This window comes from Variovorax sp. V93, assembly GCF_041154485.1.
In the GTDB taxonomy this organism is placed as follows: domain Bacteria; phylum Pseudomonadota; class Gammaproteobacteria; order Burkholderiales; family Burkholderiaceae_C; genus Variovorax; species Variovorax beijingensis_A.
Genome location: NZ_AP028669.1, coordinates 2,778,655 through 3,673,641 on the forward strand (window position 1 = coordinate 2,778,655; position 894,987 = coordinate 3,673,641).

Here is an 894,987-nt window from a genome sequence, read left to right on the forward strand (position 1 = left end):
CCAACATGGCTGATGAAGTGCAGGACTCCCTTTTCCCCGATCTTCCGCGCCCGCCCGAGGCGCCTTCCACGGTGCCGCCAGAGGCCGAGGTCGAGCCGCCTGTGAAGAAGAAGCCGCGCGGCGCCACGGTGGAACCGGCGCCCGCCGATCCGGCACTGGTCGAGCTGGCCGCGGCGCTCCCTTCCGGCCTGCGGCTCGGCACCTCTTCATGGAGCTATCCCGGCTGGGCCAAGCTCGTCTGGGATGGCGACTACGCCGAGGCGGTGTTGTCCAAGAACGGACTGTCCGCCCTCGCCCGGCACCCGCTTTTCCGCACGGTGAGCCTGGACCGCAACTTCTACCGCGCGCTCACCGCGAGCCAGTACGCGCGCTACGCGGCCATGGTGCCCGACGACTTCCGCTTCGTGGTGAAGGCGCCGAGCCTCGTGACCGACGCCACCGTGCGCGACGAGAGCGGCCGCGGCACGCAGGCCAACCCGGTGTTCCTGAACAGCGAGATCGCGATCCAGGAATTCGTGCAGCCGGCGCTCGAAGGCCTGGGCCACCGCATCGGCGCGCTGGTGTTCCAGCTGAGCCCGATTCCCGCGCAACTGCTGGCCGACCAGCCCGCGCTGCTCGCGCGCCTCGGCGAGATGCTCGAAGCCTTGCCCGGCCTGAAGCCGACGGCGCCCGATGCCGTGATCGCGGTCGAGGTGCGCGACCCGCAACTGCTCTGCCCTGCCTTTGCCGACATGCTGCGCAGCGTGGGCGCCACCTTCTGCATGGGCCTGCACGCCAAGATGCCGCCGATCGAAGACCAGCTGCCGATGCTGCGCGCGCTCTGGCCCGGACCGCTGGTGTGCCGCTGGAACCTGCACCGCCGCCACGGCCGCTTCGGCTATGAAGATGCGGAAAAGCTCTACGGCCCGTTCGACAGGATCGTCGATCCCGACCCCGAGACCCGCGAGGCGCTGGCCCGCGTGATCGCGGGCACCACCGGCGCGGGCCAGCTGGCCTACGTCACCGTGAGCAACAATGCCGAGGGCTGCGCACCGCTGACGATCGCCTCGCTCGCGCGAGACATCGCCGGCCTGTCCAAGCGCTAACTGCTGCGGCCTGCATTGTCCTTGGCTGCCACCGTCATCTCCAGCTCCACGCTCGCATTCTTCGGCAGCGCATAGACGCCGACGGCCGTGCGCACATGCACGCCGGCCTCGCCGAACACACGGTGCAGCAGCTCGGACGCCGCATCGGCCACCTCGCTCTGCTGCGTGAAATCGGCCGTGCACTGCACGAAGACCCCGACGCGCAGCACCTTCTCGATGCCGTCGAGCGAGCCGAGTTCGCGCCGCAGCAGGGTCAGGCAGCGCAAGGCGCAGATCTGCGCGGCCTCGCGGGCCTTGCCGAGCGGCACCTGGTCGCCCACGCGGCCGGTGACGGCCACCGTGGTGCCCACGCGCGGCACCTGGCCGCTGGTGTAGAGCGTGCGGCCGTCGCGCACGACAGGGATGTAGTTGCCGCCGGCAACGAGCTCGCCCTCGAAGCTGTGGCCCAGCTCGGCGGCGATGCGGTCGGCAATCTGGTCTCGGGTCTGCGATGTCACTTTTGGGCTTCCGTTCAGCGAAACCTCATTGTCGCCATCCGCTCTTCGACGAACAGATACAGATCGCACAGGCGCGATGCACAACAGACGCTGTGTAAAGCGTCAGGCGGCCCGCTGCGAAGGCCACCGCCCCAGCACCTCGTGGATGCCTTCGCCGACGTGGCTTTCGATCAGCGAGAACGAGCCCGCCATCCACCGGACCGGCTCGATGGCATGCGGCTCGATCTTGCGCGGCGTGTAGGCCAGCGTCATGTGTGGCGTGAAGCCGCGCTCGGGCTTGAAACCCGCATCCGCCAGTGCCTCGCCCAGGCGCTGCCTGAACGCCGCAAGCGCCGAGGTGCCGCCGCCGCACAGCACAAAGGCCTTGCTCTGCTCGAAGCGCATGGCCTCGTCGAACATCACCTCGAACGACGGCGGCGCCACGGCGGCAGCCGCCTCCAGGGCCGCTTGCACCGTTTCGCGCGGCACCGCCAGAAAATGCCCGAGGTGATACAGCGTGACATGCAGGCGATGCGCCTCGGTCAGCTTGCCTTTCAGCGAATGCCGGTCCTTCAGGCGCGCCGCCAGCGCGGCAATCGACGCGGCATCTTCGGGGCGCGGAAAGATTGCGAAGAAGAGAGAGCGCGGCAGGCGCTCCTTGCGCGGCGCAGTGCTGCGCGCACGGCGGGGTGGCGGCGGCGCGGGATCGATGCCTGGGAGTAGCAGCTGTTCGGGCATGGCAGATGTCGGGTTCACCGGTGCATTCAAACACGGCCCGGCACCGTTGACCCGCAGCCGGAACTCGGCGCATGCTGCACGGCTCTGACCTGCCATGAACGCCCCATCAGCACCCGGCCTTCCCCGGCGCACCGTCGCCGCAGCGCTCGTTGCCATGCCCGCGCTCTGGCTGGGCGCCCGCGCGCAGCCGGCGGCCAGCCGGCTCGCCACCCCTTCGCAGACCGAAGGCCCCTTTTATCCCGTGCGCCTGCCGCAGGATTCCGACGGCGATCTGCTGCGCAACGGCGCGCTGGACTACCGCGGCGGCCAGCCGGCCTGGGTCGACGGCACGGTGACCGATCTGGCCGGCAAGCCGCTGCGCGGCGCCCAGGTCGAGATCTGGCAGTGCGATCAGAACGGCCACTACCACCACCCCGGCGACGGCGACCGCGCCGATGCCGCCTTCCAGGGCTTCGGCCGCGTCACGGTCGGTGAAGACGGCAGCTACCGCTTCCGCACCATCCGCCCGGTGCCCTACAGCGGCCGCACGCCGCACATCCATGTCAAGGTGAAGCTCGGCACGCGCGAGCTGCTGACCACGCAGCTCTACGTGGCTGGCGACCCGGGCAATGCGCGCGACTTCATCTGGCGCAATCTTCCGCAGGCCGCGAGGGAGGCCGTCACAGTGCCTTTCGAGCGCGGGCCGGATGGGCTGCAGGCGCGCTTTCCAATTGCCGTTGCGGCCTGAAGGCGCCCGCCGATGCTGTTGCTGCTGACGCCCGGCCTCGCCGCGAGGGAACCAGGGCGCGCCAGGCAATCACGCAAGACGTGGCGCACAGCCCGATTCCCAGCAGCGAGAAGCCCAGGACCAGCGCATGCCGGAGCCACGGGCGCGCGAGAAGCGGCGCGAAGTCCAGGCTGTGCAGCCCATGGTAGAGAACGCGCTGCCATCGGCCTGAGGTGTCGCTGCGCAGGAGAATGCGCGCCGACGCGGGGTCTGCGAAGGCCGCCACGCCATCGGACCAGTCGGCGCGCCACACGGGCAGCGGACGGGTGTGGCGGGTGTTCGGGTCCGCAGGCTTGCGTGCGTAGTACAGATCGTCGTAGGAATCGATGCGGCGCAGCGCGGGAACGCCGGCCTCCGGACGCAGCGCGGCCAGCAAGGCCTGGACGGTGGCCGCAGGCAGCGCGGCAATGGCCCGCCCCGGATCGCGCGTCTCGGCACGTACCAGCAGCTGGCCTTCGGCGGATTGCAACCGATACCACGGCTGCCCCGCAACCTGCAGCAGCTCCAGCTCACGTGCCGCGAGGCCCTGCCGGCTGGCCTGCTTCAGCGCCTCGGCCGGATCGAGCCGCGCCTCGGCCGGCGCACCGGCCCAGCGCACGCGTTCGTCCGCCGTGGCCCCGCGCGCGGAAAACACGCCGAACGGATTCATCGACAACAGGCCTGAACAGATCCACGTGAGCGTGAAGATGCCTGCCGCCAGCCCGGCGATGTGGTGCCAGCGCAGCCAGAACTTGCGGTAGGGAATCCAGCGCGAACGGTTCAGGAAGAGCTGCCAGGTGCCCAGCACCACGCCGCTCAGCGCCAGCAGCGTCGCGGGAAGGGCGAGCCACACCACGACGTGGTGCCAGGCGGCGGGGAACTGCCGCAGCACGGTCGGATAGATCCAGTGCGGCACGGCACCCAGCCAGTTCCAGAAGCGCTCGGCGCGGCGCGTGTCGCGCACGACCTCTGCGGCATCCGGCGAAACATAGAGCTCGAGCCCGTCCTCGCCAGCCAATGCGACCTTCACCAGCGGCCGATAGGGATCGAGGCCCTGCGGCACGGTCCATTGGTCGCGCTCCAGGCGCTCGGTGTGCTGCGCGCGGCGCCCGCTGAAGGCCTCGGCCGCGGCGGCCGCCTGTGAATCCGTGAGCGGCGGCCGCAAGGCACCACTGCGCGCGTCGAGCGTTTGCCAATGGGGCGCAGCAGCGCCCTGCTCTCCATGCGCCAGCAACCGCCAGACCGGATCCGCACCCGCCATGCCCAGGCGCGCCTCGCTGAAGCGAAGTCCGGCGCGCCGGGCCGCTTCCTCGGCGGTCAGGCAGCACCCTGGCGGCAGTTGCAGCGGCGGCACGGCCTGCAGGCGTTCCACGGGCGCGAGGCTCGGGAACGGCACGAAGTACAGGACAACCCCGCTCGCAAACCACATGAGGAAGAACAACGCAAGCACGACGCCCAGCCACTTGTGCAGAAAGATGAGGGCCTTCTTCATGGCGCAATTGCCAGCTGCACGGCATCGATCATTCAGAAGCGCGCACGCGCCGTCAGCTGCACCGTGCGCGGCGCGCCCAGCAGCCAGCGCACGTTGCCGGTGCCCGAGACCGCATAGTCGCGGTCCGTCAGGTTCTTGACGGCCAGACTGAAATCGAGGCTGCGCGAAAACTCGTAGGCCAGCGACACATCGAACACCGTGTAGGCCGGCAGGCGCGCCGTGTTGGCCGCGTTCGACTGCCGCGCGCCGACATAGCGTGCCCCGATGCCCAGCTGCCACTGGGGCAGGAAGCGATAGGCCGTCCACAGGTTGGCCGTGCGCTCGGGCACGCCGACCGGGATGTTGCCTGCGCGCGAGACGGCGCGGCCGGCGACCACTTCGTTGAACTCGTCATAGCGCGCACGCAGCAACGCGGCATTGGCGTCGACGGTCCAGCCGGGCATCGGCTCGGCCGCCATGGCCAGCTCGATGCCGGTCGACGATTGGCGCCCGACCTGTTGGGTGATCCTGGGGTCGCTGGCATCGCGGGACAGCAGGTTGCGCTTTTCGATGCGGTAGAGGGCCAGCGTCCATTCGCCCTTGATGGCCGGCAGGCTGCCCTTGGCGCCCACCTCGACCTGCCGGCCCTTGGTCAGGTCGAAGGCGTTGCCACCGTTCGGAAGCGACAGCGCACCGCTCAAGGGGTCGGTTCCCGTGCCGTACTGCCCATAGAAGGAAACCGCATCGCTGGGTGTCCAGACCGCACCAATGCGGCCCGTGACCGGACTGTATGTCTTCGACAGACGGGCGCCAGTGCGCAGATCGTTGTTGTCGAACCGCATGCGATCGCTGCGCAGGCCCGCCACGAGCTTCCAGCCGGGGGCGAGTTCCAGCGCATCCTCCGCGAAGAGCGCGGCCGTCTCCAGTGTGGAGCGGCGTCCCGGAAGCGTTGGCACCGGGCTGGTGAAATGGCCCGACGCAAAGAAGAACGGGTCGACCGTGCTCACGCCGCCGTAGGGCGAATTGTTGGTGTGCAGCAGGCTCGTGCGGTACCAGTCCAGGCCGGCGACGAAGCGGTTCTTCAAGCCGCCGAGCGTGCCGTCGAAGGTGGCATCGAAGCGGTTGCCCGTCTGCTCCTGGTCGTGCAGGATCTCGATGTAGTCGCCGCGGCCGACCCGCGTGCCGGCCCTGTTGAAGCTGTAGGCCTCCGTGTTGCGCCAATGGCGCGCGGACGCCAGGTGGTAGAGCTCGTTGCGCAGCCGGATGCCGTCGCCGAGCTGGTATTCGGCCTTGGCACGCCACATGCGGTCGTCGTACTTGACGACCGAATCGTCCACGTTGAAGTTGGTGCGCCGCAGCCGGCTGTCGAGCGCGCCATCGAGAAGCGGCGTGCCGAAGTAGCGCGCATCGTCATTGCGGCCGCCATCGAACGACAGCGTCAGCTTGAGCGCGCTACTCGGACGCGCCGCAAGCGCGAGCGCGTAGTTCTGCCGGTCGTAGTTCTCGAAGCGGCGAAAACCATCGCTCGCGCCCGCATCGACGTAGACGGAATAGGCCAGGCTGTCATTGATCGGCCCGCGCAGTCCGATGCCGCCCTGCCGCGTCCCGAAGGAGCCCAGGCTGAAGAAGGCTTCGCGCTCCGTGCGATCGAAGCGCGGCTGGTTGGTGATGTAGTTGACGGCCGCGCCGATGGCGCCGTCGCCAAAGAGCACCGAGGCCGGCCCCCTGAGCACCTCGACCGACTCGAAGGGCCAGCTGGAGAACGGATAGGTCACGGTGCCGGACGCAACCACCAGCCGCGTGCCGTCGACCAGTTGGGCCACGGAGTTGTGCCCCGCAAAGCCCCGCGCCACCAGGCTGGTGCCGCCGTTGCCGGGCGCCGGCGCTTCGGTGACGCCCGGAAAGCGGATGGCGACATCCTGCGCGCGGGCCAGGTTGCGTTCGGCGATGTCGGCGCTGCCCAGGCTGCTGACACTGGCCGGCGTCTCGCGCGGCGCAAGGCCCAGGCGCGAGCCGGTCGCGTTCGGCAGGTCGAGGCCCAGGCTGCTGCCGGGAGCGGTTTCGCCGGCTGACACCTCTACGGCCGGCAAGGCGGCCTGGGCGCGGGATGCGACCGGGTGCATCGCCAGGCCGGCGATGCATGCCATGGCGCGTATCGCCCTGTGGCGGCGGATCGATGGGCACTCGATCGATGGGAACTTTGCGGATGGCTTCATGCTGCTGTGGCCAGGCATTGTTCGAGTCCCTGCACCAGGACATCCCTGGGCAGCTGCCTGCCGATGAAGACGATGCGGCTGTGGTGCGGCTCGCCCTCTTTCCAGCTGGAGCCGGCCTCGGTGCCCATCAGCATGTGGACGCCTTGCAGCACCACGCGGGTGTCCAGTCCGACCACTGCGATCACGCCCTTGTAGCGCATCAGGTGGGTGCCGTAGATCCGCAGGATGGCGCCGAAGAAATCTTCCAGCCGCGCCGCATCGAAGGGCCGTTCGGCGCGAAACACGAAGCTGGAGACATCGTCGTCGTGTTCGTGATCGACATCGGTCAGGAAGTCGGGTTCGATCTCCAGGATCGCGTTCAGGTTGAACCCGCGGATATCGAGCAGCTGGTCGATCGGGGCCTGGCCGAAATGCGCCGCGGTGATCGGCGCGCGCGCATTCATGCGCAGCAGGCGCTGCTCGAGCGCCCTTACCTCTTCGACCGACACCAGATCGGTCTTGGACAACAGGATGCGGTCCGCAAAGCCCACCTGCTCCTGGGCTTCATGGTGCTCGTCGAGCTGAGCCATCGCATGCCTGGCGTCGACCAGCGTGACGATCGCGTCGAGCAGATAGGTCTGGCTGATCTCTTCATCGACGAAGAAGGTCTGCGCCACGGGCGCCGGGTCGGCCAGCCCGGTGGTCTCGATGATCACACGCTCGAAGCTCGCGCTGCTGTTCCTGCGGCGCGCCGCGAGCTCGCCGAGGATGCGCACCAGATCGCCGCGCACGGTGCAGCAGATGCAGCCGTTGTTCATCTCGATGATCTGCTCGCCCTCTTCCTGCACCAGCAGTTCGTTGTCGATGCCGGCTTCGCCGAACTCGTTCTCGATCACGGCAATCTTGTGGCCGTGCTGCTCCTTCAGGATGCGGTTCAGCAACGTGGTCTTGCCGCTGCCGAGGAAGCCGGTGAGGATGGTGACGGGGACGAGGCTCATGGATGGCTCTGAGTGAAGATTGATGGGGCGCTCGACGAACTCAGCGCTTCGCGGAGAGCGCCGAGGCAATGGTTATGGCGTTGTGGGCGAACAGCTTCAGGTAGGTGTCTGCTTCGGTTCCCGGTGCCGACAGCGCATCGGAATAAAGCCGGCCGCCGACGATGACCCCGCCCTCACGCGCAATGCGCTGGACCAGGCGCGGGTCGGAGATGTTCTCGACGAACACCGCGCGTACGTCCTCGCGCCGGATCTGGTCGATCAGCCGCGCGACCGAGGCGGCCGAGGCCTCGCTGTCGGTGTTCATGCCCTGCGGCGCAAGGAACTCGATGCCGTAGGCCGCGCCAAAATAGCCGAACGCATCGTGCGAGCTGATCACGCGGCGATGCTGGCGCGGCACCGTATCGAAACGTGCGCGAATCTCGCGGTCGAGCGCCTGGAGCCGCTCGATGTAGCTGGCGCAGCGCTGGCCGATCTCGGCTGCAAACGCCGGCCGTGCGCGCGCCATCGCATCGCGCAGGTTCGCCGCATAGCGCTGCGCGTTCGCAAGGTCCTGCCATGCATGCGGATCGGGCTCGCGGCCCATGCGGCGCACCGGCACGCCCTCGCTGGCCACGGCGACGGCACCGCGGTAGCCGGATGAACGCACAAGCCGGTCCATCCAGCCTTCGAACGCCAGCCCGTTGACGACGACCAGCTCGGCATTGGCGAGGCGACGCGCATCGGCCGGGCTCGGCTGAAAGACGTGCGCGTCGGAGTCCGGACCGACCAGGGCCGCGACTTCGACCGCGCTGCCGCCGATCTCGCGCGCCATGTCGGCGAGGATCGAGAAGCTCGCGACGACGCGCAGCGGACGCGGTGCGGTGGATTGCGCAAACACCGGCAGCGGCAGCGCGATGAGCGACGTGGCGAAGAAGCGGCGGCGCATGGGATTCGATGGAAAGTTCATGTCAGGCATTTCGATGAGAGCGTGGGCGCAGGAGCCGGGTGAGCAATCCACCGTTCGGTCCGAACACGAGCGACAGCAGATAGGTCGCGCCCGCCACCAGAACGATCGCGGGCCCCGAGGGCCACTGCGCATGAAAGGACAGCAACAACCCGGCAAAGCCGGACAGCAGCGCCATGCCGGCTGCAACCAGCGCAAGGCTCCAGACTTCGGCGGCCCAGAAGCGCGCCGCGGTGGCCGGCAGCATCATCAAGCCGACCGCCATCAGCGTGCCCAGCGCCTGGAAGCCTGCCACCAGGTTGGCGACGGTAAGAACCAGAAAGATGCCGTGCACCAGCGAGCCGGGCCCGCCCACATTGCGCAGGAAGCCCGGATCGAGGCATTCCACGAGCAGCGGCCGGTAGATGGCCGCCAGCACGACCAGCGTCGCGCTCGCGACGCCGGCCATCAGCATCAGCGCCGCGTCGTCCACGGCAAGGATGGTGCCGAAAAGCATGTGCATCAGGTCGACGCTGCTGCCATGGGTCGACACCAGCAGCACACCCAGCGCGAGCGCGATCAGGTAGAAGGCCGCAAAGCTCGCATCTTCGCGCTGCGACGTCACGCGCGTGACGAAACCGGCCGCCAGCGCCACGGCGAGCGCCGCGAGGAAACCGCCTGCACTCATCGCCGCCAGCGAGAAGCCCGCAAACAGAAAGCCGAGCGCCGCGCCCGGAAGCAGCGCGTGCCCCATCGCGTCGCCCATCAGGCTCATGCGCCGCAACACCAGCAAGGTGCCGATCGGCGCGCTGCCCAGGCCGAGCGCCAGCGTGGCCACCAGCGCGCGGCGCATGAAGCCGTACTCCACGAAAGGCTGCACCAGCAAGGCCGCGGCGTTCATGCCACGACCTCCCTGCACACGGGCGCATCCTCGTCCCACGCCTCGGCCATCTGGCGCGCGCGGAACAGGTTCCCGGCATGCAGCACTTCGGCCGTCGGCCCCCAGGCCACACAGCGCCGCGCCATGAGCAGGGTGCGGTCGAAGTGCAGGCGCACCTGCTCGAGGTCATGCAGCACGACGATGACGGTGCGTGCCTCTGTATGCCAGCGCGCAACCACGGCCAGCAGGTCGGCGGTGGTACGTGCATCGATCGCGTTGAACGGTTCGTCCAGCAGGATCACCGACGCGTCCTGCAGCAGCACGCGCGCAAAGAGCACGCGCTGGAACTGCCCTGCCGACAGCTCGGCGATGCCGCGGCGCTGGAAGCCGCCAAGGCCGACGGCCTCGAGCGCGGCTCCCACGGCATCGCGCTGCCGTGCGGCGATGCCCTTGACGCAGCCGAGCCGCCCCCAGTGCCCGAGCGCCACCAGGTCGAACACGCGGATCGGAAAGCTCCGGTCGATCTCGGCCTGCTGCGGCAGCCACGCGATGCGGTCGCGCGAGGCGCCGTCGAAGGAGACCCCGCCCTCGGCTGGCCGGATGCGTCCCATGATCGCGGCAAGGAGGCTGGTCTTGCCCGCACCGTTCGGCCCGACGATGGCGGTGAGCGAACTCGGCGTGAACTCCCCCGACAGGTGATGCACGGCCGGATGGCCGCGATAGGCCACCGTGAGGTTGTTCAACCGGATGGCAGGAGGAGGAATCGGCGTGCCGCTCATTTCAGCGCCCAGCCGACAGCAAGCCACAGCGCCGCGGCCAGCATCAATGCGCCCGCCACGCGCACCCATGCGCTGGCCATCAGCAGGCTCGGCGGGCTCGGCGGGCTTTGCGGCCAGGCATTGGGCGCAGCTTCGGTTCGGCGGGGCGGGTGTTCCATGCCTTGACTATATTGCAATTGAGAATGAATTCGCAATAACAGAGAAAACCTTTGCGCCACAGGAGCGCGATCGGCGTTCCTTGAACATTCGACTGACGCGCAAGGGCAAGCAGATGGCCAGGAAGGCGTTCGATCAACACGGCCGCTGGATTGCCAGCCTGTTTCTCCATCTGTCCGTACAGGAGCGAAAGACGCTCGCCGGCCTGCTGCAAAAGGTGGCGGCACGCCGGCCATGACCAGCGGCATCGCGCATCACAACCTCAAGCAAAGGAGCTCCCATGTCCCACTACCTCGTTGAACTCTATTCCCCCAAACCCGGCTGGCCGGCGCTGCAGCGCAGCCAATTCCTGGACGGAATCAAGGCGGGCATGGGCGGGCTGGGCGCGCTCGGCGTCGAAATCCTGATGCTCGGCCAGACCGAACCGGGCATCGACCAGGCCAGCGGCCATCGCTTCCTTGGCATCTGGCGCTTTCCCGATGCCAAGGCCCGCGATGCCTTGCTGGCAGGCATCAAGGCGACGGGTTGGTACGAGCATTTCGAGCACGTGAATGCGGCCGGTGCCGGGGGCGACTTTTCAAGCCATCTGGCCGAGTTGGCGAATGCTTGAAGGCTGATCTTCCGGTGCATGCCAGGGAATAGCGACAGGGCTGCAGCGCCCTGTCCTGTGCTGCCGCGCCCGACTCAATCTTTTGGTGCGTGCGCCACGCAAGCCTTGGCCCACACTTCCAACCGATCGAGCAGCAAGACCAGCGACTGTCCGCGCGCCGACAGCGTGTAGCGAACCCCACGGGGAAAACTCGACAGGAGCTCGCGCGAAACCAGGCCTCGTTGTTCCAGGCCATCCAGGCGTTCGGTCAGCACCTTGGGCGTGATTCCGGCCAGGCACCCGACCAGTTCGCCATGGCGCTTGGGACCGGTCTGCAGATGCCAGAGGATCAGCGCGTTCCAGCGGTGCCCCAGGAAGGCCAGCCAGTCTTCGACCGGGCACTCGCTCGCGTGCTTGGCCGCAGGTGTGTCGATGCCGGCCGGAGCCGCCAGGTTCTCTGCAGTCCTATCCATTTGGTGAGTACTGGATCCGCATGCTGTGATGGGCTCCATCGTATTTCAGAGAGAGCCCGTCCGTCATGTCCAAGGTCACGACCCCCGCCGCAATGAACGAAGCCTTTGCCCGCGCGTTCAACAGCCGGCATATCGACAACCTGCTGTCGCTGTACGAACCGGATGCCGCCCTGCGCACCGATGCGTCCGCCCCGACATGCAGGGGAAAACCCGCCATCGCCGCGGAGTTCGGCAAGCTGCTGGAGATTCCGGGAGTGATGGTGTCCCGCAACAACTTCTGCGTGGAAGTGGACGGCCTTGCGCTGCTGCGCGCCGACTACAGCCTGAGCTCGCCGGAGGGAAAGACGATCCTCGCCGGCAGCTCGGCCGAGGTCGTGCGCCGGCAGGCGGATGGCTCGTGGCTCTACGTCATCGACCATGCGGCGGGTGCGAGCCTGCCGCGTGTTGAAGGCTGAGCCGGTCTGCGCCTGCCCTACCGGCGGCAGGAGGCCGCGAAGAAATCGAGGATCTGCTCGCCCAGCACCTGCTCCCCGCTGTTGAAGTGCGCCATGACGGAAACGTGGTTGTGGTCCGCGACTGTCATGTGGCGCGGCGCGACACGACGCGCCTCCGCCACGCGATAGGCGAATTCGGTCGCATAGACGTCGAGCAGCGGGTTCTCGTATTGCGCATTGACGACGAACACGGGCAACGCAAGGTGCGCCGCATGCGCCATGGGCGCCAGGGCCGGATAGCGGCTTGCGTCGTCACCGAAATACGCCCGCACGCCGGCCGCGTTGGGGTTTTCCGGCAAGGTGTCGGCGCGCAGCCGCGCGGACACCAGCACCAGGCAGCACACGTCGCGCCGCAGGTGGGCGAGCGCGGGATCGCAGGCAAAGGTCGCCGCGTGGGTGCCTCCGGCGGAATGGCCGATCAGGCAGATGCTGCGCGGATCGCCGCCGAAGCCGCGGATGTGCCCGGACACCCAGGCGCAGGCTGCGGCGACGTCCAGGGCACCTTGCGGATGCGGCGCCTCTGGCGCCAATCTGTACTCGACATTGACGCCCACGCACCCCTGGCGGGCGAACCAGGTCAGCACGTTGGCGTACATGGCCTCGTTGATGTCCTTGGCGCCACGGACGAAAGCGCCGCCGTGCACGAAGACCACCACGGGCGCGTCACGCGCAACTGCCGGACGATAGACGTCCAGCAGCTGGCGCGGGTGAAGTCCGTAGGAAAGTTCACGCGTGACGGCGACGCCATCGCGCGGTGCTGCCATCAACACAGGCAGGTAGGCGGCCTTGACCCGGTCGCCCGCGCTGCGGATGTCCTGCTGCCACATCGGGCCGACCTCCCGCAGCAGTTCCTCGATTGCGACGGGCCGGGGGATCGCGCGCATGGCCGGTCAGTCCTGCCGGAAGGCCGAGGCCTCGACCTCGAAACACCAGTCCGGGTGTGCCAGCGCCGCGACCACCACCAGGGTCGAGGCCGGCCGCGCCGATCCAAGGTACATGCTGCGGATCGCATTGAGCCGGGGCAGGTCCGCCGCACGGGTGAGGTAGGTCGTCACCTTGACCAGGTGCGATGCGTCCATGCCGGCCGCCTGCAGCACCGCCACCAGATTCTTCCAGGCCTGGTCGGCCTGGGCCTCGAAGCCTTCCAGCAGACGACCTTCCGGGGTCACGCCGATCTGGCCCGCCACGTGAAGGCAAGTGCCCGGGCCATGGGTGGAGATGCCGTGGCTGTAGGCACCGGCAGGCGCTGCGACGTTGCCGGGAACGATGCGTTGGTGCATGGCAGCCTCAGTGCACGACGCTGTCGATCTCCGGGATGGCCGGGATCTCGACGCCGTACACGCCGATGTCCTCGCGGATCTTGTTCACGCCCCTACGGATGATGCCGATCTCTTCATCGGGGTGCGTCGCGCCGAGGCCGTGGTCGGCCGCCAGCGCGCGGTTGCGGCCGGAGCGCGCGCGCTCGGCGTCTGGCAGGTTGACGACGGCATAGACGCCGTTGAGCAGGCTGCCGCGCAGCTTCTTCGCGACCTTCAGGCCGATCAGGCGCTTTTCCTCCGAGGACAACTCGCTGAAGAAGCGCCGCATGATGATGCGGCCGAACTGTATGTGGCGCGCCTCGTCGCGCAGGATCAGCCGGCAGACCTCGCGGATCGAGTCGAACCGGGCGTTCTCGTAGCGCGCCTGCAGCAGGTCGCCGGACAGCTGCTCGAACAGCGTGTTGACCGAGAGGCCGGCGAAGAAGCTCATGGCCTTCTCGTCCGACTCGTCGTGGAAGCGCGGGATGATGTCCTTGAAGTAGTCCGATCGCGGCATGGGCTCGTATTCGGCAAGGGCGTCGGCGATGCGGAAGCTGGCTTCGTGATGGCGGAACTCCTCGGCGATGAAGTTGGTGATGTGCTGCTTCACCTCGAACGGCTGGTGTTGAAAGATCGCGTCGCGCAGGCGCTCTGCGCCATAGGGGGTGGCGCCGTGCTCCATCCAGGCACGCAGGCTCCACCATTCGGCGCCGGCCTTGCGCACCTCCGGCGGCAGGTCGGCCTGCTGGAGGTCGGAATAGTCGATGTCGGCGACCGGGTTCCAGGCCAGGTCGCGTGCCTGGGTGCAGAGGCGCCAGACCTCCGGGTACTCGATCTTCGACACCACCGGATAGGGGTTGGGAACGGCGGGGATTTCTTCGAGCAGGGACGGCTGCATGGCGGGCTCCTTCGTTCGGCGATGGGGGATGCCGCTCATGCTAGGCGCGCGCTCTTGATACATCCAATACTGTTTAAATGGAGTCGTGATCCGAACTGTGTATATCCAGTCAACTTTCACAAGGCTGTTCAGATGATCGAGTTCAGGCAATTGCGTCAGTTCGTGGTGGTGGCGGAAGAGCTCAACTTCGGCCGTGCGGCGGAAAAGCTGCACATGTCTCAACCGCCACTGAGCGTGGCCATACGCAACCTGGAGCTGCAGGTGGGCACGCTGCTGATAGACCGCAGCCGGCACCATGTGCGCCTGACGCCGGCAGGCAAGGTTTTCCTGAGGGATGCGCACCGCCTGCTGACGCAGGCCCACGCGGCCACGGAGCGCGCCCGGCGCGCCGCCCAGGGCGCCGAAGGCTCGCTCAGCCTGTCCTTCGTGCCAAGCGCCGCGCTCGACCTTCTTCCGGACATCTTCAAGCGGTTTCAGCGCGACTACCCGACAGTCCACCTGCAGGTGACCGCGGAGACCACCACCCGGCAGGTGGAGGCCCTGCGTCGCGCCGAAGTCGACCTGGCCCTCGTGGTCGGCCCGCTGCAGGACGTGCCGGACCTTGCCTTTGTCGATCTTCAGGCACAGGGTTTCGTGATTGCCGTGCCTCGCAGCCATGCCCTGGCAAAACAGCGCTCCGTGAAGATCAAGGCCCTGGCGGCAGAGCCCTTCATCGCCTTTCCAGCGGCCGAGGGCGCGGGTTTCGTGGCGGCGCTTCTCAGTGCCTGCAAGGCCGCGGGCTTCTCGCCGAGGGTCGTCCAGGAAGCCTCCCAGATGCAGGCCGTGCTGACACTGGTCGCCGGCGGCCTGGGCATCGCCCTGGTGCCGGCCTCCATGCGCATGCTGGCCATGAAAGACGTGACCTTTCTCGACGTGGCCGAAACGCGTGCGCCGCCGACCTACCAACTGGCCTTCGCCTACAGCCGCACCAACGACAACCCTGTGATCCATTCTTTCCTGTCGGTGGCGAGCAAGGTCGTCTCGCACGCGCGCAGCACCTGAATCCCGGCATTCCGGCCGGACCATGGTGATTCGATTCATGTATGGATTCGGTACGCAGTCCGTATTGGACGTTATGACGCACCGTTTGCATCATGTTGGCAAGGCGCCGGGGAACGCCGCCGATGTCGCCCGCATCTGCCAACTGGAGTCCACGATGAAATTCATGAAGCTGTTCGCCGCCCCGGTGCTGCTGGCTGCAGCCATCTTCGCTGTGCCGTCGTCCGCGCAGACCTACCCTGCCCGCGCCATCACGCTCGTCGTTCCCTATCCGCCGGGGGGCTCGGCCGACATCCTGGCGCGTACCGTCGGCGAACAGCTGGCAACCCGCCTTGGGCAGCCTGTGATCGTGGAGAACAAGGCCGGTGCCGGCACGGCCATCGGCGCACGTTTCGTCGCAGATGCCAAGCCCGACGGCTACACGCTGCTCATGGGCACCGTCAGTTCCCAGGCGATCAATCCGGCCATGAGCAAGGTGGGCTACGACCCGATCAAGGGCTTTGCGGTCGTCAGTGCACTGGCATCGATTCCCTTCGTGCTGGTGGCCCATCCCGCTGCTCCCTACAGCAATGTGTCGGAACTGATCGCCGCCGGCAGGAGCAGCCCCGGCACCATCGGCTTTGCATCGGCCGGGCCCGGAACCTCCAACCACCTGGCGGGCGAGATGCTCGCGAACGCCGCGCATGTCCAGCTGCTGCACGTGCCGTATCGGGGCAGCGCGCCTGCGCTTGCGGATGTGCTGGCCGGGCATGTCCCCGTGATGTTCGACCTGCAGACCACCGCCATCCCCAACCTCAAGGCGCAGAAGGTCAAGGCGCTGGCCGTGACGAGTCTGCGTCGCAGTCCGTTGCTTCCCGACGTGCCCACGGTGGCGGAGAGCGGCTTGCCGGACTTCGAAGTCAGCGCCTGGTTCGGCCTGTTCGCACCCGCCAAGGTCCCGCAGCCTGTACTCAGGCAGCTGTCCGAGGCAATGGCCGGCGTCCTGCAGGCTCCCGCCATGGTGCAGCGCCTGCGGGAAATCGGTACAGAGCCGGATACCCGCAACGCCGCGCAGTTCGCCAGCTACACCGCGGCGGAAGTCGGCAAATACGCGCTCATCGTGAGGTCAGCGGGCCTCGCGCCCTGATGTCGCCCATGCCCCGACGCGAGCAAGAAAGCGCTCGGCAGCACGGAGTTCACTGGCGGCGATCCACTCGTTGGGCTGATGGGCCTGCGCAATCGCACCAGGCCCGCAGACCAGGGAGGGGATGCCCGCCTGCTGGAAGAAGCCCGCCTCTGTGCCGAATGGGATCTCGCCCGGTGGCCACAGCGCGCCCAAAGTCCTGGCCACATTCACAGCCGCGCTGCTGCCTTCCGCGCAGAGTGCCGGCACCCCGGCCAGTTGCTTCATCTCGACGGCCACGTCGGTTGGAACAGCCGCGAGCAGCCGTTCGAACTCGTCCCTTACCACCGCTGCGCTCGCTTCGTCCGGCGGACGGAACTCCCACAGCAATTCGCAGCATCCGGGAACGATGTTGATCGCAGTCCCGCCGTTGATGCGGCCGACATTGAAGGTCGTGCGATTGCCCTGCCGGAGAAGCGTGCGCGCCAGGCTTGCCAGCTGCGCGACGAGCAAGGCGGCCGGCTCGATCGCGCTGATGCCCAGCGCAGGGTCGCTGGAATGGGCCGGCCGGCCGCAGAAGGTGATCCGATGGCCGAAGAAGCCCCGATGGGCCAGCCCGATGCGCATCTGGGTCGGTTCGCCGACGATGACAAGCGCTGGTGACGGAAGATGGCCGCGCATCCCCGCGATCAGGCGCGGAACGCCGAAGCACCCCACCTCCTCGTCGTAGGAAAGCGCGAGGTGGATCGGGCGGCGCAGATCGAGGCGGCGCCACGATGGCACTGCGGCGAGGCACGCCGCGATGAAGCCCTTCATGTCGGCGGCTCCCCGGCCGTGGAACCGGCCCTCGCGCTCAACGAGCGTGAAGGGGTCCGAATCCCAGGCCTGACCGTCGACGGGAACCACGTCGGTGTGGCCGGACAGAACGATGCCGCCCGGCGCCGGCGGGCCGATGCTGGCCAGCAGGTTGGCCTTCGTGCCGTCGTCGCTGTGGATCAGCCGTGCCTCGACGCCATGGCCTTCCAGGTATCCGGCCACCCAGTGGACGAGCGCCAGGTTGGACCGATGGGACGTCGTATCGAAGCCGACCAGAACGCGCAGGAGTTCGACCGTGTCCATGGCGTGATTCCGATGGGATCAGGAAAGGGAAGGATCGGACGCTGTCGCCGGGCGCCTGGCCGGACGGAAGGTCGTGACGAAGAAGCCGAGCAGGATAAGCGCGATGCCCGCGATGTGAAAGCTGCGCACGGGTTCCCGCAGAACCAGGAACGCCAGGAGAGCGGTGAACAGCGCGACGAGGTGAAAGGACACGCCAGTCACCGTCGCGCCCAGGGTCGCAACGCAGCGGCTCCACAGGATGAACGCGAACAGCGAAGCAAAGATTCCGATGTAAAGGACCGCGCCCATCGAAGCGGCATCCGTCGGAATGCGTGCGCCGCGCACGAGCTCCAATATCCAGAATGGCATCAGCACGACAAGTCCGGCGGCCATGGTCGCGGCCAGAAACACCAGCGGACTGATCGCTGCAGGCTTGCGTCGGAGGAGAACGGAATACACCGCATAGTTGGAGACGGCCAGCAGCACCAAAAGCTCACCGCCGCCCAGCCGCAATGCCACGAGGCTGGCGAGTTCCCCGCGCGCCACGATCCAGGTCACGCCGATGAACGAGATGGCGATGCCGACCAGCGTCTTCCAGGCGATGCGCTCGGCGCCGAGGACCACCGCGGCGAGCGGAACCATGAGCGGCAGCGTCGAGTTGAGAAAGGCAACGCTGGTGGCAGGCACCGTCTGCAAGGCCAGGTACCCCAACGCGTTGTAGCCGGCGATGCCGAAGGCGCCGCAAGCCGCGATCAACCGCCAGTGCCGCGCAAGCAGGGCCCGCTCCCGCCAGGCCTGCAGCCCGACGAATGGCGCCAGGGCTGCGAGTGCCACGACCCAGCGGCCGACCGCAAGGGACACCGGGGGAAAGACAGGGCCGAGCGCGCGGCCCAGCACGAGGTTGCCGGCCCAGAAAGCCGGTGGCACCCACAGAAGCCAGACGGGATGCGCCCAGAGGGCGAGGAACGGCTTGCGCATCTACAAGCCCTGCAGTCCGATGCGGACGCGACGGTTGGAGCGGCCCTTGTTCTCGATCTTGAGAATCCGGATCGGACGTGAGGCGCCCGTCGATGGAAGGTGCGTTCCCCCGCATGCCTGCCGGTCGAGCCCGGCGATCTCGACGATGCGGACGAGGCCTTCTGCCGATGGCGGCGGAGCCACCGAGCGGGAGCGCAGCAGTCCCTGCTCGCCATGGGCCTCGGTGACCGAAACGTAGCTTGTCTCGACGGCCAGATCCTGAGCGACCACATCGTTCAATTCGGCCTCGAGCGCCCGCAGGCGGTCGTTGTCGGCACCCGGCAGGTCGAAGTCGATGCGTGCCGTACCGTCCTCGTTCATCTGGACGCCGGTCACCAGCGCGCCGTCGAAGTCCCTGAAGACGAGCGCGTTCAGCACGTGCAGGTCCGTGTGAAGCTCCCGCATGAGCTGCCGGAAAACCGGGTCGACCTCCACCTGGACTTCGCCGGTGATCTCGATGTCGCCGGGAAGCTGGATCCATGCGAGACCACCTTCTTCGGAAAACCCGGCGACCGGTGCTTCCCCGCCCTGCCATCGGACGATGCCCCGGTCCGGCAACTGCCCGCCCCCGCCGGGATAGAGAGGGTGTTGGGAAAGAAGGACGGCGCCGGGCCGTGATTTCAGAACCCGGGCATCCAGCCTCAGGATGTCGGGGTTGTCCTGGCAGAAGAGTCGTGTCATGAGTGGCCTTGCTGATGGATGTCAGCATGGCAGGACGCACCGAATTGCTATTGGTCAGAATTGACGCCAGCCGTCTTTTCAGTTCGTCAGCGCACGCACGTATTGGAGTGGCGTCATGCCGAAGGTGCGCTTGAAGTGCTTGTTCAGGGCGCTCTGGTCATAGAAGCCTGACGCGAGCGCGGCATCGGCGACGGACTGGCCCGCGTGGAGCTGCCGTATGGCGGCTCTCAGGCGCAATTGGGTCAGGTAGGTGTGCGGGGTCAATCCGATCGATCGGTTGAACATGCCGATCAACTGGAATGTCGTCAGGTCGGCAACCTGGCCCATCTGCTCGAGAGTCAGGCGCTCTGCATGGCAGTCGCGCATCAGTTCCAGCACGGGTGCGAGCAGGCGCGCATCTGCCGGCGCGACGGGAACGCATTGTCCTGCCTCCGCATGCCTTCCGAACAATGCGCCGAAGCTGCGTACGAGCAACTCCTGGTGAAGCAATGGGTCCGGCTCGCCGTCCAGGGCGCGATGGAGTGCCAGGAAGCGTGCGACGAGATCCGGATCGCGAAAGACATTCGCCGTGAAATGCCGAGGCTGATCAGTCCCCAGCGATGTCAGAACGTGCTTGATGCCCGGTTCGGCCAGGTAGAAAGACCGGTACCGCCAACGCTTGCTGCCACCCATGCGGCCCGAGTGAGGTTCGCAAGGATTGAAGACGAGAAGCGCCTGCTCGTGGGCAATGTCCGTACGGCCGCGGCTCCTGAACTCCGAGCCGCCCACTTCCGTGACCGCGACCACGAGGGAGTCATGGACGTGGGGCGCGTAGTCGTGCGTTGTGAAATCGGCATGGAGCAAGTCCAGGCCCGGCACGCCGGGCGCATGCCAGTACCGCGAGGTGTTGCGAGGATCGGAACGGGCCAACGGGCATCCTTTCGCACGAAGGGCGGCGGCGCTTCCGGCCGCCGGATCAGATGCAATTAGATCGCAAGCAGCGCGTGACGCGGCCTTCGGTCACCAGGGCCTCGACGGTGGGCTTGTCGGCGACAGGCACCGAAGGCCCATCAGAGAAACCTCACTCCCACTCGATCGTCGCCGGCGGCTTGCTCGACACGTCGTAGGTCACGCGATTGATCCCGCGCACTTCGTTGATGATCCGCCCCGACACCTTCTTGAGCAGCGCATAAGGCAGCTCGGCCCAGTCGGCGGTCATGAAGTCGCTGGTCTGGACCGCGCGCAGCGCCACCACGTAGTCATAGGTGCGGCCATCGCCCATCACGCCCACGCTCTTCACCGGAAGGAACACGGTGAAGGCCTGGCTGGTGAGGTCGTACCAGCTCTTGCCGGTGGCGTCGTCCTTGAAGTTGCGCAGCTCCTCGATGAAGATCGCGTCGGCGCGGCGCAGCAGGTCGGCGTATTCCTTCTTCACTTCGCCGAGGATGCGCACGCCCAGGCCCGGGCCGGGGAACGGATGGCGGTACACCATCTCGGGCGGCAGGCCGAGGGCCACACCGAGTTCGCGCACTTCGTCCTTGAACAGGTCGCGCAGCGGTTCGAGCAGCTTGAGGCCCAGCTGCTCGGGCAGGCCGCCCACGTTGTGGTGGCTCTTGATGGTGACGGCCTTCTTGCTCTTGGCGCCGCCCGACTCGATGACGTCCGGGTAGATCGTGCCCTGCGCGAGGAAGGTCGCGCCCTTGTGGCCTCCATCGCCCGCCTTGAGCTTGGCGGCCTCCTGCTTGAACACGGTGACGAATTCGCCGCCGATGATCTTGCGCTTGGCTTCGGGGTCGCTCACGCCCGCCAGCTTGCCGAGGAACAGCTCGCTCGCATCGACGCGGATCACCTTCGCATGCAGCTTGCCCGCGAACATTTCCATGACCATGTCGCCCTCGTTCAGGCGCAGCAGGCCGTGGTCGACGAACACGCAGGTGAGCTGGTCGCCGATGGCGCGGTGAATGAGCGCAGCGGCCACGCTCGAATCGACGCCGCCCGAGAGGCCGAGGATGACTTCCTCGTCTCCCACCTGCTCGCGGATCTTTGCCACGGCTTCGGCGATGTGGTCGCGCATGACCCAGTCGGGCTTGGCCTCGCAGATGCCGAGCACGAAGCGCTCGAGGATCGCCTTGCCCTGCTGCGTGTGCGTGACTTCGGGGTGGAACTGCAGCGCGTAGTAGCGGCGCGCCTCGTCGGCCATGCCGGCGATGGGGCAGCTGTCGGTGCTGGCCATGAGCTTGAAGCCCGGCGGCAGCTCGGTGACCTTGTCGCCATGGCTCATCCACACGTTGAGCATGCCGTGGCCTTCGGGCGTGGTGAAGTCGGCGATGTCCTTCAAGAGCGCGGTGTGGCCATGCGCACGCACGGACGCAAAGCCGAACTCGCGCTTGTGGCCGCCCTCGACCTTGCCGCCCAGCTGGTGCGCCATGGTCTGCATGCCGTAGCAGATGCCGAGCACCGGCACGCCCAGGTCGAACACGGCCTGCGGGGCCTTGTCGGTGGTTTCTTCGTACACGCTGGCGTGGCTGCCCGAAAGGATCACGCCCTTCAGGTGCCCGTCGGCCGCGTATTCGCGCACCCATTCGTCGGTGACGTCGCAGGGGTGCACCTCGCTGAGCACATGCGCCTCGCGCACGCGGCGCGCGATGAGTTGCGTGACTTGCGAGCCGAAATCGAGGATGAGGATCTTGTCGTGTTGCATGGACGTTGGGACTCAGAGCGTTGAAATGTCGAACAGCTTCACGCCCGCCTTGGGCGCTGCCTGGATGAGTTGCTCGTCGAAGGTGGCGAGCGGGAGATTGAGCGACTTGGCGAGCCAGAGGTAGCCCGCGTCGTACTGCGACACGCCGGCATCGATGGCCACCGCGAGCACGGCCTTGTGCTGCGCGGGTGCAAGCTCGTGCAGCTCAACGCGATGGCGGATGGCGTCGAGCACGCTCCACAGCCCTTCGACTGCCGACGTCGGAATGCGGCCGCTGCGCACGCCGTTGGCGAGGATGTTGGTGCACTCCCATTGCCAGGCATTGGGCGCCTGCGGCTCGACCTCGTCGCGGCGGATGGCGGCGTAGAGCTTGCGGGTGTGTTCGCTGGCGTGGTCGGACAGCAGCCAGGCGGCGGTGACGGAGGCGTCCATGACGAAGGCTGTCACGATTGGCGCCCTTCGTCGAGCAGTGCACGCATGGAGCGGCCTGGCTGGATGCTGGCGTGCAGCGCGTCGATCTGCCCGAGTTCGCGCTCGATCTGCTCGTCGGTGATGACCGGCTTGCGCCGCACCGGCAGCATGCGCACGACTTCCTTGCCGTGGCGGGTGATGCGAACCTCCTCGCCCTTCTCGACCAGGTCGATCAGGGCCGAGAAGTTGTTCTTGGCTTCAGCGATGCCGATGGATTGCATTTGGGCCAGAAAATTTGAATCTGGCCCGAATTCTAATGCCAATCTGGCCAGACGTGGAAAGTCGGGCCAGATTGGGCTTATTCAGCGCGGTAGTTCGGCGCTTCCTTGGTGATCTGCACGTCGTGCACGTGGCTTTCGCGGATGCCGGCCGTGGTGATCTCGACGAACTCGGCCTTGTTCTTCATCTCTTCGATGGTGGCGCAGCCGCAGTAGCCCATGCTCGCGCGCAGGCCGCCCGACATCTGGTAGACGATCGAGACCATCGAGCCCTTGTAGGGCACGCGGCCTTCGATGCCTTCGGGCACCAGCTTGTCGGCGTTGGGATTGCCGGTGGTCGATTCCTGGAAGTAGCGGTCGGCGCTGCCCTGCTGCATGGCGCCGATGGAGCCCATGCCGCGGTAGCTCTTGTAGCTGCGGCCCTGGAACAGCACGATCTCGCCGGGCGCTTCTTCAGTGCCGGCGAACATGCCGCCCATCATCACGGTGCTCGCGCCCGCGGCAATGGCCTTGGCGATATCGCCCGAATAGCGGATGCCGCCGTCGGCGATCAGCGGAATGCCGGTGCCCTGCAGCGCGGTGGCGACGCTGTCGACCGCCATGATCTGCGGCACGCCGACACCGGCCACGATGCGCGTGGTGCAGATCGATCCGGGGCCGATGCCGACCTTGACCGCGTCGGCACCGGCATCGGCCAGTGCACGGGCCGCATCGCCGGTGGCGATGTTGCCGCCGATCACGTCGACCTGCGGATAGTTCTTCTTGACCCAGCGCACGCGCTCGATCACGCCGGCGCTGTGGCCGTGCGCGGTGTCGACCACGATGGCGTCGACGCCGGCCTTCACCAGCGCCTCGACCCGCTCCTCGGTGCCCGCGCCCACGCCGACCGCCGCACCCACGCGCAGGCGGCCCGAGGGGTCGCGCGCGGCGTTGGGAAAGCTGGTCTGCTTGGTGATGTCCTTGACGGTGATCAGGCCCTTGAGCTCCCATGCGCTGTTGATGACCAGCAGGCGTTCGAGCTTGTGCTTGTTGAGCAGCGCCTTGGCCTCGGCCAGCGTGGTGCCGTCGGGCACGGTGATGAGCTTGTCGCGCGGCGTCATGATCTCGCTCACCGGCACGTCGTAGCGGTTCTCGAAGCGCAGGTCGCGCCCGGTCACGATGCCCACCACCTTGCCGCCGTCGAGCACCGGGAAGCCCGAGATGCCCAATTCGTCCGACAGCTGCATGACCTGCAGCACGGTGTGCGTGGGCGTGATCACCACGGGATCGCGCAGCACGCCCGATTCGTAGCGCTTCACCTTGGCCACCTGCGCGGCCTGCTCGGCGGCGGTGAAGTTCTTGTGCACGATGCCGATGCCGCCTTCCTGCGCGATGGCGATCGCGAGGCGTGCTTCAGTCACCGTGTCCATCGCGGCGGAGACCAGCGGCAGATTCAGCGTGATGTTGCGGGAGAAACGGGTGGCGAGGGAGGTGTCCTTGGGCAGGACCTGGGAGAACGCTGGCACCAACAACACGTCGTCGAAGGTGAGCGCTTTGCCGAGAAGGCGCATGGGTGAAGCTCCAAAAGACGGATTGTAGCGACCGTCGGTACTTACCCGCCCTGGCGGGGGCTTCGGCCGGCCTCCGCGTGCCCGGCCGGACGGCGAAACGTAGCCAATTCCCCACTTGGCGGCAGCGAAAGGCGGCCCCTCCCGTGTTGCAAAACGTAAGGAACGCTAAACTCGCCGCATGAAATTCGCGCATTGGCTCGTACTGGGATGTGTCTGCCTGCTGCCGCTCTCGGCCAGCGCGCAATGGCAATGGATCGACAAGAACGGCAAGAAGGTCTTCAGCGATCAGCCGCCGCCGACGGACGTGCCGGAAAAGAACATCCTGCGTCGCGCGGGTTCTCCACCGCCTCGAGGCGGCTCGGCGCCAGCCGCTGCCGAAGCCGATGCGCCCGACGCGGCGGCCCCCAAGGCCGCGGCCGCGCCCAAGCCCGCAGGCGTCGACAAGGAACTCGAAGAAAAGACGAAGAAGGCGCAGGCCGAGGAAAAGGCCAAGCAGGCCGCCGAAGCGGAAAAGAACGCCAAGGCCAAGGCCGACAACTGCGACCGGGCGCGCCAGGGCAAGGCCACCTTCGACAGCGGCATCCGCGTGGCCAAGATCAACGCGAAGGGCGAGCGCGAAATCATGGACGACTCGGCCCGGGCCGCCGAGCAGAAGCGCCTTCAGTCGATCATCGAAAGCGACTGCAAGTAGCAAGCAGCTCGCCGGTTCTTCAGTAGCCGGCCTTGCCGCCCTTGCGGCGGTTCGCAAAGAGACCGGTGCCGCGCGCGCCCTGGCGCTGGAAGCGCTCGCGGCGTGCCACCTTCGGATCGACCGCCAAAGGCCGGCACAGTTCGACGCGGTCGCCATCCGCGAGTGGCTGGTCCCAGCCGACCTCCCTGCCCCAGATTCCCGGTGTCATGGACTGGCGCCAATCCAGTTGCGGAAAGCGCTGCGCAAGGTCGCTGGCTTTCACCGCATCGTCCACGGTGGCCGCGGGCGCCAGCCGCAGGACCTGCTCGAACACCTCGCGCGGCGCGGGCGAGCAGCAGATCGTGACTTCGATCATCAGGACGTGCCGTAGACCTGCTCGGCGCGCTTGACGAAGGCTTCGACCAGGCTGGAGGCGATGGTGTCGAACACCGGCCCCACCAGCGCCTGCAATGCAAAGTTGCTGAAGCCGTAGCTCATGTGCAGCTCGACACGGCAGGCGCGCTCGCCGGGTTCGCCCACAGGCACGAATTTCCAGATGCCGTCGAGGTTGGAGAACGGCCCATCGACGAGCTTGAGGTGCACTTCGCGCCCCGGCACGTGGGTGTTGCGGGTGGTGAAACTCTGGTGCAGGCCGGCAAAGGCCAGGCCCACCTCGGCGGTCATGCCCGCCTCGTCTTCCTCGATGATCCGGGACTTGTCGCACCAGGGCAGGAACTGCGGATATTTCTCCACGTCGGTGACGAGCGCGTACATCTCTTCGGCGCTGTACCAGATGAGGACGGACTTGTTGACGGTTTTCATAGAATCGGGACAGCGTGCGCGACGGATTGTATTGAAGCCATGCGCCCCCATCTTCCCGAGCCATGGCCACCAAGAAACAAGATACCTCCTCCCGCATTGCCGACAACAAGAAGGCCGCGTACAACTATTTCTTCGAAGAACGCTTCGAGGCCGGCATCGTGCTCGAAGGCTGGGAAGTCAAATCCCTGCGCGAAGGCAAGGTCCAGCTGACCGACGGCTACGTGGTGATCCGCGACGGCGAGCTCTTTGTCGTGGGCCTGCAGATCAACCCGCTCAAGAGCGCCTCGACCCACGTCAACCCCGATTCCATCCGCACCAAGAAGTTGCTGCTGCACAAGGAAGAGATCCGCCGCCTGGTCGGCAAGGTCGAACAAAAGGGCTACACGCTGGTGCCGCTCAACCTGCACTGGAAGGCGGGCAAGGTCAAATGCGAGATCGCGCTGGCCAAGGGCAAGGCCGAACACGACAAGCGCGACACCATCAAGGACCGCGAAGGCAAGCGCGAGGTCGAGCGCGCGATGAAGAGCCGCAGCCGCTAGTTCTTTTTATTTTGCGCGGCATGGAATAAAACGCCGGCAGCAGGCGTTTGTGCGGTGTCATCGGATCGTCGGTGCCACCAACTCCAGGAGTCTTCCATGTCGCCTTTTCGCCTTTCCTCCGCCGGCCTTGCCGCCGCGCTGCTTTCCGGCCTGCTCGCGCTTCCTTCGTTCGCCCAGCCCAAGGCCGCCGACGGCGCGCTGGTCGGTCCCAGCGGCATGACGCTCTACACCTTCGACAAGGACACGGCCGGCAGCGGCAAGTCGGCCTGCAATGGCGGCTGCGCAGCCAATTGGCCGCCCTTCATGGCCACCGACAGCGACAAGCCGGCCGGCGACTTCACCATCGTCACGCGCGACGACGGCAAGAAACAATGGGCCGCCAAGGGCTGGCCGCTCTACTACTGGTCCAAGGACACCAAGCCGGGCGACAAGACCGGCGACGGCGTCGGCGGCGCCTGGAAAACCGCCAAGCCCTGACCCCCGCGCGCGCTCCCGCTCCCCATGGACGCCCGCCTGCTGGCCGACCAGATCCCGAGCCTGCGCCGCTATGCACGCGCGCTCACGGGCAACGCCTGGGCGGCCGACGACCTGGTGCAGGACACGCTCGAGCGGGCCTGCAGCAAGTGGCGGCTCTGGGTGGTGGGCAGCGACCTGCGCGCCTGGCTGTTCACGGTCATGCACAACATCTTTGCGAGCCAGCTGCGGCGCACGCCACCGCCGCACAGCGTGGTGCCGCTGGAGGATGCGGCGCAGGAACTGCACGGCGGCAGCGATCCAGGCCGCGACCCCGGCATGGGCCTGGACCTGCAGCGCTGCCTGATGCAGCTGCCCGAAGAGCAGCGCGCCGTGCTGCTGCTCGTCACGCTCGAAGATCTTTCCTATGCCGAGGTGGCCAAGGTGCTCGGCATCCCCGCCGGCACCGTGATGTCGCGCCTGTCGCGCGCCCGCGTCCGGCTGCATGAGCTGATGGACGGCGCCTCGGCGCCGCATCGCCCCGGGCTGCGCCGCCTCAAGTGAAACTTGCCGCCTCATCATGAATCGCCCTGCCCCGCCCCCTACCGACGACGAGTTGCATGCCCTCGTCGATGGCCAGCTGGCACCGGAACGCCGCGCCGAGGTCGAGGGCGCCGTGGCGCGCGACCCGGCCCTTGCGGCGCGGGTGGCGGCCTGGCGCACCCAGCGCGATGCGCTGCGCCGGCTGCACGGCGAACTGCTGGACGAGCCCGTGCCTGCGTCCCTGATGAACGCGCTCGGTCGCAGCCAGACTCGCCGGGCCCGGCAAGGCCACTGGATGAGATGGGGCGGCGTGGCGGCCGGCGTGCTGATCGCCTTTGCCGCCGGCTGGCTCGGCAATGCCCAATGGTCGATGCAGCGCGCCGCTTCGGCCCAGCTGGCCAGGGCGCCTGCCATGCGCGAATTCGTGCACGACGCTTCGATTGCGCATGCCGTCTATGCGCCCGAGAAAAGGCATCCGGTCGAAGTGGCCGCTACCGAGCAGCAGCACCTCGTCCAGTGGCTGTCCAAGCGCCTCGACAGGCCGCTCAAGGTGCCGGACCTGACGGCCATGGGCTACACGCTCGTCGGCGGCCGCCTCTTGCCCGGGGAAAGTGGTGCGCGCGCCCAGTTCATGTTCGAGGACGGCGCCGGCGAGCGCATCACGCTCTACATCGGCACCCTCGACAGCCAGGCCGCCGCCGGCACGGGCGCAGCGCGCGAAACAGCCTTCCGTTTCGCATCCGAAGGACCGGTACCGAGCTTTTACTGGGTCGACCAGGGCTTCGGTTACGCCGTTGCCGGCAAGCTGCCGCGTGAAGTTTTGCTGAAACTCGCGACGCTCGCCTACCGCGATTTGTCGTGAGGCCGGCATAAACTGCCGTGTCGCGCAACCACTGCCTTGTTTTCGCGATTTTTCAACTGAAGGAGAAACTGCATGAAATTGCTCAGCGCCTCGATCCTCGCGGCGGCATTGCTCGCCGGCTGCGGCGGCATGTCCAACAAGACCGCCAGCGCCCCCGACACCCCCACCCGTACCGCCGATGGCGTGCTGGTCGGCCCGAATGGCATGACGCTGTACACCTTCGCCCGCGACACGGCCGGTGCAGGCACTTCGGCCTGCAATGCCCAGTGCGCCGCCAACTGGCCGCCGCTGCCGGTGGCCGAAACCGCCAAGCCGATGGGCGGCTACACCATCATCGTGCGCGAAGACGGCAAGAGGCAGTGGGCCTACAAGGGCTGGCCGCTCTACTACTGGACCAAGGACAGCAAGCCGGGCGACAAGACCGGCGACGGCGTCCTGAACGGCGCCTGGAAGGTGGCCCGTCCCTGATCCCGTGATCGCCTGATCGCGCGAAGGCCCCGGCAGATGCCTGGGCCTTTTTCTTTTCGGCTCGCTGGCGCAGTTCAGTGCGCGCTGGGAAGCGCGTTGTCGGCCACGGTGGCGCGGCGCCCGCGCAGCGCCAGCAGTTCGTTGAACACCAGCGCTCCGATGACCAGCGCACCGCCGGTCAGCACGCTCGCAGCCGGCTCCTCGCCCGCACCGATCCAGGCCAGTGCAATGCCGAAGATCACTTCGAGCAGCGCGAGCAGTGCCACTTCGGGCGCCTTGAGCACCTGCGCGCACAGCACCGCCAGCACGCAGGGAATGGCCAGCTGGAAAACACCCAGGAAGGCCAGCAGGCCGAGATCGTGCGCATTGGCCTGGAACGGCAGCGCAAAAGGCAGCGTGAGCAGCGCGCTGAGCGCCGCGCCAATCAGCACCGCGGGAACCAGGTCGATGTCATGCCCCTTGGCACGCGCATGCTGAACCACCGTCCAATTGGTGGCACCCGCCAGCGGCACGCACAGCGCCACCAAGGTTCCGAGCAGCGATCCGCCCGCCGCCCCGCCCTGCGTCAGTTGCGTGCCGTACATCCAGGCAATGCCGAGGCCAGCCACCACGATGGCCACCCAGGTCCGCGCAGGCAGGCGATGGCCGATGAACAGGCGCGCGGCCAGCGCGGTGAGCAATGGGCCAAGGGACATCGTGACCAGCACGCTGGCCGTCGAAGCCAGCGTGAGCGCCACCATGAAGGCCGTGAACATCACGGTCCAGCAGACGCCCGAGATCCAGAGCTCGCGCCCGCCCGAGCGGATCTGCGAAAACACCGCCCGGCCCCGCCAAAGCGGCAAGATCACCAGCAGCGCAAGCATCGTGAAGAAGCTGCGCCAGAAGGTGATCTCGAAACTGTGGGCCTGCGCCAGGTGCCGCGTGACGACGCCCGCCGTGGCCCACATCAGGGTCACGGCAACCATCAGCCACACGGCCCCGCCGTGGGTCAGGCGCAGCAGCATGGCCGGATGGCGATCAGCTCGCCATTTCGCGGCTGGCCCGCTTGCGCTCGTTTTCCTTGAGGAAGCGCTTGCGCAGGCGAACGCTCTTGGGCGTGATCTCGACCAGCTCGTCGTCCTCGATGAATTCCACGCCGTATTCCAGCGTGAGTTCGATCGGCGGCGTGATCTTGATCGCATCTTCCTTGCCCGAGACGCGGAAGTTGGTCAGCTGCTTGGTGCGCGTGGCGTTCACCACCAGGTCGTTGTCGCGGCTGTGGATGCCCACGATCATGCCTTCGTACACCGGGTCGTTCGCCTTCACGAACATGCGGCCGCGGTCGTCGAGCTTGCCCAGGGCGTAGGTGAAGATTTCACCGTCGTCCATGGAAATCAGCACGCCGTTCTTGCGGCTGCCGATCTCGCCCTTGTGCGGTTCGTAGCTGTCGAAGATGTTGCTGATGAGGCCCGAGCCGCGCGTCAGGTTCAGGAATTCGTTGGTGAAGCCGATCAGGCCGCGCGCCGGAATGCGGTACTCGAGGCGCACGCGGCCGCGGCCGTCCGGTTCCATGTTGACCAGCTCGCCCTTGCGCTCGCCGAGGGCCTGCATCACGCCGCCCTGGTGCTGCTCTTCGATGTCGGCCGTCACCAGTTCGATCGGCTCGTGCTTCTCGCCGTTGACCGTGCGGAACACCACGCGCGGCTTCGACACGGCCATTTCATAGCCTTCGCGGCGCATGTTTTCCAGCAGGATGGTCAGGTGCAGTTCGCCCCGGCCCATCACCTCGAAGATGCCTTCCTCGTCGGTTTCGTTCACGCGCAGCGCCACGTTGTGCTGCAGTTCCTTCTGCAGGCGGTCCCAGATCTGGCGGCTGGTGACGAACTTGCCTTCACGGCCGGCCAGCGGGCTGGTGTTGACGCAGAAGTTCATGGTCAGGGTCGGTTCGTCGACCTTGAGCATGGGCAGCGGCGACGGATTGGCCGGGTCGGTCACGGTCACGCCGATGCCGATGTCGGCAATGCCGTTGATCAGCACGATCTCGCCCGGGCCGGCTTCGGTGGCCTGCACGCGGTCCAGGCCCTGGAAGGTCAGCACCTGGTTCACGCGGCCCTTGATCGACTTGCCGTCCGGTCCTTCCATGACCAGCACGTCCATCATCGGCTTCAGCGTGCCCTGGCTGATGCGGCCCACGCCGATGCGGCCGACGAAGGTCGAGAAGTCGAGCGCCGAGATCTGCAGCTGCAGCGGCGCGTTCGGATCGCCCTTTTGCGCCGGCACGTGCTTCAGGATGGTGTTGAACAGCGCCGACATGTCGGGGCCCCACTGCTCGCCGGGCGCTCCCTCTTCGAGCGAAGACCAGCCGTTGATGCCCGAGGCGTACACCACGGGAAAGTCGAGCTGCTCGTCGGTGGCGCCGAGCTTGTCGAACAGGTCGAAGGCGGCATTCACCACCTTGTCGGGATTCGCGCCCGGCTTGTCGACCTTGTTCACGACCAGGATCGGCTTCAGGCCCAGGGCCAGCGCCTTCTTGGTCACGAAGCGGGTTTGCGGCATCGGGCCTTCCTGGGCGTCGATCAGCAGCACCACGCCATCGACCATCGACAGCGCGCGTTCCACTTCGCCGCCGAAGTCCGCGTGGCCGGGGGTGTCGACGATGTTGATGTGCGTGCCTTCCCAGGTCACGGCGCAGTTCTTGGCCAGGATCGTGATGCCACGTTCCTTTTCGATGGCGTTGTTGTCCATCACCGTGTCGACCACTTTCTCGTGCTCGGCAAAGGTGCCCGACTGGCGCAGCAGCTGGTCGACCATCGTGGTCTTGCCATGGTCGACGTGGGCAATGATGGCGATATTGCGGATTTGCTTGGTACTCATGGTGTCGCTTCGGTCTGTTGTGCGTTCAAAAGAATTTGCTGGATTTCGATGGGGTTCAGCAAGCGCCCCGGGATCAATTCGTTGGCGGCGATGTGGGCCGTCCCCAGGAAGGCGGGAGGCGCTTCGCCGAACACCGCCACATGGTCGGCATCGGGCCAGGTGCCGCGCCGGCGCAGGCCGGACAGGAAGCGCCCCGCATCTTCGCTGCCGAGCGTGACGACCGTATGGCCCTCGACCAGGGATTCGGCAGGCAACAATTGCGCCAGCCGCTCTTCCTCGCTCATGGCTTCGAGCGCTTCGAGCGTGATGCACTGGGCCTCGCCGAAGCCGCCGGTGGCCGTGCGGCGCAGCGACGTGAGGTGCGCACCGCAGCCCAGCGCCTCGCCGATGTCTTCGCCCAGCGTACGGATATAGGTGCCCTTGCTCACGGAAGCCACGATCCTGATCGCATGGCCTGCCGCTTCGGAGGCGGCCTGCGTGATCTTCAATGCATGAATGACCACGTCGCGCGGCGCCCGCTCGATCTCGACGCCTTCGCGTGCGTATTCGTACAGCGCCTTGCCGTCCTTCTTGAGCGCACTGTGCATCGGCGGCACCTGCCGGATCGGACCGGTGAACTGCGCCTCGACGCGGGCCAGGTCTTCAGCGCTGACCTGCACCGGGCGCTCGGCAATCACCTCGCCCTCGGCGTCGCCGGTGGAGGTCTTGATGCCAAGGCGTGCCGTGGCCTCGTAGGTCTTGTCGGCATCGAGGTGCAATTGGCTGAACTTGGTGGCCGCGCCAAAGCACAGCGGCAACACGCCGGTGGCCAGCGGATCGAGCGTGCCGGTATGGCCCGCTTTTTCGGCGCGCAGCAGCCACTTGGCCTTTTGCAAGGCCTGGTTGCTGGAGAGTCCCAGCGGCTTGTCGAGCAACAACACCCCATGCACAGGGCGCCGCTGCACCCGTGTGCGTGGCGCATTCATCGCTAGTCGTCTTTCGAACGCGAAGCGACGGCCTGCGCAATGAGCGCATTCATGTCGGCCGCACGCTCGGTGGTGCGGTCGAACAGGAAGTGCAGCGTCGGCACGGTGTGGATGTGGAGGCGCTTGAACAGGCCGTTGCGCAGGAAGCCCGCGGCCTGGTTCAGCGCTTCGGTGGTTTCGGTCACGTCGCCCGTGAGCATGCTGAAGTAGATCTTCGCGTGCGCATAGTCGGGCGTGACCTCGACCGCCTGGATCGTGACCATGCCCACGCGCGGATCCTTCAACTCGCGCGCGATCAGCTCCGTCAGATCCCGCTGGATCTGGTCGGCAACCTTGAACGCGCGGTTGGGGGCGGCGGCTTTTCTTTTGGGCATGGGCTTGGTCGCATCGAACGCTTGTTACAGCGTACGGGCAATCTCCTTGATCTCGAAGAACTCGAGCTGATCGCCCTCTTTGATGTCGTTGTAGTTCTTGAGCTTGATACCGCACTCGAAGCCTTCGCGCACTTCGCGGACATCGTCCTTCATGCGCTTGATCGAGTCGACTTCGCCGGTGTAGACCACCACGTTGTCGCGCAGCAGGCGGAAATGCGCACTGCGGTTGACCGAACCCGAGGTGATGTACGAACCCGCGACCGTACCGATCTTCGAGGCCACGAACACCGTGCGGATCTCGGCCGAGCCGATGATTTCCTCGCGGCGCTCCGGTGCCAGCATGCCCGACATCGCGACCTTGATCTCGTCCACGGCGTCGTAAATGATGCTGTAGTAGTTCAGCTGCACGCCATTGCCTTCGGCCAGCTTGCGCGCACCGGCATCGGCGCGCACGTTGAAGCCGATCACGATGGCCTTCGAGGCGATCGCGAGGTTGATGTCGCTTTCGCTGATGCCGCCCACGCCGGCGTACACGATCTGCACCTTGACCTCGTCGGTCGCCAGCTTGAGCAGCGACTGGGCCAGCGCTTCCTGCGAGCCCTGCACGTCGGCCTTGATGATGATGCGCAGCGTCTGCACTTCGCCGGCCGAGAGGTCGGTGAACATGTTCTGCAGGTTCGCAGCCTGGGCCTTCGCCAGCTTGGTGTTGCGGAACTTGCCGGCACGGTAGGTGGCGATTTCGCGCGCACGGCGCTCGTCGCTCATCACCATGAACTCGTCGCCCGCCTGCGGCACTTCGGTCAGGCCCTGGATCTCGACCGGGATCGAGGGGCCGGCCGACTTGATGGTCTTGCCGTCTTCGTCGAGCATGGCGCGCACGCGGCCATAGGTCGAACCCGCCAGCACCACGTCGCCGGTCTTGAGCGTGCCGGACTGGACCAGCACGGTCGCGACCGGGCCGCGGCCCTTGTCGAGCTGCGCTTCGATGACCAGGCCCTTGGCAGCGGCATCCACCGGCGCCTTGAGTTCCAGCACTTCGGCCTGCAGCAGCACCTGCTCGAGCAGGTCGTCGATGCCCTGGCCCGTCTTGGCGGACACCGGCACGAACGGCACGTCGCCGCCGTACTCTTCGGGCACCACCTCTTCGGCCACCAGTTCCTGCTTCACGCGGTCCGGGCTGGCATCGGGCTTGTCGATCTTGTTGATGGCAACCACGATCGGCACACCCGCAGCCTTCGCGTGCTTGATGGCTTCCTTGGTCTGCGGCATGACGCCGTCGTCGGCCGCCACCACGAGGATGACGATGTCGGTGGCCTGCGCACCACGGGCACGCATGGCCGTGAAGGCCTCGTGGCCCGGGGTGTCGAGGAAGGACACCATGCCGCGTTCGGTCTGCACGTGGTAGGCACCGATGTGCTGCGTGATGCCGCCGGCTTCGCCCGCTGCAACCTTGGCGCGGCGGATGTAGTCGAGCAGCGAGGTCTTGCCGTGGTCGACGTGGCCCATGACGGTCACGACCGGCGCGCGCGGCAGGGCCTCGGCGGTTTGCGCCGACACGTCCTCGTCGGTGAAGGCTTCAGGGTCGTCCAGCGCGGCAACGACCGCGTTGTGGCCCATTTCCTCCACCAGGATCATGGCGGTGTCCTGGTCCAGCGACTGGTTGATGGTCGCCATCTGGCCCAGCTTCATGAGCTGCTTGATGACTTCCTGCGCCTTGACGGCCATCTTGTGCGCGAGCTCGGCCACCGTGATGGTTTCGGGCACGTGCACTTCGAGAATGCGTGCCTCCACCGGTGCGGCCTGCACATGCTCTTCGTGGCCTCCACGGTCATTGCTGCCACGGCGGCCGCGCGGGCCTCCGCGCCAGTTGCCGCGGCCGACACCCCCGCTGGCATCGCCGCGGGTCTTGATTTCCTTCTTCTTGGCAGGATCGCCCGCCCAGCTCGAAGAGAGCTTGGCCGACTTGACTTCCTTGCCGGCACCAGCGGCGCCGGGGGCTGCGGCAGCACCCGGTGCGGCCGGCGCGCCAGGACGCGCTGCGGGCGCGGCCGGCTTGTGCAGCGTGCCCTTGACCGCTGCCTTTTCGGGCTGCGGCTTCTCGGGCGCCTTGTGCGGCACCAGCACGCGGGCCGGTGCGTTCATCATGGCGCGAATGGCTTCGGCTTCGGCCAGGGCCTTGCGGCGGCGCTCGTCCAGGTCCTTGGCGCGGGCGGCTTCCTCGTCGGCACGGGCCTTCGATTCGGCTGCGGCCTTGGCCTTCGCGTCTTCCTTGGCCTGCGTGGCGGCCGTCTGGGCGGCCAGCTTGGTGTCGGCGGCCTGCTGTTCAGCGGCGGCGGCAGCGGCTGCAACAGGCGCGGCGACCGGCTTGGCCGCTTCCTTGGCGGGCGCGGCAGCGGCTTCGGCGGCGGCCTTCTTCTCGGCGGCGGCGCGTGCGGCTTCCTGTTCGGCCTGCTCTGCGCGCTCGGCCTTTTCGGCCTGTTCGCGTTCGCGGGCTTCGGCTTCTTCGCGCAGGCGGCGCTTCTCGGCCAGTTCTTCTTCCTGGCGGCGGATCAGCTCGGCCTGGCGGCGCGCCTCTTCCTCGCGGCGGGCCAGTTCGGCTTCGTCGATGCGGGGTGCGGCAGGTGCCGCGGCAGGCGCCTCGGCCACCGGTTGCGCCTCGGGCGTGGCCGGGTGGCCGTCGTCGCGCTGGATGAAGGTGCGCTTCTTGCGCACCTCGACCTGGATGGTGCGGGCGCGGCCGGTGGCGTCGGCCTGCTTGATCTCGCTGGTCGACTTTTTCGTCAGCGTGATCTTCTTGCGCTCGGGCTCGGCAGTGCCATGGCTGGCTTTGAGAAAGCCGAGCAGGCGCTGCTTGTCAGCCTCGGTGAGTGCATCGGTGGGTGCCGCCTTGGGCACGCCTGCGCTCTTGAGCTGGTCAAGCAAGGTTTCGGGAGTCTTCTTGAGCTCGTTCGCGAACTCGGCGACAGTGGTACTGGACATATTGGTTTCGTGCCTCCATGACCATCACTCTTGGCCGGCGAACCAATGTTCGCGGGCTTTCAAGATGAGGGCTTTGGCGTCATCGGCGCTGTGGCCGGTGATCTCGGTGAGTTCATCGACCGCGAGGTCGGCGAGGTCGTCGCGGGTGTGCACACCCGCCTCGGCCAGCTTGGGAATCAGCTCGGGGTCGAGGCCTTCGAGGTCGCGCAGATTCTGCGAGACGGTCTCGACGCCCTCTTCCTTGGCGATTTCCATGGTCAACAGCGCATCCTTGGCGCGCGAACGAAGCTCGTTGATCGTGTCTTCGTCGAAGGCTTCGATCTCCAGCATTTCGGAGATCGGCACATAGGCGACTTCCTCGAGGCTGTTGAAGCCCTCGGAGATCAGGATGTCGGCGATTTCCTCGTCGACGTCGAGTTTTTCCATGAACAGCTTGCGGCTGGCGTCGGTTTCGCTCGCCTGCTTCTGGGCCGATTCATTGGCGTCCATGATGTTGATCTTCCAGCCGGTCAGATCGGAGGCAAGCCTCACGTTCTGGCCGCCGCGGCCGATCGCGATGGCGAGGTTCTCCTCGTCGACCACCACGTCCATGGCGTGCTTTTCTTCATCGACCACGATGGACGACACGTTGGCCGGGGCCAGGGCGCCGATCACGAACTGGGCCGGGTCCTCGCTCCACAGCACGATGTCCACGCGCTCGCCGGCGAGCTCGTTGGTCACGGCGTTGACGCGCGTGCCGCGCACGCCGACACAGGTGCCAATGGGGTCGACACGCTTGTCGTGCGAGAGCACGGCGATCTTGGCGCGCGAGCCGGGATCGCGGGCGCAGCTCTTGATCTCGAGCAGGCCCTGTTCGATTTCGGGCACTTCCTGGCGGAACAGCTCGATCATGAACTCGGGCGCCGAGCGCGACAGGATGATCGGCGCGCCGCGCAGCGTCAGGTCGACTTCCATGATCATGGCCCGCACGCGGTCGCCGTTGCGCAGGTTTTCCTTGGCGATCATCTCGCTGCGGCGCAGGCGCCCTTCGACGCGGCCGGCTTCCACGATGATGTCGCCCTTGTCCAGGCGCTTGACGGTGCCCACGAAGATCTTGTCGCCGCGCGACATGAAGTCGTTGAGCAGCATCTCGCGCTCGGCGTCGCGGATCTTCTGCAGGATGACCTGTTTGGCGGCCATGGCGCCGATGCGGCCGATCGGCACCGAGTCCACCGCTTCCTCGATGTACTCGCCGACCTCGATGTCGGGCATTTCTTCCTTGGCTTCGAACAGGAGGATTTCCTGGTCGGGCAGCTGCAAGCCGGCTTCGTCGGGGACGACGTGCCAGCGGCGGAAGGTCTCGTAGTCGCCGCTGTCGCGGTCGACCGAGACGCGGATGTCCACGTCGCCCTGGTGGAGCTTCTTGGTGGCTTGCGCCAGCGCGGACTCGACCGCGCCGAAAACCACGTCGCGCTCGACGTTCTTCTCGCGCGAGATCGCATCCACCAACATCAACATTTCGCGATTCATGCCACCCACTCCTCTAGTCAGTCCGGAACGTTGGTTCCGTCGTCAATATCCGAAAAACCCGGTTGGGTTTTGGCCCTGCGGCCCTTGAAATCCACAATTGGCGCGAGCCGCGCATCGCGCAACTCATCCAGCACGAAACCGAGCGCATGCAACTTTGCAGGCGCGCGCTTCTTGCTGACTTTTTGACCCGGTTTGGGCTCCGGCGCATCGCTCCAGACGATTTGCCAGCCCGGGGCCCCGTCGCCCCCCGCCACGCGCTCCAGCGTGCCGCGAAATTTCTTGCGGGTGGCAGACACCTGCCCCGCCGCCGCGGCACCCATGGGCGCCTTGAGCGTGATGTCGATCACCTCGCCCACGAAACGCTCGAAATCCTGCTCATTGCGAAGCGGACGGTCAATACCCGGCGAGGAAACCTCGAGCCGCTTGTAATCGACACCGTCGACCTCGAGCGCAAACTGCAACTGGCGCGTGACCTTCTCGCAATCCTCGACCGTCACGAAGGGTTCGGGAATGCCTGCAGCCACAGCTTCCGATGTGGGGGCAGTCCAGGGCAAATCAATTGTCACGCGCAGCAATCCCCCGGCCGAGCGTTCGATCTCGACCAGGTCGTAGCCGAGACCGGCCACGGTTTGTTCCACTGTCTGCTGCAATGCCACGTGTTTGAAATTGCCTTGTAAAAATGCTTATGCGTGCCACCCGCCGCCACGGGTGTCACGCATCGAAATTGCATAGACCAAAAAAAACGGGCGGTTGGTACCCGCCCGTTTGGTCGTGAGCCTCGAATTATATGCTATTCCCGTGATAAATGAAGTGGCTTGGCCTGCTCAAAGCGCCACTTTGCGGCGGGATTTTGACCAGACCACGGCAAACAGCACCGATCCGAGCGCCAGAGCGGCGGCGGCCACCAGCAGCGGGAGCTCGAAAGACCCGGTCCGCTGGGCCAGCGGCGCGGCAAACAGCGGGCCGATGATCTGCCCGACCCCATACGAAGCGGTCGCATAGCCGATCAGCCCGGCCGCGGCATTGCCGCGCAGCCGGCGCGCATCCCGCATCGCAAAAAGGGTGATGGCCGTGAAAGGCATCCCCAGCAGCAGGCTGCCGAGCGCAAAGCCGGTGATGGTGGGCCACGCCACCGAGAGCACCACGCCCAGCGCCTGCAGCGCATAGGCCGCGGCCAGCAGCAGCCGGTTGTCCCAATGGATGGGGGCGCGGGCGCCGATCAGCGCGCCCGGGATGATCGCCAGCCCGAACAGGGGCCAGAAGAAGTCGGGCCATGGCGAGCCCGGCAGGGCCTGGCGCGCGATCACCGGCAGGAAGGTGGCGGTGATGATGTAGCCGAAGCCGGCCAGCCCATAGAGCGCGACCAGCCAGACGGCGTCGCTGCGCGCGGAAGGCGACGCGGGCACGCCGGCCTGGGCGGACGGCGCGCCCGCGGAGCCTTGCGCCGAGGGCGAGTCACCATCGTCGAACACGCGCCAGATCGACGCCACCAGCACCACCGCCAAGAGGCCCAGGCCGATCCATCCCGCCTCGGAACCCCAGCGTCCGAGCGCGCCGCCGAGCAGGCCGGTCATCGCGATGCCGATGCCGGGACCCGTGTAGATCACGCCGGCCAGCGCCGGGGAATGGGTTTCGGCCAGCCGCCGCAGGCCCCAGCCGGACGCGAAAACAAAGACCCAGGCACTCATCACCCCAGCCGCCGCGCGCAGGATGCCCCAGCTTGTGAAGCTGTGCAGCACGCCCATCCCCACCAGCAGCGCCGCCGTGGCCACGAGGCCGCCGCGCACCATGCGCTTGGCCTGGATGCCGATGGCCGCGCAACTGACTGCGCCAAGAAAGTAACCGAGGTAATTGAGCGAAGCCAGCACGCCGCCGGCCTCGAGCTGGAGTTTTCCCTCGTGCAGCATGATCGGCAGCATGGGCGTGAAGGCAAAGCGCCCCAGGCCCATGGCAACGGCCAAGGTCACCATGCACGCCAGTGCCGCGCGCCAGGCACCGCGCCTGTCCCGTCCGATATCCGACATTTCCTTTGATTCCGTTGTTCTATTCCAGCAGCGCGGCGGCCACCAGCTTCTTTGTGTAGGGATGCTCGGGCGCATCGAGCACGCGCTCGACCGCACCGGCTTCGAGGATGGCGCCATCCTTCATCACGATGACCTGGTGCGCCATGGCGCGGATCACCTCGACGTCGTGCGTGATCAGCAGGTAGCTCAGGCCGCGCTCGCGCTGCAGGCGCTGCAGCAGCCCCAGCACCTGCTTCTGGATCGTCACGTCGAGCGCGCTCGTGGGCTCGTCCAGCACCAGCAGCTGCGGATCGACGATGAGCGCACGCGCAATCGCGAGGCGCTGGCGCTGCCCGCCCGAGAACTCGTGCGGATAGCGGTCGAGCAGCGAGGGAAACTGCGCCTCGTTCAAGCCCACGTCGTCCAGCGCCGCCAGTGCCCGCGCGCGGCGCTGCGCCGTGTCGAGCTCGGGCGCGTGCACGCGCAGCCCCTCGCCCACGATCTGCTCGACCGTCATGCGCGGCGAGAGCGAAGAGAACGGGTCCTGGAAAACCACCTGCATGACCCGGCGCAAGGCCAGGTCGGAGCTCCGGTCCACCGCCCAGCCCTTGCCGTCGACCTTCAGCGCACCCTGGTGTTTCAGCAGCCCGAGGGCGGCCAGCGCCAGCGTGGACTTGCCCGATCCGGACTCGCCGACCACGCCCAGCGTTTCGCCCGGTGCGATGCGGAAATCCGCGTTCTGCACCGCGATGAACTCGCCCTTGCGGAACCAGCCGGCAAAACCGGGCCGGGGCACCGGGTAGCCCACCCGCAGGCCCGTGGCCTCGAGCACCGGCCGCGCGCCGGCGCCCGCGGGCACGGCGGTGACATTGCGCTCGGGATGGCTGTCGATCAGCTTGCGGGTGTAGGCGTGCTGCGGCGCCTCGAACACGGCCGCCACGGCGCCCTGCTCCACGATGTGGCCGTCCTCCATCACCGCGACCCGGTCGGCGAACCGGCGCACCAGGTTGAGGTCATGCGTGATCAGTAGCACGGCCATGCCATGCTTTCGTTGCAGGTCGGCGAGCAGCTCGAGGATTTGCGCGCGCACCGTGACGTCGAGCGCGGTGGTCGGTTCGTCGGCCAGCAGCAGGCGCGGCTTGCAGGCCAGCGCCATGGCGATCATGGCGCGCTGGCGCTGGCCACCCGAGAGCTGGTGCGGAAACGCCCTCGCCCGCCGCTCGGGCTCCGGAATTCCGGTGTCGGCCAGCAGCTGCACGGCCGCCGCCTGGGCCGCGCGCGCCGACAGGCCCTCGTGCAATTCGAGCACCTCGGCAATCTGGTCGCCCACGGTGTAGAGCGCGTTGAGGGCGGTCATCGGCTCCTGGAAGATCATCGCGATCTCCTTGCCGCGGATGCCGCGCAACTCCCGTTCCGGAATCGACAGCAGGTCGCGCCCGTTCGGCATATTGCCGGAGTCGAACAGCATCGCCGTGCCGGCCACGTCGGCGTTCTGCGCCAGGCGCAGCAGCGACAGCGCCGTGACGGTCTTGCCCGAACCCGATTCGCCGACCAGCGCGAGCTTCTCCCCCGCGGCGATGCGGAAGTCGATGCCGTGCACCACCTCCTTGCCGCCGAAGGCCACGCGCAGCCCTTTCACGTCCAGCAGCGGCTGGTGCTTCGTTTCGCTCACTTGTCGGCCTTCCGCGGATCGAGGGCGTCGCGCAGCGCGTCGCCCATGAAGGTGAGCAGCATCAGCGTCACGACCAGCACGCCGAAGGTGGACAGCGAGATCCACCAGGCGTCGATGTTGGCCTTGCCCTGGCTCAGCAGTTCGCCCAGCGACGGCGTGCCCGGCGGCACGCCCAGGCCCAGGAAATCGAGCGAGGTCAGCGCCAGGATGGCCGCGCTCATGCGAAACGGCAGGAAGGTGACGACCGGCACCATGCTGTTGGGCAGGATGTGGCGCCACATGATCTGCAGGTTGCCCACGCCGAGGGCGCGCGCGGCGCGCACGTAGTCCATCTGGCGGTTGCGCAGGAACTCGGCGCGCACGTAGTCGGCCAGGCCCATCCAGCCGAACAGGCTCAGCAGGATCAGCAGCAGCGCCACGCTGGGCGCGAAGATCGCGCTGAAGATGATCAGCAGGTAGAGTTCGGGCATCGACGCCCAGATCTCGATGAAGCGCTGGAACGCAAGGTCGATCTTGCCCGCGAAGTAGCCCTGCACCGCCCCTGCGATCACGCCAAGCACCGTGCCAATGACGGTCAGCGCCAGGCCGAACAGCACGCTCACGCGAAAGCCGTAGATCAGCTGCGCGAGCAGGTCGCGGCCGCGGTCGTCGGTGCCGAAGAAGTTCTCGCGCGACGGCGCCGCGGGATTGGGTTGCGAGGCGAAATAGTTCAGCGTGCGCGGGCCGTAGCGGTTGGGCGCAAAGAGCGCCCAGTTGGAACCTTCGGTGATGCGCTTCTGGATGAAAGGGTCGAGGTAGTCGGCTGGCGTCTCGAAATCGCCGCCGAAGGTTTTCTCGGAGTAGTCGCGCAGCACCGGGAAGTAGGTCTGCCCCTCGTAGCGCACGACCAGCGGCTTCTCGGTGGACAGCAGCTCGGCGAACAGGCTCAGTACCACCAGGGTCGAGAAGACCACCAGGCTCCAGAAGCCCAGCGGATTGCGGCGGAAGCGGCGCCAGGCGCGGCGGCCCGGGCTCACGGAAACAATGGCGGCGCTAGTCAAACTTGACCCTCGGATCGACCCAGACGTAGCAGAGGTCGGAAATCAGCTTGGTGACCAGGCCGATCAGCGTGAACAGGTAGAGCGTGCCCAGCACCACGGGATAGTCGCGGCGGATCACGCTCTCGTAGCTCAGCAGGCCCAGGCCGTCGAGCGTGAACAGCGTCTCGATCAGCAGCGAGCCGGTGAAGAACGCGCCGATGAAGGCCGACGGAAAGCCCGTGATGATCGGAATCAGCGCATTGCGGAACACATGCTTCCAGAGCACCTGCCGCTGCGACAGCCCCTTGGCGCGTGCCGTCAGCACGTACTGCTTGCGGATTTCCTCGAGGAAGGAGTTCTTCGTGAGCATGGCGGTGACGGCAAAGCTGCCGAGCACCATCGACGTCACCGGCAGCGCGATGTGCCACAGGTAGTCGACGATGCGCGCGCCCCAGCTCATGCTCTCCCAGTTGGGCGAGGTGAGGCCGCGCAGCGGAAACCACTGCAGCTGCCCGCCGAAGATCACGAGCAGCGCCACGCCCAGGACGAAGCCCGGGATGGCATAGCCGATCAGCACGATCAGCGTGGTGATGAAGTCGAAGCGCGTGCCGGCCCTCACCGCCTTGGCCACGCCGAGCGGCACCGCGATGAGGTAGCTGATGAAGAAGGTCCAGAGGCCGAGGCTGATCGACACCGGCATCTTTTCCTTGATGAGCTGCCAGACGTCCTTGCGCTGATAGAAGCTGGTGCCCAGGTCGAAGCGCGCGAACGACTTCAGCATGGTCCACAGGCGTTCATGGGCAGGCTTGTCGAAGCCGTAGAGCTTGCGGATCTCCTCGACGCGCTGCGGGTCGAGGCCCTGGCGGCCGCGGTAGCCGGCACCGCTGGCCGCGGCCCGCTCGCCGCCCGAATCGCGTCCCTGCAATTGCGCCACCATCTGCTCGACCGGACCGCCCGGCACGAACTGGATCACGCCGAAGGTGATGACGAGCACGCCCAGCAGCGTGGGAATCATCAGCAGCAGGCGCTTGAGGATGTAGCTGATCATTCGGTGTTCATGTTCGGTGCGGCCGCGTCATTTGTTGGCGGGCGAAGCCCACCACGTCGTGAGCGCCCAGTCGCCGGCATCGTAGTACGGCGGGATGGTCGGCGGCAGCACGAACGGCGCCGGCCGGTAGCCGACCAGGAATGCGTTGCCGTAGTACTGCGGGATCGAGTAGTAGCCGTTGGAAAGCACCCGGTCGAGCACCCGCATGGCCGTGGCCAGCTCCGGGCGCGTGGTGGCCGCCAGCACCTTGCCGACCACCGCGTCCACGGCCGGATCGGCAATGCCCCAGATATTGGACGAACCCTGCGTGTCGGCCGCCTTCGAGCCGAACAGCTCGAGCAGCTCGCCGCCCGGCGCGCTGTTGCCGGGCAGGCGCAGCGAGGTCATCTCGAAGTCGAAGTTCTGCATGCGCTGCTGCGAGAGCGAGAAATCGACCGTGCGGAACGTCATCTCGATGCCCAGCTTCCTCAATGCGGTCTGCAGCGGCGTCACGACGCGGATCAGCCCGGGCTGGTCGTTGAGGAACTCGATCGTGAAGGCCTCGTTCTTCGCGTTGCGCAGCGCACCGTCGCGATAGGTCCAGCCGGCCTCTGCGAGCAGCGCCCTCGCCTTGCGCAGGTTTTCACGCAGGCTGTTGGGCGGCGCCGTGCTCGGCGGCTGCGGGGCCGGGCCGAACACTTCGGGCTTGAGCTTGCTGCGCAGGGGCTCCATCAGCGCCATTTCGTCGGGCTTGGGCAGGCCCTCGGCATGGAACTCGCTGTTGGGAAAGTAGCCCTGCACCCGGGTATAGATGCCATAGAACAGCTGGCGGTTGAGCCACTCGAAGTCCATCGCCAGGCCAATGGCCTGCCGCACGCGCGCATCCTTGAACTTGTCCTTGCGGATGTTGAACACGTAGCCCTGGAAGTCGCCGGGGTTGTGGTTCTCGAAGGCGCGCTTGACGATCTCGCCGCTATCGAACTGCTTGCCCTTGTACTGGCGCGCCCAGTTGCGCGAGGTGAATTCGCGCATGAAGTCGAACTCGCCGGCCTTCAGGCCCTCGAAGCGCGCGGTTTCGTCCAGGTAGACGCGGAAGGTGATGCGATCGAAGTTGTAGAGCCCCTTGCGCACCGGCAGGTCCGCGCCCCAGTAGTCGGCGCGGCGCACGTAGGTGATGTCGCGGCCCAGGCGGTCGCTGGCAGGCTTGTAAGGGCCGGAGCCGATCGGCATCTCGGTGACGATCTGGTCGAAGGGCTTGCCGCCGCCCCACTGGCGGCTGAAGACCGCCATGCCGCCGATCACCAGCGGCAACTCGCGGTTCGGGCTGGCGAAGTCGAAGCGCACGGTGCGCTCGCTGGTGGCCGTGGCCTTCTTCACTTCGGCGTAGATGGTACGGTACTGCGGCGCGGCCAGCGGGCCGGTCAGGGTATTGAACGAGTGCACCACGTCGGCCGCCAGCACCGGCGAGCCGTCGTTGAAGCGCGCCTTCGGGTTCAGGCGAAAGGTGGCCGAAAGGCGGTCGGGTGCCACCTCGACGTCTTCGGCGAGCAGGCCATAGCCCGTGGTCGGCTCTTCGGAATTGCCCGTCATCAGGCTCTCGAACATCAGCGAGCCGATGCCCGAGGGCGCCGTGCCTTTGAGCGTGAACGGGTTGAGCTTGTCGAAGTTGGTGGGCCGCGTGGGCGGCACCATCCGGATCTCGCCGCCCTTGGGCGCATCCGGATTCACGTAGCTGAAGTGGGTGAACCCCGGCGGATACTTGATGTCGCCGAATTGCGCGTAGGCATGGGCGGCCCATGAAGGAGCCGCCGAGAGCGCCAGAAAAAGAAGCAGCCAAACCCGCATGCGAGAATTCTGCCCAAGATTTTCACGAGGCAACTTCATGGGCTTTCTTTCCGGCAAAAAACTGTTGATCACCGGCGTGTTGAGCAATCGCTCCATTGCCTACGGCATAGCCAAGGCCTGTCACGAACAAGGCGCCGAGCTTGCTTTCAGCTACGTCGGCGAGCGATTCAAGGACCGTATCACCGAATTCGCCGCGGACTTCGGCTCCAAGCTTATTTTTGACTGCGATGTGGGCGACGACGCGCAGATCGACAAGCTCTTTGCCGATCTGGCGCAAGCGTGGCCCAAGTTCGACGGGTTCGTGCACAGCATCGGCTTTGCGCCGCGCGAGGCCATCGCGGGCGACTTCCTCGAAGGGCTCTCGCGCGAGGGCTTCAAGATTGCGCATGACATCAGCGCCTACAGCTTCCCGGCCATGGCCAAGGCGGCCCTGCCCTACCTCAACGACAAGTCGGCGCTGCTGACGCTGACATACCTCGGCGCCGAGCGCGCACTGCCCAACTACAACACCATGGGCCTGGCCAAGGCCTCGCTCGAGGCCTCGGTGCGCTACACCGCGGCTTCGCTCGGCCCCAGGGGCATGCGGGTCAACGGCATCAGCGCCGGCCCGATCAAGACGCTGGCGGCCAGCGGCATCAAGGGCTTCGGCAAGATGCTGTCGGCGGTGGCCGACGCCTCGCCGATCCGGCGCAACGTGACCATCGAGGAAGTCGGCAACGTGGCCGCCTTCCTGCTGAGCGACCTGGCCAGCGGCGTCACCGCCGAGATCACCTATGTGGACGGCGGCTTCAGCAACGTCGTGGCGGGCATGGCCGAGTAGTCGATTGGCAGCGGCCTCTTGCTGAACAGACGTTCCCTCCTGCTCGCCGGCCTCGGCGCGCTGGCGGCCCGCGTGGCCGCCGCGCGCGAGGCCGCGCCGGCGCTGATGCTGGCCGAGGTCTACCGCCCCGGCATGTCGCTGGACGATTACTGGGTCAGCGAAAAATTCGACGGCGTGCGCGGCTACTGGGACGGCAAGCAGCTGTGGACGCGCGGCGGCGAACCGGTGGTGGCGCCCGCCTGGTTCATCGCGCCGCTGCCCAGGCAGCCGCTCGACGGCGAACTGTGGGCCGGCAGGGGCCGGTTCGCGCACGCGGTTTCCACCGTGCGCAGCCAGACGCCCAACGACACCGCCTGGCACAGCATGCGCTTCATGGTGTTCGACCTCCCGGCCCAGGGCGGCGATTTCACGGCGCGGCTGGCCGTCTTGCGCAAGCTGCTGCCGATCACCGATGCGCCGTGGGTGATGCCTGTGCCCCAGGAGCGCGCAACCACCCACGCGGAGTTGCAGGCCCTGCTCGCCAAGACCGTGAAGATGGGCGGCGAAGGCCTGATGCTGCATCGGGGCGGATCGCTCTACCGCGCCGAACGCAACACTGACCTTCTCAAGGTCAAGACCCACGACGACGCCGAGGCCCGGGTGGTCGGCCACATGCCCGGCAAGGGCCGGCACAGTGGCCGCTTGGGCGCGCTGCTGGTCGAAACGCCCGAGGGCAGGCGCTTCAAGCTCGGCAGCGGCCTGACCGACGCCGAGCGCGAGAACCCGCCCGCCATCGGCAGTTGGGTGACCTACCGCTACAACGGCACCAACCCGGGCGGCTTGCCCAGGTTCGCCCGCTTCATGCGGGTGCGCAGCGACCGGCCCTCCTGAAGCGCGGCGCGCGTCCTCCCCGCTTCCTTGCCGCCTACTTCTTCGACGCGGCCACGCAGTCCGCGTAATAGCGCTTCTTGCCGGTTTCGTCGATGCGCGCCACCAGGCCGTGGATGTCGGTCTCGAAGCCCGGGCACTGCGAATTGAACTCGCGCGAGAACCGGAGGTAGTCGACGATCTTCTTGTTGAACACCTCGCCCGGGATCAGGAGCGGAATGCCCGGCGGGTACGGCGTGATCAGGCTCGTGGTGATGCGGCCTTCGAGCTCGTCGATCTCCACACGCTCGGTCTTGCGGTGCGCAATGTGGGCGAAGGCGTCGCTCGGCTTCATGGCCGGCGTCAGGTCGCTCAGGTACATCTCGGTCGTCAGGCGCGCCACGTCGTAGCGTGCGTAGAGCTGGTGGATGTGCTGGCACAGGTCGCGCAGGCCCAGGCGTTCGTAGCCGGGGTGCTGCTGGCAGAACTCCGGCAGGATGCGCCACATCGGCTGGTTGCGCGCGTAGTCGTCCTTGAACTGCTGCAGCGCCGTGAGCAGCGTGTTCCAGCGGCCCTTGGTGATGCCGATGGTGAACATGATGAAGAAGCTGTAGAGCCCGGTCTTCTCCACGATCACGCCGTGCTCGGCCAGGAACTTGGTGACCACGCTGGCCGGAATGCCGGTCTCGGCAAAGTTGCCTTCCAGGTCGAGGCCCGGCGTCACGATGGTCGACTTGATCGGGTCGAGCATGTTGAAGCCGTCGGCCAGTTCGCCGAAGCCGTGCCAGTTGCGCGGCGACTTCTTGCTCTTGCTCTGCTTGCCGTTCTTCTCGCCCGTCATGATCCAGTCTTCGGCGCGGCCGATGCCTTCGTCGACGAGCTTCTCGGGGCCCCAGACCTTGAACCACCACTCGTCCTTGCCGAATTCGTCTTCCACCTTGCGCATGGCGCGGCGGAAGTCGAGCGCCTCGAGAATGCTCTCTTCCACCAGTGCGGTGCCGCCGGGGGGCTCCATCATGGCGGCGGCCACGTCGCAACTCGCGATGATCGCGTACTGCGGGCTGGTCGACGAGTGCATCAGGTAGGCCTCGTTGAACAGGTCGCGGTCGAGCGCACGGTTCTGCGAGTCCTGCACCAGCACGTGGCTGGCCTGGCTGATGCCCGCGAGCAGCTTGTGGGTCGACTGCGTGGCAAACACCAGCGACTCCTTCGGCCGCACGCGGCGCTTGCCCATCGCGTGGTAGGCGCCGTAGAACGGGTGGAAGGCCGCATGCGGCAGCCAGGCCTCGTCGAAGTGCAGCGTGTCGACGTAGCCGTCGAGCATGTTCTTGATGGTCTCGGTGTTGTAGATCACGCCGTCGTAGGTCGACTGGGTCAGCGTCATCACGCGCGGCTTGACCTTGTCGGGGTCCACGTCGGCGAGCAGCGGGTTGGCCTTGATCTTGGCCTTGATGGCGCTCTGCTCGAACTCGCTCTTCGGAATCGGGCCGATGATGCCGAAGTGGTTGCGCGTGGGCTTCATGAACACCGGGATCGCGCCGGTCATGATGATCGCGTGCAGGATCGACTTGTGGCAGTTGCGGTCCACCACCACCACGTCGTCGGGTGCCACCGTGTGATGCCAGACCATCTTGTTGCTGGTGCTGGTGCCATTGGTCACGAAGAAGCAATGGTCGGCGTTGAAGATGCGCGCCGCATTGCGCTCGCTGGCCGCCACCGGGCCGGTGTGGTCGAGCAGCTGGCCGAGCTCCTCCACCGCGTTGCAGACGTCGGCGCGCAGCATGTTCTCGCCGAAGAACTGGTGGAACATCTGGCCCACCGGGCTCTTGAGGAAGGCCACGCCACCCGAATGGCCCGGGCAGTGCCACGAGTACGAACCGTCTTCGGCGTAGTCGATCAGGGCCTTGAAGAACGGCGGCTGCACGCCCTCGAGATAGCTCTTGGCTTCCCGGATGATGTGGCGCGCCACGAACTCCGGCGTGTCCTCGAACATGTGGATGAAGCCATGCAGCTCGCGCAGGATGTCGTTGGGAATGTGGCGCGAGGTCTTGGTTTCGCCGTAGATGTAGATCGGCACGTCGGCGTTCTTGCGCCGCACCTCGCCGATGAAGTTGCGCAGGCTCAGCACGGCCGGGTCGAGGTCGGGGCCGACCGTGAATTCCTCGTCGTCGATCGACAGGATGAAGGCGCTGGCACGGCTTTGCTGCTGCGCGAACTGGCTCAGGTCCCCGTAGCTTGTGACGCCCAGCACCTCGAAGCCCTCCGTCTCGATGGCCTGCGCGAGCGCGCGAATGCCGAGGCCCGAAGTGTTTTCGGAGCGGAAGTCCTCGTCGATGATGACGATGGGGAAGCGAAATTTCATGAGCGGGGCTCCGGACAAGCAATGGACACAGGCAATGAGGCGCGAAGTGTACGGAATTCGGATGAAGGATTGAGTCAGGTTTTGACACAGAATGTCGTGCATTCACCAAAGAGGAGAAGTCATGGCGAATTCCACCATCTGGTGGCTGATAGCGGGGGCCGCCATCGTGCTGGAGTTGCTTTCCGGCACGGTCTACCTGTTGCTGCTGGCCACCGGCTTCGCGGCGGCGGCCATTGCGGCGCACCTTGGCGCCGGCACCGTCGCCCAACTGGTCGTGGCGGCGGTGGTCGGCGTGGGGGCCGTCCTGGTCTGGTATGCGGTCCAGCGCCGGCGCCCGGCCGCTGCGCCCACGGCGTCGAACCGCGATGTCAATCTCGACATCGGCGAGATCATCCACGTCGAGGCATGGAACCCGGACGGCACCGCCATCGTTCGCTACCGCGGCGCCCAGTGGACCGTGATTCCGCGCGCGGGCCAGGCCCCGACCACCGGCGAGCACCGCGTGGTCGAAGTGATCGGCAGCCGCCTCGTGGTCGACAAGACCTGATCAGAACAGAACCCTAGAGGAGAAAACCATGGAATTTTCGGTACCCATCATCATCCTGGTCATTGCGATCATCTTCATCAGCCAGTCGGTCAAGTTCGTGCCGCAGCAGAACGCCTGGGTGCGCGAGCGCCTGGGCAAGTACCACGGCACCATGACGCCCGGGCCCAACTTCCTGATCCCCTTCATCGACCGCGTCGCCTACAAGCACAGCCTGAAGGAAATCCCGCTCGACGTGCCGAGCCAGATCTGCATCACGCGCGACAACACCCAGCTGCAGGTCGACGGCATCCTGTACTTCCAGGTGACCGACCCGATGCGCGCGAGCTACGGCTCGTCGAACTACATCGTCGCCGTGACGCAGCTGGCGCAGACCTCGCTGCGCAGCGTGATCGGCAAGCTCGAACTCGACAAGACCTTCGAGGAGCGTGACGTCATCAATGCGCAGGTGGTCGCGGCCATCGACGAGGCTGCGCTCAATTGGGGCGTGAAGGTGCTGCGCTACGAGATCAAGGACCTGACGCCGCCCAAGGAAATCCTGCTGGCCATGCAGGCGCAGATCACCGCCGAGCGCGGCAAGCGCGCCCTCATCGCGGCCTCCGAAGGCCGCCGCCAGGAGCAGATCAACATCGCCACCGGCGAGCGCGAGGCCTTCATCGCCCGCTCCGAGGGCGAGAAGCAGGCCCAGATCAACAACGCCCAGGGCGAGGCCGCCGCCATCACGGCCGTGGCCACCGCCACGGCCGACGCCATCGAACGCGTGGCGGCCGCCATCCGCCAGCCCGGCGGCGAACAGGCCGTGCAGCTCAAGGTGGCCGAGCGCGCCGTCGACGCCTATGGCAAGGTCGCGGCCGATTCCAAGACCACGCTGATCGTGCCGAGCAACATGACCGAAACCGCGGCGCTCATCGCTTCCGCGATGCGCATGGTGCAGGCCGGCAAGCCGCAAAATCCTACCTGAGCGACTGCTACAATCGAGGGCTCAGGAGCGGTGGATGAGCGGTTTAAGTCGCACGCCTGGAAAGCGTGTGAGGGTTAATAGCCCTCCGCGGGTTCGAATCCCGCCTGCTCCGCCAAACTATGGCCCCGGTAGCTGCCCAGCTGCCGGGGCTTTTTGTTTGCCGGCCGCTCGCGGGGGCGCAGAAGGCGTTGGGCCGGCACAACGACGGAATCAACGGGGTTGTCTGGCGGTACCATCCAAAGGTTCTACTTTCAAGCCTGCAAAAGGAGGAGCCTCGATGGCTGGACAGTCCCCCACCGCGCCGCGTGGCAAGACGTCGCTCGACAAGACGCTCAAGAAGAGCGAAGAAGTGGCTGCCGATGTGCAGCGCGCCTCGGACAATCTCGCGGTCGTGAACACGGTGCTCGAACAGGAGTTGCCGGACGAAGTGCAGGTTGGCGAAGTGGCACAGGCCATCGAGCAGACCGGGCAGCTGGAAGCGAAGCTCGCCAAGTCGGCCGAGAAGCTGGCCGAGGTCAACGCGGCATTGAGCGAGGAAATCGAGAAGCGCCTCGAAGTGACCGCCGAGCGCGATGAAAGCCAGGCGCTGGCCGAAGAGCTCAAGGCAAGGATCCGTTCCGACAACAAGCACTGAGCGCAGCGCCGCGCCAGAACGCGCTGTCCGTCTCCCTTCTCCTACGCTGCGGCCGCGTCCGGCACGCTACGCTATTGGTTCTCAGAACGAAACCACGGCATGGCCCTCATCACGTTCCTCGTCGAGGACAACAAGACCATCAGGGACAATCTGGTCCCGGCCCTCGAAGATTTGGTCAATGGCCAGGTCGTCGGCTTTGCCGAAACCGAAACGGACGCGCTCGCCTGGCTCGCCCTTCATCCCCATGACTGGCAACTGCTCATCGTCGACCTGTTCCTGAAGGAAGGCTCCGGCCTGGGCGTGCTCTCGGGCTGCAAGGCGCGCGGTCCGGGCCAGCGCGTCGTGGTGCTGAGCAACTACGTCACCGCCGACATCCGCGCCCGCTGCGAAGCGCTGGGTGCCGATGCAGTATTCGACAAGTCGCGCGATCTCGACGCCTTTATCGAATACTGCAACACCGACCGGCCCTCGGGGTTCGCAACGCTGGCCTGAAAAGCGCCGACGGCAGGCACAAAAAAAGGGCCCGAAGGCCCTTTTTTCTTTTGCCCGCCTGGATCAGCGAACCACGGCGATCTGCGTACGCACGCCACCCTTGTAGGTGAAGAGCGTCAGCGCGCCGTTCTTGATGTCGCCCTTTTCGTCGAAGGCGATCGGGCCGGTCACGCCCTTGTATTGCACCTTGCCGACTTCGGGCAGGTACTTTTCAGGATCGGCAGAACCGGCCTTGACCATGGCTTCGGCCAGCACGTTGACCGCGTCGTAGACGTACGGTGCGTAGATCTGGACTTCCACGCCGTTCTTGGCCTTGAACTTGGCCTTGAAGTCTTCCAGCGGCTGCTTGAAGTCGCCGTCGACACCGCCGGCTTCGGCGCAAACCACCATCTCTTCGCCGATCGCATCGCCAGCCAGCTTCGGCAGTTCGCCTGTGCACAGGCCGTCGCCGCCCATGAACTTGACGTTCAGGCCGAGCTGCTTGACCTGCTTGAGCATCGGGCCGCCCACGGCGTCCATGCCGCCGAAGAACAGCACGTCGGGCTTGGCAGCCTTGAGCTTGGTCAGGATGGCGTTGAAGTCGGTCGACTTGTCGGTGGTGAATTCGTGGCCGACGATGGTCCCGCCGGCAGCCTTGGCCGCCTTCTCGAACTCTTCGGCAACGCCCTGGCCATAGGCCGTGCGGTCGTCGATCACGGCAATGTTCTTGCCCTTGAGCGTTTCGACGGCGTACTTGCCCAGCGTGCCGCCGAGTTGCGTGTCGTCGGCCACCACGCGGAACGTGGTCTTGAAGCCTTGGCGCGTGTACTTGGGGTTGGTTGCCGACGGCGAGACCTGCGGAATGCCAGCGTCGCTGTAGAGCTTGGAAGCGGGAATGGTCGTGCCCGAATTCAGGTGGCCGACGATGCCGTTGACCTTGCTGTCGACCAGCTTCTGGGCCACTGCGGTGCCTTGCTTCGGATCGCCGGCGTCGTCTTCTGCCAGCAGTTCGAACTTGGCAACCTTGTCGCCGATCTTGAGGCCCTTGGCATTGAGGTCTTCGATGGCCATCTTGGCGCCGAACTCGTTGTCCTTGCCAAGGTGGGCAATGGCGCCGCTGGTGGGGCCGACGTGGCCGATCTTGACGATCAATGCGTCTGCCGGAGGCGCTGCAGGTGCGGGGGCCGCTGCCGTGGGCGCCGGAGCGGCGGGAGCAGCAGCTTCTTCTTTCTTGCCGCAAGCCACAAGCGTGAGAGCAGCCAGTGCGACCGCAGTCCATTTCAATTGCATGAGAACCTCCAGAACATTGATGAATAAACCAAAAACCGGTCGTGTGATCCGGGCGCGAAGACCTCGCAAGTTTCGCGCCGCAGACCAGCGGCACCCTCCCGCCCCATCGACCTGGCGCGCAGTTTAGCTGAAGCTTTATGCGCCGGAAGCTGGCGTAGACCCTGTGTTTTCAGAGAGCTCGGCGGCCATGGCCTCGATCACCAAGGCGCGCAGCACGGCCTCGATTTCCTCGCGCAGCCGAGGCACCATCGCATCGAGTTGCTGCTGCACGGCGGCAGAGACCGTGTCGCTCAGGCGCTCTTCCAGGGACAGGTCGACGCGCTGCAGAACCCGGTGCAGAAGCTGCTCTTCGAGCCGGACGATCTCGTCTTCGGACCGCTGTGCAGCCGGGGGCAAGGCAACCGCTTCGGCGGGGTCGACCGCCGGTGCCGGCGCGCTGGCGGGCTTTGCCGCCTCGGCGGTACCCAGGGGCTCGGCCGGCAAGTCGAGCACCGTGGTCAGGGTGGGAACGAAGCGGGGCGGCGTACGCAGCGTGCTGGCCATCAGGAAGCGCTCCTTGCAAAGTCGTGCGGCTGAATGGCATAGCCCCGGTCGGCATAGTGGCGCCAGCGCGAGCGGCCGATCTGCCGGTCGTCGGCCTCGTGGCTCACGATGTCGATCAGGCGCTCGAAACGCTCGAAGCCGACGGGCACCGTGAGCCCGAGGTTCACCAGCATCTCCCGATGCGGAAGCGATGCGTCATCCGCACCCTCCGCAAAGAGAATGACCGGTGAGCGGGCTACCAGGTGGGGCTGCGCATCGCTGCGGCAATGCGCGATGAAATCGCAGGGCGAGAGCTGCCACAGCGCCGTGTCGACCGCCTCCAGCATCTGCGGCTCGCCCACCACGACCACCCGCAATCCGCGCGCGCCGACGGCTTTGCGGACCAGCCTGCAGGCGTAGTTCGCCTTGTCCGGCAGATTGAAGTGAAAGCCGATTTCCGTCACTGTGCGGACCGGGCCTTGCGTGCGGCCGCGCCGGGCTCTTTGCGCGCCGCCTTCTTAGGCGATGCCGCATGGGCCGCCGCGTGTCGCGTGCGCTCCATCAAGTAGGAGACCAGCAGGCCGACCGGCCGCCCGGTCGAGCCCTTGGCCGCCCCGCTCTTCCAGGCCGTGCCCGCGATGTCCAGATGGGCCCAGGCGAAATCACCGGCAAAGCGCTGCAGGAACTTGGCCGCGGTGATCGCGCCGCCGGCACGGCCGGCCACGTTGGCGACATCGGCGAAGTTGCTCTTCAGGCCCTCGGCATATTCGTCGTCCAGCGGCAACCGCCAGCAGCGGTCCTGCGACTGCTCGCCGGCTGACTGGAGCGCCTCGGCCAGCGAATCGTCGGTGGTGAACAGGCCGCTGCGCACGCCGCCCAGCGCCACCACGCAGGCGCCGGTGAGCGTGGCGATGTCGATCACGGCCGCGGGCTCGAAGCGCTTGGCATAGGTGAGCGCATCGCACAGGATGAGCCGACCTTCGGCATCGGTGTTGAGCACTTCGATGGTCTGGCCGCTCATGCTGGTCACCACGTCGCCGGGCTTGATCGCGCGGCCGTCGTTCATGTTCTCGCACGAGGGCACGAGGCCCACCACGTTGATGGCCGGCTGGATTTCTCCGAGCGCGCGGAAGGTGCCGAGCACGCTGGCCGCGCCGCACATGTCGAACTTCATCTCGTCCATTTCGGCCGCCGGCTTGAGCGAGACGCCGCCGGTGTCGAAGGTGATGCCCTTGCCGACCAGCACCACGGGCGCCTGGTCCTTGGGTCCGCCCTGGTAGCGCAGCACGATGAAGCGCAGCGGCTCGGCCGAGCCCTGCGCCACGGCCTCGAACGAGCCCATGCCGAGCTTGTGCACTTCCTTGGGGCCCAGCACCTCGCACTTGACGCGAGGCAGCTTGCCGAGTTCCTTGGCCGCCTCGGCCAGCAAGGTGGGCGTGCAGTAATTGCCAGGCCGGTTGCCCCACTCCTTGGCGAGCTCGACGCCGGACACCGTGGCACGGGCTTCGCCGAAGGCCTTGTCGACCGCCGCCGCGTCGGCCACGCCGAGCGTCAGGTGGCGGATGCTGCGGCCTCCTTCGCCGTTGGAGGCTTTCGACTTGGTGGTGGTGTAGACGTAGCTGGCGTCGGCTGCGGCCGCGACGGCGCACGCCACGGCCGCGCCGTCGGCATGTTGCGCGAACACCAGGACCACCCGCTTGGGCCCGTAGGCCTTGGCTGCATTGACCGCCGCGATGACGCCGCTGCGCACCGAGGCGGGCTTGCCGTCGCCAATGGCGGCCAGCACCACGCGCGAGGCCACCACCTCGTCGGGGTGGTAGAGCGAGAGCAGCTTGCCGGCCTTGTCGGGCAGGTCGCCGGCCTTGCGGGCGCTGGCAATCAGCGCGGACAGGGGGTCCTTGGCCGTGAGGGGGGCGCTGCCGACGAGCACGATCAGCACGTCGGTTTTTTCGGCCGCGGCGCGGGCGACGGTGAGGGTCTTGAGCTGAAAGTCCATAATCCTTTTTTTCCTCGAACGATGTTATTCCATTCTTCCCTACGCAAGGAGCTGTCGCGCAGCTTCGGAGCGACCCTCGTGGTCCTGGTCACCATCGTGATGACCATGATGCTCATCCGCACGCTCGGGCTCGCCTCCAAGGGCAGCGTGAACCCGTCCGAAGTGTTCCTGGTGATGACGTACACGGTGCTCGGCTACATGCCGACCATCCTGAGCCTGAGCCTGTTCATCGCCATTGTCGGCACCTTGTCGCGCATGTACCGCGACAGCGAGATGGTGATCTGGTTTTCCAGCGGACGGGGCCTGGCCGATTTCGTCGAGCCGCTGTTCCGTTTTGCCTGGCCGGTTCTGGTGCTGATCGCGGTGATGGCATTGCTGGGCTGGCCCTGGGCCAATTCGCAGACCATCGGCATGCGGGCGCAATATGAAGGGCGCAGCGACATCGAGCGGGTCACGCCGGGCGAATTCCGCGAATCGTCCGGGCGCATGCGGGTCTTCTTCATCGACAAGGACACGCCGGATGGCGCCACGGCCACCAACGTGTTCATCTGGGCGGTCGAGCGCGGCCTGCAGATCACGACCTCGGCGCGCAGCGGACGCATCGAGAACGTCGGCAACAACCGCTTCCTGATGCTGAGCAACGGGCAGCGGCTCGAGCGGCCTCTGCTGCCCACCGCGGGGCTCAAGATCAGCGAGTTCGAGACCTACGGCACCCGGGCCGGCAGCACCTCCGACTTCTCCGCGGACAACACGCCCGCGCGCGCCAAGCCCACGCTTCAGCTGCTGCGCGAGCCCGGCGACGCCAGCCGCGGCGAACTGGCCTGGCGCATCGGCATGCTGCTGGCGGCCATCAATTTCGTGCTGCTGGCGCTGACGGTGTCGAGCGTCAACCCGCGCGTGGGGCGAAGCGGCAACCTGCTGTTCGCGCTGTTCGCCTTCGTCGTCTACTACAACATGCTCAACCTCGGCCAGAGCTGGATCAGCTCGGGGCGCTTCGCCATGGGCTCGTTCATGCTGCTGCTGCACGGCGGCGTCCTGCTGATCGGCGTTGCATGGCTGCTCCTGCGCAACAACAACTGGGGCCGCAGGCGCAGGACCGAGCACGTCATGGCCGGTGGCCTGCCGCCTTCGCCACCCTCGAAAATCGACCCGACCTCGTGAAAACAATCCGACGCCTGATCTATGTCGAGGCACTGAAGGCCGTGGCTTTCGTGACCCTCGGCTTCCTGAGCCTGTTTTTCTTCTTCGACTTCGTCGACGAGCTGCAGTCGATCGGCCGACCCGAAAGCCTTGCCTACGGCCCCGCGCAGGCACTGATCTACGTGACCCTGCTGATTCCGAGCCACCTCTACGAACTGCTCCCGATCACGGTGCTGATCGGCTGCATCTTCGTGATGGCGCGCCTTGCGCAAAGCTCGGAATACACCATCCTTCGCACCAGCGGCCTGGGGCCCTGGCGCGCCCTGCGCACCCTGCTGCTGCTGGGCGTGGGCTTCGTCTTTCTGACCTTTGCCATCGGCGACTACATCGCACCGGCGTCCGAGCGCACCGGCCAGCTGCTCAAGTCCCGCTACCAGGGCTCCTACTCGCTGGTCGGCAACACGGGCGCCTGGCTCAAGGAAAAGCGCGAGAACGTGTCCTATGCGGTCAACGTGCTGTCCATCGCCCGCGACGGCTCGCTCAAGAATGCGCGCATCTTCGAGTTCGATGCCAACGGCTATGTGCGCAAGCAGCTCGTCGCGTCATCGGCGCACATCTTCGACGACCACTGGCAGCTGTCGGACGTCGAACTGCAGGACTACGAGACGCGCACCTCTGCGGACAAGGCCCGCATCGTGACCACCAAGGTGCCGCAGCTCGACTGGCCGACCACGCTGACCAGCGAAATGGTGTCGGTGGCGCTGCTGCGGCCCGACCGCATGGGCACCCTCGACCTGTTCGACTACATCCGGCACCTGGAGGCCAACGGCCAGACCGCGCAGCGCTACGAGATCCAGTTCTGGCGCAAGGTCTTCTACCCGCTCTCATGCCTGGTGATGGTGGTGCTCGCCCTGCCCTTCGCCTACCTGCACTTCCGCCAGGCCGGCATCACCACCTACGTGTTTGGCGGCGTGATGATCGGCATCAGCTTCTTCCTGCTGAACAACGTGTTCGGCTACCTCGGCAACCTGAGCAACTGGTCGCCATGGCTGACGGCGGCGGCGCCCGGGCTCATCTATTCGGTGATGTCGCTTGCCGCCTTCAGCTGGCTGGTGCTCCGAAGGTAGCGAAGATGGCAACGGGGAACGCGAGAGGCATCGTGCTGCTGGCGCATGGTTCGCGCGACGAGCGCTGGCGCGAGCCCATCGAGGCGGTGGCTGCGCGCGTCACGGCGCTCGATCCGCAGGCCCGCGTGGTCTGCGCCTACATGGAGCTTGCGGCGCCCGACCTGCGCACCGCCGCCGCGGCCCTGATTGCCAGTGGCGCCAAGGCGCTTCGGGTGGTTCCGCTCTTCCTCGGCATGGGCAAGCATGCCCGCGAAGACCTGCCGCTGCAGGTGGATGCGCTGCGCCAGGCCTGGCCGCAGGTCGACTTCCAACTGGCCGGCATCGTTGGCGAAGAGCCCGAACTGGTCGATCTGCTGGCCAGAATTGCAAGCAAATCTTGAACTTGCAGCCATTTCCATAGACTCCGAAGGCATAATGAATTCCGCAATAAGACGGAATTTGATATGAATCTGCACCAGTTCAAGTTTGTTCAGGAAGCCGTGCGGCGCAACCTGAACCTGACGGAGGCGGCGAAGGCGCTGCACACGTCGCAGCCGGGCGTGTCCAAGGCGATCATCGAGCTCGAGGAAGAGCTTGGCGTCGAGATCTTCGCGCGCCATGGCAAGCGCCTGAAGCGGGTCACCGAGCCGGGCCAGCACGTCATCGCGAGCATCGAATTGATCATGCGCGAAGTCGGCAACCTCAAGCGCATCGGCGAGCAGTTCAGTGCGCAGGACAGCGGAACCCTCTCGATCGCCACCACCCACACACAGGCGCGCTACGTGCTCCCGGTGCCGGTGGCCAGGCTGCGCGAGGCTTACCCCAAGGTCAACGTGAGCCTGCACCAGGGTTCGCCCGACCAGGTCGCGCGCATGGTGATCGACGAGATCGCCGAGGTGGGCATCGCCACCGAATCGCTCTCGGATTACACCGAGCTCGTGACCCTGCCCTGCTACGAATGGCAGCACGTGCTGGTGCTGCCCAAGGACCATCCGCTTGCGGCCAAGGAGCGCATCTCGCTCGAAGACCTGGCGCACGAACCCATCATCACCTACCACCCGTCGTTCACCGGCCGCACGCGCATCGACCATGCCTTTGCGCAGAAGAAGCTCACGCCGCGCATCGCGCTCGAGGCGATCGACTCCGACGTGATCAAGACCTACGTGCGCCTGGGCCTCGGCGTGGGCATCGTGGCCGAGATGGCGGTCCGCGACGAATCGAACGCCGATCTCGTGGTGCGCCCGATGGGCCACGTGTTCGGCCAGAACATCGCGCGCGTGGCCTTCAAGCGCAGCGCCTACCTGCGCAACTTCGTCTTCAAGTTTGCCGAGCTGCTGTCCGACCGGCTCGACCGCAACCTGATTGCCAAGGCCCTGAGCGGCCACCAGCAAGACTACGAACTTTGATCCAGATCCCGATCCCGATTCCGAATCCGATTCCGAGCACCACCATGAGCGCCCTTCCTTCCTCCCCCCGCACCCCGGAGATCGCCACCAAGCTGCCGGCCGTGGGCACCACCATCTTCACCGTGATGTCCGCGCTCGCCGCAGAAAAGAACGCGGTGAACCTCGGCCAGGGCTTTCCCGATTTCAACTGCGACCCGAAACTGCTCGAAGACGTCACGGCCGCCATGGCCGCGGGCCACAACCAGTACCCGCCGATGCCCGGCATCCCGGCATTGCGCGAAGCGATTGCCGGCAAGATCGCTGCGCTCTACGGCCACGGCTACAGCGCCGCCGACGAGATCACGGTTACTGCGGGTGCGACGCAGGCCATCATCACCGCCATCCTCGCCGTGGTGCGCGCGGGCGACGAGGTGATCGTTCTCGAGCCCTGCTACGACAGCTACGTGCCCAACATCGAGCTCGCCGGCGGCAGCGTGGTGCGCGTGCCGCTCACGCCCGGCACCTTCCGCCCCGACTTCGACAAGATCGCCGCGGCGCTCACTCCGCGCACGCGCGCGATCATCGTGAACACGCCGCACAACCCGAGCGCCACGGTCTGGACCGCCGCCGAGATGCGCAAGCTCGAGGAACTGCTGGCCCCGACCGACGTCCTCGTGATTGCCGACGAGGTCTACGAGCACATGGTCTACGACGGTGCGCGGCACGAAAGCGTGGCGCGCTTCCCGGGCCTGGCGGCACGCAGCTTCATCGTGAGCAGTTTCGGCAAGACCTACCACGTCACCGGGTGGAAGGTCGGCTACGTGGCGGCACCGGCGCCGCTGATGGCCGAGTTCCGCAAGGTGCACCAGTTCAACGTGTTCACCGTCAACACGCCGATGCAGCATGCGCTCGCGCAGTACATGGCCGAGCCGAAGCCCTACCTCGAGCTGCCCGCCTTCTACCAGCGCAAGCGCGACCTGTTCGCGGCCGGCCTGGCCGAGAAGACCCGCTTCAAGCTGCTGCGCAGCGAGGGCAGCTATTTCCAGTGCGTCGACATCTCGGCGGTGAGCGACCTGTCCGAAGCCGAGTTCTGCCTGTGGCTCACGCGCGAGATCGGCGTGGCGGCAATTCCGCTGTCGGCGTTCTACGGCAATGGTTTCGACCAGCGCGTGGTCCGCTTCTGCTTCGCCAAGAAGGACGAGACGCTGATTGCGGCGCTGGATCGGCTCGCACGGCTTTGAACGGGCTCGCACGGCTCGAATGCCGACGACACCGGTAGGAAAGCCCTGACCACCGAAGAAGCGGCTATCCGGCGTGCCGCGGGTCTCCTGACATCGAGCATGGATCTCGTAACAACAAGGCCCTGGAGAAACGCATGTCCCTCTCGTTCATTCTGCTGATCGTTCTGATATTGCTTCTGATCGGTGCGCTGCCGAGCTGGGGCTACAGCCGGAGCTGGGGCTACTGGCCCAGCGGCGGGCTGGGCCTGGTCCTGCTGATCATCATCATCCTGGTGCTGATGGGCCGCATATGACGCTGCCCGACAGTTCCGGCACCTGAAGGAAGCCCGCGCGAAGCGGGCTTCTTTTTTTGTCGCCCGCCGATCCCGATCAGGCCTGCAGCTGGGCCCAGGCCTTGTCCAGCCGCTTCACGCTGACCGGCTGCGGCGTGCGCAGCTCCTGAGCGAAGAAGCTCACGCGAAGCTCCTCGAGCAGCCAGCGGAATTCAAGCATGCGTTCGTCCACCACGCCCTTGCGCTCGGCCACCAGCCGCCAATAGCGTTGCTCCTGCGGCCGCAGTTCGGCCAGCTTGGCAGCATCGCGCGCAGGGTCGCTGCGCAGCTTGTCGAGCCGCAGCACGATGGCCTTGAGATAGCGCGCGAAATGCTGCAGCTGCGTCCAGGGCGCGTCGGCAATGAAGCGCTTGCCGACCAGGCGCTGCAGCTGCTGCGCGGCGTCCTGCACGGACTCGGGCTGGATCTTCGTGTCCTTGATCTTGCGCGCGGCGGCCGCGTACTCGGCCAGGATGGCTGAAGCCAGCCGCGCCACCTCGTTGGCGATCAGCGTGAGCCGGCCGCGGCCCTCCTCGAGGCGGCGCTTGAAGGCGAACTCGTCGGTGGGCAGCGGCTCCTGCAGAAAGGCCCGGTCGATCGCCACGTCGATGATCTGCGTGCGCAGTTCCTCCGAGGTACCCAGCGGCATGTAGGCCACGGCCATCTTCTGCAGGTCGGGGATGTTCTTCTCGAGGTATTTGAGCGCATCCTTCAGCTGCAGTGCGAACAGCCGGCGCAGCCCGGCGCGGTGCTTCGCGGCGGCTACGGCCGGCTCGTCGAACACCTCGATGGTGACGGCATCGCCTTCGTCGCGCAGCGCCGGAAATCCGATCAGCGACTGCGATCCGCGGCGCACTTCCATCAGCTCGGGCAGTTCGCCGAAGCTCCAGCTCGTGTAGCGCTGGCCTGCGGGCAGGCTCGGCGCGGCGGCATTGCCCTTTGCCGGCGTGCGCCCTTCGGCTTCTGCGGGCTTGCGGTCCGCCGATGCCTTGACGTTGAGGCCCGCCAGCGCCTGGAAAGCACCGCGCGCCTGCGCCCCCAGCTCCGCCTTGAGCGCTCCCAGGTTGCGCCCCATGCCCAGCTGGCGCCCGTGTTCGTCCACGATGCGCAGGTTCATGAACAGATGCGGCGGCAGCATGTCGAGCTTGAAGTCGGCACGCTTGACGTCGATGCTCGTTGCGTCGCGCACGCGTTTGAGCAGCACGTCGGTCAGCGAGCCATGGCCGAACACCTCGGGCGCCGAAAGCTCTTCCGTGAGCTTTGCCGCAGACTCGGGCAGCGGCACCAGCCGCGAGCGCGGCCGCTGCGGCAGGCTCTTGAGCAGTGCCTGGATCTTGTCCTTGAGCATGCCCGTCACCAGCCATTCGCAGCGCTCTTCGCTCACCTGGTTGAGCACGAAGAGCGGCACGCTGACCGTGAGGCCGTCCTTCGCGTCGCCCGGCTCGTGCAGGTAGCTGGCCGCGCAGTCGACGCCGCCCAGCCGCAGCGTGGGCGGAAAGGACTGCGTGGTGATGCCCGCCGCCTGGTGGCGCATCAGCTCCTCGCGCGTCAGGAAGAGCAGGCGCGGCTGCTCCCTCGACGCATGGCGGTACCAGTTCTCGAACGTGATGCCGCTTGCCACGTCGGCGGGCAACTGCGCGTCGTAGAAGGCGAAGATCAGTTCGTCGTCCACCAGCACGTCCTGCCGGCGCGCCTTGTGCTCCAGCCCTTCGACCTCGCGCACCAGCTTGCGATTCGCGGCGAGGAACGGGAACTTGCTTTCCCACTGCCCGCCGACCAGCGCTTCGCGGATGAAGATCTCGCGCGCCGCCACCGGGTCCACCTTGGTGAAATCGACGCGGCGGCCGCTGTACACCACGAGGCCGTAAAGCGTTGCGCGCTCCAGCGCCGAAACCTGCGCGCCCTTCTTCTCCCAGTGCGGGTCGAGCAGCTGCTTCTTCAGCAGATGGCCGGCCACCTGTTCGAGCCACTGCGGCTCGATGTTGGCGATGCCGCGGCCGAAGAGCCGCGTGGTCTCGACCAGTTCGGCCGCGACGATCCAGCGGCCCGGCTTCTTCTTCAGGTGCGCGCCCGGATGCTTGTAGAACTTGATGCCGCGCGCACCCAGGTACGCCTCGTCGTCTTCCAGCTTCCAGCCGACGTTGCCGAGCAGGCCCGCGAGCATCGACAGGTGCAATGGCTCGTAGCCGGCCGGCTCGGCATTGATGCGCCACTTGTGCTCGGTCACGACCGTGAGCAGCTGCGAATGGATGTCGCGCCATTCGCGCACGCGGCGGATGTTGATGAAGTTCTGGCGCAACAGCTGCTCGTACTGGCGGTTGCTGAGCTTGTGAGTGTCTCCATGGCCGCCGCGTGCATCGGCGATCCATTTCCACAGCCGCAGGTAGCCGCTGAACTCGCTCTTCTCGTCGTCGAACTTGGAGTGCGCCTGGTCGGCCTGCTGCTGCGCGTCCATCGGGCGGTCGCGCACGTCCTGCACGCTGAGCGCCGACGCAATGATCAGCACCTCTTCGAGCGCGCCGCGCGTGCGGGCTTCAAGAATCATCCGGCCCACGCGCGGATCGAGCGGCAGCCTGGCCAGTTCGGTGCCCGTGGCGGTGAGCTCGTTGGCGTCGTCGACCGCACCGAGTTCGTTCAGCAGCTGGTAGCCGTCGGCGATCGCACGCGGCGACGGCGCCTCGAGAAACGGAAAGCGCGCCACGTCGCCCAGGCGCAGCGACTTCATGCGCAGGATCACGCCCGCGAGCGAGGAGCGCAGGATTTCCGGATCGGTGAAGCGCGGGCGGCCCGCAAAGTCCTTCTCGTCGTACAGGCGGATGCAAATGCCGTTCGCCACGCGGCCGCAGCGGCCTGCGCGCTGGTTGGCCGCGGCCTGGCTGATCGGCTCGACCAGCAGTTGCTCTACCTTGCTGCGGAAGCTGTAGCGCTTCACGCGTGCCGTGCCGGTGTCGATCACGTAGCGGATGCCCGGCACCGTGAGCGAGGTTTCCGCCACGTTGGTGGCCAGCACGATGCGCCGGCCGGTGTGGCTGTCGAAGATGCGGTCCTGCTCGGGGCCCGACAGCCGCGCGAACAGCGGCAGCACCTCGGCATTGCGAAACAGCGGCTGGTGGCTCAGATGGCGGCGCAGGTGGTCGGCCGCCTCGCGGATCTCGCGCTCGCCGGGCAGAAAGACCAGGATGTCGCCGGCATTGTGCGGATCGCGCCAGAGCTCGTCGACGCCATCGGCAATGGCGTCGTTCAAATCGTGCTCGCGCGACTCCTCGAAGGGACGGTAGCGCTGCTCGACCGGGAAGGTGCGGCCCGACACCATGATGGTCGGCGCTGGCCCTTTCGCCGAGGCAAAGTGCTGCGCGAAGCGCTCGGCGTCGATGGTGGCCGAGGTCACGATCACCTTCAGGTCGGGCCGGCGCGGGAGAATCTCGCGCAGGTAGCCGAGCAGGAAGTCGATGTTGAGCGAGCGCTCGTGGGCCTCGTCGATGATCAGCGTGTCGTAGGCCTTGAGCAGCGGATCGGTTTGCGTCTCGGCCAGCAAAATGCCGTCGGTCATGAGCTTGACCGAGGCGTCGCGGCTCAGCCGGTCCTGGAAGCGCACCTTGAAGCCGACCACGTCGCCCAGCGGCGTCTTCAGTTCTTCGGCAATGCGCTTGGCCACCGAGCTGGCGGCAATGCGCCGCGGCTGCGTATGGCCGATGAGCCGGCCCTGGCCCGGCGGCGCATTGAGCTTGCCGCGGCCGAGCGCCAGCGCGATCTTCGGCAATTGGGTGGTCTTGCCCGAGCCCGTTTCGCCGCAGACGATCACCACCTGGTGCGCCGCAATGGCGGCCATGATTTCATCGCGCCGGCCGGAGACGGGAAGCGATTCGGGAAAGTCGATGCGCAAGGGGGCGGAAGGTGTCGTGGTCGTCAAGGGAAGGCTGTTCGGGAAGGCACTGCGGGCAAACCGCACATTATCGGCGCGCGCCGCCGCTGTTGCACGCCTCCCACAATGCGCGGCCATTGCGCCACCCGTAGAGTAAATAGTCTTTACTCCGACAGAACCCGCCGCTAGGATTGCGGCCATGACCTCCTTCCTCGCATACCCCACTTTGCGCAACCGCCGCGCAAGCCATGCCCCGGTGCATGGCGGGGTCGAGTTGCCGCGTCCGGCCTGAAGAAGAAGCCCGCGCGTCCGTCGCACCGGACGCCTGCTCGCTTCCAGGACCGAAGCGCAGCAACCGACCTCCCGCAGCGTCCGCCATTTGCCGCCTCCTCGCCGCGAGGGAGCGGCGGCTTCTTCATTTCAGTTTTGTTTTTCTCAAGAATTCCATGTCCAACGACATTCATTCAGGCCTGCATGCAGCGCTGTCCGAGCGGACGCGCCATCTGCAGGCGGTGGCCCAGGCGCTCAAGACCGAGCTCTTCGGCATCGACGACATCATCGATCGCGTGATCGATTCGCTGCGCGCCTGGTACGTGCTGCCACAACTCATCAGCCGGCCGGTCATCGTGTGCCTCTGGGGCCTCACAGGCACCGGCAAGACGCAGCTGGTGCGCCGGCTCGCGCAGCACCTGGGCTTCTACGACCGCTTCATCGAGGTACAGATGGACGGCTTCAGCCACGGCTCGGGCTACGGCAGCCGGGGTTCGATCTCGGCCATGCTGGCCGAGTCGGGCATCGACGAAGGCACGCCGGGCATCCTGGTGCTCGACGAGTTCCAGCGCTTCCGCACGCTCGACGGCAACGGCCACGACGCCAAGGTCGAGCGCTACCAGGACGTCTGGGCGCTGCTGTCCGATGGCCGGCTGCCGCCGGCGCTGTCGATGCTCGGCGAGATCGAGTCCTCCCTCGCCCAGGCCGAGTACGAGCAGGACCGCGACGGCCCGGCCGACAAGAAGAAGGCGAAGAAGCGAAAGCTGCACCTCTCTCCCTGGGAAGCGCAGGAGGTCAAGCGCTGCCTCAAGCTGCCCGACACGCTGCTGCAGATCATGGCCTGGAAGCCGGCCGAGGTGCATGCGCGGCTGCGCGCCTTCCGCGACTTGCAGCAGGCCTGGGAAACCGACTACAGCAAGCTGCTGGTGTTCGTCTCGGGCAACCTCGACGAGATGTACGCAGAGACCGCGCGCCGCGTGGAAGACTGCGACACCGACGCCGACATCTTCCATGCACTGACGAAGAAGCTCTCGCTGATCGACGTCAAGAAGGCGCTGGCCGAGCGCTTCAAGCCCGAGCAGATTGCGCGGCTGGGCAACAACCACGTCATCTATCCCTCGTTCAGCCGGGCCACCTATGTGCAGCTGATCCTGTCGATCTGCGACCGCTATGTGGAAGACATCCGCCAGAGCTCGGGCGTGCGCTTCATGCTCGAGTCGAGCGTGTACGAGCAGATCTATGCCAACGCGGTCTTCCCGGCGCAGGGCACGCGCCCGCTGTTCTCGTCGATCCATGCGATCCTGAGCGCGACGCTGGTCAACGCCGCGCTCTGGGCGCTGGAGCAAGGCGCGGGCGGCGGCGAACCGGTGTGGCTGTCGCTGGAAACGGCGGCGGACAAGTCCTGCATCGTGGCGCGGTATCGAAAGGGCAAGGGCAAGGCGCAGCGCCGCTTCCCGGTCACGCTCGAACTCAACCAGCTCAAGAAGCGCTCGAACGAGGACTTCCGCGCGCTGCTCGCGGTGCACGAGGCGGGCCACGGCGTGGCCTACGGCCTGCTCTTCGGCCGCGCGCCGCAGGAGATCAAGATCAACGTCGCGTCCTTCGAAGGCGGCTACAACAGCTACGAGCAGCGCAAGGCCTGGTCCCGCCAGAACCTGCGCGACCGCATCTGCGCGAGCCTGGCGGGCCGCGCGGCCGAGCAGATGGTGTTCGGTGCGCAGGCCTGCACCTCGGGCGCCTCGCAGGACTTTCGCCAGGCCACCGCCTACGCCGCGCAGTACGTGCGCCATTTCGCCTTCGGCACGCGGCTGAGCCGCACCGATGTGGCCAACGACGCCGAGGACAACCTCAACACCGACCTGGACGCCACCAACCCGGAAATCGAGGCGCTGCTGGCGCAGGAGCATGCGCGTGCGCTGGCGCTGCTCGAGGCGCACACGCCGGCCTTCATGGCGGTGGTGGACGCCCTGGTGCGCGAAGGCTCGGTGGCACCGGCGCAGCTGGCCGAAATGCTCGACCTGCCGGCCGATGCGGGTGATTCGACCGACGCCTATGCCGCGCTGCTGGCCACTTTCAGGGCCCGCAGGACAGACGGCCCGGTGCCGCCCGAGCCCGGCGCCGGCCCTGGCGCGGCCACTCGCGCCGCCCGCCTGTTGCGTGCGATGGCCTGAGCTTCACCAAGCGCCTTCCAAGAATGCACAATCACGCTCCATGTCCACCGTTTTCAACTTCACCTTCGTGCCCTGGTTCCGCTCGGTCGCGCCCTACATCCACACGCACCGGGGCAAGACCTTCGTGGTCGCCCTGGCCGGCGAGGCGATCGCGGCGGGCAAGCTGCAGAACATTGCGCAGGACCTGGCGCTGATCCAGAGCATGGGCGTCAAGATCGTGCTGGTGCACGGCTTCCGCCCGCAGGTCAACGAGCAGCTCGCGGCCAAGGGGCACGAGGCGCGCTATTCGCACGGCATCCGCATCACCGACGAGGTGGCGCTCGACTCGGCCCAGGAAGCCGCCGGCCAGCTGCGCTACGAGATCGAGGCCGCCTTCAGCCAGGGCCTGCCGAACACGCCGATGGCCGGATCGACGGTGCGCGTGATCTCGGGCAACTTCATCACCGCGCGTCCCGTGGGCGTGGTCGACGGCGTGGACTTCAAGCATTCGGGCCTGGTGCGCAAGGTCGATGCCGTGGGCATCCGCCGCACGCTCGACTTCGGCGCCATGGTGCTGATCTCGCCCTTCGGCTTCTCGCCCACCGGCGAGGCCTTCAACCTGACGATGGAAGAAGTCGCCACCAGCGTGGCCATCTCCATCCAGGCCGACAAGCTGATCTTCCTGACCGAGATCCCGGGCATCCGCATCGACAGCGAACTGCCCGAGAGCGAAGACAACCCCATCGACACCGAGCTGCCGCTCGCCGCGGCCGAGAAGCTGCTGGCATCGCTGCCGCCGCCGCAGAAGCCCACCGACACCGCCTTCTACCTGCAGCACTGCGTGAAGGCCTGCAAGGGCGGCGTGGAGCGCAACCACATCCTGCCCTTTGCGCTGGACGGCTCGCTGCTGCTGGAGGTGTACGTGCACGACGGCGTCGGCACCATGGTGATCGACGAGAAGCTCGAAAGCCTGCGCGAAGCCACGGTGGACGACATCGGCGGCATCCTGCAGCTGATCGAGCCCTTCGAGCGCGACGGCACGCTGGTCAAGCGCGACCGCACCGAGATCGAGCGCGACGTGGGCCACTACACGGTCATCGAGCACGACGGCGTGATCTTCGGCTGCGCGGCGCTCTACCCCTACCCCGAGGCCAAGACCGCCGAAATGGCCGCGCTCACCGTCTCGCCGCAGTCGCAGTCGCAGGGCGACGGCGAACGCATCCTCAAGCGCATCGAGCACCGCGCCAAGGCGATGGGCCTGGAAAGCATCTTCGTGCTCACCACGCGCACCATGCACTGGTTCCTCAAGCGCGGCTTCCAGCAGGTCAACCCCGACTGGCTGCCCGAAGCCCGCAAGCGCAAGTACAACTGGGACCGCAAGAGCCAGGTGCTGGTCAAGAAGATCTGAACCGGAAAGAAGGACGCCCGCCGCCATGACGCTCGCCACCGCCCTGCTGTTCACCCTTGTCGCCTTCACCGCCATCGCCACGCCCGGCCCCACGGTGCTGCTGGCGCTGAGCAACGGCTCCCGCCACGGCGTGCGCCGGGCGCTGCCGGGCATGCTCGGCGCGGTGCTGTCCGACTTCGTGCTGGTCGGCGCCGTGGCGCTTGGCCTTGGTGCGCTGCTCGCGGCCTCGGAATTCTGGTTCTCGATGCTCAAGTGGGTGGGCGCCACCTACCTGGCCTGGCTCGGGCTGCGCATGCTGCGCTCCAAGGGAGGCTTCAAGCTGCCGGATGCGGACTCTGCCGCCTCGGTCACGGCGGGCGAAAGCCGGCGCATCTTCTTCAAGTCCTTCCTGGTGGCGGTGACCAATCCCAAGGGCTACATCTTCTGCTCGGCGCTCCTGCCGCAGTTCATCGATCCGGCGGCTGCGCAGGCGCCGCAGTACCTGATCATTGCCTTGATCTTCGCCGGCCTCGACACGCTGGTAATGCTGGGCTATGCCTTCGTCGGCGCCCGCGCGATCCGGGTGCTCACGGCATCGGCCACGCGCTGGATCGACCGCGCCTGCGGCGGCATGCTGCTGGCGCTGGCGGGTTCGCTGGCCTTCTACCGGCGCAGCGCGGCCTGACGCCTGCCGGCCGTCATGGCTGTCAGTAGCCGCTTCGGCAGGAGCGATAACACCTGTCACCGATAATCCCGGGCATGAATCCCCTGCTTTCCCGGTTGCAACCCTATCCCTTCGAGCGGCTGAAGCAACTGTTCGCGGGCGTCACGCCCAACCCCGAGTTCTCAGCCATCAGCCTGGGCATCGGCGAACCCAAGCACGCCACGCCGGGCTTCATCAAGGACGCCCTGAGCGCCAACCTCGGCGCGCTGGCCGCCTACCCGGCGACCGCGGGCGACCTGGCTCTGCGCAGCGCCTTCACCGACTGGCTGAAAACCCGCTACAGCCTCACCCTCGACCCGGCCACGCAGGTGCTGCCTGTCAATGGTTCGCGGGAAGCCCTGTTCTCGTTGGCGCAGACCGTGGTCGACCCCACCGCCTCGCCGCAGCCGGTGGTGATGTCGCCCAATCCGTTCTATCAGATCTACGAGGGCGCGGCCCTGCTTTCGGGCGCCGAGCCGTACTACGTGGCCAGCGTGCCGGCACGCAATTTCGCGGTCGCCTGGGACAGCGTGCCCGAGGCCGTCTGGGCCCGCACGCAGCTGGTGTTCGTCTGCTCGCCGGGCAACCCGACGGGTGCGGTGATGTCGCTGGACGAATGGAAAAGGCTCTTCGATCTGTCGGACCGCCACGGTTTCGTGATTGCCGCGGACGAGTGCTACAGCGAAATCTACTTCCGCGACGAGCCCCCGCTCAGCGGCCTCGAGGCCTCGGTGAAGCTCGGCCGGCCCGACTTCCGGAACCTGATTGCGCTGACCTCGCTGTCCAAGCGCAGCAACGTGCCCGGCCTGCGCAGCGGCTTCGTGGCGGGCGACGCGGCCATCATCAAGAAGTTCCTGCTTTATCGCACCTATCACGGCAGCGCCATGAGCGGCGCCGTGGCCGCGGCCAGCATCGCAGCCTGGGGCGACGAGTCCCATGTGGTGGACAACCGCGCCCAGTACCGCGCCAAGTTCGCGGCCGTCACGCCGCTGCTCGAAACCGTGCTCGACGTGCGCCTGCCCGATGCCAGCTTCTACCTCTGGGCCGGCATTCCCGAAGTGTGGGCTGGCGACGACGAAGCCTTCGCCCGCGCGCTCTACGCTCAATACAATGTGACGGTCCTGCCGGGGAGCTATCTGGCGCGAGAGACCGCCCACGGCGCCAACCCCGGCCGCGGCCGCATCCGCATGGCACTGGTGGCCGAAACAGCCGAATGCGTGGAGGCCGCCCAGCGCATCGTCCGCTTCTGCAAGGACGCCCGCCGCTGATCCGCTTTTCCGCCCGCACCCATTTTTCACACGAGACTTTCTCCATGACCCAGCAACTGCAACAAATCATCGACGCCGCGTGGGAAGACCGCGCCAACATCTCGTCCAGCGCCGCCACTGCCGAAGTGCGCGATGCCGTCGAGCACGTGATCTCCGAACTCAACAACGGCAAGCTGCGCGTCGCCACACGCGAAGGCGTGGGCCAGTGGACCGTGCACCAGTGGATCAAGAAGGCCGTGCTGCTGTCGTTTCGTCTCAAGGACAACGAGCAGATGCAGGCCGGTTCGCTGGGCTTCTACGACAAGGTGCCCACCAAGTTCTCGCACCTGTCGGCCAACGAGCTGAAGGAATCGGGCGTTCGCATCGTGCCGCCGGCCGTGGCCCGCCGCGGCAGCTACATCGCCAAGGGCGCGATCCTGATGCCCTCCTACGTGAACATCGGCGCCTACGTGGGCGAAGGCACCATGGTCGACACCTGGGCCACCGTGGGTTCGTGCGCGCAGATCGGCGCCAATGTGCACCTGTCGGGCGGCGTCGGCATCGGCGGCGTGCTCGAGCCGCTGCAGGCCGGCCCCACCATCATCGAGGACAACTGCTTCATCGGCGCGCGCTCCGAAGTGGTCGAGGGCGTGGTGATCGAGGAGAACTCGGTGCTCGGCATGGGTGTGTACATCGGCCAGAGCACCCCGATCTTCAACCGCGACACCGGAGAGACTTCCTTCGGCCGCGTGCCGGCCGGCAGCGTCGTGATCAGCGGCAACCTGCCCAAGAAGACCAAGTCGGGTCAGGACTACAGCACCTACGCGGCGATCATCGTCAAGACGGTCGATGCGCAAACGCGCTCCAAGACCAGCCTGAACGACCTGCTGCGCGACTGATCGAGAAAACAACAGCACCCGAGGAGAGAGACCGATGAACATGATGGAGCGGATTCTTCGTTTGATGGCCGAGCGCAAGGCCTCCGACATCTACCTCTCGGCGCACTCCCCGGTGCTGATCCGCCTCAACGGCACCTGCGTGCCGATCAATGCCCAGGTGCTGCCGGCGGCCGCGCCGCTCGCGCTGCTGGCCGAGGTGGTGCCCGAAGCCCGCATCCAGGAGCTGGAGCGAACAGGCGAACTCAACATGGCCGTGATGCTCGAGGGCGCCGGCAACTACCGCATCAGCGCCATGCGCCAGCGCGGCAGCTATGCGGTGGTGGTGCGGCACATCGCCTCGACCATTCCGAGCTTTGCCGACCTGAACCTGCCCGACATCCTCAAGACGCTCATCATGGAGAAGCGCGGCCTGATCCTGATGGTGGGCGCGACCGGCGCGGGCAAGACCACCACGCTGGCCTCGATGCTCGACTACCGCAACGAGCACGCCACGGGCCACATCCTCACGGTGGAAGAACCCATCGAGTTCACCTACACCAACAAGAAGTCGCTGGTGAACCAGCGCGACGTGGGCAGCGACACCGAGTCGCTGCAGGTCGCGCTCAAGAACGCGCTGCGCCAGGCGCCCGACGTGATCCAGATCGGCGAGATCCGCGACCGCGAAACCATGACGGCCGCCATCGCCTATGCGCAGTCGGGCCACCTGTGCGTGGCCACGCTGCATGCCAATAACAGCTACCGCGCGCTCAACCGCATCCTGAGCTTCTTCCCGGTCGAGGTGCGCCCCACGCTGCTGGGCGACCTGGGATCGGCGCTGCGCGCCATCGTGTCGCAGCGGCTGCTGCGCACGCCCACCGGCGGCCGCGTGCCGGCGCTCGAGGTCATGCTCAACACGGCCCTGGTGGCCGAGCTGATCGAAAAGGGCGATTTCTCCGCCGTCAAGGAAGCCATGGAGCAGTCGATGGCCGAAGGCTCGCAGACCTTCGAGGAAGACATTGCCCGCCTCATCACCGAAGAGCGCGTGACGCGCGAGGAAGGCCTGGCCCAGGCCGACTCGCCCACCAACCTGATGTGGCGGCTGCAGAACCGCGCCGCGCCCAAGCAGAAGACCGAAGACCGCAACCTGACGGACCAGGTCGACGAACCTACTTTCACCGACATCACGCTCGACGTGAAGTTCTGAACACAGCCTTCCCCCGATGTCCCGTACCCTCCAGCTCGCCGAACAACTCATCTCGCGCCCCTCGGTCACCCCCGACGATGCGGGCTGCCAACAGATCCTCGGCGAACGGCTGGCACGGTTGGGCTTCACGCTCGAAACCATCGAAAGCGGCCCGCCCGATTTCCGCGTGACCAACCTGTGGGCGGTGCGCCGCCCGGCCGGCAGTGCGCCGACGAAGACGCTGGTGTTCGCGGGCCACACCGACGTGGTGCCCACGGGGCCGGTCGAGCAGTGGACCAGCCACCCGTTCACGCCCACCCACCGCGGCGGCAAGCTCTATGGCCGCGGCGCGTGCGACATGAAGACATCGGTCGCGGCCTTCGTGGTCTCGATCGAGGAGTTCCTTGCGGCCACGCCCGATCCCAGGCTCACGCTCGCGCTGCTGCTCACCAGCGACGAGGAAGGCCCGGGCGTCGACGGCACCGTCGTCGTCTGCAACGCGCTGGCTGCGCGCGGCGAAACCATCGACTACTGCATCGTCGGCGAGCCTACGGCCGTCGAGCGCTGCGGCGACATGATCAAGAACGGCCGCCGCGGCACCATGAGCGGCAAGCTCACGGTCCACGGTGTACAGGGCCACATCGCCTACCCGCACCTCGCGAAAAACCCGGTGCATGCCGTGGCGCCCGCGCTGGCGGAACTGGTGGCCATCAACGCCGCGGGCGGCTGGGATGCAGGCAGCGCCTACTTCCAGCCCACCAGCTGGCAGATCAGCAACTTTCATGCAGGCACCGGCGCGAGCAACGTGATTCCGGGCAGCGCGGTCATCGACTTCAACTTCCGCTTCTCGACCGAATCCACGCCCGAGTCGCTGCAGAAGCGCGTGCATGCGGTGCTCGATGCGCACGGCGTGGACTGCACGCTCGCCTGGACCATCGGCGGCCTGCCCTTCCTCACGACGCCCGGCGAACTCGTCACCGCCGTGCAGGCGGCCATTGCCGATGAAACCGGCATCGCCACCGAGCTCTCGACCAGCGGCGGCACCAGCGATGCGCGCTTCATCGCCAAGATCTGCAAGCAGGTGGTCGAGCTCGGCCCGGTCAACGCCAGCATCCACAAGATCGACGAGCACATCGACGTGGCCGAGATCGAGACACTCAAGAACATCTACAAGCGCACCCTGGAGCGCCTCGAAGCGTCGCTCGCCCGATGAGCACCGTTATCGAGCTGATCGAGGCCGGCGCCAAACGGCTGGAAGAAGCCGGCGTTGCCTTCGGCCACGGCACGGCCAACGCCTTCGACGAAGCCGCCTGGCTGGTGCTGTGGCGCCTGAAGCTGCCGCTGGACGACATCGATGCCGTGGCCGACAAGGCCGTCTCGCCGGCCGACGCCGGCAAGGTCGCCGCGCTGCTCGACGAACGCATCGCCACGCGCAAGCCCGCCGCCTATCTCACCAAGGAAGCGTGGCTGCAGGGCGTGCCTTTCTACGTGGACGAGCGCGCCATCGTGCCGCGCAGCTTCATCGCGGAGCTGATCGCCGACGGCAGCATCGACTACTGGCTCGGCGAGCACACGCAGCGCGTGCTCGACCTGTGCACCGGCAACGGCAGCCTCGCCATCCTCGCGGCCATGACCTATCCGGACACCACGGTCGATGCCGCCGACCTGTCGGCCGAGGCGCTCGAGGTGGCTGCCATCAACGTCACCCGGCACCAGCTCGATGCACGCATCAGGCTGGTCGAATCCGACGGCCTCGCCAACCTGCCCGGCCCCTACGACCTGGTGCTGTGCAACCCGCCCTACGTGAACAGCGCGAGCATGGCCGCCCTACCCGCCGAATACCGCGCCGAGCCCGAACTGGCGCTGGCCGGCGGCGCCGACGGCATGGACTTCGTGCGCCAGCTGTTTGCCGAGGCGCCTTCGCGCATGAGCGAAGAAGCCGTGCTGGTACTGGAGATCGGCAACGAGCGCGAATACTTCGAAGCCGCCTTCCCGCAGCTTGAAGTCGTGTGGCTGGAAACCTCCGCAGGCGAGGACCAGGTCCTGCTCGTGACCCGAACCGCGCTGCTGGCCGGCGCCGGCGCGCGTTAGCTGCCGCCGCCGCGCCCCTTTTCCGCCGCTTTCCCGCAGCACGGCTGCGGCCTCCTTTTCCGGGTGGTGTCCTCCCCATTTGCCCCTTCGCGCCGGGCCGCCACGGGCCGGGCGGGATAATCGCCCCTACGGTTCCTATTTCATGATTACTCTCAAAAACGTCATTCTTCGCCGCAGCGCCAAGGTCCTGCTCGACGGCGCCACCGTCACCATCAATCCCGGTGAGAAGGTCGGCCTTGTCGGGCGCAATGGCGCCGGCAAGTCGACCCTGTTCGCGCTCTTCAACGGCTCGCTGCACGAAGACGGCGGCGACTTCTACGTGCCCAAGCAATGGCGCATGTCGCAGGTGGCGCAGGACATGCCCGAAACCGAGGAGTCGGCCACCGACTTCGTGGTGGGCGGCGACACCCGGCTGGCCGAGCTGCGCGCCTCGCTGGCGGCCATCGAGGCCGCCTACGAAGCCAACCCCGACGACGCCGACATCGGCATGGAACTGGCCCACGCCTACACCGACCTCGCCGACGCCGGCGAGCACGACGCGGTGCCGCGCGCGCAGGCGCTGGTGCTCGGGCTGGGCTTCAAGTCGCACGAGCTCGACGAGCCCGTCAACAGCTTCTCGGGCGGCTGGCGCATGCGCCTGCAGCTGGCGCGCGCGCTGATGTGCCCGAGCGACCTGCTGCTGCTCGACGAACCCACCAACCACCTGGACCTGGATGCGCTGGTCTGGCTCGAAGCCTGGCTGCAGAAGTACGCCGGCACCATGATCGTCATCAGCCACGACCGCGAGTTCCTCGACGCCGTGACCGACGTCACGCTGCACATCGCCAACGCCCAGCTCACGCGCTACGGCGGCAACTACAGCAAGTTCGAGGACATGCGCGCGCTGCAGATGGAACAGCAGCAGGTGGCCTTCTCCAAGCAGCAGGACAAGATTGCCCACCTGCAGAAGTTCATCGACCGCTTCAAGGCCAAGGCCAGCAAGGCCAAGCAGGCGCAAAGCCGCGTCAAGGCGCTGGAGCGCATGGAAAAGGTCGCGCCGCTCCTGGCCGAGGCCGACTTCACCTTCGAGTTCAAGGAGCCGGGCAACATCCCCAACCCGATGCTCTCGATCAGCAACGCGAGCTTCGGCTACGAGATCGAAGGCGAAGAGCCCAAGACCATCCTGCGCGGCGTCAGCCGCTCGGTGCTCGCGGGCCAGCGCATCGGCATCCTGGGCGCCAACGGCCAGGGCAAGTCGACGCTGGTGAAAACCATTGCGCGCGAAATGGGTGCGCTGGCCGGCCAGGTCACCGAAGGCAAGGGCCTCAACATCGGCTACTTCGCGCAGCAGGAACTCGACGTGCTGCGCCCGCAGGACAACCCGCTCGAGCACATGGTTCGCATGGCGCGCGAACTGGGAAGCGCCGTCAAGGAAAGCACCGGCGAGCAGGCCTTGCGCGGCTTTCTCGGCAGCTTCAACTTCAGCGGCGACATGGTGAAGCAGCCCGTGGGCACCATGAGCGGCGGCGAGAAGGCGCGCCTGGTGCTCGCGATGATGGTCTGGCAGCGGCCCAACCTGCTGCTGCTGGACGAGCCCACCAACCACCTGGACCTGGCCACGCGCGAGGCGCTGGCGGTGGCGCTAAACGAGTTCGAAGGTACGCTGATGCTGGTGAGCCACGACCGCGCGCTGCTGCGCTCGGTGTGCGACGAGTTCTGGCTCGTGGGCCGCGGCGTGGTCGCCGATTTCGACGGCGACCTCGACGACTACCAGCGCTACCTGCTCGACGAAGCCAAGCGGCTGCGCGAGGAAGCCAAGGTGGCCGTGCGCGAAGCCGCCAATACGGCTGCCCCGGCGCCCAGGCAGGACGCCCAGGACCGCCAGCAGCGCAGCGACCAGGCCAAGCCGATCAAGCGCGAGATCGCGCAGATCGACGAACGGCTGGCCGTGGCCGGCACCGAACGCACTGCGCTTGAGGCGCGCCTGGCGCAGCCGTTGCCGCCAGCCGAGATTGCCGAGGCGGGCAAGCGGCTGAAAGCCCTCAACGACGAAATCGGCCGCCTCGAGGAGCGCTGGCTGGCCCTGTCGGACCAGCTCGAGGCGCTCGCGGCCTGACCTTTCTGCGAAGGAGACGCCCTGCATGCCATCTGCCATCGAATTGGCCCGTGGTGACGAAAAGCTGATCGCGGCCATCCACCGCAGCCGCCGCCTGATCGGCCGCAAGGCACTGATGGCCGCGGCCGCCAGCGCCGTGCCCCTGCCCGGCATCGACTGGGCAGCCGATGCGGCCCTGCTCTCGCGCCTGGTGCCGCAGATCAGCGCCGAATTCGGCCTGTCGGTCACCCAGGTCGAAAAGCTGGCGCCGCACCAGCGCGAGCGCATCCAGAAGGCCGCCACGACGGTTGGCGCGCTGCTGGTCGGCAGGCTCGTCACGCGCGACCTGCTGATCAAGCTCGCGCGGCATGCCGGCGTGAAGCTCACGGCCAAGCAGGCCGCCAAGTACGTGCCGATTGCCGGGCAGATCGTCTCCGCCGCGCTCGGCTACGCAGCCTTGCGCGCCTTGGGCGAACAGCACATCAAGGATTGCGTTCGCGTGAGCGCGACGCTTTCTCTACCGCCTCCCGGAGCGCTCGCGACCGCCTGAAGGCGCTTTGATCGAACAGCGCGGTCCCGATCCACCCCGCGGCGATGAGGCCAGCGATCCCCAAGCCGGCCAGGCCGTCGTCCTGCGAACGGAATCCATGGAAAAGAGCCGCGACGGACAGCAGCGCCAACAGCGCGCACAGCGCGCGGTCGAGCCACAGGCCCGGCGGCAGCCGCCTGCGCACAGTTCCTCAGCTCAACAGGTGAATACGGGCTGAGCGCGGCGTGACATCGCAGGCGCGATGGCTTCGCTCTTCGATTGGCTTGTGCTTCGGCCTCACGGCTTTCGGCGCCAGCACCAACTTGCGTGGTTTCATGGCAAATACTCCCTTTCAACTATTCTAGAGTCCAAAGCGAATATTCGCCTGCGCTTAAATCGGCGCCCATGGAGACTATTGCAGCGCGCGCATTGGCAGCGCGCAAATACGCCAGGATGACTCAGAAGCAAGCCGAAGCGGCTTCAGGCGTCAAGCAATCCAACATCTCGAAGATAGAACGCGGCGACACCGGCCGCTCGATGGCCCTGCTGGCACTGGCACGCGCCTACCGCGTCGACCCCAACTGGCTCGACACCGGCGACGGCCCCGCACCCTGGGACGTACCCCAGCCACGCACCGCGCGCGACAATGCCAGCGAACCTCCGGGCGCCTACCGGGTCACGCGCACGCCGCCGTCGGGCCCGTCCTTCAATCCCGGCACGCCCGGCACCGTTCCCCTCATCGCGTGGACGCAGGTCACTTCATGGAGGGGCGCCGCGCAAGGAGCGATCCAGGCCGAGCGGTGGCTTCCCTGCGTTGCGCATCACAGCCCCGGCAACACCTACGCACTGCGCGTGCGCGGCGACAGCATGACCGCACCCAGCGGCCACCTGAAGAGCTATCCCGCGGAGTCGATCATCTTCGTCGACACGCAGCGAACGACGCCCGAGGACGGCGAACGCATCATCGCGAGGCTCGATGCAGGCAACGAAGTCACCTTCAAGGTCTTCAAGCAGGAAGACGGCCGCCGCTGGCTGCTGCCGCTGAATCCGAAGCACGAGCCGATCCGCACCGCGTTCACAGTGCTCGGCACCGTCGTGGGCAAGTGGGAAGACGAGGATTGAGCCTCGCATCGTGCGCGAGCGCGAAGCGCGCGCCAGAGGTCAGGTTGCGTGCAGGTTCGAAGAACATAGTGAAGGCTCTCCTGTGGCCTGCATTCTCCGATCCTCCCTCCTCCAGCAGGCCATCTTCCAGCCCGCCCTCGCGCGGGCTGTTTTTTGCCGGCGGCACAAGCCACGGGCAATAAAAAAAGCCGCTCGGTGGAGCGGCTTCTTGTATGGGTCTGGTAGGACGTACTGGATTCGAACCAGTGACCAACGGATTAAAAGTCCGCTGCTCTACCAACTGAGCTAACGTCCCGGAACCAATTTCTTCTTTTTCGTTTTCTCTTTGCCGGTTGAATCCGGCAAAGCCAAAGATTATAGCGTGGCGTTGCTCGCAATCCTGTCGAGAACCCAACCTGCTGCACATTGGCCGAAAGTCGCGGTCACGCTCACCACCGAGCCGTAGCCATGGCAGTTGAGCGAACCATCGCCTTCTTCGATGGCGCAGGAGGCATCGGGCGGTGCGACGCTCTCGCGGCTGAAGACGCAGGCCACGCCGATCTTGCGGCCCTCGCGCGGGGCGCCATGCTCCTTGCGAAGGCGCTGGCGAAGTTGGGCCAGCAGCGGGTCGTGCGTGACGAGCGCGAGATCGTCGATGTCGACCTTGTGCGCCTGCCGCTTGCCGCCGGCCGCGCCCACGGTCACGAAGGCGGTGCGCGACGCGCGCGCCCATGCGGCCATCGCGAGCTTGGCCTTGACCTGGTCGCACGCGTCGATGACGGCCGTCGCGGGCCCGTTGGCAGCCTGCGCCGCATCGAGCAATGCCGTCCAGTTGCCGGGCTCGACGAATTCATCGAGCGCGAGCACCTGGCAGCCGGGGTTGATCTGCGCGATGCGATCGCGCATGGCCTCGACCTTGGCCTGCCCCACGGTTGCATCGAGCGCGTGGATCTGCCGGTTGATGTTCGACTCCGAGACGTGATCGAGATCGACCAGCGTGAGCCGCCCCACGCCACTGCGTGCCAGCGCCTCGACTGCCCACGAGCCCACGCCGCCGATGCCGGCGACGAGCACGTGGGCGTTGCGGATGCACGCGGCACCGGCCACGCCGTACAGGCGTTCGAGGCCGCCGAAGCGGCGCGCGAAGTCGGGCGCCGCGGTGTCGGTCACGACATTCGCGGCGGCGGTCGCTGCTTCAGGAAGGGCGGTTGCTGAACTCAAGCGGAGGATCCCGCCGTTGCTAGCGCAGGCGCGAGAGACGCTCGCGGCCGGCCTGGGCGGCTTCGGACTGTGGATAGGCCTTGGTCAGGTCTTCCAGCGTGCGGCGCGCGGCGCGCGTGTCTTTCAGCTCGATCTGGCAGTTGGCGATCGACAGCACGGCCTCAGGAGCCTTGGCGTGGTCGGGCGCAAGCGACAGCATGGAGCGGAAGTTCGCGATGGCCTCGTTGTAGTTGCGCGTGGCGTACTGCGCATTGCCGAGCCAGAACAGCGCCGAAGCGTTGTAGCCGCTTTGCGGGTAGCGCTTGACGAACTCGGCAAACGCGGTCTGCGCCTGCGCGAACTGGCCTGCACGGAAGATGCCGAGGGCGGCGTCGAAGTCGGCCTTTTCCTTGGGGTCGGCGGTGAACTCGCGGCCATCCACGGACACCTTCGTCGGCTCGTTCTGCTTGAGCCGGTCGTCGATGGTGGCCTGGCGCGACTGCATCTCGGCCACGGTGCGCTGCAGCTGCTCGTTCTGGCCGGTCATGCGCGCAAGGTCGCCCCGCATCTGCTCGATCTGGTTCTGCAGGTCGAGCAGGCTGCGGCGCAGCTGGCCGTTTTCGTCGGTCAGCCGCTGGTCGGTCTGCTGGCGCATGGCCTCCACCCGCTGCCGCAGGTCGAGGATGGCGCGGCGCGCCTCGTCATCCTCGAACAACGCGGCCTGCGAGCCGGCCGAAACGCAGAGCAAGGCGGCAGCCAGCGCCGCGCCTCGCAACAGGGCTTGTTGCATCACCGGGTGTAGCGGATTTCAGCGCGGCGGTTCTGCGCCCAGACTTCTTCGCCCGAGCCCTGCACCGCAGGCTTTTCCTTGCCGAAGCTCACGGCTTCGATCTGGGAGTCGTTCACGCCCAAGAGCGTCAGCGCGCGGCGGACGGCTTCGGAGCGCTTCTGGCCGAGTGCCAGGTTGTACTCGCGGCCGCCGCGCTCGTCGGTGTGGCCTTCGATGGAAACGCGGCGCTGCGGGTTGGCCTTGAGGAAACGGGCGTGCCCGTCGATCAGGGACTGGAACTCGGGCTTGACCGTGTAGCTGTCGTAGTCGAAATAGACGATCCGTTCGATACCGACCGGCCCTTGAGCGGTACCGGCATTGGGATCGATGGTGACGGGCGCCACCGCGCTCGCGCTGCCCTGCTGGCCGCCGGCGGTGCCGGAGCGGTCGGTCACCGGGGTGTCGTTGAGCTTGGTGCCCGACGAGCAGCCGGCAATCAGAGCCACGATGGCCAGCGAATAAATCGTACGTTTCAACATTGGGTACTCCTCAAATAAACCTTGGTCATTGCTTTTGAAACGGACCCCAGTCCGGTTCTCTTATGTCTCCGCCCTGTCCCGCCAGCCGTGCCTTTATTTTTCCATCCAGCGTGGTCGTCATGAGCGCTTCGCGGCCTTGCAGGTGCGTTGCATAGACGATCAGCTTGCTGTTGGGGGCAAAACTCGGGCTCTCGTCTGCCGAGGTGTCGGTGATGGCCGAGACATTGCCGGTGGCCAACTCCATCACATGGAGTTTGAAGGCACCGCCAACGCGGGAGATGTAGGCCAACCACCGGCCATCGCCGCTGACAGAAGGAGAAATGTTGTAGGTGCCGCTGAAGGTGACGCGCGTCGGCGCACCGCCGCTGGCGCTCATCTTGTAGATCTGCGGAGCACCGCCGCGGTCGCTCACGAAGTAGATCGTGCTGCCGTCGGCGGAATAGACCGGCTCGGTGTCGATGCTGGCGCTCTGGGTCAGCCGGCGCGGCTCGCCGCCGCTCGCGGGGATCGTGTAGAGCTGGGAGCCGCCGTCGCGGCTGAGCGTGACGGCCAGCGAGCCGCCATCGGGCGCCCATGCCGGCGCGCTGTTGGAGCCGCGGAAGTTGGCCAGCAGACGGCGCTGCCCGCTCGCCACGTTGTGCACGTAGACCACGGGCTTGCGCGACTCGAACGACACGTACGCCAGCTGCTGGCCGTTGGACGACCAGACCGGCGAGATGATGGGTTCCGGGCTCGCGAGCGCGGCCTGCGCATTCTCGCCGTCGGCATCCGCCACCCAGAGCGAATAGCGGCTGCCGCCCTTGGTCACGTAGGCGATGCGGGTCGAGAAGATGCCCTTGTCGCCGGTCAGCTTTTCATAGACGTAGTCGGCAATGCGGTGCGACGCGAGCCTCAGGTCGCCTTGCGGAACGGTGTAGCTCTGGCCACCGAGGTCCTGTCCGCGCACCACGTCCCAGAGGCGGAAGCGCACGTCGAAGCGGCCGTCGGCCAGGCGGGTGACGCTGCCCACCACGAGCGAATCCGCCGTTCGCTGGCGCCACAGCGCGAGGTCGGGGCGCGAGGCTTCGTCCAGCGCCTGCCCCGAAGCATCGACGCCGCGGAACTGGCCGCTGCGCTCGAGGTCGGCCTGCACGATCTCGGAGATCTTCTGCGGCGAGGCGTCCTGCCCCTTGAACGGAACCAGTGCAATGGGCAGCTGCGTCAGCCCGACGCCCGAAACCTCGACCCGGAACTGAGCGAGCGCGGGCAGCATGGGAGTTGCAGCAAGAGCCGCAATCAAGGTGCGGCGTGCAAAAAGCGATGAAGAAGGAGTTGGAATGGAAACTGGCAACGGCTTGTTCATGCGGTTCGGAGATGTTTCGGGTTAAAAAGTTCTACCCGGTGCGACGGGCCACATGTTACACACTGGTTCGATCGTGCCGTCACAAAACGTGTATTGGGCGATGCGGTCCTACACGGCAGCCCGCCGAGGGCCCTTCGGTGGGCCCCGTAGAATCCGCCGCCATGCAAGCATCCCCCGGCAGTGAGACCGCACGCCCTCCCCTGACACGCCGGCTGGCGCGACTCATGACCTGGTTCGGCGGCTCGCGCCACTGGTGGGCCGTCGGGCTCATCGGCGCCCTGCTGGCGGCCGTCACCGAACCCTTGATGGCAGCCCTGCTGAAGCCGCTGCTCGACCGCGGCTTCAACCGCGGGCAACTGGCGCTGTGGATCGTGCCGGCGGCCGTGCTGCTGTTGTTCGCGGTACGCGGCATCGCGCAGTTCATTTCCCAGTATGCGCTCTCGCGCATCGCCAACGAAGGCATGCAGCGGCTGCGCCGCGTGCTGTTCCAGCGCCTGCTCGCGGCCGAGCTCGCCCTGTTCTCGCGCCAGTCGGCCAGCGCGCTCTCGAACACCGTGGTGTACGAGGTGCAGACCGGCTCCATGCTGCTGGTGCAGGCCCTGCTCGGGCTCTCGCGCGACGGCTTCACGCTGGTGGCGCTGCTCGCCTACCTGGTCTATCTGAACTGGAAGCTCACGCTCATCGTCGCCTTCCTGGTACCGAGCATCTCGTGGATCATGAAGGTGTTCTCCAAGCGCCTCTACCGCCTGACGCAGCAGGGCCAGCAGGCCACCGACGAACTGGCCTACGTGGTGGAAGAGAACGTGCTTGCGCACCGCATGGTGAGGCTGCACGGGGCAGAGGCGGCGCAGGGCGAGCGCTTCGAACAGCTGAGCCAGCGCCTGAACCGGCTGGCCGTGAAATCGACCATTGCGCAGGCGGCCACCACGCCGCTCACGCAGATGATGGCCGCGCTCGCGCTGTCGGTGGTGGTGATGATCGCGCTCTGGCAGAGCGGCGAACAGGGCCTGACCGTGGGCGGCTTCGTTGCCTACATCACGGCCATGCTGATGCTGATCGCCCCGATCCGCCGCCTGGCCGACATGGCCGCCCCCATCACGCGCGGCCTCGCGGCGCTCGAGCGCGGCCTGGTGCTGATCGACGAGGTGGCCCCGGAGCCGCAGGGCAGCTTCGCCATCGACCATGCGCAAGGCCGCATCGAACTGCGCGAGGTCAAGGTCAGCTACCGCGGCGAGGACGACGCCCGCGCGCTCGACGGCGTGAACCTGACGATCGAGCCGGGCCAGGTGGTGGCCTTCGTCGGCCCTTCGGGCTCCGGCAAGACCACGCTGGTCAACCTGCTGCCGCGCTTCGTGCTGCCGAGCGGCGGCCAGGTACTGCTCGACGGCCACGACACCAGCGAATGGGAGCTCAGGAGCCTGCGCGCGCAGTTCGCGATGGTGAGCCAGGACGTGGTGATGCTCAACGACACGCTCGCTGCCAACGTGGCGCTGGGCGCCGGAATCGATCGCGAGCGGGTGCAGCAATGCATTGAAGCCGCGAACCTGTCTTCGCACGTCGAGAGCCTGCCGCAGGGCATCGACACGGTGCTCGGCCACAACGCCACGCAGCTCTCCGGCGGCCAGCGCCAGCGCCTGGCCATCGCGCGCGCCCTCTACAAGAACGCGCCCATCCTGCTGCTCGACGAGGCCACCTCGGCGCTCGACACCGAATCGGAGCGGCTGGTGCAGGACGCCCTGCAGCGCCTGATGCAGAACCGCACCACGCTGATCGTCGCGCACCGGCTGTCGACCATCCAGCATGCCGACCGCATCATCGTGATGGAGCAAGGCCGCATCGCCGAGCAAGGCAGCCACGAGCAGCTGATGGCGCTGGACGGGCTCTATGCCCGGCTGCAGACGCTGGCGGTGCGCAGCGCGACGCCGGGGCAGGACCCGACGCTCTGACCAGCCTTCAGAGCAGCACGATGTCGTACTGGCCCTGCCCGATCGCAGGCTCGGACTGCAGGGAAATCGGCTTGCCGATGAAGTCGCTGAGCCCCGCGAGATGCTGGCTTTCCTCGTCGAGGAACAGCTCGATCACCTGCGGCGACGACACGATGCGGAACTCGCGCGGCGTGAACTGCCGCGCCTCGCGCAATATCTCGCGCATGGCGTCGTAGGCCACGCTGCGCGCCGTCTTCACGATGCCCTGCCCGCTGCAGGCCACGCAGGGCTCGCACAGCATGTGGGCCAGCGATTCGCGCGTGCGCTTGCGCGTCATCTCGACCAGGCCGAGCTGCGAGAAGCCGCCGGCCGTGGTCTTGACGCGGTCGCGCGCGAGCTGCTTGCGGAACTCGGCCAGCACCTGCTCGCGGTGGTCGTCGCGGCCCATGTCGATGAAGTCGACGATGATGATGCCGCCCAGGTTGCGCAGCCGCAGCTGGCGCGCAATGGCCTGCGCGGCTTCCAGGTTGGTCTTGAAGATGGTGTCGTCGAAATTGCGCGCGCCCACGAAGCCGCCGGTGTTCACGTCCACCGTGGTGAGCGCCTCGGTCTGGTCGACCACGAGATAGCCGCCCGACTTGAGTTCGACGCGCCGGCCCAGCGCCTTGGCAATTTCCTCGTCGACCGAATACAGGTCGAAGATCGGCCGCTCGCCCTTGTAGTGCTGCAGCTTGCCGGCCGCCTGCGGCATGTATTCGAGCCCAAATTTGAGCAGCACCTCGAACTGCTCGCGCGAATCGATGCGGATGGTCTGCGTGTCTTCGCTGGTCATGTCGCGCAGCACGCGCTGCAGCAGGCTCAGGTCCTGGTGCAGCAGCGACATCGGCGGCATCTTGCTCGAGGCCTCGCGGATGCGCGACCAGGTCTTGCGCAGGTAGGCGATGTCCTCGGCCAGTTCGGCGTCGGAGGAATCCTCGCCATTGGTCCGCAGGATGAAGCCGCCGGTGTTGGCAGGCACCACGCCGCCGCTGTCAGCCGCCGCGGCGGCCTCGATCAGCGCCTGCATGCGTGCGCGCAGCGACTCGCGCTGGTCCGAAGGAATCTTCTGCGAAACGCCGATGTGGTTATCCTGCGGCAGGAACACCAGCAACCGGCCTGCAATGCTGATCTGCGTGGACAGCCGCGCGCCCTTGGTGCCGATCGGATCCTTGATCACCTGCACCAGCAGCGACTGGCCTTCGAACACCTGCTTCTCGATGGGCACCATCGGCCCGCCATTGCGGTGGTCGCGCTCGGGGGCCGGCGCGCTGGGCCGGGAGCCCGGCGTGAACGGCGCCACGATGTCCGCCACGTGCAGGAAGGCCGTGCGCTCGAGGCCGACGTCGATGAAGGCCGACTGCATGCCCGGCAGCACGCGCGAGACCTTGCCAAGGTAGATGTTGCCGACCAGCCCGCGCTCCAGTGTGCGTTCGACGTGCAGCTCTTGCACCGCGCCGTGCTCGACCAGCGCCACACGGGTCTCCTGCGGGGACCAGTTGATCAGGATGTCTTGCATGGAATTCTTAGGTATTGAAACCGGCGCTGCGAAGAAGCTGCGCGGTCTCGAACATCGGGAGTCCCATGATGCCCGAATAGGACCCGCTGATGTGCTCGATGTGCGCAGCCGCCGCGCCCTGGATCGCATAGGCGCCGGCTTTGCCGAGCGGCTCGCCGCTGGCGGCATAGCGCGCGATCTGCTTGCGGGTCATGGCCGCGAAGCGCACGCGCGACACGCTGAGCGCCGCATGGCGGCGGCGGCCATGCTGCAGCGCCACGGCCGTCAGCACGCGATGCGTGACACCCGACAGAAGCGCGAGCATGCGCTCGGCATCGCGCGCATCCTCGGGCTTGCCGAGGATGGTGCGGCCGAGGGCCACCGTGGTGTCGGCGCAGAGCACCGGCGCATCGGAGAGTCCCAGGCGCTGGCGCCGCACGACTGCCGCATCGAGCTTCAGGCCCGTCACGCGCTGCACGTAGGCGGTCGGCGATTCACCGGGCAGCACCGCTTCGAGCGATTCGGCGTCTTCGTCGGCGCCAGCCAGCAACAGTTCGTGGCGAACGCCAAGCTGGCCCAGCAGTTGGGCGCGGCGCGGGCTCTGCGATGCAAGGTAGATGAAGCCGGCGCTCATTCCCGGTGGTACGGATGGCCCGCGTTGACCGACCAGGCCCGGTACAGCTGCTCCACGAGGAGCACACGCGCCATCGCATGCGGCAGGGTCAGGTCGGACAGGCGGATGCGTTCATGGGCCGCGGCCTTGAAGGCGGGGTCGAGGCCATCGGGGCCGCCGATCACAAGGGCCACGTCGTCGCCCTCGCCTTGCCAGGCCTGCAGCCGCGCGGCCAGCGCCTTGGTGGTGAGCGCGGTGCCGCGCTCATCGAGCACGACGATGCGCATGCCCTTGGCAATGGCACCCTCGATGCGTTCGCGTTCGGCCGCGTAGAGCGTCTCGAGCGACTTGGAGCCGCGGGGTTCGGTCTTGACGGCGCGCAGTTCGAGCTTGAGCTCGGGCGGGAAGCGCTTGGCGTAGTCGTCCCAGGCAGTCTGCGCCCAGTCGGGCATGCGCTGCCCGACGGCGACCACCAGCAGCTTCATGCGCGGCGGGCAGGCGCCTTCTTGGCAGGCGCCTTCTTGGCCGCAGGCTTCTTCGCCGCTGGCTTGCCGACCACCTTGACGGGCACGCGCGCGGTCGTGGTCTTTTTGGCCGGCGCCTTCTTGGCGGCGGTTTTCTTTGCCGGGCTCCGGCTGGCCTTCTCGGCCTTGGCTTCCTGCTCGGCCGCGCGGATGGCGGTCTTGGCCGCGCTGGCACGGCGCAGGTTGGGCATCTTGGCCGCCACCGGCTTCTTCTCTTCGATCACCTTGGCGGCGGTTGCAAGTGCCGGCTTGGTGCCGCCGAGCTTGGCGCGCACCGGCTTGTCGCCCCAGATCTCCTCGAGGTGGTAGTACTGGCGGATGGCGGGCTGCATGATGTGCGCGACGGCCGCGCCGCAGTCCACGATGATCCACTCGCCGTTGTCCTCGCCCTCGATGCGCGGCTTGCCAAAACCGGCTTCGCGCACGGCATCGCGCACGCTGGCGGCCAGCGCCTTGGTCTGCCGGTTGGAGGTGCCCGAGGCCACGATCACGCGTTCGAACAGCGGTGAGAGATGCTCGGTGTCGAAAACCTGGATGTCCTGCGCCTTGACGTCTTCGAGACCATCGATGATGGCTCGCTGGAGTTTCTGGGTGTCTTTCTTGGCGGCGGCTTCAGTGGTCATCAGGCAGGGCGGTAAAGGTGGTGTTGGTCAATATAGCGTGCAACGGCGGACGGAACCAGCGAGGAAATGTCCTCGCCAAGCGCCGCACGCCGCCGTATGTCGGTGGCGCTGATGTCCATGGCCGGCAATTCGAGCGCCTCGAAATGCGCGCCAGCCGGCAGGCCGGGCAGCATCTTCGGATCAAAACGAGCAGTGCCGCCCGCCGATAATGCGCGATACGCTACAGAAACAATAGCAATGCCGAGTATAGCCTGCCAGCCGTGCCACGTCGGCAACGCGCTGGCCTGGTCGGCGCCCATGATCAGGACGAGCTCGGCTCCGGGCTGTTCCTGCTGCAATTCATGCAGGGTGTCGAGCGTGTAGGTGGGGCCGTCGCGCAACACTTCGCGGCTGTCGACTACCACGGTGCCCTTCAACCCAGAAAACGCCAGCCGCGTCATCGAGAGGCGGTCTTGTGCCGGTGTGAGCGTCCTGCTCTTGTGCCAGGCCTGCCCCGTGGGAATGACATGCAGTTCAGCCAGATCGAGTTGCGCAAGCGCTGCCTCGGCCAGTGCCACATGGGCGTTGTGCGGCGGGTCGAAGGCACCGCCGAAGACACCGATGCGCGGGGCCTTGCCGGAGGGATTCACAACCAGTCGCGCCGCACGATGAAGTCGCTGTACAGCGCGGCTTCGGGGGTGCCCGGCTCCGGCTGCTGCCGGTAGGCCCAGCTGGCCAGCGGCGGCATCGACAGCAGGATCGATTCGGTGCGCCCGCCCGACTGCAGGCCGAAGTGCGTGCCGCGGTCCCACACGAGGTTGAACTCCACGTAGCGTCCGCGCCGGTAGAGCTGGAACGCCCGCTCGCGCTCGCCCCATGGCATGGCGCGGCGGCGCTCCACGATGGGCAGGTAGGCCGGCAGGAAGGCATCGCCCACGGAGCGCAGCATGGCAAAGCCGTTGTCGAATCCGCCCTCGGCGAAGTCGTCGAAGAAGATGCCGCCGATGCCGCGCTGTTCGTTGCGGTGCTTGAGGAAGAAATATTCGTCGCACCAGGTCTTGAAGCGCGGGTACTTGTCGTCGCCGAAGGCCGCCAGCGCGTCGCGGCATACCGTATGGAAGTGAACGGCGTCTTCCTCGAAGCCATAGCAGGGCGTGAGGTCCATGCCGCCGCCGAACCAGCACACCGGATCCCTGCCCTCGGGCAGCGCAGCCAGCATGCGCACGTTCATGTGGACGATGGGCACGTAGGGATTGCGCGGATGGAATACCAGCGAAACGCCCATGGCTTCGAAGGGCGCGCCCGCAAGCTCGGGCCGGTTCTGCGTGGCCGAGGGCGGCAGCCTGGGCCCGCGCACCTGCGAGAAACCGCAACCCGCGCGCTCGAACAACGCCCCGCCCTCGAGGATGCAGGTGAGGCCGCTGCCCTGCAGCGCCTCGCCGGGCTCCTTCTGCCAGGCGTCGCGCACGCAGGCCCCGCCATCGGCCGCCTCGACGGCCGCGACGATGTCCTGCTGCAGCTTGCGCAGGTAGTCGCCGACCGCTGCCGGGTTGGTCTGTTGCATCAGGCGTGCGGGTTGTTGCGCGCGTGGACCGCGCGGTGTCCGATGTCCTTGCGGTACTGCGCACCGTCGAAGCTGATGCGCGCAGCGACTTCGTAGGCCCGCTGCTGCGCGAGCTTCACGCTGTCGGCCAGCACGGTCACGCACAGCACGCGGCCGCCGCTGGTCTTGAGCTCGCCGTCTTGCTGCGTGGTGCCGGCGTGGAACACCACTGCATCGGGTGCCTCGGGCGGAATGCCGGTGATCCGGTCGCCCTTGCGCGGCGAGAGCGGATAGCCGTGCGCCGCCATCACCACGCCAAGCGCCACGCGCCGGTCCCACTGCAGCTCGACCTGGTCGAGCGTGCCGTCGGTGGCGTGCCAGAACACTTCGAACAGGTCGGACTTGAGCCGCATCATGATCGGCTGCGTTTCGGGGTCGCCCATGCGGCAGTTGAATTCGAGCGTCTTGGGGTGCCCCGACGCGTCGATCATGAGGCCGGCATACAGGAAGCCCGTGTACGGGATGCCGTCCTTTTCCATGCCGCGGATGGTCGGCAGGATGATTTCGCGCATCGCGCGCGCATGCACCTCGGCCGTGACCACGGGCGCGGGCGAGTAGGCGCCCATGCCGCCGGTGTTGGGGCCTTCGTCGTTGTCGAGCAGGCGCTTGTGGTCCTGGCTGGTGGCCAGCGCGGTCACGTTCTTGCCGTCGCACAGCACGATGAAGCTGGCTTCCTCGCCCTGCAGGAATTCTTCGATGACGACGCGCGCCCCGCCATCGTTGTGCGAGACACCGAACTTGTTGTCGACCAGCATGAAGTCGACGGCCTCGTGCGCCTCCTGCGCGGTCATGGCCACCACCACGCCCTTGCCGGCGGCCAGGCCATCGGCCTTGACGACGATCGGGGCGCCCTTGGCATCGATGTAGGCGTGTGCCGCGGCCGCGTCGGTGAAGGCCTCGTACTCGGCGGTGGGAATCTTGTGGCGCTTCATGAAGGCCTTGGAGAAGGCCTTGGAGCTCTCGAGTTGCGCGGCGGCCTGCGTGGGGCCGAAGATGCGCAGGCCGTGCGCGCGGAATTCGTCCACCACGCCTGCTGCCAGCGGCGCCTCGGGGCCGACGACGGTGAGCGCGATCTTTTCCTTGGCAGCCCACTCGCGCAGCGCGGCGGGCTCGGTGATGTCGATGCAGTCGTAGCGCTCGTCGCTCACGGTGCCGCCGTTGCCCGGCGCCACGTACACGCGGCTGACCCGGCTGGCCTGCGCCAGCCGCCACGCCAGTGCGTGTTCCCGGCCCCCTCCTCCAATTACCAGTACCTTCATTCGTGGGCCTTCTTCATTCGCTGTGGATCAATAGTCATTCATTCGGAAAGCGCGGCGTTGTGATAGACCTCCTGGACATCGTCCAGGTCTTCGAGCACATCGAGCAGCTTCTGCATCCTGGCCGCGTCTTCGCCGGCGATTTCGACCGTGTTTTCGGCCCGCATGGTGACCTCGGCCACCTCGGGCTTGAGGCCGGCGGCTTCGAGCGCATTCTTGACGGCTTCGAAATCGGCAACCGCGGTGATCACCTCGATGGCACCGTCGTCATCGGTGACCACGTCCTCGGCGCCGGCTTCGAGCGCGGCTTCCATCACCTTGTCTTCATTGGTGCCCGGGGCGAAGATGATCTGGCCGCAATGCTTGAACTGGAAGGCCACCGAGCCTTCGGTGCCCATGTTGCCGCCGTGCTTGGAGAAGGCGTGGCGCACTTCGGCCACGGTGCGCACGCGGTTGTCGGTCATGGTGTCGACGATGATCGCCGCGCCGCCGATGCCGTACCCTTCGTAACGAATTTCTTCGTAATTGACGCCTTCGAGGTTGCCGGTGGCCTTGTCGATGTTGCGCTTGACGGTGTCGATCGGCAGGTTGACCGCCTTGGCCTTCTCGACCGCCAGCCGCAGCCGCGGGTTGGCGCTGAGGTCACCCCCGCCGGCGCGGGCAGCCACGGTGATTTCACGGATGGCGCGGGTCCAGAGCTTGCCGCGCTTCTCGTCCTGGCGGCCCTTCCGGTGCTGAATGTTTGCCCATTTGCTGTGTCCGGCCATGGCTTTCTATCTCGCTGTCTTGTGTTTTCAAAGCAAGCTCCGAGTTTACTGTCCGGCGCGCACAACGGCCGGCGCGCCAGCGCCAAAGCGGCAAGGTCTTTTGGTGATAATCCTTCGATGACGCCATCGCCTTCCGTCGGGCCCGGGAATCCGACCATCCTGCCGCCGCACACCCCATTGCCGCTGTACTACAAGAACGAGGCGGAGCACCAGGCGTTCCTGCGGCGGATCTTCGACAGCACCGCCGCCGACTACGACCGCATCGAGAGCGTGCTGGCCTTCGGCACCGGGCCGTCGTACCGCCGCGCCGCCCTCTCGCAGGCCGGGCTTGCGCCGGGCGCGCAGGTGCTCGACGTCGGCATCGGCACCGGGCTGGTCGCCCGCGAGGCGCTCAGGATCATCGGCCCCAAGGGCAAGCTGGTCGGCGTCGACCCCAGCGTGGGCATGATGGAGCAGGTCGACCTGCCGGGCGTCGAGCTGGTCCAGGGCGTGGCCGAAGCGCTGCCCCGGCCGGATGCCAGCTGCGATTTCGTGAGCATGGGCTACGCCATGCGCCACATCAGCGACGTGGCGGCCGCGTTCGGCGAATTCCACCGCGTGCTGCGCCCCGGCGGCCGCCTGGTGGTGCTCGAAATCACCAAGCCGAACGGCCGCATCGCCACGGCCCTGCTCAAGGGCTACATGCGCGCCGTGGTGCCGCTGATCGCGCGGGTGGTCGGCCGCCGCAGCAACACCTCGGAACTGTGGCGCTATTACTGGGACACCATCGAAGCCTGCATTCCGCCGGATCGCGTGCTGGAGGCATTGCGCGCCGCGGGCTTCACCGACGTGCGCCGCCAGGCGAGCCTTGGCGTGTTCTCCGAGTACATGGCGCGCAAGCCAGAAAACACCATCGAGGCCGGCTGACCGTGCGAGTCCAGGGCGAAACCCCCTCCTCTCTGCGCGTCGAGCGCCTTTCGCTGCCGGCCAGCCTTGCGCTGGCCGCCAACGGCAACGCGCCTTTTGCGGCACTCGGCTACGGTACGCCGCATGAACTGGCATGGATGCCGACCGTCAATGCGCGCGTTCTTTCCGGACAGGGCGCGATGGCGGACGTGTGGCACGTGACCGGCGGGCGAGTCGAATCGGGCACCACCGGCATCGCCCGCTGGCGCAGCGACGGCCAGTGGCTGCTCGGCGCCATCGACCTCGACGAATCGGTCGAGAAGCAGGATCTTGCCGAGCTCTCGCATCGCGCCTACCGCGACCTGTTCAAAACCCTCGACCAGGCCGGCGCGCCGCACCTGCTGCGCATCTGGAACTACCTGCCGCAGATCAATGCCGACGGCGGCGGGCTGGAGCGCTACCGCCAGTTCAACCTCGGGCGCCAGGAAGCCTTCTTCGAGGCCGGCCGTGCCGCCTTCGAGGGTGCGCCCGCGGCGTGTGCGCTGGGCATCCACCAGGGCGCGCTGTCGATCCGCTTCCTGGCCGGCCAGGCCGCGCCCCGGCCGGTCGAAAACCCGCGCCAGGTCTCGGCCTACCGCTACCCTGAGACCTACGGCCCGCGCTCACCCACCTTCTCGCGCGCCGCTCTGGCCGAGATCGGCAATGGCGACGTGGCGCTTTTCATATCGGGCACCGCGAGCATCGTGGGCCATGAAACCGTGCACCATGGCGACGTGCTGGAGCAGACGCGCGAAACGCTGCGCAACCTCGAAGCCGTGATCGCGGCCGCCAACAACCAGGCCACGGCCGCCTTCGCGCTCGCCATGCTCGACTGCGTGGTCTACGTGCGGCATCCGGCCGATACCGACAAGGTGCGCGGCGTGCTCCAGAGCGCGCTCGGTGCCGACGCGCCGATGATCCGCCACGCGGTCTACCTGGAAGCGGACATCTGCCGCAGCGACCTGCTGGTCGAGATCGAAGCCCACGCCGTCGCCCCGGGTCGCCTGCGGGCCTGACCCGGCGCGATCGATCGGACCGGCAACCCCATGTCGATGAACCGCGTGCTGCGCATTCTCACGGCCATTCCGCTTGCGTTGATGCTCTACGCGCTGCTGCTTTTCCTGGGGCTGATCTCGCTGGCCTGGAACCTGGTGGCAATGCTGCTCTACCCGGTGATGCCCGAGGCGCCTGCGCGCACGCTGGGCCGCCTGACCATCGCCTTCGCCTACCGCATGTTCTGGGGCCTGGCCTCGGTGACCGGGATGATGCGCATCGACGCCAGCTGCCTCGACCCGATGCGCAACGAGCCGGGCGTGATCTTCGTGGCCAACCACCCGACCATGCTCGACGCGCTGCTGCTGGTGGCGCGGCTGCCGCGCAGCGCCTGCATCATGAAGGCCGATCTGCTGCGCAACATCTTCCTGGGCGCGGGGGCGCGGCTGGCGCGCTACATCAGCAACGAATCGGCCCGCACCATGGTGCGCCTGGCGGTGGCCGACCTGCGCAACGGCGGCCAGCTGGTGATCTTTCCGGAAGGCACGCGCACCGTGACGCCGCCGCTCAACCCCTTCGGCCCCGGCGTGACGCTGATCGCCAAGCTCGCGCAAGCGCCGATCCAGACCGTGTTCATCGAGACCGACTCGCCCTACCTGAGCAAGGGCTGGCCGCTGTGGCGCGTGCCGCCGCTGCCCATCGTCTTCAGGCTCCGGCTGGGCCAGCGCTTCGCGCCCATGCAGGACAGCCACGTGCTGCAATCGGAGCTGGAACAATACTTTCGCCAACACATGGAACAGCGCGCCACCGACGCGTCCCCCGCATGCCAGACGCCTCGCGCACACACCTTGTCCTGATCCCCAGCTACAACACGGGCGAACGCCTGTTCTCCACGGTCGAAGCAGCGCGCGCGCAGTGGAACCCGGTCTGGGTGGTGGTGGACGGCAGCACCGACGGCACGGGCGAGCGCCTGCAGCAGATGGCCGCCGGCGACCCGGGCCTGCGGGTCTGGCTGCTGCCGCAGAACCAGGGCAAGGGTGCGGCCGTGCTGCATGGCCTGCGTGCGGCGCGCGAGGCCGGCTTCACGCACGCGCTGACCATGGATTCGGACGGCCAGCATCCGGCCGACCTGATTCCTGCCTTCATGAACGCATCGAAGGCGCGGCTCGAGACCATGGTGCTGGGCCGGCCGGTGTTCGATGCCTCCGCCCCGCTGCTGCGCGTGCGCGGACGGCGCGTGTCGAACGGCTGGACCCAGCTCGAGACCCTGTTTGCGGGCGTCGGCGATTCGCTTTACGGATTCCGCGTGTACCCGGTGGCCGACCTGATCGCCGTGATGGCGCGGCAGCCGTGGATGCGGCGCTTCGACTTCGACACCGAAGCCGTCGTGCGGCTCGCCTGGCGCGGCGTCAAGCCCGTGAACATCGACGCGCCGGTGAAGTACCTGACCGCCGAGGAAGGCGGGGTGTCGCACTTTCGCTATGGGCGCGACAACGTGCTGCTGACGTGGATGCACGCGCGCCTGATGGTCGAATTCGTGTTGCGCCTGCCCGGACTACTTTGGCGCAAGGCCCGGCGCCTGCCCCCCTTCCAGGCCTGACGAACGCGAAGCTTGATGAGTGCGGCGGCTAGATCATCCCGCCATTGATCGAGATCACCTGCCCCGTGATGTAGGCCGCCTCGTCGCTGGCCAGGAACGATGCCAGCGCCGCCACTTCCTGCGGCGTGCCGGCGCGCTTCATCGGCACCATCTGGTTGACCATGGCGGGGTCGAAGGCCGCATCGGCCATCGGCGAGGCGATGATGCCGGGCGCAATGGCGTTGACGGTCACGCCGCGCGATGCCACTTCGAGCGACAGCGCCTTGGTCGCGCTGTTGAGCGCCCCCTTGGCGGCGGCATAGTTGACCTGCCCGCGGTTGCCCGTCAGCGCCGAAACGGACGAAATATTGAGAACGCGCCCCCAGCGGGTGCGCATCATCGGCAGCAGCAAGGGCTGCGTCACGCGGAAGAATCCGTTGAGCGAGACGTCGATGACCTTGTGCCACTGGTCGGCGCGCATGCCGGGCAGCACGGCGTCGTCGTGCACGCCGGCGTTGTTGACGACGATCTGGACCGGCCCGCCTTCGAGCATGCGCTCGCACGCCACGCGGCAGGCATCGTCGCTGCGCAGGTCGAACACATGGCATTCGGCCTTGCCGCCCGCAGCTGCAATGGCGGCCGCCAGTTGCTCCACCGCTTCGGGGCGCGAGTTGGCGTGCAGCAGCACCGTGGCGCCATCGCGCGCCAGGCGCTCGGCCATGGCGGCGCCCAAGGCACCGCTGGCGCCGGTGATCAGTGCGCGTTTTCCTTCGAGCGTCATGGTGCGTGGGCTCCGGTTGCCAGCGGCGTATTCAGCACCACCACCGCGCGGCCTTCGGCCAGCACGCGGGCGCCGCTGTCGCTCACCGCGAATTCGTAGAGGATCTGGTTGGTGTCGCCCGACAGGCGGCGCGCCTGCACCTGCAGCGCACCGTCGATGTCGTCGAGCCGCACCACCGACAGGCGCACGTTGCGTGCGCTTGCGAGGAAGCCGGCCGACGGCGCGCTTCCCTCGGCAGCCAGCAGACCGCCGTGCAGCGCCATGGCTTGCGCCGCGTATTCGATGGCGTTGGGCGCGAGCAGGCCGCCCGCGGTTCGCAGCGGGTTGTCCGGCAGCGCATGCGTGCGGGTGCTGCACTGAATGGACTCGGCATCCCAGCCTTCGAGCCGGTCGAGCAGGCACATGCTGCCGCTGTGCGGAATGCGCTCGGCAATGCCGGCGCGGTCGAGCGTCTGCGCAGCCCTGGTCACGCGCGGCGCTCCAGGTCGGCCACCAGCAGCACGTTGGCAAAGGGCGTTCCTTTGCTCATCGGAATGCTCTGGACGCGAAAGTCCAGCCGCTGCAGCGCCGCCACCCAGTCGGACAGCGGCCGACCCCAGGTGGGCGACACCTTGTGGCCGCGGATGCGCGTCACGGTGCGGTCGACCCACTGGCTGATGGCGAAGCCACGCTTGCTCGATGCATCGCCCACGCGCAGCAGCAGCCGGGCGTTCGCATTGCCGCCGCGCCGAAGCGCGTCGTGCACGCGCCGCAAGACGCCGTCCTGTGCTTCGATGCCCACGTAGTGCAGCACGTCGAGAATCACGACCAGGTCGCATTCGGGCAGCGGCACCGAGCACATGTCGGCGCAGACCAGCCGCGGCGCCGGCTGCAGATGCCCGATGGAAGCCTCGGCGCGCGCCACGTCCTTGGGCATCAGCTCGATGCCCGTGTAGTCAGCGGCTGGCGGCGTGGGCTTCCACGACGAGGGCCATCGGCCGTGCGCCTGCATGCGGCTCATCGATGCGAGCAGGCTCGCGAAGAGCCCCTGCCCGCAGCCGATGTCGACCACGCGGCGGTGCGCCGCATCGATCAGCCCGCGTTCGAGCAGCCCGCGGAACACCGGATCGCGTCCCAGCTTGCCGCGCGCGAAATGCCAGGCGAAGCTGCCGCCCTTCTTGTAGGGAACGGTGGCGGCCTCGTGAAGCTCGCGCCAGGCGGCATCGGTGGAAGAAGGTGCCGATGATGAAGAAGAAGGCAGCACCGCACTCATGATCCAAGGCCTTCCGGCAGGGTGACGGCGTGCAGGCGCTCGGCGCGCAGGCGTTCGAAAAGCAAGGGCAATACCTCCAGCAATACAGGGTTTCCCAAAGGGGTGCGCGCGGCGTTGCCGTCGTGCAGAAGCAGGATGTCGCGCGCCTGCAGCTTGCGGCCCAGGCGCGCCATGACCTTGGCGGGATCGCCTTCGCGTGTGTCGAAGCCGCGGCGCGTCCAGCTCACGAGCGACAGGCCCAGCCGGTGCAGCACCGGCTCGAGGAATGGATTGCGCAGGCCCGCCGGCGCGCGGAAGCAGGTCGGGCGCTGGCCGGTGGTGTCGGCCAGGATGTCCTGCGCGCGCGCGATCTCGCTCGCGAAGCCGCGCGGCCCGAGGAATGAAAAATTGTGCCGGTGCCGCGCCGTGTGGTTCTGGATGCTGTGGCCCCGCGCCACGATCTCGCGCGCCAGCGCCGGGTGAGCCAGCGCGCGCTCGGCAATGCAGAAGAAGGTGGCGCGCTGGCCATGTGCGTCCAGCAGGTCGAGCACCCGGGGCGTGACCTCGGGATCGGGCCCGTCGTCGATGGTGATGGCCACCTGGCGCCGGGCACCGGCGGCTTCGGGCAGGCGCGTGACATTGGGGCCCAGCAGGCTGCTGCGCGGCGTGAGCCCCGCGCCGGTGATCAGCGCGTGGTTCAGCGCAATCGCGCCGATCGCCCAGGGCATGGCGCCCGGCACCATGGCGCCGGCACCGATGGCCGCCACGTGCCAGGCCGCGCTGGCACGAATGGCAAGCGGCCAGGGCCAGGATTCGGTCGGAGCGGCAGAGGCGGACGGCATGGCGCGGGATTTTCCCATCAGCCGCGCCCGGGCGGCGTGGGCGCCACGCGGCGTGCGAACGCGGCCGACAGCAGCAATGCCAGCAAGGCGCCCGGCGCCACCACGCGGCCGATCGACGACAGCGCCGGAATGTCCGAGATCGCGATCAGCCCGAAGGACACCACCGTGGTCAGGTTGGCCAGCATCAGCGACGCCAGCGTGTCCTCGTCGGCCCGCCCGGCCACGCGCAGCTGGTCGAAGAACAGCGCGTAGTTGGAGCCCACCGCCACGATCAGCAGCAGCCCCACCAGGTGCAGGATGCCCAGCGGCACCTGCAGCACGGCCATGCCGCCCAGGGTGAGCACCACCGCGAAGACCAGCGGCTGGCACACCGCGAGGAGGCGCCGGCCCGAGCGCAGGTAGATGCCGAGCAGCACCACCACCGCCAGCGCGCCGAGCAGCACCTGCACGAAGGCCTCGTGCAGGTAGCGCTGGTAGAGCCCCGCGAGTTCGCGGCCCACATCGACCACCTGCACCTCGGGCACACCCGCCAGCGCCGCTTCGAGCCGGCGCGCGTCGAACTTCGCCCCGGGGTGCAGCACCACCAGCGTCGACCAGCCGCCGCCGGGGCGCTGGTACATGAGCGTGTTGACGACCGAACCGAGCGGGCCGTCCGCCAGGTCGACGCGCCGCACGGGCGCGAGCTTGCGCGCGGCTTCGACATCGGCCAGGAAGGGCCCGAGGCGTGCGGCCGGCAGCGGCGAGCCCTGCGTGGCCTCGGCCAGCCGGGTGCGCAGCGTGTCGCCGTCGGGCAGGCTGGCGAGCCGGGCCGATTGGGTCGCGATGCTCGGCAATATGCGCGTCACGGCCTCGAAGCCGCCGAGCTCGCCCTTGTCGACCAGTGCCTCGAGCCGCGCGGTGGCGGCTTCGGTGTTGCGCAGTGCGCTTTCTTCATCGGCGCCGTAGACCACGACCAGCGTGCCGCCGTCACCGGTGCCGATGTCGGCGCGCAGCATCTCGTCGAGCTGCTGGGCCGACTTGGGCACCGGGCTCATGGCGCCGAGGTCGGCGCGCCACAGATGGCCGCCCTGCCAGATGACCAGCACCAGCGCTGCCACGCCGAGCCCGGCGAGCACCCAGCGCAGGTGCGGCAGGCCGCGCACCAGCACGCCGGCCGCGTGCGCCATGTACCGGCGCATGCCCATGCCGGTGGCGCCATCGGGTGCGAGCACGGGCAATGCGTAGCGCGTGGCCAGCGCCGCGGCCACGAGCCCTGCGATGGAGAACACGCCCAGCTGCGCCAGACCCGGGAAGCCCGAGAACACCAGCGCCGCGAAGCCGCACACCGAGGTCAGCAGCCCGAGCCGCACGGTGGGCCAGTGCACCTCGCGCCAGCGCGCCCAGCCGGTGCCGGCCACGGCCGCGCCGCGCGCCTGGATCAGGTAGTAGATGGCGTAGTCGACGGTCTCGCCGATCAGCGTGCTGCCGAAGCCCAGCGTCATGCCGTGCACCGAGCCGAACACCACGCTGACCGCCGCGGTCCCCACCACCACGCCGGTGGCCACGGGCAGGAAGGCGATGACCAGCGCGCGCGGCGACGCAAAGGCCAGCAGCAGCAGGCCGCCCATCACGATGCCGCCCACGATCGCGAGGTGGATCGCCTCGGTCTTGATCTTGTCGCGGCTCAGCACCGAGAACACGGGCGGGCCGCTCAGCAGCAGCTTCGGCCGGGTGGCTTCGTCCATGCCGCGCGTGGCGGTGTCGAAAGCCGCATGCACGCTTGCAATGGCCTTCGACTGGGCATCGAGATCGCTGCCCGCCGCACGCGTGGTGGCGATCATGAGCGCGCGCGGCGCGCTGCGCGACATCCAGACGCCGTCTTCGCTGCGCGGTGCGCTGGCCGGCGTCAGCTCCACGGCAATGCGCTGGGTCTCGCCGGTGGGATCGCGGTCGAGCAAGGGTTTGATCGCGTTGCCGGCCGGCGTGCCCAGCATCGACAGCGTTTCGTAGATCGCGTCGCGCAGGCCTTCGGCGGTGAAATGTTCGGGCCTCACGCCCGGCGAAAGCTGGTAGCGGTGCGCGAAGACCCAGGTGCCGGCCTCGCTCCAGTCGCCGGTGTCGCCGTTCTGGATCAGGTCGAACAGCCGGCTCTCGCGCATGGACCTGGCCACCGCGCGCGACACGGCCGCGCGCTGCTGCGCGCTCGCGCCGCCCTCGATGCCGAGCATCAGCGTGCGCGATGCCACGCCGCTTTGCAGCTGCTCGATGAGCACCTGCTGCCGCGCGTCGGGGCTCTTGGGCAGGAAAGCGGAAAGGTCTGCGCTGAACTGCGTGCGCGCGATCTGCAGTGCGCCGCCGAGCAGCACCAGTGCCCAGGCCAGCAGCACCAGTGCCCGGCGCTGCCAGTCCGGCGGCCCTTCCCCCGCGGTCCCGCGCGCCCTCACGGCGTGGTGCGCCCGGCAGCGCCCGAAGGCACGGTGGGTGCGGCGCTTTGGCGCTCGGGCGTGATACTCATCACCGAGCGGTCGCCGCCGACGAACTCCATTTCAAGGCCCAGCACTTCGCTGGCGCGGCCGCTGATGCGGATGCTGCGCACCTGGGCCGCGAGCCGGCTGTCGGCCGGCACAAGATCGAGCGTCCAGTTGGCGGCCGAGCCGCCCACCGTGCTGCGGAAATAGCGCTGCAGCGTGGCGCCGTCGCCGCTCAGTGTGCCGCGCATGGCTTCGACCAGGCCGAGCAACTCGGGCATGCTGTCGAGCGTGAGGGTGCGGTTGCGGCCGCCGCGCGAGAGCGTCAGCGTGTTGCCTTCGACCGCCATGGTCTCCACACGCGGCGACAAGGTGCGCCGCACCAGCTTGTCGGGCGCATCGAAGCTCAGCGTGCCGCGCGCGTCGAGCGGGCCTTCGAGGCCGTGCACGAAGCGCTGCTCGGTGAAGCGGGCCTCGCCGCCCTTCTGCTTGGCAAGCAGCCCCATCAGGTCGGGCAGGTCGAAGGCCCACGCCGGCGCGGCGCAACAGGCCAGTGCCAGCAGCAGGCTCCTGCAAAGCCAGTCAAACCGAATCTTCGAGCCAGAAATCATGAAAGTTGAACCAGTTGTAGGGATGCGCGCGGCACAGGGCATCGAGGCGCGCCACGTAGGCTTCGACCGCCGCGCGGATGCGGCGTTCCCGCTCGGCGGGATCGGATGCCCGCTCGCTGAAGTCGGCCAGAAGGTCGAACCGGACATCGTAGCGCGCACCGCCGCCATAGAGCCCGGCCATGAAGAACACCTTGCGCCGCAGCAGCGCCGCCAGGCGGAACGGGCCGTCGTTGAAACTCGCCGGCTGCCCCAGGAACGGCAGCACGATGTTGTTGCCGCGCTGCTGCGCGGGCTGATCCTCGCTGCCCGGCAGGGTGCGGTCGACCAGCATGCCGCCGAGCCCGCCGCCGTCGAGCCAGTCTCGCAGCGCAAGCATCGAATGAGGGCGGCCGAGCGCGATCACGTGGGGCCGCAGCTCGGGCAGGCTGATCGCGTTGAGGATGGCCGTGATGCGCTGCGCATTGTCCGGATACATCAGCATCGCAAGCCGCAGTTCGTGCTTGTGCCGGCTGTTGTGCTTGCAGGCGCCCAGGGCCTCGAAGCTGCCGACGTGCGCGCCGAGCAGGAAGGCGCCGCGCCCTTTCAGTGCCTCGGCCTCGAGCGCCTGGTTGCCCTCGACCCTGACATCGAACAGGTCCATGCGTCCGCGCAGGAAGTACACGCGGTCGAGCACCGTCGATGCGAAGGCATGCAGCAGGCGGTAGCCGTCGAGCCAGCCGGCATGCGGGCCGATGGCCCTGAACAGGTAGCGCTTGATGTGGCGCCGCGGCGCGGGAGCGAACAGCAGGAAGTACAGGCTGATCGGCGGCAGCAGCAGGCGCGTGATGCGGCGCCCGCACACCAGTGCCATCAGGCAGATGAAGCGCAGCGCCAGCATGTTGCTGCGTTCGGGAGCGTGCGCCCAGTCGCCGCGCTGGCCTGCCTGCGCCGCGTCTTTCACGGCGCGCGTCTCGGCGTCGGTGTGGTTCATCACGCAGACTCTGGCACGGCGGCCCAGCGGCCGGTGACAGCCAGCACGCCGTCGCAGCGCACGTCGAAGCGCACGCCGCGCGCGGCGCCGGACTCGGGCTGCAGTTCGATGGAGAGCATGCTGCCCGGCCGCACGGGCGCCAGGAACTTGGCGGCCGCGAGCGTGGGATGGGTGCCCAGCCGGGCGACCAGCGCCGGCACGCGCTGCACGGCTTCCATGACCTCGGCCAGTATCAGCGCTCCCGGCAGCAGCGGCTGGCCGGGGAAGTGCCCCGCGAACGCCGGGTGATCAACGGGCACCGCATGGGCCAGCTGCACCGGCGTGTCGTCTTCCGCCAGCTGCGCGAGCGCGAATTCGCGCAGCGCACGCGCCGTGAGCTTGCCGGTGCCTTCGCGCGGAAAGGCCTTCACCTGCACCACGCGGCGCGGCACGAACACCGGCTCCAGCCGCTGGCGCAGCGCGGCAATGATCTGGCCGGCCGAGAGCGTGGGCGCCACCACGAAGGCCACGGGGCGCACCACGCCGTCGGCCACTTCGTCGGGCAGCCAGAACGCGCCGTCCTCGACGCCCGCGATGCTGTTGAGGTGGTAGTTCAGATGCGCGAGCGAGCTGCGCCGGCCCGCGACATGGATCAGGTCGTTGGCGCGGCCCAGCAGCCGGAAGCGGCGCGCGTCGAGCAGTTCGAGCACGTCGGCCATCGGCGTGGGCTCGGGCAGGAAGTCGCCGCTGAAGATGAAGCGCTCGGGCCCGTCGCCCTCACCTGCTTCGGCATGCACGCGGATCTCGCCGAAGGTGTCCCAGACTTCGCTCTGCGTGGTGCGGCGGGTGGCGACCTGGCCGGATTCGGTGCTGCCGTAGATCTCGATCAATACGCCGCCGAGCGCCTGCTCGGCCTGGGCCGCGAGCTGCGGCGAAAGCGGCGCGGTGGCGGAAAGCACCAGGTCGACCGGCGGCAGCTCGATGCCCGAGAGCAGCAGCGTCTTCAGGTGGAAAGGCGTGGTGACCAGCGCGCGCGGCCGCGGCACCGAGGCCAGCGTCTTGGCCACGTCGGCCGGAAAGAACGGCCGTCCGCTGTCGAATGCAGCACCGCCGAGCATGGCCAGCAGCGCCGACGACTCCAGCCCGTAGCTGTGCTGCACAGGCACGGTCGCAACCAGCGTCAGGCCGGCGAGCGATGGGAGGCCGAGCAGGCTGGAGAGCCGTTCCACGGCCACCGCGACATCGCCGACCAGCGTGTCCCAGCGCTTGGCATGCGGCTGCGGCGCGCCGGTGGAGCCGGAGGTCAGCAGGCTCACGGCATGCATGGCGCCGTCGATGGCCGGAACCTCGACGCCGGCCCCTTCGGAACCACACCGGTATTCGACCAGCAGGCGCGGCATGCCGGGCGTGGCGAGCGCGGCATCATCGATCAGGGCAAAAAGATTCGAGCCGCCGGATTCGAGCAGGCGCGCGAGCGTGTCGGGCCGCGCGTCGGGCGGCAGCAGGCTCGCATGGCCACGCACCAGCGCAGCCGCCAGGCCGACCGCAAACGCATAGCGGTCGACACAGAGATTGACCGCCCTGCCCTCGGCAGGCAGCGTCGGCGCGAAGCGGGCCACGTCGGCCAGGAACTGGCGCGTGCTCACGGGCACGCCGGCGCGCCAGGCCAGCGGTGCATCGAGGTCCCGATGGGCGATCAGCGGCAGCAGGCGGGTATCGGTGCTCACGCGGTCGGCCTCTGCTTCAATGGCTGCCGCTGCCGCTGCCGCTGCCGTGGTCGACGGGCGAAGCGCCCTGGAAGGCGCGCACCGCATCGATGAGCCGCGTGCGCTCGAACTCGGGGTGCAGCCGGTAGCGCACCAGGTGCTCGCCCACGAAAAGAAGCGTGACCGACAGCGGCGTCAGCACGTTCGCGAGCAGCGACCAGGCCGAAAAAGGCAGCGTCAGGTACACCACGATCGACGACACCACCACCAGCGCGAAATACACGGTCCAGATGCGCGTGAGCGTCGTCGTGTAGGCCAGCATGTGGCCCTTGAGCGGATGCACGCGCTGCGCGAACTGCGTGATCAGCGGCAGGCCGGGGCCGCGCAGCGAGGCGCCGAACCAGCCGCACAGGAGGCCGTTGATGGCGACATGCTGGAACACGTAGAGCCGGTTGGTGTCGCCCGCCTCACCCAGGAACACGAGCGCAAAGCCCCCGATGCCCAGCAGCAGGGCCGCGGCAAAACCCCAGCGGCCGAACTTGCTCGCGGCGAAGCCCATGGCGGCCAGCCACAGCGGGCCGAGCAGCACCACCACGGCCCACGGCTCGGTGGGGTGGAACAGCATCATCCAGTGGGAGAGGCCGGCATAGGCCACTCCCACCAGCAGCAGGAGCGCCAGTCGCCATCGAGACATGGATCAGGAAGCGCTGCGATGCTGGGCGACGTGGGTCGCGAGCGTGCGCAGCGACTGGAAGATCTGCTGATTGCGCTCATCGTCCGAGCGCAGCTGGAAGCCGTAGCGCCGGGACACTTCGAGCGCGACTTCGAGGATGTCGATGGAGTCGAGGCCCAGGCCTTCGCCATACAGCGGATCGGTGGGCACGATGTCCTCGGGCGCGACTTCGAGATTGAGCGCGTTCACCAGCAGGACGGCCAACTCTTTTTCAATCGGCGACTGTTCAGGTGAATCGCCGGCGGCGGGAATGGGGGGCTGAGCAGTCGATGACAAGAAAACCTCCTGAAACTTTTTCCGTAACTACCTCGGGGGCCGTGGATTATAGGAGGGAGGCTTGATTAGACTGCCCGCTTCGATACGACCCGGAGCCCCTCATGGCCGACCCTCTCTTGATCGCGCGCCACGACACCATCGAGTGCACCCTGCTGCCCAGCCTGGCCAACCGCCACGGCCTGATCACCGGCGCCACCGGCACCGGCAAGACAGTCACCCTGCAGACCATGGCCGAAAAGCTCTCGGGCATCGGCGTTCCGGTGTTCATGGCCGACGTCAAGGGCGACCTGACCGGCATGAGCCAGAAAGGCAGCATCGGCGAAAAAATGGCGGCCACGCTCAAGGAGCGGGGGATCGAGCTGCCCGAATCGGACGCCTGCCCCGTCACCCTGTGGGACGTGTTCGGCGAGCAGGGGCATCCGGTGCGCGCCACCGTCTCCGACATGGGCCCCCTGCTGCTGGGCCGCATGCTCGACGTGAATGAAACGCAAGCCGGCGTGCTGAACCTGGTGTTCAAGATCGCCGACGACAACGGCCTGCTGCTGCTCGACCTGAAGGATCTGCGCGCCATGCTGCAGTACGTGGGCGAGAACGCGAGCCAGTTCACCACCGAGTACGGCAACATCAGCGCCGCCAGCGTGGGCGCCATCCAGCGCGGCCTGCTGCAGATCGAGACCCAGGGCGGCGAGAAGTTCTTCGGCGAGCCGATGCTCAACATCGCCGACTTCATGCAGACGGTGGGCGGCAAGGGCGTGGTCAACATCCTGGCCGCCGACAAGCTCATGAACTCGCCGCGGCTCTACGCCACCTTCCTGCTCTGGATGCTGTCGGAACTGTTCGAACAGCTGCCCGAGATCGGCGACCCCGAACAGCCCAAGCTGGCCTTCTTCTTCGACGAAGCCCACCTGCTCTTCAACGAGGCGCCCAAGGCGCTGGTGGAGCGCATCGAGCTCGTGGTGCGGCTGGTGCGCTCCAAGGGCGTGGGCGTGTATTTCGTGACGCAGAACCCGCTGGACATTCCGGATTCGGTGCTGGCCCAGCTGGGCAACCGCGTCCAGCATGCGCTGCGCGCCTTCACGCCGCGCGACCAGAAGGCCGTCAAGGCCACGGCCACCACCATGCGCCAGAAGCCGGGGCTGGACATCGAAACCGCGATCACCGAGCTTGCGGTGGGCGAGGCGCTGGTGAGTTTTCTCGATGCCAAGGGGCGCCCCAGCGTGACCGAGCGCGTGTTCGTGGTGCCGCCCGGCAGCCAGATCGGCCCCGTCACGGCCGCGCAGCGCCAGGCGGTCATTGCCAATTCGCTCGTCGCCGGCGTGTACGAGAAGACCGTGGACCGCGAATCGGCCTACGAAAAGCTCAAGGGCCGGGCCGAAACCGCACCCGATGCACCGCCGGCCAAAACGGCGGGCGGCGGCAAGGGTGCGGCCGCAACGTCTGAAGGCAGCAGCATGCTGAACGACCTGCTCTTCGGCAGCACGGGTCCGCGCGGCGGCAAGCGCGACGGGCTGGTGCAGACCATGGCCAAGTCGGCGGTGCGGACCATGGGCACCTCGGTCGGCAAGGAGATCCTGCGCGGCGTGCTGGGCGGCATCTTCGGCGCCAAGAAGCGCTGAGAAAGGCCGCAGGGCCGCTCACCAGCGCAGCAGGCGCGGCCCGAGCACGGCGCCCACCAGCACGGGGAGCGCGATGCCGCTCACGTACCAGACCGCGAGGAAAGGCGCCGTCAATTCCATGCAGTGCAGCGCATAGACCGCCGCACCCACCCCGCCGGCCAGCGCGCCGGCGGCCGCACCGGCCAGCGCGGGCCGCGTGGGCGCCAGCCCCTTCAGGGCCAGCAGTGCCGCCGCAAAGACCGGCAGCGCCATGAGCCCGATGCTGACCGCGCAAACTCGCCACGATTCGCCCATGAGCAAGGGCATGCGCTCTTCGGCCGGCGCGTTGAACCAGGCCAGGGCCGCCATCGCCCACACGGCAAGCACCGGCACCGCGATGCCGATCCAGGCGCGCCGCACCGGCACGCCCGGTCGCGCGAGGCGCTGCGCCATCACGAAGGCGGCCGCCGCAATGCACAGCGGAAACAGCACCTTGACCCAGAACATCGGCCAGAACATGGCCTGCACCAGGTCGCGGCGCAATCCGTATTCGGTGAACAGGATCGCGAACGACAGCGGCAGCCCGGCGAGCAGCGCAAGCGCCAGGCGGCGCCCCGCGGCGCGGCGCGGCGCGGCCGTGGCGCCGGTCGCCAGCATGGCCACCAGATCGTCGGTCTTCATGGCGCCTTGCTCCTGAGCCTGGCGGCGAGCGCCTTGAGGCCGCGGTGGATGCCCACCTTCACGGCTGATTCGGACATGCCGGTCAGGCTTGCCGTCTCGGCCACCGAGAGGCCTTCGAGCTTCACGTGCACGATCGGCAGGCGCTGGCGCTCCGGCAGGGTCTGCAGCAGGCCGCCCAGGTCGCGCCGCGCATCGCTGGCCTCGATGGCCGATTCGGCGAACACCGCCAGGTCGTCGTCCAGCGGGTCATGCAGCGCTTCGCGCGCGGACTTGGCGCGCAGCAGGTCGATCATCTTGTAGCGCGCAATCGCATGCACCCAGGCCGTCAGCGGCTGGTCGCTCTGGTAGGTGTGGCGCTGGTTGTGCATGGCGAGCAGGCATTCCTGGACAAGATCTTCCACTTCATCGGGCCAGCCGAACAGGCGCTTGCCCAGAAAGGCGCGCAGATGCGCGCTGAGTTTTTGCAGAAATTCGCGATAAGCGGCTGCGTCGCCGTCGAGGCCGCGCAGGAACAGGCTGCGCAGCGCGGCTTCGGCGTCGCTCGTTCGCCTACTGCTGTCCATTGTGTTTCGTGCCATCGGACCGGCTGGTTACAGCCCTTTCGGAAAAAAGATCCCGCCGGATTGTGCCGTGCCCGGCGCAGACGCCGGCTGCGTCCTAGGCTAAGCTCGCCCGAACCCGTGGAAGGAGCGCCCCATGCCCCCTGCCAGTTCATGCCCTGAACAGTCCGCCGCCCGGAGCTGACGCCGATGCTGGCCGGGCTGGTTTCGCACCCCTGGGCCTATCCGGCGCTGGAGACGGTGCATATCGTCGGCATCGCGCTGCTGTTCGGCGGGCTGCTGGTGTTCGAGTTGCGCGTGCTCGGCCTTGGCCGGGAACTGCCGCAAAGGCAGTTGGCGCATCTGACGCTGTTGCCGGCGCTTGTCGGCTTCGGACTGTGCGCCGCCACCGGCCTCACGATGTTTTCCACGCAGCCCGGCGAGCTGCTGGCCAATTCCGCCTTTCGCATCAAGCTGTTCCTGATCGGCCTGGCAGGCGCCAACGCCATCTGGTTCCACCTTCGAGGCGGACTCGCATCCACCGGCGCCATATCCAGGCTGCAATGCCTGCTCTCGCTGGGGTTTTGGCTCGCTGTCATCATCTGCGGGCGCTGGATTGCCTACGTCTGAGCAAGGAGACCCAGATGATTGAGAGACGCTTGTTCATTGCCGGTTCACTCGGCCTGGCCCTGCCCTCCTGGGCGCACCACGGCTGGAGCAGCTTCGACCAGGACCGCCCGCTCTACCTGGAGGGGCGCGCGACCAAGGTCATGTGGCGCAATCCGCATGGCGAGGTGGAGCTCGAGCTGCCCGAGAACCCGACCCTGCCGGCCGACCTGAAGCAGCGCCCGCTGCCCAGGCAAAGCGCGAATGTCGACGGTCCCGCGCTGCTGGCCAAGGCGCAGCTGCCCACGCGGCGCGACCGCAAGTGGCTGATCGAACTCGCACCGCTCACGCGGCTGCAGGCCTGGGGGCTCGAGGAGATCAAGCCCGGCACCCCGGTGGCCGCGCTGGGCTTCACCTACACCGGTGAAAAAGGCGATCCGGTGCTGCGCGCCGAATACCTGTTCGTCGGCGGCAAGGCCTACGGCCTGCGCTCCTCGCCGGCCTGATCGGCGCACCGGCCGCGGCCCCCGGCGGCAATGACGACCCTCGCGCCCTGCTTGCCAGCCGCGCGAGTGATCGGTACATTGCATTTTTTGAGGGCCTCCAATGTCTGCAGATAGCACAGCGACCCCTTCTGAAACTACCGAGATTTCCGCGATCCCCGCCGTCCCTGCGACTTCAGCGATCCCCGTCTCGCCCCTTCCCCCGCTCCATCCTTCGTCGTCGACCGGCCACATCCGGCTGACCTCCCATGCCGGCGGCTTCGGCGCGCTGCCCATCCGCTGGGGCGCGGCCTCCGCCACCGAACGCGGGCCCGTGGTGGGCACCACGACGAAGCGGGCGCATCGCAACGTCATCGGTACGCACAGCGGGTCATACAGCGTCTATCGCGCACTGGCCGTGGCAGCCGGCGCCCTCAAGCGCGAACACAAGGCCGACCTGACCAACACCGCGCCCACCGACGTGATCGGCCCGTACCCGCAGTGGAGCGAGCCCGGGCGCATCGTCTCGCTCGACCCCTGGGGCGCGCTGGTGGCCGATGTGTTCTCCGCCGAGCTGGCGGCGGGCTACGACATCCGCCCGACCATCGCGATCACCAAGGCCCACGTGATCCTGCCCGAGGTGATCGAGGCGCTGCAAAGCGGCCGCCTCAAGGCCGACGGCCACTTCCTCACCGCCGGCGGCGCGGCCATGGTGACCAAGGCCGCCATCGAGCCCGTGTGGTACCTGCCCGAAGTGGCGCGGCGCTTCGGCTGCTCCGAAACCGACCTGCGCCGCACGCTGTTCGAAGAGACTGGCGGCATGTACCCCGAGCTCGTCACGCGTTCCGACCTCGAGGTGTTCCTGCCGCCCATCGGCGGGCAGACGCTCTACATCTTCGGCAACCCGCGCGACCTGGCCAACCCCGAGGTCGAGCTCACGGCGCGCATCCACGACGAATGCAACGGCTCCGACGTGTTCGGCTCCGACATCTGCACCTGCCGCCCGTACCTCACCCACGCCATCGAGGAATGCATCCAGGGCGCGCAGCGCGGCGGCGTGGGCCTCATCGCCTACTCGCGCAAGGAAGGCCGCGCGCTCGGCGAGGTCACCAAGTTCCTGGTCTACAACGCGCGCAAGCGCCAGGTGGGCGGCGACACGGCCGACCAGTATTTCGCGCGCACCGAGTGCGTGGCCGGCGTGCAGGACATGCGCTTCCAGGAACTGATGCCCGACGTCTTCCACTGGCTCGGCATCAAGAAGATCCACCGGCTCGTGTCGATGAGCAACATGAAGTTCGACGCCATCACCGGTTCGGGCATCGAGATCGGCGAGCGCGTGAACATTCCGGACGAACTGATTCCGGCCGACGCCCGCGTCGAGATGGACGCCAAGATGGCCGCAGGCTATTTCACGCCCGGCCCGGTGCCGGACGCCGAGGAACTCAAGAAGGCCAAGGGCCGGGGATTGAGCGAATGAGCGACCACAAGGAAAACAGCAGCAGCGACTACCTGCCCGCCGATGGCTCGGGCAGCCTGCCGCCGGGCAGCGCGGGAGACATCGATCCGGCGATCGAGTTCACCCCCGATACCAGCCACCCCGCGGGCGCCGCCACGGTGCTGCGCACCACCGCCGCCATCCGCGAGCGTGCCGCGGCGCTGCTGGCGCGCGCGCGCCGGGGCGAGTCGCAGTGGTTCCGCATCGCCGGCAGCGATGTGCTCGAAGACGCGGCGCGCACCGTCGCCGAGGTCACGCGCGAGCGCTATCCCTGGGACACCATCCCGTACCACAGCCGCTGGCGCCACTTCGAGGCCGGCGGCATCGACCGGCTGAAGCAACTCGACGAACTGCTCGGCAAGGGCGTCGATGCCCGGCAGCGCGCCAGCGCGCACATCGACCTCGTGCTGGTGAGCGTGCTGCTCGATGCCGGCGCAGGCCCCGGCTGGCACTACATCGAGCCCGCCACGGGCGAGCGCTTCACGCGCTCCGAGGGCCTGGCCATCGCGAGCTTCCATGCCTTCACGAGCGGCCTGTTCTCGTCCAACCCCGACCATCCGCTGCAGGCCGATGCCGCCGGCCTGCGCGGCCTGGTGACGGATCGGCTCGGCGACGCCTTCCAGGTCAGCGACGTCAATCCGCTGGTGGGCCTGGCCGGCCGTGCGGTGCTGCTGCGCCGGCTCGGCGAGGCGATGAGCGAGCAACCCGAGACCTTCGGCGACGAGGGCCGGCCTGCCGGCATGTTCGATGCGCTGGTGGCTCCGTTCGGCGCGGCCGCACCGCCCACGGCCGAGATCACGGCGCACCAGATCCTCTCGCTGCTGCTCGAAACGCTCTCGGGCATCTGGCCCTCCGCCAATTCCATCGACAGCATCGCGCTCGGCGGCAGCGACACCACGGGCGGCATCGGCTCGAGCGACCCGGCACTGGCGCTCGGCGACTGCTGGCGGCACAGCGCGGTGCGCGGCCCCGGCCTCACCAACGGCTGGATGCCGTTCCACAAGCTGTCGCAATGGCTGACCTATTCGCTGCTCGAACCCTTCGAGTGGGCGGGCGTGAAGGTGCGCCATCTCGATGCGCTCACGGCGCTGCCCGAATACCGCAACGGCGGCCTCTTGATCGACAGCGGCGTGATCGTGCCGAAGGACCCCGCCTTTCTTGCGCGCACCTGGAAAGCCGGCGACGAGTTCATCGTCGAATGGCGCGCCCTCACCGTCGCGCTGCTCGACGAACTGGTGCCGTACGTGCGCAAGATCCTCGACCGCACCGAGGAAGAACTGCCGCTGGCCTGCGTGCTCGAGGGCGGCACCTGGGCCGCCGGCCGCGTGCTGGCACAGCGCTTGCGAGACGGATCGCCACCGCTCCTGATCGAAAGCGACGGCACCGTCTTTTAGACTCCCGGGTCCAGCAACGGCAGAAAAAATCCAATGAGCAACGTCCACCTCGTCGACCACCCCCTCGTCCAGCACAAGCTCACGCTGATGCGCCGCAAGGACGCCTCCACCAACAGCTTCCGCCGGCTCCTGAACGAAATCAGCATGCTCATGGCCTACGAGGTCACGCGCGACATGCCGATGCAGGACATCGAGGTCGAGACCCCGCTCGAGACCATGCAGGCCAAGGTCATCGACGGCAAGAAGCTGGTGCTGGTGTCCATCCTGCGCGCGGGCACCGGCATCCTCGACGGCATGCTCACCGTGGTGCCGGGCGCGCGCGTCGGCCACATCGGCCTGTACCGCGACCCGAAGACGCTGACCGCCGTCGAGTACTACTTCAAGATGCCCGGCGAAATGGAGAACCGCGACGTGATCGTGGTCGACCCGATGCTGGCCACCGGCAACTCGGCGGTGGCCGCGGTCGAACGGCTCAAGGAACTGAACCCCAAGTCGATCAAGTTCGTCTGCCTGCTCACCTGCCCCGAAGGCATCGCGACCATGCAGAAGGCCCACCCCGACGTGCCGATCTACACCGCCGCGATCGACCGGGAGCTCAACAGCCACGGGTACATCCTTCCCGGGCTCGGCGACGCCGGTGACAGAATTTTCGGCACGAAGTGACGCCGACGTCCTCTGACGGCGGCCTGCTGCTCATCTGGCAGCAACAAGAAAATTTCCATACCTCGAGGAGAAGCACCGTGACAGCACGCCGTCAGTTGATCATTCGTTCCGCCGCCATTGCCGCAGCAGCGCTTGCGGCCGGCGCGCCGGGCCTTGCGCTCGCGCAGGCCAAGCTCAAGGTGGCGGCGGTGTACACCGTGCCTTTCGAGCAACAATGGGTCGGCCGCATCCACAAGGCGCTCAAGGCGGCCGAGGCGCGCGGCGAGATCGAATACAAGGCGACCGAGAACGTCAGCAACGCCGACTACGAGCGCGTGATGCGCGAGTACGCCACCGGCGGCAACCAGCTGATCCTCGGCGAGGTGTTCGGCGTGGAAGCGGCGGCGCGCAAGGTCGCGAAAGACTTTCCCAAGGTCGCCTTCCTCATGGGCTCTTCGCTCAAGCCGCAGGCGCCCAACTTCAGCGTGTTCGACAACTACATCCAGGAGCCGGCGTACCTGAGCGGCATGGTGGCTGGCGGCATGACCAAGAGCAATCGCATCGGCATGGTCGGCGGCTTCCCGATTCCCGAAGTGAACCGGCTCATGAATGCGTTCATGGCGGGCGCGAAGGAAACCAATCCCAAGGTCGAATTCAGCGTCAGCTTCATCAACAGCTGGTTCGATCCGCCCAAGGCCAAGGAAGCGGCCTTCGCGATGATCGACAAGGGGGCAGACGTGATGTACGCCGAGCGCTTCGGTGTCTCGGACGCGGCCAAGGAAAAAGGCAAGCTCGCGATCGGCAACGTGATCGACACGCAGGCGCAGTACCCCGATACGGTGGTGGCTTCGGCGCTCTGGAACTTCGAACCCTCGGCCGACCGCGCGATCAAGCTCGTGAAGGAAGGCAAGTTCACGGCCGAGGACTACGGCCCTTATTCGATGATGAAGCACAAGGGCTCCGAACTCGCGCCGCTGGGCACCTTCGAGAAGAAGGTGCCGGCGGACATCGTCGCCAAGGTCAAGGCCAAGCAGGCCGACATCCTCGCGGGCAAGGTCACTATCAAGGTCGACGATTCGCAGCCGAAGTCGACCGCGAAGTGAAGGGTCCGATGACGATGCGCTGGCGTTCTCTTCTCGCGGCCGGCGTGCTGGCCTTCGGCTTGGCCGGCTGTGCCGGTGTCTACAAGAGCCCCGGCGCCGCCGACGGCAGCGTGCGGCTGGACGACACGCCGCGCATCGCGGTGATCTCGGCCTTCCAGCCCGAGCTCACGCTGCTGCTGAACCGGCTCCAGCAGCCGGCGAAGCACAGCGTCAACGGCGTCGAGTTCACCACCGGCACGCTCGAAGGCAAGCCGGTCGTGCTGTTCCTCTCCGGCATCAGCATGACCAACGCGACGATGAACACGCAGCTGGTGCTCGACCGCTTTCGCGTCAGCCACATCGTGTTCAGCGGCATCGCGGGCGGCGTGAACCCGCAGCTGCACGTGGGTGACGTCACGGTGCCGGCGCAATGGGGCCAGTACCTCGAGGTGCTGATGGCGCGCGAAACCGCGCCCGGCAAGTTCACCGCGCCGCCCTTCATCACCGATGCCACGCTGCCCAATTTCGGCATGATGCATCCGCGGCCGGTGGAAGTGCGTTCCGCGGCGCATCCGCAGATCGCGCGCAAGTTCTGGTTCGAGGCGGACCCCAAGATGCTCGAGGTGGCGCGCAGCATCCGCAATGTCGACCTGGCGAACTGCAGCGCCGGCAAGTGCCTGGCGCGCAAGCCCCAGCTCGTCGTCGGCGGCAACGGCGTCTCGGGCCAGGCCTTCATGGATAACAAGGCCTACCGCGAATACACCTTCAAGACCTTCCAGGCCAACGTGCTCGACATGGAAACGGCGGCCGTAAGCATGGTGGCCTACAGCAACGGCGTGCCTTACATCGCCTTCCGCTCCCTCAGCGACCTGGCGGGCGGCGGCGAAGGCGAGAACGAGATGGGCACCTTCATGGGCATTGCGGCCGACAACTCGGCCAAGGTCATGCTGGCGTTCCTGGCTGCATGGAAATGACCCTGCCTTTTCTCCCTCCCCTTTCGGGGGAGGGTTGGGGTGGAGGCACGCGGCCTTCGATCGATCACCGTGGCGTTGCGGGCGCTGCTCGCCCTCATCCCAGCCTTCCCCCGGAAGGGGAAGGAGCAATACCTTCATGAGCAGCACAGCGGTTCTCCGCCTCCACGGCATCACCAAGCGCTTCGGCACCCTCGTCGCCAACGACGCCGTCTCCCTCGACCTGCATGCGGGTGAGGTGCTCGCGCTGCTGGGCGAGAACGGCGCGGGCAAGTCGACGCTCATGTCCATTCTGTTCGGCCACTACGTCGCCGACGAAGGCAGCATCGAGGTGTTCGGTGCGCCACTGCCTGCGGGCAATCCCAAGGCGGCGCTGGCCGCGGGCGTGGGTATGGTGCACCAGCACTTCACGCTGGCCGACAACCTCAGCGTGCTCGACAACGTGATGATGGGCACGGAGCCGCTCTGGCGCCCGGTCTCGCGCCGGGCAGCCGCACGCGCGAAGCTGCTCGAGGTGGCGCAGCGCTTCGGCCTGCCGGTACAGCCCGACGCCAAGATCGGCAGCCTCTCGGTCGGCGAGCGGCAGCGCGTCGAGATCCTCAAGGCGCTGTACCGCGGCGCGCGCATCCTGATCCTCGACGAGCCGACCGCCGTGCTGACGCCGCAGGAAAGCGAAGCCCTGTTCGCCACGCTCGCACAGATGGTGGCGCAGGGCCTGTCGGTGATCTTCATCAGCCACAAGCTGGGCGAGGTGCTGCGCGTGTCGCAGCGCATCGCGGTGCTGCGCGGCGGCAAGCTGGTGGCCGAGGCGCGCACTGCCGAGACCACGCAGGCGCAGCTCGCGCTGTGGATGGTCGGGCATGAGGTCGAAACCCCGCAGCGCCGGCCGGCCAGATCGGTGGGCGATGCGGTCTGCGTGCTCGACCACGTGAGCACCGCATCGGACAAGGACCAGGGGCAGAACCGGTTGCGCGAGGTGTCGCTCACGCTGCGCGCCGGCGAGATCACCGCCATCGCGGGCGTCTCGGGCAACGGCCAGGCGGCGCTGGCCGAGCTGCTGTGCGGCACGCGCCGCGCCACCTCGGGCACGGCCCTCCTGATGGGCCGCGCGCTGCCGCCCTCGCCCGCCCGGCTGGTGCAGCGCGGCGTCGCGCGCATTCCCGAGGACCGGCACGCGGTTGGCGTGGTCGGCGACCTGCCGGTGTGGGAGAACGCGGTGTCGGAGCGGCTGCGCAGCCCGGTCTTCTCGCGCTGGTCGTGGTTCGTGCGGCGCGCGGCCGCGCGGCTGCATGCGCGGCGCATCGAAAAGGCGTTCGACGTGCGCGGCGCAGGCCTGATGGCGCCGGCCCGTTCGCTTTCGGGCGGCAACATGCAGAAGCTGATCCTGGGGCGCGCGCTGCTCGCGCCCGAGCAGGATGAAGAAGACCCGGACAACAGGAAATACCCGACCCGTGCGCCGCGGCTTATCGTCGCGCACCAGCCGACCTGGGGCCTGGACATCGGCGCCGTCGCCTACGTGCAGCAGCAGCTCATTGCCGCGCGCGATGCGGGTGCGGCGGTGCTGGTGATTTCCGACGACCTCGACGAAGTGCTTGCGCTCGGCGACCGCGTGGCCGTGATGCATGGCGGCCACCTCGGCGAAGCACGCCCGGTCGCGGCCTGGACGCGCGAAGCCATCGGGCTGGCGATGGCCGGCGCGGCGGCGCCGCAGCAGCCACACGCGGGAGCCACGCCATGATGCGGCTCGAACGACGCCACCAAAGCTCGCGCGCCGCGCTGGTGCTGGCACCCATCGGCGCGGTGGCCTTCACGATGGCGGTGAGCGCGCTGCTCGTGCTCTGGGCCGGCGCACCGGTCGACCGCACCTACGCATTGCTGCTGCAGGGCGGCTTCGGCTCGGTGTTCGCGTGGAGCGAAACGCTGACGCGCGCCATTCCGCTGATCCTTACGGGGCTGGCCGCGACGGTCGCCTTCAAGGCGCGGCTCTTCAACATCGGCGCCGAGGGGCAGCTGTTCGCGGGCGCCCTCGCGGCCGTGGCCGTGGGCGGCATGCATGGGGGCAGCGGCTTCGAGCTGCCGCCCTGGCTGCTGTTTCCGCTGATGATGCTGGCCGCCGCCGCGGCGGGCGCCCTGCTGCTGCTCGGCCCGGCGCTCATGAAGAACAGGCTCGGCGTCGACGAGGTGGTGACCACGCTGCTGATCAACTTCATCGTGCTGCTCGGCGTGTCGGCGCTGCTCGACGGGCCGATGAAGGACCCGAGCGCCATGGGCTGGCCGCAGAGCGTGTCTCTGCAGTCCGAACTCGAACTCGGCAAGCTGGTCGCGCAAACGCGCGTGCACACCGGCCTCGTCTGGGCCGTGTCGCTCGCCGTGATGGTGTGGGCGATCTTCAAGTACACGGTGCTGGGCTTCGACATTCGCGCAGTCGGCGCCAATGCGCGCGCCGCCGCCTTTGCCGGCGTGCCGGTCACGCGCACCGTGGTGATGGTGGCGCTGCTCTCGGGTGCGCTGGCGGGCCTTGCGGGTGCCATCGAGGTGGCGGGACGCACCAGCTACGTCACGCTCGACATGTCGCCGGGCTACGGCTACACGGGCATCGTGATCGCGATGCTTGCGGGCCTGCATCCCCTGGGCGTGATCGCCGCGGGCGTATTCGTGGCCGGCGTGCTGGTCGGGGCCGACACCATGAGCCGCGCCGCGGGCGTGCCGACCTACATCGCCGACGTCATCGTCGCGGCCTCGCTGGTCGCGGTGCTGGTGGCGACGCTGCTGACGCAATACCGGGTGCGGATGAAATGACCGATCTGGCGCCTGCGTCTTTGCTCCTTCCCCCGCCGGGGGAAGGCTGGGATGGGGGCATCGGCGCCCACATCGAGCGCCGCGTGCCCCCACCCTCCCCCGGAAGGGGAGGGAGAAACACGAAATGACCGACCTGTTCGACATCCTCGCCAACCCGGCTTTCTGGGTCGCGGTGCTGCGCATCGCCACGCCGCTGATCCTTGGCACGCTGGGCGTGCTGCTGTGCGAGCGCGCGGGCGTGCTCAACCTCGGCATCGAGGGAATCATGGTCGCGGGCGCCTTCACCGGCTGGCTCGCGGTGTATGCCGGCGCGCCGCTCTGGGCCGGCGTCGGCGTGGCCGCGCTCACCGGCATGGCGTTCGGGCTGCTGCACGCCTTTCTCACGGTGGGCCTGGCCCTGTCGCAGCACGTCTCGGGGCTGGGTATCACGCTGCTGGCCACCGCGCTGAGCTACTTCGGCTACCGCGTGAGCTTTCCGAAGGTGAACACGCCGCCGACCATCACGCCGTTCGCGCCGATGGAGTGGCTGCCGGTGCCCATCCTGAAAGCACAGACCACGCTCACGCTGTTCGCGCTGCTGCTCGTGCCGGCCGTCGCCTGGGTGCTGTACCGCACGCCGCTCGGGCTCGCCGTGCGCATGGTCGGCGAAAACCCGCAGGCGGCCGAGAGCCAGGGCGTATCGGTCGCGGCCACGCGTACCGGCGCCATCGTGGCGGGTTCGGCGCTGATGGGCATGGCTGGCTCCTTCCTCACGCTGTCGGCCTTCAATGCCTTCTTCTTCAACATGGTGAACGGCCGCGGCTGGATCTGCGTGGCGCTGGTGGTGTTCGCCTCGTGGCGGCCGGGCAAGGCCCTGCTCGGTGCGCTGCTGTTCGCATTCTTCGATGCGCTGCAGCTGCGGCTGCAACAATCGGGCGATGCCGTGCTGCCCTACCAGATCTACCTGATGCTGCCGTACCTGCTGTCGATCCTCGCGCTGGTGCTGGTGGCGCGCAAGGCGAGCTATCCGCAGGCGCTGATGAAGCCCTATCGCAAGGGGGAGCGTTGATGAAGACGAAGACCGCCGCAGGACGAGGAATCCTGTTCGCTGCACTGCTGGCGCTATGCGGCGCAGGCGCGCACGCGCTGGGCAGCGACTACGGCTACGACACCTTCAAGACCCCCGATTCGGTCAGCTGGGTGCAGCTGTGCGGCACATGGGGCAAGGACCACCAGGGCACGTACCGCGTGGTCCATGCCGAGCAGTACGCGCAATCCTTTCTCTATGTGCAGCGGATGACGCGCGATGCCAACGGCAGCCTGCATGCCGCGCACACCACCGCCATCGCCGAACTCGACAACGACCACGCCGAGATCGCGCTCGCCGAACTCACTTGCCGCGCCACGCCGCGCGGCATCGTGGTGACGGCGCGCGCCACCTCCGGCCATGATGACAAGCTGCGCCGCGTGACCATCGAGGTGGGGCCGGCGCCCGGGCAGTACCGCTATCGGGCGCAGCGCACGCGCTGAACGAATCTCCCTCGCGGTCACCTGCGCTGCGCATGCGACCGAAAATCCCCCGCATCCGCACCTCGGAGCCCCCACGATGCTCGACCTCCTGATCACCAACGCCACCCTCCCCGACGGCCGCCCGGACATGTCGATCGCGGTGCAGGGCGGCCGCATCACCGAAGTCACCGCCGGGCTCGACGCGCCGGCGCTCGACAAGCTCGATGCCCAGGGCCTGCTCGTTGCGCCGCATTTCGTCGATCCGCACTTCCACATGGATGCCACGCTGAGCTATGGCCTGCCGCGCATCAACCAGAGCGGCACCTTGCTCGAAGGCATTGCGCTGTGGGGCGAACTCAAGCCGCTGCTCACGGCCGACGCGCTGATCGAGCGTGCGCTGGCCTATTGCGACTGGGCGGTGGCCAAGGGCCTGCTGGCCGTGCGCTCGCATGTGGACACGAGCGACCCGAGTCTGCTCGCGGTCGATGCGCTGCTCGAGGTCAAGCGCAAGGTCGCGCCGTACCTCGACCTGCAGCTCGTGGCCTTTCCGCAGGATGGCGTGCTGCGCTCGGCGGGCGGCGTGGACAACCTGAAGCGCGCGCTCGACAAGGGCGTCGACGTGGTCGGCGGGATTCCGCATTTCGAGCGCACCATGGCCGATGGCGCCGCCAGCGTCAAGCTGCTGATGGAGCTTGCAGCCGAGCGCGGCAAGCTGGTCGACATGCACTGCGATGAGTCGGACGACCCGCTCTCGCGCCACATCGAAACGCTGTCTGCCGAGACCTGGCGCCTCGGCATGCAGGGCCGCGTGACGGGCTCGCACTGCACCTCGATGCATTCGATGGACAACTACTATGTGAGCAAGCTGCTGCCGCTGATTGCGCAAAGCGGCGTCAGCGTCGTTTCCAACCCGCTCATCAACATCACGCTGCAGGGCCGCCACGACAGCTATCCCAAGCGCCGCGGCATGACGCGCGTGCCCGAGCTGATGGCCGCCGGCGTGAACGTCGCCTTCGGCCATGACTGCGTGATGGACCCGTGGTACGGCATGGGCTCGGGCGACATGCTCGAGGTGGCGCACATGGGCCTGCACGTCGCGCAGATGACCAGCCAGGCCGGCATCCGCCAGTGCTTCGAGGCGGTGACCACGAACGCCGCGCGCGTGATGCACCTCGAAGGCTACGGCCTCGAGGCGGGCTGCGACGCGAGCTTCGTGCTGCTGCAGGCGCGCGACCCGGTCGAGGCGATCCGGCTGCGCGCGACGCGGCTCAAGGTGTTCCGCAAGGGGCGCCTGCTGGCGGAAACGCCGGCCGCGACGGCCACGCTGCATCTGCCGGGCCGCGCGCAGGCCACCAGCTGGATGAGCCGCAAGTCCTAGCGTCTCAGGCTTCGGGCGCGATGGCCTCGGCGTACTCGTAGAGCGCGCCCAGGATCTCTTCGCCGCGCTCGTCCGCGGTCTCGGACAGCGCATCGACTTCGCTGAACAGCATTTCGATGGTGCGCGCCCCGCCCTCGCCCTTGAACAGCCGCGCGGCGCGCAGCGCCTCCCAGCGTTCGGCCTCTTCCGGGCTGAGCAGCTCGGGCCAGTTGCGTGCACGGTAGCGAAAGAGGATTTCCTCGAGCCGCCCGTCGTCGAAGCCGGTGCGGTCCTTGGCGAGCTCCTCGGGCGACAGCGCGCGCAGCTGGTTCAGTCGGCGCCGGTCGCCGTTGCCGACGAAGCCGCCGTAGAGGTCCTCATCGACATCGGGCACCGCCTCCTTGGGGCGGGCGTACACCTGCGACCAGATGGCACTCATGTCGGGCAGGTCGCGCGCAATGGCCGCATGGCGCAGCGCTGCATCGAGGTCGACGTTCCAGCGCTCGGCCATGGCCGGCGCGAGCGTGCGCAGGTTGCCGACGACCATGGGCGACTTGTTCAGGTGGATGCCCTTGACCGGCAGGCGGACCATGCCTTCAGGCAGGTCGGCGGTGCGCGTGAACAAGCGCAGGCGCAAAGTCTCAACGTCCAGATCGCGCAGCTCGCTGGGGTCGTGGGCCAGGTCCCAGGCGATCAGTTCGTTCTTGTTGGTTGGATGGCTCGCGAGCGGCCACATCACGCCGAGGCAGCCGCGCTCGACCGGGAACATGCCCGATACGTGCAGGAAAGGCCGCGCCGTCTCGCGCATGGCCGGCAGGCCGAGCTCGCTGGCAACGCGGTCCTTCTTGTGCAGGCCGAAGGCGAATTCGAACAGCTTGGGCTGGCGCTCGCGAATGAGCCGCGCCAGTGCGATGGTGGCGCGCACGTCGGACAGCGCATCGTGCGCGGACTCGTGCAGCAGGCCATTGGCGCGCGCCAGGTCCTCGAGCTTGAAGCTGGGCTTGCCGTCTTCCTTCTTCGGCCACTCGATGCCGTCGGGCCGCAGCGCATAGGTGAGGCGCACCACGTCCAGCAGGTCCCAGCGGCCGCAGTCGTTCTGCCATTCGCGGGCGTACGGGTCGATGAGGTTGCGCCAGAACAGGAAGCGCGTGACCTCGTCGTCGAAGCGGATGGTGTTGTAGCCCACGCCGATGGTGCCGGGCTGCGAGAAGGCCTTCTCGATCTGCGCGGCAAAGGCATGCTCGGGGATGCCGCGCTCCAGGCAGAGCTGGGGCGTGATGCCGGTGATCAGGCAGGCCTCGGGGCTGGGCAGGTAGTCGGGCGCCGGCTTGCAATAAATCATCAGCGGCTCGCCGATCTCATTGAGCTCGGCGTCGGTGCGGATGGCGGCAAACTGCGATGGCCGGTCGCGGCGCGGCACGGCGCCGAAGGTTTCGTAGTCGTGCCAGAGAAAGGTGTGGTTCATTCAGAGCAAGGGGGAAAACAATCGTGCAAGCGCGTCGCCGAGGCGGCGCCAGAAACTCTGCGGCCGGTGGGCGCGCACCGCACCGGAGCTGTGGAGATCGGTCTCGAACTGCGCGGCCAGGGGGCGTGCCAGTTCGGGACCGTAGACCACCGCGCTCACTTCGAAATTGAGCCTGAAGCTGCGGTTGTCGAAATTCGCGGTACCGATCATCGCGCAATGGTCGTCGACCACCAAGGTCTTGGAATGCAGCATGCGCGCCTTGTACTCCCAGACCTTGACTCCCGACGCAATCAGCTCATCGAAGTAGGAGCGCGCGGCCGCGCTCACGATGGCCGAATCGCTGCGCCGCGGCACCAGGAGGCGCACGTCCACGCCGCGCAGTGCCGCGCTGGTGAGCGCCATCATGGCGGGCTCGCCGGGCACGAAGTACGGCGTGGTGAGCCAGGCCCGCTCGCTCGCCGAATGGATCGCCTCCACGTGCATGCGGTGGATGGGCTCCAGCATGTTGTCCGGGCCGCTGGTCACGATCTGCACGGGAATGTCGCCGGCTTCGACCTGCGGCAGCATCGCGCCCATCAGGTGGTCGATGTCGCGGAGGTCTTCGCCGGTGGCATAGGTCCAGTCCTCGAGGAAGGTGGTCTGAAGCCAGCGCACCGCGCTGCCCTCGATGCGCAGGTGGACGTCATGGTAGGCGTCGGGCCGGGTGCGCTTGTCTTCCTCGTCGGTGATGTTGACGCCGCCGGTAAAGCCCACGCGGCCGTCGCACACGACGATCTTGCGGTGGGTGCGGTAGTTGGTCACCGGGCGCAGGCGGCGGCCGATGCGCGTGTCGTGGAAGAGCGCAACCTGCACGCCCGCGGCACGCAGCGGCGCCATGAACTTGCGGCCGATGCGCTTGGAGCCCAGTGCGTCGAGCAGCAGGCGCACGGCCACGCCCTGCCGGGCGCGCTCCACCAGCAGGTCGCGCAGCGCGGTGCCGATCTTGTCGGGCTCGAAGATGTAGTACTCGAGATGGATGTGGTCGCGCGCCGCGCGCACCGCGTCGAAGATGGCATCGAAGGTGCGCGCGCCGCCCGAAAGCAGCGCCACGCCCGTCGCGCTGGACACCGGCAGCCCACAGGCCGCGGTCCCCAGCCGTGCCATCTGCTGCAGCGCCGGCGGCGCGTTCTGCGCCGCGTCGCGCACGCGCGCCAGATCGGCCTGCGTATGCGCGCTGGCGCGGCTGCGCAGGCGCCTGACGCGCTGCTTGCGCAGGCGCTGCGGCCCGAGGAAGTAATAGATGACGAAGCCCGCGAACGGCAGCAATGCGAGCGACAGGATCCAGCTCATGGTGGACACCGGCGCGCGCTTCTGCATCACGATCCAGACCGACAGCACGGCGATATAGCCGCTCCAGGCCAGGGAGAGGCCGGTTTTCCATTCCTGGCTGAGTTCGGGGAGGATCAAAGTAAAACTGCGTACGGATAGATTTCGGCCAAAAAAAAGCCGGCAGCGAATGCTACCGGCCTTTTGGGTACTGCCAGGAAGAGCGCGGAACCGGCTTTGCCGGTCCGCCTTATCCAGCAGCAGCTTCCTCGGCTTCGGGCTTGGACTTGCCTTCCTTCTTCGGCAGCGGCTGGATGTCCAGCTGCACTTCGCCCTTGTCGTCGATGTCGACCGACAGGCGGCCGCCATCGATCAGGCGTCCGAACAGCAGCTCGTCGGCCAGCGCGCGACGGATCGTGTCCTGGATCAGCCGCTGCATCGGGCGGGCGCCCATCAGCGGATCGAAGCCCTTCTTCGCCAGGTGCTTGCGCAGGCCATCGCTGAAAGTGACGTCGACCTTCTTCTCGGCCAGCTGCGTTTCCAGCTGCAGCAGGAACTTGTCGACCACGCGCAGGATGATCTGCTCGTCGAGCGCCTTGAAGCTCACGATCGCGTCCAGGCGGTTGCGGAACTCCGGCGTGAACAGGCGCTTGATGTCGGCCATCTCGTCGCCCGCCTGGCGCGGGTTGGTGAAGCCGATGGTCGCCTTGTTCATGGTCTCGGCACCCGCGTTGGTGGTCATCACGATGATCACGTTGCGGAAGTCGGCCTTGCGTCCGTTGTTGTCCGTCAGGGTGCCGTGGTCCATGACCTGCAGCAGCACGTTGAAGATGTCCGGATGCGCCTTCTCGATTTCGTCGAGCAGCAGCACCGCGTGCGGCTTCTTCGTGATGGCTTCGGTCAGCAGGCCGCCCTGGTCGAACCCGACGTAGCCCGGAGGCGCGCCGATCAGCCGGCTCACCGCATGGCGCTCCATGTATTCGGACATGTCGAAGCGGATGAGCTCGATGCCCATGATGTAGGCCAGCTGCTTGGCCGCTTCGGTCTTGCCGACGCCGGTGGGGCCGCTGAACAGGAACGAGCCGATCGGCTTGTCCTCGCGGCCGAGGCCCGAGCGCGCCATCTTGACGGCCGAAGCCAGCACCTCGAGCGCCTTGTCCTGGCCGAACACGACGCTCTTGAGGTCGCGCTCGATCGTCTGCAGCTTGCCGCGGTCGTCATTGCTGACGTTGGCCGGGGGAATGCGCGCGATCTTCGCGACGATGTCCTCGACCTCGGTCTTGCTGATGGTCTTCTTGCGCTTGTTCGCCGGCAGGATGCGCTGGGCAGCGCCGGCCTCGTCGATCACGTCGATGGCCTTGTCGGGCAGGTGGCGGTCGTTGATGTACTTGGCGCTCAGCTCGGCCGCGGCCTGCAGGGCCGCCACTGCGTACTTGACGCCATGGTGCTCTTCGAAACGCGACTTCAGGCCCTTCAGGATGTCGACGGTTTCCTGCACCGTCGGCTCGACCACGTCGACCTTCTGGAAACGGCGCGACAGGGCCGCGTCCTTCTCGAAGATGCCGCGGTATTCGCTGAAGGTGGTGGCGCCGATGCACTTGAGCTGGCCGCTCGAGAGCGCCGGCTTCAGCAGGTTCGACGCGTCGAGCGTGCCGCCCGAGGCTGCGCCCGCACCGATCAGGGTGTGGATCTCGTCGATGAACAGGATCGCGTTCGGCTTGTCCTTGAGCGACTTGAGCACGCCCTTCAGGCGCTGCTCGAAATCGCCGCGGTACTTGGTGCCGGCCAGCAGCGCGCCCATGTCGAGCGAATAGACCTGCGCCTCGGCGAGGATCTCGGGCACGTCGGTCTGCGTGATGCGCCAGGCCAGGCCCTCGGCGATGGCGGTCTTGCCCACCCCGGCCTCACCCACCAGCAGCGGGTTGTTCTTGCGCCGGCGGCACAGGATCTGGATCACGCGCTCGACCTCGTATTCGCGGCCGATCAGCGGATCGATCTTGCCGTCCTTGGCAAGCTGATTGAGGTTCTGCGTGAACTGCTCGAGCGGCGAAGCCTTCTCGTTCTTTTCCGCGCCGCCTTCTTCACCCTCGCCCGAGGGCGATTCGCTGCTGCCCTTGACGGCCTCGGGCGGATCGCTCTTCTTGATGCCGTGGGCAATGAAGTTCACCACGTCCAGGCGGGTCACGCCCTGCTGGTGGAGGTAGTACACCGCGTGCGAGTCCTTCTCGCCGAAGATCGCGACCAGCACGTTGGCGCCGGTGACTTCCTTCTTGCCGTTGCCGGTGGACTGCACGTGCATGATGGCGCGCTGGATCACGCGCTGGAAACCCAGCGTCGGCTGGGTGTCTACATCGTCGGTACCCGCCACCTGGGGCGTGTTGTCCTTGATGAAGTTGGTGAGCGACGCCCGCAGGTCGTCGACGTTGGCCGAGCAGGCGCGCAGGACCTCTGCGGCGCTCGGGTTGTCCAGCAAAGCGAGCAACAGATGCTCCACGGTGATGAACTCGTGGCGCTGCTGCCTGGCCTCGACGAAGGCCATGTGCAAGCTGACTTCCAGTTCCTGGGCAATCATGTGATTTCCTTTTGCCTTGCTGTAAATAAATTCTCAGATGGGTTTGAGCGCGCGCAATTCAACTGGTTCACACGATGGGCTCGCTGACGCATTGCAGCGGATGCCCGGCCTGGTGCGCGGCCTCCATCACCTGATTGACCTTGGTGGCCGCCAGGTCGCGGGAATAGACCCCACAAACGCCACGGCCATCGAGGTGGATTTTGAGCATGATCTGGGTCGCGGTTTCGCGATCCTTATTGAAATATTCCTGCAGCACGACGATCACGAACTCCATGGGCGTGTAGTCGTCGTTCAGCATGACGACCTGGTACATCTGGGGCGGCGCGGTTTTCTGCGGCCGCCGCTCCAGAACGACCGAATCTCCGTCGTCCCCGGCCGGTTTCTGGGCCGGCGGAGTGCTGGGAGTCTTGGGAATTCTCGTTGCCATAAAAAAGATTCTATAGAGCGTGCAAGCACCGTGCCGGCGCAAGAAGACTTGGTGGCGCGTATTCGACAAATCAAGGGGCTTGCGTCGTGCACGACACCACAGACCGTGCAGAAAAATCTGCCCTCCGCCTGCGCCGCAGCATAAATATTACGCGGCACCCGCCCGGAAAAAAATGGGTATTTGGAGCAAGGTGTTCCATTTCTCAACCTGGCCCGCCTTGCCGTGCCGGATGAAGAAAAGCCCTCGAGACCGGGCGGTCTCGAGGGCCTTGGCTGCGCGGCGCCGGAGCGCCGCTGCTCGCGCAATTACATGTGGTCGATCATGACTTGGCCGAAGCCCGAGCAGCTCACTTGCGTGGCGCCGTCCATCAGGCGGGCGAAGTCGTAGGTGACCTTCTTGCTGGCGATCGACTTTTCCATCGAGCTGATGATCAGGTCGGCTGCTTCGGTCCAGCCCATGTGGCGCAGCATCATTTCGGCCGAGAGGATCTCGGAACCGGGGTTCACGTAGTCCTTGCCGGCGTACTTGGGAGCTGTGCCGTGGGTGGCTTCGAACATGGCGACGGTGTCGCTCAGGTTCGCGCCCGGAGCGATGCCGATGCCGCCGACCTGGGCCGCCAGCGCGTCGGACACGTAGTCGCCGTTCAGGTTGAGCGTGGCAATCACGCTGTATTCGGCGGGGCGCAGGAGGATCTGCTGCAGGAACGCGTCGGCGATGCTGTCCTTGACGGTGATTTCCTTGCCCGTCTTGGGGTTCTTGAACTTCATCCAGGGGCCGCCGTCGATCAGCTCGGCGCCGAACTCCTTGGCAGCCAGGGCATAGGCCCAGTCGCGGAAGCCACCTTCGGTGAACTTCATGATGTTGCCCTTGTGCACGATGGTGACGCTGGGCTTGTCGTTATCCACCGCGTACTGCAGTGCCTTGCGCACGAGGCGCTCGGTGCCTTCCTTCGACACGGGCTTGACGCCGATGCCCGAGGTGTTGGGGAAGCGGATCTTCTTGACGCCCAGTTCGTCCTGCAGGAACTTGATGAGCTTCTTGGCCTTGTCGCTTTCGGCTTCGAACTCGATGCCGGCGTAGATGTCTTCCGAGTTCTCGCGGAAGATGACCATGTTGGTCTTGTGCGGCTCGCGCACCGGGCTGGGCACGCCTTCGAAGTACTGGATGGGGCGCAGGCAGACGTAGAGGTCGAGTTCCTGGCGCAGCGCAACGTTCAGCGAGCGGATGCCGCCGCCGACGGGCGTGGTGAGCGGACCCTTGATGGACACCACGTAGTCGCGCACGGCGTGCAGCGTTTCCTCGGGCAGCCAGACGTCGGGGCCGTAGACCTTGGTCGACTTTTCGCCGGCATAGACTTCCATCCAGTGGATCTTCTTCTTGCCGCCGTAGGCCTTGGCCACTGCAGCATCCACCACCTTGAGCATCACCGGGGTGATGTCCAGACCCGTGCCGTCGCCTTCGATGAAGGGGATGATCGGCTGATCAGGCACATTGAGCGAGTTGTCGGCGTTGACCGTGATCTTCTGGCCTTCGGCCGGGACTTTGATGTGCTGGTAGCTGGACATGAGGGGGAATGACTCCGGGAGTGACGTAATTCGGACGACTGTCTGCGAATTCAGACAGCGATGGGGAATCGCTGTACAGCCCGCGAACAAATCGCTGTACATTTTAGACGCAACCCATCAGCTGGCGTTTGTCAACCTAAGAGACAATGGTCTCGTTAGTGGCTGACCTTCTGCTCGCCGGGAGGCGTTTCCAACCAATTCTCGATAGAGGAATCATCAATGAGCAAAATTCTCGCAGTCATGATCGCTGGCCTGTTCGCCGCTGGCGCCTACGCCCAGAACCCCACCGGCACCACGCCCGAGCAAGGGAACGCCACCAACAGCAAGCCGCAAGCGCGCGCTGAAGCCAAGAAGGAAGCCAAGCCCGCCGGTCAAGTGGCTGCTCCCGCTGGCGACATCGCCAAGACGCCCGAAGGCGGCGCAGTCGGTGCCGACAAGGCTGCAGCAGCTGGCGAAAAGCGCGCCAGCACGCGCGACCAGCGCCGCCGCAACAAGGACGGCAGCGTCAAGCGCAAGTCGACCCAAGGCGGCACCCCGCAGTAAGTCGGCCCAGGCCGTACGAAAAAGCGCTCCGAGGAGCGCTTTTTTTTCGCTTGCGGCAACGATTCGGCTGTCAACCGGCATGAGCAGCTGCCGCGTTGAATGGTCACCTTCCGAAGGGAGGTAGTCCATATCAACAATCTCAAAGGATGTCTCATGAACAAGCTGCTCGCAGCCCTCGTCGCCGGTCTCTTCGCAGCCGGCGCTTTTGCGCAAACTCCGCCCGCACCCGCACCGGCCGCTCCTGCCGCCGTTCACAAGGCAAAGCCGATGAAGCACGCCGTCAAGAAGCACAAGGTTCGCCACGTGGCCAAGGCGCACGCGGCTGCAGCCAAGAAGGTGTAAGCTTCCACGCTCACCGGCAATGCCCGCATCAGCGGGCATTTTTATTGGCCCGGCGTCCTTGGACCCTGCCCTGAAAGAAGCTCCGATGTTCCAGCGTTTTGCCGCCCTGCTCCTGCTTGCCACCTCCCTGATGGGCTCCGCGCTGGCCCAGCAGCAACCCCAGACCGATCTGCAACGCACGCAGCTGTCCGTTGGCCTGTACAAGATCGATGCGCAAGTCGCACAGACGCCTCGGCAGCGGGAAATCGGCCTGATGTTCCGCAAGGAGATGCCGCAGGCCGAAGGCATGATCTTCGTTTTCGACCAGCCGGCCACCCAGTGCTTCTGGATGCGCAACACGCTGCTGCCGCTGACCGCCGCCTTCGTGGCGGACGATGGCCGCATCGTCAACCTGGTCGACATGCAGCCCATGACCGAGAACTCCCACTGCTCCGAGGAGCCTGTGCGCTTCGTGCTCGAGATGAACCAAGGCTGGTTCGCCAAGAAGAACATCAAGAAGGGCGCCAGGCTCGGCGGCGAACTGTTCGCCGCTTCGAAGCGCTGAGCACCCGCCTTCCTCCGGCCCACGAAAAAGCCGACCCTGGGGTCGGCTTTTTCATTGGGAAAACCCGGTTCAGCCGAAGTTCTTGGCCGCGAAGTCCCAGTTCACCAGCTTGGCCAGGAAGGTCTCGACGAACTTCGGGCGCAGGTTGCGGTAATCGATGTAATAGGCGTGCTCCCAGACGTCCACCGTCAGCACCGGGGTGTCGCCGGTGGTCAGCGGCGTGCCCGCGGCGCCCATGTTCACGATGTCCAGCGAGCCGTCGGCCTTCTTCACCAGCCAGGTCCAGCCCGAACCGAAGTTGCCCACGGCCGACTTCACGAACGCTTCCTTGAACGCGTCGTAGCTGCCCCACTTGGCATCGATGGCCTTGGCCAGCGCACCGCTCGGAGCACCGCCGCCCTGGGGCTTCATGCAGCTCCAGAAGAAGGTGTGGTTCCAGATCTGGGCGGCGTTGTTGTAGATGCCGCCGCTGGACTTCTTGACGATTTCCTCAAGGGGCATCGATTCGAACTCGGTGCCCTTTTGCAGGTTGTTGAGGTTCACCACGTAGGCGTTGTGGTGCTTGCCGTAGTGGTACTCGAGCGTTTCCTTCGAGTACTCGGGTGCCAGCGCGTCAAGAGCGTATGGCAGGGGTGGGAGCACATGTTCCATGGGTTTTTCTCGTGGGTTGGTTGTGGGGAATAAAGGATTCTAGAAAGGAATTACGCGCCCGGCGTCGGACGTGTTCCCGTTTTGCCGGGCGTCACGGTCAGGTCGACCGAACCATCGGCGAGCCGCGCGACCACGGCGTCGCCCGGGCTCAGCTTCTTGGCGCTGACGATCGCGCGGCCCTCAGGATCGGTGAGCCAGGCATAGCCGCGCTGGAGCACCAGCGCAGGATCGAGCAACCGCAGGCGCAAGGCGACACGTTCCAGCCGCTCGCGCCGCTGCGCCATCGCGCGCTCGAGCCTGAGCGGGAAATCGGCGGCAATCGTGCGCGGCACCTGGGCAAGGCGCTCGGCCCTGGACAGCAGCGCATAGCGCAGCCGCTGCGAATGGTGAGCGAGCCGCAGCTGCTGGCGCGCCACCAGTCCGGAGGGCCGCCCCAGTCGCGCTGCCGCCTGGTCGAGGCGCTGCCCCAGAATGTCGAGGCGTGCCCCCAGCGCACTGTCGAGCCGTTCATTCAGCAGATCGATCGCACCAAGCCACATCGCCTGGGGCGCGCTGACGAGCTCCGCCGCGGCCGTGGGCGTGGGCGCGCGCAGGTCGGCGCAGAAGTCGGCAATGGTGAAGTCGGTTTCGTGGCCAACGCCGCAGATCAGCGGAACCGGGCTTTGGACGATGGTGCGCGCCAGGGTTTCGTCGTTGAAGGCCCAGAGATCCTCGATGGAGCCGCCGCCGCGCACCAGCAGGATCACGTCAACGGCCGGCTCCAGTGTGTACAGCGATTGCAGCGCGCGCACGAGTTCCGCCGGTGCATTGGCGCCCTGCACCGCGGCCGGCGCCAGGACCACGGGGATGTGCGGCACGCGGCGCCGCAGCGCCGTGACCACGTCGTGCAGCGCCGCGGCGCCAAGCGAGGTGACGAGCCCGACCGCACGCGGCATGACCGGCAGCGCGCGCTTGCGCTCCGGATCGAAGAGCCCTTCGGCCTCGAGCCGCGCCTTGCGTTGCAGGAATTGCTCGAACAGCGCCCCCTGGCCGGCGCGCTGCAGGCTTTCGACCACCAGTTGCAGGTCGCCGCGCGGCTCGTACACCGCAAGGCGCCCGCGCACTTCGACCTGGTCGCCGTCGCGCGGCGAAAAATCGAGCAGGCCCGCAGCGCGCCGGAACATTGCGCAGCGCAGCTGGCCGGACGAATCCTTGAGCGCGAAGTAACAGTGTCCGCTCGACGCGCGCGAGAAGCCGGAAATCTCGCCGCGCACGGCGACCGGATTGAAGCGCGCATCGAGCGCGTCGGCCACCGCCCGGCACAGCGCGCCGACAGCCCAGATCCGCGGGCCCGGCGTTGGATTCGCGTCACGCAGGTTCACAGGACGCCCGCCCGGCCGGCGGCCACTCTTCCACAGTGGGTTGCCCGGCCTCGGTGCCGCGGCCTCGATACGGAACAGGTGCACGGTTTGTCGTGCAAGCTGTTGATTTCATTGAAAAAAGAACTGCTCAAAATTCGATCGATCTAGCGGGAGGCCCGTCCCATGCGGGTCCGGACAAGTTGCGCAGCGGGTTAATCACAAAGTTATCCACAGAATCTGTGCGTCTTCGCTGACATGCAAACAAGCCGCGTGGCGATGGTGGCCTCGGTGGATAATCGCCGCGCATTTGCAGTCTACGGGGCCGGAGGATTCCTTGTTTTCCATCATAGTTGCCGCGGGCTGGCCGATCTGGCCATTGCTCGCCTGTTCGATCATCGCGCTCGCCTTGGTTATCGAACGTTTCACAAGCCTCAAGACCGTGAGGGTCCTGCCGCCCAAGCTGCTCGACGAAGCCATTACCGTGTCGCACGGCGCGGTGCCGGGGCCCGACGTGGTGACCAAGCTTGAGCGCAACTCGATGCTCGGACAGGTGCTGGCCGCCGGCCTGCGGGCGCTCAATGCCAATCCGCGCTGCACCGAGGACGACCTGCGCGCGGCCATGGAGGCCTCGGGCCGCACCGTGGCGCACAAGCTGGAGCGCTACCTGCCGGCGCTGGCCACCATTGCATCGGCGGCGCCGCTGCTCGGCCTGCTGGGCACGGTCATCGGCATGATCGAGATCTTCGGGTCGCAGTCGCCCGGCAGCGGCGCGGTGGGCTCGGGGAATCCCGCGCAGCTGGCGCATGGCATTTCGATCGCGCTGTACAACACGGCTTTCGGCCTGATCGTGGCCATTCCGACCCTGATCTTCTGGCGCTATTTCCGCAGCCGGGTCGACGAATACCTGCTCAACCTGGAACTGTCGGGCGAGCGCTTCGCGCGTCACCTGAACGCTTTGCGGAAATGATGGGCTTCGCATCGCTTGCCGCTGCCTGTGCCGCGCTGCCCGGCGGAGACTTGCCGTGACCCGCGGCCGCATGCAGTTTCGCCATGGCGCGCGCGATGAGCCGGAGATCAACCTGATCCCGTTCATCGACGTGCTGCTGGTCATCCTGATCTTCCTGATGCTGTCGACCACCTACAGCAAATTCACCGAAATGCAGCTTCGGCTGCCGACGGCGGACGTGGATTCGCAGCGCGACTATCCCAAGGAAGTGATCGTGGCGGTCTCCGCCGACGGCCGCTACTCGATCAACAAGAAGCCCGTGGCCGACCGCAACGTGGACACCGTGGCCGCCGCGCTGGGCGCGGCCGCCACAGGCGGCAAGGACAGCGTGGTCATCATCAGCGCCGACGCCAGCAGCCCGCACCAGGCCGTGATCACGGTGATGGAAGCCGCTCGCCGCGTGGGCCTGGTGCAGATCACTTTCGCAGCCCAGTCGTCGGCGCAAACAGGGCACTGAGTGCCGTCGCAGGGCCGCAGCACCACCGGCACCACCGGCCCGATCGCTGTGCCGGCCTCGCGGCTGCAGCGCGCCTGGCTGGATCGCGGCGTCCTCGCCTGCCTGCTGTGGCCCCTGTCGCTGGTCTACGCAGCGCTTTTCGGGCTGCGGCGCTGGCTCTACCGGAAGGGATGGCGCACGACCGGACGCGTCCGCGTGCCAGTGATCGTGGTTGGCAACGTGATTGCCGGGGGCGCAGGCAAGACCCCGGTCGTGATGGCGGTCGTGCGGCACCTGCAGGCCCGCGGGTTGCAGGTTGGCGTGGTGTCGCGCGGCTACGGCCGCCGCACCGGCGACTGCCGCGAAGTGCTCGCCGAGAGCAGCGCTGCCGACGCCGGCGATGAACCGCTGCTGATTCGCCGTGCCACCGGCGCGCCGGTGTTCGTGGCGCGGCGCCGCATCGAGGCTGCGCGCGCCCTGCTCGCCCGGCACCCGGCCACGCAGGTCATCGTGAGCGACGACGGGCTGCAGCACCTGGCGCTGGCGCGCGACATCGAGATCTGCGTGTTCGACGACCGCGGCGTGGGCAACGGCTGGCGGCTGCCCGCAGGCCCGCTGCGCGAGCGCTGGCCGCGCCCTTGCGACCTGGTGCTCCACAGCGGAGAACATCCCGCCTTCAAGGGCGGCTACACCGCCACCCGTGCACTTGCACAAAACGCCGTGGCCAGCGACGGCAAACGCACGCCGCTCGAGGCACTGGCCGGCGAACCGCTGATCGCGCTGGCGGCCATTGCGCGGCCCGAAGCATTCTTCGGCATGCTGCGGGCGCGCGGGCTGACGCTTTCCGAGACGATCGCCCTGCCGGACCACCACGATTTCGAAGGGTGGCAGCGCCCCGCCGGGACCGGGCAGCGCCTCGTCTGCACCGAAAAAGACGCCGTCAAGCTGTGGCCCAGGGCGCCCGACGTGCTGGCGGTGCCGCTGGACTTCACACCCTCGCCGGAATTCTTCGCGGCGCTCGACGCAAAGCTATCATCGCTCGATGGATACCAAGCTGCTTGAACTGCTCGTCTGCCCCGTCACCAAGGGCCCGCTGACCTGGAACCCGGAGAAGCAGGAACTCTGCTCGCGCAGCGCGCGCCTGGCCTATCCGGTGCGCGACGGCATCCCCGTGCTGCTCGAGAACGAAGCGCGCACGCTGTCCGACGAAGAGCTGGGGCTGTGAGCGCCGCGCCGGGCCGCCCCAAGCAAGCTCGCTCCCGCCTGGCGGGAAGGCGCGCAGCGCCAAGGGTGCATCAATGAACTTCACTGTCCTGGTGCCGGCCCGGCTGGCTTCGACGCGGCTGCCCAACAAGCCGCTGGCCGACATCGCCGGCCTGCCCATGGTGGTGCGCGTGGCCCGACGTGCCAGCCAATCCGCCGCCGCGCGCGTGGTGGTGGCGGGCGACGACGCGGCCATCGTCGAGGCGTGCGCAAGGCATGGCGTGGAAGCCATCCTGACCCGCCAGGACCACCCGAGCGGCTCCGACCGCCTGGCCGAAGCCTGCGAACAACTGGGGCTGGACGGCAACGACATCGTCGTCAACGTCCAGGGCGACGAGCCGCTGATCGACCCCGCGCTGATCGACGCCGTCGCATCCGCGCTGGCCGCACATCCGGAAGCCGCCATGAGCACGGCGGCCCACGAGATCGACTCGCTCGACGACTTCCTGAACCCGAACGTGGTGAAGGTGGTGCTCGATGCACAAGGCAACGCGCTGTACTTCAGCCGCGCGCCCATTCCATGGTGGCGCGACGGTTCCGCCAATGGCGCGCCACCCTCCGTGCTGCCCGCACCGGCTCCGCTGCGGCACATCGGCATCTACGGCTACCGCGCCGGCTTCGTGCGCAGCTTTCCTTCGCTGGCACCTGCGCCCGTCGAGGCCACCGAAGCGCTCGAACAGCTGCGTGCGCTGTGGCACGGGCATCGCATTGCGGTGCACGTCAGCCATGTCGCACCCGGGCCCGGCGTCGATACCCCCGCGGACCTCGAGCGCGTGCGCGCGGTCTTCGCCGCCGAACCGGCGCGCTAAAAAGTGCGCTGCCGCAAGCGTGGCAGCGGAAATTCTTCACGCGCTCGCATGCTATCCTCGACGCAACTCCGCCTTGCCCCGCTCCCGGGCTGACGCTTGGCGCGACACAAGATCGAAGAACCCTCCGAGGACACCATGAGACTAATTTTGCTGGGCGCGCCCGGGGCGGGCAAAGGCACGCAAGCAGCCTTCATCTGCCAGAAATACGGCATCCCTCAAATTTCGACCGGCGACATGCTGCGCGCCGCCGTCAAGGCCGGCACCCCGCTCGGACAGCAGGCCAAGGCCGTCATGGAGTCCGGTGGGCTCGTGAGCGACGACCTGATCATCAACCTCGTGAAGGAACGCATCGCGCAGCCCGATTGCGCCAGCGGCTTCCTGTTCGACGGCTTCCCCCGCACCATTCCCCAGGCCGACGCCATGAAGGCGGCTGGCGTCAAGCTCGACTACGTGCTCGAAATCGACGTGCCGTTCAGCGACATCATCGAACGCATGAGCGGCCGCCGTTCACATCCTGCGTCGGGCCGCACCTACCACGTCAAGTTCAATCCGCCCAAAGTGGAAGGCAAGGACGACGTCACGGGCGAAGACCTGATCCAGCGCAAGGACGACGAGGAAGAAACCGTGCGCAAGCGGCTCGAGGTCTACAGCCAGCAGACGCGTCCGCTGGTCGACTACTACTCGGCCTGGGCCAAGGCCGATCCGGCTTCGGCGCCGAAGTACCGCGCGATCCAGGGCGTGGGCAGCGTCGAAGAGATCAAGCAGCGCGCACTCGCGGCCCTCAGCAGCTGAGCCTCCTCGGCTGCCCGCGGCCGCCGCTCAGGCGGCCGCCGTTTCCATCAGTTCCAGCATCAGCGCGATGCGCGCCTTGACGGGCGTGAGCGCACCGGCGTCCCGCAGCGGATCGCCGGGCTTGGGCAGGATGCGTCCGTTCGCGCAACGGGTGGCACGCAGCACTGCCACGCCCGCGGCCTGCGCCCGCAGCGCCGCCGCCTCGAGCGCATGGTGCACCGTGCCATTGCCGGTCGCGGCCACGACCAGTCCGCGGATCGGTTCGGCAGCGCCCGATGCGCGCTCCTGCAGCAGCAGGTCGACGAGCGCGCCGCTTGCGCCCGCATGGCTGGTGACGATCTCCACGCGCGGCCAGCGCACCTCCGCCCCTGCCTTCGCTTCAGGAAGCTTCGCGGCCCCGCCCACCACCTGCGGCCAGTCGCGCAGGCGCCGCACCGCGCCCTCTTCCACATAGCCGATCGGCCCGGCATCGCCCGATGAAAACGCGTCCGGGCGGTAGGTGTGCACCTTCTGCACATCGAGCGCGCCGTGGATGGCACCCGCGCAGACCACCGCCACGCCGTGCGCCGCCGGTGTGGCCGCGACGGCGATCGCATCGCGCAGGTTCTGCGGACCGTCGGGCGAGAGCGAGCTGGCCGGGCGCATGGCGCAGGTCAGTACCACGGGCTTGCCGGGCGCAAGCACCGCCTGAAGGAAGTAAGCCGTTTCCTCGATGGTGTCGGTGCCGTGCGTGATCACCACGCCCGCCACGTCGGCTTCGGCCAGCCAGAACGTGCAGCGCGTGGCGAGCTGCAGCCAGACGTCGAAAGCCATGTCCTTGCTGTCGAGCTGCGCCACCTGCTCCGCCACGAGCGCCACGCCTGCGGGCGCATCGATGCCGCCGAGCAGGTCCGCCACGCCCACCTCTCCAGCGGTGTAGCCAATGTTGTCGGCGCCGCTCGCGGCCCGGCCTGCAATGGTGCCGCCGGTGCCCAGGACCACGATGCGCCGCAGGCCGGAGGAAGGGGAATTAACCATGGGTTGCCAACTTTTAAAAACTGGTTAAAAATACAGGTACTGGATATTCAGCCAGTGCCGCAAGGAACCACATATGCAGTTCGCCGTGAAGCTTACCGCCCGCCAGCAGCAGATCCTGGACTTGATCCAGAGCGCCATTGCCCGTACCGGCGCGCCGCCCACGCGGGCCGAAATCGCCAATGAGCTGGGTTTCAAGTCGGCCAATGCCGCCGAGGAACACCTGCAGGCGCTGGCCCGCAAGGGCGTGATCGAACTTGTCAGCGGCACTTCGCGCGGCATCCGGCTCAAGGGCGACGCGCTGCGCTCGCTCAATGAGACGCGCCACCGCGAAGGCGGCCAATTCTCCCTCTCGCTGCCCGGCATGTCGCAGCTCGCGCTGCCTCTGATCGGCCGCGTGGCGGCGGGCTCGCCCATCCTCGCGCAGGAACACGTCGACCAGACCTATTACGTCGAGAACACGCTGTTCCAGCGCCAGCCCGACTACCTGCTCAAGGTGCGCGGCATGTCCATGCGCGACGCCGGCATCATGGACGGCGACCTGCTCGCGGTCCAGGCCACCAAGGAAGCGCGCAACGGCCAGATCGTGGTGGCGCGCCTGGGCGACGAAGTCACGGTCAAGCGCCTCAAGCGCAACAAGCAGGTCATCGAGCTGCATGCTGAAAACCCTGACTACCCGACCATCGTGGTCCAGCCCGGCGAGCCCTTCGAGATCGAAGGCCTGGCGGTGGGCCTGATCCGCAACACCATGCTGATGTAGCCCTTCGCGGCCTGCCGAAAGCAGCAACCCATCCGGCCGCAACAGGTGGCGGGCGTATGGCGCTTTGTCGCCATCACCCTGTTGCGTCCATTCAAAGAAATCCTGCCTGTGTTCAACCTCAGACTTTTTTGGAGTTCACATGGGAATCGCCCTCCTCGCCATCGCTGATTTGTGGATGCCGCTGCAATCGCTTGCAAGCCGGCTGCTGCCGGCACGCCGCCCGGCGCGGCGCGACACCGGCAGCAGCTCCGCCGGGTTGCGCTACGTCGCAGTCCGGCCGGCCTGCGCGGCCCGCGACCACGCGGCAACCCCCAAGGCGGCGCCGGCGCCCGTGCGGCCGCTGCGCGTCATCCGCGTGGTCGACGGCCCGCAGGGCGAAAGACGCAACACCAACCGCATGGTGATTTCGGGCCGCATGGCCGACGTCTGCGCCGAGCTCGACCGGCTGGCGGCACTCGAGGCGATGGAAACCATCAGCCCCGCGCCCCGCTCCACCCAGTTGCACTGAACCCGTGCACCCCGGTGACCACTGCCCGGGGTGGGTATCCAAACGTTCACACGCGCGTCATGCCAATGCTGCGAGGCACAATGGCACGCCATGAACATTGTGATCCTCGACGATTACCAGGACGCCGTGCGCAAGCTGCGCTGCGCCGCCAAGCTGGACGCGTACGCAGCCAAGGTCTACACCAACACGGTCAAGGGCATCGGGCAGCTTTCGGTCAGGCTGAAGGATGCCGACGTGATCGTGCTGATCCGCGAGCGCACCCAGATCTCCCGCCAGCTGATCGAAAAGCTCCCCAAGCTCAAGCTCATTTCGCAGACCGGGCGCGTCGGCGGCCATATCGACGTCACGGCCTGCACGGAGCGCGGCGTGGCGGTGGCCGAGGGCACCGGCTCGCCCCAGGCGCCTGCCGAGCTGACCTGGGCGCTGATCATGGCGGCCATGCGCCGCCTGCCGCAGTACATCAGCAACCTCAAGCACGGAGCCTGGCAGCAGTCGGGGCTCAAGTCGGCCTCCATGCCGCCCAATTTCGGGCTGGGCTCGGTGCTCAAGGGCAAGACGCTCTGCATCTGGGGCTACGGCCGCATCGGCCAGCTGGTGGCGCGCTACGGGCAGGCCTTCGGCATGCAGGTGGTGATCTGGGGGCGCGAGGCAAGCTGCGCCAAGGCGCGGTCCGACGGCTTCCAGGTGGCGCAGAACCGCCACGAGTTCTTCGCCGCGGCCGACGTGCTGTCGGTGCATCTGCGGCTCAACGAGGAAACCAACGGCCTGGTCAAGCTCGAAGACCTTTCGCGCATGAAGCCGACGGCGCTCTTCGTCAACACCTCGCGCGCCGAACTGGTCGAGGCCGATGCACTCCTCGCTGCGCTCAACCGCGGCCGGCCCGGACTGGCGGCGGTCGACGTGTTCGAGAGCGAGCCGCCGCTGCAGGGCCATGCGCTGCTGCGGCTGGAGAACTGCATCTGCACGCCGCACATCGGCTATGTCGAGCAGGACAGCTACGAAAGCTACTTCGGCCAGGCTTTCGACAATGTCGTGAGCTTCATCAAGGGCAACCCCACCAACATCGTGAACCCCGGCGCGCTGCAGGTTCGCCGGTGATTCCATGAGCCGCCGGGCCGCCTCAGGGCGGATACCGCAGCCGAAGGTTCTTCAGTGAGCCGCCCCGCGCCGCGCGGCGCACTGTGGGCCTTGCTGGCCGGCAATTTCGTGATCGGCACGGGCGTGATGGTGGTGCCGGGCACGCTCAACGAAATCAGCGCGTCGCTGTCTGTCTCGGTGGCGACCGCGGGTCAGCTGATCACGGTTGCTGCGGTCGTGATGTGCCTGGGCGCGCCGCTGCTCGCGGCGGCGGTCGCAGGCTGGGACCGCCGCCAGCTGCTCGCCCTCACCCTGCTCTGGTACGCGGCCGGGCATGCCATTGCGGCCCTGATGCCGAGCTTCGGCGCCCTGCTGCCGGTGCGCATGCTCACGGTGGTGGCGCCTGCGATCTTCACGCCCCAGGCCGCGGCCTGCGCCGGCATGCTGGTGCCGCCGGAGCATCGCGGCCGCGCCGTGACCTTCGTCTTTCTGGGCTGGTCGCTGGCCTCGGTGCTCGGCCTGCCCATCGGTGCGCTGGTGGGCGGCCATTTCGGCTGGCGCATGGCCTTCGGTGCGATTGCGCTGCTCAGCGTCGCGAGCGCGGCATCGGTCTGGCTGACCCTGCCGCAGGGGATTCGCCCCGCGGCGCTGACGGCAGCCGCCTGGGCGCGCGTGCTGCGCAGCCCGGTGCTGATGGGCATCGTCTCGGTCACGGCGCTGCAGGGCGCCGGCCAGTTCGTGCTGTTCAGCTATTTCGGGCCGATCCTGAAGCGGGACTTCGGCGCAGATCCCACCATGCTGAGCCTGATGTGGGCGCTGTTCGGCGTATTCGGCCTCGCGGGCAACATGCTCGTGAGCCGGTTCATCGACCGCGTGGGCGCGGGCCGCATGGTGCTCCTGACGAGTTCGCTGATTGCGCTGAGCCTCTTCCTGTGGCCATGGGCCGGCACGCTGCCGTGGCTGGCGGCGGTGCTCGTGCCCTGGGGCCTGGGCTGCTTCGCGACCAATTCGGCGCAGCAGGCAAGGCTGGTCAGCCTGGCCCCCGCGCTCGCGCCGGGCTCGGTGGCGCTGAACAGTTCCGGCATCTATGTCGGCCAGGCGGTGGGCGCCGGCCTGGGTGGATGGCTGCTTGCCAACGACGCGGTGGCATGGATGAACTGGGCTGGTTTTGCCCTGCTGCTCGCGGCCATCGGCCTGAGTGTGGCCATCGACCGCAGCCGCCGGCCGGCCTGACAGCGCGGCCCCGCGTAAAACCCGGCATGGCCCGGCGGCCGATGGCTGCAAAATCGAAGGCTGCGCAAAACTCCGGGCCCGGTGCCTGCAAGCGGACCCGGACGCCCACCAACCAGCGAAGATCTTTTTTCCAATGACAGTCAACTACACCCGGATCGGCGTCGTCGGCGCCGGCGCCATGGGCCGAGGCATCGCACAGATCGCGGCCCAGGCAGGCAGCGAAGTGCTGCTGCTCGACAGTTTTGCAGGTGCCGCCGAGCGCGGACGCGAAGCCCTCATGGCCCAATGGAACAAGCTGCACGAGAAGGGCAAGATCGACGCCGCGGCGCGCGATGCGCAGATCGCGCGCGTGAAGGCGGTCGACTCGGTCGGGGCGCTGGCCCAGTGCGACCTGGTGATCGAAGCGGTGGTCGAAGATCTCGAGGTCAAGCGCAAGCTGTTCCGCGAGCTCGAAACAGTGATCGCACCCACGGCCACGCTGGCCACCAACACCTCGTCGCTGTCGGTCACGGCCATCGCGGCCGGGCTCGCGCATCCGGAGCGCGTGGCGGGCTTTCACTTCTTCAACCCGGTGCCGCTGATGAAAGTGGTCGAGGTGGTGGCCGGCTTCAAGACTTCGGCCGAGGTCTGCAAGCAGCTCGCAGGCTATGCGGTGCAGATGGGCCACAGCGCCGTGCAGGCGCAGGACACGCCGGGTTTCATCGTCAACCACGCGGGCCGCGGCTATGGCACGGAAGCGCTGCGCATCGCCGGCGAAGGCGTGGCCGATTTCGCCACCATCGACCGCATCCTGAAGGAGCAGGCGGGCTTTCGCCTGGGCCCCTTCGAGCTGATGGACCTGACCGCGCTCGACGTGTCGCATCCGGTGATGGAGTCGATCTACCACCAGTACTACGAGGAGCCGCGCTTCCGTCCCAGCGTGATCACCGCCCAGCGGCTTGCGGCCGGCGTGCTGGGGCGCAAGACCAATGAGGGCTTCTACCGCTACAACGACGGCGTGATGCAGCAGCCCGCCGAGCCGGCGCCGCCGGTGGTGGCGGCAATGCCCTCGGTCTGGGTCTCGCCCCGCGCCGCGCGGCGGGCCGAGCTGTTGCGGCTGGTGAACGCGCTGGGCGCCCAGATCGACAGCGGCGCCACGGCGGCGCCCACGTCGCTGATCCTGGTGGCGCCGCTGGGCTTCGACGTGACCACGGTAGCCGCGGTAGAGCGCCTGGACGCCACGCGCACCATGGGCATCGACATGCTGATCGACGATGCCGCCACCAAGCGCCGCGTGCTCGCCACCAACCCCGCCACGCGGCGCGACATCCGCGATGCGGCGCACGCGCTCTTCGCGCGCGATGGCAAGGCCGTGAGCGTGATCCGCGACAGCGGCGGCTTCGTGACGCAGCGCGTGATCGGCACCATCGTGAACATTGCCGCGGACATGTGCCAGCAGCGCGTCTGTTCGCCGGCCGACCTCGAAACCGCGGTGCAGCTGGGCCTGGGCTATCCGCGCGGCCCGCTGGCCATGGGCAACCTGTACGGCCCGACCAACATGCTCGAAGTGCTGTTCAACCTGCAGACCGTCTACGGCGATCCGCGCTATCGCCCGAGCCCGTGGCTGCGCCGCCGCGGCGCGATCGGCCTGAGCCTGCTGCACGAAGAAGAATAAGCAGACAAACACCAAAAAACGAAAGCATCACAGCGATGACCGCCGAACTGAAGAGCACCAGCGAGGGACGCACCATGGTGCTGACGATCGCCAACCCGACCCAGCGCAACGCACTGGGCCCCGAGATCTACGCCGCCGGCATCGAGGCGCTCAACGGCGCCGAGAGCAGCGACGAAATCCGCAGCGTCGTCATCGTGGGCGAAGGCGCATGGTTCTGCGCCGGCGGTTCGCTGCAGCGGCTGTCCGACAACCGGCAGCGCGATCCTTCCGTGCAGGCCGAAAGCATCGAAGGGCTGCACAACTGGATCGACTCGATCCGCGCCTTTCCCAAGCCCATCATCGCAGCGGTGGAAGGCGCGGCTGCAGGCGCCGGTTTCTCGCTGGCCCTGGCCTGCGATTTCGTGGTGGCCGCGCGCGACGCGATCTTTGCAGCGTCCTACAGCAACGTGGCGCTCTCGCCCGATGGCGGCCTGAGCTGGCAGCTGGGCCGTGCATTGCCGCGCCAACTCGCCAGCGAGTGGCTGATGTGCGGCGAGCGCATCGGCGCGCCGCGGCTGCATGCGCTCGGGCTGGTCAATGAACTGAGCGAGCACGGCCAGGCGCTTGCGAGCGCCCTGGCGCTGGCGGCCCGGCTCAATGAGCGTGCGCCCAATTCGCTGGCCAGCATCAAGGAACTGCTCAGCGAAGCGCCCGGCGCCACCTTTGCGTCGCAGCTCTCGCAGGAGCGCGACCACTTCGTGCGCAACCTGCACCACCCGAATGCGGGCATCGGCATTGCCGCGTTCATCGAGAAGAAACCACCGCACTACGAGTAGCGGCACGCCGTCGCTCCTGCGACACCCTCCAGTTTTTCAGTCGCCGACAGGACAGACCAATGGACGACCCCATTCTTACCATCGAAGAACGTGAAGCGATCAACAGCGGTCGCTGGTTTTCTTCTCTTTCTCCATCGCTACGGCACGACATTCTCCGATGCGCTTTCGTCAAACGCTTCAAGGACGGCGACCTGATCGCTGCCCGCGGCGATCCTCCCGACCACTGGATCGCCTGCGCCAAGGGCGCGGTGCGCGTCAGCTCGACGGCCGTCTCGGGCAAGCAGGTGACGCTGACCTACGTGGAGCCGGGCATCTGGTTCGGCGACGTGGCGATGTTCGACGGGGACCGGCGCACGCACGACGCCTATGCGCATGGGGACACCACCATCCTGTGCGTGGCGCGGGCCGACTTCCAGAAGATCCTGGCTGCGCACGTGGAGCTGTACGAAGCGCTGATGCGGCTGCAGGCGCGCCGCATCCGCACGCTGTTCGGGCTGGTGGAAGACCTCAACACCCTGCCCCTGCGCGCACGACTGGCCAAGCAGCTCATCCACCTGGTGCGCAGCTACGGCGTGCCCAACCTGGAAGACGGCAGCCAGATGCGCATCGGCCTGCAGCTCGCGCAGGAAGAACTCGCCCAATTGCTCGGCGCGTCGCGCCAGCGGGTCAACCAGGAACTCAAGACCATGGAACGCGAGGGCACCATCCGCATCGAGCCGGGCGGCCTGGTTGTATTGGATCGCGCAGCGCTGATGCGCGTCTCGGAAGCAGATCATTGACATGAGCCAGGACTTCTCCAACTTCATCGGCACCCGTGCGGTCTCGCAGCAGCATGCCTTCGACGTCGAAGCGCTCGCAGCGTGGCTGGCGAAGAACCTCGACGGCTTCCAGGGCCCGCTGACGGTCGAGATGTTCAAGGGCGGCCAATCGAATCCGACCTACAAGCTCGTCACGCCTACGCAAAGCTACGTGATGCGCGCCAAGCCCGGCCCCGTTGCCAAGCTGCTGCCCTCGGCCCATGCCGTGGAGCGCGAATTCAAGGTCATGAGCGGGCTGGCCGGCACCGACGTGCCGGTGCCCCGCATGCACTGCCTGTGCGAGGACGAAGCCGTGATCGGCCGCGCCTTCTACGTGATGGAATTCATGCAGGGCCGCGTGCTCTGGGACCAGGCCCTGCCCGGCATGGACAACGCCGAGCGCACGGCCATCTACGACGAGATGAACCGCGTCATCGCGGCGCTGCATACCGTGAAGTTCGCCGAGCGCGGCCTCGCGGACTACGGCAAGCCCGGCAACTACTTCGAGCGCCAGATCGGCCGATGGAGCAAGCAGTACAAGGCCTCGGCCGATGGCGCCGGCGAACTCTCGCGGCCCATCGAGGCCATGGAGCGGCTGATCGACTGGCTGCCCGCGCACATGCCGGCGAGCGCGCGCGACGAAAGCAAGATCTCGATCGTCCACGGCGACTACCGCCTCGACAACGTGATGTTCCATGCCACCGAGCCGCGGATCATCGCGGTGCTCGACTGGGAGCTCTCCACGCTGGGCCATCCGCTGGCGGACTTCAGCTATCACTGCATGTCGTGGCACATGCCCCCCACGACGGGGCGCGGCATCGGCGGCGTGGATGTCGCGGCACTGGGCATTCCCACCGAGAGCGAATACATCCGCCGCTACTGCGAGCGCACGCGCATCACCACGCCCGAGGCGCTGGCGCCCGACTGGAATTTCTACCAGGCCTACAACCTCTTTCGCATGGCCGCGATCCTGCAAGGCATTGCCAAGCGGGTCGAGGCAGGCACCGCATCGAGCGAGCAGGCCGTGGCCTCGGCCCGCGGCGCGCGCCCCATGGCCGAAATGGCCTGGCAGTTTGCCCAAAAGGCGTAACCGCCCCCCCACACCCCACCAGGAGACAGACGATGGACTTCGAATACTCGGCAAAAACCAAGGAGCTCCAGAAGCGCGTGAGCGCATTCATGGACGCGCACATCTATCCGGCCGAAGCCGAGTATTCCGCCGAGCTGGCCGCCAACACGGCCGCGGGCAAGCGCTGGACCGCGCTCAAGACCGTCGAGAAGCTCAAGGAAAAGGCCAAGGCCCAGGGCCTGTGGAACCTGTTCCTGCCGGTCGACAGCGCAGCCGCCTCGGGCTACGAAGGCGCGGGCCTCACCAACCAGGAATACGCGCCGCTGGCCGAGATCATGGGCCGCGTGCCATGGGCCTCGGAAGCCTTCAACTGCTCGGCACCGGATACAGGCAACATGGAGACCATTGCCCGCTACGGCTCCGAAGCCATCAAGGCGCGCTGGCTCAAGCCGCTGCTCGAAGGCCAGATCCGCTCGGCCTTTGCCATGACCGAGCCCGACGTGGCCTCCAGCGACGCCACCAACATCTCGACCCGCATCGAGCGCCAGGGCGACGAGTACGTGATCAACGGCCGCAAGTGGTGGATCTCGGGCGCCGCCGATCCGCGCTGCGCCGTCTTCATCACCATGGGCAAGAGCGACCCCGACGCGCCGCGGCATTCGCAGCAGAGCATGATCATCGTGCCGGCCGATGCCAAGGGCATCCGCATCGTGCGCCCGCTCAACGTGATGGGCTACGACGACGCGCCGCACGGCCACGTCGAGATGTACTTCGAGAATGTGCGCGTGCCAGCCGACAACATGCTGCTCGGCGAAGGCCGCGGCTTCGAAATCGCCCAGGGCCGCCTCGGCCCCGGACGCATCCACCACTGCATGCGCCTGATCGGCCTGGCCGAGCGCGCGCTCGAGCTGATGTGCAAGCGCGCCTCCTCGCGCGTGGCGTTCGGCAAGACCGTCGCCTCGCAGACCGTCACGCAGGAGCGCATCGCCGAAGCGCGCTGCAAGATCGACATGGCACGCCTGCTCACGCTCAAGGCCGCGTGGCTGATGGACGTGGCCGGCAACAAGGTCGCGAAGAACGAGATCGCGATGATCAAGGTGGTGGCGCCGAGCATGGCCTGCCAGGTGATCGACTGGGCCATGCAGGCGCATGGCGGCGGCGGCATGTGCGACGACTTCCCGCTGGCCTACGCCTACGCCGGTGCCCGCACGCTGCGCTTTGCGGACGGCCCGGACGAAGTGCACCGCAATGCGATCGCCAAGTGGGAGCTGGGCAAGTACGCGCCGAACAAAGGCGATGCCGACATGCCCGTCACGCGCTTCTGATTCGTCTTACCCCCTCTCCCTCCAGGAGAGGGTTGGGGTGAGGGCCGACGGCGCCAACGCGCCCGGCCCTTTTTCTTTTCAGAGCTTCTTCTGCAGAAACACCGCGTGCCCGAACGCCGGATCGAGTTGATAGCCGGCGAACCCCTCGCGCTCGTAGCTGCGCAGCGCTGGCGCATTGCCCGACAGCACCTCGAGCGTGAGCTTGCAGGCGCCGCGCGCGCGGGCCTCCTGCTCCACCCGCGCAAGCATGCGCTGCGCAATGCGCCGGCCGCGATGGCTGGGCAGCACGACGACGTCGTGCACATTGACCAGCGGCTTGCAGGCGAAGGTCGAAAAGCCCTCGATGCAGTTGACCAGGCCCACGGGCGTTGGCCCGTCGTACGCGAGCACGCTGAATGCTTGCGGCCGCGCGGCCAGCGCCGCGGGCAACCCGGCCAGCACGCCCGCTTCGAGCGGCGTGCCACCGCCCGCGGGATCGCGTGCATAGGCGTCGAGCAGGTCGACCAGCGCGGCTGCGTGCGCGGCGTCGCGGTAGTCCGCGAGCACAACCTCGATCATCGTCACCGCGCCGGTTCCAGGGTTGCGGCAAGCCGCTTCGCACAAGATTCAGCCTGTTTCGCATCGCGCGCCTCGACCATCACGCGCACCAGCGGTTCGGTGCCGCTCGCGCGGATCAGCACGCGGCCGCTGTCGCCGAGCTCGGCTTCGATGCGCTGCGTTTCGCCAGCCAGCGCGTCGTTGTTCTTCCAGTCCTGTCCTGGCGCCAGGCGGACATTGATCAGCACCTGTGGAAACAGCGTGATCTCCGCGAGCAGCTGCGCCACCGTCTTGCCGCTGCGCACGCAGGCCTGCAGCACCTGCAGCGCGCTCACGATGCCGTCTCCGGTGGTGTGGCGGTCGAGTGCCAGCAGATGGCCCGAGCCCTCGCCGCCCAGGAGCCAGCCGCGCTTTTCGAGTTCCTCGAGCACATAGCGGTCGCCCACCTTGGCGCGCACCAGCTCGATGCCCTGCCCGCGCAGCGCCACCTCGACGGCCTTGTTGGTCATGAGCGTGCCGACCACGCCCGCCGGCTTGTCGCCGCGCGCCATGCGCTCGGCCACCATGAGGTAGAGCAGCTCGTCGCCATTGAACAGCCGCCCGCTGGCATCGACCAGTTGCAGGCGGTCGGCATCGCCGTCGAGCGCGATGCCGTAGTCGGCCTTCTGCGCGGTGACGGCTTCGACCAGCGCGGCCGGATGGGTCGCGCCGAAGCCCTTGTTGATGTTGAGGCCGTCGGGTGCACAGCCGATGCTGCTGACCTCGGCGCCCAGTTCGTGGAACACGTTCGGCGCCACCTGGTAGGCCGCGCCATGCGCCGCATCGACCACGAGCTTCATGCCGCGCAGGGTCAGGTCGTTGGCGAAGGTGCTCTTGCAAAACTCGATGTAGCGGCCCGGCGCGTCGTTGAGGCGGCGTGCCTTGCCGAGGTTGGCAGAGTCGACCCACACGGGGGGCTCTTCGAGCGCGGCTTCCACCGCAAGCTCCCATGCGTCGTCGAGCTTGGTTCCCTGCGCGCTGAAGAACTTGATGCCGTTGTCGGGATAGGCGTTGTGGCTGGCGCTGATCACCACGCCCAGGCTCGCACGCTGGGCGCGCGTCAGGTACGCCACGCCAGGCGTCGGCAGCGGTCCCAGCAGCACCACGTCGACCCCGGCGGAGTTGAAACCCGACTCCAGTGCGGACTCGAGCATGTAGCCCGAGATGCGCGTGTCCTTGCCGATCAGCACCGTGGGGCGCGCCTCGCTCTTCTTGAGCACGCGGCCCACGGCATGCGCGAGGCGCAGCACGAAATCGGGCGTGATGGGCGACTGGCCGACCGTGCCACGGATGCCGTCGGTGCCAAAGTATTTGCGGGTCATGAATTCGTTCTTGTTGTCGGGTTTCGTTATGGATGTCTCTCTTCGGCCTTCATGGCGCGCCACACGGCGATGGCCGCCACGGTGTCGCGCACGTCGTGCACCCGCACGACCGCCGCGCCCCGGTCCACGGCGAGCACCGCCGCCGTCACGCTGGGCACCAGGCGCTCTGCTGCCGCCGGAATGCCGCTGACCGTGCCGATCGACGACTTGCGGGACCAGCCCAGCAGCAGCGGATAGCCGGCCCCGAGCAGTTCGCGCTGACGTGCCAGCAGCGCAAAATTCTGCACCACGGTCTTGCCGAAGCCAATGCCCGGGTCCAGCGTGATTCGCGATGGATCGACCTTCAGCGCCCGAAGCTGCGCCACCTGCTCGGCCCAGAACGACAACACCTGGGGCAGCACGTCGCCCTGCATGGGCGCCGTCTGCATGGTTTGCGGATCCCGGTGCATGTGCATCAGGCAGACGCCGCAGGAGGGATGCGCCGCCACCGCCTCACGCGCCCCGGGCTGCCGCAGCGCCCAGACGTCGTTGACGATGTCGGCGCCCAGCTCGAGCACCGCACGCATGACTTTCGGCTTGTAGGTGTCGACGGACAGCGGCACGTTGAGCTTGACGGCCTCCCGGACCACCGGCAGCACGCGCGCCAGTTCGGCCTCGAGCGGCACGGCCGGGCTGCCGGGGCGGGTCGATTCGCCGCCGATGTCGAGGATGTCGGCGCCCTCCTTCAGCAACTGCTCGCAATGCCGCAGCGCAGCCTCGGCGGACGCATGCGCCCCGCCATCGGAGAAGGAATCGGGCGTGACGTTGACGATGCCCATCACGCGCGGCTGCGCGAGATCGATTGCAAAACGGCCGGCCTGCCAGGCCGCCGCGCGGGCCATCGTCATGCGGCACCTTCATCGAAAACGGGGCCCATGGCCCCGTTGGTGTGGAACACCGGATTCACTTCAGGCCACTGTGGGTGCCGGATCCGGATTGACTGCCGGCGTACCGCCGCTGCCGCCACTGCCCGAGGGCGGAATGCGCGGCGTCCAGTCCTTGGGCGGACGCGGCGCGCGGCCGGCCATGATGTCGTCGAGCTGTTCCGTATCGATGGTTTCCCATTCGAGCAGGGCCTTGGCCATGACGTGCATCTTGTCGCTGTTTTCCTCGATCAGGCGGCGCGCCAGGGCGTACTGCTCGTCGATGATGCGGCGCACTTCGGCATCGACCTTTTCCATGGTCTGCTCGCTCATGTTGGTGGTCTTGGTGACCGAGCGGCCGAGGAACACTTCGCCTTCGTTCTCGGCATAGACCATCGGACCCAGCGCATCGGTCATGCCATAGCGCGTGACCATGTCGCGGGCGATGGAGGTCGCGCGCTCGAAGTCGTTGCTGGCGCCGGTGGTCATCTGGTGCATGAACACTTCTTCGGCGATGCGGCCGCCGAACAGCATGCTGATCTGATTCAGCATGTATTCGCGGTCATAGCTGTAGCGGTCCTGAGCGGGCAGGCTCATGGTCACGCCCAGCGCGCGGCCGCGCGGGATGATGGTGACCTTGTGGACCGGGTCGCACTTGGGCAGCAGCTTGCCGATGAGCGCGTGGCCGGACTCGTGGTAGGCCGTGTTGCGGCGCTCTTCCTCGGGCATGACCATGCTCTTGCGCTCGGGGCCCATGAAGATCTTGTCCTTGGCCTTCTCGAAGTCCTGCATCTCGACCACGCGCGCATTGCGGCGTGCGGCCATCAGCGCGGCTTCGTTGCAGAGGTTGGCCAGGTCGGCGCCGGACATGCCGGGCGTGCCACGCGCGATGACGCTCGGGTTCACGTCCTGGCCCAGCGGCACCTTGCGCATGTGAACGCCCAGGATCTGCTCGCGGCCGCGGATGTCGGGCAGCGTCACGTACACCTGGCGGTCGAAGCGGCCCGGGCGCAGCAGCGCGGCGTCCAGGATGTCCGGACGGTTGGTGGCAGCCACCACGATCACGCCCAGGTTGGTTTCGAAGCCGTCCATCTCGACCAGCATCTGGTTCAAGGTTTGTTCGCGCTCGTCGTTGCCGCCGCCCAGGCCGGCGCCGCGCTGGCGGCCCACCGCATCGATTTCGTCGATGAAGATGATGCAGGGCGCGTTCTTCTTGGCGTTCTCGAACATGTCGCGCACGCGGGCCGCGCCCACGCCGACGAACATTTCGACGAAGTCCGAACCCGAGATCGAGAAGAATGGAACCTTGGCTTCGCCGGCAATCGACTTGGCCAGCAAGGTCTTGCCGGTACCCGGAGGGCCGACCAGCAGCAGGCCGCGCGGAATGCGGCCGCCGAGCTTCTGGAAGCGCTGCGGGTCCTTCAGGAAATCGACCACCTCGCGGACTTCCTCCTTGGCCTCGTCGCAGCCCGCGACGTCGGCAAAAGTGACCGTGTTGTTGTTCTCGTCCATCATGCGGGCCTTGCTCTTGCCGAAGCTGAATGCCCCGCCTTTGCCACCGCCCTGCATCTGCCGCATGAAATAGATCCAGACCCCGATCAGGAGCAGCATCGGCCCCCAGCTCACCAGGAGCGTCATGAGGAGCGAGCCCTCTTCGCGCGGCTTGACGTCGAACTTGACGTTGTGGTCGATCAGGTCGCCCACCAGGCCGCGGTCGAGCACGGTGGCGGTCGTGCGGATCTTGCGATCCTCGTTGGTGACGGCCACGATTTCTCCGCCGCCGGCACCTTCAGGAATGACGGCGCTCTTGATCTGGTTGTTTCGGACCTGATCCAGGAACTCCGAATAGCTCACCGTCCCTGAGCCGACGCCGCCGCGGGTGTCGAACTGCTTGAACACAGTGAACAACACCATGGCAATGACGAGCCATACGGCAACTTTGGAAAACCACTGATTGTTCAAACGAAGCTCCAGTCGAAAGCGCGTGACAAGATTGTGAAAAGAACGCGCTATGGATACGCAATTGCGCCCCATTTTAGGCTTTTCAAGCTGCGAAAAGCGGGCATTTCCCTAAAGCAGCCATAGCCTGACAAGGGTTTGCGCCCCATGGGCACGCTTTGCGGGCCCCGGCGTCAAGGTATCAAAGCGTTTCCTGAGCCTTCAGACCCATGCCGACAAGGAAGGTTTCCGACGATTTGTCGCGCGAAGCCTTGGGTTTGAAGGGCTTCACGATGCGGAAGTTCGCCTTGAACAGCTTCACCAGCTCGTCATAGCCGCTGCCGTGGAAGAGCTTGGCCACCAGCGCCCCCTCGGGCTTCAGGTGGTGCTGAGCGAAGTCGATGGCAAGCTCGATCAGGTGCGCCACGCGAGCCGCATCGGCCGAATGGATGCCCGACAGGTTGGGCGCCATGTCGGAAACCACCAGGTCGGCCTTCCGCCCGGCCAGCACGCCCAGCACCTGCTCCAGCAGTTCCGCTTCGCGGAAATCGCCCTGCAGGAAGGTGACGCCCTCGATCGGCTCCATCGGCAGGATGTCCAGCGCAATGATGGTGCCGTTCAGCTCGCCGGCCGCGGCGCCTTCGGGCGACATGCGCCGGCGCAGGTACTGGCTCCAGGCTCCGGGCGTGGAACCCAGGTCGACCACCAGCTGGCCCGGCCTCACCAGGCCGAGGGACTCGTCGATTTCCTTGAGCTTGTAGGCGGCGCGTGCGCGGTATCCCTCGCGCGTGGCCAATTTCACGTACGGGTCGTTGATGTGGTCGTGCAGCCAGGCTTTGTTGACTTTTTTGCTTTTGGCTTTGGTGCTCATGGAGGTCTTTGTAACGCGTCGATAATACGGGGATGCCCGCCATTCAACTTACCCCTGCCGAGCGCAAGGTGCACCGCGCCGAAGCTCACCACCTGGATCCGATCGTCATGGTCGGTGGAGACGGGCTCACCCCTGCCGTGAAGAAAGAGGCCGACGCGGCGCTCAAGGCCCATGGCCTGATCAAGATTCGTGTCTTTTCCGACGATCGCCTGGCTCGCGATGCCATGCTGCGCGAACTCGCCGAAGAGCTCGGCGCGGCCCCGATCCAGCACATTGGCAAGCTGCTGGTGTTGTGGCGCCCCAAGCCGGAGAAAGAGCGCGTGGTCGATGAAGACCGCATGCCCGGCCCGCGCGACATCAAGGTGCTGAAGTACAGCAAGCGCGGCGGCCAGCGGCCCGAGATCAAGACCCTGCGCGTGCTCGGCAACCAGCGCCTCACGCCCGGCGGCACCATCAAGCGCGCCAAGGCCAAGCGGCCGCTCTCGGCCAAGAAACGCAACCAGGCAGACTGAACTTGGCGCCAGCGCAAGGCGCACAGCGCCACATTCTCTGCATGAAGTGGGGCACGAAATACGGCCCCGAATACGTCAACCGCCTCTACGCGATGGTGCGCCGCAATCTCAGCGGCGACTTCAAGTTCGTGTGCCTGACGGACGACGGCACCGGCATCCGCCCCGAAGTGACCTGCCTGCCGATCCCGCCGCTGAACCTGCAGCTGGCGCCCGGCCAGCGCGACGGCGCGTGGAAGAAGCTCACCACCTTCGAAAAAGACCTGCACGGCCTGCGCGGCACTGCCCTGTTCCTGGACGTGGACGTGGTCATCGTCGGCGGCCTCGATGCCTTCTTCGAATACCCCGGCGAGTTCCTGATCATCCACGACTACGCGCGCCCCTGGCGGCGCCAGCGGATCACGGGAAACTCGTCGGTCTACCGCTTCGAGCTGGGCGCCCATGCCGACGTGCTGGCGTATTTCCGCGCCAACATGGACAAGGTCCAGGCCGAGTACCGCAACGAGCAGGCCTATCTGTCTGACGTGCTGCACAAGCAGGGCAAGCTGGGCTACTGGCCCGCGGCCTGGTGCCCGAGCTTCAAGTACCACGGCATCCCGATGTGGCCGACCAACTACTGGGAAGAGCCCTTTGTGCCGGAGGGTGCGCGCATCATGGTGTTCCACGGCGAATGCAATCCGCCCGACGCGCTGGCGGGCCGGCGCAACCGGGCTTTCCGCTACATCCGGCCGGCGAACTGGGTCGCCAGGTTCTGGAAGGAATGAACGGGATGGCGGCGGGGACGGCGCAAGTCGTCCTGCCGCCGCCGGCATTCAGGCCGCAGCAGGCGCCCGGCCGCCCATGCGCCACAGCAGCGCACCGGCACAGAGCCACTGGACCACATACATGCCGCTTCCTACGGCGTGCCACAGCTTGAGGTTGTCGCGCGCAAGAATGCGCGGCGCCACGGCATATTGCTGGAGCAAAGCCAGCAGCAGCGCACCCAGGATCAGGAAGATGGCGCTCATCGAGGCGCTGTCGATGCGCTGGTCCATCTTCGTGCGGAAGTGAACCAGGAGCAGCAGGCCGCAGCCGATCGCAATCCAGCTCTGCGCCTCGAACAGCTGGCCCGCGAAATTTCCGGCCACTGCGGGACTGCCGAGCTTCGCGAAGAGCATCGGCACCACGAGGAAACCGATCGTCGTGAGACTGCCCCACCAGAAGGCGGCCAGCATCAGCGCGAGGCGGTCTTTCATCCTGCCGGTCAGATGTAGCGCACCGCCACAATCTCGTAGCGCTTGAGGCCGCCGGGCGCCTGCACCTCGGCGGTGTCGCCCTCTTCCTTGCCGATGAGTGCGCGCGCGATCGGGCTGGAGATGTTGATCAGGCCGAGCTTCAGGTCGGCCTCGTCCTCGCCGACGATCTGGTACTTGACGGCCTCGCCCGATTCTTCTTCCTCGAGTTCCACCGTGGAGCCGAACACCACCTTGCCGCCGGCGTCGAGCTCGGCCGGGTCGATGATCTGGGCGGCCGAAAGCTTGCCCTCGACCTCCTGGATGCGGCCCTCGATGAAGCCCTGGCGGTCCTTGGCGACTTCGTATTCGGCGTTCTCGCTCAGGTCGCCCTGCGCGCGGGCTTCGGAGATCGCATTGATGACCCAGGGGCGGTCCACGGTCTTGAGCTGATGCAGCTCGGCGCGCAGCTTCTCGGCACCGCGCTTGGTAATTGGAATGGTGGCCATGTTTGGTTCTCCATAAAGCGAAACCGCCGAACGCTGCCGTTCGGCGGTCGATTGGGGGACAGGATCAGACGAGTGTGCGTCCGGTCAGCCGGCTCAGGATGGCGAGCGGGCTCGAATCCGGATTGTATTGCTTCGACGCGGGCAGATGAAGGGTCTGCTCGAGCATGTACTGGCCCGCCATGACGGCGTGCGAGGTCTGGTCCGAGAAGCACACCCACACCGACCCCGGCGGAAATTCGGCCTTCTCCTGGGGCGAATTTTCCTGGTAGGCCATGTCCGACTTCATGCCATCGTGCAGCTGCAGCATCAGGTGGTCGTACTCGCTGCGAAACGACTTGGTCACGTGCAGCGCCTGCAGCAGCTTGGCCTGCCAGCGCACATAGGGCTTGGCACGCGGCAGAAACCGCCTGGCGATGTCCTCGAAGGGCTCGCCCACGCGCCACACGCGCGGTGCGCCCTCGGGATTGACGTTGGTGAAGACGCGCAGGATGCGCTCGCCGTAGTTCGGCCGCGACGGAAAGGCATCGACGTGCAGCCGGCGGTCGTCGGCGCGCCACGACTGCACGCGCGTCTCGACCTTTGCCGGCCGGTAGCTGGTCGGCGCCAGGCGCAGGGCCGGCGTGTAGTGCGGCAGCAGGCCGTGGATCAGCTGCTGTGCCTGCGCACGGAACCGCCCCACCATCGCGGCGGCGGCACGCTGCACCGCCTCGTCGCCGGCCACGCCCTTGAGCTTGCCGCTGGCATCGAGGCTGATGTTGCGCACGTCGGGCGACAGCAGGCTGGGCGTCAGCAGGCTGCGTTCTTCGGGCAGCAGCTCGAAACCCAGGCGCGGGAAATAGAGCACCTTGCCCGCTTCCAGCTGCGCGATCCACGCCTCGTTGGGCGTGGCCGCGCGCCAGTCGCTCAGGTCCAGTTCGACGAGCTGGGTTTCCATGGCCACGCTCAGGCGGCAGCCAGCTGCGCGTGCATCTCCTGCACCGAGATCACGCCGAGCTCGTCCATGAAGCCCATGCCCTCGACCGCGGCTTCCGCGCCGAAGATCGTGGTGAAGGTGGTCACGCGCGCGAGCAGCGCCGAGGTGCGGATCTGGCGCGAATCGGTGATCGCGTTGCGGCGCTCTTCCACCGTGTTGATGACCAGCGCAATCTCGTTGTTCTTGATCATGTCCACGATGTGCGGACGGCCCTCGGTCACCTTGTTCACCGTCGCGCATTCGATGCCCGCGGCGCCGATGGCGGCGGCCGTGCCCTTGGTGGCGATGATCTCGAAGCCCAGCTTGACCAGGCCGCGCGCCACTTCCACGGCGCGCGCCTTGTCGTTGTTCTTCACCGAGATGAAGACCTTGCCCGACTTCGGCAGGTGCGTGCCGGCGCCGAGCTGCGACTTCACGAAGGCTTCGCCGAAGGTCCTGCCCACGCCCATCACCTCGCCGGTCGACTTCATCTCGGGACCAAGGATGGTGTCCACGCCCGGGAACTTGACGAACGGGAACACGGCTTCCTTCACGCTGAAGTAAGGCGGCGTGACTTCCTTGGTCACGCCCTGCGACTTGAGCGACTGGCCGGCCATGCAGCGAGCCGCCACCTTGGCGAGCTGGATGCCGGTGGCCTTGCTCACATAGGGCACGGTGCGCGAGGCCCGCGGGTTCACCTCGAGCACGTAGATGACGTCCTTGCCATCCTTCTGCTGGATCGCGAACTGCACGTTCATCAGGCCGACCACGTTGAGCGCGGCAGCCATGGCGGCGCTCTGGCGCTTGAGCTCGGCAATGGTCTCGGCGCTCAGGCTGTAGGGCGGCAGCGAGCAGGCGGAGTCGCCCGAGTGCACGCCGGCCTGCTCGATGTGCTCCATCACGCCGCCGATCAGGGTGGCACCTTCGGCGTCGCGGATGCAGTCGACGTCGCATTCGACGGCGTCGTTGAGGAAGCGGTCGAGCAGCACCGGCGAGTCGTTGCTGACCTTCACGGCTTCGCGCATGTAGCGCTCGAGGTCGCGCTGCTCGTGCACGATTTCCATCGCACGGCCGCCAAGCACATAGCTCGGGCGCACCACCAGCGGGTAGCCCAGCGCCGCGGCCTTTTCGAGCGCCTCGGGTTCAGTGCGCGCGGTGGCATTCGGCGGCTGCAGCAGCTTGAGCTCGTGCAGCAGCTTCTGGAAGCGCTCGCGGTCTTCGGCCGCATCGATCATGTCGGGCGAGGTGCCGATGATCGGCACACCATTGGCCTCGAGGTCGAGCGCGAGCTTCAGCGGCGTCTGGCCGCCGTACTGCACGATCACGCCGAGCGGCTTTTCCTTGTCGACGATCTCCAGCACGTCCTCGAGCGTGAGCGGCTCGAAGTACAGGCGGTCGGAGGTGTCGTAGTCGGTCGACACGGTCTCGGGGTTGCAGTTGACCATGATGGTCTCGTAGCCGTCCTCGCGCATGGCGAGCGCGGCATGCACGCAGCAGTAGTCGAACTCGATGCCCTGGCCGATGCGGTTGGGACCGCCACCGAGCACCATGATCTTCTTCTTGTCGGTAGGATCGGCTTCGCACTCATCCTCGTAGGTCGAGTACATGTAGGCCGTGTTGGTCGCAAACTCGGCCGCGCAAGTGTCCACGCGCTTGTAGACCGGGCGCACGCCGAGCGCACGGCGCTTCTCGCGGACGGCCGTGTCGGTGGTCTTGAGCTGCTTGGCGAGGCGGCGGTCGGAGAAGCCCTTCTTCTTGAGCGCGAGCAGCGTGTCGCGGTCGATGTCGGCCAGCGACTTGGTTTCGAGTTCGAGCTCGATCTTCACGATTTCCTCGATCTGCACCAGGAACCACGGGTCGATCTTGGTCAGCGCGAACACCTCATCGACGCTCAGGCCCATGGCGAAGGCATCGCCGACGTACCAGATGCGCTCGGGGCCGGGCTCGCCGAGTTCCTTCTCGAGCACTTCGCGGTCCTGCGTCTTCTCGTTGAGGCCGTCCACGCCCACTTCGAGGCCGCGCAGCGCCTTCTGGAACGATTCCTGGAAGGTGCGGCCCATGGCCATCACCTCGCCCACCGACTTCATCTGCGTGGTGAGGCGCGAATCGGCCTGCGGGAATTTCTCGAAAGCGAAACGCGGGATCTTGGTGACCACGTAGTCGATCGACGGTTCGAACGACGCTGGCGTGGCGCCGCCGGTGATCTCGTTGCGCAGCTCGTCGAGCGTGTAGCCCACGGCCAGCTTGGCCGCGACCTTCGCGATCGGGAAGCCCGTGGCCTTGGAGGCCAGCGCCGACGAACGCGACACGCGCGGGTTCATCTCGATCACGACCATGCGGCCGTCCTTCGGGTTGATCGAGAACTGCACGTTCGAGCCGCCGGTATCGACGCCGATCTCGCGCAGCACGGCCAGCGAGGCGTTGCGCAGGATCTGGTATTCCTTGTCGGAGAGCGTCTGCGCGGGGGCCACGGTGATCGAGTCGCCGGTGTGCACGCCCATCGGGTCCAGGTTTTCGATCGAGCAGACGATGATGCAGTTGTCGGCCTTGTCGCGCACGACTTCCATCTCGTACTCCTTCCAGCCGAGCAGCGACTCTTCGATCAGCAGCTCGTTGGTGGGCGAGGCTTCGATGCCGCGCTTGCAGATAGTCTCGAACTCTTCCGGGTTGTAGGCAATGCCGCCGCCGGTGCCGCCGAGCGTGAAGCTGGGGCGGATCACCGTCGGGAAGCCGACCGACTTCTGCACCGCCCAGGCCTCGTCCATCGAATGGGCGATGCCCGAGCGCGCCGAGCCCAGGCCGATCTTGGTCATCGCGTCCTTGAACTTCAGGCGGTCTTCGGCCTTGTCGATGGCTTCGGGCGTGGCGCCGATCAGCTCGACCGGCTTGTTGGTGGCCGCGCCGGTGTACTTGTCGAGCACGCCGTGGCGCCAGAGGTCGAGCGCGCAGTTGAGCGCGGTCTGGCCGCCCATGGTCGGCAGGATCGCGTCGGGGCGTTCCTTGGCGATGATCTTCTCGACCGTCTGCCAGGTGATCGGCTCGATGTAGGTCACGTCGGCCGTGGCCGGGTCGGTCATGATCGTCGCTGGGTTGCTGTTGATCAGGATGACCTTGTAGCCCTCCTCGCGCAATGCCTTGCAGGCCTGCACGCCGGAGTAGTCGAACTCGCAGGCCTGGCCGATGATGATCGGGCCGGCGCCGATGATGAGAATGGATTGGAGGTCTGAGCGCTTGGGCATCTTATTTGTCCTTGGTGAAACCGATGCCGCGGCCGCTGTAGGCGCCCGGCTTCGGCTCATCCATCAATTGATGGATCGCGTTGAATACATCGCGAAAGTTCTGGTCGTATCGCTGTTCCAGCGCATTCAGCTTGCGCTTGAGATCGGCATGCTCCGACAGCATGCTGCGCAGCTTGACGAAGGTTCGCATGATCTCGATGTTGACGGCCACGGCGCGTTCGCTGCGCAGCACGCTCGACAACATGGCCACACCCTGCTCGGTGAAGGCCACGCTGCGGTAGCGCGCGCCGCCGGAGCCCGGCTTCTCGGGCTTTGAGATCACAAGCTGTGATCTCAAAGCCTCGAGGTCGTGGTTCTCGAGGGTGAAGGCGAAGTCCGCCGGAAAACGATCGAGGTTGCGGCGCATGGCCTGCAGCAGCACCCGGGTCTCGACGCCGTAGAGCGCGGCAAGGTCCTGCGCCAGCATGACCTTCAGGCCGCGCAGCACATAGATCTTGCCCTCGGCATCGCGCAACGCGGCGAGCACCGAGACGTCGAGCACCGCGGGTGCATCAGCCACGTGCCTGCTCCATGAGCGCGGTGAAGCGGTCGAACAGGTAGCCGATGTCGTGCGGGCCGGGCGAGGCTTCCGGGTGGCCCTGGAAACAGAACGCTGGCTTGTCGGTACGCGCAAGGCCCTGCAGCGTGTTGTCGAACAGGCTGATGTGGGTGGGGCGCAGGTTGGCGGGCAGCGACTTCTCGTCGACCGCGAAGCCGTGGTTCTGGCTGGTGATGCTCACGCGGCCGTCGTCCAGGTCCTTCACCGGATGGTTCGCGCCGTGGTGGCCGAACTTCATCTTGAAGGTCTTCGCACCCGAAGCCAGCGCCATGATCTGGTGGCCCAGGCAGATGCCGAAGGTGGGAATGCCGGTCTCGATGAGCTCCTTGACGGCGCTGATGGCGTAGTCGCAGGGCTCCGGGTCGCCCGGGCCGTTGGCCAGGAAGATGCCGTCGGGCTTGAGCTTGAGCACGTCGGCCGCGGGCGTCTGCGCCGGCACCACGGTGATGCGGGCGCCGCGCTGGGCGATCATGCGCAGGATGTTTTTCTTGACGCCGTAGTCGAAGGCCACCACGTGGAACTTCGGCGTGATCTGCACGCCGTAGCCCGCGCCCAGCTTCCACTCGGTCTCGGTCCATTCGTAGGTCTGCTGGACCGACACCACCTTGGCGAGGTCAAGGCCGGCCATGCTGGGCGCGGCCTTGGCGGCGGCGATGGCCTTGTCGACCAGCGCCTGCGTCACGGCCTCGCCCGCGGCCAGGCCCAGGATGCAGCCATTCTGCGCGCCATGGGTGCGCAGGTGGCGCGTGAGCTTGCGGGTGTCGATGTTCGCGATGGCCACCGTCTTGCCGGCCACGAGGTATTCGCTCAGCGTCGCGGTCTTGCGGAAGTTGGAGGCGACGAGGGGCAGGTCCTTGATGATCAGGCCCGCGGCATGGATCTTGTCGGCTTCGATGTCTTCCCCGTTGACGCCGTAGTTGCCGATGTGCGGATACGTGAGGGTCACGATCTGCTGGCAGTAGCTCGGGTCGGTGAGGATTTCCTGGTAACCGGTCATGGCGGTGTTGAACACCACCTCGCCGGTCGTGGAGCCGGCGGCCCCGATCGAATTGCCTTGAAAGACCGTGCCGTCTGCGAGCGCCAGGATGGCGGGCGGGAAACTTCCCTTGAGAGACAAAAGCACTGGGTTCTCCGGATGGTTACGGTCGCCCGGAGCCCCAGGCGCGTTGCCTGCGGACTGCTGCTTAAGGGGATTTTGGCGTTAAAGGCGGCCGGGCGACGCTATTGCGAGTAAGCCCCCGATTGTAGCCCGGCGGCATCGCCCTCTCGGGCCGCAGGGCCGGAAAACATTCGCGGCACATGCCTATGCGGCATTCGGAGATCAGGAAGCTGCCTGGGCAAGCGCCGCTGCGCCGCTCGCGTGCAGGCAGATCGCCGCCGCGGCCGCCACGTTCAGCGACTCCTCGCCGCCTGGCTGCGCGATCCGGATGTGATGGCTGGCGCGGGCTTCCAGCGCCGGTGAAACGCCCTGCCCTTCGTGCCCCAGCAGCCATGCGCAAGGATGCGGCAGCCTCGCCTGGTGCAGCCAGTCGCCCCGGTGGGAACTGGTGGCCACCAGCGGCACCTTCAGTTCGTCGAGGGCATCGGCTTCCACGCCTTCGATCAGCCGCAGCCCGAAATGCGCGCCCATGCCGGCGCGCAGCACCTTCGGCGCCCACAGGGCCGCCGTGCCCTTGAGCGCAATCACCTGCTTGAACCCGAAAGCCGCCGCGCTGCGCAGGATGGAGCCGGCGTTCCCGGCGTCCTGCAGGCGGTCGAACACCACGCTGGGCGCATCGGGAAGCAAGGGCGGCCGCGCCGGCAGATCGAGCACGAACCCCATCGGCGCCGGCGACTCCAGGCCGCTGGCCGCCCGCAGCAAATCGTCGTCGACCACTACCGTTTTGATAGCGCAACTCGCCCACTCGGCGGGCGCTGACGGCCAGAAGGACTCCGAAAAAACGGCGATCGCAGGCCGGATGCCGCGTGCGAGCGCCGCCCGGCAGAGATGGTCGCCTTCGAGCCAGATCCGGCCGAGCCGGCGGTAGGCGCCGGGGTCCTGGGCCAGTTTGCGCAGGTCCTTGAGCAGCGGGTTGTCGCGCGAACTGATGTGGTTCGCGCCGGTGGGGCTGGTCATGCTTCGGCTCAGGGCGCGGCGCGCAGGTCGAGGTGCACGGTCTCGGCCGTCGGGATTTCGGCCGGAACCGGCATCGAGGCCTCGAGCACGAGCGCAGCCGCACCCTCCGCAGTGCGCGCCAGCGCCGCGGCCACCGGGCTGAACGACCTGCGGTGATGAATGCACGCGCCATGGCGCTGCAGCGCCTCCAGGTGCTCCGGCGTGCCGTAGCCCTTGTGGCCGGCAAAGCCGTAGTGCGGAAACTCCAGGTGCAGCTGCTCGCACAGCCGGTCGCGGTGGACCTTGGCCAGGATCGAGGCGGCGGAGATCGCCTTGATCCGCGCATCGCCCTTGACGATGGCCTCGGCCAGCACGTCGAGCGTGGGCAGGCGGTTGCCGTCGACCAGCACCTTGGCGGGCTTCAGGCGCAGGCCCTCGACCGCACGGCGCATGGCGAGCATGGTGGCCTGCAGGATGTTGTGGGTGTCGATTTCCTCGACCGTGGCCTGCGCCACCGAGCAGCACAGCGCCTTGGCAAGGATCTGGTCGTTCAGGCGTTCGCGCTGCAGGGCCGTGAGCGTCTTGGAATCGGCCAGGCCGCGGATCGGCCGCTGGTCGTCCAGGATGACGGCTGCCGCCACGACCGGGCCGGCCAGCGGCCCGCGGCCCGCTTCATCGACGCCCGCTACGAGGCCCGGCGCGTCCCACACGAGGGCCGCCTGCTCAGCCTTCAAGAACTTTCTGGATCGCATCGGCGCAAAGTGTGGGCGTATCGCGCTGCAGTTGCACGTGCAGCTCTGAAAATTTTTGTTGCAGCGCCCCCGTTTTCTCGGGCGCGTCGAGCCAGGCCAGCGTGGCCTCGGCCAGCGCCTGCGGCGTGGCGGCCTCCTGCAGCAGCTCGGGCACCACGAATTCGCGCGACAGGATGTTGGGCAGGCCGACCCAGGGCTGGAGCTGCTTGCGCTGCATCAGACGCCATGAAAGCGCATTCATGTTGTATGCGATGACCATCGGCCGCTTGAACAGCGCCGCCTCGAGCGTGGCGGTGCCGCTGGCGATCAGGGTCACGTCGCAGGCCGCCAGTGCGGCATGCGACTGGCCGTCGAGCAGTTGTACCCGCCCCGCCGCGCCGCTGGCCTGCAGCAGCGCCTCGACCTCGACACGCAGCCCCGGCAGGATGGGGGCGACGAACCGGAGCGCGGGCCGCGCCTGCAGCATCTGCGCCGCGGCGGCAAAAAAACGGGCGGCAAGGTAGCGCACTTCCGAGCGGCGGCTGCCGGGCAGCAGGGCCACGACCTGCGCATCCGGCGCGAGGCCCAGGGCCGCGCGCGCCCCGGCGCGGTCGGGCACCATCGGAATCACGTTGGCCAGCGGATGGCCGACGTAGCTGCCCTGCACGCCCTGCCCGGCCAGCAGCGCCGGCTCGAACGGAAAGATGCACAGCACGTGGTCAGCCGCGGCCCGGATCTTGTCGATGCGGTCGGCACGCCAGGCCCAGATCGACGGGCAGACGAAGTGCACGGTCTTCATGCCGCGGCTACGCAGTCCGGCTTCGAGGTCGAGGTTGAAATCGGGGGCGTCGACGCCGATGAAGAGCTCGGGCCATTCGCGCAGCAGCCGCGCCTTGAGCTGCCGGCGGATGCCGGCGATCTCGGCGTAGTGGCGCAGCACCTCGATGTAGCCGCGCACCGCGAGCTTCTCCTGCGGCCACCAGCTCTGCAGCCCGTGCGCGAGCATGCGGGGCCCGCCGATGCCCATGGTCTGGAGCGACGGCCAACGCGCCTGCAGGCCGTCGAGAAGAAGGCCGGCGAGCAGGTCGCCGGAAGCTTCTCCCGCGACCAGCGCGAAGCGTCGCTGTTCGTCCTTGCCCATGGCGGCCGTCTCGCTTACTTCAACGCGCAATGCCGCGTGTCGATGTGGCCAGGAACTGCTCCATCAGCACCACGTCGGCGGCCGCTTCAGGCATCTCGGTGGCCAGGGCGGCGATGCCGGCACGCGCTTCTTCGAGCGTCTTGCCCTGCCGGTACAGCAGGCGGTGCATCTGCTTGACCGCCGCCAGGCGAGAGGCCGAAAAATCGCGGCGGCGCAGGCCCACGACGTTGAAGCCGCGCACCGCCAGCGGATTGCCGTCGACCAGCATGAACGGCGGCACGTCCTGCGACACCGCACTGGCGAAGCCGACCATGGCATGGGCACCGACCGAGACGAACTGGTGGATGCCCGTCAGGCCGCCGATCGTGACCCAGTCGGCCAGATGCACGTGGCCGGCCAACGTGGTGTTGTTGGCCAGCGTGGTGTGGTCATCGACACGGCAGTCGTGCGCGATGTGCGTGTACGCCATGATCCAGTTGTCGTTCCCCACCCGCGTGACGCCGCCCGCGCCCGGCACGCCGAGGTTGAAGGTGCAGAACTCGCGGATGACGTTGCGGTCGCCGATGACCAGCTCGGTGGGCTCGCCGGCGTATTTCTTGTCCTGCGGCACCGCGCCGAGCGAGGAAAACTGAAAGATCCGGTTGTCGCGGCCGATGGTGGTGCGCCCTTCGATCACGCAATGCGCACCGATGGTTGTGCCGGCGCCGACCCGCACGTGCGGACCGATCACGGTGTAGGGCCCGACCGAAACGGAGGCGTCCAGCTGTGCCTTCGGGTCGATGAGCGCTGTGGGATGAACCTGCGTCATGCCTTGTCGTAACCGCCGCAAGATCAGTTGATCTGGCGCATTGCGCACATCAGCGTGGCCTCGCAGGCCAGCTCGCTGCCCACCAGCGCCCGGCCCTTGAATTTCGAGATGCCGGCTTTCATGCGCTCGATCTCGACCTGGAGCGTGAGCTGGTCGCCAGGCTCCACGGGGCGCTTGAAGCGCGCGCCGTCGATGGCCGCGAAGTAATAGACCGTGTTGTCATCGGGCACGATGTCGAGCGAATGAAACGACAGCAGTGCCGCCGCTTGCGCCATGGCTTCGAGCATGAGCACGCCCGGCATCACCGGACGGTGGGGGAAGTGGCCATTGAAGAATGGCTCGTTCATCGTCACGTTCTTGAGCGCCGTGATGCGCTTGCCCTTTTCCATGTCCAGCACGCGATCCACCAGCAGGAACGGGTAGCGGTGGGGCAGCAGCTTGAGGATTTGATGGATATCGAGCGTCGTCGTCATGATTTTCTGTTCCTGCATCGTCTTCACTTTTTCTGAGGGGCCTTTTCGAGCGCCTTGAGTCGTTCGCGCAGGCTGTGCAACTGCTTGAGCGTTGCAGCGTTCTTTTCCCAGTTCGCATTGTCGTCGATGGGGAACATGCCGGTGTACTGGCCGGCCTTGCGGATCGAGCGGGTCACCACGGTTGCCGCGGACACGTGAACCCCGTCGGCCACCGTGAGATGGCCGAGCACGATCGCACCGCCGCCGAAGGTGCAATGCGCACCGATGGTGGCGCTGCCCGCCACGCCGACGCAGCCGGCCATCGCGGTGTGCTTGCCGACACGCACGTTGTGGCCGATCTGGATCAGGTTGTCGAGCTTGACGCCGTCCTCGATGACGGTGTCGTCGAGCGCGCCGCGGTCGATGCAGGTGTTGGCGCCGATCTCGACGTCGTTGCCGATGCGCACCGCCCCCAGCTGCTCGATCTTGACCCAGGCGCCCTCGTGCGGCGCCAGGCCGAAGCCGTCGGCGCCGATCACCACACCCGGATGCAGCAGGCAGCGCTCGCCGACCACGCAGTCTTCGCTGATCGTCACGCGCGACTTGAGGACCGTGCCGGCGCCGACGCGCGCGCCCCGCTCCACCACGCACAGGGCGCCGATGCGCGCCGTGGCGTCCACCAGGGCCTCGGGATGGATCACCGCGGAGGGATGGATGCGGTCGGCCTCGGGCCGCGCGTGATGCGCCTTCCACAGCTGCGTGAGGCGCGCGAAATAGAGGTAGGGGTCGGCCGCGACGATGAACGCCCCGCGCGCGGCCGCAGCCTCGCGCATGGCCGGCGCAACGATCACGCAGGCGGCCTTGGAGGCCGCCAGTTCCTGCTGGTACTTGGGATGGCTCAGGAAGCTGAGCGCATCGGGCTGCGCATTCTGCAGCGGCGCAAGCCGCTCGATGGACAGCGCCGGGTCCCCGTGAAGCTCGCCCCCAAGGGCGCTGACAATGGCTCCGAGCTGCAGTCCCACGCCGATTCGCGGCGTTATTTGCCGGCCGAAGGAGCAGCGGTCGAGGCGTTCAGGGCCTTGATCACCTTGTCAGTGATGTCGTGCTTGGGATTGATGTAGATCGCTTCCTGCAGGATGGCATCGTACTTTTCAGCCTCGGCCACCTGCTTCACGACGCGGTTGGCGCGTTCGTAGACCTGCTGGAGCTCTTCGTTCTTGCGCGCGTTCAGATCTTCCTGGAACTCGCGGCGGCGGCGCTGGAAATCACGGTCCTGGTCGACCAGCGCGCGCTGGCGCGCAGTGCGCTGGCTTTCGGACAGGGTGGGGGCTTCGCGCTCAAACCGTTCGGAGGCCGTCTTCAGTGCTTCGCCCTGCGTCGTGAGATCCTTTTCGCGCTTGAGGAATTCAGCCTCGAGCTTGGCTTGCGCAGCCTTGGCCGGCTGCGCCTCGCGCAGCACGCGATCCGGATTCACGAAGCCGATGCGAAAGGTTTCCTGCGCCTGGGCAGCAGTCGCCGCAGCCAGCGCGAAAACGGGAATCAACAACGCGCCAGCGGCGGCGCGAATCAAATGCTTCATTTAGAAAGACGTTCCGATCTGGAATTGCAAGCGCTGGATTCTATCCTTCGGGATCAGGATGAAGCCGGTATTCGGATCCAGCACTTCCTTTTGGGACTTGATGGGGAAGGCGTAGGCCAGACGCAGCGGGCCCAGCGGCGAGATCCAGCTGACCCCGAGGCCCACCGAGGCACGCAGCTTCTTCTCGGCCTTGTACTGCTCGTCGCTCACGCCGGGAGCACGCGAACCGAATACATTGCCGACGTCAAAGAAGCCGTAGAGGCGCAGGGTGCGGTCATTGCCCGCACCAGGAAATGGCGTACTGAGTTCGGCATTGAAGACGGCCTTCTTGGTGCCGCCCAGTGCGGCGCCTTCGGTCTGCAGGAACAGCGGCTTGTCGCGCGGCCCGAGCGAGTTCTGCTCGAAGCCGCGGATGGAACCCAGGCCGCCGGCATAGAAGTTCTTGAAGATCGGGTAGTCCTTGCCGCCAAGAGACTTGGCATAGCCCAGGTCGGCGTTGATCGCAAACGTGTACTGCTTGTTGATTGCGAAGAACTGCTGGTACTGGTAGTTCGTCTTGAAATACTTCATTTCGCCGGCGACGCCCAGCTCCAGGTTGGCACGCTGCAGGCGCCCGGTGGTCGGAACCAGCGCGCTGTCGCGGCTGTCGCGGCCCCAGCCGACGGTCAGCGGGACGCCCCAGACGCTCTTCCGATCGCACTCGGTCACGAACAAACCGCTCGCATCCCTCTGGCATTGGAAATAACGAAGATACGAATTCGGCGTGAAGAGCCCCGAGAAAGAAGTCGACGTGTTCGGCTCGAACGCGTAGCGCTCGAGCCCGACACCGAAGAAGACCGTGTCGACTTCGCTGAACGGCACGCCGAAGCGGATCGAAGCACCTTGGTTCACGAGCTTGTAGTCGCCGTCGATGTTGGTCGAGTACGGGCGCGTGGTGGTGTGATAGACGCTGATCGTGCGCGAGATGCCGTCCTTGGTGAAATACGGATCGGTGGTGGTCAGCGACAGCGTGCGGTTGTACTTGCTGGTGTTGACCTGCACGCCCAGGAAGTTGCCCGAACCGAAGACGTTCTCTTGCGAGATGCCGAAGGTGAGAGCCACCTTTTCCGCGCTCGAATAGCCGGCGCCGAGCTGCAGGCTGCCGGTGGGCTTCTCGGCCACGTTGACGACCAGGTCGACCTGGTCGGGCGAACCCGGGATTTCCTGGGTTTCGACGTTCACTTCGGTGAAGAAGCCCAGACGGTCCACGCGGTCGCGCGAGAGCTTGATCTTGTCGCCGTCGTACCAAGAGGCCTCGAACTGCCGGAACTCGCGGCGGATCACTTCATCGCGCGTCTTGGCATTGCCGCCCACCGCCACGCGGCGCACGTAGACGCGGCGCGAGGGTTCGGCCTGCAGGGTCAGGGTCACGCGGTTGTTGACGCGGTCGATCTCCGGGCGGGCCTGCACGCGAGCGAACGCGTAGCCGAAGGTGCCGAAATAGTCGGTGAAAGCCTTGGTGGTTTCGGTGACCTGCTCGCCGTTGTAGGGCTCGCCGGGCTTGATGGTCACGAGGGACTTGAACTCCTCGTCGCGGCCGAGATAGTTGCCGTCGAGCTTGACGCCGGCCACAACGAACTTCTCGCCTTCGGTGATGTTGACGGTCACCGACAGGTCCTTGCGGTCCGGCGAGATGGCGACCTGGGTCGAATCGATGCGGAACTCGAGGTAGCCGCGCGTGATGTAGTACGAGCGCAGCGTTTCCAGGTCGGCGTTGAGCTTCGAACGCGAGTATTGGTTGGACTTGGTGTACCAGCTCATGAAGCCGCCGCTGTCCTGGTCGAACAGGCTCAGCAGCGTCGATTCGCTGAATGCCTTGTTGCCGACCACGCGCACTTCGCGAATGCGCGCGGAATCGCCCTCGGTGACGGTGAACGTGAGATTGACGCGATTGCGCTCGATGGGCGTGACCGTGGTCACGACCTGCGCGTTGTAGAGGCTGCGGCTCACGTACTGGCGCTTGAGTTCCTGCTCGGCGCGGTCGGCCAGGGCCTTGTCGTACGGGCGGCCATCGGCAAGGCCCACTTCGCGCAGCGCCTTCTGGAGCGCGGCCTTGTCGAATTCCTTGGTGCCGACGAAATCGACGTCGGCAATGGTGGGACGCTCTTCGACGATCACCACCAGCACGTTGCCGTTGACGTCGATGCGCACGTCCTTGAACAACCCCAGGTCGAACAGCGCACGGATGGCAGCCGATCCGCGCTCGTCGCTGTAGGTATCGCCCACACGCAGCGGAAGCGATGCGAAGATCGTGCCGGGCTCGACGCGTTGCAGGCCCTCGACGCGAATGTCACGCACCGTGAAGGGCTCGACGGCCCAGGCTGCCGTGGCCGCCAACGCGCTGGCCACCACCGCGGCAACGCTACGCAGGCGAAAGCGACTGAAGTTTGTGTTCATCTGTGAATTGGGCCGGCGCGGAAAGGGCCGGCAGAAAGTTAACCAAAGAGCCGCGTGACGTCGTTGAAGAGCGCAACCGACATCATGACCAGCAGCAAGGCGACACCGCCGCGCTGAAGCCGTTCCATCCAGGCGTCAGAGACGCTCTTGCCGGTCAGGCCCTCCCAAAGATAATACATCAGGTGTCCTCCATCGAGGACCGGCAGCGGCATGAGATTGAGCACGCCAAGGCTCACGCTGATGAGCGCAAGGAATACCAGGTACTGGGTCAACCCGAGGCTCGCGGACTTGCCGGCGTAGTCGGCGATCGTGAGCGGCCCGCTCAGATTCTTGAGCGAGGCTTCGCCGATCACCATCTTGCCCATCATGCGGACGGTCAGCGCCGACACCTCCCAGGTGCGCACGATACCGCGCCAGACGCCATCGATCGGGCCCTGGCGCACCGTCACCATTTCAGGCGGCGCACCGACATAGGCGCCGATGCGGCCGACCTTCGCCGCGCCCTCCTCGCGCAGTTCGGGCCTGACTTCGAGTTCGATCGACTGGCTGCCGCGCTGCACCTGCCAGGTCTGCGGACGCGGCTGGTCGCCATCGATCGAGGTGCGGATCACCTCGCGCAACTGCTGCCCATCGACGATGGGCACATTGCCGACGCTGCGGACCACGTCGCCGCTGCGAAGGCCCGCGCGTTCTGCCGCGCTGCCGGCCATCACCTGGCCGATCTCGGGACGCGTCAGCGGTGCGAGCACGCCGATCTTGCGGAACATCTGCGGGTCGGCGTCCCTGGCCTCCATGAGGCTCAGCGGCAGCACGACCTGCCGGCCGGGCCGGCCGCCCTCGCCCGCCACTTCGAGCGTCAGGTCGCGGCCGTCGAGCGCGCCGCGTGTCATGCGCCAGCGCAGGTCCTCGAACGACTGCACGGGTTCCAGGTCGCCTTCGAAACCGGCACGCGTGACGTGCTCGCCGCCGCGTAATCCCGCCGCTTCCGCCAGCGATGCCGCCACCGGACGCGCCAGCTTGGCAACAGGCTCCTCGACTCCGATCCAGTTGACGGCCGTGTAGAGCACCACGGCAAGCAGCAGATTCGCAATGGGCCCGGCAGCGACGATGGCCGCGCGGGAGCGCAGCGGCTGCGTATTGAAGGCGCGGTGGCGCTCCTCGGGCGCCACCGGCCCCTCGCGCTCATCGAGCATCTTGACGTAACCGCCGAACGGAAACGCGCCGATGACGAACTCCGTTTCCTGCCCCGGATGCTGGCGCTTGGGCTGCCAGCGGTAGAGTGTCTTGCCGAAGCCCACCGAAAACCGCAGCACCTTGACGCCGCAGGCGACGGCAACGCGGTAGTGGCCGTATTCATGCACGGCGATCAGGAGGCCGAGTGCAACCACGAAAGCGATGACGGTGAGCATCCGGATCCTCTGTTGACGGGAGTGTCAGGCCGCGAAGCGCAGCGCCGCGGCATTGGCCGCCGCCCTGGCGCTGGCATCGAGCGCCAGCAGGTCGGCCAGCGATGCGGGCTTGGAGGGGCTGACGGCTTCCAAAGTTTCCATGTTGACCGCATGAATGCGGTCGAAGCGCAGGCGCCGATCAAGAAAGGCCTCGACCGCGACTTCGTTGGCCGCATTGAGCACCGCCGTGGTCCCCGGCGCCGCGCGCAGCGCATGCCAGGCCAGGCCCAGCCCGGGAAACAGCGCCGCGTCGGGGGCATCGAAGCTCAGCGATGCCATCTGGCGGAAATCAAGGCGCGCCGCGCCGCTCTCGATGCGCTCGGGCCAGGCCAGTCCGACGGCAATGGGCACGCGCATGTCGGGCGTCCCCAGTTGGGCAATGACTGATGCATCCGTGAACTGGACCATCGAATGGACCACGCTCTGCGGATGGATGACTACCTCGATCTGCTCGGGCAGCACGCCGAACAGATGGCGCGCCTCGATCACCTCGAGCGCCTTGTTCATCATGGTGGCGGAATCGACCGAGATCTTGCGGCCCATGACCCAGTTCGGATGGGCGCAAGCCTGTTCGGGCGTGACCGTGCCCAGCGTATCGGGCGCGCGCGTGCGGAACGGGCCGCCCGACGCCGTGAGAATGATCTTGTCGATGCGCCGCGGCCAGGTCGACGGATCTTCAGGCAGCGACTGGAAGATGGCCGAGTGCTCGCTGTCGATCGGCAGCAGCGTGGCACCGCCCTCGCGCACGGTGCGCATGAAGAGCTCGCCGCCGACCACCAGCGCCTCCTTGTTGGCCAGCAGCAGCCGCTTGCCGGCGCGCGCAGCCGCCAGGCAGGGCCCGAGGCCGGCCGCCCCCACGATGGCCGCCATCACGGCGTCGACCTCTTCGTGCGATGCTATTTTTTCAATAGCATCGACGCCGCTCAGGACGGTGGTCTTGAGATTGTTCTGCTCTATCTTTTCGGCCAGCAGCGCCGCATGCGGCGCGCTCGCCATGACCGCATAGCGCGGCGAAAAACGCGCGCACTGCGCCAGCAGCTCGTCGACCTTGGTCGATGCGGAAAGCGCGAAGACCTCGAAACGCTCCGGGTGCCGCGAAATGACATCGAGCGTGCTGACGCCGACCGAACCGGTCGAGCCCAGCACCGTGATGCGTTGTTTGGGTGTGTTCACAGGAAAGCCAGCATCATTGCAATGGGAAGCGCCGGCAAGAGGGCATCCACGCGGTCGAGCACACCACCGTGGCCCGGCAACAGGCTGCTGCTGTCCTTGGCGCCGGCACTGCGCTTGATCAGCGACTCGACCAGGTCGCCCACGACGCTCATTGCGGCGAGAAACAGCACGCCGACCAGCAGCAGCCACCAGCCGCGCTCGTACAGCCGGGTGTAGAGGCTGGCCACCGCGGCGCCGGCAGCCCTGTCGGCCCACACCCACGCAAAGGCCAGCACAACGACGCCCGCCATGCCGCCCCACACGCCTTCCCAGCTCTTGCCGGGGCTGATGGCGGGCGCGAGCTTGTTGCGCGTGAACCTGAGGCCGAAGGCGCGGCCCGCGAAATACGCGAAGACGTCGGCCACCCAGACCAGCACGAGGATCGACAGCAGGAAGTTGATGCCGACCATGCGCGCCTGCACGGCCGCGAGCCACGCCACCCAGAGCGCCAGCAACCCACCGACCAGCCGCAGCCCACGGGGAATGCGCGGCCAGCCCGGCACCGCCACCCGCAGCAGCGCGGCCCCGCCGAGCACCCAGGCTGCGCTGGCCACCAGCCACATGGGCAGCAGCGACCGATCGAGCAGCCCGAGCCACCAGGAGAGCACACACAGCGCCACGGTTTCTGCGCCGAGGAAGACCGACAGCCGCTGGCCATAGCCGTTGAGACGGCCCCATTCCCACGCCCCGGCACCGATCAGCACCAGCATCACGCAGGCGAAGGGAACGTGCGACGGGTAGAAGAGCGCCGGCAGCAGGATCGCCAACAGGACGATGGCCGTGAGGATGCGTTGTTTGAGCATGCGGCTGGGCGGCTGGAGGGGCAGGCCGTGAGGCCCTCAGGCCAACTGGCGATCGGGTGCGGAGCCGCTGCCGGCCGTGACTTGCGCCGAGGTCTTGCCGAAGCGGCGCTCGCGCGCCTGAAACGCGGCGATTCCCGCATCCAGTTCGGCCTGGTCGAACTCGGGCCAGAGCTTGTCGCTGAAGAAAAGCTCCGCGTAGGCGCTTTGCCACAGCAGGAAGTTCGACAGGCGCTGCTCGCCGCCGGTGCGGATGAGAAGGTCGGGATCGGGCACGTGCGCCAGGGCCATGGCGCGGTCGAGATTCGCTTCGGTGAGCGCTTCGCCCTGCTCGGCCAGCTTGGCCGCGGCGCGGGCAATGTCCCACCGGCCGCCGTAGTTGAAGCAGACGTTCAGGATCAGCTTGGTGTTCTGTGCGGTGGCGGTTTCGGCGTCGACCAGACCCTGCACCATTTTCTTGGAAAGCCCGGTCCGTTCGCCGACGAAATGCAGTTGCACGCCGTCGCGGCTCAGCTTGGGCACTTCGCGCGCGAGTGCCCCCACCATGATTTCCATGAGCCCCGAAACTTCCTCGGGCGGACGGTTCCAGTTTTCCGACGAAAACGCGAAGACCGTGAGAATGCCCACGCCGCGATCGACACACGCCTTGACGCAGCGCCTGAGCGACTCGACGCCCTGCTTGTGTCCTGCCACGCGAGGCAGGAACCGCCGCGTGGCCCAGCGTCCGTTGCCATCCATGACGATGGCAATGTGGCGGGGGATCTGCGGCGAAGAAGAGGCCATGCGCAGCCTCAAACGGCCATGATCTCCGCTTCCTTGGCCGCGACCAGGCGGTCGATTTCCGCGATGTGGCGGTCCGTGACCTTCTGGATCTCGGCTTCGGCGCGCTTCTGGTCGTCCTCGGAGGCGAGCTTTTCCTTGACCAGCTTCTTGACCGACTCGTTCGCATCGCGGCGCAGGTTGCGCGTGGCGATCTTGGCGCTTTCGCCTTCGTTGCGGACCAGCTTGGTCATTTCCTTGCGGCGCTCCTCGCTCATCGCGGGAAGCGGCACGCGGATCAGGTCGCCCATCGAGGCCGGATTCAGGCCCAGGTCGCTTTCGCGGATGGCTTTCTCGATCTTGGCGCCCATGCCCTTTTCCCAGGGCTGGACGCTGATCGTGCGCGAGTCGAGCACCGACACGTTGGCCACCTGGCTCAGCGGAACCTGCGAGCCGTAGTACTCGACGTGGATCGAGTCGAGCAGCGCGGAGTTCGCGCGGCCGGTACGGATCTTGGTGAGGTTGTTCTGGAACGCGGCAAGCGACTGATTCATCTTGGCATCGGTCGCACTGCGGATTTCTGCAATGGTGGGGGTCGTCATCTCAAATTACTCCTCAGGCATGCACCAGCGTGCCTTCGTCCTCGCCCATGACGACGCGCTTGAGCGCACCGTTCTTGAAGATCGAGAACACCTTGATCGGCAGCTTCTGGTCGCGGCACAGCGCAAAGGCCGTGGCGTCCATGATGCCGAGATTCTGCGCGATTGCCTCGTCGAAAGTGAGCGACGAATAGCGCGTTGCATCGGGATGGGTCTTCGGATCGGCGGAATAGACGCCGTCGACCTTGGTGGCCTTGAGCACCAGTTCGGCACCGATCTCGGCACCGCGCAGCGCAGCGGCCGTGTCGGTGGTGAAGAACGGATTGCCGGTGCCCGCGGCAAACACGACCACCTTGCCCTCTTCGAGGTACTGCAGCGCCTTGGGCCGCACGTAGGGCTCGACCACCTGCTCGATGGCGATGGCGGACATGACGCGCGCCACCAGCCCCTGCTTGTTCATGGCGTCGGCCAGGGCCAGCGAATTCATGACGGTGGCCAGCATGCCCATGTAGTCGGCCGTCGCGCGGTCCATGCCGACCGAGCCTCCCGCGACACCGCGGAAGATGTTGCCGCCGCCGATCACGACGGCGACTTCCACACCCATGTTCACCACCTCGGCCACCTCTTCGACCATGCGAACGATGGTCGCACGATTAATACCAAAGGCATCGTCTCCCATCAATGCCTCGCCCGACAGCTTCAACAAGATTCGCTTGTGGGCTGGGCGGGGATCAGACATGGGCAATTTCCTTACTTGGGTTGGCGGGGGCGAGTGTAGAACGAGGCGGTGAAAAAGCGGCGGCACACACGCGTGCACCGCTGCCTTGGGGCGTAACAGTTTTTACGCGGCGGCCTTGGCAGCAGCCACCTGGGCTGCAACTTCGGCGGCAAAGTCGTCGACCTTCTTTTCGATGCCTTCGCCGACCACATACAGGGTGAAGCCCTTGATGCTGGTGTTGGCGGCCTTGAGCATCTGCTCGACGGTCTGCTTGTCGTTCTTCACGAACGGCTGGTTGTGCAGCGAGACTTCCTTGAGGTACTTCTGCACGCCGCCTTCGATGCGCTTGGCAACGATGTCGGCCGGCTGCGGCTTCTTGCCTTCGGCTTCGGCGGTCTTGCGGTCTTCCTCGGCCTTGCCGGCGGCCACGGCGCGCTCTTTTTCGATCAGATCGGCAGGCACGTCGGCGGCCGAGATGGCAACCGGCTTCATGGCGGCGATGTGCATTGCCACGTCCTTGGCCGAGGTGTCGTCGCCTTCGAATTCGACCATCACGCCGATGCGCGTGCCGTGCAGGTACGAAGCCAGCTTGCCGTTGCCGGCAAAGTGCTTGAAGCGGCGGAAACTCATGTTCTCGCCGATCTTGCCGATCAGGCCCTTGCGCACGTCCTCGAGCGTGGGGCCGAAACCGTCCTGCTCATAGGGCAGCGCGCCGAGCGCGGCGATGTCCGCGGGGTTGTGCTTGGCGACCAGCATCGCGGCAGCGTTGGCCATGGCCAGGAAGCTGTCGTTCTTGGTGACGAAGTCGGTTTCGCAGTTGATCTCGATCATGCCGCCGGCAGCGCCGTCGACAAACGCCGTGACCACGCCTTCGGCGGTGATGCGGCCCGAGGCCTTGCCGGCCTTGTTGCCGAGCTTGATGCGCAGCAGCTCTTCGGCCTTTTCCATGTTGCCGTCGGCCTCGGTCAGGGCCTTCTTGCATTCCATCATCGGCGCGTCGGTCTTTGCGCGCAGTTCGCCGACCATGCTTGCGGTGATTGCAGCCATTGTTCTATCTCCGTGTCCAAAAAATCAGATTAAAAAAAAGGGGCACCAAGCCCCTTCTTCAGGCGCGTGAGAGCACTCGATCAGGCCGAGGCGCCCTCTTCGACTTCGACGAATTCATCGCTGCCTTCGGCAATGGCCTTGACCACGTCGCCGGTGGCGCTGTTGCGGCCTTCGATGATCGCGTCGGCGATGCCGCGGGCGTAGAGCGTGACGGCCTTCGACGAGTCGTCGTTGCCCGGGATCACGTAGTCGATGCCTTCGGGCGAGTGGTTGGAGTCGACCACGCCGATCAGCGGAATGCCCAGCTTCTTGGCCTCGGCCACGGCGATCTTGTGGAAGCCCACGTCGATCACGAAGATGGCGTCAGGCAGCGCGGTCATGTCCTGGATGCCGCCGATGTCCTTCTCGAGCTTCTCGATTTCACGGGTGAAGGTGAGCTGCTCTTTCTTGCTCAGGCTTTCGAGGCCGGCTTCCTGCTGGGCCTTCATGTCCTTCAGGCGCTTGATCGAGGTCTTGACCGTCTTGAAGTTGGTCAGCATGCCGCCGAGCCAGCGGGTGTCGACGAAAGGCACGCCGGCGCGGCGGGCTTCGGCAGCCACGATTTCACGGGCCTGGCGCTTGGTGCCGACCATCAGGATCGTGCCGCGGTTGGCGGTGAGCTGCTTGGCGTACTTCATCGCGTCCTGGAACATCGGGAGCGACTTTTCCAGGTTGATGATGTGAATCTTGTTGCGATGGCCGAAGATGTACGGGGCCATCTTGGGGTTCCAGAAGCGGGTTTGGTGACCGAAGTGGACACCGGCTTCCAGCATTTCGCGCATGGTGGTAGACATTGAAAATTACTCCAAAGGTTGGGTCTAAAATCCAGCCCGTTTTGTGCCTCCTTCGAATGGAGTCACAACACCTTGAATGGGCCGGTTTGCGAATGTGTTTGGCTGGGTGCGACGAAAGCCGTCACATGTTCAGCGAAACCCAAAGAGTATAGCACGGCCCTCTTTCGCCCCTTCTCCTTGTCCACCCCGGAACCGAGCCGTCCGCGCCCTCCCAGCCCACCCATGAACGACCTCCACGCCACCCGTCTGAACCTTCTGGCAGGTGGCACCGATGCATGCACCGAATTGGAGCGCGCCATCGGCATTGCCCAGTCCCCGGCCTGCAGCCACGTGTTCACCCGCACGCTGTTCGACGAAGCCCGCCGGCAGGCCGCCGGCTCGGCGCCGCAGAGCCGGCTCGCCGGCCTTGCCTTCACCGCCAAGGACCTGTTCGACATCGAGGGGCAGCCGACTCCGGCGGGCTCCGTGGTGCTTTCGCATGCGCCGGCCGCCAAGGCCGATGCCGTCGCGGTGGCGCGGCTGCGCGCCGCGGGTGGCGTGCTGACGGGCCGCACCAACATGACGGAATTCGCCTTTTCCGGCGTGGGAGTCAACCCGCATCACGGTACGCCGGCCAACGCGAGCGATGCGGCCACGCCGCGCATCCCGGGCGGTTCGTCCTCCGGCGCCGCCGTCTCGGTCGCCAGCGGAGCGGCCTTCATCGGCCTGGGCTCCGACACGGGCGGCTCGATCCGCATTCCCGCGGCGCTGAACGGCATCGTGGGCTTCAAGAGCACCGCCCGGCTGGTGCCGACCCAGGGCGCCCTGCCGCTGTCGACCACGCTCGACACCGTCTGCGCGATGACGCGCTCGGTGCGCGACGCCGTCGCCGTGCACGAGATCCTTGCGGCGCGCCGTGTGACGGCCGGTGCGGCCTCGCTGGGAGCGTACCGGCTTGCCGTCGTGAAGAACGTTTTCTTCGACGGCATCGAGCCCGCTGTGGCCCGAGCCTTCGAAGATGCGCTGCGAACACTGCGCGATGGTGGTGCCCGGATCGAGGAGATCGAGCTGCCGGAACTCGCGGAACTGCAGGCGATCAACGCCACCGGCGGTTTTTCGGCGGCTGAATCCTATGCCTGGCACCGGCTGCTGCTCGAGCGCAGCGGTGCCGGCTACGACCCTCGCGTGGCCCAGCGCATCCTGCGGGGCGCCTCCATGAAGGCGCACGAATACATCGATCTCGTGCACGCCCGGCGCGACTGGATCACCCGCGTCGAGGCGGCGCTGACGCCCTTCGACGCGGTGCTCTCGCCCACCGTGCCGATCACCGCGCCCGCCATTGCGGGCGTCGCCCCGGGCGCCGAGCGCGATGACGAATTCTTCCGCATCAATGCGCTGCTGCTGCGCAACCCGTCGATCGTCAATATGCTCGACGGCTGCGCCATCTCGCTGCCCTGCCACGCCGCCGGCGAGTTGCCGGTGGGCCTGATGCTGTGGCATGCCTCGCTGCACGACGACGCCGTCCTGGCGGTCGCGCTGCAAGCAGAAAAAGCGCTGCAAAAACAATAGCCTCGCGCACCGATCGACGGGCGCCGGCCATCTCTTCTTACTCAAAAATTCAATGAAAATCGCGATCGTGGGCGCCGGCATCATCGGCGTCACAACCGCCTGGGAACTGGTTTCGGACGGCCATGAAGTTTCCGTGTTCGAGCGCCGTGGCGCCGCCGCCGAGGAATCCAGTTTTGCGAATGCGGGAGTGGTCGCGCCGGGCTACGTCACGCCCTGGGCCGCGCCGGGCATGCGCGCCAAGGTGCTGCGCTCGCTGCTGTCGCCGCACGGCGCCATCAAGCTGCGCTGGCCGCTGAGCCCGCGCGACCTCAGCTGGATGTCGCGCTGGCAGAAGGCCTGCAAGCTCGAAACCTACCTGGCCAACCGCGCCCGCATGCAGCGCCTGGCGTTCTACAGCCGCACCCGGCTGCACGAAGTGACCGAAGCCCGCGAACTGAGCTACGAACGCAGCGACGGCTACCTCGTGCTGCTGCGCTCCAAGCGCGAGAAAAAACTGGTCCAGCCAGGCCTCGAGGTGCTGCGCGCAGCGGGCAGCGTCTTCAGGGAGGTGGACGCCGACGAGGCCCGCCGCATCGAGCCCGCGCTCAGCACCGAGACGGCGCTCGCGGGTGCGATCCACCTGCCCGAGGACGAAGTGGCCAACTGCCGCCAGTTCGCACTGCTTCTCAAGTGGGAAGCCGAGGCGCTCGGCGCCCAGTTCCATTTCAACTGCGACATTGCGCCGCTGAGCCGCGCGGCCCCAACCTCCGTCTCGCTCGCCAGCGGCTCGCCGCCGCTGCGCTTCGATGCGGTGGTGGTGTGCGCCGGTCTTGCCTCGGCCACGCTGCTGCGGCCGCTCGGGTTGCGGATTCCGCTGGCGCCGGTGTACGGCCATTCGATCAGCGCGCCGATTCGCGAATCGCTCAACGCGCCGCGCAGCGCCGTGATGGACGAACGCTACAAGGTTGCGATCTCGCGCCTGGGCCAGCGCGTGCGCGTGGCCGGCGGCGCCGAGATCGGCGGCTCCCTGAGTTCGATGAATGCCTCGGCCGTGCAAACGCTCTACAAGGTGCTGCACGACTGGTTTCCGGGCGCCGCAACGCTGCAGTCGGGCGTGCAGCAATGGAAGGGCGCGCGCCCGATGCTGCCCGATGGCCCGCCGGTGCTCGGTGCCAGCGGCGTACCGGGCGTCTGGCTCAATCTGGGCCACGGTTCGAGCGGATGGGCGCTGTCGTGCGGCAGCGCACGCGTGGTGGCCGACCTGATCGGCGGCCGCGACGCTGGCGTCGACCTCGAAGGCCTGGGCATCGAGCGGCTCGCCCAGTAGGCTGGGCCGCAGCTGCGCAGGCGCGGCTTCAGGCGGGCAGAATCGGCCCATGCAACGCATCACGCCCGCCACCGCCTGTGACCTGTTCGACATTGCGGCAACGCGTCGCATCGAACAGAAAGCGGCGGCCGCCCTGCCCCCTCACACGCTGATGCAGCGCGCGGGCCTGGCCGTGGCGCGGCTCGCGATGGCACTGGCGCCGCATGCGCGGACGATCTGGGTCGCCTGCGGGCCGGGCAACAACGGCGGCGACGGCTTCGAAGCTGCTGCGCAGCTGCAGCACCGCGGCTTCCTGCCCATCGCGACCTTCGCGGGCGATGAAGACCGGCTGCCGCCGGATGCCAGGGCGTCGCTGCAACGGGCCCGCGATGCCGGCGTGATCTTCGCGCCGGAGCCGCCTGCGAGCTGCGATCTGGCGATCGACGCGCTGCTCGGCATCGGATCGAGCCGGCCTCCCGAAAAGCTCATGGCCGATTGGCTGCGTCGGATGCATGAGATGGCCGCGCCGGTGCTCAGCGTCGATGTGCCCTCTGGGCTGAATGCCGACACCGGCGCTTCAAGCGCCGAGCCCCGTGCGGCTGACGCTTCGCGCCGCTTCTGCCTGAGCTTCCTGACCCTCAAGCCCGGCCTGGTCACAGCGCAGGGCCGCGATGCCGCGGGCACGGTCTGGTTCGACGACCTGGGCTGCAGCAGCGCCGGCGAGGAGCCGGTCGCGCGCCTGGCGGGCGCACCGGCGGATACCCCACGCAGCCACGCCTCGCACAAGGGCAGCTATGGCGATGTCGCGGTGATCGGCGGTGCATCCGGCATGGCGGGCGCCGCGCTGCTGGCCGGCTCCGCCGCGCTGCATGCGGGTGCGGGCCGCGTGTTCGTCGGACTGCTCGACGCGAGCGCGGCCCCGGTCGACCTGGCGCAGCCCGAACTGATGCTGCGAGACGCCAAGTCGCTCGATCTCTCGGGCATGACAGCGGTCTGCGGATGCGGCGGCGGCGCGGACATCCGCGCGGTGCTGCCGCGCGTGCTGGCGACGGCGGCCGCGCTGGTGCTCGACGCCGATGCACTGAATGCCATCGCGGTCGATGGCGCGCTGCAGGCCCAGCTGGCATCGCGCGCCCGGCGCGGCAGGCCGACGGTGATCACCCCGCATCCGCTCGAAGCCGCGCGCCTGCTGAACTGCACGGCCGCCGACATCCAGGCCGACAGGCTCGCAGCCGCCCGCCAGCTCGCGTCGCGCTACGGCGTGGTCGCCGTGCTCAAGGGATCGGGAACAGTGATTGCCGAGGGCGGCGGCACGCCGCCGGTGCTCAATCCGACTGGCAACGCGAAGCTGGCAACCGCCGGCACCGGCGACGTGCTCGCGGGAATGATCGGCGCCGCACTGGCGGCGCGGCGGCCACCATTCGAGGCGGCCTGCGAAGCCGTCTGGCACCACGGCCGCATCGCCGACACCTGGCCGGCCGGCGCGCCCCCGCTGACGGCCGGCGCGCTGGCGCGCCAGGCGCCCTGCTGACGAGTTCTAGCCGCGACCGACGAAGGGCATCTTCGTCGCCATGACCGTATGGAACAGCACGTTGGCCTCCAGCGGCAGGTTCGCCATGTAGAGCACCGACTGGCCCACGATCTTCACGTCCATCAGCGGCTCGATCGCGAGTTCGCCGTTGGCCTGCGGCACGCCCTTGGCCATGCGCGCAGCCAGTTCCGTCATGGCGTTGCCCACGTCGATCTGGCCGACCGCGATGTCGTACTTGCGCCCGTCGAGCGAAGCGGTCTTGGTGAGGCCCTCGACCGCGTGCTTGGTCGCGGTGTACGCCGCGGAATTGGGCCGCGGCGCGGTGGCCGAGATGGAGCCGTTGTTGATGATGCGGCCGCCGCGCGGCGTCTGCGCCTTCATCGTGCGGAACGCCTGCTGGATGCAGAAGAACATGCCGCTCAGGTTGATGTCGACCACGCCGCGCCACTGCTCGGGCGTCCAGTCCTCGAACGGACCCGGCGGATTGCCCACGCCGGCGTTGTTGAACAGCAGGTCGACGCGGCCGAAGCGCTCCACCGTGGCGGCGAACAGCGCCTGCACCGATTCCGCATTGGCCACGTCGGTGGGCACCGCGAAGGCGCGCGCACCGGCGCCGGACTCTTCGGCGACCTGTTCCAGCGGCTCGAGGCGGCGCCCCGCCAGGGCCACGCTCCAGCCGTCGGCCAGCAATGCCAGCGCCGCGGCGCGGCCTATGCCCGTGCCGGCGCCCGTGACGATTGCGATGCGGCCCTTGTTGTTTTCCACGCTCATGCTCGGTGTCTCCTTCTCGGTTTGTCTGTATGGATGGGATGCAATGCGGCGCCGTGCGTCATGCGCGGCGGGGTTTGCGGCCCTTCATCTTGTTGGCGGCCTTCTTGACGGCCGACTTGAAAGCCTGCATCGCCGACTGCGGGCCCGCAGCGGCAACGGCGGCGCTGCGCTCGACGCGCTGCTCTGGAACGGCTTCGGCCTTGTGGCGCGAACTGCGCTTGGCCGATGCCTTGACCGGCACGCCGGCCGGGGCCGCGCCCTTGTCCTTCATGGCGCGCGTGGTGAGGTCTTCGCCCTCGCGCACCAGGCGGAAATCGATCTTGCGCCCGTCCAGGTCGACGCGGCTCACCTGCACCCGCACGCGGGTGCCGATGGCGTAGCGGATGCCGGTGCGCTCGCCGCGCAGTTCCTGGCGCATCTCGTCGAACTTGAAGTATTCGCCGCCGAGTTCGGTGATGTGCACCAGCCCCTCGACGTACATTGCATCGAGCGTCACGAAGATGCCGAAGGTCGTGGCCGCCGTGACCACGCCGCCATACTCCTCGCCCAGGTGCTCGCGCATGTACTTGCACTTGAGCCAGGCTTCGACGTCGCGGCTGGCTTCGTCGGCGCGGCGCTCGTTGGCGCTGCAATGCAGGCCGGCCGCTTCCCAGGCCAGCACTTCCTTGGTCGGCGCGACCGTGGCTTTCTGCGGCTTGGTGGTCGGCGCCTTGACGCGCGAAGCCAGCCGCTTGGCGAGCTTGGCATGCGCCTCGCCCGGCGTCGGAAGCATCGGCAGCTGGTAGCGCGTCTTGCCAAGAATGGCCTTGATCACGCGGTGCACCAGCAGGTCGGGGTAGCGCCGGATCGGGCTCGTGAAATGCGTGTAGGCCTCGTACGCCAGGCCGAAATGGCCACTGTTGATGGGCGTATAGATCGCCTGCTGCATCGATCGCAGCAGCATGGTGTGGATCTGCTGCGCGTCGGGGCGCTCCTTGGTGGCTTCGGCGATCGCCTGGAACTCGCCGGGCCGCGGATCGTCAGTGATGCTCAAGCCCACGCCCATGGCCTTCAGGTAGCCGCGCAGGATTTCCTTCTTCTCGGGCGTCGGGCCTTCGTGCACACGGAACAGGCCCGGGTGCTTGCCCTCGGCGATGAAGTCGGCGCTGCACACGTTGGCCGCGAGCATGGCCTCTTCGATGAGGCGGTGCGCCTCGTTGCGCGTGCGGGGCACGATCTTCTCGATGCGGCCCGCGTCGTCGCAGATGATCTGCGTCTCGGTGGTTTCGAAGTCGACCGCGCCGCGCTTGCCGCGCTGCTTGAGCAGCGCCTTGTACACGTCGGCCAGGTTCAGCAGGTCCTTGACGCGGTCCTTGCGCTTGGCAGCTTCAGGGCCCCGCGTGTTGCCAAGGATGGCCGCGACTTCGGTGTAGGTGAAGCGGGCATGGCTGAACATCACCGCGGGGTAGAACTGGTAGGCATAGATCTCGCCGTCGGCGGCCACGAGCATGTCGCACACCATGCACAGGCGTTCGACCTCGGGGTTCAGCGAGCACAGGCCGTTCGACAGCTTCTCCGGCAGCATCGGGATCACGCGGCGCGGAAAGTAGACACTGGTGGCGCGGTCGTAGGCATCGATGTCGATGGCCGAGCCGGTCTGCACATAGGCGCTGACGTCGGCAATGGCCACCAGCAGGCGCCAGCCCTTGCCGCGGCCGACCTTGGCCGGCTCGCAGTACACGGCGTCGTCGAAGTCGCGCGCGTCCTCGCCGTCGATGGTGACCAGCGGCACGTCGGTCAGGTCGATCCGACCTTTCTTGTCGGCAGGGCGAACCTTCTCAGGCAGCGCCTTGGCTTCGGCCAGGCAGGCCTCGGAAAATTCGTGCGGCACGCCGTACTTGCGCACCGCGATCTCGATCTCCATGCCGGGATCGTCGATCTCGCCCAATACTTCCTTCACGCGCCCGACCGGCTGGCCGAACAGCGCCGGCGGCTCGGTGAGTTGCACCACGACGACCTGCCCCACCTTGGCGGGGCCGGTGGCACCCTTGGGAATCAGGACGTCCTGTCCGTAGCGCTTGTCTTCGGGCGCGACGAGCCACACGCCGCCTTCATGCAGCAGGCGGCCGATGATCGGCTGCTCGGGGCGCTCGACGATTTCGACCACCCGCCCCTCGGGACGTCCGCGCCGATCCTGCCGCACCACGCGCGCCTTGACGCGGTCCTTGTGCAGCACCGCACGCATCTCGTTCGGGGGCAGATAGATGTCGGCTTCGCCGTCGTCGCGCTGCACGAAACCGTGTCCGTCGCGATGCCCTTGAACAGTTCCTTCAAATTCATCCAGCAGACCGCTGGAATGGCCATTATTTTTGATATGATTCTCTCTTTCCTGAAATTCAAAACATAACTGCTTCGGCAGCTATGTGGGCCCAGATGGCGGAATTGGTAGACGCACTAGTTTCAGGTACTAGCGAGTAACATCGTGGAGGTTCGAGTCCTCTTCTGGGCACCACCCCTACCAAGCTGAAACCCCTGTGAATCATCGATTTACAGGGGTTTTTTCTTTTCCCTGGGAACATGAGCGAGGGATGTTCTCCCTCACGGATGCCGATCGCGGCCAAGCCTGGCCGCACCGACGGTTGTGTGCCGCGTTCGCGCGCGGCGTCGTGATCCTGAGGCGGAACATTCTGCGAAGCGCTTGTCGGCGGCACGGATTCGAACAAATGGAACAGGCTTCGTCTCATGAAATGATGCAGCAACCCGCTCCTGGAGAAGCGGCTTTCCACCATTCTGACGCAGTACATCGACGAATGATCGCGCAGAGTCTCGAGAAGCGGAGCAACCGAATCAATAACACCGTGTTGGCAGTAGAGGTGAACCGCACAACCCCACCTGTTGGGCGCGGCATTGGCTCGCCGCGGGGGACCGCCGGCGGATCTGCAGGGGTTGCGACAGCTTTGAAGCCGGGATGCACCTTAACACGCGAAACAATGCACCGGGTCGGCAGCCTGCGAGCATGACCATTTTCCAACGCATCAAGCAATGGGCCTCGCGCATCAAGCGCGATGCCGTCACTCTGTGGTTCGCCTATCGCCATCCGGGCACGCCGTGGTTCGCCAAGCTGCTCGCGGCCTTCGTCGTCGCCTATGCGCTGAGCCCGATCGACCTCATCCCGGATTTCATTCCCGTTCTTGGCTACCTCGACGACGCCTTGCTGCTGCCCGGCCTGATCTGGCTGAACATCCGGCTCATTCCGGCCGATGTACTCGAGGAATGCCGCCAGCGCGCCGACCTGTGGATGAAGGAACAAGGCGCGAAGCCGCGAAGCATTGCCGGCGCCGTGCTCGTCCTGGCGGTCTGGATCGGCCTGGGGGCCGCGCTCTGGGCCTGGTTCGGCACGCAAAAGTAGGCTGGGACCGGCGGCAACAATTCTCGACATTGTGAATTTTACTGTATATTTATACAGTCTTTTCACAAAGGATAACCGCCATGTCGACATCCGAACCCACCACCTCCCCTGCTCGCAACCATGCGCTGGCCGAAGCACTGGCATGGATTTCAAAGTTCGCGCATGCATGGAAGGCCATCGAGCCCGCGCCCCACTCGCTTAGCATCGATGGATTCATCATCTGGGGTCCCGTGCTCTACGAGAAGCACCGCAACGAGGATCCCGTGGAACTCGCGGCGCGGCTGTACGGCCGGTCGGGCGAGTATTCCAGGTACCTGTATCCGGGCCGTCCGCCCAAGACTGGCGATGCGCTTCCGACTTTCGGCCCCAAGGTGTAGCAAAAGTCACACTTTCACATCAAAAACGATTCAAGAAGTAACTTGAGTGTGTACACAAGGTTACGTTTGATTTGAAAATATCCAATTTAGCGGAGACCATTGTGATCACAGCATTTACCTTGTTAGTCGGCATGTTTCTCGGGGCGTTGTTCATGAGCCTCCTGGTCGTTTCTCGCTCGGATGACTGAGAAGAAGAACTGCCGGGCCCTTGCAGCCCTGTCCATGCCCACAGAAAAGCCCGCATCCAGCGGGCTTTTCCTTTTCTTGAACTACGTCAGCAGGTTGGACTTGGGCCTGCGGTTGCTCTCGATCGAATAGATCGCCGGCTTGTCCTGCTCGGTCTTCGTGCCCGCTGCCTCGGCGCTGGGAGCCGGAAGCGGATAGACCTCGCCGGAAAGGCGCTTCACGCGCTCCGCATACATCTTGGCCAGGGCCGCGTGATGCTCCGCCGCAGCCTGGTGCTCGAGTCGCGCCATCTGGGCTTCCTGAAGCAGCGTGGCAGCCCTCTTGAGATGAAGGCTGGATCCGGGTTGAAAGAGCTGGAAGAACATGGGACCTCCTGGAGAACACAAGCCGCCACGTTCAAACCCCAGGCCACACGCGTCTGTAGGCGTACAACTTTTTCGCCTGTCGCTCAGCCCGTGGTTCTCAAGTCGGCGATCGCCGCGCTGCTTTCTCGCTCTCGCCAGGATGGCGACGGTTCAGATCGGCAACGCGATCAGGTCGTGGCCCTCGGCGCCCACGATGTGGGCCCGCGTGAATTCACCCACCTTGAGCGTCTTGCTGATCTTCTCGGGCGGCAGCAGGCGCACGGTGCCGTCGATCTCGGGGGCGTCGGCATAGGTGCGGCCCACGCCGCCCTTGCGGCCCATGCCGGGCGCCGAGTCCACCAGCACCTGCATGGTTGCACCGACGCGCTGTCGCAGCTTGGCGATCGACACCGCTTCGGCCACTTCCATGAAACGGGCGCGGCGGGCTTCACGTTCAGCCGGCGGCAGCATGCCGGGAATGTCGTTAGCGGTGGCTCCTTCGACCGGGCTGTAGGCAAAGCATCCGGCGCGGTCGATCTGCGCTTCGCGGATGAAGTCGAGCAGATGCTCGAACTCCTGTTCGGTTTCGCCAGGGAAGCCCGCGATGAAGGTGCTGCGGATCACCAGTTCGGGGCAGACCTCGCGCCACCGCGCCAGGCGCTCCAGGTTCTTCTCGCCGCTGGCCGGCCGCTTCATGCGCTTGAGCACGTCGGGATGGCTGTGCTGCAGCGGCACGTCGAGGTACGGCAGCACCTGGCCGCTGGCCATCAGCGGAATGATCTCGTCCACGCTCGGATACGGATACACATAGTGCAGCCGGACCCAGGCGCCGTAGGGCTCGGCAATTTCGCCCAATGTGCGCACCAGCTCGAGCATGCGCGTCTTGACCGGCTTGCCGTCCCAGAAGCCGGTGCGGTACTTGACGTCCACGCCATAGGCCGAGGTGTCTTGGCTGATCACCAGCAGTTCCTTCACCCCGCCTTCGAACAGGGCCTTGGCCTCGCTGAGCACGTCGCCGACCGGGCGCGACACCAGGTCGCCGCGCATCGAGGGAATGATGCAGAAGGTGCAGCGGTGATTGCAGCCTTCGCTGATCTTCAGATAGGCATAGTGCCGCGGCGTGAGCTTCAAGCCTGCGATGCCGAAGGTGTTGGGAACCAGGTCGACGAAGGGATCGTGCGGCTTGGGCAGGTTGGCGTGGACCGCGTCCATGACTTCCTGCGTGGCGTGCGGACCGGTCACGGCCAGCACGCTGGGGTGCATCTGCCGAACCAGGTTGCCGCCCTGGTCGCCGGTCTTGGCGCCCAGGCAGCCCGTGACGATCACGCGGCCGTTTTCCGCCAGCGCCTCGCCGATGGTGTCGAGGCTTTCCTTCACGGCATCGTCGATGAAGCCGCAGGTGTTGACGATCACCAGGTCGGCCCCCTCGAAGGTCTTGGCGGTCTGGTAGCCCTCAGCGCTCAGCTGGGTCAGGATCAGTTCGGAATCGGTCAGGGCCTTGGGGCAGCCCAGGCTCACAAAGCCGACCTTGGGGGCGGCCGGCGTGGCCATGCGTTCGGGGGAGGCAACTTCGCTCATATATGCCCCTATTGTCCCAGCTATCGGCCGGGGCCGGGATTTCAGGGGCGTTTGATGCCGAATGCGCCCAGGACCTGCTCGGTATTTTTCTGCATCTGCTCCTGCATCTGCAGGAACACGTTCTTGGACTGCTCGACGTAGTTGCCCATGAGTCCCTGGAGCATGGGCGACTGCATGGTCATGAAGCGCGACCACATCTCGGGCGTGAGGCCCTCTGCCTTTTCGGCGAGCTGGGCCTGCACCTCGGTCATGGCCTGGATGTTCTTTTCGAGATAGGGGCCCATGTAGCCCTGCATCGCCTGTCCGTAGAAGCGGATGATGTTGGCCAGCACCTGCTCGGTGAACATCGGCGCACCGCCCGCTTCTTCCTCGAGGATGATCTGCAGCAGGATGCTGCGCGTGAGGTCGTCGCCGGTCTTGGCATCGCGCACCACGAACTGGGCATTCTGTATGACCAGCTGCTTCACCTCGGTGAGCGTGATGTACGTGGATGTCTCGGTGTCGTAGAGCCTTCGGTTGGGGTACTTCTTGATTACACGTTGCACCGGCTTGACCCCGGACTTCTTGCTCTGCACTGCGGACTCCTTCACATGGATGCCCATGTCATCCGATGATTCTAGGTAGCGGTTTTGCTGCATCGCGACAAGGTTTACCCTGACCGTGCCAGCGCCGCTTCAACCGAGCGTTGTGGCGTACTCGGCGCTGCAGGCACTGCAGGTGGCGGTCCCGGGGCGTTCCTCGGTGGCTTCCCTGAAACGCAGCGGACTCTTGTGGCCGTAGACCACCCAGCAGCGTGGACAGTGTTCCTGGCCGGCGGTGGGCAAGTAGGCGCGCGAGCGCTGCTCGGCGCGCTCCTGCGTCACGGGCGTTCCCTGCCGGATGGCGCGGGCTATTTCGCGTGCCGCCATGGTGTCGGTACGGCCGCTTGCGTGGTCGTTGATGCCATAGACGGCGCGTGCAAATTCGATGGGAGCCTGCCTGAGCAATGCGGCCAGGCGCATGTCGGCATGAGCCCGATCAACCAGCGTTGATCGCGTATTCATCAGATCGCTTGTCAAGAAATTTGGAAAAGGTTTGCAGAGCGGCCAAGGTAGCACAACAACATGGCCATGGTCTTTGTCTGCTTCACCGCAAGGACGATTGAAACACCGGGGAACCCGGTGAAAGCTCTGTTCGACAGCTCCGGTGGTTGGCCGGAAGTCGAAACAGAAATTGGTAGGCGCGATTGGACTCGAACCAACGACCCCCACCATGTCAAGGTGGTGCTCTAACCAGCTGAGCTACGCGCCTAAGGATGTGTCCGAGAAGCAGCTATTGTAGCAGGAGAAAACGCGCTTTTTCAGCGCCGACGTGCAGATCGCACACCGGCAACCGCCGTCACCACGCCAAGCACCTGCGTGAGCCGCGCCGCATCGGAGATTTCCACGGTGAACGTCATCCATGCCGTGCCCTTGACCGATTGGGTCTGCACGCCGATCACGTTCATCTTCTCGCGTGCGAACACATCGGAGATGTCGCGCAGCAGGCCCTGGCGGTCAGCTGCCTCGACGGCCACGTCGACTGCATAGACCGGCGCTTCGCCGCCCTTCGCGGCACCCCATTCGACATCGATCACGCGCTCGCCGTCGCGCGAGGCCATCATCCGGAAGTTGCTGCAGTCGACGCGGTGCACGCTGACGCCGTGGCCGCGCGTCACGAAGCCGCGGATGGCATCGGGCGGCGCGGGCTTGCAGCACTTGGCGAGCTGCGTCATCAACGAAGACACGCCCACCACCAGCACGCCGCCCTTGCCGGACTTCTCGCTCGCGCGCGGCTTCTTGATCTGCACGCCGTCGTCGGGGTTCGGCGCGGGCTCGGGCGGACGCAGCAGCACCTCGATGTTGCGCAGCGAGAACTCGTCCTTGCCGACCACTTCGAACAGATGGTCCGCCGACTTGAAGCCCAGCTGCGAAGCCAGGTCCTCGAGGCGCGTGGAGGTCTTGCCTTCGCGCTGCAGCAGCTTCTCGACGGCCTCGCGTCCGCGCGCCACGGTTTCGTGCGTGATCTGCGCGTTGAACCATGCGCGCACCTTGGCGCGTGCGCGGTGGCTCGCAAGATAGCCGAGCTCTGCGTTGAGCCAGTCGCGCGAAGGGCCGCCCTCCTTGGCCGCGATGATCTCGACCGTCTGGCCGTTGGACAGCGGCGTGTTGAGCGGCAACATGGCCCCATCGACGCGCGCTCCGCGGCAGCGATGGCCCAGCGTGGTATGCACGGTGTAGGCAAAGTCGACCGGCGTCGCGCCCTGCGGCAGTTCGACGATGGCCGCGTCGGGCGTCAGCACGTAGATGCGGTCGTCGAAGAGGCCCTGGCCCTGCGAGCCGCCCGAAAGGTCGCGCTCCCACGCCAGCAGCTGCCGCAGCACCGCGATCTTCGCGTCGTATTCGCCGCTCGCCCACACGCCCGCATAGCCCTTGTGGCCGGCTTCCTTGTAGGCCCAGTGCGCCGCCACGCCGTGCTCGGCATGGTCGTGCATTTCTTCCGTGCGGATCTGGATCTCGATCGGCTTGCCGGGCTTGCCATCGACCATCTCGCGCACCACGGTGTGCAGCGACTGGTAGCCGTTGGGCTTGGGCCGTGCAATGTAGTCGTCGAACTCTTCGTCGATCGGCTGGAAATGCGAATGCACCCAGGCCAGCGCCGCGTAGCAGTCCTTCACGTCGGGCACCACCACGCGCAATGCGAGGATGTCGAACACCTGCGCGAAGTCGAGCGACTTGCCGCGCATCTTCTTGACGATGCTGTAGATGTTCTTCGGCCGGCCCTGCACCGTGGCGCGCACGCCCTCCGCCTGCAGCTCGCTTTCGAGCTGCGAGCGCAGCTGCTCGACGTGGCCTTCGCGCTCGATCCGCTTCTCGTCGAGCAGGCGCGCGATCAGCTTGTAGGTCTCGGGCTCCAGGAAGCGGAACGAGAGGTCTTCGATTTCCCACTTCACCTGCCAGATGCCGAGCCGGTTGGCGAGCGGCGCGAACACCTGCAGCGACTCGCGCGCCACGCTTTCGGGCGCCGGCTGCTTGCTGGCGGCGGCATGCCGCAGGGTCTGCAGCCGCGATGCGAGGCGCAGCATGACGACGCGCAGGTCGCGCGAGAACGCGAGCAGCATCTTGCGCACGTTCTCGGTCTGCGCACCCGCCGCGCCTTCGGCCAGGTGATGGCCCTGCGAAGCCGAGCGGGCCTGCTCCTGCACGCGCACCAGCTTGGTGGTCTCGACTGCCAGCGCCGCGAAGTTGTCGCCGAACACCTTGGCAATGACCTCCTGCGGACGGTTGAGGTGCTGGCAGGCATAGACCAGATAGCTCGCGGCCTGCATGGCCTCGGAGCCGCCCATCTTCGCGACGATGGCCGCGACGGCGTCGGCATGCGCGAGCGTGTTCTCGCCGGTGTCGAGCTTTTCGTCGGCGATCAGCGGCTCGGCGAAAGCGCGCGCACGCGCGAGCATGTTCTCCATCACCGGCGTGCGGTCGGCCGTGGCGGCGGACAAGGGATAGTCCACCACCGCCGTATCTGGGGCATGCGCCGTTTGGAGACTCGAAGACTCGCGCTTCACGTTGGCCTCAATCGAACAGGAAGTTGGTGACGGCGCCCACCTGCCCGGGGTCGACGAAAGTGGGCGCATGGCCGACGCCTTCGAACTCGATCAGTGCAGCGCGCGGACCGCGCTGCGTCATGGCCAGGGCCGTTTCGCGCGAGAGCAGGTCCGACTCGGCGCCGCGCGTCACGAGCGTGCGCGCATCGATGGCGTCATAGAGGCTCCACATCACGGCACCGCCCTGGGCCGCAGCTTCGGGCGTGATGGCGCGCAGCGCAACGGCAATGGCCGGGTCGTAGTGAAGCAGCCAGGGGCCTGCTGCATCGCTCTGGGATTCGCCGGGCTCCACCTTGGCGGCGCCGTCGGCCGTGCGCTGCGATGCGGGCACCACCATGTGCTGCGACAGCGAAAGCCACTGGTCCGGTGTATGGGGGCCGAAGCTGGTCGAGATCGCCCACATGGCGTCGGCCGCCGACTGCAGGCTGTCGTAGCGGCCGCCCTGCCCCACGTAGGCGCCGATGCGCTGGAGCGCCGCGGCCTCGATCGTCGGGCCCACGTCGTTCACGATGAAGCGGCGGATCGGCCGGGCCAGCGGCAATTGCTTGTGCCCCGCCAGCACGAAGCCGATCAGCCCGCCCATGCTGGTGCCCAGGTAGTCGAGCGTGCCGATCGGTTGTTCGCGGTGCAGCTGCGCAACGAGCGCCAGCATGTCGGCCGCATAGACCGGCACCTGGTAGAGGGCCGGGTCGCGCAGCCAGTCGCTTCGGCCGCGCCCCGCCACGTCGGGGCAGACCACGCGCACGTCGCCGGCGGCGCGCGCCACGAGGGCCTGCGCGAGCACGTCGAAGTCGCGCCCCTGCCGCGTGAGGCCGTGCACGCAGATCACCACGCGCGCGCTGCGCGCGTCGCCCCATTGCCAGTAGGCCATGCGGTGACCGCCCTGGGCGTCATCGCACGCCACGTAATGAAGCGTCGGTTCTGTCATGAAAACGAAGTCGTCCTGGTGCGGATAATGGTCTCGTCGCATCCTAATTCATCCGGAGATTGATCTTCATGCTCAAAGGCAAAACCGCGCTTGTCACGGGGTCCACCAGCGGCATTGGCCTTGCCATTGCCAAGGCGCTTGCACAACAAGGCGCAAACATCGTGCTCAACGGTTTCGGCGACGCCGAAACCCCCAAGGCCCAGATCGAGGCGCTCGGCGTGCGCACCGAATATCACGGCGCCGACATGAGCCAGCCCGCTCAGATCGAGGACATGATGAAGTTCGCCGCGTCCAGGTTCGGCCGCGTCGACATCCTCGTGAACAACGCCGGAATCCAGCACGTGGCAAAGGTCGAGGACTTCCCGCCTGAACGCTGGGATGCCATCATCGCCATCAATCTCACGAGCGCGTTCCACACGACCCGGCTCGCCATTCCCGCGATGCGCGAGGCCAACTGGGGCCGCATCATCAACGTGGCGTCGGCCCACGGGCTGGTGGCCTCGGCGCAGAAGTCGGCCTACGTGGCGGCCAAGCACGGCATCGTCGGCTTCACCAAGTCGGTGGCGCTCGAAACCGCGACCACCGGCATCACGAGCAATGCGATCTGCCCGGGCTGGGTGCTGACCCCGCTGGTGCAAAAGCAGATCGACGACCGCGCGGCACGGGAAGGCGTTTCGGCCACGCAGGCGCAGAACGAGCTGCTGGGAGAAAAGCAGCCTTCGCTGCAGTTCACCACGGTCGAGCAGCTCGGCGGCCTTGCGGTGTTCCTGTGCTCGCCGGCCGCCGACCAGGTGCGCGGCGTGGCTTGGCAAATGGACGGCGGCTGGACCGCTCAATAGAAGCTACTTGAGCTGCACCGATCCCGAGACGCTCACGACCACGCTCGCCTTGCCGGCCTCCACCGGCACCGGCGCATCGGCCGAAAAGGACTTGGCGGCCGCCGCCATGACGCGCGGCCGGATCGGGCCGCTGTCATTCGCGTTCACCGAGACTTCGCGCAGCGTGTAGCCACCGAAGCCGAAGCCCTTGGCCAGTTCGGCGGCCTTCTGCTTGAAGTTCTCGATGGCGATGGTCTGGGCCTCGGTCTCGCTTTTGGCGCGCTGCTCGCGGCTCAGCGCGAAGCCCACATTGCCGACGTTCAGCGTGGTGATCCGTCCTGCGGTCTGCGTGATGCGCGCGAAGTCGCGGCCCTCGAGCACCATTTCGGCGGAGCCCTGCCAGCCGTTGATCTTGCCTTCTCGGGTGTAGCGCGGCGACAGGCTGAAATTGCCGGTGCGCACGTCGAGCTGGCCGGGCTGGGCGTTCTTCTTTGCCTCGGCCAGGGCCGCGTCCACCGCGGCCTTGAGCTGCGACTGGACCGTGGCGGCATCGGCTGCGTCGCGCGTGGTGGTGAGCGTCATGCTGAGCATGTCCTGCTGCACTTCCACCGTGCCCGAGGCCGTGAGTTGCAGCACGTTCTGCGGCGGCGGGACCATGTTCTGGGCCATGGCGGTGCCGGCGGCGCCTGCCGCAGCCAGTGCGGCAAAGGCCGCGATCAAACTGATTTTTTTCAAGACGAGCTAACTCCCCTGGGGTTGGTATTCGAGAACGTGAGGGCACGCCGCCCTCGCCGCTTCAGCGGCGCTGGCTGCGCGGCAAGGTCAGGGCGCGCGCGGCCGACATCGGCTCCGGCACCATTCGCTCGGCCGGCTGCGATTCTGCCGAATTCAGCACCTGGGGTGTGCCGGGCGGCGTCCATTGCCTTCGCACCTGCTGGCGCAGTTCGAAGAGTTCGGCCGCCGTGAGGCGCCTGCCGGCCACGGCCTCCTCCCGCCGGATTTCGTCGCGCTGCGCGGCACGGTGGGCCGCTACCGCCTCACGGACCTCGTTGCGCCGCGAATCGCCGACCCTGAAAAACTCGCCAGCGTTTGCCAAGGCAGGGCCGCAGCTGCAGGCAACAAGGATCGGCAGGACGGGAAGAAGGGTTCTCATTGAACAAAAGTCATAGCACTGGGCGGACTTTGCCACCGCCGGGCGAACGTCGGATGACTAGACAGCGAGCGACCGCAAGTTTTGTAACTTAGTGTCAAACCATAAGTAAAACCGGCTCAACGGGGGCTCAACGCCTTCAGAATCGGCGCTGTTACAAATTCAACGTTGTAGAAATGACTCAAGTTCCCGCCCGCACTGACAAGATCGTGATCGTCGACGACGACGCCCGCATCCGCGACCTGCTTCGCCGCTACCTGACCCAGGAAGGTTTCGAAGTGATCGTGGCCGAGGACGGCAAGGCGCTCAATCGCATCCTGTTGCGCGACACGGTCGACCTGATCGTGCTCGACCTGATGATGCCCGGCGAAGACGGCCTGTCGGTCTGCCGCCGCCTGCGTGCCGCCAACGACCGCACGCCGATCATCATGCTCACCGCCAAGGGCGAGGACGTCGACCGCATCGTCGGCCTGGAGGTCGGCGCGGACGACTACCTCGGCAAGCCGTTCAACCCCCGCGAACTGCTGGCGCGCGTGCACGCGGTGCTGCGCCGCCGTCCGCCGCTCGAGGCGCCCGGCGCCCCTTCCACCGAGAACGAGACCGTCACCTTCGGCCCCTTTGCCTTCGACCTGGGTTCGCGCACGCTCAAGAAGGACGGCGAGGAACTCTCCCTGACCACCGGCGAATTCGCGATGCTCAAGGCGCTGGTGCGCCATCCGCGCCAGCCGCTGTCGCGCGAGAAGCTGGCCCAGCTGGCCCGCGGCCGCGAGTTCGAGCCCTTCGACCGCAGCCTCGACGTGCAGATCTCGCGCCTGCGCAAGCTGGTCGAGGCCGATGCCGCAGCGCCCCGCTACATCCAGACCGTGTGGGGCGTGGGCTACGTGTTCGTGCCGGACGGCACGGCCTGAACGATACCCTGAGGTGGCCATCGGCCTGCAATCCGCCAGACCCAGCCCAGCCCAGGAGGACGGCGCGCAGGTCACCATGCCAAGCCCCCTGGAGGGCAGCGGCCAGCGTGACCGGCGACCGGGCCTGAAGCTCGGCTTCAGCCTTTTCTGGCGCACATTCTTCCTGCTCGCGCTGCTGCTGATCGGCTGTACGGTCGCCTGGCTGCAGACCTTCCGCTCGCTCGAATACGAGCCGCGCGCCATCCAGACCGCACACCAGATCGCCTCGCTCGTGAACCTCACGCGCGCGGCGCTGGTGTATTCGGATGCGATCACGCGGGTCTCGCTGATCAAGACGCTGGCCGACCAGGAGGGCGTGCGCATCCTGCCGCGCGAGCCCAACGACCGCTTCCAGCCCTACACCAGCGGCGCGCTCGACCAGCGCGTGACCGAGGAGCTGATCGACCAGCTCGGCGAAGGCACCACGGTGGCCAGCCGCGTCAACGACGAGCCGGGCCTGTGGATCGGCTTCACCATCGAGAGCGACACCTACTGGCTGCTGCTCGACCCGACCCGCTTCAGCCGCGTGGGCGGGCGCACCTGGCTGGTCTGGCTCAGCACCGCCATGGCGCTGTCCCTGGCCGGCGCGGCGCTGATCACGCGGCTCATCAACCTGCCGCTCAAGCAGCTCTCGCGCGCCACCATGCAGGTGCGCGAAGGCGAGTACGAGGCGCACCGGCTCGACGAGAGCGCCCGCACCAACGAGATCCGCGCGGTCAACATCGGCTTCAACCGCATGGCCGACCAGCTCGCCAAGATCGAGCAGGACCGTGCCATCATGCTGGCCGGCATCTCGCACGACCTGCGCACGCCGCTCGCGCGGCTGCGGCTCGAAACCGAGATGAGCGTGTCCGACGAGGACGCGCGCGACCACATGGCGGCCGACATCGCCCAGCTCGACGCCATCATCGACAAGTTCCTCGACTACGCGCGCCCCGACCATGTCGACCCCAAGCCCGTGCTGCTGCGCGATGTGGTCGATGCCTGCACCTACGCCGTGCAGGACTACGAAGAGATGAACATCCGCGTCGACGTGCCGCCCGACCTGCGCGTGCTGGGCGACGAGGTCGAGCTCACGCGCGTGATCTCCAACCTGGTGGAGAACGCCCGGCGCTACGGCAAGACGCCCTCCACCGGCATTGCCGACGTGGTGATCCAGGCCCAGTCGAACAACGACGCGGTGCTGATCAAGGTGCGCGACCACGGTGCGGGCGTCGAGCCGGCCCTGCTCTCGCAGCTGACCAAGCCCTTCTTCCGGGGCGACGTGGCGCGCACCTCGGCGGCCGGCGCCGGGCTCGGCCTGTCGATCGTGGCAAAGAACATCGAGCGCATGGGCGGCACCTTCGCGCTCACCAGCACGCCGGGGCGCGGCCTGGCGGCGCACATCCGCATGCCGCGCGCCATGCCCGAGCCGAGGCCGGCGGAAGCCCCCGGCCGGCGGGCCTGAATCAGCCCTGGCGGTGCAGCAGCGCCACCGCGCGGGCTTCCATCGCGCGGCCTTCGCCGACCGGGCCGAGCTTCTCGGCCGTCTTGGCCTTCACGTTGACCTGCTCGGGTGCGAGGCCCAGCACCTGGGCGATGCGCTGGCACATGGCCGGGATGTGCGGCGCCAGCTTGGGCGCCTGCGCGATCACGGTGCTGTCGACGTTGCCGATCTCCCAGCCCACGGCGCGCACGCGGCGTGCCGCTTCGCCGAGCAGCACCGCCGAATCGGCGCCGCGAAACTGCGCGTCGGTGTCGGGGAAATGCCGGCCGATGTCGCCCAGGCCCGCCGCGCCGAGCAGGGCATCGGTGATGGCATGCAGCAGCACGTCGGCATCCGAATGCCCCAGCAGGCCGGTGGTGTGCGGAACCTCCACGCCGCCGAGGATGAGCTTGCGACCCGCCACCAGCTGGTGAACGTCCCAGCCCTCGCCCACGCGGATGTTGAACGCAGCCGTCATGCGATGGCCTTCCTGCGGCCGAGCAGCACCGCCTCGGCCAGTGCGAAGTCCTCGGGAAAGGTGACCTTGAAGTTCTGCGCGCTGCCCGGCACCAGCAAGGGCGAAAGGCCGATGGCCTCGATGGCCCCGGCCTCGTCGGTCACCGCGTCGCCCGCCCGCTCCAGCGCATCGAGCAGCATGCCGACGCGGAACATCTGCGGCGTCTGGGCCAGCCACTTGTCGGCCCGCGAAAGCGTCTGCGAGACGCGGCTGTCGGCCGAGGACGCCTTCAGCGTGTCGGCCAGCCGCTGGGCCAGCAGCCCGCCGACGGCGTCGTGCTCGCAGGCCGCGATCAGCGCCTCGATCTGGCTCGAGGTGACCAGGCAGCGCGCCGCGTCGTGCACCAGCACCCAGTCATGCGCCCCGGCGCCCTTCTGCCGCAGCGCCGCGAGGCCGTTGCGCACCGTGGCGGCGCGCGTGACGCCGCCCACGCGCAGCAAGAATTCGTTGTCGGCCGGAAAGCGCGGCAGCGCCGTCTGCACCTCGCGGTCGTCCGGCGACACCACCACCGCCAGCCCGGCGAAGCGGCCCGCCAGCGAGCGGAACGCGGCCACCGTGTGGGCCACCATGGACGATCCCGCCAGCCGCTGGTATTGCTTGGGCTGGGCGCCACCCGCACGGTGGCCGAAACCGGCACAAGGAATCAGCACGAAAAGTCGGGAGGAAGACATCGGGTACGGCACGGGCCAAGGGCCGGCAAGCGGATAAGGGGCCGCCATTCTAGAATCGACCATCTCACACCCCTCGCCAGCGGCGCGGGGTGTTCTGCATTTTCAAAGCGTTCCATGGACCTCCCCCACCTCACGGCGGGCAAGCGATTCACGCTGCCGCGTCCTCCTTTGTCGGCCGATGCGCTGCTGCTGGCGCAGCTGGGCATGCGCGAGAAGGCCGCGGGCCGCGCCACCGCGATGTTCACGGCCGACGCCAACGACGCGCAGCGCCTGATCGACGAGATCGCCTTCTTCGCGCCCGAGCTGCGCTGCGCCCTGTTCCCCGACTGGGAAACGCTGCCCTACGACAGCTTCTCGCCGCACCAGGACCTGATCAGCGAGCGGCTCGCCACGCTCTGGCGCATCAGCCAGAAAGAGGCCGACGTGGTGCTGGTGCCCGCCACCACCGCGCTCTACCGGCTCGCGCCGCCGGCCTTCCTGGCCGGCTACACCTTCCACTTCAAGGCCAAGCAGAAGCTCGAGGAGTCCAAGCTCAAGGCCCAGCTCACGCTGGCGGGCTACAGCCATGTGACGCAGGTGGTGAGCCCGGGCGAGTACGCGGTGCGCGGCGGCCTGATCGACCTCTTTCCGATGGGCTCGCCCGTGCCCTTCCGCGTCGACCTGTTCGACGACGAGATCGATTCGATCCGCACCTTCGACCCCGACACCCAGCGCAGCCTCTACCCGGTGCCCGAGGTACGGCTGCTGCCGGGCCGCGAATTCCCGATGGACGACGACGCCCGCGCGCGCTTTCGCAGCCGCTGGCGCGAACTGCTGGAGGGCGACCCGACCAAGAGCCGCATCTACAAGGACATGGGCAACGGCGTGGCCACCGCCGGCATCGAGTACTACCTGCCGCTGTTCTTCGACGAGACGGCCACGGTGTTCGACTACCTGGGCGCCGATGCCACCGTGGTGCTGCACGGCGATCTCGAGCCCGCATTCCAGCATTTCTGGCAGGACGCCAGCGAACGCTACCGCCTGGTGCGCGGCGACCCCGAACGCCCGGCGCTGCCGCCCGAGGCGCTGTTCCTGAGCGCCGAGCAGTTCTACCAGCGCGCCAAGCCGCATGCGCAGCTCGCCATCCGCGGAAACGCCGGCAGCGGCGAGGCCGCCGAGACGCCCTACGCCGAGTTCGACACGCTGCCGCCCTTTGCCGTGGTGCGCGGCGCCGAGGACCCGCTGGTCGGCCTGAAGGCCCACATCGCGAAGACGCCGCACCGCGTGCTGCTGATCGCCGAAAGCGAAGGCCGGCGCGAAAGCCTGCTCGACTTCCTGCGCGCCAGCGGCGTGAGCCCGCCGGCCTTCGATTCGCTGGCCGAGTTCGAAGCCTCCGCCGACGAGAAGACCGGCATCGCCACCGCCGCGCTGGCCTCGGGCTTTGCGTGGCGCGAACAGGGCATCGACTTCGTCACCGAGACCGAGCTCTTCGCCACTGCGCCCACCACGCGCCGGCGCAACAAGAAGCAGGAACAGGTCAGCGACGTCGAGGCGCTGATCAAGGACCTTTCGGAACTCAACGTCGGCGACCCGGTGGTCCACACCGCGCACGGCATCGGCCGCTACCGCGGCCTGATCCACATGGACCTGGGCCAGGGCACCGATGCCGAGGGCAAGCCGCTGCTACAGGAAATGCTGCACCTGGAGTACGCCGACAAGGCCACCCTCTATGTGCCCGTTTCGCAGCTGCACCAGATCAGCCGCTATACCGGCGTCAGCGCCGAGGAGGCCCCGCTGCACAAGCTGGGCTCGGGCCAGTGGGAAAAGGCCAAGCGCAAGGCCGCCGAGCAGGTGCGCGACTCGGCCGCCGAACTGCTCAACATCTATGCCCGCCGCGCCGCGCGCCAGGGCCATGCCTTCCGCTACTCGGCCGCCGACTACGAGGTGTTCGCCAACGACTTCGGCTTCCAGGAAACGGCGGACCAGAAGGCCGCGATCCACGCCGTGGTGCAGGACATGATCTCGCCGCAGCCGATGGACCGCCTGGTCTGCGGCGACGTGGGCTTCGGCAAGACCGAAGTGGCGCTGCGCGCAGCGTTCATCGCAATCACCGGCGGCAAGCAGGTGGCCTTCCTTGCGCCCACCACGCTCCTGGCCGAGCAGCACTACCAGACGCTGGTCGACCGCTTCGCCAAGTGGCCGGTCAAGGTGGCTGAAATGAGCCGCTTCCGTTCGACCAAGGAAGTCAATGCGGCCGCCAAGGGCCTGGCCGAGGGCACGGTCGACATCGTGGTCGGCACGCACAAGCTGCTTTCGCAGTCGGTCAAGTTCAAGAACCTGGGCCTGCTCATCATCGACGAGGAGCACCGCTTCGGCGTGCGCCACAAGGAAGCCATGAAAGCGATGCGCGCCGAGGTCGACGTGCTCACGCTCACGGCCACGCCGATTCCGCGCACCCTGGGCATGGCGCTCGAAGGCCTGCGCGACCTGAGCGTGATCGCGACCGCGCCGCAGCGCCGTCTCGCCATCAAGACCTTCGTGCGCAACGAAGGCACGGGCGTGATCCGCGAAGCCGTGCTGCGCGAACTGAAGCGCGGCGGGCAGGTGTACTTCCTGCACAACGAGGTCGAGACCATCGAGAACCGCCGCCAGAAGCTCGAAGAAATCTTGCCCGAGGCCCGCATCGCCGTGGCCCACGGCCAGATGCCCGAGCGCGAGCTGGAGCGCGTGATGCGCGACTTCGTGGCGCAGCGCTACAACCTCCTGCTGTGCTCGACCATCATCGAGACCGGCATCGACGTGCCGACCGCCAACACCATCGTGATGAGCCGCGCCGACAAGTTCGGCCTCGCGCAGCTGCACCAGCTGCGCGGGCGCGTCGGGCGCTCGCACCACCAGGCCTATGCCTACCTGATGGTGCCGGACACCGAGGGCCTGACCAAGCAGGCGGCGCAGCGGCTCGACGCCATCCAGCAGATGGAAGAGCTGGGCTCGGGCTTCTATCTTGCGATGCACGACCTGGAAATCCGCGGCACCGGCGAAGTGCTGGGCGAGAACCAGAGCGGCAACATGATGGAGATCGGCTTCCAGCTCTACAACGAGATGCTGGGCGAGGCTGTGCGCGCGCTCAAGGCCGGGCAGGAGCCCGACCTGCTGGCGCCGCTGTCGGTCACGACCGAGATCAACCTGCACGCCCCCGCCCTGCTGCCCGACGACTACTGCGGCGACGTGCACCTGCGCTTGTCGTTCTACAAGAAGCTGGCCACCGCAAAGACGCCCGAGCAGATCGACACGCTGCTCGAAGAAATCGTCGACCGCTTCGGCAAGCTGCCGCCGCAGGCGCAGACGCTGATCGACACGCACCGGCTGCGCGTGCTGGCGCGGCCCTATGGCGTGATCAAGGTGGATGCCGCGCCCGGCATCATCCACATCACGTTCAAGAAGGACCCGCCGGTCGACTCGATGGCCATCATCCACCTGATCCAGAAGAACAAGCACATCAAGCTCGCGGGCAACGAGAAGCTGCGCATCGAGCGCGAGCTGAAAGAGCCCAAGGAGCGCGCGCAAATGGTGCGCGACGTGCTGCGCAGCCTCGGACAACCCCTCGTCAAGGAAACCGCCCCCGCATGAGCGCTACAGAAATTTCTCCCGGCCTCGCCATCCAGCGCCTGAAGCCGCCGCTGAAGCTGGCCGACTTCAAGCTGATCGCGTTCGACATGGACTCGACGCTGATCAACATCGAATGCATCGACGAGATCGCCGATGCCGTCGGCAAGAAGGCCGAAGTGGCCGCGATCACCGAAGCCACGATGCGCGGCGAGATCAAGGACTTCAAGGAGAGCCTGCGGCGGCGCGTGGCGCTGCTCAAGGGCGTGCCGGTCGAGGCGCTGCAGCAGGTCTACGACGAGCGGCTGAAGCTCAATCCGGGCGCGGCGGAACTGGTCGCGGCCTGCAAGGCGGCCGGCCTCAAGGTGCTGCTGGTGTCGGGCGGCTTCACCTTCTTCGCAAACCGCGTGAAGGACCGCCTGGGCATCGACTTTGCGCGTTCCAACCTGCTCGACGAAGCCGACGGCAAGCTCACCGGCCAGGTGGTGCAGCAAAGCTGGGGCGACATCTGCGACGGCGCCGAGAAGCGCCGCACGCTGCTCGAGGTCGCGTCCCTGCTGGGCATTTCGCCGCAGGAAGCCATTGCCGTGGGCGACGGCGCGAACGACCTGCCGATGATGGGCGAATCCGGCCTTTCGGTGGCCTATCACGCCAAGCCAAAGGTGCGCGAGCAGGCCATGGTGGCGATCAACGAAGGCGGGCTCGACCGCCTGCTGGAGATCCTGAAATGACTGACGGCAACATCCCGCTCTACCGCGCCGAGGCGCTCAAGGATTACGCCAGCGCCCTGCTGCAGAAGGCCGGCCTCGCCGCGCCGATGGCCGACAGCGTCGCCCGCACGCTGGTCGAAGGCGACCTGCTGGGCCACGACACGCACGGCCTCGCGCTGCTGGCCGGCTATGTGAAGGAACTCGAATCCGGCGGCATGACGCCGGACGGCGCGCCCGAGGTGCTGTCGGACCGCCCCGCCGCCGTGCTCTGGGACGGCAAGCGCCTGCCCGGGCCCTGGCTCATGGACCAGGGCATGGACCTGCTGGTTCCGCGCGCCCGCGAACTCGGCACCGCCTCGCTCGTGATCCGCCGCAGCCACCACATCGCCTGCCTCGCTGTCTACATGCTGCGCGCGCTCGAGGAAGACATGCTGATGCTGCTCGCCTGCTCCGACCCCAACACGGCCAGCGTCGCGCCCTTCGGCGGCACGCAGGCGGTGTTCACGCCGAATCCGCTGGCCATGGGCTTTCCGCTCTCGCAAGGCGGCGTGATGGTCGATATCTCGGCCTCCATCACCACCAACGGCATGAGCAACCGCAAGCGTGCGGCCGGCGAGACGTTCGCCGAGGAATGGCTGATCGACGCCGCCGGCAAGCCTTCGAACAACCCGCAGGTGCTGTTCGACCAGCCGCCCGGCACGCTGCTGCCCGTGGGGGGCTTGAGCCATGGCCACAAGGGCTATGGCATGGCGCTGCTGGTCGAGACGCTGACGGCCGGCCTCGCGGGCCATGGCCGGGCCGACCCGCCCGAGGGCTGGGGCGCGACGGTGCACGTCACGCTGCACGATCTGCATGCCTTCGGCGGCAAGGAAGCTTTCCTGCGCCAGATGGACCATGTCGCGGCGCAGTGCCGCAACAACCGGCCGATCGATCCGGCCAGGCCCGTGCGGCTGCCGGGCGAAGGCGGCCTGAAGCGCCGCGATGCGCAATCGAAGAACGGGGTGCGCCTGCACCCGTCGATCGCGCGTTCGCTGCAGGATGCGGAGCAGCGCCACGGGCTGCGGCTCTCGCAGGCGCTGCTCTGAGGGCGGGCTAGATTTCTTCGGGCGGTTCTTCCGCCGCCGGCTCGCCGGCCGCGCGCGGCTTGCGTTTGCCGGGCTTGGCCAGGATCTCGACGTAGAACTGCTTGCCGGCATCCTTGACGATGCCGTCGATCAGGCCCGTGATGGCCGACAGGTGCACGACTTCGGCGGTTTCCGCCGAGGCGCCGAACCTGCAATCGAAATCCCAGAAGTCCGCGCCTTCGGGTAGCTCGCGGCGCCGCTCGCGCTTGATGTACTTGCGGATCTCGTGCTTGATGGCTTCGAGGAGACGGTCGGGGTGCTTGCCCTCGACCTGAAGCTGAAAGGTTTTTCTCATGGTCGATCCTAACCCGCGGCCTGTGTACAGTCGGCGGTGGTTCAAACGAAAGCAGGTGAAGACATGGCGCGCGCAAACGACTGGGCAAGCAAGGTGATGGCATTGGTCAACGGCGGCAACGCAACGGCGGCCATCGCGCAGATCAAGGTCGCACCCTCGGTCAAGGACCTGAAGGCGCTGCAGACCATCATGACGCTATCGAAAATGAAAGGCCGCCATCCGAACGTGGATGCGGCCATTGCGGACAACCTGGCGCTGCTGGCGGCGCCGCGCCTGCACCGCTCGCCCTGAGCCGCAGGCCTACAGGGCCTGGCCCAGGCGCTTCACGCCCTCTTCGATCTTGGCCACGTCGGCCGTCGCAAAGCTCAGCCGCAGCGTCGCGACATCGGGCTTCTCCGCAAAGAACGGCGCTCCCGGCACAAAGGCCACGAGCTTCTCGATGGCACGCTTGGCCAGTTCGTTGGCATCGGCCAGCTTGCCGTTGGCGCCCGTGAGGCGGGCCCAGAAGAACAGGCCGCCCTGCGGCTGCGTGAAGCTCACCGCGTCGCCCAGCTCGCGCTTGAGCGCCGCGCCCATGGCCTGCGCACGCTGGCCGTACACCTCGCGCACATGCGCCAGCGTGGCCGGCATGCGGCCGCTCTTGAGGTACTGCGCGGCCGTGGCCTGCGAGAAGGTGCTGGTGTGGGCATCGCTGAACTGCTTGCACATCGTCGCCTTGGCCAGCAGCTCGGCCGGCGCGATCATCCAGCCGATGCGCAGGCCCGGGCTCAGCACCTTGCTCAGGCTGCCGCAATGCGCGAGCAACTCACGGCTTCCGGGCACGTCCTTGCTCAACGCGAGGATCGAGGGCGGCGGCGCTTCGCCGAAGTAGAGGTCGCCGTAGGGATCGTCCTCGACGATCAGCGTCTGGTACTTGACCGCCAGTTCGAGCACCTTCCTGCGGCGCTCCAGGCTCAGCATGGCGCCGCTCGGGTTGCCGAAGGTGGGAATCAGGTAGACGAACTTGGGCTTGTGCTCGGCGATGAGTTTTTCGAGCTCGTCGGTCTTCACGCCGTTGGCGTCGATGGGCGCGCTGATGAGCTGCGCACCGTACAGGCGGAAGCACTGGATGGTGGCCAGGAAGGTCGGGCCTTCGACGATCACCTTGTCGCCGGGCGAGATCATGGTCTTGCCGAGCAGGTCGAGCGCCTGCTGGCTGCCGGTGGTGACGATCAGGCCGCTCGGGTCGACGTCGACACCCTTGGTCTTCATGAAGGCGCCGAGCTGCGTGCGCAGCGGCTCGTAGCCCTCGGTGGCGCCGTACTGCAGCGCACCGCCGGGCTCCTCGGTGAGCGCCTTCTGGCTCGCCTCCTTCAGGCCCTCCACGTCGAACATGGCGCTGTCGGGGAAGCCGCCCGCAAAGCTGATGATGCCGGGCTTGCCCAGCAGCTTGAAGAGTTCGCGGATGGCGGAGGTTTCGACGTTGTCGAGGCGGGAAGCGAATTGCATGGGAAGTCTCACTTTCTGGGCGCTATTGTGGCGAAAGCTGCGGGCAACAAAGCTGCGTAAGGCTATCGCCTTTCAACGATATATTGCGTCCGTCGGTGCTCGCCTTCCATGGCAAGACGGGCGCCGCGCTTCCAGCCCCATGAAAAAAGACAACATTCCCCTCTTCTTCGCCACCTTGCAGGCGGCCAATCCCACGCCCGAAACCGAGCTCGAGTACGCCACGCCGTTCGAGCTTCTTGCCGCCGTGCTGCTCTCGGCGCAGGCGACCGACGTGGGCGTGAACAAGGCCACGCGCAAGCTGTTTCCGGTGGCGAACACGCCGCAGGCGATGCTCCGGCTGGGCGTGGAGGGCCTGGAGGATTACATCAAGACCATCGGGCTGTACCGCAGCAAGGCCAAACACCTGATCGAGACCTGCCGCATCCTCGTGGAAAAGCACGGCGGCGAAGTGCCGCGCACGCGCGCCGAACTCGAGGCGCTGCCGGGCGTCGGCCGCAAGACCGCCAACGTGGTGCTCAACGTGGCGTTCGGCGAGGCGACGATCGCGGTCGATACGCACATCTTCCGCGTCGGCAACCGGACCGGGCTTGCACCGGGCAAGACGCCGCTCGAAGTGGAGCTCAAGCTCGAAAAACGCGTTCCGTTCGAATTCCGGCTGCATGCGCACCACTGGCTGATCCTGCACGGTCGCTACATCTGCGTGGCGCGCACGCCGAAGTGCTGGGAATGCGCAGTGGCGGCGTATTGCGACTACAAGCCGAAGACGCCACGGCCCAAGTCGGCCTGATTCGGCCTTTTCACCGCTAGATCTCGAATGCTTCAGGCTGGCGGCCATCCACGTCGGTGAAGCCGTATTCGCGCGCCAGGTCGACCACACGGTGCACGCCGCCGCTTTTCTCGAGCACCCGCGCGTCGCCCGCCAGCGCGGCCACCGCGCGGCCGAGATAGCGCGGCGATTCGGTCCGTGCCAATGCCGGGCGCTCGCGCCAGTGCGCCTCGTCGGTCTTGTGGCCGGCCAGCACGAACTCGGTCCGCATCCAGCCCGGCGACACGGCCAGGGAGGCGACGCCGTGCGGGCGCAGCTCCTGCGCCATGCCGAAGGCCAGCCGGGTCATGGCCGATTTGGCGAGGTCGTAGAACAGGTTCCCGCGCAGGTAGTTGCCGCGGTCCCAGAAGGTGGTGGTCACGATCAGTCCGCTCTTTTGCGCCACCATCACCGGCGCGGCGAATCGGCTGGCGAGCAGGTGGTTGCGCACGCCGCGGTCAAACATCGAGTCCCAGTTGGCAAGCGGATGCTCCCAGAACGGCGCCTCGAACACGCCGGTGAAAGTCTCGTGGCCGCCCCAGGCGTTGTTGACGAGCAGGTCCACACGGCCTTGCTCGCTCTGCACGCGCGCAAAGAGCTGCTTCACCTCATCTTCCTGCGTGTGGTCGCAGCGCACCGCGATGCCGCGGCCGCCCAGGCGCGTAGCCTCGCCGGCCGTTTCGTCGATGCTGCCCGGCAGGGCTTCGAGCTCCGAGAGCGCGAGCAGCTGGCCATAGGTGTTGGCCGGCCGCTCGCGCGTGCTTCGCCCGGTGACGTACACGGTGGCGCCCGCGGCGCCCAGTTCCAGCGCAATGCCGCGCCCCGCGCCGCGGCTGGCGCCGGTCACCACGGCCACGCGGCCCTTCAGCGGCTGGTTCCTGCTTTCGGCTTCTTGCATCGTCCTGTCCTTTTGTTGCGAGTGGGAAGCGACGGTAAGGCGGCGTCAATCCGCCGTCTTGGAAGAACCCGAAATCGCGCGGTCCAAAAACTCCGTCGGCGTGAGGCCGCAAAGCGCCTGGAACTCGTTGATGAGGTGCGATTGGTCATAGAAGCCGCCATCCAGCGCAAGGCTTGCCCAGGCAGGCTCGCGCTGCAGGCGCAAGGCGCGCAGGCAGGCATGCAGCCGCGCAAGCCGGCTCCAGGCTCGTGGCGACAGGCCCACGTGCTGCCGAAAGACCTGCTGCAGCCGCCGCTCGCCAAGGCCGACGGCAGCCGCCACCTCGCGCAGCGGACGCCGCCCGCCCGACATGGCGATGAGCTGCGCCGCGCGCATCGCCGCCGCGTGGACGGCGCCGTCGCCATCGGCCAGCCGGCGCTGCAGGGCCGCACACAGCACCGAAACGCGCGATGCGTCGTCCGGCTGCAGGGCGATGCGCTCCAGCAGTTCGGCACCACGGCCGCGCCACAGTTCGTCCAGGTGCACGGCGGTGCCCGCGATCTCGCTGGCCGGCCTTCCCAGCAGCGCCGCGGCCGCGCCGGGGTGCAGGGTCACCGACAGCCCTTCCATCTTCCGGCGCAGGCGCACGAGGGCCGGCGCCGCCGACGCGCCGATCGCCTCGACCGCATGCCCGGCACTCTCGCCTGCCGAGGGTGCATCGCCCAGGTTGAAGACCAGCCGAACCGCGCCGTCGGGCAGCACGCGCTCCAGGACCTCGCGGCCCTCGGGCAGCGTTTCCCTGTAGAGGAGAATGTGCGCAACGTGCATCCGCAGCGGCCCGGCGACCGGAAAGGCGCGCAGCGTGCCCGCGGGCATGCCGGCCTCCGGCCCGTGCAAGGGGTCGTCGTCGAGGCGCAGGTACAGGCGTTCGTTCTTGGGCAGTGTCGGCATCGCGCTGGCAGACCGTGGCGCGCGGCAGCGGGTGCCGCCGTGCATCAGCTGCATTCGATCAGCCGGCACGCCCCATAGTCAATGGGCGCCGACGGCCACTGCGCGGCATCGTCGACACGCCGCACGCCGCGGTGCAGCAGTTCCACGGCCCGCATCACGCCCGCATGCGTGACCCACGCCGCGTCCTGCCCCGACGCGCGCCAGTCGTCGAAGGCCGTGCCGATGCGCTGCATGAAGCGGGCCGTGCTTTCGCCATGCCCGCCCGGAATCCCTTCGGCGAAATTGCAGGTCCACGCCTCGAACTCGGCACGCGCGATCGACGACCAGGGCCGACCTTCCCAGCTGCCGAAATCCATCTCGGCGAGGCGCGGGTCGGCGCGTGTGGCAAGGTCCGGGCGCAGCCTGCCGATGGCTTGCGCGAGTTCGGCGCAGCGCCTCAGGGGCGAGTGCGCCAGCACAAGGTCCGCGGGCAGGCGCGAAGCCACCGCATGCGCCACCGCCAGCGTCGCCTCGGCCGGCACGCCCACGTCCGCGCTGCCGTAGCAAAGACCCGGCGCGGCCTCGGTCTGCGCATGGCGCACCAGCCACAGCTGCTTCATGCCTGCCAGGCCAGCGCCAGGTAGATCGCGAGCTCGCACAGCTGCTGCGTCGCGCCGAGCCCGTCGCCGGTGAATCCCTGCAGCCGGCGCCGGAACACGCGCGCCATGAGCAGCGCCGCCAGAGCGCATGCGACTGCCATGGCGATCGTTCTTGCAGGGCCCTGCGTCAGCAGCACCAGCGCGGCGGCAGGCACCGACCAGAGCATCCCCACCAGCAACGCGCCGCCGCCGATCGCATCGGCCAGTGGCTTGGCCTTGCTTGCGCCGCTGTCGCCCACGTACGGCAGCCAGCGGATCAGGAACAGCGGCGCCAGGCGCGACAGCACATGCGCGCCCACGATGGCACCGGCCACCGCCTGCGCGCCCTGCCCCGCCATCGACGCGAGCAGCGCGGCCTTGAGCCCGAGCGCCAGCACCAGAGCAATGGCGCCGAAGGCACCGATGCGCGAGTCCTTCATGATCTCGAGCGCGCGGCTGCGGTCGGCCGATCCGCCCAGGCCGTCGGCCACATCGGCGAGCCCGTCTTCATGAAAGGCACCGGTCAGCAGCACCGTGGCGGCCATGCTCAGCAGCGCCGCGGCCAGTGCACCGGCCACACCCGGCAAGCCCTGCAGCGCGAGCACGAAAACGGCCGCGCCCACGCCACCCACGAGCCATCCCACGCCCGGAAAATGCGCCGCGCTTGCACGCAGCATCTGCGGGCTGAAGCCGATCCATTCGGCGAGCCGGCCGGTCACCGGCACGCGCGTGAAGAACTGCAGCGCCAGCAGATAGTGGCGGACACCGTTCATGGGTTCAACTGTCCTTGCGCGACACGCCGGCAGCTTCGAAGCTGGCCATCTCGCGCAGGATGCGGCAGGCCGACTCGAGCAGCGGCCAGGCCAGCGCGCCGCCCGAGCCTTCACCGAGGCGCAGGTCCAGGTTCAGCAAAGGCTCGAGCCCCAGGTGCTTCAGCAACAGCGCATGCCCGGGTTCCGCCGAGCTGTGCGCGGCCACGCAGCGCTGCGCCACATGCGGCTGCAGCGCCTGCGCGACGAGCACCGCGGCGCTCGCGATGAAGCCATCGACCACGATCACGCGCCGCTCCTGCGCCGCTTGCAGCACCGCGCCGACCAGCGTGGCGATCTCGAAACCGCCGAACGCCGCGAGTGCATCGAGCGGCTCGCTCGCAGCCGCATGCAGCGCCAGCACGCCGCGCAGCACCTGCCGCTTGCGCGCAAGCCCCGCGGCATCGAGCCCGGTGCCGGAGCCGGTGCAGCCGTCGATATCCAGCCCCGCGAGCCGCGCAAGCAGCAGCGCCGCGGCCGAGCTGTTGCCGATGCCCATTTCGCCGAGCAGCAAGGCGTTGCCGGGCAGTGCGCGCACCACCTCGCGGCCGTTGGCGATGGCTTGGGCGCACTGCGCCGCCGTCATCGCGGGGCCGGCCGATGCATCGGCCGTTCCGGCAGCAATCCGTCGCGACACCAGCCCCGGTCGGGCCTGGAAGTCGCGCCGCACGCCGCAGTCGACCACGGTAAGCGCCAGCCCGTGCTGGCGCGCCAGCACGCTGACTGCCGCGCCGCCGGCCAGGAAGTTCTCGACCATCTGCCAGGTCACATCGCTCGGATAGGCCGACACGCCGCGTGCCGCCAAGCCATGGTCGGCCGCGCACACCAGCATCTGGGGTGCCTCGAGCACCGGCGTCTCGCTGCCCAGCACGAGGCCGATGCGCAAGGCCAGGCTCTCGAGGCGGCCGAGCGCGCCGAGCGGCTTGGTCTTGTTGTCGAGCGCCGCTTGCAGACGCGCCGCGAGGGCGTCATCGTGGATGTCGGAGATGGAAGGAATCTGGTTGTTGTCGGTCATGCGATCAGGCCTTGCAATACGCCGGCCTCGAAGTGGGTGTCTATGAAATCGGCCAGGCCGTCGAAGGTGGCGTCGAGCGTGGGTGCCGCGGCGCCGAAGAGTGCGTGCAGTGCGGCCGCGTCCTCGAACAGGCCGTGCAGGTAGAGGCCCAGCACGTTGCCGCGCGCGTTCTGCCAGGCCAGGCCCCCGGGCATCACGGCACGGCCGTCCTGCGCCATCTGCGGGTGGATCGCGGTCTGGCCGTGATGAATCTCGTAGCCGGCCACCGGCACGTTCGAGAGCGAAGCCCATGCACCGCTCAGTTGGCCGAAGGCGGCGGCCCGGTGGCGCACCGTCTTTTCGCGCTCGAACACGGTCACCAACGGCAGCAGGCCCAGGCCGGGCGCATTGCCGTCGATGCCGTGCGGATCGACCAGCGCCTCGCCGAGCATCTGCAGGCCGCCGCAGACGCCCAGCACGGCACCGCCGCCGGCCGCGTGCGCGGCGATGGCGCGGTCCAGCCCCTGCGCGCGCAGCCATGCGAGATCGCCGCTGGTGTGCTTGGAGCCGGGCAGCACGATCCAGTCGGCACCGGCCACGTCCGCCGGCGTGCGCGCCCAGACCAGGCGAACGCCGGGCACATTCTTGAGCGGCTGGAACTCGTCGAGGTTGCTGATGCGCGGGTACACCACCACAGCCACGGTACGGGTCACCGGGCCGCTCGCACGGCTGCGGTCGTCGAATACGCCGTCTTCCTCGGGCAAGCCGTGCTGCCACCACATCGGCAGTGTCGCGACGGTGGCGATGCCGGTCAGCGCCTGCAGCTGCTGCGGCGCCGGCGCCAGCAACGAGGCATCGCCGCGGAACTTGTTGAGCACGAAGCCGCGCAGCAATGCGCGATCGCTCTCGGGCATCAGTGCCCAGGTGCCGTACAGATGCGCGAAGGCGCCGCCGCGGTCGATGTCGGTCACCAGCAGGCAGCGGGCGTTCGCGTGGCGGGCCACGCGCAGGTTGACGATGTCGCTCGCCATCAGGTTGATCTCGGCCGGCGAGCCGGCGCCTTCGATCACCACCACGTCGTTCTCGGCACGCAATGCGTCGAGCGCCTGTGCAATCTGCGGCCAGACGCGCTCGCTGCGTCCCCGCCAGGGCATGGCCGTGAGTTCCGCGCTCACCTGCCCCATCAGCACCACCTGGCTGTGGGTGTCGCGCTCGGGCTTGAGCAGCAGCGGGTTCATGCGCACGTCGGGCACGGCGCGCGCAGCCAGTGCCTGGAAGTACTGCGCGCTGCCGATTTCGCCGCCGTCGACCACGCGGGCGTTGTTGCTCATGTTCTGCGCCTTGAAGGGCGCCACCTTCCGGCCCTGGCGCGCGTACCAGCGGCACAGCGCGGCGGTCAGCCAGCTCTTGCCGGCGCCACTGGTCGTGCCGAGAACCATCACGCATCGGGTTGTCATGCGGCTATTGTCCGTTGTCGCCGCAGCCCTCTTGCGGCAGCCGCGAAGAGGCAAAGAAAAAGGGGCTTGCGCCCCTTGTGTTTCTTTCAGCGTGCCGCGGTCTGTACCGCGCCTGCCCCGCCCTGGGGCTGCGCCCCTGCGGTGGCCGCCGGCACCTCCCACCCGCCGCCGATGGCGCGGATCAGCCCCACGGCCGCCTGGTATTGCGCCGACTTCACCTGCAGCGCCTGGCGCCGGTTGCGCAGTTCGCTGCGGCGGGCGTCGAGCAGGTCGAGCTGGCTGATGTAGCCGTTGCGGTAGCGCGTGTCCGACAGGCTGGTTGCGCGCTGCGCCGAAGTGACGGCCTGCGCCTGCACGGTCGACTGCTCCTGCAGGATGCGGATGGCGGACAGCTGGTCCTCGACCTCCTGGAACGCCACCAGCACCTGGTTGCGGTAGTTCGCGAGCGCGCCGTCGAGCTGGGCGTTGGCGCCCTGCACGCCGGCTTCGCGCCGGCCGCCGTCGAAGATCGGCAGCGAAAGCAGCGCACCCACGCCCCACGAGCGGGCCGACCACTTGAACAGGTCGCCGATCTCGGGCGATGCGTAGCCGGCGGCGCCGGTCAGCGAGATGTCCGGGAACCAGGCAGCCTGCGCCACGCCCACGCGGGCCTGCGCCGCGAGCACGGCGTTCTGCGCAGCCGAGACGTCGGGGCGGCGCGTGAGCACCGTGGCCGGCACGCCGGGCGGCACGGACGGCAGCGCGGTGGCCCAGTCGTCGGTGCGCAGCCCGAAGCTCGAGGCCGAATCGCCCACCAGCACCGCGAGCGCATGCTCGACCTGGGCGCGTTGCCGGTCGAGCGCGAGCGCGTCCGACTCGGTGGACGACACCTCGGTCTGCACGCGCGCCACGTCGAGCTCGGCGATGTCGCCGGCCTGCTGCCGGCGCTGCGAGAGGCGCAGCGTGTCGCGGTAGGCCTCGACCTGCTCGCGCACCAGCGCGCGCTCGGCATCGAGTGCGCGCAGCTGCAGGTAGGTCTGGGCCACCTCGGCCTGCACCGCAAGGCGCGTGCTTTGCAGCAGGGCCTCGCGGCTCTGTGCGTCGAGCTTGGCCGCGTTGCTCGCGCCCGAGAGGCGGCCGAACAGGTCGACCTCGTACGAGAACGTGGCGCCGATGTTGGTCATGGTGGCTGGCCGGGTGCTGGCCGTGGCCTTGTCGAGGCCCGCGCCGCGGTTGGCGCCCGCGCCCAGGCCGATCTGCGGCATGCGGTCGGCGTTGGCGCTGCGCGCGAGGGCGCGGGCTTCCGCGAGCCGGGCCGCGGCGGCCTGGATGTTGTTGTTGTTGACGTCGGCCTTCTCGACCAGCGCATTGAGCACCGGGTCGTTGAACGCCAGCCACCAGGCGCCGCGCGCCTGCGCCTCGGAGGGCACGGCACGCGTCCATCCGGCCGGCGGGGCGGCACCTTGCTCCTTGAACTGGGCCGTGGTCTGGATCTCCGGCACGCCGGAGGGCACGCTCGCGCAGCCGGCCAGCGCCAGGGCCGCCACCAGCGGCAGCAGAGCGTTGCGGACCATGGGTTGAAATGCGAATTTCATAATGAACTTTCTTCTTGGTCGACTGAGCGATCAGTCGTGCGAAGGACGCGGTGAGGCCGGCACCGGGTGCAGCCCGCCACCGCCCGAACCGCCGTGCGACGAGGGTGCCGGGGCGACCGGATGGCCCGCAGAGACAAACTCCTCACCATGCGGCACTTCGCCATGCAGCTTGAGCGCGCGGTTGCCCGCCAGGCGGCGCAGCAGCACATAGAACACCGGCGTCAGGAACAGGCCGAAGGCCGTCACGCCGATCATCCCGGCGAACACCGCCACGCCCATGGCCTTGCGCATCTCCGAGCCCGCGCCGGTCGACAGCACCAGGGGCAGCACGCCCATCACGAAGGCCAGCGAGGTCATGAGAATCGGGCGCAGGCGCAGGCGGCTGGCTTCGATCGCGGCCTGGATCGGCGTGCGTCCGGCGAACTCGAGCTCGCGCGCAAACTCCACGATCAGGATCGCGTTCTTCGCACTCAGCCCCACCAGCACGATCAAGCCGATCTGCGTGAAGACGTTGTTGTCACCCCCCGATATCCATACCCCGGTCATCGCGGCCAGGATGCCCATGGGCACGATCAGGATGATGGCGATCGGCAGCGTCAGGCTTTCGTACTGCGCGGCCAGCACCAGGAACACCAGCAGGATGGCCAGCGGGAACACCAGGAAGGCGGAGTTGCCGGCCAGGATTTCCTGGTAGGTCAGCTCGGTCCACTCGAAGCTCACGCCCTTGGGCAGCGTCTCGGCCGCAATCTTGGTGATCGCGTCCTGCGCCTGGCCCGACGAGTAGCCCGGCGCCGGGCCGCCGTTGATGTCGGCTGCCAGGTAGCCGTTGTAGCGCATGGCGCGTTCCGGCCCGAAGGTGGAATTCACCTTCATCAGCGCCGACAGCGGCACCATCTCGCCCGTGGTCGAGCGCACCTTCAGCATGCCCACGTCTTCGGCGCGGGCGCGGTACGGCGCATCGGCCTGGACGCGCACGGAGTACGTACGGCCGAACTTGTTGAAGTCGTTCGCATACAGGCTACCCAGGTAGATCTGCATGGTGTCGAAGATGTCCGTCACCGGCACGCCGAGCTGGCGCGCCTTGGTGCGGTCGATGTCGGCATACAGCTGCGGCACGTTGACCTGCCAGCTCGTGAACATTCCCGTGAGCTCGGGCGCGGCATAGGCCTTGGCCATGAAGGCCTTCACCGCCGCGTCCATCTGGTCGTAGCCGACCGAGGCGCGGTCTTCGATCTGCAGCTTGAAGCCGCCCGTGGTGCCCAGGCCCGCCACCGGCGGCGGCGGGAACATCACGATGAAGGCGTCCTGGATGCTGGCGAAGGCGCCATTGAGCTGCCCGGCCACCGCACCGCCGCTCTGGTCGGGGCGCTTGCGCTGGTCGAAGGGCTTGAGCGTGGCAAACACGATGCCCGAGTTCGAGCTGTTGGTGAAGCCGTTGATCGACAGGCCCGGGAAGGCGATGGCGTCTTCCACGTTCGGGTTCTTCTTCATGATCTCGCCCATGCGCTGGATCACTTCGTCGGTGCGGTCGAGCGTGGCGCCGTCGGGCAGCTGGGCAAAGCCGATCAGGTACTGCTTGTCCTGCGCCGGCACGAAGCCGCTGGGCACGGCCTTGAACAGGCCGAAGGTCACGCCGATCAGCGCGAGGTAGATCACCAGCATCAGCGTCTTGCGCGAGATCACGCTCTTGACGCCCCCGCTGTAGGCTTCCGAGCCGCGGCTGAAGAGCTTGTTGAAGCCGCGGAACAGCCAGCCGAAGACACGGTCCATGCCGCGCGTCAGCGCATCCTTGGGCTGGTCGTGGCCGCGCAGCAGCAAAGCGGCGAGCGCGGGCGACAGCGTGAGCGAGTTGATCGCCGAGATCACCGTCGAGATCGCGATGGTCACCGCGAACTGGCGATAGAACTGGCCCGTGAGGCCGCTGATGAAGGCCAGCGGCACGAACACGGCCACCAGCACCAGCGCGATCGCGATGATGGGCCCGGACACTTCGCGCATCGCGCGGTACGTGGCCTCACGCGGCGTGAGCCCCGCCTCGATGTTGCGTTCGACGTTCTCCACCACCACGATGGCGTCGTCCACCACGATGCCGATCGCCAGCACCAGCCCGAACAGGCTCAGCGCATTGATCGAGAAACCGAGGACGTGCAGCACCGCGAAGGTACCGATCACCGACACCGGCACGGCCAAGAGCGGAATGATCGACGCGCGCCAGGTCTGCAGGAACAGGATCACGACCAGCACCACCAGCAGGATGGCTTCGAGCAGCGTGTGGATCACCGATTCGATGGACGCGCGCACGAACTGCGTCGGGTCGTAGGCAATGCGGTACTCGAGGCCTTCGGGCATGTTCTTGTTGAGCTCGGCCATCGTCTTGCGCACGTTGGACGAGATGTCGAGCGCATTGGAGCCCGGCGCCTGGAACACGCCCATGCCGACGGCCGGGTCGTTGTTCAGCAGCGAACGCAGCGAGTAGTCGGCGGCGCCCATCTCGAGGCGGCCGATGTCGCGCAGGCGGGTCACGGCGCCGTCAGTGCCGCTCTTGACGATGATGTCGCCGAACTCTTCCTCGCTCTGCAGGCGCCCCTGCGCATTGATGGACAGCTGCATGTCCACGCCCGACAGGCCCGGCGATGCGCCGACCACGCCGGCCGCGGCCTGCACGTTCTGGCCGCGGATGGCAGCCACCACGTCGCTGGCCGAGAGGCCGCGCTGCGCGACCTTCTGCGGATCGAGCCAGACGCGCATGGAATAGTCGCCGCCGCCGAAGATCTGCACCTGGCCCACGCCTTCGATGCGCGCGAGCGGATCCTTCACGTTCAGCACCGCGTAGTTGCGCAGGTAGTTGATGTCGTAGCGGTTGTTCGGCGAGACGAGGTGGACCACCATCGTCAGGTCGGGCGCGCTCTTGACGGTCGTGATGCCGAGGCGGCGCACTTCTTCCGGCAGGCGCGGCTCGGCTTGCGAGACGCGGTTCTGCACGAGTTGCTGGGCCTTGTCGGGATCGGTGCCGAGGCGGAAGGTGACGGTGAGCGTCATCACGCCGTCGGTGGTGGCCTGGCTGCCCATGTAGAGCATGCCCTCGACGCCGTTGATCTGCTCCTCGAGCGGCGTGGCGACGGTTTCGGCGATCACCTTCGGGTTGGCGCCCGGGTACTGGGCGCGCACCACCACCGAGGGTGGCGCGACTTCGGGGTACTCCGAGATCGGCAGCCCGCGCAGCGCGATCAGGCCGGCTATCAGGATCAATAGCGACAGCACGCCGGCAAAGATCGGCCGGTCGATGAAGAATTTAGAGAGATTCATGTTGTTTCTCCGGCGAGCGCAAGAGCGCTCCCCTCCGAGTTCAGGACTTCGCGGCTTCCGCGACGCGTTCCGGTTGTTGTTGCTTGGTGTCGGCCTTGGCGTCCATCGTCACGCTTTGCGGCACCACCAGCGCACCGGGGCGGATGTGCTGCAGGCCATTGACCACCACGCGGTCGCCGGCCTTCAGGCCCTTGCTCACGACGCGCAGCCCGTTGATCGATGCGCCGAGCGTGACTTCGCGGTACGTGGCCTTGTTGTCCTCGCCCACCACCATCACGAACTTCTTGTTCTGGTCGGTGCCGATGGCGCGCTCGCTCACCAGCAGTGCCGAGTCGCTGCGCGCCTGGCCCATGCGGATGCGGGCGAATTGGCCCGGAATGAGGCTGCCGTCCTTGTTGTCGAACGAGGCCCGCACACGCACGGTGCCGCTGCGCGCATCGACCTGGTTGTCGATCAGCTGCAGCTTGCCGGTGAAGGGCGTGCCTTCGAGGCCGGCGGTGCCCATCTGCACGGGAATGCTCTCGATCTGGCCGCGGGCGCTGGCGCCGCTCGGCAGGTCCTTCAGGGCGCGCGTGATCACCTGCTCGTCGGCGTCGAAGCTCGCGTAGATCGGGCTCACCGACACCAGCGTGGTCAGCACCGGCGCGCCGGGACCGGCGGCCACCAGGTTGCCCATCGTCACTTCGAGCTTGCCGATGCGGCCCGCGACCGGCGCACGCACCTGGGTGTAGCCCAGGTTCAGCCGCGCCGATTGCAGCGACGCCTGGGCGGCGCGCAGGTTGGCTTCGGCTTCACGCGCAGCGTTCACGCGCTCGTCGTATTCGCGCTGGGCGATGGCCTGCTGGTCCCACAGGCGCTTGGCGCGTTCCTGCTCGCTGCGGCTGAAGGCCTGGCGCGCCTGGGCCGAGGCCACCTGCGCTTCGGCGCGCTCCACCTCGGCCGCGTACGGCGCGGGGTCGATGGTGATCAGCAGGTCGCCCTGCTTGACCAGTGCGCCTTCGCGGAAATGCACCGACTGCACGGCGCCCGCCACGCGGGAGCGCACGTCGACGCGCTGCACCGCCTCGAGCCGGCCCGAGAACTCGTCCCAGGCATTGATCTCGCTCGAAGCCACGGTGGCCACCGACACCGGCGTGCCCTGCTGCGCCGCGGCCGGTGCCGTGGCCTCGGCCTTGAAGCTGTGCATGCCGAGCACCGCGGCGGCCACCGCCAGCAGCGCGGTGAGGCCGGTCACTGCGGGCCACAGGCCCTTGCGGGCGGCGGAAGAAAGGTTTTGCTTGTTGTTCGACATGATGGTTCGTCCTTCTCGATGACTTCTTGGGATGCAACAGGCCATCCCGGCGCTTTTGGCGCCAGGAGGCGGAACTCGAAAATGACCGGGGTTACCGGCGGGCCGAGGGGCGGCGTCGCGTCGTCAGCAGGGCTGCCGCGACCGGCCCGCCTAGCTGGGCTTGGGTGCTACCGGGGGCGGCGTGGTGGCACTGAAAAATTCGCGGAAGTGCTGCTGCACGCTGGCTTCGCAGGCCTTGCAGCCCGAGGGCTCGGGGTCGTAGAGCGCCTTGGGCCAGTTGGCAGCGCCTGGCAGCACGCTGCTCGTGACGTCGATGCCGGCCGCGCGCAGGCGCCCGGCAAAGGTCATGGCCTCGTCGCGCATGGCGTCGTCGGCCCCCACCAGCACCAGCGCCGGTGCCAGGGCACCGAGCCGGAGCGATCCGCTCGGCACGGCGTAGGGATGGGTGGCGTTCGACGGGCAGCTCAGGTATTTCTCCCAACCCTTGGCCCAGCGGCACTCGGCCTCGTCGTTCGTGGCCTTGCGCAGCGATGCCGTGCCCGCGCACGGGTCGAGCATGGGCGACAGCAGGATCTGCCCGGCCAGCGGCGGATGCGCCCGGTCGCGGGCGATCAGCGCCACCCCGGCGGCCAGGTTGCCGCCGGCCTCTTCGCCGGCCAGGTACACCTGGGCACCCTTGCCGCCGAGCTTCACGCGCTGCTTGTAGAGCCACTCGAGCGCGGCATAGCCCACTTCGATGGGCTCTGGGAACGGCGACTCGGGCGCCAGCGGATAGTCCACCGACACCACCACCGCACCCGCACCGGCCAGCAGCCGGGCCACGTTGCGGCCGTTGTCCAGGTTGCCGCAGATGAAGGTGCCGCCATGGAAGTGCAGCACCAGCGGCACCGTCTCGCCGCGCGGGCGCTGCCCATAGACCCGGGCGCCCACGGGCTCGCGGCCGGGCAGCTCGATCGACAGATCGGCTTCCACGCCTTGCGCCGCGGCGAGAGCAGCGGCTTCGGCAGAGCGGGACGATGGGCGCGGTGACATGGGGGCAACCTCAGGAGGATTGGCGATAGTCGAAATATAAGGCGGCCAGTGTGGCGTTAAACAGGCAAGCTGCCCCTACTCTGTTTCCAAACGGCTAACAATCCAGGAAACGCCGGGGATTGTCACCTTGTGTGAGAATCCGCGTCCTCCCGGCAATGGCCGGGCTCCCAGGAACAGTCATCAATGGATCAAATCCAGGCAATGCGGATCTTCGTCCGCGTGGTGGAAGCGGGCACGTTCACCCGGGCCGCGGACTCGCTCGCCCTGCCCAAGGGAACGGTCACCAAGCAGATCCAGGCGCTGGAATCGCGCCTGCGGGTGAAGCTGCTCAACCGCACCACGCGGCGCGTCACGGTCACGCCGGACGGCGCGGCCTACTACGAGCGCGCGGCACGCCTGTTGAACGACTTCGACGACATCGAAGCCAGCATGACCAACGCGCAGGCCAACCCCACGGGGCGGCTGCGCATCGACGTCGGCACCTCGGTGGCGCGGCTAGTCATCCTGCCCGCGCTGGCCACCTTCTGCGACCGCTATCCCGAGATCCAGCTCGACCTGGGCGTGAGCGACCGCACGGTCGACCTCATCAGCGACAACGTCGACTGCGTGATCCGCGCCGGCGAGCTGAGCGACCAGTCGCTGGTGGCCCGGCGCATCGGCACGCTGCACTTCGTGACTGTGGCCTCGCCCGCCTACGTCAAGCGCTACGGCATTCCGCAGCATCCGAACGACATCGAGAAGCGCCACCACGTGGTGAGCTACTTTTCGGGCAGCACGCGGCGCACCTATCCGCACGAGTTCAGGAAGGGCGACGAGTACATCGAGCTCAACGGCCCCTACCGCGTGTCGGTCAACGAGAGCAACGCCCACATGGCGGCGGTGCTCGGCGGCTTCGGCATCTCGCAGTGCATCACCTTCATGGCCGAGCCGCTGCTCGCAAGCGGCGAGCTGATCGAGCTGCTGCCCGACTGGCAGCGCGAGCCGCTGCCGATCCACGTGGTCTACCCGCCCAACCGCCACCTGAGCGCGAAGGTGCGGGCCTTCGTGGACTGGGCGGCGGAGCTGTTCGCGAAGAACCCGCGGCTGCAGCGGCGCTGAACGCGCTCGCCCGTCCTCAATCGCCCGCCGCGAACACCGGCTCGCAGCGCACCTCGGTTTTCACCGAGTTGGCGATGAAGCACTCTTCGTGCGCTCGGTGGTGCATATGCTCGACCTGCTCGCGCGTGGGCAGGTTCCCGCCGGAGAACGTCACCTCGGGACGCAGCGTGACCACCGTCATCGCGAGCTTGCCTTCGGCGTTCTTTTCCATGAGGCCGCTCGCCGCGTCGAAGTAGCGGTCGACGATGAACTTGCGCTTCACCGCCATGGTGAGGAACCACAGCATGTGGCAGCTCGAGAGCGATGCGACAAAAGCTTCTTCAGGATCGACCGCCGCCGCGTCGGAGAACGGCAGCGGCACCACGTGCGGCGACGAGGAACCCGGCACCTCCGCGCCGCCATCGAAGCGCAGCGAATGCCTTCTGCTGTAGCTGTTGCCGAGGAAGTCCTGGTCGCCTCGCTGCCAGAGGATTTCTGCGGTGTATCGGGCCATGCCTTGCTCTCCAGAGCCAAAAGAGGAGGCGCCATTCTGCGTCAGAAGAAGCCGGCGAGCCTGATCAGCAACGGCACCAGCAGCGCCGTCGCGATGCCGTTCAGCCCCAGCGCCAGCGCGGAGAACGCGCCCGCCGTTTCGTTCACCTGGATGGCGCGTGCGGTGCCGATGCCGTGCGCCGCCATGCCCACTGCAAAGCCGCGCACCGCGGGCTCCTTGATGCGCAGCAGGTTCAGCAGGCCCGTGGCCATGATCGCGCCCGAGATGCCCGCCACGGCGGCCGCCACCGCGGCCAGCGACGGCAGCCCGCCGATCTTCTCGGCCACGCCCATCGCGATCGGCATGGTGGCCGACTTGGGTGCGAGCGACATCAGCAGCTCATGCGATCCCCCTAGCGCCCAGGCAATGCCGATGGCCGACACGATGGCCGCCGCCGAGCCCACCAGCAGCGCCACGCCGATTGGCAGCCACAGGCGGCGCAGCCGCCCGAGCTGGCCATAGAGCGGCACGGCCAGCGCCACGGTGGCCGGCCCGATCAGGAAGTGCACGAACTTGGCGCCTTCGAAATACGTGTCGTAGGGCGTGCGCGTGACGAGCAGCACGCCCACGATGACGATCACCGAGACCAGCACCGGATTGACCGCCGGGTTGGCACCGCTGCGCCGGTGCAGCCACAGGGCGCCCAGATAGGCCAGCAGCGTGAGCGACAGCCACAGCAGCGGCGACTGCGCCAGGAAGACCCAGATCTCGGACAGCTTGGCGGGCGGGGTCATTCGGCATCCTTGCCGGTGATGCGGATCATCCAGCGCAGGGTGAGCGCGGTCACGGCCATGGTGAAGGCCGCGCCCACGATGCCCGCCGCAAGGAACGGAAGCCATTCGCGCCCGACGCGTTCGAAATGCAGCATCACGCCGGTCACCGCAGGAACGAACAGCAGCATGAGGTTGCGCAGCAGATGGCCGGAGGTCTCGTTCAGCGCCTCGGGCACACCGCCGCGCACGAGCAGCACGATGAACAACAGCAGCATGCCGATCAGCGGACCGGGAATCGGCAGGCCCAGCCACTGCACGAGCAGTTCGCCGGCCAGCTGGCAAAGAAAGAGCGTGGTGATGGCGTAGAGCATGCGGATGTCCTGGCTTTCAAGGTTCGGCCGAAGCCGCGGCGCGCGCCCAGGCCTCTTTCAGCGCCTGCTGGCTCTGCGGCGGCAGCACACCGAGCCGCACATGGCCCGGCAGGCCGAATGATGCACAGTCTCTCAGCTTGATGCCTTCGGCGCGCAGCCGGGCGGCCCGCTGCGGGTATGGCGCATCGGTGCGCGCGCAGAAGAAGTTGGCGTCGCTCGGCAGGCACTGCCATCCCATCGATTCGCAAAGGGCGCGCTGCTGCGCTTTCCATTCGCGCAGGGTGCGCAGGCTTCGGGCGAGCCAGGCTTGGGCGGCGTCGCCGGTCCAGGTCTCGAGCAGCGCCACGCCGTGCGCGCCCACCGGCCACGAGGGAGCCAGCCGCTCGAGGCGCTGCTTGAGCGGCGCGGCGGCATCGCCTTCGGGCGCGATGGCATAGGCGGCACGGACGCCCGTCAGGCCCATCGCCTTGTTCGGCGTCCACAGCTGCCAGACGCGGTTGCGCTGCGCTGCGTCGAGCGATGCCACGCCTTCGAGGCGCAGCGCTTCGTAGGCCAGGTCGAGCACGCAGGTGCCACCGGCCGCGGCGTGCTGCGCGAGATCGGGCTGTGCCTGGCCCAGCGGGCTCGAAGGCTCGCAGCACCAGCGCAGCGCCGCTTCGCCGCACGGCGCCGGCGGCCGCAGCACCTGAAGGCCCCAGGCCGATGCCGCACGCTCGTAGTCGCCGTAGCTGTGCGCCGGCAGCAAGACCTGCCGGCCGCGGCCCTGCACAAAGGCGGCGCTGATGCGGTGGATGAATTCGCTGGCACTGGCCGCGATCACGATGCGTTCGTCGGCCACGCCATGAAACTTTGCCAATGTTTGGCGCAGCGCCGTGTAGCCCGGGTCCGGATAGTGCGCAGCATCGGCCGCACGCAGCGCGGCAAGCACCGCGGGGCATGAGCCCGTGGCGTTGCCATTGGTCGAGAAATCGTGCCAGGCGGCGCCGGCCGCGTCGGGGCCGCCGTGCAGCAGGCCGGTGGATGTCGTGTGTTCCGGTGTCATGCCCTGGGGATTGCCGCGAAGAAGATCGCCAATGATGCACAAGCGGCCGTTGCCAGCACTGCCCTGCCGCCCCACTGCGCGGCCTGCTGCGTATCGGCCGCATCGGCGGGCCGCCCTTCGGCATTCAATGCATAGACGCCGGGCTTGGCGAGCCGCACGCCGAGCAGCAGCGCCATTGCCGCCATCGGCCAGCCGCTGTTGGGCGAGGGCGTGCGCTGCGCCTCGCGCGCCACGCCGCGCGGCCAACGCCATGCCGCAAGCGCAAGCAGCAGCACCGTGAGCCGTGCCGGCAGCCACGAGAGCACGTCGTCGGCACGCGCGGCCCATTTGCCGAACCAGGTCCAGTCGCGGCCATTGCGCTCGCCGCGATAGCCCCACATCGCATCGGCCGTGTTGGCGAAGCGGTAGACCGCCGCGCCCGGCAGGCCCAGCAGCACGAACCAGAACAGCGGCGCCACGAGCGAATCGTTGAGGTTCTCGGCCAGCGATTCGATGGCGCTTTCGCGCACCCCGCGCTCGCCGAGCGTCCGGACATCGCGGCTCACCAGCCGGGCGAGCTGCGCGCGGCCCGCCTCCAGTGACACGGACAGCGCCGCCTCCACGGCAAGTACTTCGGCGCGCAGCATGCGCCATGCGAAGAGCGGTTTCAGCGCCAGGGCCAGCACCAGGGCTTCTGCCCAGCCGGGCAGCCATTGCGCGGCGCTTGCCTGCAGTGCCAGCGCCAGCGCGCCGACCAGCATCGCGCCCACGCCCCAGGCCAGCGCGCCGGCCAGGAACAACGGCAGGTCGCGCGGCTTTGCATCGGCCGGCCGCGGCGCCATGCGGGCGCCGATCGAGCCGAGGTAGCGCCCCATCCACACCACGGGATGCCAGCGCGCAGCGGGTTCGCTCAGCCAGCGGTCGATGGCCAGTGCGAGCCACAGCGCTGCGACGGCGAGCACCGCTCAATCCTCGATGCCGCGCTGCGCCGGGATGCCGGCCTTGAATGCGTGCTTGACCATGGCCATCTCGGTCACGGTGTCGGCCAGCTCGATGATCTCGGGCGGGCAGCGCCGTCCGGTGAGCACCACATGCACGTGGCTCGGCCGTGCGCGCAGCGTTTCGAGCACGCCTTCGAGCGGCAGCCAGCCGTAGATCAGCGGGTAGGTGATCTCGTCGAGCACCACCAGGAAGAACTCGCCCGAAAGAATGGCCGCCCTGGCTTTTTCCCAGCCGTCGCGCGCGAGCTGGGCCGAGCGTTCGAGGTCCTGGCTCTTCCAGCTGAAGCCGTCGCCCAGCCCCTCGATCGGAATGCCGATCTGCTCGAACATGCGGTGCTCGCCGAAGCGCGCCGAGGGCACTTTCATGAACTGGTAGATCTTCACCGCCTTGCCGCGGCCGTGCGCGCGCAGCGCCAGGCCGAAGGCCGCGGTGCTCTTGCCCTTGCCGTCGCCGGTGTTGACGATGACGATGCCGCGGCGTTCGCCTTCGGCCTTGTCGTACGGCTTCTCGCTGGGGGGAGTTTCGATTTGCATGATGCGGGCTCCGTGTTGATGTGGGTCAGTTCGGCAGCGCGATCCACTGGTCGGCCACGCGGTGCACGCGGATGCGGTGGTCGAACACCTGTTCAAGCGCCGCGTGGGTGGCCGGGTCGCTGCTGCCGCCGTGGTGCACCACGCGCCCATGGTTCATCACCACCAGCTCGTCGGCGGCCAGCGCCATCGGCAGTTCGTGCAGCACGCTGACCACGGTGCGGCCCTGGGCCACCAGCGCACGCGTGGTCTGCATCCAGTCGGCCTGGTGCGGCGGGTCGAGGTTGGCGAGCGGCTCGTCCATCAGCAGCAGCTCGGCCTCGACCGCGAGCGCGCGCGCCAGCAGCACGCGCTGGCGTTCGCCGCCCGAGAGCTGGCCGAGCGGCCGTTCGCGCCACTCCCAGGCCTGGGTGCTGCGCAATGCGCGCTCCACCGCCGCGCGGTCGGCCGTGCTCGGCGCCGCGAGCCAGCGCTGGTGCGGCAGGCGGCCGAGCATGGCGACGTCGTACACCATCAGGTCGTCGGCGCTGCCCTCGCCCGCCGCGCCGCTCTGGCCCAGCCACGAAAGGCGCTGCGCGCGGATGCGGCCCGGCACCCTGGCCGATGCGTCGCCGAAAAGAAAGACTTCGCCGCGGTGCGCGAGCAGGCCCGCCAGCGCCTTGAGCAAGGTCGACTTGCCCGCTCCGTTCGGCCCGACCACGCTGGTCCAGCGTGCGGCGCCGAGCTTCAGGTCGATGCCGTGCAGCACCTCGGTGTTGCCCAGCGTGGCGCTCAGGCCGCGGGCTTCGAGTGCGGGAATCCGGCTCATGCCACACCGCCCCGAGCACCGCGCCTGTGCATCAGCCACAGCAGGTAGCTGCCGCCGAGCACGGCCGTGAGCACGCCCACGGGCAGTTCCTGCGGCGCGATGAGCCAGCGCGCCAGCAGGTCGGCGGCCATCAGCAGCAGGCCGCCCATGGCTGCCGACAGCACGATCAGCCCGGCGTGCGTGGTCTTGACCACGGAGCGCACGAGGTGCGGCGCGGCCAGCCCCACGAAGGCGATCAGGCCGGTCTGCGCCACGGCCGCGCCGGTGGCCAGTGCGAGCACCACCACCAGCGTGGCGCGCATCGCGCCCAGCGGCAAGCCGAGGCTGCGGGCCGTCGCTTCGCCGAGCGCCAGGCCGTCGAGCACCGGCGCAAGCGCCCAGCCCAGCAGCAGGCACACCGCGCCGACCGCGGCCATCACCGCGCAGGCGCTCCAGCCGACCAGGCCGGTGCTGCCGAGGATGAAGCCCTGGATGGCCTGCAGGATGTCGGCCGAGGCGATGGTGATCAGGTCCTTGGCGGCGCCGAGCACCACGCCGACGATCACGCCCGCGAGCAGCAGCCGCAGCGTCTGCTGCACGCCGCGCGCGAGCACCAGCGTGAGCATCACCGCGAGCACCGCCCCCACGAAGGCCGCGCCCGTGAGCCCCAGGCGCATCGCCCATTGCGTGCTGGCGGCCGAGCCACCGAACAGCAGCAGCGCCACCGCCACGCCGAGCGAGGCGCCCGAGGCGCTGCCCAGCAGATAGGGATCGGCCAGCGGGTTGCGGAACAGGCCCTGTGCCACCGAGCCCGCGAGCCCGAGCAGCGCACCCGCGAGCCAGGCGCCGAGCGTGCGCGGCAGCCGGATGTCCCAGACGATGCGCAGCGCCACCGGATCGCGCCACGCCGCCAGCAGGCTTTCGAAGCCGGTGCTGCCGATGCCCAGGCCGAGCAACGCCAGCGCACCGCCCAGCACCAGCAAGGCGATGCCGAAGAGCCAGACGCGGCGCTGATGGCGTGTGTGCATGAAGTCCACCCGGGCTCAGCCGGCCTTCTCCGCGATGCAGCGCGCCATCAGCCGTGCGGCCTCGTCCATGCGCGGGCCGGGGCGCACGAGCACGTCCGACTGCGCGGCGTCGAAGCGGCAGATGCGCCCTTCGCGCACCGCGCGGATGCCGCTCCAGCCCGGGCGCTGTTCCATGCCCGCCGCGCTGCGCACGCTGACCATGATGAGATCGGGATTGGCGCGCACCACGTATTCGGGGTTGAGCTTGGGAAAAGGCCCGAGCGACGCCGGCACGATGTTCTTCATGCCCAGCCGCGCAAGCGTCTCGCCGATGAAGGACGATTCGCCGGCCGCATAGGGCGCGCTGTTGACCTCGAAGTAGACGCGCTGGCCCCTCGCACGGGTCGGCAGCGATTGCGCCGCAGCCGACACGCTGGCATCGATCACGCGCCAGATGTTCGGCGCCTCATGGGTGCCCAGCACCTGGTCGAGCTTGTCGAGCACGCGCCGCACGTCGGCATGGCTCTTGGGTTCGAGCACCAGCACCTTAAGGCCCAGCGCCTCGAGCCGCTGCGTCACGCGCGACGACTTGGCAAGCAGCACCGCATCGGGCCGCAGCGCCACGATCGCCTCGACGTTCGGGTCGAGCCCGCCGCCCAGCTGCGGCAAGGCGCGCACCGCGCTCGGCGAGTTGGAGTAGTTGTCGACGCCCACCAGCCGGGAACAGGCACCGAGCGCGCAGACCCCTTCGGTCAGCGACGGCAGCAGCGTGACGATGCGCTGCGGCGGCTGCGGCAGGTTCACGGCCACGCCGCGCTCGTCGACCACCTCGATGGCATGCGCGGCCAGCGCGAAGAGGCCAAGCCCAATGGCCGCGGACAAGCATCGAATCCAGCGGGCGGTCATGCAGGTGCCTTCAGGGTCAGCGGCAAGCCGGCCGCCATCAGCGTGACGCGATCGCAGGCGGTCGCCACGTCCTGGTTCATGCGGCCCAGCGCGTCGACGAAAGCGCGGGTTTCGCGGCCGAGCGGAATCACGCCCAGGCCGATCTCGTTGCCCACCAGCACCACGGGTCCGCGCGCTTCGCGCAGCGCCATGAGCAGCATCGCGGCATGCGCCGCCGGCGTGCGCGTGACCGGCTGCGCGGTCTCGCAGCGCAGCGGCATCAGCAGGTTGGTGAGCCAGAGCGTGAGGCAGTCGACCACCACCAGCGTCTCGGGCGAACTCTGGGTGACGATGGCGCGCGCCAGCTCGACCGGCTCTTCCACGGTCCGCAGGGCGGGCACGCGGCGGGCGCGGTCGGCCTGGTGGCGCACGATGCGCTCCTGCATCTCGTCGTCATGCGCCTGGGCGGTGGCAATCAGCACGGCGCGCCGCATTCCGGGCGCCTCGGCCAGCCAGTCGGCGGCGCGCTGCTCGGCGCGGCGCGACTTGCCGCTTTTCTGGCCACCGAGGATGAATTCGTGTTCAACGCGCATGCGCATCGGCCTCCGGGGTTTCGCGTTCGAGCTCGATCGGCATCGCGCCGAACAGGCTGGCCGTGGCTTCGGGGCTGGACGCGAACCACGCATGAAAATAGCTCGCCCGCACCGGGCCGTGCACATAGAAGGCCTCTCCAGCGCGGGCGTCCGCGCCCGGCCTGCCGGTGAAGGCCGCCGGCACCAGCGGCGTCTCGCAGCTCGAATAATGAAAGGTGTGGCCGCGCAGGGTGTGGGCACCCAGTGCGAGCTGCTGCGGCCCGAGGCCGGCGAGCCGCTTGTGCATCGCCACCCGGCCGGGCAGCAGGCCCCAGAGCGCGTGCGATGCGCCATCGGCCGTCTCCAGTTGCTCGAACAGCGACATCATGCCGCCGCACTCGGCCCAGACCGGCCTGCCCGCGGCCACATGCGCGGCCAGCGCCGCGCGCAGGGAATCGCTGGCGGACAGCGCCTTGGCATGCAGTTCGGGGTAGCCGCCGGGCAGCCAGAGCGCATCGCATGCGGGCAGCGCATCGCCGGCGAGCGGTGAGAAGAACACGACCCGCGCGCCCAGCGCCGCCAGCACGTCGAGGTTGGCCGGATAGATGAAGGCAAAGGCCGCGTCGCGCGCGACCGCGATGGTGCGGCCCTGCAGCAGCGGATCGATGCGCGCCGGCGGCTCGGCCGGGGCAGCCTCGAAGCGTACCAGCGGCCATTCGGCAAGCGGCCGCTTGCCGAATGGCGTGGCGGCCATCGCGTCGGCCGCCGCATCGAGCCGCGCCATCGCGTCGCCGAGTTCGTGCGCGGCGACCAGGCCCAGGTGCCGCTCGGGCAGCTCGAAGCCGGCGCCGCGCGGCAAGCTGCCGAGCCATTGCGCCGGTTCGCGCAAGGCCTCCTTCAGCATGCCGGCATGGCGCTCGCCGGCCACGCGGTTGGCCAGCACGCCGGCCCAGGGCAGCGCGGGACGGAAGTTCTGCAGGCCGTAGGCCAGCGCGCCGAAGGTGCCGGCCATGGCCTGTGCATCGATCACGGCCAGCACCGGCAGGCCGAAGCGCTCGGCCAGGTCCGCCGCGCTGGGGCTGCCGTCGAACAGGCCCATGACGCCTTCGACGATCAGCAGGTCGGCCTCGGCCGCGGCCGCATGCAGCCGCCGGCGGCAGTCGGCCTCGCCGGTCATCCAGAGATCGAGCGAATGCACCGGCGCGCCGCTGGCGAGCGCCAGCCAGCAGGGGTCGAGAAAGTCGGGCCCGCACTTGAAGACCCGCACGCGCCGGCCCTGGCGCGCATGCAGCCGCGCCAGGGCGGCCGCGACCGTGGTCTTGCCCTGTCCCGAAGCCGGGGCCGCCACCAGCACGGCGGCGCAGGCGTGCGCAGCGACCGATTCGCTGTTCGCGTCGTACTGGCTTATTGCGGTGTCCACTTCAGGCCGATGTAAGCGTTGCGGCCGTCGGTGGCGTAGCCGCGTGCAAGCGTGTAGTCCTTGTCGCCCACATTGTCGACGCGGGCCACCAGGCCGATGTCGCGCGTGATCTGCGTGCTGGCCACCAGGTTCAGCACGGTGTAGCCGCCCAGCGTGCGCGTGTTGGCCGCGTCGTCGAAGCGCTTGCTCGACGATTGCAGTTCGGCGCCCAGCGTCCAGCCGGCAACGCGCCAGTCGGCGCCGAGCGTGCCGTGGCGGCGCGCGCGGCGCGCCAGCAGGTGGTCGGTGTCCAGGTCGCGCGGGTCCTGGAAGTCGAGCGATGCGCGCAATGTCACGTCGCCGATGCGGTGGCCGCCCGACAGCGTCACGCCCTGGTAGCGGGCCCGCGCCGTGCTGGCATAGCAGCCGAAGCTGGAGCGGCAGTTGGTGGCCGAGCCGTCGAACACGATCAGGTTCTCGACGCGGTTCTGGTAGACGACGATGCCCGCATGCGTGCCGCCGTCGGTGTACTGCAGGCCCAGTTCCACGTTGCGGCTCGACTCTGGCTTGAGGCTGGCCACGCCGTATTCGCTGAAGCGCTGGTACAGCGTGGGTGCGCGGAACGCCGTGCCGGCCGAGACGGTGGCGCGCAGGCGCGGCGTGATCGCGTAGCCGTAGGCGGCGCTGCCGGTGGCCTTGCCGCCGAATTCGCTGTCGTCGTCGTGGCGCACATGCAGCTGGAGCGAATGCGCGCCCTGCACGAAGCCATAGCCGAGCGAGACCGCATCCTGCGAGCGCTTGCTCGAGAACAGGCCGCTGCTGGTGGTGGGTGCATTCTCGAGCGCGTCTTCGCGGCGCTCGAGCGTGGCCGTCACCAGGTGCGGGCCGAAGCGGAACTCGTTCTGGAACAGGTAGCCGCGCAGGTTCGTCTCGGTGCGGTAGAACGATGGCTGGGTCTTGTAGACCGACTGCGAATCGGTGACCTGCACGCGCGTGCTGTAGATGTCGTTCCACTTGCCCGACCACGACAGCCCGGCCGTGCGCAGCGTGTTGTTCGAGATGTCGTTCCTGAAGAGGATCGGCGGCTTGGTCCTGAAGCTCACCGGCGGGTCGTAGCCGGCTTCCATGTCGCTGTACAGCAGCGTGGCTTCCAGCCGCTGGTTCGGCGTGAGCTGGTAGCCCAGGCGCAAGTTGCCGGCATTGCTGCGGTAGCCATCGCGGTCGGGGCTGGTGAAGCCGTCCTTCGAGGGCGTGCGCTTGTCCATCGGCAGCACGTTGAAGCCCCGGCTTTCCTCGTGGGCCGCGCCCAGCGAGTAGTCGAAGGCACCCGATTTCCCGCTCACGCCCGCCTCCGCCTTGCGCAAGCCATGGCTGCCGAAGCCGATGCCCGCGTAGGGCGCCACGCCCTCTTCGCCGCGCTTCGTGAAGAGCTGGATCACGCCGCCCACGGCATCGGAGCCGTACACCGCGGCGGCCGGACCGCGCAGCACTTCGATGCGGTCGATCTGCGAGAGCGGAATGCTTTCCCAGCCGGCACCGCCGGTCGATTGCGAATCGACGCGCACGCCGTCGATGTAGACGGCCGTGAAGCGCGTCTCGGCGCCGCGGATGAACAGGCTGGTGGTGTTGCCCACGCTGCCGTTGCGCGTGATCTCGATGCCCGGCAGGCGCGCCAGCACGTCGGCCACGCCGACCGCGCCGCTGCGCTCGATGGTCTGGCGGTCGACCACGGACACGTCGCCCACCAGGTCCGACAGCGGCTGCGGCGTGCGGTTGGCCGTGACCACGGTTTCGCCGAGTGCCGGCGCATCCTGCTGGGCATGCGCGACGGCCGGCAGTTGAAGCAGCGCCATGCCGCCGAAGGCGGAGGCCAGCGCGAGCGGCAGGCAGGCAAGGCGGCGGCGCGCAGGCGAACGGCCGAGGGAAAGAAAACCACAGGAAGTCATGAATGGAGCGAACGAACGTCTATGCCCGTCGCCGGCTTCCCCGCCGGCGCTTGGACGCAATGGCTGCCTTGCGCGCCGAACCGAAAATCGATCGCGCATGCGGCAGCCGCCTCGTTGGCCGGTATCCGGGCTGGCAGTGCGACCCCACCGCCTTCCCAGGTGCCTGTTTCAGGGCACCCAGTGGCTTGATGGATGAGGTTGACGCTTGCGGCGTCGACTGCTTGACCGTTGCGGGGGCAGCGCAGGCGGCTTCGGCCTTGTTCCGTTTCCGGAGGGCGTTCACTCCTGCTTCCCGTTGAACCGCGGCGCGTGAACCACGCCGCAGGCACCAACGCGCAGGATTCTAGGGCCTGTGCCGGCACAGTAAGCCAAAAGTTGCGCAGCCTGCGCTTCGCCGGGAAACTACAATCGCCAACCATGCCCGCCTCCAGCCCCATCGACCAGATCGCCGAGCGTGTGGAACGCCTGCTCGTGCGTCATGAAGAGGTGCAGCGCACCAATGCGCTGCTGCAGGAGCAGGTCGAAGCGCTCACGCGCGAGCGCGATGCGCTGAAGTCGCGGCTGGCCGCGGCCCGCACGCGCCTCGATGCATTGCTCGAGCGGCTGCCGGCTGAACCCCCTTCCCAAGATTCCCCCGCATGAAGCAGATTGAAGTTCAGATCATGGGCCAGAGCTATCTGCTCGGCTGCCCCGACGGCGGCGAGGCGCAGCTGCGCGAAGCCGTCGAGCGCGTGGACGCGGCCATGTGCAAGATCCGCGATGCCGGCAAGGTGAAGGCGCGCGACCGCATCGCGGTGCTCGCCTCGCTGAACCTGGCTTTCGACCTGGCGGCCCAGCAAGCGGCCGCCGCGGCCGCGCCGCTTCCCGTGGCTGCGGCGTCCTCGGCCCCCTCGGCAGATGGCGGGGACGCCGACGCCAAGGCCGCCCAGCTCATTCAGAAACTCGATCAAGCCCTCGCGGGCGATGACCATTTACTCTGAGCGGAAGCACCCGGCCCGTCCGGGGCGTAAAATCCGAACTGTCTGCGGTGCGCGTCGGGCTTAATATTTCCTTGTTCCAATGCTCTCCGGAGCCGGGCTTGGTACATCGCTTGACGGGTGTGATCATCTCGCGTCAGATGAACCCGAAGTCTTGCTGCCCTCGCCCACCTGAACCCTGGTTCAGGATGCGGGTTCGGCGCCCACTTGCAGACACCTTTTTCCGTTCATACGGCCCCTGCATGCGCTGCACGGGGCCGTTGCTTTTTTTCAAGGCTTCGCTGCGTGACTTCCCTGCTCGACCCCCTCCTGATCGCCGAACTGGCCGCACTCGGCCTGGGCACCGGTTTCCTGGCGGGCCTGCTGGGCATCGGCGGCGGGATGCTCATGGTGCCGTTCATCACGATCATCATGGGGCACCGCGGGGTGGCCTCCGATCTCGCGGTGAAGATGGCGATCGCCACCTCGATGGCCACGATCATCTTCACCTCGGTGTCCAGCGTGCGCGCACACCACAAGCGCGGCGCGGTGCGCTGGGACATCGTGCGGCGCCTGGCGCCCGGCATCGTCATCGGCAGCCTGCTGGGCAGCCTGGGCGTGTTCGCGCTGCTCAAGGGCACGGTGCTGGCCATCGTCTTTGCGCTGTTCGTGGGCTTCTCGGCCACGCAGATGTTCCTCGACCGCAAGCCCAAGCCCACGCGCCAGATGCCGGGCACCGCGGGGCAGCTGTCGGCGGGCGGCGCCATCGGCTTCATCTCGGGCCTGGTCGGCGCGGGCGGGGGCTTCGTCAGCGTGCCGTTCATGACCTGGTGCAACATCTCCATCCACAACGCCGTGGCGACCAGCGCCGCGCTCGGCTTTCCGATTGCGGTGGCCAACGTGCTGGGCTACGTGGTGAGCGGACAGTCGGTGCAAGGCCTTCCGGCCGGCTCGTTCGGCTACATCTGGCTGCCCGCGCTCGCGGTCATTGCGGTGTGCAGCGTGCTCACCGCGCCGCTGGGTGCGAAGGCAGCGCACAACCTGCCGGTGAAGAAGCTCAAGCGCGTGTTCGCGAGCATCCTGTACCTGCTGGCGGCCTACATGCTCTGGAAGGGCCTGCAGGGCTGAGCCGCCGCGCGCCTTGAAAGCCCCTCGGCGGCCGGGTGGGATCCGTTGCGAGGCCGCGGCCCCGGCCGTATAACGGGCGCATGAAAATCCTCATTGCTGTCGACGGCAGCGCCTATACGCAGAAGGCGCTCAATTACCTGCTGGCCAACCGCGCGATGTTCGTGGATGGCCATGAGCTGGTCATCGTGCATGTCTGCACCGGTATCTCGGGCCATGTGGCGCGCCACCTCAGCAAGGAGGTGATCGCCGATTACTACGCCGAGGAAAACGCCAAGGTGCTCGACCCCGTGGCGGCCTTGCTTGCGCAGAACAGCGTGAGCAACTACACGATCGACAAGCGCCATGGCCATGCGGCCGAGGAAATCCTCAAGTCGGCGGCGACTGCGCATGCGCAGCTGATCGTGCTCGGCACCCATGGCCACGGCATCATCGGCCGCGCGCTGATGGGCTCGGTGGCCACCAAGGTGATCTCCGAGACCGACACCTCGGTGCTGCTGGTGCAGTAGCCGGGCTTTTCTCTTCTTTCCCCTCTTATTGCACGCGCTGCTGCCGCCATTCGCGCGGCGCGAGGTGGTTCCCGTGCTGCACGGTGCTGAAGGCCGACGACCAGAGCGACGAATACATCAACTGCCATGCGGGCAGCGGGCTCATGAACGGGCCGGGCGCAAGCCTAGCGGGCCCCTCGCTCCGGGGATGCCGTAGGATGCGCGGCCCTACACAAAGGCAAGGACCCGACCATGTGGAGCGATCTCGACAGCCTCGTCGAAGCCTCGATGCAGGAATGGAAAGTACCGGGACTCGCGCTGGCCGTCATCCAGGACGGCGACATCGCCGTGCTCAAGGGCTACGGCGTGCGCGACACCGACACGGGCCTGCCCGTGACCATCGACACGCAATTCCTGCTGTGCTCGATCACCAAGTCGTTCACCGCGGCCGGACTCGGCCTGCTGGTGGACGAACGCAAGCTCGACTGGGACCGGCCGGTGCGCGAGGTGATTCCCGAATTCCGCCTGCACGATCCGGTGGCGACCGGGCGGCTGACCGTGCGCGATCTGCTGTGCCATCACAGCGGGCTGCCGCGGCATGACTGGATCCACATGCCCGGCGACCTGGGCAATGCGCAGATGCTGGCCGCGCTCAGGCACCTTGCACCCAGCAAGGACCTGCGCGACACCTTCCAGTACTCGAACCTCGGCTACCTGGTCGCCGGCATGGTCACCGAGCGGATCAGCGGCCAGAGCTACCAGGACTTCACCACCGAGCGCCTGATGAAGCCGCTGGGCTTCAGCCGCTTCGGCTTCTCCATCGAGGCCCTCGCGGCCGCCGAAGACGCCGCCCGTCCCCATGCGATGGACGGCGATGAGCGCTACCGCACGCCGCTGTCGCCGATCCGCGCGACGCCGGCCGGCGGCATCAACGCCTCGGTGGCCGATCTTGCGATGTGGGCACGCTTTCTCCTCGACGGCAAGGCGCATGGACGGCAACTGCTTTCGCCTCAGGCGCTGCGCGAAATGACGACCCCGCGCGTGCACATGGGGCGCTCCCCTTACGCCGAGATCGGCGACTCGCACTACGGCCTCGGGCTCTTCTGCGAGCAGTACCGCGGCGAGCGCACCGTCGCGCACTCGGGCTCGTGGACCGGCTGGAGCACGCTCATGACGATGCAGCCCGAGCGTCGCGCAGGCATCGTGGTGCTGACGAACCGCACACCGGGGAGCGTCCAGGCAATCCTCACCTACGCCGTGCTCGACCGCATCTGCGGCCGCGAGCCGGTCGACTGGTTCGGGCGCCTGGCCCCCAAGCGCAGGCAGGCCATCGAACAGCAGGCGCTCGACCGGAAGGCGGGCGCGGAAGTCCGCAGGAGCGGAACCCACCCGAGCCATCCGCTCGATGACTATGCCGGCGACTACGAGCACCCGGCCTACGGGCGCCTGCGCATCGACAGGGAAGCGGACGGGCTCGCATGGCGCTGGCGCGGCATCGAGGAAAAGCTCGAGCACCGCCACTACGACGTGTTCATCACCCCCGACCGTCCGACGGTGCTCCACCCCAGCAACCGGACGCTCACCTTCCGCTACGACCGGCAAGGCCGCATCGATCGCATCGAGATGCCGCTCGAGGAGATGGTGGACGACATCGTGTTCCTTCGCGCTCCGGCCGGCGACGTGCTGGACCCGGCGTTCCGGCAACTGTGCGCCGGCGACTACCTGCACAGCGGCCGCGTGATCGAGATCAGGCTCGACGCGCGCGGCGAGCTTGCCATGACGATCCCGGGTCAGCCGACCTATCGCCTGCTGCCGGCCGATGGACGCAGCTTCCGCGTCGACACGCTCGAGGGCTTCGGCGTGGAATTCCGCCGGCCTTCGCCCGACGCGGTGGACGCGCTCATCTTCCACGAACCCCGCGTCACCGCGCTCGCACCGAGGGTGGCAGGGCCCTAGGCGAACAGCCCCTTGTGCTGCTCCCGCAGCAGCGCCTTCTGCACCTTGCCCATGGTGTTGCGCGGCAGCTCGGGCACGACGAAGCAGCGCTTGGGAATCTTGAAGTTCGCGAGCTTCGACTTGAGCTCCGCCACGATGGCATCGGGCTCGAGCACCCCGCCCGCCTTGGCGATCACGATGGCCACGCCCACCTCGCCGAAGTCAGGGTGCGGCACGCCGACCACCGCGCTTTCGGCCACGCCGGGCAGCTCGTTGATGTAGCCCTCGATCTCGGCGGGATAGACGTTGTAGCCGCCGCTGATGATCAGGTCCTTGCTGCGTCCGACGATGGTGACGTAGCCTCGGCCGTCGATCTTGCCGACGTCGCCGGTCTTGAAGAAGCCATCGGCGGTGAACTCTTCCTTCGTTTTCTCCGGCATGCGCCAGTAGCCCGCGAACACGTTGGGGCCGCTGACCTCGATGTTGCCGATCTCGTCGGTGGTGCAGTCGCGGCCGGCGTCGTCGCGCACGCGCAGCCGCACGCCCGGCAGCGGAAAGCCGACCGTGCCGCCGCGGCGCTCGCCCTGGGCGGGGCTGTAGGGGTTGGAGGTGAGCATGATGGTCTCGCTCATGCCGTAGCGCTCCAGGATGGTGTGGCCGGTGCGTTCGCGCCATTCATCGAAGGTCTCGATGAGCAGCGGCGCGGAACCGGCGATGAAGAGCCGCATGCTGCGCACCGCCTCGCGCGTGAGGCCGGGCTCGGCCAGCAAGCGCACGTAGAGCGTGGGCACGCCCATGAACACGGTGGCCTCGGGCAGCTTCTCGACCACGCGCTTCGGGTCGAACCTGGAAAACCAGATCATCTTGCTGCCGTTGAGCAGCGCACCATGGAGCGCAACGAAGAGGCCGTGCACGTGGAAGATCGGCAGCGCATGGATCAGCACGTCGCCCTCCGTCCAGCCCCAGTAGTCCTTGAGCACCTCGGCGTTCGACAGCAGGTTGCCATGCGTGAGCATCGCGCCCTTGCTGCGGCCGGTGGTGCCGCTGGTGTAGAGGATGGCGGCCAGGTCGTCTGCGTTCTTGCGCGCCATCTCATGCCGGTCGCTGCATTGCGCGGCAAGCTCCAGCAGCGTGCCGGTGCGGTCGTCGTCCAGCGTGAACACGTGCCGCGTGCCCGCCGCGCTCGCGATGGGTCCGACCCACGCGGCATTGCGGCTGGTGCACACCACCACGGCCGGCTCCGCGTTGCCGATGAAGTATTCGATCTCGGCGCTCTGGTAGGCGGTGTTGAGCGGCAGGAACACATAGCCGGCGCGCAGCGTGGCGAGGTAGAGGATCATTGCCTCGACCGATTTCTCGACCTGCACCGCGATGCGGGCGCCCTCCTCCAGTCCCAGCGCGCCGAACAGGTTGGCCATCATCGCGCTGGCGCGGTCGAGGTCTTGCCACGAATAGAACAGGCCGTTGTCGGTTTCCACGGCAGTGCGGCCGAGGTCGGCGGGAAAGGCCGCGCGCAGGGCGGCAAACAGGTTGGAATTGGCTTTCGTCTTCATCTGGCAGGTACTTCGGAAATTCGGTGTGCGCTGGGCGTGCAAGCTTGCGGCGGCGCGTTACTCCAGCTTGGCGCCCGAGGCCTTCACCACCGCGGCCCAGCGCTTGATCTCGGAATTCACGAAGCCGCCGTACGAGGCCATGGTGAGGTTCGGGATCTCGGAGCCATTCTGGGCCCAGATGGCCTTGAGCTCATCGCTCGCCAGGGCCTTCTTCATGCTGTCGACGATGCGTGCCTGCAGGTCGGCCGGCGTGCCCTTGGGCGCCCACAGGCCGTACCAGGTGGTGACGGTGTAGTCGGGCAGGCCGACCTCGGCCGCGCAGGGCACGTCGGGGAACGCGGGGTTGCGCTTGCTGCCGGCAACCATCAGCGCCTTGATGCGCCCGCCCTTGATGTGCTGGGCCGAAGAGCCGAGGCCGTCGAACATCAGGTCGACGTTGCCGGCGATCAGGTCGGACAGCGCCGGTCCCGCGCCGCGGTAGGGAATGTGCGTGATGAAGGTGCCGGTCTGCAGCTTGAACAGCTCGCCCGCCAGGTGGTGCGAGGTGCCCGCGCCGGCCGAGCCGTAGTTGAGCTTGCCGGGGCTGCGCTTGGCGGCGGCAACCAGTTCCTGCAGCGTATTGGCCGTGACACGGCGCGGATTGACCACCACCACCTGTGGCACGTTGGCCAGCAGCATCAGCGGCACGAAGTCTTTCTCGAGGTCGTAGTCGAGCTTGGGGTAGATCGACGGCGCGATCGCGTGGTGCACGGCGCCCATGAAGAGCGTGTAGCCATCGGGCTGGGCCTTGGCGGCGATGCTGGCCCCCACGGTGCCGCCCGCGCCGCCGCGGTTGTCGATGACCAGCGTCTGGCCCGTGACCTTGGCGAACTGGGCCGACAGCGGGCGCGCAAAGGCGTCGGTGCCGCCGCCGGCCGGGAACGGCACGACCATGTTGACCGGCCGCGTCGGCCAATTACCTCCCTGCGCCCCTGCCCCGCCGCACAGAACGGCTGCACCGGCTGCTGCCAGGCGCAGCACCTCGCGTCGCTGAAAACTCTGAGTCATCTGTCATCTCCTGTCGTTGTAGATTGCCGCACCATGCGGGCCGGCGCATCACGCGCCGGACTTCTTTGCAGAACTCAGCCTTTTTTGAAGAACAGGCTTTCCACATCCCCCGAAACCGCCACCTTGCCCTCGGAGATCCATGCGCGATGCTTGTCGAGGCGCTTGAGATCGTAGAGGTAGTTGACCATCAGGCCGTAGGACTGCTTCAGGCCCTTGGGCGACGGGTCGCCGGCCCAGTTGAGGCGCTCCACGCGCGCCCCGTTGCCCAGGTGAAAGCGCGCCACGGGATCGGCCGGCGTGCCGTCGATCAGCGTGCGGCCCAGGTATTCGGCCGCGGCCTGCAGGAGCCACTGGCGCAAAGGCGACCTGGCATCGAGCGTGGCCGGCGCCTCCACCGCGGCAAGCAGCCGCTCGGCGGTCGGCGGCAGCGAGCCGACGAGGCGGCCGAGCTCGGCCTCGCGCTTTTCGTCCAGCCGCGGCAGCAGCTCGGCGGCATTCCTGGCAAGCCAGGCGCGAAAGCCCGGGATCGGCGACAGCGTGGCAAAGGTCTTCAGGCGCGGCAGCTCTTCCTGCAGCGTCTCGACCACGCGCTTGATGAGCGAATCGCCAAAGCTCACGCCGCGCAGCCCGTTCTGGGTGTTGCTGATCGAATAGAAGATGGCCGTGGTGGCCTTGGCCGGCTGGATCGGCACGGCTGCTTCATCGAGCAGCGGCGTGATGCCGTCGCTGATGCGGTCGACCAGCGCCACCTCGACGAAGATCAGCGGCTCGTTGGGCAGCCGCGGATGGAAGAAGCCGTAGCAGCGGCGGTCGCTGTCGTCGAGCCGGTTCTTCACGTCGGTCCAGCTCTTGATGTCGTGCACGGCCTCGTAGCGGATCAGCTTCTCGATCAGCGAGGCCGGGGAATGCCAGTCGATGCGGCGCAGTTCGAGGAACGCGACGTCGAACCAGGTGGAGAACAGATGCTCCAGCTCGGCGTCGAGCGCGATCAGCCGCTTGTCCGACTTGAGGAAAGGCAGCAGTTCGGCGCGCAGGTCGACCAGGAAGCGCATCCCCTCGGGCTCGACCGCGAAGCGCTGCAGCAGGCGCATGCGCGGCGACACCAGCGCGCGCCGCAGCCGCAGCTCGGCCTGGCCTTCGTCGGGCGTTCCGACGGCGGCCTGGTGCTGGTCGCGCGCGGACTTGAGCTTGTGCGGGTCGGCAGCGAAATGCTCGCTCATGAGCGCCCAGTAGTCGCGCCGCTCCTCGGGCGTGGCGGCGGCATATTCGCGTGCAATGGCATGGGCCCGGCGCCCGCCCTCGACCTCGCTCACGCGCGGATCGATCACGGCCTGCAGGGCCGTGAGCACGCGGCGCAGCGCGCGCGGCGACAAGGCTTCGTCGGCCTTGCGCAGCGTGGCCTGCAGCCGCTCGGCGGTCGAGCGCATGCTGGGTTTTGCGGCCGTCCTGGGTGCGCCGCGGGCCGCGCCATCGGATGCCACGGGCACCTTGGCGGCGGCCTTTTCGCCGGACTTCTCGCCAGAGCGCAATCGCGCCTGGAACCACTCGGTCGCACTCATCGACAAACTCCAATGCTGTGGGCTGCGGGGATGCCTTCTTCTTTCAGGCCGTTCACGACATCACCCTGGATTTCTGTTGCCGCGCCACCGCGCGCAGCGCCTCGCGCTGCCGTGTCAGGTGCGTGCGCATGGCCGCGTCCGCGCCCTCGCTGTCGCGCGCCTTGAGCGCCGCGAACACCGCCAAGTGCTCCGACAGGCTCTGTTCGAGCCGGCCCGGCGCATGCAGTTGCTGAAGCCGCGCCAGCTTGAGAATTTTGCGCAGATCGCCAATCACCTGTGCCAGCCACTTGTTATCGGCCAGCTGGATGATGGCCTCGTGGATCAGGTGGTTGGTGGCGTAGTAGTCGTTGATGCGCTTGGCCTTGGCGTGGCGCACCAGCCGTTCGTGCAGCACGTCGAGCTCGCTCAATTCCGCATCGCTCGCATTGCGGGCCGCCTCGTAGGCGCAGCGGCCTTCGAGCAGCGCGATGACGGGAAATATCTCGTCGAGATCGCGCTCAGTCACCTCGCGCACGAAGCAGCCGCGCCGTGGCTCGTGTCGCAGCAGGCCTTCGGCCGTGAGCACCTTGAGCGCCTCGCGCAAGGGCGTGCGCGAAATCGACAGCCGCTCGCACAGCGCGGCCTCGTCCAGGAAACTGCCCGGCACCAGCGCGCCCGCGAAGATCTGCTCGCGCAGCGTGGCGGCGACTTCGTCGTGCAGGGAGTTGGGGACCAGGCGCATGGCGGCTGAAGAAAAAATCGGCTGGCGTAATTTTCTGTAATTACGCGTAATTGTGAGGCGCCCTTACGGGAGCCGCAAGGGTCGCGCACCCCATGCGCGGCCCGTGCTTACCCTGAGGGCCCGATGCTCAGGCGCTCGCCGGCTGGCGGCGCTGCGCGGCCCAGATCCACAGGCCGATGCCGAAGACCACCATCGGCACGCTGAGCCACTGCCCCTGGCTCAGGTTCAGCGCGCGCAGGCCCAGGAAATCGTCGGGCTCGCGGAAGTACTCGGCAACGAAGCGCAGCACGCCGTAGCCGATCAGGAACACCGCGGCCACCTGCCCCTGCTTGCGTTCCTTGCGGGCGTAGAGCCACATGATGACGAACAGCAGAAGCCCCTCGAGCAGGAACTGGTACACCTGCGAAGGATGGCGCGGCAGCATCGAGCCGCTCTGCGGAAACACCATGCCCCAGGGCAGGTCGGGGCTGCTGAAGCGCCCCCAGAGCTCGCCGTTGATGAAGTTCCCGACACGGCCCGCCGCCAGGCCCGTGGGCACGCAGGGCGCCACGAAGTCCATCACCTGCCAGAACGGCCGCGCGCGCGAATGCGCGAACCAGACCATCGCGCCGATCACGCCGAGGAGGCCGCCATGGAAGCTCATGCCGCCCTGCCACACATAGAGGATCTCGAGCGGATGCGAGAGGTAGAACTCGGGCTTGTAGAAAAGGCAATAGCCGAGCCGCCCGCCCACGATGACGCCCATCACGCCCAGAAAGAGAATGTCCTCGATGTCCTTGCGCTGCCAGGCGCCCTGGCCGACCAGCGAGCGGTACGGTTCGTGGTGCAGCCGGCGCGTGCCGAGAAAATAGAACAGCGCGAACGCGGCCAGGTAGGTCAGGCCGTACCAATGGATGGCCACGGGCCCGAGTTGCAGGGCGACAGGATTGATCTGCGGATACATGAGCATCCGCGGATTGTGCCCGGCCGAGATGTCGCGGCCGGCGCGGGGGCATTCAGGGCAATGTCAGCGGCCGAGCTTCCACCACACGAGTGCCGCCACGGCCGCCGGCACGGCAAACACCAGCAGGAAGATCGGCAGTTCTTCGGCCACCGAATAGCCGGCCTTGACCACGCCCACGGCCATGTTGATGCCGGCACCGATGAACCATGCCGGAATGAACCACTTGGCGGCCGCGGCCAGCGCCAGCGACGAGCCATCGCCGATGAAGCGGCCGGCCAGCAGAAACACCACCAGCAGCACGAAGCCGCCGCCCATCACCATGATCGTGTGCATATCGCTTGTTCTCCGTTCGGCATCTTGCCCCTTGTTTTTTCACAGCGCTGTACCCATGGCACCGGCGCAGATCCGTCGCGAAACACCGCGGAACCGGCTTTGCCGGGCCGCTGGTGTTGCCCCCGGCGAGGGGGTTGGCGAAGCGACACGAAGTGCGCGAAGCTTGGGGGAGATCCATGTCACCGGGTGGTGTAGCCGCCGTTGGCAAAGATCGTCTGGCCGGTGATCCACCAGCCTTCGGTGACCAGGAAGCGCACGATGGGTGCGATGTCCTCGATGTCGGTCAGGCCCTTCTTCGAGAACTTGCTGAGCGCCGCCGCGCTGCTGTGGTACTCAACGGCCTCCTTGCTTTCCTGGCCATAGAAGAACGGCGTGTCCATCGGTCCGGGGCCGATCGCATTGACCGAGATGCCGCGCTCGCCGAACTCCTTGGAGGCCGCGCGCGTGTAGTGCTCCACCGCTGCCTTGGAGGCCGGGTAGATCGCGTAGAACGGCGTGTAGGCCGCGAGCAGCGAACTCACCAGCGAGACGATGCTGCCGCCCTCGGCCAGCGTGCGGCCGGCCTGCTGGATGAAGAAGAACGCGGCCTTGGCGTTGGCGTCGAAGCTCTTGTCGTAGTCGGCTTCGGTGACATCGAGGATCGGCTTCTTGATCACCACGCCCGCGGTGTTGATGGCGATGTCGACCTGCCCGAAGTGCTGCACGGCCTGGTCGAACAGCCTGACGTTGTTCTCCACCACGGCAAGGTCGCCCTGCACCAGCAGCGTGCCGGCGCCCTTGGCCTCGAGCTCGGCGGCGGTCTTCTCGGCCTCCTTGCGCGAGGCGTCGCTGTTGTAGTGGATCGCGATGCCGCGGGCGCCGCCGTCGACCAGTTGATGGCCGATGAGCGCGCCGAGGTTCTTGCCGCCGCCGGCGATGACGGCGACCTTGTTCTTGAGAGTGCGTGCGGACATGGAATGACCTCCTGCTGAAGAGCGTTGATGTGAATCGGGAAGCTTCAGTCTATTGATGGCAAGTTCCTGAATAAATCAACAATCCGACGCTAGACTGTTCTGATAATCACAAACAATACAGACAGCACGCATGGACCGCATCGACCTTCTCAAGGTGTTCCTGCGCGTGGCCGAAACCGGCAGCTTCACGCGTGCGGCCGATCGGCTCGCACTGCCGCGCGCCACCATCTCCACGGCGGTGCAGCAGCTCGAGGCGAAGCTGGGCTCGCGCCTCCTGCACCGGACCACGCGGCGCGTCGGCCTCACACCCGACGGCGAAGTGCTGCTGGAACGGGCCCGCACGCTGGTGGCCGACATGGAAGACATCGAGCAGCAGTTCCTGCCGTCGCGCAGCCAGGTGAGCGGACGGCTTAAGGTCGACGTGCCGAGCCGCATCGCGCGGCGGCTCATTGCGCCGGCGCTGCCGGATTTCTTCGAACGCTATCCGGCGATCGAACTCGAACTCGGCTCCAGCGACCGTGCCGTGAACCTGGTGCTCGAAGGTGTCGACTGCGCGCTGCGCGTGGGCCCGTTGGCGAGCAGCAGCCTGGTGGCACGGCCGCTGGGGCATTTCACGCTGATCAATTGCGCGAGCCCGGCCTACCTTGCGCGCCATGGCACGCCGCGCACGCCGGCGGACCTGCCGGAGCACACCGCGGTCAACTACGCCTCGCCGACCAGCGGCCGCGCGGCGCCGTGGGAGTGGCAGCACGACGGCGAGACCGCGGCGCTGCGCATGCGCAGCCAGGTGAGCGCAAACAACGCCGAGACCTACATCGCCTGCGCGCTGGCGGGGCTGGGGCTGATCCAGATCCCGGCCTACGACGTGCGCGAACACCTCGCGGCCGGCGAGCTGGCCGAGGTACTGCCCGAGGCGCGCGCCCAGCCGCTGCCGGTGCACCTGGTCTATCCGCACCGGCGCAACCTCTCGCGCCGCATGCAGGCCTTCGCGGGCTGGCTCGAGACGCTGCTCGCCGCGTCGCTCGATGCGCCCGAAGCACCGCGGCCGGCCGGCGCACGAACGCCGCGCAGGTAAGCCGGGCCGGCCCTACGCCGCCCGCGCCCGCCCCGTGCGCTCGCGCACGAATTCCACGAAGCGCGCCAGCGCCGGATGCGCGGCCTGCGCAGGCCACACGAGGCTGGTTTCGCAGGCCGGCAGCGCCACGCGGCGCCGGCCCGCGCCCTTGAACTCGCCGGCCTCCCGATAGACCACCCCGGCGCGCCGGAACTGCATCACGCTGTGCGGCACCCAGGCCACGCCGATGCCGCCCGACACCAGGTTGACGATGGTCTGCATCTGGATCGCCTCCTGCGCCACCTGCGGCGTGCGCCCCGCCGCGTGATAGAGGTCGAAGACCGCATCGTGCAGCGACGGCACGATGCGGCGCGGAAAGATCACGAGCGGTTCGGCCAGCACCTCGGCCAGCGGCACGGGCCGCGCACGCGCGAGCCGGTGCTGCGACGGCAGCGCCAGCACCAGCGCCTCCTCCTCCACCGGCAGGCGCGCCAGCCCGGGCGGCGCGGCGCCCGGCGAATGCAGCATCAGGCCGGCGTCGATCTCGCCGCGCGCGAAGGCCTCGAGCTGCACGTCGCCCGTGGCCTCGACCAGTTCGAGCGCCACTTCCGGGCAGCGCACGCGGAATTCGCGCACCCAGGCCGGCAGCTGCTCGAAACCGACGGTCGAGACGAAGGCGATGCGCACGCGCCCCACCTGCCCCGCTGCCGCCGCGCGGGCCCGCGCCGGCAGCGCCTGGGCGCGCGCCAGCAGCTCGCGCACGTCGGGCAGCAGCGCCTCCGCGGCCGGCGTGAGCGCGACGCGCCGGCGCGTGCGGTCGAACAGCACCACACCCAGCGTTTTCTCGAGCTGGGCGATGGCCTGCGTCACCGGCGGCTGGGTCATGTGCAGCCGCAGCGCGGCGCGGCCGAAGTGCAGCTCCTCGGCCACGGCCACGAACTGGCGCCATGCGCGCAGGTCGATCAAGGCATCTTTCATATGCCAAGCATATCAATCGGCGCGAGAAAATGGATTGGAATGAATCAATGAGAAGTCCGATACTTGGAATTCCCCTCGATCTCCCCCACGACACAAGAGACACCATGGACACCAAACCCATCCAGATCAACCGCCGCAGCGCCAACATCGTCGAAGGCAAGAGCCGCGCGCCCAACCGCTCGATGTTCTACGCCATGGGTTACGAAGAGGCCGACTTCAAGAAGCCGATGGTCGGCGTCGCCAACGGCCACAGCACCATCACGCCCTGCAACTCGGGCCTGCAGAAGCTGGCCGACGCGGCCATCGCGGGCATCGAGGAAGCCGGCGGCAACGCGCAGGTGTTCGGCACCCCCACCATCTCCGACGGCATGGCCATGGGCACCGAAGGCATGAAGTACTCGCTGGTGAGCCGCGAGGTCATCTCCGACTGCATCGAGACCTGCGTCGGAGGCCAGTGGATGGACGGCGTGCTGGTGGTCGGCGGCTGCGACAAGAACATGCCCGGCGGCCTCATGGGCATGCTGCGCGCCAACGTGCCGGCGATCTACGTCTACGGCGGCACCATCCTGCCGGGCCGCTACAAGGGACAGGACCTCAACATCGTGAGCGTGTTCGAGGCCGTGGGCCAGAACGCCGCCGGCAACATGAGCGACGAAGACCTGCACGAGATCGAGAAGCGCGCGATTCCCGGCACCGGCTCCTGCGGCGGCATGTACACGGCCAACACCATGTCCAGCGCGTTCGAGGCGCTCGGCATCTCGCTGCCCTACTCGTCGACCATGGCGAACCCGCACGACGAGAAGGCCAACTCGGCCAAGGAATCGGCCAAGGTGCTGATCGAGGCCATCAAGAAGGACATCAAGCCGCGCGACATCGTGACCAGGAAGGCCATCGAGAACGCGGTGGCGGTGATCATGGCCACGGGCGGCTCCACCAACGCGGTGCTGCACTTCCTGGCCATTGCGCACGCGGCCGGGGTCGAGTGGTCCATCGACGATTTCGAGCGCATGCGCAAGAAGGTGCCGGTGATCTGCGACCTGAAGCCCTCGGGCAAGTACCTCGCGGTCGACCTACACCAGGCCGGCGGCATCCCGCAGGTCATGAAGGTGCTGCTGAACGCGGGCCTGCTGCACGGCGACTGCATCACCATCACCGGCCAGACAATCGCCGAAGTGCTGAAGGACGTGCCCGACGTGCCGCGTGCCGACCAGGACGTGATCCGCCCGATCGACAAGCCGATGTACGAAGAAGGCCACCTGGCCATCCTCAAGGGCAACCTGTCGCCCGAAGGCGCGGTCGCCAAGATCACCGGCCTCAAGAACCCGGTCATCACCGGACCGGCGCGCGTGTTCGACGACGAGCAGTCGGCGCTCAAGGCCATTCTCGACGGCAAGATCAAGGCCGGCGACGTGATGGTGCTGCGCTACCTCGGCCCCAAGGGCGGCCCGGGCATGCCCGAGATGCTTGCGCCCACGGGCGCGCTGATCGGCGCGGGCCTCGGCGAAAGCGTGGGCCTGATCACCGACGGCCGCTTCTCGGGCGGCACCTGGGGCATGGTGGTGGGCCACGTCGCGCCCGAAGCGGCGGCGGGCGGCACCATCGCCTTCGTGAACGAGGGCGACTCGATCACCATCGACGCGCACAAGCTGGTGCTCGAGCTCAACGTGCCCGAAGCCGAGCTGGCCAAGCGCCGCGAAGGCTGGACGCCGCCGGCGCCGCGCTACACGCGCGGCGTGCAGGCCAAGTTCGCGTTCAATGCCTCGAGCGCCAGCTCGGGCGCGGTGCTCGACAAGTTCTGAGGCCGACGGGCGATCAGGGCCTGCCGGTCAGCGCTTGGGGCGTTGGCCCTTGCTGCCGGGCAGGCCCATGTTGCTGCGCTGGCGGTCGATGCGCGCCTGCTTGCGCGCTTCCTCGCGCTCGATGACCTTGCGCTTGGTGTAGCCCGACGAATCGGCCCAGGCCCACCATGCCACGGCCATGGCAAAGGGCGACAGCACGATCCACCAGTTCCAGCCGGCCACCATGCCCACCTCGAAGTACTTGAGGCCCACGCCGAGCAGGCCCAACAGCAGAAAAAGCATCGCGAATCCCTCCGGGTTTTTGTTGGCAACGCTTCCGGACGCCGGTCCACGGCGCTACCTACAATCGCGTTGCATCGAATGTAACCCAGCCATTACGAATAAAGCCCCATGAAAAGACTCCTGTCATTCGCGGTTCTCGGCCTCGGCCTGGCGGCGCCCGCCTTTGCCGACCTGGCGCTGGCGACGTCGAAGAACTGCATGAGCTGCCATGCGGTGGACCGCAAGGTGCTCGGCCCCGCCTTCAAGGACGTGGCCGCCAAGTACAAGGGCAACGCCGGTGCCGTCGACATGCTGGCGGCAAAGATCATCAAGGGCGGCTCGGGCGTGTGGGGGCCGTTGGCGATGCCGGCCAACACCCAGGTCAGCGAAGCCGACGCCAAGAAGCTGGCGGCCTGGGTGCTGCTGGCGCGCTGACGCGGCTCGTCAGATCCGCGGATCGATGTCCGTGGGCAGCGGCTTGCGCTCGATGCGGTCTTCGAGCTGGCCGATGTGCGCGGCCACGGTGTTGTCGGACTGCTCCGAGCGCTGGCGGATCACGCTCTCGACCTGCCCCAGCCGCGTCAGCAGTGCGGCATGCCGGTCGGCGTTCTGCGCCATGTGCTTGGTTTCCTGCGCCTCGAGGAAATTGCGCAGTTCGGTGAAGCGCGAGGCCTCGGCCTTGTCGGCCAGGTCGCGCTGCACCTGCATTTCCCTGTTGTGGCGCTTGGCGTCGAGCAGCACAGAGCTGTGCAGGTACAGAACATAGACCAGGAAGAACACGCCGAGGGCCACCGTCAGCCCCAGCATCATGAGGCCCAGCGGCGCGGACACGGTCATGAAGCCCAGCGACACCGGCACCGGTGACGAGAGCGTGCCCCAGTTGAGCGCGGCGAGCGCCGCGATCAGCAGCAGGATGACGAACAGGAAAGCAGATCTCACGCCCATGGGGGCCTCCTTCGTAAAGATCGAACACAGTGAACTCGCCATGCACGTCGAGGTGCATGGCAACTGCGCCGGTTTTACCTCAGGCCGCGGGCCGCAAAGGCCCCTGCTTCCCACTAACGGCCATGTCCTACAGATCGAATCAGTTGGTCTGTGACAACTGTTCCAGAATCGCCGGATTTTCCAGCGTGGAGATATCCTGCGTGATGGCCTCGCCCTTCGCGATGCTGCGCAGCAGGCGCCGCATGATCTTGCCGCTGCGCGTCTTGGGCAGGTTCTCGCCGAAGCGGATGTCCTTGGGCTTGGCGATCGGGCCGATCTCCTTGGCCACCCAGGCGCGCAGCTCGTTGGCGATCTGCCTGGCCTCTTCGCCGGTCGGGCGGCCGCGCTTGAGCACCACGAAGGCGCACACCGCCTCGCCCGTCACGTCGTCGGGCCGCCCCACCACCGCCGCCTCGGCCACCAGGTCGGTCTTGGACACCAGCGCCGATTCGATCTCCATCGTGCCCAGGCGGTGCCCCGACACGTTGAGCACGTCGTCGATGCGCCCGGTGATGCGGAAGTAGCCGCGGTCTTCGCTGCGCACCGCGCCGTCGCCGGCCAGGTAGATGGTGCCGCCCATTTCCTCGGGGAAATAGCTCTTCCTGAAGCGCTCGGGGTCGTTCCAGATGGTGCGGATCATCGAGGGCCAGGGCCGCTTGATGACCAGCATGCCGCCCGCGCCGTTGGGCAGGTCCTTGCCGGTCTCGTCCACGATGGCGGCCATGATGCCCGGCAGCGGCAAGGTGCATGAGCCCGGCACCAGCGGCGTGGCCCCCGGCAGGGGCGTGATGACGTGGCCGCCGGTCTCGGTCTGCCAGAAGGTGTCGACGATCGGACATTTCTCATGGCCGATATGGCGGTGGTACCACATCCAGGCCTCGGGGTTGATGGGCTCGCCCACCGAGCCGAGGATGCGCAGGCTGTCCAGGTTCCAGTTCTTCGGGTGCACCTTCTCGTCCGATTCGGCGGCCTTGATGAGCGAGCGGATGGCGGTGGGGGCGGTGTAGAAGACGCTGACCTGGTGGCGCTCGATCATCTGCCAGAAGCGCCCGGCGTGCGGGAAGGTGGGGATGCCCTCGAACACGACCTGGGTGGCGCCGGCGGCCAGCGGGCCGTAGGCGACGTAGGTGTGGCCGGTGATCCAGCCGATGTCGGCGGTGCACCAGAAGATGTCCTCGGGCCGGATGTCGAAGGTCCAGTCCATGGTGAGCCGGGCCCACAGCAGGTAGCCGCCGGTGGCGTGCTGCACGCCCTTGGGCTTGCCGGTGGAGCCGGAGGTGTAGAGGATGAAGAGCGGGTGCTCGGCGTTCACGGGGACGGGGGCGCACTCGGTGCTCTGGCCGGCCAGCGCCTCGGCGAATGTCTTGTCGCGGCCCTCGACGCGGCGCCAGGCGCTGGGGGTGCGCTCGTAGACGAAGACGGTCTGGATGGATTCGCAGCCGCCCAGGGCGATGCCGTCGTCGACGATGGCCTTCAGGGGCAGCTCCTTGCCGCCGCGCAGCTGGTAGTTGGCGGTGATGACGGCCACGGCGCCGGCGTCGATGATGCGCTCCTGCAGGGCCTTGGCGGAGAAGCCGCCGAACACGACGCTGTGGGTGGCACCGATGCGCGCGCAGGCCTGCATGGCGACCACGCCCTCGATGGTCATGGGCATGTAGATGATGACGCGGTCGCCCTTCTCGATGCCGGCGGCCTTCAGGGCGTTGGCGAACTGGCTCACGCGCGCGAGCAGTTCCTTGTAGCTGACGCGGGTGACGGCGCCGTCGTCGGCCTCGAAGACGATGGCGGTCTTGTGCTCGACGGGGGTGCCGATGTGGCGGTCCAGGCAGTTGGCGCTGGCGTTGAGTTCGCCGTCGCCGAACCATTGGTAGAAGGGGGCGTTGGATTCGTCGAGGGTGCGGCTGAAGGGCTTGGTCCAGCTCAGGTTCTCACGCGCCAGGCGGCTCCAGAAGCCTTCGAAGTCCTGCTCGGCCTCCTGGCACAGGGCCTCGTAGGCGGCCATGCCGCTGATGCGCGCGCCGGCGCTGGCACGGGCGTCGGGCGGGAACACGCGGTTCTCGACCAGGACGGATTCGATGTTCTTCGATGCGCTGCTGCTCATTTTCTTGTCTCCTTGATCTAGGTGCGGCCGTAATGTCGGCGGGTCCACTTACGGGCCACTGACGGTTGCGATGTTAGGGCCTGTTCACCCTGCCAGCGGAGATCCGTTGGCAGGGTGAACAGGCCCTCGCAGGGTTATCACGAGTCGGACATGGGGGCACCTCTAGAATCGCCGGTCGTTTCCAATCATCCTCTCCATGTCCGCTCCCGAATCCTTCGACCGCCCGAATACGCCTGTTCCAGCCCGCGGCTCGCCGCTCCGGCCGCTGCCCAAGCTGATTTTCGCGAGCCGTTGGCTGCAGTTACCGCTGTACCTGGGGCTGATCGTGGCGCAGGCTGTGTACGTGGTGCACTTCCTGGTCGAGTTGCTGCACCTGGTGGAGGCGGCCTTCGGCAGCAAGGACGCGCTGCAGGCGCTGATCACCAGCATCGGCTACAAGACCACCGCGCCGGTGGGCACGCTCAACGAAACCGTGATCATGCTGGTGGTGCTGGCGCTGATCGACGTGGTGATGATCTCCAACCTGCTGATCATGGTGATCGTGGGCGGCTACGAAACCTTCGTGAGCCGCATGGACCTCGAAGGCCACCGCGACCAGCCCGAGTGGCTGAGCCACGTGAACGCCTCGGTGCTCAAGGTGAAGCTGGCCACGGCCATCATCGGCATCAGTTCCATCCACCTGCTGAAGACCTTCATCAACGCGGACAACTACACAGACAAGGTGCTGATCGCCCAGACCGTGATCCACATCGCGTTCCTGTTCTCGGCCATGGCCATCGCCTACACCGACAAGCTGATGAACGAGGCCGCGGCGGCCAACACGCGCCACTAAGGCATGTCCCAGGCCGGCGTTTCCGTGAAGCGCGCGGCCAGGAAATCGAGCATCGTGCGCAGCGTGGCCGGCATGTGCTTGCGCGAGGCGTACACCGCATACATACCCACCACCTGCGGCTCGACATCGCCGAAGAGCCGCACCAGTTCGCCTTCCTTCAGCAGCGGCGCCGCCAGATAGGTCGGCAACATCGCGATGCCGGCCCCCGCCCGGGCCAGGCACATCAGGCTGGCCGCATCGTTGGCCGACACATTGCCGCCCACGGCCACCGACGCCGGCTCGCCGGTGTCCCTGCGCGTGAAATTCCAGAGGCTGCGCCCGAAGTACGAATGCGTGAGGCAATTGCGCTGGGCCAGCTCTTCCAGGCGCAGCGGCTGGCCATGCTCCTTCAGGTAGGCCGGCGACGCGCACACGGCCGAGCGGCAATCGGTGAGCCGCCGCGCGATCAGGTTGGGATCGATCTCCGCGGCCACGCGGATCGCCAGGTCGATGCGCTCGTCCACGAGGTTCACCGCCCGGTCGAGCAGCACCAGGTCGACGGCCACGCCTGGATAGAGCCGCACGTACTCGGCCACCGCATCGGCCAGCTGCGCCTGCGCGAAAGAGGTGCTGGCCGTGATGCGCAGCTGGCCGCGCGGCGCCTCCGCCGGCTGCCGCACGGCTTCCTGCATGTCGCCCGCGAGTTCGAGCACCTGGCGGCAGCGCGGCAGCAACTCCTCGCCCGCCGCCGTGAGGCTCAGCCGGCGCGTCGTGCGGTGCAAGAGGCGTGCGCCGGTCCATTGCTCGAGCTCGGCCACGTAGCGCGTGACCACCGGGCGCGAGAGGTCGAGCTTGTCGGCCGCGGCCGAAAGGCTGCCCGCATCCACCACTGTGACGAACACGCGCATTGCATTCAATCGATCCATTCGAACGATTTTAGGAATAAACAAGCGCGCAATTCGAGGTATTTCTTTCGAAACCAGAAACCTAAGATGCGCTTCATCCCAACCATTTTCAGGAGCCATTCAATGAGCCACATCGCCATCATCGGCGCCACCGGACGCGCCGGCGGCCGCCTTCTCGAAGAGGCCCTGCGCCGAGGCCACACAGTGACGGCCATCGCGCGCAAGGCGAGCGAAAAGCTGTCGGGCCGCGCCAATGTGAAGGCCGTGGACCTCGACGTGCTCGACGGTACCGCGCTCGAAAAGGCACTGGCCGGCCACGACGCCGTGTTCAGCGCCGCGCACTTCGCCAGCGTGCCGCCCGCGGCCATCATCGAGCCGGCCAGGCGCGCGGGCGTGAAGCGCCTGCTGGTGGTCGGCGGCGCCGGCAGCCTGTTCGCGGCACCGGGCTTGAAGGTGATCGACACGCCGAACTTCCCCGAGGCGTACAAGGCCGAGGCCTCCGCAGGCGCCGCATTCCTGGAGGTGCTGCGCAACGAGAAGGAGCTCGACTGGACTTTTCTCTCGCCCTCGGCCGAATTCGTCGAAGGCGAGCGCACCGGCAAATTCCGCCTGGGCAAGGACGACCTGCTCGTGAGCGCCGAAGGCCGCAGCTGGATCACCTTCGAGGACTACGCGATCGCATTCATCGACGAGCTCGAGAAGCCCGTTCACTCGCGCCAGCGCTACACGGTCGGGTACTGATCGCTCAACGGCCCGTCATGTTCTCCGGCACCACCCATTGGTCGAACTGCTCGGCCGTGAGGTGGCCCGAGGCAATCGCGGCTTCGCGCAGGCTGGTGCCCTCCTTGTGCGCCTTCTTCGCGATGTAGGCCGACTTGTCGTAGCCGATGTGCGTGTTGAGCGCAGTCACGAGCATCAGCGAACGCTGCACCAGCTCGGTGATGCGCTCGCGGTTCGGCTCGATGCCCACGGCGCAGTGGTCGTTGAAGCTCACCATGCCGTCGGCCAGCAGGCGCACGCTCTGCAGGAAGTTGTGCGCCACCATCGGGCGGAACACGTTCAGCTCGAAGTTGCCCGAGGCGCCGCCGATGTTGATGGCCACGTCGTTGCCGAACACCTGTGCGGCCAGCATCGTGACGGCTTCGCTCTGCGTCGGGTTGACCTTGCCCGGCATGATCGACGAGCCGGGTTCGTTCTCCGGGATGCTGAGTTCGCCGATGCCGCTGCGCGGACCGCTCGCGAGCCAGCGCACGTCGTTGGCGATCTTGTTCATGCTGGCGGCGAGGGTCTTCAGCGCGCCGTGGGCATGCACCAGCGCATCGACGCTGGCCATGGCTTCGAACTTGTTGGGCGCGGTCACGAAGGGCAGGCCCGTGAGCCGGGCCAGTTCGGCCGCCACCTGCTCGGCATAGCCCTTGGGCGCATTGAGCCCGGTGCCGACGGCCGTGCCGCCCAGCGCCAGTTCGCACAGGTGCGGCAGCGCGGCGCGCACATGCGCCTCGCCATGCGCGAGCTGCGCGACGTAGCCCGAGAACTCCTGGCCGAGCGTGAGCGGCGTGGCGTCCTGCAGGTGGGTGCGGCCGATCTTCACGATGTCGGCGAAGTCATTCGACTTCTGCTCCAGCGTGCCGCGCAGCTTGGCGATGGCGGGCAGCAGCTTGTGCGTGATGGCTTCGACGGCCGCCACGTGCATGGCGGTCGGGAACACGTCGTTGCTCGACTGGCTGCGGTTCACGTCGTCGTTCGGGTGCACGAGGCGCCCTTCCCCACGCTCGCCGCCCAGCAGTTCGCTCGCGCGGTTGGCCAGCACCTCGTTGACGTTCATGTTGGTCTGGGTGCCCGAGCCGGTCTGCCACACCACCAACGGGAACTCGCCCGGATGCTTGCCGGCAATGACTTCGTCGGCCGCGGCCACGATGGCCTGGGTCTTCTTCTCGTCCTGCAGGCCCAGCGCATGGTTGACCACGGCCGAGGCGCGCTTGACCTGCGCCAGCGCCTTGATGATCTCGCGCGGCTGCTGCTCGCCGGAGATGTCGAAGTTCTGCAGCGAGCGCTGCGTCTGCGCACCCCACAGCTTGTCGGCCGGCACGTCGATCGGTCCGAAGGTATCGCGCTCGGCACGGGTCTTGGGGGAAGTCGTCATGGTGAAAAAGCTCCGCAGTCTTGGATGGTTGCACCCGCTCGCCGGGCGCGAGGCCGAGTATGGCCTCGATAAGAATGGCTCGCATTTGACGAGGCTTTGCTGCCCCGTACATCCGGCCGACGATACGCCGTGGGCTTGACTCACGTAATGTCAAAAAGTTATAATTGCGGTCTTCAGACGACCAACAAGTCATGTTGGTTGCCCTTGCGCTACTCGCGGATCACCGAATCCCGTCGCGGTGCAAGGCTCTTCCCGCCGGGCCCTGCCCGGCAAACCGGCCGGAACTTTCCGGCCCCACTGCCACGTCACGCTCATCCAGGCGGCGCCCCTCGACCAGGCCCGCCGCCCTGCGAATGAAGCATCCGGCGGGCACTGGCTTCGTCGCCATGTCGTCTTCAGTGCCTGTCGGCAGCCCTCGAGGCTCGCCGGGCCATTGCACGCGCTTTTCTTCACGCGCTCTCTGTTCGGGCAGCCCCATCGGCTGATGGCGTGGCCGTTGCCGCCCTCCGGGGCGGTGCTGTGTCCAACCTTCGCACAAGGAGCCCCGGCGTATGGCCAAAGGAATTCTCATCGACCATGTCTTCAAGGTGTTCGGCGATTCGCCCGAACAGGCGCTAGAACTCGTCCGCCGAGGTTTTTCGAAGAAGGAAATCCTCGCGCAGACGGGCCAGTCGATCGGCGTGTTCGATGCCACCTTCGAAATCCAGGCCGGCGAGATCTTCGTCATCATGGGCCTCTCGGGTTCGGGCAAGTCGACGCTGGTGCGCCTCCTGAACCGTCTGATCGAGCCGACCGCCGGGCGCATCGTGATCGACGGCGCGGACATCAACGAGCACTCCGACGCCAGGTTGCGCGCGCTGCGCCGCAAGGACATCAGCATGGTGTTCCAGTCGTTCGCGCTGATGCCGCACATGTCGGTGCGCGAGAACACCGCCTTCGGCCTCGAACTGTCGGGCACGAGCAGGAAGGAACGCCTCGCGCAGGCCGACCTGGCGCTCGCGCAGGTGGGCCTCGCGGGCTGGGGCGACAGCTATCCCGACGAGCTTTCCGGCGGCATGCAGCAGCGCGTGGGCCTGGCGCGCGCACTGGCCTCGGACCCTTCGATCCTGCTGATGGACGAGGCCTTCTCGGCGCTCGATCCGATCATCCGCACCGAGATGCAGTCGGAACTGCTGCGGCTGCAGAAGGAGCAGCGGCGCACCATCGTCTTCATCTCGCACGACCTCGACGAAGCCATGCGCATCGGCGACCGCATCGCGATCATGAAGGACGGCCAGGTGATCCAGGTCGGCACGCCCGACGAGATCCTGCGCAGCCCCGCCGACGACTACGTGCGCAGCTTCGTGCGCGGTGTCGATGCGGCGGCCGTGTTCAAGGCGGCGGACATCGCGCGCAAGTCGCTCACGGTGGTGTGCGAGCACCCCGAGCGCGGCGCGCGCGCGGCGCTCAAGCTGCTCGAAGACCAGGACCGCGACTTCGCCTACGTGACGAGCCCGAACAAGCGCTTCCTCGGCGTGGTGTCGGCGGACACGCTGCGCGGCGCGCTCGACGGGCATTCAGGCTCGCTGGGGCTGCAGCACGCATTCATCGACGACCTGCCGCGCATCGATGCCGAAGCCCCGGTGGCAGGCCTGATCGGCCAACTCGCGCAGGCGCCGTGCGCGCTGCCGGTGGTGGCGAACGACGGCCGCTTCTGCGGTGCGATCAGCAAGACGACGCTGCTCAAGTTCCTGGACCGCGACACGCCGCCGATCGAGCCCGTCCTGCCCAACGCCGCACCCGCGCTCGCCGCAGAGCCGCACTGAATTCACGAAGGCCCCTGAACGATGAACGACAACACACTTCCTTCCGACCCGAGCACGCCCGCAACCCCCGCCTTCGTCGATCCGTGGGAAGCGCTCTCGGCCGCGCCCGACACGTCGGCCACGAGCGCCTGGCTCGATGCGCCCGCCGACGCGGCCCACCAGTTGGCCGGCTCGGCCGATGCGGCGGCCAGCGGCTTGGAGCTGCACCGCCTCTGGGACGGCTCGATGCCGGTCGAATCCTGGATCAACCAGGGCCTCGGCTGGGTGGTCGAGCATTTCCGCCCCTTCTTCCAGACCGTGCGCCTGCCCATCGACAGCACGCTGAACTGGGTGCAGGGCCTGCTGACCGGCCTGCCGACGCTCGCGATGATCGCGTTGATCGGCCTCTTTGCCTGGCAGTTCGCCGGCCGCGCGCTCGCCATCGGCACCACGGTGGCGCTGCTGCTCGTGGCCATGCTGGGCATCTGGCCCGAGGCCATGGTGACGCTGTCGCTGGTGCTGACCTCGCTGGTGTTCTGCATGATCATCGGTTTGCCGCTCGGGGTTCTGCTGGCCAGCAGCGACCGGGCCCAGCGCCTGATGCGCCCGGTGCTCGACGCCATGCAGACCACGCCCGCCTTCGTCTACCTGGTGCCGGTGGTGATGCTGTTCGGCATCGGCAACGTGCCGGGCGTGATCGTGACCATCGTCTTCGCGCTGGCACCGCTGGTGCGCCTGACCAACCTGGGCCTGCGCCAGGTGCGGCCCGACCTGATCGAGGCCGCGCGCGCCTACGGCGCCTCGCCCTGGCAGATGCTGGTGAAGGTGCAGCTGCCGCTGGCCATGCCCTCGATCATGGCGGGCATCAACCAGGCGCTGATGCTGTCGCTGTCGATGGTGGTGATCGCCTCGATGATCGCCGTCGGCGGCTTGGGCCAGATGGTGCTGCGCGGCATCGGCCGGCTCGACATGGGCCTGGCAACCGTGGGCGGCCTGGGCATCGTGCTGCTGGCGATCTCGCTCGACCGGCTCACGCAGGCCATGGGCAAGTCGCGCCGCAGCGCCGGGCGCCGCTGGTGGCACACCGGGCCAGCCGGCCTGGCGCTGCGCCTGCTGCAGCGCCTCGTGGGCACGCCGTCGCGCGGTGACGGTGCGAGCGAACCCGTTCCCGCCCTCGCCGCGCAAGCGCAATAAAACCGCCACGCAGGAAATCAACGCATGAAGAAAATCAATCTCATCATCGCCCGCGGCCTGCTGGCGCTCGGTTTCGTCGCCTTCGGCATGGGCACACAGGCCGCGAATGACCTGCCCGGCCAGGGCGTCACCGTGCAGCCGCTCAAGAGCTCGCTTGCCGAAGAGGCGTTCCAGACGCTGCTCGTGATGCGCGCGCTCGAAAAGCTGGGCTACACCGCCCTGCCGATGAAAGACCTCGAACCCGCCACCGAGCACCTGGCCATCGCCAACGGCGACGCCACTTTCATGGCCAACCACTGGAGCCTGCTGCACGCCGACTTCTACAAGAACAGCGGCGGCGACGCCAAGCTGTGGCGCAAGGGCGTGTACTCGGACGGCGCGGTGCAGGGCTACCTGGTCGATCGCAAGACGGCCGAGCAATACAACATCACCAACATCGCGCAGCTGAAGGACCCGGCCATCGCCAAGTTGTTCGATGCCGACGGCGACGGCAAGGCCGACCTGACAGGCTGCAACCCGGGCTGGGGCTGCGAACTGGCGATCGAGAACCACCTGACGGCCTACCAGCTGCGCGACACCGTCACGCACAAGCAAGGCAGCTATGCCGCGCTGATGGCCGACACCATCGCGCGCTTCAAGCAGGACAAGCCGGTGCTGTACTACACCTGGACGCCCTACTGGGTCAGCGCCGTGCTGCGCCCGGGCGCGGACGTGGTGTGGCTGCAGGTGCCCTTCTCGTCCTCCCAGGGCGGCGATGCGGACACCCAGCTTCCCAACGGCAAGAACTACGGCTTCCAGGCCAACCAGGAGCAGATCGTCGCCAACCGGGCCTTCGTCGAGAAGAACCCGGCCGCCGGCAGGTTGTTCGAGGTGATGAAACTGCCGATCGGCGACATCAACGCCCAGAACCTGCGCATGAGCCAGGGCGCCAGCACGCAGCAAGACCTGGAGCGCCACACCGATGGTTGGATCAAGGCGCATCGGCCGCTGTTCGACGGCTGGATCGAGGAAGCCCGGGCGGCGGCGAGGTAGGCGCGTCGGCTGAGATAATCGGGGGGCGTTCCACACTCCAAAAAACACCCCCCACCATGACGACCACGATCCAGCAGGCCGACCTGATCGAATCGATCAGCGCCGCGCTGCAGTACATCAGCTACTACCATCCCGCCGACTACATCGCCCACCTGGCCCGCGCCTACGAGCGCGAGCAGAGCCCCGCCGCCAAGGACGCCATCGCGCAGATCCTGACCAACAGCAAGATGAGCGCCACGGGCCACCGCCCGATCTGCCAGGACACCGGCATCGTCAACGTGTTCCTCAAGGTCGGCATGGACGTGCGCTGGGGCGGCTTCACCGGCTCGCTGGACGACGCCATCAACGAAGGCGTGCGCCGCGGCTACAACCACCCCGACAACACGCTGCGCGCCTCGGTCGTGGCCGACCCCCAGTTCGACCGCAAGAACACCAAGGACAACACGCCCGCGGTGATCTTCACCGAGATCGTTCCCGGCAACACCGTCGAAGTGACGGTGGCGGCCAAGGGTGGCGGCAGCGAGAACAAGAGCAAGCTGGTCATGCTGAACCCCGGCGACAGCGTGGTCGACTGGGTGCTCAAGACCGTGCCGACCATGGGCGCCGGCTGGTGCCCGCCGGGCATGCTGGGCATCGGCATCGGCGGCACGGCCGAGAAGGCCGCGCTGATGGCCAAGGAAAGCCTGATGGACGACCTCGACATGCACGAGCTGCTGGCCAAGAAGGCCTCGGGCGCCGAGCTCAGCAAGGTCGAGGCACTGCGCATCGAGCTGTACGAGAAGGTCAATGCGCTGGGCATCGGCGCGCAGGGCCTGGGCGGCCTGGCCACCGTGCTCGACATCAAGATCAAGATGTACCCCACGCACGCGGCCAGCAAGCCCGTGGCGATGATCCCCAACTGCGCGGCCACGCGGCATGCGCACTTCGTGATGGACGGCAGCGGCGCGGTCTACCTCGACCCGCCCTCGCTCGATTTGTGGCCCGACGTGAACTGGGCGCCCGACGAGAAGAAGAGCAAGCGCGTCGACCTCGACAAGCTCACGCCCGCCGAAGTGGCGAGCTGGAAGCCCGGCGACACCCTGCTGCTCAACGGCAAGATGCTCACCGGCCGCGACGCCGCGCACAAGCGCATCCAGGGCATGCTGGCCAAGGGCGAGAAGCTGCCGGTGGACTTCACCAACCGCGTCATCTACTACGTCGGCCCGGTCGATCCGGTCGGCGACGAAGCCGTGGGCCCCGCCGGCCCCACCACCGCCACGCGCATGGACGGTTTCACCGAGATGATGCTGGCCCAGACCGGCCTGATCGCGATGATCGGCAAGGCCGAGCGCGGCCCCGTCGCCATCGAGGCGATCAAGAAGCACAAGAGCGCCTACCTCATGGCCGTGGGCGGCGCCGCCTACCTCGTGAGCAAGGCCATCAAGACCGCCAAGGTGGTGGGCTTCGAGGACCTCGGCATGGAAGCCATCTATGAATTCGACGTGGTCGACATGCCCGTGACGGTGGCGGTCGATGCCGGCGGCACCAGCGCGCACATCACCGGCCCGGCCGAGTGGCAGAAGCGCATTGCGAGCGGCGAGTTCAAGACCATCATGATGGAAGAGGCTTGAGCAACCCGGTCGGCGTCTTCGACAGCGGCGTCGGCGGGCTCAGCGTGCTGGCCGCGCTGCGCGCCGAGCTGCCGCACGAGCGCTTCGTGTACTTTGCCGACACCGCCTTCGCGCCCTACGGCGAGCGCGGCGACGGCTACGTGATCGAGCGCTCGCGCAAGGTGGCCGAACAACTGATGGCCGAGCACGGCATCAAGGCGCTGGTGGTGGCCTGCAACACGGCCACCACGGCGGCGATCCACCTGCTGCGCGCCGAGCATCCGGCGCTGCCCATCGTGGGCCTGGAGCCTGCGCTCAAGCCCGCGGTGGCGACCAGCCGCACCGGCCACATCGCGGTGATGGCCACGCGCGGGACACTGGCGAGTGCCAAATACGCGGCCCTGCGCGACTCTTTCGGAGGGGCGGCCGATGTCCGTCCCGTGCCATGCGACGGACTCGTGAAGGCGATCGAGGGCTTCGACACCGCCGCCATCACGCAACTCTGCGCCCGCTACATGGCCGAAGCCGGTCCTTTGGGCGACGCACCCGGCCAGGTCGATACCGTGGTGCTCGGCTGCACGCACTACCCGCTCGTGAAGAGTGAACTCCAGCGCCATGCGCCGCCCGCGCTGCGTTTCATCGACACCGGCGCGCCGGTCGCGCAGCAGACCCGGCGCGTGCTGGCTTCGCTCGGCCGCCTCGCGCCAAGCGGTGAAGGCGGACTGGTCCTGCAAGGCAGCGGCGATGCGGCCGTGCTCGAAGCCGCCGCCGCGCACTGGCTGCAACAGCCCCAAGCTGCTCCGGCCGCCTGAAGCCGACCCGACAACAACATGCGTCTTCGTCCTTTGCGCTGCGCCCTGTTGCTGCTTGGCCTCTCGGCAGCGAGCCTCGGCCATGCGGCCTGCGAGAGCGGCCTTGCCGAGCGCATGCATGCCAAGCTCCATCCGAACCGCCCGCTCGACGAGCGGCTGGCCGCCTGCAAGCTCTGGCCGGCCTTTCCGGGCCGCAGCATCGTGGTGCTGCCGGTGCCGCGCGAAACCAGCAGCACGGGCGCCAAGGTCTTCGACCTGGAGCTGCTGCTGATCCAGCGGCCCGACAACGGCAACACCGAGCGCGACACGGTGATCGGCCGCATCTTGCAGCCCGAGGCGCTCGACGAAGACGCCGCCACCGCCATCCAGGACATCCGCATCGACACCTCGCGTTATGTGCTGTCGTCCGACACGCGCGCCTTCGGGCTGCGCGTGCGCTACAGGGGCACGGCGCCGGGCAGCAAGGCGGCAAGCGAAACCATCCGCCTCTATGTGCACCACGGCAGCAAGCTGCGCCAGGTGCTGCAGGAGATCGAACTCGACCACGACAGCGGCGAATGGGACAGCAGCTGCACCGGCCGCTTCGAACAGCTTCGCACGATGCTGTCGGTCGGCAAGTCGGCGAGCAACGGCTATGCCGACCTGCAGCTGTCGCGCACGCTGGTGCAGAGCCGCGCACAGATGCAGGAGGACCAGGGCTGCACCGAAAAGGCCATGCCCGCGCACTTCAATACGGTGACGCTGCGCTACGACGGCGAGCGCTACCGCGTGCCCAAGTCGCTGCGGCAGCAGATGCCCTGAGCCGTCCGGTTCAGGCGCTGCGCAGCGCGGCCGCCCTGCCACGCGCCATGTCGATCGGCAGCAACAGCAGCAGCCCTGCAACGAACAGCGCTGCGGTCGAGAGAATCGCGATGCGCTGGTTGCCGCCCGCGGCCCAGGTGATGGCGCCGAACATCAGCGGACCGATGATGCCTGCGAGCCGCGTCGCAAAGGTCCAGAGCCCGAAGAACTCCGCAAGCTGCCGCGGCGGCGCGAGGTAGCCCGTCATCGCGCGGCCGGCCGACTGGCTCGAGCCCATCGCGAGCCCCGCAATGGCGGCGGCCCACCAGAAGGTGCCCTTGGTGGTCGCCATCGCGGCAATCACGCAGACCGCGATCCATGCCACCAGCGTGCCGGCCAGCGAAATCTTGTGGCCGACGCGGTCCTGCACGTAGCCGAAGCCGAAGGCGCCGACGGCGGCCGCAATGTTGAGCACGAAGATCAGCACCATGGTCTCGCTCGCCACGAAGCCGATGACCTGCTCGGCATAGATGGCCGCGAGCGTGATGGCCACCGCCACGCCGCCCTGGTAGCAGACGGTGCAGACCAGCAGCTGCATGAAATCGCGGTAGGCGCGGGCCTGCCTGAAGGTGGCGCGCAATTGCTGCCACGCGCCCGCCGAACTGCCGGCCGTGCGGGGCTGCGCACGCTCGGGCAGGAGCGCAAAGGTGGCGCAGGCGGCAGCACCGTAGATGGCCGCCGTGATCAGCATCGTGACCGGAACGAAGTGCGACGCAGGCAGCCCTTTCGCCTGGGCCGACAGCACGTAGGCCAGGCACAGCCCGAGCGCCAGCATGCCGCCGACGTAGCCGAAACTCCAGCCCCATCCGCTGACCTTGCCCATGCCCTCGGCGGTCGCGAGTTCAGGCAGGAAGGCACCGGTCAGCGACTCGCCATACGAATAGAAGGTGTTGGAGACGATGATCAGCGCCATCGCAACCGCAACGCCCATGGGCCCGGCAAATCTCGGCGTGGATGCGAGCGCGGCCGTGGCAAGTACGCAGCCCAGCGTCGCCACGGCGAGCACGCGCTTCTTGGCGGCGCGCCGGTCGGCCCAGGCGCCGATCGCGGGCATCGACAGCATGACGACGGCGTAGGACGCGCTGAGCGCCGCAGTCCAGGCGAAGGCGGCCCATGGCGCTCCCTTGGCGATGCCGCCCACGAAATAGGCCGCAAACACGGCCGTGATGACGACCGTGGTGTAGCCCGAATTGGCAAAGTCGTACATCGCCCAGCCGAACACCTCGCGCTTGCGCACGCCGGCATTCAGGGCAGATGACGGAAACAGCGCCATGCGGCGACGGATGATCAACCGGGCGCCAGGCGCAGCCTCGGCCCGATCGGATCAGTGCAGGTGGCGCGGGCGGCGGCCGCCCCCATGCCCACCGCCGCTGCCGCTGCCACTGCCGCCGGTGCCGCGCGGCCGCTTGCCGATTTCGAGCGAATTCACGAGCGCATCGAAGCGGTCGCTGAACAGGCGGTCGATCTCGGACACGACGCCACCGAGCTCGGCGCCATCGAAGTGGCGCTCCATCAGGTTGACGACGTCTTCCACCAGCAGGTCGCGCTGCACTTGCATGATCGCGGCCGGATTGGGGCCGACGAACAGCATCAGGAAGTCGTCGCGCGATTCTTCGTCGGGATCGCCCTCTTCCTCGTCGAAGTCGGTGTCATAGAAGGTGACCTCGATGGCGGCGCCGCGCTCGGACAGCTCGTTCAGGGCCATGCACATCTCGTCGAGCGCCTGGCGAAAGTCTTCGTCGCCCGGCACCGTCCAGCAGATCTGGAGCATGTGGTCCTTCTGCTCGAAGCGGATGCCGGGTTCTTCTTCGTAGGTGCTCGTCGCGCCGTCGGCCAGCGACTTGGCACCCGCATAAGCCCACAGCGGCTTGAGCGCTTCCTGGATCTGGTCGAAGCCGACGTCGGAGCGCAAAGGCACGTCGCCGTGCACATGGATTTCAAATGGAGCGTTGTAACGAGGCATGGAGTGCTCCCTTGTCTAAATGTGGTGCCCGGAACGGGGATCGAACCCGTATGCCCCGATTAAGGAAGCGGCGGATTTTAAGTCCGATGTGTCTACCAATTTCACCATCCGGGCCTCGGGTTGAACATCGACGATAACCCAAACGAAACGGGCCCCGGCAACGCAGGTTGGCGGGGCTGGTTTTTTCGATGGAGGGCGGATCGAACTTGATCAGAGGGAGAGGGTGGAGGCGCGACCCGGAGTCGAACCGGGCTAGACGGATTTGCAATCCGTTGCATAACCGCTTTGCTATCGCGCCACGCTGCTGAAAACGAAATTGAATTCGCGAAAAAAAGGGAAGCAGTGCTTCCCTTTTTCAAAACTGGAGCGGGAAAAGAGTCTCGAACTCTCGACCTCAACCTTGGCAAGGTTGCGCTCTACCAACTGAGCTATTCCCGCGTTTCGAGCCTCGAATTATAGAACACTTTTTCGGGGCTCGGCAAGTTCTGTCGATCAATGTTTGACGGAGCCCTCTGAAGCCGGCGTGCCCGCGCGCTGCTTGGCCAGTTCGGCCACGGCAGCCGCGGAGGCGGCAACCTCCTCGTCCGACAGCGGCTCGGGCATCTTCTCGAGCGCGATCTCCAGGACCTTGTCGATCCACTTCACGGGCACGATCTCGAGGCCGTTCTTCACGTTCTCGGGAATGTCCTGCAGGTCTTTCGCATTCTCTTCGGGAATCAGCACGGTCTTGATGCCGCCGCGCAACGCGGCCAGCAGCTTTTCCTTCAGGCCGCCGATGGCCGTGACCTCGCCGCGCAGCGTGATCTCGCCGGTCATGGCAACGTCTGCACGCACGGGAATGCCCGTGAGCGCCGACACGAAGGCCGTGGTCATTGCAGCACCCGCGCTCGGCCCGTCCTTGGGCGTTGCGCCATCGGGCACGTGGATGTGGATGTCGCGCTTCTCGAACACCTCGTCCTTGATGCCCAGGCGGCGCGAGCGGCTGCGCACCACGGTGCGTGCGGCCTCGACCGATTCCTTCATGACATCGCCGAGCGAACCGGTGCGGCTGATCACGCCCTTGCCGGGCATGGTCACCGCTTCGATGGTGAGCAGGTCGCCGCCCACCTCGGTCCAGGCCAGGCCGACCACCTGGCCCACCTGGTTCTGCTTCTCGGCCAGGCCGAAGCTGTACTTGCGCACGCCCAGGAAGTCGTTGAGGTTGGCGCCATCCACCGTGACCTTGGGCGTCATCTGCTTGAGCAGCAGGCCCTTGACCACCTTGCGGCAGATCTTGGAAAGCTCGCGCTCGAGCGAACGCACGCCGGCTTCGCGCGTGTAGTAGCGCACGATGTCGCGCACGGCCTCTTCGGTGACGAGCAGTTCGTCTTCCTTGACGCCGTTGTTCTTCATCTGCTTGGGCAGCAGGTACTTGATCGCGATGTTGGTCTTCTCGTCCTCGGTGTAGCCCGAGAGGCGGATGACTTCCATCCGGTCGAGCAGCGCCGGCGGGATGTTCATCGAGTTCGAGGTGGCGACGAACATCACGTCGGAGAGGTCGAAGTCGACCTCGACGTAGTGGTCGCCGAAGGTGTGGTTCTGCTCGGGGTCGAGCACCTCGAGCAGCGCGCTCGAAGGATCGCCGCGGAAGTCGGTGCCCAGCTTGTCGATCTCGTCGAGCAGGAACAGCGGATTGCGCGTGCCGATCTTGCTCAGCCCCTGCAGCACCTTGCCCGGCAGCGCGCCGATGTAGGTGCGGCGGTGGCCGCGGATCTCGGCCTCGTCGCGCATGCCGCCGAGCGCCATGCGGGTGTACTTGCGGCCGGTCGCCTTGGCGATCGACTGCCCGAGGGAGGTCTTGCCCACGCCGGGCGGCCCCACGAGGCACAGGATCGGCGCCTTGACCTTGTCGACGCGCTGCTGCACCGCGAGATATTCGAGGATGCGGTCCTTGACCTTCTCCAGGCCGTAGTGGTCGGCATTGAGCACCGCCTCGGCATTGGCCAGGTCGTGCTTGATCTTGGTCTTCTTGCTCCAGGGCAGGCCGACCAGCACGTCGATGTAGTTGCGCACCACGGTGGCTTCGGCCGACATGGGCGACATCAGCTTGAGCTTCTTGAGCTCGCCCTCGGCCTTCTTGAGCGCTTCCTTGGGCATCTTGGCGAGCTTGATCTTCTTCTCGATCTCCTCGATGTCGGCGCCCTCTTCGCCCTCGCCGAGCTCCTTCTGGATCGCCTTGACCTGCTCGTTGAGGTAGAAGTCGCGCTGGTTCTTTTCCATCTGGCGCTTTACGCGGCCGCGGATCTTCTTGTCGACGTTGAGGATGTCGACCTCGCGCTCGAGCTGGCCAAAGAGGTTCTCCAGGCGCGACTTGACGTCGTCCAGGTCGAGCACGGCCTGCTTGTTGTCGAGCTTGAGCGGCAGGTGCGCGGCGATGGTGTCGGCCAGGCGGCCCGGATCGTCGATGCTGGAGATCGACGTGAGGATCTCGGGCGGGATCTTCTTGTTGAGCTTGACGTACTGGTCGAACTGCTGCATCACGGCGCGGCGCAGCGCCTCGACCTCGGTGCCTTTCTCGCCGCTCGCGGCCGCCTCGACGGGCGTCACGTTGGCCGAGAAGTGGGTCTCGCCGTCGTCGATGCGGTTCACGCGGGCGCGCTGCTGGCCCTCGACCAGCACCTTCACGGTGCCATCAGGCAGCTTGAGCATCTGCAGGATGGTCGAGACGCAGCCCACCTCGAACATGTCCTCGACCGAGGGCTCGTCCTTGGCGGCGGCCTTCTGGGCCACCAGCATGATGCGGCGCTCGGCCTCCATGGCCAGTTCGAGCGCCTTGATGCTCTTGGGGCGACCCACGAACAGAGGGATCACCATGTGAGGGAACACGACCACGTCGCGCAGCGGCAGCAGCGGCAGGTCGATCGCGTCGGCAGGCAGGGGGGTATGACCGGACATGAATATCCTTTGATTGATCAGGCAAAGATGGATGGGTGTTCGGGCATTTCAAGCCCATGCACCCGGTCTTTGTCGAAGGCGCCGGACGCCTTGCTGGAAAGTGCCGGCGCCGCGTTCACTCAGGCCTTCTTGGCCGCTTCGCGGTACACGAGCAGCGGCGGCTTGTTTTCGTCGATTGTGGATTCCTCGACCACAACCTTGTCGACGTTGGTGGCATTCGGCAGCTCGAACATGGTGTCGATCAGCGACTGTTCGAGGATCGAACGCAGGCCCCGCGCGCCCGTCTTGCGGGCCAGCGCCTTGCGCGCGATGGCCTTGAGCGCCGCGGGGCGGATCTCGAGGTCGACGCCTTCCATCTGCAGCAGCTTGGTGAACTGCTTGACCACCGCGTTCTTGGGCTCGGTCAGGATCTGCACCAGCGCGTCTTCGCTGAGTTCGGCCAGCGAGGCCACCACGGGCATGCGGCCCACGAGTTCGGGGATCAGGCCGAACTTGATCAGGTCTTCGGGCTCGACTTCGCGGAACACCTCGGTGATGCTGCGCTGCGCCTTGCTCTTGACCGAGGCGCCGAAGCCGATGCCCGAGGCTTCGGTGCGGTTCTCGATGACCTTCTCGAGGCCGGCAAAGGCGCCGCCGCAGATGAACAGGATGTTGGTCGTGTCGATCTGCAGGAAGTCCTGGTTCGGGTGCTTGCGCCCGCCCTGGGGCGGCACGCTGGCCATGGTGCCTTCGATGAGCTTGAGCAGCGCCTGCTGCACGCCCTCGCCCGACACGTCGCGCGTGATGGACGGGTTGTCGGACTTGCGCGAGATCTTGTCGATTTCGTCGATGTAGACGATGCCGCGCTGGGCGCGCTCGACTTCGTAGTTGCAGCTCTGCAGCAGCTTCTGGATGATGTTCTCGACGTCCTCGCCCACGTAGCCGGCTTCGGTCAGCGTGGTGGCGTCGGCCATCACGAAGGGCACGTCGAGCATGCGCGCGAGCGTTTGCGCGAGCAGCGTCTTGCCCGAGCCCGTGGGGCCGATCAGGAGGATGTTGCTCTTGCTGAGTTCGACGTCGTCGCCCTTGGCCTTTTCCTTGTGGCGCAGGCGCTTGTAGTGGTTGTAGACCGCCACCGACAGCATGCGCTTGGCCGGCTCCTGGCCGATCACGTAGTTGTCGAGGTTGGTCTTGATTTCCAGCGGCGTGGGCAGGTCGCTGCGCGCCTCGCGCGCCTCTTCACCGGCCGGGAGCTCGTCGCGGATGATTTCGTTGCAAAGGTCGATGCACTCGTCGCAAATGAAGACCGAAGGGCCCGCGATCAGCTTCTTGACCTCATGCTGGCTCTTGCCGCAGAACGAGCAATAAAGCGTTTTTTCGCTGGAGGAGCCTTTTTTTTCGGCCATGGACAGGTGCCTCGTAAAGGGGTGGGGACAATGATAACTAAACAAAAACGGCGTTTCCCGTGTGGAAAACGCCGGTTTTTGCCTTTTTGGCGCCGCCGGCGCCGCGGCACGGGCTCAATTGCCTCAGCTGCGCTTCGCAATGACCTGGTCCACCAGGCCGTAGTCCTTGGCTTCGTCGGCCGTGAGGAAATAGTCGCGTTCGGTGTCCGACTTGACTTTTTCGAGCGGCTGGCCCGTGCGTTCGGCCAGGATGCGGTTCATCTGGTCCTTGGTGCGCAGGATGTCGCGGGCATGGATCTCGATGTCCGTGGCCTGGCCGCGCGCGCCGCCGAGCACCTGGTGGATCATGATCTTCGAATTGGGCAGCGAGAAGCGCTTGCCCTTTTCACCGGCCGCCAGCAGGAAGGCGCCCATGCTGGCCGCAAAGCCGATGCACATGGTGGAAACGTCGGGCTTGATGAACTGCATGGTGTCGTAGATGGCCATGCCGGCGCTCACGCTGCCGCCCGGGGAGTTGATGTAGAACGAAATGTCCTTGTCCGGGTTTTCGCTCTCGAGGAACAGCAGCTGCGCCACCACGAGGTTGGCGGTCTGGTCGTTCACCTCGCCCACCAGGAAAATGATGCGCTCCTTGAGGAGACGCGAATAGATGTCGTAGGACCGCTCGCCGCGGCCCGACTGCTCGATGACCATCGGGATCATGCCGAGGCCTTTGATTTCCTGTGCGCTCATTGAATTGCTCTCCGGAAAAGGGTTCGTTCGCTGTTCGAATTTACTGTACGCCTGAGTGAAATGGGGCTCGTGCCGCAAAGCACAAGCCCCATTGGCATGCAGGCGGCGGCGGATCAGCCTTGTTGCGCCATCAGCTCGTCGAACGACACCGACTTTTCCTTGACCTTGGCCTTGGAGAGCACGAAATCGGTCACGTTGTTCTCGATGACCACGGCTTCGACTTCGGCCAGGCGGTTGTTGTCGCTGAAGTACCAGCGCACGACGTCTTGCGGCTTCTCGTAGCTGGCGGCCAGCTCGTCGATGTGGGCCTTGATCTGCTCGGGCTTGGCCTGCAGGTTGTTGGCGCGCACCAGCTCGGCCACCACGAGGCCCAGGCGCACGCGGCGCTCGGCCTGGGGACGGAACACTTCGTCGGGAATCGGCGCCTTGTCAGCGTCCTTGATGCCGCGCTGCTTGAGCTCGGCGCGGGCGCCTTCGACCATGCGGTTGACTTCGGACTGCACGCTCGCGTTGGGCAGATCGAGTTCGGCGTTGGCCACCAGGGCGTCCATCACGGCGTTCTTGTTGCGCGCCAGCAGGCGGAACTTCACTTCGCGCTCGAGGTTCTTCTTGATGTCGGCGCGCAGGCCCTCGACCGTGGCTTCGGCAATGCCGAGCGACTTGGCGAGCTGTTCGTTGACTTCGGGCAGGTGCGAGGCTTCGATCTTCTTCACGGTGACCATGAAGTCGGCCTGCTTGCCGGCCACGTCCTTGCCGTGGTAGTCGGCCGGGAACGACAGCGGGAAGGTGCGGCTGTCGCCGGCCTTCATGCCGCGCACGGCGTCTTCGAATTCCTTGAGCATCTGGCCTTCGCCGACGATGAACTGGAAGTCTTCGGCCTTGCCGCCCGGGAAGGGCTCGCCGTCGATCTTGCCTTCGAAATCGACCGTCACGCGGTCGTCGTCCTGGGCCACGGCATCCTGCGCGCGCTGGGCGAAGGTGCGGCGCTGCTTGCGCAGGATGTCCAGCGTCTTGTCGATGGCCTCGTCGCCCACTTCGGCCGAGAGCTTCTCGACCTCGGCGTTCGACAGGTCGTTGATCTTGACTTCAGGGAACACTTCGAAGACCGCGTCGAAGGCGAGCTGGCCTTCGGGCGACTCTTCCTTCTCGGTGATGCGGGGCTGGCCGGCCACGCGCAGCTTGGCTTCGTTGGCGGCCTGCGAGAAGGCTTCGCCGACCTTGTCGTTCATGACCTCGTAGTGCACCGAGTAGCCGTAGCGCTGGGCCACGACGTTCATCGGCACCTTGCCGGGACGGAAGCCATCCATCTTGACGGTGCGCGCGAGCTTCTTGAGGCGCGAATCGACTTCGGACTGGATGGTGCCGACCGGCAGGGTCAGCGTGATCTTGCGTTCGAGCTTCTCGAGAGTTTCAACGGTCACGGTCATGGTGTCTTCCTTGTGAGGGGTGTGGCTGGTGCGCGGGGCCGGACTCGAACCGGCACGTTCTTGCGAACGTCAGGACCTAAACCTGGTGCGTCTACCAATTTCGCCACCCGCGCTTGCCAAATTTTTCAGGTGAATGCAAAGGCGGACGGCCCTGGTGCCGCGGGCATCCGATTGCCGGACACCCAAAGCCCAAAGACCGTCCGCCTGAAATCGGTCAACCGCGTATTTTAAGCGCTAATCGGGAGCTCTTTCGGCTCCCGCTTGACGCGGAAGGCAGCGGCGTACATTGCCGGCAGCGCCAGCAGGGTCAACACGGTGGCCACGATCAGCCCGCCCATGATGGCCACGGCCATCGGCCCCCAGAACACGCTGCGGGAGAGCGGAATCATCGCCAGCACCGCCGCCGCGGCCGTCAGCACGATCGGCCGCAGGCGCCGCACGGCCGATTCCACGATCGCGTCCCAGGCCGGCACGCCGGCCTCGCGGTCGCTCTCGATCTGGTCGATCAGGATCACCGCATTGCGCTGGATCATGCCCATCAGCGCGATCACGCCCAGGAGCGCCACGAAGCCGAACGGCCGGTTCAGCAGCAGCAGCGCACCGGCCACGCCGGCAATGCCCATCGGGCCGGTGATGAACACCAGCAGCGAGCGGCTGAAGCTGTGCAGCTGCAGCATCAGCAGCGTGAACACCAGGAACAGCATGATCGGCACGCCCGCCACGATGGACGCCGAGCCCTTGCTGCTTTCCTCGACCGCGCCGGCCACCTCGATGCGGTAGCCGCCCTCGCCGGCCGCGTGCCAGCCGGCCTCGAGCTGGCGCAGCTTCGGCAGCAGCTGCTCGGTCACCGTGGCGCCCTGCAGGCCTTCGACCACGTCGCCCTGCACCGTGATGGCGTAGTCGCGGTTCTCGCGCCACATCACGCCGGGCTCCCAGCTGAACACCGGCCGGGCAATCTGCGTCAGCGGGATGGAGCGGCCCGAGGTCGTGGGCAGGTAGGCATTGCCGATGTCCGAGATGGCCTCGCGCTCGTCGGCCGACTGGCGCAGCACGATGTCGATCAGCAGGTCGTTCTCGCGGTACTGGCCCACGGTGGTGCCGGAGAACATCGTCTTGGACGCCTGGGCGATCGCCTGGCTGGTGACGCCGAGCGCGCGCGCCTTGGCCTGGTCGACCTCGAGCCGGATCACCTTGACCGATTCGTTCCAGTTGTCGTTCACGCCGCGCATGTTGGCGTTCTCGCGCAGCACGGCCTTGACCTCGTCGGCATGCGCGCGCAGCTGGGCGGGGTCGGTGCCGATCACGCGGAACTGCACCGGGTACGGCACCGGCGGCCCGTTGGGCAGCAGCTTGACGCGGCCGCGCACCTCCGGGAATTCCTGCGCCAGCAGCGCCGGCAGCTTGATGCGCAAGGTCTCCCGCACCTTCAGGTCCTTGGCCAGCACGATGAGCTGCGAGACGTTGGTCTGCGGAAAGACCTGGTCCAGCGGCAGGTAGAAGCGCGGCACGCCGGAGCCGATCCAGGTGCTGACCGTCTTCACGCCCTCTTCCTTCATGATGCGCTGCTCGACGCGCTTGGCGACCTCTTCGTTGGCCGCGAACGAGGTGCCTTCGGGGAACCAGATGTCCACCATGATCTCCGGCCGGCTCGAATCCGGGAAGAACTGCTGCTGCACCTTGCCCATGCCCACGATGCCGAGCGCGAAGATCAGCACCGTGGCGCCGATGGTCAGCCAGCGGTGCTGCACGCACCAGTTCACGGCGCGGCGGAAGTTGTTGTAGAACGGCGTGTCGAACAGTTCGTGCGGCGGTGCATCGGGGTCGTGCGGCTTCACCTTGAGCAGCAGCGTGCCCAGGTAGGGCACGAAGTACACGGAGACGATCCACGACAGCACCAGCGCAATCACCGTCACCGCGAAGATCGCGAAGGTGTATTCGCCCGTGACCGACTTGGCGATGCCGATCGGCAGGAAGCCCGCGGCGGTGATGAGCGTGCCGGTCAGCATCGGCTTGGCCGTCACGTCGTAGGCGAAGGTGGCGGCGCGCACCTTGTCGTAGCCCTCCTCCATCTTTCGCACCATCATCTCGACCGCGATGATGGCGTCGTCCACCAGCAGGCCGAGCGCGATGATGAGCGACCCCAGCGATATCTTGTGCAGCCCGATGCCGAAGTAGTTCATGGACAGGAAGGTCACGGCCAGCACCAGCGGGATCGTGATGGCCACCACCAGCCCCGGGCGGATGTCGATGTACCAGCCGAAGCGCCCGCCCTTGTGCAGGCCCAGCGAGATGATGCTCACGGCCAGCACGATGGCCACGGCCTCGATCAGCACGCCGACGAATTCATTGACCGAGCTGGACACCGACACCGGCTGGTCCTGCACCTGCGCAAGCTTCACGCCGGCCGGCAGGCGCTGGTCGATCTGCGCGGTGGTGGCGCGCAGCGCCTTGCCCAGCGCGATGATGTCGCCGCCCTTGGCCATGGAAACGCCGAGCGCCACAACCTCCTTGCCCTGGTGGTGCACCTTCACGGCCGGCGGATCGATGTAGCCGCGGTGGATCTCGGCGATGTCGCCGAGCCTGAGCTGGTTGCCCGAGCTGCCGCGGATCGGCATCTCGCGCAATTGCTCGACGCTGGTGAACTGACCGCCCACGCGCACCTGCACCACGTCGAGCGGCGACTGGATCGTGCCCGCGCTCTCGATCGCGTTCTGCGAGCCGAGCTGGGCCAGCACCGCGTTGAAGTCCAGCCCCAGCTGCGCGACGCGCTTCTGCGAGATCTCGATGTAGACCTTCTGGTCCTGCACGCCGAACTGGTCGACCTTGGCCACGTCCTTCACGCGCAGCAGCTGCTGGCGCACCTCGTCGGCCAGCGTCTTGAGTTCGGCTGGGCTGAAGCCTTCGCTCTCCAGCGCGTAGATCACGCCATAGACGTCGCCGAAATCGTCATTGAAGAACGGCCCCTGCACGCCCGGCGGCAGCGTGTTGCGCATGTCGCCGACCTTCTTGCGCACCGTGTACCAGACGTTGGCCACGTCGGCGGCCTTGGACGAGTCCTTGATCTGGAAGATGATCTGCGACTCGCCCGGCTTCGAATAGCTGCGGATCTTGTCGGCATACGGCGCCTCCTGCAGCGTGCGCTCGAGCTTGTCGGTGACCTGCTCGGCCACCTGCTGCGCGGTGGCGCCGGGCCAGTAGGTGCGAACCACCATGGCCCGGAAGGTGAACGGCGGGTCTTCGTCCTGGCCGAGCTGGAAGTACGCGAAGGCGCCCAGCACCATCAGCACCACCATCAGGTAGCGCGTGAGGGGCGCGTGGTCCAGCGCCCATTTGGAAAGATTGAAGCCGGCGGGCTTGGTGGCGGTGGTTGCTGCGCCTTCCGTCATTTGGAAGCACCTGCAGCGATCTCCTTCTTCGTGGCCGCCACGGCCTCGACCGGCTGCGCCGATTCCTTCGCGTTGGCGGCTGCCGCTGCAGCCTCCTTCGACTGGTAGATGGTGACCTTCTGCCCCGGCGAGAGCACGTGCACGCCCGCGGCCACGACCATCATGCCGGGCGTGAGCCCGGCGCCGATCACGGCCTCGTTGCCGTCGGCCGTGACCACCTGCACGGGCTGCGATCGCACCGTCATGGTCGGCTTGTCGAGCACCCAGACCGAGGTGCCCTTGCCTTCCTGGCGCAATGCGCTGGTCGGCAGCTTCATGACCGCGCCGCCGGTGCGTGCCAGCGCCTGCGGGCGGGCGTACACGGTGGCGCCGAGCGCCGGCGACGTGGCCGCGTCGATCGCCACCTTGACCGCGTAGGTGCGCGTGACCGCGTCCGCGCTGGCCGCCACCTCGCGCACCTGGCCCTGCAGCTCGCTGCCGCCCGACCAGCCGCGCACCGTGACCGGCGAGCCGGGCTTGATCAGCGCGGCGCGGTCTTCGGGCACTGCGAACACCACGTCGCGCGCGCCGTCCTGCGCAATGCGCACGACGGGCGTGCCCGCCTGCACCACCTGCCCGGGCTCGGCCTCGATCGCGGTGATGATGCCGGCCACGTCGGCCACCAGCGTGGTGTAGCTGGCCTGGTTGCCCTGCGAGGAAAGCTGGGCCTGCGCCTGCTCGAGCTGCGCCTGCGCGGCCTTCCAGGTGGATTCGCGGCGTTCCAGCTCGGCCCCGCTGATGAAGTTCTGCGCACGCAATTCGGTATAGCGCTTGAGATCGGCCGCCGCGAGATCGCGGTTGGTCTGGGCCGCCGCCAGCTGCGCGCGCGCCGCTTCAGCGGCCAGCCGGTAGTCCTGCGGATCGAGCTGGGCCAGCACCTGGCCGGCCTGCACGTGCTGGCCGAGCTCGGCCTGGCGCCTGGTGATCTTGCCCGCCACGCGGAAGCCCAGCCGCGATTCGACGCGCGCCCGGACTTCGGCCGAGAACTCGGGCTGGGCCTCGAAATCGCTGGTGCCCACGGTCACCAGCTTGACCGCGCGCACAGGTTCCTCGGCCGGCTTCGACTGCGAACAGCCGGCCAGGAACAAGGCGGGAAGCAGCAGCCAGGCGGCACCGCGGGCAAGAGGAGAAAAGCCGGAAGAGGCAGTCATGAGACACCCTAGAAAGGTCGAACCCGGTCATTACTGACCCATTGGTTAGTAATTTAGGGTAAACCTCAGGGGCTGTCAATCGCGATTCGGGGGTCGTCAGGTCCTCTGCCCCATTTCGACCAGCCGGTTGTCCGGCAGCTCGAAATAATCGGACGCGCGGCCCGCGTTGCGCTGCAGCCAGCCGAAGAGCGCGCGCCGCACCGGGTTCATGCCGGGCAGGTTCTCCTCCCCCACCGAGGCGCGCGAGACGAAGTAGGAAGTGGTCATCGAATCGATGGCCAGCGTCTTCTGGTAGGCGAGGATGCGGATGAATTCGGGCACGTCGGGCCGCTCCATGAAGCCGTGGCGCGCCGTGACCACCCAGATGCCATCCATCAGCTGCTCGGCCTCGATGCGCTGGCGCGCGTCCACGCGGGGCGTGTCGCAGGCCAGCACCCGCAGCACGATCACCTGCTCGTGCAGCACCTGGTTGTGCTTGAGGTTGTGAAGCAGCGCATGGGGCACGGCGGTGGCATCGGCGTTCAGGAACACGGCCGTGCCGCGCACGCGGTGCGGCATGTTGAGCGCCAGCGATTCGACGAAGGACTTCAGCGGCATGCTTTCGGCCGCGGCCGCCTCCAGGCCCAGCCGGCGGCCCTTGGCCCAGGTGGTGAACAGCAGCATCACGCCCGCGGCCACGGCCAGCGTAAGCCAGCCGCCTTCGGCGACCTTGAGGCTGTTGGCCACCACGAAGGTCAGGTCCACCGCAGCGAAAGCTGCCACCCCGAGCACCACCGCCACCCTGTTCCAGCGCCACAGCCCCCAGGCCACGACGCCCGCCAGCAGCGTGGTGGCCACCATCGTGATCGACACCGCGATGCCGTAGGCCGCCGACAGCGCGCCCGAACTGCGAAAGCCCAGCACCAGCAGCAGCACACCCGTCATCAGCAGCCAGTTGACCACCGGCACGTAGACCTGGCCGATGGCCGAGCCCGAGGTCTGCACCACGCGCATGCGCGGCAGGTAGCCCATGCGCATGGCGTGGACGGTAAGGGAAAAGGCACCGGAGATCACGGCCTGCGACGCGATGACGGTCGCCATCGCGGCCAGCGCCACCATCGGCACGACGCCCCACGAAGGAAAGAGCCGGAAGAAGGGGTTGTCGACGGCCGCAGGCTCCGCCAGCACCAGCGCGCCCTGCCCGAAGTAGTTCAGCACCAGCCCGGGCAGCGCGATGAAGAGCCAGGCAAGCCGGATCGAGCGCGCGCCGAAGTGCCCCATGTCGGCATACAGCGCCTCGCCGCCGGTAAAGGCAAGAAACACCGCGCCCAGCACCGCCAGCGACTGCAGCCGGTGCTCGACCAGGAAGCCGATGGCCCGGCGCGGATCGAGCGCCGCCAGCACCTGCGGATGCTGCAGCACCTGCCAGCCGCCCGCGACGGCCAGCACCAGGAACCACAGCAGCATGACCGGCCCGAACACCTTGCCCACGGCACCGGTGCCCTTGCGCTGCACCGCGAAGAGCCCGAGCAGGATCAGGATGGTGATCGGGATCACCACCCGCTGCAGCACCGGCGCCTGCACCTCCAGCCCCTCGACGGCCGACAGCACCGAGATGGCCGGCGTGATGAGGCTGTCGCCATAGAACATGGCCGCGCCGACCAGGCCGAGCACCCCGATGGCGTTCCACACCCAGGGCCGCGTCTGCGGGCCCCCAGCCGCATTGCGCGCAAGCGCCTGCAGCGCAAGAATGCCGCCCTCGCCGTCGTGGTCGGCGCGCAGCACGAACACCACGTACTTGAGCGTGACCACGAACATCAGGCCCCAGAAGATCAGCGAGAGCAGCCCCAGCACCGCATCGGGCGTGAACGCCACGCCGTGCTCGGGGTTCAGCGTTTCCTTGAAGGCGTAGAGCGGCGATGTGCCGATGTCGCCGAACACCACCCCCAGCGCGGCAATCATCAGGCCCGGTCCGGCCGCATGGGGCGCCTCGCCTGTCGTTGGAATCGGGGCGGCGGGAGCCTTCGTCGGTGGATTCATGAAGAAATGGGGAAATGGGGTGGAGGCAACGCCGCGAGCATAGTCCGCGCCGCGTGTCGCGGACAATCGCGGCGTGCCTGCACCACCCAACATTGCCGCGCCGCCGGCGCATTACGAGAACTTCCCCGTGGCCTCCTGGCTGTGCCCGCCGCATCTGCGCGCGCCGATTGCCGCGATCTACCATTTCGCTCGAACCGCGGACGACATCGCGGACGAGGGCGATGCCTCGCCCGGCGAGCGGCTGGCGGATCTTCGCGCCTACCGCGAAGAACTGGCGGCGGCTGCGCGCGGCCAGGCGACGCCCTCCTCGCGCTGGCCGCAGGTGTTCGGCCCACTCGCCCACAGCATCGCGCAGTTCAAGCTCCCCGAAGAACTGCTCGCCGACCTGCTGAGCGCCTTCATGCAGGACATCGAGAAGACCCGCGACGGCGCAAGCTATGCCGACCGCGCCGAACTGCTCGACTACTGCCGCCGCTCTGCCAACCCGGTCGGCCGCCTGCTGCTGCATCTGTACGGCGTGAACGACCCGCAGGCGCTGGCGCAAAGCGACGCCATCTGCAGCGCGCTGCAACTCATCAATTTCTGGCAGGACCCGAGCGTGGACCTGCCGCGCGGCCGCTTCTATCCGCCGCTCGCCGACTGCGCCCGGCGCGGCCTGGCGCGCGAGAGCTTCAAGGTCTTCATGCCGCTGGCCGAGGCGCCGCCCCCGCAGGAAGCCATCAACCTGATTGCCGTCGAAAGCGCCTGGGCGCGGGAGCTGATGATGCAGGGCGCACCGCTGGTCCATCGCCTGCCGGGCCGCGCCGGCTGGGAGCTGCGCTTCGTCGTGCAGGGCGGCCTGCGCATTCTCGACAAGATCGAGGACCTGGGCTTCGACACCTTTTCGCAGCGCCCGAAAATCGGCAAGGCCGATGCGCCGCTGCTGGCCTGGCGGGCACTGCGGATGCGGAGACAATTGCGGCCCATGAAAGCGCCCCTCCGATGACTCCCGAGCAATACGTACAAGACAAGGCCGCCGCCTCGGGCAGCAGTTTCTATTACGCGTTTCTGTTCCTTCCCAAGCCGCGGCGCGCCGCGATCACGGCCTTCTATGCCTTCTGCCGCGAGATCGACGACGTGGTCGACGAGGTCAGCGACCCCGGCGTGGCCGCGACCAAGCTGGCCTGGTGGCGCACCGAGGTGGCGCAATCCTTTGCGGGCCCGCCGCGCCATCCCGTGATGCAGGCGCTGGTGCCGCATGCCGCCGCCTACGGCATCGAGCCCGCCCAGCTCAACGAGGTCATCGACGGCTGCCAGATGGACCTCGAGCAGACCCGCTACCTCGACTTTCCCGGCCTCGCGCGCTACTGCCACCTGGTGGCCGGCGTGGTGGGCGAAGTCGCGGCGCGCATCTTCGGCCAGACCGATCCGCAGACCACCGCCTATGCGCACAAGCTCGGCCTGGCGCTGCAGCTCACCAACATCATCCGCGACGTGGGCGAGGACGCCCTGCGCGGCCGCATCTACCTGCCCGTGAACGAGCTGCAGAAATTCGACGTCAAGGCGCACGAGATTCTCAACCGCGTGCATTCGGAGCGCTTCGTGGCGCTCATGAAGTTCCAGGCCGAGCGCGCGCATGCGGCGTACGACGAAGCCCTCGCCCTGCTGCCCGCCGCGGACCGCCGCACACAGAAGCCCGGCCTCATGATGGCCAGCATCTACCGCACGCTGCTGCGCGAGATCGAGCGCGACGACTTCCAGGTGCTGAACCAGCGCGTGAGCCTGACGCCGGTGCGCAAGTTCTGGCTCGCATGGAAGGTCCAAGCGTTGGGGCGCATTTGAGAACAGCCATCGTCGGCGCCGGCTGGGCCGGCCTCGCCTGCGCCGTCGAAGCCACGCGCCTCGGCCATGCCGTGACGCTTCATGAAGCGGCGCACATGGCGGGCGGCCGCGCGCGGCGCGTCGACCACATGCACGGGCTGGTGCTCGACAACGGGCAGCACATCCTGATCGGCGCCTACGCCGCGACGCTGAAGCTGATGCGCGAAGTGGGCATCGATGCCGACCGGGCGCTGCTGCGGCTGCCGCTCTCGCTGCGCTTTGCCGATGGCGGCGGCCTGAAGCTGCCGCGGCTGCCCGCGCCGCTCGACCTGCTGGCGGGCATCTTCACGGCGCGCGGCTGGTCATGGCGGGACAAGTCCGCGCTGCTGCGCACCGCCGTGCAATGGCGCCTCGCCGGATTCCGCTGCGCCGCCGGCACCACCGTGGCCGCGCTCTGCACCGGCCTCACGCCGCGCGTGATGGAAGAGCTGATCGAGCCGCTGTGCGTGTCCGCGCTCAACACGCCGATCGATCAGTCGAGCGGCGAGGTGTTCCTGCGGGTGCTGCACGACGCCCTCTTCAGCGGCAGCGGCGGCGCCGACCTGCTGCTGCCGCGCGTCGACCTGGGCGCGCTCTTTCCCGACGCGGCCCTGGCGTGGCTCGCGCAACACGGCACGACGCTGCGCATCGGCACGCGCGTGCATGCCATCTCGCCCGAAGGCGCGGCATGGCGGGTTGACGGCGAATGCTTCGACCACGTCGTTCTGGCGTGCGCGCCCTGGGACGCGGCGCGGCTCGTGCGCGCGTCCGGCGCGGCGGCGCAGCGCTGGTGCGAAACCACCGAGGCCTTGCGCTTCGAGGCCATTGCCACCATCTACGTGCGCGGCGCCTCGCCGCTTGCGCAGCCGATGCTGGCGCTGCGCAGCCATCCCGCCACTGCACCGGCGCAATTCGTGTTCGATCGCGGCCAGCTCGGCGGGCCGGAAGGCGTGCTGGCCCTGGTGGTGAGCGCGAACGAGACGCCGCGCGAAACGCTGGAGCAGCAGGCGCTTGCGCAAGCCGCCACGCAGCTCGGCCAGACGGCGCTGCACATCGTGCAGACCGTGGTCGAAAAACGCGCCACCTTCGCCTGCGTGCCCGCGCTCGCACGGCCGCCGATGCGCATCGCGCCCGGCCTGCAAGCCTGCGGCGACTACACCGAAGGCCCCTACCCTGCGACACTCGAGGGCGCGGTCCTGAGCGGACTGGCCGCCGCCAAGGCATCGACAACACCATGACCGAACTGCGCTACCTGGATTTCGACTACAGCGAAGACACCGAGGGCCACGGCACCTTCGATGCCATGGCCTCGACCGTGCCTGCAAGAACACACGAAGTGCTTGCCGAAATCGCCCAGGTGCTGGCCTGGGCCGATGCCACCTTTCCCGACGCGCGCGGCGCGCTCGACGACGGGGCAGCCTGGGACTTCGACCTGCAGCAGGCCCGCGAAGCGCCGGAGCTGGACACGGTGACCTTCTCGCTCAGCGGCACGCAAGATTTCTGCGCGGCGCTGCGCGCGCACTTCGGCCTGGACTGACGGCCGCTCTGTTCATGACGGAAAGAACCATGGTCACCTGCTACCTGCGCTACATCGTCGATCCCTACAAGCTCAAGGAATTCGAGCACTACGGCAAGCTGTGGATTCCGCTGGTCCGGAAGTTTGGCGGCCAGCACCACGGCTATTTCCTGCCGTCGGAAGGCGCGAACAACGTGGCGCTCGCGATGTTCAGCTTTCCGAGCCTGGCCGCCTACGAGCAGTACCGCTGCGATTCGATGCAGGACCCCGAATGCCAGGCCGCCTTCAGGTACGCCGAGGACACCCGCTGCATCCTGAGCTACGAGCGCAGCTTCTTCAGGCCGATTTTCTCGTAGCTCAGGCGCCGAGCGCCACGCACAGCGCGTGCAGGTTCGGCACGATCAGCTGCGGCCGCGCGCCATGCACCCACGGGCGCTCGTCGCGCACCAGCCAGGCGGCCTGCATGCCGGCGTTGAGCGCACCGACCACGTCGAGCTCCGCGTCGTCGCCCACGTGCAGCACGTCCTTGGGCAGCAGGCCGACCGATGCGGCCGCAGCACGGAAGATCGGCGCATGCGGCTTGCCGCTGCCGAAGGCGCGCGCGCTGAATGCGGTGCGGAACCAGCGGCCGACCCCGGTCTGGTGGATATCCGCATTGCCGTTGGAAACCGCCACCAGCGGATAGCGCTCGCTGAGCCACTTGAGGGCCGGCAGCGCGTCTTCGTAGAGCGTCACGCGCTGGCGTTCGGCAAAGAAGGCGTCGAAGGCCGGATCGGCCAGCGCCGGGTCTTCGCCCGCGTGCTTCAGTGCCGCGCGGATCGACTCGCGGCGCAGCGCGCTCAGGTCGTGCGCGAGGTCGGAGCGCTCCTTGGCGGTGGCTTCGCGCAGTTCGCGCAGAACGCCCGGCGTGAGCAGCAGCGAGGCGGTCTTGGGTGCCTCGCGCAGCAGCCACTGCTGCAGCACGGTCTCGGCGCGCTCGATGGTCGGCCAGATCGGCCAGAGGGTGTCGTCCAGGTCGAGCGAGATCGCCGAGATGCGCTTGATATCGAGGGGCGCGGCGCCTGCCGGCGCCGTGGAAGCGGAGGTCATGCCCGAGAATATCGCATGCCTCAAGACAATGGGAACCATGGTTCCATCGCCCCCGAACGCGCCATCGAACGCACCGCCATCCTCTGGTGCAACCTGGGCTCGCCCGATGCCCCCACCGCGGCCGCCGTGCGGCCCTACCTGGCGGAGTTCCTGGGCGACCCGCGCGTGGTCGAGATTCCCAGGCTGCTCTGGGCGCTGATCCTTTACGGCATCATCCTGCGCGTGCGGCCCACCAAATCGGCCGCCAAGTACGCAAGCATCTGGATGGCCGAGGGTTCGCCGCTGAAGGTGTGGACCCGCAAGCAGGCCACGCTGCTCGCCGGTTGGCTCGGCGAGCGCGGCCACCGCGTGGCGGTGCACGACGCCATGCGCTACGCCAGTCCGTCGATCGCTTCGCGCCTCGATGCGCTGCAGGCCGAAGGCGCCACGCGCGTGCTGGTGCTGCAGGCCTATCCGCAGTATTCGGCCACCACCACGGCCAGCGTGATCGACGCGGTGAACGACTGGAGCCGCCGCCAGCGCCGCATACCGGAGTTCCGCTTCGTCAACCAGTACCACGACGACCCGGCCTACATCGATGCGCTGGCACTCGGCATCGAAGCGCACTGGAAGCGCGAAGGCCGCGGCGAGCTGCTGCTGATGAGCTTCCACGGCATTCCGCTGCGCAACATCGCGCTCGGCGATCCCTACCAGGCCCAGTGCCTCGAAACCGCGCACCTGCTTGCGGCGCGGCTGGGCCTTGCGGACACCGGATACCGCGTGACCTTCCAGTCGCGTTTCGGCCGCGCCAGATGGCTCGAACCCTACACCGAGCCGACCCTGCGCGAGCTCGGCGCGAGCGGCGTGAAGCGCGTCGACGTGGCGTGCCCGGGCTTTCCGGCCGACTGCCTCGAGACGCTCGAAGAAATTGCCATGGAAGGCCGCGAAGCCTTCCTGCACGCGGGCGGCACAACCTTCAGCTACATCCCCTGCCTCAACGACAGCCCGGCGTGGATCACCGCGCTGGCGGGCATCGCCGAGCGCAACCTCGCGGGCTGGCCCACCCGGCCCGCCGCCAACGCTCAGAACTTGCCCAGGTAGTCCATCTTGCCGATGGGCATGCCCTTGTGGCGCAGCACATCGTAGGCCGTGACCACGTGGAAGTAGAAATTGGGCAGCGCGAACTGCAGCAGGTAGCGCTGCGCCGTGAAATGCGCCTCGCCTTCACGCGCCTTGATGGTCACGGGGCGCTCCTCCTGGCCGTCGACCAGCGCGCGGTCCACGGTCGCGAGGAAGTCCTGCGTCTTCGCGATGCGGGCCAGCAGATCGTCGTAGGTCTTTTCCTCGTCGGGAAAGCTCGGCGCCGTGATGCCCGCGATGCGCGCCATGCCGAGCTTCGAGGCATCGCTCGCGCGCTGGATCTGGCCGGCCAGCGTGAGCATGTCCGGCGCGAGCCTCGCGTCCACCAGCGTTGCCGGATCGATGTCGTTGGCCCGGGCGTGCGCCAGGCTCTTCTCGAGCAGGTGGGTGAGCTGGCCGAGCCCGCGGGAGAAGACCGGCACGGAGAGGTCGTACATCGAAAGCGCCATGGCGTGGATCCTTGTGGTTGGAAATCGGCGGCGATTGTCTCGCCGACGCGCGCCTAGCGGCCGGCGGCCCGGATAAACCCTTCGATCAGCTGCAGTTGTTCGGGCACGTTGAGCGCGGGCGCGTGGCCGCACCCCTGGATTTCGACCACCTTCAGCAGCCCGGCGGCGCCCGGCCCCCGCTGCTGCATCTGCTGCGTCACCTCGGGCAGCACCAGGTCCGACTCGGCGCCGCGCAGGCACAGCACCGGCGTCTCGATCACGTCGTAGTGCGGCCAGATCAGGTAGTCGTTGTCGTGCGCGCTGAACTGCCGGACCATTGCCGGGTCGTAGTGCGGCGTCACGCGGCCATCGGGCAGGCGGCGCGTGGAGCTCTCGGTCAGGCGGCGCCACTGCGCATCGCTGAGCCAGCCATAGGGCTTGTAGACGGTGCGGAAGAATGCCTCCAGCTCGGCCACCGTGCCGAACGCGGGCGGCTCGCCGGCATAGGCGCGGATGCGCTCGATCGCCGCCTGCGCGAGTTGCGGCGCGTTGTCGTTGAGCGTGAGGCTCGCGATGCGCGCCTTCATGCGCGGCTCGAACAGGCCCGACGCGCAGACCGTGCCGATGGCACCGCCCATCGACGTGCCGACCCAGTGCACGCGGTCCAGGTGCAGTTCGTCGCACAGCGCGCCGGCCAGGCGCGCATAGAACAAGAGCTGGTATTCCTCGTCGGGCAGCGGGCTCCACTGGCTCAGGCCCCGGCCGAGGGTGTCGGGGCAGACCACGCGGAAGCCGCGCGCTGCAAAGTGCTGCGCCAGTTCGTCCATGTCGCGGCAGGTGCGCGCGAGGCCGTGCCAGGCAATGACCACCGGCGCATCGGGTGCGCCCCAGTCGAGCCAGTGGATTTCGCGGCCCGCAAGCTGCGCGTAGCGGGAAGACGGAACGAGGAGATCGTTGCTCATCGTGCAGCCCTCGCCCTGAGCTTGCCCACGATGCCGGTGGGAAAGTAATAGACCGAGAGCACGAACAGCACGCCCAGCCACAGCAGCCAGCGGTCGGGCGACAACAGCGCCGCGAGCCACGGCAGCCCGCTCGCGGCCTCGCTGCCGACGCGCAGCAGGTCCTGCAGGTAGCTTTGCGCCACCACGAACAGCACCGCGCCAATCGCCGCGCCGTAGATCGTTCCCATGCCGCCGATCACCACGATCAGCAGCACGTCGATCATGATCTCGAAGCTCAGCGAAGTGTCCGGCCCGTTGTAGCGCAGCCAGATCGCGAGCATGGCGCCGGCCAGCGTGGCGAAGAGCGCCGACAGCACGGCCGCCGTGGTGCGGTACACCACCACGCGGTAGCCGATGGCCTCGGCGCGGAACTCGTTCTCGCGGATGGCCTGCAGCACGCGGCCGAAGGGCGAATTCACGATGCGCAGCAGCGCGAGCACCAGCACCACCGCCGCCACGAAGAGGAGGTAATAGCACAGCAGCCGTCCGTCGAGCGAGACGCCGAGGAAAGGCTCCTCGGCAAACTCGAAGCTCGGCGAGATCAGCTCGGGCAGCTTGAAGGTCAGGCCGTCCTCGCCGCCGGTGAAGTCCGACAGCTGCGAGGCCAGCGTCTGGAAGGCCGAGGCCACCGCCAGCGTGATCATCGCGAAGAAGATCGCGCGCACCCTGAGCGAGAACAGCCCGATCGCAAAGGAAAGCACCAGTGAGACCGCGAGCGACGCCGCGAGCCCGAGCAACACCGCGCCCCAGCTGGGCCCGAGCCGCGACGCCGAGATGGCGATGCCGTAGGCGCCGATGCCGAAGAACATGGTGTGCGCGAAACTCACGATGCCGGTGTAGCCCAGCAGCAGGTCGAAGCTCGCGACCAGCACCACGAACACCAGGATCTTGGCGGCCACGCTGAGCGCCTTGACGCCCGGAAAGATGAACGGCGCGAACGCCAGTGCGATGAACAGCGCCAGCAGCAGCAGCGCCAGCAGGCGGCTGCGGGGCATGTCGTTGGAGAGAAGTCGTTTCAGGAACATGGCAGCTTCTTTCTCAACGATTCGCCACCGGGTACACGCCCTGCGGCCGCCACAGCAGCACCGCCACCATCAGCAGGATGCTCGCGAACTGCGTGAGCGTGGGCAGCAGGAAACCGATGTAGTTGGTCATGAGCCCCACCAGCAGCGCACCGATCAGCGCACCGCCCGTCGAGCCGAGCCCGCCGATGATGATCACGATGAAGATCAGCACGTTGACCTGCGCGCCCATCTGCGGCACCAGGTTCTGCTGGAACAGCCCCCACATCACGCCGCCCAGACCGGCCAGCGCGCTGCCGACCACGAACACGCCGACGAACAGCCGGCCGATGCGGTAGCCGAGCGACTCGACCATCTCGCGGTCCTGCACGCCAGCGCGGATCAAGAGGCCGATCTTGGTGCGCGCGAGCGTCCATGCGAGCAGGCCGAACACCACCGCGCCCACCGCCACCGCGAGCAGCCGGTACTTGCTGATGGCCGCGTCGGCCACGAACAGCGAGCCCCGCAGCGCCTCGGGCAGCGGCAGCGGAATCTGTGCCGGGCCCCAGATCACCTTGATGAGCTCCTCGCCGATGATCATGCCGCCCATGGTGATCAGGATCTGCTTCAGGTGCTGCCCATACACCGGCCGCACGATGAAGCGCTCGAACGCGAGGCCGACCGCGCCGGCCACCGCCATGGCGACCAGCATCGCAGGGAACACGGCGACGAGGTTGCGCCACAGTTCGCCCGAGCCCGTCCAGTCGCCCATCAGGCCGAGCACGCTGCTGGCGACAAAGGCGCCCAGGGCAATGAACACGCCGTGGCCGAAGTTGAGCACGTCCATCAGCCCGAACACCAGCGTGAGCCCCGAGGCGATGATGAAGATGATCATGCCCATTGCCAGCCCCGCGACCGTGAGCGTGAGCCAGGTCGAGAACGAGCCCGTGAACGGCAGCGCGGCCAGCGCGAGGATCGGGGCCAGCAGCAGCGGCTTCCAGTCGAAGTCGAATTTCATAGAGCCAATCCAAGCAGCGATTGCTGCAGTTGCGCGTCGGCGGAGAACGCCGCCATCGAGCCGCTGTGCACCACGCGGCCGTTGTCCATCACCGCGACGGAGTCGCCCAGGCGCTGGGCGAAGTTGATGTTCTGCTCCACCAGCAGGATCGTCACGCCGCTGGCCTTGAGCTCGGCGAAGGCGTCGATCATGTTGTTGATCATCACGGGCGCGAGGCCCTTGCTGGGCTCGTCGATCAGCAGCAGTTCGCGCGGCTCGACGATGGCGCGCGACACCGCCAGCATCTGCTTCTGCCCGCCCGAGAGCTTGCCGGCTGGATGGTTCCAGAACTTCTCGACCGCGGGAAAGAGCTTGAAGATCCACTTGAGGCGCGTGTCGTCGATCTCTGCCGCGTTCCTGGCCCCGCGCGCGGCGAGCAGCATGTTCTCCTTCACGGTGAGGTCGGAGAAGATGCCCATGCTCTCGGGCACGTAGGCGATGCCGCGGCCGGCGATCTGCGGCGTCTGCATCGCGGTGATGTCGGTGTCACCGAAGCGCACCCTGCCCTGCGACGCATGCCACAGGCCCATGATGGTCCGCAGCGTGGTCGTCTTGCCCGCGCCGTTGCGGCCCAGCAGCATGGTGAGCTGGCCCCGCGGCACGGCCAGGTCGACGCCGTGGAGGATGTGGTACGCCCCGATGTGCGTGTGCACGCCTTCGAGCGTCAGCAGGTTCTGGGTGGTCATCGGTCTTGCTCCTTCCCCTTCCGGGGGAAGGTTGGGATGGGGGCAGACGGCGCCTGAAAGGCTGCCGCGGTTAGAGGGCCGCGAGCCCCCACCCCTGCCGTCCCCCGGCGGGGGAGGGAGAAATTCATCATCAACGCCTTCATGTGGTCGCCTCCTTCGCGATGCCGAGGTAAGCCTCCTGCACCACCGGCGAGGCAATCACCTCGGCCGGTTCGCCATCCGCCACCAGCGTGCCGTTGTGCAGCACGATGATGCGGTCCGCGAGCTCGCGCACCACGTCCATCTTGTGTTCGACCAGGAGGATGGTCTTGGTCTTGTCCTGCTTGAGCTTGCGGATCAGGTCGAGGATGACCGGCGCCTCGGCCGCGTTCATGCCGGCCGTGGGTTCGTCGAACATGAAGACCTTGGGCTCGAGCGCCATCAGCAGCGCCACCTCGAGCTTGCGCTGGTCGCCGTGCGGCAGGCTGGCGACCGTCGCGTGCTCGCGCGACTTCAGCGCCACGTCGGCCAGGATCTGGTCGGCGCGTTCGGTCAGCCCCTTGTGGTCGCTCCAGATGCTCCACAGGTTGAGCCCGCGCCGGTGCGCGCCATCGCGCGTGGCCTGCACCGCCAGGCGCACGTTCTCCAGCACCGTGAGGTTCGGGAACAGGTTGGTGAGCTGGAAGGCCCGCCCCAGCCCCGCATGCGTGCGCGCCGACGGCGACAGCCCCGAGAGCAGTTGCCCGTCGAGCGACACCGTGCCCGCGCTCGCCTTGAGCTGGCCCGAGATCAGGTTGAAGTAGGTGGTCTTGCCCGCCCCGTTGGGGCCGACGATGGCCGTCAGCGTGCCCGGCGCAAACGCGCAGCTCACGCTGTTGACGGCCACGTGCCCGCCGAAGCGGATGGTCAGGTCTTGCGTCTCAAGCATCGTGTGTCATTGCAAACAGGAAAAGGTGCAGATCGGCCTCAGCAGGTGCCGATCACGTAGTAATTGGGCCCGGTCTGCTTGAGCGTGGTGGTGACGTAGACGTTCCACAGGCCCATCGACTGGCCCGAGCCGTAGGCATAGGTGAGGCCCCACAGCGCGTAGGCACGCCCCGCCACGGTGTGCGCATAGTTGCTGGCGGTGTAGCAGGTACCGCCGCCACCGCTGCCGGCCAGGGTGGTGCCCGTGGCCGCTGTCGACATCGCGCCTTGCGCATTGCTGGCGTCCAGCGCCGCCACGGTCCAGCTGTAGGTGGTGGACGGGGCCAGGCCGGTGTCGGTGTAGTTGGTGCCGGCCACCGGCGCGGCGTTGACCTTGCTGCCGCCGCGGTAGACGTTGTAGCCGCTCGCACCCGTGACACCGGCCCAGCCGACCACCATGCTGCTGCTGGTCGCGCCCGAGGTGCCCACGCCGGTCGGCGCCGGCAGCGACGAGCCGCCGCCGGAGCCGGTCACGCGGTCGACCATGGCCTTGAGTGCCGCCATCTGCGGGCCCGACTTCTTCGCGTAGTTCGCGTTGTCGTAGCCCCACCAGTCCCAGCAGCTGTTGGTGGCTGCGGTGCTGGTCTGCGGGTAGATCAGCACGATGTTGTTGGTGTCGGCCCAGCGGTTGTAGCCGGTCTTCTTCACGTACTGGTCGGCCACGTCGGTGTAGTTCTGCTTGCAGCCGTGCAGCACCAGGTGCACGCGGCACGATGCCGTGGTGCAGGCCTGCGGCACGTAGATCCAGCCGGTGGCGGCCACGCCGTGGCCGGTGATGAATTCCGACTGGTTGAACTCGGTGAAGGTACCGCCCAGCGTGCCGTTGTTGCGCGGGTTCAGCGGGCCGTAGAGCTGCTGCAGGATTTCGCCCGCCAGGTCGAAGCCGCAGTTGTTGATGTAGGGCGCGGCCGTGGTGCTGCAGGCGCCGCCGTAGTCGTCGGTGACCATCGCATGGCCGGCGCCGATGTTGTTCCTGTAGACCGTGTTGGCCGCGGGCACGAAGCTCTGGTAGTAGGTCTTGAGGTCGTCCATCACCGCGGGCTTGACGGTATTGTCCGAGGTGCCCGAGAACATGTACACCTTGGAGTTGCTCATGTTCGACACCGGGTCGATCGCACCGCTGGCGGCCCAGCTGTTGGTGGTGCTCACGAGCGTCGACACCGGAATGCTGCTGCCGTGCGCCATGCAGCGCCCGGTGGCATTGAGCACCGAGCCCTCGGCGCAGTAGTACGGCCCGCCGGCCACCACGCCGGCGCCGCGCTTGAAGGTGGCCGAATAGGCCACGTGCAATTGCACGGCCATGAAGCCGCCCGCCGAGAGGCCGGACACGCTCACCTCCGCCGGATTGGCGCCCAATGCCGGCAGCGGCACTGCCGCTGTCGCGGCCTGCCCCGCCGCCATCGTGATCGCCGCAACCGCGGCCCATCCCTTCCAGTTTTTCCATCGCATCGCTGCCATCGCTGTCTCCTTCTGTTGTAGGTGTATCGAACGCTTGCTGGATTGCTGACGAATCGGCCGTTGGTTGCACCGCCCGCGCCTCGGCGGCGCAGGCTGGCGCTTCGCCCGGCGGCCACTCCGGGGCGAAGGGAGTGCGGCCTCAGGGCCGCGGCTGTGGATTGGCGCTCAGCGCTTGTTTTTGATGGGGATGTCCATCTCTTCGGGCTTGATCTCGCGCACCAGCTCCGGCACCCCCCAGGCGAAGGCCGGGTCGGCCTTGATCTTGAAGTGGTACATCGACTGCATCGCCTGGTGGTCTTCCTTGCGGAAGGTCATCTTGCCCTTGGGTGTGTCGAAGCTCATGCCTTCCATGGCGCCGATGAGTTTGTTGGTGCCGGTGTCGCCGCCCGTCTTCTTGAGCGCGGTGACCACTGCCATGGCGGCCGAGAAACCGCCGGCCGTGAAGAAGTCCGGCGGTGCCTTGAACTGCTTGTAGTGGGCCGACACCAGCGCCTCGTTGACCGGGTTCTTCGGGATGCCGAAGTAGTAGTAGGTGGCGCCTTCCATGCCTGGAAAACGCTTGTACGCGGTCATGGCCGGCAGGATATTGCCGCCCGTGGCCACGTCGATGTTGTAGCGCTTCTTCAGCTCGGCATCGGCCAGCGCGTTGAACGGGGTGGTGGCGCCCGCCCACACCACGGCGATCACCTTGCGGCCGGGCTTGTCCTTCAGCGCGTCGACCATGCGCTGGATGCCCGCGGTGAAGTCGGTGGTGGCCGGCGGCAGGTATTCCTCGTGGACGATCTTGGTCTTCTTCAGCGCATCCTTGAACGCCTTCACGCCATCGCGGCCAAAAGCCCAGTCCTGCGCCAGCATGACCATGGAGATGTCGCTCGCGTCCGCGGCCACCGCATTCGAGATCGCATCCTGGCTCGAATTGCGGCCGGTGCGGAAGATGTACTTGTTCCACTTGTCGCCGGTGATCGAATCGGCGACGGCCGGCTCCACGATCAGGATCTTCTTGTACTCCTCGGCCACCGGCAGCATGGCCAGGGCCACGCCCGAAGCCGTGGGGCCCACCGCCAGCGCGGCCTTGTCGTCGGAGTACGCGGCGGCCAGCAGCGACTTGCCGAGGTCGGGCTTGCCCTGGTCGTCCTTCTCGATGACCACGAGCTTCTTGCCGTTGACCATCATCGTGCCGCCAGTGGCGTAGTCCAGGCCCATCATCAGGCCGGTCTGGGTCTGCTTGCCATAGGCCTCGAGCGGCCCGGTCTTGCTGTAGATATGGGCGATGCGGATTTCGTTGGACTGGGCCCAGGCGGGTGCAGCGGTGACGCAGGCGGCGAGTGCGGCCAGGGCGACGAGGTGGCGACGGTTCATTCTGTGTCTCCTGAAATAGGTGACTGAATATTGCACACTTCGTGCCATCTGCTAACCCCTTGATACCAAACGCTTCTTCATTCGAAGGAAGCGCCAGTCGACTGAATTCAGAACACTTGAAGTGTCTGAATTTCAATCAATTGTCTATTTGTCGGTCAGGGTTTTCTCGGAGATTTGGCGCTCGGCGATCCAGCGCTGGAACTGGCGCTCGGCCTGCATGCGGAACTCGTTGCGCGCGTGGTTGCAGGCGGCGTGCGCAAGCCGGCGGTGCTTCTGCGAGCGGACGCCGCCGAGCGTCGAATCGATCAGGTGTTCGATGGTCGCGGACTCGGGCCTGCCGTGCGGCTCGTCGAAGTCCATGGCCAGGCCGCACCAATGACAATTGGGGCCGAAGGTGGAACGCAGGGCGCGCACGCTCATGGGCTCGCTCGCTTCAGGCCGATGCAGCGGGCGAGGCTCGAAGGCTTCACGCCGGCCGCTCCTGGTTCGTCATGCGCTCGTAGAGCGTGGCACGTGAAATGCCGAGCAGCCTCGACGTCGCCAGCTTGTTGCCACCGGTGGCCGCAAGCGCCGCGGCGATCGCCTTGCGCTCCAGTTCGGCGACCTGCTGCGCGAGCGGCCGCAGCAGCAGCGCCTCTTCGTCGGCATCGTGCGCGCTCTGCAGGGTGGCGGGCAGCTCGATCTGCTCCAGCCCCGCTTCGCGCAGGATGCGTTCGAGTTGCGCGGCATCGATGCGCTGCGAGTCGCTGCGCATCGTGACCTGCTCCAGCACGTTGCGCAGTTCGCGGATGTTGCCGCGCCAGTGCTGGCCGGCCAGCAGCGCGAGCGCATCGGGCGTGATCTCGGGCGGCGCCTCGCCGCTGCGTAGCGCCATATCCTCCCCCAGCGCCTCGACCAGCGCCGGAATGTCGCTGCGCCGCTCGCGCAGCGGCGGCACGCGCAGCGGCAGCACGTTGAGGCGGTAGTAGAGGTCTTCGCGGAACTGGCCGCGGCGCACCAGCTCGGGCAGGTCGCGCGAGGTGGCGGCGATCACGCGCGCATCGAAGGGCACGAGCTTGTTGGAGCCCAGCGGCTCGATCTCGCCCTCCTGCAATGCGCGCAGCAGCTTGGCCTGCAGGCCGAGCGGCATGTCGCCGATCTCGTCGAGAAAGAGGCTGCCGCCGTCGGCCAGCTTGAACTTGCCTTCGCGCCCTCGCCTGTCGGCGCCCGTGAAGGCACCGGGCGCGAAGCCGAAGAACTCGGCCTCCAGCAATGTGTCGGGCACGGCCGCAATGTTGACGCTGACGAACTGCCCCTTGGCGCGCGCCGAGGCCGCATGGATCGCATGCGCGAGCAGTTCCTTGCCGGTGCCGGTTTCGCCCAGCAGCAGCACCGGGCTCGCGGACTGCGCGGCGCGGCGCGCATGGCGCTTCACCTCCACCGCGGCCGGGCTGCTGCCGATGAAGCTGGCAAAGGTGTACTTGGAGCGGCGCTGCCCGTCGGCCGCATGCTGGTAGAGCGGGTTGTTGCGCTGGCTTGCAAGCTCGCGACGCGCATCGTCGAGGTCGCGCTGCAGCAGCGCGAACTTGCTGATGAGCGGCTGCAGCGTGGTCTCGGGCTGGTCGAACAGCACGATGCCGATGGCACCGATGACTTCTCCCGCCTCGCCCTCGCGCCCGCCGCTCTCGGCGCGCAGCGGAATGCGGCTGACCACGAAGGTACCCGCCTTGTTGTTGAGCAGGTCGACCAGGATCGGCTCGCCGGTCTCGAGCACGCGCCGCATCTGCGTGTTGGGAATGACGTCCTCGACCATGTGGCCCATGAACTGGTCGATCGACGAAAAGCCCAGTGCCGGCAGGAAGCGGCGATAGCCTTCGTTGACCCACACGATGCGACCGCTGCGGTCCACCAGGAACATGCCCTGGCTGATGCTCGAGAACAGATGGAACATCGAGCGCGCGGCCAGCGCAAGGATGCCTTCGGCATCCAGAGGCAGGGCGGGCGATGCGGCGGCGGGCGGAACGGCGGACATGGGCGGATCGTAGCGCGCCTCATTCGGCCGCTCGCCGGGCCGCTTGCGGTGGCATCGATGCAGCCGGCGGAAATGCGCCAAAAGCGCATTCACCGCCAATGCGAAGAAAGCCCTCATCGCGCCATAAGTAAATCAAACGTTTGATTTGCTGCATGGTCTAATCGCCTGCATGAGCGCCTCCGCCCTGCAAGCACTTTCCGCCCGCGCGCCGCGCAGCGACGGCGTCGAAGCACGCCAGCGCCTGCTCTACGCCGCCCTGGCGCTGTTCGCCGCCAACGGCTACGCCAAGACCTCGACCCGCGAGATCGCGCGCGCCGCGGGCGTGAACATCTCGGCCATCAGCTATTACTTCGGCGACAAGGCCGGCTTGTATGCCGCCACCTTCGGCGAGCCGATGGGCGGCAACGCGGGCGATTTCATCTCGCTCTATGCCGCGCCCGAGCTGCCGCTGGAAGAGGCGCTGCGGATCTTCTTCACGCGCATGATCGAGCCCCTCAAGCAGGGAGAGATCGTGCGCCAGTGCATCCAGCTGCACCTGCGCGAAATGCTCGAGCCGACCAGCCAGTGGGCCGAGGAGATGGAGCGCGACATCAAGGGCCCGCACAATGCCATTGCCCGCGTGCTGTGCCGGCGCCTGGGCCTCGCGCGGCCCGACGACGACGTGCACCGGCTGAGCTTTGCCATCACCGGCCTGGCGATGCAGCTTTTCGTGAGCCAGGACCTTGTCGAGGCGATACGCCCCTCCCTGCTGAACACGCCGCGCAGCGTGGACACCTGGGCCCAGCGCCTCACGGGCTATGCCGTCGCGCTGGTCGAGGCCGAAGCCCTGCGCCGCCAAACCGCCGCCAGGCCCGCGGCCGCGCCTGCCCGTTCAGGGAGAAAGAAGACATGAGACGACTCCGATCGATTGCCGCCCTCTGCCTGACACTGGGCCTTGGTCTCGGCCTTGCGGGCTGCGGCCTGACGCGTCCGCCAGCCACGGTCGAGGCGCCCTTCCCCGCGCAATGGCACGCGCCGCTGCCGCACGGCGGTTCGCTGGCGTCGCTCGCCGACTGGTGGCGCCAGCTCGACGATCCGCTGCTGGTCGAGCTGATCGCCGCGGCCGAGGCCGCAAGCCCCACTCTCGCAAGCGCCGCGGCGCGCGTGGCCGAGGCGCGTTCCACGCGCGTGCAGGCCGGCGCGGCGCTGCTGCCCAACCTGGACGCCACGGCCTCGGCGAGCCGCGGCGTCTCGGGCTCCTCCTTCGGCGCCGGCGGCGCGGCTTCCTCGTCCAGCAGCAGTACGGCCGCCGTCGCGCCGCTGACCACGCTGCAGGCCGGCCTGCAGTCCAAGTGGGAAATCGACCTGTTCGGCCGCCTGCGCGCCGACCGCGATTCGGCCGAGCAGAAGTTCAACAGCGCCACTGCCAAGTGGCACGACGCGCGCGTGGCCGTCGCGGCCGAAACGGCCAACGCCTACTTCGCCGAACGCGCCTGCCAGCAGCAGCTGCGCGTGGCCGAGTCCGATGCCAGATCGCGCGGCGAAACCGCGCGCCTCACCGACCTGTCGGCGCGCGCCGGCTTCACCGCGCCGGCCGATGCAGCGCTCGCGCGCGCCAGTGCCTCGGACGCCTCGGGTCGCCTGACCCAGCAGCGCGCCCAATGCGCGGTTCAGCGCAAGGCGCTGGTGGCGCTCAGTGGCATCGACGAGCCCACGCTTGAACGCAAGCTCGCCGCCTCGCCCGCGCAGCGCACGCTGCCCGCGATCGGCAGCATCGCCAGCGTGCCGGCCGAGGCGATCTCGCAGCGGCCCGACGTGTACGCGGCTGAGCTCGGCGTGGCGTCGGCCAGCGCCGATGTGGGCTCCGCCGAGGCCGAGCGCTATCCCAAGCTCAGCATCTCGGGCTCGATCGGCCGCATGCAGATCCGCACCAGCGGCTTCCGCGAATCGCTCGACACCTGGACCATCGGCCCGGTCTCGCTCACGGTGCCGCTGCTCGACGGCGGCGCCCGCGCGGCCAACAGCGACGCGGCCAAGGCGCGCTACACCGAAGCCGTGTCGCTCTACCGCGCGAACGTTCGGCAGGCGGTACGCGAGGTGGAGGAAGCGCTGGTCAACCTCGACGCCACCGACGCGCGCGCGGCCGATGCCGACGCCGCGGTGAGCAACTACCAGGCCTCGTTCGATGCCACCCAGGCGCGCTACCAGAGCGGCCTGGCCAGCCTGTTCGAGCTCGAGGATTCGCGCCGCACGCTCTTCGCCGCGCAGACCGCCCGCGTCTCGCTGCAGCGCGAACGCACCGAAGCCTGGGTGGCGCTCTACCGCTCGATGGGCGGCGGCTGGGCCCGCCCCGAATCGCCCTCAATGACTTCCAACCCGGCCGCCAAGGTCGCGACGTCGCCATGAAAAGAATCAAACGCTCCACCCTTGCCATCGCGCTGCTGGCGCTGGTCGTCATCGTCGCCGCGGCCGTGTGGCTGACCCGCAAGCCCGCGAACGAAGCCGGCACGCCGGCCGCCACCAAGGGCAAGGCGGGTGCGCCGGCCGCTCGCCCGACGCTGACGGTCACCGTCGCCAAGGCCGAGCCCACCGAACTCGCGCTCACGCTTGCGGCCAACGGCAATGTGGCGGCCTGGCAGGAGGCCAGCGTGGGCTCCGAATCCAGCGGCCTCAAGCTCGCCGAAGTGCGCGTGAACGTGGGCGACGTGGTGAAGAAGGGCCAGCTGCTGGCCGTGTTCTCGCCCGAGACGGTGCGCGCGGACATCGCGCAATCGCGCGCCTCGCTCGCCGAGGCCAGGGCCACCGCGGCCGACGCCGCGGGCAACGCGGCGCGCGCGCGCACGCTGCAGGCCACCGGCGCACTGAGCCAGCAGCAGATCAACCAGTACCAGACGGCCGAGCAGACCGCCAAGGCGCGCGTCGAGGCCGCCGAAGCCGTGCTCGCGGCGCAGGAAGTGCGCGGCCGCAACACGCAGGTGCTGGCGCCCGACGACGGCGTGATCTCCTCGCGCACCGCCACGGTCGGCAGCGTGGTGCCCGCCGGCACCGAGCTGTTCCGCCTGATCCGCCAGGGCCGGCTCGAATGGCGCGCCGAAGTCACCTCGGCCGAGCTCAGCCGCATTGCCGTGGGCACCACCGCCTTCGTGGTCAGCGCGAGCGGCGCGCAGGTGCGCGGCAAGGTGCGCAGCATCGCGCCCACCGTCGATCCGCAGACCCGCGCGGCGCTGGTCTATGTCGACCTGCCGAACGTGCAGCAGAACACCGGCATCAAGGCCGGCATGTTCGCGCGCGGCGACTTCGAGTTGGGGCGCAGCTCCGCGCCCACCGTGCCGCAGAGTTCCATTGTTCCGCGCGACGGCTTCAACAACGTCTTCGTGCTGCAGCCCGACAACCGCGTGGTGCAGCTCAAGGTGCAGACCGGCCGCCGCGTCGGCGAGCGCGTGGAAATCACCAGCGCATTGCCCGAAGGCGCGCAGATCGTGGTGCAGGGCGCCGGCTTCCTGAACGACGGCGACCTGGTGCGCGTGGTGGCGCCGCCGGCCCCTGCGGCCGCGGGCGCCCGGCCTGCCGCAGCGCCGGCCTCGGCCGCCGCAGGCGGCCAGGGCAACGGCGAAGCGAGGGCACGCCCATGAACGTCTCCGCATGGTCCATCCGCAACCCGATTCCGGCGGTGATGCTGTTCGTGCTGCTCACCTTCGGCGGGCTGCTGTCCTTCAACGCCATGAAGGTGCAGAACTTTCCGGACATCGACCTGCCGACCGTGACGGTCTCGGCATCGCTGCCCGGCGCGGCGCCTTCGCAGCTGGAGACCGACGTCGCGCGCAAGCTCGAGAACTCCATTGCCACGGTGCAGGGCCTCAAGCACATCACCACCAAGGTGCAGGACGGCGCCGCCACGCTGATCGTCGAGTTCCGCCTCGAGAAGCCGGTGCAGGAAGCCGTGGACGACGTGCGCTCCGCGGTGCAGCGCGTGCGCGCCGACCTGCCGGCCGACGTGCGCGACCCGGTGGTCACCAAGCTCGACTTCGCAGCCCAGCCGGTGCTGGCCTTCACCATCGCCTCGTCGCGCATGGACGCCGAGGCACTGAGCTGGTTCGTGGACAACGACATCACCAAGAAGCTGCTCGCGCTGCCCGGCGTGGGCGCGGTGAACCGCGTGGGCGGCGTCACGCGCCAGGTGCACGTCGATCTCGACCCGGCCAAGCTGCAGGCATTGGGGGCTTCAGCGGCCGACATCTCGCGCCAGTTGCGCCAGGTGCAGACCGAAAGCGCGGGCGGCCGCATCGACCTGGGCGGCAGCGAGCAGCCGGTGCGCACCCTGGCCACCGTGCAGTCGGCCGACCAGCTGGCCGACATGCAGATTGCGCTTTCCGACGGCCGCCGCATCCGGCTCGACCAGGTGGCGCGCATCAGCGACACCATTGCCGAGCCGCGCGCCGCGGCGCTGCTCAACGGCAAGCCGGTGGTCGGCTTCGAAGTGGCGCGCAGCCGCGGCGCGAGCGAGGTCGAGGTGGGCCGCGCGATCCAGAAGGCGTTGGCCGAACTGCGCGCGCAGCGCCCCGACATCGAGCTGACCGAGGCCTTCAATTTCGTCGAGCCGGTGGAAGAAGAGTACGAAGGCTCGCTGCACCTGCTGTACGAGGGCGCAATCCTGGCCGTGATCGTGGTGTGGCTGTTCCTGCGCGACTGGCGCGCCACCTTCGTCTCGGCCGTGGCGCTGCCGATGTCGGTGATTCCGGCCTTCATCGGCATGCACCTGCTGGGCTTTTCGGTCAACGTGATCTCGCTGCTCGCGCTCTCGCTGGTGGTCGGCATCTTGGTGGACGACGCTATCGTGGAGGTGGAGAACATCGTGCGCCACCTGCGCATGGGCAAGTCGCCCTACGAGGCGGCCATGGAAGCGGCCGACGAGATCGGGCTGGCGGTGATCGCCACCACCTTCACGCTGATCGCGGTGTTCCTGCCCACCGCCTTCATGAGCGGCGTGGCCGGCAAGTTCTTCAAGCAGTTCGGCTGGACCGCCTCGCTCGCGGTGTTCGCGTCGCTGGTGGTGGCACGGATGCTCACGCCCATGATGGCGGCCTACATCCTGAAGCCGGTGGTGGGGGCCGAGAAGGAGCCGCGCTGGCTCACGGCCTACATGCGCGCGGTGGAATGGAGCACGCACCACCGCTTCAAGACGATGGTGCTCGCCACCCTCTTCTTCTTCGGCTCGCTGGCGATGATTCCGCTGCTGAAGACCGGCTTCATCCCGCCTGACGACAACTCGCAGACGCAGATCTACCTGTCGCTGGCGCCCGGCTCCACGCTCGCGCAGACCACCGCGGCCGCGGAGGAAACGCGCAATCGCGTGATGAAGATCGACCATGTGCGCAGCGTCTACACCACCGTCGCCGGCGGCAGCGCGGGCGGCGATCCGTTCGCCAACTTCGGCACGCCCGAAACGCGCAAGGCCACGCTCACCATCAAGCTCGACGAGCGCGGCGACCGTCCGCGCAAGCAGGTGATCGAGAACCAGATCCGCGCCGCGCTCGAAACGCTGCCCGGCGTGCGCAGCACCGTGGGCCTGGGCGGCTCGGGCGAAAAATACATCCTCGCGCTCACGGGTGAAGACCCCGCGGCGCTGGCCAGCGCCGCCAGCGCGGTCGAGAAAGACCTGCGTACGGTGCCCGGCCTCGGCAACATCACTTCCACCGCGAGCCTGATCCGCCCCGAGATCGCCGTGCGCCCGGACTTCGCGCGCGCCGCCGACCTGGGCGTGACCAGCTCGGCCATCGCCGAGACGCTGCGCGTGGCCACGCTGGGCGACTACGACCAGGCACTGGCCAAGCTCAACCTCGCGCAGCGGCAGGTGCCCATCGTGGTGAAGCTCGAAGACTCGGCGCGGCAGAACCTCGAGCTGCTCGGCCGCCTCTCGGTGCCCGGCGCGCGCGGCCCGGTCATGCTGAGCCAGGTGGCCTCGCTGACGATGGAAGGCGGCCCGGCTGTCATCGACCGCTACGACCGTTCGCGCAACGTCAATTTCGAGATCGAGCTCTCGGGCGTGGGCCTGGGCGACGCCAAGGCCGCGGTCACCGCGCTGCCCTCGATCCAGAAGCTGCCGCCCGGCGTGCGCGTGACCGAGGTGGGTGACGCGGAAGTGATGACGGAGCTGTTCAACAGCTTCGGCCTCGCGATGCTCACGGGCGTGCTGTGCATCTACATCGTGCTGGTGCTGCTGTTCAAGGACTTCCTGCATCCGGTGACGATCCTCTGCGCGCTGCCGCTGGCGCTCGGCGGTGCCTTCGTGGGTTTGCTGATCGGGCAGAAGGCGCTGTCGATGCCGTCGCTGATCGGCCTGATCATGCTGATGGGCATCGCCACCAAGAACTCGATCCTGCTGGTGGAATACGCCATCGTGGCGCGCCGCGACCACGGCATGAGCCGCTGGGACGCGCTGCGCGACGCCTGCCACAAGCGGGCACGGCCCATCATCATGACCACGCTCGCGATGGGCGCCGGCATGCTGCCGATTGCCGTGGGCCTGGGCACTGCCGATTCGAGCTTCCGCTCGCCGATGGCGATGGCGGTGATCGGCGGATTGATCACTTCGACCGTGCTGAGCCTCCTGGTGGTGCCGGCGGTGTTCACCTACGTGGACGACATCGAGCACTGGATGCGGCGGACCGTGCGCAAGCTGCGGGGGCAGCCGGCCGATCCGCATATCGACGACGACCTGGTCGAGACGCCGCCCCGTCCCGCGGCCTGAGCCGCTGCGACCCGCTCCACGGGATGGCAGGGTGGCCGATTGGCGGGGTCATAGGCTGCATGGCGGATTCCGCAGGCGGCCGGCTCTTCGAATAATCCGGTGCCTGTTCACACACGACGCCGGCCTTGCCGGGGAGACCCGCCATGATTCGACCCACCCTGCGATTCGGCTCAACAGGCGCCGATGTTTCGCTGCTGCAATCGGCCCTGAACCTGTGGATGGCCTCCAGGCTTGCGCAGTTGGTGCCCGACGGACAGTTCGGATCCAAGACCACGTCGAAGGTGAAGGAATACCAGGGATTCTGCAAGCTCGTGCCCGACGCCATCGTCGGGCCGAAGACCTGGGGCATGCTCGAAGCGCTGATCGCCCAGCTCGTCGGAATGGCAACGCCGCCGCCCGGCGACAAGCCTGCGTCGGCGCTGGGCGACCGCGTGGTCGCGGCGGCGGAGGCGGCGCTGCTCAGATGGGGCTGGACGACCTCGTCCCAGCCCGGTCCGAGCAATGAGCGCATTGCCGCGGCGCTGTGCGCCAATCCGGCGAGCCCGCAGCGTCCGCGCCAGGGCGGCATGGGGCTGCAGAAGATCTTCCAGGATGCGAACGCCGCCGGCGCCTACATCAGCCGCTGCCCCACCATCACCGCGGCGGCGGTGTCGAAATGGCAGGAAATGGACGCCGGCAATTGGCGCAACGCCAACGACCTGTGCGCCTGGTGCGGCATCTTCTGCATCTACGTGTACCGCACCGCCGGCGTCCATGTGCCGGGCGGCTGGGCCCAGCACGGCAAGAACGTGTTCGACAGCACGGTGTTCCGCCGGATCACAGACTATTCGACCGTGTTTCCGGGCTGCATCGGCGTGGTGAGCGGCATCGCCCCGGGCGGACGCAATCACCACTTCATCGTCACCTCGAACGGCAACGACCGGATGGAGAGCATCGACGGCAACGCCTTCGGCCCCGACCGCAACGACAAGAGCAAGGGCAACAAGAGCGTGATCGCGCGCAACGAGTACAGCTACGCCGCGCTCAGGCAGGAGACGGCGTACTTCCTCGCGCCCGTGTCGGCGGCTTGAAAAAAGAAAAATGCCGCGGGGCCAACAAGGCACCGCGGCATTCCGGGAAGAAGAAAGAGGACGATCCGCGAGAAGGCTCAGGCCGCCAGCCTCGCCAGCTTCCGCTCGCTCATCCGCTTGGCAACGCGCGGCAGCACCAGCACAGCCACGATGACGACCACCAGCGTGATCGACATCGGCCGCTGGAAGAACACCGAGGCACTGCCCTCCCCGATGGACATCGCGTTGCGCAGCTGCGCCTCGGCCAGCGGCCCGAGAATCATGCCCACCACCACGGGAGCGGTCGGAAAGTCGAAGCGCCGCATCGCCACGCCGAGCAGGCCGATGCCGTAGAGCAGGAACAGGTCGAATGCGCTCTGGCGCATGCCGTAGGCCCCCACCGTCGCAAAGATCAGGATGCCGGCGTAGAGCTGCGGCTTGGGAATCTTCAGCAGCTTGACCCACAGGCCCACCATCGGCAGGTTCAGCACCAGCAGCATCACGTTGCCGATGTAGAGCGAAGCGATCAGCGCCCACACCAGCGCAGCCGACGTGGTGAACAGCTGCGGCCCCGGCTGGATGCCGTAGTTCTGGAACGCGCCGAGCAGGATGGCGGTGGTGTTCGAGGTGGGGATGCCAAGCGTGAGCAGCGGGATCAGCGCCGCCGTCACCGTGGCGTTGTTGGCGGCTTCGGGGCCGGCCACGCCTTCGATGGCGCCCTTGGTCCCGAACTCGGCCCTGGCGTCCGTGTCCTTGGCCAGCTTCTTTTCCGTCGCATAGCTCAGGAAGGTCGGAATCTCGGTGCCGCCGGCCGGAATGCAGCCGAACGGCGTGCCGATGGCGGTGCCGCGCAGCCATGCCGGAATCGAGCGCTTCCAGTCGCGCGCCGTCATGTGAACGCGGGTCAGCTTGTTCTGGTCCTCGACCACCTTGCCCTCGTAGAGCACGGCGTACAGCACCTCGGCCACCGCGAACAGGCCCACGGCCACCAGCACGATCTCGATGCCGTCGAGCAGTTCGGGAATGCCGCCGGTGTAGCGGCCCTGGCCCGAGATCTGGTCCAGGCCGACGCAGCCGGCCGCCAGGCCGATGAACAGCGCCGTCATGCCGCGCAGCGTGCTCTTGCCGAGCACCGCGCTCACCGTGGTGAAGGCCAGCAGCATCAGCAGGAAATACTCGGGCGGGCCGAGCTTCACGGCGAACTCGGCCACGAACGGCGCGAACAGCGTGACGATCACGGTGGCGATGGTGCCGGCCACGAAGGAGCCGATGGCGGCGGTGGCAAGCGCCGCGCCCGCCCTGCCGCTCTTGGCCATCTTGTTGCCTTCCATCGCCGTCACCATGCTGGCCGTTTCGCCGGGCGTGTTGAGCAGGATGGACGTGGTCGAGCCGCCGTACATGGCGCCGTAGTAGATGCCCGAGAAGAAGATCATCGAGGCCGTGATGTCGACCTTGCCGGTGATGGGCAGCAGCATGGCCACCGCCACCGCCGGGCCGATGCCCGGCAGCACGCCCACGGCCGTGCCCAGCGCGCAGCCCACCAGGCACCAGAGAAGATTGACAGGGGTGATCGCCGCGGCGAAACCCGTCATGAGTGCGTTGAAAATGTCCATGTCAGGCCTCCCGCCGGGCCGCCCCAAGGCAGGCCTGCGCCCCCTCGGGGGGCAGCGAATACACGAAGTGATGAGCGTGGGGGTTCATGTCAGATCCAGCCGGTGGTCGTGAGGCCCGGCAGGTTGATGGCCAGGAACTTGGTGAACATCCAGAACACGGGCGCCGAGATGAGCGCGCCGGTCAGCAGGTCGATGGCCCAGGTGCGCGGCTGGTTGGCCGAGGGCTGGCCGCTCGCGCGGCGCAGGCCCTGCACCGCCAGCACGTAGCACAGCGTGCAGCTCAGGATGAAGCCCAGCGTGGTGATCAGCGCCGCATTGAGCAGCAGGCCGGCCGACACCCAGACGAAGCCCGGCCAGTAGGCGTGCTCCGCGCCCGAGGGTGCATCGAGCTCGCGAAAGCCGCCGGTGCGCGCCTCCCAGAGAATCCAGCCGCCGCACAGCGTGAGCACGCCCGACACCAGCCAGGGCAGGAAGTTGGGGCCGACGCCGCCGTAGCCGGCCTCGGAAGAAATGCCGATGGCGCCGAAAGCCAGCGCCAGGCCGGTCAGGAACACGCCGATGCCGACCAGCGTTTGGGGCCAGATGGCCGTCGGTGGCGGCGCGGCCGAGGAGTCTGGAGTTGTCATTTTTTCTCTCGGGATGTGGAACTGGATTTGAAAACGGCACGCTGTCGTCTCTTTCGAGGACAGCGCGCCGTGTGGCGGCCAGTGGTGCGCGCCGGGTTCAGACCATGCCGGACTTGGCCATGATGGCGCGCAGGCTCGCGAAGTCGTCGTCGACGAACTTGGCAAAGGCCTCGCCCGAAAGCACGGCCGGCGTCCAGTCGTTCTTCTTGAGCGACTCGGCCCACGACGGACTCTTCATGGCGGCCAGCACCATGTCGGTCAGCGCCTTGCGCTGCTCGGCGCTGATGCCTGGGGCACCGTACACGCCGCGCCAGTTGCCGATCTCCACGTCGATGCCCTGCTCCTTGAGCGTGGGCACGTTGATGCCGGGCAGGCGCTGGGCCGACGTGACCGCAATGGCCTTCATCTTGCCGGCGGCAATGTACTCGGCGAACTCGCTGTAGCCACTGCCGCCGATCGTGACGTTGCCGCCCAGGATGGCCGCGGTGGCCTCGCCGCCGCCGCGGAAGGCCACGTAGTTGATCTTGGACGGATCGGCACCGACCTTCTGGGCGATCATGGCCGCGGCGATGTGCTCGGTGGAGCCGCGCGAACCGCCGCCCCACTTGACGCTGCCCGGATCCTTCTTGAGCTGCTCGACCACGTCCTTCATGGACTTGAAGGGCGAGTTGGCCGGCAGCACGAACACGTTGTATTCGGTGGTCAGGCGCGCGATCGGCGTGGCCTGCGAGAGATTGACCGGCGGCTTGCCGGTGATGATGCCGCCCAGCATGACGGAGCCCATCACCATGAGCGCGTTCGGATCGCCCTTGGAGCCGTTCACGAACTGGGCCAGGCCCAGTGCGCCGGCGGCACCGCCCTTGTTGTCGTAGGTGACCGTGTCGGCCACCTTGGCTTCGGTCATGGCCTTGCCCAGCGCGCGGCCCGTGGTGTCCCAGCCCCCACCCGGGTTGGCCGGGATCATCATCTTGACGTTGGCAGCGGCGCGTGCCGACAACGGCAGGGCTCCGGCGGCGGCCAGCGCGGCCAATGACTTCAAAAAGGTGTCGCGACGCATCGTTGTCTCCTGAGAACTAAAGAAAACCTGACTTGAACCTGAGCCGCTATCATGCGCCGCCCTGCTGTCAGTTGGCTGTCCACCGGACTGGGGAAAACACCGAAGTACCATTCCCTCACCACACCCCATGAAGCTGCTGCTGGTCGAAGACGATCCCTCGATGCAGGTCACCCTGCAGCGCGCCCTCGCCCGCAGCAGGATCGACGTGCGCATCTGCGGCGACGGCGCGCTGGCCGTCGAGCAATGGCGCGCCCTGGAGCCCGATGTGGTGGCGCTCGACCTGAGCCTGCCGAACCTCGATGGCCTGCAGGTGCTGGCCCAGGCGCGCGCCGCGGGGCTGCGCACGCCCGTGCTGCTGCTCACGGCCCGCGGCACGGTCGGCGACCGCATCATGGGCCTGAATGCCGGTGCCGACGATTACCTGCCCAAGCCTTTCGATCTCGACGAACTGGAAGCGCGCATCCGCGCACTGCGCCGTCGCCACCAGAATGCCGGCGCCGACGCGGGCCCGAACCCGCAGGAAGTGGGTGGGCTGCGCTTCGAGCCCGAGAGCGGCGCCATCTATCACAAGAGCGGCATCCTGGAGCTCACGCCGCGCGAACTGGCGCTGCTCAAGGCGCTGATGATGAAACCCGGCCATGCGGTGAGCAAGGAGCGGCTCTTCGAACTCGTGTTCCCGGGCGAGACCGATGTGCAGTACGAGGCCATCGAGGTGGTGGTGTATCGGCTGCGCAAGAAGCTCGCAGGCACCGGGGCGGCGCTGATGACGCTGCGCGGGCTGGGCTACCTGCTGCGCGCCGAGCCATGAAGACGGCCTTGTCGCTGCGCGCGAGGCTGCTGCTGGGCATTCTCGCGCCGGTGGCGCTGTTCATCGTGATCAACAGCGTGAGCCTGTACCGCCAGAGCCTGGCCGCGGCCACCACGGCCTACGACCGCACCCTGCTCGCCTCGGCCAAGACCATCGGCGAGCAGCTCGACGTGGAAGGCTACGACGAGCATGCGCGGCTGCGCGCGATCGTGCCCTATTCCGCGCTCGAAGCCTTCGAGGCCGACAACCGCAGCCGCCTTTTCTACCGCGTGTCCGCGCTCGACGGCGAGATGGTCTCGGGCTTTGCCGAACTGCCGTTCTGGCGCGGCCGCATCCCGGACCGCGGCGCCTATGCGGCGCTGGTCGATTTCTACGACGCGCGCTTTCGCAACCAGCCGGTGCGCATGGCGGTGTTGCTGCAGCCCGTGGCCAGCGGGCACGGCCGCGGCATGGCCGTGGTGCAGGTGGCCGAGACGCTGGAACTGCGCGAAACCCTGGTGCGCAAACTGCTGGTGGACATGCTGTGGCGCCAGTTGCTGCTGATGGGCGTGATCGCGCTGGTCACCGTGCTGGTGGTGCAGCGCGCCACGCGGCCGGTGCGTGAGCTCGGCGAAGCCATCGAGAAGCGCGCCGCCGACGACTTTTCCCCCATCGACGCGCCCGATGCGCCGCGCGAACTGCGCCCGCTGGTCGACGCCACCACCGAGGTCATGGGCCGGCTGCAGCGCCTGCTCGACCACCAGAAGCGCTTCGTGCGCGACAGCGCCCATCAATTGCGCACGCCGCTGGCGGTGCTCAAGGCGCAGGTGCAGTCGGCGCAGCGCGGCGACGTGCCGCCCGGGCAGGCCCTGGGCGAGATCAGCCAGACCGTGGAGCGCGCCACCGTGCTCGCCAACCAGATGCTGTCGCTTGCCAAGGTCGAGCAGCTGCGCCAGCAGCCGGAATCGGTGCCGCTGGAGCTCGGCGAGGTGGTGCGCCAGATTGCGCTGGACCTGTCGCCGCTGATCGCCGACAAGGCGCTCGACTTCGAACTGGCCATCGACGGCCCCGTGACGGTGCGGGCCCACCAATGGATGCTGCAGGAACTCACGCGCAACCTGCTGCACAACGCCATCAAGCAGAGCCCGCGCGGCGGTGCCCTTTCGGTGACGGTGCGCTCCAACGGCCCGGAGGCAGTACTGACCGTGCGCGACGACGGGCCCGGCATTCCGGCCGAACTCCGCCAGCGCCTGTTCGCGCCCTTCTCCGCCGGCGACGCGGCCGGCGGCTCGGGACTGGGCCTGGCCATCTGCCGCGAAATCGTGCTGGCGCTGGGCGGGCGCATCCACCTCGACAACCGCAGCACGCGGGAAAATTCCGCACAGGTGATTGGCCTCGATGCTGTCGTGCGCCTGCCCGTCTACCGCCACAATTCCTGAACCTATGGATCGCCTGCGCATCGACAAATGGCTCTGGGCCGCCCGCTTCTTCAAGACGCGCTCGCTGGCCGCGGACGAAATCGGCAAGAACCGGGTGCAGGTCAACGGCGACATCGCCAAGGCCTCGCGCGAGGTCAAGCCGGGAGACACGGTGGCCATCCGCCTGGGCGCCGTGACGCGAACCGTCACGGTGCGCGGCCTGAGCGGCCAGCGCGGGCCGGCGCCGGTGGCGCAGCAGCTCTACGAAGAAACGCCCGAAAGCATTGCCGCGCAGGCGGCCCTGCGCGAGCAGCGCCGCATGGGCAGCGAGCCGGCGCTGGCCATCGAGCAGGGCCGGCCCACCAAGCGCGACCGGCGCGAGCTCGACGGCGCCGCTCGGCATGCCGAATGGGACAGCCGCTGGAGCGCTTCCATCGATCCGGACGACAGCGACCGCTGACCGGGCGCCGATCGCGTACGCTGCGTGCTTTTGCACGGAGTCCGGATTGATGGCCAGCTTCAAGAAATACCGCGTCGACAGCAAGTTCAAACTCTCGCAGGTGGACCCCGGCGAATCTCCGTTCCTGGACGGCAACGAAGCCGCCCAGCTCGCCGAGATCGACGCCCTGGCCATCGAGCTCGACGAGATGCAGAACCTGCTGCATGCCGAGGGCCGCCGCAAGGTCCTGCTGGTGCTGCAGGGCATGGACACCAGCGGCAAGGACGGCACCGTTCGCTGGGTGTTCTCGCGCACCTCCCCGCTGGGTGTGCGCGTCACCGCCTTCAAGGCACCCAGCGACGACGAGCGCGCGCACGACTACCTCTGGCGCTGCCATGCAGTGGTGCCGCGCAGCGGCGAGATCGCGGTCTGGAACCGCAGCCATTACGAGGACGTGCTGGTGCCCGTGGTCGAAGGCTGGATCGACAAGGCCGAGACCCAGCGGCGCTATGCGCAGATCAACGATTTCGAGCGCCTGCTCGTCGAGACCGGCACGGTGATCGTCAAGTGCATGCTGCACATCGACAAGGACACGCAGCGCGAACGCCTGCAGGCGCGCATCGACACGCCCGGCAAGCAATGGAAGTTCAATGTGGGCGACCTCGAGGTGCGCACCAAGTGGAGCGCCTACCAGCAGGCCTACGACAAGGCACTGCGGTCCACCTCGACCGAGCACGCGCCCTGGTACGTGATACCGGCCAACAACAAGCGGCACCGCAACCTGATGATCGCGCGGCTCCTGATGAAGATCCTGCGGCAGATGAAGCTCAAGGCGCCGCCCGCCGACCCCGCGCTCAAAGGCATGCTCATCAAGTGACGAGCGCCCGCGCCGTCAGGAGGAGCGCCGGACGGCCGACTGGCCCAGCACGCGGCACTTGCCGAATTCGCAGCGCACGGCCCAGGCCGTGCCGTTCGAGCAGGGCACGCTGTACGACTCGTAGCCCGGGCCCTTGGCCGTGAGCTCGGCGCGCGGCTGGATGCTGCACTGCCCGGCCTTGGCAAGCACTTCGGCGTTGTAGGTGTCGACCCCGGTCCTGCGCGGCGCGAGCACCACTTCCGGGTTGAAGGCATGTCCGTAGAAGGTGTCGCGCACGTTCGGGTCGAGGTTGCGGTAGCCGCGCTTGGCCATGCAGTGCACCACGGCGATCTGCTGGTGCTCGGCAACCAGCTCCGCGCTGGGCCGGTAGGACATGTCGATCACCGCAGCCGAAATGCCGGTGTACGAGGCCGCAGCCACGATGCCCTGTCCATGCACGGTGATCAATCCCAGGCCCAGCGCAAGCCACATGGCGTCGCCGGTTTCGCTGCGCGCGGTGATCCGCATCGCGGCCGTGCGGCAATCGGCCACGTCGCTGTCGTAGCGGGCCCGGTCCACGCCTTCCATGGCGACCATGGGCACGTAAGACAGCCCGGTTCCGGTGCCGGGTTGGGTCGGCGTGGGCGGCGTGCTGGCGCACCCTGCCAACGCAACAACGGCGCACACGATGCTCAGCAGCAGCTTCATGGAGATCCCTCGTCCTCTTCGCGATAGTTCGGGCGATTTAACCATACAGATGGTTACTTTTGAGCCTGCTTTGTCGCGAAGTTGCGACGAACGAGTTGCTGAGTGCTTTCTGCTGACAGCGGAAGAGCGCCTCTTCTACCTGGATCGCGTGGCCGTGCGGCGCTTGCCGGCCGCCGCGGGGCGAAGCGACTCGAAGGCCTCCGCCAGCGACAGCACGCGGCCGCAGTTCACCGCCTGGTAGCCCGGCAGGCGGTTCACGGCGCTCTGGTAGGCCTCGCTTTGCAGGATGTCCAGCATCCGCCGCACGATCGGCGCGGCAAGCGAGCGCTCCTCGCACAGCAGGAAATAGCGCTCCACCTGGTTGGAGATGAAGTCGAGCTTGAACTGGCGCGCCGGCGTTTCCACGCCATATCCCGCATCCGCCATGCCGCTGGCCACGAAGGCCGCGACGGCCGCGTGCGTGAACTCGCACTGCTCGTAGCCCTTGATGGCTTCGGGCGCGATGCCCTGCTCGCGCAACTGCAGGTCGAACAAATAGCGCGTGCCCGAGCCCGCCTGCCGGTTGATGAATCGGACGCCGGGGCGCGCCAGGTCGGCCAGCGTGTAGATCTTCTTCGGGTTGCCGGGCGCCACCATCAGGCCCTGGTGCCGCGTCGCCATGCCGATGACTTTCTGCGTGCCGGCGTTGAGCCAGGAACCATAGTGCGCGACGGCTTCGGCCTCGAACGCACCCAGCGGTACGTGGAAGCCCGCCACGTCGCAGCTGCCGTGGTGCAGCGAGGCCACGGCCTCTTCGCTGCCGCAGTAGCGCAGGTCGCCCGGCACCTGCGCCGCGGCCAGGAAGCCATGCAGCGCCTCGATCGCGAAGCCATGGCTCGCGTGGATGCGCAGCAGCGTGGGCGCGGTGGGAATCAGTTTCTCGATTTCCGCGCCCAGTTCGGAGGCCAGCGAATCCAGGAGCGGCGACAGGCGCGCGGTGATGCGGCGGTCGGCCCACACCAGCTTTTCGCCGAGCGGCGTGAGGCTGGAACCCTTGCCGCGCTGCATCGCCACCAGCGGCTGGCCGAACATGGCTTCGCCCTGCCGGATCAGCTCCCAGGCGTGGCGGTAGGACACACCGGACACGGTGCAGGCGCTGGACAGGCTGCCGTGCTCCAGCACCTGCACCAGCAGTTCGATCACCCGCGGCGCCAGCGCCGCGCCGTCGGCCTGGCGGATGGTCCATTGCGGCCTGATGTGCACTTCATGCATGGGTTTCGGCTTTCCAAAGCATATTTATTGGGCTGAACGCCTCATATTGTGGCATTCGATTCCTCTCCATAGACTCGCGCCACCACGGTATGGCAGCTCCAACATTAGGAGATTCAAAGCATATGAACAATCTGGGCATCGCGGCATCCATCGCCGCTGCGCACAAGGACACCCCGGGCGGGCTGCTTCCTGCGCTGCACGGCATCCAGGACGCGCTGGGGCATGTTCCACCCGACGCCGTCCCCCTCATCGCCGAGCAGTTCAACCTGTCGCGTGCCGAGGTGCATGGCGTGGTCAGCTACTACCACCACTTCCGCTCGGCCCCGGCAGGCCGGCTGCTGGTGCAGGTCTGCCGAGCAGAGGCCTGCAAGGCCATGGGTGCGGATGCGCTGCTCGCGCATGCCGAGCAACGCCTGGGCTGCGGCGTGCACGGCACGTCGGCGGACGGCCAGTACTCGCTGGAGCCGGTGTTCTGCCTCGGCCTGTGCGCCTCGTCGCCCGCCATCGCGGTGAACGATGAGGTGCATGCGCGCATCACGCCGGCGCTGTTCGACGGCATCGTCGAGGAAGCGCGGCAAGCCTCATGACCACCACCGTCTATGTCCCCCGCGACTCCGCGGCGCTGGCGGTCGGCGCCGAGCGGGTCGCCAAACAGATCGCGGCACAAGCCCGTGCGCGCAACGCCGATGTGCGCATCGTGCGCAACGGCTCGCGCGGCCTGTTCTGGCTGGAGACGCTGGTCGAAGTGGCCACGCCGCAAGGCCGCGTGGCCTACGGCCCGGTCGCGCACGCCGATGTCGCCGGCCTGTTCGACGCCGGCTTTCTTTCGGGCGGCGCCCACGCGTTGAACCTGGGCCTGACCGAGGAGATTCCGTACCTGAAGAAGCAGGAGCGCCTGACCTTCGCCCGCATGGGCGTGACCGATCCGGTGTCCGTGGCCGACTACGAGGCGCACGAAGGCTTCGCGGGGCTGCGCCGCGCGCTCACCCTCGCACCGGCCGAGATCGTGCAGCAGGTGCTGGACTCCGGACTGCGCGGCCGCGGCGGCGCCGCATTTCCGGCCGGGATCAAGTGGAAGACGGTGCTGGCCGCAGAGGCGCCGCAGAAATACATCGTCTGCAATGCGGACGAAGGCGACTCGGGCACCTTCTCGGACCGCATGACGATGGAAGGCGATCCGCTGATGCTGGTGGAAGGCATGGCCATCGCGGGCCTTGCGACCGGCGCGACCGAGGGCTACGTCTATGTGCGCTCGGAATACCCGCATGCCATTGCCACGCTCGATGAGGCCATCCGCCATGCCGAGCAGGCCGGCTTCCTGGGCGACGACATCCTGGGCTCGGGCCGCAGCTTCCGCCTGACCGTGCGCAAGGCCGCCGGAGCCTACGTGTGCGGCGAGGAAACCGCGCTGCTCGAAAGCCTGGAAGGCCGCCGCGGCATCGTGCGCGCCAAGCCGCCGCTGCCTGCCCTGCAGGGGCTCTTCGGCCAGCCGACCGTGATCAACAACGTGATCACGCTGGCCTCGGTGCCCCTCATCCTGGCGCGCGGCGCGGACTTCTACAGGAACTACGGCATGGGCCGTTCGCGCGGCACGCTGCCGTTCCAGCTGGCCGGCAACATCAGGCATGGCGGCCTGGTCGAGAAGGCCTTCGGCCTGAGCCTGCGCGAACTGCTCTACGACTTCGGCGGCGGCAGCGCGAGCGGCCGGCCGATCAAGGCGGTACAGGTGGGCGGTCCGCTGGGCGCCTACGTGCCCGAGTCGCAATGGGACCTGCCGCTGGACTACGAGGCCTATGCGGCCGTGGGCGCAGTGGTCGGGCACGGCGGCATCGTGGTGCACGACGACACGGCCGACATGTCGCAGCTGGCGCGCTACGCGATGGAGTTCTGCGCGATCGAGTCCTGCGGCAAGTGCACGCCCTGCCGCATCGGCTCCACGCGCGGCGTGGAAGTGATCGACAAGATCACCAGCAACCAGAACCGGCCGCAGCAGGTCGTTCTCCTGCGCGACCTGTGCGACACCATGCTGCACGGCTCGCTCTGCGCCATGGGCGGCATGACGCCCTACCCCGTGCTGTCGGCCATCAATCACTACCCCGAGGACTTCGGCATCGAAGCCCCCGACCGCGCCGCAGCCTGACCGACGAGACGAACAGAGGAGACATCCCATGCTGAACCCATCGCAAGACATCGACCACGGCACGCCCAGGCGCGAATCCACCGAGGAAGTCACGCTCGAGATCGACGGCATGCCGGTGACGGTGGCCAAGGGCACCTCGCTGATGCGCGCCGCGGTCGACGCGGGCGTGCAGGTGCCCAAGCTGTGCGCGACCGACAGCCTGGAGCCCTTCGGCTCCTGCCGGCTCTGCCTGGTGGAGATCGACGGACGCAAGGGCTATCCGGCGTCGTGCACCACGCCGGCCGAGGCCGGCATGAAGGTGCGCACGCAGAGCCCGAGGCTGCAGGAGCTGCGCAAGGGCGTGATGGAGCTCTACATCTCCGACCATCCGCTCGACTGCCTCACCTGCGCCGCCAACGGCGACTGCGAACTGCAGGACATGGCCGGCGTCACCGGGCTGCGCAACGTGCGCTACGGCTACGACGGCGCCAACCACCTGAAAAGCGCCAAGGACGAGTCCAACCCCTACTTCACCTACGACCCGGCCAAGTGCATCGTCTGCAACCGCTGCGTGCGCGCCTGCGAGGAAACGCAGGGCACCTTCGCGCTCACCATCAGCGGCCGCGGCTTCGAGTCGCGCGTCTCGCCGGGCCAGGACCAGCCCTTCATGGAATCCGAATGCGTGAGCTGCGGCGCCTGCGTGCAGGCCTGCCCCACCGCCACGCTGCAGGAAAAATCGGTGATCTGGCTGGGCCAGGCCGAGCACAGCGCCATCACCACCTGCGCCTATTGCGGCGTGGGCTGCGGCTTCAAGGCCGAGATGAAGGGCAACGAAGTGGTGCGCATGGTGCCCTGGAAGGACGGCAAGGCCAACGAAGGCCACTCGTGCGTGAAGGGCCGCTTTGCCTGGGGCTACGCCACCCACAAGGACCGCGTGCTCAAGCCCATGATCCGCAGCAGGATCACCGATCCGTGGCGCGAGGTGAGCTGGGACGAAGCCGTCAACTACGCCGCCAGCGAGTTCCGCCGCATCCAGGCGAAGTACGGCACCGATTCCATCGGCGGGCTCGTGTCCTCGCGCTGCACCAACGAAGAGGGCTACCTGGTGCAGAAGCTGGTGCGCGCGGCCTTCGGCAACAACAACGTCGACACCTGCGCGCGCGTGTGCCATTCGCCCACAGGCTACGGACTGAAGCAGACCATGGGCGAATCGGCCGGCACGCAGACCTTCAAGTCGGTGGAAAAATCGGACGTAATCATGGTGATCGGCGCCAACCCGTCCGACGGCCACCCGGTGTTCGCCTCGCGCATGAAGAAGCGCCTGCGCGCCGGTGCCCGGCTGATCGTGATCGACCCGCGCACCATCGACCTGGTGAAGTCGCCGCACGTCAAGGCCGACCATCACCTCAAGCTCAAGCCCGGCACCAACGTGGCGGTCATCAGCGCCATGGCGCATGTGATCGTGACCGAAGGCCTGGTCGACGAAGCCTTCGTGGCCGAGCGCTGCGAGCCCAAGTCGTTCAACGAGTGGCGGGAATTCGTTGCGCGCCCGGCCAACTCGCCCGAGGCCATGGAAGCCGTGACCGGCGTGCCGGCAGCCGAGCTGCGCGCTGCCGCGCGGCTGTTCGCCAAGGGCCACGACGGCAAGCGCAATGCCGCCATCTACTATGGCCTGGGCGTGACGGAGCACAGCCAGGGCTCGACCATGGTGATGGGCATTGCCAACCTCGCCATGGCCACCGGCAACGTGGGCCGCGAAGGCGTGGGAGTGAATCCGCTGCGCGGCCAGAACAACGTGCAGGGCTCCTGCGACATGGGCTCGTTCCCGCACGAGCTGCCGGGCTACCGCCATGTGTCGGACAGCACCGCGCGCGGCAGCTTCGAAGACGCCTGGGGCGTGGCGCTGCGGGCCGAGCCGGGGCTGCGCATTCCCAACATGTTCGACGCCGCCATCACCGGCAGCTTCAAGGGCCTGTACTGCGAGGGCGAGGACGTGGTCCAGTCGGACCCGAACACGCAGCACGTGGCCGAGGCCCTGATGGCGATGGAATGCATCGTGGTGCAGGACCTGTTCCTGAACGAAACCGCCAAGTACGCCCACGTGTTCCTGCCGGGCGCGTCGTTCCTGGAGAAGGACGGCACCTTCACCAACGCCGAGCGCCGCATCTCGCGCGTCACCAAGGTCATGCCGCCCAAGGCCGGCTATGCCGACTGGGAGGTGACGCAGCTGCTCTCCAACGCGCTGGGCTATCCCATGAACTATGCGAGCGCCGAAGAGATCATGGACGAGATCGCCGCGCTCACGCCCACCTTCACGGGCGTGAGCTACGCCAAGCTGGCAAAGCTCGGCAGCGTGCAGTGGCCGTGCAACGAGGCCGCGCCCGAAGGCACGCCGACCATGCACATCGGCGAGTTCGTGCGCGGCAAGGGCAAGTTCATCATCACGCAGTACGTGCCGACCGACGAGAAGGTCACGCGCATGTACCCGCTGATCCTGACCACCGGGCGCATCCTGTCGCAGTACAACGTGGGCGCCCAGACCCGCCGCACCGAGAACAACCAGTGGCACAGCGAGGACCGGCTCGAGATCCATCCGGCCGACGCCGAGGACCGCGGCATCGCCGAGGGCGACTGGGTCGGCATTCGCAGCCGCGCGGGCGAAACCGTGCTGCGCGCCACCATCACCGAGCGCGTGCAGCCGGGCGTGGTCTACACCACCTTCCACTTCCCCGAATCGGGCGCCAACGTGATCACCACCGACAACTCCGACTGGGCCACCAACTGCCCCGAGTTCAAGGTGACCGCGGTCCAGGTGATGCCGGTGATGCAGCCTTCCGAATGGCAGCAGGAATACAGCCGGTTCAACGCGCTGCAGGAAGAGCTGCTGAGCAAGCGCATCGAAGAAACGGCGGCCGCCAAGTGAACCTATCCGACCTACCGCTTCGGCCCGGAAGCGCCGAGCTGCTGCCCGTGCGCGGCGTGCGCGCCCGCCGGGCCTTCGACAACCGCGACTGGGTGGCCGTGGAGGTGCCGGTCGCGCTGGAGTTCAACGGCATTGCGCACGCCGTGATGCTTGCAACACCCACCGACCTGGCCGACTTCGCGCTGGGCTTCGCGCTCAGCGAGGGCATCCTGCTCGGACGCAATGAGCTCTACGGCGTCGAGGAAGCGTACGCACCCGAAGGCATCACGCTCAAGCTCGAGGTGGCGAGCGCGGCCTTCGCGCGGCTGAAGGCGCGCCGCCGCTCGATGGCCGGGCGCACGGGCTGCGGCCTGTGCGGCACCGAGAGCTTGGCGCATGTCACGCGTGCGCTGCCGCCCCTGCCCGAGGGCCCCGCGCTCTCGACCCGCGCCGTCGCGCGCGGCATGCGGGAGCTTGCATCGCTGCAGGTGCTGCAGAAGGTCACCGGTGCCGTGCACGCGGCGGCCTGGTGCAGCGCGCAAGGCGAAGCGCTGCTGGTGCGCGAGGACGTCGGCCGCCACAACGCGCTCGACAAGCTCGTCGGCGCGCTCGCAAGAAACAGCGTGCCCGCCTCCACCGGCTTCATCGCGGTGACCAGCCGCGCCAGTTTCGAGATGGTGCAGAAGACCGTCGCCGCCGGCGTGCCGCTGCTGGCGGCGGTATCGGCCTCGACCTCGCTGGCCACGGCGGTTGCGCAAGACGCGGGCCTCACGCTGGCGGGCTTCGTGCGCGACGACGACCTGGTCATCTACACCCACCCGTGGCGGCTCAACGGCCTGCCCGCCAACGCCTGAGGTCTTTTTTGCAATGCACGTCGACCAGCTGATCCGCATGGTGAACCAGATGGGCAGCTTCTTCGAAGCCATGCCCGACCGCAGCGAAGCCCTGCATGACCTGGCGCTGCACCTGAAGCGCTTCTGGGAACCGCGCATGCGGCGCGAGCTGCTGGCGCACCTGGACGCCGGCGGACCGGGGGAACTGAACCCCGTCTCGGCCGAGGCGATCCGCGTGCACCGGGCGCTGCTCGAATAGCAGCGCCGCACAGCGCCTACTGCAGCGCCGCCGGCTTGATCCGCGAGGCCATGCCCGCGGTGCCGAAGGCCTGGAAGCGGTCGATGCAGACGTCGCGCGCGGCCGCGGTCGCCTCCTTGAGGAACTTGCGCGGATCGAATTCGCTGCGGTCCTGGCCCATGGCGCGGCGCATTGCGCCGGTCATCGCGAGCCGGATGTCGGTGTCGATGTTGACCTTGCGCACGCCGTGGCGGATGCCTTCCTGGATCTCCTCCACCGGCACGCCGTAGGTTTCCTTGATGTCGCCGCCAAAGTCGCGGATCACCGCCAGCCATTCCTGCGGCACCGACGAAGAGCCGTGCATCACGAGGTGCGTCTTCGGAATGCGCGCATGGATCTCCTTGATGCGGTCGATCGCGAGGATGTCGCCGGTCGGCTTGCGGCTGAACTTGTAGGCGCCATGCGAGGTGCCGATGGCAATGGCCAGCGCATCCACGCCGGTGCGCGACACGAAGTCGGCCGCCTGCTGCGGATCGGTCAGCAGCTGGTCGTGTGACAGCACGCCCTCGGCGCCGCTGCCGTCTTCCTCGCCGGCCATGCCCGACTCGAGCGACCCGAGGCAGCCCAGCTCGCCCTCGACCGAGACGCCGACCGCATGCGCCATCTCCACCACGCGGCTGGTCACGCCCACGTTGTAGTCGTAGCTCGCGGGCGTCTTCGCGTCTTCCATCAGCGAGCCGTCCATCATCACGCTGGTGAAGCCCGAGCGGATGGCCTGCATGCACATCGACGGGCTCGCGCCATGGTCCTGGTGCATCACGATCGGGATCTCCGGGTACATCTCGGCCGCCGCCTCGACCATCTTGCGCAGGAAGGGTTCGCCCGCGTATTTGCGCGCGCCGGCCGAGGCCTGCAGGATGACCGGGCTGTCGGTCTTGCGCGCGGCCTGCATGATGGCCTGGATCTGCTCCAGGTTGTTGACGTTGAACGCCGGCACGCCGTACTGGTGCTCGGCGGCGTGGTCCAGCAGTTGGCGCAGCGAAATCATGGCCATGGGAAGCTCTCCTGTGAAGTTGGAAATGGGTTGGATGGAAGCCGGCGGGCCCATTCCAGAGACACCGCGGAACCGGCTTCGCCGGGCCGCCGGTGTCGCCCCCGGCGAGGGGGTTGGCGGAGCGACACGAAGTGCGCGAAGACTGGGGGTGGGCTCATTTCCTGCGGTCCTGGAGCGCCTTGACCGCGGGCAGGCTCTTGCCTTCGAGGAATTCGAGGAACGCGCCGCCCGCCGTCGAGACGTAGTCGATGCACTCCTCCACCTCGAACTGGTTGATGGCGGCCACGGTGTCGCCGCCGCCCGCGAGCGAGAACGCGTCCATCCGCGCGATCGCGTGGGCCAGCGTGCGCGTGCCGTGCGAGAACTGCTCGATCTCGAACACGCCGAGCGGGCCGTTCCAGACGATGGTCTTGCATGGGCCGAGCATGGCGACGAGCCGCGCCACCGAGTCCGGGCCGAAGTCCAGGATCATGTCGTCGGGCGCCACGTCGGCCACGGCTTTCACCGTTGCCACCGCATTTGGCGAGAACTCGGTCGCCGTGACCACGTCGGTCGGCATGAAGAGCTGCGCACCGCGTGCCGAGAGCGCCGCGCCCACGGCGCGCGCCGTGTCCACCATCTCGGGCTCGCACAGCGACCGGCCGACCGGATGGCCCGCCGCGAGCAGGAAGGTATTGGCCATGCCGCCGCCGACCACCAGCCATTCAACCTGCGCCGCCAGCGATTCGAGGATCGACAGCTTGGTCGATACCTTGGCACCGCCGACGATCGCGGCCAGCGGCCGCGCGGGGTTCGCAAGCGCACGGCCGAGCGCGTTCAGTTCCGACGCCATCAGCGGACCGGCGCAGGCAACGGGCGCGAGCCGGGCCAGCGCCTCGGTGGTGGCCTCGGCGCGGTGCGCGGTGCCGAAGGCATCGTTCACGTACACGTCGCACAGCGCTGCCATGCGCCGCGCCAGGGCTTCGGCATTGGCCTTCTCGCCGACGTTCGCGCGGCAGTTTTCAAGCAGCGCCATCTGGCCGGGCGCGATGTCGAAGGGGCGATCGATCCAGTCGCCGACCAGCGCCACCGGTGCGCCCAGCAGTTCGCCGAGCCGCTTCGCCACCGGCGCCAGCGATTCGCCGGCTGCAAGCTGGCCCTCCTTCGGCCGGCCCAGGTGCGATGTGACCATCACACGCGCGCCTTGCGACAGCGCATGGCGAATGCCGCCCAGGCTGGCGCGGATGCGCGTGTCGTCGCTGATGCGGCCCGACGCGTCGAGCGGCACGTTGAGGTCGCAGCGGATGAAGACGCGCTGTCCGCGCAGGTCGATCTGGTCGAGCGTGTTGAAGCTCATGCGGCCTCTTTCACGCTGGCCTGCGCGGCGTTCGCGAGCAGGCGGCGGGCGCGCCCGGCCACCACTTCGGCTGTCAGGCCGAACAGCTTGAAGAGCTCGCCGGCCGGCGCCGATTCGCCGAAGCGGTCGAGCCCGACCACGTCGCCGTATTCGCCGACGAACTTCCACCAGAGGCCCGTGCTGCCGGCCTCCACCGCCACGCGCGGCAGGTGGCGCGGAATCACCGCATGGCGCCACTCGGCGTCCTGGCGTTCGAACACGTCCATGCATGGCACGGACACCACGCGTGCCTCGACGCCCTCCTGCGCCAGCAGGGCCGCGGCGGCCAGCGCCACGCCCACTTCGGAGCCGCTTGCCAGCAGTGCCACGCACTCGGCCTCCGGGCGGCGCAGCACGTAGGCGCCGCGCGCAATGGATTCGATGCGCTCGCCGGCGTCGCCGGCATGCGGCAGCGCCTGGCGCGTCAGCAGCAGGCAGCTCGGCCCGTCCACGCGGCGCAGGGCCTGGCGCCAGGCCACGGCCGTCTCGGTGGCATCGGCCGGGCGCCAGACGTCGACATCGGGAATCAGCCGCAGGCTCGAGGCATGCTCCACCGGCTGGTGCGTCGGGCCGTCCTCGCCGAGCCCGATCGAGTCGTGCGTGAAGACGTAGATGACCGGCAGCTTCATCAGCGCCGACATGCGCACGCCGTTGCGCGCGTAGTCCGAAAAGGTCAGGAAGGTGCCGCCGAAGGGACGGAAGCCGCCGTGCAGCGCGAGCCCGTTCATGATGGCTGCCATCCCGAACTCGCGCACGCCGTAGTGCACGTGGTTGCCGGTGCCCGTGCCCTTGAGCGCGCGGTGGCCCTTCCAGTCCGTGAGGTTCGATCCCGTGAGGTCGGCCGAGCCGCCGATCAGTTCGGGCATCGCGGGGCCGACTTCGTCGAGCACCTGCTGCGAGGCCTTGCGCGTGGCGACCGATGCCTTGCGCTGCTCCGCGCCCGACGCGGCCGCAGCCAGTGCGGCTTCGGCTTTTGCAGTGAGCGGCGCATCGGTGCGATGGCGCCGCAGCAGCTCGCGCGCGAGCGCTGGGTGCTCCTGTGCGTAGGCGGCAAAGCGCTCCTGCCAGGCCTTGTGCAGCGCGGCGCCCGATTCGCGCGCGGACCAGGCTTCTGCAATGGCCGCCGGCACTTCGAAGGGCGCGGCGCTCCAGCCGAGCGCCTGCCGCGTCAGCGCGATCTCGGTCTCGCCCAGCGCTTCGCCGTGCGCCTTGGCGGTGCCGGCGCGGTTCGGCGAGCCCTGGCCGATGCGCGTCTTGCAGCACACCAGCACCGGCCGGTTCGCGGCCGTGGCGCTTTCAATGGCTGCGTCGAGCGCCGCAGCGTCGTGGCCGTCGACGTCGCGCAGCACGGTCCAGCCGTAGGCTTCGAAGCGGCCCGGCGTGTCGTCGCTGAACCAGCCGCCGACCTCGCCGTCGATCGAGATGCCGTTGTCGTCGTAGAACGCCACCAGCTTGTGGAGGCGCCAGGTGCCTGCGAGCGAGCAGGCCTCGTGGCTGATGCCTTCCATCAGGCAGCCGTCGCCCAGGAACACGTAGGTGCGGTGGTCGATCACCTCGTGGCCGGGCCGGTTGAATTCCTCGGCCAGCAGCTTCTCGGCCAGCGCCATGCCCACCGCATTGCTGATGCCCTGCCCCAGTGGCCCAGTGGTGGTCTCGACGCCGGGCGTGACGCCGGCCTCGGGGTGGCCCGGCGTGCGCGAATGCAGCTGGCGGAAGCGCCGCAGCTCCTCCATCGGCAGCGCATAGCCGCTCAGGTGCAGCAGCGCATACAGCAGCATCGAGCCGTGGCCGTTGGAAACGACGAAGCGGTCGCGGTTCATCCAGCGCGGATCGGCCGGGTCGTGCTGCAGGCGGTGCCGCCACAGGGCCTCGGCAATGTCGGCCATGCCCATCGGCATGCCCGGGTGGCCCGAGTTGGCGGCTTGCACGGCATCCATGGCCAGCGCACGGATGGCGTTGGCGCACTGCGTGCGCAGGGCGAGGTTGTCGATCGTCATGCGGGGTTCCGGTGGGTTCGTTGTGCGTGAGGTGTTCGTGCGGCGCTCTCGCGCCCTAGATCGCGTAGGCCTTCTTGCGGCGCTCCATGAGGCGCAGGATCATCGGCGTGAAGATCAGCTGCATCGCGAGCTCCATCTTTCCGCCCGGCACCACCAGCGTGTTGGCCCGCGACATGAAGGAGTCGTGCAGCATGCTCAGCAGATAGGGAAAGTCGAAGCCCGTGGGGTTGGCGAAGCGGATCACGACCAGACTCTCGTCCGGGCTGGGGATGGTGCGCGCAATGAACGGGTCGGAGGTGTCCACCACCGGCACGCGCTGGAAGTTGATGTGCGTGCGCGTGAACTGCGGGCAGATGTAGTGCACGTACTCGTTCATCCGGCGCAGGATCACGTCGGTCACGGCCTCGGTGGAATAGCCGCGCGTGTTCTTGTCGCGGTGCAGCTTCTGGATCCACTCGAGGTTGATCACCGGCACCACGCCGATCAGCAGGTCGACGTGGCGCGCGATGTCGACCTTCCCGGTGGTCACGCCGCCATGCAGGCCCTCATAGAACAGCAGCTCGCTGTCGGGCAGCGTTTCCCACGGCGTGAAGGTGCCGGGCTCCTGCTTGTAGGGCGCGGCCTCCTGCGCATCGTGCAGGTACTTGCGGCTCTGGCCGACGCCCGCCTCGCCGTAGTCGCGGAACAGCGCCTCGAGTTCGGCGAACAGATTGGCGTCCTCGCCGAAGTGGCTGAAGTTGCGGTTGCCGGCGGCCTCGGCCTCGGCCATGGCCACCTTCATGGAATTGCGGTCGTAGCGGTGGAAGCTGTCGCCCTCCACGATGGCCGCCTTGACGCTCTCGCGGCGGAAGATGTTCTCGAAAGTCCGCGTGACGGACGTGGTGCCCGCGCCGGACGAGCCGGTGATGGCAACGATGGGATGTTTGGCTGACATGGTGGCCTCGGGGAGATGAAGAATTCGTGCAGGTGGTCTCGTTCAGGCGGCGGTTGCAAAGAGGCCGCGCTTTCCGAACAGCGGCGCCTGGTAGGTGTCCTGCGGCTCCTCGCTGTGGTAGGCCTCCACGCGCGCCACCTCGTCGGACGACCCGAAGACGAAGCCGATGCGCTGGTGGATCGACTCCGGCTCGACCGTCATCAGGCGGCGCCGGCCCGTGCTGGCCATGCCGCCGGCCTGCTCGATCAAGAACGAGATCGGATTGGCCTCGTAGAGCAGCCGCAGGCGCCCGTCGCGTCCGGCTTCCTTGCTGTCGCGCGGGTACATGAAGACGCCGCCGCGCATCAGGATGCGGTGCGTTTCGGCCACCAGCGAGGCGATCCACCGCATGTTGAAGTCGATGCCGCGCGGGCCTTCCCTGCCGGCCAGGCATTCGTCGACGTAGCGCTTCACGGCCGGCTCCCAGAAGCGGCTGTTCGAGGCGTTGATCGCGAACTCGCTGGTCTGCCGCGGAATGCTCAGGTTCGGATGGCTCAGCACCCATTCGCCCAGCTGCGGATCGAGCGTGAAGGCATGCGTGCCGTTGCCCAGCGTCAGCACCAGCATGGTCGAAGGGCCGTAGATCGCATAGCCGGCACCGACCTGCTCGGTGCCGGGCTGCAGGAAGTCTTCAGGCTTGGCGTCGGCCTCTGGCGTGGGTGCGCGCAGGATCGAGAAGATGCTGCCCACCGCCACGTTGACGTCGATGTTCGACGAGCCGTCGAGCGGATCGAACAGCAGCAGGTACTTGCCGCGCGGGTACTGCTGCTGCGGCGGCAGGTAGGGCTCTTCCATCTCTTCCGAGACCATGCCCGCCACGTGGCCGCCCCACTCGTTGGCGCGCAGGAACATGTCGTTGCTCAGCACGTCGAGCGTCTTCTGTTCCTCGCCCTGCACGTTCTGCGTGCTGGCGCTGCCCAGCACGTCGCCCAGGGCGCCGAGCGCGACCTTGCGCGAGATCGCCTTGCAGGCAAGGGAGACGTCGGTGATGAGCGCGTTGAGCGCGCCCGTGGCACCGGGGTGGCGGCGGCGCTCCTCGATGATGTACTGGGTCAGCGTGGCCTTGCCTGCAATGGGCATGTTCGTCTCCTGGTTGAATCAAAAAATCCGGGTCGTTTCTTCGTCGCGGCGGACGGCGCGCGACTCGCGTGCCGTCAACAGCAGCTGCTGCGGCGTCGAGACGCGCCATGCGGACGCCGCTTCAGCCGCGTTCGCCGCCGCATGGCCGCCATAGCCCCAGGCCACCAGCGCCGCCGGCGAGCCCGCTGCCTGCGCGGCAAGCAGATCGGCCGGGCCGTCGCCCACCATCAGCAGCCGCGCGGGTTCCACGCCCAGCTGGCGCGCCGCGGCCTGCAGCAGGAACGGCGCGGGCTTGCGCTGCGCCGCGGTGTCGGCGCCGTAGACCCCCGCCATCGCCGGCAGCAGACCTGCTGCATCCAGCACGGCGCGTGCCAGGGGCGTCGGCTTGTTCGTGACCACCACCATCGGCAGCGTGCGGCGCAGGCCCGCGACGAGTGCGGCGATGCCCTCGAACACGCTGCCGAACTTCAATGGCGCCGCCAGCGTGGCGGCATCGAAGGACTTGCGCAGCCGGCCGCGTAGCGCCTCGCTGCCGCCGAGCCCGTGCTCGCGCAGCGCCTGCAGGATCAGCGCGTCGGGTCCGTCGCCGATCCATGCGCGCACCGTGTCCAGCTCGAAGCAGGCCAGCCCGGCTTCCTCGAGCGCGCAGTTCAGCGCGTGCCGGATGTCCGGCGCGCTGTCGACCAAGGTGCCGTCGAGATCGAAGGCGATCGCATCGATGCCGCGCAGGTCTTCTTTCGTCATGCGGGACGCCCTTCCATCGACTGGCGGCCCTGCAGTGCCTGCGCGCGAATGGCGCCAATGGCCTCGCGGTAGCGGCCGCCGTTGAACACCGCCGAGCCCGCCACCAGCGTGTCGGCACCCGCGGCGCCGATGCGCGCGGCGTTGTCGGGCTTCACGCCGCCATCGACCTCCAGCCAGATCTCGCGCCCGCTGGCATCGATGCGGCGGCGCACCGCCTCGATCTTCGGCAGCACGCTCTCGATGAAGCTCTGGCCGCCGAAGCCGGGGTTGACCGACATCAGCAGCACCAGGTCGAGCTGGTCCAGCACATGGTCGAGCACCGCAAGCGGCGTGGCGGGGTTGAGCACCAGGCCGGCCTTGCAGCCGCTGTCCCGGATCAGCCGGACGGTGCGGTCGATGTGCTCGCTGGCCTCGGGGTGGAACGAAATGATCGAGGCACCGGCCTGCGCGAACATCGGGATCAGCGCATCGACCGGCTTGACCATCAGGTGCACGTCGATCGGCACCGTCGCATAGGGCTTGATGGCCTCGCAGACCAGCGGACCGATTGTCAGATTTGGAACATAGTGGTTGTCCATGACATCGAAATGGATCAGGTCGGCACCGGCCTCGATGACCGCCGTGACCTCTTCGCCGAGCCGCGCGAAGTTCGCCGACAGCAGGCTGGGCGCGATCCGCATGGTGTTCTTTTCGTTCTGCATCTAACAGTCCTCGCGGTAGAGCGCCTGCACGGCATTGATCGGCGGGGCCACGGTGGCCATCCGCATCAGTTCATCGATTCCAAGCCACGCGGCGGAGTCAAGACGCCCGCCGGGCTCGCCGGCCAGCGGCTGGCTGGGGTCGCCCAGGCCGGGCAGCACCAGCCCGGCGCCGCTGAAGTCGCTGCCCTCGGTCCAGAAGGTGGGCGTGACCAGCGTCCAGAGCCCGGCACCCAGGGCCGAGCGCAGCCCGTTGGTCGAGTCCTCGATGGCGATGGCGCGCTCGGGCGGCACGCCCAATGTGTCGAGCGCCAGCAGGTAGATGTCGGACGCCGGCTTCTTCGCGCGCACCTGGTCGCCGCAGGCAATCACGTCGAACATCGTGAGGCCGCGCGGACCCAGCGTGGCCTGCAGCAGCGCGTCGATGTTGACGGCGGTGGTGGTGCTTGCAATCGCCAGGCGCAGGCCGGCATCCTGGGCCTCCTCGAGAAAGCGCAGCACGCCCGTGCGCAGCTCGATGCCGCCGCGCCGCGCGATGTCGGTGTAGTGCTGCGTCTTGGCGGCATGGACGGCCGGCACCCGCTCGTGCAGCCGCTTCTTCTGCGATGCGCCCAGCGGGAGCGAATCGACGTAGGCCTTCATGCGCTCCTTGCCGCCCGTGACCGCCAGCAGCGCGCGATACTCGGCCTGGCCCCAATGCCAGTCGAGCCCGAGCTGCTCGAAGGCCAGGTTGAAGGCCATGCGGTGCACTTCCTCGGTGTCGGCCAGGGTGCCGTCGACGTCGAAGACCAGGGCTTCGATGCTCATCTTTTTTCTCCTTCGGCCTGCGTGGCGTCTGCCGCCGGATGGAAGACGCGGCTGGACAGGATGTCCTGCGCCTGCAGCGTGCAGAGCTGCTCGCGCGTCAGGGCCTCGTCGCTGCCGAACAGGCGCGTGGCGTGGCGCAGCCGGATGCGGTCGAGCGCGTTGCGGATCGATCGCGCATTGGCAAAGTGCGGCTGGCCCCGGCGCAGGCTCACGTAGCGCGAGAAGGTGGAGACCGCGCCGTCGTCGAAGCTGTAGTTCAGCCGCCCCAGCATGAGCTGCGCGATCTGCATCAGCTCGGCCTCGCTGTAGTCCGGAAAGTCGATGTGGTGCGCAATGCGCGAAGCCATGCCCGGGTTGCTGCCGAAGAAGGTCTCCATGCGGTCCTTGTAGCCCGCAAGAATCACGACCAGGTCGTCGCGCTGGTTCTCCATCACCTGCAGCAGGATCTCGATGGCCTCCTGCCCGTAGTCGCGTTCGTTCTCGGGCCGGTAGAGGTAGTAGGCCTCGTCGATGAACAGCACGCCGCCCATCGCCTTCTTGATCACTTCCTTGGTCTTGGGCGCCGTGTGGCCGATGAACTGGCCCACCAGGTCGTCGCGCGTCACCGCCACCAGGTGGCCCTTGCGCACATAGCCCAGCTGCTTGAGCACCTCGGCCATGCGCATCGCCACCGTGGTCTTTCCGGTGCCCGGGTTGCCCGTGAACGACATGTGCAGCGAAGGCGGCTGCGACTGCAGCCCCTGCTCCTGGCGCAGCTTGTCGATCAGGAGCAGCGCCGCGATGTCGCGGATGCGGCCCTTGACCGGTGCCAGGCCGATCAGCTCGGCGTCGAGCTGGTCGAGCAGCGCCTTCACGCCCGAGGACTCGAAGAGCTGCCTCGGTGCCGTGGCCATTGCGGCGGGGGTTTCGGTGGCGTCCATGCGTGCCTCTTGCAATGCGCGTGCGAAAGGGTTCGATCAGTAGCGGCTGCCTTCGGGCCGCGCCTGGGCCGCGTAGCTCTCGATGCTGTAGCGGATCGTGCGGCCCGGCTCCTCGGAGCGGATCAGGCGGAAGCCCGGTTCGTTCGACGGCCGGTTGACGATGAAGGACATCACGACCGACTCGGTGCCGTGCGTCGAGTCGAAGGCGGTCACGCGGATGTATTGCTGCGGGAAGGTCTTGCGGCAGGCCGCGAGTTCGAGCATGACGCCGGCCGCATCCTTGATGTCGAACATCGGGTTGCCGAACATCTCCCAGAAGGTGTTGCGCGGATGCGGGTCGTCGGTGTATTCGAGGCCGATGGCCCAGCCCTTGTCGAGGCAGTACTCGACCTGGCGGCTGATCTGCTCGTCGCTCAGGTCCGGCAGGAAGGAAAAGGTGCCTTGTGTGATTCGCATGTCTGTTGCTCCTGGAACTGGAAAAGGCGGATTCAGGCCACCGACGGCGTCGGCACGTAGTCCGAGGTGTCGGTGGAGGCGTAGTTGAAGGAGATCTCGCCCCAGGTGTCGAGCGCAGCCGCCAGCGGCGTGCACCACTTGGCCGCGTCGCGCAGGATCTGCGGTCCCTCGTTGGCGATGTCGCGGCCCTCGTTGCGCGCCAGCACCATGGCTTCGAGCGCCACGCGGTTGGCGGTGGCCCCGGCCTGGATGCCCTGCGGATGGCCAATGGTGCCGCCGCCGAACTGCAGCACCACGTCGTCGCCGAACAGGTCGAGCAGCTGGTGCATCTGGCCGGCATGGATGCCGCCCGAGGCCACCGGCATCACCTTGCGCAGCGCGCCCCAGTCCTGGTCGAAGTAGATGCCCCGCGGCAGGTCGACCTTGGTGTGCGTGTCGCGGCAGACGTTGTAGTAGCCCTGCACCGTCATCGGGTCGCCCTCGAGCTTGCCCACAGCCGTGCCCGCATGGATGTGGTCCACGCCCGCCAGGCGCATCCACTTCGCGATCACGCGGAAGCTCACGCCGTGGTTCTTCTGCCGCGTGTAGGTGCCGTGGCCCGCGCGGTGCAGGTGCAGGATCATGTCATTCTGGCGGCACCAGTGGCTCATCGACTGGATGGCCGTGTAGCCGACGACCAGGTCGATCATCACGATCACCGAGCCGAGCTCCTTGGCGAACTGTGCGCGGCGGTACATCTCTTCCATGGTGCCGGCCGTGACGTTCAGGTAGCTGCCCTTGACCTCGCCGGTGGCGGCGCTGGCCTTGTTGACCGCGTCCATCACGAACAGGAAGCGGTCGCGCCAGTGCATGAAGGGCTGCGAGTTGATGTTCTCGTCGTCCTTCATGAAGTCGAGCCCGCCGCGCAGGCCCTCGTACACCACGCGGCCGTAGTTGCGGCCCGAGAGTCCGAGCTTCGGCTTGGTGGTCGCGCCGAGCAGGGGCCGGCCGAACTTGTCGAGCCGCTCGCGCTCCACCACGATGCCGGTCGGCGGGCCGGGGAAGGTCTTGACGTAGGCCACCGGGAATTTCATGTCCTCCAGCCGCGCGGCCTTCAGCGGCTTGAAGCTGAAGACGTTGCCGATGATGGAAGCCGTCACGTTGGTGATGGAGCCTTCCTCGAACAGCGAGAGGTCGTAGGCCACGTAGCAGAAGTACTGGCCCGGGTTGTTGGGCACCGGCTCGACCTTGTAGGCCTTGGCGCGGTACATGTCGCAGGCCGTGAGGCGGTCGGTCCACACCACGGTCCAGGTGGCGGTGGACGATTCGCCGGCCACCGCAGCGGCGGCCTCGATGGCGTCCACGCCTTCCTGCGGCGTGATGCGGAAGAGCGCGAGGATGTCGGTGTCCTTGGGCACGTAGTCGCCGTCCCAGTAGCCCATCTGCGCGTACTTGAGCACACCGGCCGAGTAGCGCTTCTTGGCGTCGGTGATCTGGATTGCTTCGTTCATGTTGCCCATGGAGTGCCTCTCGAAAAGAAGGGGTTTGGTGCTGTCTGGTGAAGTGAATGTAGGCCGCATGAAAGATAAAGAAAAATTAAATCTTTTGACATTCACATTTGCCAAACCTAATATCACTTCATGCCTCTTTCCAAGCACGCGAGCTTTCGCCAGCTCGCCACCTTCCACGCCGTGGCGCGGCTCGGCAGCGTTTCGCTTGCTGCAGACGAAATGCACCTGACGCAACCCGCGGTGTCGATACAGATCGGCACGCTCGAGGAGTCGGCCGGCACGCCGCTCTTGCAGCGCACGGGCCGCGGCATCCGGCTGACCGAAGCGGGCGAGTTGCTCGCGAGCTATGCCGGCCGCATCCTCGACCTGTGGCGCGAGGCCGGCGACGAAATGGCCATGCTGCAGGGGGTGTTCTCGGGCACCTTGCGCGTGGGCGCCATCACCACGGCCGAGTACCTGCTGCCGCCCATCCTGGTGAACTTCGCCAAGGAGCACCCGAAGGTGAAGGTCAAGCTGCAGGTCGGCAACCGCGACGAGATCGTGCGCATGCTCGCGGGCCAGGAGATCGACATCGCCATCATGGGCCGCCCGCCCGCGGAGCTGAAGACCGACTCCAGCGCCTTCGCCAAGCACCCGATGGCCTTTCTCGCGGCGCCCTCGCATCCGCTGATGTCTGCGGCCAAGCCGAGCATCGCCCTGCTCTCGGACACGCGCATGCTGGTGCGCGAGCGCGGCTCGGGCACACGCACCACGGTCGAACGCTTCTTCAAGGACCACGGCCTGCCGCTGCGCATCGGCTCCGAGCTGTCGAGCAACGAGGCCATCAAGCAGATGTGCGCCGCGGGCTTCGGCATTGCGTTTTTGTCGATGCACACCTGCGTGCTCGAGATGAACGCGGGCCTGCTGGGCGTGCTGCCGGTGCCGGGCAATCCGGTGGTGCGCGACTGGTACGTGATGCACCTGGCGTCGCGCCAATTGCCGCAGGTGGCGCTGGCCTTCGAGGACTACCTGCGCACGCATGGCCAGGCGCAGATCCAGCAGCAGCTCGGCACGCTGCCGGCACCTCGCACCGCTGCGAGGAAGCGCAGCGTGCGGCGCGCGGCCTGAGCTTTTCGGCGCGCGGTCTCAAACGCCCAGCTGCACCCGCATGCCGATCCACACCGCACGCGGCGCGCCCGGCGCCACGAACTGCGCATTGCGCCATGCATCGGGCGCCGCCACCACGCCGCTCGCATCGAAGCCGTTGCGGCCCAGCTGGCCCGCGGTGGCATAGCGGCGGTTGAACACGTTCGCCACCTTGGCAAAAAGCTCCACGTTGGGTCCAAGCTTCCAGCGTGTCGTGAGGTCGAGCAGTGCGTAGCCGCCGATGCGGCCGCTGCCGCTGAAATCGGCCCCGTCGGGTGCGTGCAGGCCGTTCTCGTTGCCGCGCACCGTCTGCTTCGAATACACGCGGTACTGCGCTCCCAGCGTCCACTCGGGCGTCACGCGCCAGTCGACATTGAGCTTGAGCGAATGCGCCGGCAGCCCCGGCAGGCGGTCGCCGCGGCGCACCGCGATCTCGCCCTCGCCGGTGCAGGCGGGGCTGGTCTCGGCGCTGCTGTTCGCTTCGGCCACGAGGCAGGCCGGCGAGTCGTACCTCGCGCGCAGGTAGCTGTACGACAGCGACCAGTCGACGCGGTCCGTCTGCTGCGAAAGGCCGAGTTCCACGCCCTGGCGCAGGGTGCGCCCGAAGTTGCTGAAGTAGCCGCGCGAGAGCCCGCTGCTCACGAACAGCAGGTCGTCCTTGTTGACGGTGCGGAACACCGAGGCGTTCCAGCGCATGCCGGACTCGAGCGTGCCGCGCAATCCGGTTTCGAATGTCTGCGACACCACCTGCTTGAGCGGCGGATCGGACTGCAGCGCATTGGGCAGCACGCAAGCGTTGGCCGGGTCGGAGCAGCCGAGCTCGATCGGGCTCGGCGCGCGGCTGCCCTGGCTCCAGCCCGCGTAGGCCGTGAGCCGCGGCGTGGCCTGCCATGTGAGGCCGATGGCGGGATTGAACTTCTTGTAGCGGCCTTCGCCATCGAGCTGCGTGGACAGCCCGAGCAAGGCGCGCCCCTCGTCGCGGGTGCTCACGCGGGTGTCGTTGTAGCGGCCCGAGAGGCTCAGCTGCAGGTTCGGCCGCAGGCTCACCAGGTCGGAAAAATAGAGGCTCGCAGTGCGGCTCCTGCCCGCGAGCAGCGCATCGACTTCGGCTTCTTCCTGCGGCACCACCGCGCGCGTGGAGTCCAGCAGGCCCTCGGCCTCGGTCTGGCGGAAGTGCGTGCGCGCGCGGTCCACCGAGGCACCGAAGGTGAGCTGGTGAATGCCCGCGGCATAGGTCGACTGCAGCGCCACGCCTTCGCCATGCTGGCGCGTGTAGGTGCGGTTCTCCACGCCCGTGGCCTCGTTGTCCGGCGGATTGAAATCGTCGTTGAGGTCGCCATTGAGCGTGCTGTAGCGCGAACGCCGCGAGTAGGCGGTCATGGAAATCGTCTGCTGGTCGCTCAGGCGGTAGCTGGCGTTGAGCGTGAGCATCGACATGCGGTTGTTGGTGCGGTCGGGCCGCGTGTAGACCTGCTTGCGGTTCTGCATCAGCATCGACTCGGGCAGCAGGCCGTTGCCGATCATCCGGTTGTCGCCATGGGTGAAGCTCAGGTCCCAGGAAAGCCTTCCGCTGTCCTGCCCGACCTTGGCAAACAGCTGGCGCACGCGCGAGGGCGAGAAATTGCGCCAGCCGTCTTCGTTGAGGCCGCCGAGCGCGAGGAACAGGTGCCCGCCTTCGGCCAGCTTGCGGCCATGCGTGAGCTCGGTGCTCACGCGGCCGAAGGAGCCGGCCTGCAGCTCCAGCTCGGTGCCGGGGTGCGTGTCGCCGCGCTTGGTCTGCAGCGACAGCGCACCGCCGAGCGTGTTGAGGCCGAACAGCGGGTTGGAGCCCGGCAGCAGCGTGATGCTCGAGATGGCGGCCTTCGGGATCAGGTCCCAGTTCACCACGTCGCCGAAGGGCTCGTTGATGCGCACGCCGTCCTGGTACACCGACAGGCCCTGCGGCGTGCCGAGCACCGGGCTCGCGCTGAAGCCGCGGTAGTTCACGTCGACCTGGTACGGGTTGCCCTGGATCTCGTTCACGTTCACGCTGGGCAGCTGCGTGGCCATGAAGTCCGGCAGGTTCAGGCTCTGCACGCGGCGCAGGTGCAGGTCGTCGGCGGTCTGCACGTTGGACGGAATCTGGTCCTTCGGCACCTCGATGCCCGGCACCGGCGTGGTGGCGACCACCTCGACGGCCGGCAGGCTGCCCGGCTGGGCCGCGCCGGCCTCCTGCGCCTGTCCGGGCATGGGGCAGGCAGCGGCCGCCACGGCAAGGCCGATCAGCCGGCGGGTGGTGGGCAATTTCGGTCGGCTCACGGCGTTCTCCCCCTCAAGTGCCGGTGCGCGCGAGGCCCAGCTTTTCGACGATGGCGCGCTCCTGCGCGAAGATTTCGCGGCACGACTGCGCGTAGGCCTCCGGACCGAGGTAGTCGACCTCCTGGTCGTACTTGGCGAGTTCGTCCCTGAAGCGCGGGTCGAACATGGCTTTCTTGAAAGCGTCGTGCAGCACCGCCACCACGCCGCGCGACAGGCCGCGCGGGCCGGCCAGCCCATAGGGCGACTTGGCCACGATGTCGAAACCGAGCTCGCGCAGCACGGGCACCTGTGGCCAGCGCTTCGAACGCTCGCCGGAAAAGATCGCCAGCAGCCGCAGCGTGCCCGCATCGACCGCGGGCCCGAAGCCGGTGGAATTGACGCCGGCCATCACCTGCCCGCCCGCAATCGCGTTGAGCTGCTCGGCCGTGCCCTTGTACGGCACATGGATGTAGCGCAGGCCGCGCGCCGTGAACAGCGTCTCCAGCACCATGTGCGGCGTGGTGCCGATGCCGTTGGTGGCAATGGTCAGTTCGCCGGGCCGGGCCCGCGCGAATGCGAACATGTCTTCGAGCGAACGCATCGGGCTGCCGGCCGCGACCAGCACGCCGAAGGTGACGCTGGACACCTGGATGATCGGCGTCACGTCGCGGATCGGGTCCCACAGCACCTTCTGCGTGTGCGGCGCGCGGAACACCGGCTGCGGCATCTGGGCGATGGTGTAGCCGTCGGGCCGCGCCTGCTGCAGCACCGGCATGGCCAGCGTGCCGCCGGCGCCGCCGCGGTTTTCGGTCAGCACCGGCTGCCCGAGCGCAACCGAGGCCAGCTCGGCCAGGATCCGCAGCGAGATGTCGGTGGCGCCGCCCGCGGGCCAGGGCACCCACAGCGTGACGGGCCGCGAAGGAAAGGGCTCGGTCGACGCCATCGCCCGGGCCAAGGGCAATGCGCCCAGTGCCAGCACGCCGGCCCCGCGCAGCCAGCTGCGCCGGGTGGCGCCGCCCTGCCCGCCCGCGGCCTGCCTCCGGCTCATGGCCCGCCTCCGCCGCGCTTGGTCAGGCCGCCGAAGCCGCGCTGCGGGTCGTAGCCCCAGCAGGCGAGCCCGAAGAAGACGACCAGGCAGCCCAGCACCACGTAGGGCGCCAGGCCCGGGTCCTTGCCGTAGAGCGCGAAGCGGATCCACTCCACCGCGTAGGTGAAGGGATTGAAGCGCGCCAGCTGGTACACCCATTCGGCGCCCGATTCCTGCAGCTTCCACAGCGGGTAGAGCGCGGTCGAGAGGAAGTACATCGGGAAGATGACGAAATTCATCGTGCCCGCGAAGTTCTCCAGCTGCTTGATGTGCACCGACAGCAGCAGCCCGAGCGCGCCCAGCATGAGCGCGCCGGCCGCCAGCGCCACCAGCGCATGCAGGCCGGCAAGCGACAGCAGCGGCAGCTCGGTGCCGATCAGCGCCGCCACCACCACGAACACCAGCGCCTGCAGCACCGACAGCAGCGCGGTGGCGCAGAGCTTGGAGAACAGCAGCCACGGCCGCGGCAGCGGCGCCGTGAGCAAGAGGCGCATCAAGCCCATCTCGCGGTCGTAGACCATGGCCAGCGACGACTGCATGCCGTTGAACAGCAGCACCATGCCGACCAGCCCCGGCACGATGTAGACGTCGTACGGAATGTAGGTGTCGTAGGGCTCGACGATCGCGACGCCGAACACGTTGCGGAAACCGGCCGCGAACACCGCCAGCCACAGCAGCGGCCGCACCAGCGCCGACACCAGCCGGCCGGTCTGCTGCGAGAACTTGTAGAGCTCGCGCAGCATGATGGCGCGCATCGCCTGCAGCGCGTGGCCCAGCCCGCGACGCGCCAGCGGTTCGGCCTGTTCGCCCGCAGGCTTTGGGGTTTCTAGCGCGCGATCGGACATAGCTTCTCCGGTGCATCGGCGCCCAGCGTGTCGAGCACGTTGCGCGGGTGCAGCACGCCTTCGGCCGGCGCCTGCGCGATCACGCCCTGCCCATCGGTCAGCAGCATGGGCTGGCGCAGCTGGCCGTCCCAGGCGCGGAAGCTCAGGCTGGTGCCCTTGGACCCGTCGAGCGTGCTCTTGCCGATGGCCTGGGCCCAGGCCGCATTCGGCCCCTTGGGCGCGGCAATGGCGGCGGCCGCCAGGGTCTTGCCGGCCATCCATGCGGCCCAGTCCTGCGCGGTCATCGGGCGTTTCGCGGCCTTGGCGAAGCGGCGCGAGACCTGCGGCGCGCCGTAGCGCTCGAACTGCGCATGCCAGGCCAGCGCCACCAGCCCGCCGTCGCCCACCACCGGCCGCGGCAGCACCGTGCGGTAGGGCAGCATGCGCGCGAATTCGCCGTCGCTGTCGACCACCCACACGGCGTCATAGCTGTTGCCGGCCGTGAGCAGCAGCGGGTTGGCGAGATCACGCTCGCGCGGGTCGGCCGAGAGCTTGAACGGCTTGCTGGCCACCACCTGCAGGCCGTAGCGCCTGATCGACGCCTGCACGGTGGCCGCACGCAGCGCGTCCTGCGGGCTGCCACCCACCAGCAGGAGCAGCTTGCTCCATTTGCGCGACACCAGCGTCTGCGCCAGCGCATCGCTGCGCATCCGTTCACTGGGAATCAGGTGGAACATGCGGGCGCGGCAATCCTGCTGGCGCAGCCGGTCGGAGGCGTCGCCCAGGTTCAGCACCGGCAGCTTCACGGCATCGGCCACGGCCAGCGTCCATTCGGCCGGCAGGTCGGTCAGCAGCACCGCCGCGCCGTTCTTCTCGGCCGCCACCGCGGCGGCGCGCGCCGCCTCGAGGGTCGCGGCCGGCGCGCTGGCCAGCGCCACCTCGGCACCCGCGGCCTCCAGTTCGAACTTCGTCTCCTCGAGCGCGACCTCGAGCCCGTCGGAAAGCCGGCCGCCCGGGTGTCCCAGGTAGGCACGCTCCAGCCGCGAGCGCTCCAGGCGCGGATCGTCGTCCGGCGTGATCAGCGTGGCCTTGAGCACGGCCGCGCCCGCCGCCGCCGGCGCCACGAGCGCCACGGCCATCAACCACGCGCCCGCGAAGCAGGAAGCCGTTGCGCGCGTCCTCATTCGACGATCACGAGCCCATAGGGCACGCGCCCTACCGGAACGCTCTTGACGGCCTTGGCGCCGGCCACGTCGACCACCGTCACGTCGTCGCTCAGGCCGTTGACGACGTAGAGCCGCGCCTGCGCCTTGTCGAGCGTGACGTTCCAGGCCCGCTTGCCGACCAGCACCAGCGAGCCGACCTTGCGGCCGGGCACGTCGACGAAGGCCACGTGGTTGGCGCGGCCAAGGCCCACGAAGGCCCGCTTGCCGTCGCTCGTCATCTGGATGCCCACGGGCGTGATGTCCTCGGCGCGCGCGCCTTTCACTTCGAACTTGAGCGTGTCGATCACCTCGTTGGTGGCGGTGGAGACGATACTGACGCTCGCGCCCAGCTCGTTGGTGACCCAGAGCTCCTTGCCGTCGGGCGTGATGGCCATGCGCCGCGGGCGCTTGCCGACCTTGATGTTCTTCACGACCTTGCCGCTGGCCGTGTCGATCACGTGCACCAGGCTTGCCACCTCCGACGTGACGTACAGCGTCTTGCCGTCGGCGCTGACCTTGACGCCCTCCGGCTCCGCGCCCACCTTGACCGAGCGCAGCTTCTTGCCGCTGGCCGCGTCGATGAAGCTGGCCTCGCCCGCATCCTCGTTGGAGACATAGATGACCTTGCCGTCGGGCGACAGGTCGAAAGCCTCGGGTTCGTCGCCCAGCGGAATGCGCCGCACCGACTTGCCGCTCGCGGGGTCGATCAGGTCGGCCTGGTTGGAATCGGTGCAGGCCACCATGATCTGGCGCTCGGGCGTGAGCTGGATGTGGCGCGCGCGCTTGCAGGTCGGGATCGTGCCCTTCACGGCCAGGGTTGCCAGGTCGATCATCGTCAGCGCGCTGTCCTTCTCGCTCGACACATAGGCGGTGCCCTGCGCCAGCGCGGCGGCGCTTGCGGCGGCCAGCGCGAACGCGCTAGCGGCCGCGCGGAACCGGGCGCGCGCAAGCGGGGGCAGGAAAGGTTGCGGCATGCGATGTCTCCATTCTTTTTGGCTCGGATAGTTCTTGATTCAGGCGGTGCGTGCGATGAAGCCCGCCTCCAGCGTGGCGCCGCCAAGGCTCTGGCCCACCTGCGCCGGCGTTCCGTCCGCCAGCAGCTGTCCCTTGTGCAGCACCAGCACGCGGTCGGCCTCCTCGGCCTCCTCGACCCGGTGCGTGGCCCACAGCACGCACACGCCGCGCTCGCGCACATCCGCATGCAGGGCCGCGAGCAGATCCTGGCGCGATCTGGGATCGAGCCCGACGGTGGCTTCGTCCATCAGCAGCACGGCAGGCCGGTGCAGCCCTGCGCGCGCCAGCTCGACCTTGCGCCGGTTGCCGCCCGACAGCTCGCGCACCTTGCGGTCGAGGTCGGCGTCGATGTTCAGGCGCTCGCAGGCCGACGCAATGCGCTCGGCCGCAAGCCGCCGCGGCAGGCCGTGCAGGTCGGCCTGGAACAGCAGGTTGCGCCGGATGCTCAGGTCGAGGTCGAGCGACATCTGCTGGAACACGACGCCGATGTGCCGCAGCGCCGCAGTCGCCGAACGGCGCAGCGAATGGCCGGCCACCTCGACCTCGCCTTCGTCGGCCGCGAACATGCCCGTGAGCACCTGGAACAGCGTCGACTTGCCCGCGCCGTTGGGTCCGAGCAGCGCCACGAACTGGCCCGCAGGCAGATGCAGCGACAACGACTGCAGCGCCGTGCGCGTGCCATAGCGCTTGGTTAAGTCGATGGTTCGCAGCATGTAGATCGATGGGATTCGCCGGGCTTTGGGCGTCTCAATGGTATGGGCCGTTTGCCTTCGAGCCGCAAATTCCGTGCCTCTGGAATTCGAGGGTTTTCACCGTGATGCGTCGCCGTCCGTTGGCTCGCGCGAAGGCCTGCCAGCCCGCTGCAAGCCATGGCCGCCCGACATTCGTCACGTCGCACGAGACACTTTGCGTCAAATTTGATGCGCACATGATGCAGGGCTACGGCAATGCGTGGCGGGAGGCCCCGGCCAGCACACCGAACGCCCGGGATTTCCCTAGGTCCGGATCGCGTTGCAGCACGCCGCCGCGCACTGCGCGAAGGCCGCCTCGCGCACGCCTGTTCCGAGTGGCGCCACCTGTCTTCGCATGAAGCGCGCACCGGCTGCCGAAGTGCTCCACGCTGGAACTGGCAGGCATGGATGTTGCGGACCGCAGCATTCGCCAAGGTGATCGAAAGATCCGCAGGCTGCCGCCATGACCATGTTCAAAACCCACTGAAATGTGAGGAGACATCTATGAAGTTTTCCAGGCAGATCGCCGGCCGTCTCGTACGGCATATCGGCGTCGCGATGTTGGCTCTTCCGGCCTTGGCGCTAGCCAATGCCGACGTCGAGAAAAACATCGCCAACTCCAAGAACTGGGCCACGCAAGCGGGCGATATGTTCAACCAGCGATACAGCAAGTTGAATCAGATCACCAAGAGCAACGTGGGCAAGATGCAGGTCGCGTGGACTTTCTCCACCGGCGTGCTGCGCGGCCACGAGGGTTCGCCCCTGGTGGTCGATGGCGTCATGTACCTGCACTCGCCGTTCCCGAACAAGGTGTTCGCGCTCGACGTGGAAACCCAGAAGATCCTGTGGAAGTACGAACCCAAGCAGGACCAGTCGGTGATCGCGGTCATGTGCTGCGACACGGTGAACCGCGGGCTTGCCTATGCGGAAGGAAAGGTCTTCCTGCAACAGGCCGACACCACCCTGGTGGCGCTCGACAGCAAGACCGGCAAGGTGGTGTGGACCGTGAAGAACGGCGATCCGAAGGTCGGTGCCACCAACACCAACGCACCCCACGTCTTCAAGGACAAGGTCATCACCGGCATCAGCGGCGGCGAGTTCGGCGTGCGCGGCTTCCTTGCAGCCTACAACATCAAGGACGGCAAGCTGGCCTGGAAGGGCTACAGCACCGGCCCGGACGAAGAAATGCTGATGGACCCGGCCAAGACCATGACCTGGACCGACGGCAAGATGGCGCCCGTGGGCAAGGACTCTTCGCTGAAGACCTGGAAGGGCGACCAGTGGAAGATCGGCGGCGGCACCACCTGGGGCTGGTACAGCTACGACAAGGCGACCAATGCCGTGTACTACGGCACCGGAAACCCGTCGACCTGGAACCCCTCGCAGCGGCCCGGCGACAACAAGTGGTCCATGAGCATCTGGTCGCGCGACGTCGACACCGGCAAGGTCAACTGGGTCTACCAGATGACGCCGTTCGACGAGTGGGACTTCGACGGCATCAATGAAATGATCCTGGCGGACATCAACGTCAAGGGCAAGCCGACCAAGGCGCTGGTGCACTTCGACCGCAACGGCTTCGCCTACACGCTGGACCGTGTGACCGGCGCGCTGCTGGTGGCCGAGAAGTACGACCCCAAGGTGAACTGGGCCACGCACGTCGACATGAAGACCGGCCGGCCGCAGGTGGTGGCCAAGTACTCGACCGCGCAGAACGGCGCCGATGTCAACACCAAGGGCATCTGCCCGGCGGCACTGGGCAGCAAGGACCAGCAACCGGCTTCCTACGACCCCAACACCAAGCTCTTCTACGTGCCGACGAACCACGTCTGCATGGACTACGAGCCGTTCAAGGTCGAGTACACGGCAGGCCAGCCGTACGTGGGCGCCACGCTCTCGATGTACCCCACGCCGGGCAGCCATGGCGGCATGGGCAACTTCATCGCCTGGGATGCGGGCACCGGCAAGATCGTGCAGACCAAGGCCGAGAAGTTCTCGGTGTGGAGCGGTTCGCTGAACACCGCGGGCGGGATCTCCTGCTACGGCACGCTGGAAGGCTACCTGAAGTGCGTGGATGCCAAGGACATCAACAAGGAGCTGTTCAAGTTCAAGACCCCGTCCGGCATCATCGGCAACGTGTTCACCTATGAGCACAAGGGCAAGCAGTACGTCGGCGTGTTCTCGGGCATCGGCGGCTGGGCCGGCATCGGCATGGCTGCGGGCATCGACCCCGAGAAGAGCACCGAAGGCCTGGGCGCCGTCGGCGGCTACAAGGACCTCGCCCAGTACACCGAGCTCGGCGGCTCGCTGACTGTCTTCGCGCTGCCCAACTGAAGCGTTACTACCGAGGCGCCATCGGACAGATGGACGCAACATGCGAACCGGGAGAGCACTCGCTCGAGGGCTCTCCCCCGCGCACTTTCAAAAGATACCCGGAGACCCAGGAGCCATGAAATTTCGTAAGTCAACGTTGCTGCCTTCCCTCGTCCTGCTCGCCGGCGTGGCCTGCACACTGGCCATTGCCGCGCCAGACCCCGCGCCCTACAAGGTCACCGACGGCTACAAGGTGGATCCCGAAACCATGAAGGGTTTCCGCACCTGGCGCTCCGCGGCCTGCGACCGCTGCCATGGACCCAACCAGGAAGGGATGGTGGGACCGTCCCTCATCAACAGCCTCAAGACGATGAAGAAGGAAGACTTCATCAAGACCGTGCGCGACGGCAGGCTCGACAAGGGCATGCAGAGCTTCGGCAACAACCCGGCGGTGATGGAGAACATCAACCAGCTCTACGCCTACCTCAAGGGCCGGTCCGACGGCGCCATCACCCGCGCCCGAGTGGAAGAAAACAAATGACGACGCGGCAGCCTGCTGCCAAGCCGCTTTCCATCGGCGCCCGCCTGCGGGCGGGCCTCCTGGGCGCAGCCTGCTGCTGCGCGCTGGTGCCGGCGCTGGCCCAGGAAACACCGCCGCGCAAGGCGCTGCGCGTCTGCCAGGATCCCAACAACATGCCCTTCTCCAACACCAAGGCAGAAGGCATCGAGAACCGCATCGCCGAGCTGTTCGGCAAGGCGCTCGGCCTGCCGGTCACCTACTACTCGTTCCCGCAGCGGCTGGCCTTCTTCCGCAACACGCTGCGCTTCAAGCTGCCGGGGCAGGACTACCCCTGCGACATCGTGATGGGCGTGCCCGTCGGCCTCGACGAAGTCTCGGTCACCAAGCCCTACTACCGCTCGACCTACGCGCTGGTCTTTCCCAAGGGCAAGGGCATGGACAACGTGGCCTCGGCGGAAGACTTCCTCAAGCTCGACCCGGCCAAGCTCAAGTCGCTGCGCATCGGCATCTACGACCGCTCGCCGGCTTCGCAATGGCTCAACAAGCACGGCCTGCTGGAGCAGGGTGTGCCCTACAAGCTCATGAGCGCCGACCCCGCGCAGTACCCGGGCGAGATCGTCGAGAAGGACCTGGCCGAAGGCAAGCTCGACGCCGTGGTGGTCTGGGGCCCGATCGCGGGCTACTTTGCGCGGCGCGTCAAGAACCCGGCCCTCGTCGTGGTGCCGCTCAAGTCCGAGAAGGGCGTGCGCCTCGACTACCAGATGGCCATGGGCGTGCGCTACGGCGAGCGCGAATGGAAGCAGCAGGTCGAAGGACTGATCGAGTCCAAGGCACCCGAGATCCAGACCATCCTCAAGGAGTTCGGCGTACCGCTGGTCGATGCATCGTTCGGGGTTCCCACCAACTGAGTTGCCGTTTTCCCCATGCGCTTCGCCATCGCCGCTTCGCTCTGCGTTCTTCTCTTGTCTCCCCCGGCCTCGCATGCCGAGCCCGACAAGCGCGACTTCTCGCCCGCCGAACGCCTGCTGTTCATGACCCCGCAGCTCAAGGACCTGCAGGCGCCCATGCTGCTGCGCTACACCTTCGGCAAGACCGGCAGCTTCGAGGACGCGTTTGCCGACAGCGTGACCGTGTCCCTGAGCGCCAAGGAAGACGGCCGCTGCTGCGACGCCAAGGGCGTGTTCCTGAGCGGTGCGCACAAGCTCCTGGTGCCCGACGTGCCGGCCGCCGAAGGCAATCCCGTGATCCTCTATTTCCTGGAGCACGACGTGCGCGAGATGAAGCGCCTCACGCGCGGCTCCGAATACCACTTCCGCAAGCGCATCCGCATGGGGATCTACCAGGACGCCGAAGTGCGCGACGTGTCGCTGCGCTACCAGGGCCGCGCCATCAAGGGCAAGGAAATCGTCTTCAGCCCCTTCCTGGACGACCCGAACCGGCCGAAGTACGAAAAGTTCGCGACCAAGACCTACCGCTTCACGCTGTCCGACGCGGTGCCGGGCGGCGTCTACGGCATTCGCACCTCCATTCCGGGCGACAGCGCCGCGGCCCAGCCCCTCATGGTCGAGGAGCTCCTGATCGACGGGGCCAAGGCGCCGGCGCGCTAGCGCCTGCTGCCGCTCACGAAATTCTTCCAGCGAACGCCATGAACAAAACAGTCCGACTTCTTCTTTGTCTTCTCGGCCTGCCGATGGCCGTGCATGGCGCGACGCATGCCAACAACGACTTTCCCACGCTGGACCGCGTGCTGTACGTGCAGGAATGCATCGCGGCCCACCCCGATGCGGGCCACTTCGAAATGGCCAGCAAGTGCTCCTGCGCGGTCGACACACTGGCCAGGGAGATCAGGTATTCGGAATACGTGGACCTGAGCACCGCCGCCAAGGCCACCACCATCGGTGGCGAGCGCGGCGGCTACATCCGCGACTCGGAAAAGCTGCAGGCCGACATCAAGCGCTACAAGGCGCTGCAGGCCAAGGCCAACAAGGGCTGCTTCATCGGCCCGCCGACCGCGCGCTGAGCCGCGTCCCGGGCCGGTCGATCGCCATGACGGGTATCGCGACACCTGTGCACGCCGGGGTTGCCTCCCTGCTGCTGCTGTGCACTTCGGCCTGGGCTGCGCCGTTCGCCTACATCACCAACCAGGGCAGCCACGACGTGTCGGTGATCGACCTCGCCTCGCAGCAGGTGGTGGCCACGGTGCCGGTGGGCCGCTCGCCGGCCGGCGTGGTGGCATCGAGCCGCGCGGGCCGGGCCTTCGTCTCCAACCCCGACAGCAAGACCATCTCGGTCATCGACATGCGCCAGCAGAAGGTCGTGGACACGCTGCCGGCCGGCGACGGGCCGGTGGGCATCGACATCTCTCCCGACGGCCGGCGCCTGTACGTGGCCGACTGGTACAGCCGCCGGCTGCTGGTGCTCGACGCACAAGCCACCGGGGCCGCGAAACCGCTGGCCTCGATCGCGGTCGGCCGCGCGCCTGCCGGCGTGGCCGCACATCCAGGCGGCGCCACCGTTTTCGTGGCCGAGCGCGACGACGACAGCGTGGCCGTGGTCGACACTGCCGCGCAGCGCGTGCTGGCGCGCGTGCGCGTCGGCAGCCATCCGTTCGCGCTGCTCTACGACGCGCCGCGTTCGCGCCTCTACGCGCTCAACGTGCAGAGCAACGACATCTCGGTGGTGGACATGCGCGACATCCGCCGCCCAGCCGTCATTGCCACCGTGAAGGCCGGCAAGGCGCCCTACGGCGCGGCGCTGGCCGAGGGCGGCGCGCTGCTCTACGTGACCAACCAGCACGAAGACTCGGTCAGCGTGATCGACGCCGCCTCGCTGAAGCTGCTGCGCACCCTCCCCGGCTTTGCCTACCCCGAAGGCATTGCCGCGCACGGCGACCGCGTCTACGTCGTGAACTGGATGGACGACAACGTGCAGGTGCTGGACGCCGCGAGCGGACAGAAGCTCAAGACCATCGCCACGGGGCAGAACAGCCGCGGCTTCGGCGCCTTCATCGGCGCGCCGATGGAGCCCTGACCTTTTTTCGGACCGACCTTTTTTCTTCTCACCTCATCACGGATATTTCCATGCTGACACATCCCTCCGGCCGACGGGCGCTCTCCGTTCTTCTCGCATCGTTCCTGCTTGCCGCATCGGCCCCGAGCCAGGCCCACGGGCCGACGCGCCAGAAGGTGAGCGAGAAAGTCACCATCGAGGCACCGGCCGATGCCGTCTGGGCCAGGATCAAGAACTTCAACGCGCTGAAGGACTGGCATCCGGCCGTGGCCGACAGCCCGGCCGACAAGGGCAATACCGAAGGCTCGGTGCGCACCGTCAAGCTCAAGGCCGGCGGCACGCTGGTCGAGACGCTCGAGGGCTACGACGACGCGAAGATGAAATACAACTACCGCGCCAAGGATGGCGGCGCACTGCCGGTCACCAACTACACCTCCGTGCTCTCGGTGGTGGCCGACGGCGGCAAGTCGGTCGTCGAATGGCGCGGCGCCTTCTACCGCGGCTATCCCAACAACGATCCGCCGCCGGACAAGAACGACGAAGCCGCCATCAAGGCCGTGACCGGCGTCTACCGCGACGGGCTCGCCCACCTGAAGAAGATGATGGAGTCGAAGTAGCCCCGGGGCACCGGACACCACCATGGGCACCGAAGAACAACTCGAAGACTGGCGCCGCCTCGCGCTGCGCGTCGAAAGCGAAGTCGCGAAAGCGGTGATCGGCCAGGCCGAAACGATTCGCCTCATCAACGTGGCGCTGTTCGCGCGTGGCCATGTGCTGCTCGAAGGCGACGTGGGCGTCGGCAAGACCACGGTGCTGCGCGCCTTCTCGCGCGCCATCGGCGGCGATTTCGAGCGCGTCGAGGGCACGGTCGACCTGATGCCCGGCGACCTGGTCTATCACACCTACGTGGACGCCGAAGGCCGGCCGCGCATCGATCCCGGGCCGCTGCTGCGCCACGGCGAGCGCCTGGTCACCTTCTTCTTCAACGAGATCAACCGGGCCCGGCCGCAGGTGCAGTCGCTGCTCTTGCGCGCGATGGCCGAGCGCACGGTGTCGGCCTTCGACCGCGAGTACAGCTTTCCGCACATGACGGTGTTCGCCGACCGCAACAAGGTCGAGCGCGAAGAGACCTTCGAACTGGCTTCGGCGGCGCGCGACCGCTTCATGTTCGAGCTGAACATGCCCAAGCCGGCCGACCGCGGCATCCGCCAGTCGCTGGTGTTCGACACCGCCTACCACGATACCGAAAGCCTGATCGACAAGGTGGCGCCGGCCATCCTGCCCTGGGACCGGCTCAACGCCATCGGCGCGCAGGTGCAGCGCAGCGTGCGTGCCAGCGAGACCATCGAGCGCTATGTGCTCGACGTGTGGGAGGCCACCGAGGCGCCGCAGAAGTTCGGCATCCGGCTCGATGGCGTGGACATGGACCGCCTGATCCTGGCTGGCGCCAGCCCGCGCGGCATGAGCGCGCTGCTGCGCGCGGCGCGCACCGTGGCCTGGCTTGAGGGCCGCTCGCACCTGGAGCCCGCCGACCTGGCGGCGGTGCTGCCCTCGGTGCTCGGGCACCGCGTCTTCTTCACGCCGGTGTACGAGCTGCGCCGGGCCGAGCTGTCGGAGGCGTTGGTCACCCAGATCATGGACAAGATCGCCGCCCCATAAGATGAACGCCCCCCGAAGCGCCTTCGGCGCCTCCCCCCACTGGGGGGCGCACCCAGCGGCCCGGCAAAGCCGGTTCCGCGGGTGCACGCGTCTGTGCGACACGCAGGCCTTCCTCGGGGCCAACCGGCGGAACGCCAAGGCCTGTTGACACCATGCAGAGGGTCGACGAATTCCACTACCAGCTGCCGCGCCGCTTCGGCGGCTGGCGCCCGGGTGCGCAGCGCGGCCTGAGCCAGGGCAGCGGACAGGAATTCGCTGCGCACCGGCGGCTGTTCGACCATCCTGACCCGCGCCGCATCGACCTGCGCGCGAGCGTGCGCGAAGGCCGCGGCGACTGGCTGGTGCGCATCCATCGGCTGCGCGTGGCGATTCCGGTGCACGTGGTGGTGGATGTGTCGGCCTCGATGCATTTCGGCGCCGAGCGCCGCAAGCTCGACGTGGTGGCCGACCTGGTCGAGGCGCTGGGCTACAGCGCCTTTCGCGCCGGCGACACGGTCGGCCTGCTGGCCTTCGACCAGCGCGAGCGCCAGGACCTCTTCGTGCCGGCGCGCCACAGCCGCGGCAACGGCAGCCTGATGGCGACGATGCTGCGTGACTGCCAAGCTGCCGCGGGCCCGGCGCCCACCGACGGCAGCGCGCTGGCAGGCTTGCGCCGCGCCACCGAACGCCTGGTGGGCCGCGGCGGACTGGTGTTTCTCGCGTCCGACTTTCACTGGCCGATCGCCGCGCTGGGTGAGCTGCTCGAACAGTTCTCTCCGGCGTGCGTCGTTCCGCTGGTGGTCTGGGACCCGGCCGAGGTCGAACCGCCCGAGGCCCGCGCGCTGGTCGCCCTGCGCGACGCCGAAACCGGCGCGCGGCGCAGCCTGTGGATGCGCGATTCGCTGCGCACGCGGTGGCGCGAATCGGTCGCGGCGCGCCGCGCCGAACTCAGCGCGCTGTTCAATGCGCACGGCATGCCGCCCTTTCACCTGCAGGGCCGCTTCGACGCAGAAGCGCTCACGCGCTATTTCCTGGAGACGGCGGCATGAGCGCAACGAACCTCGTTCATCCCGCGGCGCTGGCATTGGCGCTGCTTCTGACCGCCGTGCCCGCCGGTTTTGCGCGCGCCGCCGATCCCGCCACGCCAGCCGCAGCCGCAGCCGCCACCATCGAGCAGCCGCGCAGCTTCGGCCACGTGCTCGGCGACCTGCTCACGCAGCGCGTGCTGCTCGAGCACCAAGGCCGGCCGCTCGAGCCCGGTGCGTTGCCCGCCGCGGCCCGCATCGATCTCTGGCTCGAACGCAGGCCATCGCGCATCGAGACCGATGCACAGGGCAGGCGCTGGCTCGCCATCGAGTACCAGCTCATCAATGCGCCGCGCGCGCTGACCGCCATCTCGCTGCCGGCCCTGACGATCGCCACCGTCGCGGGCCCTGCGCTCGCCTTGCCCGCCTGGCCGCTCAGCATCGGGCCGCTGGCGCCGGCGGAAACCTTTGGCCAGGGCGATCTGCAGCCGCTGCGGCCGGACCGGCCGGTCACGGCGCTTCCGACCTACGCCATCGAACAGCATCTGAAGCTCTCGCTCCTGGCGCTGCTCGCGGTGCTGCTGGCCTGGCTCGCCTGGTGGGCCTGGCGCAACATGCGCGAGGCACAGCAGCTGCCGTTCGCGCATGCCTGGCGCGAGCTCAAGCGCATCGATGACCCGGCAAGCCCCGAGGCATGGCGCGTGCTGCACCGCGCGCTCAACCGGAGCGCCGGCCGTGTCGTGCACGGCGCCAGCCTGCCGCAGCTGCTGGCCGATGCACCCTACCTGCGCCCGCTGCAGCCGCGGCTGGAAGATTTCTACCGCGAATCGACCCGGCGCTTCTTCTTCGCCGAAAGCGCCGCCGCGCCGGCGCAGCCCCAGGCCGCCTACCCGCTCAAGCCGCTGTGCCGCGCGCTGCGCAATGCGGAAAAGCACCACCGGCACTGACCGGCAGACAGAGCCATGCGCTTCGACCTCGCCCAGCCCTGGATGCTCGTGCTGCTGCCGCTTGCGCTGCTGCCGTTGCTGCGCAAGCGAAGCGACACGCTGGGCTTCTCGTATGTGGGCTGGCTGCCGGCCGACCGCGTCGGGCGCCTGGTCGGCTTTCTGTGGCGCGCGTTCGCGGTCGGCGCCATGGCTTTCACGGTGCTCGGGCTCGCGGGGCCGGGGCAGTCGGGCGCCTTGGTCGAGCGCGCCGGGCGCGGCGCCGAGGTGCTGATCCTGATGGACCGCAGCAGCAGCATGGATGCGACGGTGCACACCAACGGCCTGCAGACCGCGGGCCGCATGTCACAGGAGCCCAAGGCCAAGGTCGTGCGCGACCTGCTGAGCGAATTCGTCGCCAAGCGGCCCGACAACCGCTTTGCCTTCATGACCTTCAGCACGGTGCCTATCGCGGTGGTGCCGTTCACGCAGAAGACCGACACGGTGCAGGCCGCGCTTGCCGCCACCGCCATCGGCCGCGGCCTGCCCGAAACCCGCATGGGCGTGGCGCTGCTCGCGGCCATCGAGGAATTCGAAGGCCGCAGCTATTCGGGCAGCCGCGTGATCCTGATCGTTTCGGACGGCGGCGCCCAGCTCGACGAGCCGACGCGGCAGCGCATCCACGCCGGCCTTGCGCGCGAGAAGATCGGCCTGTACTGGATCTACGTGCGCAGCGGCCCCAACTCACCCAACCTCAACACCGAGACGGTTTCGGCCTACGGCCTTGGCGAGGAACTGGCGCTGCACCAGTTCTTCAAGACGCTGAGCACGCCCTACCGGCTCTACCAGGTCGACGACTCCAATGCCATGGCCGCCGCCATGGCCGAGATCGACCGGCAGCAGAATTTTCCGCTCACCATTCATGAGCGGGTCCCGCGGCGCGACCACGGCGCCGCGTTCTACCTGGCAGCGATGCTGTGCTGCGCAGGCCTGCTCGCCTGCCGCGCCGTGCAGCTGCAGAGCTGGCGGAAAGAAAGCGCTTCATGAAGCGACGCACGATTCACCTGGTCTTCGGCATGCTGAGCCTGTGCTGCGTGGGCGTGGCACTGGAGCGTGGGCTGCGGCTGCGCCACACCATGGGCCTGAATGCCGAGATCGCCCGCATCGCCGCCACGCCGGTCGGCAAGGACGCGACGACGGCGCCGATCTCTGCCCCGCGCGAACTGCAACTGGCCCAGGCGCTGGCCCTCTCGAAAGCCGGCGCGCACGATGCCGCGCTCAAGGGCTACGCGAGCCTGATCCAAGCCGGCGAGCGCGACCCGGTCGCGCAGCAGGCGCTGTTCAACCTCGGCAACATGTACCTGCGCCAGGGCATGGCGCAGGAGGCCGGCGCGCTGCCGCTGTTCGAACTCGGCAAGCAGCGGCTGCGCGACCTGCTGCGCGCCGCGCCCGAGGACTGGGACGCGCGCTACAACCTGGAGCGCGCGCTGCGGCTGGCGCCCGAGGACCAGGAAGCCTTCTCCGCCGAGCAGCAGCCGGCGCACGAGCAGCGCCGGGTCCGGGTGCCGGGCTTCGTCGCCGGAGACCTGCCGTGAAGCCGCCGCTGCCGCAACAGTGGCGCATCGCCTGGCGGCGCATCGGCGGCGGCACCGGCAGCTGGCCGCTGGTGCTGGCCCTGCTGCTGCTGGCGCTCGCGGTCTGGCCGCCGCGCGTGCAGCTACAGCGCCCGGTGTTCAACTGGCAGGTCAGCTTCGACATCACGCAGAGCATGAACGTCGAGGACGTGGAACTCGACCACACGGCGGTCAGCCGCCTCACGCTCGCGCGCGCCGCCATGCGCGATGTGCTCGGTGCACTGCCCTGCGGCTCCAAGGTGGGCTGGAGCGTCTTCGCGGACTACCGCTCGCTCGTGATCCTCTCGCCGGTCGAGGTCTGCAGCCACTATGAGGAACTGCTGGCCTCGCTCGAGCGCATCGACGGCCGCATGCGCTGGGCCAATGCGAGCAACGTGAGCAAGGGTGTGACCTGGGCCGTGCGCGGCGCGCGCAGCGTGGGGCCCGATACCCACTTCGTCTTCATCAGCGACGGGCAGGAATCGCCGCCGCTGCGCATCAACGAGACACCGCCGATGACGGACATCAAGCCCGGCGAAGTCCAGGGTTGGCTGATCGGCGTGGGCGGCGACGTGCCGGTGCCGATTCCCAAGACCGGCAGCAACGGCGAGCCCGCCGGCTACTGGCGGGCCGACGAGGTGGTGCAGGGCTCGGCGATCGGCAGCGCGCTCAACCACGAACATCTTTCCGAGCTGCGGCAGGACCACCTGCGCGCGCTGGCCGAGCTGGTCGGCGTGAACTACCGGCGCCTGAACACGCCCGAGGCCCTGAAGACGGCCATACTGGACCGCCGCTACGCGCAATATCTGCCGGCGGATACGGACCTGCGGTGGATTCCCGCGCTGCTCGCGCTGGCGCTGCTGGCATGGCGGTTCGCGCCGGAGCTCGGCCTGATGCGGGACTGGCGGCCACGGCGGATGCCGGCTCCGGCTCGGCCGGCAATGCCACGGTGGCCTCAGGTCGACTGGTAGGTCTCGCGAAATTCGGTCTGCAACGCGGGTTCGCGCTGTCGCCGGTGGACTCAATCCGCCCGGCTCACAAGGACGTCGCCCGTCTCAGGGCCGTTGACCACGGCGCCTGCCGCGTCACGCCGCACCTTGATGCCGACGCCGCAACGCTTCGGATCCATCTGCCATACCCAGCCGTAGAGCGCGCGCGGGCTGTCCTTGGGCGACATGAGCGGCATGTTCTTGCGCAGCCCGTCGTTGCTTCCCAGATCCACCCAGACCATCACGGTGGAATCCTCGGGGTCGCTGTGGGCGTCGACCTCGACGATCGTGGCCCGGAGCGGCTTGCGGTGCACCAGAGCCTGCAGCGCGGACGGCAGGTCCTCGAAAGGTGGGGCCTCCATGCCACCGGAGTTCTCGGCAGGAAAGGGATCGTCCAGCCGCACGGGCCGGAAGTAGTGTTCGGAGCTGCCCATGGTCGAACGCCCGCCGATGGCCGTTGCCATGTCCTCGAGGCGGGCGGCCTGCAACAGCAGCGGCTGTCCACCGCTGCGCATCAGGTACAAGCCGTCATCGTTGGCATCGCTGCCCAGCGACTTGCCGGTCAGCACCAGGTCGAGTTGCAGCAGGCAGTCGCCTTCATCGGTTTCGAGCGTCCGATACCGCCCGTCGTAATGCCGTATGCCCGATGCTTCGCCCGTCTTGTGATCGTTCCTCCAGAAGAGCAGCTGATAGTTGCCATCCGCGTGAAGGGCGACCAGCCGGCGCCAATCGATATAGCTGGAAAGATAGAGCCCGCTCGGATGGCCATCTTGTCTTTCCAGGTCCTTGAACGCCTCGCGATATCCGGCGGGCAAGGCTGCGCGGATGGTGCCCGGCGGCGGCGCGGGCGGTGCCTGCTCGTGATCGACCTGTGCGCGAAGCTTCTGGTGAAGCGCGAGCGCATCCGTCCTGGCAATCTTCAGCATCTGCATGGACAGCAGCATGGGATCGACGTGATACGCCTCGCCGGACGATAGCGTACCTGCTTGCTGCTGCGCGGTTTCGAGCATGGCCGGCTGGATGAATTCATAGGCTTGGCGCGGTTCGCTCAGAACGTTGTTGAACAGATCCGCCAGGTTCCAGGTCAGGATGCTGATGCCGCGGGTCACGGGGTTCAGCGCCGCAACGTCCTCGTCCACAGCCGTGAGCTTTCGGTAGAAAAGAAGCGTGCCGAACGGCGTCAGCGCAATGGGCACGCGCAAGGTGGCGCTGGGTGGCGAAACGATCCATCGATCGAGCGTGGATTGCCACGCCTGCGGATCGATCAGGCAGATCTGCCGGCGGCCGTAGAGCCCGAGGCCGTGCTTGCGCCACAACTCGAGCAGCGCGGCAGGCAACTGCCCCTCGTACCTGTCCAACAGTGTCTTCGCCGCCGGTGTGCAGCCTGCGTGCGGAGGGTTCGCCTTGATGAATGGATGGAGCTTGATTCGGCCGAACATGGATTTCGATTTCGGAAACAGGGTTGAATTTTTCGCAGAGGCACGCGCCTGCCGGCCAACGCGGCGGCCTCTCCAAGGGCTCGTCCGGGAATGTAGCCAGGGGCGCGTGCCAGCGTCAACTGCTTGACGATGCACATGCCGCCGGGCAATTCAACCGTGCCGTGGCCGGTCCGTGGCGGCCCCTCGCCTCACGCGTGCGGCGTGACGATTGCGGCGGAAAGCCGCCGCGAATTGGCGGGATCGCGGAACACCAGCGGATGTTCCGTCGGCGCCGCCGGATCGCGCGCGGCCGCACGCTCCACCGCCTCGACCACGCGGTGGTGGTCCGGGCTCTTCGCGCACACCGGATCGGCCGCGGCCGCGTCCTGCGCCAGCAGGTAGGCCTGGCAGCGGCAGCCGCCCAGGTCCTGCTCGCGCTGGTCGCAGCTCGCGCAGGGCTCCTTCATCCAGCCGGTGCCGCGGTAGCGGTTGAAGCCTTCGGAATCGAACCAGATCTCGCGCAGGCCGTGCGCCTTCACGTTCGGGAATTCGAGGCCCGGCAGCATCTTCGCGGTATGGCAGGGCAGCGCGGTGCCGTCGGGCGCCACGGTGAGGAACATGCTGCCCCAGCCGTTGACGCATTTCTTGGCCTTGCCCTCGTGGTAGTCAGGCGCCACGAAGAAGATGCGCATGCGCTCGCCGAGCCGCTTGCGCCAGGCGTCGGTCACCTCCTCGGCATGGCGCAGTTGCTCGTGCGTGGGCAGCAGCTGGTCGCGGTTCACGAAGGCCCACGAGTAGTACTGGGTGTTGGCCAGCTCGAGGTACTCGGCCCCCATCTCGTGCGCCATCTCGATGATGCGGTCGATGTGGTCGATGTTCATGCGGTGGATCACCACGTTCAGCACCATCGGCCAGCCCTGGTCCTTGATGATCTTCGCCACCCGGTTCTTGAGTTCGAAGGTCTTGGTGTGCGAGAGGAAGTCGTTCATCTCGCGCGTGGAGTCCTGGAACGACAGCTGCACGTGGTCCAGGCCCGCGGCCTTCAGTGCGGCGGCGCGCTGCGCCGTGAGGCCGACGCCGGAGGTCAGCAGGTTGGTGTAGTAGCCCAGGCGCGCGGCCTCGGCAATGATGATCTCCAGGTCGTCGCGCAGGAGCGGCTCGCCGCCCGAGAGGCCGCACTGCACCGCGCCGAGCTCGCGGCCTTCGCGCAGCACGCGCAGCCAGTCGTCGGTGCCGAGTTCGTTCTCCTGCTGCGCGAAGTCGACCGGGTTGAAGCAGAACACGCAATGCAGCGGGCAGCGGTAGGTCAGCTCGGCCAGCAGCCAGAGCGGCGGTCCGGGGCGCGGCGGCGCGGCGGTCATTGGGCGTCCCAGCGCAGCCAGTTCTGCTGCGCCGCCAGTTCGACGAAGCCGCGCACCTCGGGTTCGAGCCCGGTGGTGTCGAAGGCCTGCTCCAGGTCGGCCACGATGGCCGCGACGCTGCGCTCGCCGTCGCAGCGCTTCATGATCTCGCCCGCGCTGCCGTTGAGCCGGACCATGCCCTCGGGGTACAGCAGCACATGGCATTCCTGCGCCGGCTCCCATTGCAGGCGGAAGCCGGGGCCGACGCGGGGCTTGCTTTCGGCGGTGAGCATGGGCTTGTTCGCGGTCATTGGATTACCTTCGTGCTTCGCACTGCGGTGCGAGCTTGCTTGGGGCGGCCCGGCGCAGCGCTCATGCGCCGTTCACCCCGTAGCGCGTCGCCATCGCATCGTTCATGGCCCACAGGATGTCGAGTTTGAACTGCAGTATCTCGAGCGCGCGCTCCTGCAGCGCGCGGGTGTCGAAGTGGTCGAGCGTGATGGCCAGGCCCTGCTCCACGTCGCGCCGCGCCTGGCTCACGCGGTTGCGGAAGTAGTCGAGGCCTGCCGATTCGATCCATGCATAGTGCTCGGGCCAGGTGGCCAGGCGCTGCTTGTGGATCTCGGGCGCAAAGAGCTCGGTGAGCGAGGAGCACACGGCCTCCTGCCAGGGCGCGCGGCGTGCGAAGTTCACGTAGGCATCGACCGCGAAGCGCACCGCGGGCACCACGTGGCGCAGGTCGCGCACTTCTTCGCGCGTGAGCCCCACCGCCTCGGCCAGCCGCAGCCAGGCCTCGACGCCGCCTTCGTCCTTGATGCCGCCGAGCTCGAAGCCGTCGTGGTCGAGGATGCGCTGCACCCAGCCGCGGCGCACCTGCTGGTCGGGGCAGTTCGACAGCACGGCCGCGTCCTTGATCGGAATCGCGATCTGGTAGTAGAAGCGGTTCGCCACCCAGCCGCGGATCTGCTCGGGCGTGGCCCGGCCGCCGTTGAGCATGACGTTGAACGGGTGATGGATGTGATAGCTGCGGCCGCGCTCGCGCAGCTTGGCTTCGAACTCCTGGCGGCTCCATGCCGAGGCGGTTTTCTCGCTGCCCGTGACTGGGCGCGATGAATCTTGAATCCTGTCGGCATGCATGGCGGGCTCGATGTTTTCAGAGTTGGATCGTCATCCCGTCCTCGCAGGGCTCGATGCCTGCGCGCCGCAGCGCCGCATGCTCTTCGGAGTCCTCGTCGAGGATGGGGTTGGTGTTGTTGATGTGGATCAGCATGCGACGCGCGGTGGTGGCCGGCAGCTTCGACAGCCATTCGATCATGCCGCCCTCGCCCGACTGCGGCAGATGGCCGATCTCACGCGCGCGCTTGCTGCCCACGCCCAGGCGGAGCATCTCGTCGTCGGTCCAGAAGGTGCCGTCGACCATGACCGCGTCGGCGCTGGCCATGGCATCGAACACGGGCGGCGTGATGGCCCCCAGGCCCGGCGCGTAGAACAGGCTCTTGCCGCTCCCGCGGTCGAGGATGGCCACGCCGATGTTGTCGCCCGGCACCTGCTGCTCGCGGTGCGGCGAGTACGGCGCGGCCTTGCCGGTTAGCGCCATCGCGCGGAAGACGAGGCCGGGCACGCCGGGCACCTCGAAGGAATTGCCGTCGAGCGTGATCGCGTGGCGCGCCACGCCGCAGTAGTGCGAGAGCACGCGCAGCACGGGATTACCCTCGCTCAGGTCTTCGGCCACCGGATCGGTGCACCACAGCGGCAGCGGCGTGCCGCGCTCGCGCAGCATGAAGAGGCCGGTGGCATGGTCGACCTGGCCGTCGATCAGCACCACGCCGGCGATGGCGGTATCGCGCATTGCGCGCGCCGGCTGCAATATGGGGCTGCTGCGGATCTGCTCCAGGATGTCGGGCGATGCGTTGAACAACACGCCGTCCTCGCCCTCGTCGGGGCGCACGAAGATCGACGACTGCGTGCGCGGCTTGGCGCGCACCGTGCCGTTGCGCACGCCGGCGCAATTGGGGCAGTTGCAGTTCCACTGCGGGAAGCCGCCGCCAGCGGCCGAGCCCAGGACGGTGATGCGCATCGGGAGAGAAATGGATGACGTGTCGGTCGGATGAAAACAACCCGCCCCGGAACGCACCGGGGCAGGCTGTCGAGGAGTTGCCGCGTTGTACGCTTTCCCATCGCCCGAACCCAACGCAACCAGCCCGGTGCACCCGCGGAACTGGCTCTGCCAGTCCGCCGGGTGCGCCCCCCAGTGGGGGGAGGCTGCTACACGAAGTGAGCAAGCAACGGGGGGCGTCCAATCAACGAGCGCTGACGTACATCGTGATCTCGAAGCCGAAGCGAAGATCGGTGGCCGTCGGGGTTTCCCACTTCATAGGGTGTCTCCTGCAAGGTTGCACAGCGCCATGTGGCGGCTGCGGGAACTTCGTGTGCTCCGGTCCCCATCTTGAACCCATGAACCACCGAGACCCAGCCATGAAATCATGATTCGCACTTCATGATTTTCATGAATAGCGGCAACAGGGCCACCGCGTACCATCGCCCTCGTGCTTCCCACCGGCCTGTACCCCGAATCTCCTCCCTGGCGCACCCGCGCACTGGAGGTGCCGCACGGCCATGTGCTGCATGTAGAAGAAGGTGGCAATCCCGAAGGCATCTGCGCCGTGGTCCTGCACGGCGGGCCCGGCTCGGGCAGCTCGCCGCTGCTGCGCCGCTTCTTCGATCCGGCGCGATACCGCGTGATCAGCATCGACCAGCGCGGCGCCGGCCGCAGCCGTCCGCGCGGCGCAACCATGCACAACCGCACAGCCGACCTGCTCGGCGACCTGCAGCGCGTGCGCGAGCAACTCGGGGTGCCGCGCTGGCTGGTGGTCGGCGGCTCGTGGGGCGCCACGCTGGCGCTGGCCCATGCGGCCTTCGAGCCGCAAGCGGTGGCGGCGCTGCTGCTGCGTGCGGTGTTCCTGCCGAGCGCCGAAGAGATCGGCGCCTTCTTCCAGGACAGCACCGGCCGCGCACCCGCCGCATGGGCGCGATTCGCATCCGTGGCACCCGCCGGCGAGCGCCACGACATGCTGGGCTTCCTGGCCCGCGGCCTGCAGCAGGCGCCGGCCGATGGCGCCCGCCAGCTCGCGCTCGCCTGGTGGCACTGGGAGCAAGCGCTGGCGCGCGGCACGGGTGTGCCAGCCGGCGAACCGATGCCCGCCCAAGCCCGACCGGACCGCGAAACGCTCGACGCACTGGTCGACCGCTACCGCGTGCAGAGCCATTACCTGCTGCACCGCTGCTGGCTCGATGCGCCCCCGCTGCCGGACCGGCTGGCCGCGCTGCCCCGCGTGCCCACCCTGCTGCTGCATTCGCGCGACGACCGCATCTGCGCGCCGCATGGCGCAGAAGCCGTGCACGACCGCATCCCGCACAGCCGGCTGCAATGGGTCGACGGCGCGGGCCACGACCCCGCGCACCCGGCCATGGCCTCGGCGATGGTTGCCGCGCTCGACAGCTACGCGCGGCATGGCCACTTCGGCAACGCGCACACGCCATGACCCTGCGCCTGAAGATCAACCTCATCGTCAGCCTGCTGACGCTGCTGTTCGTCGCGGCCATGCTCGCGCTGCAAGTGCGTGCGATGCGCGAGTCGATCCAGGAGGAAGTCGTCGCGGCCAACCGCGTGGCCGCGCAGCTGCTGAACCGCACCGCCTGGCTCTACGCCGCCCAGGGCACGCCGGCCATGCTGTCGTTCCTGCAGGGCGTCGGCCGCGTGCGCTCCAACGACATCACGCTGCTCGATGCCGAGGAACACGTGCTCTACAGCTCGCCCAACTCGGTCTACAAGGCCGGCCGCGATGCGCCCGATTGGTTCGACCGCCTCGTCTCGCCGCCGCCTTCGCAGATGTCGATCGCCTTTCCCGGCGGCAAGCTGATCGTGAGTTCGAACGCTTCGCGCGCGGTGCTCGATGCCTGGGACGATGCCGCGCTGCTGACCCTCAGCGCGCTGGGCCTGCTGCTGGTGGTGAACGCGGGCGTGTTCTGGCTGGTCGGCCGCGCCACACGCCCGTTCGCGGACATCGTCGATGCGCTCAACCAGCTCGAAAGCGGGCGCTTCGATGTTTCGCTGCGCGCGCTGCCCGGCACCGAGGCGGCGGCCATCGGCGCCGCCTTCAACCGCATGGTCGGCATGCTGCAGCAGCACATCGAGACCGAACGGCGCGCCGTGCGCGCCGAGAGCCGCCTGTCTGAAAGCCGCGAACTGGGCCGCTGGGTCGACCAGAAGATCGAGCAGGAGCGCCGCCTGATCGCGCGCGAGCTGCACGACGAGCTGGGCCAGTCGGTCACCGCGATGCGCAGCATGGCCCTGTCGATCGCGCAGCGCGTGCAGGCGCTCGATCCGCAGTCCGAGCAGGCGGCGCGGCTGATCGCCGAGGAATCGGGGCGGCTCTACACCGCCATGCACGGCATGATCCCGCGCCTCACGCCGCTGGTGCTCGACAAGTTCGGATTGGTGGCCGCGCTCGAGGACCTGGTCGAGCGAACCCGCAACAGCCACGGCGGCGTGCAGGTCGAATGGCACCTGGAGATCGAGCTCGACCGCCTGCGGCTCGACACCGACACCGCGCTGGTGCTGTACCGCGCCGCGCAGGAGGGCATCACCAACGCGCTGCGCCATGGCGAGGCGCACCGCATCGTGCTGGCCCTGCAGGGCAACGAAGAGACCGTGAAGCTCACGCTGACCGACGACGGGCGCGGCCTGCCCGGCCCTGATGCCGCCAGGGAAACCAGCACAGGGCACTATGGCCTGCGCTGGCTCGCCGAGCGCATCGACAGCCTGGGCGGCGACCTGCGCCTTGAACCCGCCGCGTCCAGCGGCGCCCAATTGACGGTGCGCCTGCCCTTGCCGGCGGCCGCCGCGGAGAACACATGACCCAGGCGATTCAGCCGATTCGAGTGATGCTGGTGGACGACCATGCGCTGGTGCGCATGGGCTTTCGCATGCTGCTGGCCGACGCGCAGATCGAGGTGGCGGCCGAGGCCGACACCGGCGAGCAGGCCTGCCAGGACTATCCTCAGGTGCGGCCCGACGTGGTGGTGATGGACCTGTCGATGCCCGGCATGGGCGGCCTGGAAGCGCTGCGCCGCCTGCTGGCGCACGACCCCAAGGCGCGCGTGCTGGCGCTGTCGGCGCACGAGGACACGATCCATCCGCGCCGCGTGCTGCGCGCCGGCGCGCTCGGCTACCTGGCCAAGCGCAGCGCGCCCGATGCGCTGATTGCCGCGGTGAAGGCCGTGGCGCGCGGCGACCGCTACATCGACGCCAACACCGCGCAGGCGCTGGCCACGGCACAGATCGAGGGCGAGGCCAACCCGGCCGACCTGCTCAGCGAGCGCGAGTTCTCGGTCTTCATCCAGCTCGCGCGCGGCATGACGGTGGCGCAGATTGCCAGCACGCTGAACCTTTCGCTCAGCACGGTGGGCTCGCACCTGTACCGCGTCAAGCAGAAGCTGGGCGCCACCAATCAGGCGGAGCTCACCTGGGTGGCGCTGCGCTGGGGGCTGATCCAGGTCTAGCCAGCCGCCGGCGGCGTCCGTTCGATGATCGGCCAGCCGGCCTCGGCGGCCCGGGCGCGCAGGCGATCGTCGGGCGCCACCGCCACCGGATCGGACACGGCACACAGGAGCGGCAGGTCGCTGGCCGAATCGGAATAGAACCACGACTGCTCGAGCGCCTCGAGCCGCGTGCCGCGCGTGGCGAGCCACTGGTTCACGTGCATCAGCTTGTGCACGCCGTAGCACGGGTCGCCGTCGATGGCGCCGTCGAGCGTGTCGTCGATCACCAGCGAGCGCGTCGCCAGCACGTCGGCCACGCCGAACAGGCGGCCGAAGGGCTCGGCGATGAAGCGGGTGGTGGCGGTCACGATGGCGCAGGCATGGCCCGCATCCTGGTGCCGGCGCACCAGCGCGCGCATCGGCTCTGGCACCTGCGGCGCGATCTCGGCCTCGAACTCCGCCGCCCATTGGCGCAGCGCGGCCATGCCGAAGCTCGCGAGCGGCGCGACGCTGGCGCGATGCAGCTCGCGGATGTCCAGCGTGCCGTCCACGTACTGCTGGCAGTAGCCCAGGTAAACGGTCTCGGCTTCGGCCGGCAGCACGCCGCGCGCCACCAGGAAGCGCGTCCACGCCATGCCGCTGTCGAACGGAATCAGCGTGTGGTCCAGGTCGAACAGCGCCAGCTTCATCGGCAAGCCCGGTCGAGGAAGGGGCAGGCCCTGCTTCTCAAGCGGCGGCCGCCTCGTGCGGCTGCGCTTGCTGAACCAGCCGCGCCGGCAGCACGCCGCGCAGCGCATTGCACACCACGAGCTTCTGCGCGGCCTCCAGGTCTTGCCGGTACAGGCTGCGTTCGGTGGCCTCCCAGATCGAGTCTTCGATCAGCACGCCGCGCATCACGCCGGGCAGCGCGCCGTCGGCAACCGGCGGCGTCCACCAGCGTCCGTCGATGCGAGCGAACACGGTGCTGCGCCCGCCTTCCACGAGCCGGCCGTCTTCGGTGAAGAACAGGCTGTCGAAGGCCCCGGCGCGTTCGGCCGCGCGCACGCCGGCGTCGTAGTGCTGGCGCACGGTGGTCTTGTGGGCGGCCAGCGGGTTCGCATCGGGCAGCCGCTGGTCGGCGATCAGCAGCTTCACCGCGCCCGGCGGCAAGGGTGGCAGCGGCGAATGGGTGATGCCGATGCGCCCGCCGTGCGCCAGCGCGAGCCGCAGGCGCGAGGGCTGGCCGGGCGCGAGCGCAGGCAAGGCCTCCCGCAGCGCCTGCATCGCAGCACCCCGGTCGAGCCGGAAGCCCAGCACGTGTGCGCTGCGCGCCAGCCGCGCCAGATGCCGGTCCAGGTAGCGGATGCCCTCGCCGGGCGTGGCCAGCATGGTTTCGAAGAGTTCGAAACCCGGATCCAGCGCAGTGAGAAAGCGCGCCTTGAGCAGGCATTCCTCGAACTCGTCCGCGGCGTTGCTGTCCTGCACGATGCCCGCGCCAATGCCCAGCCGCAGCGGCCGCAGGCCCTTCCGCTGTGCGCCCAGCGTGAGCGTGCGGATCGCCACCGACAGGCAGAAGTCGCCAATGGCCGCGCCCTCCGGCGGCGCATCGACCCACCCGATTGCGCCGCAGTAGAGGCCGCGCGGCGTGCTTTCGAGTTCGCCGATCCATTCCATGGTGCGGTGCTTGGGCGCGCCCGTGATGGAGCCGCAGGGAAACACCGCGCGCAGCAGCTCGGGCATGCCGACGCCGGCGCGCAGCCGCGCCTGCACGGTCGAGGTCATCTGGAACACCGTGGCGTAGGGCTCGATGGCAAACAGCGTCGGCACCTTGACCGAGCCGATGCACGCCACGCGGCCGATGTCGTTGCGCAGCAGGTCGACGATCATCACGTTCTCGGCGCGGTTCTTGGTGTCGACCGAGAGCCGGCGCGCCATCTCGCTGTCACCCTCGGGCGCATCGGCACGGGCCGCGGTGCCCTTCATCGGCCGCGCGGTGAGCACCCCTGCGTCGTGGCGCAGGAAGAGTTCGGGCGAGCACGAGAGCACGTGGGTGATGTCGCCCTCCCCCGTCTTCGAATTGACTTCGGGCAAGGCGATCAGCGCGCCATAGGCCACCGGCTGCCGTTCGCGCAGGCGCCGGTACAGCGCCACGGGCGAGCCGTAGCCCTGGCCCTGCAGCCGGTAGGTGAAGTTGACTTGGTAGGTTTCGCCCGCGGCGATGGCGTCGTGGATGCGCGCGATGGCCTCCGTGAAGGCCGGCTCGTCGATGCTGGGCTGCAGGTCCATCACGCCGACGGGCTGCGGCGGGCTGGCCTCGCTCGCCTCGAGCTGCTCCAGCCAACTGGCAACCTGGTCCGACGAAAGCACGGCGCACTCGCGGAAGATCAGCACGCGCAGCGCCGATGCATCGCTGGCCGCAAGCCGCGCATGCCCCGCGCGCTGCAGCCTGGCGCCCCATTCGTAATCGGCCAGCAGCACCGCGTGCAGGCCCTGCCGCAGGTCGGCGTCGACGCGTGCCCAGGCGGCATCGAGATCGGCCGGGTCGGCGCAGCGGTGCTCGCGCACGAAGCCGGTGTGCAGCCGGCTGGTGGGCCGCGCGGGCGTCGAGCCGCAGTCGTCGAGAAGCGCGAACGAAGACAAGGTCAGCTCCAGTCGTCCATGTCGTGCTTGATGCGGTGGCGATTGGCGATCAGCTCGTCCACCGACGGCTCGTTGTTCAGCGCACGCCGGATCGCGAGCCTGGTGGCTTCGTAGTTGGTGCGGTACATGTCTTTCTTGTCGAGGTTCTGGTCCTTGGCGCAGCGCGGATCGATCCACACCAGGCTGATGATGCACAGCGTGTTGGCATGTTCCCGGGGAATGATGCCATCGATCAGGCAATCGACCACCGCATCGGCGGTTGCGCTCTGCACCACGCCGCCGAACAGGTCGATGTTGGCCGCGTCCTTCAGCGTAACCTTGGGCACCATGATGGTCGCGGGCCGCACGAGCTGGTTGCAGGCGCGGATCGCGAACATCGCGGTGTGGCCCTTGCTCTGCGCCATCATGTTGGCGAAGGCCTGGCCCACAGGGCCATCGGTGGCGCCGATCAGGATCTCGGGCATGGCATCGGTGAACTGGCCGTCCTTGGCAAGAACGGTGGCTTCGCCGGCGTGGAAAAGATAGGGATGCGTCATAAACAAAACAAACGAGGTTAGAAGAAACCGAGAACCATTCCAGAAACACCGCGGAACCGGCTTTGCCGGGCCGCTGGTGTTGCCCCCGGTAGGGGGTTGGCGAAGCGACACGAAGTGCGCGAAGCTTGGGGGCGAGTCATAGGCACACGATGAGTTCGCCTTTGCCGTCGGCCGAGAGATCGCCGAGGTGGCGTTCGATGCGGCGCGTGGGCAAGGCCGCAAAAGCTCCGCCGTGGCGCGCCAGATCGCGCGACAGCAGGGCCCAGAAGACCGGCGTTGCAGTCCGGTTGGGCACGAAGGTCAGCGCCGCCTCGATGCCTTGCGGCAACGCGGCATCGGGTCCGGCAAAGACGATGCTGCCGCGGCGCATGCCGTAGCCCGCATGCGCGCCGGCCTTGCCACCCACGGCGATCGTGCCCGCCACCATGCGCGAGCCCAGGAACGCGCCCGCATCGCCATGGACCAGCGCGGACCCGCGGCGCATGCGGTCGCCGAAGCGCTCGCCCGCATGGCCATGGACCACGAAGGTGCCGCCGCGCATGCCGTCCATGCTGCCGGGCAAGGTGCTGGCCGCGAAATCGCCGACGTCGCCCTTCACCTCGATGCTGCCGCCGGCCATTTCGCAGGCGGCCAGCAGGCCGGCGCTGCCATCGATCTGCAGCGAGCCGCCGCGCATGCAGCCGCCCGCATAGTGGCCGGCATGGCCTTCGACGTGGATGCGCCCGCCGTCCATCTGCCAGCCGATGCGGTCGAAGCGCTCGAGAACGCCTTCGAAGCGAAGCGTGCCCTCTTCCGTGCCCTTCGCAACATCGAACAGTTCGGCCAGCGGCAGCATCGCGTTGCCATGGCCCACGGGCAGCTGCCCGATCTGCGCAGCCGAGAGTTCCGCCAGCGCGGTCGGCGTGACGCCACGCAGATCGACGCGCAACGCCGGCACCTGCCGCAACCTGAAATGCCATCCGCTCATGGTGCATCCCCCGCCGCGCCCAGCAGCCTGTGCAGATGGAAATGGAACGGGCCCAGCTTGCCGCCGTAGTTGCCGGCCGAGATGCGCAGCAGACCGCCCGCCGGTCCGATGGCAATGGCGGCTTCCATGCCCACGCGCATGGCGGCGCCCACGTCGGCCTCGGTCAGGCCATCGATCACGATTTCCATCACGCAGCCGATCTCCTGGGCGGAGGCGCCGCCCGCCAGTTCGCTGTGCGCCACCAGCCCCACGAGGCTCGGGCAGAAGGCATCGTTGGTCGAGGCGTTGAGGTTCGCATAGCGGCTGCCGACCTTCGAGCCCGAGCGCACAACGCCGCCCGGAAACGGCATCACCACATTGGGCAGCCGCTTCATCGCCGCCACGGCGGCCTCGGCGGCCGCCAGTGCGGCATCGGTGTCGCGCGCCAGCAGCAGCAGGTTGCCGCCGCCCACGGCCTTCACCACGGGCGTGTCTTCCTGCGCGACGAATTCGCCGTCCATCACCGGCACGCGCCAGTAGCGCACGCCATCGATCACCTTCGAGATCTGCCAGCCGTCCCCGAAGAAGCGCAGGTTCTTGCCGAGCGCGGCCACGTCGCTGCCGGGTGCGCCGCGCGGCAGGCCCGCGAACACCGCGGTGGTCGGGCAGGTCAGCACGCACTGGCCGACGCGGCGCTCGAGCTGCTTGCCGAGCTCCTTGCCCGACATCGAGAACATCAGCACGCTCACGCCGGGGCGGCCGTCGGGCGATTCATCCGGCGCGATCTCCCGCTCGATGCCGGCCTCGCAGCCGCAGGCGATCACCGAGGTCGCAAAGCCCGTGGCCGACACCGCCGCGTGGCGCGCCCACGCCATGTTGTGCGCCGTGATGAGGATGCGCGTGGCCTTCATCGGAAAGGCCTCGGCAAAAGTTTCGTCGATGACGACGCCGTTGCGCTCCAGACCCATCACGACGACTCCTTGAAGCACTCGGCCGGCAGCAGGCGCCCGCCGTTGCAGCATTGGCACAGCTCGTCGTGCCCGATGGCGATGTGGTCGAAATTGACCGAACCCTGCGCCGCAAGATGCCGGCGCAGCCGCTTCTCGATGCCGCGGTCGTAGTCGGGTGCGACGAAGTGCGTGCCGCCCACCGGCGCCGCCGTGACGCGGCCCGCGCGCGAGACCAGCACGCCGTCCTTGAACACGTATTCGGGCGTCGCGAACATGGCCTCGCGGTCGGCGTTCTCGCGGTACACCGCAATGTCGGCTGCCGCGCCCGCGCCCAGGTGGCCGCGGTCGCGCAGGCCCAGCAGCCGCGCGGGGCCGGCGCGGGTCATGATCGCGATCTCGTAGAGCGAGAGCTCGCGCGTGATCGAGCGCAGCGCTGCCTGGGCCGCCACCTCGGGATGCAGCTTGGCGAGCTGTTCCTCGCGAAAGCTGCGGTCCATCAGCAGGCGGATCAGGTGCGGATAGCTCGTGAACGGGCCGCCGTTGGGATGGTCGGTGGTCAGCACCACGCGCCACGGATCGTCGACCAGCAGGAAGATCTCCAGCCCGATGACCCACTGCAGCGCATTCACGTAGCTCTGCTCGCGGTAGCGGAACGGCACCACGCCGCAGCCGGCCTCGCACTCGATGTCGGCGCCGATCCATTTGCGCGGATCGGCCAGGCCCGACTGCGCATGCTGGCGCATGGTGTCGCCCGAGGCCGTGACGGTCTGGCCGAACATGATCTGGCCGACGTCGATGCTCACGTTCCTGTTCGCGTTCACCACCTCGGCGAGCTGCAGCGCGGCCGAGGAGAACTTCTTCGGTCCCTCGGTGCCATAGGCGTGGAACTGGATGTGCGTCAGGTGCCCGGGCAGGCCGTCGAGCGCGGCAATGGTGTCGAGCGTGGACTGGATGTTGCCGGCCACGCCCAGGTTGCTGCCGTGGATGTGCAGCGGATGCGGCACGCCGAGCTCGCGCAGCGCGCGCGCCAGCGTGTGCACCACCTGCCGCGGCGTGACCTGCCAGTGCACGTGGTTCTCGTCGACGTCGAGCTTGCGCTGGTTGAACTTGAAGGCCGAGATGCCGCCCGGGTTCACCACCTTCACGCCCATCGCCTTGCTGGCGTTGATGGTCCAGCCCGCGTAGTCGCGGATGCGCTCGAAGTCCCAGCCCTCGGCCAGCATGCGCAGGAAGAGCTCGTCGTTGCCGAGCATCACGTAGGCGCCGTGGTCGAGGATCGGCGTGTCGCCCATCTCCATGTGCGCGTGGCGCGCATTGCAGGCCATCATGGCCGGCTCGAAGGCCGCCGTGTAGCCCATCTCGACATAGCGGTAGCCGGTGGCCAGCGTGCCCGGCGTGCAGGTGCCGCACGAGGCAAGCTCGAGCAGATTGTCGGGCAGCGCAATGGGGTTGGCGTTGGCGCGGTGGTCTTCGGGCAGCAGCATGCGCGCGAGGTTGACCTTGCCGCCGCCGATGTGGGTGTGCATGTCGATGCCGCCGGCCATCACGACGCAGCCGCCGATGTCGATCTCCTCGGTGGCGGCTTCGTTCGGTGCGAGCTCGACCATGCGGCCATCGCGCACGTACAGGTCGCGCACCTCGTCGCGGCCATTCGCGGGATCGATGACGCGGCCGCCGCGCAAGCGTAGCGTCGCCGTCATTGCACGCGCCCCTTCTTCAGCGCCTGCACCGCCTGCGTCAGCCGCCGGACCACCTCGCCCACGCTCGACAGCCCGTCTTCGTACACGGGCCGCAGCGGCAGCAGCACCGAGCCGTCGGTGCGGAACAGATGGCCGGCGGAACCGATGCCGGGCGTCGACACGGGAATGAACACCAGCTCGTGCGCGTCCCGCAGCAGGGGCATGCCCGGATGGCCGAGCACGATGCGCGGCATGCCCGCGGCTGGCGGCGCTGGCTCGGGGCCGTAGCTCGACACCCACAGCAGCGTGTCGGCCGCGCCGTCGGCGAGCAGGCGCTCGGCATCGAAGCACAGCGGCTCATGCACCAGGCCCAGCGGCCCGGCGCGCGAACGCAACGGCAGGCCCGAGAGCCAGGCGAACACCTGGTTCACGGTGGAAGCCCCGTCCCCGCCGCCCAGCGGCAGCGAGGCCGCGCGCGTGCTGCGGTTGAGCGTGGCGACGATGCGCTGGATCGCCTCGATGATCAGCGCGCCCTGCGCCGGCAGCCGGCCCGATTCGTACACCAGCACCGCATAGCGCGCCGCCTGCAGCCGCGCCGCGAGCGCCGCCAGATCGGCCGGCACGCGGGCATCGTCTTTCGAAACACGGCCCGCCACGAGTGCGGCGAGCATTGCCACGGTGTCGAAGAGGTCGCCGTGCAGCGGCAGCGTTTCCACGGCCACGCCCTCCCGCTCGCCCACGCCGATGCGCCGGAAGAACTCCGGGTAGTGCGCCGCCGGCTCCTCGGTCATGCAGACGATCAGGTCGGCCCGCGTCCTCGCTTCCGCCAGCGTGGTGCTGAAGCCGCCGCGGTCCTGCAGCGCGCGCAGGCCGTGCATCAGCGCCGCTCCCTGGGCCGGATCGCAGATGGCACCGGTTTCGCAGGCCAGCGCATAGAGCGCCCTGGCGCCCGCGACGTCGGTGCCGAGGCCGCCGAACAGGGGCTGGCGGCTTGCCGCGAGCAGCGAGGCGGCCTTGCCGAGCGCCGTGTCCAGGTCGCAGTCCTGGCCGCCGACCTGCGGCTGCGCCGCGCCACCCGAGGCGTCGAAGTTGGCGAGCGCCTTGCGCGCGCGCGGGCAGTCGCCGCCCGCGAGCTTCAACGGCGTGCCCGCCTCGACGCCGAAGGTGTCGCACAGCAGCGGGCAAAAGGGGCAGGTCCAGGGGGCATTGCCGGTTGGCACGGCAGTGTCGGGTTGATTCATGGGCAGGCCACCACGCAAGCCATGTGCCATTCACCCGCAGGGCCGCCGCGCCTTGGGACGGGGCCCGGATGACACACACAATGTGAGACAGAGTGTTGCGCTTTTGGCGGTCAATGCGTGCCGGCAACGGCCGGCAACAGTGCAAGCGAGCCCACCGATGGATGGCACGGTTCGTGTGTACAGCGGGCTGATGGCACGCCTCACCCACCCTCGTCGCACCGGCTTCGGCAGATCAGCGGCGCACGCGTGGCAGTTGCAGGTCGTGCAGTGCGCTGGCCACCAGCCAGGCGTCGGCGCCGGCGGCACTCGCCCGCGCCAGGTCGTCCTCGCTGCGGATCCCGCCAGCACCGATCACCATGGCGCCCGGCGCCAGGCGCCTCACCTCCTGCAGGGTTTCCAGGTCGGGGCCGGCGCCGGAGCCGACGCGCTCCAGCGTCATCACGATCAGCCGCTTCGGCCACAGTTCCACCGCGTCCCAGCAGCCGGCGGCATCGAGCCGCTGGCCATCGCGCCGGTCCAGCGACAGCGCCGCTCCGGGGTCGCCGGCGCCATCGGCGGCCGTGGCCTCGAAACAGCGCTCCAGCGCCTCGCGCGAACGCAGCGATTCGCTGCCGAACACCAGCACGATGCGCGACGCGTACGGCGCCAGCTGCTCGCGCAGCGCCTGGCCGGCCGATGCGTCCGCCAGGCCGGCATCCAGCCACAGCTCGATGTCCGGCAGTGCCTGCAGCAGATCGGCCAGCACGCCGGTCTGCACCGCCCCGCCCTGCAGGGCATCGAGGTCGGCCACGTACAGCTGGCGCGCCGCGCAGTGTTCGCACAGGATGCGCGCCACCGTCACCGGATCGCTGCTGGCGCACAGCGCCGACACGATCGGCCGGTAGGCCTTGCGGTCGCCGCGCACGGCCCGCACCACCTGGCCCTTCAGCAGGTCGACGACAGGGATCAGGTTCAGTTCGGAAGTCATGGGAAAGATGGGGAAGAACCCGGAAAGTGGATGATGAAATGACCCAACGCGTTTTTGTCTACGAGTATCTCAGTGGCGGCGGCTGGAGCGACTATGGCGACGACGCCGCAGCCGACGAGCTTTTGCCGCTGGGCCTGTCGATGCGCGATGCCATGGTGGCGGACCTGGTGCGCGCCGCCGATTGTTCGGTCTCCGCGGCGGTCTGCGAACCGGGAAACACCCTGCCTGCAGGAGCCGTGCCACTGCGGGCCCGCGCCAACGAATCGGCCTTCGACTTCGTCGCGCGGCAGAGCGTTCTGCACGACCTGGTGTGGCTGGTGGCGCCCGAAACGGACGGCCTGCTCGCGCGCTTCCAGCGCACGGTGGGCAATGCGCGCTGGCTCGGCTGCAGCGCCGAAGCCATCGAACTCACGGCCGGCAAGAAGGCCACGCTCGCCCACCTGGCCGCCCACGGCGTGCAGACGCCGCTGGCCTTTGCCGATGCGGCCGATATCGCGCGCTGGGTGGTCAAGCCCGACGACGGCGCCGGCGGCGTGGCCACCCATGTACACCAGCGCCACGCCGATGCGCTCGACGATCAGGCCACGCGCACGCAGGCCGGCGCCACCTTGACGCTCGAGCCCTGGATCGAGGGCGAAGCCCTGAGCCTCTCGCTGCTGTGCACGGCGCAGAATGCCGAAATGCTGAGCATCAACCGCCAATGCATTTCGATCGATGCGCACGGCAGGTTGTCTTTCGATGGCGTGAACGTCGATGCGGTGGGCCGCGGCGATCCGCGCCGGCATGACCTGGCCGCGCTGGCCATGCAGGTGGCGCGCGCCATCCCCGGGCTGCGCGGCTTCGCGGGCATCGACCTGGTCTGGCACCCGCAGCGCGGGCCGGTGGTGATCGAGGTCAATCCGCGTGTCACCTGTGCCTACGTCGGGCTCTCCGCGGCGCTGGGCCGCAACCTCGCAGCGGAGCTGCTGGCAGACCGCCGGCACGGCGGCGGCACTCCAGAACGGGAACTTGCGCGTGCCGACGCCTGAACGCACCACCATCGGCTGGGACATCGGCGGCGCCCATGTCAAGGCCTGCCTGCTGCAAGGCGGCGAGGTGGTCGACGTGGCGCAGTGGGGCTGTCCGCTCTGGCAGGGCCTCGACCATCTGGCGCGTGCGCTGCAGGCCGCAGGCGCGCGCTGGCCCGGGCTCGCGGCTGCGCAGCATGCCGTGACCATGACGGGCGAGATGGTCGACCTGTTTCCCGACCGCGAAGCCGGCGTGCGCGGCATTGCCGCGGCGCTGGCGGCATCGCTTCCCGCGCCATCGGGCGCCCTGCACTTCTTTGCCGGCGATGCCGGCTGGTGCGCCGCCGCGGATGTGGCACGGCACTGGGAGCACATCGCCTCAGCCAACTGGCTCGCGACCGCGCGGCATGCCGCGCTGGTGTTCCCCGAAGGCGTGCTGGTCGACATCGGCAGCACCACCACCGACCTGATCGCCTTCGGCAACCGGCGCGTGCTGACCACCAGCCGCAGCGACGCCGAGCGCCTGGTGACCGGCGAACTCGCCTACCACGGCGTGGTGCGCACGCCGGTGTGCGCGCTTGCCCAGCGCATCGAATGGCGCGGCCAGGCAAGGCACGTGATGAACGAGTTCTTTGCCACCACGGCCGACGTCTATCGCCTGTGCGGCGAACTCGACCCGGCGCACGACCTGCACCCCAGCGCCGACAACGCGGCCAAGAGCCTGCCGGCCACGCGCCAGCGCCTTGCGCGCATGGTGGGGCTGGACGAGCGCGATGCATCCACCGAAGAATGGCTTCAACTCGCGCACGCCTGGCGCGCGGCGCAGGTGGAGGCCATCGGTGCGCAGCTGCGCGTTGTGCTGGCGGCGCATGCGCTCTCGCGCGATGCCGTGGCGGTGAGCGCGGGCTGCGGCGCCTTCCTGGTGCCCGGCCTGGCCGCGGTCGCTGCGGAGGGCGAAGGCGCGGGAGCCGTGCCGCGCCGCTTTGCCGCCTATGGCAGCGATGTGGCAAACGTCGCCCGCCATGCGCCCGCGGGCACCGCCGGCTGGGCGCAGGTGTGCGCACCGAGCGTGGCGGTGGCCGCGCTGTTCGAAAGGGAGCACGACTGATGTGGGTGGTCAAGATTGGCGGCAGCCTCTGCGCCGACCCTGTGCTGCCGCAGTGGCTCGATCTGCTGGCGCAGATCGGCGGTGGCCGCGTCACGGTGGTCTGCGGCGGCGGCACATTTGCAGACGAAGTGCGGCGCGTGCAGGCGCACTGGCAGTTCAACGACCTGGCCGCGCACAACATGGCGGTGCTGGCCATGGCGCAGACGGCCTACCAGCTGCACGCGCTGAACCCGGCGCTGCAGCTGGCCGCGCGCAAGACCGAAATCCCCGACCTTCTGCGGCGCGGAAAGACCGCGCTGTGGCTGCCGCTCGAACTGCGGCGCGACAAGCCGGACGGCCGCACCAGCTGGGACGCCACGTCCGACACCATCGCGCTCGACCTCGCCAAGCATCTCAACGCGGAGCAGCTGGTGCTGGTGAAGTCGTGCACCATCGATCCGCAGATGACGCTCAATGAGCTTGGCGACGCGGGCGTGGTCGACCGGCAGTTTTCCGAGCGTTCCGGCGATGCTGCGTTTCCGATCACCCTGCTTCACAAGAACCAGCTCGCGACCATGCGCGCGCTGTTGCTGGGCGAGGCGACCTTCGCCCCGCGCTGAGCGGGCCTCGCGCTCCGCTCGCAAAAAAATCCTTCAGGCTGGAACGGGCTGCACGGCCTCGCCGTGCAGCAGCGCGGCCAGTGCCGCCAGCCGCTCGGGGCTGAGGGCCGCCTTGCGGTCGCCCACGCACACCGCGCTGCGAAACCCCGCGAAGTCCGATGCCAGCGACTGCAGCAGCGGAACATGGGCCGTGCGCAGCGCGCCCGCCACGCCGGCCATTTGCCCTGCGGCGCGCACCTGGGCCAGGAAGGCGCGCAGGTCGGCCATCGGCACGGCATCGAACAGGCTGCCGGCCTGCTTGTCGGCGGTGTCGACCATGAGCCCCGGAAAGCCCAGCGTGCAGGCATGCGCGGTCAGCGCGGCATCGAGTCCGTGGTCGCCGATGAAGACCGGCACCACCGGCCAATCGCAGGCCGCGAGCGCATCGAGCACCGCAAGGGCCTCGGGCCCGCGCTCGATGCCGACCTTCACATAGTCGACGCCGCAGGCACCCACCGCATCCACCTGCGCCAGGATGGCGTCCCGCGCATGCATCGGCAGATCGCCGATCGTCGCGCTCACAGGCAGGTCGATGCCATGCGCACGCAGCGCGCCCACGATGGCGCCGATGGTTGCCGTCGGCAGGCCGCCCAGTGCGCCTTCGTTGGGTTCCTTCAGGTCGATGAAGTCGGCGCCGCCGCGGGCCGCGAGCAGGGCCTCGTCCACGCTGCGCACGCTCACCAGCATGCGCATCGTCATGATGTGCGCTCCCGGTCGGCGGCACGGCGCTGCGCGACCGCGGCGCGCAGCCACTCCCAGGCCTCGCGTTCCTCGGGGCCGGCGGTCTTGTCGATCGCGATCTGCAGGTAGGTCATTTCGGTTTCCACTTTTTCGGGAGGGAGCATGTGCAGCCGGCTCACCAGCACGGCGCCTTCGATTACCGCGGCCTGCGCGCGGTTGAAGCCGGCAAACGGCGCATGCGTGGCCTCGTGCACGGCCACCATGCGCAGCACCGGCCGCTGCACGTCGTCGCGCTGCTCGGCCAGTTCGAGTTCGACGTGCCGCAGCGCAGCGGCCAGCCGCACGCCTTCGATGCGCTCGGCCGGCAGCGTGGGCCATACCTTGCGGCCGGTCACGCAGCCTGCGAACACGCGGGTGTCGCAGACGATGTTGAGCACCGCATGGCCGGTGGCCACGATGTTGTCGTGCGTGGTCGAGGGCTTGAACGGCATCAGCAGGATGCCGCCCTCCTGGTAGCGGATGCCCATCGGCGCCACGTGCGGCTTGCCGCCCGGGGCCACGGTGGTCACCACGGCTTCGAAGATCTGGTCGTTCATGAGGGGGATGGCGCAGTGGTGGTGCTCGTGGCGCCGGTCTCGGCCGCGCTGCTCTTCTTCGATGTCTTCATGGTGGTTCCCGGCGCGCACCAGCGCGCGAGGTCTTCGGCGGGCCGCGGCGCGGCGCAGCCCCAGTCGAGCGGCTGGTCCTGCACGTAGCGCTTGCCGAGCTGCCAGGCGATCTCGGCCCGCGCCAGCTCCACGCCCATGTAGAACGCATGGTCGGCATCGTCCTGCAGCCGGAGCTGCGGCCAGAGCTCGAAGGCGCCCTGCGCGAGCCGCATGCCGTCGCGGTTGTAGACGTGCAGGCCCAGCGGCGAGATCTGCACGCGGAAGTTGGGGTCGCGCACCTGCGAGGCGATCTCGCCGATTTCTTCCGGCGTGTCGGGGAACGGATGCTTGGCGTGCACCGTCATCAGCGCATCGCTCATGCCCTTGGGCAGCGTGGCGTTGCGCGCTGCGGCATGCATGATGCGGCGCGCCCAGTCGGCCTCGCTCACCGCGCGGCGCGCATGCTGGCTCACCTGCGTGGTCAGCACCGCCGCCACGTTGAGCTCGGCGGCAATGCCGAACAGCACTGCGTTGATGCCGCTGGTGTCGGCCTCGGTGAGCTCGGTGAGGTTGCCTACGCCGAGCATGATCGGCGCATCGGGAAAGCGCTCGCGCAGCCGGTGGTAGCGCACGATGGAGGCGGTCAGGCCGAAAGGTATCGGGTCGAGGATCGAATCGGCCAGGAAGGCGCGGCCGCGCCGCTGCATCTGTTCGACGGCCGCATACAGCGACGCTTCGTCGGCCGGAACGCGCGGTATCAGCACCGGCGTGGCCGCAACCTCATCGGCGATCCACAGCGTGTCGAGCGTGAGGCTCAGCAGGTAGTCGGCGCCGGCCTTGCCGCCGAGCAGCAGTTCCTGCGCGTCGCTCGAATCGACGCTGACCTGGAAGCCCGCGGCCTTCAGCGCCTGCACGCTTTCGCTCAGGTGGTCGAAGCGCGTCTCGGGCAGGCAGCCCAGGTCGATCACGTTGGCACCGTCGGCCGCAAGCTGCCGGGCGCGTTCGATGATCTGCGCCACCGAGAGCCGCGGCGCATCGACGATCTCGGCAAAGATCGCGACCTCGTAGTCGTCCAGGTCGACAGCGCGTGCGCTGCGGTTGAAGTGGCGGGGCAGGTCCTTCAATTCCTGCGGGCCGCGCTCCACCGGAACGCCGAAGTGAAGGCTCAGCGCCTCGACGTCGCCGCGGCAGCGGCCCGGCACCATGATGCGGTCGGCGCGGCGCGGTGCGGCGCCCTCGCCTTCGGCCTCGGTGAACACGGGGGCCGCAACGCGGCGGCGGATCATGTCGGCCGTCATCAGCGCCGCCACCTGCAGACCGATCTCGCGCACTTCCCATGTGAACGGTGCCGCCTCGATCCCGGCCAGCACCCGCGTGAGGCTGGCTTGGGCGAGACGCCCGGTCAGGAAGACGATGTGTTCCATGCGAGAGAAAGTTCCTTCAGGCGCGTGTCGAGCGCGGTCTCCAGTTCGGTCGGTGAACAGACCACCTGGCAAAAGTCGATGCCGCGCAGCCGCTCCACGTTGTCCAGTTCGATGCGCCGCGGACGCAGCGTGACCCAGTCGTGCGGCGACTTGGTCACCACCACCGGTTCCGTATCGCATGCAAACACGATGCCAGGAATGCCGAGCTTGCCGGCCTGGGCAAACATGTTGGTCGGCAGCGAGTCGCTGATGCCGAATGCGCACTTGGCCACCGTGTTGCTGGTGGCCGGCGCCACCACCACCGTGTGATAGACGTCGTCATAGAGCATGCCCACCGGCACGCCGCTGGCGGTCTTGTCGCGGAACACGCGAAAACGCGGCTTGAGCGCCTCGATCTGCAGCTTGTAGATGGGCAGCACCTCCTCGGCCGCAGCCGAGAGGAACAGGTCGACCGAGGGCAGCCGCGCCGCAATGGCAAGCGATTCCTCGAGGAAATGGCCCGAGCCCGTGATGCACCACGCCAACCGCGAGCGCGGCGGCGATGCGGGCATGGGCGCCTCGCCGTCTTCGGCAGCCAACGCGGCGCCGCGTGGATCGATCTTGCCCGTGCCCGTCGGCTCCCCGTTCGTCATGTCTGCGAGCCTTGAGGCTCAATCGGGTGGAGAGATCTCGATGTGAAGCTTGTGGAGTTTTCGGTACAGGGTGTTGCGGCTGACATCGAGCGCCTTGGCGACGTTGCTCACGTTCCAGCGATGCTGCTCGAGCATCTGCAGCAGCACCTGCCGCTCGTTGGCCTGGATCGGGTTGAGTTGCTTGATGGCGGGCGCCGCATCGGTCTGCGCTGCGTCCGCGGCCGTATCGGCCGGTTCGGAGGACGCTGCAGCCGCATGGGCCAGCGCGGGCAATGGCGACGGCGCCGTGCGCACCGCCAGCGAAGGCAGGTGCTCCCGCGTGATGGTCTTGCCGTCGGCCAGCGCGGCGGCGCTGCGCAGCACGTGGCGCAGCTGCCGCAGGTTGCCGGGCCATGAATAGGCCATGAGCAGGCGCTCGGCCTCTTCGCCGAGCCGGCTGTCGCTGCCGCCTTCGTCCTTGAGCACGTCGTGGATCAGATCGCGCTTGTCCGTGCGGTCGCGCAGCGCGGGCAGGTCGAGCTCGATGCCGGCCAGGCGGTAGTAGAGGTCTTCGCGGAAGCGGCCTTCGCGCACCAGGCTCGGCAGGTGCTGGTGGCTCGCGCTCACGAGCTGGAAATCCACCGGATGGGTGTCCTCGGTGCCCAGCGGCGTGACCTGGCGCTCGTCGAGCACGCGCAGCAGGCGGGCCTGCAGCTCCAGTGGCATGTCGGCGATCTCGTCGAGGAACAGCGTGCCGCCATCGGCCTGCAGGATCTTGCCGCGCCGGCCGCTGCGCTGTGCGCCGGTGAAGGCGCCGGCCTTGTAGCCGAAGAGTTCGGATTCGATCAGCGTCTCGGGCAGGCTCGCGCAATTGACCGCGACGAAGGCACCCTCGGCATGCGGGCTGCTCTCGTGGATGGCGCGCGCGAACACTTCCTTGCCCGATCCGGTCTCGCCGCACAGCAGCACCGGGGTTCGGCGCGCGACCACGCGCCGCGCGGTATCCAGGTGCGCGACGAGCCGCGCGTCCTTGAAGGTGCGAACGCTCGGTGCACGCGCGGCCGCTGGCCGCAATGGCGCACGGAAGGACTCGGCACCTGTCTCTGCCGACATCGAAGCCGTGCCTGCGCCGGCCACGCGCGCACGCGCCGGCGTGGCGGCATCGGAGGCCGGCCGCCGCGCCACCGCGAAGAAGCGCAGCGCCGCATTGGCCCGGTAGGCCACCACCGGATGGAATGAAGAAGAAAGGCTGCGCTGGACGATGTCTTCGAGCGAGGTCTGGAACAGGTCGTCGATGCGCTGCGTGCGGATCTCGTCCATCGACTGAAGGCCCAGCTGGAACAAGGCGCTGCGGTTGGCCGCAAGAATGCGTCCATCGTCGCCGACGGCGAGCTTGCCCTCGTGCAGCGTGTAGACGAATTCGGGCCGGCTGTGGAAGTGCAGCGGATGCGCATTCGAGAAGCGCTTGTCGATGAGCCGGTTCTCGATCATGCGCGCCGTCATGCCCAGCAGCACCAGCACGTGCTGCTGCATGAGGCTGGAGCGGCTGGTCACGTCGAGCACCGCGATGATCTCGCCGGACGGATCGAACACCGGCACCGCCGAGCAGGTGAGCTGCGTGAAGTGGCTGAAGAAATGCTCTTCGCGCCGCACGGAGATCGGGTGCGCCGCAGCCAGGCAGGTGCCCATGCCGTTGGTGCCGGCCTCGGCCTCGCCCCACATGCCGCCGGCGCGCAGGCCCATGGGCTCCGCTTCGGCGGCGAACTCGGGCGAGGACACCATGTGCACGATCACGCCATCGGTATCGGTCAGCACCACGGCGGACTCGGCGTCGGCGAGTTGCTGGTAGAGCGTGGTCATCTCGTAGCGCGCGCACTCGATGACGTCGGCATGCTGGTTGCGCCGGCTCTGCAGCGCAGACGATGCAATGACCACTGGTTCGCGCGGGCGGCCCGGATCGAGCTGGTACTGGTTCAGGCAGCGGCTCCACGAGCGCGTGACCAGATCATTGCCCTCTTCGTGAAAGCCTCGCCTCACCACGTCGAGCACACGGTCAGCGTGTCGATCGCCTTGCCTCAGCGTCAATGTCATTGGAGTTCTCCGGCGCGTTCCATCGTGTCTCCTTGTTCGGCCCATTGTTGTGCCTGCCGGCCTGCCGCGCACCCGGTGAAACACCAAGCACTGGCAATGCCGGAGCGGGTCCGGTCTCTGGCCTGCATTTTGCGTTGACGAATCTCGCTGGGGTGGGCTTGCATGCCACCAGACACACTTTCAAACATATTCGATCACTGGAGACACCACTTGAACACCAGCCCGCGTCCTTCCATCGCCCGCCTTTCCTCCCCGAATGCGTCGAACGCATCGCCCGACGCCGCCGAGGCAGCCGTGCCCATGGACCTGATCTTCATCGAGGGCTTCAGCGGCCAGACGGTGATCGGCATCCACGACTCCGAACTGCATCATCCGCAGCCCCTCTTGATCGACGTGCATGCCGGCGTGCCCCGCGCACGTGCCTGCGACACCGACCGCATCGGCGACACCATCGACTACGGCATGGTGCGCGAACGGCTGGTGCGGCTCATGGCCGAGCACCGGCTGCAACTGCTCGAAGCCTTTGCAGAAGCCATTGCCGACATCCTCATCGACGAGTTCGGCGCCAGCTGGGTTCGCGTGAAGGTGGTGAAGCCGCGCAAGTTCGATGACGTGCAGGCCGTGGGCGTGCAGATCGAGCGCCATGCGCCCACGCATCGCGCCTCGAAGCTGGGGCACGGCGCCACCGTACTCAACTTCCTTGCCAGCGGCATGGTGCCCGCCAAGCACTGAACACCCACGCTTGCCGCGCCATGCGGCAGCAAGAAAAAAACCGACGCGGTTCACGCGCCGGTTTTTTTTCTTGCGGCTCAGAGGTGGGCTGCGAACGGGTGTGCCGTCGTGCCCTTCTTGTCGACCACTTCCGCGGCGGTCGGCGAGCCGGCCACGGCGCGCTGGATGGCCTCGCGGGTGGCCTGGTAGTTGTAGTCCTGGATCTTCTTGTCGTCGTCGGCAAGCCAGTGGATGAACACGCCGACGCAGATGAACAGGTTGTCCGCCTCCGCCATGGGGATGGTGCCATCCTCGACGCTGTCGGCCACCGCCAGCGCCACGGCGCGCTGCGCCGGCCCGAACATCTGCACCGCCTGCTTGGCGCCCTTGATGGTCACTTTGTTGAACATCACGGTGGCCGGCTTGGTCAGCAGGTTGGGAGCCACGACTGCGAGCAGCGAAGTGAAGCCGTCCTTGTTGTTCGTCAACGCATTCGCGAAGGCGGTCTCGGCAGCGCTGCCGCGCGGTCCGATGATCAGGTCGATATGGGCGACTTCATTGCCGTCGCCAACGAGCGATTCGCCCACCATCAGTCGATCGATTTTTGCCATGGTTTCGAGTCTCCTCTCAGAGGTCCAAGGTGATTAGGGTCAATACGACACCGGTCAGGAAGACCAGCGCAAAGCCATGGGTATCACGATCCGTGCCATCCGTTCGCCGCCTCGCGTGCGGGCGCCGCGCACGAGCGGATCCAGCCTGACAGCAGCAGCGCCGCCACGGTGAAATCGGCGCTGGTCCCGGGGTTGACGCCCGCGGCCTTGAGGGAAAGGTCCCAGGCCGCGAAGCCGGGGTCGGCATCGAGCGCCACGCCGGCGCCGGCGCGCCCCTGCCAGGCCTGCGCCGCCGTCATGACAGTCTGTGCCACGCGCTCGCCGTGTTTTCGAACAATGTGTGAATCAGGAAAGGCGCTCAGGCAGGCCAGGTAAAGCCGTTGGACCGAAGCCACAGTGGCCGCATCGGGCGGCGCTTCGGCATCGGCCGGCGCTTCGCTGCAGCCCGCCGGGTGGACTGGCGCCTGGAACGCCAGGGCGAAAAGATCCGCAAAGCCGTCGCGGTACTGCCGCGCGATGAGATCGCGGTCCGCAGCAAGGGCCATGGCGGCCCGCAGATCGACGCTGGGTGCATCGCGCACGTCTTCGGCCGGTGCTGTCCCCAGTCCGCCGGGATGGGCGCGCGCAATGGCGCGATAGGCGGCGCGGGCATCGTCGATGTCGAGCGTGGCCAGCACGCCCTCGACGGCCGCGCGCAGGGCCGCGGGGGTTCCGGCGTGGGGGTGCTGCTCCACCGCCAGCGCAATCGGCGCGCACAGCAGCAGGATGCCGAGGTTGGTGTTGCACCCGGCCACCGCCCAGGTGGCCTCTACCGCGGCCTCGATGCGCTCGCCCACACGCAGGCCCGGCTCGAACAGCGCCCCGGCCGCGGCCTGGGCGCTGGCAATGAACATCGACGCCTGCATGCCATGGCCGGGCGAGGCCTGGCTGACGTTGCCGGGCTTGCGCACTGCAACGTCGAGCCAGCAGGCGCGCAGGAAGCAGGCCCGCGCACGCTCGATGGCCAGCTGCCGCGCGTTCATCATCAGGCGCGGCGCTCCGGCGGCAGGCTCTCTTGCGCGCGGCGGCGCGCCTGCGCGAGCTTGCGGTCGAGCAGGTCGTCGACGATGGCGCGCGCGATGTTGAAGCCCGTCACGCGCTGCAGCCCCTGCCAGGCGGCCACGCCATTGACCTCGAGCACCTGGATCTTCGGCCCTGTGGCCGCGGCGATGAGGTCCACGCCCGCGTAGTCCATGTCGAGCGCCTGCGCCGCGCCTTCGGCCAGTTGGGCGAGCGCGGGCTCCAGCACGGCCGGCTCGCAGCGCGCGCCCTGGGCCACGTTGTGGATCCAGTGCATGCTGACGCGCCGCATCGCGGTGACGGCGCGCCCGCCGACCACCATCACGCGCCAGTCGAAACCCGGCGAGGCCATGGGCGGCACGAAGCGCTGCAGATAGGCCAGGCCCGCGTAGCGCGCATCGATGTCGGGCATCGGATGATGAACGCCGTCGACCTCGCCCACCAGCTGCAGGTTCTTGCCCTGCGAGCCGAACAGGGGCTTGAGCACCAGCGCATGGCCCGCGGCCATCTCGCGCATGGCGATGCGACGCGCCTGCGCCGCCGATTCGGTGGCCCAGGTGGCAGGCGCAGGAATGCGCGCGGCATGCAGCAGCAGGCTGGTCATCGACTTGTCGACCGTGCGCTCGATGGCGCGCGCATCGTTGTAGACCGGCACGCCCAGTTCGCGCAGCGCATGCAGCACGCCCAGGCGCTTGGTGACCTGCTCGAAGCTTCCGCCGGCAATGCCGCGCACCAGCACCGCATCGGGCAGCTCGCGGCCGTAGCCGGGAATGACCAGGCCATGCCATGCCGCGGTGGTGTCGATGTTGCAGTCGGCCAGGTCGACGCAGCGCCCCACCGCGCCGCGTGCGCGCAGCGCGGCCTGCAGTTGGCGCGTGTGCCAGCCGATCTCGTCCGTCATGATGACGATGCGCATGGTCAGGCCTCCTGCAGCCACAGCCGCTGCAGCAGCGCCATGTCGGGTGCGCCGCCATGCCAGGTGTTGCCGCTGTCGATGTTGCTGACCCACACTTCGGCCGGAGCGAACAAGGCGCCATCGATCTTGTAGAAGTCGTACGCGACCTCCTTGAAGATCTCGGCGAACGAGCGCCCGTGATCGCGTGAATTGCGCGACGGCAGCGCACGCGCCAGTTCGCGCGCCGCGCCGTCGTCGCCGCGGACCGTCAGGTGCACGCGGCCGCCGTACAGGATGGCGTCGTTGGTGCGGCCCATGGCCTCGACACCATCGGCGCTTGGCGACGGCAACGGCGCGGTGCCGGCGCCCTCGACGATGTTGCCCAGCGCAAAGCCCAGCTCGTGCGCCTTGTGCAGCGCCACCTCGAGCACACGTGCCACCACCTGCGTGGTGCCCGCGAGGCTGGTGGTGGGCGTGAGGATCAAGGTCAGCGCTTCGGCGGCCAGGCCGCAATCGCGCAGCAGCTTGTCGATCACGATCTTCGGTGGCGCGCGATCGACTTCCAGCACCAGCACACCGCAGGGCGCATGGTCGCGGTAGCCCAGTTCGGCAAAAAGTTTTTCCTTGACCGCCAGCGCGCGCGCCGGCCCCGAGCCGAGCGAGAAGAACTTCTTGCCGCCAGTCTCTTCCTTGGTAGCCGCGAGGCTCCAGCCGGCGTACTGGCTGCCAAGGCAGGCCAGCACCGGCTGCGAGCTGCGCACGTCGAGCCAGGTGGGCCAGCCCTCGGCGCTGCCGCCGCTGCGCAGATTCACATGCCCCAGCCCGCCCATGCAGATCTCGCCGATCTGCAAGCCGGCCGCCACGCTGCCGCGTGCCTCGATGCCGGCATCGAAGATGCGCGCGCCGCTGTCGTCGCGGCGCAGCTGCAGCCCGAGCGCATCGGCGTCGACCAGCAGGCGCTCGACCAACGGCCGGGCCAGCAGGTTGACGCTCAGGCCCGACGCGGCCGCGGGCGGGAAAGTGTTGCTCATGCCTTGGTCTCCAGTGATTGCAGCAGCCGCTCGCGGCCTTCGTCCAGGCGAGTGCGCACCTGCTGCGCGCTGCTTCCGCTCGCCGTCAGGGTGCACACGGGGTCGTCGATGTCGAAGCGCTGGCCGGCTTCGGGCAGATCGCGGATGCCGGGCCATGCAGCGAGGCGCTGCGCCAAGGCCGCGTCGAGCTGCAGCGGCTGCCGCGCGAACACGATTTCGATGCCTTCGACCTCCAGCGCATGCGATGGCACCGGCGACGGCAGCTCCCCATGCAGGCAAGCGTGCAGATGCGCCTGCATCACGCCTGGCGAACCGGCGCGCGCCTTGTAGAGGCTCATGCTGGCCGGCGGCCTCGGGTTGACCTCCAGCACGCCGATGGCGTCACCGTCGCGCATGAAGTCGAGGCTGCACAGGCCGCGCAGTTCGAACTCCACGGTCAGTGCGCGCGCGATGGCCGTCACGCGGCGTGCCATGTCCTCTGCCACAGGCACCGGCCCGACGGCGCCGCAGAACACGAAAGGCCGCGTGCCGAAGCGGCGTACGGTCTGCTCGTTGAAGCCGAGCACCTGCACATCGCGGCCATTGGCGATGAAGGTGGCCGACATCGGCAGCCCGGCCATTTCGCGCTGGAAGTAGTGGTGCGAGGACGGCGGCTCGTCCATCGACCACGGCGCATGGCGCACATGCCAGCCGCCGCAGCCGTGCGCGTCTTTCATGAGCCATCCGGCGGGATCCTCGGGCGGCTGCAGCAGCACTTGCGGAAAGGGGATGACCTGCGCCGCAAGAAAGCCGAAGAAGGCGGCCGGATCGCGCAGGCGGCGCACGGCCGCGGGCGCGGTGCCGATCAGCGGCAGCACGGCCGCGCCCTCTTCCAGCAATTCGGGCTCGCCTTCGAAGCCGCTGCCTGCGATCCAGCCCAGCACCGGCTCGCCAGCCTCTGCGAGCGTGCGCAGCGCGGCCAGGACGCTGGCCGCATCGATCTGCAAACTGCCGGGCGCGCCAATGGGCAGCCAGCGCGAGGCCGCGCGGCGCGTGTCGACATCGCCGAACAGGTCGAGCGCGACCACCTGCAAGCCATCGCTCGCCGCCGCCTCGGCCATGGCGCGCGCGGAGATGGCGGCAACGGCGATCGTCTGCATGGTGCCCGCGGGCTTCAAGCCGTCTTTCCGGCCTGCTCGACCAGGAACGCGCGGGCCACCGCAAAGGCTTCGGGAAAGCTCAGCACCTGCGCCTTTTCAGCCTCGCACATCTGCACCAGCAGCCGATGCTGCGTCTGGTACTTGACGTTGCCCACCGCCAGCGCGCCGATGGCCACGGCCTGCGTGCCGGCCAATGGCTTGGCGTCGTCCATCACGCCGACGCCGGCAATGCCTTCGGGCGGCACGGCGTTCACGTCGGCCGCGACCTTGAGCCGCGTCGCGGCACCGAGCGCCTCGCTCGACACCACCTGCACGCCTGCGGCCGCGCAGGCCAGCAGCACGTCGGCATCGGCGATGGAGCGGCGCACGGCGTCGGGGTCGCCGCCCGAGAGGCCGTGCAGCTTCACGCCGAAGCGCTGCCCGGTTTCGTCGGCCGCTTCCTGCGCCGCGTCGATGCCGTTGCGGCTGGACAGGTACACCTCGGCACCGGCCTGCGCCGCGATCACACCGGCCACGCGGCCCACCGGACCCGTGCCGCCGAGGATCACCACGCGCTGGCCTTCCAGTCCCTGCCCATGGTGGCGCTTGAGCGCGGCCTCGACGCAGGCCACCATGGCCGCGGCCGTGGTGTAGGCGCCGCTCGGATCGGCCATCGCCGAGACGACGAAGGGCTTGACCATCGACGTCCGCGCGCGCTCTAGCATGTCGGCCGCCAGCTGCGCGTCGCGTCCGCCGATGAAGATGCCGGTGCGTGCCACGCCTTTGGGCCCGCGCGAGAAGATGGTGTCCTGCGTCAGTCCGGTGATGCGGTCCAGGCCCACTTCGCAGTAGGGCACGATGATCTGGTAGCCGGCGTCCGCTGCCATGTTGATGTCGAACGGGCTCATCTGTTGGCCGGGGGTGAACATGTGGAGGATGCGGGGACGTTCCATGAGGGCCTGCGTTGGTTGATATTGATGTGGAAGGTTGAGGCGTCGGGTGGCCTGCGCCAGCAGGATTCAGCGGTTGCGCGGCTCGGCGGTACGTTCGCGCACCACCGCCCCGCGGTTGCGGCCCGAGACGATGCGCAGCCCCAGCCGCGGATCGAGCTGCCCGGCGGCGCGCGCAGCATCGACCAGCATCTCGGCCCGCACGTGCGAAGGCATGATCGCGAAACTCGTGGGGCCCCATGAACTCTGGCCGATGGCGGCGTCATGCCCGCGGCTCGCATCCGCGAACCAGTGCATCAGCCGCCCGACGGCCGCGCTCGTGTAGATGCCGCCCTGCGCGGGCGCGAAGTGCTCGCCGAGCAGTTGCTGCATGCGGTTGATGCCCGCGGCAAACGGTGCGAATTCCGCCCGCGCGGCGCCGGGCAGCACCCGCATCAGCACCTGGTGGCAGATCTCGGCCGCGCCCGCCTGCGGCAAGGGCGGCAAGGCCGCAATCGCCTTTTTCTCCGCGCCGCCCGACAGGCCCTTGTGCGCGGGGTCCTGGACGACGATGACGCGCCATTCCTCGGGAAACTCGATGCGCGACAGCAGCGGCGCGGGCAGTCCGTCAGGGCCCGGGCCGCCATCGAGGAGCAGGCCGCCGCTGTCGAAGCCCGCAATGCCGACCCCTGAGCGCAGGCCGCGGCCGAGCCAGTGCGCCAGCGTGCCCGTGTCCAGATCGAGGCCATGCCATTCGGCAAAGGCCCGCCCGATCGCCGACGCGAGCTGCGTGCCCGAGCCGAAGCCCGCATGCGGCGGCAGCGCATGGCGCAGCCGCAGCGACAGCGGCGCGTGGCGGCCGCTGCGCTGCTTCAACACCGCCAGATAGTCCGCCGCGCGGGCCAGTTCCGCTTCGCCGGCCGGCGTGTCGGCCGCCAGGTGGTCCGCCGCGGACGCCGACAGTTCCACGTCGGTGGTGAAGCCGTCGATCACCAGCCCCAGGCTGCCGAACGCGCGCCCGAGCGAGCCCGAGGGGTCCAGAAAGCCCAGGTGCAGGCGCCCGGGCGCGCTCACGTCCACCGTGCGAACGCTCTGGTCGAGCCTGGAAGCAAAGGCGAGGTCGGCGGAAGTCATGGGCGGCGGTGTGCGACGAGGCGAGGTCATGGACCCGCTTGTCATAGCAAGGGCCGTTCCGTCCATGCGCCCAGAGGGAGCACCGGGGCCAGGGCGCGTTCAGGAGGCCGCCGATGTCCCAGGAGCGGGACAATGTGTCACGGCGTGCGGGGGCGGCGGCAGGGGCAGCTGCGCGGCGCAGCGTCCCAATGAAAAACGCCCCGTGAGGGGCGTTTTTGTTGCTATCTGGCGGAACCGGAGGGATTCGAACCCTCGATGAGGCTCTACACCCCATACTCCCTTAGCAGGGGAGCACCTTCGGCCACTCGGTCACAGTTCCTGAAAGAAGCCGAGATTATGCCACCATCAGGCAGCCGGTTGGTCCAGGTCGAAGGCTTTGTGCAGGGCGCGCACGGCCAATTCCATGTATTTCTCGTCGATCACGACCGAGGTCTTGATCTCGCTGGTGGAAATCATCTGGATGTTGATGCCCTCTTCGCTCAGCACGCGGAACATCTTGCTGGCCACGCCCACGTGGCTGCGCATGCCGATGCCCACGATGCTGACCTTGCAGATCTTGGTGTCGCCCACGATCTCGGTCGCGCCCAGCGAGGGCATGACCTTCGACTGCAGCAGGTCGACCGTCTTCGCATATTCGTTGCGGTGCACGGTGAAGCTGAAGTCGGTCCGGCCGTCCTTGCTGAGGTTCTGGATGATCACGTCGACTTCGATGTTGGCGTCTGCCACGGCACCGAGGATGTGATACGCGATGCCCGGCTTGTCGGGCACGCCGAGCACCGAGATCTTGGCTTCGTCGCGGTTGAAAGCGATGCCGGATACGACGGCTTGTTCCATGTTTTCGTCTTCCTCGAAAGTGATCAGCGTGCCGGACTTGGCCTCTTCATTGATGTCGATGTCCCACGGCGTGAAGCTCGAGAGCACACGCAGCGGCACCTTGTACTTGCCGGCGAATTCCACCGAGCGGATCTGCAGCACCTTGGAGCCCAGGCTCGCCATTTCGAGCATCTCTTCGAAGCTCACGGTCGAGAGGCGGCGCGCATCGGGCTCCACGCGCGGGTCGGTGGTGTAGACGCCGTCGACGTCGGTGTAGATCAGGCACTCGTGCGCCTTCATCGCCGCCGCAATGGCCACGGCCGAGGTGTCGCTGCCGCCGCGGCCCAGCGTGGTGATGTTGCCGTCGTCGTCCACGCCCTGGAAGCCGGTGATGACCACCACCTTGCCGGCGTCGAGGTCGGCGCGCACGCGCTCGTCGTCGATGCTTTCGATGCGCGCCTTGGTGTAGGAGTTGTCGGTGCGCACCGACACCTGCCAGCCCGCGTAGCTCACGGCTTCCATGCCTTCGGCCTGCAGCGCAATGGCCAGCAGCGCGGAAGAAGCCTGTTCGCCGGTCGAGGCGAGCATGTCGAGCTCGCGCCCGTGGGCCTCGCTCGGTTTGCTCGGCGCCAGCTCCTTGGCCAGGCCGAGCAGGCGATTGGTCTCGCCGCTCATGGCACTCGGGACCACGATCATCTGGTGGCCGGCGCGCGCCCACTTGGCGACGCGCTTGGCGACATTCTTGATGCGCTCGGTCGAGCCCATCGACGTACCGCCGTATTTGTGAACGATCAATGCCATGGATGAATTCAGAGAAATGGGAAGGGCCGCCGCTGCACCCCCGAGTGCCAGCGCGGCGCCCTGCAAGCCGTCAGCGCGAAGCCTTGGGCGAGGGCCCGGAATTGTACCAATGCAGCAGATCGCCCCTGCGCTGGGCAAATCCGTTGGCCACCTTGAGGTGGATCCGGTGGCCGCGCGTGGTGCAGGCGCGAACCTGGTCCAGCAACTGGTCGAGCTGCGCCGCGCTGGGTGCGCAGCCGTGCGCCTGCATCAGCCAGTGTCTCAGCACATTGGCCTGCCGTGCGCGCGAAAGCGCCTGCAGCACGGCGATGCGGGGCGGGCTGCCCACCACGGCCAGGTCTTGCGCCGCGAGTTCGCCCAGCAGCTCCTGCGCCTGCGCGGCATGGCCGATGCTGCGGGCGAAGGTGGCGCGGAACTGCGGGAAGGTCCGCTCGAGCGCGGGCAGCAGCACGGCGCGGATCCGGTTGCGGGTGTAGCGCTCGTCCTCGTTGGTCGGGTCCTCGATCCAGGGCAGGTCGACACCCTTGAGCCACGCGCGGATGTCGGCGCCGGGCACCGCCAGCAGCGGGCGGTAGATGTCCAGCCCGTTGCGCCGCGCATGCGCGGGCATGGCCGCGAGGCCCGGCAGACCGGCGCCCCGGGAGAGCGCCAGCAAGAGGGTTTCGACCTGGTCGTCGGCATGGTGCCCGAGAACTATCGATTCGATAGCGTCGAGCGCCGTATCCATGCGCGCCATGGCTGCAAAGGCGTCGTAGCGGGCGCGCCGCGCCGCATCTTCGGGACTGTCGCCCTGCGCATGGCGTGCGTCCACGCGGTGCACCACCAGCGGCACGCCCAGGCGTTCGCACACGGCCGCGCAATGGCGTTCGAAATCGTCCGCGGCGGCCTGCAGGCCGTGGTGCACATGAAAGGCAAGCACCTGGCCGGGCCAGGCCGAGGCGCAAGCCGCCAAGAGGGCCGTGGAATCCGCACCGCCGCTGAAGCCCACCGCCAGCGGCAGATGCGCCGGCTCGAACGCGGCCATGGCGCGTTCGAAGGCTTCGTTCATGGAGGGAGCAGCGCGCCGGCTTCTTTACCTGCCGGTGTCGGCCTTGGTGTCGTTGAAGCGCCCGTAGCTCTGCAGGCGTTCGTAGCGGCGCTCGAGCAGTTCCTTCGGCTTCAGGTCGCTGACCTGGCGGAAGGCGTCGTTGAGCGCGCGCTTGAGGAAAGCGGCCATCTGGCGATGGTCGCGGTGCGCGCCGCCGACCGGTTCGTTCACGATCTTGTCGACCAGGCCCAGCGCCTTCAGGCGGTGCGCGGTGATGCCGAGCGCATCGGCCGCTTCCTGCGCCTTGTCGCTGGTCTTCCAGAGAATGGAGGCGCAGCCTTCGGGGCTGATGACCGAGTAGATCGAATACTGCAGCATCACGAGCTGGTCGCCCACCGAAATGGCCAGCGCCCCGCCGGAGCCGCCTTCGCCGATGATGGTGACGATGATCGGCACCTCGAGCTGCGCCATCTCGTAGATGTTGCGGCCGATGGCTTCGGACTGGCCGCGCTCCTCGGCGTCGATGCCCGGATAGGCACCGGGCGTATCGACGAAGGTGAAGACCGGCAGCTTGAACTTCTCGGCCGTCTTCATGAGGCGCAGCGCCTTGCGGTAGCCCTCGGGCTTGCTCATGCCGAAGTTGCGCGCGGTGCGCTCCCTGGTGTCGCGCCCCTTCTGGTGGCCGAGCACCATGCAGGGCGTGCCGTTGAAGCGCGCCAGGCCGCCCACGATGGAGAGGTCGTCGGCAAAGTGCCGGTCGCCGTGCAGTTCGACGAAGTCGGTGAAGATCTCGTTGACGTAGTCGAGCGTGTAGGGCCGCTCCGGATGCCGCGCGATCTTGGTGATCTGCCAGGGCGTCAGGTCGCTGTAGATGTCCTTGGTGAGCTGCTGGCTCTTCTTGCCGAGCTGGTCGATTTCCTCCGAGATGTCGACCGCCGATTCGGTCTGTACATAGCGCAGTTCTTCGATCTTGGTTTCGAGTTCAGCAATGGGCTGCTCGAAGTCGAGGAAGGTTCGTTTCGCCAACGTCTTCTCCTGTTGTTCAGTATGCGACCGGTACCGGGTCGAGCGATCGCCAAATATACCAAGTCGCCACGCTGCAATATGGGGCCCAGGCCACGGCGACGTCGCGGGCATCGCTGCGGCTCACGGGATCGCCCGAAAAATAGTTGACGCTGATGCCGTTGAGCAGGCCCAGGTCGTCGACCGGCAGCACGTTGGGGCGCATCAGGTGGAAGATGAGGAACATCTCGGCCGTCCAGCGGCCGATGCCGCGGATGGCCACGAGTTCATCGATGATGAGCTCGTCGGCCATGTCCTTCCAGGCGTCGACGTGCACCGCGCCCGAATCGAAATGAATGGCCAGGTCCACCAGGTACTCGATCTTGCGCGCCGACAGCCCTGCCGCGCGCATGTCGTCGACCTTCAGCTTGAGCACGTTGGCCGGCGTGAGCTTGCGCGGCAGCACCGCGAACTTGTCCCACACGGTCTGCGCGGCCTTCACCGAAATCTGCTGGCCCACGATGCTGCGCGCGAGGGTGGTGAACGCGTCGCCGCGCGATTCGAGGCAGGCGTCGCCGAACTTCGGGATCAGCCGCTTCATCACGCGGTCCTTCCTGGACAGGTGCTTGCAGGCCTCCTCCCAATAGTCCGGCGTATAGATCTGGACCGCCGGATTTTTCGAGGAAGCAGGCATGGGATTCGTGGTTCCGTTCACTGCGCTGCGGCCCAGGTTGTGCCGGTGGGCGAATCCTTGAGCACGATGCCCTGCGCCAGGAGGTCGTTGCGGATGCGGTCGGCCTCGGCAAAGTTCTTGGCCGCCTTGGCGGCCGCGCGCGCGTCGATCTGCGCCTGGATGGCGGCTTCGTCCAGCGTGGCGCCTGCGCGCAGGAAAGCACGCGGGTCGCCCTGCAGCAGGCCCAGCGAACCGGCCAGCGCCTTCAGCAAGCCGGCTGTTTCTGCGGACTTGGTGCGGTTGACTTCGCCGGCCAGCTCGAACAGCACGGCGATGGCCTCGGGCGTCCCGAAGTCTTCGTCCATGGCGGCCTTGAAGCGCGCGGCATGGGGCTGCGTCCAGTCGATCACTGCTTCGGCCGGAGCGACCAGATCGAGCGCGGTGTACAGGCGCTTCAGCGAATTGCGGGCGTCGTCCAGGTGTGCGTCGCTGTAGTTGAGCGCGCTGCGGTAGTGCGTGCGCACCAGGAAGAACCGCAGGCTCTCGGCGTCGTACTTCTGCAGCACCTCGCGGATGGTGAAGAAGTTGCCCAGGCTCTTGGACATCTTCTCGTTGTCCACGCGCACGAAGCCGTTGTGCACCCAGAAGCGCGACAGCGGCTTGCCGTTGGCGCCTTCGCTCTGCGCGATTTCGTTCTCGTGGTGCGGGAACTGGAGATCGGCGCCGCCGCCATGGATGTCGAAGGTTTCGCCGAGCGTGGCGCAGCTCATGGCCGAGCACTCGATGTGCCAGCCCGGCCGGCCGGTGCCGTAGGGGCTTTCCCATTTGGCGTCGGCAGGCTCGGTCGGCTTGGCAGCCTTCCAGAGCACGAAGTCGAGCGGATCCTGCTTGCCGTCGAGCACGGCCACACGTTCGCCCGCATGCAACTCGTCGAGCGACTTGCCCGACAGCTTGCCGTAGCCCGGGAACTTGCGCACCGCGTAGTTCACGTCGCCGTTGTCCGAACGATAGGCCAGGCCCTTCTGCTCGAGCTTCTCGATGATGCCCAGCATCTGCGGCACGTATTCGGTGGCGCGCGGCTCGATGGTGGGAGGCTCGATGCCGAGCGCGCCGATGTCCTGGTGCATGGCCGCGATCACTTCGTCGGTCAGCTCACGGATGGTGATGCCGCGCTGCACCGCGCGCGCAATGATCTTGTCGTCGATGTCGGTGATGTTGCGTACGTAGGTCACGGCGTAGTCGCTCGCCCGCAGCCAGCGCTGCACCACGTCGAAGGCCATCATCATGCGGGCATGGCCGATGTGGCAGAAGTCATAGACCGTCATGCCGCACACGTACATGCGCACCCGGCCCGGTTGCAATGGGGAGAACTCCTCCAGTTCACGCGAAAGCGTGTTGTAGATGCGCAGACTCATGAGGCTCGGAAAGCGTCGCTTCGCGCTCGTGCGGTACGGGCGAACGACGGTGTATTTCAGGGGTGACGGGACAGTGGCCACGAGGGGTTGGACATGGCCCCTCGGCTACAATGCACCGCAGTATAAACGGCTGCTGCCGTCTCATTCCGGGTGTTTTCGAAGCCCGCATTTCCCACTCCTGCCGAGGCTTCATGAAGCACGTCGCGTTCTCCAAACTCTCCATCGCCTTCGCACTGCTGTTCAGCCTGTGGGGTTCGGCTGCCTACGCCAACGACTACGACGACGTCAACCAGCTGCTGCGCCAGGGCAAGTCGAACGAGGCGCTCGTCAAGGCCGACGCCTACATTGCCGGCAAGCCGCGCGATCCGCAGATGCGCTTCCTGCGCGGCGTGATCCTCACCGAGCAGAAGAAGCAGAACGAGGCCATTGCCGCGTTCACGCAGATGACGCAGGACTTTCCCGAACTGCCCGAGCCCTACAACAACCTGGCGGCACTCTATGCAGCGCAAAGCAAGTTCGACCAGGCGCGCGCCGCGCTGGAGCAGGCGCTCAGGCTCAACCCCAACTACGCCACCGCGCACGAGAACCTCGGCGACGTGTACGCCCGACTGGCGGCCCAGGAATATGTGCGAGCGCAGCAATTCGCCAGCACCAACGCCAGCGTGGCGCCCAAGCTCTCGCTGATCCGCCAGATCTTCACGCCCAAGGCCGAGGCCGATGCCGCAGCCCTGCCGGCGGCACCGCCGGAAGTGCGCAAGCCAGTCGGCCGCGCCAGCAAATAGCAACAACCGTCGGCAGCATCCCGGCCGCGGCCGCTTGCATTGCCCGGTCCGCGCCCCACATCATTCGCACACGGAGCCATCCTTGACGATCCAAGCCCCTTCCCTGTCCACCCGCTTCAGCCGCCGCGGCGCGCTCATGCTGGCCGCCTCGCTCGCGCTTGCCGGCGCCGTCCATGCGCAGCAGCCCGGTCCGCGCGTGAAGCTCGCCACCTCGGCCGGCGACATCCTGGTCGAGCTCGACCAGGCCAAGGCGCCCCAGACGGTCGAGAACTTCCTGCAGTACGTCAAGGACAAGCACTACGACGGCACCGTGTTCCACCGCGTGATCGACGGCTTCATGATCCAGGGCGGAGGCTTCACGGCCGACATGCAGCAGAAACCCACGCGCGCACCCATTCCGCTCGAAGCCGGCAACGGCCTGAAGAACGACCGCTACACCATCGCAATGGCGCGCACGGGCAATCCGAACTCGGCCACCTCGCAGTTCTTCATCAACGTGAAGAACAACGACTCGCTCAACGCGCCCAACCCCGACGGCTACGGCTACACGGTGTTCGGCCGCGTCGTGGCCGGCACCGAGGTGGTCGACAAGATCCGTGCCGTGCAAACCGGTAACAAGGGCGGCATGCAGAACGTGCCGCTCGAACCCATCATCATCAAGTCCGCCACACTGGCGAAATAATTTCCGAACATCCGAAGGAAGGACTCCCTCATGAGCAACCCCAAAGTCGAACTCCACATCAAGAACTACGGCGTGATCACGCTCGAACTCGACAGCGCCAAGGCGCCGAAGTCGGCCGAGAACTTCGTCAACTATGTGAAGAACGGTCACTACGACAACACGGTGTTCCACCGCGTGATTCCGGGCTTCATGGTGCAAGGCGGCGGCTTCGAGCCCGGCATGAAGCAAAAGCCCACCGGCGCCGAGATCGAGAACGAAGCCAACAACGGCCTCAAGAACGACAACTACACGGTGGCCATGGCCCGCACCAGCGCACCGCACTCGGCCACCGCCCAGTTCTTCATCAACGTGGCCGACAACGGCTTCCTGAACCACACTGCTCCCTCGGCCCAGGGCTGGGGCTACGCGGTGTTCGGCAAGGTCACCGGCGGCACCGACGTGGTGGACAAGATCAAGGCCGTGAAGACGGGCCGCAAGGGCTTCCACGACGACGTGCCGCTCGAGGACGTGGTCATCGAGAAGGCCGTCCTCGTCGCGGAATAACGAACGGATGCCACGCGGCATGAGCGCAGCGCCGGGCCGCCCCAAGCAAGCTCGCTCCCGCTTGGCGGGAAGCCGCGCAGCGCCAAGGGTGCATCAGTGAACATGGCGGAACATCCGGTTTTCAAGGAACTGCTCGCCCCGCCCGCGTGGCGCACCGTCGACCTGATCTCCGACCTGCACCTGCAGACCGACGAGCCCGCCACCTTCGAGGCCTGGCGCGGCTATCTGCAGACCACGCCGGCCGATGCACTCGTCATCCTGGGCGACCTGTTCGAGGTGTGGGTGGGCGACGACGCGGCCGCCCTGCCCGGCTTCGAGGCCGAATGCGCCGAGCTGCTGCGCCGCACGGCCGAGCGGCTGCCGGTGTACTTCATGCACGGCAACCGCGACTTCCTCGTGGGGCCGGCGCTGGCCGCCCGGTGCGGCTTCACGCTGCTGGACGATCCCACGGTGCTGGTGCTGCACGGCGAACGCTGGCTGCTGAGCCACGGCGACATCCTTTGCCTGGACGACACCGACTACCTCAAGTTCCGCGCCCAGGTGCGCACGACCGAATGGCAGGCCTCGTTCCTGGCCAGGCCGCTGGCCGAGCGCCGCGCGCTCGCGCGCTCCATGCGCGCGCAAAGCGAGGACCGCAAGCGCAATCCCTCGGCCGTCTGGGCCGACGTGGACGGCGGCGCCGCGCGCCAGTGGCTGCAGCAGGCGCGCGCGCACACGCTGGTGCACGGCCACACGCATCGCCCGGCCGATCACGACCTGGGTGACGGCCTCAGGCGCATCGTGCTCAGCGACTGGGACGCCGCGGCCCATCCGCCGCGCGCACAGCTGCTGTGCCTGTCCCCCGCCGGCGCGCAGCGCGTCGATCTGCGCTAGGGCCTGTTGACGCTATGGAAGGGGTCGCGAAGCTCGCCACAGCCCGTCCATCAAGGCGCGCGACGCCGTGCGTGCGTCCGCACGCACAAGGAGCGCAACGCCGAGGGGTGGGCTGTGGCGAGCTTCCCTGCGGGTTGCTTCGCCAAGGGGCCGCCTGCGGCGTTGCCCGCGCTTGCAAGGCCAAAGCCTTGCTGCGCCCGGGCGCCTTGCATCCAGCCCCTTGGCGAAGCAACGCGATCCCCTTCCATAGCGTCAACAGGCCCTAGCCGATGTTCAAGTGGCTGCGCCGGCTGCGCGCCCTGCCCCCTATCCCTGAAGACGCCTGGCAGGCCACGCTGGCGCGCTATGCCTTTCTTGGCGAGCTTCCGCAGGACCAGCAACTGCGGCTTCGAACGCTGTCGGCCGAATTCCTGCGCGACAAGGAGTTTCACGGCACGCAAGGCTTCGTCATCACCGACGAGGTCGCGCTGGCCATTGCCGCACAGGCGGTGTTGCCGATCCTCAACCTGAAGGGCGGCCTGGACTGGTACGACGATTTCGTCGGCATCGTGGTGCATCCGTCCGAGGTCGTCGCACGGCGCAAGATCGTCGACGAAGCGCAGGTGGTGCACGAATACGACGAGGTGGTGGCCGGCGAGGCCATGGACCGCGGGCCGGTGATGCTGAGCTGGCAGGACGTGCTCGCGAGCGGCATCACGACGGGCGGCGGCTACAACGTCGTGATCCACGAATTCGCCCACAAGATCGACATGCGCGCGGGCGACGCCGACGGCTGCCCGCCGCTGCCGCCCGGCTTTGCGGGCAAGCGCAGCGCGCGCGAGGCCCGCGCCGCCTGGCTCGCGGTGCTGCAGCCGGCCTATGAAGACTTTCGCGAGAAGACCATCCTGGCCGAGCGCTTCGGCGCGGAGCCGCCCTGGCTGGACGACTATGGGACCGTGTCGATCAGCGAATTCTTCGCTGTGGCCTGCGAGGCCTACTTCGTGAACCGTCCGAACTTCGCCCGGGACTTCCCCGCGGTGCTGGTTCTCTTCGATGCGTTCTTCCGGCCTGAACGGGCCTGATCGCCCATCACGCCTGCGTTTCCTTGCTTACGCGCACGATACCGGCCCGCATACCCTGTCCAGGGTAAGAGTCGGCCGCGGGTGCCTTGCCTTTGCGGGCCCCGGGCGTAGCATCGCTGCCGCCATCGCCTTCCACAGCACCGCTGCGCGCGTGATGACGTGAAGCGTCGCCGTCGGGGGCGGCGTTGCCTCATGTGATTCGTCCCCCGCGGATAACACAGGAGCGAAAAATGGTGACCTATATCGGTATGCTGAACTTCACGGACAAGGGCATTCAGAGCGTCAAGGAAACCACCAAGCGCGCCGCTGCCGCCAAGGAAACCGCCCAAAAACTCGGCGTCAATATGCGCGATATCTACTGGACCATGGGCGACTGCGATGTGGTCTGCGTGCTGGAGGCCGACGATGAGCAGGCGCTGGCCGCATTCAGTCTGGCTGTCGCCATGCAGGGCAATGTGCGCACGCGCTCCCTGCGCGCCTACACCGCCGGGGAAATGGACGGGATCCTGGCCAAGCTGCCTTGAGCCGGGCTGGGCTTTTTCAGGACGGATCAGGGAAATGAAAAAGCCCGCGCGCGGCGGGCCCTTTCTCGTGAACGCACGCTGGCGCCTTATTTGCGCAGCAAGGCCTTCAACGCGTTCTGCAGCCGGCGCGCACTCGCGGGGTCATGGGCCGCCGCCAGCACCTTGCCGGCATCCTGGCCCCAGGTCTGGGCCGGCGCGGGATCGCCGCGCTTGGTCAGCAGCTTGAGCTGCAGCGCACGGCGCGCATCGAGCTGCTCGGCAGGCGTCGGCACTTCAGCGGCCATTTCGAGGCGCAGCAGTGCTTCTGCGGCTTCGTCGGGCGCAGCCTTGGGCGCCGCGCCGATCGCCTGGGACCAGCCGCTGCGCACCGCGGGCGTGATCGCGCGTCCGAGTTCCTGCACGCTGGGCAGCCGCGAGGCGTCGCGCTGCTCCCATGCGCCAAGCACTTGCGTGAGCGCTTCGCCGTGGGCCTGGGCCGCGAGCTTGCGCAGCGCGAGGTCGGCGCGCTCGAGCGCCTCGCGCTGGGCGCGGAAAGCGGCGTCGCCGAGCCGCGGACCACGGTCCTCGAAGCGAGGCGGACGGTCGCCGAAGCGGCCGGCCGGTGCACCGCGACCATCGGGACGCGCTGCACCGCGATCGCCTGGGCGGCCCGGGCCGCCCGGTCCCGGACGGGCGCCGTCGCGCCGGTCGCCGAAGCGCCCGCCTGCACGGCCCGCAGGCACGGCCTCGGCCTTCTTGTTGCCGGGCCGGTCGTCGCCGCGCACCGCGACCACAGGCTTGGGAGCGGGCTTCGGCGGCGTGGGCGGTGCCTTGGCCTCTTCGGCCACGGCAGCTTCGCCGGCGTCGTGTGCCGCAACGTCGGAGCGCGCCGATGCATCGGCACCGTCGGCCGGTGCAACGAGGTCCGGGGTGGCCGCGGCATGTGCCGGAGCGGGCGTGCCCGGCTGCGCTTCCGCATCGCTGGAACCCGGCGCCTGCTCGGCGCTTTCGCCGAACTCGGCTGCGGCCTGTCCGGGCGCGACCACTTCGGTGGCGCCCACGGCGGGGCCGTCGCTGGAGGGCTCGGGCTTTGCGGCAGGCGCCGGCGGCGGCGCTTCGCCACGCAGCGCGGCTTCGAGCCGCGCGATGGCGGCGCGGATCTTCTGCACGTCGCCGCCGGCATTGGCCGCGTCCAGCGCCTTGGAGGCCTCGAGCACATGGCGGTCGTGCTCGCTCATTGCGGAAGAGACCTTTTCGCGCTCGGCCGTCTTGCGGTTGAAGGCTTCGTCGATGGGTGCGCGGAACGCGTCCCACAGCTTTTGCTCGTGGCGGCGGTCGAGCGGCACGCTCTGGGCCTCGGCCTGCCAGCGCTGCTGCAGCGCCTTGACGGCATCGATGCGCAGCATGGGCTGGGCGCCGAGCTCGGCCGCCTCCGCGATCATGGCCTGGCGCCGTTCGATGCTGGCCTTTTGCGCCGCCTCGAAGGGTGCGCGCGCGGCACCGAAGGCTTCGTTCCACTGCGGCTGCAGTTCGGCAAATACTTTTTCGCCCACGTGGCCGGCATCGCGCCAGCGGTCGGCAAACTGGTGCAGCGCGCGGTTGTGCGCCTTCAGGTCGGTGGGGTTGGCGTGTTCGGCCGCCCAGGCCCGCACTTCTTCGATCAGCGCCACGCGATGGGCGCGATGCTCCGCCGCATCGGCACGAACCTTTTCGAGCCAGGCCTCGACCACCTTGTGGGCTTCGTTGCAGGCTTCGTCGAAGCGCTTCCACAGCGCGTGGTTGGGCACGCCGCCCTGGTCGGCCTGCTTCCACTGGTCGCGCAGCGAGCGCAGCGTTTCCTGCATTTTGCGGCCGCCGAGCGCCTGGCCTTCGGGGCGCTTGAGCAAACCTTCGGCCTTGGCGACCAAGTCTTCGCGCACCTTGTCGGCGCTCCAGCGCTGCCAGCCTTCGAGCTCGCCGGCTGCGACCAGCGCCGCATGCACGCGCGCTTCGAGCGGCGCCTCGACCAGCTTGCCGTGTTCCTTCAGCACCGCGCGCAAGGCGGCGGCCGCGCCGGCGCTGGCCTTGCCGTGGCCTTCGGCGGTTTCCTGTTCGAGCTTGGCCAGGGCCGCCTGCACGGCGTCCTGCGCTGCTGCGCGCACGGACGGATCGACCTTGGGCGCTGCAGGCTTGGCGGGTGCCGCCTTGGGTGCGACGACCTCGCCGCGCGCGGCGCGAAGCTCGTCGGCCCACACCGGCACCGGCGGCAAGGGGGCCGCAGCGTCGGCGGCCGCGGCCTGCGCCTGGGCCAATGCCGCATGGAAGGCATCCGAGACGACCAGCAACTGCGCCTTCGACGATTCGAGCTGCGGCGCAAACCTGGCGTCCAGGCTGCTCCAGTTGGCATCGGCCGTGATGTCGGCGGCCTGCTGCTGCCAGTGGGCCACGTCGGCGCGCAGTGACTCCTCGGCGGCCTGGGCGTCCTGCCAGCCCTTGGTCGACAGCACTTCGAAGCGCTGGGCCAGCAGCACGGCGGCCTCGCGGTGCACCTGGGCGCGGTGCTGCAGGTCTTCGATGCCCTTGACGCGTTCGGCCAGTTGCACCTTGAAACCCGCCAGCGGCTCGCGCGACAGGGGCGCGCCGGCCTTGGCGGCGTCGCGCTGCCAGGCGAGCGCATCGGCGATGTTGAGCTTGGGCTGGGCCAGCAGCGCCTCGGCCTTTTGCGCCCATTCGGCGGCGATGGCCTCCTGGCTCTTGGCGCGCTTGAGTTCGTCGAGCTTTTCGCGCAGCAGGCGCGCCGCGCCCTTGTCGCGGCCGCTCAGCTCCTTGAAGACTTCCTGCATCTGCTCGGGCGCGGGGTTGCCGGCGAGCCAGTCGCGGATGCGCGCGGCGCGCTCGCCCGAAGTTGGCGCGGTGAAGGCGCCGCCGGTGAGCGTGTCGAGGGCCTGGAGGTCGTGTGGCTTGGAAGAAGTAGAGGTCACTTGCGCGAAATCGTTGTCTGAAGAGAGAAAGCGAAGGCGCCGGCAAAGGCCGGCGCACATCGACATTTTCACCCAGTTGTGGCGGGCGGTTGAATTCCATGCCGCAACCGCAGCCAAATGGCTGCCGGAAGCGGGCGCGGGATGGCTACCTATATGGCGAGACGGGGCGGAAAACCAAGTGGGTGTTTGTCACTTCATGGCCAGGTCGAGCTCGGCGCCGGGCTTCCAGTCGCCACCGCTCGCCTTGGTCTTCACGGCACCGAGGAACAGGCGTTCGCTCGGCAGCTTCTGGGCCAGCAGGTAGTCGCGCACCACGGCGCCGCGCTCCACGGCCAGCTGCCGTATCGACTCCTCGTCGACCGGAATGCTCGCGAGCAGCAGGTTTTCCATTTCCTTCACCGGCAGGTCCTTGGCGAGGCCGACCATGTTGCGCGGCTTGGTGATGTCCGCGCGCTTGTACACGGCGGTCAGCAGCTCGGGGTATTCGGCATCGGTCACCGGCGGCACCTCGGTGCCCGCCTGGCCGCCGCGCACCGCCACGCGCCGCTTCTCGGCCTGGGCGAGCTGGCGCAGGCGCTGGCGCTGGTAGGCGTCGCGCTCCTTTTCGAGGCTGGCCGTGCCGACCACCGTCATCTGCAGGCTCGGACGCTCCGTCAGCGCCTTGACGACCTTGTCCAGGCTCTCCTTGGCAGTGGTACTGAGCACGGCGCTTCCGGGCTCGAAAGTGATGGTGCTCGACTCGCCGCTGCCGCCGCCGAGCCCGCCGGTCAGCAGGCTGAACGGCGAGGTCACGGCCTTGACGATCAGGTTGACCACCGCCTTGAAGATCAACGGGCCGATGCTGAACTGCGGGTCGTTGAGCGAGCCCCTGAGCGGCAGGTCCACGTCGATCACGCCGTTGCGGTCGGCCAGCAGCGCCACCGCGAGCCGCACCGGCAGGCTGTTGGGCGCACCCTGCACTTCGTCGCCGAACTGCAGCTGGTTGAGCACCAGCTTGTTGGAGGCCGTGAGCTGGCCATCGGGCGCGATCTTGTAGTTGACGTCCATGCTCATCTTGCCGCGCTCGATGCCGTGGCCGGCGTAGCGCACCGAATACGGCGACAGCGGCGCCAGGTCGAGATCGCGCATCTTGGCAGTGATGTCGAGTTCGAGCGGCTTGGCCAGCGGGTTGAGCTTGCCGGTGATTTCCAGCGCGGCCGTCTGCTGCGCCTTGCCGCGCAGTTCCAGGTCGGCCAGCGCGGGGCGGCCGCTTTCGCCCTTGGGCGGGTTCGACGAGAAGGAACTGAGCTTGCCGGTCAGTTCGCTCAGGTCGGCCGAGTAGTTGGGCTTCACGAACAGGTCGGTGAAATCGACCCGGCCGTTGACCAGGCTCATCGGGCCGAAATTGATGACCGGCTTGGGCCCCGAATCGGCTTCGGCCTGCGCAGCCGCCACGGGCGCTGCGGCCGGTTTGGCCGGCTCGGGGGCGCCGCCGACCATGGCCTCGGCCGACACCGGCGCACCGCCGCCACCCGATGGCTGCTGTGGCCCGCCGCGCGTCGTGGTGGTGGTTCCGCCGAGGCTGCGCCGGGTCTTGACCTCCGCGCTTGCCGCGGCTGCGGCGTTGGCCTCCGCTTCCCCCTTCTTGGTGAGGTTCACCAGGTTGAGCCGGCCGGTGGGATCGACGATCACGCGGGCGAAGAAATCGGTCAGCGTGGTTTCCCGCACGTCCACCGCCGGTGCGGCGTTGGGCGCCATGCTCACCTGCAGGCCGCGCAGGCTCAAGGTCTTCCAGCTCAGCAACTGGTTGGTGTTGCGGTCGAAGCCGGGCGACTGGGTCAGCGAGATGCTGTTGGCGCGGAAGTCGTCGAGCGCCGTGTCCCCGGCCAGCTTGATCGTCATGCCGGCTGGTGCGCTCGCATAGCGCACGGTTCCTCTGTAGCTTGCGAAGGCGCGGCGAATGTCGACGTTGAGCGCGTCGGCGTAGTAGGCCTTGAAGGCATGGGCGGGAAACGACGCCACTTCGAGCCGGCCCTCGGCCGACAGCGGCTTGAGCACCATGTTGCCCTTGTAGTCGAAACGGCCCGGCTCCGAACGCCTGGAACCGATGCGCCCCGAGACCTGCAAAGGCGAGACCGTGCCGGTTTCGGGCGCGACCTTCTGTGCCTTCAGGCTGAATGCCGTGATCTCGACGACCACCGGCGTGGCGCTGGCCTTGTCGGCATAGGAAAGCGTGCCGTTGTCGACCGCCAGGGTGCCGATGGTCAACGCCCAGGGTTTGGTGTTGGCGCCGGGCGGCGCCGCTTCGGGGCCTGAGCCGGCGGGCTTGGGCGCGGCCGCCTTGGCCTGCACCGCTCCGCCGCCGCCGGCCGGCACCTTGAGCCAGCGCTCGAACATCCAGCGCTTTTCGCTGTCGCGCTCGACCTGCACCTTGGGATTGGTGGCAGTGAAGGAGGCCACGTTCAGCGTGTGCCTGGTCATGTCGACCTCGGCATCGACCAGCTCGAAGCGGCCGACGCTTGCCAGCGCGGTCTTCGCCTGGGTGAGCGCCAGGCCATCGACGGCCAGGCGCCGCGCCTTGAACCGGAGATCGGGCCGGGCCCAGGCGACGTCGATCTGCCCGCTGAGCTTGCCGTCGAGCGTGGGCTCCAGGCTGTGCGCGAGGTACGGAGCCGCCAGCGACAGCGGCAGCGCATCGACCTCGGTCTGCACCTCGGCCACCTTGTCGGTGGCGCTGCCCTGGAACTTGAGCGTGGCGCCGGCAAGGGCGGTGCTGCCGCTGAACCGGGCCGGCTTCTCCATGGGCCAGGTGAGCCCGGTCAGGTCGAGGCCGAGCGCGGTCGTCTCGATGGCCGCGGCCGGCTGAACGGTTTCATCGCGCCACCCGATGCGCCCGCCGCTGAGGGCCACCTTGTCGACCTGGACCTTCAGCTTCGGCTTTTCGGGGGCCTTGCCGTCCGGCGCGCTTGCGGCGGCGGCGGGGGCTTGTGCCACCTTCTCTGCCGCTCCGGTGGCCGGATCGGTGGCCAGCAGGTTCAACTGGCCCTTGGCATCGCGCGCGACCGCAAGCTGCGGATTGGCCAGCGCGACTTCGCTCAGGTGAAACACCGCTTCCAGCGGCCGCACGTCGGCCAGCGCCAGCTTGAGCGAATCGAAACCCAGCAGGTCCCGCCCCCGGGCATCGCCGAGCTTTGCCTTGTGCGCTTCGACGGTGCCGGTGATCTTGAGGCCGGCGGTGGCGGCCTGCTCGAAGTCGATCTTCAGGTCGGCATCGAGGCTGCCCGCCTGCAGCTGCACGGGCAGGCCGCCCGGGATGTAGCCCAGGTACGGCGCCAGGTCGAGGCCCTTGAACTGCACATGGGCATCGGTCTTGCGGCTCTTCGCGAACGGCGTGGTGAGGGCTGCCGAATCGAACTTGCTGCCGTTGAGCGCAAAAGCCAGCTTGGGCTCGGTGTTGATGTCGCGCTTGGAGGCCAGGTTGCTCAGGAACGGCACGTTGAGAACGAAGCCGCGCAGTTCGTGCCTGCGCTTGACGGTCTGGTCGTCGAAATCGACCGCGCCGTCCCTGATCGAGATGTTGTAGATCGCAAAGCGCGCCGGCTCGGCCTTGGGATCGGGCGGCGGGCCGGCTGCGAGCTTGGCCAGGATGTCGTCGATGTCGTACTTGCCGTCGGCCAGGTGCGTGAGCAGGATGGCCGGCGCCTCGACCGTCACCGCATCGATCACCGGCGCCAGCCGCAGGATCGACTGCAGTTCTGCGTCGGCATAGATGCGCTTGACCGCCACCTGGGGCCGGCTGCCGTCGGCCGTGGCTATGCGCAGGTCGTGCAGTGCGAGCTCAAGCGTCCAGGGCTTGAAATCGATCTTGCCGACGGTAACCTGCCGGCCCAGCTTTTCGCTCGCGATCTTCTGGAGCTGGCTCTTGGCAATCGGCGGCACCGCCAGCCAGGCGACGACCCAGAGAGCCAGGAGAACCAGCAACGCGACGATCCCACGTCGCACCCATTTGTTTTGTTTGAGCGAAGCTACATCCATCGCGGGAGTGTGCCGCAAAGAAGCAGGCCGCCAGAAACAAGAAAGCCCGGCAATTCGACGAAATGTCTCATTACCGGGCTTGATGGCGGGCACAAAACCCATGCCATCGTTTCGCGCGACCGGAAGTCAATGGTTCCTGCCGTGCTGGCAGCAAGAGATTGCCGCCATGGATCCTCCATCGTTCCGACCCTTGACTTGCACCTCGGGCCGTAGGATTTCGGAAAACCGCCTGAGAACTCAGGCGTGTTCAGATTAGGCGCCGCACCCTTGCATTGCAATGCCGTCTTTCAAGGGTTTTCCCTTAGATTTTGTTTAAATGTGTAATCACATAAGGGAATAGGCTCTTATACTTGACCGGGTATTTAGCCGCGCTAGAATCCCGCCTGCCCCTGGCTGCCCCAGACCCAGCAGGGGCCACCTGAATCCGCTGCCGAGTTCCCCCGGCTTGATCAGGCCACCGCGCTCCTACCCTACACCTCCATGCGCGGAGCCTGATTCGTACCAATCCAAGCGCCGCTGCCTTCATCCATCGCCTCACCGGCGCTGCGACCCAGGTGCCGCACAGAAAGGAAGAGCGATGAACAAGGCGTTTGATGCCACGGCCCGCGGGCTGAGGACCTTTGTGTCCGACGTGGCAGACGGCTTTTTTGAAATCACCCACAACGGGTTTGCACTGGTCGGCCTGGCCATCGTGTTCGCGGCCCTCGCCCTGGTCGCGCGGCCCGATCTGCGCAAGACCGGCGAGGAACAGCTCATGGGCTGGCTGCAGTCGCGCAAGCCCGCGCCTGAAGCCACCGACCTGGAGCCGACCGCCATCGTGCGCACCACGGCCGCGAGCCCCGGCGACCTGCCCAAGCAGCAGGCCGCCGTGGCCTATTGGCTCAGCAAGAAGTACCGCGTGGCGGCCGAACCGCTGAGCGTGCTGGTTGCAGAGGCCTACCACCTCGGCAAGCGCACCAAGCTCGACCCGACGCTGATCCTGGCCATCATGGCCGTCGAATCGAGCTTCAACCCCTTTGCCCAGAGCCAGGTGGGCGCCCAGGGCCTGATGCAGGTAATGACGCGCGTGCACGGCGACAAGTACGAAAGCGCGGGCGGCACGCTCACCGCCTTCGACCCCGTGACCAACATGCGCGTCGGCGTGAAGGTGCTGCAGGAATGCATCGCCCGCGCCGGATCGCTCGAAGGCGGCCTGCGCTACTACGTGGGCGCCGCCAACCTCGAGGACGACGGGGGCTACGCAGGCAAGGTCATGGCCGAGCACGAACGGCTGGTGCAGGTGGCCAACGGCCGCAATCCGCCAACGATGGCAACGCCCGCGGCGCCGGTCGTGCGGGCGCAGGCCCAGCCGATCCCGGTTGCCGTGCCGCCCAAGCCGCAACAGGCGGCCGAGCCGGCCGCGGACCCGCAGAAAGTGGCCCTGCTGTCGGGCGTTTCCTGAGCCCCTGCGCTACACTCCACCCCGTACGCGACTGGCGATAGGCGCAGCACCCCGCAAGGTGCCCTGCGCTGACGTGGAATACCACTGGGAAGCGTGCCGCCTGGCATCCATTCAGGCGTTCAGCCGTTCGCCTGGGCAGCCCTTGTTTGGTTGAAGAACAAGGACCTCGTCTTCAAAGGACTGCCATGTACCACCGCAACATCCTGGTCGAACAGACCGATCCTGAAATCTGGGCTGCCATCCAGGCCGAAAACGCGCGCCAGGAACACCACATCGAGCTGATCGCGAGTGAGAACTACGCCTCGCCGGCCGTCATGGCCGCCCAGGGCTCGCAGCTCACCAACAAGTACGCCGAAGGCTACCCGGGCAAGCGCTACTACGGCGGCTGCGAGCACGTCGACGTGGCCGAGCAACTGGCCATCGACCGCATCAAGCAGATCTTCGGCGCCGACGCCGCCAACGTGCAGCCGCACTGCGGCGCCTCGGCCAACGAGGCCGTCATGCTGGCCTTCCTGAAGCCCGGCGACACCATCATGGGCATGAGCCTGGCCGAAGGCGGCCACCTGACGCACGGCATGCCGCTGAACATGAGCGGCAAGTGGTTCAACGTGGTGAGCTACGGCCTGGACGCCAACGAGGCCATCGACTACGACGCGATGGAGCGCAAGGCGCACGAGCACATGCCCAAGCTGATCATCGCGGGCGCCTCGGCCTACTCGCTGCGCATCGACTTCGAGCGCTTCGCCAAGGTGGCCAAGGACGTGGGCGCGATCTTCATGGTCGACATCGCCCACTACGCCGGCCTGGTGGCCGCGGGCGTGTACCCCAACCCGGTGCCGCACGCCGACGTGGTCACCTCCACCACCCACAAGAGCCTGCGCGGCCCGCGCGGCGGCATCATCCTGATGAAGTCGCAGCATGAGAAAGCCATCAACAGCGCGATCTTCCCGGGCCTGCAGGGCGGCCCGCTGATGCACGTGATCGCCGCCAAGGCCGTGGCGTTCAAGGAAGCCATGTCGCCCGAGTTCAAGGCCTACCAGCAGCAGGTGGTCAAGAACGCCCAGATCGTGGCCGACACGCTCACCAAGCGCGGCCTGCGCATCGTGAGCGGGCGCACCGAAAGCCACGTGATGCTGGTCGACCTGCGCGCCAAGGGCATCACCGGCAAGGAAGCCGAAGCCGTGCTGGGCAGCGCCCACATGACGATCAACAAGAACGCGATCCCCAACGACCCTGAAAAGCCGATGGTCACCAGCGGCGTGCGCATCGGCACCCCCGCCATGACCACGCGCGGCTTCAAGGACGAAGAGGCGCGCATCACCGCGAACCTGATCGCCGACGTGCTCGAGAACCCGCGCGACGCCGCCAACATCGACGCGGTCCGCGCCAAGGTGCACGCGCTGACGAGCCGGTTCCCGGTCTACCGCTGATCCCGCAAGAAGTGGCCGCATGAAATGCCCTTTTTGCGGTCATCTCGAAACGCAGGTCGTCGAGACCCGCGTTTCGGAAGACGCCGACTTCGTGCGCAGGCGCCGCCAGTGCAGCGCCTGCGACAAGCGCTTCACCACCTATGAGCGGCCCGACGTCAACTTTCCGGTGGTCGTCAAGAAGGACGGCAGCCGCGCCGACTTCGAATCGGGCAAGGTCCGCGCCTCGATGATGCTGGCGCTGCGCAAGCGGCCGGTCAGCATCGAGCAGATCGACAACGCCCTGCTGCGCATCGAGCAGAAGCTCCTGGCCAGCGGCCTGCGCGAAATCGATTCGACCAAGGTGGGCGAACTCGTGATGCGTGAGCTCAAGAAGCTCGACAAGGTGGCCTACGTGCGCTTTGCCTCGGTGTACCGCAGCTTCGAGGACGTGGACGAGTTCCGGCAGCTGCTGCGGGACATCTGAAGAGCCGCGCGCTCAGCGGTTCCAGCAGGCCTGCACCAACGCATTCGAAGCGCTGGTCTGGCCGGCCGCCAGCTTGACGCCCTGCTGGTTCACCGTGAGCGTTCCGCACTCGTCGGCTTTCGATGCGCCCTGAGGCACGGCTTGCAGCGTGTAGGTGGTTGCCGTTCTTGCGGCGTAGCCGATGGCGTAGTTCGCCGTGCCGGACGATGGCGCCTGCTGCAGCCCGGCCGGCAGCGGGACGGTCGCAGGTGGATATTGCCCGCTGGCCGTCAGGTAGCGCTCGGTCCATTGGGCCGCCTGCAGCAGTTGCTGCTTGGCATCGGCCCGCTTGGCCCGCTGCACATAGCGCGTGTAGCTCGGATAGGCAATCGCGGCCAGGATGGCAATCACCGCCGCCACGATCATGAGTTCGACCAGCGTGAAGCCGCGCGGGCGAATCCGCTCCTTGCGGGCCTGCATTTCAGGATATATGTTCATGCGGCCTCAATTCCACGAGATCAGGTTGCGCCAGCCGAAGCGGCGCACGGCTTGCGGCAGCTCGGTCTCGTTGCAGCCGCCGGCCGCATTGCAGATCACGTGCTTGCCTTTTTCCGCGGCGTTCTGCGGCCGAAAGACGATGTCGTCCCGGCCCGAGTGGTTGCGGAAGCCGAGATAGCCGCCCAGCGCGCTGGTGGACCCGTTGTAGGCGATGCCGTCGGGGACGACGCCGCTGAAGAAGTCGATCACCATCGACCAGCCGTCGTCGCTGGTGCCCGGCGCGCAGTCGAGCGAATTGCTCGCCGAGCCGGGAATGGTGGACGAGAACAGGCCCGCGCTGCCGCTCAGCGCGTCGCCCGGGTAGACGATGCGCTCGCCGGCGGTTCCCAGTTCCAGGTACCAGCCGCGCTTGCCGCCTGAGCCGCTGTAGCTCACGCCGTGGCTCGACGCGGTGCGGAATTCCACGTCGCCTTCCTTCACCGTGCCGGCGCCGATGGTCTGCGCCACCAGGTCGGCCAGCACCGCGGTGCCCGTGCTGCCGTTGGCGCGGTCCCAGACGCCGTACAGGTACTGCCTGGCGCTGCTGCTTTCGTCGCCGGCGGCAAACAGCCGGCCGGTGCCGAACATCACCATGTAGCCGCCGCGCGGATGGTCGGCGACCAGCGGCGCGGCCGTGATCGGCTGCGTGGCGCCGGCGGCGAACAGCGGCGTGCCGTCCAGGCTCGATGCTGCAGTGCCGGAGCCCAAGGTAGCCTTCCAGTCGCTGCTCTTGCCGCTGCTCAGGTCGAACTTCCAGAGGTTGCCGAGCAGGTCGCCGGCATAGACGTAGTCGACCTTGCCGTCGCCGTTGCTGTCCACCACCTGCGGCGCCGAGAGCCCGTTGCCGGTGCCGGTGGCCTGCGTGGCGGGCGCGGGGATCTTCAGCACGGACTTGTCGCCGTCGAGGTATTGGATCCACAGCATCGCCTTCTCGCTCGTGCTGTTGTAGCCGTTGCCCAGGATCACGGCCCGGCGGCCGTTGTTGAGCGGCGCCACCTGCAGCGCGCGCCTGGAAAAGGAATCGAGCACGGGTTGCTGGAACTGGTGGCCGAGGTCGTCGTCGGCGAGCGCAGTCGTGTCGATCACGGCCACGTCGGCGGCATGGGTCTCGCCGATGTTCTCGGGCTTGGTGACGTCGAGCACGAAGTAGCCCTTGCCGCCCGCCCCCAGCGTGCCCACGAGGAAGGACTTCCACAGCTTCGCCTTCTCGGTGTCGGTGGCCATGGCGTCGGCGGCCGAACCCATGTAGATGTCGGCCACGAAGGGGCTGCCGTCGACGTAGTACCTGTGCGAGTAGGTGCTCTCGCTGAGCTTCTTGAGCTGGGGCGCCGCCGCCGTGCCAAAGACGCCTTCGGGCACATAGGCGAACGCCTCCTGGCCAGTGCCGGCGTTGAACGCGTGCAGCATGCCGTCGTTGGCGCCGACATAGACCATCGGCTTGCGGTCGATGGTCGAGGCGAACGCGGCGTAGCCGTCATGGGTGAAGCCGCTGCTGGGCTTGCCCGTGTACCAGACGCTGGAGCCCACGATGTCGCCCAGCACGTGGCCGCGCCTGCGCAGGCCGAGGCCGGTGCCCTCGTTGCTGCGGTCGCCGCGAAGAAAGTCGAGCACGCCCTGCCCGAGGGCGGTGCTTGCCGTGTCGGTGCCGGTGCCGCCCTTGAGCGCCGCCTTCTGCGCGTCGCTCAGGTTGGCCCATCGGAACGGCACGCCGGCACCGGCGGCCGCGGCGCTGGTGGGCGTTGCCGCGGCGGTGCCCGAGAAGCTCAGCACCTTGCGATCGCTGTCGTGCGCGCCGGCCTTTGCCATGCGCGCATCGAGCAGTTCGCGCGCCGACCACGCGGGCGTGGCGGCCAGCTTGCCGTTGCTGCCGAACGGCGTGGCCGTCAGCTTGCCCGACCAGTCGGCCGTGTCGTAGCCGGCCTGGTAGGCCGAGGTAGCGCTCGATATCCTGCTGCCGCTGGCCGAGATCGAGGTCAGCGGGGTGCTGGTGTTGAACAGGATCTGCGAGAGGATCGATCGGAAGGCATCGCCGAGGGCCTGCGCGTTCGCGGCCGGTGTGAAGGTGCCCCGGCTGTTGAGCGCGGCGTGCCAGAGGTCCATGCGCACGGCGGAGGCATTGTCGGCGAGCTCGTGGTAGTAGCCATAGGCGCCGCTTGCGGAATACCATCCTCCGTTCGCCGCCAAGGTGCTCGCCAGCGGATCCTTCCAGGCGATCGAGCCATCGGCCAAGCGCGCATAGTCCCCGCTGTAGGTCGGCTGCGGCGCATTCGCCGAGATGGCCGGCGTGCCCGTCCACGACGAGGCAGCGCCAAAGCCGATGGTGTAGGTGCTCAGGTGCTGCCAGGTGGCGGGATCGTTCTTGGGATTCCAGTACTCGGGAACCGTCGCCGTTCCCACGGTCACGTCGCCGGGCTCTGCAACGACCTTCTTGAGGTTGTTCGACACGGCGGGTTGCAGGTCGCTGGCCCAGTAGTGAAATGCCATGTCGGCCAGCGTCGGGCGGTATTCCGCCGTCGGCCACCAGCCGGAGCCGTCGTTCTTCCAGCTGAGGCTGCTGTTGACCGCCCCTGCATCGTCCTTGAAGGGTGCACGCGGCACGTAGGCCGTGGCATCGGGCAAGGCGCGGCTCGCTCCGTCCGCATTGCCGATGGCAGGCATGCCGAGTGCCGCGGGGTCGGGGTTGAATCCAAACAGGTTGTAGTCGCCGTCGGTCATGAAGATGTGGAAAGACTTGCGGCAGCTCGACTGGGTCGCGCCTTCCACCCCCGGGTCATCCGAATAGGGATTGAACTGGCCCATCGTCTTCATGTATTCGCCGGCGCGGGTCATCATGGCGTGCAAGGGTGTTCCGCCGGCCGCGGCCAGGGCATCGACCCAGCTCATGAAGTTGGCGCGATGCGTGTCATCGAGCGAACGCATCAGGTTCGCATTGGCCCGGCCATTGACGAGGCAACTGCCGGCTTGGTAGGCGCCCGCGGCGGTGTCGCCGAAGAAGCCGACGCAGCTGCCAACCTTGTTGTTGTTCATCGCCTGCCAGGAAAGGCGGATCCGGTCGTTGGGAATGTTGGCCGCCGAGAAGTTGTCCCTGAGCGCGGTCTTCAGCGCTTCCAGCCGCGTGGGTGTTCCGGCTGGCGGTGCCGAGCTTCCATCCGACGCCCGCGACGACCACGCCATGCTGCCCGAGTTGTCGACCGACACGATCACGTTCGGCGCGGGCTCCTTGACCGCCGTGTTGCGCGGCGCCTGGGCCAGCGGATATTGCGCAGCGTGCCCGGCGGCCTGCGCCAGCACCAGGCTGCACAGCACGGCGCTCCTCGAAAACCTGTGGATGCTCATCTCGATTTTTCTTGCCATGCTCAATTCACTTTCCTGACCGCGGCCGGGTCGAAGGACATCTGCAACAGGACCCGCGTGCCGCCGCCCGTGCCGGCCGTGCGCGCGCCGGTGGAGAGCGCAGTGATCCGGTACAGCGGCTCGTCACTCCGGGGACGGTCGATCACCTCGATCCAGTACCTGGCGCTGGCCAGGGCCGGATTGCCAGCCGTCGGCGCGCCCGTGAATCGACCATAGGCGGCGTACTGGTCCACGTACGCGGCACGGGTCCAGAACCGGTAGGCCTCGCTGCCCGAAGCAGCGCCCACGGAGTCCGTCCCGGCGAAGTAGCAGATGCCACGCTCGCAGCTGTTGGCGCCCTTTCCCACGTAGGCGGTGACCCAGCCGGTATCCCGATCGGGAAAGACGCGGCTGTCCGCGGCCTTGCGGCAAGGCGAGTCCACGAGCGCAGAACACGCCACGTAGGTCTGCGTCGCAGCATCGAAGGCCAGTTGCCGGATGTCGCGCTCGGCATCCAGCAGCGCGGCTTCGGCGGCTTCGAAGGCGCGCTGGTAGTCGCGCTGGTTGCCCGCCATCGATTCGAGCAGTTGGGCCGTCCGCGCACCGCCCACCGCGAGCAGCGCCGAGAGCAGCAGCATGATGAGCACGATGAACAGCGAGAACCCGCGCTGCTGCGCCGCGCATCTGCCGGGGACCTGAATGTGTTTCATAGGTTCCGCAGTGCGAACACCGCCGTGTAGACGCGGCGCAGCCTGCCGTCGCTGCTGGTCCGCGACGAGCCATCGCAATCGACGTAGCTGCCGCCCGGGTTGCTCCTGGAAGTACCCGCAAGCTGCAGGCACACGCGCACCGTTCGAACCTGATCGAAGCTCGCGACGTTCGCGGCCGTCACGTAGCGCACCACCCGCTCGGCTCCGGCATCGCCGATGCCGTACATGACGTCGAAGCGTTCGACGCCGTCGATGATCGGCTTTGGCGTGGTATTGCCACTGCCCATGCACCGCAAGGTGCCGTTGACCACGTAGAACTCGCTGGTGATCAGGCGCACGTTCGCGGGATCCGCGGGATTGCCGGGGGTGTACGCTGCGCCCGCCGAACTCTTGGCCACCTGGCCGAGGCAGTCGTGGAAGAAATCCGGGTTCGGCGCATAGCCGACCTTCAGCGTGTCGTTCACCGAACCGGCGGCCGCCTCCTGCCCCTTGATCGCGAAGAAGGCCGGCTCGCTCCCGAGCTTGGTGTCCGCATTGACGTCGAAGTAGTACAGCGGCCCGGTGGCATCGATCGGAAAGTAGCCGGCCTGCCGGATCTGCTGCCCGAGCAGCCTGAATGCCAGCGCCGACGACTGGTGCAGCGCATTGACGTCATCACCCATCATGGCGGTGCTGCGCGTGCCGAGCATGCTGGCCATCGCAGCCAGCACCACCAGCATGCCGATGATCAGCGCGACGAGGATCTCGACCAGCGTGAAGCCGGCCTGGCGCAGGCGGTGAGAGAAGGCTTTGTTGTTCATGGCTGTGGCACCGCGACGATGGCTTCCAGGCAGGCCTTGCCGGTCGGGCAGCTCCAGGCCGAATCCGGTGCGATCGGGTTGACTGCAGCAGGCTCTTCCCAGGCGATGTGCACGAACAGCAGGCCGCCGGCGGCCTTGCTGCTCTGCACGTCGGCCACGCCGCCCGGCAATGCACTCGCCACCCGCTGCTTCCAGGTCCACAGATCGTGGGCCGCCAGCTGAGCGGCGGTGCAACTGGCCTTGGCCCCTGCGCACGCGGGGGTGGGCGCGGTGGCGTTCGCCGCCGTCCAGCCGGCCACATAGGGGCTGGCGGACGCGGCGCCGCTCACGGGATTCGCACGGATGCGATCGACCATGTCGCCGGCCAACTGCGCAGCGATGTTCTGGTTGCTCGCGCCCACGCTGTCGGAGAGCACACGCAACTGGAGGCCGGCCAGCGCGAGCAGGCCGAACGAGAGCACGAGGATGGCCACCAGGGCCTCGATCATCGAGAAGCCCGCCTGACCCCTGCGCAGCTTGCGTGGCTCGCGAATCAGGGCGCTCAGCACACGCTGCCACCCTTCACCACTCGGGTACGCCAGCCCAGCGACAGGCATACGGCAACATCGTTGGATGAACTGGCGCTCCCCGCCGGGTGGAAGCTGATGCGGGCGACGCTCGAAAAATGGCCCATGGGATCGAAGGCCATGGGCCCGATGGCGCTTTTCTCGACCGCAACGCGCGTGTCGGGGTCTTGCCGCTGGAGGATTTCGAACCCGTCGCCGCTGCCGACCACTGTTTCCCAGCCGCAGCTCCAGTCTGCGCCGCTGCACTCCGCGCGCTGCCGGATGGTCACGGCCTGCCCGCGCCGAGCCGCCTCTGCGCGCGCGTGGCTCACGCTCGCCATCAGGGCCGAAGCCATGCCCTCGACGCGGTACTTTTCGACCAGGCTGTTGAAGCTGGGCAGCGCCAGTGCCAGCAGGATGGCCATCAGTACGATGACGACCATCATTTCGACCAGCGTGAAGCCGCGTGGCGTTCCGGGTCGGCGGAAATGCGTCCTCGCAGACGCGCAGAATCTGTTTTTCATGCCGCACCGTCCGCCGCCTCGCCGAAGTGGCGGGAGCGGCGGACGTTTTTCTCCCTGACTGCAATTTTTCAAAATTCTATTTGGCGAATCCCTATTGACCAGCTGTTGAACGACGAGCGGTCGAAATAAATGGATCAATGGATCACCGGCTTCAATTGTTTTTAAATTGATTTCCAAATAGATTTGGTTTAATAAAAATGACAAATGCAAATGAAATTCTGAATTTCATGGCCCAAGCCTTGGACCTCGCGCGCCAGGCCGGGCCGGAGACCGACCCCAATCCCCGCGTCGGTTGCGTACTCGTGGACGCCAACGGCACCGTGATCGGCCAAGGGCACACCCAGCAGGTCGGCGGCCCGCATGCCGAGGTGATGGCGCTGCGCGATGCCGCGGCGCGGGGCCTTTCGGTTGCCGGTGCCACCGCCTTCGTCACGCTCGAGCCCTGCGCGCACCACGGCCGCACCGGGCCCTGCTGCGAGGCGCTGGCCGCGGCCGGCATCGGCCGGGTCGTGGCATCGATCGCCGACCCCAACCCGCTGGTGGCCGGCCAGGGCTTCGAGCGGCTGCGCGCCGCGGGTATTGCGGTCGAGGTGGGGCCGGGCGCGGAGGAAGCACGCGAACTCAACATCGGCTTTTTCAGCCGCATGGTCCGCAAGACGCCCTGGGTGCGGCTCAAGACCGCGGCCTCGCTGGACGGCAAGACCGGCCTGCGCAACGGCGTGAGCCAATGGATCACCTCGGAACCGGCGCGCGCCGACGGCCACGCGTGGCGGGCCCGGGCCAGCGCGGTGCTGACCGGCGTAGGCACGGTGCTGGAGGACGATCCCCGGCTCGACGTGCGGCTGGTGCAAACCAGCCGCCAGCCGCACGTGGTGGTGGTCGACAGCCAATTGCAGACGCCGCCCGGCGCGCAGATCTTCATGGCCGGCCGCCCCGTCTGGATCTACGCCGCGGTACAGGACAGCGCCAAGGCTGCCGCGCTGCAAGCGCGCGGCGCCACCATCACCTGCCTGCCCAATGCGCAGGGCAAGGTCGATCTGACCGCGATGCTGCGGGATCTGGCCAAGCGCGAGGTCAACGAACTCCACGTCGAGTCCGGCCACAAGCTCAACGGCTCGCTGCTGCGCGAGGGCCTGGTCGACGAGCTGCTGGTGTACCTGGCGCCCAAGCTCATCGGCGACGGCCTGGACATGGCCTCCGGCATCCACACCGGCGGGCCGCTGGCCGACCTGGCCGGCGCCCTGCCGCTGGAATTCAGGACCATCGAGCGGATCGGGCCGGACCTGCGGATCGTGGCCCGGGTCGCGGGAAGGGACGCTTTCTAGCGGGCGAATGCAGGCGCCCGCCGGGCGGACCCAGGATGTCTGCGAAAATGCGCGGATGTTCACCGGAATCATCACCGGCGTGGGGCGCATCGCCGCCATCCACGACCTCGGCCCCTCCTCCTCCTACGGCAAAAGACTCGGCATTGCGGTGCCCGACGGCTATCTCGACGACGTCGGGCTCGGCGACAGCATTGCGCTCAATGGCGCGTGCATGACCGTGACCACGCTCGACCCCGCGCGGCAGCAGTTCACCATCGACATCTCGGCCGAATCGCTCGACAAGACCGCGGGGCTGACCGAGGAAGGCGCCCGCATCAACCTCGAGAAGGCGCTGCGCGCCAGCGACCGGCTGGGCGGCCACATCGTTTCCGGCCACGTGGACGGCATCGGCACGGTCAGCCACTTCGCGCCGGTCGGCGAAAGCTGGGAGCTGCGCGTGGTGGCGCCGCCCGCGCTGGCGCGCTTCCTGGCCTACAAGGGCTCGATCACGGTCAATGGCGTGAGCCTGACCGTCAACAGCGTGAGCGACATCGAAGACGGCGCCGAGATCAGCATCAACCTGATCCCGCACACCGTCGAGAACACTTCGCTGGGCAGCCTCCAGGCCGGCTCGAAGGTCAATCTAGAAATCGATACCGTGGCGCGCTACGTGGAGCGCATGCTCCAGGCCGGCGTTCTGGTGCCGCCCTCTTCCACATACTCCAAGGACACCGCCGAATGAACGCTTCCGTCACGCCCATCGGCGCTCCCCGCGGCACGCGGGCGCCCGCGCCGATTTCTTCCGTCGAGGAGATCGTGGCCGAGCTCGCCGCCGGCTGCATGGTGATCCTGGTCGACGAGGAAGACCGCGAGAACGAAGGCGACATCGTCATTGCGGCCGATCACATCACGCCCGAGGCCATCAATTTCATGGCGCGCCATGCGCGCGGGCTGATCTGCCTCACGCTCTCGCGCGAGATGTGCGAGCGGCTGCAGCTGCCGCCCATGGTGTCGCGCAACGGCGCCAAGCATTCGACCGCCTTCACCGTCTCCATCGAGGCGGCCGAAGGCGTGACCACCGGCATCTCGGCCGCCGACCGCGCGCGCACCGTGCAGGCGGCCGTGGCGCGCAACGCCGTGGCCAGCGACCTGGTGCAGCCCGGCCACATCTTTCCGCTGCAGGCGGTGGACGGCGGCGTGCTGATGCGCGCCGGCCATACCGAAGCCGGCTGCGACCTGGCCGCAATGGCCGGCTGCTCGCCCGCCTCGGTGATCTGCGAGGTAATGAACGAAGACGGCACCATGGCGCGCCTGCCCGACCTGCAGATCTTCGCGGCCGAGCATGGCCTGAAGATCGGCACCATTGCCGCGCTCATCGAGCACCGCAGCCGCACCGAATCGCTGGTCGAAAAAGTCGGCTGCCGCGAGATCCAGACTGCTTGGGGCACTTTCACCGCCCATGCCTTCACCGACAAGCCGAGCCGTGGCGTGCACCTGGCGCTGGTGCGCGGCAAGTGGGCGCCGGAAGACACGGTGTCGGTGCGCGTGCACGAGCCGCTGTCGGTGCTCGACGCGCTCGAGATCAACCGCTCGCTGCACTCGTGGAGCCTGGACGCCAGCCTCGCGCACATCGCGAACGAAGGCAAGGGCGTGGCCGTGCTGCTCAATTGCGGCGAAACGGCCGGCGAACTGCTCGCGCAATTCGACGGCACCGCACGGCCCGCGCAAGCGCCCGAGCGCGGCCGCATGGACCTGCGCAGCTACGGCATCGGCGCGCAGATCCTGCGCGAATGCGGCGTGCACAAGATGAACCTGCTCGGCACGCCCCGCCGCATGCCGAGCATGGCCGCAGGCTACGGCCTCGAAATTGCCGGCTACCTCACGAAAGACTGACCACCATGCAAGGTGCAAACAAGGGCGCTGACAACAACACGCCGCTCGACGGAAAAGGCCTGCGCATCGGCATCGTGCAGGCGCGCTTCAACGCCGACATCACCGACGCGCTCGCCGCCGCCTGCCTGGCCGAGCTCGAGAGGCTGGGCGTGGCCGCTGACGACATCCATCACGTGCAGGTTCCGGGCGCGCTCGAAGTGCCGGTGGCCCTGCAGGCCATGGCCGTGCGCGGCGGCTACCACGCGCTGGTGGCGCTGGGCTGCATCATCCGCGGCGAGACCTACCACTTCGAATTGGTGGCCAACGAATCGGGCGCGAGCGTGAGCCGCGTGGCGCTCGACCATCGCCTTCCCATCGCCAACGCGATCCTCACGACCGAAAACCTCGAGCAAGCCGTCGCCAGGCAGACCGACAAGGGCCGCGATGCGGCCCAGGTGGCTGTCGAGATGGCGCGGCTGCTGGCCTCCCTCACATGACCGAAGACAACAACAAGGCAGCCGGCGCCAAGCCGCGCCCGGCGCGGCAAGTGCGCACCGGCCTCACCAGCACCGGCGCGCGCAAGGCCTCGGCCAAGTCGAACCGCAGCCGCGCGCGCGAGTTCGCGCTGCAAGCGCTCTACCAGCACCTGGTGGGCCGCAACGACCCGACCGAGATCGACCACTTCACGCGCGACCTCGCGGGCTTCCACAAGGCCGACGCCGCGCACTACGACGCGCTGCTGCACGGTTCGATCGAGGGCGCCGAGCAGCTCGACGCACTGATCCGCCCGCTGCTGGACCGCAAGTTCGAGGAGATCTCGCCCATCGAGCATGCCGTGATGTGGATCGGCGTGTACGAGTTCCAGCACTGCCTGGACGTGCCATGGCGCGTGGTGCTCAACGAGTGCATCGAGCTTGCCAAGGAATTCGGCGGCACCGACGGCCACAAGTACGTGAACGCCGTGCTGAACGGCCTGGCGCCGCAGCTGCGCCCGCTCGAAGTGGAAGCCGACCGGGCTTCGGGGAAAGCGAAGGCATGAGGATCTCGGCGCGCGCACAGCGCATCGAACCCTTCTACGTGATGGAGGTGGCCAAGGCCGCCGGCGTGCTCGCACGCGAGGTGGCCCACACCGACCGGCCGATGATCTTCCTGAACATCGGCGAGCCCGACTTCACGGCCCCGCCGCTGGTGCAGGAAGCCGCCGCCCGCGCCGTGCGCGCCGGCGCCACGCAGTACACCCAGGCCACCGGCCTCGAGTTGCTGCGCGAACGCATCAGCGGCTGGTATGCGCAGCGCTTCGGCGTCGACGTGCCGGCGCGCCGCATCGTGGTGACCGCGGGGGCCTCGGCCGCATTGCAGCTGGCCTGCCTGGCGCTGATCGAGTCCGGCGACGAGATCCTGCTGCCCGACCCCAGCTATCCCTGCAACCGCCACTTCGTGAGCGCCGCGGATGGCAAGGCCGTGCTGATACCCACCACCGCCGAAGAGCGCTTCCAGCTCACGGCCGCCAAGGTCGAGGCCGCATGGACCGACAAGACGCGCGGCGTGCTGCTGGCCTCGCCCTCCAACCCCACCGGCACCTCGATCGCGCCCGATGAACTGCGCCGCATCCACGAGGTGGTGTCGCGGCGCGGCGGCATCACGCTGATCGACGAGATCTATCTTGGGCTTTCGTACGACGACGCGTTTGGCCAGACGGCACTCGCCATCGACGACAACGTGATCAGCATCAACAGCTTCAGCAAGTACTTCAACATGACCGGCTGGCGCCTGGGCTGGCTGGTGGTGCCCGAGGCGCTGGTGCCGGTGGTCGAGCGGCTGGCGCAAAACCTCTTCATCTGCGCGAGCACGGTGTCGCAGTACGCGGCGCTGGCCTGCTTCGAGGCCGAGAGCATTGCCGAATACGAGCGCCGCCGTGCCGAGTTCAAGGCGCGCCGCGACTGGTTCATTCCGCAGTTGAATGCGCTGGGCCTGAACGTGCCGGTGGTGCCCGATGGCGCCTTCTACGCCTGGGCCGATTGCACCGCCGTCGCCCAGAAACTGGGCATCTCGGGCAGCTGGGACTTCGCCTTCGAAACCATGAAGCGCGCCCACGTCGCCGTGACGCCGGGCCGCGATTTCGGCACCGCCGAGACGGCCAGGTTCGTGCGCTTCTCCACCGCCAGCTCGATGGCGCACCTGCAGGAATCGGTCGAGCGCCTGCGCGCCTTGATCGCGAACCCCGCCCGATGAGCTACGCGTTTCCGATCCGCGTCTACTGGGAAGACACCGACGCCGGCGGCATCGTGTTCTACGCCAACTACCTCAAGTTCATGGAACGCGGCCGCACCGAGTGGCTGCGTTCGCTGGGCGTGGAGCAGCGAAAGCTGCGCGAGGAAACCGGCGGCCAGTTCGTGGTGAGCGAAACGCAGCTCAAATACCATCGCCCCTCGCGGCTCGACGACGAACTGCTGGTTACAGCCGATCTCCGACAACTGGGCACGGCGTCGTTGATAATCGGTCAACGCGTGCTATCAAAAACAGAGCAGGAACGAATGGGGGCCGCGGCGCCCGTTCTGCTGTGCGAAGGCACGATCCGCATCGGCTGGGTGGATGCCTCCACACTGCGTCCTGCGCGGATACCAGCCCAAGTTGCGGGAACCCTCGAGCGCTGCGGCGGCTCCATGACTCAACCTTTCAAGCCATGAACCAAGACCTCTCCATCATCAATCTCCTGCTCCATGCGAGCTTCGTGGTGCAACTGGTCGTGCTGCTGCTCGTGATCGTCTCGATCGCCAGCTGGGCCGCGATCATCCGCAAGTACTTCGCGCTGCGCCGCATGCGCGCGCTCAACGACGACTTCGAGCGCGAGTTCTGGTCGGGCACCAGCCTGAACGAGCTGTTCGCCTCGGCCGCGCAGAACGCCAAGTTCGCGGGGCCCATGGAGCGCATCTTCGCCTCGGGCATGCGCGAATACCAGAAGCTGCGCGAACGCCACGTGAGCGACGCCCCCACGCTGCTGGACGGCGCCCGCCGCGCGATGCGTGCGAGCTTCCAGCGCGAGCTCGACGCGGCCGAGCAGAACCTGTCGTTCCTGGCCACCGTGGGCTCGGTGTCGCCGTACGTCGGCCTGTTCGGCACGGTCTGGGGGATCATGCATGCCTTCACCGGCCTGGCCGCGCTCGCGCAGGTGACGCTGGCCACCGTGGCGCCCGGCATTGCCGAAGCGCTGGTGGCCACCGCCATCGGCCTGTTCGCCGCCATTCCGGCGGTGGTGGGCTACAACCGCTTCGCGCGCGAGATCGACAAGATCGCGATTGCCCTCGAGACCTATATCGAGGAGTTCTCCAACATCCTGCAGCGCAACCTCTCGGCCAATCCGGCCGCGGTGGCGTCGGCAACTTCGGCGGCTCCGGCCAACCGCTGAGCGGAGGTCCAGCGCATGCCCGCCGTTTCATCCCGGGGCCGAGGCCGCCGCACGATCAACGAGATCAACATGGTCCCGTTCATCGACGTGATGCTGGTGCTCCTGATCATCTTCATGGTCACAGCGCCGCTCATCACGCCGAGCGTGATCAACCTGCCTTCGGTCGACCGCGCCAACAAGCAGCCCGACAAGCCGATCGAGATCGTCATCAAGAGCGACGACGAAGCGCAGATCAAGAAGGACCCGTCCACCGGCAGCGGCGGCACGTCCGTTCCCATGACCCAGATCGGCTCCGCGGCCAAGACCGCCCAGGGCGGCGACGACCAGCGCCCCGTGGTCATCAGCGCCGACAAGTCCGTCAAGTACGAAACCGTCGTGAAGGCGATGAACCAGCTCAAGCGCAGCGGCATCGAGCGCGTGGGCCTGTCCGTCACCACCACGGGCGGCAAATAAGGCATGTCGCTCGCACTGGATCGCCCCGAGTTCGCACCACCGCCGCAGCGCGGCACGCCGCGCGCGGTGCTGCTCGCGCTGGTTGCGCATGCGCTGCTGATTGCCGCGCTGACGTGGGGCGTGCGCTGGCGCAGCGATGCCGACGAAGGCGCCGTCGATGCGGAGCTGTGGTCGTCCACGGTGCAGCAGGCCGCGCCGCGGCTGTCGGCGCCGCAGGCACCCACGCCGGCTCCCGCGCCGCCGCCGCCTGCTCCGCCGCCACCGCCGCCGCCTCAGGTGAAGGCCCCCGAGCCCGCACCGGCGCCGCGTGCGCCGGACATCGCGCTCGAGCGCGAGAAAAAGCTCAAGGAAGAAAAGGAACAGAAGGAGCGCGAGCTCGAGCGCCAGCAACAGCAGCGCAAGAAAGAGCTCGAGGCCAAGCAGCGCGCCGAAGACGAAGCCGAACGCAAGAAGGCGCAGCAGCAAAAGCTCGCCGAACAGCAGAAGAAGCAGCAGCAGGAAGCCGAGGCCAAGCAGGCTGAAGCGAAGAAGCAGCAGGAAGCCGCAGCCAAGCAGGCCGCGGCCGACCGCGCCGCAACGCTCAAGCGCATGCAGGGCCTTGCGGGCGCGAGCGGCAGCGACGATTCCAAGGGCACGGCCATGCGCTCGTCAGGACCGTCGAGCGGCTACGCGGGACGCATCGCGGCCGCCGTGCGCCCGAACATCACCTTCCCCGATGCCGAGACGGTCAACGGCAATCCGGCGGCCGAGTTCGAAGTGAACCTGGCACCGGACGGCACCATCGTCGGCGTCAAGCTGACCAAGTCGAGCGGACTGCCCAGCTGGGACGAAGCCGCCGAGCGCGGCCTGCACAAGACCGACAAGCTGCCGCGCGACACCGACGGGCGCATCTTCCCGTCGCTGATCGTTTCGCTGCGGCCCAAGCGATAGCAGGGCCCGCCAGGCGCTACACGCGCCCGGCCGCCTTGCCGCTCATCCTTCTCATTCGTAGACGACCGAGGCCTTGCCGGCCTCCGCCTGCGCGGTCCAACTCGCCAGCGCGGCGTCGGTCGGGAAGAACCTGGCGCGCTCGCCGAGCTGCAGCTCGACCTGCGCGCCGCCGCGCGCCATCGACAGGCGCACCGGCAGCCCCTGCACGAGGTCGCCGTGCTCGCTCTGCTCGGTGCGCGGCGGAAAGTCCTTCACGAGGCGCGCGATGTCGGGCGCCTTGCCATTGACCGCCACCCGCAGGAATTTTCCGAAGCGGCAGCGCGCGGTGGCCAGGTCCCACACCTGCTGCACCTGGAAGCGGGCCTCGAAGCCGCCGCGGCCCGGCTGGAGCCGGCCGCTCACGATCACCAGCTCGTCGTCCTTCAGGGTGTTGCGGTTCGCATTGATCAGCGCCTCGTCGGCGGTGGCGTCGATGGCGTCGGACTTGTCGTCGAGCTTGAAGATCGCCAGCCGGCCGCGCTGGCCGTTGATCACGCGGAAATCGCTCACGATGCCCGCGATCACCTGCTGTTCGCGCGTGTCCATCAGGTCGCCGATCTCGCGCTTGCAGAAGCGCCGCACCTCGTGCGCCACCTCGTCGAACAGGTGGCCCGAAAGATAGAAGCCGACGGCCGTCTTCTCGAAGGTGAGCCGCTCCTTCACGCCCCAGGGCGTGGCGTCGACCAGCTCGGGCTCCTGCGTGGCCGAGCCGTGCTCGCTGTCGCCGAAGATGTCGACCTGCGCGGCATTGGCCTCGGTGGCGGCCGCGAACTCGAAGGCGCGGTCGACCGAGGCAATGAGCGAGGCGCGGTTCTGCTGGATCGAATCGAAGGCACCAGCCTTGATGAGCGCTTCGACCGTGCGCTTGTTGATGCGCTGGCGGTCGATGCGCACGCAGAAGTCGAACAGGCTCTTGAACGGGCCGCCCTCCTCCCGTGCGCGCACCACGGCCTCGACCGCGAGCTGGCCCGTGCCCTTGACGGCGCCCAGGCCGTAGCGGATCACCTTGTCGGTGACCGGTTCGAAACGGTAGTTGCCGCGGTTCACGTCCGGCGGCTCGAAGGTGATGCCGAAATTCTTCTGCGCGTCCTCGAACAGCACCTTGAGCTTGTCGGTGTCGTCCATTTCCACGGTCATGTTGGCGCAGAAGAACTCGGCCGTGTAGTGGACCTTGAGCCAGCCCGTGTGGTACGCCAGCAGCGAGTAGGCGGCGGCGTGCGACTTGTTGAAGCCGTAGCCCGCGAACTTCTCCATCAAGTCGAAGATCTCGTCGGCCTTGTCCTGGGGAATGCCGTGCGTCTTGAGTGCGCCCGCGCGGAATTTCTCGCGGTGCTCGGCCATTTCCTCGAGCTTTTTCTTGCCCATGGCGCGGCGCAGCAGGTCGGCGCCGCCGAGCGAGTAGCCGCCCAGGATCTGCGCGGTCTGCATCACCTGCTCCTGGTAGACCATGATCCCGTAGGTCTCGGAGAGCATCTCGGCCACGGCCGGGTGCGGATACTCCACCTCTTCGCGGCCATGCTTGCGCGCCACGAAGCTCGGGATCAGGTCCATCGGGCCCGGACGGTACAGCGCGTTGAGCGCGATCAGGTCCTCCAGGCGCGTCGGCCGCGCATCCTTCAGCATGCCCTGCATGCCGCGGCTTTCAAACTGGAACACCGCTTCCGTCTTGCCTTCGGAGAACAGCTTGTAGGTCTCGCGGTCGTCGAGCTTGATGTTCTCGTACGCGAAGTTCTCCTGGCCCTTGTGGCGCTTGACGATGAACTCTTTCGCAATCTCGAGGATGGTGAGCGTGGCCAGGCCCAGGAAGTCGAACTTCACGAGGCCGATGGCCTCCACGTCGTCCTTGTCGTACTGGCTCACGGCCGAGTCGCTGCCGGGCTGCTGGTAGAGCGGGCAGAAGTCGGTGAGCTTGCCGGGCGCAATCAGCACGCCGCCCGCGTGCATGCCGATGTTGCGGGTCATGCCTTCGAGCTTCTGCGCGAGCTCGACCAGCATGCGCACTTCTTCTTCCTTCTCGATGCGCGCCGCGAGCTGCGGCTCCATCTCGATGGCGTAGTTGTTCTTGTCGCCTTCCACCTTGGGGTTGGGCGGATATTGAATGGTGACGGGCTGGCCGGGCTTGTTGGGAATGAGCTTGCTGATGCCGTCGCAGAACATGTAGCTCATGTCGAGCACACGGCCCACGTCGCGGATGGCGGCGCGCGCGGCCATGGTTCCGAAGGTGGCGATCTGGCTCACGGCATCGCGGCCGTACTTGTCCTTGACGTAGTCGATCACGCGGTCGCGGTTGCCCTGGCAGAAGTCGATGTCGAAGTCGGGCATCGAGACGCGCTCGGGGTTCAAGAAGCGTTCGAACAGCAGCTTGTATTCGAGCGGATCGAGGTCGGTGATCTTCAGCGCGTAGGCCACCAGCGAGCCCGCGCCCGAGCCCCGGCCCGGGCCCACCGGGCAGCCGTTGTTCTTGGCCCACTTGATGAAGTCGCCCACGATCAGGAAGTAGCCCGGGAAGCCCATGTTCAGGATCGTGTTGATCTCGAACTCCAGGCGCTCCACATAGCGCGGCCGCTCGGCATCGCGCTTGGCGACGTCGGGGTAGAGGTGCGCCAGGCGTTCTTCCAGGCCCACGAACGACTCCTGGCGGAAGAACTCGTCGATCGGCATGCGCACGCCTTCGCTGATGAAGGGCGTCGGAAAGTCGGGCAGCTGCGGCTTGCCGAGCACCAGCGTGAGGTTGCAGCGCTTGGCGATCTCGACCGTGTTGGCCAGCGCGCTCGGCACGTCGGCAAAGAGCGCCTCCATTTCGGCGCTCGACTTGAAGTACTGCTCCTCGGTGAACTTGCGCACGCGGCGGGGGTTGCCCAGGATTTCGCCCTCCGAGATGCAGACGCGCGCCTCGTGCGCCTCATAGTCCTGGCGTTCGGCAAACTGCACCGGATGCGTCGCGACCACCGGCAGGCGCAGCCGGGCCGCGAGCTTCACGGCGGCGATCACGTGCGGCTCGTCCTCGGGGCGGCCCGCGCGCTGCAGTTCGATGTAGAAACGGTGCGGGAACATCCCCGCCAGCTGCAGCGCCAGCTCGGCGGCGCGTTCTTCCTGCTCCTGCAGCAGCGGCGCACCCAGCGGGCCGGCCTGCGCGCCCGACAGCGCGATCAGCCCGCCCTGCAGCTCCTGGAGCCATTCGAGCTTGCAGGCCGCCTGCGACTGGCCGCGGCCCACGTTCTGCGTCCAGGCGCGCGCCAGCAGCTCGGACAGGTGCAGGTAGCCTTCCATGTTCTGCACCAGCAGCACGATGCGGGTGAGCACCCCGGGCTCCTTGCCCAGCCCCTCGATGAAGATTTCAGCGCCGATGACGGGCTTGACGCCCTTGCCGCGCCCCTGCTTGTAGAACTTGACCGCCCCGAACAGGTTGTTCAGGTCGGTGATGGCCAGTGCGGGCTGCTTGTCGGCAGCGGCGGCCTTGACGACTTCGTCGATGCGGTTGGTGCCGTCGACGACGGAAAACTCGGTGTGCAGGCGCAGGTGAACAAACATCCTTCCATTGTAGAAAGCCGCACTCCACGATGTGGGGTGGCGATCCCTACAATTACGCCCCGTGCAAGAGATTTTGAATATCGCGGCCTACAAATTCGTGGCCATCGACGACAGCCCCGTGCTGCGCGAGGAGCTGCGCGGGCGCGCCCAGGCCCTGGGCCTCATGGGCACCATCCTGCTGGCGCCCGAGGGCATCAACCTGTTCCTGGCGGGGCTGCCTGATGCCATCCGCAGCTTCGTGGCCGGCCTGCGCGCCGATGCACGCTTCGCCGACCTCGAAACCAAGGAAAGCTGGTCCGCCGCGCAGCCCTTCCGCCGCATGCTGGTGAAACTCAAGCGCGAGATCATCCGCATGGACCACCCGGCCATCCAGCCGGCCGCGGGCCGGGCGCCCGGCGTGGACGCGCCCACGCTCAAGCGCTGGCTCGACCAGGGCCACGACGACGAAGGCCGCGAGATTGCGCTGCTCGACACGCGCAACGGCTTCGAGGTCGACGAAGGCACCTTCGACGGCGCGATCGACTGGCGCATCGCCAAGTTCACCGAGTTCCCGCCCGCGCTCAAGGCGCACCGCGCCGATTTCGCGGGCAAGACCGTGGTGAGCTTCTGCACCGGCGGCATCCGCTGCGAAAAGGCCGCGATCCTGATGCGCGAGGAAGGCGTCGAGAACGTGTTGCAACTCGAAGGCGGCATCCTGAAATATTTCGAAGAAGTCGGCGGTGCGCACTACCACGGCGACTGCTTCGTGTTCGACGGCCGGCGCGCGCTGGCGCCCGACCTGAGCGCGCGTGCGGCCGATGCCAGCGCGCGTGCCTCGGAAGACATCGACCTCGGTCGCGGCCTGAAGAAATAGCCGGCGGATTGCCGGCCGCGCGCTCCGGAGATCAGACCGGCGTCGTGCCTACGTCCGGCTCGCGCACGCCGAAAGGCTTGCCCGGCAGCGGAATGAATTCGGTCTCGCCAGGCACATGGCCCATGCGCTGCGCAGCCCAGTCGGCGCCGGCTTCGAGGATGCGCTCGCGCCGGCTCGAGACGAAGTTCCAGCTGATGTAGCGCGGGCCGTCGAGCGGCTCGCCGCCGATCACCATCAGGCGCGCGGCGGTGTCGGAGGTCAGCACCGCGCCCTGGCCATCGGGCAGAACAGCCATGGTGTGCACTGGAATCGATTCGCCATTGACGCGCGCATCGGCATCGACGACGTAGACGGCCAGTTCGGGCGCCAGCGCGGGCAGCTCGAAGCGGCCGCCCGCGGGCAATGCGATGTCGAGGTAGATCGTCTGCGACAGTGTCTTCACAGGCGAACGCGCGCCAAAGGCCTCGCCCACCAGCACGCGCACCGTCACGCCCTGCTCCACCACCTCGGGAATGGCACTGGCCGGCGTGTGCTCGAAGCTCGGCTCGGCTTCTTCATGCGCCTGCGGCAACGCAGCCCAGAGCTGCAGCCCGTGGTTCACGTAGGTGTCGGCCTTCAGGCGCTCGGGCTTGCGCTCGGAGTGCACGATGCCGCGCCCCGCGGTCATCCAGTTGATGGCGCCGGGCAGGATCTCCTGCACGCTGCCGAGGCTGTCGCGATGCATCATCGCGCCCTCGAAAAGATAGGTGACCGTGGACAGGCCGATGTGCGGGTGCGGCCGTACGTCGTGCTCCGTGCCGGGCTGCTCGGTGGCCGGGCCGAAGTGGTCGAAGAACACGAACGGGCCCACCGAGCGGCGCTGCGCCGCCGGCAGCAGGCGCCGCACCTTGAAGCCACCGCCGAGGTCCTTGTCGTGCGGTTGAAGCCATTGGGTCTGGGCGGTGGTATCGGTCATCGGGGGCTCCGTGGTGGGCTGGGGATTTATCCGCGTGATCTTGCCACTGCAGCGATCCGTTCGCCGAAAGCGCGCGCGGTGTCGAAGTCGCCCTTGAACATCTCGGCCGGGCTCGCGTCCGAAGGCGATTGCGTCAGCAGGCCGCCGTAGCCGCCCACGTAGTTCATCGAATCGCGCGTGGCCGCCTTGTTGTTGGTCGGCAGGATGCCCATGCTGACCCAGAGGCCGCTGTGCTGCATCGCGAGCGTCCACAGGTAGGCGATGGTCGCGACCTTGTCGCCGTTCATGGTGGCGCTGTTGGTGAAGCCCGCGAAGAGCTTGTCCTTCCAGCCCTGCGTGAACCAGACCTTGGACGAGGCATCGGCGAATTTCTTGAACTGCCAGCTCACGCCGCCCATGTAGGTCGGCGAGCCGAAGATGATCGCGTCGGCCGCGGCCAGCGTCTCCCAGCCGCCTTCGGGCAGGTTGCCATCGGCGTCGATGGCGAGCAGCTGCGCGTCCGCGCCATCGGCCACGGCTTGCGCCACGCGCTGGGTATGGCCGTAGCCGGAATGGAAGACGACAACGATGTTTGCCATGTTCAGGGACTCCTTTGTTCGGGTTGTGAAATCAGCGCTTGTCGATGCTGAAGCGGCCGGGACCGAAGGCGGCGAAGGCGAGCAGGCCGCCTGCGATGGCGATGTTCTTGTTGAAGTTGATCTGCTGCATCATCTTCATCGCGTCCGGCACGGCCCAGTACTTGTGGAAGAACAGCGCGGTGGCCACGGTGAAGATCGCCATCGCAATGGCGGTCCAGCGGGTCTTGAAGCCCACCAGCAGCGCAATGCCGAGGACGAGCTCGACCAGGATGGCGATCGCGGCGCCCACTTCCGGCAGCGGCAGGCCCACCGAGTTGATGTAGCCCACGGTGCCCGCAAAGCCCATGAGCTTGCCGATGCCGGCCGGGATGAACAGGTACGCGATCAGGATGCGGCCGGCCAGCGCCAGCGTGTCCTGGGCTGCATTGGGGGTGGTGGTTGTGGTTGCCATGTGTGAAAACTCCTCGGGTTGTTGAAATTGAAAAGGAACAGGAAAAAAGGAAAAGAAGGCCGGGCGGCATGCGCCCGGCCAGGGATCATGCCGCCAGGTCGAACACCAGCACTTCGGCATCCTTGCCGGCGCCGAGCGTGAGCTGCGATTCGCCTTCAAGCATCGCGGCGTCGCCGCCAGCGAGCTTCTGGCCATTCACTTCGAGCTCGCCGCGCACCAGGTGCACGTAGCTCTTGCGCTGGGGGTCGAGCGCCAGGCTGGCCTTCTCGTCGCCGTCGAGCAGCCCGGCGAAGAGGCGCGCATCGGCATGCACCGTCACCGAGCCGTCGGCGCCGTCGGGCGAGGCCACCAGGCGCAGCTTGCCGCGCTTCTCGGCGTCGCTGAACTTCTTCTGCTCGTAGCCGGGCGCAATGCCGCGCACGTTCGGCTCGATCCAGATCTGGAGGAAGTGCGTGGTCTCGTCGGCCTTGTGGTTGAACTCGCTGTGCATCACGCCGCGCCCGGCGCTCATGCGCTGCACGTCGCCCGGCGGGATGGATTCCACGTTGCCCATGCTGTCCTTGTGCGCCAGTTCACCCGAAAGCACGTAGCTGATGATCTCCATGTCCTTGTGGCCATGGGTGCCGAAGCCGGCGCCCGCGGCCACGCGGTCTTCGTTGATCACCCGCAGGTTGCCGAAACCCATGTGGGCCGGGTCGTAGTAGCCGGCAAAGGAAAAGCTGTGGAACGAGCGCAGCCAGCCATGGTCGGCATAACCGCGTTCCTGTGATTTACGGACTTGCAACATCGTCAAACTCCTTCGGCCCTGTCCCGTGGGGGATGTTCGGGCCTTCTTCGTATGCCGCGCCGGATGCGCAGCGGATGTGAAGAACTTTAGGCCCGCACCCCCGCTGCAAAAGCGCCGGGTTTTGATGGCATCATTCAAATTTTTTGATCGATCAATCCATCAATCCACGGGAGCCGACATGCCCAGCGCCAGAGACGTACTGACCCCCGACGCGCTCGCCATGCTGCAGACGGTGGCCGCCACCGGCAGCTTTGCCGGCGCGGCGCGGGAGCTCAATCTGGTGCCCAGCGCGCTCAGCTACCGCGTGCGCCAGATCGAGGACGCGCTCGACGTGCTGCTGTTCGACCGCAGCGCGCGCCAGGCCCGCATCACCGAGGCCGGCGCCGAGCTGCTGCGCGAGGCGGCGCGGCTGCTCGGCGAGATCGATGCGGTGGCCAACCGCGTCAAGCGCGTGGCCACCGGCTGGGAGCCGATGCTCACCATTGCGGTCGACAGCGTGATCGCGCGCGATCCGCTGCTCGACCTGGCCACGGCCTTCTTCGCGCTCGATCCGCCGACGCGGCTCAAGCTGCGTGACGAGACCCTGCTGGGCACCATCGAGGCATTGACCAGCGGCGAGGCCGACCTGGCCATCGGCGCGGTGCTCGACGCCGCGAGCCTGGCCTTCACCGCCACCGGCATCCGCAGCCGGCCGATCGGCGAGCTGTGTTTTGTCTATGCCGTGGCGCCGCACCATCCGCTCGCGCGCCTGCCCGAGCCCTTGACCGATGCGGTGCTGCGCCAGCATCGCGCGGTGGCGGCGGCCGACTCGGTGCGCAGCGGGCCGAGCATGACGGTCAACCTGGTCGGCGGGCAGGACGTGCTCACGGTGCCGAGCATGCAGGCCAAGCTGAACGCGCAGCTGCACGGCCTGGGCGGCGGCTTTCTGCCCGAGCCGATGGCGCGGCCCTACATCGAGGCCGGCCACCTGGTCGAGCGCAAGACCGAGCGCCAACCGCCGCTCGCGACCATGCACTGCGCCTGGCGCGCGCGCAGCGCGGGCGGTCCGGGCCGCGCACTCGAATGGTGGCTCGCGCAGTTCGAGCACGAGGCCACGCGGCGGGCGCTGCTGGAGCGGCACCGGGGGCGTTGAAAGCCATCGCCTTGCAGCCGCGCGGCGGCCCCTTTTGCAGACCGTTGTAGAGTCCGGACACATCCATCCGTCTCCGTACACAAGAAAAGAGTCCCTCATGACCACTCGCGCAACTGCAAAGGCGGCCGACCGCCACCGAACCCCCACCGCTCCACGCCATTACGCCGTCGTCGGCGCCGGCATTGCCGGAGTCGCCTGCGCGCGAACGCTGGTGCAGGCCGGCCACAAAGTCACGGTGTTCGAACGCGAGGCCGCGCCCGGCGGGCGCATGGCGAGCGTCGACACCGCCTTCGGCCGCTTCGACAGTGGCGCGCAGTACTTCACCGTGCGCGATCCGCGCTTTGCGCTGGCGCTCGAAGCCACACCCAGCCTCTGCCGTCCCTGGAGCGCCAACCTCGTGCGCGTGCTCGATGCGCACGGCCGCGTGGCCGAGGCCGCATTGCCCGGGCGCGAATCGCACTGGGTGGCGCAGCCCGGCATGGACGCGCTGGTGGCCCACTGGGCCGCGCCGCTGGGCGACAGCCTCGTGCTCGACACGCAGGTCACGCAGATCGAGCCCGATGCGCTCGACCCCAGGCGCTGGCAGCTGCGCACCGCCGGCGAAGACGATTCGCAGCACGTGTATTCGGGCTTCGACGCCGTGCTGCTGGCCGTGCCGCCCTCGCGCACGCGCGCGCTGCTGGGCGACGGCAAGCTCTCGGCCGCCATCAGCCAGAAGATCGAGCCGGTGCGCATTGCGCCCTGCTGGACGCTGATGATCGCCTTCCCGCAGGCCAACCAGGCCAACATGTCGCACCTCGGTCCGCAATGGAATGCGGCGCGCAGCACCCACCACCGTGTGGCATGGCTCGCGCGCGAATCGTCCAAGCCCGGCCGCGAACGCGTCGAGCGCTGGACGCTGCAGGCCAGCGCCGCCTGGTCGCAGGAGCACCTGCGCGACGACGCCTCGCGCGTCGAGGCCAAGCTGCTGCGCGCCTTCGCCGAGATCACCGGCATCCATGCCGCGCCCACGCACGCCCGGGCACGCTGCTGGACCGAAGCCCAGACCCAGGTTCCAGTGGGCAAGAGCCACCTGTGGGACGCCAAGGCGCGCATCGGCGTGGCCGGCGACTGGTGCACCGGGCACCGGGTCGAAGACGCGTTCCTCTCGGGCCTTTCATTGGCGCTTGCAGTGATCTGATCCTCGGATGCGGGAGACCGGCCGTTTCGCGCCCTCGCCCACCGGCCCGCTGCACGCCGGTTCGCTGGTGGCCGCGCTCGCAAGCTGGCTCGACGTGCGCGCGCGCGGCCCCCAGGCGCGCTGGCTGGTCCGCATCGAGGACGCCGACACCGAACGCTGCCTGCCCGGCATGGGCGAGCACATCCTTGGGCAGCTGGCCGACTGCGGCCTGCTGCCGGACGAAGCGCCGGTATGGCAGACGCAGCGCTCCGCGCGTTACGAAGCCGCGCTGGCAAGGCTGCAGGCCCTCGGCCTTGCCTACCCCTGCGGCTGTTCGCGCAAGGACATCGACGAGGCGCTGGCGCGGCTCGGCCGGCCGCACACGCGCCATGGCGAGCGGGTCTACCCCGGCACCTGCCGCGACGGGCTGCACGGCAAGCCCGCACGTGCCTGGCGCTTTGCCACCGAGAAGTTCGAATCGGCCCAGCCAGCGCTGGCCTCCGGCGAACTCTGCTGGACCGACCGCCGCCTCGGCCGCCAGTGCCAGGACGTGAGCCGCGAGGTCGGCGACTTCGTGCTGCGCCGCGCCGACGGCCCCTGGGCCTACCAGCTTGCGGTGGTGGTCGACGACGCGGAACAGGGCGTGACCGACGTGGTGCGCGGCGAGGACTTGGCCGACAACACCGCGCGCCAGATCCTGCTGCAGCGCGCGCTCGGCCTGCCCACCCCCAGCTACCTGCACACGCCACTGGTGCGCGGCGCCGACGGCGACAAGCTCTCCAAGCAGAACGGCGCCACCGCCATCGACACCGCCACGCCCGAAGCCGCCCTGGCCGCGCTCGACGCGGCCGCGCGCGTGCTCGGGCTGCGCGCCACCACGGCGGCATCCTGCGCGGCTGCATTGGCCGGCTGGGTGCCCGAATGGCGCGATCTCTACAATTCGCGGCCGCAATGACCTCTTCCGACACCGTGCCCCACGATTCCCCGCCGAGCGACGCCGCCGCCGACAAACCGCATCCGCTGCACCGCCGCCTCAAGAGCTTCGTGAAGCGCGCCGGCCGCACCACCGAAGGCCAGGCCCGCGCCTTCGCCGAACTGGGACCGCTGTTCCTCATCCCCTACAAGCCCGAGCCGCTCGACCTGACGGCGGCCTTCGGCGGCCGCGCCGGCCCCACCGTGCTCGAGATCGGCTTTGGCATGGGCGAGGCCACCGCGCACATCGCCACCGTGCTGCCCGAGACCAACTTCCTGTGCTGCGAAGTGCACGAACCCGGCGTGGGCGCGCTGCTCAAGCGCATCGGCGAGCAGTCGATCCCCAACATCCGCATCTGCGCGCACGATGCGGTCGACGTGCTCGACCACATGCTGCGCCCCGGCTCCCTGGCCGGCGTGCATGTGTTCTTCCCCGACCCGTGGCACAAGAAGCGCCACAACAAGCGCCGCCTGATCCAGCCCGAGTTCGTGAAGAAGCTCGCCGAGCACCTGCAGCCGGGCGGCTACATCCATTGCGCCACCGACTGGCAGCCCTACGCCGAGCAGATGCTCGAGGTGCTGTCCGCCGAGCCGCTGCTGCGCAACACGGCCGAAGGCTATGCGCCCAAGCCGGCGTACCGGCCGCTCACCAAGTTCGAGAACCGCGGCATCAAGCTGGGCCACGGGGTCTGGGACCTGGTGTTCCGGCGCGCCTGAAGCCGCGCCATCGGCAGGCCGGCCGGCATCTTTCGCCGCAGCCTTCCCCCTGGGCACCGAAATTGCTACACTTTTTTACTACTGTTAAAAAAGGTGAGCCATGGACAGTTCTCGCAGGGAATGGCTGGGCAAGGCGTGCGGGGCGCTGCTGCTGGGCAGCGGCGTTCATCTTCCGGCGCTGTCGCAATCATCGAACCGCGCAGCGGGCGCCCGGGTGGTCGTGCTGGGCCAGTCGGTGCCGCTGACGGGCGCGGCCGGCGAGATTGGGCTGGCGTTTGCGGCCGGCAGCCGGCTCGCGGTGGCCGACTTCAACGAGCGCAATGCCGCGAGCGGCCTGCAGCTGAAGCTGCTGCAGCTCGATGACGGCTACGACGCGGGCCGGGCAGCCGCCAATGCGCGCACCCTGCTCGGCGCCGACAAGGCCGACATGCTGTTCGGCTTCGTGGGTACCGCCAGCAGCGACGCCGGCGCCAACGTCGCCGCGCAGCAGGGCAGCCTGCTGTTCGCGCCCTTTGCCGCCGCCGACTCGCTGCGCGAGGCCAGCCATCCCCATGTGTTCCACGTGCGCCCCGGCATGATCGACGAGGCGCTGAAGATCGTGCGCCAGTGCGCCACCGTGGGCCAGACGCGCATCGCGCTGGTGGGCGATGACGACGCCATGGGCCGCGCCGGCCTCGCCGCCGTCCAGCAGGCCATCACCGAGCTGAAGCTGCCCGCGCTGGTGGCCTCGGCGATGGTGCCGGCCGGCGCCGACAAGCTCGACGCGGCACTGAAGACGGTTCTGCAGCAGTCGCCGCAGGCCATCGTGCTGGTGTCGCTCTCGGGCACCACGGCCAACGCGATCCGCAAGCTGCGCAAGAGCGGCTACAGCGGCAGCTTCATGGCCTTCTCGATCGTGGGCATCGACCCGCTCTATGCCGAACTGGGCAAGGACATCGGCGGCATCGTGATCTCGCAGGTGGTGCCGTCGCCGCGGCCCTCGGCCATCCCGATCGTCAAGGAGTACCGCGCCGCAGTCGACAACTCCGACCAGACGCCCTCGTACGAAGGCCTCGAAGGCTTCATCGCGGTCAAGGTGGCGGGCGAAGCGGTGCGCCGCGCGGGCCGCGGCTTCACCACCGCGAGCCTGCAGCGCGTGATGACCGCCATGACCGACTACGACGTGGGCGGCTTCCGCGTCAACCTGCGTCCGGGCCTGCGCGATGCCTCGCGCACCATCGACCTGATCAGCATCTCGGCCGACGGCCGCGTATTGCGTTGAGGCGCTATCCGGTGCTCACCAGCGCCTGCAGCGCATCGAGCGATCGGAGCTCGATGCGTCCGTAGCCCAGCGCGAGCACGCCCTCGTCCGCCAGCGCATTGAGCTCCTTCGAGAGCGTCTGGCGCGTGACGCCGAGCATCATCGCCAGCGCCTCCTGCGGCAGCATCAGCATGCGGCGCAGGTGCACCGACTGCGTGGCGTCGCCGCGCGCCAGCACCAGCAGCCGGTGCGCCACGCGGGCACGCAGGCTGCGCAGCGTGGCGTCTTCGGTGAGGCCGTAGAGCATGCGCACGCGCGCGGCCAGCATGGCGGCCACCGCGTTGGCAAAGACCACGTCGCGCATCTGCTGGGCAAAGGCCTCGGGCGGCACCACGAGCAGGTCGAGCGCCTCCAGCGCGGTGGCGTCGTGGGTGCGCGGCGAGCCGTCGATCAGCGTGATCTCGCCGAACCAGTTGCCGGGCTCGAGCACCGCAAGAATGGCCTCGCGCCCGTCCTGCCGCAGCGACGAGATCTTGATCGTGCCGGCCAAGAGGCCATAGAAGCCGCCGCCGGCAGCATGGATCGGATCGCCCTGGCGGAACACCATTGCGCCGCGCCGCACGTGAATGAGTTCGGCCGCGCCCAGCAGTGCTTCGCGCTGCGCGCGCGGCATGCTGGTGAACCATGGATTGCGCTCCATCGCAGCGCGGTGCGGGGCGGAAAGACGCGGTTTGGAAGGCGGCATGCGGGGGTTTACCAGAGCCTTGCATTGTCAAATTCTTGACAGTTGAACGTCAAGCCCGGGTCTACAGTGGCCGCTCCCCCCAAAGAACACGGAGACGGACACGATGAGCGAACGGGCAGGTTTCAGGAGCATGCAGGAAAGCACGCGCGAAGACTGGCAACTGATCGGCGGCGAGTTCAGGCAGTTCGCGAGCGGCCTGCCGGCACGCGTGATCAGGCACCTGCAGATCCTCGAAGGCGACTACGGCGGCTTCCCGGTCGACCGCTACACCCATTCGCTGCAGACCGCCACGCGCGCGCTGCGCGACGGCCGCGACGAGGAATACGTGGTGTGCGCGCTGCTGCACGACATCGGCGACACGCTCGGCAGCTTCAACCATCCCGACATTGCCGCGGCCATTCTCAAGCCCTTCGTGAGCGAGGCCAACCACTGGATGGTGCAGCACCACGGCATCTTCCAGGGCCACTACTTCTTCCATCACATCGGCCTGGACCGAGACATGCGCGACGGCTTCAAGGACCATCCGCACTACGAGCGCACGGCCGAGTTCTGCGCGCTCTACGACAACCCGGCCTTCGATCCCCGCGCCGAGACGCTGCCCATCAGCGAATTCGAGCCCATGTTGCGGCGCCTGATGGCGCAGCCGAAGCAAAGCATCTACAAGGCCGCCATGACGGAACCGGCCGCGGCCTGACCCCCACAAGGAAACCACGCACCATGAACGCAAACACCCAGTCCGAAATCCAGAAGCTCGTCTCCGCCGAGGAGTGGCAGCTGCGCGTCGACCTCGCCGCCTGCTATCGCCTGGTGGCGCTCTACGGCTGGAGCGACCTCGTCTTCACGCACATCAGCGCGCGCATTCCCGGGCCCGAGCACCACTTCCTGATCAACCCCTACGGCCTGATGTTCGACGAGATCACCGCCTCGAGCCTGGTCAAGGTCGACCAGCAGTGCAACAAGGTCATCGAGTCGCCCTACCCCGTGAACCCGGCCGGCTTCGTGATCCACAGCGCCGTGCATGCGGCGCGCGAGGACATCCAGTGCGTGCTGCACACCCACACCCGGGCCGGCATCGCGGTGAGCGCGCAGAAGAACGGCGTGCTGCCCATCAGCCAGCAGTCGACCTTCGTGCTGGCATCGCTGGCCTACCACGACTACGAAGGCGTGGCCTTCCGCGACGACGAGAAGCCGCGGCTGCAGGCCGACCTGGGGCACGCCAATTTCCTGATGCTGCGCAACCACGGCCTGCTGACTTGCGGCAAGACCATTGCGGACGCCTTCCTTTCGATGTACACCTTCGAGAACACCTGCCAGATCCAGATCGCCGCGCAGTCCGGCGGCGGCGAACTCACGCAGGTGAACCCCAAGATCGTCGAAGGCGTGGGCCAGGCAATGAAGGTGCAGACCGGCGGCCTGGGCGGGCAGTTCGTCTGGCCCTCGCTGATCCGCAAGCTCGACCGCATCGACGACAGCTACAGGCAATAAGCCGCGCCGATCCCGGTTTCCACGGCTGCCAGTGCCTGCGCGACAGGTACCGGCAGCCATTTTTTTTATCTGCGCGATGATGCGCACATGGAACTCCGGCAACTGCGCTACTTCGTCAAGGTCTGCGAACTCCGCAGCATGGGCCGTGCGGCCATCGAACTGGGCGTGGTCACGTCGGCGCTGAGCCAGCAGATCAGCCGGCTCGAAGGCGAGCTTTCCACGCGCCTGTTGCAGCGCAGCTCGACCGGCGTCACGCCCACCGATGCCGGCATGGCCTTCCTGCACCAGGCGCAGCTCACGCTGCGCCATGCCGACGACGCGGTGCGCGCGGCGCAGCAGGCGCGCCTGTCGGGCCATGTGAGCGTGGGCCTCGCGCCCACCACCGCCACCGTGCTCGGCGTGCCCTTGATGCGGGCGATGCAGGAGCGCTATCCCGAGGTGCGGCTGCACATGGTGGAGGCGCTCTCGGGCCACCTCACGACGATGCTGCATGCGCGCCAGCTCGACCTGGCGGTGCTGTTCCAGACCGACACGCCGCGGCGCTGGAGCGTGCTGCCGCTGCTGGGGGAAAAGCTGTTCGTGATCGCATCGCCGAATCTCGCGCAGCGCCCGTCTGGCGCCAAGGTGCGCCTGTCGCAACTGGCCGAGCTGCCGCTCATCCTGCCCAGCGGCAGCCACGGCCTGCGCGCCACGCTGATGGCGGCTTTCGCGCGGGCCCGCACCGCGCCGCGCATCGTCGCCGAGGTGGACGGCCTGGCGCTGTTGATGGACGCGGTGCGCGCCGGCCACGGCGCGACCATCCAGCCCGGCGCCGCCACCGCCCGCCATGACCGCGGCGACCTTCAGCTCACGCAGATCAGCGATGCGCACGTGGGCCGCCACAACCTGCTGGTGAGCCTGTCCGACGACGAGCTTTCGCCGGCCGCGCTGGCGGCGCGCGTGGTGCTTGCCGACACCGCCCGCGCCCTGGTGCGCGAAGGGCGCTGGGCCGGCGCCAGTCTTCTCGAAAACTGAACACCCGTTGCCTGTTCCGGCCTTTCGCGTGAAGGCCGCGCTCCCTAAAGTCTCCTGGATTCCAAGGAGACCCACGAGTGATAGACGTACTGGTTGTCGGCGGCGGCAATGCCGCGCTGTGCGCCGCGCTGATGGCGCGCGAGGCCGGCGCCTCGGTGCTGCTGCTGGAAGCCTCGCCCAAGGCCTGGCGCGGCGGCAATTCGCAGCACACGCGCAACCTGCGCTGCATGCACGACGCGCCGCAGGACGTGCTGGTCGATGCCTACCCTGAAGAGGAGTACTGGCAAGACCTGTTGAAGGTGACCGGCGGCCTGACCGACGAGCATCTCGCGCGCCTGGTGATCCGCGCCTCGTCGAACTGCCGCGACTGGATGCGCCGCCACGGCGTGCATTTCCAGCCGCCGCTGTCGGGTGCGCTGCACGTGGCGCGCACCAATGCCTTCTTCATGGGCGGCGGCAAGGCGCTGGTGAACGCCTATTTCCGCAGCGCCGAACGGTTGGGCGTGCAGATCCGCTACGACACGCCCGTGGCCTCGGTCGAGCTCGACGGCGACCGCTTCGTGGCCGTGCGCACCGAGGCCAGCGAGCGCATCGCGGCAAAGAGCTGCGTGCTGGCCGCCGGCGGCTTCGAGTCGAACCGCGAATGGCTGCGCGAGGCCTGGGGCCGGAACGAGCGCGGCGAATGGCCGGCCGACAACTTCCTCGTCCGCGGCACGCGCTTCAACCAGGGCGTGCTGCTGAAGTACATGATCGGCGCGGGCGCCGACAGCATCGGCGATCCATCGCAGGGCCACATGGTGGCCATCGATGCGCGCGCGCCGCTCTACGACGGCGGCATCTGCACCCGCATCGATTGCGTGTCGCTCGGCGTCGTGGTCAACCGCGAGGCCCGGCGCTTCTATGACGAGGGCGAGGACTTCTGGCCCAAGCGCTACGCCATCTGGGGCCGGCTCGTGGCGCAGCAGCCCGGGCAGATCGCATGGTCGGTCATCGACCAGAAGGCGGTCGGGCGCTTCATGCCGCCGGTGTTCGCCGGCACGCAGGCGAACACGCTGGGCGAACTGGCGCAGAAGATCGGCCTGGACGAAGCCACGTTCGTTCGCACCGTGCAGGACTACAACGCCGCCTGCCGCGTCGGCCGCTTCGACCACACCGCGCTCGACGACTGCCACACCGAGGGCCTTGCGCCCGCCAAGACGCACTGGGCCCGGCCGATCGACACGGCGCCCTTCCACGCCTACCCGGTGCGCCCCGGCATCACCTTCACCTATCTGGGCCTGAAGGTCGACGAGACCGCGGCCGTGCGCTTTGGCGGGCGGGCCAGCCCCAACCTGTTCGTGGCCGGCGAAATGATGGCCGGCAACGTGCTGGGCAAGGGCTACACGGCCGGCGTGGGCATGAGCATCGGCACGGCCTTCGGCCGCATCGCGGGCACGCAGGCGGCACGTGCAGCAAAGAACCTTTCGAAGAATCCCCCGGAGACCGCCCTTGCAGCAGCTTACTGATCTGGTCGCACGCGCCCGTGCGGATGCCGACGGCATCGGCAACGACGCGGCGCGCGTGATTCCCATCGCCCCCGCCCTGCCGCTGACCGCCAGCGAAGGCGAGGTCGCGCGCATCCTGCAGATCTGCAACGCCTGCCGCTATTGCGAGGGCTTCTGCGCCGTGTTCCCCGCGATGACGCGGCGGCTCGAGTTCGGCAAGGCCGACACGCACTACCTGGCCAACCTGTGCCACAACTGCGGCTCCTGCCTGCATGCCTGCCAGTACGCGCCGCCGCACGAGTTCGCGGTAAACGTGCCGCAGGCCATGGCACAGGTGCGCATGCAGACCTACCACGACTACGCGTGGCCGCCCGCGATGGGGGCGCTGTACAGGAAGGCCGGCCTCACGGTTGCGCTGGCACTGGCCGCCGGGCTCGCGCTGTTCCTGGTGCTGGCCGTCGCGATGACGGGTGCCCTGCTGCACGCGCCGCTCGCGGGCAACTTCTACGCGATCTTCCCGCACAACTTTCTCGCACTGGTGTTCGGCGCGGTGTTCGCGTTCGTGGTGTTCGCACTGGCGATAGGCGTGCGGCGCTTCTGGCGCGAGGTGTCGCCGGCACGGGACAACGCGCCGGGCGAAGTGGCCGGCGTGCGCGCCGCGGCCGGCGCCGAGGCTGCACACGATGTGCTGCGCCTCAGGTACCTGGGCGGCGGCCACGGCGACGGCTGCAACAACGAGGACGACCGCTTCACGCTCTGGCGGCGCCGCTTGCACCACTTCACCTTCTACGGCTTCATGCTGTGCTTCGCCTCTACCTGCGTGGCAACGCTCTACCACTACCTGCTTGGCCTGCACGCGCCCTATGCGCTCACGAGCCTGCCGGTGCTGCTGGGCACCGCGGGCGGCATTGGCCTGGTGATCGGCCCCATCGGGCTGCTGTGGATGAACCTGCGGCGCAACGCAGCGCATGGCGACGTGGCGCAGCGGCCGATGGACCGCGGCTTCATCGCGCTGCTGCTGCTCACCAGCGTTACGGGCCTGGCCCTGCTCGCGTGGCGCGACACCGCCTTCATGGCGCTGCTGCTCGCGGTGCACCTGGGCGTGGTGATGGCGCTGTTCCTCACGCTGCCCTACGGCAAGTTCGCGCACGGCATCTTCCGCTCGGCGGCGCTGCTCAAGTTCGCGATCGAGAAACGGCTGCCCAGCCGCCTGCAGCTGGGTGCCGACTGACATCGCCCCTCACTCGAAGCCATCCCGCTGCCGAGCCAAGCGAGCGGGACCGGCTTTTTCCGAAGACCACGACAACACCAGGACTCCCGCGATGAAAAAAACGCTCTCCTCCTTCCTGCGCGCCGGCATGGCCGCCCTGCTCGCGGCGGCTGCCGCATCGACCGCGCTCGCGGCCGGCTGGCCGGCCAAGCCCATCACCATCGTCGTGCCCTTCGTGGCCGGCGGCACCACCGACATCGTCGCGCGCACCGTGGGCCAGAAGCTCTCGGAATCGCTCGGGCAGCCGGTCATCATCGACAACCGCGGCGGTGCCGGCGGCACCGTGGGCGCGGCCATCGCATCGAAGGCGCCGGCCGACGGCTACACGCTGTTCCTGGCCACCATCGCGCATTCGATCGCGCCGGGCCTCTACAAGCGCCTGCCTTACGACTTCCAGCGCGACTTCGAGCCCGTGGCGCTCGTGGCCTCCACGCCCAACGTGCTGGTGGTCAACGACAAGGTGCCGGCCAGGTCGGTGGCGGAACTGGTGGCCTACATCAAGGCGAATCCCGGCAAGGTGAACTTCGGCTCGGCCGGCAACGGCAGCACCGAGCACATCTCGGGCGAACTGTTCCGCTCGATGACCCGGACCGACCTCACCCACGTGCCCTACAAGGGCGGCGCGCCGATGATGGCGGACCTGATCGGCGGCCAGATCCAGATGGCCATCGAGACCAGCCCGTCGGCCGCACCGCACGTGCGCGGCGGCAAAGTGCATGCGCTGGCCGTGACCACGCTGAAGCGATCGCCGGCCTACCCGGGCGTGCCCACGCTCGACGAGGCCGGCCTCAAGGGCTACGACATGACCACCTGGTTCGCGCTCATGGCGCCCCACGGCACGCCGCCGGACCTCGTCACGCGCCTGAACGCCGAAGTCGCCCGCGCGCTGCAGCAGCAGGACGTGGCCAGGCGCTTCGAGGAGCAAGGCGTAACAGCAGGCAACATGCGGCCGGCCGAGCTCAAGTCCTTCATCGGCAGCGAAACCACCAAGTGGGTGAAGGTGGCCCGCGACGCCGGCGCGACTGCCGAATAGGCTTGCGCGCCTACCGCCAAAAGCCCGAGCAGACCGTGCGGCCTCGCTTTGGCGGGACAATGGCGGGCCATGCACGTTCGAATCCCCGCCATGGCGGCCCTGCTGGGCCTGGCCTGTTTTCTTCCCTTCTCCCCCGTCTCCCAAGCAGCCCCGGCCACCGCCGAGGGCGCCGCGGGCGCGGATGCCCGCGTCGAATCGCTCATCGCCCGCATGACGGTCGAGGAGAAGGTCGGCCAGCTCAGCCTCTACGGCCCGGCCAACACCAACATTCCCGGCAACCCGCAGGCCGCCCAGCGCAATGGGCAGCAGGAGATCGACGACGTGCGCGCCGGCCGCCTCACGGGCCTGTTCAATAACGAGGGGCTGGAGCGCAAGCGGGTGCTGCAGGAAGTGGCCGTGCGCGAATCGCGCCTGGGCATCCCCCTGCTCTATGGCGCCGACGTGATCCACGGCTTTCGCACCATCTTCCCGATGCCGCTGGCCGAAGCCGCGAGCTGGGAGCCCGAACTCGCCGAGCGCACCGCGCGCGCGGCCGCGGTGGAAGCCAGCGCCGACGGCTTTCGCTGGACCTTCGCACCCATGGTGGACATTGCACGCGACGCGCGATGGGGCCGCGGCATCGAGGGCGCGGGCGAAGACGTGTACCTGGCCAACCAGTTCGCGGCCGCGCGCGTGCGCGGCTTCCAGGGCACAGACCTGTCGCACGCCGATTCGCTGCTGGCCACGCCCAAGCATTTCGCGGCCTATGGCGCCGCCGAAGGCGGGCTCGACTATGCCGCCACCGACATCTCCGAGCGCACGCTGCGCCAGGTTTACCTGCCGCCGTTCCGCGCCGCGCTGGACGCGGGTGCGCTCTCGGTCATGAGCGCCTTCAACGAGATCTCGGGCATTCCATCCATTGCCAACCCGGCGCTCCTGACGGGCGTGCTGCGCGACGAGTGGAAGTTCAAGGGCTTCGTGGTGTCCGACTACACGGCCGACGAGGAGCTGATCGCGCACGGCTATGCGGCCGACGGCCGCGAGGCGGCCAAGCAGTCGTTCCTGGCCGGCACCGACGTCAGCATGCAGAGCGGCCTGTACATGCGCTACCTGCCCGAGCTCGTGGCCTCGGGCGAAGTGCCGATGGCGCGCCTGGACGACGCGGTGCGCCGCGTGCTGTGGGTCAAGCAGAGGCTGGGCCTCTTCGATGCACCTTTTCGCGGGCTCGATGCCGCACCGGCAAAGCCCCGGGCCGACAACCCCGCGCACATCGCGCTCGCGCGCGAGGACGCGCGCCGTTCCATCGTGATGCTGAAGAACGAGCGCGCGGTGCTGCCGCTGCCCAGGTCGGGCCGGAAGATCGCGCTGATCGGACCCTTCGCCTCGGGCACGCAGGACCTGCTCGGCGCGTGGAGCCTGTTCCCGGGCCAGTCGGCACCGGTCGGCATCGACGAAGGCCTGCGCGCCGCGCTGGCCGATCCCGCTGCGCTGACGGTGGTGCGCGGCTCGGGCATCGATGCGCCGCTCGCCGATGGCATCGAGGCCGCCGTGGCCGCCGCGCGCGAGGCCGACGTGGTGGTGCTCGCCATCGGCGAGAGCGAGCGCATGTCGGGCGAAGCCCGCTCGCGAACCGACATCGGCATTCCACAGGCCCAGCAGGACCTGGCCGAGGCCGTGGCCGCCACCGGCAAGCCGGTGGTCGTGCTGCTGAGCAACGGCCGCGCGATGGCGCTCAGGGGCGCGGTGCGCGATGCCGACGCCATCCTCGTCACCTGGTTTCTCGGCGTGCAGACCGGCACGGCCATTGCCGACGTGGTGTTCGGCGACTTCAATCCCTCGGGCCGGCTACCGGTGAGCTTTCCGCGGGCCTCCGGCCAGGTGCCCTTCTACTACGGCCAGAAGCGCACCGGCCGGCCGCTGCCCGACAACGACCAGGCCATGGCTTTCAAGACCCGCTACGTGGACACCACGAACCAGGCGCTCTACCCCTTCGGCCATGGCATCGGCTATGCGCCGGTACGCTACGACAGTGTGGAACTGAGCCAGGACCGGCTGCCGCTCGGCGGCACACTGCGTGTGCGCGCCACCGTCACCAACACCGGCCGGCGCGAGGCCGAGGAAGTGGTGCAGCTGTATGCCGCCGAACGCGCCGCGAGCGTGACGCGGCCCGTGCGCGAGCTCAAGAACTTCCGCAAGGTGCGCATCGAGCCCGGGGCGTCGAAGGTGGTCGAGTTCACGCTGCGCGCGGACGACTTGCAGTTCGTCGGCCGCGACATGAAGCCGACGGTGGAGCCCGGAGAGTTCGATCTGTGGGTGGCGCCTTCGGCCACGGGCGGCATCAGGAAGAGCTTCGCGCTCACGCGCGAATGATGCGCGGCAGGGAGCGCCGATGAAACCACCCGTGCCCACCGCGCGCCGCCTGGCACTGGTCTCCGAAACGGCGGTCGAGAGCTATCGCTTCGATCCGGACGGCACCGTCGCCGCGGTCCTCGGAGAAAGGGATGGCCCCGCCTGCGCACCCATCTTCCGCTACTGCGCGCTGTCTGACGACAGCATCGAACTGTCGGACGGCGATGGCGTGTTCGCCACCTGGACGCACATCGAGATCGAGGGAGACGAGCTGCGCGCCCTGTGCAACGGCCAGGCCAAGGTATTCAGGATCGGATGACCGGCGCGGAAAAACGAAAAAACGGGCCCCGTCGAGGGCCCGTTCTTCATTGCGCCGATCAAGGGCCAGCTTCGGCTCAGAGGCCGGCCTGGCGCGTGAACGACACGCTGGGTTTCTTGTAGGCTTGCGGCACTTCGTCGCGGTAGAACGCGCGGCGGTCGAGACTTGCGAGCGGGTCGTGCGCCTTGGCAACGGCTTCGGCCTGGATCACTGCACGGTCGGCGGTCGAGGTGAAGGCTTGTGCGCCAGCGGCGGCACCGTCGCTGTATTCATTGCCGGCGCGGGCGGCGGCAACGGCTTGCGGCGCGACTTCGGCGCGCGAGACGCCGGAGTTCACGGTCAGCACGCCTTCGTAGGTTTCTGCATGCGCACCGGCGGCAGCCAGGAGCGAGAGGGCAGCAGCAGCGAGGACTTTCGAGGCATTCATTTCAATCTCCTAATGGGTTGGTTGGTGAAATGAAGTGTGATCCTGAAGGCCCCAAAAAAACCGCCGCAAACGGAATCGCGGCGTTCACGGGATTGAAACAATCGGCCGGCGCCGGCCCGCTGCACGCCACAAATTATTAGCCCGGCATTAGTGCGAAATCATCCAGGGCCGCTTCGAAGGCGCCGACTTGGCGCCGTTCGCCGCCGTGACTGTCGCACTGCGCCGCGACGACGAACCCGAGCAGCAGCCGCAGCCCGCCGGATGCTTGAAGCGCGCGTAGTCGCGCGAGCTGCCCGGCTCGTGCCGGGCGCGCTCGTTGGTCTCCATCGCGCGGCGCGTGCCAGAGGCCATCAGCGCGAGCCGCGGCGCCGCCGAAAGCACGCGCGGCGATGCACAGCCGCAGTCGGGGCACGCGGCGGGATCGTCGCGCTGGCCCGAAGGCCGCAGCGCCTCGAAGCCGCCGCACTGGCCGCAGGCGTAGTCGTAGGTGGGCATGGCGCGTCCGTCAGGCCAGGTCGTGCGAGAGCGGCATGTCGATGCTGCCGTCGATCATCTTCATCGGCCCCGCTGCGTTCGGGTTGATGTCGAAGTCGAAGATCTGCGTGGGCAGCCAGAGCGTGGCGCAGGAGTTGGGCACGTCGACCACGCCGCTGATGTGGCCCTGCACGGGCGCGGTGCCCAGGATCGAGTAGGCCTGCGCGCCCGAGTAGCCGAATTTCTTCAGGTACTCGATGGCATTCAGGCAGGCCTGGCGGTAGGCCACGTTCACGTCCAGGTAGTACTGCTTGCCGGCCTCGTCGACCGAGATGCCTTCGAAGATCAGGTAGTCGTTGTACTGCGGCGTGATCGGGCTCGGCTTGAAGATCGGGTTCCTGATGCCGTACTTGGCCATGCCGCCCTTGATGAGCGTGACCTTCATGTGCACCCAGCCGGCCATCTCGATGGCGCCGCAGAAGGTGATCTCGCCATCGCCCTGGCTGAAGTGCAGGTCACCCACGCTGAGGCCCGCGCCATCGACGTACACCGGGAAGAACACCTTCGAGCCGCGCGACAGGTCCTTGATGTCGCAGTTGCCGCCGTGCTCGCGCGGCGGCACGGTGCGCGCGCCTTCGGCCGCCGCCCTGGCGCGCGCTTCGCCTGTCATCTTGCCCATGTGGGCGGTACCGGCGAACGGCGGATTGGCCAGGCCGGGCACGCGGTCCGGGTCGGTGGCGATGAGCTTGCCCTCGCGCTCGTTCCACATGTCAAGCATCGGCTTGTCCGGCAGGCAGCCGATCAGGCCGGGGTGGATCAGGCCCGCGAAGTTCACGCCCGGCACGTGGCGCGAGCTGGTGAACATGCCCTTGAAGTCCCAGATGGATTTCTGCGCTTCGGGAAAGTGGTCGGTCAGGAAGCCGCCGCCGTTCTTCTTCGAGAAGAAGCCGTTGAAGCCCCAGAGGCTGTCCTGCTTGGCGCCGATGTCGAGCAGGTCCACCACCAGCAGGTCGCCGGGCTCGGCGCCTTTCACGCCCACGGGGCCCGAGAGGTAGTGCACGGTGCTCAGGTCGATGTCGCGCACGTCGTCGGCGCTGTCGTTGTTCTTGATGAAGCCGCCGGTCCAGTCGAAGGTCTCGAGGATGAAATCGTCGCCCGGGTTGACCCAGCAGGCCATGGGAATGTCCGGATGCCAGCGGTTGTGGATCATCTCGTTCTCGGTGGGCGGCTTGGTCAGGTCGACCTTGATCAGCGTGTCCGTCATTTGCAGTGGCTCCTGGTTGGGTTGTGGTTAAACGGAGAGATAGGCTTTGATGTGATCGACATCGGTCTTGTCGCGCGCCGTTTCGTGTACGAGCCGACCGCCTTCGATCACGAAGAGCCGGTCAGCCACGTCCAACGCAAAACTCAGCACCTGCTCGGACACGACGATGGTGATGCCGCGCAGCTTGCGGATCTCGTTGAGCGCCTTGGCGATGTCCTTGATGATCGAAGGCTGGATTCCTTCGGTGGGCTCGTCGAGCAGCAGCACCTTGGGATCGGTGACGAGGGCGCGCGCAATGGCCAGCTGCTGCTGCTGGCCGCCGGAGAGGTTGCCGCCCTTGCGGCGCTTCATGTCCCAGAGCACGGGGAACAGGGCGTAGATCTCTTCGGGGATGCGTTTTGTCTTCGAGTTCTCGAGGCCGGTCTGGATGTTCTCTTCCACCGTGAGGGTCGGGAAGATCATGCGGCCCTGCGGCACGTAGGCGATGCCCTTGGCGACGCGCCTGAAGCTCTCGTCGCGCGATACGTCCTGGCCCGCGACCTCGATGCGCCCGCTCCTGATGGGCAGCACGCCCATGAGGCTCTTGAACAGCGTGGTCTTGCCCATGCCGTTGCGGCCCATGATGGCCACGGTCTCGTTGGCATGGCCCTCGAAGGAAATGCCATGCAACGCCTCGCTCTGGCCGTAGGCTACGTGCAGGTCTTCTACCTTCAGCATGATGTTGCTCATCGGGTGGCTCCTTTGATGCTCGTGTTCAGGGCGTGTGCACAGGCCACCGGGTACTTCCCTCCGCGAATGTCCCCCGGGCTTCGCCCTCCTCCTTGATTTCGCTGCGGGAAGCACCCGATGCCCTGTGCACCTGGGCACGCTGCAGATGGACAGCTGATCAACGACCGCTGCGCATAACGATCACGTCGATGGGGTGCCTTGCGCAGCGAAATAAAGGAGGAGGCCGCAGGCCGGGGGACATTCGCGGAGCAAGGTACCCCGTCGGCGTGTTCGCGCCCTGAAAGACAGAGACAGCGCTTCATCTAGTGCCCCAGATAAACGTCAATGACCTTCGGATCCGCCTGCACCTTCTCCATCGGCCCCTCGGCCAGGATCTTTCCCTGGTGCATCACCGTGACCTTGTGCGCGATCTGCTTCACGAACGCCATGTCGTGCTCTATGACGATCACCGCGCGGTTCTGGCAGATGCGCTTGAGCAGCTCGGCCGTGAGCTCGCGTTCACGGGCACTCATGCCGGCAATGGGCTCGTCGAGCATCAGTAACTCGGGCTCCTGCATCAGCAGCATGCCGATCTCCAGCCACTGCTTCTGGCCGTGGCTCAGCAGGCCCGCCTCGGTGCGCAGCCGGTCGGCCAGGCCGATGTCCTCGGCCACCGCCTGCACCTTGGCCTTGACCTCGTCGTCGCATTTGAACGCCAGCGCGCCGAGCACCGAGCGGCCTTTCGGAAAAGACACCTCGAGGTTCTGGAACACGCTGAGGTTCTCGTAGATCGACGGCGTCTGGAACTTGCGGCCGATGCCCAGCCGCACGCGCTTGTGCTCGGCCATCTTCGTGAGCTCGGTGTTCTTGAACTTGATGCTGCCGCCGCTGGCGCGCGTCTTGCCGCAGATCAGGTCGAGCAGCGTGGTCTTGCCCGCGCCGTTGGGGCCGATGATCACGCGCAGCTCGTTCCTGTCGATGTAGAGCGTGAGGTCGTCGATGGCCTTGAAGCCGTCGAACGAAACGCTGAGGTCTTCCACGGCAAGCGCGAAGTCGGTGTTGCTCATGAGGTGTGGCTCCGGGTTCAGGCGCTCTGGCTGCCAACGCCTTCAGGCAACTGCGGTGCGGGCGAAGACGGCGAGGAAAGAGAGACAGGTGTGGGCGGCATCGGCGTGGATACGGGCGGCTTCACCGCGGCCTCGCGCAGCGCCTTGCGGCGCTCCTTCCACCAAGGCCTGATCTTTTCGTCCCAAAGGCCCGCGAGCCCCATCGGGAACGCCATGGTCACGCCGATGAAGAGGCCGGCCATCAGGAACAGCCACAGGTCCGGAAAGCTCTCCGAGAACAGCGTCTTTCCCGCATTGACCAGCAGCGCGCCGTACACCGCGCCCACCAGGCTCATGCGGCCGCCCACGGCGCAGAAGATCACCATCTCGATCGACGGCACGATGCCCACGAAGCTCGGCGACATGAAGCCCACCTGCAGCGCGAACATCGCGCCGCCGATGCCCGAGAGCCCGGCCGCCAGGCAGAAGATGAAGACCTTGAAGTTCGACACGTCGTAGCCCGAGAAGCGCACGCGGTCTTCCTTGTCGCGCATGGCGAGCAGCAGCGTGCCGAGCTTGCTGGTCTGGATCCAGCGGCACAGCACGATGCTGGCGATCAGCAGGCCGACGCAGACGTAGTAGAGAACGTACTTGGCACCGTCAGTGCGCGTGTCCCAGCCCAGCATCGTCTTCAGGTCGGTCATGCCGTTGACGCCACCCGTGTAGCCCTGCTGGCCGATGATGAGCACGGTGCAGATCAGCGCCACCGCCTGCGTGATGATCGCAAAGTACACGCCGCCCACGCGGCGCTTGAACATCGCAAAGCTCACCAGCCAGGCCAGCGCCATCGGCGCCAGCACCACCAGCGCCAGGCTCAGCGGCAGGCTCTTGAACGGCAGCCACAGCGCGGGCAGCTCGGTGATCTGGTTCCAGTCCATGAAGTCCGGAATGCCGGGCGTCGACTGGATCTTGGTCGTAACGGGGTCGGAGGCTTCGAGCTTGAGGAACATCGCCATCGCGTAGCCGCCGATGCCGAAGAACACGCCCTGCCCCAGGCTCAGCACGCCGCCGTAGCCCCACACCATCACGAGGCCGACGGCCACGAAGGCATAGGTAAGGTACTTGCCCACCAGGTTGAGGCGAAAGATGTCGAGCGACAGCGGCAGCACGACCGCCAGCAGCAGCACCAGCAGCAAGAGGCTGCCGAGCTGGTAGCGCAGGATCGAGGCCTTGATGAAATTCATCATCGGAACGTTCTCCAGGAAGGGTTCGGGTTCATCAGCGGCGGACCTTGACGGCGAAGAGCCCTTGCGGCCGCATCATCAGGATCAGCACGATCAGCGACAGCGTCAGCACCTTGGCCATCGAGCCGGTCATGAAGAACTCCGAGACCGATTGCGTCTGCGCAATGCCGAAGGCCGAGACCACGGTGCCCAGCAGGCTGGCCGCGCCGCCGAAAGTGACGACCAGGAAAGCGTCGACGATGTAGAGCGAGCCCGAGGTCGGCCCGGTCGAGCCGATGGTGGTGAAGGCCGCGCCCGCCACGCCGGCGATGCCGCAGCCGATCGCGAAGGTCAGGCGGTCGGTCTTCATGGTGTCGATGCCGGTAGCGTTGGCCATGGTGCGGTTGGCCACGGTGGCACGCACGCGCAGGCCCCAACGGCTCTTGTGCAGTGCGATCAGCACGCCGCCGGTCACAAGCGCGGTGAGCGCCAGCACGAACAGGCCGTTGATCGGAATGTCGAGGCCCTCGTGCGGCGTCCACGAGCCCATGAGCCACTCGGGCAGCGTGGGGCTCACTTCCTTCGGGCCGATGAAGGTGCGAAAGATCTGCTGCAGCCCCAGGCTCACGCCCCAGGTGGCGAGCAGCGTGTCGAGCGGGCGCTTGTAGAGGTGGCGGATCAGCACCCACTCCACGATCCAGCCGACGATGAAGGCGAACACGAAGGCCAGGCCGATCGCGATCGGAAAGTAGTACGGCATGAACGCCGGCGCCAGGCTTTCGGTGACGCGCGCGGCCAGGTAGATGGAATAGGCGCCGATGGTCATGAACTCGCCATGCGCCATGTTGATCACGCCCATCTGGCCGAAGATGATCGCGAGCCCCAGGCCCATCAGCAACAGCACCGCGAAAAGGCTCAGCCCCGCGAAGCCCTGCATGAGGCCGATGTTCATCATGTCCGACAGAGTCATGGCGACAGGTTCCAGGTGTTTGGGTATTGGCTCCTTCCCCCTCCGGGGGAAGGTTGGGATGGGGGCAGGCAGGGCGTGCCCATTGGCAACGCCGCTTGCCCCCACCCCTGCCCTCCCCCGGAAGGGGAGGGAGAAAGTCATCAGGGATTTATTGGTACCCCTTCGGAAACGGATCCGGCTTGATCAGCTCGCTCGACTCCGCCACCACCTTGAACGTCCCGTCCAGTTGCCCCTGCCCGATGCGCGCCTTGCTCCACAGGTGATGGTTCGCGTCCAGCTTCACGTAGCCTTCAGGCGCCGTCTTCAGCTCGATGCCCGGCGAGCCGGCCACCACCTTGTCCACGTCGAAGCTGCCGGCCTTCTCCACCGCCGCCTTCCAGAGCCACGGGCCCAGGTAGCCCGCCTGCGTCACGTCGCCGATCACCGCGTCCTTGCCGTACTTGGCCTTGAAGGCCTCCACGAACTTCTTGTTGTTCGGGTTGTCCAGCGTCTGGAAGTACTTCATCGACGAGTAGAAGCCCGCGAAGTTCTCGCCGCCCACGCCGGTCATCTCGTCTTCCGTCACGGCCAGCGTCAGCAGGAACTGCTTGTCGCCCGTGATGCCCGCGGCCTTCAGCTGCTTGTAGAAGGCCACGTTCGAGCCGCCCACCACCGCCGCGAAGATGCAGTCGGGCTTGGCGACCTTGATCTTGTTGATCAGCGAGTTGAAGTTGGTGTGGCCCAGCGGGTAGTACTCCTCGCCCTTGACTGAGCCCTTCTGGAAGTTCTCGATGTGCTTGCGCGCGATCTTCATCGAGGTGCGCGGCCAGATGTAGTCGGAGCCCACCAGGAAGAAGGTCTTGGCCTTCTTCTCCTTCGCGCCCCAATCGAGGCCCCAGATGATCTGCTGCGTGGCTTCCTGGCCCGTGTAGATCACGTTCTTGCTCTGCTCCAGGCCTTCATAGAAGGTCGGGTAGTACAGGAGGCCGTTCTCCTTCTCGAACACCGGCAGGACAGCCTTGCGCGAGGCGCTGGTCCAGCAGCCGAACACTGCGGCGCAATGGTCGTTGACCAGCAGCTTCTTCGACTTCTCGGCAAAGGTCGGCCAGTCGGAGGCGCCGTCTTCCTTGATGACCTTGATCTTGCGCCCGAGGATGCCGCCCATCGCGTTGATCTGGTCGATGGCAAGCTGCTCGGCCTGGATGGAGCCGGTCTCCGAAATGGCCATGGTGCCGGAGGACGAATGCAGCTGGCCCACGGTCACTTCGGTGTCGGTCACCGCGAGCTTGGTGGTGTTGACCTTGGCCGTGGGGAACTGCGACTGGCCGAAGCTCAGGCCGCTCAGGCCCATCACCGGCAGCGCGGCGGCGCCTTGCAGCAATCGGCGGCGGCGCAATGCCAGGGCATCGAGGGAAAGATCTTCTGAATCACGCGACATCGGGAAACTCCAGGCAGGTTGTTGGAAGGGTGAGCCGCGCACCATCACAGTGCATCGGACGGTGCCCCGAGCACCATGGCTGGTACTTTAGAAATCACCTGCGCCGCCGCGAATACGTCATTCAACGTAGCGGCCAGAGGTACGCCTGCATCCAGACTCGCAGGCCGTGCACAGGCGGACCGAATGCAGGGAGCGCTTCTTGCTGTGTCTGCCTGCCATGCCACCGCCGCCCTCACCGCCAGAGCCCACCATGCCATCCGTCACCGGCCAGAAGATCTTTCGCATCCGCCGCGACTACAACGCGTGGGTTGCGAACGAGACGCTGGAGGACTACGCGCTGCGCTACACGCCGCGCAGCTTCCGCAAGTGGTCGGAGTTCCGCGTCGCCAACGCGGCCTTCGGCGCCACCTCGTTCCTGGCGCTGGAGGCCATCGGCGGCGCCATCGCGCTGAGCTACGGCTTCTCGAACGCGCTGTGGGCCATCCTGGTGGTGGGGCTCATCACCTTCCTCACCGGCCTGCCGATCTCCTACTACGCGGCCCGGCATGGCGTGGACATGGACCTGCTCACGCGCGGCGCGGGCTTCGGCTACCTGGGCTCCACCCTCACCTCGCTGATCTACGCGAGCTTCACCTTCATCTTCTTCGCGCTGGAGGCGGCCATCCTCGCGCTGGCGCTGCAGCTGTACCTCGACTGGCCGCTGCCGCTGCTCTACCTGATGTCGTCGATCGTGATCGTGCCGCTGGTGATGCGCGGCATCACGCTGATCTCGGGCCTGCAGCTATGGACGCAGCCGATCTGGATCGTGCTGTTCGTGTGCCCGTTCATCGCGGTGCTGGTGAAGAAGCCCGGGCTGTATGCCGACTTCACCGGCCTGGTGGGCCGCAGCTCCGACAGCAGCAGCTTCGATCCGCTGATGTTCGGCGCCGCCGCCACGGTGGCCTTCTCGCTGGTGGTGCAGATCGGCGAGCAGGTCGACTACCTGCGCTTCCTGCCCGAGAAGACAGCCGCCAACCGGGGCCGCTGGTGGGCCGCGGTGCTGGTGGCGGGCCCGGGCTGGATCGTGCCGGGCATGCTCAAGATGATGGGCGGCGCCTTCCTGGCCTTTCTGGCGCTGCAGCACGAGATTCCCGCCAGGCACGCGGTCGAGCCCACGCTGATGTACCTCACGGGCTTTTCGTACGTGCTGCGCGACCCGGCCTGGGTGCTGGCGATCACCACGCTGTTCGTGGTGGTCTCGCAGATGAAGATCAACCTCACCAACGCCTATGCGGGCTCGCTGGCGTGGTCGAACTTCTTCGCGCGGCTCACGCACAGCCACCCGGGGCGCGTGGTGTGGCTGGTGTTCAACGTGGTGATCGCGATCCTGCTGATGACGCTGGGCGTGTTCGCGGCGCTCGAGCACGTGCTGGGCTTCTACAGCAACATCGCCATTGCCTGGGTCGGCGCGCTGGTGGCCGACCTGGTCATCAACAAGCCGCTGGGCTGGAGCCCGCGCACCATCGAGTTCAAGCGCGCGCACCTGTACGACATCAATCCGGTCGGCCTGGGTGCGATGCTGGTGGCGGCCGCGCTCGCCATGCTGGCGTATTCCGGCGTGCTGGGCCAGTGGGCGCGCGCGTTCTCGCCTTTCATCGCGCTGATCACGGCGCTTCTGGTCTCGCCGCTGCTGGCCTGGCGCACGCGCGGGCGCTACTACCTGGCGCGCAGCGACATCCGGCGCTGGACGCCCGGGCAGATCGTGAAATGCTCGGTGTGCGACAACAGCTTCGAGTCGGAAGACATGGCGCACTGCCCGGCCTACAGCGCGCCGATCTGCTCGCTGTGCTGCACGCTCGAATCGCGCTGCCACGACCGCTGCAAGACCGATTCCCGCGCGGCCGAGCAGATGAGCGGCTGGCTCCAGGCGCTGCTGCCGCCCGCGCTGTCGGGCCGCCTCAACTTTCGCGTGGCGCACTACCTGATGGTGGCCACTTCGCTGGTGGCGCTGCTGGCCACGGTGATGGGCGTGGTGTATGCGCAGGAGGCCATCGTGGGCGCCGATGCGGTGGACCCGGCCCTGCGCAGCGCCTTCCTCAAGGTGTTCGCGCTGCTGTCGCTGGTGGCGGCGGTGGCCGCCTGGTGGATCGTGCTGGGCAGCGAGAGCCGGCAGATGGCGCAGGAGGAATCGAACCGCCACAACCACCTGCTCACCGTCGAGATCGAGGCGCATCAGCGCACCGACGCCGCCCTGCAGACTGCGAAGGAAGCCGCCGAAGCCGCCAACCAGGCCAAGACCCGCTACGTGGCCGGCATGACGCACGAGCTGCGCACGCCGCTCAACAGCATCCTGGGCTACTCGCAGATCCTGCTCAAGGGCGAGGCCGTGGCGCCGCCGCGGGAAGCCGTGCAGACCATCCAGCGCAGCGGCGAGCACATGCTCGGGCTGATCGACGGCCTGCTCGACCTCGCGCGCATCGAGGCCGGACGCTTGCAGCTGGAGCCCGCCCCGCTCGCGCTGCCGGCGTTTCTCGACGAAGTGGTGCACATGGTGCGGCCGCAGGCGGAGAACAAGGGCCTTGCGTTCGTCTACACCCACAGCGGGCGGCTGCCGCCCTGGGTACATGCCGATGCCAAGCGGCTGCGCCAGATCCTCATCAACCTGCTGGCCAACGCGGTGCGCTTCACCGACAGCGGCACAGTCACGCTGCATGTCGACGCACGGCGCGAAGTGCTGCGCTTCGACGTGGTCGACACCGGCATCGGCGTGGCGCCGCAGGACCACCAGCGCATCTTTCTTCCGTTCGAGCGCGGCGCCGCGGGGCGCCGGCGCGGCGAGCCCGGCACGGGCCTCGGCCTCACCATCACGGGCCTGCTCACATCGCTGATGGGCGGCGAACTCGCGCTGGCCGCCACCTCGCCCGCGGGCAGCACCTTCAGCGTGCGGGTGTACCTGCGCGAAGTGGCCGACCCCGGCCCCCAGGCAGAAACACGGCGGCCGGTGTCGGGCTACATCGGCGCGCGCCGCACGCTGCTGGTGGTCGACGACCAGCCGGTGCAGCGCCAGATGCTGGCCGGCATGCTCGCACCGCTGGGCTTCGAGGTGCGCGAGGCCGCGAGCGGCACCGAATGCCTGGACAGCCTGCGCGAGAACCTGCCTTCCGCCATCCTGCTGGACCTCACCATGGACGACATGGATGGCTGGCAGACCGCGGCACTGGTGCGCGCCTCGGGCTTCGACCGCCTGCCCATCATCATCGTCTCGGCCAACATGTTCGAGAACCAGGGCGAGCTGCTGCGCGCCGCGGGCTGCCAGGCCTTCGTGGGCAAGCCGGTCATCGAGTCGGAGCTGATCGCCACGCTGGAACGCCACCTCGGGCTCGAATGGCTGGCGTCGAGCGACGCCGCAATGCCGCCCGCCGTCGACATCGCGCCACGGCCGGTGCAGCTCGCGCTCTCGGAAGACGACCGCGCCGAGCTGATGCGGCTGGTGCAGATGGGCCACGTGCGCGGCCTGCACCAGGTGCTCGACCGGCTCGCCGCCGCATCCCCGCCGGCCGCGGCCACCTGCACCTGGCTGCGCGGCATGGTCAACCGTTTCGAACTCGACAAGCTCCGCAAGGCACTCGCAGAACAAGATGCAGACACTCTCGCCCCCTGAAACCGAACGCCCCGTGGTGCTGGTGGTGGATGACGCCCCCAGCAGCCTCGGCATGCTGTGCGACACGCTCGAATCCAGCGGCTACACCGTGCTCGTCGCGGCCGATGGCGAGGCTGCGCTGCAGCGCCTCGAACTGGTGGTGCCCGACGCGATCCTGCTCGACGGCCTGATGCCCGGCCTGTCGGGCTTCGAGACCTGCCGGCGCATCAAGGCCAATGCGGCGCTTGCGCACATTCCGGTGCTGTTCATGACCGGCCTCTCGGAGACGGCGCACGTGGTCGAGGGCTTCGAATGCGGCGGTGTCGACTACGTGGTGAAGCCGATCCGCGCGCAGGAGGTGCTGGCACGGCTGCACACCCACACGCGCAACGCACGCATCACGCGCATGGTGCGCGACGCGGTCGACGTGGCCGGCATGGGCGTGGTCTTCGTCGACGCGCGCGGGCGCATCGCATGGCGCTCGCCGCAGGCTGCGCTGTGGCTTCACGCACTCGATGCACCGCCGGCCGCCGGGCTGCTGCCCGCCTCGCTCGAACCCGCGCTGGCGCCTGGTGCAGCCATTGCGCTGGTCACCACGGCGGGTGCACGCATCTCGGTGCGCAACCTCGGCGCCGCGGCGCTCGGCGAGACCATGCTGCTGTTCGCGACGCAGCGCGAGGGGACCGCGGGCACGCCCTCGGCCCGGCTGACCGAAGCGGCGCTCACGCCGCGCGAGACCGAAGTGCTCTCATGGCTCGCCAAGGGCAAGACCAACCGCGACATCGGCGAGATCCTCGGCACCAGTCCGCGCACGGTCAACAAGCATCTCGAGCACATCTTCGAGAAGCTGGGCGTCGAGACGCGCGCTGCCGCCGCGGCACTGGCCAGCGGGCAACTGGCCTGATCCAGCCATCGGGCGGGCAGACAGGCTGGCCCCGTTCGTTACCTCTTCGGTGCCGGCGTTGCAGGCACCGCAGGCGTCGTCGTCGTGCTGTCGGCCTTGGAACCGGGCACTGCCGGCGTCGCGGGCGTGGCTGACATCGTGGACGACGACGAAGACTGCTGCGACGGGGTGGCCGGCGTCGCAGGCGTGGCTGGCGTTGCAGGCGATGTGCTCGTGGCTGGCGTCGCGGGCGTGGCGGGTGTCGCCGGGGTGGCTGCATTGGCCGAGGCATTGGACCCGCTGGCCGCGCCGGCGCCATTGCCCCCCGCACCGGCACCCACGCCTGCGCCGGCACTGCCGCCGCCACCTCCCCCGCCCCCGCCCCCGCCAGCGCCCCCACCGCCGCCTCCCGAGCCGCCGCCCGCAGCCAATGCAAGCGGGGCCACGCAGGCGCCCATGAGAACCGCAACCAGGGTCGGTGCAATACGTCGTGTCAGCTTCATCGAAGTCTCCTTGTTGATGTTTCGACAAGGCCAAGCTAGACGCAGCCGGAAACCCGGCTTGTAGTCCAAAGTCTTCATGGCAGGCCGGTCCAGTCGCCGGTGCCATGCAATGGACAGCTGGGCGGGGCCTGTCTGCAAGCCCTCCGAATCAGATCGTCGGCCTCACGCGCCGTCCGGGGCCACCTGCTTGCCGCCGCGGGGCAGATGGACGGTGAAGGCCGTTCCTTCTTCCGCGGAGGAGGCCACCGTGATGGTGCCACCGTGTCCTGTCACGATCTCACGCGCAATGTAGAGGCCGAGGCCCAGGCTCGTGGCGGGACGCTCATGCGGTGCCGATTCGCGCGTTGCAACCTGCACCAGCGGATTGAAGATCACCTGCATCGAATCGGGAGCAATCGGCCTTCCCTGGTTCCTGACGATCAGGGTCACATGCGCGCCCTCGTCCCGGATCACCAGCGCGACGGGATGGGAGGGGTCTCCATGCTGCACGGCGTTGCTCAGCAGGTTGGTGAGGACCTGGCGCATCCTGGGTGCGTCGAACATCAGGACCACGTCGGTCGGAATCTCGGCGACGAGCACCCGCTTGGGATAGGCCGCGCAGACCTCGTCGAAAGCCTCCTGGCACAGGGCGCTCAGGCTGCCTTGCTGGGGAATCACCTCGATGCCGCGGCCGAGCCGGGTGCGCGTGTACTCGAGCAGGTCGGTGACCATGTCGTTGATCGACGCGATGCTTCGCCTGGCGATCTGGAGCGTGCGCGCCCTGGGCTTGGCCTCGCCCCCCAGCTCGAGCAGATGGATGCAGGAGCTGAGCGCACTCAACGGGTTTCGCAGGTCGTGGCCCAGCACGGCCAGGAAGGTGTCCCTGGAATTGGCCACATGGTCCGAATAGGTGGCCATGGCTTCGGCCAGGCCCTGGTCGATGCCTTCGTTGAAGCGCACCACTTCTTCCAGGACCGCCGCATCGACCGTGCCGATGTGCCCCATCCACAAGCGAAGAACCGTGGCCCGCAGCGCGCGATATTCGGCGCCCAGCTGGGAGAGGTCGAACCCCACGCGCTGGCGCAGGCCGCCGTGTTCGGCGGCAAAAGTCTCTTTCAGGAACGGCACCGCGAGCCCCTTGGACTTTGCCTCGCGCTCCTTTTCCGACTGGGCCGATTCCATTTCGCCGGCAATAGCCAGCAGGATTTCATGCGCATGGTCGCGCAGTTCGACGACGGACATGGTCTCCGCCGGCGGGATCATCGTTCGTGCGAAGGATTCCCACTCGACAAGAATGGGTTCGATGTTGTCCTTGATGAATTGGCTCAGGCGCATGCAGGGCGGAGTATGCACCCCGTGCAGGGCGGCAAGAGGCACGGCGAACAACGGCTGGACAGGCGCCGGGAAAAAGGGGTAATCGATGAAGCGTATCCTGGGGCCTCTCGAACCGGAACACATTCCATGCCTGAACAGCCTCCATCCGGGACCGATCCCCTCGATCCTCCCTTCTTCCACGAGGCCTCCGGCACGGTCCGCTTCTGGGTGCTCATCGATGGCCAGCACATGGGCGCGAGCATCAGCAGGGATGTCCTGCGCTACCGCTTCCGGCCCGGCGCGCAGGGCGACGACCCGATGGAAATCTACGCGCAGTACGCGGACCAGCTCGAAGCGGCCGTGCGCCGGCGGGCGGCGCAGGGCTCGATCGAGCCCGTGATGCTGCGCGAGTTCGATCTACCCCGCGATTGAATCCACGCGCGCACCGCGCGTGCAGGCACCGCTGGCCAGCGTCACGCCGATCACGGCGCTGGCAATGGCGATCCGATCGATGCCCGTGGCGGGCTCGGCCAACCACCACCATCCGCCCAACGCGGAGAAAACGGGTGCCAGCCCTCCGAATGCCGCCGCCTGCGAAGCACCAAGACGCACGACCGCGGCGCCGAAGATCCACAGCCCCAGCAGGCCCGCAACCGCGCCCTGCATCAGTGCCTGCCACAGCACGTCGCGCAGCGGCGCATCGACGAGGCCCGTTCCGCCGCGCCACAGCAGCCATGGCACCAGCAGGATCGCCGACCACGCACTGACGACGGCCGCGCCCTGCCATGCGCCGAGGCCGGCGCGCCTGAACGACAGCGAGAAGCCGGCCCACAGCGCGGCCGCAAGAAGAAAGAGCAGATCGCCGCGCCAGGCGCCCGCATCGATGCCTCGGAAGCTGCCCGCTCCCAGGATGCCGATGCCCGCCGCAAGGAACAGCAACCCCGATGCGCGCGCGCGGTCCGGGCGTTCGCGCCAGAACATCCAGGCCAGGCCCGCAGCAAAGAGCGGACATGCGCCCGCCATGAAGACGCCCATGTGCGCCGACGGGGCGAACCTGCTGCCGCTCATCGCCACCAGTCCGAACGGCAGCCCCGCGCCAAGCACCATCCCGGCCAGCCACCGCAGCGGCACCCCGCGCGGCAGCAGCCCCACGCGCAGCCACACAGGCATGAGCACGATCGCCGGTATGCCGTAGCGCAGGATCGCCAGGTCGGCCGGCGCGATCGTGGTGGTGGTCGAGTGGCGCGTGGCCACCTGCCAGATGCCCGCGATCAGCGCCGAAGCCGCGCCGGCGGCCAGGCCGGCTGAAAGGCGCACGTTGACCGTCATCTGCTGGCTCCGTTGAATGCGAAGCCCGCAGTGTCCGGTCAATGCAGGCGGCGTGCTTCCAGATTCGTGCGCATCTGGCTCGGCGCCATGCCGAACGCGCGGCGGAAGGCCACCGTGAAGTGCGCGTGGCTTGCAAAGCCCAGGTCCGCCGCAAGCGCACTGAGGCTTCGCTCGCCTTCACGCAGGCGATCGAGCGCGAGCGTCATGCGCAGCTGGTTGCGCAGGCCATGCAGGCTCGTTCCCGTGTGCATGCGGAAGCGGCGCGCCAGGTGGAATGCCGAGCAGTGGACCGCCTTGGCGATCTCGTCGAGCGTGTCGCTGCGCTCCGGTGCCGCGGCGATGTGGTCGCGGGCGCGCTCGACCGCACGGTGGATCTTCGGCGGCGCCGGCCGATCGGCCGGCCGCACGCTCTGGACCAGGCCGGCAAGATGCTCCTGCACCTCGAGCGCATCGATGGCCTGCATCGCATGGGCCTGCAGGCATCGGCGCAGCAGCAGCTGGCCGCCCAGCGGCAGGTACACCCGGCCCGCCGGCGCCAGGTCTTCGGCCAGCGTGACCACCACGCTGCGCTGGCCCGCCATCGGGTGCTTCAACTGGTAGGGCCCATCGGGCGACAGCCACAGCGCGGCCGCGGGATCGCAGACGAAGGCGTCCGCGCCCAGCCGGCATTCGAAGCGCTGGCTCAGCGGCAGCAGCAGGCGGGGCCCCTGCACGCGATAGGGTGGGCTCCAGCCGGGCTCGGCCGTCTCCAGCGTGACCAGCTGGCAGCTGGCGGAGCCGCTTTCGAAGAGCACGCTGCGAAGGTAGGTCATGGGTGTGAAAGGCAGCAGTACCGCCCGCCCGGATTCTGCCAGCCGGGTCGCCGCCCTGGTGTTTACCCCGAAAACGCTGAAGGCCGATTGACAGCCTCACTGCCTACGATCGAGGCAGATTCACCAGGAGACACCATGAAGCCCCAGACCTTCTCGTTCAACCGCCTGACCCGCCGCGCCAGCCTGCTGGCGGCGGCCTCCGTTCTTGCCGCGTGCGGCAGCTTCGGCAGCGCACCACCCGCGGCCGGCGACATCCACGTGATGACCTCGGGCGGCTTCACCGCCGCGTACAACGAACTGCGCCCCGGCTTCGAGCGCAGCAGCGGCCGCACGGTCAAGACCGCGTATGGCGCTTCCATGGGCAATGCCGAAGATTCCATTCCGAGCCGGCTCTCGCGCAACGAACCGGCCGACGTGGTGATCCTCGCGCGGCCCGCACTCGATTCGCTGGTGGCGCAAGGCAAGGTGGTGCCTGGCAGCCAGGTCGACCTGGTGCGCTCGTCGATCGGCTTTGCGGTGCGCAAGGGCGCGCCCAAGCCCGACATCTCGACGGTCGATGCGCTCAAGCGCACGCTGCTGGCGGCGCCTTCGATCGCCTACTCGGCCAGCGCCAGCGGTACCTACTACGAGACCGAGCTGCTCAAGAAGCTCGGCATCGAGGAACAGGTCAAGCCCAAGAGCAAGCGCATCCTGAGCGAGCGCGTGGGCACGGTGGTGGCGCGCGGCGACGCGGCGCTCGGGCTGCAGCAGGTGAGCGAGCTGCTGCCGATCGCGGGCATCGACTACATCGGGCTGCTGCCCGCGGAGGTGCAGCAGGTGACGGTGTTCTCGGCCGGCATCGCCACGGCCTCGAAGCAGCCCGATGCGGCACGCCAGCTGATCCGCTATCTCAACTCGCCCGAGGCCGCCCCGACCATTGCAAAGACCGGCCTCGAACCACTGACGGCACGCTGATGCGCCGATGCGGCGGGTCAGTAAACTGGCGCCCATCCTCTTCCTGAAACGATGGACGCCATGACCCAGCCCCAGCCCATTGCACCTGCTCTTGTTTCCGCCTTCGCGCCCGGCGGCACACTGCGCGCGTCCATCAATCTCGGCAATCCGATCCTCGCGAACAAGGACGCGGCCACGGGCGAGCCTGTGGGCGTGTCGATCGATCTCGCGCGCGAGTTCGCCCGCCGGATCGGCGTGGGCATCGAGCTCGTGGTGTTCGAGAAGGCGGCGGCATCGGTCGAGGCGGTGAAGAACGAGAAGGCCGACATCGGCTTCTTCGCCATCGACCCGGCGCGCAGCGAAGGGCTGCTGTTCACCGCGCCCTACGTGCTGATCGAGGGCAGCTACCTCGTGCGCGAATCGTCGGAGCTCACCGACAACGCGCAGGTCGATGCCAAGGGCCATCGCATCTCGGTCGGCGCGGGCAGCGCCTACGACCTGTTCCTCACGCGCGAGATCGGGCAGGCCGGCATCGTCCGGCTCCAGGGCGCGGCCGCCGCGCTGGCGGCACTGCGTTCAGGCGAGGTCGAGGTGGCCGCCGGCATTCGCCAGCTGCTCGAAGCCGAGGCGCGGCGCGAACCGGGCGTGCGCGTGCTGCCCGGCCGCTTCATGGTGATCCAGCAGGCCATGGGCACGCCCGCGAGCCGCGGTGCGGAGGCCCAGGCGCTGCTGTCTTCCTTCGTCGAAGAGATGAAGGCGAGCGGCTTTGTTGCCGATGCGCTCAAGCGCCACCGCATCGAAGGCGCGATCGTCGCACCGTCTTCGATTGGCGCGGCGCTGTAGCGCCTGGCGCTAGCGGGGCATCACAGCTTGTAGGCTTCCACCGGCCCCTGCGAATAGAACAGGAAGTAGCCGGTCTCCGTCCTGAAGCTGTTCTTCTGCCACCCCGGCGGCACCTTGAAGATCGCGAGCTGGTCGCTCGACACACCGATGAACGCGGTGTTCCCGGTGTCGGTGGTGATCCGGTTCCAGCGCTCGCGCGTCACCGGCTGCATCTGCATCTTTGGCTCGCTCCACTCGGGGGTGCGCACCTTGTCTCGCATGATGTAGCGGCCGCCCTGCCGCTCGATCTTGACCAGCTCCCGCAGTGCGCCGTTCGTCTTCACGGCGTAGACGCCGACCAGCTGCGCCTCGGGCTCGGCGCGCGGGCCGCAGCCGGCCAGCAACAGCAGCGACGACAGGCCGGCCGCAACACAGTTGAGGGTGTTTTTCATGGTCGTGCGGCCTCAGCGCTTCTGGTTCTCGCGCAGCTTCAGGCTGCCCTGGTAGCGCAGCGCGTGCGGATAGTCTTCCTTGCCCCCCGCGTCCTGCGCCATCATCTTCTGCTGGCTGGCCTCGGTCTTGGCCAGCAGCGTCGTCGGCAGGTTGAGAACGCCCTTGATCTGGTCGTACTGCCCCTGCGTGACGCGCCCCGCCGACAGCAGGCGGAACGCGTCGCGCTCGATGTTGAGCAGGAGCGGCTTGTTGTCCGCGAAGTTCTGCGCCTTGGCCAGCAGGTCGCTCCACGACTGCGTGCTGTAGTTGCTCACGTAGTAGTCCTGCCCCGTGGGCCCGGCCAGCACCGCGGTGCAGCCCGGAAGCTCCAGCTGCGTGGTGCTGGTGGCCATGACGAAGGTCTTGCGCTGCTCCATCGCGTCGCCGTAGGCCAGCGTCACGGGAATGGTCCAGGTCGAGGCCGGATAGGCGTTCTGGTTCGGGAACGGCTCCTGGCTGATCGACACGTAGGTGCGGTCGCCCGCGCACTGCGCGTCCACCGTCAGCAGCGGCACGCCGGTCTGGCGGATGAAACTGTCGCCGATGTCCGCCACCTTCTTGCCGCCGCTCGCCTTCTCCAGCGATGTCCACAGCCGCGACGGCGTGGCGTTGCCGAAGGCATAGTCCTTCAGGTAGATCTGCAGGCCCTTCTGCATCGCCTCCTCGCCGATGTAGTTCTGCACCGTCTCCAGCACGTGGCTGCCCTTGTTGTAGACGAAGATCGACGGGCTGATGAAACCGAACGATCCCGCATCGTTGAGGTTGCGCTGCACCGGGACCGCCGTGTCCTTCAGGTCGGCCACGATCACGGTGTGCTTGTCGAGCACATAGTCGGAGAAGCTGTAGTAGTCGGGATGGAATTTGATCGTGGTGCGGCGGTCGAACCAGCGCGCGAACGATTCGTTGAGCCACACGTTGTCCCACCAGTCGAGCGTGACGAGGTCGCCGAACCACTGGTGCGCGATCTCGTGGGTCACCACCGTCACCGAGTACAGCGTGGGCGTGTCGCCCGGCTTGGTCAGCACGCGGTCGGCAAACTCGAAGATGGAGCCCCAGTTCTCCATGCCGCCGAAGCCGGTGTTGGGCTTGTTGTCGTAGCTGTCATTGGCCGCCACGGTGTCGAACTTCTTGAACGGCAGCGCAATGCCGGTGTAGTTGTAGTAGTAGTCCATCGCCACCTTGGTCCACTCCATCGCGAAGGTGGCCCAGGTGGAGCGCCCCGGCGGCGTGAACCAGCGCAGCGGCATCTCGCTGCCGTCGAGCGGGCTCTTGAAGGTGTCCGACAGAACGTCGAACTTGCCGCCGCCGAAGAAGGCGAGGTACATCGGCATCGAAGGCGTCTTCTCGAACGACACCTGCTGGTAGCCGTCGGGCAGCTTGACGGCCGACTTCTGCGCGGCGTTCGACACCGTCTGCCAGTCGCCCGGCACCTCGGCGGAGATCTCGAAGCTGTGGCGGAAGGCCGGCTCGTCCCAGCCCGGGAACCACTGCCGCGCATAGTTGGTTTCGCCCTGCGTCACGATCGCGTCGCTGCTCACGCCCTCGGGCGTGGAAAGGCCCACCTTGAAGACGCCGGTCGCGGCCGAGCAGAACGGATTGCGGGCCATCTCCTCGGGCGGGCAGTATTCCGCGTCGGAGAACTGGATCTTGCCGTCCCACTCCATGTGCAGCAGGTATTTGCCCTTGGCGATCTGCCCGTCGTTGCGCCGCAGCTGCACGAAGTCACCCAGGGTCTGCGGCGTGGGCACCAGCGCGATCACTTCCGAAGGATTCGACAGCTTGCGCAAGGTGGTGCGGCCGTTCGCGAACTTGAGGTTGTGCGCGGCAACCACGATGGCATCGACCGGCTTGAGCACTTCGATCTCCACGTCGCCGCGCCCCACGAAGGTCTTCAGCGCCGCATCGGGCCTGAACCACAGCTTGTAGTTGACGGGCCAGACGGTGTCGGGCAGCTCCATGGGTTTCACCGAGCGGTCGATCGCCGCCAGGCTCGACTCCTGCGATGAAGGCGCGCCGTCCTCGGGTGCCTTGGCGGGATCCTCCGCGCCGGCCGTGAGCGACGACAATGCGCCCATGCCGGCGCCGCCAAAGGATGCGCCGCCGCCGCTGTCTCCGCCGCCGCATGCCGTCAAGGCGGCAAGCATCACGGCGGAGAGAGCCAGGTGATGAACGACGGGTGTATTCAGTTTTTTCATGATCGCCTCTGGGTACTCTGGGTAAGGAACATGCGCAGCACTGCGGACGCCAGCGGATAGCCGGCGCTGCACATGGCACGCGGGATGAGATGAAAAGCCAACCGTGGAAAACGGCGGGCGGCACGGCGCCCTCCCGTCGAACACCAGGTTCGTCAGGAACGCACGCTCAAGCCGGATCGCACCGCTCGGGGTTCGGCGGCCCCAGGATGCGCGGAGTGACCGGAGCCATTTCCGTCAAGGCACGGCGATGGAAGATGTGCGGGCGCGGATGGTGGCGCGTGGAAGCGGGCTCAGTGCCCGTGCATCGATGCGGCGCCCTGCCGCGCCGAAGAAAGAATGGCCGGTGCCGGAACGGCAGCGGCAGGCCTGCAAGCGGCTCTTGTCTTTGTTTTCACGCGCATTCCCTCGTCCGTTGAAGTGCGCACAGTTGTAGCTGATCGAATCTGGCAGCTCAACGACCCGCGGAACTTTTCTCTCTCAAAATGTTCGCGCGCCATAAGCCGAATGGCGTCATGGCCCGCGCCGCAGGCCTTGCGATACGAAGATGGTTCTGCGCCCGCGGCATCGGCTCGCATGATCCGCAAGCACAGGGACCGTTCGCTGTGACACAGCGGCCACAGTACGAAGGTTCCAGCGCGCGCCGCCGCTACGAAAGCTGTGAACCAGAGACTGCAGCCACGCGCTGCGCGCGTTCGCGCCACCACAACAGCAGTCCGCAGGCGAACACCACCGCCTGCGTGCCGATGAGCAGCGCAAAGCCCGCGAAGAAGCCCGCCGCCGACGAAAACGCGGTGACGGCCGCGCCCGCGCCGCCATGCGACACCGCACTGATCACGCCGCCCATCAGCGCCGGCATGAAGGCCGCCACCAGGCTGCCTGCGCCGTTCGTCACGCCGAAGGCGCTGGCCGTGTGCTCGGGCCGCGAGCAATGCTGCACCGTGCTCGGAATGGCCGGGCTCTGCAGGCCCCAGAAGAAATTGGCCGCCACCAGGCAGCTCGCGGCCGCGTACGGATCGCGTGCATTGATGGCCATGAGCACCGACAGCGCCACGCCCGCGCTCGCACCCATGAAGATGAACGGCACGCGGTCGCGCCCGAGCCTGTCGATCAGCACGCCGCCCACGAACACCGCAAGCACCGTGGCGTACTGCGGCGCCGACGCGATCCAGCCCATCTCGCGCAGCGAGAAGCCGCGCGCCTCGCGCAGGTAGGTCGGCAGCCAGTTGCTGCTGCCCCAGAGATAGGCCAGCGCCGCCGAAGTGAGCAGCGTGATGACGAACAGGTTGCGCGTGTGCAGCGCACCCCGCACGATGCCGCCCACGCGCGCCATTGCCTCGCCAAGCGAGGACGGCCTGGCCCCGCCTTCATGCCCCGCCGGCATGCGCACGAAGGCCAGCACCAGCGGAATGCCGAGTGCGATGTTGAGCACGCCCAGCACATGGAACGAGCTGTCCCACGCGAAGCGCGTGAGCAGGTAGCCCACCAGCGGATAGCCCACCGCCAGCCCCAGCCCCGTGCCCATGTTCACGAGCGCGTGGGGCTTGCCGTTCTCGTCGCTCTTGAAGTGCGCCTTGATATAGGACGACGCGAGCGAGAACAGCGGCCCCTCCGACACGCCCAGCAGCACGCGCGAGGCCAGCAGGAGGCCGTAGCTGTCGAACATGGGCGAGGCCCAGGTCACCACGCCCCAAAGGACCAGGCCGTAGACCAGGCTGCGGCGCACGCCGAACAAGGCTGAGCAGAACGGCGTGAGCACGAAGGCCGACACGCCGTAGCCCAGCATGAAGGCCGTGGCCAGGAAGCCCTGGCTCACGCGGTCGGACGCCGCCACGCCCACGTGCTCCAGGAACGCGGCATCGGTGATCAGCACCGCGATGTTGATGCGGTCCACGTAGGAGATCGCGACGATCACGAACAGCGTGACGACGCCGTACCAACGAAAGTGTCTGCTCTGCATGGCCTGTGCCTCTCCTGCGTGGGTGGTGCTGGCGCGTTGCGCGCCTAGAACATGTGCCGCATGCCGAACTCGGTACCGCTCGACGCGCGGTTCGGCGCCGTGATCGCACCCGAGAGCGCCTGCGTCGCGCCGTTCCTGTTGCTGATGCGCGCCACCGTCGCATACAGCGCCGTGCGCCTGGACAGGTTGTGCACGTAGCCGATGGCCAGCTTCGACGAGGTCGGCTGCAGTGCCGCATTGGCGGGCGCCAGCTTGTAGCGTGCATACGAGGCCTTGATCTCGCCCGGCCCGACGGGCAGGTGGAAGCCGATCAGCGCGCCCTTGGCGTCGGTGCTGCCCTTCGATTCCTTGTACAGCTCGCTGGTGAGCTTGAGGTTCATGAGCGAGGGCCCGAAGGTATAGGCCGCACCCAGGTTGGTCACGCGCAGGTCGCCGAGCACATAGCGCGTGCGGCCGGTCGCAATGGCAATGTTGAGTCCGCCGTCCTGGTAGCCGAAGCGCGCGCCGGTGTGTTCGCCGTCGTGCCTGTTCGACACCCGCGCGCCCGGCAGCAGCGCGTTCGAATCGTTCTCGCCCATCGCATACATCACCTGCCCGTAGAAACCGCCGAGGTTGGCCGGCAGGAAGTAGCCGATGCTGTTCGAGGCGCGCGTGCCGGTCGGCGCGACCAGGCCGCCCAGGCCCGAGAAATAGATCTGGTTGGCGCCGATGCCGCCGCCCGTGCCGAAGGGATCGAAGATGGCCGTGTTCCAGAACGCCGGCACATAGTCGCGGCCCAGGCGCACTTCGCCGAACGGGCCCGCCAGGCTCACCGTCGAGCGGCGGTTGAAGCTCAGCACGCCCGCCGGGCCGTTGCCGCTGGCCTGGTTGTTCGAGTTCGAGGGAAAGCCCGTGCCGCTGTCGTTCTGCAGGCCCATCTCGAGCCAGAAGTTGGCCGAGTACCCGCCGCCCAGGTCCTCCGTGCCGCGAAAGCCGAGGCGGCTGAACATGTTGCCGCTGTTGGTCAGCTGCGCCTTGCGGGCCGATCCGTCGCCGCTGCCGCGTGTGTAGGTGACGGCCGCGTCGACCACGCCGAAGAGCGTGAGGGAAGATTGGGCCAGCGCTGCGCCAGCCGCGCTGGCCGCAGCCAGCGCGATCAAGTACTTTTTCATTGGATTTTCGGGTTGGTTTTTCTCTGGCCTGCGGCCTCAGATGTCGAGCACCAGCCGCTCGCCCTTGCAGCGAGAGACGCAGATCATCATGGTCTTGTTGGACGCACGTTCGATCTTGGTGAGGATGCCGTCGTGGTGGTCGATCTCGCCTTCGAGCACGGCTGTCTCGCAGGCGCCGCAGACGCCCTCCTTGCAGCTGTGGTCAGGGTTCAGGCCGGCATCGATCAGGCTGTCGAGGATCGACTTGCCGGGCGGCACCTCGACACTCCGGCCGCTCTTCGCGCACTCGACCACGCAGCCCTGCGAGGCGCTCGGCGCCTCCACGTGCACCGCGGCAAAGCGCTCGATGTGCGCATGGGCGTAGCCCAGCTTCTCGCAGCTCTTCTCGAAGGCATCGAGCATCGGCGTGGGGCCGCAGCAGTAGTAGTGGCAGGCGGCGCCCTTGCCGCCCAGCAGCGCGGCGAGGTCGGGCGGCGCGCCCTTTTCGTCGTCGAAGTGCCAGGTGAGCGGCACAGCGTGCTCACGCGCCAGGGCCTCGATCGCGTCGCAGAAAGCCGCCTCCTTGCGGGTGCGCGCACAGTAGACGAGTTCCACCGGCTTGGCCGCGGCCACGAGCCGCTGCAGCATGCACCAGATGGGCGTCACGCCGATGCCGCCGGCCACCAGCACCGAATGGTCCGCGCCCTCTTCGAGCTTGAAGTTGTTGCGCGGCGCCGAGATCGGCAGCGTCATGCCCACGCGCAGCTGCTGGTGCACATAGCGCGAGCCGCCGCGGCTCTTGCGGTCGTTGAGCACGCCGACCACGTAGCGCTGGCGGTCGGTCGGCGGGTTGCACAGCGAGTAGCTGCGCACCAGGCCGTTGGGCAGGTGCAGGTCGATGTGGGAGCCGGCCTCGAAAGCGGGAAAGTCCGTGTCCGGCGAAGCCGGCCGGAACTCGACGCTGATGATGCCGTCGGCCTCGTAGCGCATCGTGTGCACCAGGGCGTTCAGCGTGGGGGAAGACATGGCAAGGCTTTCTATGGATCAGGCCGCGGCCGCTTCCGCGAGCTGGGCTTGCGCGAGATTGCGCATGTGGCGGCGCAGCCGCACGATGCCCAGGTCGTGCTGGTACAGGTTCTCGTGCTGGTTGGCGTCGGGCTCCATCTCTTCGAGCATCACCCGGTCCTGCTCGAGCACGTGCCAGTGGCGCGCCTCGAGGCGGTTCTTGTACAGGAAGCGCCAGGTGTCGCGCTCCCAGCCCGGCGGCAGCTTGCGCACGCGCCAGAAGAAGGTGGCCGTCATGCCCTTCACGATCGGCGAGAAGGCGCCGATGATGATGAAATTGCCGCCGGGGCCGCCGGTCTTCGGATACGGAATTTCCAGCCGCATCCAGTGGATGCCGGTGTCGGCCCATTCGGTCCAGTCGAAGTTGACGTTGCGCTGGCCCTCCTTCTCGAACACGAAGCCGGTGTCGGTCTGGCGGATGCCGAACTTGGCCGACGAATCGCCCTCGGCCATCGAATGCGACTGCTTGTGCAGGTAGGTGCCGTGCATCGGGTCCATCACGTTGTCGAGCACGTAGCGGTAGTCGCCCTTCCACTCGGTGTAGCAGAGAAAGCTGCTGTACTCGGCGTCATCGGTCAGCTGCTCGGGCAGCACGAGCGGCGGCGGCACGTCGACCGGCTCCTTCGAGTTGTAGAGAAACACGGCGCCCGCGCGCTCCTGCACATGGAAGTGCCGCGTGGCCTGCGAGCCTTCGAGCTTGCAGCCCGGGCTGCCGGGCACGCGCGTGACGACGCCGTCATGCCGCACTTCCACGCCGTGATACGGGCACGAGAGCCGGTCGCCCAGCACCACGCCCTGCGACAGCGGCGCGCCGCGGTGCGGGCAGCGGTCTTCCAGCGCATGCAGCACGCCTTCGCCGTCGCGCCACAGCGCGATCTTGCGGCCCAGGCGGCGCAGCGAGACGGGGTTCTCCTTGATGAAGTGGGAGGGGCAGATCGGGTACCAGAGATCCTTCAGGCCGATCTCGAGCAGGTGGTCGACCGGGTCTGCGGCAACGGGGGTGATGGCGATGGTCATGGTGTGATGCTCCTCAGGCGGCCAGCGTGGCCATTTCCTTGCGGTACAGCGCCTCGGTCCAGGGCTGGCCGCCGGGCGTGGCCAGGCCGCTGTCGTTCAGGCGCTGCACCAGGCCGGGCAGGTCGTGGATGCCGTCGGCAAAGGCACGCTCGATCACGTCGCCCAGCAGGTCTTCATAGGTGGTCGCGGGGCGCTGGCGCGCCTGGTGCGGTTGCAGGTAGCGGTCTTGTTGCATGGTTGCCTCCGTGGGGTGAGGTGGATGTGAATCAGGCGGTGGCAGCGGCGGGGGCACCCAGCGGCACGGCCCAGGCGTCGTAGCCGTAGACCCAGTCGGCGTTGCCGCCTTCGCGCAGCCAGTTGTTGCCGCGCGAGCCGAGCTGAACCTGGCCGGCGCGTTCGATGCGGGCTTTTTCGTAGCCCTTCAGCGCAGCGGCCGCGTCGGCCATTGCCACGCCTTCGAGGTGGCGCGACAGCACCACGGCATCCTCGATCGCCATGCCCGCGCCCTGCGCCATGAATGGCAGCATCGGGTGCGCGGCATCGCCGAGCAGGGCCATGCGGCCCGCGGTCCAGGCCGGCATCGGGTCGCGCTCGTACAGCGCGGTCTTCAGCACCGTGTCGCAGGCGTCGAGCAGGGCCCGTGCCTCCGGGTGGTAGTCCGCGTATTGCTCCCGCAGCTCGTCGACACTGCCGGGCGCGGTCCAGGATTCGAGGTGCCAGCTGTCCTGCGGCGTGGTCGCGAAGATGAAGATGTCCCTGCCGCGGTTGAGCGGGAACGTCACGATCTGGCTCTGCGGATTCGGGCCCCACCACTTGGTGAAGGCGCCGAGGTTCGGCACGCCAGCCACGCGCTCGGCGGGCACCACGGCGCGGTAGGCGACGATGCCGGTGAAGCGCGGGCTCTCGGCACCGAACATCGCGCTGCGCACGCAGGAGTGGATGCCGTCGGCGCCGAGCAGCGCGCCGACGCGGGCTGTCGTACCGTCAGCAAACGACAGGCTCACACCATTCCGATCGGCGGCGATCTTCTCGGCGCGCTTGCCGAGAGCAACGTGCTCCATCGGGAACATGTCGGCCAGCGCCGCCAGCAGGTCGGCGCGGTGGATGGTGAGCTGGGGTGCGCCGTAGCGCTGCTCCGCCGAGTCGGCCATCTCCAGGCGCGAGGTTTCCTCGCCGGTGTCGTAGGTGCGGCTGATGCGGTGCGAGGGACGTGCCGCCGTCACGCGGGCCGCCTCGCCCACGCCGAGGCCATCGAGCGCGCGCACGGCGTTGGGCGTGAGGTTGATGTCGGCGCCGACGCGGGCGAACTGCTTCGCCTGCTCGAACACGGCCACGTCGTGGCCCGCGCGCCGCAGCGCGATGGCCGCCACGAGGCCGCCGATGCCCGCGCCGACGATGCCGATGGTGGATTCGCTTGTCTTCATGGGTGTCTCCCCTTTTTGTTGTTTGCGGCTCATTCGGCCACGATGTTGCGGGCCTTGATGATCCGGGCCCACACGGCCGTCTCGTCGCGGATATGCGCGGCAAATGCGGCCGGCTTCATGGCCGCGTCGGTCATGCCCTGCGCCTTGAGGCGTTCGCGCACGTCGGGCTGGGCCAGCATCTCGGCGGCATCCTTCGCGAGCTGCTCGACCACCGCGGGCGGCGTGCCCCTGGGTGCCAGCAGGCCATACCACGAGGTCACGGCCACGCCCTGGATGCCCTGCTCCGCCAGCGTCGGAATGTCGGGCGCGGCGGGGCTGCGCGCGGCCTCGGTCACGCCCAGTGCCACCAGCTTGCCGTTCTTGATGAAGGGCATGGTCGCGGGCAGGTTGCTGAACATCAGCGGCACCGCGCCGCCGAGCACGTCGTTGAGCGCGGGGGCGGTGCCCTTGTAGGGCACGTGCAGCATCTCGATGCCGGCCTGCTGCTTGAACAGCTCGCCCGCCAGGTGCAGGCCGCTGCCCACGCCGGGCGAGGCGTACGAGAGCGAATCGGGCTTGGCCTTGGCCCGCGCCACCAGTTCCTTCGCGCTCTTGATGCCCGACGAGGGCGAAGCCACCAGCACGTTGGGCGCCTTGGCCAGCATGGTGACGGGCACGAAGTCCTTCTCGATGTCGAACGGGAAGTTCGGCATCAAGGTGGGGTTGATCGTGAGGTTGCCTGCGGGCACCACAAGCAGCGTGTGGCCGTCGCCCTTGGCGCGCTTGACCTTGTCGATGCCGATGTTGCCGGCCGCGCCGACCAGGTTCTCGACCACCGCGGCCTGGCCGTAGCGCTTGGCGAGCCCGTCCGAGAGCACGCGCGCCAGCGTGTCGACCGGCCCGCCGGGCGGGAACGGCGAGACGATGGTGAAGCGATCGCTCGAGAGCTGCTTCTGCGCGTCGCCCTGGGCCTGCACGGGCGAAGCGATGACGAAGGCCGACAGCGCGGCGAACACGAGGGAAAGGGAAAGACGTCGTTGCATGATGGTGGTTATCGGGGTCACTTTTTCTCTGTCAGGAAAGCGCCTTTCGGGCCTTCCGCGTTCTTCTGCCGGCGCGTGTTGCCGTCGAGCCCGCCATCGACCGCCCATTCGGCAAACACCGTGGGCCCCGGCTCGAACTCGCGCGGCTGCCAGTCGGCCGTGAGCTGGTCTTCGTCCGCGTAGTACTCGATCAGGCCGCCGGCCGGATTCTTGAAGTACCAGAAGTAGGCCGACGACACCGGATGCCGCCCCGGGCCCAGCTGCGTTTCCCAGCCGCAGCGCGAAAAGTGCAGGCCGCCGCCGAACACCTCGTGGATGTCGCGCACGGTGAAAGCGACGTGGTTGAGCCCGCGCTTGCCCGAAGGGATCTGCAGCAGGAACAGGTCGTGGTGGCCACCCTCCGGCGCGCAGCGCATGAACGCGCCGCGGTTCGGATAGCTGTCGGACGACACGAAGCCGAAGCGCTGCGCATAGAACGCGCTCGTGCCCTTCACGTCGCTCACGAAGAACACGACGTGGCCGACCTCGATCGGCGTGGCGCGTTCGTAGATCGGCGCGGGCTGGTTGACGCGCGGCTTGGCGTTCCAGGTGTTCATCGCACCGCAGTCGACCTCGACCGCATGCTTGCGGCTGACCTGCAGGCGCACGGCGAGGCCGTTGGGGTCGATGCAGCCGATGCGGCGCGCGCCGTCGACGGTGCCGTCGAAGAAGGCCGGGTCATGGGCGATGGCGGCAGCGTAGCGGTCGAGGTCCGCTTCGCTTTGCACGCCCCACACCACTTCGCGCAGCGTCGGGCCCTCTTCCATCGCGCTCGGCAGGCCCGCCTTGTCCAACGCCGCGACGACCACCTTGCAGCCGTTGAGGCATTCGAAGACGAGTTCGTCCGCCGCTTCGGACCTGAGCGCGAGGCCCCAGTCCTCGAAGAAGCGGCGGCAGGTGGGCAGGTCGTCCGCCCCGTAGGTGATCTGGTCGATGCCAAGTACGCTCATGTCAGTGCCCAGGGCAGAGGTTGTTCGTTGGTGCCCCAGTACATGCTCTTCTGCTCCATGTACTGGAAGATGCCTTCGCGGCCCTTCTCGCGGCCCAGGCCGCTGTCGCGCCAGCCGCCGAACGGCGTGGAGACCGAGAACTGCTTGTAGGTGTTGACCCAGACCGTGCCGGCCTGCACCGCGCGGCCGAGCTTCCAGGCGCGCTTGAAGTCGCGGCTCCAGACGCCCGCGGCCAGCGCGTAGACGCTGTCGTTGGCCTGCGCGATCAGCGACTCCTCGTCGTCGAAAGGCATCGCGACCAGCACCGGGCCGAAGATTTCTTCCTGGCTGGTGCGCGCGCTGTTGTCCAGGCCTTCGATGATGGTCGGCCGGTAGAAGTAGCCCCTGTCGTAGTCGCCGCCATGCGGCCGCACGCCCCCGGTGCGGATGCGCCCGCCCTCGGACACGCCCAGCTCCACATAGCGCTCGATGCCCTCGCGGTGCTTCGCGGTGATGAGCGGGCCCATCTGCGTGCGCTCCGAGGCCGGATCGCCCACGCGCAAGGCATTGGCGCCTTCGGCCAGCCGCGTCAGGAACTCGTCGTAGATGCCGCGCGCCACGAAAAGCCGCGAGCCCGCGATGCACGATTCGCCCGACGAGCTGAAGATGCCGTAGAGCACGCCGTTCACCGCATGGTCGAGGTCGGCGTCGTCGAGCACCATGGTGGGCGACTTGCCGCCCAGCTCCAGCGACACCGGCATCATCTTGTCGGCCGCGATGTGCGCGATGTGCTTGCCGGTGGTGGTGCCGCCGGTGAACGACACGCGCTTGACCAGCGGGTGCTGGGTGATCACATCGCCGATGACCGAGCCCTTGCCCGGCAGCACGCTGACGATGCCCTTGGGCACGCCGGCCTGCTCGCAGATGCGCGCGAGCTCCAGCGCCATCAGCGGCGTGACCTCGGCGGGTTTGACGACCACCGCATTGCCGGCCGCCAGCGCGGGCGCCAGCTTCTGCGCCTCGCTCGCGATCGGCGAGTTCCACGGCGTGATCGCGGCGACCACGCCCATGGGCTCGTGCACGCTCATCGTGACAAAGGCGCCGCGCGACGGGGTGATGGTTTCTTCGAGCGTTTCGAGCGCAGCCGCGAAGAACTGGAAGGTGCCCGCCGCGCTGGCCACGAGGTTGCGCGTTTCGTTGATCGGCTTGCCGTTGTCCAGGCGCTGCTTCTGCGCGAGCGATTCGCTCTCTTCGCGGATCAGCTGCGCCACGCGGTGCAGCACCGCGGCGCGCTCATGCGGCAGGCGCTGGGCCCAGCCGCTGGTGCGGAAGGCATGGTCGGCGCGCGTGATGGCCTCCTCGACGTCGGACAGGCTCGCGGCCCTCAGGCGCGCGATCGGCTCGCCCGTGGCGGGATAGAGGCTCTCGTACACGTCGCCGCCGCCCAGGCGCCATTCACCGGCAATGCAGATCGAAAGAAGTTCGGAAGAAATCATGGGGATGACTCAGATGGCCAGGGCCGCGGCCCGGTTGCGCAGTGCACGCACCGCGCTGTAGACGGTGAGCGCGGAGGTCTTGGGGTTGGCCGCGAGCGGCTTGTTGCGCATGGTCAGCGCGAAGCTGCCGAAGGCACCCTCGGCTTCGACCGTGTGCACGTTCTCGGCAATGGCCGGATCGGCGACGAGCCGCACGAGCGTCCTGTCGAGCCCCAGCCCCGCGAGCGACACGGTGGCCGCGACATTGGCGTTCTTGGGATAGAGCTGCGCCGCTTCGCGTGCGCTGCCTTCGAAGATCACGGTCTCCTGCGTCAGCGCATCGAGGTCGCGGCCCTGCTCGGCCGGCGTGCCCTTCCAGGCCTGCGGCGGCTTGCGGCCCGTGTAGCGCACGCTGTCGAGCCCGCCGATGCGCGCGGCCGCCAGCGCGTCGATGGCACCGATGGCACCCGCGATCAGCTGCACCTGCGTGCGGCCGGCAACCGCGGCGGCCTCGAGCCTTTCAGCGAGGCCCGCAGCCGACAGCGCGCCCACCGAGGCGACGATGCAGGGCGTGCCGCGCGCGAGCGCCGGCAGCACATGCTCCTCGATGGCGGCATGGCCGGCCGTCTCGACCACGAGGTCGATGCCCGTTGCCGGCACGCGGCTTGCGACCGGAACGCCGGGCACCAGCTTCTGCGCGGCGGCCACGCCTTCTTCAGGCACGACGATCGCCACCACCGCCAGGGCCGTGTCGCCCTTGAGCAGTTCGAGCACCGAGGTGCCGATGGCACCGCAGCCGATGAGTGCAACGCGCAGCACGGTCATGCCCTTCACTCCACCGACGCAGCGGCAGCCTTGCCGAGCGCCGGGATCTGGGTCACGGTGTTGGTCGGCGGGCCGGCGAAGGCGCTCTTGAACTCACCGATCGACAGCATGTCGATCTCGAGCAGGAACGGACCTTTCTTTGCCAGCGCCTCGCCGAGCTTCGCCTTCAGCTCGTCGATTCGCTGCACGCGCGCATGCGGCAGGGCCAGCGAGGCGCACAGCATCGCGTAGTCGGGCGTGTGCAGGTCGGCATAGCAGCGCCGGCCGCCATATTGCGCGTCCTGGATGTTCTTGATGACACCGTAGCCCTTGTCGTTCATGAGCACGATCAGCATGTCGGCCTGCTCCTGCACCGCGGTGGCAAGCTCGCCGAGGTTCAGGATGAAGCCGCCGTCGCCCGCCAGGCAGAAGGTCTTGCGGCCTGAGCCCGTCTCGGCCGCACCGATGGCCGCGCCGATGGCCATCGGCATGCCCTGGCCGATGCCGCCGCCCGTCGCGTGCACGCCCGCGCTGGGTTCGAAGATGCGCAGCTCGCGGTTGCCCCAGGTGCTGTTCGACACCGTCACGTCGCGCACCCAGTTGAAGCTGCGGCCGGCTGCGGCCTGTAGTTCCTTCACGAGCGCGGCGTAGGGGCCGAGGCCGTCGGTCAGCGAGGCCACGGCCTGCGCATGCGCGGCGCGCAGCTCGGCGATCAGCTCGGGGTCGGCCCGGTACTTCGCAGCTTCGAGCCGGTCCGCCAGGCCCTCGAGCGCCAGCGCGGAATCGCCGCAGACGAACAGCTCGGTGGCATAGCCGCGGCCTTCGGCGGCCGCGTCGGCATCGATGCGCAGCAGCGGGCGCGGCAGCTTCAGCTCGTACTTGAGCGTCTCGTTGCCGCGCAGGCGCGAACCGACCACCAGCATCGCATCGCAGCGCTGGTAGAGCGCCTCGACGGGCTTGTGGATGTTGTAGGAACCGAGCGAACCCGCATCGTCTTCGGGCACGGTGCCGCGGCCCTGCGTGGTCGTGACCACGCCGAAGCCGAGCTTCTGCAGCCGGCGGATGGCAGCCCCCGCATGGCGCGCGCCGCCGCCGACCCACAGCATCGGGCGCCTGGCGGCAGTCAGGCGCGCCGTCAGCGCATCGATCGCAGCGGCAGAAGGCACGGGCCGCTCGATCGGCAGCGGCGACAGGTCGGCCGGCATGGTCGTGAGCGCGGACTGGATGTCGATCGGGATCTCCACGCTCACCGGGCCGGTGGGCGCCGTCAATGCAAGCTGCACCGCGCGCTTGAGCGTGCCGAGCACGGTCTCGACGCTGCGCACCCGCAGCGCCGCCTTCGACACCGCCTTGAGCATGGTGAGCTGGTCGGGCGCTTCATGGATGTACGACATGCCCTTGTCGAGGTACGGCGTCTCGATCTGGCCCGTGATGTGCAAGAGCGGCGCGCCGGCCGTCAGCGCCTCGACCATGCTGCCCGCGATGTTGCCGGCCGCGGGACCGGTGCTCGTGAGGCACACGCCCAGGCTGGCCGTGGAGCGCGCATAGGCATCGGCCATGTTGCCGGCCCCGGCCTCGCCGCGCGCGGGCACGAAACGGATCGCACCGCGCTGCGCGAAGGCATCGAGGATCGGCATGTTGTGGATCGAGATCACGCCGAACGCCGCCTTGACGCCGCACTGTTCGAGAAAGGCCGCGACGACTGCGCCGACCGTGACCGTGTTGTTGTTGGGGTTATGCATGGCGCGAAAGGCCTCCGGAAATATCGATGTGGCTGCCGGTCGTGTATGACGCGAGCGGTGAAGCAAGAAAAAGAATGGCGCGTGCGGCTTCGCTCGGAAGCCCCAGGCGGCCCAGCGGGATGTGCTTGTCCTGCGCGAGCTGGCCGCTCCATGCGGCCCAGTCCTGCGACGGGTCTTCGCGCGCCTCGAAGCGGCGGCGCCATTGGCCCGACTCGACCAGGCCGATCAGGATGCCGTTCACGCGTACGCCCTGCGGCGCGAACTCGATGGCCATCGAGCGCACGAGGTTCAGCAGGCCGGCGCGCGCGGCCGAGGTGGCGACCATGTGCGGCTCGGGCTGGCGCGCAAGCAGCGAGTTGGCGCAGACGATGGCGGCATCGCCCACCACGGCACGCTGCGCCGCGAGCTGCGGCAGGAAGGCGCGCGTGGGGTTGATGACCGAGAAGAACTTCAGGTGGAGCTCTTCGGTCCAGGCCGCGTCGTCGGTATCGGCAAAGGTGGAGACGCGCCCCTGCCCTGCGTTGTTGACCAGCATCGAGGCCGGGCCGAGCGCGGCCTCGCTGGCGGCCGCAAAGGCGCGCACCGAGTGGCCGTCGAGCACGTCGCAGGACTGCGCGAAGAGCCGCGCGTCCGGGTGCTTTTCGCGCAGGCCGGCCACCGCGCCGTCGAGCCGCCCGGCATTGCGGCCGCACAGCGCCACCGCGGCGCCGCATTCGAGCAGCAGCTCGACCGTGGCCAGGCCGATGCCCGAGGAACCGCCCGTGACCACGGCCACGCGGCCCGCCAGTGCATCGGCGGCAAGGAAGGAAGAAGAAGATGGCTGTGTCATGGCGTGGTTCATGCGCTGCGAAGCGGCACCACTTTTTGCGCGCGGGCAGGCGAGTAGTTCAGGAGGCCCGAAATTTCTTCGGCGGTGGCGCGCACGCGCTGCACCATCTCGTCCATGCGGTTCTCCTCGATGTGGCCCGAGGTGATGGTGGCGCCCAGCGCCGCCACGATGTGGCCGCTGTGGTCGCGCACCGGCGCCGCGATGCTGGAGATGTTCGATTCGAAGAAGCCCTCGCCCAGCACGTAGCCGCGCGTGCGGTCGGCCTGCACCATGTCGAACAGTTCGCTCACGGTCTTGGGCGTGCTCGGCGAGAAGGTTTCGAGCTTGTCCTCGGGGTAGAGCGCGCGCAGCTGCGGCAGCGTGAGGTCTTCGAGCAGCACGCGGCCGAGCACCGTGGCATGGGCCGGCAGGCGCGTGCCCACGGTGACCGAGCTTGCGAACGGCGTGGGCGGTGCCACCTTGGCCACGTAGACGATGGAGCGGCCGTCGCGCACCACCAGGTTGCAGGGCGTGCGCAGCTCGTCGCACAGGCGGTTGAGCAGCGGCGCGCCCAGCTGCGTGAGCTCGAGCGAGGCCAGGTACTCGAAACCCAGGCGCAGCACGGCGAGGCCCAGGCGGTAGTCGCGCCCGCCTTCGGCGCGCTCGAGGAAGCCCATGTTCTCCAGCGTGGTGAGAAGCCGGAACACGGTCGAGCGCGGCAGGTCGAGGCGGCGCGCCAGTTCAGGCGCGGAGAGCGTGCGGCTCTCGCGGCTGAACTCGCACAGCACGCGCAGGCCGCGTTCGAGCGCCGGCACGTTGTAGCGCTCGCCGCCCTCTTCCATTGTCTCGTTGTCGTTGGTGGCCATGGTGGTTCGTTCTTCCCTTTGCTTGTCTTGTGGTGTGTCTTCTGTCAGGCCTGTCAGGCGGCGAGCACTTCGCGCAGCAGTGCGGCAACGGCCTGCGGCTGCTCCACGTAGCTGGCGTGTCCTGCATTGGCGATCGGTTCGAGCGGCACGCCGCAGCGGCGCGCGACTTCGGCGCAGGCCTCTGGCGTGGTGACGGCATCGAGCGTGCCGCAGGCCACGCGCACCGGCATGGCGGGCGGCAGGTCGGCCAGCAGATCGGCGTTGCACAGCAGCTCGACGGCCTGTCGGTAGCCGCCCTCGTTCAGCTGCGCCATGTTCCATTGCACCCACTGGCGCGCGAGCTCGCTGGCGCCGGCGGACACGAGGCGGCCCGCGCGCTTCGCGGCCATGCCGGCGATGCCGAGCTCGTCGAGCGTGGCGAGCCGCTCGGCGCGCACCTTGCGGCGGGCTTCCTCGCGCTGCGGGGCGCCATAGCCGGCCGCGGGGCTGATGAGCACGAGTCGGCGGATGCGCGAAGCCAGCGCCGAATCCTTGCGCGCGGCAGACGCGGCAGTGAGCGCGCCGAGCGAGTGGCCGACCAGCACGCAGGACTGGACGTCGAGCGCATCGAGCAGGCCGTGCAGCCGCTGCGCATAGTCTGCCGCGGAGGGTTGCGCGGCCGAGAGCGGCGTCGATGCGCCATAGCCCGGCGCATCCCACGCGATCACGCGGGCCTGCGGCGCGAGCTGCAAGGCAAGGCCGAGCCACGAGGCTGCACCGGAGCCGATGCCGTGCAGGCAGACGAGGGCCGGGCCCGCGCCGCGTTCGCGCACCGACACCACGGCACCGCCGCCCACCGGCACGGCGCGCGCCGGAAAGCGGGCCTCCAGCAGCGCCAGCTCGGAAGCGGGCAAGGCGGTCAGCACGTCGGTGGCGATGGCGTCGTTCATGGCCTGCTTCTTCTTCAGCGCTTGATCTTCGCGAGCGGATGGTCGGCCGGATAGGTCGGCGTCACGGGCTTCTTCGCGCCGAGCATCACGCACATCAGCGCGTCTTCGTCGCCGATGTTGATCTCTTCGCGGTACACGCCCGGCGGCACCGAGATCAGGTCGCGGTCGGTCATGATGGTTTCGAAGCGCTCGCCGTCCTTCTCGATCACCACCTTGAGCTTGCCGCGGATCAGGAAGAACACTTCCTCCACGTCGGTGTGCAGGTGCGGCGGGCCTTCATGGCCGGCCGGGATCACCATGGTGGAGAAGGTGAAGTGCTCGGCCGGCACGGTGTTGACGTCCTTGGCAACGCCGGTGCCGCCCGTGCCCACGTAGCGCATCTGCGCACGGCGGAACTTGGGATCAAGGTCGGCCTGGAACTTGAGCGCATCCCAGTCGTACTTGCGGGTTTCGTAGCGCGCGATGCGGCTGTTCATCCACTCGGCCAGGCTGCTGCCTTCGGGCTGCGCCAGCGTGCTGCCGGCGGTGTCGGTGATCTTCTGCTGTTCGGACAAATCGCTCATCGTGTTCACTCCATTCGTCGTCGGAAAAATTTGATTCAGTGCATCGCAAAGCCGCCGTTGACGGCGAGCAGCTGGCCCGTCACGAAGCGTGCGAGGCCGGAAAGCAGGTACAGCGTGGCGCCGCAGACGTCGGCGGCCTGCTGCTCGCGCGGGATGGCGCGGCCTTCGAGGTACTTCTGGTGGCGCGCCATCGGCACGTACTCGGTGGCTTCCACCAGCGTGAGGCCGGGCGCCACGGCGTTGACGGTGATGTTGTCGCCGCCCCACTCGCGCGCCAGCGAGCGCGTCATGGCAATGACGGCGCCCTTGCTCGACGCATAGGCCAGCAGGTTGGGCGCGCCCCACAGCGCGGTGTCGGACGCGAGGTTGACCACCGCGCCGCGTCCGCTGGCCGCGAGCGCGGGCCGGCAGGCCCGGCCCATGAGCCAGGTGCCGCGCACGTTGACGTTCATCACGCGGTCCCAGGTGTCGATCTCGAGCTGGTGCGCATCGCGTCCACCCGAATTGGTGATGGCCGCGTTGTTGACGAGGCCGTCGAGCCCGCCGAGCAGGCGGACGGCTTCCGTGGCACAGGCCTCGATCGAAGCCGGATCCGACAGGTCGACGGCCAGCGCGTGCGCCTTGTGGCCGGCATCGCGCAGCGCCCTGGCTTCGCTCTCCGCCAGCTCGCCGAGGATGTCGGCCAGCACCACGCTCGCGCCCGCCGCCGCGATGCACTGCGCAAAGGCAAGCCCCAGCCCGCGCGCGCCGCCGGTCACGAGGATGCGGCGGCCCGCCAGCAGGTTGGCGGGCAGCTCAGCCAGCAGGGCTTGCAGGCTCGAGGGATCGGGAACGGCTTTGAGTTCGGTCATGTGCGTTCAGTCGGCCTGGATGCCGAGCTCCTTGATGACCTTGCCGAAACGCTCGAAGTCCGCGGCGTTGATCTTGCCGAGCACGTCGGCACCGCCACCCACGGGCGTGGTGCCGAGAACGGCCATGCGCGAGACGATGTCGGGCATCTTCAGGATCTCGTTGAAGTGGCCGTTGAGCGTCTTGACGATCTCGGGCGGCAGGTTGCGCGGGCCCCAGAGGCCGTTCCAGGCCGTGACCTCCACGTCCTTGTAGCCGAGTTCCAGCAGCGTCGGCACCTTGGGCGCCAGTGCCGAGCGCTCGCGCGATGCCACCGCGAGCGGCAGCATCTTGCCGTTGGCGAGGTACGGCGCCACCGGGCCCAGCGTGATGAAGGTGGCGGGCACGTGGCCGCCCAGCACGTCGTTGACCGCGGGCGCCACGCCCTTGTAGGGCACGTGCGCGAGGTTCACGCCCGCTGCGCGGTTGAACATCTCGCCCAGGATGTGCATCGGCGAGCCGCTGCCCGGGCTCGCATAGGTCAGCGGCTTGCCGGCCTTGGCCGCTGCCGCCAGGTCCTTCACGCTCGCCAGGCCGCTGGCGCTGCTCGCCACCAGGAACAGCGGCAGGCTGCCGGTCTGCACGATGGGCGTGAAGCCGTTGAGCACGTCGTAGCCTGAGGTGCCGCCCTTCTTGAGCACCAGCTGCGCAATCGAGAAGGTGCTGGGCGCGAGCAGCAGCGTGTAGCCGTCGGGCTGCGCCTTGGAGACATAGGCGCTGCCGATGATGCCACTGGCGCCGGGACGGTTGTCGACCACCACGGGCTGGCCCACGCGCGCCGACAGCTTTTCGGCGAAGAGCCGCGCGAGCGCGTCGGTGTCGCCGCCGGCCGGATAGGCGACAACCAGCGTGATCGGCTTGCTCGGATAGCTGTCGGCCCGGGCGAGCCCGGTGGCGCAGGCGGCGGCCAGGGCGAGCGCGGTTGCAATGGCTTGTCGGCGTGTGGATGGCATGGCGTTCGTGGGTTGATCTGTTTGTTTCACTAATGAAACAGTGATTTATTAATGGAACGAAGCGAAGAATACCGAGTACCAATGGCTTCGTCAATCTAGGTACAAACCCTTGAATCCAAGGCGCGCAGCCCCGGGCGGCCGTGCGGCCCACAGGTGGTTCTCGACGGGTTGTCCGGAGGGCCGCGGGCTCCTGCCCCGCGCGCCGGCCGGTGCTGCTCAACTCACGCGCCGTAGCGCGCGACCGTCAGCCCTTCCATGTCGATGGCGGGGCTTCGGCCGTCGATCAGGTCGGCCATCACGCGGCCGGTGCCGGCTGCCATGGTCCAGCCGAGGGTGCCGTGGCCGGTGCTCAGCATCAGGTTGGGAATGCGCGTGGCGCCGATCACCGGGGTGCCATCGGGCGTCATGGGGCGCAGGCCGGTCCAGAAGGAGGCGTCGCGCACATTGCCGCCCTTTGGAAAGAGGTCGGTCACGACGTGCTCGAGCGTGTCGCGCCGCTTCGCGTCGAGCCGCAGGTCGAAGCCCGAGAGCTGCGCAGTGCCGCCCACGCGGATGCGCTGGCCCAGCCGCGTGACGGCCACCTTGAAGGTCTCGTCCATCACGGTGGATTCGGGCGCGCCGCTGGCGTCGGAGATGGGCACGGTGATCGAGAAGCCCTTGACCGGGTACACCGGCAGGTCGATGCCCAGCGGCTTGACCATGGCCGGCGAGTAGCTGCCGAGCGCCACCACGTAGCGGTCCGCCGTGAAGCGGCCGGCATCGGTGCTCACCGCCGTGACGCCGCCGGCGTCGTGCTCGATGGCCTGGATGGCCGCGCCGAAGCGGAACTTCGCGCCGGCCGCCTCGGCCAGCACCGCCAGCGCCTGCGTGAACTTGAAGCAGTCGCCGGTCTCGTCGCCCGGCAGGCGCAGCCCGCCGACGAACTTGTTCTTCACGGCCGCGAGCGCCGGCTCGTACCGCACGCAGCCTTCGCGGTCGAGCACCTGGTAGGGCACGCCGGAGGCCTCGAGCACTTCCACGTCCTTGGCGATGCCGTCGAGCTGCTTCTGGGTTCGAAAGAGCTGCAGCGTGCCGAGCGCGCGTTCGTCGTAGCGGATGCCGGTGTCGGCGCGCAGCGCCTTCAGGCAGTCGCGGCTGTATTCGGCGAGCCGCACCATGCGGCCCTTGTTGAGTTCATAGCGCGCCTGCGTGCAATTGCACAGCATCGACAGGCCCCAGCGCCACATGGCCGGATCGAGCATGGGCTTGATCACCAGCGGGCTGTGCTGCATGAGCATCCACTTGATGGCCTTGAGCGGCACGCCGGGTCCGGCCCATGGCGCCGAATAGCCGGGCGACACTTCGCCCGCATTGCCGAAGCTGGTTTCGAGCGCGGGCGCGGGCTGCCGCTCGAGCACCGTCACGTCATGGCCGGCGCGCGCCAGATAGTACGCCACCGAGGTACCGATGACACCGCTGCCGAGGATCAGAACCTGCATGAGAGCACTCCCTTGAAACCATGCGCACCGATGGCCCCCAGAGGGTACAGCGTCCGTGCGGCTACAGGCCCAGTGCGTCTTGCAATTGCCGTGCCGTCCAGCGCCGGGGCTGCGCGGGCCATTCCTCGAGCAGCGCGAACATCCTGGCGTTGCGCGGCGCCTCCAGGTCCTGGTCCTGCGCGAGCCGCACGACCTCGCCGCTGAGCGCATCGATCTCGGTGCGGCGCCCGAGCGCCAGGTCGTCGGCCATGCTCGAGCGGGCTTTGGCATCGATGCGCAGCATGCGCGCCGCGACGATGCGAAACAGCCAGTCGGGCAGCCGCAGCACCGCCGACAGCCGCTGCGCCGGCACCGCGGCCACCTGCGCGGGCGCAATGCCGGCGCTGCCCAGCACGCCGAGCGCCTCGTCGATCAGCGCCGCAAAGCAGCGCCGGTAGCCGCGCTGCAGCAGCTCGTCGCGCAGCGGCAGGCCCGACAGCGCATTGACCGGGTTGTTGAGGTTGAGCAGCAGCTTGCCCCACTGCACGGGCAGCAGGTCAGGATAGAGGTCGAGCGGCACGCCGGCCCGCTCGAAGACCGGCAGCCAGGGCCGCAGCGCCGCATCGTCCTGCGCCGCCAGCCGGCCGGCCGTTCCGCGGTGGAAGGCACCGGGTCCGATCTCGGCCACGTTGTAGGGCACCATGCCCGGCAGCACCTGGAGCGTGGGGCCCACGCGCGACGCCGAGGCGCAGTTGGAGATGCCGTTCTGCAGCGAGACCACCAGCGTGCCTGCGGGCAGCGCAAAGGCCAGTTCGGCAGCGGCCTCGGCCGTGGCGCCGCTCTTCACGCACAGCAGCACCAGCGCCGGCACTGCGCCCACGGGCACCTGCTCGCTGAGGCGAAGGCTCGCGGCCGGCAGGCGATGCGTGCCACCTTCCAAGTCGGTGAGCGCCAGGCCGTGTGCCGCCAGGCCCTGCAGCACGCGCGGACGGCCGACGAAGGTCACCGGCACACCGGTCGCCGCCAGGCTGCCGCCCACGAAGCAGCCGATGGTGCCCGCCCCCATCACCAGCACTTCGCCGGGAGGCCGGTCGGGCGCCTCGGCTCGGGCCATCAGGTGCGTTCCGCCACCCAGGCCTGCACCGATTGGAGCGCGGCCGGCAGGCCCGCGGCATCGGTGCCGCCGGCCATGGCCATGTCGGCCTTGCCGCCGCCCTTGCCGCCCACCTGCTGCGCGACGAAGTTGACCAGCTCGCCGGCCTTGACCTTGCCGACCGTGTCGCTCGTCACGCCCGCAGCCACCTGCACCTTGGCGCCATCGACCGCGGCCAGCACGACCACGGCCGTCTTGAGCTTGTCCTTGAGCTTGTCCATGGTGTCGCGCAGCGTCTTGGCGTCGGCGCCGTCGAGCTTGGCGGCGAGCACCTTGATGCCGTTGACGTCCACCGCCTGCGCCACGAGCTCGTCGCCCTTGGACGACGCGAGCTTGCCCTTGAGTGAGCCCACCTCGCGCTCCAGCGCCCTCACCTGCTCCAGCACCTGCGTGAGCCGGCCCTGCAGCTCGGCGGCCGGCGACTTGAGCGTGGCAGCCACGCTCTGCACCGTGGCTTCGAGCTCCTGCAGGTAGCCGAGCGCATTGGCGCCCGTGACGGCTTCGATGCGCCGCACGCCGGCGGCCACGCCGCCTTCGCTCACGATCTTGAACAGGCCGATGTCGCCCGTGCGGCCCACGTGGGTGCCGCCGCAGAGTTCGCGGCTGGTGCCGATGTCGAGCACGCGCACGCTCTCGCCGTATTTCTCGCCGAACAGCATCATGGCGCCGGTCTTCTGGGCCGACTCCATGTCCATCACGCGCGCATGCGTCTCGGTGTTGGCCAGGATCTCGGCGTTCACGCGCTTCTCGATCTCGAGGATCTGGTCGTGCGTGACGGGCGCGTTGTGCGCGAAGTCGAAGCGCGTCTTGTCGGCATCGACCAGCGAGCCCTTCTGCTGCACGTGCGCGCCCAGCACTTCGCGCAGCGCCTTGTGCATCAGGTGCGTGACCGAATGGTTGCGCATGGTGGCGGCGCGGCGCGCGGTGTCGACCGCGGCCTTGACCGTGTCGCCCACCTTGAGCGTGCCCTGGGTCTGCGTGCCGTGGTGGCCGAACACGTCGGCCTTGATCTTCTGCGTGTCGTCCACGCCGAACTGCACGCCCTCGGCCACCAGCACGCCCTGGTCGCCGACCTGGCCGCCGCTTTCCGAATAGAAGGGCGTGGTGTCGAGCACCACGATGCCAGGCTGGCCTTCCTTCAGTTGCTGCACGGCCGCGCCTTCGAAGTACAGCGCCACGACCTTGGCGTTTTCTTCCAGCTTGTCGTAGCCCGTGAAGACGTTGCCCGCGCCGCCGTATTCGACGTTGCGGTCCATCTTGAACTTGCCGGCGGCGCGGCCCGCGGCCTTCTGCTTTTCCATGGCGGCATTGAAGCCGGCCTCGTCGACGCTCACGCCGCGCTCGCGGCACACGTCGGCCGACAGGTCGAGCGGGAAGCCGTAGGTGTCGTGCAGCTTGAAGGCGACCTCGCCCGGCAGCGTCTTCGCACCGCCGGCCAGCGCTGCGTCGAGGATTTCCATGCCGTTGGCCAGGGTCTCGAAGAAGCGTTCTTCCTCGGCCTTGAGCGTTTCGGTGATGCGCTTCTCGTCGGCCACCAGCTTGGGGTAGGCCTCGCCCATGAGCTTGACGAGGTCGGGCACCAGCTTGTGGAAGAAGGGCTTCTTCTGGCCCAGCTTGTAGCCATGGCGGATCGCGCGGCGCACGATGCGGCGCTGCACGTAGCCGCGGCCTTCGTTCGACGGAATGACACCGTCGGCCACCAGGAACGAAGTGGCGCGGATGTGGTCGGCGATCACCTTGAGCGAGTTGTTGCCCAGGTCTTTCTCGCCGGTTTCGCGCGCGGCGGCCTTGATGAGCGCGTCGAAGATGTCGATCTCGTAGTTGCTGTGCACGTGCTGCAGGATCGCGGCCAGGCGCTCCAGGCCCATGCCGGTGTCCACGCAGGGCGCGGGCAGCTTCTTGACCGAGCCGTCGGGCTGCATGTCGAACTGCATGAACACGTTGTTCCAGATCTCGATGTAGCGGTCGCCGTCTTCATCGGGCGAACCAGGCGGGCCGCCGGGGATCTCGGGGCCGTGGTCGTAGAAGATCTCGGAGCACGGCCCGCACGGGCCGGTGTCCGCCATCATCCAGAAGTTGTCGGACATGTAGCGCCCGCCCTTGTTGTCGCCGATGCGCACCACGCGCTCGGGCGGCAGGCCGATTTCCTTGGTCCAGATGTCGTAGGCCTCGTCGTCCTCGATGTAGACCGTGGCCCAGAGCTTTTCGGCTGGCAGCTTGTAGACCTGGGTCAGCAGTTCGAAGGCCCACTTCAGGGAGTCGCGCTTGAAGTAGTCGCCGAAGCTCCAGTTGCCCAGCATCTCGAAGAAGGTGTGGTGGCGCGCGGTGTAGCCCACGTTCTCCAGGTCGTTGTGCTTGCCGCCGGCGCGCAGGCAGGCCTGGACCGAGGCGGCGCGCACGTAGGGGCGCTTGTCTTCGCCCAGGAACACGTCCTTGAACTGCACCATGCCCGAGTTGGTGAACATGAGCGTGGGATCGTTGCCCGGCACCAGCGAGCTGGAGGCCACCACCGTGTGGCCCTTGGAAGCGAAGAAATCGAGAAAGGTCTTGCGGATGTCCGCGACCGTGATTGTGGGCTGGCTCATCTTTGGATTTCGTCTTCTGTCGAGGGCGGCCTGGCGATGGCGACCCTCTCGTCGAAACCACTGCGGCGAACCGACCTGACTGCTTGATTTGCTTGAACAATCGATTATAGGTTTCGCTTGCGGGCCGCGCCTTCGCCAGGACACGCCGGCGCCGCGCGGGTGCCAAGGCTAATATGGGAATGAGCGCGCAGAACCAAATGCGCCCGGCTTCGTCCCATTCATTTCAACGTGAATCAAGGAGCATGCATGGCAGGCCATGAGGCAGCACACTGGAAGATCGAGGATCTGGATTTCTCCCGCATCGCGCGGCCGGAGGTCCGCCGGGACGAAAATCTCTTCTACCTCGTGGCCTGCGCCTCGTTCGTCGAAAGCGGCTCGGACCTGTACACCCAGAACCTGGTCGACTTCTTCCGCGGCGACGACGAAGTCACAGCCTGGCTCACCCATCAATGGGAAGCCGAGGAACTGCAGCATGGCCGGGCCTTGCGCGCCTACGTGTCCCACGTCTGGCCCGAATTCGACTGGGAAGGCGCCTACCGCAGCTTCCTGGAGGAATACGCCACCTACTGCAAGGTGGAGCTGCTCGCGCCGACGCGCGGGCTCGAGCTGACCGCGCGCTGCGTGATCGAGACCGGCACCGCCAGCTACTACCGGGCGCTGGCGCGCAGCACCGCCGAACCGGTGCTGTGCGACCTGGCAAGCCGCATCGCGGCCGACGAGGTCAGCCACTACAAGCACTTCTACCGGTTTTTCCGGCGCTACCGGCAAGAGGAAGGGCTGGGCCGCTTCCGCGTGCTGGGCACCATCGGCCGGCGCACGCTGGAACTCAAGAGCGAGGACGCCGACTGCGCCATCCGCCACGTGGTGCGCGCCCGCACCCCGGAGCGGGCCGCCGACACCGCCTACATCCAGCAGCTGAGCGCGCGCATGAACAGCACCGTGCGCACCCACCTGAGCCCGGGCGCCACGCTCAAGATGCTGATGCGGCCGCTGGAACTGCCGGCCGGCGTGCAGGCCGTGGTGCAATACCCGATCAGACAGTTCATGGAGCACGTCTTCCTGCGCTGACGAACCTTCAATTGCAAACTTTCTTTGCAATTCGTGGAAAAACTCACACTTTTGTCCTCCTCCATGTCTTCACTTGGGGAGCGGGGAAAGGGATGCTTCGCCCTTTGCCAACCAATGTGAGCGGAGAAATGGTCCATCAGGTCATTCACAACGCAACAGTCACGTTGCAGTTGTCCTTCTACTTGAGCGTCGACGAGCGGGTCGAGGCGCTTCGGGCAGCCGGCATACCGGTCGATGAAACGGGAAACGCCACTGCGGGCTACCTGTTCGTGCGAACCACGGGCCGCGTCGGCAAGCGTAAGAATACCTACCGCTGGTTTGCCGCCGGCATCGGCGAAGAGGCCCATGCCGGGGACATGCCCTCCAAGCCGGACTGGGCCGAGGAACAGTTCGCACATGCGGACGAGATCGATATAGCCGCCGCCCTCCGCCCGGCTGCACCGGAGCTTGTGCCCGCCACCGTCGCGTACTGCGGCTGTGGAAGGAACTGGAGCAGCGCTCCCGCGAAGCCGCGAGCGACCTGCACAGGAAGCAGATCGCCTACTTCCGCGGCCTTGGGCCCGCGCCCGATGCACTCGATCAGGAGCTGATGCAGGAGGCTGCGGAAGCGGCGAGCAAATGCCTTGCAGCAGCAAAGGGACAGAACGAGCCTTCGGCTTTTCGGCGGTAGTCTCCGGCGGCCGCCGGGCACCCGGACTGACGGGTAGAATCCGCGCCTGCTGCGGGTGTAGTTCAATGGCAGAACGGCAGCTTCCCAAGCTTCATACGAGGGTTCGATTCCCTTCACCCGCTCCACAAGCCCCGCACTCCTGCGCGGCCTGCATGCCGCTCATGGCCGCCGCGCAAGCTTCGACCGGCTCTCCTCCGTCCGCATCCTGTTGATCTCGGCCATCCCCTCCTTGGTGATGCGCGTCACGATGGCATTGCGTGCGTTCTTGTATTTGCCCGAGCCGTCCAGCGCCGGCGCTATTTCCGCTTCGATCAGACCCGTTGCCTTGAGGACCGATACGTGTCGAACGTCTTCGGGAGACACTACTTTCTTGGGCAGCGGAACGTGCTGGAGGCTCATCAGGAAAGTCAGAGGCATGCGGATCCCTCGATTGGCGTTGTTGCTGCAAATGTTCCTTCGCGTGAATTTCGAAAAAAGTATTTCCCTGCCGCGTTGGCTTGTCGGACGCAAGCCAGCCGCGTTGTAGCGAAGACGCCAACTTAAGCACTAAAGCAAGGGAGGCCTCCGAGACGGAAGGCCGGGGGCTCGGGCCGCCGAGGCTGGCGTGACCAAGGGGCCGAGTGACAGATACAGAGATGGTACCTAGACAGATAAAGATGGTACCTAGACAGATGGTACCTAGGTACCCACTATCCTGCCAGATCGAAGCAGCAGCCCGCGTAGTAGGGCTTGTCGCCGCCCTCGACGAACGGCACCTCGATGGGCTTGCCTTCGTTGCGCCAGGCATCGCGGCGCTTGTAGCCGGCATCCCTGAGTTCGGCCCACAACTCCTCGACGTGCTGGATGCGGTAGGGACAGAACGCGATGCCGATGCTGTTGATCGTGTAGATGGTGCGGTCGGGGTGCACCGCCGTCGTGTTCAGCACGATGCGCCTGGGCTTGACCGCGAGCCCCGCGAGGATCTCGGAGATGCGCTGCGGCAAGTACTGCAGGCTGCCCGAGGCATAGAGCACGTCGCAGCCGCTGGCGCCTTGGTAGTCGGTGGTGAAGTCCAGCTGTGCGGTGGCGTCGCGCTGCACGGCCAGTTCCTTCCCTGATTGCACCACCCCCGGCACGTCGCAGACCGTCCAGCGCAGGCTGTCGGGGTAAGGCAGGACGCGGCGGAATGCGTAGTACTTGATGCCCACGTGGCCGCCCAGGTCGAACACGCGCCGCATGCCCTCGTCGAACGATCTCCCGAGCCAGAAAAGGCCGGGGTAGTCGTAGAAGTAGATCTGATGTGTGTAGAGCTCGCCCGCCGCCTTGGCATTGCTGTAGCCGACGGCCTTCGACCCCGGCGCGCCGGCCTCCGCGGCGGCAAAGCTCTCGAACGAGCCCATGAAGAGGTTCTCGGTCTCGTTGACCAGGAACTTGCGCCTATAGGCTTCGGCGCGGTGACGCAAGGGCAGCAGGTTGGGAAGCATGGGCTGGTTTCCTCGTTGGCTGAAGGGCCGCCTCCTCGCAGCGCCTCGGCGGGCGTGCGGCGCTGCGCGGAGAAATGCGAACCCCCGAATCCTAGCGATTCCGGCGCCGCGCGGATGAACTTCTTCGCATCGCGCCCGCAAAAGCGGGCTTTTTTCCTGTTCGACCCGGCCTTCGGCTGCCGAATTGCAATCAGAATGCCACAAATTTCATTGATTTTATTAAATTAACATAAGCTTCGGATTGAATCCCCCCAAGAACGAGGCCAGCGGCAGCCTCCGAGTTACACAACGAGGGGATTCTTCCGTGAATAGCTTCAAAGTTCTTCGGTATCAGGCCAATTAATGGCTACCGCATCCGGAACAGGGTGGGGATTACATCCGTTTCACCAGGCGTCCTCCGCCAATTCAGCTTCCGGTCAACCCGCCGCCGTATCCGGCGCAGGGAACGCAAGGCGTCCGCACTCCCCTGTTTCGCTTCTACCCGTCTCCCCAGCTTTCTGGCGCATTCGGCTTTGGCCGCAGCGGCTTGCGCTGCGTTCGGCAGGCGCTTTGTCATGGTTCCGGGCACTGTGGGCGGGGGCGATTGTCTCCCTTGGAAGGGGGCGCATTGCTCATGCGCATAGGGGGCGCAATTCATACAGTGGGTTTCCTGGGCCGGTGCCTTTCCGGGAAAAACGCCTACTCCCCGGTTCGGACGGAATCGGGGAAAGGCGCCCGAATTTGGCGCTGGTTACCCTGTTCGAGCGATATGAGGTAGTACGAATATGTAACGAATGATTCGGTAATGTAACCCGACAAACTTTGATCAACACCGCGTCGGACAAAGCCTCTAGGATTACCTCGAAATAGAAACTAACGTACTACCTAATTTTATTGGCCAATTGCCAATTCATGAACCCTCGTCTATTGCATGAATTCTTTTTTTCATCTTTTCTATGAAAATTCAAATAGCCGATTCGGCGCAATCCGCGCCCCCCCGACTTTCGTTGGATGATCTGTTCGTCTCCCGCCTCAATTCGGACAGGCCGGACGAACGGATCCAGGGTTCGGTGGCGCTCGGGGAGCAGGGCATGCAGCGCTGGACGCACTGGATCGACGCCACCGGCCAGTTGCCCGACACCCCCTTCTCGGCGGCGTGGCTCCTGCTCCAGGCGCGCTGGCTCGGCGAGCAGCAGCCGGATCCGACCCCATCGGCTCGCACCTGGCTGGCATCGCTCGACCAGGAACGGCGCCAGGCCGCCACCGCAGGCTCGCCTGAGCCATCGCCGAAAGTTCTCTGGCTGCGCGGCGACCCCGGCGCCGACGGCGTCCAGGCCCCCCTCCTTCTCTGGTTGAGCACCACCGCATCGGACGCGCCGCGCCTTCGCGCCAGTGCGGCAGCAAGCCTGCTGGACGCGGCATCGGTGCAGCAGCTGCTCGCGGCCATTGCCGACACAGCCGCCGATCTGATCGACCGGCCCGATTGCCCGCTGGACGAGATCCGCACCCTGCCCCCCGCCGACCGCGAGCACCAGCTCGCCGGCTGGAACACGCCCCCCGCTCCCCTGGACCGGCGCCTCACCGTGGTGGGCATGTTCGCCCGCCAGGCCGCGGCCGCGCCCGATGCCGTGGCCCTCGCGCAGGGCGATGCGCAGATGAGCTACGGCGAACTCGAGCGCCAGTCCGGCCAGCTCGCGCACCGCCTGCAGCACCTGGGCGTGCGTGCGGGCGACAACGTGGGACTGGTGCTCGACAGGTCGATCGAGGCCGTGGTGGCGCAACTGGGCATCCTCAAGGCCGGCGCGGCCTATGTGCCGGTGCCGACGGATTTCCCGCCCGAACGCATCGCCTTCATGCTCGACCAGGCGAACGCGCAGCAGGTGGTCAGCACCTCGGCGCTGCGCCACCTGGTGCCCGCGTCCCGTGCGCTGCTGCTGCTCGATGAAGCCGGGGAGACCGGGCCCGCGCCCTGGAGCGCTCCCGCGATCGACGGCGAATCGGTGGCCTACGTGATGTACACCTCGGGCTCCACGGGCACGCCCAAGGGCATCGAGATCTGCCACCGCGCGATCCTGCGCCTGGTCATCGGCGTCGACTATGCGGAACTGGCGCCGGGCCGCGGCGTGCTGCATGCGGCGCCGCTCGGCTTCGATGCCGCCACCTTCGAGATCTGGGGACCGCTGCTCAACGGCGGCTGCTGCGTGGTGCACGGCGAGCGCGTGCCCACGGGCGCGGGCCTGGCCCGCACCATTGCGCGCCACGGCGTGCACACCGCCTGGCTCACTGCGGCGCTGTTCAACGCGGTGATCGACGACGACCCGGCGCATCTTTCGGGACTGCGGCATCTCATCACCGGCGGCGAAGCGCTCTCGGTGCCGCACGTGCGGCGCGCGCTGGCCGCGCTTCCTGCGCTTGCGCTCAGCAACGGCTACGGGCCGACCGAATGCACCACCTTCGCGGCCACCCACCGCATTCCGGCCGCACTGCCCGCCGAGCTGCGCTCGGTGCCGCTCGGCCGGCCCATCAAGGACACCGTGCTGCGCGTGCTGAGCCCTTCGATGGACCTGCTGCCGACCGGGCTGGTGGGCGAGCTGTGCATCGGCGGGCACGGGCTGGCGCGCGGCTACCTGCGGCAGCCGCAATTGACCGCGGAACGCTTCGTGCCCGATCCGTTCGGCGCGCCGGGCGAGCGCCTCTACCGCACCGGCGACCTGGCGCGCTGGCTGCCTGACGGCACCCTCGAATTCATCGGCCGGCGCGACGGCCAGGTCAAGATCCACGGCCACCGCATCGAGACCGGCGAGGTCGAGATGGCCATCCTCTCGCATCCCGCGATCCAGGCCTGCGCCGTCGATGCGCGGCCCGACGCCGATGGGCAGCTGCGGCTGGTGGCCTACCTCGTCGCGCGCTCGCACAGGCTCTCGTGGGATGCGCTGCGCGCGCACCTGGCCGCACGCCTGCCCGCGGCGCTGCTGCCCTCCGCGCAGGTCTGGCTTGCGCAGCTGCCGGTCACGCCCAACGGCAAGCTCGACCGCCGCGCGCTGCCCGAACCGGCGGCCGAGCGGCCCGATCTCGCGCAGCCCTTCGAGGAAGCGCGCAGCGCCGCCGAGCAGCGCGTGTGCGAAGCCTTCGCCCGCGCGCTGCACATCGAGAAGGTGGGGCGCAACGACAACTTCTTCGACCTGGGCGGCGACTCGCTGCGCGTGCTGCAGGTGTTGGCCGAATTGCAGCAGGACAGCGCGCAGCCGCTGTCGACCAACCTCTTCTTCCGCCATCCGACGCCGAGCGCCATCGCCGCCGAACTGGAGACGGCCGGCGCCGACGATGCGGCACCCGCACCGGCCGCAGTGCCGCGCACGGGGCACGAGCCGCAACAACAGCCGCTCGCCGAGCCCGACGCCCACATGTCGGAGGCCATCGCGCTGATCGCCACCGCGGGCCGCTTCCCGGGGGCGGCCGATGTCGAGCAGTTCTGGGAGAACCTCGTCGCCGGCCGCGACACCATCAGCTTCTTCGACGACGACACGCTCGATGCCGGCGTGAGCGAAGCGCTGCGCAAGGACCCGGCCTACGTGCGGGCCCGCGGCGTGATCGAGGGCATCGAGAACTTCGATGCCGCCTTCTTCGGCATCGGCCCGAAGGAAGCCGCGCTGATGGACCCGCAGCAGCGCGTGTTCCTCGAGATCTGCTGGGAATGCCTGGAGCGCGCGGGCTACGTGCCCGATGCCGCACCGGGCCCGGTGGGCGTGTATGCCGGCATGTACAACGCCAGCTACTTCCAGCGCCACGTCGCCACGCGGCCCGACCTGATCGAAGCGGTGGGCGAGTTCCAGGTGATGCTGGCCAACGAGAAGGACTACATCACCACGCGCGTGGCCAACCGGCTCAATCTCACGGGGCCGGCGGTGAGCATCCATACCGCCTGCTCGACCTCGCTGGTGGCCGTGGCCCATGCCTTCCATGCACTGCGCACCGGCCAGTGCTACATGGCGCTGGCCGGCGGCGCGTCCGTCACCTGCCCGCCGCGCAGCGGCTACCTGTACCAGGAAGGCTCGATGCTCTCGCCCGACGGGCACACGCGCAGCTTCGACGCGCAGGCGCAGGGCACGGTCTTCAGCGACGGCGCCGCGGTGGTGCTGCTCAAGCGCCTGGCCGATGCGCAGGCCGACGGCGACACCATCTACGCGGTGCTGCGCAGCGCCTGCGTCAACAACGACGGCGGCACCAAGGCCAGCTTCACCGCGCCCAGCGTGGACGGGCAGGCCGCGGTGATCCGCGCGGCGCTGGCGGCGGCCAACGTGGACGCGCGCAGCATCTCCTACGTCGAGGCGCACGGCACCGCCACGCCGATGGGCGACCCGGTCGAGGTCGAGGCGCTGACCTGCGCCTATGCCGAGCACACCGGCGCGCTCGGCTACTGCACGCTCGGCTCGCTCAAGAGCAACGTCGGCCACATGGTGACGGCCGCGGGAGCGGCCGGTCTCATCAAGGCGGCGCTCTCGCTGCACCATGAAGCGATTCCGCCGACCGCGCACTTCAGCGCACCCAACCCGGCGATCGACTTCGCGCGCACGCCCTTCTACGTGAGCGGCAGCCTGCAGGCCTGGCCGCGCACCGGCCAGCCGCGGCGCGCCGGCGTCAGCGCCTTCGGCGTGGGCGGCACCAATGCGCACGTCATCCTCGAGGAAGCACCCGCGCGGCCCACCTCGGCCAGCGCCGCAGGGCCGCAGGTGCTGCCGATCTCGGCCCGCTCGGAAGCCGCGCTGGCCGTGGCCACGGAACAGCTGGCCGCGCATCTCGATGCCACGCCCGGCGTGCCGCTGGCCGATGTCGCCTATACGCTGAGCGTGGGCCGCAAGGCGCATGCCTTCCGCCGTGCGGTGGTGGCCGGCGATGCCGCACAAGCCGTGGCCGCGCTGCGCGCAGGCGACAGCCCGTGGCGCGCCAGCGGCCGCGTCGATGCGCGCGCGCCGCAGCCGGTGCTGATGTTTCCGGGCCAGGGTGCGCAGTACACCGGCATGGGCAAGATCCTGCATGCCAACGACCCGGTGTTCGCGGCCGCCTTCGACACCTGCCTGAAGGCCTTCGGCAGCGCGGTGGATTTCGACCTGCGCGAGCGCATGTTCGGCGACGACCCGCAGGCGCTGCTGCCCACCGCCGTCACGCAGCCCGCGATCTTCGCCATCGAGTACGCGCTGGCGCGCCGGCTGCTCTCGCTGGGCGTGCGGCCGCATGCGCTCATCGGCCACAGCGTGGGCGAGTTCGTTGCCGCGGTGATCGCCGGCGTGATGCGGCTGGAAGACGCGGCCCGGCTGGTGGCCCGCCGCGGCGCGCTCATGCAGGCGCAGCCCGCGGGCGCGATGCTGTCGGTGCGCCTGGGCGCGGCCGAACTCTCGGCCCGGCTCGGCCCGCTGCTCTCGCTGGCCGCGGACAACGGCCCCACGGCCTGCGTGGTGGCCGGCCCGTTCGACGCGATCGAAACGCTGCGCGCCTCGCTGCAGGAAGAGGACATCGCGAGCCGCCAGCTGCAGACCTCGCATGCCTTCCATTCCTCGATGATGGATGGCGCCGTCGCGCCGTTCGAGGCGCTGGTCGGCGAGGTGGCGCTGCATGCGCCCACGGTGCCGATCTTCTCGACGCTTACGGGCCGCCTGCTCGAGGACGCCGAGGCCACCAGCCCCGCCTACTGGGCCCGCCACCTGCGCAGCACCGTCCAGTTCTCGCCCGCCGTGCGCAGCGCCATGGCGCAGGCGGCCCGCCCGCTCTTCATCGAAGTGGGCCCCCGCAACACGCTGGCCACGCTGGTGCGCCAGCACGGCGCGGCCGAAGTGATGCCGCTGCTGCACGGCGAGCCCGCCGACGAGGCCCGCACGCTGCGCCTGGCACTGGCCCGCCTCTGGACATGCGGCGCGGACGTGGAGCTGTCGCGCCTTTCCGTTCGTACCGGCGCACAGCGCGTGCGCCTGCCCACCTACCCCTTCGAACGCAAGCGTTTCTGGGTCGACATCGCAGCGGCCGCGGCGAGCCCGGCCATTGCGTCGCCGGTCTCGCCACCGGCCTCGCTGCCCGTTGCCCCACCCACGCCCGCGCTCTTCGTTCCACCCACCTTCTTGGAGCCGACCGTGACAGCTGCAGTGTCCCCGCCACTTCCTTCACCTGCTTCCACTGCGTCCACCGAGTCCATGGACGCGCGCTTGCGATCCCTGTTCGAGGACATCTCCGGCATCGACATGATGCAGGCCGAGGGACATGCCGCCTTCGGCGAGCTGGGCCTGGATTCGCTCACGCTGACGCAGGTCGCCACGCAGATCAAGAAACGCTTCAAGGTGAACCTGAGCTTTCGCCAGCTCATGGAGAACTACCGCAGCTTCGACACCCTGTCCGCGTTCCTGCGCGAGAGCCTGCCGCCCGAGCCCGTGGTTGCGGCCGTGCCTGCATCCACCGCCGCGGTGCCGCTGACCATGGCCGCGCCGGTGCAGGTGGCGGCCGCGCAGCCGCCGGCCGCGTTCCTGCCCGGGGTGACCGCACCGGCCGCTGGCGGCGACATCGGCAGCGGGCCGATCGTGCAGCTGGTGGCGCAGCAGATGGAACTGATGCGACGCCAGCTCGCGCTGCTGTCGGGCGCAGGCATGGACGCGCTGCCCGCTGCGCCCGCCATGCCGGCGGCTGCCGCAAGCACCGCTGCCGCCGCCACCGTCGCGGCGCAGCCCGCCGCCGACGAAGCACCGGCCAGGGAACCGCAGCGCTACGACGTCACCAAGGCCTTCGGCGCGATCGCGCGCATCCACACCCAGCGCACCGCCGAGCCGAGCGGCCGGCAGAAGGCGCGGCTCGCGGCCTTCATGCGGCGCTATGTGGAGCGCACGCAAAAGAGCAAGCAGTTCACGCAGGCCAACCGGCCGCACATGGCCGACCCGCGCGTGGTCAACGGCTTCCGGCCGCTGACCAAGGAGATCACCTACCAGATCGTCATCGAGCGCTCCAAGGGCTCCAGGCTCTGGGACCTGGATGGCAACGAATACGTCGACGCCCTCAACGGCTTCGGCATGAACATGTTCGGCTGGCAGCCCGACTTCGTGCAGGAAGCGGTGCGCAAGCAGCTCGATGCGGGCTACGAGATCGGGCCGCAGCATCCGCTGGCGGCCGACGTCACCGGCCTCATCTGCGAGCTCACGGGCTGCGACCGCGCCGCCCTGTGCAACACCGGCTCGGAAGCCGTGATGGCCGCGCTGCGCATCGCGCGCACGGTCACCGGGCGCAGCACCGTGGTAGTGTTCACCGGCTCCTACCATGGCACCTTCGACGAGGTGCTGGTGCGCGCCGGCAAGGGCGGCCGTGGCCTGTCGGCCGCGCCGGGCGTGATGAGCGGCATGTTCGGCGACATCCGCGTGCTGGACTACGGCACGGCGGAGGCGCTGGCCTTCATCCGCGAGAACGCCGACGACCTGGCCGCGGTGCTGGCCGAGCCGGTGCAAAGCCGCCGGCCCGACTTCCAGCCGCGCGAGTTTTTGCAGGAAGTGCGCGCCATCACCGAGAAGAGCGGCACCTGCTTCATCTTCGATGAGGTCATCACGGGCTTTCGCGTCGGCCTTGGCGGCGCGCAGGAACTGTTCGGCGTGCGCGCCGACCTCGCCACCTACGGCAAGGTGATCGGCGGCGGCTTTCCGGTGGGCGTGATCGCCGGCAAGCGGACCTTCATGGACGCGCTCGACGGCGGCGCCTGGCAGTACGGCGACGACTCGATTCCCGGCGTCGGCGTGACCTACTTTGCCGGCACCTTCGTGCGGCATCCGCTCGCGCTGGCCGCGGCCAAGGCTTCGCTCACGCACCTGAAGGAAGCCGGCCCCTCGCTGCAGGCCGGCCTCACCGGCAGCACCGCCGCCATGGCCGACGAGCTCACGGCCTGGTGCGCCGAGGTGGGTGCGCCGATCGCCATCCGCCAGTTCGCCTCGCTCTGGCGCGTGAGCTGGCTCGAGGAGCATCCGCTGCAGGACCTGCTGTTCGCCATGATGCGCAGCCGCGGCGTGCACATCCTGGACAACTTCCCCTGCTTCCTCACCAGCGCGCACAGCGCCGAGGACATCGCCACCATCCAGCGCGTCTTCAAGGAGTCGGTGGCCGAGATGCAGGAATCCGGCTTCCTGCCGCGCCGCGCCACGGTGATCACGGGTTTCGACTACCGCAGGCGCTGCGAGGAAGACGGCTCCGTCCTCGCCCGCGACGTCGACGGCCAGCCCTTCTGGTACGTGCCCGACGCCGCGAGCCCCTCCCCCCTCATCAATGGAAAGGCCGCAGCATGAACGCCGTTCTCCGCCCCGCCGCCACCGGCGGCCTCATCGAGTGCGTCATACCGACAACCGAATCGCAGCGCGAGATCTGGCTCGGCGCGACGATGAGCACCGACGCCTCGCTGGCCTACAACGAATCGGTGCTGCTGCGCCTGCGCGGGCCGCTGGACACCGCCGCCATGGGACGTGCCGTTGCGCGGCTGGTCGAACGCCACCAGGCGCTGCGCGCCACCATCTCGCCGGACGGCAGCTGCATGCTGGTCGGCCGGCCCGGCGAAGGCCTGCTGGAGCAGCAGGACCTCAGCGGCCTCCTGCCCGAGGCCCGCGAACAGGCGCTGAAGGCCGCGCACGACGAAGCGGTCTGCACGCCCTTCTCGCTGGAGCACGGCCCGCTGTTCCGCGCGGTGCTCTGCAGGCTCGGCGAGGCCGAGCATGAACTCGTGATGTCGGCCCACCACGTGGTGTGCGACGGCTGGTCCTGGATGGTCATCACCGAGCAGCTCGGCCATCTCTATGCCGAGCAGGCCGGCAGCGGCCAGCCGCTGAAGGCCGCGCCCAGCTATGCGGAGTTCGCGGCAGAGGAAGCCGCCGAGGCCGCGCATCCGGACATGCAGCCGCACGTGGACTACTGGCTGGAGCGCTTCGCCGGCGGCACCCTGCCCGTGCTCGAGCTGCCGGTGGACCATCCGCGGCCCGCCGTGCGCACCTTCCATTCGCAGCGCGCCGAACGCCTGCTCGACCGCCGCCTCGTGAGCAGCCTGCGCTCCATGAGCGCGAAGACCGGCGCCAGCCTGTTCGCGGGCCTGTTCAGCGGCTTCATCGCCACGCTGCACCGGCTCACGGGGCAGGACGACATCGTGGTGGGCATTCCCGCGTCGGGCCAGGTCGCGCGCGACATGCCCGGCCTGGTGGGCCACTGCGTGAACCTGCTGCCGCTGCGCGTGGCGGTTCATGCCCAGCTTCGCTTCGATGCCCTGCTGAGCGAATGCAGCACCACGGTGCTCGACGCCTTCGAGCACCAGGCGCTCACCTATGGCGCCTTGCTGGGCAAGCTGTCGCTGCAGCGCGACCCGAGCCGGCTGCCGCTGGTGAGCGTGGCGTTCAACGTCGACCCCGACGTGGCAAGCAGCGCGCAAACCTTCCCGGGCCTTGAAGTCGCACAGGACACGATCGCGCGCCAGTACGAGAACTTCGAGCTCTTCCTGAACCTGCGTCCGCTCGACGGCGGCCTGCAGATCGAGGCGCAGTACAACTCGGACCTGTTCGACGAGGCCACGGTGCAGCGCTGGCTCGACATCTACGAATGCGTGCTTCGCTCGGCGGTGCGCAACCCCGGCGAGACGGTCGGCCGGCTCGAGGTGCTGTCGGCCGAGGCCGCGCAGGAATTGATCGCGCTGCAGCCGCCGCGCACGCCGCTGGAGAGCGCGCCGCATGCGCTGGCCCGCTTCCTGGCGCGCGTGCCGCTGCAGCCCGAGCGCCCCGCGGTGCGCGACGGTGCGCGGGTCTGCAGCTATGCCGAGCTCGATGCCGAGTCCAACCGCCTGGCGCGGGCGCTGCGCGCGCGCGGTGTCCGCCGCGGCGAGCGCGTGGGGCTGTGCCTGGAGCGCAGCATCGAGATGGTCACCGCGCTGGTGGCCGTGCTCAAGGCGGGCGCGGCCTACGTGCCGCTCGATCCCGGGTTTCCGCAGGCTCGGCTCGAGCACTACGCCAGGGACGCCGGGCTCTGCCTGCTGCTGACCTCGTCGGACATCGGGGCGGCGCCGCGCAACTGGCGCGCCGACGCGGCCGAGCGGGTGTTCGAGATCGACCGCCACAGCACCTGGCAGCAGGAAAGCGGCGAGCCGCTGCCGCCGAGCGGCGATGATGCCGGCCCCGACGACGGCGCCTACGTGATCTACACCTCGGGCTCCACCGGCGTGCCCAAGGGCGTGTGTGCGCGGCACCATTCGGTGGTGGTCCTGCTGCAGTGGATGCAGCGCAAGTCGGGCCTGAGCGCAAACGACCGGATCGCCGCGGTGACCACCCTGTCCTTCGACATGGCGGTGCCGGACCTGCTGCTGCCGCTGTCGGGCGGCTCCGAGATCGTGATGGTGCAGCGCGAGGTGGCCATGGACGGCAACCGCCTGTGCCGGCTGCTCAAGGAAGAGCGCATCACCTTCCTGCAGGCCACGCCCGGCATGTGGCAGCTGCTGCTCGACGCCCAGTGGCCCGGCGCGCCCGGTTTCCGCGGCTGGACTGGCGGCGAAGCGCTGCGGCCCAGCATGGCGCTCGCGCTGTGCGAGCGCACGGACGAATTCTGGAACGGCTACGGGCCGACCGAGACCACCGTGTATTCCACGGCCTGGCTGGTGCGCCCCGATGTCGTTGCATCGCGCGGCGTGTCGATCGGCCACCCGGTCGACAACACCGAGATATGGATCCTCGATGCCGACCTGCAGCCCTGCCCGATCGGCGTGCCGGGCGAAATCTGCATCGCGGGCGACGGCCTCGCACTGGGCTACATCGACCGCCCCGAACTCACGGCCGAGCGCTTTGTTGCCGCGCGCATCTTCGGCAGCGCCAAGACGGTGTACCGCACCGGCGACCGCGGCCGCTGGCGCAACGACGGGCTCATCGAGCACCTGGGCCGGCTCGACTTCCAGCTCAAGGTGCGGGGCTACCGCATCGAGCCCGGCGAGATCGAGGCACGCTGCTGCGAGGTGGCCGGCGTGTCGCGCTGCGTGGTGGTGGCGCGCGAAGACAGCCCGGGCGATGTCCGGCTGGTGGCCTACCTGGCGCTGACGCCCGGCGTCGACTTCGAACTGGACGTGCTGATGGCGCACCTGCGCGAACACCTGCCGGCCTTCATGCTGCCGCAGCACGTGGTGGCGCTGGACGCACTGCCCACGCTGCCCAACGGCAAGATCGACCGCATCTCGCTGCCCGCGCCGCAGGCGGTGTCGCGCGACGAGGCGCGGCGCGGCGCCGGCCCGCGCACCGAATGCGAACGCAAGGTGCTCGCCACCATGGAAAAGGTGCTGAGCCTGCCGGGCCTGGACATGCGCGACGACTTCTTCACGATGGGCGGGCATTCGCTGCTGGCCTCGCGCCTGACCACGCTTCTGAGCCGCGAATTCCAGATCACGCTGCCGCTGCGCTCGCTGTTCGAGGCGCCCACGCCCGAGAAGCTGGCCGCCGTGGTCGAGGGCCTGCAGAACGCGGGCGCCGGCGCGCAGGCACCGCTGCCCTGCCGCATCGATCGCAAGACGGCACCGCTCACGCCCGCGCAGGAGCGCATCCGCTTCATGGAAGACCTGCACCCGGGCCGCTCGGTCTACAACGCGCCCGCGGCCCAGCGCCTGACCGGCGTCTTCGATGCGCAGCGCTTCGAGGCCGCGTTCAAGGAAATCATCCGCCGCCAGCCCGCCATGCGCACCCGCATGGGCACCGATCCGCACACCGGCCAGCCGGCCCAGCTGATCGCGGAGTCGGTGGATTTCTCGCTGCCCTTCATCGACCTGCGCAACCTGCCGGCCGACCAACGCGAGGCCGAGCTGGCCGAACGCATGCAGGAGCTCGCCGACCGGCCGATCGACATCCACCGCGCGCCGATGCTGCATGCGGCGGTGTTCCAGCTCGACGTGCACGAGCATGTGTTCGTCTTCGTGCCGCACCACCTGATCTGGGACGGCTGGTCCTTCGACCTGCTGCAGCGCGAACTCTCCGCCATCTACGACGCGGCGGAGCGCGGCCGGCCGCATGCGCTGGCGCCCATCGCCACCACGCAGGGCGACTATGCCGAGTGGCTGGCCAACTGGATGAAGGAGCCCTCGTTCCAGGACCAGCTCGACTTCTGGCTCAAGCGCTTTGCAAGCGCGCCGATGCCGCGCCTGCCCAACACCGACATGCCGCGGCGCGCCGGCAAGAGCGGCCAGGGCGGCGCCCACTGGATCCGCGTCGACCTCGCCATCACGCAGCAGCTGCGCAAGGTGGCGCGCGACATGGACGTGACGCTCAGCATGCTGACCTTCGGCGTGTATGCGTTTGCCATGAGCAGCATCATCAGGTCCGAGACCATCGTCATCGCCAACCCGGTGCGGGGCCGGCAGCAGCCCGAGACCGAGGACGTGATGGGCTTCTTCAACAACGTGCTGCCGGTGTCGCTGCAGGTCGGCCTGCAACAGCCGCTCCCGGAGTTCATGCGCTACGTGAAGCGCGAGCTGCTCTCGCTCATGAACTACCAGCAGGTGCCGTTCGAGCGCCTGATGGCGGAGCCCGCGCTGGCCGCGCGCATCCGCGCGGTCGGGCCCTACCAGGCGATGTTCTCTTTCCAGGATGCGCGCGACCGTGCGCGCCGGCTCGGCAGCCTGCAGACGCGGCAGCTGCACCTGATGCAGCGCGGCGCCACCGACGACATCGGCGTGTGGCTGATGGACAAGCCGCACGGGCTGGAAGGCGCACTGATCTACAACGCCGACATCTACCTGCGCGAGACCGGGGCACAGCTGCGCGACCGCTATCTCGAGCTGCTGCAGAAAGTGGCTGATCGCCCCGAGGCCTCGCTGGCCGAGCTTGCGAGCGAAGAAGGCTCCGCGAGCGCCGTCTACCTGCGCAGGCTCGCCGCCGTCGATTCGCTCAGGGCTGCGGCGCCAGTGGATGCGCCGGCCGGTGCCGCGGCGGAAAGCACCATCCTGAACCCCGAGCACGCGCGGCTCGCGCAGATCTGGGCCTCGGTGATCGGGATCGATGTCAACGACATCCGCCCGAGCGACAACTTCTTCGACCTCGGCGGAGATTCGCTGCTGGTGCTGCGTGCGATCCAGCAGGCCGAGACGACGCTGGGCTACCGCGTGCAGTCGCGCCGCTACCTGTTCGAGAACCTCGGGCAGATCGCCTCGTCCGCGCACCAGGCCGCGGAGGACGCGGAGCTCTCGGATCTCGGAAAACTGCCGCTCGGCAACCTCAAGGGTGCGGCGCGCGGCGACGGCCTGCTGAGCCGCGCCTTCGGCAACTGGCTGCGCAAGGAGTGATTCATCATGGGCTCCGCAGCTTTCTCCCTGACTTCCGTCGATGCGCCGGTCTGCCGGTATCTGGAGCTGGACGGCGAGCCCGGCCCCGAGGCCGAGCGGCTCCTCTGCGACGAGGAACTGGAGCGCGCCGCGCAGTTCCGCTTCGAGGCCGACCGGCAGCGCTTCGTGGCCGCGCATGCCGCGCTGCGCTGCGCGCTGGCCGTGCACACCGGCGAGCGCCCCGAGGCGCTGCGCTTCACCCGCAGCGCATTCGGCAAGCCTTCGCTGTCGGGCTGGCCGCGGGTGCGGTTCTCGCTGAGCCACAGCCTGGGGCTGGGACTGCTCGCCATCGGCGAACGCGGTCCGCTGGGGGCCGACGTCGAACTGCTGCGGCCGATTCCCGATGCGCTCGCGCTTGCCGCGCAGCATTTCACGGACAGCGAGAACGAAGCGCTGCTGGCCCTGCCCGCCGCCGAGCGCGAGCACGCCTTCCTGACCTGCTGGACGCGCAAGGAAGCCTGCCTCAAGGCCATCGGCCTCGGGCTGGTCGTGCCGACCGAGCGCTTCGAGGTGGGGCTGGAGCCGGACTGCCGGAGCGTGGAGGTGCCCGTGGCCGGCCGGATCCTGTGGCTCGTGCTGCAGCCCGCGCCGCTGCGCGTGGACAGCGTGGGAGCGATTGCGGAATGGCGCCAGACGCATGTGCGCGCCAGCATGCCGGGTTTCGCGGCCCAGACCTGTGCCCGCTCCCGCTCGGCGGAAAGGCGCGCAGCGCCAAGGACGCCGCAATGAACGCGTACCCCTTCATGTTCGGGCCGGCGTCGCGCCAGATCTTCGGCGTGTTCCATGCCGCTGGCGACGGGCGGCCCGGAAGTACCGCGGTGCTCGTGTGCCCGCCCTTCGGCCAGGAGGGCCTGCGGACCTACCGCTTCTTCAAGGTGCTGGCCGAGCGCCTCGCGCGCTCGGGCATCGCCACCCTGCGCTTCGACTTCCACGGTGCGGGCGACTCGCCCGGCGATGAGAGCGAAGGAGAGCTCGATGGCTGGCGCCGCGACCTGTGCTCGGCCCACGAGGAGCTGCGCCGCAGGGCCCCGGGAAGCCGCATCGTCTGGATCGGCGCGCGGCTCGGCGCCACCCTGGCCGTGCTGGCGGCGCGCAACGGACGCTGCGACCCGGCGCGGCTCGTGCTGTGGGAGCCGGTGATCGACGGCCGGCGCTATGCGCGCCACCTGCGCGAGCGGCATGTGGTGGCCATCGACACGACCTTCTGCATTCCGGACCTGGCCTGGCGCCGCAACCTCGCGCACGATCCCGACGCGCTGCCCGAGGAAGCACTGGGCACCGTGCTGTCGCCCACGCTGCGCACGCAGCTCGGCGCGCTGGCGCCCGAGTCGCTGCCGCTCACCGCCCTGCACGACACGCTGGTGCTGACCTCGCCCGACGACCAGCACACCGCGCAATGGGCGGCCGAGCAGCAGTCGCGCCACATGCCGGTGCGGCTCGCCTATTTCCAGCACCGGCTCGACTGGACCGCCGATCCCTATCCCAACAGCGCCATGGTTCCGGCCGACGCGCTCAACCGCCTGCAGGGTGCCCTCCATGAATGACATGACGCAATGCCCCGTCCGCTTCGGACCGGGAAACGCACTGATGGGCATGATCACCATTCCCATGTACCGGGCGCCGGCCGACGTCGCCTGCCTGATGCTCAACATGGGCGTCAACCACCGGGTCGGGCCGCGCCGCATCAACGTGAAGCTGGCGCACGTCCTGGCCGCGCGCGGCGTGAGCAGCCTGCGCCTCGACCTCGGGGGCCTGGGGGACAGCGACGCATCCGACGCCTCGTGCGACGTGCAGGTCCGCGCGGTGCGCGACCTGCGCGCCGGCATGGACCTTCTCGAGAGCATGCTGGGCATCCGCAAGTTCGCGATCGTGGGCATGTGCTCGGGCGTGGAGCACGCCATGACCACGGCCGCGACGGACACGCGCGTGGTGGCGCTCTCGCTGTTCGACGGCTTCGCCTTTCCGGACCGGCGCTCGCGCTGGGAACGCACGCTGCGGCGCGCCCTGGCGGCGCCCGCGCATCCATCGTTCGCGGGCAAGGCCAAGCGCTGGCTGCAGCGCCACCTGCTGCCCAGCCATTCGAACAAGCCGCTGCCCGGCTTCTTCGTGGAACGCAAGCCGCCCGAGGTCAACGCCGTGTGGTTCGGCGCCACCATGCGGCGCCTGGTCGAGCGCAAGGTGGCGGTGCAACTGCTCTATTCGGGCTCGCTGCATGTCTGCGACCACGACCGCGACCAGCTCGGCCCGTTCCGCGGCGAGCCGTTCGCGCAGGCCGTGCAGTACGAATTCATGCGCGATGCCGACCACACGCTGTGCACGGTGCGGGGACAGCAGCTGTTCCTGCGCTCCGTCGGCGGCTGGGTGGCCGCCTGCGCCATCAGCGCCGGCCCCGAGCGCCGCAGCCCCAGCACCAGCCCGAGCCCGCTCGCACCCCTCGTGGAGCGCCCCGCGCGCGGCGCCTACGTCCCGCAGTGAACCGATTCCCCAGGAAGAAAGGACACATCCCATGGCACACCTCGCTCCGGCCAGTTCCTTGCGCATCGCCCGCGCCGTTCCCGCCCGCGCCCGCGTCCGCATCCGATCGGCGGCGCTGCTGTTGCTGCCGCTGTGCCTGGCCGGCTGCGGGGTTCCGGGCTTCGGCCCGCCCGACAGCGGCAACTGGGGCGCCTACCGCTCGAGCGGCAGCGGCGCGCGGGGCGAACCGAAGATCGTCTCCATCACGCCCGAGCTGATCCGCACGATGGCAACGCGCAACCCCGCCGCGCTGCCGGCCGAGGTGCGGCAGCTGTTCGGCAAGGCGCCGGCCTACACGATCGCCCCGGGCGACGTGGTCGGCATCGTGGTCTACCGCCATCCCGAGCTGATGCCCAACGCGGGCACGGTCATCTCGCAGCAGTCGGACCCGACCGGGGTAAGCGTCGCGCCCGGCTTCATCGTCGATGGCGAGGGCGAGATCAGCTTTCCCTACGTCGGCCGCACCAAGATCGAGGGCATGACGGAGCGGTCCGCCGCGGAGATGATCTCGCGCAAGATCGCGCCCTTCGTCAAGGATCCGCTCGTGAGCGTCAGGATCCAGACGTTCCGCAGCCGGCGCGTTTATGTGGAGGGCGAGGTCCGCACGCCGGGCCTGCAGATCTTCACCGACGTGCCGATGACGCTGGCCGAGGCCATCAACCGCGCCGGCAGCATCACCCCGGCCGGCGACCGTTCGCGCGTGTCGCTGACGCGCGGAGAACGCACGATGGTGATCGACCTGCCGCTGCTTCGGCGCCTGGGGCTCGACCCGACCCGCATCCCGCTGCAGAACGGCGACATCGTGAACGTGGGCAGCCGCGACGACAGCCGCATCTACGTGATGGGCGAGATCCAGCGCCCCACCGCCCTGCCGATGCGCGACGGCCGGCTGAGCCTGAACGAGGCGCTGGGCGATGCGGGCGGCCCGGCGCTGCAGACCGCGTCGACCGACCAGATCTACGTGGTGCGCAACTCGAGCGGCGACGTGCCCGAGGTGTTCCACCTCGATGCGAAGAACCCCGTGGCGCTGGCGCTGGCCGACCGCTTCGAGCTGCAGCCACGCGACGTGGTCTACGTCGACCCCGTGCCGCTGGCGCGCTGGAACCGGGTGATCAGCCTGATCCTTCCCGCCGCGCAGATCGTGAACCTCGGCGGCACCACCAGCCGCCGCTGAAGCCGCGCCCCACCCGTCCAGGCAACACACAAAGGTGATCCTCATGAATGCGCACTGGCAACCTGTACTCCCCGCTCCCTCGGCCCCGGACGCCGAGGCCTCCGACAACCCTCCTTCCAGGCTCCGGGAGCATGTCGACCTGCTGCTGGACAGCCGATGGAAGATCGCGGGCATCACCGCTGTCGCGCTGCTGCTGGGCGCGGCCTACGCCATGCTCGGCCCGCGCGTGTACGAAGCCAACGTGCTGATCCAGGTCGAGGACCCGGACCGCTCGGGCGGCACGCTGGTGGGCGACTCCGCGAGCAACGCGCTCAACGCCAAGACGCCGACCGCGGGCGAGGCCGAGATCCTCAAGTCGCGCCTGGTGCTCGACCAGGCGATCGAGAACACCAAGCTCTACATCGAGGCACAGCCGCTGTATGTGCCGCTCGTCGGCGCCTGGCTGGCGCGCCGCGCCAAGACGCTCTCCGAGCCGGGCTTCGCGGGCCTGTCGGGCTACGTGAGCGGCAACGAACGGATCGTGGTCGCGCAGATGGACGTGCCGGCGGACCTCGAAGGCAAGCGCTTCCTGCTGACCGCGGGCGCGAACGGTGCGTACACGCTGACCCACCCCAAGCTGGACAAGCCGCTCGCCGGCACCGTCGGCGTGCCGCTCGATGCGCAGACCCCGCTCGGCCCGATCCATCTGCTGGTGGGCTCGATCTCGGGCCTGCCCGGCGCGGCCTTCGAGCTGGTGCGCCAGTCCAAGCAGCTCGTGCTGCTCGAGCTGCAGCGCGAGCTGCGCGTGATCGAGAAGGGCAAGCAGTCATCGGTGGTGGAAGTGAGCTGGCGCGACGGCAACCGGACGCAGCTGGCCAACCTGCTCAATGAAATCGCACAGCTCTATGTGCGCGTGAACATCGACCAGAAGACGGCGCAGGCACAGCGCGCCCTCAACTTCCTGGGCTCCGAGCTGCCCAAGCTCAAGCTGCAGCTGGAGCAGTCCGAGGAAATCTACAACCAGTACCGCAACCAGAACGGAACCGTCAGCCTGGACGACGAGGCGCGCAATGCGCTGTCGCAGAACCTGGAACTGCAGACGAAGCTGTTCGATGCCACGCAGAAGCGCATCGAGCTCTCCGAGCGCTTCACGTCCAGGGACCCGAGCGTGATGACCATCGACGCACAGATCGCTTCGCTCAGGAAGGCCCTCGGGGGCGTGGAGCAGCGCATCCGCCGCATGCCCATGCTGCAGCAGAACTCGCTGCGCATGCAGCGGGACATCAAGGTCAACACCGACCTGTACGTGTCGCTGCTCAACAGCTCGCTGCAGATGCGGCTCGCCAGGGAGGGGCGGATCGGCAACGTGCGGGTGCTCGACCAGGCGCTGCTGCCGGAAAAGCCGATCCGGCCCAAGCCTTCGATCGTCATGGGCATCGCGCTGATCGCGGGCCTTTCGTTCGGGGCGGGCTCGGCGTTGCTGCGCCGGTCGTGGCGCAAGACCATCGCCAGCCCGGCCGAGATCGAGACCCACACGGGCCTGGACGTCTACAGCACCGTGACGCTCAGCGCGCACCAGCCCCTGCTCGACCGCGCCATTCGCCACGGCAAGCCCGGCGTGCACCTGCTGGCGGCGCAGCATCCGAACGACCCGGCGCTGGAGGGGCTGCGGCGGCTGCGCACGGCGCTGAAGTTCGCCATGCCCAAGGCCTCGAACAACCGCGTGATGATCTCCAGCGCCACGCCGGGCGCGGGCAAGACCTTCGTGTCGGGCAATCTCGCGGCCGTGATCGCCTCGACCGGCCGCCGCGTGCTGCTGATCGACGCCGATCTGCGGCGCAGCAGCGTGGCAGCCATGTTCGGGCTGAAGCGCCGCGGCGGCCTGTCGGAACTGATCCGCGGCTCGATCGAATTCCAGAACGCCATCCACACGGGCGTGCTCGGGCACCTGGACGTGATGACCACCGGGGCGCTGCCCACGGACCCGAGCGCGCTCCTGACGAGCGACGCCTTTGCCGAGGTTCTCGAAAAGGCCTCGGAACGCTATGACGTGGTGATCGTGGACACGCCGCCGATGCTGCTCGCCTCGGAGACGGCCGAGCTGGCAGCCTGCATGGGCACGCTGCTGATGGTGGCGCGCGCCGGCGACAACGAACTGGGCGACCTGTCGGAAAGCGCGAACCAGCTGCGGCATGCCGGCGCGCAGTTCCAGGGCGTGGTGCTGAACGCGATGGACACCAGCCGCCGCTACTACGGCAAGCTGGCCTACCGCTACGGCGGCTACCAGCCGCGGGTGCACGAGTACCCGAGCGCGGTTGCCGAGCTTCCCCAACCTGCCCGTGCGAGCGCCGCATCATGAACACGCTGCGATCGAATGCCACCGTCCATCCGTCTGGCAATTCACGGCTGCTGATGGGCACCAAGCGGGCCGTGGACGTGCTGCTGGCAGGCGGCTTCTTCCTTGTGCTCGGATGGGCGTTCGCGCTGGTCTGGATCGGCGTGCTGCTGACTTCCGGCAAGCCGGGCATCTACAAGCAGCCGCGCTACGGCCGGGACGGGCGCGTCTTCAGCTTCTACAAGTTCCGCACCATGGTGCCCGATGCCGACGCCGTGCTGGAGCGCTACCTGCGCGGCAACGAGGCGGCCCGGCGGCAATGGGAGATGTACCAGAAGCTCGACCGTGATCCGCGCATCACGCGCTTCGGCGCGGTGCTGCGCAAGTACAGCCTGGACGAACTGCCCCAGTTCTGGAACGTGCTCAAGGGCGACATGAGCGTGGTCGGCCCGAGGCCCTGCATGTTTGCCCAGAAGGAGCTGTACGGCGTCTATTGGAGCAGCTACTGCGCCGTGCGGCCCGGCATCACCGGACTGTGGCAGGTGAGCGGGCGCAACGAGGTCAGCTACCGGCGCCGCGCGGCGATGGATGCCGACTACGTCGCCACGCTGTCGATCCGTCAGGACATCGCGATCCTGCTGAAGACCTTTCTCGTGGTGGCCGGAGCGCGCGGCTCGCGCTAGGCGCCACAACCCTCAACCCTCAACCGAAAGAACATATGCGTATCTACGTTGCTGGTCATCGCGGCATGGTGGGGCAGTCTCTCGTGAAGCGTCTGGGCAGCCTCGGGCACGAGGTCGTCACGCGCAGCCACGAGGAACTCGATCTGCTCGACCAGGAGGCCGTTCGCCGTTTCTTCGCCACCGAGCGCGTCGACCAGGTGTACCTGGCGGCAGCGAAGGTCGGCGGCATCCACGCCAACATGACCTATCCGGCGGAGTTCATCTACCAGAACCTGTTGATTGCCGCCAATGTCACGCACCAGGCCTTTCTGGCGAACGTCAAGCGCCTGCTGTTCCTCGGCTCGAGCTGCATCTATCCGCGGCTGACCGAGCAGCCGATCCGCGAGGACGCGCTGCTCGGCGGCCAGCTCGAGCCGACCAACGAGCCCTACGCCATCGCCAAGATCGCCGGCATCAAGCTGTGCGAGAGCTACAACCGCCAGTACGGCGCCTCGCACGGCATCGACTACCGCAGCGTGATGCCGTGCAACCTGTACGGCCCCGGGGACAACTACCACGCCGAGAACAGCCACGTGGTGCCCGCGCTGATCCGCCGCTTCCATCTTGCCAAAACCACCAATGCGCCCGAGGTGCTGATCTGGGGCACGGGCCAGGCCAGGCGCGAGTTCCTCTACGTCGACGACATGGCCGAAGGCTGCACCACCGTGATGGGCCTGAGCCGCGCGGGCTACGAGCAGCACACCACGCCGATGTGCGCCCACATCAACCTGGGCATGGGCGAGGACCAGTCGATCGCCGAACTGGCGCAACTGGTCGGCGAGGTCGTGGGCTACCGGGGCCGCATCCGCTTCGATCCCTCGCGGCCGGATGGTGCGCCCCAGAAGCTGCTCGACGTGTCGTGCGCGGCTGCCATCGGATGGCACCCCACGGTGTCGCTGGCCGAGGGCTTGCATCGCACCTATGCGGACTACCAGAAGTCGCTGCAGCCCGCCGCCCAGGAATTGGCGCATGCCTGAGCCCGCACCGGCTCCCCGCACTCAACCACAAGCACAAGGCCTCCCATGAGAGCGCTCTCCTTCTGGTCAGGCATCGCCATCGCCTTCCTGTGCGGCTTGCTCGAGCCGGCCTGGGGCTATGCGGCGGTGTGCGTGCTGTCGCTGCTCCAGCTGTCGATGCTCCGCGCGCCGGGAGCCAGTGTCTTCCTGCTGATCCACTACGCCACGATCCTGACCTACTTCTCGCTGGCACCGGCGATGCAGATCGCCGCCGACGTCTCGTTCTGGGACACGGGGGTGATCGGCCCGGTCGCGCACATGCAGGCGCTCACGCTGCTGCTGCTCTACATGGCGGGCGTCGAAGCAGCCCGGCTGGGCCTGCCCGAGGCACCGGCGCCGGCGCGCGCGCATGCGGCGCCCGAGCTGCCGGCGGCCGGCGTGGCCCACCCGGCCCTGCTGCTGCTGAGCGGCGCGGTCTCGGCCTTCGCTTCGCTGTTCATCCGCCCCGAGCTGAACTTCATCGCGCGCGGCATCCCGGGAACCGAGGAAAGCCTTCCTGTCGACTACATCATCTATTCGACGCTGCCCAAGCTGATCGTGCTGATCTGCTTCGTGGCGCTGACGATCCATGCCATGCGCCGCGGTACGTTATGGTCGTGGTGCGCCGCGGGCCTTGCGCTGGCAATGGCCGCATTCGCCGCGAACCCGGTCAACACGGCACGGCAGGTCCTGCTGATCGGCCTGCTGCCTCTTTTCATCCATCTCTTCGGCCGGGGCTGGCGCTGGACGCTGGGCTTGCTGATCTTCGGCGCCATCGCCGGCCTTGGCCCGGTGCTCAACCTGGTGTCGCGCGGCAGCTTCTGGGGCGAGACGCTCACCACCTTTCCCTTCAGCCCCGACTTCGACGCGATGTACGTCGTGGCCGGCATCCTGGAGCGCGCATCCGAGCCCGAGCTCGGGTGGGGGCGCTATCTGCTGTCGGCGTTCTCGTTCATCCTGCCGCGCGACCTGAAGCTGTTTCCGGACTTCGATCCGCTGGGGTGGCCGGCCATCCTGGGCAACTTCTCGCAGTCCAACCTGTCGCTGCCGCCCTTCGCCACCGTGTACTTCGACTTCGGGCTGGCCGGGCCGGTGATGTTCGGCCTCGCGATCTCGGGCGGCTTCCGGGTGCTGGACAGGATGGTCGATCCGCGCGCCGCGCTGTCAGGCAGCTATCTGTGCGCACTGGTGCTGCTGGCCGCCTACGTGCCGTTCCTGCGCGGGCCGATCCTCGGCTGGGGGCCGTTCGCGGCATCGGGGCTGATCGCGGCGCTGCTCGCCGGCCTGCTGAGTTCGCGCTTCCGCGCGGTGCGCCGCCGCGCGGCCCGCTACGTCCCCCGCTCAGCCTGAGGTCCAGCATGTACAAGTACCTGTTCTACGACACGATCCGCCTCAACCGCGGCGCGGGCGGCGTGCTGAACGTGTCCGACCTGCTGCTGCGCCGGATGCGCCTGTGCAAGGGCGACCACATCCAGCCGGTCAGCGAACGGCATCCGCGCCTCTTTGCGGTGGCGCGGCGCCTGCGCATCAGCCGGTTCCTGGTCGAGATACTGCTCTACAACTACCACCGGCTGCGGGCGCTGGCCTCGGGCGAGCGGGTGTTCTCGCTGTTTCCGAACTACTTCCTGCCGTTCACGCTTTTCGGGCGCCACCGGGATTCGATCGTGATCGTCCATGACCTGCAGTACCGCTACTACCCCGCGTACTTCAGCCGCACCAAGCGCCTGTGGCTCGACTGGAACCTCAGGCGCGTGGCCCGCAGCGCGGCCGACGTGGTGTTCATCAGCAGGAGCAGCCAGCAGGATTTCGAGCAGCACTTCGGATGCTGCGAGCACGCGAGCGTCATCTTCAACCCGGTGGAGGCCACGCGCGCCGCAGGCTCGGCCAGTGCGGCCGGACCGTCCCGCGAGCCGCCTGCGGGCGAGCGCTACCTGATCGCGTCCTACCACTATTACCCGCACAAGAATTTCGGCGCCGCGCTGAAGCTCTTCGAGCGCATGAAGCGCGCGGGGCTGGTCGACTGGCTCGACATCACGGGCAACGGCGCGGCCGAGGTGAAACGGATGGTCGCCAGCATGGCACCCGAACTCGGCAACTGCGTGCGGCACCGCGGACTGGTCCCGCGCCAGGATCTGACGCGGCTTTATTGCGGCGCGACGGCCTTCATCTCGCTGTCGGCTTTCGAGGGCTTCAATCTCTCGGCCGCCGAAGCCGCCACGCTGGGTGTGCCGCTGCTGCTCTCGGACATTCCGGTGCACCGCGAGCTGTTCGGCGGCTACGCCTTCCTGATCGGCAGCGAGCCGTGCGACATGGACCAGCTGTCCCGGTACCTGGACGAGCACCGGGACACGCAGCCGGCCTGGCTGCATGCCGAAGCCTGCGCGCCCGGCGCGGTGGCCAGGCGCTATCTCATGCTCAAGCGCGAGGCCGTCTCGCTTGCCGGAGCCATGCAATGACACGCAGCGCAGGCGTTCTTCGACAGCTGCTCGCGGCGGGGATGCTCGGTGCCGCCTGCGCGTCGACCTCGGCAGCGGCGGACTCGGGCTTTGGCGTGATGGTGCACTACCTGCCCGACAGGCAGTCGATCGCCGATGCCGCCCGCTTCGACGTCGAAGCGTTTGCGGCGTCGCTCGCGCAGATGCGCGCGTCCCACCTCATCCTGACGCTCGGGCAGAACAACGGCCAGTACATCGCGCCGAATGCGGCGCTCGAGGCGCTGTGCCCGCACACTGCCGCGGACCGGCCGCCGCGCGACCTGCCGCTGGAGATCGGCCGCGCGCTGCGCAGCCGCGGCATTGCCCTGGTGCTCTACCTGCCGTTTCGTGCGCCGCAGGCAGACCCAGCGCTGATGGAGTGCCTGGGCGACATCTCCGAGCAGAAGCCGCCGCCGGCGGATTTCATCGCCGCATGGACGGCGGTGATCCGCGACTGGTCGCAGCACTACGGCGCGCTTGCCAGGGGCTGGTGGTTCGACGGCGTCTACAACACCCGGGGCATCTCGCCGTCCGGCTGGGATGCGCTGTGCGCCGCGGCGCGCAGCGGCGCCCCCGACCGGTGGCTGGCCTTCAATACGGGCGAAGGCCCGGCGCGCTTCAGCGCCAAGGCCGCGCCGTGCCAGAACCTGATGGCTGGCGAATTCATGCAGCCTCCCGCGCAGCTGAGCGCACCGCGTTCGGAGCTGAAGTTCCATCTGCTGACGCCGCTCGGCGCCTCCTGGGGCCAGCCGACGCCGCCGCGCTTCACCGCCGCCCAGGTGCGCGGCTGGATCGCGCAGGCGAATGCGCGCGGCGGGCTCTTCACGCTCGACCTGCCGCTGGACGACGACTTCCGATTTCTCCCCGCGCACGTCGCGCTGGTCCGCAACGCGACGGCACCCCGGCCCTGACAGATGACCATGACCCATTCCCTTGCCTTCATCGTGGTGGAAGACCGCCAGAACAAGTCCCTGCTGCTGTGCCGCGAATCGGCGGCACGTGCCGGGGAGCCGCTGATCGTGCTGTCGGGCACCGATGCCGGGCCCGGCTACGAGCGCCTGTGCCGCACCTACGTGCACCTGTCGAGCAATCTGCCGGAGTTCGAGAAGATCTGCTTCCGGCGCTACTTCCTGCTGTCTGAATATCTGCGTGCCCACCCCGAGCACCGCGAGTTCGTGCTGATCGACAGCGACGTGCTGCTGTTCCGCGGCATCGGCGCGCACATCCGGCGCGTGGCGGGCAAGGCGGATTTTTCGGGCTCGTACCTGCGCCCTGTCGACGGCTGGGACCCCTGCCAGATCTCGCCGCACGTCAGCTACTGGACCGCCGCAGGCCTGCAGCAGTTCATCGCGTTCCTGCTCAACACGTATGCAACGCCCAGCGGCCGCAGGAAGCTGCGCGCGATCGCGGCGCGGTTTGCCGCGCGGGGCGTGCGCGGCGGGGTCTCGGACATGACCCTGCTGCACCTCTGGGCCCATGCGAGCGGCAATGCAGCGCCCATCAACCGGGTGTTCGGTGGACGCGTGATCGACCACAACATCAACGGCGGACACAACCTGCTCGTGAACGAATTCCAGGACCGGGGCGGCGCCAAGCGCCTCGTGTTCGTCGACGGCCAGCCCTGCCTGGTCACGCCGGCGGGCGAATTGGTGAACGTGCTGGCGCTGCACTTCCAGGGCGGCGCCAAGATCGCGATGGCGCACGTGCTGCACGGCCGGGTGCACACGGTCGCCGCGCTGACCTATGCACTGCGGCTGGCGCGCCGGGCCAAGAACTGGGCCTTCGGCGCGCGCCAGCTGGCGCAGCGCCCCGCGGGCGGCGGGCGCTTTGCCGGCGCGGCCGAACCGAAATGACGCCGACTCCCGCGGGCAAACAAGCACGGCCATGAACATCCTGAACCGCACCGTTCAACTCACCGGCATGCGCGCGGTGCAGCTCCACGGCGTGGGGGCGCTGGCTTCGCGGCTCTATGTGTACCTTGCAGGCTTTGCGGCGCTGTTCCTGATGGCCGCGCATGTCTCGCCGTCGGACTTCGGCGAGTACTCGATCTACCAGTCGGTGATGGAAGTGGCGCTGGTGGTGGCCATGCTGGGCAGTCCGCTGCTGTTCGCGCGCCATGCCGCCACCGTGCCGCCGGGCGTGCGCCGCGGCGACGTGGTCCGCACGCTGGCCATCGGGTTTCCGCTGGCCGCACTGCTGAGCGCCGTCGTGCTGCGCATCCAGCACCTGCCGGTGGTGGGCGCGCCCTTCGCGCTGCTGATGGCGGCGCTCGCGGTCTTCTCGTTCATGAGCCTGCGCCTGTCGTACAGCCGGGGGCTGGGCCGTGCCGGCCTGCTCAACCTGGAGGGAGGCATCCGCTCGACCATCCTGGTGATCGGCGTGGCGGCCTTCGCCGCCTGGGGCGCCGAGCTGCGCGCGACGCAGCTGCTGCTGATCAACCTGCTGGCCTTCGTGCTGGTCGGCGCGGCCTGCATGCAGACGCGCTGGGTCGCGGGCCCGCCGGCCGGGCCCGCCGCGCTCGAACTGGCATCGCAGGGCAAAGCCACCGTCTATTCGCTGCTGATATTCCTGCTGCGCAAGTCGGACCTGCTGGTGGTGGCCTTCTTCATGCCGCTCGGGTATGTGGGCGCCTTCAAGATCGCCTTCCTGCTGGCGGAGGCGCCCTCTCAATTCGTGCAGGCCTTCCTCTACACCAAGACGCGCCCGATGCTGGGCACCGATCCCGCGGACGCGGACGGCACGGACCTGCGGCTCGCCAGGCACTCTTTCCTGCTGGGCTGCGCGCTCTTCGCCGGGCTCGGCGTCGTGATCACGGCCGCCGCGCCGCTGCTGAAGGTGGGGCGCGAGGCGCTCGAGATCTTCCTGTGCATGGCGCCCTATTTCCTGCTGCGCACCTACACGGTCCACCACGAGATGCTGCTCGCGCTCAAGGTGCCGATGGGCTCGCTGGGGTGGTGGGCGCTGGCCGAGGTGCTGCTGCGGCTCCTGGCTTACGGCGTGGTGGTGTCGGTGTTTCCCGGCAAGCCGCACTACGTGTTCTTCATTGCCGCCGTGTCCGACCTGCTCCTCTACGAGGTGCGGATGCGTGCGCTGCTCGGCTTCTTTCCGCTCGCGCGGCTGGTTCGCGGTTCCTTCCAGAGACCTTCATGAAAATCCTGCTCTATTCGATGAACTTCACGCCGGAGCTCGTCGGCATCGGCAAGTACTCGGGCGAGATGGCCCAGTGGCTGCATGCCAAGGGCCACGCGGTCCGGGTGATCGCTTCGCCGCCGTTCTTTCCGCACTGGGTGCCGTTCGAAGGGCACTCGGCCTGGGCCTACCGCAAGACGGACTGGAACGGCATCACGGTCTGGCGCGCCCCCACCTGGGTGCCCGCCCGGCCGCGCGCGCTGGCGCGCATGGTGCACCTGTTCTCCTTCATGCTGTCGAGCATGCCGCTGCTCTTCGGGCAGCTGCGCTGGAAGCCGGACCTGGTCTTCGTCGTGGAACCGCCTCTTTTCTGCGCGCCGGCGGTGCTGTTCTTCTCGCGGATGCTGGGCATCAAGTCATGGCTGCACATCCAGGACTACGAGGTGGACGCGGCCTTCGACCTGGGCCTGGTGCGCGGTGCGCGGGTGCGGCGCTTCGCGCTCTCGGCCGAGCGCTGGCTCCTGAGCCGCTTCAGCCGGGTGTCGACCATCTCCGCCGCAATGCTCGACAAGGCCAGGAACAAGGGCATCGACGCGGCCCGGCTGGTGCTGCTTCCCAACTGGGTGGACGTGCGCTCGATCTACCCGCAGCCGGCCGCGGCCCCGGGCTCCGGCGACGGCGCGAACGGCTACCGGGCCATGCTCGGCATTCCGGACGACGCGGTCGTGGTGCTCTATGCGGGCAGCCTGGGCAACAAGCAGGGCATCGAGCTGCTGGCCGAGGCGGCGGGCCGGCTGGCGGCCGCCAGGCACATCCACTTCGTGCTCTGCGGCAACGGGCCGAGCCGCGAGCCGCTGAAGGCCGCATGCGCCGGCCTGGACCACGTACATTTTCTCGACCTGCAGCCGGCCGAGCGGCTCAACGAGCTGCTGGGCATGGCCGACATCCACGTGCTGCCGCAGCGCGCCGACGCAGCGGACCTGGTGATGCCCTCGAAGCTGGGCGGCATGCTCGCGAGCGGCAAGGCCGTGATCGTCACGGCGCATGCGGGCACCGAACTGAGCAACGTGGTGTCGGGCCGCGGCCTGGTGGTTGCGCCCGGCGACGCCGATGCGCTGGCCGAGGCCATCGCGCAGCTCGCCACCTCGCGCCCGGAGCGCGAAGCCATGGGGGCGGCCGCGCGCTCCTTCGCCGAAACCGAGCTGGACCAGAACGCCATCCTGCAGCGCCTGGAGCGCGAGCTGCTGCGCTGCCTTGCCGACTGACACCACAACACACGCCACCCACGACATCCACGCCCTCCAACTCCAACCTGGGGATCCACATGTCCGACACCACTCCTCCTTCCGACACGCCGGATCCCGGCCGCCTGCCGGAGCGCCGGAAAGCCAGCCCGCCTGGCCTGTGCCCACCGCCCGAACCGCTGTGGCCGCACTTCCTCACCGGGCAGGAAGACGCGCCGGTGCGCGTGCTGCTCATCGACGACGACGAATTCATGCGGCGCGTGATCGCCCAGGAACTGCTGTCGGACATGCGCATCCAGCTCGAGGGGCAAGGCAGCAGCGTGCGCGACGGCCGCCGCCTGCTGGCCACCCACGAGTTCGACGTGCTGATGGTCGACCTGCGGCTGGGCGACGGCTCGGGCTTCGACCTGATCCGCGAGGCGCGCAAGCTGCACCGCTACTGCGAGATCATCGTGATCTCCGCGCTGGAGGACGATGCCCACGTGATGCACGCCTTCGAGCTCGGCGCCACCGGCTACCTGCTCAAGCACGCCTGGCTGCAGAGCTTTGCCGAGGCCGTGCTGCAGGTGGTCAACGGCGGCGCGGCCATCACGCCCAAGCTGACGCGCCGGCTGCTCACGCGCATGAACCTGCAGGGCAGCGGCGAACGGCCGGCCACGGAAACGCCGCTGCGCGAAGCCACGCTGACCGCACGCGAGCGCGAGGTGCTGCGCTTCGTGGCGCGCGGCTGCGTTTCCAAGGAGATCAGCATGCGGCTCGGCATCTCGGGGCAGACCGTCAACGCCCACATCAAGAACATCTACAAGAAGCTGCACGTGCATTCGCGCGCGCAGGCGGTGAGCCTGGCCACCCACACCGGCCAGCTCTGACCGAAGTACCTCCAATTCACGAGGATGACGCCATGACCACCCCCACCATCCATCCCGTCGTGCTGTGCGGCGGCAGCGGCACGCGCCTGTGGCCTCTTTCGCGCAAGACCCTGCCCAAGCAGTTCGCACCGCTGATCGGCAGCAAGAGCCTGCTGCAGCTGACGCTGGAGCGCCTGTGCAGCCTGAACCGCAACATCACCTGCGTGGCATCGGAAGACCACCGCTTCCTGGTGCGCGAGGCGGTCGACAGGGCCGGCGCGACCGGCCGCCAGATCCTGGAGCCTGTGGCGCGCAACACGGCGGCCGCCATGGCCGCCGCGGCGCTGCGCGCGGGGCCGGACGACCTGCTGCTGTTCGCGCCGGCCGACCACCACATTCCCGACACCGCGCTCTTCGCGCAGACGGTGCGCAGCGGCATCGACGCCGCGCTGGCCGGGCGCATCGTGACCTTCGGCGTGGCGCCCAGCTTCGCGAGCACGGCCTATGGCTACATCGAGGCCGGCGCACCCTCGGCCGACGGCCACAGCCACGCGGTGGTGCGCTTCGTGGAAAAGCCCACGGCCGCCGTGGCCGAGTCGCTGATCCTGCACGGCGGCTACAGCTGGAACGCCGGCATCTTCCTGGCGCGCGCCGACACCCTCGTTGCGGCGCTGCGCAAGCATGCACCCGACATCCTCGAGGCCTGCGAACGCGCCACCGCTGCCGTCACGGCCGACGGCAGCTTCGACCGGCTCGACCGCGAGGCCTTCGAGGCCTGCCGCAGCGACAGCATCGACTATGCGGTGCTCGAAAAGCACGAGGCCATCTCGGTCGTCAAGTTCACCGGCAACTGGAGCGACGTCGGCAGCTGGAACGCGGTGGCCACGCTGCACGCGGAAGACGGCAGCGGCAACCGGCTGAGCGGCAACGCCAGCGCGCTGCGTTCGAGCGACACCTTCATCCACGCGCCGCACCGCCGCGTGGTGGCGCTGGGCACCCGCGGCCTGATCATCGTGGACACCCCCGACGCCGTGCTGGTGGCGGGCGCGGACTGCGCCGAGCAGGTCGGCGACGTGGTGCGGATGCTCACGGCCGACGGCCGGGCCGAGGCCACGGAACACCGGCGCGTGGTGCGGCCCTGGGGCGCCTACGACAAGCTCGACTTCGGCGAGCGCTTCCAGGTGAAGCGGCTCACCGTCAAGCCCGGCGCCAAGCTGTCGCTGCAGATGCACCACCACCGCGCCGAGCACTGGATCGTGGTGCAGGGCACGGCCAAGGCCACCTGCGACGGGCAGGTCACGCTGGTGCGCGAGAACGAATCCATCTACCTGCCGCTGGGCGCCATCCACCGGCTGGAGAACCCGGGCAAGACGATGCTCGAAGTGATCGAGGTGCAGACCGGCGGCTACCTGGGCGAGGACGACATCGTGCGCTTCGACGACACCTACGGCCGCTGCCCTTCGATCAAGGCGCGCAACGGCGATGCGCTGCCGGATGCCGGCGTACCGGCCGTGCCCGTGGTGGCCGTCATGCCCGTGGCCGCGCCGCAGCTGGCCCCCGCCCCGTAGCGCCGCCGCACGGGCACCACGCAGCATCCGCCATGACCAAGCTCTGGCCTGCGCTGCTGGCCGCCGCCCTGCTCTCGGGCTGCGCGGCGCCCAGCGCCACGCCGCCAGCCACGCCCGTGCCGGCGGCGCCCGCGGCCGGCGCGGTGACGTGGCAGTACGTGCGCTCGACCTGGCACGAGGCACGGCTGCCGGGGCTGGGCGTCAGCCACCGCTACGAGAGCCGCGTGGGCTGGGTCGACGTCTACCTGTACGACCTGAAGCAGGGCCACTGGCAGGCCGGCGTCGACGATCCGCGCTTCGCAGCGCAGTTCGAGTCTTCGGTGAACGAGGTCCGGCTCGCGGTGGCGCGCGGCCTCTACGCCGAGGTGGAGGTCGGCCCCATCACCGACGTACGGATCGAGGGGCAGGACTTTCGCCGCGTGAGCCTGCGCATCGTGCATGCCGTCACGCGCAAGGCCTACGAGTCGTTCACCTTTCTCACGGCCCGCGACGGCCGGCTGCTGAAGTACCGCATGTCCTTCGACACGCCGGCGCCGGCCAACGTGGATGCCATTGCGCGCGAGTTCATCGAGCACAACCTGCGCAGCGGGCCGGACATGCCGAGGGCAGCGCAGCCGCTTTTCGACACCTGAGCCCGGTGCGCCGCGGTGCTGCGAAAATACTGTTCTTTCATACAGTGTTTCCTCTAGAATGACTCGTCTCCAAGAGCAAACATTCAAGGCGACACCATGACCACCGCCAGCCCGCCGGCGTCCTCTGCGCGAATCCTGTTTTTCTCGCCGCTGCGGCGCTCGCAGCCGCGCCAGCCCGTGGGCCGGATCTCGACCTGGCCCTTTCGCGTGGCCACGGAAAAAGACCGCGATGGCGGCGGCCTCCCTTGCGATGGCAATGACGTGCGCCTGCATGCGGCGCGCGTGCTGCGCACCACCGCCGAGCACTGGTGGCCACCGGCCGGCTGAATGGAAATTGCCTAGATGCCGTCCTCTGCGCCGGCCTCGCCGAGCAGGTCCTGCGCGTCGTCATCGAAGCCCGCGATGGGCTGGGCCTTGGCAAGCGCGAGCCACACGCCGAACGGAATGCGATCGAAGGCGCGGTGCACGGCGGCGCGCGCGACCACCAGCCTTTCGCCTTCGAGCACGAGCACGCCGCACTCCGGCGGAACCTCGTCGGGCGATGCAATGCAGCGGCCGCGCGCATCGTTGCCCAGCACGTACCAGCACTCGCCGCCCAGGTCGAGGTAGGCCGCGCGCTTGTCGGGCCTGCGCAGGTCGCCCAGCAGGTCGGCGCGGCTCACCTTCACCTCGTGAACGATGGGATGCGCATAGGCTTCGACGCTGGTATTGCGGATCGAGAACACGTCGGGCTTCGCGATGCACCAGCGCGGCTTGCCGCCCTCTTCGAGCGGCGGCAGGCGCGCCCGCAGGCCAAGGCCGCGCCAGGCAATGCGGCCGCCGCGGGTCATTTCGCGCGCCACGCGCTCGACCAGCGCCTCGTGCGGCGAGAGCGCCGCGCGGTTGAGGGTGAGCGTGGTGGCAATGCGCGCAATGCCGGCATCGGTCACGCGCAGGGTCTCGTGGCCATGCGGCGTGCGCATGCGTTCGAGGAACCCGCCCGCAAGCAGCTCGACCTCGATGGCGTCGCAGCAGGGCCAGCCCGCCGAACGGTAGATCTCGCGCAGCCGCCGTGCATGCAGCTTGCCGAATGGCAGCTCGCCGGTGCGCTGCATCGGCGGCGGAGGATCGATCACGGGCGGCGGAAAACCGGGGTCGGTGAACGGCGGCTCCACGGGTGGCGGATCGCCCTCGGGCGGAGGCCCGGGCGGCGGTGGCGGCGGCACGGGAATGGGCACGTCGGGCGCGGGCGGCGGCGGGCCGATCGGCGCGTCGACGACGGGATCGAGGGCGAATGCGGGCATGGGAGAAACAGGTTAGCGAAAAGTCGTGGGGTGCGCGAGGCATGGAACGATCGGTTGCATTCGATGCCCTGCCCTCAATGGAAGTCGCGGCTGGTGTTGCTCTGCGCCAGCCGGCCCATCAGCGGCGTCAGGTCCTTGAAGCCGGTGGCGATCAGGTGCTGCACCTTGCCGCCGCTGTCGTCGTCGCGCTGCCAGGTGCCCTGCACCGCGAGCAGGTGCGACTTCAGCAGCGGCTCGCGCCAGGCCTCGATGACGTGGCTCCAGACGATCACGTTGACATTGCCGGTCTCGTCCTCGAGCGTGACGAAGATGGTGCCGTTGGCGGTTCCCGGGCGCTGGCGGCCCTTGACGATGCCGCAGGCGCGCACGGTCTGGCCGCTGGGCTGTGCGCGCAATTGCTCCGCGCTCATGAGCCTCATGCGCGCGAGGCGCGGGCGCAGCAGCGCGAGCGGATGGCGGCGCAGTGTGAGGCCGAGCGCGGCATAGTCGCCGACGATCTCCTCGCCCTCGGGCGCCGCGGGCAGCTGCAGCACCGGCTCGTTGATCGGCACGCCCTTGAGCAGGGCCGGCGAGCGGTGCTGCGCGGTGGCGTCCCACACCTGCTGGCGGCGGTGGCCCGAGAGCGACATCAGCGCATCGGCCGCGGCCAGCGCCGCCATGTCCTTGCCGTCGAGCTCGGCGCGCAGCGCGAGGTCTTCGGTGCTGGTGAAGGGTGCCTGCGCGCGCGCTTCGAGCAGGCGCCTGGCGCCCTCCTTGCTGAGGCTTGAAATGCGGTTCAGGCCGAGCCGCACCGCGGGCTGGTTCTCGCGGCCGAGGCGATCGGCATAGCGCGCATCGGTGCCCGGCGGCATGCGCGGCGCATCGGGGGCGCGGGCTTCGAGCGTGGTGTCGATGCCGCTGCAGGTCACGTCGGCCGGCCGCACCTCGACGCCATGCCGCCGCGCATCCTGCACCAGCTGCGAGGGGCTGTAGAAGCCCATCGGCTGCGAGTCGAGCAGCGCCGCGAGGAAGCAGGCGGGTTCGTAGTTCTTGAGCCAGCTGCTCACGGTGACCAGCAAGGCAAAGCTCGCGGCGTGGCTTTCGGGAAAGCCGTAGTCGCCGAAGCCGAGGATCTGCTTGAAGATGGCCTCGGCGAACTCGGCCTTGTAGCCGTGGTCGGTCATGCCCTTCACGAGCTTGTGGTGGAACTTCTCGAGGCCGCCCTTGCGCTTCCATGCCGCCATCGCGCGGCGCAGCTGGTCGGCTTCGTCGGCGGTGAACCTGGCCGCGATCATCGCGATCTGCATCACCTGCTCCTGGAAGATCGGAATGCCCAGCGTGCGCTCGAGCGCGGGCTTCAGTTCTTCCTTCTCGTAGTGGATCGCCAGGTCCTTGGCCACCCGCTCGCGCTGCTTGAGGTAGGGATGCACCATGCCGCCCTGGATGGGCCCGGGCCGCACGATCGCCACCTCGATCACCAGGTCTTCGTAGCAGCGCGGCTTCAGCCGCGGCAGCATCGACATCTGCGCCCGGCTCTCGATCTGGAACACGCCGATGGTGTCGGCGTCGCAGATCATGTCGAACACCTTCCGGTCGTCGTTGGGGATCTGGTGCATCTGCACCGTCGAGCCGCGCCAGCGGTTCATGTGATCGAGCCCGCGACGTATCGCGCTGAGCATGCCGAGCGCGAGCACGTCGACCTTGAGCATGCCCATGGCTTCGAGGTCGTCCTTCTCCCACTGGATGACGGAGCGGTCCTTCATGGACGCCTTCTCGACCGGCACCAGCCGCGTGAGCCGGGTGTGCGTGAGCACGAAGCCGCCCACGTGCTGGCTCAGGTGGCGCGGAAAGCCCTTGAGCCGCTGCGTCATTTCGATCCATTGCACCAGCTTGAGCTCGTCTTCCTCCACGCCGACGCGCGCGGCCGCCTTGAACAGCTGCTCGCCCAGCACGGTGTCGTCGAACCAGTAGTGGTCCTTGGCGAATTCGTCGATCAGCCGTTCGTCGATGCCCATGGCCTTGCCGACGTCGCGCAGGGCGCTGCGCGCGCGGTAGCAGATGACGACGGCCGCGATGGCTGCGCGATCGCGGCCGTACTTCTCGTAGATGTACTGGATGACCTCTTCGCGCCGCTGGTGCTCGAAGTCGACGTCGATGTCGGGCGGCTCGTGGCGGTGCCGGCTCAGGAAGCGCTCGAACAGCAGGTGGCCTTTTTCAGGATTGATCGCGGTGATGCCCAGGCAATAGCAGACCGCCGAATTGGCCGAGGAGCCGCGGCCCTGGCAGAGGATGTCCTGCGACTTGGCGAAGCGCACGATGTCTTCCACCGTGAGGAAGAACATCTCGTACTTCATCTCGACGATCAGCGCGAGTTCCTTCTCGAGCTGCGCACGCACCTTGGCGGGAATGCCCTCGGGGTAGCGAAGCGCCGCCCCCTCCCACGTCTTGCGCACCAGCGTCTCAGCCGGCGTCTCGCTGCTGCCCACGGTTTCGAGCGGGTACTTGTAGTTCTCGCGGATCACCTCGGGATCGAACCGGCAGCGTTCGGCCACCACCAGCGTATTCAGCAGCATCTGGGGCAGATAGAGCTCGGCCAGCCGCACCCGCTGCCGCAGGTGCCGCTCGGCATTGGGCTGCAGCGCAAAGCCGCATTCGGCCACCGTTTTTCCTTCGCGCACAGCCGTCAGCACGTCGTGCAGCGGCTTGCTCGAACGCGCGTGCATGTGCACGTCGCCGGCCGCCACCAGCGGCACGCCCGTTTGCTCGCCCGCCTGCAGCAGCGCGGCGAACCAGAGGTCGTCGTCGAGCTCGTTGAGCATTTCCACCGCCAGCCAGAGGTTGCCTGCGTAGAGCGTCTTGGCGGCCAGCAGGTCTTCATGCAGCGTGGCCGTGTCCGCGGCGGCGCCCGGCGCGCGGTGCGGCACGAAGAGAACCTGGCAGTCCTGCAGCGAGGCCACGTCGCTGTGCTCCCAGCTCACGCGGTACTCGCCCTTGGGCAGTTCGGTGTTGCGCGCGGCGGTGATGAACTCGCAGAGGTTGCCCCAGCCTTCCGTGCCGTTCGCGATCACCACCAGCCTGAAGCGCTCGAAGCGGAATTCGCTGCCGAACAGCAGCCGGAAGCCGGGGTTGCGCGGGAGCGGCGCTTCGTCGGGATGCTCGCGCTCGTATTCCGCGAGCTTGGCCGGCAGCTCGCGCAGGCAGACATGGGCGCGCACGATGCCCGCCACCGAGCATTCGTCGGTGATGGCCAGCGCCGTGTAGCCGAGCTGGTAGGCGCGCTCGACCAGTTCCTCGGGCGTCGAGGCGCCGCGCTGGAAGCTGAAGTTGCTGAGGCAGTGCAGCTCGGCGTAGTCGGGCAGCGTGGGGGCAGGCTTCCTGCGCAAAGGCAAGGGCAGCGCATGCACCTTGGCCGAGTTGCGCCCGCGCGGCTGCTTTTCGCTCAGGTCAGGCATAGAACCCCTGCAGGTACCAGCGCACCTCGGCCGGAGAAAAGCGCGCCGAGGGCCGCTCGCGAAAGATCCACACCAGGCCGGCCTCGGGGCTTTCCGCCACGTAGTAGTCGCGCATCGCCGGCTGGCCGCCGTCTTCCTTGCCGCCCCACCAGCCCGCCTCGATGCGCTGCGGCCCGACCAGCTTGCGCAGCGGGCCGCGGTAGCACGGGCTCTCGCCATCCATCTCGAGCAGCAGCGGCTCGGGCAGCAGCCAGGGCGGGTAGAGGGCATCGGGCTGCAAAGCCGCGGCCTTCGCTTGCTTGCCGGCCTTGTCCGCCAGCGCCTTGTCCTGCTGCAGCGCGGGGCGCCAGGCCTGCTTGCGCTCGGGCCGGTGGTCGGCCTGCGCAGCGGGCACCACCACCTGGTGCGCTCCGAGCCGCACGCTGAGCCGCTCGACCATCTCGTGCAGCCTGTCGCCCTTGCGGTTGTCCTCGGGCAGGAAGCTGGTGCTGGCGCCGGCCCACGGATCGGTCTCGAGCGTGCGCAGCCGGAGCCAGCTCGCAGGTGCCGCGAGCGTGGTGAGAGCCAGCTTTTCGGACAGCAGGCGGCGCAGGTGCGCCATGTCCTGCGTGGGCTCGGCCGTGCGCACGGTGACCTGCTGGTGCGGCGGCAGGTTCACGCCATTGAAGCGCTTGAGATCGAGCGTCCACTGCAGTTCGAGCGCACGCGCGCCGCGCTGGCGCGCGCGCAGCCAGATCTGCAGCGCCGCGAGCAGGCGGTTGGCCGACCACATCAATTCGGGTGCGGTCTCGGCCAGCGCGGGCAGCTCCAGCTTCTGCTCGAACACGTCGGGCAGCGTGAGCCAGTCGTGGCTTTCAGGTCGCAGGCCCCAGGCGGTGTCGAGCGCTTCGCGCAGTTCCACGCCAAAGCGCCGCGTGAGGCCGCCGCGCGGCAGGGCCGCCACCTCGCCCCAGGTGCGGCAGCCCAGGCGCGCGAGCAGGTCGAGGTGGGGACGCGCGGCCGTCAGCGTGTCCAGCGGCAGGCCGGCGGGAATGTCCCTGGGCCGGCTCTCGTTGCGCTCGAACAGGCGCAGCCGCGCCAGCGCGATCAGGCTCGTGGCGCCCTGCGCGCCGCGCATCACGGCGCCGGGCGCGGGGTTCTCGTGGGCCAGCTGGCGCATCAGCGACGAGCGCCCGCCCCACAGGCGCTCGCAGGCCGAGACTTCGAGCATCAGCGCCTCGTCCTGCCAGGCGACGTGCGGCGTGTAGCGCAGCGCCCACCAGCCCAGCGCCTCGGGCGTGGGAAGCACCGGGGCATCGGGCGCGTCGGCATCAAGCGACCACCGCAACGCGATCCAGTGCATTTCCGTTTCCTTTCCACGCGTCGATGCGCACCACGGTGGCCGACCCGGCTGCCTCGGCGGCCGGCGCCGTGCCCTGCTGCCGCAGCCGCAGCTTGCGGCGCAGCCGGGCGGCGGCCAGCAATGCGGCCATGCGCTCGTTGCGCGCGGGCAGCATGACGGGCGCGGCCAGCGGCGGACCGCGGCGCTTCAAGATGCGCAGTTCGATCTGCGACGCATCGGCCTCGCAGCTTTCCACCTGAAGGCGCAGCCGTGCCGGCGATGCGCCCTGCGCGGCCGATGCGGGCCGGCACACGAAGAGCAGCACCTCGTGCTGGGCGGCCGCCAATTGCAGCCGCCGCAGCTCGCCCACCCTGGCCTGCGGCAGCCAGGCCAGCACGGCCGCCACGTCGGCGCAGCGCAGCGCCTGCTCGCAGGCCCACAGCCGCGCGGCCGGCGCCTCGCTGCGGACCCACATCAGCGCCTCCACCGGCAGCCCCTGCGCCGCGAGCGCCGCCGCGCAGGGCTCGTAGGGCGCGCCGATCAGCACCACCGGCCCGCCGTGCGCGGCCACCGCCTGCGCCAGCGCGGGCAGCAGCAGGCGCCAGACATGCGCCTCGGGCGCGGTCTGCAGCAGCTCCGTCATGGCGCCGACCGGCCAGCCGCCTCCCGGCAACTCCGCGTCGAGCGCGGCGTGGCCGGTGGCAACCACCTGCGCGTCGGCCAGCCCGAGCTCGTCGGCATGCCAGACGCCGCGGCCCGCGGCAGCGGAAAAGGAGTCGAGGAAAGGGAGGCCCATGATTCAACTGTTAACTGTATTTTTATACAGTATTCCATGCATCGCAACCGCAAAGCCGGCTGGAGGGGCTTTTCTCGCGCGGTGGCCCTCTGCGCCGTCCCGGCCGATACTGAAAGCTCGAACGGCAAAGCCACCCCCGGAGGACTTTTTTTCCCGTGACCCTGCAGGCAAACGGTCTTTCCCTCACGCGCGCCCGGCTGCTGCGGCTGGGCATGGCGCTGTGCGCCGGCGCGGCGCTTCCCCCCGCATCCGCGCAGCAAGGCAGCCTGAAGATGAATACCCGCCCCATCCCCTCCACGCAAGAAGCCCTGCCGGTGGTCGGCTGCGGCACCTGGATCGGCTTCGACCAGCGCCCCGGCAGCGACGAATACCAGCGCCTGCCCGGCGTGCTCGACGCCCTCTTCGCAGCCGGCGGCACGGTGATCGACAGCTCGCCGATGTACGGCCGCTCCGAGGAAAGCACCGGCGAGCTGCTGGCCGCCATAGCGAAGCCGCGCGAGACCCAGGCCTTTCTCGCCACCAAGGTCTGGACCTCGGGCCGCGAGGCCGGCATCGCGCAGATGGAGCAGTCGTTCGCGCGGCTGCGCACCCAGCGCATGGACCTGATGCAGGTGCACAACCTGATGGACTGGAAAACCCACCTCGCCACGCTGCGCGGCTGGAAAGAGAAAGGCCGCGTGCGCTACATCGGCATCACGCACTACACGGCCTCGGCCTACCGCGAGGTCGAGGCCGTGCTGCGCGCCGAGAAGCTCGACTTCCTGCAGATCAACTATTCGCTCGACGCGCGCGAGGCCGAAGAGCGCCTGCTGCCGCTCGCGGCCGAGCGCGGCGTGGCGGTGATCGTCAACATGCCCTTCGGCGGCGGCGGCCTCCTGCGCCGGCTGCGCGGCAAGCCCCTGCCCGCCTGGGCCGGCGAGATCGGCTGCGCGAGCTGGGCGCAGGTGCTGCTGAAGTTCGTGCTGAGCCACCCGGCCGTGACCTGCACGATTCCCGGCACCAGCCGCGCCGAGCACATGGCCGACAACGCCGCGGCCGGCGCGGGCGCGTTCCCGGATGCGGCGTTCTGGCGCCGCAACGCGGAATCGATCGGGCTCTGAGCCGCCGCCGCTATTCGAACTTCACGTTGTGCTGCCGCACGGTGGCGCCGAAGGCCTCGTACTGCGCGCGGAAGAACTCGGCGAACTTCGCGGGGCTCATGCCGTAGCCCTCGAAGCCCTGCTGCACCAGCTGTGCATGCACCTCGGGCCGCTTGAGCGTGTTCTGCAACTCCTGCGACAGCTTGTCGGTGATCGCCTGCGGCAGCCCCGGCGGCCCGAAGAAGCCGGCCCAGGGCGTGATGGTGAGCTTGCCCAGCCCGAGCTCGCCGCCCGTGGGCACGTCGGGCAGCAAGGCGCTGCGCTGCGGCAGCAGCGTGACCAACGCGCGGATGCGCCCCTCCTTCACGAAGCCCGGCGCCAGCGTGCCGGTGGTGAACATCATGTGGATCTGTCCGCCCAGCAGGTCGGTCATGGCCTGCATGTCGCCCTTGTAGCGCGCGTTGACCACCTTGCGCTCGCCCAGCAGCTGCAGCATGGCCAGCTCCGAAGCGCTGTTGCTCGATGCCGAGTTGTAGGCGCCGGGCCTGGCCGCCACCATGGCCAGCAGCTCGTTCACGCTCTTCACCGGCAGGCTGGCCGGCACCACCAGGAACATCGAGAACTGGCCGGCCGAGCTGATCGGCGTGAAGGCCTTGAACGGGTCGTAGGGCGGCGTCGGCCGCAGCGTGGGCGCCGCCACCATTGCGGTGTTGGTGCCCATCAGCAGCGTATAGCCGTCGGGCTTGGCGGACGACGTGGCCTGCGCCGCCAGCACGCCGTCGGCGCCGGGGCGGTTCTCCACGATCACCTGCTGGCCGAGCTGCTTCGCGAGCCCCTCCGCGATGATGCGCGTGAGCGCGTCGGCGCCGCCGCCGGGCGCGAAGCCCACGATCAGCCGCAGCGGCTTGTCCGGGTAGCTGCTTTCGGCGCTCCAGGCCGCCGCGCCGGGCAGCATGGTCAGCGTCGTGCCGGCCGCGAGGGCCGCCAGAGTGAGGTTTCTGCGTCGCATGTCGTTGCTCCTTCTTCAGTCAAAAGAGATGCCGCACGCCGAGCTCCCAGCCCGACGAGCGGCGCCCGCCCGCCGGTGCCACGCCGCCGCTCACCACGTAACGCGCCTGCCCGCCGTTCATGAGCCGCGCATAGGTGCCGTAGAGCGCGGTGCGCTTCGAGAGGTTGTGCACGTAGCCGATGCCGAACTGGCGCGCGTCGTCGCGGTTGCGCGGCATGCCGTTGGCGTTGCGCAGGCTCTCGTCGCTGCGGTCGTCCAGGTAGGCGTAGCTCAGGCGGATGCGGCCGACCTCGAAGGCCGGAATGTGCGCGCCGATCTCGGCGGTGTTCTTGCGCACCGTGCCGGCAGCAAGCTTCACCGTCACCTTGTTGTAGAGCGCGAAGAATTTCGCAAAGCCCGCATCCCACGTGCCGCCGATGTTGGCATGCGTGTAGTTGCCGATGGCGGCGGTGGCGTCGAAGTGCGTGCGCGTGACGGCCGCCGCGATGTCGAACGCACCCGCGGCAAAGCCGAAGCGCGCACCGGCAAAGTTGCCGTCGTCGCGGTTCGGCGCAGTGGAGTCGTTCTCCCCGGTGCCGATCATCGCCATGCCGTAGAAGCCGCCGAGCCCGGCCGGCAGCCAGTAGCTCACGGTGTTGCTGCCCGTGATGCCGGTGGGCAGCGGCCCGGTGCCCGCACCCGCGAACGTGAGGTTGCCCGCGCGCGCCACGCCGTTGGCATTGAAGGGATCGAAGTAGATGCTGTTGTAGTGCGTGGGGATGAAGTCGCGGCCCAGGCGCAGCTCGCCGAAGTTCTGGTGCGACAGGCTCACGAAGGACATGCGGTCGAAGGTGATCGGCCCTGCCGTGCCCGCGCCGCTCGCCTGGTTGTTGCTGTTGCTCGGGCGGCCGGTGCCGTTGTCGGGGTTCAGGCTGCCTTCGAGCCAGAAGCCCGCGCGCAGGCCGCCGCCCAGGTCTTCGGTGCCGCGGAATCCGAGCCGGCTGGTCGAAAGGCCGCCGTTCGACAGCGCCCTGACCGAGCCGCCGCCCTCGCCCTTCGTGTATTGCACGCCGAGGTCCATTACGCCGAACACGGTGACGCTGGACTGCGCGTGCGCCGCGCCGCTGCCGGCCAGCGCCAGCGCCGACCCCATCAAGAATCTCTTCATGTTTTCTTGTCTCCTGCTTCTTCTCTTGGTTGAAAAACTCGGGAACGCGCGCAGGGCTGCGCCACCGGGTGCGCGCGGGGTTGCGCACCGGTTGGCGAAGGCCGGGGTGAAAAAGGTCTAGCCCGAGGGCTCGGGGCGTTCGGTGCGCACGAGCACGGCGCCTTTCGAGAGCGGGCTCACGTTGCGCCGGTACTGCTGCAGCCAGCCGGTGTCGAAGGCCGGCGGCGGCGCCTGCCAGTCGGCGCGGCGGGCAGCGAGTTCCGCATCGGTCAATGCGATATCGAGGCGACGCGCATCGAGGTCGATGGTGATCGTGTCGCCGTCGCGCACCAGGCCGAGCGGCCCGCCGAGCACGGCCTCAGGCGACACCTCGGCCACCACCAGCCCCTTGCAGACCAGGCCCGAGAGATGCCCGTCGGTCAGGATCGCAACCTGGTCGCCCAGGCCCGCGCCGTCGATCGCGAACACCACGCGCGAGGCGCCGCCGCCCATCGCCGGACCGCCGCAGGCACCGGCGCCGCGCATCACCACCACCTGGCCCGGCGCGATCTCGCCCTTCTTGAGCGCCGCAATGGCCGCGTCCGAGGTCCAGAAGCACACGGCCGGGCCCGTGAAGCTGCGCACCTTGCGCTCCACGATGCCGGTCTTGATCAGGCCCGATTCGGGCGCGAGGTTGCCGCGCAGCAGGACGATGGCGGGATGCGGCGCGACCGGGCGCTCGATGGGGCGGATCACCTCGGCGCTGGCGACTTCGGCGCCGCGCAGGTTGTCGGCCACGGTGCCGCCCGTGACGGTCAACGCACCGGTGTCGAGCAAGGGCGCGAGCTGCTTCATCAGCGCACGGCAACCGCCCGCCGCCTCGAAGGCTTCGATGCTGTGCTCGCCGATCGGCCGCACGCCGGCCAGCACCGGCGTCGCCGGGCCGAGGCTTTCGAACAGGCCGTACACGTCGACGCCGCACTCTCCCTCGGTCGACACGGCCTGCAGGTGCTTGGCCGTGTTGAGCGAAGCGCCGATGGCCAGCACCGCGCGCACCGCGTTGACAAAGGCGCCGGGCGTGAGGATGTCGCGCGGCTTCAGGTCGTCCCACACCATCTGCACGATGCGCGTGCCGGCGGCGCGCACGTCGTCCATCATCTTCGGGCTCAGCGCGGCCACCGGCGCGCTGCCCGGCAAGGCCATGCCGAGCGCCTCGCAGACGATGTGCATCGAGTTGGCCGTGCCCAGGCCCGAGCACACGCCCGGCCCGCGGATCGCCTCGCGGCTCATGCCCACGAGTTCTTCCACCGGCAGGTGGCCGGTGACCGCATGCATCGCGCCGATGAACACTTCCTCGATGTCCATGTGCTTGCCGCGGTATTCGCCGCTGGGCTGGTAGCCGCAGGGCACGAGCAGGGTCGGAATGTTGAGCCGCGCGGCCGCCATGAGCTGGCCCGGCACGGTCTTGTCGCACGAGGTGAGGCAGACCATGCCGTCGAGCTGCGCACCTTCGACCGCCACTTCGATGTCGTTGGTCACGAGGTCGCGCGCGCCGAGCATGTAGGCGCCGCGCGCGCCGGCGCCGGTGATGAAGTCGCTGGGCGCGGCCGTGCGGATCTCGAAGGGCACGCCGCCCGCGGCGCGGATCGCGGTCTTGATTTCCGCCGCCACGCGGTCGAGGTGGCTGAAGCAGGCAGCCAGTTCCGACGAGCTGTTGACGATGGCGATCTTGGGCTTCTCGCAGTCCTCTTCGGGAATGCCGAGCGCGCGCCAGTGCGCATTGCGCACCGACCACAGGTAGGAGCCGCGCGGGAAGTTGCTGCGCAGGGGACGGGTGGTCATGGGCGGTCTCCGGGTTTGTTCTTCTTGGTGATCTCGATCACGCCGCGGTCGGCGTCCACGCGCACCCAGTCGCCGGTTGCGATGCATTCGAGCGGGTCGCGCTCGAAGTCGGTCATCGAGGGCGCGTGCGTGACCACGGCGCCGAGCGCCATCTTGGTGGTCATCTCGTTGAACAGGAACGCCGCCGGCGCGGAGTTCATGAGCCGCGTCATGTGGAACATGGCCGACCAGCCCGACGAGCCCTTGGCGCCCGGAAACACCAGCACCTTGCCCGCGAAGCTCTGGCCGCGCAGTTCGTGCCGCGTCTCGATGACGGTGCCGGTGCGCGGATCGATGCCGCCCCAGCCCGAGATGCGGTCGCGCGTGACGAGTGCCTCGCCTTCGGCCACGCCGCCGACCACCTTGCGGCCGCGGATGACCAGAGGAACTATGTTGTGTGCGATTGCGCTCATGGTTTTGCTCCTTCCCCCTCTGGGGGAAGGTAGGGATGGGGGCGGGCAGAGCGCTCGATGGGTGCGCCGCCGGCCCCCACCCCGGCCCTCCCCCGGAAGGGGAGGGAGAAAGACAACGCAAGCCTGAAGCTCATTGCATGCCTCCATTCCACCGCCCCGTGCACGCCGCATCGATGCATTCGGCCGTGCTGCCGAACCACGCCTGCACGCCGAGGATCGCGGGCAGGTAGTGCGCCTGCTTGGCCGAATCGAGCGCCACCGTCTTCGTGCCCTTGGGCACGGCGCGGCTCATGGCGGAGCAGCTGTCGGTCATGAGGATGCCGCCCGCGTCCTCGATGATCCGGGTGTAGCCGTTGCGGTCGGCCAGCGACTTGATGGCGCGCGGCGTGAAGATCCACAGCTCGCAATCCGGGTGCACCTTGCGGCCCTCGATGAGCTGCGCAGCTTCCCAGATCTGCTCGATGGTGTAGTGCGGGCAGCCCAGCATCACGTACTGCACCTCAGCATCCTTGCCCGTCGCGTTGATCTTCTCGTAGGTGGCGCGGCGCTCGGCCTCGCCGTAGTGCAGCACCTCCACCGGCGCGCGGCCGCCGAGCGCCTGCTCGAGCGTCAGTGCTTCGGGCGTGATGCCCGCGATGTGGTACATCTCCACGCCGCCCGAGGACGAGGCCGCCGCGCCGAAGTGCTTGAGCCGCGGCAGGTTGGGCACGCGGCCGATGCCGCGCTGGCTGTGCACCACCGGCACGCGCTCCTGCACATGCTCGCCGATGTAGTAGCCCAGGAGCCCCCAGTCCTGCACCGACTCGACCTCGACATCGAGCTCGACCACATGCGTCGCGTGGCGGTTCTCGTCGAGGTGGTAGCCCCAGTAGGGAATGCGCCCGGTGAGCATGGCGGCGCCCGTGCTTTCGCGCCCTTCCGTGTTCGTGCGCGCGCCCAGAACCGAGTTGCAATACACCACCGCCGACGATTCCATCCACGCGCAGTGCTCGCCGCGCGTCGGGATGTTGCCGACCTGGTAGGGCGTGCAGGTGTTCATGATCTGCGCGCCCAGGCCCGCGGCATGGCGCTCGCTCTTGTTGTAGAACTGCACGATCTCCTCGCTCACGCCCATGCGCTCGGGCTGGCCGGGGTCGAAGCCCAGCTGCAGGTGGCTCGTGAAGACCTTGAACTTCGGAATCTCGACCGTCTCCTGGCTGTCGAGGCTGAACTCGGAGAACACCGCGTCCATGCCGCCGCCCTTGGCCAGCGCGAAGTCGCGCTGGAACGGCGTGGTCGAGGTGATGGTGGCGCAGACGTTGCGCGTTTCCACCAGCCGCTCGGCCCCCAGTGCCTCGCCGTAGCGCACCAGCAGGTCCATCGCCTTCTGCACGGCCGGTCCACCGCGGCCGTCCATCATGGCTTTTTCTTCATCGCTCAGGTGCATGGCCCTGTGTCTCCGTTTTTTTGTGTCGTGGGGGTCGGCCGGGGCTAGCCCGGCAAGGGCGTGGGCACGTGGCCACCGATGTCGCGCGCGATGGTGAGCGCGATGTCGTGCAGGCGCGGTGCCAGTTCGTTGCGCAGCCGTTCCTCGGTGAACACGAAGGCCGCGCCGCCGCCGTTGAGCGCCATCACTTCGCCGTCGGGCCCGATGAGGGGCACCGACACCGAGTTGATCTCGCGGTGGAACTCGCCCAGCGAAAGGCAGTAGCCCAGCCGCCGGGCCTCGCCGATGGCGCGCGTCATGCCGGGTGCGATGCTGTCCCACTCGGGGCCGCGCAGGAGGCGCATCGAATCGACCAGCTGGTTGCGCTGCGCCTCGGGCAGTGCCGAAAGATAGGCGCGGCCCAGCGCCGAGTTGGCCAGCGGCGCGCGCGAGCCCACGTCGAGCCGCGCCGACAGCATCGACGAGCGCGGCCGGCAGGCCTCGATCAGCACCATCTCCATGCCGTCGCGTATGGCCAGGTAGACCGAGGCGCCCACCTCCTCGGCCATCGCCTGCATGCTGGGCCGCGCGGCGGCGCGCACGTCGAGGCTGCCGAGGAACACGCGCGACAGCGACACCACGCCCGGTCCGAGCATGAAGCGGTCGGCCACCTGCGCGGCCTTGAGCATGCCCAGCGAGAGCAGCGTGGCGACGAGCCGGTTGACCGTGGGCCGCGGGATGCCGGTGATGCGCGCGATGTCGGCATGGCCCAGCACGGGGCGCGCCTCGCTGAAGCAGCGCAGCACCGAGATGCCGCGCTCCAGCGCGCTCACGGTGTCGGCGCGGTCGCCGCGCGCATCGGCGGAATCGGCGGCGGAAAAAGAGGTGTCGTTTTTGTCAGTGGACATGGAAGAACCCTTTGCAAGACTCTGCAATGTAGAGGCTGGCGAAAGCGCGTCGGCCGGGTTCATGCGATTCAGATACCGGCTTCGGCCGCGGCCCGCGCCTGCGCGCCCTGCCCGGCGCCGGCACGCAGGTACACGCCCTGCGCGAGCAGCGCCGACTGCAGCGCGCCCACGTCGATGAAGCGCGGCTCGATGCAGCCCTGCGAGGCCAGCGCCGCCGCCACGCCCGCGGCCTGGCCGGTGATCCAGCATTGCGGGATCTCGCGCATGAAGCCGTGCGAGTTGCGGTCGCACGAGATGTGGCGCCCGCAGGCCAGCAGGCCGTCGAGCTGCTGCGGCACCAGCGCGCCGTAGGGAATGGAGATGTTCGGAAATTTCGGCGAGACCGCGGGCGTCACGCCCACCTCGTCGGCCAGTGCCACGCCGTCGGGCCACTGGCTGCGCAGCACCGCGCCCACGCCGGAGAGGCGCCGCGCATGGCGCACGCCGATCTGCGGCGCGCTCAGCATCAGGTAGGCCTCCTCGAAGCCGGGCGCATGCGCCTTGAAGTAGTCCAGGTGGGCGGCCATCGCGCGGTGCGAGCGCACTTCCACGGCCGTGAGGTCGTCCACGTCGAGCGCGGAGTAGCCCGACTGGCGCGGCCCCATGAACAGCGCCACGTCGTTGCGCCACGAGACGAAGGGCCGCTCGAACAGGCCGCACACTTCGCGCCCGCGCGCCATGAAGGCGCTGAAGGCCTCGGGCTGGCCGGCCTTGAACTCGATCCAGCGGTTCATGTCCACGCCGCCGAACAGCCACGAGGTGTTCATGCAGTGGTGCACGTCGGCCTCCTCGATGTCGTTCACGAAAGCCGCGCCGGCGCGCGCGAACAGGTCGCCGTCACCGGTGGCGTCGACCACCACGTCGGCCATGATCGCCATGCGGCCTTCCTTGCTCTCGAACACCACGCCCTTCACGGCGCCGTCCTGCACGATCGGAATCGCGGCCCACGAGTGGTAGATGAGCTTGACCTTGCGCTCCAGCACGATCTCCTGCGACAGCAGCTTGAGGCGCTCCGGGTCGATGGTGGGCGACCACGTGACCACGCCGTGGTACGCGGCCGTGCGCTGCGACCAGTGGGCGGCCTTGGCCGCGTCCTGCGAGCCCCAGTCTTCGCGCGCGGGTCCGGCAATGGCATCGGCCGGCAGGCGGTCGAACAGTTCTTCGGCAAAGCCGCGGATCACGAGCTGGCCTTCCCAGTCGGTCATGCGGTCGATCCAGATCACGAGGCCACCGGTGGAAAGCCCGCCCAGGTGGTTGTAGCGCTCGAGCAGCGCCACGTCGGCGCCGGCGCGCGCGGCGGCCGCGGCGGCCGCGGTGCCCGAAGGCCCGCCGCCCACCACCAGCACGCCGCAGCGGTGGTAGACCGGGATGTTCTTGCCGGGCTCGGCCCAGCTGCCGTGGTCAGGACGCTTGACGCGGCTGTCGCGGTCGAAGATGTCGGAGGACAGGATGCGCTCGTCGGTGCGGACGACAGTTTTCATGGATGAATGTCTTTGATGGGCTGTTGCGTCGTATTTTGATTTCAATGTTCATTTTGTCAAACACAAAAGCCTGAAAAAGGCGTTTATTCGGGGTATTCCCTAATCGATATGGATTTTTATGGTTTTCTAAACCAATATAAGAAGAACATTCCAACGGAGACATTGATGAAGAAACCCTGCGGCACCCGCCGCGCATTCGGCGCGGCGCTCGGCGCGGCGGCCCTGCTGGGCGTGGCGCCCCTGGCGCTGGCGCAAGACTTTCCCGTGCGCGGCGGCAAGCCGATACGCATCGTGGTGGGCTTCACGGCCGGCGGCGGCACCGATGCGCAGGCGCGCATCGTGGCGCAGAAGCTCGGCGAGGTGCTGGGCACCGGCGTGATCGTCGACAACAAGCCCGGCGCCAGCACCATGCTGGCCGCGAGCGAGGTGGCGCGCGCGCTGCCCGACGGCTACACGCTGCTCTATGCGCCCTCGTCGACCATGGCGCAGAACCCGCACACCTTCTCGCAGGTGCCGTACGACCCGTTCAAGGACTTCACCGCCATCTCGATGGGCGGCCGCGGGCCGCTCGTGCTGTCGGTGAGCACCAGCGTGCCGGCCCACAACGTGAAGGAACTCATCGCCTACGTGAAGGCGAACCCCGGCAAGGTGAGCTATGCCTCCTTCGGCGCGGGCACCTCGTCGCACATCTACGGCGAGGCCTTCGTGAAGAAGGCCGGCATCGACGCGGTGCACATCCCGTACAAGGGCGGCTCGGATGCGGCCAAGGACCTGATCGGCGGCCGCGTGCAGTACATGTTCGATTCGGCCTCCTCGGCCATCATCACCTCGGGCACCGGCAAGGTGAAGATCCTGGCAATTGCCGCGAACGAGCGCATCGCCGCGCTGCCCGAGGTCCCGACCTTCGCCGAGCAGGGCCTCGCAGGCCTCGACCTGCCGAGCTGGCTCGGCTTCTACGGGCCGGCCCACATGCCGGCGCCGGTGGTCGCCAGGCTCAACGCGGCGCTCACGCAGGTGCTGGCGATGCCGCAGGTGCGCGAGTTCTATCGCAGCGGCGGCTATGAAGCCGGGGCCAGCACCCCCGAGGAGTTTGCCGGCGTCACGCGCTCGACCTACGAGCGCTGGGGCGCGATGGTGCAGCAGGTCGGGCTGGCGAAGCAATGAACGCCGGGCCGCACTCCTTCATCGCCCGCCGGCGCGTTGCCGCGTGGCTCGGGTTCGCACTGGGCGCTGCCGCGCTGCCGTGCGGCGCGCTCGCGGCCGAGCCCGCCCCCTTCCCCGAGAAAGGCCGCAGCATCCGCATCGTGCTCGGCCTGGCGGCGGGCGGCGCCTCGGATGCGCAGGCGCGCTTCGTCGCCAACAAGCTCGGCGAAGTGCTGCAGACGCCCGTGATCGTGGAGAACCGGCCGGGCGCGAGCTTCATCCTTGCCACCGAGGAAGTGATTCGCGCCGCACCCGACGGCTACACGATGATGTACGCACCCTCTTCGGTGGTGGCGCAGAACCCGCAGACGCTGGCACAGGTGCGCTACGACCCGTTCAAGGACCTCACGCCGATCTCGCTCGGCGCGCGCGGGCCGCTGGTTCTCACGGTGCATGCGAGCGTGCCCGCGCGCACGGTGCAGGAGCTGGTGGCCTACATCAAGGCCAACCCCGGCAAGATGAGCTATGCCTCCTTCGGCACCGGCACCTCGTCGCACATCTACGGCGAGGCCTTCGCCAAGCAGGCCGGGCTGGACGTGGTGCACGTGCCCTACAAGGGCGGCGCCGATGCCGCGAAGGACTTTCTCGCGGGCCGCGTGCAGTACTACTTCGACGCCGCGCCCAACGCCATCCAGAACACCGCCACCGGCAAGGTCCGCATGCTGGCAGTGGCGGCGCCGAAGCGCAGCGCGATGCTGCCTGACGTGCCCACGATGACCGAGCAAGGCGTGAGCGGGGTCGACATGCCGAGCTGGCTCGGCTTCTTCGGTCCGGCGCGCATGCCGGCGCCGGTGGTCGCCCGGCTCAACGGCGCGCTCGCGCAGGTGCTGGCGATGCCCGCCACGCGCGACTTCTTCCGCCAGGGCGCCTACGAGGCCGAGTCGTCGAGCCCCGCGCAACTGGCCGAACTCACGCGTACGACCTACGACCAGTGGGGCGACACGATCCGCAGGCTGGGCCTGGTGAAGCAATAGCGAGGCTCCGGGCTCGCGCTTAAAGAGATATTAAAAACTCTGGGGCATCATTCGCACTGCTTTTCACGCGCCACGCCCCCATGCACCTGCTCCTGGTCGAAGACGATGCCATGCTGGGCGAGGCGGTGTGCGACGGCGCGCGCCAGGGCGGCTGGACCATCGACCATGTCTGCGACGCGCCCGCGGCCCGGCTCGCGCTGATCGACCATGCCTATGCCGCCGTGCTGCTCGACATCGGGCTGCCCGGCGAGTCGGGGCTTTCGGTGCTGCGCGCGATGCGCGGCCGCTACGACCCGACGCCCGTGCTGATGCTGACCGCGCGCGGCCAGCTCAGCGAGCGCATCCACGGGCTCGACGCGGGCGCCGACGACTACATCGTCAAGCCCTTCCAGTTCGACGAGCTCTGGGCGCGCGTGCGCTCGGTCATCCGCCGCAGCCAGGGTCGCGTGGTCCCGGTGTTCTCGCACGGCGACATCGAGGTCGACCGCAGCCGCCGCGTGGTGTCGAAGGCCGGGGTCGAGGTGACGCTGAGCGCGCACGAATACCGCACGCTGCTGGCACTGCTCGAGCGGCCCGGCCACGTGGTCACGCGCGACCATCTGCAGGACGCCGTCTACGGCAATGCGAGCGCGGTCGAGAGCAACACCATCGCCGTCTTCATCCACCAGCTGCGCCGCAAGCTCGGCGACGACCTGATCCGGACCGTGCACGGGCACGGCTACGTGGTGGGCCAGCCGCGTCCATGAGGCTGAACTCGCTGCAGGCGCGGATGATCATGGTGATCGCCGCGACCATCGCGCTGTGCTGGGCGGTGGCGCTCACGGTGCTGTTCGTCTACCTCACGCACAACAGGAACAGCATCTGGGACGACAAGCTCCAGACCGTCGCCACGCGCATCCTGCTGACCATTCCCGGCGAAGACAAGCTCAAGGGGCTGCGGCCGCGCGCCAACGGCCTTCAGCTGCGCGACGAGGCGCTGCCCGAGAGCGAGGCGTTCGCGTTCCAGATCTGGCTCGACGGCGACCGCCTGCTCGTGCGCTCGCCCGGCGCGCCCGACACCCCGCTGCGGCCGGGCTTCGCCGGAGGCGCGGCCACCAGCGTGATCGAGGGCGCGCGATGGCGCGTCTACTCCGCCTCGGACAAGACTGGCCGCGTGCATGTGCAGGTGGGCAATCTGCACAGCGTGGTCGACGCCGAACTGCGCGGGGACGCGATGACCGCGCTGGTCATCAACACGCTCTTGCTGCTGCTGGTGGGTGCGCTGATGTGGTTTGTGGTGCGCCGTTCGCTGAAGCCGGTGCTGGCGCTGGGCGAGCAGATGCGCCAGCGGCGCAGCTTCGACCTCACGCCGCTCTCTCCGGCGCCGCTGCCGCGCGAACTGCATCCGCTGGTCGCGTCGTTCAACCATGCGCTGCGGCAGCTCGACGAAGCGGTCGAGGGCGAGCGCCGCTTCATCGGCGATGCGGCGCACGAGCTGCGCACGCCGCTCTCGGCGCTGCAGGCGCAGGCCCAGATCGCGCTGCGCGCACTCACCGCGGCCGAGAAGGACATCGCACTCGCCAAGCTGCTCGCCGTGGCCGAGCGCAGCACGCGCCTGTCGGAGCAGCTGCTCGACCTGGCGCGCCTCAATGCGGGCGCCAACGCGCCGCAGCATGCGCCGGCCGATCTGGGGGCGCTCGTGATGCACGTGGCGAACGAGTTCGACGTGCATGCGCTCCAGCACGCGCGCACCATCCTGCTCGACGCGCGGCCGTGCGCCATTCGCTGCGACATCGACGAGATCGGCATCCTGTTGCGCAACCTGGTCGACAACGCGCTGCGCTACACGCCCAAGGGCGGCCGCGTGCGCGTGAGCTGCGGCCACACGGCGGGCACCGAACCCGACGAGGCCCGGCGCGTCTACCTCGAGGTGGCCGACGACGGCCCGGGCGTGCCGGCCGCGGAGCGCGCCTCGATCTTCAAGCGCTTTCACCGCGTGGCCGGCACGCCGTCGCGCGGCAGCGGCATCGGGCTGTCGCTGGTGGCGGGCATCGCCGAGGTGCATCGCGCGACCATCGAGACCGGCGCCGGACTCGACGGCCGCGGCCTCGGCATTCGCGTGCTGTTTCCGGCGTTGGGCTCCGCCGAGGCTCCCGCGCTTCAGAATCTGTAGAGGTAGCCGACGCGCACGCCGGTCTGGCTCGACCGGCCGACCAGCGGGCTGTTCTTGATGCCGCTGCCGAGGCGGGTGCCGCTGAGGTCCAGGAACAGGGTCTGCTTCGGCGCCACGGCGTAGTCCACGCGCAGGCCCAGTTCGACGTTCGCGGCGGCGTCGCCGTCGTAGCGGGCGCGGTCCGGGCGGGCTTCCGCTGCGCGCACGCCGTAGTAGTAGTCGACGTACTTGCGGTCGACCCAATGCACAGCGAGCCGTGGCGTGAAGCTGAAGGCACCCGAGGTGAAGCGGCGGTCGGCCTGCAGCTTGAACCGGGTGCCCTTGCTGTGCCCGGAGGCGTCGGCCAGCAGCTCGGCCGACAGGTTGGCAAACTCGTTGCGCCAGATCGCGGCGCCCCCAAGCCAGATGCTGGCCTTGCGTTCCTCCATGCCGGCCAGGTAGGGGGAGTCTTCGGCCTCGTAGCCGTCCGACGCGTAGCGCGCACGCAGCCGGAACGACACCGGACCCGCGGAAGGGAGCTTCAGGTCGAGGCTCGGGCCCGCAACGCTGACCCACCGGTTCTCGTAGGTGACCATCGGAATGGCGATCGTCTTGTCGTCGAATTCGCGGTAGGGCTTGCGGTCCATGCCCGCCGCGATACCGAGACCCCACTGGGACCCCCCGGCCTGGAACTTCTCTTCGTCGGACTGCGCCCAGGCGAGTGGCATGCAGGTGGCGGAGACGGCGCCCATGGCAATGGCCGCGAAGGCCGAGCGGCCATGGAAACGGGGGCCTCGGGCGGCAAGGCGGGTTGGCTTCTTCATCAGGATCCTCAGGGTGGAAAGTCGAAGGTTCGAAGCGGCATCGCCGCCTCGCCGCCGATGCTGACCCTGAGGCTTTAATAACTCTTTAGGCTTTTTAAGATTCGATGAATGGCCCGGCGCTCAGCCCAGGAAGCGCAGCAGCATCCGGTTGAATTCATCGGCGCGCTCGTACTGCGCCCAATGTCCTGCCCCGTCGATCACCACGCCTTCGCGCCGCGGATGGCCGGCCGTGAGCTGCGCCACCAGCGGCCGCGGATCGGCGGTGACGTCGTACTCGCCCCAGAGCAGCAGCTGCGGCCCGCCGAGCGTGTCGAGTGCGGCCTGCAGGCCGCCCGCCTGCGACACGTCCTTGCTGCGAAAGCGCGTGCCGTGGCAGGAAATGTCGTGGATCTCGAACGCCACCGGGTCGATCGCGGCCTTGTCGTGCAGCATCAGCGCGGCCAGGTTGTGCAGCAGCGCGGCGCGTTCCTGCTCGCGGCTGGGCGCAGCACGCCAGTTGATCATCTCTACCGCCATGCGCCGCATCGTGCCGTGGCCGCCGCTACCCACGAGCGCCAGGCGCCGGATGGCACCGCGCCGCACCGCGAAGCGCGCCGCGGTGAGCCCGCCGAAGGAGAAGCCGCCCAGGTCGATGGGCGTGCCCGCGCCGATCAGCTGGTCGAGCGATCCGCCCAGCGCATCGAGCAGCGGGCCGAGCGGATCTTCGCCGGGCGCTGCGCGCGGCGGCGCGTCGGAATCGTTGAACCCGGGCATGTCGGGCAGCCACAGCGTGCGCCCGGCCGAAAGCGCCTCGACGTTGCGCAGCCAGTGCATCCAGCTGCCGTGGCCGCCGTGCAGCAGCACCAGCGGCGCATCGGTGTTGTCGTCGCCGAAGCGGCGCCAGCAGACGCGAACGCCGCCGTGCACCACGTCATGGCGCGTGCCGCTCGCGGCGATGCGTTCGATCAGCAGGCGGGCTTCGGTATTGAAATCTGAATCGGGAATGGAAGGCATCGCCCGATTCTGCCAACGCGCAGCCTTTTCAGCTGGCGCCGGCGCCGAAGCGGTAGCTCGACACCACGAGGCCGCCCATGAAGGCCTCTTCGTGATAGACGCGTTCGCCGGGCTCCTGCTCGGCCGCGCCGACCGCCACCATCAGCGGGATCAGGTGCTCCTCGCGCGGATGCGCCATGCGCGCCGACGGTGCGGCGGCCCAGTCCTGCAGCCGCTGCACGCGCTCCTGCGGCGGCGACTGCACTGCCGTGTGGTCGAGCCAGTCGCCGAAGGCCTTGGATACGCCGTGCGCCTGCGGGCCGAAGTTGCGCAGGTTGTGATAGCTCAGGCCGCTGCCCACGATGAGCACGTTCTCGTCCCGCAGGGGCGCAAGCGCGCGACCGAGCGCCAGGTGCTCCGCCGGATCGAGCCCGCGACGCAGCGACAGCTGCACCACCGGCACGCCGGCCTCGGGGTACATCGCCTTCATCGGCGAGAACATGCCGTGGTCGAAGCCGCGCTCGGGATCGATGGCCGCCGGCAGCCCGGCCGCCTCCAGCAGCGACTGCACGCGCCGCGCCAGCTCGGGCGAACCCGGTGCGTCGTAGCGCACTTCATAAGTGTGGGCGGGAAAGCCGCCGTAGTCGTAGATCATCGGCGGACGCGGGTTGCCCTGCACCGTGAAGACCGGCGCCTCCCAATGTGCCGACACCATGAGGATGGCGGCGGGCGTGCGGCCGATCTGGCGCGGCATGTCGGCCAGCGCCGCGGCCAGCTGGTCATAGACGCCGCCCATCTCCTTCTTCATCCAGGGCCAGGGGCCGCCGCCGTGCGAGATGAAGTACGTGGGCAGGCGCGAGGTGGTGTTGTCGTGGGTCAAGCCGATGCTCCTTGAAGGCGTTGCATCGACTGTAGACATTTCCCACCAGGAAATCGACAGGCTACGATGCATCGATTCATTTCCTCACAGGAAACCATCCATGGACCGTCTGACCAGCCTGCGCGTGTTTCGGGAGGTTGTCGAATCGGGCAGCTTCGTGGCCGCGGCCGAGCGGCTGTCGATGTCGCCGCCGATGGCCAGCAAGCATGTGGCGCAGCTCGAGAAATCCCTGGGCGCGCGGCTTTTGCACCGCTCGAGCCGCCACCTGAGCCTGACCGAGGCCGGCACCGCCTGGTACGAGCAGAGCCGGCGCGCACTCGACCTGCTCGATGCCGCCGAGGCCGCCATCGGCCAGACGAGCGAGGCGCCGCGCGGCCAGCTCAAGGTGAGCGCGCCGGTGTGGTGTGCCACGCCGCGCTTCGCGCGCGTGCTGGCCGACTACCGCGAGCGCTTTCCGGAAGTGCTGGTCGACATCCACCTGGAGAACCGCAAGGTCGATCTCGCGGCCGATGGCTACGACCTCGCGTTGCGCGCCACCCAGGAGCCCTCCCCGGCGCTGATCGCGCGGCCGCTGTGCCGCGTGCCCTTCCACCTGGCAGGCACGCCCGCCTACCTGCGCCGCATGGGCGGCAACCCCACGCTGCCGGCCGACGTGGGCCGGCTCGGCGCCATCGTGCCGAGCTACGTGAACCTCGACAACCTCTCGCTCAAGGGGCCGGGCGGGCGGATGTTTGCGCTGCGGCTCACGCCGGCGCTGCGCTCGGACGACACCACGCTCACCTTGCATGCGGTGCGCGCGGACATGGGCATTGCCTTCCTGCCCGAATGGCTGGTCGACGACGACCTGGCCACGGGCCGGCTGGTGCGGCTTTTGCCCGACCACGCCTCGCCGCCGGTCACGCTGTTTGCCGTGTACACCAGCCGCCAGTACATGGCGCCCAAGCTGCGCAGCTTCATCGACTTTCTCGGCGAGCGGCTGGGCGGCCAGCCGCACGCGGCGGCAAAACGCACCCTTTCGGGGCAAGGACATGCCACCCCGGGCTAAAGTCGCGGCTTCCCCTGGAGACCGCACGCCTTGTTCCGTTTCTTCGAAAAACTGCTCCATCCCTATCCCGCGGCCGAACCGTCGCCTCCCCCGACGGGCTTCTTCGCCTTCCTGTGGGCCTGCACCCAGGGCCTGCGCCTCAAGATGGCCGTCATGGCGGCGCTCACCGCGGCCATCTCGGGCTTCGAGGCGCTGCTGTTCGCGATCCTCGGGCGCATCGTCGACTGGCTCGGCGGCCAGGTGCCGTCGCGGCTGTGGGCCGAGCGCGGCGACACGCTGGCGTGGCTGGCCGCGCTGCTGGTGATCAGCATCGGCGTGGTCGCGCTGCAGACCATCGTCAAGCACCAGACGCTGGCGGTGAACCTGCCGATGCGCCTGCGCTGGAACTTCCACCGCGTGATGCTGGGCCAGAGCATGGCCTTCTACCAGGACGAGTTCGCGGGCCGCATCACGGCCAAGGTGATGCAGACCGCGCTCGCGGTGCGCGACACCCTGTTCGTGCTGGCCGACGTGGTGGTGGCGATGGGCGTGTACGTGGTGACCATCATCGTGCTGGTGACCGTGCTCGACGTGCAGCTGGTGCTGCCCTTCATCGTCTGGCTGGTGCTCTACGCGGGTGCGCTGATGTACTTCGTGCCGCGGCTGGGCAAGGTGGGCAAGGCGCAGGCCGATGCGCGCGCGCTGATGACCGGGCGCGTGACCGACGCCTACACCAACATCGCCACCGTCAAGCTGTTCTCGCACACGCAGCGCGAGGCCGGCTTCGCGCGCGAGGCGATGCGCGAGTTCATGCACACGGGCTACGGCCAGATGCGGCTGGTGAGCGCCTTCGAGATCGTCAACCACACGCTCAGCATGGGCCTGACCGCGGGCATGGCCGGCACCGCGCTGTGGCTCTGGTCGAACGGCACGGTGGGCGTGGGCGCGGTGGCAGCGGCCACCGCGATGGCGCTGCGCCTGCAGGGCATGTCGCACTGGATCATGTGGGAGATGACCAGCCTGTTCGAGAACATCGGCACGGTGCAGGACGGCATGAAGACGCTGTCGCGCCCGCGCACCGTGCTCGACGCGCCCGATGCCGGCGTGCTCGAGGTGCCGCGCGGCGAGGTGCGCTTCGAGCATGCGAGCTTCCGCTATGCGGATGCGGGCCGCCGCGTCATCGACGACCTGAACCTGGTGGTGCGCCCCGGCGAAAAGATCGGCCTGGTCGGCCGCTCGGGCGCGGGCAAGTCGACGCTGGTCAACCTGCTGCTGCGCTTCCATGACCTGGAGAGCGGCCGCATCCTGATCGACGGGCGCGACATCGCGCACGTGACGCAGGATTCTCTGCGCAGCCACATCGGCATGGTCACGCAGGACACCTCGCTCATGCACCGCTCGGTGGCCGACAACATCGCCTACGGCCGGCCCGATGCCACGCCGGCCCAGATCGAAGCGGCCGCCCGGCGCGCCGAAGCGCACGACTTCATCCAGACGCTGGGCGACGCCAGCGGCCGGCAGGGCTACGAGGCGCACGTGGGCGAGCGCGGCGTGAAGCTCTCGGGCGGCCAGCGCCAGCGCGTGGCCATTGCGCGCGTGATGCTCAAGGACGCGCCGATCCTGCTGCTCGACGAGGCCACCAGCGCGCTCGACTCCGAGGTGGAGGCCGCCATCCAGCAGAGCCTCTACCGGCTGATGGAAGGCAAGACCGTGATCGCGATCGCGCACCGGCTGTCGACCATCGCGGCGATGGACCGGCTCATCGTGCTCGACGAGGGCCGCGTGGTGGAGGAAGGCGACCACCGCACGCTGATGGCGCAGGGCGGACTCTATGCACGGCTGTGGGCGCACCAGAGCGGCGGCTTCCTGGGCGACGATCTCGACGAGGAAGAAGAAGCCCTGCGGGCCTGAGTGCCTGAGCCTATGCCGGCGATTTGTCAGCAAGAGTTACGGCCGTGCGGGGCGGGCGCCCGGACGGTCTTCGCGAGTCCTACAGCACAGGCCGCCACCCGCCGACAGCAACCGGACATCCCGGGCGCGATGCTGGAGCTGTCGTCAACAACGAGGAGTCCTCGCGTGAATTCCATCATTTACATCGTCGGTCTGGTCGTCGTGGTCGTGGCCGTGCTTTCGTTCTTCGGCCTGCGCTGAAACCGGGCACGCGTTTTCGACTCGCCTGCTGAACAACAACGGGGCCGTTCGCGCGGCCCCGTTTCTCATGGGTCACCCAAAGCGCGCCGGGCATAATTCGCGCGCCCCGGCACTTGCGGGGCACCACTTGCTGCGAAGGGACCCTGTTGACCAACACCGCGTTGCGCGAACCTGCCTTTCCGGACGCGGTCGTCACCGAAGCGATCCGATGGACCGAGGAGAAAGGTCCGCTCGACGACGCAGAGGTCCTGCGCGCGGCCCTCGCCCGCGCTTCCGGCGCGCCGGCACGCATCACCGCACGCGCGCTCCTGCTCGGCGAACGCATCGGGCTGCAATCCGAACTGGCACGCGCCCGCCACTGGGCGCCATGGGTGCTGCTCGGGCTGGTGGCGCTCATCGTCATGGCCGGCCTGGGCCTCGCGGGCAACGTGGTCGGCGGCGGCGAGCGGCACATCAACGTGATCGTCGCGCTCGCGAGCCTGCTCGGCCTGCATGCGCTCACGCTGCTGCTCTGGCTGGCCGGCCTGTGGCTGCCGCTGGGCGCGTTCAACACCAGTTCGCTCGGCTGGATCTGGCTGTCGCTCACCGCGCGCGTGGCCGGCGGCAAGCGCGGCCAGGCGCCGGTGCTGGTACGGGCCGCCACCGGGCTGCTCGCGCGCGCCAGGCTGCTGCCCTGGGCGCTGGGGCTGGTGAGCCACGGCATCTGGTCGCTCTCGTTCGCGGTGGTGCTGGCCGCGCTGCTGTTCGCGCTGGCGTTCCGCAGCTACACGCTGAGCTGGGAGACGACGATCCTCGACCCGGCCTTCTTCGTACACGCCGTGCAGGTGCTGGGCTGGGCGCCGTCGCAGATCGGCTTTCCGGTTCCCGACGCCGCGACCGTGCTCTCTGCTTCTCCCGGCGCCGCGGGCCAGCGCACGTGGGCGCTGTGGCTGACCGGCTGCATCGTGGTGTACGGGCTGCTGCCGCGCCTGGCGCTGGTGCTGCTGAGCGCGGCGATGTGGCAGCGGCGCCGCGCCGCGCTGCGGCCCGACTGGAGCGATCCTTACTACCGCAGGCTCGCGGCGCGCTTCGCTGCGCTCGCGCCGCCCGCCATCGTCGATGCCGATCCGGGGCGTGCGCCGGGCTCGGCGCCCGCGGGCCTTGCGCCTTCGGATCTGCGCGATAGCCTGTTCGTCATCGGCTTCGAGCTGCCTGCGGATACGCCGTGGCCGCCCGAGGGCCTGCCCGCCATCACCCCTGCCCAGGTGCAGCGCATCGACGGCAGCGCCCCCGCGCGCCGCGCGCTGCTCGACCAGTTGGCGCAGGCCCGTCCGCGTACCGTGCTGCTGGTGTGCCACGCCGCATCGAGCCCCGACCGGGGCACCGAACGCTTCCTGCGCGAAGTGCTGGCCCATTGCGGCGAATGCCGGCTCTGGCTGGCACCGGCCGCCAGGGACATGCCCGACGCGAACGCATCGCAGCGCTGGATCGACTGGCTGCAGGGCACCGGCTTGCTGCGCGTCGCAGCCACGCCCCGGCTCGAAGACGCATTGCAAGGCCTCGGCACCACCCCATGACGCAGCAGCATCAAGCCATCCGCATCGCCGTGGTCGGCCACACCAACGCGGGCAAGACCTCGCTGCTGCGCACGCTGACGCGGCGCGCCAATTTCGGCGAAGTGTCGCAGCGCCCCGGCACCACGCGCCATGTGGAGTCCATCGATCTCGAGGTGAACGGCCAGGCCGCCGTGCGCTTCTTCGACACGCCGGGCCTCGAGGACGCGGTGGCGCTGCGCGAGCACCTGGCCGGCTTCGATGCGCAGGCCACGCCGCCCGAGCGCATCCGCCAGTTCCTGCAAGGCCCCGAAGCGCATGGCGTGTTCGAGCAGGAAGCCAAGGTGCTGCGCACCATGCAGGGCATCGATGCGGCCTTCCTCGTGATCGACGTGCGCGAACCGGTACTGCCCAAGTTCCGCGACGAGATCGAGCTGCTCAACTCCTGCGCCCGGCCCGTGCTGCCGGTGCTGAACTTCGTGCGCGATGCGGCCAGCCGCGAGCCCGACTGGAAGGAACTGCTCTCTGCCTACGGCCTGCACGTGCAGGTGCGCTTCGACGCCGCAGCGCCCTTCGTGGGGGCCGAGCGCGAGCTCTACGGCGACCTGTCGACCTTGCTGCGTGACCGCCGCGAGCAGCTGCGCGCGGTGGTGGATTCACTCGCCGCCGAAGCCACGGAGCGCCGCGGCGCGGCCTGCGCGCGCATCGCGGAACTGCTGGTCGATGCCGCCGCGCTGCGCCGCACGGTGCCGGCCGAGGAGTTCGCCGATACGGCGCGCCGCAAGGCCTTCGTCGCGGCCTTGCAGAAGGACGTGTTCGACAAGGCGCAGCGCTGCACCGACGACCTGCTCGCGCTCTACGGCTTCCGCCAGGACGATGCGGGCGAGGCGCCGCTGCCGCTCATCGAAGGCCGCTGGACGCTGGACTTCTTCAGCCCCGAAGCCCTGAAGGACGCAGGCCTGCGGCTCGGCAAGGGCGCGGCCATCGGCGCGGCCGTGGGCGTGGTGGCGGACCTGGCCGTGGCCGGCATTTCGCTGGGCACGGGCGCGGCGCTGGGCGGCGCCATCGGCGGCGCGGTGTCGCAGGGCTGGGGCCCGTTCGGCCGCAAGCTGGCGAACCGGCTGCGCAACGTGCACGAGCTCACGGTCGAGGACGGCGTGCTGTTTGCGCTGGTGGCCTGGCAGCTGAAGCTCACGCGCGCACTGGAGCAGCGCGGGCATGCGGCCACGGGGCGCATCGCGGCCGAAACGAGCGCGACGCAGGACGCGCCGACGCGCGCCACGGCCGCCGCGGTGCGCGCGGCGCGGCCTGCACGCAGCCATCCCGAATGGGAATCGGCGGGCCTGGCCTCGCGCGGCTTCTGGCGCCCGGCACCGCAGCGCGACGCACTCGCGGCCGATCTCGCGCGCATGCTGCAGGGTGCCTTCGAGCCCTGAGCGCCGCTCCTGCCTTCGCTTGCAGGCGGAGGCGCCGGATTCCTACGTGCTGGCGCTGCCGTGCGCCCCACGCTTTGTTCGAAGACATCGACGGCACGCGGGGTGCCGTTCGCCTTTTGGTCTTCACCGAAGAAGGAGCATCCATGGCCGTCGAATGCAAACTGCTCGCCACCCCCTTGATCGGGCGCGTGTGGCAAGGCCGCACCCCCATTGCGCGCGCCGACGAATACCTGCGCTACAGCTTCGAGCATGGCATCCAGGAGATCGCGAAGAAACCGGAATGCCTGGGCGTGCAGTACTTTCGCAAGCTGAACGGCGAGACCGCCGAATTCAGGACCGTCTCCTACTGGCAATCGATAGCGCACATGCATGCGATGCACGCGCAACGCGGCGATCCGCTGCGCGTGGCGCCGCTGGCGCGCGATGCCGAGTTCCTGCTCGAGCTGCCGGAATTCGTGGACATCGTCGAGGTGCACGTCAACTCGTTCGGCACCGGCAGGTAGCCTCCAGTCCTAGCTTTCGAGCAGATCCTCCGGCCGCAGCGGCAACCGGCGCAGGCGCTTGCCGGTGGCATGGAACACCGCATTCACGATGGCGGGCGCCACGCCGACCATGGCCACTTCGCCCAGGCCCTTCACGCCCATGGCGTTGAGCCGCGTGTCGGGCTTGCCGACGAAGTCGACATCGATACGGCCGATGTCCGCCGCCACGGGCAGCACGTATTCCGCAAGGTCCGCGTTGAGGAAGCCGCCGTAGCGCGCGTCCACCTCGCTCGCCTCGCGCAGGGCGGCGCCAATGCCCCACACCACGCCGCCTTCGACCTGGCTGCGCGCGGTGCGCAGGCTGGCCACCGTGCCGCAGTCGGCCACGCTGAGCACGCGCGGCACGCGGATGCGCCGCGTGGTGGGTTCGATGCGCACCTCGACGAAGTGCGCAATGAAGCTGAAGGCGACGAAATCCGGGTACACCGGCCCCGCCGCGGCGGGCAGGCCGCCGGTGAGCCGTCCGAAGACCTGCTCCGGCTGGCCCGGCGCGCGCATCCGGCTCTCGGCCTCGGCAAAGGGACGGCCCGAGGCACGCAGCAGCGCCACGGCCGTGGCGCCGTTCGCATCGCCTTGCGCACCCGCGTTCTGGCGCAGGTCGTCCATGAGCCGCTGCGCGGCTTCCTGCACCGGCGGCAAGGCGGTGGCCGTGCCCCAGGAACCGGCGGTCAGGTGCTGCGGCGCGGCGGCGGTGTCGCCGACCAGGATCTCCACCGCGGCCACCGGCGCGCCAAGCACGCGCGCCACCGTCAATGCAATGGCGGTGCGAATGCCCTGCCCCATCTCGTGGCCGCCCACCGCGACCCGCACCATGCCGCTCGCGTCGAGCCGCACCTTGGCCACGGCCGGTGCAATCGCCGCCTTGTAGGCACCGGCCGCCACGCCCCAACCGATGAGGCCGCCGTCGGGCGCGCGCATCGAGCGCGGCGCCATCGTGCGGCGCGCCCAGCCGAACGCGCTGCTGCCCTTGGCAAGGCACTCGGCCAGGTGGCGCGACGAAAAAGGCTTGCTGCTGAGCGGATCGACGGCCGTGTCGTTCGCCAGGCGGAACGCGACCGGGTCGCGGCCGAGCGCGTAGGCCATCTCGTCCACCGCGCTTTCGAATGCGAAGGCGGCCGGATGCTCGAACGGCGCGCGCATGTAGCCGGGCGTCTGCACGTCGGTGCGCACGAGCCGCTCGCGGCCGAGGAAATTGCCGATGCCGTAGAGCCGCGAAGTGATCTCGGTGCCGCTCGACGGAAACAGGTCGTGGCGCGAGGTCTGCTGGTCGATCTCGTGGATGGCGGCGACCAGCTTGCCGCCGCGGTCGGCGCCCAGGCGCACGCGATGGCGGCTCGCCGGCCTGAAGCTCGCGTTGTGGAACAGCTGGCTGCGCGACAGCACGAGCTTGACCGGCCGGCCCAGCGCACGCGCCGCAATCGCCACCAGCGCGGTGTGCGACTGCAGCGAATTCTTCTGGCCGAAACCGCCGCCCACCGTGGGCGACAGCACGCGCACCCTGGCCGGCTCGATGCCGAGCTGCTTCGCCAGGCCGTGGCGCACGCTTTCGGCATTCTGGGTCGGCTCGTGGATGGTGAGCACGCCGTCGGCGCTCCACTCGGCCACGGTCGCGATGATTTCCATCGGGTTCTGGTGCTGGATCGGCAGCTCGTAGGCCGCGTCCACCGTGAAGGCCGCGCCCTGAAGCGCGGCTTCGGCGTCGCCCGCGCGCCGGTCGGCGAACATGGGCTGCGGCAGCAGGGCCGATTGCGCCTGCGGCTGGGCGTCGGGCGCATCGATGGTCGCCACGAAAGGGACGGCAGCGTAGGTCACGGCCACCAGCGCCGCGGCCTCGCGCGCGGCCTCGGGCGTGTCGGCCACCACCATCGCCACGGTCTGGCCGCGGTAGGCGATCTGCGGCGAGCGCAGCGGATAGAAGCTCTGGAAGCCGAAGCCGCCGCCCATCAGGAAGCCGCCGGTGTCGAAGCTGCCGATGTTCTCGTGCGTGAACACCGTGCGAACGCCGCGCACGCGCTGCGCCGCTGCGGTGTCGATGGCGGTGACGCTGCCGCGCGCAATGCGCGAGGGCACCAGCGCGGCATGCAGCAGCCCGGCGCGCGCATCATCCGCCGCATAGCGCGTGGCGCCGCGCACCTTGTCGCGTGCGTCGACGCGCTCGGCGCCCGCGCGGGTCGTGCGCTTCGTCATCACCGTCTTGAGGTTCGTTGCCATCTTCAGCTCCTTTCCCTGGCCAGCATCAGCGCATCGGTCACCGTTTCGATGCCGAGCGCCACCTTGAACGCGTTGTGCTCGAGCGGCTTCGCGCCCTCGAAGGCAAGCTCGGCAGCGCGCCGCGCGGCCGCGCGTGTGAACGGCTGGCCGACCAGGCTGCGCTCGGCCTCGGCCGCGCGCCACGGATGTGTTGCCACGCCGCCGAGCGCAATGCGTGCGTCGGACACGCGGTTGCTCCTGAGCTCCAGGGCCACGGCCGCCGAGGCGAGCGCAAAGGCATAGGACTCGCGGTCGCGGATCTTGTGGTACGTGGAGCCCCGGCCGATCGCCCCGCGCGGCACGCGGATGCGCACGATCAGCTCGTCGGCCGCGAGCACCGTTTCCAGGTGCGGCGTCGCGCCCGGTGCGCGGTGCAGTTCGCGCACCGGCACCGTGCGTTCGCCGCGCGGGCTGACGGTGTCGACGAGCGCATCGAAGGCCACCAATGCAACGGCCCAGTCGCCCGGATAGACGGCCACGCAGGCGTCGCTGCCGCCCAGCACCGCATGGCCGCGGTTCTGGCCGCCCACGGCCGAACAGCCGCTGCCGGGCACGCGCTTGTTGCAGGCGAACTCGGGCCCGCCTCGAAAGTAGTCGCAGCGGGTGCGCTGCAGCAGGTTGCCGCCCACGGTCGCCATGTTGCGCAGCTGTTGCGAGGCGGCCTTCCACAGCGACTCCGACAAGGCCGGGAATTCGCGCTGCACCACGGGGTTGTCCGCCACGTCGCTCATGGCCGCGAGCGCGCCGATGCGCAGTTCGCCGCGGCTGGCGGTGTCGACTTCGCGCAGGCCCTCGATGCGGGTGATGTCGATCACCGTGGCCGGCGCTTCCACGCCGAGCTTCATCAGGTCGAACAGCGTGGTGCCGCCCGCGAAGTAGCGCGCGCCGGGCTGGTTCTGCGCGAGCAGCTGCATGGCTTCGCCGGTGCTGCGCGGACGCAGGTAGGCGAAGTCATGCATGGCGGCTGCCCTCCATGCGGCGCATCCGTGGCGCGGCCTCGCGGATCGCTTCGAGAATGCCGGTGTACGCACCGCATCGGCAGATGTTGCCGCTCATGTATTCGCGGATCTGCGCGTCGCTGGTGGCATGGCCTTCGCGCACGCAGGCAATGGCGGCCATGATCTGGCCGGGCGTGCAATAGCCGCACTGCAGCGCGTCGTGGTCGAGGAAGGCCTGCTGCATCGGATGCAGCGTGCCGTCGGGCGACTCGATGCCCTCGATGGTGGTCACGGCGCAGCCGTCGGTCTTCACGGCCAGCGTGAGGCACGAGGCCACGCGGCGGCCGTCCACATGCACCGTGCAGGCACCGCACTGGCCGTGGTCGCAGCCCTTCTTGGCGCCGGTGAGGCCGAGCTGTTCGCGCAGCACGTCGAGCAGCGAGGCGCGCGGCTCCAGCTTCAGTTCGTGGCGCCTGCCGTTGATGGTGACGCGGGTCTCCTGGGAGCCCGTGCCGGGGCCGGGTGCCGCGCTGCCGGCTTCCGCGGCCGCGCTCGCGCCGGCCGAAGCCGCGGCGCCTGCGCCGGCCGCCGTGGTCATCATGAACATGCGCCGATTGACGGCAGGCAACGGGCCTGCCGCGTTCTGCAGGGATGGATGGCTCATGGGGCTTTCCTTTTCTTGCTTCTTCAGAATTCGCGGCCGAGGCGCGCATCGACCGACGCAGGGCCGCTGCCGCGCGCCGCGATGCACAGCGCGGCGAAGACCAGCATCAGCGGGTATTCGTAGCCGCGGTCGATCCAGGGAAAGGTGGGTGCCAGCAGGTAGCAGATGACCAGCATCTGCACCACCACCATCGGCGCGACGACGCGCGTCAGGAAACCCAATGCCAGCATCAGCCCGCCGACGCCTTCGAGCAGTGCGATGAACCAGCCGATCAGCGGCGCAGCGGGCAGGTGCAGCACGTTGGCAATCAGGTTGACCGAGCCGGCCATCGGATCGGCCATGCTGCCGTGGCTTCGGCCCAGCAGCTTGGGGATGCCATGGGTCATGAGCATCAGGCCGAAGGCGATGCGCAGCAGCGCATAGCTCAGCGGCTCCAGCCGCTCATAGACGCTGCGCAGCCGTGGAAAGATCAGTTGCATGGGGATTGCTCCTGGGTCGAAGGGGTTGCGGGAAGCGCCTTCGAAGATGGCGCGAGAGAAAGTCTCTCTGTTCTCTCTGGGCGAATAAATATGCAAATCTCGCCAATACAATTCAATGAATCTCAACAATCGAGAAAACCATGGACCGCTTCGACGCCATGCAGCTGTTCACCCGCATCGTCGATCTGGGCAGCTTCACCCAGGCGGCGGCCGCGCTCGACATTCCGCGTGCCACGGCCACGCATGCCATCAAGGAGCTGGAGGCCAGGCTGCACGTGCGGCTGCTGGAGCGCACGACGCGCCAGGTGCGCACCACCGTCGACGGCCAGGCCTTCTACGAGCGCTGCCGCCATCTGCTGCGCGAACTCGAAGAGGCCGAGTCCTCACTGGCGGAGCTGTCGGTCAACCCGCGCGGGCGCCTGCGCATCGACATCCACGGCGCGCCCGCCCAGGCGATCGTGCTGCCGCGCATCCAGGAGTTCCATGCGCGCTATCCGCATATCGAACTGGCCATGGGCAGCGGCGACCGGTTGGTGGACCTGGTGCGCGAAGGCGTCGACTGCGTGGTGCGCGCGGGCGAGCCCAAGGATTCGTCGCTGGTCACGCGCCGCCTGGCGCTGCTGCCGCAAGTGACCTGCGCGAGCCCGGGCTACCTGGCCGCGTACGGCACGCCCACGCAGCCGTCCGACCTCGCCCGGCACCTCGCGGTCAATTTCTTCTCGGCCTCGCGGCCCGAGGTGTTTCCGTACGAGTTCATGGTGGACGGCAAGCTCGAGACCTGCATGCTGAAGGACTGGATCAGCGTCAACAACGCCGATGTCTACAAGAGCTGCGCCGAACAGGGCTGCGGCATCATCCAGGTGCCGCGCTTCAGCGTGGAGAGCCAGTTGCGCGAAGGCACGCTGGTCGAGATCCTGCCGCACACGCCCTGCCCGCCCATGGTCTATTCGGTGCTGTACCCGCACCATCGCCAGCTCTCGCCGCGGGTGCGGGTGTTCATCGACTGGATCGCGCAGCTCTATGCGGAGCGCTTCGGCAGCGCGGCCGCATAGGCGCCGGCGCAGTGGTCACCGCTCAGTCATGCGGCGCACCTAGCATCCGCAGGCCCTTGCCGCCATCCACCCAGACTGCACCCCACCCACGCGATGTACCCCGGCGAACGGCTCAACGGATACAGCCATCTGCTGGGCCTGCTGCTCGCACTCGCGGCCACCGCGCTGCTGCTCGCCAAGACCCTGCCCACCGGCGACGCCGCGCGGATTGCCGGCGCGCTGGTGTTCTCGCTCTCGGCGGTGGTGCTGTATGCGGCGTCCACGCTGTTCCACAGCACCCGCGGGCCGCGCAAACGCTTCTGGGAGCGCGTGGACCACTGCGCCATCTACCTGCTGATCGCGGGCACCTACACGCCGTTCGCGCTGGTCACGCTGCACGGGCTCTGGGGCTGGCTGCTGATGGTCGCCGTATGGGGCGCGGCCTTCTTCGGCATCGGGCGCGAGCTGCTGCAGGCAGGTAGCGCAGCCTCGAAGCCGCCGCTGGCGCTCTACATCGCCATGGGCTGGCTCGGCGTGCTGGCCGCGGTGCCGCTGGCCGCGCGGCTCGACAGCGGCGGGCTCGCGTGGCTGCTGGCCGGCGGGGTGCTCTACACCGTGGGCACGGTGTTCTACCGCAACCGGCGGGGCTTCAGGCATGCGCACGGCACCTGGCACCTGTTCGTGCTTGCGGGTACGGCGAGCCACTACGTGTGCGTGGGGTGGTTCGTGCTTTGATGCGCAGCCGCGGGCGAACAGGACCCCGCCGTAAGCACCTGTTACCACCTCTCGCGGAGTTTCGCGTCGTGAGATGTGCACAATGCGCCCCATGCCAAATATCGCCTCCATCCTGAAATCCGAGATTTCCCGTGTCGCCCGCAAGGAAGTTCGCGCGGAGATCGAAACGCTCAGAAAAGCCTCCACGCTGCACCGCGCCTCGATCGCCGCATTGCGCCGGCAGGTCGAAAAGCTGGAGAAGGAACTGCGCCGCGCCACCAGGACCGTGGCGCGCGCCACTCCCGCAGGCGATGCCGACGAAGCCGCCGAATCAGGCCCGCACCGGCGATTCAGCGCCAGCCGGCTGGCCGCGCACCGCGTCAAGCTCGGCCTCTCGGCGGCCGCCTACGGCAAGCTGGTGGGCGTGACCGGCCAGACCATCTACAAATGGGAGCAAGGCAAGGCCAGGCCGCGCAAGGCCCAGCTCGAAGGCCTGGCCGCCGTGCGGGGCCTCGGCCGCCGCGAAGTGGCCGAGCAGCTGAACGGATAAGCCGGCCGCGCTCTTCTTTCATGTCCAGCCTCATCGTGCACGGCGGTACGCCGCTTCGTGGCCGCATCACGCCTTCCGCCAACAAGAATGCCGTGCTGCCGGTGCTGTGCGCCACGCTGCTCACGCGCGAGCCGCTGCGCCTGCATGGCGTGCCCGACATCACCGACGTGCGCAAGATCCTCGACATCTTCCGCAGCCTGGGCAGCGAGGCACGCATGGACCACGCCACCGGCACGCTGGAGCTGCACCATCGCGACACGGCCTTCGATGCCACGCGCGACCGGCTGCCCGAGGAGATGCGCTCGTCGATCATGCTGGTGCCGCCGCTGCTCGCGCGCTTCGGCATTGCGCGGCTCGAAGACAACGTCAAGGGCTGCACGCTGGGCGTGCGCGAGATCGATCCGCACGTCGATGTGTTCCGGCGCTTCGGTGGCAAGGTGGAGCGTGCCAGCGGCTCGCTGCTCGTGCGCTGCGCCGGGCCGCTGACACCCGCGCAGCATTGGCTCGACTACGCCTCCGTCACCACCACCGAGAACTTCGTGCTGTGCGCGGCGGCGGCCAACGGCACCTCCACGCTCACCAATGCCGCGTCCGAGCCGCACGTGCAGGAGTTCTGCCGCTTCATGACGATGCTCGGCGTGCGCATCGAGGGCATCGGCACGTCGCGGCTCACGGTGCACGGCGGCAGCGCGCTGGGCGGCGGAGAGTTCCGCTTCGACGAGGACTTCCACGAAATCACCACCTTCCTGGCGCTGAGCGCCATCACGGGCGGCGACGTGGTCGTGCGCAACAGCGCGCCCGAAAACTTTCCGCTGATCGACCGCACCTTCGCCAAGTTCGGCGTCACGGTCACGCACGCAGACGGCTGGTCGCGCGCCAGCAGCACCGGCCCGCTCAAGGTGCAGACGCCTTTCACCAGCAACGTGCTCACCAAGGTGGAGGCGGCCCCGTGGCCGTACTTCCCGGTCGACCTGCTCCCCATCTTCATCGCGCTGGGCGTGCGCGCCCAGGGCAATGCGATGTTCTGGAACAAGGTGTACGACGGCGCCCTGGGATGGACCGGCGAGCTGTCGAAGTTCGGCGCCCACGTGTTCTCCTCGGACCCGCACCGGCTCATCAGTTTCGGCGGCAGCCCGCTGACGCCCGCCGTGGTCGAGAGCCCCTACATCATCCGCGTGGCGATCGCGCTCTTCATGGTGGCGGCGAGCATCGAGGGCCGCTCCGAAATCCGCAATGCCACGCCGATCCGCCGGGCCCATCCGCGCTTCGCCGAGAACCTGCGCAGCCTGGGCGCGCAGGTGGAGTGGGCGAGCGAGGAGTGAATCATCGGGCGGGCGCGGGGCGGCTCAGCCCCGCAGCGCCTCCACCGCGATGCGCGCCGCCGATGCGATGACGTCGTTGCGGCCCGGCGCATCCTGCGCCGGGAACGTCAGGTACACCGCCATCACCAGCGGCGCGCCGGCCGGCGGCCACAGCACGGCGATGTCGTTCACCGTGCCGTAGGAGCCGGCCCCGGTCTTGTCGCCCACCTTCCAGTCGGCCGGCACGCCCGCGCGGATGCGCGTGGCGCCGGTGGTGTTGCCCAGCAGCCAGGCCTCGAGCTGGCTGCGCTGCGCCGCCCCGAGCCCGTCGCCCAGCACCAGCCGCTGCAGGCTCGCGGCCATGGCCTCGGGCGAGGTGGTGTCGCGCGGATCGCCCGGAATGGCGCTGTTGAGCTCGGTCTCCCAGCGGTCGAGCCTGAAGGTCTGGTCGCCGATGGAGCGCGCGAACGCGGTCACCGCGGGCGGGCCGCCGAGCATCTTCATCAGCAGGTTGGCCGCGGCGTTGTCGCTGTACTGGATGGTGGCGGCGCACAGCGCGGAGACCGTCATGCCCTGCCCCAGGTGCTTCTCGGTGATGGGCGAGTTGGGAAGAATGTCGCTCCTCGCGTAGCTCACGCGCCGTTCCAGCAGGCCGGGCTCGCGGCTGCTGCGCGCGAGGATGGCGGCCGACGCCATCATCTTGAAGGTGCTGCACATCGGGAAGCGCTCGGTGGCGCGGTGCTGCACGCGTGCGCCGGTGGCGGTGTCGAAGGCGACCACGCCGAGCCGCCCGCCCACGGAGCGTTCGAGGGCCGCGAGCTGCGCTTCGGCACTCGACAACGTGGCGGCCTGCGGTCCCTTGGCGGACCATGCGGTACAGGCGCCGGCCAGGGGCAAGGCCGAGGCGGCGAGCAGGAAGGTGCGGCGATTGGCGGAGGATTTCATGGGTCTTCTTTTCTGCGAGTGGATGGAACGGAGCGAATCGTAGGAGCGCCATCGCGCAGGCTCCAGCGCCAGGCGGCGCTGCCGCGTCTCGCCTGTATCGGGTGTAACCGCAAGAATCATTCAACTTATCGGTTGAATAATTTTCGAGGCACGGCTACATTCAACCTCATGGTTGAACTAGACGATGAACGGCTCGACGCCGTGTTCCAGGCCCTGGCCGACAGCACGCGCCGCACCATGCTGCAGCTGCTGGCCCAGGGCGAATGCAGCGTGGGCGAACTCGGCGCGCCGTTCCGCATGTCGTTCGCGGGCGCATCCAAGCACGTCAAGGCGCTGGAGCGCGCCGGCCTGGTCTCCCGCACGGTGCAGGGCCGCGCGCACGTCTGCCGGCTGGAGCCGGCGGCGCTCGCATCGGCCAACGCGTGGCTGCGCTACTACGAAGGCTTCTGGAACAACCACCTGGACGCGCTGGAGAAGGAACTGCGGCGCGAAGCATCCCGCGGCAAGTGAAGTCCCCCTTCTTTTTCAAGGAGCAAGCCATGGCCAAGAGCCAACTCGGAACCCTGATCGAACCCGGCACCCTGCGCATGGAGCGCACCCTGCCCGCCCCCGTCGAGCGCGTGTGGGCCTATTTCGTCGACCCCGGCAAGCGCGCCGCCTGGCTGGCCGGCGGCACCATGGCGGAGGAGCCCGGCAGCGTGTTCGAGCTGCGCTTCGACCACACCCGGCTTTCCGGCGAAGTGGCCCCCGAGCGCTTCAGCGCCTGCCGCAGCCCCATCGTCCAGAAATCGCGTGTCGTCGAATTCGAGCCACTCAAGCGCCTGACCATCAGCTGGGGCAGCGAAAGCGCCACCGCCTCGGAGGTCACTTTCGAGTTCACGCAGGAGGGCGATGCCACGCACCTCGTGCTCACGCACCGGCGCCTGCCCGACCGCAAGGAAACCCTCAGCGTCTCCAGCGGCTGGCACGCCCACCTCGACGTGCTCGACGACGTGCTGCACGGCCGCAAGCCGCGGGGGTTCTGGACCAACCACGCGGCGCTCGAGGAGGCCTACGACGAACGCCTTCCGGCCTGAGCGGACGAAAAAAGCCGCGCCGCTCCATCCGGCGCGCCCGGCCCCTTGCGGAGTCGGATGGCGACTACAGGCAAGCGCCCGCGCTTGCGTTAAGGTTCGCAGCATCCGCGACTCCGAAGCATCCCATGGCCACCACCCCTTCCCCCGTACCGGTCCGCAAGCATTTCTCGATGATCCGCGGCTTTCACCTGGCCGACGTATTCACGCTCGGCAATGCGGCGTGCGGGGTGGGCGCAGTGTTCCTTTCGATGGCCTTCATGGCGAGCCAGTCGCTGGCGCACTTCCTCTGGGCCGCCGCGCTCGCGCCTGCGGCCTTCGTGTTCGACGTGTTCGACGGCCGCATCGCGCGCTGGCGGCAGACGCATTCCGCGCTGGGACGCGAGCTCGATTCGCTGGCCGACGTGATCTCCTTCGGCGTGGCGCCGGCCGCGCTCGCCTTCGCGGCGGGCCTGGACGGCGGCTGGGACTGCGTGCTGCTGATCTATTTCGTCGGCTGCGGCGTGAGCCGGCTCGCGCGCTACAACGTCACGGCCGAGGCGCTTTCCGCCGGCGCCGACAAGGTCAAGTACTTCGAAGGCACGCCCATCCCGACCAGCGTGGTGCTGGTCGGCGTGCTGGCCTGGGCCGCGTGGCAGGGCCGCATCGGCGACGCGGTGTGGGGCGGCGCCTGGGTGCTCGGCCCCTGGCAGCTGCATCCGCTCACGCTGCTCTTCGCGCTGTCGGGCACGCTGATGATCAGCAAGACGCTGCGCATTCCCAAGTTCTGACCGTCCATCCACTCCAAGGAACCCCGTCAAATGATGAAGCTGTACTTCGATCCACAGAGCCGCTCGCAGGTCGCGAAATGGATGCTCGACGAAGCCGGCGTGGACTACGAAATCGTGCCCACCCTGATCCGGGAGAAGGCGCACAAGAAGCCCGGCTACCTGAAGATCAATCCCTCGGGCAAGCTGCCGGCGCTGGTCGACGGCCGCGCCCGCGTCTTCGAGAATGCGGCCATCTGCATGTACGTGGCCGAGAAGTTTCCGCAGGCCAGGCTGGCGCCATCGGTAGGCTCGCCCGAGCGCGGCCGCTACCTGTCGCTGATGGTCTATTCGACGGCGCAGCTCGAACCCTCGATGGGCGACAGCCTGCTCGGGCTGCACAGCAACAACAGCGCGCGCGGCTGGACCCATTTCGAGCAGGCCAAGAATGTGGTGGAGCACGAGCTGGGCTACGGCCCGTATCTCTTCGGCGCGCAATTCACCGCGGCCGACGTGATGATCGGCTCGATGTTCATCTGGCACCGCGCCTTCGGCGGGCGCTCGAACCGCCCCAAGATCGACGCCTACATCGACCGCCTGCAGGCCCGCCCCAAGGGCATGAAGTTCGGCTGACCCGCACCCATCCCATGTCAAAAGCACCCTTCCCCCACGGCGCGGCGACCGGCCTCGACCAACTGGTCCGCATCGCCGCCGGGCAGCCGCTGGCACCGGCCTGCGACCGTTTCTATTTCCTGCGCCACGGCCAGACCGGCCGCAATGCGCAGCGCATCTTCCAGGCCGTGGACGAGCCGCTGAGCGAACTCGGCCTGCAGCAGGCCGCGCGCGCCGCCCAGCTGCTGGCGGGCGAGCCGATCCGCACCATCGTCTGCAGCGACGCCCGCCGCGCGCACGACACGGCGCATGCCGTGGCAACAGCGCTTCGCCTCGTGCCCACGCCGCAGGCGGCCTTGCGCGAACGCAACTTCGGCGCGCTCATCGGCACCTCGTCGGTCGACATCGACTGGGCCTGCGAACCCGAAGGCGGCGAAACCCTGGCGCAGTTCGTGGCGCGCAAGAGGCGTGCGCTGGACGCCGCGCTGGCGCAGCCCGCGCCGGTGCTGGTGGTGGCCCACGGAGGCACGCTCTACGCGCTGGCCGGGCTGATCGGCCTGCCCATCGACCTGGGCCTGCTCGGCAACGCGCAGCCATTGCGTTTTTCGCGCAGCGGCCCCACATGGGCTGTGACGCCGCTGCTGCGGCATGCCGACGGCGATTCGAACCTGGCCTGAACCGGCCGGGGAGCATACTGTTCGGCGTTCACACCACCGACAAGCATGGAATTCAAGGACTACTACAGCGCCCTGGGCATCGACCGCACCGCGTCCGACGACGAGGTGCGCAAGGCCTACCGCAAGCTCGCGCGCAAGTACCACCCCGACGTCAGCAAGGAGCCGGACGCCGAGAAGCGCATGCGCGACATCAACGAAGCCAACGACGTGCTGCGCGACAAGGAGAAGCGCGCCGCCTACGACGCGCTGGCCGACCGCGTGGCGCGCGGCGGCCATCCCGAGGGCGACTTCCAGCCGCCGCCGGGCTGGGACGCCGGCTTCGAATTTCACCGCAGGCCGAACCAGGGCCCGGCCGACCACGCCGAATTCAGCGAATTCTTTTCGTCGCTCTTCGGCGAGGCCGAGCGGCGCGGCGCGGCAAGGCGCAACTACCGCGCACGCGGCGAAGACCATCACGCGGCCATCGAGATCGCGCTCGAGGATGCGCTCAACGGCGCCGAGCGCGAGATCACGCTGCGCGCGCAGGAACTCGACGCGCAAGGCCGTCCCACGTTCAAGACGCGCACCCTCAGCGTCAAGATTCCGCCCGGCGTTCATCCGGGGCAGTTCATCCGGCTCGCCGGACAGGGCATGCCCGGCCATGGCGGCGAACCCGCGGGCGATCTCTACCTGGAGGTGCGCATCGCGCCGCACAGGCTCTATCGCATCGAGGAACGCGACCTCTACATGACGCTGCCCGTCACCCCGACCGAGGCCGCGCTCGGTGCGCAGGTGAAGGTGCCCGTGCCCACCGGCGGCGTGGTCGAGGTGACTGTGCCGCGCAACGCACGCAGCGGCCTCAAGCTGCGGCTCAAGGGCCGCGGGCTGGCCGGCAAGCAGCCCGGCGACCTGTACCTGCTGCTCGACATCGCGCTGCCCCCGGCCGACAGCGAGGCCGCGCGCAAGGCCTATGAGCAGCTGGCGCAGGCGTCGGCTTCGTTCAACCCACGCCAGCATCTGGGAGTGTGAGCATGGCGATCGTTTCCGTGACAACAGCCATCAGTGCCTCGCAGCCGCTCGCCGCCAGCGAACTGGCCCATGCCTGCGGTGCCGATACCGAATGGGTGGTGCAGCTCGTCGAAGTGGGCATCGTGCAGATCGCCGCGGCCGAGGCGCCGCCCGAGCACTGGCAGTTCTCGAGCACCGACCTGCAATCCGCGCTCGAGGCGCGCCGCCTCGAGCGCGACTTTGGCGTGGGCCTCGATGCCGCCGCGCTGATCCTCGACCTGCAGCACGAAGTGCGGCGGCTCAAGGCCGTGATCCGGGCGCACGGGCTTCGCTAGCCGCCGCGCAAAGCGCAGATCAGCCGGATTTGCCGCGCGCGTTTTTCTTCGGGCCTTCGGCGCGCGGCGCATTCGCGGTTGCCGGGCCATTGCTGCCATTCAGCTGATCGACCCACAGCAGGGTGTCGACGTACGACATGAACCGGTTGAGGTATTCGGGCGACAGCTCGTGCATCAGCATGAGCGACCGGTGCACCAGGTGGTGCGAATTCAGCGGGCCCGCATTCTCCGGCACCTTGGCCAGCGACTGCGTCAGCCGCCGGTCGGCGCTGAGCCGCGACCAGGTGCTCCTGAAGTAGCGCAGCGTCTTGAGCTCGGGGGTGGCGGGTGCGGCGCCATCGGCCGCCGCGCCATCATCGCCTTGCGGCGGCGCCTGCCGCGCCATGTGCTCCACGAGCTCCGCGAGCGGGCCGCGGGGAAGCCGGGCCGCCTGTTTCGCGCTCGCATCGCGAACCGCCGGAAGACCGTCCGCGTGCCGGGCCTCTTCGAGATTCCCGCGATACGCCGCGAGCAGCATGGCCAGCCGCTCGTCGAGAATGCGCCGCGCATCACCCTCATGGGCGGCCGCGCGCCTCGCAAGCGCCTCGATGAAGCGAAAGCGCACGGGATCCCGAAGATGCCCGCCTTGCGCACGCCAGGCGTCGAGTGTTGCGGCGGGATCCATGCGGCTGGCGCTACTCACGGGACCTGGTGCCGGCGCCAGCCTGCCTGGGCGTGGGCGCCATCTCGACGCGGCGGTTCTTCGCGCGCCCTTCGGCGTCGGCATTGGATGCCACCGCCTGCTCGGAGCCGAAGGCCGCGGCAAACACCGATGACGAAGGAACACCCTCCTCGATCAAGGCCCGCGTCACCGTCAATGCGCGCTGGGCCGAGAGCTCCCAGTTGTCCGCGAACGGACGGTTGCCGTCCTTCGACTGCCGCATCTGCCGGTCGTCCGTGAAGCCGCTCACCATCAGCACCTCGTCGCGCGCGCGCAGGTACGTGGCCACGGGCGCGGCCAGGCTCTTGAGCACCTGCCGGCCTTCGGGCTGCAAGTCGGCCGAGTTGAAGGCAAACAGCACGCTGCCGCTGATGCCGATGCGCCCGTTGTTCAGCGTGACGCGGCCCGCCGCGAGCGGCCCGGCCAGCGCCTGCTCGAGCGCCTCGCGGCGCTGCGTCTCGGCCTGGCGCTGCTGCACCTCGGCCTGCAGCTTGGCCGCCAGGTCCAGCTGCATGCCCAGCGCGCCCACGAGTATCAGCACGAAGGCCCCGACCAGCCCCGACATCAGGTCGCCGAAGACCGCCCACACCGGCACGCTCGGTTCCAGGCCGGCGTCGAGATCGTCCCGCATCACGCCTCGCTGCCCACGGCGGCCTGCCGGCCCGCGATCTGCTGCAGGTCTTCGACGATCTGCTTCTGCGACATGATGCTCAGATCGATGACTTCCCTCGCCTGCGCCACGTAGTACGCCAGCTGCTCGTCGCTGCGCGCGATGGACTTGCCGAGCGCCCCTTCGACGCGCTGCAGGTGGGCCACCAGCTTGTCGTTCGACTCGCTGAACAGCTGCACGGCAAAGCCGAAGGCCTCGCCCAGGCTGGCCACTTCAACAGCGCTGCCGGTGATCTGCGCGGCGACCGCGGCCATCTTTCCGGTTTCCTCGTCGACCTTCTCGGTGAAGCGGCTGCCCACGCGGTCCAGCACGTCCGCCGATGCACCCACCAGCGCATCGACCGCCGAGCGCTGCTCGGTGGAGGCGTGGTTCACGGCATCGAGCAGGGTTCCCAGCGTTTCCATGATGCGGCTGCGTTCTTCCAGCATGGCGTTGTCGCGCGCCATGCTGTCGGACAGCTTCTGGCGCAGCTCGGCCACCACTTCGGCGGCCACCCGCGGCGCTTCCGACGCGGCCTGCAGCAGCCGCGCGATCTCGCCGACCGTGTTCTTCGCGTGCGCCTCGGCCTGGGTCGACATGTCGCGCGCGGTCTGCGCGAGCGCATCGAAGAGCTGCTGCTGCTGGCCTGCCGTGTGCGCGCCCGCCTGCTGCCACTGCTGCTGCAGCGATGCGGACACCGTGGCCAGCGCCTCTGTCCAGGCCGACAGCCGCTGCTCGTCGCGCGCTGCGATGTCGCTCTGCAGCGCGGCATGCGCCTGTTCCACGGTGCGCAGCAGCGAAGCCGAGTGCTGCTCGAAGCCGGCCGCGGCCGCCGCGAGCGACTGCTGCGCGTCCTGCGACAGTTTCTCGCTGACGCGCTGGTGCTGTGCGAGCGCGCTGCCCCAGGTGTCCGACACACCGGCCGCTGTGCTTTCGAGCCGCTTCGAGACGCCCTCCACCAGCGAGGCCGAGCGCTGCTCGAAGGTTTCGGCAAAGCGGTCATGCGAGGCGCGCAGGTCGCTCGACAGCGCCTCGGAGGTGCGCTGGTGCTCGGCGAGCGCAGCCTGCCAGGTGCCTGCCACGCTGGCGGTGGCCGCCTCGAAGCGGCTCGAAAGGCCGTCGAGCTGCTGCTGCACGGTGCGCGCGACGGTGTCGTGCAGCGAGGCCGTCTCGCGCGCAATGCCCGCCATGGTGGCCTCGACCACCGGCTGGAGCGTCGCGCCCGCGATGCGCGCGCTTTCGCTCAGGCTCTGCTTGAGCGACTGGTCGACCGAAGAGGCCAGCCCGGCATACACGGCCTCGGCCTTGGTGTGGAACTGCGCCTGGCCGGCGGCGAGGCGCTCGTTCAGGGCCTGGCTCTGCCGCTCCATCGCCGCCATCATGGCCTGCAGCTGGTCCACCAGCCGCGGCATCTGGTGGGCCTGCTGTTCGAGCAGCTGGAACGAGGCCTCGCGCTGGTGGGCCAGCGAGTAGGCGCGCAGCGTGGTGGCGATCTTGCTGTCGAGCATCTGGCCCGCCTGCAGCCGCTCGCGCCGGCACAGCGCCGAGGCCAGCCCCAGCATCGCGGAAGCGGCCACGCCGGCCACCGAGGTGCCGAACGCCAGCCCCAGGCCCTTCACGGGCGCCGACAGCGAGGCGCGGATGGCCGGCAGGTCGGTCGCGCTCTCCAGCGCCATGCCGGTGCCGTTCAGCGTGACCACCATGCCGAGGAAAGTGCCCAGCATGCCCAGCAGCACCAGCAGTCCGGCCAGGTACGGCGTGAGCGCGGGCCCCGGCAGGCCCACGCGCTCGCCTTCGATGCGAAGGCGCACCGCATTGCGCAGCGTGGGATGCAGCCGGTCGAGCCAGGCGCCCAGGCTCGAGGGAGGGTCGGAAAGATCCGCCACGGCGCGCAACAAGGTGGCGGTGGCCTGCTGGAAGCGATGCAGTTCCAGCGCGCCCATCAGGTAGAACGCGCCGACCAGCATCGTGACGGCGAGCGCCAGCGTGTGCGAGCCGACGTATCCGGCCCCGACCCAGCAGACGACGGCCAGGCCCGCAGCAAAAACAGCGTAGTGAAGAAATCTATTCATGGCACTCTGGTGGCCTCATGCGAAGGGCTTCGAGCAGCCCTTCGATCGGTTGAAATCGGAAATCGAGTTCGGCGAGCAGCACGTTCTTCATGTCCTTGCGGAACACATGCAGCCACTCGCCGGCCTCTGCCTCGCTGCCGGGTTCGCCCACCGTCTCCGGGCTGGCCTGGCGCAGGCGCGTGAAATGCTTTTCGAGCAGCGCGGGCACGGCCGCGAGCAGGCTGTGCTCGCGCGCAGCCAGCACCTGCTCCATCACCACGTCCACCGCCGCAAGCCGCGCCATGGCCGGCGACCTGGCCGCCAGCAGCGTCCGCAAACGGCCGCGCAGCGGGCCGATGCCTGCTTCCATGGCCTGTTGCAGCGTGAGATGGCGGCGGCGAAACGGCGTGAAATCAACGGCCGCCGCGACGACGCCGTCTTCGGCCACCGCCTTGGCCAACGCGGCCCGCGCACGCACGCATTCGCGCTCCTCGGCGCTCGCGGAAGCCCGTGCGCGCGAAGGCGCAGCCGCCGCCACGGCGCCGTCCAGCGCGGCCGACAGCGAGATGGCGTCGGTCCAGCCGAACCATTGGCTCAATCGATCCGCGGTGGCCTGCCGGGGTTCGCGGACGTCGACCTCGGTCAGCCGGGAAAGCAAGCGAACAAGCGCCGAGCCGTTGAAAACTGTGCGCTGTGAAACTTGCGCCATACCCGCCAGAACGAAAAACCTGGCAGTCTACACCGGCAGCTCTGCTTGGCCTCCCCGCTCCACGGCTGCTGCCGGGAGGGAAAGTTCAAGCAAACGTTCCAGGCGGTAACCAGGCGTTCCGTTGGATTCAGACCGCCGCTTCCGCGGGCCAGCCTGAGCGCGCCGCGCGTTCGAGCGCAGAACGCACCACCATCCGGTGGAACGGCGCGATCAGCCGGATGTAGTTGCGGCCGAAGAGGTTGTGGCAGTGCACCACCGTGACGGCAGTGAGCGAATCCCCCGCCACGGAGCGCATCACCGAAACGCGGAAATCCAGGTGCCGGTCGTCCTCGCCGAGCACCACCTCGTTGGCATGCGTTTCGTAGATGCGAAAGATGCCGACGCGCGGCGCACCGTCCGGCGTGCCGGCGCGTAGCGCGCTGGCAGTCTTGAGGCCGAAGCCGCCGACCAAGCGGTCGCGCAGCGCCAACAGCGCGTTGACCCAGGGAGCGGGACGCTCGAAAGTGAAGCGCGCCAGCGCCAGCACGTCGCGGGTGGCGCCCTGAGGCAGGTCGATGGCGAAGGCGTCGGCCAGAAAGGCGCCGCGATAGAGGCCGGCCACGCGCGCGCCCGGGGGCAGCGCCTCGCGGCGGGACCTGTGCAGCCGATGGTGGTTTGTCATTGCAAGATCTCGAACACATCGCCGTTGGTCGGCGTCGCCTGCTCGTGATAGATGTCGTAGAGATACTGCGAAAGCTCGGCGCGGGGGACGTCGGATGGAATTGCCAGCTGGATCCTGCGGCGCTTGCCGTCGGGCCCCGTCAAGTAGCTCTCCCAGCGGTCCGCGGCTCTTTCAATGGCCATGACCTGGCCGAACACGTTGAACAGATAGCGCTCGCCGCTCATGGGTATTCACGCTGGACCGCGTGCGAGAAGGCCAGCGGATCGGCCGCCAGCGAGGCCGGGAGAAAGGTCGGCCGCAGGTTGACGGCCGCCAGCTCCGAGATCGGGAACCAGCGGAATTCCAGATCCAGGTGGCTCTCGATGCCGCGGTAGCTTCGCGCCTTGTCGAGATGGGGCGAGTCCTCGGCCAGCGAGACGAGAAAATAGAACCCGATCTCGTGGTTGCGCCGGCCCGCGAGGTCGAAGAAGTTCTCCGCCACATGAAGAAGCCGGCCGCATTCGACTTCTTCGCCAAGCTCTTCCCTCATCTCCCGCACGATCGTGGCCGAGGCCTCTTCGCCGACTTCGACCCTGCCACCCGGCAAGGCCCAGTAGTCGTCGCCCGGCGCGCGGTGAAGGAGCGCGTGGCCCGCATGAAGGATGACCGCGGCGGCCCGCACCTGAAAGCGCTGGCCGTGGAGATGGACTGAGATCATGAGGCTCGAGTATCGGTGGTTAAAGTCCGAAGCACCCCCTGCCGAAGAACGAAACCCGCAACCAGATGACCCCAGAGACCAAGCCCCGCTGCACCTGGGCCCGGAGCGATCCGCTGCTGGCCTCCTACCACGACGCCGAATGGGGCGTGCCCGAGCGCGACAGCCGCGCGCTGTGGGAAAAGCTCATGCTCGACGGCTTCCAGGCGGGCCTCTCGTGGCTCACGATTTTGCGCAAGCGCGATGCGTTCCGTGCTTCATTCGAGGGCTTCGTGCCCGAAAAGGTGGCACGGTTCACCGCGGCCGACGTCGACCGGCTGATGCTGGACGCGGGCATCGTGCGCTCGCGCGCCAAGATCGAGGCCACCATCGGCAATGCCCGCGCCTATCTGGCGATGCAGGCTGCAGGCGAGGATTTTTCGGAGTTCGTCTGGGGCATGGCCGGCGGCAGGCCCATCGTCAACAGGACCGGCGCAGTGCCGGCGAAGACGCCGCTTTCGGAACAGATGTCGGCGGCCCTGAAGAAGCGCGGCTTCAAATTCGTGGGGCCGGTGATCGTCTATGCATGGATGCAGGCCACCGGCATCGTGGACGACCACGCACCCGAGTGCTTCTGCCACCACGCCGCGCCGCGGCAGCGCTGAAAACGCAAAAAAGCCGGACGGCACCTGGGGCGCCGTCCGGCTTTTTTACTGCAGAGGAAAGACGCGCGGGCGATGCCGCCGTCTCTTCTCTTGTGCCCGCCTTCTTACAGGCCGGCTTGGCGCGTGAAAGTGCGTGCCTGCGAGGGAACCACGCTGCCGGCGAAAGCTTCGCGGCGCAGGTTCTGGCCGGGCGCGTGAGCGGCAGCAACAGCTTCGCTGCGGACTGCGGCGCGGTCGGTCGAAGCAGCCAGCACTGGCGCCACGGTGGACGAAGCGGCGTCGCTGTAGACGTTGCCTTCGCGGGCAGCGGCGGCGGCTTGGGGCGCCACGTCGGCGCGGCTGTAGCCGGAGCTCAGGGGCTGCACGCCTTCGTAGGTTTCTGCGTGGGCGCCGGCAGCGGCGAGCAGGGACAGAGCGGCGGCGGCGAGGATGTTCGAGGTCTTCATTTCAATTTCCTTCTTGACTGGGCTTTGGATGCCCTCAAGTTTGCACCAGGATGACAAGGGAAAACCCTAGCCAAACCGAATCGCAGTGTTCATGAAACTGAAACAATAACGGGGAACTTTTTGACGTGAGCGCCAAAGTCCACACTTTCCTCAAGAAATTTGGCTCAACCTGCGTATTTTTTCTCTAGCTCGTCGAGCGCGGGCTTGCCGACGAGGCGCTGCCGTTCGGCAAACGAAGCCACGAGCGATGGGTCTTCGTCGAGGCGGCGAGTATCGCGCAACACGGTCAATGCACGTTGCATGCCAGCCACTGCGCCCTGCAACGCGGCATTGGCGTACAGCACCAGTCCATAGCCGAGCGCGCCCAGTTCTTCGGCGCCGAAGGTGGGCGTCTTGCCGCCGATCACCATGTTCATGAGCTGCGGCTTGTCCAGAAGCCGCGGCATGGCGCGCACTTCGTCGGCCGAGGTCACGGCCTCGACGAACAGGATGTCGGCACCGGCCTCGCTGAACTGCTGCGCACGTTCGATGGCCGCCTCGAAGCCGTGCACGCCCGCCGCGTCGGTGCGGGCCATGACGAGCATGCCGGCGTCGGTGCGCGCATCGACCGCGGCCTTGATCTTGCCCAGCATCTCTGCGGTGTCGATCACCGCCTTGCCGGCGAAATGGCCGCAGCGCTTGGGGCTGACCTGGTCCTCGAGCTGGATGCAGTCGGCCCCCGCGCGCTCGAGCACGCGCACCGCATGCCGCACGTTGAGCGCGTTGCCGAAGCCGGTGTCGGCATCGACCAGCAGCGGCAGGTTCACCGCATCGCGGATGCGCGCGGTGTGCTCGGCGATGTCGTGCAGGCCCATGAAGGCCTGGTCGGGCAGGCCGAAGTGCATGTTGGTGACGCCGGCACCGGTGACGTAGATGGCCTCGAAGCCCAGGTCCTCGATCACGCGGGCCGACAGCGCATTGAACGCGCCCGGCACCAGCACGCCGCGGCGCGCCTCGGCCAGGCGGCGCAGGGTCTTCTTCGGCGACTCGTTGTCTTGGGTCATGGTCATGCGGCGTACAGATCCACGTACTCGTGCACCGGCATGGCCTCGAGCTTCCTCGCATCGAGCGACACGCCGAGGATGGCCTCTTGCTGCTTCTGCGCGAAGCGGCGCGCCAGGTTGGTACGGAACTTGGCTTCGAGCAGCGGAATGCCTTCGGCGCGGCGGCGCTTGTGGCCGATCGGGTATTCGACCGCGACCTCCGCAAAGCTGGTGCCGTCCTTGAACTCCACGGTCAGCGCATTGGCGATGCTGCGCTTCTCGGGGTCGTGATAGTCGGCCGTGAAGCGCGGGTCTTCCACGCACACGATCTTGTCGCGCAGCGCATCGATGCGCGGGTCGCTCGCCACGCCGTCCTCGTAGTCGGCGGCGGTGAGACGCCCGAAGATCATGGGCACCGCCACCATGTACTGGATGCAGTGGTCGCGGTCGGCCGGGTTGGCGAGCGGCCCCTTCTTGTCGATGATGCGGATGCAGGCCTCGTGCGTGCGGATGCTCACCTTCCGGATGTCGTCCACCGTCTTGCCGGACTGCTGCAGCTGCGCATGCAGCGCCATGCCCGCCTCCACCGCCGTCTGGCTGTGGAACTCGGCGGGAAAGCTGATCTTGAACAGCACGTTCTCCATCACGTAGCTGCCGTACGGGCGCTGGAACTTGAACGGCTGGCCCTTGAACAGCACGTCGTAGAAGCCCCAGGTCTTCGCGGTGAGCACGCTCGGGTAGCCCATCTCGCCGGTCTTGGCGATGAGCGCGAGCCGCACCGCGCGGCTCGTGGCGTCGCCCGCGGCCCAGCTCTTTCGGCTGCCGGTGTTGGGCGCATGGCGGTAGGTGCGCAGGCTCTGCCCGTCGACCCATGCGAGCGACACGGCATTGACGATCTCGTCGCGCGACAGCCCCATCAGGCGCGCCACCACTGCAGTGGAGGCCACCTTCACCAGAACCACATGGTCGAGCCCCACCTTGTTGAACGAATTCTCCAGTGCCAGGCAGCCCTGGATCTCGTGCGCCTGGATCATGGCGGTAAGCACGTCGCGCATCACGAGCGGCTGGCGCCCCACGGCCACCGCATTGCGGCTGAGCCAGTCGGCCGTGGCCAGGATGCCGCCGAGGTTGTCGCTCGGATGGCCCCACTCGGCCGCGAGCCAGGTGTCGTTGAAGTCGAGCCAGCGGATCATCGTGCCGATATTGAAGGCGGCCTGGATGGGGTCGAGCTGGTACGGCGTGCCGGGCACCTTCGCGCCATGCGGCACCACCGTGCCCGGCACGACCGGGCCGAGCAGCTTGGTACAGGCCGGGTATTCGAGCGCCTCGAGGCCGCAGCCGAGCGTGTCGATCAGGCAGTGGCGCGCGGTCTCGTAAGCCAGCGCGCTCGTGATCTGCTGGTGGGCAAGCACGTAGTCGACGATGTCGACCAGCACCTGGTCGGGTTCGGGGCGGACGTTGCTGATGTGAGCTGACATGATTTTTCTGTGGCGGTAAACGGGACGGGTGCTTTCAGCGGCGATCGGAGATGGGCACGAAGATCAGGTCTTCGGGCCCGGTGTAGTTGGCGCTGGGCCGGATGATCTTGTTGTCCTGCCGCTGCTCGATGATGTGCGCGGCCCAGCCGCTGGTGCGCGCAATCACGAAGAGCGGCGTGAACATGGCCGTCGGCACGCCGAGCATGTGGTAGCTCACGGCGCTGAACCAGTCGAGATTCGGGAACATCTTCTTCGCATCCCACATCACGCCTTCGATGCGTTCGGCGATGTCGTACATGCGCGTGGACCCGGCCTCGTCGGAGAGCTGCTTCGCGACCCGCTTGATGACCGCATTGCGCGGGTCCGACACGGTATAGACCGGGTGGCCGAAGCCGATCACGACTTCCTTCGTTTCCACGCGGCGGCGGATGTCGGCCTCGGCTTCATCGGGCGTGTCGTAGCGCTTCTGGATCTCGAAGGCCACCTCGTTGGCGCCGCCGTGCTTGGGACCGCGCAGCGCGCCGATGGCCCCGGTGATGGCCGAATACACGTCGGAGCCCGTGCCCGCCACCACGCGCGCAGTGAAAGTCGAGGCGTTGAACTCGTGCTCGGCATAGAGATTGAGCGAGGTGTGCATCGCCCGCTCCCAGCTCGCCGATGGCGCGCGGCCATGCAGCAGGTGCAGGAAGTGCGCGCCGATCGAGTCGTCGTCGGTCTCGACCTCGATGCGCCGGCCCTGCGTGGACCAGTGATACCAGTAGAGCAGCATCGAGCCGAGCGACGCCATCAACCGGTCGGCGATGTCGCGTGCGCCCGGCAGCGAATGGTCGTCCTTCTCGGGCAGCACGCAGCCGAGCGCCGAGACGCCGGTGCGCATCACGTCCATCGGATGGGCGCTGGCGGGCAGGCGCTCCAGCGCCTCCTTCACGCTCGCGGGCAGGCCACGCATGGCCTTCAGGCGGCTCTTGTAGGCGCGCAGCTCCGACGCGCTGGGCAGCTTGCCGTGCACCAGCAGGTGTGCGATTTCCTCGAACTCGCAGACATCGGCAATGTCGAGGATGTCGTAGCCGCGGTAGTGCAGGTCATTGCCGGTGCGCCCCACGGTGCACAGCGCGGTGTTGCCCGCGGCGACGCCCGAAAGCGCGACGGATTTCTTCGGCTTGAAGCCGGCGGCGGGCGGGTTCTCCGTGGCCAGTGTCATACGGTCTCCTCGAATGTTTCTTCATGAAGGCGCGGCGTATTCGCCAGCCGCACCGGTCGTCCGGCGGCATCCACCGCCACCATCTCGAATTCGCCGTCAAGCACACGCACGAGCGCCTCGGTGGCCACGTCCTGCACGCTGCCGGCCACGCGCACGGTGAGCGAGCTGCGGCCCACGCGCGACACCTGCGTGTCGAGCACGAGCGTGCTGCCCAGCCGCACCGGCGCATGGAACAGCACCTCGCCGCAGCGTGCCATCACCACGTCGCCGCGCACGAAGCTGCGGCCCGACAGGAACGCCGCCTTCGACAGCAGCTGCAGCGCCTGCCCGCCGAACAAGGTGCCGTAGTGGTTGGTGTGTTCCGGAAACACCACCTCGATCAAACGGACAGTGCCGCGTGCGTTTTGCATGATTCGCAATTTACGCAACATCGTGCCCATAATGAAGACCTGAATTGGCGAATGATTGCGAACGGATCGCCATCGATTTGCGAATGTTGCGAAGAACGGATCAACGATGAAGAAGACCTTCATGGGCGTGCGGCTCCGAAGCCTGCGCGAGGAGCGCGGCCTGAGCCAGCTCGCGCTGGCGCAGCAGCTCGGCCTGTCGCCCAGCTACCTGAACCAGATCGAGCAGAACCAGCGGCCGCTCACCGTGCCGGTGCTGCTGCGCCTGCACGCCACACTGGGTGTCGACATCCAGGCCTTCTCGGAAGACGAAGAGGCGCGGCTCGTCGCCAGCCTGCGCGAGGCGCTGGCCGACAACGCGGGCGGCGATGCGGTCGCGCTCGCCGAGCTGCGCGAAGTGGCCACGCAGATGCCGGCCGTGGGCCGCGCGCTGGTGGCACTGCATCAGCGGCACCGCGATGCCATGGAGCGGCTCGAAGCGCTGGCCGCCGAGCTCGGCGACGGCCGCGGTGATCTCGCACGCATGCCGCAGGCGCGGCCGATGCCTTTCGAGGAGGTGCGCGACTTCTTCTTTGCACACCAGAACCACATCGCCCCGCTCGACGACGCCGCCGAGGCTTTCTCCGCGCAATGGCGGCTGCGCGAAGGCAATCCGGGCGACCGGCTCGCGCATCGCCTGCTCGACGCGCATGGCGTGCAAGTGATTCCGGCGGAGGATGACGAGGGCGGCGCGCAACGCCGCTTCGACCCGGCCACGCGCGTACTGCGGCTTTCGCGCTACCTGGAGCCGGGCCAGCACGCCTTCCAGCTCGCGACGCAGCTCGCGTTCCTCGAACTCAGCGGCATGATCGACCAGCTCGTGGCCGAGGCGCCGCTGTCGAGCGACACCGCGCGTTCGCTGGCGCGCATCGGCCTGGCCAACTACTTCGCTGCCGCGTTGTTGCTGCCCTACGGCATCTTTCTTGAAGCGGCCGAGCAGCTGCGCTACGACATCGACCAGCTCGCACGGCGCTTCGGCGTGGGCTTCGAGACCATCTGCCATCGCCTGAGCTCGCTGCAGCGGCCCGAGGCGCGCGGCGTGCCCTTCTTCCTGATCCGCGTCGACCGGGCGGGCAACATCTCGAAGCGGCAGTCGGCCACGCACTTCCACTTCTCGAAGACCGGCGGCACCTGCCCGCTGTGGAACGTGTACGAGGCCTTCGCGCAGCCCGGCCGCGTGCTGACGCAGCTCGCGCGCATGCCCGACGGCCGCGCCTACCTCTGGATCGCGCGCACGGTGTCGCACGGCTACCGAGGCTATGGTTCGCCCAACAAGACCTTTTCCATCGGGCTGGGCTGCGACATCAGCCATGCCACGCGGCTGGTCTATTCCAAGGGCATGGACCTGCGCGATCCCGAGGTACCGACGCCCATCGGCGCGGGCTGCAAGGTGTGCGAGCGCGAAGCCTGTCCGCAGCGCGCCTTTCCGTTCGTGGGGCGCCCGCTCGACGTGGACGAGAACCAGAGCCGCTTCATGCCCTATGCCGCGGCGCCCGACAGGTACGCCACTGCGCGCACCGCCGTCAGGAACGCGGCTAGCCGCGCACCAGCGTCCGGATCGCCACGGCGCCGCTCCCCTTGACCTCGGCGCGGTAGCTGCCCACCAGCGCTTCGCGCTCGGCCGCGGCCTGCGGGTCGTTGCGCCAGGCCAGCAAGGCGGCCACGTCCGCATCCGGCAGGGCCGCGAGCAGCGCCTGCGTGACCTGTCTCTCGAACTCGCGCGCCACCGTCAGCAGGTTGCGCGGGCGCGGCGAGGTGATGCCGCGCGACCACAGCGTGTCGACGGCCATGTCGAGCGTGCGGTCCGGCAGCGAAGTGAACTGGCCGGCGTTGCCGCGCGCCAGTTGCTTGACGACCGAGCTCAGCAGCAGCTGGCTCGAGAAATCGACCTCGCGCAGGTCGGCCACGGCCATGCGCTCGAGCAGTTCCGTGCGCGCGGGATCGGCCGGCTTCGCGCGTTCGCGGTTGAAGAACGCCTGCTTGCCTGCGTCGTCCATGGCAGCGTAGTCGGCGCGCAGCTTCGAGAAGCGGGCCACCGCGGCCTGCACCTGCGCATTCGGTGCCGCGCCGCCCTTGCCGGCAGCGGCCACTTCCTGCTGGATGGCAGCGACGGAGGCGGCCACGTCGAAGGACCGCGCAGCGGCCGCGTCCAGCGCCTGGAGCGCCTTGCCGGCAATGGCCTGGTCGGCAGGCTCGAGCAACTGGTGCGCGTCGCGCGATACCGCCCCCGGCGTATAGGCCGCCTGGTAGCGCGCCTGTACGCCCTCGAACTGCAGCAGGGCCTGGGCGCGGTCTTGCGCCCAGCCCACGACGGGTGCGAACAACAGCGACAGCAGGAGAAAAAAAGGCGCGAGAAGAAGACGTCTCGGTGAAACTGGAATGGCAAGCATGGCGCCATTATTGGCGCCCCGCATGATCGCCCTTCTGCTTCAGGCCGCTGCCAGTTCCCTGCGCAGCAGCTTCGCCGCCGCAACCATGTTCGACAGCGCGGCCTCGGTCTCGGGCCAGCCGCGGGTCTTCAGGCCGCAGTCGGGGTTGATCCACAGGTTCTCGAGCGGCACCACGCCGGCCGCCTTGCGCATCAGGCGCACGATCTCGTCCACCGAGGGCACCCGCGGCGAATGGATGTCGTACACGCCGGGGCCGATCTCGTTCGGGTAGCGGAAGCCCCCCGCATTGTTCTCGCCGCCGAAGCCCCGCAGCAGCTCCATGTCGGAGCGGCTGGTCTCGATGGTGATCACGTCGGCATCCATGGCCGCGATTTCCGGCAGGATGTCGTTGAATTCCGAATAGCACATGTGGGTGTGGACCTGCGTCTCGTCGCGCACGCCCGAAGCGCTGATGCGGAAGGCGCGCGTGGCCGACTTCAGGTAGGCCGGCCAGCCGGCGCGGCGCAGCGGCAGGCCTTCGCGGATCGCGGGCTCGTCGATCTGGATGATGCCGATGCCGGCGCCCTCGAGGTCCACCACCTCGTCGCGGATGGCCCAGGCGATCTGCTCGCAGGTGGTGCTGCGGGGCTGGTCGTTGCGCACGAAGGACCATTGCAGGATGGTGACGGGACCGGTCAGCATGCCCTTCATCGGCAGCTTGGTGAGGCTCTGCGCATAGGCGGTCCATTCGACCGTCATCGGCGCAGGGCGCGCCACGTCGCCGAAGATGACCGGCGGCTTGACGCAGCGCGAGCCGTACGACTGCACCCAGCCGTTGGCGGTGAAGGCGAAACCGTCGAGCTGTTCGCCGAAGTACTCGACCATGTCGTTGCGCTCGGCCTCGCCATGCACCAGCACGTCGATGCCCAGCGCTTCCTGCTTGCGCACGGCCAGTGCGATTTCGGCGCGCATCTTCTCGCGGTAGCCTGCCGCATCGAGCTCGCCGCGCTTGAAGGCGGCACGCGCGGCGCGGATCTCCCTGGTCTGCGGGAACGAGCCGATGGTGGTGGTAGGCAGCGCGGGCAATGCGAAGCGCGCGCGCTGCACCCGCTGCCGCTGGCCGAACGGGGATGCGCGCTGGTCGTCGCCGGCCACGCTGCGGGCGAGCCGCAGCGCCACGTCGGCGCGGTGCACGCGCGGGCTGCTGCGCCTTGCGGCCACCGCGGCGCGCGCGGCTTCGAGTTCTTGCGCGACCGAGTCCTCGCGGCCGTCGAGCACGGCGCGCAGCACGCGCAGTTCGCCGAGCTTTTCGACGGCGAAGGCGAGCCATGACTTGAGCTCCGCATCGAGCTTGTCTTCCGCAGCCAGGCTGAACGGCACGTGCAGCAGCGAGCACGATGGCGCGATCCAGAGTTCGCCGCGCCGCTTGTCGATCACCGGGCGCAGCGTGGCGAGCGCGGCGTCGAGGTCGGTGCGCCAGATGTTGCGACCGTCGACGATGCCGATCGACAGCACCTTGTGCGTGGCAAGCCAGTCGGCCACGCCCGTCAGCTCCTGCGGCGCGCGCACGGCGTCCACGTGCAGGCCGGCCACCGGCAGCTGGCAGGCGAGGCGCAGGTTGTCCGACAGCGGCGAGAAGTAGGTGGCCAGCAGCAGCTTCGGCGCACTGCGGGCCAGTTGCCAGTAGGCGCGCTCGAAGGCATTGCGCCAGGCATCGGGCAGGTCGAGCCCCAGGATGGGCTCGTCGATCTGCACCCATTCCACGCCCTGCTGCTTGAGCCGGTTCAGCACCTGTTCGTACACGGGCAGCAATGCATCGAGCAGCGACAGACGGTCGAAGCCCGCCTGCTTCTCCTTGCCGAGGTACAGGAAACTCAGCGGCCCGAGCAGCACGGCCTTGACCGCATGGCCGGCCTGCTGCGCCTGCGCCACCTCGTCGAAGAGCCGCGTCGAGGCCAGCCTGAACTGCGTGGCCGCGGTGAACTCGGGCACGAGGTAGTGGTAGTTGGTGTCGAACCACTTGGTCATTTCCAAGGCGAAAGTGCCCTCGGCGCCGTGGCTGCAGCCGGCCTGGTGCACATGGCCGGCCTCGTCTTCCACGCCGCGCGCCATCTTGAAATAGCGCGACAGCTCGGGCTCGTCGCCTTTGAAGCCGAAGCGCGCCGGCTCGCAGCCGAAGAGCTGGATGTGGTTGGCCACGTGGTCATAGCAGGCGAAGTCGCCGACGGTGACGTAGTCGAGCCCCGCGTCGCGCTGGGCCTGCCAGTGGCGCGCGCGCAGCTGTTCGCCAGCTTCTTCCAGCGCGGCGCGGTCGATCTCGCCGCGCCAGTGCTTTTCGAGGGCGAACTTGAGTTCCCGGTGGGCGCCCATGCGCGGAAAGCCGAGGATGTGGGTACGGGTGGTCATTGCAGATATTCCGGTCGCTGGATCTTTGAGAATCGGCAATGGTCGGGCTTTGGGGCATATGATTCAAACGAAACCTTTTGCCCATTCGCTTGAAAATCATTCATGTTGCAGTCGATCCTCGAGATACGCCACCTGCGCACGCTCGTTGCGCTGCGCGACACCGGCAGCCTGGTGCGCGCGGCGCAATTGCTGAACCTCACGCAGTCGGCGCTGTCGCACCAGATCAAGCTGCTCGAAGACCGCTACGGCGCGCAGCTCTTCGAGCGCAAGTCGGTGCCGCCGCAGTTCAGCACCACCGGGCTGCGGCTCTTGCAGCTGGCCGATGCCGCGCTGCCGCTGGTCGAAGAAGCCGAGCGCGACGTGGCGCGGCTGGCGCTGGGCCGCAGCGGGCAGCTGCGCATCGTGGTCGAGTGCCACACCTGCTTCGACTGGCTGATGCCGGCCATGGATGCCTTCCGCCAGCGCTGGCCGGAGATCGAGCTGGACATCGTCTCGGGCTTTCATCCCGACCCGATCGCGCTGGTGATGCAGAACCGCGCCGAGGTGGCGATCGTCTCCGAGCAGGACCCCGACGAGACCGTGGACTACCACGCGCTGTTCCGCTTCGAGATCGTGGCGCTGCTCGCCAACGACCATGCGCTCGCGGCCAAGGCGCATCTCACGGCGCGCCACTTTGCCGACCAGACGCTCATCACCTACCCCGTGCCCGACGAGATGCTCGACATCGTGCGCCAGGTGCTGGCGCCGGCCGGCGTGGCGCCTGCGCACCGCCGCACGACCGAGCTCACGGTGGCGATGCTGCAGCTGGTGGCGAGCGGCCGCGGCGTGGCCACCCTGCCGCTGTGGGCGGTGCAGAACTACCTGGACCGCGGCTATGTCACGGCCCGGCGCGTGGGCGCCCGGGGCCTCACGGGGCGGCTCTACATGGCCTGCACGCAGGGCACGTCCGGCCAGCCGTGGCTGGCGGACTTCGTGCGCATCACGCGCGAGAGCTGCTTCAAGAGCCTGCCGGGCATCGAGCTGCTCTGACGCGGCCCTGCAGCAGAATCATGGCCATCGATTCGACAACAGGATGAGCTTCCCATGGCACTGACGAAGAAGGGCAGGTACTGGTATGGCAGCGGCCCGGACGACACCCGAGCCGAACTGCTGCGCTACAGCAAGGCCAACGCCTGTCCGGCGACCCGGTTCGCGGAATCGGTGTGCGCCTGCGGCCACCGCGCGTTCAGGCTCGAGACCGACGAAGACGCAGGTGCCGCACGGCGCACCTGCCTGGCCTGCGGCACGGTTCAGCTGATGGGCGACAGCGCGGAGTTTGCGGACGAGGCCGAGTTCGGCGGCCATGAATGCGTCTGCGCGGCCGAGAGCTTCGAGCTGCTGTCGGGCGTCGCGCTCTACAGCGACAGCAGCGACGTGCGCTGGTACTACCTGGGCTGCCGCTGCACCGCGTGCAATCTCGTGGGCGTATTTGCCGACTGGAAGTGCGAAGCCGGCGACGCCGAGGCCTTTCTTGCCGCGGTCTGACCGGCACCCGCGGCGCCGAGCATCCACGCCCTGAAGGCGGCCACCTTCGGCCTGTGGCGGCTGTCTTCGGGGTACACGAGGTAGTAGGCAAAGTCTTCGAGCCACGCGGCTTCCAACAGCTGGACCAGCCGGCCTTCGGCCATCTCGTCCGCCACCAGCGCCGCCGGCAGCAAGCCCGCGCCCTGCCCCGCAAGCACCGCCTTCAGCAACAGGCCCGAATCATCGAAGGACGGGCCGCGCACCGGCGCGGCCTGATCGATGCCCTGCGCCTCGAACCACATGGCCCAGCCCTTGCGCTCGGCATCGTTCACGCGCGGCCAGCACATGAGATCGGCCGGTGCCGCGGGCGGCCCGAGGCTGCGAACCAGCGCGGGCGCGGCAACCGGAACGATCTCCACCGTGAGCACGCGGTGGCTGATCAGGCCGGGATAGCGGCCGAGCCCATGGCGGATCGCCACGTCCACACCGTCGCGCGAAAAATCGGCCAGCGCGGTGCTGCTCACCACCTGCAGATCGATGTCCGGATGCGCATCGTGAAAGCTCTTGAGCCGCGGCACCAGCCACATGGACGCGAAGAACGGCGTGGTGCTCACCGTGAGGATGCCGGTTTCCGCAGGCATGGCGATGCGGCGCGTCGCGTCGCTGATCTGCCGGAAGGCATTGCGCACCGGCGGCAGGTAGGCCTGGCCCGCATCGGTCAGAAAGATGCCGCGGTTCGCGCGCCGGAACAGCGCAATGCCCAGGTGCAGCTCCAGCGACTTGATCAGCTGGCTCACGGCGCCGGCGGTCACGCACAGCTCGTCGGCCGCGTTCTTCACCGAGAGATGGCGGGCGGTCGCCTCGAAGGCGCGGAGCGCGTTGAGCGGCGGCAGCTGGTGTTCCATGGTTTAGTTGATCTGATCCGATCGCCTCAGAAAATCTGGTTTGCGAGGCTGTACGGGAACGAGGAGGATCCGCACACTGGCGCATGAAGAAGAAGCACTCTTGCGCGCCGGATCCCATTCTCCAACCAATAGATATTCTGAGCAAACCCGGAGACCCGCATTGACCTCCTTCTCCTCCCGTTCAGCGCCACGCACACGCCTTTTCCGCGGCTGGTTCGTAGTGGCCGGCGCCTTCGCCGTCACGCTCGTGGGCTTCGGCAGCGCCTACACCTTCAGCGCCTTCCTCGAATCGCTGCAGCGCGACTTCGGCGCCTCGCGCGGATCGGCCTCGCTGGTGTTCTCGCTCGCGGGCTTCCTCTACTTCGGCCTGGGTGTGGTCAGTGGCCCGCTCGCGGACCGGTGGGGTGCGCGGCGGCTGGCGGTCGCGGGCATGGTGCTGGTCGGCCTGGGCCTGGCCGCCGCGGGACAGGCGCGCAGCCTGACCGAGGCTTGCCTGGCCTACGGCCTGGGCGTCGGGCTCGGCGTCGGCGCCTCCTATGTGCCGGTGCTGGGCGCGGTGCAGCGCTGGTTTGTCAGGCGGCGCGGATTCGCCTCGGGGCTGGCGGTGAGCGGCATCGGCGTGGGCACGCTGGTGATGCCGCCGCTGGCCTCGCTTCTCATCGAGGCGCTGGGATGGCGCCACGCCTACCTGGCGCTGGGCGCAATGGCCGTGGTGGTGGGCGCCGGCATGGCGCTGCTGATCGAGGACGATCCGCGCCACCGCGGGCTCGGGCCCGACGGCGATCCACCGCAGCCGCAAGCACCGTCGGCCTTGCCCGCAGGCTCCACGTTGCGCGACGCGATCAGGTCGCGCCGCTTCGCCGGGCTCTATGCGGCCTGCCTGATCAGCTCGTTCGGGCTGTTCGTTCCCTTCGTCCACCTCGTGCCCTACGCGCTCGACCACGGCCAGTCGGCCAGCGCAGCCGTGCTGCTGCTCGGCGCCATCGGCGTCGGCAGCACGGCGGGGCGATTTTTTCTTGGCGGGCTGGCCGATCGGCTGGGCCGGCAGCTGGCGCTGCCGCTGATGTCGGGCGGCATGGCGCTTTCGCTGGTGGTGTGGGCGGTGTCCGGCGGGTTCTGGGGGCTGGCCGCGTTCGCGTTTGCCTACGGCGTTTTCTACGGCGGCTTCGTTGCGCTGCTGCCTGCCCTCGTCATGGATTACTTCGGCGGCTGCAGCATCGGCGCGATCCTGGGCGTGCTGTACACCAGCGTGGCCTTCGGCACCCTGGTCGGCCCGAGCGCGGCGGGCTTCGCATTCGACATCAGCCGCAGCTACCTGCTGCCGATCCTCGCCAGCATCGGCGCCAACCTGGTCGCGGCCGGGGTGCTGCTGGCCATGTCGAAGACGCGCACGGCGGCAAAACCGGGCGCGCGGGGTACAGTCGGGAATGAACCCACAAACGCCCAGCGCTCCTAAGCCGCCCGAAACGGCTCCCGCCGAGATCACGGAGACGCAGGCGTTCACGCGCGCATGGGCCGTGTTCCTGCTGCTGTTCGTGGGTGTGCTGGGCCTTCTGTGGGCCAGCGACGCCCTGTTCGGCTAGAAGCGGGGACGCCTAGGACGAAGCCTTCTGCAGCAGCTTCAGCACGCTCGAGAAATCGAGCGCGCCATGGCCCGCCAGGCTGTGCGCCGCATAAAGGCTGCGTGCGAGCCCGCCCAGCGGCGTGGCAGCGCGAACGGCGGTGGCGTTTTCCTGCGCGAGGCCCAGATCCTTGAGCATCAGGTCGGTGCCGAAGCCGCCCGCGTAGTTCTTCGATGCGGGCGCAGCTTCCATCACGCCGGGCATCGGGTTGTACTTTTCGAGCGCCCAGTTGCCGCCCGAGCTGCGCCGCATGATTTCGGACAGCACCTTGGGATCGAGCCCGTTGGCCACGCCCAGCGCCAGCGCCTCCGAGGTGCCGATCATCAGGATGCCGAGCAGCATGTTGTTGCAGATCTTGGCGGTCTGGCCCGCGCCGATGCCGCCCGCATGGAAGATGTTGGCGCCCATCTTCTCGAGCACGGGGCGCGCACGTTCGAGGTCGTCGGCCTCGCCGCCGACCATGAAGGTCAACGTGCCGGCAATCGCGCCGCCGGTGCCGCCGGAAACCGGCGCATCGATCATCGCGATGCCCTTGGCCGCAGCCGCCTCCGCCACCTTGCGCGAGGTGGCGGCGGCAATGGTGCTGCTGTCGATCACGAGCGTGCCGGCACGGATGCTGTCGAGCAGGCCGGGCTTGCTGCCGCCGCTGCCCAGGAACAGGCCCTCCACGTGCGCGCTGGCCGGCAGCATGCTGATGACCACGTCGGCATCGGTCACCGATTCGGCGGCCGATGCGGCAATGGCCAGGCCTTCGGCCGCGTATTTCTTGCAGGCCTCGTCCGACAGGTCGAAGGCCTTGACCGCAAAGCCCGCCTTGCGCAGGTTCAGGGCCATGGGTCCGCCCATGTGGCCAAGGCCGATGAATGCGATTTTCATTTGATGTCTCCGTTGTATTCGTGAAAGAGGCTCAGGCCAGCGCGGCCAGCTCCGCGGGCATCTGGCCGCGCGGGCGCAGGTGGTCCTCGATGAAGGCGGGCGTGATCTCTTCGAGGGCGGCGGGGTTCCAGCGCGGATTGCGGTCCTTGTCGATCAGCACCGCGCGGATGCCCTCGGCAAAGTCCTTGTGCGCGCAGAAGCCGAGCGAGGCCCAGTATTCGAGCCGGAACACCTCGGCCAGCGACATGTGGTGCACGCGCTGCCAGAGCTCGAAGCTCAGCGCCGCAGAGCTGGGTGCGCCCTTGGCGAAGGTCTTGGCGGCGGACTGCAGCCAGGCATCGTCGCTCTGCAGGCTGCGCAGGCGCCCGGCGATGTCGAGCAGGTCGTCGCCGGCCATCAGCGCGTTGATGGTGTCGTAGTGTTCGCGCACCTTGGAGGGCGGCATCTCGGCGCCCTCGCCGGCGCGCGCGAGGATGCGCGAAAGCTCGGCGCGGTCGGCCTTTTGCTCGCCGCGCCAGTGCGCGGCGGCAATCGCTTCGAACACCTGGCCCTTGCGCTCATGCGGCACCAGCACGTCGGCCAGGCCGCAGAAGATCGCATCGGCCGCATTGAGGTTGGCGGCCGTGAGCGCCAGGAACAGGCCCGTGCGGCCCGGCGTGCGGCGCAGGAACCAGCTGCCGCCCACGTCGGGGTACAGGCCGATGCTGATCTCGGGCATGGCAACGCGGCTCTGCGCGGTGACCACGCGGTGCGAGCAGCCCGCCATCAGCCCGACGCCGCCGCCCATCACGATGCCGTGGCCCCAGCAGAGGAAGGGCTTGGGAAAGGTGTGGATCAGGTAGTCGAGCTCGTATTCCTCGCGGAAGAATTCTTCGGCGTAGGTGTTGCGCGCGGGGCCGCACTCGAGCAGCGTCTGGTACAGCTGGCGCAGGTCGCCGCCGGCGCAGAAGGCCTTCTCGCCGTCGGCCTGCAGCAGCACGCCGACGATGCCGTCGTCCTTCGCCCATTCGCGCAGCTTGGGCGTGAGCAGGCGCACCATGTCCACCGACAGCGCGTTGAGCGAGGCCGGTGCGTTGAGCGTGGCGGTGGCAAAGCGCTTGCCGCCGGCGGTCTTGATTTCGTCGAAGAGAACTACGGAGTCGGTCATTGTCTTGAGAGGTTCTGGATGCGGGGCTTCAGCGGATATCGCTGTCCCCTTCCAGCAATTTTCGCGCAACGATCACGCGCATGATCTCGTTGGTGCCTTCGAGGATCTGGTGCACGCGGGTATCGCGCACCAGCCGCTCGAGCGGGAACTCGCTCAGGTAGCCGTAGCCGCCGTGCAATTGCAGCGCGTCGTTGCAGACGTTGAAGCCCGCATCGGTCGCAAAGCGCTTGGCCATCGCGCAGTAGGTGCTGGCATCCGCATGGCCCGCATCGAGCTTGCTTGCCGCGAGCCTCACCATCTGCCGCGCGGCGACCAGTTCCGTCGCCATGTCGGCCAGCTTGAACTGCAGGGCCTGGAAGCTCGCGATCGGCTTGCCGAACTGCTGGCGCTCGTGCAGGTAGCGGCGCGCCGCATCGAGCGCGCCCTGCGCCGCGCCCACCGAGCAGGTCGCGATGTTGATGCGCCCGCCATCGAGCCCCTTCATCGCAATGCGAAAGCCCTCGCCTTCCTTGCCCAGCAGGTTCTCGGCCGGCACGCGCACGTTGTCGAAGCTGATGGTGCGCGTGGGCTGGCTGTTCCAGCCCATCTTGTGCTCCTTCTTGCCGTAGCTCACGCCCGGCGCATCGGCCGGCACCGCAAAGGCCGAGATGCCGCTGGCGCCCGCGCCGCCCGTGCGCGCCATGAGCACCAGCACGTCGGTCGACCCGGCACCGGAGATGAAAGCCTTGCCGCCGTTGATCACGTACTCGGCGCCCTGCAGCTCGGCGCGCGTCTTGAGCGAGCCCGCGTCCGACCCGGCACCCGGCTCGGTGAGGCAGTAGGAAGCCAGCTTGCGCCCGCTCGTGAGGTCTTCGCCCCACTGCTGCGCCACCGCGTCGGTCGCCCAGGTGCCGAGCATCCAGGTCGCCATGTTGTGGATCGTGATGAAGGCCGTGGTCGAGGGGTCGACCGCGGCCATCTCCTCGAACACCAGCGCCGAATCGAGCCGCGGCAGGCCGAGGCCGCCGATGCGCTCGGGCGCATAGAGCCCGCAGAAGCCCAGCTCGCCGGCCTTGGCGATGGCCTCCTTCGGGAAGATGGCCTCGGCGTCCCACCGTGCCGCATGGGGCGCGAACTCGGCCTGTGCGAAATCGCGCGCGGTCTGCGCAAAGGCGTTCTGCTCTTCGGACAATTCGAAGTTCATTGTTCGCGACCCTTCCAGTGGTCCAGCTCGGCCGTCCGTTTCAGGGTCGATTCCTCCAGACATGAATTGAACACCAGCGGCCAGATGGAGCCGCCTTCGCTCGCTTTCGAGGCCCGCTTGCAAGAGGGGTCGCGGCCCTTGAGCCAGGCGCGCTGCTCGGTGCGCAGCGCGACGCGCATCTGCGGCGAGAGCGTCTTCATCACCTCGCCGTAGCGGATGTTGAGCGCGGCGTCGGCGGCGCGAAAGTCGCGCACCGCGCAGGCGTTCATCTGCTGCTGGTTGCCGTCGGGCCTGCAGTCCAGCGGGTTTGCATCATCGGCCGCATGCACGCCGGCGGCGAGCAGCAGCACGGCCGATGACGCGACAGCGCGGAACGCGCGGCTCACTTGAGGCTGATCGTGGTGTTGACGCCGTGCGAGACGGTGCTGTCGTCGAACCAGCGGGCCGTCACGGTCTTGGTCTGCGTGTAGAACATGATGACCTGCTTGCCGTACGGGCCCAGGTCGCCGAGCTTCGATGCGCGCGAACCGGTGAACGAGAACATCGGCACCGGCACCGGGATCGGCACGTTGATGCCGACCTGGCCCACGTCGATGTCTTCCTGGAAGCGGCGCGCCGCGGCGCCCGACTGCGTGAAGATCGCCGTGCCGTTGCCGTTCGGGTTGCTGTTGATCAGCTCGATGGCCTCGTCGATGTTCTCTGCATCGGCCACGCAGAGCACGGGCCCGAACACTTCCTGGTCATAGATCGTCATGCCGGGCTTCACGCCCGAAAAGATCGTCGGGCCCACGAAGTTGCCCTTCTCGTAGCCCGGCACCGTGGGCTTGCGGCCGTCGAGCTCCAGCTTGGCGCCGTCGGCCACGCCGCGTTCGATGAGATGGTTGACACGGTCGTAGGCTGCACAGGAAACCAGCGGTCCCACGTCCACGCCCTTCTCGGTGCCCGCGCCGATCTTCAGCGTCTTCGCCTTCTCGATGAGTTCGGGCACCCAGTTGCGCGCCTCGCCCACCAGCACCGCCACCGACACCGCCATGCAGCGCTGCCCGGCCGCGCCGAAGCTCGCGCCGGCCAGTGCGTTGAGCGTCTGCTCCTTGTTGGCGTCGGGCATCACGATGGCGTGGTTCTTCGCGCCCATCATGCATTGCACGCGCTTGCCGGCCAGCGTGGCGCGGTTGTAGACGTGCGTGCCGACCTTGGTCGAGCCGACGAAGCTGATGGCCTTGATGTCCTTGTGGTCGCAGATGCCGTTGACCACCGCTTCGCCGCCATGCACCACGTTGAGCACGCCGGGCGGAATGCCGGCTTCGAGCGCGAGTTCGGCGAGGCGCATCGTGACCATCGGGTCTTGCTCCGAGGGCTTCAGCACGAAGGTGTTGCCGGTGACGATGGCCATCGGGAACATCCACAGCGGGATCATGGCCGGGAAGTTGAACGGCGTGATGCCGGCGCACACGCCCAGCGGCTGCAGCAGCGTGTAGGTGTCGACGCCGTTGGCCACGTTGTTGGCCAGTTCGCCGAGCTGCAGGTTGCCGATGTTCGAGGCGTGCTCGACCACCTCGAGGCCGCGGAACACGTCGCCTTCGGCGTCGGGCAGCGTCTTGCCCTGCTCGGCCGTGAGGATGGCGGCCAGCTCGCCCATGTTCTCGCGAATGAGCTGCTGGTACTTCAGGAAGATGCGGGCACGCGCGCCGATCGGCGTCTTGCGCCAGGTCTTGAAGGCGTCCTTGGCGGAAGCCACGGCGGCATCGAGCTCGGCCTGCGTGGCAAACGGCACGCGGGCCAGCACTTCCTGCGTGGCCGGGTTGACGATGTCGCGCCATTCGCTGGTCTTGGATTCGACGAATTTGCCGCCGATCAGCAGTTTGACGGTGGCGACCTGGGTCTTGGGGGTGGTGGTGGCGTCCATGGGGTTTTGTCTCCTGTGAATACGGGGCCTGCATGCAGGTTCAACACGCATCCTAGCTTTGCAGATTTGCCATGACAATAGACAAATATGCGCCATTGCTTTGCAAAAATGCAGAGCCCACCCAAGAACACGCGAACACATGGACTGGGACAACCTCCGCTACTTTCTGGAACTGGCCCGCTCGGGCACGCTGATGAGCGCCGCGCGCCGGCTCGAGGTGGACCACACCACGGTGGCGCGGCGCATCCAGGCGCTCGAAAAGGAAGTGGGCGCGCCGCTCTTCTCGCGCGAGTCGGGTGGCCACCGGCTCACCGAGGCGGGCCGCAAGCTGCAGCCGCAGGTCGAGGCCATGGAAAGCGCGTTCCAGGCGGTGGAGAGCACCGCGCCGGCCTCGCAGGAGGGCCTGTCGGGGCTGATCCGCATCGGCGCGACCGAGGGCTTCGGCACCGTGGTGCTGGCACCGCAGCTGGCGCTTTTCGCGCAGCAGCACCCCAGGCTCACCATCGACCTGCTCGCGATGCCGCGGCTGGTGCACCTGTCGCGGCGCGAGGCCGACATCGTGATCTCGCTCGAGCGCCCGGCGCGCGGGCCGGTGGTTGTGACCAAGCTCACCGACTACACGCTCAGGCTCTATGCATCGAAGAAGTACCTGGCCGCCCACAAGCCGATCAAGACGCGCGAAGACCTGCGCGGCCACACCTTCATCAGCTACGTGGACGACCTGCTCTTCAGCAAGGAGCTGCAGTACCTGGACGAACTGCACCGCCCCGACGCCTTCGCGCTGCGCAGCACCAGCGTGCTCGCGCAGCACCGCGCGGTGCTGGCGGGCGCGGGCATCGCGGTGCTGCCGGCCTTCATCGCGGAGAACGACGGCGCGCTCAAGCCCGTGCTGCCAGGGCAGGCGAACTTCACGCGCACGTTCTGGATGTCGATGCCGGCGGAGACCAAGCACCTGGTGCGGATGCAGGCGGTGTGGGAGTTCCTGCGCGAGACGGTGCAGGCGCAGCGGCAACTGCTGCTGCCCGCACCCGCATGATGCCGAAGGCTCAGCGCCGCGGCGGCGCGAGGTCCGGAAAGTTCAGCGCCACGAACTCGATCACGAACTCCTGCGGATCCGCGCGCAGCTGCTGCTCCTCTGCCCGGTCGAGGTAGCTGCGCCAGAACTGCCGGATCTGGTCCTGCACGTCATCGGCAAAGCCCATCTGGGTGCCGACCATCTCCTGCCAGGTGCCGCTCGCATTGAAGGTCTGGGCGAGCGTGGGCTCCAGCGCCTCGAGCTTGGCGCGCTTGGCGTCGTCGAGCTGGTCGATGGCGTCCAGCACCAGGCAATCCACCAGCCGCAGCAACGGCCTTCCTTCGTATCTGTTCGTCGTCTGCATGCGCCAAGTTTCTCATTGCCCGGGGCCGCTAGGACGTCGGCCAGGCCGGCGCATGGCTGCCCGGCGGCATCGACGGACGCGGCCATGTGGCCGGCGTACGCGACAGCTGCGCGCCGTGGCGCAGCGCGGTCAGTTCGCCGAAGCCTGAGGCCGAGGTCTCCAGATAGGGCTTCAGGTCGGGCCGGGCGATCGACAGGCCGCCAGCCACGCGACCGAGCCCGCGCAGCCATTGCCCCGTCTGCGCCAGCGACACCTGCACATGCCAGCTGCCACCCTCCTGCTGCTGCCGCCAGAGCGCCGCGGCGGCGCCGAAGGCGATGAGGTAGCCCGTGGCCTCGTCGAGGATCTGCATCGGCAGCGGCCTGGGCTTGCCGTCGCCGGCCGCTTCGCCTTCGGCATGGTTGAAACCCATGGCGGTCTGCACCAGTGAATCGAAGCCGCGGCGATGCGCCCACGGGCCTTGCGTGCCATAGGCCGTGAGCGACACGCACACGATGCCGGGCGCGAGCCGCGCGAGTTCCGTCGGCCCGAAGCCCAGTGCCGCGATGCCGCCGGGCCGGTAGCCCTGCACGAAGACATGGGCCTGCGCGGCGAGCTGCCGCAGCACGGCGCGGCCCGCCTCGGTGCGCAGGTCCACGTGCGCCGACAGCTTGCCGCGGCTGGTGTCGGCGATCGATTCGATGTTGGGCAGGTGCGGCGAATTGACGAGCATCACGTCGGCGCCATAGGCCGCCAGCGCGCGGCCTCCCACGGGGCCCGCGAGGATGCGCGTCAGGTCGAGCGAGCGCAGGCCCTCGAGCGGCCGCTGGTCTTCGCGCAGCGGCGGCAGCACGCGCGGCGGTGCATCGCTGATGCGCTCGATCGTGAAGAGCGGCTGTGCCGCAATGGCCCGGCCCTGCGGCGTGGCGTCCCATTCGTCGAAGCGGCGCAGCGCGGTCGCCACCAGGCCTTGCGCGGCGGCGGCGTCCTCGAAGTCGAGCGCGCGCCACGTCGCCATGGCCGCCTCGGCCTCGGCGCGCGTGGCGGTGGCCGGATCCAGCTTCATCAGGCGCAGCGCGCCGTCGCGGTGGTGCGCGAAGTTGGCATGGATGCGCACCCAGCCGTCGGCGCAGCGGTACAGCCCGGAGAAGGTGTCCCACAACTCGGGCACGCGGCCGTCGAGGCTGAACCAGCCGGTGCAGTCGAGCGCCGCGTGCCGCATGTCGACCGCCACCTCCTGCCGCCCGGCGCCGCGCAAGTGGCCCAGTTCACAGGCCGCGAGTGCCGCCGCCGCGATGGTGCTCTGCGCGGCCGCACCCACCGCGAAGGACGACGGCAGCACCGGGTCTTCGCCCGTAAGCCGCGCGTGTCGCAAGGCATCTGGCGGCAGGCCCGCCTGCCGCCAGATGTTGTCCAGGGCGTCGCTCGCATTCATTTCATTTCTCCGGAACGTCCAAAGCAAAAAGGCAGGGCCCGCTATCGCGGCCCTGCCCTTCGTCGCCGTTGCGCCGCCGCCCTACTGGATCAGCTTGGCGCCGGTCTTGGCCTGCAGCGTATCGAAGCTCACGCCTGGCGCGAGTTCGACCACCTTGAGGCCTTCGGGCACCACGTCCATCACGGCCAGGTCGGTGATGATGCGGTCGACCACGCCCACACCGGTCAATGGCAGCGTGCACTTCTCGAGGATCTTGAGGTCCTCGGTGCCGTCCTTCTTCCTGGCGACGTGCTCCATCAGCACGATCACGCGCTTCACGCCGGCCACCAGGTCCATGGCGCCGCCCATGCCCTTGACCATCTTGCCCGGGATCATCCAGTTGGCGAGGTCGCCCTTCACGCTGACCTGCATGGCGCCGAGAATCGACAGGTTGATCTTGCCGCCGCGAATCATCGCGAAGCTGTCATGGCTGCCGAAGATGGCCGAGCCGGGGATGGTGGTCACGGTCTGCTTGCCGGCGTTGATCAGGTCGGCGTCGACCTGGTCTTCGGTCGGGAACGGGCCGATGCCGAGCATGCCGTTCTCGCTTTGCAGCCACACTTCCTTGTCGCCGACGAAGTTGGCCACCAGCGTGGGAATGCCGATGCCCAGGTTCACGTAGAAGCCGTCTTCGAGCTCTTGCGCCGCACGCGCGGCCATTTGGTCTTGGGTCCAGGGCATATCAAGCCTCCCGCCGGGCCGCCCCAAGGGAGGCTTGCGCCCCCCTGGGGGGCAGTGAGGACACGCAGTGCCGAACGTGGGGGTGGTTCATTTCAGGCTCCTTTGTTGTTCTTGACGGGGGCAGGCACTTCGCTGCCGGCGGCGGCCTGCGCAATGGCGGCCTGGGCTTCGACCTTGGCGGCCGCGGCGTCGGCCGGCGCGGCGGCGCTCACGGTGCGCTTCTCGATGCGCTTCTCGGGGTTGGCGTTGAGCACGATGCGGTGCACGTAGATGCCCGGCAGGTGGATGTCGTCAGGGGCCAGTTCGCCCACCTCGACGATCTTCTCGACCTCGACGATGCAGATCTTGCCGGCCATGGCGGCGGCTGGGTTGAAGTTGCGCGCCGTGAGTCGGAATCGCAGGTTGCCCGACTTGTCGGCCACGTCGGCCTTGACCAGCGCCACGTCGGGCACCAGCGAGCGCTCCATGACGTAGGTTTCACCGTCGAACTCGCGCAGTTCCTTGCCTTCGGCCACCTGCGTGCCGACACCGGTCTTGGTGAAGAAGGCCGGAATGCCCGCGCCGCCCGCGCGCAGCTTCTCGGCCAGCGTGCCCTGGGGCGTGAATTCGAGCTGCAGCTCGCCCGCGAGGTACTGGCGCTCGAACTCCTTGTTCTCGCCCACGTAGGACGCGATCATCTTCTTGATCTGGCGCGTCTCGAGCAGCTTGCCGAGGCCGAAGCCGTCGACACCCGCGTTGTTGGAGATGCAGGTGAGATCCTTGACGCCCGAGTCGTGCAGCGCGTCGATCAGCGCCTCGGGAATGCCGCACAGGCCGAAGCCGCCGACCGCGAGCGTCTGCCCGTCGGCCACGACCCCCTTGAGTGCCGCGTCTGCGGAGGGATAAATCTTGTTCACTCGGGCTCCTTGATGGATGGTGGAGAGTTGGCGAAAGCCTTTTGCAAGCCTTGAACGATACTACGTAGTCGCATACGTAGTATTTCGTAATGGTGACCCCCGATGCCCGAGATCGACTACCGGCTGGCTTTTGAACATGCGCCCGTCGGCATGGTGGTGTCGAGCAACCGCACCATCGTGGCCTGCAACGAGCGTGTATGCGAGATTTTCGGTGCAACGCCCTCCGCCCTGGTCGGGCATTCGTTCAGCATCCTGTACCCGAGCGTGGCCGAGTTCGAGCGCATCGGCAAGCGCATGGAACCGTTCCTGAACGCCAGCGGCCGCTATGCCGACAACCGCATGATGAAGCGCCTGGGCGGCCTGCACGGCGCCATTGCCGGCGAGACCTTCTGGTGCCACGTCACGGGCCATGCCATGAACCGCGCCGCGCCGCACGAGGCCGGCATCTGGACCTTCGAGGACCTGGGCTCGCGCCGCGCCGTGAAGGCCGAGCTCACGCCGCGCGAGCGCGAGGTGGCGGCGCAGGTGATGCGCGGGCTGACCTCGAAGGAAATCGGCAAGGCGCTGGGCATCAGCCATCGCACGGTGGAACTGCACCGGGCGCGGCTGATGCGCAAGTACGCGGCGGCGACCACGGCGGAGCTGGTGCAGAAGCTCATCGCGGGCTGATCGTTGCAGAAACGGAAACGCGGTGTCGGCGAAAGGCCTGCGCCACGGGGCTCGCCGATGGCTATCTTGGAGGCATGCGAGCACTCCGCCCGCAGCCACTCAGGAGCCGTTATGACCACACCCCTTCATTCCGAGAAGAACCTGCTGCTGTCGTCCAAGCTGTCGGTTGCACGCGTGCATGCGCTCGCCGCCCACCGGCTGCCCGTGACGCTCACGCTGGCAGCCATCATCCTGTCGGTGCTCGGCGTCAAGCCGTAGCCCGTCAGTCGGGCTTGATGTCCGCCGCCTTGATCACCTTCGCCCAGGCCGCGAGTTCCTGGTCGACGAACTTGCCGAGCGCCGCCGGGTCCATGTAGGTGGCGAAGGCGCCCTGCTCGTCCACTTTCTTGCGGAACGACTCGCTCTCGACGATCTTCTTGATCTCCGCACTGAGCTTGTTGACGACCTCGGGCGGCGTCCGGGCCGGTGCGAACACCGCGAACCACGACTCCACCTCGTAGCCCGGCAACCCCGCTTCGGCCGAGGTCGGCACGTCGGGCATCGACGGATGGCGCTTGCTGCCCGTGTAGGCCAGCGGCTTGATGCGGCCGCCCGCGAAATGGCCGATGACCGAGGGCGGCGTGGTGATGAACATGTCGACGTTGCCCGCGATCAGGTCGTTGATGGCCGGGCCCGAGCCCTTGTAGGGCACGTGCGTCATCGGCTGCCTGGCCTGCCGCGACAACAGCTCGCCCGCGATGTGCTGGATGGAGCCGTTGCCCGACGAGGCGTAGAACAGGCCGCCCTCCTTCTTCTTCTTGCCGTACTCGATCAGCTCCTTCATCGAGTTCACGGGCAGCTTGCCGCTCACCGCGACCACGTGCGGCGCGCGCATCACCAGCGCCACCGGCACGAAGTCCTTGGTGGGGCTCCACTTGATCTGCGGAAAGAGCGCGGGGTTGCCGACGTGGTAGCCCGAGTACTGCATCAGCAGCGTGTAGCCATCGGGCGCGGCGCGCGCCACCGCCTCGGTGCCGATGTTGCCGCTGGCGCCGGGCTTGTTGTCCACCACGATGGGCTGGCCCAGTGCGCGCTGCAGCGGCTCGGCCACCATGCGCGCCATGATGTCGGTGGACCCGGCAGGCGCGGTGGGCACGATGAAGGTGATTGGTTTCGAGGGCCAGGTGTCGGCGCTGGCCGCGGTGGCCGCCATTGCAAGGCCGAGGCCTGCCGCCAGAAGGCGATGAGTGGGTTTCATGGTTTGTCTGTCTCCGGTGTTTTTAGGGTTGCATTCGAAGCCGGCGCGTCAGGGCGCCAGCTCGGATATCTCGATGAGATTCAGGTCGGGATCGCGCACGTAGACCGATCGGATGCGCGAGGTGGCGCCGGTCCGCATCACCGGGCCTTCGAGGATCGGAACGCCATTGTTCTTCAGCCGCGCGATCACGTCCTCGAGCGGCACGCTCGCGATGAAGCACAGGTCCAGCGAGCCCGGCGTCGGCACCTGCGCCTTGGGCTCGAACTCATGGCCCTTCACATGCAGGTTGATCTTCTGGTTGCCGAAGCGGAAGGCCTTGCGGTTCGCGCCGAAAGTCTCCAGCGCCATGCCCATCACGTCGACATAGAAGCGGGTACAGGCCTCCTCGTGAGCGGTGGTGAGCACCAGGTGGTCCAGATGGTCGATCATGCGTGCAGCTCCTTGGCCCGGCGCGCATGCGCGCGCGCCGCGATGTCGTTGAAATCCGCCGGCGGCGCATGCCGCGTGAGCCGGTGGCCGGCGCGGGAAACCTGGCTCGGCAATTCGTGCTGCACCAGCGCTTCGAGTTCCGAGGCGGCATCGATCAGGCCGTCCAGATCCATGCCGGTGTCGTAGCCCATGCATTGCAGCATGTGCACCACGTCCTCGGTGGCGACGTTGCCGGTCGCGCCGGGTGCATACGGGCAGCCGCCGATGCCGCCCAGCGACATGTCGAGCCGCTCGATGCCCGCCTCGACTGCCGCCACCGTGTTCGCGAGCCCCATGCCGCGCGTGTTGTGGAAGTGCGCCGTCCACTGCAGGCCAAGGTGCCGCGCCATCGCGGCCTCGCAGACGGCCTGCACCTGCGTGGGAAAAGCCATGCCCGTGGTGTCGCACAGCGTGATGCCCTGCACCTGCAGCGCCGCGAAGCGGTCGATCCATTCCAGCACGGCGGCCAGCGGCACCTCGCCCTCCATCGGGCAGCCGAACACGCAGGAGAGCGACACGTTCACCGGCACGCCGGCCTGCCCGGCCAGCGCAATGACCTCGGCCAGCTGCGCGAAGGACTGCTCGCGCGTCATGCGCAGGTTGCTGAGGTTGTGGGTCTCGCTGACCGACATGACGATGTTGAATTCGCCGATCCGGCTCTCCAATGCACGCTCGGCGCCGCGCAGGTTCGGCACCAGCGCGGTGTAGACCACGCCGGGGCGGCGCACGATGCGCTGCATCACCTCCTCGCCATCGCGCAGCGCCGGAATCGCCTTGGCGGAGGTGAACGAGGTCACCTCGATCTTGGCGTAGCCCAGCGTGCCCAGCCGATCGATGAGCGCGATCTTGTCGTCGGTGGGAATGAAGCGGCTCTCCATCTGGACGCCGTCGCGCGTGGCCACTTCGTTGATGAAGAGCCGCTTGCCCTTGCCTTCCTTCATACGGCCTCGCTTTCTTCGGTGCGGCGCGCCGGCCAGCCCGCGCCCTGCAGCTCATCGGTGTGTTCGCCGAGCCGCGGCGCGGGATGCGCGATGCGCCCCGGCGTGGCGCTGAGCTTGGGCACCACGCCCGGCACCTTGAGCATGTCGCCGTCGGCGGTGGCCGTCTCGACGATCATCTGGCGCGCCAGGTACTGCGGATCGGTGGCGATGTCGGCCACCGTGTAGATGCGCCCGACCGGCACGCCGGCCGCATCGAGCACCGCGAGCACCTCGTCGCGGCTGCGCTGCAGCGTCCAGGCCTCGATGGCGGCGTCGATCTCTTCCACCCGCTGCACGCGGCCGTCGTTGTGCACGAGCTGCGGATCGTTTTCCAGGTCCGCGCGGCCGATGGCGCGCATCAGCCGCCTGAAGATGCTGTCGCCGTTGCCTGCCACCAGCACATAGTGGCCGTCGCTGCACTTGTAGGCATTGGTCGGCGCAATACCCGGCAGGGCGCTGCCGGCGCGCTCGCGCACCGCGCCGAACGCGTCGTATTCGGGCAGCAGGCTTTCCATCACGTTGAAGACCGACTCGTAGAGCGCCACGTCGATGAATTGCCCCTCGCCGCCGTGGGCCGTGCGGTGGTGCAGCGCCGTGAGCACGCCGATCACGCCGTGCAGCGCCGCCAGCGTGTCGCCGAGCGAGACGCCCACGCGCACCGGCACCCGGCCCGGCTCGCCGCTCAGGTAGCGCAGCCCGCCCATCGATTCGCCGAGCACGCCGAAGCCCGGCTTGTCGCGGTACGGCCCGGTCTGCCCGTAGCCCGAGATGCGCAGCATGATGAGCCGCGGGTTGAGCGCATGCAGCTGCTCCCAGCCCAGGCCCCAGCCTTCGAGCGTGCCGGGCTTGAAGTTCTCGATCAGCACGTCGGCCTCCAGCGCCAGCGCGCGCACGGCCTGCTGGCCTTCGGCGCTGCGCAGGTCGAGGCACACCGAGCGCTTGTTGCGCGACTGCACCTCCCACCAGACCGAGGTGCCTTCGCGCAGCAGCCGCCACTTGCGCAGCGGATCGCCGACGCCGGCCGGCTCGACCTTGATCACGTCGGCGCCGAATTCCGCGAGCGTCTTGCCCGCGAACGGGCCGGCGATGAGCTGGCCGAGCTCCAGCACCTTGAGGCCTTCGAGTGCATTCATCTTGCGTCTGTCTCCTGGTTGGTTGCCCCAACTCTAGGAACAGATCGCGGCGAGCGGAATTGCTTTGATGGCAGGAGGCCTTCGCAAAATGCGAAGGCTTTCTAGAATGGACGGATGGCCGTCCCCATCAACCCTGCCCGCGTCGACTTCGTCACGCTGCGCCTGTTCTGTGCGGTAGCCCAATCGGGCAGCATCACCAAGGGCGCCGAGGCCTGCCACCTGGCGCTCTCGGCGGCCAGCCGGCGGCTTTCGGACTTCGAGGCGGCCACGGGATCGAAACTGCTGGAGCGCAGCTCGCAAGGCATTGCGCTGACCCCGGCCGGCCACGTGGCCATGCAGCATGCGATGCGGCTGTTCCAGGGCTTCGAGCAGTTCAGCAACGAGCTCGGCGACTACTCGAGCGGAGTGCGCGGCCATGTGCGGCTGTGGGCCAACATGTCGGCGCTCACCGAGTTCCTGCCGGCCACGCTCGCCGCCTTCCTGGGCCAGCACCCGGACATCCGTGTCGAGGTCGAGGAACAGCTGAGCGGCGACATCGTGCGCGCGCTGGTCGACGGCCTGGCCGACGTGGGCGTGTTCGCCGAGAACACGCCGGCCTACGGGCTCGACGTGGCGCCGTTCCAGACCGACGAGCTGGTGGTGCTGTGCGCCCGGCAGCATCCGCTCGCGCGCACCCGCCGGACCGACTTCAAGACCTGCCTCGCGCACGAGTTCGTGGGCCTGAACCGCAGCAGCTCGCTGCTCGAACTCACCTCGCGCGCGGCCGAGCAGGCCGGCATTCCGATGCGCCTGCGCGTGCAGGTGCGCAGCTTCGATGCGATGTGCCACATGATCGCGGCCAACCTCGGCATCGGCGTGGTGCCGCTCGCGGCCTGCAAGGCGCAGGTGAGCGCGCTCGGCCTCAAGGTGGTGCGGCTCAGCGACGCCTGGGCCGTGCGCCGACTGCTGATGGCGACCAAGACGGGCGAGACCTTGTCGCCGGCGGCGCAGCTGCTGGTTCGGCAGCTGCTTGCGTCGTCCACCTGAGACGAGGCCTGAATGGCCTCCCTGAAACATCACGCCTGGGGCAGCTGGAATCCGGCCTTGAGCGTCTCGCGCAGATGGCTCACGAACAGGTTGACCGCGCGCGGAATGTGCAGCGAATAAGGCCGTATGGCGTAGATCTGGTCGGCAAAGGCGCCCGTGGGCTGCCAGTCGGGGAGCACCTCGACCAGCTTGCCCGCCTGCAGGCCCGATTGCGCGCTGAAGTCGGGCAAGAGCGCAATGCCCAGCCCCGCCTGGGCCGCGTCGCGCAGCGCCTCGCTGTTGTTGGCCGCCAGCGGCCCGGCAATGGGCACGGTCACGCGCTCGGCCTGGCGCGCGCGGCCGCCGCGCCGCTCGAACGACCACACGTTGGTTTCCTGCCCCCGGGGATAGTGCAGGCAGTCGTGCTCCGTCAGCATGGGCGGTGCCAGCGGGGTTCCCCGGCGGCGCAGGTAGGCCCGGCTGGCCACCAGCACCGAGCGCGTGTCGCACAGCCGCCAGGCCACGTGCGTGTCGGGCGGCGATGCGGCATGCCGCACCGCCAGGTCGAAGCCTTCCGTGGCCAGCGAGCTCAGCCGGTCGGAAAGCTCCATCTCGATGCGGATCGACGGATGCGCCAGCAGGAAGTCGGCGAGCCTGGGCAGCAATTGCTGCCGCCCCAGCGCCACCGGCGCGGTGACCCGGACCAGGCCGCGCGGTTCGCCCGCATGGTCCCGCGCTTCCAGGAAGCTGTGGGCGATCTGCTCGAAGGGCTCCCGGGTCTGGTCGACGAGCTGCTGCCCGGCCTCGGTCAGCCGCATGCTGCGGGTGGTCCGGCGCACGAGGGTAACGCCCACGGCCCGCTCCAGTTCGGCAATGCGCTGGCTCATGGCCGCCTTGCTCACGCCCAGGCGCGCCGCGGCGGCGGTATAGCTGCCCTGCTGGCCGAGCACGATCAGCCAGTGAAGGTGCATCCAGAGCGATTCGGCTTTTTGCAGATCCATGATGAGATTGTTCACTATAGCGAACAAACAGTTCAACTTTCGAGTATAGGCAGGCGCCCTTCCCTCTCCTAGACTGGCACACCATTTCACCCTTGGCGGTACCCATGACCCAACAGATTGCTCATTTCATCGGCGGCCAGCACGCCGCTGGCGGCTCCACCCGCACGCAGGATGTCACCAACCCGGCCACCGGCAAGGTCACTGGCAAGGTGGCGCTTGCCGCCCAGGCCGACGTCGATGCCGCCGTGGCCGCCGCGCAGGCCGCCTTCCCCAAGTGGGCCGACACGCCGCCGATCCGCCGCGCCCGCGTGATGTTCAAGTTCCTGGAGCTGCTGAACCTGCACAAGGACGAGCTCGCGCACATGATCACCGCCGAGCACGGCAAGGTGTTCACCGACGCGCAGGGCGAGGTCTCGCGCGGCATCGACATCGTCGAGTTCGCCTGCGGCATCCCGCAGCTGCTCAAGGGCGACTTCACCGACCAGGTCTCCACCGGCATCGACAACTGGACGCTGCGCCAGCCGCTCGGCGTGGTCGCCGGCATCACGCCCTTCAACTTCCCGGTGATGGTGCCGATGTGGATGTTCCCGGTGGCCATTGCCGCGGGCAACACCTTCGTGCTCAAGCCCAGCCCGACCGATCCGACCCCGTCGCTGCGCATGGCCGAGCTGCTGAAGGAAGCGGGCCTGCCCGACGGCGTGTTCAACGTGGTGCAGGGCGACAAGGTAGCGGTCGATGCGCTGCTCGAGCATCCCGACGTCAAGGCCGTGAGCTTCGTGGGCTCCACGCCCATTGCCAACTACATCTACGAAACCGGCGCCCGCAACGGCAAGCGCGTGCAGGCGCTCGGCGGCGCGAAGAACCACATGGTGGTGATGCCCGACGCCGACATCGACCAGACGGTGGATGCGCTGATCGGCGCGGGCTACGGCTCGGCCGGCGAGCGCTGCATGGCCATCAGCGTGGCGGTGCTGGTGGGCGACGTGGCCGACAAGATCATTCCCAAGCTCGTCGAGCGCACGAAGACGCTCAAGGTGCTCGACGGCGAGAACCTCGCGGCCGAGATGGGCCCGATCGTCACGCGCGCGGCGCATGAGCGCATCACGGGCTACATCGCCCAGGGCGAGAAGGAAGGCGCGAAGCTGCTGGTCGACGGCCGCCAGTTCGACGCCGGCAAGGCAGGCGCTGGCTGCGGCGACGGCTTCTGGATGGGCGGCACGCTGTTCGACCACGTCACGCCCGAGATGCGCATCTACAAGGAAGAGATCTTCGGCCCGGTGCTCTCCTGCGTGCGCGTGGCCAGCTTCAAGGACGCGGTCGACCTGGTCAACGACCATGAATTCGGCAACGGCGTGAGCTGCTTCACGCGCGACGGCAACGTGGCGCGCGAATTCAGCCGCCGCATCCAGGTGGGCATGGTCGGCATCAACGTGCCGATCCCGGTGCCCATGGCATGGCACGGCTTCGGCGGCTGGAAGCGCAGCCTGTTCGGCGACATGCACGCCTATGGCGAGGAAGGCGTTCGCTTCTACACCAAGCAGAAGTCGATCATGCAGCGCTGGCCCGAGAGCATTGGCAAGGGCGCCGAGTTCGTGATGCCCACCGCCAAGTAGAAGATGCAGCGGCGGCCGGCACGGGGCATGCCGGCCTGCCCGCGGGCTAACGAAAGGCTGACTTGCTCCGCGGCGTGGGAGCGGCCAGACTTGCGCATGAACCGGTGCCTGCGCCCATGACAGCAAGCAAGAGAGCCGCGCGAAGCCTGTCGGCCGTGCCGTCGACCTTGCGGATCCCGCTCGCCGCACGCGCTTCGGGCGACGCGATGTTTCCGCAGATGGCCGTGCGCGACGCCTACGCCGCCTCGATCCTCGAGAAGATCCGCGACGAAGGCCATCCGCTGCCCGAGGACCGGACCACCATCTACAGCATCCTGAGCCGCACGCGGCGCTTTCGCAGCCTCGCGCAGGAGTTCCTCAAGCAGCATCCGGGCGGCCGCGTGGTGAACATGGGCTGCGGCCTGAGCCACTACTTCCAGTGGCTGGACGACGGAAGGTCGCGCATGACGGATGCCGACCTGCCCGAGGTGATGGCGCTGCGCCGCGAGCTGATTCCCGAGACCCACCCGCGCCACGATGCGCGCGAGCTCGACCTCACATCGCCGCGCTGGTGGGACGCGCTCGAACTGCCGCGCAAGCGCCAGGCGCAGCCGGTCTTCCTCTTCACCGAAGGCGTCCTGATGTACCTTCAGCCGCAGCAGGCGCAGGCCGTGCTTGCGACCTTCGGCGAACGCGCGCCCGCGGGCTCGGTGCTGGCCTTCGATGCGGTCTGCTGGCTTGCCGTGGGCCGCGCCGCGCAGCATCCCTCGCTGCGCGCCACCGGGGCGGAGTTCCACTGGGGGCTGCGCAAGACCGCCGAGCTGACTCAGCCCCATCCGCGCCTGCGGCTCGATGCCACCTACCGGGTGCTCGAAGGCAGCGGCCTGGCCTACACCCTGTTCGCGCCACTGGTGCTGATGCTGCTCGGCCTGCCGCTCTATGCCGTCTACGCACTGGGCGTGGCCGACCGCGCCGATACATAAACGCACAAATTTCTCAAATCCCGGCCTTGTCCGGCTCGCGCTGCGCAGCTTGGCTGACGCGCCAAACCCCGCGGCCGCGGCATGCTCGCCGCTCCTGTGCGCGGAAAATCCAGGGCGCCGGCTGCATTAGGATGGTTTCTCCGGCCGCATCGGCTTCCGCTCATTCCTTTTCGTACTCCACGACGTACTCCCAAGACCGCAACCCTCAAGAAACACATGCTTGATCGCCGATCCTTCCTTGCCGCAGGTGGTGCCGCCGCCGCACTCGCCGCCCTTGGACTGCCCGAAGAGGCACTGGCCGCCAACGGCCTGAAGCTGAGCCAGCCTTCGCCCTTCTCGTTCGACCGCCTCGTGGCGCAGGCCAGGCGCCTGGCCGGGCAGCCCTATGCCGCGGCCGCGCCGCTCGCACCCGAGGTGCTCGAGAAGATCGACTACGACGCGCACGGCAAGATCAAGTTCGACCCGGCCAACGCCCTCTTCCGCGACGGCCCGGGGGCCTTTCCCGTCACCTTCTTCCACCTCGGCCGCTTCTTCCAGACACCCGTGCGCATGCACGTGCTAGAGAATTCCGATGGTGATGCCTTCGCACGCGAGGTGCTCTACAGCCCTTCGTACTTCTCGATGCCGCCCGACAGCCCGGCGCGCGCGCTGCCGGCCGGCGCTGGCTTTGCGGGCTTCCGGCTGCAGGAAAGCCGCCTGGGCGACCAGAGCAAGCTCGACTGGCAGAAGAACGACTGGGTGGCCTTCCTGGGCGCCTCCTACTTCCGCGCGATCGGCGAGCTCTACCAGTACGGCCTGTCGGCGCGCGGCCTTGCGCTCGACGTGGCGGTGCCCGACAAGCCCGAGGAATTCCCCACCTTCACGCGCTTCTACTTCGAGACGCCGGCCGCGAACAACACCACATCGATGACCGTCTACGCGCTGCTCGAAGGGCCGAGCGTCACGGGCGTGTTCAAGTTCGTGATGCAGCGCGGCAAGGCCGTGATCATGGACATCGACGCACGCGTTTTCCTGCGCCGCGACGTGTCGCGCCTGGGCCTGGTGCCGCTCACCTCGATGTACTGGTACTCGGAGACCATCAAGCCCACCGCCATCGACTGGCGCCCCGAGGTGCACGACTCCGACGGCCTGGCCATCTGGAACGGTGCGGGCGAGCGCATCTGGCGCCCGCTCAACAACCCGACGCAGACGCGCGCCTCGGCCTTTGCGGACACCCGGCCGCGCGGTTTCGGGCTGCTGCAGCGCGACCGTGCGTTCGACAACTACCAGGACGGCGTCAACTACGAGAAGCGCCCGAGCCTCTGGATCGAGCCGCTGGGCGACTGGGGCGAAGGCTCGGTGCAGCTGATCGAGATCCCGACCGACGACGAGATCCACGACAACATCGTCGCCTTCTGGGTGCCCAAGGCCGAGGCCAAGGCGGGTGCGAGCTACAGCCTGCAGTACCGGCTGCACTGGACCGATCAGGAGCCCTTTCCCTCGCCGCTCGCGCGCTGCGTGGCCACGCGCATCGGACGCGGCGGACAGCCCGGCCAGCCGCGCCCGCCGGGCGTGCGCAAGTTCATGGTCGAATTCGTGGGCCAGCCGCTCACCACCGTGCCCTTCGGCGTGAAGCCCGAGCTGGTGCTGACGGCGCCGCGCGGCAAGTTCTCCTACGTCTTTGCCGAGGCCGTGCCCAACGGTGTGCCGGGCCACTGGCGCGCCCAGTTCGACTTCACGCCCGAAGGCAACGAGCCGATCGACATGCGGCTCTACCTGAAGACCGGCGACAAGACGCTGACCGAAACCTGGCTGTTCCAGTACCAGCCAGCCTGAGGCCGCCGATACTTCAGCGCCTGCCCGGCTGGTTGTAGGGCGCGAAGAGCTCCACCGCCCAGTCGACGAACACCCGCAGCTTCGCGCTCAGGTGCCGGTTGGTGGGGTACACCACGTGCAGCGGATACGGCGGCGGCGCCCAGCCCTGCAACATCTCGACGAGTGCGCCGCTCGCGAGGTACGGAGCAGCCATCACGTCGAAGGTCTGCGCCACGCCCATGCCGGTGAGCATGGCCGTCAGGTGCGCGGTGCTCTCGTTCACGCCCACCACGGTGTGGCCATGGATCTCGATGCGCTCGTCGCCACGCACATAGCGCAGCGGAATCGGTCGGTTGCTCAGCGAGGAGAAGTAGCCCACCACGCAGTGCGTGCCGTCGCCGAGGTTCGCCGGCGTCTTCGGCATGCCGTGGCGCTCCAGATAGGCCGGCGTCGCGCAGGTCACGAAGCGCAAGGTCGCGATGCGGCGCGCCACGAGCGACTGGTCGCTCAGTTCGCCCGCACGGATCACGCAGTCGACCGCATCGCCGATCAGGTTCACGGGCCGGTCGCTCACGCCGATCTCGAGCTCGATCTCCGGATACCGCGCATGAAACGCCGGCAGTTGTGGAATCAGGATCATGTTGGCAAAGGAGGACCCGACGTCCACCCTCAGCCGCCCGCGCGGATTGGCTTGCGCGTTGGTGAGGTCCGATTCGATGCCTTCGAGCTCCGCCAGCACGCGCGCGGTGCGCTCGTAGTACGCCGCGCCCTCGGGCGTGACCGTCACGCGCCGCGTCGTGCGCTGCAGCAGCTTCACGCGCAGATGCGTCTCGAGCTGCTGCACCATTTTTGTCACGGTGGGCTTGGGCATCTGCAGCGAGTCGGCCGCGCGGGTGAAGGTGCCCGCCTCGACCACCCTGGCGAAGACGCGCATGGCGGTGATCTGGTCCATCGCTGGATTATTAGTGATTCGTGAATAAACATATCCTTCGAGGCGTCTTGGTCCGCGAGCGGGTCGCGCCCAAACTTCGTTCCGTCGTCAACGCTGCATTGCAGCCATCAAGGAAGAAGGAAACCATGACCCTCAAGCTCAGCGACAAGATCGCCCTCGTCACCGGCGGCACCAGCGGCATCGGCCTTGCCACCGCGCAACGCTTCGTGGCCGAAGGCGCCCACGTGTTCATCACCGGCCGCCGCCAGGCCGAGCTCGACGCAGCCGTCAAAGCCATCGGCCGCAACGTGACCGGCGTGCTCGGCGACGTGTCGAAGACCGCCGATCTCGATCGGCTCTATGCCGCCATCAAGGAACAAAAGGGCCGACTCGACGTGCTCTTCGCGAACGCAGGCGGCGGCAGCCTGCTGCCGCTGGGCCAGATCACCGAAGAGCATTTCGACAAGATCTTTGGCACCAACGTGCGCGGCCTGCTCTTTACCGTGCAGAAGGCGTTGCCGCTGATGCCGAAGGGCGCGTCGATCGTCCTCAACGCATCGATCACCAGCATCAAGGGCACGCCCGCCTTCAGCGTCTACAGTGCGACCAAGGCGGCGGTGCGCAGCTTCGCGCGCAGCTGGGCGGTGGACCTGAAGGATGCCGGCATCCGAGTCAACGCGGTCAGTCCCGGCGTGGTGCCGACCCCGGCCTACGACCTGCTGGGCCTCACGGCGGAACAGGTGAAAGGCTTCATCGAGGGACAGGCGCAGAACATTCCACTTGGCCGGGTAGGCACGCCCGACGAAATCGCCAAGGCCGTGGTGTTCCTGGCCTCCGACGACAGCAGCTTCGTGCACGGAGCGGAGCTCTTCGTCGACGGAGGCATGGCGCAAATATAGGCACGCCCCGCCCCAGGCTCACGAACCGAGCACTCCGGTTCAGCGCTTCTTGACGGAAACCAGCTCGACCTCGAAGTTGAGCGTGGCATTCGGCGGAATCACGCCGCCTGCGCCGCGCGAGCCATAGGCGATGGCCGGCGGGCAGGTCAGCTTGGCCTTGCCGCCCGGCTTCATCTTCTGCACGCCTTCGGTCCAGCAGGGGATCACGCCGTTGAGCGGAAACTCGGTCGGCTCGCCGCGGCTGTAGGAGCTGTCGAATTCCTTGCCGCTGTCGGGGAAGGTGCCGCGGTAGTGCACCTTGACCACGTCGGTGGCGGCGGGCGATGCACCGGTGCCTTCCTTCAGCGACTGGTAGACCAGGCCGCTCGGCGTGGTGACGGGTGCCGACTGCGCCCAGGCGGAGGACACCGCGCACAGAGAAACCAGGACGGCACAGAAGACAGACAAGGAAGAAGAGGAAGACTTCACTGAACACCTCGGGAGATTGGAAAGGCACGATTATGGCCAGCGGTGGAACGGGCCTTGCTTTGCCGGATACGCACTGTCAACATCCGCAAAAGGAGGAAGCCCCATGCAGTCCACCGCAGTCACGCCGGCCGCAGCCGCTGTTCCCGCAGGTACCGGCCACCTGAAGAAGGTCCTCGGCCCCGTCCAGCTCTGGGGCATCGCCGTGGGCCTGGTCATTTCGGGCGAGTACTTTGGCTGGAGCTATGGCTGGAACACCGCCGGCACGCTCGGCTTCCTGGTGGCCACGGTGCTGGTGGCCACGATGTACACCACCTTCATCTTCAGCTTCACCGAGCTCTCCACCGCCATCCCGCATGCGGGCGGCCCCTTTGCCTATGCGCGGCGCGCCTTCGGTCCGACCGGCGGCTTCGTGGCGGGCTTTGCCACGCTGATCGAATTCGTCTTTGCGCCGCCGGCCATCGCGCTGGCCATCGGCGCCTACCTCAACGTGCAGTTCCCGGGCATCAACCCCAAGTGGTTCGCGCTGGGCGCGTACGTGATCTTCATCGCGCTCAACTGGATCGGCATCGGCATTGCGGCGGCCTTCGAGCTGTTCGTGACGGTGCTCGCGATCGTCGAGCTGCTGGTGTTCATGGGCGTGGTCACGCCGGGCTGGACCATGGCCAACTTCGTTGCCAACGGCTGGGCCGGCGGCAGCGTGCTCAACGGCGCGGCCATCTCGGGCATCTTCGCGTCCATTCCGTTCGCGATCTGGTTCTTCCTGGCCATCGAGGGCGCGGCCATGGCGGCCGAAGAGGCGCGCGATCCGCACCGCACCATTCCCATCGCCTACACCACGGGCATCGTCACGCTGGTGGTGCTGGCCTTCGGCGTGATGATCTTCGCCGGCGGCGTGGGCGACTGGCGCAAGCTCGCCAACATCAACGACCCACTGCCGCAAGCCATGAAGGCGGTGGTGGGCGACAACAGCGGCTGGCTGCACATGCTGGTGTGGATCGGCCTCTTCGGCCTGATCGCCTCGTTCCACGGAATCATCATGGGCTATTCGCGCCAGATCTTCGCGCTGGCGCGCGCGGGCTACCTGCCGCGCTACTTCGCCGGCCTGAGCCCGCGCTTCGACACGCCGCACCGCGCATTGCTGGCCGGCGGCGTGATCGGCGTGGTGGCCATCTTCAGCGACGAGTGGGTGCAGTTCGGCGGCCAGACGCTCACCGCCAACATCGTGACCATGGCGGTGCTCGGCGCCATCGTGATGTACCTGATCTCGATGGCTGCGCTCTTCAGGCTGCGCAGGAGCGAGCCCGACCTGCTGCGCACCTACCGAGCGCCCTTCTATCCCGTGTTCCCGGCCATCGCGCTCGGGCTCGGCGTGGTCTGCCTCGGCGCCATGGTCTGGTTCAACGCCATGCTCACGCTGCTGTTCGTGGTGCTGATGGCCCTGGCCTACGGCTACTTCCTGCTGACCTCGGCGCAGCGCAAGGCGGCGGCGCCCGACGAGATGCTTTCCTCGACGCGCACTCTGTGAAGAGGAAGGAAAGATGCGCTACCGCACCACCATCGCCGGCCAGGTCTTCGCCTTCGACGACCTGAAGCAGGTCATGGCCGTGGCCAGCCCGGCGCGCTCGGGCGACTACCTGGCGGAAATCGGCGCGGCCACCGCGCAGCAGCGCATGGCGGCGCGCCACGTGCTGGCCGAAACGCCGCTCAGGCAGTTCCTGAGCGAAGCGCTGATTCCCTACGAGAGCGACAACATCACGCGTCTCATCATCGACACCCATGATGCGCAGGCCTTTGCGCCGGTGGCCCACCTCACGATCGGCGACTTCCGCAACTGGCTGCTTTCGGAACAGGCCACCACCGAAGCGCTGACGGCGCTGGCACCAGGCCTCACGCCCGAGATGGTGGCAGCCGTGTCCAAGCTCATGCGCAACCAGGACCTGGTGTCGGTCGCCAAAAAATGCAGCGTGGTCACGCGCTTTCGCGACACCATCGGCCTGCCCGGCCACCTGGCCGTGCGCCTGCAGCCCAACCACCCGACCGACGACCTGCGCGGCGTGGCGGCCTCCACGCTCGACGGGCTGCTCTACGGCGCGGGCGACGCGGTGATCGGCCTCAACCCGGTGTCCGACAGCATGCAGGTGCTCGGCCGCCTGCTGCACATGCTCGACGAGGTGATCCAGCGCTTCGAGATCCCCACCCAGAGCTGTGTGCTCACGCACGTGACCAACACGCTCAAGCTCGCGGAGGCCGGCGCGCCGGTGGACCTGGTGTTCCAGTCGATCGCGGGCACCGAGAAGGCGAACCTGTCCTTCGGCGTGACGCCCGAGCTGCTGGACGAAGCCTATGCCGCGGCACTGGCACTGAACCGGGGCACGGTCGGCAACAACGTGATGTATTTCGAGACCGGCCAGGGCAGCGCGCTGTCGGCCAATGCCAACTTCGGCGTCGACCAGCAGACCTGCGAGGTGCGCGCCTATGCGCTGGCGCGGCGCTACAAGCCGCTGCTCATCAACACAGTGGTCGGCTTCATCGGGCCTGAATACCTGTACGACGGCAAGCAGATCATCCGCGCCGGCCTCGAAGACCATTGCTGCGGCAAGCTGCTGGGCCTGCCCATCGGCTGCGACATCTGCTACACCAACCATGCCGAGGCCGACCAGGACGACATGGACAACCTGCTGGTGCTGCTGGGCACCGCGGGCATCAACTTCATCATGGGCATTCCGGGCGCCGACGACGTGATGCTCAACTACCAGAGCACCTCGTTCCACGACGCGCTGTTCCTGCGCCAGACGCTGGGCCTGAAGCGTGCCCCTGAGTTCGAGGCCTGGCTGCAGCGCATGCAGATCACCGATGCCGCGGGACAACTCGCGCCGCCTTCGGCCAACCGCCTGCTGGCGGACATGAGCGGGCTCGCCGCGCTCGCGCCATGAGCAAGGACGCCGTCACGCCGAATCCCTGGGCGCAATGGCGTTCGGCCACCCCCGCGCGCCTCGCGCTGGGCCGCGCCGGCGCCGGCATGCCGACCGACGAGACGCTGCGCTTCGGCTGGGCCCATGCGATGGCGCGCGATGCGATCCATGCGGCGCTCGACGTCGATGCACTCGAAGCCACGCTGCAACAACAGCATTGGCAGGTGATGCGGGCGCGCAGCCGCGCCGAAGACCGCACCACCTACCTGCGCCGCCCCGACCTCGGCCGCCAGCTCGACCCCGCGGATGCGCAGCGCCTGCGGACCGCCGCGAAAGGCGGTTGCGATGTGTGCCTTGTCATCGGCGACGGCCTTTCCTCGCTCGCCGTGGCGCGCCATGCCGCGCCGCTGCTGGCCGCGCTGCGCGCGCAGCTGCCGCCCGAGACGCGCTTCTCTCCCGTGGTCATCGCCACCCAGGCGCGCGTGGCGCTGGCCGACGAGGTCGGCGAGCTGTTCGGCGCCGCGCTCTCGGTGATGCTGATCGGCGAGCGCCCGGGGCTCAGCTCGCCGGACAGCCTCGGCATCTACCTGACCCATTCGCCCAAGCGCGGCCGCCACGACGCCGAGCGCAACTGCATCTCGAACGTGCGCCCCGAAGGCCTGCCCTGCGAAGCCGCCGCGTTCAAGCTGGCATGGCTGATGCGTGAGGCGTTACGCCGGGGGCTGACCGGCGTCGGGCTCAAGGACGAGAGCGATCTCGCGGTGCTCGAATCACGCCAGGCGACACCGCTGCCGCGCTGAGCGCCAAGCCCCTTGCCAAATTGTCACGAGCGTTCCGTACGCTCGCGGCCTGGTTCATCCCTGCACAAGTACAAGGTCAAAAACAATGCAACGCCGACTCGTCCTTCTCACCCCCCTGGCCGCGGCGCTCGTCGCCACCGGCTGCGCCAGCGTGCCTTCCCAGCGCCTGAACACCGGCCACTGGGACGCCTTCAACCGGGCGCAGATCGAAGGCCTGATCGCCAGCCTCGGCAAGGGAAGCCCGGGCTACAACGCGGCCAGGCCGCCCTATGTGGTTTTCGACTGGGACAACACCAGCGTGTTCCTCGACATCGAGGAAGCCTCGCTGATCTACCAGCTCGAGAACCTGGTATTCGGCGCCACGCCCGCGCAGCTCGAAGTGGCGCTGCGCAAGAACATTCCGAAGAAGGACTTTCTTCCCGCCTACAACAACGCGGCCGGCCAGAGCGTGAACATCGACCGCGTGGTGCCCGACATCGTGGCCAGCTACACTTGGCTCTACCAGAACTACAGCGGTCTCAAGGGCAGCCAGCCGCTGGCCGCGGTGAAGCTGAGCCCGCACTACATCGCCTTCACCACCAAGGTGCGCTTTCTCTACGAAGCCATCGGCGACACCTTCGACCACGACACCGCCTACCCCTGGGTCACCTACCTCTTCGCCGGCATGACCGAAGCCCAGGTGCGCAAGCTCACGGCCGCCACCGTGGCCTGGCAGCTGAAGGAGCCCGTGGCCAAGGTGAAATGGACCTCGCCGGCCGCGCTGCCGGGCCAGGCCGGCGTGGTCTCGGTCAGCTGGAAGAACGGCCTGCGGCTGCAGCCCGAGATGCAGGAGCTGTATGCCGCGTTCCGCAACGCAGGCTTCGACGTGTGGGTGTGCTCGGCCTCCTTCGTCGACGTGATCAAGGAGATTTCCTCGAACCCCGCCTTCGGCTACAACAACCCGCCCGAGCGCGTGCTGGCAATGGAGCTGGAGCGCGACGCCAACGGCGTGATCCAGCCCGAGTACCGCCACGGCTACGACCAGACCCAGGGCCCCGGCAAGACCAAGAACATCCAGCGCTTCCTGGTCAGCAAGTACGGCTACGGCCCGAGCTTCATTGCCGGCGACAGCGAGGGCGACCAGAACATGATGGCCGACTTCGCCGACACGAAGAAGGTGCTGATCGTGAACCGCCTGCGCGACCCCAAGACCGACATCGGCAAGTTCTCGGCCATGGCGGTGCAGAACTACGGCAAGCCCGACACGCGCTACCTGCTGCAGGGCCGCGACGACAACACCGGCCAGTGGGTGGCTTCGCAGCTGCACACGTCGCTGGGCGCAACCCAGGGCAAGGCACTGAAGTAGGCGGCAGGCCCGGCGGCGGGCAGTTGCCTATGATCCTGGCATTGCCACCCAGGAGACAGAACATGGCCGACCGCTACCCCCTCGCCGAGCTGAAAGACCTGCCGGAAGACATCCGCACCGCGATCCTCGCGGTGCAGGAAAAGGCCGGCTTCGTGCCCAACGTGTTCCTCGCGCTGGCGCGCCGCCCGGCCGAGTGGCGCGCCTTCTTCGCCTACCACGACGCGCTGATGCTGAAGGAGGAAGGTTCGCTCACCAAGGGCGACCGCGAGATGATCGTCACCACCACCAGCGCGGCCAACCGGTGCCTCTACTGCGTGGTGGCGCACGGCGCGCTGCTGCGCATCTACGAGAAGAAGCCGCTGGTGGCCGACCAGGTGGCGGTGAACTACCGCAAGGCCGACATCACGCCGCGCCAGCGCGCCATGCTCGACTTTGCGATGAAGGTCTGCGAACGCTCGCACGAAGTCGAGGACGCGGATTTCACCGCGCTGCACGCCCACGGCTTCGACGACGAGGACATCTGGGACATCGCCGCCATCACCGCCTTCTTCGGCCTGAGCAACCGCCTCGCGAGCTTCAGCGGCATGCAGCCGAACACCGAGTTCTTCCTGATGGGGCGGCTGCCGCGCGAGAAGAAATAGACCGCGCGGGGGTCAGGCCTTGCCCCGGCAGGACGCGAGCGCGTCCAGCGCGGGCTTGTAGGTGGGGTTGCTCACGTCCATCAGCCCCAGCACCGTGTGGTAAAGGTTGTCGTGCGTGAGCGGCGTGTCGAGCCCCGCCTCCATGCACGCGCGCGACAGCTTGCGGCGCTCGCTCATGCCGGCACCGAACCAGGTGACCATCGGCACGTGCTTCTGCGCCTCGGGTGCGAAGCTGTAGGGCACGCCATGCAGGAACAGGCCGTATTCGCCGAGCGACTCGCCATGGTCGCTCAGGTAGAGCAAGGCCGGGTCGTACTGGCTCGACTGCGCCTTGAGCCAGTCGATGGTCTGGCCCAGGAAATGGTCGGTCTGCGCGATCGAGTTGTCGTAGACGTTCTGCAGCTCCGCGTGGCCGCACTCGGCCAGCGCATTGGTCTTGCACTCGGGCAGGTAGCGCTTGACCTCCGGCGCCGAGCGCTTGTAGTAGGCCGGCCCGTGGCTGCCCATCTGGTGCATGACCAGCACCACGCCCTTCGCGCGGCGCTCGGCGGGCAGCGCGGCAATGCGCGCGTCCAGGCCTTTGAGCATGACGTCGTCCAGGCATTCCTCGCCGTCGCACAGCGCGCTCTTCTGCGCGGGCGAGAGGCTGTCGAAAGCCGAGGCATTGGGAATGCGCGTGCACACGTCCTTGCAGCCGGCCTGGTTGTCCAGCCACAGCACCGCCAGTCCGGCCGCCTGCAGCACGTCGACCAGGTTCTCGTAGTCGTCGCTGCGCGACTCGTAGCCCTGCTTGCCAAGCGGCGAGAACATGCACGGCACCGAGGCGAGCGTGTTGGTGCCGCACGAATGCACGTCGCGATAGCTCAGCACGCCGCGCGCCGCCAGCTCGGGCGTGGTGTTGCGTGCATAGCCGTTGAGGCCGAAGTGGTCGGCCCGCGCCGTCTCGCCCACCACCAGCACGAACATCGGCGGCCGCGCCTGGCCCGCGTAGCTCGCGCCCAGCGCCGTTCCGGCCGTGATGGGAATCAGCTTGCGGCTGCGCTTGAACATCGGCCTGATGACCACCGAGCCGGCCGAGTAGAGGCTCGCGACCGGGTTCATCATGTAGCGCAGGTGGACGTTGTTGCGCATCAGCGGCGCGAGCTGCCGGTTCATCGAGACCGCAGCCACCAGCGCCACGGCCACCGCAAGCAGCAGCAGCGCCGCGTTGCGCCAGAGCTTGGAGACGAAGCGCATCGGCACGATGCGCGCGCGCCAGAGCGCCAGCGCCGGCAGCAGCGCCACCAGCAGCACGTGGTAGGCCATGCGCCAGCTCATGAGGTCGCGCGCCTCGTTCGGGTCGGTCTGCAGCACGTTGGCGATCATGGTCGGGTCCATCACCACGCGGTACTCGAGCATGTAGTGCTGCACGAACGCGGCCAGCAGCACCACCGCGAACCACAAGGGCTTCATCCAGCGCGACCAGGCCGTGAAGGACAGCAGCGCGACCGTGGCGCACACCATGAGCACCGCCATGGCGGCGCTCGTGGGCAGGTAGGTGCTGGGTGCGCCGCCGATGCGCGCCAGTTCGTTCCAGAGCGGCCAGTTGGCGGCCACGGCAAGGTAGATGGCGAGCCAGACGACCACGCTCTGCGCCGAGCGTGGCCGCGCCAGCCAGAGGTCGATGTGCGCCCAGAGCGCACGTGCGGGCGCCAGGAAGGAAGCGCCGGACGCCGGCACGCCCACGTCCCGCCCCGGCGCGGGCTCGATTCTTGAAAATGACATCTACCGACTGTAAGAAGCGCAACTGAAGCCAGCCTGAATTGCGCGTTCAGCCGGCGTTCAGGTTCGCGCCCGCCTCGCCCTCAAGCGGGGCCGCATGAAGGCCCTGAGCGCCAGGTTGAGCGGCCGGCTCAGGCCGCGCTCCACCACGATCGACATCAGGGCGGCGAGCATCGCCCCCACGACCACGTCGAGCGGAAAGTGCAGTCCGAGGAACACGCGGCTCCACCCGACCACCGCGGCCACCGCCAGCGCGGCCAGCATGGGCGCGCGCCACGGCAGGCACCACAGCGAAAACGCCGCAGCGAAGGTGCAGGCGGCATGCAGGCTCGGAAAGCCCGGCCGCGCGCCCTGCGGCGCCCACTGGATTCCCAGGCCGTAGAAGGCGGGCCGCTGGAACGGCATGGCCGAGCGGAACACGTTCACGAAGAGCCAGACCGCCAGCACGCTGACCAGCGCGGTGAAGCAGGCATAGCGCAGGCGGCGGTCGAGCACCGCCGCGCCGATGATCGCGGTGGCCAGCAAGGCCGGCAGCACGTCGGAGGCAAAGCGCGCGAAATGGATGCTCCACGCCGGTGCCGCGGCACTGGCGTTGATCAGCGCGAACAGGGCGGCATCAAGGGCCTGCATGCAGCACAGCAGGTTCGGCTGCGGCCAACCGCAAAGCGCGAGGTGCGGCGGCCAGGTCGATGGCAAAGCCCACCACCCAGCAGATCCAGGCGGTCCAGAGCGTGTGGCTCATGTAGTGGGCCCCCCGCAGTTGCTGCGACAGGCCGAGCAGCAGCCCCGCGGCCAGCGACGCGCAGAGCCAGAGGATGGCCACGCGCGGCGATACCCGGCGCAGCACGAAATAGCCGCCCACATAGGCGAAGGCCGCTGAAGCGTGGCCCGCCGGGAAGCACCCGCCCGCGCCGCCGTCATAGACCTTCCATGCCCAGTGCGACACATGGCTGGCCGCGCCGCCGAATTCCTTCAGGTCCCAGGGGCAGCTCGTGTGGCTCGCATGCTTGAGCAGGCTGATGGCCACAACCGAGAGCAGCACGGTGAATGCCAGCTGCGCCCGGGCGCGAACCGGCAGCTGCCGCAGGACGCCGAGCGGCCAGCGGATGGCGGCGAACAGCGCGATCACGAACAGCCAGCTCAGGTCCTTCGCGCCCTCGTGCATCACATGCACCAGGAAGGCGTTGTCGCGCCACGGAAAGCCCACGGGGGTGCCCGCCAGGCGGGCCAGCGCGAGATCGCCTCCGGTGGCGTCCCACGCCAGCAGCAGGACCAATGCAAGGAAGGTCAGTGCTCCCAGGCGGAGATTCGAGGGATTTGGATGATTGGGGACACGCGTCATGAGAACAGAGAAACCAGCAAGCCTGAAAACCCCCAGAGCCTACGTTCGTGGCCTGAACCGAGCCTGAAGCGGCCCTGAACGGAAACTGACGCCGCCCGGCCCCGCGACAGTCGGCGCTAGACTGCGTTTTTTTTGAAAGACCCCATCGCGTGCGCATATTGCTCGTCGAAGATGACAGTGCGTTGGCAGACGCCGTCTGCAGCTACCTGGTTGCGAAGGCATTCGTGGTCGACGTGGCGTCCAGCCTCGCCGAGGCACGCGGTGCCCTGCTCTCGGTGCAGTACGCCGCCGTGCTGCTCGACCTGCACCTGGGCGACGGCGACGGCCTGTCGCTGCTGCCCCAGGTGCGCGCGCTGCGCGAGCCGCCCATCGTCATCGTGCTGACGGCGCGCGACCAGGTCACCGACCGCATCCGCGGGCTCGACGCCGGCGCCGACGACTACCTCATCAAGCCCTACGACCCGGCCGAACTGCTGGCCCGGCTGCGCGCGGTGGAGCGGCGGCGCAGCGCCGGCAGCTCGCCAGTGCTGCGCCTGGGAACACTGGAGATCGACCTGGCGCAGGACAGGGTCCGCAAGGACGGCAACCCGGTCGTCCTCACGCAGAAGGAATGGGCCCTGCTGCGCGTGATGGCCACACGGCCCGAGCGCATCCACACGCGCGAGAACCTGGCCGACGCGCTCTACGGCTTCGGCGACGAGGCCGACAGCAACACGCTCGAAGTGTTCATCAGCCGCCTGCGGCGCAAGCTGGGCAAGAACCACATCCAGACGCTGCGCGGCCTGGGCTACCGGCTGTCGACCTCGTCGGGCGACGACGAATGACCGCGGCACGCCCGAAGGACGACCGCGACACGCTGGCCGGCCGCCTGACGCGCACACTGATCCTCTGGGTCGGCGGCGTGTGGATGCTCTGCGTGCTGGCCGTGGTCTGGTACGTGGACCGCGAGATCAACCACAACTTCGACAACGAACTGGTCGAGGTCTCGCACCGCATGTTCGACATGGCGCTGCAAGAGCTCGGCAAGCTGCAGCATTCGGGCGCCACGCCGGACGCGCCGATGATCGCGCCCAAGCAATTGTTCTCGGAAGACGCTGTGATGTACCAGGTGGTGGACATCCACGAGCACGTGCTGCTGCGCTCGGCCGAGGCGCCCACCGATGCCTTCGACGTGCCGCTGGCCGCGGGCTTCGCCAACAACCAGACCTGGCGCATCTATACGGTGCGGCATCCCACGCTGGGCCTTTACTTCCAGGTGGCCGATCCGCTTGACGAGCGGCGCTCGGCGCTGAACCGCACGCTGTTCGGGCTGATCATTCCGCTGGGTGCCGTGCTGCCGCTGCTGGCGCTGGTGCTGCGCAGGGTGGCCCGCAACGAGCTGCGCGTGCTGCAGCAGCTCGCAGGCGAGATCGAGAAGCGCAGCGGCTCCGACCTGCGCCCCATCACGCTGCCCGGCCTGCCGTACGAACTGCGCGCGGTCGGCGACCACGTCAACAGCCTGCTGGAACGCCTGTCGCACTCGCTGGACGTCGAGCGCGCGCTGGCCGCCAACGCGGCGCACGAGTTGCGAACACCGCTGGCCGCCGCACGGCTGCGGCTGCAGACCGCGCTCGAGCACGACCTGCAGCGCAACGACGTGCAGGCGGCGCTCGATGCGCTGCAGATGCTCAGCCACCGCACCGAGAAGCTGCTGCAGCTCTCGCGCGCGGAATCGGCCGCCTCGCTCGCTCGCGCACGGGTCGACCTGGTGCAGCTGGCCGGTGCCGTGGCGCAGGACTTCTGGAACGACCCGCAGATCAGCGAGCGGCTCGCGCTCAAGGTGCCCGACGACGCCGCGCCGGTTGCCTCGGGCGACGTCGACGCGCTGGCGATCGCGCTGCGCAACCTGGTGGAAAACGCGCTGCGCTACGGCGGCAGCGGCCGCGTGGTGATCGAGGTGATGGCGCCCTGCACGCTCGCGGTGCGCGACTTCGGCGCGGGCGTCAGCGCCGCGCAGCTCGCCACGCTGCAGCAGCGCCATGTACGCCACAGCTCCGATCGCGCGGGCTACGGACTGGGGCTGTCGATCGTGGGCACGATCGTCGAGAAGCACGGCGCCAGGCTCGAACTGGCATCGCCCCCGCCCGGCGCCGCCCACGGCTTCGAGGCGCGCATCGTGCTGCGGCCGGCCTAGCGGCCAGGCCTACTCGCTCACCACCGCGCGCAGCCAGTCGGGCAAGGGCAGCGCCTTCTGCTTCGGAAAGTCGACCCAGATCGTGGTGGCCCCGCCGGCCGCGCAGATCACCTCGGGCGCCTCGGCGCGCGCCATGGTGGCCCAGCTCTCGAAGGTGGTGCGTGCCGGATCGCTCACGTACATCTTGAGCAGCACGTCGCCGGGATATTCGATCTGGCGGTAGAAATTGCAGAAGGCGTTGACGATCACCATGCCTTCGCCGCCCGGCGCGGGCTCGATGCCGAGCGAGCGGATCCAGTCGATGCGCGCAGTTTCGAGGTAGCGGAAGTAGGTGCCGTTGTTGAGGTGGCCCATGGCGTCCATGTCGCCCCAGCGGATGGGGATGGACATCTCGAACACGAACTTTTTCTTCTCGGGGATTTCGATTCTCATCGGTGGGCTTTGATGGAAAGGATCAGAGCGCGAACCCGTCGTCGGCCGCAATGACCGCGCCGTTCACGAAATGGCTCTGGCCGCTGGCCAGCAGCACGATCAGGCCGTCGAGATCTTCGGGCTTGCCCACGCGCTTGCGCGGCAGCATGTTCACGAGCTTGGCGCCGCCCTCGGAGGCCCAGTGGTCCTCGTTGAGCTCGGTCGTGATGTAGCCGGGGCACAGCGCATTCACGTTGATGCCGAAGCGGCCCCATTCGAGCGCCATGGCCTTGGTCATCTGAACCACCGCGGCCTTGCTCATGCAGTAGGTGCCGATCTGCGGCAGCACCTTGAGCGCCGCCACCGAGGCGATGTTGATGATGCGCCCGCCGATGTAGGTGCCGGGCGCCGAACCGTCGGCGCGTGCCAGCATGCGCTTGCCCACTTCCTGCGCGACGAAGAAGGAGCCCTTCACGTTGGTGTCGAAGATGTAGTCGTAGTCGTCCGGCGTAACGTCCGAAAGGCGCTGGGTGGTACTCACGCCCGAGTTGTTGACCAGGATGTCGATGGGTCCCACCTCGGTTTCGGCGCGCGCCACCGCGGCCTTGATGCTGCCGATGTCGGTGACGTCGAGCTCGACGGCGTGCGCGTCGCCGCCCTCACCCTCGATGCGGGCGCGCAGCTCCTTCAGTTTCTCGAGCCGGCGGCTCGCGAGCACCACTGCGGCGCCGGCGCGCGCCAGCGTCTTGGCAAACTGTGCGCCCAGTCCGCTGGAAGCGCCGGTGACGAAGGCCACGCGGCCCGAAAGATCGATGCTGTAAGCCATGAAAGGGGGTCCTGTTGAGCCGTTGCCGAGTCGCCGAGGCGACGCCCGGCACTCCACATAAAATGTTTCGCGCCCTCGAGGCGTCCGAGCCTCAAATCATTATCGACGAGACCCACATGACCCACGACGAAATCCTCGCCCAGTTCGGCCCCCGCGAATCCATGGAATACGACGTGGTCGTCGTCGGCGGCGGCCCGGCCGGCCTCTCGACCGCCATCCGGCTCAAGCAGTTGGCCGCCCACCATGAAAAGGAAATCTCGGTGGTGGTGCTCGAAAAGGGCTCCGAGCCCGGCGCGCACATCCTCTCGGGCGCCATCATGGACCCGCGCGCGCTCAACGAGCTGCTGCCCGACTGGAAGGAACTGGGCGCCCCGCTCAACCAGCCCGTCACCGACGACGCCATGGTGTTCCTCGGCGAGAAATCGGGCCTGCGCACGCCCAACCTCTTCCTGCCGGCCTGCTTCCAGAACCACGGCAACTACATCATCAGCCTGGGCGCCTTCACCAAGTGGCTCGCGCAGCAGGCCGAGAACATGGGGGTGGAGATCTTCCCGGGCTTCCCGGCGGCCGAGGTGCTCTACAACGAAAACGGCTCGGTGCGCGGCGTGGCCACCGGCAACATGGGCGTGGGCAAGGACGGCGAACCCACCGAGAACTTCCAGCTCGGCATGGAGCTGCTGGGCAAGTACACGGTGTTTGCCGAAGGCGCGCGCGGCCACCTGGGCCGCCAGCTGATCGCCAGATTCAAGCTCGACGAGGGCAAGGATCCGCAGACCTACGGCCTGGGCGTGAAGGAAGTGTGGGAGATCGACCCCAAGCGCCACCAGCCCGGCTTCGTGCTGCACACCGCCGGCTGGCCGATGAAGAGCGACACCTACGGCGGCGCCTTCCTCTACCACATGGAAGACAACAAGGTCACCATGGGCTTCATCACCGGCCTGGACTACAGCAACCCCTACCTGAGCCCGTTCGAGGAAATGCAGCGCTGGAAGCTGCACCCCAACATCCGCTGGTACCTCGAAGGCGACGAGGCCCAGGGCATCAAGCCCGCCAAGCGCATCGGCTACGGCGCGCGCGCCATCACGGCCGGCGGCCTGATGTCGCTGCCCAAGACGGTGTTCCCGGGCGGCGCGCTGGTCGGCTGCGAGGCCGGCTACCTCAACGTGAGCCGCATCAAGGGCAGCCACGCCGCCATCAAGACCGGCATGCTGGCCGCCGAAGCCGCCTTCGACGCGGTGCAGGCCGGCCGCCAGCACGACGAGCTCACGGCCTACCCGGCCGCCTTCGAGAAGAGCTGGCTCTACACCGAGCTGAACAAGGCGCGCAACTTCAAGGCCTGGTTCAAGAAGGGGCTGGGCATTGCCACCTTCATGAACGGCATCGAGCAGTGGCTGTTGAAGGGCCATATCCCATGGACGCTGCACCGCCACAAGCCCGACCACCTGTACCTCAAGCCCGCGGCGGAGTGCAAGCCCATCGCCTATCCGAAGCCGGACGGCAAGCTGACCTTCGACCGCCTCTCGAGCGTGTTCATCAGCAACACCAACCACGAGGAGCAGCAGCCGGCGCACCTGACGCTCAAGGACGCGTCGGTGCCGGTGAACATCAACCTCTCGAAGTTCGCGGGCCCCGAAAGCCGCTACTGCCCGGCCGGCGTGTACGAGTTCGTGCCCGACGAGGCCAGCGCGGGCAAGCAGCGCCTGCAGATCAACGCGCAGAACTGCGTGCACTGCAAGACCTGCGACATCAAGGACCCGACGCAGAACATCGTGTGGGTCACGCCTGAAGGGGGCGGCGGGCCGAATTACGTGGGGATGTGAGGCTTCTCTACCTTCTTGGAAGCCCTCTTCGGAGGGCTTTTTGCTTTTTGTTGGTTGTTGTGCGCTCTTGTTCGGGGTGCGTGCACAGGCCACGGCGCCGGTGTACCGCTGATCAACGACCGCTGCGCATAACGCTCCCGTCGGTGGGGTGCCTTGCGCAGCGAAATCAAGGAGGAGGCCGCAGGCCGGAGGACATTCGCGGAGCAAGGTACCCCGTCGGCGGGAGCGCACCCCCGCCGACAGAACGCACAGTTCAGCGCCCAGCTTCGCCCCACCCTCCCCCACCGGGTGTCTCGATCACGAACACGTCCCCCGGTGCCATCTGCACCTGTCCGATGTGATCCAACGTCTCGACCGTCCCATCGGCCCGTTCGACACGGTTGATGCCCACCGCACCAGCCTCCCCACCCGCACCGCCGAAGGCACCGTAGAGCCGGCCATTGCTGAGGATCGATGCCGTCATCGGCGCCAGGAAGCGCACGCGCCGCACGCCGCCGTCGCCGCCACGCCAGCGGCCCGCCCCACCCGAGCCGGTGCGCAGGCGGTAGCTGTCCAGGCGCACCGGGTAGCGGAATTCGAGCACCTCGGGGTCGGTCAGGCGCGAGTTGGTCATATGGGTCTGCACCACGCTCGTGCCATCGAAGCCCGGGCCCGCGCCCGAGCCGCCCGAGATGGTTTCGTAGTACTGGTGCTCGCCGTCGCCGAAGGTGAAGTTGTTCATGGTGCACTGGCTCGCGGCCATCACGCCGAGCGCGCCGTAGAGCGCATTGGTCACGCAGCTCGAGGTTTCGACGTTGCCCGCCACCACCGCGGCCGGCGGCAGCGGATTGAGCATGCAGCCGTCCGGCACGATCACCTCGATCGGCTTGAGGCAGCCCGCGTTGAGCGGGATGTCGTCGTCCACCAGCGTGCGGAACACGTACAGCACGGCCGCCATGGTGATGGCCCGCGGCGCATTGAAGTTGTTGGGCAGCTGCGCGCTGGTGCCGGTGAAGTCGACCGTGGCCGAGCGCGCAACGGCATCGACCGTGACCCGCACGCGGATCTGCGCGCCGTTGTCCAGCGGCAGCGTGAACTCGCCGTTCTTGAGCGCCGTGATGACGCGGCGCACCGATTCCTCGGCGTTGTCCTGCACGTGGGCCATGTAGGCGGCCACGGTCTCGCGGCCGAACTGCGCGACCATGGCCTGCAGCTCCTGCACACCCTTCTCGTTGGCGGCGATCTGCGCGCGCAGGTCGGCCAGGTTCTGCTCGATATTGCGTGAGGGATGCGCGCCGCTGACCAGCAGCGCGCGCAGCTCGGCCTCGCGCAGGCGGCCGCCTTCCACCAGCTTGAAGTTGTCGATCAGCACGCCCTCGTCGCCGATGGTGGCGGAGAACGGCGGCATCGAGCCCGGCGTGATGCCGCCCACGTCGGCATGGTGGCCGCGCGACGCCACGTAGAACGAGGGCCGCGCGTCGCCCGCCTCCAGGTACACCGGCGTGACCACCGTGATGTCGGGCAGGTGCGTGCCGCCGTGGTAGGGGTCGTTCAGCACGAAGACGTCGCCCGGCTTCATGCCGGGGTTGCCGTCGATCACCGTCTTGATCGACTCGCTCATCGAGCCCAGGTGCACCGGCATGTGCGGCGCATTGGCGATCAGCTTGCCCTGCACGTCGAACAACGCGCAGGAGAAGTCGAGTCGCTCCTTGATGTTGACTGAATAGGCCGTGTTCTGCAGCCGCAGGCCCATCTGCTCGGCAATGTTCATGAAGAGGTTGTTGAACACCTCGAGCATCACCGGGTCGGCGCTGGTGCCCAGGGCCTGCGCGGCCACGCGCGGGCGCACGCGGTGCAGCTCGATGCCGGCCGCGGTGGCGCGCGCCTGCCAGCCGGGCTCGATCACCGTGGTGGCATTGCGGCCCGCGAGGATGGCGGGGCCGTCGATGGAGGCGCCGGGCTTGAGCGCCGCCTCGTCGAACAGCGCGGCGCCGCGCCAGCCCGCGGCTTCTTCGTCGGCCTCGCAGTACATGCGCACGGCCGCCAGCGGCTCCGGTGCATGCGAGGCCGCTTCGGCCTGCGCGGCCTGCGCGGCCGGCGCCGCGGCGCGCTCGCCGGCGCCCACGGCTTCGACCGTCACGGCTTCGATCACGAGCGCCCGTTCGGCCATCAGGAAGGCGAAGCGGCGGCGATAGCCGGCTTCGAACTCTTCGCGCATCGCGGCAATCGCCTCGCCGGCCGAACCCGCCATGGGCAGCGCGCAGGCCAGCGCGGTGTCGGTGCCCTCGTAGCGCAGCTGCACGCGGTGCACCGTGGCAATGGCTGCATCGGCCACGCCCTGCTCGCGCAGTTCTCCTTTGGCCTGCGCCGCCAGCGAACCCGCCGCCTCGCGCGCCGCCGCCAGGCCTTGCGCATCGAGCCGGCGTTCCAGCGCGAGCTCGCGCATCGCGAGCTGGTCGGCCAGCCCCATGCCGAAGGCCGAGAGCACGCCCGCCAGCGGATGCAGGTAGACGCTGCGCATGCCCAGCGCATCGGCCACCAGGCAGGCGTGCTGGCCGCCGGCGCCGCCGAAGCACTGCAGCGTGTACTGCGTGACGTCGTAGCCGCGCGCCACCGAGATGCGCTTGATGGCGTTGGCCATGCTGGCCACGGCGATGCGCAGCGCGCCGCTCGCCACTTCCTCGGCGCTCACGGTGCGGCCCGTGGCTTCCGACATGCGGCGCGCCATGGCGTCGAAGCCGCGCCGCGCGGCCGCCAGGTCGAGCGGTTCATCGGCGTTGGGCCCGAACACACGCGGAAAGTGCGAAGGCTGGATCTTGCCGAGCAGCACGTTCGCATCGGTGGTGGTGAGCGGACCGCCGCGCCGGTAGCTGGCCGGCCCGGGGTTCGCGCCGGCCGACTCCGGCCCCACGCGCAGCCGCGCGCCGTCGAAGGCGATGACCGAGCCGCCGCCCGCGGCCACGGTGTGGATGCTCATCATCGGCGCGCGCATGCGCACGCCGGCCACCTGGGTTTCGAAGGAGCGCTCGAACTCGCCGGCGTAATGCGAGACGTCGGTGGAAGTGCCGCCCATGTCGAAACCGATCACGCGCGGATGGCCGGCATCGAGCGCGGTGCGCACCATGCCGACGATACCGCCGGCCGGGCCCGAGAGAATCGCGTCCTTGCCCTGGAAGCGGTCGGCCTGCGTGAGCCCGCCCGAGCTCTGCATGAAGAACAGCGGCACGCCAGGCATCTGGCGCGACACCTGCTCCACGTAGCGCCGCAGGATCGGGCTCAGGTAGGCGTCGACCACCGTGGTGTCGCCGCGCGGCACCAGCTTCATGAGCGGGCTTGTCTTGTGCGAGACCGACACCTGCGTGAAGCCGATGGCGAGCGCGATGCGCTCGGCCGCCAACTCGTGCGCGGTGTGGCGCCAGCCGTGCATGAAGACGATGGCGCAGGCGCGCAGGCCGGCATCGAAGGCCTCCTGCAGTTCGGCGCGCAATGCGTCCTCGTCGAGCGGCTGCACGACGCCACCCTGCGCATCCATGCGCTCGCCGGCCTCGATCACGCGCTCGTAGAGCAGCTCCGGCAGCACGATGCGGCGGTCGAACAGCCGCGGACGCGCCTGCGTGGCGATGCGCAGCGCATCGCGAAAACCCGCCGTGGTGACCAGCACCGTCGGCTCACCCTTGCGCTCCAGCAGTGCGTTGGTGGCCACCGTGGTGCCCATCTTCACGCACTCGACGCGCTCGGGGGTCACGGCCTCGCCGGGCGCGAGCTTCAGCAGGCGGCGGATGCCTTCGACGGCGGCGTCCTTGTACTGCTCGGGGTTCTCGGACAGCAGCTTGAGCGTGTGCAGGCCGCCCTCGGGGTCGCGGCCGACCAGGTCGGTGAAGGTGCCGCCGCGGTCGATCCAGAACTGCCAGCGGGACGGGAGAAGGGAATGCGTGGTCATGGGAAAGGAAGAGTCTTCGCAAAAAAGGAATGGCGGTCCGGATCAGTTCTGCCGCAGGTCGCGTCCGCGCGTCTCGGGCAGGCACAGCGCCACGATCACCACCATGGCGTAGGCCACAGCGGCGCACACGCCGATGGCCGTGCCCAGCGAAAGATGCATGCGGTCGCTCAGCACGCCGACCAGCGCCGGAAAGGTGGCGCCGATGCCGCGGCCGAAGTTGTAGCAAAAGCCTTGCCCGGATCCGCGCAGCTCATTGGGGAAGAGCTCGGCCAGGAAGGCGCCTGCGCCGCTGAAGATGCCCGACATGAAGAAGCCGAGCGGAAAGCCGAGCAGCAGCATCAGGCCGTCGGTGATGGGCAGCAGCGTGTAGGCATAGACCAGCGATCCGGCGCCCACCGCGAACAGGATGAAGGCGCGGCGGCGCCCGAGCCGGTCCGACAGGTAGGCGCCGCACAGGTAGCCGATGAAGGCGCCGATGATGAACATGAACTGGTAGCCGCCCGAACCCAGCACTGTGAGATGGCGCTCGTTCTTGAGGAAGGTGGGCAGCCAGACGCCGATCGCGTAATAGCCGCCCTGCATGCCGGTGAACAGCAGGCTCGCGAGCACCGTGGTGCCCAGCATGCCGGGCTTGAAGATCGCGAGGAAATTGCCGCTGCGCTCGCCGCGCGCCACCGCGGCGCGGCTCTGCACGTAGATTTCCGGGTCGCGGATCGAACGACGGATGAACACGATCAAAAGCGCCGGCAGCAGGCCCAGCATGAACATCGCGCGCCACGAATACTCCGGCGGCAGGAACGAGAACAGCGCCATCGACACCAGCACCGCCGCGCCCCAGCCCACGGCCCAGCTGCTCTGCACCAACCCCACCGCCTTGCCCCGGTAGGCAGGCCGGATCATCTCGGCGATGAGCACCGAGCCCACCGCCCATTCGCCGCCGAAACCCAGGCCCTGCAGCGTGCGGGCGACCAGCAACTGCTCGGGTGTCTGCGCGAGGCCGCAGGCAAAGGTGAAGATCGCGAACACCAGGATGGTGAGCTGCAGGATGCGCACGCGGCCATACCTGTCGGCCAGGATGCCGGCCACCCAGCCGCCGATGGCCGAGGCCACCAGCGTGGCGGTACCGATCAGGCCCACCTCGGTCTTGCTCATGCCCCACAGCGACAGCAGGATGGGCGTGACCAGCGGCAGCGTGTAGTAGTCGAAGGCATCGACCGCGTAGCCGCTGAAGGATGCGGCGAGCGTGCGTTTCTCGTTGGGGTTGAGCGTGCGCAGCCAGCTGCCTTCGGCTTGGGTGGCGTCACCCGCCTGGGCGGCGTCGAGGGTGGTTTTCATGGTTTTGTCTCCAGGTATGAATGGGTGAAAACGGCGGAGCTAGAACGCGGCCAGGCTGTGATGCAGCAGATCGGTCACCAACATCGAGCCCGGCGCGTGCGTGATGGCGAACGGCAGGCGGGCGGCGGCCAGCGCGGCCTGGGGCGTGACGCCGCAGGCCCAGAACACGGGCAGCTCATCGGGCATCACCTCGACCGCGTCGCCGTAGTCGGGATCGCCGATCGAGCGGATGCCGATCAGCGCCGGGTTGCCGATGTGCACCGGCGCGCCGTGCACGGCCGGAAAGCGCGAGGTGATCTGCACCGCGCGAATGGCATCGGCCGCGCGCAGCGGGCGCATCGACACCACCATCGGCCCATGGAAGGCACCGGCCGGCGTGGTGGCCACCGAGGTGCGGTACATCGCCACGTTGCGGCCCTGCGCCACGTGACGAAGCACGATGCCTTCGGCCATCAGCGCATGCTCGAAGGTGAAGGAGCAGCCGATGACGAAGCTCACCAGGTCGTCGCTCCAGAGCGCGCGCACGTCGGTGGGTTCGTCCGCCAGGATGCCGTCACGCCACACGCGGTAGCGCGGCAGGTCGGTGCGGATGTCGATGTCCTCGCCGAGCGCCGGCAGCGCCGGGTCACCGGCTTCCGAGACGCCGAGCAAGGGGCACGGCTTGGGGTTGGCCTGGCAGAAGCGCAGGAAGTCGGCCGCATGTGCCCGCGGCAGGATCACGAGGTTGCCCTGCACATGGGCGCTCGCGAGCCCGCTGGTGTGGGAGCTCAGCGCGCCGCTGCGGCAGGCTTGGCGCACGGCCAGCGCGCTGCTGCCTGCGCCGGGCTGTTCTGCGAAGGATGGACGGTTCGACATTTGGCGTTCTCGATGCCCGAGGCATCGCTGTGGTGTGATGCGCCGGATTGTGGGAATCCGCGCTCACGAACGCCAACGCAAAGTTTCTTTCTCAACTCATCGATTTTTTCGATGACCCCATGCGGTGCGAGGCATGCACCACGGCGGAGCCCAGCGCGGCCTCCGGCAGCGGAGACGAGGGGTCGTCGCGGTAGCTCGCGTAGATGGGCAGCGGCTCCAGCGTCACGTCACAAGGCAGCACGCGCAGCGGCAGGCGCCGCGCCAGCGGCTCGACCACCGCGCGCGGCAGCGCGGCCACGCCGAAGCCCGCCTCCACCAGCTGCGCCATCGCCGAGATCGACGAGATCGCATGCACGCGCGGCGGCGGGCTGCCGGCTTCGCGGAACAGCTCGAGCAGCGCCACGTGCGGCTGCGATCCGCGCTGGAAGGTCAGCAGGTCGAGCGACAGCAGGTCCGGCAGGCGGTAGCGCCGCTTCAGGTGCAGCTCGCGGTGGCCGACGAAGCACATGGGCATCGGCGGCACGGCGCGGGTGCGCACGCCGTCCCCGGCGGCCGGCAGCGCGGCAAACACCAGGTCCTGCTTGCCGCGCTGCAACTGGTCGACCAGCACCGGCGTGGTTTCGACGGTGAGCTCCAGCTCGAAGTCCGGATGCGTCGCCTGCATGTGCTTGAGCCAGCCGGTCAGCCAACTGTGCACCACCGATTCGATGGCGCCCACGCGCAGCACGGCCTCGCGCACCGTGCCCGAGCCCATCTCGGCCTTGATGTGCATCTGCATCTCGAGCAGCTTCTGCGCGAAGGCATGGAAGCGCTGCCCCGCCACCGTGAGGCGGAACTGCTTGTCGCGCCGGTCGAGCAGCAGCACGCCCAGCTCGCGTTCGAGCGCGGCGATGCGGCTGGACAGCGCCGACTGCGTGAGGTGCAGCTTCTCGGCCGCACGGGTGACACTCTTGAGCGCCACGGCCCAATGGAAGGCTTCGACGAATCGCAGGTTCATGGTGCAAGTGTCGCCTGAGCCGCGCCCTTCGCTGCGCTATGCTCGTTGGCGAAGGAGACAAGACCACCATGCAGATCGTCATCACGGGCGGCGCCGGCTTCCTGGGCGCACGCCTTGCCCGCACCCTGCTGAAGCAGGGCGAGCTTTCGCTGGCGGGTGCGCCGGCACGCACCATTTCCCGCATCACGCTGGTCGACCGCGCCGCGCCGCCGGCCGACCTGGCGGCCGAGCCGCGCATCGCCACCGCGCTCGGCGACCTGAACGAACAGCTGGCCTCGTCCGATGCGGCGCCCTGGCGCGAGGCCGACGCCATCTTTCACCTGGCCGCAGCCGTCAGCGGCGAATGCGAGGCCGACTTCGACCTGGGCATGCGCAGCAACTTCGCCGCTACGCATGCGCTGCTCGAGAAGGCGCGCGCCGTGGGCACCCGGCCGCTGCTGGTGTTTGCCAGCTCGCTCGCAGTGTTCGGCGACTCGCCCGAGCAGCCGCTGCCGCCGGTGATCGAGGACCACACGCTGCCGACGCCGCAGACCAGCTACGGCATCCAGAAATTCATCGGCGAGCAGCTGGTGGCCGACTACACGCGCAAGGGCTTCATCCGCGGGCGCAGCGTGCGGCTGATGACGGTGAGCGTGCGCCCCGGCCGGCCCAACGGCGCGGCCTCGGGCTTTTTCAGCGGCATGATCCGCGAGCCGCTCGCGGGCATCCGCGCCGCCTGCCCGGTGCCCGACGAGACGCCGGTGGCCATCGCGTCGCCGGCGCGCACCGTCGAAGGCATCCTGCGCGCCGCGCAGGCCAGCGACGCCCAATGGGGACCGCGCACCGCGCTCAACCTGCCCTCGCTTTCCACCACGGTGGGCGAAATGGCCGCCGCGCTCGAACGCGTGGCCGGCAAGGCGGCCACCGATCTGCTCGACCGCACGCCCGATCCGGCCATCCAGCGCATCGTGAAGACCTGGCCCGGGCGCATCGAAACCGCGCGCGCCGGCAAGCTCGGGCTCGTGCCCGACGCCAGCTTCGAGGCGGTCATTCGCGATTACGTCCGTGAAAATCCCGACGCAGTCAAACTGGTTATTGCGGCATAGTCATCGGTTGCGCGCGAAGCCGACGCTTTGCGACACCCCCTTTCCATCTCAGGAGACAGAAGAATGAAATTGACCCGACTGGCCGCTGGCCTGGTTCTGGGCATGGGCATGGCCTGCGCGGCCTTTGCGCAGACGACCATGAAGATCAGCATCTCGACCGCGCAGAACTCGCACCAGGGCGTGGCCATCGACACCTTCGCCAAGGAAGTCGAAAAGCGCACGGGCGGCCGCTACAAGGTCCAGACCTTCTACAACGGCTCACTCGGCGGCGAGCGCGAATCGATCGAGGCGGTGCAGCTGGGCACGCAGGAACTCGCGTTCTCCTCGACCGGCCCGGTGCCCAATTTCGTGCCCGAGACCAAGATCCTCGACGTGCCCTTCCTGTTCCGCGACAAGGCCCATGCGCGCGCCGTGCTCGACGGCCCGATCGGCCAGGACCTGCTCACCAAGTTCGACGCCAAGGGCTTCAAGGCGCTGGCCTGGGCCGAGAACGGCTTCCGCCACATGACCAACAGCAAGCGCGACGTGAAGGCGCCCGAAGACCTCAAGGGCCTGAAGATGCGCACCATGGAGAACCCGGTGCACATCGCCGCCTACAAGGGTTTCGGCATCATCACCACGCCCATGGCCTTCCCCGAGGTGTTCACCGCGCTGCAGCAGGGCACGGTCGACGGCCAGGAGAACCCGCTGCCGGTGATCATCTCCGCCAAGTTCGACCAGGTTCAAAAACACCTGTCGCTCACGGGCCACGTCTATTCGCCCTGCATCTTCCTGATGAACAAGGCTTCGTTCGACAAGCTCAGCGCGGCCGACAAGCAGGCCTTCCTCGACGCCGCCAAGGAAGGCACCAAGGCCAACCGCGCCCGCGTGGACGAGGACGACGCCAAGGGCGTGGCCGACCTGCGCGCCAAGGGCATGACCGTGATCGAGAATGTCGACAAGGCCAAGTTCGTGGCCGCGCTCGCTCCGGTGAATGCGCAGTTCGAGAAGGACTTCGGCAAGGCCAATCTCGACAAGATCCGCGACTACAAGTAACCCCGGCTGCCGCCGCCCGGCGGCATGCCCCCGCCCGCCCAGACCGGTCTGGCGGGCTTTTTTGTTTTGAACGCGAGTGCAGATGAAAGAAAAATTCCTCGGCATCGAACGCTGGACCACCGGCGCCTCGATGCTTGCCGCCTGCCTGATGCTGGTCATTGCATCGGCCCTGGGCGTGTTCCAGATCGTGACCCGCTTCGTGCTCGAGCAGCCCGCCGAGTGGAGCGAGATCCTGATCCGCGTGAGCCTGATCTGGATGGTGTTTTTGGGCATACCGATGGCGTTTCGCCAGGGTGCCATGGTCAGCGTGGACGTGCTCTACCGCTGGAGCCCGCCGCGCATCAAGCGCGTGCTCGACGCGGTGGTGAGCATTGCCGCCCTCATCCTGATGCTGGTCATTCTCTGGTGGGGCTGGGACTACGCGATGCGCGGCCGCGTGCAGTCGATGGCCGGGCTCGAAAGCCTGTCGATGGTGTGGGCATACCTGGCGCTGCCGGTGGGCTCCGTTTTCTGCCTGTTCGGCATCGTCGGTAATTTTCTCGATCCCAAGCGGCTCGAACTGGAGACCGCGCAATGACGCCCGTGATGGTTGCAACGATGGTGCTGTGTTTCGCACTGTCGGTTTCGGTGGCGGTGTCGATCGGCCTGGCCTCGATCATGGGCATTCAGATGGCCAACGCCAACATGCTGATCTCCGTGAAGGAGATGTTCAACTCCATCAACAAGTTTCCGCTGGCGGCCATTCCGTTCTTCATCCTGGCCGGCAACCTGATGGAAACCGGCGGCATCTCGCGGCGGCTGGTCGAGTTTGCCAAGAGCATCGTGGGCGGCGTGCAGGGCGGCCTGCCGATGACCTGCGTGCTCACCTGCATGATCTTCGCGGCGGTGTCGGGCTCGTCGGTGGCCACCACCTTCGCCATCGGCGCGATCCTGATCCCGGCGCTCATCAAGCACGGCTACCCCACCGCCTACGCGGCCGCGCTGCAGGCCACCAGCGCCGAACTGGGCGTGATCATCCCGCCCTCGATCCCGATGATCCTCTACGGCGTGAGCGCCGAGGTGTCCATCGGCGAGTTGTTCATCGCGGGTTTCGGCCCGGGCATTCTCATCAGCCTGGCCCTGATGCTGTTCGTCTGGATCTACTGCAAGTGGAAGGGCTGGGGCAAGAACGACGGCGACGGCCGCATGCCTTTCGGCAAGGCGCTGTGGCAGGCCGGCTGGGCGCTGCTGATGCCCGTCATCATCCTGGGCGGCATCTACGGCGGCATCTTCACGCCCACCGAAGCCTCGGCCGTGGCGGTGTTCTATGCGCTGGTGGTGGGCGTCGTGATCTACCGCGAGATCAAGCCCGCGGACCTGTACGTGATCCTGCGCAAGTCGGTGCTGTCGTCGGCGGTGATCATGTTCATCATCGCCAACGCGGGCCTGTTCGCGTTCCTGATCACGCGCGCGGGCGTGCCCGATGCCATCGGCCACTGGCTGCAGGAAGTGCTGAAGTCGCCCGCGATGTTCCTCCTGGGCGTGAACGCGGCGCTGTTCGTCATCGGCATGTTCATCGAGACCAGCGCGGCCATCATCGTGCTCGCGCCGATTCTCGCGCCGGTGGCGGTGCACTTCGGCATCGACCCGGTGCACTTCGGGCTCGTCATGGTGGTGAACCTTGCGCTCGGCATGATCACCCCGCCTTTCGGCGTGAACCTGTTCGCCGCCTGCACGGTGGCGCGCATCTCGCTCGACCGGATCGTGAAGTACCTGGTGCCCTTCGTGCTCGTGATCCTGGCCTGCCTGATGGTGATCACTTACGTGCCATGGATATCGCTGGCGCTGCGCGACCTGGTGTACGCCAAGTAGCGGAACGGCGCGAAAAACAAGGAAGAAACGGCAGCCTGTTCGCAGGCTGCTTTTTTTGTGCGGCGGCGCCGCTGTAAGGCAAACGTTTCACGAAGATGTCACCGCTTGCAACGATGCTGCAGCCCTCGATTCCCGAAAGCTGTGGCGCCATGTTTCCCACCAAGACCGACAAGGCACGCGACGAACTCCAGGGCCGCCAGCGCACGCTGAGCCAGCGCGAACGCGCCTTGCTGCTGATGGCCGACGGCCGGCGTTCGCTGACCGATTTCAGCCCGCTGTTCGCAAGCCGGACCGAAGCCGAGCAGGCGATCCAGGCGCTGATGCGCCAGGGCTACCTGCAGGACGCGCAGGCGGTGGCTGCCGCGGCAGCGCAGGCCGTGGCCCCGCCGCCCGCCCCGGTGCCCGCAGCCGACCCGATACGGCTCGCCACCTCGGCCGACAACTTCGACGGCAAGCGATCCCTGGCCACGACGCGCATGTTCCTGTTCGACATCTGCGAGCGCATGTTCGTGCGCCGCGACCCCAGGTTCGCGCTGCAGATGCGCGACGCCCTGCGCGAGGCGCGCGACCGCGGCGCGATGCTGAGCATTGCCGCGCTGATGCTCACCGAGGTCGAGAAAGCCGCGGGCGCCGAGCGGGCCGAATCGCTGCGCGAGCGCATCGACCGGCTGTTGCCGCCGGCCGAGACCGTGCACTGAGCCGCAGACCGGACGGCCGCGATCCACTACACTCCCATGGTCAGGAGAGAGCCCCGCCAGCCGGGGCCGCCGAAGGCGCAGGGGTTTCCCGAACGCTCAGGCAAAAGGACTGACACAGCGCTGGCGCATGCCGGCGTTTCCTTGCTGGAGAGAGGCTGTTGCTTGCATCAATGCGATGCACCAGCCCACCGAAGGAGCAAACCCCGATCGTGGGGCGAATCTCTCAGGTAAAGCGGACAGCAGGGGTGGCCCATGGCTCGCGCCATGGAATTCGTCTGCCCCTTTGGAGTGCCCCGTGGCCGCATCCTCCGACGCCTCTTCCGCCGAACAACTCCTGAAGACCCCGCTGTACGGCCTGCACGTGGAGCTCGGCGCCCGCATGGTGCCGTTTGCCGGCTATTCGATGCCGGTGCAGTACCCCGCCGGCCTCATGGCCGAGCACAGGCACACGCGCGATGCGGCCGGCCTGTTCGACATCTCGCACATGGGCCAGCTGCGCCTGGTCGGTCCGGACGCGGCGGCCGCCTTCGAAACCCTGATGCCGGTCGACGTGATCGACCTCGCCGCCGGCAAGCAGCGCTATGGCCTGCTGCTGAACGACGAGGGCGGCATCCTCGACGACCTGATGTTCTTCAACGAAGGCCACGGCTCGATCTTCGTGATCGTCAACGGCGCCTGCAAGGTGGCGGACATCGCCCACATCCAGCAGCAGATCGGCGCACGCTGCGAGGTGCAGCCCATGCCCGACCACGCGCTGCTCGCGCTGCAGGGGCCGCAGGCAGCCACGGTGCTGGCGCGGCTGTCGCCCGGCATCGAGCGCTTCGTGTTCATGACGGGCGGCGCGGTGCAGATCGGCGGCATTCCGGCCTTCGCCACGCGCAGCGGCTACACCGGCGAGGACGGCTTCGAGATCTCGGTGGCCGGCCAGAATGCAGAGGCGCTGGCCCGCCTGCTGCTGGCGCAGCCCGAGGTCAAGCCCATCGGCCTGGGCGCACGCAATTCGCTGCGGCTGGAAGCGGGGCTGTGCCTCTACGGCAACGACATCGACACCGCCACCACGCCGGTCGAGGCCTCGCTGAACTGGGCGATCCAGAAGGTGCGCCGCACGGGCGGCGCGCGCGAAGGCGGCTTCCCCGGCGCGGCCAAAGTCCTGGCCCAGCTCGCCGCCGCCACGGCCGGCGCCGCGGGCCACACCGACCATGACACGCTGAAGCGCAAGCGCGTCGGCCTCGTGGCGCTGGAACGCATTCCGGTGCGCGACGGCACCGTGCTGCAATCCTTCGAAGGCCACGACATCGGCTTTGTCACGAGCGGCCTGCTCGGCCCGACGGCCGACCGCCCGATTGCCATGGGCTACGTGGCCACCGCGTTTTCCGAGCCCGGCACGCGCGTTCAGGCCATCGTGCGCGGCAAGCCGGTGCCGATGGAAGTCTCGACCCTGCCTTTCGTGCCCACGCGCTACTACCGCGGCTAGGCGCTGCGCCCCAACCATCATTTTTTCCACGAGGAGTTTTCCACCATGAGCATCAAGTACACCAAGGACCATGAATGGGTCTCGGCCGAAGGCAGCGCAGCCACCGTCGGCATCACCGTGCATGCGCAGGACGCGCTCGGCGACGTGGTCTTTGTCGACCTGCCTGAAGTCGGCAAGACCTTTGCACAGGGCGAGGTTGCCGGTGTCGTCGAATCGGTCAAGGCCGCGGCCGATGTGTTCATGCCCGTGTCGGGCGAGATCACCGAAGTGAACGAAGCCCTGCGCGCCGATCCCTCGCTCGCCAACACCGACCCGCTGGCCGCGGGCTGGTTCTTCAAGGTCAAGCTCAGCGAGCCGGCGCAGCTCGACGCGCTGCTCGACGCTGCCAGCTACGACAAGTTCGCTGCCGAGTCCTGATCCGCCGAGTTCGCAAGCCGCTTTTTCCTCATCCCCGAGCCTTCACCGCCATGCCGATTCCCGCCCTTCCCTCTTTGCAACAACTGGAGAACGCCGAAGAGTTTCTCGCCCGCCACATCGGCATCGATGCGGCGGACGAGGCGCGCATGCTGCCGGTGATCGGCTCGGAAACGCGCGCCGAGCTCATCGACGGCATCGTGCCTGCGGCCATCCGCCGGGCGAAGCCGATGCGGCTGCCGGCGCCCATCGCGGAGGCCGACGCGCTGGCCGAATTGAAGGCGATCGCGGCGAAGAACAAGGTCTTCAAGAGCTTCATCGGCCAGGGCTACTACGGCACGCACACGCCGGGCGTGATCCTGCGCAACGTGCTCGAGAACCCCGCCTGGTACACGGCCTACACGCCCTACCAGGCCGAGATTTCGCAGGGCCGCATGGAAGCGCTGCTCAATTTCCAGACCATGGTGTGCGACCTCACGGGCATGGCCATCGCCAATGCCTCGATGCTCGACGAAGCCACGGCCGCGGCCGAGGCCATGACGCTCGCCAAGCGCAGCGTCAAGAGCAAGAGCAATGTGTTCCTCGTGTCGGGCGACTGCCACCCGCAGACCATCGAGGTCATCAAGACGCGCGCCGCGCCGCTGGGCATCGAGGTCAAGGTCAGCACCGTCTCCGAGACGCTGCCGCACCTGATGGTGAGCGGCGAATTCTTCGGCGTGCTCGCGCAGTACCCGGCCACCACCGGCCATGTGCACGACCTGCGTCCGCTCGCGGGCCATGCGCACCAGTGCGACGCCGCCTTCTGCGTGGCCGCCGACCTGCTCGCGCTCACCTTGCTCGCGCCGCCGGGCGAATGGGATGCCGACATCGTCTGCGGCACCACGCAGCGCTTCGGCATGCCGATGTGCAACGGCGGCCCGCACGCGGCCTACCTGGCCTGCCGCGACGAGTTCAAGCGCTCGCTGCCGGGCCGCCTGGTCGGCGTGAGCGTCGACACGCACGGCCAGCCCGCCTACCGCCTCGCGCTGCAGACGCGCGAGCAGCACATCCGCCGCGAGAAGGCCACCTCCAACATCTGTACCGCCCAGGTGCTGCCGGCCGTGGTGGCCAGCATGTACGCCGTGTACCACGGGCCCGACGGCCTCACGCGCATTGCGCAGCGCGTGGCCGCGCTCACGGCCATCCTCGCGCAGGGCCTCGCGCAAATGGGCCGCGAGCCGGTCAATGCCACCGCCTTCGATTCGCTGACCATCCGCACCGGTGACGACACGCCGAAGATCATCGAGCGCGCCCAGGCTGCGGGCGTCAACCTGCGCCAGCGCCTGCAGCAGCACCTGGGCATTTCGCTCGACGAGACCACCACGCGCGCCGACATCGAGACGCTCTGGGCGCTGTTCGTGCCGGCCGGCACGCCGATGCCGCGCTTCGACGACCTGGCCAACACGGCGCCGCGCCTGCCCGAGGACCTGCGCCGCACCAGCGCCTTTCTCACGCACCCGGTGTTCAACACCCACAAGAGCGAAACCGCGATGCTGCGCTACATCCGCAGCCTGTCGGACAAGGACCTCGCCCTCGACCGCAGCATGATCCCGCTCGGCAGCTGCACCATGAAGCTCAACGCGACCAGCGAGATGATCCCGATCACCTGGTCCGAATTCGCGAACATCCATCCCTTTGCGCCGGCCGAGCAGCTGGTGGGCTACGCCCAGCTCGACGCCCAGCTGCGCGCCTGGCTCTGCGAAGCCACGGGCTACGCGGGCATCAGCCTGCAGCCCAACGCGGGCTCGCAGGGCGAGTACGCGGGCCTGCTGGCCATCCGCTCCTTCCATGAGGCCAACGGCCAGGGGCACCGCAACATCTGCCTCATTCCGTCGTCGGCGCATGGCACCAACCCCGCGAGCGCACAGATGGTGGGCCTGCAGGTGGTGGTGACGGCCTGCGACGCGCAGGGCAACGTCGACATGGACGACCTGAAGCGCGCCTGCGAGAAGCACAGCGACAAGCTCGCGGCCGTGATGATCACCTACCCGAGCACGCACGGCGTGTTCGAAACGCGCGTGAAGGAACTCTGCGAGCTCGTGCACGAACACGGCGGCCGCGTGTACGTCGATGGCGCCAACATGAATGCGCTGGTCGGCGTGGCCGCGCCGGGCGAGTTCGGCGGCGACGTGAGCCACCTGAACCTGCACAAGACCTTCTGCATTCCGCACGGCGGCGGCGGCCCGGGCGTGGGGCCGGTGTGCGTGGTGGAAGACCTCGTGCCCTACCTGCCAGGGCATGCGACCGCGGGTGTCGCTTCCAACGGCGTGGGCGCCGTGTCGGCGGCACCGCTGGGCAACGCGGCGGTGCTGCCGATCAGCTGGATGTACTGCCGCATGATGGGCGCCAAGGGCCTGCAGGCGGCGACCGAGACCGCGATCCTGAGCGCCAACTACATCAGCGCGCGCCTCAAGGACCACTATCCCACGCTGTACGCGAGCCCCAACGGCCATGTCGCGCACGAGTGCATCCTCGACCTGCGCCCGCTCAAGGACAGCAGCGGCGTCACCGCCGAGGACGTGGCCAAGCGGCTGATCGACTACGGCTTCCACGCGCCCACGCTGAGCTTTCCGGTGCCGGGCACGCTGATGGTGGAACCCACCGAAAGCGAGCCGCTGGCCGAACTCGACCGCTTCATCGACGCGATGATCGCGATCCGCGGCGAGATCCGCCGCGTCGAGGAAGGCGTCTGGCCGAAGGACGACAACCCGCTCAAGCACGCACCGCACACGGCGGCCAGCCTGCTCGGCACGGAATGGGCGCACCCCTATTCGCGCGAGCTCGGCGCGTTTCCGCTGGCCGAACTGAAGCTGGCCAAGTACTGGCCGCCGATCGGCCGCGTCGACAACGTCTACGGCGACCGCAACCTGTTCTGCAGCTGCGTGCCGGTGGGCGACTACAAGGAAACCGAAGAGGCCTGAAAAAGGCCGCTCAGGCTTCGCGGCGGTACATCGCCCATTTCACGGTGAGGATGTCCGCCGCGATCTTCGCGGCGTTGACGCCCGCGTAGCTTTGGGACGGATCGAATTCGAAGCCTTCCTTGTAGCACCTGACATGCGCGAAGTCGCGGTCGAAGGTCATCGGACCCATGAGCTCGGCGGGGTCGGTGCCCGCGGGAAGCGCCAGGAATTTCTCGGGATCGGTGGCACTCTGGTAGAGGTCGACGCTCATCAGGTTCATATGGGTGTCCTCGAAATCTGGGGATCCGGCGAATCATCCCCGGCATCCGCGCCGCATGCAATCGGCCCGCGCCTACACGGCGCGCCCGTTCAGCGCTGCTGCTGCTTCTTCTTCGCCAGCTCGCCCGTGGCGATCTGGTCGCGGAAGCCGCGCAGGCTGGCCTTGAGCTTGCGCTCGTTCTCCAGTCCCACGCGCACCATGATCTTCTGGCCCGACGAGAGCGACTCGAGCTGCGGATCGGCGTACTCGTAGCGCACCCAGGGCCGCTGCGACGGCACCTTGCCCTTCACCTCGACCAGGCGCACCGGCACCGGCCCGGCGGGTTCAGGCGCCTGCAGCAGATGGTCGATCACGGCAACGAGCCGGTCGTTGAAGTAGCGCCCCGGATAGCCGAGCTCCTCGTAGGCCTGCTGGAACAGCGGATAGAGCCGCGCATACACCTTGGCCGCCTTGGCCGGATCGATCGACTCGACCAGCATCACGATGGGGCTGTAGCGCGCGGCATTGGTGGGTGCGATGGTTTCCTTCTCGCCCTTGCCCTGGGTGGTGAAGCGCTGCTTCGTCGGCTGCACGGGCCAGGTGCTCGCGGGCGACTGCTCGCGCGCGAGGTTGTCGACCGTGGCCACGAAGCGGCGCACGATGCCTTCGAACTGCAGGAAGTCCGCCACGTTCTTGCTGCCCATCAGGTCGACGAGCGCCTTCATCACACGCGCATCGGAATCGGCGACCTTGGGCAGCCCCGATTCGGGCAGCGCGATCGCGTCGATGGGGTTCTGCGGCTCGGGGGATTCGGGCAGGGACGGGGGCGGCGCAGGTGCAAGCCCGTCGTTCGGGGCGGCGGCCACCGGCGGTTCGACCGGCAGCGGCTGTTGCTGCTGGTACCAGCGCCAGCCCAGGAATCCGGCCGCGATCGCCAGCAGCACGATCACGATGATGGTTCCGGTCGATGTTTCGCGCCGCGGCCTGTACGCAGGCGCATCGCGCGGATCGCGCGCGTCGGGAATTTCGGGGATGTCTCGGTCGGACATGTCTGCGGTTTCCTTTTTGGAGGATTGCAATGGGAGACGAGCGGCTATGGTGCACCAGATCGGCGCCCGGCCGCGGCTTGGTCCCGTAACGCCCTGTGACGCGCCGATCGCCCGAAAGTTCGACCGCTAGGACGCGCCGAGCGCCTGCAGCCACGCCAGCGTGCCTTGCAGTTCGGCCGGACGGATCTCGTGGCCGCCCGGAAAATCGGCGCCCGACAGCGCCAGCGGCAGGCCGCGCGCGAGTTCGCGCGTGGCCTGCGCGGCGCTTGGCGGAATCACGTTGTCGCCGCTGCCGTGGCTCACCCACAGCGCCTTGCCTTCGAAAGCCTCGGGCGGCGCGACGTGCGCCGCCACTTGCGACAGCAGCCGGCCGTGCCACACCATCGCCGCGCGCACCTTGGTGGGCTGGGTCAGCAGCAGCGACAGCGCCATGATGCCGCCCTGGCTGAAACCGCCGACCACCACGCGCTCGGGCGGCACGCCGAGCTGCTGCGACGCCGAGGCCACCATCTCGCCCACCAGGAAGCGGCTTTCGCGCTCCTGCTCCTCGTTGATGCGCCGCTCGCCATCGGCCAGCACCTCGAACTCGAACCACGCATAGGCATCGGGCGACAGCACATAGGGCGCGCGCAGGCTCAGCACGTGGAACTGCGTCGGCATGAGCCGCGCGAGGCCGAACAGGTCCTGCTCGTTGCTGCCAACGCCGTGCATCAGCACCAGCAGCCAGGGCTCGCGCACGTTCGGCCCCGCGGCCTGCTCGAGGAACTTGAAAGGCAGGTGGAGTTGCGTCATGGCGTCAGGCCGTAAGAGATTGAAAACCTTGCGCCAATGCGCGCGTGATCTCGGCGGCCGGCAGCTCGCGGCAGCCGGTGGCGTTCTGCCCCGACCACAGCGGAGAAAAATCGCCGCTGCCCTGCGCCTCGGCCTTGGCGCGCAGTGGCGCAATGCCCGACGTGGCCAGCGGAAACTCGGGCGCCGCGGCACCGATCGGGCCCAGCTCGCGCATCACGCGGTTCACGATGCCGCGCGCGGGGCGGCCCGTGAAGAGATTAGTGAGCGCCGTGTGGCGCGCGGCCTGGCTCTTCAGCGCCGCGCGGTGCACGGCGCTGGTGGTCGCCTCCGGCGCCAGCAGATAGGCGGTGCCGACCTGCACGCCCGCCGCGCCCAGCGCCATGGCCGCGGCCACGCCCGCCGCATCGGCAATGCCGCCGGCCGCGATCACCGGCAGCTTCACGGCATGCACCAGCTGCGGCAGCAGCGCAAAGGTGCCGAGCTGCCTCGTCAGGTCATGCGACAGGAAATGGCCGCGGTGCCCGCCGGCCTCCAGCCCTTGCGCGATGACCGCATCCACACCACGCGCTTCGAGCCACCGCGCCTCCTCGACCGTGGTGGCCGAAGCCAGCACCTTCGCGCCCCAGCCGTGCACCTGCGCCATCAGCGCCTCCGAAGGCAGCCCGAAATGAAAGCTCACCACCGCCGGGCGGAACTCGGCCAGCACCTTGGCCACGTCGGCGCTGAACGGATTGCGCCCGGGACCGGTGGGGATGCTCGCGGCATCGATGCCGAATTCGGCGTAGTACGGCGCCAGCGCGCTGCGCCATGCCGCCTCGCGCTCGGCGCTCGGCTCCGGCGGCGTGTGGCAGAAGAAGTTGACGTTGCAGGGCTTGCCGGTGCCGGCCCGGATCGCGGCGAGTTCGCTGCGCATGGCATCGGGGGCCAGCATGGCGCAGGGCAGCGAGCCGAGCCCGCCCGCGTTGCTGACCGCAATGGCCATGGCGCTGCCTTGGACGCCGGCCATCGGGGCCTGGATCAGCGGCAGATCGGTGCCGAGGAGTTGCTGTAAGGGCGTAGTCATGTCGGATGTTCCTTCTGGATGCGCCGTGCGCGCCGGCGCCTATTCTGCGGCGAAGCCCAAAGCCCTGGCGCCGAGCAGGCAGGCGATGCGGGAAGTGCCGCAAGCCGAGGCCTGACGATGATCGCTGGCAAGTTCGGCGACATTACGCCGGCGGTCGAATGGACACTTCGCGCAGCCGCCGATGCGCTGCACCGTCCCAGGCAACGGGCTGCTGGTTCTTCGCATGCAGATAGTGGTGCGTGAACACCGCGAGGTAGGCATCCAGCGTCTGTTCGGCGACGCTTTCGCCCGCCAGGCTCATGCACATCGCGGCCACCTCGCTGGTGCAGAAGTGGTCGTCGCGGCCGGAATTGCGCAGCTTGTACTGCGTGATCCGCTCCGGCTGCAGGCTCAGCACCGGCAGCCGGTCGAGGTAAGGGCTTCTGCGGAACATCTTGCGTGCCTCGGCCCATGTCGCGTCGAACAGGATGAAGAGCGGCCGTTTCGAAGTGCCGCTGCCGTCCGTTCCAGGCGCCGGAACGGCCAGGACCACGCGCTCGGGTGCCGCGTATTGCCCCGGGAACACCACGTAGGGCTGCCATTGCGGATCGTTCAGCAGCGCCAGCAGCGCGGGATCGGTCTCGGTGCGGGCCCAGCCGAAGGCAAAGGTATCGGCCACCACGTCGGCGACCAGCCATCCGGTGTTGGTGGGCTTGAGCGGTTCGATGTCGGCCATGAGCAGGCACATTCCCGCGCGCGTTGCCACCGAAGGGCGCACGGCGCACATGCAATGGCTGGGCACCAGGCGGCAGCCCGCGCAGCGCTCGCGCTTGAAGCCGCCGCGGGCGAGAAAGGGTTTGGCGCTTCGCGCCAGGCGTGCGGCGCGAAGGAAGGAGACGGCATGAGGCATGCACCGATTCTCGGCGGCTCCTGGACGCCCGGTCCGCAGGAATGCGCCGGGCAGCTAAACCAGCTGCAGATCCTTCGGCGCCACCCCCTCGAACACCCGCGCGAGCTGGGCCGGCGAAAGGCCGTACATCCGCTTGAACAGCCCGCCGAACACCGCGCGGTATTCGTTGAGCACCGGGTAGTCGCGGTTCTGGAACAGCGTGGCCTGCGCCACTTCCTGCTGCTCGCCCACGATGCGCCCGCCGGCCTGCGCCGAGAGGCCGCCGCCGAGCACCCAGTACACGGTGCCGTGCCCGTGATCGGTGCCGCGGTTGCCGTTCTCGCGGAAGGTACGGCCGAATTCGCTGATGACCACCACCACGGTCTGGCGCCAGGCGTCGTCGCCCATCTCCTGTGCGAAGCCGGCCACGCCACGGCCCAGTTCCTCGAATCGGTTGGCGAGGTAGCCGGTGGCGCCGCCCTGCCCCACGTGCGTGTCCCAGCCGCCGACGTCGACGAAGCCGAGGTCGAAGCGGTCCCGCATCAGCAGCGCCATGCGGCGCGCCACCAGTTCGAAGCCCTTGGCGCTCATGGCGTTGCGGCTGGCGGCGTCCATCTCGGCCTGCACTGCGCGCGCCACCTCGTCGCGCAGCTCGAAGCCTTCGGCCACCGGCCCGGCCAGCGGGGTGTTGCGGTACATGGCCGCGATGACCTGGCTCTGCCGTGCATCGATGCCGGCACGCGCATTGCCCGCGAGCGCCATGTTCGCGGCCTTGGCACCGCCACGCAGCGAAAGGGGCAGCTGCTCGGTGAAGGCAATGGGCGACACGCGGCCCAGCGGCCCGGCACCGAGCACGGAGGCCAGGCGGTTGAGAAAGCCGGAGCCATAGTCGCGGCGCTTGTCGAGCGCCTGGCCCAGTTCGATGGAGTCCTGCGTCTCGAAGTGGCTGCGCGTGAGGTCGTCGGTGCCGGCGAAGGCGATGAAGGACGCCTGCTTCTGCTCGAACATCGGCATCACGCTCTGCGCCAGCGCGGGGTGCAGGCCCCAGTCGGCGTCCAGCGGCAGCGCGCCGTTGGGCGAGCCGGGCCGGGCGATGGCGATGTTGGGGCGCGATGCGTAGTAGAAGTCGCTGCCGGTGGGCACGAGCAGGTTGCTGCAGTCGTAGGCGCCGCGCAGGAAAACGACCAGCAGCTTGGTGCCTTCGGCCGCGGGCGCGGCCACCAGCCGGCCGGCGGCGCCCGCGAGTGGCGCGCCGGCCAGGAGCTTCAAGAGTTCTCGACGTTGCATGAGACATGTCCTTTCTTCTGCCTTGCCCCTTCCCCTTCCGGGGGAAGGTTGGGATGGGGGCCCGGCGGCGCTTGTCTCGCCTTGTGCGTCATCGAACGCCGCTGGCCCCCACCCCTGCCCTCCCCCGGAGGGGAGGGAGAAAAACCTCGATCAGCGCCGCATCAGCTCCGGCGACGCCAGCAGGAAGGTGTTCCACTCCTGCGGGTTCTTCGCCTGTGCCAGCGCCTCGCGCGTGTCCGCGCCCAGGCCCGCCTGCATGGCGCGCACCGCGTGCGAATCGGCCAGTGGCGGGAATGCAGGTTTCTCGAGCGGCGCCTTGTCGTCCGTGCGGAACAGCACGGCGCCATTCGCACCGATGGCGCGCGCGATCTCGAAGCGCGTGTTCATCTGTCCCGCGCTGGCCCAGGCTGCTTCGTTGAGCGGATAGCCGTCGGGCGTCTCGTGGCCGTACAGCGGTTCGCCCATGCGGTTGATCCAGCCGAGCATCGGATTCACGTTCGACACCACGCGGTCGTCGTACGCAAGCCGCACGCCCGCGATCACGTAGTGCACCGGGTCGCGGAACTTGCGTCCGAGCGAGGCGGCGAACTCGGGCGACTCGAACATCGCCTTGAGTGTGACGGCGATGTCGCCGTCGCTGCGCGTGAAGGCCGCAGCCATGCGCTCGACCAGCGCCTGCGGCGGATCGTCGGAGACGAAGTACACGGCGAGCTTGCGCGAGATGAAGCGCGCGGTAGCCGGCGCGCGCGCCAGGCGGTCGAGCGCCTCGTCGGCCTCGGCCAGTCCGCGGCCCTGGATAGGCTGGCCCAGCAGCGTCTTCGGGCCGTAGTCGTGCCGGTTGGGGTTGAATTCGAACAGGCCCCGGCGCAGGTAATCGGCGCGCAGGGCCGGGCGCACGCTGGGAGGCGGTGCATCGAGCGGCTGGTAGCTCACGCCCACGCCGGTGAGCACGCGCGCGAGTTCCTGCACGTCGGCTTGCGAATAGCCGCCGCCCACGCCCATGGTGTGCAGTTCCATCAGCTCGCGCGCGTAGTTCTCGTTGATGCGGTTGGCGGCGTTCTGCGCGTTGTCCAGGTAGCGCAGCATCGCGGGGTGGTGCAGCGTAGCGCCGAGCAGGTCGCGGAACCGGCCGAGCGCATGCGGGCGGATCGCGTTCTCTTCGTAGTCGCCCACCATCGCGCGGATGTTGTCCTTGCGCAGGTTGACGTTGAAGTGGTTCATCCAGAACCACGTCATCTGCTCCTGCAGCTGGTTGGGCGAATAGAGTGCGCGCAGCACGAAGCGCTGTTGCGCCTCGCGCGCCAGCGCATTGAGCCGCTGCTGGTAGGCCTGGCGCGCGGCCTTCTTCTGGTCTTCGTCGGGCAAGGCGTCGGCGGCCTTGCGCTGTGCGTCGAGTTCGGTCACGAGCTGGTCGAGCGGCGTGCGCGAAATGGCCATGGCATCGACCTGCGCCTGCGCGGCCGGCGGCAGCGGCGCGGGCCGCGGATTGAGCTGGTCGCGCATCCACGGCGAGAGGCCGCGCCGCGCCAGCTGCGCCTCGCTGCTCGCATTGGCACCCCAGCCCACGCGGTCGAGCCAGCGCAGCCGCGCGGCTTCGTTCATGGGGGCAGAAGACAGGGACACCGACACCAGCGGCCGATGGTCTCCCGGCGCGCCCGCACAGGCCGCGAGCAGCGCCAGTGCACATGCAGCCAGCGCCATCGCCGTGCGGCGCATGGAGAACAACCACTGCGAAGCGCCGGCTGCCACCGCATTCACTCCGTGCGCAGGTCGTGGCGGCGCACGTCGCCGATGGCGTGCTGCGCGGTTCCAAGCGCCGCGTCGACATGCGCGAGGCCGCGCTGCTGGAACGGCCGCGAGCGCGGGTCGTCTTCTTCGCGCGCCACGTCGGAGCGCACCTTGCGCAGCAGGTCGACCGCTGCATGCAGGCGGCCCTCGCGCGGCAGCCACGCATCGGTGGGCTCGCGCCATTCGACGGGCTTGCCATCGAGCCACGCCGCGTGCTGCAGGTCGCCAATGGCGGCATGGATCTCGTCGAGCACCACCTGCTCGTCGCGCGAGACCTGCCCGTCTTCGGGGCGGCGGTGCTCCACCTTCCAGGCGGCCGTGCGCAGGTCCGACAGGGCGTGCAGGTAGAACGGGTGCCTGCCGTATTCGTCGGCCAACGCGGGCAGCGAGGCCGCGGCCATGAGAACGAGTGCGGCGATGAGGCTTTTCTTCTTCATCTTCGGAGCTCCTGCGGGTAACGGCGGTTCAAGGACGCTTCCTCAACCGCCGTGCCCCGCTCCGCGTTGACGCTCTTTACCTTCGCAGCGCCGCGCCTAAGCCCCGGCTAAGTCAGGCAACTGCCACGCTGGCAGGTGCAGCGCCGGCAATCTGGCGCAAGGCGCGCTCGAACACCTCGACCGGCTGGCCGCCCGAGATCAGGTGGTGGTCGTTGATGATGATCGCGGGCACCGAATGGATGCCGGCATCGGTGTACATGCGTTCGCGCTCTCGGGTTTCGCGCGCAAACTCGTCGCTGGCCAGAATCTCGCGGGCCCGTGCCGCATCGAGCCCGGCCTCGGCGGCCAGGCGCACCAGCACCTCGTGGTCGGAGGGGTTCTGGCGGTCGGTGAAGTAGGCCTTCAGCAGCAGCTTCTTGAGCGCTGCCTGCCTGGCCGGGCTTTCGAGCTCGGCCCAGTGCAGCAGGCGGTGGGCGTCGAAGGTGTTGTAGATGCGCGGCCGGCCCTCGGGGCTGAACTCGAAGCCCACTTCGGCGCCGCGCTGGCGGATCATCTCGCGCGACTGCGCCTGCTGTTCACGCGTGGAGCCGTATTTCTGGCTCAGGTGCTCGAAGGTGTCCTGGCCTTCGGGCGGCATCTGCGGGTTCAGCTCGAAGGGCTGGAAATGCAGCTCCGCCGTGATGCCGGGCGCGACGCGCCGCAGCGCCGCCTCGAGCGAACCCAGGCCGACGGCGCACCAGGGGCAGGAGACATCGGAGACGAAATCGATCTTGAGATGGGAGGTCATGGGCGCCATTCTTCATGGCGCCGACGCCCTTGGTGCGCGCAAGGTCTTCAGGCCACGGCCTTGGCGGCCATGCGTGCGGAGGCGAGCGTTTCTTCGCGCAGCCGGTCGTACTCGAGCTTGTCGACCGGCACCGCATCGGGCTTGCCCAGGTCGTTCATGTGCACGCGGTAGGTTTCGCGTGCGCTCAGGGCCGAGATCGCGGCAATGGCGCAGATCGCCAGCGTGATGGCGCCGACGGTCAGCGGGATGTTGGCGGCGCCGGGAGGCGCAACCGCCACGAACAGCGCCGGCAGCAGCGCGGTGATCGCGGTGCCGATGTTCTGCGAGATCGCCATGCCCGAGACGCGGGTGCGCGTGGGGAACATCTCCGGATAGAAGCTCGGGAACACGGCGTTGTAGCCCTGGTAGACCACGCCCCACATCAGGAGCGACATCACGATGGCCAGCGGCACGTTGTGGATGCTGATAGCGTACAGGTAGCCGAACGACAGCAGGCCCGAGCCGATGGCGCCGACGGCGATCGGCAGGCGGCGGCCGACCTTGTCCGACAGGTTGCCGACGAACGGGATCACGATCACGGCCAGGATGTTGCCCATCACCGGAATCCAGAGGTAGATGTCCTTCTCGAAGTTGATGCCGTAGCCCGGCTGAACCGCGTAGGCGGCGCCGAAGATGGTCGCGACCACCGGGATCACGTTCATCAGCGAGCACAGCAGCACGCGCAGCATGTCGCCCCAGCTCTCGGTCACGGCCTGGATCACCGGCGCCTTCGGCACCTTGGCGCTCTTCTCGACTTCGGCAAAGGCAGGGGTCTCGTCCACTTCCTTGCGGATGATGTAGCCGGCCACGATGACGATGAAGCTCAGCAGGAACGGAATGCGCCAGCCCCAGGCGTTGAAGGCATCCTTGTCCATGTAGTGCGCGAGCGGCAGGAACACGGCGGCCGCCATGATCTGGCCGGCCTGCACGCCCTGCAGCGTGAAGCTCGCGAAGAAGCCGCGGCGTCCGAACGGCGCGTGCTCCAGGATCATCGAGCTCGCGCCCGAAATCTCGCCGGCCACCGCAAAGCCCTGGATCAGGCGCAGCACCACCAGCAGTGCGGGCGCCCACAGGCCGACCTGGTCGTAGGTGGGCAGCAGGCCGACGGCCACGGTGGAAAAGCCCATCAGGAACATGCACAGGATCAGCACCGTCTTGCGGCCGTGCGTGTCGCCCCAGTGGCCCAGCAGCAGCGCGCCGATCGGCCGTGCGACGTAGCCCACGCCGTAGGTGGCGAGCGACGCGATGATCGCGATCTGCGGGTCGCCCTTGGGAAAGAAGATCTGCGGAAAGATCAGCGCCGCCGCGGTGGCGTAGATGAAGAAGTCGTAGTACTCCAGCGCCGAGCCGATCCAGCCGCTCGCGGTGGCTTTCTTCGACTGGTGCTTGCCTTTCGGCTCGTGGGCCGTGATGGTTGCCATGGTTTGTCTCCGGGTTGACGAAAAGAATCTTTATTGCTGCGCCTGCGATGCCATGCGCGCCGGTGCGTTGAGCGCGCCGTAGGCGTCGTAGCCCGCGGTGCGCTGTGCCAGTTCGAAGAAGAGCCCGCCTTCGATGTTCTCGGTGTAGATGTGCAGGTAGTCGCCCGCGGGCGAACGGTCGAACAGCGCGCCCGCCGCGCGCAGGCGTGCGAGCAGCGCCGGGTCGAGGTCGACGCGCGTGGCCAGGTCGTCGTAGTAGTTGTCCGAAATCGGCACGAAGCGCGTGCCGCTCGCGCGCAGCCGCTCCACGCTCTCGAAGATGTCGTCGCAGCGCAGCGCGATGTGGTGCACCGCGCCGCCGCCGGTCAGGCTCAGCGTGCGCGCGGTGCGGGTGCGCTGGCTCAGCGACACGTTGAGCACCAGCCGCACGCTGCGGTCGGCATTGGCCACGCCGCGGCTGCGGATCAGGCCGAAAGGGTCGGCCAGCTCCAGGCTTTCGCCGGGCTCCAGTCCCAGCACGGCGCGCGTGAACAGCACCCAGGTGTCGAGCTGGTCGAGCGCCAGGCCCAGCGCCACGTGGTCGACCTGCGCGAGGCCGGCGCCGCCGGCATCGGCCGCCGCGTCTTCCTCGAGGATGAAGTCGGCCTCGTACAGGCCGTTGGTGCCCAGGGCCTCGGGCACGAAGTGGATCAGGTTGCCGCCCGGCGCCACGATGGCCGGCACGCGCAATTCGTTCGGTCCGACCGGGCTGTCATGGCGCTGCGAGCACATGGCCGTGGCGCGCTCGACGGCGGCCTGCGGATCGGCGCAGCGCACGCCCAGCGCGCACACCGAGGTGCCGTGCGCCTCGAAGCGGCTGCGCGCGAACGAATCCGGCTGCGCGTTGACGATCAGGTTGATTTCGCCCTGGCGGTACAGCACCACGGCCTTCGAGCGGTGCCGGCCGACGCGGCGGAAGCCGATCTGCTCCAGGAACGCGCCGAGCGTGCCGGCCGAGGCCTCATCGGCCGCGAACTCGATGAACGACAGGCCCGAGAGCGCCGGCACGGGCGGCGGGCTGAACAGCTCGACCGCGACCGGCTGCGCGGACGCCTGCGCATCGGCCGCCGGAGCCAACCGTTGCCGCGCCTCGCTTTCGAGGTACAGCAGCGAGCGCATCGCGTCCACCGCGGTGCGGCGGTTGGGCGTTTCGCGGAACAGGTCGTTGAAGATCTCGAGCGACAGCGGGCCGGTGTAGCCCGCGCGCAGCACCTGCTCGAAGAAGCCGATCACGTCGAAATCGCCCTGCCCCGGGAACGAGCGGTGGTGGCGCGCCCATTGCAGCACGTCCATCGACAGCAGCGGCGCATCGGCCATCTGCAGGAAGAAGATCTTGTCGCCCGGAATGGCGGCGATGCCCGTGGCATCGTCCTTCAGCGACAGCGTGTGGAAGCTGTCGAGAATCAGGCCGAGCTGCGGGTGGTCGGCCTGCTTCACGATGTTCCAGGCCTGGCCGTACAACGAGGTGTGGCGGCCCCAGGCCAGCGCCTCGAAGCCCACGCGCAGATTGCGGCGCGCGGCACGCTCCGCGAGTTCGTGCAGCTGCGCGGCGGCCAGCGCGGGGTCGTTCACCGAGAGCGGCGAGGTGTTGGAGCAGCACAGCATCAGCGGCGCGCCCATGGCCTCCATCAGGTCGAACTTGCGCTCGGCGCGCTCCAGGCTGCGGCGGAACTGGGCCTCGGGCATGCCCTCGAAATCGCGGAACGGCTGGTACAGGTCGATCGAGAGGCCGAGGTCCGAGGCGATGCGGCGCAGTTCGGCGGCGCTGCCCTTGAAGTTGACGAAGTCGGCCTCGAACAGCTCGATGCCGTCGAAGCCCGCGGCCGAAACGGCTTCGAGCTTCTGGCGAAGCGTGCCGCTGAGGGAGACGGTGGCAATGGAGCGATGCATGGGGGTGACTGTAGGAACACCCACCGCCGCCCACAACGCTCCACATGCACCCAGCGTTCGATCATCGAACGCATGCGTGCATTGTTCGCACGGATTAGGGGTTAGACCTAGGCCCGACCCAGGGCGTGGAGGCCGCGTTTCTCAAAGACTGCGCCAGTAATCGATCAGCAGCTGCGTGAACTCGACCGGCCGCTCCACCGCGCTCAGATGCGCCGCGTCGATGGTGGCCAGGCGCGCGCCGGGAATGGCGGCCGCGATGGCTTCGGACATCACCTGCGGCGTGGCCTCGTCCTGCAGCCCCGCGATCACCAGCGTGGGCACGGCGATGCGGCGATTGCTGTCGCGGAAATCGATCGCCGCCACCGCGTTGCAGCTTTCGATGTAGCCCTGCGCGTCGGTGCGCACCAGCACGTCGTGCAGCGCCTCGGCCGCGGCCTTGCCCTCCTGCGTGGTGACGTAGCCGTGCGTGAGCCAGCGCGCCACCGCGCCTGGTGCAATGGCGGCCACGCCCTTGGCGGCCACCGTCTCGACGCGCGCGCGCCACGGCGACTGGTCAGGGTAGTGGGCCGACGAATTCGCGATCACCACGCTGCGCAGCAGCTCGGGATGGCGCACCGCCAGCGCCTGCGCGGTCATGCCGCCCATGGACAGGCCGACGAAGTGCACCGGCTCCCCGCCCGCCTCGCGCTGGATGAGCTCGGCCGCGTCCTGCGCCAGCGTCTCCACGCGCAGCGCGCCCGGCACCACCTGCGAGCCGCCATGGTTGCGGTGGTCGTAGCGGATCACGGTGTGGGCGCGCGCAAGCTGCTCGGCCACGCCGTCCCACATGTGCAGGTCGCAGCCCAGCGCATGGCTCAGCACGACGAAAGGACCGCTGCCTTCGCGGACGACATTCAAACGGGTCATGGTGATTCCTTTTCTTTCATCGGATGTTGCAGGCGCGGCAGCCAGAGGAACGCGATGGCCAGCAACCCGCAGCCTGCGAGCAGCATCGGAACGACCATCGGCCAGGCGCCGTTCGAAAAATCGGTGTCGACGAACTGCGCGGCCATCTGCCCGACGCCGAACGCCACCATCATCATGCCGAAACCGGACCACGACACGGCCCGCCCCGCGAGGTGCGGCAGGTCGCCCACGGCGCCGGCCTGGCCGCAGGGCTGGTGGATGCCGTGGCCCAGGCAATACACCGCGTGGCCCGCGAGCAGCGGCAGTGCGCTGTGCGGCGCGAGCCAGCAGCCCAGCGCCTGGACCGCTGCGCCGGCCATGCTCAGCGTGGCGCCCAGTTGCACGGTACCCACCGGGCCGTACCTGCGCAGCAGCCGCCGGCACAGGGTGGTGCTGAAGATGTAGACCAGCGAGCCGCCGGCCGGGATCCAGCCGTACATCGCGGGCGACCAGTCCAGGTAGCCGATGTAGACCATCGGCGACAGCAGCAGGAAGCAGAAAAGGCCGCCATAGGTGGTTGCAGCCACCGAGGCCCAGGCCCGGAAGCTGCGGCTCGCGAACACGGCGCGGGTGCTGCCGCGCGGCGCCGAGGGCTCGCCCGCCAGCGGCCGCCGCGTCTCCGCGAACGAACGCCAGCAGAGCGCCAGCAGCACCAGCGCGTAGAGCGCCATCGAGGCCATCACCCAGCGCCAGCCGGCGCCTTGCACCAGCCATGCGCCCACGAGCGGCGCCAGCAGCCCCACCACGCCCAGGCCCGTGAGCCCGCGCGCCATCACGTGCGGGCCCTCGTGCGCGGGGTAGAGGTCGCGCACCGCGGCGCGCGCGCACACCAGGATGGCCGCCATCGAAAAGCCCTGCAGCGTGCGCCAGCCCGCGAGCACCGCCACGCTGCCGGCGAAGGCGCCGCCCAGCGCCGCGGCCGCGTAGCAGCCAAGCCCCGCCAGCAGCACCGGCCGGCGGCCGAAGCGGTCGGCCAGCGGGCCGCACAGCAACTGCGCAAAGCCGAAGGCCAGCACGAACAGCGTGAGGCTGGTGCTGGCCGAGCCCAGCTCCCTGGCAATAGCGGGCAGCGCGGGCAGGTAGCTGTCGGTGGCCACGGGCTGCGCCGCCAGCAGCAGCGGCAGCAGCAGGCCGAAACCGGGCTCGAACCGGTCCTTGCGGGTGCGCGGCCCGCTCACTGCGGGGCCGCGGCCAGCAAGCCCTTCTCGCGCAGGATGCCGGTCGCGATGCCGAAGGCGTGGTTCGCCACCGGCACGCCGCAATAGATGGCCGCCATCATGATGACTTCCTTGATGTCCTCGGGCGTGAGGCGCGACTCGGGCGGGCCGTCGAGCGCCGCGCGCACGTGCATCGCGAATTCTTCATAGGCGTGGATGCCCAGCATCATCGACAGCACCATGTAGCGGCGCGTCTTGTCGCCCAGCGCGGGCCGGCCCCAGATGTCGTTCCAGGCATGGCGCGTGATGAGCTCCTGGAACTCGGCGTTGAACGCGTTGCGGTTGGCGAGCGACTTGTCGACCCAGGCGTCGCCCAGCACGCGGCGGCGGTTGACGAGGCCGGCTTCGTAGTCGTTGGGAGGTGTGGTCGTGCTTGCTTCGTCGGTCATCGGGGGGTGTCTTTCGCAATCAGTTGGGCGCGCAGTGCCGCGACCTGCCGCAGCGCGGTTTCGCCGGCAGGGCCGGCCAGCGCGGGGTCGAACCATTCGTCCGCCGCCTCGCGCGGCAGCTCCGAGCGCAGGGTGTCGATGTTGGCACGCATGCGCGCCGCGTCGATCTGCAGGCCCGGCAGCGCACTGGCCAGCGCACGCGCGCTGCCGTGCGCGGACATCAGCAGCTGCGGCCATTCGGCCAGCTCGGCCTGCCAGCCGCCGAGCGCGCGCTCGTGTTCCTGCGGCATGGCCGCCAGCAGCGCGGCCACGCGCTGCGGCGCGCGCTGGGCCGCGGCCAGCGCAACCATCGCCGCCACCGGGTTGCGCTTGTGCGGCATGGCCGAGGAGCCGCCGCGGCCCGGCTCCGTGGGCTCGGCCGCCTCGCCGACCTCGTACTGGCCCATGAGCGCGATGTCGCGCGCAATCTTGCCGAGGCTGCCCGTGAGCAGCCCCAGCTCGCAGCCGAGCGCGACCCATTCGTCGCGCTGCGTGTGCCAGGTGGCGCCGGCATTGCCGAGGCCGAGCTCGTCGGCCACGCGCTGCACGACGGCCGGGCCCTGCCCCTTCATCTGCGAGAGCGTGCCGACGGCACCGCCGAGCTGCACGCTCAGCGCGTGGCGTGCGGCCTCGCGCAGGCGGGCGCGGCTGCGCACCAGCGGCGCGGCCCAGCCGGCGCACTTGAGGCCGAAGCTCGTGACCGACGCGGGCTGCATCAGCGTGCGTGCCAGGATCGGCGTGGCCGCATGCTGCGTCGCGTGCTGCAGCAGCGCCTCGATGGCGCGGTCGACATCGGCTTCGATCAGCGCGATGCCTTCGCGCGTGACCAGCGCCATCGCGGTGTCGATCACGTCCTGGCTGGTGCTGCCGAAATGCACGAAGGGCACGGCAGCCGGATTGAACAGGCCCACGGCCTCCTTCAAGGCCTTGACCAGCGGAATCGCGACGCTGCCGGCGCGGCCGCTGTCGCGCACGATCTTGGCCACGTCGAACAGCTCGACCTTGCAGCTGCCGACGATCGAATGGGCGGCCGCCTCCGGCACCAGCCCGAGCGCGGCCTGCGCGCGGGTCAGTGCGGCCTCGAAGCGAAGCATCGCGCCGACGAAATTGTGGTCGCTGAAGGCGGAAAGCGTCTCGGACGTGGAAAGGAAGCCTTCGAAAATACTCATGGTGAATGTCTTCTTGCGTCAAAAAAATCGAGTGATCGCAACAGCATTACACCGCGTCTTCCCTCGCGCCGCACGGCGCAGGGCCGGCGTTGCACACTGCTCAGTAGCTGATCTTCGCCTCGGCACGCAGCGCATCGGCCGTGGCCGTGCCGAAGCCGAAGAACTCGAGGTACGCGGGAATCATCTCGAACAGCATGTCGGTGCCCACCTGCACGGCACAGCCCTTGTCCCGGGCGGCACGCAGCAGCGGCGTGTATTCCGACTTCATGACCACTTCGCCGACGAAGGTCGAGGCCGCGATGCGGTCCACATCGAAAGGCAGCGGATCGCCTTCCTTCATGCCCAGCGGCGTGGCATTGACGATGAGGTCGAAGCCGGCCGGATCGTTCGAGCCGGTGGACACGGCCAACGCCGGATAGTGCGTGCGCAGGCGCCCGGCGAGCGCCTCGGCCGACGGTGCGTGGGCATCGAAGAGCGCGATCTGCGCCACGCCGGCCGCCGCCAGCGAGGCTGCGATTGCCGAGCCCACGCCGCCGCTGCCGGAGACCAGCACGCGTGCGCCCTCGAGCGCACAGCCCTTGCGCAGCACGCCGCGCACGAAGCCGGCGCCGTCGAACTGGTCGCCCACCAGCGTGCCGTCGGCGCGCTTGAGCACGGCGTTGCAGGCGCCCGCGATCTTTGCCGTTGGCGTGACCTCGTCGACCAGGCCCATGGTCGTGATCTTGTGCGGCATGGTCACCAGCGCGCCCCGGATGTTGGTGAGCCGGAAGAGCGCGGCGAAGGCAGCCGGATAGTCCTCGGGCTTCACACCCATCGGCACCACGACGGCGTCGATGCCCTGCTTCTCGAACCAGGGGTTGTAGATCATCGGCGCCTTGAAGCTTTCGGTGGGAAAGCCCAGGTGCGCGACGAGTGTGGTCTTGCCGGAAATCATGTCGGTAGGCCGTCCTTACTTGCGAACCTTGGCGATCTCCGCCATCAGTTCCTTGACGGTCGCCTCGCCGACGGTGGCCGTGTACTTGTCGATCACCGGCTTGACCTTGTCGCGCAGCTTGGCCATCTCGGCGGGCGGGAGCTCGGTCACGGTCATGCCGGCCTTCTTGAGCGTGTCGAGCGCGGTGTCGGCCGCGTCGCGGGACGCCTGGCGCTGGAACTTGGTGGCTTCGGCGGCGGCCTCGCCGATGATCTTCTTCTCCTCGGCGCTCATGCCGTCCCAGGCCTTCTTGCTGATGATCAGCGCCTGCGGGTTGTAGATGTGGCGCGTCTGCGTGATGTGCTTTTGCACTTCGGCGAACTTCGACGATGCGATCACGGTGTTGGGATTCTCCTGGCCGTCCACCGCCTTCTGGTCCAGCGCCGAGTACAGCTCCGGGAAGGGCATCGGCGTGGCATTGGCGCCCAGCGTGTTGAACAGGTCGATGTAGATCGGCGACTGGATCACGCGGATCTTCAGGCCCGCGATGTCGTCGGCCTTGGCGATCGCGCGCTTGCTGTTGGTCAGGTTGCGAAAGCCAAGGTCCCAGTAGCCCAGGCCGTGCAGGTTCTTCTCGTCGAGCTTGGCGAGCAGCTTCTGGCCGAAGGGGCCGTCGGTCACGGCATCGGCTTCCTGCGCGTTGTTGAACAGGAACGGGAAGTCGTAGGCCGCAAACTCCTTGACCTGCGCCGTCAGGATGCCGGCATTGAGCACCGTCATCTCCACGGTGCCGCCCTGCAGCGCGGAAACCGTCTGCAGGTCGCCGCCGAGCGTGCCGCCCGGGAACAGCTTGACGGTGATCTTCTTGCCCGACTTCTCGGCGACGAGGTCTGCGAACTTCTGCGCGCCCTGCGCCTGCGGATGGCCGGTCTGGTTCTGGAACGCGAACTTGAGCGTGCGTTCCTTCACCTGGGCCGCGGCGCCGCCCATGGCCGCGAGCGTGACGACGGCGACCAGCGTGCGCTTGAAAAAGCTGTTCATGTGAAAGTCTCCTTGGGTTGATCTGGGAAAAAAGAAAGGGTGGACGTCAGCCGCTCAGCAGCCGGGCCGGCCAGATGACGAGTTGGGGGAACATGACCATCAGGAACATCATTCCGAACTCCGCAACGGCAAAGGGCCACACGCCGCGCGTGACCTCGTCCATCTTCATCCGGCCGACGCCGGCCACCACGTTGAGCACCGTGCCCACCGGCGGCGTGATGAGGCCGATCGAGTTGTTGATGATGAAAAGCACGCCGAAGTAGACCGGATCGATGCCCGCGGCCTTGATGACCGGCATCAGCACCGGCGTGAGGATCAGGATGGTGGGCGTCATGTCCATTGCGGTGCCGACCGCCATCACCAGCACCATGATCACGACCATCAGCAGCATCGGGCTCGCGATCAGCGGCTCGAGCAGCGCGACCAGCTTGGCCGGCAGGTCGGCCACGGTGATGAGCCAGGCCGAGACCATGGCCGCCGCAACCAGGAACATCACGATCGCGCTGGTCTTGGCGGCCGAGACGAACATGGCATAGAACTGCGAGGGCTTGAGCTCGCGGTAGACGACGGTGGCCACGAAGATCGCGTAGACCGCGGCCACCACGGCCGCCTCGGTGGGCGTGAAGATGCCGAAGCGCAGGCCCACCAGGATGATCAGCGGCAGCAGCAGCGCCCAGGTCGCCTCGCGCAGCGCGGTGAGCATCTCGGCGCCGGACTTGCGCGGCGGCGGCAGCACGTTTTCCTTGCGCACCAGCCACCACCAGGTGAACCAGAGCGAGGCGCCGATCAGGATGCCCGGGAAGATGCCCGCAAGGAAGAGCTTGGAGATCGACACGTTGGCGGCAACGCCGAAGATCACGAACCCGATCGAGGGCGGGATGATCGGCCCGATCACGCCCGAGGCCGCGATCAGGCCGCCCGAGCGCGCCTTGTCGTGGCCGGCGGCCACCATCATCGGGATCAGCAGCGCCGACAGCGCGGCCGCGTCGGCCACCGCCGACCCCGAGAGCGCCGAGAGGATGCAGGCCGCCACGATCGCGACGTAGCCGAGGCCGCCGCGCACGTGGCCGACCACCGCCAGCGCCAGGTTCACGATGCGCCGCGACAGCCCGCCCTGGTTCATGGCCTCGCCGGCCAGCATGAAGAAAGGCACGGCCAGCAGCGGAAAGCTGTCGGCGCCGTTGATCACGTTCTGCGCCAGGATCTGCGCGTCGAACAGGTCGAGGTGCCACATCAGCGCGACACCGCACAGCAGCAGCGAATAGGCGATCGGCACGCCGATGGCCATGGCGCCCAGCAGGGCACCGAGGAAGATGGCGATCGTCATGTCAGCGGCCTCGCGTGTCGTTGCCGCTGCCCTGGCGGGTGCGTGCTTCTTCTTCCGCATCGCGGCGCGCCAGTTCGGCGTTGATGCGGTCGATGTCGCCCTGCTCTTCCGACTCGTGCACCATCACGAGTTCGGCGTCGCTGAGCTTTCCGCTCAGCGCCAGCCACAGGTCGTACAGCAGGAACACGATGGCCGAGACGCCGAACACCACGCCGACGAAATAGAAGATGCCGACCGAGGCGCCGGTGGTGGGCGCGCTCACGTCCCAGTTGATCAGCGTCTGCTGCCAGCTGCCCGTGAGCAGCAGGTACGAGGCGAACAGCATCAGCCCGTGGGCCACCACCAGGCACAGCTTCTTGCCCCAGGTGGGCAGCTTCGAGATCAGCATGTCGGTGCCCAGGTGGCCGTGCTCGCGCACCGCGACGATGGCGCCCAGAAAGGTCATCCAGACGAAGAGCCAGCGCGACACTTCCTCCGACACGGTGATGCCCGAATTGAAGCCGTAGCGCAGCACGACATTGCCGAACACCATGGCCACCATGAGGGCCAGCATCAGCGCCATGAGCCCTTCGAGCCCCCGGCAGTACCACGAGAAGATCCTTGTCATTGTTTGCCTCCTGTTGAAATTGTTCTGGGTCCGTCCGCGTTTTCAGGCGACGTTGGCGGAGCGATAGCGCAAGGGGGCGGCAATCTCCGCGGCCATGGCGGCCGGATAGATCAGCTCGCGCAGGAAATCCGCGTCCTTGCGCAGCGCTTCGGCCGCATCCTTGTGGCCGAAGTAGCCGAAGTAGTGCGGCATCTGCTGGATCAGCATCTCGAAGCCGGCCTGCGCATTGAGGCCGCGCGCGCGCGCGGCGCGCACCAGCGGCGTCGGCTGGTTGCGCAGCAGGATGTCGAACAGCGCGGCATGGGCGTCCATGCGCGCGACGTCGACGGGCAGCGCGTCCGCCTCGTCCAGGCCCAGCGGCGTGGCGTTGATGACGAGGTCGTAGCCCTCGGGCGCATTGCGGTCGACCGCCACCACGTTGGCATCGAAGAAGGCGTCGAGCTTGGCCGCCACGCCGGCGGCCCTGCCGGCCGAGGTGTCGTAGAACGCGATGTGCTCGGCGCCGTCGACCGTGCCGCCTTCGGCCAGCGCCACGCCGATGGCCGCGGCGCTCACGCCGGCGCCCAGGATCAGCACCCGCTTGCCGCGAAATGGAATGTTGAAGTGGTCCAGCGCACCCAGCAGCCCCTCGCCGTCGAACAGGTCGCCCTCCAGCTCGTTGTTCTCGATGCGGCGCACCACGTTGACCGAGCCCGCCACGCGGCCGAACAGGCCGCAGCCGTCGAGCAGGTCGACCGCCAGCGGCTTGTGCGGCGGTGCAATCACCATCCCGCGCACGTTGCGCGCGAGGAAGGCCGACTTGAAGAACACCGCGAAATCGCGCAGCGGCACCTGCACGGGCACCAGCACCGCGTCGATGCCGAAGCGCTCGAAGGCGGCGTTGAACATCCGGGGCAGGCGCACGTTCCGCACGGGGTCGCCGGGGATCAGGTACGCCAGGGTGCTGCCGCTGATGGAGGTGGTCATGTCTTGCCTCTTTTTTTGTACGGCAATCGCTCCAGGACCATTGCCAAGGCGAACTTTAGCCACCTCTCCATGGATTTCGCTCAGGAATCAAGCCCACATCGATCGACAATCGTCCTTATTCGTTCGATGATCGTACATAAACAGGGTTTGTCCTTATCCAGCCGGGCCGCCGCACCGCCCGCCGCACGGCACACTTCGGGCCATGAGCACCGATGCCACCGATCTTTCCCCCGCGCCGGCCGGCCTCGACAAGCGCGACTGGATCGCCGGGCTGGAACGCGGCGTGAGCATCATCGAAGCCTTCGACGACGCCCATCCGCGACTCACCGCCAGCCAGGCCGGCGAACGCACCGGCATGACGCGCACCGCCGCGCGGCGCTATCTGCTGACGCTGCAGCACATGGGCTACGTGGCAAGCGACGGCAAGCTGTTCTGGCTCACGCCGCGCGTGCTGCGGCTCGGGCAGTCGTACCTCGACTCGGCGCGGCTGCCGCGCATCGTCCAGCCCTTCCTGCAGCGCGTGGCCGCGGGCACCAGCGAGATCGCCTACCTCAGCGTGATGGACGGCGACGAGGTGGTCTACATCGCGCGCAACGGACCCAACCGCAGCATGAGCACGGGCTACGTGCTGGGCGCGCGGGTGCCGGCGCAGGTCACGGCCGCAGGCATGCTGATGCTCGCGCTGCGCAGCGACGCCGAGCTGGCCGGCTGGCTCGCCACGCGGCAGCTGCAGGTATTCACCTCGCACACCATCGCAAGCAAGGAGCGCATGAAGCTGGAGCTCGCGCGCATCCGGGCCCAGGGCTGGGCGCTGTCGGAGCAGCAGCTGGACCTCAATTCGCGCGGCATTGCGGTGCCGCTGCGCGACCGGCACGGCACGCTGGTGGGCGCGCTCAACATCACCATGCCGATGGGCCACGAAAGCTCCGAGGACGCGGTCGCCCGCGTGCTGCCGGTGCTGCGCGAGACGGCGCAAGCCATGCGCAACCTGATCTGAATCGCGGACTGACAGCATTCCGACAGCATCCGCCGGGCAGGATGGCGGCTTTCCTTTTCTACAAGATCGATGGAGACAAGCACCATGTCCGACAACTTCTTCCCGAACGACCTGCAGCCCACGCGCCGCCAATGGCTGCAGGGCGGGTCCGCGCTCGCCCTCGGCGGCCTGCTTCCTTCTCTCGCCTTGGCCCAGTCGGCATGGCCCAGCAAGTCGGTGCGCTTCGTCGTGCCCTTTGCGCCGGGCGGCAGCTCGGAGATCGTGGCGCGCTCCACCGCCGCCGAACTCTCGCGCACGCTGGGCCAGAGCGTCTTCGTCGACAACAAGCCAGGCGCGGCCGGCAACATCGCGATGAGCGAGGTGGCGCGCAGCACCGACCAGCACACGATCATCCTCGGCCACATCGGCACGCTGGCGGTCAACCCGTACATCTTCGCCAAGCTGCCCTACGACGCGAACAAGGACTTCAAGCCCGTGAGCCTGCTGGCCAAGGTGCCCAGCCTCTACGTGGTGCACCCCGACGTGCCCGCGAAGAACCTCAAGGAATTCATCGCCTACGCCAAGTCCAAGCCCGGCAAGCTCAGCTACGGCTCCGCAGGCAACGGCAGCGCGGGCCACCTGGCCTTCGAATACCTGAAGATGACGGCGGACGTGTTCATGCTGCACGTGCCCTACCGCGGCACCGGGCCGATGGTGACCGACCTGCTCTCGGGCCGGCTCGACGCCTCGGCCATCGGCGCCGCGGCCATCATTCCGTTCATCAAGGCAGGCAAGGTGCGCTGCATCGCCACCGGCTCGGCCAAGCGCCTCGCGCAACTGCCCGACGTGGCCACGGTGGCCGAGCAGGGCTTCCCGGGCTTCGAGATGACCCAGTGGTACGGCATGCTCGCACCGGCCAACATCGAGCCCGCGAACCTCGCCAAGCTCTCGGCCGAAACGATGAAGGCCGTGAAGTCGCCGGATTCGATGCAGCGGCTCACGGCCGATGCGGCCGAGGCCGTCGGCGGCACGCCCGAGCAGTTCGCACAGTTCATCGCGGCCGAGCAGGCGCGCTGGCAGAAGGTGATTGCAAGGGCAAACATCAAACCGGACTGATTGCGCAGCCTCTAGCATCGCGCCATGCGCATCCTGCTGGCCGAAGACGAACACACCCTGGGCACCTGGCTGTGCAAGGCGCTGGAGCATGCGGGCATCCAGGTCGAATGGGTGGACGACGGCCGGCTCGCGGACCGCGCGCTGCAGCAGCGCGACCACGATGCGCTGGTGCTCGACCTCGGCCTGCCGGGCATGGACGGCCACACAGTGCTGCAGCGGCTGCGCGAGCGCGACCAGCGGCTGCCCGCGCTGATCCTCACCGCACGCGATTCGCTGAGCGAGCGCGTGGCCTCGCTCAACGCGGGCGCCGACGACTTCCTGGCCAAGCCCTTCGCGCTGGCCGAACTCGAGGCGCGGCTGCATGCGCTGGTGCGCCGCGCGCGCGGCGTGGAGCATCCGCGCCTGGCCTGCGGGCCGCTCGCGTACGACGGCGCGCGCCGGCAGTTCGTGCTGGACGGCGAAGCGCTGGCACTGTCGCCGCGCGAACAGGCGGTGCTGCGCGTGCTGGTGCAGCGCAGCGGCGAGCCGCTGTCCAAGCAGCAGATCCTCGAGCGCGTGTTCTCCGACGACGATGAGGTGCATCTCGAAGCAGTCGAGGTGCTGGTCTACCGGCTGCGCAAGCGGCTCGACGGCAGCGGGGTACGCATCGTCACGCTGCGCGGCCTGGGCTACGTGCTGGAAGCCGACTGAGTGAGTGCGCTGCGCCCATTCGCACAGCGCCTGCGGCGCACGAGCCTGTGGCGGCGGCTCGCGCTGCTGCTGTTCCCCGCCCTGCTGCTGGTGACCGGCATCGAGCTGTGGATGACGCGGCACGACGCGCTGGCCGCCGCCAACGCGGCCTACGACCGCTCGCTGCTCGGCGCGCTCAAGTCGATCGACGCGAACATCTCCACCGTCTCGGGCGGCCTCTCGGTCGAACTGCCCTACACGATGTTCGAGTTCTTCGAGCTCACGGCCAGCGGCCAGGTGTTCTTTCGCGTGGCGACCTCCGACGGCCTGGTCGAACTCGGCAGCGCCGACCTGCCCGCGCCGCCCGCCGAGCTGCGCACGGGCGTGCCGGCCTTCTACGACGCAAGCTATTTCGGCGAGTCCGTGCGGCTCGCGGCCTACCGGCGCGACCTCGACCGCACGCCGGCCGGCAGCACCGGGCGCAGCGTGCTGATCCAGGTGGGCGAGAGCACGCGCTCGCGGCAGGAATTCAGCGCGCGCTTTGTCCGAAGCGCCGCGCTGCGCGACGGACTGGTGCTCGCGCTGCTGCTGTGCAGCACCTCATTGGCGCTGGCCGCGGCGCTGCGGCCGCTGTCGCGGCTCGCGCGCGAGGTGCAGGCCCGCGCGTCCGACGACCTGACCCGAATCGCGGACGCCGACCTGCCCGCGGAAGTCCGGCCGCTGGTCACCGCCGTCAACCAGCAGATGTCGCGCACGCAGGAACTGGCGGCGCAGCAGCGCCAGTTTCTCGACGATGCGTCCCACCAGCTGCGCACGCACCTCACCACGCTGCAGATGCAGGCCGACTACGCCAGGCGCGAGGAAGACCCGGCGCAGGTGCAGGCCGCACTCGACGCGCTCGGCACCGAGATCGGCCGCGCGACGCGCAGCGCGCAGCAGCTGCTGGCGCTGGGCCGCAGCGACACGGTGGCGGTGGAGCCCGCCGAGTTCGACCTGGCGGCGCTGCTGCGCGAAGTGGCCGTCGACCTGCTGCCGCTCGCGCGCGCCAAGCGCATCGACCTGGGCATCCATGCGCCCGCGCCCGAGTTCTTCGCGGTGGCCGACCGGGCACTGCTGCGCGAAGCCTTGAGCAACCTTGTGGCGAATGCCATCGCCTACACGCCGGCCGAAGGCACGATCACCCTCTTCGCGGCGGGCGATGCGGCGGGCTGGAGCCTCAACGTCGAGGACGACGGCCCCGGCCTGAGCAATGAGGAGCGCACCGCGCTGGGCCAGCGCTTTCGCCGCGGGGCCCGCGCGGGCAAGGGCGGCTTCGGGCTCGGCCTGGCCATCGCGCGCTCCATCGCGCAGCGGCACCGCGGGGAACTGCGGCTCGAGGCACGCGAGTCCGGCACGGGGCTGCATGCGATCATCTGGTGGCCCCGTCCGGCGGCCAGCTAGCCGGGACGCCGCGCCGCCCAACGCTCCCATGCCGATTCCTTTCGCCACCCGCCGCCATGCGCTCAGCGCGCTGTCTGCACTGCTGATGCCCGGCATCGCGCGCACGGCCATGGCGCAGAGCACCACCGATCCGTCGTTGGCCGCGGCCGAATGCGTAATCCCCGCCAAGGCCGGCGGCGGCTTCGACCTGACCTGCGCGCTGGCGCGCGATGCGCTGCAGGCCGTGCGCCCCGCGCGGCCGCCGCTCGGCCTGCGCTACCTGCCGGGCGGCATCGGCGCGGTGGCCTTCGACCGCATCGCCACCGGCCGGCTCGGCGGGCCGGGCACGCTGGTGGCGTTCTCCAGCGGCTCGCTGCTCAACCTCGCGCAGGGCCGCTTCGGTCCACATGCGCCCGCGGCCGTGCGCTGGATTGCCGCGCTCGGCACCGACTACGGCGTGATCGCCGTGCACCGCGACTCGCCCTACAGGCAATTGCAGGACCTGGTGGCCGCGCTGCGCCAGGACCCCTCGCGCGTGGCCTTTGGCGCGGGCGGTACGGTCGGCAGCCAGGATTGGGTGAAGGCCGCGCTGCTGGTGCGCGCCGCCGGCCGCGACCACCGCGCCATGCGCTTCGTGTCCTTCGAAGGCGGCGGCGACGCGCTGGGCGCGCTGCAGGGCAGGCACGTCGATGCGTTCCCCGGCGACGCCGCCGAGGCGCTGCAGGCCATCGCGGGCGGCGCGGCGGTGCGGCTGCTGGCCGTGCTCTCGCAGGCGCGGCTGGGCGGTGCACTCGACGGTGTGCCGACCGCGCGAGAGCAAGGCGTGGACATCGTCTGGCCGACCGTGCGCGGCCTGTACCTCAGCGCGAACGTGCCCGATGCCGCGGTGCGCGCATGGACCGCGGCGTTCGCCGAAGCCACGGCCGCACCCGGCTATGCGGCGCTGCGCGAACGGCATGGCCTCTATCCTTTCGCGCTGACCGGCGCCGCGCTCGACGACTACGTGCAGGCCCGCATCCAGGCCTACCGGCAGCTCGCCGAAGAACTGGGTCTGCGGCGCTGGAAGCCCTGAAGAACCCGGGCGGGCGAGGCCCCGCAGCGGTCCTTTCCACGGCATCGACGCGGCGGATTCCTTAGCGCCACATGGCGCAGGCCTACAGCAGCGCCCGGCGGGCGCCGGTAAGAACGGCTGAAGACAACCAAGGAGCTTCAGCCATGAGCCCGGAACACGCGATCGACCCGTCCAGGCACCCGGATGCTGGGCGCCGATCCGGCTCGCAACGGTACTGGGCGCCTTGCCTGGCCGTGGCGCTGCTGGCGACATCCCTTTTCTATGTGGCCTTGAAAGACCTGGTGCACGAAAGCACCGCGCGCGCACCGGCCTTGCCGGCAGCGACCATGCCGGCCCATGTCGAGCCCCCGGTGCCGGCCAGGGAAACGCCTGCCCCGCCGGTGCCATTTCGCGCGCCACTCGTGAACGCCGTCATCGAAAGCCCGGCGGTCGCTCCAGCAGAGCCGCCGGCCTTCGTCGAAGTGCAAAAGTGTGTCATGCCCGAGGGCGATGCCCTCTATTCCGATGGGCCCTGCCCCGAAAGCGCACGCGCAAGCACGCTGCGACTGCCACGCAACCTGCATGCAGCAGCGGCGCGGCCATAGGCGGCATGGTTCAGAACCGGACCGGCGCCGCGCCTCAAGCCGCCTTCAGGAACACATCGTGGTCCGGTGCGAAGTTGGCGTGCAGCGGCAGCATCGCGCCGCCCAGCGCACAGGCCTGCGCACCCACCCTGCCCCCATGCAGCTGCGGCGCCCACAAGCCCTCCCAGTTGCACCGGGCCAGCGCGGCACGGGTCTGCTCGAGCAGGGCTTGCAGCAGCGAGCGCGACATCGAGCCGTCCATCACCACATCGGCCAGGTCGAGCACCGCCGTGCTGCTCACGATGGCATGCGCCAGCGCCAGCGATGCGGAGCCGAGCCAGGCCTGCGTGGCTGCGGCAAAGGGCGCCTGCAGCGCGCGGTCGTCGTAGGCCGCGGTGGTATCCAGGCCCTGGGCCTGCAGCCGCTGTTCCAGTTCCCACAGCGAGGCCTCGGCCATCACCTGCGGCGGCAGCGCCGCGCCCGCACCAGCCTGCGCCGGCTGCATCGGCAGCGATGCCAATGCGCCCGCGTTGCCGTGCGCGCCGGTGTGCAGGTGCGAGTTGATGACCAGCCCGCCGCCCACGAAGGTGTCGACGAAGATGTAGAGAAAGCTCTTCAGGTCATGGCCGCGCCCGCCCACCAGCTCGGCCACGCAGGCTGCCACCGTGTCGCGCGCAAAGCTCACGGGCAGCTCGGTGCGCGCGCGCACCTCGGCCGCCAGGTCCATCTGGTTCCAGAGGTCGGCCTGCGCCTTCGACAGCCCGAGCGTGCGATGCCAGCCTCCGAGCTGGAACGGCGCGGCCAGCCCCGCACCCACGTTGCGCACCGCCAGCGGCCCGAGGCCCTCGCGCAGCCGGTGGATGTGCTGCGCGATGGCAGGCAGCAGTTCGTCCGCATCGGGAAAGTCGTAGCTGATCGCATGCCGCTCGCGCACCTTCGCGGTGAAGTCGATCAAGAGCCATTCGGCGCCGCGCCGGCCCACCTTGATGCCGATGGCAAAGGCCCCGTCGGGGTTGAGCGCGAGCGGCACCGAAGGCTGCCCGATGCGGCCGCGCACGCGGCCCTGCTTGATGATGAGCCCGTCTTCCTCGAGCCGCGCGGTGATGAGCCCGATGGTCTGCGCGCTCAGCCCCGTGAGCCGCGCGAGGTCGGCCTTGGGCAGGCTGGTGTGAACGCGCAGCGCCTGCAGCACGGTGCGCTCGTTGAACTGGCGCATGCCGACCTGGTTGGACCCGCGAGGCCGCAGCAGGTCGGGCGAGCGCGCAGGGGCTTCTGCATCAGGCATGCGCCTCCGCGGGCAGCTGGTCGGCGGTCATGGCACCGGTCATCACGGCCACCGTGTCGCTCATGCTGATGTTCTTCGGGTTGAGCACCGCCGCGCGCTTGCCCAGGCGCGCCACGTGGATGCGGTCGGCCACCTCGAACACGTGCGGCATGTTGTGGCTGATGAGCACCACCGGCAGGCCGCGGTCGCGCACGCGGCGGATCAGCTCGAGCACCATGTTGCCCTCCTTCACGCCAAGTGCCGCGGTGGGCTCGTCCATGATGACCACGTGCCGCGCGAAGGCCGCGCTGCGCGCCACCGCCACGCACTGGCGCTGGCCGCCCGAGAGCGTTTCCACGGCCTGCGTCATCGACTGGATGCCGACCTTCAGGTCCGCCATGCGGGCCGCGCTTTCGTGCAGCATCTTCTTCTTGTCGAGCATGCGCAGCATGTTGCCCAGGAAGCCGGGGCGACGCAGCTCGCGGCCGAGAAAGAGGTTCTCGTAGATCGTCATGGCGGGCGCCACCGCCAGGTCCTGGTAGACCGTCTCGATGCCTGCACGCCGCGCGTCGAGCGGGTTGCGAAAGTGCACCGGCGCGCCGTCGAGCAGGATCTCGCCCTCGTCCGGCACGATGGCACCCGACAGCGCCTTGATCAGCGACGACTTGCCCGCGCCGTTGTCGCCGATCACCGCGAGAATTTCTCCTTCGCGCAGTTCGAAGTCGACACCGTCGAGCGCCGTGACCTGGCCGTAGCGCTTCACCAGGCCCTTGGCCTGCATCACGATCTTGGGGTTTGCCACGGTATTCATCAACGTGCTCCCCGGCGCGACAGCTGGTCTGCCGCCACTGCCAGAATCACCAGCACGCCCGTCACCAGCACCTGGTAGATCGAGGACACGCCCATCAGCGTGAGCCCGTTGCGGAACACGCCCACGATCAGCACGCCGATCAGCGAGCCCAGCACCACGCCGCGGCCGCCGAACAGGCTGGTGCCGCCGAGCACCACGGCCGTGATGGCGTCGAGGTTCTCGGTCTGCCCCGCGTTCGGATCGCCCACGCCGGTGCGCGCCACCGACAGCAGCGAGGCAATGCCGTACAGCGCGCCCGCCGCCACGTACACGCCCAGCAGCACGCGCTGCGTCGGAATGCCGACCAGGCGCGTGGCCTCGGCGTTGTTGCCCACCGCATAGATGTGCCGCCCCGCGGCCGTCTCGCGCAGCACGAACCATGCGAGCGCATAGAGCACCAGCATCAGCACCGCGCCCCAGGCCACCGCGGCGCCGCCGACGGCGAAGGTGGTGCCCAGCCCCGTGAGGCCGGCGGGCAGGTCGGTGATGGTCTGGGATGACGAATACAGCTGCGTGATCGCGAACGCGATGTTCAGCGTGCCCAGGGTCACGATGAAGGGCGGCAGCTTGATGCGCGTGACCAGCAGGCCGTTGACCAGCCCGAACAGCGTCGTCACGCCCACGCCGCACAGAATGGCCACCGGCACCGGCAGCCCGAGCTCGGTCGCGAACTTGCTCATGATGATGCTGCCCAGCGCCATCACCATGCCGCACGACAGGTCGATGCCCGCCGTGAGAATGATCAGCGTCTGGCCGATGGCGATCACGCCGACCACCATCACCTGCTGCAGGATCAGCGAGAGGTTGTCCCCCGTGAGAAAACGGTCGGACTGGGTCGCAAAGAAGATGCATGCGCCAAGCAGGGCCAGCCACGGCCCCAGGGCGCCCCACGGAATGTGGTGCGTTGGAGATTTCGCCATCAAAGCGCTCCGATGCTTACTTCTTGCCCCAGCACAGCTCGGCGCCGGTCTTGGTGTCCTTGCTGTCGACGCCGGCCACGCTCTTGCCCGCGATCAGGGTCACGCCCGTGTCGACGTAGCCCGAGGCCTTCTTGCCCGTCTTGGCAAACTCCACGCCCGCCGCCACGCCCATCGCGGCCATCTTGAGCGGGTACTGCTGCGAAGTGGCGGCGATGATGCCGGCGCTGGTGTCCTTGATGCCCTGGCAGCCGCCGTCCACCGAGACGATCAGCACGCCCTTCTCCTTGCCTGCCCGCTTCAGCGCGTTGTAGGCACCGGCCGCGGCGGGTTCGTTGATGGTGTAGACCAGGTTCACGTCGGGCGCCTTCTGCAGGCAGTTTTCCATCGCCGTCTGCGCCTTGGCCTGGTCGCCGAAGCTGTCGGCCATGCAGACGATCTCGGGCGCCTTCGACAGCTCGTTCGACTTGGCGTCGTTGGCCGGCAGGCCGAAGCCCTTCATGAAGCCGTTGTGCCGCTGCGCGCCCACCGGGTGGCCCGGCAGCAGGTCGAGCGCGACGATCTTCGGCGTCTTGCCGGCCATCGCGGCCTTGGCATATTCGCCGATCAGCACGCCGGCCGTGTAGTTGTTGGTGGCAAAGAGCGCATCGGTCGCATCCGGCGGATCGGCCGGGCTGTCGAGCGCGATCACCATCACGCCCTTGTCGCGCGCCTTCTTGATCGCCGGCACGATGGCCTTGGCGTCGCTCGGCGTGATGAGGATGGTCTTGGCGCCCGCGGCGATCATGTTTTCCATGGCGGTGATCTGGCCCGCGTTGTCGCCGTCGGCCTTGCCCGAGCCCGAGAGCAGCTTGGCGCCGAGCTTCTTGGCCTCTTCCTGCGCGCCCTCCTTCATCTTGACGAAAAAGGGATTGGTTTCGGTCTTGGTGACCAGGCCGATGACGGGCTGGTCGGCGGCGAAGGCGGCAGACGATGCGGCCAGGGACATGGCCGCCATGGCCAGGATGGAGCGGGAGCTGAACATGGTTTGTCTCCGTACGTTCGTTGGCGGGCGGCAAGCGCCCGCGGGGCTGGATAACCGGCAGCGGCCCCTGTGTGGAAGGAGCGCGGCGGCCGGACGCAGGGAGACTATCGGCGAGCGAAGCGACTAAATCAAGTGGTTTTAGTTATCGAAAACCCGAGGGGGCGCAAGTTTGCCTCGCGCCTTCCTTGGCCCTCGCGAGGTGATCTCGCACACGTTTTCGATTGGAAGGTCCTGAAGGCGCTTCGACCGAGGGTCCAGGCAATACCAATTAAGAATGATATTATTGTTTCATTTTGAAATTCAATAAAATCTTAAATAATATTTAAATTATTTATATATTTATTTATCGTCAGCGCCATAAAGAATAATTGATTTGGGGGCTTCATGAGGCGAACATCGACCGGGGCCCTACGTACCAAACCGAGGCGGAAGGGCAACACTCGGGATATCCCGGTGCCCATAAATTCTTACATTTTCATGTATTCATTTACGATCAAAGCGTCGAGTCGCCTGTCTTCCGACGGGCATCGACTTCAATCAAAAATGGAAAAAATGTAATGAAATGGTTTTATATTTCCGCCGCGGCCGCTTTGGTCGGGGCGTTGGGGGGATGTGGAGGCGGGGGTGGTGGCGGAGGCGGCGGCGTGCCATTTCCGATCCTGCCCGCCGCGACATTGAGCATGACTGTTCAGGTCAATGGCAGTTCGGCAACGGCCAATGGAGACGGCAAGTATTCCGTCAAGCCGGGCGATGTGATCACGGTCACCCCCAACCTGGGATCCGACTGGACCAGCACCTCCGACCCCGCCGGCTCCGTGAGCCTGCGCAATCCGGACATTTCCAGCACCAAGTGGTCGGCGCAGATTGCGAACAACACCAATTCCGCAAGCTTGTTCACCGTTAGCGCCAAGGCGACATCCAATGCAGCCCTGACCAAGGACACGGTCTTCAATGTTGCCGCCGGCGATGCCCGGAACCTGTCCTACAAGGTGTTCGCGACGAACGGCAGCCAGCAGACGCTCGCGCTCAACTTCGACACGATGTCGTACGTGATGACCGATGAAACCGGCGTCGCCGCATCGGACTCGTTCAGCGCCGATGCTTCGCAGTCGGGAAGCTATGTCTTCAAGAGCTCGCGCAATACGGCGGCGGCAAACAACAGCCGGTTCCGGCTGACCACGGACACCGTGGTGGGCTCGTTCCCGTTCCAGGTGGCACAGGTTCCGGGGAGCTACGCCGTCCAGCCGTTCATTGGGGCCCGCACCACGGTGACGACGCAAAGCGCACTCGATGGGGTCTACAACCGCCTCGGCATCAACCTGCGGCCAGGTGTGCTCGATTCGCAGATCCGCCAGGTTCAAGTGACTGGAGGTGGCACGTCGCTGCTGCTGTGCAATGAAGTCGGCATCACCTCCATTGCAGCCTGCCCAACGGCCTCGATCGCAACCTACAGCATTTCGGCTGGCTCGTCAGCAGGTTCATGGAGCACGGTGAACGTGACCAACGCGAACGACAGGGGCGCTTTCTCGGTCATCCTCGTGGGCGGAAAGAATGTCTACCTCTCGGCGGGCATCAACTCCGTCGCGCCGAACGACTCGATCTTCCGCATCGGCTTGGTCGATTCGCCGACGTGGCTCAACACCACGGCACGCGGTGGAGACAACAACGGCACCTGGGGCACCTTCGGCTTCGACGCGACGACCTATACCGCAGCGCTGACCAAGGCCGATGGCACCGTCTCCAACGTGAGTTATGGCCTCAACGCGGCGAGCGCCTCGATTCCCGCGCTGAAACTCATCAATAGTGCGGGCACCGACCGCTATTTCGCGATCCAGGACGGCTCGCTGTCGGTCGTCGTGGGTGCACGCAGCAACCCGGCCAGCGGCTACCTCCAGATCGGACTGGTGCCCTGATCGTGCGGCGCCGGCACTTGTTGCTGGCGCCGTTCACATTCGCGCACGCCGCGTTGCGCCGCATTTGCGGTGCAACGCGGCTTTTCTTTTGCATGAAGGCCAGCACAAACATCGTCCAGCCGCATGGCCTCGGCGATGGGCGTCGCGCGCAGGAAACCCGAAAAGGCGGGGCGGAAGCAGCAGCCCCGCCCCTATCTGTTCTGGTTCAACCCGCGCGCGCCGTCAGCCACTGCCCAGGCGCCAGCGCAGCGCCCACCACGCGCACTTCCCCGATGTTGCCGAAGAAGCCGTCGGCGCGGGCGCCGTCCCACGAGCCGCCGCCCACCACCCAGGGCGAACTGGCCGAGAGCGTGGCCAGTCCGGGTGCGTTGCCGATGTTGCGCAGCACCGGCGCACCTTCGACATACATCGTGGTGTCGTGCGACACCGGGTCGTTGACGATGGCGATATGCACCCAGCGGTCGGCAATCACCTCGCCGGACCAGTTGGTCTTGGGAGAGCGCACACCGGCCGCGCTCGGCACCACTTCCCACTGCACTTCGCGCAGGCTCGAGATCGCGAACAGCATCGGCGGCGCTTCCGGGTCTCCGCCCTGGTAGCCGGCAAGCTCGCCGCGCCGGCCGTCGCGCGTCATGATGTTCATCCATGCCTGCTTGCTGCTGGTCCAGCTCTTGTCGATCTTCACGAAGGCCTCGACGGTGTAGCCGTTGTCCAGCGTCTGGCCATTGATCGGTGCCGCTGCCTCGGTCAGGAAGTAGCTCAGGCGCGGCAGGTTCTTGTCGGTGTTCAGGAAGCGCACCGAGCCCGGCGCCGCCGAGAGATGGTGGCGGTCGTCGGTCCAGACGATGTCGCCGTCCGCCGCGCCCTGGATGCCGCCCTGGTTCAGCGCGTCGCGGTGCAGCGGATTGGCGCCGGCCACGTCTGCAATGATGGTTCCAGGCAGCACCGGCTGGTTGGCGGTGCCGCCGAAGAAGCGCCAGTGCGCGAGCGTGTTCGCAACCTTGGGATAGTCGTCCGGATTCGAGGCCGGCCGCTGTGCGAGCACCTCGGGCTCGGTGTAGTTCGCGAGGATCATGGCCCTGGCCTGGTCGACCAGCGAACCGTCGATGGTGGCGCTGCCCGTGCCGAAGCTCTTGTTGAAGCCTGCGAAACGCTGCGCAAAGTCCATCTCGATGGTGAAGGCCTCGTTGGGCGTGGCGAGCACGGCCTGGTCGAAGGACGTCAGCGTGGCGGCCGGCTTCTGCGGCACCCAGGGCGAAAACGACAGCACCTTGATCTGCTTGCGGGTCAGGTCGAATTCATAGAGGCGCATCAGGCCGTTGCCGCCCTGGTAGGCCATCTGGTAGTCGACCACCATCTCCTCGACCTGGTGGCCGAAGTCGTTGGTCTTCGTGAGGTGCGCGGCGCCGTGATGGTGGCCGTTGAGCGTCATGAAGATCTGGTCGTTGTCGCGGATCAGCTTCTCCCAGAGCATCTTGCCGTAGTCGGTCTCGAGCGGGCTGGTGCCGTCGGCAGCAATGTTGAGCAGCTGGTGGTTGACCAGGATCACCGGCAGCGTGGGGTTCTTCGCGATCACCTGGCGCGCCCAGGCGATGCCGGCATCCGAGATGCGCCACGACAGCGACAGCACCATGAACTTCTGGCCCTGCGCCTCGAACACGTGGTATTCGTGGAAGCCGCTGGCGTCGCGCGCGCCGAAGGTGGACTGGCGCCTGGCGCGCTCGGTGCCGAACCATTGCAGGTAGGGCTCGTTGGCAAGCGTGCGGGTCGCGTCGGTGCCGCTGTTCGGGTCGACGCTGTAGTCCACGTCGTTCAGCACGTCGTGGTTGCCGGCGAGCACGCTGTAGGGCAGCCTGGCGTCTTCGAGCACCTTCATGGCAGCATCGGCCACCTTCCACTGGTCGGGCTTGCCGACCTGGTCGACCACGTCGCCGAGGTGAATGGTGAAGGGAATGTTCAGCGCCTTGGCATTGGCTGCGATCCATTTCGTCTGGGCGGCGAAGGGTGCGCTGCCGAAACGCTTGTCGTATTGGTCGTTCTCGGCGGCCGTGGCATAGCGCGCATAGAACTGGGTGTCGGGCATCACGGCGAGCGCGAAGCTGGAGACCCTGGTGTCGGCCGGCGCCGCGGGCGGCGGCGGTGCAGGCGCCGGAGCGGGTGCAGGGGCCGGCAACGGTCCGAAGCCGGGCGCACCGCCGCCTCCTCCGCCGCAGGCGGCCAGCATGGCGCTGCTGCCGCCGACGGCCAGCAGGGATGCGCCGAGCTTGAGGACCTGGCGGCGCGGCGGGGCCGCCGGTTCGCCATGGGATTCGGGCAGGGAAGGATGGCTCGGAGTGCGCGCGCCGCGCGGATCGTCGGAAACAGACATGGGGATGGCAAAGCGTTGGAAAGCGCGCAGCGTAGGCAAGCCCGATGACGTGGGCATTGAGGGCCCGTGACACTTTGTTTGCCGTGCGATTTCCGCGCGCACGCCGCAAGAAGCTCAGGCCTTGCCCACCCGCTCCAGTCTCACCACCCGCCACGCGCACAGGCTCCCCACCGCCGCCAGCACGGCCGCCAGCGCAAACATGGTGCGGTAGCCCAGCTCCTGCGCCACCGCACCGCCCAGCAGCACGCCCAGCACGCCGCCGAAGCCATAGCCGATCACCGTGAAGAGCGCCTGTCCCCTTCCGCGCAGGCGGCCCGGAAAGCGCCGCGACACCACGGCGATGCAGGTCGTGTGGTGCGCCGCGAAGCTCAGCGCATGCAGCCATTGCGCGACGACGAGCGCCGCGATCGAGCCGCCCAGCCCCGCAGTGAGGCCCAGCCGCGCCACGGCGGCAATGCCGCACACCAGCATCCAGCGCGGCATCGGCAAGAGGCCGATGAGCCGCCCCTGCAGGAAGAACCAGACGATCTCGGCCACCACCGACAACGCCCACAGCAGGCCGATGACGCTCTTGCCGTAGCCGAGCGAATCGAGGTACAGCGAGAAAAAAGCGTAGACGGAGAAGTGCGACATCACCTGGAAGAACAGCGACGCGAAGAACCACCGCACCGCCGGGATGCGCAGCACCGGCCCGATCGGCTCCTTGACCGCGTCGTGCGCCGCCACCGGCTCGCGGATGTCGGGCAGCTTCATCGTCGCGATCAGCACGATGGCCAGCGTGCCCGCGGCCCAGGCCGGAAAGTGCTTCATGCCGAAGTGCTCGAACCACTCGCCCGCAAAGAACACGGTCACCAGGAAGCCGGCCGAGCCGCAAAGGCGAATGCGTCCGTAGCGCCCCCAGTCGCCCGCCACCAGCTGCGCCATGGCGGCCTCGGTGAGCGACATCATCGAACTGGTGTGGGTGAACATCACCAGCAGCACCAGCGCCAGCCACCAGGCGCCGCCGTGCCACCAGAGCCCGAACGAACTGGCGAGCGCCACGGCGGCGCTGAAGCGCAGCAGCTTCACGCGCTGCCCGGTGTGGTCGCTGAGCGCACCCCAGGCATAGGGCGCGAACACGCGCGTGATCGACTGCACCGAGGCCAGCAGGCTGATCGTGAAGATCGGCAGCCCCAGGTCCTGGAGCCACAGCGGCAGGTAGGGGTTGAAGAAACCGATGTGCGCGAAATAGCTGGCCGACAGACCAGCGAACGCCAGCAGGTGGCCGCGCCCGGCGGCCACGGGTGGCGCAGTAGACACTAGAGGAAGGACGCCTGCGGCGAGGCGGATTCCGGCTTCTCGGGTTGGGCCTGCACATCACCGCACTGCGCACGGTTGCGCAGCACGTGCTCCATGACCACCAGTGCGAGCATGGCCTCGGCGATGGGCGTCGCGCGGATGCCGACGCAAGGATCGTGGCGGCCCTTGGTGACCACCTCGACCGGGTTGTTGTGGATGTCGATGGATTGGCGCGGGCTGATGATCGAGCTGGTGGGCTTGATCGCGATGCTCACCTCGAGGTCCTGGCCCGAGCTGATGCCGCCCAGGATGCCGCCCGCGTTGTTGGTGACGAAGCCCGTGGGCGTGATCGAGTCGCCGTGCGTGGTGCCGCGCTGCGTGATGCTGTCGAAGCCGGCGCCGATCTCCACCGCCTTCACGGCGTTGATGCCCATCATCGCGTAGGCGATCTCGGCGTCGAGCTTGTCGAACAGCGGTTCGCCCAGGCCGATGGGCACATTGCCGGCCGTCACGCGGATGCGCGCGCCGCAGGAATCGCCGGCCTTGCGCAGGCGGTCCATGTAGGCCTCGAGCTCGCTCACGTCGGCGACGGGTGCGAAGAAAGGGTTGTTGGGCACATGGTCCCAGCTCTCGAACGGAATGGCGATCTCGCCGATCTGCGTCATGCAGCCGCGAAACACCATGCCGTATTTCTCGGCCAGCCACTTCTTGGCGACCGCGCCCGCGGCCACCATGGGCGCCGTGAGCCGCGCCGAAGAGCGCCCGCCGCCGCGCGGGTCGCGGATGCCGTATTTCTTCCAGTAGGTGAAGTCGGCGTGGCCGGGGCGGAACTGCTGGGCGATCTGGCCGTAGTCCTTGCTGCGCTGGTCGGTGTTCTGGATCAGCAGCGCAATCGGGGTGCCGGTGGTCTTGCCTTCGTAGACGCCGGAAAGGATCTGCACCGCGTCGGGTTCGTTGCGCTGGGTGACGTGTCGGCTGGTGCCGGGACGGCGGCGGTCGAGATCGCCCTGGATGTCGGCCTCGCTCAGTGCCATGCCCGGGGGGCAGCCGTCGATGACGCAGCCGATGGCCGGGCCATGCGACTCGCCGAAATTGGTGACCGCGAAGAGAGTTCCGAAGGTGTTGCCGCTCATGGTGGGGATTATCCCTACAAAGCGGCGGCCACTCAGTCCGTCGTGTTTTCCATGCGCCTGGTGAGCGTGCCCAGCTGCAGTTCGATGGCGAAGAGCCGCTCGTTCAGCACGGCCGTCTGCAGCCGTATGGCCTCGACGATGGCCTTGGTCTGCGGGTCCGAGGTGTTGTCGGCCAGTTCCGCCAGGTCGTGCAGCTTCTTGCGAAGTTCATTGCTCATGGGAGGCTCCGTTCGTCGTCTCGTGGAGGCCCCAGTATGGGTCTTCGCCAGCGCCCAGGCAATGCGTGGAAGCCGGTCATGCGCCCTGCTGCTGCGCCAGCCACCGCTCGAGCTTGACCATGGCGCCGGTCCAGCCATGGCTGTGCCCGTCGCGCGCGGCCTCGTCGAAGAACTGCTCATGCAGCAGGACCAGTTCGCAGCCGGTGCCGTCGGGCTCGATTCGTACCGTGACGCGCGACTCGCGCTCCGGCGTGCTGCGCCAGGCCCAGCTGAAGGCCAGCTTGCGGTTGGGCACGAGCTCCTGGTAGACGCCGCTCACGTCGTGCGTCTCGCCGTCGGCCGCGCGCATGGCCACGCGAAAGCGGCCGCCCACGCGCAGGTCGACTTCGGCCAGCGGCACGGAAACGATTTCTTCGGGGCCGAACCAGGCCTTCAGCGCTTGCGGGTCGGTCCACGCGCGCCAGACTTTTTCGGGGGCGACGGGGTAGTGCCTGCGGAGGGTGAGCGAGGGTCGCTCTTTGGCGGGGGCGGCAGGTTTTGCCATTCGGTCTCCTCTTGGTGGTAGAGAAAGCGCGCCAGCGCGTCGAGGCGCCCGGTCCAGAATTTCTCGTAGCGAGACAACCACACGGCAGCCTCCTGCATGGGGCGCGGCGAGAGTTCGCAGCGCACGATCCGGCCCTCTTTCGTGCGCGAAATGAGCCCGGCGTCCTCCAGCACCCGCAGGTGCTTCATGAAGCCGGTCAGCGACATGCCATGCGGCTCGGCGAGCTCGGTCACGCTGAGGCTGCGCTCGCCCAGGGTTTCCAGCACGGTGCGGCGTGTCGGGTCGGAGAGCGCGGCAAAGACGGCGTCGAGCGTGGCATTGTCTGAGTGAACCATATGGTTGAGTATATGGTGTTTTTCTTGAGACGGCGTTGCGGGCGCCAGTCTCGGGAACGCTTTATGCGTGCCGCACCACGGCACACACCACCCGCGAAGGAGCGCCCCATGCCGGACCGATCCGCCACCCAGTTCTCCCACGTCAAGCCCGGCGACACAGCGTACGTCTCGGGCGGCCTGCGCGATTTCTTCCTCTACCGCGACCTCGGCATTGCCGAGGCCACCCACGGCAAGGTCATCGCGCACCTCGTCAAGGCCAACATGGCACCGGAAACGGGCACCGGCTGGCACCGCCACGAGGCCGACTTCCAGATCGTGATCATGCTCAAGGGCTGGGCGCGGTTCATGTACGAAGACAAGGAAACGCTGGTCGAAGCCGGCGACGTGGTGCACCAGCGGCCGGGCATCCGCCATTTCCTGTTCGACTACTCGCCCGACATGGAATACCTGGAGATCGTCTCGCCGGCGGACTTCAAGAGCATTGATGTCGAGCCGGTGTGCGACATTCCGCCGCCCACGCCCTGGCCCTAGGCGCGCATCACCTCGGGAAGGGGCGATGCAGCATGCAGTCCGGGTTCAACCGCACACCGAAGCCCGGCGCATCGAGCGCGGAGGCCTTCATGCGGCCATTGACGGGCACCGGCTCGTCGAGCAACTGGGGGTTGAACATCGGCACCACTTCGTCCGCCTTCGGCGCCATCATCAGGAACTCGGCGAACGGGCTGTTGTGGCGCGTGATGACGAAGTGGTAGCTGTAGACCGACGAGCCGTGCGGCACCACCAGCTTGCCGTGCGCGTCGGCCAGGTTCGAGATCTTGATCAGCTCGGTGATGCCGCCGCACCAGCCGACGTCGGGCTGCAGGATGTCGCAGCACTCCATCTCCAGCAGCAGGCGGAAGCCCCAGCGCGTGGCTTCGTGCTCCCCGGTGCTCACCAGCAAGCCGCGCGGCACGTTGCGGCGCAGTTCGGCGTAGCCCCAGTAGTCGTCGGGCGACAGCGCCTCCTCGATCCACTTGAGGCCGAATTCGTTGCGCGCGGCCGTCGCCAGGCGCGTGGCGTATTCCACATCCAGGCTCATCCAGCAGTCCAGCATCAGCCAGAAGTCGGAGCCCACCTTGGCGCGCATGTCGGCCAGCATGCCGAGGTTCTTCTTCAGCCCCTCCTCGCGCTCGGCCGGCCCATGGTGCAGCGGCATCTTGCCGCCGATGAATCCCATGTCCTTCGCCAGGTCCGGCCGGGCGCCGGTGGCGTAGAAGCTCAGTTCGTCGCGCACCGGGCCTCCGAGCAGTGCATGGACCGGCTCCTTGCGGACCTTGGCCAGCAGGTCCCACAGCGCAAGGTCGACACCGGAGATGGTGTTGAGCACGATGCCCTTGCGGCCGTAGAACAACGTGGCGTTGTACATCTGGTCCCAGATCTTCTCGATGTCGGTCACCCTGGCGCCCTCGATGAAGCGGGCCAGGTGCTTCTCGACGATCCAGCAGCCGAGGTCGCCACCGGTCGTCACCGAGAAGCCGACGGTCCCGTCGCTGGCCTCGATCTCCACCACCAGCGTGCCGAGCACGTTGAGGCCGAAGCTCCGGCGGCTCTGGCGATACTCGGGGTACTTGCTCATCGGCGTCGAGATATGGTCGTCGATCCAGTGGCCGTCGGCCTGGTCGTGGTAGTCGGCGCCGCCACCGCGGATGGTGAAGGCGCGCACGTGCTTGATGGTGGGCATGCTCATGGGGAATCCTTTCGTCGAGCAGAGAAATGAAGGGTGGCGCTACGCGACGGCCTTTGCGGCGCTGCGCGTCTGGCGCAGTGCCAGGAACAGCATGGCGCCGATCACCGTGGTGGCCGCCAGCAGGTTGAGCCCGGCGCTGGGAGACGCGAAGGCGCGCTCGGCCCAGGCCTTGACGTTCGGGGCGACAAAGCCGCCCATCGCGCCGAGCGAGTTGATCAACGCGATCCCGCCCGCCGCCGCCGCACCGCCGAGGTACGCGGTGGGGAAGCTCCAGAACACGGGCTGCACCGCGATGAAGCCGGCCGCCGCGAAGCACAGCGCGATCAGTGCCACGAGTGGCGAGGCGGCATTGACCGACACCGCGATGCCGGCCGCCGAGACGGCCAGCACCACCAGCGCGATCAGCGCATGCCTGCCGCTGCGCTCGGCCAGGCGCGGCACGAAGTACGCGGCCACCAGTGCGCAGACCCATGGAATGGCGGCGACGAAGCCCACCAGCACCCCGACGTTCTTGCCGAGCAGGGCCGCCACCTGGGTCGGCAGGTAGAACACCACGCCGTAGACACTGACCTGGATCAGGAAGTAGATCAGCGAGAGGAACAGCACGCGGCCATTGGCCAGCGCCTTCAGCACCGTGGCGGGACCGTGCGCGGTCTTCTGTTCCTCTTCCGCATCGATGGCGCGCTCCAGCATCTGGCGCTCGCCGGCAGACAGCCAACGCGCATCTAGCGGCTTGTTGTCCAGGTACCAGTAGGCCCACACGCCGACCAGCGACGCCATCACGCCTTCCACCAGGAACAGCCATTGCCAGCCCTTCAGGCCCCACACGCCGTTCAGTTCGAGCAGCAGGCCGGACAGCGGGCTGCCGAAGATGAACGCGAGCGGCGCGCCGAAATAGAACATGCCGATCACGCGTGTGCGCGCCCTGGCCGGGAACCACCGCGTGAGGAAGTAGATGACGCCGGGGAAGAAACCCGCCTCGGCAACGCCGAGCAGGAAGCGCAGTGCGTAGAAGCTGGTCTCGTCGTGCGCGAACATGAGCGCGGCCGACACGAGGCCCCAGGTCACCATGATGCGGCACATCCAGACGCGCGCGCCGACGCGATGCATGATCAGGTTGCTCGGCACTTCGAACAGCGCATAGCCGATGAAGAAAATGCCGGCGCCGAAGGCGAACACGGCGTCCGAAAGGCCGGTGTCGAGCTGGAAGGCCTTCTTGGCGAAGCCGACGTTGGCGCGGTCGAGAAAGGCCAGCACGTACATCAGCAGCAGGAAGGGCACCAGGCGGCGTATCGCCTTGGCGATCACCTTGTCGAGCGCAGTGCCCGCGGCGATTGAATTCATGATCGAGGTCTCCGTTGTTTGTGTTTGTTCGAGGTGCGCCGCCGCCTGGCGGGCACCCTGTATGCATGAGGCAGGAAATCGCGGCGTGCCGGCCGCGCGCCTTCTTCTTCAATAGGTGGCGCGGCCGCCCGAGGCGTCGAACACGCTGCCCGTGGTGAACGAGCACTCCTCGCTCGCGAGCCAGCCGATCACCGCCGCGATCTCGTCGACCGTGCCGAAGCGCCCCATCGGGATCTTCGACAGCATGAACTCGATGTGCTGGGGCGACATCTGGTCGAAGATCGCGGTCTTCACGGCCGCCGGCGTGACGGCGTTGACCGTGATGTTGGCCTTGGCGAGTTCCTTGCCGAGCGACTTGGTCAGCCCGATCACCGCCGCCTTCGACGCGCTGTAGGCCGAGGCGTTGGGATTGCCCTCCTTGCCCGCCACCGAGGCCACGTTGACGATGCGGCCGTAGTTGCCGGCCTGCATATACGGCACCACCGCGCGGTTGCAGTAGAAAAGGCCGTTCAGGTTGACGTCGACCACCCGCCGCCACTGGTCCACCGGGTACTCGGCCAGCGGCACGTTGGGGCCGGTGATGCCCGCGCAGGCCACGAGCACGTCGATGCCGCCGCCGAGCTGCGCGGCCGAAGCGGCGGCCGCGGCCTCAACCTCGGCCCAGTCGGCCACGTTGACCTTGACGCCGGAGGCCTTGGCGCCGAGCGCGGCGCGCGCCTGGTCCAGCGCTTCCTGGTTCATGTCCCACAGGCTCACCGAGCCGCCTTCGGCGACGAAGCGCGTGGCAAAGGTCAGGCCGATGCCGGCGGCGCCGCCGGTGACGACGGCGCGGCGGCCCGCGAAGCGGTTGGCGTAAGGAGCGGCGGTCATGCGGCCTCCTTCCACGCAACCACGGCCTGCCTCTGCGTGCCGAGCCTGTCGATGCCCAGGGTCATCACGTCGCCGGCCTTCAGGTAGACGGGCTCCGGCTTCATGCCCATGCCGACGCCGGGCGGCGTGCCGGTGGTGACGACGTCGCCCGGCATCAGCGTCATGAACTCGCTCAGGTAGCTCAGGATGGTTGCGCAGTCGAACACCATGGTGCCGGTGTGGCCGGTCTGGCGGCGCTGGCCGTTCACGTCGAGCCACATGCCGAGTTGCTGCGCATCCCCCACTTCATCGCGCGTCACGAGCCAGGGGCCGATGGGGCCGAAGGTGTCGCAGCCCTTGCCCTTGTCCCAGGTGCCGCCCCGCTCGATCTGGAAGGCGCGCTCGGACACGTCGTTGACGAGCACATAGCCCGCGATGTGCTCCAGCGCGCGTTCCTTGGGCACATAGCTCGCGCGCGTGCCGACCACGAAGCCCAGTTCGACCTCCCAGTCCGTCTTGGCCGATCCGCGCGGAATGGTGACCTCGTCGTTGGGTCCGACGATGCAGGAAGTCGCCTTGGTGAATACCGTCGGCTCGGTCGGCAGCGGCAGGTTCGATTCGGCCGCATGGTCCGCGTAGTTCAGGCCGACCGCGATGAACTTCCCGATGTTCCCGACCGGTGGGCCCAGGCGCGGCTGGCCCTGCACCGCCGGAAAGCCCTGCGGGTCGAGCGCCGCGAGCCTGGCAAGGCTCGCGGGCGAAAGCACTTCGCCGGTGATGTCCGGCGCGAAGGATGAAAGATCCCGAAGGATCCCGTCGGCGTCGAGCAGGCCCGGTCGTTCCTGGCCCGCGGGGCCATATCGCAGCAGTCTCATGTTGTCTCCTTGGTGTTCGATGGCCTGGACTCTAGAAGCCGTCGCCATTACGATCCAATCGAAAATTTGGCATGAGCATTTCCAAAATGGAATATCGAATCGACAGCCCGAACAGCGCGCCCCGGCTCATCAATCGCCTGCGCCTGAAGCACTGGGCGCTTCTCTCCGCTCTGGCGGACAACCCGGTGCTCGCCCAGGCCGCCTCGGCGATCAGCGTGACGCAACCCTCGGCCACCAAGATGCTGGCGGACATCGAATCGGCGTTCCGGTTTCCACTGTTCGAACGACATTCGCGGGGCCTGCGCGCCACGCCGCTCGGCGAGGAAGTCGTCGCCTACGCGCGCCAATCGCAGGCCGGCCTGTCCCGCTTCCTCGAAGGCCTGGAGATCAAGCGGCGCGGCGGCCATGGACAGCTGGTCATCGGCGCGATCATGGGCGCGGCCCCCGACCTCGTTGCACGTGCGATGGCGCAGATCAAGCGCGAGCGCCCGCTCCTCAACGTCCGCATCCTCGGCGAAACAAGCGACCAGGTCGGCGCCCTGCTCGAGCGGCACGAGATCGAATTCGCCGTCGGGCGCTTCTCCTCGCTCAAGCAGCACAACACCTTTGCCTTTGCACCGCTGGCCAACGAGACCATGCAGGTGGTGGTGCGGCGCGGGCACCCTTGCGCACGCCAGCGCGGCCTGACACTCGAAGCGCTCACGGCCTGGCCCTGGATTCTTCAGCCGCTGACCAGCCCGGCGCGGCAACTGATGGAAGAAGAATTCACCTCGGTAGGACGGAGCACGCCGGCCAATCTCGTGGAATGCGCATCGGTCTTCGCCACCTTGCAATTGCTGCAGGCCAGCGACGCCGTGGGGGCCCTGCCGGAATCCGTCGTCCGCGACCATGTGCGCGCGAAGCTGCTGCGCGTGTTGCCCGTGCCCATCGGCAAGGATCTCAAGGGCTTCGGCGTGCTGACGCGCATCGGCGAGCCGCTGTCGGAAACGGCCGCAACCTTCATTGCGCACCTGCGGCACTTCGCGGATGTGCAAACGCGGGCCGCCTGAGCCCAGTCGGCCTCGCGCCCCGGCAAGATTCAGTCTTTCTTGAAGCTACAGCAATTCGCAACGAAAATCCGCCGATGCCCACCGCCACCCTTCCCCCGCTCAGCCGCCAGTTCGTCGCCCACTTCGGGGAGATGGGCAGCAAGTGGGGCATCAACCGCACCGTCGGCCAGATCTACGCGCTGATCTTCATTTCCGAACGTGCGCTCAATGCCGACGAGATTGCCGAACTGCTCGAGTTCTCGCGCTCCAACGTGAGCATGGGCTTGAAGGAGCTGCAGGCCTGGCGGCTGGTGCACCTGCGCCACCACCCCGGCGACCGGCGCGAGTATTTCGAGGCGCCCGCGGACGTGTGGGAGATCTTTCGCGTGCTGGCCGAGGAGCGCCGCCGCCGCGAGATCGAGCCCACGCTCTCGATGCTGCGCAACGCGCTGCTCGAATCGCCCGCGAGCGATGCCGAGCGGCATGCGCAGGAGCGCATGCGCGAGATGCACGACCTGATCGACCGGCTCATGAAGTGGTTCGACGACGTGCAGCGGCTCGCACCGGAGACCGCCTTGCAGCTGATGGGCATGGGCGCCACCGTGACCAAGGTGCTGGGCCTCAAGGACCGCATCACCGGCAGCGCCCCCAAGAAGAACAAGCCGGCTGCCGGTTGAGAGGTTTCAGAGCCGCTCCTGCCCCTGCGACGCTTCGGGCGTGGCGAGCTTTTCCTTGCGGATGGCGTCGTCGTCCATGAGCTCGTACCACATGGCGTTGAGCACGGCGAAGGCGGCTGCCAGCGGCAGGCCGAGAATCCAGGCGAAGTACCACATCTCTTTTTCGTCCTTTCAGTAGGCGTGTCCGCTCTCGTCGCGGATGGCCTGTTCGTCGACCTTGCCCCACAGCACGTGGTAGACCCAGGTGGTGTAGGCCACGACGATGGGAATGAAGATGGCCGTGACCACCAGCATGATGAACAGCGTGAGATGGCTCGACGACGAGTCCCACACCGTGAGGCTGGCGCGCGGGTCGATCGACGACGGCAGGATGAACGGGAACATCGATGCGCCCACGCTCAGGATGATGCCGGCGATGCCGAGTGCGGCCGCCAGCAGCGCAAGCACCGGCCGCCGCAACACCAGCCCGAGCAGCGCACCCAGCGCACCGACGAAGCCGAGCACCGGTGCAGCCAGCGTCCACGGGTGCGCCGCGTAGTTGGCGGTCCATGCGCCGGCATGCAGCTCGGCGGTCTTGAGCATCGGGTTCGACGGCCCGACGGCGTCCACCACGCTGCTGATTCGGTAGCCGCCGATGCTCGTCGCGAGCAGAACGCCGGCCAGCGCATACAGCGCGACGGTGAGCACGGAGGCAACGATGCCGTAGGTGCGCGCACGTTCCGCCACTGCGCCCGCCGTCTTGAGCAGCAGCCACGCAGCGCCGTGCATCACGAGCATCGCTACCGACACCAGGCCGCACAGGATCGCGAACGGATTCAGCAAGCCGAAGAAGCCGCCGTCGTAGAAGATGTGCATGTCCGCGCCGAAGCGGAACGGCACGCCCTGCAGCACGTTGCCCACGGCCACGCCGCAGATCAGCGCGGGCACGAAGCCGCTGAAGAACAGCACCCAGTCCCAGCGCGCGCGCCATTGCGGCGACTCGCGCTTGCTGCGGAACTTGAAGGCCACGGGCCGCAGGATGAGCGCCGTGAGAATCACGAACATCGCCAGGTAGAAGCCCGAGAACGACACGGCGTACAGCTGCGGCCACGCCGCGAAGATCGCGCCGCCGCCGAGGATCAGCCACACCTGGTTGCCCTCCCACACCGGGCCCACGCTGTTGATGACGACGCGGCGCTCGATGTCGTTGCGTGCCGCGAAAGGCAGCAGCATGCCGCTGCCCAGGTCGAAGCCGTCGGTCACGGCGAAACCCACCAGCAGCACGCCGATCAGCAGCCACCAGATGATGCGCAGGGTGTCGTAGTCTAGAAGTGTGTGGAGGATCATGCGGCGCTCCCGGTGGAAGGAATGACGGCGGCACCTGCGTGTGCCGGCGGAATGTGCGAGAGCGTGTCGCCCTCGTCGGGTGCATGCTCCGCCTCCGGTCCCTTGCGGATGGCCTTGAGCATCAGCTTCATCTCGATGATCAGCAGCGTGGTGTAGATCGCGACGAAGCCGGCGAGCGTGAGCAGCAGCGTCTTCACGCCCAGGTTCGAGACGGCGACCGCGGTCGGCAACACGCCTTCGATCACCCACGGCTGGCGGCCGAACTCCGCCACCAGCCAGCCGGACTCGATGGCGATCCACGGCAGCGGTATGGCAAGCACTGCGATCCTCAGCAGCCAGCGGTGGCTGTCGAGCCGGCGCCGCGTCGAAAGCACGAAGAAGGTGGCCGTCAGCACGATCAGCAGCACGCCGATGCCCACCATGATCCGGAACAGCCAGAAGAGCGGCGCCACCTGCGGCACGGTGTCCCATGCGGCCTTGGTGATCTGTTCGGGGGTTGCGTTGCGCGGATCGTCGACATAGCGCTTGAGCAGCAGCGCATAGCCCATGTCGGCGCCGCCGTTCTCGAAGGTGTCGCGCACGCCCTGCGTCACGGTCTGGGTGCTGCCGGCGGACCGGATCTGCTGCAGCGCGTCGTAGGCCTTGATGCCTTCGCGGATGCGCGTCTCGGCGCGCTTCACGAGCTCGTCGATGCCGGGGATCACGGTGTTGAGCGAGCGCGTGCCGATCAGCCCCATCACCGCCGGAATATGGATCGCGTAGTGCGTCTCGCGCGATTCCTGGTCGGGAAAACCGAAGGCGGTGAAGGCCGCCGGCGCGGGATGCGTCTCCCACATGGCCTCGATGGCGGCGAGCTTCATCTTCTGGTGTTCGGTCGACAGGTAGCCGCTCTCGTCGCCCAGCACCACCACCGACAGCGACGCCGCCAGGCCGAACGAGGCCGCCACCGTCATCGAGCGCTTGGCCAATTCGAGGTGGCGGCCCTTGAGCACGTACCAGGCCGACACGCCCAGCACGAACACCGCCGCGCACACATAGCCCGCCGACACGGTGTGCACGAACTTGGCCTGCGCCACCGGATTGGTCAGCACCGCGAAGAAGTCGGTCACCTCCATGCGCATGGTCTGCGGATTGAAGGCCGCGCCCACGGGGTTCTGCATCCAGCCGTTGGCGATGAGGATCCACAGCGCCGAGAAGTTGGAGCCGATGGCCACGGCCCAGGTGGCGATCAGGTGGCCCACCTTGGAGAGCTTGTCCCAGCCGAAGAAGAACAGGCCCACGAAGGTGGCTTCCATGAAGAAGGCCATCAGCCCCTCGATGGCCAGCGGCGCGCCGAAGATGTCGCCGACGTAGTGGCTGTAGTAGCTCCAGTTCATGCCGAACTGGAACTCCATGACCACGCCGGTGGCCACGCCCATCGCAAAGTTGATGCCGAACAGCACGCCCCAGAACTTGGTCATGTCGCGCCAGATCACGCGGCCCGTCATCACGTAGACGGTTTCCATGATTGCGAGAATGATCGACAGCCCGAGCGTCAGCGGCACGAACAAGAAGTGGTAGAGCGCCGTGGCGGCGAACTGCAGGCGCGATAGCGCAACGATGTCGAGGTCCATGGGGTGGCTTCCTTTGTATTCCCTGTTTCGGTCTTTGGCTTCGGTCGGTTCAGTCGGGCCGCAGCGCGTTCAGCGCGGTGTCGAAGGCGGAGCTGCCGCGCCGCAGTTCGGCAACGATGCGCCCCTGCCGCATGCACACCAGGCGGTCGGCCAGCGCGGCCTCGCGCCGCAGGTGCGTGGCGATCAGCAGCGTGCGCGAACCGGCCTGCGCGCACAGGCGCCGCAGCACGTCGTGCGCAATGGCCGCGTCCAGCGCCTCGGTGGGCTCGTCGAGCAGCCAGAGCGGCACCGGGCGCAGCAGCAGCCGCGCCAGTGCGAGCCGGCGCGACTGCCCACCCGACAGGCCCAGGCCGCCTTCACCCAGCGCGGTATCGAGGCCGGCAGGGAAGGAACCCACATCGCCGGCAAGGCCGGCGGATTGCAAGGCGGCCCGGAGGCGGGCGTCGTCCGCGGTGGGATCGGCGAGCCGGAGGTTGTCGCGCAGGCTGTCCTGGAAAAGTTCGGTGCGCTGGGTCAGGAGGCATGAGGGCTGTGCACTCGCGATGCCGGCCCGCGGCGCGATTTCTCCGGCAATCACCGAAAGCAGCGTCGACTTGCCCGCGCCGCTCGCGCCGATCAGCGCCACCCGTTCGCCCGGGGCAATGGCCAGCGAGACATCGCTCAGCGCAGGGATGCTGCTGCCGGCATGCGCCGCGTTCAGGTGGACCAGGCTCACCGCGCGAGGCACTCCGGGTTCGACGGCGACGACGCCTGGCCACGCCTCGTCCGGCGCCATGCGCGGCGCAAGGCGCCGGACCGCGAGCCAGGTGCGGCCGGCATCGAGCGCACCGCGCCGCAGGGCCGCGAAAGGCTCCGTGGCCGTCAGGGCCACGAGCAGCCCGAGCGCAGCGGCAGGTGCGCCGATGGCGCCCTCGCCCGCGAGCGCGCCCACCGCCAGCAGCACGCCCACCAGCGTCAGCGTGCCGGCCACCCCGTAGGCCGCGCCGGCCGAAGTCTCGAGCCTGTTCAGCGCGAGGTCGGCCTTGGCCAGGTGCGTATCCGCATTCATCAACGCTTCGCGCTGGGCATCGGCACGCCCCGCCATCACCAGGTCGGTCTGGCCCGCGACGAGGTCGACGGTGCGCGCCCGCAGCGCCTCGATGCCATGTGCGCGGCGCACCGCCGGGCGCCGGGCGCGCCGCGCGATGAACAGCGCCATGCCCCAGCCGACGGCCACCAGCCACAGCAGCAGCACGAGCCCCACGCCGACGCGCATGAACCCGAGCACCGCACCCGCGAGCAGCGCCGCGCCCAGTGCCGCGGCGGCGGGCACGAGCAGCCGCAGGTAGAGCGACTCCAGCGCATCGATGTCGGAGGTCAGCCGGAACAGCAGCCGCGACGGCCGCATCGCCAGTTCGAGCGCCGCGCCGGGGCGTGCCCAGCCGCGGAACAGGCGCACGCGCAATGCCGCGAGCACGCCGAAGGTCGCATCGTGCGTGACCAGGCGCTCGCCGTAGCGCGATGCGGTGCGTCCCAGCGCCAGCAGCCGGATGCCGGCCGAGGGCATGAACACGTCGAAGGTGAAGGCCGTGGCCGCGTGCAGGCCGGCCAGCGCCGTCGCGGTGATGAACCAGCCCGACAGGCCGAGCAAGGCCATGCCGGCCAGCACCGTGGCCGCCGCCAGCAGGCCGCCCCACAGCAGCGCGCGGGGCTGCGTGGCGAGGAACGGCCGCAGCACCAGCCGGAGGTCGCGCCAGTCGCTTCGCGGGCTCATGCGGCGCGCTCCAAGGCATCGGCGTCGAGACAGATCGAGCGGTTCATGCGCGCCGCCAGGACCGGGTCGTGCGTGGCAACGACCAGGGTCTTTCCGCGCGCCAGGTCCAGCAGCGCGTCGGCCACCTGGCTGGCGGTTTCAGTGTCGAGGTGGGCGGTGGGCTCGTCCACCAGCAGCAGGTCGGCATGCCGGTGGACCGCGACGCGCGCCAGCGCCAGGCGCACCGCCTCGCCGCCCGACAGGCCGATGCCGCCCTCGCCCAGCGCCACGCCCGGATGCGCCTGCGCCACCGTCTCGAGGGAGGCGAAGCGCATCGCGGCCGCAACCTGCGAGACATCCACGCCGGCGCGCCCGAGCGCGACGTTGGATTCAACCGAGCCCGCGAACACATGCGGCTTCTGTCCCATCCACGCGATGCGCTGGCGCAGCGCACCCACCGTGCGATCGGACAGCGGCACGCCGCCGATGGAAATTTCGCCGCGCGCGGCCGGCAGCAGCCCCGCCATCAGCGACAGCAGCGCCGTCTTGCCCGTGCCGCTCGCGCCCGTGAGCGCCACGTGCTCGCCGGCCGCAATGCGCAGATCGAAGCCTTCGAAGACCTGGCGCTCGTCGCCCGGCCATGCGAAATGCAGGCCGCGGATCACGATGGCGGGTGCGCAGCCTGCGCGGGCCGCGCCTGTCGCAGCACTGGCGACCGGGGCGTGCGCTCCGGGCAGCGGCAATGCGCGGGCGCGCAGCGCATCGAGCGCCTGCAGTGCCGCCTCGCCGGCCGCGCGGTCGTGCCAGACCGCCGAGAGTTCGCGCAGCGGTTCGAAGAACGCCGGCGCGAGCAGCAGGATGAACAGCCCTTCCCCCAGGCTCAGCTGGCCTCCCCAGGCACCGAAGCCCAAGGTGCCCAGCAGATGGAAACCGACGTACGCCGCCACCATGGCCACGCCCAGCGCCGAGAAAAGCTCCAGCACCGCCGACGAGAGGAAGGCGATGCGCAGCACCGCCATGGTCCGTTCCCGCAGCGACTGCGCCGCCTGCCCGAGCCGCAGTGCGGCGGCATCCACCGCATCGAGCGCGCGCAGCGTGGCCAGCCCGCGCAGCCGGTCGAGCAGGAAGGCGTTCATGCCGCCCATCTCGACCATCTGCGCCTCGCTCGCCGCCTTGGCGCGCCAGCCGACGATGGCCATGAAAAGCGGGATGAGCGGAGCGGCCACCAGCAGCACGAGTGCCGCCACCCACGAAAGGCTGGCCACTGCCGCCAGGATGACGACCGGAACCACCATCGCGCGCCAGCGTGCCGGCCAGTAACGCACCAGATACGGCACCAGTGCTTCCGCCTGCTCGGCCAGAACGCTGGCCGCGCGCCCGGATGCGGCACGCTCGCGGTCCAGCGGCGAACCGGCCGCCAGCGCCAAGGCAGTCTGGGCGCGCAGCGCCGAGAGCTGCGCCCTTGCATGTCCGAAGATGCGCCTTGCGCCCCATGCCTCGCACACAGCCCGCAGCACGCCGAGCAGCAGGATGCCGCAGGCCGGCCACTGCACCGCCGAAATCCCCTGCCCCGAGGCCAGCCCCTGCACGGCCATGGCCAGCAACGCCGCCTGCGGAATCCACGTGAGCGCCGCGGCGCCCTGCACGAGGCTTGCGGCATCCGGCCGTGCAGAAAACTGCAGCGGCGGCCGTGGCGGAGGATGCTTGATCATTCCTTGATATTTTGTATTTTCAGTATTTACTGAATATTCGCAATCTTATCAAAGGCGGAAAAACCCTGAAGCAGCCGGGAGCGTGACCGCTCCGGCGCCCTCTTGCAACCATTTCAGTGAAAACCGCCCGCGCCCTGCGCTGCCAGCGCGGGCGGCTCAGGTCAGAGCGAGACGAGCATCCCGCTGACCAGCAGGGCTGCGAACAGCACCGCGACCACGCGCCACGACGCGGGCCGCAGCTCGACGCTGCGGTGCAGCAACTGCGCAGCGGCCACCGAAAGCCCGAAGGTGGCGGCCAGGCCCAGCACATCGATCCAGGCGGGATGCGGCCCCAGCTGTGCCGCCGCCGCATTGGTGGCCAGCAGCACCGGGAAATGGATCAGGAACAGCGAATACGACATGCGGCCCAGCCGCTGCAAGGGCATGGCCGCATCCGGCCAGCGCCCGAGCGAGAGCCAGCCGCGCCGCTGCGCAACGGCAATCAGCAGCGCGCTCACCAGGGCGGTGGCGATGCGGCTGCGCCAGTCGACCGCGAGCGCGCCCGCGCCGGTCAGCGCGAGCAGCACGATGGCACTGCGCCAGGTGCTCGCGCGCGTCGCGCGTCCGATCCAGAAGGCCAGCATGCCGAGCCCGTAGGCGCCGAAGAAATAGAACCCCGTACCGTCGAGATCGGCGTTGCGGTTGAAGAGCAGCAGCGAAGCGGTGGCCAGGCACAACACCAGCGCCACCGGAATCCAGCGCTCGTACGAAGCCGCAGCCGGTGCCGGTGCGCGCCGCAGCATCGCGGGAAGCCCCATGAGCACCAGCGCCAGCACGAACAGCTGGAAGTCGATGGCCACGTACCAGACGCCCGTGGACAGCGCCTCGTAGCCCAGCAGGTCCTGTATCAGCAAGCCGTGCGCAAGCAACTGGCCGATGCTCGGCGCGGCCGGCACGTCGTCGCCCGCCATCCAGGGGCGCACCAGGGCGGCCACCAGCACCGACACCGTGAGCGCCGCCAGGTAGGGCATGACCAGGCGGCCGTAGCGCTGCAGGATGCGCGCCATCGGCCGCTCCACGCGCAGCAAGCCGTCGGGTGCCAGGCTGGAAGCCGCAAGAAAGCCGGCAATCACCAGGAAGACCTGCACCGCGAGCCGGCCGTCATCGGCCAGCCAGCCCAGCAGGCCCGGTGCCAGCAGGAAGGCGCCCACCGGCATCGTGCCGTAGCGCGACAGGTGGTGCCCGACGATCACCGCGCAAGCGACGCCCTTGGCGATGTCGAGCAGCGGCATCCGCCCGCGCTGCGCGGGCTCCGCGGCAGGCGCCGGGTTGCGCGCGCCGTTCAAAGTGCGAGCCGCTGCCTTGCTTCCTGGTATTCGCGCTTGAGCTTTTCGATGAACGCGGCCGCGCTTGCCACTTCGGTCACGGCGCCGATGCCCTGGCCCGAGCCCCAGATGTCTTTCCAGGCCTTGGCCTTGCTGCCCTCGCCGCCGCCGAAGTTCATGGTCTTGACGTCGCCTTCGGGCAGGTTGGCCGGGTCCATGCCGGCCTTGACGATGCTGGGCGCCAGGTAGTTGCCGTGCACGCCCGTGAAGAGGCTGGAATAGACGATGTCGTCGGAAGTGCCTTCGACGATGGCCTGCTTGTACTCGTCGCTCGCGCGCGCTTCCTCGGTCGCGATGAAGGCGGTGCCGATGTAGGCGAAGTCGGCGCCCATGGCCTGCGCCGCGAGCACCGCGCCGCCGGTGGCGATGGAGCCCGACAGCGCAATGGGGCCGTCGAACCACTGGCGGATTTCCTGCACCAGCGCGAACGGGCTCTTCACGCCCGCATGGCCGCCGGCGCCGGCCGCCACGGCAATGATGCCGTCGGCGCCCTTCTCGATCGCCTTCTGCGCGAACTTGTTGTTGATGATGTCGTGCAGCGTGACGCCGCCGTAGCTGTGCACCGCATCGTTCACGTCGGTGCGCGCGCCCAGCGAGGTGATGACGATCGGCACCTTGTACTTCACGACCATCTCCATGTCGTGCTCGAGCCGGTCGTTGCTCTTGTGCACGATCTGGTTGATGGCGAAGGGCGCGGCGGGCTTGTCCGGATTGGCCTTGTTGTAGGCCGCGAGTTCCTCGGTGATCTCGGCCAGCCAGTCTTCGAGCTGGGCCGCGGGGCGGGCGTTGAGCGCCGGCATCGAGCCGACCACGCCGGCCTTGCATTGCGCGATCACGAGCTTGGGGTTGCTGATGATGAACAGCGGCGAGCCGATGATGGGCAGCGGCAGGTTGGCGAGCACGGGGGGCAGCTTCGACATGTCGTCTCCGGGAATGGGGTTCGGTTTTATATAAGAGGAAGGCCTGCATCGCCCGTCAGGTGGGCGACACGGGGCCTTGGGTCATCAGAAGGCGTCGAGCGCCAGCGCCGTCACGCTTTCCGCGCCATCGACGATGCTGTCGCGCAGCCCGGGCGCCTTGGCGAGGATGTGCTCGGCATAGAAACGCGCGGTCGCGATCTTGGCCTGCATGAAATCCACGTCGACGTTGTGCGACGCAAGGTCCTCTGCAATGATCAGCGAGCGCGCCAGCTGCCAGCCGGCCACGAGGTTGCCCGCGAGCATCAGGTAGGGCACGCTGCCTGCGAACACCGCGTTGGGCGAGGCCTTGGTCTGGCCCGCCACGAAATCCACCACTTCCACAAAAGCCTCGCGCGCGGCCTTCAGGCGCTTGAGCACCGCCGCCGCGGCCGCGCTGCTGTCGCTCTTGGCAAGCTCGGCTTCGGTCTTCTCGATCTGCGCCGCAATGGCCCTGGCGGTCTGGCCGCCGTCGCGCGCCGTCTTGCGGCCCACGAGGTCGTTGGCCTGGATCGCGGTGGTGCCTTCGTAGATCGTGAGGATCTTGGCGTCGCGGTAGTACTGCGCCGCACCGGTCTCCTCGATGAAGCCCATGCCGCCATGCACCTGCACGCCGAGCGAGGTCACTTCGAGGCTCATCTCGGTGCTGTAGCCCTTGACCAGCGGCACCATGAATTCGTAGAAGGCCTGGTTCTGCTTGCGCGCCTCGGCATCGGGATGGTGGTGCGCAGCGTCGTAGGCGGCGGCGGCCACCGAGGCCATGGCGCGGCAGCCTTCGGTGTAGGCGCGCATGGTCATCAGCATGCGCTTGACGTCGGGGTGGTGGATGATGGGCGCGCTCGCGTTCATCGACCCGTCGACGGGGCGGCTCTGCACGCGGTCTTTCGCGTAGGCCACGGCGTGCTGGTAGGCGCGTTCGGCAATCGCGATGCCCTGCATGCCCACGGCGTAGCGGGCCGAGTTCATCATGATGAACATGTACTCGAGGCCACGATTTTCCTGGCCGACGAGATACCCGACGGCACCGCCGTGGTCGCCATACTGCAGCACGGCGGTCGGCGAGGCCTTGATGCCCATCTTGTGCTCGATGCTCACGCAGTGCACGTCGTTGCGTTCGCTTAAGCGACCGTCCTTGTTCACGAGGAACTTCGGCACCACGAACAGGCTGATGCCCTTCACGCCTTCGGGCGCGCCGGTGACGCGTGCGAGCACCAGGTGCACGATGTTCTCGGCCATGTCGTGCTCACCGTAGGTGATGAAGATCTTGGTGCCGAAGACCTTGTAGGTGCCGTCGGGCTGCGGTTCGGCGCGGCTGCGCACCAGCGCCAGGTCGCTGCCGGCCTGCGGCTCGGTGAGGTTCATGGTGCCGGTCCACTGGCCGCTCACGAGCTTCTCCAGGTACACCGCCTTGAGTTCGTCGGAGCCGGCCGTGAGCAGCGCCTCGATGGCGCCGTCGCTCAAAAGCGGGCACAGCGCGAAGCTCATGTTGGCCGAATTGAGCATCTCGCCGCAGGCCGCGCCGATGGTCTTGGGCAGGCCCTGGCCGCCGAAATCCGCCGGATGCTGAAGGCCTTGCCAGCCACCCGACACGTACTGCGCGAAGGCTTCCTTGAAGCCCGGCGTGGTCGTGACCTGGCCGTCCTTGAAGGACGAGGGGTTGCGGTCGCCCTCGATGTTCAGCGGCGCCACCACGTCCTGGTTGAAGCGCGCGCATTCCTCGAGCACGGCCTGTGCGGTTTCGAGGCCGGCGTCCTCGAAGCCCGGCAGCCTGGCGATCTCGCCGATGTTGGCCAGGTGCTCGATGTCGAACAGCATGTCCTTGAGGGGGGCGGTGTAGCTCATCTCTTGTCTCCAGATACAGCGGATACGAAAAGGGCATCGCGAACGATGCCCTCCGGCTCAATGCGGCAATCGCGTCAGAGCGCCTTCACCAGTTCGGGCACGGCCGTGAACAGGTCGGCCACGAGGCCGTAGTCGGCCACCGAGAAGATCGGCGCTTCCTCGTCCTTGTTGATCGCCACGATCACCTTGGAGTCCTTCATGCCGGCCAGGTGCTGGATCGCCCCCGAGATGCCGCAGGCGATGTACAGCTGCGGCGCGACGATCTTGCCGGTCTGGCCCACTTGCCAGTCGTTCGGGGCGTAGCCCGCGTCCACGGCGGCGCGGCTCGCGCCCAGGCCGGCGTTGAGCTTGTCGGCCAGCGGCGTCATCACCTCGGTGAACTTCTCGGCGCTGCCCAGGGCCCGGCCACCGGAGACGATGATCTTGGCGGCGGTGAGTTCGGGGCGGTCGCTCTTGGTGACTTCACGGCCCAGAAAAGTGCTCTTGCCGCTGTCGGCCACGCCTTCGGCCGTTTCAACGCTTGCGCTGCCACCCGTGGCGGCGGCGGCATCGAAGCCGGTGGTGCGCACGGTGATCACCTTGGTGGCATCGGCGCTCTGCACGGTGGCAATCGCGTTGCCGGCGTAGATCGGGCGCTCGAAGGTGTCGGGGCTGATCACCAGCGTGATGTCGCTGATCTGCGCCACGTCGAGCTTGGCGGCCACGCGCGGCGCGACATTCTTGCCGTTGGCGGTCGAGGGGAACAGGATGTGGCTGTAGTTGCCGGCCCCACTTCCTTGTAAAGCCAGCACCTGGGCGGCGACGTTCTCGGCCAGGTTCTCGGCCAGGCTCGGGCTGTCGGCCACGATGACCTTGGCCACGCCGGTGATCTGGGCGGCGGCCTTGCCGGCTTCGGCGGCGTTGGCGCCGGCCACGAGCACGTGGACGTCGCCGCCGCAGGCCAGCGCCGCGGTCACGGTGTTGAGGGTCGCGGGCTTGACGGTCGCGTGGTCGTGTTCGGCAATAACTAGTGCGGTCATGTCGTTGTCTTCCTCAGATCACTTTGGCTTCGTTCTTGAGCTTGTCCACCAGGGTGGCGACGTCGGGCACCTTGATGCCGGCGCCGCGCTTGGGCGGCTCGCTGACCTTGAGGGTCTTCAGGCGGGGCTTGACGTCCACGCCCAGGTCCTCGGGCTTGAAGGTGTCGAGCTGCTTCTTCTTGGCCTTCATGATGTTGGGCAGGGTCACGTAGCGCGGCTCGTTCAGGCGCAGGTCGGTCGTGATGACGGCCGGCAGGCTGAGCGTGATGGTCTCCAGGCCGCCGTCGACTTCGCGCGTGACGGTGGCCTTGCCGTCGGCGACTTCGACCTTGGAGGCGAAGGTGGCTTGCGGCAGGTCGGCCAGCGCGGCGAGCATCTGGCCCGTTTGATTGGCGTCGTCGTCGATGGCCTGCTTGCCGAGGATGATCAGTTGGGGCTGTTCCTTGTCGACCAGGGCCTTGAGCAGCTTGGCCACGGCCAGGGGCTGCAGCTCCTCGGAGGTTTCCACCAGGATGCCGCGGTCGGCGCCGATGGCCATGGCGGTGCGCAGCGTCTCCTGGCACTTGGCATCGCCGCAGGAGACGGCGATCACTTCGGTCACGACGCCCTTTTCCTTCAGGCGAACCGCTTCTTCAACGGCGATCTCGTCGAAGGGGTTCATGCTCATCTTGACGTTGGCAATGTCCACTCCGGTGCCGTCGCTCTTCACGCGCACCTTGACGTTGTAATCGACGACCCGTTTGACAGGCACTAGAACCTTCATTGACTTGACTCCATTGGGATTGCAAAAAGGGGGCTTCGAGGGCAGCCGGTCATTTTAGGGTCCGGCCTTTGCCGCACCTGCGCCCATGGCGACTGGTATCGTGGTGCAACAAAAAAGAACGACCGTGCTTTTTCGTGATTATACGGCAGGGCCGCGCGCTGCGGAAACGCCCGGCGGCAGCGACTCCACCCGCAGCACGCGCTGCGGATACGGAATGTCCACGCCCGCGCTGCGCAGGCCTTCGAGAATGGCGATGTTGATGGCCGAGCGCAGGTTGTCCTTGCCCTTGTCGGGGTCGGCGACCCAGAAGTTCAGCGTGAACTCCAGTCCGTCGGGCGCGAAGTTCATCAGGAAGGCCACGGGCGCCGGATCGGTGATCACGCGCGCCTGGGCCTTGGCCGCCTCGCACAGGATGCCCTGCACCTGCGCCACGTCGCTGTCGTAGCCCACCACGATGCTGGTCGTGATGTTGAACTTGCGGTCCGCCATCGAGAGGTTCTCGACCCGGCTGGTGATCAGCGACTCGTTCGGCACGATGGCCTCGCGCCCGTTGCCCGCGCGGATGAGCGTGTAGCGGGTCTTGATGTCGGTGATGCGGCCCTCGAAGGTGTCGACCTTGACGTTGTCGCCGATGCGGATGGAACGCTCCAGCAGAATCACGAAGCCGCTCACGTAGTTGGCGGCCAGCTTCTGCAACCCGAAACCCAGGCCCACGCCCAGCGCGCCGCCCAGCACCGAGAGCGCCGTGAGGTCGACCCCCACCGCCGACAGCGCGAACAGCAGGCCGACCAGCAGCAGGAAGGCGCGCACCGCGTTCGACGCCACCTTGCGCATCGAGAGGTCGGTCACGGCTTCGCGCAGGATGCGCTTTTCGATGGTGGCGGCGATCCACAGCGCGATCACCAGCACCAGCCCGGCGGACAGCACGCCCTGGAAGATGGTCTGCAGGCTGACGCGCGTCTTGCCGAAGGCCAGCGTGATGTCGTCGAGCTCGGCCAGCACCGGCGGCAGCAGCCCGACGATCCAGAGGATGGCACCGATCCACGCCAGCCACGAGATCGTGCGCTCCAGCAGCCGGACCAGGTTGGAGGCGGGAAAGACCGCCCGCATCACGCGCGCGAACAGCCGGATGACCGCCAGCGACAGGAACACCGACACGCCGATGCGCAACACCAGCACGGGCTGGTAGCCGCTCACCAGGCGCCGGGCCAGTTCGGCGAAGACCAGTGCCAGCAGCGGGAACAAAAGCCCATCGAAGGTGCGCTCGCCGAACCAGATGGAATCCTTCGGCTGGTCGCGCCCGAACCAGCGGGTGACGACCCAGGCGATGACCACGCAGGCGACCAGTGCCGCCAGCTCGATGCCCAGGCCGCGCGCGTCGACCTGGCCCAGGCGTTGTGTGAAATCGTTGAAATTCATCTCTTGGAAAAACAGGGCGCGGCGTTCGCGCCGGCGGCTCTACAGGTCGGCAAGGACACGGACATGGGCTTCGACGCTGCGCGCCAGGGCGTCCAGGTTGTAGCCTCCTTCGAGCATCGAGACGATGCGCCCCTGCGCATGGCGCCGGGCGACATCGCGGATGCGGCCCGTGATCCAGGCGAAGTCGCTCTCGGTGAGGCCCAGCTGGCCCAGGTCGTCCTCGCGGTGGGCGTCGAAGCCCGCGCTCACGAAGACCATCTGCGGCGCGAATTCTTCGAGCCGGGGCATCCAGGCAGCCTCGATCAGCTCGCGCACGTCCATGCCCCTGGTGTAGGCCGGGATCGGCAGGTTCAGCATGTTCGAGGCCGGGTGCTCGGTGCCGCTGTACGGATAGAACGGATGCTGGAAGAAGCCCACCATCAGCACGCGCGGATCGTTCGACAAAATGTTCTCGGTGCCGTTGCCGTGGTGCACGTCGAAGTCGACGATGGCCACGCGCTCCAGCCCGTGCACCTCGAGCGCATGCCGCGCCGCAATGGCCACGTTGTTGAGGAAGCAAAAGCCCATGGCCTGCTCGCGGCAGGCATGGTGTCCGGGCGGGCGCACCGAGCAGAACGCGTTCTCGATCTCGCCCGCCATCACCGCATCGGTGGCGGCAATGGCGGCGCCCGCGGCGCGGCGCGCGGCCAGCAGCGTGAAGCGGTTCAGAATGGTGTCGGGGTCGAGCTGCGCATGCCGGGGTCCGCCGGCCGGCTCGTCGGCCACCAGGCGCTGGTGCAGCGATTCGAGATGTTCGAGGTGCGCCTCGCTGTGCGCGCGCGTGATCTGGGCCAGGGTGGCCAGCGGCACGTCGCGGTGTTCGAGCGCGTCGCCCACGCCGGTGAGCAGCAGCCTGTCCTCGATGGCGTCGAGCCGCTCGGGACATTCGGGATGGCCCCGGCCCATGTCGTGCTTCCAGCAATCGCGATGTGTGAAGTAGCCGGTCTTGCCCATGTGTTTGCCGTGTCTCTGTCGTATCTAGACCTCACACGGCATGGGGCCGCGCAGTCTTACGGTATCGTTTGCATATGGATACAAATATGGACGTTGCTGCGAAGCTTGCCACTTTGCTGAGTCAGCTTAACACGGTGATCGTGGGCAAGGAGCCCCAGGTACGCGACTGCGTGGCCTGCCTGCTCGCGGGCGGTCACCTGCTGATCGAGGATGTGCCGGGGGTCGGCAAGACCACCCTCGCCCATGCGTTGTCGCACACCTTCGGGCTGCAGTTTTCCCGGGTGCAGTTCACCGCCGACCTGATGCCGGGCGACCTGTCGGGCGTGGCCATCTACGACCGCGGCCAGCAGGCCTTCGTGTTCCACCCCGGGCCGATCTTCGCGCAGGTGCTGCTGGCCGACGAGATCAACCGCGCGAGCCCCAAGACGCAAAGCGCGCTGCTCGAAGCCATGGAAGAAAAGCAGGTCACCATCGAGGGCGAGACGCGGCCGCTGCCCACGCCCTTCTTCGTGATTGCCACGCAGAACCCGCAGGACCAGCTCGGCACTTTCGCGCTGCCCGAATCGCAGCTCGACCGCTTCCTCATGCGCATCTCGCTGGGCTACCCCGACCGCGCCGCGGAACGCGAGCTGCTCTCGGGCGCCGACCGCCGCGAAATGCTGGCCACCCTGCCCGCCATGCTGACCGCCGGCGAGCTGACCGCGCTGCAGCAGCGCGTGCAGCAGGTGCATGCGGCCGAGCCGCTGCTGAACTACGTGCAGGACCTGATCGCCGCCACGCGTTCCGGCCGCTGGTTCCTGCAGGGCCTCTCGCCGCGCGCCGGCATCGCCGTGCTGCGCGCCGCCAAGGCGCAGGCGCTGCTGGCCAACCGAAACTACGTGGCACCGGACGACGTGCAGTCGATCCTGCCGCAGACCATTGCGCACCGCCTCACCCCGGTGGGCGACGCGGGCCGCGGTGCCGTGGAGCAGGTGCGCGCAATGATTGCGGACGTGCCGCTGCCGTGAAAACGAGCACGCCTTCCGGCCACCGATGATCGCGTCGCTACGCTCGCGCATCGACGGCTGGTTCCTGTCGCGCCGGCCGCCTTCGGACACGCTGGAGCTCACCCAGCGCAACGTCTACATCGTGCCCACGCGCGCCGGCTGGACGCTGGGCGCGACGCTGCTGGTGCTCTTGATCGCGTCGATCAACTACCAGCTCAACCTCGGCTACCTGCTGACCTTCCTGCTCGCGGGCAGCGTGGCCGTGGGCATGCACGTGAGCCACGCCACGCTGCGCGGCCTGGCCATGCACATGATGCCGCCCGAGGCGCACTACGCAGGCGCCGCCGCGGTCTTTCGCGTGGTGCTGCACAACACGCGGCGCAGCGTGCGCTACGGCATCGGCATGGCCGTGCGCGGCAGCGGCCAGTGGGCCTGGACCGACGTTCCGGCCGAAGGCAGCGCCACGGTCGAGATCGCATTCAAGCCCGAGCGGCGCGGGCTCCACCCGGTGCCTGCGCTCACCGCCGAAACGCGCTTTCCACTGGGCACCTTCCGCGTCTGGACGGTGTGGCGGCCGGCCGCGAAGATGCTGGTCTATCCGGCGCCCGAGGCGCATCCGCCGCCGCTGCCGCCGGGCGAGCCGCTGTCGGGCCCGGCCGCCACCTCGGCCGCGCTGCGCGCCCAGGCCGCCGGCGAGTACGACGGCCTCAGGGCCTACCGGCGCGGCGACCCGCTCAAGCTCGTGGTCTGGAAGAAGGCGGCCCGCGCGCAAGCCACCGGCTCGGAAGACCTGGTGAGCCGCGACACGCAGCAGACGCAGCGCGAGGAGCTGTGGCTCGACGCCCAGGCCGCCCAGCTGGCCGACACCGAGGCCCGGCTCTCGCGGCTCTGTGCCTGGGTGCTGATGGCCGACCGGCTGGGCGTGGACTACGGCATCCGCGTGGCCGCGCGCGTGGTGCAGCCCTCGCAGGGAGAAGCCCACCGAAGGGCTTGCCTGGAGGCGCTGGCGCTATGTTGAATTTGGAGCCGCGCCCATGAACAAGTTCATGCGGGAAATCTCCGCGCTGCCAAGGGACGCCCGGGACACGCTGTTCCTGCTCGCGGTGATCGCGCTCATCGTGCTGCCGCAGGCCGCGAACCTGCCCTGGTGGTGCACCGCCATCACGGCGATGGTGCTGGTGTGGCGCAGCACGCTCGCCGTGGAGGCCCGTCCGCTGCCGGGCAAGTGGGCGCGCGTGGGCCTGCTGGTGCTGGCGCTGGCCGCCACCTTCGCCACCCACCGCACGCTGCTGGGACGCGATGCCGGGGTCACGCTGGTCGTGATCCTGCTCGCGCTCAAGACGCTGGAGCTGCGCGCGCGCCGCGACGCCTTCGTCATCTTCTTCCTGGGCTTCTTCGCGATGCTCACGAACTTCTTCTATTCGCAGTCGCTGATGACCGCGGTCACCATGCTGCTGGCGCTGCTGGGCCTGCTCACCGCGCTGGTCAATGCGCACATGCCGGTGGGCAAGCCGCCGCTGATGCAGGCGGCGCGCACTGCCAGCTGGATGGCCCTGGCGGGCGCGCCGATCATGCTCGCGCTGTTCCTGCTGTTTCCGCGCTTCGCGCCGCTATGGGGCACGCCCGCCGATGCGATGGCCGGGCGCACGGGCCTGTCGAACACCATGCGCGTGGGCGCGATCGCCGAACTGGCGCTCGACGACAGCATTGCGGCGCGCATCAAGTTCGAGGACAACCGCGCGCCGCCCCAGAATCAGCTGTACTTCCGCGGCCCGGTGCTCGCGCAGTTCGACGGGCGCGAATGGACGGCGCTGCCGTCCTGGGCGCGCGGCGCGCCGCCATCGGGCAACCTGCGCACCAGCGGCCAACCGGTGCGCTACGAGGTCACGCTCGAACCCAACCACCGCCCCTGGCTGCTCACGCTCGATGCGGCGCCCGCCGCGCCGCAGGCGCCCGGCTTCGAAGTCACGGGCACACCCGACCTGCAATGGGTGGCGAACCGCCCCATCGCCGACCTCGTGCGCTACCGCGCCGAGAGCTACACGCAGTTCCACAGTGGCCCCATGCGGCAGACGGCCGCGCTGCGGCCCTATCTCGCGCTGCCGCCCGGATCGAACCCGCGCACCGCCGCCCTCGCCGCGGAAATGCGCGCCCAGCCCGCGCTGGCCAGCGGCGGCACGCAGGCCTTCATCCGCGCCGCATTGCAGCGGCTGCGCACCGGTGGCTACAGCTACACGCTGGAGCCCGGCGTCTATGGCAACGACACGGCCGACGAGTTCTGGTTCGACCGCAAGGAAGGCTTCTGCGAGCACATTGCCTCGGCCTTCGTGGTGCTGATGCGCGGAGCAGGCATTCCGGCGCGCATCGTGACCGGCTACCAGGGCGGCGAACTCAACGGCGTCGACAACTACTGGGTGCTGCGCCAGAGCGACGCGCACGCCTGGGCCGAGGTCTGGGAGGACGGCGTGGGCTGGGTGCGCGTCGATCCCACGGGCGCGGTGTCGCCGGGCCGGGTCGGCCAGCAGCAGCGGCTCGTGCCGCAGCCGGGCCTGTTCGCCGGCGCCATCGGCGCGATGAGCCCCACGCTGGCGCAGAACCTGCGCGCCGCCTGGGAAGCGGTGAACAACGGCTGGAACCAGTGGGTGCTCAACTACACGCAGAGCCGGCAGCTCAACCTGCTCAAGAGCATCGGCTTCAACGCGCCCAGCCTCGAGGACCTGGCCTACGTGCTGCTCTACCTGCTGGTGGGCGCGAGCCTTGCCGGCGCGGCATGGGCCCTGTGGGAGCGCAGCCAGCACGACCCGTGGCTGCGCCTGCTCGGCCAGGCGCGCGCGCGCCTCGCCAAGGCCGGCCTCGAGGTGTCCGGCACGGCACCGCCGCGCCAGATGGCCGCCCAGGCCGAGGCCCGCTTCGGCCCCGCGGCGCAGGCGGTGGGCGAATGGCTGCTGAAGCTCGAGGCCCAGCGCTACGCACAGGCCTCGCCGGCTTCGCTCGCGGCCCTGCGGGCCGAGTTCCGGCGCCTGGACTGGCCCGCCGCGCCCTCCGCTGCCCGCTGATGCCGCGTGCGTCCCGCCGAGGCAGGCTCGCGCGGACGGCACAATCAGCGCCATGCGATTTCTTCTTCCCACGCCGCGCCGCGCCGCCGCCGTTGCCCTCCTCGCCGCCTGCTGCGCAGGGTCCATGGGGGCGCAGGCCCAGAAAGCCCCCAGCGCCCGCAGCGTGAAAACCGTGGCCGGCAGCATGCCCTACGCCACGCGCGAGGACGCCATGCGCTTTGCCGACGAGGTGGCCGAGCGCCGCGGCCTCGACCGCGAATGGGTGCGCGCCACCATCGGCAGCGCGCGCTTCTTGCCGAACGTGCCGCGCCTGATGCTGCCGGGCCCGGCCGGCACGGTGAAGAACTGGCAGGCCTACCGCAGCCGCTTCATCGACGCGACGCGCATTGCCGCCGGCGTGCGCTTCTGGCGCAACAATGCCGACACGCTCGCGCGCGCGGAGGCGATGTACGGCGTGCCGGCCGAGATCATCGTGGGCATCATCGGCGTGGAAACCATCTACGGCCGCAACATGGGCAACTTCCGCGTGATCGATGCACTGGCCACGCTGTCGTTCGACTTCCCGCAGGCCCATCCGCGCGCGGCCGAGCGAGAGACCTTCTTCCGCGGCGAGCTCGAGAGCTTCCTGAGCACCGAAAGCCGCACTTCGGACAACCCGCTGCGGCCCGTGGGCAGCTATGCGGGCGCCATGGGCATGCCGCAGTTCATGCCCAGCAGCATCGCCAAGTACGCGGTCGACTTCGACGGCGACGGCCGCATCGACCTGGTCGACAACCCCGCCGACGTGATCGGCTCGGTGGCCAACTACTTCAAGGCCTTTGGCTGGACGCCCGGGATGCCCGCCACCTACCCCGTGCATTTCGAGGAGGCCCGCCTCCAGAAGGCGCTGCTGCTGGCGCCCGACATCCTGCCGAGCTTCAGCACCGACAGCTTCGTGGCGGCCGGTGCGGTCCCTGAAGGCGAGGGCCTGCGCCACAAGGGCCTGCTCGCGCTGATCGAACTGCAGAACGGCGCCGATGCGCCGCCAAGCTATGTGGCCGGCACGCGCAACTTCTACGTGATCACGCGCTACAACTGGAGCAGCTACTACGCGATGTCGGTGCTCGACCTCGGCCAGGAGGTCAAGGCCGCCATGGAGCAATAGCCCGATGGCACCCGAGGCACTGCGGGACAACTGGAATGCCGCCTGGCGCGCGCTGGGCGTGGCCGCTGCCGACGAGGCGCTGTGCATCGAACTGCAGTGCCGCTACGGCGAGCCGCAGCGCCACTATCACACGCTGCAGCATCTCGGCGAATGCCTGGCCTGGTTCGAGCGCGAGAAGGAACTGGCCGAACGCCCCGGCGAAGTGGCGCTCGCGCTCTGGTTCCATGACGCGGTCTACGACGTGCATGCGCACGACAACGAGGCCCGCAGCGCTGAATGGGCGCGCGGCGCCATCCTCTCGGCCGGCGCGCCGGCCGACGCGGCCGACCGCGTGCATGCGCTCGTGATGGCCACGCGGCACGATGCCGTGCCCGAGGGCCGCGATGCCGAACTGCTGATCGACATCGACCTGTCGATCCTCGGCGCGGACCCCGCGCGCTTCGACGAGTACGAACGGCAGGTGCATGCCGAATATGCGTTCGTGCCCGACGAAGTGCGCCTGCCGCGCCGCCGCGCGATCCTGCAGCGCTTCCTCGCGCGGGAGGCGATCTACGCCACGCCGCGGATGCACGCGCTGCTGGAGACTCGGGCTCGCGCCAACCTGGCCCGGTCGATCGCGGCAGTGGCCTGATCTCGCCGCTTGAGGGCGGGCCTTCGATGCTTCAGGCCGGCACCAGCCGCCACCATTCGGAGCGCGGCTTCTCGCCATTGCGCTCCTCTTCCACCACGCCGACCAGCAGGCCGGCGCTGCCGGCGCCCAGCTTCGAGAGCTGCAGCAGCTGCTGCGGATCGCGGCTGAGCGCAAAGCTCGCGTCGCCCTGCCATTCGAGGCAGCGGCCGACCTCCGCCAGCATCAGCGCGGGCTGGCCCTGCATGAAGGTGAACGGCATCAGCATGCCGGCGTCGAGCTGCGCCAGGCCCGCATGCGTCGCTCCCCAGGCGCCGCGCAGGCTCGAGACGCGCAGGCGCGCCCCCGCGGGCAAGGCCGCCTCGCCCGCGGCATCGAGGCACTGCCGAGCCCCGAACATCGCAAGCTCGGTCCAGAGGCCGACGCGCCGCGGCCGCCGGCCGAGCCGGTGCGTGAGCCGGTCGCGCCAGTCCACGGGCAGCGGATCGGCCGTGAAGTGGGCGACGGTGCGCCATGCCTGGGCGGAACCGGCGTTCATCGGCCATCCTCCAGCACCAGCGAGGCGTGCCCGCCGCCGAACCCGACCACATTGAGCAGGATGTGGCGCAGCCCGGCCGGCGCCTGCGTGCTCAGGGCAATGCCGAGTTCATCGTCGAGCGCATAGCCGGCCGACGGCCACACGCCACTCTCGATGCAGGCAACGAGCAAGGCCAGCTCGGCGGCACCCGAGGCACCCAGCGTGTGGCCGATCGCCGACTTGAGCGACACCAGCGGCGGCAGCGGATCGAAGACCTGCTTCAATGCCATCGCCTCGATCGCATCGTTGGCCGGGCTGCCCGCAGCCTGCACCTTGATCAGGTCGATGTCCTGCGGCCGCAGCCCGCTCTGCGCCAGTGCCTGATGGCACATCGCAAGCACCGCGCTGGCTTCGGTGCCCGATGGATTGCGCCCGTCGACCACGTTGGCCCCGCCCGCGATGCGCCAGCGCGCCGCGCGCGAGCCGAGGCGCAATGCGGCCACCGCCTCGCCAAGCACCAGCCCGTTGCGTCCGGCGCCGAAGGGCCGCGCGCTGTCGGGCGAGAGCAGCTGCATCGCGCCGAAGCCGGCCACCGTGAAGCGGTTGCCCAGCTCGGCGCCGATCACCAGTGCCTCGCCGGCCTGGTCGCTGCGAATCAGGTCGCAGGCCGCGAGCACGGCGTTGAGCGCCGAGGTGCAGGCCGTCGAGATGGTGAAGACCGGCCCTTGCCAGTCGAGCGCAGCGGCCACGAGGCCGGCAAAGTCCTGCAGGTCGCCGCCCAGCCGCAAGTCTTGCACCGTGTGTTCCATGCCGCCGATGTCGAGCGAGGACGATGCGACGAAGAGCGGCCCGGACCGCGCCGCCGCCGCCCCTTCGTACGCCTGCGCGGCCACGCCGCGCACGATGCGCTCCAGCCGCTGCTTCCAGTCGCCCTCCTGCGGCGGCAGCCTGTGCACCGGCCACTGCACGCCATCCGAGACGGCGACCGGCACGGGCCGCACGCCGCCACGCGCCAGGACGGCCACGGCGGACGGAAGATCGTTGCCGAGCGCGCAGGCCAGGCCCATGCCGGCAAGGTACACGCTCTTGCCGCTCATGCCCTGCCCGCTTGCACCAGGTGGTCGGCCAGGTGGGCGATGGAGCTGAGCGCGCGGCGCGTTTCCTTGCTGTCGGGCATGCGCACGCCAAAGCGCTGCTGGATCGTCATCGATACCTGGAGGGCATCGAGCGAATCGAGGTCGAGCCGGGCCTCGGGCCCGAACAGCGGCTCGTCGTCGCCAAGGCCGCCCGGCGGTGCGTCCTTTTCGACGGCCTCGAGCACCATGGCCTTCAGGCTGGCGATGAATTCAGCGGAATGGGAGTGGGTCACGATGCGCGCCTGCGAAACAGAAAGACGGCGAGAAGGAACATGGCTGCCGCAAACACCACGAGCCGACCGACCTGCAGCAGCGTGTCGGCCACGCCGCCGCCGCGCAGCAGCACGGTGAGCAGCGCCTCCAGCCCCCAGTTCATCGGCGAGATCTCGACCAGCCGCTGCATGAAGGCCGGCATGACGAACTTGGGCACCATGATGCCGCCGGCTGCCGCCATCAGCACGTTGACCATCGGCCCGATGGTGGCGGCCTGCGCATGGCTGCGCACTGCGCATGCGAGCGCCAGCGACAGGCTCACCGCGGCCAGGCTCACGGCCGCGAGCGCCAGCACCAGCGCGCCCCAATGGATACCCGCGAGCGAAAGCGCGTCGCCGCCGATCAGCGGCATCAGCCAGATGCCGGCGGCCAGCATCAGCACGGCCTGCAGTGCGTTGACGCCCAGGTAGGGCAGCGCCTTTGACATCAGCAGCATGACGCGCGAGACGCCCAGGCTGCGCAGCCGGCCCAGCGCGCCGGAGCTGCGTTCCTGCACGAACAGGCTGGAGAGCGAGGCGACCACGAAGAACATGCCGAACACCAGCCATGCGGGCACGTTCTGCTGCACCGAAGTGGGCCGCGGCCCGGCGGTGGCATAGCGCTCGGCCTTCACCAGCGCCTGGATCGAGGCGCCCGGCGGCGGGCCCGAGGTGCCGGGCACCGCCAGCGCCAGCCGCGCCTTCAGTTCGCCGGACGCGCCGATGAGTTCGGCGCGCAGCGCGTTGAACAGGTTGGCGTCGATGCCGGGCTCCGTCAGCAGCCGGATGTGGGCCTGGGTCGACAGCGCGGCCGATTCGAGTTCCTCCGACAGGCCGGGCTCCAGCACGATCACGTACTTGAGCGCGCCGCTTCGCAACTGCGCCTGCCAGTCGGCATCGAGCGCCCTGGGCGCGCCGTGGCTGCGCTGCCAGATCTGCTGCAGCCATTGCGCGGGCGTTTCGGTGTCGCGCCGGTCGACCGCATAGCTCAGTTCGGCCAGCGGCGGCCGGTAGATGTCCTTCAGCGTGAGCGACATCAGCACGATGAAGACCATCGGCATCAGGAACAGCGCCGCGAGCCCGTGCATGTCGCGCACCAGTGCGAGCAGTTCCTTCTTGATGAGCGCGAAGAGCATGGAGTTCTTCAATCGCGCAGCGAGCGATGGGTGAGCGCCATGAAGAGCTGCTCGAGATCGTGGCGGCCGAACTCGGCGTGGCGCACCTCGATGCCTTCGGCTTCCAGGGCCGCCAGCACGGGACCGGGTCCGGTGCCTTCGCGCAGGTGGATGCGCCAGTGCACGCCGCCCTGCTCCACCGCACCGAAGCGCGAGAGCCTCTGCGCGTCGAGCCCGTCGGCCGCCAGCGTGAGCAGCATGGCGCTCTTCGACAGCAGCTGTTCGAGCGAGCCTTCGCGCAGCACGCGGCCATGGTCGAGGATGGCCACGCGGTCGGCAATGGCCTCGATCTCCTCCATGTAGTGCGAGGCATAGATCACCGCCGCGCCCTGCTGCGCCAGGCTCTTGATGGCGTCGAGGATGAAGGCGCGCGACTGCGGATCGACGCCCACCGTGGGCTCGTCGAACAGCATCAGCTCGGGCTCGGGCAACAAGGCGATGGCAAGGTTAAGGCGGCGCTTGAGGCCGCCCGAGAGCCGCTCGGCGCGCACGCCGGCAAATTGCTCGAGCTGGGCGAAGTGCGTACAGGCCTCGATGCGCGCCTTCCTGCGCGCACCGGCCAGGCCGCCCGCCGCGGCGAAGCATGCGAGGTTCTCGGCCACCGTGAGCATCGGATAGAAGGCCTGGTCCTGCGGCGCCACCGCGATGCGCGTGGGGGTCTTGGCGCGCACCTGCTGCAGCAGCTGGCCGTCGATGCGGATCTCGCCCGACTGCACCGCGAGCGCACCCGACAAGTGCGAGATCAGCGTGGTCTTGCCCGCGCCGTTGGGGCCGAGCAAACCCATCACGCAGCCTCGGGGCACCGCGAGCGAGACGCCGGCCAGCGCGGCGGCGTCGGCGTGCGGATAGCGGTGGCCGAGGTTCTTCAGTTCGAGCATCGGGCTGTCGCCTGGTCAGGGCGGTGTTGTTCTTGCCGCTCTTGTTCGGGGCGCTGTTGTTCAGGGCGCGTGCACAGGCCACCGGGTACTCCCCTCCGCGAATGTCCCCCGGCTTCGCCTCCTCCTTTATTTCGCTGCGGGGAGCACCCGATGCCCTGTGCACGAGGGCACGCTGCTGGTGCGCCGCTGATCAACGACCGCTCCGCATAACGCTCTCGTCGATGGGGTGCCTTGCGCAGCGAAATAAAGGAGGAGGCCGCAGGCCGGGGGACATTCGCGGAGCAAGGTACCCCGTCGGCGGGAGCGCGCCCTGAGTGTCCTTCCACGCGACGAACGGAAAAACAAGCCTTCATTCAGGCAACAGCGGCCTTGAGGTCGCGAAAGAAGGTTTCTTCCTGCTGCGCCTGCTCGCGCAGCTTGCCGGCCAGCGCCGCGGGATCGACCGGCTCGCGGCCCTTCACCATGCGCGCCGCCTTGAGCGCGAAGGCGCGCCAGCCATCGCCGATGGCGATCAGCCGCTCGGACATCTGCTGCAGCTGCGGCTTGTCGAGCAACTGCGCCGCCTCCTGCAGGAAGCCCGCGTAGATGAAGCGGAAGCCCGCCCCGCCCGTGCCGATTTCTTCCTGCATGCGCACCACGTGGCCGATGAAATCGACGCTGCGCGGATCGGACGGCGACAGCTTCTGCATGCGCCGGGCCAGCGTGCGCATGCCGCGCACGCCGACGATGGGGATCGGCGCGAGCATGGTGCGCACCGTCTTGCGGATCGCCTTGGTCACCGAGACCGCGTCAACCGTCTTGCGCTCGATGGCCTGCGGGTAGTACATGAGGCCCTTGGGCGCGAGCACGCCCTTGGCGAAGCGCGCACGCGAAAGATCGGCGCTGGCGCAGCGCACCGGCTCTTCGAACACCGGATCGCTGATCAGGTAGTCGTCGCCCTCCTTGCCGTACACCAGCAGGTTGTGCGCGTTGAAGTGGAAGCGCATGTTGGGCGGAAAGTACGGCAGCCAGTAGACCGAGGTCTGCAGCCCCACGATCTGCCCGCCCGCAAGCAGTGCATCGAGGCGCTGCGCGCCGGCCTCGGGGCTGCGGAAGGTCTCGAAGCGAAAGCGCGCGGCCATCGGCGCCAGGAGGCCCTTGATGATGGCCTTGGGCGGCATGCGGTACGAGATGAGCGGCAGGCCCGAGAGCTTGATGAAAGGCAGGTAGGCGAAGGACAGCGCCGACGACAGGCCGAGCGCCATGCTCTCTGTCATGGGCGCGCCGTGGTGGCGCATGAGGCTGGAGATGACGCCGCTTTCGCAATGCGCCGCTTGCTGGTGTTCGAATGTCACGGCAGGCCCTGCAAGGTGGAAACGGGAAGTCCCAGCGCCTCCGAATAGCGCGCCAGCTGCTTCGCGGACAGCGCTGCAAAGTGCTTCGGCTTCAGGTGGCGCCGCACGCGCCATTGCCAGAAGCCGCTGGTCTGCGAGAGCAGCGCCACGTCCATGCGGCGCTCGTACATCCAGTATTCGAGCGGCGACGCAAGCCCGCGGGCCACGCGCTCCCTGGCCTCGCGGGCCTGCTCGACGAGCACGTCGACCGCATGGCTGGTGACGATTTCCTCCGCCTCCCAGCCGCGCGAGCGCGTGGTGACCACGCGGCCCTGCGCGTCGCGCGCGTACATGAGCTTGGCGTGGCCGTCGAGCGTGGCGTTGCCTTCCTGCGGAACGGCATCGAGGTCCATGTCAGGCCTTCCGGCGAGTTGTGGCGTGGTTCATGTCACACGGCTTCCATGTAGATGAAGCCGCTCGAGAAGCGGCCGCTTTCGGGCACGAACATCAGCAGCTTGTGGCCGGGCTTGATGCGGCCCGAGCGGAACAGCTCGTCGAGCATGATGTAGGGCGATGCCGACCCGGTGTTGCCCTTGGTCGCAAGATTGCTGAACCAGCGCTCGCGCAGAATGCCAAAGCCCATCGACTCGAGGCAGCGGCTCACGGGCTCGACGAAATAGCCGGACGACAGGTGCGGCAGGAACCAGTCGACGTCGGCCGCCTTCAGGCCGCGCTTCTCGACGATGGCCGCCAGCGGCTCGCCCAGCGTGGCGCGCACGATGTTCTCGTTGAGCAGCCGCACGTCCTGCTTGACGGCGAAGGTCGACTCGCGCCGCCAGTCTTCGGGGTCGGTGCGCGCCCAGCCGTCGAGCCCGCCCTCGGCATTCTTGTCGGCGCCCGCGTACATGCACACCGGCAGTTCGTGCGCGGCGGAAGACAGGTCGATCCATTCCACGCGCAGCGACAGCGGGCCGCGCGGCTCGCGCTCGAGCAGCACCGCGCCGGCGCCGTCGGAAAGCATCCAGCGCAGGAAATCTTTCTCGAAGGCGAGTTCCGGCCGCTCCTCGAGCGCCTGGAGCTTGTGCTCGAGCTCGGCTTCGAAGCGGGAGCCGCGCATCACGGCCGAGGCCAGTTCCGAGCCGGTGGCCACCGCGCGCCGCGCGTCGCCCGAGCGCACCGAGAGCCAGGCATGCTTGAGCGCCGTGGTGCCCGCCAGGCAGATGCCCGCGCAAGCCACCACCTCCAGGCGCGGCCAACCGAGCTCGCCATGCACCATCACCGCGTGGTTGGGCATGAGCTGGTCGGGCAGCGAGGTGCCGGTGACGAGGCAATCCACCGGGCCGGTGTCGCCGAGCGCCCGGATGGCCTCGGCGGTGAGCTGCGCATTGCTCATGGCGAGCCGGCCGGTGGCCCGGTCGATTGCGTAGTGGCGCGACTGGATGCCGTTGCTGCGGAGAATCAGCCGCCGCGCGCGCGACGCCTTGCCGCCGATGCGGCCGAGGACGTCTTCGATGTCTTCATTGCTGACCGGGGAAAAGGGCAGGAAGGCGGCAGTGCGGGTCAGGAAGACTTCAGTCGTCATAGAGGGGGAAGCGGTCCGTGGCCGAGCCCGAAGGGCGTTCGAAGCTGGCTGTCATTTTAGTCAGCCACCCCTTGAACAGCGGCCGCAGCAGCGCCTGGAAGCTCAGGCTCACCGGCACGACCGTGACAATCAGCACGAGCAGGAACACCACGTAGAGCAGCAGCAGCGGCTTGCGCTGCCAGGCGCCGGGCCGGCCCGCCGCCATGATCAGCTTGCCCCAGAGGAAAAAGCTGCGCGTGCCGGCCTTTTCGCTGATGAGAAGCCGCGCATCGGCCCGCACCGCGCCCAGGCCCGCGAGCAGCGGCTGCGATCCGCGCTCCCGGTCGCCATGCAGCGCCTCGCGCAGCGCCCGGCCGAAACGGCCCGCGCCCCGGATCTGTGCGTCGCTCAGGCCGGCATCGGGCATGCCCCAGAAACCACGCTTGCGGCCCCAGATCAGCCAGGCCGGCGTGGTGAAGAAGGTGGCCAGCGTCGGGCCAGGATCGGTGAACACCACGTTGTCGATCAGGCGCGCGCCCGCCGCATCGAGCAGGCCCTTGAGCTTCTCGTGGGCCAGCAGCCACATGTTGCGGCAGGCAATGACCGTGACCACCGGCTTGCCCTCGAGCAGGCGCCGCGCCAGCGGATGCTTGAGAAAGGCGACGACCGGCTGCGACGGCGCCAGGAACCACACCTGGTACGGCAGGATGACGAGGTCGAAATCCTCGTCGCCAGCGAGCGAGAGCGGTGCCAGCGGCGGCGGCTTCATGTGAGCCGACTCCGGGAACGCGTCGAAGAAGGTCAGGAACGGCCACGGGAACGGAAAATCCGCCTCGGGGCGCAGGGTTTCGACGTGCACGGAGATCCCCGGGTCGGCCCTGAGCGGCGCGACGATCTGCTCGGCGACGCTGCCGAGCTGGCCGGTCTGCGAATAGTGGATCACCAGGACACGCTTGACGCGCGCGGCGGGGCTGGAAATGCTTGAGTTCACTTGCTGGGGCGAGGCGGGGGCCGTCGAATGTAAGCCAACCGTCGCACTGGCGCATCTGCCATTGGTCATGCCGTCGCGTCGATCCCACGGATGGACGAAAAAAACCGCCGGACATGGAGGCGGACGTTACCGCCGCACTCCCCTCCCCCGGGCTACCAAGGATTCGGATTGGCCCGCCTGTAGTTCTCCGATTCCATCCGCCACTGGGCCGTCTGCGTACGCAGTGCCTGGGCCTCGGCGATCTTCTTTTCGTTCGCCCTGACGACCATCCCGCGCAGGAAATCGTCGCCCCTGTTCCCCGCGTAGATGCGCCGGAACTTCGCCAGCCCAAAGCCGTTGGCCTCGAACTCGGGCATGCCGAAGCCGATGAAGCCCGCCATCGAGTCGTGCACAAAACTCGAGAAGAAGGCCGACACGTCCGCGGGCAGCGGCGTCGACCTCAGGCTTTCGAGCAGCAGCACCGGCTCGCGCTCGATGTCGGTGTCGTGCACCTCGGCCTGCTGGTTGTCGGCCAGCCATTTGCGCCACCTGGCCAGGTACGCCGGCGCCTGGCGGGCCAGCGCGGCGGCCCTGGCGTGCAGCTCGCCTTCCTTGAGCCGATCCATGCGCGCATCGGCCTTGCCGCCCAGTTCAGCGAGGGTCGCCACCGGGCTCAGCAACTGAACGCCCAGATCGAAGGCCAGCGGCTGCTTCAGGCGCTCGTCCTTGCTCCAGCTCCAGCGGCTGTCGCCGCTTTCGATGCGACGGTCGATTTCGGCCAGCACCGCCGCAATCACATGGATCAGCGCGCGCTGCGTGGCCTGCAGCCACTGCAGCTCGCCGTCGTAGTTCCTGCCCTTGTTGGGATGCCGGCTCGCGCGCGCCCACTCCGGCGAGGCCTGCAGCCCACGGTCCAGCAACTGCCAGCGGCAGGTGAAATAGTGGCCCATGTGCTGGCGGTGCATCTCCTCCACGGGGCCGGGCGTGATGGCCGCGGCCTTGTAGTAGGCGTGGAAGGCTTCGAGGGTGTCGGGGTGGGGAGCCAGTGCCTTGGCAACTTCAGCCTGCCCCATGTCGACCAGGCGGGCCGGCGTTTCAAACGGCACCCCCGCGATCATCGCCGCGCAATACATCTCGTAGCCCGGAATGCGCGCCAGCTGCCGGTCGTCCTCGGCCCAGTCGTTCTTGCCCAGGCACATCGGCATGTAGCCGCCGCCCACGTCGGAGTGCGAGCCGGGATACACGTACTCCCGCACGTTGGGCGGGTACCTGCCGTCGATGCGCACCGAGTCGAGCGGAAAACACGCGCGCACCTCGTGGCCCGCCACCAGGTGCAGGCACTGCTCCACGGCCGGGTGCACCTGCATGTTGTTCCAGGCCCAGCTCTGGCGGCCTTCGAACACGCTGTACAGGCCGGCCGCGCCGACCGAGGCCACGGTGTCGAAGATGCCGAGGAACTGCACGCGCAGCGGGATGCCGGCAAAGAGATAGCCGCCATCCTTGTGTTCGCAGATTTCGCAGAGCCAGTTGACGAAAGCCCGCGCCTCGGCCGCGCCACGCGAGAACCCGAAGACGCTGAGGTTGATCTGGGTGATCTCGGGCTTGCGGTTGACCAGTTGGGCCTTGAGCTTGGTCTGCCAGGTGTCCTTGAGCACCTTGCGTCGTTCCGAGCCGAAGGACGTCACGCCGCTGAGGTTGTTGGCCAGCGAGGAGGCCGTCTTGTTGTCGATGATGTTGGACTTGTAGGCATACCGACTGACGGCATTGAACACCCGCGTCAGCCCCCAGATGATCCGTGGCTCGCCATACCACGCACTGGTGGAGCCCAGCGTTTGCGAGATCTGGCCGCCGATGCCCTTGCCGTCGTCGCCGATTTCCTCGAAGGGCGTGCCCACGCCGGGAATGTAGTAGCGGTAGTAGCCAGTAGTGCCGGACGTGTATTCGCCCTCATTTTGGCCGGGGAACGCGTGATACAGCCGCACCACGTTGCTGTGCTTTTGCTGGCGCGGAGGACGTGGAGGCTTTTTATAGTCCGCATCTTCGTTGTTACCTGTCCCATCGAAGAACATGCCCACGAAGATGACGCCGGTGCAGCTTGGCCTCGAACTCACGGGGTTGGCAGCACACACCGCCTTGTCGCGCTGCAATATCTCGCGAGGTGTCAACGGACGCTCGCGGCTCCGGGTCAGCCCGAGTGCGGGGTTCAAAGCCGCATCGATGCTGTCGGTCATTCAGGCAGCCTCCCTTCCTTTTCGTATTCCAGCAGCTGTTTGCTGGTTTTCCAGGGGAGCTTGTCTTCCTCGCTCATGGGATAGCGGGGATGCTCAATCCCATAGTTGGAGACCACGACCTTCACCTTGTGATCTGGATAGAAATGCGCTTGAATATCTCCGGTACGCTTGGAGTACTCGGGGATTTCAACGATGGCTTCCTGAGGGGGTGGCGGTGATGGTGTTCCTGGGGCGCCAGACCCGTAGCTCCACTCGACTTTCACTTTCATACCCGGGCGCCAATGCACAAGTATGCTGGCGCAGCACGAAGATCCACCTCCCCCTGACCTCGGCGCTAAGTTAGGCCCCCCCGCACCATCGACTGTGAAGCTGAGGATGCTCCGATCGCTCATATGGTTGTATCCCTCCACCGACGCAGGGACCCTCTCATCGCCACAGCCGGCAAGCAGCGCGCATGCGCCTGCGACCAGCAAACCTAGCTTCTGCCTACGGGCAAGGCGGAAGTTCGATTTACCGATCTCTATAAATTCTCTGAGCAAGGTGTTCTCCGGGAGATGATTGGATTAAGTGCAGGGTTCATAGCTGCGTCGATGCTGTCGCTTATTCAGGAAGTCTCCCTTGTTTTTCGTATTCCAGCAGCTGTTTGCTGGTTTCCCAGGGAAGCTTGTCTTCGTCGCTCATGGGATAGCGGGGATGCTCGATCCCATAGGTCGCAACCACCACCTTCACCTTATGGTTGAGATAGAAGTGCGCCTGGATGCTGCCGGCTCTGGATGAGTACTCCGGAATTTCAATCTCCGCTTCCTGAGGAGGCGGAGGTGGAGGTGTTCCCTCGGCACCCGATCCGTAGCTCCACTCGACCTTTACCTTCATACCGGGTCGCCATCGCGCAGGGATGCTTGCGCAGCATGAGGACTTGCCACCGCCAGATTCGGGACCTATGTTCGGCCCTCCAGCACCATCGACTGTGAAGCTAAGGATGCTCCGATCGGTCATGTGGTTGTACCCCTCCACCGACGCCGGAACCCTCTCATCGCCACATCCGATCAGCAGCGCGCATGCGCCCAGGGCCAGCCCGCGCAACACTGCCCAGCTACAAAATCCGGTCCCCGCGTTGCTTCGCTTCATGGATTCGCCAGCCAGCGTTTCACCCACCGCTCATCCCAGCACGCCCGTCGCCAGCAGCGCGTCATCCATGGCGCCCGGCTGCCACCGCTTGTTGCGCAGCATCGCGAGCACGCGCGCGTCCGTTGTGCTTGTGCCGCGCGTTAAGCACGCGACCCGCAGCATGGCCACCTTGTCCTCGATGCGATCGACGCCATGCTGGCGGGCAATTTCCAGCACGTCGTCGACGATCTGGTACCAGCGGCTGGCGCGCATTTTTTCGGCTCCGGACCTCATGTCCGGCATCGATTCGCTGAGGTAGGCAATCATCGAATCCGGTTCGGCATACAGGGCCAGCTGGTCGACCTGGGCGTCGTCCAGCATGAGCGGCGCGCGTGCGGGCGCAACGCCGGCGGCCGGCATCGGCAGTTCGCGCAGGTCTCCCAGCCTGTCGATGTAGAGCCAGCGCGCCAGGAGCTGCGTCCATGCAGCCCATTGCGCCGGCTTGAGGAAGTACGCCAGAAGCGGCAGCGTTCGGGTGTCGGCCATGCGCAGCAGATAGCGCTCGCCGCTCTCGGTGCGCACCAGGTGCAGGCTGGACCAGTGCTGCGCGATGTCGTGCGCCGATGCCGGGCTGGAAATGACGCTCAGCATCGGCCGGCCGGAGCAGTGCGACAGCCACGGTGCGAGCCGCTCGGCAGCAACGGACACTGTGTCTCCGGGCTGGTGCAGCAGGATGAGCCTTGGCCCGCCCCGCGCAAGATCCAGCACCGGCTCCTGGCCGTAGCAATTGGCGCTTTCGTCGCGGTAGGTGACATCGACGCTGTGATTGTTGAAGGCGCTGTCGCAGAGCAGGTACCAGTGGTGGCCGGCCTCTTGCGTGACCTGCGCCAGCAGCGTATTGGCCATGTGCGGCGACATGGGGTCTTGTGCGAAGTCCATGGCGTTCAGACCTTCGCCAGCGGCGAGCCGCCTGCCAGCGCCTTTTTCAGGCAGTCCAGGCAAAGCGCGGTGGGCATGGGAGACGGAACCACGGGCAGGCTGTCCGGCCCCACGAAGCTGTGGCTGGCCGCATGCACGCGCGACTGGCCAGTGGTGCCATGCTCGATGCCATTCGCGTTCCACCGCGTGTAGCTGCCGCCGCCGCTGATCACGACCTCGTCCTTGCCCGTGATGGTGATCTGGTTGGACTCCATCTTGATGTTGAGCTTGGCCAATGCATTGATGCTGGCCTTCAATGCCGTGATGTCGATGTTGTCCTGCGCGGCGACGATGCGGATGCCGGCCTTCATGGCGAATGCACGGATCGCATCTTGTGCGGTGACAAGAAAGCTCTTGCCGGCGGCAATGCTGGTGTGCGCGCCGCTGGTGATGGCGGTGTGCTCGGCACTCTCGATGTGGGTGCTGCCGGCCGTGGTGGTCTGAATGCCCGCGGGACTGGCCAGCGTGAGGTGCGGTTCCTGGAATTCGGGGAAGAGGCCGTGCGCCTTGTCCCCGCCGCTGCCCTTGATGGAGTCGTTCTGCGCCTTCAGCGCCTTGGTCACTTCGTCCTGGTCGCCGGGCTCGTGCGCCTTGGCCGCTTGCGCGGCTTGACTCAGGCTTTCGTGCAGGTCGCGCCCCTCGGTGAGCCGGCCCACCGTCTCGCGCATGTCGGTGATGTGGCCCTGGGCGTTGGGACGCGCCTCGGTGCTCAACAGCAGACCCTGGCCGGCGCGCAGGACGCCGTGGCCGTCGGAGCGCAGCTCGGCGCCTTGGCCCCGGTCGTCCCGGCGGCCGGAGACATCGTCGATGCGGCCGATGTGTCCCAGGCTCAGGCTGGTGCTCTGGTGGTCGCTCTTGAGCTGGGCCTGCGCCTTGCCGTTCGTATCGTCAAGAGCCAGGTGGTTGCTCTTGCTGCCGCCGAGCTCGCGGCTGCGGATGCCCGTGAGCTGCTTTTGCTGGGGCAGCTGCCAGGCCGGCATCTCGTCGGCGTTGTGCACCCGGCCGGTGACGATCGGGTGGTCGGGGTCGCCGCTCAGAAAGTCGACGATGACCTCCTGCCCGATGCGCGGCAAGGCGGCTTCGCCGAAGGTGGCGCCGGCCCAGGTCGTGGACACGCGCACCCAGCAGCTCGAATTCTCGTTGCGCTGGCCAATGCGATCCCAGTGGAACTGAACCTTGACGCGCCCATATGCGTCAACCCAGATTTCTTCGCCGGCCGGGCCCACCACCACGGCGGTCTGCGGGCCGCGGGTGCGCGGCTTGGGCGTGCTGCGGCGCGGGCGCCAGGCGTAGCTGGTGGGCTGGGCCTCGAAGGCGAAACGCTGGACCGAGCCCTCGGACCCGGCCGCCCCTTCGCTGGCCTGCAGGTTTTCCTGCAACTCGTACGCCACGCTGATCAGCAGGTGCTCCCTGTTCTGGTCCGCGCGCGGATGGTGCGTGAGCGTGAAGGTGTGGCCCGGGGCGAGATCGCGCCGGTTGGCGTGGCCGCTGGCCCGGGCGTGTGCGCTCAGCTGTTCTTCGATGCGGATGCGCGCGCAAGCCTCGCCGTCGTGGTGCTGCGTGAAGCCGCCGGGCCATTGGTAGCGCTCGAAAGCGTCGTGATCGTGCCCCGATGGCATCTGCCGCAGGCTCGTGAGTTCGGCCCTTGGCTTCTCGAAGTCGTAGTCGTTGGTGTAGTGGTGGCCGGAGCGCACTTCTTCCGAGAATGCCCATTCGTAGATGCGCTCGCTGGGCGTCAGTCCGCCGGTCATGCCGGCCTTCTCGTGCGGGTGGTAGTGCACGGCCTCGCCACCGGGCAGCGGGCCGTGCGAAGTGGCGATGTCGTCGGCGAAGACCAGCACATGCTGCTCGGCCTCGTGGCGGAAGTAGTAGTAGATGCCTTCGTGCTCGCACAGGCGCGAGATGAAGTCGAAGTCGCTCTCGTGGTACTGCACGCAGTAGGTCCATGTGCGATAGCTGCGGCTCAGCCTGTGCTCGAGGGGATAACCGTAGTGCCCGAGCACGGCCATGACGATCTCGGGCACGGTCTGGTCCTGGAAGTTGCGGAAGTCGGAGCGGCGCGTGGCCAGCCAAAGCCAGGGCCGCAGGCGCATCCTGTAGAAAGCCTGGCGGTTGTCTTCGTGCGAAAGACCGAAGCGGGTGACAAGGCCGCCGAGGTAGCGCGGAGCGCCGCTCTCGGTTTCCATCACGACGGTGGCGGGCTGGCCAAGAAGAGCGGCGGGGTCGATCGCATTGCTGCCGCCCAGCAAGTCGACGTCGAAGACATATGGCTGGCTGAGCGTCTCTCGTCCGACCAGCCGATGGAATTGCAGTGCCGCGCCCAGCGGCGTCTGGAGGGTGACGCGGCGCTTCATGGCTGCCGCAGGCGTGCAGGCACGCCGTGAAGATTGTTGAACATGGGACTCCCTGAATGTGTCCTGCCGCTCCGGATACGGGCTGGCTTTTGTGCAGGGATTATGTAAGTCGATGTTCTTGCGGCGGAAGCACCCTAAAGTAGCAATTGGGAGCCGGACACCCGCCGTTTCAGTGCACAAATTCACGCGGCGGGTGATTGGCTGCGCAAAGGGCAGCGAAGAAAAAAAGGGCCGCACCCTACGGCGCGGCCCTTCGTCGGACGCTGTTCGGAAAGAAGCAGCCGCTCAGCGCGCCTTGCCTTCCTTCCAAGCCGTCAGCATCTTGCTGTATTCAATGGTCTCGCCCTTGGGCTTCTCGTTGGCCAGCTTCTTCCATGGAGCGTGCTGATCGCTGAGCCACTTGTTCGGATCGCCCTTGGCGTTGAGCTTGGGCGCGCAATGGGCCATGCCGGCGCGCTGCAGGCGGGCCATCACGTTGTCCATCTCGTCGGCCAGGTTGTCCATGGCCTTCTGCGGGGTCTTCTCGCCCGTGACGGCCTCGGCCACGTTCTTCCACCAGAGCTGCGCGAGCTTCGGATAGTCGGGCACGTTGGTGCCGGTGGGCGTCCACGCCACGCGGGCCGGGCTGCGGTAGAACTCGACCAGGCCGCCGAGCTTGGGCGCCAGGTCGGTCATGGCCTTGCTCTGGATGTCCGATTCGCGGATCGGGGTCAGGCCCACGATGGTCTTCTTGAGCGAGACGCTCTTGGACGTGACGAACTGGGCGTAGAGCCAGGCGGCCGCCGTCTTGTTGGCGTCATGGCCGTTGAAGAACGACCACGAACCCACGTCCTGGTAGCCGTTCTGCATGCCCTGCTTCCAGTACGGACCGTTGGGGCCGGGCGCCATGCGCCACTTGGGCGTGCCGTCCTCGTTCACCACGGGCAGGCCCTTCTTGGTCATGTCGGCCGTGAAGGCCGTGTACCAGAAGATCTGCTGCGCGATCTGGCCCTGCGCCGGCACCGGACCGGCTTCGCCGAAGGTCATGCCCATGGCTTCCTTGGGCGCGTACTTCTTCATCCAGTCGATGTACTTGGTGAGCGCGTACACGGCGGCCGGCGAATTGGTGGCGCCGCCGCGCGACACGGATGCACCCACGGGCGTGCACTTGTCGTCGGCCACGCGGATGCCCCACTCGTCGATCGGCATGCCGTTGGGGTTGCCGATGTCGGCGGTGCCGGCCATCGAGAGCCAGGCGTCGGTGAAGCGCCAGCCGAGCGACGGATCCTTCTTGCCGTAGTCCATGTGGCCGTAGATCGGCTTGCCGTCGATGGTCTTGACGTCGACGCTGAAGAACTCGGCGATGTCCTCGTAGGCGCTCCAGTTCAGCGGCACGCCCAGGTCGTAGCCGTACTTGGCCTTGAACTTGTCCTTCAGGTCCTTGCGGTCGAACAGGTCGGCGCGGAACCAGTAGAGGTTGGCAAACTGCTGGTCGGGCAGCTGGTAGAGCTTGCCGTCGGGCGCGGTGGTGAACTTGGTGCCGATGAAGTCCTTGATGTCCAGGCCCGGGTTGGTGAACTCCTTGCCCGCGCCGGCCATGTAGTCGGTCAGGTTCATCATCTTGCCGTAGCGGTAGTGCGTGCCGATCAGGTCGGAGTCGGAAATCCAGCCGTCATAGATCGACTTGCCCGACTGCATCGAGGTCTGCAGCTTCTCGACCACGTCGCCTTCCTGGATCAGATCGTGCTTCACCTTGATGCCGGTGATCTCCTCGAAGGCCTTGGCCAGCGTCTTCGATTCGTATTCATGCGTGGTGATGGTTTCCGACACCACCGAGATCTCTTTCACGCCCTTCGCCTGCAGCTTCTTGGCCGCATCGATGAACCATTTCATCTCGGCAGCCTGCTGGTCCTTGCTGAGCGTGGATGGCTGGAACTCGCTGTCGATCCATTTTTTGGCCTCGGGCTCTGCGGCCCATGCACCCTGCGCGGCGAACATCGCCGCTGCCATTGCCAATGCCGTGTAGCGCATCTTCATGAATGTGTCTCCTCGGTTGAAAGCTTCCCCGGTTTTTTCGATCGCGGCTCCGGGGAGGCGGAGAGCCGGTCGCGTCTGAAAAGAAATCGTCGGGCTCAGCCCTTGCGCATCACCAGCGCCAGAAGAAACATCGACAGCACGAAGCTGATCCAGATCGAGGGCTCGGCCTCCAGGCTCAGCCATTCCTGGAACTTGCCGGCCAGGCCGATGAAGACCAGGTTCACGTAGGCCGCGGCCAGCAGCCCGATGAAGAGCCGGTCGCCGCGCGTGGTGGCAATCGGCAGCCAGCCGCGCCGCATGGTGGTGGGCGACTTGAACTCCCACACCGTCATGCCGACCAGCATGAGTGCGATGCAGATGAAGAAAACGGCCACCGGGGTGGTCCAGACCATCCAGTCGAACATGTCTTTTGCCTCCTCTTAAACGCGGCCCATCGCGAAACCCTTGGCGATGTAGTGGCGCACGAACCAGATCACGATCGCACCGGGCACGATGGTGAGCACGCCCGCGGCGGCCAGCGTGGCCCAGTCCATGCCGGAGGCGCTCACGGTGCGGGTCATCGTCGCGACGATGGGCTTGGCGTTCACGCTGGTGAGCGTGCGCGCGAGCAGCAGCTCGACCCAGCTGAACATGAAGCAGAAGAACGCCGCCACGCCCACGCCGGCCTTGATGAGCGGCAGGAAGATCTTCACGAAGAAGCGCGGGAACGAGTAGCCGTCGATGTACGCCGTCTCGTCGATCTCGCGCGGAATGCCGCTCATGAAGCCTTCGAGGATCCACACTGCCAGCGGCACGTTGAACAGCAGGTGCGCGAGCGCCACGCCCAGGTGGGTGTCCATCAGGCCGACCGTGCTGTAGAGCTGGAAGAACGGCAGCAGGAACACGGCGGGCGGGGTCATGCGGTTGGTCAGCAGCCAGAAGAAGACGTGCTTGTCGCCCAGGAACGAATAGCGCGAGAACGCATAGGCCGCCGGCAGCGCCACGGTGAGCGAGATCACCGTGTTGATGGCCACGTAGATCAGGCTGTTGATGTAGCCCGAGTACCACGACTCGTCGGTAAAGATGCGCGCGTAGTTGGCCCAGGTGAGCTCGTGCGGAAAGAACGAGAAGCTGGAGACGATCTCCTCGTTCGTCTTGAAGCTCATGTTGACCATCCAGTAGATGGGCAGCAGCGCGAACAGGATGTACAGCACCAGGAAGATGCTGCGCTTGCGGAATCTCTTTTCGTTCATGTCGGTTGCTCCACGGCATGTTGCTTTTGTTCTTGGCGCTGTTGTTCGGGGCGCGTGCACAGGACACCGGGTACTCCCCTCCGCGAATGTCCCCCGCCCTTCGGGCTCGTCCTTGATTTCGCTGCGGGGAGCACCCGATGCCCTATGCACCAGGGCACGCTGCTGGTGTACGGCTGATCAACGACCGCTGCGCATAACGCTCCCGTCGATGGGGTGCCTTGCGCAGCGAAATAAAGGAGGAGCCGAAGGCGGGGGACATTCGCGGAGCAAGGTACCCCGTCGGCGGGAGCGCGCCCCGAAAAATGGCTGTTCATTTCTCCACCTCCGCTTCCTGCGTACCCACACGCTGCATCCAGTTGTAGAGCACGAAGCAGAACAACAGGATGATCAGGAAATAGATCAGCGAGAACGCGGCCGCCGGCCCCAGGTCGAACTGCCCCACGGCCTTCTGCGTGAGGTACTGGCTCAGGAAGGTGGTGGCATTGCCCGGCCCGCCGCCCGTGAGGACGAAAGGCTCGGTGTAGATCATGAAGCTGTCCATGAAGCGCAGCAGCACCGCGATCATCAGCACGCCGCGCATCTTCGGCAGCTGGATGTAGCGGAACACCGCGAACTTGCTCGCGCCGTCGATGCGAGCGGCCTGGTAGTAGGCGTCCGGAATCGAGCGCAGGCCGGCAAAGCACAGCAGCGCCACCAGCGGCGTCCAGTGCCACACGTCCATCACCAGCACCGTGAGCCAGGCATCCGCCGCACTGCCCGTGTAGTTGTAGTCGATGCCCAGCGTCTGCAGCGCATGGCCCAGCAGGCCGATGTCGGCGCGGCCGTAGATCTGCCAGATGGTGCCGACCACGTTCCACGGGATCAGCAGCGACAGCGCCACCACCACCAGCACCGCCGAAGACTTCCAGCCCTTGGCCGGCATCGACAGCGCCAGGCAGATGCCCAGCGGAATCTCCACCAGCAGCACGGAAAGCGAGAAGCCCAGCTGGCGCCACAGCGCCTGGTGCAGTTCGTCGTCGCGCATCACCGAGGCGAACCATTCGGTGCCGACGAACACGCGCCGGTCGGGCGAGATGATGTCCTGCACCGAATAGTTGACCACCGTCATCAGCGGCACGATGGCCGAGAAGGCCACGCAGATCAGCACCGGCAGCACGAGCCACCAGGCCTTTTGATTGATGGGCTTGTTGGTTGCGTTCATGGCTTGGCTCCTTCCCCTTCCGGGGGAAGGTGGGGATGGGGGCAGGCAGAGCGCCCGATGGGGGCGCCGCTTGCCCCCACCCCGGTCCTCCCCCGGGAGGGGAGGGAGAAAGACAAAGGCACCACGCTGCCTGTGATCGGGGGGTTCATGCCACCAGCTCCTCGTCCTTGTAGTAGCAGGTGTGGGTGTCGAGCACCCGCAGCCACACGGTGTCGCCCGCTGCCGGCGGCTGGTCGTCGGAATGCAGCCGCACCTTGACCACGCCGCCGTCGACCTCGGCGCTCAGCATGGCGTGCGTGCCGACGTCCTGCACCTGCTTCACCACGGCCGGCACGGCGCCGGCTGCGCCCGCATTCGACAGGCGCAGGTACTCGGGCCGGATGCCGATCTTGAGCGCGCCCTGCGGCAGTTCGCGCGTCGGCACGAGCGGCGTACCCGCCACCTCGAGCGCGCCGTTCGCGCTCTTCGCCGAAAGAAAATTCATGCCCGGCGAGCCGATGAAGTGGCCGACGAAGGTATGCGCCGGCCGTTCGAACAGCGCCTCGGCACTGCCCACCTGCACGGCCTTGCCGCGCGTCATGACCACAACCTCTTCGGCGAAGGTGAGCGCCTCGACCTGGTCGTGCGTGACGTAGATCAGCGTGAGCTTGAGCTCACGGTGGATCTGCTTGAGCTTGCGGCGCAGCTGCCACTTGAGATGCGGATCGATCACCGTCAGCGGCTCGTCGAACAGCACGGCCGAGACGTCGCTGCGCACCAGGCCGCGGCCGAGCGAGATCTTCTGCTTGGCATCGGCCGCAAGGCCCGAGGCACGCTGGTTCAGCTGGCCGCTCATGTCGAGCATCTCGGCGATCTCGCCCACGCGCTTCCTGATCTGGTCTTCGGGCACCTTGCGGTTGCGCAGCGGAAACGCGAGGTTCTCGGCCACGGTCATGGTGTCGTAGATCACCGGAAACTGGAACACCTGCGCGATGTTGCGTTCCTGCGGCGTGGCGCGCGTCATGTCGCGGCCATCGAAGGTCACCGTGCCCTGCGAAGGCACCAGCAGGCCCGAGATGATGTTGAGCATGGTCGTCTTGCCGCAGCCCGAGGGGCCGAGCAAGGCATAGGCGCCGCCATCGCGGAAGCTCATCTTGAGCGGCAGCAGCGCATAGTCGCTGTCCTGCTTCGGGTTGGGACGGTAGGCGTGGGCCAGGTCGAGATCGATGCGTGCCATGTCAGCTTCCTTTGCGCCAGGCTGGCGCGAGCGCCAGCTTTTCGCCGGCATCGAACACATAGGCTTGCGAGGCGCTGAAGTACAGCGTGATCGGCGTGCCCAGCTCGAAGCGGTGCACGCCGGTGAGCTGCGCCACCAGTTCGCCGACCGCCGTCTCGACGTGCACGAAGGTGTCGGAGCCCGAGATCTCGGCCAGTTCCACCTTGCCGGGCAAGGCGATGTCGCCCTCCCCCGCATTCACGTTCAATGCGCTCGCGCGCAAGCCCACCGTGACCGCGCCCGAAACGCTTTCAGGCACCGCCAGTGCCAGCGACGGGCCGCCCGCGAGCTGCACGCGGCCGGCCGTTGCGGTGCCGGCCAGCAGGTTCATCGGCGGATCGCTGAAGGCGCGCGCCACGCGCAGCGATTGCGGCGCATGGAACACCTCGGCGGTCGGGCCGTACTGCAGCAGCTCGCCCTCGTCCATCACGGCCGTGTAGCCGCCCAGCAGCAGCGCCTCGCCGGGTTCGGTAGTGGCGTAGATGACCGTCGAATCGCCGGTGGCGAACAGCTGCGTGAGCTCCTCGCGCAGGCCTTCGCGCAGCTTGTAGTCGAGGTTCACCAGCGGCTCATCGAGCAGCATCAGTGGTGCGTTCTTGGCCAGCGCGCGCGCCAGCGCCACGCGCTGCTGCTGCCCGCCCGACAGCTCGGCCGGCAGGCGGTCGAGGAACATGCCGATGTGCAGCTTGTCGGCCAGCGCCTTCACGCGGGCATCGATGTTCGCTTCGCCGCGCAGCCTGAGCGGCGAGGCGATGTTGTCGGCCACCGTGAGCGACGGATAGTTGATGAACTGCTGGTACACCATGGCGACGTTGCGCTCGCGCACCGGCATGCCGGTCACGTCCTTGCCATCGACCAGCACCTTGCCCGTGCTGGGCGTGTCGAGCCCTGCCATCAGGCGCATCAGGCTGGTCTTGCCGGCCTGGGTGGCGCCCAGCAGCACAGTGACCGCGCCGCTCTTGGGCGCGATGCTCTGCTCGTAGAGCCAGGTTTGCGCGCCGACCTTCTTGGTGACGCGCTCCAGAGTCAATTGCATCAGCGCTCCCCGTTGATCATGTAGCTGTTGTTGGTAGTGCGCGCCTGCAGCCAGGCGGCCACCTGCCGGCGCTCCTCGGCCGTGTAGCGCAGGCCGAGCTTCGACCGGCGCCAGAGCACGTCGTCGGCGCTCATGGCCCACTCGCTCTCTTGCAGGAAGCGCAGTTCGCGCTCGTGGAGCCCCGGCGCCACGGCCGCGCCCATGTCGGCCATGGACTGCGCATCGCCGAGCAGCTCGGCCACGCGTGCGCCGTAGGCACGTGCCAGCCGGCGCGCGAGCCGCGCGTCCAGCCATGCATGGCGCGCCTGCACCGCGGCCACGAAGCGCTCGAAATCGTCGTCGGGCCGCGTGGCGGCGCCGATCCATGCGGAAAGATCGCCGCCGGCCAGGAAGGCGCCATCGGTCCAGGGCGGGCGCTGCGCGCTCGACTGTCCGAGCATCTTGCCGACCTCGTCGGCCGCGTCCTCGGCCAGCTTGCGGAAGGTGGTGATCTTGCCGCCCCACACCGACAGCAGCGGCGCCGCCGTGGTGTTCGACTCGAGCATGTAGTCGCGCGTGACGGCCGACGGGTCGCCCGATGCATCGTCGAGCAGCGGGCGCACGCCCGAGTAGGTCCAGACCACGTCGGCCGGCTTGACCGGCTTCTCGAAATAGCGGCTCGCCTGCATGCAGAGGTAGGCGATTTCTTCCTCGGCGATGCGCGCCGCGCCGGGATCGTCGCCGTTCAGCTCGATGTCGGTGGTGCCGATCAGCGTGAACTCGTCCTGGTAGGGAATCGCGAAGATGATCCGCTTGTCGGGGTTCTGGAAGATGTAGGCATGGTCGTGCTCGAACAGGCGCGGCACCACGATGTGGCTGCCCTTGACCAGCCGCAGGTGCCGCGTGGCCAGCGGCTCGCCCTTGGCCGACTGCGCCACGCCGCGCAGGAACGATTCCGCCCACGGTCCCGCGGCATTGACCACGGCGCGCGCGCGCACCACGCGGATGCCGCCGTCGGCGGCTTCGAGCGTGGCGGTCCATCCATCGGCATCGCGCTGCGCATGCACGCAGCGGGTGCGCGTGAGCACCTCGGCGCCGCGCGCCCTGGCGTCGATGGCGTTGAGCACCACGAGCCGCGCGTCGTCGACCCAGCCGTCGGAATAGACGAAGCCGCGCTTGAACTGCGGCTTGAGCGGCGCGCCGGCGGCATGGCTGCGCAGGTCGATGCTGCGCGAGCCCGGCAGCACTTCGCGCCTGGCAAGGTGGTCGTACATGAACAGGCCGATGCGGATCATCCAGGCCGGCCGCATCGAAGGGTCGTGCGGCATCACGAAGCGCAGCGGCCACATGATGTGCGGCGCGCTCTTGAGCAGCACTTCGCGCTCCTGCAGCGCCTTGCGCACGAGCGAAAACTCGTAGTACTCCAGGTAGCGCAGGCCGCCGTGGATCAGCTTGGTGGATGACGACGAGGTGTGCGAGGCGAGATCGTCCTTCTCGCACAGCACCACGCGCCAGCCCCGGCCGGCCAGGTCGCGCGCAATGCCGCAGCCGTTGATGCCGCCGCCGACGATCAGCACGTCGCAATCGGTTGCCGGCGAAGGCGGATTGGAGGAGAAATCGCTCACAGAAGATGGGCCCGTTGGTTCATGACTTCGGTCACGGAAGGGCGCCATTGTATTTTCGTGTCTTTTCATTTGGATTCCTTTTGGCGCGATTTTCCTCCGAGTTTTCCCTTAGTAAGATTCGTTTTCGTTCGTTTTAAAGTGGCACGGCCTGTACTCTCTGGAGAGTCTTCCTGCTTTCCACGACGTCTCTGTGAACTCCAATCCGCGCCAGATCAATCTTCTCGATACCGTGCGCACGCGCGGCTCGGTCACCGTCGAGCAACTGGCCGACATGCTGGGCGTCACGCTGCAGACGGTGCGGCGCGACGTGCAGCGGCTGGCCGACCAGGGATTGCTCACGCGCTTTCATGGCGGCGTGCGCGTGCCGAGCTCCACCACCGAGAACATCGGCTACCAGCAGCGCGAAACGCTGCATGCAGAGGGCAAGGCGCGCATTGCGCGGCGCGTGGCCGAGCTGGTGCCCAACGACTGTTCGCTGATCCTCAACATCGGCACCACCACCGAAGCCATCGCCAAGGCGCTGCTGCGCCACACGGGCCTGCGCGTGATCACCAACAACCTGAACGTGGCGACCATCCTGAGCGGCAACACGTCGTGCGAGGTGATCGTGGCGGGCGGCTCGGTGCGACCGCGCGACCGCGCGATCGTGGGCGAGGCGACGATCGATTTCATCCGCCAGTTCAAGGTGGACATCGCGCTGATCGGCGTGTCGAGCATCGAGCCCGACGGATCGCTGCGCGACTTCGACCTGCGCGAGGTGAAGGTGGCGCAGACCATCATTGCGCAGGGGCGCGAGGTGTGGCTCGCGGCGGACGCGAGCAAGTTCAACCGGCCCGCGATGATCCAGCTGGGCACGCTGTCGCAGATCGACCGCCTCTTCACCGACGCGGAGCCGCCGGCGCCTTTTGCGGATCTGCTGCATGCGGCGCAGGTTCGGCTCGAGATTGCGCGCGATTGAAGATGGAACCTTGCTTCTCTTCTGTTGTGCGGTTGGCGCTGCGTTCAGGGCGCGCTCCCGCCGACGGGGTACCTTGCTCCGCGAATGTCCCCCGGGCTTCGCCCTCCTCCTTTATTTCGCTGCGCAAGGCACCCCATCGACGTGATCGTTGGACAGAGCGGTCGTTGATCAGTTGTGCACCCAGAGCGTGCCCAGGTGCACAGAGCATCGGGTGCTCCCCGCAGCGAAATAAAGGAGGAGGCCGCAGGCCGGGGGACATTCGCGGAGGGGCGTACCCGGTGATCTGTGCACACGCCCTGAACAACAAGAAAACAAGAACAACAGCGCCAGGAACAAATGACATGACCCGACCCCGAGGACCCTTCAAGCCATGACCTACCTGCTCGCCCTCGACCAGGGCACCTCCAGTTCCCGCAGCATCGTGTTCGACCGCGAAGGCCGCATCGTCGCCATCGCGCAGAAGGAACTCACGCAAATCTATCCGCGCCCCGGCTGGGTCGAGCACGACCCGATGGAGATCTGGCAGAGCCAGCTTGCCACCGCGCGCGACGTGCTCGCCAAGGCCAAGCTGCAGCCCGCGGACATCCATGCCATCGGCATCACCAACCAGCGCGAGACCACCGTGCTGTGGAACCGCAAGACCGGCCAGCCCGTGCATCACGCCATCGTCTGGCAGGACCGGCGCGCCGAACCGCTGTGCGCGCAGCTGCGCGACCAGGGCATGGCCGGCACCATCCAGGAGAAGACCGGGCTGGTCATCGATGCGTATTTCTCCGGCACCAAGCTGCGCTGGCTGCTCGACAACGTGCCCGGCGCGCGCGCGCAGGCCGAGCGCGGAGAGCTCGCTTTCGGCACCGTCGACAGCTGGCTCATGTGGCAGCTCACCGGCGGCAAGGTGCACGTCACCGACGTGAGCAACGCCTCGCGCACCATGCTCTTCAACGTGCACCGCAACGAATGGGATGCCGACCTGCTCAAGGCACTCGACATTCCCGCCGCGCTCATGCCCAGCGTGCAGCCGTCGAGCTCGCACTTTGCCGACACCGATGCCGCGCTGCTCGGCCGCGCGCTGCCCATCGGCGGCGTGGCCGGCGACCAGCAGAGCGCCCTCTTCGGCCAGGCCTGCTTTGCAGCGGGCATGGCCAAGAACACCTACGGCACCGGCTGCTTCCTGCTGATGCACACGGGCAGCGAATTCCAGCCCTCGCACAACGGCCTGCTCGTGACCAGCGCCGCGCAGACCGACGCCACGCCGCAGTACGCAATGGAAGGCAGCGTCTTCGTCGGCGGCGCCGTGGTGCAGTGGCTGCGCGACGGCCTGAAGGCCATCAAGGGCAGCGCCGAAGTGCAGTCGCTCGCCGAAAGCGTGCCCGACGCGGGCGGCGTGATGATGGTGCCGGCCTTCACCGGCCTCGGCGCGCCCTACTGGGACGCCGATGCGCGCGGCACCATCACCGGCCTCACGCGCGGGACCACGGTGGCGCACATCGCGCGCGCCGCACTGGAAAGCATCGCCTACCAGAGCGCCGCGCTGCTGCAGGCCATGAGCCGCGATGCGGTCGCGGCCGGCGGCACGCCCGTGGCCGAACTGCGCGTGGACGGCGGCGCGAGCGTGAACGACCTGCTGATGCAGTTCCAGGCCGACCTGCTGGGCATTCCCGTGGTGCGGCCCGAAGTCATCGAGACTACCGCGCTCGGCGCCGCCTACCTTGCGGGCCTGTCGACCGGCGTCTACAGCGACGCGCGACAGCTGTCGAAGCTGTGGAAGGTGGAGCGGCGCTTCATGCCGACCATGGGCCGCGCGCAGGCCGAGGAATCGATGGCGCGCTGGGAGCGCGCGGTGCGGCAGGCCACGGCAACCTGAGGCCCGCTGCCAGCGCCAGGCTACCAGCCCCAGACCAGGCGCCGCGCCACCCAGCCGGTGCCGCCGCCTTCGTGCCGGACCTTGACCCAGTCGCCGCGGCGCTCGAGCGTGCGCAGCACGTCGCCATAGACCGCCCGCTTCACCACGGGACTGCGCGCGCTTGGCGACCTGCGCAGCACGGCCACCTTCGCCTTCACCACATGGTGCGGCGTCCTGCTGGTCATCGGGCGGTAGACCCACGCCTTGTCGTTTTCGAAGTCGCTGACCCGCAGCCAGTCGCCCTTCCTGCCGATGACGCGGAACGGGTAGCCCTTGCCCACGGTCCAGTGCGCTTCGTAGCGCTGGCCGGGACCGGTGCGCATGTTCAGGGTCTTGGCCGCGGAACTGACCATCTGCCGCTCGGCGGCGAATGCGAACGGCAATGCCATCCACGAGAGAACGAATGCGAGGAGCAGCGCGGGCAGTCGGCTGGATCTGGACATGGAGCGGGGGGTCCTTTTCTATCGAGCTTCAAGAAGAATGTCCGGCGATGCCGGGCGAGCCCGTCTGGGCACTCGAAGGCGAATAAGTTCCGCCGGGATATCCCTCAACGCCTTAGAAGCGCCTGCAGCACGAGCCGGCGGCTCTTTGATTTCCGGCTGCGCAGGAGGCCGCGCGCCTTTCGCTGCCGCATTGACCATCGCCCCGGCCCCCCGCGGCCGGCTGCGCGCCGTAGCGCGGCCGGTGGGCCCGGACTCGAACGCCCGCTCAGTGCGCCGGAACCAGGAAATCCTGGCTGATCCGCCCGCCGAGTTCGTTCACCCGGTCGAGGAACTGCGTGAGGTAGGCATGCAGCCCGGTCGCGAGAATTTCGTCGACGCGTGCGTACTGCAGGTCGGCCAGCAGCTTGCCGGCGCGGCGCTGGGTTTCTGCGCTCTGCTCGTTCTGCACCTTGGCGAGGTTGTTCACCACTTCGACCAGGCTCGCATGCAGCGAGCGCGGCATGTCGGCGCGAAGAATGAGCAGCTCGGCCACGCGCTCGGGCTTGATCACGTCGCGGTACACCTTGCGGTACACCTCGAAGGCCGAGACGCTGCGCAAAATGGCGCTCCAGTGATAGAAGTCGTACTCCTGGTCTTCTTCCGTGGCGGTGCCGAAGAACTCGCTGTTGAGCGCGTGGAACTTCACGTCCACCAGCCGCGCCGTGTTGTCGGCGCGCTCCAGAAAGGTGCCCAGGCGCGAGAAGTAGAACGCCTCGTCCTGCAGCATGGTGCCGAGCGTGACGCCGCGCGACAGATGCGAGCGGAACTTGACCCATTCGAAGAACTGGGCCGGATCGCGCTCGAAGTCGCCGGCGCGCAGCATGCGGTTGACTTCGAGCCAGGTGGTGTTCTGGGTTTCCCAGGCCTCGGTGGTGAGCGCGCCGCGAACCGCCCGCGCGTTTTCGCGTGCGGCCTTGAGGCAGGAAAGGATGGAAGACGGATTGCTCTCGTCCTTGACCATGAACTCCATCACGTCGTGCGGCGTGATCTGCTCGTACTTCTTGTTGTACGAAGGCAGCAGCTCGCTGATGGACAGCACGCCCTGCCAGCCGTACTTGGCCACTTCGGCCGATTGGGGCAAGAGCGAGGTCTGGTAGTTGACGTCGAGCATGCGGGCGGTGTTTTCCGCGCGCTCGGTGTAGCGGGACATCCAGTAGAGATGGTCGGCGGTGCGTGACAGCATCGTTTGTGCTCCTACGATTGGCTTTGCGACTGCGTGGCCGCCTTGGGCCTGGGCGTGCGGTCGGCTTCGAGGATCCAGGTGTCCTTGGTGCCGCCGCCCTGCGATGAATTGACCACCAGCGAGCCCTCCTTGAGCGCCACGCGCGTGAGGCCGCCGGGCACCATCTGCACCTCGCTGCCCGAAAGCACGAAGGGTCGCAGGTCGATGTGGCGCGGCGCGATGCCGGCATCGACAAAGGTCGGCGAGGTCGACAGGCTCAGCGTGGGCTGGGCGATGTAGCCGTCGGGCTTGGCGATCACGGCCTTCTTGAAGTCCTCGATCTCGGCCTGCGTGGCCGCCGGGCCGATCAGCATGCCGTAGCCGCCGGCGCCGTGCACCTCCTTGACGACCAGGTCCTTCATGTTGTCGAGCGTGTACTGCAGCTCGTCCTTGTTGCGGCACATGTAGGTGGGCACGTTCTTGAGGATCGGCTTTTCGCCGAGGTAGAACTCGACCATCTTGGGCACGTAGGGGTAGATCGACTTGTCGTCGGCCACGCCGGTGCCCACGGCATTGCAGATGACGACGTTGCCTTCGCGGTAGGCGCGCATCAGGCCCGCGCAGCCGAGCGTGGAGGTGGGACGGAACACCTCGGGGTCGAGGAAGTCGTCGTCGACGCGGCGGTAGATCACGTCGACGCGCCGCGGCCCGCGCGTGGTGCGCATGTAGACGAAGTTGTCCTTGACGAACAGGTCCTGCCCTTCGACCAGTTCCACGCCCATCTGCTGGGCAAGGAAGGCATGCTCGAAGTAGGCGCTGTTGTACATGCCGGGCGTGAGCACCACCACCGTGGGCTCGGCCGTGGCGGGCGGCGCGCTGGCACGCAGGGTTTCGAGCAGCAGGTCGGGGTAGTGCGCCACCGGCGCGATGCGGTTCTGGTTGAACAGCTCGGGGAAGAGCCGCATCATCATCTTGCGGTTCTCGAGCATGTAGCTCACACCGCTGGGCACGCGCAGGTTGTCTTCGAGCACGTAGTACTCGCCGTTGCCCTGGGCATCGGGGGCGCGCACGATGTCGATGCCCGAGATGTTGGAGTACACGTTGTGCGGCACGTTGACGCCCATCATCTCGGGGCGGAACTGCGCGTTGTGGAGGATCTGCTCGGCCGGGATGATGCCGGCCTTGATGATTTCCTGGTCGTGGTAGACGTCATGCAGGAAGCGGTTGAGCGCCGTCACGCGCTGCACCAGCCCCTTTTCCATGCTCTCCCACTCGTGGGCTGGAATGATCCGCGGCAGCAGGTCGAACGGGATGAGCCGCTCGGTGCCGGAACCGTCCTCGTCCTTGGCGCCGTACACCGCAAAGGTGATGCCGACCCGGCGGAAGATCATTTCCGCCTCTTCGCGTCGCGATCGCATCACCTCGCCGGGTTGCTTCGCGAGCCATTGGTCGTAGCGCTTGTAGTGCTGCCGGATTGCAGCCCCCGCATAGGGCAACTGCTCATACATCTCGTCGAATTTGTGCATGGAACGACCAATCTCCTTGAGCCATAGCTTAGCAAGTTCGAGGCCAGTGAAAGCCCTATGTTGAGGCGAAACACCGCGCCGCCGCCCGCTTTCACGGCAGGCGGTGGTGCCAATAGCGGGCATTGCGCTCCCGTTCGCAGCCGACTTCGCCCGGTTCCCGGCTGCGCCAGAGCACGGCGCCGCAGGGCACGCTTTCGACCAGCTTCACGCCCTGCGCGGCATAGCGCTCGACCACTTCCGGGGCCGGGTGGCCGAAACGGTTGCGGTAGCCCGCCTGGACCAGCGCGAGGCGCGGGCGTACCGCTTCGAGGAACGGCGCGCTCGACGAAGTCTTGCTGCCATGGTGCGGCGCGAGCAGCACGTCGGCGCGCAGATCGGCCGTGCGCGACACCAGCGCGGCCTCCTGCAGGCGCTCGATGTCGCCGGCCAGCAGCACCGTGGCGCGGCCGTTGGCGATGCGCAGCACGCAGGAAATGGCATTGGGCTTGGTGAACGACAGGTAGTCGTCCGCCGCCGGATGCAGGATCTCGAAATCCACGCCGTCCCAGGTCCAGCGCTGCCCCGCCTCGCAGCGCCGCGCCGGACGCACCGCTTGCAGCGGGTGCGTGGCCTCTATCGAGCTCAACAGCGCCGCCTGCGGCTGCATCGCGAGCACCGCGGCCGCGCCGCCGGTGTGGTCGCTGTCGCGGTGGCTCAGCACCAGCATGTCCAGCCGCTCGTCGAAGGCGCGCAGCAGCGGCACGAGCACGCGATGGCCGGCGTCGCTCTCGAGGCTGTAGCGCGGGCCGGCGTCGTACAGCAGGCTGTGCGCTGCGGTGCGCACCAGCACCGCGTTGCCCTGCCCGATGTCCGCGGCCAGCAGTTCGAACTGCCCCTCGGCCGGACGGGGGGCGTGCCAGAGCAGCACCGGCAGCAGGAGCGGCAGGCCCAGCGTGCGCAGCGACCACGGCAGGCGCATGGCCAGCAGAACGCCGCCCGCCACCCCGCAGGCCGCCATCCACACGGGTGGCGCCGCCATCGAGACCGTGGCATAGGGCAGCGCGGCCAGCCACCGCAGCAGCAGGGCCAGCAACTGCACGGACCAGGCGGCAAGCTCCCAGAGCGGCGGTGCCACCGCACCCAGCATCGCCAGCGGCGTGACCACCAGCGTGACCCAGGGGATCGCCACCGCATTGGCCAGCAGGCCCACCACCGACACCTGCTGGAAAAGCAGCAAGCTGAGCGGGGTGAGCGCCAGCGTGATCACCCATTGCTCGCGGAAGAACCCCAGCAGCCGGGACCATTTTCCCGCCGCCTCCCCGGCCGGCCGCATGAAGCCGGTCGCGAACAGGATGCCGACCGCCACGAAGCTGAGCCAGAAGCCGGCCTGCATCAGCGCCCACGGGTCGACGGCCACCACCACCGCCGCGATCAGCAGCCAGACATGGGGCCATGGCCAGCGCCGCCCCGTGAACCGCAGCAGCGCCACGGTCGCGAGCATCCAGACCGTGCGCTGCGAAGGCACGCCCCAGCCGCTGAAAAGCGCATAGAGCCCGGCCAGCAGAACGCCGCCGGCCAGCGCGGCCTGCGGCGCGGGAACGCGCAGCATCAGCCAGCCGCTGCGGCGCCACAGCGCGCCCACCACATGCGCGGCAAGCCAGGCGAACATGGTGATGTGCAGCCCCGAGATCGACATCAGGTGGGCCACGCCGGTGGCGCGAAAGACATCCCAGTCGCTGCGGTCGATGGCGCCCTGGTCGCCGGTGACGAGCGCGGCGATGACGCCGGCCTGCCTCGCATCGGCCACGCGCTCGAACACCGCATCGCGCACCGCCTCCCGCGCACGTTCGATCGGATGCAGCCATGTGGATTGCAGCCGCGCCGGCGCCGCATCGCGGGCACCCGTTCGCACGTAGCCGCTGGCATGAACGCCCTGCTCCCAGAGCCACAGTTCGTTGTCGAAGCCGTGTGGATTGAGATTGCCGTGCGGCGCCTTGAGCCGCACCGTGAGACGCCAGCGCTCGCCCGCATGCAGCGCGGCCGCATCGCCGGCGGCGGCACGGCCTTCGGTCGCGCGCCCCCAGAGAGAGCTGTCCTCGCGGTACCAGCCGAGCGCGATGCGCGCCGGAACGCGCGGCGCAGCCCCGGCGCGCCCGTCGGCCCAGCGCGCCGACTCCACATCGAGCCGAAAGCGCGTGCCGCCCTCGTTGCGCTGGGGCATCTGCGCGACCACGCCCACCACCTGCAGGTCGCGGCCTTCGAGCGCCGGGTCCAGTGCGCTCTCTGCATAGGCCACCGCGCGCCAGCCCGCAAGCCCGCCGGCGGCAAGCGCACCGCAGGCCAGCGCAAGGACGATCGCAAGCCCTGCCGGCATGCGCCACGCCCGAAGCGGCCGCCGCCATCGGCGCGACAGTGCCGCCAGGCCCGCCAGGCCGGCGAAGAGCAGCGCCGCATAGGCACCCGCGCCCCACAGCCTCGGCTGGTGCAACTGCAAGGCCGCGCCGAGAAGCGATCCGCCCAGCGCAGCAAAGGCCCACGACGATGCCGCGGCGCCGCCCGACGCGCGCCGCGGCGTCAAAGGAAAACTCCCGAACACATGCTGCAAACCCTCCCCGTGCTCGCGCTCAGTGGCGCGTTAATTGCTATGCAACTGGGCTAGTATGCGTCTCACAAGAGACATCTTTTCGATGCAATCTCGCAGTACTGCACACAAAACGCATGTCCATTCACGCCGCACTCCACCACGTCACCCACTACAAATACGACCGCCTGGTGCAGTTGGGCCCGCAGGTCGTGCGCCTGCGTCCCGCGCCGCACTGCCGCAGCAACGTCATCTCGTATTCGCTGCAGGTCGAGCCGGCCGAGCACTTCGTCAACTGGATGCAGGACCCGTTCGCCAACTACCAGGCGCGGCTCGTGTTTCCCGAGAAGACGCGCGAGTTCAAGGTCACGGTCGACCTGGTCGTCGAGATGGCGGTCTACAACCCCTTCGACTTCTTCCTCGAGCCGCAGGCCGAGAACTTCCCGTTCAAGTACACCGCCTCGCAGGCCGAAGAACTCGCGCCCTACCTCGTCACCGAGGAACCCACGCCGCTTCTGCAGGCCTACCTCGACAAGATCGAGCGCAAGGAGCAGCGCACCATCGATTTTCTGGTCGGCCTCAACCAGCAGGTCCAGAAGGACGTCAACTACCTGATCCGCATGGAGCCCGGCGTGCAGACGCCGGAAGAAACGCTCGCCAGCGGCAGCGGCTCCTGCCGCGACTCGGGCTGGCTGCTGGTGCAGTTGCTGCGCCATTGCGGCCTGGCCGCGCGCTTCGTCTCGGGCTACCTGATCCAGCTCACGCCCGACGTCAAGGCGCTCGACGGCCCGAGCGGCACCACGGTCGACTTCACCGACCTGCACGCCTGGTGCGAGGTCTTCCTGCCCGGTGCGGGCTGGATCGGCCTTGACGCCACCTCGGGCCTTCTTGCCGGCGAAGGCCACATCCCGCTCGCCTGCACGCCCACGCCTTCGAGCGCCGCGCCCATCGAAGGCGCGGTGGACGAAGCCGAGGTCGATTTCGGCCATGAGATGAAGGTCACGCGCATCTACGAATCGCCGCGCGTGACCAAGCCCTACACCGAGGAACAATGGGCCGAGGTGCTCGCGCTCGGCGATGCGGTCGATGCGCGCCTGAAAGCCGGCGACGTGCGGCTCACGATGGGCGGCGAGCCGACCTACGTGGCCACCAGCGACCGCGACGCGCCCGAGTGGAACACCGATGCGCTCGGCCCCACCAAGCGCGGCTATGCCACCGAGCTCGTGCACAAGCTGCGCGCCGAGTACGGCCAGGGCGGCTTCCTGCACTTCGGCCAGGGCAAGTGGTACCCGGGCGAGCAATTGCCGCGCTGGGCGCTGTCGATCTTCTGGCGCGCCGACGGCCAGACGCTCTGGCACGACCCCGAACTCTTCGCCGACGAGCGCGTGCCCACGCACTACACGAGCGAAGACGCGCGCCGCTTCACCACCGTGCTGGCGCACAAGCTCGGCATCACCGAGCGCTACATCCAGCCCGGCTACGAAGACGTCTACTACTACCTCTGGCGCGAACGCCGGCTGCCGGTCAACGTCGATCCCTTCGAGTCGAAGCTCGACGACGAGCTCGAGCGCGTTCGCCTGCGCCGCGTGTTCACGCAGAAGCTCGACGCGGTCATCGGCTACATGCTGCCGCTCGAACCCGGCAACGCCAATGCCGACGCGCCCGCGCTCGAAGGTCCGGGCTGGAAGACCGGCCCCTGGTTCCTGCGCGACGACCGGCTCTACCTGATCCCGGGCGATTCGCCGATGGGCTATCGCCTGCCGCTCGATTCGCAGCCCTGGGCCAGCAAGGGCGACTACCCCTACCTCGTCGAGCGCGACCCGACCGCGCCGCGCGCCGCGCTGCCGAGCTCGGCCGACTACCGTGCGCGCTATGCCGTGCCGGCCGGCGGCGCAGCGGGTGCCGACCTGGGCACGGTGCCCTATGCCTTCGGCGCGCCGCCGGTGGTGCCCGCGGCCCTGCGCATGCAGGCGCCGGGCGAAACGGCAGCCGCGAGCGGCGATGCCGCCGCAGCCGACGCAGCAGCAGCCATCCGCTCCTCCGCCACGCCAGCCACGCGCCAGCCGGTGCGCGGCGAATCGGCCCATTGGGTCACGCGCACCGCGCTGTGCGTCGAAGTGCGCGACCCGCGCCGCGCCAACGGCCCCGCGGCCGAGAAAAAAGGCAGCGCCTCGGGCGTGCTCTACGTCTTCATGCCGCCGCTCGCGCGCCTGGAAGACTACCTCGACCTGGTCGCGGCCGTCGAAGCCACGGCGCAGCAGCTCGGCATGCGCATCGTGATGGAAGGCTATCCGCCGCCGCGCGATCCGCGCCTGAAGATGCTGGCCGTCACGCCCGACCCCGGTGTGATCGAAGTCAACATCCATCCGGCCCACAACTGGAAGGAACTGGTCGCCCACACCGAGTTCCTCTACAACGCCGCGTTCGAAACCCGCCTCTCGGCCGAGAAGTTCATGACCGACGGGCGCCACACCGGCACCGGCGGCGGCAACCACTTCGTGATGGGCGGCGCCACGCCGGCCGACAGCCCCTTCCTGCGCCGGCCCGAGCTGCTCGCGAGCCTGCTGCTCTATTGGCACAACCACCCTTCGCTGAGCTACCTGTTCTCGGGCATGTTCATCGGCCCGACCAGCCAGGCGCCGCGCGTGGACGAAGCGCGCAACGACCAGGTCTACGAGCTCGAGATCGCGCTGAAGGAAATCGCCAGGAACCGCGAGATCCACGGCCAGAACATGCCGGCCTGGCTGGTGGACCGGACGCTGCGCAACATCCTGATCGACGTCTCGGGCAACACCCACCGCAGCGAGTTCTGCATCGACAAGCTCTACTCGCCCGACTCGAGCACCGGCCGCCTCGGCCTGCTGGAGCTGCGCGCCTTCGAGATGCCGCCGCATGCACGCATGAGTATTGCGCAGCAGCTGCTGATCCGCGCCCTGGTGGCGCGCTTCTGGGACGAACCGTACAAGGCGCCCGTCACCCGCTGGGGCACCGAACTGCACGACCGCTTCCTGCTGCCCACCTTCGTCAAGATGGATTTCGACGACGTGATCAGCGAGATGCGCCAGGCCGGCTTCGCGTTCGATGCCGACTGGTTCGCGCCGCACCTGGAGTTCCGCTTTCCGCTGGTGGGCCAGGTGCAGGCCATGGGCGTGGAGCTGTCGCTGCGCAATGCACTCGAGCCCTGGCACGTGATGGGCGAGGAAGGCTCGGCCGGCGGCACGGTGCGCTATGTCGATTCGTCGCTCGAGCGCATCGAGGTGCGCGTGACCGGCCTGAACGAAAGCCGCCACGTGATCACCGTCAACGGCAAGGTGCTGCCGCTGCAGCCCACGGGCACCGTCGGCGAATTCGTGGCGGGCGTGCGCTACAAGGCCTGGAACCCGCCGTCGGCACTGCATCCGAGCATCGGCGCCCATGCGCCGCTGACCTTCGACATCGTCGACACCTGGATGAAGCGCTCGCTGGGCGGCTGCCAGTACTTCGTGGCCCACCCCGGCGGGCGCAACTACGACACCTTCCCGGTCAATGCCTACGAGGCGGAAAGCCGTCGCATGTCGCGCTTCACGCGCATGGGCCACACGCCGGGGCTGATGCGCACGCCGCCCGCAACCATCGAACTCGCGGGCAGCCGCGAATTCCCGTTCACGCTCGATCTGCGGCGCTGAGAGGGCCTCAAAAAAACCCGCAAGAGGACATTCCGCACATTGCCGCCATCCGGCCGGTGACGGCAATGTGACAATCCACCTCCTGTGGAACCTTTGAACGAATCCCTGTTCGACGCCCAGGCGCTGGAATTTCCAGCCGCCCTGGCGTCGGCGCTCGCGCCGGCCGCCCTGCCCGGCCACTTCGACGAACTGCGCGGGCAGGCCACGCCGGCGCGACCGGTTGCGGGCACGGCGCCCATGGCTCCGTTGCCGCCCATGCTCTACGACGCTGCGGCGGAGCGGCCCGCGATGCCGCCGGACCTGCCCCCAGCCCAATCCCAGACGCAGACCCAGGTCCTCCAGCCCTCCTCCAACGACAACCCGCCCCTCACACCCGCCTGGAACGCCTTCTTCGAGCAGCTCGGCCCGGGCGGCTTCAGCGATCTCCCACGGCGTGCCGTCAGCCTCGAGCGGCAGATCCGGGACAACGGCGTCACCTACAACGTCTATGCCGACGCCGACGGGCCGCAGCGCCCCTGGTCGCTCGACCTGTTCCCGCTGATCGTCTCGCCCGAGAGCTGGAGCCAGATCGAGACCGGCGTGCTGCAGCGCGTGCGCGTGCTCGACCGCGTCATGGCCGACGTCTACGGCCCGCAGCAGCTGCTGGCCGAGGGCCTGCTGCCCGCGGCGCTGGTGCACGGCCACCCCGGCTACCTGCGCGCGCTGCACGGCGTGAAACCGCCGGGCGACACCTGGCTGCACATCGCGGCCTTCGACCTTGCGCGCGGGCCCGACGGCAACTGGTGGGTGGTGTCGCAGCGCACGCAGGCGCCCTCGGGGCTGGGCTACCTGCTCGAGAACCGGCTGGCCATCACGCGGCAGTTTCCGCAGGCCTTCGAGGCCCTGCAGGTGCAGCGCCTGGCCGCCACCTACAGCGCCATGATGGACGGGCTGCAGCGCATGTGCCCGGCCGGCGTGCCGCCGCACATCGCGCTCCTGACGCCCGGCCCCTACAACGAGACCTACTTCGAGCATGCGTACCTGGCGCGCTATCTCGGCCTGACGCTGGTCGAGGGCAGCGACCTCACGGTGCGCGACCAGCGGCTCTACCTCAAGACCCTGCAGGGGCTGCGGCCGGTGCACGGGCTCATCAAGCGGCTGGACGACCAGTTCCTCGACCCGCTCGAGCTGCGCCCCGATTCCACGCTGGGCGTGCCGGGGCTGCTGCAGGCGATTCGCGCGGGCAATGTGCTGGTGGCCAACATGCCGGGCTCGGCGTTCCTCGAATCGCCCGCGCTGCTGGGCTTCCTGCCCGGGCTGGCGCGCCGCCTGATCGGCGAAAAGCTCAAGCTGCCGGCTCTGCCGACCTGGTGGTGCGGCGAGCGCGCCGCGCTCGAGGCGGTGCTGCCGCAGCTCGGCGACTGCGCCATCAAGCCCACCTACCCTGGGTCCGACGGCCAGACCAGCTTCGACGCGGTGCTCGGCAGCCAGCTGAGCCGGCGCCAGCTCGACGAATGGGCCGGCCGCATCGTGCGGGAGGGCGAGGCCCACACGGTCCAGAGCTACCTGCCGCTGTCGCAGATGCCCACCTGGGCCAACGACATGGGCCCCGGCCACATCGCGCCGCGCGCGGTGCTGCTGCGCGTCTTCGCGGTGAGCGACGGGCCGCAGTCCTGGCGCGTGCTGCCGGGCGGGCTGGCCCGGCTGGCGGGCCGCGATGCGCAGATCGCCTCCATGCAGCGCGGCGGCAGCAGCGCCGACGTGTGGGTGCAGACGCACGGCGAGGTCGACCGCACCACCCTGCTGCAGCCGCATGCCACGCCGGCCTCGCTCGCGCGGCACCGCGCGCCCGTGACCAGCCGCGCGGCCGAAAACATGTTCTGGCTCGGCCGCTACACCGAGCGCGCCGAGAACGCAGTGCGCCTCGCGCGCCTCACGCTCAACCTGCTGGGCAGCGAAGACCAGTCCTCGCGGCCGCTGCTCGACTGGCTGCACCGCATGGCGCTGCGCAATGCGCTGGTGCCGGCCGAAGTGCCCAGCGCGCCGCAGTCGCGCCGCGTGTTCGAACGCGCGCTGATCGCCGAGCTCGGCGACGTGGAACGCGGCGGCAGCGTGGGCTTCAGCCTGCGCTGCATCCGGCAGGCCGCCGCCGCCGTGCGCGAACGGCTCTCGCAGGACACCTGGAACCAGATCGTGCGCGCCGAAGCCGACTTCCTGCGGCGCGCGGCCGAACAGGCTGGGGAAGGCAGCTTTGCCACCGGCGCTGCGCTGCGCGCGCTCGAATCCGCAAGCACCGCGCTCGCCGCCATGACCGGCGCGCAGACCGACCGCATGACGCGCGACGACGCCTGGCGCCTGCTGTCGATCGGCCGCCACATCGAGCGCCTGGGCTTTCTTTCGAGCGCGCTGGAGGCCGGCTTCGAGAACGGCGCCGTGCACGAGGTGAGCGGCTTCGAAGCCATGGTGGCGCTGTTCGACAGCACCATCACCTTCCACGCGCGCTACCAGCAGCGGCGCGACGTCGCCACGCTGGTCGACCTGCTGGTGCTCGATGCCGAGAACCCGCGCTCGCTGGCCTGGGTCACGCAGACGCTGCGCGGGCGCATAGCGCGCCTGGCCGGCAGCGCGCCCGGCAAGCTCACAGCGTTGTCGTACGAACTTTCCGATCCCGCCAGCTGGACGCTCGAGCATCTCTGCGCGGCCGGCGCCGAGGCCAGCTACCCGGCACTGGTCGAGCTGCTGGCCCATTGCGAGACCGCGGCCTACCATGTGTCCGACGCCATCGGCACGCGCTATTTCACGCTCACTTCCGAATCGCTGCGCTCGGTCGGCGCCTGAATATGCTCACCCCCAGTCTTCGCGCACTTCGTGTCGCTTCGCCAACCCCCTTCGAGGGGGCAACGCCAGCGGCCCGGCAAAGCCGGTTCCGCGGCGTTCCACGATGAATCCAGGGAGGCCGACTTCGCCATGCTGCTCCACGTCACGCACGAAACCCGCTACGAATATTCGCCCGCGGTCGAAACGGCGCAGCACCTGGCCCACCTGAAGCCGCTGGCCACCGGTTCGCAGCGGCTCGTGAGCCACAGGCTCGCGATCGAGCCGCAACCCGCGCAGCGCAGCGAAGTGCCCGATGTCTACGGCAACACGCGCGCCTTCTTCGCGCTCGAGGCCACGCACGACAGCCTCGTGGTCACCGCCGAAAGCGTGGTCGAGACTTCAACGCCGCAGCTTGCGCCCGGCATTGCGCGCGAGCTGCCCTGGGAGGCCGTGCGCGAGCGCTTCCGCTACCGCAAGGACGCCACCTTCGACCCGGCCTCGGAGTTCGTGTTTCCGTCGCCCTACGTGCCGCGCCACGACGACTTCGCGGCCTATGCGCGCGCGAGCTTCGCGCCGGAGCGGCCGACCTTCGACGTGGCCATGGACCTCACCGAGCGCATGTACCGCGACTTCGCCTACGACGCCGACAGCACCGAGATCAACACGCCCGCCGTTGAAGCGCTCGCGCAGCGCAAGGGCGTGTGCCAGGACTTCGCCCACATCATGATCGCCTGCTTCCGCGCCATGGGCCTGCCGGCGCGCTACGTGAGCGGCTACCTGCTCACGCAGCCGCCGCCGGGCCAGCCGCGGCTGGTGGGCGCCGATGCCTCGCACGCCTGGGTGTCGGTCTACCTGCCGGGCGAAGGCGACGGCGACGGCCATGAAAGCGCCGGCGGCTGGGCCGACTTCGATCCCACCAACGGCCGCCAGCCCGGCGAGGACTACGTCGCACTCGCGATCGGGCGCGACTATTCCGACGTCTCGCCGATGCGCGGCGTGCTGCATGGCGGCGCGCGCCACACGCTCAAGGTGGGCGTGACGGTGCGGCCGATCGAAGAGCTGCGCGCGCAGGCGGCGCAGTCACAATCACAGGTTCAACCGCAACCCCCTGACAAGGATCTTCAATGAGCGTTTACGACAAGCTTTCCAGCCTCGGCATCACCCTGCCCCCGGTCGCCGCCCCCGCCGCGGCCTACGTGCCCTTCGTGCGCACCGGCAACCTCGTTTTTCTCTCGGGCCACATCGCCAAGAAGGACGGCAAGGTCTGGGCCGGCCAGCTCGGCGCGGACATCGGCACCGAAGAAGGCAAGCAGGCCGCGCGCGCCATCGCCATCGACCTGCTCGGCACGCTGCATGCGGCCGTGGGCGACCTGAACAAGGTCACGCGCATCGTCAAGGTCATGAGCCTGGTCAACTCCGTGGGCACGTTCACCGAACAGCACCTCGTGACCAATGGCGCGAGCGAGTTCTTCGCCGAAGTGTTCGGCCCCGAGAAGGGCGCGCATGCGCGCAGCGCGTTCGGCGTGGCGCAAGTGCCGATGGGCGCCTGCGTGGAGATCGAGCTGATCGCCGAAGTCGCCTGAGCGGCCGGTGCCTACGCCGGCTGCGACGAGCCTCGCACCACCAACTGCCCCGGCAGCAGCAGCTGGCGCGGCGCGGCGTCCAGTCCCTGCAGCCGCTCGATCAGGCAGGTGGCGGCCGTGCGGCCGATGGCGTCGGTGGGCTGGGCCACGGTGCTCAGGCCGGGGCCGATCAGCGAAGCCCATTCGGGATCGTCGAAGCCGACGAAGCCCAGGTCCTCTCCGAACCGCCAGCCCAGCCGCGCCATCGACTGCGCCACGCGCAGCGTGACCACCGCATTGCCCGCGACCACGGCCGCCCGGCGCCCCCGCCCAGCGCGCCGGCGCAGCGCGCGCAAGGCCTCGTCGAGCGCATCGCTGTCGCCCTCCACGCTTTCGAACACCTCGCCCGCCACGCGCGGCTCGTGCGCGGCCACGCAGGCACCAAAGGCGGCCGTGCGCTCGCGCCGCGAGCTCACGCCCTTCTGCGGCTCGGTCACGTAGAGCAGCTCGCGGTAGCCGCCCTCGACGAGGTGGCCGCAGGTGTCGCGCATGGCCGAATCGTTGTCGAGCGCGACGAAGTCGGTGTGCATGCCGGTGTGGCGCCGGTCCACCAGCACCGCGGGCTTGCCGTGCAGCGTGACCGCATCGACCACGTTGCTGCCGCGCCCCAGCGTGTTGAGGATGAAGCCGTCGACCTGGTAGCCCGCGAGCGCATCGATGGCCTCGCGCTCGCGTTCGCTCTCGTTGCCCAGGTTGAACAGCATCACCAGGTAGCCGGCGTCCTGGCAGGCCTTCTCGGCGCCGCGCAGCACCGCCACCGAATAGGGGTTGGTGATGTCGGCCACGATCAGGCCGATGAGGCGCGAACGGCCATGGCTCAGCGCCTGCGCCATCGGGCTGGGGGTGTAGTCCAGCTTGGCGATGGCCGCCTCCACGCGCGCCGCGATATCGCGGCTCAGCAGCCGCTCGCGGTGGTTGAGAAAGCGCGAGACCGTGGCCTTGGAAACGCCCGCCGCCTCGGCGACGTCGGCGATGGTGGCGCGGCCGCTCGGATTCATGGATTTGCTCCTTCCCCTTCCGGGGGAAGGTTGGGATGGGGGCAGGCAGAGCACTCGATGGATGCGCCGCTTGCCCCCACCCCTGCCCTCCCCCGGAAGGGGAGGGAGAAAAGCCTTGAGGGACTCATGCGGCCGCCGTGTCGTACGGCGCCGTCGGTTTCTCGCCGGCCAGCACCTGCAGCAGGTTGGTCGTCGCGAGTTCCGCCATGGCGTGCCGCGTTTCGTGCGTGGCCGAGCCGATGTGCGGCAGCGGCGTCACGCGCGGATGCGTGCGCAAGGGCGAATCGGCGGGCAGCGGCTCCTTCGCGAACACGTCGAGGCCGGCCGCGCGCAGCGTGCCGTGGTCGAGCGCGTGCAGCAGCGCTTCTTCGTTCACCGTGGCGCCGCGGCCGCCGTTGATGAAGGCCGCGCCGGGCTTCATGCGCGCGAAGAAGGCGGCGTCGATCATGCCGCGCGTGGCGTCGGTCAGCGGCAGCATCGCCAGCACGATGTCCGAACGCGCGAGCAGCTCATCGAGCGGCGTGTGCGTGGCACGGCCCTGCAGCTCGGGCGCCTGCTTGGCCAGATCGACCGGGCGGCGCGCGTGGTAGAGCACCGGCATGCCGAAGCCCAGCGCGGCGCGGCGCGCCACGGCCTGGCCGATGCGGCCGAAGCCGAGGATGCCGAGCGTCTTGCCGTGCACGTCGGTGCCGAAGAGTTCTTCGCCGATGTTCTTCGTCCAGCGGCCTTCGCGCACGAGGTTCGAGAGCTCGACCACGCGACGCTGCGTGGCCATCAGGATCGCGAACACCGTGTCGGCCACGGTCTCGGTCAGCACGTCGGGCGTGTGGCACAGCACGATGCCGCGCTTGTGCAGTTCCGCGAGCGGGTAGTTGTCGACGCCGACCGACACGCTCGAAATCACCTCGAGCTGCGGCGCCGCGTCGAGCAGCGCCGCATCGACCGTGTGGCTCGCACCGATCAGGCCGTTCGTGGTGGCGAGCGCGGCGGCAAAGGCCTCAGGCTCCTTGCGCGGATCGGCCACGGTCACGTGGTGGGCGGCCTGCAGGCGCGCCAGCTGGTCTTCGGGCAATGGCCGGAAGACCAGCACGTTCTTTCTTGTCGTCATGGTCAGAGTCCCGCTTCTTCGAGTTGCGCGCGCGTCGGCAGGCCTTCGGTGTCGCCCAGCACCTGCACCGCGCGCGCGCCGATCCAGGCGCCGCGGCGCACGGCCTCGGGCACGCTCCTGCCTTCGAGCAAGGCGCTCACCACGCCGGCCGCAAAGCCGTCGCCCGCGCCCACGGTGTCGATCACTTCCTTCACCGGGAAGCCATCGACGCGGCCGATGCCGGCCACGTCGCTGTCATAGTAGGCGCCCGCCGCCCCAAGCTTGACGACCACGAGCTTCGCGCCGCGCTGGCGGTAGAAATGCGCAATGCCTTCCGGCGTACTCTCGCCGGTCAGCAGCAAGCCTTCCTCGATGCCCGGCAGCACCCAGTCGGCGCGCGAGGCCAGCTCGTTGATCCAGTGGCGCATCGTCTCGGTCGACGACCACAGCGTAGGCCGCAGGTTGGTGTCGAACGAAATCGTGCGGCCCGCCGCGCGCATCACCTCCATGGACTTGAGCGCAGCCTGCAGGCTGGTGTCGGAGATGGCCGCGAACACCCCGGTGGCATGCAGGTGGCGCGCCGAGCGCAGCCAGGCCTCGTCGATATCGGCCGGACCCATCTGGCTGGCGGCCGAGCCTTTGCGGTGGTATTCGACCGGCGGATCGCTGCCGTCGGTGACGCGGCCCTTGAACTGGAAGCCGGTGCGCTGCGCCGGATCGCAGATGACGTGCGAGCAGTCGATGCCCTCGCCCTTCATCGCCGCGATCAGGTAGCGCCCCATCGAGTCGGTGCCCAGGCGGCTGGCCCAGCCCACCTTGAGCCCCAGGCGCGAAAGCCCGATGGCCACGTTGGTCTCGGCGCCAGCCGTGCGCTTGTGGAACGCCTGCGCGTCCTCCAGCGGACCGGGCCGGTCGGCCACGAGCAGCAGCATGGCTTCGCCGAACAGGGCGACGTCGAAAGCAGTGGGTTCTGTCATGTGTTTCTCCCTAGGCCCGCGCGGCGCGGATGAAGTCGACCTGCGCGCGCACGACAGCCGGCAGGTCGTCTCCCGCCAGAGGATATTCGATGGCGTGCGACACGTCGGCCGGCAGCGCACGCAGCACCGCGCGCCACGGCGCGGCCGAGTCGGCCAGCGGCACCGCCACCCATTTGTGCGGCAGCCGCTGCACGCCCTTGCAATGCACGTAGCGCACGCGGCGGCCCAGCGCCTGTGCGGCCTGCAGCGGGCACTCGCCGAGCCAGTGCCAGTTGCCCATGTCGAAGGTCATGCCCAGTTCGACACCAGCGCGGTCGGCCGCATCGAAGAAGGCCTGCAGCGCGGGCAGCGTGCCGGCGCGCACGGTCTGGTCGTTTTCGATCAGCAGTTCGACGCGGGTTTCGGCAAGCTGCACCTTCAGGCCCCAGAGCGAGCCATGCGAAGACGCGCGAAAGTCGCCGATCGACATCTTGAGCCGCCGGGCACCGAGCCGGGTTGCGGCGGCAACGCCGCGTGCCAGCGCTGCGCTGTCGAGCCAGCCGCCTTCGGCCCAGAGCCCCTCGGGGCTCGAATACACCGAGGCCAGGCCCGCCAGCAAAGGCAGCTCCGCCTCGGCGTTGCGCAGCATCTCTCCGCGCACCTCGACCGAATCGGCGCCGGCCTCCAGCGCCATCTGCGCGCACCAGAGCTGGCCATGCCGCCCCACCTCGGCCGCACCGAAGGACGACAGAGAAACCAATACCTGAAGGGACATCAGTGCGCCTGGTGCGAGCTCAGGATCTGGCCGAGGAACTGGCGCGTGCGCTCGTCCTTCGGGTGGCCGAAGAACTCCTGCGGCGGCGCCTGCTCGACGATCTTGCCGTCGGCCATGAAGATCACCCGGTCGGCCACGCTGCGGGCAAAGCCCATTTCGTGGGTCACGCACAGCATGGTCATGCCGTCTTCGGCCAGGCCGATCATGGTGTCGAGCACTTCCTTGACCATCTCGGGATCGAGCGCCGAGGTGGGCTCGTCGAACAGCATGATCTTGGGCGACATGCACAGCGCGCGCGCAATCGCCACGCGCTGCTGCTGTCCGCCCGAGAGCTGGCTCGGGTACTTGTTCGCCTGCTCGGGAATGCGCACGCGCGTGAGGTATTTCATGGCCACTTCTTCGGCCTGCGCCTTGGTCATGCCGCGCGAACGCATCGGCGCGAGCGTGCAGTTCTCCAGGATGGTGAGGTGCGGGAACAGGTTGAACTGCTGGAACACCATGCCCACTTCGGCACGCACCGCGTCGACGTTCTTGCCACCGGCCGTGAGGTCGATGCCGTCGACCACGATGCGGCCCTTCTGCACCGTTTCGAGCCGGTTGATGCAGCGGATGAGCGTGGACTTGCCCGAGCCCGAAGGCCCGCAGATCACGATGCGCTCGCCCTGGCGCACCGACAGGTCGATGCCGGTCAACACCTGGAATTCACCGTACCACTTGTTGACCGCTTCCATGCGGATGATCGATTCCGTCGTCATGCCAGGATTCCTTCTTCTTCAGCCTTCGAAGCTCACTGCATCTTGGGCAGGTCGGCCTGCAGCCACTTCTGGTAGAGCTTGTTGAGCTCGCCATTGGCGGTGTTCTTCGCCACGAATTCGTTCACGGCCTTGTGCAGCTCTTCCTGGCCCGGGCGCATCGCGATGCCCATCGACTGCTGCACCAGCGTGAACTTGTTTTCGTAGGTGCCGGCCGGCACGCGCTTGGCGATCTGCGCCGCCACGGTGACCGAGCAGCCGATCGCGTCGACCTGGCCCGAGATCAGCGCCTGCATGGCCGAGGCGTCGTCGTCGAAGCGGCGGATCTCGGTGCCTTCGGGCGCGGCCTTGGTCACGGCCACGTCCTGCGTGGAAGCACGGGCCACGCCCACGCGCAGGCCCTTCAGGTCGCCGGCCGCCTTGATGGGCGTCTTGGTGGCGCCGTACAGCACGATGGTGGCGGCCGCATAGGGCTGCGAGAACTGCACCTGCTTGGCGCGCTCGGGCGTGATGGCCAGCGAGGCGACCAGCACGTCGACCTTGTTGGTCAGCAGGAAGGGAATGCGGTTCGGGCCGGTCACCGGCACGATGTTGGCCTTGACGCCCCAGTCCTTGGCCAGCAGCTTGGCCACGTCGGCGTCGTAGCCGTCGGGCTGGTTCTGTGCATTGGTGGTGCCGTAGGGCGGAAAGTCGACCAGCATGCCGATGGTGATCTCGCCCTTCTTCTTGATGTCGGCCACGGACTGTGCCGAGGCGAAGGAGGCGAACACGGTGAGCGCGGCGCCCAGTCCCAGGGATGCGAGGGCTGCCAGCGCTGCGCGGCGGGTGGTGGTACGGGTCATGGAAAGTGTCTCCTGGATAAAGAAGGAAGCAATGAGAAAGGGAAAGGAATCAGCGGGCCAACGCACGGGCACGCTTGCGCTCCATGCGGGCTGCAAGCAGCGACAGCGGCCAGCAGATCGCAAAGTAGATGGCAGCCACCACCGAGAACACGACCAGCGGCTGGAAGGTGGCGTTGTTGACGATCTGCCCGGCGCGCGTGACCTCGACGAAGCCGATGATCGCGGCAAGCGACGTGCCCTTGATGATCTGCACCACGTAGCCCACCGTGGGCGCGAGCGCGATCTTCAGCGCCTGCGGCAGCACCACGTCGCGCATGCGCGCCGCATACTTGAGGTTGAGCGCCTGAGCGGCCTCCCACTGGCCGCGCGGAATGGCCTCGATGCAGCCGCGCCAGATCTCGCCGAGGAAGGCGGCGCTGTTCAGGATGAGCGCGACGCCGGCCGCCACCCAGGGGTTGATGTCCAGCCCCAGCACCGGCGCGCCGAAGAACACCAGGAACAGCTGCAGCAGCAGCGGCGTGCCCTGGAAGATCTGGATGAAGGTGGTCGACACGCCGCGCGCCCACGCCGACTCCGACGTGCGCATGAGCGCGATGATCAACCCCAGGATCGCGCCGCCCACGAAGGCAATGGCCGACAGCGCAAGCGTCCACTTGGCTGCTTCGAGGATGAAAAGGAATTCGGGAAAGCCGAAGGTACGCATGGTTTTTTCCTGCTCCGCTCTGGGGCCTGCTACCGGCGGTCCGGGTAATTGAGCGTGCGCTTGTAGATCAGCTTGAACATCGCCGAGAAGGCCAGCGCCAGCGCCAGGTAGATGGCGGCCACCACGATGTAGATCTCGAAGCTGCGGAAGGTCTGCGACTGCAGGTTGGCCGCCACCGAGGTCAGGTCGTCGGCCGAGATGACCGACACCACGGCCGAGCTCAGCATCAGCAAAATGAACTGGCTCGTGAGCGCCGGGTAAATGGCCTTGAGCGCGGGCTTGATGATCACGAAGCGGAAGATCTCCCAGGGCTTGAGGTTGAGCGCCCGGCCCGCCTCGATCTGCCCCTTGGGAATCGACTCGATGCCCGCGCGGATGATTTCCGTGGCGTAGGCGCCGAGGTTCACCACCATGGCCACCAGCGCGGCCGTCTGCGGCGACCAGCGCAGCCCGATGGCCGGCAGCGCGAAGAAAAAGAAGAACAGCTGCACGAGGAACGGCGTGTTGCGGATCACCTCGATGTAGGCGTTGACGATGAAGCGCAGCCAGCCCGGCCCCGAGGTCTTGCCCCAGGCGCAAAAAATCGCGACCACCAGGCCCAGCAGCGTGGCCACGAGCGAGAGCTGGATCGTGATCCAGGTGCCCTTGAGCAGCAGCGGCCAGGCAGCGAAGACGGCGTCGAATTGAAACTGGTAGTTCATGGGTGGGGCGAGCACGGCATGGCCGCGCGCATGCCTCGAAAGCAATGCTTGCAGCTTATATGAAACCGGTTTCAGGCCAAGCCAGGGATTTCCCTAGGTCAGTGTTTCGACAGCCCTTCTGCCTACACTCGCGCGATGCTGAATACATCCGAGGCCATCGCGTCCGCAGGGACAGTTGCCCCCCCTGCCGTGCAGCATTTCCGGCAGGCCCTGCTCTGGCCCCTGCGGCTCGTGCCGGCGCCCGACGCCAAGCCCACGCACCACGGCCCCTGGCACCTGCTGCGCGAGATGGGCGAAGCCTCGCCCTGGCGCGAGGAGATCGACGAATACACCGGCGACAGCAGCCGCTTCCACGAGCGGCACTACAACGAGTTCGTGAGCTTCCTGCCCTACGTGCAGCGCTTTCTCTACGGCGAGGGCCGCTCGAAGAACAAGAACGGCGCGGACACCGGCAGCGACGGCGATTCGCCGATGCGCATCTTCCGCCGCCACGACATCGCGGCCGTGCGCGTGGTGGCGCAGCAGGGCGACGCGCCGATCACGCTCGACGTGGTGCATTGCGACCTGTATTTCTTCTTCGACATCGACGTGGTGCTGCTGAACCTGGAGGTCGGCGCCAACCACCTGAGCCTTGCACAGGCGCAGGACCTGCTCTACCGCTTCGGCCGCGCCTACCCCGCGGGCTGGAACGCCGAGGGCGGCGCGCTGCATTGCATGGCCAGCGTCGAATGGCTGGCCGCCGACGGCCGTGTGCTCGCGCGCTCGGATGCGCAGCAGCGCGAAGCCTTTCTCTCGCACGTGGCCCAGCACCGCGCACCGCGCATCTCGGCCCACTGGGCCTACCTGATGCAGCCGCTGGTGAGCGACCATTCCGACGAGCCCGGCGCGCTGCGCTACCGGCAGATCGAGTACTACCGCATGCCGCTGATGGCCTACCTTTCGCTCGACGATCCCAAGCGCCTCTCGCGCAACGACTTCATCCGGCTCGGTCTCGTCACCGGCGCCGCCGAGGCCGATGCAGCGCAACGCGCCCACCTGCCCTACGCGGAGCAGCATCTGGAGGACTTCGAACGCCGCTACTGCTACGACCGCTTCTGGGTCGATGCGGGCGCCGCGCCCAACACGCGCTACCTGTGCAACGGCCATGCGCTGATCGTGGTGGGCGATGCCCGCTCGGAGTTCTTCTGCTGCCGCGACCGCGGCGTGCTCGCGCAGTTCCGCCACCAGCACTTCCTGCTGTTCCTGATTGCGCATTTCCAGAAGGCGGCGCTCTTGATGTTCTCGGACCAGCTGGTCGAGGCGCTCAAGCGGCTCGACATCCACAGCACACCGAGCGTGAAGCAGTTCAAGCGCGCGATCCGTTCGAGCTTCGAGCGCTTCCTGCGCTTCACGCACCGCTACTGGTTCCACGAGATCTCGGAGCAGGCGCAGGTGCGCGCGCTCTCCCACATGTGCACCGCGCACCTCGGGCTCGACCCGCTCTACGACGAGGTCAAGGCGCGCATCGCCGACATGAACACCTACCTGGACGCCGACAGCCTGCGCCGGCAGGCCAGCACCGTGGTGCGGCTCACGGTGGTCACGCTGTTCGGCCTGATCGGCACGGTGACGACGGGCTTCCTCGGCATGAACCTGCTGGCCGAGGCCGATGCGCCGCTGTGGCGCAAGGCGCTCTGGTTCGGCGTGGTGTTCGTCTTCACGACCTGGCTCACGATCTACACCATGGTGAAGTCGCAGCGGCTGTCGGACTTCATCGACGCGCTGTCGAACGACCGGCTGAGCTTCAAGGGCAAGCTGGCCGCGCTCGCGCGCGTGTGGCGGCGCGGCGCGGATTGAACGGTCAGAACACGATCTTCGCGCTGGGCACCGCGCGGATCGGCACGCCGAAGCTCGTGATATCCGACAGCGTGGCGTTGTGGTGGGCGCGGATGAAGTCGCCGGTGGCGTGCGGCTTGTCGTGCGAAGTGTGCGCGTCGGCCGCGAGCACGACCTCGTAGCCCAGCGCAGCGGCACGCCGCGCGGTGGTGTCCACGCAGAACTCCGACGAGTAGCCGCAGATCACCACGCACTGCACCCCATGCCCCGCGAGCCATGCTTGCAGCGGCGTGCGCAGGAACGAATCGGCCGTGGCCTTGCGGATCTTGGTGTCGCGCGGATCGACCTCCAGCGCGCCGGAAAGCTGCCAGCGCTCGGAATCGAATTCGAGGTCGACGGCGTTCTCGTGCTGGATGAAAGCCACCGGCACGCCCGCGGCACGGGCACGCGCGGTGAGGCCATTGATCCGCTGCGCAACCTCGGCAGCCTCGTGGGGACGCGGCAGGTCGTCATAGAGGCCACGCTGCATGTCGATGACGAGAACGGCAGTTTTCATGGGGGGAGGAGAAGGCAGGACCCTGGACCGCCCCGAGTATGACGCCGGTGCCCGCCGGAGGGCGCTTTCTTCAACTCCAGGCGCTCACCTCCAGCCGCACCTTGCCGCTGATGCCGGGCGCCGCCGGTGCCGCGCCCAGGCTCGACAGCGGCACGATGAACTGCAGCTTGCCGTCGGCCAGCTGCTTCGGGCTGATCGGCAGCGACGCCTGCCCCGCGGTGTCTGTCTGCCAGCCGTACTTCACGTTCCAGTTCTGCGCCGGGTCGTCGGCCCGGGGCGGCGCGATCTCGATCACCAGCGTGTCGCGGAACAGCGAGCTGCCTTCGTAATGGCCGTCGAGCCAGAACTTCTTGTTCACCTGGTAGTCGGGCACGCGCACGCCGAGCGTCATCGCGTAGGCCAGCGTCGGCCGGTCCTGCTTCACGCGCGCCTTGTTGGCGAGGAACACGGTCGAGAGATAGATCGAGCGGCGCTCGGGCTTCTCGGGGTCGGTCAGTTCCTTGTGCGTGCGGCAGGCGGGCGAATCCTCTTCGGCCACGCGCCGGCTCAGGTACCAGCGCTTGCCGCGGGGCGCGGCCAAAAGCTCGACCTGGTAGAGCGCGTCGATATCGGCGTCCTTGGGCAAGTCGGGCGGCAGGGTCACGCCCTCGACCTCGAACCAGAGATCGACGCGCACGTCGCCGAAGAGAAAACGCACCAGGTTCTGGTAGGCCTCCTCGGAATTGACGATGCCGAAGTAGCCCGAATGCGAACGAAAGGCGTAGGCGGTGGCCACCGGCTTGCTGCGCTTCGCATCGTCGATGGACCAGAGCGAGGCGTTCTCGATGCGCACCAGTCCGTCGCTGCCGTGGCCCGCGAACATGCGCGAGAGGCCCTTGGCGGCCTCGTAATCGCCGCGGTTGGAGCCCACCATGCAGAAGAAGCGCTCGGCCGGAAACGCGGCCGCCGGCAGGTAGTCCATGCGGCCGTCGACCGGCGCCGTGGCCAGGAACTCCGACATGCGCTCGCGGTTGAAGGTGTTCATCTCGTTGGCCGTGAGCCAGGCCGGCACGTTGATGCCGCCCATGTCGATGCCGTTGTGCGGCGTGGCGTAGGTGAACACCTTGTCGACGCAGGCGCGCGCCGCCGCATCGCCGAGCGCCGGGTTCTGCAGGAAGGCACGCACCACCAGCCCGCCCATCGAATGCGCCACCAGGTAGCAGCGGAAATCGGCCGCTGCAAAAGCGGGACCCTCGCGCAGCGCCACCAGGTCGCGCACGCGAAGGATCAGCTTGCTCAGACCCTGCGCATACACCTTCACGTCGCGCGACTTGCCATCGCCGAGCAATTCGGATCCGCTGTCGTAGTAGCGGTAGATGACGATCGATGCGGCCGGAATGCCGTCCACGTCCTTGCCGGTTTCATCGGGCGAAGGCTTCCAGTCGTTGTCGAGAATGTCCAGGCCGTTCTGGTAGACGCTCTGGTACTGGAAGTCGGCCAGGAGGCGCACCACCGGCGATTCGAAGACGAACTTCTGCGCCGGCGCATCCTTCTTCACGGTGGCGCGGTAGACCGTGGAGCCCACGTTGAATCCGCAGAACGGATCGGCGGCGGTGTCGTCGCGCTCGGCCTCTGTCATGGCATAGCCGCGCACGTAGATGATGGGATAGCGGTTGCTGCTCATGGTGTGATCGCCTCCTTGAAGCCCGCGGAACGTGGCGCGCTTCAGTGTGCCGCGCGATCCCGCAGGCAGCCATAGAACGCATGGCCTACGACAAGCGGCACGGGAATGTCCCTGTGCGCCGAATGTTTCTGCCGCTGAAACCATTGGCCGCCACGCGGCGGCTAAGCTCGCGCCGCAAAAACCCGACAACACCTCGCCATGATCTCCTTTCTGAAGCACCGTCTTCGCAGTTATGGCACCTCGCTCTTTGCGGCCGGCTGCGCACTGGTCGCGGGCTGTTCCAGCAACAGCGGATGCGAGGCGCGCTACGACGCATCGCCGCAGTTCAAGGGCTGCAGCTTCCAGAACCTGCCGAATCCGGACGTGCTGCCTTCGGCCAGCGGCTGGCGGATCTGGTCACGCTTCATCGTCGGCGACAAGGTGGGCACCGTGCCGGTCGATCCGATTCCGGTGCGCATGCTGGCCACCGCCGACCTGGAAGCGCTCGACCCCAAGGCCAACCACGTGGTGCGGCTCGGCCATTCGTCGCACCTGCTCAAGCTGCAGGGCAAGTACTGGCTGATCGATCCCGTGTTCAGCGAGCGCGCATCGCCGTTCACCTTTGTGGGCCCCAAGCGCTTCCACAAGCCGCCGCTCACGCTCGAGCAGTTGCCGCCGATCGAAGGCCTGATCCTCTCGCACGACCACTACGACCACCTCGACGTGGCCACCATCGAGTACCTCGCGCAGCGCGTGCAGCGCTACTTCGTGCCGCTGGGCGTGCGCGCGCGGCTGGTGGCGATGGGCGTGCCCGCGGAGCGGGTGACGGAGCTCGACTGGTGGCAAGGCGGCGAGCACGGCGGCGTGAAGCTCACCGCCACGCCGGCGCAGCACTTCTCGGGCCGCACGCTGACCGACCGCGACCGCACGCTGTGGGCTTCATGGGTGGTGCAAAGCGGCGGCCAGCGCATCTTCTACAGCGGCGACTCAGGCTACTTTGCGGGCTTCAAGCAGATCGGCGAACGCTTCGGCGGCTTCGACCTGGCGCTGATGGAAAACGGCGCCTACGACGCCTACTGGCCCGCCGTCCACATGACGCCCGAGCAGAGCGTGCAGGCCTTCGAGGACCTGCGCGGCAAGGTGCTCTATTCGGTGCACAACAGCACCTTCGACCTCGCCTTCCACACCTGGCACGATCCGCTGGACCGCATTGCCGACCTGTCGCAGGCAAAGAAGATCGAGCTGGCCACGCCGGTGATCGGCGAAGTCCTGACCGTAGGCAAGGCGCGCACCAACGAGCGCTGGTGGCAGGGCCTGCGCTAGGAAAACAGGCGCTAGCCGCGTTCCTTGCGCTCGCGCGCCCGGCGCTGCTGCCGGGTCTCGCTGGCCTGCGCCGCGATGCGGTCCTTCTCGCGCTTCTTGGCCCCGCGCTTCAGGCGCATGCGCCGGCCGAACCAGAAGCTGGCAAGGCCCGTGACCAGTGCAACGACGAGGCCGATGACGCTGATGTCGATGCCTCCCATCACAGCACCCGCACGATGCCCGTCGGCTTGAAGCCGAGGTCGGCCGCCTTGCCCTTGCGCGCACGGCTGCCGCGCGCATTGTTGAGCGTGCGGATTTCCAGGGTTTCATCGCGCTCCTTGCCGCCGCGGCCGATGCCTTCGATCTTCACGCTGCGCGTGTAGGCCGCGGCACCCGCCAGCGTGTCCTTGGCGTCGAGGTCGATCAGCGTGAGCCCGCGGCCGCCCTTGGGCAGGCTCTTGAGCTCGGCAATGTCGAAGGTCAGGATGCGGCCGCCGGTCGAGGCGCAGGCCACGTGCGTGGCGGCCGGCATCGGCTCCGCGCCGCTCGCGCCGCCCACCAGCGACGGGCGGCAGAGCTGCTCGCCCTCGCCCACGTCGATGAAGGCCTTGCCGCCGCGCTGGCGCGACATCATGTTCTCGACGGTGGCGATGAAGCCGTAGCCGCCGGTGTTGGCCAGCAGCAGGCTGGCGCCTACCGGGCCCGCGAAGAAGTGAGTGACATGCGTGCCGGCATCGAGCTCGATCAGCGTGGTCACGGGCTGGCCGTCGCCGCGCGCGCCGGGCAGCGAGGCCACGGGCACGGTGTAGACGCGCACCGACTTGTCCTTGGCGGAGCCAAACACCAGCAGCGTGTCGACGCTGCGGCATTCGAAGGCGCCGTAGAGCGCGTCGCCGGACTTGAAGCTGTATTCGGGCGCCGCCGTGCCGTTGGCACCGTTCTTCTCGCTGGCCCAGCCCTTCTGCGCACGCACCCAGCCCTTCTGCGAGACGATCACGGTCACGGGCTCGTCGACCACCTTCAGTTCGGCCACGGCGCGCTTCTCGGCCTGGATCAGCGTGCGGCGCGGGTCCTCGAAGGTCTTGGCATCGGCCTCGATTTCCTTCACCAGCAGGCGGCGCAGCGCCGCCGGGCTGCCGAGGATGTCTTCGAGCTTCTTCTGCTCGTCGCGCAGGCCCTTGAGCTCCTGTTCGATCTTGATGGCTTCGAGCCGCGCGAGCTGGCGCAGCCGGATTTCGAGGATGTCCTCGGCCTGGCGTTCGCTGAGGTTGAAGCGCGCGATGAGCGCGGCCTTCGGGTCTTCCGCCGCGCGGATGATCGCGATCACCTCGTCGATGTTCAGCAGCACCAGCTGCCGGCCCTCGAGGATGTGGATGCGGTCCTGCACCTTGCCCAGCCGGTGCCGCGAGCGCTTCTCGACCGTGACCTCGCGGAACGCGATCCACTCGTTGAGCATCTGGCGCAGCGACTTCTGCGTGGGCTTGCCGTCGATGCCCACCATCGTGAGATTGATCGGCGACGAGGTCTCGAGCGAGGTCTGCGCGAGCAGCGTGGTAATGAACTCTTCCTGGCTGATGCGCGAGGTCTTGGGCTCGAACACCAGGCGCACCGCGGCGTCCTTGCTGGATTCGTCGCGCACCACGTCGAGCACCGAGAGCATCGCGGCCTTGAGCTGGGTCTGGTCGGCGGAGAGCGCCTTCTTGCCGGCCTTGACCTTCGGGTTGGTGATTTCCTCGATTTCCTCGAGCACCTTCTGCGTGCTGACGCCCGGCGGCAGCTCGTTGACCACCAATTGCCACTGGCCGCGCGCGAGGTCCTCGATCTTCCAGCGCGCGCGCACCTTGAGCGAGCCGCGGCCGGTGCGGTAGGCGTCGGCGATGTCGGCCGGCCCGCTGATGATCTGCGCACCGCCCGGGTAGTCGGGGCCGGGCACGATCTGCAGCAGTTCCTCGTCGCTGAGCTTGCCGTTCGACTTGATCAGCGCCACGCAGGCGTCGGCGATCTCGCGCAGGTTGTGGCTCGGGATCTCGGTGGCCAGGCCGACCGCGATACCGCTCGCGCCGTTGAGCAGCGTGAAAGGCAGGCGTGCGGGCAGCAGGCGCGGCTCTTCGGTGCTGCCGTCGTAGTTGGGGATGAAGTCGACCGTGCCTTCGTCGATCTCGTCGAGCAGCAGGCTGGTGATGCGGGCCAGGCGCGCTTCGGTGTAGCGCATGGCCGCGGCGCCGTCGCCGTCGCGGCTGCCGAAGTTGCCCTGGCCGTCGACCAGCGGATAGCGCTGCGAGAAGTCCTGCGCCATGCGCACCAGCGCGTCATAGGCGGCCTGGTCGCTGTGCGGGTGGAAGCGGCCGAGCACGTCGCCAACCACGCGCGCGCTCTTGACCGGCTTGGCGCCCACGGTGCCGTTGGCGCCGCCGAAGCCCAGGCCCATGCGCGACATCGAATACAGGATGCGCCGCTGCACCGGCTTCTGCCCGTCGGACACGTCGGGCAGCGCGCGGCCCTTGACCACGCTGAGCGCGTATTCGAGGTAGGCGGTCTGCGCGTAGTCGGCCAGCGTGAGGGTGGTGTCGCCGTCGGTGGGACCCTGGAGATCGAGCGGAGGTTGGGAGTCGTCCATGGAGAAGAGAGAAAGAGAAACGGTTTCGGGCCGTGCGCTTGCGCGCTCAGCCCAGTGTGAAAGCCTCGTGTACGGCGGACTGCACGGCGCCGCCGAGCACCGCGCCGCCGCCGGCCACGTAAATCCAGTCGCCGATCACCGCGGCGCCCACCGCATGGCGCGGCGTGGGCATCGGCGCATGGCGCTGCCAGCTGTCGGCCACAGGATCGTAGCTTTCCATCTGGCCGAACACCTTGGCCTGCCGCGGCATGCCGCCCACCAGAAAGCCGCCTTCCCCGCCCATCGCGAAGAAGCGGCCGCGGTACACCACGAGGCCATGGCCCGAGCGCGCCGTGGGCAGCGGCGCACGCAGCTCCCAGGTGTCGCGCGCGGGCAGGTAGACGTGGTGCAGGTCGGTGTTGTATTCGAAGGTGTTGAAGCGCCCGCCGATCACGTGGATCTGGCCGCCGTGCGCCACGCAGCCCACGTGGTCGCGCGCGCCGGGCAGCGGCTTGGCGGAGGACCAGCGGTCGGCCTTGGGGTCGTAGACCTCGTGCCAGCCGACGCTCGCGCGTTCGGCGGCAGGCTCGGAGGCGCCGCCGATCAGGTGCAGCACGCCGCCTTGCATCACCGCGGCCGCGGCACCGCGCGGGCGTGGCAGCGGTGCGATGGCACTCCAGCGGTTGGCGGCGATCTCGTAGACGTAGGCGTTGGTGTCGGAGCGGCGGTTCTGCTCGACGAAGCCGCCCAGTGCGTAGACCCGGTCGCCATCGGCCGCCACCGCCACGTGGTTGGCGCCGCGCGGCAGCGGTGCGCCGTCGAGCCAGCGGTCGGCCTTGGGATCGTAGATGTGGTGGTAGTCGCGGTTGACCGCGCCCTCGCCATAGCCGCCGACCACGTGCATGCGCCCTTGCGCCGCGGTGGCCCAGGCCATCTCGCTGCGCGGAATGGGCAGCGCCGCGCGCGGCTCCCAGCGCCCCGCCGGGCCGGCCGGTGCGGCGCTGTCCGTGACGCGCTGGGCTTCCTGCTCGGGCGTCATGTGATGCGGAACGCCGCCCTGCAGCCGCGCGTAGGGCTCCTTCGACGAAGACGCCGGCGGCAGCGTGTCATGCGTGGCCGCGTGCTGCGCGCGCGCGGCACCGGCCACCGCGCAGGCGGCAGTCGCAAGAACGAAGCTTCGGCGGTGCACGAAAAAGGGTTCCTTCATCGGCGAGCAAAGGCGGGGCGGGCCATCAGGACACCGGCGTGTCCGAACCGCCGTCCGGCACCGTCGATGACTCGGGCGCATCGGGCATGGCCGGCATGGCGCCCGGCGAATCGGGCGGCATGTTGCCACGGCCCAGGGCGCCGCCCTTGGGCACCGTGAGCTCCATGCGGATGCGCCCCGGCGTCTTGCCGCCGCGCCCGCTGCCGCCTGCCACGGCCGACGATCCCGCCGCCGACGGCTTCAGGTAGGCATAGAGCTGCAGCACCGTCTGCACGTAGTTCTGCGTTTCCTTGTAGTTGGGAATCTTGTTGCCCGCGCGCTGTACCGCGCCTTCGCCTGCGTTGTAGGCAGCCAGCGCCAGTTCGATCTGGCCCGGGAACATCGCGATCAGGTCGCGCAGGTAGCGCGAGCCCGCGGCAATGTTGACGCGCGGATCGAACAGCTTTTTCTCGATGGTGCTGCGCTTGTCGGCCGCGACGCCATAGCGCTGCGCGGTGGCCGGCATGAGCTGCATGAGCCCCATCGCGCCCTTGGGCGAAACGGCCTGGGCATCGAAGCCCGATTCGGTGGCAATCAGCGCCTGCAGCAATTCGTAGTCGATCGAATGCTTGTTGGCCGCATCGCGCAGCGCGGCCTTGGCGGTCTTGTAGCTTGGCGAGGCTTCGAACAGCGCCAGCAGGGTCTGCGAGGCCTGCGGCACCTTTCCGTCGAGCTTGCGCCCGCCGCGCGCGAACGGCGCCAGGCCCTGCGCGGTGTCGAAGCTCTGGCCGCGGCGAAAGAAGACCTGGTAGCGCTCGTCGATCTTTTCCGACGCGAAGTGCGCCACGCCCTTGCTGTCGATGTAGCCGTAGACGTCAGCGGCGTGCGCGAGCCCCTGCTGCGCGCACAGCAGCAGGGCCAGGAGCAACGGACGCATGAGGTCTGGAATTTTCACGAGGGTGGTCAAACATCGATATCGACATCGTCGGCGCGCAGTTCCATCAGTTCGCGCCGGGCGGCTGCCTCGCCCTTGCCCATGAGCTTGGTGATCTCGCCCTGGGTGGAGCTGAAGTCGAAGCGCCCCAATTGGACCTTCATCAGGCGCCGGGTATCGGGATTGAGTGTGGTTTCCCACAATTGTTCCGCGCTCATTTCGCCCAGGCCCTTGAAGCGGCTGATGCTCCAGGCGCCTTCGCGCACGCCGTCCTTGCGCAGTTTATCGAGCGTGGCCGTGAGTTCGCCCTCGTCGAGCGCATAGACCTTGGAAGCCGGCTTCTTGCCGCGCGCGGGCGCATCGACGCGGAACAGCGGCGGCTTTGCGACATACACGTGGCCGGCTTCGATGAGTTTCGGAAAGTGGCGGAAGAACAGCGTGAGCAGCAGCACCTGGATGTGCGAGCCGTCCACGTCGGCATCGGAGAGGATGCAGATCTTGCCGTAGCGCAGGCCGCTCATGTCGGGCGTGTCGGCGGGGCCGTGCGGATCGACGCCCACGGCCACCGAGATGTCGTGGATTTCGGTGTTGGCAAAAAGCCGGTCGCGCTCCACCTCCCAGGTGTTGAGCACCTTGCCGCGCAGCGGCAGGATGGCCTGGCTCTCCTTGTCGCGGCCCATCTTGGCGCTGCCGCCGGCCGAATCGCCCTCGACCAGGAAGACTTCGTTGTGGCTGGTGTCCTTGCTCTCGCAATCGGTCAGCTTGCCGGGCAGCACGGCCACGCCGGAGCCCTTGCGCTTCTCGACCTTCTGGCCGGCACGCTGGCGCGTCTGCGCGGCCTTGATGGCGAGTTCGGCGAGCCTGCGTCCATAGTCGACGTGCTGGTTGAGCCAGAGCTCGAGCGCCGGGCGCACGAAGCTCGACACCAGGCGCACGGCATCGCGCGAATTGAGGCGCTCCTTGATCTGGCCCTGGAACTGGGGGTCGAGCACCTTGGCGCTCAGCACGTACGAGGCGCGTGCGAACACGTCCTCGGGCAGCAGCTTCACGCCCTTGGGCAGCAGCGAATGCAATTCGATGAAGCCCTTCACCGCGGTGAACAGGCCGTCGCGCAGGCCGCTCTCGTGCGTGCCGCCGGCGCTGGTGGGAATCAGGTTGACGTAGCTCTCGCGCACCGGCTGGCCGTCTTCGGTGAAGGCCACGCACCAGTCGGCGCCCTCGCCCTCGGCAAAGTTGTCGGCGTTCTTGTCGGCATGGCCGCTGCCTTCGAACAGCGGGATCACGGGGTCGCCGTTGAGCGTCTGCATGAGGTAGTCGCTCAGGCCGCCCTTGTAGAGCCACTGCTGCGTTTCCTTGGTCTTCTCGACCGTGAGCGTGACGCTCACGCCCGGCATCAGCACGGCCTTGCTGCGCAGCAGGTGGGTGAGCTCGGCCATCGGCAGCGCCGCGGTCTCGAAATACTTGGCGTCGGGCCAGGCGCGCACGGTGGTGCCCTGCTTGCGCTCGCCGGCCTCGAGCTTGCGCACCTGCAGCGGCTCGATCACGTCGCCGCCGCTGAAGGCCAGCCTGGCGACCGAACCCTCGCGGTGCGTCGTCACTTCGAGGCGCTTCGACAGCGCGTTGGTCACCGACACGCCCACGCCGTGCAGGCCGCCCGAGAAGCTGTAGGCGCCGCCCGAACCCTTGTCGAACTTGCCGCCGGCGTGCAGCCGGGTGTACACGAGCTCGACCACCGGGGCTTTTTCTTCGGGGTGCAGGCCAAAGGGAATGCCGCGGCCGTCGTCCTCGACGCTGACCGAGTTGTCGGCATGCAGCGTGACCTTGATCTTCTTGCCATGGCCCGCCAGCGCCTCGTCGGCGGCGTTGTCGAGCACTTCCTGGATGACGTGCAGCGGGTTGTCGGTCCGGGTGTACATGCCCGGGCGCTGCTTCACGGGCTCGAGGCCCTTGAGCACGCGGATGGAACCTTCCGAGTACCCGGAGGACGCGGACGATGAACTGGGGGGAGTCTTGGGGGGAGTCGCCATGGGGGCGGATTGTAGTCAGTCGCCACCAAACAACTGGATACCCATACAGGCACACTGCGCGTTCACGGCCGGGCCGCCGGCTTTGATGCGCGGCGCGCATCAAAGCCGGCGCCACAAATCATCAATGGCCTTGGCCGCCAGCGCGCCCGCCAAAGTACCCGAGTCGCTACATTCGACGGCATGCAAGCCTCCTCTCCCACTCTCTCGGTCAAGCAGGTGCTGATCTGCGGCGCCATGATCGTCACGCTTTCCATGGGCATCCGCCACGGCTTCGGCCTCTGGCTGCAGCCGATCACGCAGGCGCAGGACTGGAGCCGCCAGACCTTTTCGTTCGCGCTGGCCGTGCAGAACCTGTCGTGGGGCATCTTCGGCGTCTTCGCAGGCATGGTGGCCGATCGCTTCGGCGCCTTCCGGGTGCTTGTCGCCGGCACGGCGTTCTATGCGCTGGGCCTGCTGGGCATGGCGTATTCGCCCACGCCGCTGCTGTTCACGCTGAGCGCCGGCGTGCTGATCGGCGCGGCGCAGGCCGGCACCACCTATGCCGTCGTCTATGGCGTGATCGGGCGCCAGATTCCGGCCGAAAGGCGCTCCTGGGCCATGGGCGTGGCGGCGGCGGCCGGCTCCTTCGGGCAGTTCCTGCTGGCCCCGATCGAGGGGCTGCTCATCAGGCAGCTGGGCTGGCAGAGCGCGCTCGCGGCGGTGGCGATGCTGGCGCTGGTGATCGTGCCGCTGGCCTTCGGCCTGCGCGAGCCGCAGCGCGGCGCGCTCGCGGGGCACCGCGACCAGTCGGTGCTGCAGGCGGTGGGCGAGGCCTTCCGCTATCCGAGCTTCGGGCTGCTGATGGCGGGGTACTTCGTCTGCGGCTTCCAGCTCGCCTTCATCGGCATCCACATGCCGACCTACCTGCGCGACCAGCGCCTGCCGGCCGAGGTGGCGGGCTATGCACTCGCGCTGATCGGGCTCTTCAACGTGTTCGGCACCTACACGGTCGGGCTGCTGGGCCAGAAGCTGGCCAAGCGCAAGATCCTGGCGGCCATCTACCTTGCGCGGGCGGTCTCGATCGCGCTGTTCCTGCTGGCGCCGATCTCGCCGCTCAGTGTGTACGTGTTCTCGGCGGCCATGGGCTTCCTGTGGCTGTCGACGGTGCCCGCCACCAACGCGATCATCGCGGGCATCTTCGGCGTGGCGCACCTGTCGATGCTCAGCGGCTTCGTGTTCCTGAGCCACCAGGTCGGCTCGTTCATCGGCGTCTGGCTGGGCGGCTATCTGTACGACACCACGGGCAGCTACGACATCGTCTGGTACATCGCGATCGCGCTGGGCGTGTTCGCGGCGCTGATCAACCTGCCGGTGAAGGAAAGCGCCATTGCGCGCGGCGGCCGGCCGGTCGCCGTGCCCGGCTGATCCTGGCGAAGGACAATGGCCCCATGATTCCGCAGATGCGCCACCGCCTCGTGCAGGCCGGCTGGCTGGCGGCCGCGTTGGCGGCGCTGGGCGGCGTCTTTGCGCTCTACGTGCACCCGGATTTCCTGGTGACGCTGGTCGACCAGGTCTGGTCCTGCTTCTGATGATTGCTATGAAAAATGCAGCACCTCCGCATGGCGGAACAGCGCCGTCGGAATGGATCGAGCGGTGGTCGCACCTGCTCGCCCCCGGGGCCGCCGTGCTCGACGTGGCCTGCGGCCACGGACGGCACATGCGGTGGTTCGCGGCGCGCGGGCATGCGGTGACGGGCGTGGACCGCTCGGTGGAAGCCGCCGAAGCCGCGGGCGCCTTCGGCCGCGTGCTGGCCGCCGACATCGAGGCCGGCCCCTGGCCGTTCGCGGGCCAGGCCTTCGGCGCGGTGGTCGTCACCAACTACCTGTGGCGCCCGCGCATGGCGGACATCGTGGCCGCGGTCGCGCCGGGCGGCGTGCTGCTGTATGAAACCTTCGCGGCCGGCAACGAGACGGTCGGCAAGCCCTCGCGGCCCGACTTCCTGCTGCAGCCCGGCGAACTGCTGGCCGCATGCAAGGATTTGCGCGTGGTGGCCTACGAGGATGGCTTCCTTGCCGAACCGGCGCGCTTCGTGCAGCGCATCGCGGCCATCCGTGCCGGCGATGCCGGCGCGGGCCAGCCCCCACGCCATCTGCTGCAGGGAAACTGAGCCCGCCGGGGCCGCCGTTTCCGGGGACGCCGGAGTAAGTAGAATCGGCGCTTTCGTCCACCCGACAGAGAGATTCCCCTTGGAGCAACTGACAGGCAGCATCGTCGCTCTTGCCACGCCGATGCACGACGACGGCAGTGTCGACTACCCCGCCCTGCGCCGGCTGATCGACTGGCACATCGACGAAGGCACCGATTGCCTTGGCGTGGTCGGCACCACCGGCGAATCGCCCACGGTCGACGTGGAAGAGCATTGCGAAATCATCCGCGTGGCGGTCGAGCAGGCCAAGGGCCGCGTGCCCGTGATGGCCGGCTGCGGCGCCAACTCGACCAAGGAAGCGATCGAGCTCGCCAAGTTCGCCAAGGGCGTGGGCGCCGATTCGCAGCTGCAGGTCGTGCCCTACTACAACAAGCCGACGCAGGAAGGCCAGTACCAGCACTTCAAGGCCATCGCCGAAGCCGTGGGCGACCTGCCCACCGTGCTGTACAACGTGCCCGGCCGCACCGTGGCCGATATGGCGCACGACACCGTGCTGCGCCTCGCGCAGGTGCCGGGCATCATCGGCATCAAGGAAGCCACCGGCAACATCGAGCGCGCGCAATGGCTCATCCGCGACCTGCCCAAGCACTTTGCCGTGTACTCGGGCGACGACCCGACCGCGGTGGCACTCATGCTCTGCGGCGGCCAGGGCAACATCAGCGTCACGGCCAACATCGCGCCGCGCAAGATGCACGAGCTGTGCGTCGCGGCCATCGCGGGCGACGTGCGGCGCGCCATGCAGATCCAGTTCGAGCTGATGCCGCTGCACCGCCACCTGTTCGTCGAACCCAATCCGATCCCGCTCAAGTGGGCCATGTCCAGGCTCGGCCTGTGCGGCGGCGCATTGCGGCTGCCGCTCACCGAGCTGGCGGAAACGAACCGGCCCGTGGTCGAGGCCGCCCTGCGCGCCACCGGCCTGCTCAAGGGCTGACCCGGCATTCTTCCCGACACCCCCGATCTCTTTTCCCCTTGCCGCATCGAGGTTACGCAACCTTTTGCCTGAACCGCGCTCAGAGAGTGCGGGCAAAGCGGCCCACAGATTGACCGAACCCATTCCAACAAGGAAGACGACGTTGAAGAACCTTTCGCACATTTCGCGAGCTGCACTGCTGGCCACCCTCGTTGTCAGCCTCGCCGCCTGCTCCGTTCTCGAGAGCGACAAGATCGACTACAAGAGCGCCGGCAAGGCCCCGACCCTCGAAGTCCCGCCCGACCTGTCGCAGCTCTCGCGCGAGAACCGCTACGCGGTGCCGGGCGGTGCGGTCACGGCCAACGCCTACCAGGCCGGTGCGGCCAACGCGCCGGGCATTCCCACCGCGGTGGCCAACATCGGCGACGTGCGCATGGAGCGCTCGGGCACGCAGCGCTGGATCGTCATCAACCGCTCGCCCGACCAGCTCTGGGACCCGGTGAAGGACTTCTGGCAGGAAAGCGGCTTCCTCCTGACCACCGAGCAGCGCAACCTCGGCATCATGGAAACCGACTGGGCCGAGAACCGCGCCAAGCTGCCGCAGGACATCATCCGCGGCACGCTGGGCAAGCTGGTCGACTCGGTCTACTCGACCGGCGAACTCGACCGCTTCCGCACGCGCCTGGAGCGCACGCCCACGGGCACCGAGATCTTCATCAGCCACCGCGGCATGCAGGAGGTCTACAACAACAGCCGCCAGGACCAGACCGTGTGGCAGCCCCGCCCGAGCGACCCTGAACTCGAGACCGAGTTCCTGCGCCGCCTGATGGTCAAGCTCGGCGTGACGCAAGAGCAGTCGAAGATCCTGGCCGCCACCACCGCACCGTCCAAGACCGCCGCCGTCGCCAACGTGGGCGGCCAGCCGGTCGTGCAGATCAGCGAAGGCTTCGACCGCGCATGGCGCCGCGTGGGCCTGGCACTCGACCGCACCGGCTTCACCGTGGAAGACCGCGACCGCAGCGCCGGCATCTACTACGTGCGCTACGTGACCCCGAACCCCGACAAGAAGGAGCCCGGCTTCTTCGGCAAGCTGTTCGGCAGCTCCGAGAAGAACGAAGCACCGATCAAGTTCCGTATCCTCGTGAAGGGCGGCCAGGGCGAGAGCACCACGGTCTCGGTGCTGAACGCGAACGGCGCGCCCGAAACCTCGGCCAACGCGCAGCGCATCGTCCAGGTCATCGCCGACGACCTGAAGTAAGCCGCATGCTCCGCTTCCGAAGCCTCGGCAGCGGCAGCACGGGCAATGCCGCGGTGGTGGAATCCACCAGCGGCGGCCGCACCTCGCGGCTGCTGATCGACTGCGGATTCGGCCTGCGGCAACTCGACCTGCGGCTTGCCAGGGCCGGCCTCGCAGCCGGCGACATCGATGCGGTCTTCGTCACCCACGAGCACGGCGACCACATCGGCTGCGCCCACTCGCTGTCGCGGCGCAACCGCATTCCCGTCTGGATGAGCGAAGGCACCTGGCTGGCCACCGGGGCGCGCGATTTCGAAGGCCGGCTCAACCTGGCGCGGGACGACGCCGAGTTTGCGGTCGGCGACATTGCGGTGCGGCCCTTCACCGTGCCGCACGATGCGCGCGAGCCGCTGCAGCTTCGCTGCTCCGACGGCGCGCGCACGCTGGGCGTGCTGACCGACCTGGGCCATGCCACCGCACATGTGCTGGCCCGCCTCCACGGCGTGCATGCGCTGCTGCTCGAGTTCAACCACGACAGCGAACTGCTCGCCAATTCGGCCTATCCGGCCTTCCTGAAACTGCGCGTCGGCGGCAGGCACGGGCACCTTTCGAACGATGCGGCTGCGGAAATCGCGCGCGCGGTGCGCCACGACGGTCTGCGCCACGTGGTCGCGGCCCATCTGAGCGAGCAGAACAACCGTCCCGACATCGTGCGGCGCCTGATGGCCGAAGCCCTCGGCGGGCACGAGGCCGAGATGCTCACGGCCAGTGCGTCAGAAGGCTCGCCCTGGCTGGACGTCTGATCGCGGTGCGGCCCTGTTCCGCGCCTCCATGCAAAAAGCCGCCACGAGGCGGCTTTTTGCTGGGGTGAATGAACACCCGGTTTATTGCTTCGGTGCTTCGTTCTTCTTGGCAGCCTCGGTCGCGGCATTGGCGGCGTCCAGCGCCGAGGATGCACCCGGCGAAGGCGTGGTTGCGGCCGACGAATCGGTGCTGGTCGACGGGGCCGGCGCAGCTGCCGGCGGCGGCGGGGCCGGCTCGGTCACCGGAGCGGGCGGGGGTGTCACAACCGCCGGCGCGGCGTCCTCTTTCTTTCCGCAGGCCACGAGCGCGGCAGCGGCGATCAACGAAGCGAGCAGGACGGACGATGACTTCTTCATGGAATCTCCTTTGGCAATGGATGTCAGGACGAAAAAATTCTAGACCCGCATCGCCGCCCGTTTGTGTCTCGTGGCCTCATTCGCGGCATTGGCTTACAAGCCCAGTGTCGACGCCGGAAATGCAGCAACGCCCGCTCGCCACGACTCATCGATGGTTTCACGCAGTTCGCGCCGCGCACGCGGATCGACGCCGCACAGGCCACGGCTGCGCTCGGCATCGGTGCGGTGGGCAAACCACCCGGGCGTCCAGATGGCGCTCGGCAGCGCGGTGCTGCCCGCCGCCTCTGCACGCACCGCGCGGCATTCGATGATGTGATCCCAGGTGCGCCGCCATGCGACGAAGCGCGCATGTGAACGTTCGACCGCATCGAAACGCTGCGCCAGCAGCACGAAGCGGCGGCCCGTGGCCGACCAGGCCTGGAGCGCCTCGATGCTGGCCCGCTCGCCGAGCGGCCAGTCGGCGAAGTCGGGATCGCAGAAGACCAGCTCCCTCCACCCCTGCCGGGCTGCGCTCGACAGCGCGGCCCGCACCATGCCTGCGAAGGCTTCGGGGCCATCGAAGCGCCCTTCGGGCAAGGCCGGCGCGGCCGCTGTGGAACTCTCACTCGGCATGGGCCCATCCCGCTTCGCACCACTCGGCCAGCAGTGCGAGTGCGCCGTCGCTCGCGCGCGCCAGTTCGCGCGGCCCGAGCGCGCGCCGGTCGGCCAGCCGCCGCATCAGCGTTGCATCGGCGCCGCCTGCGCGAAAGCTCTCGCCATTGATGTAGAGGTGCCGCGCGTCGTAGAGCATGCGCGTGCGGCGGTCGAGCGCCACGGCGTGCAGTTCGGCCGGCACCTCGGCGCCTTGCGGATCGAACCAGACATTGGCCTTCGGTTCGGTCAGCGATTCGCCCAGCGCGCGGTCGACGGCGTCCGGATCGCGCAGCGCGGCATCGACCGCCTTGCGCGCAAAAGCCTGCAGCGCGGCCGGCATGGCGGCCGGCGCCTCGACCGCGGGCTGCGTCGGATCGCGGTAGCGCGCCAGCTCGGCGGGCCCTGCATCTTCCAGGGCCTCCGCATACGCCTGCGCCACGCGCGCCAGCAGGTCGGCGCCAAGCTCGCCGGCCGCGGAGGATCGCAGGCCGATGGAGCAGGTCATGCAGTCGTCGCCGACCGCCACGCCGTCGTGCGCATAGCGCGGCGGCAAATACAGCATGTCGCCCGGTTCGAGCACAAAGCTCTGCTCGGGCTCGAAGTTCTCGAGGATCTTGAGCGGCACGCCCTGCTGCAGGCGCAGGTCGCTCTGCCGGCCGATCGACCAGCGCCGCCTGCCCTGCGCCTGCAGCAGGAACACGTCGTAGCTGTCGAAATGCGCGCCCACGCCGCCCTGATCGCTCGCATAGCTGATCATCAGGTCGTCGAGCCGCGCATCGGGCAGGAAGCGGAACTGCTGCAGCAGCGCATGCACGCCGTCGTGATGCAGGTCGACGCCCTGCACCAGCAGCGTCCAGGCCGGCTGCTTGCGCGGCGGCAGCGCGCGCCGCGCGAGCGGCCCGTGCCTGAGCGTCCAGCCGGCCTTGCCGTGGCGGATGAGGCGCGATTCGACGTCCTCGCGCTCGGCCAGGGCAAAGAGCGCGCTGCGCTCTATCGGTGGCACCATGGCGGGTATGGCCTGGCGCACCAGCAACGGTTTCTTCTGCCAATGCCGCCGCATGAACTGCGCGGCGCTCAGGCCGCCGAGCAACGGCAGCGGTTGTGTAATCTCCATGGGAGAATTCTGCAATGGAAATCTCTGAACAATGCGTGGTCGGCCTGACCTGGACGATGAAAGACACCCTGGGCGAAGTGCTGGACGTGCTCGACGAACCGGTGGAATTCATGGTGGGGGGCGATGACCTCTTCGACGTGATCGAAGCTGCCCTGATGGGCCACGAGCCCGGCGCACGGGTGCAATTGCAGCTCGAGCCCGAACAGGGCTTCGGCGACTTCAACGACCAGCTGCTCTTTCTGGAGCCGCGTTCGCTGTTCCCCGAAGGCACCGAGGAAGGCATGACCTTCGACGGTGCCGCCCTGCCCGCAGGCGTGAGCGACGCCATGCCCAAGGACGTGATCTACACGGTGGCCGAGATCTATCCGGACCACCTGGTGCTCGACGGCAACCATCCGCTCGCCGGCATCGCGGTCCGGCTCGACATCACGGTTCGCTCGGTGCGCGAGGCCACCGAAGAAGAAGTCGGCCGCGGCACGGCGGGCACAGCCTTCTTCAAGGTGCCGCCAACCGCGCCGGGCAACGACCTGCTGCACTGACTGCCGGCTGAGCAAACCACGGCAGCAAGCAAAAAGCCGGGCAGTGCCCGGCTTTTTGCTTGCTGCGGCACACCCGCTGCTACATGCGCGAGATCTGGCCGTTGTCGATGCGCACGCGGTCGCCGATGCGCAGGTCGCCCGGATGCTGCACGTCGAAGGCACGGTAGCCGCCGCGGTCGGTCTGCACCGAGATGCGGTAGCTCTCGTAGGCCCGCGGCCCGCTGGCCTGTCCCTCGATGGTGTTGCCCAGCAGCGCACCGCCCACGATGCCCAGGGCGGTGGCCGCGGCGCGGCCGCTGCCGTGCCCGAACTGGTTGCCCACCACGCCGCCGATCACACCGCCCGCCACGGCGCCGCCGCCGGTGGTGCCGGTGCCCGCGGTTTCGCTGCGCAGCACCTCGATGTTGGCCACGTGGCCGTATTCGACATAGGCCGCCTCCTGGTAGGGAACGGCCTGCGGCGGTGCCTGGTAGGGATAGCGCGTGGTGTGATAGACCGGCGCGGGAGCGACGCAGGCCGTGAGCGTGGCAAGCGCCACCACGGAAGCGGCAATGGAAACGAAGCGCGTTGAAATTTTCATGTTGAGAGGCTCCTCGGATAAATCGGCGCATCCCGATGCGCCAAAGCCTGTATCCAACGTCTTGCCCGCTGTGGGGATGACGCAAGACACACACCGAAACGTAAGAGCGCGCCGCGAACCGTCAGTTCCGGTCTTTACGGGCCCGACACCAAGCCGGGCGAGGACGAGGAACGGTCAGTGCTTGCCGGTGGAGCCGTAGCCCCCTTCGCCGCGTTGCGAAGCTGCAAATTCTGTGACCACGCGAAACTGCGCCTGCACCACCGGCACGATCACGAGCTGCGCGAGCCGCTCCATCGGCTGGAGCACGAAAGGCGTGTCGCTGCGGTTCCAGGCGCTGATCTTGAGTTCGCCCTGGTAGTCGCTGTCGATCAGCCCCACGAGGTTGCCGAGCACGATGCCGTGCTTGTGGCCGAGGCCCGAGCGCGGCAGGATCAGCGCCGCATAGGCCGGGTCGGCCAGGTGGATCGCAATGCCGGTGCCCACGAGCTGCCAGGCGTTGGGTTCCAGCGTGACCGGCGCATCGAGGCAGGCCCTGAGGTCGAGCCCTGCGCTGCCGGGGGTGGCATAGGCGGGCAATTGGTCCACCATGCGTGGGTCGAGGATACGAACGTCTACTTTCACTTCTACTTGCCTTGCTTCTGTTGCTGTTCTCTTTGCTTGCGGGCGGCTTCCTCGAGCACCTGCTGCCACTTGGCGACGCCGGGTGAAAGCTTCAGCCCCTTCAACTTGCTGGTGAGCCAGAAAGCCGCGCCCGCCAGGAACACCAGCACGACGAGCGACACGCCGGCCGACCACAGCGCCAGCAGCACCACGGCCCCCACGGCGGCCAGGATCTTGAGCGCCGCGGGTGGCAGCGCTCCGCCGCCTGGCGCGGAGGTATCGCCGTTCGACGATTCGCGGCGCTGGGCGGCGGCGGCCGCCGCGCCCTGCGCGCCCGGTGCGGGGGTGATGCCCACGTCCAGCCCGTGGTCGCCCTCGTGCGCTGCCCGCTTCGGCAATGCGGCCTGGGCCGACAGCCGCTCGACGTAGCTGGCGAAATCGCCATTGGGCGGCGTGTTCCATTGGGGGTTCATCAGACTCTCCAGTCAGGCAGCCGGGCGGCAATCTCGGTCATGAGTTCGCGTGCCAGGGTGAGCTTGGGCGCACGCGGCAGTTCGCGCGTGCTCGTTGCGTCCACCAGCAGCAGCGCATTGTCGTCCTGCCCGAAGGTCAGCGGACCGATGTTGCCGACCAGCAGCGGAATTCCCTTGCGCTCGCGCTTGGCCTTGGCGTGCTCGGCCAGGTTCTCGCTCTCGGCCGCGAAGCCCACGCAGAACAGCTTGCGGGACTGCGCGCGCTCGCTTTGGGCCACAGCCAGCAGGATGTCGGCGTTCTCGACGAAATTGAGCACCGGCGTCTTGCCGCTGCCGTCCTTCTTGATCTTTTGCTCGCTGTGGGTGGCGGGCCGCCAGTCGGCGACCGCGGCCGTCGCTACAAAAATGCTAGCGGACTGCGCGGCATGAAGGGTGGCTTCAAGCATGTCCTGCGCGGAAAGCACGTCGATGCGGCTCACCCCGCGCGGCGTCGGCAGGTGCACCGGACCGGCCACCAGCGTGACTTCGGCGCCGGCCTCGCGCGCGGCGCGCGCAATGGCAAATCCCATCTTCCCGGACGAATGATTGGTGATGCCGCGTATCGGATCGAGCGGCTCGAAGGTGGGGCCCGCGGTCACCAGCACCTTCTGGCCCGCGAGGAGCTTTGGCACGAAGAAGGCCGTGATGTCCTCGAGCAGTTGCGCCGGCTCGAGCATGCGGCCGTCCCCCGTCTCGCCGCAGGCCTGCCAGCCGCTGCCCACACCCAGCACCGTGGCGCCATCGGCCGATACCTGCATCAGGTTGCGCTGGGTGGCCGGATGCGCCCACATCTCGCGGTTCATGGCCGGCGCGATCAGAAGCGGCACGCGCTCCATGGGGCGGGCGAGGCACATCAGGCTCAGCAGGTCGTCGGCCCTGCCCTGCACCAGCCGCGCGATGAAGTCGGCGCTGCAGGGCGCCAGCACGATGGCGTCGGCCTCGCGGCTCAGGTTGATGTGCGGCATGTTGTTGGGCTCGCGCGCGTCCCACTGCGAGGTGTAGACGGTACGCCCCGAGAGCGCCTGCATGGTGACCGGGGTGATGAACTGCTCGGCCGCCTCGGTCATCACGACCTGGACGGTGGCGCCCGCCTTCACGAACAGGCGGCACAGCTCCGCCGATTTGTAGCAGGCGATACCACCGGTAAGGCCCAGGACGATGTGTTTGCCGGCGAGATCTTGCATGAGTCATATTGTTGCTCACATACCGACAAGATCAGGAACGGGATGCCCTTGGCCCGGAGGGGCGCAAAGGGGACACCTATAATCGCAATTTCCCACTGCCCGGATCTCTGGTCCGGAACTGGCATGACCAAATTTGTCTTCGTCACCGGTGGTGTCGTATCTTCCCTTGGCAAGGGAATCGCCTCCGCCTCCCTCGCCGCGATCCTCGAATCGCGCGGCCTCAAGGTCACTCTCATCAAGCTCGATCCGTACATCAATGTCGACCCCGGCACGATGTCACCGTTCCAGCATGGCGAGGTGTTCGTCACCGACGACGGCGCCGAGACCGACCTCGACCTCGGCCACTACGAGCGCTTCATCACCACGCGGATGCGCAAGGCCAACAACTTCACCACCGGCCAGATCTACAAGACCGTGCTCGAGAAAGAGCGCCGCGGCGACTACCTCGGCAAGACGGTGCAGGTGATTCCGCACATCACCAACGAGATCCAGGAATACATCAAGCGCGGCGCCGGCCTCGGCACCGCGCATGAAGTGGACGTGGCCATCGTCGAGATCGGCGGCACGGTGGGCGACATCGAATCGCTGCCCTTCCTCGAGGCCGTGCGCCAGATGAGCCTGCGCATGGGCCCGAACAACTCGGCCTTCGTGCACCTGAGCTACGTGCCCTGGATCGCCGCCGCCGGCGAGCTCAAGACCAAGCCCACGCAGCACACCGCCAAGGAACTGCGCGCCATCGGCATCCAGGCCGATGCGCTGCTGTGCCGCGCCGACCGCCCGATCCCCGACGACGAGCGCGCCAAGATCTCGCTGTTCTCGAACGTGCCCGAATGGGGCGTGATCTCCATGTGGGACGTCGACACCATCTACAAGGTGCCGCGCATGCTGCATGAGCAGGGCCTGGACGGCCTGATCTGCGACAAGCTGCGCATCAACACGCCGCCGGCCAAGCTGCAGCGCTGGGACGAGCTGGTGTACGAGGTCGAGCATCCGCAGCAGGAAGTCAGCATTGCGATGGTCGGCAAGTACGTCGACCTGTCCGACAGCTACAAGTCGCTCAACGAAGCGCTGCGCCACGCCGGCATGAAGAACCATGCGCGCGTGAAGATCGACTACATCGATTCCGAAACCATCTCCCCGCAAGATGTTTCGCGGCTCGCCAAGTACGACGCGATCCTGGTGCCCGGCGGCTTCGGCCAGCGCGGCGTCGAGGGCAAGATCTCGGCCGCCCGCTTCGCGCGCGAAGGCAAGGTGCCCTACCTCGGCATCTGCCTGGGCATGCAGGTGGCCACCATCGAATACGCGCGCCACGTGGCGGGCCTGAAGAACGCCAACAGCACCGAATTCGACCCCGAGACGCCCTGCCCCGTGATCGCGCTGATCACCGAGTGGAAGGACGCCGACGGCACCGTGAAGACGCGCAACGAGAAGTCCGACCTCGGCGGCACCATGCGCCTGGGCGCGCAAAGCTCCGACGTCTCGGCCGGCACGCTGGCCCACAGCATCTACGGCGACGTGGTGACCGAACGCCACCGCCACCGCTACGAAGCCAACGTCAACTACCTCGACGAACTGCGCGCTGCCGGCCTCGTGATCTCGGCGCTCACCCAGCGCGAGCACCTGACCGAGATCGTCGAGCTGCCGCAGGACGTGCACCCGTGGTACATGGGTGTGCAGTTCCACCCCGAATTCAAATCGACGCCGTGGAGCGGCCATCCGCTCTTCAACGCCTTCATCAAGGCGGCGCTCGACCACAAGGCCCGGAGCGCGGGCGGTGCAAAGAACCTGAAGGCGGTGGCATGAAACTTTGCGGATTCGACATCGGGCTCGACCAGCCCTTTTTCTTAATTGCAGGCCCCTGCGTGGTCGAATCCGAGCAATTGCAGATGGACACGGCCGGCACGCTGAAGGAAATCACTTCCTCGCTCGGCATTCCGTTCATCTTCAAGAGCAGCTTCGACAAGGCCAACCGCTCCTCGGGCACCAGCTTTCGCGGCCCGGGCCGCGAAAAGGGCCTGGAGATCCTGGCCAAGGTGAAGCGCCAGCTCGGCCTGCCCGTGCTGACCGACGTCCACACCGAGGAAGACATCGCCGAGGCCGCCAAGGTGGTCGACGTGCTGCAGACACCCGCCTTCCTGTGCCGCCAGACCGACTTCATCCGCGCAGTGGCGCAGTCGGGCAAGCCGGTGAACATCAAGAAGGGCCAGTTCCTCGCACCGCACGACATGAAGAACGTGATCGACAAGGCGCGCGCTGCCGCCAAGGAAGCCGGCCTGCCCGAAGACAGCTTCATGGCCTGCGAGCGCGGCGCGAGCTTCGGCTACAACAACCTGGTGTCGGACATGCGTTCGCTTGCGATCATGCGCGAGACCGGCGCGCCCGTGGTGTTCGACGCCACCCACTCGGTGCAGCTGCCGGGCGGCCAGGGCACGAGCTCGGGCGGCCAGCGCGAAATGGTGCCGGTGCTCTCGCGCGCGGCCGTGGCCGTGGGCGTGGCCGGCCTCTTCATGGAAACGCACCCCGATCCCGCCAAGGCACTGAGCGACGGCCCCAATGCCGTGCCGCTCAAGCACATGAAGGCCCTGCTCGAAACGCTGCTCGCGCTCGACCAGGTCACCAAGAAGAACGCATTTCTAGAGGACGTCTTTCAATCATGAGCAGTGGTTATGTCATCGCCCACGTCGAGGTCACGAACCCGGCGCAGTACGAGGAATACAAGAAGTGGTCGAGTGCCGCCATGCAGGCGCACGGCGCCGAAGTGTGCGTGCGCGGAGGCCAGGTCGAAGTGCTCGAGGGCGACTGGTCGCCCTCGCGCCTCGTCATCCTGAAATTTCCGAGCTTCGAGAAGGCCAAGGCCTTCTACGAAACGCCCGAATACCTGAAGGCGCGCGAAGCCCGTGCCGGTGCCGCGGTGATGCGCATGGTCGCAGTCGAAGGCCTTTGATCAATTGAATAGAGACTGAAAAGAAAGAAGAGAAACGCATGAGTGCAATCGTTGACATCGTCGGCCGCGAAATCCTCGACAGCCGCGGCAATCCCACCGTCGAGTGCGACGTGCTGCTCGAATCGGGCACCATGGGCCGCGCGGCCGTGCCCTCGGGCGCGTCGACCGGCTCGCGCGAAGCCATCGAGCTGCGCGACGGCGACAAGAAGCGCTATCTTGGCAAGGGCGTGCTCAAGGCGGTGGAGAACATCAACACCGAGATCTCGGAATCCGTGCTCGGCCTGGACGCCAGCGAGCAGGCCTTCCTCGACCGCACGATGATCGACCTGGACGGCACCGACAACAAGGGCCGCCTGGGTGCCAATGCCACCCTCGCCGTTTCGATGGCCGTGGCACGCGCCGCGGCCGAAGAGTCGGGCCTGCCGCTGTACCGCTACTTCGGCGGCATGGGCGGCATGCAGCTGCCGGTGCCGATGATGAACGTCATCAACGGCGGCGCGCACGCCAACAACAGCCTCGATCTGCAGGAGTTCATGATCATCCCCGTGGGCGCGCCGAGCTTCCGCGAAGCCGTGCGCTACGGTGCCGAGGTGTTCCATGCGCTCAAGAAGATCCTGGGCGACCGCGGCATCAGCACGGCAGTCGGCGACGAAGGCGGTTTCGCGCCCAGCGTCGAAAGCCATGAAGCGGCCATCCAGCTGATCCTCGAAGCCATCGACAAGGCCGGCTTCGTGGCGGGCGAGCAGATTGCGCTCGGCCTCGACTGCGCCGCCAGCGAGTTCTACAAGGACGGCAACTACGTGCTCTCCGGCGAGAACCTCACGCTCTCGGCCGGCAACTGGGCCGACATGCTCGCGACCTGGGTCGACAAGTACCCGATCATCAGCATCGAAGACGGCATGCACGAAGGCGACTGGGACGGCTGGAAGCTGCTGACCGAACGCCTGGGCAAGCGCGTGCAGCTGGTGGGCGACGACCTGTTCGTCACCAACACCAAGATCCTGCAGGAAGGCATCGACAAGGGCATTGCCAACTCGATCCTGATCAAGATCAACCAGATCGGCACGCTGACCGAGACCTTCGCCGCCATCGAGATGGCCAAGCGCGCGGGCTATACGGCCGTCATCTCGCACCGCTCGGGCGAGACCGAGGACAGCACCATCGCCGACATCGCGGTGGGCACCAACGCGGGCCAGATCAAGACCGGCTCGCTTTCGCGCTCGGACCGCATCGCCAAGTACAACCAGCTGCTGCGCATCGAGGAAGACCTCGGCGACATCGCCAGCTATCCCGGCCGCGGCGCGTTCTACAACCTGAAGTAGCACGCGAAGCCGGCGGCATGCGCTCGCGCCTCGTTCCACCCATCGTGCTGCTGCTGCTGCTGGCCATCCTGCAGTGGCAGCTGTGGAACGGGCGCGGCAGTGTGCGCGACGTGGCGCAGCTGCAGTCCAAGCTGGCGGACCAGAAGGCGGCCAACGCCAAGGCCGTGGTCAACAACGAGCGGCTGGCCTCCGAAGTCAACGATCTCAAGATCGGCCTCGAGATGGTCGAAGAGCGTGCGCGGCAAGAGCTGGGCATGGTCAAGCCCAACGAAGTATTCGTTCAGGTCACCCACTGAACATGACCCCCACGCTCGGTATGTTTGCACGGGGCCGACCGCTGGTGCGTTGATGCCCGAGTTCTTCTCGGCCCCCGCATTCGCGCTCTGGGGCTCACCGGTCAGCTGGCTCGAACTCGTGGCCGCGGTGCTGGCGCTCGCGATGGTCGGCTGCAACATGCGCGAGATCCACTGGGGCTGGCCGCTGGCCATCATCAGTTCGCTGCTCTACGTGGCCGTGTTCGCGCAGGCGCGCATCTACGGCGACGCCTCGCTGCAGGTTTTCTTCGCCGTGGTCGCGCTCTGGGGTTGGGCGCAATGGCTGCGCGGCCACCGTGCCGATGGCAGCGCATTGCGGGTCAGCCGGCTTTCGCCGCGCGGCATCGCGCTGGCACTCGCAGCCTGCGCGCTGGCATGGCCCGCGGTCGCCCTCTTCCTGCGCCGCTTCACCGACACCGACGTGCCCTGGTGGGACGGGTTCTCGACCGGGCTCAGCCTCGTCGGCCAGTTCCTGCTCGGGCGCAAGTTCATCGAGAACTGGCTGGTGTGGCTGGCGGTGAACGTCGTGAGCGTGGGCCTGTTCATCCACAAGGGCCTGTGGCTCACGGTCGGGCTCTATGCCGTGTTCGCGGTGCTCAGCGTGGCGGGCTTTCTTGCGTGGCGCGCGCGCATGCACGGCGGGGCGGCAGCGCGCGCATGACGCCCACCCTGCCGTCCGGATGCGTGATCGCGCTGCTCGGGGCCGAGAGCACCGGCAAGACCGAACTCGCCCGCGCGCTCGCGCAGCGCCTGCAGGAACGCGGCATTGCCACCACGCTGGTGGGCGAATACCTGCGCGAATGGTGCGAGCGCGAAGGCCGCACGCCGCGCCCTGACGAACAGCAGGCCATCGCGCAGGAGCAGACGCGCCGCATCGAAGCCGCGGCCGTTTCGGGTGTGGTGGTGGTGGCCGACACCACGGCTCTCATGACCGCGGTCTACAGTGAACTGCTGTTCGGCGACACCTCGCTGCACGCCGACGCGCTGGCCGCGCAGGCGCGCTGCGCGATCACCCTGCTGACCGCGCTCGACATCCCGTGGATCGCAGACCCCTTGCGCGATGGCGACCACGCGCGCGAACCCACCGATGCGCTGGTGCGCGCGGCGCTGGCGCGTGCGGGGCTTTCCTTCGCCGTGGTGCATGGCACCGGCAGCGAAAGGCTCCGCAATGCATGGAACGCCATCAATTCCATCGCCGGCAACGAAGGCCGGGCCCGCGCGCGCGGCCGTGCCGAATCGAAACCCGCCTCCTGGTCATGGCCTTGCGAGAAATGCTCCGATCCGGAATGCGAGCATCGGCTTTTCAGCGACCTGATCGGACGCCGCGACGACACGCCTTCAACCCCCAGTTCGGAGACCTGATCGATGTTCCCGCCTCGTTTCTCTCGCCCTTGCGGCTTCCTCCTGGCCGCGCTGCTGGCCACGGCTGCCACGGCCGCGCCCGTCGCGGCCACCGTGGAGAACGCCACCACGGCCACCGCCTGCGCCGAGGAAGACAATGTCTCGCTGGTGCTGCGCGGCGAAGGCATCCGGCGCATGCGCGTCGAGGCGCTGCAGCCGGCCTATCTCGACAGCATCGGCAACGACACCACTGCGCCCGATTTCTCGGGCTGCAACTTCGACGGCGGCGCGCATCCCACCGATCCCGCGCACAAGTTCAAGCCGCGCCGCGTGGTGCTGCTCGACGACGCGCAGTGGCGCATCGTCGGCATGACGCTGCCCAGCTTCTGGCGGCCGCAGCAGGTGCCGGTGCGCGTGGGTGCGCGCACCGACCGCGGCTTCCACCTGCTGCAGATCTTCCGCAAGGAAGAAGGCAAGGCGCTCGAAGCGCTGGTGCTCTACCCGGCCGACGGCTATTGGCGCATCAAGCCGCTGCCGCAGGCGCGCTTCGGCGACGGGGTGTATGGCTCGTCGTTCCTGCTCGGCCCGGTCGAACAGGGCAGCCGGCCGGTGGTCGACATCGCGTCGATCCGCATCGTGCCGAAGCCGCTGGCCATCCACCTGCGCTTCGTCGGCGGCGGCAGCGCCGTGGCCAAGGTGTCCGAGATCAGCCGCGAGCGCACCGCGCTCGACGTGACGCTTTCCAAGCCCACGGCCAGCGCGCGGCCCTTTGCCGTGCTGCGCTCGATGTACGTGGCGCCCGACAACGCCGACGTGAGCGAGCTGCGCTGGCAGGAATCGCCCGGGGCCGCGGAACAGGTTCTGCCGCTGCCCGAGGTGAAGACGCTGAACGCCACGCAGGTGCGCTTCGGCCGCAGCCTGCCTTCGCGCCACAACACCAGCGCACCCGACATCGCGTTCAGCGATTTCGACGACAAGGCGCCGCGCTGAGCGAGCGCGCGGCCGGCACATCGGCGCACCGAACCTCGCTCGGCGAAGAGCGTTACTGGACGATCGGGCTGCCCGGAATCTGATCCGTCGGCGGCCTGAAGATCTGCGCCGCATCGACTGCATCGAAGCGGTACTGCTTGCCGCAGAAGTCGCAGCCCACCTCGATGTCGCCGCGCTCGGCCAGGATTTCCTCCGCCTCCTCGACGCCGAGCCCCCGGATCATCTGCGCCACGCGGTCGCGCCCGCAGGTGCACGCGAAGTGCGGGCCCAGCAGGCCCGCCTGCGGCTCGAAGCGCAGCAGCTTTTCTTCCCAGAACAGGCGGCGAAGAATGGTCTCGATGTCGAGCGTGAGCAGTTCGTCGCGCGTGAGGCTCGAGGCGAGGATCGAGATGCGGTTGTAGTCCTCGTTGCGGCCGATCTGGTCCTGGTTGGTCTGGTCGTGGTCCTTGCCGGACGTGCCTTCGAGATTGCCTTCACCCTTCATCGGCAGGCGCTGGATCAGCAGGCCGGCCGCCACCTGGTCGTCGGCCGCGAGCACCAGCGTGGTGTCGAGCTGCTCGCTCTGCAGCATGTAATGCTGCAGCACGTCGCTGAGCCGGCCGAGCTTCTCGCCCTCGTCGTCGAATAGCGGCACCACGCCCTGGTAGGGCGTCGTGCCCGGCAGCTTGTCCTTGGGGTCGAGCGTGATGGCGCAGCGGCCCTTGTTGCCGACGTTGACCATCTCGGGCAGGCGCGCATCGGCCGGCAGGTCGCCGATCACCTTGGCGGTAGCGCGCAGGCTCAGGTCGGGCTTGGCTTCGGCCACGGCCACCTTGACCGGGCCGTCGCCGAAGATCTGCAGGATCAGCGCACCGTTGAACTTGATGTTGGCCTGCATCAGCGTGGCCGCGGCCGTCATCTCGCCGAGAAGTTCGGCCACCGGCGGCGGGTAGGCGCCGGTGGCGGTGTTGGAGGCGCGCCGCGCCAGGATTTCCTGCCACGCATCTGTCAGGCGCACGATCATGCCGCGCACCGGCAGGCCATCGAACAGGAATTTGTGCAGCTCGCTCAAAACGGATTCTTCTTTCTGTTGGGCCTGCGCAGTGTCAGGCGATTTTCTTCAAGCCCTTCGCATAGCGAATGGCATTTGCTACGTAATGGTCGGAGCCGTGCCGCAGTCGGGCAGCGTCTTCGTCGCTGATCGTGCGCATCACCTTGGCGGGCGAGCCGAAGATCAGGGAATTGTCGGGAAACTCCTTGCCCTCGGTCACGACGCTGCCGGCGCCAACAATCGAATTGCGGCCGATCTTCGCGTTATTCAAGACCACGGCCTGGATGCCGATCAGCGAGTTGTCGCCGATGGTGCAGCCATGCAGCATGACCTGGTGGCCGATGGTGACGTTCTCGCCGATGGTGAGCGGGCTGCCGGGGTCGGAATGCAGCATCGACATGTCCTGCACGTTGCTGTTGCGCCCGATGGTCATCTTCTCGTTGTCGCCGCGCAGCACCGCGCCGAACCAGATGCTCGCGTTGTCGCCCAACTGCACGTTGCCGATCACCTCCGCGCTGTCGGCGACCCATGCACCGGTGCCGAGTTGCGGCGCAACGCCGTCGAGTTCATAGAGGGCCATCGTGGAGTCTCCGGGGGCAAAACCTAGAATTGTAGGGATGCACCCCCGATTGAGCGCGCTGGCCGCGCTGCGACTCACCGACCCTGAACAGAAGATTGCCGCAACGCGCGCCACCGCTGCCCTCGCCGCTACCGATTCCATAGCAACCGACCCTCTGCGCGTCGTGGGCGATGACATCGGCGTGCCGGGCCGCCCCGAACGGCCGCTGCGCGTGGCCGCCACCGCCGTGCAAAAGCGCTCGCCTTTCACGCCCGAAGGCCGCGCCGCGCTGATCCATTCGATCTGCCACATCGAGTTCAACGCCATCAACCTCGCGCTCGACGCCGTCTGGCGCTACGACGGCATGCCCGAGGCCTACTACCGCGACTGGCTGCGCGTGGCCGACGAGGAAGCGCAGCACTTCACACTGCTGCATGCGCACCTGCAGGACATGGGCTGGCGCTATGGCGACTTCCCGGGCCACGACGGGCTCTGGAGCATGTGCGAGAAGACGAAAGACGACGTGCTCGCGCGCATGGCGCTGGTGCCGCGCACGCTCGAGGCACGCGGGCTCGACGCCACGCCGCTCATCCAGGCCAAGCTCAGGCGCGTCGACACGCCCGATGCGCTGCGCGCGGTCGAGATCCTCGACATCATCCTGCGCGACGAGGTGGGCCATGTGGCCATCGGCAATCGCTGGTACCGCTGGCTCTGCAAGCGTGCGGGCCGCGACCCCGAGGCGACCTATCCCGAACTCGTGGCGCGCTACGAAGCGCCGCGCCTGAAGCCGCCCTTCAACCTCGAAGCCCGCGGCCGGGCGGGCTTCAGTGCCGAGGAGCTGCGCGCGCTCTCGGCCGCCGCCAAGGACTGAACGGGAGGCCTACGCGGGCCTGGCGTGCACCACCAGCTTGGGCGTGAAGTACTGGAGCACCTCGCCGCGCTGGTTGAGCGTGCGGCAGCGCATCGTCACCATCGCGCGGCCGGGCTTGGAGCGCGAGGGCGTGATGTCGAGCACCTCGCTCACCACGTGCAGCACGTCGCCGGGCCGCGTCGGCTTGGGCCACTGCAGTTCGCCGCCCGAGCCGATGATGCCTTCGGCCAGCGGAATGCCGCTTTCCACCATCAGCTTCATGGTGAGCGCCGCCGTGTGCCAGCCGCTGGCCGCAAGGCCGCCGAAGAAGGTGTTCTTCGCGGCCTCTTCGTCGGTGTGGAAAGGCTGCGGATCGAACTGCGATGCAAAGGCCTTGATCTGCGCCGCGTCCAGCGCGTATTCGCCGCTCTGGAAGCGGTCGCCGACCGACAGGTCTTCGAGATACAGCGCGCGCTTGGCGTCCGTGTCGTCAGGGAGTGCCGCCATGGGAGTTCCTTGTAGTGCCTGCGCGCATTCTCGAACAAGCGCTCAGACGCGCTCGAGAATCGTGGCAATGCCCTGCCCGCCCCCGATGCATTGCGTGGCCAACGCATAGCGGCCCTTCTCGCGCGCGAGCAGCGACGCCGCCTTGCCCGTGATGCGCGCACCGGTCGCACCCAGCGGATGGCCGATGGCAAGGCCGCCGCCGTCGAGATTGATCTTCGCCGCATCGAGGCCGAGATCGCGGATGCAGGCCAGCGCCTGCGACGAGAAGGCCTCGTTCAGTTCGATCACGTCGAGGTCGGCGGCCCCGAGCCCGGCGCGCGCCAGCGCCTTGCGCGTTGCGGGAATCGGGCCGATGCCCATGATGGCCGGATCGACGCCCACGGTCGCGAACGACCGGATGCGCGCGAGCGGCTGCAGGCCGTGCTTCGCGGCGAAGGCATCGCTGGTCACGAGCACGGCGGCGGCGCCGTCGGTGAGCGGCGAAGAGGTGCCGGCCGTCACCACGCCATCGGCACGGAACGCCGGCTTGAGGCCCGCCAGCGCCTCGGCCGAGGTGGCCGGGCGGATGCAGCCATCGACATCGACCATCTCGCCCGAAGCCAGGCGCACCGGCACGATCTCGCCCGCCAGACGCCCTTGCGCGCGCGCGGCGGCGGCCTTGCGGTGCGACTCGACGGCGAAGGCCTCCTGGTCGGCACGGCTCACGTTCCAGCGCTGCGCGACGTTCTCGGCGGTGTCACCCATCGAGATGTAGGCATCGGTGCTTTCCTTCAGCTCCGGGTTCGGCGAGAAGTTGAAGCCGCCCTGCGGCACCATCGTCATCGACTCCACGCCCACGCACAGGAAGGCCTCGCCCATGCCCGCCTCGATCTGCGCCGCGGCAATGTGCACCGCCTGCATCGACGAGCCGCAGAAGCGGTTCACCGTCATGCCGCCCACCTCGTGCGGCAGGCCGGCCAACAGGCCGACGATGCGCGCGAGGTTGTTGCCCTGCGAGGCCTCGGGGTAGGCGCAGCCCAGGATGATGTCTTCGAGCAGCGCGGGATCGAGGTCGGTGCGCTGCAGCAGGCCGCGAACCACGCCGGCGGCCAGCGTGTCGGGGCGCACCTCGGCGAGCACGCCCTTCTTCGCGAAGTGGAAAGGCGAGCGCGCATAGGCGGAAATGACGGCTTTCATGGGAACACTCCTTGATCAAAACCCTACCATCCAATCGGTAGGCAACGAGGTCAAAAAATAGGCACGCGCTGCGTGCCCGCGATGCCGCCCGGCGATCAGCCAGGCAATGAACTCCTGAGCTGCGCAATGGCCTCGTCGAAGTCCTCGACGCGTCCCGTCATGCGCGATGCGAGCAGCGCGCCCTGGCACACCGCAAACACATAGGCCGCCTGCGATGCAAGCGATGCACCCTTCTTCTGCCGGGCCGGCGCCAGCGTGCCCAGCACGCCGGTGAGCCACAACACCTGCGTGTTGCGCAGTTCCTGCACGGCCTCGCGCAGTTCCTTGTCGATGCAGTCCCAGCCGGGCGTCAGTGCCCCCGCGGGACACATGCCCGAGCCCGCCTTGAGCGTGTCGCGGTACATGCGGAAATAGGATTCGAGCGCGTCCTTCGGCGTGCGCACCCGCGCCGCGTCCCAGTCCTTGAAGAGCTGCGTGGCCTGGCGGATCACCGCGATGCCGAGCGCTTCCTTGGTCGGAAAGTGGTGGTACAGGCTCGCCTTGCGGACGCCGACCGCATCGGCCACGTCCTGGAAGCTGAAACCCAGGTAGGAACGCGTTTCGATCAGGTGCCGCGCCACCCCGAGGATCTGCTCCCGGGTGCTGCCGGCGGCGAGTGCGGTCGAGGAAGCGATGGCGCTGCTCATCTACCTACTATAAGGTAGGGAAATTGAGCGCGCAAGCCGCAGGGTCAATCGGCCTTGATGTTCGCGGCCTTCACGATGCGCGCATTGCCTTCGAACTCCGAGGCGATCTCCGCGGCGAAGGCCGAGGGGCTGCCTCCGGTCGGCACGTTGTCGGTGGCCGTGAGCTTGGCGCGCAGCTCGGGGCTGGCCAGGGCCTTGTTGATCTCGGCGTTGTACTTCTCGATCAATATGGGCGGCGTGGCCGCGGGCGCAAAGACGCCGAACACCGAATTGATGTTCGCCGCCTTGAAGCCCAGCTCGCCCAGCGTGGGCACCTGCGGCAGGCTCTCGAGCCGCGCCGGCGCACCCACGGCCAGCGGACGCAGCTTGCTCGACCGGATGTGCGAAGTGAGCGTGGGGCTCGCGTTGCTCGAGAGAATCTCGAACTGGCCGCCAAGCGCATCATTGAGTTGCTGGCCGCCGCCCTTGTAGGGCACGTGCGTGATGTCCACGCCCGCGGCCGCCTTCACCTGCTCGAGCACGATGTGGCCGAGCGATGCCGGCCCCGAGGTGGCCCAGCGCACCGCGCCGGGCTGTGCCTTGGCATCGGCGATCAGCGCGCGGAAGTCGCGCGCCCTGCTGGCCGGCGTGGCGATCAACAGCACCGGCGAATACATCACGCTCGCCACTGGCGCGATGTCCTTCAGCGGATCGAAAGGCAGCTTGCCGAGGTGCGGACTCAGCACCAGCGGGCTGATGGCCGAGAAGCCCAGCGTGGCACCGTCGGGTGCCGCCTTGGCGACGGCATCCATGCCGATGGCGCCACTGGCGCCGGCGCGGTTGTCGACCACCACCGTGGTGCCCATCTGCGCGGCGAGCCTGTCGCCGAGCGCACGCGCGACCACGTCGCTGACGCCGCCCGCGGGGTACGCCACGATGAGGCGGATGGTCTTGGGAACGGCCTGGGCCTGGGCCACGGCGGCAGTACAGAGCGTCGCGGCGGCGAAGAGCCACGACGGCTTGAACGGAAAATGCATGATCTCGAAAAAAGCTGAACGGATCAGCCATTCTGAACCAGGCGCGCGAGCGTCATCGCATTGCCCACCGCCGCGCCGCCCGCGGTGTTGTCGAGGATGCACCAGCACGCGGCGCCCTCCTCCCGCGCTTGCATCAAGCGCTGTGCGAGCCGCGCGAGCAGCGCATTGTCGTAGGCCGACCAGTAGCGCCGCGGCGATCCGTGCAGCCGCAGATAGACGAGGCCGGGCCATCCGCCGGGCGCGGCCGCTTCGCCGAACAGCACCGGATCGGCCAGCACCCGCCCGATGCGCCAGCGCGCCAGCAGCGACTCTGCCGCGGGCACGAACCAGCTGCGGTGCCGCGGCTCCAGCGCCACCGCCCCGCCGTGCCTTCGCCGCAGGTCGGCAAGGAACCGGCGGACCACGCGCTCGTCGAAGGCCAGGCTCGGCGGCAGCTGCACGACCAGGCAGCCGAGCCTGTCGGCCAGCCCCATCGCCTGCGCCAGGAATTCATCGAAGGCCGGCATTGCGCCGGCCAGCGGCCTTGGGCAGCTTGACCGCGAAGCGGAAGTCCGGGGGCGTGCTCGCGGCCCAGCGCGCGTAGGTCTCGCGCCGGTGCGGGCGGTAGAACGAGGTGTCGATCTCGGCCGCGCCAAAGCGCTGTGCATAACGCTGCAGGTGCGAGCCCTCGGGCGGGAACTCGCTCCACAGCGCGCGCGGCAGGCTCCAGCCAGCGCAACCGATGCGCAGCGATGCGGGCAGCGGCTCAGCCGCGTGGATGGTGTGCGGCATGCAGTTGCTTGAGCCGTTCGCGCGCCACGTGGGTGTAGATGGTGGTCGTGGAAATGTCGGCATGGCCGAGCAGCAGCTGCACCGCGCGCAGGTCCACGCCGTGGTTCAGCAGGTGCGTGGCGAAGGCATGGCGCAGCGTGTGCGGCGACAGCGGCACGTGGATGCCGGCCGCGGCGGCCTGCTTCTTCACGATGATCCAGAACATCACGCGCGTCATGCCCGCGCCGCGCGCGGTCACGAACAGGTCGGGCGTCTGCTGCCCATCGAGGATGGCGGGGCGCGACTCTTCCAGGTAGCGCTCGATCCAGCGCCGCGCCTCGCCGCCGAAGGGCACGAGGCGCTCTTTGCTGCCCTTGCCGAGCACGCGCAGCACGCCGTCGTTCAAACTCATGTCGATGACCTTGAGCGCCACCAGCTCGCTCACGCGCAGGCCGCTCGCATACATCAGCTCGAGCATCGCGCGGTCGCGCAGGCCGAGCGGGGTTTCCACGTCGGGTGCGGCCAGCAGGTCGTCCACCTGTTTTTCCGACAGCGTCTTGATGGCCCGCGGCATCTGCCGCGCGGGCGCAAGCCGGATGCTCGGATCGGCCGCGATGCGGCGCTCGCGCAGCGCCCAGCGGTAGTAGCGCTTGAACACCGTGAGCCGCCGGTTGGCCGAGGTGGCCTTGCCCTTGGTCGACAGGCGCGCACCCATGTAGGCCTGCAGGTCGGACTCCTGCGCCGTATCGAGCGCGCCGCCGCTGCGCTGGCTGCCAAGCCACTGCGCGAACAGCGCGAGGTCGCGGCGGTAGGCGGCCAGCGTGTTCTTCGACAGCCCGTCCTCGAGCCAGAGGGCATCGATGAAGTCGTCGATCTCGGGGGTTCGTGTGGCGGCGGCCTCGGTCATGCGCTGCAAGATAACAAAAAGAAAAGCCGCCCGTGGCGCGGGCGGCTTCGGCAGGGTTGGCGAGGCTCAGTCCAGCTTGAGCTTCTGCTTCACCACCACCTGCTTGTAGACCTCGTATTCGGCCTTGATCTGCGCGGCGAACTGCTCGGGCGTATTGGCCACGATCAGCGAACCCGTGTCTTCGATGCGTTTCTTCACGGCCGGGTCTTCCACCGCCTTCTTCACGCCGGCGCTGATCTTGTCGACCACTTCCTTCGGCAGGCCCTTGGGGCCGAGGATGCCGTAGTACGCCATGCGGTTGACCGGCTCGAGCCCCACTTCCTTGAAGGTCGGCACGTTGGGCAGCGCGGCCAGGCGCTGCGGCGCCGACACCACGATGGGCACCAGCCGGCCGCTCTGGATGAAAGGCATGGCCGAGGGGATGTTGTCGAACATGATCGGCACCTGGCCGGCCACCACGTCGTTCAGGGCCGGGCCCGCGCCGCGATAGGGAATGTGCGTGACGAAGGTGTTGGTGAGGCTCTTGTAGAGCTCCATCAGCAGGTGGCCGATGCCGCCGGTGCCCGACGAGGCATACGAATACTTGCCGGGATTCTTCTTGAGCTCGGCCACGAATTCCGCGTAGTTCTTGGCCGGGAAGCTCGGGTTGACCGCAATGATGTTGGGCGTGGCCGCGATGTTGATGATCGGCGTGAAATCGTTGATCGGGTCGTACGGCACCTTGGGATTGATGGCCGGGTTGGCGGCCGTGCTCGAGACCGTGGCAACGCCGAGCTTGTAGCCGTCGGGCGTAGCGCGCGCCGTTTCGGCCGCACCCACGATGCCGCCGCCACCCGCGCGGTTGATCACCACCACCGGCTGGCCCAGCACCTTGCCGAGTGGATCGGAAATCACGCGCGCCACGATGTCGGTCGTGCCGCCCGGTGCAAAGGGCACGCTCAGTTCGACCGGCTTGTTCGGGTAGCCCTGCGCGAAGCTCTGGCCCGCAGCCGCGACCAGCGCGGCGGCTCCCACCATGGCGCCCCATTGACGACGTTGCATCTATAACTCCTTGATTGACTGATTGATGTCGAAAAACCAAAGCCCCGGATGCTAGCGGCTTCGCACCTCGCCGGTGCTGTGGATTACCCATGGTCCGCCGCGGTTTATGCTCGAGGCGGTGAACTTCGCACAGCTGCTCTTTCCGGATTTTTCGCTCATTGCCATCGGCTGGTTGCTTTGCCGCTACACGGCGCTCGACCGCCGCGTCTGGGACCAGGTCGAAAGCCTGGTCTACTACTTTCTATTTCCGGTGCTGCTGTTCCACTCGATCGTGCGCAGCCCGCTCGATTTTGCCGCCACCTCGAGCCTGCTCACCGCGGGCGTGGGCATCGGCCTCAGCGGCATCGCGATGGCCTACGCGCTGCCCCATGTGCCCGGCCTGCGCTCTCACATCGACCGCCGCGACCATGCGGCCAGCGCGCAGATCGGGTTCCGCTTCAACTCCTTCATCTGCCTTGCGCTCGCCGAGCGGCTGGCCGGTGCGCAGGGCCTGTTGCTGATCGCGGTGCTGATCGGCGTGTGCGTGCCGATGTTCAACATCGCGGCCGTCTGGCCGATGGCGCGGCATGCGCAGAGCGGCTTCGCGCGGCAGCTGGTGCGCAATCCGCTGATCGTCGCCACGCTGGCCGGCCTGCTGGCCAACGTGCTGGGCTTCACCGTTCCGAACTGGGCCACGCCCACGCTCGCGCGCATCGGCGCCGCTTCGCTCGCGCTCGGCCTGCTGGCCGCCGGCGCGGGCATGCAGTTCGCGAGCCTGGGGCGCGGCAAGGTGCTTGCGGTGTCGGTGCTGTCCATACGGCACCTGCTGCTGCCGCTGGTGGCATGGGGCCTGTCTCTCGCGCTGCGGCTGGACGCGACGCAGGCTGCCGTGCTGATGGCGTTTTCCGCCGTGCCCACGGCCTCGAGCGCCTATGTGCTGGCAGCGCGCATGGGCTACAACGGACCGTACGTGGCGGGTCTCGTGACCCTGTCCACGCTGCTGGGCGTGGCGAGCCTGCCGTTTGCGCTGGCGCTGCCGCGCTGAGTTGGTTCAGCGCCCGGGGCGCTGCGCCAGCGCCCACGCCACGTGCTCGCGCACCAGTTCGCTCGGGTCCGATGCCCGCGTGGCCAGTGCCTCTGCGGCGCCGCTCTCGCCCGCACGCAGTGCGTTTCCGAGGGCCACGGCGATGTTGCGCAGCCAGCGTTCATGCCCGATTCGGCGGATCGGGCTGCCCTCGGTGAAGCGCAGGAAATCTTCCTCGCTCCAGGCAAAGAGCGCGGCCAGCGACTGGCCGGTCAGCCCTTCGCGCGCATCGAAGTCGGGCAGCGCGCTCTTCTTCGCGAACTTGTTCCAGGGGCAGATCAGCTGGCAGTCGTCGCAGCCGTAGATGCGGTTGCCCATCAGGGGCCGAAGCTCCAGCGGGATCGGGCCGCCGTGCTCGATGGTGAGATACGAAATGCAGCGCCGCGCATCGAGCCGGTATGGCGCGACGATGGCCTTTGTCGGGCACACGTCGATGCAGGCGCTGCAACTGCCGCAGTGCGCGCTGACCGGCTTGCTTTCGGGCAGCGCCATGTCGACGTAGATCTCGCCCAGGAAGAACATCGAGCCCGCGCTGCGGTCCAGCACCAGCGTGTGCTTGCCGCGCCAGCCCTGGCCGCTGCGCGAGGCAAGCTCGGCTTCGAGCACCGGCGCCGAATCGGTGAAGGCGCGATGGCCGAACGGGCCCACTTCCTCGGCGATGCGCTCGGCCAGTTTGGCCAGCCGCGCACGCATCACCTTGTGATAGTCGCGGCCGCGCGCATAGACCGAGACGATGGCTTCGCCGGGGCGCGCGAGGCGATCGAACTCCACGGCCTGCCAGTCATCCGGCGGCGTGCCGCGCGGCAGGTAGTCCATGCGCGCCGTGATGACGCTCACCGTGCCCGGCACCAGCTCGGCCGGCCTGGCGCGGCGCGTGCCGTGCGTTGCCATGTATTTCATCTCGCCATGGAACCCATGGGCCAGCCATTGCATCAGACCTTCCTCGGCGCTCGATAAATCGACGCCCGCGATTCCGATTTGGGAGAATCCGAGTTCCCGGGCCAATGCCTGAATACGAGCAACGAGTGGATGGCTGACGATCACTTGCCGATTGTAGAAACGCCGAAGAACGCCGGCCGCACGCTGCACTGGCGCAGCGAGGACGACACCGGCGCCTTCGCGCGCGCGCTGGCGGCCTCGCCCGCGCTGCGCGATGCCTTCATCGCGCTGCACGGCGACCTCGGCGCCGGCAAGACCACCTTCGTGCGCCACCTGCTGCGCGCGCTCGGCATCGAGGGCCGCATCAAGAGCCCGACCTATGCCGTGGTCGAGCCGCACGAAGCGCCCGACGGGCTTGCCATCTTCCATTTCGACTTCTACCGCTTCAACGATCCGCGCGAGTGGGACGACGCCGGCTTCCGTGACATTTTCGCGGGACCGGGCCTCAAGCTCGCGGAGTGGCCAGAAAACGCTGCCGGCCGCACACCAATTGCCGACCTCGCTATTAAAATAGAAGCAATGACAGACGACACACGCAGCGTGACCCTCCTGGCGAACACTCCCCGCGGCAGCGACCTGCTGACGCAGCTCGGCGCATGAAGGCCAGCGGCCTCAAACGGCGTGTGCTGCTGCAGGGCGGCAGCATCGCGCTGATGCTCGGCGTGCACCAGATCGCGCGCGGCGCCACCATCCTCGCGGTGCGCGTGTGGCCCGCGGCCGACTACACGCGCGTGACCATCGAATCCGACGCGCGGCTGCATTCGCAGCAGCTGGTCGTGGGCAGTCCGCCGCGGCTGGCGGTGGACATCGAAGGCATCGACCTCAACCCCGAGCTGCGCGACCTGGTCGGCAAGATCAAGCCGGGCGACCCGTACATCAACGGCCTGCGCGTCGGCCAGAACGCACCCAAGGTGGTGCGCATCGTGTTCGATCTCAAGCAGGCCGTGGTGCCGCAGGTGTTCTCGCTGGCGCCCATTGCCGCGTACAAGCACCGGCTGGTGCTCGACCTCTACCCCGAAAAAGCCATCGACCCGATGGAAGCGCTGATCACCGAGCGCCTGCGCGAAGCACCGCGCGGCAGCAGCTCCGGCGGCAACAACGGTGCCGTGGCGAGCGCGCCCGCGGTGCCGCCGCCGGCCGCGCCCTCCTCGGGCCTCGCACCCGACGGCGGGCCGCCGATCCTCGTGCGGCCTTCGCCCAACGTGCCCGCGCCGCGCCCTGTGCCCGACAGCATCGCGCCATCTCCGGCCCGCCCGCCGGCCCCGCCGGCCACGGCGGCCGGGCCCGCACCCGACCCGCTGGGCGAGCTGATGGCGCAGCAGTCGACGCGGCCCGGCCCCGTCATGCCGCCCGCGCCGCCCATTGCGCCTGCCGTACCTGCGGCGCCTCCCGCGCCCGTCGCGTCCGCGCGCGGCGGCGCCACCGCGAGCCGCACCGACCGCATCATCATCGTGGCGCTCGATCCCGGCCACGGCGGCGAAGACCCGGGTGCCATCGGCCCCAACGGCACGCGCGAAAAAGACATCGTGCTGCAGATCGCGCACCGCCTGCGCGACCGCATCAACGCCAGCAGCGTCAACGGCAACCCGATGCGCGCGTTTCTCACGCGTGACGCCGATTTTTTCGTGCCGCTGGGTGTGCGCGTGCAGAAGGCACGGCGCGTGCAGGCCGACCTCTTCGTGAGCATCCACGCCGATGCGTTCACCACGCCCGCCGCGCGCGGCGCGAGCGTCTTTGCGCTCAGCCAGAGCGGTGCCTCGAGCAGCGCCGCGCGCTGGCTCGCCAACAAGGAAAACGAAGCCGACAAGGTGGGCGGCGTGAACGTCGGCAACCATGAAGTGCAGGTGCAGCGCGCGCTGCTCGACATGAGCACCACGGCGCAGATCAACGACAGCCTCAAGCTCGGCGGCGCCATGCTCGGCGAGATCCGCGGCATCGGTGCCCGGCTGCACAAGCCCGCGGTCGAACAGGCCGGCTTCGCGGTGCTCAAGGCGCCCGACATTCCCAGCGTGCTGGTCGAAACGGCATTCATCAGCAACCCCGAAGAAGAAGCGAACCTGCGCAGCGTCAGCTACCAGGAGAGCCTTTCCGATGCGCTGATGCGCGGCATCCAGCGCTACTTTGCGCAGAACCCGCCGCTCGCGCGCAGCCGCCAGCTCTAGGCCTCGCTCGCCCTGCTGTCCCACGCCGAGCGGCCCGAGGCAACGCACAGCCAAGCGCGGCAGGCTCCTACACGGCGGGGTGGTGCCTTTTGTCCATCATGGCTGCATCACTCTAGAAAGGTGGACACCATGATGATGAAGGCACGAATCTGGACGACCGCGGCAGCGGCAACCGCGGTCATGGCGCTGGCGGGTTGCGCATCCGGTCCCAACCAGAACCTGGGCACCGGCATTGGCGCGCTTGGCGGTGCGGCGGTGGGCCACGCCATCGGCGGCAACACCGGCAGCACGCTGGGTGGTGCAGCCATTGGTGGTGTGATCGGCAATCAAGTGGGTCGCAGTGTGGACGAACGCAACTACTACGAGAGCCAGCGCGCGTATCCGCCGAGCGGCTATTACCCCTACAACGGGCCGAGATACTGATCCGATTCCACTCTCATCGAAGCGCGCCACGGGCGCGCTTTTTTTGTCCGGTACCGATCAAGCCTTCGAAGGCAATTGCGCGCGCGCCTTCTCTGCGCGCGATGCACGCCAGGCACCGAAGATCGCGATCAGGCCCGGCACGAAGATCAGCGCCCAGATGATCTTGTCCAGATGCTCGCGCACGAACGGCAGGTTGCCGAAGAAGTAGCCCGCCGTCGCGATGCCCAGCACCCAGATCAGCCCGCCCACCACATTGAACATGGTGAACTTCGCGCGGCTCATTTCCGCCACGCCGGCCACGAAGGGTGCGAAGGTGCGAATGAAGGGCATGAAGCGCGCAAGGATGATCGTGATGCCGCCATAGCGCTCGTAGAACGCGTGGGCCTGGTCGAAGGCCTTGCGGTTGAAGAAGCGCGAGTCCTCCCACTTGAAGACCTTGGGCCCGAAGTAGCGGCCGATGCTGTAGTTGCACTGATCGCCCAGGATGGCCGCGGCAATGAGCACCGCGCAGGCCAGCGGAAAGCTCATGAGCCCCACGCCGCACAGAGCACCCACGATGAACAGCAGCGAATCGCCGGGCAGGAAGGGCATCACCACCGCGCCGGTCTCCACGAACACGATCAGGAAGAGCAGCGCATAGACCCAGGGGCCGTAGGCCACGACGAAGGCCTCGAGGTGTTTGTCGACGTGCAGGATGAAGTCGACGAGAAAGCTGATGATTTCCATGGTCGCGGATTATCCTTGCTGCGCGCCGCATGGCGTCCCATGACGAATTCGGAGATCCAACATGACAGGTCGATACATCCAGATCGAAGCCACCGACGGCAGCGGCAGGTTTCGCGGCTACCTGGCCTTGCCACGCTCGGGCAGCGGCCCCGGCCTCGTGATTGCGCAGGAGATCTTCGGTGTCAACCACACGATGCGCGAGGTGGCCGACTACTACGCCGAGGAAGGCTACGTGGCGCTCGTGCCCGACCTGTTCTGGCGCCAGCAGCCCGATGTGGAGCTCGGCTACAGCGAGGCCGACTGGCAGCGCGCCTTCGGCTTCTACCAGGGCTTCGACGAGGCCCGTGGCATGGAAGACATGCAGGCCTCCATCAGCGCGCTGCGTGCCCGGCCCGAAGTGAGCGGCGCCAAGGTCGGTGTGCTCGGCTTCTGCCTGGGCGGCAAGCTGGCCTACCTGGCGGCCTGCCGCACCGACGCGGACGTGTCGGTGGGCTACTACGGCGTGGGCATCGAGGCCGCACTCGACGAGGCCGACCAGATCAAGCGGCCGCTCACGCTGCACATCGCCGAGCTCGACAAGTTCTGCCCGCCCGAAGCCCGCGAGCGCATCGTGCAGGCGCTGCGGGACCGCCCCGGCGTGACGCTGCACGTCTACCCCGGCGTCGACCATGCCTTCGCCCGCGCCGGCGGCGAGCACTTCCACAAGCCCTCGGCGCTGATGGCGCACGAGCGCAGCATTGCCGCGCTGAAGGCCGCCATCGGCCCGCACTACGACCTCTCGGCGCTGTGGGACAAGCACTGCGAGTACGAGTTCGGCACCCGCAACGTCGACGACACCATGTCCACCATGGTGGCCGAGCCTTACGTCAACCACATTCCCACCATGACCGGCGGCGTGGGCTACCAGGCGCTGCACAGCTTCTACAGCAACCACTTCGTCAACAGCAATCCCCCCGACACCACGCTCGTGTCGATCTCGCGCACGGTGGGCGCCACGCAGGTGGTGGACGAGCTGCTCTTCAGCTTCACGCACACCACCGAGATTCCGTGGATGCTGCCGGGCGTGGCGCCGACCGGCCGGCGCGTGGAGATTCCGCTGCTGGCGGTGGTCAAGTTCCGCGGCGACAAGCTCTACCACGAGCACATCTACTGGGACCAGGCCAGCGTGCTGGTGCAGGTGGGCCTGCTCGACCCGAAGCTGCTGCCGGTGGCGGGCGTGGAAACGGCGCGCAAGCTGCTGGACGAAACGCTGCCGTCGAACACGCTGATGCCGGGCTGAAAGGCCTCTCCGGGGAGGGCGGCGCCGCGGCGCCAGCCGGCTTCTAGAATGCTCGCGTGAGTGCCCTTCCCTCTTCCATTCCGTCCCCCGAACGCCGCCCGATCCGCGAACTTCCCGACGAGCTGATCAGCCAGATCGCCGCGGGCGAAGTGGTCGAACGCCCGGCCTCCGTGGTGCGCGAGCTGCTCGACAACGCCCTGGACGCCGGTGCGCGCCAGGTCACGGTGCGGCTGGCTTCGGGCGGCGTGCGGCTGATCTCGGTGGAGGACGACGGCCAGGGCATTCCGCGCGAAGAACTCACGGTGGCGCTGCGCCGCCATGCCACCAGCAAGATCGCGAGCCTGAACGATCTCGAGACCGTGGGCACCATGGGCTTTCGCGGCGAGGCGCTCGCGGCCATCAACGCCATTGCGGAGCTCAGCATTCTTTCGCGCTTTGCGGGCGCCGATGGTGCCTTCGCGCTCGACGGCCGCACCGGCGAACTGCGGCCGGTGGCCCGCGCGGTCGGCACCACGGTCGAGGTGCGTGAACTGTTCTTTGCGACGCCGGCGCGGCGCAAGTTCCTGAAGACCGACGCCACCGAGCTGGCCCACTGCATCGAGGCCGTGCGCCGCCACGCGCTGGCGCGGCCCGAAGTCGGCTTTTCGGTGTGGCACGACGGCAAGCTGATGGAGCAGTGGCGCGCCGCCGAGCGGCGCGAGCAGCGCCTGGCCGATGCGCTCAGCGACGACTTCGTGGCGCAGAGCGTGGCCGTCGAGCACTTGGGCGGCGCGGTGCGCGTGGCCGGGCGTGCCGGCATTCCGGATGCGGCGCGCTCGCGTGCCGACCAGCAGTTCTTCTACGTCAACGGCCGTTTCGTGCGCGACAAGGTGCTCTCGCATGCCGTGCGCAGCGCCTATGAAGACGTGCTGCACGGCCAGCGCCAGCCCGTGTATGCGCTGTACCTCGACATCGACCCGTCGCGCGTCGACGTGAACGTGCATCCGACCAAGATCGAGGTGCGTTTTCGCGATGGCCGCGAGGTGCACCAGGCGGTGCGCCATGCGATCGAGAACGCGCTTGCGGCACCGCGCGCGGGCGATGCCGTCGCGCCGGCAGCACCGCAGCCCTTTTTCAAGCCGAACGTGCCCGCTTCGGGTGCGACCTGGGCCCAGCCGGGCATCAATTTCGTCGCGGCGGAGCGCGGCGCCGGCGATTTCGAGGCCATGTGGCCCCAGCGGACCGGCGGATCGGAGCCCGACTCCGAAACCGGCGGTTCTTCACCATGGCCCGCCGCCGCTGCGGCGTTCCGGGCCCCTGCCATGGGGCAGCCGGCCGAATCGACGGCCCCGAGCGCCCTGTCCACCAACGAGCAGGCCTGGCCGCTGGGCCGCGCGCTGGCGCAGCTGCAGGGCATCTACATCCTGGCCGAGAACAGCCAGGGCCTGATCGTGGTCGACATGCACGCGGCGCACGAACGCATCGTCTACGAGCGCCTCAAGACCCAGCTCGACGGCGCCGCCATCACGAGCCAGCCGTTGCTGATCCCGGCCACATTCGCGGCCACGCCCCAGGAAGTGGCCACCGCCGAGGCCTGCGCCGCGGTGCTGCCGACTTTGGGGCTGGAAATCACGCCGTTCTCGCCGCGCACCCTTGCGGTGCGCGCGGTGCCGGGTACCCTGGCCGATGGCGATCCGGTGGAGCTCGCGCGCAGCGTGCTGGCCGAGCTGGCGCAGCACGACGCCAGCACCGTGGTGCAGCGGGCGCAGAACGAATTGCTCTCGACCATGGCCTGCCATGGTGCGGTTCGGGCCAACCGCAAGCTCACGATCGACGAAATGAACGCTTTATTACGTCAAATGGAAGCCACCGAGCGTTCGGACCAGTGCAACCATGGCCGACCGACCTGGCGGCAGCTGTCGATTCGGGAGCTGGACGCGCTTTTTATGCGCGGCAGATAGCAAATCAGGGCATTTTGAGGGTTTTTCCGGGGTTTTTGGCCGTCATCCGGAAAGTGGGCACGGGCGTTGCGTATGTAGAACAAAGTGCCACTCGAGGGCACTTGGGGGGAAGTGCTGGGGCGCAGTGTCGGCGCGCTCCATGCCCGAGCATGAACTTTCCGCCGGCTTCGCTGTCCCTCTAGTCCATGAAACGCTGGTCCCTCCTTGCCTCCGTTCTTTCGCTGTGCGCCCTTCTGGCCGCCGGCTGTTCCACATTCGACGAACAGCAACGCGAGTGGATCTTCCAACCCAGCGACCGCAGCTGGGGCAACACCGCCACCATGACCGAGGGCATGCAGGACGTCTGGATCGACTTCCAGTCCTCCATCACCGGCGAATCCGCCCGCCTTCACGGCCTCTGGCTCGGCGGCGAGCCAGAAACCACCGACCGGCCGGTCATGCTGTACCTGCACGGCGCCCGCTACAACGTGGCCGGATCGGCGCCGCGCATCCAGCGCATGCACGAGCTCGGCTTCTCGGTGCTGGCCATCGACTACCGGGGTTTCGGCAAGAGCTCCAAGGGCCTGCCGTCGGAAGAATCGGCGCGCGAGGACGCCCGCGCCGCCTGGACCTGGCTCGCGGCCCGTCATCCGCGGCAGCACCGCTACATCTTCGGCCACTCGCTCGGGGGCGCCATCGGCATCGACCTGGCCGCCAGCGTCAACGACGAGAGCGGCACCATCGTCGAAAGCACCTTCACCTCCATTGCCGACGTGGTGAGCGGCTTCAAGTGGGGCTGGCTGCCCTTCGGCCCGTTCATCACGCAGCGCTTCGAGGCGATCAACCGCGTCAAGGACATCGGCGCGCCGCTGCTGGTGGTGCATGGCACCGCCGACAGCCTGATCAATCCCACGCTGGGCCGCAAGCTCTACAACGCGGCCACCGTGCCCAAGCTCTTCGTGCTAGTGGAGGGTGGATCGCACCACAACACCAATTCGATCGGCGAGGCGCAATACCGCTCGGCGTTGTCGCAGCTGTTCCGCATGAAGCCGGAGACCACCCTGGCTTCGCGGCAAGGGGAAGGCACGCCCGTGCTGCGCGGCACGCCATCGCTGCCGGCCGCGCCGACCGCTCCGCGCACCGATTCGCCGGCCCTGCCGCAGGAAGCGCGCGCCAAGGCCAGCGCCAGCGCGCAGGCGATCTGAGGCTTCCGATTTTGTTGTTACCCTCGGGCGCTTATGCCGCCCTCCGCTGCCGCCTCCGGCCTTCCTGAAAACCCCACATACATCGCGCTCGCGGGGCCGACCGCCTCCGGCAAGACGGCGGTGGCGCTCGCGCTCGCGCGGGTGCGCCCGATCGAGATCGTCAGCGTCGATTCCGCGCTGGTCTACCGCGGCATGGACATCGGCACCGCCAAGCCGAGCCCGGCCGAGCAGGCCGCCGTGCCGCATCACCTGATCGACATCCTCGACCCGCGCGAAAGCTACAGCGCGGCCGCCTTCGTGGCCGATGCGACGCGGCTGATCGGCGAGATCCGCGCCCGCGGCGCACTGCCGCTGCTGGTGGGCGGCACCATGCTCTATTTCAAGGCACTGTTCGACGGCATCGACGCCATGCCCGCGGCCGACGCGGCCGTGCGCGCGCGCATCGATGCCGAAGCCGCCGCGCTGGGCTGGCCCGCGATGCATGCACGGCTCGCCAAGGTCGACCCTGCGACGGCCGCGCGCCTCGCGCCGCAGGACAGCCAGCGCATCCAGCGCGCGCTCGAGGTATGGGAGAGCAGCGGCCAGCCGCTGTCGAGCTTCCATGCGAGCGACAACAAGGCCGCGAAGGCAGTGGATGGCGGCGTTCTCTTTTCACTCGAACCCGAGGACCGCGCGTGGCTGCATGCGCGCATTGCCGAGCGCTTCGACGCCATGCTGGCCGCCGGCTTCCTCGACGAGGTCAGGGCGCTGCGCGCACGCGGCGACCTGTCGACCGAGCTGCCCTCGATGCGCTGCGTGGGCTACCGGCAGGCCTGGGAAATGCTCGACGCCTGCGGCGGCGCGCAGCCCGATGCCAAGGCCATGGACGAGCTGCGCGAACGCGGCATCGCGGCCACGCGCCAGCTCGCCAAGCGGCAGATCACCTGGCTGCGCAGCATGCCGGCGCGCACCGTCATCGCCTGCGACGCGCCCGATGCCGTGCAAACGGCCGTTCAACGCATGGCAGGCACCACCGCATGACGCTGCGCATTTCCGGGCTCGCCAAGCACTACGGCGACGTGCCCGTGTTCGAGAACGTGGCGCTCAGCGTCGAACCCGGCGAGTTCGTCGCGATCGTGGGCGAATCGGGCGTCGGCAAGTCGACGCTGCTCAACTGCATGGCCGGGCTCGACCACTGGGACGCGGGCACGGTCATGCACGACGGCACCGACATCGGCGCGCTCGACGGCGAAGCCTGCGCGCTCTGGCGCCGGCGCCATGTGGGTTTCGTGTTCCAGGCCTTCCACGTGCTGCCGCACCTGGACGTGGCGCAGAACGTCTCGCTGCCGCTGATGCTGCTGGGCGGCAAGCGCGATGAAGGCCGCGTCGCGCACATGCTCGACGCGGTGGGCCTGCCCGGCATGGGCGCGCGCCTGCCGCAGACGCTCTCGGGCGGCCAGCTGCAGCGCGTCGCGATCGCGCGCGCGCTGGTGCACCGGCCCGCCCTGCTGCTGGCCGACGAGCCCACCGGCAACCTCGACCCGGGCACCGCTTCGAAGGTGATGGAACTGCTGATCGGCCAGACGCGCGAGCACGGCGCCTCGCTGGTGCTGGTGACGCATTCGGAGAGCGCGGCAGCCCGCGCGGACCGCCTGCTGCACCTCACGGCCGAGGGAATACGCGCCTGAGCGAGCTAGGGCCTGTTAACAGGCCCTAGGCGAGCAGTGCCGCGTAGCGCGAGAGGTCGACGTTGCCGCCGCTGACCACGATGCCCACGCGCTGGCCCGCGATGGCCTTGCCCGCCGCAATGGCGCCCGCGAAGGCGAGGCAGCCGGTCGGCTCCACCACGATCTTCATGCGCTCGGCAAAGAAGCGCATCGCCTCGACGAGCTGCTCGTCGGTCACGGTGAAGATGTCGTCCACGTCGCGCCGGATGATGCCGAAGGTGTAGGCGCCCAGGTGCTGCGTCTGCGCGCCGTCGGCAATGGTCTTGGGCGTGTCGATGTGCACGATCTTGCCGGCGCGCAGCGATTGCTGGCCGTCGTTGCCGGCCTCGGGCTCCACGCCGTAGACCTTGCAATCCGGCGCCAGCGCACGCGCCGACAGCGCCGAACCCGACAGCAGCCCGCCGCCGCCCAGGCACACGAACAGCTGGTCGAGCGGGCCGGCTGCCTCGATCAGTTCCTTCACCGCCGTGCCCTGCCCCGCGAGCACGTCGGGATGGTCGTAGGGCGGGATCATCGTCATGCCGCGCTCCTGTGCGAGCCGCTTCGTGAGCGCCTCGCGGTCTTCGGTGAAGCGGTCGTACATCACCACTTCGGCGCCATAGCCCTTGGTGGCCGCGACCTTGGCAGCCGGCGCGTCCTTGGGCATGACGATCACGGCCGGCATCGACAGGAGCCGGGCCGACAGCGCAACGGCCTGCGCATGGTTGCCCGAGGAGAACGCGATCACGCCGCCCTTGCGCTGCGCGGCGTCGAACTTCGACAGCGCATTGAATGCACCGCGGAACTTGAATGCGCCCATGCGCTGGAAGTTCTCGCACTTGAAGAAGAACTGCGCGCCCCAGCGTTCGTTGGCGGTGGTCGATTGCAGCACCGGCGTGCGGTGGGCATGGCCTTCGAGCCGCGCGGCCGCGGCGATGACGTCGTCGTAGGTAGGGAGTTGCATGGGCCGAGCTTAGCGGCGGGTTACGTTCTTTTGCAGGCCCCATGGGTAAAAACCCGGGATACGCGGCGGCCTCGAATTCCGTACTCTGTATACAGAGTTCGAAGAAAGCCGTCCATGCCAGCCCAGCTCGTCAGCATCGAAGCCGCGCCCGACCTCGTCGACCAGGTCTATCGCGCCCTGCTCGGCGCCATCAGCAGTGGCGCGCTGGCGCCCGGTGAGCGGATCACGCAGGAAGACATCGCGCAGCGCCTGTCGGTGTCGCGCCAGCCCGTGCTGCAGGCGCTGCGCCTGCTCAAGAAGGACGGCTTCGTGCATGACGCGCCCGGCCGCGGCGTGCTGGTGGCGCCGCTCGACGCCGACTGGATGCGCAAGGTCTACCAGGTGCGCGGCGCGCTCGACGTGCTGGCCGCGCGGCTCGCGGCCGCACAGCGCTTTCGCATCGATCCCAGGCTGATGGAACGCGGCCGCCGCGCGGCGCGCGGGCGCAACGTCGAAGCCATGATCGATGCCGACATGGCCTTCCATCAGGCCATCTACGAAGCCTCGGGCAATCCGCTGATCGGCCAGAGCGCGGACCAGCACTGGCGCCACCTGCGCCGCGCGATGGGCGCGGTGCTGCAGGCCGAGCCGCAGCGCGAGACGCTGTGGGACGAGCACGAAGCCATCGCCGCCGCCATTGCGGCCGGCCATGCGCAGCGCGCCGCGCAGCTGAGCGAGGAACACGTCGCCCGGGCCAGCGAGGCACTGGGCCGGCGGCTCGCGCAGCAGCTCGCACGCGCCGCGTCCACCATCCCCACCCGCAAAGGAGACAAGGCATGAAGTTGACCCCCGAGCAGCGCGCGCAATTCGAGCGCGACGGCTACCTGTTCTTCCCCGGCCATTTCTCGCCCGAAGAAACCAAGGCGCTGACCGATGCGGTGCCCGACCTGTACAGCAGGCGCGAGGCCTTCAACGTGCGCGAGAAAGGCTCGGATGCGGTGCGCACCAACTTTGCCGCGCACCTGATCAGCGAACCCTTCGCGCGGCTCGCGCGCCATCCGCGCATGGTGGAACCGGTGATGGATCTCTTCGGCGAAGAGGTCTACATGCACCAGTTCAAGATCAACGGCAAGATGGCCTTCGAAGGCGACGTGTGGCAGTGGCACCAGGACTACGGCACCTGGCTCAACGACGACCTGATGCCCACCGAGCGCGCGATGAACGTCGCGATCTTCCTGGATGACGTGAACGAGCACAACGGCCCGCTGATGTTCATTCCGGGCAGCCACCGCAAGGGCGTGGTGGATGCAAGGCACGACCTCACGACCACCAGCTATCCGCTCTGGACGGTGGACAACGACCTGATCCGGCAGCTGGTCGACCGCGCCGGCGGCCGGCACGGCGGCATCGTCTCGCCCAAGGGCCCCGCCGGCTCGATGATCCTGTTCCACAGCTGCCTCGTGCATGCCTCGGGCAGCAACCTCTCGCCGTTCAACCGCGTGGCGGTGTACCTGAGCCTGTGCGCGGTCAGCAACCACATCCGCCGCCACAAGCGGCCCGAGTACATCGCGCACAGAAACTTCACGCCCATCGAGCTGCTGCCCGACGACTGCCTGCTGAAGCCCTACCCGGTCGAGGTGCCGTGGAAGAACGGACTGCCCGAAAGCGCGCTCAAGACCTCGCTCGAAGTCCTCGACACCGCGGAGGCCTGAAGCAATGAGCCTCCACACCCGCCTGCAGCAGCGCGCCGCCGAAGGCCGCCCCATCCGCATCGGCCTGATCGGCGCCGGCAAGTTCGGCTCGATGTACCTCGCGCAGATTCCGCGCACGCCCGGCGTGCAGCTGGTGGCGATTGCCGACCTCTCGCCCGCAGCGGCGCGCGCCAACCTCGAGCGCGTCGGCTGGAACCCGGAGCGCGCCGCGGCGGGGTCGGTGCAGGAGGCCCTGACGACGGGCAGCACCTGGATCACCGACGACTGGCAGGCCGTGACGCGCGAGCCCGCCATCGACATCGTGGTCGAGTGCACCGGCAACCCGGTGGCGGCCGTCGAGCATTGCCTGGACGCGTTTGCGCACGGCAAGCACGTGGTCAACGTCACGGTCGAGGCCGATGCCTTCTGCGGTCCGCTGCTCGCACGCCGCGCGCAGCAGGCCGGCGTGGTCTATTCGCTGGCCTTCGGCGACCAGCCCGCGCTGATCTGCGACCTGGTCGACTGGGCGCGCACCTGCGGCTTTCCGGTGGCCGCAGCCGGACGCGGCCACAAGTGGCTGCCGCACTTCACCGAATCGACGCCCGAGACCGTCTGGGGCAACTACGGCCTCACGCCCGAACAGGCGCTGCGCGGCGGCCTCAATCCGAAGATGTTCAACAGCTTTCTCGACGGCTCCAAGCCGTCCATCGAAAGCTCGGCGGTGGCCAACGCCACCGGACTCACCGTGCCTTCGGACGGCCTGCTCTACCCGCCCGCGAGCGTGGAGGACATTCCCTTCGTCACGCGCCCGCAGAGCGAGGGCGGCGTGCTCGAGCGCAAGGGCATGGTCGAGGTCATTTCATCGCTCGAGGCCAACGGGCGAAAGATCCCCTACGACATCCGCATGGGCGTGTGGGTCACGGTCGAGGCCGAGACCGACTACATCAGGAACTGCTTCGAGGAATACAACGCCCACACCGACCCGAGCGGGCGCTACTTCACGCTCTACAAGCGCTGGCACCTGATCGGCCTGGAGGTCGGCATGTCGGTGGCCAGCGTCGCCTTGCGCGGCGAGCCGACCGGCGTGGCCACCTGCTGGAACGCCGACGTGGTGGCCACGGCCAAGCGCGACCTCGCGCCCGGCGAAATGCTCGACGGCGAAGGCGGCTACACGGTCTGGGGCAAGCTGCTGCCGGCCGAGCGCTCGCTGCGCCTGGGCGGCCTGCCGCTCGGGCTGGCACACAACGTCAAGCTGCTGCGCCCGGTGAAGAAAGGCCAGAGCCTCTGCTGGGCCGACGTGGCCATCGACACCTCGACCTCCGCCTACAGGCTGCGAAGCGAAATGGAGGCCATGTTCGCGCCCGCCGGCCAGGCCAAGGCAGCCTAAAGAATTAAGTAGCCCAACCATTGCGCCACGCGTCAACAGCGTAAAAAATCATCTGCTCGACACGGAAGCCGTGTCGAAATGACCGGCAGCGGGCCGTCATTGTGGTGAGCGATCCTGCTCAGCCTCTTTTCCACGATGGAGAGACACCATGCAGTACATGTTGATGTTCTATCAGCCCGCGGCCGAATTCGAACAACGGAACGACGCGTCCTCGCAGGCCTACCGGGCCAGCTGGGTGGCGTATGCCGATGCGGTGCGCCAGTCGGGCATTTCGCTCGGCGGGCACGGCCTCTTCCCGCCGATGACCGGCACCACGCTGCGCGTGCGCGGCGACAAGCGGCAGGTGCAGGACGGCCCCTTCGCCGACACCAAGGAGCAGCTCGGCGGCTACTTCGTGGTGGACGTGCCGGACCTCGATGCCGCGCTCGAATGGGCGGCCCGCGCACCCTGCGCGGCCAGCGGGGGCGTGGAGGTGCGGCCGGTCTTCACGGCCACGGCCATCGCGGCGGCCGCACCGTGAACGACCCGGCGGCTCACCAGGCCGCCGAACGTGCGGCGCGCGAGTCGTACGGCCGCCTGCTGGCCATCCTGTCCGCGCGCACGCACGACATCGCGGCATCGGAAGACGCGCTCGCCGAAGCCTTCGCGCGCGCGCTGGAGCGCTGGCCGGCCGACGGCATTCCCGCGCAGCCCGAGGCCTGGCTGCTCAGCGTGGCGCGGCACCGCAAGCTCGACGCCTGGCGCCACAGCCGCGTGCAGGACGAGGCGACCCAGTCCCTGCTGCTTTTGGCCGGCGAGATGGACGATGCGCCCGAGGGCGCGGCGGTTCCTGACGAGCGGCTGCGCCTGATGTTCGTCTGCGCGCACCCCGCCATCGACGCGGCGGCCCGCGCACCGCTGATGCTGCAGGCCGTGCTCGGGCTCGACGCGGCCCGCATGGCCGGCGCCTTTCTCACCGCGCCTTCCACGCTGGGCCAGCGGCTGGTACGGGCCAAGGCGCGCATCCGGGCCGCGGGCATTCCCTTCGAGTACCCGCAGGCGCGCGAGCTTCCGCAGCGGCTGCAGGACGTGCTGGACGGCATCTACGCCGCCTACGGCACCGGCTGGGACGATGTCGACGGCGCCGACGCCCTGCCGCGCGGCCTCACCGCCGAAGCCATCGACCTCGGCCGCATCCTGTGCAGCCTGATGCCCGACGAGCCCGAGCCGCTGGGCCTGCTCGCGCTGATGCTGTTCTGCGAGAGCCGCACCGCGGCCCGGCGCAGCGAAACCGGCGCCTACGTGCCGCTCGACCAGCAGGACCCGCTGCGCTGGAACCCCGACCTGCTCGCGGAAGCCGAACGCTGCCTGCGCCGGGCCTCGGAGATGAAATCGCTCGGCCCCTACCAGTTGGAGGCAGCGATCCAGTCGGCCCATTGCGAGCGCCGCGTCGGCGCACCGGTGCCGCCCGAAGTGCTGGTGTCGCTCTACGAAGGGCTGCTGGCGCTGCGGCCCAGCATCGGTGCCCAGGTCAGCCTGGCCTGCGCGCTGGCCAATGCGCGCGGCCCCGACGTCGGCCTGCGCGCGCTGGAGGCCATTCCGGCGGCCGAGGTGCAAAGCTACCAGCCGTTCTGGGCCGCCCGCGCCCACCTGCTCGCGGCCGGCGGTGCGCGCGCGGCGGCGCGCCAGGCCTATGACCGCGCGATCGGCCTCAGCAGCAACGCCGCCGTGCGCGCCTATCTGAACGCAATGTCGGAACGGCTCTGACCTTCAGCGCCGGAGGACCGGTCAATCCTGCGGAACCGCCACGGCCTCGCTCACCCTTCGCGCATCCAGCCGGCTGCCGCCCTGCGCCAGCGTCACGCCGACCACCGCATGGCCCTCGCCGCGCCGGAACCTGAGCTCGGCGCCGATCGCCGTGACCGCGAAGCGGTCGCTGCCGATCGGCGTGAGCGCGTTGTAGCCCCGGCCCGTCTCGCGCACCAGCAGGCGGCCGCTGCGCACGGCAAAGCCCAGCGTCTTGGCCTTGTTGATGCGGAACTCGCCTTCGTAATCCGCAAGGCGCTGCGGATCGATCGGCACCTCCACGCCCGGCACCGGGTAGCGGCTCTTGCCGATGGCCAGCATCACGGACTGCAGCGGCGCGCGCGCGTTGCTGCCGAGCACGACCAGCGCTTCCCCGGTGTCGGGCGCAAGCAGCCACAGCGTGCGGTAGCCCTCGGTCACGCCGGCGTGGTAGTAGGTGCGCCGGCCGCCTTCGGGGCCGCGCACCATCACCGCATAGCCGATCTCGGCGCCTTCGTAGCGTGCGAGCGGCGTGAGCATGCGCACGGCCGCCGGGCCCAGCGGACCGCTGGCGCCGGCCAGGATCGCGCGGCTCAGCGTGAGCATGTCGGCAGCCGTGGAGCGCAGCGCGCTGGCCGGCGCGTAGGCCGCCATGTCGAGCAGCCGCTGGCGCCGGTCGCCGGCAAAGGCCGGGGCCATGCGCGAGGCCTTGTCGCCGAGCTGGATCACCGTGTCGTTCATGCCCAGCGGCTCGGTGATGCGCGCGCGCACCAGTTCGCCCCAGGTCGTGCCAAGTCGCTCGGCCAGGATCTGTCCCAGCAGCGCCATCCCGAAATTGCTGTATGCCGCTTCGCACGGCGGCGCCGGCGCCGCGAGTCGGATGCGCGACAGCGCGGCCCAGAACGCCGCCTTGTCGAAGGCACGGAATTGCGCGGCCAGCGCGGGCCCGCCGGTCACGCCATCGGCCATCACGGGCATGCAGCCGGTGTGAGTCACCAGTTGGCGCAGCGTCACGGAGGCCACCGCGGGCGGGAGCGGCGACGCCAGCTTGCCGGCCAGCAGCTGGCCCACGGTGTCGTCGAGCTTCACTTCGCCGCGCTCCACCGACTGCGCCAGCAGCAGGCCCGTGAACACCTTCGTCACGGAGCCGATCTCGAACATCGGCTGCTCGGCGCTGTTCGGCTCGATGGCGCGCGGCGCGGCTGACGGCTCGGGGTTGTGGGCCACGCCATAGGCGGTCTTGTCGCCGCGCAGCACGCCGACCACGAGCGTCCCCCTTTCGGCGCCGAGCGCCATCTTCGCGATGGCGGCAGGATCGCTGGCCAGCGTGATGGGCAGCGGCTGTGCCAAGGCAGCGGCCACCGGCAGCAGGGCAGCAAGCCAGGCCGCCGTCCATCGGCGGGCCAGGGTGGGGCAAGAAAGCCGCATCGTGGAGTTCCCAGGCATCGAAGAGGCGCCATGGTGCCACGGCCGCGGAACCTCGCGCGCGCCGGCCACAATCGCGGCATGCGTGCCTTGCTCTCCACCTTCTCATGGCAGGAACTGCGCCACCATCCCTGGCGCAACGCCGCGGCCGTGCTGGCCGTGATGCTGGGCGTGGCGCTCGCGTTCTCGGTGCAGCTGATCAATGCCTCGGCGCTCGACGAATTCTCGAGCGCGGTGCGCTCGGTCAACGGCCAGCCCGATCTCGAGGTGCGCGCCGTGCAGGGCAGCTTCGACGAGGCGGTGTTCGCGCGGCTCGCGCAGCATCCGCAGGTGGCGCTCGCGAGTCCGGTGCTCGAGTTCCAGGGGCTGGCGCTGGCCGGCGAACGCCAGCTGCCGATGCGCGTGATCGGCATCGATGCGCTGGCGCTGCCCACCATCGCGCCGGCCCTGATGCCGCAGCCCGGCAGGGACGCCGCGCGCTTCGCGATGCTCGCGCCCGGCCATGTGTTTCTCAACGCCGCGGCACGCAACGCGCTCGGGCTTCCGGCCGAAGCGGCGCAAGGCCGCGTGGAGACGGTGCAGCTGCGCAGCGGCGGCGGCGCCTGGCAGCGGCTCGAGGTGGCGGGCCACGTCGCCGCCGGCGGCGCGGCGCTGGCGGTGCTGGACATCGCGGCGGCGCAGGACCTGTTCGACAAGCTCGGCCAGCTCAGCCGCGTCGACCTGAAGCTTGCTCCCGGCACCGATCGCGCGGCCTTCACCGCATCGCTGCAGCGTTCGCCGGGCTGGCCCGCCGGCCTGCAGTTTGCCGAGCCCGGCGATGCGGCCGAGCGCGTGAGCAATCTCTCGCGCGCCTACCGCGTCAACCTGACGGTGCTCGCGCTGGTGGCGCTTTTCACCGGGGCCTTCCTGGTGTTCTCGGTGCTGGCGCTCAGCGTCGCCAAGCGCGCGCAGCAGTTCGCGCTGCTCGGCGTGCTGGGCCTGACGCCGCGCGAGCGATTGCGCCTGGTGCTGGTCGAATCGCTGGTGCTGGGCCTGATCGGAAGCGGCGCCGGCCTCGCGCTGGGCACGGCGCTCGCAGCCTTCGCATTGCGCGTGCTCGGCGGCGACCTGGGTGGCGGGTACTTCGAGGGCGTGGCGCCCACGCTGCACTGGAGCAGCGGCTCGGCGCTGCTGTATGGCGCGCTTGGCGTGCTTGCGGCGCTGGTGGGCGGCTGGTGGCCCGCACGCGCGGCGCAGGCGCTGCCTGAAGCGCAAACGCTCAAGGGCCTGGGCGCCGCGCCCGTGCAGGGCCACAGCCACTGGCTGGCGCTCGGCCTCATTGCCGCCAGCGCGGCGCTGGCCAACATGCCGGCTGTCGGCGGCATTCCGGTTGCGGCGTACCTCTCGGTGGGCTGCCTGCTGGTGGGCGGCATCACCGCCCTGCCCTGGCTCATTGCACTGCTGTATGACCGCATTGCGCCTGCGTTCGCGCAGCGCGTGCTGCCGATGCTGGCCATCGAGCGCGCACGGCGCATGCGCGGCACCGCGGCCGTGGCGGTGAGCGGCGTGGTCGCGAGCCTGAGCCTCGCGGTGGCGCTCACGGTGATGGTGGCGAGCTTTCGAGATTCGGTCACGCATTGGCTCGACGTGGTGCTGCCGGCCGACCTCTATGTTCGCGCCACCTCGAGCGGCCGCTCCGGCAATTCGGGCACCCAGAGCAGCAGCGACACGGCCACCTTTGCGCCGGCCTTCGTGCAGGCGCTGGCGCAACTGCCCGGTGTGGAGCGCATCGGCACGCTGCGAACCCGCTCGCTGCAGCTCGACCCCGCGCAGCCCGCGGTCACGCTGATCGCGCGAAGTCTCGAAGGCGGCGCATCGCAGGCGCTGCCGCTGGTGGGCCCCGCGCTGCCGGTGCCCGCCGGCCAGGTCGGCATCTACGTGAGTGAACCGATGGTCGAGTTGTATGGCGCGAAGCCGGGTTCGCTCTTCGCACCGCTGTCGCCGGCATTGGCCACCGCGGGCTCCGCTCCGGCGGCCTTCTTCGTCGCGGGCGTGTGGCGCGACTATGCGCGGCAGTTCGGCGCCATCACGATGGACGCGCGCGACTTCGAGCACCTGACGGGCGAACGCAACGTGAGCGATGTGTCGCTGTGGCTCGCGCCCGGCGCGTCCGAGGGCGCGGTGCAGGCGGCGGTGCGCGATCTGGCGGCACGCGGCGGCGGTTCCGATTCGACCACGAACGTCGAGATCTCGTCGGTCGGACAGATCCGCGCCACCTCGCTGCGCATCTTCGACCGCAGCTTTGCGGTGACCTACTGGCTGCAGGCCGTGGCCATTGCCATCGGCCTGTTCGGCATTGCCGCGAGCTTCAGCGCGCAGGTGCTGGCCCGGCGCAAGGAGTTCGGGCTGCTCGCGCACCTGGGCTTCACGCGGCGGCAGGTGCTGGCGGTGGTGGCGGGCGAAGGCGCGGCGTGGACCGCGATCGGCGCCGTGGCGGGACTCCTGCTCGGGCTCGCGGTGTCTGTGGTGCTGGTGAAGGTGGTCAATCCGCAGAGCTTTCACTGGACGATGGACTTGCTGGTGCCCTGGGGGCGGCTGCTGGTGCTTTGCGCTGCCGTGGTTGCGGCGGGGACGGTGACTGCATGGCTGGCGGGGCGGGCTGCTGCGGGGAGGGATGTTGTTCTTGCTGTGAAGGAAGATTGGTAGAGTTCCGGGGCCGGGACTCGCCCCGGCGGGCGACTCACTTTCTTTTGCTTCGCCAAAAGAAAGTAAGCAAAGAAAGGCGACCCCTACTGTCTGCGTCCCTCCGCTTCGCTGCGGGCAACCTGCGGTGCTCGACTCCGGCGGGGGTCCGCAGAACTCGCTTCGCTCAAACAGCTGCGGCCCTGATCCCGCCTCCATCTGCGCTCCTCGGCGCATACAGAAGGGGTGGGAGCGGGCGGCCTTCGCTTCGCTCGGCCCCAAGACCAACACCAACAGCCAATACCAACAGCCCAACCACCGCAGGCGCTGCGCGCCTGCGGTGGCTTGGTGGCCGAGCGAAGCAAAGGCCCGTTCGGTTTGCCCTCCCCTCTGGCTGCGCCGAGGAGCGCAGGGTTTCGCGGATCAGGGCTCGCAGCTGTTTGAGCGAAGCGAGTTCTGCGAGACCCCGCGAAACCCGAGCACCGCAGGTTGCCCGTAGCGAAGCGAAGGGTCGCAGACAGTGGGGTCGCCTTTCTTTTGCCTACGTTTCTTTGGCGAAGCAAAGAAAAGTAGGTCGCCCGCCGGGGCGAGACCCGGCTCCAGAACCCAAAAAAACTCACTGCAAAGAAGGCACCAACCGAATCCGCTCCACAGTCTCCCTCTCCACCGCAGAGCGGCTGTACACCAGCGGCACATACTTCCCCTCAAGCCAGAGCGGCGCCAGATCCCGATAGTGCGGACTGTCGGAATCCCCCGACTGCCCCGGCGTATTGATCGCCCGCGAGGCATCCCAATTCCCCACATCCAGCACCATCCGGAACGAAGCCCCCGACGCGAGCTTGTAGTCATTCGCGCGGTAGCTCGCCGCCATGGGCGTGAAAGCCGAACCCGACATCGGCCAGTCGCCGACTTCCAGCTTCTTGCGCGTGGCCGCGTCGACCACGCCGCCGAGCGGATGGCGGAACTCCGCGCGGTGCAGCGCGCCCCACTTCCACGCCGACATGTCGGGCCCGAGCTTGGCCGTGAGTTCCTGCATCGCGGGCGGCAGGGTTTCCAGCAGGAGCGCATCGCGCTGCGCATCGCTGACCCATCCGAAAGGGTTCTCCAGCAGCAGCACCATGCGCGTGTTGTCCCCCGGCGCAGCCAGCGAGGCCGCGGCTTCGCCCGCACCGGCCTTGAGCACTGCCGCGCGCAGCGTCTTGGCGCTCCACACCTCGTACAGCGCAGCGGCGGCGCTGTCGCGGTCCATGGTGCCGTCCCAGCCTTGCAGCAGCCGCAGCCCGGCAGCCGTGCGCGCATCGTCGCCGCGCAGGCCAGCCAGCAGCTTGAGCAGCCGCTGGGCCGGCGTGGCAACGATGTCGTTCTGCATGCGCTCCGAATCCTCGAGCGTGAAGCGCGAGCCCGAGGCCGCTTTCTTCTCGAACAGTTCCTTGAGCCGGCGCGCACGCGCACCGTCGCTCCATTCGTAGCCGATGCCCTTCTTCGCCGCCGGATGATCGGGCGGAATGTTGTTCTCGTTCGCGGTCACGACATAGCCGCGCGCGGGGTTGAACTCCGAGGGCAGTTCGTCGCCGTTGCGAAAGCCCGACCACTCGTAGCGGCCATCGCCCGGCACCGGCATCAGGCCGTCCCAGTTGGGGCGGATCGGCGTGAGGCCGCCAGGTATCCAGCCGACGTTGCCATGGCGGTCGGCATAGACCTGGTTCTCGCCGGGCGCACCCCAGCGGTTCATGGCGGCGCGGAACTGGTCCCAGTTCTGCGCGCGCATGTAGTCCATCGAACCGAAGTACGGCGCCATGCCGGGCTCGAGCCATGCGGCGCGCAGCGCGAAGGCACGCCGCTTGCCGGGCTCGGACAGCAGCACCGGGCCGTGGCGCGTGAAGGTGTTCACCACCTCGCGCGGCGCGCTCTCGCCGCGCACCGCGATGCGCTCGGTGACGCGCGTCATCGGCTCCCATCGGCCCTGGTAGCGGTATTCGTTGGGGTTCCGCGGATTCAGCTGGTAGACGTACAGGTCTTCCTGGTCCATGTAGAAGCGCGTGAGGCCGAAGGCGATAGTGCCGTTGTGGCCGATCGAAAGGCCCGGCAGGAAGGGCTCGCCGGCGCCGATGGCGTCCATGCCGGGCGCGCTGAGATGCGCCATGTAGCGCAGGCTCGGGACACCGTGGGCGCGGTGCGGATCGTTGGCGAGGATCGGGCGCCCGGTGGCCGTGAGCCTCGGCGCGATGACCCAGTTGTTGCTGCCATAGGCGGCCGTCGGATCGCCTTGCAGAGCCTGCTGCCGCTCTTGCTCCTCTTCGGCGCTGCGTGCCGCGGCTTCGGCGCTGCCGGGCGGCAGGAGCGCGGATGCGGTCGCGGTGCCGGCCAGCCGCGTGTTGTCCTTGGTGAAGCGCGGCGGCTCCGTGGCGCGCAGGTAGGCCGCGCGCAACTCGGCCGCCGGAAGGGTGCAGGGGTCGAGCCCCACGGGCACCTTGGGCGTGATCGGCGGATCGAGCTCGCGGCGCAGCCAGTCGGCCTTGATGCCCTGGCCGCCGGCACAGAAGGCGCGCGCGCGGTCGATCTCGGACGTGAAGTTGAGCGTGAGGCCGTGATGGCGAATGCGCACCACGTCCTCGGCCGACCAGAGCGACGGCTGGTAGCCCAGCAGCGCGAATTCCTTCGGCAGCAGCGCCGGCTGCGCGCGCACCTGCGCCACATAGGCGTTGACGCCGGCCGTGAAGGCCTCGGCCACGCGCTTGGCATCGGAGCCGTAGGCCAGCCATTCGCGGTACATGTCGCCGCGGTAGAGCACGGCGCGCGCGGCGCGGTCGCTCTCGACCCAGGCGGGGCCGAAGTCCCTGGCCATTTCGCCGAGGCCGCGCTTGCGCCAGAGGTCCATCTGCCAGAGCCGGTCGCGCGCGGCAATGAAGCCCTGCGCAACGAAGGCGTCGTAGAGCGTGCCGGCATAGAGATGCGGTACGCCCCAGCGGTCGACCAGCACCTCGGCCGGCTTCTCCAGGCCGGGCACCGCGAAGGACGACGGCGCGCGCGGTGGCGTCTGCACACCCGGAGGCCCCGATGCACAGCCCGTGAGCACGAGGGCCGCGAGCGCTGTGGCGCCAATGGAATGCCTTTGACCTAACGAGCGCCGCGACGTGGGGCGCAGGTGTATTGTTCTCATGCGTCTTGTCTCCTGCCGGGTGGAATTTGGCAGCGCACAGTATCCCGATTTGCACGTTCGCTGGGTGCTGCGAGGGATGACTTGTAGACTTCCTCCTACATGCAGCAAACACCCTTCTCTTCCTCCTGCGGCGGCTGGCTTGGCGGCGCGATCCGCCGCATCGAGGCTGACTACCAGCGCAGCGCCGACACGCACCTGATCCCGCTGCCGCTGCCCGCGCTTGCCGCGGTCGGCATCGACCTCTACCTGAAGGACGAGTCGACCCATCCCACCGGCAGCCTCAAGCACCGGCTCGCGCGTTCGCTCTTCCTCTATGCGCTGTGCAACGGCTGGGTGCGCGAGGGCACCACCATCGTCGAGGCCTCGAGCGGCTCGACGGCGGTCAGCGAAGCCTATTTCGCGCGGCTGCTGGGCCTGCCCTTCATCGCCGTGATGCCGCGCAGCACCTCGCCCGAGAAGGTGGCGCAGATCGCCTTCTATGGCGCGCGCTGCCACTTCGTCGACCATGCGGCGCAGGTCTACGAGGAAGCGCACGCGCTCGCCGAGCAGACCGGCGGCCACTACATGGACCAGTTCACCTATGCCGAACGCGCCACCGACTGGCGCGGCAACAACAACATCGCCGAAAGCATGTTCCAGCAGATGGCGCGCGAGCGGCATCCGGTGCCGGCCTGGATCGTGGTGGGGGCGGGCACCGGCGGCACCAGCGCCACCATCGGGCGCTATGTGCGCTACCGCTGCCACGACACGCAGGTGTGCGTGCCCGATCCCGAAGGCTCGGTGTTCTCGGCCTACCACCGCACCGGCGATGCCACGCTGACGGCGGCAGGCTCGCGCATCGAAGGCATCGGCCGGCCGCGCGTGGAGCCGAGCTTCATCCGCTCGCTGGTCGACCGCATGATCGAGGTGCCCAATCTCGATTCGGTGGCCGCGATGCATGCGCTCTCGGCATTGCTCGGCCGCAAGGTGGGCCCGTCGACCGGCACCAACTTCGTCGGCATGCTGGCCATTGCAGGCGAGATGCGCGCGGCCGGCCGGCAAGGCTCCATCCTTTCGCTGCTGTGCGATGCGGGCGAGCGCTACCTGCCGAGCTATCACGATGCGGCCTGGGTGCAGAACGCGTTCGGCGACATCGGCCCGGCGCAGCAGCGCATCGACGCACTGGTCGCGGGGTGATGCCGCCGCCTGCCTTCGCCAATCTCTCCAGGCGCAGCCTGCTGCTCGCGGCGCTGGCCGCTGCGCCCGCAGGCTGGGCGCTGCCCGCGCGCACGCTGCAGTTCCCGCGCGACTTCGGCAGCCACCCCGATCTGCAGACCGAGTGGTGGTACATCACGGGCCACGCGAAGACCCCGGTGGGACGCGGATTCGGCTTCCAGGTGACCTTCTTCCGCTCGCGCGTCGAGGCAACGCAAAGTCTGCGCTCGGCCTTCGCGGCCAGGCACCTCGTGTTCGCACATGCGGCCGTCACCGACCTCGAAGGCCGCGTGCTGCTGCATGACCAGCGCATTGCGCGCGCGGGCTTCGGCATTGCTTCGGCCGGCGAAGCCGACACCGACGTGCGCCTGCGCGACTGGTCACTGGTGCGCAAGGAAGATGGCGTCTATTCGGCGCGCGTCCCGGCCGGCGAGTTCTCGCTCGACCTGCGATTCACGCCTACGCAGCCGGTGCTGCTGCAAGGCAAGGCCGGGCTCTCGCGCAAGGGCCCCGAAGAGGCGCAGGCGAGCTACTACTACAGCGAGCCGCAGCTCAAGACACAAGGCAGGCTGGCGCTCAAGGGCCAGGCCTTCGACGTCGATGGCACCGCCTGGCTCGACCATGAATGGAGCGAGGCGCTGATGCATCCCGAGGCCGTGGGCTGGGACTGGATCGGCATGAATCTGGACGACGGCAGCGCCCTCACCGCCTTTCGCCTGCGGCGCCGCGACGGCAGTGCGCTGTGGGCCGGCGGATCGTTCCGCACCCGCGATGGCACGCTGCGCGTTTTCGGCCACGACGAGGTGAGCTTCGACGGTGCGAACACGTGGACCAGCCCGCGCACACAGGCAAGGTACCCGACCCAGTGGCACGTGCAGACCCCATCGGGCAGCTTCAACGTGCGCGCGCTGCTCGACGACCAGGAGCTCGACAGCCGCGGCTCCACCGGCGGTGTGTACTGGGAAGGCCTGAGTGACCTCGTCGATGCGCAAGGCCGCCGCGTCGGCCGCGGCTACCTGGAGATGACCGGCTACGCCGCACCCTTGCGGCTCTGAGGCCGCGCCGCCCTGTCTGTCATCACGCCGTCATGCGGGGCCCCTGAACTCGGCATTCGACGTTTGCACGATGGTCGTGCGCCAACAAGGCTTGAATGAACAGACGATCCCGGCTCGTCGCGCTGCTGACGGTGCTGCTGGCCGCCGCGGGCGCCGCGTGGGTGTTCGCAGCGGCGCGGCCTGCCCCAGCGGCAACGACCGCAGCGCTTGAAATCCGCTGGCACGGCAACGGCATCATCCTGCAAGGCACTGTCAGGGATGCGGCCACGCAGCGCGCGCTGGTGGACGGCGCGGCCGCGCGGCTCGGCGGCGAAGCCGACCAGGTGGTGGACTGGCTCGACATCGTGCCCACGGCGCCGCCCATCGCGGACGCCGCTTCGCTCGCCAGCCTGATCCGCATCGGGCAGGAGGGCTGGCACCTGCAGCGACGAGCCACCGAGGGATGGCTGGCCGTGCAGTCGCCTGGCGATGCGCAGAGCGCCCAGGCCAGCGAACTGCTGCGGCGCACCTTCGGCCCCGGTGTGGCCATTCGCGTGGTTCCGCTGCCCTGATCACTCTTCCTGCGCGGGGCGGTCATGGCGACGTCATCTGCCATGCCCAGCATGCGCTGCATTCCATCCAAAGAGGAGAGGCTCATGCACGCATCGTTGAAACATCTCGCCATGGCGGGGGTGGTCCTGGCCACCTTGTCCGCATGCGGCGGAAGCAGCAGCAATTCGAACGGGTTCATTCCCTTCATTCCGCCGCCCGCACCAGCACCGGCGCCCTCCCCGGCGCCGGCTCCCGCCACGCCCGGCAGCATGGACGTGAAGCTCATTGCCTTCAACGACCTGCACGGCAACCTCGAGCCGCCCCGGCTTTCCATCACCGCGCCGGCCAGGCAGGGCGGCACGGTCGCGGTGCCCGCGGGCGGCGCCGCGTACCTCGCTTCGGCCATCGCGTCGCTCAAGGCGAAGAACGAGAACAATGCCGTGGTCTCGGCCGGCGACATGATCGGCGCCTCGCCGCTGGTCTCGGCGCTGTTCCTCGACGAGCCCACCATCGAAGCCGTGAACGCGATGAAGATCGACTTCAACGCGGTCGGCAACCACGAATTCGACAAGGGCCAGACCGAACTGCTGCGCATGAAGAATGGCGGCTGCGCCAAGAACACGCCGCTGGAGCCCTGCCGCGTGAACAAGGCCTTCCCGGGTGCCAACTTCGGCTTCCTGGCGGCCAACACCGTGAAGACCGACGGCACCACGCTGTTTCCCGCCACGGGCATGAAGAGCTTCACCAAGGACGGCGCCACGGTGAAGGTGGCATTCATCGGCATGACGCTCAAGGGCACGCCCAGCATCGTGACGCCGGCCGGCGTCGCGGGCCTGAGCTTCAAGGACGAGGCGGATACGGCCAATGCGCTGATCCCCCAGCTGAAGGCCCAGGGCGCGGACGCCATCGTGGTCGTGGTCCACGAAGGCGGCACGACCACGGTGGGCTACAACGACAAGAGCTGCGCCGGCCTGAGCGGCGACATCCTGCCGATCCTAGACAAGCTCGACGCCTCGGTCGACGTGGTGATCTCGGGCCACACGCACCGCTCCTACGTCTGCGACTACGGCAAGACCAATCCGGCCAAGCCCTTCCTGCTCACCAGCGCCGGCCAGTACGGCACCCTGCTGACCGACATCAACCTGACGATCGACACGCGCACCCGCAAGGTCACGGCCAAGTCGGCCGACAACGTGATCGTCCAGGGCGAGGCCTACATCAGCGGCGCGAACACGGTGGCCGTGACCGATCAGTACCCGGTGTTCGGCAAGAACCAGGAAGTGGCCGCGCTCGTCAGCCAGTACCTGTCGGTCGCGGCGCCGCTGGTGCAGCGGGTGGTGGGCACGCTCTCCGGCCCGGCCACGCGCACGCAGACGACCTCGCGCGAAAGCGTGCTGGGCAACCTGATCGCCGATGCGCAGCTCGCCGCGACCAGCGCCAGCAACAAGGGCGGCGCGCAGATCGCGTTCATGAACCCGGGCGGCGTGCGTGCCGATCTCGTGCCGGCCGGCGACGGCAGCGTGACCTATGGCCAGATCTTCAGCGTGCAGCCCTTCGGCAACAGCCTGGTGGTGAAAACGATGACCGGCGCGCAGATCAAGGCCGTGCTCGAGCAGCAGTTCAACAGCGGCAGCAACACGGTCGCTTCGCCGCGGGTGCTGCTGCCTTCGCGCAGCCTGAGCTACAGCTACAGCCTCTCGGCGCCCGCGGGCTCGCGCATCAGCAACATGGCGCTCAACGGAACCGCGATGAGCGACGGCGCGAGCTACCGCGTGACGATGAACAGCTTCCTGGCCACCGGCGGCGACAACTTCACGGTCTTCAACCAGGGCACCGACACGCTCGGCGGCGACCAGGACGTGGACGCCCTCGAGGCCTACATCAAGGCGAACAGCCCGCTGGCGCCGCCCGCGGCCAACCGCATCACGGCACTGCCTTGAACGGGCCGGCTCCTCCAGAAGCGAAGAAGGCGGACAGGAGGGTCCGCCTTCTTTCGTTTCAGGCTTTCCTGCCCTTGCGGCGATCGAGGAAAGCGATGACCTCGCCCATGATGCCCCTGCGGAACGCCAGCACGCAGATCACGAAGATCAGGCCCGTGACCATGGTGACCGACTCGCCGAGCGTATTGAACCAGTCGACCCCGGTGAGGTGCGCCATGAAGCTGCCGAAATCGCCCACCTTGTTTTCCAGCAGCACCACCACCGCCGAGCCCACCAGCGGGCCCGACAGCGTGCCGAGGCCACCCACCAGCGTCATCAGGATCACGTGGCCCGAAGCGGTCCAGTGCACGTCGCTCAGCGAAGCGAAGCCGAGCACCAGCGTCTTCAGCGAGCCGGCCAGGCCCGACAGCGCGGCCGAGATCACGAAGGCCAGCAGCTTGAAGCGGTTGACGTCGTAGCCGAGCGAGATGGCGCGCGGCTCGTTCTCCTTGATGCCCTTGAGCACCTGCCCGAACGGCGAATGCACGGTGCGCGCAATGAGCAGGAAGGCCGCCACCACGATCACCAGCGCCACGTAGTACATCGTGAGGTCGTCGCGCAGGTCGATGAGGCCGAAGAGCTTGCCGCGCGGCACGCTCTGCAGCCCGTCCTCGCCGCCCGTGAACGGCGCCTGCAGCGCGACGAAGTACATCATCTGCGCGAGCGCCAGCGTGATCATCGAGAAATAGATGCCCTGGCGGCGAATCGCCAGCCAGCCGAACACCAGCCCGAGCAGCGCACCGGCCAGCGTGCCCGCGATCAGGCCGAGCTCGGGCGTGAGGTGCCAGACCTTGAGCGCATGGCCCGTGAGATAGGCCGAGCCGCCCAGGAACGCGGCATGGCCGAAGGACAGCATGCCGGTGTAGCCCAGCAGCAGGTTGAAGGCGCACGCGAAGAGCGCGAAGCACAGCACCTTCATCACGAACACCGGATAGAAGCCGATGAAGGGTGCGGCAACGAGCGCCAGCAGCAGCACCCCGTAGACGACGAGCGATATTTTCTTCATGGACTTCACTTCTCGCTGCCGAACAGGCCGGCCGGGCGGATCAGCAGCACCACGACCATGATCACGAACACCACGGTGGCCGAAGCCTCCGGATAGAACACCTTGGTCAGCCCCTCGATCACGCCGAGCCCCAGGCCCGTGAGGATGGCGCCCATGATCGAGCCCATGCCGCCGATCACGACCACCGCGAACACGATGATGATCAGGTTCTGCCCCATCAGCGGCGAGATCTGGATCACCGGCGCCGCGAGCACGCCGGCAAAGGCCGCCAGCGCCACGCCGAAGCCGTAGGTCAGCGTCACCATCAGCGGCACGTTGACGCCGAAGGCCTCGACCAGCCGCGGGTTCTCGGTGCCGGCGCGCAGGTAGGCGCCAAGCCGCGTCTTCTCGATCGCATACCAGGTGGCAAAGCACACCACCAGCGACGCCACCACCACCCACGCGCGGTAGTTGGGCAGGAACATGAAGCCCAGGTTGGTGCCGCCGCTCAGCGCCTCGGGCGTGCTGTAGGCCAGGCCGGAGACGCCGTACACCGAGCGGAAGCCGCCTTCGATCAGCAGCGTGAGGCCGAGCGTGAGCAGGAGGCCGTAGAGGTGGTCGAGCTTGTAGATCCAGCGCAGCAGCAGCCGCTCGATCAGCACGCCGAACAGGCCGACGATGATCGGTGCCGCCACCAGCATGACCCAGTAGTTGACGTTGAAGTAGTTCATCGCCATCCACGACAGCACCGCCCCCATCATGAACAGCGCGCCATGCGCGAAGTTGATGACGTTGAGCAGCCCGAAGATCACCGCCAGCCCCAGGCTCAGGATCGCGTAGAACGACCCGTTGACCAGCCCCAGCAGGAGCTGGCTCAACAGGGCAGGCATGGAAATATTCATCGTGTATGGAATCGAGGTTCAGAAAGGTGGCAGCGGCTTCGCGCGGGGGCCGCCGGGTACGGCAGCCTCCCGCTCAGGCAACAATTACTTCCAGAGCGCGCAGGTGCTTTCTTCCTTGGTCGTGTAGACCTGGTCGCCCGGCACCTTCTTGACGATCTTCAGCAGGTCCCACGGACCCTTGGATTCGGACGGCTTCTTGACCTCGGCCAGCAGCATGTCGTGCACCATGCGGCCGTCGGCGCGGATCACGCCCTTGGCGTAGAAGTCGTTGATCGGCGTCTTCTTGAGGTAGGCCATGACCTTGTCGGCATCGGTGCTCTTCACCGCCTCCACGGCCTTGAGGTAGGCCATGGTGGCCGAGTAGTCGGCGGCCTGGATGTCGGTCGGCTTGTTCTTGGTCTTGGCTTCGTAGCGCGCGGCCCACTTGCGCGACTCTTCGTCGGCGTCCCAGTACCAGCTGGTGGTGTGCAGCAGGCCCTGCGTGGCCGGCAGGCCCAGGCTCTTCACGTCGGTGAGGAACACCAGCAGGCCTGCGATCTTCATCGACTTGTCGATGCCGAATTCCTTCGATGCCTTCATCGAGTTGATGAAGTCGCCGCCGGCATTGGCCAGGCCCAGCACCTGCGCCTTGGAGTTCTGCGCCTGCAGCAGGAAGGAGGAGAAGTCCGATGCATTGAGCGGCGCGCGCACCGTGCCCACCACCGAGCCGCCCTTGGCCTTGACGACCTTGGCGGTGTCGGCTTCGAGCGCATGGCCGAAGGCATAGTCGGCCGTCAGGAAGAACCAGCTCTTGCCGCCGGTGTCGACCACCGCGCCGCCGGTGCTCTTGGCCAGCGCGACGGTGTCGTAGGCGTAGTGCACGGTGTAGGGGCTGCACTGCGCGTTGGTCAGCGCCGAGGTGGCCGCGCCGTTGGTGAAGAACACGCGCTTCTTTTCCTGCGCCACCTTGGCGGTGGCCAGCGCCACGCCCGAATTGGTGCCTGCGAAGATCATCGTGGCACCGGCCGTGTCGATCCACTCGCGCGCCTTGGAGGCGGCGATGTCGGGCTTGTTCTGGTGGTCGACGCTCAGCACCTCCACCGGCTGGCCGAGCACCTTGCCGCCCATGTCGTCGATGGCCATCTGGATGGCCGTTGCGCCGCCCTTGCCTTCCAGGTCGGCGTACAGGCCCGACAGGTCGCTGATGTAGCCGATGACGACCTTCTCCTGCGCCTGCACGGCATGGCTCGCAAGACCCGCGGCCCCGAGCATGAGAGCGATGATTTTGAGCTTGGTTTGCATGGTGTCTCCTGGAATGGTTGAGAGAGTCAGCGTAAAAAAAGGTGGCGCGGACGCGCCTACACACCCAGCAGTTCGCTGAGCACGGGCATCTTGGCGTCGAGCTCCCTGGCGCCGAAGGCCTCGACCATGCGGCCGTGCTCCATCACGTAGAAGCGGTCGGCCAGCGGTGCGGCAAAGCGGAAGTTCTGCTCCACCATCACGATGGTGTAGCCCTTGGCGCGCAGCGTGTGGATCATCCGCGCGAGCGCCTGCACGATGACGGGCGCCAGGCCTTCGGAGATCTCGTCGAGCAGCAGCAGCTTGGCGCCGGTGCGCAGGATGCGCGCCACCGCCAGCATCTGCTGCTCGCCGCCCGAAAGCCGCGTGCCCGGGCTATGGCGGCGCTCGGCCAGGTTGGGGAACATCTCGTAGATCTCGGCCACCGACATGCCCTGCCCCACGCCCTTCGAACTCTTGAGCGGCGGCGGCAGCAGCAGGTTCTCCTCGGCCGAGAGGCTCGCGAAGATGCCGCGCTCCTCGGGGCAGTAGCCGATGCCCAGGTGCGCGATGCGGTGCGTGGCCATGCCGATGGTCTGCGCGCCGTTGACTTCGATGCTGCCCTTGCGCGAGCCGGTCAGGCCCATGATGGCGCGCAGCGTGCTGGTGCGCCCCGCGCCGTTGCGCCCGAGCAGCGTGACGACCTCGCCGGGCTGCACCACCATGTTCACGCCGTGCAGCACGTGCGATTCGCCGTACCAGGCGTGCAGATCCTTGATTTCCAGGGCCGCGGTCATCGGGTCTCCTGCCGGGCCGCCCCAAAGGAGGCCCGCGCCCCCTCGGGGGGCAGCGCATACACGAAGTGAGGAGCGTGGGGGTTCATCTCAATGGGCCCCCTGCAGCTGGCCGTCGGTCGTGCCCATGTAAGCCTCCATCACCTGCGGATTCTTTGAGACTTCGGCATAGGGGCCTTCAGCCAGCACGGCACCGCGCTGAAGCACCGTGATGGTGTCGGCAATGGTCGAGACCACGCTCATGTTGTGCTCGACCATCAGGATGGTGCGGCCGGCCGACACGCGCTTGATGAGTTCGGCCACGCGGTGCACGTCTTCATGGCCCATGCCCTGCGTGGGTTCGTCGAGCAGCATCAGTTCGGGGTCCATGGCCAGCGTGGTGGCGATCTCGAGCGCGCGCTTGTGGCCGTAGGGCAGGTTCACCGTGAGCTCGTCGGCCTCGTGCGCCAGGCCGACTTCGTCGAGCAGTTCGCGGGCGCGCGTGTTGAGCGGCTCGAGCGTCTTCTCGCTCTTCCAGAAATGGTACGAGGTGCCGAGCGCGCGCTGCAATCCGAGGCGCACGTTCTCCAGCAGCGTGAGGTGCGGAAACACGGCCGAGATCTGGAACGATCGGATGATGCCGCGCCGCGCGATCTGCGCGGGACGCTCGCCCGTGATGTCGTGCCCGTTGAACAGGATCGTGCCGCTGGTGGGCTCGAGAAACTTGGTGAGCAGGTTGAAGCAGGTGGTCTTGCCGGCGCCGTTCGGGCCGATCAGCGCATGGATCGAGCCGCGCACCACCGAGAGGTCGACCTTGCTGACCGCAGTGAACCCCTTGAACTCCTTGGTGAGCTGCCGTGTTTCGAGGATGACGTCGCTCATCTCGCGAAGTCGCCCGGGTTCAGGAAAGATATGTCGGTCATGCGGTCCATCTCATTGCGCCACTGTCGAACGCGGACCGATTGTTCGTGGCCGCCTCCCGCTTGCATACTGGGGCAAATGCCTATGCTGCAGTGCAACCTGCCGCCGCGACTGTCTCCGGCGGCGCACGACTGTCGTCACAATGACAATGACTCATCGGTTCGAACCCTCATGCCCATGCCGAACTTCCGCTCGCCCGAATTCCTGACCGGCCACATCCAGCACACGCTGGCGTTCTACGAGCCGGTCAGCCGCGACCCATCAGGTGGCTTCTTCCACTTCTTCAAGGACGACGGCACCGTGTACGACCGGCGCACGCGCCACCTCGTCAGCAGCACGCGCTTCGTCTTCAACCATGCGACGGCGTATCGGCGCTTCGGCGATCCGAAGCACCTCGACGCTGCGCGCCACGGCCTGGCTTTCGTGCAGCGCGCGCATGCGCAGCCGGACGGCGGCTACGCATGGCAGATCGACTGGCACGACGGCCGCGCCGCCGTGCAGGACGGCACGCAGCATTGCTACGGCATGGCCTTCGTCCTGCTCGCGCATGCGCATGCGCTCATGGCCGGCATCGAAGAGGCGCGCCCGGGGCTCGAGGCCGCCTGGCAGCTGATGGAACAGCATTTCTGGGAGCCGCAGCACGCGCTCTATGCCGACGAAGCCACCCCCGACTGGCACGTGGGCGCGTACCGCGGCCAGAACGCCAACATGCATGCCTGCGAGGCGATGCTTGCGGCCTTCAAGGCCACACGGGAGGCGCGCTACCTCGATCGCGCGCTCGCGCTCGCGGAGTCGGTCACGGGGCGGCAGGCCGCGCTGGCCGGCGGGCTGGTCTGGGAGCACTACCGCAAGGACTGGTCGGTCGACTGGGACTACAACCGCGGCGACAAGAGCAACATCTTCCGGCCCTGGGGCTTCCAGACCGGGCACCTGACCGAGTGGGCCAAGCTGCTGCTGCAGCTGGAGCGCGCGCTCGTTGCCACGGGCCGCGAAGCGGATTGGGCCGTGCCGCGCGCCAGGCACTTCTTCGACACCGCGATGCAGCGCGGCTGGGACGCGGCGCATGGCGGCCTCGCCTATGGCTTCGGCCCCGATGGCGCGGTGTGCGACGGCGACAAGTACTTCTGGGTGCAGGCCGAGAGTTTTGCCGCCGCGGCCCTGCTGGCCGTGCGCACCGGCGATGCCGGCTACTGGGGCTGGTACGACCGCATCTGGGCCTACAGCTGGGCACATTTCGTCGACCACCGGCATGGCGCGTGGTACCGCATCCTCGCGCCCGACAACCGCAAGATCAGCGACGAGAAGAGCCCGGCCGGCAAGACCGACTATCACACCATGGGCGCATGCCACGACGTATTGCGCGCACTCGGCGCTTGAATAGGGACACGTGCCCTTCGTGAAACACCGCGGAACCGGCTTTGCCGGGCCGCTGGTGTTGCCCCCGGTGAGGGGGAAGGAGAAGCGACACGAAGTGCGCGTAGCCTGGGGGAGAGCCCGGTCAATGCGCGCCGGCTGCGGCGTCGCCGCCGGCACCGCCGCGCTGCGGCCTGGCCAGCCACACCAGCGGAATCAGCAGCAGGAACAGGATCGCCGACGCATAGAAGATGTCGTTGGTGGCCAGCATGAACGACTGCTGGTCGACGATGCGGTTGATCTGGCCCATCACCTGCTCGGTACTCAGGCCGCTGCCCGCCAGCCCCGACATTGCGCTGGCCGCGGCGTTGTTGCCCTGGTTCACCGACTCCGCGAGCTGCGCGTGGTGCAGCGCCGCGCGGTTCTCCCACAGCGTGGTGGTGATCGACGTGCCCATGGCGCCCGCGGTGATGCGCAGGAAGTTCGACAGCCCCGACGCGGCCGGTATGCGGTCGGGCGTGAGGCCCGAGAGCGTGATGGTCACCAGAGGTATGAAGAAGAACGCCATCGCAATGCCCTGGATGATCGTCGGGATGATGATCGTCACGAAGTCGGCCTGCGTGTTGAAGTTCGAGCGCATCCACAGCACCAGCGCAAACACCAGGAACGAGAACGTGGCATAGCGGCGCGGATCGATCTTGGCCACCGTGAGCCCGACCACCGGCGAGAAGAAGATCGCCAGCAGCCCCACCGGCGCCATGATCATCCCCGCCTGCGTGGCGGTGTAGCCCATCCATTGCTGCAGCCACAGCGGCAGCAGCACCACGTTGCCGAAGAACAGGCCGTAGGCCACGGCCGTGGCCACGGCGCCCGACCAGAAGTTGCGGCGCTTGAACAGCGAGAGGTCGACCACCGGATGCTTGTCGGTCAGCTCCCAGATCAGGAAGAAGGCGAAGCCGACCACCGCGATCACGGCCATCGTGACGATCTCGGGCGAGTGGAACCAGTCGAGCTCCTTGCCCTTGTCGAGCATGAGCTGCATCGAGCCCACCCACAGCACCAGCAGCGCCAGCCCGATGGCGTCGATCGGCACCTTGTGCGTGCCGCTCTCACGATGGCGGTAGAGCGCCCAGGTGATGCCGGCCGCGACGATGCCCACCGGGATGTTGATGTAGAAGATCCACGGCCACGAGATGTTGTCGGTGATCCAGCCGCCCAAGAGCGGCCCCATCACCGGCGCGACCAGCGTGGTCATCGACCACATCGCCATCGCGAGGCCCGCCTTGGCGCGCGGATAGCTCGACAGCAGGAGCGTCTGCGACAGCGGGATCATCGGCCCCGCGACAAAGCCCTGCAGCGCGCGGAACAGGATCAGCGTGGTCATGTTCGGCGCCAGGCCGCACAGCAGCGAGCTGATCATGAAGAGGATCACGCTGGCCATGAACAGGCGCACCTGGCCGAAGCGCTGCGTCATGAAGCCGGTGAGCGGCACCGCGATGGCGTTGGCCACCGCGAAGCTGGTGATGACCCAGGTGCCTTGCGTGGTGCTCACGCCGAGGTCGCCCGAGATGGCCGGCAGCGACACGTTCGCGATCGACGAATCGAGCACGTTCATGAAGGTGGCGGCCGACAGCGCGACGGTGCCCCAGATGCGGGCGGCGCCCTCGAGCGGCGGATGCGCGACGTAAGCGGGAGCAGCAGTGGCCATTGGCTTTGCCTCGGGTTCCGTGGACGGCGATCAGCCGGGATGGGATTGCGAAGCAGCCTGCGCCGCAGCGCCGGCGGCGGCCGCGGGCACGGCGGAGCGCCCCGCCGCCGCAGGTGCCGCAGAGGCGGCCGGCGCGCCGCGGCCGAGATTGGCGGCCACGATGCGGTCGACTTCGGCGTCGGCACCCTGGTCGAGCTTGCTGTAGACCTGCGTCTGCGAGATGGCGGTGGGGCGCGGCGCGTCGGCCAGCATCTTGCCGCTCTTCTGCGAGATGTCGATCTCGGCGTCCATCGAGAGGCCGATGCGCAGCGGATTGGCTTTGAGCTGCTCCGGATCGAGCGCAATGCGCACGGGCACGCGCTGCACCACCTTGATCCAGTTGCCGGTGGCATTCTGCGCGGGCAGCAGCGCAAAGGCGCTGCCGGTACCCACGCCCAGGCCCGCGACCTTGCCGGTGTATTCCACCTTCTTGCCGTAGACGTCGGCCCTGAGCTTTACGGGCTGGTCGATGCGGATGTTGCGCAGCTGCACTTCCTTGAAGTTGGCGTCGACCCACAGCTGGTTCAGCGGCACGATCGACATCATCGGCGTGCCGGCGGCCACGCGCTGGCCGAGCTGCACGGTGCGCTTGGCCACGTAGCCGTCGACCGGCGCCGGCAGCGCGACGCGCTGCGTGGCCAGGTAGGCCTCGCGCACCTTGGCGGCGGCGGCCAGCACGCTCGGGTGCTGGGCCACGCTGGTGCCCTCGGTCAGCGACTGGTTGCTGGCCAGCGCTTCGCGCGCGGCCACCACGCCGGCCTGCGCGGCGGCGAGCTGGCTCCTGGCGTTGTCGAGCGCCGTCTCGGCATGGTTGAGTTCTTCCTTCGAGACCGCGCCGTTGCCCGAGAGCGCGCGGCGGCGCTGCAGGTCGTCCTGCGCCTTGGCGATGTCGCTCTGCGCCTTGACGATGTCGGACTGGCGCAGCGTGACCTGCGCGGCCAGCGATCCGTTGTTGGCGTAGAGCGTGCGCACCTGGCGCACCGCCTGCGCGAGCGCGGCCTCGGCCTGCTCGAGCGCCACCTTCGCATCAGCGGGGTCCAGCTGCACCAGCGGCTGGCCGGCCTTCACGAAGTCGGTGTCATCGGCATTGATGGCCATGACGGTACCGCCGATCTGCGGCGTGATCTGGATCACGTTGCCCTGCACGTAGGCGTTGTCGGTGTCCTCGTAGTGGCTGGCCACCAGCCATTCGTAGAGGCCCCAGCCGCCGCCGGCAACGATCACCACGGCCGCCAGCGCGGTCAGGGCGCGGCGGCGCTTGCCGTTGCCGGCGGGTGCTTCGGGAGCTGCGGAAGCGTTGGCTGCAGCGGGCGTCGGAGTGTTGTTGTCGCTCATGATGGAGTTCTTTCCGAAGACGAAAAAAGTCGGTTCAGTTCAGTTCGATGCGGACGGCGCGGGCGCCGCGGCGGTGGCGGTTGCCGGCGGCTGCCAGCCGCCGCCGAGCGCGCGCGCCAGGCCCACCTGCGTGTCGAGCGCGCGCGCGGCCAGATCGACCGCCAGCCGGCGCTGCGCGAGCACGGCGGTTTCGGCGGTCAGCACGTTGAGGTAGTTGCCCAGGCCCGCGCGGTAGCGCTGCACGGCGATGTCGTAGGCGCCTTCGGCGGCTGTCTGCGCGGCGCGCTGCTCGGCCTGCTGGCGTGCGATCGACTGCGCGCTCGTGACCTGGTCGGACGCGTCGCGCACGGCATCGATGACTGCGGCGTTGTAGCTCTCGATGGCCACGTCGAGGTCGGCCGACTTGCCGCGCAGGTTGGCGCGCAGCTTGCCGCCTTCGAAGATCGGCAGGCTGATGGCAGGGCCCACGCCCCACTGCTCGCTGCCCGACTTGAGCAGCTTGCCGAAACCCAGGCTCTGGAAGCCCGCGAAGGCGGTGAGGTTCACGTTGGGATAGAAGAGCGTCCTGGCGTTCTTCACGTCGCTGGTGGCGGCTTCGACGCGCCAGCGCGCGGCGGCGATATCGGCGCGGCGGCCCAGCAGGTCGGCCGGAATGTTGGCCTGCAGCGCCATCGGCTTGAGCTTCTCGAGCGCCGGCGGCTTGAGCGATTGCGATACGTTGGGCTGGCCCACGAGCGCGTCGAGCGCATGCTGTTGCAGCGCGATCTGCTCGTCGAGGGCTTCGATCTGCTGGCGCGCCTCGGGCAGGCCGCCTTCGCTCTGGCGCAGTTCGAGTCGGGTGTCCAGGCCAGCGGACACGCGGTCGCGCACGAGCTTGAGCGTTTCGTCGCGCTGGGCCAGCGTGCGCCGCGCCACGGCCAGCTGGTCGTTCAGGCGCGCCCACTGGAAATAGCTGCGCGCCACGTTGCTGGCCAGCAGCACGCGGGCGGCATCCGCATCGGCAGCCGCGGCATTGGCCGCGCCGATGGCGGTGTCGAGCGCGCTGCGGTTCTTGCCGAAGAAGTCGAGTTCCCAGCTGGCGCCGAGCTGCAACAGGCCGATGTTCTGCGTGGAGCCGCCGAGCGGCGCCGGGTAGATGTAGTTGCTGTTGAATTTCTGGCGTTTCAGGTCGAGGTCGCCCTTGACCTGCGGCTGTAGCGCGGCGCCGGCGACGTCCGCCGAGGCCTGGGCGCGCGCAAGGCGGGCCTGTGCCACCTGCAGGTTCGGATTGCCGGCCACGGCCTGGTCGATCAGCGTGTTGAGTTGCGCGTCGCCAAAGGCGAGCCACCATTGGCGCTCGACGGTCGGCACGGCGGCGGCGCTGCGGTCCGCGGCAATGCCGAGCGACGAAGCATCGCGCAGCCTGGCCTCGGAGCCGATGCCCGCCATGTCGGCACATCCGGCCAGCGCAGCCATCAGCAGCACGGCGGCAACAACGGGGGTGCGGCGCACGGCGCGCGCGGCAAGGGATTCAGTCATTTTTATCTCCACGGGCCGCCAGGGCCTGGGCGTTGTCGAGAATGCGGCGCAGATAGCCCTTGAGCTGCTCCCACTCTTCCCTGGTGAAGCCCGCCAGGTGCTCGTTCTGCACGCGGCTCAGCACATAGGGCACTTCCTGGGCGGCGGCACGGCCTTCCTCGGTGAGCTCGATGTTGACCACGCGCCGGTCTTCGAGCGAGCGCACGCGGCGGCACAGGCCCTTGGCCTCGAGTCGGTCGAGCAGGCGCGTCATGGCGCCGGCGTCGAGTTCGCAGGCGCGAGCCAATTCCGCCACCGTGGTCGCGGCACCGATATGCAGCTTGTAGAGAGGCACCCACTGCGGATAGGTCGGACTACCTGGCTCGCACATACGGGTTCCCACCGACTGGCCAACCGCGGTGACGATGCGCCGCATCAGGTAGCCGATGCTTTCCTCGGCCCTGTAGGTCTCGGCGCGATAAAAGTCGGCCGGCCGGGGCTCGGGCTCGCCGGACACCGGCGGGATTGGCGGGATATCTGCATCGCTCATGCTCAAAATATTAATTGTCATGGCAATTATTGTCAAGGCCGCCTTTGCGACGGCAAGGGTCGGTAGAATCCGCGGCATGGCTTCCTCCCCCCTGTCTTCACCGGCCAAGGGCTCGCCCCGATCGCTGTCGGGCCTGAGCCCTTTTCTCCGGCCCTACCGCGTCCAGATCGCCCTGGCGGGCATTTTTTTGGTGATGGCGGCCATCACCACGCTGGTGTTTCCTATCGCATTGCGCAGCCTGATTGATGGCGGCTTGATCAGCGCGGACAAGGGCGCCCAGACCATGGCGCTGCGCGAGCACTTCGGCGCCCTCTTCGCGGTGGCCGTGGCGCTCGGCCTTTTTTCGGCCGCGCGCTTCTACACGGTGAGCTGGCTCGGCGAACGCGTCACGGCCGATCTGCGCAACGCGGTCTACGGCCATGTGCTGCGCCAGAGCCCGGCCTTCTTCGAGACCACGCAGACCGGCGAAGTGCTGTCGCGCCTGACGGCCGACACCACGCTGGTGCAGACCGTGGTCGGCTCGTCGCTGAGCATGGGCCTGCGCAATGCCGTCATGGGCGTGGGCGCGCTGGCGGTGCTGGTGTGGACCAATCCCTACGTGATGGTCCAGGTGCTGGGCATCCTGGTGCTGGTGGTGCTGCCGAGCATGTGGTTCGGCCGGCGCGTGCGCAAGCTCTCGCGCGCGAGCCAGGACCGGGTGGCCGATTCGAGCGCCATCGCGGCCGAGGTGCTCAATGCGATTCCGGTGGTGCAAAGCTACACGGCCGAATCGCGCGAGGCCGGCCGCTTCAAGGCCTCGACCGAAAACGCCTTCAAGACCGCGGTGCGCCGCACCAAGGCGCGCTCGGTGCTGGTGGCCTTCATCATCATCGCCACCTCGGCGGCGCTGCTCTGGGGCCTCTACCAGGGCACGCAGGCGGTGCTGCGCGGCGACATCACGGCCGGCCACCTGGGCCAGACCGTGGTGTACGTGGCCATTCTTGCCAGCGCGACCGCAGTGCTCGGCGAGGTCTATGGCGACCTGCTGCGCGCAGCCGGCGCGACCGAGCGCCTGATGGAACTGCTGCATGCCCCGGCGGCCATCGTTTCACCGCCCGATCCGGTGGCTGCGCCCATCCCGGCGGCGGGCAGCGCGGTCAAGCTCGAAGCGGTGACTTTCCACTACCCCTCGCGGCCAGGCACGCCGGCGCTCAAGGACTTCAGCCTCGACATCGCACCCGGCGAAACGGTCGCCCTGGTGGGATCGAGCGGTGCCGGCAAGAGCACGGTGTTCCAGCTGCTGCTGCGCTACTACGATCCGCAGTCCGGCCGCCTGCTGCTCGACGGCGCGCCGCTGGCCTCGCTCGCGCTGCCCGAGCTTCGCACCCGCATCGGCCTGGTGCCGCAGGACGCCGTGATCTTCTCGGCCAGCGCCTTCGAGAACATCCGCTACGGCCGCCCCGACGCCACGGCCGACGAGGTGCATGCCGCCGCGCGCGCGGCCTTTGCGCACGATTTCCTGCAGGCGCTGCCCGAGGGCTATGACACCTTCCTGGGCGAGCGCGGGGTGCGCCTGTCGGGCGGACAGCGCCAGCGCATTGCAATTGCGCGCGCCATTCTCAAGAACCCGCCGCTGCTGCTGCTCGACGAAGCCACCAGCGCACTCGATGCCGAGAGCGAACGCATGGTGCAGGCGGCGCTCGAATCGGCCATGGAAGGCCGTACGACGCTCGTGATTGCGCACCGCCTGGCCACCGTGCAGAAGGCCGACCGCATCATCGTGCTGGACCATGGCGGCATTGTTGAACAGGGAACACACGCCACGCTGGTGGCGCAAGGCGGGGTCTATGCCCGCCTGGCCGCCCTGCAGTTCACGGCTTGATGGGCCGGCTGCAGGCTACTGCAGCGTTTCCTTGAGCGCCGCAGGGATGGGCAGGGCCATCACCGGAATGCCCTCTTCGAGCAGCGCCTCGGTCTGCTCACGGGTCGCCTGGCCGCGGATCCCGCGCTCTTCGGCTTCGCCGTAGTGCATCCTGCGCGCCTCGTCGGCAAAACGGTCGCCCACGTCCTCGGTCTTTGCGAGAACCTCGCGCACGGCGCGCATCCAGCGGGCCTCGGGAGATTGTTCGGCCGGTGCCTGGGCCTTGGCGGGTGCCGAAGATGCCGAAGCCGACGCAGCAGCGGCCTCTGCCGGCGCCTTCGCGTTGCCCAGGTTCAGGCGCGGCGCGCTCAGCAGCTTGACGATGCGCGTGTCGGCACACACCGGGCATTCCACCAGTCCGGCGGCCAGCTGGGTTTCGAAAGCTTCATTGGACGCAAACCAGCCTTCGAAGCCGTGGCCATGCGAGCAGCGCAGATCGAGAACCTTCATGCGCGGATTATCCCGCGCCGCCTTGCGAAGCGGTGGCTCGCCAATCGAGTGACCATGCGCCCGAAAGAACGTTCTGCAGCCACAGCATGCAGGTCAGCGACTTGGCATCGGTGAGCGTGCCGTCGCGGCACCAGAGTGCAACTTCGGCCGGCGTGGCCGTGAACACGTCCAGGAACTCGCCGTGGTCGAGCTGCCGCTTGCCGAGCGACAGGCCGCGCGCAAAGTAGATGTGGATGATCTCGGTGGAATAGGCCACGGCCAGGTGCATGGCGCCGGCGTAGGCCCATTCGCTCGCGGTGTAGCCGGTTTCCTCGAGCAGTTCGCGCTGGCCGCACACCAGCGGATCTTCGCCCGCATCGAGCTTGCCGGCCGGAAACTCGACCATCACATGCCCGACCGGATAGCGGTACTGCCGCTCCAGCACCACGCGGCCGTCGTCGAGCAGTGGAATCACCACCACCGCGCCCGGATGGATCACGTACTCGCGCGTGGCGCTGTGGCCGTCGGGCAGGCGCACGGTGTCGCGGCAGACCTGGAGGAAGTTGCCCTTGACCAGCAGCTCGCTGGCCGTGCGTTCTTCCTTCAGGTGCGAATCGGCGATGGGAGAAGTCATGTCGGTCATCCGTGCCTGTGCTTCATGAGGTAGCGCCAGGTGAACCCTGGAAAGGCCAGCACGATGAAAAGCGCGCCGGTCACCGCATAGAACTCCCAGCCCTGCGGGGCGATCTGCCCTGCCCGGCTTTCGAACAGCAAGCCCACGCCGCCCGCGGCAAAGTACAGCACCACCAGTTCGGCGAGCCGCACTGCCAGCGGCTTGGGCCGCGTGGCCAGGGGCACGACGCCGAACAGCCGGTCGTTGCAGAACGGCAGGTTGGCCGCCACCAGCGCCACCAGGAGAACGACCCAGACCGATGCGGTTTGCGACACCGTGGGCAGGCTGGGATCAGTTCGCCAGCGTGGCCACGATGGCCTTGGCGCACAGCGTCATGAGGCCGCCGGGCACGATGCCCAGCACGAGGATCAGCAGGCCGTTGATCGACAGCACGGTGCGCACGTCGCGCGGCGCCGACACGGTGCTGGCCGTGACCGGCGCGTCGAAGTACATGACCTTGACCACGCGCAGGTAGTAGAAGGCGCCAATCAGCGACATGACCACCGCGAACACCGCCAGGCCGATGTAGAGCGCCTGGCCCGAGGCGATCAGCGCCTGCAGTACCGCCAGCTTGGCGTAGAACCCGACCAGCGGCGGCAGGCCCGCGAGCGAGAACATCGCGATCGCCATCACGCCGGCATACAGCGGGCTGCGCTGGTTCAGGCCGGCCAGGTCGGTGATTTCTTCGCTTTCGAACCCCTCGCGCGCCAGCAGCAGGATGATGCCGAAGCTCGCCAGCGTGGTCAGCACGTAGGTCACGATGTAGAACATCGAGGCGCTGTAGGCGAATTGTGCGTTGTAGGTGTTGCCGTTGACCACGCCCGCCACCAGGCCGAGCAGCATGAAACCCATCTGCGCAATGGTCGAGTAGGCCAGCATGCGCTTCAGGTTGGTCTGCGCGATGGCGGCCAGGTTGCCCACCAGCAGCGAGGCGATGGCCAAGAGCGCCAGCATCTGCTGCCAGTCGATGGCCAGCGGCAGCAGCCCTTCCACCAGCAGGCGGATGATGATGGCGAAGGCGGCCAGCTCGGGCGCCGCGCCGATCAGCAGCGTGACCGCCGTCGGTGCGCCCTGGTACACGTCGGGCACCCACATGTGGAAAGGCGCCGCCCCCACCTTGAAGGCCAGGCCCGCCACGATGAACACGAGGCCGAACACCAGCACCTGGTGGTTCACCTTGCCGCTGGCGATGATCTTGAACACTTCGTTGGTGTCGAGCGAGCCGGTCGCGCCGTACAGCATCGACAGGCCATAGAGCAGGAAGCCGCTGGCCATGGCGCCGAGCACGAAGTACTTCATGGCTGCTTCGCTGGCCACCGCGTTGTCGCGGCGCAGCGCCACCAGCGCATAGCTCGACAGCGTGAGCAGTTCGAGCCCGAGGTAGATCAGGAGGAAGTTGCTGCCCGAGATCATCACGAACATGCCCAGCAGCGCGAACATGCTGATGGTGAACATCTCGCCGCCGCGCAGCATGTCGCGATCGGCCGCGTAGGGCCGGCCGTAGACCAGCGTGACCATCAGGGCCACCGTGGCAAAGCACTTGAGCCAGTTGCCCATGGGATCGCTCACGACCATGCCGCCGAAGCCGTAGACCGTCTTGCCCTCGTTGCCGGCCAGGCCGGTCAGCACGGCCACCACGGCCAGCGTGAGCAGCGTCAGGATGTAGGTGCGCGTGCGCTGCGCACTGGTGCTCGACAGGTCGACCAGCGCAATGATGCAGGCCATGACCAGCAGCACGATTTCGGGGTAGATCGCGACCCAGCTGAGTTTGTCAATCATCTCGTTCTCTTCTTCAGCGTGGCATCAGGAGGGCAGCTTCGAAATCGCCACGTGGCGAAGAAGCTCGGTCACGGAAGCGTCCATCACGTCGGTGAACGGCTTCGGATGGATGCCCATCCACAGCACGGCAATGGCCAGCAGCGACAGCATCAGGAATTCGCGGGCATTGATGTCGGTGAGCTCCTTGACGTGGTCGTTGCCGACCGGGCCGAGGTACACGCGCTTGTACATCCAGAGGGTGTAGGCCGCGCCGAAGATCAGCGCCGTGGCGGCTCCGAAGCCGAGCCAGAAGTTGGATTTGACCGCACCCAGGATGACCATCCATTCGCCCACGAAACCGGCGGTGCCCGGCAGGCCGCAATTGGCCATGGCGAACAGCAGCGCGAATGCGGCGAACTTGGGCATGGTGTTGACCACGCCGCCATAGTCGGCGATCTGGCGCGAATGCACGCGGTCGTAGAGCACGCCGATGCCAAGGAACATGGCGCCCGACACGAAGCCGTGGGCAATCATCTGCACGATGCCGCCGGACACGCCCAGTTCGTTGAAGATGAAGAAGCCGAGCGTCACGAAGCCCATGTGGGCGACCGACGAGTAGGCCACGAGCTTCTTCATGTCTTCCTGCACCAGCGCCACCAGGCCGACGTAGATCACCGCGATCAGCGACAGCGCGATCATGAGCCAGGCCCATTCGTGCGAGGCGTCGGGCGCGATCGGCAACGAGAAGCGCAGGAAGCCGTAGGCGCCGAGCTTCAGCATGATGGCGGCCAGCACGGCCGAGCCGCCGGTGGGGGCCTCGACGTGCACGTCCGGCAGCCAGGTATGGACCGGCCACATCGGCACCTTGACGGCAAAGGCGGCAAAGAATGCGAAGAACAGGAAGGTCTGCGCTGTCGAGCCCAGCGGCAGCTTGTGCCAGCTCAGGATGTCGAAGCTGCCGCCCGACTTGTTGTACAGGTAGATCAGCGCCACCAGCGTCAGCAGCGAGCCGAGCAGGGTGTAGATGAAGAACTTGAAGGCCGCGTAGATCTTGTTCGGGCCGCCCCAGATGCCGATGATGAGGTACATCGGGATCAGCGTGGCTTCGAAGAACACGTAGAACAGGATGCCGTCGAGCGCGGCGAACACGCCGATCATGAAGCCCGAGAGAATCAGGAACGCGGCCATGTACTGGTTGACGCGCTCGGTGATCACTTCCCAGGCCGAGATCACGACCACCACGGTGGTGAACGAAGTCAACAGCACCAGCCAGATCGACAGGCCGTCGATGCCGAGGTGATAGTTGACATTGAAGCGCGCGATCCAGCCGGCCTTCTCGACGAACTGCATCGCGGCGGTGCCGTTCTGGAAGCCCGTGTAGAGCGGTACGGTCACCAGGAAGCTCACGATCGCGCCGACCAGCGCGACCCAGCGCACGCCCCTGGCATGCTCGTCACGGCCGAACGCCAGCAACGCGACACCGAATGCGATCGGCACCCAGATGGCAAGGCTCAACAAACCCATTTTTGTTTTTCTCCAGCGCTTGACTCAGCGCTTGAACCAGACGAAGTACGTCATCAGGATGAAGATGCCGAGCAGCATCGCGAAGGCGTAGTGATAGATGTAGCCCGACTGCAGCCAGCGTACGGCGCCCGAGATGCGGCCCACGACCTTCCATGAGCCATTGACCACCGCGCCGTCGATCAGCGCCTGGTCGCCGCCCTTCCACAGCCCGGTGCCGAGCCCACGCGTGGCGCGGGCGACGACGTTCTCGTTGAACCAGTCCATGTAGTACTTGTTCTCGAGCAGGCGGTAGATCGGGCCGAAGGCGCGCTTGATCGCGGCCGGCAGCGCCGGATTGATCATGTACATGTACCAGGACAGGACCACGCCAGCCAGTGCCAGCCAGAACGGCGCCGCCTGCAGACCGTGGATGGCCATGGCCACCGGGCCGTGGAAGGCCTCTTCCAGTTCCTTCATGGCGTGGTGCCGTGTGCCGTCCACGATGATCGCGTTCTTGAAGAACTCGCCGAACAGCATCGGCTCGATCGTCATGAAGCCGATCACCACCGACGGGATCGCGAGCAGCACCAGCGGCAGCCACACCACCCAGGGCGATTCGTGCGGCTTGTCGCCGTGGCCGTGATCGTCGTCGTGCTCCGCATGTTCGTCATGGTGGTGCGCGTCGGGATTCTGGTCGTAGCGCTCCTTGCCGTGGAACACCAGGAAATACATACGGAACGAATAGAACGCCGTCACGAACACGCCGGCCAGCACCGCGTAGTAGGCGAACTGTGCGCCCCACAGGTGGCTTTCGTGTACCGCTTCGATGATGCTGTCCTTCGAGTAGAAGCCGGCGAAGAACGGCGTGCCGATCAGCGCGAGCGAACCCAGGAGCGAGGTGATCCAGGTGATCGGCATGTACTTGCGCACGCCGCCCATCCATCGGATGTCCTGGTTGTGGTGCATGCCGATGATCACCGAGCCCGCGCCGAGGAACAGCAGCGCCTTGAAGAAGGCATGCGTCATCAGATGGAACACCGCGACCGAGTAGGCCGAGGCACCGAGCGCCACGGTCATGTAGCCCAGCTGCGAGAGCGTCGAATACGCCACCACGCGCTTGATGTCGTTCTGGATGATGCCGAGGAACCCCATGAACAGCGCCGTGATGGCACCGATCACCAGGATGAACGAGAGCGCCGTGTCGCTGAGTTCGAACAGCGGCGACATGCGCGCCACCATGAAGATGCCGGCCGTGACCATGGTCGCGGCGTGGATCAGCGCGGAGATGGGGGTCGGGCCTTCCATCGAGTCGGGCAGCCACACATGCAGCGGGAACTGCGCGCTCTTGCCCATGGCGCCGATGAACAGGCAGATGCAGATCACGGTCACCAGCATCCACTCGGTGCCGGGGAAGGTGATGCCGGCCAGCGTGTTGGCCTTGGCGAAGGCCTCGCCGTAGTTCAGCGTGCCGGCATAGGCGGCGATCAGGCCGATGCCCAGGATGAAGCCGAAGTCGCCCACGCGGTTGACCAGGAAGGCCTTCATGTTCGCGAAGATCGCCGTAGGCCGGTTGAACCAGAAGCCGATCAGCAGGTACGACACCAGGCCCACCGCTTCCCAGCCGAAGAACAGCTGGAGCATGTTGTTGCTCATGACGAGCATCAGCATCGAGAAGGTGAAGAGCGAGATGTAGGCGAAGAAGCGGTTGTAGCCCTCGTCTTCTTCCATGTAGCCGATGGTGTAGATGTGCACCATCAGCGAGACGAAGCTCACCACGCACATCATCATGGCCGTGAGGCCGTCGACCAGGAAGCCGATTTCCATCTTCAGGCCGCCCACCACCATCCATTCGTAGATGGTGGCGTTGAAGCGCGCGCCATCGGCCACCACGCTCTTGAGCGTCATGGCCGAGATGATGAAGGCGACGAGCACGCCGAGGATGGTCAGCGAATGCGTGACCTTGCGGCCGATGTGATTGCCGCCGAACTTGGTGCCGAACAGGCCGGCGACGACGGCGCCGACCAGGGGTGCCAGCGGCACGGCCAGCAGGGCGGATGCGGAAAGGGTTGCGCTCATACTGATTTCAACCCTTGAGCGAGTTGAGTTCGTCCACGTTGATGTTCGACTTGTTGCGGAACAGCAGGACCAGCAGCGCAAGGCCGATGGCCGACTCGGCCGCGGCCACCGTCAGGATGAAGAACACGAAGATCTGGCCGTGCATGTCGCCCAGGTAGTACGAGAACGCCACGAAGTTCATGTTTACCGCGAGCAGCATCAGCTCGATGGCCATCAGCAGCACGATGAGGTTCTTGCGGTTCAGGAAGATGCCGATCACCGACAGCGCAAAGAGCATGGCGCCGAGCGATAGAAAGTGTCCGAGCGTGAGCGTCATGCCTTGTTTTCCTTTGCCGCTGCTGCGTCTGCTTCTGCCACGGGCTCGGCGGCGCGCGTGACCGGCATCTGCACGATGCGCACGCGGTCCCGCGCCTTCACGCGCACCTGGTCGGACGGGTTGACGTACTTGCTGTCCTTGCGGGTGCGCAGCGTCAGCGCGATGGCGGCCACGATGGCCACGAGCAGGATGACGGCCGCGATCTCCAGCGGATACAGGTACTCGGAGTACAGCAGCTTGCCGAGCTCGAGCGTGTTCGAGTTGCTGGCCGCCATGGCGGCTCCGGCGCGCGGCGGCTCCGCCAGGCGGAAGCCGCCCATCAGCACGGCGGCCATTTCGAGCGCAATGAGCGCGCCCACGCCGGCTGCCAGCGGAAAGTGCTTCCAGAAACCCTGCCGCAGGCCGTCGACGTTGATGTCCAGCATCATCACGACGAACAGGAACAGCACCATCACGGCCCCCACGTAGACGAGCACCAGCGAGATTGCCAGGAACTCGGCGCGCAGCAGCAGCCAGATCGCCGAAGCCTGGAAGAAGGCCAGCACCAGGTACAGCGCGGCGTACACGGGATTGCGGGCGGTGATGACGCGGAAGGCTGCGAACAGCAGCACCGCGGCAAAGAGATAGAACAGACCGGTCTTGACGTCCATTGGAATTCGAATTGGTACGGGGTTCGGACTGATCGGGATCAGCGGTACTTGGCGTCGGCCGCCTTGTTCGCTGCGATTTCTTTTTCGTAGCGGTCGCCCACGGCCAGCAGCATGTCCTTGGTGAAGTACAGGTCGCCGCGCTTTTCGCCGTGGTATTCGAAGATGTGGGTCTCGACGATCGAATCGACCGGGCAGCTCTCTTCGCAGAAGCCGCAGAAGATGCACTTGGTCAGGTCGATGTCGTAGCGCGTGGTGCGGCGCGAACCGTCGTCGCGCACATCGGATTCGATGGTGATGGCCAGCGCCGGGCACACGGCTTCGCAGAGCTTGCAAGCGATGCAGCGCTCTTCGCCGTTCTCATAGCGGCGCAGCGCGTGCAGGCCGCGAAAGCGCGGCGACAGCGGCGTCTTCTCTTCGGGAAACTGCACCGTGATCTTGCGGGCGAAGGCGTACTTGCCAGTGATGGCCAGGCCCTTGAACAGTTCGAACAGCATGAAGCTGCCCAGGAAGTCCTTGAGCGAGAACGGGGCGGACGCGAGCTTGGAAGGGCGCGCGAGCGCGCCGGCGGTATGCGCAGCAGTCATGATGTTGGCGCTTCCAGTTATTTCCAGATGTTGAACGGGGTCTGCATCCAGGCACCGACCACGACCAGCCACACGAGCGTGACCGGGATGAAGATCTTCCAGCCGAGCCGCATGATCTGGTCATAGCGGAAGCGCGGGAAGGTGGATCGGACCCACAGGAACATGGTGACCACGCAGAAGGTCTTGGCACCGAGCCAGATCCAGCCCGGGATGAAGCTCAGGAACTCGAACGGCGGCAGCCATCCGCCGAGGAACAGCACGGTGCACAGGATCGAGACCAGCCACATGTTGGCGTACTCGGCCAGGAAGAACATCGCGAAGCTCATGCCCGAGTACTCGATCATGTGGCCCGCAACGATCTCGGACTCGCCTTCGACCACGTCGAAGGGGTGGCGGTTGGTTTCCGCCAGGCCCGAGATGAAGTAGACGACGAAGATCGGCAGCAGCGACAGCCAGTTCCACGACAGGAAGCCGATGCCCATCGATGCGAAGGTGCCCTTGCCCTGCCCTGTCACGATGTCGGTCATGTTCAGGCTGGCCGAGACCATCAGCACCACGACGAAGCAGAAGCCCATCGCAATCTCGTAGCTCACCATCTGTGCCGAGGCGCGCAGCGCGCCCAGGAAGGCGTACTTCGAGTTCGAAGCCCAGCCCGCGATGATCACGCCGTAGACCTCGAGCGAGGTGATGGCCATCACGAACAGCAGGCCGGCGTTGATGTTGGCCAGCGCCACGTCCGGACCGAAGGGAATCACAGCCCATGCGACGAGCGCCGGCATGATGGTCATGATCGGGCCCAGCAGGAACAGGCCCTTGTTGGCGACCGTCGGAAGAATGATTTCCTTGGTCATCAGCTTGAGCGCGTCGGCGATGGGCTGCAGCAGGCCCAGCGGCCCGATGCGGTTCGGGCCGATGCGGATCTGCGTGAAGCCGATCGCCTTGCGCTCCCACAGCGTGAGGTAGGCCACGGCCCCCATCAGCGGAAGCACGACCACGATGATCTTGATCAGCGTCCAGATCACCGGCCAGGCCAGGCCCGTCCACCAGCCCGCGTGGACCAGTCCCTGGCCGAAAGCATGCACTGCGTCGATCATGCCAATGCCTCCTCGGCACGGGCCGGAGCAGCCGATGCGTTGCGCGCATCGGCGGTGAGTTGCAGCGACGGTGCGCGGCGCACGATCGAGTCGAGTTGATAGATGCTCGCGACCACGGGAGCGGGAGCGGCGCCGCTGGAAGCGACGGCCTTGGCCGCGGTGGCGTTGTTCAGCGCGTTGGCAGGCACGGCGCCGTTGTCGCCGATAGTGCGCAGCACGTCAGCCGTCGATTCGAATGCGAAGCCCGGCAGGCCGAGCAGGTTGGCCAGCACGCGCAGCACCTTCCAGGCCGGACGCGTTTCGCCTTGCGGCTTCACGACGGCATGGAAACCCTGCACGCGGCCTTCGGCATTGACGAAGGTGCCCGGCGTTTCGGTGAACGGCGCGATCGGCAGCAGCACGTCGCTGAACTCGAGGTTGGCCTTGAAGGGGCTCAGCGTGACGACCATCTGTGCATTGCCGATGACGTCGGCGGCTGCGGCGCCCGCAGCCGAGTCGAACACCGGTTCGTTGTTGAGCAGCAGCACGGCCTTGAGGCCCGAGCCCGCGGCCAGCATGCGGCCGGCATCGAGGCCGCCGTTCTTCGGGAACGCGCCGACGAGCTGCGCGCCCACGGTGTTGGCGGCTTCGGTCAGGTAGCCGACGGTGGCGCCGGTCTGCGCGCCGATCCAGTTGGCGAGGGCCAGCAGGCTGCTCGCTTGCGCATGGTGGGCGGCGGCGTTGCCGAGCAGGATGGCCTTGCGCTCGCCGCTCAGCAGCGAGGCGGCAATGGCTTGCGCGGCGGCATCGGGTTCGTTCTTCGGTGCCAGCGGTGCAGCCGCACCGTTGGTCTTGCCGATGGCAGCGGCCACGGCGGCCAGCGCCTCGACCCATTGGTCGGCTTCGGCGATGGTCGATTGCGCCACGCTGATGGCCCAGGCGTCGCGGTCGGCCATCAGGCCGGCCGAGGTGATCACCGACAGCGCGGCGCCCTTGCGCACGGCCTGGCGGATGCGCTGCGCGAACAGCGGATGGTCCTTGCGCAGGTTCGAACCGACGACCAGCGCGCGCTGCAATTGCGTGAGCGATGCGATCGAGGTGCCGAGCCAGCGCACGCCTTCGAAGGCCGTGAATTCGGCATTGCGCAGGCGGTAGTCGATGTTGTCGCTGCCGAGTTCACGCGTGAGCATGGCGGCCAGCTGCAGCTCTTCGAGCGTGCTGTGCGGGCTCACCAGCGTACCGATGCTTTGCGCACCGTGGTCGGCCTTGATCTGCTTGAGGCCGTTGGCCACGTATTCGAGCGCGGTCTGCCAGTCGACCTGGTGCCACTGGCCGCCCTGCTTGAGCATGGGCTGCGTGAGGCGTTCCGGGCCGTTGAGCGCTTCGTACGAGAAGCGGTCGCGGTCGGCGATCCAGCACTCGTTGACGTCTTCGTTCTCGAGCGGCACCACGCGCATCACGCGGTTGTTCTTGACCTGGACGATCAGGTTGGCGCCGGTGGAGTCGTGCGGGCTCACCGACTTGCGGCGCGACAGCTCCCAGGTGCGGGCGCTGTAGCGGAACGGCTTGCTCGTGAGCGCGCCGACCGGGCAGATGTCGATCATGTTGCCCGACAGTTCGGAGTCGACCGAGTCGCCGAGGAAGGTTTCGATTTCGGAGTGCTCGCCGCGCTGGGTCATGCCGAGCTCCATCACGCCGGCCACTTCCTGGCCAAATCGGACGCAGCGCGTGCAATGGATGCAGCGGCTCATTTCTTCCATGCTGATCAGCGGACCGACGTCCTTGTGGAAGACGACGCGCTTTTCTTCTTCGTAGCGCGAAGAAGAACCGCCGTAGCCCACGGCCAGGTCCTGCAGCTGGCACTCGCCGCCCTGGTCGCAGATCGGGCAATCGAGCGGGTGGTTGATCAGGAGGAACTCCATGACCGACTGCTGCGCCTTGATGGCCTTTTCGCTCTTGGTGCGAACGATCATGCCCTGCGTGACGGGCGTGGCGCAGGCCGGCATCGGCTTGGGCGCCTTTTCCACGTCGACCAGGCACATGCGGCAGTTGGCCGCGATGCTGAGCTTCTTGTGATAGCAGAAGTGCGGGATGTAGGTGCCCGCCTTGTCGGCCGCATGCATCACCATGCTGCCTTCGGTCACTTCGACCTTCTTGCCGTCGAGTTCGATTTCGATCATGAGTATGTTTCTTCTCGCGCTCAGGCCTTGACGGGCGCTTTCGGGACGTAGCCCGGAATCAGGGCCTCGAACTCGTGACGGAAGTGCTTGATCATGGCGCGCACCGGCATGGCCGCCGCGTCGCCGAGGGCGCAGATGGTGCGGCCCTGGATGTTGTCTGCCACGGAGTTGAGCAGGTCCATGTCGGTCGCCCTGCCCTGCCCGTTGTGGATGCGGTCCACCACGCGGTACAGCCAGCCCGTGCCTTCGCGGCACGGCGTGCACTGGCCGCAGGACTCGTGCATGTAGAAGTACGAGAGGCGCCGCAGCGACTCGACCATCGAGCGGCTGTCGTCCATCACGATCACCGCGCCCGAGCCCAGCATGGAGCCGGCCTTGGCGATGGAGTCGTAGTCCATCGTGCATTCCATCATGATCGAAGCCGGCAGCACCGGCGACGACGATCCGCCGGGGATCACGGCCTTGAGCGTGCGGCCCTTGCGAACGCCACCGCACAGCTCGAGCAGCTTGGAGAACGGCGTGCCCATCGGCACTTCGTAGTTGCCGGGCAGCTCGACGTCGCCGCTCACCGAATAGATCTTGGTGCCGCCGTTGTTCGGCTTGCCGCATTCGAGGTAGGCCTGGCCGCCGTTGTTGATGATCCAGGGCACCGCCGCGAAGGTCTCGGTGTTGTTGATGGTGGTCGGCTTGCCGTACAGGCCGAAGCTCGCCGGGAACGGTGGCTTGAAGCGCGGCTGGCCCTTCTTGCCTTCCAGCGATTCGAGCAGCGCGGTTTCCTCGCCGCAGATGTAGGCGCCGAAGCCGTGGGCGGCATGCAACTGGAAGTTGTACGTGCTGCCCATGATCTTGTCGCCGAGGTAGCCGGCGGCGCGCGCCTCTTCGAGCGCTTCCTCGAAGCGGTCGTAGCTCTGGAAGATCTCGCCGTGGATGTAGTTGTAGCCCACGCTGATACCCATCGCATACGCGGCGATGGCCATGCCTTCGATCACGATGTGCGGATTGAACTGCAGGATGTCGCGGTCCTTGCAGGTGCCCGGCTCGCCTTCGTCCGAATTGCAGACGAGGTACTTCTGGCCCGGGAACTGGCGCGGCATGAAGCTCCACTTCAGGCCCGTGGGGAAGCCTGCGCCGCCGCGGCCGCGCAGGCCCGAGGCCTTGACTTCGGCGATCACCTGGTCGGGCGTGAGGCCCTCGGTGAGGATCTTGCGCAGCGCCTTGTAGCCGCCGCGCGCCTCGTAGTCGGCCAGGCGCCAGTTGGTGCCGTCGAGGCCGGCATAGATCTGCGGCTCGATGTGGCGGCCATGGAAACAGGTCTGGACGCCCGTGGCCTGGAATTGCTGGAGCACTTGTTCGGGCGACATCAGGCAGCCTCCCCTTTGGTGGAGCCGCGCAGGCCATCGATGAGCTGGTCGAGCTTCTCGTTGCTCATGAAGCTGCACATGGTGCGGTCGTTGACCAGCATCACGGGCGAATCGGCGCAGGCGCCCAGGCATTCGCTCTGCTGCAGCGTGAACATGCCGTCGGCCGTGGTTTCGCCCATCTTGATGCCGAGCTTCTTCTCGAGGTGGACCAGCGCGGTGACGCCGTCGCGCAGCTGGCACGGCAGGTTGGTGCACACGTTGAGCTTGAACTTGCCCACCGGATGCTGGTTGTACATGTTGTAGAAGGTCGTGACCTCGTGCACGGCGATGGGCGCCATGCCGAGGTACTCGGCGATCTCGCGCTCGCGCTGCATGCTGATGAAGCCTTCGTCCTGCTGCACGATGGCCAGGCAGGCCATCACGGCCGACTGCTTGCCGGCTTCAGGGTACTTGGCGACTTCGCGCGCAAAGCGCTCGAGAATCGCAGGCTTCAGAGGAGCAGAAGGCGCCGAGGGCGCCGTGTCATGGTGGGTCGAGGAAGTCGTCATTCGCTCTTTCTCACCTGTCGATTTCGCCGAACACGATGTCCATCGTGCCGATCACCGCGACAGCGTCGGCGATCATGTGGCCGCGCGACATTTCGTCGAGGGCGGCGAGGTGCGGGAAGCCGGGCGCGCGGATCTTCAGGCGGTACGGCTTGTTGGCGCCGTCGCTCACCAGGTAGATGCCGAACTCGCCCTTCGGGTGCTCGACGGCGGCATAGGCCTCGCCTTCGGGCACGTGGAAGCCTTCGGTGAAGAGCTTGAAATGGTGGATCAGCTCCTCCATGTTCGCCTTCATCGATTCGCGCGCGGGTGCGGCGACCTTGTGGTTGTCGGTGATCACCGGGCCGGGGTTGGCACGCAGCCAGGCCGAGCACTGCTGGATGATCTTGTTGGCCTGGCGCATTTCTTCCACGCGCACGAGGTAGCGGTCGTAGCAGTCGCCCGTCTTGCCGACCGGCACGTCGAACTGCATCTGGTCGTAGACGTCGTAGGGCTGCTTCTTGCGCAGGTCCCATTCGACGCCCGAGCCGCGCAGCATGGGGCCGGTGAAGCCGAGGTTCAGCGCGCGCTCCGGCGTCACCACGCCGATACCCACGGTGCGCTGCTTCCAGATGCGGTTGTCGGTGAGCAGCGTCTCGTACTCGTCGACCATGCCGGGGAAGCGCTTGCAGAAATCGTCGATGAAGTCGAGCAGCGAGCCCTGGCGGTTCTCGTTGAGCTTCTCGATCGCCTTTGCGTTCTTGATCTTGCTGACCTTGTACTGCGGCATCGCATCGGGCAGGTCGCGGTAGACGCCGCCCGGACGGAAGTAGGCCGCATGCATGCGCGCGCCCGACACGGCTTCGTACATGTCGAACAGGTCCTCACGCTCGCGGAAGCAGTAGATGAGCATGTTCATCGCGCCGCAGTCGAGACCGTGCGCGCCGAGCCACAGCAGGTGGTTCAGCAGCCGGGTGATCTCGGCGAACATCACGCGGATGTACTGCGCGCGAATCGGCACGTCCAGGCCCAGCATCCGCTCGATGGCCAGGCAGTAGGCGTGCTCGTTGGACATCATCGACACGTAGTCGAGACGGTCCATGTAGGGCAGCGACTGGATGAAGGTGCGCGATTCGGCAAGCTTCTCGGTCGCACGGTGCAGGAGGCCGATGTGCGGATCGGCGCGCTGGATCACTTCGCCGTCGAGCTCGAGCACCAGGCGCAGCACGCCGTGGGCCGCAGGATGCTGGGGACCGAAGTTGAGTGTGTAGTTCTTGATTTCGGCCATATCAATGCAACCCGCTGCCGTAGTTGTCTTCGCGAATCACGCGCGGGGTAATTTCCCGCGGCTCGATCGATACCGGCTGGTAGACCACGCGCTTCTGCTCTTCGTCGTAGCGCATTTCGACATGGCCCGACACCGGGAAGTCCTTGCGGAACGGATGGCCAATGAAGCCGTAGTCGGTCAGGATGCGGCGCAGGTCGTCGTGGCCTTCGAACACGATGCCGTAGAGGTCGAAGGCTTCGCGCTCGAACCAGGTGGCGGCATTCCAGACGGGCTGGAGCGAATCGACCACGGGCAGGTCTTCGTTCGGCGCAAATACCTTGAGGCGCACGCGCTGGTTGAGACTCACCGACAGCAGGTGCGTGACGACGCCATAGCGCTCGCCCTGCCACTCGCCTTCGCGGTAGTCGGAGTAGTCCATGCCGCAGAGGTCGATCAGCTGCTCGAAGCGGCAGCCGGGCGCATCGCGCAGCAGCATGGCGGCTTCGATGTAGTCGGCAGCACCGACCACCACGGTCACCTCGCCGAGCGCAACCGTGACGCTCCTGGCCTTGGCGCCCAGGGTCTCGGCAATGGTGGCGCGCAGCACCTCCGGCGAAATTGCAAAATCAGTCATCGTCGGCAATCCCTCAGGCGCGCGCAATGGTGTTGGTGCGGCGAATCTTCTGCTGCAGCTGGATCACGCCGTAAAGCAGCGCTTCGGCGGTGGGCGGGCAACCCGGCACGTAGACATCCACCGGCACAATGCGGTCGCAGCCGCGCACCACCGAATAGCTGTAGTGGTAGTAGCCGCCGCCGTTGGCGCAGGAGCCCATGGAAAGAACCCAGCGCGGCTCCGGCATCTGGTCGTAGACCTTGCGCAGCGCCGGCGCCATCTTGTTGCACAGCGTGCCGGCCACGATCATCAGATCGGACTGGCGCGGGCTGGGCCGGAACAGCATGCCGAAACGGTCGATGTCGTAGCGGGCTGCGCCTGCGTGCATCATTTCGACGGCACAGCAGGCCAGACCGAAAGTCATCGGCCAAAGTGATCCGGTCTTCGCCCAGTTCACCACCGAGTCGTAGGTGGTGGTGACGAAGCCTTCCTTCATGACGCCTTCAATGGCCATTTTGTCGATTCCTTGTCATTCCCAGTCGAGCGCGCCTTTTTTCCACTCGTAGGCGAAGCCCACGACGAGGATGGCGAGAAAGATCATCATGGCCCAGAAGCCGACGGCGCCGATTTCCTTGAGCGCAATCGCCCATGGAAAGAGAAAGGCAATCTCGAGATCGAACAAGATGAAGAGAATGGCAACGAGGTAATAGCGCACGTCGAATTTCATGCGCGCATCCTCGAAGGCCTCGAAGCCACACTCGTAGGGAGCATTCTTCGCTGCGTCGGGCCGGTTGGGACCCAGGATGTAGCCGATGACTTGCGGTGCGACACCTACACCGACACCGACCAAAATGAACAAGAGGACGGGGAGATAGGAATCGAGGTTCATCGGGAGATTTTTCACCGCTTGCCACCGGCAGGAAAACACTCTGGATGAGGTTTTCTGCCGGTGAGATTTGGTGCGGTCGGCGAGACTCGAACTCGCACAGCTTTCGCCACTACCCCCTCAAGATAGCGTGTCTACCAATTTCACCACGACCGCGGTTTTTTGTTCGGATGGCATGAGGTACCTGGAAAGGTGTTTGGCTTTCCGAACAGCTTTAGAGTTTACCCTGAAATGAAGCAGTTTCTCACCGACAGCTTCATGAAAACAACTTGATTATTTGTTCGGGATCTGGCCCGCGCCCGAAACGGGTGCGGCAGGCGCCGAAGCAGGCGCACCGGCAGGCGCTGCGCCCGAGGTGCCGCCCGGAATCTGCCCTGCCGCGCCCGAAGCGGGTGTTGCCGGCGTACCGACAGCCGCGCGCTCCAGCAGGCTGCCGCCGCCCACCGGCCGTGCGTGGCTGAAGTAGGCCAGCAGCAAGGTGCAGGCAAAGAAGACCGCCGCCAGCACTGCCGTGGTGCGCGAAAGGAAATTCGCGCTGCCGCTCGCACCGAACAGGCTGCCCGCGCTGCCGCTGCCGAAGGCCGCGCCCATGTCGGCACCCTTGCCGTGCTGGATCAGGATCAGCCCGATCATTGCAAGGGCCGACAGCATCTGCACGCCGACCAGTAGATTGAGGACCACATTCATTCGTTCTTACTCCTAATTGATGTCGGCCACGGCCCGCGTTCAGCGGGAAGCGGCGGAAATGATCTGCAAAAAGTCGGGGGCCTTGAGCGACGCGCCGCCGATCAGCCCGCCGTCGATGTCGGGCTGCGCCAGCAGCTGCGCGGCGTTGGCCGCGTTCATGCTGCCGCCATAAAGAATGCAGATGCCGGCGGCGTGCTCGCTCGCGGCATGGTGCAGCTGCGCGCGCAGCACGGCATGCACCGCCTGCGCCTGTTCCGGCGTCGCCGTCTTGCCGGTGCCGATGGCCCAGACTGGCTCGTAGGCCACGACGATCTCGCTGATGCAATGGCCATTGACGTGGATCACCGCGGCCAGTTGGCGCTTGACGACCTCTTCGGTGCGCCCTGCTTCGCGCTCGGCCAGCGTTTCGCCCACGCAGACGATCGGCGTGATGCCGTTCGCGAGCGCAGCCGCCGTCTTGGCCGCCACCGCCTCGTCGGTCTCGCCGTGGTATTGGCGGCGCTCCGAATGGCCGACGATCGCATAGCGCACGCCGAAATCCTTCAGCATGGCCGCCGAATGCTCACCCGTGAACGCACCTTGCGGATGCGCCGAGATGTCCTGTGCGCCCAGCGCCATGGCCGTGGAGCCCGCCAGCAGCGACTGCAGCTGCGCGAAATACGGGGCCGGCGCGCACAGCGCGATGTCGCAGCCGGCCGGCGCCGCGGCCAGCCCCTGCTGCAGGGCCTTCACCAGCGCCTCGTTGGCAGCGAGGCCGCCGTTCATCTTCCAGTTGCCCGCGATCAGCTTCTTTTTCGTGGTCATCGTGTTGTCGTCCGTCACCATGTCAGCACGATCTTGCCGATGTGCTGGTTGGATTCCATCAGCGCATGCGCCTGCGCCGCTCCGCTGGGTTCGCCATCGGCCGCGAAAGTACTGTGGATCACGGGCTTGACCGCGCCGCTTTCGAGCAGCGGCCAGACCTTCTCGCGCAGCGCCTTGGCAATGGCACCCTTGAAGGCCACCGGCCGCGGACGCAGCGTGGAGCCGGTGATCACCAGCCGCTTGCGCAGCACCAGGCCCGCGTTGAAGTCGCTCTTGACGCCGCCCTGCACCGCGATGATCACGAGCCGGCCGTCTTCGGCCATGCACTCGATCTCGCGCGCCACGTAGTCGCCCGCGACCATGTCCAGCACCACGTCCACGCCCTTGCCGCCGGTGAGCTTCTTCGCTTCTTCGGCGAAGTCGCTCGTGCGGTAGTTGATGGCGTGGTCGGCGCCCAGCTTTTTGCAGGCTTCGCACTTGTCGTCGCTGCCGGCCGTGGCGATCACGGTGGCGCCCAGCGCCTTGGCGATCTGGATGGCCGTCACGCCGATGCCGCTCGTTCCGCCCTGGATCAGCAGGGTTTCGCCCTTTTGCAGGCGGCCGCGCTCGAACACGTTGCTCCAGACGGTGAAGAAGGTCTCGGGCAGCGAGGCCGCCTCGATGTCGCTCCAACCCTTGGGCACCGGCAGGCATTGCGCCACGGGGGCCACGCACAGCTGGGCATAGCCGCCGCCCGCGATCAGCGCACAGACGCGGTCGCCGATCTTGAACCCCGCCTCGGCCAGCGCCGCGGCGTCGCCCGACACAATCTCTCCGGCCACCTCAAGGCCCGGCAGGTCGGAGGCGCCGGGCGGAACCGGGTAGTGCCCCTTGCGCTGCAGCACGTCCGGACGGTTCACGCCGCTGGCCGCGACGCGGATCAGCAGTTCGCCCACGCCGGCCACCGGATCGGGGCGCTCCACGGCGCGCAGCACCTCGGGGGCGCCGTACGAAGTGATTTCAATGGCTTTCATGGTCTTTGGCCTGCAGCGCCCGTTTCAGGGCGCGGTTAGCGAATCAAAAAAGGATTGGCAACGGCATGGCTGCCGTCGCGCCTTCTTTCTTACTCTTGCGATTCGCGCGGTGCGTACTCGCCGACGGGCGCCTGCGGCTGCTCGTTGCGCGGCGGCTGCTGCTCGTTGTTGAAGCGCGGAGCACGCTCGCCGCGATCGCCACCGCGATCACCGCCACGGTCCGAGCGCTCGCGGCGCTCGCCGCCGCGGTCGCCACGGTCTTCACGGGGCGGGCGCTCGCTGTATTCCATGCCGGCCGGACGCTCGGTCAGGGCCTTCATGGACAGCTTGACGCGGCCCTTTTCGTCGGTCTCGAGCACCTTGACCTTGACGATCTGGCCTTCGCTCAGATAGTCGGTCACCTTCTCGACGCGTTCATGCGCGATCTGGCTGATGTGCAGCAAGCCGTCCTTGCCGGGCAGCAGGTTGATGAGCGCGCCGAAGTCCAGGATCTTGGTGACCGGGCCTTCGTAGACCTTGCCGATTTCGACTTCGGCCGTGATCTGCTCGATGCGCTTCTTGGCGAACTCGGCCTTTTCAGGGTCGGTCGAGGCGATGGTGATGGTGCCGTCTTCGTCGATGTTGATCGTCGTGCCGGTTTCTTCCTGCAGGCCGCGGATGACGGCGCCGCCCTTGCCGATCACGTCGCGGATCTTCTCGGGGTTGATCTTCAGCGTGGTCAGGCGCGGTGCGAACTGCGACACCTCGGTCTTGGCCTCGCCCATGGCTTCCTGCATCTTGCCGAGGATGTGCATGCGCGCCTCCTTGGCCTGGGCCAGTGCGACCTGCATGATTTCCTTGGTGATGCCCTGGATCTTGATGTCCATCTGCAGCGCGGTGATGCCGTTGGTCGTGCCGGCCACCTTGAAGTCCATGTCGCCCAGGTGATCTTCGTCGCCCAGGATGTCGGTCAACACCGCGAAGCGGTTGTCTTCCTTGATCAGGCCCATGGCGATGCCGGCCACGTGGGCCTTCATCGGCACGCCGGCGTCCATCATCGAGAGGCAGCCGCCGCACACCGAGGCCATCGACGAGGAGCCGTTGGATTCGGTGATTTCCGACACCACGCGGATGGTGTAGGGGAATTCTTCCTTGGTCGGCAGCACGGCGACGAGCGCGCGCTTGGCGAGACGGCCGTGGCCGATTTCGCGGCGCTTGGTCGAGCCCATGCGGCCCACTTCGCCGGTGGCGAAGGGAGGCATGTTGTAGTGGAACAGGAAGCGGTCTTCGTACTCGCCGGCCAGCGCGTCGATGCGCTGCGCGTCGCGCTCGGTGCCGAGCGTGGTCACGACCAGGCCCTGGGTCTCGCCACGCGTGAACAGCGCCGAGCCGTGGGTGCGCGGCAGCACGGAATTGCGGATCTCGATGGGGCGCACGGTGCGCGTGTCGCGGCCGTCGATGCGGGGTTCGCCCGAGAGGATCTGGCTGCGCACGATCTTGGCTTCGATCGAGAACAGCAGGTCGTTGACCTTGCCGGCGTCGAAGGGTTCGCCGCTTTCCTTCAGCGCGTTCATCACACTGGCGTTGGCTTCGCGCAGGGCCTGCGTGCGGGCCTGCTTGCTGCGGATTTGATACACGGCGCGCAGCTTTTCCTCGGCCAGGCTCTTGACCTTGGCGACGAAGGCTTCGTCTTCGGCCGGTGCCTGCCAGTCCCACACCGGCTTGCCGGCGTCGCGCACGAGTTCATGGATCGCGTTGATCGCGATGTTGGCCTGCTCGTGGCCGAACACCACGCCGCCCAGCATGATTTCTTCGCTGAGCTGCAGGGCTTCGGATTCGACCATCAGCACGGCGGCTTCGGTGCCGGCCACGACGAGGTCCATCTGCGAATCCTTGCGGGCGGTCTGGCCCGGATTCAGCACGTACTGGCCGTTGATGTAGCCCACGCGGGCGGCGCCGATCGGGCCGCTGAACGGAATGCCGGAGATCGACAGCGCAGCGCTCACGCCGATCATGGCGGCGATGTCGGCGTCGACTTCGGGGTTGAGCGACAGCGTGTGGATGACCACGTGCACTTCGTTCAGGAAGCCTTCGGGGAACAGCGGGCGGATCGGACGGTCGATCAGGCGGCTGGTCAGGGTTTCGTGTTCGCTGGGCTTGGCTTCGCGCTTGAAGAAGCTGCCGGGGATCTTGCCTGCGGCGTAGGTCTTCTCGATGTAGTCGACGGTCAGCGGGAAGAAGTCCTGGCCCGGCTTGGCGGTCTTGGAGGCCACCACGGTCGCGAGGATCACGGTGCCGTCGATGTCGACCACCACGGCGCCGCTGGCCTGGCGGGCGATTTCACCCGTTTCCATGACGACGGTCTTGTCGCCCCATTGGAAGGACTTGGTGACTTTGTTGAAGAGGCTCATGTTTTGCTCCTGTTTTGAGAGCGGATGACCTGCATTGGGCGCAGGTTCCGCAGGGACGGAGGCTTCTCAGAACACGATGCCATTCCAGCGAAGCTCGGCGGGAACTTCATTGGAATGACACAGCTTCGCTCTGTTTTGGCACTCCGAAAGTGGATCGCGAAGTAAAAAACGCCTGAGCTAGCGGACTAACCCAGGCGTTTTTTCATGCGATTCGATTTACTTGCGCAGACCCAGCTTGGCGATCAGCGCGGTGTAGCGGTCGGCATCCTTGGACTTGAGGTAGTCCAGGAGCTTGCGGCGGCGGCTCACCATGCGCAGCAGGCCGCGACGGCCGTGGTGGTCCTTGGCGTGCGTCTTGAAGTGGGGGGTGAGCTCGTTGATACGGGCGGTCAGCAGTGCAACTTGCACTTCGGGGCTGCCGGTGTCGTTGGCGGCGCGGGCGTTGTCCTTGACGACTTCGGCCTTGATGGAGGCTGCGATCATTGAATTTCCTTTGTTCCGGGATGTTTGACTTGCGGTGAGCGCTGGAACTGCCCTCACCGTGCGCCTTGCGTATGCAAAGCCATGGAATTATAGCTCGCCCCCAGGCTCCGCGACACTTCGTGTCGCTCCTCCCTCCCCCTACCGGGGGCGACGCCTGCGGCCCGGCGGGGCCGGTTCCGCGGCATCCCTGGAACGGAGGGCTCGCCTTCGGCCTCGCTATTTCTGAGCGGCGAGCCAGGTCTTGAGGCGCTCGACGCCCTGGACAAGGCGCTGGGGATCCTTGGAGGCAAAGCACCAGCGCAGCCAGCCCTGGGCCTCGGGGGCGAAGGCATTGCCGGGGGCCAGGCCGAGGCCGGCCTCGACGACCAGGCGCTTGGCGAGGTCGAGGGAGTCGCCGAAGCCTTCGAGGCGGAAGAAGGCGTACATGCCGCCCTTGGCGGGGGCCACCTGCACGCCGGGCAGTGCGGCCAGCAGGGGCACGAGGGTGTCGCGGCACTGCTTCAGGTGGGCCACCACGCGGGGCGTGATCTGCGCGGTGTGCGCGATGGCGGCGACGGCGGCGCGCTGCGTGAAGACGCTGGCGCAGGAGGTGTTGAATTCGATCAGCTTGCCGATGCCGTCGACCAGCGCGGGCGGCAGCACGAGCCAGCCCAGGCGCCAGCCGGTCATGAGGAAGCTCTTCGAGAAGCTGTGCGTCACCACCAGCCGGTCGTCGGGCCTGGAAATATCGAGGAAGCTCGGCGCGCAGCCGTTCGGGGTGGGCTCGAAGTACAGCCGCTCGTACACCTCGTCGGCCAGGATCCAGGTGCCGGTTTCGCGGCAGTGGTCGAGCACGGCCTGCTGCTCTTCGCGCGTCATGGTCCAGCCGGTCGGGTTGTTGGGCGCGTTGACGATCAGCAGCCGGGTCCCTGGCGTGACCGCCTTGCGCAGCGCGGCCAGGTCGAGCGTCCATTGGCCATCGGCGGGCACCAGCGGCACCGTGCGCACGTGGGCGCCGAGGATCGCGGGCTGCGCCGTGAGGTTGGGCCACACGGGCGTGACCGCGACCACCTCGTCGCCCGCATCGACCAGCGCCTGCACCGCCAGCATCAGCGCGCTGACGCCGCCGGAAGTGACGGCGATGCGCGACGCATCGACCGCGGGATGCAGCGCGCTGGTGTAGCGCGCAATGGCATCGCGCAGTTCGGGCAGGCCGAGGTTGTGCGCATAGAAGGTTTCGCCGCGCTGCAGCGAATCGATGGCCGCCTGGCGGATCACTTCGGGCGTGACCTCGTCGCTTTCGCCGAACCAGAACGCGAGCACGTCGTCGCGGCCGAGCCCGGCATTGGCCACCTCGCGGATCTTGGAGGCTTCGAGGTTGTGGATGGCTTCACGCATGTCTTGGTTTCCTAGATTCGTTTCATCTTGCAGGTGGTCGGCAGCTCGGCGCGCTCGGGGGCGATGGTCTTGACCACGCGAAAGCCGTAGCCCGAACCCTCGACATCGAACTGCACGCCCGGACTGCCCTGCTTGTCCATCGCGCCAACCACCAGCTGCTGCTGGAACTGGTGGTCCGCCGCGCGCATGCGGCCGCGCTGCCCGTAGAGGCTCACGTCGGCCTGCTCGAGCGCGCGCGCCACGGCCACTGCGTCGACGCTGCCCGCGCGCGCGATCGATTGCGCGAGCGACTCCACGAGCAGTTGCATGCGCATGTGCACATAGTCGTCGGCGGGCTTGGGAAAGCGCGCGCGGAAGGCGCGGTAGAAGGCCTCGGACTGCGCAGTCTGCACATTGGGCAGCCAGTCGGCCACCGCGATCACGCGGCCGATGCCGGCGTCGCCGATGGCTGCCGGCGCGCCGAGCGCGTTGCCGTAGAAGGTATAGAAGCTGCCGTTGAAGCCGGCCTCGCGCGCAGCCTTCACGAGCAGCGTGAGGTCGTTGCCCCAGTTGCCGGTGAACACCGCCTGCGCACCGCTCGCAATGATCTTGCTGGCGTAGGGCGCGAAGTCCTTCACCTTGCCCATCGGATGGAGTTCTTCCCCGACGATCTCGATGTCGGGCCGCTGCACGCCAAGCTGGCGTTTCGATTCGCGCAGCACCGCCTGGCCGAAGCTGTAGTCCTGCCCGATCAGGTAGGCGCGCTTGATGGCCGCGTCGTCCTTCACCACTTGCATCAGCGCCGCCACGCGCATGTCGGCATGCGCGTCGAAGCGGAAGTGCCAGAAGCTGCAGCGCTCGTTGGTCAGCGCCGGGTCGACCGCCGCGTAGTTGAGGAAGATCACGCGCCGCGCGGGGTCGCGCTCGTTGTTCTTCTCGATGGCATCGATCAGCGCCGCGGCAGTGGCCGACGAGTTGCCCTGCAGCACGATGCGCGCGCCGTCGTCGATGGCCGCGCGAAGCGCCGACAGCGCCTCCTCGTTCTGCCCCTTGCTGTCGTAGCGGTCGAGCTGCAGCGGCCGCGCGCCGCCGGGCAGCTTGATGCCGCCGCGCGCATTCACGCGCTCCACGGCCCACAGCAGGTTGCGGAACACCGCCTCGCCGGTGTTGGCGAACGGCCCGCTCATGCTTTCGATCAGCGCGAGGCGGATCGGCGCGGGCGCTGTCTGCGCCTGTGCTGCGAAGGGCGCCGCGCATAGCGCCAGCGCCGCAAATTTCAAGGCCTTGCGACGCCAAATAAAGGGAGGATTCATTGTCTTGAAACGAGTGCGGCTGTGCCTAGATGAGGTGACAAGCGGCACTCAGGATGGAATGGCCGCGCAGTGTAAGGGACACACATTCCTTGTCCCCATTGTGTTCATTCAGGAGTTCTCACATGTTTTTCGCACCCACCCTTCGCACCGCCCGCTTTGCACCCCGTTCGTACGACCGCGCCTTCGAGCGCTTCGTCAACGAGGCCTTCGCCGGCACGCGCCCCTCGCCGCTCGTCGAGCAGGACGACAAGAGCTGGACGCTTTCCGTCGACGTGCCGGGCCTCTCGCGCGAAGACCTCGCCATCGGCATCGAAGGCGCCGTGGTCCGCATCGACAGCAAGGCAGAAGCCAAGCGCCAGTTCAAGGCGGCCTACGAATTGCCGCTGGACATCGACGTGTCCTCGAGCGAAGCCAAGCTCGAGAATGGCGTGCTCACGCTGAAGCTGGGCAAGCGGGTGCCGGTCAGCCAGGTTTCGCAGCTGCAGATCAACTGAGCCTGCAAAGCCCACAAGAGGAAAGTGTCGTTATCTATTGTTTTTGACTTTGAAGACGCTCCCTAATCACAATACGACAGCGAATAACGTCACATCATGTGACGTTTTCACATTTTCTTTCTTCGTGGGCGTTTCGACAGACGCACCGAATCCATGACGGTGCGGATTCGGGTGCCCCTCAAGGCACGCCATGATCACGCACCTCAAGTCAGCCAAAGACGATGAACGGTCCGATACGCTCCTGGTCTTCCTTCCGGGCGCCTACCTGAAACCTGACGAGTTCGAGCGCGAGGGCTTCATCAGCGCCGTGCGCGAGCGCCACCTGGCGGCCGACTCGCTGCTGGTGGATGCCGATGTTTCCTACTACTACGACCAGACGCTCAGCGAGCGCCTGCATGCGGACGTCATCGAGCCGCAGCGCGCCAGGGGCTACAAGTCGATCTGGCTGGTCGGCATTTCCATTGGCGGCTTCGGCGCGCTGATCCACGAGCTGTCGCGGCCGGGCTCGGTCGACGGCATTGTCGCGCTGGCGCCCTACCTGGGGCGCCGCGTGCTGGGCGCCGAGATCCTCAAGGCCGGCGGCCTGCGCACCTGGCAGGCGCCGGCTGGCCCCCTGCCCGACGAGGAAGTCGACCGCAAACTCTGGCCCTGGTTCCAGCAGTACCTGGAGCCGCAGAAGTCGCAGAGCCTGCCCCAGCTTTACCTCGGCTTCGGCCTCAGCGACCGATTTGCCAGCAACCACAAGCTGCTGGCGGACGCCCTGCCCGAAGGTCGCGTCTTCACCACCGAGGGCGGCCACGACTGGCCGCAATGGCGCCAGCTCTGGCGCAATGTGCTCGACGTGCTGCCGCTGCCGTCGCTCGGCCGCTCGCGCCCGTCGGCGGCTACGCGGGCACCGGCCGCGGCGTCTCGGATGGCGCCATCAGCGAAGCCATGGGCCATCGCGGCTTGACGTCGAAGGCATAGCGCTCGCTCGCCTGGGCCAGGCCAGACTGCAGCCGCATGGCGGCCGCCATCGCAATCATGGCGCCGTTGTCGGTGCACAGGTGCAGTTCCGGATAGTGCACGCGCACGCCGCGCCTGGCGCAGGCGGCGTTCAGCTGCTCCCGCAGGCTGCGGTTCGCGCCCACGCCGCCGGCCACCACCAGCCGCTTGAGGCCCGTCTGCCCGAGCGCGGCCAGCGATTTCTTCAGCAGCACCTCGACGATCGCCGCCTGCGTGGACGCGGCCAGGTCGGCCTTGTTCGCTTCGAGTTCAGCGCCGAGCTTCTTGGCCTGCGTCAGCACCGCCGTTTTCAGGCCCGCGAACGAAAAATCGAGGTCGCCGCTGTGCAGCAGCGGCCGCGGCAGCTTGAACGCCGTGGGGTCGCCCGCCTCGGCCAGCTTGGCCAGCCAGGGGCCGCCTGGATAAGGCAGGCCCATGAGCTTGGCGCTTTTGTCGAAGGCCTCGCCGGCCGCATCGTCGATGGTTTCGCCCAGAAGCTCGTAGCGGCCCACGCCGTCGACCCGCATCAGCTGCGTATGGCCGCCCGACACCAGCAACGCCACGAACGGGAATTCCGGCGGATCGGCGCTCAGGAACGGCGACAGCAGGTGCCCCTCGAGGTGATGCACCCCGAGCACCGGCTTGCCCAGCGCCGCGCCCAGCGCGCAGGCCACGCCGGCGCCCACCAGCAAGGCCCCGGCCAGGCCCGGCCCGCGCGTGTAGGCGACCACGTCGATCTCGGCCAGCGAGCGGCCTGCTTCGGCCATCACGGCCTCGGTCAACGGCAGCACGCGGCGGATGTGGTCGCGGCTGGCCAGTTCGGGCACCACGCCGCCATAGGCCTGGTGCATGGCGATCTGGCTGTGCAGCGCGTGCGAACGCAGCACCGGCAGTGCATCGCCATGCGTTTCCACCAGCGCCACGCCGGTTTCGTCGCAGGATGATTCGATTCCCAGGAGGAGCATGCCCGGGAGTGTAGGCGGCGCGGAATGCCCGTGCGGCACGGATGTTGCAGCAGGCCTTGTGCTCCCCCTCCCCCGCCATGAAATCCGGACTGAGTTTTCTGATCGCCGCCCGAAGGTGCGAAATCGACGAGCTGGACCAGCTCGCGCGCACCAGCGACCTGGTCGGCCTGATCGCGCGGCTGGTCCATGCGCTGCAGCGGGAACGCGGCATGTCCAACGTGTTCCTCGCCTCGCGCGGCGGCCGCTTCGCCGAGCAGCGCGATCCGCAGATCGCCGAATGCCTGGCGCTCGAGCAGGAGGTGCGCGCCGGGTTCGACCAGCTCGAAACCGAAGCGCACCCCGGCGCCACCGCGGGCAACAGCGCCCGCCTCTTCAGCCGCATCGCCTGGGTGCTTCCGGGACTGGACGGCCTGCCCGCCCTGCGCCGCCGCATCGGCGCGCTTGAGCTGACGCCCGCGCAGGCCACCGCCGCCTTCGCCAAGCTCGTGGCCGGCCTGCTGGCGGTGGTGTTCGAGGCAGCCGACGGCGCCACCGATCCCGAGATCTCGCGCCTGCTGGTGGCGATGTTCAATTTCATGCAGGGCAAGGAATTCGCCGGCCAGGAGCGTGCTTTCGGCGCCGCCTCGCTGGCCGTGGGCCGCAGCGACGAGGCGCAGCGCCAGCAATGGCTGCATCTCATCGAACTGCAGGAGCGCTGCTTCCAGGTCTTCACCGAGTTTTCGAGCAGCGGCGTGCTGGCGCTCTGGCACCAAAGCCAGTCCGAGGCTGTCATGGCCGAGATCGAGCGCCAGCGCCGCATGAGCGTGAGCCCGGCCCAGACGGCCTCGGCGGCCGCTCCCGACCCGCGGCTGAGCCAGGCCTGGTTCGACTGGTGCACGCGCCGCATCGACGCCATGAAAACCGTCGAGGACCGGCTGGCCGCCGACCTGCGCGAACTCTGCGCCCGCAAGACCGCGCAGGCACGCAGCGAACTGCAGCGCTACCAGCAGGTGCTCGGCAACCTGGCGCCGCAGCCCGAGGGCGCGCTGTTCTTCGACGACGCCGACACCCGGGCCACCGAGCCCGCGCAATACGGTCGCCACCTGGAGCGCTCGGTGCTCGACATGGTCCAGGAGCAGTCGCGCCGGCTGCAGGCCATGGGCGACGAGCTCGAGACCGTGCGCGCCTCCCTCAACGAGCGCAAGCTGGTCGAGCGCGCCAAGGGCCTCTTGATGGCGCACCGCCGCATGAGCGAGAACGAAGCGCACAAGATGCTGCTGCAGACCGCCATGAACCAGAAGCGCCGCCTGGTCGACGTGGCCGAGTCGATGCTCGCGATGGCCGACTACCTGCCGCTCGATGCGGCGCCCCGGCGCTGAGCGCCGCCCCAAAAAGCGTTCGGATTGGTGCAGTGCACAACAACCGTGCATGCATCCGGATTTCCGCCCTGCGGCCCTTGCGCTCATGCCGGCAACCGCTCTCCTGCTGCCGATTCGATAGCAATTGGCGGCGGCAAAAGCTGGCACACAGTTTGCTGAAGTAGTACATGGACCTTCGGGTCCCCAGGCAGGTGGCACCCAACGGCGGGTGTTGCCCGCCGAGATCGGACAAAGGCGTCCCCCATCCCGCAAGGGCTCGTTTTCGAGCAGCCCCTGCGCGGTGCGGGACGCCTTTTTGTTTTTTGCCTTCCTTTGTTTGTTGTTCTTCAACCGGAGCCCGCCACATGACCGACCCGCTGAAAACCCGCCTCAGCCGCCGCCGCGTACTGCAAGCCGCCGCCATCGGCGCCGTGGGAGTCAATCCTGCGCTGCGTGCCGCAGTCTGGGCCCAGGGCTCCGACAAGCCCGAGAAGGAAGAAGTGAAGATCGGCTTCATCCCGCTGACCGACTGCGCCAGCGTGGTGATGGCCTCGGTGCTGGGCATCGACAAGAAGTACGGCGTGAAGATCGTGCCCAGCAAGGAAGCCAGCTGGGCCGGCGTGCGCGACAAGCTCTCCAACGGCGACCTGGACATGGCGCACGTGCTCTACGGCCTGGTCTACGGCATGCACCTGGGCCTGAGCGGCCCGAAGAAGGACATGGCCGTGCTCATGACGCTCAACAACAACGGCCAGGCCATCACGCTCTCGAAGAAGCTGGCCGACAAGGGCGCGGTCGATGCTGCCTCGCTCGCCAAGCTGATCGCGAGCGAGAAGCGCGAATACACCTTCGCGCAGACCTTTCCCACTGGCACGCATGCAATGTGGCTCTACTACTGGCTTGCATCGGCCGGCATCGACCCCTTCAAGGACGTCAAGAACATCACGGTGCCGCCGCCGCAGATGGTGGCCAACATGCGCGTGGGCAACATGGACGGCTACTGCGTGGGCGAGCCCTGGGGCCAGCGCGCGATCATGGACGGCATCGGCGTGACGGCCATCACGACGCAGGACATCTGGAAGGACCACCCCGAGAAGGTGCTCGGCACCACGGCCGACTTCGTCAAGAAGTACCCCAACACCGCGCGCGCCGTCACCGCGGCCATCATCGAGGCCGGCAAGTGGATCGACACCGGCCTGCAGAACAAGAACAAGATGGCCGAGACCATCGCGGACAAGAGCTACGTCAACACCAGTGTGGACGCGATCAACCAGCGCATCCTGGGGCGCTACGTCAACGGCATGGGCAAGAGCTGGGACGACCCCAACCACATGAAGTTCTACAACGGCGGCGCCGTGAGCTTTCCCTACCTGTCGGACGGCATGTGGTTCCTCACGCAGCACAAGCGCTGGGGCCTGCTGAAGGAGCATCCGGACTACCTGAAGGTGGCCACCGAGATCAACCGCATCGACATCTACAAGCAGGCCGCCGCCGCCACGCAGACCCCGGTGCCCAAGGACGTGATGCGCAGCAGCAAGCTGTTCGACGGCACCGTGTGGGACGGCAAGGATCCGAAGAAGTACGCCGAGTCTTTCAAGCTGCATGCCTGAGGAGAAACACATCATGGTCAGCGCTGTATTTCATTCGCCGATGGACGCATCCCTTCCTCTCCCGCGCGCGGGAGAGGGTCGGAGCGAGGGTGTGCCCCGCGCCGAGGCGCCCTCGCAACCCGCCGCTGCCGCCAGGGAGCCCAAGCCGCGCACCCCCATCGACCTGCGCGCCTTCTGGATGCGCGTGCTGCCGCCGCTCGCGGGCTTCGGCCTGCTGGTGCTGATCTGGGAGCTGGTGGCCATGAAGAGCACCACCGGCTTTCCATCGCCGCTGGCCACCTGGCAGCAGGCGCTCACGGTGTTCAGCGATCCGTTCTACAGCAAGGGGCCGAACGACCAGGGCGTGGGCTGGAACGTGCTCTCGTCGCTGCAGCGCGTGGCGCTGGGCTTCGGGCTGGCCGCGGCGGTCGGCATTCCGGCGGGCTTTGCGATCGGGCGCTTCGAGTTCCTTTCGCGCATGTTCAATCCGCTCATCAGCCTGCTGCGCCCGGTCTCGCCGCTCGCCTGGCTGCCGATCGGCCTGCTGGTGTTCAAGGGTGCCAACCCGGCGGCCATCTGGACCATCTTCATCTGCTCGATCTGGCCGATGGTGATCAACACCGCGGTGGGCGTGCAGCGCGTGCCGAGCGACTACATGAACGTGGCCAAGGTGCTGAACCTGTCGGAGTGGAAGATCTTCACAAAAATTCTGTTCCCGGCCGTGCTGCCCTACATGCTGACCGGCGTGCGCCTGGCCGTGGGCACCGCATGGCTGGTGATCGTGGCGGCCGAAATGCTGACCGGCGGCGTGGGCATCGGCTTCTGGGTGTGGGACGAGTGGAACAACCTCAACGTCGCCAACATCATCATCGCGATCTTCGTGATCGGCATCGTCGGCCTGGTGCTGGAGTTCGCGCTCATCAAGCTTGCAACCGCATTCACGTTCGAAGAGGTGAAGTCATGAATGATGATTCGAAGTACATCGAGATACACAACGTCGAGCAGCGCTTCAAGACCGCCAAGGGCAGCTTCCTTGCGCTGCAGGGCGTCAACCTGAACGTGGCCAAGGGCGAGTTCGTCACGCTGATCGGCCATTCGGGCTGCGGCAAGTCGACGCTGCTGAACCTCATCGCCGGCCTGACCACGCCAACGCAGGGCGTGCTGCTGTGCGCGAACAGGGAAATCAAGGGCCCAGGCCCGGAACGCGCGGTGGTGTTCCAGAACCACTCGCTGCTGCCCTGGCTCACCTGCTTCGAGAACGTGTACCTCGCGGTCGAGCGCGTCTTTGCCGCCACCGAAGGCAAGGCGCAGCTGCGCGCGCGCACCGATGCGGCGCTCGCGATGGTCGGCCTCTCGGCCGCCGCGCAGAAGCGCCCCGGCGAAATCTCCGGCGGCATGAAGCAGCGCGTGGGCATTGCGCGCGCGCTGTCGATGGAACCCAAGGTGCTGCTGATGGACGAGCCCTTCGGCGCCCTCGACGCGCTCACGCGCGCCAAGCTGCAGGACGAGCTGCTCGCCATCGTCCAGAAGACGCAGAGCACCGTCGTCATGGTCACGCACGACGTCGACGAGGCGGTGCTGCTCTCCGACCGCATCGTGATGCTCACCAACGGCCCGGCCGCCACCATCGGCGAGGTGCTGAAGGTCGACATCGCCCGGCCGCGCAACCGCGTCGAGCTGGCCGAGGACCCGGCCTATGTGCACGCCCGCAAGGCGGTGATCGATTTCCTCTACACGCGCCAGGCGCACGTAGAAAAAGTCGCAGCCTGACCCGGCGCGCAAGGCGCATGACGCGATGCCAGCCCTTCGTGGAACACCGCGGAACCGGCTTCGCCGGGCCGCTGGTGTTGCCCCCGGTGAGGGGGTTGGCGAAGCGACACGAAGTGCGCGCAGACTGGGGGTGAGCCAGGCTCAGGACATGATGACCTGCAGGCTGTGCTCGTACCAACCCGTGAGGCGCTCGAAGGTGTCGACGAGCGCCTCGCTCGAACGCACCAGCGTTGCGCGGCCTTCGGGGCTTTCGAGCGCCTGCACGCCGCCGACCAGGCGCAGCCATTCGTCGCGCGCGGCCGCCAGTGCGGCGCGGATCTCGGGTGAACTGAGGGGCGCGCGCTCCAGCTCCAGCAGCGCGGCCTCGAACTCGTTCATGGTCGGCAGCAGCCGGCCGCGCGAAGCCTCTGCCCCGATGATCGACGCGAGCAATGCGTCCTTCGCCAGGCGCTGCGCGCGCATGCGCTGGCGCCCGCAGATGTTGACGATGCGCAGCGCACGCCGCGCGCCGGATGCTTCCAGCGCCTCCGTCATGGCCTCGGCCGCCGACAGCAAGGCCTCGCCACGCGCGTCGATCTCGGCCAGCCCCTGCTGCGCGGGACGCGCGGCCAGCGACGCGGCGAGCGCGCTCCAGGCGGCCTGCACTTCGCCCAGCGCGAGCACGCCGGCCGCGCCCAGCTCGAGGGTGCCCAGATGATCGAGGTTCTGCTGCACCCGCTCGGTCGACTGCGTGCGCAGAACCCGCGCGCGCTGCACGTCGATGCCCGACAGCAGCTGCGCCGCCACGCGCACCAGCCGCTGCGAGAGCATGCGCAGCTGGCCGGCGCGGTTGATCGCATCGGCCCACTGCGCGGCCTCGATGACCGAGCGAGACACCTCGCCCAGCCGCAGGTTGGCATGCATTGCGGCACCGCGCAGCAGGCCGAAGGCTTCGTCTTCGCCGATGCCGCGCGCCGACATCAGCAGGCCCTTGGCGCGGTCGACCCACTTGCGCTCGTCCATGCGCGTGCGCAGCGCGTCGAGCTCGGTGCGCAGCGCGGCCTCGCGCTGCCAGCGGGCCTGCGCGCGGGCGAGCAGTGCAGCAAGCGACACGGCGTCCAGCGCATCGATGGGCGCCCAGGCATGCACGCCGAGCGCGGCCAGCGCCTCGTGCTGTTCTCTGCTCAGCGGCGCGCTGGCCAGGCTCAGCGCGCAAGGCGGCGCGCCGCCCCAGGCCTGCAGTGCTTCGACCAGCGCCGGCAGCTGATCCGCCGGCTCGGGCAGATGGACCCATGCCTGTTGCGGTGCAAGCGCACCCACCTGCTGCACCAGCGTGTGGCAGGTGGCCACTCCGAGCATGGTGGCATTCGTCCCCTCCAGCGCCAGCCGCAGCGGCTCCGGCAGCTCCGGCAAGGGCGCGGAGCCGGCGAATTCATTGGGCAGAACGGCGAGAAGGGAAATCATGGCGAGGTGTCGGAGAGCAGCGCAAGCATAGGCCAGGCCCGCGCGTTTTCGCAGGCACGCCTCTTGCATCGAACGGGGTGCGGTGTAACGAAGCACCGCTTTGGTGAGGCTGCAGGCTCCTGCATCCATCCCGGCACCGTACGTGCCGGGAAGCACCCCCACGCCGGCAGCGTCCGCCACCGGCATCCCGCCCCAACCCCGTCCGCCGACACGGCTCCTGCAAGGCCGCGCCGCGGCATTTCGCACGATTGAACGCCATGTCCAGCTTCAAGACCTTTCTGCATTCCGGCCACGGGCCGACGCTGTTTGCGTCCTTCCTGTACTTCTCGTTTTCGTGCTGCATCTGGGTGCTCAACGGCGCGATGGCGCCCTTCATCGGCGAGAGCTTCGACCTCTCGCCCGCACAGAAGGGGCTGATGCTGTCGGTGCCGATCATCGCGGGCGCGCTGATGCGCTTTCCGCTCGGCATCCTGTCGCAGTACATCGGCCGCAAGAACGCGACGCTGGTCGAGATGGGCCTGATCGCGGTGGCGATGCTGTTCGGCTTCTTCTTCGTGAAGAGCTTCAACGACCTGCTCGCCATGGGCGTGCTGCTGGGCATTGCGGGCGCAAGCTTCGGCGTGGCGCTGTCGCTGGGCTCGGGCTGGTTCCCGCCGCAGCACAAGGGCCTGGCAATGGGCCTGGTGGGCGCCGGCAACGTGGGCACGGCGGTGTCGGTGCTGGTGGCGCCGCCGCTCGCGCAGTGGCTCGGCTGGCAGGCGGTGTACGGCGTGGCGGCCGGCGCCATCCTCGTGCCGATGATCGTGATGATCGTCTTTGCCAAGGAACCGCCCGACGTCGACAGCCACGCCAGCTTCCGCGAACACATCGCCTGCCTGTTCGAGAAGGACGGCTGGGTGTTCAGCCTGATCTATGGCGTGACCTTCGGCGGCTTCATCGGGCTCACCACCTTCCTGCCCTCCTACTACTACGACCAGTTCGGCGTGAGCAAGGTGCAGGCCGGACAGCTCACGATGCTGGCCGCCTTCATGGGCGCCGCGGTGCGCATCGTGGGCGGCTGGATCTCCGACCGCTGGGGCGGCGTCAACACGCTGACCGTGGTGCTGCTGGTGGTGGCCGCCGGGCTCGTGCTGGTGGGTATCTCGTCGGCATCGCTCGCACTCACCACGCTGCTGCTGATCGTGTGCTTCGCTGCGCTGGGCGCGGGCAACGGCGCGCTGTTCCAGCTGGTGCCGCTGCGCTGGCCCACGAGCACTGCGGTGGCGGGCTCGATGATCGGCGAGATCGGCGCGCTGGGCGGCGGCCTGGTGCCCAACGCCATGGGCCTGTCGAAGCAGTACCTGGGCAGCTACGTCTGGGGCTTCGTGTTCTTCGGCGCGCTGTCGCTGGTGATGCTGGGCGTCATGCGCGTGATGCAGATCCGCTGGACCCGCACCTGGGCCGAAAAAGGCGGCCGTGCCCGCACGACCGCCTTTTCGTCGCAGGCTAACTTCGCCTCCGGCGAAGTTAAACGCGGAGCGCGGCCGTAGACAAAAAGGCATCCGATGAAGCGCGCGCCCTCCCATCTCTCAACGTGGCAGAAACAGCAGCCACACCACGAGCAGTGCGTTGAACAGCAGCGACACGGCCAGCGCGATCTTGTAGAGCGCAGCCGGATCGCGGCGGATCAGCGGCGTGGCGGCGGGCGCGCTCACGGGGCGGGAAGCGCCGCGCTCCAGGGCGAGCAGCATTTCCTCGGCGGTTTCGAAGCGCTCGCGCGGATCGCGCGCGACGGCCTTGCGCACCAGGTGGTCGAGCCACACGGGCACGTCGGGCCGCAGGCGCGAGAGCGCAGCCGGATCGCGCCGGTAGCGCGCCACCTGGTAGGGCTCGATCTCGCCATAGGGCAGGTGGCCGCCGAGCCACTGGTACAGCGTGACGCCGAGCGCGAACAGGTCGCTCGCGGTGTCGGCTTCGGCGCCCTCCCACTGTTCGGGGTTGATGTAGCTGGGCGTGCCGGCATGCAGCTCCCGCTGGGCCGCGCCTTCGCGGCCCGACAGCGCCACGCCGAGGTCGAGGATGCGCCAGCGGCCATCGTCGCCCAGGTGCAGGTTGCCGGGCTTGATGTCGCGGTGAACCACGCCGTGGCGGTGCAGCCGGCCCAGGGCCTTGGTGAGCTCGATGGCCGCGGCAACCACCTCGGCCACCGCGCCGCGCGCGCCGGACTTGCGCATCTGCTCCAGCGTGCGCCCGCCGTGCCAGTCGAACACGATGTAAAGCGCACTGGCGTTCTCGGCGCGCTCGTGCACGCGCACGAATCCGCTGTTGCCCACGCGCTGGCCCAGCCAGGCCTCGTGCGCGAGCATCGCGCGCTCCTGCGGGTCGCTGGCGCGCGAGGGATGCAGCGTCTTGAGCGCCACCAGTTCGCGCGTGGCCGCATTGCGCGCCTGGTAGAGCAGGTGCACGCCGGTGTCGGCCACCAGCCCGGTGACGACGTAGCCGTCGAGCACGTCGCCCACCTTCAAGAAAGGCGGCGGCGCCAGGCGGCGGCCATCGCCGAGCTCGTCGTCGAGCTGCCGCACATCGAGGCCGACGACGCGGATGACCAGCGCGGTCGCGTTGTCGCGCGTGCCGGCATCGAGCGCCGCGCGCACCAGCGCCTCGCTCGCCTCCTCTGCACCGCCCTGCAGGGCCAGCGCGGCCAGGCGCTGCGGCTTGAGCACGCCGTGCACGCCGTCGGTGCTGAGCACGAAGCAGTCGCCCACGCGCACGTCGCCCTGCGCGTAGTCGACACGCACCTGGTCGTCGAGGCCGATGGCGCGCGTCAGGCGGCTGCGCATGTCGGGGTGTTCGAAGGCATGGTCCTGGGTCAGCGGCATGGCCGGCTCGCCGCCGGCGCGCACGCGCCAGGCGCGCGTGTCGCCCACGTGCGCGAGCGTGTAGCTCTGGCCGTGCAGCACCAGCGCCGTCAGCGTGGTGAGCGCGGTGGCGCCGCCCTGCCGCCGGCGGTTGTGGTCGGCAAGCCAGGCGTTCTGCGCCGCGACCAGGCGGTCGAGCGCGGCAGTCGGCTCCCAGGTGTCGGGCGTCGCGAAGTAGTCGGCCAGCAGGCCCATGACGGTGGTCTGCGCGGCCTCGAGGCCGCGCCCGCCGGTGGACACGCCATCGGCAATGGCCGCGATGAGCCCGCGCGACTCCTCGCCCGGCGGTGCGTTCACGGCGCCCGCGAAGTCTTCGTTCACGTCGCGCGGTCCGCGCTGGCTGCTGTAGCCGATGTCCACTTCAAAGCTCATGGCGCGATTCTCTACGCGCGCCGTGCGCTTCCGATTGCTTAATCCCCGAAAGGCCCACCCATGATGAAGAAACTCAAGCTCGTGATGGTCGGCAACGGCATGGCCGGCGTGCGCACGCTGGAGGAGCTCCTGAAGCTCGCCCCCGACCTGTACGACATCACCGTCTTCGGTGCCGAGCCGCACCCCAACTACAACCGCATCCTCTTGTCGCCCGTGCTCGCGGGCGAGCAGACCGTGGACGAGATCGTGCTCAACAGCTGGGAGTGGTACGCCGAGAACAAGATCACCCTGCACGCCGGCAAGAAGGTGGTCGAGGTCGACCGCGTCAGGCGCATCGTGCGCGCCGAAGATGGCACCGAAGCGCCCTACGACCGCCTCCTGATGTGCACCGGCTCCAACCCCTTCATGCTGCCCGTGCCCGGCCGCGACCTGAAGGGCGTCATCGCCTACCGCGACATCGCCGACACCGACTACATGATCGAGACCGCCAAGACCCACAAGAGCGCCGTCGTCATCGGCGGCGGCCTGCTCGGGCTGGAGGCGGCCAACGGCCTGATGCTGCGCGGCATGGACGTCACCGTGGTGCACGTCATGCCCTGGCTCATGGAGCGCCAGCTCGACGACGTCGCCGGCAAGCTCCTGCAGAAGTCGCTCGAAGACCGCGGCCTGAAGTTCCTCATCGGCGCCCAGACCCAGGAGCTGGTGGGCAACGACCAGGGCCGCGTCAAAGCCATCCGCTTCAAGGACGGCACCGAAGTGCCCGCCGACCTGGTCGTCATGGCTGTCGGCATCCGCCCCAACACCGAGCTGGCCGAGCAGATGCGCCTGCACTGCAACCGCGGCATCGTCGTCACCGACACCATGCAGACCGTGACCGATGCGCGCATCTACTCGGTGGGCGAATGCGCGGCCCACCGCGGCATCGCCTACGGCCTGGTCGCCCCCCTGTTCGAGCAGGCCAAGGTCGCGGCCAACCACCTGGCCCAGTTCGGCATCGGGCGCTACCTGGGCTCGCTCACCTCCACCAAGCTCAAGGTCACCGGCATCGACCTCTTCTCCGCCGGCGAGTTCATGGGCGGCGAGGGCACCGAGGAGATCGTCATGAGCGACCCCTTCGGCGGGGTCTACAAGAAACTCGTCATCAAGGACGACAAGCTGGTGGGCGCGTGCCTGTACGGCGACACGGTGGACGGCAGCTGGTACTTCAAGCTGCTGCGCGACGGGCGCAGCGTGCACGACATCCGCGACAAGCTGATGTTCGGCGAGTCCAACATCGGCGACACCGGCCACGAGGGCCACAGCAAGGCCGCCAGCATGCCCGACGACGCCGAGGTGTGCGGCTGCAACGGCGTGACCAAGGGCACCATCTGCAAGGCCATCAAGGACAAGGGCCTGTTCACCCTGGACGAGGTCAAGAAGCACACCAAGGCCAGCGCCAGCTGCGGCTCGTGCACGGGCCTGGTCGAGCAGATCCTGATGTTCACCGCCGGCGGCGACTACTCGGCCACGCCGAAGAAGAAGGCGGTGTGCGGCTGCACCGACGCGAACCACCAGGACGTGCGCGACGCCATCCGCCGGGAACACTACCTGACGCACGACGAGGTCTACCGCAACCTCGGCTGGCGCACGCCCAACGGCTGCGCCACCTGCCGCCCGGCCATCAACTACTACCTGATCAGCACCTGGCCCAAGGAGGCCAGGGACGATCCGCAGAGCCGCTTCATCAACGAGCGCAGCCACGCCAACATCCAGAAGGACGGCACCTATTCCGTCATTCCCCGGATGTGGGGCGGCCACACCACGCCCGACGAGCTGCGGCGCATCGCGGACGCGGCCGACAAGTACCAGATCCCGACCGTCAAGGTCACGGGCGGCCAGCGCATCGACCTCCTGGGGGTGAAGAAGGAGGACCTGGAGGGCGTGTGGAAGGACATCGGCATGCCCTCGGGCTTTGCCTACGCCAAGAGCCTGCGCACGGTGAAGACCTGCGTGGGCAGCGAGTGGTGCCGCTTCGGCACGCAGGACTCCACCCAGATGGGCAAGGACCTGGAGCGCGCGCTGTGGGCGATGTATTCGCCGCACAAGGTGAAGCTGGCGGTCTCGGGCTGCCCGCGCAACTGCGCCGAGGCCGGGATCAAGGACGTGGGGGTGATCGGGGTGGATTCGGGCTGGGAGCTGTATGTGGGGGGCAACGGCGGCATCAAGACCGAGGTGGCGCAGTTCCTGGTGAAGGTGAAGACGGCCGCCGAGGTGATGGAGTATTCGGGCGCCTTCCTGCAGCTGTACCGCGAGGAAGGCTGGTACCTGGAGCGCACGGTGCACTACATCGGGCGGGTGGGGCTGGATTACGTGAAGAAGAAGATCCTCGAAGACGAAGCTGGCCGCAAGGCGCTGTGGGAGCGGCTGCAGTTCGCGCTCGACGGCGAGCCCGATCCGTGGTTCGAATCGAGCCAGGCACAGGTGGATGTGCGGCAGTTCACGCCGCTGACGGTGTAAGCGGAGAAAAAGGCTTGAAAAGAAGACTCTTCCTCGCTTCCTCCGCGCTGGCTGCGGCGGGCGCTCGCGCGCAGGTGGCCGACCTCAACGACGCCATCAACAAGGCGGGCCGCCAGCGCATGCTGTCGCAGCGCGCGAGCAAGGCCTACCTCGCGCTGGTGCAGAAGGTGGAAACGCGCAATGCGCAGCAGGTGCTCGACAAGTCGATTGCGCTGTTCGAAAGGCAGCTGGTCGAACTCAAGGCCTTCGCGCCAAGCCCGGCCATCCGCAGTACCTACGACGCACTCGACGGCGCCTGGGGCGACTTCAGGCGCGAGCTCACCAGCCCGACGCCCGGCAAGGAAGAAGCCGCCCGGATCGTCAAGCTCGATGCCGCCGTGCTCGCGCTCGCGAACCAGGGCACCACGCAGTACGAAGCCGCTTCGGGCAAGCCCGTAGGCCGGCTGGTCAACATCGCAGGCCGGCAGCGCATGCTGTCGCAGCGCATGGCCAAGTTCTACCTGGCCGGCGCGATGCAGATCGACGCGGCCGGCAGCACGGCCGAGATCGCCAAGTCACGCGCCGAATTCCTGGCCGCGCTCGACATCCTGCGCAACGCGCCCGAAGCCACGCCGCAGATCCGCCAGGAACTGGTGCTGGCCGACGCGCAATGGATGTTCTTCAACCGCGGACTCCAGCGCCTCGAAGGCGCCGGGGCCTCGCCCGCCCTCATGTCCGACGTGTTCGTGAGCAGCGAAAACCTGCTGGCCATCATGGACCGCGTGACCGGCCTGTATTCAGACCTCAAGATCTAGGGAGCCCCACCATGAGCGAATGGAAAGCCATCTGCCGCATCGACGACATCCCCGTGCTCGGCGCCCGCCGCGTGGCGCGGCCCGTGGGGGTGGACGTCGCCGTGTTCCGCAACGCCGAGAACCAGGTGTTCGCGCTGCTCGACCGCTGCCCGCACAAGGGCGGCCCCTTGAGCCAGGGCATCGTGTTCGGCACCAGCGTGGCCTGCCCGCTGCACAACTGGGCCATCGGACTGGACGACGGCTGCGCCAAGTCGCCCGACGAAGGGTGCACGCCGAGGTTCGCTGTGAAGGTCGAAGATGGCCAGGTCATGATGAACGTGCTCGAACTGAAGACGCATGCGCTCGACCTGGCACCGCCGCGTGCCGGCCCCGGCGCCGCCACGGCCGGCAAGCTGGGCGACGAGACCTTCGACGTGCAGGCGCCGCACAGCAGCTAGGCGCGAAACCAAGGCACCACCCATGGAAGAAACTCGCTCCACCTGCCCTTACTGCGGCGTGGGCTGCGGTGTGATCATCGAATCCGATGGCACGCAGATCACCGGCGTGCGCGGCGACCCGGACCATCCGGCCAATTTCGGGCGCCTCTGCACCAAGGGCTCGACACTGCATCTCACGGCGACGGCCACGGTCACGCGCCAGACACGGCTGCTGCAGCCGATGCTGCGCGCCGAGCGCGGCGCCGAGCCGGCGCCCATCGCGTGGGACACCGCGCTCGACATGGCAGTCGACAAGTTCGAACAGATCATCCGCGACCACGGCCCCGACGCCGTGGGCTTCTACGTCTCGGGCCAGTTGCTCACCGAGGACTACTACGTCTTCAACAAGCTCACCAAGGGCCTGATCGGCACCAACAACATCGACACCAACTCGCGCCTGTGCATGAGCAGCGCGGTGGCCGGCTACAAGCAGACGCTGGGCGCCGACGCGCCGCCGGCCTGCTACGACGACCTGAAGCATGCGAGCTGCCTTTTCATCGTCGGCAGCAATGCCGCGTGGGCGCATCCGATCCTGTTCCGCCGCATCGAGGATGCGAAGGCAGCGAACCCCGGGCTGAAGATCATCGTGGCCGATCCGCGCCGCACCGACACGGTGGAAATTGCCGACCTGTTCCTGCCCATCCAGCCCGGCACCGACGTCATGCTGTTCAACGGCATGCTGCACCTGATGCTGTGGGAAGGCTGGACCGACAACAGCTACATCGCGGCCCACACCAGCGGCTTCGATGCATTGAAGACCACGGTGCGCGAATGCACGCCCGACAAGGTGGCGCAGATCTGCGGCATCTCGAAGGACGACCTGCTCGCCGCGGCGCGCCTGTTCGCCACATCGCCGGCCACGCTGAGCCTCTATTGCCAGGGCCTCAACCAGTCGTCGAGCGGCACCGCGAAGAACGCGGCGCTGATCAACCTGCACCTTGCGACCGGCCAGATCGGCAAGCCCGGCGCCGGCCCGTTCTCGCTCACCGGCCAGCCCAATGCGATGGGCGGGCGCGAAGTGGGTGGCCTGGCCAACCTGCTGAGCGCGCACCGCGACCTGGCCAATCCGGCGCATCGGGCCGAGGTGGCGGCGCTGTGGAACGTGCCCTCGGTGCCCGAAAAGCCCGGCAAGACCGCGGTCGAGATGTTCCAGGCCGCGGCCGACGGCGAGATCCGCGCGCTGTGGATCGCCTGCACCAACCCCGCCCAGTCGATGCCCGACCAGGCCACGGTGCGCCGCGCCCTCGAGCGCGCCGAATTCGTGGTGGTGCAGGAAGCCTTTTCGACCACCGCCACCTGCGCCTTCGCCGACCTGCTGCTGCCCGCCACCACCTGGGGCGAGAAGGAAGGCACCGTGACCAACAGCGAGCGCCGCATCTCGCGTGTGCGCCCCGCGGTGGCGGCGCCCGGCGAAGCGCGCCACGACTGGTCGATTGCGGTCAACTTCGCGCGCCGGCTCGAACAGCGGCTCGGCCGCGCCGACACGCTGTTTCCCTACGACTCCGCCGAACGGGTGTGGAACGAGCACCGCGAATCCACGCGCGGCCGCGACCTCGACATCACCGGCATGAGCTACGCGATGCTCGACAGCGCAGGTCCGCAGCAATGGCCGCTGAAGGAAGGCGAGGCCAGCGGCCGCGCACGCCTCTACGAGGACGGCATCTTCCCCACGCCGGACGGCCGCGCACGCTTCGTCGACACGGTCTACAAGCCGGTGGCCGAGGCGCGCGAGGCGCGCTATCCGTTCTCGCTCAACACGGGCCGCCTGCGCGACCAGTGGCACGGCATGAGCCGCACCGGCACGGTCGGCCGGCTGTTCGGCCACGTGGCCGAGCCGGTGGTGCAGATGAACGCGCAGGACATGGCGCGCCGCCAGCTGAAGGACGGTGACCTCGTGCACCTGACCTCCAAGCGCGGCTCGATCCTGCTGCCCGCACAGGCCAGTGCCGAGATCGGCCTGAGCCAGGCCTTCGTCGCCATGCACTGGGGCGAGGAATACCTGAGCGGCTGCTCTTCGACCGGCACGCCGCTGGCGGGCATCAATGCGCTGACCACCTCGGCCTTCTGCCCCACCTCGAAGCAGCCCGAGCTCAAGCACACGCCGGTCAAGATCCTCAAGGCCGAGCTGCCGTGGTCGCTGCTGGCCATGGCCTGGCTGCCGCCCGACGCCGCGCTGGCCGCGCACCAGGCGCTCAAGCCGATGATGGCGATGTTTCCGTTTGCCACCTGCGTGCCGTTCTCGGGCAACACGCCGGGCGAGGAGCGCAGCGGCATCCTGTTCCGCGCCGCCGCGCACGATGCGCCGGCCGATGAAACCATCGACCGCATCGAAGGCCTGCTCGGCCTGCGCGGCAGCGATGCCCTGCGCTACGCCGACCGCCGGCGCGGCCAGCGCCGCGTGGCGCGGCTGGTGCGGCGCGCCGACGGCAACGCCGGCCTCGAAGCCTTCCTGCTGGGCGGCGACACCAGCGCCGAAGCATGGATCGGCACCCTGCTGCGCGAGGAAATCCCGGCGCAGACCTATGGCCGGCTGCTGCTGTCGCCGGGCGCGCGCGCGCCGGTGGCGGTGCAGTCGCGGGGACATCCGGTCTGCACGTGCTTCAACGTGACCGACCTGGCGATCCAGGCCGAGCTGGGCCGCTGCACCGGCACACCCGACGAGCGCCTGGCCGCACTGCAGGGCGCGCTCAAATGCGGCACCAACTGCGGCTCCTGCCTGCCCGAGCTCAAGCGCATGGTGCGCGCAACGCCCGCCGAAACCGTGGCCGAGGGTGCATAAGCCGACTTGCATTCCGGCATAAGCATTGCGGGACAATCGGCGCACCCATGGGAATCAGCCAATACATCAAGGAAATCGGCCGCGGCGCGCGCGGCGCCAAGCCGCTGACGCGCGAGCAGGCCACGGACCTGTTCGGCCAGGTGCTGGACGGCACCGTCACCGACCTGGAGATCGGCGGCTTCTGCCTGGCCATGCGCATCAAGGGCGAAACGCCCGAGGAGATGGCAGGTTTCCTCGATGCCACGCATGCGCGGCTCAACCACCTGCCCGCCGCCGACCGCCCGCTCGTCGTGCTGCCGAGCTACAACGGCGCGCGCCGGCTGCCGGTGCTCACGCCGCTGCTGGCACTGCTGCTGGCCCGCGAAGGCCTGCCGGTGCTGGTGCATGGCAGCGCCACCGAAACCTCGCGCGTGCTGGCGTCGAACGTGCTGGAGGCGCTGGGCGTGCCCGCGCTGCCGGCCATCCGCAAGATCCCCTGCGGCGAGGTGGGTTTTGCGCCGACCGAACTGCTCAACCCCGCCCTCAAGCGGCTGCTCGACGTGCGCCGCGTGGTGGGCCTGCGCAACCCTGGCCACAGCGTGGTCAAGCTGATGCAGCCGACCACCGGCCCCTGCGTGATCGTGGCAAGCTACACCCATCCGGAATACGCGCGCACCATGGGCGAAACCTTCGAGCTCATGGGCATGACCGCCCTGCTCTCGCGCGGCCTCGAGGGCGAAGTGGTGTCCGACCCGCGCCGCACCGCGCAGATCGACGGCTTCGTGCGCGGCGTGCGCAGCGAGCTGCAGGCCCAGGAAAGCGGCACGGCCAGCGAAGTGCCGGGCCTGCCGAAGGAGATCGACGTCGCGACCACGGCCGCGTACACGCGGCGCGTATTGAATGGCGAGCTTCCCGTGCCGGAGGCCATCGCCACCCAGGTGAGGCACATCACGCAACTGGCATCCCACGCATGAACAACGCCGCTTCTTCATCCACCGCCGGCAGCTGCACGCTGGTGGGCGCCGGCCCCGGCGATCCCGAACTGCTGACCCTCAAGGCCGTCAAGGCGATCCGGGCCGCGACCGTGCTGCTGGTGGACGACCTCGTGAGCGACAGCATCCTGGCCTCGTATGCGCGGCCCGATGCGCGCATCGTGCACGTGGGCAAGCGCGGCGGCTGCAAGAGCACGCCGCAGGCCTTCATCGAGCGGCTCATGATCACCGCGGTGCGCGAAGGCGAGACCGTGGTCCGGCTCAAGGGCGGCGATCCCTTCATCTTCGGCCGCGGCGGCGAAGAGGTCGAGCACCTGCGCGAAGCCGGCATCGAATGCACGGTGGTCAACGGCATCACCGCCGGCCTCGCGGCCGTCACCTCGCTCGGCGTGCCGCTCACGCACCGCGACCATGCGCAGGGCGTGGTGTTCGTCACCGGCCATGCCAAGACCGGTGCCGGCGCGGCCGAAGACCCGACCGACTGGCGCGCCCTGGCCGCCACCGCGCACAGCGCGCGGCTCACGCTCGTGATCTACATGGGCGTGGCGGGCGCCGGCCACATCGAACGCGAACTGCTGCACGGCCTGCCGGGCGACACGCCCGTGGCCGTGGTGCAGCATGCGAGCCTTCCGAACCAGCGCCAGGTCGCGACCACGCTCGACAAGCTGCAGGCCGGCATCACCGAAGCCGGCATCGCGAGCCCTGCAGTGATCGTGGTGGGCGACGTGCTGCGCGGACTGGCCGCAGCGGCGCTGCCGGCGGACGCGAACCGCTTCGGCACCTAGGTTTCCGGGGTTTCGGGGCGAGGGCCGCCGGGCATCCCCGCTCGAGGCCATGGGCCCCTCGAGCCGCCAACGTGGCATGGAGCGTGCTTAACGCCAGCATGCTCGCCTTCCGATCATTTCCCGCGCCCGGGGCCCAGCGATGACCGCCGCCATCGCGCCTCCGCCCGCCGCCGTCGAGGTCGTCGCGCTCAGCAAGCGCTACGCCGCGGGCACGCCCGCCGCCGTCGACCGGATCGACCTGCGCATCGCGAGCGGCAGCTACTGCTGCCTGCTGGGCCCCTCGGGCTGCGGCAAGAGCACCACGCTGCGCATGATCGCGGGCCACGAATCGGTCACGAGCGGCGACATCCTGCTGGACAACCGCAACATCACCAACCTGCCCGCGGCCGCGCGCGGCACCGCGATGATGTTCCAGAGCTTCGCGCTGTTCCCGCACCTTTCGGCGCTCGACAACGTGGCCTTCAGCCTCAAGATGAAGGGCGTCGGCAAAGCCGAGCGCCAGCAGCGCGCACGCGAGCTGCTCGAGCGCGTGGCGATGGGCCACCTGGCCGAACGCAAGCCCGGCGAACTCTCCGGCGGCCAGCAGCAGCGCGTGGCGCTCGCGCGTGCGCTCATCACCGAGCCGCGCGTGCTGCTGCTCGACGAACCGCTGTCGGCACTCGATCCGTTCCTGCGCATCCAGATGCGCGCCGAGCTGCGGCGCTGGCAGAAGGAACTGGGGCTGACCTTCGTGCATGTCACCCACTCGCAGGAAGAAGCGATGGCGCTGGCCGACACCATGGTGGTCATGAACCACGGCGTGATCGAGCAGGCCGGCTCGCCGCACCAGGTCTACAACCATCCCGCGAGCGAATTCGTGGCGCGCTTCATGGGCGGCCACAACGTGTTCGACACGCCTGCTGGCCCGATCGCCGTGCGCAACGACCACATGCGGATCGCCCGCGGCGACGCGGAGGGCGGCCTGGCCGCCACGGTCACCGACGTCGAGTACCAGGGCACCTACGTGCTGCTCGGCCTCGCGCTGCAGGACGCCGCGCCCGGCCGCGGCAGCGTCTCGGTGCTGCTGGGCGAGGCCGCCTTTCTTGCAAGCCCCCATGCGCCGGGCGATGCGGTGCACCTGTCCTGGGCCGAGGCCGATGTGCGCGTGCTCGGCCCCGGTGCCAAGCCGCCTGCCGAGCGCGCGCCGGCGCCGGCCGCGAGCGGCAGCCGCCCCGCACGCGACGACCTGGCCGCGCTCGCGAGCATGCCGCTGTGAGCGCGCGGCCGTTCTGGCATTGCCTGCATTTCCATTCGCTTTTTCCCACTTTCCCTCCCCTGCCTTTTTCTTCCACGGAGACTCTTCCATGACCGACCCCATCGACTCGTCCGCCGGCCTCCAGCGCCGCACCCTGCTGCAAGGCACCGCCGGCATCCTGGCCACGGGCATCGCACCCTTCGTGCATGCACAGGAAAAGATCGTGCTGCGCTACCTGGGCACGGCGGTGAACCAGGACAAGGCCATCGCCGAGAAGTTCAAGGCCGACACCGGCATCGAGATCCAGTACGTGGCCGTGACCACCGACGACGTGACCAAGCGCGCCGTCACCGCGCCCAACAGCTTCGACCTGATCGACACCGAGTTCTTCTCGCTCAAGAAGATCGTGCCCACCGGCAACCTGAAGGGCATCGACACCCGGAAGATCAAGAACGCCGACAAGATCACCACGCTCTTCACCAAGGGCGAAGTCGCCGGCAAGGCCGTGGGCGACCAGGGCACCGCGCCCAAGAAGGTGATCTATCTCGAAGGCGAGAAGAGCAAGAAGTTCGCGACTGCGCCGACACAGTTCATGTCGCTCATTCCCACGGTCTACAACGCCGACACGCTGGGCATCCGTCCCGACCTCATCAAGCGCCCGATCGGTTCCTGGGCCGAGCTCCTGAACCCCGAGTTCAAGGGCAAGGCCGCGATCCTGAACATTCCGTCGATCGGCATCATGGACGCGGCGATGGTGGTGGAAGCCAAGGGCATCCACAAGTACAAGGACAAGGGCAACATGACCAAGGCCGAGATCGACCTCACGATCAAGACCCTGATCGAAGCCAAGAAGGCCGGCCAGTTCCGCGCGCTGTGGAAGGACTTCAACGAGTCGGTCAACCTGATGGCTTCGGGCGAAGTGGTGATCCAGTCGATGTGGTCGCCGGCCGTCACCGCCGTGCGCACCAAGGGCATCGCCTGCAACTTCCAGCCGCTCAAGGAGGGCTATCGCGCCTGGGCCGCCGGCTTCGGCCTGCCGGCCACGCTCTCGGGCAAGAAGCTCGACGGCGCCTATGAATTCATCAACTGGTTCCTCGACGGCTGGGCCGGCGCCTACCTGAACCGCCAGGGCTACTACAGCGCCGTGCTCGACACCGCCAAGGCCAAGATGGAAGCCTACGAATGGGCCTATTGGATGGAAGGCAAGCCCGCCGCGCAGGACATCAAGAGCCCGAACGGCGACCTGCTCGCCAAGGCCGGCGCGGTGCGCGACGGCGGCAGCTACGAGCAGCGCATGGGCGGCATCGCCTGCTGGAACGCGGTGATGGACGAGAACGAATATATGGTCAGAAAGTGGAACGAGTTCGTCGCAGCCTGATCCCGTGAACGCCCCCACCGCCAGCGCACACGCGCCCAGCCCGTCCACCCACGCCTTGAAGGCGTGGTGGCAGGCGGCGCCATTCGCGCTGGTGTTCCTGTTGTTCTTCCTGATCCCGCTGGCGCTGATCGCCATGGTCAGCCTGTGGAACTTCAACGAGTACGAGCTGATCCCGGCGGTGACGCTGCGCAACTACCTGAGCCTGTTCGAGGGCTGTGCGCAGCTCACCGACAACGGCGACCTGTGCGTCACGCTCAACACCTACCTGAGCACCTTCAAGTTCTGCCTGCTGGTGTGGGGCATCACGCTGCTGGTCGGTTTTTCGGTGGCCTACTTTCTTGCATTCCACGTGCGCTCGCCGGGCATGCAGACGGCGCTGTTCGTGCTGTGCACGGTGCCCTTCTGGACCTCCAATGTGATCCGCATGATCTCGTGGGTGCCGCTCCTGGGCCGCAACGGGCTGGTGAACCAGGCGCTGATGGGCCTGGGCGTCGTCAACCAGCCGGTCGAGTGGCTGCTGTTCTCCAATTTCTCGGTGGTGCTCGCCTTCGTGCATCTCTACACGATGTTCATGATCGTGCCGATCTTCAACAGCATGATGCGCATCGACCGCTCGCTGCTCGAAGCGGCCAGCGACGCGGGCGCCTCGGGCTGGCAGACGCTCTGGAACGTGGTGGTGCCGCTGTCGCGCACCGGCATTTTGATCGGCTCGATCTTCGTCATCACGATCGTGATGGGCGACTTCGTCACCATCGGCGTGATGGGCGGGCAGCAGATCGCATCGATCGGCAAGATCATCCAGGTGCAGACCTCGTACCTGCAGTTTCCGCTGGCGGCGGCCAACGCCATGATCCTGCTGGCGGTGGTGCTGATGATCATCTGGGGCCTCACCCGGCTGGTCGATATCCGCAAGGAGCTCTGAGATGGAACGCCGACCCGGCTTCTGGCCGCTTGCGATCGTGTTCGCCCTCTTCGTGCTGTTCCTCTACGGCCCGATGATCACGATCTTCATCCTGAGCTTCCAGGGCCCCGAAGGCGGCTTGACCTTCCCGCTGCGCGGCGTCTCGCTGCATTGGTTCCACAAGCTGGCCGAGGGCCTGGGCACCGTCGACATCGGCGCGGCCTTCCGGCGCTCGCTGGCGCTGGGCGCGGTGGTCATGGGCTTCACCGTGGTGCTGTCGGTGCTGGCCGGGCTCGCGTTCCGCAAGAAGCTCGCGGGCAGCAACGCCCTGTTCTTCGTCACGGTGGCGAGCCTGATCATGCCGTCGATCATCATTTCGCTCGGCATCGGCCTGCAGTTCCGGCTGCTCGACACCGGCATCAAGAGCCTGCTCGGGGCGATGGATGCCACCACGCTGCTCGAAGGCTACGGCACCGCGCTCGGCCTCTTCAGTTCCGCGCTCGGCGCGCACCTGACCTGGACCCTGCCCTTCGGCCTCCTCATCATGTTCGCGGTGTTCAACCGCTTCAACCCGGCCTACGAGGAAGCCGCGCGCGACCTCGGCGCCACGCCGTGGCAGGCCTTCCGCTTCGTGGTGCTTCCGCTGATCGGCCCGTCGATCGTCGGCATCGGCATGTTCGGCTTCACGCTGTCGTGGGACGAGATCGCCCGCACCTCGCAGGCCATCGGCGACGTCAACACGCTGCCGCTCGAGCTGCAGGGCCTGACCTCGACCGTCACGACGCCTTCCATCTATGCGCTGGGGACGGTGACCACTGTCGTGTCGCTGCTGGTCATGGCCGTGGCGCTGGGCACGGCTGCGCTGCTGCGCCGGCGCGCCGTGCGGCCGCGCTGAGGCCCGGATGGCATGGCCATGCCTGGCCGTTCGGCCGACGTGAGAGTTTTCCTACAGCCGCCTAAAATCGCGCCCAACAAGACACAACACGAGCGAGAGAGAGGCGGGCAATGCTGGACATCGACAAACTCAACGAATTCACCCAGACCCATGGCGAGCTGCGCCGCGGCCGAGGCCTCGTCACGGGAACCATCGCGCTGAGCCTGGGCATCCTGTGCTTCCTTGGCGTGCTGGCCTTCCACTTTCCCCAATACCTCACGACGCCCGAGCTGCGCAAGAGCTACAACGTCGACGTGATGCGCTTCATCCTGCTGGCGGCCATGGTGGTGTCGGGCGGGCTGGCGCTGGTGAACATCATCTTCAACCGCTCGCGCTGGCTCTCTTCGGCCGCCTTCCTGCTGGTGGCCGCGGCCGCGCTGCTGGGCGGCCACAAGGTGCCGGTGAACGACTTTGCCGACAACACGCCCTACATCGGCCTGGACTGGTTCATCCTGGACCTGCTGGGCTCCTCGCTGATCTTCATCTTCATCGAGAAGCTGTTCGCGCTGCGCAAGGACCAGCCGGTGTTCCGCGCCGAATGGCAGACCGACTTCCACCATTTCGTGGTCAACCACATGATCGTGGGCTTCGTCCTGCTGGCCACCAACCTGATGGTGCACAAGTTCTTCGGCTGGGCCGCCAACGACGGCGTGCGCGGCTGGGTGGGCAACCTGCCGTTCTGGGCCGGGCTGCTGCTGATCATCCTGGTGGCCGACCTCGTGCAGTACTGGACCCACCGCGCCTACCACGAGGTGCCGGTGCTGTGGCGCCTGCACGCGGTGCACCACAGCGTGAAGAGCATGGACTGGATGGCCGGCTCGCGCCAGCACATCCTCGAGCTGCTGATCACGCGCACGCTGGTGCTGGCGCCCATCTACGTGCTGGGCTTCTCCAAGGAAGTGATCGACGCGTACATCGTGGTGGTGGGCTTCCAGGCGGTGTTCAACCACTGCAACGTGAGCGTGCGGCTCGGGCCGCTGCGCTACGTCATCGTCACGCCCAACTTCCACCACTGGCATCACAGCCAGGACGTGGAGGCGCTCGACAAGAACTATTCGGCGCACTACGCCTTTCTCGACTATCTCTTCGGCACCGCGGTGAAGAGCACCAAGCTCTGGCCCGAGAAGTACGGCGTGCTCGGCGACTACGTGCCGAACGGCTTCTTCAAGCAGTTGAAGTTTCCTTTCGTCTGGAAGGGATGATGCGGCGCCATCTCCGCGTGGCGGCGCTCGGCGCTGCCGCATTGCTGCTGCTGTCGGCCTGCGCCACCCGCGTCGACCTGCCCTCGAAAGACGCGGGGCTGCGCCTGCGCGTGCAGAGCTCGGTCATCGCGCCCGGCAACGGCGGCGAGCTCATTGCCGCCGACGCGCTGCAGCCCGGCGACATCCTGCTGACCTCCATCGCCACGGTCAATTCCTTCGGCATCCGGCTGGGCACCTTCTCGCCCGTGAGCCATGCCGTGCTCTACCTGGGCGATGGCCTGGTCGCCGAGGCGGTTGGCAGCGGCGTGCGCGCGCGGCCGCTGGCCGACGTGGTGGACGAAGAACAGATGGTCGTGGCCTTCCGGGTGCCCGGGCTCGATGCCTCGGGTGCCCAGAAACTGCGCGCCTGGGCCAACTCGCAGGTGGGCATCCGCTACAACACCACCGGCGTGCTGCTGAATGCGCCATTCGTGCTGAACCGGCGCCTGTGCGAGCTGCCGCTCGTTCCCTCCGCCGTCAGCCACTACTGCATCAGCGGCATGGCCATGGTGCAGCTGGGCGCGAGCCGCGACGACCAGTTCTTCTGTTCCCAGTTCGTGCTCGAGGCCTACCGGCGGGCCGGCCTGCCGATCACCGACGCCGACCCGCGCTGGGTCAGCCCGGCCGACCTGCTGCACATGCGCGAGGGCGACGTGCCCTCGATTGCCGCCACGCAGCCGCTGCGCTACGTGGGCCACCTCAAATACAACCCGCCGCCGCTGCTTGCCGCAGACGGCCCCTGACCGCCTTGAGCAATTCGTCTTCGGTTCATTTATTCGACGCCGTCGTGGTCGGCGCCGGTGCCGCGGGCCTGTTCTGCGCGGCATTGGCCGGGCAGCGCGGGCTCAAGGTGCTGCTGGTCGACCACAGTGAAAAGATCGCGGAAAAAATCCGCATCTCGGGCGGCGGGCGCGCCAATTTCACCAACCGCGACCTCGACGTGCGCGCGCCGCAGCGCCACTTCATCGGCGACAACCCGAATTTCTGCCGCTCGGCGCTGTCGCGCTATGCGCCGCAGCAGTTCATCGACCTGGTGCACAAGCACGGCATTGCGTATCACGAAAAGCACAAGGGCCAGCTGTTCTGCGACGGCTCCTCGCAGCAGATCATCGACATGCTGCTGGCGGAGTGCGATACGGGCAGCGTCATGCGCTGGCAGCCGTGCAAGCTCGGAAAGATCGTGTTCTCGGCCCCCGGCGAGGGCACGGCGGGCGCAGGCAGCTACAGGATCGATAGCACCCGGGGCCCCATCGAGACACCCAGGCTGGTGGTCGCCACCGGCGGCCTGTCGATTCCGCAGATCGGCGCCAGCGACTTCGGCTACCGCCTGGCCGAGCAGTTCGGCCTGCGCGTCGTCGCGCCGCGCCCGGCCCTGGTGCCGCTGACCTTCGGCGGCGAAGCCTGGGCGCCGTATGCCGAACTGGCCGGGCTGGCGCTGCCGGTGCGCATCGAGACCGGCGCCAGGAAGGAAAAGATGGCCTTCCTCGAAGACCTGCTGTTCACCCACCGCGGCCTGTCGGGCCCGGCGGTGCTGCAGATTTCGAGCTACTGGAAGCCCGGCAGCCCGCTCACGCTCGACTTTGCACCCGGCGTGGACGTGGCCGAAGCCTTGGGCGAAGCCAAGCTGCGCTCGAAGAAGCGCATCGCCAACGAGCTGGCCGCGCTCGTGCCCTCCCGGCTGGCGGACGCCTGGGTCGGGCAGGACCCGGCTCTTCAGCGGCCCGTCAACGAGGCGGCCGACAAGGCCCTGGCGGCCCTGGCGGAGCGCATTGCCCGCTGGCAGATCACCCCCAGCGGCACCGAGGGCTACAAAAAGGCCGAAGTCACGGCCGGCGGCGTCGACACCCGCGATCTGTCCTCCCAGACCATGGAATCGAAGCAGCCGGGCCTGTATTTCATCGGCGAAGTGGTCGATGTGACGGGTTGGCTGGGCGGATACAACTTCCAATGGGCCTGGGCGAGCGCACACGCGTGCGCAACCGCGCTATAATCGCGGGCTAACTTTGGCCTCCCCTCAACGGCCGCAAAAATTTTTCAGTTGAGGAACCCCGGCTTGGGGCCTCGATCTCCCCAGGCCAAATTCAGTTCAACGATTCATCAATGACCACCATCCGCGTTAAAGAAAACGAGCCTTTCGACGTCGCCCTGCGCCGCTTCAAGCGCACCATCGAAAAGCTCGGCCTGCTGACCGACCTGCGTGCCCGCGAGTTCTACGAAAAGCCGACCGCCGAGCGCAAGCGCAAGAAGGCAGCCGCCGTCAAGCGCCACTACAAGCGCGTGCGCAGCATGCAGCTGCCCAAGAAGCTGTACTAAGCAACACCCGGGCCCGGCCGCCGACGAAAGTCGCCGCCAGCCCCCGTTGCCCCAGCCGCGCCAGGGAAACCTGCCGCGGCTTTTGTTTTTTCCGAAAGGTTGTGCCGAATGACACTCAAAGAACAGATCACCGAAGACATGAAGACCGCGATGCGCGCCAAGGACTCGGAGCGCCTGGCCACCATCCGCCTGCTGCTGGCCGCAATGAAGCAGAAGGAAGTCGACGAGCGCGTGGAGCTCGACGACGCCATGGTCGTTGCCATCGTCGACAAGATGGTCAAGCAGCGCAAGGACTCGATCGCCGCGTTCACGACCGGCGGCCGCACCGACCTGGCCGACAAGGAAGCCGCCGAGATCAAGGTGCTCGAGGTCTACCTGCCGCAGCGCATGAGCGCCGATGAGGTGGCCGCCGAAGTGAAGGCCATCGTGGCCGAACTGGGCGCCAAGGGTCCCGGCGACATGGGCAAGGTGATGGGCGCGGTCAAGACCCGCCTCGCAGGCAAGGCCGACATGGGCCAGGTGAGCGCCGCCGTCAAGGCCGCCCTCGCGAACGCCTGATGAACGACAGCAGCAGCGGCCGCACCAGCCCGATCCTGAAGGCCTGCGCCTGCCTGGTCGACGCCAGGGGCCGGCTGCTGGTGTTCCGCCACCCCGGCGACGGCAACATGCAGCTGCCCAAGGGCACCATCGAGCCCGGCGAATCGCCCGAGGTGGCGGTGCGGCGCGAGCTGCTGGAGGAATCGGGCATCGACCACGTCGGCGAACTGCTGCCGCTCGGCACCCTGCAGCGCGACTGCGAAGCCGGCATCGAAGGCAATACGCTGCGCCACCCCCAGCTGTGGCACCTGTTCCTGATGCGCGCCGACGGCCCGCTGCCCGAAACCTTCGACCACGTGGCCATGGGCAGCCCCGAGGAGGACGGCCTGGTGTTCTCGTTCAGCTGGCTCGCAGCCGGCGACGACACGGCCAATTTCACCCTGCCCTACCGGCAGGCCATCGAGCGCGTTCGCGCGGCCCTGGTCGCAAGGTAAAGCCCGTCGGGTTCACGCCAGCGCGCGAACCACCATGTAGAGCCCCAGCAGCGCCAGCCCGGCCAGGAAGCAGCGCCTGAACACCGACACCGGCAGCCGCTTGCGCAGCCAGGTGCCGATCGCCATGCCGCCGAGGGCGGGCACCAGCATCGCGAGCGATCCTCCCACCGCCGCCACCGGATAGCCGCCGTTGCCCGCGAGCCCGATGGCGAGCACCACGGTCGAGGTGGTGAACGAGATGCCCATCGCCTGGATCAGCGCGTCGCGCTGCAAGCCCAGGGCCTGCAGATAGGGCACGGCCGGCACCACGAACACGCCAGTCACCGCGGTCACCAGGCCCGTGGCTGCGCCCACCACCGGCCCGAGCCAGCGCTCGTGCGCCGCGGGCACCTGCAGCTGCCGCCCCGTGAGACCCCAGAGCGCATAGGCCACCAGCGCCACGCCCAGCGCCACCGAGGCCCATTCACCCGCCGGCACGCCCAGCCACAGCGCGCCGCCCAGGGTGCCCGCCACGATGCCCGCCTGCATGCCACCGATGCGGCGCAGCACAGGCCAGAAGCTCGCGCGCGGCCCGGTCTGCCAGAGGTTGGTGACCAGCGAAGGCACGATCAACAGCGCCGCCGCGCGCACCGGCGGCATCCAGAGCGCGAGCAGCGCCATCGACACCGTCGGCAGCCCGAGCCCGACCACGCCCTTGATCACACCGGCCAGAAGAAATACCGCGGCGGCGGCGGCCCAGTGGCCTGTTGCCAGTTCGTTCGAGATCGTCATTGCGGCGCAGTCTGCCGGCCACGGCGGCGCCTGGAAATGCGGCATTCGCGCAGCCGGCCTCAGGCACAGGCTGAGGCTCCCGTGCTACCTTGCGGCGATGCGATTCGATCTCACCGACCTGCGGCTCTTTCTCCACGTGGTCGAGGCCGGCAGCCTCACGGCCGGTGCGGCGCGCTCGCACATGACGCTGGCCTCGGCCAGCCAGCGCGTGCGCGGCATGGAAGACGCCCTCGGCAGCCCGCTGCTCACGCGCCACGCGCAGGGCGTGCGCCCCACCGAGGCCGGCCGTACGCTGCTGCACCATGCGCGCGTCGTGCTGCAGCAGATGGAGCGCCTGCGCGGCGAGCTCGGCGAGTACGGCCAGGGCCTCAAGGGCCACGTGCGCTTCATGTGCGGCACCTCGGCGCTGACCGAGCACCTGCCCGAGGTGCTGAGCCGCTTTCTCATGCAGCATCCGCGCATCTCGGTCGACCTCGAGGAGCGGCCCAGCCCGGACACCGTCGACGCGCTGCGCGGCGGCCGCTGCGACATCGGCATCGTCTCGGACGCCATCGACACCGAGGGCCTCGAATGCCACCCGTTCCGCCGCGACGACCTGGTGCTGGTGATGCCGCGCGGCCATGCGCTGGCCGGCCGGCGGCGCGTGATGCTGGCCGAGGTGATCGACAGCGAATTCGTCGGCCTGCCCGCCGACAGCGCGCTGCAGCTGCTGCTCACGCAGCATGCCCGTGCGCTCGGCAGGCACCTGGCCTATCGCGTGCGCGTGGGCAACTTCGAGGCCGTGTGCCGCATGGTGGAGAACGGCATCGGCGTGGGCATCGTGCCGCAGACGGCGGCCGAACGCTGCGCCCGCTCGATGAAGATCGCGCGCGCCGCGCTCGGCGACACCTGGGCCGAGCGCACGCTGATGGCATGCGTGCGCTCGTCGCAGGAACTGCCGCTCAATGCGCGGCGCATGCTCGAGCACCTGGTGGCGCCGGTGGAACAGGCTGCGGCGAAATAGCCGCAGCGCCCTTCCCCGGGCGGCTCAGCGCGCAGGCGCGGCGAGCAGCTGCGCCATCTTCTGCAGCGCCGCTTCCGGCGTCGGCGCGATGTGGATCGAGCAGGCCAGCATCAGGTTCAGCGGCTGTCCGAAATCCTCCACCGCGATGCCGCTGCCGCTCTCGCGCAGCACCCCGGCCGCATCGGGCGCGCACTGCAGCGCCGAGCGGGCGCGGTCGGCATAGCTGCCCGCGGGCACGCCGTAGGCCACGACCGGAATCTGCAGCGCCACCGCGGCGCCCACCTCGAACACCGTGCCCGAATCGGGCTCCAGGCCGCGGAAGCACGCGAGGTTGGCCACCACGCCGTCGGCGCCGCGAAGGCGCTGCATGTTGGCCTGGTAGATCTGCATTTCCGGCGCCTGCGCACCCGGCTCCTCGTTGCCGTCGGCCGGCAGCAGGGCTGCCAGCCCCAGCGCATCGCAGGCGGCCGCGAGCCGCACGAAGTGCTCCCTGGCGTCGGGGCGGAAGACGTCGGGGCCGGCAAGGTAGATCCGCGGGCGCGCCGGGTTGTCGGGGGATGTGTCCATGAAGGGCACATCTTAGGTTTTTGCGGCCAGCCGTACTACGATGGCACTTCCTCACGACGAAGGAGCCGCCATGCCTCTCTACCTGATCGAGCGCAATTTTGCGGATCAACTCGAGGTCTCGCCCGAGGCCGCGGCCGGCATCATCCGCGTCAACGACGACGTCGGCGTGCGCTGGCTGTATTCGTTCCTCAGCGCCGACAAGAAGAAGACCTACTGCCTGTACGAAGCCCCCGGCATCGAGCCGATCCGCGAGGCGGCACGGCGCAACGGACTGCCGGCCGACGTGGTGATCGAGGTCGGCGAGCTGCGCCCGCCGCCGCTGCCGGCCGACCTCCTGTCGGCCTGAAGTTCATTTCGCCCGCGGGTCGTCCGCCGGATTGACGTAGGTGATGCCCCAGGGCCCGGTGCCGTGCAGCTGCACCACCGTTTCTTCGCTGGTCCAGGCGAAGTGCGGCGTCTTGGGCTGCAGGATCATCATGCCGCCCGCCACCACCGGCATCGACTTCTGCATGTCGAGCTTGTCGCCCAGGCCCATGTGGAAGGTGCCCGAGAGCACGGTCACCCGCTCGACGGCCGGATGCCAGTGCGACGGTACCCGGTAGTTGGCCGGCACCTTGAGGCGCACCGTGAAGGGCACGGCCTCGCTCATCGGGCCTTCGATCACCGCGAGCTTCGCGCCGGGCGGCAGCGAGGGAACGTCGGCCCATTTGAGGTCGGCGGGCGAGATCATCTGGTGGTCGCCGGACTGGGCCCAGCTGGTGGCGATGGCCGCGATCAGGGCGGCGCCGATCGCCCAGGCGGCAAATGGCTGGCGTGTCATGGTGAGGTTCCTTTCCTTTCCGTGTCACCGGCGAAGCGCCGCCGGGGCGCGAGCGAGAGCCGCGGCTGCGTCTACAGCCGCACCACGTCGCCCTTCAACGAATAGAGGATCGCGACCACCTCGTTCTTCTCGGCCTGGTCGTAGCCGTTCTTGGTCATGGCCGCGACGATGTCGTCCATGGCGGCGACCAGCTCCTGCTCGCTGATGTTCATGCCCTTGTGGGCCGACACCAGGTCCTTGCCGGTGTAGCACTGCGGGCCACCGCTGCCGGAGCAGAGGAACTCGACCACATGGCGCTCGACCTCGGCGCGGTTGCTGTTCGCAAAGCGCGAACGGATGAGCGGGTTGGCGTAGTGGTTCTCGACGACGTCGGTGACGAGGCGCTGGATGCGCTCCTCTCCGCCAAGTCGTTCGTACAGGGTTGCAGGCATGGGGCGCACTCCTTCGGGTTGAGGACCCGGCGGCGCCGAGCCCGAGACCCGAAGTTAGGCTTGGGCGCGCGGCCGCGCATCGCCCGAATTGACCATTTCGCGCCGTGCCGCCCCGGCCATCAGGATGGCTCGCGGCCCTCGGCCGCGACGCGGTGGCGGTGCGCCCAGGCCGCGGCCTCGGTGCGGCTGCGGCACTCGGTCTTGGCAAGGATGTGGCGCACGTGGTGCGCCACCGTGTGCGGACTGATGAACAGGCGCTCGGCGATCGCCTGGTTGCTGCAGCCGGCGCAGAGCAGCCGCAGCACGGCGAGCTCGCGCCGGCTCAGGCCCTCGGGGGATGCCGACGGCGCCGCGCCGGCGCCCTCGAGTTCGCGCTGCAGCGCCTCACAGCGCCGCGCCAGGCTGGCCATGCCCAGTTCGCGGCCGAGCGCGAGTGCCGCATCGAGCTGCGTGCCTGCGGCTGCCGCATCGCCGCGCGCGGCCAGCCAGCGCGCCCATTCCAGGCGGCTGTGCGCGAGCCAGGGACGGCCGCCGCAGCGCTCGTCCAGCGCAACCGCGGCCTGCAGATGCACCGCGGCGTTCGCGTCGTCGCCGGCCAGCGCGGCCAGCATGCCGCGGTAGCGGTCCACGGCGCCGAAGCAGGCGATGTTGGTGCCGGTCACCACGTTGCGGCCGGCGTAGGGTGCGAGCAGCCGGTACAGCAGCGCCGCGCGCGGCCGGTCGCCGAGGCGGGCGCAGACCTCGGCCGCAAAGACGATATTGGTCAGCCACATGCCGTCACGCGCAACGCCGGCAAAGCCGTCGCCCGCGAGCGCCTCGTAGGCCTCTCGGGCCGGTTCGTGCAGGTCGAGTTCGGCACAGATCAGCGCGAGACCGGGCTGCCAGAGGCTGTCGCGCGGCACGCTGCCGACCAGGCCGCGCAGCACCGGCAGCACCTCGCCGAGGCGGCCCTGGTGGCGCCGCAGCACGAAGATCTGCAGGCTGTAGGCGCCCTGCGCGTTGCCGGGCAGGAAGCGCTGTCCGATCGTGAAGGTCTGGCCAGCCAGCCGCTCGGCATCTGCGAAGCGGCCCTCGTAGGCGGCGAGCAATGTGAGGCTGGCGAGCCCCATGGCCTGCATGAAGGGCTGGCGGATCGCGTCCGCCACCCGCGCATGGACCTGGGCCAGCGGGCGCGCCGCGGCGAGCTCGCCCTTCTCGACCAGGTCGCCGAAGTACCAGCCGGTCAGCGCGTCGACCCATTCCATGTGGCCGGCACGCTCGGCCACTTCGAGTGCCTCGCGCGCGCAGCGCAGGCGCTCGTCGAGCTGGGTGGGATCGGCGCGCGCCGGCAGGATCGCCGCCAGCGCCTTGAACAGCGGGTGCGGCATCGCCAGCCCGCGCGCCAGCGCGACCGCCTGGTGTTGCGCCGCGTTGGCCTGCGACTGCCGGCCGCAGAAGATGCAGGCGCGGCACAGCGCGGCCAGCAGGTCGACCTGCAGCGCGGCGTCGAAACCGTCCGACGAGGCCAACGCCTCTTCGAGCAGTGCCGCCGCCTGCTCGCCCGGGCGGCTGATGCGCCAGCCGTTGTTCTCGAAGCCGAGCGCCGCCTGCGCGAACAGGTCCGCGTCGCCGAGCGCGCGCGCCAGCGTGGCCGCTTCCAGGAAGGTGGCGGCACTGGCATCGTTCTCGCCGGCGTGCGTCTGCACCGCACCGAGCGCCAGCAGCAGCACGCCATGCCGCGCGCGCTCGGCCGGCAGCCAGCGCTCCTGCAACTGCAGCGCGAGGCAGTAGCAGCGCAGGGCTTCTTCGTGCGCCATCAGCGCCACGGCCCGCGCGGCGGCCTGCTGCGCGATGTCCAGCGCGCGCGCCGCATTGCCCGCGGGCAGGGCCGCGGCCGCGTGGTAGGCGAGCTGCGCCAGCACGGCGTCGAGCCGCCCGGCATGGCGCGCCTCGAGCGACTCGGCGATGCGCCCGTGCAGCGCGACGCGGCGTGCCGCGGGCAGCTCGTCATAGAGCACCTCGCGGATCAGCACGTGGCTGAACTGGTACTGCGGCCCGGGCGGCACGGCCTCGATGACGCGCTGCGCCAGCGCCTCGTCGAGCCTGCCCAGCAGCGTGGCCTCGCTGCCGGCCCCGGCCAGCTCGGCCAAGAGCGGCAGGTCGAAGTCGCGGCCGATGCACGCAGCGATCGCGAGCAGTTCGCAGCACGGCGCCGAGAGCTGGTTGAGCCGCTGGCCGATCACCGCGCGGATGCCGCTCGGCACGGTCCCGGCCCGCGCCGCGGCGGCGTGCGGATCATCCCCGCAGGGGCCCTGCTGCAGGAAACGCAGCATCTCGACCAGGTAGAGCGGATTGCCCTCGGTGCGGCGATGCATGGTCGCGATCACGGCGGGCGGCGGCGTCACGGCGCTGGCCGCGGCCACCATCCGCTCGGTTTCGTCGAGGCTCAGGCCCTGCAGCGGCAGGCGGCAGAACTGCCGCGTGTTCAGCAGCTCGGCCAGGGTGGCCGCCAGCGGATGCTGGCGCGACAGGCCGGCCTCGCGGTAGGAGCCGAGCAGCAGGATGCGGGATTCGCCGACGTCCTGGGCGATGAAGGCCAGCAGCCGCAGCGACGATGCATCGGCCCAGTGCAGGTTGTCGAGGATCAGCAGCAGCGGGCGCAGGGTCGCCACCTGGCGCCAGAAATGCGCAACCGCGGCAAACAGCCGGAAGCGTGCCTGGTCGCCCTCGCCGATCGCCGGCACCGCGGTGCCGGGGGGCAGCCGCTCGGCGAGTTCGGGCGCAATCTCGACGGCCGCCGCGGCCTCGCGCCCGAGCAGCGCGGGCAGGCGCTCGTCGCGGCAGGCCCGCAGGCAGGCCTGCATCGCGCGGGTCCACGGCAGGAAAGGCGGCGCACCCGGCTCCTCGAGGCAGCGGCCCCACAGGGTCAGCATGCCGCGCCGCAGGGCCAGCGTTGCTACCTCCTGGGCCAGCCGCGTCTTGCCGATGCCGGCCTCCCCGCTCAGCATGACGACGCGGCCGCGCCCGGCCAGCGCCCCGCCGAGCGCATCGTGCGCCAGCTGCAATTCGCCGCGGCGGCCGACGAAGGGCTCGCTCGCGCCCGCCACCGCCGCTCTTGCGGCAGGCGCCGCACCGCAGGCCGGACATGAGGCATCGGCGTGCAGGCGAACGCGCCCGCAGCGATGACAGCCGATCCGGTCCAGTGCAACCATGCCGCTCCTTGTGCTTGCCGGCCATGGGACCGGCAAGAGCGAGTCTGCGCGCGGCGAGTGGCCGTAGGACTTAGGACTTACGCGACGGTGGAGGGAGGCCGGGAGCCCGGCTCCGGCGGCGATGCCCGGGCATCGCGGCGCGCGCGCAGCACCCAGGGCGTGGCCAGCAGGGCCAGCAGCCGCACCAGCGCAATCTCCTGCGGCGTCCAGCGCGCGCGGGTGCCCAGCACGTTGAAGGTGGCCGCGCATCGGCCGTCTTCCAGCAGCGGCACGTTCACCACCGCGCGCAGGCCCAGCGCGGCAATGAGCGCATGGTCGTCGAACACCTCGGCCAGCGCCGCCTCGCCTTCGCCGACGAAGACCTCGGCGCGCAGCAGCAGGTGCTGCGTCCAGCGCGTGAGCGTCTTGCGCTTGCGGCCGGCCACCGGATAGGCCTGCGGGTCGGACGACCAGAGGCGCTGCAGCTGCACTTCGTCGGGCGGATCGTCCGGGGCCGTCGCGTTCAGGTTCACCGTGAGAAGCCCCGGGCCAAGCAGCACGCGGCGCGCCGACTCGATGTGCCCCAGCGCGGCGTCGACCGTGGCGGCCCGCGGCAGCGCGTCGCACAGCTGCTCGCACACCTCGACGGACAGCACCTCAGTCAAGCTTGATCCCGAGGTCCCGGATGACCTTGCCGTAGCGCTCGGTGTCCCTGCGCAGCGCCGCGGCCAGCTGCTCGGGCGTGCTCTTCACCAGCTCGACGCCGATCGCATCCATGCGGGCGCGCACTTCGGGCACCGCCAGCGCCTTGTTGATCTCGGCATTGAGCCGCGCGACCAGCTCGGCGGGCATGCCCGCGGGTCCGAACGCGGCGTACCACACGCTCATCTCGTAGCCGGGCAGCGTCTCGGCGACGGTGGGCGTGTCGGGCAGCAGCGCGGAGCGCCTGGGCTCCGTCACGGCCAGCAGGCGCAGCTTGCCCGCCTTGACGTGCGGCAGCGTCTGCGTGCCGGCGGAGAACAGCACCTGGGTCTGGTTGCCCACCGTGTCGAGCACGGCCGGCGCGCCGCCCTTGTAGGGCACGTGCAGCATGTCGATGCCGGCCGCCTTCTTGAACATCTCGGCGCTCAGGTGGTTGGTGGAGCCGCCGCCGGCCGAGGCGTACGCCAGCTTGCCGGGGTTGGCCTTGGCGTAGGCGATGAATTCGCGCAGATCCTTGGCCGGCACCGAGGGGTTGACCACCATCGTGTTGATCACGTTGGCCACCAGCGCAATGGGCGTGAAGTCATCCGCGCCCTTGAAGGGCATGCCGGGCATCAGCGCGGGGTTCATCGCATGCGTGCTCATCGAGCCGATCAGGAGCGTGTAGCCGTCCGGCCTGGCCTTGGCGACGAAGTTGGAGCCGATGTTGCCGGAAGCGCCGACGCGGTTGTCGACCACCACCGGCTGGCCCATCGACTTGCCGAGCTGCTCGGCAATGGCGCGCGCCAGGATGTCGGTCGAGCCGCCGGCGGCCCAGGGGACGATCAGCGTGATCGGCTTCTCGGGATAGGCAGCCAGCGCAGCCTGCGCGGCGCATGAAAGGGCCAGCAGAAGCAGGCCCCGGAAGGCACGTTGGAGCATGGTGATGTCCTTGGAACGAAGGTGAGGAAATTGAAGCAAGGGCGGCGGGAATCAGCGGCCCACGGCATAGCCCTGCATGCCGCGCGGGTTGGCGCCGGCGCGCAGCACCAGCCGGCCCTGTGCGTCATGTTCGCGGCTGCAGGCGGACATGCGGCTTTCGGACCAGGCATCGCCGACCTGCACCTGGTGGCCCATTGCGCGCAGCTGTTCGAGCGTCTCGGGGTCGAAGCGCGATTCCAGCGTCAGCGTGTTGAGCGTGGTCTGGCGCGGCCAGAAGGAGCCGGGGGCGTGCTTGACGTGCCAGGCCGGCGCATCGATGGCCTGCTGCAGGTTGAGGCCGTGCACCGCATGGCGCAGGAAGAAGCCGACCGACCACTGGTCCTGCTGGTCGCCGCCGGGTGTGCCGAACGCCATGTAGGGCTCGCCGTCGCGCAGCGCCATCGACGGCGACAGCGTGGTGCAGGGTGCGACGCGCGGCTCGAGCGAGCTGGGCAGCCCCTCGTCGAGCCAGCTCATCTGCAGCCGCGTGTTGAGCGCAAAGCCCAGCGCCGGAATCGCGGGGCTCGAGGACAGCCATCCGCCCGAAGGCGTGGCCGCGACCATGTTGCCGTGCCGGTCGATCACGTCGATGTGGCAGGTGTCGCCCACGAAGATCTCGCGCTCCGCCCATTCGGCGACCGGCGGCAGCGCGGCGAAGGTGGGCTCGCCGACGCCGAAGCGCGTGTCGGCCGTGCGCAGGGTCCGCGCACTCACGTCCAGGTCGGGCAGGCGCGGCGCAAGGCCGAGCGGCTCGCCGGGCCGCAGCGCGTCGGACGCGCGCTCTGGATCGACCATGGCCCAGCGTTCGCGCAGGTAGGCATCCGACAGCAGCGCCTGCTGCGCATCGGCGCGCGCGCCGGACGCCGCGCCATACCACGCCAGCCGGTCGGCCAAGGCCAGCTTGGCGGCTTCGGTGATGCGGTGCACGAAGCCCGCCGTGCCGGGCAGGTGATGCTCGAGCCCCGCGTGGCGCAGCATGCCGATCTGCTGCAGGAACGCCGGCCCCTGGCTCCAGAAGCCGCACTTCGCGACCGTGTAGCGGCCGAATTGCGCCGTGAGTGGCGCCTCGGTGGCAACGCGCCACGCGGCCATGTCCTCGTAGCGCAGCAGGCCGGCATGCGCCTCGCCGCTGCTGTCGCGCACGGCCGTGCCGCGGCAGTAGCTGTCGATCTCGCGCGCCACGAAGCCCTGCTGCCAGATGCGGATTGCCGCATCGATCACGCCGGTGCGGCCGCTGCCTTCGCGCTCGGCGGTCTCGACGATGCGGCTGTAGGTGGCGGCCAGCGCCGGCAGCCGGAACAGCGAACCGGGCTGCGGCAGCTTGCCTCCAGGCAGCCACACCTCGGCCGACGAATGCCAGTGTTCGAGGAACAGGCCGCGCACCGCAAGAATGGCCTCGGCGGCGCGCGACACCAGCGGAAAGCCATCGCGCGCATAGCCGATCGCCGGTGCCAGCACCCCGGCGAGCGACCAGGTGCCGTGCTCGCGCAGCATGGTGAGCCAGGCGGGGAACGCCCCCGGCACCGTGGCCGCCAGGAGGCCGATGCCCGGCACCTGTTCGAAGCCGAGCGTGCGGAATGCCGCCGCACTGGCCTCGGCCGGCGCGCAGCCCTGTCCGCGGATGGCGTGCATGCGCCGCTCGCGTTCGTTCCACAGCAGGATCGGCGCCTCGCCGCCGGGGCCGTTGAGGTGCGGCTCCACCACCTGGAGCACGAAGCCCGCGGCCACGGCGGCGTCGAAGGCGTTGCCGCCGCGCTCGAGCACGCCCATCGCGGTCTGCGAGGCCAGCCAGTGGGTCGAGGAGGCAACGCCGAAGGTGCCGGCGATTTCAGGACGGGTCGTGAACATCCGGCCGAGTGTAGAAACAACGAATAGCGGCCACTGCATATTTTCTGATGAATGCATGCATTGATTGCTATACCTCTCGCATAGGATGGCGGCATGCCGGCGCCGACACTGCAACACCTCACGCCGCGGCTCAAGCTGCGCCACTTCGCCCTTCTCGCGGAGCTCGAGCGCCAGCGCTCGGTCAGCCGCGCGGCGCAGCACCTCGGCCTGAGCCAGCCCACCGTCACGCGCGCGCTGGGCGAGATCGAGAACATCTTCATGACGCCGCTGTTCACCCGGGGCCGGCGCGGCTTGGAGCCCACGGCCGCGGGCCTGCTGGTGCTGGCGCGGGCACGGGTTGCGCTGGCCGATGCGCAATCGCTGGGCGAGGACCTGGCAGCGCTCGGCACGGGGCTGCAGGGGCGGCTGCGCATCGGCGTCATTCCCTTTCTTTCGGGCGTCACGCAGGACGCCATCTGGCAGCACCTGCTGGCGGTGCGGCCGCGCCTGGGCTTCATGGTCGAAGAGGCCACGACCCATGCGCTCGTCCAGGCCGTGCAGGCGCGCACGCTGGACTGCGCGATCTGCCGCTTCACGCCGGCCAGCGCCGAAGCCGGGCTGGCACAGCAGTTCCTCTACAAGCAGGAGCCGCGCCTCGTGGTGTCGCGCGCGGCCGCCCAGCGGCTGCTGCGGCGCGGACTGGACTGGGAGGCTTTCGTGTCCCTGCACTGGATCTTCCCGCCGGCGGACACGCCGATCCGCCAGATGATTCATTCGATCTTCGCCTCGGCCGGACAGCCGGTGCCGGTGCCGCTGCTGGAGGCCTACGCGCACAAGACGCTGGTGTCGGTGCTGCGGCACATGCCCGATGCGATCACCATCCTGCCCGACGACATTGCGCAGGAGGTGGCCGATGCGAGCGGCGCCCGCGTGATGCCCCAGCGCCTGCAGTGGAACCTGCCGCCCGTGGGCGTGGTGCGGCTGCAGGATGCGGCCAACGCGGCCGTCGTGGATGCGATGACCGAGGCGCTTCGCAGCGCGCGGCCCTAGCGGCTGGAAAGCGCCTGCGCCGCCTGGGCCAGTCCGGCATCCGCCTGGCTGCGGAACTCCCGCGGCGTGACGCCGTTCTGCAACCTGAAGCGGCGGGCGAAGTAGACCGCGTCGCCGAAGCCGCACTGCCGCGCGATGTCGCCGATGCGGGCGTTCGACGTCACCAGCAGTTCCTTCGCGCGTTCGAGGCGGCGTTCGGTCACCAGCTCGGTGAAGGTGCGCTGGGTCTGCTTCTTGAGCAGGTGCGCAAGGTAGTTGGGCGAGAGCATGGCCGCCGCCGCGGCATCGTTGAGCGACATCTCCTCGGCCAGGTGCTCGCGCACGTAGCGCATCACGCGCTGCAGCGCAGCGTGGCCCGCGCTGCGGCCACCCTGCAGCGCCGACTGCGCGAGCAGCGGCCCCTCGTGCCGGTGGCAAACCAGCGCCATCAGCTGCAGCAGGATGCCGCGGATCGCGCCGACGGTACCGAAGCGCCGCTCCCGGTTCAGCACGGCAAGCTCATCGAGCCATCCGAGGATGCGCGCGAAATCGGCGTCGCCGAAATGGAAGTCCAGGTATTCCTGGAACAGGAAGGGCGCGAGCTCGGGCTGGCGCGCGGCCGGCACCTCCTCGAGGTCGAGCGCCTCGACCGCCAGCTCGGGCCAGAGAAAGCCCTGGTCGAAGTTCACGATGGCATAGCGCGCACCGGGCGGATGCGGCACCACGTGCACGCGATACGGCAGCACGAAGCTCAGGTGCCCCGCGGTGAACGGGCGCACCGCGCCGCTGATCACCTGCTGCGAGCCGCCGTGGATGCTCACCTGGATCTGGAAATACTCGTGCCGGTGCGGTCGCGCCAGCACGTCGCGCGCGCCTTCGAAGCGGATGTCGAAGTCGAGGTGGTTCGCGCGCTCCTGCATGCCGTAGAGGCGCAGGCTGCTGGATGGAAGGGCCGACATGGCGCGATGGTAAGCCCCAGCCCAGGCTGGCCCTGCAGGCGGCGCGGTGTTGCCTGCGTCCTGTTTTTGCGTAGATGCGTACGCACGCACCGCCGCAGTGCGCTCCAGAATGGCCCGGCCGGCTGCGGCCGGCCTTCATCGCCTTTCATCAAAGATCCAGGAGACAAAGACCATGTCCAATTCACGACGCGGCCTGCTGGCCGGCTCCGCCGCCGTGGCCGCCAGCGCCATGGCAGGCTGCGCGCTGCCGGCCGGCGGCGCATCGCGCTCGGCGCCCACGCCCTTCACCGTGGCGCAGGCCACGGTGCCGATCGCCGGCAGCGAGCAGGCGTTTCCGGTGCGCCGCATCTACTGCATCGGCCGCAACTATGCGGCCCATGCGCGCGAGATGGGTTCCGACCCCAGCCGCGAACCGCCCTTCTTCTTCCAGAAACCGGCGGACGCGATCCAGGTCGTCATGCCCGGCACCGTGGCCGACCATCCGTACCCCACGTTGACGAAGAACTACCACTACGAGGTGGAGCTGGTGGTCGCGCTCGGCAAAGGCGGGCGCAACATCGCGGCGGCGGATGCGCTGGACCTGGTCTACGGCTATTCGCTCGGGCTGGACATGACCCGGCGCGACCTGCAGCGCGAGATGGGCGACCAGAAGAAGCCCTGGGAGATCGGCAAGAGCTTCGACCATTCGGCGCCCATCGGGCCGATCCATCCGGTGGCCAAGGTCGGCCACTACAGCGACGGCGCGATCTGGCTCAAGGTGAACGGCCAGACCAAGCAGAATGCCACGCTCAAGCACATGATCTGGTCGGTGGCCGAGCAGATCAGCCGCCTGTCGCAGGCCTTCGAGCTGATGCCCGGCGACATCATCTACTCGGGCACGCCCGAGAACGTGGGCCCGGTGGTGCGCGGCGACGTGATCGAGATCCACATCGACGGCCTGCCGAACCTGTCGGTGCGCATCGTCTGAAGGACGAGCGTGGCGCTCAGAAGGTGTGAAGGAACCGTCGCGAGCGCCCCGAGCTTGCGTCGAGGACCGGAACCGTACTCGCGTACGGTGAGGACCGCAGATGCGAGATCGGGGTGCGCAGCAGGTTCATTCACACCTTCTCAGCTGCCGGCCACTTTCATGCGGTTGACCAGCACCGAGCCCGTGGTCTTGGCGCCGAAGGTGTAGGCATCGGCACCGATGGCCTCGATGCCCATCAGCATGTCCTTCAGGTTGCCGGCAATGGTGATCTCGTGCACCGGGAAGGCGATCTTGCCCTTCTCGACCCAGAAGCCGCTCGCGCCGCGCGAGTAGTCGCCGGTCACGTAGTTCACGCCCTGCCCCATCAGCTCGATCACGAAGAGACCCGTGCCGAGCTTGGCGAGCATCGCGTCGAGGTCGTCGCCGGGCTGGGTGAGGCGCGAGCTCAGGATCAGGTTGTGCGAGCCGCCGGCGTTGCCGGTGGTCTTCATGCCCAGCTTGCGCGCGGAATAGGTCGAGAGAAAGTAGCCTTCGAGCCGGCCGGCATCCACCACCTTGCGCGCACGGGTCGCCACGCCCTCGTCGTCGAAGGGCGAGCTGCCCTTGCCGCGCAGGATGTGCGGGTCTTCGGCCACGTCGACGTGCTTGGGCAGCACGGGCTTGCCGAGCGAATCGAGCAGGAAAGTGCTCTTGCGGTACAGCGCCCCGCCGCTCACGGCCTGCACCAGCCCGCCCAGCAGCCCGACGGCCAGCGGCGACTCGAACAGCACCGGGCATTCGGTGGTCTTGATCTTGCGCGACTTGAGCCGGCTCAGCGCCCGTTCGGCGGCATAGCGGCCCACCGCCTGCGGGCTGGCAAGTTCGCCGGCCGAGCGCATGGAGCTGTACCAGGAGTCGCGCTGCATGTCGTCGCCCTTGCCGGCGATGGGCGCGACCGACATCGAATGCCGCGAGCTGGCGTAGCCGCCGCGGAAACCGTGGGTGTGGGCACTGAAGAAATGGCTCTGCTGGGCCGAGACGCCCGCGCCTTCGCTGTTGGTGATGCGCTTGTCGGTCGAGAGCGCCGCCTCTTCGCATTCGAGCGCGAGCCTGGCCGCTTCTTCGCTGGTCACGCTCCAGGGATGGAACAGGTCGAGTTCGGGGTGTTCCTTGGCGATGTCTTCATCGTCGGGAAGGCCGCTGACCGGGTCTTCGGCGGTGAAGCGGGCGATGTCGTAGGCCGCCTGCACGGTCTGGGCGATGGCAGCCTCGGAGAAGTCGGAGGTGCTGGCGTTGCCGCGGCGGTGGCCCACGTAGACCGTGATGCCCAGCGACTTGTCGCGGTTGCGCTCCACGTTCTCGAGCTCGCCCTTGCGGACCGAGACGCTGAGGCCGCAGCCCTCGGAGGCCTCGGCGCCGGCATCGGTGGCACCGAGCTTCTTGGCGTGGGCCAGGGCCGTGTCGACCAGGTTTTCGAAGAAGGAGCGGCTGTAGGCGAAGCCGGAATCGGCGCGCGAGGAAGATGTCGTCATGTGGTGGCTATGATACTTGCGCCCCCCAAATCCCGTTTTGCCCCCGGCTTCCCGTTGCGCATTGCACGCGTTGCAACGCCGCACGGTGCGGCCCAGAATCCACCCCATGTCCCGCAAACCCAAAAAAGGCTATTTCGTCCGTGGCCAGTTCGTCGCCGAAGGCAGCGAGCTCGACCTTGAGCTCAAGCGCGAGCTCAAGGGCACCGACGAAGCCAGCCGCACCGATCTCAAGCGCGAAAGCGATGAACTGCAAAAGCTCGGCACCGAGCTGCTGGGCCTGCGCGCCGGCCTGTTCGACGCGCTGCCGCTGGACGAAAAACTGGTCGACGCCGTCGCCGAAGCCAAGCGCATCACCAATTTCGAGGGCAAGCGCCGCCAGATGCAGTTCATCGGCAAGCTGATGCGCAAGCTCGAACCCGAGGTGCTCGAAGCCGTGCGCGCCGCCCTCGCCGAGCAGAACAGCGTGCCGGCGGCCGAAACCGCCGCGCTGCACGAGGCCGAACGCTGGCGCGACCGGCTGATTGCCGACGACGATGCGCTGGGCGGCTGGATCGAGACCCACCCCGCCACCGATTCCCAGCAGCTGCGCGCCCTGGTGCGCCAGGCCCGCAAGGACATGAAGGCCGGCCCGGCCGGCGAGGCGCCGCGCCAGGGCAAGGCCTACCGCGAGATCTTCCAGCTGGTGCGCGCGCAGCTCGCGGTGCACGGCGGTGCAGACCATGCTGCTGCGGCGGCGGCGCAAGACCGGGAAGAGGACGCATGACCGCGCCGTCTTTCTCCCTCCCCTCCCGGGGGAGGGCCGGGGTGGGGGCAAGCGGCGCCACCATCGGGCGCTCTGCGCGCCCCCATCCCAACCTTCCCCCGGAAGGGGAAGGAGCAACACCATGAGCGCACTCGACCCCGTCCGCATCGGCATCGTCTCCATCAGCGACCGCGCCTCCAGCGGCACCTACGAGGACAAGGGCCTGCCCTCGCTGAAGGAATGGCTGGCCCGGGCGCTGAAAAACCCGATCGATTTCGAGGCCCGGCTGATCCCCGACGAAGCGGCCCTCATCAGCGCCACGCTGATCGAGCTGGTCAACGCCGGCTGCTCGCTGGTGCTGACCACCGGCGGCACCGGCCCGGCGCTGCGCGACGTGACGCCCGAGGCCACGCTGGCCGTGGCCCACAAGGAGATGCCCGGCTTCGGCGAGCAGATGCGCCAGATCAGCCTGCGCTTCGTGCCCACCGCGATCCTGTCGCGCCAGGTGGCGGTGATCCGCGATAAGAGCCTGATCATCAACCTGCCTGGGCAGCCCAAGTCGATCGCGGAAACGCTCGAAGGGCTCAAGGACACCGAAGGCGTGCAGGTCGTGCCCGGCATCTTCGCAGCGGTGCCCTACTGCATCGACCTGATCGGCGGGCCGTACCTGGAGACGGACGACACGGTCTGCAAGGCCTTCCGGCCCAAGTCGGCCATCAGGCGCTGAGCGGGCCGGCCTGATCATCATCATCGCGCCGGTGCGCGATGCGATAGAGCAGCGGCAGCACCAGCAGCGTCAGCACGGTCGATGACAGGATGCCGCCGATCACCACCGTGGCCAGCGGGCGCTGCACCTCGGCGCCGGTGCCCGTGGCGATGGCCATCGGCACGAAGCCCAGCGACGCGACCAGCGCGGTCATCAGCACCGGCCGCAGCCGCGTGAGCGCGCCTTCGCGGATCGCCGCATCGAGCGGCAGCCCGCCTTCGCGCAGCTTGCGGATGAACGAGATCATCACCAGCCCGTTGAGCACCGCCACGCCCGACAGCGCGATGAAGCCCACCGCCGCCGAGATCGACAGCGGAATGCCGCGCAGCCACAGCGCGACGATGCCGCCCGTGAGCGCGAACGGAATGCCGGTGAACACCAGCAGCCCGTCCTTCAGGTTGCCGAACATCGCGAACAGCAGCGTGAACACCAGCAGCAGCGACACCGGCACCACCACCTGCAGCCGCTCGGTGGCCGACGCCAGGTTCTCGTACTGGCCGCCCCATGCGGTCCAGTAGCCGGGCGGAATGCTCACCTTGCGCATCGCTTCCTCGGCCTCGGCCACGAAGGAGCCGAGGTCGCGGCCGCGCACGTTGGCGCTCACCACGATGCGCCGCTTGCCGTTCTCGCGGCTCACCTGGTTCGGGCCGGGCGCAAGCTCCAGCGCGGCCACCTCGCCCAGCGGGATGAAGCTGGTGCGCTGCGTTTCAGCGCCAACGCTCTTGGGCAGCGCCACCGGCAGGCGCTTGATCGCCTCCAGGTCGGTGCGCAGGTTCTCGGGCAGCCGCACGAGGATGCCGAAGCGCCGGTCGCCATCGAACAGCGTGCCCGCCTCGCGCCCGCCCACTGCGATGGAGACCGCGTCCTGCACGTCGCCCACGTTGAGGCCGTAGCGCGCGGTCTTGCCGCGGTCGATGTTCACCGTGAGCATCGGCAGGCCGCTGGTCTGCTCGACCTTCACTTCGGCCGCGCCGGGGATCCTGCCCAGGGTTTGCGACACCTCGGCCGCCGTCTTGTCCAGCACCTCCATGTCGTCGCCGAAGATCTTCACGGCCACGTCGCTGCGCACGCCCGAGATCAGCTCGTTGAAGCGCAGCTGGATCGGCTGCGAGAACTCGTAGTTGTTGCCCGGCAGCTTCTCGACCTCTTGCTGCACGGCAGCCAGCAGTTCGGCGCGCGTGCGCCGCGGCTCGGGCCACTCGCTCTCCGGCTTCAGCATGATGTAGCCGTCGGAAATGTTCGGCGGCATCGGGTCCGACGCGATCTCGGCCGTGCCGGTGCGCGCGAACACGCGCTCGATCTCCGGGAACTTCGCCTTCAGCGTGCGTTCGATCTGCTTCTGCATCTCGACCGACTGCGTGAGGCTGGTGCCCGGGATGCGCAGCGCCTGGATCGCGAAGTCGCCCTCGCCGAGGCTCGGCACGAACTCCGTGCCCAGGCGCGTGGCCAGCAGGCCCGAGAGCAGCACCGCCACCACCGCGATGGTGATGACCAACGGCTTGGCCGCCATCGCGCGCGCCAGCAGCGGTTCGTAGCCGCGCCGGGCCCACTGCATCAGGCGGTTCTCCTTCTCGCTCACCTTGTGGCCGATGAAGAGCGCCACGGCCGCGGGAATGAAGGTGATCGACAGGATCATCGCGCCCAGCAGCGCGATCACCACGGTGAAGGCCATCGGGTGGAACAGCTTGCCCTCCACACCCGCGAGCGCAAAGATCGGCAGGTACACGACCATGATGATCAGCTGGCCGAACAGCAGCGGGCGCCGCGCCTCCTGCGAGGCCGCGAACACCTCGTGGAAGCGCTCGCTGCGCGAGAGCGCCCGCCCATGCTTCGCCTGCGCGTGGGCGAGACGCCGCACGCAGTTCTCCACGATCACCACCGCGCCGTCGATGATGATGCCGAAGTCCAGCGCACCCAGGCTCATGAGGTTGGCGCTGACCTTCTGGTTCACCATGCCGGTGAAGGTGAAGAGCATCGACAGCGGAATCACCAGCGCGGTGATGATCGCCGCGCGGATGTTGCCCAGGAACATGAACAGGATCGCGATGACCAGCACGGCGCCCTCAAACAGGTTCTTCTTCACCGTGGCGATGGCCTTGTCGACCAGCACCGTGCGGTCGTACACGGTGACGGCCTTCACGCCCGCGGGCAGCGTGCGGTTGATTTCCTGCATTTTTTTATCGACCGCCTGCGAGACGGTGCGGCTGTTCTCCCCGATCAGCATGAACACCGTGCCCAGCACCACCTCGCGGCCGTTGTCGGTGGCGGCGCCGGTCCGCAGTTCCTGGCCGATGCCGACCTCGGCCACGTCCTGCACCCGCAGCGGAATGCCTCCGGCGTTGCCGAGGATCACGTTGCCGATGTCCTCCACCGACTTCACCTGGCCCGGCGCGCGGATCAGGTACTGCTCGCCGCGCTTCTCGATGTAGCCCGCGCCCACGTTGGCGTTGTTGCGCTCCAGCGCGGTGACCAGATCGGTCATCGCGAGGCCGTGCGCCAGCAGCTTGGCAGGGTCGGGCGCGATCTGGAACTCCTTGGCGTGGCCGCCGATGGAATTGATCTCGGTCACGCCTTTCACGTTGCGCAGCTGCGGCTTGATGATCCAGTCCTGGATCTCGCGCAGGTCGGTGGGCGTGTAGGGCTTGCCGTCGGCCTTCTTCGCGCCCTCTTCGGCCTCCACGGTCCAGAGATAGATTTCGCCCAGCCCGGTCGAGATCGGCCCGATCACCGGCGAGATGCCGCTGGGCATGTTCTCCCTCGCCGACTGGATGCGCTCGTTCACGAGCTGCCGCGCAAAGTAGATGTCGGTGCCGTCCTCGAAGATCACCGTCACCTGCGAGAGACCGTAGCGCGACAGCGACCGGGTCTGCTGCAGCCCCGGCAGGCCGGCCATCACCGTCTCTATGGGGTAGGTCACGCGCTGCTCGGCCTCCAGCGGCGAATAGCCGGGCGCGGCGGTGTTGATCTGCACCTGCACGTTGGTGATGTCGGGCACCGCGTCGATCGGCAACTTCTGGTAGCTGAAGATGCCGAGCGCGGCCATGCCCAGCACGGCCAGCAGGACCAGCCAGCGCTGCTCGATGGAAAACCGGATGACTCGTTCGAACATGCGGTGTCCTCAGTGGGTGTGCGTGGCAGAGCTCTTGCCCTGCTGCGACTTCACGACGAAGCTGCCGCTCGCGGCATGGGCCGCGCCGGGCGCGAGGCCGCTCAAGACCTCGATGCGCCGGCCGTCGCTGCGGCCGGTCTGCACCTGTTGCGGCAGGAAGCCGCCCGGCACCTTGAGGAAGACGGTGGGCTTTTCCTCCACCGTCTGCACCGCGTCAGCCGAAACCGTCACCGGGGCCTCTGCCTCCGACGAAACGAGTTCCACATTCACGAACAGCCCGGGCCGCCAGACCCGCTGCGGATTCGTCACCGTGACGCGCGCCGTGGCGGTGCGCGTCTGCGCGCCGATCAGCGAGCCCACGTAGGACACCGTGCCGCTGGCCGCCTGCTCGAATGCGCTGGAGCGGATGGTCACCGGCTCGCCGATGCGCACCAGGTTGAGGTTGTTCGCGGCCACGCTGATCTCGGCCCACACGGTCGAGAGATCGGAAATGGTGAAGACGCTGGCGTCTTCCTTCACCGATTCGCCGAGCGAAATGTGCTTTTCGACCACCATGCCGTCGAAGGGCGCACGCAGCTCGTAGCGGCCCAGGGCCGAAGAAGCGGGCGCAGCGCCCAGCGCCAGCAGCTTCTGGTTCGCATTCGCCACCGCGATCTGCGCCTCCTGCATGGCCTGCTGCGCCTGCAGGTAGTCCTGCTGGGCCGAGATTTTTTCTTCCCAGAGTTTCTTCTCGCGCTGGTAGGTGGTGCGGGCCAGCTCGAGCCGGCGCTGCGCCGACTGAAGCTCGCTGCGCTGCTCCGAAAGCGTCGGGCTCGACAGCACAGCCAGCACCTGCCCGCGCTTCACCTCCTGCCCGAGCTTGGCCGGTACGCTCTCGACCACGCCCGCCACGCGCGGCACCACGTGGGCCGTGCGGTCTTCGTTGAACTTGATCTCGCCTGGCAGCTGCAGCGACGACCGGATGCGTGCCGGGCCGGCGCTTTCGATGGCCATGCCGGCGGCCTGGATCTGCGCGTCGGTGAAGGCGATCTTTTTCTCTTCTTCCTTGTGCTCCTCGCCGGCGTGGCCCCTGGCTTCGCCGTGACCGTGGCCGTGTTCGTCCTTGCCCTCGGCGCCGCCTTCCTCATGGTGCTCGCCATCGGCATGCCCCTCGGCTTCCGAATGCCCGGCGGCTTCGGGCGTGGACGGCGCGGTGCGCAGGATCATTGCGCCGGCTGCCAGGCCCACGACCAGCACGGCCACGATGGCCGTCCACTGCTTCTTGCCGACGCGCTCGGCGAAGGTCTTGCGTTCTTCTTCGGTGTTCATGATTCGTGCATTCCTTGTCAGCGCGCGGCGGGTGCCGCATGCGGGGTTTCTTCTTCGCCGCCGGTGCCCAGCAGCCGGTCGAGCTCGGCGGCCGCGCGATGCGCGTCGGCCACGGCAAGCAGGTGCTGGTTGCGAACCTGGAACAGCGTTCGCTGCGCATCGAGCGCCTCGAGAAAGCTGAACTTGCCGAGCTCGAAGCCTCTGGCGGCGGCCTTGTAGGCGGCTTCAGCGCCGGGCAGCGCATCGCGCTGCAAGGTCTGGGCGGTGGCACGCGCCGAGCGCAAGCGTTCAGTGGCCTGCGCGACGTCGGCGCCCAACTGCAGTTCGGCCGCGGCGAGCTCGTCGCGCGCCTTCTCTTCGCGGCTCAGTGCCTCGGCCACATTGCCGCGGTTGGTGTCGAAGATCGGCAGCGGCACCGACAGGCCCACCACGACCTGGTTGCGGCCGCTGCCACTGCCCATGCCCTCATCGGCCGGCACGCGCTTCGCACCCAGCGACACGGTGACATCGGGTACGCGCCGGGCCTGTTCCAGGTCTGACAGCGCTTGGCGCCGCTCGACCTCGAGCCGCGCCTGGCGCAGCACCGGCGCCGCCGAGAGCCGGCTCTCCACATTCCCCGCCGCAGCCGGCAGCCGGTCGAGCGCGCCGTCCGCCTGCGTGAAGCGCGGGTTCGGGTTGCCCCAGAGCGCGGCCAATTGCTGGCGTGCCGAACGCAGCGCGCCTTCGGCTTGCAGCAGCTCGACCCGGATGCCGGCCTCGGCCACGCGCGCGCGGCTTTCTTCCAGCGGCGAGACCTTGCCGGCCGCCACGCGGTTGGCGGCGGCGCGGGTGGCCGCCTCTGCAAGTCCCACCGAGTCCTGCGCCAGGCGCAAGCGCTCCTGCGCAGCCAGCACTTCGAAGAACAGCGTGATCGCCGATGCGCGCAGCTCGGAACGCCGCGCAAGCAGTGCCGATGCGGCCTGGTCGCGCGCACGCTCGGCCGCCGTCACGCGGGCGGCGCGCTTGCCGCCCAGCTCGATGGGCTGGCTCAGCTGCAGCGTGGTGGTGCGGTTGCCGCGGCGCAGGTCTTCCACCTGCGCCTCGAGCACCGGGTTGGGCCATGCACCGGCCTGTACCACGGCCGCATCGGTGGCTTCCCGCTCGCGCGAGGCGGACGAAAGCCCGGGGTTCAACTGCTGTGCGAGCGCCAGCGCGCTGCGCAGGTCGAGCGGGCCGGCGGGCTCCGCCGTTCCCGCGGCCGTGTGCCGGATCGGCGAAAGGTGGGAACCGGCAATGGGTTGTGAAAATGCCGGGGGCACCGCCAAGGCCATCACGGCCAGCGGCACGAAGAGCGTGCGCATCGAATTCTCCTGGGTTGCAAAACAACGGACGGACGAATTCGGCGAGAGCTCAGCTGATGTCGGGTATCAGGGGGATGGGTCGTTCTCTCGCCGAATCAAAGGGCAAGAGGCCACGCAGGCGGTACGGGCACTTCGGAGATGTGCGAGATGAAATGTTCGGCGGTCACGGCGCGCAGCGCCTGCGCCGTCGGCAGCAGCGCATGCGCGCGATCGGAAGCCGACGGCAGGTGTTGGGCCTGGCCCAGGTGGCAGGCGGCGCAATCGCCGGGCACGGTGTTGGGCTGGTTGCCGGGGCTGTTCTGCGCGTCGTCGGTGCGGGAGCTGCCCGCGCTGCGGTCCGGCTCGTGCTCGTGATGGCCCCAGTGGCGCGGCTGGGCATCGCGCTCGTGCTGGCAATAGGCGGCCGATGCCGCCCAGCTGAACTGGAACGGCAGCAGAAGCAGCAGGAAGATCGGAAGCCAGCGGCGCATGGAGCAAAAAGTATATCGGCGGCACGTGGCATGCCGGTCTGCAATGCCCCCGCGGTTTGCAGGTTGCGCGCAATGTAAGACGAACGCGCCGGGCTTTGTCCGTCGCCGGGATTACGAATTCGTAACCTCCACGGGCCCTGTCCCATCGTTAACATCCGTCGATGCGAATTCTGGTCATTGAAGACGAGCCCAAGCTGGGCGACTACCTGAAGAAGGGCCTGGAAGAGAACGGCTACGTGGTCGACATCGCGCGCGACGGCATCGAAGGCCGCTACCTCGCGACCGAGGGCGACTACGCGCTGGTCCTGCTCGACGTGATGCTTCCCGGCATCGACGGCTTCGCGGTGCTGCAGGCGATCCGGCGCACCAGCAACGTGCCCGTGCTGGTGCTCACCGCGCGCGACAAGGTCGAGGACCGGGTCAACGGCCTGCAGCAAGGCGCCGACGACTACCTCGTCAAGCCCTTTTCCTTTTCCGAGCTGCTGGCGCGCATCCAGGCCCTGCTGCGCCGCGGCAAGCCGCAGGAGTCCACCGTGCTGCGCCTGGCCGACCTGGAGCTCGACCTGGCCAGCCGCAAGTGCTTTCGCAACCGCACGCGGCTGGACCTCACGGCCAAGGAGTTCACGCTGCTGGTGGTGCTGCTGCGCCGCCGCGGCCAGATACTTTCGCGCAGCACGCTGGCCGAGCAGGTGTGGGAGATGAACTTCGACAGCGACACCAACGTGGTCGAGGTGGCCATCCGCCGGCTGCGCAGCAAGATCGATGATCCCTTCGACGTCAAGCTGCTGCACACGGTGCGCGGCATGGGCTACGTGCTCGAGGATCGTTCCTGGTCGTGAGCCCGGCACGGCCGCACTCGATCCGCAACCGGCTCACCTCCTGGTTTGCCGCGCAGGCCTTCTTCTGCCTGAGCGTGGCCTGCCTCGCGGTCTACCTGGTGACGGCATGGAGCTTCGGCGAGAAGCAGGACGGCGAACTCGACCACAAGGCGCAGCTGGTGCGGCACCTGCTCGAGGAAGGCGAGAAGGACGGTGATCTCTCGTTCCTGCGCCACAAGCTGGAGGATTTCTTCTCGCTGCAGGACGACGTCAGCCTGTCGATCGCGCGGCAGTCCGACGGCAGTGTTTTCTTTCGCTCGGCACCGCCCCCAGGCGGGCGCTGGATCCAGCGCGACTTCGTTCATACGTGGGGCCAGGCGGGCGGCGGCACGCCGCTTTCGATCCGCATCGGCATCGACGTGGCAAGGGACGTGGTGCTGCTGCGCCGGCTTGCATGGACGCTGCTTGCGGCCGCCGTGCTGGGCACGCTGCTGGTGTCGCTGACCGGCGCGCACCTGGTGCGGCGCGGGCTGCGGCCGCTCGAGGCGCTGGCCGAACGCACCGCCGCATTGACGCCCGACCACATCAACCGGCCCATCGACGCATCGGCGTTCGCGCGGGAACTGCACCCGTGGATCACGCAGTTCAATGCCCTGCTGCTGCGCGTGCAGAAGGCCTATGTGCAGCTCGAATCGTTCAATGCCGACGTCGCGCACGAGCTGCGCACGCCGCTCGCCAACCTGATCGGCTCCACCGAGCTTGCGCTGTCACGCCCACGGCCGAACGACGAACTGCAGGCCGTTCTCGCCTCCAATCTCGAGGAAGTCGGCAGGCTCTCGGGCATCGTGACCGACATGCTCTTTCTCTCGCAGGCCGAGCGCGGCGCCCCGCTGCGCGTCAAGGCCGGCACGAGCCTGGCCGCGCAGGCGCGCGACGTGATCGACTTCCACGACGCCATGCTCGAGGAGGCCGGGCTCGCGGCCGTTGTCACGGGGGAGGCCGTGGCGGACGTCGACGCGTCCCTGGTGCGGCGAGCGCTTTCCAACCTGCTGGGCAATGCGATCCGCTTCGCGGCGCCGGCGTCGCGCATCGGCATCGAAATCGGCACGGGCCCGGACGAAGCCACGCTCACCGTCGTGAACCGCGGCGCCCCGATCGCGGCCGAGACGCTGCCGCGCCTGTTCGAGCGCTTCTACCGCGCCGACCCCGCACGCGACAGGTCGGCGCGCCACCACGGCCTGGGGCTCTCGATCGTGGAGGCCATTGCGCGCATGCATGGCGGCCGCGTGTTCGCCTCCAGCGCGAACGGCGAGACCCGCATCGGCTTCGCGGTGCCGCTCGCGCGCTGACGGCGCATCACGGCTTGGCGCGCGCCTCGGCCTCTTCGGCCTTGG

At 68.1% G+C, this 894,987-nt stretch carries 836 protein-coding genes, 11 tRNA genes and 4 riboswitches (1 of these 851 only partly in view); of the genes, 349 read left to right on the forward strand and 498 right to left on the reverse strand.

The annotated features are described in order from the left end of the window. The first annotated feature begins 5 nt into the window (after positions 1-5). A complete protein-coding gene (locus tag ACAM54_RS13175) occupies positions 6-1,085 on the forward strand; it encodes a DUF72 domain-containing protein (protein ID WP_369647855.1) in 1,080 nt (359 codons plus the stop codon). On the opposite strand, the gene ACAM54_RS13180 is transcribed toward ACAM54_RS13175, so the two are convergent. Both ACAM54_RS13180 and ACAM54_RS13185 read right to left on the reverse strand, forming a co-directional pair. Beyond that, complete coding sequence (locus tag ACAM54_RS13180) at positions 1,082-1,582, reverse strand: RidA family protein (RefSeq protein WP_369647856.1); 501 nt, start codon at positions 1,580-1,582, stop codon at positions 1,082-1,084. The genes ACAM54_RS13175 and ACAM54_RS13180 overlap by 4 nt on opposite strands. 102 nt (positions 1,583-1,684) lie before the next feature. After that, complete coding sequence (locus ACAM54_RS13185) at positions 1,685-2,299, reverse strand: 2'-5' RNA ligase family protein (RefSeq protein WP_369647857.1); 615 nt, start codon at positions 2,297-2,299, stop codon at positions 1,685-1,687. A gap of 154 nt (positions 2,300-2,453) precedes the next feature. On the opposite strand from ACAM54_RS13185, the gene ACAM54_RS13190 reads away from it, so the two are divergent. Continuing rightward, positions 2,454-3,026: a protocatechuate 3,4-dioxygenase gene (locus ACAM54_RS13190; protein WP_192323918.1), complete on the forward strand. Its 573-nt coding sequence runs from the start codon at positions 2,454-2,456 to the stop codon at positions 3,024-3,026. On the opposite strand, the gene ACAM54_RS13195 is transcribed toward ACAM54_RS13190, so the two are convergent. The 7 genes from ACAM54_RS13195 to ACAM54_RS13225 form a co-directional block, all read right to left on the reverse strand. Beyond that, positions 2,959-4,536 carry a PepSY domain-containing protein gene (locus ACAM54_RS13195; RefSeq protein WP_369647858.1) on the reverse strand — a complete coding sequence of 526 codons (1,578 nt, stop codon included), beginning with the start codon at positions 4,534-4,536 and terminating at the stop codon, positions 2,959-2,961. The genes ACAM54_RS13190 and ACAM54_RS13195 overlap by 68 nt on opposite strands. A gap of 32 nt (positions 4,537-4,568) precedes the next feature. Next, on the reverse strand, positions 4,569-6,662 hold the full coding sequence (locus ACAM54_RS13200) for a TonB-dependent receptor (RefSeq protein ID WP_369647859.1): 2,094 nt from the start codon (positions 6,660-6,662) through the stop codon (positions 4,569-4,571). Between the two features lie 65 nt (positions 6,663-6,727). Further along, a complete protein-coding gene (locus ACAM54_RS13205; protein ID WP_369647860.1) occupies positions 6,728-7,708 on the reverse strand; it encodes a GTP-binding protein in 981 nt (326 codons plus the stop codon). A 40-nt stretch (positions 7,709-7,748) separates the two neighbouring features. Further along, entirely contained in the window at positions 7,749-8,654 is a 906-nt protein-coding gene (locus ACAM54_RS13210) for a metal ABC transporter substrate-binding protein (RefSeq protein ID WP_145747383.1), read from the reverse strand. 1 nt (position 8,655) lies between these two features. Continuing rightward, positions 8,656-9,531, reverse strand: coding sequence for a metal ABC transporter permease (locus tag ACAM54_RS13215; RefSeq protein ID WP_369647861.1), 876 nt, complete (start codon positions 9,529-9,531; stop codon positions 8,656-8,658). Further along, the gene (locus ACAM54_RS13220; protein WP_369647862.1) at positions 9,528-10,289 is read right to left on the reverse strand and encodes a metal ABC transporter ATP-binding protein; all 762 of its coding nucleotides are present in this window, start codon (positions 10,287-10,289) and stop codon (positions 9,528-9,530) included. The genes ACAM54_RS13215 and ACAM54_RS13220 overlap by 4 nt, the downstream gene beginning before the upstream one ends. Then, positions 10,286-10,447: a hypothetical protein gene (locus ACAM54_RS13225; RefSeq protein ID WP_369647863.1), complete on the reverse strand. Its 162-nt coding sequence runs from the start codon at positions 10,445-10,447 to the stop codon at positions 10,286-10,288. Before ACAM54_RS13225 ends, ACAM54_RS13220 begins: the two co-directional genes overlap by 4 nt. Positions 10,448-10,527: 80 nt before the next feature. Here ACAM54_RS13225 and ACAM54_RS13230 point away from each other — a divergent pair, with 80 nt between their 5' ends. Together ACAM54_RS13230 and ACAM54_RS13235 are read left to right on the forward strand one after the other, a co-directional pair. Next, the gene (locus ACAM54_RS13230; RefSeq protein WP_369647864.1) at positions 10,528-10,683 is read left to right on the forward strand and encodes a hypothetical protein; all 156 of its coding nucleotides are present in this window, start codon (positions 10,528-10,530) and stop codon (positions 10,681-10,683) included. A 42-nt stretch (positions 10,684-10,725) separates the two neighbouring features. Further along, on the forward strand, positions 10,726-11,055 hold the full coding sequence (locus ACAM54_RS13235; protein WP_369647865.1) for a DUF6616 family protein: 330 nt from the start codon (positions 10,726-10,728) through the stop codon (positions 11,053-11,055). 74 nt (positions 11,056-11,129) lie between these two features. Here ACAM54_RS13235 and ACAM54_RS13240 read toward each other — a convergent pair whose 3' ends face one another. Beyond that, a complete protein-coding gene (locus tag ACAM54_RS13240) occupies positions 11,130-11,507 on the reverse strand; it encodes a winged helix-turn-helix transcriptional regulator (protein ID WP_369647866.1) in 378 nt (125 codons plus the stop codon). Between the two features lie 65 nt (positions 11,508-11,572). On the opposite strand from ACAM54_RS13240, the gene ACAM54_RS13245 reads away from it, so the two are divergent. Beyond that, entirely contained in the window at positions 11,573-11,962 is a 390-nt protein-coding gene (locus ACAM54_RS13245) for a nuclear transport factor 2 family protein (protein WP_145747387.1), read from the forward strand. A gap of 17 nt (positions 11,963-11,979) precedes the next feature. Here the strand turns inward: ACAM54_RS13245 and ACAM54_RS13250 are convergent, their stop codons facing one another. Genes ACAM54_RS13250 through ACAM54_RS13260 form a run of 3 tightly spaced genes read right to left on the reverse strand, consistent with a single transcriptional unit; the run spans position 11,980 to position 14,197 of the window. Further along, positions 11,980-12,885 (reverse strand): alpha/beta hydrolase, encoded by a 906-nt coding sequence (locus ACAM54_RS13250; protein ID WP_369647867.1) that lies wholly within the window; start codon positions 12,883-12,885, stop codon positions 11,980-11,982. Positions 12,886-12,891: 6 nt separating this feature from the next. Next, positions 12,892-13,281, reverse strand: a complete 390-nt coding sequence (locus tag ACAM54_RS13255; protein WP_369647868.1) for a RidA family protein — start codon at positions 13,279-13,281, stop codon at positions 12,892-12,894. A 7-nt stretch (positions 13,282-13,288) separates the two neighbouring features. Next, entirely contained in the window at positions 13,289-14,197 is a 909-nt protein-coding gene (locus tag ACAM54_RS13260) for a hypothetical protein (RefSeq protein WP_369647869.1), read from the reverse strand. A 132-nt stretch (positions 14,198-14,329) separates the two neighbouring features. Here ACAM54_RS13260 and ACAM54_RS13265 point away from each other — a divergent pair, with 132 nt between their 5' ends. Together ACAM54_RS13265 and ACAM54_RS13270 are read left to right on the forward strand one after the other, a co-directional pair. Then, positions 14,330-15,238: a LysR family transcriptional regulator gene (locus ACAM54_RS13265; protein ID WP_369647870.1), complete on the forward strand. Its 909-nt coding sequence runs from the start codon at positions 14,330-14,332 to the stop codon at positions 15,236-15,238. A gap of 154 nt (positions 15,239-15,392) precedes the next feature. Beyond that, positions 15,393-16,361, forward strand: coding sequence for a Bug family tripartite tricarboxylate transporter substrate binding protein (locus ACAM54_RS13270; protein ID WP_369647871.1), 969 nt, complete (start codon positions 15,393-15,395; stop codon positions 16,359-16,361). Here the strand turns inward: ACAM54_RS13270 and argE are convergent. From argE to guaB, 8 genes are all read right to left on the reverse strand, one after another. Next, complete coding sequence (gene argE / locus ACAM54_RS13275) at positions 16,341-17,456, reverse strand: acetylornithine deacetylase (protein WP_369647872.1); 1,116 nt, start codon at positions 17,454-17,456, stop codon at positions 16,341-16,343. The two genes, ACAM54_RS13270 and argE, sit on opposite strands and share 21 nt — an antisense overlap. Positions 17,457-17,474: 18 nt before the next feature. Continuing rightward, the gene (locus ACAM54_RS13280) at positions 17,475-18,413 is read right to left on the reverse strand and encodes a DMT family transporter (protein WP_145747394.1); all 939 of its coding nucleotides are present in this window, start codon (positions 18,411-18,413) and stop codon (positions 17,475-17,477) included. Continuing rightward, on the reverse strand, positions 18,414-19,133 hold the full coding sequence (locus tag ACAM54_RS13285) for an alanyl-tRNA editing protein (protein ID WP_369647873.1): 720 nt from the start codon (positions 19,131-19,133) through the stop codon (positions 18,414-18,416). A gap of 78 nt (positions 19,134-19,211) precedes the next feature. After that, positions 19,212-20,042: an AraC family transcriptional regulator gene (locus ACAM54_RS13290; RefSeq protein WP_369647874.1), complete on the reverse strand. Its 831-nt coding sequence runs from the start codon at positions 20,040-20,042 to the stop codon at positions 19,212-19,214. Positions 20,043-20,193: 151 nt separating this feature from the next. Continuing rightward, on the reverse strand, positions 20,194-21,813 hold the full coding sequence (gene guaA / locus ACAM54_RS13295) for a glutamine-hydrolyzing GMP synthase (RefSeq protein WP_369647875.1): 1,620 nt from the start codon (positions 21,811-21,813) through the stop codon (positions 20,194-20,196). Positions 21,814-21,825: 12 nt separating this feature from the next. Next, positions 21,826-22,245: a type II toxin-antitoxin system VapC family toxin gene (locus tag ACAM54_RS13300; RefSeq protein WP_369650973.1), complete on the reverse strand. Its 420-nt coding sequence runs from the start codon at positions 22,243-22,245 to the stop codon at positions 21,826-21,828. An 11-nt stretch (positions 22,246-22,256) separates the two neighbouring features. Then, entirely contained in the window at positions 22,257-22,505 is a 249-nt protein-coding gene (locus ACAM54_RS13305) for a type II toxin-antitoxin system Phd/YefM family antitoxin (RefSeq protein WP_369647876.1), read from the reverse strand. A 77-nt stretch (positions 22,506-22,582) separates the two neighbouring features. Beyond that, positions 22,583-24,052, reverse strand: coding sequence for an IMP dehydrogenase (gene guaB, locus ACAM54_RS13310; RefSeq protein ID WP_012747865.1), 1,470 nt, complete (start codon positions 24,050-24,052; stop codon positions 22,583-22,585). 178 nt (positions 24,053-24,230) lie between these two features. On the opposite strand from guaB, the gene ACAM54_RS13315 reads away from it, so the two are divergent. Then, a complete protein-coding gene (locus ACAM54_RS13315) occupies positions 24,231-24,743 on the forward strand; it encodes a DUF4124 domain-containing protein (protein ID WP_369647877.1) in 513 nt (170 codons plus the stop codon). A gap of 19 nt (positions 24,744-24,762) precedes the next feature. Here ACAM54_RS13315 and ACAM54_RS13320 read toward each other — a convergent pair whose 3' ends face one another. Next, a complete protein-coding gene (locus tag ACAM54_RS13320; RefSeq protein WP_369647878.1) occupies positions 24,763-25,098 on the reverse strand; it encodes an RnfH family protein in 336 nt (111 codons plus the stop codon). Further along, positions 25,098-25,544 carry a type II toxin-antitoxin system RatA family toxin gene (locus tag ACAM54_RS13325; protein WP_369647879.1) on the reverse strand — a complete coding sequence of 149 codons (447 nt, stop codon included), beginning with the start codon at positions 25,542-25,544 and terminating at the stop codon, positions 25,098-25,100. The genes ACAM54_RS13320 and ACAM54_RS13325 overlap by 1 nt, the downstream gene beginning before the upstream one ends. A 62-nt stretch (positions 25,545-25,606) precedes the next feature. Between ACAM54_RS13325 and smpB the strand changes: the two genes are divergently transcribed. The 5 genes from smpB (at position 25,607) to ACAM54_RS13350 (ending at position 28,409) form a co-directional block, all read left to right on the forward strand. Continuing rightward, positions 25,607-26,083 carry an SsrA-binding protein SmpB gene (gene smpB, locus ACAM54_RS13330; protein WP_012747861.1) on the forward strand — a complete coding sequence of 159 codons (477 nt, stop codon included), beginning with the start codon at positions 25,607-25,609 and terminating at the stop codon, positions 26,081-26,083. A gap of 96 nt (positions 26,084-26,179) precedes the next feature. Continuing rightward, a complete protein-coding gene (locus ACAM54_RS13335; RefSeq protein ID WP_369647880.1) occupies positions 26,180-26,560 on the forward strand; it encodes a hypothetical protein in 381 nt (126 codons plus the stop codon). 24 nt (positions 26,561-26,584) lie between these two features. Then, positions 26,585-27,100 carry a sigma-70 family RNA polymerase sigma factor gene (locus tag ACAM54_RS13340; protein WP_369647881.1) on the forward strand — a complete coding sequence of 172 codons (516 nt, stop codon included), beginning with the start codon at positions 26,585-26,587 and terminating at the stop codon, positions 27,098-27,100. A 16-nt stretch (positions 27,101-27,116) separates the two neighbouring features. Further along, entirely contained in the window at positions 27,117-27,941 is an 825-nt protein-coding gene (locus tag ACAM54_RS13345; RefSeq protein WP_369647882.1) for an anti-sigma factor, read from the forward strand. A 72-nt stretch (positions 27,942-28,013) separates the two neighbouring features. Continuing rightward, positions 28,014-28,409 (forward strand): hypothetical protein, encoded by a 396-nt coding sequence (locus ACAM54_RS13350; protein ID WP_012747857.1) that lies wholly within the window; start codon positions 28,014-28,016, stop codon positions 28,407-28,409. Positions 28,410-28,483: 74 nt separating this feature from the next. On the opposite strand, the gene ACAM54_RS13355 is transcribed toward ACAM54_RS13350, so the two are convergent. The 12 genes from ACAM54_RS13355 to ACAM54_RS13410 all read right to left on the reverse strand — a co-directional run bounded on the left by ACAM54_RS13355 (position 28,484) and on the right by ACAM54_RS13410 (position 44,655). Beyond that, positions 28,484-29,407 carry a DMT family transporter gene (locus ACAM54_RS13355; protein WP_369650974.1) on the reverse strand — a complete coding sequence of 308 codons (924 nt, stop codon included), beginning with the start codon at positions 29,405-29,407 and terminating at the stop codon, positions 28,484-28,486. A 19-nt stretch (positions 29,408-29,426) separates the two neighbouring features. Continuing rightward, positions 29,427-31,262, reverse strand: coding sequence for a translational GTPase TypA (typA, locus tag ACAM54_RS13360; protein WP_309934810.1), 1,836 nt, complete (start codon positions 31,260-31,262; stop codon positions 29,427-29,429). Continuing rightward, positions 31,259-32,227, reverse strand: a complete 969-nt coding sequence (gene truB / locus ACAM54_RS13365) for a tRNA pseudouridine(55) synthase TruB (RefSeq protein WP_369647883.1) — start codon at positions 32,225-32,227, stop codon at positions 31,259-31,261. The genes typA and truB overlap by 4 nt, the downstream gene beginning before the upstream one ends. Positions 32,228-32,229: 2 nt before the next feature. Beyond that, positions 32,230-32,601 (reverse strand): 30S ribosome-binding factor RbfA, encoded by a 372-nt coding sequence (rbfA, locus tag ACAM54_RS13370; RefSeq protein WP_012747853.1) that lies wholly within the window; start codon positions 32,599-32,601, stop codon positions 32,230-32,232. A 24-nt stretch (positions 32,602-32,625) separates the two neighbouring features. Continuing rightward, positions 32,626-35,580, reverse strand: a complete 2,955-nt coding sequence (gene infB, locus ACAM54_RS13375; protein ID WP_309934808.1) for a translation initiation factor IF-2 — start codon at positions 35,578-35,580, stop codon at positions 32,626-32,628. A gap of 24 nt (positions 35,581-35,604) precedes the next feature. Then, a complete protein-coding gene (gene nusA / locus ACAM54_RS13380) occupies positions 35,605-37,089 on the reverse strand; it encodes a transcription termination factor NusA (RefSeq protein ID WP_012747851.1) in 1,485 nt (494 codons plus the stop codon). Between the two features lie 17 nt (positions 37,090-37,106). Continuing rightward, positions 37,107-37,745, reverse strand: coding sequence for a ribosome maturation factor RimP (gene rimP, locus ACAM54_RS13385; protein ID WP_369647884.1), 639 nt, complete (start codon positions 37,743-37,745; stop codon positions 37,107-37,109). Between the two features lie 168 nt (positions 37,746-37,913). Beyond that, positions 37,914-39,113, reverse strand: coding sequence for a YbfB/YjiJ family MFS transporter (locus ACAM54_RS13390; RefSeq protein ID WP_145746687.1), 1,200 nt, complete (start codon positions 39,111-39,113; stop codon positions 37,914-37,916). A 19-nt stretch (positions 39,114-39,132) separates the two neighbouring features. Then, positions 39,133-40,764, reverse strand: a complete 1,632-nt coding sequence (locus ACAM54_RS13395) for an ABC transporter ATP-binding protein (protein WP_369647885.1) — start codon at positions 40,762-40,764, stop codon at positions 39,133-39,135. Then, on the reverse strand, positions 40,761-41,804 hold the full coding sequence (locus ACAM54_RS13400; RefSeq protein ID WP_369647886.1) for an ABC transporter permease: 1,044 nt from the start codon (positions 41,802-41,804) through the stop codon (positions 40,761-40,763). The genes ACAM54_RS13395 and ACAM54_RS13400 overlap by 4 nt, the downstream gene beginning before the upstream one ends. Further along, positions 41,797-42,831: an ABC transporter permease subunit gene (locus tag ACAM54_RS13405; protein ID WP_309934803.1), complete on the reverse strand. Its 1,035-nt coding sequence runs from the start codon at positions 42,829-42,831 to the stop codon at positions 41,797-41,799. Before ACAM54_RS13405 ends, ACAM54_RS13400 begins: the two co-directional genes overlap by 8 nt. A gap of 27 nt (positions 42,832-42,858) precedes the next feature. Then, a complete protein-coding gene (locus ACAM54_RS13410; protein WP_369647887.1) occupies positions 42,859-44,655 on the reverse strand; it encodes an extracellular solute-binding protein in 1,797 nt (598 codons plus the stop codon). A gap of 37 nt (positions 44,656-44,692) precedes the next feature. Here ACAM54_RS13410 and fabI point away from each other — a divergent pair, with 37 nt between their 5' ends. Both fabI and ACAM54_RS13420 read left to right on the forward strand, forming a co-directional pair. After that, positions 44,693-45,475, forward strand: coding sequence for an enoyl-ACP reductase FabI (gene fabI, locus ACAM54_RS13415; protein ID WP_369647888.1), 783 nt, complete (start codon positions 44,693-44,695; stop codon positions 45,473-45,475). 18 nt (positions 45,476-45,493) lie between these two features. Beyond that, positions 45,494-46,345 carry a DNA ligase gene (locus ACAM54_RS13420; RefSeq protein WP_369647889.1) on the forward strand — a complete coding sequence of 284 codons (852 nt, stop codon included), beginning with the start codon at positions 45,494-45,496 and terminating at the stop codon, positions 46,343-46,345. A 34-nt stretch (positions 46,346-46,379) separates the two neighbouring features. Here ACAM54_RS13420 and ACAM54_RS13425 read toward each other — a convergent pair whose 3' ends face one another. Further along, on the reverse strand, positions 46,380-48,683 hold the full coding sequence (locus ACAM54_RS13425) for an Orn/Lys/Arg decarboxylase N-terminal domain-containing protein (protein ID WP_369647890.1): 2,304 nt from the start codon (positions 48,681-48,683) through the stop codon (positions 46,380-46,382). Positions 48,684-48,804: 121 nt separating this feature from the next. On the opposite strand from ACAM54_RS13425, the gene ACAM54_RS13430 reads away from it, so the two are divergent. The 5 genes from ACAM54_RS13430 to ACAM54_RS13450 all read left to right on the forward strand — a co-directional run bounded on the left by ACAM54_RS13430 (position 48,805) and on the right by ACAM54_RS13450 (position 51,314). Beyond that, positions 48,805-49,230 (forward strand): NfeD family protein, encoded by a 426-nt coding sequence (locus ACAM54_RS13430; RefSeq protein WP_145746679.1) that lies wholly within the window; start codon positions 48,805-48,807, stop codon positions 49,228-49,230. A gap of 28 nt (positions 49,231-49,258) precedes the next feature. After that, complete coding sequence (locus ACAM54_RS13435) at positions 49,259-50,188, forward strand: SPFH domain-containing protein (RefSeq protein ID WP_145746678.1); 930 nt, start codon at positions 49,259-49,261, stop codon at positions 50,186-50,188. A gap of 24 nt (positions 50,189-50,212) precedes the next feature. Beyond that, a tRNA-Ser gene (locus ACAM54_RS13440) sits at positions 50,213-50,303 on the forward strand. A gap of 162 nt (positions 50,304-50,465) precedes the next feature. Then, a complete protein-coding gene (locus tag ACAM54_RS13445) occupies positions 50,466-50,822 on the forward strand; it encodes a hypothetical protein (protein WP_145746677.1) in 357 nt (118 codons plus the stop codon). A gap of 99 nt (positions 50,823-50,921) precedes the next feature. After that, on the forward strand, positions 50,922-51,314 hold the full coding sequence (locus tag ACAM54_RS13450) for a response regulator (RefSeq protein ID WP_319426083.1): 393 nt from the start codon (positions 50,922-50,924) through the stop codon (positions 51,312-51,314). 63 nt (positions 51,315-51,377) lie between these two features. On the opposite strand, the gene ACAM54_RS13455 is transcribed toward ACAM54_RS13450, so the two are convergent. The 4 genes from ACAM54_RS13455 to ACAM54_RS13470 all read right to left on the reverse strand — a co-directional run bounded on the left by ACAM54_RS13455 (position 51,378) and on the right by ACAM54_RS13470 (position 55,101). Beyond that, complete coding sequence (locus tag ACAM54_RS13455; RefSeq protein WP_369647891.1) at positions 51,378-52,583, reverse strand: branched-chain amino acid ABC transporter substrate-binding protein; 1,206 nt, start codon at positions 52,581-52,583, stop codon at positions 51,378-51,380. A gap of 135 nt (positions 52,584-52,718) precedes the next feature. Beyond that, positions 52,719-53,126 carry a hypothetical protein gene (locus tag ACAM54_RS13460; protein ID WP_369647892.1) on the reverse strand — a complete coding sequence of 136 codons (408 nt, stop codon included), beginning with the start codon at positions 53,124-53,126 and terminating at the stop codon, positions 52,719-52,721. Continuing rightward, positions 53,126-53,569: a DNA polymerase III subunit chi gene (locus tag ACAM54_RS13465; protein WP_369647893.1), complete on the reverse strand. Its 444-nt coding sequence runs from the start codon at positions 53,567-53,569 to the stop codon at positions 53,126-53,128. Before ACAM54_RS13465 ends, ACAM54_RS13460 begins: the two co-directional genes overlap by 1 nt. Beyond that, positions 53,566-55,101, reverse strand: a complete 1,536-nt coding sequence (locus ACAM54_RS13470; protein WP_369647894.1) for a leucyl aminopeptidase — start codon at positions 55,099-55,101, stop codon at positions 53,566-53,568. The genes ACAM54_RS13465 and ACAM54_RS13470 overlap by 4 nt, the downstream gene beginning before the upstream one ends. 21 nt (positions 55,102-55,122) lie before the next feature. Here ACAM54_RS13470 and lptF point away from each other — a divergent pair, with 21 nt between their 5' ends. The 6 genes from lptF (at position 55,123) to ACAM54_RS13500 (ending at position 60,266) form a co-directional block, all read left to right on the forward strand. After that, the gene (gene lptF, locus ACAM54_RS13475) at positions 55,123-56,262 is read left to right on the forward strand and encodes an LPS export ABC transporter permease LptF (protein ID WP_369647895.1); all 1,140 of its coding nucleotides are present in this window, start codon (positions 55,123-55,125) and stop codon (positions 56,260-56,262) included. Next, on the forward strand, positions 56,259-57,368 hold the full coding sequence (gene lptG, locus ACAM54_RS13480; RefSeq protein WP_369647896.1) for an LPS export ABC transporter permease LptG: 1,110 nt from the start codon (positions 56,259-56,261) through the stop codon (positions 57,366-57,368). The genes lptF and lptG overlap by 4 nt, the downstream gene beginning before the upstream one ends. Positions 57,369-57,373: 5 nt before the next feature. Next, entirely contained in the window at positions 57,374-57,748 is a 375-nt protein-coding gene (locus tag ACAM54_RS13485; protein WP_369647897.1) for a sirohydrochlorin chelatase, read from the forward strand. 63 nt (positions 57,749-57,811) lie between these two features. Further along, positions 57,812-58,753, forward strand: a complete 942-nt coding sequence (locus tag ACAM54_RS13490) for a CysB family HTH-type transcriptional regulator (RefSeq protein WP_145746668.1) — start codon at positions 57,812-57,814, stop codon at positions 58,751-58,753. 44 nt (positions 58,754-58,797) lie between these two features. Beyond that, the gene (locus ACAM54_RS13495) at positions 58,798-59,973 is read left to right on the forward strand and encodes a pyridoxal phosphate-dependent aminotransferase (RefSeq protein WP_369647898.1); all 1,176 of its coding nucleotides are present in this window, start codon (positions 58,798-58,800) and stop codon (positions 59,971-59,973) included. A 134-nt stretch (positions 59,974-60,107) separates the two neighbouring features. Further along, on the forward strand, positions 60,108-60,266 hold the full coding sequence (locus ACAM54_RS13500; RefSeq protein ID WP_124959571.1) for a DUF3309 family protein: 159 nt from the start codon (positions 60,108-60,110) through the stop codon (positions 60,264-60,266). A gap of 76 nt (positions 60,267-60,342) precedes the next feature. Here ACAM54_RS13500 and hrpA read toward each other — a convergent pair whose 3' ends face one another. After that, positions 60,343-64,113, reverse strand: a complete 3,771-nt coding sequence (hrpA, locus tag ACAM54_RS13505) for an ATP-dependent RNA helicase HrpA (RefSeq protein ID WP_369650975.1) — start codon at positions 64,111-64,113, stop codon at positions 60,343-60,345. Between the two features lie 479 nt (positions 64,114-64,592). Here hrpA and ACAM54_RS13510 point away from each other — a divergent pair, with 479 nt between their 5' ends. The 10 genes from ACAM54_RS13510 to ACAM54_RS13555 all read left to right on the forward strand — a co-directional run bounded on the left by ACAM54_RS13510 (position 64,593) and on the right by ACAM54_RS13555 (position 76,679). Next, on the forward strand, positions 64,593-66,587 hold the full coding sequence (locus tag ACAM54_RS13510) for an AAA family ATPase (protein ID WP_369647899.1): 1,995 nt from the start codon (positions 64,593-64,595) through the stop codon (positions 66,585-66,587). A 40-nt stretch (positions 66,588-66,627) separates the two neighbouring features. Then, the gene (gene argA, locus ACAM54_RS13515; protein ID WP_145746664.1) at positions 66,628-67,974 is read left to right on the forward strand and encodes an amino-acid N-acetyltransferase; all 1,347 of its coding nucleotides are present in this window, start codon (positions 66,628-66,630) and stop codon (positions 67,972-67,974) included. Positions 67,975-67,999: 25 nt separating this feature from the next. Continuing rightward, positions 68,000-68,638 (forward strand): LysE family translocator, encoded by a 639-nt coding sequence (locus ACAM54_RS13520; RefSeq protein WP_369647900.1) that lies wholly within the window; start codon positions 68,000-68,002, stop codon positions 68,636-68,638. A 74-nt stretch (positions 68,639-68,712) separates the two neighbouring features. Beyond that, positions 68,713-69,924: a succinyldiaminopimelate transaminase gene (gene dapC / locus ACAM54_RS13525; protein WP_369647901.1), complete on the forward strand. Its 1,212-nt coding sequence runs from the start codon at positions 68,713-68,715 to the stop codon at positions 69,922-69,924. A gap of 44 nt (positions 69,925-69,968) precedes the next feature. Beyond that, entirely contained in the window at positions 69,969-70,802 is an 834-nt protein-coding gene (gene dapD, locus ACAM54_RS13530; protein WP_369647902.1) for a 2,3,4,5-tetrahydropyridine-2,6-dicarboxylate N-succinyltransferase, read from the forward strand. A gap of 34 nt (positions 70,803-70,836) precedes the next feature. Then, positions 70,837-71,985 carry a PilT/PilU family type 4a pilus ATPase gene (locus ACAM54_RS13535; protein WP_145746660.1) on the forward strand — a complete coding sequence of 383 codons (1,149 nt, stop codon included), beginning with the start codon at positions 70,837-70,839 and terminating at the stop codon, positions 71,983-71,985. 16 nt (positions 71,986-72,001) lie between these two features. Next, positions 72,002-73,177: a succinyl-diaminopimelate desuccinylase gene (dapE, locus tag ACAM54_RS13540; protein WP_369647903.1), complete on the forward strand. Its 1,176-nt coding sequence runs from the start codon at positions 72,002-72,004 to the stop codon at positions 73,175-73,177. After that, a complete protein-coding gene (gene prmB, locus ACAM54_RS13545; RefSeq protein ID WP_369647904.1) occupies positions 73,174-74,055 on the forward strand; it encodes a 50S ribosomal protein L3 N(5)-glutamine methyltransferase in 882 nt (293 codons plus the stop codon). The genes dapE and prmB overlap by 4 nt, the downstream gene beginning before the upstream one ends. A gap of 142 nt (positions 74,056-74,197) precedes the next feature. Then, complete coding sequence (locus tag ACAM54_RS13550) at positions 74,198-76,150, forward strand: ABC-F family ATP-binding cassette domain-containing protein (protein ID WP_369647905.1); 1,953 nt, start codon at positions 74,198-74,200, stop codon at positions 76,148-76,150. 25 nt (positions 76,151-76,175) lie between these two features. Further along, positions 76,176-76,679 (forward strand): hypothetical protein, encoded by a 504-nt coding sequence (locus ACAM54_RS13555; protein ID WP_369647906.1) that lies wholly within the window; start codon positions 76,176-76,178, stop codon positions 76,677-76,679. A gap of 190 nt (positions 76,680-76,869) precedes the next feature. Here ACAM54_RS13555 and ACAM54_RS13560 read toward each other — a convergent pair whose 3' ends face one another. Continuing rightward, complete coding sequence (locus ACAM54_RS13560; RefSeq protein ID WP_369647907.1) at positions 76,870-76,995, reverse strand: hypothetical protein; 126 nt, start codon at positions 76,993-76,995, stop codon at positions 76,870-76,872. Positions 76,996-77,111: 116 nt separating this feature from the next. Between ACAM54_RS13560 and ACAM54_RS13565 the strand changes: the two genes are divergently transcribed. Beyond that, positions 77,112-77,780 carry a helix-turn-helix domain-containing protein gene (locus ACAM54_RS13565; protein ID WP_369647908.1) on the forward strand — a complete coding sequence of 223 codons (669 nt, stop codon included), beginning with the start codon at positions 77,112-77,114 and terminating at the stop codon, positions 77,778-77,780. Positions 77,781-77,999: 219 nt separating this feature from the next. Here the strand turns inward: ACAM54_RS13565 and ACAM54_RS13570 are convergent. The 5 genes from ACAM54_RS13570 to tolB all read right to left on the reverse strand — a co-directional run bounded on the left by ACAM54_RS13570 (position 78,000) and on the right by tolB (position 81,519). Continuing rightward, a tRNA-Lys gene (locus tag ACAM54_RS13570) sits at positions 78,000-78,075 on the reverse strand. 59 nt (positions 78,076-78,134) lie between these two features. After that, positions 78,135-78,929 carry a ThiF family adenylyltransferase gene (locus tag ACAM54_RS13575; RefSeq protein WP_369650976.1) on the reverse strand — a complete coding sequence of 265 codons (795 nt, stop codon included), beginning with the start codon at positions 78,927-78,929 and terminating at the stop codon, positions 78,135-78,137. Between the two features lie 70 nt (positions 78,930-78,999). Beyond that, positions 79,000-79,749, reverse strand: a complete 750-nt coding sequence (ybgF, locus tag ACAM54_RS13580) for a tol-pal system protein YbgF (RefSeq protein WP_369647909.1) — start codon at positions 79,747-79,749, stop codon at positions 79,000-79,002. Then, on the reverse strand, positions 79,749-80,267 hold the full coding sequence (gene pal / locus ACAM54_RS13585; RefSeq protein WP_145746652.1) for a peptidoglycan-associated lipoprotein Pal: 519 nt from the start codon (positions 80,265-80,267) through the stop codon (positions 79,749-79,751). The genes ybgF and pal overlap by 1 nt, the downstream gene beginning before the upstream one ends. Before the next feature lie 25 nt (positions 80,268-80,292). Next, positions 80,293-81,519: a Tol-Pal system beta propeller repeat protein TolB gene (tolB, locus tag ACAM54_RS13590; RefSeq protein WP_012747799.1), complete on the reverse strand. Its 1,227-nt coding sequence runs from the start codon at positions 81,517-81,519 to the stop codon at positions 80,293-80,295. Between the two features lie 251 nt (positions 81,520-81,770). Between tolB and msbA the strand changes: the two genes are divergently transcribed. Then, on the forward strand, positions 81,771-83,555 hold the full coding sequence (msbA, locus tag ACAM54_RS13595) for a lipid A export permease/ATP-binding protein MsbA (RefSeq protein WP_145746650.1): 1,785 nt from the start codon (positions 81,771-81,773) through the stop codon (positions 83,553-83,555). A gap of 7 nt (positions 83,556-83,562) precedes the next feature. Here msbA and rng read toward each other — a convergent pair whose 3' ends face one another. Genes rng through ACAM54_RS13635 form a run of 8 tightly spaced genes read right to left on the reverse strand, consistent with a single transcriptional unit; the run spans position 83,563 to position 90,433 of the window. Then, the gene (gene rng, locus ACAM54_RS13600) at positions 83,563-85,089 is read right to left on the reverse strand and encodes a ribonuclease G (RefSeq protein WP_369647910.1); all 1,527 of its coding nucleotides are present in this window, start codon (positions 85,087-85,089) and stop codon (positions 83,563-83,565) included. A 7-nt stretch (positions 85,090-85,096) separates the two neighbouring features. After that, a complete protein-coding gene (locus ACAM54_RS13605) occupies positions 85,097-85,702 on the reverse strand; it encodes a nucleoside triphosphate pyrophosphatase (protein WP_209536797.1) in 606 nt (201 codons plus the stop codon). Further along, positions 85,699-86,166: a 23S rRNA (pseudouridine(1915)-N(3))-methyltransferase RlmH gene (rlmH, locus tag ACAM54_RS13610; RefSeq protein ID WP_012747795.1), complete on the reverse strand. Its 468-nt coding sequence runs from the start codon at positions 86,164-86,166 to the stop codon at positions 85,699-85,701. Before rlmH ends, ACAM54_RS13605 begins: the two co-directional genes overlap by 4 nt. After that, complete coding sequence (rsfS, locus tag ACAM54_RS13615) at positions 86,163-86,828, reverse strand: ribosome silencing factor (RefSeq protein ID WP_145746648.1); 666 nt, start codon at positions 86,826-86,828, stop codon at positions 86,163-86,165. Before rsfS ends, rlmH begins: the two co-directional genes overlap by 4 nt. Beyond that, entirely contained in the window at positions 86,828-87,457 is a 630-nt protein-coding gene (nadD, locus tag ACAM54_RS13620; RefSeq protein ID WP_145746647.1) for a nicotinate-nucleotide adenylyltransferase, read from the reverse strand. Before nadD ends, rsfS begins: the two co-directional genes overlap by 1 nt. After that, a complete protein-coding gene (hemF, locus tag ACAM54_RS13625) occupies positions 87,454-88,371 on the reverse strand; it encodes an oxygen-dependent coproporphyrinogen oxidase (protein WP_369647911.1) in 918 nt (305 codons plus the stop codon). The genes nadD and hemF overlap by 4 nt, the downstream gene beginning before the upstream one ends. Next, complete coding sequence (purD, locus tag ACAM54_RS13630; RefSeq protein WP_369647912.1) at positions 88,371-89,669, reverse strand: phosphoribosylamine--glycine ligase; 1,299 nt, start codon at positions 89,667-89,669, stop codon at positions 88,371-88,373. Before purD ends, hemF begins: the two co-directional genes overlap by 1 nt. A gap of 38 nt (positions 89,670-89,707) precedes the next feature. Beyond that, on the reverse strand, positions 89,708-90,433 hold the full coding sequence (locus tag ACAM54_RS13635; RefSeq protein WP_369647913.1) for a YebC/PmpR family DNA-binding transcriptional regulator: 726 nt from the start codon (positions 90,431-90,433) through the stop codon (positions 89,708-89,710). 117 nt (positions 90,434-90,550) lie between these two features. Here ACAM54_RS13635 and ACAM54_RS13640 point away from each other — a divergent pair, with 117 nt between their 5' ends. Genes ACAM54_RS13640 through ACAM54_RS13655 form a run of 4 tightly spaced genes read left to right on the forward strand, consistent with a single transcriptional unit; the run spans position 90,551 to position 93,950 of the window. Continuing rightward, positions 90,551-91,339 carry a class I SAM-dependent methyltransferase gene (locus ACAM54_RS13640; RefSeq protein ID WP_369647914.1) on the forward strand — a complete coding sequence of 263 codons (789 nt, stop codon included), beginning with the start codon at positions 90,551-90,553 and terminating at the stop codon, positions 91,337-91,339. Positions 91,340-91,341: 2 nt separating this feature from the next. Then, on the forward strand, positions 91,342-92,373 hold the full coding sequence (locus tag ACAM54_RS13645; RefSeq protein ID WP_369647915.1) for a Rid family hydrolase: 1,032 nt from the start codon (positions 91,342-91,344) through the stop codon (positions 92,371-92,373). 30 nt (positions 92,374-92,403) lie between these two features. Continuing rightward, a complete protein-coding gene (locus tag ACAM54_RS13650) occupies positions 92,404-93,207 on the forward strand; it encodes a 1-acyl-sn-glycerol-3-phosphate acyltransferase (protein ID WP_225612905.1) in 804 nt (267 codons plus the stop codon). Further along, positions 93,174-93,950, forward strand: a complete 777-nt coding sequence (locus ACAM54_RS13655; protein WP_369647916.1) for a glycosyltransferase family 2 protein — start codon at positions 93,174-93,176, stop codon at positions 93,948-93,950. The genes ACAM54_RS13650 and ACAM54_RS13655 overlap by 34 nt, the downstream gene beginning before the upstream one ends. A 28-nt stretch (positions 93,951-93,978) precedes the next feature. Here the strand turns inward: ACAM54_RS13655 and fabG are convergent, their stop codons facing one another. From fabG to ACAM54_RS13705, 10 genes are read right to left on the reverse strand one after another with little or no spacing between them, the layout of a single operon-like run. After that, positions 93,979-94,710 (reverse strand): 3-oxoacyl-ACP reductase FabG, encoded by a 732-nt coding sequence (fabG, locus tag ACAM54_RS13660; protein ID WP_145746640.1) that lies wholly within the window; start codon positions 94,708-94,710, stop codon positions 93,979-93,981. Further along, positions 94,707-95,180: a hydroxymyristoyl-ACP dehydratase gene (locus ACAM54_RS13665; protein ID WP_145746639.1), complete on the reverse strand. Its 474-nt coding sequence runs from the start codon at positions 95,178-95,180 to the stop codon at positions 94,707-94,709. Before ACAM54_RS13665 ends, fabG begins: the two co-directional genes overlap by 4 nt. Then, positions 95,177-95,962, reverse strand: a complete 786-nt coding sequence (locus ACAM54_RS13670) for a class I SAM-dependent methyltransferase (protein WP_145746638.1) — start codon at positions 95,960-95,962, stop codon at positions 95,177-95,179. Before ACAM54_RS13670 ends, ACAM54_RS13665 begins: the two co-directional genes overlap by 4 nt. Further along, the gene (locus ACAM54_RS13675) at positions 95,959-96,801 is read right to left on the reverse strand and encodes a polysaccharide deacetylase family protein (protein WP_145746637.1); all 843 of its coding nucleotides are present in this window, start codon (positions 96,799-96,801) and stop codon (positions 95,959-95,961) included. The genes ACAM54_RS13670 and ACAM54_RS13675 overlap by 4 nt, the downstream gene beginning before the upstream one ends. Then, the gene (locus ACAM54_RS13680) at positions 96,801-99,206 is read right to left on the reverse strand and encodes an MMPL family transporter (RefSeq protein ID WP_369647917.1); all 2,406 of its coding nucleotides are present in this window, start codon (positions 99,204-99,206) and stop codon (positions 96,801-96,803) included. The genes ACAM54_RS13675 and ACAM54_RS13680 overlap by 1 nt, the downstream gene beginning before the upstream one ends. Further along, complete coding sequence (locus tag ACAM54_RS13685) at positions 99,203-99,841, reverse strand: LolA-related protein (protein ID WP_369647918.1); 639 nt, start codon at positions 99,839-99,841, stop codon at positions 99,203-99,205. The genes ACAM54_RS13680 and ACAM54_RS13685 overlap by 4 nt, the downstream gene beginning before the upstream one ends. Further along, positions 99,813-100,811, reverse strand: coding sequence for an acyl-CoA synthetase (locus tag ACAM54_RS13690; RefSeq protein WP_369647919.1), 999 nt, complete (start codon positions 100,809-100,811; stop codon positions 99,813-99,815). The genes ACAM54_RS13685 and ACAM54_RS13690 overlap by 29 nt, the downstream gene beginning before the upstream one ends. After that, positions 100,811-102,517 (reverse strand): AMP-binding protein, encoded by a 1,707-nt coding sequence (locus ACAM54_RS13695; RefSeq protein ID WP_369647920.1) that lies wholly within the window; start codon positions 102,515-102,517, stop codon positions 100,811-100,813. Before ACAM54_RS13695 ends, ACAM54_RS13690 begins: the two co-directional genes overlap by 1 nt. Positions 102,518-102,533: 16 nt before the next feature. Continuing rightward, a complete protein-coding gene (locus ACAM54_RS13700; protein ID WP_369647921.1) occupies positions 102,534-103,190 on the reverse strand; it encodes a hypothetical protein in 657 nt (218 codons plus the stop codon). Between the two features lie 3 nt (positions 103,191-103,193). Then, on the reverse strand, positions 103,194-103,505 hold the full coding sequence (locus ACAM54_RS13705) for a phosphopantetheine-binding protein (protein WP_012747776.1): 312 nt from the start codon (positions 103,503-103,505) through the stop codon (positions 103,194-103,196). Positions 103,506-103,606: 101 nt separating this feature from the next. On the opposite strand from ACAM54_RS13705, the gene ACAM54_RS13710 reads away from it, so the two are divergent. Continuing rightward, positions 103,607-105,121, forward strand: a complete 1,515-nt coding sequence (locus ACAM54_RS13710) for a helicase HerA-like domain-containing protein (protein WP_369647922.1) — start codon at positions 103,607-103,609, stop codon at positions 105,119-105,121. An 18-nt stretch (positions 105,122-105,139) separates the two neighbouring features. Here ACAM54_RS13710 and ACAM54_RS13715 read toward each other — a convergent pair whose 3' ends face one another. Both ACAM54_RS13715 and ACAM54_RS13720 read right to left on the reverse strand, forming a co-directional pair. Beyond that, positions 105,140-105,781 (reverse strand): NrsF family protein, encoded by a 642-nt coding sequence (locus ACAM54_RS13715; RefSeq protein ID WP_192323752.1) that lies wholly within the window; start codon positions 105,779-105,781, stop codon positions 105,140-105,142. After that, positions 105,778-106,359 (reverse strand): sigma-70 family RNA polymerase sigma factor, encoded by a 582-nt coding sequence (locus ACAM54_RS13720; RefSeq protein WP_225612904.1) that lies wholly within the window; start codon positions 106,357-106,359, stop codon positions 105,778-105,780. Before ACAM54_RS13720 ends, ACAM54_RS13715 begins: the two co-directional genes overlap by 4 nt. 171 nt (positions 106,360-106,530) lie before the next feature. Here ACAM54_RS13720 and ACAM54_RS13725 point away from each other — a divergent pair, with 171 nt between their 5' ends. From ACAM54_RS13725 to ACAM54_RS13780, 12 genes are all read left to right on the forward strand, one after another. After that, positions 106,531-106,950 carry a hypothetical protein gene (locus ACAM54_RS13725; protein WP_145746726.1) on the forward strand — a complete coding sequence of 140 codons (420 nt, stop codon included), beginning with the start codon at positions 106,531-106,533 and terminating at the stop codon, positions 106,948-106,950. A 14-nt stretch (positions 106,951-106,964) separates the two neighbouring features. Then, positions 106,965-107,432: a DUF6152 family protein gene (locus tag ACAM54_RS13730; protein WP_145746629.1), complete on the forward strand. Its 468-nt coding sequence runs from the start codon at positions 106,965-106,967 to the stop codon at positions 107,430-107,432. 100 nt (positions 107,433-107,532) lie between these two features. Continuing rightward, entirely contained in the window at positions 107,533-108,885 is a 1,353-nt protein-coding gene (locus ACAM54_RS13735) for a GTP cyclohydrolase II (protein ID WP_369647923.1), read from the forward strand. Then, positions 108,882-110,297, forward strand: a complete 1,416-nt coding sequence (locus ACAM54_RS13740; RefSeq protein WP_369647924.1) for a URC4/urg3 family protein — start codon at positions 108,882-108,884, stop codon at positions 110,295-110,297. Before ACAM54_RS13735 ends, ACAM54_RS13740 begins: the two co-directional genes overlap by 4 nt. Before the next feature lie 33 nt (positions 110,298-110,330). Next, positions 110,331-110,960, forward strand: a complete 630-nt coding sequence (gene upp, locus ACAM54_RS13745; RefSeq protein WP_021007470.1) for a uracil phosphoribosyltransferase — start codon at positions 110,331-110,333, stop codon at positions 110,958-110,960. A 77-nt stretch (positions 110,961-111,037) separates the two neighbouring features. After that, positions 111,038-112,042 carry a BMP family protein gene (locus tag ACAM54_RS13750; RefSeq protein WP_369647925.1) on the forward strand — a complete coding sequence of 335 codons (1,005 nt, stop codon included), beginning with the start codon at positions 111,038-111,040 and terminating at the stop codon, positions 112,040-112,042. Between the two features lie 8 nt (positions 112,043-112,050). Then, a complete protein-coding gene (locus ACAM54_RS13755; RefSeq protein WP_369647926.1) occupies positions 112,051-112,995 on the forward strand; it encodes a 5'-methylthioadenosine/S-adenosylhomocysteine nucleosidase in 945 nt (314 codons plus the stop codon). Between the two features lie 136 nt (positions 112,996-113,131). After that, positions 113,132-114,730: an ABC transporter ATP-binding protein gene (locus ACAM54_RS13760; protein ID WP_369647927.1), complete on the forward strand. Its 1,599-nt coding sequence runs from the start codon at positions 113,132-113,134 to the stop codon at positions 114,728-114,730. Next, a complete protein-coding gene (locus tag ACAM54_RS13765) occupies positions 114,730-115,791 on the forward strand; it encodes an ABC transporter permease (protein ID WP_369650977.1) in 1,062 nt (353 codons plus the stop codon). The genes ACAM54_RS13760 and ACAM54_RS13765 overlap by 1 nt, the downstream gene beginning before the upstream one ends. 124 nt (positions 115,792-115,915) lie before the next feature. Next, on the forward strand, positions 115,916-116,839 hold the full coding sequence (locus ACAM54_RS13770; RefSeq protein ID WP_369647928.1) for an ABC transporter permease: 924 nt from the start codon (positions 115,916-115,918) through the stop codon (positions 116,837-116,839). Beyond that, on the forward strand, positions 116,839-117,300 hold the full coding sequence (locus tag ACAM54_RS13775) for a hypothetical protein (protein WP_369647929.1): 462 nt from the start codon (positions 116,839-116,841) through the stop codon (positions 117,298-117,300). Before ACAM54_RS13770 ends, ACAM54_RS13775 begins: the two co-directional genes overlap by 1 nt. A gap of 76 nt (positions 117,301-117,376) precedes the next feature. Then, on the forward strand, positions 117,377-118,657 hold the full coding sequence (locus ACAM54_RS13780) for an amidohydrolase family protein (RefSeq protein WP_192323742.1): 1,281 nt from the start codon (positions 117,377-117,379) through the stop codon (positions 118,655-118,657). A gap of 4 nt (positions 118,658-118,661) precedes the next feature. Here the strand turns inward: ACAM54_RS13780 and sbcB are convergent, their stop codons facing one another. From sbcB to icd, 5 genes are all read right to left on the reverse strand, one after another. Then, positions 118,662-120,101 (reverse strand): exodeoxyribonuclease I, encoded by a 1,440-nt coding sequence (gene sbcB / locus ACAM54_RS13785; RefSeq protein WP_209536791.1) that lies wholly within the window; start codon positions 120,099-120,101, stop codon positions 118,662-118,664. Then, positions 120,102-121,547, reverse strand: coding sequence for a cardiolipin synthase (cls, locus tag ACAM54_RS13790; protein WP_369647930.1), 1,446 nt, complete (start codon positions 121,545-121,547; stop codon positions 120,102-120,104). A gap of 109 nt (positions 121,548-121,656) precedes the next feature. Continuing rightward, positions 121,657-123,978 carry an ATP-dependent Clp protease ATP-binding subunit ClpA gene (gene clpA, locus ACAM54_RS13795; RefSeq protein ID WP_145746617.1) on the reverse strand — a complete coding sequence of 774 codons (2,322 nt, stop codon included), beginning with the start codon at positions 123,976-123,978 and terminating at the stop codon, positions 121,657-121,659. A gap of 67 nt (positions 123,979-124,045) precedes the next feature. Next, entirely contained in the window at positions 124,046-124,405 is a 360-nt protein-coding gene (gene clpS / locus ACAM54_RS13800) for an ATP-dependent Clp protease adapter ClpS (protein ID WP_369647931.1), read from the reverse strand. A 305-nt stretch (positions 124,406-124,710) separates the two neighbouring features. After that, positions 124,711-125,970 carry an NADP-dependent isocitrate dehydrogenase gene (icd, locus tag ACAM54_RS13805; protein WP_012747756.1) on the reverse strand — a complete coding sequence of 420 codons (1,260 nt, stop codon included), beginning with the start codon at positions 125,968-125,970 and terminating at the stop codon, positions 124,711-124,713. 219 nt (positions 125,971-126,189) lie between these two features. On the opposite strand from icd, the gene ACAM54_RS13810 reads away from it, so the two are divergent. From ACAM54_RS13810 to ACAM54_RS13820, 3 genes are all read left to right on the forward strand, one after another. After that, the gene (locus tag ACAM54_RS13810; RefSeq protein ID WP_145746616.1) at positions 126,190-126,513 is read left to right on the forward strand and encodes a cell envelope biogenesis protein TolA; all 324 of its coding nucleotides are present in this window, start codon (positions 126,190-126,192) and stop codon (positions 126,511-126,513) included. A 153-nt stretch (positions 126,514-126,666) separates the two neighbouring features. Beyond that, the gene (locus tag ACAM54_RS13815) at positions 126,667-126,855 is read left to right on the forward strand and encodes a hypothetical protein (protein WP_145746615.1); all 189 of its coding nucleotides are present in this window, start codon (positions 126,667-126,669) and stop codon (positions 126,853-126,855) included. An 85-nt stretch (positions 126,856-126,940) separates the two neighbouring features. Further along, on the forward strand, positions 126,941-127,399 hold the full coding sequence (locus ACAM54_RS13820; RefSeq protein ID WP_145746614.1) for a DUF192 domain-containing protein: 459 nt from the start codon (positions 126,941-126,943) through the stop codon (positions 127,397-127,399). Positions 127,400-127,468: 69 nt separating this feature from the next. Here the strand turns inward: ACAM54_RS13820 and ACAM54_RS13825 are convergent, their stop codons facing one another. Next, a complete protein-coding gene (locus ACAM54_RS13825; RefSeq protein ID WP_192323740.1) occupies positions 127,469-128,050 on the reverse strand; it encodes a superoxide dismutase in 582 nt (193 codons plus the stop codon). 50 nt (positions 128,051-128,100) lie between these two features. After that, the gene (gene xseA, locus ACAM54_RS13830; protein ID WP_369647932.1) at positions 128,101-129,411 is read right to left on the reverse strand and encodes an exodeoxyribonuclease VII large subunit; all 1,311 of its coding nucleotides are present in this window, start codon (positions 129,409-129,411) and stop codon (positions 128,101-128,103) included. Between the two features lie 313 nt (positions 129,412-129,724). On the opposite strand from xseA, the gene ACAM54_RS13835 reads away from it, so the two are divergent. From ACAM54_RS13835 to adk, 6 genes are all read left to right on the forward strand, one after another. After that, entirely contained in the window at positions 129,725-130,357 is a 633-nt protein-coding gene (locus tag ACAM54_RS13835; protein ID WP_145746611.1) for a MotA/TolQ/ExbB proton channel family protein, read from the forward strand. 70 nt (positions 130,358-130,427) lie between these two features. Continuing rightward, positions 130,428-130,853, forward strand: a complete 426-nt coding sequence (locus tag ACAM54_RS13840) for a biopolymer transporter ExbD (RefSeq protein ID WP_145746725.1) — start codon at positions 130,428-130,430, stop codon at positions 130,851-130,853. Then, positions 130,854-131,894, forward strand: coding sequence for a tetraacyldisaccharide 4'-kinase (gene lpxK, locus ACAM54_RS13845; RefSeq protein ID WP_309934653.1), 1,041 nt, complete (start codon positions 130,854-130,856; stop codon positions 131,892-131,894). It begins immediately after the preceding gene. Then, positions 131,875-132,057, forward strand: a complete 183-nt coding sequence (locus tag ACAM54_RS13850) for a Trm112 family protein (RefSeq protein WP_007836935.1) — start codon at positions 131,875-131,877, stop codon at positions 132,055-132,057. The genes lpxK and ACAM54_RS13850 overlap by 20 nt, the downstream gene beginning before the upstream one ends. Positions 132,058-132,130: 73 nt before the next feature. Next, positions 132,131-132,904 carry a 3-deoxy-manno-octulosonate cytidylyltransferase gene (gene kdsB / locus ACAM54_RS13855; protein ID WP_369647933.1) on the forward strand — a complete coding sequence of 258 codons (774 nt, stop codon included), beginning with the start codon at positions 132,131-132,133 and terminating at the stop codon, positions 132,902-132,904. 135 nt (positions 132,905-133,039) lie between these two features. Continuing rightward, on the forward strand, positions 133,040-133,696 hold the full coding sequence (gene adk, locus ACAM54_RS13860) for an adenylate kinase (protein WP_145746608.1): 657 nt from the start codon (positions 133,040-133,042) through the stop codon (positions 133,694-133,696). A gap of 27 nt (positions 133,697-133,723) precedes the next feature. Here the strand turns inward: adk and ACAM54_RS13865 are convergent, their stop codons facing one another. Next, complete coding sequence (locus tag ACAM54_RS13865; protein WP_369647934.1) at positions 133,724-134,713, reverse strand: asparaginase; 990 nt, start codon at positions 134,711-134,713, stop codon at positions 133,724-133,726. Between the two features lie 73 nt (positions 134,714-134,786). Here ACAM54_RS13865 and lexA point away from each other — a divergent pair, with 73 nt between their 5' ends. From lexA to ACAM54_RS13910, 9 genes are all read left to right on the forward strand, one after another. Beyond that, positions 134,787-135,470 (forward strand): transcriptional repressor LexA, encoded by a 684-nt coding sequence (gene lexA, locus ACAM54_RS13870; RefSeq protein WP_018904999.1) that lies wholly within the window; start codon positions 134,787-134,789, stop codon positions 135,468-135,470. Between the two features lie 139 nt (positions 135,471-135,609). Further along, the gene (locus tag ACAM54_RS13875; protein WP_145746606.1) at positions 135,610-135,978 is read left to right on the forward strand and encodes a hypothetical protein; all 369 of its coding nucleotides are present in this window, start codon (positions 135,610-135,612) and stop codon (positions 135,976-135,978) included. Positions 135,979-136,068: 90 nt separating this feature from the next. After that, positions 136,069-137,076 (forward strand): D-2-hydroxyacid dehydrogenase family protein, encoded by a 1,008-nt coding sequence (locus ACAM54_RS13880; protein WP_145746605.1) that lies wholly within the window; start codon positions 136,069-136,071, stop codon positions 137,074-137,076. A 54-nt stretch (positions 137,077-137,130) separates the two neighbouring features. Further along, positions 137,131-138,288, forward strand: a complete 1,158-nt coding sequence (locus tag ACAM54_RS13885) for an MFS transporter (protein WP_369647935.1) — start codon at positions 137,131-137,133, stop codon at positions 138,286-138,288. 133 nt (positions 138,289-138,421) lie between these two features. Continuing rightward, positions 138,422-139,942 (forward strand): 3-hydroxyacyl-CoA dehydrogenase, encoded by a 1,521-nt coding sequence (locus ACAM54_RS13890; protein WP_369647936.1) that lies wholly within the window; start codon positions 138,422-138,424, stop codon positions 139,940-139,942. A gap of 35 nt (positions 139,943-139,977) precedes the next feature. Then, complete coding sequence (locus ACAM54_RS13895) at positions 139,978-140,757, forward strand: oxepin-CoA hydrolase, alternative type (RefSeq protein ID WP_192323729.1); 780 nt, start codon at positions 139,978-139,980, stop codon at positions 140,755-140,757. 59 nt (positions 140,758-140,816) lie between these two features. Next, a complete protein-coding gene (locus tag ACAM54_RS13900; RefSeq protein ID WP_012747738.1) occupies positions 140,817-141,536 on the forward strand; it encodes a Crp/Fnr family transcriptional regulator in 720 nt (239 codons plus the stop codon). Position 141,537: 1 nt separating this feature from the next. Continuing rightward, complete coding sequence (locus tag ACAM54_RS13905) at positions 141,538-142,644, forward strand: phosphotransferase (protein ID WP_369647937.1); 1,107 nt, start codon at positions 141,538-141,540, stop codon at positions 142,642-142,644. A 32-nt stretch (positions 142,645-142,676) separates the two neighbouring features. Next, positions 142,677-143,948: an acyl-CoA dehydrogenase family protein gene (locus ACAM54_RS13910; RefSeq protein ID WP_145746600.1), complete on the forward strand. Its 1,272-nt coding sequence runs from the start codon at positions 142,677-142,679 to the stop codon at positions 143,946-143,948. 78 nt (positions 143,949-144,026) lie between these two features. Here ACAM54_RS13910 and ACAM54_RS13915 read toward each other — a convergent pair whose 3' ends face one another. The 5 genes from ACAM54_RS13915 to ACAM54_RS13935 all read right to left on the reverse strand — a co-directional run bounded on the left by ACAM54_RS13915 (position 144,027) and on the right by ACAM54_RS13935 (position 149,557). Beyond that, on the reverse strand, positions 144,027-144,506 hold the full coding sequence (locus tag ACAM54_RS13915) for a GNAT family N-acetyltransferase (protein ID WP_369650978.1): 480 nt from the start codon (positions 144,504-144,506) through the stop codon (positions 144,027-144,029). A 2-nt stretch (positions 144,507-144,508) separates the two neighbouring features. Continuing rightward, positions 144,509-145,846 carry a phosphoglucosamine mutase gene (glmM, locus tag ACAM54_RS13920; RefSeq protein WP_145746599.1) on the reverse strand — a complete coding sequence of 446 codons (1,338 nt, stop codon included), beginning with the start codon at positions 145,844-145,846 and terminating at the stop codon, positions 144,509-144,511. A 26-nt stretch (positions 145,847-145,872) separates the two neighbouring features. After that, on the reverse strand, positions 145,873-146,733 hold the full coding sequence (gene folP / locus ACAM54_RS13925) for a dihydropteroate synthase (protein ID WP_369647938.1): 861 nt from the start codon (positions 146,731-146,733) through the stop codon (positions 145,873-145,875). Positions 146,734-146,793: 60 nt separating this feature from the next. Next, positions 146,794-148,710 carry an ATP-dependent zinc metalloprotease FtsH gene (ftsH, locus tag ACAM54_RS13930; protein ID WP_012747732.1) on the reverse strand — a complete coding sequence of 639 codons (1,917 nt, stop codon included), beginning with the start codon at positions 148,708-148,710 and terminating at the stop codon, positions 146,794-146,796. A 178-nt stretch (positions 148,711-148,888) separates the two neighbouring features. Further along, positions 148,889-149,557, reverse strand: coding sequence for an RlmE family RNA methyltransferase (locus ACAM54_RS13935; protein ID WP_192323723.1), 669 nt, complete (start codon positions 149,555-149,557; stop codon positions 148,889-148,891). 32 nt (positions 149,558-149,589) lie between these two features. Between ACAM54_RS13935 and ACAM54_RS13940 the strand changes: the two genes are divergently transcribed. Both ACAM54_RS13940 and ACAM54_RS13945 read left to right on the forward strand, forming a co-directional pair. Beyond that, complete coding sequence (locus ACAM54_RS13940; RefSeq protein WP_369647939.1) at positions 149,590-150,069, forward strand: YhbY family RNA-binding protein; 480 nt, start codon at positions 149,590-149,592, stop codon at positions 150,067-150,069. A 41-nt stretch (positions 150,070-150,110) separates the two neighbouring features. Continuing rightward, positions 150,111-150,830: a glycosyltransferase gene (locus tag ACAM54_RS13945; RefSeq protein WP_369647940.1), complete on the forward strand. Its 720-nt coding sequence runs from the start codon at positions 150,111-150,113 to the stop codon at positions 150,828-150,830. A gap of 48 nt (positions 150,831-150,878) precedes the next feature. Here the strand turns inward: ACAM54_RS13945 and ACAM54_RS13950 are convergent, their stop codons facing one another. The 22 genes from ACAM54_RS13950 to rpsB form a co-directional block, all read right to left on the reverse strand. Beyond that, the gene (locus ACAM54_RS13950; protein ID WP_145746595.1) at positions 150,879-151,301 is read right to left on the reverse strand and encodes a DUF4149 domain-containing protein; all 423 of its coding nucleotides are present in this window, start codon (positions 151,299-151,301) and stop codon (positions 150,879-150,881) included. Between the two features lie 8 nt (positions 151,302-151,309). Further along, a complete protein-coding gene (gene greA / locus ACAM54_RS13955; protein ID WP_012747727.1) occupies positions 151,310-151,786 on the reverse strand; it encodes a transcription elongation factor GreA in 477 nt (158 codons plus the stop codon). Between the two features lie 64 nt (positions 151,787-151,850). Next, the gene (locus tag ACAM54_RS13960; protein ID WP_369647941.1) at positions 151,851-152,720 is read right to left on the reverse strand and encodes a Kdo hydroxylase family protein; all 870 of its coding nucleotides are present in this window, start codon (positions 152,718-152,720) and stop codon (positions 151,851-151,853) included. 8 nt (positions 152,721-152,728) lie between these two features. Further along, positions 152,729-155,977 carry a carbamoyl-phosphate synthase large subunit gene (carB, locus tag ACAM54_RS13965; RefSeq protein WP_369647942.1) on the reverse strand — a complete coding sequence of 1,083 codons (3,249 nt, stop codon included), beginning with the start codon at positions 155,975-155,977 and terminating at the stop codon, positions 152,729-152,731. Between the two features lies 1 nt (position 155,978). Next, positions 155,979-156,536 carry an ORF6N domain-containing protein gene (locus tag ACAM54_RS13970; protein WP_124960550.1) on the reverse strand — a complete coding sequence of 186 codons (558 nt, stop codon included), beginning with the start codon at positions 156,534-156,536 and terminating at the stop codon, positions 155,979-155,981. Next, the gene (carA, locus tag ACAM54_RS13975) at positions 156,529-157,698 is read right to left on the reverse strand and encodes a glutamine-hydrolyzing carbamoyl-phosphate synthase small subunit (RefSeq protein WP_145746591.1); all 1,170 of its coding nucleotides are present in this window, start codon (positions 157,696-157,698) and stop codon (positions 156,529-156,531) included. Before carA ends, ACAM54_RS13970 begins: the two co-directional genes overlap by 8 nt. 198 nt (positions 157,699-157,896) lie before the next feature. Continuing rightward, positions 157,897-158,691, reverse strand: a complete 795-nt coding sequence (locus ACAM54_RS13980) for a TrmH family RNA methyltransferase (protein ID WP_369647943.1) — start codon at positions 158,689-158,691, stop codon at positions 157,897-157,899. An 8-nt stretch (positions 158,692-158,699) separates the two neighbouring features. Next, positions 158,700-159,422, reverse strand: a complete 723-nt coding sequence (gene rnhB, locus ACAM54_RS13985; RefSeq protein WP_369647944.1) for a ribonuclease HII — start codon at positions 159,420-159,422, stop codon at positions 158,700-158,702. Next, positions 159,394-160,542: a lipid-A-disaccharide synthase gene (lpxB, locus tag ACAM54_RS13990; protein ID WP_369647945.1), complete on the reverse strand. Its 1,149-nt coding sequence runs from the start codon at positions 160,540-160,542 to the stop codon at positions 159,394-159,396. The genes rnhB and lpxB overlap by 29 nt, the downstream gene beginning before the upstream one ends. A 19-nt stretch (positions 160,543-160,561) precedes the next feature. Continuing rightward, positions 160,562-161,350, reverse strand: coding sequence for an acyl-ACP--UDP-N-acetylglucosamine O-acyltransferase (lpxA, locus tag ACAM54_RS13995; RefSeq protein WP_025569535.1), 789 nt, complete (start codon positions 161,348-161,350; stop codon positions 160,562-160,564). A gap of 23 nt (positions 161,351-161,373) precedes the next feature. Then, the gene (gene fabZ, locus ACAM54_RS14000; RefSeq protein WP_029689478.1) at positions 161,374-161,823 is read right to left on the reverse strand and encodes a 3-hydroxyacyl-ACP dehydratase FabZ; all 450 of its coding nucleotides are present in this window, start codon (positions 161,821-161,823) and stop codon (positions 161,374-161,376) included. Between the two features lie 23 nt (positions 161,824-161,846). Further along, entirely contained in the window at positions 161,847-162,824 is a 978-nt protein-coding gene (gene lpxD / locus ACAM54_RS14005; protein WP_025569539.1) for a UDP-3-O-(3-hydroxymyristoyl)glucosamine N-acyltransferase, read from the reverse strand. A 14-nt stretch (positions 162,825-162,838) separates the two neighbouring features. Further along, entirely contained in the window at positions 162,839-163,381 is a 543-nt protein-coding gene (locus ACAM54_RS14010) for an OmpH family outer membrane protein (protein WP_025569540.1), read from the reverse strand. Further along, a complete protein-coding gene (gene bamA / locus ACAM54_RS14015; protein ID WP_025569542.1) occupies positions 163,382-165,817 on the reverse strand; it encodes an outer membrane protein assembly factor BamA in 2,436 nt (811 codons plus the stop codon). A gap of 38 nt (positions 165,818-165,855) precedes the next feature. Next, positions 165,856-167,226, reverse strand: coding sequence for an RIP metalloprotease RseP (gene rseP / locus ACAM54_RS14020; protein ID WP_025569544.1), 1,371 nt, complete (start codon positions 167,224-167,226; stop codon positions 165,856-165,858). 24 nt (positions 167,227-167,250) lie between these two features. Then, a complete protein-coding gene (gene ispC / locus ACAM54_RS14025) occupies positions 167,251-168,438 on the reverse strand; it encodes a 1-deoxy-D-xylulose-5-phosphate reductoisomerase (protein WP_025569546.1) in 1,188 nt (395 codons plus the stop codon). Continuing rightward, on the reverse strand, positions 168,435-169,280 hold the full coding sequence (locus tag ACAM54_RS14030; protein ID WP_369647946.1) for a phosphatidate cytidylyltransferase: 846 nt from the start codon (positions 169,278-169,280) through the stop codon (positions 168,435-168,437). The genes ispC and ACAM54_RS14030 overlap by 4 nt, the downstream gene beginning before the upstream one ends. A 36-nt stretch (positions 169,281-169,316) precedes the next feature. Next, complete coding sequence (gene uppS / locus ACAM54_RS14035; RefSeq protein ID WP_145746581.1) at positions 169,317-170,060, reverse strand: polyprenyl diphosphate synthase; 744 nt, start codon at positions 170,058-170,060, stop codon at positions 169,317-169,319. An 8-nt stretch (positions 170,061-170,068) separates the two neighbouring features. Then, positions 170,069-170,638 carry a ribosome recycling factor gene (frr, locus tag ACAM54_RS14040; RefSeq protein ID WP_012747710.1) on the reverse strand — a complete coding sequence of 190 codons (570 nt, stop codon included), beginning with the start codon at positions 170,636-170,638 and terminating at the stop codon, positions 170,069-170,071. A 13-nt stretch (positions 170,639-170,651) separates the two neighbouring features. Next, positions 170,652-171,374: a UMP kinase gene (gene pyrH, locus ACAM54_RS14045; protein ID WP_018905021.1), complete on the reverse strand. Its 723-nt coding sequence runs from the start codon at positions 171,372-171,374 to the stop codon at positions 170,652-170,654. Between the two features lie 102 nt (positions 171,375-171,476). Further along, a complete protein-coding gene (tsf, locus tag ACAM54_RS14050) occupies positions 171,477-172,400 on the reverse strand; it encodes a translation elongation factor Ts (RefSeq protein ID WP_124960539.1) in 924 nt (307 codons plus the stop codon). An 80-nt stretch (positions 172,401-172,480) separates the two neighbouring features. Beyond that, on the reverse strand, positions 172,481-173,233 hold the full coding sequence (gene rpsB, locus ACAM54_RS14055) for a 30S ribosomal protein S2 (RefSeq protein WP_145746580.1): 753 nt from the start codon (positions 173,231-173,233) through the stop codon (positions 172,481-172,483). 222 nt (positions 173,234-173,455) lie between these two features. Between rpsB and ACAM54_RS14060 the strand changes: the two genes are divergently transcribed. From ACAM54_RS14060 to ACAM54_RS14070, 3 genes are read left to right on the forward strand one after another with little or no spacing between them, the layout of a single operon-like run. Beyond that, positions 173,456-174,781 (forward strand): amidase, encoded by a 1,326-nt coding sequence (locus ACAM54_RS14060; RefSeq protein WP_369647947.1) that lies wholly within the window; start codon positions 173,456-173,458, stop codon positions 174,779-174,781. 52 nt (positions 174,782-174,833) lie between these two features. After that, complete coding sequence (locus ACAM54_RS14065) at positions 174,834-176,087, forward strand: D-amino acid dehydrogenase (RefSeq protein WP_369647948.1); 1,254 nt, start codon at positions 174,834-174,836, stop codon at positions 176,085-176,087. Positions 176,088-176,136: 49 nt separating this feature from the next. Then, positions 176,137-177,597 (forward strand): NAD(P)H-hydrate dehydratase, encoded by a 1,461-nt coding sequence (locus ACAM54_RS14070; protein WP_369647949.1) that lies wholly within the window; start codon positions 176,137-176,139, stop codon positions 177,595-177,597. Between the two features lie 6 nt (positions 177,598-177,603). On the opposite strand, the gene ACAM54_RS14075 is transcribed toward ACAM54_RS14070, so the two are convergent. Continuing rightward, positions 177,604-178,368, reverse strand: coding sequence for an SDR family oxidoreductase (locus tag ACAM54_RS14075; RefSeq protein ID WP_369647950.1), 765 nt, complete (start codon positions 178,366-178,368; stop codon positions 177,604-177,606). A 58-nt stretch (positions 178,369-178,426) separates the two neighbouring features. Then, entirely contained in the window at positions 178,427-180,694 is a 2,268-nt protein-coding gene (gene rnr, locus ACAM54_RS14080) for a ribonuclease R (protein WP_225612913.1), read from the reverse strand. Between the two features lie 80 nt (positions 180,695-180,774). On the opposite strand from rnr, the gene ACAM54_RS14085 reads away from it, so the two are divergent. The 3 genes from ACAM54_RS14085 (at position 180,775) to ACAM54_RS14095 (ending at position 182,133) form a co-directional block, all read left to right on the forward strand. Further along, positions 180,775-180,859: transfer RNA gene (locus tag ACAM54_RS14085), tRNA-Leu, on the forward strand. A 504-nt stretch (positions 180,860-181,363) separates the two neighbouring features. After that, the gene (locus ACAM54_RS14090) at positions 181,364-181,756 is read left to right on the forward strand and encodes a YkvA family protein (protein WP_369647951.1); all 393 of its coding nucleotides are present in this window, start codon (positions 181,364-181,366) and stop codon (positions 181,754-181,756) included. 80 nt (positions 181,757-181,836) lie between these two features. Further along, a complete protein-coding gene (locus ACAM54_RS14095) occupies positions 181,837-182,133 on the forward strand; it encodes a hypothetical protein (RefSeq protein WP_369647952.1) in 297 nt (98 codons plus the stop codon). 269 nt (positions 182,134-182,402) lie between these two features. Here the strand turns inward: ACAM54_RS14095 and ACAM54_RS14100 are convergent, their stop codons facing one another. From ACAM54_RS14100 to ACAM54_RS14130, 7 genes are all read right to left on the reverse strand, one after another. Beyond that, the gene (locus tag ACAM54_RS14100) at positions 182,403-182,684 is read right to left on the reverse strand and encodes a hypothetical protein (protein ID WP_145746572.1); all 282 of its coding nucleotides are present in this window, start codon (positions 182,682-182,684) and stop codon (positions 182,403-182,405) included. A 150-nt stretch (positions 182,685-182,834) separates the two neighbouring features. Beyond that, a complete protein-coding gene (gene rimO / locus ACAM54_RS14105) occupies positions 182,835-184,241 on the reverse strand; it encodes a 30S ribosomal protein S12 methylthiotransferase RimO (RefSeq protein WP_369647953.1) in 1,407 nt (468 codons plus the stop codon). 41 nt (positions 184,242-184,282) lie between these two features. Next, a complete protein-coding gene (gene phaR / locus ACAM54_RS14110) occupies positions 184,283-184,843 on the reverse strand; it encodes a polyhydroxyalkanoate synthesis repressor PhaR (RefSeq protein WP_041946121.1) in 561 nt (186 codons plus the stop codon). Between the two features lie 72 nt (positions 184,844-184,915). After that, positions 184,916-185,284 carry a hypothetical protein gene (locus ACAM54_RS14115; protein ID WP_369647954.1) on the reverse strand — a complete coding sequence of 123 codons (369 nt, stop codon included), beginning with the start codon at positions 185,282-185,284 and terminating at the stop codon, positions 184,916-184,918. Positions 185,285-185,454: 170 nt separating this feature from the next. Then, positions 185,455-185,531: transfer RNA gene (locus ACAM54_RS14120), tRNA-Val, on the reverse strand. 49 nt (positions 185,532-185,580) lie between these two features. Further along, positions 185,581-187,725: a bifunctional (p)ppGpp synthetase/guanosine-3',5'-bis(diphosphate) 3'-pyrophosphohydrolase gene (locus tag ACAM54_RS14125; RefSeq protein ID WP_369650979.1), complete on the reverse strand. Its 2,145-nt coding sequence runs from the start codon at positions 187,723-187,725 to the stop codon at positions 185,581-185,583. Positions 187,726-187,831: 106 nt separating this feature from the next. Continuing rightward, on the reverse strand, positions 187,832-188,791 hold the full coding sequence (locus ACAM54_RS14130) for an alpha/beta fold hydrolase (protein ID WP_369647955.1): 960 nt from the start codon (positions 188,789-188,791) through the stop codon (positions 187,832-187,834). Positions 188,792-188,859: 68 nt separating this feature from the next. Between ACAM54_RS14130 and ACAM54_RS14135 the strand changes: the two genes are divergently transcribed. After that, positions 188,860-189,630, forward strand: coding sequence for a 3-hydroxybutyrate dehydrogenase (locus tag ACAM54_RS14135; protein WP_369647956.1), 771 nt, complete (start codon positions 188,860-188,862; stop codon positions 189,628-189,630). A 3-nt stretch (positions 189,631-189,633) separates the two neighbouring features. Here ACAM54_RS14135 and ACAM54_RS14140 read toward each other — a convergent pair whose 3' ends face one another. Both ACAM54_RS14140 and ACAM54_RS14145 read right to left on the reverse strand, forming a co-directional pair. Beyond that, entirely contained in the window at positions 189,634-190,344 is a 711-nt protein-coding gene (locus tag ACAM54_RS14140) for an SIMPL domain-containing protein (RefSeq protein WP_369647957.1), read from the reverse strand. Positions 190,345-190,405: 61 nt separating this feature from the next. Beyond that, positions 190,406-190,762, reverse strand: coding sequence for a hypothetical protein (locus tag ACAM54_RS14145; protein WP_369647958.1), 357 nt, complete (start codon positions 190,760-190,762; stop codon positions 190,406-190,408). A 173-nt stretch (positions 190,763-190,935) separates the two neighbouring features. On the opposite strand from ACAM54_RS14145, the gene ompR reads away from it, so the two are divergent. Next, complete coding sequence (ompR, locus tag ACAM54_RS14150; protein ID WP_012747691.1) at positions 190,936-191,667, forward strand: two-component system response regulator OmpR; 732 nt, start codon at positions 190,936-190,938, stop codon at positions 191,665-191,667. A 76-nt stretch (positions 191,668-191,743) separates the two neighbouring features. Continuing rightward, positions 191,744-193,153 carry a sensor histidine kinase gene (locus ACAM54_RS14155; protein WP_145746566.1) on the forward strand — a complete coding sequence of 470 codons (1,410 nt, stop codon included), beginning with the start codon at positions 191,744-191,746 and terminating at the stop codon, positions 193,151-193,153. A 1-nt stretch (position 193,154) separates the two neighbouring features. Here ACAM54_RS14155 and ispF read toward each other — a convergent pair whose 3' ends face one another. Together ispF and ispD are read right to left on the reverse strand one after the other, a co-directional pair. Then, positions 193,155-193,649, reverse strand: coding sequence for a 2-C-methyl-D-erythritol 2,4-cyclodiphosphate synthase (gene ispF, locus ACAM54_RS14160; protein ID WP_369647959.1), 495 nt, complete (start codon positions 193,647-193,649; stop codon positions 193,155-193,157). Next, positions 193,646-194,359: a 2-C-methyl-D-erythritol 4-phosphate cytidylyltransferase gene (gene ispD / locus ACAM54_RS14165; protein ID WP_145746564.1), complete on the reverse strand. Its 714-nt coding sequence runs from the start codon at positions 194,357-194,359 to the stop codon at positions 193,646-193,648. The genes ispF and ispD overlap by 4 nt, the downstream gene beginning before the upstream one ends. 114 nt (positions 194,360-194,473) lie before the next feature. Here ispD and mfd point away from each other — a divergent pair, with 114 nt between their 5' ends. From mfd to ACAM54_RS14180, 3 genes are read left to right on the forward strand one after another with little or no spacing between them, the layout of a single operon-like run. After that, positions 194,474-197,968: a transcription-repair coupling factor gene (gene mfd / locus ACAM54_RS14170; protein WP_369647960.1), complete on the forward strand. Its 3,495-nt coding sequence runs from the start codon at positions 194,474-194,476 to the stop codon at positions 197,966-197,968. Further along, positions 197,965-198,675 carry a phosphoserine phosphatase SerB gene (gene serB / locus ACAM54_RS14175; RefSeq protein ID WP_369647961.1) on the forward strand — a complete coding sequence of 237 codons (711 nt, stop codon included), beginning with the start codon at positions 197,965-197,967 and terminating at the stop codon, positions 198,673-198,675. The genes mfd and serB overlap by 4 nt, the downstream gene beginning before the upstream one ends. Beyond that, positions 198,672-199,739: an Ldh family oxidoreductase gene (locus ACAM54_RS14180; protein ID WP_369647962.1), complete on the forward strand. Its 1,068-nt coding sequence runs from the start codon at positions 198,672-198,674 to the stop codon at positions 199,737-199,739. The genes serB and ACAM54_RS14180 overlap by 4 nt, the downstream gene beginning before the upstream one ends. A 7-nt stretch (positions 199,740-199,746) precedes the next feature. Here the strand turns inward: ACAM54_RS14180 and ACAM54_RS14185 are convergent, their stop codons facing one another. After that, positions 199,747-200,073, reverse strand: coding sequence for a DUF6172 family protein (locus tag ACAM54_RS14185; RefSeq protein WP_145746560.1), 327 nt, complete (start codon positions 200,071-200,073; stop codon positions 199,747-199,749). 63 nt (positions 200,074-200,136) lie between these two features. Here ACAM54_RS14185 and ACAM54_RS14190 point away from each other — a divergent pair, with 63 nt between their 5' ends. Next, positions 200,137-200,364, forward strand: coding sequence for a hypothetical protein (locus tag ACAM54_RS14190; protein ID WP_369647963.1), 228 nt, complete (start codon positions 200,137-200,139; stop codon positions 200,362-200,364). Positions 200,365-200,373: 9 nt separating this feature from the next. On the opposite strand, the gene ACAM54_RS14195 is transcribed toward ACAM54_RS14190, so the two are convergent. Beyond that, positions 200,374-201,561 carry a PLP-dependent aminotransferase family protein gene (locus tag ACAM54_RS14195; protein ID WP_369647964.1) on the reverse strand — a complete coding sequence of 396 codons (1,188 nt, stop codon included), beginning with the start codon at positions 201,559-201,561 and terminating at the stop codon, positions 200,374-200,376. A gap of 139 nt (positions 201,562-201,700) precedes the next feature. Between ACAM54_RS14195 and nth the strand changes: the two genes are divergently transcribed. Then, the gene (gene nth / locus ACAM54_RS14200) at positions 201,701-202,348 is read left to right on the forward strand and encodes an endonuclease III (RefSeq protein WP_145746559.1); all 648 of its coding nucleotides are present in this window, start codon (positions 201,701-201,703) and stop codon (positions 202,346-202,348) included. 16 nt (positions 202,349-202,364) lie between these two features. Here nth and ACAM54_RS14205 read toward each other — a convergent pair whose 3' ends face one another. The 10 genes from ACAM54_RS14205 to ACAM54_RS14250 form a co-directional block, all read right to left on the reverse strand. Continuing rightward, the gene (locus ACAM54_RS14205) at positions 202,365-203,264 is read right to left on the reverse strand and encodes an SDR family NAD(P)-dependent oxidoreductase (protein WP_369647965.1); all 900 of its coding nucleotides are present in this window, start codon (positions 203,262-203,264) and stop codon (positions 202,365-202,367) included. A gap of 45 nt (positions 203,265-203,309) precedes the next feature. Further along, entirely contained in the window at positions 203,310-204,194 is an 885-nt protein-coding gene (locus ACAM54_RS14210) for a helix-turn-helix domain-containing protein (protein ID WP_369647966.1), read from the reverse strand. Between the two features lie 44 nt (positions 204,195-204,238). Next, entirely contained in the window at positions 204,239-204,793 is a 555-nt protein-coding gene (locus ACAM54_RS14215) for a histidine phosphatase family protein (RefSeq protein WP_369647967.1), read from the reverse strand. Next, the gene (locus tag ACAM54_RS14220) at positions 204,790-205,584 is read right to left on the reverse strand and encodes an adenosylcobinamide-GDP ribazoletransferase (protein WP_145746556.1); all 795 of its coding nucleotides are present in this window, start codon (positions 205,582-205,584) and stop codon (positions 204,790-204,792) included. Before ACAM54_RS14220 ends, ACAM54_RS14215 begins: the two co-directional genes overlap by 4 nt. A 4-nt stretch (positions 205,585-205,588) precedes the next feature. After that, on the reverse strand, positions 205,589-206,635 hold the full coding sequence (cobT, locus tag ACAM54_RS14225; protein ID WP_369647968.1) for a nicotinate-nucleotide--dimethylbenzimidazole phosphoribosyltransferase: 1,047 nt from the start codon (positions 206,633-206,635) through the stop codon (positions 205,589-205,591). Continuing rightward, positions 206,632-208,071 (reverse strand): cobyric acid synthase, encoded by a 1,440-nt coding sequence (locus ACAM54_RS14230; RefSeq protein WP_369647969.1) that lies wholly within the window; start codon positions 208,069-208,071, stop codon positions 206,632-206,634. Before ACAM54_RS14230 ends, cobT begins: the two co-directional genes overlap by 4 nt. A gap of 86 nt (positions 208,072-208,157) precedes the next feature. Further along, a complete protein-coding gene (locus ACAM54_RS14235; RefSeq protein ID WP_369647970.1) occupies positions 208,158-209,645 on the reverse strand; it encodes an efflux transporter outer membrane subunit in 1,488 nt (495 codons plus the stop codon). Between the two features lie 30 nt (positions 209,646-209,675). Then, positions 209,676-212,951: an efflux RND transporter permease subunit gene (locus tag ACAM54_RS14240; protein ID WP_145746552.1), complete on the reverse strand. Its 3,276-nt coding sequence runs from the start codon at positions 212,949-212,951 to the stop codon at positions 209,676-209,678. A gap of 40 nt (positions 212,952-212,991) precedes the next feature. Next, positions 212,992-214,242, reverse strand: coding sequence for an efflux RND transporter periplasmic adaptor subunit (locus tag ACAM54_RS14245; RefSeq protein WP_369647971.1), 1,251 nt, complete (start codon positions 214,240-214,242; stop codon positions 212,992-212,994). A 150-nt stretch (positions 214,243-214,392) separates the two neighbouring features. Next, positions 214,393-215,274, reverse strand: a complete 882-nt coding sequence (locus ACAM54_RS14250; RefSeq protein ID WP_145746550.1) for an alpha/beta hydrolase — start codon at positions 215,272-215,274, stop codon at positions 214,393-214,395. Positions 215,275-215,457: 183 nt separating this feature from the next. On the opposite strand from ACAM54_RS14250, the gene ACAM54_RS14255 reads away from it, so the two are divergent. Next, complete coding sequence (locus ACAM54_RS14255) at positions 215,458-216,372, forward strand: LysR family transcriptional regulator (RefSeq protein WP_369647972.1); 915 nt, start codon at positions 215,458-215,460, stop codon at positions 216,370-216,372. Between the two features lie 16 nt (positions 216,373-216,388). Here ACAM54_RS14255 and ACAM54_RS14260 read toward each other — a convergent pair whose 3' ends face one another. The 12 genes from ACAM54_RS14260 to ACAM54_RS14315 are packed head-to-tail and all read right to left on the reverse strand — an operon-like array spanning position 216,389 to position 227,137. After that, the gene (locus ACAM54_RS14260; protein WP_369647973.1) at positions 216,389-216,865 is read right to left on the reverse strand and encodes an OsmC family protein; all 477 of its coding nucleotides are present in this window, start codon (positions 216,863-216,865) and stop codon (positions 216,389-216,391) included. Between the two features lie 41 nt (positions 216,866-216,906). Continuing rightward, entirely contained in the window at positions 216,907-217,638 is a 732-nt protein-coding gene (locus ACAM54_RS14265; RefSeq protein WP_369647974.1) for an LrgB family protein, read from the reverse strand. After that, on the reverse strand, positions 217,635-217,988 hold the full coding sequence (locus ACAM54_RS14270; protein WP_369647975.1) for a CidA/LrgA family protein: 354 nt from the start codon (positions 217,986-217,988) through the stop codon (positions 217,635-217,637). Before ACAM54_RS14270 ends, ACAM54_RS14265 begins: the two co-directional genes overlap by 4 nt. Positions 217,989-218,004: 16 nt before the next feature. Then, the gene (locus tag ACAM54_RS14275; RefSeq protein ID WP_369647976.1) at positions 218,005-219,030 is read right to left on the reverse strand and encodes an aminotransferase class I/II-fold pyridoxal phosphate-dependent enzyme; all 1,026 of its coding nucleotides are present in this window, start codon (positions 219,028-219,030) and stop codon (positions 218,005-218,007) included. Next, on the reverse strand, positions 219,027-219,971 hold the full coding sequence (gene cbiB, locus ACAM54_RS14280) for an adenosylcobinamide-phosphate synthase CbiB (RefSeq protein WP_369647977.1): 945 nt from the start codon (positions 219,969-219,971) through the stop codon (positions 219,027-219,029). The genes ACAM54_RS14275 and cbiB overlap by 4 nt, the downstream gene beginning before the upstream one ends. Positions 219,972-219,974: 3 nt before the next feature. After that, positions 219,975-220,544 carry a cob(I)yrinic acid a,c-diamide adenosyltransferase gene (gene cobO / locus ACAM54_RS14285; RefSeq protein WP_369647978.1) on the reverse strand — a complete coding sequence of 190 codons (570 nt, stop codon included), beginning with the start codon at positions 220,542-220,544 and terminating at the stop codon, positions 219,975-219,977. Positions 220,545-220,569: 25 nt separating this feature from the next. Further along, positions 220,570-221,349 (reverse strand): ABC transporter ATP-binding protein, encoded by a 780-nt coding sequence (locus tag ACAM54_RS14290; RefSeq protein ID WP_145746542.1) that lies wholly within the window; start codon positions 221,347-221,349, stop codon positions 220,570-220,572. Further along, entirely contained in the window at positions 221,346-222,356 is a 1,011-nt protein-coding gene (locus ACAM54_RS14295; protein WP_145746541.1) for an iron ABC transporter permease, read from the reverse strand. Before ACAM54_RS14295 ends, ACAM54_RS14290 begins: the two co-directional genes overlap by 4 nt. Positions 222,357-222,371: 15 nt before the next feature. Next, positions 222,372-223,241 (reverse strand): ABC transporter substrate-binding protein, encoded by an 870-nt coding sequence (locus ACAM54_RS14300; RefSeq protein ID WP_369647979.1) that lies wholly within the window; start codon positions 223,239-223,241, stop codon positions 222,372-222,374. Beyond that, complete coding sequence (locus tag ACAM54_RS14305; RefSeq protein WP_369647980.1) at positions 223,238-223,813, reverse strand: bifunctional adenosylcobinamide kinase/adenosylcobinamide-phosphate guanylyltransferase; 576 nt, start codon at positions 223,811-223,813, stop codon at positions 223,238-223,240. Before ACAM54_RS14305 ends, ACAM54_RS14300 begins: the two co-directional genes overlap by 4 nt. Next, positions 223,803-225,212 carry a cobyrinate a,c-diamide synthase gene (locus ACAM54_RS14310; RefSeq protein WP_369647981.1) on the reverse strand — a complete coding sequence of 470 codons (1,410 nt, stop codon included), beginning with the start codon at positions 225,210-225,212 and terminating at the stop codon, positions 223,803-223,805. The genes ACAM54_RS14305 and ACAM54_RS14310 overlap by 11 nt, the downstream gene beginning before the upstream one ends. Next, positions 225,197-227,137: a TonB-dependent receptor gene (locus ACAM54_RS14315; RefSeq protein ID WP_369647982.1), complete on the reverse strand. Its 1,941-nt coding sequence runs from the start codon at positions 227,135-227,137 to the stop codon at positions 225,197-225,199. The genes ACAM54_RS14310 and ACAM54_RS14315 overlap by 16 nt, the downstream gene beginning before the upstream one ends. A 98-nt stretch (positions 227,138-227,235) precedes the next feature. After that, a riboswitch (cobalamin riboswitch) is annotated at positions 227,236-227,485 on the reverse strand. A 69-nt stretch (positions 227,486-227,554) separates the two neighbouring features. On the opposite strand from ACAM54_RS14315, the gene ACAM54_RS14320 reads away from it, so the two are divergent. The 5 genes from ACAM54_RS14320 (at position 227,555) to ACAM54_RS14340 (ending at position 231,662) form a co-directional block, all read left to right on the forward strand. Then, positions 227,555-227,779, forward strand: a complete 225-nt coding sequence (locus ACAM54_RS14320) for a hypothetical protein (protein WP_012747655.1) — start codon at positions 227,555-227,557, stop codon at positions 227,777-227,779. Beyond that, positions 227,776-228,117 carry a cell division protein ZapA gene (locus ACAM54_RS14325; protein ID WP_145746535.1) on the forward strand — a complete coding sequence of 114 codons (342 nt, stop codon included), beginning with the start codon at positions 227,776-227,778 and terminating at the stop codon, positions 228,115-228,117. Before ACAM54_RS14320 ends, ACAM54_RS14325 begins: the two co-directional genes overlap by 4 nt. A 282-nt stretch (positions 228,118-228,399) precedes the next feature. Next, on the forward strand, positions 228,400-229,221 hold the full coding sequence (locus tag ACAM54_RS14330; RefSeq protein ID WP_145746534.1) for a sulfite exporter TauE/SafE family protein: 822 nt from the start codon (positions 228,400-228,402) through the stop codon (positions 229,219-229,221). An 80-nt stretch (positions 229,222-229,301) separates the two neighbouring features. Continuing rightward, on the forward strand, positions 229,302-229,727 hold the full coding sequence (locus ACAM54_RS14335; protein ID WP_369647983.1) for a universal stress protein: 426 nt from the start codon (positions 229,302-229,304) through the stop codon (positions 229,725-229,727). A gap of 231 nt (positions 229,728-229,958) precedes the next feature. Then, on the forward strand, positions 229,959-231,662 hold the full coding sequence (locus ACAM54_RS14340; protein ID WP_369647984.1) for a serine hydrolase: 1,704 nt from the start codon (positions 229,959-229,961) through the stop codon (positions 231,660-231,662). Here the strand turns inward: ACAM54_RS14340 and ACAM54_RS14345 are convergent. The 7 genes from ACAM54_RS14345 to ACAM54_RS14375 all read right to left on the reverse strand — a co-directional run bounded on the left by ACAM54_RS14345 (position 231,659) and on the right by ACAM54_RS14375 (position 238,750). Continuing rightward, positions 231,659-233,194, reverse strand: a complete 1,536-nt coding sequence (locus ACAM54_RS14345; RefSeq protein ID WP_369647985.1) for a malonyl-CoA synthase — start codon at positions 233,192-233,194, stop codon at positions 231,659-231,661. The two genes, ACAM54_RS14340 and ACAM54_RS14345, sit on opposite strands and share 4 nt — an antisense overlap. A gap of 57 nt (positions 233,195-233,251) precedes the next feature. Further along, positions 233,252-234,241, reverse strand: a complete 990-nt coding sequence (locus tag ACAM54_RS14350; RefSeq protein WP_369647986.1) for a Bug family tripartite tricarboxylate transporter substrate binding protein — start codon at positions 234,239-234,241, stop codon at positions 233,252-233,254. Positions 234,242-234,315: 74 nt separating this feature from the next. Beyond that, entirely contained in the window at positions 234,316-235,800 is a 1,485-nt protein-coding gene (locus tag ACAM54_RS14355; protein WP_145746529.1) for a malonyl-CoA decarboxylase, read from the reverse strand. Positions 235,801-235,852: 52 nt separating this feature from the next. Continuing rightward, complete coding sequence (locus ACAM54_RS14360) at positions 235,853-236,521, reverse strand: GntR family transcriptional regulator (RefSeq protein ID WP_145746528.1); 669 nt, start codon at positions 236,519-236,521, stop codon at positions 235,853-235,855. 127 nt (positions 236,522-236,648) lie between these two features. Continuing rightward, on the reverse strand, positions 236,649-237,470 hold the full coding sequence (lgt, locus tag ACAM54_RS14365) for a prolipoprotein diacylglyceryl transferase (RefSeq protein WP_369647987.1): 822 nt from the start codon (positions 237,468-237,470) through the stop codon (positions 236,649-236,651). Positions 237,471-237,527: 57 nt separating this feature from the next. Then, positions 237,528-237,797 (reverse strand): hypothetical protein, encoded by a 270-nt coding sequence (locus ACAM54_RS14370; protein WP_369647988.1) that lies wholly within the window; start codon positions 237,795-237,797, stop codon positions 237,528-237,530. 179 nt (positions 237,798-237,976) lie between these two features. Next, positions 237,977-238,750, reverse strand: a complete 774-nt coding sequence (locus ACAM54_RS14375) for an SDR family oxidoreductase (protein ID WP_369647989.1) — start codon at positions 238,748-238,750, stop codon at positions 237,977-237,979. A 130-nt stretch (positions 238,751-238,880) separates the two neighbouring features. Between ACAM54_RS14375 and ACAM54_RS14380 the strand changes: the two genes are divergently transcribed. Next, positions 238,881-239,825 (forward strand): LysR family transcriptional regulator, encoded by a 945-nt coding sequence (locus ACAM54_RS14380; RefSeq protein WP_369647990.1) that lies wholly within the window; start codon positions 238,881-238,883, stop codon positions 239,823-239,825. A 12-nt stretch (positions 239,826-239,837) separates the two neighbouring features. Here the strand turns inward: ACAM54_RS14380 and ACAM54_RS14385 are convergent, their stop codons facing one another. After that, the gene (locus tag ACAM54_RS14385) at positions 239,838-240,782 is read right to left on the reverse strand and encodes a LysR family transcriptional regulator (protein ID WP_369647991.1); all 945 of its coding nucleotides are present in this window, start codon (positions 240,780-240,782) and stop codon (positions 239,838-239,840) included. Between the two features lie 104 nt (positions 240,783-240,886). On the opposite strand from ACAM54_RS14385, the gene ilvD reads away from it, so the two are divergent. Further along, positions 240,887-242,581 carry a dihydroxy-acid dehydratase gene (gene ilvD, locus ACAM54_RS14390; RefSeq protein WP_309934587.1) on the forward strand — a complete coding sequence of 565 codons (1,695 nt, stop codon included), beginning with the start codon at positions 240,887-240,889 and terminating at the stop codon, positions 242,579-242,581. 27 nt (positions 242,582-242,608) lie between these two features. Here the strand turns inward: ilvD and ACAM54_RS14395 are convergent, their stop codons facing one another. Continuing rightward, positions 242,609-242,863, reverse strand: coding sequence for a TIGR04438 family Trp-rich protein (locus ACAM54_RS14395; RefSeq protein ID WP_369647992.1), 255 nt, complete (start codon positions 242,861-242,863; stop codon positions 242,609-242,611). Positions 242,864-242,971: 108 nt separating this feature from the next. On the opposite strand from ACAM54_RS14395, the gene ACAM54_RS14400 reads away from it, so the two are divergent. After that, entirely contained in the window at positions 242,972-243,277 is a 306-nt protein-coding gene (locus tag ACAM54_RS14400; protein ID WP_012747637.1) for a c-type cytochrome, read from the forward strand. Positions 243,278-243,286: 9 nt separating this feature from the next. On the opposite strand, the gene ACAM54_RS14405 is transcribed toward ACAM54_RS14400, so the two are convergent. Then, a complete protein-coding gene (locus ACAM54_RS14405; protein WP_145746520.1) occupies positions 243,287-243,787 on the reverse strand; it encodes a LapA family protein in 501 nt (166 codons plus the stop codon). 139 nt (positions 243,788-243,926) lie between these two features. Further along, entirely contained in the window at positions 243,927-245,927 is a 2,001-nt protein-coding gene (gene acs / locus ACAM54_RS14410; protein ID WP_369647993.1) for an acetate--CoA ligase, read from the reverse strand. A 196-nt stretch (positions 245,928-246,123) separates the two neighbouring features. Here acs and ACAM54_RS14415 point away from each other — a divergent pair, with 196 nt between their 5' ends. Continuing rightward, the gene (locus ACAM54_RS14415; RefSeq protein WP_145745196.1) at positions 246,124-246,759 is read left to right on the forward strand and encodes a YqhA family protein; all 636 of its coding nucleotides are present in this window, start codon (positions 246,124-246,126) and stop codon (positions 246,757-246,759) included. On the opposite strand, the gene ACAM54_RS14420 is transcribed toward ACAM54_RS14415, so the two are convergent. Next, complete coding sequence (locus ACAM54_RS14420) at positions 246,756-247,664, reverse strand: LysR family transcriptional regulator (RefSeq protein ID WP_369647994.1); 909 nt, start codon at positions 247,662-247,664, stop codon at positions 246,756-246,758. The two genes, ACAM54_RS14415 and ACAM54_RS14420, sit on opposite strands and share 4 nt — an antisense overlap. Before the next feature lie 102 nt (positions 247,665-247,766). Here ACAM54_RS14420 and ACAM54_RS14425 point away from each other — a divergent pair, with 102 nt between their 5' ends. Then, on the forward strand, positions 247,767-248,384 hold the full coding sequence (locus ACAM54_RS14425) for an NAD(P)-dependent oxidoreductase (RefSeq protein WP_369647995.1): 618 nt from the start codon (positions 247,767-247,769) through the stop codon (positions 248,382-248,384). Positions 248,385-248,388: 4 nt separating this feature from the next. Here ACAM54_RS14425 and fumC read toward each other — a convergent pair whose 3' ends face one another. Further along, a complete protein-coding gene (gene fumC, locus ACAM54_RS14430; protein WP_369647996.1) occupies positions 248,389-249,786 on the reverse strand; it encodes a class II fumarate hydratase in 1,398 nt (465 codons plus the stop codon). 551 nt (positions 249,787-250,337) lie between these two features. On the opposite strand from fumC, the gene proV reads away from it, so the two are divergent. From proV to ACAM54_RS14460, 6 genes are read left to right on the forward strand one after another with little or no spacing between them, the layout of a single operon-like run. Beyond that, complete coding sequence (gene proV, locus ACAM54_RS14435) at positions 250,338-251,591, forward strand: glycine betaine/L-proline ABC transporter ATP-binding protein ProV (protein WP_369647997.1); 1,254 nt, start codon at positions 250,338-250,340, stop codon at positions 251,589-251,591. Between the two features lie 21 nt (positions 251,592-251,612). Then, positions 251,613-252,764, forward strand: a complete 1,152-nt coding sequence (gene proW, locus ACAM54_RS14440) for a glycine betaine/L-proline ABC transporter permease ProW (RefSeq protein WP_369647998.1) — start codon at positions 251,613-251,615, stop codon at positions 252,762-252,764. A gap of 24 nt (positions 252,765-252,788) precedes the next feature. Beyond that, positions 252,789-253,796: a glycine betaine/L-proline ABC transporter substrate-binding protein ProX gene (gene proX, locus ACAM54_RS14445; protein WP_369647999.1), complete on the forward strand. Its 1,008-nt coding sequence runs from the start codon at positions 252,789-252,791 to the stop codon at positions 253,794-253,796. Between the two features lie 56 nt (positions 253,797-253,852). Continuing rightward, complete coding sequence (locus ACAM54_RS14450; protein WP_369648000.1) at positions 253,853-255,406, forward strand: fumarate hydratase; 1,554 nt, start codon at positions 253,853-253,855, stop codon at positions 255,404-255,406. Continuing rightward, a complete protein-coding gene (gene murI, locus ACAM54_RS14455) occupies positions 255,403-256,197 on the forward strand; it encodes a glutamate racemase (protein ID WP_369648001.1) in 795 nt (264 codons plus the stop codon). The genes ACAM54_RS14450 and murI overlap by 4 nt, the downstream gene beginning before the upstream one ends. An 18-nt stretch (positions 256,198-256,215) precedes the next feature. Beyond that, positions 256,216-256,998 (forward strand): hypothetical protein, encoded by a 783-nt coding sequence (locus ACAM54_RS14460; RefSeq protein WP_369648002.1) that lies wholly within the window; start codon positions 256,216-256,218, stop codon positions 256,996-256,998. A 10-nt stretch (positions 256,999-257,008) separates the two neighbouring features. On the opposite strand, the gene ACAM54_RS14465 is transcribed toward ACAM54_RS14460, so the two are convergent. From ACAM54_RS14465 to ACAM54_RS14525, 13 genes are all read right to left on the reverse strand, one after another. Then, positions 257,009-258,310, reverse strand: a complete 1,302-nt coding sequence (locus tag ACAM54_RS14465) for an MFS transporter (RefSeq protein WP_145745239.1) — start codon at positions 258,308-258,310, stop codon at positions 257,009-257,011. Positions 258,311-258,361: 51 nt separating this feature from the next. Next, positions 258,362-259,000: a DUF6806 family protein gene (locus ACAM54_RS14470; protein WP_369648003.1), complete on the reverse strand. Its 639-nt coding sequence runs from the start codon at positions 258,998-259,000 to the stop codon at positions 258,362-258,364. A gap of 22 nt (positions 259,001-259,022) precedes the next feature. Next, a tRNA-Leu gene (locus ACAM54_RS14475) sits at positions 259,023-259,114 on the reverse strand. Positions 259,115-259,224: 110 nt separating this feature from the next. Next, positions 259,225-259,298: transfer RNA gene (locus ACAM54_RS14480), tRNA-Cys, on the reverse strand. Positions 259,299-259,362: 64 nt separating this feature from the next. Beyond that, a tRNA-Gly gene (locus ACAM54_RS14485) sits at positions 259,363-259,438 on the reverse strand. A gap of 54 nt (positions 259,439-259,492) precedes the next feature. Then, complete coding sequence (gene lon / locus ACAM54_RS14490) at positions 259,493-261,934, reverse strand: endopeptidase La (RefSeq protein WP_369648004.1); 2,442 nt, start codon at positions 261,932-261,934, stop codon at positions 259,493-259,495. A gap of 119 nt (positions 261,935-262,053) precedes the next feature. After that, positions 262,054-263,319, reverse strand: a complete 1,266-nt coding sequence (clpX, locus tag ACAM54_RS14495) for an ATP-dependent Clp protease ATP-binding subunit ClpX (protein ID WP_012747621.1) — start codon at positions 263,317-263,319, stop codon at positions 262,054-262,056. Between the two features lie 123 nt (positions 263,320-263,442). Further along, entirely contained in the window at positions 263,443-264,051 is a 609-nt protein-coding gene (gene clpP, locus ACAM54_RS14500; protein ID WP_012747620.1) for an ATP-dependent Clp endopeptidase proteolytic subunit ClpP, read from the reverse strand. 113 nt (positions 264,052-264,164) lie between these two features. Further along, positions 264,165-265,478, reverse strand: coding sequence for a trigger factor (gene tig / locus ACAM54_RS14505; RefSeq protein WP_369648005.1), 1,314 nt, complete (start codon positions 265,476-265,478; stop codon positions 264,165-264,167). Between the two features lie 26 nt (positions 265,479-265,504). Beyond that, positions 265,505-265,591: transfer RNA gene (locus ACAM54_RS14510), tRNA-Leu, on the reverse strand. A gap of 114 nt (positions 265,592-265,705) precedes the next feature. After that, positions 265,706-268,864, reverse strand: a complete 3,159-nt coding sequence (locus ACAM54_RS14515; RefSeq protein ID WP_145745172.1) for an efflux RND transporter permease subunit — start codon at positions 268,862-268,864, stop codon at positions 265,706-265,708. Then, the gene (locus ACAM54_RS14520; RefSeq protein ID WP_145745171.1) at positions 268,861-270,054 is read right to left on the reverse strand and encodes an efflux RND transporter periplasmic adaptor subunit; all 1,194 of its coding nucleotides are present in this window, start codon (positions 270,052-270,054) and stop codon (positions 268,861-268,863) included. The genes ACAM54_RS14515 and ACAM54_RS14520 overlap by 4 nt, the downstream gene beginning before the upstream one ends. Positions 270,055-270,150: 96 nt before the next feature. Then, positions 270,151-271,995 carry a potassium transporter Kup gene (locus ACAM54_RS14525; RefSeq protein ID WP_369650980.1) on the reverse strand — a complete coding sequence of 615 codons (1,845 nt, stop codon included), beginning with the start codon at positions 271,993-271,995 and terminating at the stop codon, positions 270,151-270,153. A gap of 151 nt (positions 271,996-272,146) precedes the next feature. Between ACAM54_RS14525 and hpnC the strand changes: the two genes are divergently transcribed. The 5 genes from hpnC to ACAM54_RS14550 are packed head-to-tail and all read left to right on the forward strand — an operon-like array spanning position 272,147 to position 275,784. Beyond that, positions 272,147-273,058: a squalene synthase HpnC gene (hpnC, locus tag ACAM54_RS14530; protein ID WP_369648006.1), complete on the forward strand. Its 912-nt coding sequence runs from the start codon at positions 272,147-272,149 to the stop codon at positions 273,056-273,058. After that, the gene (gene hpnD / locus ACAM54_RS14535; RefSeq protein WP_369648007.1) at positions 273,055-273,894 is read left to right on the forward strand and encodes a presqualene diphosphate synthase HpnD; all 840 of its coding nucleotides are present in this window, start codon (positions 273,055-273,057) and stop codon (positions 273,892-273,894) included. Before hpnC ends, hpnD begins: the two co-directional genes overlap by 4 nt. Next, complete coding sequence (gene hpnE / locus ACAM54_RS14540; RefSeq protein ID WP_369648008.1) at positions 273,891-275,150, forward strand: hydroxysqualene dehydroxylase HpnE; 1,260 nt, start codon at positions 273,891-273,893, stop codon at positions 275,148-275,150. Before hpnD ends, hpnE begins: the two co-directional genes overlap by 4 nt. After that, positions 275,147-275,449, forward strand: a complete 303-nt coding sequence (locus ACAM54_RS14545; RefSeq protein WP_369648009.1) for a hypothetical protein — start codon at positions 275,147-275,149, stop codon at positions 275,447-275,449. The genes hpnE and ACAM54_RS14545 overlap by 4 nt, the downstream gene beginning before the upstream one ends. A gap of 29 nt (positions 275,450-275,478) precedes the next feature. Further along, positions 275,479-275,784 carry an NIPSNAP family protein gene (locus ACAM54_RS14550; RefSeq protein ID WP_369650981.1) on the forward strand — a complete coding sequence of 102 codons (306 nt, stop codon included), beginning with the start codon at positions 275,479-275,481 and terminating at the stop codon, positions 275,782-275,784. A gap of 1 nt (position 275,785) precedes the next feature. On the opposite strand, the gene ACAM54_RS14555 is transcribed toward ACAM54_RS14550, so the two are convergent. After that, positions 275,786-276,517 carry an HAD family hydrolase gene (locus tag ACAM54_RS14555; RefSeq protein ID WP_369648010.1) on the reverse strand — a complete coding sequence of 244 codons (732 nt, stop codon included), beginning with the start codon at positions 276,515-276,517 and terminating at the stop codon, positions 275,786-275,788. A gap of 15 nt (positions 276,518-276,532) precedes the next feature. Here ACAM54_RS14555 and hemH point away from each other — a divergent pair, with 15 nt between their 5' ends. After that, positions 276,533-277,597 (forward strand): ferrochelatase, encoded by a 1,065-nt coding sequence (hemH, locus tag ACAM54_RS14560; RefSeq protein WP_369648011.1) that lies wholly within the window; start codon positions 276,533-276,535, stop codon positions 277,595-277,597. On the opposite strand, the gene ACAM54_RS14565 is transcribed toward hemH, so the two are convergent. From ACAM54_RS14565 to ACAM54_RS14610, 10 genes are all read right to left on the reverse strand, one after another. Further along, positions 277,579-278,085, reverse strand: a complete 507-nt coding sequence (locus tag ACAM54_RS14565) for a DUF1993 family protein (protein WP_369648012.1) — start codon at positions 278,083-278,085, stop codon at positions 277,579-277,581. The genes hemH and ACAM54_RS14565 overlap by 19 nt on opposite strands. A 53-nt stretch (positions 278,086-278,138) precedes the next feature. Beyond that, a complete protein-coding gene (locus ACAM54_RS14570; RefSeq protein ID WP_369648013.1) occupies positions 278,139-279,026 on the reverse strand; it encodes an alpha/beta fold hydrolase in 888 nt (295 codons plus the stop codon). Further along, the gene (locus tag ACAM54_RS14575; RefSeq protein ID WP_369648014.1) at positions 279,023-280,090 is read right to left on the reverse strand and encodes a branched-chain amino acid ABC transporter permease; all 1,068 of its coding nucleotides are present in this window, start codon (positions 280,088-280,090) and stop codon (positions 279,023-279,025) included. The genes ACAM54_RS14570 and ACAM54_RS14575 overlap by 4 nt, the downstream gene beginning before the upstream one ends. A gap of 13 nt (positions 280,091-280,103) precedes the next feature. After that, positions 280,104-281,084, reverse strand: a complete 981-nt coding sequence (locus ACAM54_RS14580) for a branched-chain amino acid ABC transporter permease (protein ID WP_369648015.1) — start codon at positions 281,082-281,084, stop codon at positions 280,104-280,106. Continuing rightward, a complete protein-coding gene (locus tag ACAM54_RS14585) occupies positions 281,081-281,809 on the reverse strand; it encodes an ABC transporter ATP-binding protein (RefSeq protein ID WP_369648016.1) in 729 nt (242 codons plus the stop codon). Before ACAM54_RS14585 ends, ACAM54_RS14580 begins: the two co-directional genes overlap by 4 nt. Positions 281,810-281,948: 139 nt before the next feature. Continuing rightward, positions 281,949-282,716 carry an ABC transporter ATP-binding protein gene (locus ACAM54_RS14590; protein WP_369648017.1) on the reverse strand — a complete coding sequence of 256 codons (768 nt, stop codon included), beginning with the start codon at positions 282,714-282,716 and terminating at the stop codon, positions 281,949-281,951. Positions 282,717-282,754: 38 nt separating this feature from the next. Then, a complete protein-coding gene (locus tag ACAM54_RS14595) occupies positions 282,755-284,212 on the reverse strand; it encodes a PHB depolymerase family esterase (protein WP_369648018.1) in 1,458 nt (485 codons plus the stop codon). Between the two features lie 165 nt (positions 284,213-284,377). After that, positions 284,378-285,571, reverse strand: coding sequence for a substrate-binding domain-containing protein (locus ACAM54_RS14600; RefSeq protein ID WP_369648019.1), 1,194 nt, complete (start codon positions 285,569-285,571; stop codon positions 284,378-284,380). A gap of 144 nt (positions 285,572-285,715) precedes the next feature. Continuing rightward, positions 285,716-285,991: a hypothetical protein gene (locus tag ACAM54_RS14605; RefSeq protein WP_145745155.1), complete on the reverse strand. Its 276-nt coding sequence runs from the start codon at positions 285,989-285,991 to the stop codon at positions 285,716-285,718. A 46-nt stretch (positions 285,992-286,037) separates the two neighbouring features. Further along, a complete protein-coding gene (locus ACAM54_RS14610; protein WP_369648020.1) occupies positions 286,038-287,582 on the reverse strand; it encodes a sigma-54 interaction domain-containing protein in 1,545 nt (514 codons plus the stop codon). A 169-nt stretch (positions 287,583-287,751) separates the two neighbouring features. On the opposite strand from ACAM54_RS14610, the gene ACAM54_RS14615 reads away from it, so the two are divergent. The 5 genes from ACAM54_RS14615 (at position 287,752) to ACAM54_RS14635 (ending at position 295,379) form a co-directional block, all read left to right on the forward strand. After that, positions 287,752-288,474 carry a CerR family C-terminal domain-containing protein gene (locus ACAM54_RS14615; protein ID WP_192323212.1) on the forward strand — a complete coding sequence of 241 codons (723 nt, stop codon included), beginning with the start codon at positions 287,752-287,754 and terminating at the stop codon, positions 288,472-288,474. Continuing rightward, on the forward strand, positions 288,471-289,967 hold the full coding sequence (locus tag ACAM54_RS14620) for an efflux transporter outer membrane subunit (RefSeq protein ID WP_369648021.1): 1,497 nt from the start codon (positions 288,471-288,473) through the stop codon (positions 289,965-289,967). The genes ACAM54_RS14615 and ACAM54_RS14620 overlap by 4 nt, the downstream gene beginning before the upstream one ends. Further along, positions 289,964-291,193: an efflux RND transporter periplasmic adaptor subunit gene (locus ACAM54_RS14625; RefSeq protein ID WP_307697909.1), complete on the forward strand. Its 1,230-nt coding sequence runs from the start codon at positions 289,964-289,966 to the stop codon at positions 291,191-291,193. The genes ACAM54_RS14620 and ACAM54_RS14625 overlap by 4 nt, the downstream gene beginning before the upstream one ends. Then, on the forward strand, positions 291,190-294,309 hold the full coding sequence (locus ACAM54_RS14630) for an efflux RND transporter permease subunit (RefSeq protein ID WP_369648022.1): 3,120 nt from the start codon (positions 291,190-291,192) through the stop codon (positions 294,307-294,309). Before ACAM54_RS14625 ends, ACAM54_RS14630 begins: the two co-directional genes overlap by 4 nt. A gap of 143 nt (positions 294,310-294,452) precedes the next feature. Next, entirely contained in the window at positions 294,453-295,379 is a 927-nt protein-coding gene (locus ACAM54_RS14635; protein WP_369648023.1) for a peptidoglycan-binding protein, read from the forward strand. A gap of 77 nt (positions 295,380-295,456) precedes the next feature. On the opposite strand, the gene ACAM54_RS14640 is transcribed toward ACAM54_RS14635, so the two are convergent. The 3 genes from ACAM54_RS14640 to ACAM54_RS14650 all read right to left on the reverse strand — a co-directional run bounded on the left by ACAM54_RS14640 (position 295,457) and on the right by ACAM54_RS14650 (position 298,654). Beyond that, the gene (locus tag ACAM54_RS14640; RefSeq protein ID WP_307697911.1) at positions 295,457-296,971 is read right to left on the reverse strand and encodes a tripartite tricarboxylate transporter permease; all 1,515 of its coding nucleotides are present in this window, start codon (positions 296,969-296,971) and stop codon (positions 295,457-295,459) included. A gap of 89 nt (positions 296,972-297,060) precedes the next feature. After that, the gene (locus tag ACAM54_RS14645; RefSeq protein ID WP_145745143.1) at positions 297,061-297,597 is read right to left on the reverse strand and encodes a tripartite tricarboxylate transporter TctB family protein; all 537 of its coding nucleotides are present in this window, start codon (positions 297,595-297,597) and stop codon (positions 297,061-297,063) included. A 97-nt stretch (positions 297,598-297,694) separates the two neighbouring features. Continuing rightward, positions 297,695-298,654: a tripartite tricarboxylate transporter substrate binding protein gene (locus ACAM54_RS14650; RefSeq protein ID WP_145745141.1), complete on the reverse strand. Its 960-nt coding sequence runs from the start codon at positions 298,652-298,654 to the stop codon at positions 297,695-297,697. Between the two features lie 127 nt (positions 298,655-298,781). Here ACAM54_RS14650 and ACAM54_RS14655 point away from each other — a divergent pair, with 127 nt between their 5' ends. From ACAM54_RS14655 to ACAM54_RS14670, 4 genes are read left to right on the forward strand one after another with little or no spacing between them, the layout of a single operon-like run. Beyond that, the gene (locus tag ACAM54_RS14655) at positions 298,782-299,462 is read left to right on the forward strand and encodes a response regulator (RefSeq protein ID WP_369648024.1); all 681 of its coding nucleotides are present in this window, start codon (positions 298,782-298,784) and stop codon (positions 299,460-299,462) included. Next, a complete protein-coding gene (locus ACAM54_RS14660; RefSeq protein ID WP_369648025.1) occupies positions 299,459-300,880 on the forward strand; it encodes a sensor histidine kinase in 1,422 nt (473 codons plus the stop codon). The genes ACAM54_RS14655 and ACAM54_RS14660 overlap by 4 nt, the downstream gene beginning before the upstream one ends. A 4-nt stretch (positions 300,881-300,884) precedes the next feature. After that, positions 300,885-301,319, forward strand: coding sequence for an RNA-binding S4 domain-containing protein (locus ACAM54_RS14665; protein ID WP_186454205.1), 435 nt, complete (start codon positions 300,885-300,887; stop codon positions 301,317-301,319). Between the two features lie 49 nt (positions 301,320-301,368). Further along, positions 301,369-302,175, forward strand: a complete 807-nt coding sequence (locus tag ACAM54_RS14670) for a PPK2 family polyphosphate kinase (RefSeq protein WP_369648026.1) — start codon at positions 301,369-301,371, stop codon at positions 302,173-302,175. Positions 302,176-302,190: 15 nt separating this feature from the next. On the opposite strand, the gene ACAM54_RS14675 is transcribed toward ACAM54_RS14670, so the two are convergent. Then, the gene (locus ACAM54_RS14675) at positions 302,191-302,862 is read right to left on the reverse strand and encodes a hypothetical protein (RefSeq protein WP_145745135.1); all 672 of its coding nucleotides are present in this window, start codon (positions 302,860-302,862) and stop codon (positions 302,191-302,193) included. A gap of 135 nt (positions 302,863-302,997) precedes the next feature. Further along, the gene (locus ACAM54_RS14680) at positions 302,998-304,113 is read right to left on the reverse strand and encodes a substrate-binding domain-containing protein (protein WP_369648027.1); all 1,116 of its coding nucleotides are present in this window, start codon (positions 304,111-304,113) and stop codon (positions 302,998-303,000) included. A gap of 122 nt (positions 304,114-304,235) precedes the next feature. Here ACAM54_RS14680 and ACAM54_RS14685 point away from each other — a divergent pair, with 122 nt between their 5' ends. Genes ACAM54_RS14685 through ACAM54_RS14705 form a run of 5 tightly spaced genes read left to right on the forward strand, consistent with a single transcriptional unit; the run spans position 304,236 to position 310,226 of the window. After that, a complete protein-coding gene (locus tag ACAM54_RS14685; RefSeq protein WP_369648028.1) occupies positions 304,236-304,700 on the forward strand; it encodes a formate dehydrogenase subunit gamma in 465 nt (154 codons plus the stop codon). Next, entirely contained in the window at positions 304,697-306,253 is a 1,557-nt protein-coding gene (locus ACAM54_RS14690) for a formate dehydrogenase beta subunit (RefSeq protein WP_369648029.1), read from the forward strand. Before ACAM54_RS14685 ends, ACAM54_RS14690 begins: the two co-directional genes overlap by 4 nt. 28 nt (positions 306,254-306,281) lie before the next feature. Next, on the forward strand, positions 306,282-309,155 hold the full coding sequence (gene fdhF / locus ACAM54_RS14695) for a formate dehydrogenase subunit alpha (protein ID WP_369648030.1): 2,874 nt from the start codon (positions 306,282-306,284) through the stop codon (positions 309,153-309,155). Continuing rightward, the gene (gene fdhD / locus ACAM54_RS14700) at positions 309,152-309,988 is read left to right on the forward strand and encodes a formate dehydrogenase accessory sulfurtransferase FdhD (RefSeq protein WP_369648031.1); all 837 of its coding nucleotides are present in this window, start codon (positions 309,152-309,154) and stop codon (positions 309,986-309,988) included. Before fdhF ends, fdhD begins: the two co-directional genes overlap by 4 nt. 13 nt (positions 309,989-310,001) lie before the next feature. Next, the gene (locus ACAM54_RS14705) at positions 310,002-310,226 is read left to right on the forward strand and encodes a formate dehydrogenase subunit delta (RefSeq protein WP_012748121.1); all 225 of its coding nucleotides are present in this window, start codon (positions 310,002-310,004) and stop codon (positions 310,224-310,226) included. A gap of 16 nt (positions 310,227-310,242) precedes the next feature. On the opposite strand, the gene fba is transcribed toward ACAM54_RS14705, so the two are convergent. The 11 genes from fba to ACAM54_RS14760 form a co-directional block, all read right to left on the reverse strand. Next, on the reverse strand, positions 310,243-311,259 hold the full coding sequence (gene fba, locus ACAM54_RS14710) for a class II fructose-bisphosphate aldolase (RefSeq protein WP_369648032.1): 1,017 nt from the start codon (positions 311,257-311,259) through the stop codon (positions 310,243-310,245). 154 nt (positions 311,260-311,413) lie between these two features. After that, positions 311,414-312,595, reverse strand: coding sequence for a phosphoglycerate kinase (locus tag ACAM54_RS14715; RefSeq protein ID WP_369648033.1), 1,182 nt, complete (start codon positions 312,593-312,595; stop codon positions 311,414-311,416). Beyond that, positions 312,592-314,631 (reverse strand): transketolase, encoded by a 2,040-nt coding sequence (gene tkt / locus ACAM54_RS14720; RefSeq protein ID WP_369648034.1) that lies wholly within the window; start codon positions 314,629-314,631, stop codon positions 312,592-312,594. The genes ACAM54_RS14715 and tkt overlap by 4 nt, the downstream gene beginning before the upstream one ends. Positions 314,632-314,686: 55 nt before the next feature. Beyond that, positions 314,687-315,565: a phosphoribulokinase gene (locus tag ACAM54_RS14725; RefSeq protein ID WP_145745114.1), complete on the reverse strand. Its 879-nt coding sequence runs from the start codon at positions 315,563-315,565 to the stop codon at positions 314,687-314,689. A 42-nt stretch (positions 315,566-315,607) separates the two neighbouring features. After that, positions 315,608-316,684, reverse strand: coding sequence for a class 1 fructose-bisphosphatase (locus ACAM54_RS14730; protein ID WP_369648035.1), 1,077 nt, complete (start codon positions 316,682-316,684; stop codon positions 315,608-315,610). Between the two features lie 18 nt (positions 316,685-316,702). Beyond that, positions 316,703-317,428 carry an HAD-IA family hydrolase gene (locus ACAM54_RS14735; RefSeq protein WP_369648036.1) on the reverse strand — a complete coding sequence of 242 codons (726 nt, stop codon included), beginning with the start codon at positions 317,426-317,428 and terminating at the stop codon, positions 316,703-316,705. Beyond that, complete coding sequence (gene rpe, locus ACAM54_RS14740) at positions 317,425-318,129, reverse strand: ribulose-phosphate 3-epimerase (protein ID WP_369648037.1); 705 nt, start codon at positions 318,127-318,129, stop codon at positions 317,425-317,427. Before rpe ends, ACAM54_RS14735 begins: the two co-directional genes overlap by 4 nt. Further along, a complete protein-coding gene (locus ACAM54_RS14745; RefSeq protein ID WP_369648038.1) occupies positions 318,130-318,933 on the reverse strand; it encodes an HAD-IA family hydrolase in 804 nt (267 codons plus the stop codon). Beyond that, positions 318,930-319,853, reverse strand: coding sequence for a CbbX protein (gene cbbX, locus ACAM54_RS14750; RefSeq protein WP_369648039.1), 924 nt, complete (start codon positions 319,851-319,853; stop codon positions 318,930-318,932). Before cbbX ends, ACAM54_RS14745 begins: the two co-directional genes overlap by 4 nt. A 36-nt stretch (positions 319,854-319,889) precedes the next feature. Then, entirely contained in the window at positions 319,890-320,309 is a 420-nt protein-coding gene (locus ACAM54_RS14755; protein WP_369648040.1) for a ribulose bisphosphate carboxylase small subunit, read from the reverse strand. Positions 320,310-320,341: 32 nt separating this feature from the next. Beyond that, positions 320,342-321,799 carry a form I ribulose bisphosphate carboxylase large subunit gene (locus ACAM54_RS14760; RefSeq protein WP_369648041.1) on the reverse strand — a complete coding sequence of 486 codons (1,458 nt, stop codon included), beginning with the start codon at positions 321,797-321,799 and terminating at the stop codon, positions 320,342-320,344. A 129-nt stretch (positions 321,800-321,928) separates the two neighbouring features. Between ACAM54_RS14760 and ACAM54_RS14765 the strand changes: the two genes are divergently transcribed. Continuing rightward, positions 321,929-322,906 (forward strand): LysR family transcriptional regulator, encoded by a 978-nt coding sequence (locus ACAM54_RS14765; RefSeq protein WP_369648042.1) that lies wholly within the window; start codon positions 321,929-321,931, stop codon positions 322,904-322,906. 18 nt (positions 322,907-322,924) lie between these two features. On the opposite strand, the gene ACAM54_RS14770 is transcribed toward ACAM54_RS14765, so the two are convergent. Genes ACAM54_RS14770 through ACAM54_RS14795 form a run of 6 tightly spaced genes read right to left on the reverse strand, consistent with a single transcriptional unit; the run spans position 322,925 to position 330,044 of the window. Next, positions 322,925-325,222 carry a TonB-dependent receptor gene (locus tag ACAM54_RS14770; RefSeq protein WP_369648043.1) on the reverse strand — a complete coding sequence of 766 codons (2,298 nt, stop codon included), beginning with the start codon at positions 325,220-325,222 and terminating at the stop codon, positions 322,925-322,927. Positions 325,223-325,235: 13 nt separating this feature from the next. Beyond that, on the reverse strand, positions 325,236-326,249 hold the full coding sequence (locus ACAM54_RS14775) for a Bug family tripartite tricarboxylate transporter substrate binding protein (protein ID WP_369648044.1): 1,014 nt from the start codon (positions 326,247-326,249) through the stop codon (positions 325,236-325,238). Then, positions 326,246-327,133, reverse strand: coding sequence for an ABC transporter permease (locus tag ACAM54_RS14780; RefSeq protein WP_145745096.1), 888 nt, complete (start codon positions 327,131-327,133; stop codon positions 326,246-326,248). Before ACAM54_RS14780 ends, ACAM54_RS14775 begins: the two co-directional genes overlap by 4 nt. Next, positions 327,115-328,296, reverse strand: a complete 1,182-nt coding sequence (locus tag ACAM54_RS14785) for a branched-chain amino acid ABC transporter substrate-binding protein (protein WP_145745094.1) — start codon at positions 328,294-328,296, stop codon at positions 327,115-327,117. The genes ACAM54_RS14780 and ACAM54_RS14785 overlap by 19 nt, the downstream gene beginning before the upstream one ends. Beyond that, positions 328,293-329,291, reverse strand: coding sequence for a PQQ-dependent catabolism-associated beta-propeller protein (locus ACAM54_RS14790; RefSeq protein ID WP_145745092.1), 999 nt, complete (start codon positions 329,289-329,291; stop codon positions 328,293-328,295). The genes ACAM54_RS14785 and ACAM54_RS14790 overlap by 4 nt, the downstream gene beginning before the upstream one ends. 39 nt (positions 329,292-329,330) lie before the next feature. Continuing rightward, entirely contained in the window at positions 329,331-330,044 is a 714-nt protein-coding gene (locus tag ACAM54_RS14795) for an ABC transporter ATP-binding protein (RefSeq protein WP_192323228.1), read from the reverse strand. 522 nt (positions 330,045-330,566) lie between these two features. Between ACAM54_RS14795 and ACAM54_RS14800 the strand changes: the two genes are divergently transcribed. From ACAM54_RS14800 to ACAM54_RS14860, 13 genes are all read left to right on the forward strand, one after another. Beyond that, positions 330,567-332,393: a methanol/ethanol family PQQ-dependent dehydrogenase gene (locus ACAM54_RS14800; protein WP_145745088.1), complete on the forward strand. Its 1,827-nt coding sequence runs from the start codon at positions 330,567-330,569 to the stop codon at positions 332,391-332,393. Between the two features lie 115 nt (positions 332,394-332,508). After that, on the forward strand, positions 332,509-332,913 hold the full coding sequence (locus ACAM54_RS14805) for a cytochrome c (protein WP_012748141.1): 405 nt from the start codon (positions 332,509-332,511) through the stop codon (positions 332,911-332,913). After that, positions 332,910-333,800: a quinoprotein dehydrogenase-associated putative ABC transporter substrate-binding protein gene (locus tag ACAM54_RS14810; RefSeq protein ID WP_369648045.1), complete on the forward strand. Its 891-nt coding sequence runs from the start codon at positions 332,910-332,912 to the stop codon at positions 333,798-333,800. The genes ACAM54_RS14805 and ACAM54_RS14810 overlap by 4 nt, the downstream gene beginning before the upstream one ends. Positions 333,801-333,815: 15 nt before the next feature. Continuing rightward, on the forward strand, positions 333,816-334,499 hold the full coding sequence (locus tag ACAM54_RS14815; RefSeq protein WP_369648046.1) for a hypothetical protein: 684 nt from the start codon (positions 333,816-333,818) through the stop codon (positions 334,497-334,499). Between the two features lie 38 nt (positions 334,500-334,537). Next, positions 334,538-334,912, forward strand: coding sequence for a hypothetical protein (locus tag ACAM54_RS14820; RefSeq protein WP_369648047.1), 375 nt, complete (start codon positions 334,538-334,540; stop codon positions 334,910-334,912). A 26-nt stretch (positions 334,913-334,938) separates the two neighbouring features. Continuing rightward, on the forward strand, positions 334,939-335,922 hold the full coding sequence (locus ACAM54_RS14825; RefSeq protein WP_369648048.1) for a cytochrome D1 domain-containing protein: 984 nt from the start codon (positions 334,939-334,941) through the stop codon (positions 335,920-335,922). A 50-nt stretch (positions 335,923-335,972) separates the two neighbouring features. After that, positions 335,973-336,518, forward strand: coding sequence for an SRPBCC family protein (locus ACAM54_RS14830; protein ID WP_145745081.1), 546 nt, complete (start codon positions 335,973-335,975; stop codon positions 336,516-336,518). A gap of 22 nt (positions 336,519-336,540) precedes the next feature. Continuing rightward, positions 336,541-337,560 carry a MoxR family ATPase gene (locus ACAM54_RS14835; RefSeq protein WP_018904573.1) on the forward strand — a complete coding sequence of 340 codons (1,020 nt, stop codon included), beginning with the start codon at positions 336,541-336,543 and terminating at the stop codon, positions 337,558-337,560. A 152-nt stretch (positions 337,561-337,712) separates the two neighbouring features. Next, the gene (locus ACAM54_RS14840; RefSeq protein WP_192323233.1) at positions 337,713-338,588 is read left to right on the forward strand and encodes a DUF58 domain-containing protein; all 876 of its coding nucleotides are present in this window, start codon (positions 337,713-337,715) and stop codon (positions 338,586-338,588) included. Further along, complete coding sequence (locus ACAM54_RS14845; protein WP_369648049.1) at positions 338,585-339,511, forward strand: calcium incorporation protein MxaA; 927 nt, start codon at positions 338,585-338,587, stop codon at positions 339,509-339,511. Before ACAM54_RS14840 ends, ACAM54_RS14845 begins: the two co-directional genes overlap by 4 nt. Positions 339,512-339,526: 15 nt before the next feature. Further along, positions 339,527-340,534: a vWA domain-containing protein gene (locus ACAM54_RS14850; protein WP_369648050.1), complete on the forward strand. Its 1,008-nt coding sequence runs from the start codon at positions 339,527-339,529 to the stop codon at positions 340,532-340,534. Continuing rightward, the gene (locus ACAM54_RS14855) at positions 340,531-341,082 is read left to right on the forward strand and encodes an MxaK protein (protein WP_145745071.1); all 552 of its coding nucleotides are present in this window, start codon (positions 340,531-340,533) and stop codon (positions 341,080-341,082) included. Before ACAM54_RS14850 ends, ACAM54_RS14855 begins: the two co-directional genes overlap by 4 nt. After that, positions 341,079-342,071 carry an MxaL protein gene (locus ACAM54_RS14860; protein WP_369648051.1) on the forward strand — a complete coding sequence of 331 codons (993 nt, stop codon included), beginning with the start codon at positions 341,079-341,081 and terminating at the stop codon, positions 342,069-342,071. The genes ACAM54_RS14855 and ACAM54_RS14860 overlap by 4 nt, the downstream gene beginning before the upstream one ends. A gap of 50 nt (positions 342,072-342,121) precedes the next feature. On the opposite strand, the gene ACAM54_RS14865 is transcribed toward ACAM54_RS14860, so the two are convergent. From ACAM54_RS14865 to pqqA, 6 genes are all read right to left on the reverse strand, one after another. Next, positions 342,122-343,528 (reverse strand): GAD-like domain-containing protein, encoded by a 1,407-nt coding sequence (locus tag ACAM54_RS14865; protein WP_369648052.1) that lies wholly within the window; start codon positions 343,526-343,528, stop codon positions 342,122-342,124. Positions 343,529-343,716: 188 nt separating this feature from the next. Continuing rightward, positions 343,717-344,868, reverse strand: a complete 1,152-nt coding sequence (gene pqqE, locus ACAM54_RS14870) for a pyrroloquinoline quinone biosynthesis protein PqqE (RefSeq protein ID WP_369648053.1) — start codon at positions 344,866-344,868, stop codon at positions 343,717-343,719. Then, positions 344,865-345,158 carry a pyrroloquinoline quinone biosynthesis peptide chaperone PqqD gene (pqqD, locus tag ACAM54_RS14875; protein ID WP_369648054.1) on the reverse strand — a complete coding sequence of 98 codons (294 nt, stop codon included), beginning with the start codon at positions 345,156-345,158 and terminating at the stop codon, positions 344,865-344,867. Before pqqD ends, pqqE begins: the two co-directional genes overlap by 4 nt. Positions 345,159-345,219: 61 nt before the next feature. Further along, on the reverse strand, positions 345,220-345,984 hold the full coding sequence (gene pqqC / locus ACAM54_RS14880) for a pyrroloquinoline-quinone synthase PqqC (RefSeq protein WP_369648055.1): 765 nt from the start codon (positions 345,982-345,984) through the stop codon (positions 345,220-345,222). Between the two features lie 16 nt (positions 345,985-346,000). Then, the gene (gene pqqB / locus ACAM54_RS14885; RefSeq protein ID WP_369648056.1) at positions 346,001-346,924 is read right to left on the reverse strand and encodes a pyrroloquinoline quinone biosynthesis protein PqqB; all 924 of its coding nucleotides are present in this window, start codon (positions 346,922-346,924) and stop codon (positions 346,001-346,003) included. A 223-nt stretch (positions 346,925-347,147) separates the two neighbouring features. After that, the gene (gene pqqA, locus ACAM54_RS14890; protein WP_010100094.1) at positions 347,148-347,222 is read right to left on the reverse strand and encodes a pyrroloquinoline quinone precursor peptide PqqA; all 75 of its coding nucleotides are present in this window, start codon (positions 347,220-347,222) and stop codon (positions 347,148-347,150) included. A gap of 171 nt (positions 347,223-347,393) precedes the next feature. Here pqqA and ACAM54_RS14895 point away from each other — a divergent pair, with 171 nt between their 5' ends. Genes ACAM54_RS14895 through ACAM54_RS14905 form a run of 3 tightly spaced genes read left to right on the forward strand, consistent with a single transcriptional unit; the run spans position 347,394 to position 350,409 of the window. Then, positions 347,394-348,389: an alpha/beta fold hydrolase gene (locus ACAM54_RS14895; protein WP_369648057.1), complete on the forward strand. Its 996-nt coding sequence runs from the start codon at positions 347,394-347,396 to the stop codon at positions 348,387-348,389. Then, complete coding sequence (locus tag ACAM54_RS14900; protein ID WP_369648058.1) at positions 348,386-349,765, forward strand: histidine kinase; 1,380 nt, start codon at positions 348,386-348,388, stop codon at positions 349,763-349,765. The genes ACAM54_RS14895 and ACAM54_RS14900 overlap by 4 nt, the downstream gene beginning before the upstream one ends. Continuing rightward, on the forward strand, positions 349,762-350,409 hold the full coding sequence (locus tag ACAM54_RS14905) for a response regulator transcription factor (protein WP_021007691.1): 648 nt from the start codon (positions 349,762-349,764) through the stop codon (positions 350,407-350,409). The genes ACAM54_RS14900 and ACAM54_RS14905 overlap by 4 nt, the downstream gene beginning before the upstream one ends. Here ACAM54_RS14905 and ACAM54_RS14910 read toward each other — a convergent pair. The 8 genes from ACAM54_RS14910 to ACAM54_RS14945 form a co-directional block, all read right to left on the reverse strand. Further along, complete coding sequence (locus tag ACAM54_RS14910; RefSeq protein WP_369648059.1) at positions 350,406-351,077, reverse strand: HAD family hydrolase; 672 nt, start codon at positions 351,075-351,077, stop codon at positions 350,406-350,408. The genes ACAM54_RS14905 and ACAM54_RS14910 overlap by 4 nt on opposite strands. Positions 351,078-351,114: 37 nt before the next feature. Next, positions 351,115-353,007, reverse strand: coding sequence for an aminodeoxychorismate synthase component I (gene pabB, locus ACAM54_RS14915; RefSeq protein ID WP_369648060.1), 1,893 nt, complete (start codon positions 353,005-353,007; stop codon positions 351,115-351,117). A 2-nt stretch (positions 353,008-353,009) separates the two neighbouring features. Beyond that, on the reverse strand, positions 353,010-353,543 hold the full coding sequence (gene fae / locus ACAM54_RS14920; protein WP_369648061.1) for a formaldehyde-activating enzyme: 534 nt from the start codon (positions 353,541-353,543) through the stop codon (positions 353,010-353,012). Between the two features lie 136 nt (positions 353,544-353,679). Continuing rightward, a complete protein-coding gene (locus tag ACAM54_RS14925) occupies positions 353,680-354,510 on the reverse strand; it encodes a formylmethanofuran dehydrogenase subunit C (RefSeq protein WP_192323239.1) in 831 nt (276 codons plus the stop codon). Next, the gene (gene fhcD, locus ACAM54_RS14930) at positions 354,507-355,457 is read right to left on the reverse strand and encodes a formylmethanofuran--tetrahydromethanopterin N-formyltransferase (RefSeq protein WP_369648062.1); all 951 of its coding nucleotides are present in this window, start codon (positions 355,455-355,457) and stop codon (positions 354,507-354,509) included. The genes ACAM54_RS14925 and fhcD overlap by 4 nt, the downstream gene beginning before the upstream one ends. Further along, on the reverse strand, positions 355,457-357,139 hold the full coding sequence (locus ACAM54_RS14935) for a formylmethanofuran dehydrogenase subunit A (protein ID WP_369648063.1): 1,683 nt from the start codon (positions 357,137-357,139) through the stop codon (positions 355,457-355,459). Before ACAM54_RS14935 ends, fhcD begins: the two co-directional genes overlap by 1 nt. Beyond that, positions 357,136-358,359 carry a formylmethanofuran dehydrogenase gene (locus ACAM54_RS14940; protein ID WP_369648064.1) on the reverse strand — a complete coding sequence of 408 codons (1,224 nt, stop codon included), beginning with the start codon at positions 358,357-358,359 and terminating at the stop codon, positions 357,136-357,138. Before ACAM54_RS14940 ends, ACAM54_RS14935 begins: the two co-directional genes overlap by 4 nt. A 232-nt stretch (positions 358,360-358,591) precedes the next feature. Then, positions 358,592-359,326, reverse strand: coding sequence for a HisA/HisF-related TIM barrel protein (locus ACAM54_RS14945; RefSeq protein ID WP_369648065.1), 735 nt, complete (start codon positions 359,324-359,326; stop codon positions 358,592-358,594). 38 nt (positions 359,327-359,364) lie between these two features. Here ACAM54_RS14945 and ACAM54_RS14950 point away from each other — a divergent pair, with 38 nt between their 5' ends. From ACAM54_RS14950 to ACAM54_RS14960, 3 genes are read left to right on the forward strand one after another with little or no spacing between them, the layout of a single operon-like run. Continuing rightward, positions 359,365-360,354: an ATP-grasp domain-containing protein gene (locus tag ACAM54_RS14950; RefSeq protein ID WP_369648066.1), complete on the forward strand. Its 990-nt coding sequence runs from the start codon at positions 359,365-359,367 to the stop codon at positions 360,352-360,354. After that, entirely contained in the window at positions 360,341-361,441 is a 1,101-nt protein-coding gene (locus ACAM54_RS14955) for a hydantoinase/oxoprolinase family protein (RefSeq protein ID WP_369648067.1), read from the forward strand. Before ACAM54_RS14950 ends, ACAM54_RS14955 begins: the two co-directional genes overlap by 14 nt. Next, positions 361,441-362,040 (forward strand): aspartate kinase, encoded by a 600-nt coding sequence (locus ACAM54_RS14960; protein WP_145745041.1) that lies wholly within the window; start codon positions 361,441-361,443, stop codon positions 362,038-362,040. Before ACAM54_RS14955 ends, ACAM54_RS14960 begins: the two co-directional genes overlap by 1 nt. A gap of 33 nt (positions 362,041-362,073) precedes the next feature. On the opposite strand, the gene ACAM54_RS14965 is transcribed toward ACAM54_RS14960, so the two are convergent. Genes ACAM54_RS14965 through ACAM54_RS14985 form a run of 5 tightly spaced genes read right to left on the reverse strand, consistent with a single transcriptional unit; the run spans position 362,074 to position 367,533 of the window. Continuing rightward, the gene (locus tag ACAM54_RS14965; protein ID WP_369648068.1) at positions 362,074-362,778 is read right to left on the reverse strand and encodes a (5-formylfuran-3-yl)methyl phosphate synthase; all 705 of its coding nucleotides are present in this window, start codon (positions 362,776-362,778) and stop codon (positions 362,074-362,076) included. Next, positions 362,775-363,356 carry a DUF447 domain-containing protein gene (locus tag ACAM54_RS14970; RefSeq protein ID WP_369648069.1) on the reverse strand — a complete coding sequence of 194 codons (582 nt, stop codon included), beginning with the start codon at positions 363,354-363,356 and terminating at the stop codon, positions 362,775-362,777. Before ACAM54_RS14970 ends, ACAM54_RS14965 begins: the two co-directional genes overlap by 4 nt. Then, positions 363,353-364,831: a DUF6513 domain-containing protein gene (locus ACAM54_RS14975; RefSeq protein WP_369648070.1), complete on the reverse strand. Its 1,479-nt coding sequence runs from the start codon at positions 364,829-364,831 to the stop codon at positions 363,353-363,355. The genes ACAM54_RS14970 and ACAM54_RS14975 overlap by 4 nt, the downstream gene beginning before the upstream one ends. Next, the gene (locus ACAM54_RS14980) at positions 364,810-365,463 is read right to left on the reverse strand and encodes a flavoprotein (RefSeq protein ID WP_145745035.1); all 654 of its coding nucleotides are present in this window, start codon (positions 365,461-365,463) and stop codon (positions 364,810-364,812) included. Before ACAM54_RS14980 ends, ACAM54_RS14975 begins: the two co-directional genes overlap by 22 nt. 18 nt (positions 365,464-365,481) lie before the next feature. Beyond that, a complete protein-coding gene (locus ACAM54_RS14985) occupies positions 365,482-367,533 on the reverse strand; it encodes a sigma-54-dependent Fis family transcriptional regulator (RefSeq protein ID WP_369648071.1) in 2,052 nt (683 codons plus the stop codon). 300 nt (positions 367,534-367,833) lie between these two features. Here ACAM54_RS14985 and ACAM54_RS14990 point away from each other — a divergent pair, with 300 nt between their 5' ends. Continuing rightward, positions 367,834-368,265 carry a dihydroneopterin aldolase gene (locus ACAM54_RS14990; protein ID WP_145745224.1) on the forward strand — a complete coding sequence of 144 codons (432 nt, stop codon included), beginning with the start codon at positions 367,834-367,836 and terminating at the stop codon, positions 368,263-368,265. A 77-nt stretch (positions 368,266-368,342) separates the two neighbouring features. Here ACAM54_RS14990 and fae (ACAM54_RS14995) read toward each other — a convergent pair whose 3' ends face one another. The 13 genes from fae (ACAM54_RS14995) to cysS all read right to left on the reverse strand — a co-directional run bounded on the left by fae (ACAM54_RS14995) (position 368,343) and on the right by cysS (position 380,752). Further along, positions 368,343-368,855 (reverse strand): formaldehyde-activating enzyme, encoded by a 513-nt coding sequence (gene fae / locus ACAM54_RS14995; RefSeq protein WP_012748178.1) that lies wholly within the window; start codon positions 368,853-368,855, stop codon positions 368,343-368,345. Between the two features lie 83 nt (positions 368,856-368,938). Next, on the reverse strand, positions 368,939-369,880 hold the full coding sequence (locus ACAM54_RS15000; protein ID WP_369648072.1) for a triphosphoribosyl-dephospho-CoA synthase: 942 nt from the start codon (positions 369,878-369,880) through the stop codon (positions 368,939-368,941). After that, the gene (locus ACAM54_RS15005) at positions 369,880-370,830 is read right to left on the reverse strand and encodes a RimK family alpha-L-glutamate ligase (RefSeq protein ID WP_369648073.1); all 951 of its coding nucleotides are present in this window, start codon (positions 370,828-370,830) and stop codon (positions 369,880-369,882) included. Before ACAM54_RS15005 ends, ACAM54_RS15000 begins: the two co-directional genes overlap by 1 nt. Before the next feature lie 2 nt (positions 370,831-370,832). Next, on the reverse strand, positions 370,833-371,840 hold the full coding sequence (mch, locus tag ACAM54_RS15010) for a methenyltetrahydromethanopterin cyclohydrolase (RefSeq protein WP_369648074.1): 1,008 nt from the start codon (positions 371,838-371,840) through the stop codon (positions 370,833-370,835). Continuing rightward, entirely contained in the window at positions 371,837-372,979 is a 1,143-nt protein-coding gene (locus tag ACAM54_RS15015) for an ATP-grasp domain-containing protein (RefSeq protein WP_369648075.1), read from the reverse strand. Before ACAM54_RS15015 ends, mch begins: the two co-directional genes overlap by 4 nt. 14 nt (positions 372,980-372,993) lie before the next feature. Then, positions 372,994-373,911, reverse strand: coding sequence for an NAD(P)-dependent methylenetetrahydromethanopterin dehydrogenase (locus tag ACAM54_RS15020; RefSeq protein ID WP_145745023.1), 918 nt, complete (start codon positions 373,909-373,911; stop codon positions 372,994-372,996). A gap of 66 nt (positions 373,912-373,977) precedes the next feature. Continuing rightward, complete coding sequence (locus tag ACAM54_RS15025; protein WP_369648076.1) at positions 373,978-375,021, reverse strand: beta-ribofuranosylaminobenzene 5'-phosphate synthase family protein; 1,044 nt, start codon at positions 375,019-375,021, stop codon at positions 373,978-373,980. Positions 375,022-375,247: 226 nt separating this feature from the next. Continuing rightward, positions 375,248-375,340 (reverse strand) — tRNA-Ser (locus tag ACAM54_RS15030). A 26-nt stretch (positions 375,341-375,366) separates the two neighbouring features. After that, entirely contained in the window at positions 375,367-376,635 is a 1,269-nt protein-coding gene (locus tag ACAM54_RS15035) for an aspartate kinase (protein WP_145745019.1), read from the reverse strand. A gap of 70 nt (positions 376,636-376,705) precedes the next feature. Continuing rightward, on the reverse strand, positions 376,706-377,683 hold the full coding sequence (gene tilS / locus ACAM54_RS15040; protein ID WP_369648077.1) for a tRNA lysidine(34) synthetase TilS: 978 nt from the start codon (positions 377,681-377,683) through the stop codon (positions 376,706-376,708). 24 nt (positions 377,684-377,707) lie between these two features. Beyond that, positions 377,708-378,688 (reverse strand): acetyl-CoA carboxylase carboxyltransferase subunit alpha, encoded by a 981-nt coding sequence (locus tag ACAM54_RS15045; protein WP_145745014.1) that lies wholly within the window; start codon positions 378,686-378,688, stop codon positions 377,708-377,710. Positions 378,689-378,704: 16 nt separating this feature from the next. Beyond that, entirely contained in the window at positions 378,705-379,358 is a 654-nt protein-coding gene (locus ACAM54_RS15050; RefSeq protein WP_369648078.1) for a DNA-3-methyladenine glycosylase, read from the reverse strand. A gap of 17 nt (positions 379,359-379,375) precedes the next feature. After that, the gene (gene cysS, locus ACAM54_RS15055) at positions 379,376-380,752 is read right to left on the reverse strand and encodes a cysteine--tRNA ligase (RefSeq protein ID WP_369648079.1); all 1,377 of its coding nucleotides are present in this window, start codon (positions 380,750-380,752) and stop codon (positions 379,376-379,378) included. A gap of 191 nt (positions 380,753-380,943) precedes the next feature. Between cysS and ACAM54_RS15060 the strand changes: the two genes are divergently transcribed. The 6 genes from ACAM54_RS15060 to ACAM54_RS15085 all read left to right on the forward strand — a co-directional run bounded on the left by ACAM54_RS15060 (position 380,944) and on the right by ACAM54_RS15085 (position 385,217). Continuing rightward, complete coding sequence (locus tag ACAM54_RS15060) at positions 380,944-381,534, forward strand: tetratricopeptide repeat protein (protein WP_145745008.1); 591 nt, start codon at positions 380,944-380,946, stop codon at positions 381,532-381,534. Positions 381,535-381,616: 82 nt separating this feature from the next. Further along, a complete protein-coding gene (locus ACAM54_RS15065; protein WP_369648080.1) occupies positions 381,617-382,216 on the forward strand; it encodes a peptidylprolyl isomerase in 600 nt (199 codons plus the stop codon). Between the two features lie 30 nt (positions 382,217-382,246). Beyond that, positions 382,247-382,759: a peptidylprolyl isomerase gene (locus ACAM54_RS15070; protein WP_012748192.1), complete on the forward strand. Its 513-nt coding sequence runs from the start codon at positions 382,247-382,249 to the stop codon at positions 382,757-382,759. Between the two features lie 102 nt (positions 382,760-382,861). Further along, positions 382,862-383,632, forward strand: coding sequence for a UDP-2,3-diacylglucosamine diphosphatase (locus tag ACAM54_RS15075; protein ID WP_369650982.1), 771 nt, complete (start codon positions 382,862-382,864; stop codon positions 383,630-383,632). A gap of 269 nt (positions 383,633-383,901) precedes the next feature. Further along, the gene (locus tag ACAM54_RS15080) at positions 383,902-384,693 is read left to right on the forward strand and encodes a zinc-dependent peptidase (protein ID WP_369648081.1); all 792 of its coding nucleotides are present in this window, start codon (positions 383,902-383,904) and stop codon (positions 384,691-384,693) included. Positions 384,694-384,923: 230 nt separating this feature from the next. Beyond that, positions 384,924-385,217 carry a GYD domain-containing protein gene (locus ACAM54_RS15085; protein WP_145745002.1) on the forward strand — a complete coding sequence of 98 codons (294 nt, stop codon included), beginning with the start codon at positions 384,924-384,926 and terminating at the stop codon, positions 385,215-385,217. A gap of 86 nt (positions 385,218-385,303) precedes the next feature. On the opposite strand, the gene ACAM54_RS15090 is transcribed toward ACAM54_RS15085, so the two are convergent. Together ACAM54_RS15090 and ACAM54_RS15095 are read right to left on the reverse strand one after the other, a co-directional pair. Next, positions 385,304-388,216, reverse strand: a complete 2,913-nt coding sequence (locus ACAM54_RS15090; protein ID WP_369648082.1) for a DUF349 domain-containing protein — start codon at positions 388,214-388,216, stop codon at positions 385,304-385,306. 129 nt (positions 388,217-388,345) lie between these two features. Further along, positions 388,346-392,170 carry a DUF748 domain-containing protein gene (locus ACAM54_RS15095; protein WP_369648083.1) on the reverse strand — a complete coding sequence of 1,275 codons (3,825 nt, stop codon included), beginning with the start codon at positions 392,168-392,170 and terminating at the stop codon, positions 388,346-388,348. Positions 392,171-392,747: 577 nt separating this feature from the next. Here ACAM54_RS15095 and ACAM54_RS15100 point away from each other — a divergent pair. The 3 genes from ACAM54_RS15100 (at position 392,748) to nrdR (ending at position 395,504) form a co-directional block, all read left to right on the forward strand. Then, positions 392,748-393,611 carry a transglycosylase SLT domain-containing protein gene (locus tag ACAM54_RS15100; RefSeq protein WP_369648084.1) on the forward strand — a complete coding sequence of 288 codons (864 nt, stop codon included), beginning with the start codon at positions 392,748-392,750 and terminating at the stop codon, positions 393,609-393,611. 17 nt (positions 393,612-393,628) lie between these two features. Continuing rightward, positions 393,629-393,755: riboswitch (ZMP/ZTP riboswitch) on the forward strand. A 41-nt stretch (positions 393,756-393,796) separates the two neighbouring features. Continuing rightward, the gene (glyA, locus tag ACAM54_RS15105; RefSeq protein ID WP_369648085.1) at positions 393,797-395,041 is read left to right on the forward strand and encodes a serine hydroxymethyltransferase; all 1,245 of its coding nucleotides are present in this window, start codon (positions 393,797-393,799) and stop codon (positions 395,039-395,041) included. Between the two features lie 19 nt (positions 395,042-395,060). Beyond that, a complete protein-coding gene (nrdR, locus tag ACAM54_RS15110) occupies positions 395,061-395,504 on the forward strand; it encodes a transcriptional regulator NrdR (RefSeq protein WP_012748200.1) in 444 nt (147 codons plus the stop codon). A gap of 12 nt (positions 395,505-395,516) precedes the next feature. Here nrdR and ACAM54_RS15115 read toward each other — a convergent pair whose 3' ends face one another. The 6 genes from ACAM54_RS15115 to ACAM54_RS15140 are packed head-to-tail and all read right to left on the reverse strand — an operon-like array spanning position 395,517 to position 401,854. Next, a complete protein-coding gene (locus tag ACAM54_RS15115) occupies positions 395,517-395,981 on the reverse strand; it encodes a type IV pilin protein (protein ID WP_369648086.1) in 465 nt (154 codons plus the stop codon). Positions 395,982-395,987: 6 nt separating this feature from the next. Then, positions 395,988-399,356 carry a pilus assembly protein gene (locus ACAM54_RS15120; protein ID WP_369648087.1) on the reverse strand — a complete coding sequence of 1,123 codons (3,369 nt, stop codon included), beginning with the start codon at positions 399,354-399,356 and terminating at the stop codon, positions 395,988-395,990. 20 nt (positions 399,357-399,376) lie between these two features. After that, positions 399,377-400,063 (reverse strand): PilX N-terminal domain-containing pilus assembly protein, encoded by a 687-nt coding sequence (locus ACAM54_RS15125; protein WP_192323246.1) that lies wholly within the window; start codon positions 400,061-400,063, stop codon positions 399,377-399,379. Beyond that, complete coding sequence (locus ACAM54_RS15130) at positions 400,060-400,863, reverse strand: PilW family protein (RefSeq protein ID WP_369648088.1); 804 nt, start codon at positions 400,861-400,863, stop codon at positions 400,060-400,062. Before ACAM54_RS15130 ends, ACAM54_RS15125 begins: the two co-directional genes overlap by 4 nt. Further along, on the reverse strand, positions 400,860-401,351 hold the full coding sequence (gene pilV / locus ACAM54_RS15135; protein WP_369651878.1) for a type IV pilus modification protein PilV: 492 nt from the start codon (positions 401,349-401,351) through the stop codon (positions 400,860-400,862). Before pilV ends, ACAM54_RS15130 begins: the two co-directional genes overlap by 4 nt. Positions 401,352-401,404: 53 nt before the next feature. Next, positions 401,405-401,854 (reverse strand): GspH/FimT family pseudopilin, encoded by a 450-nt coding sequence (locus ACAM54_RS15140; protein ID WP_369648090.1) that lies wholly within the window; start codon positions 401,852-401,854, stop codon positions 401,405-401,407. A gap of 275 nt (positions 401,855-402,129) precedes the next feature. Between ACAM54_RS15140 and ribD the strand changes: the two genes are divergently transcribed. Genes ribD through tolA form a run of 10 tightly spaced genes read left to right on the forward strand, consistent with a single transcriptional unit; the run spans position 402,130 to position 409,897 of the window. Beyond that, positions 402,130-403,257, forward strand: a complete 1,128-nt coding sequence (gene ribD / locus ACAM54_RS15145) for a bifunctional diaminohydroxyphosphoribosylaminopyrimidine deaminase/5-amino-6-(5-phosphoribosylamino)uracil reductase RibD (RefSeq protein WP_369648091.1) — start codon at positions 402,130-402,132, stop codon at positions 403,255-403,257. Between the two features lie 55 nt (positions 403,258-403,312). After that, positions 403,313-403,978: a riboflavin synthase gene (locus ACAM54_RS15150; RefSeq protein ID WP_369648092.1), complete on the forward strand. Its 666-nt coding sequence runs from the start codon at positions 403,313-403,315 to the stop codon at positions 403,976-403,978. After that, positions 403,975-405,129, forward strand: coding sequence for a bifunctional 3,4-dihydroxy-2-butanone-4-phosphate synthase/GTP cyclohydrolase II (gene ribBA / locus ACAM54_RS15155; protein ID WP_369648093.1), 1,155 nt, complete (start codon positions 403,975-403,977; stop codon positions 405,127-405,129). The genes ACAM54_RS15150 and ribBA overlap by 4 nt, the downstream gene beginning before the upstream one ends. Positions 405,130-405,134: 5 nt before the next feature. Further along, complete coding sequence (gene ribH / locus ACAM54_RS15160) at positions 405,135-405,605, forward strand: 6,7-dimethyl-8-ribityllumazine synthase (RefSeq protein ID WP_369648094.1); 471 nt, start codon at positions 405,135-405,137, stop codon at positions 405,603-405,605. Beyond that, positions 405,602-406,147, forward strand: a complete 546-nt coding sequence (nusB, locus tag ACAM54_RS15165; protein ID WP_145744978.1) for a transcription antitermination factor NusB — start codon at positions 405,602-405,604, stop codon at positions 406,145-406,147. Before ribH ends, nusB begins: the two co-directional genes overlap by 4 nt. Then, positions 406,144-407,340: a pyridoxal phosphate-dependent aminotransferase gene (locus ACAM54_RS15170; RefSeq protein WP_369648095.1), complete on the forward strand. Its 1,197-nt coding sequence runs from the start codon at positions 406,144-406,146 to the stop codon at positions 407,338-407,340. The genes nusB and ACAM54_RS15170 overlap by 4 nt, the downstream gene beginning before the upstream one ends. Beyond that, the gene (locus ACAM54_RS15175; RefSeq protein ID WP_145744974.1) at positions 407,337-407,795 is read left to right on the forward strand and encodes a YbgC/FadM family acyl-CoA thioesterase; all 459 of its coding nucleotides are present in this window, start codon (positions 407,337-407,339) and stop codon (positions 407,793-407,795) included. Before ACAM54_RS15170 ends, ACAM54_RS15175 begins: the two co-directional genes overlap by 4 nt. Then, positions 407,792-408,514, forward strand: coding sequence for a protein TolQ (tolQ, locus tag ACAM54_RS15180; protein ID WP_012748214.1), 723 nt, complete (start codon positions 407,792-407,794; stop codon positions 408,512-408,514). The genes ACAM54_RS15175 and tolQ overlap by 4 nt, the downstream gene beginning before the upstream one ends. Positions 408,515-408,529: 15 nt before the next feature. After that, the gene (locus ACAM54_RS15185) at positions 408,530-408,967 is read left to right on the forward strand and encodes a biopolymer transporter ExbD (protein ID WP_012748215.1); all 438 of its coding nucleotides are present in this window, start codon (positions 408,530-408,532) and stop codon (positions 408,965-408,967) included. A 3-nt stretch (positions 408,968-408,970) separates the two neighbouring features. Continuing rightward, the gene (gene tolA / locus ACAM54_RS15190; RefSeq protein WP_018904627.1) at positions 408,971-409,897 is read left to right on the forward strand and encodes a cell envelope integrity protein TolA; all 927 of its coding nucleotides are present in this window, start codon (positions 408,971-408,973) and stop codon (positions 409,895-409,897) included. Between the two features lie 51 nt (positions 409,898-409,948). Here tolA and dnaE read toward each other — a convergent pair whose 3' ends face one another. Beyond that, positions 409,949-413,467 (reverse strand): DNA polymerase III subunit alpha, encoded by a 3,519-nt coding sequence (gene dnaE, locus ACAM54_RS15195; RefSeq protein WP_369648096.1) that lies wholly within the window; start codon positions 413,465-413,467, stop codon positions 409,949-409,951. A 61-nt stretch (positions 413,468-413,528) separates the two neighbouring features. On the opposite strand from dnaE, the gene ACAM54_RS15200 reads away from it, so the two are divergent. Next, a complete protein-coding gene (locus ACAM54_RS15200; protein WP_369648097.1) occupies positions 413,529-414,320 on the forward strand; it encodes a sulfurtransferase in 792 nt (263 codons plus the stop codon). A 31-nt stretch (positions 414,321-414,351) separates the two neighbouring features. On the opposite strand, the gene ACAM54_RS15205 is transcribed toward ACAM54_RS15200, so the two are convergent. The 4 genes from ACAM54_RS15205 to ACAM54_RS15220 form a co-directional block, all read right to left on the reverse strand. Next, positions 414,352-415,275, reverse strand: a complete 924-nt coding sequence (locus ACAM54_RS15205) for a pirin family protein (protein WP_369648098.1) — start codon at positions 415,273-415,275, stop codon at positions 414,352-414,354. A gap of 26 nt (positions 415,276-415,301) precedes the next feature. Further along, positions 415,302-415,853, reverse strand: coding sequence for a flavodoxin family protein (locus ACAM54_RS15210; RefSeq protein ID WP_124958090.1), 552 nt, complete (start codon positions 415,851-415,853; stop codon positions 415,302-415,304). A gap of 31 nt (positions 415,854-415,884) precedes the next feature. Next, positions 415,885-416,304: a DoxX family protein gene (locus tag ACAM54_RS15215; protein ID WP_369648099.1), complete on the reverse strand. Its 420-nt coding sequence runs from the start codon at positions 416,302-416,304 to the stop codon at positions 415,885-415,887. 85 nt (positions 416,305-416,389) lie between these two features. Then, entirely contained in the window at positions 416,390-417,091 is a 702-nt protein-coding gene (locus tag ACAM54_RS15220) for a pirin family protein (protein WP_369648100.1), read from the reverse strand. 178 nt (positions 417,092-417,269) lie between these two features. Here ACAM54_RS15220 and ACAM54_RS15225 point away from each other — a divergent pair, with 178 nt between their 5' ends. The 5 genes from ACAM54_RS15225 (at position 417,270) to ACAM54_RS15245 (ending at position 422,332) form a co-directional block, all read left to right on the forward strand. Then, positions 417,270-418,223, forward strand: coding sequence for a LysR family transcriptional regulator (locus ACAM54_RS15225; protein WP_369648101.1), 954 nt, complete (start codon positions 417,270-417,272; stop codon positions 418,221-418,223). Positions 418,224-418,320: 97 nt separating this feature from the next. Then, positions 418,321-419,403 (forward strand): NAD(P)/FAD-dependent oxidoreductase, encoded by a 1,083-nt coding sequence (locus tag ACAM54_RS15230; RefSeq protein ID WP_369648102.1) that lies wholly within the window; start codon positions 418,321-418,323, stop codon positions 419,401-419,403. Between the two features lie 7 nt (positions 419,404-419,410). After that, positions 419,411-420,337, forward strand: coding sequence for a tRNA glutamyl-Q(34) synthetase GluQRS (gluQRS, locus tag ACAM54_RS15235; RefSeq protein ID WP_369648103.1), 927 nt, complete (start codon positions 419,411-419,413; stop codon positions 420,335-420,337). Beyond that, entirely contained in the window at positions 420,334-421,071 is a 738-nt protein-coding gene (trmB, locus tag ACAM54_RS15240) for a tRNA (guanosine(46)-N7)-methyltransferase TrmB (protein ID WP_369648104.1), read from the forward strand. Before gluQRS ends, trmB begins: the two co-directional genes overlap by 4 nt. 100 nt (positions 421,072-421,171) lie before the next feature. Further along, a complete protein-coding gene (locus ACAM54_RS15245) occupies positions 421,172-422,332 on the forward strand; it encodes an ABC transporter substrate-binding protein (RefSeq protein WP_369648105.1) in 1,161 nt (386 codons plus the stop codon). A gap of 4 nt (positions 422,333-422,336) precedes the next feature. Here ACAM54_RS15245 and ACAM54_RS15250 read toward each other — a convergent pair whose 3' ends face one another. Continuing rightward, positions 422,337-423,056, reverse strand: a complete 720-nt coding sequence (locus tag ACAM54_RS15250; protein ID WP_369648106.1) for a Crp/Fnr family transcriptional regulator — start codon at positions 423,054-423,056, stop codon at positions 422,337-422,339. A 103-nt stretch (positions 423,057-423,159) separates the two neighbouring features. Here ACAM54_RS15250 and ACAM54_RS15255 point away from each other — a divergent pair, with 103 nt between their 5' ends. The 8 genes from ACAM54_RS15255 (at position 423,160) to ACAM54_RS15290 (ending at position 431,989) form a co-directional block, all read left to right on the forward strand. Next, a complete protein-coding gene (locus tag ACAM54_RS15255; protein WP_369648107.1) occupies positions 423,160-423,750 on the forward strand; it encodes an HD domain-containing protein in 591 nt (196 codons plus the stop codon). A 23-nt stretch (positions 423,751-423,773) separates the two neighbouring features. Beyond that, positions 423,774-424,541, forward strand: a complete 768-nt coding sequence (locus ACAM54_RS15260) for a class II aldolase/adducin family protein (protein WP_369648108.1) — start codon at positions 423,774-423,776, stop codon at positions 424,539-424,541. Positions 424,542-424,628: 87 nt separating this feature from the next. After that, positions 424,629-425,555, forward strand: coding sequence for a LysR substrate-binding domain-containing protein (locus tag ACAM54_RS15265; protein WP_369648109.1), 927 nt, complete (start codon positions 424,629-424,631; stop codon positions 425,553-425,555). Between the two features lie 77 nt (positions 425,556-425,632). Beyond that, positions 425,633-427,060: an FAD-dependent tricarballylate dehydrogenase TcuA gene (gene tcuA / locus ACAM54_RS15270; protein ID WP_369648110.1), complete on the forward strand. Its 1,428-nt coding sequence runs from the start codon at positions 425,633-425,635 to the stop codon at positions 427,058-427,060. Between the two features lie 34 nt (positions 427,061-427,094). Continuing rightward, positions 427,095-428,270 carry a tricarballylate utilization 4Fe-4S protein TcuB gene (tcuB, locus tag ACAM54_RS15275; protein WP_369650983.1) on the forward strand — a complete coding sequence of 392 codons (1,176 nt, stop codon included), beginning with the start codon at positions 427,095-427,097 and terminating at the stop codon, positions 428,268-428,270. A gap of 91 nt (positions 428,271-428,361) precedes the next feature. Continuing rightward, entirely contained in the window at positions 428,362-429,342 is a 981-nt protein-coding gene (locus tag ACAM54_RS15280; protein WP_192323257.1) for a tripartite tricarboxylate transporter substrate binding protein, read from the forward strand. A 69-nt stretch (positions 429,343-429,411) separates the two neighbouring features. Continuing rightward, positions 429,412-431,691 carry a glycoside hydrolase family 3 N-terminal domain-containing protein gene (locus ACAM54_RS15285; protein ID WP_369651879.1) on the forward strand — a complete coding sequence of 760 codons (2,280 nt, stop codon included), beginning with the start codon at positions 429,412-429,414 and terminating at the stop codon, positions 431,689-431,691. Between the two features lie 19 nt (positions 431,692-431,710). After that, positions 431,711-431,989 carry a hypothetical protein gene (locus ACAM54_RS15290; RefSeq protein ID WP_369648112.1) on the forward strand — a complete coding sequence of 93 codons (279 nt, stop codon included), beginning with the start codon at positions 431,711-431,713 and terminating at the stop codon, positions 431,987-431,989. Between the two features lie 76 nt (positions 431,990-432,065). Here ACAM54_RS15290 and ACAM54_RS15295 read toward each other — a convergent pair whose 3' ends face one another. From ACAM54_RS15295 to urtA, 8 genes are all read right to left on the reverse strand, one after another. Beyond that, positions 432,066-432,416, reverse strand: coding sequence for an alpha/beta hydrolase (locus ACAM54_RS15295; RefSeq protein ID WP_192323260.1), 351 nt, complete (start codon positions 432,414-432,416; stop codon positions 432,066-432,068). Between the two features lie 147 nt (positions 432,417-432,563). Then, positions 432,564-432,911, reverse strand: coding sequence for a zinc ribbon domain-containing protein (locus ACAM54_RS15300; RefSeq protein ID WP_369648113.1), 348 nt, complete (start codon positions 432,909-432,911; stop codon positions 432,564-432,566). A gap of 10 nt (positions 432,912-432,921) precedes the next feature. After that, the gene (fmdA, locus tag ACAM54_RS15305) at positions 432,922-434,154 is read right to left on the reverse strand and encodes a formamidase (protein WP_369648114.1); all 1,233 of its coding nucleotides are present in this window, start codon (positions 434,152-434,154) and stop codon (positions 432,922-432,924) included. 27 nt (positions 434,155-434,181) lie between these two features. Continuing rightward, positions 434,182-434,871, reverse strand: coding sequence for an urea ABC transporter ATP-binding subunit UrtE (gene urtE / locus ACAM54_RS15310; RefSeq protein ID WP_145745216.1), 690 nt, complete (start codon positions 434,869-434,871; stop codon positions 434,182-434,184). A gap of 314 nt (positions 434,872-435,185) precedes the next feature. Further along, entirely contained in the window at positions 435,186-435,929 is a 744-nt protein-coding gene (urtD, locus tag ACAM54_RS15315; RefSeq protein WP_145744928.1) for an urea ABC transporter ATP-binding protein UrtD, read from the reverse strand. Positions 435,930-435,946: 17 nt separating this feature from the next. Further along, entirely contained in the window at positions 435,947-437,152 is a 1,206-nt protein-coding gene (gene urtC, locus ACAM54_RS15320) for an urea ABC transporter permease subunit UrtC (RefSeq protein WP_369650984.1), read from the reverse strand. A 34-nt stretch (positions 437,153-437,186) separates the two neighbouring features. Continuing rightward, on the reverse strand, positions 437,187-438,101 hold the full coding sequence (urtB, locus tag ACAM54_RS15325; protein ID WP_145744926.1) for an urea ABC transporter permease subunit UrtB: 915 nt from the start codon (positions 438,099-438,101) through the stop codon (positions 437,187-437,189). Positions 438,102-438,249: 148 nt separating this feature from the next. Then, positions 438,250-439,518 (reverse strand): urea ABC transporter substrate-binding protein, encoded by a 1,269-nt coding sequence (gene urtA / locus ACAM54_RS15330; protein ID WP_369648115.1) that lies wholly within the window; start codon positions 439,516-439,518, stop codon positions 438,250-438,252. A 250-nt stretch (positions 439,519-439,768) separates the two neighbouring features. Here urtA and ACAM54_RS15335 point away from each other — a divergent pair, with 250 nt between their 5' ends. Further along, the gene (locus ACAM54_RS15335; RefSeq protein ID WP_369648116.1) at positions 439,769-443,158 is read left to right on the forward strand and encodes an ATP-binding protein; all 3,390 of its coding nucleotides are present in this window, start codon (positions 439,769-439,771) and stop codon (positions 443,156-443,158) included. Beyond that, complete coding sequence (locus ACAM54_RS15340) at positions 443,136-444,041, forward strand: response regulator (RefSeq protein ID WP_369648117.1); 906 nt, start codon at positions 443,136-443,138, stop codon at positions 444,039-444,041. The genes ACAM54_RS15335 and ACAM54_RS15340 overlap by 23 nt, the downstream gene beginning before the upstream one ends. A 644-nt stretch (positions 444,042-444,685) precedes the next feature. Here the strand turns inward: ACAM54_RS15340 and ACAM54_RS15345 are convergent. Then, positions 444,686-445,837: an ATP-binding protein gene (locus ACAM54_RS15345; RefSeq protein ID WP_369648118.1), complete on the reverse strand. Its 1,152-nt coding sequence runs from the start codon at positions 445,835-445,837 to the stop codon at positions 444,686-444,688. Positions 445,838-445,963: 126 nt separating this feature from the next. On the opposite strand from ACAM54_RS15345, the gene ACAM54_RS15350 reads away from it, so the two are divergent. After that, positions 445,964-446,248 carry a DUF1488 family protein gene (locus ACAM54_RS15350; RefSeq protein ID WP_369648119.1) on the forward strand — a complete coding sequence of 95 codons (285 nt, stop codon included), beginning with the start codon at positions 445,964-445,966 and terminating at the stop codon, positions 446,246-446,248. On the opposite strand, the gene ACAM54_RS15355 is transcribed toward ACAM54_RS15350, so the two are convergent. Together ACAM54_RS15355 and ACAM54_RS15360 are read right to left on the reverse strand one after the other, a co-directional pair. Beyond that, entirely contained in the window at positions 446,234-447,145 is a 912-nt protein-coding gene (locus tag ACAM54_RS15355; RefSeq protein WP_369648120.1) for a DMT family transporter, read from the reverse strand. The genes ACAM54_RS15350 and ACAM54_RS15355 overlap by 15 nt on opposite strands. Before the next feature lie 38 nt (positions 447,146-447,183). After that, positions 447,184-447,957 (reverse strand): helix-turn-helix transcriptional regulator, encoded by a 774-nt coding sequence (locus ACAM54_RS15360; protein ID WP_369648121.1) that lies wholly within the window; start codon positions 447,955-447,957, stop codon positions 447,184-447,186. A gap of 135 nt (positions 447,958-448,092) precedes the next feature. On the opposite strand from ACAM54_RS15360, the gene ACAM54_RS15365 reads away from it, so the two are divergent. Together ACAM54_RS15365 and ACAM54_RS15370 are read left to right on the forward strand one after the other, a co-directional pair. Further along, positions 448,093-448,911, forward strand: coding sequence for a substrate-binding domain-containing protein (locus ACAM54_RS15365; protein WP_369648122.1), 819 nt, complete (start codon positions 448,093-448,095; stop codon positions 448,909-448,911). 60 nt (positions 448,912-448,971) lie between these two features. Beyond that, positions 448,972-449,733: a transporter substrate-binding domain-containing protein gene (locus ACAM54_RS15370; RefSeq protein WP_369648123.1), complete on the forward strand. Its 762-nt coding sequence runs from the start codon at positions 448,972-448,974 to the stop codon at positions 449,731-449,733. Between the two features lie 20 nt (positions 449,734-449,753). On the opposite strand, the gene ACAM54_RS15375 is transcribed toward ACAM54_RS15370, so the two are convergent. From ACAM54_RS15375 to alaS, 22 genes are all read right to left on the reverse strand, one after another. Continuing rightward, positions 449,754-450,164, reverse strand: coding sequence for a hypothetical protein (locus ACAM54_RS15375; protein ID WP_192323267.1), 411 nt, complete (start codon positions 450,162-450,164; stop codon positions 449,754-449,756). A gap of 12 nt (positions 450,165-450,176) precedes the next feature. After that, positions 450,177-452,399 carry a M1 family metallopeptidase gene (locus tag ACAM54_RS15380; RefSeq protein WP_369648124.1) on the reverse strand — a complete coding sequence of 741 codons (2,223 nt, stop codon included), beginning with the start codon at positions 452,397-452,399 and terminating at the stop codon, positions 450,177-450,179. A gap of 646 nt (positions 452,400-453,045) precedes the next feature. Further along, complete coding sequence (locus tag ACAM54_RS15385) at positions 453,046-454,356, reverse strand: MFS transporter (RefSeq protein WP_369648125.1); 1,311 nt, start codon at positions 454,354-454,356, stop codon at positions 453,046-453,048. Between the two features lie 44 nt (positions 454,357-454,400). Beyond that, entirely contained in the window at positions 454,401-455,507 is a 1,107-nt protein-coding gene (locus ACAM54_RS15390; protein ID WP_369648126.1) for a porin, read from the reverse strand. Positions 455,508-455,543: 36 nt separating this feature from the next. Beyond that, complete coding sequence (locus ACAM54_RS15395; RefSeq protein WP_369648127.1) at positions 455,544-456,512, reverse strand: 2Fe-2S iron-sulfur cluster-binding protein; 969 nt, start codon at positions 456,510-456,512, stop codon at positions 455,544-455,546. Positions 456,513-456,530: 18 nt separating this feature from the next. Further along, positions 456,531-457,568 (reverse strand): aromatic ring-hydroxylating dioxygenase subunit alpha, encoded by a 1,038-nt coding sequence (locus ACAM54_RS15400; protein ID WP_309934498.1) that lies wholly within the window; start codon positions 457,566-457,568, stop codon positions 456,531-456,533. A 13-nt stretch (positions 457,569-457,581) separates the two neighbouring features. Further along, a complete protein-coding gene (locus tag ACAM54_RS15405) occupies positions 457,582-457,803 on the reverse strand; it encodes a recombinase-like helix-turn-helix domain-containing protein (RefSeq protein ID WP_012748259.1) in 222 nt (73 codons plus the stop codon). A gap of 31 nt (positions 457,804-457,834) precedes the next feature. Continuing rightward, the gene (locus ACAM54_RS15410; RefSeq protein ID WP_369648128.1) at positions 457,835-458,992 is read right to left on the reverse strand and encodes an FAD-dependent monooxygenase; all 1,158 of its coding nucleotides are present in this window, start codon (positions 458,990-458,992) and stop codon (positions 457,835-457,837) included. Positions 458,993-459,021: 29 nt separating this feature from the next. Beyond that, positions 459,022-460,014 carry a tripartite tricarboxylate transporter substrate binding protein gene (locus ACAM54_RS15415; protein WP_309934495.1) on the reverse strand — a complete coding sequence of 331 codons (993 nt, stop codon included), beginning with the start codon at positions 460,012-460,014 and terminating at the stop codon, positions 459,022-459,024. Positions 460,015-460,031: 17 nt separating this feature from the next. Continuing rightward, positions 460,032-461,003: a VOC family protein gene (locus tag ACAM54_RS15420; protein ID WP_145744890.1), complete on the reverse strand. Its 972-nt coding sequence runs from the start codon at positions 461,001-461,003 to the stop codon at positions 460,032-460,034. Next, a complete protein-coding gene (locus ACAM54_RS15425) occupies positions 461,000-462,478 on the reverse strand; it encodes an aldehyde dehydrogenase (RefSeq protein WP_369648129.1) in 1,479 nt (492 codons plus the stop codon). The genes ACAM54_RS15420 and ACAM54_RS15425 overlap by 4 nt, the downstream gene beginning before the upstream one ends. A 9-nt stretch (positions 462,479-462,487) precedes the next feature. Continuing rightward, the gene (locus ACAM54_RS15430; protein WP_145744887.1) at positions 462,488-463,282 is read right to left on the reverse strand and encodes an aspartate dehydrogenase; all 795 of its coding nucleotides are present in this window, start codon (positions 463,280-463,282) and stop codon (positions 462,488-462,490) included. 5 nt (positions 463,283-463,287) lie between these two features. Then, positions 463,288-465,003, reverse strand: a complete 1,716-nt coding sequence (locus ACAM54_RS15435; protein ID WP_369648130.1) for a thiamine pyrophosphate-binding protein — start codon at positions 465,001-465,003, stop codon at positions 463,288-463,290. Continuing rightward, complete coding sequence (locus tag ACAM54_RS15440) at positions 464,996-465,832, reverse strand: SDR family oxidoreductase (RefSeq protein ID WP_369648131.1); 837 nt, start codon at positions 465,830-465,832, stop codon at positions 464,996-464,998. The genes ACAM54_RS15435 and ACAM54_RS15440 overlap by 8 nt, the downstream gene beginning before the upstream one ends. Before the next feature lie 8 nt (positions 465,833-465,840). Then, positions 465,841-466,677 (reverse strand): IclR family transcriptional regulator, encoded by an 837-nt coding sequence (locus tag ACAM54_RS15445; RefSeq protein ID WP_369648132.1) that lies wholly within the window; start codon positions 466,675-466,677, stop codon positions 465,841-465,843. Positions 466,678-466,730: 53 nt separating this feature from the next. Then, positions 466,731-467,606, reverse strand: coding sequence for an alpha/beta fold hydrolase (locus ACAM54_RS15450; protein ID WP_369648133.1), 876 nt, complete (start codon positions 467,604-467,606; stop codon positions 466,731-466,733). A gap of 14 nt (positions 467,607-467,620) precedes the next feature. Further along, a complete protein-coding gene (locus ACAM54_RS15455; protein ID WP_012748269.1) occupies positions 467,621-468,169 on the reverse strand; it encodes a cupin domain-containing protein in 549 nt (182 codons plus the stop codon). A 35-nt stretch (positions 468,170-468,204) separates the two neighbouring features. Beyond that, positions 468,205-469,020, reverse strand: coding sequence for an SDR family oxidoreductase (locus ACAM54_RS15460; protein ID WP_369648134.1), 816 nt, complete (start codon positions 469,018-469,020; stop codon positions 468,205-468,207). Between the two features lie 6 nt (positions 469,021-469,026). Further along, entirely contained in the window at positions 469,027-470,010 is a 984-nt protein-coding gene (locus tag ACAM54_RS15465; RefSeq protein ID WP_369648135.1) for a Bug family tripartite tricarboxylate transporter substrate binding protein, read from the reverse strand. A gap of 221 nt (positions 470,011-470,231) precedes the next feature. Beyond that, complete coding sequence (locus ACAM54_RS15470) at positions 470,232-471,488, reverse strand: D-amino acid dehydrogenase (protein ID WP_369648136.1); 1,257 nt, start codon at positions 471,486-471,488, stop codon at positions 470,232-470,234. Between the two features lie 61 nt (positions 471,489-471,549). Then, positions 471,550-472,581, reverse strand: coding sequence for a 2-dehydropantoate 2-reductase (locus ACAM54_RS15475; RefSeq protein ID WP_369648137.1), 1,032 nt, complete (start codon positions 472,579-472,581; stop codon positions 471,550-471,552). Then, complete coding sequence (alaS, locus tag ACAM54_RS15480) at positions 472,581-475,205, reverse strand: alanine--tRNA ligase (protein ID WP_209536681.1); 2,625 nt, start codon at positions 475,203-475,205, stop codon at positions 472,581-472,583. The genes ACAM54_RS15475 and alaS overlap by 1 nt, the downstream gene beginning before the upstream one ends. 246 nt (positions 475,206-475,451) lie before the next feature. Here alaS and ACAM54_RS15485 point away from each other — a divergent pair, with 246 nt between their 5' ends. The 3 genes from ACAM54_RS15485 to ACAM54_RS15495 all read left to right on the forward strand — a co-directional run bounded on the left by ACAM54_RS15485 (position 475,452) and on the right by ACAM54_RS15495 (position 477,068). Then, entirely contained in the window at positions 475,452-476,273 is an 822-nt protein-coding gene (locus ACAM54_RS15485) for a ferritin-like domain-containing protein (protein ID WP_145744866.1), read from the forward strand. 11 nt (positions 476,274-476,284) lie between these two features. Further along, entirely contained in the window at positions 476,285-476,863 is a 579-nt protein-coding gene (locus ACAM54_RS15490; RefSeq protein ID WP_225612825.1) for a hypothetical protein, read from the forward strand. A gap of 131 nt (positions 476,864-476,994) precedes the next feature. Further along, positions 476,995-477,068 (forward strand) — tRNA-Gly (locus ACAM54_RS15495). Positions 477,069-477,102: 34 nt separating this feature from the next. Here the strand turns inward: ACAM54_RS15495 and ACAM54_RS15500 are convergent. Both ACAM54_RS15500 and ACAM54_RS15505 read right to left on the reverse strand, forming a co-directional pair. Next, positions 477,103-477,342, reverse strand: a complete 240-nt coding sequence (locus tag ACAM54_RS15500) for a hypothetical protein (RefSeq protein ID WP_309929575.1) — start codon at positions 477,340-477,342, stop codon at positions 477,103-477,105. A gap of 290 nt (positions 477,343-477,632) precedes the next feature. Next, positions 477,633-478,406: a TIGR04325 family methyltransferase gene (locus tag ACAM54_RS15505; protein WP_369648138.1), complete on the reverse strand. Its 774-nt coding sequence runs from the start codon at positions 478,404-478,406 to the stop codon at positions 477,633-477,635. Positions 478,407-479,392: 986 nt separating this feature from the next. Here ACAM54_RS15505 and ACAM54_RS15510 point away from each other — a divergent pair. From ACAM54_RS15510 to ACAM54_RS15600, 19 genes are all read left to right on the forward strand, one after another. Further along, positions 479,393-486,685, forward strand: coding sequence for an amino acid adenylation domain-containing protein (locus ACAM54_RS15510; protein ID WP_369648139.1), 7,293 nt, complete (start codon positions 479,393-479,395; stop codon positions 486,683-486,685). After that, positions 486,682-491,682 (forward strand): amino acid adenylation domain-containing protein, encoded by a 5,001-nt coding sequence (locus ACAM54_RS15515; RefSeq protein ID WP_369648140.1) that lies wholly within the window; start codon positions 486,682-486,684, stop codon positions 491,680-491,682. Before ACAM54_RS15510 ends, ACAM54_RS15515 begins: the two co-directional genes overlap by 4 nt. 6 nt (positions 491,683-491,688) lie before the next feature. Continuing rightward, positions 491,689-492,450 carry a 4'-phosphopantetheinyl transferase superfamily protein gene (locus tag ACAM54_RS15520; protein WP_369648141.1) on the forward strand — a complete coding sequence of 254 codons (762 nt, stop codon included), beginning with the start codon at positions 491,689-491,691 and terminating at the stop codon, positions 492,448-492,450. Next, positions 492,447-493,265, forward strand: a complete 819-nt coding sequence (locus tag ACAM54_RS15525; RefSeq protein WP_307698018.1) for an alpha/beta hydrolase — start codon at positions 492,447-492,449, stop codon at positions 493,263-493,265. Before ACAM54_RS15520 ends, ACAM54_RS15525 begins: the two co-directional genes overlap by 4 nt. Positions 493,266-493,314: 49 nt before the next feature. Then, positions 493,315-494,196 (forward strand): hypothetical protein, encoded by an 882-nt coding sequence (locus ACAM54_RS15530; protein ID WP_369648142.1) that lies wholly within the window; start codon positions 493,315-493,317, stop codon positions 494,194-494,196. Positions 494,197-494,227: 31 nt separating this feature from the next. Next, positions 494,228-495,409 (forward strand): polysaccharide biosynthesis/export family protein, encoded by a 1,182-nt coding sequence (locus tag ACAM54_RS15535; RefSeq protein ID WP_307698019.1) that lies wholly within the window; start codon positions 494,228-494,230, stop codon positions 495,407-495,409. Positions 495,410-495,452: 43 nt separating this feature from the next. Beyond that, positions 495,453-497,747: a polysaccharide biosynthesis tyrosine autokinase gene (locus ACAM54_RS15540; RefSeq protein ID WP_369648143.1), complete on the forward strand. Its 2,295-nt coding sequence runs from the start codon at positions 495,453-495,455 to the stop codon at positions 497,745-497,747. After that, a complete protein-coding gene (locus ACAM54_RS15545) occupies positions 497,744-498,406 on the forward strand; it encodes a sugar transferase (RefSeq protein WP_369648144.1) in 663 nt (220 codons plus the stop codon). The genes ACAM54_RS15540 and ACAM54_RS15545 overlap by 4 nt, the downstream gene beginning before the upstream one ends. 35 nt (positions 498,407-498,441) lie before the next feature. Beyond that, entirely contained in the window at positions 498,442-499,422 is a 981-nt protein-coding gene (locus ACAM54_RS15550; RefSeq protein ID WP_369648145.1) for a GDP-L-fucose synthase family protein, read from the forward strand. A gap of 45 nt (positions 499,423-499,467) precedes the next feature. Further along, complete coding sequence (locus ACAM54_RS15555) at positions 499,468-500,790, forward strand: hypothetical protein (RefSeq protein ID WP_369648146.1); 1,323 nt, start codon at positions 499,468-499,470, stop codon at positions 500,788-500,790. Positions 500,791-500,798: 8 nt separating this feature from the next. Beyond that, positions 500,799-501,896 carry a glycosyltransferase gene (locus ACAM54_RS15560; RefSeq protein ID WP_369648147.1) on the forward strand — a complete coding sequence of 366 codons (1,098 nt, stop codon included), beginning with the start codon at positions 500,799-500,801 and terminating at the stop codon, positions 501,894-501,896. Next, positions 501,893-502,825, forward strand: a complete 933-nt coding sequence (locus tag ACAM54_RS15565; protein ID WP_369648148.1) for a hypothetical protein — start codon at positions 501,893-501,895, stop codon at positions 502,823-502,825. The genes ACAM54_RS15560 and ACAM54_RS15565 overlap by 4 nt, the downstream gene beginning before the upstream one ends. Before the next feature lie 9 nt (positions 502,826-502,834). Beyond that, entirely contained in the window at positions 502,835-503,767 is a 933-nt protein-coding gene (locus ACAM54_RS15570; protein ID WP_369648149.1) for a hypothetical protein, read from the forward strand. 31 nt (positions 503,768-503,798) lie between these two features. Further along, a complete protein-coding gene (locus ACAM54_RS15575) occupies positions 503,799-505,064 on the forward strand; it encodes a lipopolysaccharide biosynthesis protein (RefSeq protein WP_369648150.1) in 1,266 nt (421 codons plus the stop codon). Beyond that, positions 505,061-506,308, forward strand: a complete 1,248-nt coding sequence (locus ACAM54_RS15580) for a glycosyltransferase WbuB (RefSeq protein WP_369648151.1) — start codon at positions 505,061-505,063, stop codon at positions 506,306-506,308. Before ACAM54_RS15575 ends, ACAM54_RS15580 begins: the two co-directional genes overlap by 4 nt. Positions 506,309-506,367: 59 nt before the next feature. Next, positions 506,368-507,156, forward strand: a complete 789-nt coding sequence (locus tag ACAM54_RS15585) for a response regulator transcription factor (RefSeq protein ID WP_145744834.1) — start codon at positions 506,368-506,370, stop codon at positions 507,154-507,156. 32 nt (positions 507,157-507,188) lie between these two features. After that, positions 507,189-508,703 carry a mannose-1-phosphate guanylyltransferase/mannose-6-phosphate isomerase gene (locus ACAM54_RS15590; RefSeq protein WP_369648152.1) on the forward strand — a complete coding sequence of 505 codons (1,515 nt, stop codon included), beginning with the start codon at positions 507,189-507,191 and terminating at the stop codon, positions 508,701-508,703. A 32-nt stretch (positions 508,704-508,735) separates the two neighbouring features. Further along, the gene (locus tag ACAM54_RS15595; RefSeq protein ID WP_369648153.1) at positions 508,736-509,335 is read left to right on the forward strand and encodes a hypothetical protein; all 600 of its coding nucleotides are present in this window, start codon (positions 508,736-508,738) and stop codon (positions 509,333-509,335) included. A 96-nt stretch (positions 509,336-509,431) separates the two neighbouring features. After that, entirely contained in the window at positions 509,432-509,662 is a 231-nt protein-coding gene (locus tag ACAM54_RS15600) for a hypothetical protein (RefSeq protein WP_145744829.1), read from the forward strand. An 11-nt stretch (positions 509,663-509,673) separates the two neighbouring features. On the opposite strand, the gene ACAM54_RS15605 is transcribed toward ACAM54_RS15600, so the two are convergent. The 4 genes from ACAM54_RS15605 to imuA all read right to left on the reverse strand — a co-directional run bounded on the left by ACAM54_RS15605 (position 509,674) and on the right by imuA (position 516,166). Then, entirely contained in the window at positions 509,674-510,618 is a 945-nt protein-coding gene (locus tag ACAM54_RS15605) for a hypothetical protein (protein WP_145744827.1), read from the reverse strand. Between the two features lie 74 nt (positions 510,619-510,692). After that, positions 510,693-514,049, reverse strand: coding sequence for an error-prone DNA polymerase (locus ACAM54_RS15610; protein WP_369648154.1), 3,357 nt, complete (start codon positions 514,047-514,049; stop codon positions 510,693-510,695). Continuing rightward, on the reverse strand, positions 514,042-515,391 hold the full coding sequence (locus ACAM54_RS15615; protein WP_369648155.1) for a DNA polymerase Y family protein: 1,350 nt from the start codon (positions 515,389-515,391) through the stop codon (positions 514,042-514,044). Before ACAM54_RS15615 ends, ACAM54_RS15610 begins: the two co-directional genes overlap by 8 nt. Further along, positions 515,360-516,166, reverse strand: coding sequence for a translesion DNA synthesis-associated protein ImuA (gene imuA, locus ACAM54_RS15620; protein WP_369648156.1), 807 nt, complete (start codon positions 516,164-516,166; stop codon positions 515,360-515,362). Before imuA ends, ACAM54_RS15615 begins: the two co-directional genes overlap by 32 nt. Before the next feature lie 212 nt (positions 516,167-516,378). Between imuA and ACAM54_RS15625 the strand changes: the two genes are divergently transcribed. Then, entirely contained in the window at positions 516,379-517,266 is an 888-nt protein-coding gene (locus tag ACAM54_RS15625) for an aldo/keto reductase (protein ID WP_369650985.1), read from the forward strand. A 10-nt stretch (positions 517,267-517,276) separates the two neighbouring features. Here ACAM54_RS15625 and ACAM54_RS15630 read toward each other — a convergent pair whose 3' ends face one another. The 7 genes from ACAM54_RS15630 to ACAM54_RS15660 all read right to left on the reverse strand — a co-directional run bounded on the left by ACAM54_RS15630 (position 517,277) and on the right by ACAM54_RS15660 (position 525,507). Further along, positions 517,277-518,254 (reverse strand): Bug family tripartite tricarboxylate transporter substrate binding protein, encoded by a 978-nt coding sequence (locus ACAM54_RS15630; protein ID WP_369648157.1) that lies wholly within the window; start codon positions 518,252-518,254, stop codon positions 517,277-517,279. 19 nt (positions 518,255-518,273) lie between these two features. Then, positions 518,274-519,401 (reverse strand): porin, encoded by a 1,128-nt coding sequence (locus tag ACAM54_RS15635; protein ID WP_369648158.1) that lies wholly within the window; start codon positions 519,399-519,401, stop codon positions 518,274-518,276. A gap of 117 nt (positions 519,402-519,518) precedes the next feature. Beyond that, positions 519,519-521,222 (reverse strand): dihydroxy-acid dehydratase, encoded by a 1,704-nt coding sequence (locus tag ACAM54_RS15640; RefSeq protein WP_369648159.1) that lies wholly within the window; start codon positions 521,220-521,222, stop codon positions 519,519-519,521. Next, complete coding sequence (locus tag ACAM54_RS15645) at positions 521,219-521,674, reverse strand: DUF126 domain-containing protein (protein ID WP_369648160.1); 456 nt, start codon at positions 521,672-521,674, stop codon at positions 521,219-521,221. Before ACAM54_RS15645 ends, ACAM54_RS15640 begins: the two co-directional genes overlap by 4 nt. A 130-nt stretch (positions 521,675-521,804) precedes the next feature. Then, positions 521,805-523,100, reverse strand: a complete 1,296-nt coding sequence (locus tag ACAM54_RS15650) for an aconitase X (protein ID WP_369648161.1) — start codon at positions 523,098-523,100, stop codon at positions 521,805-521,807. A gap of 44 nt (positions 523,101-523,144) precedes the next feature. Further along, positions 523,145-523,987 (reverse strand): IclR family transcriptional regulator, encoded by an 843-nt coding sequence (locus tag ACAM54_RS15655; RefSeq protein WP_369648162.1) that lies wholly within the window; start codon positions 523,985-523,987, stop codon positions 523,145-523,147. 68 nt (positions 523,988-524,055) lie between these two features. After that, positions 524,056-525,507 (reverse strand): FAD-dependent oxidoreductase, encoded by a 1,452-nt coding sequence (locus tag ACAM54_RS15660; protein WP_369648163.1) that lies wholly within the window; start codon positions 525,505-525,507, stop codon positions 524,056-524,058. 165 nt (positions 525,508-525,672) lie between these two features. On the opposite strand from ACAM54_RS15660, the gene ACAM54_RS15665 reads away from it, so the two are divergent. From ACAM54_RS15665 to ACAM54_RS15680, 4 genes are all read left to right on the forward strand, one after another. Beyond that, positions 525,673-526,671: a Bug family tripartite tricarboxylate transporter substrate binding protein gene (locus tag ACAM54_RS15665; protein ID WP_369648164.1), complete on the forward strand. Its 999-nt coding sequence runs from the start codon at positions 525,673-525,675 to the stop codon at positions 526,669-526,671. Then, positions 526,668-527,684: a Bug family tripartite tricarboxylate transporter substrate binding protein gene (locus tag ACAM54_RS15670; protein WP_369648165.1), complete on the forward strand. Its 1,017-nt coding sequence runs from the start codon at positions 526,668-526,670 to the stop codon at positions 527,682-527,684. Before ACAM54_RS15665 ends, ACAM54_RS15670 begins: the two co-directional genes overlap by 4 nt. A gap of 80 nt (positions 527,685-527,764) precedes the next feature. Further along, the gene (locus ACAM54_RS15675; protein ID WP_145744802.1) at positions 527,765-528,430 is read left to right on the forward strand and encodes a response regulator transcription factor; all 666 of its coding nucleotides are present in this window, start codon (positions 527,765-527,767) and stop codon (positions 528,428-528,430) included. Beyond that, the gene (locus ACAM54_RS15680) at positions 528,427-529,836 is read left to right on the forward strand and encodes a sensor histidine kinase (RefSeq protein WP_369648166.1); all 1,410 of its coding nucleotides are present in this window, start codon (positions 528,427-528,429) and stop codon (positions 529,834-529,836) included. Before ACAM54_RS15675 ends, ACAM54_RS15680 begins: the two co-directional genes overlap by 4 nt. Here the strand turns inward: ACAM54_RS15680 and ACAM54_RS15685 are convergent. The 3 genes from ACAM54_RS15685 to ACAM54_RS15695 all read right to left on the reverse strand — a co-directional run bounded on the left by ACAM54_RS15685 (position 529,824) and on the right by ACAM54_RS15695 (position 532,491). Further along, the gene (locus ACAM54_RS15685; RefSeq protein WP_369648167.1) at positions 529,824-530,639 is read right to left on the reverse strand and encodes a MipA/OmpV family protein; all 816 of its coding nucleotides are present in this window, start codon (positions 530,637-530,639) and stop codon (positions 529,824-529,826) included. The two genes, ACAM54_RS15680 and ACAM54_RS15685, sit on opposite strands and share 13 nt — an antisense overlap. A gap of 120 nt (positions 530,640-530,759) precedes the next feature. Continuing rightward, a complete protein-coding gene (locus ACAM54_RS15690) occupies positions 530,760-531,632 on the reverse strand; it encodes an alpha/beta fold hydrolase (protein WP_369648168.1) in 873 nt (290 codons plus the stop codon). Between the two features lie 28 nt (positions 531,633-531,660). Then, positions 531,661-532,491, reverse strand: coding sequence for a class III extradiol ring-cleavage dioxygenase (locus ACAM54_RS15695; protein ID WP_369648169.1), 831 nt, complete (start codon positions 532,489-532,491; stop codon positions 531,661-531,663). Between the two features lie 100 nt (positions 532,492-532,591). Here ACAM54_RS15695 and ACAM54_RS15700 point away from each other — a divergent pair, with 100 nt between their 5' ends. The 5 genes from ACAM54_RS15700 (at position 532,592) to ACAM54_RS15720 (ending at position 539,137) form a co-directional block, all read left to right on the forward strand. Beyond that, positions 532,592-533,536: a LysR family transcriptional regulator gene (locus ACAM54_RS15700; protein WP_369648170.1), complete on the forward strand. Its 945-nt coding sequence runs from the start codon at positions 532,592-532,594 to the stop codon at positions 533,534-533,536. A 30-nt stretch (positions 533,537-533,566) separates the two neighbouring features. Then, on the forward strand, positions 533,567-535,426 hold the full coding sequence (locus tag ACAM54_RS15705) for an ABC transporter ATP-binding protein (RefSeq protein ID WP_307698026.1): 1,860 nt from the start codon (positions 533,567-533,569) through the stop codon (positions 535,424-535,426). A 386-nt stretch (positions 535,427-535,812) separates the two neighbouring features. Beyond that, complete coding sequence (locus ACAM54_RS15710; RefSeq protein ID WP_369648171.1) at positions 535,813-537,222, forward strand: DUF2868 domain-containing protein; 1,410 nt, start codon at positions 535,813-535,815, stop codon at positions 537,220-537,222. Then, positions 537,219-538,634: a GTPase/DUF3482 domain-containing protein gene (locus tag ACAM54_RS15715; protein WP_369648172.1), complete on the forward strand. Its 1,416-nt coding sequence runs from the start codon at positions 537,219-537,221 to the stop codon at positions 538,632-538,634. The genes ACAM54_RS15710 and ACAM54_RS15715 overlap by 4 nt, the downstream gene beginning before the upstream one ends. A 143-nt stretch (positions 538,635-538,777) precedes the next feature. Beyond that, the gene (locus ACAM54_RS15720) at positions 538,778-539,137 is read left to right on the forward strand and encodes a hypothetical protein (protein WP_369648173.1); all 360 of its coding nucleotides are present in this window, start codon (positions 538,778-538,780) and stop codon (positions 539,135-539,137) included. A 9-nt stretch (positions 539,138-539,146) separates the two neighbouring features. Here the strand turns inward: ACAM54_RS15720 and ACAM54_RS15725 are convergent, their stop codons facing one another. Genes ACAM54_RS15725 through ACAM54_RS15740 form a run of 4 tightly spaced genes read right to left on the reverse strand, consistent with a single transcriptional unit; the run spans position 539,147 to position 543,507 of the window. After that, positions 539,147-541,387: a xanthine dehydrogenase family protein molybdopterin-binding subunit gene (locus ACAM54_RS15725; RefSeq protein ID WP_369648174.1), complete on the reverse strand. Its 2,241-nt coding sequence runs from the start codon at positions 541,385-541,387 to the stop codon at positions 539,147-539,149. A 2-nt stretch (positions 541,388-541,389) separates the two neighbouring features. After that, entirely contained in the window at positions 541,390-542,385 is a 996-nt protein-coding gene (locus tag ACAM54_RS15730; protein WP_369648175.1) for a xanthine dehydrogenase family protein subunit M, read from the reverse strand. Then, complete coding sequence (locus tag ACAM54_RS15735) at positions 542,378-543,028, reverse strand: (2Fe-2S)-binding protein (RefSeq protein ID WP_369648176.1); 651 nt, start codon at positions 543,026-543,028, stop codon at positions 542,378-542,380. Before ACAM54_RS15735 ends, ACAM54_RS15730 begins: the two co-directional genes overlap by 8 nt. A 23-nt stretch (positions 543,029-543,051) precedes the next feature. Then, positions 543,052-543,507, reverse strand: coding sequence for a DoxX family protein (locus ACAM54_RS15740; protein WP_369648177.1), 456 nt, complete (start codon positions 543,505-543,507; stop codon positions 543,052-543,054). Positions 543,508-543,647: 140 nt separating this feature from the next. Here ACAM54_RS15740 and ACAM54_RS15745 point away from each other — a divergent pair, with 140 nt between their 5' ends. From ACAM54_RS15745 to ACAM54_RS15760, 4 genes are all read left to right on the forward strand, one after another. After that, on the forward strand, positions 543,648-544,559 hold the full coding sequence (locus tag ACAM54_RS15745) for a LysR family transcriptional regulator (protein WP_369648178.1): 912 nt from the start codon (positions 543,648-543,650) through the stop codon (positions 544,557-544,559). Positions 544,560-544,652: 93 nt separating this feature from the next. Then, the gene (locus ACAM54_RS15750; protein WP_369648179.1) at positions 544,653-545,273 is read left to right on the forward strand and encodes a hemolysin III family protein; all 621 of its coding nucleotides are present in this window, start codon (positions 544,653-544,655) and stop codon (positions 545,271-545,273) included. A 91-nt stretch (positions 545,274-545,364) separates the two neighbouring features. Continuing rightward, positions 545,365-545,802, forward strand: coding sequence for a DNA-binding transcriptional regulator (locus tag ACAM54_RS15755; RefSeq protein ID WP_186454203.1), 438 nt, complete (start codon positions 545,365-545,367; stop codon positions 545,800-545,802). 20 nt (positions 545,803-545,822) lie between these two features. Next, complete coding sequence (locus ACAM54_RS15760; RefSeq protein ID WP_369648180.1) at positions 545,823-547,124, forward strand: UDP-N-acetylglucosamine 1-carboxyvinyltransferase; 1,302 nt, start codon at positions 545,823-545,825, stop codon at positions 547,122-547,124. Positions 547,125-547,148: 24 nt separating this feature from the next. Here the strand turns inward: ACAM54_RS15760 and bla are convergent, their stop codons facing one another. After that, on the reverse strand, positions 547,149-548,048 hold the full coding sequence (gene bla / locus ACAM54_RS15765; protein WP_369648181.1) for a class A beta-lactamase: 900 nt from the start codon (positions 548,046-548,048) through the stop codon (positions 547,149-547,151). A 168-nt stretch (positions 548,049-548,216) separates the two neighbouring features. Between bla and ACAM54_RS15770 the strand changes: the two genes are divergently transcribed. The 7 genes from ACAM54_RS15770 (at position 548,217) to ACAM54_RS15800 (ending at position 552,478) form a co-directional block, all read left to right on the forward strand. Then, positions 548,217-548,558, forward strand: coding sequence for an ArsR/SmtB family transcription factor (locus ACAM54_RS15770; RefSeq protein ID WP_369648182.1), 342 nt, complete (start codon positions 548,217-548,219; stop codon positions 548,556-548,558). Between the two features lie 29 nt (positions 548,559-548,587). Next, positions 548,588-549,124: an SRPBCC family protein gene (locus ACAM54_RS15775; protein ID WP_369648183.1), complete on the forward strand. Its 537-nt coding sequence runs from the start codon at positions 548,588-548,590 to the stop codon at positions 549,122-549,124. Positions 549,125-549,249: 125 nt separating this feature from the next. Then, the gene (locus tag ACAM54_RS15780) at positions 549,250-549,891 is read left to right on the forward strand and encodes a phosphatidylcholine/phosphatidylserine synthase (RefSeq protein ID WP_145744764.1); all 642 of its coding nucleotides are present in this window, start codon (positions 549,250-549,252) and stop codon (positions 549,889-549,891) included. Between the two features lie 30 nt (positions 549,892-549,921). Then, entirely contained in the window at positions 549,922-550,500 is a 579-nt protein-coding gene (locus ACAM54_RS15785; protein ID WP_369648184.1) for a glutathione S-transferase family protein, read from the forward strand. Between the two features lie 14 nt (positions 550,501-550,514). Further along, positions 550,515-551,156, forward strand: coding sequence for a histidine phosphatase family protein (locus ACAM54_RS15790; RefSeq protein ID WP_369648185.1), 642 nt, complete (start codon positions 550,515-550,517; stop codon positions 551,154-551,156). 45 nt (positions 551,157-551,201) lie between these two features. Further along, a complete protein-coding gene (locus ACAM54_RS15795) occupies positions 551,202-552,164 on the forward strand; it encodes a DnaJ C-terminal domain-containing protein (protein WP_369648186.1) in 963 nt (320 codons plus the stop codon). A 2-nt stretch (positions 552,165-552,166) separates the two neighbouring features. Then, a complete protein-coding gene (locus tag ACAM54_RS15800) occupies positions 552,167-552,478 on the forward strand; it encodes a chaperone modulator CbpM (protein WP_369648187.1) in 312 nt (103 codons plus the stop codon). Positions 552,479-552,497: 19 nt separating this feature from the next. Here the strand turns inward: ACAM54_RS15800 and ACAM54_RS15805 are convergent, their stop codons facing one another. From ACAM54_RS15805 to ACAM54_RS15835, 7 genes are all read right to left on the reverse strand, one after another. After that, the gene (locus ACAM54_RS15805; protein ID WP_369648188.1) at positions 552,498-553,142 is read right to left on the reverse strand and encodes a DUF2894 domain-containing protein; all 645 of its coding nucleotides are present in this window, start codon (positions 553,140-553,142) and stop codon (positions 552,498-552,500) included. Between the two features lie 10 nt (positions 553,143-553,152). Beyond that, a complete protein-coding gene (locus ACAM54_RS15810) occupies positions 553,153-553,809 on the reverse strand; it encodes an OmpA family protein (RefSeq protein WP_369648189.1) in 657 nt (218 codons plus the stop codon). Then, positions 553,809-555,899, reverse strand: a complete 2,091-nt coding sequence (locus ACAM54_RS15815) for a DUF802 domain-containing protein (protein WP_369648190.1) — start codon at positions 555,897-555,899, stop codon at positions 553,809-553,811. Before ACAM54_RS15815 ends, ACAM54_RS15810 begins: the two co-directional genes overlap by 1 nt. After that, on the reverse strand, positions 555,892-556,587 hold the full coding sequence (locus ACAM54_RS15820) for a DUF3348 domain-containing protein (RefSeq protein WP_369648191.1): 696 nt from the start codon (positions 556,585-556,587) through the stop codon (positions 555,892-555,894). Before ACAM54_RS15820 ends, ACAM54_RS15815 begins: the two co-directional genes overlap by 8 nt. Before the next feature lie 127 nt (positions 556,588-556,714). After that, positions 556,715-557,248 carry a DUF2867 domain-containing protein gene (locus ACAM54_RS15825; RefSeq protein ID WP_369648192.1) on the reverse strand — a complete coding sequence of 178 codons (534 nt, stop codon included), beginning with the start codon at positions 557,246-557,248 and terminating at the stop codon, positions 556,715-556,717. Then, on the reverse strand, positions 557,245-557,472 hold the full coding sequence (locus tag ACAM54_RS15830; RefSeq protein WP_145744749.1) for a hypothetical protein: 228 nt from the start codon (positions 557,470-557,472) through the stop codon (positions 557,245-557,247). The genes ACAM54_RS15825 and ACAM54_RS15830 overlap by 4 nt, the downstream gene beginning before the upstream one ends. Next, positions 557,469-557,945 (reverse strand): NUDIX hydrolase, encoded by a 477-nt coding sequence (locus ACAM54_RS15835; RefSeq protein ID WP_145744748.1) that lies wholly within the window; start codon positions 557,943-557,945, stop codon positions 557,469-557,471. Before ACAM54_RS15835 ends, ACAM54_RS15830 begins: the two co-directional genes overlap by 4 nt. Before the next feature lie 65 nt (positions 557,946-558,010). Between ACAM54_RS15835 and ACAM54_RS15840 the strand changes: the two genes are divergently transcribed. Beyond that, complete coding sequence (locus tag ACAM54_RS15840) at positions 558,011-558,586, forward strand: DNA-3-methyladenine glycosylase I (RefSeq protein WP_369648193.1); 576 nt, start codon at positions 558,011-558,013, stop codon at positions 558,584-558,586. 104 nt (positions 558,587-558,690) lie between these two features. On the opposite strand, the gene ACAM54_RS15845 is transcribed toward ACAM54_RS15840, so the two are convergent. The 5 genes from ACAM54_RS15845 to ACAM54_RS15865 form a co-directional block, all read right to left on the reverse strand. After that, complete coding sequence (locus ACAM54_RS15845) at positions 558,691-559,032, reverse strand: alpha/beta hydrolase (RefSeq protein WP_192323308.1); 342 nt, start codon at positions 559,030-559,032, stop codon at positions 558,691-558,693. A gap of 164 nt (positions 559,033-559,196) precedes the next feature. Beyond that, the gene (locus ACAM54_RS15850; RefSeq protein WP_369650986.1) at positions 559,197-560,075 is read right to left on the reverse strand and encodes an oxaloacetate decarboxylase; all 879 of its coding nucleotides are present in this window, start codon (positions 560,073-560,075) and stop codon (positions 559,197-559,199) included. A gap of 2 nt (positions 560,076-560,077) precedes the next feature. Then, positions 560,078-561,532, reverse strand: coding sequence for a bifunctional 2-methylcitrate dehydratase/aconitate hydratase (locus tag ACAM54_RS15855; protein ID WP_145744740.1), 1,455 nt, complete (start codon positions 561,530-561,532; stop codon positions 560,078-560,080). A 34-nt stretch (positions 561,533-561,566) separates the two neighbouring features. Then, a complete protein-coding gene (gene prpC, locus ACAM54_RS15860) occupies positions 561,567-562,733 on the reverse strand; it encodes a 2-methylcitrate synthase (protein ID WP_369648194.1) in 1,167 nt (388 codons plus the stop codon). Then, a complete protein-coding gene (locus tag ACAM54_RS15865; protein ID WP_307698037.1) occupies positions 562,730-563,266 on the reverse strand; it encodes an acyl-CoA thioesterase in 537 nt (178 codons plus the stop codon). The genes prpC and ACAM54_RS15865 overlap by 4 nt, the downstream gene beginning before the upstream one ends. Between ACAM54_RS15865 and ACAM54_RS15870 the strand changes: the two genes are divergently transcribed. Continuing rightward, positions 563,250-564,761: a short-chain fatty acyl-CoA regulator family protein gene (locus ACAM54_RS15870; protein ID WP_369648195.1), complete on the forward strand. Its 1,512-nt coding sequence runs from the start codon at positions 563,250-563,252 to the stop codon at positions 564,759-564,761. The genes ACAM54_RS15865 and ACAM54_RS15870 overlap by 17 nt on opposite strands. Here ACAM54_RS15870 and ACAM54_RS15875 read toward each other — a convergent pair. Together ACAM54_RS15875 and metE are read right to left on the reverse strand one after the other, a co-directional pair. Further along, positions 564,715-565,503 carry a hypothetical protein gene (locus ACAM54_RS15875; RefSeq protein ID WP_369651880.1) on the reverse strand — a complete coding sequence of 263 codons (789 nt, stop codon included), beginning with the start codon at positions 565,501-565,503 and terminating at the stop codon, positions 564,715-564,717. The genes ACAM54_RS15870 and ACAM54_RS15875 overlap by 47 nt on opposite strands. Positions 565,504-565,608: 105 nt before the next feature. After that, positions 565,609-567,954, reverse strand: a complete 2,346-nt coding sequence (gene metE / locus ACAM54_RS15880) for a 5-methyltetrahydropteroyltriglutamate--homocysteine S-methyltransferase (RefSeq protein WP_369648197.1) — start codon at positions 567,952-567,954, stop codon at positions 565,609-565,611. Between the two features lie 102 nt (positions 567,955-568,056). Here metE and ACAM54_RS15885 point away from each other — a divergent pair, with 102 nt between their 5' ends. Together ACAM54_RS15885 and ACAM54_RS15890 are read left to right on the forward strand one after the other, a co-directional pair. After that, the gene (locus tag ACAM54_RS15885; RefSeq protein WP_369648198.1) at positions 568,057-568,983 is read left to right on the forward strand and encodes a LysR family transcriptional regulator; all 927 of its coding nucleotides are present in this window, start codon (positions 568,057-568,059) and stop codon (positions 568,981-568,983) included. A 54-nt stretch (positions 568,984-569,037) separates the two neighbouring features. Beyond that, positions 569,038-569,478, forward strand: coding sequence for a hypothetical protein (locus ACAM54_RS15890; protein ID WP_192323313.1), 441 nt, complete (start codon positions 569,038-569,040; stop codon positions 569,476-569,478). Here ACAM54_RS15890 and gcvA read toward each other — a convergent pair. After that, the gene (gcvA, locus tag ACAM54_RS15895; RefSeq protein WP_369648199.1) at positions 569,379-570,362 is read right to left on the reverse strand and encodes a transcriptional regulator GcvA; all 984 of its coding nucleotides are present in this window, start codon (positions 570,360-570,362) and stop codon (positions 569,379-569,381) included. The genes ACAM54_RS15890 and gcvA overlap by 100 nt on opposite strands. Positions 570,363-570,522: 160 nt before the next feature. Between gcvA and ACAM54_RS15900 the strand changes: the two genes are divergently transcribed. Then, positions 570,523-571,818 carry an MFS transporter gene (locus ACAM54_RS15900; protein WP_369648200.1) on the forward strand — a complete coding sequence of 432 codons (1,296 nt, stop codon included), beginning with the start codon at positions 570,523-570,525 and terminating at the stop codon, positions 571,816-571,818. Then, a complete protein-coding gene (locus ACAM54_RS15905; protein ID WP_186454202.1) occupies positions 571,790-571,945 on the forward strand; it encodes a hypothetical protein in 156 nt (51 codons plus the stop codon). The genes ACAM54_RS15900 and ACAM54_RS15905 overlap by 29 nt, the downstream gene beginning before the upstream one ends. 12 nt (positions 571,946-571,957) lie before the next feature. On the opposite strand, the gene mmsB is transcribed toward ACAM54_RS15905, so the two are convergent. From mmsB to ACAM54_RS15930, 5 genes are read right to left on the reverse strand one after another with little or no spacing between them, the layout of a single operon-like run. Next, a complete protein-coding gene (mmsB, locus tag ACAM54_RS15910) occupies positions 571,958-572,860 on the reverse strand; it encodes a 3-hydroxyisobutyrate dehydrogenase (protein ID WP_369648201.1) in 903 nt (300 codons plus the stop codon). A 31-nt stretch (positions 572,861-572,891) separates the two neighbouring features. Then, positions 572,892-574,007, reverse strand: a complete 1,116-nt coding sequence (locus ACAM54_RS15915; protein WP_369648202.1) for an enoyl-CoA hydratase/isomerase family protein — start codon at positions 574,005-574,007, stop codon at positions 572,892-572,894. 28 nt (positions 574,008-574,035) lie between these two features. Then, a complete protein-coding gene (locus ACAM54_RS15920) occupies positions 574,036-575,190 on the reverse strand; it encodes an acyl-CoA dehydrogenase family protein (protein ID WP_369648203.1) in 1,155 nt (384 codons plus the stop codon). Beyond that, positions 575,187-575,576, reverse strand: a complete 390-nt coding sequence (locus tag ACAM54_RS15925) for a lysozyme inhibitor LprI family protein (RefSeq protein ID WP_369648204.1) — start codon at positions 575,574-575,576, stop codon at positions 575,187-575,189. The genes ACAM54_RS15920 and ACAM54_RS15925 overlap by 4 nt, the downstream gene beginning before the upstream one ends. After that, complete coding sequence (locus ACAM54_RS15930; protein ID WP_369648205.1) at positions 575,573-577,096, reverse strand: CoA-acylating methylmalonate-semialdehyde dehydrogenase; 1,524 nt, start codon at positions 577,094-577,096, stop codon at positions 575,573-575,575. Before ACAM54_RS15930 ends, ACAM54_RS15925 begins: the two co-directional genes overlap by 4 nt. Before the next feature lie 139 nt (positions 577,097-577,235). Between ACAM54_RS15930 and ACAM54_RS15935 the strand changes: the two genes are divergently transcribed. Further along, positions 577,236-578,132 (forward strand): LysR family transcriptional regulator, encoded by an 897-nt coding sequence (locus tag ACAM54_RS15935; protein ID WP_369648206.1) that lies wholly within the window; start codon positions 577,236-577,238, stop codon positions 578,130-578,132. Between the two features lie 10 nt (positions 578,133-578,142). On the opposite strand, the gene ACAM54_RS15940 is transcribed toward ACAM54_RS15935, so the two are convergent. The 4 genes from ACAM54_RS15940 to ACAM54_RS15955 form a co-directional block, all read right to left on the reverse strand. After that, positions 578,143-578,475 carry a hypothetical protein gene (locus ACAM54_RS15940; RefSeq protein WP_145744713.1) on the reverse strand — a complete coding sequence of 111 codons (333 nt, stop codon included), beginning with the start codon at positions 578,473-578,475 and terminating at the stop codon, positions 578,143-578,145. Between the two features lie 28 nt (positions 578,476-578,503). Then, entirely contained in the window at positions 578,504-579,889 is a 1,386-nt protein-coding gene (locus tag ACAM54_RS15945) for a CoA transferase (protein ID WP_369648207.1), read from the reverse strand. 81 nt (positions 579,890-579,970) lie between these two features. Next, positions 579,971-580,609 carry a 3-oxoacid CoA-transferase subunit B gene (locus ACAM54_RS15950; protein WP_369648208.1) on the reverse strand — a complete coding sequence of 213 codons (639 nt, stop codon included), beginning with the start codon at positions 580,607-580,609 and terminating at the stop codon, positions 579,971-579,973. Positions 580,610-580,701: 92 nt separating this feature from the next. Next, complete coding sequence (locus ACAM54_RS15955) at positions 580,702-581,505, reverse strand: CoA transferase subunit A (protein WP_369648209.1); 804 nt, start codon at positions 581,503-581,505, stop codon at positions 580,702-580,704. A gap of 102 nt (positions 581,506-581,607) precedes the next feature. On the opposite strand from ACAM54_RS15955, the gene ACAM54_RS15960 reads away from it, so the two are divergent. Then, on the forward strand, positions 581,608-582,174 hold the full coding sequence (locus ACAM54_RS15960; RefSeq protein WP_021007927.1) for a LuxR C-terminal-related transcriptional regulator: 567 nt from the start codon (positions 581,608-581,610) through the stop codon (positions 582,172-582,174). 111 nt (positions 582,175-582,285) lie between these two features. Next, positions 582,286-582,432 (forward strand): hypothetical protein, encoded by a 147-nt coding sequence (locus ACAM54_RS15965; protein WP_369648210.1) that lies wholly within the window; start codon positions 582,286-582,288, stop codon positions 582,430-582,432. A 4-nt stretch (positions 582,433-582,436) separates the two neighbouring features. Here ACAM54_RS15965 and ACAM54_RS15970 read toward each other — a convergent pair whose 3' ends face one another. From ACAM54_RS15970 to ACAM54_RS15985, 4 genes are read right to left on the reverse strand one after another with little or no spacing between them, the layout of a single operon-like run. Then, the gene (locus tag ACAM54_RS15970; RefSeq protein ID WP_369648211.1) at positions 582,437-583,411 is read right to left on the reverse strand and encodes a Bug family tripartite tricarboxylate transporter substrate binding protein; all 975 of its coding nucleotides are present in this window, start codon (positions 583,409-583,411) and stop codon (positions 582,437-582,439) included. A 48-nt stretch (positions 583,412-583,459) separates the two neighbouring features. After that, complete coding sequence (locus tag ACAM54_RS15975; RefSeq protein ID WP_145744702.1) at positions 583,460-583,840, reverse strand: VOC family protein; 381 nt, start codon at positions 583,838-583,840, stop codon at positions 583,460-583,462. Beyond that, entirely contained in the window at positions 583,837-584,820 is a 984-nt protein-coding gene (locus tag ACAM54_RS15980) for a hydroxymethylglutaryl-CoA lyase (RefSeq protein ID WP_369648212.1), read from the reverse strand. The genes ACAM54_RS15975 and ACAM54_RS15980 overlap by 4 nt, the downstream gene beginning before the upstream one ends. Beyond that, a complete protein-coding gene (locus tag ACAM54_RS15985; RefSeq protein ID WP_369648213.1) occupies positions 584,817-585,992 on the reverse strand; it encodes a CaiB/BaiF CoA transferase family protein in 1,176 nt (391 codons plus the stop codon). Before ACAM54_RS15985 ends, ACAM54_RS15980 begins: the two co-directional genes overlap by 4 nt. Positions 585,993-586,106: 114 nt before the next feature. Here ACAM54_RS15985 and ACAM54_RS15990 point away from each other — a divergent pair, with 114 nt between their 5' ends. Next, complete coding sequence (locus ACAM54_RS15990; RefSeq protein ID WP_369648214.1) at positions 586,107-587,018, forward strand: LysR family transcriptional regulator; 912 nt, start codon at positions 586,107-586,109, stop codon at positions 587,016-587,018. Between the two features lie 29 nt (positions 587,019-587,047). Here the strand turns inward: ACAM54_RS15990 and ACAM54_RS15995 are convergent, their stop codons facing one another. After that, on the reverse strand, positions 587,048-587,998 hold the full coding sequence (locus tag ACAM54_RS15995) for a LysR family transcriptional regulator (RefSeq protein WP_369648215.1): 951 nt from the start codon (positions 587,996-587,998) through the stop codon (positions 587,048-587,050). 104 nt (positions 587,999-588,102) lie between these two features. On the opposite strand from ACAM54_RS15995, the gene ACAM54_RS16000 reads away from it, so the two are divergent. The 3 genes from ACAM54_RS16000 (at position 588,103) to ACAM54_RS16010 (ending at position 592,388) form a co-directional block, all read left to right on the forward strand. Beyond that, the gene (locus tag ACAM54_RS16000) at positions 588,103-589,611 is read left to right on the forward strand and encodes a CoA-acylating methylmalonate-semialdehyde dehydrogenase (RefSeq protein ID WP_369648216.1); all 1,509 of its coding nucleotides are present in this window, start codon (positions 588,103-588,105) and stop codon (positions 589,609-589,611) included. Positions 589,612-589,727: 116 nt separating this feature from the next. Continuing rightward, complete coding sequence (locus ACAM54_RS16005) at positions 589,728-590,573, forward strand: class I SAM-dependent methyltransferase (protein WP_369648217.1); 846 nt, start codon at positions 589,728-589,730, stop codon at positions 590,571-590,573. Positions 590,574-590,789: 216 nt separating this feature from the next. After that, positions 590,790-592,388 carry a glucan biosynthesis protein gene (locus tag ACAM54_RS16010; RefSeq protein WP_145744688.1) on the forward strand — a complete coding sequence of 533 codons (1,599 nt, stop codon included), beginning with the start codon at positions 590,790-590,792 and terminating at the stop codon, positions 592,386-592,388. 13 nt (positions 592,389-592,401) lie between these two features. Here ACAM54_RS16010 and ACAM54_RS16015 read toward each other — a convergent pair whose 3' ends face one another. Continuing rightward, complete coding sequence (locus ACAM54_RS16015) at positions 592,402-593,319, reverse strand: LysR substrate-binding domain-containing protein (protein ID WP_369648218.1); 918 nt, start codon at positions 593,317-593,319, stop codon at positions 592,402-592,404. A 125-nt stretch (positions 593,320-593,444) separates the two neighbouring features. Between ACAM54_RS16015 and ACAM54_RS16020 the strand changes: the two genes are divergently transcribed. After that, positions 593,445-594,197 carry a glucose 1-dehydrogenase gene (locus tag ACAM54_RS16020; protein ID WP_307698044.1) on the forward strand — a complete coding sequence of 251 codons (753 nt, stop codon included), beginning with the start codon at positions 593,445-593,447 and terminating at the stop codon, positions 594,195-594,197. 39 nt (positions 594,198-594,236) lie between these two features. Here the strand turns inward: ACAM54_RS16020 and ACAM54_RS16025 are convergent, their stop codons facing one another. Then, complete coding sequence (locus tag ACAM54_RS16025) at positions 594,237-594,605, reverse strand: FKBP-type peptidyl-prolyl cis-trans isomerase (protein ID WP_307698045.1); 369 nt, start codon at positions 594,603-594,605, stop codon at positions 594,237-594,239. A gap of 163 nt (positions 594,606-594,768) precedes the next feature. Here ACAM54_RS16025 and eat point away from each other — a divergent pair, with 163 nt between their 5' ends. From eat to ACAM54_RS16050, 5 genes are all read left to right on the forward strand, one after another. After that, positions 594,769-596,190, forward strand: coding sequence for an ethanolamine permease (eat, locus tag ACAM54_RS16030; RefSeq protein WP_369648219.1), 1,422 nt, complete (start codon positions 594,769-594,771; stop codon positions 596,188-596,190). Positions 596,191-596,203: 13 nt separating this feature from the next. After that, a complete protein-coding gene (locus ACAM54_RS16035) occupies positions 596,204-597,598 on the forward strand; it encodes an ethanolamine ammonia-lyase subunit EutB (RefSeq protein WP_369648220.1) in 1,395 nt (464 codons plus the stop codon). Continuing rightward, the gene (gene eutC / locus ACAM54_RS16040) at positions 597,595-598,377 is read left to right on the forward strand and encodes an ethanolamine ammonia-lyase subunit EutC (protein ID WP_369648221.1); all 783 of its coding nucleotides are present in this window, start codon (positions 597,595-597,597) and stop codon (positions 598,375-598,377) included. Before ACAM54_RS16035 ends, eutC begins: the two co-directional genes overlap by 4 nt. 85 nt (positions 598,378-598,462) lie before the next feature. Beyond that, entirely contained in the window at positions 598,463-599,722 is a 1,260-nt protein-coding gene (locus ACAM54_RS16045; protein ID WP_369648222.1) for a haloacid dehalogenase-like hydrolase, read from the forward strand. Positions 599,723-599,784: 62 nt separating this feature from the next. Beyond that, positions 599,785-600,363: a peroxidase-related enzyme gene (locus tag ACAM54_RS16050; RefSeq protein WP_369648223.1), complete on the forward strand. Its 579-nt coding sequence runs from the start codon at positions 599,785-599,787 to the stop codon at positions 600,361-600,363. Between the two features lie 12 nt (positions 600,364-600,375). Here the strand turns inward: ACAM54_RS16050 and ACAM54_RS16055 are convergent, their stop codons facing one another. From ACAM54_RS16055 to ACAM54_RS16065, 3 genes are read right to left on the reverse strand one after another with little or no spacing between them, the layout of a single operon-like run. Further along, the gene (locus ACAM54_RS16055) at positions 600,376-602,127 is read right to left on the reverse strand and encodes a phosphoethanolamine transferase (RefSeq protein WP_369648224.1); all 1,752 of its coding nucleotides are present in this window, start codon (positions 602,125-602,127) and stop codon (positions 600,376-600,378) included. A 57-nt stretch (positions 602,128-602,184) separates the two neighbouring features. Continuing rightward, positions 602,185-602,754 carry a phosphatase PAP2 family protein gene (locus tag ACAM54_RS16060; RefSeq protein WP_369648225.1) on the reverse strand — a complete coding sequence of 190 codons (570 nt, stop codon included), beginning with the start codon at positions 602,752-602,754 and terminating at the stop codon, positions 602,185-602,187. Continuing rightward, complete coding sequence (locus tag ACAM54_RS16065) at positions 602,741-603,466, reverse strand: phosphatase PAP2 family protein (RefSeq protein ID WP_369648226.1); 726 nt, start codon at positions 603,464-603,466, stop codon at positions 602,741-602,743. The genes ACAM54_RS16060 and ACAM54_RS16065 overlap by 14 nt, the downstream gene beginning before the upstream one ends. Before the next feature lie 149 nt (positions 603,467-603,615). On the opposite strand from ACAM54_RS16065, the gene ACAM54_RS16070 reads away from it, so the two are divergent. Both ACAM54_RS16070 and ACAM54_RS16075 read left to right on the forward strand, forming a co-directional pair. Next, a complete protein-coding gene (locus ACAM54_RS16070) occupies positions 603,616-604,290 on the forward strand; it encodes a response regulator transcription factor (protein WP_145744667.1) in 675 nt (224 codons plus the stop codon). Then, positions 604,287-605,639: a HAMP domain-containing sensor histidine kinase gene (locus tag ACAM54_RS16075; protein ID WP_145744666.1), complete on the forward strand. Its 1,353-nt coding sequence runs from the start codon at positions 604,287-604,289 to the stop codon at positions 605,637-605,639. The genes ACAM54_RS16070 and ACAM54_RS16075 overlap by 4 nt, the downstream gene beginning before the upstream one ends. A 9-nt stretch (positions 605,640-605,648) precedes the next feature. Here ACAM54_RS16075 and ACAM54_RS16080 read toward each other — a convergent pair whose 3' ends face one another. Further along, on the reverse strand, positions 605,649-606,071 hold the full coding sequence (locus ACAM54_RS16080; RefSeq protein WP_012748385.1) for a thioesterase family protein: 423 nt from the start codon (positions 606,069-606,071) through the stop codon (positions 605,649-605,651). Positions 606,072-606,093: 22 nt separating this feature from the next. Continuing rightward, on the reverse strand, positions 606,094-606,876 hold the full coding sequence (locus ACAM54_RS16085; RefSeq protein WP_307698050.1) for an SDR family oxidoreductase: 783 nt from the start codon (positions 606,874-606,876) through the stop codon (positions 606,094-606,096). 116 nt (positions 606,877-606,992) lie between these two features. Between ACAM54_RS16085 and ACAM54_RS16090 the strand changes: the two genes are divergently transcribed. Further along, positions 606,993-608,696 (forward strand): electron transfer flavoprotein-ubiquinone oxidoreductase, encoded by a 1,704-nt coding sequence (locus tag ACAM54_RS16090; protein WP_145744660.1) that lies wholly within the window; start codon positions 606,993-606,995, stop codon positions 608,694-608,696. Between the two features lie 253 nt (positions 608,697-608,949). On the opposite strand, the gene ACAM54_RS16095 is transcribed toward ACAM54_RS16090, so the two are convergent. From ACAM54_RS16095 to ACAM54_RS16110, 4 genes are all read right to left on the reverse strand, one after another. Next, positions 608,950-612,615 carry a hydantoinase B/oxoprolinase family protein gene (locus tag ACAM54_RS16095; protein ID WP_369648227.1) on the reverse strand — a complete coding sequence of 1,222 codons (3,666 nt, stop codon included), beginning with the start codon at positions 612,613-612,615 and terminating at the stop codon, positions 608,950-608,952. 42 nt (positions 612,616-612,657) lie between these two features. Then, positions 612,658-613,950, reverse strand: a complete 1,293-nt coding sequence (locus ACAM54_RS16100) for an MFS transporter (protein ID WP_369648228.1) — start codon at positions 613,948-613,950, stop codon at positions 612,658-612,660. A 39-nt stretch (positions 613,951-613,989) separates the two neighbouring features. Next, positions 613,990-614,805, reverse strand: coding sequence for a putative hydro-lyase (locus ACAM54_RS16105; protein WP_369648229.1), 816 nt, complete (start codon positions 614,803-614,805; stop codon positions 613,990-613,992). Positions 614,806-614,896: 91 nt separating this feature from the next. Further along, positions 614,897-615,802 carry a LysR family transcriptional regulator gene (locus ACAM54_RS16110; protein WP_145744656.1) on the reverse strand — a complete coding sequence of 302 codons (906 nt, stop codon included), beginning with the start codon at positions 615,800-615,802 and terminating at the stop codon, positions 614,897-614,899. A 68-nt stretch (positions 615,803-615,870) separates the two neighbouring features. Here ACAM54_RS16110 and denD point away from each other — a divergent pair, with 68 nt between their 5' ends. The 8 genes from denD (at position 615,871) to gcvP (ending at position 625,319) form a co-directional block, all read left to right on the forward strand. After that, positions 615,871-616,887, forward strand: a complete 1,017-nt coding sequence (gene denD / locus ACAM54_RS16115; protein ID WP_369648230.1) for a D-erythronate dehydrogenase — start codon at positions 615,871-615,873, stop codon at positions 616,885-616,887. A gap of 63 nt (positions 616,888-616,950) precedes the next feature. Further along, complete coding sequence (locus ACAM54_RS16120) at positions 616,951-617,922, forward strand: TRAP transporter substrate-binding protein (protein WP_012748393.1); 972 nt, start codon at positions 616,951-616,953, stop codon at positions 617,920-617,922. Positions 617,923-618,004: 82 nt separating this feature from the next. Beyond that, positions 618,005-618,499, forward strand: a complete 495-nt coding sequence (locus ACAM54_RS16125; protein ID WP_145744654.1) for a TRAP transporter small permease — start codon at positions 618,005-618,007, stop codon at positions 618,497-618,499. Continuing rightward, a complete protein-coding gene (locus ACAM54_RS16130) occupies positions 618,496-619,773 on the forward strand; it encodes a TRAP transporter large permease (protein ID WP_369648231.1) in 1,278 nt (425 codons plus the stop codon). Before ACAM54_RS16125 ends, ACAM54_RS16130 begins: the two co-directional genes overlap by 4 nt. 149 nt (positions 619,774-619,922) lie before the next feature. After that, positions 619,923-620,471, forward strand: a complete 549-nt coding sequence (locus ACAM54_RS16135; protein WP_369648232.1) for a hypothetical protein — start codon at positions 619,923-619,925, stop codon at positions 620,469-620,471. A gap of 31 nt (positions 620,472-620,502) precedes the next feature. After that, positions 620,503-620,593: riboswitch (glycine riboswitch) on the forward strand. A 12-nt stretch (positions 620,594-620,605) separates the two neighbouring features. Next, positions 620,606-620,721, forward strand: a riboswitch (glycine riboswitch). A 45-nt stretch (positions 620,722-620,766) separates the two neighbouring features. Further along, the gene (gcvT, locus tag ACAM54_RS16140; RefSeq protein WP_145744650.1) at positions 620,767-621,945 is read left to right on the forward strand and encodes a glycine cleavage system aminomethyltransferase GcvT; all 1,179 of its coding nucleotides are present in this window, start codon (positions 620,767-620,769) and stop codon (positions 621,943-621,945) included. Between the two features lie 45 nt (positions 621,946-621,990). Then, positions 621,991-622,362, forward strand: coding sequence for a glycine cleavage system protein GcvH (gene gcvH / locus ACAM54_RS16145; RefSeq protein ID WP_012748398.1), 372 nt, complete (start codon positions 621,991-621,993; stop codon positions 622,360-622,362). A 50-nt stretch (positions 622,363-622,412) separates the two neighbouring features. After that, a complete protein-coding gene (gene gcvP, locus ACAM54_RS16150; RefSeq protein WP_369648233.1) occupies positions 622,413-625,319 on the forward strand; it encodes an aminomethyl-transferring glycine dehydrogenase in 2,907 nt (968 codons plus the stop codon). Between the two features lie 10 nt (positions 625,320-625,329). Here gcvP and ACAM54_RS16155 read toward each other — a convergent pair whose 3' ends face one another. From ACAM54_RS16155 to ACAM54_RS16250, 20 genes are all read right to left on the reverse strand, one after another. Continuing rightward, positions 625,330-625,578: a hypothetical protein gene (locus tag ACAM54_RS16155; RefSeq protein WP_012748400.1), complete on the reverse strand. Its 249-nt coding sequence runs from the start codon at positions 625,576-625,578 to the stop codon at positions 625,330-625,332. An 89-nt stretch (positions 625,579-625,667) separates the two neighbouring features. Further along, entirely contained in the window at positions 625,668-626,606 is a 939-nt protein-coding gene (locus ACAM54_RS16160; RefSeq protein ID WP_369648234.1) for a DUF3014 domain-containing protein, read from the reverse strand. Positions 626,607-626,732: 126 nt separating this feature from the next. Continuing rightward, complete coding sequence (locus ACAM54_RS16165) at positions 626,733-627,398, reverse strand: alpha/beta hydrolase (protein ID WP_369648235.1); 666 nt, start codon at positions 627,396-627,398, stop codon at positions 626,733-626,735. Between the two features lie 4 nt (positions 627,399-627,402). After that, on the reverse strand, positions 627,403-628,461 hold the full coding sequence (locus ACAM54_RS16170; protein WP_369648236.1) for an NAD(P)H-dependent flavin oxidoreductase: 1,059 nt from the start codon (positions 628,459-628,461) through the stop codon (positions 627,403-627,405). Between the two features lie 142 nt (positions 628,462-628,603). Continuing rightward, the gene (locus ACAM54_RS16175) at positions 628,604-629,350 is read right to left on the reverse strand and encodes a tRNA-uridine aminocarboxypropyltransferase (RefSeq protein ID WP_369648237.1); all 747 of its coding nucleotides are present in this window, start codon (positions 629,348-629,350) and stop codon (positions 628,604-628,606) included. 54 nt (positions 629,351-629,404) lie between these two features. After that, on the reverse strand, positions 629,405-630,616 hold the full coding sequence (locus tag ACAM54_RS16180) for a DUF1501 domain-containing protein (protein ID WP_369648238.1): 1,212 nt from the start codon (positions 630,614-630,616) through the stop codon (positions 629,405-629,407). Positions 630,617-630,766: 150 nt separating this feature from the next. Further along, entirely contained in the window at positions 630,767-632,332 is a 1,566-nt protein-coding gene (locus ACAM54_RS16185) for a DUF1800 domain-containing protein (protein WP_369650987.1), read from the reverse strand. A gap of 38 nt (positions 632,333-632,370) precedes the next feature. Further along, positions 632,371-632,841, reverse strand: a complete 471-nt coding sequence (locus tag ACAM54_RS16190) for a hypothetical protein (protein WP_369648239.1) — start codon at positions 632,839-632,841, stop codon at positions 632,371-632,373. A 112-nt stretch (positions 632,842-632,953) separates the two neighbouring features. Continuing rightward, positions 632,954-633,637 (reverse strand): DsbA family oxidoreductase, encoded by a 684-nt coding sequence (locus ACAM54_RS16195; protein ID WP_307698055.1) that lies wholly within the window; start codon positions 633,635-633,637, stop codon positions 632,954-632,956. A gap of 38 nt (positions 633,638-633,675) precedes the next feature. Next, positions 633,676-635,088: an MFS transporter gene (locus ACAM54_RS16200; RefSeq protein ID WP_145744628.1), complete on the reverse strand. Its 1,413-nt coding sequence runs from the start codon at positions 635,086-635,088 to the stop codon at positions 633,676-633,678. 30 nt (positions 635,089-635,118) lie between these two features. After that, the gene (locus ACAM54_RS16205) at positions 635,119-637,017 is read right to left on the reverse strand and encodes a bifunctional sugar phosphate isomerase/epimerase/4-hydroxyphenylpyruvate dioxygenase family protein (RefSeq protein ID WP_369648240.1); all 1,899 of its coding nucleotides are present in this window, start codon (positions 637,015-637,017) and stop codon (positions 635,119-635,121) included. A gap of 141 nt (positions 637,018-637,158) precedes the next feature. Next, on the reverse strand, positions 637,159-637,923 hold the full coding sequence (locus ACAM54_RS16210) for an alpha/beta fold hydrolase (protein WP_369648241.1): 765 nt from the start codon (positions 637,921-637,923) through the stop codon (positions 637,159-637,161). Continuing rightward, entirely contained in the window at positions 637,920-639,140 is a 1,221-nt protein-coding gene (locus ACAM54_RS16215; protein ID WP_369648242.1) for an MFS transporter, read from the reverse strand. The genes ACAM54_RS16210 and ACAM54_RS16215 overlap by 4 nt, the downstream gene beginning before the upstream one ends. Then, the gene (locus tag ACAM54_RS16220; RefSeq protein ID WP_192323344.1) at positions 639,137-639,568 is read right to left on the reverse strand and encodes a carboxymuconolactone decarboxylase family protein; all 432 of its coding nucleotides are present in this window, start codon (positions 639,566-639,568) and stop codon (positions 639,137-639,139) included. Before ACAM54_RS16220 ends, ACAM54_RS16215 begins: the two co-directional genes overlap by 4 nt. Beyond that, on the reverse strand, positions 639,565-640,776 hold the full coding sequence (pcaB, locus tag ACAM54_RS16225) for a 3-carboxy-cis,cis-muconate cycloisomerase (protein ID WP_369648243.1): 1,212 nt from the start codon (positions 640,774-640,776) through the stop codon (positions 639,565-639,567). Before pcaB ends, ACAM54_RS16220 begins: the two co-directional genes overlap by 4 nt. A gap of 100 nt (positions 640,777-640,876) precedes the next feature. Next, complete coding sequence (locus ACAM54_RS16230; RefSeq protein ID WP_145744617.1) at positions 640,877-641,710, reverse strand: shikimate dehydrogenase; 834 nt, start codon at positions 641,708-641,710, stop codon at positions 640,877-640,879. A 15-nt stretch (positions 641,711-641,725) separates the two neighbouring features. Continuing rightward, positions 641,726-642,730 carry a TRAP transporter substrate-binding protein gene (locus tag ACAM54_RS16235; protein WP_369648244.1) on the reverse strand — a complete coding sequence of 335 codons (1,005 nt, stop codon included), beginning with the start codon at positions 642,728-642,730 and terminating at the stop codon, positions 641,726-641,728. Positions 642,731-642,776: 46 nt separating this feature from the next. After that, complete coding sequence (locus ACAM54_RS16240) at positions 642,777-644,057, reverse strand: TRAP transporter large permease subunit (protein ID WP_369648245.1); 1,281 nt, start codon at positions 644,055-644,057, stop codon at positions 642,777-642,779. A 1-nt stretch (position 644,058) separates the two neighbouring features. After that, the gene (locus tag ACAM54_RS16245) at positions 644,059-644,664 is read right to left on the reverse strand and encodes a TRAP transporter small permease (RefSeq protein ID WP_145744612.1); all 606 of its coding nucleotides are present in this window, start codon (positions 644,662-644,664) and stop codon (positions 644,059-644,061) included. A gap of 42 nt (positions 644,665-644,706) precedes the next feature. Further along, on the reverse strand, positions 644,707-645,630 hold the full coding sequence (locus tag ACAM54_RS16250; protein ID WP_369648246.1) for a shikimate dehydrogenase: 924 nt from the start codon (positions 645,628-645,630) through the stop codon (positions 644,707-644,709). A 202-nt stretch (positions 645,631-645,832) separates the two neighbouring features. Between ACAM54_RS16250 and ACAM54_RS16255 the strand changes: the two genes are divergently transcribed. From ACAM54_RS16255 to ACAM54_RS16280, 6 genes are all read left to right on the forward strand, one after another. Beyond that, complete coding sequence (locus tag ACAM54_RS16255; protein ID WP_145744608.1) at positions 645,833-646,627, forward strand: IclR family transcriptional regulator C-terminal domain-containing protein; 795 nt, start codon at positions 645,833-645,835, stop codon at positions 646,625-646,627. Between the two features lie 84 nt (positions 646,628-646,711). Next, positions 646,712-647,722, forward strand: a complete 1,011-nt coding sequence (locus ACAM54_RS16260) for a Bug family tripartite tricarboxylate transporter substrate binding protein (RefSeq protein WP_369648247.1) — start codon at positions 646,712-646,714, stop codon at positions 647,720-647,722. Between the two features lie 24 nt (positions 647,723-647,746). After that, positions 647,747-648,412: a response regulator gene (locus tag ACAM54_RS16265; protein ID WP_145744605.1), complete on the forward strand. Its 666-nt coding sequence runs from the start codon at positions 647,747-647,749 to the stop codon at positions 648,410-648,412. After that, positions 648,413-649,831, forward strand: a complete 1,419-nt coding sequence (locus ACAM54_RS16270; RefSeq protein ID WP_369648248.1) for a sensor histidine kinase — start codon at positions 648,413-648,415, stop codon at positions 649,829-649,831. Positions 649,832-649,859: 28 nt separating this feature from the next. Then, positions 649,860-650,882 (forward strand): Bug family tripartite tricarboxylate transporter substrate binding protein, encoded by a 1,023-nt coding sequence (locus tag ACAM54_RS16275; RefSeq protein ID WP_369648249.1) that lies wholly within the window; start codon positions 649,860-649,862, stop codon positions 650,880-650,882. A gap of 143 nt (positions 650,883-651,025) precedes the next feature. Beyond that, positions 651,026-651,466 (forward strand): hypothetical protein, encoded by a 441-nt coding sequence (locus ACAM54_RS16280; protein WP_369648250.1) that lies wholly within the window; start codon positions 651,026-651,028, stop codon positions 651,464-651,466. 34 nt (positions 651,467-651,500) lie between these two features. Here the strand turns inward: ACAM54_RS16280 and ACAM54_RS16285 are convergent, their stop codons facing one another. From ACAM54_RS16285 to ACAM54_RS16300, 4 genes are read right to left on the reverse strand one after another with little or no spacing between them, the layout of a single operon-like run. After that, positions 651,501-652,730, reverse strand: coding sequence for an ROK family transcriptional regulator (locus ACAM54_RS16285; protein ID WP_307698065.1), 1,230 nt, complete (start codon positions 652,728-652,730; stop codon positions 651,501-651,503). Then, positions 652,723-653,520: an ATP-binding cassette domain-containing protein gene (locus tag ACAM54_RS16290; protein ID WP_309929416.1), complete on the reverse strand. Its 798-nt coding sequence runs from the start codon at positions 653,518-653,520 to the stop codon at positions 652,723-652,725. The genes ACAM54_RS16285 and ACAM54_RS16290 overlap by 8 nt, the downstream gene beginning before the upstream one ends. Then, the gene (locus ACAM54_RS16295; protein WP_145744595.1) at positions 653,520-654,479 is read right to left on the reverse strand and encodes an ABC transporter permease; all 960 of its coding nucleotides are present in this window, start codon (positions 654,477-654,479) and stop codon (positions 653,520-653,522) included. The genes ACAM54_RS16290 and ACAM54_RS16295 overlap by 1 nt, the downstream gene beginning before the upstream one ends. 16 nt (positions 654,480-654,495) lie before the next feature. Beyond that, positions 654,496-655,500 carry a sugar ABC transporter substrate-binding protein gene (locus ACAM54_RS16300; RefSeq protein ID WP_145744593.1) on the reverse strand — a complete coding sequence of 335 codons (1,005 nt, stop codon included), beginning with the start codon at positions 655,498-655,500 and terminating at the stop codon, positions 654,496-654,498. Positions 655,501-656,057: 557 nt separating this feature from the next. On the opposite strand from ACAM54_RS16300, the gene ACAM54_RS16305 reads away from it, so the two are divergent. Continuing rightward, positions 656,058-657,413, forward strand: coding sequence for a hypothetical protein (locus ACAM54_RS16305; protein ID WP_369648251.1), 1,356 nt, complete (start codon positions 656,058-656,060; stop codon positions 657,411-657,413). 205 nt (positions 657,414-657,618) lie between these two features. On the opposite strand, the gene ACAM54_RS16310 is transcribed toward ACAM54_RS16305, so the two are convergent. From ACAM54_RS16310 to ACAM54_RS16335, 6 genes are all read right to left on the reverse strand, one after another. Beyond that, positions 657,619-659,781: a LamG-like jellyroll fold domain-containing protein gene (locus tag ACAM54_RS16310; protein WP_369648252.1), complete on the reverse strand. Its 2,163-nt coding sequence runs from the start codon at positions 659,779-659,781 to the stop codon at positions 657,619-657,621. Positions 659,782-659,895: 114 nt separating this feature from the next. After that, positions 659,896-661,080: an MFS transporter gene (locus tag ACAM54_RS16315; protein ID WP_145747790.1), complete on the reverse strand. Its 1,185-nt coding sequence runs from the start codon at positions 661,078-661,080 to the stop codon at positions 659,896-659,898. Continuing rightward, positions 661,080-662,192 carry a chorismate synthase gene (gene aroC / locus ACAM54_RS16320; protein WP_369648254.1) on the reverse strand — a complete coding sequence of 371 codons (1,113 nt, stop codon included), beginning with the start codon at positions 662,190-662,192 and terminating at the stop codon, positions 661,080-661,082. Before aroC ends, ACAM54_RS16315 begins: the two co-directional genes overlap by 1 nt. 32 nt (positions 662,193-662,224) lie before the next feature. Beyond that, a complete protein-coding gene (locus ACAM54_RS16325) occupies positions 662,225-662,410 on the reverse strand; it encodes a hypothetical protein (protein ID WP_018905556.1) in 186 nt (61 codons plus the stop codon). 76 nt (positions 662,411-662,486) lie between these two features. Further along, positions 662,487-662,954, reverse strand: coding sequence for an SRPBCC domain-containing protein (locus ACAM54_RS16330; RefSeq protein ID WP_369648255.1), 468 nt, complete (start codon positions 662,952-662,954; stop codon positions 662,487-662,489). After that, complete coding sequence (locus ACAM54_RS16335; RefSeq protein WP_145747793.1) at positions 662,843-663,289, reverse strand: helix-turn-helix transcriptional regulator; 447 nt, start codon at positions 663,287-663,289, stop codon at positions 662,843-662,845. Before ACAM54_RS16335 ends, ACAM54_RS16330 begins: the two co-directional genes overlap by 112 nt. A gap of 108 nt (positions 663,290-663,397) precedes the next feature. On the opposite strand from ACAM54_RS16335, the gene ACAM54_RS16340 reads away from it, so the two are divergent. Then, positions 663,398-663,820 carry a cupin domain-containing protein gene (locus tag ACAM54_RS16340; protein WP_369648256.1) on the forward strand — a complete coding sequence of 141 codons (423 nt, stop codon included), beginning with the start codon at positions 663,398-663,400 and terminating at the stop codon, positions 663,818-663,820. A 7-nt stretch (positions 663,821-663,827) separates the two neighbouring features. Here the strand turns inward: ACAM54_RS16340 and rhmD are convergent, their stop codons facing one another. From rhmD to ACAM54_RS16360, 4 genes are all read right to left on the reverse strand, one after another. Further along, positions 663,828-665,015 (reverse strand): L-rhamnonate dehydratase, encoded by a 1,188-nt coding sequence (rhmD, locus tag ACAM54_RS16345; protein WP_369648257.1) that lies wholly within the window; start codon positions 665,013-665,015, stop codon positions 663,828-663,830. Between the two features lie 39 nt (positions 665,016-665,054). Continuing rightward, entirely contained in the window at positions 665,055-666,359 is a 1,305-nt protein-coding gene (locus ACAM54_RS16350) for an MFS transporter (RefSeq protein ID WP_369648258.1), read from the reverse strand. Between the two features lie 108 nt (positions 666,360-666,467). Next, complete coding sequence (locus ACAM54_RS16355) at positions 666,468-667,229, reverse strand: SDR family NAD(P)-dependent oxidoreductase (protein WP_369648259.1); 762 nt, start codon at positions 667,227-667,229, stop codon at positions 666,468-666,470. Then, positions 667,226-668,083, reverse strand: coding sequence for a fumarylacetoacetate hydrolase family protein (locus ACAM54_RS16360; protein ID WP_369648260.1), 858 nt, complete (start codon positions 668,081-668,083; stop codon positions 667,226-667,228). The genes ACAM54_RS16355 and ACAM54_RS16360 overlap by 4 nt, the downstream gene beginning before the upstream one ends. Before the next feature lie 86 nt (positions 668,084-668,169). Here ACAM54_RS16360 and ACAM54_RS16365 point away from each other — a divergent pair, with 86 nt between their 5' ends. Together ACAM54_RS16365 and ACAM54_RS16370 are read left to right on the forward strand one after the other, a co-directional pair. Next, complete coding sequence (locus ACAM54_RS16365; RefSeq protein WP_369650988.1) at positions 668,170-669,132, forward strand: LysR family transcriptional regulator; 963 nt, start codon at positions 668,170-668,172, stop codon at positions 669,130-669,132. A gap of 74 nt (positions 669,133-669,206) precedes the next feature. Beyond that, positions 669,207-669,788 (forward strand): GbsR/MarR family transcriptional regulator, encoded by a 582-nt coding sequence (locus tag ACAM54_RS16370; RefSeq protein ID WP_369648261.1) that lies wholly within the window; start codon positions 669,207-669,209, stop codon positions 669,786-669,788. A gap of 6 nt (positions 669,789-669,794) precedes the next feature. Here the strand turns inward: ACAM54_RS16370 and cydX are convergent, their stop codons facing one another. The 12 genes from cydX to ACAM54_RS16430 form a co-directional block, all read right to left on the reverse strand. Continuing rightward, the gene (cydX, locus tag ACAM54_RS16375) at positions 669,795-669,944 is read right to left on the reverse strand and encodes a cytochrome bd-I oxidase subunit CydX (protein ID WP_369648262.1); all 150 of its coding nucleotides are present in this window, start codon (positions 669,942-669,944) and stop codon (positions 669,795-669,797) included. Positions 669,945-669,959: 15 nt separating this feature from the next. Further along, positions 669,960-671,114 (reverse strand): cytochrome d ubiquinol oxidase subunit II, encoded by a 1,155-nt coding sequence (gene cydB / locus ACAM54_RS16380; RefSeq protein ID WP_369648263.1) that lies wholly within the window; start codon positions 671,112-671,114, stop codon positions 669,960-669,962. Then, a complete protein-coding gene (locus ACAM54_RS16385) occupies positions 671,111-672,727 on the reverse strand; it encodes a cytochrome ubiquinol oxidase subunit I (protein ID WP_369648264.1) in 1,617 nt (538 codons plus the stop codon). The genes cydB and ACAM54_RS16385 overlap by 4 nt, the downstream gene beginning before the upstream one ends. Before the next feature lie 49 nt (positions 672,728-672,776). After that, positions 672,777-674,480, reverse strand: a complete 1,704-nt coding sequence (locus ACAM54_RS16390; RefSeq protein WP_369648265.1) for an amino acid ABC transporter ATP-binding/permease protein — start codon at positions 674,478-674,480, stop codon at positions 672,777-672,779. Continuing rightward, positions 674,477-676,171, reverse strand: coding sequence for a thiol reductant ABC exporter subunit CydD (gene cydD / locus ACAM54_RS16395; protein WP_369648266.1), 1,695 nt, complete (start codon positions 676,169-676,171; stop codon positions 674,477-674,479). Before cydD ends, ACAM54_RS16390 begins: the two co-directional genes overlap by 4 nt. 161 nt (positions 676,172-676,332) lie before the next feature. Further along, on the reverse strand, positions 676,333-677,442 hold the full coding sequence (locus ACAM54_RS16400; protein ID WP_369650989.1) for an acyltransferase family protein: 1,110 nt from the start codon (positions 677,440-677,442) through the stop codon (positions 676,333-676,335). 50 nt (positions 677,443-677,492) lie between these two features. Beyond that, the gene (locus ACAM54_RS16405; RefSeq protein WP_369648267.1) at positions 677,493-678,455 is read right to left on the reverse strand and encodes an NAD(P)H-dependent flavin oxidoreductase; all 963 of its coding nucleotides are present in this window, start codon (positions 678,453-678,455) and stop codon (positions 677,493-677,495) included. An 84-nt stretch (positions 678,456-678,539) separates the two neighbouring features. Further along, a complete protein-coding gene (locus ACAM54_RS16410) occupies positions 678,540-680,333 on the reverse strand; it encodes an acyl-CoA dehydrogenase (RefSeq protein WP_369648268.1) in 1,794 nt (597 codons plus the stop codon). A gap of 74 nt (positions 680,334-680,407) precedes the next feature. Next, positions 680,408-681,352: an electron transfer flavoprotein subunit alpha/FixB family protein gene (locus ACAM54_RS16415; RefSeq protein ID WP_369648269.1), complete on the reverse strand. Its 945-nt coding sequence runs from the start codon at positions 681,350-681,352 to the stop codon at positions 680,408-680,410. A 13-nt stretch (positions 681,353-681,365) separates the two neighbouring features. Beyond that, on the reverse strand, positions 681,366-682,115 hold the full coding sequence (locus ACAM54_RS16420) for an electron transfer flavoprotein subunit beta/FixA family protein (protein WP_145747318.1): 750 nt from the start codon (positions 682,113-682,115) through the stop codon (positions 681,366-681,368). Positions 682,116-682,253: 138 nt separating this feature from the next. Beyond that, complete coding sequence (locus ACAM54_RS16425) at positions 682,254-683,534, reverse strand: mechanosensitive ion channel family protein (protein ID WP_145747317.1); 1,281 nt, start codon at positions 683,532-683,534, stop codon at positions 682,254-682,256. A gap of 39 nt (positions 683,535-683,573) precedes the next feature. After that, on the reverse strand, positions 683,574-684,527 hold the full coding sequence (locus ACAM54_RS16430; protein WP_369648270.1) for a histone deacetylase family protein: 954 nt from the start codon (positions 684,525-684,527) through the stop codon (positions 683,574-683,576). Between the two features lie 86 nt (positions 684,528-684,613). Between ACAM54_RS16430 and ACAM54_RS16435 the strand changes: the two genes are divergently transcribed. Genes ACAM54_RS16435 through ACAM54_RS16455 form a run of 5 tightly spaced genes read left to right on the forward strand, consistent with a single transcriptional unit; the run spans position 684,614 to position 690,344 of the window. Then, a complete protein-coding gene (locus tag ACAM54_RS16435) occupies positions 684,614-685,534 on the forward strand; it encodes a MoxR family ATPase (protein ID WP_145747315.1) in 921 nt (306 codons plus the stop codon). Positions 685,535-685,559: 25 nt separating this feature from the next. Next, positions 685,560-686,531 carry a DUF58 domain-containing protein gene (locus tag ACAM54_RS16440; protein ID WP_369648271.1) on the forward strand — a complete coding sequence of 324 codons (972 nt, stop codon included), beginning with the start codon at positions 685,560-685,562 and terminating at the stop codon, positions 686,529-686,531. Between the two features lie 16 nt (positions 686,532-686,547). Beyond that, positions 686,548-688,569, forward strand: coding sequence for a DUF3488 and transglutaminase-like domain-containing protein (locus tag ACAM54_RS16445; protein ID WP_192327162.1), 2,022 nt, complete (start codon positions 686,548-686,550; stop codon positions 688,567-688,569). A gap of 52 nt (positions 688,570-688,621) precedes the next feature. After that, positions 688,622-689,713: a lytic murein transglycosylase B gene (mltB, locus tag ACAM54_RS16450; RefSeq protein WP_369648272.1), complete on the forward strand. Its 1,092-nt coding sequence runs from the start codon at positions 688,622-688,624 to the stop codon at positions 689,711-689,713. 4 nt (positions 689,714-689,717) lie between these two features. Further along, complete coding sequence (locus ACAM54_RS16455; protein ID WP_369648273.1) at positions 689,718-690,344, forward strand: N-methyl-D-aspartate receptor NMDAR2C subunit; 627 nt, start codon at positions 689,718-689,720, stop codon at positions 690,342-690,344. A 31-nt stretch (positions 690,345-690,375) separates the two neighbouring features. On the opposite strand, the gene ACAM54_RS16460 is transcribed toward ACAM54_RS16455, so the two are convergent. The 21 genes from ACAM54_RS16460 to glpD form a co-directional block, all read right to left on the reverse strand. Beyond that, positions 690,376-690,879, reverse strand: coding sequence for a hypothetical protein (locus tag ACAM54_RS16460; protein ID WP_369648274.1), 504 nt, complete (start codon positions 690,877-690,879; stop codon positions 690,376-690,378). After that, positions 690,876-691,955: a beta-ketoacyl synthase N-terminal-like domain-containing protein gene (locus tag ACAM54_RS16465; protein WP_369648275.1), complete on the reverse strand. Its 1,080-nt coding sequence runs from the start codon at positions 691,953-691,955 to the stop codon at positions 690,876-690,878. The genes ACAM54_RS16460 and ACAM54_RS16465 overlap by 4 nt, the downstream gene beginning before the upstream one ends. Then, positions 691,952-692,230, reverse strand: coding sequence for an acyl carrier protein (locus ACAM54_RS16470; RefSeq protein WP_369650990.1), 279 nt, complete (start codon positions 692,228-692,230; stop codon positions 691,952-691,954). Before ACAM54_RS16470 ends, ACAM54_RS16465 begins: the two co-directional genes overlap by 4 nt. Beyond that, on the reverse strand, positions 692,224-693,381 hold the full coding sequence (locus ACAM54_RS16475; RefSeq protein WP_369648276.1) for an ABC transporter permease: 1,158 nt from the start codon (positions 693,379-693,381) through the stop codon (positions 692,224-692,226). Before ACAM54_RS16475 ends, ACAM54_RS16470 begins: the two co-directional genes overlap by 7 nt. 8 nt (positions 693,382-693,389) lie before the next feature. Next, the gene (locus ACAM54_RS16480) at positions 693,390-694,298 is read right to left on the reverse strand and encodes an ABC transporter ATP-binding protein (RefSeq protein WP_369648277.1); all 909 of its coding nucleotides are present in this window, start codon (positions 694,296-694,298) and stop codon (positions 693,390-693,392) included. Positions 694,299-694,651: 353 nt separating this feature from the next. Further along, positions 694,652-695,632, reverse strand: a complete 981-nt coding sequence (locus tag ACAM54_RS16485) for a BtrH N-terminal domain-containing protein (RefSeq protein WP_369648278.1) — start codon at positions 695,630-695,632, stop codon at positions 694,652-694,654. Further along, the gene (locus ACAM54_RS16490; RefSeq protein ID WP_369648279.1) at positions 695,629-696,024 is read right to left on the reverse strand and encodes a hypothetical protein; all 396 of its coding nucleotides are present in this window, start codon (positions 696,022-696,024) and stop codon (positions 695,629-695,631) included. Before ACAM54_RS16490 ends, ACAM54_RS16485 begins: the two co-directional genes overlap by 4 nt. Positions 696,025-696,059: 35 nt before the next feature. After that, positions 696,060-697,193 carry a beta-ketoacyl-ACP synthase III gene (locus ACAM54_RS16495; RefSeq protein ID WP_369648280.1) on the reverse strand — a complete coding sequence of 378 codons (1,134 nt, stop codon included), beginning with the start codon at positions 697,191-697,193 and terminating at the stop codon, positions 696,060-696,062. Next, entirely contained in the window at positions 697,183-698,163 is a 981-nt protein-coding gene (locus ACAM54_RS16500) for a dialkylrecorsinol condensing enzyme (protein WP_369648281.1), read from the reverse strand. Before ACAM54_RS16500 ends, ACAM54_RS16495 begins: the two co-directional genes overlap by 11 nt. 152 nt (positions 698,164-698,315) lie before the next feature. Beyond that, positions 698,316-700,373: a DUF2235 domain-containing protein gene (locus ACAM54_RS16505; protein ID WP_369648282.1), complete on the reverse strand. Its 2,058-nt coding sequence runs from the start codon at positions 700,371-700,373 to the stop codon at positions 698,316-698,318. After that, positions 700,370-700,765 (reverse strand): DUF3304 domain-containing protein, encoded by a 396-nt coding sequence (locus tag ACAM54_RS16510; protein ID WP_369650991.1) that lies wholly within the window; start codon positions 700,763-700,765, stop codon positions 700,370-700,372. The genes ACAM54_RS16505 and ACAM54_RS16510 overlap by 4 nt, the downstream gene beginning before the upstream one ends. A 208-nt stretch (positions 700,766-700,973) precedes the next feature. Next, positions 700,974-701,501 (reverse strand): DUF3304 domain-containing protein, encoded by a 528-nt coding sequence (locus ACAM54_RS16515; RefSeq protein ID WP_369648283.1) that lies wholly within the window; start codon positions 701,499-701,501, stop codon positions 700,974-700,976. 30 nt (positions 701,502-701,531) lie between these two features. Further along, on the reverse strand, positions 701,532-702,419 hold the full coding sequence (locus tag ACAM54_RS16520) for a DUF4123 domain-containing protein (protein ID WP_369648284.1): 888 nt from the start codon (positions 702,417-702,419) through the stop codon (positions 701,532-701,534). A gap of 5 nt (positions 702,420-702,424) precedes the next feature. After that, a complete protein-coding gene (locus ACAM54_RS16525) occupies positions 702,425-704,812 on the reverse strand; it encodes a type VI secretion system Vgr family protein (protein WP_369648285.1) in 2,388 nt (795 codons plus the stop codon). A 285-nt stretch (positions 704,813-705,097) separates the two neighbouring features. Then, on the reverse strand, positions 705,098-706,828 hold the full coding sequence (locus tag ACAM54_RS16530) for an ABC transporter substrate-binding protein (protein ID WP_145747296.1): 1,731 nt from the start codon (positions 706,826-706,828) through the stop codon (positions 705,098-705,100). A 95-nt stretch (positions 706,829-706,923) separates the two neighbouring features. Next, positions 706,924-707,232, reverse strand: a complete 309-nt coding sequence (locus ACAM54_RS16535) for a DUF2160 domain-containing protein (RefSeq protein ID WP_145747295.1) — start codon at positions 707,230-707,232, stop codon at positions 706,924-706,926. A gap of 15 nt (positions 707,233-707,247) precedes the next feature. Further along, on the reverse strand, positions 707,248-708,060 hold the full coding sequence (locus ACAM54_RS16540; protein WP_145747294.1) for a carbohydrate ABC transporter permease: 813 nt from the start codon (positions 708,058-708,060) through the stop codon (positions 707,248-707,250). A 310-nt stretch (positions 708,061-708,370) separates the two neighbouring features. Further along, positions 708,371-709,261 carry a carbohydrate ABC transporter permease gene (locus tag ACAM54_RS16545; RefSeq protein WP_369648286.1) on the reverse strand — a complete coding sequence of 297 codons (891 nt, stop codon included), beginning with the start codon at positions 709,259-709,261 and terminating at the stop codon, positions 708,371-708,373. 145 nt (positions 709,262-709,406) lie between these two features. After that, on the reverse strand, positions 709,407-710,477 hold the full coding sequence (locus ACAM54_RS16550; RefSeq protein ID WP_369648287.1) for an ABC transporter ATP-binding protein: 1,071 nt from the start codon (positions 710,475-710,477) through the stop codon (positions 709,407-709,409). Between the two features lies 1 nt (position 710,478). Then, a complete protein-coding gene (locus ACAM54_RS16555; RefSeq protein ID WP_369648288.1) occupies positions 710,479-711,552 on the reverse strand; it encodes an ABC transporter ATP-binding protein in 1,074 nt (357 codons plus the stop codon). After that, positions 711,552-713,225: a glycerol-3-phosphate dehydrogenase gene (glpD, locus tag ACAM54_RS16560; RefSeq protein WP_369648289.1), complete on the reverse strand. Its 1,674-nt coding sequence runs from the start codon at positions 713,223-713,225 to the stop codon at positions 711,552-711,554. Before glpD ends, ACAM54_RS16555 begins: the two co-directional genes overlap by 1 nt. Before the next feature lie 121 nt (positions 713,226-713,346). On the opposite strand from glpD, the gene ACAM54_RS16565 reads away from it, so the two are divergent. Together ACAM54_RS16565 and glpK are read left to right on the forward strand one after the other, a co-directional pair. Next, entirely contained in the window at positions 713,347-714,114 is a 768-nt protein-coding gene (locus ACAM54_RS16565; RefSeq protein ID WP_018907393.1) for a DeoR/GlpR family DNA-binding transcription regulator, read from the forward strand. Between the two features lie 370 nt (positions 714,115-714,484). After that, positions 714,485-715,978, forward strand: coding sequence for a glycerol kinase GlpK (gene glpK, locus ACAM54_RS16570; RefSeq protein WP_369648290.1), 1,494 nt, complete (start codon positions 714,485-714,487; stop codon positions 715,976-715,978). A gap of 20 nt (positions 715,979-715,998) precedes the next feature. Here glpK and ACAM54_RS16575 read toward each other — a convergent pair whose 3' ends face one another. The 4 genes from ACAM54_RS16575 to ACAM54_RS16590 all read right to left on the reverse strand — a co-directional run bounded on the left by ACAM54_RS16575 (position 715,999) and on the right by ACAM54_RS16590 (position 721,744). Then, positions 715,999-716,460: an SH3 domain-containing protein gene (locus ACAM54_RS16575; RefSeq protein WP_369648291.1), complete on the reverse strand. Its 462-nt coding sequence runs from the start codon at positions 716,458-716,460 to the stop codon at positions 715,999-716,001. Between the two features lie 265 nt (positions 716,461-716,725). After that, entirely contained in the window at positions 716,726-717,682 is a 957-nt protein-coding gene (locus ACAM54_RS16580) for an alpha-E domain-containing protein (RefSeq protein WP_012748499.1), read from the reverse strand. 11 nt (positions 717,683-717,693) lie between these two features. Then, entirely contained in the window at positions 717,694-719,187 is a 1,494-nt protein-coding gene (locus ACAM54_RS16585; protein WP_309935289.1) for a circularly permuted type 2 ATP-grasp protein, read from the reverse strand. A 91-nt stretch (positions 719,188-719,278) separates the two neighbouring features. Then, positions 719,279-721,744 (reverse strand): DNA internalization-related competence protein ComEC/Rec2, encoded by a 2,466-nt coding sequence (locus ACAM54_RS16590; RefSeq protein ID WP_369648292.1) that lies wholly within the window; start codon positions 721,742-721,744, stop codon positions 719,279-719,281. Between the two features lie 140 nt (positions 721,745-721,884). Here ACAM54_RS16590 and ACAM54_RS16595 point away from each other — a divergent pair, with 140 nt between their 5' ends. From ACAM54_RS16595 to ACAM54_RS16610, 4 genes are all read left to right on the forward strand, one after another. Continuing rightward, complete coding sequence (locus ACAM54_RS16595; protein WP_369648293.1) at positions 721,885-725,412, forward strand: DUF2126 domain-containing protein; 3,528 nt, start codon at positions 721,885-721,887, stop codon at positions 725,410-725,412. A gap of 84 nt (positions 725,413-725,496) precedes the next feature. After that, positions 725,497-728,229, forward strand: a complete 2,733-nt coding sequence (locus ACAM54_RS16600; RefSeq protein WP_145747285.1) for a circularly permuted type 2 ATP-grasp protein — start codon at positions 725,497-725,499, stop codon at positions 728,227-728,229. Positions 728,230-728,358: 129 nt separating this feature from the next. Continuing rightward, the gene (locus ACAM54_RS16605) at positions 728,359-729,336 is read left to right on the forward strand and encodes a transglutaminase N-terminal domain-containing protein (protein ID WP_369648294.1); all 978 of its coding nucleotides are present in this window, start codon (positions 728,359-728,361) and stop codon (positions 729,334-729,336) included. Then, a complete protein-coding gene (locus ACAM54_RS16610; protein ID WP_145747282.1) occupies positions 729,333-729,791 on the forward strand; it encodes a RidA family protein in 459 nt (152 codons plus the stop codon). Before ACAM54_RS16605 ends, ACAM54_RS16610 begins: the two co-directional genes overlap by 4 nt. Positions 729,792-729,802: 11 nt before the next feature. Here ACAM54_RS16610 and ACAM54_RS16615 read toward each other — a convergent pair whose 3' ends face one another. The 8 genes from ACAM54_RS16615 to ACAM54_RS16650 form a co-directional block, all read right to left on the reverse strand. Next, positions 729,803-730,828 carry a LacI family DNA-binding transcriptional regulator gene (locus tag ACAM54_RS16615; RefSeq protein WP_369648295.1) on the reverse strand — a complete coding sequence of 342 codons (1,026 nt, stop codon included), beginning with the start codon at positions 730,826-730,828 and terminating at the stop codon, positions 729,803-729,805. A gap of 124 nt (positions 730,829-730,952) precedes the next feature. Continuing rightward, entirely contained in the window at positions 730,953-731,936 is a 984-nt protein-coding gene (locus ACAM54_RS16620; protein WP_307698779.1) for a D-glycerate dehydrogenase, read from the reverse strand. A gap of 2 nt (positions 731,937-731,938) precedes the next feature. Continuing rightward, a complete protein-coding gene (locus ACAM54_RS16625; protein ID WP_369648296.1) occupies positions 731,939-732,892 on the reverse strand; it encodes a sugar kinase in 954 nt (317 codons plus the stop codon). 10 nt (positions 732,893-732,902) lie between these two features. Then, positions 732,903-733,646: a sugar phosphate isomerase/epimerase family protein gene (locus ACAM54_RS16630; protein ID WP_369648297.1), complete on the reverse strand. Its 744-nt coding sequence runs from the start codon at positions 733,644-733,646 to the stop codon at positions 732,903-732,905. Beyond that, positions 733,646-734,401, reverse strand: coding sequence for an amino acid ABC transporter ATP-binding protein (locus ACAM54_RS16635; RefSeq protein ID WP_369648298.1), 756 nt, complete (start codon positions 734,399-734,401; stop codon positions 733,646-733,648). The genes ACAM54_RS16630 and ACAM54_RS16635 overlap by 1 nt, the downstream gene beginning before the upstream one ends. 32 nt (positions 734,402-734,433) lie before the next feature. After that, positions 734,434-735,240 carry a transporter substrate-binding domain-containing protein gene (locus tag ACAM54_RS16640; protein WP_369648299.1) on the reverse strand — a complete coding sequence of 269 codons (807 nt, stop codon included), beginning with the start codon at positions 735,238-735,240 and terminating at the stop codon, positions 734,434-734,436. 49 nt (positions 735,241-735,289) lie between these two features. Continuing rightward, complete coding sequence (locus tag ACAM54_RS16645) at positions 735,290-735,943, reverse strand: amino acid ABC transporter permease (protein WP_192327215.1); 654 nt, start codon at positions 735,941-735,943, stop codon at positions 735,290-735,292. A 29-nt stretch (positions 735,944-735,972) separates the two neighbouring features. Then, a complete protein-coding gene (locus ACAM54_RS16650) occupies positions 735,973-736,644 on the reverse strand; it encodes an amino acid ABC transporter permease (protein ID WP_145747275.1) in 672 nt (223 codons plus the stop codon). 135 nt (positions 736,645-736,779) lie between these two features. Here ACAM54_RS16650 and ACAM54_RS16655 point away from each other — a divergent pair, with 135 nt between their 5' ends. After that, the gene (locus tag ACAM54_RS16655; RefSeq protein WP_369648300.1) at positions 736,780-738,480 is read left to right on the forward strand and encodes a hypothetical protein; all 1,701 of its coding nucleotides are present in this window, start codon (positions 736,780-736,782) and stop codon (positions 738,478-738,480) included. A gap of 4 nt (positions 738,481-738,484) precedes the next feature. On the opposite strand, the gene ACAM54_RS16660 is transcribed toward ACAM54_RS16655, so the two are convergent. Continuing rightward, on the reverse strand, positions 738,485-739,015 hold the full coding sequence (locus ACAM54_RS16660) for a cysteine hydrolase family protein (RefSeq protein ID WP_369648301.1): 531 nt from the start codon (positions 739,013-739,015) through the stop codon (positions 738,485-738,487). A gap of 70 nt (positions 739,016-739,085) precedes the next feature. Then, complete coding sequence (locus ACAM54_RS16665; protein ID WP_145747272.1) at positions 739,086-740,678, reverse strand: triacylglycerol lipase; 1,593 nt, start codon at positions 740,676-740,678, stop codon at positions 739,086-739,088. A 198-nt stretch (positions 740,679-740,876) separates the two neighbouring features. Between ACAM54_RS16665 and ACAM54_RS16670 the strand changes: the two genes are divergently transcribed. Next, positions 740,877-741,980, forward strand: a complete 1,104-nt coding sequence (locus ACAM54_RS16670) for an MBL fold metallo-hydrolase (RefSeq protein WP_369648302.1) — start codon at positions 740,877-740,879, stop codon at positions 741,978-741,980. 11 nt (positions 741,981-741,991) lie between these two features. On the opposite strand, the gene ACAM54_RS16675 is transcribed toward ACAM54_RS16670, so the two are convergent. Genes ACAM54_RS16675 through ACAM54_RS16695 form a run of 5 tightly spaced genes read right to left on the reverse strand, consistent with a single transcriptional unit; the run spans position 741,992 to position 748,702 of the window. Beyond that, positions 741,992-742,180, reverse strand: coding sequence for a hypothetical protein (locus ACAM54_RS16675; protein WP_369648303.1), 189 nt, complete (start codon positions 742,178-742,180; stop codon positions 741,992-741,994). Further along, positions 742,180-744,576, reverse strand: a complete 2,397-nt coding sequence (parC, locus tag ACAM54_RS16680) for a DNA topoisomerase IV subunit A (protein ID WP_145747269.1) — start codon at positions 744,574-744,576, stop codon at positions 742,180-742,182. The genes ACAM54_RS16675 and parC overlap by 1 nt, the downstream gene beginning before the upstream one ends. Before the next feature lie 46 nt (positions 744,577-744,622). Further along, positions 744,623-745,744: a Kelch repeat-containing protein gene (locus tag ACAM54_RS16685; RefSeq protein ID WP_369648304.1), complete on the reverse strand. Its 1,122-nt coding sequence runs from the start codon at positions 745,742-745,744 to the stop codon at positions 744,623-744,625. A gap of 43 nt (positions 745,745-745,787) precedes the next feature. Continuing rightward, the gene (locus tag ACAM54_RS16690) at positions 745,788-746,678 is read right to left on the reverse strand and encodes a lytic transglycosylase domain-containing protein (RefSeq protein WP_145747267.1); all 891 of its coding nucleotides are present in this window, start codon (positions 746,676-746,678) and stop codon (positions 745,788-745,790) included. 26 nt (positions 746,679-746,704) lie between these two features. Then, on the reverse strand, positions 746,705-748,702 hold the full coding sequence (locus tag ACAM54_RS16695) for a DNA topoisomerase IV subunit B (RefSeq protein ID WP_145747266.1): 1,998 nt from the start codon (positions 748,700-748,702) through the stop codon (positions 746,705-746,707). 180 nt (positions 748,703-748,882) lie between these two features. On the opposite strand from ACAM54_RS16695, the gene ACAM54_RS16700 reads away from it, so the two are divergent. The 6 genes from ACAM54_RS16700 (at position 748,883) to ACAM54_RS16725 (ending at position 753,837) form a co-directional block, all read left to right on the forward strand. Next, positions 748,883-750,106 (forward strand): MFS transporter, encoded by a 1,224-nt coding sequence (locus ACAM54_RS16700; RefSeq protein WP_369648305.1) that lies wholly within the window; start codon positions 748,883-748,885, stop codon positions 750,104-750,106. A gap of 23 nt (positions 750,107-750,129) precedes the next feature. Then, the gene (locus ACAM54_RS16705; protein WP_186454299.1) at positions 750,130-750,270 is read left to right on the forward strand and encodes a hypothetical protein; all 141 of its coding nucleotides are present in this window, start codon (positions 750,130-750,132) and stop codon (positions 750,268-750,270) included. A gap of 8 nt (positions 750,271-750,278) precedes the next feature. Next, positions 750,279-750,848 carry a class I SAM-dependent methyltransferase gene (locus tag ACAM54_RS16710; RefSeq protein WP_369648306.1) on the forward strand — a complete coding sequence of 190 codons (570 nt, stop codon included), beginning with the start codon at positions 750,279-750,281 and terminating at the stop codon, positions 750,846-750,848. Between the two features lie 79 nt (positions 750,849-750,927). Beyond that, a complete protein-coding gene (dapA, locus tag ACAM54_RS16715) occupies positions 750,928-751,818 on the forward strand; it encodes a 4-hydroxy-tetrahydrodipicolinate synthase (RefSeq protein WP_124961081.1) in 891 nt (296 codons plus the stop codon). 142 nt (positions 751,819-751,960) lie between these two features. Next, positions 751,961-753,055 carry an outer membrane protein assembly factor BamC gene (bamC, locus tag ACAM54_RS16720; RefSeq protein ID WP_192327222.1) on the forward strand — a complete coding sequence of 365 codons (1,095 nt, stop codon included), beginning with the start codon at positions 751,961-751,963 and terminating at the stop codon, positions 753,053-753,055. A 5-nt stretch (positions 753,056-753,060) separates the two neighbouring features. Continuing rightward, positions 753,061-753,837 (forward strand): MBL fold metallo-hydrolase, encoded by a 777-nt coding sequence (locus ACAM54_RS16725; RefSeq protein WP_145747262.1) that lies wholly within the window; start codon positions 753,061-753,063, stop codon positions 753,835-753,837. A gap of 81 nt (positions 753,838-753,918) precedes the next feature. Here the strand turns inward: ACAM54_RS16725 and ACAM54_RS16730 are convergent, their stop codons facing one another. From ACAM54_RS16730 to ACAM54_RS16740, 3 genes are all read right to left on the reverse strand, one after another. Continuing rightward, entirely contained in the window at positions 753,919-754,194 is a 276-nt protein-coding gene (locus ACAM54_RS16730) for a hypothetical protein (RefSeq protein ID WP_145747261.1), read from the reverse strand. Positions 754,195-754,287: 93 nt separating this feature from the next. Further along, positions 754,288-754,806, reverse strand: a complete 519-nt coding sequence (locus tag ACAM54_RS16735; protein WP_369648307.1) for a hypothetical protein — start codon at positions 754,804-754,806, stop codon at positions 754,288-754,290. Then, positions 754,796-755,941: a cupin domain-containing protein gene (locus ACAM54_RS16740; RefSeq protein ID WP_145747259.1), complete on the reverse strand. Its 1,146-nt coding sequence runs from the start codon at positions 755,939-755,941 to the stop codon at positions 754,796-754,798. Before ACAM54_RS16740 ends, ACAM54_RS16735 begins: the two co-directional genes overlap by 11 nt. Before the next feature lie 14 nt (positions 755,942-755,955). Between ACAM54_RS16740 and ACAM54_RS16745 the strand changes: the two genes are divergently transcribed. Then, the gene (locus tag ACAM54_RS16745; protein ID WP_145747258.1) at positions 755,956-756,480 is read left to right on the forward strand and encodes a peptidylprolyl isomerase; all 525 of its coding nucleotides are present in this window, start codon (positions 755,956-755,958) and stop codon (positions 756,478-756,480) included. A 79-nt stretch (positions 756,481-756,559) separates the two neighbouring features. Here the strand turns inward: ACAM54_RS16745 and ACAM54_RS16750 are convergent, their stop codons facing one another. The 4 genes from ACAM54_RS16750 to coaBC all read right to left on the reverse strand — a co-directional run bounded on the left by ACAM54_RS16750 (position 756,560) and on the right by coaBC (position 759,356). Then, positions 756,560-757,060, reverse strand: coding sequence for a glycine zipper 2TM domain-containing protein (locus tag ACAM54_RS16750; protein ID WP_192327225.1), 501 nt, complete (start codon positions 757,058-757,060; stop codon positions 756,560-756,562). 174 nt (positions 757,061-757,234) lie between these two features. Continuing rightward, on the reverse strand, positions 757,235-757,681 hold the full coding sequence (dut, locus tag ACAM54_RS16755; RefSeq protein WP_145747256.1) for a dUTP diphosphatase: 447 nt from the start codon (positions 757,679-757,681) through the stop codon (positions 757,235-757,237). Positions 757,682-757,683: 2 nt separating this feature from the next. Beyond that, complete coding sequence (locus ACAM54_RS16760) at positions 757,684-758,133, reverse strand: hypothetical protein (RefSeq protein ID WP_369648308.1); 450 nt, start codon at positions 758,131-758,133, stop codon at positions 757,684-757,686. Further along, positions 758,133-759,356, reverse strand: coding sequence for a bifunctional phosphopantothenoylcysteine decarboxylase/phosphopantothenate--cysteine ligase CoaBC (coaBC, locus tag ACAM54_RS16765; protein WP_369648309.1), 1,224 nt, complete (start codon positions 759,354-759,356; stop codon positions 758,133-758,135). The genes ACAM54_RS16760 and coaBC overlap by 1 nt, the downstream gene beginning before the upstream one ends. Before the next feature lie 123 nt (positions 759,357-759,479). On the opposite strand from coaBC, the gene ACAM54_RS16770 reads away from it, so the two are divergent. From ACAM54_RS16770 to ACAM54_RS16805, 8 genes are read left to right on the forward strand one after another with little or no spacing between them, the layout of a single operon-like run. Then, positions 759,480-761,159, forward strand: coding sequence for a CTP synthase (locus ACAM54_RS16770; RefSeq protein ID WP_369648310.1), 1,680 nt, complete (start codon positions 759,480-759,482; stop codon positions 761,157-761,159). After that, a complete protein-coding gene (kdsA, locus tag ACAM54_RS16775; protein ID WP_369648311.1) occupies positions 761,156-762,013 on the forward strand; it encodes a 3-deoxy-8-phosphooctulonate synthase in 858 nt (285 codons plus the stop codon). Before ACAM54_RS16770 ends, kdsA begins: the two co-directional genes overlap by 4 nt. Beyond that, positions 762,010-762,300: a DUF1330 domain-containing protein gene (locus ACAM54_RS16780; protein ID WP_124961069.1), complete on the forward strand. Its 291-nt coding sequence runs from the start codon at positions 762,010-762,012 to the stop codon at positions 762,298-762,300. Before kdsA ends, ACAM54_RS16780 begins: the two co-directional genes overlap by 4 nt. A gap of 38 nt (positions 762,301-762,338) precedes the next feature. Next, a complete protein-coding gene (eno, locus tag ACAM54_RS16785; protein ID WP_012748543.1) occupies positions 762,339-763,622 on the forward strand; it encodes a phosphopyruvate hydratase in 1,284 nt (427 codons plus the stop codon). 17 nt (positions 763,623-763,639) lie between these two features. Continuing rightward, positions 763,640-763,918, forward strand: a complete 279-nt coding sequence (locus tag ACAM54_RS16790; protein WP_145747251.1) for a septum formation initiator family protein — start codon at positions 763,640-763,642, stop codon at positions 763,916-763,918. Between the two features lie 52 nt (positions 763,919-763,970). Next, entirely contained in the window at positions 763,971-764,597 is a 627-nt protein-coding gene (pnuC, locus tag ACAM54_RS16795) for a nicotinamide riboside transporter PnuC (protein ID WP_369648312.1), read from the forward strand. Continuing rightward, the gene (locus ACAM54_RS16800; protein WP_369648313.1) at positions 764,594-765,298 is read left to right on the forward strand and encodes an AAA family ATPase; all 705 of its coding nucleotides are present in this window, start codon (positions 764,594-764,596) and stop codon (positions 765,296-765,298) included. Before pnuC ends, ACAM54_RS16800 begins: the two co-directional genes overlap by 4 nt. Before the next feature lie 3 nt (positions 765,299-765,301). Next, entirely contained in the window at positions 765,302-766,267 is a 966-nt protein-coding gene (locus ACAM54_RS16805; RefSeq protein WP_369648314.1) for a hypothetical protein, read from the forward strand. A gap of 52 nt (positions 766,268-766,319) precedes the next feature. Here the strand turns inward: ACAM54_RS16805 and ACAM54_RS16810 are convergent, their stop codons facing one another. Together ACAM54_RS16810 and ACAM54_RS16815 are read right to left on the reverse strand one after the other, a co-directional pair. Next, positions 766,320-767,318 carry an Hsp33 family molecular chaperone HslO gene (locus tag ACAM54_RS16810; protein WP_145747247.1) on the reverse strand — a complete coding sequence of 333 codons (999 nt, stop codon included), beginning with the start codon at positions 767,316-767,318 and terminating at the stop codon, positions 766,320-766,322. A gap of 34 nt (positions 767,319-767,352) precedes the next feature. Then, entirely contained in the window at positions 767,353-767,877 is a 525-nt protein-coding gene (locus ACAM54_RS16815) for a gamma carbonic anhydrase family protein (RefSeq protein ID WP_062366495.1), read from the reverse strand. A 37-nt stretch (positions 767,878-767,914) separates the two neighbouring features. Here ACAM54_RS16815 and ACAM54_RS16820 point away from each other — a divergent pair, with 37 nt between their 5' ends. Then, entirely contained in the window at positions 767,915-768,727 is an 813-nt protein-coding gene (locus ACAM54_RS16820) for a ferritin-like domain-containing protein (protein WP_369648315.1), read from the forward strand. 9 nt (positions 768,728-768,736) lie between these two features. Here the strand turns inward: ACAM54_RS16820 and ACAM54_RS16825 are convergent, their stop codons facing one another. The 8 genes from ACAM54_RS16825 to ACAM54_RS16860 all read right to left on the reverse strand — a co-directional run bounded on the left by ACAM54_RS16825 (position 768,737) and on the right by ACAM54_RS16860 (position 774,789). Continuing rightward, positions 768,737-769,213 (reverse strand): MaoC family dehydratase, encoded by a 477-nt coding sequence (locus tag ACAM54_RS16825; protein WP_369648316.1) that lies wholly within the window; start codon positions 769,211-769,213, stop codon positions 768,737-768,739. Positions 769,214-769,255: 42 nt separating this feature from the next. After that, a complete protein-coding gene (locus ACAM54_RS16830) occupies positions 769,256-770,389 on the reverse strand; it encodes an acetyl-CoA C-acyltransferase (RefSeq protein ID WP_369648317.1) in 1,134 nt (377 codons plus the stop codon). Between the two features lie 95 nt (positions 770,390-770,484). Continuing rightward, positions 770,485-771,075 (reverse strand): TetR/AcrR family transcriptional regulator, encoded by a 591-nt coding sequence (locus ACAM54_RS16835; protein ID WP_369648318.1) that lies wholly within the window; start codon positions 771,073-771,075, stop codon positions 770,485-770,487. Between the two features lie 44 nt (positions 771,076-771,119). Next, positions 771,120-772,091: a Bug family tripartite tricarboxylate transporter substrate binding protein gene (locus ACAM54_RS16840; protein ID WP_369648319.1), complete on the reverse strand. Its 972-nt coding sequence runs from the start codon at positions 772,089-772,091 to the stop codon at positions 771,120-771,122. A 23-nt stretch (positions 772,092-772,114) separates the two neighbouring features. After that, the gene (locus ACAM54_RS16845) at positions 772,115-772,597 is read right to left on the reverse strand and encodes a DUF72 domain-containing protein (RefSeq protein ID WP_369648320.1); all 483 of its coding nucleotides are present in this window, start codon (positions 772,595-772,597) and stop codon (positions 772,115-772,117) included. Further along, entirely contained in the window at positions 772,581-772,862 is a 282-nt protein-coding gene (locus tag ACAM54_RS16850; protein WP_369648321.1) for a DUF72 domain-containing protein, read from the reverse strand. The genes ACAM54_RS16845 and ACAM54_RS16850 overlap by 17 nt, the downstream gene beginning before the upstream one ends. Next, on the reverse strand, positions 772,837-773,748 hold the full coding sequence (gene xerD / locus ACAM54_RS16855; protein ID WP_369648322.1) for a site-specific tyrosine recombinase XerD: 912 nt from the start codon (positions 773,746-773,748) through the stop codon (positions 772,837-772,839). The genes ACAM54_RS16850 and xerD overlap by 26 nt, the downstream gene beginning before the upstream one ends. Positions 773,749-773,814: 66 nt before the next feature. Further along, positions 773,815-774,789, reverse strand: coding sequence for a tripartite tricarboxylate transporter substrate binding protein BugE (locus ACAM54_RS16860; RefSeq protein ID WP_369648323.1), 975 nt, complete (start codon positions 774,787-774,789; stop codon positions 773,815-773,817). 106 nt (positions 774,790-774,895) lie between these two features. Between ACAM54_RS16860 and ACAM54_RS16865 the strand changes: the two genes are divergently transcribed. After that, a complete protein-coding gene (locus tag ACAM54_RS16865) occupies positions 774,896-775,813 on the forward strand; it encodes an AEC family transporter (protein WP_145747238.1) in 918 nt (305 codons plus the stop codon). Between the two features lie 6 nt (positions 775,814-775,819). Here the strand turns inward: ACAM54_RS16865 and queG are convergent, their stop codons facing one another. Next, positions 775,820-776,896 carry a tRNA epoxyqueuosine(34) reductase QueG gene (gene queG / locus ACAM54_RS16870; RefSeq protein ID WP_369648324.1) on the reverse strand — a complete coding sequence of 359 codons (1,077 nt, stop codon included), beginning with the start codon at positions 776,894-776,896 and terminating at the stop codon, positions 775,820-775,822. Here queG and tsaE point away from each other — a divergent pair. The 3 genes from tsaE to ACAM54_RS16885 all read left to right on the forward strand — a co-directional run bounded on the left by tsaE (position 776,882) and on the right by ACAM54_RS16885 (position 779,376). Further along, the gene (gene tsaE, locus ACAM54_RS16875; RefSeq protein WP_192327252.1) at positions 776,882-777,391 is read left to right on the forward strand and encodes a tRNA (adenosine(37)-N6)-threonylcarbamoyltransferase complex ATPase subunit type 1 TsaE; all 510 of its coding nucleotides are present in this window, start codon (positions 776,882-776,884) and stop codon (positions 777,389-777,391) included. The genes queG and tsaE overlap by 15 nt on opposite strands. Next, positions 777,388-778,953, forward strand: a complete 1,566-nt coding sequence (locus tag ACAM54_RS16880) for an N-acetylmuramoyl-L-alanine amidase (protein WP_369648325.1) — start codon at positions 777,388-777,390, stop codon at positions 778,951-778,953. Before tsaE ends, ACAM54_RS16880 begins: the two co-directional genes overlap by 4 nt. Positions 778,954-779,085: 132 nt before the next feature. Beyond that, entirely contained in the window at positions 779,086-779,376 is a 291-nt protein-coding gene (locus ACAM54_RS16885; RefSeq protein WP_369648326.1) for a glycine zipper domain-containing protein, read from the forward strand. Positions 779,377-779,433: 57 nt separating this feature from the next. Here ACAM54_RS16885 and ACAM54_RS16890 read toward each other — a convergent pair whose 3' ends face one another. After that, the gene (locus ACAM54_RS16890) at positions 779,434-780,102 is read right to left on the reverse strand and encodes a DedA family protein (RefSeq protein ID WP_012748562.1); all 669 of its coding nucleotides are present in this window, start codon (positions 780,100-780,102) and stop codon (positions 779,434-779,436) included. 61 nt (positions 780,103-780,163) lie between these two features. On the opposite strand from ACAM54_RS16890, the gene ACAM54_RS16895 reads away from it, so the two are divergent. The 5 genes from ACAM54_RS16895 to ACAM54_RS16915 all read left to right on the forward strand — a co-directional run bounded on the left by ACAM54_RS16895 (position 780,164) and on the right by ACAM54_RS16915 (position 786,172). Next, positions 780,164-781,381, forward strand: a complete 1,218-nt coding sequence (locus ACAM54_RS16895) for a dienelactone hydrolase family protein (RefSeq protein ID WP_369648327.1) — start codon at positions 780,164-780,166, stop codon at positions 781,379-781,381. A gap of 56 nt (positions 781,382-781,437) precedes the next feature. Beyond that, positions 781,438-783,321 (forward strand): DNA mismatch repair endonuclease MutL, encoded by a 1,884-nt coding sequence (gene mutL / locus ACAM54_RS16900; protein WP_369648328.1) that lies wholly within the window; start codon positions 781,438-781,440, stop codon positions 783,319-783,321. A 185-nt stretch (positions 783,322-783,506) separates the two neighbouring features. Next, a complete protein-coding gene (locus ACAM54_RS16905) occupies positions 783,507-784,505 on the forward strand; it encodes an alpha/beta hydrolase (protein WP_145747588.1) in 999 nt (332 codons plus the stop codon). Positions 784,506-784,538: 33 nt separating this feature from the next. Beyond that, positions 784,539-785,525, forward strand: coding sequence for a tRNA (adenosine(37)-N6)-dimethylallyltransferase MiaA (gene miaA, locus ACAM54_RS16910; protein WP_369648329.1), 987 nt, complete (start codon positions 784,539-784,541; stop codon positions 785,523-785,525). Next, positions 785,522-786,172 (forward strand): ABC transporter ATP-binding protein, encoded by a 651-nt coding sequence (locus ACAM54_RS16915; RefSeq protein ID WP_369648330.1) that lies wholly within the window; start codon positions 785,522-785,524, stop codon positions 786,170-786,172. The genes miaA and ACAM54_RS16915 overlap by 4 nt, the downstream gene beginning before the upstream one ends. A gap of 25 nt (positions 786,173-786,197) precedes the next feature. Here the strand turns inward: ACAM54_RS16915 and ACAM54_RS16920 are convergent, their stop codons facing one another. After that, on the reverse strand, positions 786,198-787,154 hold the full coding sequence (locus ACAM54_RS16920; protein ID WP_369648331.1) for a threo-3-hydroxy-L-aspartate ammonia-lyase: 957 nt from the start codon (positions 787,152-787,154) through the stop codon (positions 786,198-786,200). Between the two features lie 114 nt (positions 787,155-787,268). On the opposite strand from ACAM54_RS16920, the gene ACAM54_RS16925 reads away from it, so the two are divergent. The 5 genes from ACAM54_RS16925 to ACAM54_RS16945 all read left to right on the forward strand — a co-directional run bounded on the left by ACAM54_RS16925 (position 787,269) and on the right by ACAM54_RS16945 (position 791,957). Continuing rightward, on the forward strand, positions 787,269-787,973 hold the full coding sequence (locus ACAM54_RS16925) for a GntR family transcriptional regulator (RefSeq protein ID WP_369648332.1): 705 nt from the start codon (positions 787,269-787,271) through the stop codon (positions 787,971-787,973). Then, a complete protein-coding gene (locus ACAM54_RS16930; protein WP_369648333.1) occupies positions 787,970-788,845 on the forward strand; it encodes a phytanoyl-CoA dioxygenase family protein in 876 nt (291 codons plus the stop codon). Before ACAM54_RS16925 ends, ACAM54_RS16930 begins: the two co-directional genes overlap by 4 nt. Before the next feature lie 4 nt (positions 788,846-788,849). Beyond that, positions 788,850-790,211 (forward strand): NAD(P)H-dependent oxidoreductase, encoded by a 1,362-nt coding sequence (locus ACAM54_RS16935; RefSeq protein WP_369648334.1) that lies wholly within the window; start codon positions 788,850-788,852, stop codon positions 790,209-790,211. Positions 790,212-790,359: 148 nt separating this feature from the next. After that, positions 790,360-790,731: a YciI family protein gene (locus ACAM54_RS16940; RefSeq protein WP_369648335.1), complete on the forward strand. Its 372-nt coding sequence runs from the start codon at positions 790,360-790,362 to the stop codon at positions 790,729-790,731. Beyond that, positions 790,728-791,957 carry an RNA polymerase sigma factor gene (locus ACAM54_RS16945; RefSeq protein ID WP_369648336.1) on the forward strand — a complete coding sequence of 410 codons (1,230 nt, stop codon included), beginning with the start codon at positions 790,728-790,730 and terminating at the stop codon, positions 791,955-791,957. The genes ACAM54_RS16940 and ACAM54_RS16945 overlap by 4 nt, the downstream gene beginning before the upstream one ends. Positions 791,958-791,978: 21 nt before the next feature. Here ACAM54_RS16945 and ACAM54_RS16950 read toward each other — a convergent pair whose 3' ends face one another. Continuing rightward, the gene (locus ACAM54_RS16950) at positions 791,979-793,403 is read right to left on the reverse strand and encodes a serine hydrolase domain-containing protein (RefSeq protein ID WP_369648337.1); all 1,425 of its coding nucleotides are present in this window, start codon (positions 793,401-793,403) and stop codon (positions 791,979-791,981) included. Positions 793,404-793,481: 78 nt separating this feature from the next. On the opposite strand from ACAM54_RS16950, the gene ACAM54_RS16955 reads away from it, so the two are divergent. Next, positions 793,482-796,085: an FtsX-like permease family protein gene (locus ACAM54_RS16955; protein WP_369648338.1), complete on the forward strand. Its 2,604-nt coding sequence runs from the start codon at positions 793,482-793,484 to the stop codon at positions 796,083-796,085. A 592-nt stretch (positions 796,086-796,677) separates the two neighbouring features. Here the strand turns inward: ACAM54_RS16955 and ACAM54_RS16960 are convergent. Beyond that, on the reverse strand, positions 796,678-799,221 hold the full coding sequence (locus ACAM54_RS16960) for a penicillin acylase family protein (RefSeq protein WP_369648339.1): 2,544 nt from the start codon (positions 799,219-799,221) through the stop codon (positions 796,678-796,680). 99 nt (positions 799,222-799,320) lie between these two features. On the opposite strand from ACAM54_RS16960, the gene ACAM54_RS16965 reads away from it, so the two are divergent. From ACAM54_RS16965 to ACAM54_RS16980, 4 genes are all read left to right on the forward strand, one after another. Beyond that, the gene (locus ACAM54_RS16965) at positions 799,321-800,397 is read left to right on the forward strand and encodes a PLP-dependent cysteine synthase family protein (protein WP_369648340.1); all 1,077 of its coding nucleotides are present in this window, start codon (positions 799,321-799,323) and stop codon (positions 800,395-800,397) included. Continuing rightward, positions 800,397-801,470 (forward strand): lipocalin-like domain-containing protein, encoded by a 1,074-nt coding sequence (locus tag ACAM54_RS16970; protein WP_369648341.1) that lies wholly within the window; start codon positions 800,397-800,399, stop codon positions 801,468-801,470. The genes ACAM54_RS16965 and ACAM54_RS16970 overlap by 1 nt, the downstream gene beginning before the upstream one ends. 95 nt (positions 801,471-801,565) lie before the next feature. Further along, positions 801,566-802,021, forward strand: coding sequence for a hypothetical protein (locus ACAM54_RS16975; protein ID WP_369648342.1), 456 nt, complete (start codon positions 801,566-801,568; stop codon positions 802,019-802,021). 84 nt (positions 802,022-802,105) lie between these two features. Next, positions 802,106-803,941, forward strand: a complete 1,836-nt coding sequence (locus tag ACAM54_RS16980; RefSeq protein ID WP_369648343.1) for a bifunctional UDP-sugar hydrolase/5'-nucleotidase — start codon at positions 802,106-802,108, stop codon at positions 803,939-803,941. 58 nt (positions 803,942-803,999) lie between these two features. Here ACAM54_RS16980 and ACAM54_RS16985 read toward each other — a convergent pair whose 3' ends face one another. From ACAM54_RS16985 to ACAM54_RS17005, 5 genes are all read right to left on the reverse strand, one after another. Further along, positions 804,000-804,986 carry a branched-chain amino acid ABC transporter permease gene (locus tag ACAM54_RS16985; RefSeq protein ID WP_145747573.1) on the reverse strand — a complete coding sequence of 329 codons (987 nt, stop codon included), beginning with the start codon at positions 804,984-804,986 and terminating at the stop codon, positions 804,000-804,002. Positions 804,987-804,991: 5 nt separating this feature from the next. Further along, positions 804,992-805,867: a branched-chain amino acid ABC transporter permease gene (locus ACAM54_RS16990; protein ID WP_145747572.1), complete on the reverse strand. Its 876-nt coding sequence runs from the start codon at positions 805,865-805,867 to the stop codon at positions 804,992-804,994. Between the two features lie 84 nt (positions 805,868-805,951). After that, positions 805,952-807,148, reverse strand: a complete 1,197-nt coding sequence (locus ACAM54_RS16995; RefSeq protein WP_307698759.1) for an ABC transporter substrate-binding protein — start codon at positions 807,146-807,148, stop codon at positions 805,952-805,954. Between the two features lie 56 nt (positions 807,149-807,204). Then, positions 807,205-807,921: an ABC transporter ATP-binding protein gene (locus ACAM54_RS17000; RefSeq protein WP_307698760.1), complete on the reverse strand. Its 717-nt coding sequence runs from the start codon at positions 807,919-807,921 to the stop codon at positions 807,205-807,207. 87 nt (positions 807,922-808,008) lie between these two features. Beyond that, on the reverse strand, positions 808,009-808,779 hold the full coding sequence (locus tag ACAM54_RS17005) for an ABC transporter ATP-binding protein (RefSeq protein ID WP_145747570.1): 771 nt from the start codon (positions 808,777-808,779) through the stop codon (positions 808,009-808,011). Between the two features lie 216 nt (positions 808,780-808,995). On the opposite strand from ACAM54_RS17005, the gene ACAM54_RS17010 reads away from it, so the two are divergent. Further along, entirely contained in the window at positions 808,996-810,195 is a 1,200-nt protein-coding gene (locus ACAM54_RS17010; RefSeq protein ID WP_369650992.1) for an AGE family epimerase/isomerase, read from the forward strand. 121 nt (positions 810,196-810,316) lie between these two features. Here the strand turns inward: ACAM54_RS17010 and ACAM54_RS17015 are convergent, their stop codons facing one another. Genes ACAM54_RS17015 through ACAM54_RS17030 form a run of 4 tightly spaced genes read right to left on the reverse strand, consistent with a single transcriptional unit; the run spans position 810,317 to position 815,300 of the window. After that, positions 810,317-811,879 (reverse strand): DHA2 family efflux MFS transporter permease subunit, encoded by a 1,563-nt coding sequence (locus tag ACAM54_RS17015; RefSeq protein WP_369648344.1) that lies wholly within the window; start codon positions 811,877-811,879, stop codon positions 810,317-810,319. A 30-nt stretch (positions 811,880-811,909) separates the two neighbouring features. Next, positions 811,910-813,253, reverse strand: a complete 1,344-nt coding sequence (locus ACAM54_RS17020; protein WP_145747568.1) for an efflux RND transporter periplasmic adaptor subunit — start codon at positions 813,251-813,253, stop codon at positions 811,910-811,912. Between the two features lie 39 nt (positions 813,254-813,292). After that, on the reverse strand, positions 813,293-814,771 hold the full coding sequence (locus tag ACAM54_RS17025; protein WP_369648345.1) for an efflux transporter outer membrane subunit: 1,479 nt from the start codon (positions 814,769-814,771) through the stop codon (positions 813,293-813,295). Continuing rightward, a complete protein-coding gene (locus tag ACAM54_RS17030; protein WP_369648346.1) occupies positions 814,764-815,300 on the reverse strand; it encodes a MarR family winged helix-turn-helix transcriptional regulator in 537 nt (178 codons plus the stop codon). Before ACAM54_RS17030 ends, ACAM54_RS17025 begins: the two co-directional genes overlap by 8 nt. A gap of 76 nt (positions 815,301-815,376) precedes the next feature. On the opposite strand from ACAM54_RS17030, the gene ACAM54_RS17035 reads away from it, so the two are divergent. Further along, positions 815,377-817,161 carry an ABC transporter transmembrane domain-containing protein gene (locus ACAM54_RS17035; protein WP_369648347.1) on the forward strand — a complete coding sequence of 595 codons (1,785 nt, stop codon included), beginning with the start codon at positions 815,377-815,379 and terminating at the stop codon, positions 817,159-817,161. A 15-nt stretch (positions 817,162-817,176) separates the two neighbouring features. Here ACAM54_RS17035 and ACAM54_RS17040 read toward each other — a convergent pair whose 3' ends face one another. The 25 genes from ACAM54_RS17040 to ACAM54_RS17160 all read right to left on the reverse strand — a co-directional run bounded on the left by ACAM54_RS17040 (position 817,177) and on the right by ACAM54_RS17160 (position 841,139). Then, positions 817,177-817,650, reverse strand: coding sequence for a DUF1178 family protein (locus tag ACAM54_RS17040; RefSeq protein WP_145747564.1), 474 nt, complete (start codon positions 817,648-817,650; stop codon positions 817,177-817,179). Between the two features lie 7 nt (positions 817,651-817,657). Continuing rightward, the gene (locus ACAM54_RS17045; protein ID WP_145747563.1) at positions 817,658-818,272 is read right to left on the reverse strand and encodes an NUDIX domain-containing protein; all 615 of its coding nucleotides are present in this window, start codon (positions 818,270-818,272) and stop codon (positions 817,658-817,660) included. Then, a complete protein-coding gene (locus ACAM54_RS17050; protein ID WP_145747562.1) occupies positions 818,269-818,577 on the reverse strand; it encodes a DUF2818 family protein in 309 nt (102 codons plus the stop codon). The genes ACAM54_RS17045 and ACAM54_RS17050 overlap by 4 nt, the downstream gene beginning before the upstream one ends. 16 nt (positions 818,578-818,593) lie before the next feature. Then, positions 818,594-820,081 carry an NADH-quinone oxidoreductase subunit NuoN gene (gene nuoN / locus ACAM54_RS17055; protein ID WP_145747561.1) on the reverse strand — a complete coding sequence of 496 codons (1,488 nt, stop codon included), beginning with the start codon at positions 820,079-820,081 and terminating at the stop codon, positions 818,594-818,596. 24 nt (positions 820,082-820,105) lie between these two features. After that, positions 820,106-821,584: an NADH-quinone oxidoreductase subunit M gene (locus tag ACAM54_RS17060; RefSeq protein ID WP_145747560.1), complete on the reverse strand. Its 1,479-nt coding sequence runs from the start codon at positions 821,582-821,584 to the stop codon at positions 820,106-820,108. 24 nt (positions 821,585-821,608) lie between these two features. Next, positions 821,609-823,639: an NADH-quinone oxidoreductase subunit L gene (nuoL, locus tag ACAM54_RS17065; protein WP_145747559.1), complete on the reverse strand. Its 2,031-nt coding sequence runs from the start codon at positions 823,637-823,639 to the stop codon at positions 821,609-821,611. A 7-nt stretch (positions 823,640-823,646) separates the two neighbouring features. After that, complete coding sequence (gene nuoK, locus ACAM54_RS17070) at positions 823,647-823,955, reverse strand: NADH-quinone oxidoreductase subunit NuoK (protein ID WP_012748597.1); 309 nt, start codon at positions 823,953-823,955, stop codon at positions 823,647-823,649. Beyond that, positions 823,952-824,605 carry an NADH-quinone oxidoreductase subunit J gene (locus ACAM54_RS17075; protein WP_145747558.1) on the reverse strand — a complete coding sequence of 218 codons (654 nt, stop codon included), beginning with the start codon at positions 824,603-824,605 and terminating at the stop codon, positions 823,952-823,954. The genes nuoK and ACAM54_RS17075 overlap by 4 nt, the downstream gene beginning before the upstream one ends. Positions 824,606-824,643: 38 nt before the next feature. Further along, on the reverse strand, positions 824,644-825,189 hold the full coding sequence (nuoI, locus tag ACAM54_RS17080) for an NADH-quinone oxidoreductase subunit NuoI (protein WP_012748599.1): 546 nt from the start codon (positions 825,187-825,189) through the stop codon (positions 824,644-824,646). A gap of 17 nt (positions 825,190-825,206) precedes the next feature. Beyond that, a complete protein-coding gene (gene nuoH, locus ACAM54_RS17085) occupies positions 825,207-826,283 on the reverse strand; it encodes an NADH-quinone oxidoreductase subunit NuoH (protein WP_192327726.1) in 1,077 nt (358 codons plus the stop codon). Continuing rightward, complete coding sequence (gene nuoG / locus ACAM54_RS17090; protein ID WP_369648348.1) at positions 826,280-828,442, reverse strand: NADH-quinone oxidoreductase subunit NuoG; 2,163 nt, start codon at positions 828,440-828,442, stop codon at positions 826,280-826,282. The genes nuoH and nuoG overlap by 4 nt, the downstream gene beginning before the upstream one ends. A gap of 20 nt (positions 828,443-828,462) precedes the next feature. Then, positions 828,463-829,803, reverse strand: a complete 1,341-nt coding sequence (gene nuoF / locus ACAM54_RS17095) for an NADH-quinone oxidoreductase subunit NuoF (protein ID WP_369648349.1) — start codon at positions 829,801-829,803, stop codon at positions 828,463-828,465. Beyond that, a complete protein-coding gene (nuoE, locus tag ACAM54_RS17100) occupies positions 829,803-830,351 on the reverse strand; it encodes an NADH-quinone oxidoreductase subunit NuoE (RefSeq protein ID WP_225613275.1) in 549 nt (182 codons plus the stop codon). The genes nuoF and nuoE overlap by 1 nt, the downstream gene beginning before the upstream one ends. A gap of 10 nt (positions 830,352-830,361) precedes the next feature. After that, positions 830,362-831,615 carry an NADH-quinone oxidoreductase subunit D gene (locus tag ACAM54_RS17105; RefSeq protein WP_369648350.1) on the reverse strand — a complete coding sequence of 418 codons (1,254 nt, stop codon included), beginning with the start codon at positions 831,613-831,615 and terminating at the stop codon, positions 830,362-830,364. Position 831,616: 1 nt separating this feature from the next. Next, complete coding sequence (locus tag ACAM54_RS17110; protein ID WP_145747554.1) at positions 831,617-832,228, reverse strand: NADH-quinone oxidoreductase subunit C; 612 nt, start codon at positions 832,226-832,228, stop codon at positions 831,617-831,619. A gap of 13 nt (positions 832,229-832,241) precedes the next feature. Next, a complete protein-coding gene (locus ACAM54_RS17115; RefSeq protein WP_012748606.1) occupies positions 832,242-832,721 on the reverse strand; it encodes an NADH-quinone oxidoreductase subunit B family protein in 480 nt (159 codons plus the stop codon). Positions 832,722-832,736: 15 nt separating this feature from the next. Then, positions 832,737-833,096, reverse strand: coding sequence for an NADH-quinone oxidoreductase subunit A (locus tag ACAM54_RS17120; protein WP_012748607.1), 360 nt, complete (start codon positions 833,094-833,096; stop codon positions 832,737-832,739). A gap of 68 nt (positions 833,097-833,164) precedes the next feature. Then, a tRNA-Leu gene (locus tag ACAM54_RS17125) sits at positions 833,165-833,249 on the reverse strand. Between the two features lie 117 nt (positions 833,250-833,366). Beyond that, a complete protein-coding gene (secG, locus tag ACAM54_RS17130) occupies positions 833,367-833,780 on the reverse strand; it encodes a preprotein translocase subunit SecG (RefSeq protein WP_145747553.1) in 414 nt (137 codons plus the stop codon). Between the two features lie 39 nt (positions 833,781-833,819). Then, positions 833,820-834,605, reverse strand: a complete 786-nt coding sequence (gene tpiA, locus ACAM54_RS17135; protein ID WP_145747552.1) for a triose-phosphate isomerase — start codon at positions 834,603-834,605, stop codon at positions 833,820-833,822. Then, the gene (locus ACAM54_RS17140; RefSeq protein ID WP_369648351.1) at positions 834,599-835,597 is read right to left on the reverse strand and encodes an NAD(P)H-quinone oxidoreductase; all 999 of its coding nucleotides are present in this window, start codon (positions 835,595-835,597) and stop codon (positions 834,599-834,601) included. The genes tpiA and ACAM54_RS17140 overlap by 7 nt, the downstream gene beginning before the upstream one ends. An 89-nt stretch (positions 835,598-835,686) precedes the next feature. Continuing rightward, positions 835,687-837,987, reverse strand: a complete 2,301-nt coding sequence (gene pnp, locus ACAM54_RS17145; protein ID WP_369648352.1) for a polyribonucleotide nucleotidyltransferase — start codon at positions 837,985-837,987, stop codon at positions 835,687-835,689. A gap of 216 nt (positions 837,988-838,203) precedes the next feature. Further along, a complete protein-coding gene (gene rpsO / locus ACAM54_RS17150; RefSeq protein ID WP_007837783.1) occupies positions 838,204-838,470 on the reverse strand; it encodes a 30S ribosomal protein S15 in 267 nt (88 codons plus the stop codon). Between the two features lie 216 nt (positions 838,471-838,686). Further along, on the reverse strand, positions 838,687-839,847 hold the full coding sequence (locus tag ACAM54_RS17155) for a pyridoxal phosphate-dependent aminotransferase (protein WP_369648353.1): 1,161 nt from the start codon (positions 839,845-839,847) through the stop codon (positions 838,687-838,689). 11 nt (positions 839,848-839,858) lie between these two features. Beyond that, positions 839,859-841,139 (reverse strand): branched-chain amino acid ABC transporter substrate-binding protein, encoded by a 1,281-nt coding sequence (locus ACAM54_RS17160; RefSeq protein ID WP_369648354.1) that lies wholly within the window; start codon positions 841,137-841,139, stop codon positions 839,859-839,861. A gap of 122 nt (positions 841,140-841,261) precedes the next feature. On the opposite strand from ACAM54_RS17160, the gene ACAM54_RS17165 reads away from it, so the two are divergent. Beyond that, positions 841,262-841,633, forward strand: a complete 372-nt coding sequence (locus ACAM54_RS17165; protein ID WP_145747547.1) for an Hsp20/alpha crystallin family protein — start codon at positions 841,262-841,264, stop codon at positions 841,631-841,633. A 190-nt stretch (positions 841,634-841,823) separates the two neighbouring features. Next, positions 841,824-842,585 carry an alpha/beta hydrolase-fold protein gene (locus ACAM54_RS17170; RefSeq protein ID WP_145747546.1) on the forward strand — a complete coding sequence of 254 codons (762 nt, stop codon included), beginning with the start codon at positions 841,824-841,826 and terminating at the stop codon, positions 842,583-842,585. Here ACAM54_RS17170 and tsaD read toward each other — a convergent pair. Next, positions 842,518-843,582, reverse strand: coding sequence for a tRNA (adenosine(37)-N6)-threonylcarbamoyltransferase complex transferase subunit TsaD (gene tsaD, locus ACAM54_RS17175; RefSeq protein ID WP_369648355.1), 1,065 nt, complete (start codon positions 843,580-843,582; stop codon positions 842,518-842,520). The genes ACAM54_RS17170 and tsaD overlap by 68 nt on opposite strands. Before the next feature lie 77 nt (positions 843,583-843,659). Here tsaD and ACAM54_RS17180 point away from each other — a divergent pair, with 77 nt between their 5' ends. From ACAM54_RS17180 to ACAM54_RS17195, 4 genes are all read left to right on the forward strand, one after another. Beyond that, positions 843,660-844,940: a nitrate- and nitrite sensing domain-containing protein gene (locus ACAM54_RS17180; protein WP_369648356.1), complete on the forward strand. Its 1,281-nt coding sequence runs from the start codon at positions 843,660-843,662 to the stop codon at positions 844,938-844,940. 344 nt (positions 844,941-845,284) lie between these two features. Beyond that, positions 845,285-846,529 (forward strand): CmpA/NrtA family ABC transporter substrate-binding protein, encoded by a 1,245-nt coding sequence (locus ACAM54_RS17185; protein ID WP_145747543.1) that lies wholly within the window; start codon positions 845,285-845,287, stop codon positions 846,527-846,529. Between the two features lie 13 nt (positions 846,530-846,542). Then, positions 846,543-847,472 carry a nitrate ABC transporter permease gene (gene ntrB, locus ACAM54_RS17190; RefSeq protein WP_192327707.1) on the forward strand — a complete coding sequence of 310 codons (930 nt, stop codon included), beginning with the start codon at positions 846,543-846,545 and terminating at the stop codon, positions 847,470-847,472. Next, positions 847,469-848,278: an ABC transporter ATP-binding protein gene (locus ACAM54_RS17195; protein WP_012748620.1), complete on the forward strand. Its 810-nt coding sequence runs from the start codon at positions 847,469-847,471 to the stop codon at positions 848,276-848,278. The genes ntrB and ACAM54_RS17195 overlap by 4 nt, the downstream gene beginning before the upstream one ends. 141 nt (positions 848,279-848,419) lie before the next feature. On the opposite strand, the gene ACAM54_RS17200 is transcribed toward ACAM54_RS17195, so the two are convergent. Then, positions 848,420-849,721 carry an ANTAR domain-containing protein gene (locus ACAM54_RS17200; RefSeq protein WP_145747541.1) on the reverse strand — a complete coding sequence of 434 codons (1,302 nt, stop codon included), beginning with the start codon at positions 849,719-849,721 and terminating at the stop codon, positions 848,420-848,422. 257 nt (positions 849,722-849,978) lie between these two features. Between ACAM54_RS17200 and ACAM54_RS17205 the strand changes: the two genes are divergently transcribed. Next, a complete protein-coding gene (locus tag ACAM54_RS17205; protein ID WP_369648357.1) occupies positions 849,979-851,250 on the forward strand; it encodes a nitrate/nitrite transporter in 1,272 nt (423 codons plus the stop codon). A 39-nt stretch (positions 851,251-851,289) separates the two neighbouring features. Here ACAM54_RS17205 and ACAM54_RS17210 read toward each other — a convergent pair whose 3' ends face one another. Continuing rightward, complete coding sequence (locus tag ACAM54_RS17210; protein WP_369648358.1) at positions 851,290-852,990, reverse strand: protein kinase; 1,701 nt, start codon at positions 852,988-852,990, stop codon at positions 851,290-851,292. Between the two features lie 63 nt (positions 852,991-853,053). On the opposite strand from ACAM54_RS17210, the gene nirB reads away from it, so the two are divergent. The 16 genes from nirB (at position 853,054) to ACAM54_RS17290 (ending at position 870,323) form a co-directional block, all read left to right on the forward strand. After that, entirely contained in the window at positions 853,054-855,486 is a 2,433-nt protein-coding gene (gene nirB / locus ACAM54_RS17215; RefSeq protein ID WP_369650993.1) for a nitrite reductase large subunit NirB, read from the forward strand. Positions 855,487-855,500: 14 nt separating this feature from the next. After that, entirely contained in the window at positions 855,501-856,280 is a 780-nt protein-coding gene (locus ACAM54_RS17220) for a type IV pili methyl-accepting chemotaxis transducer N-terminal domain-containing protein (RefSeq protein ID WP_369648359.1), read from the forward strand. Between the two features lie 11 nt (positions 856,281-856,291). Further along, a complete protein-coding gene (gene nirD, locus ACAM54_RS17225) occupies positions 856,292-856,717 on the forward strand; it encodes a nitrite reductase small subunit NirD (protein ID WP_369648360.1) in 426 nt (141 codons plus the stop codon). Between the two features lie 22 nt (positions 856,718-856,739). Further along, positions 856,740-859,535 carry a molybdopterin-dependent oxidoreductase gene (locus ACAM54_RS17230; RefSeq protein WP_369648361.1) on the forward strand — a complete coding sequence of 932 codons (2,796 nt, stop codon included), beginning with the start codon at positions 856,740-856,742 and terminating at the stop codon, positions 859,533-859,535. Between the two features lie 47 nt (positions 859,536-859,582). Next, positions 859,583-860,488, forward strand: a complete 906-nt coding sequence (ybiB, locus tag ACAM54_RS17235; protein WP_369648362.1) for a DNA-binding protein YbiB — start codon at positions 859,583-859,585, stop codon at positions 860,486-860,488. After that, positions 860,485-861,291 (forward strand): uroporphyrinogen-III C-methyltransferase, encoded by an 807-nt coding sequence (gene cobA, locus ACAM54_RS17240; protein ID WP_369648363.1) that lies wholly within the window; start codon positions 860,485-860,487, stop codon positions 861,289-861,291. The genes ybiB and cobA overlap by 4 nt, the downstream gene beginning before the upstream one ends. A 139-nt stretch (positions 861,292-861,430) precedes the next feature. Beyond that, complete coding sequence (locus tag ACAM54_RS17245; protein ID WP_369648364.1) at positions 861,431-862,546, forward strand: ABC transporter ATP-binding protein; 1,116 nt, start codon at positions 861,431-861,433, stop codon at positions 862,544-862,546. An 88-nt stretch (positions 862,547-862,634) separates the two neighbouring features. Further along, entirely contained in the window at positions 862,635-863,903 is a 1,269-nt protein-coding gene (locus ACAM54_RS17250; RefSeq protein ID WP_145746255.1) for a PotD/PotF family extracellular solute-binding protein, read from the forward strand. A 4-nt stretch (positions 863,904-863,907) separates the two neighbouring features. Beyond that, on the forward strand, positions 863,908-864,825 hold the full coding sequence (locus ACAM54_RS17255) for an ABC transporter permease (RefSeq protein ID WP_369648365.1): 918 nt from the start codon (positions 863,908-863,910) through the stop codon (positions 864,823-864,825). 1 nt (position 864,826) lies between these two features. Continuing rightward, positions 864,827-865,699, forward strand: coding sequence for an ABC transporter permease (locus ACAM54_RS17260; protein WP_369648366.1), 873 nt, complete (start codon positions 864,827-864,829; stop codon positions 865,697-865,699). Between the two features lie 110 nt (positions 865,700-865,809). Then, positions 865,810-866,940, forward strand: a complete 1,131-nt coding sequence (locus ACAM54_RS17265; RefSeq protein ID WP_145746252.1) for a sterol desaturase family protein — start codon at positions 865,810-865,812, stop codon at positions 866,938-866,940. Continuing rightward, positions 866,937-867,722 (forward strand): YaeF family permuted papain-like enzyme, encoded by a 786-nt coding sequence (locus tag ACAM54_RS17270; RefSeq protein ID WP_369648367.1) that lies wholly within the window; start codon positions 866,937-866,939, stop codon positions 867,720-867,722. Before ACAM54_RS17265 ends, ACAM54_RS17270 begins: the two co-directional genes overlap by 4 nt. A gap of 5 nt (positions 867,723-867,727) precedes the next feature. Next, positions 867,728-868,969, forward strand: a complete 1,242-nt coding sequence (locus ACAM54_RS17275) for an NAD(P)/FAD-dependent oxidoreductase (RefSeq protein ID WP_369648368.1) — start codon at positions 867,728-867,730, stop codon at positions 868,967-868,969. A gap of 110 nt (positions 868,970-869,079) precedes the next feature. Further along, a complete protein-coding gene (rpsU, locus tag ACAM54_RS17280; protein ID WP_007833691.1) occupies positions 869,080-869,292 on the forward strand; it encodes a 30S ribosomal protein S21 in 213 nt (70 codons plus the stop codon). 108 nt (positions 869,293-869,400) lie between these two features. Next, the gene (locus ACAM54_RS17285; protein WP_145746249.1) at positions 869,401-869,850 is read left to right on the forward strand and encodes a GatB/YqeY domain-containing protein; all 450 of its coding nucleotides are present in this window, start codon (positions 869,401-869,403) and stop codon (positions 869,848-869,850) included. Next, the gene (locus tag ACAM54_RS17290; RefSeq protein ID WP_369648369.1) at positions 869,850-870,323 is read left to right on the forward strand and encodes an NUDIX domain-containing protein; all 474 of its coding nucleotides are present in this window, start codon (positions 869,850-869,852) and stop codon (positions 870,321-870,323) included. The genes ACAM54_RS17285 and ACAM54_RS17290 overlap by 1 nt, the downstream gene beginning before the upstream one ends. 12 nt (positions 870,324-870,335) lie before the next feature. Here the strand turns inward: ACAM54_RS17290 and ACAM54_RS17295 are convergent, their stop codons facing one another. Next, a complete protein-coding gene (locus ACAM54_RS17295; RefSeq protein ID WP_369648370.1) occupies positions 870,336-871,094 on the reverse strand; it encodes a sulfite exporter TauE/SafE family protein in 759 nt (252 codons plus the stop codon). A gap of 97 nt (positions 871,095-871,191) precedes the next feature. On the opposite strand from ACAM54_RS17295, the gene ACAM54_RS17300 reads away from it, so the two are divergent. Then, entirely contained in the window at positions 871,192-872,097 is a 906-nt protein-coding gene (locus ACAM54_RS17300; protein WP_369648371.1) for a LysR family transcriptional regulator, read from the forward strand. 24 nt (positions 872,098-872,121) lie between these two features. Here the strand turns inward: ACAM54_RS17300 and ACAM54_RS17305 are convergent, their stop codons facing one another. Continuing rightward, the gene (locus ACAM54_RS17305) at positions 872,122-872,664 is read right to left on the reverse strand and encodes a nucleoside 2-deoxyribosyltransferase (protein ID WP_369648372.1); all 543 of its coding nucleotides are present in this window, start codon (positions 872,662-872,664) and stop codon (positions 872,122-872,124) included. Between the two features lie 70 nt (positions 872,665-872,734). Here ACAM54_RS17305 and ACAM54_RS17310 point away from each other — a divergent pair, with 70 nt between their 5' ends. Continuing rightward, on the forward strand, positions 872,735-873,010 hold the full coding sequence (locus ACAM54_RS17310) for a DUF4242 domain-containing protein (protein ID WP_369648373.1): 276 nt from the start codon (positions 872,735-872,737) through the stop codon (positions 873,008-873,010). 3 nt (positions 873,011-873,013) lie between these two features. Here ACAM54_RS17310 and ACAM54_RS17315 read toward each other — a convergent pair whose 3' ends face one another. The 6 genes from ACAM54_RS17315 to ACAM54_RS17340 form a co-directional block, all read right to left on the reverse strand. Continuing rightward, positions 873,014-873,484, reverse strand: coding sequence for a cupin domain-containing protein (locus ACAM54_RS17315; protein ID WP_145746243.1), 471 nt, complete (start codon positions 873,482-873,484; stop codon positions 873,014-873,016). Between the two features lie 71 nt (positions 873,485-873,555). Beyond that, positions 873,556-873,915 (reverse strand): group 1 truncated hemoglobin, encoded by a 360-nt coding sequence (locus tag ACAM54_RS17320; RefSeq protein WP_145746242.1) that lies wholly within the window; start codon positions 873,913-873,915, stop codon positions 873,556-873,558. A gap of 119 nt (positions 873,916-874,034) precedes the next feature. Then, complete coding sequence (locus ACAM54_RS17325) at positions 874,035-877,106, reverse strand: helix-turn-helix transcriptional regulator (protein ID WP_369648374.1); 3,072 nt, start codon at positions 877,104-877,106, stop codon at positions 874,035-874,037. A gap of 77 nt (positions 877,107-877,183) precedes the next feature. Then, complete coding sequence (locus ACAM54_RS17330; protein WP_369650994.1) at positions 877,184-877,741, reverse strand: GAF domain-containing protein; 558 nt, start codon at positions 877,739-877,741, stop codon at positions 877,184-877,186. A 1-nt stretch (position 877,742) separates the two neighbouring features. Continuing rightward, positions 877,743-878,708, reverse strand: a complete 966-nt coding sequence (locus tag ACAM54_RS17335) for a Bug family tripartite tricarboxylate transporter substrate binding protein (protein WP_369648375.1) — start codon at positions 878,706-878,708, stop codon at positions 877,743-877,745. 51 nt (positions 878,709-878,759) lie between these two features. Next, positions 878,760-880,595 carry a gamma-glutamyltransferase family protein gene (locus tag ACAM54_RS17340; RefSeq protein ID WP_369648376.1) on the reverse strand — a complete coding sequence of 612 codons (1,836 nt, stop codon included), beginning with the start codon at positions 880,593-880,595 and terminating at the stop codon, positions 878,760-878,762. A gap of 93 nt (positions 880,596-880,688) precedes the next feature. Here ACAM54_RS17340 and ACAM54_RS17345 point away from each other — a divergent pair, with 93 nt between their 5' ends. Next, a complete protein-coding gene (locus tag ACAM54_RS17345; protein WP_369648377.1) occupies positions 880,689-881,624 on the forward strand; it encodes a LysR family transcriptional regulator in 936 nt (311 codons plus the stop codon). Here the strand turns inward: ACAM54_RS17345 and ACAM54_RS17350 are convergent. Next, a complete protein-coding gene (locus ACAM54_RS17350) occupies positions 881,621-882,523 on the reverse strand; it encodes a helix-turn-helix domain-containing protein (protein WP_369650995.1) in 903 nt (300 codons plus the stop codon). The two genes, ACAM54_RS17345 and ACAM54_RS17350, sit on opposite strands and share 4 nt — an antisense overlap. Positions 882,524-882,734: 211 nt before the next feature. Here ACAM54_RS17350 and ACAM54_RS17355 point away from each other — a divergent pair, with 211 nt between their 5' ends. Next, positions 882,735-883,529, forward strand: a complete 795-nt coding sequence (locus ACAM54_RS17355) for a fumarylacetoacetate hydrolase family protein (protein ID WP_209535888.1) — start codon at positions 882,735-882,737, stop codon at positions 883,527-883,529. Between the two features lie 140 nt (positions 883,530-883,669). On the opposite strand, the gene pmbA is transcribed toward ACAM54_RS17355, so the two are convergent. After that, the gene (gene pmbA / locus ACAM54_RS17360) at positions 883,670-885,040 is read right to left on the reverse strand and encodes a metalloprotease PmbA (RefSeq protein WP_369648378.1); all 1,371 of its coding nucleotides are present in this window, start codon (positions 885,038-885,040) and stop codon (positions 883,670-883,672) included. Positions 885,041-885,146: 106 nt separating this feature from the next. Between pmbA and yjgA the strand changes: the two genes are divergently transcribed. Both yjgA and mog read left to right on the forward strand, forming a co-directional pair. Further along, entirely contained in the window at positions 885,147-885,803 is a 657-nt protein-coding gene (gene yjgA, locus ACAM54_RS17365) for a ribosome biogenesis factor YjgA (protein WP_192323561.1), read from the forward strand. A gap of 121 nt (positions 885,804-885,924) precedes the next feature. Beyond that, positions 885,925-886,509: a molybdopterin adenylyltransferase gene (gene mog, locus ACAM54_RS17370; RefSeq protein ID WP_369648379.1), complete on the forward strand. Its 585-nt coding sequence runs from the start codon at positions 885,925-885,927 to the stop codon at positions 886,507-886,509. Here mog and ACAM54_RS17375 read toward each other — a convergent pair. From ACAM54_RS17375 to czcI, 4 genes are all read right to left on the reverse strand, one after another. Beyond that, positions 886,499-889,657: a CusA/CzcA family heavy metal efflux RND transporter gene (locus ACAM54_RS17375; RefSeq protein ID WP_369648380.1), complete on the reverse strand. Its 3,159-nt coding sequence runs from the start codon at positions 889,655-889,657 to the stop codon at positions 886,499-886,501. The two genes, mog and ACAM54_RS17375, sit on opposite strands and share 11 nt — an antisense overlap. Positions 889,658-889,666: 9 nt before the next feature. Further along, positions 889,667-890,965: an efflux RND transporter periplasmic adaptor subunit gene (locus ACAM54_RS17380; RefSeq protein WP_369648381.1), complete on the reverse strand. Its 1,299-nt coding sequence runs from the start codon at positions 890,963-890,965 to the stop codon at positions 889,667-889,669. A gap of 17 nt (positions 890,966-890,982) precedes the next feature. Next, entirely contained in the window at positions 890,983-892,305 is a 1,323-nt protein-coding gene (locus ACAM54_RS17385) for a TolC family protein (protein WP_369648382.1), read from the reverse strand. 95 nt (positions 892,306-892,400) lie between these two features. Then, positions 892,401-892,775: a cation efflux protein, CzcI family gene (gene czcI, locus ACAM54_RS17390; protein ID WP_369648383.1), complete on the reverse strand. Its 375-nt coding sequence runs from the start codon at positions 892,773-892,775 to the stop codon at positions 892,401-892,403. Between the two features lie 161 nt (positions 892,776-892,936). On the opposite strand from czcI, the gene ACAM54_RS17395 reads away from it, so the two are divergent. Further along, positions 892,937-893,614, forward strand: coding sequence for a heavy metal response regulator transcription factor (locus tag ACAM54_RS17395; RefSeq protein WP_145746229.1), 678 nt, complete (start codon positions 892,937-892,939; stop codon positions 893,612-893,614). Beyond that, positions 893,611-894,942: a heavy metal sensor histidine kinase gene (locus ACAM54_RS17400; RefSeq protein WP_369648384.1), complete on the forward strand. Its 1,332-nt coding sequence runs from the start codon at positions 893,611-893,613 to the stop codon at positions 894,940-894,942. The genes ACAM54_RS17395 and ACAM54_RS17400 overlap by 4 nt, the downstream gene beginning before the upstream one ends. Before the next feature lie 7 nt (positions 894,943-894,949). Here the strand turns inward: ACAM54_RS17400 and ACAM54_RS17405 are convergent, their stop codons facing one another. Then, on the reverse strand, positions 894,950-894,987 hold the 3' end of the coding sequence (locus tag ACAM54_RS17405) for a cation:proton antiporter (RefSeq protein WP_369648385.1). 1,225 nt of this gene lie beyond the right edge of the window; 38 of the gene's 1,263 nt are visible here — the last part of the coding sequence; its start codon lies beyond the right edge, outside the window — the gene reads right to left on this strand; the stop codon is at positions 894,950-894,952.

What these genes read in the sequence shown, in the direction of transcription:
- ACAM54_RS16285 (WP_307698065.1), bottom strand. Translation starts at nt 652,730, where the DNA reads ATGCCTGATGCAGAAGCCCCTGCGCGCTCGCCCGACCTGCTGCGGCCT.
- lexA (WP_018904999.1), top strand. Translation starts at nt 134,787, where the DNA reads ATGCAGTTCGCCGTGAAGCTTACCGCCCGCCAGCAGCAGATCCTGGAC.
- ACAM54_RS13900 (WP_012747738.1), top strand. Translation starts at nt 140,817, where the DNA reads ATGGACGACCCCATTCTTACCATCGAAGAACGTGAAGCGATCAACAGC.
- pqqD (WP_369648054.1), bottom strand. Translation starts at nt 345,158, where the DNA reads ATGACCGCGAACAAGCCCATGCTCACCGCCGAAAGCAAGCCCCGCGTC.
- ACAM54_RS17300 (WP_369648371.1), top strand. Translation starts at nt 871,192, where the DNA reads ATGCGATTCGATCTCACCGACCTGCGGCTCTTTCTCCACGTGGTCGAG.
- ACAM54_RS16995 (WP_307698759.1), bottom strand. Translation starts at nt 807,148, where the DNA reads ATGCAAACCAAGCTCAAAATCATCGCTCTCATGCTCGGGGCCGCGGGT.
- ACAM54_RS16305 (WP_369648251.1), top strand. Translation starts at nt 656,058, where the DNA reads ATGAAATGGTTTTATATTTCCGCCGCGGCCGCTTTGGTCGGGGCGTTG.
- ACAM54_RS15470 (WP_369648136.1), bottom strand. Translation starts at nt 471,488, where the DNA reads ATGCAGGTTCTGATCCTCGGCAGCGGTGTCATCGGTACCTCGGTGGCG.
- ACAM54_RS17185 (WP_145747543.1), top strand. Translation starts at nt 845,285, where the DNA reads ATGACCGACCCGCTGAAAACCCGCCTCAGCCGCCGCCGCGTACTGCAA.
- ACAM54_RS15405 (WP_012748259.1), bottom strand. Translation starts at nt 457,803, where the DNA reads ATGCAACAAGACCGCTACCTGCAACCGCACCAGGCGCGCCAGCGCCCC.
- nuoE (WP_225613275.1), bottom strand. Translation starts at nt 830,351, where the DNA reads ATGACGACTTCCTCGACCCACCATGACACGGCGCCCTCGGCGCCTTCT.
- ACAM54_RS16275 (WP_369648249.1), top strand. Translation starts at nt 649,860, where the DNA reads ATGCCGATTCCTTTCGCCACCCGCCGCCATGCGCTCAGCGCGCTGTCT.
- ACAM54_RS14675 (WP_145745135.1), bottom strand. Translation starts at nt 302,862, where the DNA reads ATGAAGCTGCTGCTGAGCATCGTGTGCGCCGTTGTTGCGTTGGCAGGG.
- ACAM54_RS15025 (WP_369648076.1), bottom strand. Translation starts at nt 375,021, where the DNA reads ATGACTTCCGCCGACCTCGCCTTTGCTTCCAGGCTCGACCAGAGCGTT.
- ACAM54_RS13345 (WP_369647882.1), top strand. Translation starts at nt 27,117, where the DNA reads ATGAATCGCCCTGCCCCGCCCCCTACCGACGACGAGTTGCATGCCCTC.
- ACAM54_RS14135 (WP_369647956.1), top strand. Translation starts at nt 188,860, where the DNA reads ATGCTCAAAGGCAAAACCGCGCTTGTCACGGGGTCCACCAGCGGCATT.
- ACAM54_RS16185 (WP_369650987.1), bottom strand. Translation starts at nt 632,332, where the DNA reads ATGCGCCGCACGGCGATGGCGCTGGCTGCATGTGCACTGGCGCTGCTC.
- ACAM54_RS13905 (WP_369647937.1), top strand. Translation starts at nt 141,538, where the DNA reads ATGAGCCAGGACTTCTCCAACTTCATCGGCACCCGTGCGGTCTCGCAG.
- ACAM54_RS15725 (WP_369648174.1), bottom strand. Translation starts at nt 541,387, where the DNA reads ATGGCAACGAACCTCAAGACGGTGATGACGAAGCGCACGACCCGCGCG.
- dnaE (WP_369648096.1), bottom strand. Translation starts at nt 413,467, where the DNA reads ATGTTTGTTCACCTGCGCCTGCACACCGAGTTTTCCGTCGTCGACGGC.
- ACAM54_RS16340 (WP_369648256.1), top strand. Translation starts at nt 663,398, where the DNA reads ATGCCGGACCGATCCGCCACCCAGTTCTCCCACGTCAAGCCCGGCGAC.
- ACAM54_RS13950 (WP_145746595.1), bottom strand. Translation starts at nt 151,301, where the DNA reads ATGAAAGACCGCCTCGCGCTGATGCTGGCCGCCTTCTGGTGGGGCAGT.
- ACAM54_RS15890 (WP_192323313.1), top strand. Translation starts at nt 569,038, where the DNA reads ATGGCACTGACGAAGAAGGGCAGGTACTGGTATGGCAGCGGCCCGGAC.
- ACAM54_RS13635 (WP_369647913.1), bottom strand. Translation starts at nt 90,433, where the DNA reads ATGGCCGGACACAGCAAATGGGCAAACATTCAGCACCGGAAGGGCCGC.
- ACAM54_RS14635 (WP_369648023.1), top strand. Translation starts at nt 294,453, where the DNA reads ATGATTCGACCCACCCTGCGATTCGGCTCAACAGGCGCCGATGTTTCG.
- ACAM54_RS16745 (WP_145747258.1), top strand. Translation starts at nt 755,956, where the DNA reads ATGGAAATCTCTGAACAATGCGTGGTCGGCCTGACCTGGACGATGAAA.
- glyA (WP_369648085.1), top strand. Translation starts at nt 393,797, where the DNA reads ATGTACCACCGCAACATCCTGGTCGAACAGACCGATCCTGAAATCTGG.
- ACAM54_RS14270 (WP_369647975.1), bottom strand. Translation starts at nt 217,988, where the DNA reads ATGCTCTACGCCATCACCACGCTCTTTCTTTGCCAGCTGGCCGGCGAA.
- ACAM54_RS15825 (WP_369648192.1), bottom strand. Translation starts at nt 557,248, where the DNA reads ATGACAAACCACCATCGGCTGCACAGGTCCCGCCGCGAGGCGCTGCCC.
- ACAM54_RS14590 (WP_369648017.1), bottom strand. Translation starts at nt 282,716, where the DNA reads ATGCTTGAGACGCAAGACCTGACCATCCGCTTCGGCGGGCACGTGGCC.
- cobA (WP_369648363.1), top strand. Translation starts at nt 860,485, where the DNA reads ATGAACAACGCCGCTTCTTCATCCACCGCCGGCAGCTGCACGCTGGTG.
- ACAM54_RS14840 (WP_192323233.1), top strand. Translation starts at nt 337,713, where the DNA reads ATGCAGAGGGTCGACGAATTCCACTACCAGCTGCCGCGCCGCTTCGGC.
- ACAM54_RS14790 (WP_145745092.1), bottom strand. Translation starts at nt 329,291, where the DNA reads ATGCCGCAACCTTTCCTGCCCCCGCTTGCGCGCGCCCGGTTCCGCGCG.
- ACAM54_RS16370 (WP_369648261.1), top strand. Translation starts at nt 669,207, where the DNA reads ATGCCCACCGCCACCCTTCCCCCGCTCAGCCGCCAGTTCGTCGCCCAC.
- ACAM54_RS16180 (WP_369648238.1), bottom strand. Translation starts at nt 630,616, where the DNA reads ATGCAACGTCGAGAACTCTTGAAGCTCCTGGCCGGCGCGCCACTCGCG.
- ACAM54_RS17140 (WP_369648351.1), bottom strand. Translation starts at nt 835,597, where the DNA reads ATGAAAGCCATTGAAATCACTTCGTACGGCGCCCCCGAGGTGCTGCGC.
- urtC (WP_369650984.1), bottom strand. Translation starts at nt 437,152, where the DNA reads ATGAATTTCATCAAGGCCTCGATCCTGCGCTACCAGCTCGGCAGCCTC.
- ACAM54_RS16595 (WP_369648293.1), top strand. Translation starts at nt 721,885, where the DNA reads ATGTCCATTCACGCCGCACTCCACCACGTCACCCACTACAAATACGAC.
- ACAM54_RS16355 (WP_369648259.1), bottom strand. Translation starts at nt 667,229, where the DNA reads ATGACCGCCGCTCCTTACGCCAACCGCTTCGCGGGCCGCCGCGCCGTC.
- ACAM54_RS16325 (WP_018905556.1), bottom strand. Translation starts at nt 662,410, where the DNA reads ATGAGCAATGAACTTCGCAAGAAGCTGCACGACCTGGCGGAACTGGCC.
- ACAM54_RS16585 (WP_309935289.1), bottom strand. Translation starts at nt 719,187, where the DNA reads ATGCACAAATTCGACGAGATGTATGAGCAGTTGCCCTATGCGGGGGCT.
- ACAM54_RS13935 (WP_192323723.1), bottom strand. Translation starts at nt 149,557, where the DNA reads ATGAGCACCAAAGCCAAAAGCAAAAAAGTCAACAAAGCCTGGCTGCAC.
- ACAM54_RS13850 (WP_007836935.1), top strand. Translation starts at nt 131,875, where the DNA reads ATGGATACCAAGCTGCTTGAACTGCTCGTCTGCCCCGTCACCAAGGGC.
- ACAM54_RS14375 (WP_369647989.1), bottom strand. Translation starts at nt 238,750, where the DNA reads ATGTCCGCACGCACTCTCAAGAACAAGGTCGCCGTCATCGCCGGCGGC.
- ACAM54_RS15175 (WP_145744974.1), top strand. Translation starts at nt 407,337, where the DNA reads ATGAGCTACGCGTTTCCGATCCGCGTCTACTGGGAAGACACCGACGCC.
- ACAM54_RS13220 (WP_369647862.1), bottom strand. Translation starts at nt 10,289, where the DNA reads ATGAGCGGCACGCCGATTCCTCCTCCTGCCATCCGGTTGAACAACCTC.
- ACAM54_RS15770 (WP_369648182.1), top strand. Translation starts at nt 548,217, where the DNA reads ATGGTTGAACTAGACGATGAACGGCTCGACGCCGTGTTCCAGGCCCTG.
- ACAM54_RS14370 (WP_369647988.1), bottom strand. Translation starts at nt 237,797, where the DNA reads ATGCACACGATCATGGTGATGGGCGGCGGCTTCGTGCTGCTGGTGGTG.
- pilV (WP_369651878.1), bottom strand. Translation starts at nt 401,351, where the DNA reads ATGATCGAGGCCCTGGTGGCCATCCTCGTGCTCTCGTTCGGCCTGCTC.
- ACAM54_RS16435 (WP_145747315.1), top strand. Translation starts at nt 684,614, where the DNA reads ATGGACGTTGCTGCGAAGCTTGCCACTTTGCTGAGTCAGCTTAACACG.
- ACAM54_RS14680 (WP_369648027.1), bottom strand. Translation starts at nt 304,113, where the DNA reads ATGCATGAAGTGCACATCAGGCCGCAATGGACCATCCGCCAGGCCGAC.
- fba (WP_369648032.1), bottom strand. Translation starts at nt 311,259, where the DNA reads ATGGCCATGATTTCGCTGCGCCAACTGCTGGACCACGCCGCCGAGCAC.
- ACAM54_RS17395 (WP_145746229.1), top strand. Translation starts at nt 892,937, where the DNA reads ATGCGAATTCTGGTCATTGAAGACGAGCCCAAGCTGGGCGACTACCTG.
- truB (WP_369647883.1), bottom strand. Translation starts at nt 32,227, where the DNA reads ATGAATGCGCCACGCACACGGGTGCAGCGGCGCCCTGTGCATGGGGTG.
- ACAM54_RS14850 (WP_369648050.1), top strand. Translation starts at nt 339,527, where the DNA reads ATGCGCTTCGACCTCGCCCAGCCCTGGATGCTCGTGCTGCTGCCGCTT.
- ACAM54_RS15355 (WP_369648120.1), bottom strand. Translation starts at nt 447,145, where the DNA reads ATGACGGTCAACGTGCGCCTTTCAGCCGGCCTGGCCGCCGGCGCGGCT.
- ACAM54_RS16410 (WP_369648268.1), bottom strand. Translation starts at nt 680,333, where the DNA reads ATGAGCTACACCGCCCCCCTCAAGGACATGCTGTTCGACATCGAGCAC.
- ACAM54_RS14800 (WP_145745088.1), top strand. Translation starts at nt 330,567, where the DNA reads ATGAAGTTTTCCAGGCAGATCGCCGGCCGTCTCGTACGGCATATCGGC.
- ACAM54_RS13235 (WP_369647865.1), top strand. Translation starts at nt 10,726, where the DNA reads ATGTCCCACTACCTCGTTGAACTCTATTCCCCCAAACCCGGCTGGCCG.
- ACAM54_RS14725 (WP_145745114.1), bottom strand. Translation starts at nt 315,565, where the DNA reads ATGTCAGCCAAACATCCCATCGTTGCCATCACCGGCTCGTCCGGCGCG.
- ACAM54_RS15655 (WP_369648162.1), bottom strand. Translation starts at nt 523,987, where the DNA reads ATGTCCACTGACAAAAACGACACCTCTTTTTCCGCCGCCGATTCCGCC.
- ACAM54_RS13560 (WP_369647907.1), bottom strand. Translation starts at nt 76,995, where the DNA reads ATGAAACCACGCAAGTTGGTGCTGGCGCCGAAAGCCGTGAGGCCGAAG.
- ACAM54_RS14195 (WP_369647964.1), bottom strand. Translation starts at nt 201,561, where the DNA reads ATGCAATTCGCTTCCCGCCTCGACAACGTCGAAACCTCCGCCATCCGC.
- ACAM54_RS16635 (WP_369648298.1), bottom strand. Translation starts at nt 734,401, where the DNA reads ATGACGACGGAATCGATCATCCGCATGGAAGCGGTCAACAAGTGGTAC.
- ACAM54_RS14265 (WP_369647974.1), bottom strand. Translation starts at nt 217,638, where the DNA reads ATGACCCCGCCCGCCAAGCTGTCCGAGATCTGGGTCTTCCTGGCGCAG.
- ACAM54_RS14115 (WP_369647954.1), bottom strand. Translation starts at nt 185,284, where the DNA reads ATGAATACGCGATCAACGCTGGTTGATCGGGCTCATGCCGACATGCGC.
- ACAM54_RS13240 (WP_369647866.1), bottom strand. Translation starts at nt 11,507, where the DNA reads ATGGATAGGACTGCAGAGAACCTGGCGGCTCCGGCCGGCATCGACACA.
- trmB (WP_369648104.1), top strand. Translation starts at nt 420,334, where the DNA reads ATGACCTCTTCCGACACCGTGCCCCACGATTCCCCGCCGAGCGACGCC.
- ACAM54_RS15850 (WP_369650986.1), bottom strand. Translation starts at nt 560,075, where the DNA reads ATGACCCAAGACAACGAGTCGCCGAAGAAGACCCTGCGCCGCCTGGCC.
- ACAM54_RS15455 (WP_012748269.1), bottom strand. Translation starts at nt 468,169, where the DNA reads ATGAGCGATTTGTCCGAACAGCAGAAGATCACCGACACCGCCGGCAGC.
- ACAM54_RS16400 (WP_369650989.1), bottom strand. Translation starts at nt 677,442, where the DNA reads ATGCCGCTGCTCGACATCGCCAAGGGCGTCGCTTGCGCGGTGATCGTC.
- ACAM54_RS15660 (WP_369648163.1), bottom strand. Translation starts at nt 525,507, where the DNA reads ATGAAAACTGTCGTCCGCACCGACGAGCGCATCCTGTCCTCCGACATC.
- ACAM54_RS15085 (WP_145745002.1), top strand. Translation starts at nt 384,924, where the DNA reads ATGGTGACCTATATCGGTATGCTGAACTTCACGGACAAGGGCATTCAG.
- ACAM54_RS17110 (WP_145747554.1), bottom strand. Translation starts at nt 832,228, where the DNA reads ATGACTGATTTTGCAATTTCGCCGGAGGTGCTGCGCGCCACCATTGCC.
- dapE (WP_369647903.1), top strand. Translation starts at nt 72,002, where the DNA reads ATGTCCCGTACCCTCCAGCTCGCCGAACAACTCATCTCGCGCCCCTCG.
- ACAM54_RS15280 (WP_192323257.1), top strand. Translation starts at nt 428,362, where the DNA reads ATGAAAAAAACGCTCTCCTCCTTCCTGCGCGCCGGCATGGCCGCCCTG.
- ACAM54_RS15835 (WP_145744748.1), bottom strand. Translation starts at nt 557,945, where the DNA reads ATGATCTCAGTCCATCTCCACGGCCAGCGCTTTCAGGTGCGGGCCGCC.
- dapC (WP_369647901.1), top strand. Translation starts at nt 68,713, where the DNA reads ATGAATCCCCTGCTTTCCCGGTTGCAACCCTATCCCTTCGAGCGGCTG.
- nirD (WP_369648360.1), top strand. Translation starts at nt 856,292, where the DNA reads ATGAGCGAATGGAAAGCCATCTGCCGCATCGACGACATCCCCGTGCTC.
- ACAM54_RS15170 (WP_369648095.1), top strand. Translation starts at nt 406,144, where the DNA reads ATGAGGATCTCGGCGCGCGCACAGCGCATCGAACCCTTCTACGTGATG.
- ACAM54_RS14525 (WP_369650980.1), bottom strand. Translation starts at nt 271,995, where the DNA reads ATGATTGCCGCGCTGGGGGTGGTGTTCGGCGACATCGGCACATCGCCG.
- ACAM54_RS14450 (WP_369648000.1), top strand. Translation starts at nt 253,853, where the DNA reads ATGACGACCACGATCCAGCAGGCCGACCTGATCGAATCGATCAGCGCC.
- rpe (WP_369648037.1), bottom strand. Translation starts at nt 318,129, where the DNA reads ATGCAGAACGAAAAGAACACCATGCGGATCGCGCCCAGCCTGCTGTCG.
- ACAM54_RS16055 (WP_369648224.1), bottom strand. Translation starts at nt 602,127, where the DNA reads ATGTCATTTTCAAGAATCGAGCCCGCGCCGGGGCGGGACGTGGGCGTG.
- dapD (WP_369647902.1), top strand. Translation starts at nt 69,969, where the DNA reads ATGACCCAGCAACTGCAACAAATCATCGACGCCGCGTGGGAAGACCGC.
- ACAM54_RS16800 (WP_369648313.1), top strand. Translation starts at nt 764,594, where the DNA reads ATGACGCCCACCCTGCCGTCCGGATGCGTGATCGCGCTGCTCGGGGCC.
- ACAM54_RS15815 (WP_369648190.1), bottom strand. Translation starts at nt 555,899, where the DNA reads ATGAATAGATTTCTTCACTACGCTGTTTTTGCTGCGGGCCTGGCCGTC.
- ACAM54_RS14935 (WP_369648063.1), bottom strand. Translation starts at nt 357,139, where the DNA reads ATGACGGCGACGCTACGCTTGCGCGGCGGCCGCGTCATCGATCCCGCG.
- ACAM54_RS14650 (WP_145745141.1), bottom strand. Translation starts at nt 298,654, where the DNA reads ATGCGTCGCGACACCTTTTTGAAGTCATTGGCCGCGCTGGCCGCCGCC.
- ACAM54_RS17015 (WP_369648344.1), bottom strand. Translation starts at nt 811,879, where the DNA reads ATGGCCACTGCTGCTCCCGCTTACGTCGCGCATCCGCCGCTCGAGGGC.
- ACAM54_RS13250 (WP_369647867.1), bottom strand. Translation starts at nt 12,885, where the DNA reads ATGCGCGCGATCCCCCGGCCCGTCGCAATCGAGGAACTGCTGCGGGAG.
- ACAM54_RS17230 (WP_369648361.1), top strand. Translation starts at nt 856,740, where the DNA reads ATGGAAGAAACTCGCTCCACCTGCCCTTACTGCGGCGTGGGCTGCGGT.
- ACAM54_RS13260 (WP_369647869.1), bottom strand. Translation starts at nt 14,197, where the DNA reads ATGCAGCCGTCCCTGCTCGAAGAAATCCCCGCCGTTCCCAACCCCTAT.
- ACAM54_RS17105 (WP_369648350.1), bottom strand. Translation starts at nt 831,615, where the DNA reads ATGGCCGAAATCAAGAACTACACACTCAACTTCGGTCCCCAGCATCCT.
- ACAM54_RS15210 (WP_124958090.1), bottom strand. Translation starts at nt 415,853, where the DNA reads ATGGCAAACATCGTTGTCGTCTTCCATTCCGGCTACGGCCATACCCAG.
- ACAM54_RS13335 (WP_369647880.1), top strand. Translation starts at nt 26,180, where the DNA reads ATGTCGCCTTTTCGCCTTTCCTCCGCCGGCCTTGCCGCCGCGCTGCTT.
- ACAM54_RS14615 (WP_192323212.1), top strand. Translation starts at nt 287,752, where the DNA reads ATGAGCGCCTCCGCCCTGCAAGCACTTTCCGCCCGCGCGCCGCGCAGC.
- ACAM54_RS15905 (WP_186454202.1), top strand. Translation starts at nt 571,790, where the DNA reads ATGAACCCACAAACGCCCAGCGCTCCTAAGCCGCCCGAAACGGCTCCC.
- ACAM54_RS17295 (WP_369648370.1), bottom strand. Translation starts at nt 871,094, where the DNA reads ATGACGATCTCGAACGAACTGGCAACAGGCCACTGGGCCGCCGCCGCC.
- ACAM54_RS15400 (WP_309934498.1), bottom strand. Translation starts at nt 457,568, where the DNA reads ATGACCATCGCCATCACCCCCGTTGCCGCAGACCCGGTCGACCACCTG.
- ACAM54_RS16710 (WP_369648306.1), top strand. Translation starts at nt 750,279, where the DNA reads ATGAAAAATGCAGCACCTCCGCATGGCGGAACAGCGCCGTCGGAATGG.
- ACAM54_RS16365 (WP_369650988.1), top strand. Translation starts at nt 668,170, where the DNA reads ATGGAATATCGAATCGACAGCCCGAACAGCGCGCCCCGGCTCATCAAT.
- ACAM54_RS17380 (WP_369648381.1), bottom strand. Translation starts at nt 890,965, where the DNA reads ATGAACACCGAAGAAGAACGCAAGACCTTCGCCGAGCGCGTCGGCAAG.
- ACAM54_RS16510 (WP_369650991.1), bottom strand. Translation starts at nt 700,765, where the DNA reads ATGAGCGATCGGAGCATCCTCAGCTTCACAGTCGATGGTGCGGGGGGG.
- ACAM54_RS13755 (WP_369647926.1), top strand. Translation starts at nt 112,051, where the DNA reads ATGACGATGCGCTGGCGTTCTCTTCTCGCGGCCGGCGTGCTGGCCTTC.
- ACAM54_RS16665 (WP_145747272.1), bottom strand. Translation starts at nt 740,678, where the DNA reads ATGAGCAGCAACCGCTATCCCATCATCTACGTGCGCGGCTATGCCATG.
- fabG (WP_145746640.1), bottom strand. Translation starts at nt 94,710, where the DNA reads ATGACGCTCGAAGGAAAACGCGCACTGATCACCGGCGCCAGCGGTGCC.
- ACAM54_RS15425 (WP_369648129.1), bottom strand. Translation starts at nt 462,478, where the DNA reads ATGATTTCTTCCGAACTTCTTTCGATCTGCATTGCCGGTGAATGGCGC.
- rsfS (WP_145746648.1), bottom strand. Translation starts at nt 86,828, where the DNA reads ATGACCACTGAAGCCGCCGCCAAGAAAGACACCCAGAAACTCCAGCGA.
- ACAM54_RS15840 (WP_369648193.1), top strand. Translation starts at nt 558,011, where the DNA reads ATGACCCCAGAGACCAAGCCCCGCTGCACCTGGGCCCGGAGCGATCCG.
- ACAM54_RS15810 (WP_369648189.1), bottom strand. Translation starts at nt 553,809, where the DNA reads ATGCGGGACGATCTCGACGCCGGCCTGGAACCGAGCGTGCCGGTGTGG.
- ACAM54_RS16895 (WP_369648327.1), top strand. Translation starts at nt 780,164, where the DNA reads ATGACAGGTCGATACATCCAGATCGAAGCCACCGACGGCAGCGGCAGG.
- ACAM54_RS15095 (WP_369648083.1), bottom strand. Translation starts at nt 392,170, where the DNA reads ATGGATGTAGCTTCGCTCAAACAAAACAAATGGGTGCGACGTGGGATC.
- ACAM54_RS13725 (WP_145746726.1), top strand. Translation starts at nt 106,531, where the DNA reads ATGCTGGCCGGGCTGGTTTCGCACCCCTGGGCCTATCCGGCGCTGGAG.
- ACAM54_RS17350 (WP_369650995.1), bottom strand. Translation starts at nt 882,523, where the DNA reads ATGCAGGAGCGCGCGAACCACCTCGACTTCGACATCCGCTTCGAAGGC.
- uppS (WP_145746581.1), bottom strand. Translation starts at nt 170,060, where the DNA reads ATGGCCTCTTCTTCGCCGCAGATCCCCCGCCACATTGCCATCGTCATG.
- ACAM54_RS14990 (WP_145745224.1), top strand. Translation starts at nt 367,834, where the DNA reads ATGGACCTGATCTTCATCGAGGGCTTCAGCGGCCAGACGGTGATCGGC.
- ACAM54_RS15885 (WP_369648198.1), top strand. Translation starts at nt 568,057, where the DNA reads ATGTTGCAGTCGATCCTCGAGATACGCCACCTGCGCACGCTCGTTGCG.
- lon (WP_369648004.1), bottom strand. Translation starts at nt 261,934, where the DNA reads ATGTCCGGTCATACCCCCCTGCCTGCCGACGCGATCGACCTGCCGCTG.
- ACAM54_RS15520 (WP_369648141.1), top strand. Translation starts at nt 491,689, where the DNA reads ATGGGCTCCGCAGCTTTCTCCCTGACTTCCGTCGATGCGCCGGTCTGC.
- ACAM54_RS15075 (WP_369650982.1), top strand. Translation starts at nt 382,862, where the DNA reads ATGGCGGAACATCCGGTTTTCAAGGAACTGCTCGCCCCGCCCGCGTGG.
- ACAM54_RS13320 (WP_369647878.1), bottom strand. Translation starts at nt 25,098, where the DNA reads ATGATCGAAGTCACGATCTGCTGCTCGCCCGCGCCGCGCGAGGTGTTC.
- ACAM54_RS15645 (WP_369648160.1), bottom strand. Translation starts at nt 521,674, where the DNA reads ATGAGCGCAATCGCACACAACATAGTTCCTCTGGTCATCCGCGGCCGC.
- ACAM54_RS13690 (WP_369647919.1), bottom strand. Translation starts at nt 100,811, where the DNA reads ATGAACCACACCGACGCCGAGACGCGCGCCGTGAAAGACGCGGCGCAG.
- ACAM54_RS15090 (WP_369648082.1), bottom strand. Translation starts at nt 388,216, where the DNA reads ATGTGCGCCGGCCTTTGCCGGCGCCTTCGCTTTCTCTCTTCAGACAAC.
- ACAM54_RS15980 (WP_369648212.1), bottom strand. Translation starts at nt 584,820, where the DNA reads ATGAAGGAAGGCAAGGGCAAGCGGCTCTTCATCAACGAAGTGGCCACG.
- glpK (WP_369648290.1), top strand. Translation starts at nt 714,485, where the DNA reads ATGACCTACCTGCTCGCCCTCGACCAGGGCACCTCCAGTTCCCGCAGC.
- ACAM54_RS15130 (WP_369648088.1), bottom strand. Translation starts at nt 400,863, where the DNA reads ATGAACAACAAAGCCTTCTCTCACCGCCTGCGCCAGGCCGGCTTCACG.
- coaBC (WP_369648309.1), bottom strand. Translation starts at nt 759,356, where the DNA reads ATGCAAGATCTCGCCGGCAAACACATCGTCCTGGGCCTTACCGGTGGT.
- ACAM54_RS15865 (WP_307698037.1), bottom strand. Translation starts at nt 563,266, where the DNA reads ATGAAGGTCTTCTTCATCGTTGATCCGTTCTTCGCAACATTCGCAAAT.
- ACAM54_RS17180 (WP_369648356.1), top strand. Translation starts at nt 843,660, where the DNA reads ATGAAATCCGGACTGAGTTTTCTGATCGCCGCCCGAAGGTGCGAAATC.
- pnp (WP_369648352.1), bottom strand. Translation starts at nt 837,987, where the DNA reads ATGAGCCTCTTCAACAAAGTCACCAAGTCCTTCCAATGGGGCGACAAG.
- ACAM54_RS13315 (WP_369647877.1), top strand. Translation starts at nt 24,231, where the DNA reads ATGAAATTCGCGCATTGGCTCGTACTGGGATGTGTCTGCCTGCTGCCG.
- ACAM54_RS16130 (WP_369648231.1), top strand. Translation starts at nt 618,496, where the DNA reads ATGACGCCCGTGATGGTTGCAACGATGGTGCTGTGTTTCGCACTGTCG.
- ACAM54_RS16740 (WP_145747259.1), bottom strand. Translation starts at nt 755,941, where the DNA reads ATGGAGATTACACAACCGCTGCCGTTGCTCGGCGGCCTGAGCGCCGCG.
- ACAM54_RS16750 (WP_192327225.1), bottom strand. Translation starts at nt 757,060, where the DNA reads ATGAAAATTTCAACGCGCTTCGTTTCCATTGCCGCTTCCGTGGTGGCG.
- ACAM54_RS13895 (WP_192323729.1), top strand. Translation starts at nt 139,978, where the DNA reads ATGACCGCCGAACTGAAGAGCACCAGCGAGGGACGCACCATGGTGCTG.
- ACAM54_RS13605 (WP_209536797.1), bottom strand. Translation starts at nt 85,702, where the DNA reads ATGAGCGCCGGCTTCATCTACCTTGCATCGCAGAGCCCGCGCCGCGCC.
- ACAM54_RS14275 (WP_369647976.1), bottom strand. Translation starts at nt 219,030, where the DNA reads ATGACACCGGAACACACGACATCCACCGGCCTGCTGCACGGCGGCCCC.
- ribBA (WP_369648093.1), top strand. Translation starts at nt 403,975, where the DNA reads ATGAACGCTTCCGTCACGCCCATCGGCGCTCCCCGCGGCACGCGGGCG.
- ACAM54_RS14820 (WP_369648047.1), top strand. Translation starts at nt 334,538, where the DNA reads ATGAACAAAACAGTCCGACTTCTTCTTTGTCTTCTCGGCCTGCCGATG.
- ACAM54_RS17075 (WP_145747558.1), bottom strand. Translation starts at nt 824,605, where the DNA reads ATGGACGTCAAGACCGGTCTGTTCTATCTCTTTGCCGCGGTGCTGCTG.
- ACAM54_RS17385 (WP_369648382.1), bottom strand. Translation starts at nt 892,305, where the DNA reads ATGCGCACGCTCTTCGTGCCGCTGGCCGTGATGGCCTTGGCGGTGCCC.
- ACAM54_RS13190 (WP_192323918.1), top strand. Translation starts at nt 2,454, where the DNA reads ATGCCCGCGCTCTGGCTGGGCGCCCGCGCGCAGCCGGCGGCCAGCCGG.
- ACAM54_RS13485 (WP_369647897.1), top strand. Translation starts at nt 57,374, where the DNA reads ATGGCAACGGGGAACGCGAGAGGCATCGTGCTGCTGGCGCATGGTTCG.
- ACAM54_RS15150 (WP_369648092.1), top strand. Translation starts at nt 403,313, where the DNA reads ATGTTCACCGGAATCATCACCGGCGTGGGGCGCATCGCCGCCATCCAC.
- ACAM54_RS15260 (WP_369648108.1), top strand. Translation starts at nt 423,774, where the DNA reads ATGAACGCAAACACCCAGTCCGAAATCCAGAAGCTCGTCTCCGCCGAG.
- rpsU (WP_007833691.1), top strand. Translation starts at nt 869,080, where the DNA reads ATGACCACCATCCGCGTTAAAGAAAACGAGCCTTTCGACGTCGCCCTG.
- ACAM54_RS14730 (WP_369648035.1), bottom strand. Translation starts at nt 316,684, where the DNA reads ATGCCCATTGCAGGCAAGGCCACGCTGACCCAGTACATCATCGAGGAG.
- ACAM54_RS15540 (WP_369648143.1), top strand. Translation starts at nt 495,453, where the DNA reads ATGAATGCGCACTGGCAACCTGTACTCCCCGCTCCCTCGGCCCCGGAC.
- tsaE (WP_192327252.1), top strand. Translation starts at nt 776,882, where the DNA reads ATGGCTGACGATCACTTGCCGATTGTAGAAACGCCGAAGAACGCCGGC.
- ACAM54_RS15550 (WP_369648145.1), top strand. Translation starts at nt 498,442, where the DNA reads ATGCGTATCTACGTTGCTGGTCATCGCGGCATGGTGGGGCAGTCTCTC.
- ACAM54_RS16280 (WP_369648250.1), top strand. Translation starts at nt 651,026, where the DNA reads ATGAGCCCGGAACACGCGATCGACCCGTCCAGGCACCCGGATGCTGGG.
- ACAM54_RS14320 (WP_012747655.1), top strand. Translation starts at nt 227,555, where the DNA reads ATGCCCGCCTCCAGCCCCATCGACCAGATCGCCGAGCGTGTGGAACGC.
- ACAM54_RS13535 (WP_145746660.1), top strand. Translation starts at nt 70,837, where the DNA reads ATGAACATGATGGAGCGGATTCTTCGTTTGATGGCCGAGCGCAAGGCC.
- ACAM54_RS14220 (WP_145746556.1), bottom strand. Translation starts at nt 205,584, where the DNA reads ATGAACGGTGTCCGCCACTATCTGCTGGCGCTGCAGTTCTTCACGCGC.
- ACAM54_RS16575 (WP_369648291.1), bottom strand. Translation starts at nt 716,460, where the DNA reads ATGTCCAGATCCAGCCGACTGCCCGCGCTGCTCCTCGCATTCGTTCTC.
- ACAM54_RS14780 (WP_145745096.1), bottom strand. Translation starts at nt 327,133, where the DNA reads ATGTCCGATCGCGCGCTAGAAACCCCAAAGCCTGCGGGCGAACAGGCC.
- ACAM54_RS15870 (WP_369648195.1), top strand. Translation starts at nt 563,250, where the DNA reads ATGAAGAAGACCTTCATGGGCGTGCGGCTCCGAAGCCTGCGCGAGGAG.
- ACAM54_RS15755 (WP_186454203.1), top strand. Translation starts at nt 545,365, where the DNA reads ATGCCAAATATCGCCTCCATCCTGAAATCCGAGATTTCCCGTGTCGCC.
- cobO (WP_369647978.1), bottom strand. Translation starts at nt 220,544, where the DNA reads ATGCAAATCGAAACTCCCCCCAGCGAGAAGCCGTACGACAAGGCCGAA.
- ACAM54_RS15760 (WP_369648180.1), top strand. Translation starts at nt 545,823, where the DNA reads ATGTCCAGCCTCATCGTGCACGGCGGTACGCCGCTTCGTGGCCGCATC.
- ACAM54_RS14745 (WP_369648038.1), bottom strand. Translation starts at nt 318,933, where the DNA reads ATGAGCATCGAAGCCCTGGTCTTCGACGTCGACGGCACCCTGGCCGAC.
- ACAM54_RS15370 (WP_369648123.1), top strand. Translation starts at nt 448,972, where the DNA reads ATGACCCAGCCCCAGCCCATTGCACCTGCTCTTGTTTCCGCCTTCGCG.
- ACAM54_RS15515 (WP_369648140.1), top strand. Translation starts at nt 486,682, where the DNA reads ATGAACGCCGTTCTCCGCCCCGCCGCCACCGGCGGCCTCATCGAGTGC.
- ACAM54_RS15960 (WP_021007927.1), top strand. Translation starts at nt 581,608, where the DNA reads ATGCCCGAGATCGACTACCGGCTGGCTTTTGAACATGCGCCCGTCGGC.
- ACAM54_RS14130 (WP_369647955.1), bottom strand. Translation starts at nt 188,791, where the DNA reads ATGACAGAACCGACGCTTCATTACGTGGCGTGCGATGACGCCCAGGGC.
- ACAM54_RS14785 (WP_145745094.1), bottom strand. Translation starts at nt 328,296, where the DNA reads ATGAGGACGCGCGCAACGGCTTCCTGCTTCGCGGGCGCGTGGTTGATG.
- ACAM54_RS14905 (WP_021007691.1), top strand. Translation starts at nt 349,762, where the DNA reads ATGACCCAGGCGATTCAGCCGATTCGAGTGATGCTGGTGGACGACCAT.
- ACAM54_RS15365 (WP_369648122.1), top strand. Translation starts at nt 448,093, where the DNA reads ATGAAGCCCCAGACCTTCTCGTTCAACCGCCTGACCCGCCGCGCCAGC.
- ACAM54_RS16505 (WP_369648282.1), bottom strand. Translation starts at nt 700,373, where the DNA reads ATGACCGACAGCATCGATGCGGCTTTGAACCCCGCACTCGGGCTGACC.
- tolQ (WP_012748214.1), top strand. Translation starts at nt 407,792, where the DNA reads ATGAACCAAGACCTCTCCATCATCAATCTCCTGCTCCATGCGAGCTTC.
- proX (WP_369647999.1), top strand. Translation starts at nt 252,789, where the DNA reads ATGAAGAAAATCAATCTCATCATCGCCCGCGGCCTGCTGGCGCTCGGT.
- ACAM54_RS16550 (WP_369648287.1), bottom strand. Translation starts at nt 710,477, where the DNA reads ATGGCACGCATCGATCTCGACCTGGCCCACGCCTACCGTCCCAACCCG.
- ACAM54_RS15805 (WP_369648188.1), bottom strand. Translation starts at nt 553,142, where the DNA reads ATGGATCCCGCCGCAACACTCGACGCCTGGCGTGCGCAAGGCGGGCAT.
- ACAM54_RS16520 (WP_369648284.1), bottom strand. Translation starts at nt 702,419, where the DNA reads ATGGACTTCGCACAAGACCCCATGTCGCCGCACATGGCCAATACGCTG.
- ACAM54_RS16440 (WP_369648271.1), top strand. Translation starts at nt 685,560, where the DNA reads ATGATCGCGTCGCTACGCTCGCGCATCGACGGCTGGTTCCTGTCGCGC.
- ACAM54_RS14620 (WP_369648021.1), top strand. Translation starts at nt 288,471, where the DNA reads ATGAGACGACTCCGATCGATTGCCGCCCTCTGCCTGACACTGGGCCTT.
- ACAM54_RS13555 (WP_369647906.1), top strand. Translation starts at nt 76,176, where the DNA reads ATGCCATCTGCCATCGAATTGGCCCGTGGTGACGAAAAGCTGATCGCG.
- ACAM54_RS16905 (WP_145747588.1), top strand. Translation starts at nt 783,507, where the DNA reads ATGAAACGCTGGTCCCTCCTTGCCTCCGTTCTTTCGCTGTGCGCCCTT.
- ACAM54_RS15050 (WP_369648078.1), bottom strand. Translation starts at nt 379,358, where the DNA reads ATGCCTGCTTCCTCGAAAAATCCGGCGGTCCAGATCTATACGCCGGAC.
- ispD (WP_145746564.1), bottom strand. Translation starts at nt 194,359, where the DNA reads ATGTCTTCCTCCCGACTTTTCGTGCTGATTCCTTGTGCCGGTTTCGGC.
- mltB (WP_369648272.1), top strand. Translation starts at nt 688,622, where the DNA reads ATGCGATTTCTTCTTCCCACGCCGCGCCGCGCCGCCGCCGTTGCCCTC.
- ACAM54_RS15605 (WP_145744827.1), bottom strand. Translation starts at nt 510,618, where the DNA reads ATGCCCGCATTCGCCCTCGATCCCGTCGTCGACGCGCCGATCGGCCCG.
- ACAM54_RS16530 (WP_145747296.1), bottom strand. Translation starts at nt 706,828, where the DNA reads ATGAAGATGCGCTACACGGCATTGGCAATGGCAGCGGCGATGTTCGCC.
- ACAM54_RS13450 (WP_319426083.1), top strand. Translation starts at nt 50,922, where the DNA reads ATGGCCCTCATCACGTTCCTCGTCGAGGACAACAAGACCATCAGGGAC.
- ACAM54_RS14340 (WP_369647984.1), top strand. Translation starts at nt 229,959, where the DNA reads ATGTGGAGCGATCTCGACAGCCTCGTCGAAGCCTCGATGCAGGAATGG.
- urtE (WP_145745216.1), bottom strand. Translation starts at nt 434,871, where the DNA reads ATGCTGAAGGTAGAAGACCTGCACGTAGCCTACGGCCAGAGCGAGGCG.
- ACAM54_RS13390 (WP_145746687.1), bottom strand. Translation starts at nt 39,113, where the DNA reads ATGTCGGATATCGGACGGGACAGGCGCGGTGCCTGGCGCGCGGCACTG.
- urtA (WP_369648115.1), bottom strand. Translation starts at nt 439,518, where the DNA reads ATGTCGCGTGATTCAGAAGATCTTTCCCTCGATGCCCTGGCATTGCGC.
- ACAM54_RS15415 (WP_309934495.1), bottom strand. Translation starts at nt 460,014, where the DNA reads ATGCAACGACGTCTTTCCCTTTCCCTCGTGTTCGCCGCGCTGTCGGCC.
- ACAM54_RS13730 (WP_145746629.1), top strand. Translation starts at nt 106,965, where the DNA reads ATGATTGAGAGACGCTTGTTCATTGCCGGTTCACTCGGCCTGGCCCTG.
- ACAM54_RS16200 (WP_145744628.1), bottom strand. Translation starts at nt 635,088, where the DNA reads ATGGCAACCATCACGGCCCACGAGCCGAAAGGCAAGCACCAGTCGAAG.
- imuA (WP_369648156.1), bottom strand. Translation starts at nt 516,166, where the DNA reads ATGGGCCTCCCTTTCCTCGACTCCTTTTCCGCTGCCGCGGGCCGCGGC.
- ACAM54_RS15295 (WP_192323260.1), bottom strand. Translation starts at nt 432,416, where the DNA reads ATGAATGCCTCGAAAGTCCTCGCTGCTGCTGCCCTCTCGCTCCTGGCT.
- hpnD (WP_369648007.1), top strand. Translation starts at nt 273,055, where the DNA reads ATGACTCCCGAGCAATACGTACAAGACAAGGCCGCCGCCTCGGGCAGC.
- ACAM54_RS14845 (WP_369648049.1), top strand. Translation starts at nt 338,585, where the DNA reads ATGAGCGCAACGAACCTCGTTCATCCCGCGGCGCTGGCATTGGCGCTG.
- ACAM54_RS15715 (WP_369648172.1), top strand. Translation starts at nt 537,219, where the DNA reads ATGACGCAGCAGCATCAAGCCATCCGCATCGCCGTGGTCGGCCACACC.
- ACAM54_RS13735 (WP_369647923.1), top strand. Translation starts at nt 107,533, where the DNA reads ATGTCTGCAGATAGCACAGCGACCCCTTCTGAAACTACCGAGATTTCC.
- ACAM54_RS14660 (WP_369648025.1), top strand. Translation starts at nt 299,459, where the DNA reads ATGAAGACGGCCTTGTCGCTGCGCGCGAGGCTGCTGCTGGGCATTCTC.
- fhcD (WP_369648062.1), bottom strand. Translation starts at nt 355,457, where the DNA reads ATGGGTCTGGAGCGCAACGGCGTCGTCATCGACGAAACTTTTGCCGAG.
- ACAM54_RS15950 (WP_369648208.1), bottom strand. Translation starts at nt 580,609, where the DNA reads ATGCCCTGGACCCAAGACCAAATGGCCGCGCGTGCGGCGCAAGAGCTC.
- ACAM54_RS15465 (WP_369648135.1), bottom strand. Translation starts at nt 470,010, where the DNA reads ATGCCATCCACACGCCGACAAGCCATTGCAACCGCGCTCGCCCTGGCC.
- ACAM54_RS15640 (WP_369648159.1), bottom strand. Translation starts at nt 521,222, where the DNA reads ATGACCACCCGTCCCCTGCGCAGCAACTTCCCGCGCGGCTCCTACCTG.
- ACAM54_RS15265 (WP_369648109.1), top strand. Translation starts at nt 424,629, where the DNA reads ATGGAACTCCGGCAACTGCGCTACTTCGTCAAGGTCTGCGAACTCCGC.
- cobT (WP_369647968.1), bottom strand. Translation starts at nt 206,635, where the DNA reads ATGACCGACAACAACCAGATTCCTTCCATCTCCGACATCCACGATGAC.
- ACAM54_RS13435 (WP_145746678.1), top strand. Translation starts at nt 49,259, where the DNA reads ATGGAATTTTCGGTACCCATCATCATCCTGGTCATTGCGATCATCTTC.
- ACAM54_RS14010 (WP_025569540.1), bottom strand. Translation starts at nt 163,381, where the DNA reads ATGAAGCATTTGATTCGCGCCGCCGCTGGCGCGTTGTTGATTCCCGTT.
- ACAM54_RS16735 (WP_369648307.1), bottom strand. Translation starts at nt 754,806, where the DNA reads ATGCCGAGTGAGAGTTCCACAGCGGCCGCGCCGGCCTTGCCCGAAGGG.
- ACAM54_RS16290 (WP_309929416.1), bottom strand. Translation starts at nt 653,520, where the DNA reads ATGAATACCGTGGCAAACCCCAAGATCGTGATGCAGGCCAAGGGCCTG.
- eno (WP_012748543.1), top strand. Translation starts at nt 762,339, where the DNA reads ATGAGTGCAATCGTTGACATCGTCGGCCGCGAAATCCTCGACAGCCGC.
- ACAM54_RS13410 (WP_369647887.1), bottom strand. Translation starts at nt 44,655, where the DNA reads ATGCGGGTTTGGCTGCTTCTTTTTCTGGCGCTCTCGGCGGCTCCTTCA.
- ACAM54_RS16415 (WP_369648269.1), bottom strand. Translation starts at nt 681,352, where the DNA reads ATGACCGCACTAGTTATTGCCGAACACGACCACGCGACCGTCAAGCCC.
- carB (WP_369647942.1), bottom strand. Translation starts at nt 155,977, where the DNA reads ATGCCCAAGCGCTCAGACCTCCAATCCATTCTCATCATCGGCGCCGGC.
- ACAM54_RS16165 (WP_369648235.1), bottom strand. Translation starts at nt 627,398, where the DNA reads ATGACGCAACTCCACCTGCCTTTCAAGTTCCTCGAGCAGGCCGCGGGG.
- ACAM54_RS14985 (WP_369648071.1), bottom strand. Translation starts at nt 367,533, where the DNA reads ATGACATTGACGCTGAGGCAAGGCGATCGACACGCTGACCGTGTGCTC.
- ACAM54_RS13280 (WP_145747394.1), bottom strand. Translation starts at nt 18,413, where the DNA reads ATGCGCAAGCCGTTCCTCGCCCTCTGGGCGCATCCCGTCTGGCTTCTG.
- ACAM54_RS17200 (WP_145747541.1), bottom strand. Translation starts at nt 849,721, where the DNA reads ATGATTTCCCTTCTCGCCGTTCTGCCCAATGAATTCGCCGGCTCCGCG.
- ACAM54_RS16045 (WP_369648222.1), top strand. Translation starts at nt 598,463, where the DNA reads ATGCAACGCCGACTCGTCCTTCTCACCCCCCTGGCCGCGGCGCTCGTC.
- ACAM54_RS15100 (WP_369648084.1), top strand. Translation starts at nt 392,748, where the DNA reads ATGAACAAGGCGTTTGATGCCACGGCCCGCGGGCTGAGGACCTTTGTG.
- ribD (WP_369648091.1), top strand. Translation starts at nt 402,130, where the DNA reads ATGACAAATGCAAATGAAATTCTGAATTTCATGGCCCAAGCCTTGGAC.
- pqqC (WP_369648055.1), bottom strand. Translation starts at nt 345,984, where the DNA reads ATGCATGCCGACAGGATTCAAGATTCATCGCGCCCAGTCACGGGCAGC.
- clpA (WP_145746617.1), bottom strand. Translation starts at nt 123,978, where the DNA reads ATGATTGCCCAGGAACTGGAAGTCAGCTTGCACATGGCCTTCGTCGAG.
- tsaD (WP_369648355.1), bottom strand. Translation starts at nt 843,582, where the DNA reads ATGCTCCTCCTGGGAATCGAATCATCCTGCGACGAAACCGGCGTGGCG.
- ACAM54_RS17195 (WP_012748620.1), top strand. Translation starts at nt 847,469, where the DNA reads ATGAATGATGATTCGAAGTACATCGAGATACACAACGTCGAGCAGCGC.
- ACAM54_RS16815 (WP_062366495.1), bottom strand. Translation starts at nt 767,877, where the DNA reads ATGGCCCTCTATGAACTCGACGGCGTTGCGCCGCAACTCGGCACCGGT.
- ACAM54_RS14705 (WP_012748121.1), top strand. Translation starts at nt 310,002, where the DNA reads ATGCACGTCGACCAGCTGATCCGCATGGTGAACCAGATGGGCAGCTTC.
- ACAM54_RS14970 (WP_369648069.1), bottom strand. Translation starts at nt 363,356, where the DNA reads ATGAACGACCAGATCTTCGAAGCCGTGGTGACCACCGTGGCCCCGGGC.
- fdhF (WP_369648030.1), top strand. Translation starts at nt 306,282, where the DNA reads ATGCTGAACCCATCGCAAGACATCGACCACGGCACGCCCAGGCGCGAA.
- serB (WP_369647961.1), top strand. Translation starts at nt 197,965, where the DNA reads ATGAGCGCTACAGAAATTTCTCCCGGCCTCGCCATCCAGCGCCTGAAG.
- ACAM54_RS15610 (WP_369648154.1), bottom strand. Translation starts at nt 514,049, where the DNA reads ATGCCTGACCTGAGCGAAAAGCAGCCGCGCGGGCGCAACTCGGCCAAG.
- ACAM54_RS14945 (WP_369648065.1), bottom strand. Translation starts at nt 359,326, where the DNA reads ATGACTTCCGAACTGAACCTGATCCCTGTCGTCGACCTGCTGAAGGGC.
- ACAM54_RS13865 (WP_369647934.1), bottom strand. Translation starts at nt 134,713, where the DNA reads ATGGTTAATTCCCCTTCCTCCGGCCTGCGGCGCATCGTGGTCCTGGGC.
- ACAM54_RS16940 (WP_369648335.1), top strand. Translation starts at nt 790,360, where the DNA reads ATGCAGTACATGTTGATGTTCTATCAGCCCGCGGCCGAATTCGAACAA.
- ACAM54_RS15945 (WP_369648207.1), bottom strand. Translation starts at nt 579,889, where the DNA reads ATGAATGCGAGCGACGCCCTGGACAACATCTGGCGGCAGGCGGGCCTG.
- fumC (WP_369647996.1), bottom strand. Translation starts at nt 249,786, where the DNA reads ATGACGACTTCCCCCAAGACCCGTGCCGAGCGCGATACCTTCGGACCG.
- ACAM54_RS14465 (WP_145745239.1), bottom strand. Translation starts at nt 258,310, where the DNA reads ATGGCGCTGTTTCCGTCATCTGCCCTGAATGCCGGCGTGCGCAAGCGC.
- ACAM54_RS14355 (WP_145746529.1), bottom strand. Translation starts at nt 235,800, where the DNA reads ATGAGTGCGACCGAGTGGTTCCAGGCGCGATTGCGCTCTGGCGAGAAG.
- ACAM54_RS17120 (WP_012748607.1), bottom strand. Translation starts at nt 833,096, where the DNA reads ATGAACCTCGATTCCTATCTCCCCGTCCTCTTGTTCATTTTGGTCGGT.
- ACAM54_RS14290 (WP_145746542.1), bottom strand. Translation starts at nt 221,349, where the DNA reads ATGAGCCGGATTCCCGCACTCGAAGCCCGCGGCCTGAGCGCCACGCTG.
- cydB (WP_369648263.1), bottom strand. Translation starts at nt 671,114, where the DNA reads ATGATCCTCCACACACTTCTAGACTACGACACCCTGCGCATCATCTGG.
- folP (WP_369647938.1), bottom strand. Translation starts at nt 146,733, where the DNA reads ATGACGATGGCCCGCGCGGCGGCCTGGCAGGCCGGCCGTTTTGCAATC.
- ACAM54_RS14470 (WP_369648003.1), bottom strand. Translation starts at nt 259,000, where the DNA reads ATGCCTCGTTACAACGCTCCATTTGAAATCCATGTGCACGGCGACGTG.
- ACAM54_RS16020 (WP_307698044.1), top strand. Translation starts at nt 593,445, where the DNA reads ATGACCCTCAAGCTCAGCGACAAGATCGCCCTCGTCACCGGCGGCACC.
- ACAM54_RS13685 (WP_369647918.1), bottom strand. Translation starts at nt 99,841, where the DNA reads ATGATTTCTGGCTCGAAGATTCGGTTTGACTGGCTTTGCAGGAGCCTG.
- ACAM54_RS14185 (WP_145746560.1), bottom strand. Translation starts at nt 200,073, where the DNA reads ATGAGAAAAACCTTTCAGCTTCAGGTCGAGGGCAAGCACCCCGACCGT.
- ACAM54_RS15930 (WP_369648205.1), bottom strand. Translation starts at nt 577,096, where the DNA reads ATGGACGCCACCACCACCCCCAAGACCCAGGTCGCCACCGTCAAACTG.
- nrdR (WP_012748200.1), top strand. Translation starts at nt 395,061, where the DNA reads ATGAAATGCCCTTTTTGCGGTCATCTCGAAACGCAGGTCGTCGAGACC.
- ribH (WP_369648094.1), top strand. Translation starts at nt 405,135, where the DNA reads ATGCAAGGTGCAAACAAGGGCGCTGACAACAACACGCCGCTCGACGGA.
- cydX (WP_369648262.1), bottom strand. Translation starts at nt 669,944, where the DNA reads ATGTGGTACTTCGCCTGGATTCTCGGCCTGCCGCTGGCAGCCGCCTTC.
- ACAM54_RS14685 (WP_369648028.1), top strand. Translation starts at nt 304,236, where the DNA reads ATGAACAATCTGGGCATCGCGGCATCCATCGCCGCTGCGCACAAGGAC.
- ACAM54_RS15290 (WP_369648112.1), top strand. Translation starts at nt 431,711, where the DNA reads ATGAAACCACCCGTGCCCACCGCGCGCCGCCTGGCACTGGTCTCCGAA.
- upp (WP_021007470.1), top strand. Translation starts at nt 110,331, where the DNA reads ATGAGCAACGTCCACCTCGTCGACCACCCCCTCGTCCAGCACAAGCTC.
- ACAM54_RS16475 (WP_369648276.1), bottom strand. Translation starts at nt 693,381, where the DNA reads ATGCTCTTCGCGCTCATCAAGAAGGAACTGCTCGCACTGGTGCGCGAC.
- ACAM54_RS16385 (WP_369648264.1), bottom strand. Translation starts at nt 672,727, where the DNA reads ATGGACCTCGACATCGTTGCGCTATCGCGCCTGCAGTTCGCCGCCACG.
- ybgF (WP_369647909.1), bottom strand. Translation starts at nt 79,749, where the DNA reads ATGCAACAAGCCCTGTTGCGAGGCGCGGCGCTGGCTGCCGCCTTGCTC.
- ACAM54_RS15820 (WP_369648191.1), bottom strand. Translation starts at nt 556,587, where the DNA reads ATGGCGCAAGTTTCACAGCGCACAGTTTTCAACGGCTCGGCGCTTGTT.
- ACAM54_RS16105 (WP_369648229.1), bottom strand. Translation starts at nt 614,805, where the DNA reads ATGTCGAACCGTCCATCCTTCGCAGAACAGCCCGGCGCAGGCAGCAGC.
- ACAM54_RS14760 (WP_369648041.1), bottom strand. Translation starts at nt 321,799, where the DNA reads ATGAACGAAGCAATCCAGATCACCGACGCCAAGAAGCGCTACTCGGCC.
- ACAM54_RS15015 (WP_369648075.1), bottom strand. Translation starts at nt 372,979, where the DNA reads ATGCAGACGATCGCCGTTGCCGCCATCTCCGCGCGCGCCATGGCCGAG.
- ACAM54_RS13270 (WP_369647871.1), top strand. Translation starts at nt 15,393, where the DNA reads ATGAAATTCATGAAGCTGTTCGCCGCCCCGGTGCTGCTGGCTGCAGCC.
- tig (WP_369648005.1), bottom strand. Translation starts at nt 265,478, where the DNA reads ATGACCGTGACCGTTGAAACTCTCGAGAAGCTCGAACGCAAGATCACG.
- ompR (WP_012747691.1), top strand. Translation starts at nt 190,936, where the DNA reads ATGACTCAAGTTCCCGCCCGCACTGACAAGATCGTGATCGTCGACGAC.
- ACAM54_RS16060 (WP_369648225.1), bottom strand. Translation starts at nt 602,754, where the DNA reads ATGCAGGCCCTTGATGCCGCCCTGTTCGCGCTGATCAACGCCAGTGCC.
- adk (WP_145746608.1), top strand. Translation starts at nt 133,040, where the DNA reads ATGAGACTAATTTTGCTGGGCGCGCCCGGGGCGGGCAAAGGCACGCAA.
- ACAM54_RS17345 (WP_369648377.1), top strand. Translation starts at nt 880,689, where the DNA reads ATGCCGGCGCCGACACTGCAACACCTCACGCCGCGGCTCAAGCTGCGC.
- ACAM54_RS16000 (WP_369648216.1), top strand. Translation starts at nt 588,103, where the DNA reads ATGACCCAACAGATTGCTCATTTCATCGGCGGCCAGCACGCCGCTGGC.
- typA (WP_309934810.1), bottom strand. Translation starts at nt 31,262, where the DNA reads ATGAGTACCAAGCAAATCCGCAATATCGCCATCATTGCCCACGTCGAC.
- ACAM54_RS14515 (WP_145745172.1), bottom strand. Translation starts at nt 268,864, where the DNA reads ATGACGGAAGGCGCAGCAACCACCGCCACCAAGCCCGCCGGCTTCAAT.
- ACAM54_RS13700 (WP_369647921.1), bottom strand. Translation starts at nt 103,190, where the DNA reads ATGTCTCGATGGCGACTGGCGCTCCTGCTGCTGGTGGGAGTGGCCTAT.
- ACAM54_RS16655 (WP_369648300.1), top strand. Translation starts at nt 736,780, where the DNA reads ATGCTGAATACATCCGAGGCCATCGCGTCCGCAGGGACAGTTGCCCCC.
- ACAM54_RS16310 (WP_369648252.1), bottom strand. Translation starts at nt 659,781, where the DNA reads ATGTCTGTTTCCGACGATCCGCGCGGCGCGCGCACTCCGAGCCATCCT.
- argA (WP_145746664.1), top strand. Translation starts at nt 66,628, where the DNA reads ATGTCCACCGTTTTCAACTTCACCTTCGTGCCCTGGTTCCGCTCGGTC.
- aroC (WP_369648254.1), bottom strand. Translation starts at nt 662,192, where the DNA reads ATGAGCGGCAACACCTTCGGAACTCTCTTCGCGGTCACCAATTTCGGC.
- ACAM54_RS13500 (WP_124959571.1), top strand. Translation starts at nt 60,108, where the DNA reads ATGTCCCTCTCGTTCATTCTGCTGATCGTTCTGATATTGCTTCTGATC.
- ACAM54_RS13225 (WP_369647863.1), bottom strand. Translation starts at nt 10,447, where the DNA reads ATGGAACACCCGCCCCGCCGAACCGAAGCTGCGCCCAATGCCTGGCCG.
- ACAM54_RS15940 (WP_145744713.1), bottom strand. Translation starts at nt 578,475, where the DNA reads ATGCAGACGACGAACAGATACGAAGGAAGGCCGTTGCTGCGGCTGGTG.
- ACAM54_RS15070 (WP_012748192.1), top strand. Translation starts at nt 382,247, where the DNA reads ATGAGCAACCCCAAAGTCGAACTCCACATCAAGAACTACGGCGTGATC.
- ACAM54_RS17310 (WP_369648373.1), top strand. Translation starts at nt 872,735, where the DNA reads ATGCCTCTCTACCTGATCGAGCGCAATTTTGCGGATCAACTCGAGGTC.
- rimO (WP_369647953.1), bottom strand. Translation starts at nt 184,241, where the DNA reads ATGAGCGAAGTTGCCTCCCCCGAACGCATGGCCACGCCGGCCGCCCCC.
- nuoI (WP_012748599.1), bottom strand. Translation starts at nt 825,189, where the DNA reads ATGACTGCTGCGCATACCGCCGGCGCGCTCGCGCGCCCTTCCAAGCTC.
- ACAM54_RS15675 (WP_145744802.1), top strand. Translation starts at nt 527,765, where the DNA reads ATGCACCTGCTCCTGGTCGAAGACGATGCCATGCTGGGCGAGGCGGTG.
- ACAM54_RS16455 (WP_369648273.1), top strand. Translation starts at nt 689,718, where the DNA reads ATGGCACCCGAGGCACTGCGGGACAACTGGAATGCCGCCTGGCGCGCG.
- ACAM54_RS14550 (WP_369650981.1), top strand. Translation starts at nt 275,479, where the DNA reads ATGGTCACCTGCTACCTGCGCTACATCGTCGATCCCTACAAGCTCAAG.
- ACAM54_RS14755 (WP_369648040.1), bottom strand. Translation starts at nt 320,309, where the DNA reads ATGCGAATCACACAAGGCACCTTTTCCTTCCTGCCGGACCTGAGCGAC.
- ACAM54_RS14975 (WP_369648070.1), bottom strand. Translation starts at nt 364,831, where the DNA reads ATGGAACACATCGTCTTCCTGACCGGGCGTCTCGCCCAAGCCAGCCTC.
- ACAM54_RS14325 (WP_145746535.1), top strand. Translation starts at nt 227,776, where the DNA reads ATGAAGCAGATTGAAGTTCAGATCATGGGCCAGAGCTATCTGCTCGGC.
- ACAM54_RS17160 (WP_369648354.1), bottom strand. Translation starts at nt 841,139, where the DNA reads ATGAATCCTCCCTTTATTTGGCGTCGCAAGGCCTTGAAATTTGCGGCG.
- ACAM54_RS16010 (WP_145744688.1), top strand. Translation starts at nt 590,790, where the DNA reads ATGCTTGATCGCCGATCCTTCCTTGCCGCAGGTGGTGCCGCCGCCGCA.
- ACAM54_RS14420 (WP_369647994.1), bottom strand. Translation starts at nt 247,664, where the DNA reads ATGGATCGATTGAATGCAATGCGCGTGTTCGTCACAGTGGTGGATGCG.
- ACAM54_RS13490 (WP_145746668.1), top strand. Translation starts at nt 57,812, where the DNA reads ATGAATCTGCACCAGTTCAAGTTTGTTCAGGAAGCCGTGCGGCGCAAC.
- ACAM54_RS14235 (WP_369647970.1), bottom strand. Translation starts at nt 209,645, where the DNA reads ATGAAATTCGCATTTCAACCCATGGTCCGCAACGCTCTGCTGCCGCTG.
- ACAM54_RS14180 (WP_369647962.1), top strand. Translation starts at nt 198,672, where the DNA reads ATGACTGACGGCAACATCCCGCTCTACCGCGCCGAGGCGCTCAAGGAT.
- infB (WP_309934808.1), bottom strand. Translation starts at nt 35,580, where the DNA reads ATGTCCAGTACCACTGTCGCCGAGTTCGCGAACGAGCTCAAGAAGACT.
- ACAM54_RS16915 (WP_369648330.1), top strand. Translation starts at nt 785,522, where the DNA reads ATGACGCTGCGCATTTCCGGGCTCGCCAAGCACTACGGCGACGTGCCC.
- rlmH (WP_012747795.1), bottom strand. Translation starts at nt 86,166, where the DNA reads ATGAAGCTGCTGGTGGTCGCCGTCGGGCAGCGCATGCCCGACTGGGCG.
- ACAM54_RS16975 (WP_369648342.1), top strand. Translation starts at nt 801,566, where the DNA reads ATGAACAGACGATCCCGGCTCGTCGCGCTGCTGACGGTGCTGCTGGCC.
- ACAM54_RS17170 (WP_145747546.1), top strand. Translation starts at nt 841,824, where the DNA reads ATGATCACGCACCTCAAGTCAGCCAAAGACGATGAACGGTCCGATACG.
- lpxB (WP_369647945.1), bottom strand. Translation starts at nt 160,542, where the DNA reads ATGGGCAAGGACGAACAGCGACGCTTCGCGCTGGTCGCGGGAGAAGCT.
- ACAM54_RS13770 (WP_369647928.1), top strand. Translation starts at nt 115,916, where the DNA reads ATGACCGACCTGTTCGACATCCTCGCCAACCCGGCTTTCTGGGTCGCG.
- ACAM54_RS15630 (WP_369648157.1), bottom strand. Translation starts at nt 518,254, where the DNA reads ATGCGACGCAGAAACCTCACTCTGGCGGCCCTCGCGGCCGGCACGACG.
- fmdA (WP_369648114.1), bottom strand. Translation starts at nt 434,154, where the DNA reads ATGACGGACACGCTGATCAAGGTCGACCTGACCAAGCCGCCCACCGAG.
- ACAM54_RS13470 (WP_369647894.1), bottom strand. Translation starts at nt 55,101, where the DNA reads ATGGACTTTCAGCTCAAGACCCTCACCGTCGCCCGCGCCGCGGCCGAA.
- ACAM54_RS15965 (WP_369648210.1), top strand. Translation starts at nt 582,286, where the DNA reads ATGACCACACCCCTTCATTCCGAGAAGAACCTGCTGCTGTCGTCCAAG.
- ACAM54_RS16245 (WP_145744612.1), bottom strand. Translation starts at nt 644,664, where the DNA reads ATGACAAGGATCTTCTCGTGGTACTGCCGGGGGCTCGAAGGGCTCATG.
- ACAM54_RS16230 (WP_145744617.1), bottom strand. Translation starts at nt 641,710, where the DNA reads ATGATTTCCGGCAAGACCACACTCGTCGCGCACCTGGGCTTTCCCACC.
- ACAM54_RS13495 (WP_369647898.1), top strand. Translation starts at nt 58,798, where the DNA reads ATGAGCGCCCTTCCTTCCTCCCCCCGCACCCCGGAGATCGCCACCAAG.
- guaA (WP_369647875.1), bottom strand. Translation starts at nt 21,813, where the DNA reads ATGCAACACGACAAGATCCTCATCCTCGATTTCGGCTCGCAAGTCACG.
- ACAM54_RS16005 (WP_369648217.1), top strand. Translation starts at nt 589,728, where the DNA reads ATGACAGCAAGCAAGAGAGCCGCGCGAAGCCTGTCGGCCGTGCCGTCG.
- ACAM54_RS16390 (WP_369648265.1), bottom strand. Translation starts at nt 674,480, where the DNA reads ATGAGCCCGCGAAGCGACTGGCGCGACCTCCGGCTGGTGCTGCGGCCG.
- ACAM54_RS15230 (WP_369648102.1), top strand. Translation starts at nt 418,321, where the DNA reads ATGACCACTCGCGCAACTGCAAAGGCGGCCGACCGCCACCGAACCCCC.
- ACAM54_RS15035 (WP_145745019.1), bottom strand. Translation starts at nt 376,635, where the DNA reads ATGGCATTGATCGTTCACAAATACGGCGGTACGTCGATGGGCTCGACC.
- ACAM54_RS15410 (WP_369648128.1), bottom strand. Translation starts at nt 458,992, where the DNA reads ATGAAGACAAGCGAATCCACCATCGGCATCGTCGGCGCGGGCATCGGC.
- ACAM54_RS15445 (WP_369648132.1), bottom strand. Translation starts at nt 466,677, where the DNA reads ATGGCCACCAACGACAACGAGACAATGGAAGAGGGCGGCGAGCGCTAC.
- mmsB (WP_369648201.1), bottom strand. Translation starts at nt 572,860, where the DNA reads ATGAAAATCGCATTCATCGGCCTTGGCCACATGGGCGGACCCATGGCC.
- ACAM54_RS13715 (WP_192323752.1), bottom strand. Translation starts at nt 105,781, where the DNA reads ATGAAGACCGACGATCTGGTGGCCATGCTGGCGACCGGCGCCACGGCC.
- kdsA (WP_369648311.1), top strand. Translation starts at nt 761,156, where the DNA reads ATGAAACTTTGCGGATTCGACATCGGGCTCGACCAGCCCTTTTTCTTA.
- ACAM54_RS15745 (WP_369648178.1), top strand. Translation starts at nt 543,648, where the DNA reads ATGGACCGCTTCGACGCCATGCAGCTGTTCACCCGCATCGTCGATCTG.
- ACAM54_RS13980 (WP_369647943.1), bottom strand. Translation starts at nt 158,691, where the DNA reads ATGACCAGCCCCACCGGCGCGAACCACATCAGTTCGCGCGACAACCCG.
- ACAM54_RS16890 (WP_012748562.1), bottom strand. Translation starts at nt 780,102, where the DNA reads ATGGAAATCATCAGCTTTCTCGTCGACTTCATCCTGCACGTCGACAAA.
- ACAM54_RS14735 (WP_369648036.1), bottom strand. Translation starts at nt 317,428, where the DNA reads ATGACGAAAGAAGACCTGCGCGGCATCGATGCGATCGCCTTCGATCTC.
- ACAM54_RS13300 (WP_369650973.1), bottom strand. Translation starts at nt 22,245, where the DNA reads ATGGACGCCTCCGTCACCGCCGCCTGGCTGCTGTCCGACCACGCCAGC.
- ACAM54_RS15775 (WP_369648183.1), top strand. Translation starts at nt 548,588, where the DNA reads ATGGCCAAGAGCCAACTCGGAACCCTGATCGAACCCGGCACCCTGCGC.
- ACAM54_RS16525 (WP_369648285.1), bottom strand. Translation starts at nt 704,812, where the DNA reads ATGAAGCGCCGCGTCACCCTCCAGACGCCGCTGGGCGCGGCACTGCAA.
- ACAM54_RS16300 (WP_145744593.1), bottom strand. Translation starts at nt 655,500, where the DNA reads ATGTTCAGCTCCCGCTCCATCCTGGCCATGGCGGCCATGTCCCTGGCC.
- ACAM54_RS16235 (WP_369648244.1), bottom strand. Translation starts at nt 642,730, where the DNA reads ATGAACAGCTTTTTCAAGCGCACGCTGGTCGCCGTCGTCACGCTCGCG.
- ACAM54_RS16980 (WP_369648343.1), top strand. Translation starts at nt 802,106, where the DNA reads ATGCACGCATCGTTGAAACATCTCGCCATGGCGGGGGTGGTCCTGGCC.
- ACAM54_RS15580 (WP_369648151.1), top strand. Translation starts at nt 505,061, where the DNA reads ATGAAAATCCTGCTCTATTCGATGAACTTCACGCCGGAGCTCGTCGGC.
- ACAM54_RS16555 (WP_369648288.1), bottom strand. Translation starts at nt 711,552, where the DNA reads ATGCAATTGACTCTGGAGCGCGTCACCAAGAAGGTCGGCGCGCAAACC.
- ACAM54_RS16190 (WP_369648239.1), bottom strand. Translation starts at nt 632,841, where the DNA reads ATGAAGAAGAAAAGCCTCATCGCCGCACTCGTTCTCATGGCCGCGGCC.
- ACAM54_RS14825 (WP_369648048.1), top strand. Translation starts at nt 334,939, where the DNA reads ATGACGGGTATCGCGACACCTGTGCACGCCGGGGTTGCCTCCCTGCTG.
- ACAM54_RS16820 (WP_369648315.1), top strand. Translation starts at nt 767,915, where the DNA reads ATGCACCCCCGATTGAGCGCGCTGGCCGCGCTGCGACTCACCGACCCT.
- ACAM54_RS13425 (WP_369647890.1), bottom strand. Translation starts at nt 48,683, where the DNA reads ATGAAATTTCGCTTCCCCATCGTCATCATCGACGAGGACTTCCGCTCC.
- ACAM54_RS15060 (WP_145745008.1), top strand. Translation starts at nt 380,944, where the DNA reads ATGAAGCACGTCGCGTTCTCCAAACTCTCCATCGCCTTCGCACTGCTG.
- ACAM54_RS15125 (WP_192323246.1), bottom strand. Translation starts at nt 400,063, where the DNA reads ATGAAACACATTCAGGTCCCCGGCAGATGCGCGGCGCAGCAGCGCGGG.
- ACAM54_RS17315 (WP_145746243.1), bottom strand. Translation starts at nt 873,484, where the DNA reads ATGACACGCCAGCCATTTGCCGCCTGGGCGATCGGCGCCGCCCTGATC.
- ACAM54_RS14605 (WP_145745155.1), bottom strand. Translation starts at nt 285,991, where the DNA reads ATGAGCGTGCGCGCCCTGCGTTCCACCTTCGGCCCCAATTGTCATTGG.
- ACAM54_RS15500 (WP_309929575.1), bottom strand. Translation starts at nt 477,342, where the DNA reads ATGAGCCTCCAGCACGTTCCGCTGCCCAAGAAAGTAGTGTCTCCCGAA.
- ACAM54_RS16255 (WP_145744608.1), top strand. Translation starts at nt 645,833, where the DNA reads ATGAGCACCGATGCCACCGATCTTTCCCCCGCGCCGGCCGGCCTCGAC.
- ACAM54_RS14385 (WP_369647991.1), bottom strand. Translation starts at nt 240,782, where the DNA reads ATGAAAGATGCCTTGATCGACCTGCGCGCATGGCGCCAGTTCGTGGCC.
- ACAM54_RS15535 (WP_307698019.1), top strand. Translation starts at nt 494,228, where the DNA reads ATGGCACACCTCGCTCCGGCCAGTTCCTTGCGCATCGCCCGCGCCGTT.
- ACAM54_RS16605 (WP_369648294.1), top strand. Translation starts at nt 728,359, where the DNA reads ATGCTGCTCCACGTCACGCACGAAACCCGCTACGAATATTCGCCCGCG.
- ACAM54_RS14835 (WP_018904573.1), top strand. Translation starts at nt 336,541, where the DNA reads ATGGGCACCGAAGAACAACTCGAAGACTGGCGCCGCCTCGCGCTGCGC.
- ACAM54_RS17335 (WP_369648375.1), bottom strand. Translation starts at nt 878,708, where the DNA reads ATGCTCCAACGTGCCTTCCGGGGCCTGCTTCTGCTGGCCCTTTCATGC.
- ACAM54_RS16930 (WP_369648333.1), top strand. Translation starts at nt 787,970, where the DNA reads ATGAAGTTGACCCCCGAGCAGCGCGCGCAATTCGAGCGCGACGGCTAC.
- ACAM54_RS15140 (WP_369648090.1), bottom strand. Translation starts at nt 401,854, where the DNA reads ATGATGGTCGTCATCGTACTGATGGCCATCCTGCTGGCACTGGCGCTG.
- ACAM54_RS14585 (WP_369648016.1), bottom strand. Translation starts at nt 281,809, where the DNA reads ATGACCACCCAGAACCTGCTGACGCTCGAAGGCGTGCACACGCACATC.
- ACAM54_RS17245 (WP_369648364.1), top strand. Translation starts at nt 861,431, where the DNA reads ATGACCGCCGCCATCGCGCCTCCGCCCGCCGCCGTCGAGGTCGTCGCG.
- ACAM54_RS13810 (WP_145746616.1), top strand. Translation starts at nt 126,190, where the DNA reads ATGAGCAAAATTCTCGCAGTCATGATCGCTGGCCTGTTCGCCGCTGGC.
- ACAM54_RS14360 (WP_145746528.1), bottom strand. Translation starts at nt 236,521, where the DNA reads ATGCGCCTGGTCCCCAACTCCCTGCACGACGAAGTCGCCGCCACGCTG.
- ACAM54_RS15730 (WP_369648175.1), bottom strand. Translation starts at nt 542,385, where the DNA reads ATGCATGACTTCGCCTACCTGCGTCCGCGCAGCACCGGCGAAGCCATG.
- nuoG (WP_369648348.1), bottom strand. Translation starts at nt 828,442, where the DNA reads ATGATCGAAATCGAACTCGACGGCAAGAAGGTCGAAGTGACCGAAGGC.
- ACAM54_RS16465 (WP_369648275.1), bottom strand. Translation starts at nt 691,955, where the DNA reads ATGAGCGGCAAGAGCGTGTACCTTGCCGGCATGGGCCTGGCCTGCGCG.
- ACAM54_RS14950 (WP_369648066.1), top strand. Translation starts at nt 359,365, where the DNA reads ATGACCCAACGCGTTTTTGTCTACGAGTATCTCAGTGGCGGCGGCTGG.
- ACAM54_RS15790 (WP_369648185.1), top strand. Translation starts at nt 550,515, where the DNA reads ATGTCAAAAGCACCCTTCCCCCACGGCGCGGCGACCGGCCTCGACCAA.
- ACAM54_RS13430 (WP_145746679.1), top strand. Translation starts at nt 48,805, where the DNA reads ATGGCGAATTCCACCATCTGGTGGCTGATAGCGGGGGCCGCCATCGTG.
- clpX (WP_012747621.1), bottom strand. Translation starts at nt 263,319, where the DNA reads ATGGCCGAAAAAAAAGGCTCCTCCAGCGAAAAAACGCTTTATTGCTCG.
- ACAM54_RS15205 (WP_369648098.1), bottom strand. Translation starts at nt 415,275, where the DNA reads ATGACCGATACCACCGCCCAGACCCAATGGCTTCAACCGCACGACAAG.
- ACAM54_RS13195 (WP_369647858.1), bottom strand. Translation starts at nt 4,536, where the DNA reads ATGAAGAAGGCCCTCATCTTTCTGCACAAGTGGCTGGGCGTCGTGCTT.
- ACAM54_RS16430 (WP_369648270.1), bottom strand. Translation starts at nt 684,527, where the DNA reads ATGGGCAAGACCGGCTACTTCACACATCGCGATTGCTGGAAGCACGAC.
- ACAM54_RS14630 (WP_369648022.1), top strand. Translation starts at nt 291,190, where the DNA reads ATGAACGTCTCCGCATGGTCCATCCGCAACCCGATTCCGGCGGTGATG.
- ACAM54_RS15855 (WP_145744740.1), bottom strand. Translation starts at nt 561,532, where the DNA reads ATGTCAGCTCACATCAGCAACGTCCGCCCCGAACCCGACCAGGTGCTG.
- nuoF (WP_369648349.1), bottom strand. Translation starts at nt 829,803, where the DNA reads ATGTCGCCCGAACAAGTGCTCCAGCAATTCCAGGCCACGGGCGTCCAG.
- ACAM54_RS13305 (WP_369647876.1), bottom strand. Translation starts at nt 22,505, where the DNA reads ATGCAATCCATCGGCATCGCTGAAGCCAAGAACAACTTCTCGGCCCTG.
- pqqE (WP_369648053.1), bottom strand. Translation starts at nt 344,868, where the DNA reads ATGACCGCCGCGCCGCCGCGCCCCGGACCGCCGCTCTGGCTGCTGGCC.
- ACAM54_RS14345 (WP_369647985.1), bottom strand. Translation starts at nt 233,194, where the DNA reads ATGAAGACGAAAGCCAATTCCAACCTGTTTGCCGCCCTGCGCGCGGCC.
- ACAM54_RS13640 (WP_369647914.1), top strand. Translation starts at nt 90,551, where the DNA reads ATGACGCCATCGCCTTCCGTCGGGCCCGGGAATCCGACCATCCTGCCG.
- ACAM54_RS14065 (WP_369647948.1), top strand. Translation starts at nt 174,834, where the DNA reads ATGAAAATCGCGATCGTGGGCGCCGGCATCATCGGCGTCACAACCGCC.
- nth (WP_145746559.1), top strand. Translation starts at nt 201,701, where the DNA reads ATGAAAAAAGACAACATTCCCCTCTTCTTCGCCACCTTGCAGGCGGCC.
- ACAM54_RS17290 (WP_369648369.1), top strand. Translation starts at nt 869,850, where the DNA reads ATGAACGACAGCAGCAGCGGCCGCACCAGCCCGATCCTGAAGGCCTGC.
- ACAM54_RS13760 (WP_369647927.1), top strand. Translation starts at nt 113,132, where the DNA reads ATGAGCAGCACAGCGGTTCTCCGCCTCCACGGCATCACCAAGCGCTTC.
- ACAM54_RS15545 (WP_369648144.1), top strand. Translation starts at nt 497,744, where the DNA reads ATGAACACGCTGCGATCGAATGCCACCGTCCATCCGTCTGGCAATTCA.
- ACAM54_RS14600 (WP_369648019.1), bottom strand. Translation starts at nt 285,571, where the DNA reads ATGAACCGTCGCCACCTCGTCGCCCTGGCCGCACTCGCCGCCTGCGTC.
- ACAM54_RS15120 (WP_369648087.1), bottom strand. Translation starts at nt 399,356, where the DNA reads ATGAGCATCCACAGGTTTTCGAGGAGCGCCGTGCTGTGCAGCCTGGTG.
- proV (WP_369647997.1), top strand. Translation starts at nt 250,338, where the DNA reads ATGGCCAAAGGAATTCTCATCGACCATGTCTTCAAGGTGTTCGGCGAT.
- ACAM54_RS16700 (WP_369648305.1), top strand. Translation starts at nt 748,883, where the DNA reads ATGCAAGCCTCCTCTCCCACTCTCTCGGTCAAGCAGGTGCTGATCTGC.
- ACAM54_RS13325 (WP_369647879.1), bottom strand. Translation starts at nt 25,544, where the DNA reads ATGAAAACCGTCAACAAGTCCGTCCTCATCTGGTACAGCGCCGAAGAG.
- ACAM54_RS16760 (WP_369648308.1), bottom strand. Translation starts at nt 758,133, where the DNA reads ATGAACCCCCAATGGAACACGCCGCCCAATGGCGATTTCGCCAGCTAC.
- ybiB (WP_369648362.1), top strand. Translation starts at nt 859,583, where the DNA reads ATGGGAATCAGCCAATACATCAAGGAAATCGGCCGCGGCGCGCGCGGC.
- ACAM54_RS14090 (WP_369647951.1), top strand. Translation starts at nt 181,364, where the DNA reads ATGACCATTTTCCAACGCATCAAGCAATGGGCCTCGCGCATCAAGCGC.
- ACAM54_RS15680 (WP_369648166.1), top strand. Translation starts at nt 528,427, where the DNA reads ATGAGGCTGAACTCGCTGCAGGCGCGGATGATCATGGTGATCGCCGCG.
- ACAM54_RS13675 (WP_145746637.1), bottom strand. Translation starts at nt 96,801, where the DNA reads ATGGGAAAATCCCGCGCCATGCCGTCCGCCTCTGCCGCTCCGACCGAA.
- ACAM54_RS16965 (WP_369648340.1), top strand. Translation starts at nt 799,321, where the DNA reads ATGCAGCAAACACCCTTCTCTTCCTCCTGCGGCGGCTGGCTTGGCGGC.
- miaA (WP_369648329.1), top strand. Translation starts at nt 784,539, where the DNA reads ATGCCGCCCTCCGCTGCCGCCTCCGGCCTTCCTGAAAACCCCACATAC.
- ACAM54_RS16805 (WP_369648314.1), top strand. Translation starts at nt 765,302, where the DNA reads ATGTTCCCGCCTCGTTTCTCTCGCCCTTGCGGCTTCCTCCTGGCCGCG.
- ACAM54_RS16625 (WP_369648296.1), bottom strand. Translation starts at nt 732,892, where the DNA reads ATGACAGAACCCACTGCTTTCGACGTCGCCCTGTTCGGCGAAGCCATG.
- ACAM54_RS16840 (WP_369648319.1), bottom strand. Translation starts at nt 772,091, where the DNA reads ATGCATTTTCCGTTCAAGCCGTCGTGGCTCTTCGCCGCCGCGACGCTC.
- ACAM54_RS13910 (WP_145746600.1), top strand. Translation starts at nt 142,677, where the DNA reads ATGGACTTCGAATACTCGGCAAAAACCAAGGAGCTCCAGAAGCGCGTG.
- ACAM54_RS16670 (WP_369648302.1), top strand. Translation starts at nt 740,877, where the DNA reads ATGATCTCCTTTCTGAAGCACCGTCTTCGCAGTTATGGCACCTCGCTC.
- ACAM54_RS15460 (WP_369648134.1), bottom strand. Translation starts at nt 469,020, where the DNA reads ATGACCGAACTCAAAGCCGTTCCCGATCCCTCGAGCCTGCAAGCCCTG.
- ACAM54_RS17270 (WP_369648367.1), top strand. Translation starts at nt 866,937, where the DNA reads ATGATGCGGCGCCATCTCCGCGTGGCGGCGCTCGGCGCTGCCGCATTG.
- ACAM54_RS13350 (WP_012747857.1), top strand. Translation starts at nt 28,014, where the DNA reads ATGAAATTGCTCAGCGCCTCGATCCTCGCGGCGGCATTGCTCGCCGGC.
- ACAM54_RS14095 (WP_369647952.1), top strand. Translation starts at nt 181,837, where the DNA reads ATGTCGACATCCGAACCCACCACCTCCCCTGCTCGCAACCATGCGCTG.
- ACAM54_RS13455 (WP_369647891.1), bottom strand. Translation starts at nt 52,583, where the DNA reads ATGCAATTGAAATGGACTGCGGTCGCACTGGCTGCTCTCACGCTTGTG.
- ACAM54_RS15635 (WP_369648158.1), bottom strand. Translation starts at nt 519,401, where the DNA reads ATGAAGAGATTCTTGATGGGGTCGGCGCTGGCGCTGGCCGGCAGCGGC.
- ACAM54_RS14460 (WP_369648002.1), top strand. Translation starts at nt 256,216, where the DNA reads ATGCGTCTTCGTCCTTTGCGCTGCGCCCTGTTGCTGCTTGGCCTCTCG.
- ACAM54_RS13510 (WP_369647899.1), top strand. Translation starts at nt 64,593, where the DNA reads ATGTCCAACGACATTCATTCAGGCCTGCATGCAGCGCTGTCCGAGCGG.
- rng (WP_369647910.1), bottom strand. Translation starts at nt 85,089, where the DNA reads ATGCAAGACATCCTGATCAACTGGTCCCCGCAGGAGACCCGTGTGGCG.
- ACAM54_RS14610 (WP_369648020.1), bottom strand. Translation starts at nt 287,582, where the DNA reads ATGTCCGCCGTTCCGCCCGCCGCCGCATCGCCCGCCCTGCCTCTGGAT.
- ACAM54_RS14925 (WP_192323239.1), bottom strand. Translation starts at nt 354,510, where the DNA reads ATGAGCGGATGGCATTTCAGGTTGCGGCAGGTGCCGGCGTTGCGCGTC.
- ACAM54_RS17265 (WP_145746252.1), top strand. Translation starts at nt 865,810, where the DNA reads ATGCTGGACATCGACAAACTCAACGAATTCACCCAGACCCATGGCGAG.
- ACAM54_RS16925 (WP_369648332.1), top strand. Translation starts at nt 787,269, where the DNA reads ATGCCAGCCCAGCTCGTCAGCATCGAAGCCGCGCCCGACCTCGTCGAC.
- ACAM54_RS16015 (WP_369648218.1), bottom strand. Translation starts at nt 593,319, where the DNA reads ATGGACCAGATCACCGCCATGCGCGTCTTCGCCAGGGTGGTCGAGGCG.
- ACAM54_RS14545 (WP_369648009.1), top strand. Translation starts at nt 275,147, where the DNA reads ATGACCGAACTGCGCTACCTGGATTTCGACTACAGCGAAGACACCGAG.
- ACAM54_RS13185 (WP_369647857.1), bottom strand. Translation starts at nt 2,299, where the DNA reads ATGCCCGAACAGCTGCTACTCCCAGGCATCGATCCCGCGCCGCCGCCA.
- ACAM54_RS14210 (WP_369647966.1), bottom strand. Translation starts at nt 204,194, where the DNA reads ATGCCGACACTGCCCAAGAACGAACGCCTGTACCTGCGCCTCGACGAC.
- hemH (WP_369648011.1), top strand. Translation starts at nt 276,533, where the DNA reads ATGCCTCAAGACAATGGGAACCATGGTTCCATCGCCCCCGAACGCGCC.
- ACAM54_RS14350 (WP_369647986.1), bottom strand. Translation starts at nt 234,241, where the DNA reads ATGACTCAGAGTTTTCAGCGACGCGAGGTGCTGCGCCTGGCAGCAGCC.
- alaS (WP_209536681.1), bottom strand. Translation starts at nt 475,205, where the DNA reads ATGAGCCAGCCCACAATCACGGTCGCGGACATCCGCAAGACCTTTCTC.
- metE (WP_369648197.1), bottom strand. Translation starts at nt 567,954, where the DNA reads ATGACCACCCGTACCCACATCCTCGGCTTTCCGCGCATGGGCGCCCAC.
- ACAM54_RS13200 (WP_369647859.1), bottom strand. Translation starts at nt 6,662, where the DNA reads ATGGCATGCATCGCCGGCCTGGCGATGCACCCGGTCGCATCCCGCGCC.
- mch (WP_369648074.1), bottom strand. Translation starts at nt 371,840, where the DNA reads ATGAGCAACACTTTCCCGCCCGCGGCCGCGTCGGGCCTGAGCGTCAAC.
- ACAM54_RS13255 (WP_369647868.1), bottom strand. Translation starts at nt 13,281, where the DNA reads ATGCACCAACGCATCGTTCCCGGCAACGTCGCAGCGCCTGCCGGTGCC.
- ACAM54_RS13205 (WP_369647860.1), bottom strand. Translation starts at nt 7,708, where the DNA reads ATGAGCCTCGTCCCCGTCACCATCCTCACCGGCTTCCTCGGCAGCGGC.
- ACAM54_RS14240 (WP_145746552.1), bottom strand. Translation starts at nt 212,951, where the DNA reads ATGAATCTCTCTAAATTCTTCATCGACCGGCCGATCTTTGCCGGCGTG.
- ACAM54_RS14775 (WP_369648044.1), bottom strand. Translation starts at nt 326,249, where the DNA reads ATGAGCCGGAGGCAGGCCGCGGGCGGGCAGGGCGGCGCCACCCGGCGC.
- ACAM54_RS15665 (WP_369648164.1), top strand. Translation starts at nt 525,673, where the DNA reads ATGAAGAAACCCTGCGGCACCCGCCGCGCATTCGGCGCGGCGCTCGGC.
- ACAM54_RS16830 (WP_369648317.1), bottom strand. Translation starts at nt 770,389, where the DNA reads ATGAAAGCCGTCATTTCCGCCTATGCGCGCTCGCCTTTCCACTTCGCG.
- ACAM54_RS13445 (WP_145746677.1), top strand. Translation starts at nt 50,466, where the DNA reads ATGGCTGGACAGTCCCCCACCGCGCCGCGTGGCAAGACGTCGCTCGAC.
- pmbA (WP_369648378.1), bottom strand. Translation starts at nt 885,040, where the DNA reads ATGACGACATCTTCCTCGCGCGCCGATTCCGGCTTCGCCTACAGCCGC.
- ACAM54_RS16660 (WP_369648301.1), bottom strand. Translation starts at nt 739,015, where the DNA reads ATGAAAACTGCCGTTCTCGTCATCGACATGCAGCGTGGCCTCTATGAC.
- ACAM54_RS14075 (WP_369647950.1), bottom strand. Translation starts at nt 178,368, where the DNA reads ATGAGCGTGGAAAACAACAAGGGCCGCATCGCAATCGTCACGGGCGCC.
- ACAM54_RS16540 (WP_145747294.1), bottom strand. Translation starts at nt 708,060, where the DNA reads ATGAACGAAAAGAGATTCCGCAAGCGCAGCATCTTCCTGGTGCTGTAC.
- ACAM54_RS15915 (WP_369648202.1), bottom strand. Translation starts at nt 574,007, where the DNA reads ATGACCGACTCCGTAGTTCTCTTCGACGAAATCAAGACCGCCGGCGGC.
- ACAM54_RS14205 (WP_369647965.1), bottom strand. Translation starts at nt 203,264, where the DNA reads ATGCAAGAAGCCGAAAGCAGGAACCAGCCGCTGAAGGGCCGCGTGGCC.
- ACAM54_RS14655 (WP_369648024.1), top strand. Translation starts at nt 298,782, where the DNA reads ATGAAGCTGCTGCTGGTCGAAGACGATCCCTCGATGCAGGTCACCCTG.
- fabI (WP_369647888.1), top strand. Translation starts at nt 44,693, where the DNA reads ATGGGCTTTCTTTCCGGCAAAAAACTGTTGATCACCGGCGTGTTGAGC.
- ACAM54_RS15570 (WP_369648149.1), top strand. Translation starts at nt 502,835, where the DNA reads ATGACCCATTCCCTTGCCTTCATCGTGGTGGAAGACCGCCAGAACAAG.
- parC (WP_145747269.1), bottom strand. Translation starts at nt 744,576, where the DNA reads ATGGACGACTCCCAACCTCCGCTCGATCTCCAGGGTCCCACCGACGGC.
- ACAM54_RS14575 (WP_369648014.1), bottom strand. Translation starts at nt 280,090, where the DNA reads ATGTTCCTGAAACGACTTCTCTCCAACGACATGCCCCGCAGCCGCCTG.
- ACAM54_RS16645 (WP_192327215.1), bottom strand. Translation starts at nt 735,943, where the DNA reads ATGCGTACCTTCGGCTTTCCCGAATTCCTTTTCATCCTCGAAGCAGCC.
- ACAM54_RS13815 (WP_145746615.1), top strand. Translation starts at nt 126,667, where the DNA reads ATGAACAAGCTGCTCGCAGCCCTCGTCGCCGGTCTCTTCGCAGCCGGC.
- icd (WP_012747756.1), bottom strand. Translation starts at nt 125,970, where the DNA reads ATGTCCAGCTACCAGCACATCAAAGTCCCGGCCGAAGGCCAGAAGATC.
- ACAM54_RS14815 (WP_369648046.1), top strand. Translation starts at nt 333,816, where the DNA reads ATGCGCTTCGCCATCGCCGCTTCGCTCTGCGTTCTTCTCTTGTCTCCC.
- ACAM54_RS17000 (WP_307698760.1), bottom strand. Translation starts at nt 807,921, where the DNA reads ATGACCGCGGCCCTGGAAATCAAGGATCTGCACGCCTGGTACGGCGAA.
- ACAM54_RS16835 (WP_369648318.1), bottom strand. Translation starts at nt 771,075, where the DNA reads ATGAGCAGCGCCATCGCTTCCTCGACCGCACTCGCCGCCGGCAGCACC.
- ACAM54_RS15380 (WP_369648124.1), bottom strand. Translation starts at nt 452,399, where the DNA reads ATGAAAAAACTGAATACACCCGTCGTTCATCACCTGGCTCTCTCCGCC.
- ACAM54_RS16065 (WP_369648226.1), bottom strand. Translation starts at nt 603,466, where the DNA reads ATGACGCGTGTCCCCAATCATCCAAATCCCTCGAATCTCCGCCTGGGA.
- ACAM54_RS15565 (WP_369648148.1), top strand. Translation starts at nt 501,893, where the DNA reads ATGACACGCAGCGCAGGCGTTCTTCGACAGCTGCTCGCGGCGGGGATG.
- eat (WP_369648219.1), top strand. Translation starts at nt 594,769, where the DNA reads ATGCAGTCCACCGCAGTCACGCCGGCCGCAGCCGCTGTTCCCGCAGGT.
- nusA (WP_012747851.1), bottom strand. Translation starts at nt 37,089, where the DNA reads ATGAATCGCGAAATGTTGATGTTGGTGGATGCGATCTCGCGCGAGAAG.
- lgt (WP_369647987.1), bottom strand. Translation starts at nt 237,470, where the DNA reads ATGCTCATGTATCCGCAGATCAATCCTGTCGCCCTGCAACTCGGGCCC.
- ACAM54_RS14795 (WP_192323228.1), bottom strand. Translation starts at nt 330,044, where the DNA reads ATGCTGCGAACCATCGACTTAACCAAGCGCTATGGCACGCGCACGGCG.
- ACAM54_RS16970 (WP_369648341.1), top strand. Translation starts at nt 800,397, where the DNA reads ATGCCGCCGCCTGCCTTCGCCAATCTCTCCAGGCGCAGCCTGCTGCTC.
- secG (WP_145747553.1), bottom strand. Translation starts at nt 833,780, where the DNA reads ATGAATGTGGTCCTCAATCTACTGGTCGGCGTGCAGATGCTGTCGGCC.
- ACAM54_RS13405 (WP_309934803.1), bottom strand. Translation starts at nt 42,831, where the DNA reads ATGATCAGCTACATCCTCAAGCGCCTGCTGCTGATGATTCCCACGCTG.
- ACAM54_RS16850 (WP_369648321.1), bottom strand. Translation starts at nt 772,862, where the DNA reads ATGCCGCACACCATCCACGCGGCTGAGCCGCTGCCCGCATCGCTGCGC.
- ACAM54_RS14690 (WP_369648029.1), top strand. Translation starts at nt 304,697, where the DNA reads ATGACCACCACCGTCTATGTCCCCCGCGACTCCGCGGCGCTGGCGGTC.
- ACAM54_RS14155 (WP_145746566.1), top strand. Translation starts at nt 191,744, where the DNA reads ATGCCAAGCCCCCTGGAGGGCAGCGGCCAGCGTGACCGGCGACCGGGC.
- ACAM54_RS16535 (WP_145747295.1), bottom strand. Translation starts at nt 707,232, where the DNA reads ATGTTCGACTGGATGGTCTGGACCACCCCGGTGGCCGTTTTCTTCATC.
- ACAM54_RS14250 (WP_145746550.1), bottom strand. Translation starts at nt 215,274, where the DNA reads ATGTCACCGCGCCCATCGTCCCGCTCTGCCGAAGCCGCTGCTCTCGCC.
- ACAM54_RS16125 (WP_145744654.1), top strand. Translation starts at nt 618,005, where the DNA reads ATGAAAGAAAAATTCCTCGGCATCGAACGCTGGACCACCGGCGCCTCG.
- ACAM54_RS14670 (WP_369648026.1), top strand. Translation starts at nt 301,369, where the DNA reads ATGGCCAGCTTCAAGAAATACCGCGTCGACAGCAAGTTCAAACTCTCG.
- ACAM54_RS17030 (WP_369648346.1), bottom strand. Translation starts at nt 815,300, where the DNA reads ATGAGCGATGCAGATATCCCGCCAATCCCGCCGGTGTCCGGCGAGCCC.
- ACAM54_RS14570 (WP_369648013.1), bottom strand. Translation starts at nt 279,026, where the DNA reads ATGAGCAACGATCTCCTCGTTCCGTCTTCCCGCTACGCGCAGCTTGCG.
- ACAM54_RS15300 (WP_369648113.1), bottom strand. Translation starts at nt 432,911, where the DNA reads ATGCCCACCTACGACTACGCCTGCGGCCAGTGCGGCGGCTTCGAGGCG.
- ACAM54_RS16420 (WP_145747318.1), bottom strand. Translation starts at nt 682,115, where the DNA reads ATGAAGGTTCTAGTGCCTGTCAAACGGGTCGTCGATTACAACGTCAAG.
- ACAM54_RS15185 (WP_012748215.1), top strand. Translation starts at nt 408,530, where the DNA reads ATGCCCGCCGTTTCATCCCGGGGCCGAGGCCGCCGCACGATCAACGAG.
- pqqB (WP_369648056.1), bottom strand. Translation starts at nt 346,924, where the DNA reads ATGCGCATCACCGTCCTGGGCTCGGCCGCTGGCGGCGGCTTCCCGCAG.
- ACAM54_RS15215 (WP_369648099.1), bottom strand. Translation starts at nt 416,304, where the DNA reads ATGGCAACCACAACCACCACCCCCAATGCAGCCCAGGACACGCTGGCG.
- ACAM54_RS13820 (WP_145746614.1), top strand. Translation starts at nt 126,941, where the DNA reads ATGTTCCAGCGTTTTGCCGCCCTGCTCCTGCTTGCCACCTCCCTGATG.
- ACAM54_RS13710 (WP_369647922.1), top strand. Translation starts at nt 103,607, where the DNA reads ATGGCCGACCCTCTCTTGATCGCGCGCCACGACACCATCGAGTGCACC.
- phaR (WP_041946121.1), bottom strand. Translation starts at nt 184,843, where the DNA reads ATGGGCATCCATGTGAAGGAGTCCGCAGTGCAGAGCAAGAAGTCCGGG.
- ACAM54_RS14855 (WP_145745071.1), top strand. Translation starts at nt 340,531, where the DNA reads ATGAAGCGACGCACGATTCACCTGGTCTTCGGCATGCTGAGCCTGTGC.
- fae (WP_012748178.1), bottom strand. Translation starts at nt 368,855, where the DNA reads ATGGCAAAAATCGATCGACTGATGGTGGGCGAATCGCTCGTTGGCGAC.
- ACAM54_RS13780 (WP_192323742.1), top strand. Translation starts at nt 117,377, where the DNA reads ATGCTCGACCTCCTGATCACCAACGCCACCCTCCCCGACGGCCGCCCG.
- ACAM54_RS15340 (WP_369648117.1), top strand. Translation starts at nt 443,136, where the DNA reads ATGCAGACACTCTCGCCCCCTGAAACCGAACGCCCCGTGGTGCTGGTG.
- gluQRS (WP_369648103.1), top strand. Translation starts at nt 419,411, where the DNA reads ATGCGGGAGACCGGCCGTTTCGCGCCCTCGCCCACCGGCCCGCTGCAC.
- ACAM54_RS16695 (WP_145747266.1), bottom strand. Translation starts at nt 748,702, where the DNA reads ATGGCGACTCCCCCCAAGACTCCCCCCAGTTCATCGTCCGCGTCCTCC.
- ACAM54_RS15785 (WP_369648184.1), top strand. Translation starts at nt 549,922, where the DNA reads ATGATGAAGCTGTACTTCGATCCACAGAGCCGCTCGCAGGTCGCGAAA.
- ACAM54_RS15685 (WP_369648167.1), bottom strand. Translation starts at nt 530,639, where the DNA reads ATGAAGAAGCCAACCCGCCTTGCCGCCCGAGGCCCCCGTTTCCATGGC.
- ACAM54_RS17165 (WP_145747547.1), top strand. Translation starts at nt 841,262, where the DNA reads ATGTTTTTCGCACCCACCCTTCGCACCGCCCGCTTTGCACCCCGTTCG.
- ACAM54_RS16460 (WP_369648274.1), bottom strand. Translation starts at nt 690,879, where the DNA reads ATGAACGCCGGTTCCGCCCAGGCATGGCGCACCGTCGCCCACTTCACG.
- ACAM54_RS16075 (WP_145744666.1), top strand. Translation starts at nt 604,287, where the DNA reads ATGACCGCGGCACGCCCGAAGGACGACCGCGACACGCTGGCCGGCCGC.
- bla (WP_369648181.1), bottom strand. Translation starts at nt 548,048, where the DNA reads ATGAAATCCTCCGCCAATCGCCGCACCTTCCTGCTCGCCGCCTCGGCC.
- ACAM54_RS16220 (WP_192323344.1), bottom strand. Translation starts at nt 639,568, where the DNA reads ATGACCGACGAAGCAAGCACGACCACACCTCCCAACGACTACGAAGCC.
- frr (WP_012747710.1), bottom strand. Translation starts at nt 170,638, where the DNA reads ATGACGACCCCCACCATTGCAGAAATCCGCAGTGCGACCGATGCCAAG.
- ACAM54_RS15700 (WP_369648170.1), top strand. Translation starts at nt 532,592, where the DNA reads ATGGACCGTCTGACCAGCCTGCGCGTGTTTCGGGAGGTTGTCGAATCG.
- ACAM54_RS13215 (WP_369647861.1), bottom strand. Translation starts at nt 9,531, where the DNA reads ATGAACGCCGCGGCCTTGCTGGTGCAGCCTTTCGTGGAGTACGGCTTC.
- ACAM54_RS15350 (WP_369648119.1), top strand. Translation starts at nt 445,964, where the DNA reads ATGCCTGAACAGCCTCCATCCGGGACCGATCCCCTCGATCCTCCCTTC.
- rnhB (WP_369647944.1), bottom strand. Translation starts at nt 159,422, where the DNA reads ATGCGATCCAGAAAGTTCTTGAAGGCTGAGCAGGCGGCCCTCGTGTGG.
- ACAM54_RS16630 (WP_369648297.1), bottom strand. Translation starts at nt 733,646, where the DNA reads ATGTCCCTTCAGGTATTGGTTTCTCTGTCGTCCTTCGGTGCGGCCGAG.
- ACAM54_RS15800 (WP_369648187.1), top strand. Translation starts at nt 552,167, where the DNA reads ATGGCGATCGTTTCCGTGACAACAGCCATCAGTGCCTCGCAGCCGCTC.
- ACAM54_RS13875 (WP_145746606.1), top strand. Translation starts at nt 135,610, where the DNA reads ATGGGAATCGCCCTCCTCGCCATCGCTGATTTGTGGATGCCGCTGCAA.
- ACAM54_RS14580 (WP_369648015.1), bottom strand. Translation starts at nt 281,084, where the DNA reads ATGAAATTCGACTTCGACTGGAAGCCGCTGCTGCTGGCCCCGATCCTC.
- ACAM54_RS15995 (WP_369648215.1), bottom strand. Translation starts at nt 587,998, where the DNA reads ATGGATCTGCAAAAAGCCGAATCGCTCTGGATGCACCTTCACTGGCTG.
- acs (WP_369647993.1), bottom strand. Translation starts at nt 245,927, where the DNA reads ATGAGCAGCAGCGCATCGAAGAACATCGAATCCGTCCTGGTCGAGAAC.
- ACAM54_RS17205 (WP_369648357.1), top strand. Translation starts at nt 849,979, where the DNA reads ATGTCCAGCTTCAAGACCTTTCTGCATTCCGGCCACGGGCCGACGCTG.
- ACAM54_RS15740 (WP_369648177.1), bottom strand. Translation starts at nt 543,507, where the DNA reads ATGCAACTGATCTTTCCACGGCTGCGCAGCGTCTATGAGCGGCTGGAG.
- ACAM54_RS15595 (WP_369648153.1), top strand. Translation starts at nt 508,736, where the DNA reads ATGACCAAGCTCTGGCCTGCGCTGCTGGCCGCCGCCCTGCTCTCGGGC.
- hrpA (WP_369650975.1), bottom strand. Translation starts at nt 64,113, where the DNA reads ATGGCCGCCATTGCGGCGCACCAGGTGGTGATCGTCTGCGGCGAAACG.
- ACAM54_RS16265 (WP_145744605.1), top strand. Translation starts at nt 647,747, where the DNA reads ATGCGCATCCTGCTGGCCGAAGACGAACACACCCTGGGCACCTGGCTG.
- ACAM54_RS16210 (WP_369648241.1), bottom strand. Translation starts at nt 637,923, where the DNA reads ATGACCCGTTTGAATGTCGTCCGCGAAGGCAGCGGTCCTTTCGTCGTG.
- ispF (WP_369647959.1), bottom strand. Translation starts at nt 193,649, where the DNA reads ATGACGGCTGCGTTCAACATCCGCGTGGGCGAGGGCTGGGACGTTCAC.
- pal (WP_145746652.1), bottom strand. Translation starts at nt 80,267, where the DNA reads ATGTTGAAACGTACGATTTATTCGCTGGCCATCGTGGCTCTGATTGCC.
- ACAM54_RS15720 (WP_369648173.1), top strand. Translation starts at nt 538,778, where the DNA reads ATGGCCGTCGAATGCAAACTGCTCGCCACCCCCTTGATCGGGCGCGTG.
- ACAM54_RS15430 (WP_145744887.1), bottom strand. Translation starts at nt 463,282, where the DNA reads ATGACCGTGCTGCGCGTTGCACTCATCGGCTGCGGTGCCATCGGCACC.
- ACAM54_RS13945 (WP_369647940.1), top strand. Translation starts at nt 150,111, where the DNA reads ATGAAGTGGGGCACGAAATACGGCCCCGAATACGTCAACCGCCTCTAC.
- ACAM54_RS15975 (WP_145744702.1), bottom strand. Translation starts at nt 583,840, where the DNA reads ATGATCGACCATCTGGACCACCTGGTGCTCACCACCGCTCACGAGGAG.
- ACAM54_RS16135 (WP_369648232.1), top strand. Translation starts at nt 619,923, where the DNA reads ATGTTTCCCACCAAGACCGACAAGGCACGCGACGAACTCCAGGGCCGC.
- ACAM54_RS16610 (WP_145747282.1), top strand. Translation starts at nt 729,333, where the DNA reads ATGAGCGTTTACGACAAGCTTTCCAGCCTCGGCATCACCCTGCCCCCG.
- ACAM54_RS15575 (WP_369648150.1), top strand. Translation starts at nt 503,799, where the DNA reads ATGAACATCCTGAACCGCACCGTTCAACTCACCGGCATGCGCGCGGTG.
- cysS (WP_369648079.1), bottom strand. Translation starts at nt 380,752, where the DNA reads ATGAGTCTGCGCATCTACAACACGCTTTCGCGTGAACTGGAGGAGTTC.
- ACAM54_RS16780 (WP_124961069.1), top strand. Translation starts at nt 762,010, where the DNA reads ATGAGCAGTGGTTATGTCATCGCCCACGTCGAGGTCACGAACCCGGCG.
- ACAM54_RS14305 (WP_369647980.1), bottom strand. Translation starts at nt 223,813, where the DNA reads ATGCGCGTTGAACACGAATTCATCCTCGGTGGCCAGAAAAGCGGCAAG.
- ACAM54_RS14595 (WP_369648018.1), bottom strand. Translation starts at nt 284,212, where the DNA reads ATGGCAGCGATGCGATGGAAAAACTGGAAGGGATGGGCCGCGGTTGCG.
- greA (WP_012747727.1), bottom strand. Translation starts at nt 151,786, where the DNA reads ATGGCCACCATTCCAATTACCAAGCGCGGTGCCGAGAAGCTGCGCGCC.
- ACAM54_RS15795 (WP_369648186.1), top strand. Translation starts at nt 551,202, where the DNA reads ATGGAATTCAAGGACTACTACAGCGCCCTGGGCATCGACCGCACCGCG.
- ACAM54_RS15225 (WP_369648101.1), top strand. Translation starts at nt 417,270, where the DNA reads ATGCCCAGCGCCAGAGACGTACTGACCCCCGACGCGCTCGCCATGCTG.
- ACAM54_RS14640 (WP_307697911.1), bottom strand. Translation starts at nt 296,971, where the DNA reads ATGGACATTTTCAACGCACTCATGACGGGTTTCGCCGCGGCGATCACC.
- ACAM54_RS14910 (WP_369648059.1), bottom strand. Translation starts at nt 351,077, where the DNA reads ATGAAGCTGGCGCTGTTCGACCTGGACCACACGCTGATTCCGTTCGAC.
- ACAM54_RS14295 (WP_145746541.1), bottom strand. Translation starts at nt 222,356, where the DNA reads ATGCACACACGCCATCAGCGCCGCGTCTGGCTCTTCGGCATCGCCTTG.
- ACAM54_RS17005 (WP_145747570.1), bottom strand. Translation starts at nt 808,779, where the DNA reads ATGAGCGACGTCATCCTCGAAACACGGCAGCTCACCAAGGAGTTCAAG.
- ACAM54_RS16110 (WP_145744656.1), bottom strand. Translation starts at nt 615,802, where the DNA reads ATGAACCTGCGATTCGTCGAAGCCTTCCATTGGGCCGTGGCGCTCAAG.
- ACAM54_RS16295 (WP_145744595.1), bottom strand. Translation starts at nt 654,479, where the DNA reads ATGGCGAAATCTCCAACGCACCACATTCCGTGGGGCGCCCTGGGGCCG.
- ACAM54_RS15970 (WP_369648211.1), bottom strand. Translation starts at nt 583,411, where the DNA reads ATGAAACCCACTCATCGCCTTCTGGCGGCAGGCCTCGGCCTTGCAATG.
- ACAM54_RS14960 (WP_145745041.1), top strand. Translation starts at nt 361,441, where the DNA reads ATGTGGGTGGTCAAGATTGGCGGCAGCCTCTGCGCCGACCCTGTGCTG.
- ACAM54_RS14830 (WP_145745081.1), top strand. Translation starts at nt 335,973, where the DNA reads ATGCTGACACATCCCTCCGGCCGACGGGCGCTCTCCGTTCTTCTCGCA.
- urtB (WP_145744926.1), bottom strand. Translation starts at nt 438,101, where the DNA reads ATGACTCTGTCGGACATGATGAACATCGGCCTCATGCAGGGCTTCGCG.
- cydD (WP_369648266.1), bottom strand. Translation starts at nt 676,171, where the DNA reads ATGATCAAGCATCCTCCGCCACGGCCGCCGCTGCAGTTTTCTGCACGG.
- ACAM54_RS16515 (WP_369648283.1), bottom strand. Translation starts at nt 701,501, where the DNA reads ATGAAGCGAAGCAACGCGGGGACCGGATTTTGTAGCTGGGCAGTGTTG.
- ACAM54_RS16490 (WP_369648279.1), bottom strand. Translation starts at nt 696,024, where the DNA reads ATGGACCTCGATGCCGTTCCGCAGGAAGGCAACGCCACGCTCGACGGC.
- ACAM54_RS14980 (WP_145745035.1), bottom strand. Translation starts at nt 365,463, where the DNA reads ATGACGAACGGGGAGCCGACGGGCACGGGCAAGATCGATCCACGCGGC.
- bamA (WP_025569542.1), bottom strand. Translation starts at nt 165,817, where the DNA reads ATGAACACAAACTTCAGTCGCTTTCGCCTGCGTAGCGTTGCCGCGGTG.
- xerD (WP_369648322.1), bottom strand. Translation starts at nt 773,748, where the DNA reads ATGACCGAGGCCGCCGCCACACGAACCCCCGAGATCGACGACTTCATC.
- ACAM54_RS16260 (WP_369648247.1), top strand. Translation starts at nt 646,712, where the DNA reads ATGTCCGACAACTTCTTCCCGAACGACCTGCAGCCCACGCGCCGCCAA.
- ACAM54_RS17155 (WP_369648353.1), bottom strand. Translation starts at nt 839,847, where the DNA reads ATGCGTGAAGCCATCCACAACCTCGAAGCCTCCAAGATCCGCGAGGTG.
- proW (WP_369647998.1), top strand. Translation starts at nt 251,613, where the DNA reads ATGAACGACAACACACTTCCTTCCGACCCGAGCACGCCCGCAACCCCC.
- gcvH (WP_012748398.1), top strand. Translation starts at nt 621,991, where the DNA reads ATGAGCATCAAGTACACCAAGGACCATGAATGGGTCTCGGCCGAAGGC.
- ACAM54_RS14145 (WP_369647958.1), bottom strand. Translation starts at nt 190,762, where the DNA reads ATGAGAACCCTTCTTCCCGTCCTGCCGATCCTTGTTGCCTGCAGCTGC.
- ACAM54_RS16955 (WP_369648338.1), top strand. Translation starts at nt 793,482, where the DNA reads ATGCGTGCCTTGCTCTCCACCTTCTCATGGCAGGAACTGCGCCACCAT.
- ACAM54_RS16335 (WP_145747793.1), bottom strand. Translation starts at nt 663,289, where the DNA reads ATGGTTCACTCAGACAATGCCACGCTCGACGCCGTCTTTGCCGCGCTC.
- ACAM54_RS16445 (WP_192327162.1), top strand. Translation starts at nt 686,548, where the DNA reads ATGAACAAGTTCATGCGGGAAATCTCCGCGCTGCCAAGGGACGCCCGG.
- ACAM54_RS15525 (WP_307698018.1), top strand. Translation starts at nt 492,447, where the DNA reads ATGAACGCGTACCCCTTCATGTTCGGGCCGGCGTCGCGCCAGATCTTC.
- ACAM54_RS15845 (WP_192323308.1), bottom strand. Translation starts at nt 559,032, where the DNA reads ATGAAGACCTCGAACATCCTCGCCGCCGCCGCTCTGTCCCTGCTCGCC.
- ACAM54_RS14215 (WP_369647967.1), bottom strand. Translation starts at nt 204,793, where the DNA reads ATGAAGCAGCTGTGGCTGGTGCGCCATGCGCAGACCGAGGCCGCGCCG.
- ACAM54_RS13765 (WP_369650977.1), top strand. Translation starts at nt 114,730, where the DNA reads ATGCGGCTCGAACGACGCCACCAAAGCTCGCGCGCCGCGCTGGTGCTG.
- ACAM54_RS15600 (WP_145744829.1), top strand. Translation starts at nt 509,432, where the DNA reads ATGACCACCGCCAGCCCGCCGGCGTCCTCTGCGCGAATCCTGTTTTTC.
- ACAM54_RS14415 (WP_145745196.1), top strand. Translation starts at nt 246,124, where the DNA reads ATGTCCGCTCCCGAATCCTTCGACCGCCCGAATACGCCTGTTCCAGCC.
- ACAM54_RS14230 (WP_369647969.1), bottom strand. Translation starts at nt 208,071, where the DNA reads ATGACAACCCGATGCGTGATGGTTCTCGGCACGACCAGTGGCGCCGGC.
- ACAM54_RS16090 (WP_145744660.1), top strand. Translation starts at nt 606,993, where the DNA reads ATGACCCACGACGAAATCCTCGCCCAGTTCGGCCCCCGCGAATCCATG.
- ACAM54_RS14520 (WP_145745171.1), bottom strand. Translation starts at nt 270,054, where the DNA reads ATGACTGCCTCTTCCGGCTTTTCTCCTCTTGCCCGCGGTGCCGCCTGG.
- hemF (WP_369647911.1), bottom strand. Translation starts at nt 88,371, where the DNA reads ATGCAACAGACCAACCCGGCAGCGGTCGGCGACTACCTGCGCAAGCTG.
- ACAM54_RS16640 (WP_369648299.1), bottom strand. Translation starts at nt 735,240, where the DNA reads ATGACCCGTACCACCACCCGCCGCGCAGCGCTGGCAGCCCTCGCATCC.
- argE (WP_369647872.1), bottom strand. Translation starts at nt 17,456, where the DNA reads ATGGACACGGTCGAACTCCTGCGCGTTCTGGTCGGCTTCGATACGACG.
- rpsO (WP_007837783.1), bottom strand. Translation starts at nt 838,470, where the DNA reads ATGATCGCAGCCTCCATCAAGGCCGAAGTCGTCAAGGACAACGCCCGC.
- ACAM54_RS15985 (WP_369648213.1), bottom strand. Translation starts at nt 585,992, where the DNA reads ATGAATGCACTCGAAGGCCTCAAGGTGCTGGAGCTCGGCCAGCTCATC.
- ACAM54_RS14765 (WP_369648042.1), top strand. Translation starts at nt 321,929, where the DNA reads ATGCCTCTTTCCAAGCACGCGAGCTTTCGCCAGCTCGCCACCTTCCAC.
- ACAM54_RS13960 (WP_369647941.1), bottom strand. Translation starts at nt 152,720, where the DNA reads ATGGAAACCCAGCTCGTCGAACTGGACCTGAGCGACTGGCGCGCGGCC.
- ACAM54_RS15935 (WP_369648206.1), top strand. Translation starts at nt 577,236, where the DNA reads ATGGACTGGGACAACCTCCGCTACTTTCTGGAACTGGCCCGCTCGGGC.
- ACAM54_RS13265 (WP_369647870.1), top strand. Translation starts at nt 14,330, where the DNA reads ATGATCGAGTTCAGGCAATTGCGTCAGTTCGTGGTGGTGGCGGAAGAG.
- ACAM54_RS16650 (WP_145747275.1), bottom strand. Translation starts at nt 736,644, where the DNA reads ATGAACTACCAGTTTCAATTCGACGCCGTCTTCGCTGCCTGGCCGCTG.
- ACAM54_RS16085 (WP_307698050.1), bottom strand. Translation starts at nt 606,876, where the DNA reads ATGGCTTACAGCATCGATCTTTCGGGCCGCGTGGCCTTCGTCACCGGC.
- ACAM54_RS13915 (WP_369650978.1), bottom strand. Translation starts at nt 144,506, where the DNA reads ATGATCGAGGTTGTGCTCGCGGACTACCGCGACGCCGCGCACGCAGCC.
- ACAM54_RS14300 (WP_369647979.1), bottom strand. Translation starts at nt 223,241, where the DNA reads ATGACCGCCCGCTGGATTCGATGCTTGTCCGCGGCCATTGGGCTTGGC.
- ACAM54_RS13285 (WP_369647873.1), bottom strand. Translation starts at nt 19,133, where the DNA reads ATGACACGACTCTTCTGCCAGGACAACCCCGACATCCTGAGGCTGGAT.
- ACAM54_RS15505 (WP_369648138.1), bottom strand. Translation starts at nt 478,406, where the DNA reads ATGCTTCCCAACCTGCTGCCCTTGCGTCACCGCGCCGAAGCCTATAGG.
- ACAM54_RS15690 (WP_369648168.1), bottom strand. Translation starts at nt 531,632, where the DNA reads ATGCCTTCCATTCCCGATTCAGATTTCAATACCGAAGCCCGCCTGCTG.
- ACAM54_RS15250 (WP_369648106.1), bottom strand. Translation starts at nt 423,056, where the DNA reads ATGCCGCCTTCCAAACCGCGTCTTTCCGCCCCGCACCGCGCTGCGATG.
- ACAM54_RS17060 (WP_145747560.1), bottom strand. Translation starts at nt 821,584, where the DNA reads ATGGGTTTGTTGAGCCTTGCCATCTGGGTGCCGATCGCATTCGGTGTC.
- cbbX (WP_369648039.1), bottom strand. Translation starts at nt 319,853, where the DNA reads ATGGACGCCACCGAAACCCCCGCCGCAATGGCCACGGCACCGAGGCAG.
- ACAM54_RS15000 (WP_369648072.1), bottom strand. Translation starts at nt 369,880, where the DNA reads ATGATGAACGCGCGGCAGCTGGCCATCGAGCGTGCGCGGGCCTGCTTC.
- ACAM54_RS16705 (WP_186454299.1), top strand. Translation starts at nt 750,130, where the DNA reads ATGATTCCGCAGATGCGCCACCGCCTCGTGCAGGCCGGCTGGCTGGCG.
- ACAM54_RS15830 (WP_145744749.1), bottom strand. Translation starts at nt 557,472, where the DNA reads ATGAGCGGCGAGCGCTATCTGTTCAACGTGTTCGGCCAGGTCATGGCC.
- ACAM54_RS14190 (WP_369647963.1), top strand. Translation starts at nt 200,137, where the DNA reads ATGGCGCGCGCAAACGACTGGGCAAGCAAGGTGATGGCATTGGTCAAC.
- ACAM54_RS15625 (WP_369650985.1), top strand. Translation starts at nt 516,379, where the DNA reads ATGGCGCTGTGCGCCGGCGCGGCGCTTCCCCCCGCATCCGCGCAGCAA.
- ACAM54_RS13890 (WP_369647936.1), top strand. Translation starts at nt 138,422, where the DNA reads ATGACAGTCAACTACACCCGGATCGGCGTCGTCGGCGCCGGCGCCATG.
- ACAM54_RS15360 (WP_369648121.1), bottom strand. Translation starts at nt 447,957, where the DNA reads ATGACCTACCTTCGCAGCGTGCTCTTCGAAAGCGGCTCCGCCAGCTGC.
- ACAM54_RS15555 (WP_369648146.1), top strand. Translation starts at nt 499,468, where the DNA reads ATGAGAGCGCTCTCCTTCTGGTCAGGCATCGCCATCGCCTTCCTGTGC.
- gcvP (WP_369648233.1), top strand. Translation starts at nt 622,413, where the DNA reads ATGCCGATTCCCGCCCTTCCCTCTTTGCAACAACTGGAGAACGCCGAA.
- tsf (WP_124960539.1), bottom strand. Translation starts at nt 172,400, where the DNA reads ATGGCTGCAATCACCGCAAGCATGGTCGGCGAACTGCGCGCAAAGACC.
- ACAM54_RS15920 (WP_369648203.1), bottom strand. Translation starts at nt 575,190, where the DNA reads ATGAACTTCGAATTGTCCGAAGAGCAGAACGCCTTTGCGCAGACCGCG.
- gcvA (WP_369648199.1), bottom strand. Translation starts at nt 570,362, where the DNA reads ATGGAACACCAGCTGCCGCCGCTCAACGCGCTCCGCGCCTTCGAGGCG.
- ACAM54_RS15750 (WP_369648179.1), top strand. Translation starts at nt 544,653, where the DNA reads ATGTACCCCGGCGAACGGCTCAACGGATACAGCCATCTGCTGGGCCTG.
- ACAM54_RS15220 (WP_369648100.1), bottom strand. Translation starts at nt 417,091, where the DNA reads ATGTTGCAAGTCCGTAAATCACAGGAACGCGGTTATGCCGACCATGGC.
- ACAM54_RS14940 (WP_369648064.1), bottom strand. Translation starts at nt 358,359, where the DNA reads ATGAATCAACCCGACACTGCCGTGCCAACCGGCAATGCCCCCTGGACC.
- ACAM54_RS13670 (WP_145746638.1), bottom strand. Translation starts at nt 95,962, where the DNA reads ATGAGTGCGGTGCTGCCTTCTTCTTCATCATCGGCACCTTCTTCCACC.
- ACAM54_RS15435 (WP_369648130.1), bottom strand. Translation starts at nt 465,003, where the DNA reads ATGCATAACCCCAACAACAACACGGTCACGGTCGGCGCAGTCGTCGCG.
- ACAM54_RS16120 (WP_012748393.1), top strand. Translation starts at nt 616,951, where the DNA reads ATGAAATTGACCCGACTGGCCGCTGGCCTGGTTCTGGGCATGGGCATG.
- ACAM54_RS14625 (WP_307697909.1), top strand. Translation starts at nt 289,964, where the DNA reads ATGAAAAGAATCAAACGCTCCACCCTTGCCATCGCGCTGCTGGCGCTG.
- ACAM54_RS13825 (WP_192323740.1), bottom strand. Translation starts at nt 128,050, where the DNA reads ATGGAACATGTGCTCCCACCCCTGCCATACGCTCTTGACGCGCTGGCA.
- nuoH (WP_192327726.1), bottom strand. Translation starts at nt 826,283, where the DNA reads ATGATCGACGCAGTGCATGCTTTCGGCCAGGGACTGGTCCACGCGGGC.
- ACAM54_RS15615 (WP_369648155.1), bottom strand. Translation starts at nt 515,391, where the DNA reads ATGCACTGGATCGCGTTGCGGTGGTCGCTTGATGCCGACGCGCCCGAT.
- ACAM54_RS15115 (WP_369648086.1), bottom strand. Translation starts at nt 395,981, where the DNA reads ATGAACATATATCCTGAAATGCAGGCCCGCAAGGAGCGGATTCGCCCG.
- ACAM54_RS16935 (WP_369648334.1), top strand. Translation starts at nt 788,850, where the DNA reads ATGAGCCTCCACACCCGCCTGCAGCAGCGCGCCGCCGAAGGCCGCCCC.
- ACAM54_RS16495 (WP_369648280.1), bottom strand. Translation starts at nt 697,193, where the DNA reads ATGACGACTGAAGTCTTCCTGACCCGCACTGCCGCCTTCCTGCCCTTT.
- ACAM54_RS17010 (WP_369650992.1), top strand. Translation starts at nt 808,996, where the DNA reads ATGCCGAACTTCCGCTCGCCCGAATTCCTGACCGGCCACATCCAGCAC.
- ACAM54_RS15345 (WP_369648118.1), bottom strand. Translation starts at nt 445,837, where the DNA reads ATGCGCCTGAGCCAATTCATCAAGGACAACATCGAACCCATTCTTGTC.
- fae (WP_369648061.1), bottom strand. Translation starts at nt 353,543, where the DNA reads ATGACGCATCCCTATCTTTTCCACGCCGGCGAAGCCACCGTTCTTGCC.
- ACAM54_RS14425 (WP_369647995.1), top strand. Translation starts at nt 247,767, where the DNA reads ATGAGCCACATCGCCATCATCGGCGCCACCGGACGCGCCGGCGGCCGC.
- ACAM54_RS16770 (WP_369648310.1), top strand. Translation starts at nt 759,480, where the DNA reads ATGACCAAATTTGTCTTCGTCACCGGTGGTGTCGTATCTTCCCTTGGC.
- ACAM54_RS15335 (WP_369648116.1), top strand. Translation starts at nt 439,769, where the DNA reads ATGCCATCCGTCACCGGCCAGAAGATCTTTCGCATCCGCCGCGACTAC.
- ACAM54_RS16725 (WP_145747262.1), top strand. Translation starts at nt 753,061, where the DNA reads ATGCTCCGCTTCCGAAGCCTCGGCAGCGGCAGCACGGGCAATGCCGCG.
- ACAM54_RS17305 (WP_369648372.1), bottom strand. Translation starts at nt 872,664, where the DNA reads ATGGACACATCCCCCGACAACCCGGCGCGCCCGCGGATCTACCTTGCC.
- nuoL (WP_145747559.1), bottom strand. Translation starts at nt 823,639, where the DNA reads ATGAGCGCAACCCTTTCCGCATCCGCCCTGCTGGCCGTGCCGCTGGCA.
- ACAM54_RS16480 (WP_369648277.1), bottom strand. Translation starts at nt 694,298, where the DNA reads ATGCTCGAACTGAAGAACCTCGGCCACCGCTATCCGCACGCCGACGCC.
- clpS (WP_369647931.1), bottom strand. Translation starts at nt 124,405, where the DNA reads ATGGCAACGAGAATTCCCAAGACTCCCAGCACTCCGCCGGCCCAGAAA.
- ACAM54_RS14060 (WP_369647947.1), top strand. Translation starts at nt 173,456, where the DNA reads ATGAACGACCTCCACGCCACCCGTCTGAACCTTCTGGCAGGTGGCACC.
- rpsB (WP_145746580.1), bottom strand. Translation starts at nt 173,233, where the DNA reads ATGTCTACCACCATGCGCGAAATGCTGGAAGCCGGTGTCCACTTCGGT.
- ACAM54_RS16360 (WP_369648260.1), bottom strand. Translation starts at nt 668,083, where the DNA reads ATGAGACTGCTGCGATATGGCCCCGCGGGCCAGGAACGACCGGGCCTG.
- urtD (WP_145744928.1), bottom strand. Translation starts at nt 435,929, where the DNA reads ATGAGCAACACCGACTTCGCGCTTGCCGTGGAAGACCTCAGCGTTTCG.
- nirB (WP_369650993.1), top strand. Translation starts at nt 853,054, where the DNA reads ATGAAGAAACTCAAGCTCGTGATGGTCGGCAACGGCATGGCCGGCGTG.
- ACAM54_RS17355 (WP_209535888.1), top strand. Translation starts at nt 882,735, where the DNA reads ATGTCCAATTCACGACGCGGCCTGCTGGCCGGCTCCGCCGCCGTGGCC.
- tkt (WP_369648034.1), bottom strand. Translation starts at nt 314,631, where the DNA reads ATGACGATCGACAACCTCGCCCTGCGCACGCAGTGCGCCAACGCCATC.
- ACAM54_RS15475 (WP_369648137.1), bottom strand. Translation starts at nt 472,581, where the DNA reads ATGGCCCGAGCCGAGGCGCCCGACCGGCCTCCCGGCGAAGTGCTGGTG.
- tolA (WP_018904627.1), top strand. Translation starts at nt 408,971, where the DNA reads ATGTCGCTCGCACTGGATCGCCCCGAGTTCGCACCACCGCCGCAGCGC.
- ACAM54_RS15020 (WP_145745023.1), bottom strand. Translation starts at nt 373,911, where the DNA reads ATGGAACGTCCCCGCATCCTCCACATGTTCACCCCCGGCCAACAGATG.
- ACAM54_RS14865 (WP_369648052.1), bottom strand. Translation starts at nt 343,528, where the DNA reads ATGTTCGGCCGAATCAAGCTCCATCCATTCATCAAGGCGAACCCTCCG.
- ACAM54_RS16095 (WP_369648227.1), bottom strand. Translation starts at nt 612,615, where the DNA reads ATGACCACGCATTCCCTTCTCCCGTCCCGCTGGCAGTTCTGGATCGAC.
- nuoN (WP_145747561.1), bottom strand. Translation starts at nt 820,081, where the DNA reads ATGATTGACAAACTCAGCTGGGTCGCGATCTACCCCGAAATCGTGCTG.
- lpxA (WP_025569535.1), bottom strand. Translation starts at nt 161,350, where the DNA reads ATGACGCAGGTTCATCCCACAGCGCTCATCGACCCGAAGGCACAGCTG.
- ACAM54_RS17340 (WP_369648376.1), bottom strand. Translation starts at nt 880,595, where the DNA reads ATGTTCACGACCCGTCCTGAAATCGCCGGCACCTTCGGCGTTGCCTCC.
- ACAM54_RS13520 (WP_369647900.1), top strand. Translation starts at nt 68,000, where the DNA reads ATGACGCTCGCCACCGCCCTGCTGTTCACCCTTGTCGCCTTCACCGCC.
- ACAM54_RS13565 (WP_369647908.1), top strand. Translation starts at nt 77,112, where the DNA reads ATGACTCAGAAGCAAGCCGAAGCGGCTTCAGGCGTCAAGCAATCCAAC.
- rbfA (WP_012747853.1), bottom strand. Translation starts at nt 32,601, where the DNA reads ATGCCCAAAAGAAAAGCCGCCGCCCCCAACCGCGCGTTCAAGGTTGCC.
- ACAM54_RS16580 (WP_012748499.1), bottom strand. Translation starts at nt 717,682, where the DNA reads ATGCTGTCACGCACCGCCGACCATCTCTACTGGATGTCCCGCTACACC.
- ACAM54_RS15245 (WP_369648105.1), top strand. Translation starts at nt 421,172, where the DNA reads ATGGACAGTTCTCGCAGGGAATGGCTGGGCAAGGCGTGCGGGGCGCTG.
- ACAM54_RS16885 (WP_369648326.1), top strand. Translation starts at nt 779,086, where the DNA reads ATGATGAAGGCACGAATCTGGACGACCGCGGCAGCGGCAACCGCGGTC.
- ACAM54_RS16960 (WP_369648339.1), bottom strand. Translation starts at nt 799,221, where the DNA reads ATGAGAACAATACACCTGCGCCCCACGTCGCGGCGCTCGTTAGGTCAA.
- ACAM54_RS16195 (WP_307698055.1), bottom strand. Translation starts at nt 633,637, where the DNA reads ATGGCGCCCATGACCTCCCATCTCAAGATCGATTTCGTCTCCGATGTC.
- ACAM54_RS13880 (WP_145746605.1), top strand. Translation starts at nt 136,069, where the DNA reads ATGAACATTGTGATCCTCGACGATTACCAGGACGCCGTGCGCAAGCTG.
- guaB (WP_012747865.1), bottom strand. Translation starts at nt 24,052, where the DNA reads ATGCGCCTTCTCGGCAAAGCGCTCACCTTCGACGACGTGTTGTTGGTG.
- ACAM54_RS17025 (WP_369648345.1), bottom strand. Translation starts at nt 814,771, where the DNA reads ATGACTGAATCCCTTGCCGCGCGCGCCGTGCGCCGCACCCCCGTTGTT.
- ACAM54_RS14810 (WP_369648045.1), top strand. Translation starts at nt 332,910, where the DNA reads ATGACGACGCGGCAGCCTGCTGCCAAGCCGCTTTCCATCGGCGCCCGC.
- mfd (WP_369647960.1), top strand. Translation starts at nt 194,474, where the DNA reads ATGGACCTCCCCCACCTCACGGCGGGCAAGCGATTCACGCTGCCGCGT.
- ACAM54_RS15650 (WP_369648161.1), bottom strand. Translation starts at nt 523,100, where the DNA reads ATGCACCTGAGCGATGAAGAAAAAGCCATGATGGACGGCCGCGGTGGA.
- ACAM54_RS15530 (WP_369648142.1), top strand. Translation starts at nt 493,315, where the DNA reads ATGATCACCATTCCCATGTACCGGGCGCCGGCCGACGTCGCCTGCCTG.
- ACAM54_RS16405 (WP_369648267.1), bottom strand. Translation starts at nt 678,455, where the DNA reads ATGTCGAAGCTGCCCCCCGTGCTCGCCAACCTGCCGCTGCCCATCATC.
- mog (WP_369648379.1), top strand. Translation starts at nt 885,925, where the DNA reads ATGAGCGCACTCGACCCCGTCCGCATCGGCATCGTCTCCATCAGCGAC.
- ACAM54_RS13460 (WP_369647892.1), bottom strand. Translation starts at nt 53,126, where the DNA reads ATGGCCAGCACGCTGCGTACGCCGCCCCGCTTCGTTCCCACCCTGACC.
- ACAM54_RS14715 (WP_369648033.1), bottom strand. Translation starts at nt 312,595, where the DNA reads ATGAGCTTCAACACGCTCGACCAGATCGACCTGCGCGGACAGCGCGTC.
- ACAM54_RS14400 (WP_012747637.1), top strand. Translation starts at nt 242,972, where the DNA reads ATGAAAAGACTCCTGTCATTCGCGGTTCTCGGCCTCGGCCTGGCGGCG.
- ACAM54_RS15735 (WP_369648176.1), bottom strand. Translation starts at nt 543,028, where the DNA reads ATGAGCCATCCATCCCTGCAGAACGCGGCAGGCCCGTTGCCTGCCGTC.
- ACAM54_RS16865 (WP_145747238.1), top strand. Translation starts at nt 774,896, where the DNA reads ATGCTCGAGGCGGTGAACTTCGCACAGCTGCTCTTTCCGGATTTTTCG.
- smpB (WP_012747861.1), top strand. Translation starts at nt 25,607, where the DNA reads ATGGCCACCAAGAAACAAGATACCTCCTCCCGCATTGCCGACAACAAG.
- pcaB (WP_369648243.1), bottom strand. Translation starts at nt 640,776, where the DNA reads ATGAGTATTTTCGAAGGCTTCCTTTCCACGTCCGAGACGCTTTCCGCC.
- ACAM54_RS14315 (WP_369647982.1), bottom strand. Translation starts at nt 227,137, where the DNA reads ATGACTTCCTGTGGTTTTCTTTCCCTCGGCCGTTCGCCTGCGCGCCGC.
- prmB (WP_369647904.1), top strand. Translation starts at nt 73,174, where the DNA reads ATGAGCACCGTTATCGAGCTGATCGAGGCCGGCGCCAAACGGCTGGAA.
- ACAM54_RS16100 (WP_369648228.1), bottom strand. Translation starts at nt 613,950, where the DNA reads ATGAAAACCACCCTCGACGCCGCCCAGGCGGGTGACGCCACCCAAGCC.
- ACAM54_RS15005 (WP_369648073.1), bottom strand. Translation starts at nt 370,830, where the DNA reads ATGCGCATCGTCATCATGACGGACGAGATCGGCTGGCACACGCGCCAA.
- ACAM54_RS15450 (WP_369648133.1), bottom strand. Translation starts at nt 467,606, where the DNA reads ATGAACGACGCCATCGCCACCGACGTGCTGACCGCCTTGCCCGCTTCC.
- ACAM54_RS16545 (WP_369648286.1), bottom strand. Translation starts at nt 709,261, where the DNA reads ATGAACGCAACCAACAAGCCCATCAATCAAAAGGCCTGGTGGCTCGTG.
- ACAM54_RS16690 (WP_145747267.1), bottom strand. Translation starts at nt 746,678, where the DNA reads ATGCGTCCGTTGCTCCTGGCCCTGCTGCTGTGCGCGCAGCAGGGGCTC.
- ACAM54_RS13655 (WP_369647916.1), top strand. Translation starts at nt 93,174, where the DNA reads ATGCCAGACGCCTCGCGCACACACCTTGTCCTGATCCCCAGCTACAAC.
- kdsB (WP_369647933.1), top strand. Translation starts at nt 132,131, where the DNA reads ATGAACTTCACTGTCCTGGTGCCGGCCCGGCTGGCTTCGACGCGGCTG.
- nusB (WP_145744978.1), top strand. Translation starts at nt 405,602, where the DNA reads ATGACCGAAGACAACAACAAGGCAGCCGGCGCCAAGCCGCGCCCGGCG.
- ACAM54_RS15385 (WP_369648125.1), bottom strand. Translation starts at nt 454,356, where the DNA reads ATGCAGAGCAGACACTTTCGTTGGTACGGCGTCGTCACGCTGTTCGTG.
- ACAM54_RS14665 (WP_186454205.1), top strand. Translation starts at nt 300,885, where the DNA reads ATGGATCGCCTGCGCATCGACAAATGGCTCTGGGCCGCCCGCTTCTTC.
- tilS (WP_369648077.1), bottom strand. Translation starts at nt 377,683, where the DNA reads ATGAACGAAGCCTTCGAACGCGCCATGGCCGCGTTCGAGCCGGCGCAT.
- ACAM54_RS13650 (WP_225612905.1), top strand. Translation starts at nt 92,404, where the DNA reads ATGTCGATGAACCGCGTGCTGCGCATTCTCACGGCCATTCCGCTTGCG.
- ACAM54_RS16985 (WP_145747573.1), bottom strand. Translation starts at nt 804,986, where the DNA reads ATGAAGAAAATATCGCTCGTCGTCTACGGGGTGCTGCTGCTGGCGCTC.
- yjgA (WP_192323561.1), top strand. Translation starts at nt 885,147, where the DNA reads ATGTCCCGCAAACCCAAAAAAGGCTATTTCGTCCGTGGCCAGTTCGTC.
- ACAM54_RS15395 (WP_369648127.1), bottom strand. Translation starts at nt 456,512, where the DNA reads ATGTCTTCCCCCACGCTGAACGCCCTGGTGCACACGATGCGCTACGAG.
- ACAM54_RS16675 (WP_369648303.1), bottom strand. Translation starts at nt 742,180, where the DNA reads ATGGGAGGCATCGACATCAGCGTCATCGGCCTCGTCGTTGCACTGGTC.
- ACAM54_RS16920 (WP_369648331.1), bottom strand. Translation starts at nt 787,154, where the DNA reads ATGCAACTCCCTACCTACGACGACGTCATCGCCGCGGCCGCGCGGCTC.
- purD (WP_369647912.1), bottom strand. Translation starts at nt 89,669, where the DNA reads ATGAAGGTACTGGTAATTGGAGGAGGGGGCCGGGAACACGCACTGGCG.
- ACAM54_RS16860 (WP_369648323.1), bottom strand. Translation starts at nt 774,789, where the DNA reads ATGCAACGTCGTCAATGGGGCGCCATGGTGGGAGCCGCCGCGCTGGTC.
- ACAM54_RS14900 (WP_369648058.1), top strand. Translation starts at nt 348,386, where the DNA reads ATGACCCTGCGCCTGAAGATCAACCTCATCGTCAGCCTGCTGACGCTG.
- ACAM54_RS16615 (WP_369648295.1), bottom strand. Translation starts at nt 730,828, where the DNA reads ATGAATCCGAGCGGCCGCGCCACCATCGCCGACGTCGCCGAGGCGGCG.
- ACAM54_RS15485 (WP_145744866.1), top strand. Translation starts at nt 475,452, where the DNA reads ATGGCAGGCCATGAGGCAGCACACTGGAAGATCGAGGATCTGGATTTC.
- ACAM54_RS16175 (WP_369648237.1), bottom strand. Translation starts at nt 629,350, where the DNA reads ATGCCTCATGCCGTCTCCTTCCTTCGCGCCGCACGCCTGGCGCGAAGC.
- ACAM54_RS16160 (WP_369648234.1), bottom strand. Translation starts at nt 626,606, where the DNA reads ATGTCCGACCGAGACATCCCCGAAATTCCCGACGCGCGCGATCCGCGC.
- ACAM54_RS16155 (WP_012748400.1), bottom strand. Translation starts at nt 625,578, where the DNA reads ATGAACCTGATGAGCGTCGACCTCTACCAGAGTGCCACCGATCCCGAG.
- ACAM54_RS14260 (WP_369647973.1), bottom strand. Translation starts at nt 216,865, where the DNA reads ATGGCCCGATACACCGCAGAAATCCTCTGGCAGCGAGGCGACCAGGAC.
- ACAM54_RS16620 (WP_307698779.1), bottom strand. Translation starts at nt 731,936, where the DNA reads ATGACGACAAGAAAGAACGTGCTGGTCTTCCGGCCATTGCCCGAAGAC.
- ACAM54_RS13840 (WP_145746725.1), top strand. Translation starts at nt 130,428, where the DNA reads ATGCAGTTTCGCCATGGCGCGCGCGATGAGCCGGAGATCAACCTGATC.
- ACAM54_RS14030 (WP_369647946.1), bottom strand. Translation starts at nt 169,280, where the DNA reads ATGCTCAAACAACGCATCCTCACGGCCATCGTCCTGTTGGCGATCCTG.
- rseP (WP_025569544.1), bottom strand. Translation starts at nt 167,226, where the DNA reads ATGCTCACCGTCATCGCTTTCGTGGTTGCACTCGGCCTCCTGATCGCC.
- ACAM54_RS15080 (WP_369648081.1), top strand. Translation starts at nt 383,902, where the DNA reads ATGTTCAAGTGGCTGCGCCGGCTGCGCGCCCTGCCCCCTATCCCTGAA.
- pnuC (WP_369648312.1), top strand. Translation starts at nt 763,971, where the DNA reads ATGCCCGAGTTCTTCTCGGCCCCCGCATTCGCGCTCTGGGGCTCACCG.
- denD (WP_369648230.1), top strand. Translation starts at nt 615,871, where the DNA reads ATGCAGATCGTCATCACGGGCGGCGCCGGCTTCCTGGGCGCACGCCTT.
- ACAM54_RS15780 (WP_145744764.1), top strand. Translation starts at nt 549,250, where the DNA reads ATGGCCACCACCCCTTCCCCCGTACCGGTCCGCAAGCATTTCTCGATG.
- ACAM54_RS15390 (WP_369648126.1), bottom strand. Translation starts at nt 455,507, where the DNA reads ATGAAAAAGTACTTGATCGCGCTGGCTGCGGCCAGCGCGGCTGGCGCA.
- ACAM54_RS15375 (WP_192323267.1), bottom strand. Translation starts at nt 450,164, where the DNA reads ATGAAAAACACCCTCAACTGTGTTGCGGCCGGCCTGTCGTCGCTGCTG.
- ACAM54_RS14380 (WP_369647990.1), top strand. Translation starts at nt 238,881, where the DNA reads ATGGACCGCATCGACCTTCTCAAGGTGTTCCTGCGCGTGGCCGAAACC.
- ACAM54_RS16035 (WP_369648220.1), top strand. Translation starts at nt 596,204, where the DNA reads ATGCGCTACCGCACCACCATCGCCGGCCAGGTCTTCGCCTTCGACGAC.
- clpP (WP_012747620.1), bottom strand. Translation starts at nt 264,051, where the DNA reads ATGAGCGCACAGGAAATCAAAGGCCTCGGCATGATCCCGATGGTCATC.
- pyrH (WP_018905021.1), bottom strand. Translation starts at nt 171,374, where the DNA reads ATGTCTGATCCCCGCCCAGCCCACAAGCGAATCTTGTTGAAGCTGTCG.
- fabZ (WP_029689478.1), bottom strand. Translation starts at nt 161,823, where the DNA reads ATGACGACGACGCTCGATATCCATCAAATCCTCAAGCTGCTGCCCCAC.
- ACAM54_RS15560 (WP_369648147.1), top strand. Translation starts at nt 500,799, where the DNA reads ATGTACAAGTACCTGTTCTACGACACGATCCGCCTCAACCGCGGCGCG.
- ACAM54_RS15990 (WP_369648214.1), top strand. Translation starts at nt 586,107, where the DNA reads ATGGCCGTCCCCATCAACCCTGCCCGCGTCGACTTCGTCACGCTGCGC.
- ACAM54_RS17325 (WP_369648374.1), bottom strand. Translation starts at nt 877,106, where the DNA reads ATGGTTGCACTGGACCGGATCGGCTGTCATCGCTGCGGGCGCGTTCGC.
- rhmD (WP_369648257.1), bottom strand. Translation starts at nt 665,015, where the DNA reads ATGAGCATGCCCACCATCAAGCACGTGCGCGCCTTCACCATCCGCGGT.
- ACAM54_RS16050 (WP_369648223.1), top strand. Translation starts at nt 599,785, where the DNA reads ATGGCCGACCGCTACCCCCTCGCCGAGCTGAAAGACCTGCCGGAAGAC.
- ACAM54_RS14555 (WP_369648010.1), bottom strand. Translation starts at nt 276,517, where the DNA reads ATGACCTCCGCTTCCACGGCGCCGGCAGGCGCCGCGCCCCTCGATATC.
- ACAM54_RS13775 (WP_369647929.1), top strand. Translation starts at nt 116,839, where the DNA reads ATGAAGACGAAGACCGCCGCAGGACGAGGAATCCTGTTCGCTGCACTG.
- ACAM54_RS14395 (WP_369647992.1), bottom strand. Translation starts at nt 242,863, where the DNA reads ATGCTTTTTCTGCTGTTGGGCCTGCTCGGCGTGGGCCTCAAGTACTTC.
- ACAM54_RS13940 (WP_369647939.1), top strand. Translation starts at nt 149,590, where the DNA reads ATGCCCGCCATTCAACTTACCCCTGCCGAGCGCAAGGTGCACCGCGCC.
- msbA (WP_145746650.1), top strand. Translation starts at nt 81,771, where the DNA reads ATGCAAGCATCCCCCGGCAGTGAGACCGCACGCCCTCCCCTGACACGC.
- sbcB (WP_209536791.1), bottom strand. Translation starts at nt 120,101, where the DNA reads ATGAACCACACCTTTCTCTGGCACGACTACGAAACCTTCGGCGCCGTG.
- tpiA (WP_145747552.1), bottom strand. Translation starts at nt 834,605, where the DNA reads ATGGTGACGGACGACAACACGATGACCACGAAAAAGAAGCTGATCGCG.
- ACAM54_RS16825 (WP_369648316.1), bottom strand. Translation starts at nt 769,213, where the DNA reads ATGGCGGCACTCCCTGACGACACGGACGCCAAGCGCGCGCTGTATCTC.
- ACAM54_RS14255 (WP_369647972.1), top strand. Translation starts at nt 215,458, where the DNA reads ATGGATCAAATCCAGGCAATGCGGATCTTCGTCCGCGTGGTGGAAGCG.
- ACAM54_RS13550 (WP_369647905.1), top strand. Translation starts at nt 74,198, where the DNA reads ATGATTACTCTCAAAAACGTCATTCTTCGCCGCAGCGCCAAGGTCCTG.
- ACAM54_RS16205 (WP_369648240.1), bottom strand. Translation starts at nt 637,017, where the DNA reads ATGCATCGCTCCATTGCCACCGTCTCCCTCAGCGGCACGCTTCGCCAG.
- ACAM54_RS14100 (WP_145746572.1), bottom strand. Translation starts at nt 182,684, where the DNA reads ATGTTCTTCCAGCTCTTTCAACCCGGATCCAGCCTTCATCTCAAGAGG.
- ACAM54_RS14965 (WP_369648068.1), bottom strand. Translation starts at nt 362,778, where the DNA reads ATGACGATGCGCATGCTGGTGAGCGTGCGCAGCGTGGACGAGGCCCTG.
- prpC (WP_369648194.1), bottom strand. Translation starts at nt 562,733, where the DNA reads ATGACACTGGCCACGGAGAACCCGCCCGCCGCCGGCTTCAAGCCGAAG.
- ACAM54_RS16730 (WP_145747261.1), bottom strand. Translation starts at nt 754,194, where the DNA reads ATGAAGAAGTCATCGTCCGTCCTGCTCGCTTCGTTGATCGCCGCTGCC.
- ACAM54_RS13720 (WP_225612904.1), bottom strand. Translation starts at nt 106,359, where the DNA reads ATGGCACGAAACACAATGGACAGCAGTAGGCGAACGAGCGACGCCGAA.
- ACAM54_RS16170 (WP_369648236.1), bottom strand. Translation starts at nt 628,461, where the DNA reads ATGACTACGCCCTTACAGCAACTCCTCGGCACCGATCTGCCGCTGATC.
- ACAM54_RS13175 (WP_369647855.1), top strand. Translation starts at nt 6, where the DNA reads ATGGCTGATGAAGTGCAGGACTCCCTTTTCCCCGATCTTCCGCGCCCG.
- ACAM54_RS13340 (WP_369647881.1), top strand. Translation starts at nt 26,585, where the DNA reads ATGGACGCCCGCCTGCTGGCCGACCAGATCCCGAGCCTGCGCCGCTAT.
- tolB (WP_012747799.1), bottom strand. Translation starts at nt 81,519, where the DNA reads ATGCTGCCCGCGCTCGCTCAGTTCCGGGTCGAGGTTTCGGGCGTCGGG.
- glpD (WP_369648289.1), bottom strand. Translation starts at nt 713,225, where the DNA reads ATGAAAAGACACGAAAATACAATGGCGCCCTTCCGTGACCGAAGTCAT.
- ACAM54_RS16240 (WP_369648245.1), bottom strand. Translation starts at nt 644,057, where the DNA reads ATGACGATCGCCATCTTCCTCGGTGCCCTGCTGGGCGCCATGGCCATC.
- ACAM54_RS15440 (WP_369648131.1), bottom strand. Translation starts at nt 465,832, where the DNA reads ATGACACAGCCATCTTCTTCTTCCTTCCTTGCCGCCGATGCACTGGCG.
- ACAM54_RS17285 (WP_145746249.1), top strand. Translation starts at nt 869,401, where the DNA reads ATGACACTCAAAGAACAGATCACCGAAGACATGAAGACCGCGATGCGC.
- ACAM54_RS16990 (WP_145747572.1), bottom strand. Translation starts at nt 805,867, where the DNA reads ATGAATATTTCCATGCCTGCCCTGTTGAGCCAGCTCCTGCTGGGGCTG.
- ACAM54_RS15285 (WP_369651879.1), top strand. Translation starts at nt 429,412, where the DNA reads ATGCACGTTCGAATCCCCGCCATGGCGGCCCTGCTGGGCCTGGCCTGT.
- ACAM54_RS16080 (WP_012748385.1), bottom strand. Translation starts at nt 606,071, where the DNA reads ATGAGAATCGAAATCCCCGAGAAGAAAAAGTTCGTGTTCGAGATGTCC.
- ACAM54_RS17040 (WP_145747564.1), bottom strand. Translation starts at nt 817,650, where the DNA reads ATGAAGGTTCTCGATCTGCGCTGCTCGCATGGCCACGGCTTCGAAGGC.
- ACAM54_RS14805 (WP_012748141.1), top strand. Translation starts at nt 332,509, where the DNA reads ATGAAATTTCGTAAGTCAACGTTGCTGCCTTCCCTCGTCCTGCTCGCC.
- ilvD (WP_309934587.1), top strand. Translation starts at nt 240,887, where the DNA reads ATGGACACCAAACCCATCCAGATCAACCGCCGCAGCGCCAACATCGTC.
- ACAM54_RS13210 (WP_145747383.1), bottom strand. Translation starts at nt 8,654, where the DNA reads ATGAACTTTCCATCGAATCCCATGCGCCGCCGCTTCTTCGCCACGTCG.
- ACAM54_RS16880 (WP_369648325.1), top strand. Translation starts at nt 777,388, where the DNA reads ATGAAGGCCAGCGGCCTCAAACGGCGTGTGCTGCTGCAGGGCGGCAGC.
- ACAM54_RS17210 (WP_369648358.1), bottom strand. Translation starts at nt 852,990, where the DNA reads ATGAGCTTTGAAGTGGACATCGGCTACAGCAGCCAGCGCGGACCGCGC.
- ACAM54_RS17250 (WP_145746255.1), top strand. Translation starts at nt 862,635, where the DNA reads ATGACCGACCCCATCGACTCGTCCGCCGGCCTCCAGCGCCGCACCCTG.
- nuoK (WP_012748597.1), bottom strand. Translation starts at nt 823,955, where the DNA reads ATGACGCTCACGCTCGGACACTTTCTATCGCTCGGCGCCATGCTCTTT.
- ACAM54_RS16250 (WP_369648246.1), bottom strand. Translation starts at nt 645,630, where the DNA reads ATGACCACCTCCATCAGCGGCAGCACCCTGGCGTACCTGATCCCCGGC.
- ACAM54_RS16950 (WP_369648337.1), bottom strand. Translation starts at nt 793,403, where the DNA reads ATGCGGCTTTCTTGCCCCACCCTGGCCCGCCGATGGACGGCGGCCTGG.
- ACAM54_RS16350 (WP_369648258.1), bottom strand. Translation starts at nt 666,359, where the DNA reads ATGAATTCAATCGCCGCGGGCACTGCGCTCGACAAGGTGATCGCCAAG.
- ACAM54_RS15590 (WP_369648152.1), top strand. Translation starts at nt 507,189, where the DNA reads ATGACCACCCCCACCATCCATCCCGTCGTGCTGTGCGGCGGCAGCGGC.
- ACAM54_RS13245 (WP_145747387.1), top strand. Translation starts at nt 11,573, where the DNA reads ATGTCCAAGGTCACGACCCCCGCCGCAATGAACGAAGCCTTTGCCCGC.
- ACAM54_RS17320 (WP_145746242.1), bottom strand. Translation starts at nt 873,915, where the DNA reads ATGCCTGCAACCCTGTACGAACGACTTGGCGGAGAGGAGCGCATCCAG.
- ACAM54_RS17035 (WP_369648347.1), top strand. Translation starts at nt 815,377, where the DNA reads ATGGCTTCCTCCCCCCTGTCTTCACCGGCCAAGGGCTCGCCCCGATCG.
- lptF (WP_369647895.1), top strand. Translation starts at nt 55,123, where the DNA reads ATGTTATTCCATTCTTCCCTACGCAAGGAGCTGTCGCGCAGCTTCGGA.
- ACAM54_RS15585 (WP_145744834.1), top strand. Translation starts at nt 506,368, where the DNA reads ATGTCCGACACCACTCCTCCTTCCGACACGCCGGATCCCGGCCGCCTG.
- glmM (WP_145746599.1), bottom strand. Translation starts at nt 145,846, where the DNA reads ATGACCCGCAAATACTTTGGCACCGACGGCATCCGTGGCACGGTCGGC.
- ACAM54_RS14335 (WP_369647983.1), top strand. Translation starts at nt 229,302, where the DNA reads ATGAAAATCCTCATTGCTGTCGACGGCAGCGCCTATACGCAGAAGGCG.
- ACAM54_RS14070 (WP_369647949.1), top strand. Translation starts at nt 176,137, where the DNA reads ATGCAACGCATCACGCCCGCCACCGCCTGTGACCTGTTCGACATTGCG.
- ACAM54_RS17375 (WP_369648380.1), bottom strand. Translation starts at nt 889,657, where the DNA reads ATGTTCGAACGAGTCATCCGGTTTTCCATCGAGCAGCGCTGGCTGGTC.
- ntrB (WP_192327707.1), top strand. Translation starts at nt 846,543, where the DNA reads ATGGTCAGCGCTGTATTTCATTCGCCGATGGACGCATCCCTTCCTCTC.
- ACAM54_RS17260 (WP_369648366.1), top strand. Translation starts at nt 864,827, where the DNA reads ATGGAACGCCGACCCGGCTTCTGGCCGCTTGCGATCGTGTTCGCCCTC.
- ACAM54_RS15670 (WP_369648165.1), top strand. Translation starts at nt 526,668, where the DNA reads ATGAACGCCGGGCCGCACTCCTTCATCGCCCGCCGGCGCGTTGCCGCG.
- ACAM54_RS14405 (WP_145746520.1), bottom strand. Translation starts at nt 243,787, where the DNA reads ATGGGCGTGAGATCTGCTTTCCTGTTCGTCATCCTGCTGCTGATCGCG.
- ACAM54_RS15255 (WP_369648107.1), top strand. Translation starts at nt 423,160, where the DNA reads ATGAGCGAACGGGCAGGTTTCAGGAGCATGCAGGAAAGCACGCGCGAA.
- ACAM54_RS17115 (WP_012748606.1), bottom strand. Translation starts at nt 832,721, where the DNA reads ATGGCCATTGAAGGCGTCATGAAGGAAGGCTTCGTCACCACCACCTAC.
- ACAM54_RS17045 (WP_145747563.1), bottom strand. Translation starts at nt 818,272, where the DNA reads ATGACCGACATGACTTCTCCCATCGCCGATTCGCACCTGAAGGAAGAA.
- ACAM54_RS14565 (WP_369648012.1), bottom strand. Translation starts at nt 278,085, where the DNA reads ATGGCGCTTTCGATGTACGACCTCTCCGTGCCGGTCTTCTCCCGCGGG.
- ACAM54_RS17020 (WP_145747568.1), bottom strand. Translation starts at nt 813,253, where the DNA reads ATGAGCGACAACAACACTCCGACGCCCGCTGCAGCCAACGCTTCCGCA.
- ACAM54_RS14645 (WP_145745143.1), bottom strand. Translation starts at nt 297,597, where the DNA reads ATGACAACTCCAGACTCCTCGGCCGCGCCGCCACCGACGGCCATCTGG.
- ACAM54_RS16425 (WP_145747317.1), bottom strand. Translation starts at nt 683,534, where the DNA reads ATGAATTTCAACGATTTCACACAACGCCTGGGCCAGGTCGACGCGCGC.
- ACAM54_RS13740 (WP_369647924.1), top strand. Translation starts at nt 108,882, where the DNA reads ATGAGCGACCACAAGGAAAACAGCAGCAGCGACTACCTGCCCGCCGAT.
- ACAM54_RS16845 (WP_369648320.1), bottom strand. Translation starts at nt 772,597, where the DNA reads ATGCCGGCCTTCGATGAATTCCTGGCGCAGGCGATGGGGCTGGCCGAC.
- ACAM54_RS14125 (WP_369650979.1), bottom strand. Translation starts at nt 187,725, where the DNA reads ATGGAGAACATGCTCGCGCGTGCGCGCGCTTTCGCCGAGCCGCTGATC.
- ACAM54_RS16790 (WP_145747251.1), top strand. Translation starts at nt 763,640, where the DNA reads ATGCGCTCGCGCCTCGTTCCACCCATCGTGCTGCTGCTGCTGCTGGCC.
- ACAM54_RS16330 (WP_369648255.1), bottom strand. Translation starts at nt 662,954, where the DNA reads ATGGCAAAACCTGCCGCCCCCGCCAAAGAGCGACCCTCGCTCACCCTC.
- ACAM54_RS14245 (WP_369647971.1), bottom strand. Translation starts at nt 214,242, where the DNA reads ATGTCGAACAACAAGCAAAACCTTTCTTCCGCCGCCCGCAAGGGCCTG.
- ACAM54_RS15420 (WP_145744890.1), bottom strand. Translation starts at nt 461,003, where the DNA reads ATGAGCGTACTTGGCATCGACCAGATCACCTACGGGGCGGACGACCTG.
- eutC (WP_369648221.1), top strand. Translation starts at nt 597,595, where the DNA reads ATGAGCAAGGACGCCGTCACGCCGAATCCCTGGGCGCAATGGCGTTCG.
- czcI (WP_369648383.1), bottom strand. Translation starts at nt 892,775, where the DNA reads ATGCGCCGCTGGCTTCCGATCTTCCTGCTGCTTCTGCTGCCGTTCCAG.